The organism is Burkholderia pulmonis, from assembly GCF_984667975.1.
The window spans coordinates 1,584,749-2,507,494 of record NZ_OZ480186.1 but is presented as its reverse complement, the minus strand read 5'-3'; the positions used below and the strand labels follow the sequence as shown (position 1 = coordinate 2,507,494).

At 66.6% G+C, this 922,746-nt stretch carries 806 protein-coding genes, 20 tRNA genes, 1 other RNA gene, 9 pseudogenes and 3 riboswitches (2 of these 839 only partly in view); of the genes and pseudogenes, 435 read left to right on the top strand and 401 right to left on the bottom strand.

The genetic code is table 11. The features are described 5' to 3' along the window. The 8 genes from hutU to AC5LXK_RS11540 all read left to right on the top strand — a co-directional run. A protein-coding gene (gene hutU, locus AC5LXK_RS11575) for a urocanate hydratase (protein WP_493388950.1) crosses the window boundary here: on the top strand, positions 1–1,188 show its 3' portion. Its footprint begins 501 nt before the window's first position; 1,188 of the gene's 1,689 nt are visible here — the last part of the coding sequence; its start codon lies off the left edge, out of view; its stop codon occupies positions 1,186–1,188. Between the two features lie 2 nt (positions 1,189–1,190). Continuing rightward, the gene (locus AC5LXK_RS11570) at positions 1,191–1,802 is read left to right on the top strand and encodes a HutD/Ves family protein (RefSeq protein ID WP_493388949.1); all 612 of its coding nucleotides are present in this window, start codon (positions 1,191–1,193) and stop codon (positions 1,800–1,802) included. A gap of 4 nt (positions 1,803–1,806) precedes the next feature. After that, positions 1,807–3,030 (top strand): imidazolonepropionase, encoded by a 1,224-nt coding sequence (hutI, locus tag AC5LXK_RS11565; protein ID WP_493388948.1) that lies wholly within the window; start codon positions 1,807–1,809, stop codon positions 3,028–3,030. A 204-nt stretch (positions 3,031–3,234) separates the two neighbouring features. Beyond that, entirely contained in the window at positions 3,235–4,611 is a 1,377-nt protein-coding gene (locus tag AC5LXK_RS11560) for a formimidoylglutamate deiminase (RefSeq protein ID WP_493388947.1), read from the top strand. A gap of 59 nt (positions 4,612–4,670) precedes the next feature. Next, positions 4,671–5,468, top strand: coding sequence for an N-formylglutamate deformylase (gene hutG / locus AC5LXK_RS11555; protein ID WP_493388946.1), 798 nt, complete (start codon positions 4,671–4,673; stop codon positions 5,466–5,468). A 735-nt stretch (positions 5,469–6,203) separates the two neighbouring features. Next, positions 6,204–7,010: a gamma-glutamyl-gamma-aminobutyrate hydrolase family protein gene (locus AC5LXK_RS11550; protein ID WP_493388945.1), complete on the top strand. Its 807-nt coding sequence runs from the start codon at positions 6,204–6,206 to the stop codon at positions 7,008–7,010. Positions 7,011–7,022: 12 nt separating this feature from the next. Beyond that, positions 7,023–8,360: a glutamine synthetase family protein gene (locus AC5LXK_RS11545; protein WP_493388944.1), complete on the top strand. Its 1,338-nt coding sequence runs from the start codon at positions 7,023–7,025 to the stop codon at positions 8,358–8,360. A gap of 28 nt (positions 8,361–8,388) precedes the next feature. Continuing rightward, positions 8,389–9,774, top strand: a complete 1,386-nt coding sequence (locus tag AC5LXK_RS11540; protein ID WP_493388943.1) for an aspartate aminotransferase family protein — start codon at positions 8,389–8,391, stop codon at positions 9,772–9,774. 160 nt (positions 9,775–9,934) lie between these two features. Here AC5LXK_RS11540 and cysC read toward each other — a convergent pair whose 3' ends face one another. Then, positions 9,935–10,477: an adenylyl-sulfate kinase gene (cysC, locus tag AC5LXK_RS11535; RefSeq protein ID WP_493388942.1), complete on the bottom strand. Its 543-nt coding sequence runs from the start codon at positions 10,475–10,477 to the stop codon at positions 9,935–9,937. A gap of 191 nt (positions 10,478–10,668) precedes the next feature. Between cysC and AC5LXK_RS11530 the strand changes: the two genes are divergently transcribed. Then, positions 10,669–10,827, top strand: a complete 159-nt coding sequence (locus AC5LXK_RS11530) for a hypothetical protein (RefSeq protein WP_493388941.1) — start codon at positions 10,669–10,671, stop codon at positions 10,825–10,827. Between the two features lie 285 nt (positions 10,828–11,112). On the opposite strand, the gene AC5LXK_RS11525 is transcribed toward AC5LXK_RS11530, so the two are convergent. Beyond that, a tRNA-Val gene (locus AC5LXK_RS11525) sits at positions 11,113–11,187 on the bottom strand. Between the two features lie 98 nt (positions 11,188–11,285). After that, positions 11,286–12,188 carry a LysR family transcriptional regulator gene (locus AC5LXK_RS11520; RefSeq protein ID WP_493388940.1) on the bottom strand — a complete coding sequence of 301 codons (903 nt, stop codon included), beginning with the start codon at positions 12,186–12,188 and terminating at the stop codon, positions 11,286–11,288. Positions 12,189–12,361: 173 nt separating this feature from the next. On the opposite strand from AC5LXK_RS11520, the gene AC5LXK_RS11515 reads away from it, so the two are divergent. The 3 genes from AC5LXK_RS11515 (at position 12,362) to AC5LXK_RS11505 (ending at position 16,824) form a co-directional block, all read left to right on the top strand. Continuing rightward, positions 12,362–14,116, top strand: coding sequence for an acyl-CoA dehydrogenase family protein (locus AC5LXK_RS11515; RefSeq protein WP_493388939.1), 1,755 nt, complete (start codon positions 12,362–12,364; stop codon positions 14,114–14,116). Then, complete coding sequence (locus tag AC5LXK_RS11510) at positions 14,113–15,324, top strand: CaiB/BaiF CoA transferase family protein (RefSeq protein WP_493388938.1); 1,212 nt, start codon at positions 14,113–14,115, stop codon at positions 15,322–15,324. The genes AC5LXK_RS11515 and AC5LXK_RS11510 overlap by 4 nt, the downstream gene beginning before the upstream one ends. A gap of 87 nt (positions 15,325–15,411) precedes the next feature. Then, entirely contained in the window at positions 15,412–16,824 is a 1,413-nt protein-coding gene (locus tag AC5LXK_RS11505; RefSeq protein WP_493388937.1) for an MFS transporter, read from the top strand. Between the two features lie 107 nt (positions 16,825–16,931). Here the strand turns inward: AC5LXK_RS11505 and AC5LXK_RS11500 are convergent, their stop codons facing one another. Beyond that, the gene (locus AC5LXK_RS11500) at positions 16,932–17,207 is read right to left on the bottom strand and encodes an oxidative damage protection protein (RefSeq protein ID WP_175845118.1); all 276 of its coding nucleotides are present in this window, start codon (positions 17,205–17,207) and stop codon (positions 16,932–16,934) included. Positions 17,208–17,257: 50 nt separating this feature from the next. Next, complete coding sequence (gene argA, locus AC5LXK_RS11495; RefSeq protein ID WP_493388936.1) at positions 17,258–18,637, bottom strand: amino-acid N-acetyltransferase; 1,380 nt, start codon at positions 18,635–18,637, stop codon at positions 17,258–17,260. A 23-nt stretch (positions 18,638–18,660) separates the two neighbouring features. Between argA and hrpA the strand changes: the two genes are divergently transcribed. The 5 genes from hrpA (at position 18,661) to AC5LXK_RS11470 (ending at position 26,788) form a co-directional block, all read left to right on the top strand. Further along, positions 18,661–22,875, top strand: coding sequence for an ATP-dependent RNA helicase HrpA (gene hrpA / locus AC5LXK_RS11490; RefSeq protein ID WP_493388935.1), 4,215 nt, complete (start codon positions 18,661–18,663; stop codon positions 22,873–22,875). Positions 22,876–23,055: 180 nt separating this feature from the next. Further along, positions 23,056–24,045: a YVTN family beta-propeller repeat protein gene (locus AC5LXK_RS11485; protein WP_493388934.1), complete on the top strand. Its 990-nt coding sequence runs from the start codon at positions 23,056–23,058 to the stop codon at positions 24,043–24,045. Positions 24,046–24,061: 16 nt separating this feature from the next. After that, positions 24,062–25,036, top strand: a complete 975-nt coding sequence (locus AC5LXK_RS11480; protein WP_493388933.1) for a sterol desaturase family protein — start codon at positions 24,062–24,064, stop codon at positions 25,034–25,036. A 112-nt stretch (positions 25,037–25,148) separates the two neighbouring features. Beyond that, positions 25,149–25,976 (top strand): EI24 domain-containing protein, encoded by an 828-nt coding sequence (locus AC5LXK_RS11475; RefSeq protein ID WP_493388932.1) that lies wholly within the window; start codon positions 25,149–25,151, stop codon positions 25,974–25,976. Continuing rightward, a complete protein-coding gene (locus AC5LXK_RS11470; RefSeq protein WP_493388931.1) occupies positions 25,973–26,788 on the top strand; it encodes a competence/damage-inducible protein A in 816 nt (271 codons plus the stop codon). Before AC5LXK_RS11475 ends, AC5LXK_RS11470 begins: the two co-directional genes overlap by 4 nt. Positions 26,789–26,903: 115 nt before the next feature. Here AC5LXK_RS11470 and AC5LXK_RS11465 read toward each other — a convergent pair whose 3' ends face one another. Then, entirely contained in the window at positions 26,904–27,368 is a 465-nt protein-coding gene (locus AC5LXK_RS11465; RefSeq protein ID WP_493388930.1) for a rhodanese-like domain-containing protein, read from the bottom strand. Positions 27,369–27,774: 406 nt separating this feature from the next. Here AC5LXK_RS11465 and glnA point away from each other — a divergent pair, with 406 nt between their 5' ends. From glnA to AC5LXK_RS11445, 4 genes are all read left to right on the top strand, one after another. After that, on the top strand, positions 27,775–29,190 hold the full coding sequence (gene glnA / locus AC5LXK_RS11460) for a type I glutamate--ammonia ligase (RefSeq protein ID WP_011352587.1): 1,416 nt from the start codon (positions 27,775–27,777) through the stop codon (positions 29,188–29,190). Positions 29,191–29,350: 160 nt separating this feature from the next. Then, positions 29,351–30,493: a nitrogen regulation protein NR(II) gene (gene glnL / locus AC5LXK_RS11455; RefSeq protein ID WP_493388929.1), complete on the top strand. Its 1,143-nt coding sequence runs from the start codon at positions 29,351–29,353 to the stop codon at positions 30,491–30,493. Between the two features lie 37 nt (positions 30,494–30,530). Next, positions 30,531–32,042, top strand: a complete 1,512-nt coding sequence (ntrC, locus tag AC5LXK_RS11450) for a nitrogen regulation protein NR(I) (RefSeq protein WP_493388928.1) — start codon at positions 30,531–30,533, stop codon at positions 32,040–32,042. Positions 32,043–32,130: 88 nt separating this feature from the next. Then, complete coding sequence (locus AC5LXK_RS11445) at positions 32,131–34,239, top strand: prolyl oligopeptidase family serine peptidase (protein WP_493388927.1); 2,109 nt, start codon at positions 32,131–32,133, stop codon at positions 34,237–34,239. Between the two features lie 21 nt (positions 34,240–34,260). On the opposite strand, the gene xth is transcribed toward AC5LXK_RS11445, so the two are convergent. Then, positions 34,261–35,037: an exodeoxyribonuclease III gene (gene xth, locus AC5LXK_RS11440; protein ID WP_493388926.1), complete on the bottom strand. Its 777-nt coding sequence runs from the start codon at positions 35,035–35,037 to the stop codon at positions 34,261–34,263. A 183-nt stretch (positions 35,038–35,220) separates the two neighbouring features. Between xth and AC5LXK_RS11435 the strand changes: the two genes are divergently transcribed. The 5 genes from AC5LXK_RS11435 to AC5LXK_RS11415 all read left to right on the top strand — a co-directional run bounded on the left by AC5LXK_RS11435 (position 35,221) and on the right by AC5LXK_RS11415 (position 41,375). Next, positions 35,221–35,297, top strand: a tRNA-Met gene (locus tag AC5LXK_RS11435). 209 nt (positions 35,298–35,506) lie between these two features. Continuing rightward, positions 35,507–36,025: a sigma-70 family RNA polymerase sigma factor gene (locus tag AC5LXK_RS11430; RefSeq protein ID WP_493388925.1), complete on the top strand. Its 519-nt coding sequence runs from the start codon at positions 35,507–35,509 to the stop codon at positions 36,023–36,025. Beyond that, on the top strand, positions 36,022–36,990 hold the full coding sequence (locus AC5LXK_RS11425) for a FecR domain-containing protein (RefSeq protein ID WP_493388924.1): 969 nt from the start codon (positions 36,022–36,024) through the stop codon (positions 36,988–36,990). Before AC5LXK_RS11430 ends, AC5LXK_RS11425 begins: the two co-directional genes overlap by 4 nt. Positions 36,991–37,104: 114 nt before the next feature. Beyond that, a complete protein-coding gene (locus AC5LXK_RS11420) occupies positions 37,105–39,585 on the top strand; it encodes a TonB-dependent siderophore receptor (RefSeq protein WP_493388923.1) in 2,481 nt (826 codons plus the stop codon). A gap of 8 nt (positions 39,586–39,593) precedes the next feature. Continuing rightward, on the top strand, positions 39,594–41,375 hold the full coding sequence (locus tag AC5LXK_RS11415; protein ID WP_493388922.1) for an alpha/beta hydrolase-fold protein: 1,782 nt from the start codon (positions 39,594–39,596) through the stop codon (positions 41,373–41,375). Positions 41,376–41,457: 82 nt separating this feature from the next. On the opposite strand, the gene AC5LXK_RS11410 is transcribed toward AC5LXK_RS11415, so the two are convergent. Then, positions 41,458–42,150 carry an aspartate/glutamate racemase family protein gene (locus AC5LXK_RS11410; RefSeq protein WP_493388921.1) on the bottom strand — a complete coding sequence of 231 codons (693 nt, stop codon included), beginning with the start codon at positions 42,148–42,150 and terminating at the stop codon, positions 41,458–41,460. A gap of 138 nt (positions 42,151–42,288) precedes the next feature. On the opposite strand from AC5LXK_RS11410, the gene dinB reads away from it, so the two are divergent. Continuing rightward, positions 42,289–43,452, top strand: a complete 1,164-nt coding sequence (dinB, locus tag AC5LXK_RS11405; RefSeq protein ID WP_493388920.1) for a DNA polymerase IV — start codon at positions 42,289–42,291, stop codon at positions 43,450–43,452. A 55-nt stretch (positions 43,453–43,507) separates the two neighbouring features. Here dinB and AC5LXK_RS11400 read toward each other — a convergent pair whose 3' ends face one another. The 4 genes from AC5LXK_RS11400 to fixL all read right to left on the bottom strand — a co-directional run bounded on the left by AC5LXK_RS11400 (position 43,508) and on the right by fixL (position 50,118). Beyond that, positions 43,508–45,595 carry a M3 family metallopeptidase gene (locus AC5LXK_RS11400; RefSeq protein WP_493388919.1) on the bottom strand — a complete coding sequence of 696 codons (2,088 nt, stop codon included), beginning with the start codon at positions 45,593–45,595 and terminating at the stop codon, positions 43,508–43,510. A 268-nt stretch (positions 45,596–45,863) separates the two neighbouring features. After that, positions 45,864–46,724, bottom strand: coding sequence for a bifunctional methylenetetrahydrofolate dehydrogenase/methenyltetrahydrofolate cyclohydrolase FolD (gene folD, locus AC5LXK_RS11395; protein WP_493388918.1), 861 nt, complete (start codon positions 46,722–46,724; stop codon positions 45,864–45,866). Between the two features lie 242 nt (positions 46,725–46,966). Then, entirely contained in the window at positions 46,967–47,605 is a 639-nt protein-coding gene (gene fixJ / locus AC5LXK_RS11390) for an oxygen response regulator transcription factor FixJ (protein WP_006493245.1), read from the bottom strand. Beyond that, positions 47,602–50,118: an oxygen sensor histidine kinase FixL gene (gene fixL / locus AC5LXK_RS11385; protein WP_493388917.1), complete on the bottom strand. Its 2,517-nt coding sequence runs from the start codon at positions 50,116–50,118 to the stop codon at positions 47,602–47,604. The genes fixJ and fixL overlap by 4 nt, the downstream gene beginning before the upstream one ends. Between fixL and AC5LXK_RS11380 the strand changes: the two are divergent. From AC5LXK_RS11380 to lpdA (AC5LXK_RS11365), 4 genes and pseudogenes are all read left to right on the top strand, one after another. Beyond that, positions 50,038–50,255, top strand: a pseudogene (locus tag AC5LXK_RS11380) (hypothetical protein); the annotation flags it as partial. The gene fixL and the pseudogene AC5LXK_RS11380 sit on opposite strands and share 81 nt — an antisense overlap. A gap of 136 nt (positions 50,256–50,391) precedes the next feature. After that, the gene (gene aceE, locus AC5LXK_RS11375) at positions 50,392–53,088 is read left to right on the top strand and encodes a pyruvate dehydrogenase (acetyl-transferring), homodimeric type (RefSeq protein WP_493388916.1); all 2,697 of its coding nucleotides are present in this window, start codon (positions 50,392–50,394) and stop codon (positions 53,086–53,088) included. A 68-nt stretch (positions 53,089–53,156) separates the two neighbouring features. Further along, a complete protein-coding gene (aceF, locus tag AC5LXK_RS11370) occupies positions 53,157–54,806 on the top strand; it encodes a dihydrolipoyllysine-residue acetyltransferase (protein ID WP_493388915.1) in 1,650 nt (549 codons plus the stop codon). Positions 54,807–55,085: 279 nt separating this feature from the next. Next, on the top strand, positions 55,086–56,852 hold the full coding sequence (lpdA, locus tag AC5LXK_RS11365) for a dihydrolipoyl dehydrogenase (protein ID WP_493388914.1): 1,767 nt from the start codon (positions 55,086–55,088) through the stop codon (positions 56,850–56,852). Between the two features lie 205 nt (positions 56,853–57,057). Here the strand turns inward: lpdA (AC5LXK_RS11365) and AC5LXK_RS11360 are convergent, their stop codons facing one another. After that, on the bottom strand, positions 57,058–57,624 hold the full coding sequence (locus AC5LXK_RS11360; RefSeq protein WP_011352570.1) for a phasin family protein: 567 nt from the start codon (positions 57,622–57,624) through the stop codon (positions 57,058–57,060). A 654-nt stretch (positions 57,625–58,278) separates the two neighbouring features. On the opposite strand from AC5LXK_RS11360, the gene pbpG reads away from it, so the two are divergent. Continuing rightward, positions 58,279–59,448 (top strand): D-alanyl-D-alanine endopeptidase, encoded by a 1,170-nt coding sequence (gene pbpG / locus AC5LXK_RS11355; protein WP_493388913.1) that lies wholly within the window; start codon positions 58,279–58,281, stop codon positions 59,446–59,448. Positions 59,449–59,546: 98 nt separating this feature from the next. Here the strand turns inward: pbpG and AC5LXK_RS11350 are convergent, their stop codons facing one another. Further along, positions 59,547–60,356 carry an IclR family transcriptional regulator gene (locus tag AC5LXK_RS11350; RefSeq protein ID WP_493388912.1) on the bottom strand — a complete coding sequence of 270 codons (810 nt, stop codon included), beginning with the start codon at positions 60,354–60,356 and terminating at the stop codon, positions 59,547–59,549. 183 nt (positions 60,357–60,539) lie between these two features. Here AC5LXK_RS11350 and AC5LXK_RS11345 point away from each other — a divergent pair, with 183 nt between their 5' ends. The 12 genes from AC5LXK_RS11345 (at position 60,540) to iscX (ending at position 69,661) form a co-directional block, all read left to right on the top strand. Further along, entirely contained in the window at positions 60,540–61,262 is a 723-nt protein-coding gene (locus tag AC5LXK_RS11345) for a (Fe-S)-binding protein (protein WP_493388911.1), read from the top strand. Between the two features lie 34 nt (positions 61,263–61,296). Then, positions 61,297–62,709, top strand: coding sequence for a lactate utilization protein B (locus tag AC5LXK_RS11340; RefSeq protein ID WP_493388910.1), 1,413 nt, complete (start codon positions 61,297–61,299; stop codon positions 62,707–62,709). Positions 62,710–62,838: 129 nt separating this feature from the next. Then, positions 62,839–63,066: a hypothetical protein gene (locus AC5LXK_RS11335; protein ID WP_493388909.1), complete on the top strand. Its 228-nt coding sequence runs from the start codon at positions 62,839–62,841 to the stop codon at positions 63,064–63,066. A 101-nt stretch (positions 63,067–63,167) separates the two neighbouring features. After that, positions 63,168–63,650: a low molecular weight protein-tyrosine-phosphatase gene (locus AC5LXK_RS11330; RefSeq protein WP_493388908.1), complete on the top strand. Its 483-nt coding sequence runs from the start codon at positions 63,168–63,170 to the stop codon at positions 63,648–63,650. 114 nt (positions 63,651–63,764) lie between these two features. Then, positions 63,765–64,304 carry a Fe-S cluster assembly transcriptional regulator IscR gene (gene iscR, locus AC5LXK_RS11325; protein ID WP_122945788.1) on the top strand — a complete coding sequence of 180 codons (540 nt, stop codon included), beginning with the start codon at positions 63,765–63,767 and terminating at the stop codon, positions 64,302–64,304. Positions 64,305–64,369: 65 nt separating this feature from the next. Beyond that, complete coding sequence (locus tag AC5LXK_RS11320; protein WP_493388907.1) at positions 64,370–65,593, top strand: IscS subfamily cysteine desulfurase; 1,224 nt, start codon at positions 64,370–64,372, stop codon at positions 65,591–65,593. Between the two features lie 67 nt (positions 65,594–65,660). Continuing rightward, complete coding sequence (iscU, locus tag AC5LXK_RS11315) at positions 65,661–66,068, top strand: Fe-S cluster assembly scaffold IscU (protein WP_006481982.1); 408 nt, start codon at positions 65,661–65,663, stop codon at positions 66,066–66,068. Between the two features lie 63 nt (positions 66,069–66,131). Next, a complete protein-coding gene (iscA, locus tag AC5LXK_RS11310) occupies positions 66,132–66,455 on the top strand; it encodes an iron-sulfur cluster assembly protein IscA (RefSeq protein WP_493388906.1) in 324 nt (107 codons plus the stop codon). Positions 66,456–66,549: 94 nt separating this feature from the next. Continuing rightward, the gene (gene hscB, locus AC5LXK_RS11305; RefSeq protein ID WP_128851170.1) at positions 66,550–67,077 is read left to right on the top strand and encodes a Fe-S protein assembly co-chaperone HscB; all 528 of its coding nucleotides are present in this window, start codon (positions 66,550–66,552) and stop codon (positions 67,075–67,077) included. A gap of 54 nt (positions 67,078–67,131) precedes the next feature. After that, positions 67,132–69,000 (top strand): Fe-S protein assembly chaperone HscA, encoded by a 1,869-nt coding sequence (gene hscA / locus AC5LXK_RS11300; RefSeq protein WP_493388905.1) that lies wholly within the window; start codon positions 67,132–67,134, stop codon positions 68,998–69,000. Between the two features lie 90 nt (positions 69,001–69,090). Then, positions 69,091–69,432: an ISC system 2Fe-2S type ferredoxin gene (fdx, locus tag AC5LXK_RS11295; protein ID WP_006478392.1), complete on the top strand. Its 342-nt coding sequence runs from the start codon at positions 69,091–69,093 to the stop codon at positions 69,430–69,432. Between the two features lie 19 nt (positions 69,433–69,451). After that, complete coding sequence (iscX, locus tag AC5LXK_RS11290; protein ID WP_006478393.1) at positions 69,452–69,661, top strand: Fe-S cluster assembly protein IscX; 210 nt, start codon at positions 69,452–69,454, stop codon at positions 69,659–69,661. A gap of 137 nt (positions 69,662–69,798) precedes the next feature. Here iscX and AC5LXK_RS11285 read toward each other — a convergent pair whose 3' ends face one another. The 5 genes from AC5LXK_RS11285 to AC5LXK_RS11265 form a co-directional block, all read right to left on the bottom strand. Then, positions 69,799–70,530 carry a glycine zipper 2TM domain-containing protein gene (locus AC5LXK_RS11285; protein WP_493388904.1) on the bottom strand — a complete coding sequence of 244 codons (732 nt, stop codon included), beginning with the start codon at positions 70,528–70,530 and terminating at the stop codon, positions 69,799–69,801. A 346-nt stretch (positions 70,531–70,876) separates the two neighbouring features. Continuing rightward, positions 70,877–72,403, bottom strand: coding sequence for a lysine--tRNA ligase (gene lysS, locus AC5LXK_RS11280; protein ID WP_493388903.1), 1,527 nt, complete (start codon positions 72,401–72,403; stop codon positions 70,877–70,879). Between the two features lie 73 nt (positions 72,404–72,476). Then, a protein-coding gene (gene prfB / locus AC5LXK_RS11275; RefSeq protein WP_155627123.1) for a peptide chain release factor 2 occupies positions 72,477–73,581 on the bottom strand; the annotation gives its coding sequence in 2 pieces (ribosomal slippage) (positions 72,477–73,499 and positions 73,501–73,581; 1,104 coding nt in all). A 156-nt stretch (positions 73,582–73,737) separates the two neighbouring features. Continuing rightward, on the bottom strand, positions 73,738–75,435 hold the full coding sequence (gene recJ / locus AC5LXK_RS11270) for a single-stranded-DNA-specific exonuclease RecJ (protein ID WP_493388902.1): 1,698 nt from the start codon (positions 75,433–75,435) through the stop codon (positions 73,738–73,740). A 13-nt stretch (positions 75,436–75,448) separates the two neighbouring features. Further along, positions 75,449–76,525, bottom strand: a complete 1,077-nt coding sequence (locus AC5LXK_RS11265) for a regulator (protein ID WP_493388901.1) — start codon at positions 76,523–76,525, stop codon at positions 75,449–75,451. Between the two features lie 150 nt (positions 76,526–76,675). Between AC5LXK_RS11265 and AC5LXK_RS11260 the strand changes: the two genes are divergently transcribed. The 9 genes from AC5LXK_RS11260 to ftsB all read left to right on the top strand — a co-directional run bounded on the left by AC5LXK_RS11260 (position 76,676) and on the right by ftsB (position 87,701). Continuing rightward, entirely contained in the window at positions 76,676–77,929 is a 1,254-nt protein-coding gene (locus tag AC5LXK_RS11260; RefSeq protein ID WP_493388900.1) for a lipoprotein-releasing ABC transporter permease subunit, read from the top strand. Beyond that, complete coding sequence (lolD, locus tag AC5LXK_RS11255; RefSeq protein ID WP_493388899.1) at positions 77,922–78,680, top strand: lipoprotein-releasing ABC transporter ATP-binding protein LolD; 759 nt, start codon at positions 77,922–77,924, stop codon at positions 78,678–78,680. Before AC5LXK_RS11260 ends, lolD begins: the two co-directional genes overlap by 8 nt. Positions 78,681–78,747: 67 nt before the next feature. Continuing rightward, the gene (locus AC5LXK_RS11250) at positions 78,748–79,536 is read left to right on the top strand and encodes a TatD family hydrolase (protein WP_493388898.1); all 789 of its coding nucleotides are present in this window, start codon (positions 78,748–78,750) and stop codon (positions 79,534–79,536) included. 57 nt (positions 79,537–79,593) lie between these two features. After that, positions 79,594–82,077, top strand: a complete 2,484-nt coding sequence (locus tag AC5LXK_RS11245) for a DNA internalization-related competence protein ComEC/Rec2 (protein ID WP_493388897.1) — start codon at positions 79,594–79,596, stop codon at positions 82,075–82,077. Between the two features lie 190 nt (positions 82,078–82,267). Beyond that, the gene (locus AC5LXK_RS11240) at positions 82,268–83,113 is read left to right on the top strand and encodes an alpha/beta fold hydrolase (RefSeq protein WP_493388896.1); all 846 of its coding nucleotides are present in this window, start codon (positions 82,268–82,270) and stop codon (positions 83,111–83,113) included. Between the two features lie 181 nt (positions 83,114–83,294). After that, the gene (gene pyrG, locus AC5LXK_RS11235; RefSeq protein WP_493388895.1) at positions 83,295–84,953 is read left to right on the top strand and encodes a CTP synthase; all 1,659 of its coding nucleotides are present in this window, start codon (positions 83,295–83,297) and stop codon (positions 84,951–84,953) included. Further along, the gene (gene kdsA / locus AC5LXK_RS11230) at positions 84,950–85,804 is read left to right on the top strand and encodes a 3-deoxy-8-phosphooctulonate synthase (RefSeq protein ID WP_047898480.1); all 855 of its coding nucleotides are present in this window, start codon (positions 84,950–84,952) and stop codon (positions 85,802–85,804) included. The genes pyrG and kdsA overlap by 4 nt, the downstream gene beginning before the upstream one ends. Before the next feature lie 106 nt (positions 85,805–85,910). After that, the gene (gene eno / locus AC5LXK_RS11225; RefSeq protein ID WP_006478406.1) at positions 85,911–87,194 is read left to right on the top strand and encodes a phosphopyruvate hydratase; all 1,284 of its coding nucleotides are present in this window, start codon (positions 85,911–85,913) and stop codon (positions 87,192–87,194) included. Positions 87,195–87,275: 81 nt separating this feature from the next. After that, a complete protein-coding gene (ftsB, locus tag AC5LXK_RS11220) occupies positions 87,276–87,701 on the top strand; it encodes a cell division protein FtsB (RefSeq protein ID WP_493388894.1) in 426 nt (141 codons plus the stop codon). Positions 87,702–87,787: 86 nt separating this feature from the next. On the opposite strand, the gene AC5LXK_RS11215 is transcribed toward ftsB, so the two are convergent. The 3 genes from AC5LXK_RS11215 to AC5LXK_RS11205 form a co-directional block, all read right to left on the bottom strand. Next, complete coding sequence (locus AC5LXK_RS11215; protein ID WP_493388893.1) at positions 87,788–88,144, bottom strand: hypothetical protein; 357 nt, start codon at positions 88,142–88,144, stop codon at positions 87,788–87,790. Between the two features lie 135 nt (positions 88,145–88,279). Next, positions 88,280–89,230 carry an Hsp33 family molecular chaperone HslO gene (gene hslO, locus AC5LXK_RS11210; RefSeq protein ID WP_493388892.1) on the bottom strand — a complete coding sequence of 317 codons (951 nt, stop codon included), beginning with the start codon at positions 89,228–89,230 and terminating at the stop codon, positions 88,280–88,282. Between the two features lie 25 nt (positions 89,231–89,255). Continuing rightward, positions 89,256–89,780 (bottom strand): gamma carbonic anhydrase family protein, encoded by a 525-nt coding sequence (locus tag AC5LXK_RS11205; protein ID WP_493388891.1) that lies wholly within the window; start codon positions 89,778–89,780, stop codon positions 89,256–89,258. 143 nt (positions 89,781–89,923) lie between these two features. Here AC5LXK_RS11205 and AC5LXK_RS11200 point away from each other — a divergent pair, with 143 nt between their 5' ends. From AC5LXK_RS11200 to AC5LXK_RS11150, 11 genes are all read left to right on the top strand, one after another. Then, positions 89,924–90,781, top strand: a complete 858-nt coding sequence (locus AC5LXK_RS11200) for a ferritin-like domain-containing protein (protein ID WP_493388890.1) — start codon at positions 89,924–89,926, stop codon at positions 90,779–90,781. A 183-nt stretch (positions 90,782–90,964) separates the two neighbouring features. Beyond that, the gene (locus AC5LXK_RS11195; protein WP_493388889.1) at positions 90,965–91,855 is read left to right on the top strand and encodes an alpha/beta fold hydrolase; all 891 of its coding nucleotides are present in this window, start codon (positions 90,965–90,967) and stop codon (positions 91,853–91,855) included. A gap of 80 nt (positions 91,856–91,935) precedes the next feature. Continuing rightward, positions 91,936–92,766, top strand: coding sequence for a 3',5'-nucleoside bisphosphate phosphatase (locus tag AC5LXK_RS11190; RefSeq protein WP_493388888.1), 831 nt, complete (start codon positions 91,936–91,938; stop codon positions 92,764–92,766). A gap of 72 nt (positions 92,767–92,838) precedes the next feature. Continuing rightward, positions 92,839–93,471 carry an L-threonylcarbamoyladenylate synthase gene (locus tag AC5LXK_RS11185; protein WP_174918546.1) on the top strand — a complete coding sequence of 211 codons (633 nt, stop codon included), beginning with the start codon at positions 92,839–92,841 and terminating at the stop codon, positions 93,469–93,471. 47 nt (positions 93,472–93,518) lie between these two features. After that, a complete protein-coding gene (locus tag AC5LXK_RS11180; protein WP_493388887.1) occupies positions 93,519–94,181 on the top strand; it encodes a site-2 protease family protein in 663 nt (220 codons plus the stop codon). An 8-nt stretch (positions 94,182–94,189) separates the two neighbouring features. Further along, positions 94,190–95,392 carry a tryptophan--tRNA ligase gene (locus tag AC5LXK_RS11175; protein WP_493388886.1) on the top strand — a complete coding sequence of 401 codons (1,203 nt, stop codon included), beginning with the start codon at positions 94,190–94,192 and terminating at the stop codon, positions 95,390–95,392. An 8-nt stretch (positions 95,393–95,400) separates the two neighbouring features. After that, on the top strand, positions 95,401–96,003 hold the full coding sequence (locus AC5LXK_RS11170; protein ID WP_493388885.1) for a class I SAM-dependent methyltransferase: 603 nt from the start codon (positions 95,401–95,403) through the stop codon (positions 96,001–96,003). 46 nt (positions 96,004–96,049) lie between these two features. Beyond that, on the top strand, positions 96,050–96,952 hold the full coding sequence (dapA, locus tag AC5LXK_RS11165) for a 4-hydroxy-tetrahydrodipicolinate synthase (RefSeq protein WP_493388884.1): 903 nt from the start codon (positions 96,050–96,052) through the stop codon (positions 96,950–96,952). Between the two features lie 110 nt (positions 96,953–97,062). Then, entirely contained in the window at positions 97,063–98,208 is a 1,146-nt protein-coding gene (bamC, locus tag AC5LXK_RS11160) for an NlpB/DapX family lipoprotein (RefSeq protein ID WP_493388883.1), read from the top strand. Positions 98,209–98,212: 4 nt separating this feature from the next. Beyond that, positions 98,213–98,989 (top strand): MBL fold metallo-hydrolase, encoded by a 777-nt coding sequence (locus tag AC5LXK_RS11155; protein WP_493388882.1) that lies wholly within the window; start codon positions 98,213–98,215, stop codon positions 98,987–98,989. A 31-nt stretch (positions 98,990–99,020) separates the two neighbouring features. Continuing rightward, positions 99,021–99,296: a hypothetical protein gene (locus AC5LXK_RS11150; protein ID WP_493391236.1), complete on the top strand. Its 276-nt coding sequence runs from the start codon at positions 99,021–99,023 to the stop codon at positions 99,294–99,296. On the opposite strand, the pseudogene AC5LXK_RS11145 reads toward AC5LXK_RS11150, so the two are convergent. Together AC5LXK_RS11145 and AC5LXK_RS11140 are read right to left on the bottom strand one after the other, a co-directional pair. Next, positions 99,297–99,543: pseudogene (locus AC5LXK_RS11145) on the bottom strand (hypothetical protein). It lies immediately after the preceding gene. A 56-nt stretch (positions 99,544–99,599) separates the two neighbouring features. After that, a complete protein-coding gene (locus AC5LXK_RS11140; RefSeq protein WP_493388881.1) occupies positions 99,600–100,820 on the bottom strand; it encodes a JmjC domain-containing protein in 1,221 nt (406 codons plus the stop codon). A gap of 32 nt (positions 100,821–100,852) precedes the next feature. Here AC5LXK_RS11140 and AC5LXK_RS11135 point away from each other — a divergent pair, with 32 nt between their 5' ends. Further along, complete coding sequence (locus tag AC5LXK_RS11135; protein WP_493388880.1) at positions 100,853–101,395, top strand: FKBP-type peptidyl-prolyl cis-trans isomerase; 543 nt, start codon at positions 100,853–100,855, stop codon at positions 101,393–101,395. Here AC5LXK_RS11135 and AC5LXK_RS11130 read toward each other — a convergent pair. Further along, positions 101,375–102,646 (bottom strand): hypothetical protein, encoded by a 1,272-nt coding sequence (locus AC5LXK_RS11130; RefSeq protein WP_493388879.1) that lies wholly within the window; start codon positions 102,644–102,646, stop codon positions 101,375–101,377. The two genes, AC5LXK_RS11135 and AC5LXK_RS11130, sit on opposite strands and share 21 nt — an antisense overlap. Continuing rightward, positions 102,627–105,284 carry a DNA mismatch repair protein MutS gene (gene mutS, locus AC5LXK_RS11125; RefSeq protein ID WP_493388878.1) on the bottom strand — a complete coding sequence of 886 codons (2,658 nt, stop codon included), beginning with the start codon at positions 105,282–105,284 and terminating at the stop codon, positions 102,627–102,629. The genes AC5LXK_RS11130 and mutS overlap by 20 nt, the downstream gene beginning before the upstream one ends. Positions 105,285–106,181: 897 nt before the next feature. Here mutS and AC5LXK_RS11120 point away from each other — a divergent pair. The 3 genes from AC5LXK_RS11120 (at position 106,182) to AC5LXK_RS11110 (ending at position 107,667) form a co-directional block, all read left to right on the top strand. Next, the gene (locus AC5LXK_RS11120; protein ID WP_493388877.1) at positions 106,182–106,781 is read left to right on the top strand and encodes a hypothetical protein; all 600 of its coding nucleotides are present in this window, start codon (positions 106,182–106,184) and stop codon (positions 106,779–106,781) included. A 219-nt stretch (positions 106,782–107,000) separates the two neighbouring features. After that, complete coding sequence (locus AC5LXK_RS11115; protein ID WP_493388876.1) at positions 107,001–107,234, top strand: hypothetical protein; 234 nt, start codon at positions 107,001–107,003, stop codon at positions 107,232–107,234. A gap of 106 nt (positions 107,235–107,340) precedes the next feature. Continuing rightward, positions 107,341–107,667, top strand: coding sequence for an EthD family reductase (locus tag AC5LXK_RS11110; RefSeq protein ID WP_493388875.1), 327 nt, complete (start codon positions 107,341–107,343; stop codon positions 107,665–107,667). 157 nt (positions 107,668–107,824) lie between these two features. Here AC5LXK_RS11110 and AC5LXK_RS11105 read toward each other — a convergent pair whose 3' ends face one another. Further along, positions 107,825–109,447, bottom strand: coding sequence for an NAD(P)/FAD-dependent oxidoreductase (locus tag AC5LXK_RS11105; RefSeq protein ID WP_493391216.1), 1,623 nt, complete (start codon positions 109,445–109,447; stop codon positions 107,825–107,827). A 321-nt stretch (positions 109,448–109,768) separates the two neighbouring features. Further along, on the bottom strand, positions 109,769–110,572 hold the full coding sequence (locus AC5LXK_RS11100) for an inositol monophosphatase family protein (protein ID WP_059608913.1): 804 nt from the start codon (positions 110,570–110,572) through the stop codon (positions 109,769–109,771). A gap of 281 nt (positions 110,573–110,853) precedes the next feature. Here AC5LXK_RS11100 and AC5LXK_RS11095 point away from each other — a divergent pair, with 281 nt between their 5' ends. Further along, entirely contained in the window at positions 110,854–111,678 is an 825-nt protein-coding gene (locus AC5LXK_RS11095) for an RNA methyltransferase (protein ID WP_493388874.1), read from the top strand. Between the two features lie 267 nt (positions 111,679–111,945). Next, entirely contained in the window at positions 111,946–112,749 is an 804-nt protein-coding gene (gene cysE / locus AC5LXK_RS11090; protein ID WP_493388873.1) for a serine O-acetyltransferase, read from the top strand. A 48-nt stretch (positions 112,750–112,797) separates the two neighbouring features. Here cysE and AC5LXK_RS11085 read toward each other — a convergent pair whose 3' ends face one another. From AC5LXK_RS11085 to AC5LXK_RS11070, 4 genes are all read right to left on the bottom strand, one after another. Beyond that, on the bottom strand, positions 112,798–113,598 hold the full coding sequence (locus AC5LXK_RS11085) for a UDP-2,3-diacylglucosamine diphosphatase (RefSeq protein ID WP_493388872.1): 801 nt from the start codon (positions 113,596–113,598) through the stop codon (positions 112,798–112,800). A 23-nt stretch (positions 113,599–113,621) separates the two neighbouring features. Continuing rightward, entirely contained in the window at positions 113,622–114,113 is a 492-nt protein-coding gene (locus AC5LXK_RS11080; protein ID WP_493388871.1) for a peptidylprolyl isomerase, read from the bottom strand. Between the two features lie 88 nt (positions 114,114–114,201). After that, complete coding sequence (locus AC5LXK_RS11075) at positions 114,202–114,777, bottom strand: peptidylprolyl isomerase (RefSeq protein WP_493388870.1); 576 nt, start codon at positions 114,775–114,777, stop codon at positions 114,202–114,204. A 40-nt stretch (positions 114,778–114,817) separates the two neighbouring features. Continuing rightward, the gene (locus AC5LXK_RS11070; protein WP_493388869.1) at positions 114,818–115,546 is read right to left on the bottom strand and encodes a tetratricopeptide repeat protein; all 729 of its coding nucleotides are present in this window, start codon (positions 115,544–115,546) and stop codon (positions 114,818–114,820) included. Between the two features lie 234 nt (positions 115,547–115,780). On the opposite strand from AC5LXK_RS11070, the gene cysS reads away from it, so the two are divergent. From cysS to tilS, 4 genes are all read left to right on the top strand, one after another. Beyond that, positions 115,781–117,178: a cysteine--tRNA ligase gene (cysS, locus tag AC5LXK_RS11065; protein WP_493388868.1), complete on the top strand. Its 1,398-nt coding sequence runs from the start codon at positions 115,781–115,783 to the stop codon at positions 117,176–117,178. A 43-nt stretch (positions 117,179–117,221) separates the two neighbouring features. Further along, positions 117,222–118,049: a DNA-3-methyladenine glycosylase family protein gene (locus AC5LXK_RS11060; RefSeq protein ID WP_493388867.1), complete on the top strand. Its 828-nt coding sequence runs from the start codon at positions 117,222–117,224 to the stop codon at positions 118,047–118,049. 103 nt (positions 118,050–118,152) lie between these two features. Beyond that, the gene (locus AC5LXK_RS11055; RefSeq protein ID WP_493388866.1) at positions 118,153–119,124 is read left to right on the top strand and encodes an acetyl-CoA carboxylase carboxyltransferase subunit alpha; all 972 of its coding nucleotides are present in this window, start codon (positions 118,153–118,155) and stop codon (positions 119,122–119,124) included. Between the two features lie 46 nt (positions 119,125–119,170). Next, a complete protein-coding gene (gene tilS, locus AC5LXK_RS11050; protein ID WP_493388865.1) occupies positions 119,171–120,598 on the top strand; it encodes a tRNA lysidine(34) synthetase TilS in 1,428 nt (475 codons plus the stop codon). 123 nt (positions 120,599–120,721) lie between these two features. Here tilS and AC5LXK_RS11045 read toward each other — a convergent pair. After that, positions 120,722–120,959, bottom strand: a pseudogene (locus AC5LXK_RS11045) (hypothetical protein); the annotation flags it as partial. On the opposite strand from AC5LXK_RS11045, the gene AC5LXK_RS11040 reads away from it, so the two are divergent. From AC5LXK_RS11040 to AC5LXK_RS10975, 14 genes are all read left to right on the top strand, one after another. Next, the gene (locus tag AC5LXK_RS11040) at positions 120,942–122,195 is read left to right on the top strand and encodes an aspartate kinase (protein WP_493388864.1); all 1,254 of its coding nucleotides are present in this window, start codon (positions 120,942–120,944) and stop codon (positions 122,193–122,195) included. The pseudogene AC5LXK_RS11045 and the gene AC5LXK_RS11040 sit on opposite strands and share 18 nt — an antisense overlap. A 110-nt stretch (positions 122,196–122,305) precedes the next feature. Then, positions 122,306–122,399: transfer RNA gene (locus AC5LXK_RS11035), tRNA-Ser, on the top strand. A 173-nt stretch (positions 122,400–122,572) separates the two neighbouring features. Further along, a complete protein-coding gene (locus tag AC5LXK_RS11030; protein ID WP_493391215.1) occupies positions 122,573–123,961 on the top strand; it encodes a glycosyltransferase family protein in 1,389 nt (462 codons plus the stop codon). Between the two features lie 472 nt (positions 123,962–124,433). Beyond that, complete coding sequence (locus AC5LXK_RS11025) at positions 124,434–125,963, top strand: complex I subunit 4 family protein (RefSeq protein WP_493388863.1); 1,530 nt, start codon at positions 124,434–124,436, stop codon at positions 125,961–125,963. A gap of 277 nt (positions 125,964–126,240) precedes the next feature. After that, on the top strand, positions 126,241–127,128 hold the full coding sequence (cyoA, locus tag AC5LXK_RS11020; protein WP_493388862.1) for a ubiquinol oxidase subunit II: 888 nt from the start codon (positions 126,241–126,243) through the stop codon (positions 127,126–127,128). A 3-nt stretch (positions 127,129–127,131) separates the two neighbouring features. Next, positions 127,132–129,138: a cytochrome o ubiquinol oxidase subunit I gene (cyoB, locus tag AC5LXK_RS11015; protein WP_493388861.1), complete on the top strand. Its 2,007-nt coding sequence runs from the start codon at positions 127,132–127,134 to the stop codon at positions 129,136–129,138. Then, complete coding sequence (cyoC, locus tag AC5LXK_RS11010) at positions 129,138–129,746, top strand: cytochrome o ubiquinol oxidase subunit III (protein ID WP_493388860.1); 609 nt, start codon at positions 129,138–129,140, stop codon at positions 129,744–129,746. The genes cyoB and cyoC overlap by 1 nt, the downstream gene beginning before the upstream one ends. Then, a complete protein-coding gene (gene cyoD, locus AC5LXK_RS11005; RefSeq protein WP_493388859.1) occupies positions 129,747–130,079 on the top strand; it encodes a cytochrome o ubiquinol oxidase subunit IV in 333 nt (110 codons plus the stop codon). A gap of 324 nt (positions 130,080–130,403) precedes the next feature. Then, on the top strand, positions 130,404–130,751 hold the full coding sequence (locus AC5LXK_RS11000; protein ID WP_493388858.1) for a hypothetical protein: 348 nt from the start codon (positions 130,404–130,406) through the stop codon (positions 130,749–130,751). A 144-nt stretch (positions 130,752–130,895) separates the two neighbouring features. Further along, the gene (locus AC5LXK_RS10995; RefSeq protein ID WP_493388857.1) at positions 130,896–132,779 is read left to right on the top strand and encodes an extracellular solute-binding protein; all 1,884 of its coding nucleotides are present in this window, start codon (positions 130,896–130,898) and stop codon (positions 132,777–132,779) included. Positions 132,780–132,829: 50 nt separating this feature from the next. Next, on the top strand, positions 132,830–133,873 hold the full coding sequence (locus AC5LXK_RS10990; RefSeq protein WP_493388856.1) for a microcin C ABC transporter permease YejB: 1,044 nt from the start codon (positions 132,830–132,832) through the stop codon (positions 133,871–133,873). Positions 133,874–133,921: 48 nt separating this feature from the next. After that, on the top strand, positions 133,922–135,019 hold the full coding sequence (locus tag AC5LXK_RS10985; protein ID WP_493388855.1) for an ABC transporter permease: 1,098 nt from the start codon (positions 133,922–133,924) through the stop codon (positions 135,017–135,019). After that, positions 135,016–136,638 (top strand): ABC transporter ATP-binding protein, encoded by a 1,623-nt coding sequence (locus AC5LXK_RS10980; protein WP_493388854.1) that lies wholly within the window; start codon positions 135,016–135,018, stop codon positions 136,636–136,638. Before AC5LXK_RS10985 ends, AC5LXK_RS10980 begins: the two co-directional genes overlap by 4 nt. A gap of 128 nt (positions 136,639–136,766) precedes the next feature. Next, the gene (locus AC5LXK_RS10975; RefSeq protein ID WP_493388853.1) at positions 136,767–137,441 is read left to right on the top strand and encodes a C40 family peptidase; all 675 of its coding nucleotides are present in this window, start codon (positions 136,767–136,769) and stop codon (positions 137,439–137,441) included. Between the two features lie 154 nt (positions 137,442–137,595). Here the strand turns inward: AC5LXK_RS10975 and AC5LXK_RS10970 are convergent, their stop codons facing one another. Then, a complete protein-coding gene (locus tag AC5LXK_RS10970) occupies positions 137,596–138,510 on the bottom strand; it encodes a patatin-like phospholipase family protein (RefSeq protein ID WP_493388852.1) in 915 nt (304 codons plus the stop codon). 279 nt (positions 138,511–138,789) lie between these two features. Between AC5LXK_RS10970 and gltX the strand changes: the two genes are divergently transcribed. The 9 genes from gltX to AC5LXK_RS10925 all read left to right on the top strand — a co-directional run bounded on the left by gltX (position 138,790) and on the right by AC5LXK_RS10925 (position 142,174). Next, positions 138,790–140,199 carry a glutamate--tRNA ligase gene (gene gltX, locus AC5LXK_RS10965; protein ID WP_493388851.1) on the top strand — a complete coding sequence of 470 codons (1,410 nt, stop codon included), beginning with the start codon at positions 138,790–138,792 and terminating at the stop codon, positions 140,197–140,199. Positions 140,200–140,327: 128 nt separating this feature from the next. Continuing rightward, a tRNA-Ala gene (locus tag AC5LXK_RS10960) sits at positions 140,328–140,403 on the top strand. A gap of 138 nt (positions 140,404–140,541) precedes the next feature. Then, positions 140,542–140,617: transfer RNA gene (locus AC5LXK_RS10955), tRNA-Glu, on the top strand. Between the two features lie 77 nt (positions 140,618–140,694). Then, positions 140,695–140,771 (top strand) — tRNA-Asp (locus tag AC5LXK_RS10950). Between the two features lie 63 nt (positions 140,772–140,834). Then, positions 140,835–140,910 (top strand) — tRNA-Glu (locus AC5LXK_RS10945). Between the two features lie 77 nt (positions 140,911–140,987). Continuing rightward, a tRNA-Asp gene (locus AC5LXK_RS10940) sits at positions 140,988–141,064 on the top strand. A gap of 66 nt (positions 141,065–141,130) precedes the next feature. Beyond that, positions 141,131–141,206, top strand: a tRNA-Glu gene (locus AC5LXK_RS10935). Between the two features lie 77 nt (positions 141,207–141,283). Beyond that, positions 141,284–141,360: transfer RNA gene (locus AC5LXK_RS10930), tRNA-Asp, on the top strand. 349 nt (positions 141,361–141,709) lie between these two features. Next, a complete protein-coding gene (locus AC5LXK_RS10925) occupies positions 141,710–142,174 on the top strand; it encodes a GNAT family N-acetyltransferase (protein ID WP_493388850.1) in 465 nt (154 codons plus the stop codon). Positions 142,175–142,199: 25 nt separating this feature from the next. Here AC5LXK_RS10925 and AC5LXK_RS10920 read toward each other — a convergent pair whose 3' ends face one another. Then, positions 142,200–143,078 (bottom strand): AraC family transcriptional regulator, encoded by an 879-nt coding sequence (locus tag AC5LXK_RS10920; protein ID WP_493388849.1) that lies wholly within the window; start codon positions 143,076–143,078, stop codon positions 142,200–142,202. A gap of 268 nt (positions 143,079–143,346) precedes the next feature. Here AC5LXK_RS10920 and AC5LXK_RS10915 point away from each other — a divergent pair, with 268 nt between their 5' ends. Next, complete coding sequence (locus AC5LXK_RS10915) at positions 143,347–143,760, top strand: gamma-glutamylcyclotransferase family protein (protein ID WP_493388848.1); 414 nt, start codon at positions 143,347–143,349, stop codon at positions 143,758–143,760. A gap of 133 nt (positions 143,761–143,893) precedes the next feature. Here AC5LXK_RS10915 and aceB read toward each other — a convergent pair whose 3' ends face one another. Continuing rightward, the gene (gene aceB / locus AC5LXK_RS10910; protein WP_493388847.1) at positions 143,894–145,486 is read right to left on the bottom strand and encodes a malate synthase A; all 1,593 of its coding nucleotides are present in this window, start codon (positions 145,484–145,486) and stop codon (positions 143,894–143,896) included. 67 nt (positions 145,487–145,553) lie between these two features. Continuing rightward, entirely contained in the window at positions 145,554–146,315 is a 762-nt protein-coding gene (locus AC5LXK_RS10905) for a haloacid dehalogenase type II (protein ID WP_493388846.1), read from the bottom strand. A gap of 154 nt (positions 146,316–146,469) precedes the next feature. Here AC5LXK_RS10905 and AC5LXK_RS10900 point away from each other — a divergent pair, with 154 nt between their 5' ends. Continuing rightward, positions 146,470–147,375 (top strand): LysR family transcriptional regulator, encoded by a 906-nt coding sequence (locus AC5LXK_RS10900; RefSeq protein ID WP_493388845.1) that lies wholly within the window; start codon positions 146,470–146,472, stop codon positions 147,373–147,375. 159 nt (positions 147,376–147,534) lie between these two features. After that, positions 147,535–147,969, top strand: coding sequence for a universal stress protein (locus AC5LXK_RS10895; RefSeq protein WP_493388844.1), 435 nt, complete (start codon positions 147,535–147,537; stop codon positions 147,967–147,969). A gap of 212 nt (positions 147,970–148,181) precedes the next feature. Here AC5LXK_RS10895 and aceA read toward each other — a convergent pair whose 3' ends face one another. The 3 genes from aceA to AC5LXK_RS10880 form a co-directional block, all read right to left on the bottom strand. After that, a complete protein-coding gene (gene aceA / locus AC5LXK_RS10890; RefSeq protein WP_493388843.1) occupies positions 148,182–149,489 on the bottom strand; it encodes an isocitrate lyase in 1,308 nt (435 codons plus the stop codon). 389 nt (positions 149,490–149,878) lie between these two features. Beyond that, the gene (locus AC5LXK_RS10885) at positions 149,879–151,435 is read right to left on the bottom strand and encodes a DEAD/DEAH box helicase (RefSeq protein WP_493388842.1); all 1,557 of its coding nucleotides are present in this window, start codon (positions 151,433–151,435) and stop codon (positions 149,879–149,881) included. A 360-nt stretch (positions 151,436–151,795) separates the two neighbouring features. Next, entirely contained in the window at positions 151,796–152,065 is a 270-nt protein-coding gene (locus AC5LXK_RS10880) for an acyl-CoA-binding protein (RefSeq protein WP_128850775.1), read from the bottom strand. 147 nt (positions 152,066–152,212) lie between these two features. Between AC5LXK_RS10880 and tsaB the strand changes: the two genes are divergently transcribed. From tsaB to AC5LXK_RS10860, 4 genes are read left to right on the top strand one after another with little or no spacing between them, the layout of a single operon-like run. Further along, positions 152,213–152,980: a tRNA (adenosine(37)-N6)-threonylcarbamoyltransferase complex dimerization subunit type 1 TsaB gene (tsaB, locus tag AC5LXK_RS10875; protein WP_493388841.1), complete on the top strand. Its 768-nt coding sequence runs from the start codon at positions 152,213–152,215 to the stop codon at positions 152,978–152,980. Continuing rightward, positions 152,977–153,477, top strand: a complete 501-nt coding sequence (rimI, locus tag AC5LXK_RS10870) for a ribosomal protein S18-alanine N-acetyltransferase (RefSeq protein ID WP_493388840.1) — start codon at positions 152,977–152,979, stop codon at positions 153,475–153,477. Before tsaB ends, rimI begins: the two co-directional genes overlap by 4 nt. After that, positions 153,464–154,486: a uracil-DNA glycosylase gene (locus AC5LXK_RS10865; protein ID WP_493388839.1), complete on the top strand. Its 1,023-nt coding sequence runs from the start codon at positions 153,464–153,466 to the stop codon at positions 154,484–154,486. The genes rimI and AC5LXK_RS10865 overlap by 14 nt, the downstream gene beginning before the upstream one ends. Continuing rightward, positions 154,483–155,448 (top strand): DUF1853 family protein, encoded by a 966-nt coding sequence (locus tag AC5LXK_RS10860; RefSeq protein ID WP_493388838.1) that lies wholly within the window; start codon positions 154,483–154,485, stop codon positions 155,446–155,448. Before AC5LXK_RS10865 ends, AC5LXK_RS10860 begins: the two co-directional genes overlap by 4 nt. An 18-nt stretch (positions 155,449–155,466) precedes the next feature. Here AC5LXK_RS10860 and thiD read toward each other — a convergent pair whose 3' ends face one another. Together thiD and lplT are read right to left on the bottom strand one after the other, a co-directional pair. Continuing rightward, a complete protein-coding gene (gene thiD / locus AC5LXK_RS10855) occupies positions 155,467–156,276 on the bottom strand; it encodes a bifunctional hydroxymethylpyrimidine kinase/phosphomethylpyrimidine kinase (protein ID WP_493388837.1) in 810 nt (269 codons plus the stop codon). A gap of 58 nt (positions 156,277–156,334) precedes the next feature. Beyond that, on the bottom strand, positions 156,335–157,642 hold the full coding sequence (gene lplT, locus AC5LXK_RS10850; protein ID WP_493388836.1) for a lysophospholipid transporter LplT: 1,308 nt from the start codon (positions 157,640–157,642) through the stop codon (positions 156,335–156,337). A 218-nt stretch (positions 157,643–157,860) separates the two neighbouring features. Between lplT and alr the strand changes: the two genes are divergently transcribed. The 3 genes from alr to AC5LXK_RS10835 all read left to right on the top strand — a co-directional run bounded on the left by alr (position 157,861) and on the right by AC5LXK_RS10835 (position 160,732). Then, on the top strand, positions 157,861–158,931 hold the full coding sequence (alr, locus tag AC5LXK_RS10845) for an alanine racemase (protein ID WP_493388835.1): 1,071 nt from the start codon (positions 157,861–157,863) through the stop codon (positions 158,929–158,931). Positions 158,932–158,942: 11 nt separating this feature from the next. Beyond that, positions 158,943–160,319: a DNA repair protein RadA gene (gene radA / locus AC5LXK_RS10840; RefSeq protein ID WP_493388834.1), complete on the top strand. Its 1,377-nt coding sequence runs from the start codon at positions 158,943–158,945 to the stop codon at positions 160,317–160,319. Between the two features lie 146 nt (positions 160,320–160,465). Then, on the top strand, positions 160,466–160,732 hold the full coding sequence (locus AC5LXK_RS10835) for a DUF2866 domain-containing protein (RefSeq protein WP_493388833.1): 267 nt from the start codon (positions 160,466–160,468) through the stop codon (positions 160,730–160,732). Between the two features lie 186 nt (positions 160,733–160,918). Here the strand turns inward: AC5LXK_RS10835 and AC5LXK_RS10830 are convergent, their stop codons facing one another. Next, positions 160,919–162,850, bottom strand: a complete 1,932-nt coding sequence (locus AC5LXK_RS10830; protein ID WP_493388832.1) for an ATP-binding cassette domain-containing protein — start codon at positions 162,848–162,850, stop codon at positions 160,919–160,921. Positions 162,851–162,986: 136 nt separating this feature from the next. On the opposite strand from AC5LXK_RS10830, the gene AC5LXK_RS10825 reads away from it, so the two are divergent. Further along, positions 162,987–163,466 carry a glutathione peroxidase gene (locus AC5LXK_RS10825; protein ID WP_493388831.1) on the top strand — a complete coding sequence of 160 codons (480 nt, stop codon included), beginning with the start codon at positions 162,987–162,989 and terminating at the stop codon, positions 163,464–163,466. A 58-nt stretch (positions 163,467–163,524) separates the two neighbouring features. Here the strand turns inward: AC5LXK_RS10825 and cls are convergent, their stop codons facing one another. From cls to dapC, 6 genes are all read right to left on the bottom strand, one after another. Continuing rightward, positions 163,525–164,964 (bottom strand): cardiolipin synthase, encoded by a 1,440-nt coding sequence (gene cls, locus AC5LXK_RS10820; protein WP_493388830.1) that lies wholly within the window; start codon positions 164,962–164,964, stop codon positions 163,525–163,527. A gap of 108 nt (positions 164,965–165,072) precedes the next feature. Continuing rightward, positions 165,073–165,981, bottom strand: coding sequence for a 50S ribosomal protein L3 N(5)-glutamine methyltransferase (prmB, locus tag AC5LXK_RS10815; protein WP_493388829.1), 909 nt, complete (start codon positions 165,979–165,981; stop codon positions 165,073–165,075). A gap of 11 nt (positions 165,982–165,992) precedes the next feature. Beyond that, positions 165,993–167,132 carry a succinyl-diaminopimelate desuccinylase gene (gene dapE / locus AC5LXK_RS10810; protein ID WP_493388828.1) on the bottom strand — a complete coding sequence of 380 codons (1,140 nt, stop codon included), beginning with the start codon at positions 167,130–167,132 and terminating at the stop codon, positions 165,993–165,995. 90 nt (positions 167,133–167,222) lie between these two features. Further along, positions 167,223–167,591 carry an ArsC family reductase gene (locus AC5LXK_RS10805; RefSeq protein WP_006478478.1) on the bottom strand — a complete coding sequence of 123 codons (369 nt, stop codon included), beginning with the start codon at positions 167,589–167,591 and terminating at the stop codon, positions 167,223–167,225. Then, positions 167,591–168,418, bottom strand: coding sequence for a 2,3,4,5-tetrahydropyridine-2,6-dicarboxylate N-succinyltransferase (gene dapD / locus AC5LXK_RS10800; RefSeq protein WP_006478479.1), 828 nt, complete (start codon positions 168,416–168,418; stop codon positions 167,591–167,593). The genes AC5LXK_RS10805 and dapD overlap by 1 nt, the downstream gene beginning before the upstream one ends. Positions 168,419–168,462: 44 nt before the next feature. Continuing rightward, the gene (gene dapC / locus AC5LXK_RS10795) at positions 168,463–169,695 is read right to left on the bottom strand and encodes a succinyldiaminopimelate transaminase (protein WP_493388827.1); all 1,233 of its coding nucleotides are present in this window, start codon (positions 169,693–169,695) and stop codon (positions 168,463–168,465) included. Between the two features lie 159 nt (positions 169,696–169,854). On the opposite strand from dapC, the gene AC5LXK_RS10790 reads away from it, so the two are divergent. The 5 genes from AC5LXK_RS10790 (at position 169,855) to def (ending at position 178,574) form a co-directional block, all read left to right on the top strand. Further along, positions 169,855–170,796 carry a DMT family transporter gene (locus AC5LXK_RS10790; RefSeq protein ID WP_493388826.1) on the top strand — a complete coding sequence of 314 codons (942 nt, stop codon included), beginning with the start codon at positions 169,855–169,857 and terminating at the stop codon, positions 170,794–170,796. Between the two features lie 139 nt (positions 170,797–170,935). Further along, the gene (gene smc / locus AC5LXK_RS10785) at positions 170,936–174,448 is read left to right on the top strand and encodes a chromosome segregation protein SMC (RefSeq protein WP_493388825.1); all 3,513 of its coding nucleotides are present in this window, start codon (positions 170,936–170,938) and stop codon (positions 174,446–174,448) included. Between the two features lie 85 nt (positions 174,449–174,533). After that, complete coding sequence (locus tag AC5LXK_RS10780; protein ID WP_493388824.1) at positions 174,534–175,802, top strand: cell division protein ZipA C-terminal FtsZ-binding domain-containing protein; 1,269 nt, start codon at positions 174,534–174,536, stop codon at positions 175,800–175,802. Between the two features lie 166 nt (positions 175,803–175,968). Beyond that, positions 175,969–178,044, top strand: coding sequence for an NAD-dependent DNA ligase LigA (gene ligA / locus AC5LXK_RS10775; RefSeq protein WP_493388823.1), 2,076 nt, complete (start codon positions 175,969–175,971; stop codon positions 178,042–178,044). Then, positions 178,041–178,574 (top strand): peptide deformylase, encoded by a 534-nt coding sequence (gene def / locus AC5LXK_RS10770; RefSeq protein WP_493388822.1) that lies wholly within the window; start codon positions 178,041–178,043, stop codon positions 178,572–178,574. Before ligA ends, def begins: the two co-directional genes overlap by 4 nt. Positions 178,575–178,654: 80 nt before the next feature. Here def and AC5LXK_RS10765 read toward each other — a convergent pair whose 3' ends face one another. From AC5LXK_RS10765 to map, 3 genes are read right to left on the bottom strand one after another with little or no spacing between them, the layout of a single operon-like run. Further along, the gene (locus AC5LXK_RS10765; RefSeq protein ID WP_493388821.1) at positions 178,655–180,778 is read right to left on the bottom strand and encodes a pseudouridine synthase; all 2,124 of its coding nucleotides are present in this window, start codon (positions 180,776–180,778) and stop codon (positions 178,655–178,657) included. Positions 180,779–180,794: 16 nt separating this feature from the next. Further along, positions 180,795–183,371, bottom strand: coding sequence for a [protein-PII] uridylyltransferase (locus AC5LXK_RS10760; RefSeq protein WP_493388820.1), 2,577 nt, complete (start codon positions 183,369–183,371; stop codon positions 180,795–180,797). Between the two features lie 50 nt (positions 183,372–183,421). Beyond that, positions 183,422–184,237 (bottom strand): type I methionyl aminopeptidase, encoded by an 816-nt coding sequence (gene map / locus AC5LXK_RS10755; protein WP_174941365.1) that lies wholly within the window; start codon positions 184,235–184,237, stop codon positions 183,422–183,424. A gap of 378 nt (positions 184,238–184,615) precedes the next feature. Between map and rpsB the strand changes: the two genes are divergently transcribed. The 16 genes from rpsB to AC5LXK_RS10675 all read left to right on the top strand — a co-directional run bounded on the left by rpsB (position 184,616) and on the right by AC5LXK_RS10675 (position 200,244). Further along, positions 184,616–185,356 carry a 30S ribosomal protein S2 gene (rpsB, locus tag AC5LXK_RS10750; protein WP_174979651.1) on the top strand — a complete coding sequence of 247 codons (741 nt, stop codon included), beginning with the start codon at positions 184,616–184,618 and terminating at the stop codon, positions 185,354–185,356. Positions 185,357–185,518: 162 nt separating this feature from the next. Next, complete coding sequence (gene tsf, locus AC5LXK_RS10745) at positions 185,519–186,400, top strand: translation elongation factor Ts (RefSeq protein WP_043190814.1); 882 nt, start codon at positions 185,519–185,521, stop codon at positions 186,398–186,400. 156 nt (positions 186,401–186,556) lie between these two features. Next, entirely contained in the window at positions 186,557–187,270 is a 714-nt protein-coding gene (gene pyrH / locus AC5LXK_RS10740; protein ID WP_493388819.1) for a UMP kinase, read from the top strand. Between the two features lie 91 nt (positions 187,271–187,361). Further along, positions 187,362–187,922, top strand: coding sequence for a ribosome recycling factor (gene frr, locus AC5LXK_RS10735; RefSeq protein WP_011352458.1), 561 nt, complete (start codon positions 187,362–187,364; stop codon positions 187,920–187,922). Positions 187,923–187,971: 49 nt separating this feature from the next. Further along, on the top strand, positions 187,972–188,754 hold the full coding sequence (gene uppS / locus AC5LXK_RS10730; RefSeq protein ID WP_034207662.1) for a polyprenyl diphosphate synthase: 783 nt from the start codon (positions 187,972–187,974) through the stop codon (positions 188,752–188,754). Beyond that, on the top strand, positions 188,748–189,569 hold the full coding sequence (locus AC5LXK_RS10725) for a phosphatidate cytidylyltransferase (protein ID WP_493388818.1): 822 nt from the start codon (positions 188,748–188,750) through the stop codon (positions 189,567–189,569). The genes uppS and AC5LXK_RS10725 overlap by 7 nt, the downstream gene beginning before the upstream one ends. Positions 189,570–189,584: 15 nt before the next feature. Further along, positions 189,585–190,781 (top strand): 1-deoxy-D-xylulose-5-phosphate reductoisomerase, encoded by a 1,197-nt coding sequence (locus AC5LXK_RS10720; protein WP_493388817.1) that lies wholly within the window; start codon positions 189,585–189,587, stop codon positions 190,779–190,781. Between the two features lie 11 nt (positions 190,782–190,792). Further along, positions 190,793–192,163 (top strand): RIP metalloprotease RseP, encoded by a 1,371-nt coding sequence (gene rseP, locus AC5LXK_RS10715; RefSeq protein ID WP_493388816.1) that lies wholly within the window; start codon positions 190,793–190,795, stop codon positions 192,161–192,163. Between the two features lie 61 nt (positions 192,164–192,224). Then, positions 192,225–194,534, top strand: coding sequence for an outer membrane protein assembly factor BamA (gene bamA / locus AC5LXK_RS10710; protein ID WP_493388815.1), 2,310 nt, complete (start codon positions 192,225–192,227; stop codon positions 194,532–194,534). 64 nt (positions 194,535–194,598) lie between these two features. Beyond that, complete coding sequence (locus AC5LXK_RS10705) at positions 194,599–195,096, top strand: OmpH/Skp family outer membrane protein (RefSeq protein WP_069256978.1); 498 nt, start codon at positions 194,599–194,601, stop codon at positions 195,094–195,096. A 16-nt stretch (positions 195,097–195,112) separates the two neighbouring features. Then, positions 195,113–196,207 (top strand): UDP-3-O-(3-hydroxymyristoyl)glucosamine N-acyltransferase, encoded by a 1,095-nt coding sequence (gene lpxD, locus AC5LXK_RS10700; protein WP_493388814.1) that lies wholly within the window; start codon positions 195,113–195,115, stop codon positions 196,205–196,207. A 129-nt stretch (positions 196,208–196,336) separates the two neighbouring features. Next, a complete protein-coding gene (gene fabZ, locus AC5LXK_RS10695; protein ID WP_175845271.1) occupies positions 196,337–196,804 on the top strand; it encodes a 3-hydroxyacyl-ACP dehydratase FabZ in 468 nt (155 codons plus the stop codon). 58 nt (positions 196,805–196,862) lie between these two features. Continuing rightward, complete coding sequence (gene lpxA / locus AC5LXK_RS10690) at positions 196,863–197,651, top strand: acyl-ACP--UDP-N-acetylglucosamine O-acyltransferase (protein WP_493388813.1); 789 nt, start codon at positions 196,863–196,865, stop codon at positions 197,649–197,651. Positions 197,652–197,654: 3 nt separating this feature from the next. Beyond that, positions 197,655–198,824: a lipid-A-disaccharide synthase gene (lpxB, locus tag AC5LXK_RS10685; RefSeq protein ID WP_043888491.1), complete on the top strand. Its 1,170-nt coding sequence runs from the start codon at positions 197,655–197,657 to the stop codon at positions 198,822–198,824. Next, positions 198,821–199,465, top strand: a complete 645-nt coding sequence (gene rnhB / locus AC5LXK_RS10680; RefSeq protein ID WP_493388812.1) for a ribonuclease HII — start codon at positions 198,821–198,823, stop codon at positions 199,463–199,465. Before lpxB ends, rnhB begins: the two co-directional genes overlap by 4 nt. Then, positions 199,462–200,244 (top strand): TrmH family RNA methyltransferase, encoded by a 783-nt coding sequence (locus AC5LXK_RS10675; protein ID WP_493388811.1) that lies wholly within the window; start codon positions 199,462–199,464, stop codon positions 200,242–200,244. The genes rnhB and AC5LXK_RS10675 overlap by 4 nt, the downstream gene beginning before the upstream one ends. Positions 200,245–200,344: 100 nt before the next feature. On the opposite strand, the gene ppsR is transcribed toward AC5LXK_RS10675, so the two are convergent. Then, entirely contained in the window at positions 200,345–201,160 is an 816-nt protein-coding gene (ppsR, locus tag AC5LXK_RS10670) for a posphoenolpyruvate synthetase regulatory kinase/phosphorylase PpsR (protein ID WP_493388810.1), read from the bottom strand. A gap of 376 nt (positions 201,161–201,536) precedes the next feature. On the opposite strand from ppsR, the gene ppsA reads away from it, so the two are divergent. From ppsA to AC5LXK_RS10655, 3 genes are all read left to right on the top strand, one after another. Then, complete coding sequence (ppsA, locus tag AC5LXK_RS10665; RefSeq protein WP_493388809.1) at positions 201,537–203,939, top strand: phosphoenolpyruvate synthase; 2,403 nt, start codon at positions 201,537–201,539, stop codon at positions 203,937–203,939. Positions 203,940–204,063: 124 nt separating this feature from the next. Continuing rightward, positions 204,064–204,498, top strand: coding sequence for an NfeD family protein (locus AC5LXK_RS10660; protein WP_493391214.1), 435 nt, complete (start codon positions 204,064–204,066; stop codon positions 204,496–204,498). A gap of 33 nt (positions 204,499–204,531) precedes the next feature. Next, positions 204,532–205,461, top strand: a complete 930-nt coding sequence (locus AC5LXK_RS10655) for an SPFH domain-containing protein (RefSeq protein WP_493388808.1) — start codon at positions 204,532–204,534, stop codon at positions 205,459–205,461. Positions 205,462–205,618: 157 nt separating this feature from the next. Here the strand turns inward: AC5LXK_RS10655 and smpB are convergent, their stop codons facing one another. Beyond that, positions 205,619–206,065 carry an SsrA-binding protein SmpB gene (smpB, locus tag AC5LXK_RS10650; protein ID WP_014896751.1) on the bottom strand — a complete coding sequence of 149 codons (447 nt, stop codon included), beginning with the start codon at positions 206,063–206,065 and terminating at the stop codon, positions 205,619–205,621. A 99-nt stretch (positions 206,066–206,164) separates the two neighbouring features. On the opposite strand from smpB, the gene AC5LXK_RS10645 reads away from it, so the two are divergent. Together AC5LXK_RS10645 and AC5LXK_RS10640 are read left to right on the top strand one after the other, a co-directional pair. Continuing rightward, positions 206,165–206,602 carry a type II toxin-antitoxin system RatA family toxin gene (locus tag AC5LXK_RS10645; RefSeq protein ID WP_493388807.1) on the top strand — a complete coding sequence of 146 codons (438 nt, stop codon included), beginning with the start codon at positions 206,165–206,167 and terminating at the stop codon, positions 206,600–206,602. A gap of 4 nt (positions 206,603–206,606) precedes the next feature. Beyond that, positions 206,607–206,927: an RnfH family protein gene (locus tag AC5LXK_RS10640; RefSeq protein WP_493388806.1), complete on the top strand. Its 321-nt coding sequence runs from the start codon at positions 206,607–206,609 to the stop codon at positions 206,925–206,927. A gap of 45 nt (positions 206,928–206,972) precedes the next feature. On the opposite strand, the gene AC5LXK_RS10635 is transcribed toward AC5LXK_RS10640, so the two are convergent. The 3 genes from AC5LXK_RS10635 to AC5LXK_RS10625 form a co-directional block, all read right to left on the bottom strand. Beyond that, a complete protein-coding gene (locus tag AC5LXK_RS10635) occupies positions 206,973–207,956 on the bottom strand; it encodes a DMT family transporter (RefSeq protein ID WP_493388805.1) in 984 nt (327 codons plus the stop codon). Between the two features lie 120 nt (positions 207,957–208,076). Continuing rightward, complete coding sequence (locus tag AC5LXK_RS10630; protein WP_493388804.1) at positions 208,077–208,763, bottom strand: Vgb family protein; 687 nt, start codon at positions 208,761–208,763, stop codon at positions 208,077–208,079. 31 nt (positions 208,764–208,794) lie between these two features. Continuing rightward, entirely contained in the window at positions 208,795–210,015 is a 1,221-nt protein-coding gene (locus AC5LXK_RS10625; RefSeq protein WP_493388803.1) for a helix-turn-helix domain-containing protein, read from the bottom strand. A 114-nt stretch (positions 210,016–210,129) separates the two neighbouring features. Here AC5LXK_RS10625 and AC5LXK_RS10620 point away from each other — a divergent pair, with 114 nt between their 5' ends. From AC5LXK_RS10620 to AC5LXK_RS10595, 6 genes are all read left to right on the top strand, one after another. Next, complete coding sequence (locus AC5LXK_RS10620) at positions 210,130–210,894, top strand: DUF899 domain-containing protein (protein WP_493388802.1); 765 nt, start codon at positions 210,130–210,132, stop codon at positions 210,892–210,894. A 20-nt stretch (positions 210,895–210,914) separates the two neighbouring features. Continuing rightward, the gene (locus AC5LXK_RS10615; protein ID WP_493388801.1) at positions 210,915–211,721 is read left to right on the top strand and encodes a copper chaperone; all 807 of its coding nucleotides are present in this window, start codon (positions 210,915–210,917) and stop codon (positions 211,719–211,721) included. A gap of 278 nt (positions 211,722–211,999) precedes the next feature. Next, a complete protein-coding gene (gene guaB / locus AC5LXK_RS10610; protein WP_493388800.1) occupies positions 212,000–213,460 on the top strand; it encodes an IMP dehydrogenase in 1,461 nt (486 codons plus the stop codon). 6 nt (positions 213,461–213,466) lie between these two features. Beyond that, positions 213,467–214,066, top strand: a complete 600-nt coding sequence (locus tag AC5LXK_RS10605; protein ID WP_493388799.1) for a hypothetical protein — start codon at positions 213,467–213,469, stop codon at positions 214,064–214,066. Between the two features lie 107 nt (positions 214,067–214,173). After that, complete coding sequence (gene guaA, locus AC5LXK_RS10600; protein ID WP_493388798.1) at positions 214,174–215,793, top strand: glutamine-hydrolyzing GMP synthase; 1,620 nt, start codon at positions 214,174–214,176, stop codon at positions 215,791–215,793. Positions 215,794–216,307: 514 nt separating this feature from the next. Next, the gene (locus AC5LXK_RS10595; RefSeq protein ID WP_493388797.1) at positions 216,308–218,101 is read left to right on the top strand and encodes a GmrSD restriction endonuclease domain-containing protein; all 1,794 of its coding nucleotides are present in this window, start codon (positions 216,308–216,310) and stop codon (positions 218,099–218,101) included. Between the two features lie 404 nt (positions 218,102–218,505). Here AC5LXK_RS10595 and AC5LXK_RS10590 read toward each other — a convergent pair whose 3' ends face one another. Both AC5LXK_RS10590 and AC5LXK_RS10585 read right to left on the bottom strand, forming a co-directional pair. Continuing rightward, positions 218,506–219,123: a 3'-5' exonuclease gene (locus AC5LXK_RS10590; RefSeq protein WP_493388796.1), complete on the bottom strand. Its 618-nt coding sequence runs from the start codon at positions 219,121–219,123 to the stop codon at positions 218,506–218,508. 233 nt (positions 219,124–219,356) lie between these two features. Then, entirely contained in the window at positions 219,357–220,010 is a 654-nt protein-coding gene (locus AC5LXK_RS10585) for a DJ-1/PfpI family protein (RefSeq protein WP_493388795.1), read from the bottom strand. A gap of 110 nt (positions 220,011–220,120) precedes the next feature. On the opposite strand from AC5LXK_RS10585, the gene AC5LXK_RS10580 reads away from it, so the two are divergent. After that, entirely contained in the window at positions 220,121–220,675 is a 555-nt protein-coding gene (locus AC5LXK_RS10580) for a TetR/AcrR family transcriptional regulator (RefSeq protein WP_493388794.1), read from the top strand. A 79-nt stretch (positions 220,676–220,754) separates the two neighbouring features. On the opposite strand, the gene AC5LXK_RS10575 is transcribed toward AC5LXK_RS10580, so the two are convergent. From AC5LXK_RS10575 to AC5LXK_RS10525, 11 genes are all read right to left on the bottom strand, one after another. Continuing rightward, positions 220,755–221,204, bottom strand: a complete 450-nt coding sequence (locus AC5LXK_RS10575; protein ID WP_493388793.1) for an acetyltransferase — start codon at positions 221,202–221,204, stop codon at positions 220,755–220,757. Positions 221,205–221,303: 99 nt separating this feature from the next. Continuing rightward, positions 221,304–221,780: an NUDIX hydrolase gene (locus tag AC5LXK_RS10570; protein ID WP_493388792.1), complete on the bottom strand. Its 477-nt coding sequence runs from the start codon at positions 221,778–221,780 to the stop codon at positions 221,304–221,306. A 49-nt stretch (positions 221,781–221,829) separates the two neighbouring features. After that, the gene (locus tag AC5LXK_RS10565) at positions 221,830–222,714 is read right to left on the bottom strand and encodes an NAD(P)-dependent oxidoreductase (protein WP_493388791.1); all 885 of its coding nucleotides are present in this window, start codon (positions 222,712–222,714) and stop codon (positions 221,830–221,832) included. Positions 222,715–222,820: 106 nt separating this feature from the next. Beyond that, entirely contained in the window at positions 222,821–223,099 is a 279-nt protein-coding gene (locus AC5LXK_RS10560) for a gamma-butyrobetaine hydroxylase-like domain-containing protein (protein WP_493388790.1), read from the bottom strand. Next, on the bottom strand, positions 223,096–224,091 hold the full coding sequence (locus tag AC5LXK_RS10555) for a HEAT repeat domain-containing protein (protein WP_493388789.1): 996 nt from the start codon (positions 224,089–224,091) through the stop codon (positions 223,096–223,098). Before AC5LXK_RS10555 ends, AC5LXK_RS10560 begins: the two co-directional genes overlap by 4 nt. Positions 224,092–224,131: 40 nt before the next feature. Beyond that, a complete protein-coding gene (locus AC5LXK_RS10550; protein WP_493388788.1) occupies positions 224,132–224,920 on the bottom strand; it encodes an ABC transporter ATP-binding protein in 789 nt (262 codons plus the stop codon). Continuing rightward, positions 224,917–225,792 (bottom strand): ABC transporter permease, encoded by an 876-nt coding sequence (locus AC5LXK_RS10545; RefSeq protein ID WP_493388787.1) that lies wholly within the window; start codon positions 225,790–225,792, stop codon positions 224,917–224,919. Before AC5LXK_RS10545 ends, AC5LXK_RS10550 begins: the two co-directional genes overlap by 4 nt. Before the next feature lie 44 nt (positions 225,793–225,836). Then, positions 225,837–227,261 carry an ABC transporter substrate-binding protein gene (locus tag AC5LXK_RS10540; RefSeq protein WP_493388786.1) on the bottom strand — a complete coding sequence of 475 codons (1,425 nt, stop codon included), beginning with the start codon at positions 227,259–227,261 and terminating at the stop codon, positions 225,837–225,839. Positions 227,262–227,310: 49 nt separating this feature from the next. Continuing rightward, complete coding sequence (locus AC5LXK_RS10535) at positions 227,311–227,556, bottom strand: 4Fe-4S dicluster domain-containing protein (protein WP_493388785.1); 246 nt, start codon at positions 227,554–227,556, stop codon at positions 227,311–227,313. An 11-nt stretch (positions 227,557–227,567) separates the two neighbouring features. Then, positions 227,568–229,307, bottom strand: coding sequence for a fumarate reductase/succinate dehydrogenase flavoprotein subunit (locus AC5LXK_RS10530; RefSeq protein ID WP_493388784.1), 1,740 nt, complete (start codon positions 229,305–229,307; stop codon positions 227,568–227,570). Further along, positions 229,304–230,074: a GntR family transcriptional regulator gene (locus tag AC5LXK_RS10525; RefSeq protein WP_493388783.1), complete on the bottom strand. Its 771-nt coding sequence runs from the start codon at positions 230,072–230,074 to the stop codon at positions 229,304–229,306. The genes AC5LXK_RS10530 and AC5LXK_RS10525 overlap by 4 nt, the downstream gene beginning before the upstream one ends. A gap of 304 nt (positions 230,075–230,378) precedes the next feature. Here AC5LXK_RS10525 and AC5LXK_RS10520 point away from each other — a divergent pair, with 304 nt between their 5' ends. From AC5LXK_RS10520 to AC5LXK_RS10470, 11 genes are all read left to right on the top strand, one after another. Next, complete coding sequence (locus AC5LXK_RS10520; protein ID WP_493388782.1) at positions 230,379–231,596, top strand: MFS transporter; 1,218 nt, start codon at positions 230,379–230,381, stop codon at positions 231,594–231,596. 281 nt (positions 231,597–231,877) lie between these two features. Further along, positions 231,878–232,279, top strand: a complete 402-nt coding sequence (locus AC5LXK_RS10515; RefSeq protein WP_027784729.1) for a DnaJ family domain-containing protein — start codon at positions 231,878–231,880, stop codon at positions 232,277–232,279. Then, entirely contained in the window at positions 232,276–232,860 is a 585-nt protein-coding gene (gene tadA, locus AC5LXK_RS10510; RefSeq protein WP_091920961.1) for a tRNA adenosine(34) deaminase TadA, read from the top strand. Before AC5LXK_RS10515 ends, tadA begins: the two co-directional genes overlap by 4 nt. Before the next feature lie 99 nt (positions 232,861–232,959). Further along, positions 232,960–233,898, top strand: a complete 939-nt coding sequence (ldcA, locus tag AC5LXK_RS10505) for a muramoyltetrapeptide carboxypeptidase (RefSeq protein ID WP_493388781.1) — start codon at positions 232,960–232,962, stop codon at positions 233,896–233,898. A 310-nt stretch (positions 233,899–234,208) separates the two neighbouring features. Further along, positions 234,209–234,913 carry a GntR family transcriptional regulator gene (locus AC5LXK_RS10500; RefSeq protein ID WP_493388780.1) on the top strand — a complete coding sequence of 235 codons (705 nt, stop codon included), beginning with the start codon at positions 234,209–234,211 and terminating at the stop codon, positions 234,911–234,913. A 149-nt stretch (positions 234,914–235,062) separates the two neighbouring features. Then, positions 235,063–236,547: an NCS1 family nucleobase:cation symporter-1 gene (locus AC5LXK_RS10495; RefSeq protein ID WP_493388779.1), complete on the top strand. Its 1,485-nt coding sequence runs from the start codon at positions 235,063–235,065 to the stop codon at positions 236,545–236,547. Between the two features lie 10 nt (positions 236,548–236,557). Further along, entirely contained in the window at positions 236,558–237,349 is a 792-nt protein-coding gene (locus AC5LXK_RS10490; protein WP_493388778.1) for an aspartate/glutamate racemase family protein, read from the top strand. A gap of 149 nt (positions 237,350–237,498) precedes the next feature. Then, positions 237,499–238,452 (top strand): allantoinase PuuE, encoded by a 954-nt coding sequence (gene puuE / locus AC5LXK_RS10485; RefSeq protein WP_493388777.1) that lies wholly within the window; start codon positions 237,499–237,501, stop codon positions 238,450–238,452. Then, positions 238,449–238,970, top strand: a complete 522-nt coding sequence (uraD, locus tag AC5LXK_RS10480; protein ID WP_493388776.1) for a 2-oxo-4-hydroxy-4-carboxy-5-ureidoimidazoline decarboxylase — start codon at positions 238,449–238,451, stop codon at positions 238,968–238,970. Before puuE ends, uraD begins: the two co-directional genes overlap by 4 nt. Before the next feature lie 62 nt (positions 238,971–239,032). Beyond that, positions 239,033–240,046, top strand: a complete 1,014-nt coding sequence (gene alc, locus AC5LXK_RS10475; RefSeq protein ID WP_493388775.1) for an allantoicase — start codon at positions 239,033–239,035, stop codon at positions 240,044–240,046. Next, entirely contained in the window at positions 240,043–240,555 is a 513-nt protein-coding gene (locus tag AC5LXK_RS10470; protein WP_043187989.1) for an ureidoglycolate lyase, read from the top strand. The genes alc and AC5LXK_RS10470 overlap by 4 nt, the downstream gene beginning before the upstream one ends. A gap of 97 nt (positions 240,556–240,652) precedes the next feature. Here AC5LXK_RS10470 and AC5LXK_RS10465 read toward each other — a convergent pair whose 3' ends face one another. After that, positions 240,653–241,618 carry a LysR family transcriptional regulator gene (locus tag AC5LXK_RS10465; RefSeq protein WP_493388774.1) on the bottom strand — a complete coding sequence of 322 codons (966 nt, stop codon included), beginning with the start codon at positions 241,616–241,618 and terminating at the stop codon, positions 240,653–240,655. A gap of 152 nt (positions 241,619–241,770) precedes the next feature. Here AC5LXK_RS10465 and AC5LXK_RS10460 point away from each other — a divergent pair, with 152 nt between their 5' ends. After that, positions 241,771–242,175, top strand: a complete 405-nt coding sequence (locus AC5LXK_RS10460) for a RidA family protein (protein ID WP_493388773.1) — start codon at positions 241,771–241,773, stop codon at positions 242,173–242,175. 34 nt (positions 242,176–242,209) lie between these two features. Here the strand turns inward: AC5LXK_RS10460 and AC5LXK_RS10455 are convergent, their stop codons facing one another. Then, complete coding sequence (locus AC5LXK_RS10455) at positions 242,210–243,025, bottom strand: aminotransferase class IV family protein (protein WP_493388772.1); 816 nt, start codon at positions 243,023–243,025, stop codon at positions 242,210–242,212. Positions 243,026–243,159: 134 nt separating this feature from the next. Here AC5LXK_RS10455 and AC5LXK_RS10450 point away from each other — a divergent pair, with 134 nt between their 5' ends. Together AC5LXK_RS10450 and AC5LXK_RS10445 are read left to right on the top strand one after the other, a co-directional pair. After that, entirely contained in the window at positions 243,160–244,080 is a 921-nt protein-coding gene (locus tag AC5LXK_RS10450) for a LysR substrate-binding domain-containing protein (RefSeq protein WP_493388771.1), read from the top strand. 71 nt (positions 244,081–244,151) lie between these two features. Then, positions 244,152–244,562, top strand: a complete 411-nt coding sequence (locus AC5LXK_RS10445) for an ACT domain-containing protein (protein ID WP_493388770.1) — start codon at positions 244,152–244,154, stop codon at positions 244,560–244,562. 98 nt (positions 244,563–244,660) lie between these two features. On the opposite strand, the gene AC5LXK_RS10440 is transcribed toward AC5LXK_RS10445, so the two are convergent. Both AC5LXK_RS10440 and uraH read right to left on the bottom strand, forming a co-directional pair. Then, positions 244,661–245,854, bottom strand: coding sequence for a urate hydroxylase PuuD (locus AC5LXK_RS10440; RefSeq protein WP_493388769.1), 1,194 nt, complete (start codon positions 245,852–245,854; stop codon positions 244,661–244,663). A gap of 54 nt (positions 245,855–245,908) precedes the next feature. After that, positions 245,909–246,262: a hydroxyisourate hydrolase gene (uraH, locus tag AC5LXK_RS10435; RefSeq protein WP_098555959.1), complete on the bottom strand. Its 354-nt coding sequence runs from the start codon at positions 246,260–246,262 to the stop codon at positions 245,909–245,911. Positions 246,263–246,773: 511 nt separating this feature from the next. Here uraH and AC5LXK_RS10430 point away from each other — a divergent pair. Next, positions 246,774–248,186: an 8-oxoguanine deaminase gene (locus AC5LXK_RS10430; RefSeq protein ID WP_493388768.1), complete on the top strand. Its 1,413-nt coding sequence runs from the start codon at positions 246,774–246,776 to the stop codon at positions 248,184–248,186. A 117-nt stretch (positions 248,187–248,303) separates the two neighbouring features. On the opposite strand, the gene AC5LXK_RS10425 is transcribed toward AC5LXK_RS10430, so the two are convergent. Together AC5LXK_RS10425 and AC5LXK_RS10420 are read right to left on the bottom strand one after the other, a co-directional pair. Beyond that, complete coding sequence (locus AC5LXK_RS10425) at positions 248,304–249,233, bottom strand: LysR substrate-binding domain-containing protein (RefSeq protein ID WP_006402708.1); 930 nt, start codon at positions 249,231–249,233, stop codon at positions 248,304–248,306. A gap of 218 nt (positions 249,234–249,451) precedes the next feature. After that, on the bottom strand, positions 249,452–249,661 hold the full coding sequence (locus AC5LXK_RS10420; RefSeq protein WP_011352399.1) for a dodecin: 210 nt from the start codon (positions 249,659–249,661) through the stop codon (positions 249,452–249,454). 135 nt (positions 249,662–249,796) lie between these two features. Between AC5LXK_RS10420 and AC5LXK_RS10415 the strand changes: the two genes are divergently transcribed. Further along, the gene (locus AC5LXK_RS10415; protein ID WP_493388767.1) at positions 249,797–250,687 is read left to right on the top strand and encodes an NAD(P)-dependent oxidoreductase; all 891 of its coding nucleotides are present in this window, start codon (positions 249,797–249,799) and stop codon (positions 250,685–250,687) included. A 66-nt stretch (positions 250,688–250,753) separates the two neighbouring features. On the opposite strand, the gene AC5LXK_RS10410 is transcribed toward AC5LXK_RS10415, so the two are convergent. From AC5LXK_RS10410 to AC5LXK_RS10395, 4 genes are all read right to left on the bottom strand, one after another. Further along, on the bottom strand, positions 250,754–251,200 hold the full coding sequence (locus AC5LXK_RS10410) for a hypothetical protein (protein ID WP_027784713.1): 447 nt from the start codon (positions 251,198–251,200) through the stop codon (positions 250,754–250,756). A 333-nt stretch (positions 251,201–251,533) separates the two neighbouring features. Continuing rightward, complete coding sequence (gene mscL / locus AC5LXK_RS10405) at positions 251,534–251,965, bottom strand: large conductance mechanosensitive channel protein MscL (RefSeq protein WP_048248527.1); 432 nt, start codon at positions 251,963–251,965, stop codon at positions 251,534–251,536. A 237-nt stretch (positions 251,966–252,202) separates the two neighbouring features. After that, on the bottom strand, positions 252,203–253,363 hold the full coding sequence (locus tag AC5LXK_RS10400; protein ID WP_493388766.1) for a tetratricopeptide repeat protein: 1,161 nt from the start codon (positions 253,361–253,363) through the stop codon (positions 252,203–252,205). 90 nt (positions 253,364–253,453) lie between these two features. Further along, positions 253,454–254,134, bottom strand: coding sequence for a PspA/IM30 family protein (locus AC5LXK_RS10395; RefSeq protein WP_493388765.1), 681 nt, complete (start codon positions 254,132–254,134; stop codon positions 253,454–253,456). 442 nt (positions 254,135–254,576) lie between these two features. On the opposite strand from AC5LXK_RS10395, the gene AC5LXK_RS10390 reads away from it, so the two are divergent. Continuing rightward, a complete protein-coding gene (locus tag AC5LXK_RS10390) occupies positions 254,577–257,096 on the top strand; it encodes a penicillin-binding protein 1A (protein ID WP_493388764.1) in 2,520 nt (839 codons plus the stop codon). A gap of 84 nt (positions 257,097–257,180) precedes the next feature. On the opposite strand, the gene AC5LXK_RS10385 is transcribed toward AC5LXK_RS10390, so the two are convergent. The 4 genes from AC5LXK_RS10385 to mfd all read right to left on the bottom strand — a co-directional run bounded on the left by AC5LXK_RS10385 (position 257,181) and on the right by mfd (position 263,636). Continuing rightward, positions 257,181–257,615, bottom strand: a complete 435-nt coding sequence (locus AC5LXK_RS10385; RefSeq protein ID WP_493388763.1) for a DUF3574 domain-containing protein — start codon at positions 257,613–257,615, stop codon at positions 257,181–257,183. A 144-nt stretch (positions 257,616–257,759) separates the two neighbouring features. Continuing rightward, positions 257,760–258,779, bottom strand: coding sequence for a threonine/serine dehydratase family protein (locus AC5LXK_RS10380; RefSeq protein ID WP_493388762.1), 1,020 nt, complete (start codon positions 258,777–258,779; stop codon positions 257,760–257,762). Positions 258,780–258,839: 60 nt separating this feature from the next. Then, the gene (gene argE, locus AC5LXK_RS10375) at positions 258,840–260,060 is read right to left on the bottom strand and encodes an acetylornithine deacetylase (RefSeq protein WP_493388761.1); all 1,221 of its coding nucleotides are present in this window, start codon (positions 260,058–260,060) and stop codon (positions 258,840–258,842) included. Between the two features lie 105 nt (positions 260,061–260,165). After that, positions 260,166–263,636, bottom strand: coding sequence for a transcription-repair coupling factor (mfd, locus tag AC5LXK_RS10370; RefSeq protein WP_493388760.1), 3,471 nt, complete (start codon positions 263,634–263,636; stop codon positions 260,166–260,168). Positions 263,637–263,743: 107 nt separating this feature from the next. Here mfd and ispD point away from each other — a divergent pair, with 107 nt between their 5' ends. Then, a complete protein-coding gene (gene ispD / locus AC5LXK_RS10365) occupies positions 263,744–264,454 on the top strand; it encodes a 2-C-methyl-D-erythritol 4-phosphate cytidylyltransferase (RefSeq protein ID WP_493388759.1) in 711 nt (236 codons plus the stop codon). Between the two features lie 28 nt (positions 264,455–264,482). Further along, positions 264,483–264,968, top strand: a complete 486-nt coding sequence (gene ispF, locus AC5LXK_RS10360; RefSeq protein ID WP_175845318.1) for a 2-C-methyl-D-erythritol 2,4-cyclodiphosphate synthase — start codon at positions 264,483–264,485, stop codon at positions 264,966–264,968. Positions 264,969–265,103: 135 nt separating this feature from the next. Here the strand turns inward: ispF and AC5LXK_RS10355 are convergent, their stop codons facing one another. From AC5LXK_RS10355 to ompR, 4 genes are all read right to left on the bottom strand, one after another. Beyond that, entirely contained in the window at positions 265,104–265,631 is a 528-nt protein-coding gene (locus AC5LXK_RS10355) for a carboxymuconolactone decarboxylase family protein (RefSeq protein WP_493388758.1), read from the bottom strand. A 76-nt stretch (positions 265,632–265,707) separates the two neighbouring features. Then, entirely contained in the window at positions 265,708–266,256 is a 549-nt protein-coding gene (locus AC5LXK_RS10350; RefSeq protein WP_047900946.1) for a peroxiredoxin, read from the bottom strand. A 189-nt stretch (positions 266,257–266,445) separates the two neighbouring features. Further along, on the bottom strand, positions 266,446–267,807 hold the full coding sequence (locus tag AC5LXK_RS10345; RefSeq protein ID WP_493388757.1) for an ATP-binding protein: 1,362 nt from the start codon (positions 267,805–267,807) through the stop codon (positions 266,446–266,448). Positions 267,808–267,846: 39 nt separating this feature from the next. After that, on the bottom strand, positions 267,847–268,581 hold the full coding sequence (gene ompR / locus AC5LXK_RS10340; protein WP_006478565.1) for an osmolarity response regulator transcription factor OmpR: 735 nt from the start codon (positions 268,579–268,581) through the stop codon (positions 267,847–267,849). Between the two features lie 258 nt (positions 268,582–268,839). On the opposite strand from ompR, the gene AC5LXK_RS10335 reads away from it, so the two are divergent. From AC5LXK_RS10335 to AC5LXK_RS10325, 3 genes are all read left to right on the top strand, one after another. After that, positions 268,840–269,118, top strand: a complete 279-nt coding sequence (locus AC5LXK_RS10335) for a hypothetical protein (RefSeq protein ID WP_493388756.1) — start codon at positions 268,840–268,842, stop codon at positions 269,116–269,118. Between the two features lie 134 nt (positions 269,119–269,252). Further along, entirely contained in the window at positions 269,253–270,752 is a 1,500-nt protein-coding gene (locus tag AC5LXK_RS10330) for a DUF1800 domain-containing protein (RefSeq protein ID WP_493388755.1), read from the top strand. A 67-nt stretch (positions 270,753–270,819) separates the two neighbouring features. After that, a complete protein-coding gene (locus tag AC5LXK_RS10325) occupies positions 270,820–272,040 on the top strand; it encodes a DUF1501 domain-containing protein (RefSeq protein WP_493388754.1) in 1,221 nt (406 codons plus the stop codon). A 10-nt stretch (positions 272,041–272,050) separates the two neighbouring features. On the opposite strand, the gene hpnD is transcribed toward AC5LXK_RS10325, so the two are convergent. After that, on the bottom strand, positions 272,051–272,884 hold the full coding sequence (gene hpnD, locus AC5LXK_RS10320) for a presqualene diphosphate synthase HpnD (protein ID WP_493388753.1): 834 nt from the start codon (positions 272,882–272,884) through the stop codon (positions 272,051–272,053). Positions 272,885–273,120: 236 nt separating this feature from the next. Here hpnD and AC5LXK_RS10315 point away from each other — a divergent pair. Both AC5LXK_RS10315 and AC5LXK_RS10310 read left to right on the top strand, forming a co-directional pair. Then, positions 273,121–273,207: transfer RNA gene (locus AC5LXK_RS10315), tRNA-Leu, on the top strand. Between the two features lie 181 nt (positions 273,208–273,388). Continuing rightward, positions 273,389–273,682 (top strand): hypothetical protein, encoded by a 294-nt coding sequence (locus tag AC5LXK_RS10310; RefSeq protein WP_493388752.1) that lies wholly within the window; start codon positions 273,389–273,391, stop codon positions 273,680–273,682. Between the two features lie 104 nt (positions 273,683–273,786). On the opposite strand, the gene AC5LXK_RS10305 is transcribed toward AC5LXK_RS10310, so the two are convergent. The 4 genes from AC5LXK_RS10305 to AC5LXK_RS10290 form a co-directional block, all read right to left on the bottom strand. Further along, entirely contained in the window at positions 273,787–274,017 is a 231-nt protein-coding gene (locus AC5LXK_RS10305) for a hypothetical protein (RefSeq protein ID WP_493388751.1), read from the bottom strand. A gap of 110 nt (positions 274,018–274,127) precedes the next feature. Then, positions 274,128–275,237: a class II histone deacetylase gene (locus AC5LXK_RS10300; RefSeq protein ID WP_493388750.1), complete on the bottom strand. Its 1,110-nt coding sequence runs from the start codon at positions 275,235–275,237 to the stop codon at positions 274,128–274,130. 14 nt (positions 275,238–275,251) lie between these two features. Continuing rightward, a complete protein-coding gene (locus AC5LXK_RS10295; RefSeq protein WP_493388749.1) occupies positions 275,252–276,460 on the bottom strand; it encodes an MFS transporter in 1,209 nt (402 codons plus the stop codon). Positions 276,461–276,481: 21 nt separating this feature from the next. Continuing rightward, positions 276,482–277,528, bottom strand: a complete 1,047-nt coding sequence (locus AC5LXK_RS10290) for a porin (protein WP_493388748.1) — start codon at positions 277,526–277,528, stop codon at positions 276,482–276,484. Between the two features lie 301 nt (positions 277,529–277,829). Here AC5LXK_RS10290 and AC5LXK_RS10285 point away from each other — a divergent pair, with 301 nt between their 5' ends. Both AC5LXK_RS10285 and AC5LXK_RS10280 read left to right on the top strand, forming a co-directional pair. Then, positions 277,830–278,975: a helix-turn-helix transcriptional regulator gene (locus AC5LXK_RS10285; protein WP_493388747.1), complete on the top strand. Its 1,146-nt coding sequence runs from the start codon at positions 277,830–277,832 to the stop codon at positions 278,973–278,975. A gap of 99 nt (positions 278,976–279,074) precedes the next feature. Beyond that, positions 279,075–280,073, top strand: coding sequence for a 2-dehydropantoate 2-reductase (locus tag AC5LXK_RS10280; protein ID WP_493388746.1), 999 nt, complete (start codon positions 279,075–279,077; stop codon positions 280,071–280,073). A gap of 195 nt (positions 280,074–280,268) precedes the next feature. Here AC5LXK_RS10280 and AC5LXK_RS10275 read toward each other — a convergent pair whose 3' ends face one another. Next, complete coding sequence (locus AC5LXK_RS10275; RefSeq protein WP_039367176.1) at positions 280,269–280,718, bottom strand: MarR family winged helix-turn-helix transcriptional regulator; 450 nt, start codon at positions 280,716–280,718, stop codon at positions 280,269–280,271. Between the two features lie 62 nt (positions 280,719–280,780). Continuing rightward, positions 280,781–281,926: a glycerate kinase gene (locus tag AC5LXK_RS10270; protein WP_493388745.1), complete on the bottom strand. Its 1,146-nt coding sequence runs from the start codon at positions 281,924–281,926 to the stop codon at positions 280,781–280,783. A gap of 401 nt (positions 281,927–282,327) precedes the next feature. Between AC5LXK_RS10270 and tig the strand changes: the two genes are divergently transcribed. The 7 genes from tig (at position 282,328) to AC5LXK_RS10235 (ending at position 291,207) form a co-directional block, all read left to right on the top strand. Then, positions 282,328–283,674 (top strand): trigger factor, encoded by a 1,347-nt coding sequence (gene tig, locus AC5LXK_RS10265; protein ID WP_493388744.1) that lies wholly within the window; start codon positions 282,328–282,330, stop codon positions 283,672–283,674. Positions 283,675–283,814: 140 nt separating this feature from the next. Continuing rightward, complete coding sequence (clpP, locus tag AC5LXK_RS10260) at positions 283,815–284,468, top strand: ATP-dependent Clp endopeptidase proteolytic subunit ClpP (RefSeq protein ID WP_006496351.1); 654 nt, start codon at positions 283,815–283,817, stop codon at positions 284,466–284,468. A gap of 164 nt (positions 284,469–284,632) precedes the next feature. Next, on the top strand, positions 284,633–285,904 hold the full coding sequence (gene clpX, locus AC5LXK_RS10255) for an ATP-dependent Clp protease ATP-binding subunit ClpX (RefSeq protein WP_006489345.1): 1,272 nt from the start codon (positions 284,633–284,635) through the stop codon (positions 285,902–285,904). Positions 285,905–286,101: 197 nt separating this feature from the next. Next, on the top strand, positions 286,102–288,525 hold the full coding sequence (gene lon, locus AC5LXK_RS10250; RefSeq protein ID WP_493388743.1) for an endopeptidase La: 2,424 nt from the start codon (positions 286,102–286,104) through the stop codon (positions 288,523–288,525). Positions 288,526–288,744: 219 nt separating this feature from the next. Further along, positions 288,745–288,820, top strand: a tRNA-Val gene (locus AC5LXK_RS10245). 23 nt (positions 288,821–288,843) lie between these two features. Further along, positions 288,844–288,920: transfer RNA gene (locus AC5LXK_RS10240), tRNA-Asp, on the top strand. A gap of 352 nt (positions 288,921–289,272) precedes the next feature. Beyond that, on the top strand, positions 289,273–291,207 hold the full coding sequence (locus tag AC5LXK_RS10235; RefSeq protein WP_493388742.1) for a SurA N-terminal domain-containing protein: 1,935 nt from the start codon (positions 289,273–289,275) through the stop codon (positions 291,205–291,207). Positions 291,208–291,280: 73 nt separating this feature from the next. On the opposite strand, the gene AC5LXK_RS10230 is transcribed toward AC5LXK_RS10235, so the two are convergent. Next, positions 291,281–291,949: an arylesterase gene (locus AC5LXK_RS10230; RefSeq protein WP_493388741.1), complete on the bottom strand. Its 669-nt coding sequence runs from the start codon at positions 291,947–291,949 to the stop codon at positions 291,281–291,283. Between AC5LXK_RS10230 and AC5LXK_RS10225 the strand changes: the two genes are divergently transcribed. Continuing rightward, complete coding sequence (locus AC5LXK_RS10225) at positions 291,948–292,661, top strand: ABC transporter ATP-binding protein (RefSeq protein ID WP_493388740.1); 714 nt, start codon at positions 291,948–291,950, stop codon at positions 292,659–292,661. The genes AC5LXK_RS10230 and AC5LXK_RS10225 overlap by 2 nt on opposite strands. 60 nt (positions 292,662–292,721) lie before the next feature. On the opposite strand, the gene pgi is transcribed toward AC5LXK_RS10225, so the two are convergent. The 3 genes from pgi to AC5LXK_RS10210 form a co-directional block, all read right to left on the bottom strand. Beyond that, a complete protein-coding gene (gene pgi / locus AC5LXK_RS10220) occupies positions 292,722–294,344 on the bottom strand; it encodes a glucose-6-phosphate isomerase (RefSeq protein WP_493388739.1) in 1,623 nt (540 codons plus the stop codon). Between the two features lie 111 nt (positions 294,345–294,455). Continuing rightward, a complete protein-coding gene (locus AC5LXK_RS10215; protein WP_493388738.1) occupies positions 294,456–296,000 on the bottom strand; it encodes an NAD(P)H-hydrate dehydratase in 1,545 nt (514 codons plus the stop codon). A gap of 53 nt (positions 296,001–296,053) precedes the next feature. Then, entirely contained in the window at positions 296,054–297,355 is a 1,302-nt protein-coding gene (locus tag AC5LXK_RS10210; RefSeq protein ID WP_493388737.1) for an FAD-dependent oxidoreductase, read from the bottom strand. A 316-nt stretch (positions 297,356–297,671) separates the two neighbouring features. On the opposite strand from AC5LXK_RS10210, the gene purL reads away from it, so the two are divergent. Then, a complete protein-coding gene (purL, locus tag AC5LXK_RS10205) occupies positions 297,672–301,736 on the top strand; it encodes a phosphoribosylformylglycinamidine synthase (protein WP_493388736.1) in 4,065 nt (1,354 codons plus the stop codon). Between the two features lie 5 nt (positions 301,737–301,741). Continuing rightward, complete coding sequence (locus AC5LXK_RS10200; protein WP_493388735.1) at positions 301,742–302,287, top strand: GNAT family N-acetyltransferase; 546 nt, start codon at positions 301,742–301,744, stop codon at positions 302,285–302,287. A gap of 137 nt (positions 302,288–302,424) precedes the next feature. Here AC5LXK_RS10200 and AC5LXK_RS10195 read toward each other — a convergent pair whose 3' ends face one another. The 5 genes from AC5LXK_RS10195 to AC5LXK_RS10175 form a co-directional block, all read right to left on the bottom strand. Continuing rightward, a complete protein-coding gene (locus tag AC5LXK_RS10195) occupies positions 302,425–303,207 on the bottom strand; it encodes a peptidylprolyl isomerase (RefSeq protein ID WP_493388734.1) in 783 nt (260 codons plus the stop codon). 18 nt (positions 303,208–303,225) lie between these two features. Next, positions 303,226–303,534: a BolA family protein gene (locus AC5LXK_RS10190; protein WP_175848278.1), complete on the bottom strand. Its 309-nt coding sequence runs from the start codon at positions 303,532–303,534 to the stop codon at positions 303,226–303,228. Position 303,535: 1 nt separating this feature from the next. Next, complete coding sequence (locus tag AC5LXK_RS10185; protein ID WP_493388733.1) at positions 303,536–304,066, bottom strand: septation protein A; 531 nt, start codon at positions 304,064–304,066, stop codon at positions 303,536–303,538. Positions 304,067–304,199: 133 nt separating this feature from the next. Next, on the bottom strand, positions 304,200–304,631 hold the full coding sequence (gene msrB / locus AC5LXK_RS10180) for a peptide-methionine (R)-S-oxide reductase MsrB (RefSeq protein WP_059233938.1): 432 nt from the start codon (positions 304,629–304,631) through the stop codon (positions 304,200–304,202). 44 nt (positions 304,632–304,675) lie between these two features. Continuing rightward, complete coding sequence (locus tag AC5LXK_RS10175; RefSeq protein ID WP_493388732.1) at positions 304,676–306,244, bottom strand: protein adenylyltransferase SelO; 1,569 nt, start codon at positions 306,242–306,244, stop codon at positions 304,676–304,678. A gap of 178 nt (positions 306,245–306,422) precedes the next feature. Between AC5LXK_RS10175 and AC5LXK_RS10170 the strand changes: the two genes are divergently transcribed. The 5 genes from AC5LXK_RS10170 (at position 306,423) to AC5LXK_RS10150 (ending at position 313,920) form a co-directional block, all read left to right on the top strand. Continuing rightward, positions 306,423–308,066, top strand: coding sequence for a 3-(methylthio)propionyl-CoA ligase (locus AC5LXK_RS10170; protein ID WP_493388731.1), 1,644 nt, complete (start codon positions 306,423–306,425; stop codon positions 308,064–308,066). Positions 308,067–308,255: 189 nt separating this feature from the next. Continuing rightward, entirely contained in the window at positions 308,256–310,340 is a 2,085-nt protein-coding gene (locus AC5LXK_RS10165) for a 3-hydroxyacyl-CoA dehydrogenase NAD-binding domain-containing protein (protein WP_493388730.1), read from the top strand. A gap of 44 nt (positions 310,341–310,384) precedes the next feature. Beyond that, entirely contained in the window at positions 310,385–311,017 is a 633-nt protein-coding gene (gene pncA / locus AC5LXK_RS10160; protein ID WP_493388729.1) for a bifunctional nicotinamidase/pyrazinamidase, read from the top strand. A 61-nt stretch (positions 311,018–311,078) separates the two neighbouring features. After that, positions 311,079–312,257: an acetyl-CoA C-acyltransferase gene (locus AC5LXK_RS10155; protein ID WP_493388728.1), complete on the top strand. Its 1,179-nt coding sequence runs from the start codon at positions 311,079–311,081 to the stop codon at positions 312,255–312,257. A gap of 262 nt (positions 312,258–312,519) precedes the next feature. Further along, on the top strand, positions 312,520–313,920 hold the full coding sequence (locus AC5LXK_RS10150) for a sensor domain-containing diguanylate cyclase (protein ID WP_493388727.1): 1,401 nt from the start codon (positions 312,520–312,522) through the stop codon (positions 313,918–313,920). A gap of 73 nt (positions 313,921–313,993) precedes the next feature. On the opposite strand, the gene AC5LXK_RS10145 is transcribed toward AC5LXK_RS10150, so the two are convergent. Together AC5LXK_RS10145 and AC5LXK_RS10140 are read right to left on the bottom strand one after the other, a co-directional pair. Continuing rightward, positions 313,994–316,135 carry a hypothetical protein gene (locus AC5LXK_RS10145; protein WP_493388726.1) on the bottom strand — a complete coding sequence of 714 codons (2,142 nt, stop codon included), beginning with the start codon at positions 316,133–316,135 and terminating at the stop codon, positions 313,994–313,996. A 30-nt stretch (positions 316,136–316,165) separates the two neighbouring features. After that, positions 316,166–316,648: a hypothetical protein gene (locus AC5LXK_RS10140; RefSeq protein ID WP_493388725.1), complete on the bottom strand. Its 483-nt coding sequence runs from the start codon at positions 316,646–316,648 to the stop codon at positions 316,166–316,168. 373 nt (positions 316,649–317,021) lie between these two features. Between AC5LXK_RS10140 and AC5LXK_RS10135 the strand changes: the two genes are divergently transcribed. From AC5LXK_RS10135 to AC5LXK_RS10115, 5 genes and pseudogenes are all read left to right on the top strand, one after another. Further along, positions 317,022–317,417, top strand: a complete 396-nt coding sequence (locus AC5LXK_RS10135) for a RidA family protein (RefSeq protein ID WP_493388724.1) — start codon at positions 317,022–317,024, stop codon at positions 317,415–317,417. Between the two features lie 574 nt (positions 317,418–317,991). Further along, positions 317,992–320,151, top strand: a complete 2,160-nt coding sequence (locus AC5LXK_RS10130) for a KAP family P-loop NTPase fold protein (RefSeq protein WP_493388723.1) — start codon at positions 317,992–317,994, stop codon at positions 320,149–320,151. A gap of 188 nt (positions 320,152–320,339) precedes the next feature. Next, positions 320,340–320,486 (top strand): annotated as a pseudogene (locus AC5LXK_RS10125) (DUF159 family protein); the annotation flags it as partial. 243 nt (positions 320,487–320,729) lie between these two features. Then, positions 320,730–322,418, top strand: coding sequence for an ApeA N-terminal domain 1-containing protein (locus tag AC5LXK_RS10120; RefSeq protein WP_493388722.1), 1,689 nt, complete (start codon positions 320,730–320,732; stop codon positions 322,416–322,418). A 140-nt stretch (positions 322,419–322,558) separates the two neighbouring features. Then, entirely contained in the window at positions 322,559–323,974 is a 1,416-nt protein-coding gene (locus AC5LXK_RS10115; protein WP_493388721.1) for a hypothetical protein, read from the top strand. Positions 323,975–324,100: 126 nt separating this feature from the next. Here AC5LXK_RS10115 and AC5LXK_RS10110 read toward each other — a convergent pair whose 3' ends face one another. Then, a complete protein-coding gene (locus AC5LXK_RS10110) occupies positions 324,101–325,333 on the bottom strand; it encodes a tyrosine-type recombinase/integrase (RefSeq protein WP_493388720.1) in 1,233 nt (410 codons plus the stop codon). A 178-nt stretch (positions 325,334–325,511) separates the two neighbouring features. Between AC5LXK_RS10110 and AC5LXK_RS10105 the strand changes: the two genes are divergently transcribed. The 4 genes from AC5LXK_RS10105 to AC5LXK_RS10090 all read left to right on the top strand — a co-directional run bounded on the left by AC5LXK_RS10105 (position 325,512) and on the right by AC5LXK_RS10090 (position 327,903). Then, a complete protein-coding gene (locus AC5LXK_RS10105; protein WP_301755306.1) occupies positions 325,512–325,826 on the top strand; it encodes a Dabb family protein in 315 nt (104 codons plus the stop codon). Then, the gene (locus AC5LXK_RS10100) at positions 325,823–326,302 is read left to right on the top strand and encodes a PaaI family thioesterase (protein ID WP_493388719.1); all 480 of its coding nucleotides are present in this window, start codon (positions 325,823–325,825) and stop codon (positions 326,300–326,302) included. Before AC5LXK_RS10105 ends, AC5LXK_RS10100 begins: the two co-directional genes overlap by 4 nt. A gap of 156 nt (positions 326,303–326,458) precedes the next feature. After that, positions 326,459–327,418, top strand: coding sequence for an alpha/beta hydrolase (locus AC5LXK_RS10095; RefSeq protein WP_493388718.1), 960 nt, complete (start codon positions 326,459–326,461; stop codon positions 327,416–327,418). 44 nt (positions 327,419–327,462) lie between these two features. Continuing rightward, on the top strand, positions 327,463–327,903 hold the full coding sequence (locus AC5LXK_RS10090; RefSeq protein WP_493388717.1) for a GNAT family N-acetyltransferase: 441 nt from the start codon (positions 327,463–327,465) through the stop codon (positions 327,901–327,903). A 16-nt stretch (positions 327,904–327,919) separates the two neighbouring features. On the opposite strand, the gene AC5LXK_RS10085 is transcribed toward AC5LXK_RS10090, so the two are convergent. After that, positions 327,920–328,765, bottom strand: a complete 846-nt coding sequence (locus tag AC5LXK_RS10085) for an NRDE family protein (protein ID WP_493388716.1) — start codon at positions 328,763–328,765, stop codon at positions 327,920–327,922. Between the two features lie 76 nt (positions 328,766–328,841). Further along, a complete protein-coding gene (gene ygfZ, locus AC5LXK_RS10080; protein ID WP_493388715.1) occupies positions 328,842–329,876 on the bottom strand; it encodes a CAF17-like 4Fe-4S cluster assembly/insertion protein YgfZ in 1,035 nt (344 codons plus the stop codon). A gap of 77 nt (positions 329,877–329,953) precedes the next feature. Between ygfZ and mltG the strand changes: the two genes are divergently transcribed. The 9 genes from mltG to AC5LXK_RS10035 all read left to right on the top strand — a co-directional run bounded on the left by mltG (position 329,954) and on the right by AC5LXK_RS10035 (position 338,612). Further along, positions 329,954–330,973: an endolytic transglycosylase MltG gene (mltG, locus tag AC5LXK_RS10075; RefSeq protein ID WP_493388714.1), complete on the top strand. Its 1,020-nt coding sequence runs from the start codon at positions 329,954–329,956 to the stop codon at positions 330,971–330,973. Then, a complete protein-coding gene (tmk, locus tag AC5LXK_RS10070) occupies positions 330,973–331,593 on the top strand; it encodes a dTMP kinase (RefSeq protein ID WP_493388713.1) in 621 nt (206 codons plus the stop codon). The genes mltG and tmk overlap by 1 nt, the downstream gene beginning before the upstream one ends. Positions 331,594–331,612: 19 nt before the next feature. Then, entirely contained in the window at positions 331,613–332,641 is a 1,029-nt protein-coding gene (locus AC5LXK_RS10065; protein ID WP_493388712.1) for a DNA polymerase III subunit delta', read from the top strand. A gap of 141 nt (positions 332,642–332,782) precedes the next feature. Beyond that, the gene (locus AC5LXK_RS10060) at positions 332,783–333,562 is read left to right on the top strand and encodes a TatD family hydrolase (RefSeq protein WP_493388711.1); all 780 of its coding nucleotides are present in this window, start codon (positions 332,783–332,785) and stop codon (positions 333,560–333,562) included. A gap of 43 nt (positions 333,563–333,605) precedes the next feature. Beyond that, positions 333,606–334,316, top strand: coding sequence for an ankyrin repeat domain-containing protein (locus tag AC5LXK_RS10055; protein WP_493388710.1), 711 nt, complete (start codon positions 333,606–333,608; stop codon positions 334,314–334,316). A 120-nt stretch (positions 334,317–334,436) separates the two neighbouring features. Beyond that, positions 334,437–334,793 (top strand): Rap1a/Tai family immunity protein, encoded by a 357-nt coding sequence (locus tag AC5LXK_RS10050; RefSeq protein WP_006485939.1) that lies wholly within the window; start codon positions 334,437–334,439, stop codon positions 334,791–334,793. 89 nt (positions 334,794–334,882) lie between these two features. Continuing rightward, positions 334,883–336,055, top strand: a complete 1,173-nt coding sequence (locus AC5LXK_RS10045) for a mechanosensitive ion channel family protein (RefSeq protein WP_493388709.1) — start codon at positions 334,883–334,885, stop codon at positions 336,053–336,055. A 33-nt stretch (positions 336,056–336,088) separates the two neighbouring features. After that, the gene (locus AC5LXK_RS10040) at positions 336,089–337,264 is read left to right on the top strand and encodes an AAA family ATPase (protein WP_059233957.1); all 1,176 of its coding nucleotides are present in this window, start codon (positions 336,089–336,091) and stop codon (positions 337,262–337,264) included. Between the two features lie 283 nt (positions 337,265–337,547). Continuing rightward, positions 337,548–338,612 (top strand): glycosyltransferase family 4 protein, encoded by a 1,065-nt coding sequence (locus AC5LXK_RS10035; RefSeq protein ID WP_493388708.1) that lies wholly within the window; start codon positions 337,548–337,550, stop codon positions 338,610–338,612. A gap of 105 nt (positions 338,613–338,717) precedes the next feature. Here the strand turns inward: AC5LXK_RS10035 and AC5LXK_RS10030 are convergent, their stop codons facing one another. The 3 genes from AC5LXK_RS10030 to AC5LXK_RS10020 all read right to left on the bottom strand — a co-directional run bounded on the left by AC5LXK_RS10030 (position 338,718) and on the right by AC5LXK_RS10020 (position 340,556). Next, entirely contained in the window at positions 338,718–339,305 is a 588-nt protein-coding gene (locus tag AC5LXK_RS10030) for a BPSL1445 family SYLF domain-containing lipoprotein (protein WP_493388707.1), read from the bottom strand. Between the two features lie 243 nt (positions 339,306–339,548). Next, the gene (locus AC5LXK_RS10025) at positions 339,549–339,998 is read right to left on the bottom strand and encodes a hypothetical protein (protein ID WP_493388706.1); all 450 of its coding nucleotides are present in this window, start codon (positions 339,996–339,998) and stop codon (positions 339,549–339,551) included. A gap of 267 nt (positions 339,999–340,265) precedes the next feature. Then, entirely contained in the window at positions 340,266–340,556 is a 291-nt protein-coding gene (locus tag AC5LXK_RS10020) for a PsiF family protein (protein ID WP_176015999.1), read from the bottom strand. A gap of 271 nt (positions 340,557–340,827) precedes the next feature. Here AC5LXK_RS10020 and AC5LXK_RS10015 point away from each other — a divergent pair, with 271 nt between their 5' ends. Beyond that, the gene (locus tag AC5LXK_RS10015; protein ID WP_493388705.1) at positions 340,828–341,850 is read left to right on the top strand and encodes an asparaginase; all 1,023 of its coding nucleotides are present in this window, start codon (positions 340,828–340,830) and stop codon (positions 341,848–341,850) included. 91 nt (positions 341,851–341,941) lie between these two features. Here the strand turns inward: AC5LXK_RS10015 and lysM are convergent, their stop codons facing one another. The 4 genes from lysM to gcl all read right to left on the bottom strand — a co-directional run bounded on the left by lysM (position 341,942) and on the right by gcl (position 346,435). Continuing rightward, positions 341,942–342,412, bottom strand: coding sequence for a peptidoglycan-binding protein LysM (gene lysM / locus AC5LXK_RS10010; protein WP_059233962.1), 471 nt, complete (start codon positions 342,410–342,412; stop codon positions 341,942–341,944). Between the two features lie 459 nt (positions 342,413–342,871). Then, a complete protein-coding gene (locus AC5LXK_RS10005) occupies positions 342,872–343,765 on the bottom strand; it encodes a 2-hydroxy-3-oxopropionate reductase (RefSeq protein ID WP_493388704.1) in 894 nt (297 codons plus the stop codon). Between the two features lie 41 nt (positions 343,766–343,806). Beyond that, a complete protein-coding gene (hyi, locus tag AC5LXK_RS10000; RefSeq protein WP_048246826.1) occupies positions 343,807–344,616 on the bottom strand; it encodes a hydroxypyruvate isomerase in 810 nt (269 codons plus the stop codon). Positions 344,617–344,659: 43 nt separating this feature from the next. Next, positions 344,660–346,435 carry a glyoxylate carboligase gene (gcl, locus tag AC5LXK_RS09995; protein WP_493388703.1) on the bottom strand — a complete coding sequence of 592 codons (1,776 nt, stop codon included), beginning with the start codon at positions 346,433–346,435 and terminating at the stop codon, positions 344,660–344,662. A 172-nt stretch (positions 346,436–346,607) separates the two neighbouring features. On the opposite strand from gcl, the gene AC5LXK_RS09990 reads away from it, so the two are divergent. The 10 genes from AC5LXK_RS09990 (at position 346,608) to AC5LXK_RS09945 (ending at position 354,247) form a co-directional block, all read left to right on the top strand. After that, positions 346,608–347,519: a LysR family transcriptional regulator gene (locus AC5LXK_RS09990; RefSeq protein WP_493388702.1), complete on the top strand. Its 912-nt coding sequence runs from the start codon at positions 346,608–346,610 to the stop codon at positions 347,517–347,519. A 163-nt stretch (positions 347,520–347,682) separates the two neighbouring features. Next, entirely contained in the window at positions 347,683–348,324 is a 642-nt protein-coding gene (locus tag AC5LXK_RS09985; RefSeq protein ID WP_493388701.1) for an RNA polymerase sigma factor, read from the top strand. Further along, positions 348,314–349,234, top strand: a complete 921-nt coding sequence (locus AC5LXK_RS09980) for an anti-sigma factor family protein (RefSeq protein ID WP_493388700.1) — start codon at positions 348,314–348,316, stop codon at positions 349,232–349,234. Before AC5LXK_RS09985 ends, AC5LXK_RS09980 begins: the two co-directional genes overlap by 11 nt. 230 nt (positions 349,235–349,464) lie before the next feature. Next, complete coding sequence (gene rpsF, locus AC5LXK_RS09975; RefSeq protein ID WP_006402295.1) at positions 349,465–349,839, top strand: 30S ribosomal protein S6; 375 nt, start codon at positions 349,465–349,467, stop codon at positions 349,837–349,839. Between the two features lie 40 nt (positions 349,840–349,879). Then, positions 349,880–350,179 (top strand): primosomal replication protein N, encoded by a 300-nt coding sequence (gene priB / locus AC5LXK_RS09970; RefSeq protein ID WP_011657069.1) that lies wholly within the window; start codon positions 349,880–349,882, stop codon positions 350,177–350,179. Positions 350,180–350,183: 4 nt separating this feature from the next. Further along, positions 350,184–350,459, top strand: coding sequence for a 30S ribosomal protein S18 (gene rpsR, locus AC5LXK_RS09965; protein ID WP_174388124.1), 276 nt, complete (start codon positions 350,184–350,186; stop codon positions 350,457–350,459). 27 nt (positions 350,460–350,486) lie between these two features. After that, positions 350,487–350,939: a 50S ribosomal protein L9 gene (gene rplI, locus AC5LXK_RS09960; protein WP_175847774.1), complete on the top strand. Its 453-nt coding sequence runs from the start codon at positions 350,487–350,489 to the stop codon at positions 350,937–350,939. A 140-nt stretch (positions 350,940–351,079) separates the two neighbouring features. Further along, a complete protein-coding gene (locus AC5LXK_RS09955) occupies positions 351,080–352,462 on the top strand; it encodes a replicative DNA helicase (RefSeq protein ID WP_493388699.1) in 1,383 nt (460 codons plus the stop codon). Positions 352,463–352,599: 137 nt separating this feature from the next. Next, the gene (locus AC5LXK_RS09950) at positions 352,600–353,226 is read left to right on the top strand and encodes a DUF47 domain-containing protein (protein ID WP_096503051.1); all 627 of its coding nucleotides are present in this window, start codon (positions 352,600–352,602) and stop codon (positions 353,224–353,226) included. Between the two features lie 10 nt (positions 353,227–353,236). Continuing rightward, on the top strand, positions 353,237–354,247 hold the full coding sequence (locus tag AC5LXK_RS09945) for an inorganic phosphate transporter (RefSeq protein WP_493388698.1): 1,011 nt from the start codon (positions 353,237–353,239) through the stop codon (positions 354,245–354,247). Positions 354,248–354,397: 150 nt separating this feature from the next. Here AC5LXK_RS09945 and AC5LXK_RS09940 read toward each other — a convergent pair whose 3' ends face one another. Continuing rightward, positions 354,398–355,480 (bottom strand): C40 family peptidase, encoded by a 1,083-nt coding sequence (locus AC5LXK_RS09940; protein WP_493388697.1) that lies wholly within the window; start codon positions 355,478–355,480, stop codon positions 354,398–354,400. A gap of 237 nt (positions 355,481–355,717) precedes the next feature. Beyond that, complete coding sequence (locus AC5LXK_RS09935) at positions 355,718–357,520, bottom strand: PhoH family protein (protein ID WP_493388696.1); 1,803 nt, start codon at positions 357,518–357,520, stop codon at positions 355,718–355,720. Here AC5LXK_RS09935 and AC5LXK_RS09930 point away from each other — a divergent pair. Next, positions 357,416–357,669, top strand: a pseudogene (locus tag AC5LXK_RS09930) (hypothetical protein); the annotation flags it as partial. The gene AC5LXK_RS09935 and the pseudogene AC5LXK_RS09930 overlap by 105 nt on opposite strands. A 186-nt stretch (positions 357,670–357,855) precedes the next feature. On the opposite strand, the gene AC5LXK_RS09925 reads toward AC5LXK_RS09930, so the two are convergent. The 9 genes from AC5LXK_RS09925 to AC5LXK_RS09885 form a co-directional block, all read right to left on the bottom strand. Next, entirely contained in the window at positions 357,856–358,317 is a 462-nt protein-coding gene (locus AC5LXK_RS09925; protein WP_034207483.1) for a peroxiredoxin, read from the bottom strand. A gap of 122 nt (positions 358,318–358,439) precedes the next feature. After that, positions 358,440–359,336 (bottom strand): polysaccharide deacetylase family protein, encoded by an 897-nt coding sequence (locus AC5LXK_RS09920; protein ID WP_493388695.1) that lies wholly within the window; start codon positions 359,334–359,336, stop codon positions 358,440–358,442. Positions 359,337–359,349: 13 nt separating this feature from the next. Further along, positions 359,350–360,405: a bifunctional UDP-4-keto-pentose/UDP-xylose synthase gene (locus AC5LXK_RS09915; protein WP_493388694.1), complete on the bottom strand. Its 1,056-nt coding sequence runs from the start codon at positions 360,403–360,405 to the stop codon at positions 359,350–359,352. After that, positions 360,402–361,349: a formyltransferase gene (locus AC5LXK_RS09910; RefSeq protein ID WP_493388693.1), complete on the bottom strand. Its 948-nt coding sequence runs from the start codon at positions 361,347–361,349 to the stop codon at positions 360,402–360,404. Before AC5LXK_RS09910 ends, AC5LXK_RS09915 begins: the two co-directional genes overlap by 4 nt. Then, positions 361,346–362,380 (bottom strand): glycosyltransferase, encoded by a 1,035-nt coding sequence (locus tag AC5LXK_RS09905; protein ID WP_493388692.1) that lies wholly within the window; start codon positions 362,378–362,380, stop codon positions 361,346–361,348. Before AC5LXK_RS09905 ends, AC5LXK_RS09910 begins: the two co-directional genes overlap by 4 nt. Before the next feature lie 6 nt (positions 362,381–362,386). Next, entirely contained in the window at positions 362,387–363,538 is a 1,152-nt protein-coding gene (locus AC5LXK_RS09900) for a DegT/DnrJ/EryC1/StrS family aminotransferase (RefSeq protein WP_493388691.1), read from the bottom strand. A 129-nt stretch (positions 363,539–363,667) separates the two neighbouring features. Further along, positions 363,668–364,039: an EamA family transporter gene (locus AC5LXK_RS09895; protein WP_493388690.1), complete on the bottom strand. Its 372-nt coding sequence runs from the start codon at positions 364,037–364,039 to the stop codon at positions 363,668–363,670. Positions 364,040–364,052: 13 nt separating this feature from the next. Continuing rightward, on the bottom strand, positions 364,053–365,729 hold the full coding sequence (locus tag AC5LXK_RS09890) for a glycosyltransferase family 39 protein (RefSeq protein ID WP_493388689.1): 1,677 nt from the start codon (positions 365,727–365,729) through the stop codon (positions 364,053–364,055). Positions 365,730–365,852: 123 nt separating this feature from the next. Beyond that, positions 365,853–366,227: an Mth938-like domain-containing protein gene (locus AC5LXK_RS09885; protein ID WP_012328660.1), complete on the bottom strand. Its 375-nt coding sequence runs from the start codon at positions 366,225–366,227 to the stop codon at positions 365,853–365,855. A 315-nt stretch (positions 366,228–366,542) separates the two neighbouring features. Here AC5LXK_RS09885 and AC5LXK_RS09880 point away from each other — a divergent pair, with 315 nt between their 5' ends. The 6 genes from AC5LXK_RS09880 to AC5LXK_RS09855 all read left to right on the top strand — a co-directional run bounded on the left by AC5LXK_RS09880 (position 366,543) and on the right by AC5LXK_RS09855 (position 372,876). Then, entirely contained in the window at positions 366,543–367,781 is a 1,239-nt protein-coding gene (locus AC5LXK_RS09880; RefSeq protein ID WP_493388688.1) for a pyridoxal phosphate-dependent aminotransferase, read from the top strand. 53 nt (positions 367,782–367,834) lie between these two features. Continuing rightward, positions 367,835–369,163 (top strand): homoserine dehydrogenase, encoded by a 1,329-nt coding sequence (locus AC5LXK_RS09875; protein ID WP_176047213.1) that lies wholly within the window; start codon positions 367,835–367,837, stop codon positions 369,161–369,163. A gap of 14 nt (positions 369,164–369,177) precedes the next feature. Next, positions 369,178–370,629: a threonine synthase gene (gene thrC / locus AC5LXK_RS09870; protein WP_493388687.1), complete on the top strand. Its 1,452-nt coding sequence runs from the start codon at positions 369,178–369,180 to the stop codon at positions 370,627–370,629. Between the two features lie 235 nt (positions 370,630–370,864). Then, entirely contained in the window at positions 370,865–372,112 is a 1,248-nt protein-coding gene (locus AC5LXK_RS09865) for a molybdopterin molybdotransferase MoeA (RefSeq protein WP_493388686.1), read from the top strand. Between the two features lie 19 nt (positions 372,113–372,131). After that, the gene (moaD, locus tag AC5LXK_RS09860; protein ID WP_493388685.1) at positions 372,132–372,389 is read left to right on the top strand and encodes a molybdopterin converting factor subunit 1; all 258 of its coding nucleotides are present in this window, start codon (positions 372,132–372,134) and stop codon (positions 372,387–372,389) included. A gap of 10 nt (positions 372,390–372,399) precedes the next feature. Then, complete coding sequence (locus AC5LXK_RS09855) at positions 372,400–372,876, top strand: molybdenum cofactor biosynthesis protein MoaE (protein WP_493388684.1); 477 nt, start codon at positions 372,400–372,402, stop codon at positions 372,874–372,876. Positions 372,877–372,949: 73 nt separating this feature from the next. Here AC5LXK_RS09855 and AC5LXK_RS09850 read toward each other — a convergent pair whose 3' ends face one another. Next, a complete protein-coding gene (locus AC5LXK_RS09850; RefSeq protein WP_493388683.1) occupies positions 372,950–373,510 on the bottom strand; it encodes a group III truncated hemoglobin in 561 nt (186 codons plus the stop codon). 252 nt (positions 373,511–373,762) lie between these two features. On the opposite strand from AC5LXK_RS09850, the gene AC5LXK_RS09845 reads away from it, so the two are divergent. Together AC5LXK_RS09845 and clpB are read left to right on the top strand one after the other, a co-directional pair. Continuing rightward, positions 373,763–374,281, top strand: coding sequence for an Rrf2 family transcriptional regulator (locus AC5LXK_RS09845; protein ID WP_493388682.1), 519 nt, complete (start codon positions 373,763–373,765; stop codon positions 374,279–374,281). A gap of 156 nt (positions 374,282–374,437) precedes the next feature. After that, complete coding sequence (gene clpB, locus AC5LXK_RS09840; protein WP_493388681.1) at positions 374,438–377,035, top strand: ATP-dependent chaperone ClpB; 2,598 nt, start codon at positions 374,438–374,440, stop codon at positions 377,033–377,035. A 117-nt stretch (positions 377,036–377,152) separates the two neighbouring features. Here the strand turns inward: clpB and AC5LXK_RS09835 are convergent, their stop codons facing one another. Next, on the bottom strand, positions 377,153–377,590 hold the full coding sequence (locus AC5LXK_RS09835; protein ID WP_493388680.1) for a YidB family protein: 438 nt from the start codon (positions 377,588–377,590) through the stop codon (positions 377,153–377,155). Positions 377,591–377,678: 88 nt separating this feature from the next. Next, a complete protein-coding gene (locus AC5LXK_RS09830) occupies positions 377,679–378,287 on the bottom strand; it encodes a ComEA family DNA-binding protein (protein WP_493388679.1) in 609 nt (202 codons plus the stop codon). A gap of 287 nt (positions 378,288–378,574) precedes the next feature. On the opposite strand from AC5LXK_RS09830, the gene AC5LXK_RS09825 reads away from it, so the two are divergent. Next, complete coding sequence (locus tag AC5LXK_RS09825; protein WP_493388678.1) at positions 378,575–379,036, top strand: MerR family transcriptional regulator; 462 nt, start codon at positions 378,575–378,577, stop codon at positions 379,034–379,036. Further along, positions 379,020–379,454: a carboxymuconolactone decarboxylase family protein gene (locus tag AC5LXK_RS09820; RefSeq protein WP_493388677.1), complete on the top strand. Its 435-nt coding sequence runs from the start codon at positions 379,020–379,022 to the stop codon at positions 379,452–379,454. The genes AC5LXK_RS09825 and AC5LXK_RS09820 overlap by 17 nt, the downstream gene beginning before the upstream one ends. Positions 379,455–379,473: 19 nt before the next feature. On the opposite strand, the gene AC5LXK_RS09815 is transcribed toward AC5LXK_RS09820, so the two are convergent. Continuing rightward, positions 379,474–381,390 carry a sigma-54-dependent Fis family transcriptional regulator gene (locus AC5LXK_RS09815; RefSeq protein WP_493388676.1) on the bottom strand — a complete coding sequence of 639 codons (1,917 nt, stop codon included), beginning with the start codon at positions 381,388–381,390 and terminating at the stop codon, positions 379,474–379,476. A 541-nt stretch (positions 381,391–381,931) separates the two neighbouring features. On the opposite strand from AC5LXK_RS09815, the gene AC5LXK_RS09810 reads away from it, so the two are divergent. The 6 genes from AC5LXK_RS09810 (at position 381,932) to lipA (ending at position 388,034) form a co-directional block, all read left to right on the top strand. Next, positions 381,932–382,990, top strand: a complete 1,059-nt coding sequence (locus AC5LXK_RS09810) for an ATP-NAD kinase family protein (protein WP_493391213.1) — start codon at positions 381,932–381,934, stop codon at positions 382,988–382,990. 59 nt (positions 382,991–383,049) lie between these two features. Then, positions 383,050–383,826, top strand: a complete 777-nt coding sequence (locus tag AC5LXK_RS09805; protein ID WP_493388675.1) for an SDR family NAD(P)-dependent oxidoreductase — start codon at positions 383,050–383,052, stop codon at positions 383,824–383,826. 77 nt (positions 383,827–383,903) lie between these two features. After that, a complete protein-coding gene (locus tag AC5LXK_RS09800) occupies positions 383,904–384,887 on the top strand; it encodes a thiamine pyrophosphate-dependent dehydrogenase E1 component subunit alpha (protein ID WP_493388674.1) in 984 nt (327 codons plus the stop codon). A gap of 54 nt (positions 384,888–384,941) precedes the next feature. Then, positions 384,942–385,946, top strand: a complete 1,005-nt coding sequence (locus AC5LXK_RS09795; RefSeq protein ID WP_493388673.1) for an alpha-ketoacid dehydrogenase subunit beta — start codon at positions 384,942–384,944, stop codon at positions 385,944–385,946. A gap of 4 nt (positions 385,947–385,950) precedes the next feature. Next, positions 385,951–387,066 (top strand): acetoin dehydrogenase dihydrolipoyllysine-residue acetyltransferase subunit, encoded by a 1,116-nt coding sequence (locus AC5LXK_RS09790; protein ID WP_493388672.1) that lies wholly within the window; start codon positions 385,951–385,953, stop codon positions 387,064–387,066. A gap of 2 nt (positions 387,067–387,068) precedes the next feature. After that, complete coding sequence (gene lipA / locus AC5LXK_RS09785) at positions 387,069–388,034, top strand: lipoyl synthase (RefSeq protein WP_493388671.1); 966 nt, start codon at positions 387,069–387,071, stop codon at positions 388,032–388,034. A gap of 11 nt (positions 388,035–388,045) precedes the next feature. On the opposite strand, the gene AC5LXK_RS09780 is transcribed toward lipA, so the two are convergent. From AC5LXK_RS09780 to trxA, 8 genes are all read right to left on the bottom strand, one after another. Further along, entirely contained in the window at positions 388,046–389,410 is a 1,365-nt protein-coding gene (locus tag AC5LXK_RS09780) for an MATE family efflux transporter (RefSeq protein ID WP_493388670.1), read from the bottom strand. 2 nt (positions 389,411–389,412) lie between these two features. Further along, entirely contained in the window at positions 389,413–391,242 is a 1,830-nt protein-coding gene (locus AC5LXK_RS09775) for an ArnT family glycosyltransferase (protein WP_493388669.1), read from the bottom strand. A gap of 145 nt (positions 391,243–391,387) precedes the next feature. Then, positions 391,388–391,648: a type B 50S ribosomal protein L31 gene (locus AC5LXK_RS09770; RefSeq protein ID WP_059233999.1), complete on the bottom strand. Its 261-nt coding sequence runs from the start codon at positions 391,646–391,648 to the stop codon at positions 391,388–391,390. Positions 391,649–391,806: 158 nt separating this feature from the next. Next, positions 391,807–392,640 carry a M90 family metallopeptidase gene (locus AC5LXK_RS09765; RefSeq protein ID WP_493388668.1) on the bottom strand — a complete coding sequence of 278 codons (834 nt, stop codon included), beginning with the start codon at positions 392,638–392,640 and terminating at the stop codon, positions 391,807–391,809. A gap of 38 nt (positions 392,641–392,678) precedes the next feature. After that, the gene (locus AC5LXK_RS09760) at positions 392,679–394,235 is read right to left on the bottom strand and encodes an MFS transporter (RefSeq protein ID WP_493388667.1); all 1,557 of its coding nucleotides are present in this window, start codon (positions 394,233–394,235) and stop codon (positions 392,679–392,681) included. Beyond that, entirely contained in the window at positions 394,232–394,732 is a 501-nt protein-coding gene (locus tag AC5LXK_RS09755) for a MerR family transcriptional regulator (protein WP_493388666.1), read from the bottom strand. The genes AC5LXK_RS09760 and AC5LXK_RS09755 overlap by 4 nt, the downstream gene beginning before the upstream one ends. Before the next feature lie 129 nt (positions 394,733–394,861). Continuing rightward, positions 394,862–396,124 (bottom strand): transcription termination factor Rho, encoded by a 1,263-nt coding sequence (gene rho / locus AC5LXK_RS09750; protein WP_006478662.1) that lies wholly within the window; start codon positions 396,122–396,124, stop codon positions 394,862–394,864. 195 nt (positions 396,125–396,319) lie between these two features. Beyond that, positions 396,320–396,646, bottom strand: coding sequence for a thioredoxin TrxA (trxA, locus tag AC5LXK_RS09745; RefSeq protein ID WP_006402348.1), 327 nt, complete (start codon positions 396,644–396,646; stop codon positions 396,320–396,322). Positions 396,647–397,036: 390 nt separating this feature from the next. Here trxA and ffs point away from each other — a divergent pair. The 10 genes from ffs to AC5LXK_RS09695 all read left to right on the top strand — a co-directional run bounded on the left by ffs (position 397,037) and on the right by AC5LXK_RS09695 (position 406,625). Beyond that, positions 397,037–397,135: signal recognition particle sRNA small type (gene ffs, locus AC5LXK_RS09740), an RNA gene on the top strand. Between the two features lie 127 nt (positions 397,136–397,262). Then, positions 397,263–399,629: a DNA polymerase III subunit gamma/tau gene (locus AC5LXK_RS09735; protein ID WP_493388665.1), complete on the top strand. Its 2,367-nt coding sequence runs from the start codon at positions 397,263–397,265 to the stop codon at positions 399,627–399,629. A gap of 94 nt (positions 399,630–399,723) precedes the next feature. After that, complete coding sequence (locus AC5LXK_RS09730; protein ID WP_043188249.1) at positions 399,724–400,050, top strand: YbaB/EbfC family nucleoid-associated protein; 327 nt, start codon at positions 399,724–399,726, stop codon at positions 400,048–400,050. A gap of 31 nt (positions 400,051–400,081) precedes the next feature. After that, on the top strand, positions 400,082–400,678 hold the full coding sequence (gene recR / locus AC5LXK_RS09725) for a recombination mediator RecR (RefSeq protein ID WP_034181272.1): 597 nt from the start codon (positions 400,082–400,084) through the stop codon (positions 400,676–400,678). Between the two features lie 48 nt (positions 400,679–400,726). Then, entirely contained in the window at positions 400,727–401,932 is a 1,206-nt protein-coding gene (locus AC5LXK_RS09720; RefSeq protein WP_493388664.1) for a CaiB/BaiF CoA transferase family protein, read from the top strand. A gap of 220 nt (positions 401,933–402,152) precedes the next feature. After that, complete coding sequence (gene surE, locus AC5LXK_RS09715) at positions 402,153–402,914, top strand: 5'/3'-nucleotidase SurE (protein ID WP_493388663.1); 762 nt, start codon at positions 402,153–402,155, stop codon at positions 402,912–402,914. Further along, positions 402,911–403,843 (top strand): protein-L-isoaspartate(D-aspartate) O-methyltransferase, encoded by a 933-nt coding sequence (locus tag AC5LXK_RS09710; protein ID WP_493388662.1) that lies wholly within the window; start codon positions 402,911–402,913, stop codon positions 403,841–403,843. Before surE ends, AC5LXK_RS09710 begins: the two co-directional genes overlap by 4 nt. Positions 403,844–403,848: 5 nt before the next feature. After that, positions 403,849–404,739 (top strand): peptidoglycan DD-metalloendopeptidase family protein, encoded by an 891-nt coding sequence (locus tag AC5LXK_RS09705; protein ID WP_493388661.1) that lies wholly within the window; start codon positions 403,849–403,851, stop codon positions 404,737–404,739. 11 nt (positions 404,740–404,750) lie between these two features. Further along, on the top strand, positions 404,751–405,845 hold the full coding sequence (rpoS, locus tag AC5LXK_RS09700; RefSeq protein WP_493388660.1) for an RNA polymerase sigma factor RpoS: 1,095 nt from the start codon (positions 404,751–404,753) through the stop codon (positions 405,843–405,845). Positions 405,846–405,848: 3 nt separating this feature from the next. Next, positions 405,849–406,625, top strand: a complete 777-nt coding sequence (locus AC5LXK_RS09695; protein WP_493388659.1) for a 3'-5' exonuclease — start codon at positions 405,849–405,851, stop codon at positions 406,623–406,625. Between the two features lie 34 nt (positions 406,626–406,659). Here the strand turns inward: AC5LXK_RS09695 and AC5LXK_RS09690 are convergent, their stop codons facing one another. Further along, positions 406,660–407,514, bottom strand: a complete 855-nt coding sequence (locus AC5LXK_RS09690) for an endonuclease/exonuclease/phosphatase family protein (RefSeq protein WP_493388658.1) — start codon at positions 407,512–407,514, stop codon at positions 406,660–406,662. A gap of 163 nt (positions 407,515–407,677) precedes the next feature. Here AC5LXK_RS09690 and rlmD point away from each other — a divergent pair, with 163 nt between their 5' ends. Beyond that, positions 407,678–409,132, top strand: a complete 1,455-nt coding sequence (rlmD, locus tag AC5LXK_RS09685) for a 23S rRNA (uracil(1939)-C(5))-methyltransferase RlmD (RefSeq protein WP_493388657.1) — start codon at positions 407,678–407,680, stop codon at positions 409,130–409,132. Positions 409,133–409,195: 63 nt separating this feature from the next. Here rlmD and AC5LXK_RS09680 read toward each other — a convergent pair whose 3' ends face one another. Further along, entirely contained in the window at positions 409,196–409,894 is a 699-nt protein-coding gene (locus AC5LXK_RS09680; protein ID WP_493388656.1) for a Bax inhibitor-1/YccA family protein, read from the bottom strand. Positions 409,895–410,143: 249 nt separating this feature from the next. On the opposite strand from AC5LXK_RS09680, the gene ndk reads away from it, so the two are divergent. The 17 genes from ndk to AC5LXK_RS09595 all read left to right on the top strand — a co-directional run bounded on the left by ndk (position 410,144) and on the right by AC5LXK_RS09595 (position 428,857). Next, complete coding sequence (gene ndk / locus AC5LXK_RS09675) at positions 410,144–410,569, top strand: nucleoside-diphosphate kinase (RefSeq protein ID WP_175777079.1); 426 nt, start codon at positions 410,144–410,146, stop codon at positions 410,567–410,569. Positions 410,570–410,624: 55 nt separating this feature from the next. Further along, positions 410,625–411,764: a dual-specificity RNA methyltransferase RlmN gene (gene rlmN, locus AC5LXK_RS09670; RefSeq protein ID WP_011549686.1), complete on the top strand. Its 1,140-nt coding sequence runs from the start codon at positions 410,625–410,627 to the stop codon at positions 411,762–411,764. Positions 411,765–411,928: 164 nt separating this feature from the next. Then, positions 411,929–412,948, top strand: coding sequence for a helix-turn-helix domain-containing protein (locus AC5LXK_RS09665; protein ID WP_493388655.1), 1,020 nt, complete (start codon positions 411,929–411,931; stop codon positions 412,946–412,948). Positions 412,949–413,060: 112 nt separating this feature from the next. Further along, positions 413,061–414,365 (top strand): flavodoxin-dependent (E)-4-hydroxy-3-methylbut-2-enyl-diphosphate synthase, encoded by a 1,305-nt coding sequence (ispG, locus tag AC5LXK_RS09660; protein WP_493388654.1) that lies wholly within the window; start codon positions 413,061–413,063, stop codon positions 414,363–414,365. 20 nt (positions 414,366–414,385) lie between these two features. Then, positions 414,386–415,726 (top strand): histidine--tRNA ligase, encoded by a 1,341-nt coding sequence (gene hisS, locus AC5LXK_RS09655; protein ID WP_493388653.1) that lies wholly within the window; start codon positions 414,386–414,388, stop codon positions 415,724–415,726. A gap of 55 nt (positions 415,727–415,781) precedes the next feature. Next, positions 415,782–416,411 (top strand): tetratricopeptide repeat protein, encoded by a 630-nt coding sequence (locus tag AC5LXK_RS09650; protein WP_493388652.1) that lies wholly within the window; start codon positions 415,782–415,784, stop codon positions 416,409–416,411. Between the two features lie 41 nt (positions 416,412–416,452). Beyond that, the gene (gene bamB / locus AC5LXK_RS09645; RefSeq protein ID WP_493388651.1) at positions 416,453–417,598 is read left to right on the top strand and encodes an outer membrane protein assembly factor BamB; all 1,146 of its coding nucleotides are present in this window, start codon (positions 416,453–416,455) and stop codon (positions 417,596–417,598) included. Between the two features lie 247 nt (positions 417,599–417,845). Beyond that, a complete protein-coding gene (gene der / locus AC5LXK_RS09640) occupies positions 417,846–419,183 on the top strand; it encodes a ribosome biogenesis GTPase Der (RefSeq protein ID WP_493388650.1) in 1,338 nt (445 codons plus the stop codon). A gap of 141 nt (positions 419,184–419,324) precedes the next feature. Beyond that, positions 419,325–419,564 carry an RNA chaperone Hfq gene (hfq, locus tag AC5LXK_RS09635; protein ID WP_047901242.1) on the top strand — a complete coding sequence of 80 codons (240 nt, stop codon included), beginning with the start codon at positions 419,325–419,327 and terminating at the stop codon, positions 419,562–419,564. 72 nt (positions 419,565–419,636) lie between these two features. Next, positions 419,637–420,812, top strand: a complete 1,176-nt coding sequence (gene hflX, locus AC5LXK_RS09630) for a GTPase HflX (protein WP_493391212.1) — start codon at positions 419,637–419,639, stop codon at positions 420,810–420,812. Positions 420,813–420,859: 47 nt separating this feature from the next. Further along, positions 420,860–422,209 carry an FtsH protease activity modulator HflK gene (hflK, locus tag AC5LXK_RS09625; protein ID WP_493388649.1) on the top strand — a complete coding sequence of 450 codons (1,350 nt, stop codon included), beginning with the start codon at positions 420,860–420,862 and terminating at the stop codon, positions 422,207–422,209. A gap of 15 nt (positions 422,210–422,224) precedes the next feature. Then, the gene (gene hflC, locus AC5LXK_RS09620) at positions 422,225–423,124 is read left to right on the top strand and encodes a protease modulator HflC (RefSeq protein WP_493388648.1); all 900 of its coding nucleotides are present in this window, start codon (positions 422,225–422,227) and stop codon (positions 423,122–423,124) included. Between the two features lie 36 nt (positions 423,125–423,160). Continuing rightward, positions 423,161–423,352: a DUF2065 domain-containing protein gene (locus tag AC5LXK_RS09615; protein ID WP_006478685.1), complete on the top strand. Its 192-nt coding sequence runs from the start codon at positions 423,161–423,163 to the stop codon at positions 423,350–423,352. Positions 423,353–423,453: 101 nt separating this feature from the next. Further along, positions 423,454–424,602: an ATP phosphoribosyltransferase regulatory subunit gene (locus AC5LXK_RS09610; protein ID WP_034181290.1), complete on the top strand. Its 1,149-nt coding sequence runs from the start codon at positions 423,454–423,456 to the stop codon at positions 424,600–424,602. 113 nt (positions 424,603–424,715) lie between these two features. Continuing rightward, positions 424,716–426,062 carry an adenylosuccinate synthase gene (locus tag AC5LXK_RS09605; protein ID WP_493388647.1) on the top strand — a complete coding sequence of 449 codons (1,347 nt, stop codon included), beginning with the start codon at positions 424,716–424,718 and terminating at the stop codon, positions 426,060–426,062. 7 nt (positions 426,063–426,069) lie between these two features. Beyond that, complete coding sequence (locus AC5LXK_RS09600; protein ID WP_059234022.1) at positions 426,070–426,666, top strand: phosphoribosyltransferase; 597 nt, start codon at positions 426,070–426,072, stop codon at positions 426,664–426,666. Between the two features lie 274 nt (positions 426,667–426,940). Then, the gene (locus AC5LXK_RS09595; RefSeq protein WP_493388646.1) at positions 426,941–428,857 is read left to right on the top strand and encodes a potassium transporter Kup; all 1,917 of its coding nucleotides are present in this window, start codon (positions 426,941–426,943) and stop codon (positions 428,855–428,857) included. A gap of 22 nt (positions 428,858–428,879) precedes the next feature. Here AC5LXK_RS09595 and AC5LXK_RS09590 read toward each other — a convergent pair whose 3' ends face one another. Together AC5LXK_RS09590 and AC5LXK_RS09585 are read right to left on the bottom strand one after the other, a co-directional pair. Continuing rightward, a complete protein-coding gene (locus tag AC5LXK_RS09590) occupies positions 428,880–429,905 on the bottom strand; it encodes a terpene synthase family protein (RefSeq protein WP_493388645.1) in 1,026 nt (341 codons plus the stop codon). A gap of 407 nt (positions 429,906–430,312) precedes the next feature. Then, positions 430,313–432,637, bottom strand: coding sequence for a Tex family protein (locus AC5LXK_RS09585; RefSeq protein ID WP_493388644.1), 2,325 nt, complete (start codon positions 432,635–432,637; stop codon positions 430,313–430,315). Positions 432,638–432,801: 164 nt separating this feature from the next. On the opposite strand from AC5LXK_RS09585, the gene AC5LXK_RS09580 reads away from it, so the two are divergent. The 3 genes from AC5LXK_RS09580 to yoaA all read left to right on the top strand — a co-directional run bounded on the left by AC5LXK_RS09580 (position 432,802) and on the right by yoaA (position 436,151). Further along, positions 432,802–433,554: a hypothetical protein gene (locus AC5LXK_RS09580; RefSeq protein WP_493388643.1), complete on the top strand. Its 753-nt coding sequence runs from the start codon at positions 432,802–432,804 to the stop codon at positions 433,552–433,554. Between the two features lie 76 nt (positions 433,555–433,630). Next, positions 433,631–433,846 carry an HP1242/YdcH family protein gene (locus tag AC5LXK_RS09575; protein WP_006478692.1) on the top strand — a complete coding sequence of 72 codons (216 nt, stop codon included), beginning with the start codon at positions 433,631–433,633 and terminating at the stop codon, positions 433,844–433,846. Positions 433,847–433,901: 55 nt separating this feature from the next. Then, a complete protein-coding gene (gene yoaA, locus AC5LXK_RS09570) occupies positions 433,902–436,151 on the top strand; it encodes a DNA repair helicase YoaA (protein WP_493388642.1) in 2,250 nt (749 codons plus the stop codon). A gap of 120 nt (positions 436,152–436,271) precedes the next feature. On the opposite strand, the gene AC5LXK_RS09565 is transcribed toward yoaA, so the two are convergent. Further along, positions 436,272–437,099, bottom strand: a complete 828-nt coding sequence (locus AC5LXK_RS09565) for an outer membrane protein assembly factor BamD (protein ID WP_493388641.1) — start codon at positions 437,097–437,099, stop codon at positions 436,272–436,274. Positions 437,100–437,140: 41 nt separating this feature from the next. Here AC5LXK_RS09565 and AC5LXK_RS09560 point away from each other — a divergent pair, with 41 nt between their 5' ends. The 8 genes from AC5LXK_RS09560 (at position 437,141) to AC5LXK_RS09525 (ending at position 446,782) form a co-directional block, all read left to right on the top strand. Continuing rightward, the gene (locus AC5LXK_RS09560; RefSeq protein ID WP_493388640.1) at positions 437,141–438,346 is read left to right on the top strand and encodes an RluA family pseudouridine synthase; all 1,206 of its coding nucleotides are present in this window, start codon (positions 437,141–437,143) and stop codon (positions 438,344–438,346) included. Positions 438,347–438,352: 6 nt separating this feature from the next. Next, on the top strand, positions 438,353–439,192 hold the full coding sequence (gene pgeF, locus AC5LXK_RS09555) for a peptidoglycan editing factor PgeF (protein ID WP_493388639.1): 840 nt from the start codon (positions 438,353–438,355) through the stop codon (positions 439,190–439,192). A 360-nt stretch (positions 439,193–439,552) separates the two neighbouring features. After that, positions 439,553–441,427 carry a class I poly(R)-hydroxyalkanoic acid synthase gene (phaC, locus tag AC5LXK_RS09550; RefSeq protein WP_493388638.1) on the top strand — a complete coding sequence of 625 codons (1,875 nt, stop codon included), beginning with the start codon at positions 439,553–439,555 and terminating at the stop codon, positions 441,425–441,427. A gap of 99 nt (positions 441,428–441,526) precedes the next feature. Beyond that, complete coding sequence (locus AC5LXK_RS09545; protein ID WP_493388637.1) at positions 441,527–442,708, top strand: acetyl-CoA C-acetyltransferase; 1,182 nt, start codon at positions 441,527–441,529, stop codon at positions 442,706–442,708. 121 nt (positions 442,709–442,829) lie between these two features. Next, the gene (locus AC5LXK_RS09540; protein ID WP_193098495.1) at positions 442,830–443,570 is read left to right on the top strand and encodes a 3-ketoacyl-ACP reductase; all 741 of its coding nucleotides are present in this window, start codon (positions 442,830–442,832) and stop codon (positions 443,568–443,570) included. A gap of 119 nt (positions 443,571–443,689) precedes the next feature. Next, positions 443,690–444,256: a polyhydroxyalkanoate synthesis repressor PhaR gene (gene phaR, locus AC5LXK_RS09535; protein WP_011352239.1), complete on the top strand. Its 567-nt coding sequence runs from the start codon at positions 443,690–443,692 to the stop codon at positions 444,254–444,256. A 222-nt stretch (positions 444,257–444,478) separates the two neighbouring features. After that, positions 444,479–445,522, top strand: coding sequence for a lysozyme inhibitor LprI family protein (locus AC5LXK_RS09530; RefSeq protein ID WP_493388636.1), 1,044 nt, complete (start codon positions 444,479–444,481; stop codon positions 445,520–445,522). A 219-nt stretch (positions 445,523–445,741) separates the two neighbouring features. Further along, complete coding sequence (locus AC5LXK_RS09525) at positions 445,742–446,782, top strand: NAD(P)/FAD-dependent oxidoreductase (RefSeq protein ID WP_493388635.1); 1,041 nt, start codon at positions 445,742–445,744, stop codon at positions 446,780–446,782. Between the two features lie 183 nt (positions 446,783–446,965). Here the strand turns inward: AC5LXK_RS09525 and AC5LXK_RS09520 are convergent, their stop codons facing one another. Then, on the bottom strand, positions 446,966–447,184 hold the full coding sequence (locus AC5LXK_RS09520) for a transporter suffix domain-containing protein (protein ID WP_493388634.1): 219 nt from the start codon (positions 447,182–447,184) through the stop codon (positions 446,966–446,968). Positions 447,185–447,827: 643 nt separating this feature from the next. After that, a complete protein-coding gene (locus AC5LXK_RS09515) occupies positions 447,828–448,082 on the bottom strand; it encodes a hypothetical protein (protein WP_493388633.1) in 255 nt (84 codons plus the stop codon). A gap of 408 nt (positions 448,083–448,490) precedes the next feature. Between AC5LXK_RS09515 and AC5LXK_RS09510 the strand changes: the two genes are divergently transcribed. The 3 genes and pseudogenes from AC5LXK_RS09510 (at position 448,491) to AC5LXK_RS09500 (ending at position 451,508) form a co-directional block, all read left to right on the top strand. After that, positions 448,491–449,717 (top strand): diaminopropionate ammonia-lyase, encoded by a 1,227-nt coding sequence (locus AC5LXK_RS09510; RefSeq protein ID WP_493388632.1) that lies wholly within the window; start codon positions 448,491–448,493, stop codon positions 449,715–449,717. A 78-nt stretch (positions 449,718–449,795) separates the two neighbouring features. Next, positions 449,796–450,119, top strand: a pseudogene (locus AC5LXK_RS09505) (amino acid permease); the annotation flags it as partial. A gap of 717 nt (positions 450,120–450,836) precedes the next feature. Beyond that, positions 450,837–451,508, top strand: a pseudogene (locus AC5LXK_RS09500) (SOS response-associated peptidase family protein). A 63-nt stretch (positions 451,509–451,571) separates the two neighbouring features. On the opposite strand, the gene AC5LXK_RS09495 reads toward AC5LXK_RS09500, so the two are convergent. The 3 genes from AC5LXK_RS09495 to AC5LXK_RS09485 form a co-directional block, all read right to left on the bottom strand. Continuing rightward, entirely contained in the window at positions 451,572–452,039 is a 468-nt protein-coding gene (locus AC5LXK_RS09495) for a surface-adhesin E family protein (RefSeq protein ID WP_493388631.1), read from the bottom strand. 87 nt (positions 452,040–452,126) lie between these two features. After that, the gene (locus AC5LXK_RS09490) at positions 452,127–452,645 is read right to left on the bottom strand and encodes a hypothetical protein (RefSeq protein WP_493388630.1); all 519 of its coding nucleotides are present in this window, start codon (positions 452,643–452,645) and stop codon (positions 452,127–452,129) included. Next, positions 452,623–453,765 (bottom strand): recombinase family protein, encoded by a 1,143-nt coding sequence (locus tag AC5LXK_RS09485; RefSeq protein ID WP_493388629.1) that lies wholly within the window; start codon positions 453,763–453,765, stop codon positions 452,623–452,625. Before AC5LXK_RS09485 ends, AC5LXK_RS09490 begins: the two co-directional genes overlap by 23 nt. Before the next feature lie 15 nt (positions 453,766–453,780). On the opposite strand from AC5LXK_RS09485, the gene rimO reads away from it, so the two are divergent. The 4 genes from rimO to AC5LXK_RS09465 all read left to right on the top strand — a co-directional run bounded on the left by rimO (position 453,781) and on the right by AC5LXK_RS09465 (position 458,000). After that, on the top strand, positions 453,781–455,142 hold the full coding sequence (gene rimO / locus AC5LXK_RS09480) for a 30S ribosomal protein S12 methylthiotransferase RimO (RefSeq protein ID WP_493388628.1): 1,362 nt from the start codon (positions 453,781–453,783) through the stop codon (positions 455,140–455,142). A 3-nt stretch (positions 455,143–455,145) separates the two neighbouring features. Beyond that, entirely contained in the window at positions 455,146–456,072 is a 927-nt protein-coding gene (locus tag AC5LXK_RS09475; protein ID WP_493388627.1) for a sugar kinase, read from the top strand. A 90-nt stretch (positions 456,073–456,162) separates the two neighbouring features. Beyond that, positions 456,163–456,705 carry a hypothetical protein gene (locus AC5LXK_RS09470; protein ID WP_493388626.1) on the top strand — a complete coding sequence of 181 codons (543 nt, stop codon included), beginning with the start codon at positions 456,163–456,165 and terminating at the stop codon, positions 456,703–456,705. Between the two features lie 113 nt (positions 456,706–456,818). After that, the gene (locus AC5LXK_RS09465) at positions 456,819–458,000 is read left to right on the top strand and encodes a cystathionine beta-lyase (RefSeq protein WP_493388625.1); all 1,182 of its coding nucleotides are present in this window, start codon (positions 456,819–456,821) and stop codon (positions 457,998–458,000) included. A gap of 87 nt (positions 458,001–458,087) precedes the next feature. Here the strand turns inward: AC5LXK_RS09465 and serB are convergent, their stop codons facing one another. Continuing rightward, entirely contained in the window at positions 458,088–458,933 is an 846-nt protein-coding gene (gene serB / locus AC5LXK_RS09460) for a phosphoserine phosphatase SerB (RefSeq protein WP_493388624.1), read from the bottom strand. 169 nt (positions 458,934–459,102) lie between these two features. Continuing rightward, positions 459,103–460,041 (bottom strand): LysR family transcriptional regulator, encoded by a 939-nt coding sequence (locus AC5LXK_RS09455; protein ID WP_493388623.1) that lies wholly within the window; start codon positions 460,039–460,041, stop codon positions 459,103–459,105. A gap of 124 nt (positions 460,042–460,165) precedes the next feature. Here AC5LXK_RS09455 and AC5LXK_RS09450 point away from each other — a divergent pair, with 124 nt between their 5' ends. The 3 genes from AC5LXK_RS09450 (at position 460,166) to AC5LXK_RS09440 (ending at position 462,554) form a co-directional block, all read left to right on the top strand. Next, positions 460,166–461,182 (top strand): zinc-binding alcohol dehydrogenase family protein, encoded by a 1,017-nt coding sequence (locus tag AC5LXK_RS09450; protein WP_493388622.1) that lies wholly within the window; start codon positions 460,166–460,168, stop codon positions 461,180–461,182. Positions 461,183–461,287: 105 nt separating this feature from the next. Then, complete coding sequence (locus tag AC5LXK_RS09445; RefSeq protein ID WP_493388621.1) at positions 461,288–461,893, top strand: DUF6013 family protein; 606 nt, start codon at positions 461,288–461,290, stop codon at positions 461,891–461,893. A 187-nt stretch (positions 461,894–462,080) separates the two neighbouring features. Further along, entirely contained in the window at positions 462,081–462,554 is a 474-nt protein-coding gene (locus tag AC5LXK_RS09440) for a PliI family lysozyme inhibitor of I-type lysozyme (RefSeq protein WP_493388620.1), read from the top strand. Positions 462,555–462,582: 28 nt separating this feature from the next. Here AC5LXK_RS09440 and AC5LXK_RS09435 read toward each other — a convergent pair whose 3' ends face one another. Together AC5LXK_RS09435 and AC5LXK_RS09430 are read right to left on the bottom strand one after the other, a co-directional pair. Continuing rightward, the gene (locus tag AC5LXK_RS09435; protein WP_493388619.1) at positions 462,583–463,386 is read right to left on the bottom strand and encodes an ABC transporter permease; all 804 of its coding nucleotides are present in this window, start codon (positions 463,384–463,386) and stop codon (positions 462,583–462,585) included. Then, positions 463,383–464,084: an ABC transporter ATP-binding protein gene (locus AC5LXK_RS09430; RefSeq protein WP_493388618.1), complete on the bottom strand. Its 702-nt coding sequence runs from the start codon at positions 464,082–464,084 to the stop codon at positions 463,383–463,385. The genes AC5LXK_RS09435 and AC5LXK_RS09430 overlap by 4 nt, the downstream gene beginning before the upstream one ends. Positions 464,085–464,236: 152 nt before the next feature. On the opposite strand from AC5LXK_RS09430, the gene AC5LXK_RS09425 reads away from it, so the two are divergent. Beyond that, a complete protein-coding gene (locus AC5LXK_RS09425; RefSeq protein ID WP_493388617.1) occupies positions 464,237–466,534 on the top strand; it encodes an AsmA family protein in 2,298 nt (765 codons plus the stop codon). A gap of 18 nt (positions 466,535–466,552) precedes the next feature. On the opposite strand, the gene AC5LXK_RS09420 is transcribed toward AC5LXK_RS09425, so the two are convergent. Further along, positions 466,553–467,005, bottom strand: coding sequence for a lipocalin-like domain-containing protein (locus tag AC5LXK_RS09420; RefSeq protein ID WP_493388616.1), 453 nt, complete (start codon positions 467,003–467,005; stop codon positions 466,553–466,555). Positions 467,006–467,174: 169 nt separating this feature from the next. Here AC5LXK_RS09420 and AC5LXK_RS09415 point away from each other — a divergent pair, with 169 nt between their 5' ends. The 9 genes from AC5LXK_RS09415 to AC5LXK_RS09375 all read left to right on the top strand — a co-directional run bounded on the left by AC5LXK_RS09415 (position 467,175) and on the right by AC5LXK_RS09375 (position 476,166). Then, positions 467,175–468,767, top strand: coding sequence for an ABC-F family ATPase (locus AC5LXK_RS09415; RefSeq protein ID WP_376712924.1), 1,593 nt, complete (start codon positions 467,175–467,177; stop codon positions 468,765–468,767). A 261-nt stretch (positions 468,768–469,028) separates the two neighbouring features. After that, positions 469,029–469,769 carry an abortive infection family protein gene (locus AC5LXK_RS09410; protein ID WP_493388615.1) on the top strand — a complete coding sequence of 247 codons (741 nt, stop codon included), beginning with the start codon at positions 469,029–469,031 and terminating at the stop codon, positions 469,767–469,769. Between the two features lie 59 nt (positions 469,770–469,828). Continuing rightward, a complete protein-coding gene (locus AC5LXK_RS09405) occupies positions 469,829–470,359 on the top strand; it encodes a hypothetical protein (RefSeq protein WP_493388614.1) in 531 nt (176 codons plus the stop codon). Between the two features lie 233 nt (positions 470,360–470,592). Continuing rightward, positions 470,593–470,928 (top strand): hypothetical protein, encoded by a 336-nt coding sequence (locus AC5LXK_RS09400; protein ID WP_493388613.1) that lies wholly within the window; start codon positions 470,593–470,595, stop codon positions 470,926–470,928. Positions 470,929–471,263: 335 nt separating this feature from the next. After that, entirely contained in the window at positions 471,264–472,013 is a 750-nt protein-coding gene (locus tag AC5LXK_RS09395) for an FkbM family methyltransferase (RefSeq protein WP_493388612.1), read from the top strand. Further along, positions 472,014–473,009: a phosphotransferase enzyme family protein gene (locus AC5LXK_RS09390; protein WP_493388611.1), complete on the top strand. Its 996-nt coding sequence runs from the start codon at positions 472,014–472,016 to the stop codon at positions 473,007–473,009. Between the two features lies 1 nt (position 473,010). After that, complete coding sequence (locus tag AC5LXK_RS09385) at positions 473,011–473,889, top strand: 4Fe-4S cluster-binding domain-containing protein (RefSeq protein WP_493388610.1); 879 nt, start codon at positions 473,011–473,013, stop codon at positions 473,887–473,889. Then, positions 473,886–474,953: an asparagine synthase-related protein gene (locus tag AC5LXK_RS09380; protein ID WP_493388609.1), complete on the top strand. Its 1,068-nt coding sequence runs from the start codon at positions 473,886–473,888 to the stop codon at positions 474,951–474,953. The genes AC5LXK_RS09385 and AC5LXK_RS09380 overlap by 4 nt, the downstream gene beginning before the upstream one ends. 7 nt (positions 474,954–474,960) lie before the next feature. Beyond that, complete coding sequence (locus tag AC5LXK_RS09375) at positions 474,961–476,166, top strand: glycosyltransferase (RefSeq protein ID WP_493388608.1); 1,206 nt, start codon at positions 474,961–474,963, stop codon at positions 476,164–476,166. On the opposite strand, the gene AC5LXK_RS09370 is transcribed toward AC5LXK_RS09375, so the two are convergent. Then, positions 476,123–476,812 carry a cephalosporin hydroxylase family protein gene (locus AC5LXK_RS09370; RefSeq protein ID WP_493388607.1) on the bottom strand — a complete coding sequence of 230 codons (690 nt, stop codon included), beginning with the start codon at positions 476,810–476,812 and terminating at the stop codon, positions 476,123–476,125. The genes AC5LXK_RS09375 and AC5LXK_RS09370 overlap by 44 nt on opposite strands. Before the next feature lie 25 nt (positions 476,813–476,837). Between AC5LXK_RS09370 and AC5LXK_RS09365 the strand changes: the two genes are divergently transcribed. Next, positions 476,838–477,803, top strand: a complete 966-nt coding sequence (locus tag AC5LXK_RS09365) for a phosphotransferase (protein ID WP_493388606.1) — start codon at positions 476,838–476,840, stop codon at positions 477,801–477,803. Positions 477,804–477,815: 12 nt separating this feature from the next. Here the strand turns inward: AC5LXK_RS09365 and AC5LXK_RS09360 are convergent, their stop codons facing one another. From AC5LXK_RS09360 to AC5LXK_RS09350, 3 genes are all read right to left on the bottom strand, one after another. Then, on the bottom strand, positions 477,816–478,391 hold the full coding sequence (locus AC5LXK_RS09360) for a polysaccharide deacetylase family protein (protein WP_493388605.1): 576 nt from the start codon (positions 478,389–478,391) through the stop codon (positions 477,816–477,818). Positions 478,392–478,577: 186 nt separating this feature from the next. Further along, a complete protein-coding gene (locus AC5LXK_RS09355; protein WP_493388604.1) occupies positions 478,578–479,564 on the bottom strand; it encodes a hypothetical protein in 987 nt (328 codons plus the stop codon). Positions 479,565–479,766: 202 nt separating this feature from the next. Further along, positions 479,767–480,315 (bottom strand): hypothetical protein, encoded by a 549-nt coding sequence (locus tag AC5LXK_RS09350; protein WP_493388603.1) that lies wholly within the window; start codon positions 480,313–480,315, stop codon positions 479,767–479,769. A gap of 258 nt (positions 480,316–480,573) precedes the next feature. Here AC5LXK_RS09350 and AC5LXK_RS09345 point away from each other — a divergent pair, with 258 nt between their 5' ends. Further along, positions 480,574–481,059, top strand: a complete 486-nt coding sequence (locus tag AC5LXK_RS09345; RefSeq protein WP_493388602.1) for a YjjA family protein — start codon at positions 480,574–480,576, stop codon at positions 481,057–481,059. Positions 481,060–481,208: 149 nt separating this feature from the next. Here AC5LXK_RS09345 and AC5LXK_RS09340 read toward each other — a convergent pair whose 3' ends face one another. After that, positions 481,209–481,574, bottom strand: coding sequence for a hypothetical protein (locus tag AC5LXK_RS09340; RefSeq protein ID WP_493388601.1), 366 nt, complete (start codon positions 481,572–481,574; stop codon positions 481,209–481,211). A gap of 266 nt (positions 481,575–481,840) precedes the next feature. On the opposite strand from AC5LXK_RS09340, the gene AC5LXK_RS09335 reads away from it, so the two are divergent. The 3 genes from AC5LXK_RS09335 (at position 481,841) to AC5LXK_RS09325 (ending at position 485,297) form a co-directional block, all read left to right on the top strand. Next, the gene (locus tag AC5LXK_RS09335; RefSeq protein WP_493388600.1) at positions 481,841–483,277 is read left to right on the top strand and encodes an aldehyde dehydrogenase family protein; all 1,437 of its coding nucleotides are present in this window, start codon (positions 481,841–481,843) and stop codon (positions 483,275–483,277) included. A 122-nt stretch (positions 483,278–483,399) separates the two neighbouring features. Next, positions 483,400–484,590, top strand: coding sequence for an NAD(P)H-dependent flavin oxidoreductase (locus tag AC5LXK_RS09330; RefSeq protein ID WP_493388599.1), 1,191 nt, complete (start codon positions 483,400–483,402; stop codon positions 484,588–484,590). Between the two features lie 65 nt (positions 484,591–484,655). Beyond that, on the top strand, positions 484,656–485,297 hold the full coding sequence (locus AC5LXK_RS09325; protein ID WP_493388598.1) for an OmpW/AlkL family protein: 642 nt from the start codon (positions 484,656–484,658) through the stop codon (positions 485,295–485,297). A gap of 74 nt (positions 485,298–485,371) precedes the next feature. On the opposite strand, the gene AC5LXK_RS09320 is transcribed toward AC5LXK_RS09325, so the two are convergent. After that, complete coding sequence (locus tag AC5LXK_RS09320) at positions 485,372–485,575, bottom strand: DUF1289 domain-containing protein (protein WP_006493160.1); 204 nt, start codon at positions 485,573–485,575, stop codon at positions 485,372–485,374. A 423-nt stretch (positions 485,576–485,998) separates the two neighbouring features. On the opposite strand from AC5LXK_RS09320, the gene AC5LXK_RS09315 reads away from it, so the two are divergent. From AC5LXK_RS09315 to AC5LXK_RS09300, 4 genes are all read left to right on the top strand, one after another. After that, the gene (locus tag AC5LXK_RS09315; protein ID WP_493388597.1) at positions 485,999–487,093 is read left to right on the top strand and encodes a polyamine ABC transporter substrate-binding protein; all 1,095 of its coding nucleotides are present in this window, start codon (positions 485,999–486,001) and stop codon (positions 487,091–487,093) included. A gap of 86 nt (positions 487,094–487,179) precedes the next feature. Beyond that, positions 487,180–488,340 carry an ABC transporter ATP-binding protein gene (locus AC5LXK_RS09310; RefSeq protein ID WP_493388596.1) on the top strand — a complete coding sequence of 387 codons (1,161 nt, stop codon included), beginning with the start codon at positions 487,180–487,182 and terminating at the stop codon, positions 488,338–488,340. Then, complete coding sequence (locus AC5LXK_RS09305; protein WP_493388595.1) at positions 488,337–489,263, top strand: ABC transporter permease subunit; 927 nt, start codon at positions 488,337–488,339, stop codon at positions 489,261–489,263. The genes AC5LXK_RS09310 and AC5LXK_RS09305 overlap by 4 nt, the downstream gene beginning before the upstream one ends. Continuing rightward, positions 489,260–490,081 carry an ABC transporter permease subunit gene (locus AC5LXK_RS09300; protein ID WP_493388594.1) on the top strand — a complete coding sequence of 274 codons (822 nt, stop codon included), beginning with the start codon at positions 489,260–489,262 and terminating at the stop codon, positions 490,079–490,081. The genes AC5LXK_RS09305 and AC5LXK_RS09300 overlap by 4 nt, the downstream gene beginning before the upstream one ends. 101 nt (positions 490,082–490,182) lie before the next feature. On the opposite strand, the gene AC5LXK_RS09295 is transcribed toward AC5LXK_RS09300, so the two are convergent. Genes AC5LXK_RS09295 through AC5LXK_RS09285 form a run of 3 tightly spaced genes read right to left on the bottom strand, consistent with a single transcriptional unit; the run spans position 490,183 to position 493,589 of the window. Then, the gene (locus AC5LXK_RS09295; protein ID WP_493388593.1) at positions 490,183–490,989 is read right to left on the bottom strand and encodes a sulfite exporter TauE/SafE family protein; all 807 of its coding nucleotides are present in this window, start codon (positions 490,987–490,989) and stop codon (positions 490,183–490,185) included. Positions 490,990–491,007: 18 nt separating this feature from the next. Further along, positions 491,008–492,675 (bottom strand): bifunctional protein tyrosine phosphatase family protein/NAD(P)/FAD-dependent oxidoreductase, encoded by a 1,668-nt coding sequence (locus tag AC5LXK_RS09290; RefSeq protein ID WP_493388592.1) that lies wholly within the window; start codon positions 492,673–492,675, stop codon positions 491,008–491,010. Positions 492,676–492,704: 29 nt separating this feature from the next. After that, positions 492,705–493,589, bottom strand: a complete 885-nt coding sequence (locus AC5LXK_RS09285; protein ID WP_493388591.1) for an MBL fold metallo-hydrolase — start codon at positions 493,587–493,589, stop codon at positions 492,705–492,707. Between the two features lie 253 nt (positions 493,590–493,842). Between AC5LXK_RS09285 and AC5LXK_RS09280 the strand changes: the two genes are divergently transcribed. From AC5LXK_RS09280 to AC5LXK_RS09265, 4 genes are all read left to right on the top strand, one after another. Next, positions 493,843–495,225 (top strand): sigma-54 interaction domain-containing protein, encoded by a 1,383-nt coding sequence (locus AC5LXK_RS09280; RefSeq protein ID WP_493388590.1) that lies wholly within the window; start codon positions 493,843–493,845, stop codon positions 495,223–495,225. Between the two features lie 77 nt (positions 495,226–495,302). Further along, entirely contained in the window at positions 495,303–495,830 is a 528-nt protein-coding gene (locus tag AC5LXK_RS09275; protein WP_493388589.1) for a M949_RS01915 family surface polysaccharide biosynthesis protein, read from the top strand. Positions 495,831–495,986: 156 nt separating this feature from the next. Then, on the top strand, positions 495,987–496,550 hold the full coding sequence (locus AC5LXK_RS09270; RefSeq protein WP_493388588.1) for a DUF2975 domain-containing protein: 564 nt from the start codon (positions 495,987–495,989) through the stop codon (positions 496,548–496,550). A gap of 8 nt (positions 496,551–496,558) precedes the next feature. Next, positions 496,559–496,783: a helix-turn-helix domain-containing protein gene (locus AC5LXK_RS09265; RefSeq protein WP_493388587.1), complete on the top strand. Its 225-nt coding sequence runs from the start codon at positions 496,559–496,561 to the stop codon at positions 496,781–496,783. A 149-nt stretch (positions 496,784–496,932) separates the two neighbouring features. Here the strand turns inward: AC5LXK_RS09265 and AC5LXK_RS09260 are convergent, their stop codons facing one another. The 4 genes from AC5LXK_RS09260 to AC5LXK_RS09245 form a co-directional block, all read right to left on the bottom strand. Beyond that, positions 496,933–497,961 (bottom strand): MerR family transcriptional regulator, encoded by a 1,029-nt coding sequence (locus tag AC5LXK_RS09260; protein WP_493388586.1) that lies wholly within the window; start codon positions 497,959–497,961, stop codon positions 496,933–496,935. Between the two features lie 128 nt (positions 497,962–498,089). Continuing rightward, positions 498,090–499,655: an efflux transporter outer membrane subunit gene (locus AC5LXK_RS09255; protein ID WP_493388585.1), complete on the bottom strand. Its 1,566-nt coding sequence runs from the start codon at positions 499,653–499,655 to the stop codon at positions 498,090–498,092. Between the two features lie 2 nt (positions 499,656–499,657). Beyond that, entirely contained in the window at positions 499,658–502,807 is a 3,150-nt protein-coding gene (locus AC5LXK_RS09250) for an efflux RND transporter permease subunit (protein ID WP_493388584.1), read from the bottom strand. Further along, on the bottom strand, positions 502,804–503,913 hold the full coding sequence (locus AC5LXK_RS09245; protein WP_493388583.1) for an efflux RND transporter periplasmic adaptor subunit: 1,110 nt from the start codon (positions 503,911–503,913) through the stop codon (positions 502,804–502,806). Before AC5LXK_RS09245 ends, AC5LXK_RS09250 begins: the two co-directional genes overlap by 4 nt. Positions 503,914–504,092: 179 nt before the next feature. On the opposite strand from AC5LXK_RS09245, the gene AC5LXK_RS09240 reads away from it, so the two are divergent. After that, positions 504,093–504,713, top strand: coding sequence for a TetR/AcrR family transcriptional regulator (locus AC5LXK_RS09240; RefSeq protein ID WP_493388582.1), 621 nt, complete (start codon positions 504,093–504,095; stop codon positions 504,711–504,713). 27 nt (positions 504,714–504,740) lie between these two features. On the opposite strand, the gene AC5LXK_RS09235 is transcribed toward AC5LXK_RS09240, so the two are convergent. Next, the gene (locus AC5LXK_RS09235; RefSeq protein ID WP_493391211.1) at positions 504,741–506,474 is read right to left on the bottom strand and encodes a ClcB-like voltage-gated chloride channel protein; all 1,734 of its coding nucleotides are present in this window, start codon (positions 506,472–506,474) and stop codon (positions 504,741–504,743) included. A gap of 103 nt (positions 506,475–506,577) precedes the next feature. After that, on the bottom strand, positions 506,578–507,645 hold the full coding sequence (locus tag AC5LXK_RS09230; protein ID WP_493388581.1) for a YeiH family protein: 1,068 nt from the start codon (positions 507,643–507,645) through the stop codon (positions 506,578–506,580). Positions 507,646–507,757: 112 nt separating this feature from the next. Between AC5LXK_RS09230 and AC5LXK_RS09225 the strand changes: the two genes are divergently transcribed. The 8 genes from AC5LXK_RS09225 (at position 507,758) to AC5LXK_RS09190 (ending at position 515,578) form a co-directional block, all read left to right on the top strand. After that, positions 507,758–508,651, top strand: a complete 894-nt coding sequence (locus tag AC5LXK_RS09225) for a LysR family transcriptional regulator (protein WP_493388580.1) — start codon at positions 507,758–507,760, stop codon at positions 508,649–508,651. A 162-nt stretch (positions 508,652–508,813) separates the two neighbouring features. Next, complete coding sequence (locus tag AC5LXK_RS09220) at positions 508,814–509,578, top strand: sugar phosphate isomerase/epimerase (protein WP_493388579.1); 765 nt, start codon at positions 508,814–508,816, stop codon at positions 509,576–509,578. 28 nt (positions 509,579–509,606) lie between these two features. Beyond that, positions 509,607–510,599 carry a sugar kinase gene (locus tag AC5LXK_RS09215; RefSeq protein ID WP_493388578.1) on the top strand — a complete coding sequence of 331 codons (993 nt, stop codon included), beginning with the start codon at positions 509,607–509,609 and terminating at the stop codon, positions 510,597–510,599. Positions 510,600–510,754: 155 nt separating this feature from the next. Next, positions 510,755–512,035, top strand: a complete 1,281-nt coding sequence (locus AC5LXK_RS09210) for an MFS transporter (RefSeq protein ID WP_493388577.1) — start codon at positions 510,755–510,757, stop codon at positions 512,033–512,035. A 4-nt stretch (positions 512,036–512,039) separates the two neighbouring features. Continuing rightward, the gene (locus tag AC5LXK_RS09205; RefSeq protein WP_493388576.1) at positions 512,040–513,005 is read left to right on the top strand and encodes an NAD(P)-dependent oxidoreductase; all 966 of its coding nucleotides are present in this window, start codon (positions 512,040–512,042) and stop codon (positions 513,003–513,005) included. Positions 513,006–513,315: 310 nt separating this feature from the next. Further along, the gene (locus AC5LXK_RS09200) at positions 513,316–514,359 is read left to right on the top strand and encodes a LacI family DNA-binding transcriptional regulator (protein ID WP_493388575.1); all 1,044 of its coding nucleotides are present in this window, start codon (positions 513,316–513,318) and stop codon (positions 514,357–514,359) included. Positions 514,360–514,413: 54 nt separating this feature from the next. Then, positions 514,414–515,202: a YhfC family intramembrane metalloprotease gene (locus AC5LXK_RS09195; protein WP_493388574.1), complete on the top strand. Its 789-nt coding sequence runs from the start codon at positions 514,414–514,416 to the stop codon at positions 515,200–515,202. A 13-nt stretch (positions 515,203–515,215) separates the two neighbouring features. Next, entirely contained in the window at positions 515,216–515,578 is a 363-nt protein-coding gene (locus tag AC5LXK_RS09190) for a DUF3022 domain-containing protein (protein ID WP_282505073.1), read from the top strand. A gap of 33 nt (positions 515,579–515,611) precedes the next feature. On the opposite strand, the gene AC5LXK_RS09185 is transcribed toward AC5LXK_RS09190, so the two are convergent. Together AC5LXK_RS09185 and AC5LXK_RS09180 are read right to left on the bottom strand one after the other, a co-directional pair. Beyond that, positions 515,612–516,043: a PGDYG domain-containing protein gene (locus tag AC5LXK_RS09185; protein WP_493388573.1), complete on the bottom strand. Its 432-nt coding sequence runs from the start codon at positions 516,041–516,043 to the stop codon at positions 515,612–515,614. 133 nt (positions 516,044–516,176) lie between these two features. Continuing rightward, positions 516,177–516,719, bottom strand: coding sequence for a Spy/CpxP family protein refolding chaperone (locus AC5LXK_RS09180; RefSeq protein WP_493388572.1), 543 nt, complete (start codon positions 516,717–516,719; stop codon positions 516,177–516,179). Between the two features lie 255 nt (positions 516,720–516,974). Between AC5LXK_RS09180 and AC5LXK_RS09175 the strand changes: the two genes are divergently transcribed. Continuing rightward, entirely contained in the window at positions 516,975–517,439 is a 465-nt protein-coding gene (locus AC5LXK_RS09175; protein WP_006481526.1) for an Lrp/AsnC family transcriptional regulator, read from the top strand. 24 nt (positions 517,440–517,463) lie between these two features. Here AC5LXK_RS09175 and AC5LXK_RS09170 read toward each other — a convergent pair whose 3' ends face one another. The 4 genes from AC5LXK_RS09170 to AC5LXK_RS09155 form a co-directional block, all read right to left on the bottom strand. Continuing rightward, positions 517,464–518,852 (bottom strand): sensor histidine kinase, encoded by a 1,389-nt coding sequence (locus AC5LXK_RS09170; RefSeq protein WP_493388571.1) that lies wholly within the window; start codon positions 518,850–518,852, stop codon positions 517,464–517,466. Beyond that, positions 518,828–519,493 carry a response regulator gene (locus tag AC5LXK_RS09165; protein ID WP_493388570.1) on the bottom strand — a complete coding sequence of 222 codons (666 nt, stop codon included), beginning with the start codon at positions 519,491–519,493 and terminating at the stop codon, positions 518,828–518,830. Before AC5LXK_RS09165 ends, AC5LXK_RS09170 begins: the two co-directional genes overlap by 25 nt. A 94-nt stretch (positions 519,494–519,587) precedes the next feature. Next, positions 519,588–520,028: a hypothetical protein gene (locus AC5LXK_RS09160; protein WP_493388569.1), complete on the bottom strand. Its 441-nt coding sequence runs from the start codon at positions 520,026–520,028 to the stop codon at positions 519,588–519,590. A gap of 38 nt (positions 520,029–520,066) precedes the next feature. Beyond that, positions 520,067–520,849: a COG4705 family protein gene (locus AC5LXK_RS09155; protein ID WP_493388568.1), complete on the bottom strand. Its 783-nt coding sequence runs from the start codon at positions 520,847–520,849 to the stop codon at positions 520,067–520,069. 248 nt (positions 520,850–521,097) lie between these two features. On the opposite strand from AC5LXK_RS09155, the gene AC5LXK_RS09150 reads away from it, so the two are divergent. Further along, positions 521,098–522,198 (top strand): saccharopine dehydrogenase family protein, encoded by a 1,101-nt coding sequence (locus AC5LXK_RS09150; protein ID WP_493388567.1) that lies wholly within the window; start codon positions 521,098–521,100, stop codon positions 522,196–522,198. Positions 522,199–522,300: 102 nt separating this feature from the next. On the opposite strand, the gene AC5LXK_RS09145 is transcribed toward AC5LXK_RS09150, so the two are convergent. Beyond that, entirely contained in the window at positions 522,301–522,918 is a 618-nt protein-coding gene (locus AC5LXK_RS09145) for a P-loop nucleotide/nucleoside kinase family protein (RefSeq protein ID WP_493388566.1), read from the bottom strand. Beyond that, the gene (gene cydX / locus AC5LXK_RS09140) at positions 522,915–523,061 is read right to left on the bottom strand and encodes a cytochrome bd-I oxidase subunit CydX (RefSeq protein ID WP_493388565.1); all 147 of its coding nucleotides are present in this window, start codon (positions 523,059–523,061) and stop codon (positions 522,915–522,917) included. Before cydX ends, AC5LXK_RS09145 begins: the two co-directional genes overlap by 4 nt. Positions 523,062–523,261: 200 nt before the next feature. On the opposite strand from cydX, the gene corA reads away from it, so the two are divergent. Beyond that, positions 523,262–524,239 carry a magnesium/cobalt transporter CorA gene (gene corA, locus AC5LXK_RS09135; protein ID WP_493388564.1) on the top strand — a complete coding sequence of 326 codons (978 nt, stop codon included), beginning with the start codon at positions 523,262–523,264 and terminating at the stop codon, positions 524,237–524,239. Positions 524,240–524,252: 13 nt separating this feature from the next. Here corA and AC5LXK_RS09130 read toward each other — a convergent pair whose 3' ends face one another. Further along, positions 524,253–524,540: a YciI-like protein gene (locus AC5LXK_RS09130; RefSeq protein ID WP_069745317.1), complete on the bottom strand. Its 288-nt coding sequence runs from the start codon at positions 524,538–524,540 to the stop codon at positions 524,253–524,255. Between the two features lie 456 nt (positions 524,541–524,996). Here AC5LXK_RS09130 and AC5LXK_RS09125 point away from each other — a divergent pair, with 456 nt between their 5' ends. The 16 genes from AC5LXK_RS09125 to AC5LXK_RS09050 all read left to right on the top strand — a co-directional run bounded on the left by AC5LXK_RS09125 (position 524,997) and on the right by AC5LXK_RS09050 (position 548,145). Next, positions 524,997–525,485, top strand: coding sequence for an aminoacyl-tRNA deacylase (locus AC5LXK_RS09125; protein ID WP_493388563.1), 489 nt, complete (start codon positions 524,997–524,999; stop codon positions 525,483–525,485). Between the two features lie 844 nt (positions 525,486–526,329). After that, entirely contained in the window at positions 526,330–527,025 is a 696-nt protein-coding gene (locus tag AC5LXK_RS09120; protein WP_493391210.1) for an energy transducer TonB, read from the top strand. Positions 527,026–527,111: 86 nt separating this feature from the next. Next, positions 527,112–528,020: a MotA/TolQ/ExbB proton channel family protein gene (locus AC5LXK_RS09115; RefSeq protein WP_493388562.1), complete on the top strand. Its 909-nt coding sequence runs from the start codon at positions 527,112–527,114 to the stop codon at positions 528,018–528,020. Between the two features lie 20 nt (positions 528,021–528,040). Next, complete coding sequence (locus AC5LXK_RS09110) at positions 528,041–528,463, top strand: ExbD/TolR family protein (protein WP_493388561.1); 423 nt, start codon at positions 528,041–528,043, stop codon at positions 528,461–528,463. 217 nt (positions 528,464–528,680) lie between these two features. Beyond that, the gene (locus tag AC5LXK_RS09105) at positions 528,681–529,112 is read left to right on the top strand and encodes an ExbD/TolR family protein (RefSeq protein WP_059663605.1); all 432 of its coding nucleotides are present in this window, start codon (positions 528,681–528,683) and stop codon (positions 529,110–529,112) included. Positions 529,113–529,128: 16 nt separating this feature from the next. Next, entirely contained in the window at positions 529,129–530,319 is a 1,191-nt protein-coding gene (locus AC5LXK_RS09100; RefSeq protein WP_493388560.1) for a tetratricopeptide repeat protein, read from the top strand. A 299-nt stretch (positions 530,320–530,618) separates the two neighbouring features. After that, on the top strand, positions 530,619–531,194 hold the full coding sequence (locus tag AC5LXK_RS09095) for a helix-turn-helix domain-containing protein (protein ID WP_493388559.1): 576 nt from the start codon (positions 530,619–530,621) through the stop codon (positions 531,192–531,194). A gap of 316 nt (positions 531,195–531,510) precedes the next feature. Beyond that, on the top strand, positions 531,511–534,309 hold the full coding sequence (locus tag AC5LXK_RS09090) for a TonB-dependent receptor (RefSeq protein WP_493388558.1): 2,799 nt from the start codon (positions 531,511–531,513) through the stop codon (positions 534,307–534,309). A 241-nt stretch (positions 534,310–534,550) separates the two neighbouring features. Next, positions 534,551–536,473, top strand: a complete 1,923-nt coding sequence (locus AC5LXK_RS09085; RefSeq protein WP_493388557.1) for an extracellular solute-binding protein — start codon at positions 534,551–534,553, stop codon at positions 536,471–536,473. 12 nt (positions 536,474–536,485) lie between these two features. Beyond that, the gene (locus AC5LXK_RS09080) at positions 536,486–537,538 is read left to right on the top strand and encodes a microcin C ABC transporter permease YejB (protein WP_493388556.1); all 1,053 of its coding nucleotides are present in this window, start codon (positions 536,486–536,488) and stop codon (positions 537,536–537,538) included. Next, the gene (locus AC5LXK_RS09075) at positions 537,492–538,595 is read left to right on the top strand and encodes an ABC transporter permease (protein ID WP_493388555.1); all 1,104 of its coding nucleotides are present in this window, start codon (positions 537,492–537,494) and stop codon (positions 538,593–538,595) included. The genes AC5LXK_RS09080 and AC5LXK_RS09075 overlap by 47 nt, the downstream gene beginning before the upstream one ends. After that, positions 538,595–540,229: an ABC transporter ATP-binding protein gene (locus AC5LXK_RS09070; RefSeq protein ID WP_493391209.1), complete on the top strand. Its 1,635-nt coding sequence runs from the start codon at positions 538,595–538,597 to the stop codon at positions 540,227–540,229. The genes AC5LXK_RS09075 and AC5LXK_RS09070 overlap by 1 nt, the downstream gene beginning before the upstream one ends. 76 nt (positions 540,230–540,305) lie before the next feature. After that, positions 540,306–543,479, top strand: a complete 3,174-nt coding sequence (locus AC5LXK_RS09065; RefSeq protein WP_493391208.1) for a multidrug efflux RND transporter permease subunit — start codon at positions 540,306–540,308, stop codon at positions 543,477–543,479. Between the two features lie 413 nt (positions 543,480–543,892). After that, on the top strand, positions 543,893–546,604 hold the full coding sequence (locus AC5LXK_RS09060) for a type VI secretion system Vgr family protein (RefSeq protein ID WP_493388554.1): 2,712 nt from the start codon (positions 543,893–543,895) through the stop codon (positions 546,602–546,604). Beyond that, positions 546,579–547,580, top strand: coding sequence for a hypothetical protein (locus tag AC5LXK_RS09055; RefSeq protein ID WP_493388553.1), 1,002 nt, complete (start codon positions 546,579–546,581; stop codon positions 547,578–547,580). Before AC5LXK_RS09060 ends, AC5LXK_RS09055 begins: the two co-directional genes overlap by 26 nt. Further along, positions 547,555–548,145, top strand: coding sequence for a hypothetical protein (locus AC5LXK_RS09050; RefSeq protein WP_493388552.1), 591 nt, complete (start codon positions 547,555–547,557; stop codon positions 548,143–548,145). Before AC5LXK_RS09055 ends, AC5LXK_RS09050 begins: the two co-directional genes overlap by 26 nt. Positions 548,146–548,609: 464 nt before the next feature. Here AC5LXK_RS09050 and AC5LXK_RS09045 read toward each other — a convergent pair whose 3' ends face one another. The 6 genes from AC5LXK_RS09045 to AC5LXK_RS09020 form a co-directional block, all read right to left on the bottom strand. Then, entirely contained in the window at positions 548,610–549,509 is a 900-nt protein-coding gene (locus tag AC5LXK_RS09045; RefSeq protein WP_493388551.1) for an alpha/beta hydrolase, read from the bottom strand. A 327-nt stretch (positions 549,510–549,836) separates the two neighbouring features. Further along, positions 549,837–551,000: a CaiB/BaiF CoA transferase family protein gene (locus tag AC5LXK_RS09040; protein ID WP_493388550.1), complete on the bottom strand. Its 1,164-nt coding sequence runs from the start codon at positions 550,998–551,000 to the stop codon at positions 549,837–549,839. Between the two features lie 34 nt (positions 551,001–551,034). Continuing rightward, a complete protein-coding gene (locus AC5LXK_RS09035; protein WP_493388549.1) occupies positions 551,035–552,333 on the bottom strand; it encodes a CitMHS family transporter in 1,299 nt (432 codons plus the stop codon). 75 nt (positions 552,334–552,408) lie between these two features. After that, complete coding sequence (locus tag AC5LXK_RS09030; RefSeq protein ID WP_493388548.1) at positions 552,409–552,801, bottom strand: cupin domain-containing protein; 393 nt, start codon at positions 552,799–552,801, stop codon at positions 552,409–552,411. Next, on the bottom strand, positions 552,798–553,673 hold the full coding sequence (locus AC5LXK_RS09025; RefSeq protein ID WP_493388547.1) for an HpcH/HpaI aldolase/citrate lyase family protein: 876 nt from the start codon (positions 553,671–553,673) through the stop codon (positions 552,798–552,800). Before AC5LXK_RS09025 ends, AC5LXK_RS09030 begins: the two co-directional genes overlap by 4 nt. Beyond that, on the bottom strand, positions 553,670–554,122 hold the full coding sequence (locus AC5LXK_RS09020; RefSeq protein WP_493388546.1) for a MaoC family dehydratase: 453 nt from the start codon (positions 554,120–554,122) through the stop codon (positions 553,670–553,672). Before AC5LXK_RS09020 ends, AC5LXK_RS09025 begins: the two co-directional genes overlap by 4 nt. Before the next feature lie 142 nt (positions 554,123–554,264). On the opposite strand from AC5LXK_RS09020, the gene AC5LXK_RS09015 reads away from it, so the two are divergent. Continuing rightward, entirely contained in the window at positions 554,265–555,188 is a 924-nt protein-coding gene (locus tag AC5LXK_RS09015; protein ID WP_493388545.1) for a LysR family transcriptional regulator, read from the top strand. A gap of 472 nt (positions 555,189–555,660) precedes the next feature. Next, on the top strand, positions 555,661–555,876 hold the full coding sequence (locus tag AC5LXK_RS09010) for a hypothetical protein (protein WP_493388544.1): 216 nt from the start codon (positions 555,661–555,663) through the stop codon (positions 555,874–555,876). Between the two features lie 140 nt (positions 555,877–556,016). Here AC5LXK_RS09010 and AC5LXK_RS09005 read toward each other — a convergent pair whose 3' ends face one another. From AC5LXK_RS09005 to AC5LXK_RS08965, 9 genes are all read right to left on the bottom strand, one after another. Beyond that, on the bottom strand, positions 556,017–556,733 hold the full coding sequence (locus AC5LXK_RS09005; RefSeq protein WP_493388543.1) for a helix-turn-helix transcriptional regulator: 717 nt from the start codon (positions 556,731–556,733) through the stop codon (positions 556,017–556,019). 190 nt (positions 556,734–556,923) lie between these two features. Next, entirely contained in the window at positions 556,924–557,433 is a 510-nt protein-coding gene (locus tag AC5LXK_RS09000) for a winged helix-turn-helix transcriptional regulator (protein WP_493388542.1), read from the bottom strand. A 105-nt stretch (positions 557,434–557,538) separates the two neighbouring features. Beyond that, positions 557,539–558,855 (bottom strand): beta-ketoacyl-ACP synthase II, encoded by a 1,317-nt coding sequence (gene fabF / locus AC5LXK_RS08995; RefSeq protein ID WP_493388541.1) that lies wholly within the window; start codon positions 558,853–558,855, stop codon positions 557,539–557,541. A 43-nt stretch (positions 558,856–558,898) separates the two neighbouring features. Further along, on the bottom strand, positions 558,899–560,137 hold the full coding sequence (locus AC5LXK_RS08990; RefSeq protein ID WP_493388540.1) for an MFS transporter: 1,239 nt from the start codon (positions 560,135–560,137) through the stop codon (positions 558,899–558,901). A gap of 52 nt (positions 560,138–560,189) precedes the next feature. Continuing rightward, positions 560,190–569,918, bottom strand: coding sequence for an amino acid adenylation domain-containing protein (locus tag AC5LXK_RS08985; protein WP_493388539.1), 9,729 nt, complete (start codon positions 569,916–569,918; stop codon positions 560,190–560,192). Continuing rightward, positions 569,905–571,503: a flavin monoamine oxidase family protein gene (locus AC5LXK_RS08980; protein ID WP_493388538.1), complete on the bottom strand. Its 1,599-nt coding sequence runs from the start codon at positions 571,501–571,503 to the stop codon at positions 569,905–569,907. Before AC5LXK_RS08980 ends, AC5LXK_RS08985 begins: the two co-directional genes overlap by 14 nt. Next, entirely contained in the window at positions 571,500–573,329 is a 1,830-nt protein-coding gene (locus tag AC5LXK_RS08975) for an amino acid adenylation domain-containing protein (RefSeq protein WP_493388537.1), read from the bottom strand. Before AC5LXK_RS08975 ends, AC5LXK_RS08980 begins: the two co-directional genes overlap by 4 nt. Next, complete coding sequence (locus tag AC5LXK_RS08970) at positions 573,322–574,656, bottom strand: thioesterase domain-containing protein (protein ID WP_493388536.1); 1,335 nt, start codon at positions 574,654–574,656, stop codon at positions 573,322–573,324. Before AC5LXK_RS08970 ends, AC5LXK_RS08975 begins: the two co-directional genes overlap by 8 nt. 310 nt (positions 574,657–574,966) lie before the next feature. Next, a complete protein-coding gene (locus tag AC5LXK_RS08965) occupies positions 574,967–575,221 on the bottom strand; it encodes a hypothetical protein (protein WP_493388535.1) in 255 nt (84 codons plus the stop codon). Positions 575,222–575,257: 36 nt separating this feature from the next. Here AC5LXK_RS08965 and AC5LXK_RS08960 point away from each other — a divergent pair, with 36 nt between their 5' ends. Both AC5LXK_RS08960 and AC5LXK_RS08955 read left to right on the top strand, forming a co-directional pair. Continuing rightward, positions 575,258–576,448 (top strand): hypothetical protein, encoded by a 1,191-nt coding sequence (locus AC5LXK_RS08960; protein ID WP_493388534.1) that lies wholly within the window; start codon positions 575,258–575,260, stop codon positions 576,446–576,448. After that, positions 576,445–577,170 carry an SDR family oxidoreductase gene (locus tag AC5LXK_RS08955; protein WP_493388533.1) on the top strand — a complete coding sequence of 242 codons (726 nt, stop codon included), beginning with the start codon at positions 576,445–576,447 and terminating at the stop codon, positions 577,168–577,170. The genes AC5LXK_RS08960 and AC5LXK_RS08955 overlap by 4 nt, the downstream gene beginning before the upstream one ends. Before the next feature lie 652 nt (positions 577,171–577,822). On the opposite strand, the gene AC5LXK_RS08950 is transcribed toward AC5LXK_RS08955, so the two are convergent. Next, positions 577,823–579,043, bottom strand: coding sequence for an alpha-hydroxy acid oxidase (locus AC5LXK_RS08950; protein WP_493391207.1), 1,221 nt, complete (start codon positions 579,041–579,043; stop codon positions 577,823–577,825). Positions 579,044–579,146: 103 nt separating this feature from the next. Between AC5LXK_RS08950 and AC5LXK_RS08945 the strand changes: the two genes are divergently transcribed. After that, positions 579,147–580,034 carry a LysR family transcriptional regulator gene (locus AC5LXK_RS08945; protein ID WP_493388532.1) on the top strand — a complete coding sequence of 296 codons (888 nt, stop codon included), beginning with the start codon at positions 579,147–579,149 and terminating at the stop codon, positions 580,032–580,034. Between the two features lie 55 nt (positions 580,035–580,089). Here the strand turns inward: AC5LXK_RS08945 and AC5LXK_RS08940 are convergent, their stop codons facing one another. After that, positions 580,090–581,409, bottom strand: coding sequence for an MFS transporter (locus AC5LXK_RS08940; protein WP_493388531.1), 1,320 nt, complete (start codon positions 581,407–581,409; stop codon positions 580,090–580,092). 396 nt (positions 581,410–581,805) lie between these two features. On the opposite strand from AC5LXK_RS08940, the gene AC5LXK_RS08935 reads away from it, so the two are divergent. From AC5LXK_RS08935 to AC5LXK_RS08920, 4 genes are all read left to right on the top strand, one after another. Next, on the top strand, positions 581,806–582,225 hold the full coding sequence (locus AC5LXK_RS08935) for an organic hydroperoxide resistance protein (RefSeq protein WP_059236751.1): 420 nt from the start codon (positions 581,806–581,808) through the stop codon (positions 582,223–582,225). A 66-nt stretch (positions 582,226–582,291) separates the two neighbouring features. Continuing rightward, the gene (locus AC5LXK_RS08930) at positions 582,292–582,618 is read left to right on the top strand and encodes a DUF4148 domain-containing protein (protein WP_493388530.1); all 327 of its coding nucleotides are present in this window, start codon (positions 582,292–582,294) and stop codon (positions 582,616–582,618) included. A gap of 78 nt (positions 582,619–582,696) precedes the next feature. Next, positions 582,697–583,020: a DUF4148 domain-containing protein gene (locus AC5LXK_RS08925; RefSeq protein WP_493388529.1), complete on the top strand. Its 324-nt coding sequence runs from the start codon at positions 582,697–582,699 to the stop codon at positions 583,018–583,020. Between the two features lie 170 nt (positions 583,021–583,190). Beyond that, positions 583,191–583,907, top strand: coding sequence for a GNAT family N-acetyltransferase (locus AC5LXK_RS08920; RefSeq protein ID WP_493391206.1), 717 nt, complete (start codon positions 583,191–583,193; stop codon positions 583,905–583,907). A gap of 50 nt (positions 583,908–583,957) precedes the next feature. Here AC5LXK_RS08920 and AC5LXK_RS08915 read toward each other — a convergent pair whose 3' ends face one another. The 4 genes from AC5LXK_RS08915 to AC5LXK_RS08900 all read right to left on the bottom strand — a co-directional run bounded on the left by AC5LXK_RS08915 (position 583,958) and on the right by AC5LXK_RS08900 (position 586,235). Further along, positions 583,958–584,413: a MarR family winged helix-turn-helix transcriptional regulator gene (locus AC5LXK_RS08915; protein WP_493388528.1), complete on the bottom strand. Its 456-nt coding sequence runs from the start codon at positions 584,411–584,413 to the stop codon at positions 583,958–583,960. Positions 584,414–584,520: 107 nt separating this feature from the next. Then, positions 584,521–584,649 carry a hypothetical protein gene (locus AC5LXK_RS08910; RefSeq protein ID WP_493388527.1) on the bottom strand — a complete coding sequence of 43 codons (129 nt, stop codon included), beginning with the start codon at positions 584,647–584,649 and terminating at the stop codon, positions 584,521–584,523. Then, a complete protein-coding gene (locus AC5LXK_RS08905; RefSeq protein WP_493388526.1) occupies positions 584,646–585,017 on the bottom strand; it encodes a GFA family protein in 372 nt (123 codons plus the stop codon). The genes AC5LXK_RS08910 and AC5LXK_RS08905 overlap by 4 nt, the downstream gene beginning before the upstream one ends. A 117-nt stretch (positions 585,018–585,134) precedes the next feature. Next, on the bottom strand, positions 585,135–586,235 hold the full coding sequence (locus AC5LXK_RS08900) for an NAD(P)H-dependent flavin oxidoreductase (RefSeq protein ID WP_493388525.1): 1,101 nt from the start codon (positions 586,233–586,235) through the stop codon (positions 585,135–585,137). Between the two features lie 199 nt (positions 586,236–586,434). Here AC5LXK_RS08900 and AC5LXK_RS08895 point away from each other — a divergent pair, with 199 nt between their 5' ends. The 3 genes from AC5LXK_RS08895 to AC5LXK_RS08885 all read left to right on the top strand — a co-directional run bounded on the left by AC5LXK_RS08895 (position 586,435) and on the right by AC5LXK_RS08885 (position 589,729). Further along, positions 586,435–587,073 (top strand): 5-formyltetrahydrofolate cyclo-ligase, encoded by a 639-nt coding sequence (locus AC5LXK_RS08895; RefSeq protein ID WP_493388524.1) that lies wholly within the window; start codon positions 586,435–586,437, stop codon positions 587,071–587,073. Between the two features lie 101 nt (positions 587,074–587,174). Continuing rightward, positions 587,175–587,819 (top strand): hypothetical protein, encoded by a 645-nt coding sequence (locus tag AC5LXK_RS08890; RefSeq protein WP_493388523.1) that lies wholly within the window; start codon positions 587,175–587,177, stop codon positions 587,817–587,819. Positions 587,820–588,265: 446 nt separating this feature from the next. Then, complete coding sequence (locus AC5LXK_RS08885) at positions 588,266–589,729, top strand: MFS transporter (protein ID WP_493388522.1); 1,464 nt, start codon at positions 588,266–588,268, stop codon at positions 589,727–589,729. Positions 589,730–589,789: 60 nt separating this feature from the next. Here AC5LXK_RS08885 and AC5LXK_RS08880 read toward each other — a convergent pair whose 3' ends face one another. The 5 genes from AC5LXK_RS08880 to AC5LXK_RS08860 form a co-directional block, all read right to left on the bottom strand. Beyond that, complete coding sequence (locus tag AC5LXK_RS08880; RefSeq protein ID WP_493388521.1) at positions 589,790–590,683, bottom strand: LysR family transcriptional regulator; 894 nt, start codon at positions 590,681–590,683, stop codon at positions 589,790–589,792. Positions 590,684–590,777: 94 nt separating this feature from the next. Further along, positions 590,778–591,605, bottom strand: a complete 828-nt coding sequence (locus AC5LXK_RS08875) for an alpha/beta hydrolase (RefSeq protein WP_493388520.1) — start codon at positions 591,603–591,605, stop codon at positions 590,778–590,780. Between the two features lie 226 nt (positions 591,606–591,831). Beyond that, entirely contained in the window at positions 591,832–592,215 is a 384-nt protein-coding gene (locus AC5LXK_RS08870; RefSeq protein ID WP_493388519.1) for a VOC family protein, read from the bottom strand. 21 nt (positions 592,216–592,236) lie between these two features. Beyond that, positions 592,237–593,199, bottom strand: a complete 963-nt coding sequence (locus tag AC5LXK_RS08865; protein ID WP_493388518.1) for a hydroxymethylglutaryl-CoA lyase — start codon at positions 593,197–593,199, stop codon at positions 592,237–592,239. A gap of 23 nt (positions 593,200–593,222) precedes the next feature. After that, positions 593,223–594,308 carry a CaiB/BaiF CoA transferase family protein gene (locus AC5LXK_RS08860; RefSeq protein ID WP_493388517.1) on the bottom strand — a complete coding sequence of 362 codons (1,086 nt, stop codon included), beginning with the start codon at positions 594,306–594,308 and terminating at the stop codon, positions 593,223–593,225. A gap of 262 nt (positions 594,309–594,570) precedes the next feature. Between AC5LXK_RS08860 and AC5LXK_RS08855 the strand changes: the two genes are divergently transcribed. After that, the gene (locus AC5LXK_RS08855; RefSeq protein WP_493388516.1) at positions 594,571–595,536 is read left to right on the top strand and encodes a D-2-hydroxyacid dehydrogenase; all 966 of its coding nucleotides are present in this window, start codon (positions 594,571–594,573) and stop codon (positions 595,534–595,536) included. A gap of 195 nt (positions 595,537–595,731) precedes the next feature. Here the strand turns inward: AC5LXK_RS08855 and AC5LXK_RS08850 are convergent, their stop codons facing one another. The 12 genes from AC5LXK_RS08850 to AC5LXK_RS08795 all read right to left on the bottom strand — a co-directional run bounded on the left by AC5LXK_RS08850 (position 595,732) and on the right by AC5LXK_RS08795 (position 607,186). Then, positions 595,732–595,944: a hypothetical protein gene (locus AC5LXK_RS08850; protein ID WP_047900698.1), complete on the bottom strand. Its 213-nt coding sequence runs from the start codon at positions 595,942–595,944 to the stop codon at positions 595,732–595,734. A 200-nt stretch (positions 595,945–596,144) separates the two neighbouring features. After that, entirely contained in the window at positions 596,145–596,582 is a 438-nt protein-coding gene (locus AC5LXK_RS08845; protein WP_493388515.1) for a hypothetical protein, read from the bottom strand. Positions 596,583–596,704: 122 nt separating this feature from the next. Further along, on the bottom strand, positions 596,705–597,628 hold the full coding sequence (locus AC5LXK_RS08840; protein WP_493388514.1) for an ABC transporter permease: 924 nt from the start codon (positions 597,626–597,628) through the stop codon (positions 596,705–596,707). Next, complete coding sequence (locus tag AC5LXK_RS08835; RefSeq protein WP_493388513.1) at positions 597,628–598,497, bottom strand: ABC transporter permease; 870 nt, start codon at positions 598,495–598,497, stop codon at positions 597,628–597,630. Before AC5LXK_RS08835 ends, AC5LXK_RS08840 begins: the two co-directional genes overlap by 1 nt. A 37-nt stretch (positions 598,498–598,534) precedes the next feature. Beyond that, entirely contained in the window at positions 598,535–599,614 is a 1,080-nt protein-coding gene (locus AC5LXK_RS08830) for an ABC transporter ATP-binding protein (RefSeq protein WP_493388512.1), read from the bottom strand. Positions 599,615–599,663: 49 nt separating this feature from the next. Next, positions 599,664–600,830, bottom strand: coding sequence for an ABC transporter substrate-binding protein (locus AC5LXK_RS08825; protein ID WP_493388511.1), 1,167 nt, complete (start codon positions 600,828–600,830; stop codon positions 599,664–599,666). A gap of 312 nt (positions 600,831–601,142) precedes the next feature. Continuing rightward, on the bottom strand, positions 601,143–601,718 hold the full coding sequence (locus tag AC5LXK_RS08820) for an RBBP9/YdeN family alpha/beta hydrolase (RefSeq protein ID WP_493388510.1): 576 nt from the start codon (positions 601,716–601,718) through the stop codon (positions 601,143–601,145). Positions 601,719–601,734: 16 nt separating this feature from the next. Continuing rightward, positions 601,735–603,063 carry an MFS transporter gene (locus AC5LXK_RS08815; RefSeq protein ID WP_493388509.1) on the bottom strand — a complete coding sequence of 443 codons (1,329 nt, stop codon included), beginning with the start codon at positions 603,061–603,063 and terminating at the stop codon, positions 601,735–601,737. 156 nt (positions 603,064–603,219) lie between these two features. Then, positions 603,220–604,275 (bottom strand): beta-keto acid cleavage family enzyme, encoded by a 1,056-nt coding sequence (locus tag AC5LXK_RS08810; RefSeq protein ID WP_493388508.1) that lies wholly within the window; start codon positions 604,273–604,275, stop codon positions 603,220–603,222. A gap of 120 nt (positions 604,276–604,395) precedes the next feature. After that, positions 604,396–605,244 (bottom strand): TauD/TfdA dioxygenase family protein, encoded by an 849-nt coding sequence (locus AC5LXK_RS08805; RefSeq protein ID WP_493388507.1) that lies wholly within the window; start codon positions 605,242–605,244, stop codon positions 604,396–604,398. A 10-nt stretch (positions 605,245–605,254) separates the two neighbouring features. Beyond that, positions 605,255–606,235, bottom strand: a complete 981-nt coding sequence (locus AC5LXK_RS08800) for a quinone oxidoreductase family protein (RefSeq protein WP_493388506.1) — start codon at positions 606,233–606,235, stop codon at positions 605,255–605,257. 18 nt (positions 606,236–606,253) lie between these two features. Beyond that, complete coding sequence (locus AC5LXK_RS08795; RefSeq protein ID WP_493388505.1) at positions 606,254–607,186, bottom strand: universal stress protein; 933 nt, start codon at positions 607,184–607,186, stop codon at positions 606,254–606,256. A gap of 242 nt (positions 607,187–607,428) precedes the next feature. Between AC5LXK_RS08795 and AC5LXK_RS08790 the strand changes: the two genes are divergently transcribed. From AC5LXK_RS08790 to AC5LXK_RS08780, 3 genes are all read left to right on the top strand, one after another. Next, the gene (locus AC5LXK_RS08790) at positions 607,429–610,113 is read left to right on the top strand and encodes a winged helix-turn-helix domain-containing protein (RefSeq protein ID WP_493388504.1); all 2,685 of its coding nucleotides are present in this window, start codon (positions 607,429–607,431) and stop codon (positions 610,111–610,113) included. Between the two features lie 228 nt (positions 610,114–610,341). Continuing rightward, positions 610,342–611,466 carry a porin gene (locus AC5LXK_RS08785; RefSeq protein WP_493388503.1) on the top strand — a complete coding sequence of 375 codons (1,125 nt, stop codon included), beginning with the start codon at positions 610,342–610,344 and terminating at the stop codon, positions 611,464–611,466. 173 nt (positions 611,467–611,639) lie between these two features. After that, positions 611,640–612,344 carry a glutathione S-transferase N-terminal domain-containing protein gene (locus AC5LXK_RS08780; protein ID WP_493388502.1) on the top strand — a complete coding sequence of 235 codons (705 nt, stop codon included), beginning with the start codon at positions 611,640–611,642 and terminating at the stop codon, positions 612,342–612,344. Between the two features lie 119 nt (positions 612,345–612,463). On the opposite strand, the gene AC5LXK_RS08775 is transcribed toward AC5LXK_RS08780, so the two are convergent. Beyond that, the gene (locus AC5LXK_RS08775; RefSeq protein ID WP_493388501.1) at positions 612,464–612,979 is read right to left on the bottom strand and encodes a MarR family winged helix-turn-helix transcriptional regulator; all 516 of its coding nucleotides are present in this window, start codon (positions 612,977–612,979) and stop codon (positions 612,464–612,466) included. Positions 612,980–613,108: 129 nt separating this feature from the next. On the opposite strand from AC5LXK_RS08775, the gene AC5LXK_RS08770 reads away from it, so the two are divergent. Then, on the top strand, positions 613,109–614,287 hold the full coding sequence (locus tag AC5LXK_RS08770; RefSeq protein ID WP_493388500.1) for an MFS transporter: 1,179 nt from the start codon (positions 613,109–613,111) through the stop codon (positions 614,285–614,287). Between the two features lie 30 nt (positions 614,288–614,317). Here the strand turns inward: AC5LXK_RS08770 and cobM are convergent, their stop codons facing one another. The 5 genes from cobM to AC5LXK_RS08745 all read right to left on the bottom strand — a co-directional run bounded on the left by cobM (position 614,318) and on the right by AC5LXK_RS08745 (position 618,591). Beyond that, a complete protein-coding gene (gene cobM, locus AC5LXK_RS08765; RefSeq protein WP_493388499.1) occupies positions 614,318–615,046 on the bottom strand; it encodes a precorrin-4 C(11)-methyltransferase in 729 nt (242 codons plus the stop codon). Positions 615,047–615,089: 43 nt separating this feature from the next. Further along, positions 615,090–615,821, bottom strand: coding sequence for a cobalt-precorrin-6A reductase (locus AC5LXK_RS08760; protein WP_493388498.1), 732 nt, complete (start codon positions 615,819–615,821; stop codon positions 615,090–615,092). Beyond that, positions 615,818–616,906 (bottom strand): cobalt-precorrin-5B (C(1))-methyltransferase, encoded by a 1,089-nt coding sequence (locus AC5LXK_RS08755; RefSeq protein ID WP_493388497.1) that lies wholly within the window; start codon positions 616,904–616,906, stop codon positions 615,818–615,820. Before AC5LXK_RS08755 ends, AC5LXK_RS08760 begins: the two co-directional genes overlap by 4 nt. After that, a complete protein-coding gene (cbiE, locus tag AC5LXK_RS08750; RefSeq protein ID WP_493388496.1) occupies positions 616,906–618,168 on the bottom strand; it encodes a precorrin-6y C5,15-methyltransferase (decarboxylating) subunit CbiE in 1,263 nt (420 codons plus the stop codon). The genes AC5LXK_RS08755 and cbiE overlap by 1 nt, the downstream gene beginning before the upstream one ends. A gap of 123 nt (positions 618,169–618,291) precedes the next feature. Then, on the bottom strand, positions 618,292–618,591 hold the full coding sequence (locus tag AC5LXK_RS08745) for a hypothetical protein (protein ID WP_493388495.1): 300 nt from the start codon (positions 618,589–618,591) through the stop codon (positions 618,292–618,294). A 143-nt stretch (positions 618,592–618,734) separates the two neighbouring features. Continuing rightward, positions 618,735–618,925: riboswitch (cobalamin riboswitch) on the top strand. Between the two features lie 107 nt (positions 618,926–619,032). On the opposite strand from AC5LXK_RS08745, the gene cobG reads away from it, so the two are divergent. Genes cobG through cobJ form a run of 4 tightly spaced genes read left to right on the top strand, consistent with a single transcriptional unit; the run spans position 619,033 to position 623,441 of the window. Beyond that, positions 619,033–620,385, top strand: a complete 1,353-nt coding sequence (gene cobG / locus AC5LXK_RS08740) for a precorrin-3B synthase (protein WP_493391205.1) — start codon at positions 619,033–619,035, stop codon at positions 620,383–620,385. Further along, positions 620,378–621,004, top strand: coding sequence for a precorrin-8X methylmutase (locus tag AC5LXK_RS08735; protein WP_493388494.1), 627 nt, complete (start codon positions 620,378–620,380; stop codon positions 621,002–621,004). Before cobG ends, AC5LXK_RS08735 begins: the two co-directional genes overlap by 8 nt. Next, complete coding sequence (locus AC5LXK_RS08730; RefSeq protein WP_493388493.1) at positions 621,001–621,735, top strand: precorrin-2 C(20)-methyltransferase; 735 nt, start codon at positions 621,001–621,003, stop codon at positions 621,733–621,735. The genes AC5LXK_RS08735 and AC5LXK_RS08730 overlap by 4 nt, the downstream gene beginning before the upstream one ends. Further along, a complete protein-coding gene (gene cobJ, locus AC5LXK_RS08725; protein ID WP_493388492.1) occupies positions 621,732–623,441 on the top strand; it encodes a precorrin-3B C(17)-methyltransferase in 1,710 nt (569 codons plus the stop codon). Before AC5LXK_RS08730 ends, cobJ begins: the two co-directional genes overlap by 4 nt. A gap of 5 nt (positions 623,442–623,446) precedes the next feature. Here cobJ and AC5LXK_RS08720 read toward each other — a convergent pair whose 3' ends face one another. Further along, complete coding sequence (locus tag AC5LXK_RS08720; protein WP_493388491.1) at positions 623,447–624,652, bottom strand: MFS transporter; 1,206 nt, start codon at positions 624,650–624,652, stop codon at positions 623,447–623,449. A 94-nt stretch (positions 624,653–624,746) separates the two neighbouring features. Here AC5LXK_RS08720 and AC5LXK_RS08715 point away from each other — a divergent pair, with 94 nt between their 5' ends. Both AC5LXK_RS08715 and AC5LXK_RS08710 read left to right on the top strand, forming a co-directional pair. Beyond that, entirely contained in the window at positions 624,747–625,649 is a 903-nt protein-coding gene (locus tag AC5LXK_RS08715; protein ID WP_493388490.1) for a LysR substrate-binding domain-containing protein, read from the top strand. Between the two features lie 249 nt (positions 625,650–625,898). After that, positions 625,899–627,254 (top strand): chitinase, encoded by a 1,356-nt coding sequence (locus AC5LXK_RS08710; protein ID WP_493388488.1) that lies wholly within the window; start codon positions 625,899–625,901, stop codon positions 627,252–627,254. Positions 627,255–627,358: 104 nt separating this feature from the next. Here the strand turns inward: AC5LXK_RS08710 and AC5LXK_RS08705 are convergent, their stop codons facing one another. The 4 genes from AC5LXK_RS08705 to AC5LXK_RS08690 all read right to left on the bottom strand — a co-directional run bounded on the left by AC5LXK_RS08705 (position 627,359) and on the right by AC5LXK_RS08690 (position 631,951). After that, positions 627,359–628,102, bottom strand: coding sequence for an IclR family transcriptional regulator (locus AC5LXK_RS08705; protein ID WP_493388487.1), 744 nt, complete (start codon positions 628,100–628,102; stop codon positions 627,359–627,361). A 53-nt stretch (positions 628,103–628,155) separates the two neighbouring features. Further along, on the bottom strand, positions 628,156–629,322 hold the full coding sequence (locus tag AC5LXK_RS08700; RefSeq protein ID WP_493388485.1) for an acyl-CoA dehydrogenase family protein: 1,167 nt from the start codon (positions 629,320–629,322) through the stop codon (positions 628,156–628,158). Between the two features lie 37 nt (positions 629,323–629,359). Beyond that, entirely contained in the window at positions 629,360–630,661 is a 1,302-nt protein-coding gene (locus AC5LXK_RS08695) for a CitMHS family transporter (protein WP_493388484.1), read from the bottom strand. Between the two features lie 126 nt (positions 630,662–630,787). Beyond that, positions 630,788–631,951: a CaiB/BaiF CoA transferase family protein gene (locus AC5LXK_RS08690; protein ID WP_493388482.1), complete on the bottom strand. Its 1,164-nt coding sequence runs from the start codon at positions 631,949–631,951 to the stop codon at positions 630,788–630,790. Positions 631,952–632,230: 279 nt separating this feature from the next. On the opposite strand from AC5LXK_RS08690, the gene AC5LXK_RS08685 reads away from it, so the two are divergent. After that, positions 632,231–632,488, top strand: coding sequence for a hypothetical protein (locus AC5LXK_RS08685; protein ID WP_493388481.1), 258 nt, complete (start codon positions 632,231–632,233; stop codon positions 632,486–632,488). 152 nt (positions 632,489–632,640) lie between these two features. After that, on the top strand, positions 632,641–633,063 hold the full coding sequence (locus AC5LXK_RS08680) for an NUDIX hydrolase (RefSeq protein WP_493388479.1): 423 nt from the start codon (positions 632,641–632,643) through the stop codon (positions 633,061–633,063). A gap of 21 nt (positions 633,064–633,084) precedes the next feature. Here the strand turns inward: AC5LXK_RS08680 and AC5LXK_RS08675 are convergent, their stop codons facing one another. The 8 genes from AC5LXK_RS08675 to cobW form a co-directional block, all read right to left on the bottom strand. Further along, positions 633,085–633,411: a low molecular weight protein tyrosine phosphatase family protein gene (locus tag AC5LXK_RS08675; protein ID WP_493388477.1), complete on the bottom strand. Its 327-nt coding sequence runs from the start codon at positions 633,409–633,411 to the stop codon at positions 633,085–633,087. Between the two features lie 31 nt (positions 633,412–633,442). Beyond that, positions 633,443–634,015, bottom strand: coding sequence for a DUF1993 domain-containing protein (locus AC5LXK_RS08670; protein WP_493388475.1), 573 nt, complete (start codon positions 634,013–634,015; stop codon positions 633,443–633,445). A gap of 56 nt (positions 634,016–634,071) precedes the next feature. Beyond that, the gene (locus AC5LXK_RS08665; RefSeq protein ID WP_493388473.1) at positions 634,072–635,595 is read right to left on the bottom strand and encodes a tetratricopeptide repeat protein; all 1,524 of its coding nucleotides are present in this window, start codon (positions 635,593–635,595) and stop codon (positions 634,072–634,074) included. Positions 635,596–635,621: 26 nt separating this feature from the next. Further along, on the bottom strand, positions 635,622–636,074 hold the full coding sequence (locus AC5LXK_RS08660; RefSeq protein ID WP_493388471.1) for a YaiI/YqxD family protein: 453 nt from the start codon (positions 636,072–636,074) through the stop codon (positions 635,622–635,624). Positions 636,075–636,136: 62 nt separating this feature from the next. Next, positions 636,137–636,745, bottom strand: coding sequence for a vWA domain-containing protein (locus tag AC5LXK_RS08655; protein ID WP_493388470.1), 609 nt, complete (start codon positions 636,743–636,745; stop codon positions 636,137–636,139). Between the two features lie 68 nt (positions 636,746–636,813). After that, positions 636,814–637,890: a magnesium chelatase ATPase subunit I gene (locus AC5LXK_RS08650; RefSeq protein ID WP_493388468.1), complete on the bottom strand. Its 1,077-nt coding sequence runs from the start codon at positions 637,888–637,890 to the stop codon at positions 636,814–636,816. Continuing rightward, a complete protein-coding gene (gene cobN / locus AC5LXK_RS08645; RefSeq protein WP_493388466.1) occupies positions 637,887–641,681 on the bottom strand; it encodes a cobaltochelatase subunit CobN in 3,795 nt (1,264 codons plus the stop codon). The genes AC5LXK_RS08650 and cobN overlap by 4 nt, the downstream gene beginning before the upstream one ends. Before the next feature lie 6 nt (positions 641,682–641,687). Beyond that, positions 641,688–642,776: a cobalamin biosynthesis protein CobW gene (cobW, locus tag AC5LXK_RS08640; RefSeq protein ID WP_493388464.1), complete on the bottom strand. Its 1,089-nt coding sequence runs from the start codon at positions 642,774–642,776 to the stop codon at positions 641,688–641,690. 328 nt (positions 642,777–643,104) lie between these two features. Next, positions 643,105–643,369, bottom strand: a riboswitch (cobalamin riboswitch). Positions 643,370–643,482: 113 nt separating this feature from the next. Continuing rightward, positions 643,483–643,720: riboswitch (cobalamin riboswitch) on the top strand. Between the two features lie 170 nt (positions 643,721–643,890). Between cobW and cobA the strand changes: the two genes are divergently transcribed. Genes cobA through AC5LXK_RS08620 form a run of 4 tightly spaced genes read left to right on the top strand, consistent with a single transcriptional unit; the run spans position 643,891 to position 646,958 of the window. Continuing rightward, positions 643,891–644,640, top strand: a complete 750-nt coding sequence (gene cobA / locus AC5LXK_RS08635) for a uroporphyrinogen-III C-methyltransferase (protein WP_493388463.1) — start codon at positions 643,891–643,893, stop codon at positions 644,638–644,640. Then, positions 644,637–645,014 (top strand): cobalamin biosynthesis protein, encoded by a 378-nt coding sequence (locus tag AC5LXK_RS08630; protein WP_493388461.1) that lies wholly within the window; start codon positions 644,637–644,639, stop codon positions 645,012–645,014. Before cobA ends, AC5LXK_RS08630 begins: the two co-directional genes overlap by 4 nt. Positions 645,015–645,048: 34 nt before the next feature. Continuing rightward, positions 645,049–645,651: a cob(I)yrinic acid a,c-diamide adenosyltransferase gene (cobO, locus tag AC5LXK_RS08625; protein ID WP_269507198.1), complete on the top strand. Its 603-nt coding sequence runs from the start codon at positions 645,049–645,051 to the stop codon at positions 645,649–645,651. 2 nt (positions 645,652–645,653) lie between these two features. Continuing rightward, a complete protein-coding gene (locus AC5LXK_RS08620; protein ID WP_493388460.1) occupies positions 645,654–646,958 on the top strand; it encodes a cobyrinic acid a,c-diamide synthase CobB in 1,305 nt (434 codons plus the stop codon). A 31-nt stretch (positions 646,959–646,989) separates the two neighbouring features. Here AC5LXK_RS08620 and AC5LXK_RS08615 read toward each other — a convergent pair whose 3' ends face one another. From AC5LXK_RS08615 to AC5LXK_RS08570, 10 genes are all read right to left on the bottom strand, one after another. After that, positions 646,990–648,153 carry a M20 aminoacylase family protein gene (locus AC5LXK_RS08615; protein ID WP_493388459.1) on the bottom strand — a complete coding sequence of 388 codons (1,164 nt, stop codon included), beginning with the start codon at positions 648,151–648,153 and terminating at the stop codon, positions 646,990–646,992. A 191-nt stretch (positions 648,154–648,344) separates the two neighbouring features. Continuing rightward, positions 648,345–648,761, bottom strand: coding sequence for a PIN domain-containing protein (locus AC5LXK_RS08610; RefSeq protein ID WP_493388457.1), 417 nt, complete (start codon positions 648,759–648,761; stop codon positions 648,345–648,347). Then, entirely contained in the window at positions 648,758–649,021 is a 264-nt protein-coding gene (vapB, locus tag AC5LXK_RS08605; protein WP_493388456.1) for a type II toxin-antitoxin system VapB family antitoxin, read from the bottom strand. The genes AC5LXK_RS08610 and vapB overlap by 4 nt, the downstream gene beginning before the upstream one ends. 251 nt (positions 649,022–649,272) lie before the next feature. Further along, complete coding sequence (locus AC5LXK_RS08600) at positions 649,273–650,277, bottom strand: GNAT family N-acetyltransferase (RefSeq protein WP_493388455.1); 1,005 nt, start codon at positions 650,275–650,277, stop codon at positions 649,273–649,275. After that, positions 650,277–651,119, bottom strand: a complete 843-nt coding sequence (locus AC5LXK_RS08595) for a N(5)-hydroxyornithine transformylase PvdF (RefSeq protein WP_493388453.1) — start codon at positions 651,117–651,119, stop codon at positions 650,277–650,279. The genes AC5LXK_RS08600 and AC5LXK_RS08595 overlap by 1 nt, the downstream gene beginning before the upstream one ends. A gap of 86 nt (positions 651,120–651,205) precedes the next feature. Continuing rightward, complete coding sequence (locus AC5LXK_RS08590) at positions 651,206–653,437, bottom strand: TonB-dependent siderophore receptor (protein WP_493391204.1); 2,232 nt, start codon at positions 653,435–653,437, stop codon at positions 651,206–651,208. 46 nt (positions 653,438–653,483) lie between these two features. Then, positions 653,484–654,860 carry a lysine N(6)-hydroxylase/L-ornithine N(5)-oxygenase family protein gene (locus AC5LXK_RS08585; RefSeq protein ID WP_493388452.1) on the bottom strand — a complete coding sequence of 459 codons (1,377 nt, stop codon included), beginning with the start codon at positions 654,858–654,860 and terminating at the stop codon, positions 653,484–653,486. A 32-nt stretch (positions 654,861–654,892) separates the two neighbouring features. After that, a complete protein-coding gene (locus AC5LXK_RS08580) occupies positions 654,893–655,927 on the bottom strand; it encodes a GNAT family N-acetyltransferase (protein ID WP_493388451.1) in 1,035 nt (344 codons plus the stop codon). After that, complete coding sequence (locus AC5LXK_RS08575; protein WP_493388450.1) at positions 655,917–660,914, bottom strand: amino acid adenylation domain-containing protein; 4,998 nt, start codon at positions 660,912–660,914, stop codon at positions 655,917–655,919. Before AC5LXK_RS08575 ends, AC5LXK_RS08580 begins: the two co-directional genes overlap by 11 nt. A gap of 9 nt (positions 660,915–660,923) precedes the next feature. Continuing rightward, positions 660,924–670,598: an amino acid adenylation domain-containing protein gene (locus tag AC5LXK_RS08570; protein ID WP_493388449.1), complete on the bottom strand. Its 9,675-nt coding sequence runs from the start codon at positions 670,596–670,598 to the stop codon at positions 660,924–660,926. A 273-nt stretch (positions 670,599–670,871) separates the two neighbouring features. On the opposite strand from AC5LXK_RS08570, the gene AC5LXK_RS08565 reads away from it, so the two are divergent. Continuing rightward, on the top strand, positions 670,872–672,617 hold the full coding sequence (locus AC5LXK_RS08565) for a cyclic peptide export ABC transporter (RefSeq protein ID WP_493388448.1): 1,746 nt from the start codon (positions 670,872–670,874) through the stop codon (positions 672,615–672,617). Positions 672,618–672,786: 169 nt separating this feature from the next. Here AC5LXK_RS08565 and AC5LXK_RS08560 read toward each other — a convergent pair whose 3' ends face one another. The 7 genes from AC5LXK_RS08560 to AC5LXK_RS08530 all read right to left on the bottom strand — a co-directional run bounded on the left by AC5LXK_RS08560 (position 672,787) and on the right by AC5LXK_RS08530 (position 679,610). Then, the gene (locus AC5LXK_RS08560; RefSeq protein WP_493391203.1) at positions 672,787–673,809 is read right to left on the bottom strand and encodes an ABC transporter substrate-binding protein; all 1,023 of its coding nucleotides are present in this window, start codon (positions 673,807–673,809) and stop codon (positions 672,787–672,789) included. A 20-nt stretch (positions 673,810–673,829) separates the two neighbouring features. Then, positions 673,830–674,630, bottom strand: coding sequence for a siderophore-iron reductase FhuF (gene fhuF / locus AC5LXK_RS08555; RefSeq protein ID WP_493388447.1), 801 nt, complete (start codon positions 674,628–674,630; stop codon positions 673,830–673,832). Further along, positions 674,627–676,717, bottom strand: a complete 2,091-nt coding sequence (gene fhuB, locus AC5LXK_RS08550; protein WP_493388445.1) for a Fe(3+)-hydroxamate ABC transporter permease FhuB — start codon at positions 676,715–676,717, stop codon at positions 674,627–674,629. The genes fhuF and fhuB overlap by 4 nt, the downstream gene beginning before the upstream one ends. Next, entirely contained in the window at positions 676,714–677,562 is an 849-nt protein-coding gene (locus AC5LXK_RS08545; protein ID WP_493388444.1) for an ABC transporter ATP-binding protein, read from the bottom strand. Before AC5LXK_RS08545 ends, fhuB begins: the two co-directional genes overlap by 4 nt. After that, entirely contained in the window at positions 677,562–678,569 is a 1,008-nt protein-coding gene (locus AC5LXK_RS08540) for a TauD/TfdA family dioxygenase (RefSeq protein WP_493388442.1), read from the bottom strand. Before AC5LXK_RS08540 ends, AC5LXK_RS08545 begins: the two co-directional genes overlap by 1 nt. A gap of 44 nt (positions 678,570–678,613) precedes the next feature. Next, entirely contained in the window at positions 678,614–678,856 is a 243-nt protein-coding gene (locus tag AC5LXK_RS08535; RefSeq protein ID WP_006476052.1) for an MbtH family protein, read from the bottom strand. 85 nt (positions 678,857–678,941) lie between these two features. Further along, positions 678,942–679,610: an RNA polymerase factor sigma-70 gene (locus AC5LXK_RS08530; RefSeq protein ID WP_493388440.1), complete on the bottom strand. Its 669-nt coding sequence runs from the start codon at positions 679,608–679,610 to the stop codon at positions 678,942–678,944. 293 nt (positions 679,611–679,903) lie between these two features. Between AC5LXK_RS08530 and AC5LXK_RS08525 the strand changes: the two genes are divergently transcribed. Both AC5LXK_RS08525 and AC5LXK_RS08520 read left to right on the top strand, forming a co-directional pair. Continuing rightward, a complete protein-coding gene (locus AC5LXK_RS08525) occupies positions 679,904–680,119 on the top strand; it encodes a hypothetical protein (RefSeq protein WP_493388439.1) in 216 nt (71 codons plus the stop codon). 46 nt (positions 680,120–680,165) lie between these two features. Further along, complete coding sequence (locus AC5LXK_RS08520; protein ID WP_014897078.1) at positions 680,166–680,303, top strand: HHHH-motif protein; 138 nt, start codon at positions 680,166–680,168, stop codon at positions 680,301–680,303. Positions 680,304–680,418: 115 nt separating this feature from the next. On the opposite strand, the gene AC5LXK_RS08515 is transcribed toward AC5LXK_RS08520, so the two are convergent. The 7 genes from AC5LXK_RS08515 to AC5LXK_RS08485 all read right to left on the bottom strand — a co-directional run bounded on the left by AC5LXK_RS08515 (position 680,419) and on the right by AC5LXK_RS08485 (position 691,945). Beyond that, a complete protein-coding gene (locus AC5LXK_RS08515) occupies positions 680,419–681,444 on the bottom strand; it encodes a fimbrial protein (RefSeq protein WP_493388437.1) in 1,026 nt (341 codons plus the stop codon). Then, entirely contained in the window at positions 681,441–682,187 is a 747-nt protein-coding gene (locus AC5LXK_RS08510) for a fimbrial biogenesis chaperone (RefSeq protein WP_493388436.1), read from the bottom strand. Before AC5LXK_RS08510 ends, AC5LXK_RS08515 begins: the two co-directional genes overlap by 4 nt. Positions 682,188–682,203: 16 nt before the next feature. Further along, positions 682,204–684,690: a fimbria/pilus outer membrane usher protein gene (locus AC5LXK_RS08505; protein ID WP_493388434.1), complete on the bottom strand. Its 2,487-nt coding sequence runs from the start codon at positions 684,688–684,690 to the stop codon at positions 682,204–682,206. 90 nt (positions 684,691–684,780) lie between these two features. Next, the gene (locus AC5LXK_RS08500) at positions 684,781–685,293 is read right to left on the bottom strand and encodes a fimbrial protein (RefSeq protein WP_034186931.1); all 513 of its coding nucleotides are present in this window, start codon (positions 685,291–685,293) and stop codon (positions 684,781–684,783) included. 860 nt (positions 685,294–686,153) lie between these two features. Next, entirely contained in the window at positions 686,154–687,593 is a 1,440-nt protein-coding gene (locus AC5LXK_RS08495; protein WP_493391202.1) for an efflux transporter outer membrane subunit, read from the bottom strand. Then, positions 687,593–690,733, bottom strand: a complete 3,141-nt coding sequence (locus AC5LXK_RS08490) for a multidrug efflux RND transporter permease subunit (protein ID WP_493388433.1) — start codon at positions 690,731–690,733, stop codon at positions 687,593–687,595. Before AC5LXK_RS08490 ends, AC5LXK_RS08495 begins: the two co-directional genes overlap by 1 nt. Positions 690,734–690,748: 15 nt before the next feature. Then, entirely contained in the window at positions 690,749–691,945 is a 1,197-nt protein-coding gene (locus tag AC5LXK_RS08485) for a MexX/AxyX family multidrug efflux RND transporter periplasmic adaptor subunit (protein ID WP_493388432.1), read from the bottom strand. Positions 691,946–692,094: 149 nt separating this feature from the next. Here AC5LXK_RS08485 and AC5LXK_RS08480 point away from each other — a divergent pair, with 149 nt between their 5' ends. Next, positions 692,095–692,742: a TetR family transcriptional regulator gene (locus AC5LXK_RS08480; protein WP_493388431.1), complete on the top strand. Its 648-nt coding sequence runs from the start codon at positions 692,095–692,097 to the stop codon at positions 692,740–692,742. 339 nt (positions 692,743–693,081) lie between these two features. After that, positions 693,082–694,347 (top strand): M23 family metallopeptidase, encoded by a 1,266-nt coding sequence (locus AC5LXK_RS08475; protein WP_493388430.1) that lies wholly within the window; start codon positions 693,082–693,084, stop codon positions 694,345–694,347. Positions 694,348–694,416: 69 nt separating this feature from the next. Here AC5LXK_RS08475 and AC5LXK_RS08470 read toward each other — a convergent pair whose 3' ends face one another. The 9 genes from AC5LXK_RS08470 to AC5LXK_RS08430 form a co-directional block, all read right to left on the bottom strand. After that, positions 694,417–695,142, bottom strand: coding sequence for an amino acid ABC transporter permease (locus AC5LXK_RS08470; RefSeq protein ID WP_493388428.1), 726 nt, complete (start codon positions 695,140–695,142; stop codon positions 694,417–694,419). A 2-nt stretch (positions 695,143–695,144) separates the two neighbouring features. Then, positions 695,145–695,867: an amino acid ABC transporter permease gene (locus tag AC5LXK_RS08465; protein WP_493388427.1), complete on the bottom strand. Its 723-nt coding sequence runs from the start codon at positions 695,865–695,867 to the stop codon at positions 695,145–695,147. A 92-nt stretch (positions 695,868–695,959) separates the two neighbouring features. Next, positions 695,960–696,775 (bottom strand): ABC transporter substrate-binding protein, encoded by an 816-nt coding sequence (locus AC5LXK_RS08460; RefSeq protein WP_493388426.1) that lies wholly within the window; start codon positions 696,773–696,775, stop codon positions 695,960–695,962. A 224-nt stretch (positions 696,776–696,999) separates the two neighbouring features. Continuing rightward, positions 697,000–697,692 carry an alpha/beta hydrolase gene (locus tag AC5LXK_RS08455; RefSeq protein WP_493388425.1) on the bottom strand — a complete coding sequence of 231 codons (693 nt, stop codon included), beginning with the start codon at positions 697,690–697,692 and terminating at the stop codon, positions 697,000–697,002. Positions 697,693–697,969: 277 nt separating this feature from the next. Next, positions 697,970–699,478 carry an agmatine deiminase family protein gene (locus AC5LXK_RS08450; RefSeq protein ID WP_493388424.1) on the bottom strand — a complete coding sequence of 503 codons (1,509 nt, stop codon included), beginning with the start codon at positions 699,476–699,478 and terminating at the stop codon, positions 697,970–697,972. Positions 699,479–699,629: 151 nt separating this feature from the next. Then, the gene (locus tag AC5LXK_RS08445; RefSeq protein ID WP_493388423.1) at positions 699,630–700,742 is read right to left on the bottom strand and encodes an agmatine deiminase family protein; all 1,113 of its coding nucleotides are present in this window, start codon (positions 700,740–700,742) and stop codon (positions 699,630–699,632) included. 67 nt (positions 700,743–700,809) lie between these two features. Continuing rightward, the gene (locus AC5LXK_RS08440) at positions 700,810–701,922 is read right to left on the bottom strand and encodes a polyamine ABC transporter substrate-binding protein (protein WP_493388422.1); all 1,113 of its coding nucleotides are present in this window, start codon (positions 701,920–701,922) and stop codon (positions 700,810–700,812) included. 10 nt (positions 701,923–701,932) lie between these two features. Further along, positions 701,933–702,847, bottom strand: a complete 915-nt coding sequence (aguB, locus tag AC5LXK_RS08435; protein ID WP_493391160.1) for an N-carbamoylputrescine amidase — start codon at positions 702,845–702,847, stop codon at positions 701,933–701,935. 45 nt (positions 702,848–702,892) lie between these two features. Next, positions 702,893–703,930 (bottom strand): agmatine deiminase family protein, encoded by a 1,038-nt coding sequence (locus AC5LXK_RS08430; RefSeq protein ID WP_493391159.1) that lies wholly within the window; start codon positions 703,928–703,930, stop codon positions 702,893–702,895. A 101-nt stretch (positions 703,931–704,031) separates the two neighbouring features. Between AC5LXK_RS08430 and AC5LXK_RS08425 the strand changes: the two genes are divergently transcribed. After that, positions 704,032–704,952, top strand: coding sequence for a LysR family transcriptional regulator (locus tag AC5LXK_RS08425; RefSeq protein ID WP_493391158.1), 921 nt, complete (start codon positions 704,032–704,034; stop codon positions 704,950–704,952). 78 nt (positions 704,953–705,030) lie between these two features. On the opposite strand, the gene AC5LXK_RS08420 is transcribed toward AC5LXK_RS08425, so the two are convergent. The 16 genes from AC5LXK_RS08420 to AC5LXK_RS08345 all read right to left on the bottom strand — a co-directional run bounded on the left by AC5LXK_RS08420 (position 705,031) and on the right by AC5LXK_RS08345 (position 725,983). Next, a complete protein-coding gene (locus AC5LXK_RS08420; protein WP_493391157.1) occupies positions 705,031–706,335 on the bottom strand; it encodes an MFS family transporter in 1,305 nt (434 codons plus the stop codon). 235 nt (positions 706,336–706,570) lie between these two features. Then, positions 706,571–708,250 carry a SpoVR family protein gene (locus tag AC5LXK_RS08415; protein ID WP_493391156.1) on the bottom strand — a complete coding sequence of 560 codons (1,680 nt, stop codon included), beginning with the start codon at positions 708,248–708,250 and terminating at the stop codon, positions 706,571–706,573. Next, positions 708,247–709,515 carry a YeaH/YhbH family protein gene (locus AC5LXK_RS08410; protein ID WP_493391155.1) on the bottom strand — a complete coding sequence of 423 codons (1,269 nt, stop codon included), beginning with the start codon at positions 709,513–709,515 and terminating at the stop codon, positions 708,247–708,249. Before AC5LXK_RS08410 ends, AC5LXK_RS08415 begins: the two co-directional genes overlap by 4 nt. A gap of 125 nt (positions 709,516–709,640) precedes the next feature. Next, positions 709,641–711,563: a PrkA family serine protein kinase gene (locus AC5LXK_RS08405; protein ID WP_493391154.1), complete on the bottom strand. Its 1,923-nt coding sequence runs from the start codon at positions 711,561–711,563 to the stop codon at positions 709,641–709,643. Between the two features lie 551 nt (positions 711,564–712,114). Next, a complete protein-coding gene (locus AC5LXK_RS08400) occupies positions 712,115–713,875 on the bottom strand; it encodes a methyl-accepting chemotaxis protein (RefSeq protein ID WP_493391153.1) in 1,761 nt (586 codons plus the stop codon). A 295-nt stretch (positions 713,876–714,170) separates the two neighbouring features. Next, positions 714,171–715,100: a ribokinase gene (gene rbsK, locus AC5LXK_RS08395; protein ID WP_493391152.1), complete on the bottom strand. Its 930-nt coding sequence runs from the start codon at positions 715,098–715,100 to the stop codon at positions 714,171–714,173. Further along, positions 715,097–716,128 carry a LacI family DNA-binding transcriptional regulator gene (locus AC5LXK_RS08390; RefSeq protein WP_493391151.1) on the bottom strand — a complete coding sequence of 344 codons (1,032 nt, stop codon included), beginning with the start codon at positions 716,126–716,128 and terminating at the stop codon, positions 715,097–715,099. Before AC5LXK_RS08390 ends, rbsK begins: the two co-directional genes overlap by 4 nt. A 35-nt stretch (positions 716,129–716,163) precedes the next feature. Next, complete coding sequence (locus AC5LXK_RS08385) at positions 716,164–717,183, bottom strand: ABC transporter permease (RefSeq protein ID WP_493391150.1); 1,020 nt, start codon at positions 717,181–717,183, stop codon at positions 716,164–716,166. Next, on the bottom strand, positions 717,183–718,793 hold the full coding sequence (locus AC5LXK_RS08380; protein WP_493391149.1) for a sugar ABC transporter ATP-binding protein: 1,611 nt from the start codon (positions 718,791–718,793) through the stop codon (positions 717,183–717,185). The genes AC5LXK_RS08385 and AC5LXK_RS08380 overlap by 1 nt, the downstream gene beginning before the upstream one ends. A 145-nt stretch (positions 718,794–718,938) precedes the next feature. Continuing rightward, positions 718,939–719,889, bottom strand: a complete 951-nt coding sequence (locus AC5LXK_RS08375) for a sugar ABC transporter substrate-binding protein (protein ID WP_493391148.1) — start codon at positions 719,887–719,889, stop codon at positions 718,939–718,941. Positions 719,890–720,202: 313 nt separating this feature from the next. Next, a complete protein-coding gene (locus tag AC5LXK_RS08370; protein WP_493391147.1) occupies positions 720,203–720,571 on the bottom strand; it encodes a DUF805 domain-containing protein in 369 nt (122 codons plus the stop codon). Between the two features lie 343 nt (positions 720,572–720,914). Then, the gene (locus tag AC5LXK_RS08365) at positions 720,915–721,841 is read right to left on the bottom strand and encodes a CysB family HTH-type transcriptional regulator (RefSeq protein ID WP_493391146.1); all 927 of its coding nucleotides are present in this window, start codon (positions 721,839–721,841) and stop codon (positions 720,915–720,917) included. A gap of 75 nt (positions 721,842–721,916) precedes the next feature. After that, complete coding sequence (locus AC5LXK_RS08360; RefSeq protein WP_321785016.1) at positions 721,917–722,975, bottom strand: sulfate/molybdate ABC transporter ATP-binding protein; 1,059 nt, start codon at positions 722,973–722,975, stop codon at positions 721,917–721,919. A gap of 13 nt (positions 722,976–722,988) precedes the next feature. Beyond that, entirely contained in the window at positions 722,989–723,933 is a 945-nt protein-coding gene (gene cysW / locus AC5LXK_RS08355; RefSeq protein WP_493391145.1) for a sulfate ABC transporter permease subunit CysW, read from the bottom strand. Further along, on the bottom strand, positions 723,930–724,823 hold the full coding sequence (gene cysT, locus AC5LXK_RS08350) for a sulfate ABC transporter permease subunit CysT (protein ID WP_493391144.1): 894 nt from the start codon (positions 724,821–724,823) through the stop codon (positions 723,930–723,932). Before cysT ends, cysW begins: the two co-directional genes overlap by 4 nt. 122 nt (positions 724,824–724,945) lie before the next feature. Next, positions 724,946–725,983 carry a sulfate ABC transporter substrate-binding protein gene (locus AC5LXK_RS08345; protein ID WP_059234392.1) on the bottom strand — a complete coding sequence of 346 codons (1,038 nt, stop codon included), beginning with the start codon at positions 725,981–725,983 and terminating at the stop codon, positions 724,946–724,948. Positions 725,984–726,247: 264 nt separating this feature from the next. On the opposite strand from AC5LXK_RS08345, the gene lexA reads away from it, so the two are divergent. The 3 genes from lexA to AC5LXK_RS08330 are packed head-to-tail and all read left to right on the top strand — an operon-like array spanning position 726,248 to position 727,973. Continuing rightward, a complete protein-coding gene (gene lexA / locus AC5LXK_RS08340) occupies positions 726,248–726,895 on the top strand; it encodes a transcriptional repressor LexA (RefSeq protein WP_006754655.1) in 648 nt (215 codons plus the stop codon). Between the two features lie 26 nt (positions 726,896–726,921). Beyond that, complete coding sequence (locus AC5LXK_RS08335; RefSeq protein ID WP_006476078.1) at positions 726,922–727,257, top strand: hypothetical protein; 336 nt, start codon at positions 726,922–726,924, stop codon at positions 727,255–727,257. A 29-nt stretch (positions 727,258–727,286) separates the two neighbouring features. Beyond that, the gene (locus tag AC5LXK_RS08330) at positions 727,287–727,973 is read left to right on the top strand and encodes a DUF2939 domain-containing protein (protein ID WP_493391143.1); all 687 of its coding nucleotides are present in this window, start codon (positions 727,287–727,289) and stop codon (positions 727,971–727,973) included. A gap of 90 nt (positions 727,974–728,063) precedes the next feature. Here the strand turns inward: AC5LXK_RS08330 and AC5LXK_RS08325 are convergent, their stop codons facing one another. Further along, positions 728,064–728,561, bottom strand: coding sequence for a universal stress protein (locus AC5LXK_RS08325; protein WP_493391142.1), 498 nt, complete (start codon positions 728,559–728,561; stop codon positions 728,064–728,066). Positions 728,562–728,891: 330 nt separating this feature from the next. Between AC5LXK_RS08325 and nodI the strand changes: the two genes are divergently transcribed. Beyond that, positions 728,892–729,806 carry a nodulation factor ABC transporter ATP-binding protein NodI gene (gene nodI / locus AC5LXK_RS08320; protein WP_493391141.1) on the top strand — a complete coding sequence of 305 codons (915 nt, stop codon included), beginning with the start codon at positions 728,892–728,894 and terminating at the stop codon, positions 729,804–729,806. Between the two features lie 6 nt (positions 729,807–729,812). After that, positions 729,813–730,646: an ABC transporter permease gene (locus AC5LXK_RS08315; protein WP_493391140.1), complete on the top strand. Its 834-nt coding sequence runs from the start codon at positions 729,813–729,815 to the stop codon at positions 730,644–730,646. Positions 730,647–730,683: 37 nt separating this feature from the next. Here AC5LXK_RS08315 and AC5LXK_RS08310 read toward each other — a convergent pair whose 3' ends face one another. From AC5LXK_RS08310 to AC5LXK_RS08295, 4 genes are all read right to left on the bottom strand, one after another. Beyond that, the gene (locus tag AC5LXK_RS08310) at positions 730,684–731,106 is read right to left on the bottom strand and encodes a hypothetical protein (RefSeq protein ID WP_493391139.1); all 423 of its coding nucleotides are present in this window, start codon (positions 731,104–731,106) and stop codon (positions 730,684–730,686) included. Positions 731,107–731,207: 101 nt separating this feature from the next. Next, positions 731,208–732,266 carry a permease gene (locus tag AC5LXK_RS08305; protein ID WP_493391138.1) on the bottom strand — a complete coding sequence of 353 codons (1,059 nt, stop codon included), beginning with the start codon at positions 732,264–732,266 and terminating at the stop codon, positions 731,208–731,210. After that, a complete protein-coding gene (gene mnmH, locus AC5LXK_RS08300) occupies positions 732,263–733,390 on the bottom strand; it encodes a tRNA 2-selenouridine(34) synthase MnmH (protein ID WP_493391137.1) in 1,128 nt (375 codons plus the stop codon). Before mnmH ends, AC5LXK_RS08305 begins: the two co-directional genes overlap by 4 nt. 65 nt (positions 733,391–733,455) lie before the next feature. Beyond that, positions 733,456–734,409, bottom strand: coding sequence for a LysR family transcriptional regulator (locus AC5LXK_RS08295; RefSeq protein WP_493391136.1), 954 nt, complete (start codon positions 734,407–734,409; stop codon positions 733,456–733,458). A 165-nt stretch (positions 734,410–734,574) separates the two neighbouring features. Between AC5LXK_RS08295 and AC5LXK_RS08290 the strand changes: the two genes are divergently transcribed. Then, positions 734,575–735,996, top strand: coding sequence for a M20 family metallopeptidase (locus AC5LXK_RS08290; RefSeq protein ID WP_493391135.1), 1,422 nt, complete (start codon positions 734,575–734,577; stop codon positions 735,994–735,996). A 35-nt stretch (positions 735,997–736,031) separates the two neighbouring features. Next, positions 736,032–737,318, top strand: coding sequence for an MFS transporter (locus tag AC5LXK_RS08285; RefSeq protein WP_493391134.1), 1,287 nt, complete (start codon positions 736,032–736,034; stop codon positions 737,316–737,318). Positions 737,319–737,395: 77 nt separating this feature from the next. Here the strand turns inward: AC5LXK_RS08285 and AC5LXK_RS08280 are convergent, their stop codons facing one another. After that, entirely contained in the window at positions 737,396–738,448 is a 1,053-nt protein-coding gene (locus AC5LXK_RS08280; RefSeq protein ID WP_493391133.1) for an NADP(H)-dependent aldo-keto reductase, read from the bottom strand. 146 nt (positions 738,449–738,594) lie between these two features. Continuing rightward, positions 738,595–739,032, bottom strand: a complete 438-nt coding sequence (locus AC5LXK_RS08275) for a PaaI family thioesterase (RefSeq protein WP_006484216.1) — start codon at positions 739,030–739,032, stop codon at positions 738,595–738,597. 187 nt (positions 739,033–739,219) lie between these two features. On the opposite strand from AC5LXK_RS08275, the gene AC5LXK_RS08270 reads away from it, so the two are divergent. Continuing rightward, positions 739,220–739,708 carry a winged helix-turn-helix transcriptional regulator gene (locus AC5LXK_RS08270; RefSeq protein ID WP_493391132.1) on the top strand — a complete coding sequence of 163 codons (489 nt, stop codon included), beginning with the start codon at positions 739,220–739,222 and terminating at the stop codon, positions 739,706–739,708. Between the two features lie 317 nt (positions 739,709–740,025). Continuing rightward, complete coding sequence (locus AC5LXK_RS08265; RefSeq protein WP_493391131.1) at positions 740,026–740,649, top strand: phospholipase D family nuclease; 624 nt, start codon at positions 740,026–740,028, stop codon at positions 740,647–740,649. 148 nt (positions 740,650–740,797) lie between these two features. On the opposite strand, the gene AC5LXK_RS08260 is transcribed toward AC5LXK_RS08265, so the two are convergent. After that, positions 740,798–741,019, bottom strand: a complete 222-nt coding sequence (locus AC5LXK_RS08260; protein ID WP_493391130.1) for a hypothetical protein — start codon at positions 741,017–741,019, stop codon at positions 740,798–740,800. A 39-nt stretch (positions 741,020–741,058) separates the two neighbouring features. Next, on the bottom strand, positions 741,059–741,238 hold the full coding sequence (locus tag AC5LXK_RS08255) for a hypothetical protein (protein ID WP_493391129.1): 180 nt from the start codon (positions 741,236–741,238) through the stop codon (positions 741,059–741,061). Between the two features lie 45 nt (positions 741,239–741,283). Here AC5LXK_RS08255 and AC5LXK_RS08250 point away from each other — a divergent pair, with 45 nt between their 5' ends. Continuing rightward, the gene (locus AC5LXK_RS08250; RefSeq protein WP_493391128.1) at positions 741,284–742,255 is read left to right on the top strand and encodes a sensor domain-containing diguanylate cyclase; all 972 of its coding nucleotides are present in this window, start codon (positions 741,284–741,286) and stop codon (positions 742,253–742,255) included. Between the two features lie 77 nt (positions 742,256–742,332). Here AC5LXK_RS08250 and AC5LXK_RS08245 read toward each other — a convergent pair whose 3' ends face one another. From AC5LXK_RS08245 to AC5LXK_RS08225, 5 genes are all read right to left on the bottom strand, one after another. Next, a complete protein-coding gene (locus AC5LXK_RS08245; RefSeq protein ID WP_493391127.1) occupies positions 742,333–742,806 on the bottom strand; it encodes a VOC family protein in 474 nt (157 codons plus the stop codon). A gap of 160 nt (positions 742,807–742,966) precedes the next feature. Further along, positions 742,967–743,509, bottom strand: a complete 543-nt coding sequence (locus tag AC5LXK_RS08240; RefSeq protein WP_493391126.1) for an aspartyl-tRNA synthetase — start codon at positions 743,507–743,509, stop codon at positions 742,967–742,969. Positions 743,510–743,612: 103 nt separating this feature from the next. Beyond that, entirely contained in the window at positions 743,613–743,852 is a 240-nt protein-coding gene (locus AC5LXK_RS08235) for a hypothetical protein (protein WP_493391201.1), read from the bottom strand. A gap of 45 nt (positions 743,853–743,897) precedes the next feature. Continuing rightward, the gene (locus AC5LXK_RS08230) at positions 743,898–744,206 is read right to left on the bottom strand and encodes a phosphatidylserine/phosphatidylglycerophosphate/cardiolipin synthase (RefSeq protein WP_493391125.1); all 309 of its coding nucleotides are present in this window, start codon (positions 744,204–744,206) and stop codon (positions 743,898–743,900) included. Positions 744,207–744,252: 46 nt separating this feature from the next. Continuing rightward, entirely contained in the window at positions 744,253–744,636 is a 384-nt protein-coding gene (locus AC5LXK_RS08225; protein WP_493391124.1) for a VOC family protein, read from the bottom strand. An 86-nt stretch (positions 744,637–744,722) separates the two neighbouring features. Here AC5LXK_RS08225 and AC5LXK_RS08220 point away from each other — a divergent pair, with 86 nt between their 5' ends. Next, on the top strand, positions 744,723–745,466 hold the full coding sequence (locus AC5LXK_RS08220; protein WP_493391123.1) for a DUF695 domain-containing protein: 744 nt from the start codon (positions 744,723–744,725) through the stop codon (positions 745,464–745,466). Positions 745,467–745,503: 37 nt separating this feature from the next. Beyond that, on the top strand, positions 745,504–745,809 hold the full coding sequence (locus AC5LXK_RS08215) for a hypothetical protein (protein ID WP_493391122.1): 306 nt from the start codon (positions 745,504–745,506) through the stop codon (positions 745,807–745,809). 434 nt (positions 745,810–746,243) lie between these two features. On the opposite strand, the gene AC5LXK_RS08210 is transcribed toward AC5LXK_RS08215, so the two are convergent. Further along, positions 746,244–746,639, bottom strand: coding sequence for a hypothetical protein (locus AC5LXK_RS08210; RefSeq protein WP_493391121.1), 396 nt, complete (start codon positions 746,637–746,639; stop codon positions 746,244–746,246). A gap of 267 nt (positions 746,640–746,906) precedes the next feature. On the opposite strand from AC5LXK_RS08210, the gene AC5LXK_RS08205 reads away from it, so the two are divergent. Further along, positions 746,907–747,371: a plasmid fertility inhibition factor family protein gene (locus AC5LXK_RS08205; RefSeq protein ID WP_493391120.1), complete on the top strand. Its 465-nt coding sequence runs from the start codon at positions 746,907–746,909 to the stop codon at positions 747,369–747,371. 96 nt (positions 747,372–747,467) lie between these two features. Here AC5LXK_RS08205 and AC5LXK_RS08200 read toward each other — a convergent pair whose 3' ends face one another. The 9 genes from AC5LXK_RS08200 to ssuD all read right to left on the bottom strand — a co-directional run bounded on the left by AC5LXK_RS08200 (position 747,468) and on the right by ssuD (position 754,067). Beyond that, positions 747,468–747,983: a GNAT family N-acetyltransferase gene (locus AC5LXK_RS08200; protein ID WP_493391119.1), complete on the bottom strand. Its 516-nt coding sequence runs from the start codon at positions 747,981–747,983 to the stop codon at positions 747,468–747,470. A gap of 976 nt (positions 747,984–748,959) precedes the next feature. After that, positions 748,960–749,035: transfer RNA gene (locus AC5LXK_RS08195), tRNA-His, on the bottom strand. Between the two features lie 54 nt (positions 749,036–749,089). Then, positions 749,090–750,076, bottom strand: coding sequence for a tRNA dihydrouridine(20/20a) synthase DusA (dusA, locus tag AC5LXK_RS08190; protein WP_493391118.1), 987 nt, complete (start codon positions 750,074–750,076; stop codon positions 749,090–749,092). A 130-nt stretch (positions 750,077–750,206) separates the two neighbouring features. Next, positions 750,207–750,452 carry a hypothetical protein gene (locus AC5LXK_RS08185; RefSeq protein ID WP_493391117.1) on the bottom strand — a complete coding sequence of 82 codons (246 nt, stop codon included), beginning with the start codon at positions 750,450–750,452 and terminating at the stop codon, positions 750,207–750,209. Between the two features lie 54 nt (positions 750,453–750,506). Next, positions 750,507–750,704 (bottom strand): hypothetical protein, encoded by a 198-nt coding sequence (locus tag AC5LXK_RS08180; protein WP_493391116.1) that lies wholly within the window; start codon positions 750,702–750,704, stop codon positions 750,507–750,509. Positions 750,705–750,848: 144 nt separating this feature from the next. Then, positions 750,849–751,064: a TOBE domain-containing protein gene (locus AC5LXK_RS08175; protein ID WP_006476104.1), complete on the bottom strand. Its 216-nt coding sequence runs from the start codon at positions 751,062–751,064 to the stop codon at positions 750,849–750,851. Between the two features lie 57 nt (positions 751,065–751,121). Further along, the gene (locus tag AC5LXK_RS08170) at positions 751,122–752,084 is read right to left on the bottom strand and encodes an ATP-binding cassette domain-containing protein (RefSeq protein ID WP_493391115.1); all 963 of its coding nucleotides are present in this window, start codon (positions 752,082–752,084) and stop codon (positions 751,122–751,124) included. Then, complete coding sequence (ssuC, locus tag AC5LXK_RS08165) at positions 752,081–752,893, bottom strand: aliphatic sulfonate ABC transporter permease SsuC (RefSeq protein WP_493391114.1); 813 nt, start codon at positions 752,891–752,893, stop codon at positions 752,081–752,083. Before ssuC ends, AC5LXK_RS08170 begins: the two co-directional genes overlap by 4 nt. 16 nt (positions 752,894–752,909) lie before the next feature. Further along, entirely contained in the window at positions 752,910–754,067 is a 1,158-nt protein-coding gene (gene ssuD, locus AC5LXK_RS08160; protein WP_493391113.1) for an FMNH2-dependent alkanesulfonate monooxygenase, read from the bottom strand. A gap of 341 nt (positions 754,068–754,408) precedes the next feature. Between ssuD and AC5LXK_RS08155 the strand changes: the two genes are divergently transcribed. Continuing rightward, on the top strand, positions 754,409–754,837 hold the full coding sequence (locus AC5LXK_RS08155) for a hypothetical protein (RefSeq protein WP_493391112.1): 429 nt from the start codon (positions 754,409–754,411) through the stop codon (positions 754,835–754,837). A 106-nt stretch (positions 754,838–754,943) separates the two neighbouring features. On the opposite strand, the gene AC5LXK_RS08150 is transcribed toward AC5LXK_RS08155, so the two are convergent. The 3 genes from AC5LXK_RS08150 to AC5LXK_RS08140 are packed head-to-tail and all read right to left on the bottom strand — an operon-like array spanning position 754,944 to position 756,963. Beyond that, positions 754,944–756,092 carry an enoyl-CoA hydratase/isomerase family protein gene (locus AC5LXK_RS08150; protein WP_493391111.1) on the bottom strand — a complete coding sequence of 383 codons (1,149 nt, stop codon included), beginning with the start codon at positions 756,090–756,092 and terminating at the stop codon, positions 754,944–754,946. Between the two features lie 31 nt (positions 756,093–756,123). Beyond that, positions 756,124–756,456, bottom strand: coding sequence for a DMT family transporter (locus AC5LXK_RS08145; RefSeq protein WP_493391200.1), 333 nt, complete (start codon positions 756,454–756,456; stop codon positions 756,124–756,126). Positions 756,457–756,465: 9 nt separating this feature from the next. Then, positions 756,466–756,963, bottom strand: coding sequence for a heme-degrading domain-containing protein (locus AC5LXK_RS08140; protein ID WP_493391110.1), 498 nt, complete (start codon positions 756,961–756,963; stop codon positions 756,466–756,468). Positions 756,964–757,159: 196 nt separating this feature from the next. Here AC5LXK_RS08140 and AC5LXK_RS08135 point away from each other — a divergent pair. The 7 genes from AC5LXK_RS08135 to AC5LXK_RS08105 all read left to right on the top strand — a co-directional run bounded on the left by AC5LXK_RS08135 (position 757,160) and on the right by AC5LXK_RS08105 (position 762,453). Beyond that, positions 757,160–757,236 (top strand) — tRNA-Met (locus AC5LXK_RS08135). Between the two features lie 185 nt (positions 757,237–757,421). Continuing rightward, entirely contained in the window at positions 757,422–757,967 is a 546-nt protein-coding gene (locus AC5LXK_RS08130) for an NUDIX hydrolase (protein WP_493391109.1), read from the top strand. Between the two features lie 11 nt (positions 757,968–757,978). Then, entirely contained in the window at positions 757,979–758,743 is a 765-nt protein-coding gene (gene aat, locus AC5LXK_RS08125; protein WP_493391108.1) for a leucyl/phenylalanyl-tRNA--protein transferase, read from the top strand. A gap of 33 nt (positions 758,744–758,776) precedes the next feature. Further along, positions 758,777–759,607 carry an arginyltransferase gene (locus AC5LXK_RS08120; RefSeq protein WP_493391107.1) on the top strand — a complete coding sequence of 277 codons (831 nt, stop codon included), beginning with the start codon at positions 758,777–758,779 and terminating at the stop codon, positions 759,605–759,607. Between the two features lie 98 nt (positions 759,608–759,705). Further along, positions 759,706–760,743 carry a quinone-dependent dihydroorotate dehydrogenase gene (locus AC5LXK_RS08115; RefSeq protein ID WP_493391106.1) on the top strand — a complete coding sequence of 346 codons (1,038 nt, stop codon included), beginning with the start codon at positions 759,706–759,708 and terminating at the stop codon, positions 760,741–760,743. Positions 760,744–760,843: 100 nt separating this feature from the next. Continuing rightward, on the top strand, positions 760,844–761,638 hold the full coding sequence (locus AC5LXK_RS08110) for a cystine ABC transporter substrate-binding protein (RefSeq protein ID WP_493391105.1): 795 nt from the start codon (positions 760,844–760,846) through the stop codon (positions 761,636–761,638). 122 nt (positions 761,639–761,760) lie between these two features. Continuing rightward, a complete protein-coding gene (locus tag AC5LXK_RS08105) occupies positions 761,761–762,453 on the top strand; it encodes an amino acid ABC transporter permease (RefSeq protein WP_493391104.1) in 693 nt (230 codons plus the stop codon). Between the two features lie 52 nt (positions 762,454–762,505). On the opposite strand, the gene AC5LXK_RS08100 is transcribed toward AC5LXK_RS08105, so the two are convergent. From AC5LXK_RS08100 to rnr, 6 genes and pseudogenes are all read right to left on the bottom strand, one after another. Beyond that, complete coding sequence (locus tag AC5LXK_RS08100) at positions 762,506–763,492, bottom strand: Gfo/Idh/MocA family protein (protein WP_493391103.1); 987 nt, start codon at positions 763,490–763,492, stop codon at positions 762,506–762,508. Positions 763,493–763,593: 101 nt separating this feature from the next. Continuing rightward, positions 763,594–764,310 (bottom strand): annotated as a pseudogene (locus tag AC5LXK_RS08095) (FadR/GntR family transcriptional regulator). A 279-nt stretch (positions 764,311–764,589) separates the two neighbouring features. Further along, entirely contained in the window at positions 764,590–765,285 is a 696-nt protein-coding gene (gene rpiA, locus AC5LXK_RS08090; protein ID WP_493391102.1) for a ribose-5-phosphate isomerase RpiA, read from the bottom strand. 91 nt (positions 765,286–765,376) lie between these two features. Continuing rightward, positions 765,377–766,249, bottom strand: a complete 873-nt coding sequence (locus tag AC5LXK_RS08085; RefSeq protein WP_493391101.1) for an N-acetylmuramoyl-L-alanine amidase — start codon at positions 766,247–766,249, stop codon at positions 765,377–765,379. A gap of 97 nt (positions 766,250–766,346) precedes the next feature. After that, positions 766,347–767,090 (bottom strand): 23S rRNA (guanosine(2251)-2'-O)-methyltransferase RlmB, encoded by a 744-nt coding sequence (rlmB, locus tag AC5LXK_RS08080; RefSeq protein WP_493391100.1) that lies wholly within the window; start codon positions 767,088–767,090, stop codon positions 766,347–766,349. A gap of 148 nt (positions 767,091–767,238) precedes the next feature. Beyond that, the gene (rnr, locus tag AC5LXK_RS08075; RefSeq protein WP_493391099.1) at positions 767,239–769,722 is read right to left on the bottom strand and encodes a ribonuclease R; all 2,484 of its coding nucleotides are present in this window, start codon (positions 769,720–769,722) and stop codon (positions 767,239–767,241) included. Between the two features lie 251 nt (positions 769,723–769,973). Here rnr and AC5LXK_RS08070 point away from each other — a divergent pair. From AC5LXK_RS08070 to AC5LXK_RS08055, 4 genes are all read left to right on the top strand, one after another. Further along, positions 769,974–770,060: transfer RNA gene (locus AC5LXK_RS08070), tRNA-Leu, on the top strand. Positions 770,061–770,248: 188 nt separating this feature from the next. Beyond that, positions 770,249–771,238 carry an aliphatic sulfonate ABC transporter substrate-binding protein gene (locus AC5LXK_RS08065; protein WP_493391098.1) on the top strand — a complete coding sequence of 330 codons (990 nt, stop codon included), beginning with the start codon at positions 770,249–770,251 and terminating at the stop codon, positions 771,236–771,238. Positions 771,239–771,348: 110 nt separating this feature from the next. Beyond that, positions 771,349–771,435, top strand: a tRNA-Leu gene (locus AC5LXK_RS08060). A 241-nt stretch (positions 771,436–771,676) separates the two neighbouring features. Continuing rightward, positions 771,677–771,763, top strand: a tRNA-Leu gene (locus AC5LXK_RS08055). 66 nt (positions 771,764–771,829) lie between these two features. Here AC5LXK_RS08055 and AC5LXK_RS08050 read toward each other — a convergent pair. Further along, complete coding sequence (locus AC5LXK_RS08050; RefSeq protein ID WP_493391097.1) at positions 771,830–772,378, bottom strand: Ohr family peroxiredoxin; 549 nt, start codon at positions 772,376–772,378, stop codon at positions 771,830–771,832. 319 nt (positions 772,379–772,697) lie between these two features. Between AC5LXK_RS08050 and AC5LXK_RS08045 the strand changes: the two genes are divergently transcribed. The 5 genes from AC5LXK_RS08045 to AC5LXK_RS08025 all read left to right on the top strand — a co-directional run bounded on the left by AC5LXK_RS08045 (position 772,698) and on the right by AC5LXK_RS08025 (position 778,657). Further along, positions 772,698–773,945 (top strand): ROK family protein, encoded by a 1,248-nt coding sequence (locus AC5LXK_RS08045; RefSeq protein WP_493391096.1) that lies wholly within the window; start codon positions 772,698–772,700, stop codon positions 773,943–773,945. Then, positions 773,932–775,485: a sugar ABC transporter ATP-binding protein gene (locus AC5LXK_RS08040; RefSeq protein WP_493391095.1), complete on the top strand. Its 1,554-nt coding sequence runs from the start codon at positions 773,932–773,934 to the stop codon at positions 775,483–775,485. Before AC5LXK_RS08045 ends, AC5LXK_RS08040 begins: the two co-directional genes overlap by 14 nt. Positions 775,486–775,525: 40 nt before the next feature. Continuing rightward, entirely contained in the window at positions 775,526–776,563 is a 1,038-nt protein-coding gene (locus tag AC5LXK_RS08035) for an ABC transporter permease subunit (RefSeq protein WP_493391094.1), read from the top strand. Between the two features lie 83 nt (positions 776,564–776,646). Further along, positions 776,647–777,591 carry an ABC transporter substrate-binding protein gene (locus AC5LXK_RS08030; protein ID WP_493391093.1) on the top strand — a complete coding sequence of 315 codons (945 nt, stop codon included), beginning with the start codon at positions 776,647–776,649 and terminating at the stop codon, positions 777,589–777,591. A 130-nt stretch (positions 777,592–777,721) separates the two neighbouring features. Then, on the top strand, positions 777,722–778,657 hold the full coding sequence (locus tag AC5LXK_RS08025; RefSeq protein WP_493391092.1) for a carbohydrate kinase family protein: 936 nt from the start codon (positions 777,722–777,724) through the stop codon (positions 778,655–778,657). 22 nt (positions 778,658–778,679) lie between these two features. On the opposite strand, the gene AC5LXK_RS08020 is transcribed toward AC5LXK_RS08025, so the two are convergent. The 3 genes from AC5LXK_RS08020 to AC5LXK_RS08010 form a co-directional block, all read right to left on the bottom strand. Further along, positions 778,680–780,410 carry a SulP family inorganic anion transporter gene (locus tag AC5LXK_RS08020; RefSeq protein WP_493391091.1) on the bottom strand — a complete coding sequence of 577 codons (1,731 nt, stop codon included), beginning with the start codon at positions 780,408–780,410 and terminating at the stop codon, positions 778,680–778,682. Between the two features lie 23 nt (positions 780,411–780,433). Next, complete coding sequence (locus AC5LXK_RS08015; RefSeq protein ID WP_493391090.1) at positions 780,434–781,060, bottom strand: ParB-like protein; 627 nt, start codon at positions 781,058–781,060, stop codon at positions 780,434–780,436. Positions 781,061–781,185: 125 nt separating this feature from the next. Next, positions 781,186–781,728 carry a GNAT family N-acetyltransferase gene (locus AC5LXK_RS08010; RefSeq protein ID WP_493391089.1) on the bottom strand — a complete coding sequence of 181 codons (543 nt, stop codon included), beginning with the start codon at positions 781,726–781,728 and terminating at the stop codon, positions 781,186–781,188. Between the two features lie 281 nt (positions 781,729–782,009). Here AC5LXK_RS08010 and AC5LXK_RS08005 point away from each other — a divergent pair, with 281 nt between their 5' ends. The 4 genes from AC5LXK_RS08005 to AC5LXK_RS07990 all read left to right on the top strand — a co-directional run bounded on the left by AC5LXK_RS08005 (position 782,010) and on the right by AC5LXK_RS07990 (position 787,125). Next, a complete protein-coding gene (locus AC5LXK_RS08005; protein ID WP_493391088.1) occupies positions 782,010–783,230 on the top strand; it encodes an MFS transporter in 1,221 nt (406 codons plus the stop codon). A 215-nt stretch (positions 783,231–783,445) separates the two neighbouring features. Next, the gene (locus tag AC5LXK_RS08000; protein ID WP_493391087.1) at positions 783,446–784,267 is read left to right on the top strand and encodes a TetR/AcrR family transcriptional regulator; all 822 of its coding nucleotides are present in this window, start codon (positions 783,446–783,448) and stop codon (positions 784,265–784,267) included. A gap of 156 nt (positions 784,268–784,423) precedes the next feature. Continuing rightward, complete coding sequence (locus AC5LXK_RS07995; protein ID WP_493391086.1) at positions 784,424–786,178, top strand: AMP-binding protein; 1,755 nt, start codon at positions 784,424–784,426, stop codon at positions 786,176–786,178. A gap of 29 nt (positions 786,179–786,207) precedes the next feature. Next, entirely contained in the window at positions 786,208–787,125 is a 918-nt protein-coding gene (locus AC5LXK_RS07990) for a DUF1571 domain-containing protein (protein ID WP_493391085.1), read from the top strand. A 26-nt stretch (positions 787,126–787,151) separates the two neighbouring features. Here AC5LXK_RS07990 and AC5LXK_RS07985 read toward each other — a convergent pair whose 3' ends face one another. Next, a complete protein-coding gene (locus AC5LXK_RS07985) occupies positions 787,152–787,430 on the bottom strand; it encodes a hypothetical protein (RefSeq protein WP_493391084.1) in 279 nt (92 codons plus the stop codon). A 295-nt stretch (positions 787,431–787,725) separates the two neighbouring features. Here AC5LXK_RS07985 and hfq (AC5LXK_RS07980) point away from each other — a divergent pair, with 295 nt between their 5' ends. Then, positions 787,726–788,304 carry an RNA chaperone Hfq gene (gene hfq / locus AC5LXK_RS07980; RefSeq protein ID WP_059234622.1) on the top strand — a complete coding sequence of 193 codons (579 nt, stop codon included), beginning with the start codon at positions 787,726–787,728 and terminating at the stop codon, positions 788,302–788,304. An 84-nt stretch (positions 788,305–788,388) separates the two neighbouring features. On the opposite strand, the gene AC5LXK_RS07975 is transcribed toward hfq (AC5LXK_RS07980), so the two are convergent. The 14 genes from AC5LXK_RS07975 to AC5LXK_RS07910 form a co-directional block, all read right to left on the bottom strand. After that, complete coding sequence (locus tag AC5LXK_RS07975) at positions 788,389–789,096, bottom strand: DUF2968 domain-containing protein (protein ID WP_493391083.1); 708 nt, start codon at positions 789,094–789,096, stop codon at positions 788,389–788,391. Positions 789,097–789,150: 54 nt separating this feature from the next. Then, on the bottom strand, positions 789,151–790,542 hold the full coding sequence (locus AC5LXK_RS07970; protein WP_493391082.1) for a sigma 54-interacting transcriptional regulator: 1,392 nt from the start codon (positions 790,540–790,542) through the stop codon (positions 789,151–789,153). Between the two features lie 15 nt (positions 790,543–790,557). After that, a complete protein-coding gene (locus AC5LXK_RS07965; protein ID WP_493391081.1) occupies positions 790,558–792,468 on the bottom strand; it encodes a TadG family pilus assembly protein in 1,911 nt (636 codons plus the stop codon). A gap of 88 nt (positions 792,469–792,556) precedes the next feature. Then, positions 792,557–792,886, bottom strand: coding sequence for a DUF3613 domain-containing protein (locus tag AC5LXK_RS07960; protein ID WP_493391080.1), 330 nt, complete (start codon positions 792,884–792,886; stop codon positions 792,557–792,559). Positions 792,887–792,908: 22 nt separating this feature from the next. After that, on the bottom strand, positions 792,909–793,784 hold the full coding sequence (locus AC5LXK_RS07955) for a tetratricopeptide repeat protein (protein ID WP_493391079.1): 876 nt from the start codon (positions 793,782–793,784) through the stop codon (positions 792,909–792,911). A 23-nt stretch (positions 793,785–793,807) separates the two neighbouring features. Next, positions 793,808–794,815 (bottom strand): type II secretion system F family protein, encoded by a 1,008-nt coding sequence (locus AC5LXK_RS07950; protein WP_493391078.1) that lies wholly within the window; start codon positions 794,813–794,815, stop codon positions 793,808–793,810. A 4-nt stretch (positions 794,816–794,819) separates the two neighbouring features. After that, positions 794,820–795,797, bottom strand: a complete 978-nt coding sequence (locus AC5LXK_RS07945; protein WP_493391077.1) for a type II secretion system F family protein — start codon at positions 795,795–795,797, stop codon at positions 794,820–794,822. Further along, on the bottom strand, positions 795,790–797,151 hold the full coding sequence (locus tag AC5LXK_RS07940) for a TadA family conjugal transfer-associated ATPase (protein ID WP_493391076.1): 1,362 nt from the start codon (positions 797,149–797,151) through the stop codon (positions 795,790–795,792). The genes AC5LXK_RS07945 and AC5LXK_RS07940 overlap by 8 nt, the downstream gene beginning before the upstream one ends. Positions 797,152–797,154: 3 nt before the next feature. Further along, complete coding sequence (locus tag AC5LXK_RS07935; protein ID WP_493391075.1) at positions 797,155–798,426, bottom strand: fimbrial protein; 1,272 nt, start codon at positions 798,424–798,426, stop codon at positions 797,155–797,157. Between the two features lie 45 nt (positions 798,427–798,471). Continuing rightward, positions 798,472–799,803, bottom strand: a complete 1,332-nt coding sequence (locus AC5LXK_RS07930) for a type II and III secretion system protein family protein (protein WP_493391199.1) — start codon at positions 799,801–799,803, stop codon at positions 798,472–798,474. Between the two features lie 67 nt (positions 799,804–799,870). After that, positions 799,871–800,779 carry a Flp pilus assembly protein CpaB gene (gene cpaB / locus AC5LXK_RS07925; protein WP_493391074.1) on the bottom strand — a complete coding sequence of 303 codons (909 nt, stop codon included), beginning with the start codon at positions 800,777–800,779 and terminating at the stop codon, positions 799,871–799,873. Positions 800,780–800,871: 92 nt separating this feature from the next. After that, positions 800,872–801,342, bottom strand: a complete 471-nt coding sequence (locus AC5LXK_RS07920) for a TadE/TadG family type IV pilus assembly protein (RefSeq protein WP_493391073.1) — start codon at positions 801,340–801,342, stop codon at positions 800,872–800,874. Continuing rightward, complete coding sequence (locus AC5LXK_RS07915) at positions 801,339–801,836, bottom strand: A24 family peptidase (RefSeq protein WP_493391072.1); 498 nt, start codon at positions 801,834–801,836, stop codon at positions 801,339–801,341. The genes AC5LXK_RS07920 and AC5LXK_RS07915 overlap by 4 nt, the downstream gene beginning before the upstream one ends. 80 nt (positions 801,837–801,916) lie before the next feature. Then, a complete protein-coding gene (locus tag AC5LXK_RS07910) occupies positions 801,917–802,093 on the bottom strand; it encodes a Flp family type IVb pilin (protein WP_493391071.1) in 177 nt (58 codons plus the stop codon). Between the two features lie 678 nt (positions 802,094–802,771). On the opposite strand from AC5LXK_RS07910, the gene AC5LXK_RS07905 reads away from it, so the two are divergent. From AC5LXK_RS07905 to AC5LXK_RS07890, 4 genes are all read left to right on the top strand, one after another. Then, a complete protein-coding gene (locus AC5LXK_RS07905) occupies positions 802,772–804,445 on the top strand; it encodes a collagen-like triple helix repeat-containing protein (protein ID WP_493391070.1) in 1,674 nt (557 codons plus the stop codon). Positions 804,446–804,486: 41 nt separating this feature from the next. Continuing rightward, complete coding sequence (locus AC5LXK_RS07900; protein ID WP_493391069.1) at positions 804,487–805,908, top strand: collagen-like triple helix repeat-containing protein; 1,422 nt, start codon at positions 804,487–804,489, stop codon at positions 805,906–805,908. A 144-nt stretch (positions 805,909–806,052) separates the two neighbouring features. After that, a complete protein-coding gene (locus AC5LXK_RS07895) occupies positions 806,053–807,738 on the top strand; it encodes a ShlB/FhaC/HecB family hemolysin secretion/activation protein (RefSeq protein ID WP_493391068.1) in 1,686 nt (561 codons plus the stop codon). A gap of 166 nt (positions 807,739–807,904) precedes the next feature. Further along, positions 807,905–808,366: a DUF2147 domain-containing protein gene (locus tag AC5LXK_RS07890; RefSeq protein ID WP_493391067.1), complete on the top strand. Its 462-nt coding sequence runs from the start codon at positions 807,905–807,907 to the stop codon at positions 808,364–808,366. 102 nt (positions 808,367–808,468) lie between these two features. Here AC5LXK_RS07890 and AC5LXK_RS07885 read toward each other — a convergent pair whose 3' ends face one another. From AC5LXK_RS07885 to typA, 6 genes are all read right to left on the bottom strand, one after another. Continuing rightward, on the bottom strand, positions 808,469–808,879 hold the full coding sequence (locus tag AC5LXK_RS07885) for a transposase (protein WP_493391066.1): 411 nt from the start codon (positions 808,877–808,879) through the stop codon (positions 808,469–808,471). Between the two features lie 144 nt (positions 808,880–809,023). Continuing rightward, positions 809,024–810,121 carry a cell division protein ZapE gene (gene zapE / locus AC5LXK_RS07880; protein ID WP_493391065.1) on the bottom strand — a complete coding sequence of 366 codons (1,098 nt, stop codon included), beginning with the start codon at positions 810,119–810,121 and terminating at the stop codon, positions 809,024–809,026. A 98-nt stretch (positions 810,122–810,219) separates the two neighbouring features. Then, complete coding sequence (lpdA, locus tag AC5LXK_RS07875) at positions 810,220–811,650, bottom strand: dihydrolipoyl dehydrogenase (RefSeq protein ID WP_493391064.1); 1,431 nt, start codon at positions 811,648–811,650, stop codon at positions 810,220–810,222. Between the two features lie 81 nt (positions 811,651–811,731). Further along, positions 811,732–813,006: a 2-oxoglutarate dehydrogenase complex dihydrolipoyllysine-residue succinyltransferase gene (gene odhB, locus AC5LXK_RS07870; RefSeq protein ID WP_493391063.1), complete on the bottom strand. Its 1,275-nt coding sequence runs from the start codon at positions 813,004–813,006 to the stop codon at positions 811,732–811,734. 135 nt (positions 813,007–813,141) lie between these two features. Beyond that, entirely contained in the window at positions 813,142–816,006 is a 2,865-nt protein-coding gene (locus tag AC5LXK_RS07865) for a 2-oxoglutarate dehydrogenase E1 component (protein WP_493391062.1), read from the bottom strand. Positions 816,007–816,322: 316 nt separating this feature from the next. After that, positions 816,323–818,149 carry a translational GTPase TypA gene (gene typA, locus AC5LXK_RS07860; protein WP_493391061.1) on the bottom strand — a complete coding sequence of 609 codons (1,827 nt, stop codon included), beginning with the start codon at positions 818,147–818,149 and terminating at the stop codon, positions 816,323–816,325. Positions 818,150–818,477: 328 nt separating this feature from the next. Here typA and AC5LXK_RS07855 point away from each other — a divergent pair, with 328 nt between their 5' ends. The 4 genes from AC5LXK_RS07855 (at position 818,478) to AC5LXK_RS07840 (ending at position 823,417) form a co-directional block, all read left to right on the top strand. After that, positions 818,478–818,969, top strand: a complete 492-nt coding sequence (locus AC5LXK_RS07855) for a MarR family winged helix-turn-helix transcriptional regulator (protein WP_493391060.1) — start codon at positions 818,478–818,480, stop codon at positions 818,967–818,969. Between the two features lie 87 nt (positions 818,970–819,056). Beyond that, on the top strand, positions 819,057–820,562 hold the full coding sequence (locus AC5LXK_RS07850) for an efflux transporter outer membrane subunit (protein WP_493391059.1): 1,506 nt from the start codon (positions 819,057–819,059) through the stop codon (positions 820,560–820,562). Between the two features lie 52 nt (positions 820,563–820,614). Further along, positions 820,615–821,829 carry an HlyD family secretion protein gene (locus AC5LXK_RS07845; protein WP_493391058.1) on the top strand — a complete coding sequence of 405 codons (1,215 nt, stop codon included), beginning with the start codon at positions 820,615–820,617 and terminating at the stop codon, positions 821,827–821,829. 28 nt (positions 821,830–821,857) lie between these two features. After that, on the top strand, positions 821,858–823,417 hold the full coding sequence (locus tag AC5LXK_RS07840) for a DHA2 family efflux MFS transporter permease subunit (protein WP_493391057.1): 1,560 nt from the start codon (positions 821,858–821,860) through the stop codon (positions 823,415–823,417). Between the two features lie 107 nt (positions 823,418–823,524). Here the strand turns inward: AC5LXK_RS07840 and truB are convergent, their stop codons facing one another. The 9 genes from truB to AC5LXK_RS07795 form a co-directional block, all read right to left on the bottom strand. After that, positions 823,525–824,457, bottom strand: a complete 933-nt coding sequence (gene truB / locus AC5LXK_RS07835; protein WP_493391056.1) for a tRNA pseudouridine(55) synthase TruB — start codon at positions 824,455–824,457, stop codon at positions 823,525–823,527. Positions 824,458–824,470: 13 nt separating this feature from the next. After that, the gene (gene rbfA, locus AC5LXK_RS07830) at positions 824,471–824,869 is read right to left on the bottom strand and encodes a 30S ribosome-binding factor RbfA (RefSeq protein ID WP_011545262.1); all 399 of its coding nucleotides are present in this window, start codon (positions 824,867–824,869) and stop codon (positions 824,471–824,473) included. 114 nt (positions 824,870–824,983) lie between these two features. Continuing rightward, entirely contained in the window at positions 824,984–827,902 is a 2,919-nt protein-coding gene (gene infB, locus AC5LXK_RS07825) for a translation initiation factor IF-2 (protein ID WP_493391055.1), read from the bottom strand. A 91-nt stretch (positions 827,903–827,993) separates the two neighbouring features. After that, positions 827,994–829,469: a transcription termination factor NusA gene (gene nusA / locus AC5LXK_RS07820; protein ID WP_175014806.1), complete on the bottom strand. Its 1,476-nt coding sequence runs from the start codon at positions 829,467–829,469 to the stop codon at positions 827,994–827,996. Next, positions 829,469–829,927 carry a ribosome maturation factor RimP gene (gene rimP, locus AC5LXK_RS07815; RefSeq protein WP_006476167.1) on the bottom strand — a complete coding sequence of 153 codons (459 nt, stop codon included), beginning with the start codon at positions 829,925–829,927 and terminating at the stop codon, positions 829,469–829,471. The genes nusA and rimP overlap by 1 nt, the downstream gene beginning before the upstream one ends. Before the next feature lie 405 nt (positions 829,928–830,332). Next, entirely contained in the window at positions 830,333–832,129 is a 1,797-nt protein-coding gene (gene rluB / locus AC5LXK_RS07810; RefSeq protein ID WP_493391054.1) for a 23S rRNA pseudouridine(2605) synthase RluB, read from the bottom strand. A gap of 60 nt (positions 832,130–832,189) precedes the next feature. Next, on the bottom strand, positions 832,190–833,224 hold the full coding sequence (scpB, locus tag AC5LXK_RS07805; protein ID WP_493391053.1) for an SMC-Scp complex subunit ScpB: 1,035 nt from the start codon (positions 833,222–833,224) through the stop codon (positions 832,190–832,192). A 272-nt stretch (positions 833,225–833,496) separates the two neighbouring features. Next, a complete protein-coding gene (locus AC5LXK_RS07800) occupies positions 833,497–834,699 on the bottom strand; it encodes a pyridoxal phosphate-dependent aminotransferase (RefSeq protein WP_493391052.1) in 1,203 nt (400 codons plus the stop codon). A gap of 75 nt (positions 834,700–834,774) precedes the next feature. Continuing rightward, entirely contained in the window at positions 834,775–835,677 is a 903-nt protein-coding gene (locus AC5LXK_RS07795) for a LysR family transcriptional regulator (RefSeq protein ID WP_493391051.1), read from the bottom strand. 432 nt (positions 835,678–836,109) lie between these two features. Here AC5LXK_RS07795 and AC5LXK_RS07790 point away from each other — a divergent pair. After that, positions 836,110–836,505, top strand: a pseudogene (locus AC5LXK_RS07790) (transposase); the annotation flags it as partial. A gap of 201 nt (positions 836,506–836,706) precedes the next feature. Beyond that, the gene (locus AC5LXK_RS07785; RefSeq protein WP_493391050.1) at positions 836,707–836,958 is read left to right on the top strand and encodes a hypothetical protein; all 252 of its coding nucleotides are present in this window, start codon (positions 836,707–836,709) and stop codon (positions 836,956–836,958) included. Positions 836,959–837,155: 197 nt separating this feature from the next. On the opposite strand, the gene AC5LXK_RS07780 is transcribed toward AC5LXK_RS07785, so the two are convergent. Then, entirely contained in the window at positions 837,156–837,473 is a 318-nt protein-coding gene (locus tag AC5LXK_RS07780; RefSeq protein WP_493391049.1) for a hypothetical protein, read from the bottom strand. Between the two features lie 160 nt (positions 837,474–837,633). On the opposite strand from AC5LXK_RS07780, the gene AC5LXK_RS07775 reads away from it, so the two are divergent. The 3 genes from AC5LXK_RS07775 to AC5LXK_RS07765 all read left to right on the top strand — a co-directional run bounded on the left by AC5LXK_RS07775 (position 837,634) and on the right by AC5LXK_RS07765 (position 839,244). Continuing rightward, entirely contained in the window at positions 837,634–838,350 is a 717-nt protein-coding gene (locus AC5LXK_RS07775) for a YdcF family protein (RefSeq protein ID WP_493391048.1), read from the top strand. Between the two features lie 221 nt (positions 838,351–838,571). Beyond that, complete coding sequence (locus AC5LXK_RS07770) at positions 838,572–838,850, top strand: hypothetical protein (RefSeq protein ID WP_175844316.1); 279 nt, start codon at positions 838,572–838,574, stop codon at positions 838,848–838,850. A gap of 136 nt (positions 838,851–838,986) precedes the next feature. Continuing rightward, positions 838,987–839,244: a hypothetical protein gene (locus AC5LXK_RS07765; protein ID WP_011351788.1), complete on the top strand. Its 258-nt coding sequence runs from the start codon at positions 838,987–838,989 to the stop codon at positions 839,242–839,244. Positions 839,245–839,285: 41 nt separating this feature from the next. On the opposite strand, the gene AC5LXK_RS07760 is transcribed toward AC5LXK_RS07765, so the two are convergent. The 4 genes from AC5LXK_RS07760 to AC5LXK_RS07745 form a co-directional block, all read right to left on the bottom strand. Next, on the bottom strand, positions 839,286–839,576 hold the full coding sequence (locus tag AC5LXK_RS07760; RefSeq protein ID WP_493391198.1) for a putative quinol monooxygenase: 291 nt from the start codon (positions 839,574–839,576) through the stop codon (positions 839,286–839,288). Positions 839,577–840,106: 530 nt separating this feature from the next. Beyond that, positions 840,107–841,315, bottom strand: coding sequence for an NlpB/DapX family lipoprotein (bamC, locus tag AC5LXK_RS07755; RefSeq protein ID WP_493391047.1), 1,209 nt, complete (start codon positions 841,313–841,315; stop codon positions 840,107–840,109). Between the two features lie 138 nt (positions 841,316–841,453). Then, a tRNA-Pro gene (locus AC5LXK_RS07750) sits at positions 841,454–841,530 on the bottom strand. Positions 841,531–841,664: 134 nt separating this feature from the next. Next, entirely contained in the window at positions 841,665–842,378 is a 714-nt protein-coding gene (locus AC5LXK_RS07745; RefSeq protein ID WP_493391046.1) for a methyltransferase domain-containing protein, read from the bottom strand. Positions 842,379–842,768: 390 nt separating this feature from the next. On the opposite strand from AC5LXK_RS07745, the gene AC5LXK_RS07740 reads away from it, so the two are divergent. Together AC5LXK_RS07740 and AC5LXK_RS07735 are read left to right on the top strand one after the other, a co-directional pair. After that, a complete protein-coding gene (locus AC5LXK_RS07740; protein ID WP_493391045.1) occupies positions 842,769–843,584 on the top strand; it encodes a tyrosine-protein phosphatase in 816 nt (271 codons plus the stop codon). 293 nt (positions 843,585–843,877) lie between these two features. After that, complete coding sequence (locus tag AC5LXK_RS07735; RefSeq protein ID WP_493391044.1) at positions 843,878–846,088, top strand: hypothetical protein; 2,211 nt, start codon at positions 843,878–843,880, stop codon at positions 846,086–846,088. 83 nt (positions 846,089–846,171) lie between these two features. Here the strand turns inward: AC5LXK_RS07735 and AC5LXK_RS07730 are convergent, their stop codons facing one another. The 14 genes from AC5LXK_RS07730 to AC5LXK_RS07665 form a co-directional block, all read right to left on the bottom strand. After that, positions 846,172–846,585, bottom strand: coding sequence for a MerR family transcriptional regulator (locus AC5LXK_RS07730; protein WP_493391043.1), 414 nt, complete (start codon positions 846,583–846,585; stop codon positions 846,172–846,174). A gap of 63 nt (positions 846,586–846,648) precedes the next feature. Beyond that, complete coding sequence (locus tag AC5LXK_RS07725; RefSeq protein ID WP_046545481.1) at positions 846,649–847,035, bottom strand: integration host factor subunit alpha; 387 nt, start codon at positions 847,033–847,035, stop codon at positions 846,649–846,651. A 72-nt stretch (positions 847,036–847,107) separates the two neighbouring features. After that, positions 847,108–849,537, bottom strand: a complete 2,430-nt coding sequence (pheT, locus tag AC5LXK_RS07720) for a phenylalanine--tRNA ligase subunit beta (RefSeq protein ID WP_493391042.1) — start codon at positions 849,535–849,537, stop codon at positions 847,108–847,110. A 96-nt stretch (positions 849,538–849,633) separates the two neighbouring features. Then, positions 849,634–850,647, bottom strand: a complete 1,014-nt coding sequence (gene pheS, locus AC5LXK_RS07715; protein ID WP_059234715.1) for a phenylalanine--tRNA ligase subunit alpha — start codon at positions 850,645–850,647, stop codon at positions 849,634–849,636. A gap of 149 nt (positions 850,648–850,796) precedes the next feature. Further along, positions 850,797–851,156 carry a 50S ribosomal protein L20 gene (rplT, locus tag AC5LXK_RS07710; protein ID WP_004192938.1) on the bottom strand — a complete coding sequence of 120 codons (360 nt, stop codon included), beginning with the start codon at positions 851,154–851,156 and terminating at the stop codon, positions 850,797–850,799. A 30-nt stretch (positions 851,157–851,186) separates the two neighbouring features. Beyond that, positions 851,187–851,384 (bottom strand): 50S ribosomal protein L35, encoded by a 198-nt coding sequence (gene rpmI, locus AC5LXK_RS07705; protein WP_004191477.1) that lies wholly within the window; start codon positions 851,382–851,384, stop codon positions 851,187–851,189. A 190-nt stretch (positions 851,385–851,574) separates the two neighbouring features. Further along, positions 851,575–852,099: a translation initiation factor IF-3 gene (infC, locus tag AC5LXK_RS07700; RefSeq protein ID WP_071734130.1), complete on the bottom strand. Its 525-nt coding sequence runs from the start codon at positions 852,097–852,099 to the stop codon at positions 851,575–851,577. A 49-nt stretch (positions 852,100–852,148) separates the two neighbouring features. Beyond that, complete coding sequence (thrS, locus tag AC5LXK_RS07695; protein WP_493391041.1) at positions 852,149–854,056, bottom strand: threonine--tRNA ligase; 1,908 nt, start codon at positions 854,054–854,056, stop codon at positions 852,149–852,151. 270 nt (positions 854,057–854,326) lie between these two features. Continuing rightward, positions 854,327–854,403: transfer RNA gene (locus AC5LXK_RS07690), tRNA-Val, on the bottom strand. Positions 854,404–854,488: 85 nt separating this feature from the next. Next, on the bottom strand, positions 854,489–856,723 hold the full coding sequence (locus tag AC5LXK_RS07685) for a RelA/SpoT family protein (protein ID WP_493391040.1): 2,235 nt from the start codon (positions 856,721–856,723) through the stop codon (positions 854,489–854,491). 44 nt (positions 856,724–856,767) lie between these two features. After that, positions 856,768–857,121, bottom strand: coding sequence for a RidA family protein (locus AC5LXK_RS07680; RefSeq protein ID WP_014897238.1), 354 nt, complete (start codon positions 857,119–857,121; stop codon positions 856,768–856,770). 81 nt (positions 857,122–857,202) lie between these two features. Next, on the bottom strand, positions 857,203–858,099 hold the full coding sequence (locus AC5LXK_RS07675; protein ID WP_493391039.1) for an alpha/beta fold hydrolase: 897 nt from the start codon (positions 858,097–858,099) through the stop codon (positions 857,203–857,205). A 201-nt stretch (positions 858,100–858,300) separates the two neighbouring features. Beyond that, on the bottom strand, positions 858,301–858,942 hold the full coding sequence (locus AC5LXK_RS07670) for a CoA transferase subunit B (RefSeq protein ID WP_493391038.1): 642 nt from the start codon (positions 858,940–858,942) through the stop codon (positions 858,301–858,303). 1 nt (position 858,943) lies between these two features. Next, positions 858,944–859,648: a CoA transferase subunit A gene (locus tag AC5LXK_RS07665; protein ID WP_175844333.1), complete on the bottom strand. Its 705-nt coding sequence runs from the start codon at positions 859,646–859,648 to the stop codon at positions 858,944–858,946. Positions 859,649–859,871: 223 nt separating this feature from the next. Here AC5LXK_RS07665 and AC5LXK_RS07660 point away from each other — a divergent pair, with 223 nt between their 5' ends. Beyond that, complete coding sequence (locus AC5LXK_RS07660; protein WP_493391037.1) at positions 859,872–860,417, top strand: helix-turn-helix transcriptional regulator; 546 nt, start codon at positions 859,872–859,874, stop codon at positions 860,415–860,417. 114 nt (positions 860,418–860,531) lie between these two features. Here AC5LXK_RS07660 and AC5LXK_RS07655 read toward each other — a convergent pair whose 3' ends face one another. Continuing rightward, positions 860,532–860,972, bottom strand: coding sequence for an acyl-CoA thioesterase (locus AC5LXK_RS07655; RefSeq protein WP_493391036.1), 441 nt, complete (start codon positions 860,970–860,972; stop codon positions 860,532–860,534). A 32-nt stretch (positions 860,973–861,004) separates the two neighbouring features. After that, positions 861,005–861,787: an SDR family oxidoreductase gene (locus tag AC5LXK_RS07650; protein WP_493391035.1), complete on the bottom strand. Its 783-nt coding sequence runs from the start codon at positions 861,785–861,787 to the stop codon at positions 861,005–861,007. Positions 861,788–861,967: 180 nt separating this feature from the next. Here AC5LXK_RS07650 and AC5LXK_RS07645 point away from each other — a divergent pair, with 180 nt between their 5' ends. Continuing rightward, positions 861,968–863,641 (top strand): electron transfer flavoprotein-ubiquinone oxidoreductase, encoded by a 1,674-nt coding sequence (locus AC5LXK_RS07645; protein WP_493391034.1) that lies wholly within the window; start codon positions 861,968–861,970, stop codon positions 863,639–863,641. Positions 863,642–863,796: 155 nt separating this feature from the next. Here the strand turns inward: AC5LXK_RS07645 and aroC are convergent, their stop codons facing one another. From aroC to AC5LXK_RS07630, 3 genes are all read right to left on the bottom strand, one after another. Beyond that, positions 863,797–864,897, bottom strand: coding sequence for a chorismate synthase (aroC, locus tag AC5LXK_RS07640; RefSeq protein ID WP_493391033.1), 1,101 nt, complete (start codon positions 864,895–864,897; stop codon positions 863,797–863,799). A gap of 240 nt (positions 864,898–865,137) precedes the next feature. Further along, a complete protein-coding gene (locus AC5LXK_RS07635) occupies positions 865,138–867,069 on the bottom strand; it encodes an MFS transporter (RefSeq protein ID WP_493391032.1) in 1,932 nt (643 codons plus the stop codon). Between the two features lie 139 nt (positions 867,070–867,208). After that, the gene (locus AC5LXK_RS07630; protein ID WP_027784244.1) at positions 867,209–867,664 is read right to left on the bottom strand and encodes a CBS domain-containing protein; all 456 of its coding nucleotides are present in this window, start codon (positions 867,662–867,664) and stop codon (positions 867,209–867,211) included. Between the two features lie 158 nt (positions 867,665–867,822). Here AC5LXK_RS07630 and AC5LXK_RS07625 point away from each other — a divergent pair, with 158 nt between their 5' ends. Next, a complete protein-coding gene (locus AC5LXK_RS07625) occupies positions 867,823–868,140 on the top strand; it encodes an Mpo1-like protein (RefSeq protein ID WP_493391031.1) in 318 nt (105 codons plus the stop codon). A 16-nt stretch (positions 868,141–868,156) separates the two neighbouring features. Here AC5LXK_RS07625 and AC5LXK_RS07620 read toward each other — a convergent pair whose 3' ends face one another. Further along, a complete protein-coding gene (locus AC5LXK_RS07620; protein ID WP_493391030.1) occupies positions 868,157–869,488 on the bottom strand; it encodes a YihY family inner membrane protein in 1,332 nt (443 codons plus the stop codon). Between the two features lie 145 nt (positions 869,489–869,633). On the opposite strand from AC5LXK_RS07620, the gene wrbA reads away from it, so the two are divergent. Genes wrbA through AC5LXK_RS07600 form a run of 4 tightly spaced genes read left to right on the top strand, consistent with a single transcriptional unit; the run spans position 869,634 to position 872,939 of the window. Continuing rightward, positions 869,634–870,245, top strand: coding sequence for an NAD(P)H:quinone oxidoreductase (gene wrbA, locus AC5LXK_RS07615; RefSeq protein WP_493391029.1), 612 nt, complete (start codon positions 869,634–869,636; stop codon positions 870,243–870,245). Beyond that, positions 870,242–870,634 carry a DUF2069 domain-containing protein gene (locus AC5LXK_RS07610; RefSeq protein WP_493391028.1) on the top strand — a complete coding sequence of 131 codons (393 nt, stop codon included), beginning with the start codon at positions 870,242–870,244 and terminating at the stop codon, positions 870,632–870,634. The genes wrbA and AC5LXK_RS07610 overlap by 4 nt, the downstream gene beginning before the upstream one ends. An 18-nt stretch (positions 870,635–870,652) precedes the next feature. Beyond that, entirely contained in the window at positions 870,653–872,074 is a 1,422-nt protein-coding gene (locus AC5LXK_RS07605; RefSeq protein WP_493391027.1) for an FAD-binding oxidoreductase, read from the top strand. 25 nt (positions 872,075–872,099) lie between these two features. Then, complete coding sequence (locus tag AC5LXK_RS07600; RefSeq protein ID WP_493391026.1) at positions 872,100–872,939, top strand: metallophosphoesterase; 840 nt, start codon at positions 872,100–872,102, stop codon at positions 872,937–872,939. A 58-nt stretch (positions 872,940–872,997) separates the two neighbouring features. Here AC5LXK_RS07600 and AC5LXK_RS07595 read toward each other — a convergent pair whose 3' ends face one another. Both AC5LXK_RS07595 and AC5LXK_RS07590 read right to left on the bottom strand, forming a co-directional pair. Then, positions 872,998–873,150 (bottom strand): hypothetical protein, encoded by a 153-nt coding sequence (locus tag AC5LXK_RS07595; protein ID WP_493391025.1) that lies wholly within the window; start codon positions 873,148–873,150, stop codon positions 872,998–873,000. Positions 873,151–873,267: 117 nt separating this feature from the next. Beyond that, positions 873,268–874,209 (bottom strand): LysR family transcriptional regulator, encoded by a 942-nt coding sequence (locus tag AC5LXK_RS07590; protein WP_493391024.1) that lies wholly within the window; start codon positions 874,207–874,209, stop codon positions 873,268–873,270. Positions 874,210–874,366: 157 nt separating this feature from the next. Here AC5LXK_RS07590 and AC5LXK_RS07585 point away from each other — a divergent pair, with 157 nt between their 5' ends. From AC5LXK_RS07585 to AC5LXK_RS07570, 4 genes are read left to right on the top strand one after another with little or no spacing between them, the layout of a single operon-like run. Continuing rightward, on the top strand, positions 874,367–875,959 hold the full coding sequence (locus AC5LXK_RS07585; protein ID WP_493391023.1) for an efflux transporter outer membrane subunit: 1,593 nt from the start codon (positions 874,367–874,369) through the stop codon (positions 875,957–875,959). 14 nt (positions 875,960–875,973) lie between these two features. Further along, positions 875,974–878,178: an FUSC family protein gene (locus AC5LXK_RS07580; protein WP_493391022.1), complete on the top strand. Its 2,205-nt coding sequence runs from the start codon at positions 875,974–875,976 to the stop codon at positions 878,176–878,178. Next, a complete protein-coding gene (locus tag AC5LXK_RS07575; protein WP_011351756.1) occupies positions 878,175–878,378 on the top strand; it encodes a DUF1656 domain-containing protein in 204 nt (67 codons plus the stop codon). Before AC5LXK_RS07580 ends, AC5LXK_RS07575 begins: the two co-directional genes overlap by 4 nt. Positions 878,379–878,390: 12 nt before the next feature. Further along, complete coding sequence (locus AC5LXK_RS07570; protein ID WP_014897260.1) at positions 878,391–879,266, top strand: efflux RND transporter periplasmic adaptor subunit; 876 nt, start codon at positions 878,391–878,393, stop codon at positions 879,264–879,266. A gap of 36 nt (positions 879,267–879,302) precedes the next feature. On the opposite strand, the gene AC5LXK_RS07565 is transcribed toward AC5LXK_RS07570, so the two are convergent. Then, positions 879,303–880,295: an EpsG family protein gene (locus AC5LXK_RS07565; protein ID WP_493391021.1), complete on the bottom strand. Its 993-nt coding sequence runs from the start codon at positions 880,293–880,295 to the stop codon at positions 879,303–879,305. Between the two features lie 226 nt (positions 880,296–880,521). Beyond that, positions 880,522–882,195 carry a methyl-accepting chemotaxis protein gene (locus tag AC5LXK_RS07560; RefSeq protein ID WP_493391020.1) on the bottom strand — a complete coding sequence of 558 codons (1,674 nt, stop codon included), beginning with the start codon at positions 882,193–882,195 and terminating at the stop codon, positions 880,522–880,524. A 405-nt stretch (positions 882,196–882,600) separates the two neighbouring features. Between AC5LXK_RS07560 and AC5LXK_RS07555 the strand changes: the two genes are divergently transcribed. Beyond that, positions 882,601–883,839, top strand: coding sequence for an MFS transporter (locus AC5LXK_RS07555; protein WP_493391019.1), 1,239 nt, complete (start codon positions 882,601–882,603; stop codon positions 883,837–883,839). 66 nt (positions 883,840–883,905) lie between these two features. On the opposite strand, the gene AC5LXK_RS07550 is transcribed toward AC5LXK_RS07555, so the two are convergent. Beyond that, positions 883,906–884,703 (bottom strand): 5'-methylthioadenosine/adenosylhomocysteine nucleosidase, encoded by a 798-nt coding sequence (locus AC5LXK_RS07550; protein WP_493391018.1) that lies wholly within the window; start codon positions 884,701–884,703, stop codon positions 883,906–883,908. Then, positions 884,700–887,063, bottom strand: a complete 2,364-nt coding sequence (locus tag AC5LXK_RS07545; protein ID WP_493391017.1) for a UvrD-helicase domain-containing protein — start codon at positions 887,061–887,063, stop codon at positions 884,700–884,702. The genes AC5LXK_RS07550 and AC5LXK_RS07545 overlap by 4 nt, the downstream gene beginning before the upstream one ends. A 224-nt stretch (positions 887,064–887,287) precedes the next feature. Here AC5LXK_RS07545 and AC5LXK_RS07540 point away from each other — a divergent pair, with 224 nt between their 5' ends. Then, on the top strand, positions 887,288–890,155 hold the full coding sequence (locus tag AC5LXK_RS07540; protein ID WP_493391016.1) for a valine--tRNA ligase: 2,868 nt from the start codon (positions 887,288–887,290) through the stop codon (positions 890,153–890,155). Positions 890,156–890,242: 87 nt separating this feature from the next. After that, positions 890,243–891,127 carry a UTP--glucose-1-phosphate uridylyltransferase GalU gene (galU, locus tag AC5LXK_RS07535; RefSeq protein WP_493391015.1) on the top strand — a complete coding sequence of 295 codons (885 nt, stop codon included), beginning with the start codon at positions 890,243–890,245 and terminating at the stop codon, positions 891,125–891,127. Between the two features lie 51 nt (positions 891,128–891,178). On the opposite strand, the gene AC5LXK_RS07530 is transcribed toward galU, so the two are convergent. The 7 genes from AC5LXK_RS07530 to AC5LXK_RS07500 all read right to left on the bottom strand — a co-directional run bounded on the left by AC5LXK_RS07530 (position 891,179) and on the right by AC5LXK_RS07500 (position 898,468). Further along, positions 891,179–891,793, bottom strand: a complete 615-nt coding sequence (locus tag AC5LXK_RS07530; RefSeq protein ID WP_493391014.1) for a DUF4136 domain-containing protein — start codon at positions 891,791–891,793, stop codon at positions 891,179–891,181. A 37-nt stretch (positions 891,794–891,830) separates the two neighbouring features. Continuing rightward, positions 891,831–894,218: a CHASE2 domain-containing protein gene (locus AC5LXK_RS07525; RefSeq protein WP_493391013.1), complete on the bottom strand. Its 2,388-nt coding sequence runs from the start codon at positions 894,216–894,218 to the stop codon at positions 891,831–891,833. A 10-nt stretch (positions 894,219–894,228) separates the two neighbouring features. Beyond that, the gene (locus tag AC5LXK_RS07520) at positions 894,229–895,590 is read right to left on the bottom strand and encodes a FecR domain-containing protein (RefSeq protein WP_493391012.1); all 1,362 of its coding nucleotides are present in this window, start codon (positions 895,588–895,590) and stop codon (positions 894,229–894,231) included. Next, positions 895,587–896,291, bottom strand: coding sequence for a response regulator transcription factor (locus AC5LXK_RS07515; protein ID WP_006490421.1), 705 nt, complete (start codon positions 896,289–896,291; stop codon positions 895,587–895,589). The genes AC5LXK_RS07520 and AC5LXK_RS07515 overlap by 4 nt, the downstream gene beginning before the upstream one ends. A 267-nt stretch (positions 896,292–896,558) precedes the next feature. After that, positions 896,559–896,993: a peptidase gene (locus AC5LXK_RS07510; RefSeq protein ID WP_493391011.1), complete on the bottom strand. Its 435-nt coding sequence runs from the start codon at positions 896,991–896,993 to the stop codon at positions 896,559–896,561. Between the two features lie 194 nt (positions 896,994–897,187). Beyond that, positions 897,188–897,415, bottom strand: coding sequence for a sulfurtransferase TusA family protein (locus AC5LXK_RS07505; protein ID WP_006402122.1), 228 nt, complete (start codon positions 897,413–897,415; stop codon positions 897,188–897,190). A 117-nt stretch (positions 897,416–897,532) separates the two neighbouring features. Further along, entirely contained in the window at positions 897,533–898,468 is a 936-nt protein-coding gene (locus AC5LXK_RS07500; RefSeq protein WP_493391010.1) for a LysR family transcriptional regulator, read from the bottom strand. A gap of 109 nt (positions 898,469–898,577) precedes the next feature. Here AC5LXK_RS07500 and AC5LXK_RS07495 point away from each other — a divergent pair, with 109 nt between their 5' ends. After that, on the top strand, positions 898,578–900,098 hold the full coding sequence (locus tag AC5LXK_RS07495) for a CoA-acylating methylmalonate-semialdehyde dehydrogenase (protein ID WP_493391009.1): 1,521 nt from the start codon (positions 898,578–898,580) through the stop codon (positions 900,096–900,098). A 58-nt stretch (positions 900,099–900,156) separates the two neighbouring features. Here AC5LXK_RS07495 and AC5LXK_RS07490 read toward each other — a convergent pair whose 3' ends face one another. The 8 genes from AC5LXK_RS07490 to AC5LXK_RS07455 form a co-directional block, all read right to left on the bottom strand. Then, positions 900,157–901,041 (bottom strand): MurR/RpiR family transcriptional regulator, encoded by an 885-nt coding sequence (locus tag AC5LXK_RS07490; RefSeq protein ID WP_493391008.1) that lies wholly within the window; start codon positions 901,039–901,041, stop codon positions 900,157–900,159. A gap of 272 nt (positions 901,042–901,313) precedes the next feature. Further along, on the bottom strand, positions 901,314–902,486 hold the full coding sequence (locus AC5LXK_RS07485; protein WP_493391007.1) for a Gfo/Idh/MocA family protein: 1,173 nt from the start codon (positions 902,484–902,486) through the stop codon (positions 901,314–901,316). 31 nt (positions 902,487–902,517) lie between these two features. After that, on the bottom strand, positions 902,518–903,444 hold the full coding sequence (locus AC5LXK_RS07480) for a TIM barrel protein (protein ID WP_493391006.1): 927 nt from the start codon (positions 903,442–903,444) through the stop codon (positions 902,518–902,520). A gap of 39 nt (positions 903,445–903,483) precedes the next feature. Continuing rightward, complete coding sequence (iolG, locus tag AC5LXK_RS07475; protein ID WP_493391005.1) at positions 903,484–904,497, bottom strand: bifunctional inositol 2-dehydrogenase/D-chiro-inositol 1-dehydrogenase; 1,014 nt, start codon at positions 904,495–904,497, stop codon at positions 903,484–903,486. A gap of 59 nt (positions 904,498–904,556) precedes the next feature. Beyond that, positions 904,557–905,468 (bottom strand): sugar phosphate isomerase/epimerase family protein, encoded by a 912-nt coding sequence (locus tag AC5LXK_RS07470; RefSeq protein WP_493391004.1) that lies wholly within the window; start codon positions 905,466–905,468, stop codon positions 904,557–904,559. Positions 905,469–905,511: 43 nt separating this feature from the next. Further along, positions 905,512–906,537, bottom strand: coding sequence for an ABC transporter permease (locus AC5LXK_RS07465; RefSeq protein WP_493391003.1), 1,026 nt, complete (start codon positions 906,535–906,537; stop codon positions 905,512–905,514). A 27-nt stretch (positions 906,538–906,564) separates the two neighbouring features. Further along, positions 906,565–908,148: a sugar ABC transporter ATP-binding protein gene (locus tag AC5LXK_RS07460; protein ID WP_493391002.1), complete on the bottom strand. Its 1,584-nt coding sequence runs from the start codon at positions 908,146–908,148 to the stop codon at positions 906,565–906,567. A gap of 68 nt (positions 908,149–908,216) precedes the next feature. Continuing rightward, positions 908,217–909,143, bottom strand: a complete 927-nt coding sequence (locus tag AC5LXK_RS07455) for a sugar ABC transporter substrate-binding protein (RefSeq protein ID WP_493391001.1) — start codon at positions 909,141–909,143, stop codon at positions 908,217–908,219. A gap of 306 nt (positions 909,144–909,449) precedes the next feature. Here AC5LXK_RS07455 and AC5LXK_RS07450 point away from each other — a divergent pair, with 306 nt between their 5' ends. From AC5LXK_RS07450 to AC5LXK_RS07430, 5 genes are all read left to right on the top strand, one after another. Further along, complete coding sequence (locus tag AC5LXK_RS07450; RefSeq protein WP_493391000.1) at positions 909,450–911,405, top strand: bifunctional 5-dehydro-2-deoxygluconokinase/5-dehydro-2-deoxyphosphogluconate aldolase; 1,956 nt, start codon at positions 909,450–909,452, stop codon at positions 911,403–911,405. Between the two features lie 46 nt (positions 911,406–911,451). Continuing rightward, positions 911,452–913,335: a 3D-(3,5/4)-trihydroxycyclohexane-1,2-dione acylhydrolase (decyclizing) gene (gene iolD / locus AC5LXK_RS07445; RefSeq protein WP_493390999.1), complete on the top strand. Its 1,884-nt coding sequence runs from the start codon at positions 911,452–911,454 to the stop codon at positions 913,333–913,335. A gap of 61 nt (positions 913,336–913,396) precedes the next feature. After that, positions 913,397–914,326: a myo-inosose-2 dehydratase gene (iolE, locus tag AC5LXK_RS07440; protein WP_493390998.1), complete on the top strand. Its 930-nt coding sequence runs from the start codon at positions 913,397–913,399 to the stop codon at positions 914,324–914,326. 55 nt (positions 914,327–914,381) lie between these two features. Continuing rightward, a complete protein-coding gene (gene iolB, locus AC5LXK_RS07435; protein ID WP_493390997.1) occupies positions 914,382–915,200 on the top strand; it encodes a 5-deoxy-glucuronate isomerase in 819 nt (272 codons plus the stop codon). 90 nt (positions 915,201–915,290) lie between these two features. After that, complete coding sequence (locus AC5LXK_RS07430; RefSeq protein WP_493390996.1) at positions 915,291–915,785, top strand: heme-degrading domain-containing protein; 495 nt, start codon at positions 915,291–915,293, stop codon at positions 915,783–915,785. 22 nt (positions 915,786–915,807) lie between these two features. Here the strand turns inward: AC5LXK_RS07430 and AC5LXK_RS07425 are convergent, their stop codons facing one another. From AC5LXK_RS07425 to AC5LXK_RS07410, 4 genes are all read right to left on the bottom strand, one after another. Further along, positions 915,808–917,259: an MFS transporter gene (locus AC5LXK_RS07425; RefSeq protein ID WP_493390995.1), complete on the bottom strand. Its 1,452-nt coding sequence runs from the start codon at positions 917,257–917,259 to the stop codon at positions 915,808–915,810. 75 nt (positions 917,260–917,334) lie between these two features. After that, complete coding sequence (locus AC5LXK_RS07420; protein WP_493390994.1) at positions 917,335–918,354, bottom strand: cyclase family protein; 1,020 nt, start codon at positions 918,352–918,354, stop codon at positions 917,335–917,337. Positions 918,355–918,410: 56 nt separating this feature from the next. Beyond that, on the bottom strand, positions 918,411–919,691 hold the full coding sequence (locus AC5LXK_RS07415; protein WP_493390993.1) for a CaiB/BaiF CoA transferase family protein: 1,281 nt from the start codon (positions 919,689–919,691) through the stop codon (positions 918,411–918,413). Between the two features lie 59 nt (positions 919,692–919,750). Next, positions 919,751–920,515, bottom strand: coding sequence for an IclR family transcriptional regulator (locus AC5LXK_RS07410; RefSeq protein ID WP_175844418.1), 765 nt, complete (start codon positions 920,513–920,515; stop codon positions 919,751–919,753). Between the two features lie 229 nt (positions 920,516–920,744). On the opposite strand from AC5LXK_RS07410, the gene AC5LXK_RS07405 reads away from it, so the two are divergent. Together AC5LXK_RS07405 and AC5LXK_RS07400 are read left to right on the top strand one after the other, a co-directional pair. Continuing rightward, positions 920,745–921,635, top strand: coding sequence for an HpcH/HpaI aldolase/citrate lyase family protein (locus AC5LXK_RS07405; protein WP_493390992.1), 891 nt, complete (start codon positions 920,745–920,747; stop codon positions 921,633–921,635). 198 nt (positions 921,636–921,833) lie between these two features. Beyond that, on the top strand, positions 921,834–922,746 hold the 5' portion of the coding sequence (locus AC5LXK_RS07400) for a porin (protein WP_493390991.1). 170 nt of this gene lie beyond the right edge of the window; 913 of the gene's 1,083 nt are visible here — the first part of the coding sequence; its start codon is at positions 921,834–921,836; its stop codon lies beyond the right edge, outside the window.

Genomic DNA, 922,746 nt, shown 5'->3' with positions numbered 1-922,746 from the left:
GGCGACCCGTCGGGCCGCTGGATCCTGACGGGCGGCCTCGGCGGCATGGGCGGCGCGCAGCCGCTGGCCGCGACGATGGCCGGCTTCTCGATGATCGCGGTCGAATGCGACGAGACGCGCATCGATTTCCGCCTGAAGACGCGCTACGTCGACAAGAAGGCGACGACGCTCGACGAAGCGCTCGGCATGATCGAGGAAGCGAAGCGCGCGGGCAAGCCCGTGTCGATCGGCCTGCTCGGCAACGCGGCCGACGTGTTCCCGGAACTCGTCAAGCGCGGCATCACGCCGGACTGCGTGACCGACCAGACGAGCGCGCACGACCCGATCAACGGCTACCTGCCGCAAGGCTGGACCGTCGCGCAATGGCGCGAAGCGCAGAAGGTCGATCCGCAGAGCATCGTGAAGGTCGCGAAGCAGTCGATGGCCGTCCAGGTGCGCGCGATGCTGGCGCTGCAGGAGCGCGGTGCGGCCACGCTCGACTACGGCAACAACATCCGCCAGATGGCGCTGGAAATGGGCGTCGAGAACGCGTTCGACTTCCCGGGCTTCGTGCCGGCGTATATCCGCCCGTTGTTCTGCGAAGGCAAGGGCCCGTTCCGCTGGGTCGCGCTGTCGGGCGACCCGGAAGACATCTACAAGACCGACCAGAAGGTGAAGGAGCTGATCCCCGACGATCCGCACCTGCACAATTGGCTCGACATGGCACGCGAGCGCATCGCGTTCCAGGGCCTGCCGGCACGGATCTGCTGGGTCGGCGTGAAGGATCGCTATCGCCTCGGCCAGGCGTTCAACGAGATGGTCAAGAACGGCGAACTGAAGGCGCCGATCGTGATCGGCCGCGACCACCTCGACACGGGTTCGGTCGCGAGCCCGAACCGCGAGACGGAATCGATGAAGGACGGTTCGGACGCGGTCAGCGACTGGCCGCTGCTGAACGCACTGCTGAACACGGCAGGCGGTGCGTCGTGGGTGTCGCTGCACCATGGCGGCGGCGTCGGCATGGGCTTCTCGCAGCACTCGGGCGTCGTGATCGTCGCCGACGGTACGGCTGACGCGCACGAGCGTCTCGGTCGCGTGCTGCTGAACGATCCGGCGACGGGCGTGATGCGCCATGCGGATGCCGGCTACGAACTCGCGCAGCAGACGGCCCGCGAAGCCGGCCTGAAGCTGCCGATGCTCGGCCGCTGAGCATGACGGCGCTCGACCAGGCGCCGGTGAACGCGACGTTGGTCCGCGCAGCGGATCTCGTCGCGTCGCCGTGGAAGAACGGCGGCGGCGTGACGCGCGAGATCGGTGCGTTCCCGCCGGGTGCCGCGCTCGACGCATTCGCGTGGCGCGTGAGCGTCGCGGACGTCGGCACGGCCGGGCCGTTCTCGCGGTTCGACGGGATCGACCGCACGCTCGTGCTGCTGTCCGGCGCGGGCATGACGCTCACCGAGGAAGGCGGTGCGCGCCACGTGCTCGATGCACCGCTGGCCCGTGCGGATTTCGCGGGCGAGACGGCGATCGACGCAACGCTGCACGACGGTGCGACGCGCGACTTCAACCTGATGACGCGCCGCTCGGCCGCACGGGGCGCGCTCGACGTGTGGCGCGCAGGCGCGCACCGCCTCGCGCACACCGATACCGTGCTGCTGTTTTGCGCGGCCGGTGCGGTCGGCGTCGACATCGACGGCACGCACTACGCGCTGGAAGAAATGGACACGTTGCGGCTCGACGGGCCGCGGCGTGCGTTTGACGTCGTCGTGAGCGGTAGCGGCGCGCTGCTCGCCGTATCGCTCGCCATCGGCGAACGAGACTGAACGCATGAAACCGACTGTCTGGCATCACCTGAGGCTGTGTCCGCACGGCCATCCCGACGAGACGATCGACGATGCAGCGATCGCCGTCGACGAAACCGGCACGATCGTCTGGCTCGGCGCGTTCTCCGCGCTGCCGCACGGTTATGCACACTGGCAGCGCGAGGACCTTCACGGCGCGTGGGTGACGCCGGGCCTCGTCGATTGCCATACGCACCTCGTGTACGGCGGCACGCGTGCCGACGAATTCGCGCAGCGCCTCGCGGGCGTCAGCTACGAGGAAATCGCGCGGCAGGGCGGCGGGATCGTGTCGACGGTGCGCGCGACGCGCGCGGCCGACGACACGACGCTGTTCGTCCAGGCCGCCGCGCGCCTGCAGCCGCTGCTCGCGGAAGGCGTGACCGCGATCGAGATCAAGTCGGGCTACGGGCTCGACCTCGCGAGCGAGCGCAAGATGCTGCGCGTCGCGCGCCAGCTCGGCGAACGCTTCCCGGTCACCGTCTATACGACCTTCCTCGGCGCGCACGCGCTGCCGCCCGAATATGCGGGCCGTGCGGACGCGTACATCGACGAAGTGTGCGACCGGATGCTGCCGGCGCTGGCCGACGAGGGGCTCGTCGACGCGGTCGACGTGTTCTGCGAACGCATCGGCTTTTCGCTCGCGCAGACCGAGCGCGTGTTCGAGGCCGCGACGCGGCGCGGGCTGCCCGTGAAGCTGCATGCGGAGCAACTGTCGAATGCAGGCGGTACGGCACTCGCCGCGCGCTACCGCGCGCTGTCCGCCGACCACCTCGAATTTCTCGACGAAGCCGGCATCGAGGCGATGAAGGCGGCCGGTACGGTCGCCGTGCTGCTGCCCGGCGCGTACTACTTCATCCGCGAAACGCAACTGCCGCCGATCGAGCTGCTGCGCAAGCACGGCGTGCCGATCGCGCTCGCGACCGATCACAACCCCGGCACGTCGCCGCTCGAATCGCTGCTGCTGACGCTGAACCTGGGCTGCACGCTGTTCCGCATGACGGTGCCCGAGGTGCTGCAGGGCGTGACGCGCCATGCAGCCGCGGCACTCGGCCGCGCGGATCGCCACGGCGCGCTCGAAGTCGGTCGCCAGGCCGACTTCGCCGCCTGGTCGGTCGGCTCGCTGGCCGAGCTTGCCTACTGGATCGGCCGGCCGCTGTGCGAGCAGGTCGTACGCGGCGGCACGACCGTGTTTCGCCGGATGAACGGATAGTTTTGCAACGGATCGGATCGGGCCGGTAACGATGCGCCCGATCCGGGCGACGCTTTGCATGGGACCGGACCACGCGCGCCAGCGCGCACTCCGGTCGATCGCCGCGAAGCAGGGGCGAGCGCGCCGACGCGCCCGCATTTGCCGACCGCGGCACGCGGCCGGACGAGACGCCGAGGCGCTCGATCCGGTCAATAAGGACTCGCAATGACCGACACCATGTTGTTCGCGGACCATGCCTACCTGCCCGATGGCTGGCGCCGCAACGTGCTGCTGCGCTGGGACGCTACCGGCACGCTGACCGGCGTGACGCCCGATACCGACGCACCGGCAGGCGTCGCACGCGCGGCCGGGCCGGTGCTGCCCGGCATGCCGAACCTGCATTCGCACGCGTTCCAGCGCGCGATGGCGGGGCTCACCGAATATCGCGCGAATCCCGCCGACAGCTTCTGGAGCTGGCGCGACCTGATGTACCGCTTCGCGCTGAAGATCACGCCCGACACGCTCGCGGCGATCGCGCGCTGGCTGTATGTCGAGATGCTCAAGTGCGGCTACACGTCGGTGTGCGAATTCCACTACGTGCATCATGCGCAGGACGGTTCGCGCTATCCGCAGATCGCGGAACTCGGCTCGCGCGTCGTCGATGCCGCGCGCTCGGCCGGCATCGGCATCACGATGCTGCCCGTGTCGTACCAGTTCGCGGGCTTCGGCAACAAGCCGCCGCGCGACGACCAGCGCCGCTTCATCAACACGCCCGACGGCGTGCTCGAACTGCTCGACGTGATGCGTCGCGTGGCCCCCGAGCACGGCGGGCTGCGCTACGGCGTCGCACCGCACTCGCTGCGCGCGGTGTCCGAGAGCGGGCTGCGCGCGCTGCTCGACGGGCTGCCCGACGATGCGCCCGTGCATATCCATATCGCCGAGCAGACGGCCGAAGTCGACGACTGCGTTCGCGCAACCGGCGCGCGGCCCGTACAATGGCTGCTCGATCGCTTCGATGTCGGGTCGCGCTGGTGCCTCGTGCACGCGACGCACGTCGACGCAGCCGAGACTGCGGCGCTCGCGCAGCGTCGCGCGGTTGCCGGCCTGTGCCTGACGACCGAAGCGAACCTCGGCGATGGCGTGTTCCCGGCCGTCGACTATCTCGCGCAGGGCGGCGTGATCGGCGTCGGCTCGGACAGCCACGCGTCGGTCGACTGGCGCTCGGAGCTGCGCCTGCTCGAATACGGGCAGCGGCTCGTGCACCGCGCGCGCAACGTGCTGGCGAGCGACACGCAGGTGCACGTCGCCGATCGCCTGTTCGACGCATCGCTCGCGGGCGGCGCGCAGGCGAGCGGCCGGCGCGTCGGTGCGCTGCGCGAAGGCTGTCGCGCCGACTGGCTCGTGCTCGATCCCGATCATCCGGCGATCGCCGAACACGGCAGCACGGCATGGCTGTCGGGTGTCGTGTTCGCGGAGCATGGCGAGACACCCGTGCTCGACGTCTACACGGGCGGCGAGCGCGTCGTGAGCGGCCGCCGCCATCGCGACGAAGCCGTCGCGTATGCCGACTACCGCGCCGCGCTGGCGCAACTGCTGCGCTGACGCGCGGCAACCGGTGCACGCCGCGCGCGTGCACCGGCAGACTCTTACGGTGATGCGACATGACTGAACAACCGGCTGTATTCACGCTGAAGCAGGGCACGCTGCCGCTGCTGATCTCGATTCCGCACGCAGGCACGCACATCCCCGACGACATCGCCGCGACGATGACGCCCGATGCGCGCTTCGTCGACGATTGCGACTGGCATCTCGAGCGGCTGTACGGCTTCGCGGCCGATCTCGGCGCGTCGATTCTCGTACCGTCGCACGCGCGTTACGTCGTCGACCTGAACCGTCCGCCGGACAACGAGAACCTGTATCCGGGGCAGGACACGACGGGGCTCGTGCCGGTCGATACGTTCGACAAGGCTCCGCTTTACCCGGCGAACGCGCTGCCCGGCAACGACGAGATCATGCGTCGCCGCGACCGCTACTGGCTGCCGTATCACGATGCGCTGCAGGGTGAGGTCGCGCGCCTGAAGCGCGAACATGGCCGCGTGCTCGTATGGGAAGCGCATTCGATCCGCTCGCATGTCCCGCGTTTCTTCGAAGGCCGCCTGCCGGACTTCAACTTCGGCACGTCGAGCGGCGCGAGTGCCGCACCCGGTCTCGCGGAGGCACTGGCTGCGCGCGTGCTCGCGCATGGCGGCTATACGGCCGTCGCGAACGGCCGCTTCAAGGGCGGCTACATCACGCGCCACTACGGCGTGCCCGATACCGGTGTCGAGGCCGTGCAGCTCGAACTGTCGCAAATCACCTACATGGAAGAGACGCGTCCGTATGCGTACGACGAAGCGCTCGCAGCGCGGATTGTGCCGCTGCTGCAGACGCTCGTCGAAACCGCACTCGCACATCGTTGAGCGCGGGCCGCATACGTGCGGCAGCGCGGCGGGGCAGGGGCATCGCGCCCCGTCGGTGCGCACCATGCGCGCCGACGCAATGCACAAAACGGCATCGATCTCACGGATCGATGCCGTTTTTTTCGTCTGATCGATGTCGTCATCGGCACCTGAAAATTTGACGCAATTTTTAGGTGATATAAGCTGAATGTCAGGAAGTCGTCACGCGCGCACCGGCGGCGAGGTCATCGACGATGGCCGCACTGCGCAGGAATCCGCTGCGAGACATCTTGCTGACGTGTCGCCACGCGGCATTGCGACACGTGCCCTGTCTCCATCTGTCAGTCGAGTACGATCGTGAAAGCCGCCAGCCCTTCGATACGCCGGACGCGAAGTCCGTCGGCGGGCGCGCCGCCTCAGGCCGGGCCGAACCGGCATGCTGATCGCGGCACGCGTGCCGCCCCTTTACGCGAGCCTCGTTTCTTCGCCATTTCCCATCGCGGCCTGCGCCGCTTCAACCTCGTGACCGCGCACGTGTTCAGCGCGGTGCAGTGCGACGGCAGCGCATCGTTGTTGCCCTAGCGTCCTTTTCCGCTTCCGCCCCGGGCCGCACAGCCTGTTGCCGCATCGTCCGCGCGGCAGCACTTCGCATGCGCGTGCGTTGCGTGACCGCGCATGCATACGGCGTATTCGTGGACTTTCATCGTTCCGCGCGCGAGCGTGTCGCGCGCGATTGCCGGAGAGGGAGAGACGCCCATGCGTGCGCGACCGATCGTAGCCGTCACCGCCGACCGTATCCTGCGCGGTGCGCATCCGAACCACACGGCCGGCGAGAAGTACCTTGTTGCACTCGTCGACGGCGCCGGCGCGCTGGCGTTCGTACTGCCTGCGCTTGGTGCGCGGCAGCCGGCGGATGCGATCGTCGCGGCGGTCGACGGGCTGTTGTTTACCGGCAGCTATTCGAACGTCGAGCCGCATCACTACGGTGGCGCCGCGAGCGCGCCCGACACGCTGCACGATCCGGCGCGCGATGCAACCGCGCTGCCGCTGATCCGCGCGGCGATCGACGCGGGCGTGCCGGTGCTCGCGATCTGCCGCGGCATGCAGGAGTTGAACGTCGCATATGGCGGCACCCTGCATCAGCGGCTGCATGCGACGACCGGCTTCGACGACCATCGCGAACGGCCGGCCGATCCGCTCGAACGGCAGTACGGTCCCGCGCACGTCGTGCAGCTCGCGCCCGGCGGCCTGCTGCAGCGGGTCGCGCGCGGCGCGCACGAGGCCACGGTCAATTCGCTGCACGACCAGGGCATCGCGCGCCTGGGCGCGGGGCTTGCCGTCGAGGCGAGTGCGACCGACGGGCTGGTCGAGGCCGTCAGCGTGCGCGGCGCGCGTGCGTTCGCGCTCGGCGTGCAGTGGCATCCCGAATGGCGCTACGCGGAGCAGCCGCTGTCGCGCGACATCTTCGCGGCATTCGGCGCGGCGTGCCGCGCGCGCATGACGCACCGCCTTCATGCGGCTGGCGGCGCGATGCCGTCGCCGGCCGCATCCGACGTCGACTGAACGAGGCCGATCATGCAACCCGAACTGAGCGAATTCCTGCGACAGCACCGCATCACCGAAGTCGAGGCGATCATTCCCGACATGGCCGGCATCGCACGCGGCAAGATCATTCCGCGCAACAAATTCGAATCCGGCGAATCGATGCGCCTGCCGCAGGCCGTGATGGTGCAGACCGTTACCGGCGACTATCCGGAGGACGGCACGCTGACCGGCGTGACCGATCCCGACATGGTGTGCGTGCCCGATCCGTCGACGATCTGCCTGATCCCGTGGGCCGTCGATCCGACTGCGCAGGTGATCCACGATTGCGTGCACTTCGACGGCTCGCCGGTCGAGATCTCGCCGCGCTACGTGCTGCGCCGCGTGCTCGACCTGTACAAGGCGAAGGGCTGGAAGCCGGTCGTTGCACCCGAACTCGAGTTCTATCTCGTCGACATGAACGCCGATCCCGACCTGCCGCTGCGTCCGCCGATCGGCCGTACCGGGCGCGCGGAAACGGGCCGCCAGTCGTATTCGATCGAGGCCGTCAACGAGTTCGATCCGCTGTTCGAGGACATCTACGAGTACTGCGAAATGCAGGGCCTAGACATCGAGACGCTGATTCACGAGGTCGGCGCCGCGCAGATGGAGATCAACTTCGTGCACGGCGACGCGCTGCCGCTGGCCGACCAGGTGTTCCTGTTCAAGCGCACGGTGCGCGAGGCCGCGCTGCGTCACAACATGTACGCGACCTTCATGGCCAAGCCGATGGAAGGCGAGCCGGGTTCCGCGATGCACATTCACCAGAGCCTCGCGGATGTGCGCACCGGGCGCAACCTGTTCGCCGACGAAGACGGGGTAGTGTCGCCGCTGTTCCGCAGCTATCTCGCGGGGCTGCAGAAGTACACGCCGGCGCTGATGCCGATCTTCGCGCCGTACATCAATTCGTACCGCCGCCTGTCGCGCTTCATGGCCGCGCCGATCAACGTGCAATGGGGCTACGACAACCGCACGGTCGGCTTCCGGATCCCGCAGTCGAGCCCCGTCGCGCGACGCATCGAGAACCGGATTCCAGGTGTCGACTGCAACCCGTACCTCGCGTTCGCGGCGACGCTCGCCGCCGGCTATCTCGGGATGACGCAGCAACTCGCGCCGACCGAGCCGATCGCATCGGACGGCTACGACCTGCCGTACCAGCTGCCGCGCAACCTCGAGGAAGGCATTTCGCTGATGGCCGCATGCGATCCGCTCGCCGGCATCCTCGGCGACAAGTTCGTGAAGGCCTACCTGGCGTTGAAGGAAACCGAATACGAGGCGTTCTTCCGCGTGATCAGCTCGTGGGAACGCCGGCATCTGCTGCTGCACGTATGAGCGTGCAGCGCTGTTTTACGGAGGAAACATGACCGATCGAAACGAAGCGTTCCCGCCGCACTCGACCGCCGGCTATCGCGCGCTCGACGCCGCGCACCACATCCACCCGTTCTCGGACATGGGCGCGCTGAACCGCGCCGGCAGCCGCGTGATCGTGAAGGCCGACGGCGTCTACCTGTGGGACTCGGAAGGCAACAAGGTGATCGACGGGATGGCCGGCCTCTGGTGCGTGAACGTCGGCTACGGCCGCAAGGAACTCGCCGACGCCGCGTATCGCCAGCTGCAGGAACTGCCGTTCTACAACACCTTCTTCAAGACCACGCACCCGCCGGTGATCGAGCTGTCGGCGATGCTCGCGGAAGTCACGCCCGCCGGCTTCAACCACTTCTTCTATTGCAACAGCGGCTCGGAAGGCAACGACACCGTGCTGCGCCTCGTGCACCAGTACTGGCGCGTGCAGGGCAAGCCGCAGAAGAAATACGTGATCTCGCGCAAGAACGGCTATCACGGCTCGACGATCGCCGGCGGCACGCTCGGCGGGATGGGCTACATGCACGAGCAGATGCCGTCGAAGGTCGAGCACATCGTGCACATCGACCAGCCGTATTTCTTCGGCGAAGCGCAGCCGGGCGAAACGCCGGAAGCGTTCGGCCTCGCCCGCGCGCAGCAGCTCGAAGCGAAGATCCTCGAACTCGGCGCGGAGAACGTGGCCGCATTCATCGGCGAGCCGTTCCAGGGCGCGGGCGGCGTGATCTTCCCGCCGTCGACGTACTGGCCGGAAATCCAGCGGATCTGCCGCAAGTACGACGTCCTGCTGGTCGCCGACGAAGTGATCGGCGGCTTCGGCCGCACCGGCGAATGGTTCGCACACCAGCACTTCGGCTTCGAGCCGGACCTGATCACGATGGCGAAGGGGCTCACGTCGGGCTACGTGCCGATGGGCGCGGTCGGCATTCACGAGCGCGTCGCGCGGCCGATCATCGACAACGGCGAATTCAATCACGGCCTCACGTACTCGGGTCACCCGGTGGCGGCAGCCGTCGCGGTCGCGAACCTGAAGCTGCTGCGTGACGAAGGCATCGTCGAGCGCGTGAAGAACGACATCGGGCCGTATTTCCAGCGGCGATTGCGCGACGCGCTGGGCGACCATCCGGTCGTCGGGGAGATTGCGGGCACGGGGCTGGTCGCCGGCGTTCAACTGGCGCGCAACCGCGACCGGCGCGAGCGGTTCGGCGCGGACGTCGACATCGGCACGATCTGCCGCGACTTCTGCTTCAATGGCAACCTGATCATGCGTGCGACCGGCGACCGGATGCTGCTGTCGCCGCCGCTCGTGATTCGCGAGGCGGAAGTCGACGAGATCGTCGACAAGGCGCGGCGTGCATTCGATGCGACGGCGGAGCGGGTCGGATAGTCGTGCGGCAGGTTACCGCGCGCCGGTGCGATTGCGATCGTGCGCGAGGCACGCTGAACCGTTTCCTGACGTGATCCGACGTCGGACCGACTCTCTAAGCGGCCCGTTCATCGGAGGGACGTGAGGGATCGCCCGGCCACGAAATGACGGCGCGCAGCAATTACGCGGCCGTGAGGCGCTGACGCTCGAAATTCATGATGAGCGCGACCGACGCGGCGATATCCAGCGTTCCCGTTTCCACGATCAGATCGGGGGCGGTCGGTACTTCGTACGGGTCGGAGATGCCGGTAAATTGCGTGGTCTGGCCGGTGATCGCCTTGGCGTAAAGCTGCTTTGGATCCCGTGCGGAGCAGGTTGCAATATCGGTTTTCAGGTAGACCTCGACGAACCGATTCGCACCGATGATCTCTCGTGCGTGCTGCCGATCGGCCTCGTACGGTGAAATCAGCGCCACGATTGCGATGATCCCCTGCTGATTGAGCAGTTTCGCGATTTCGGCCGTGCGACGACAGTTTTCGGTACGGTCTTCGCGCGTGAAGCCGAGATCCGGCGAAACGCCCGCACGCAACTCGTCTCCGTCGAGTATGCATGCCGGAACATTGCGGGCGCGCAACTGCCTGGCAATTTCCTGCGAGAGGGTTGACTTGCCGGCGCCGCTCAGACCGGTAAGCCACAGTGTGTAGTCGTTGTTCTCTGATGACATGGGTACTTTGGTTTTGTCGCCAGCTCACCGTCGCAAGTCATGACTTCGTGCCGTAAATGCGCTGCTGATTCGACTGGCTGTTATATCGCGTAACGATTCTATGCATCCGATTTCCTACAAATGTTACATAAGAATTACCGATAATTACAGTCATCGTTTTCAATCTTTCCGATTGAAAGCAGATCGGCTACATGACTGAAACATCTGAGCTTTTGGCGGCGCTGGATGCTGAGATCGAGCCGGCTTGTCCGCCTGTGTTCGATTGGCAAGCACGAAGCGAGGCAGGCGACGGATATCCTATTTGTCTGATCATTTGTCATCAAAACGAAAGACCGATGGCTGGCGAATAACGTGGAGTCAGTGGACAAACGTGCGAGAAAGGGAGCCGCGCACGGGGCGTGTGCGGAGGAATCGCGTTGCGGTCGGCGAACCTCAGAATTCCGGACGCGTTCAGCGGACTGATGCCGGTGTCATGCGGATCGGAAATGAAATTGCCGGCAACGGCGATGAATTTGCTGAAGGTGCCCGGGGGAGGGATTCGGGCGCGGCGAGTCCGCGATCGGGGGCACGGGCTGCGGGGCGGCAAGCCAAAACGAAAAGGGCCTGCGTCGTGAGACGCAGGCCCTTGAATTCTTTGGTGGGCGGTACTGGGATCGAACCAGTGACCCCTGCCGTGTGAAGGCAGTGCTCTACCGCTGAGCTAACCGCCCAAAGAAGCTGAAATTATGTCAGAGCTTTTGGGGTTCGTAAAGCCCTTTCTGCAAATTCTTTTCAGATACCTGCAGGGACCTGCGCGCCGCCCACTTGCTCAGCCCTTAAGCGCGGGCAGCGCGTCGATCGATGCGCGCACGTAGTCTGCAAAGCGCAGCGCCACCGGTTCGGCGGTGCCGCTGCGCTTCAGCGCGAGCGTGCGCGATTCGAGCGACGCATCCTTCAGCGGCCGGAATGCGAGCCGCTCGCTCTTCGCCTGCTGCAGCACACGCGGCACCAGCGCGATGCCCATCCCGAATTCGATCATCGACAGGATCGTCTGCCACAGCCGCGCCTCGTGACGGATCAGCGGGCTGAATCCCGCGTTCACGCACTGCGCGATGATCAGGTCGTGATAGTGCGGCGCGGCTTCGCGCGGAAACAGGATGAACGGTTCCGCCGCGAGTGCGGCGAGTGCGACCTGCCTGCGCCGTGCGAGCGGATGCGCGGCCGGCAGGCAGCACACGAACGGCTCTGCATAGACGGGTACGGATTCGACCTCGGGCGGAAAGTGCCCCCAGTGCGCATAGCCGAGATCGATCTGGCCGCGCTGGATCGCCTGCACCTGCGCATGCGTGTTCATCTCGCTCAGCACGACCTCGACGCCCGGATAGTCGGCCTCGAAGCGTCGCACGGCATCGGGCAGCCCGCGATACAGCATCGAATGGACGAAGCCGATCCGCAATCGGCCCGCGAGGCCCGATGCGGAGCGCACCGTCAGGCGTTCGGCCTCGGCGGCCTGCAGCAGCAGCCGGCGCGCTTCGCCGAGCAGCACCTCGCCCGCGTTGGTCAGCGCAACGGTCTTGTTGGTGCGCGAGAAGAGCTGCACGCCGAGCGCGTCCTCGAACTTGCGGATGTCGAAGCTCAGCGCCGGCTGCGAGATGAACAGGCGCTTCGCCGCGCGCCCGAAATGCAGCTCCTCGGCGACCGCCACGAAGTAGCGCAACTGCCTCAGTTCCATGGTGTCTCCTCCTGGCGGCGGCATCGATAAGCGATATCTATCGTACCGGATAAATCCTGTATTGGACGCTTATCGATCGCGCGCCTACGCTCTGCGGAAGGCTTGGCGCGGGACCGGCCGGGGGCTGCGGCACCCGGTCCGGCCGACGTGCAGGCAATCCAGGAGACGCACGCATGAACGACACCGCAGCTCGCACGCCGGACGCCGGCGCATCCAACATTCCCGACAGCCGGGGCATCAATTTCTTCACTGTCGACCCTGATCTCGGCGCGTTGCTGAAGCTGCATCTCGGCGACGCGCACTATGACGAACTCGAGCCGCAGCTGCGCGCGCTCGGCGCACGCGCGTCGGGCGAGCTCGACGAATGGGCGTCGCGCGCGGACAAGCATCCGCCCGTGCTCGAGCACCGCAACCGGCGCGGCGAGGCCGTGCAGCGCATCGAGAAGGATCCCGCCTATGTCGCGCTCGAACGCGTCGCGTATGCGGAGCTCGGGCTCGCGTCGCTGAGCCACGGTACCGACGCCGTGCCGCCGCTCGTGAAGTACGCACTGACGTTCCTGTTCGTGCAGGCGGAATTCGGGCTGTGCTGCCCGGTCAGCATGACCGATTCGCTGACCCGCACGCTGCGCCGTTTCGGCGATCCGGCGCTCGTCGCGCGCTACCTGCCGATGCTCGCGTCGCGCGATTTCGACACGCTGTACCAGGGCGCGATGTTCATGACCGAGCAGGCGGCCGGCTCCGACGTCGCCCGCATCGCGACGCGCGCGGCCTGCGAAACCGACGCGCATGGCGAGACCGTCTGGCGCCTGACCGGCGACAAGTGGTTCTGCTCGAACGCGGACGCCGATCTCGCGATGGTGCTTGCACGGCCCGACGGTGCGCCGGACGGCATCAAGGGCCTCGCGCTGTTCCTGTTGCCGAAGACGCTGCCGGACGGCACGCGCAACCGCTACCGGATCGTGCGGCTGAAGGACAAGCTCGGCAGCCGTTCGATGGCGAGCGGCGAGATCGCGCTCGAAGGCGCGCAGGCCTGGCTGATCGGCGAGGTCGGCCGCGGTTTCCACCAGATGGCCGACATGATCAACATGTCGCGGCTGTCGAACGGCGTGCGTGCGGCGGGGCTGATGCGGCGCGCGCTGAACGAGGCGCTGCACGTCGCCGCGCATCGCGAGGCCTTCGGCCGCAAGCTGATCGAGATGCCGCTGATGCAGCGCCAGTTGATGAAGATGCTGCTGCCGGCCGAGGCTGCGCGCGCGATGTTCATGCAGATCGCGTTGCTGCTGCCGCAGGCCGATGCGGGCGACGAGCAGGCCGCGCGCTGCGTGCGGATCCTGACGCCGCTGATCAAGTTCCGCGCATGCCGCGACGCGCGCCGTGTGACGGGCGATGCGATGGAAGTGCGCGGCGGCACCGGCTACATCGAGGAATGGAGCGACGCGCGGCTCGTGCGCGATGCGCATCTCGGCTCGATCTGGGAGGGCACGAGCAACATCGTCGCGCTCGACGTCGCGCGGGCGGCGCAACGCGAGCATGCGCTCGACGCGTTGCGCACGTTCCTCGGTGACCGGCTGGGCGCGGCGCCGCTGCCCGATGCGAGCCGCACGGCGCTGCGGCGCGTTCTTGCGCGGGCCTGCGATGCACTAGCACGGGTCGCGGCCGAAGGCGACGACGCGCGCGTTCGGCAGGCTGCGTCCGCGCTGTACTACGCGAGCGCGGCCGTGCTGATGGCGTGCGAGGGCGTGAGGCTCGCGCCGGATTTCAGGCGTCTCGCACTCGCGCACCTGATCGTGCGCCACAAGCTGCTGCCGGTCGATCCGCTCGCGCCGGCATCGGGCGACGACGAATCGGCCGCGTCCGATGCGCTGCTGCGCGGCCTGCCGGTCGCGCTCGACACGGCGCTCGACCTGTTGCCGGAAGTCGAGCGATGAATACGACGCGTGGCGCACTGGACGGCCTGAAGGTCGTCGACCTGAGCCGTGTGCTCGGCGGCCCGTACTGCACGCAGGCGCTCGCCGATCACGGCGCGACGGTGGTCAAGATCGAACCGCCTTCCGGCGACGAGACGCGCGGCTGGGGGCCGCCGTTCCTCGGCGACACGGCCTGGTATTTCATGGGCGTCAACCGCAACAAGGAAGGGCTCGCGCTCGACCTGTCGTGCGACGAAGGGCGCGCGATCCTGTGGCGCCTGCTCGACGATGCCGACGTGCTCGTCGAGAACTTCAAGCCCGGCACGCTCGCGCGCTGGGGGATGGATTACGCACGCGACCTGCAGCCGCGTTTTCCTTGGCTGATCCACTGCGCGGTGACGGGCTTCGGCAACGACGGCCCGCTCGGCGGGCTGCCGGGCTATGACGCGGTGATCCAGGCGATGGCCGGGCTGATGAGCGTGAACGGCGAACGCGACGGCGACGCGATGCGCATCGGCTTGCCGATCGTCGACATGGTCACGGGGCTCAACGCGCTTGCCGGGATCCTGCTGGCACTCGCGGAGCGTGAGAAGAGCGGGCTCGGACAGTCGATCGACATCGCGTTGTACGACTGCGGCGTGTCGCTGCTGCATCCGCACCTGCCGAACTTCTTCGGTTCGGGGCGCGTGCCGGAGCGCAGCGGCAACGCGCATCCGAACATCGCGCCGTACGACAGCTACCGCACGGCGACCGTGCCGATCTTCCTCGCGGTCGGCAACGACCGGCAGTTCGCGCGGCTCGTTGCCCACCTCGGCGCGCCGGCGCTCGCGGGCGATCCGCGCTTCGTCGACAACCGCAGCCGGTGCGCGCACCGGCCCGAACTGAAGGCCGAACTGGAAGCGCGGCTCGCCGCGCACGCGTGCGAGCCGCTCGCGCGCGACCTGATGGCGGCCGGCGTGCCGTGCGGGCCGGTGCGTACGGTGGCCGACGTCGCGCACGATCCGCATGCGCTGCACCGGAACCTGTTCGTCGAGATCGGCGCGTATCGCGGCACCGCGTCGCCGGTGAAGCTGTCGCGCACCCCGGCCACCTATCGTTCGCCGCCGCCCGCGCTCGGTCGCGATACGCGCGCGGTGCTCGACCGGCTCGGCGTCGATCGCGCGCTTCAGCAGCAACTGCTCGATGCCGGCGTGCTGAAAACGGCACCCGGCGAGTCGCCCCCCGACTGACAGGACGCCGCCGGCCGGCGGCGCGATACCGGCCACCCGGGAAAGGCGCGCGCGAGTCGCGCCCCCGATCACCAACTGGAGACATCGATGAGCCGTCCGCAATCCCCGCCCGCCGCGCAGCCGCGGCCCGGTCGCGCCGCTTTCGCGGCGTTCGTCGGCACCACGATCGAGTGGTACGACTTCTACATCTACGGCACGGCCGCGGCGCTCGTGTTCGGCAAGGTGTTCTTTTCCAGCACGATGGATCCCGGCGTCGCGACGCTGCTCGCGTTCGTCACGTTCTGGGCCGGCTTCGCCGCGCGGCCGCTCGGCGGCATCGTGTTCGGGCATCTCGGCGATCGCGTCGGCCGCAAGACCGCGCTCGTGATCACGCTGGTGATGATGGGGCTCGCGACGACGGGCATCGGCCTGCTGCCCGGCTATGCGCAGATCGGCGTCTGGGCGCCGGCCGGCCTCGTCGTGCTGCGCGTGCTGCAGGGCATCGCGGTCGGCGGCGAGTGGGGCGGCGCGGTGCTGATCGCGAGCGAGAACGCACCGAAGCACCGCAGCATCCTGTATGCGGCGTTCGCGCAGCAGGGCTCGCCCACCGGCAACCTGCTCGCGACGGCCGCCTTCTTCGCGCTGAGCGCACTGCCGACGCCGTCGTTCCTGATGTGGGGCTGGCGCATTCCGTTCCTGCTGTCGGCCGTGCTCGTGATCATCGGCATGGTGATCCGGCTGAGGCTCGAGGAGTCGGTCGACATGCAGCGCGTGCTCGCGCGCAAGCGCACGGTGAAGTTGCCGTTGCGCGACGTCGTGCGCGATCACTGGGTGGTCGTGCTGCTCGCGGCCGGCACGCTGCCGGTGATCAACGTCACGTATTTCCGCAGCACGTTCGCGCTGTCGTGGGCGACGAAAGAGCTCGGCTACGCGCAGGGCACGTTCCTCGGCATCCTGTCGATTTCGCTCGTCGTGCAGTTCCTGATGCAGCCGATCGGCGCGTGGTTCGTGTCGAAGGTCGACATGCGGCGCGCGATGTGCTGGATCCTGATTCCGGAAATCGTGCTGATGCCGGTGATGTTCCATGCGCTCGCGACGCGTTCGTACTGGGTGGCCGTCGCGGGCATGTGCATCTCGACGATTCCGTCCGCGATGTTCTACGGTGCGGTCGGCGGCGTGCTCGCACGCGTGTTCCCGGCGAACATCCGCTACACGGGCCTGTCGCTCGCGTACCAGCTGAGCGCGCTGGTCGTCGGCGGCGGCACGCCGGTACTCGCGCAGGCGATCCTCAATGCGACGGGCAGCATCGTCGGCGTCGCGGTGGCGTCGGGGCTTTACGCGCTCGTGTCGCTGGCCTGCATGCTGGCGCTGCTGAACCGCACCGGATATCGCGCGAGCGAACTGTCGACGGCCGAGCGCAGCGATGCGGCGGAATGGGGCACCGAAGGCGGAGGTGCCGACAGCGCGAGCGGCGGCGCGCCGCAGCCGGGCGACGGCGGCGCGTTGAAGCCGGCGGGTTGATTCACGCCGATCGTCCGCACTCGAAAGAAAAACGGCACCGTGCGATACACGGTGCCGTTTTTTTCGATCGCGCGGCCGGCAGCCTGCCTGCCGCGCGCATCACGTCATCAGCCTTCCGTCGGCGGCACGTAGCCGGACGCCTGGTCCGCGCCGTCGCCGAAGAAGTACTTTTCGGTCTGCTTCACCAGGTACTGGCGCGCGCGCGGGTCGGCCATGTTCAGGCGGTTTTCGTTGATCAGCATCGTTTGCTGCTTGAGCCAGCCCTGCCACGCTTCCTTCGAGACGCTCTCGTAAATGCGCTTGCCGAGTTCGCCCGGCAGCGGCGGGAAATCGAGGCCTTCGGCTTCCTTGCCGAGCTTCGCGCATTGAATCATTCGAGCCATCGTGTACTTCTCCTGTAATCGGTCTGGGGGGAGGGCAGTCGTGCCTGCGCTCAGAGCTGTTTCATCAGCACGAGCGACTTGCGCTGCCAGTTATAGAGTTTGCGGCGGTCTTCCGGCAGGTCGTCGACGCTGACCTTGACGAAGCCGCGCTTGAGGAACCAGTGCTCGGTGCGCGTCGTGAGCACGAAGATGTGCGTGAGGCCGCGCGCGCGGGCGCGCTGCTCGATGCGCTTGAGCAGGCGTTCGCCGTCGCCCGAGCCCTGCGCTTCCGGCGCGACCGTCAGGCACGCCATTTCGCCGATCTTCTCCTGCTGGTACGGATACAGCGCCGCGCAGCCGAACAGCACGCCATCGTGCTCGATCACCGAGAAGTGGTCGATGTCGCGTTCGATCTGGTGGCGGCCGCGCCGCACCAGCGTGCCGTCCGACTCGAGCGGCTCGATCAGCGACAGGATGCCGCCGACGTCGTCCGGCGTCGCCTCGCGCAGGCTCTCGAGGTTCTCGTACGAGATCATCGTGCCCACGCCGTCGTGCAGGAACAGTTCGAGCAGCATGCTGCCGTCGAGCGACTGCGGGATCAGGTGCGCCCGGGTCACGCCGCCGCGGCACGCGCGAATCGAGTGCTTCAGGAAGAATGCGTCGTCACCCTGGACGTTGCCGGAATCGAGCAGCTCGGCGGCCGCGTCGAGCGACATTTCGCGCACCAGCTCGCCTTCGTCGTCGACGATGCCGGGCGCTTCGGTCAGGAAGATGATCTTGTCGGCGCGCAGCGCGATCGCGGCCGCCGACGCCACGTCTTCCATCGACAGGTTGAATGCTTCGCCGGTCGGCGAGAAACCGAGCGGCGACAGCAGCACGAGCTTGCGGCTCGCGAGCGAATGACGGATCGATTCGGCGTCGATCTTGCGCACGATGCCCGTATGCGCGAAATCGACCCCGTCGAGAATCCCCACCGGCCGGGCCGTGACGAAGTTGCCCGACACGACGCTGATGTGCGCGTGCGCCATCGGCGAGTTCGGCAGACCCTGGCTGATCGCGGCCTCGATGTCGAGACGCACTTCGCCGGCCGCTTCCTTCGCGGATTCGAGCGCGCGCGCATCGGTGATGCGCAGGCCGTGCGAAAACTCGGATTCGACACCATGGAGGCTCAGCTGCTCCTCGACCTGCGGGCGCGAACCGTGCACCAGCACGATCTGGATGCCCATCGCCTGCAGCAGCGCGATGTCGGACACGAGCGCGTTCAGCAGCCCCTGCTGCACCACCTCGCCGCCGAACCCCACGACGAACGTGTTGTTGCGGAACTTGTGGATATAGGGCGCGACGGAGCGCATCCAGTCGACGAACTGCGCGTGGCTGGCGGCCGAATCGTCGGCGGCCGGCGGCGTCGCGGTGCCGGTCTGGGCGGGGGGGAGGTCGGTTTGGGAATTCATGGGCGGGATTATAATGCGCCCCCATGTCGAATGTTTCTAAAAGTCCCGCGCCGACGCGGGCCAATACGTCGTCGGCCCGGCACCCGGAGGGTGCGGCCGATGCACGCGAGCAGCAGGGCCAGCCGCCGCGCCAGCACCAGGAAAAGCCGGCGGGCACGCCGGCTCACACACCGCGCGCGCCGCGCGGCGACGAACGGCGCGGCGAAGCGCGCCAGCCGGCCGCGAAGGGCGCTCCCCAGTCAACCGGCGAGCGCCCCCCGCGCCGCGAGCGTCCGCCGCGCGCCGTCGTCGCGCCGAATCCCGTTCCGCCGATCACGTACCCGGAAAGCCTGCCCGTGTCGGGCAAGCGCGACGAAATCGCGCGTGCGATCGCCGGTCATCAGGTGGTCATCGTCTGCGGCGAAACGGGGTCGGGCAAGACCACCCAGTTGCCGAAGATCTGCCTCGATCTCGGCCGCGGCCTCGGCGCCGGCGGCACGGGCCTGATCGGCCATACGCAGCCGCGCCGTCTCGCCGCGTCGTCGACCGGCCGCCGGATCGCCGAGGAACTCGGCACGCCGTTCGGCGAGGTGGTCGGCTACAAGGTGCGCTTTACCGACAATCTCGCGCCGGGCGCGTCCGTGAAGCTGATGACGGACGGCATCCTGCTTGCCGAGACGCAGACCGACCCGCTGCTGAAGGCGTACGACACGCTGATCATCGACGAGGCGCACGAGCGCAGCCTGAACATCGACTTCCTGCTCGGCTACCTGAAGGAAATCCTGCCGAGGCGGCCGGACCTGAAGCTGATCGTCACGTCCGCGACGATCGACGCCGATCGCTTCGCACGCCATTTCGGCACCGACGAGCGCCCGGCGCCCGTGATCGAGGTGAGCGGGCGGCTGTACCCGGTCGAGATGCGCTACCGCCCGGTGGCCGAGGATCGCCCGGCCGTGAAGAACGCCGAAGGCACGGGCGGCCGCGACCGTGTGAAGACCGCGCGCGAAGCCGAGCGCGACCTGATGGACGCGATCGTCGACGCGGTCGACGAGCTGTGCCGCGAGGGCTCCGGCGACGTGCTGGTGTTCCTGCCCGGCGAGCGCGAGATCCGCGAGGCGGCCGAGGCGCTGCGCAAGCACCATCCGCCGCACACCGAGATCCTGCCGCTGTTCGCACGACTCTCGGCGGCCGACCAGGACAAGGTGTTCAAAGGGTCGAACGCGCGCCGGATCGTGCTCGCGACCAACGTGGCCGAAACGTCGCTGACGGTGCCGGGCATCCGCTACGTCGTCGACACCGGGCTTGCGCGCGTGAAGCGCTATTCGTACCGGAACAAGGTCGAGCAGCTGCAGGTCGAGTCGATCTCGCAGGCGGCCGCGAACCAGCGCGCGGGCCGCTGCGGCCGGGTGGCCGACGGCGTCTGCATCCGCTTGTACGAGGAAAGCGACTACCAGGCGCGTGCGCGCTTCACCGATCCGGAAATCCTGCGCTCGTCGCTCGCGTCGGTGATCCTGCGGATGAAGTCGCTGCACCTGACGGCGATCGAATCGTTTCCGTTCCTCGAGCCGCCGCCCGGCCGCGCGATCGCGGACGGCTACCAGTTGCTCAACGAGCTCGGCGCGGTCGACGACGATAACGCGCTGACGCCGCTCGGCCGCGAGCTCGCGCGGCTGCCGCTCGACCCGCGCGTGGGCCGGATGATTCTTGCCGCGCGCGACCAGCAGTCGCTGCGCGAGGTGCTGATCATTGCGAGCGCGCTGTCCGTGCAGGACCCGCGCGACCGGCCGATCGAGGCGCAGGAGCAGGCCGACCAGGCACACCGCCGGTTTGCGGACGAGCGTTCCGAATTCCTGCAGTGGCTGAAGATCTGGGCGTGGTTCGAGGAGGCGGTTGCGCACAAGAAGTCGAACCGCCAGCTCGTCGATGCGTGCCGGCAGAACTTCCTGTCGCACCTGCGGTTGCGGGAGTGGCGCGACGTCCATTCGCAACTGCTGACCGTCGTGCGCGAGCACGGCTGGCGCCTGAACGAAGTCGAGGCCACGTATGAACAGGTCCATCTGGCCCTGTTGACGGGCCTGCTCGGCAACCTCGGCCTGAAAGCCGACGACGATCCGCACTATCTCGGCGCGCGCGGGATCAAGTTCTACCTGTGGCCGGGCTCAGTGCTCGCGAAGAAGGCCGGCCGCTGGGTGATGGCGGCCGAACTCGTCGAGACGAGCCGGCTGTACGCGCGCTGCCTTGCGAAGATCGAGCCCGAGTGGGTCGAGAAGATCGGCGCGCACCTGCTGAAGAAGTCGCTGTCGGAGCCGCATTGGGAAAAGCGTCCGGCACAGGTCAGCGCGTACGAGCGCGCGACGCTGTACGGGCTGCCGATCTACCACCGCCGGCGCGTCGCGTTCGGCAAGCAGGACCCGGCGCGGGCGCGCGAGCTGTTCATCCGCGGCGCGCTGGTCGAAGGCGAGTTCGACACGAAGATGCCGTTCTTCGCGCACAACCGCAAGCTGCTCGCCGACATCGAGCAGCTCGAGCACAAGTCGCGCCGCCAGGACGTGCTGGTCGACGACGAGCTGATCTACGCGTACTACGACCAGGCGATCCCGGAAGGGATCCACACGGGCGTCGCGTTCGAGCGCTGGTATCGCGACGAGGCGAAGAAGGGCGGCCAGGCGGAGGACAAGCAGCGGCTGCTGTACCTGTCGCGCGACGACCTGATGCGCCACGAGGCGGCCGGCGTGACGACCGAGCTGTTCCCGAAGCGCGCGACGATGGCCGGCGTCGAGATGGCGCTCACGTACCACTTCGAGCCTGGTACGCCGCGCGACGGCGTGACGCTCGCGGTGCCGCTGTACGCGCTGAACCAGGTCGACGCGCGCCGCTGCGAGTGGCTCGTGCCGGGGATGCTGAAGGAAAAGGTGCAGTTGCTGCTGAAGTCGCTGCCGCAGAAGCTGCGCCGGCACTGCGTGCCGCTGCCCGAGTACGCGGCCGGCTTCGTCGAGCGGATGGGGCGCGAGCGCTTCGGCGCGGGCGGGCTTGTCGAGGCGCTGATCGCCGACGTGCGCGGCGAGACGCAAATCGCGATGAAGACGGCCGACTTCAAGCTCGAGACGCTGCCCGCGCACCTGTTCATGAACTTCAAGGTGATCGACGAGCACGGCCGCCAGCTGGCGATGGGGCGCAATCTCGCGCAGCTGCGCCAGGAGCTCGGCGCGCAGGCGCAGCAGCAGTTCCAGAAGATCGCGGCGGCGTCGACGATCGCGACGGGCGGCGATGCCGACGCAGACCAGCTGGTCGGTCAGGCGCCGGCGGCCGCCACGGCGGGTGCCACCGGCGCCGCCGGGCGCAACGCGAAGGCAGGCAAGGGCGCGGCGCCGCAGACGGCCGCCCCGGCGGAAGCCGGCGCGACGGCGCTGTACGAGAACCTGACGACGTGGAATTTCGGCAAGCTGCCCGAGCTGCTGGAAATCCGCCGGCGCGGCCAGACGCTGTACGGCTACCCGGCGCTCGTCGATCGCGGCACGCACTGCGACGTCGAGGTGTTCGATTCACCCGAGGAGGCCGCGCGCATCCACCGGGCCGGCCTGCGGCGGCTGTTCGCGCTGCAGCTGAAGGAGCCGATCAAGTTCCTCGAGAAGAACCTGCCGGGGCTGCGCGAGATGGCGATGCAGTACATGTCGCTCGGCACGCAGGACGAACTGCGCGACCAGCTGATCGACACGGCGCTCGACCGCGCGTGCCTGCAGGACCCGCTGCCCGACGACGACGCGAGCTTCCACGCGCGGCGCGACGAGGGCCGGAGCCGCCTGAACCTGCTCGCGCAGGAAATCGCGCGGCTGGTGGGCCAGATCCTGGCCGAATACGCGGGGCTCGTGAAGAAGCTCGCGCAGGCGAAGCCGTTCGCGCAGGCGCACGCGGACCTGCAGCAGCAGCTCGCCGCGCTGGTCGGCAAGCGCTTCGTGATCGATACGCCTTACCCGCAACTGGCGCACTTCCCGCGTTACCTGAAGGGCATCGCGCTGCGGATCGACAAGCTGAAGGCCGATCCGGCGCGCGACGCGAAGCAGTCGGCCGACCTGCTGCCGCTCGCCCAGCAGTACCAGCGCGCGGTGTCGCAGCGCGGCGGCGTCGCCGATCCGCGGCTCACGGAATTCCGCTGGCTGCTCGAGGAACTGCGGATTTCGCTGTTCGCTCAGGAACTGCGCACGCCGATGCCTGTCTCTGTCAAGCGTCTGCACAAGGTCTGGGAGTCGATGCAGCGCTAGCGCAACATCGGCTTCCCGGGCCTGCACCGGCGGCCGGCCCCGGCCGGCCGCGCGGCGCCTGCCGCGGCGGCTCATCCGGGCGCCGCGGCGTGCGTCGAAGTGGCGCAATGCCGGCCGACGTCAACCGGTGCGGCCGGTTGAACGTTTTACAATGACGGTTGTTCCACGACGTGAGTCTTCATGCGCACTTTCCTTTCCCTCGGCCGCACGCTCGCGCTGGCCGCCGCCGTACTGGCGCCCGCCGCCCACGCGAATAACGTGATCGTTCTCAACTCGGCCGAAGCGACGCTTTCCCTGATCGACCAGCAGACCCGCCAGGTCGTCAGCACGATGCCGACCGGCAAGGAACCGCACCACCTGATGGTGACGCCCGACAATTCGTCGCTGATCGTTGCAAATTCGGTCTCGAACAGCCTGATGTTCCTCGATCCGAAGACGGGCAAGCTGCAGCGCACCGTCGAAGGGATCGACGATCCTTACCAGCTCGGCTTCTCGCCCGACCGCAAGTGGTTCGCGGCGGCCGGCCTGCGCCTCGACCGCGTCGACATCTACAGCTACGACGGCCGCGACCTGCACCTCGCGAAGCGCGTGCCGCTCGAAGTCATGCCGAGCCACCTCGCGTTCACGAAGGACAGCAAGACGCTGCTCGTGTCGCTGCAGGTGTCCGGCGAGATCGCGGCGATCGACCTGCCGACGCAGACGGTCAAGTGGAAGATGAAGGTCGGCAAGGTGCCGGCCGGCCTGTGGCTCACGCCGGACGACAAGTACCTGCTCGTCGGGATGACGGGTTCGGATTACGTCGCGGTGGTCGACTGGCGCAACCAGAAGGTCGTCAAGCAGATCGTCACGGGCAAGGGCGCGCACAACTTCCGTTCGCTCGCCGACGGCACGCACGTCGCGGTGACGAACCGCGTCGCGAACACGATCAGCATCATCGACGAGAACACGCTCACCAACGTCGGCGACATCACCGGCCTGCTGCCGGGGCCGGACGACATGGAGCTGTCCGCCGACAAGAAGACGCTGTGGGTGACGTTCCGCTTCGCGAAGAAGGTCGGGATCATCGACCTGCCGTCGCGCAAGCTGGTGCAGACCATCTCGGTCGGCCGCTCGCCGCACGGGATCTACTTCTACGACCGCGCGCCGTGGAAGGCGGCGAACGGCGCGTAACGGACGGAGACTGGCGATGCTGCACCTGCTCGATACTTTCGTGTCGAATATCCAGACCTGGCTGTACGTCGACATCGTGCAGCCGCTCCTCTTCAAGTTCAACATGATGGACTATGACGAGGACACCTACGACGCACTGTACTGGGTGGTCATCGGCGCGCTGCAGATGGTGCTGATGTTCGCGCTGCTGCGCCCGCTCGAGGCGCTGCTGCCGGTCGAGCGCTGGAAAAACCGCCGTGCGGTGCGGGTCGACGTGATCTACACGGCGATCTCGAAGCTCGGCATCTACACGCTGTTCTTCTTCTTCGCGCTGCAGCCGGTGTTCGACAACTTCCAGGCGTGGCTGCGCCTGCACGGCGTTGCGAACGTCAACCTCGACTATCTGTGGCCGGGCGTGACCTCGCAGCCGATCGTCGCGTTCGCGATCTACCTCGTCGTGCTCGACTTCGCCGGCTACTGGTATCACCGCTGGCAGCACAAGTTCGGTGTCTGGTGGGAGCTGCACGCCGTCCATCACAGCCAGCGGCAGATGTCGCTGTGGTGTGACGATCGCAACCACTTGCTCGACGACGTGATCCAGTCGTGCTTCTTCGCGGCGATCGCGCTCGTGATCGGCGTGACGCCGTCCCAGTTCGTCGTGCTCACCGCGTTCACGAACTTCATGCAGAGCATCCAGCATACGAATGCGCGGCTGTCGTTCGGCCGGCTCGGCGAGCGCCTGCTCGTAAGCCCGATCTTCCACCGGCGCCACCATGCGGTCGGCTACGGCCACGAAGGTACCAAATACGGCTGCAACTTCGGCGTGCTGTTCCCGTGGTGGGACATGATGTTCGGTACGGCGTCGTGGAACCGCACCGTCGAGCCGACCGGTATCCGCGACCAGGTCGAGGGCGTGTCGTACGGCGACGGCTTCTGGTCGCAGCACGGCCTCGCGTTCGTGCGGATCTTCCGGCGCCTGTTCCCCGCGAAGCGCGGCGCGGCATCGGCCTGATCCTGCTCCCGCACCCGTTGACCGGCATTCCCACACGGCCCGCATGCACTTTGGTGCATGCGGGCCGTGTGGTTTATCCTTTCCCCGTTTTTCTCCGTCGATACAGGTTCGCATGAACGACTTGCTGCGCTCCTTCATCCGGGCGCTCGCCAGCGCGCTGCACCCGCGCATGCTGTGGCTCACCCTGATGCCGTTCGTCGTCTCGGCGCTGCTCTGGGGCGCCGTGCTGTGGTTCTCGTGGCAGACGCTGATCGACGCCGCGCGCGGCGCGCTCGACGGTTTCGTGCTGACGGCCGCGCTGTATCGCGCGTTCGATGCGATCGGCATGTCGCAGCTGCATGCGGTCGTCGCGCCGTTCGTGGTCGTGTCGCTCGCGATCCCGCTGATCGTGCTGACCGTGCTGCTGCTGATCGCGACGATCTCGATGCCGGTCGTGATCAAGCACCTGTCGAACCGGCAGTTCGCGGCGCTCGAGCCGAAGCGGGGCGGCACTTTCTTCGGCAGCGCGGTCAATTCGCTCGGCGCGGCGATCGTCGGCGTCGTGCTGCTCGTCGTCACGATCCCGCTGTGGCTGATCCCGCCGTTCTTCGCGCTGCTGCCGCCGGTGATCTGGGGCTGGCTCACCTATCGCGTGATGACTTACGACGCGCTCGCGCTGCACGCAAGCCGCGACGAGCGCCGTGCGCTCGTGCGGCAGCACCGCTGGCCGTTGATCGGCATCGGCGTCGCGACCGGGCTGCTCGGCACCGTACCGACCTTCGTGTGGGTGTCGTCGGTCTGGATGATGGTGCTGTTTCCGTTCGTCGCGGCGGCCATGATCTGGGTATACGCTTTCATCCTCGTCTTCTCGGCGCTGTGGTTCGGGCACTATTGCCTGCGCGCGCTGGAGGACCTGCGCGCGAGCTCGCGCGCCACCGCAATCGACATGGGGCAGGCATGAGCATCGGCATCATCATCATCGGCGACGAAATCCTTTCGGGCCGCCGGCAGGACAAGCATCTGGCGAAGGTCATCGAGCTGCTCGGCGCACGCGGCCTCGCGCTCGACTGGGCCGAATACGTCGGCGACGATCCGGCGCGCATCACGGCGACGCTCGCACGCGCGATCGCGTCGGGCGACATCGTGTTCTCGACGGGCGGGATCGGCGCGACGCCGGACGACCATACGCGCCAGTGCGCGGCGGCCGCGCTCGGCGTGCCGCTCGAACTGCATCCGGAAGCGAAGGTGCTGATTTCGGAGCGGATCCGCGAAACGCACGCCGATCAGGCCAAGCCGGTCGACTTCGACTCGCCGGAGAACCAGCACCGCTTCAACATGGGCGTGTTCCCGGCGGGCGCGACGATCATCCCGAACGGCTATAACCGCATTCCCGGCTTTTCGGCCGGCGACCTGCACTTCGTGCCGGGCTTCCCGGTGATGGCCTGGCCGATGATCGAATGGGTGCTCGATACGAAGTACGCGCACCTGCACCACGCGACGCCGCATGCCGAGCGCTCGCTGTACGTGTTCGAGCTGCCTGAATCGACGCTCACGCCGCTGATGGAGCGCATCGAGCGCGATTTCCCGGGCGTGCGCGTGTTCAGCCTGCCGAGCGTCGGCGACGCGGAGCGCGGCGGCATCTACGCGCGCCGCCACATCGACCTCGGCGTGAAGGGCGAGCCGGAAGCGGTCGCGGCTGCATTCGTGAAGCTGCGCGAAGGCGTGCACCTGCTCGGCGGCGACGTCGTCGAGCCGGACGCACCGCGCGCCTGAGCGGCCGGCCAGGCGGCTGCACAAAAGCCACGGGCCGCGCAACGCGGCCCGTCATCGGCGTGTCATCGCCCGGCTCGACGATGAGGTTGTCGCAGCCGGTCGGCGCAGTGTGCCGTCAGGCACCGATCCACGGCAGTTTACGGAAGCACCAGCCGTCGACCGTCTTGCGGTGGCCTTCGGCGTCCTTCGCGCCCTCGAAGCCTTCGAGCAGGTCGAACGCTTTCGTGAAGCCGGCCTGTGCGGACGCGACCGCGGCGAGCTTCGAGCGCGCGGCGCTGCGGCACAGGAACAGGATCGGCGTATCGGCCGGGAGGGCCGCCTTCAGTTCGTTGACGAATTCGGCGTTCGGCACGCCGCCCGGGTAGCGCGTCCATTCGAGATGCAGGTACTGGCCGTCGCCGACGAGCGGGCGGCCGATCCAGTCGAGTTCGGCGCGCGTGCGCACGTCGACGAGGCGCGCCGACGGGTCGAGCTGCAGCAGTTCGAATGCCTCGGCCGGCAGCAGCGCGCCGGCGTAATTGAGCGCGCCTTGGGCGCGGCGTTCGTCGGCCTTCGCGTAAAGCTGGTCGAGCGTACTCATGGCAGGGAGTCTCCGTAGCGGTCAAACGAACATTCTAGCGCGGCGTCGCGGCACGGACGCCCGCATGCGGCACGGTGCGCGCACGACCCACGCGTTCACCAAAAGAGTGCAGAATGGCGTGCATGCACCAGAATGATTCGGTGGATGCGGCGGGTGACGGCGATTGCACCGTCTCGGTGCGTTCGACGAGCGGCCGGTGCGGCGCGAAGCCCCGGAATCGCGCAGCCCGGCCCTGTCGTGGCGAGCCCTGGCGCGATTTGCGCGCATCGTTCGCAGAGGTGGCACGGAAGCTGCTATATAGAATTCGGTCGAATCGGGGCGCGCTGCGCCAAAGCAAGACCCCGGTCAGCTCGATAAACGAGGCGGTTCCCAGTCCGCCGGAATTGTTCAATCAGGAGAAGAGGTTATGAGTAAAACCGTCGCCGACGTCATGCAGCTCGTGAAGGACGAGGACGTCAAGTTTGTCGATTTCCGCTTCACGGATACGCGCGGCAAGGAACAGCACGTGTCGGTGCCGGTTTCGGCGTTTGACGAAGACAAGTTCGAAAGCGGTCATGCGTTCGACGGTTCGTCGATCGCGGGCTGGAAGGGCATCGAGGCGTCGGACATGCTGCTCATGCCGGACCCGAACGCCGCTTTCGTCGACCCGTTCTATGAAGAGTCGACCCTGGTCCTGACCTGCGACGTGGTCGAGCCGGCCGACGGCAAGGGCTACGAGCGCGACCCGCGTTCGCTCGCGAAGCGCGCGGAAGCGTACCTGAAGAGCACGGGCATCGGCGACACCGCCTACTTCGGTCCGGAGCCGGAATTCTTCATTTTCGACTCGGTCCAGTGGAGCACGGACATGTCGGGCTGCTTCGTGAAGATCAACTCCGAAGAAGCACCGTGGTCGTCGGCCAAGGAATTCGAAGGCGGCAACACGGGCCACCGCCCGGGTACGAAGGGCGGCTACTTCCCGGTCGCGCCGGTCGACACGTTCCAGGACATGCGTTCGGAAATGTGCCTGCTGCTCGAACAGCTCGGCATCCCGGTCGAAGTGCACCACCACGAAGTGGCGGGCCAGGGCCAGAACGAAATCGGCACGAAGTTCTCGACGCTGGTCGAGCGCGCCGACTGGACGCAATGGTCGAAGTACATCATCCATAACGTCGCGCACTCGTACGGCAAGACGGCGACGTTCATGCCGAAGCCGATCGTCGGCGACAACGGTTCGGGCATGCACGTCCACCAGTCGATCTGGAAGGACGGTCAGAACCTGTTCGCGGGCAACGGCTATGCCGGCCTGTCGGAAATGGCGCTGTTCTACATCGGCGGCATCATCAAGCACGCTCGCGCGCTGAACGCGATCACGAACCCGACGACGAACTCGTACAAGCGTCTGGTCCCGCACTTCGAAGCACCGGTCAAGCTCGCCTACTCGGCACGCAACCGCTCGGCCTCGATCCGCATTCCGCACGTGTCGAACCCGAAGGGCCGCCGTATCGAAACGCGCTTCCCGGATCCGATGGCGAACCCGTACCTGTTGTTCTCGGCACTGATGATGGCGGGTCTGGACGGGATCCAGAACAAGATCCATCCGGGCGAAGCAGCGGACAAGAACCTGTACGACCTGCCGCCGGAAGAAGATGCAAAGATCCCGACCGTGTGCGCGGGCCTCGACCAGGCGCTCGAAGCACTCGACAAGGATCGCGAGTTCCTGACGCGCGGCGGCGTGTTCACGGACGGTATGCTCGATGCCTACCTCGCGCTGAAGGAGCAGGAGCTGGCGAAGTTCCGCATGACGACGCACCCGATCGAGTTCGAGATGTACTACTCGCTCTAATCGGCGATGGCGCTTCGATTCAGCGCCGTCATGCCGGTTCGTTCCCGTCGCGCGGCCTGCGGCGGGAACGGCGGAGTCTGAAAGGGGCGGCGTCCAGCCGTCCCTTTTTTGTTCCGACGATTTTCATTTTCTGGCCCGGTGAGGCGCGACAAGCACGCAGATGGTTCTGAAGAATCTGATCAAGGCGAAAGCGGGGCAACCCGAGCGACTGGCGGACGACGAGCGGCTCGCACGCTCGGGCCTGCTGGCGGGGCTGGAAGCGTTGCCGACGGTCGTGATCGTGCTCGACCGCAAGACGCTGCGGATCGCGTTCGCGAACCCGTCGGCGGAAGCGATGCTCGACATCTCGCGCCGGCAGCTCGCACAGCGGCCGTGGGTCGAGATCTTTCCGAATGCGAACGAGCTGGCGTCGACGATCACCGCGATCGGCGAGGAGCGCTTTCACGCGACGCACCTCGATACCGTGCTCGACCGGCCCGGCCGCGAACCGCTGCACGTGCATGCGATCGTCGGCTTCCTCGAGACGGCGCCCGATTTCGTGCTCGTCGAGCTGTTCGAGAACGAACGGCAGTCGCGCACCGACCGGGAAGAGCGCATCCACGACCTGACCGCGGTCAACAAGCAACTGATCCGCAACCTCGCGCACGAGATCAAGAACCCGCTCGGCGGCATTCGCGGCGCAGCCCAGCTGCTCGAATTCGAGCTGGGCGAGCGCGAGCGCGGCGAGTTGCGCGAATACACGCAGGTGATCATCAAGGAGTCGGATCGCCTGCAGACGCTCGTCGACCGGTTGCTGGAGCCGCACCGGCATCCGCACATCGTCGGCGACGTGAACATTCATGAAGTATGCGAACGCGTGCGCGCGGTGATGCTCGCGGAATTCCCGCGCGGGCTCACGATCGAGCGCGACTACGACGTGAGCGTGCCGGACCTGCGCGGCGACAAGGAGCAGCTGATCCAGGCGTTGCTCAACATCGTGCGCAATGCCGCGCAGGCGCTGCGCGACCGGATCGCGCAGGGCGACGCGAAGATCGAGCTGCGCACCCGCATCGCGCGCAAGGTGACGATCGCGAAGCGCCTGTACCGGCTGGCACTGGACTTGCATGTGATCGACAACGGGCCCGGCATTCCGGAAGAGATCCGCGACCGGATCTTCTACCCGCTCGTGTCCGGGCGCGAAGACGGCAGCGGCCTCGGCCTCACGCTCGCGCAGACGTTCGTGCAGCAGCACGACGGGATGATCGAGGTCGAAAGCCGGCCCGGACGTACCGAATTTCAGATTCTGCTGCCGCTCGACCATTGAGCGGCGGCTTTGCGATTCACCCATATCTGACCGACCTATGAAGCCGATCTGGATAGTAGACGACGACCAATCGATCCGCTGGGTGCTTGAAAAGGCACTCGCCCGGGACAGCTTCGCGACGAAGAGCTTCGCGAACGTGCGCGATGCGCTGGCCGCGCTCGACCACGAGACACCGCAGGTGCTCGTATCCGACATCCGGATGCCGGGCGGCTCGGGCCTCGAGTTGCTGCAGGCGATGCACGAGCGCCTGCCGGGCCTGCCCGTCATCATCATGACGGCGTTCTCCGATCTCGACAGCGCCGTTGCGGCGTTCCAGGGCGGCGCGTTCGAATATCTCGCGAAACCGTTCGACGTCGACAAGGCAGTCGAGCTGATCCGCCGCGCGGTGGAAGAAAGCCTGCGCGGCGGCGCCCCGCAGGACGAGCGCGTGGCCGAGGCGCCCGAGATGCTCGGCCAGGCGCCCGCGATGCAGGACATGTTCCGTGCGATCGGCCGTCTGTCGCATTCGGCCGCGACCGTGCTGATCACCGGCGAGTCGGGCACCGGCAAGGAGCTTGTCGCCCGCGCGCTGCACCGTCACAGCCCGCGCGCGAACGGCCCGTTCATTGCGCTGAACACTGCGGCGATTCCGAAGGACCTGCTCGAATCCGAGCTGTTCGGCCATGAGCGCGGCGCGTTCACCGGCGCGCAGACGACGCGGCAGGGCCGCTTCGAGCAGGCCGAGAACGGCACGCTGTTCCTCGATGAAATCGGCGACATGCCGTTCGACCTGCAGACGCGCCTGTTGCGCGTGCTGTCGGACGGGCAGTTCTATCGGGTCGGCGGGCACAACCCGTTGCGCGCGAACGTGCGCGTGATCGCGGCGACCCACCAGAATCTCGAGTCGCGCGTGCGGCAGGGGCTGTTCCGCGAGGATCTTTACCACCGGCTCAACGTGATCCGGCTGCGCCTGCCGCCGCTGCGCGAGCGCAGCGAGGACATCGCGCTGCTCACGCGCCACTTCCTGCAGAAGAGCGCACGCGATCTCGGCGTCGAGCCGAAGCGCGTGTCCGACGAAGCGCTCGCGTACCTGACGTCGCTCGCGTTTCCGGGCAACGTGCGGCAGCTCGAGAATCTCGCGAACTGGCTGACCGTGATGGCGCCTGCGCAGACGGTCGAGATCAAGGACCTGCCGCCCGACCTCGTGCCGGCCGGAGCGTCCGGTACGCCGGTCGTCGCGACGGGCGACGGCGCGGATGCGCTCGGCAGCGGCGGCGGCGCGGTGGCCGTGCAGCCTGCGACCGGTGCAATGCCGGTGGCGGTTGCGTCGAACGGCAGCGCGCCGGCCGGCTACCCGGTGTGGGAGCATGGCCTGCGTACCGAAGTCGCGCGGCTGTTGCGCGAGAATTCGGCCGACGTGATGGACGAGCTCGCGCGCCGCTTCGAGGCGGCCGTGATCCGCGAGGCGCTCGACTTCACGCGCGGCCGCAAGGTCGAGGCCGCGGAGCGGCTCGGCATCGGCCGCAACACGATCACGCGCAAGATCCAGGAACTGCACCTGGAGTCCTGAGCACGATTCGCGGCATGCGCGGGCATCGCGCATGCCGCGATCGGACATAATCGCGGTTTGCACGTCGTTTGCCATTCCGCCGAAATCCATGTCCGATTCCTTCCGCTGGCCCGCCGGGGCCGACCCGTTCCGTTTCCTCGAAGCGCTCGACAGCAAGCGTGCCCGCACGTGGGTCGACGAGCAGAATGCGCGTACGCGCGCCGCACTGCGTGACGACGATGCGTATCGCGCGCTGACGGCGCGTCTCGCGAAAGCGTATCTGCCGCGCGAACGCCCGGTGATTCCGACCCGCTGGCGCGACTGGGCGTACGACCTGTGGCAGGACGATCTCCATCCGAAGGGGCTGTGGCGCCGCACGCGCTGGGACGACTGGCGTGCCGGCCGTCCCGAGTGGGAAACGCTGCTCGATGTCGACGCGCTGGGCGCGGAAGAGGGCGAGTCGTGGGTGTTCGAGCAGGAGACGATCCTGTATCCGGACGGCGATCGCGTGCTGCTGTCGCTGTCGCCGGGCGGCGCCGACGCGGTCGTCGTGCGCGAGTTCGATCTCGTCGAGCGCCGATTCGTCGACGACGGTTTCACGATCGACGAGCCGGGCCATCACACGGTTGGCTGGATCGACCGCGACACCGTCTACGTGAGCTGGGATCGCGGCGAGGCTCACGCGACCGCGGCCGGCTATCCGTATGAGGCGCGACGCTGGGTGCGCGGCACGGCGCTCGCCGACGCGCCCGTCGTCTTCAGCGGCGAACCCGACGACATCAGCGCGGGCGCGTGGTTCGATCCGATCGACAACCGCCACGTCGCGTGGCGCAGCGTCGATTTTTTCGACGCGCATGCGTACTGGCTGACCGAAGCGGGCGAGTGGGCACGCTACGACGTGCCGACGCATGTCGAGGTCGGATTCTGGGAAGGCTGGCTCGTGCTGGAGCCGCGTCTCGACTGGGATTGCGACGGCGTGCACCATGCAGGCGGCTCACTGCTCGCGATCCGCGAGCAGGCATTCCTTGCCGGGGCGCGCGAGTTCACGACGCTGTTCGCCCCGCAACCGACGACGTCCGCGTGCACGTGGACGCACACGCGCACGACGCTGATCGCGAGCTGGCTCGACGACGTGCACAACCGCACGATGCTGTGGCAGCCGCGGCAGGCCGACGACGGTACGTGGACGTGGGACGCACGACCGTTCGAATGGCCGGGCGACGCGCAGATCGACGTCGAGCCCGTCGAGGCGACGCTGAACGACGAGGTGTACGTCGACGTCGATACCTATCTCGATCCGCCCGAATGCTGGCTGGCCGATCTTGCCGACCGCGCGGACGATGCGCCGTCGCGCCGCGTGCTGCTCGACCGGCCGCCGGTGCAGTTCGATGCGGCCGGCCTCGTCGTGCGCCGCGCGAGTGCGCGCTCGCAGGACGGCACGGTGGTGCCGTACACGCTGATCGGGCCGCGCGATGCGCTCGATCCTGCCGATGGCGCCACGCGCGTCGCACGGCCGTGTTTGCTGTCGGGCTATGGCGGCTTTGCGATCCCGAACCTGCCGGGCTACAGCGACGCGTTCGGCATCGGGTGGCTCGAACGCGGCGGCGTGATGGCGTTCGCGCACATCCGCGGCGGCGGCGAGTTCGGGCCGCGCTGGCACGTCGACGCGCAGCGCGAACACCGGCAGCGCTCGTTCGACGATTTCATCGCGGTGGCCGAGGATCTGGCCGCGACCGGCGTGACGACCGCCGCGCAGCTTGGGATCGAGGGCGGCAGCAACGGCGGGCTGCTGGTCGCCGCATGCATGATGCAGCGGCCGGAGTTGTTCGGCGCGGTGCTGTGCCGCGTGCCGCTGCTCGACATGCAGCGCTATCCGAAGCTGCACGCGGGCGCCGCCTGGCTCGACGAATACGGCGATCCTGACGATCCGCGCGAAGGCGCGGCGCTGGCCGCGTATTCGCCGTATCACCGCGTGCGCGAAGGTGTCGTGTATCCGCCGTTGTTGCTGACGACCTCGACCCGCGACGACCGCGTGCACCCCGCACACGCGCGCAAGATGGCCGCGCGCATGCATGCGCTCGGTCATGAACGGGTGTGGTACTGGGAGAACACCGACGGCGGCCACGGCAGTGCCGACGATCTGGAGCGCGCGGAAGCCGATGCGGCCGAATTCGGCTTCCTGTGGGCCCATCTCGGGCCGGCGCCCGCGCGGTGCTGAACGCGCGGGCGGATTGAACGATCAGCCGACGATCGCGACGACGGGTGTGTGGTCGGACGGCTGTTCCCACGTGCGCGGCGTGCGGTCGACCTCGCACGACGTGCAGGTTTCCGCGAGCGCCGGCGACAGCAGGATGTGGTCGATGCGCAGCCCCGCATTGCGGCGGAACCCCATCATCCGGTAGTCCCACCACGTGAAGGTTTTCTCGGGCTGCTCGAAGCGGCGGAACGCATCGACGAAGCCGAGTTCGATCAACTGCGCGAAGTGCGCGCGCTCCTGCGGCGACACGAGATTCTGGCCTTCCCATTTCGCGGGATCGTGTACGTCGCGGTCTTCCGGCGCGATGTTGTAGTCGCCGAGCAGCGCGAGCTTCGGGTAGCGCTGCAGTTCGGTGCGCAGCCACGCCTGCAGCGCGTCGAGCCACTGCATCTTGTAGGCGAACTTGTCGGAGTCGGGCGCCTGGCCGTTCGGAAAATAGGCGGATACGATGCGCACGCCGTCGACCGTCGCGGCGACCACGCGCTGCTGCGGATCGTCGAAACCGGGGATGTTGCGCACGACGTCCGATTCGTCGACGTTCAGCGACTCGCGCGCGAGGATCGCGACGCCGTTGTAGGTCTTCTGGCCCGTGAACCAGCTGCGGTAGCCGGCTGCCTCGAGATCGGCGCGCGGGAATTTCTCGTCCGGCAGCTTCAGTTCCTGCAGGCACAGTACGTCGGTGCCGCTTTGTGCGAGCCAGTCGAGTACGTGCTGTTTGCGGACGTTGAGCGAGTTGACGTTCCAGGTGGCGATTTTCATGAACGGGAGTGTGCGTGCGGCGTGAATGCAAAGGCCGCCATCTTACCGCGAGCATGCGGCGCGAACGCGCGAGTCGTGCGGGGTGGCGAACCTGCCGTGCGCTGCCGTCCCGGAGCGTGAAGAAGAAATTGTGACAAAGGTATTGACGTGAGTACTTCCTCACCCTATAATTTATTTCTCTGACGCGGGGTGGAGCAGTCTGGCAGCTCGTCGGGCTCATAACCCGAAGGTCGTAGGTTCAAATCCTACCCCCGCAACCAAGCACATCAGGCGATGTGCAGCGCAAATGACCGATGCGCACCTCGTCTACAAGAACCCGGCCCCGTGCCGGGTTTTTTGTTTTCTGCGTCCGGAATGCGAGACATCCGGACGGTCCCGCTTGCCATGGCATCCCGCTGTCCCATAAAATGAATGAGAATCATTATCGTTATTGGGCGACACGGCTAGACCGGGCCGCGTCGGGGAACGGATGGGTGTCATCGAAAGCCATGCGCTGCGGGATTTCCGCGCGCTCTACAACGATCATCACGGCTGGTTGCGTGGCTGGCTGAGGAAGCGGCTCGGCAACGCGTGCGATGCCGCCGATCTCGCGCACGACACGTATCTGCGCGTGCTTGCCGCGGGTACGACACCGCAGCCGGAGGATTCGCGTCGCTATCTGACGCAGATCGCGAACGGCCTCGTGATCGATCTCCATCGCCGCCGGCGAATCGAATCGGCCTATCTCGACACGGTGCGGCGCCTGCCCGAGCCCGACACGCCTTCTCCCGAAACGCGTGCGCTCGTGATCGAGGCGCTGTGCGAAATAGACGCGATGCTCGACCGCTTGCCGTCGAACGCACGCACGGCACTGCTGCTGTGCAAGCTCGACGGCCTGACGTATCGCGAGATTGCTGCGCGGCTCGGCGTGTCGGTATCGTCCGTCGAAAAATACATCGCAACCGCGTTGCGCGCTTGTTACGCAACGCTTTACGGGGATACCGCATGAACCGGCGGCAGCAGGGCGAGCCGTTGCCCGGAGCGGTCGTCGAGCGCGCGGTCGAATGGCTGGCGCGCCTGTGGTCGGGGGAGGCCACGGATGAGGATCGGCGCCGGTGCGCGGCATGGCGCGCAGCCGATCCCGACCACGAACGCGCATGGCAACGGCTCGTCGGCATCGACGCGAAACTGGGCGGCGTGCCGGCCGATGCGGCGCGCGACGTGCTGCTCGCGCAGCCGGCCCGGCCGGCGCGTCGGCGGGCGATGCGTACGCTCGGCTGGGCGATCACGCTCGGCGGTGCGGCCTGCGGTGTGCGCGGCACGCGTCTCTGGCAGTCGGCGACGTCCGATTATGCGAACGACGTCGGCGAGGTGCGAAAGATCATTCTGGCGGACGGCACACGCATATGGCTCGATACGGCGAGCGCGATCGACGTGCGGTTCGGTGAGCACGAGCGACGCATCGTGCTCGTGCACGGCGGCCTGTATGTCGAGACTGCGCACGATCCGTCGCTCCGGCCATTTCGCGTCGAAACCCGTTCAGGTGTCGCGCTGGCGCTCGGCACGCGCTTCGCCGTACATGACGACGGAGCGGCCGCGCGCGTCGACGTGTTCGAGGGGGCGGTCGAAATCCGGCCGGCCCGTGCGGCCGGGCAGGCATGGCGGCTCGATGCCGGCGACGCCGCGCGATTCGATGCGGACCGCATCGCGGCACGCATGCCGGCGGACGTGCAGGCGAACGCGTGGACGCAGGGCAGGCTGATTGCCGAGCGCATGCCGGTCGATGCATGGTGCGCCGAGCTGGCGCGCTATCGGCCCGGCGTGCTGCGCTGCGACCCGTCGCTCGCGCGACTGTCGGTGTCGGGCGTTTTCTCGCTGACCGACACCGATCGCGCGCTCGCGAACCTGCGAACTGCGCTGCCCGTGGCGGTCGTCTATCGCACGCGTTACTGGGTCACGGTCGTGCCGCGTTGAGCGGCAGCGCGCATCCCGGCAAAAAAATTTCGTCCGGCGATTGAGGGTTTCGGCGGTTCGTTCGGAATACCAGAAGCACCTTCGCATCATTCCGAACCCAAAGGATTCTTCATCATGGCGTTTCGCCGGTTTACCCCGCCCGCATCCCGTCCCGCATTCCGAACCGCGCGTCGCTGCGCAGCCGCACGCGCGCTCGAACCGGCAATCGTCGTCGCGCTGACGTTCGCGATGTCGCCCGGCGTGCAGGCGCAGCCTGACGATCCGCCGCCGCGCGTCGATACCGACGACCGGCGCGCGTACGCGATTCACGCCGGCCCGCTCGACGTCGTGCTGAACCGCTTCGCAGTCGCCGCCGGCATCGAGCTGGTCAGTGACGCGGCGCTCACGCGGCAGATCGCGAGCGACGGGCTGAACGGGCGCATGAGCGTGTCCGAGGGATTCGCCCGCCTGCTCGCGCCGCACGGACTCGAAGCCGTGCGTACGGATGGCGGGTATCTGGTGACGCGCCGCGCGACGGTCGCGCCGCTGTCCGCGCCGGGCGTGGGGAACGACGGCGCGACGCTGCCGGCGATCATCGTGAACGCACGAGCCGCTGCGCTGCCCGAGGTCTACGACGGTGGCCAGGTCGCTCGCGGCGGCCGGCTCGGCATGCTCGGCAATGCCGACTTCATGGATGCGCCGTTCAACATCACCAGCTACACGTCGGAACTGATCGCGAACCAGCAGGCCAGTACGGTTGCCGACGTACTGGAGAACGACCCGTCGGTGCGCTTCACGACCTCGACCGGCCACCTGATCGAGAACTACACGATCCGCGGCTTCAACGTGATCGCCGACGATCTCGCGTTCAACGGAATGTACGGTCTCGCGCCGTACGGCCATTCGCCCACCGAGTTCATCGAGCGCATCGAGGTGCTGAAAGGGCCGAATGCGCTGCTGAACGGCATCTCGCCGAGCGGCGGCGTGGGCGGGGCGATCAACCTCGTGCCGAAGCGCGCGGGCGATACGCCGCTCGCACGGCTCACGACCGATTACATCTCCGATGGCCAGTTCGGCGTGCATGCGGATCTTGGCCGGCGCTTCGGCGATCGTAACCAGGTCGGCATCCGCGTGAACGGCGCGTATCGCGACGGCCGCACGACGATGGACGGGCAGGGCAAGAAGCGCGAACTGGCGTCGCTCGCATTCGACGTACGCGGCGAGCGTGCGCGCTTCTCGCTCGACGCCTATACGGACACCGAGCGCTTCGACAACGGCAGCCCGTGGATGGCCTCGTTCGCGAGCAGGGTCGTGAGCCCGCCTTCGCCCGGGACGAACCTGCTGCGCGGCGCGTGGGGCAAGCTCGACAACCAGGCGGTCGTCGCGCGCGGCGAGATCGACCTGACCGACCGGATTACCGCGTACGCGGGGATCGGCGGCCTCAGCTATCGCTACTCGGGTTTCATCAACGGCACGCGGGCCGGCGCGATCCAGCCGGACGGCAGCTATCGCGCGGTGACCTACAACCAGAATGGCTATACCGATACGACGTCGATCGAGGCGGGGGCACGCGCGAAGTTCCGTACGGGGCCCGTCAGCCACCAGGTGTCGGTCGGTGTGACCTCGCTGCAGATCGAGGCCGGCACGATCAACCGCACGAGCGCGACGTTCGCGTCGAACATCTATGCGCCGATCGATCCGCCGCTCGCGCCGTCGCCGGGCGCGGCGCCGAAGACGTCCGAGGCCGCGCTGACGAGCGTCGCGGTGGCCGATACGCTGTCGGTCATGCGTGACAGCGTGCAACTGACGCTCGGTCTGCGCAGTCAGCGTGTCCACGCGAAAACCTACGCGGCCGCGACGGGGTTGAAATCCGCGGACTACAACGAAACCGCGCTGACCCCCGCGTTCGCGCTCGTCGTTCGGCCGTTCGGGCCGGACGTATCGCTTTATGCGAACTACGTCGAGGGGCTCACGCAGGGCGACACCGTCACCGACATCACCGCGAAGAACTACGGCCAGATGTTCGCGCCGTACAAGAGCAAGCAGGTCGAGGTCGGTGCGAAATGGGAGACCGACACGTTCGCGAACACGCTGTCGCTGTTCCAGATCACGAAGCCGAGCATGTTGAAGGATCCCGCGACGAACCTGTACAGCGCGGACGGCGAGCAACGCAACCGCGGCGTCGAGTGGAACGTGTTCGGCCAGGTGCTGCCGCGGCTGCGCGTGCTCGGCGGCGTCGCCTACACGCAGGCGTTGCTCACGCATACGGCCGGCGGCGCATATGACGGCAATACGGCGTTCGGCGTACCGAAATGGACCGCGAACCTCGGCCTCGAGTGGGATGCACCGTGGGTGCGGGGCCTGACGCTGTCGAGCCGGGCGGTGGCGACGAGCGCACAGTTCGTCAACTCGACGAATACGCAGCGCATTCCCGGCTGGACCCGGTTCGATCTCGGCGCACGCTATGCGACCATGGTGGCGGGCAAGCCGGTCGTCGTGCGCGGCGCCGTCGAGAATGTCGCGAACCGCACGTTCTGGGCCGGCTCGTTCAACGACGGCTTCGTCACGCAGAATGCGCCGCGCACCTTCAAGGTGTCGGCCACCATCGATTTCTGAGGTGCGCGATGACGACATTCGGAAACACGATGAGGGTTGGCGCGTGGGGGCGTCGCGTGGTGCTCGTGCTCGCCGCGGCCGGTGCAACGGCCGCATGCGCGGCGGGCTCGCTGGCGGCAGGTGAGGGGGCGACGGGGCAGTTGTCGCGCGAGGGCGCGGCTTATGCGTTACCGCTCGAAGCCGGCACGTTCGTGCAGGGCCGGCTGGACGGCGCAGTCGCGAACGTCGATCTTGTCGCGCGTGACGGCCGGCATGTGCGCCGGCTCGTGACGTCCGACGGGCAGGCGCGCGATTTCATGTTCGTTGCGCCGGCGGACGGGGACTATGCGCTGCGCGTATCGGCTGCGCAGCCCGATGCATTGCCGCCGAACGACGCGCGTGCGTACCGGCTCGAGATCACGCAGCGCGTGCCGCGCACGCGACAGCACGCGCCGGAGCGTGCGATTGCGAGCCCGCGCATTGCCGCGCTTGCGGCCGCACTGGCGGCAGGCGGGACGACCGACGCGTTCTGGCGGGAAGTGGCGGATCGAGGTGCGCCGCTCGTCGAACCGGCGCCCGCACAACCGGCGCGCACCGATGCGACGCTCGCACGCGGCCTGAATCCGCCGGAGGAAGCGACGCGTCTCGTCACGTTCCTGTGGCGCGGTGCCCGCGACAGCGTCCGCGTGCTCGGCAGCCCGTCGGGCGAGCACGACACGCTGCAACATCTGCCCGGCAGCGATGTCTGGTATCGCAGCTACGTCGTGCCGTCCACCGCGCGTCTCAGCTACCTGCTCGCGCCGGACGTTCCGGCGCTTGATCTCGACGACGGCGCGCGGCGCCGTGCGATTCTCTCGACCGCGCAACGCGATCCGCTCAATCCGAACGCGTTCATGAATCCGGGTCTGGATCCGTATCAGGGCAAGTCGGTGCTGGAATTGCGCGACGCGCCGCCGCAACCGTGGCTCGTTGCGCGCCCGGCCGTCGCGGCCGGTACGCTCGGAGTCCATCGCTTCGCGAGCGTCGTGCTGGGCAATACGCGCGACGTGTACCTGTATCGGCCGGCAGGCTATCGCGCGGACGATCCCGAGCGTGCGCTCGTCGTGGTGTTCGACGCGCATGCGTATGTTGATACGGTTCCCGTGCCGGTCATTCTCGACAACCTGATCGCCGAAGGGCGCGTGCCGCGTACGGCCGCGATCATCGTCGGCAATCCGGACAGCGCGACGCGTGGGCGCGAACTACCGCCGAATCCGGCCTTCGCGCGTTTTCTTGCGGAAGAACTGATGCCGTGGGCGCGCGATGAAGGCGTGAGCGCATCGGCGCCGCGCACCGTGATCGCAGGGTCGAGCTACGGCGGCCTCGCTTCCGCTTACGCCGCGCTGCGCCATCCCGAACTGTTCGGCAATGTGCTGAGCCAGTCGGGATCGTTCTGGTGGGCGCCGGCATCGGGCGACGCGCGTACGCGTGCGGCCGGCTGGCTGACGCGCGAGTATGCGGCGCGCGAGCGGTTGCCGGTGCGGTTCTATCTGGAGAGCGGCCGGTTCGAGGACGGCAAGGGGCCGGCCGGTATCGGCACGACCAGCCGCCACCTGCGTGACGTGCTGCACGCGAAGGGCTACGCAGTGCGTTACGCGTCAACGGCGAGCGGGCACGATTATCTGCACTGGCGCGGCTCGCTCGCGTGCGGGCTGATCGCGTTGATCGGTACGCCGGGGCAGGCGGAGCGGGCGCCGTTCGGCGCAGCGTGCCCGTTCGAGACGAACGACGGTCAAGCCGGAGCGCAGGGGAGAGCGGTCGACGCGTCGTAGGTCACGCGTACCAGCAGGAGGCCGCGCGGCGCGATGCGCCCGGTCACGAGTGCATCGTGGCATGGATAGCATCGTGCGCCGGTCAGCGTGCCGCCCACTCGACGGCCGCCTTCGCATGCAGCGCGGTCGTATCGAATACCGGCAGCGGCGAATCGTCGGGGCCGATCAGCAGCGTGATTTCCGTGCAGCCGAGGATCACGGCCTGCGCGCCGCGCTTCGCCAGTGCCTCGATGACCGACACATACGTCGCGCGCGATTCCGCCGAGATGACGCCATGACACAGCTCGTCGTAGATGATCCGGTGCACGTCGTCGCGTCCGCGTTCGTCCGGTACGAGCACCTCCATGCCGAATTTCCCGCGCAGCCGCTCTGCGTAGAACGGCAATTCCATCGTGTAGCGCGTGCCGAGCAGGGCGACGCGCTCGACGCCCGCGTCGCGCAGCGCGCTGCCGGTCGGGTCGGCGATGTGCAGGAACGGCAGCGTCACCGCGGCCTCGATCGCGTCGTGCACGCGATGCATCGTATTGGTCGTCAGCACGACGAGATCGGCGCCGGCCGCTTCGAGCTGCCGCGCGGCGTCGGCCATCCGTTCGCCGAGTGCGGCCCAGTCCTGCGTGCGCTGCAGCGCTTCGATCTCGGCGAAATCGACGGTGACCAGCACGCTCTTCGCGTTGTGGTGCCCGCCGTGCAGCGCCTTCGAGTGCCGGTTGATCATCCGGTAGTACTCGGCCGACGATTCCCAGCTCATGCCGCCGATCAGTCCGATCGTCTTCATCCGTCACCTTTTGCATTTCATATGTCGCGGCAGACGAGTATAGGCGTCGCTGTCCGCAGACGGCCGGTACGATCCGCGCAAAGCGGGCCGGTACGGCGCAGCCGGGCGCGGCCGCACGCGACAGTTGAAACCGGCACTGTGTTTTTGTACAGTATCGGCACCGTGAACCCGACCACTCTCCCGCCTGCCGATCCGCACGCGCCGCCGCCCGGCGACGCGCTGCCGCGCATGCGCAAGATCATTCACTGCGACTGCGATTGTTTCTATGCGTCGGTCGAGATGCGCGACGACCCGTCGCTGCGCAACCGGCCGCTCGCGGTCGGCGGCCGGCCCGACCAGCGCGGCGTGATCGCGACCTGTAACTACGAGGCGCGGCGCTACGGCGTGCATTCGGCGATGTCGTCGGCGCTGGCGATGCGCAAGTGCCCGGACCTGTTGATCCTGCCGTCCGCGATGGACAAGTACCGCACGGCATCGCGCCAGATCATGGCGATCTATCGCGACTACACGCCCGACGTCGAGCCGCTGTCGCTCGACGAGGCGTTTCTCGACGTCAGCGGGTCGGAGCGGTGCCAGGGCAGCGCGACGCTGATTGCGCGCGAGATCCGCCAGCGCGTGTTCGACACGGTTGGCGTGACCGTGTCGGCGGGCGTCGCGCCGAACAAGTTCATCGCGAAGATCGCGTCCGACTGGAACAAGCCGGACGGCCTGTTCGTCGTGCGGCCGCACGAGATCGATGCGTTCGTCGCGGCGCTGCCGGTGCGCAAGCTGCACGGCGTCGGCAAGGTGACGGCCACGCGGCTCGACCGGCTCGGCATCCAGACCTGCGCGCAGTTGCGCGACTGGCCGCTGATCGACCTGCACCGCGAGTTCGGCGCGTTCGGGCGGCGGCTGTACGAACTGGCGCGCGGGATCGACGAGCGGCCCGTGCAGGCCGACCAGGAGCGCAAGTCGGTCAGCGTCGAGACGACCTACGTGACCGACCTGACGACGCTCGAGCAATGCGCGGACGAAATCCGCCGCCTCGTCGTGCAGCTCGACGCGCGGATCGAGCGCGCAGGCGCCGCGCGGTCGATCCGCAAGCTGTACGTGAAGATCCGCTTCGCCGATTTCCAGCGCACGACGGTCGAGTGCGTGGCCGACGCGACGCATGCGGAGACGGCCGTCACGCTGCTCGCGAAGGGGCTGCAGCGCCGCGCGCAGGCCGTACGGCTGCTCGGCGTCGGCGTGCGCATCGACGAGGACACGGCCGAGCGCCACGGGCAATTCTCGCTGTTCGACGACGAAACGCCCGCCCCATGAAAAAAGGCACCGCCGAAGCGGTGCCTGTCGATGCAGCCGGAAGAGCGGGGCGCGCTCAGTGCGCGGGCGTCGCCATTCCGCTGTGGCGCAGCAGCGCGTCGATTTCCGGCTCGCGGCCGCGGAATGCCTTGAACGATTCCATCGCCGGGCGGCTGCCGCCGACCTCGAGGATTTCGCGGCGATAGCGCGTGCCGGTGGCCGCGTCGAGCACGCTGCCGCTTGCGGCGGCCGCTTCCTCGAACGCCGCGTACGCGTCGGCCGACAGCACTTCGGCCCACTTGTAGCTGTAGTAGCCGGCCGCATAGCCGCCCGCGAAGATGTGGCTGAACGTGTTCGGCCAGCGCGAGAAGGCCGCCTGCGGGATCACGTGATAGCGCTCGTTGATCTCGCGCGCGAACGCGGTCACGCCGGTGGCGCCGGCCGGGTCGAAGTCGACGTGCAGCAGCATGTCGAACATCGAGAACACGATCTGGCGCAGCGTGCCGAGCCCGCTCTGGAAGTTCTTCGCGGCGATCATCTTGTCGAACAGCTCCCGCGGCAGTGCGGCGCCCGTATCGACGTGCGACGACATCGACGACAGCACGTCCCATTCCCAGCAGAAGTTTTCCATGAACTGCGACGGCAGCTCGACCGCATCCCATTCGACGCCGTTGATGCCCGACACGCCGAGCTCGTCGACGCGCGTGAGCATGTGGTGCAGCCCGTGGCCGAATTCATGGAACAGCGTGATGACTTCGTCGTGCGTGAAGCACGCAGGCTTGCCGCCGACCGGCGCGGAGAAGTTGCAGGTCAGGTACGCAACGGGCGTCTGCACGCCGCTGCCGCGCTTCGCGCGCGAACGCGCGTCGTCCATCCATGCGCCGCCGCGCTTGCCCTCGCGGGCGTACAGGTCGAGATAGAACTGCGCGACGAGCGAGCCGTCGCGGTTCTCGACGCGGAAGAAGCGCACGTCCTTGTGCCACACCGGCGCGTCGTCCGGCTTGATCCGCACACCGAACAGCGTCTCGGTGACGGTGAACAGGCCCTTCAGCGCAGCCGGTTCCGGGAAGTACTGCTTGACCTCGTTTTCCGAGAACGCGTAGCGCTGCTGGCGCAGCTTTTCGGCTGCGTACGCGACGTCCCACGGTGCGAGTTCGGTCAGGCCGATTTCCTTCGCGGCGAACGTGCGCAGCTCGTCCCAGTCCTTGTCCGCGTGCGGGCGCGCGCGCGTCGCGAGATCCTCGAGGAATGCGGTCACCTGTTGCGGCGATTCGGCCATCTTCGGCGCGAGCGACACTTCGGCGAAGTTGCGGTAGCCGAGCATCTGCGCCTCTTCATGGCGCAGCTTCAGCGCGTCGATGACGATCGCCGTGTTGTCCCATTCGGCCTTGCCGTCGCCGTACTGCGGCCCGAGTTCCGACGCGCGTGTCGCATAGGCGCGGTAGAGCGTCTCGCGCAGCGCGCGGTTGTCCGCGTATTGCAGCACCGGGAAGTACGACGGGAAGTGCAGCGTGAATTTCCAGCCGTCCTTGCCGTCCTTCTGCGCGGCTTCGCGGGCGGCCTCGATCGCGTCGCCGGGCAGGCCGGCCAGGTCGGCTTCGTCATTGACGAAGTATGCGTATGCGTTGGTCGCGTCGAGCACGTGGTCGGAGAATGCCTTCGACAGCCCGGCCTGCTGTTCCTGCAGTTCCGCGAAGCGCGGCTTCCGGTCTTCGGGCAGCTCGGCGCCCGACAGGCGGAAATCGCGCAGCGCGTTGTCGAGGATCTTCTTGCGTTCGGCGGACAGCGTCGCGTATTCGGCGCTCGCGGCGATCGCCTTGTACTTCTCGTACAGCGCGAGATTCTGGCCGACGCTCGACCAGAACTCGGTCACGCGCGGCAGGTTTTCACCGTAGGCGGCGCGCAGTTCGGGCGTGTCGGCGACCGCGTTCAGGTGGCCGACGATGCCCCATGCGCGACCGAGCGGCTCCGTTGCGTGCTCGACCGTCTCGACGACGGCGGCCCAGGTCGACGGCGTCTCGTTCGCGCTCGCGGCTTCGACCGCGCGGCTGGCGGCATCGAGCAGCGTGTCGAGCGCGGGCGTCACGTGTTCCGGGCGGATCTCGCCGAAACGGGGCAGGCCGGAGAAGTCGAGGAGCGGATTGGTATTGGCGCTGGCGGACATAAGACTCCCTGTCTGTTGCCGGATGAACCGGGATGAAAAGGGTAACGGCGGCTAGGCGCGATGGCGCCCGATACCGACATTATTGGGGCGCATCGTGCGCTTTCCAATCGTTAGTTTCTAATGGCGCGATTGACGCAGGGTCGGATGCGGGTGACCGGCGAGGGACGACGGACGTCCGGCAGCTTGTGGCCGGCGCGGTGCAGCCGCGGCGAGGCGGCTAGCGGGGCGCCGGCGCACGGAACCGCGCGCCGGCTGAGCGGGCAGGGCGTCAGGCTGCGGCGGCAGCGGCGCGCTCGGCGGCTTCGATCGTGTTGATCAGCAGCATCGTGATGGTCATCGGGCCGACACCGCCCGGCACCGGCGTGATGTGGCCGGCGACTTCCTTCACGCCCGCGAAATCGACATCGCCGCACAGCTTGCCCGCGTCGTCGCGGTTCATGCCGACGTCGATCACCGTCGCGCCCGGCTTCACCATGTCGGCGGTCAGGATGTTGCGCTTGCCGACCGCGGCGACCACGATGTCGGCCTGCCGCGTGTGCGCGGCGAGGTCGCGGGTCTTGCTGTGGCAGATCGTCACGGTCGCGCCTGCGTCGAGCAGCATCATCGCCATCGGCTTGCCGACGATGTTCGAACGGCCGATCACGACCGCGTTCGCGCCCTGCAGCGGGATGTCGTGCGCGTCGAACATCTTCATCACGCCGTACGGCGTGCACGGGCGGAACAGCGGCTTGCCGGTCATCAGCGCGCCGGCGTTCGCGACGTGAAAGCCGTCGACGTCCTTCTCCGGTGCGATCGCCTCGATCACCTTGTGGCTGTCGATGTGCGCGGGCAGCGGCAGCTGGACGAGGATGCCGTGGATCTTCGGGTCGCGGTTCAGTGCGTCGATGCGCGCGAGCAGGTCGGCTTCCGACAGCGTGGCCGGGTACGCATCCTTCAGCGAGAAGAAGCCGTTGTCCTCGCACGCCTTGATCTTGTTGCGCACATAGACTTCGCTCGCCGGGTTTTCGCCGACGAGGATCACCGCGAGACCGGGCTGGTGGCCGCGTGCGGTCAGGGCGGCGGCGCGCTCGGCGGCCTGGCCGCGCAGGGTCTTCGAAAGGGCATTGCCGTCGATGAGGAGGGCTGTCATGGTGGTGGTCCTGCCGGGAAGTTGGAATGCGGGCGTGCGGCGCCCGAAGCGCCGCAGCAAAGCACGCAATTATACCGTTCGCCTGCTGCCGTCCGACACGGAATCAGCAGGAAGCGTCATGACCGCGGCGCTCGCGCGCCGGGAGGAACGGCCGCCGCCGCGCGAGTGGGCCGCATCGCGCGGGACGGCAAACACCGGTTGGCGGGCCGGGCGGGCAGCGCCGCCGCGGCCGGCGTCGACGCTCAGGCCTGTTTCTTCGACAGCGCGAGGCGCAGCAGGTCGGCCACCGTGTTGACGTTGAGCTTTTCCATGATGTTCGCGCGGTGCGCTTCGACCGTCTTGATGCTGATGCCGAGATCGTCGGCGATCTGCTTGTTCAGGCGGCCCGCGATGATCCGCTCGAGCACCTGCTGCTCGCGCGCGGTCAGCTTCGACAGGCGTTCGCTCGCGGCACGCTGTTCCTGGACGCTCTTGCTTTCGCTTCGGGCCTTGTCGAGCATCCGCTCGACGAGCTTGCGCAGCTCGGCTTCGTCGAACGGTTTCTCGATAAAGTCCATCGCACCCTTTTTCATCGTCGACACGGCCATCGGCACGTCGCCGTGACCCGTGACGAAGATGATCGGCAGCGCGGCATTGTCGGCGATCAGGCGTTCCTGCAGCTCGAGACCGCTCATGCCCGACATCCGCACGTCGAGGATCAGGCACGCGATCTGGCCGGCCTGCTGCGCCGGCTGGTATGCATCGAGGAACTGCTCGGCGCTCGAGAAGCATTGCACGCGATAGCCGTTCGCCTCCAGCAGCCAGCGCAGCGAGTCCCGTACGGCCTCGTCATCGTCAACGACAAAGACGGTTTCCTGAGTGGTGGTGACAGGGCTATTCATAGTTCTCCCGTAACGGTATGTGATGCCGATGCCTCGCGCCCCCCTTGGCCGAGATCAGCGGGTTCCCCAATGGGCAGGCTGCAGTGGAACGTCGCGCCGGAAATGCGGCCGTCCGGCTCGACGTTGTTGACCACCCACAGACGCCCCCGATGCGATTCGATGATCGAACGGCAGATGTTCAGCCCCATGCCCATGCCGTCGGACTTGGTGCTGTAAAACGGTTCGAACAGGCGCTCGGCGGTCGCTTCGTCGACGCCCGGGCCCTGGTCGATCACACGGATGTCGACGAAGCCCGCATCGATGTCGGCGACGACGCGGATCACGCCGTCCGCCGACACCGGCTTCACGTCGGCCATCGCCTCGGCTGCGTTCTTCATCAGGTTCATCAGCACCTGTTCGATCAGCACGGGGTCGACATAAATAATAGGCATTCTTGCGAGGATTTCCGTGACGATCCGGATCCTGCGCTTTCTCGCCTCGATTTCGGCCAGCCCGACCGCGTCGGCAACGATGTCCGCGACCCTTGCCGGCTCGCGCTTCGGCTCGCTGCGTTTCACGAATTCACGGATCCGCTTGACGATCATCCCCGCGCGCAACGCCTGCTGCGCGGTCTTTTCCAGCGCGGGCTGCAGCGTCTCGGGCGTGCCGCGGCCGCTCTTGACGAGCGCGAGCGTGCCCGAGCAGTAGTTGTTGATCGCGGCGAGCGGCTGATTCAATTCGTGAGCAATCGACGACGCCATTTCGCCCATCGTCATCAATCGGCTCGTGAACTGCAGCTTTTCTTCCTGCTGGTGCGCGAGTTCCTGCGCCTTCTTGCGGGTCGTGATGTCGGTCGCGATCTGCATTTGCGCGAGGTGGCCGTCCACCCACTGGATGTACTGGCGGCGCACTTCGAACCACTTCTGGATGCTCTCGACGTACACCTCTTGCGCGTCCGCGGTACTGCTCGTCAGCGCGGCGGCCGGCAGGCCCGCGAACGCATCGACCATGTCGATCGAGTCGGACGATGCCTGCGCGCGGTCGAAGCCGCCGCCCGACAGCTCGAGGTGGCCGTCCGGACGGATGCCGAACAGGTGGCGGTAGTAGCGGTTCGCGAACAGCAGCTCGGCCTCGTCGGCGGCGAGCACCGACACCGCTGCGTCGAGGCTTTCGAGCACCGTCGTGAAGCGCTCGTGCGCGGCGGCGAGCTCCTCGCGCGCGCGCTTCGGCTCGGTGATGTCGGTCATCGACGACATCCAGCCGGTCTGGCGGCCCGAGCTGTCGATCAGCGGCGACACGTACAGGCGCGCATGGAACAGCGTGCCGTTCTTGCGCCGCACGCGCAGCTCGAAGCCCGAGCTCGGCGCCTTGCCGCGCAGCGTCATGTCGAGCTGGCGCTGCATTTCCGGGTACGCGTCGCGCGGCCAGTACGGGAACGGCGCGACCTTGCCGACCAGGTCGGTTTCGTCCCAGCCGGTCATCCGGCAAAACGCGGGGTTCACGTGCGTGATGCGGCCATGCATGTCGAGCACGCGCATGCCGATCAGCACCGAGTTTTCCATTGCACGGCGGAAGAACGCTTCCGCATACAGCGCCTGCTGCGCCTCGAAGCGCTGGCGCGTGTGCTTCCACAGGCTCCAGAGGCTCCACAGCACGAAGCACGACAGGCCGGCGACGAGCCAGACGAGCGTGTTGTTGGTCAGGTTCGTGAGCTGCGGGAACGCATACACGCGCACCGTCAGCCCCTGGCCGGGCGGGTCGAGCGGCAGGTCGTAGTGCGAGTCGCGCGGCAGGCGCGGGCGCGTCGACGTGGACGACAGCTCGCGGTTGTTCGCGTCGGTGATCGAGATCTTGTACTTCGACGACAGTTCCTGCGGGATGTCGTGCTTCAGGATGCCTTCGACGGAGAACACCGCGGCGATCGAGCCGAGGTATTCGCGGTCGCCGCGCATCACGGGCGTCTGCAGCGTGATGAAGCCGTTGCCGAAGTCGTCGTAGATCAGCGGCGAATAGGCCTGGCGGCGCGTGCTGCGCGCCTCGTCGTATGCGCCGCGCACGGCGTCCTGCATCTGTGCGTCGCCGGGCTTCGCGAGCCGCTGGCCGAGCAGCGGCGGATGCACGGTCGGCCAGCGCTGCACGCCGGGCGACGTATACCAGTTCAGGTAGAGGATTTCCGGATGCGTCTGCATCACGTCCGCGACGGCCATCTGGAACGCATTCTGGTCGAGGCGGCCCGACGCGAGGTCGCGCGACAGCGCCTGCAGCTGTTCCTGTGCGCCCGTCATCGACAGGCGGATCTGCTGCTGTGCCCACGCGACGTTACGGAACAGGGTGTCTTCCTGCTGCTGCTGTTCGCGCCGGTTGAGGCTCCACAGGATGAGGCTCATCACCACGAGGAACACCAGGATCGACAGCAGCGGCGTCAGCAAATAGGAATTGGACCACCACGGTCCGTGGTGCCAACGAGACGGCTGCGACTCCGCCGGCGGGCCCGGCGGTCGCGCCGAGCGTGCGAAAAGCCGATCGGTCAACATGGCAGGATTGTAGCGCAGCGCAATACATGGAAAACCTATACCGGATATGTTGAACGGAAACGGTTTTGTTCCGACGACACGTGCCGGAGAGCCCCGAAACATGGGTGCAGCGCAGCAATATTTCGCATTACGAGAAAAGATCTCACGATTTGAAAATTTTGTTGCGCAGGCCCGTCCACGCTCATTACAATCCGCTGGAGCTTGCCCGCAGCCGGCCGCGTCGCGTCGTCTGCACGAGTGCGATCCTCACATTCCAGGACCCAGGAGACGAGAATGTCCGCTGTACCGAACGAAGTGATGAAATATGTCGCCGCCGAACGTGACGACGACCCGCAAGAAACCGTTGAGTGGCTGGAGTCGCTCGACGGCGTGATCTCCTCCGTGGGCACCGGCCGTGCGCATTACCTGATCGAAAAGCAGATCGAATTCGCCCGCATGCACGGCGAACATCTGCCGTTTTCCGCGAATACCCCGTACATCAACACGATTCCGGTCGCCGGCCAGGCGAAGATTCCGGGCGACCAGGACCTCGAGCACCGCATCCGTTCGTACACGCGCTGGAACGCGCTGGCGATGGTGCTGCGCGCCGGCAAGGACACGAACGTCGGCGGCCACATCGCGTCGTTCGCATCGGCCGCGACCCTCTATGACGTCGGCTACAACCACTTCTGGCACGCAGCGTCCGACCAGCACGGCGGCGATCTCGTGTTCGTGCAGGGCCACTCGTCGCCGGGCGTGTACTCGCGCGCATTCCTGCTCGGCCGCCTGAAGGAAGAGCAGCTTGACAATTTCCGCCAGGAAGTCGACGGCCAGGGCATTTCGTCGTACCCGCACCCGTGGCTGATGCCGGACTTCTGGCAGTTCCCGACCGTGTCGATGGGCCTCGGCCCGATCATGGCGATCTACCAGGCACGCTTCATGAAGTACCTGGAGTCGCGCGGCATCGCGAAGACGGAAGGCCGCAAGGTCTGGGCGTTCCTCGGCGACGGCGAGACGGACGAGCCGGAATCGCTCGGCGCGATCGGGATGGCGAGCCGCGAGAAGCTCGACAACCTCGTGTTCGTGATCAACTGCAACCTGCAGCGTCTCGACGGCCCGGTGCGCGGCAACGGCAAGATCATCCAGGAACTCGAATCGGAATTCCGCGGTGCCGGCTGGAACGTGATCAAGGTCATCTGGGGCAGCCGCTGGGATGGGCTGCTCGCACGCGACAAGTCGGGCGCGCTGATGCGCCGCATGATGGAAGCCGTCGACGGCGAATACCAGACGTACAAGTCGGAGTCGGGCGCGTTCGTTCGCGAGCACTTCTTCAACACGCCTGAACTGAAGGCGCTGGTTGCCGACTGGTCGGACGACGACATCTGGGCGCTGAACCGCGGCGGCCACGATCCGCACAAGATCTACGCAGCGTTCCACGAAGCGACCCACACGAAGGGCGCGCCGACCGTCATCCTCGCGAAGACCATCAAGGGCTACGGGATGGGCGAGTCGGGCCAGGCGATGAACATCACGCACCAGCAGAAGAAGCTGCCGGTCGAGCAACTGAAGAAGTTCCGTGACCAGTTCCGCCTGCCGATCACCGACGAGCAGATCGCCGACGTGCCGTACCTCAAGTTCGAGGAAGGCTCGAAGGAGCTCGAATACATGCGCCAGAAGCGCATGGACCTCGGCGGCTACCTGCCGCATCGCCGCGAGAAGGCGACGTCGCTGCCGGTGCCGGCGCTCGACGTGTTCGAGCCGCTGCTGAAGGGCACGGGCGAAGGCCGCGAGATCTCGACGACGATGGCGTTCGTGCGGATCCTGAACATCCTGCTGAAGGACAAGGCGCTGGGCAAGCGCGTCGTGCCGATCGTCCCGGACGAATCGCGTACGTTCGGCATGGAAGGCCTGTTCCGCCAGATCGGTATCTGGAACCAGGAAGGCCAGAAGTACGTGCCGGAAGATTCCGACCAGCTGATGTTCTACAAGGAATCGCAAACCGGCCAGATCCTGCAGGAAGGCATCAACGAAGCGGGCGGCATGTGCGACTGGATCGCGGCGGCGACGTCGTATTCGACGCACGGCGAGATCATGGTGCCGTTCTACATCTTCTATTCGATGTTCGGCTTCCAGCGGATCGGCGACCTCGCGTGGGCCGCGGGCGACATGCGTTCGCGCGGCTTCCTGCTCGGCGGTACCGCCGGTCGCACGACGCTGAACGGCGAAGGCCTGCAGCACGAAGACGGTCACTCGCTCCTGTGGGCGGCATCGGTGCCGAACTGCGTGAGCTACGACCCGACGTTCGGTTACGAACTCGCGGTGATCATCCAGGACGGCCTGCGCCGCATGGTGCAGGACCAGGAAGACGTGTACTACTACGTCACGGTGATGAACGAGAACTACGAGCACCCGGCGATTCCGCAGGGCGAGCACGTGGCGGCCGACATCATCAAGGGCATGTACGCGTTCAAGAAGGCCGACGCCGACAAGAAGGCGCCGCGCGTCCAGCTGCTCGGCGCGGGCACGATCTTCAACGAAGTGATCGCCGCTGCCGACCTGCTGAAGAACGACTGGGGTGTTGCCGCCGACCTGTGGAGCGTGCCGAGCTTCACCGAGCTCGCGCGTGAAGGCCACCAGGTCGAGCGCTGGAACCTGCTCCATCCGACCGAAGAGCGTCGCCTGTCGCACGTGCAGAAGTGCCTGAAGGACACGCAGGGCCCGGTCATCGCGTCGACCGACTACGTTCGTGCGCTGGTCGACCAGATCCGCGGCCAGATCGATCGCCGCTTCGTCGTGCTGGGCACCGATGGTTTCGGCCGCTCGGATACCCGCGAGAAGCTGCGTCACTTCTTCGAAGTCGACCGTCACTGGGTCACCGTCGCCGCGCTCAACGCGCTGGCCGACGAAGGCACGATCGAGCGCAAGGTGGTCGCAGACGCGATTGCCAAGTACAACCTCGATCCGTCGAAGCCCAACCCGATGACCGTTTAACGCACACGCCGTGTGATGCCGCGCGCCGCTCCCGCGAGGAGCGCGCGCGGCCATGGAGACAGAAACAGATGAGTCAAGCGATCGAAGTGAAGGTGCCGGATATCGGCGATTACAAGGACGTGCCGGTGATCGAGATCGGCGTGAAGGTCGGCGATACGGTCGAGCCCGAGCAGTCGCTCGTCACGCTCGAGTCCGACAAGGCGACGATGGACGTCCCGAGCCCGGTAGGCGGCGTCGTGAAGGAAATCAAGGTCAAGGTGGGCGATTCCGTGTCGGAAGGCTCGCTGATCATCCTGCTCGAAGGCGGCGCCGCGGCGCAGGCCAACGGCGCGGCTGCGCCTGCCGCGGCTCCGGCTCCGGCAGCAGCGCCGGCTCCGGCAGCAGCGCCGGCACCGGCCGCAGCAGCACCGGCAGCCGCCGGCGGCACGCTCGAAGTGAAGGTGCCGGATATCGGCGACTACAAGGATGTCCCGGTCATCGAGATCGGCGTGAAGGTCGGCGACACGGTCGAGAAGGAACAGTCGCTCGTCACGCTCGAATCGGACAAGGCGACGATGGACGTGCCGAGCCCGGCCGCCGGCGTCGTGAAGGAAATCAAGGTCAAGGTGGGCGATTCGGTATCGGAAGGCACGCTGATCGTGCTGCTCGAATCCGCAGGCGCACCGGCTGCCGCCCCGCAGGCAAGCGCGCCGGCGCCGGCTGCTGCTGCGCCGGCCCCTGCTGCCGCACCGGCCCCCGCGAAGGCTGCGCCGGCACCGGCCGCTGCCGCACCGGCCGCCGCGCCGTCGGGTGAATACCGCGCCAGCCACGCGTCGCCGTCGGTACGCAAGTTCGCGCGCGAACTCGGCGTCGAAGTTGCACGCGTGCAGGGTTCGGGTCCGAAGGGCCGTATTACGAAGGAAGACGTCACGGGCTTCGTGAAGGGCGTGATGACGGGCCAGCGCGCAGCACCGGGCGCGGCAGCCGCGCCGGCAGGCGGCGGCGAGCTGAACCTGCTGCCGTGGCCGAAGGTCGACTTCTCGAAGTTCGGCCCGTTCGAGGCGAAGCCGCTGTCGCGCATCAAGAAGATCTCGGGCGCGAACCTGCATCGCAACTGGGTGATGATCCCGCACGTCACGAACAACGACGAAGCGGACATCACCGAGCTCGAAGCGCTGCGTGTCCAGCTGAACAAGGAGCACGAAAAGGCGGGCGTGAAGTTCACGATGCTCGCGTTCGTGATCAAGGCAGTCGTTGCCGCGCTGAAGAAATTCCCGACCTTCAATGCGAGCCTCGACGGCGACAACCTCGTGTTCAAGCAGTACTTCCACGTCGGTTTCGCGGCCGATACGCCGAACGGCCTCGTCGTTCCGGTGATCCGCGATGCGGACAAGAAGGGCCTCGTCGACATCGCGAAGGAAATGAGCGACCTGTCGAAGGCCGCGCGCGAAGGCAAGCTGAAGCCGGACCAGATGCAGGGCGGCTGCTTCTCGATCTCGTCGCTCGGCGGGATCGGCGGCACGAACTTCACGCCGATCATCAACGCGCCGGAAGTGGCGATCCTCGGGTTGTCGCGCGGCCAGATGAAGCCGGTGTGGGACGGCAAGCAGTTCGTGCCGAAGCTCATGCTGCCGCTGTCGCTGTCGTATGACCATCGCGTGATCGATGGCGCGGAAGCCGCGCGGTTCAACGCGTATCTCGGCGCGTTGCTCGGCGATTTCCGTCGCATCATTCTTTGATGAGCGGGGAGCGTGCTCGCGGGGGCGTGGGGTTGTGTTCTGTTGTCCACGCCCGGTCGTTGAACCTGTTGCGCTAACGGTCTATTCGCGTCGCCCCTGCGCGGGGCGGCGGTCACTTTTCTTTGTCTTCCAAAGAAAAGTAACCAAAAGAAAGGCGCGTCCTTGGGCGGACGGCAAAGGTGGTCCTGCCCAGGCTCGCGTTCTTTTGCCAGGCCGTCGTACAGGTTCTCTCGCGGGTTCCTCCCTCTCTGTCTGCAGTCAATCAAGAAGGGGACAGTAATGAGTCTCATCGAAGTCAAGGTTCCGGATATCGGCGATTTCAGCGGCGTCGATGTCATCGAAGTCAACGTGAAACCCGGCGACGTGATCGAAAAAGAGCAAACGCTCATCACGCTCGAATCCGATAAAGCCTCCATGGAAGTGCCCAGCGACGTCGCCGGCACCGTCAAGGAAATCAAGGTCAAAGCCGGCGAGAAAGTCTCGCAAGGCACCGTCATCGCCATCGTCGAAGCCTCGGCAGGCGCAGCCGCACCCGCGAAAGCACCGGAACCGGCCAAGCCCGCCGCCGCCGCGCCCGCACCGGCCGCCGCCGCTCCGGCTCCCGTGCCGCAAGCCGGCAGCTACGCTGGCGCCGCCGACATCGAGTGCGACATGCTCGTGCTCGGCGCCGGCCCCGGCGGCTACTCGGCCGCGTTCCGCGCAGCCGACCTCGGCATGAAGACCGTACTCGTCGAGCGCTACTCGACGCTCGGCGGCGTCTGTTTGAACGTGGGCTGCATCCCGTCGAAAGCGCTGCTGCATACGTCGCTCGTCGTCGAAGAAGCTGCGGCGCTCGCGTCGCACGGCATCACGTTCGGCAAGCCGCAGGTCGACCTCGACAAGCTGCGTGACTTCAAGGGCGGCGTCGTCAAGAAACTGACGACGGGCCTCGCCGGCATGGCCAAGGCACGCAAGGTCGAAGTGGTCACGGGCGTCGGCGCATTCGTCGATCCGTTCCACATGGAAGTGCAGGGCGAAAACGGCAAGAAGGTCGTCAAGTTCAAGCAGGCAATCATCGCTGCAGGCTCGCAAGCCGTGAAGCTGCCGTTCATGCCGGAAGACCCGCGCGTCGTCGATTCGACGGGCGCACTCGAACTGCGCCAGCTGCCGAAGCGCATGCTCGTGATCGGTGGCGGCATCATCGGTCTCGAAATGGCGACGGTGTATTCGACGCTCGGCGCCGAGATCGACGTCGTCGAAATGATGGACGGCCTGATGATGGGGGCCGACCGCGATCTCGTGAAGGTCTGGGAAAAGTACAACGCGAAGCGCTTCGGCAACGTGATGCTGAAGACCAAGACGGTCGGCGCGGAAGCGAAGGAAGACGGCATCTACGTGAAGTTCGAGGGCGAGAAGGCGCCGGCGGAAGCGCAGCGCTACGACCTCGTGCTCGTCGCGGTGGGCCGCAGCCCGAACGGCAAGAAGATCGGTGCCGACAAGGCCGGTGTCGCGGTCACGGATCGCGGCTTCATCGACGTCGACAAGCAGTTGCGCACGAACGTCCCGCACATCTTCGCGATCGGCGATATCGTCGGCCAGCCGATGCTCGCGCACAAGGCCGTGCATGAAGGCCACGTCGCAGCGGAAGCCGCGCACGGCGAGAAGGCATACTTCGACGCACTGCAGATCCCGTCGGTGGCCTATACCGATCCGGAAGTGGCGTGGGCCGGCAAGACGGAAGACCAGTGCAAGGCCGAAGGCATCAAGTACGGCAAGGCCGTGTTCCCGTGGGCTGCTTCGGGCCGCGCGATCGCGAACGGCCGCGACGAAGGCTTCACGAAGCTGATCTTCGACGAGGAAACCCATCGCGTGATCGGTGGCGCCATCGTCGGCCTGAATGCAGGCGACCTGATCAGCGAAGTGTGCCTCGCCGTCGAGATGGGCGCGGACGCGGAAGACATCGGCAAGACGATCCATCCGCACCCGACGCTCGGCGAATCGGTCGGCATGGCCGCCGAACTGTACGAAGGCGTCTGTACGGACCTGCCGCCGCAACGCAAGAAGTAACGCGACCGGCACGGCCGGCCATGTGCCGGCCATCAAAAAACGCCGCCGCCCGGGCAAACCGGGCGGCGGCGTTTTCTTTTATGCGCAGCCGACGCAGCGATCAAACGGCCGTTCGAGGCTGACCGGCGGCGGACGTTTGCACATGTTCCGGCGCCAGAAACGAAAAAGCCGCGCTGGGCGCGGCTCTTTCAGGAGCAGGGGACGCTTACGCGGTCGGCTTGCTCGTACGACGTGCAGCAGCGGCGGTCGCAGCCTTCGTTGCGACGGCAGCAGCAGCGTTGAAGTTCGTTTCAGCGATTTCAACGGCTTGCTTCGTGGCCTTCTGAACCGTTTCGTACGTGGTGTTCGCAGCGTTCAGTGCCGACTTCAGTGCGGCGACAGCCGTTTCCGAACCGGCCGGGGCATTCTTCGCGACGTTGTCGACGAGGGCCTGGACCTTCTTGTTCTGCTCTTCGAATTGCGCTTCGGCAACCTTCGCGAACTCGGCTTGCGTCGACGATGCGATTTCGTACAGGTGACGGCCGTACGACAGCACCTTTTCAGCGACCGGCTGCGACAGGCTGGCTTGCAGTGCGATCAGTTCCTGAGCGTCCTTCACCGACAGCAGGCGCTGTGCGTTTTCCTGGCCCTCGGCCAGCGTCGACTTCACGACCTGCAGGTTGAGTTCGATCAGCTTTTCGACGCCTTCGAATGCCTTGGTCGTCAGACCGAACAGGCTTTCGAGGTTGGCTTTTTGTGCAGCGGCGATTTGCTCGGGGGTCAGCAAGGACATGTCAAGCTCCTGAAAAGCGATCGCGTCGATCGCAGGGTAAAGGGCACTACGCTGGGGAACCTCGGATGTGCGTGCTTTGTGCAACGCAGCAATGAGGCGTATTTTAGGGCAGAGAAAACGGATGTCAAGTATTTTTTGTGCGTTGCACAATCGCGACAAATTATCGATAAAACAACGAGTTATCGTGGCCATCCGGAATCGGTTTCATGCGTGTTCCCACATGGTGCGCACGGCTGTGGGGCAGGCGCGGCGCACCATGATCATGCACAGGTAAACCTGACAGGCCCATGGAACGTTATCCTTCTGTTCCTGTCGAAAAACGCGCCGTTTCGATGCGCGTGCCGTGGCGACATGCCGCTGCCACGGTCGAGACCGGCGCCCCAGGCACGCCGAGCGCCGGATACGTAGTTTCCCCGCTTTAAATCGCCTCCGAAGTGACGTTATCTCAATTAACCGTGTGGTAATCGGGAGACGGGTGCTGTCGGGCAGCGCATCCCATGGATTTTTTCGATGGGGGCGGGAGGGTCGATTGTCCAGAGGTTGGCCGACCCTTACATTCCGGTTTAACGACGATCGGTAAGTGCCTAATATTGCTCTTTTTTTCAGCTTTAACTACACTTGCGGAAACCTCCCGCCCGCTTTGTCCAGACCCCAATGAAAGCCGAATCGTTTTCACCACGCAGACTGTTGCAGAGCATGACGCTCAGCGCCGCTGTGTCGGTCGCCGTCGCGTTGCTGGCGACCACCGCGTCCGTCGCGCCTGCTGACGCCTTTGCCGCCACTGCGAAGACCCAACCAGCCGCCAAGAAAAAGGCCGCCGCTCCTGCTTCGTCCGCGAAGAAGAAGTCGGCCAAGGCAGCTTCCGAGAAATCCGCCAAGGTCGCTGCGGCCGAAGCGCCGCGTGCGAAGGCGTCGCGAAAGCGCGTGACGCTCGCGGCGAACAACGTGCACGGTGGCCATCGTGGCGCGGTTCGCAAGGTCGCGTTCCAGCCGCGCCGGCCGACGGTCGGCCAGGCGTTCGGCCTGCACGACACGCCCGACGCGCTCGCGCTGCGTTCGAGCGTCGCGTACGTCGTCGACCAGAACTCCGGTGAGCCGCTGTTCGACAAGAATTCGCACGCCGTCGTGCCGATCGCGTCGATCTCGAAGCTGATGACGTCGATGGTCGTGCTCGACTCGAAGATGCCGATGACCGACCAGATCGAAGTCACCGACGAAGACCGCGACTACGAGAAGGGCACGGGCTCGCGCCTGTCGGTCGGCTCGGTGCTGTCGCGCGAGGACATGCTGCACATCGCGCTGATGGCATCGGAAAACCGCGCAGCGGCCGCGCTGTCGCGTTACTACCCGGGCGGCCGTCCGGCGTTCATCGCCGCGATGAACGCGAAGGCGAAGTCGCTCGGCATGACCGACACGCACTTCGAGAATTCGACGGGCCTGTCGAGCTCCAACGTGTCGAGCGCGCGTGACCTCGTGAAGATGGTCAATGCGGCCTACCAGTACCCGATGATCCGTCAGTTCTCGACCGATCGCACGTACGAGGTCTACACGGGCAAGCGCAACCTGGTCTACAACAGCACCAATGCGCTGATCCGCGGCAACGGCTCGTGGGACATCGGCCTGCAGAAGACGGGCTTCATCAACGAAGCCGGCGAATGCCTTGTGATGCAGGCGACGATCCACGGCCGGCCGATGGTGATGGTGCTGCTCGACTCGTTCGGCAAGTATTCGCGCTTCGCCGACGCATCGCGTCTGCGCAACTGGCTCGACGCCGGCGGCGGCGAACGCCTGACGGCGGCCAACACGCCGAACGGCGGGACCTGATCGCGCGACGGCGGCTCGCCGCCGTGCCGATGGCAGCAACAAAAAAGCCCCGCAATCGCGGGGCTTTTTTTCGTCTGGCGGAACCGGGGCGTCGCAGCTTACGCCTGCCGCTGCAGCCCGTCCACGTCCTTCGCGGGCGCCGGCCGGTAGCCGAGCGATTCCGAGATGGTGAGCGCCGTGCGGCTCAGCTGGCCGAGCCACGCGTCCTGCAGGCGGTCGGCCGGTGCCGACAGCGACAGGCCCGCGACGAGCTTGCCTGAATCGTCGTAGATGCCGGCCGCGATGCAGCGCACGCCGAGCTCCAGCTCCTCGTTGTCGCGCGCGCACGATTGTTGGCGGACGAGCGTCAGCTCGCGCTCGAGCTTTGCGATGTCGGTGATGCTGTTCTGCGTGTGGCCGGACAGCCCCGTGCGCGTCGCATAGGCACGCACCCGCGACGTTTCGTCGGCCGCGAGGAACAGCTTGCCGACCGACGTGAGGTGCAGCGGCGCACGGCCGCCGATCGCGCGGACGACCTGCATCCCCGAGCGCTCCGAATAGGCGCGCTCGATGTAGACGATCTCGTCGCCCTGGCGCACCGACAGGTTCACCGTCTGCCCGGTGAGGCGGTGCAGCTCGCGCATCGGCATCAGCGCCGCGTCGCGTACCGACAGGCGCGCCTTCACGAGGTTGCCGAGCTCCAGCAACCGCATGCCGAGGCGGTAGGTGCCGGGATCGGAGCGGTCGACGAGGCGACAGGTCACCATGTCGTTGAGGATGCGGTGCGCGGTCGACGGGTGCAGCTCCGTGCGCTGCGCCAGTTCCTTCAGGCTGACAGGATCGCTGTGCGCGGCGAGCGCGTCCAGCAGCCGCATCATGCGTTCGATCACCTGGATCGACGTTTTTGAATCCGGGGTGGGTTGGCTCATGTCGGGGGAGAAATCGGTTGACGCGTCAAGCGGTGTTGCAACGATTGTATCTCGTATCGTGAAAAAAGCGAACGCCGTTCGAGGAAGTCCTCGTTTCGCGCACGGCAGGCTTGCACGCGAGCCGGCGTTGGTCTTGCCGGCCAAACGACGGATAATGAGAGCCGTTTTCTCGAAGGAGCACGTATGCGAGTCGGTTTGTTCGTGACCTGCCTGGTCGATCTGATGCGCCCCGAAATCGGTTTCTCGGCGCTCAAGCTGATTCGCGATGCCGGCTACGAGGTGATCGTGCCGCCCGCGCAGACCTGCTGCGGCCAGCCGGCCTACAACTCGGGCGACCGCGCGCTCGCGCGCGATCTCGCCGAAAAGACGCTGCGCGAATTCGAGCAGTTCGATTACGTCGTCGCGCCGTCGGGTTCGTGTGGCGGAATGATTCGCGCGCACTACGGTGACCTGTTCCGCGACGACCCCGAGCTGATGGGGCGCTACACGCGGTTTCAGCAAAAAGTCCACGAACTGACCGATTTCCTCGCGAACATCGCGAAGGTGTCGCTCGCGCCGGGCGAATTCGCCGGGCCCGTCACCTATCACGACTCGTGCTCGGGTTTGCGCGAGCTCGGCGTGAAGGCGCAGCCGCGCGCGCTGCTCGCGCAGCGCGGCGTCGCGGTCACCGAGATGAAGGACTGCGAGCACTGCTGCGGCTTCGGCGGCACGTTCGCGGTCAAGTACGGCGACATCTCGGCGGCCATCGCGGACGAGAAATGCGCGAACGTGCGTGCATCGGGCGCGGGCACCGTCGTGCTCGGCGATCTCGGCTGCATGCTGAACATCGAAGGGCGGTTGCGCCGCACGGGCGACCGCGACACGCGCGTGCTGCACGTCGCGCAGGTGCTGGCGGGCGACGTCTGACGCCCGGTTCCGCTCACTTTTCCCCGATACCGCGATGCAAGTCCAATCGATGCATTTCAAGGCGCGCGCCGGCCAGAAGCTGGCCGACCAGCGCCTGCAGCAGAACCTGAAGAAGCTGTCGACGAAGTTCGTGTCCGCGCGCGCCGACGCGATGACCGAGATCGACTTCCCGGCCACGCGCGCCGCGCTCAAGGCGCGCCGCAACCGCGCGCTGGAGAACCTCGACGTATGGCTCGAGGCATTCGAGCAGGAGGCGACGCGGCGCGGCACGACGGTGCTGTTCGCCGAAACGACCGCGGACGCCGCGCGGCTCGTGGCCGACATCGCGCGCAGGCACGACGTGAAGAAGGTCATCAAGACCAAGTCGATGGTGTCCGAGGAAATGCGCCTGAACGCGGTACTCGCGGAGATGGGCGTGCAGTCGATCGAGACGGACCTCGGCGAATACATTCTGCAGATCAACGACAACGAGCCGCCGAGCCACATCATTGCGCCCGTCGTGCACAAGGACAAGGACGAGATCGCCGATCTGTTCGCGCGCACGCACCATCGCGAGCGGCTCACCGAGATCCCGGACATGACGCGCGAGGCGCGCGAGGTGTTGCGTCCGCATTTCATGTCGGCCGACATGGGCGTGACGGGCGGCAACTTCGTGATCGCCGAGACGGGCTCGGTCGCGATCGTGACGAACGAGGGGAACGAGGGCATGTGCACGGTGATGCCGCGCGTGCACGTGGCGGTGACGGGCATCGAGAAGGTGCTACCGACGCTCGAGGATCTCGCGACCGCGATGCGCCTGCTGCCGCGCTCGGCGACCGGGCAGAAGACGTCGAACTATTTCTCGCTGCTGACCGGCCCGCGCGGGCCGGGCGACGAAGACGGCCCCGAGCACAACTACGTGGTGCTCGTCGACGGCGGCCGCACGGGCCTGATCGGCGGCGAGTTCCAGGAGATGCTGCGCTGCATCCGCTGCGGCGCGTGCATGAACCATTGCCCGGTGTACCAGAAGGTCGGCGGCCATGCGTACGGCTGGGTCTATCCGGGGCCGATGGGGTCGGTGCTGACGCCGAGCTACGTCGGGCTCGACCGCACGCTCGACCTGCCGCAGGCCGCCACGCTATGCGGCGAATGCGACAGCGTGTGTCCGGCCGGGATTCCGTTGTCGCACTTGTTGCGCACGCTGCGCGAGAAGCAGGTCGAGCGGCATCTGCGGCCGTGGCGCGAGCGGGCGGCGCTCGCCACGTGGGGTTTCTTCGCACGGCGACCGATGCTGTATGCGCTGACCACCAAGCTCGCGGTGCGCGTCCTCGAGCGCCTGGGCGGCAACGGCGGCACGTTGCGGCGCCTGCCGATGATGGGCGGCTGGATGGATACGCGCGACATGCCGACGCCGACCGGACGCACGTTCCGCGAGTTGTACGCGGCGTCGCAGAGTCATCTCGGCTGACGACTGTTCATCGGGCAGCAACAGTGCGTTCGCTATTTGTATATTTATCTCGATAGGTGCGGTCTATAGAATCCTGTCTGTAGTCCCCGGAATTGGGTTTCGGGGTACGAGGTCAAGGAGGTCCGCATCATGAAAAAGACAATATCGATGTACTGGCCGCTGGCAATCGTCGTGCCGCTGGCAGCGGCTGCCTATCTGCATGCGATGGCCGAAGCGCCGTCGCGGGGCCCGCTCGCGGTTCACCAGGCGTCCGCCGAACTGGCGCGCGCGGTGTCGTTCGGGCTGGTCGGCGACGCGACGAAGCCGTTGCCGGCGGCATCCGGCGACGTCGTGATCGCCGCGCCGAAGGCGCTGTAATGCAGGGCGCCGTCGCTTTGCGCGACGGCGCGATTCTGGCCGCCTTTGTATAATGGCAGGCTCTTCTCCCACGCGGTCCGCCGCATCTTTCCGGTAGTGCGATGACCCGCGTTGCGATCTGTTTCGTCTGTCTCGGCAACATCTGCCGTTCGCCCACCGCGGAAGGCGTGATGCGGCACCAGGTCGATGCGGCGGCACTGGCCGACAGGATCTCGATCGATTCGGCCGGCACCGGCGACTGGCACGTGGGCGAGCCGCCCGATACGCGTGCGCAGGCAGCCGCGCTCAATCGCGGCTACGACCTGTCGGCGCTGCGCGCGCGGCAGGTGAGTGCGGCCGATTTCGAGCGTTTCGACCTGTTGCTCGCGATGGACGACGCGAATCTGGCGGAGTTGCAGCGCCGTTGCCCGCCGCAGCATCGCGACAAGGTGCGTCTGCTGATGGCGTTCGCGCCGGACTCGACCGAAACCGAAGTGGCCGATCCGTATTTCGGCGGTGCGCAGGGCTTCGAGCAGGTGCTGGATCAGGTCGAGCGTGCATGCGCGGGCCTGCTGGAGACGCTCCGGGCCCGCACCGAGCGTTGATCGCACGGTATTCAGCGGTCTGCGAATACCCTACCAAAGACGTGGATACTTGACTAAAATCGTCAAATATTTATACTTGACCAAAATCGTCAAGATTGCAGTCCCCTAGACACCATGAGACTCACCACCAAAGGCCGTTTCGCCGTCACGGCGATGATTGACTTGGCACTGCGCCAGGAGCAGGGCCCGGTGACGCTTGCAGGCATCAGCCAGCGCCAGCGGATTTCGCTCTCGTATCTCGAACAGCTGTTCGGCAAGCTGCGCAGGCATGAAATCGTCGAATCCGTGCGCGGCCCGGGCGGCGGCTACAACCTCGCGCGTCGCGCGCAGGACGTCACCGTCGCCGACATCATCATTGCGGTCGATGAACCGCTTGACGCCACGCAGTGCGGCGGCAAAGGCACGTGTGACGGCTCGAAGCAGCCCGACGGCCATTGCATGACGCACGAGCTGTGGTCGACCCTGAACCAGAAGATGGTCGAATACCTCGATTCCGTGTCGCTGCAGGATCTCGTCGATCAGCAGCGTGCACGCGAGGGCGCCCCCGCGGTGTTGCGCGATCGCCGCACACCGGAGCCCGCCGCCGCACCGGCCGAGCCCGTGCGCACGATGCCGCTCGGCCCCAATTCGGTGTTCAACATCGCGAGTTCGTGAGCGCGAAGGCGCCCGCCATACCCCACAACGCACATAGTCCCTGCACAGAATACCCGGAGCGACAGATGACCCAAGAGACTCTCCACCTGCCCATCTATATGGATTACAGCGCGACGACGCCCGTCGATCCGCGCGTGGTCGACAAGATGGTGCCGTACCTGCGCGAGCAGTTCGGCAACCCGGCGTCGCGCAGCCACGCTTACGGCTGGGACGCGGAGCGTGCGGTCGAGGAAGCGCGCGAACAGGTCGCTGCACTCGTGAACGCGGATCCGCGCGAGATCATCTGGACGTCCGGCGCAACGGAGTCGGACAACCTCGCGATCAAGGGCGCCGCGAACTTCTACAAGGGCAAGGGCAAGCACATCATCACGGTGAAGACCGAGCACAAGGCCGTGCTCGACACCTGCCGCGAGCTCGAGCGTGACGGCTTCGAAGTCACCTACCTCGACGTGAAGGATGACGGCCTGATCGACCTCGACGTGTTCAAGGCTGCGCTGCGCCCGGACACGATCCTCGTGTCGGTGATGCACGTGAACAACGAGATCGGCGTGATCCAGGACATCGAGACGATCGGCGAGATCTGTCGCGAGAAGGGCATTGTGTTCCACGTCGACGCGGCCCAGTCGACCGGCAAGGTCGGGATCGACCTCGCGAAGCTGAAGGTCGACCTGATGTCGTTCTCGGCACACAAGACCTACGGCCCGAAGGGCATCGGCGCGCTGTACGTGCGCCGCAAGCCGCGCGTGCGCATCGAAGCGCAGATGCACGGCGGTGGCCACGAACGCGGCATGCGTTCGGGCACGCTGCCGACGCACCAGATCGTCGGCATGGGTGAAGCGTTCCGCATCGCACGTGAAGAAATGGCAACCGAGAACGAGCGTGTCCGCATGCTGCGCGACAAGCTGCTGCGCGGCCTGTCGCAGATCGAGGAAACCTACGTGAACGGCGACATGGAACATCGTGTCCCGCACAACCTGAACATCAGTTTCAACTTCGTCGAAGGCGAGTCGCTGATCATGGCGATCAAGGACGTCGCGGTGTCGTCGGGTTCCGCATGCACGTCGGCGTCGCTGGAGCCGTCGTACGTGCTGCGTGCACTCGGCCGCAACGACGAACTCGCGCACAGCTCGATCCGCTTCACGGTCGGCCGCTTCACGACGGAGCAGGACGTCGACTTCGTGATCAATCTGCTGAACAGCAAGATCGCGAAGCTGCGCGAACTGTCGCCGCTCTGGGAAATGCACCAGGAAGGCATCGATCTGTCGACGATCGAATGGGCCGCTCACTAATACCGCATTGAATGCACCCGCGGGCGGATTGACGCACGCAGACGTAACGAGTCAAGGAGTCTGAGTCATGTCTTACAGCAACAAGGTTCTGGATCACTACGAAAACCCGCGCAACGTCGGTTCGTTCGCGAAGGACGACGACACGGTCGGCACGGGCATGGTCGGCGCGCCGGCTTGCGGCGACGTGATGAAGCTGCAGATCCGCGTCGGCGCGGACGGTGTGATCGAAGACGCGAAGTTCAAGACCTACGGTTGCGGTTCGGCGATCGCGTCGAGCTCGCTCGTCACCGAATGGGTGAAGGGCAAGACGCTCGACGAGGCACTGTCGATCAAGAACACGCAGATCGCGGAAGAACTCGCGCTGCCGCCGGTGAAGATTCACTGCTCGATCCTCGCGGAAGACGCGATCAAGGCAGCCGTGGCCGACTACAAGAAGCGCCACGACACCAAGGAAGGCGATCAGGCAGCAGCCTGAGCGGCATCGAGCGGCTTCAGAAGGAACGCGGCGGGCCCGGTGGCGCGCCGCGGCAAGGACATCATGGCAATTACACTGACCGAAAAAGCAGCACAGCACGTCCAGAAATACCTCGTCCGTCGCGGCAAGGGTGTGGGCCTGCGGCTTGGCGTTCGCACGACCGGGTGCTCGGGGCTCGCGTACAAGCTCGAGTATGTCGACGAGCTGGCTCCCGAGGATCAGGTGTTCGAGAGCCATGGCGTGAAGGTCATCGTCGATCCGAAGAGCCTCGCGTATATCGACGGCACCGAGCTCGATTTCGCCCGTGAAGGCTTGAACGAAGGGTTCAGGTTCAACAACCCGAACGTGAAGGACGAGTGCGGGTGCGGCGAATCGTTCCGCGTGTGACGCGGATCTCCGCGCAATGCGGGCAAGAGGCGGCACGGGCCGCCTTTTTAATGTGCGGCGTTTGCCGCGCGACGAACCGGAATTGAACGCGACGATGGTCTCGCTGAAAGACAGCCATTTCGACCTGTTTCACCTGCCTGCGCAATTCGCGCTCGACGACACGGCGCTCGACGCCGCCTACCGGACGGTGCAGACGCAGGTGCATCCGGACCGCTTCGCGGCGGCCGGCGATGCGCAAAAACGCATCGCGATGCAATGGGCAACCCGCGCGAACGAGGCGTACCGCACGCTGCGCGATCCGCTGAAGCGCGCGTCCTATCTGCTGTCGCTGCGCGGCGTCGACATCGGCGCGGAAAACAACACGGCGATGGAACCTGCGTTCCTGATGCAGCAGATGGAGTGGCGAGAGGGCATCGAGGATGCCGCGGCCGCCCGCAACGTCGACGCGCTCGATGCGCTGCTCGCCGAGTTGCGCGACGAGAAGCGCGTGCGCGTCGAGCGCCTCGGCACGCTGCTCGACAGCGGCGCCGACCAGGCCGCCGCGGAAGCCGTGCGCCAGCTGATGTTCATCGAACGGGTCGCGTCGGAAGTGGGCGCGCAGATCGAGCGCCTCGAAACTTAACCGCGTGCCTCGCGGCACGCGCAGCAAACGGGCCGAGCGCCCGAACGAACCAAGATGGCTTTACTGCAAATTTCCGAACCGGGCATGGCGCCGGCGCCGCACCAGCGGCGACTCGCCGTCGGGATCGATCTCGGCACGACGAACTCGCTCGTCGCGGCCGTGCGCAACAGCGTGCCTGAAGTGCTGCCGGACGAAGCGGGCCGTATGCTGCTGCCGTCGGTGGTCCGTTACCTCGAGAAGGGCGGCCGCCGCATCGGCCACGAAGCGAAAGAGCAGGCCGCCACCGATCCGCGCAACACGATCGTGTCGGTCAAGCGCTTCATGGGGCGCGGCAAGGCCGAAGTCGAAGGCGCGGCGAACGCACCGTACGAATTCGTCGATGCGCCGGGCATGGTGCAGATCCGCACCATCGACGGCGTGAAGAGCCCGGTCGAAGTGTCGGCCGAGATTCTCGCGACGCTGCGCTATCGCGCGGAAGATTCGCTCGGCGACGATCTGGTCGGCGCGGTGATCACGGTGCCCGCGTATTTCGACGACGCACAGCGCCAGGCGACCAAGGATGCCGCGCGCCTCGCGGGCCTCAACGTGCTGCGCCTGCTCAACGAGCCGACCGCCGCCGCGATCGCCTACGGTCTCGACAACGGGTCCGAAGGCCTCTACGCGGTGTACGACCTCGGCGGCGGCACGTTCGACCTGTCGATCCTGAAGCTGACGAAGGGTGTGTTCGAAGTGCTGGCGGCGGGCGGCGATTCCGCGCTCGGCGGCGACGATTTCGACCACGCGCTGTTCGGCCACGTGCTCGCGCAGGCCGGCATCGACGCGAAGACGCTCGCGCCGGAAGACGTGCGCCTGCTGCTCGATCGCGTGCGCGTGCTGAAGGAAGCGCTGTCGGCCGCACCGCAGGCGTTGCTGGACGTGACGCTGTCGAATGGTGCGCACCTCGTGCAGACGATTTCGCACGACACGTTCGCGTCGCTCGTCGAATCGCTCGTGCAGCGCACGCTCACGCCGACCCGCAAGGCGCTGCGCGATGCGCAGGTCACGCCGGCCGACATCAAGGGCGTCGTGCTCGTCGGCGGCGCGACGCGCATGCCGGTGATCCGCGATGCAGTCGCGAAATACTTCGGCCAGCCGCCGCTCGTGAACCTCGATCCGGACCAGGTCGTCGCGCTCGGCGCGGCGATCCAGGCCGACCTGCTCGCGGGCAATCGCGGCACCGGCGACGACTGGCTGCTGCTCGACGTGATTCCGCTGTCGCTCGGTGTCGAGACGATGGGCGGCCTCGTCGAGAAGATCATCCCGCGCAACTCGACGATTCCGATCGCGCGTGCGCAGGAATTCACGACTTTCAAAGACGGCCAGACCGCGATGGCGATCCAGGTCGTGCAGGGCGAGCGCGAGCTCGTCGCCGATTGCCGATCGCTCGCGCGCTTCGAGCTGCGCGGCATTCCGCCGATGACGGCCGGCGCCGCACGCATTCGCGTGACCTACCAGGTCGACGCGGACGGCCTGCTGTCGGTGTTCGCGCGCGAACAGCTGTCCGGCGTCGAGGCATCGGTCGTCGTGAAGCCGTCGTACGGCCTGGCCGACGACGACATCGCGAAGATGCTCGAAGACAGCTTCAAGACCGCCGAAATCGACATGCGCGCCCGCGCGCTGCGCGAAGCGCAGGTCGAGGCCGAGCGGATGCTCGAGGCGACGCAGGCCGCGCTGGCGGCCGACGGCGAACTGCTCGATGCGGACGAGCGTACGCAGGTCGACGCGCTGGCCGCTGCGCTGCGCGCGGTCGCGCAGGGCGACGATACGAACGCGATCGAAGCGGCGACCAAGACGCTGGCCGACGGCACCGACGAATTCGCGGCGCGCCGGATGGACAAGAGCATCAAGCGCGCGCTGTCGGGCCGCCGGCTCGACGAGATCTGAACTTGCGAACTGCGCATCGGCCGGCAACGGCCTGCGCGCGATAATGAACCGTGCGGCGCCTGGCGCCGCACTCTGACTGACGGAACGGACATGCCTCAACTGGTGGTGCTGCCTCACGTCGAACTGTGCCCGGATGGCGCAGTGATCGACGCGACGCCCGGCAAGAGTATCTGCGACAACCTGCTCGACCACGGGATCGAGATCGAGCATGCATGCGAGAAGTCGTGCGCATGCACGACGTGCCACGTGGTGATCCGCGAAGGCTTCAACGACCTGACGCCGTCCGAAGAGGACGAGGACGATCTGCTGGACAAGGCGTGGGGCCTCGAGCCGACATCGCGCCTGTCGTGCCAGGCGATCGTGAAGGAAGATTCGGACCTGGTGGTCGAGATTCCGAAGTACTCGATCAACCACGCGAAGGAAAACCACTGACCTAAACCGGAGGCAGGCGATGAAATGGACCGATTCGCGTGAAATAGCCATTGCGCTGGCGGACAAGCACCCGGACATCGACCCGCAGCGGATCAACTTCGTCGACCTGCGCCAGTGGGTGCTCGAGCTCGACGGATTCGACGACGATCCGACGCACTCCGGCGAGAAGATCCTCGAGGCGATCCAGGCACACTGGATCGACGAATCGGATTTCGACGACGAGGACTGAGCGTTGCGAGCGCTGCACGATGGCGCACCCGGCTCGATGAAAAAACGGCTCGTGAGCAATCGCTCACGAGCCGTTTTCGTTTTCAGGTCGCCTGCCTGCGCACGAGGGGCGGGCAGGGCGCAGATGCGATCGGTCGATTACGCGCCGACCAGCGTGCCGTTCTCGATCCGCACGCGCTGGCCCTGGCCGAACGGCGGCGGGTTGTGGTACGTGAACGTACGGGTCGCGCCGCTTTCCATCTGCACTTGCACCTGATAGTCGGTTTCCGCGCGCACCTGCTTCTCGACCTGGTTGCCGGCGAGACCGCCGCCCAGCGCGCCGATGATCGTCATCGCGGTGCGGCCGTTACCGTGGCCGAACTGGTTGCCGAGCAGGCCGCCGGCGGCAGCACCGCCCACGGCGCCGATCCCCGAGCTCTGGCCCGGCGTGCGCGTCTGCGTGATGCCGACGATCGTGCCGCAGCTCTGGCAGTAAGTCTGGGCGGGCGCAGACGGCTGCTGCGCGTATTGCGGCGGCTGCGGCGCGGTCGTGTGGCGGCGATGCGGGGCGGCCGGGCGCGGCGCAGGCTTCGGTTCGGCCTGTGCGACGGCCGCGGCCTTCTGTTGCGCGGCGGCCTGTTCCGCTGCCTGCTGCTGCGCTTGCGCGGCGAGCGCGGCGCTGGCGGCGGCAGCCGTATCGACGGCCGGCTGCGACGCGATCAGCGCGGCCTGGGTCTGGCCGCTCTGCGCGTTACTGCTGCTGGCTTTCGGGAAGATGCCCGTGATGGCTGCCGTCGCCGCGAGGCTGGCGACGATGACGGCGCCGGCGGCGGTGGCGATGAGCGGGTGGAGGCGTTGCTTTTGCGGTGTGGTCTGATTCTGGTTGTCCATTTTCTTCTCCGATGTCGATCCGGGGCGGCATTTCGATGCTCCGCCGGATCCCACGCTCGGGATCGAGCAGACCGGGCGCTCCTGCGCTGGTTCTGGTCCCGTGGTCATGCGTGGTGACGCAGAGGGAGTGTCGTCTACCGGCAATCGGCGCGCCGTATCAAGGTGTAACGAATTGCAGCGGGGCGCCGGCGGTCGTTTCCGGGAAAACCCGGAGAAGGTCGTCGCGACGAGGGAATAAAACGGGGACGGATTGAAAGCCGGCGGGCGCCGGCTGGCGGGATTTACGCGTGGTTACAAAGCCGACGCGTGCACGCTGCGGGGTGCGGCGCACACGCGGGTGCGGCCGTCAGTCTTCGCGGCGCAGATGCGGGAACAGCAGCACGTCGCGGATCGTCGGGCTGTCGGTCAGCAGCATCACGAGACGGTCGATGCCGATCCCGCAGCCGCCCGTCGGAGGCATCCCGTATTCGAGCGCGCGGATGTAGTCGGCGTCGAAGAACATCGCTTCCTCGTCGCCGGCATCCTTCTGCTCGACCTGCTTCTTGAAGCGCGCGGCCTGGTCTTCCGGATCGTTCAGCTCCGAGAAGCCGTTCGCGATTTCGCGGCCGGTCATGAACAGTTCGAAACGCTCGGTGATGCCCGGCACCGTATCCGATGCGCGTGCGAGCGGCGACACCTCAACCGGGTAGTCGATGATGTACGTCGGTTCCCACAGCTGCGCTTCGGCGGTTTCCTCGAACAGCGCGAGCTGCAATGCGCCGATGCCGGCGTTCAGGAAGGCCGGTTGCGACACGTCGACGCCCAGGCGCTTCAGTTCGGTGCGCAGGAACGCGTCGTCCGACAGCTGGCCGTCGGTGTAGTCCGGTGCGTACTTCTGGATCGCCTGCGAGATCGTCAGGCGATGGAACGGCTTCGCGAGGTCGAGCTCGCGACCCTGATACTGGATCGTCGCGGTGCCGAGCGCATCGATCGCCGCCTGGCGGATCAGCTGCTCGGTGAAGTCCATCAGCCAGCGGTAATCGGTGTACGCGGCGTAGAACTCCATCATCGTGAATTCCGGGTTGTGACGCGGCGACACGCCCTCGTTCCGGAAGTTGCGGTTGATTTCGAACACGCGTTCGAAGCCGCCGACGATCAGGCGCTTCAGGTACAGCTCCGGCGCGATGCGCAGGAACATCTGCATGTCGAGCGCATTGTGATGCGTGACGAACGGCTTCGCGGCCGCGCCGCCCGGGATCGGGTGCAGCATCGGCGTCTCGACTTCCATGAACTCGGCGTTGTCCATGAACTTGCGGATCGACGCGATCGTCTTCGTGCGGGCGCGGAACGTGTCGCGCGTTTCCGGCGTGACGATCAGGTCGACGTAGCGCTGGCGGTAGCGCATTTCCTGGTCGGACAGGCCGTGGAACTTGTCCGGCAGCGGGCGCAGCGCCTTCGACAGCAGGCGCAGTTCCTTGCACTGGACCGACAGTTCGCCCTTGTTGGTGCGGAACAGCACGCCGCGCGCGGCGACGATGTCGCCGAGGTCCCACTTCTTGAATGCGTCGTAGGTTTCGGCGCCGACGTCGTTCGGCGTCACGAAGAACTGGATCTGGCCCGAACCGTCCTGCACCGTCGCGAAGCTCGCCTTGCCCATCACGCGCTTGAGCATCATGCGGCCGGCCACCGACACCTCGACCGGGTTCGCTTCGAGCGCGGCCTTGTCCGAGTCGGCGAATTTCGCCTGCAGATCGGCTGCGTGGTGCTCGGGGCGGAAATCGTTCGGATAGGCGACGCCTTGCTCGCGCAGGGCGCGCAGCTTCTCGCGGCGCTCGGCGATGATCTGGTTTTCGTCCGCCGTGACGGCGGGCTGCGTTTGGGTCGGTTCGGTCATGATGGTCGGAATTCGGAGTGGGTGCGGCAACGCAAACGGGAAGGGCGGCGCGGGCCAGGCCGCGCCGCGGCGCTTACACGCCCTGTTTGAGGCTGGCGCTGATGAAGTCGTCGAGATCGCCGTCGAGCACCGCACGCGTGTTGCTCATTTCGACGTTCGTGCGCAGGTCCTTCACACGGCTCTGGTCGAGCACGTACGAGCGGATCTGGTGGCCCCAGCCCACATCGGTCTTGCTCGATTCGAGCTTGTCCTGTTCGGCCTGGCGCTTGCGCATTTCGACTTCGTACAGGCGCGACTTCAGCATCGCCATCGCTTCGGCGCGGTTGCGGTGCTGCGAGCGGTCGTTCTGGCACTGCACGACGATGCCGGTCGGCATGTGCGTGATCCGCACCGCGGAGTCGGTCTTGTTGATGTGCTGACCGCCCGCGCCCGATGCGCGGTACGTGTCGATGCGCAGGTCGGCCGGGTTGATCTCGACTTCGATCGAGTCGTCGATTTCCGGATAGACGAACACCGACGAGAACGACGTGTGGCGGCCGCCCGACGAGTCAAACGGCGATTTGCGCACGAGGCGGTGGATGCCCGTTTCGGTGCGCAGGAAGCCGTACGCGTATTCGCCCGTGACCTTGACCGTCGCGTTCTTGATGCCGGCAACGTCGCCGTCGGACTCTTCGAGCACTTCGGCCTTGAAGCCCTTGCGTTCGCAGTAGCGCAGGTACTGGCGCAGCAGCATCGATGCCCAGTCGCACGCCTCGGTACCGCCGGCGCCGGCCTGGATGTCGATGAAGCAGTTGTTCGGGTCGGCCGGGTTCGAGAACATCCGGCGGAACTCGATGTCGCCGACGCGTGCCTCGAGCTTCGCGGCGTCGTCTTCCGACGCGAGGAGCGTGTCCTCGTCGCCTTCCTCGCGCGCCAGCTCGAACAGGTCGAGCGCATCGCGCAGGTCGCTATCGAGTACGGTGAGCGTCGTGACGACGCCATCGAGCAGCTTCTTCTCGCGACCGAGCGCCTGGGCGTTCTTCGAATCGTTCCAGACGTTCGGGTCTTCGAGTTCCTTGTTGACTTCGGTCAGACGCGCAGCTTTGGCGTCGTAGTCAAAGATACCCCCGAAGCTCGCCCGCGCGGGTGCGCAGGTCGAGCAGGGAGCTTTCGATCGCGTTGAGACGTTCCGCTTCCATGATCGTTCGCTATTCTTGCTTCGTAAAAAAGCGGAATTATAGCCGATCGGCAGGGTTGCCCGGTGACGCAAACGGTGTCTGCCCGTGCGCCGCGGCCCCGTCCGGCGCGGCGTACGTGCGAATGAAGGCGCAGCGGCGGGCCGGGCGGCCCGTCGCTCAGCCGGCCGCGTGCTCGACGATCAGCTGGACGCGCGTGACGCCGTTCCACGTATCGGCGACGAGCCGGTACGCGACCAGCGCGCTCTCCGGCAGCGGCTCGGTGTGGTTGAACCAGATCGCATTGAAGCGCTGGCGGCCGCGTGCAAGCGTCAGCTTCAGGTGCTTTTCCTTCACGAGCGATTGCGACATGACGTCGAATTCGCCCGAGAAAAGCGGGGCCGGAAAGCCTTGTCCCCACACGGCTTCGTCGAGCAGCCCGACGAACTGCGGCGTGAAGTACGCGTCTTCGAGTTCGCCGTCGGTCTCGATCACGCGGGCGAGCGCGTCGTCGGACAGCCATTCGCGCGCGACGGCCTCGAACGCGGCCGCGAAGCGCGGCACGTTCTCGGTGTCGAGCGTGAGGCCGGCCGCCATCGCGTGGCCGCCGAACGCGACGATCAGGTCGGGCTCGCGCTTCGACACGAGGTCGAGTGCGTCGCGCAGGTGGAAGCCCGCGATCGACCGGCCGGAACCCTTGACCCGCTTGCCGTCTTCGTCGGCGTGCGCGAACGTGAACGACGGGCGGTGGAATTTTTCCTTGAGCCGGCCGGCGACGATGCCGATCACGCCCTGGTGCCATTCGGGATTGAACAGCGTGATCGTGCACGCGTCGGCCGGGTCGACGTCGGCGAGATCGGCGAGGGCCTGCTGCTGCATGCCGGCCTCGATCTCGCGGCGTTCACGGTTCATCACGTCGAGCTGCTGCGCGAGATCCCACGCGCGGCCGATGTCGTCGGTGATCAGGCACTCGATGCCGAGCGACATGTCGGACAGCCGGCCGGCGGCGTTCAGGCGCGGGCCGAGGCCGAAGCCGAGGTCGAAGCCCGACGCGGTGCGCGCTTCGCGCGCGGCGGCACGGAACAGCGCGGCGATGCCCGGCTGCATGCGGCCGTTGCGGATGCGCTGCAGCCCCTGCGCAACGAGCACGCGGTTGTTGCCGTCGAGCCGCACGACGTCGGCGACGGTGCCGAGTGCGACGAGGTCGAGCAGGCCGTCGAGGCGCGGCTCGGCTTCCTTGCTTGCGAACGCGCCGCGGCGGCGCAGCTCGGCGCGCAGCGCGAGCAGCACGTAGAACATCACGCCGACGCCGGCGATGTGCTTGCTCGGGAACGCGCAGCCCGGCTGGTTCGGGTTGACGATCGCACGGGCGGCGGGCAGTGCGTCGCCGGGCAGGTGGTGGTCGGTCACGAGCACGTCGATGCCGCGTGCATTCGCGGCTTCGACGCCTGCGACGCTCGCGATTCCGTTGTCGACGGTGATCAGCAGGTCGGGCTTGCGCGCGGCCGCGAGTTCGACGATCTCGGGCGTGAGGCCGTAACCGTATTCGAAGCGGTTCGGCACCAGATAGTCGATCTGCGCGCCGAACATCCGCAGGCCGCGCACCGCGACCGCGCAGGCGGTCGCGCCGTCGCAGTCGTAGTCGGCGACGACGAGCAGGCGCCGCTTGTCGGCGATCGCGTCGGCGAGCAGCGACGCTGCATCGGCGCAGCCTTTCAGCTCGGTGGGCGGGACGAGGCGCGCGAGCGCGGTTTCGATGTCGGCGGGCGACTGCACGCCGCGCGACGCGTACAGGCGCGCGAGAACGGGATGCAGGCCGTGGCGCGCGAGCACTTCGGCGTCGGCGGGCGCGACGGGGCGGGTAACGATCCGGGTCATACGGGTTGGCTTGTCATTCGAACAGGGAGGCGAGCGCGCGGCGGCGCCAGAACTTGCGCAGGTCGCCGCGCGTCGCGTGCAGCGTCACGGAACTCGTGTCGCCGCACAGCGTGAAATCGACGCTCGCCAGGTCGCCGTTCTGCAGCGCGGCGAGCGACGGCGCGAACCAGTCGCGCTCGAGTGCGGCGAGTCCGTCATGCCAGCGCGCCCAGTCCTGCTCGATGAACGGGGTGGTCAGCGCCGGCAGTTCGACGAGCGTTGCGCCGTCGGCGGCGGGCAGCGCGCCGAACGCCGCGGGCAGGCTGCCGGCTTCGGCTTGCGCGGCGCGCGCAAGGCCGAGCGCCGCGGGCGACGCGGACAGCACGCGCGCGAACGGCTTGCCGACCGGCTTCAGCGTGCCCTGTGCATGGAACCAGACCGAATTGACGGTCGGCAGCCCGCGCGCCTCGCGCGCTTCGTTGACCGGGTGCTGGAACCACGCCATCTGCACTTCGTTCTGCAGCTTCATCCACATCCGCGAGCGTTCGCCGGTGTGGGCCTCGTGCGGCAGCCAGATCTCGATGTTGCGGCCGCTCGCGCGCAGCGGCGCGGCGCCGGCCAGCCGGGCGAGCTGGTCGCTCGACAGGTACCAGCGTGCCGGGTTCGGCGCCTCGAGCCGCACGCCGAGCTCCTCGATCAGCGGCCGTGCGACCGCGAGCAACGCGGCCGCGTCGCCGTCGTCGAGTGCGAGGGCGGCCGGATCGACGAGCACCAGGTGATCGTGTGCGATTTCGACGTGCACGGGCTCGACGCACGCCCATGCCTGCGTGCCGGGGTCGCCGCCGTCCGCCAGCAGCATGTAGGGCGCGAGCGGTGCTTCGTCCGCGGCGTTGCCCCGGGTCGCGCCGAACTGGCGGGCCAGCCAGCGCTCGTGCGGCAGCGTACGCTGGAAGTCTTCGCCGGCCACGCGCTCGACGAGGCTCGCACGGGCGAGCAACTTTTCGAGCGCGGGGCTGTCCAGCGTGTGCAGGGACGAGGCCGCATCGGCCGCCGACGGCAGCGCGAACGGAACGAGAAAATGGAGGCGTCGGTCGTGCATGATGGTGCGCATTGTATGGCAAACTGCGCGCGTGATCGGGCCGGCTGACGGCCCGTTCGCGTCCGGCGGCCGTTTTTCGACCGTGCCCGGGCCGGTGGCCGCCGCCGGGCGGCGGTCCGGCCGCGGGGTGCCTCCCCGCCGTAACCAGCAGAAAGGATTCGCTTGAAACTTCCGTACGAATGGCAGATCGGCTGGCGCTACACGCGCGCCGGCAAACGCACGACCGGTAACGGCTTCATTTCCTTCATCGCGCTCGTGTCGATGCTCGGGATCGCGCTCGGCGTCGCGGCGCTGATCGTCGTGCTGTCGGTGATGAACGGCTTCCAGAAGGAAGTGCGCGACCGCATGCTGTCGGTGCTCGCGCACGTCGAGGTGTTCTCGCCGACGGGCTCGATGCCCGACTGGCAACTGACCGCGCAGGAAGCGCGCCGCAACCCGTCGGTGATCGGCGCGGCGCCGTACGTCGATGCGCAGGCGCTGCTCACGCGCCAGGACGCCGTGAGCGGCGTGATGCTGCGCGGCGTCGAGCCGACGCTCGAGCCGGAAGTGTCGGACATCGGCAAGGACATGAAGGCCGGCCAGCTCGGCGCGCTCGTGCCGGGCCAGTTCGGCATCGTGCTCGGCGATGCGCTTGCGGGCAACCTCGGCGTGACGGTCGGGGACAAGGTCACGCTCGTCGCGCCCGAAGGCTCGATCACGCCGGCCGGCATGATGCCGCGCCTGAAGCAGTTCACGGTCGTGGGCGTATTCGAGTCGGGGCACTACGAATACGACAGCACGCTCGCGATGATCAACATCCGCGACGCCGAGGCGCTGTTCCGGATGTCCGCGCCGACCGGCGTGCGGCTGCGGCTGACGGACATGCAGAAGGCGCCGCAGGTCGCGGTCGAGCTGTCGCACACGCTGTCGGGCAGCCTGTACATCCGCGACTGGACGCAGCAGAACAAGACGTGGTTCTCGGCCGTGCAGATCGAGAAGCGGATGATGTTCATCATCCTCACGCTGATCATCGCGGTGGCCGCGTTCAACCTCGTGTCGTCGCTCGTGATGACGGTGACCAACAAGCAGGCCGATATCGCGATCCTGCGCACGCTCGGCGCGCAGCCGGGTTCGATCATGAAGATCTTCGTCGTGCAGGGCGTGACGATCGGCTTCGTCGGCACGGCGTCCGGCGTCGCGCTCGGCTGCCTGATCGCGTGGAGCATTCCGTGGCTGATCCCGATGATCGAGCATCTGTTCGGCGTGCAGTTCCTGCCGCCGTCGGTGTACTTCATCAGCGAGCTGCCGTCCGAACTCGTCGCGAGCGACGTGATCCGGATCGGGCTGATCGCATTCGCGCTGTCGGCCGTCGCGACGCTCTATCCGAGCTGGCGCGGCGCGAAGGTGAAGCCGGCGGAGGCGCTCCGCTATGAATGACCGCGCGACCGCATTGGCGGATTCACGACAACCCAACAGACAGGATTCGGCAGGTATGCAGGAATACGTGCTTCAGGCGCGCGGGATCACGAAGGCGTTCGTACAGGGCGGCTTCAACGTGCAGGTGCTCGACAATACCGAGCTGACGGTGCGGCGCGGCGAGAAGCTCGCGGTCGTCGGGGCGTCCGGTTCCGGCAAGAGCACGCTGCTGCACGTGCTCGGCGGGCTCGACGAACCGAGCGCGGGCGAGGTGTCGCTGCTCGGCAAGCCGTTTACGCAACTCGCCGAGCGCGAGCGCAACGAACTGCGCAACCGCGCGCTCGGCTTCGTCTATCAGTTCCATCACCTGCTGCCCGAATTCACCGCGCTCGACAACGTCGCGATGCCGTTGCGCATCCGCCGGATGACGACCGAGGCTGCGCGCGAGCAGGCACAGACGATGCTTGAGCGGGTCGGTCTCGGCCCGCGTGCGAAGCACCGGCCGGGCGAGCTGTCGGGCGGCGAGCGTCAGCGTGTCGCGATCGCGCGCGCACTGGTCACGAAGCCGGCGTGCGTGCTCGCGGACGAGCCGACCGGCAACCTCGACGGCGCGACGGCCGACACGGTGTTCAACCTGATGCTCGAACTGTCCGAGACGCTTGAAACGAGCTTCGTGATCGTCACGCACGATCCCGATCTCGCTGCGCGCTGCGACCGCATCATGCGGTTGCGCGACGGTGTGCTGCACGAGGAGCCGGCGCTGCCGGTGTAAGAAGCGAATGCCTTTGGCCGGCCGCCGGGTTCGTCCCGGCGCGGTTCAAGGGCGCAGGAAAGCCGCCATGTGGATCGATACGCACTGTCATCTCGATGCCGCCGAGTTCGATGCCGACCGCGACACGGTCGCGCAGGCGGCACACGCGGCCGGCGTGTCGCGCATCGTGATCCCGAGCGTCGGGCGCGACAACTTCACGACGGTGCGCGAGCTCGCGCACCGCACGCCGGGCGCGGTCTATGCGCTCGGCATCCACCCGATGTTCACGCCGCACGCGCGGGACGAGGACCTCGATCGCCTGCGCATGGAGATCGAAGCGAGCCTCGACGATCCGCGCTTTGTCGCGATCGGCGAGATCGGCCTCGACTACTTCATACCGGGGCTCGACGAAGACCGGCAGCAGTTCTTCTATCAGGGGCAGCTCAGGCTGGCGCGCGAATTCGACCTGCCCGTGCTGTGCCACGTGCGCAAATCGCAGGATCGCGTGCTCGCCGGCCTGCGCCGTTTCGGCGTGCGACGCGGCATCGCGCATGCGTTCAACGGCAGTTTCCAGCAGGCCGAAGCGTATCTCGTGCAAGGGCTGCATCTCGGCTTCGGCGGCAACGTGACCTTCGCGCGTGCGCTGCAGATCCGACGGCTCGCCACCGAGTTGCCGCTCGACGCGCTCGTCGTCGAGACCGACGCGCCCGACATCGCGCCCGAATGGGCATACAAATCCCGCAACACACCCGACCAGGTGCCGCGCATCGGCGACGTGCTCGCCGAACTGCGCGGGCTCGACGCCGGCGAAGTGTCCCTATGCACTTCGGCCAACGCGCTCGCCGCGCTGCCGCGACTCGCCCTTTCGTCCGCATAATCGTTGCCGGAAGGCGCCGCAATTACCGGGGCGGCGCCAGGTCGACGAGGAGGCGGAATGCGCGTGGGGTGGATCGCGTTCGCGCTCGGCGTCGTCGTGCTGCAGCGGCAGGCGGCGTTGCCGGATGCGATCGGATGGATGGCCGGTGCGGTCGTGCTTGTCGGATGCGCGGCGCTGGGCGTGTGTTGCATACGTCGTCGGCGCACGCGGACGACTGCCGTACTCGGATGGGCGCTGTGCGCGCTCGCGGCGTGCGTCGCGGGATTCGGTTATGCGGCCGTGCGCGCCGAATGGCGGCTGAGCGACAGCTTGCCCGCGGAATGGGAAGGGCGCGACATCGTTGTCACGGGCGTGATCCGGGGATTGCCCGTCGTCGACGAGACAGGCGCGCGGCTGCTGTTCGCGGTCGAGTCGAACGATGCGGGGCTGGCCCGTTTCCCGCCGTTGATCCGGTTGTCGTGGCGCGCGTATGGCGCGGCTGCCACACGCGATCCGCTTCCTGACCTGCGTGCCGCACAGCGTTGGCGCTTCGTCGTGCGTCTCAAGCGCCCGCATGCCGAGGCCAATCCCGGCGTACGCGACAGCGAGGCGGCGTGGCTTGCCGCGGGCATTCGTGCGATCGGCTATGTCAGCGCGCCGCGTCGGGCGGCATTGCTCGATGCGAACGCGTCGGGATGGCGCGAGGCGATCGATCGGGTGCGCGATGCGCTGCGGGCCCGCATCGGCAAAACGCTCGGTGGCGGCGCCGCGCATCGCGGCATCGTTGCCGCGCTCGCGATCGGTGATCAGTCGGGCATCGGCGACGACGACTGGCGCGTCCTGCGCAACACGGGTACGAGTCACCTGGTCGCGATTTCCGGCCTGCATGTCGGGCTGGTCGGTGCAATCGCCGGCGGGCTTGTGTCGATGGTCTGGCGCCGCGTGCGCTGGCGTGCACGGGCTGCGACGCTCGTATTGCCCGCGCCGTACGCGGCTGCGCTTGCCGCGCTGGCGGCTGCGGCCGCCTATGCGGCGCTCGCCGGCTTCAACGTGCCGGCACAACGCGCGTGGTGGATGATCGCGGGCGGCGGCATCGCGTATCTGGCCGGGCGCAGCGTGCCGACTTCCGCCGTGCTGTGCGCGGCGCTCGGCGGCGTGCTGCTTGCCGATCCGTGGGCCGTACTGTCGGCCGGGTTCTGGCTGTCGTTCGGCGCGGTTGCCGTGATCCTGCTGGCCGTCGCCGGCTGGCGTGCGGTGCGCGAGGCCGATGTGGACGACGACGAGGCCCGCGACGCGGCCGGCTTGCCGGACCGGCTGCGCGCGTGGGGCAAGCGTGCCGGACGCAGCATCGCCGAGGCTACGCGCGTGCAGTATGCGGTGACGATCGGTCTCGCGCCGCTCACGGCTGCGTGGTTCGCGCAGATTTCGCTGTCGGGGCCGTTCGGCAATGCGTTCGCGATTCCGTGGGTCAGCTCGGTCGTGACGCCGGTCGTGCTGGCCGGTATCGCGCTGCCTGCACCGTTCGATGCCTATGCGTTCCGGCTTGCCCACGCGGCGCTCGAACCGATGATGGCGTTGCTCGGACACCTTGCCGACTGGCCCGCCGGCGTGTTCTGGCTGCGCATGCCCGACTGGCCGGTGCTGGCGCTGGCGTGCGTGGGCGTCGCCTGGGCGCTGATGCCGCGCGGCTGGCCGCTGCGCTGGGCGGCGCCGCTCACATGGCTGCCGCTCGTCGTGCCGGCACCCGATTCGCCGCCGCCGGGCGGCTTCCGGATGACCGTGCTCGACGTCGGGCAGGGCGCGTCGGTGCTGGTCGAAACCGCGCGCCGGACCTTGCTGTTCGATGCGGGGCCGGGCGCGGAATCGACCCATGCCGGCACGCGGATCGTCGCGCCGGCGTTGCGCTCGCGCGGCATCGCGGTCATCGATACGCTCGTGCTCAGTCACGCGGACGCCGATCATGCGGGCGGCGCACCGGCCGTCTATGCGGCGGCCGACGTGCGTCAACTGCTGGCCGGCATTCCGCCGAAGAGCCGGCTGTGGCGCGATGCATCCGCCGCCGGCGTCGCCGACCGGCTGCCATGCTCGGCCGGACAGCGCTGGACCTGGGACGGCGTCGCTTTCACGATGCTGTGGCCGCAAGGCGTGCCGGGCAAGGGCTCGTCGAACGGGCAGTCGTGCGTGTTGCGCATCGATGCGGGTGGCACGTCCGCGCTGCTGACGGGCGACGTCGATGCGCGCGGCGAGCGCCAGCTCGTGGGCGCCGCGCGCGACATGCTGGCCGCGCAGATCCTGGTGGTGCCTCACCATGGCAGCCGCACGTCGTCGGTCGAGCCTTTCCTCGATTCGGTCGGGCCGCGCGTCGCGGTATTTCCTGTAGGCTATCGCAATCGTTTCGGGCATCCGCACCGGAGCGTCCTCGCCCGCTACGAGGCGCGCGGGATTCCGCTGCCGCGCACCGATCGCGATGGCGCCATACGGTTCGACGTCGCGCCGGCCGGCGGCGGGTTTGCATTCGGGCGCTATCGCGACGAACGACGCCGGTACTGGATGGACCGGTGAGCGCGGCGAAGGCCCGGGTTTCGGAAAAGACAGCCTGGGGCCGGCGTAAAGAGCCGAAGCACGGTCCCGGCAGAACGCGAAGCAGGAGACAGGAGCCAGGGTTGGAACACTCACTCCCGTCGACCGCAAAGCATGAGGCTGGAGCCGGCGCTGAAGCGCCAGCTCCAGCCGACAAAGGAGACATCGGCGTTTGAAGGACATCCTCCACTTCTCGCATGCGAACGGCTTCCCGGCGTCGACGTACCGCACGATCTTCGCCGAGCTGGCCGACGACTACGAGCTGCGCTACATCGAGCGGATCGGCCACGACCGCCGCTACCCGGTGACGCGCGACTGGCCGCATCTCGTCGAGCAGCTGCTCGACGACATCGGCAGCCGCTACGAGCGCCCGGTGTGGCTTGTCGGCCATTCGCTCGGCGGCTACCTGTCGCTGATGGCCGCGCTGAAGAAACCGCAATGGGTGCGCGGCGTCGTGATGATCGATTCGCCGATCATCGCGGGCTGGCGTGCCGGTGCGCTGCGCGCCAGCCAGTGGGCCGGACTCGACGAACGGTTGTCGCCGGCCGCCGCGACGCGCAACCGGCGCACGCGCTGGGTGAGTCGCGACGACGTCTGGCGGCACTTTCGCGAGAAGCCGGCATTCGCGCGCTGGGACGAACGGATGCTGGCCGACTACATCGACTACGGGATTCCGCAGGCCGGCGCCGACGGTGAGCGTGCGCTCGCGTTCGACCGGCAGGTCGAATACCTGATCTACCGGACGCTGCCGCACACGCTCGGCCCGCGGCTCGCGCACGGCGCGCCGGTGCCGCTCGGCTTTCTCGCCGGCACGCGCTCGCGCGAAGTGCGGCAGGTCGGACTCGATGCGACGCGGCGCGCGGCGCGCGGGCGCGTCGAGTGGCTGGAAGGCAGCCACCTGTTCCCGATGGAGCGCCCGCTCGAGACCGCCCGCGCATTGCAGCGGATGCTGAATTCGCTGAAGGCCGCGGAGGAGGGTGTTTCGGGGGGCGGCGCACCGCTCGCGAAGCGCGCCTGACGCCGTCGTCCGGTGGCCGGGCCGCGCCTGGGCACGGGCCCGTCGCGCCGGCCGGGCGGCCGGTTCGCCGCGGCGCGCACGACTGGCGCGGGCCGGCGCGAAAGGGCGCGATCATCACGCCAATTGCTGAGAGAAGGGCGGGCTTTACGGTATAATCCGTTTTTCCCGCGAGCATCCAGCGATGACCAAATATGTTTTCGTCACCGGCGGCGTAGTTTCTTCCCTTGGCAAGGGTATTGCCGCCGCTTCCCTCGCCGCGATCCTCGAATCGCGCGGTCTGAAAGTCACCCTCCTCAAACTCGATCCCTACATCAACGTCGACCCCGGCACGATGAGCCCGTTCCAGCACGGCGAAGTGTTCGTGACGGAAGACGGAGCGGAGACCGACCTCGACCTTGGCCACTATGAGCGCTTCATCAGCACGAAGATGCGCAAGGCCAACAACTTCACGACCGGCCAGATCTACGAATCGGTGATCCGCAAGGAACGCCGCGGCGACTATCTCGGCAAGACCGTGCAGGTCATCCCGCACATCACGAACGAAATCCAGGCATTCATCGAGCGCGGGGCCGCGTCGGCCACCTGCGGCGAGCCGGATGTCGCGATCGTCGAGATCGGCGGCACGGTCGGCGACATCGAGTCGCTGCCGTTCCTCGAAGCCGCGCGCCAGATGAGCCTGCGCCTCGGCCGCAACAGCGCGTGCTTCGTGCACCTGACGCTGGTGCCGTACGTCGCGACGGCCGGCGAACTGAAGACGAAGCCGACCCAGCACAGCGTGCAGAAGCTGCGCGAGATCGGCATCCTGCCGCACGTGCTGCTGTGCCGTGCGGATCGCCCGATCCCCGACGACGAGTCGAAGAAGATCTCGATGTTCTCGAACGTCCCCGAAGACGCCGTGATCTCGGTGTGGGACGCCGACAGCATCTACAAGATTCCGCAGATGCTGCACGACCAGGGCCTCGACCGGATCATCTGCGAAGAGCTGAAGCTGTCGCCGAAGGACGCCGACCTGAGCATGTGGTCGGCGCTCGTCGAGAAGCTGGAAAACCCGAAGCACGAAGTCACGATCGGCATGGTCGGCAAGTACGTCGACCTGACCGAGTCGTACAAGTCGCTGATCGAGGCGCTGCGCCATGCGTCGATCCACACGTCGACCAAGGTCAACATCGAGTACATCGACTCGGAAGAGATCGAGACGAACGGTGTCGACAGCCTGAAGCATCTCGACGCCGTGCTGGTGCCGGGCGGTTTCGGCCGTCGCGGCACGGAAGGCAAGATCGCGGCGGTCCGCTATGCGCGCGAAGCCAGGGTGCCGTATCTCGGCATCTGCCTCGGCATGCAGCTCGCGGTGATCGAATTCGCGCGCGACGTCGTCGGCCTGAAGCAGGCGAACAGCACGGAATTCGAGCCGGACACGCCGGAACGCGTGGTCGCGCTGATCACCGAATGGTACGACCGCGACGGCAAGGTCGAGACGCGCACCGAGGAATCCGATCTGGGCGGCACGATGCGCCTGGGTTCGCAGCGCTGCCCGATCAAGCCGGGCACGATGGCGGAAGAGATCTATGGCAAGGACGTGAACGAACGCCATCGCCACCGTTATGAAGTCAATAACCGCTTCGTGCCCCAGCTCGAAGCCGGCGGCCTTATCATCAGCGCCCGTACCCCGAGCGAGGATCTGCCGGAAATGATGGAGCTGCCGCGTTCGATGCACCCGTGGTTCGTCGGCGTCCAGTTCCACCCGGAATTCACGTCCACGCCGCGTGACGGTCATCCCCTGTTCAAGTCGTTCGTCGAAGCCGCGCTCGCCAACAAGCAAGCGCGCGGAGTGCAAGCATGAAGCTGTGCGATTTCGAGGTCGGTCTCGACAAGCCTTTCTTCCTGATCGCGGGTACCTGCGTCGTCGAATCGGAGCAAATGACGATCGACACGGCGGGCCGCCTGAAGGAGATCTGCGAGAAGCTGAACGTTCCGTTCATCTACAAGTCGTCCTACGACAAGGCAAACCGCAGCTCGGGCAAATCGTTTCGCGGCCTCGGAATGGACGAGGGCCTGCGGATCCTGTCCGAGGTGAAGCGTCAGCTCGGCCTGCCGGTGCTGACCGACGTGCATTCGATCGACGAGATCGAGCAGGTCGCGTCGGTCGTCGACGTGCTGCAGACGCCGGCGTTCCTGTGCCGCCAGACCGACTTCATCCATGCGTGCGCGCGCTCGGGCAAGCCCGTCAACATCAAGAAGGGCCAGTTCCTCGCGCCGCACGACATGAAGAACGTGATCGACAAGGCGCGCGACGCGGCACGCGAGGCGGGGCTGTCGGAAGACCGCTTCATGGCGTGCGAGCGCGGTGTCTCGTTCGGCTACAACAATCTCGTGTCGGACATGCGTTCGCTCGCGATCATGCGCGAGACGAACGCGCCGGTCGTGTTCGACGCGACCCATTCGGTGCAGTTGCCGGGCGGGCAGGGCACGAGCTCGGGCGGCCAGCGCGAATTCGTGCCGGTGCTCGCACGGGCAGCAGTTGCGACGGGCGTCGCGGGCCTTTTCATGGAAACGCATCCGAATCCGGCGGAAGCGAAGTCGGACGGCCCGAATGCGGTGCCGCTGAACCGGATGGGTGCGCTGCTGGAGACCCTCGTCACGCTCGACCAGGCGGTGAAGCGCAATCCGTTCCTGGAAAACGATTTCAATTAAAGATCGAATGAACCTTGCGACGGCTTTGCGCGTCTGTAGCAAAAGCGGTTCCGGCACGCATGCCGTCGCAGTTTGAAGAATCCATCGTCATTCTCAGAGGAAACCCATGAGTGCCATCGTAGATATCATCGGCCGCGAGATTCTGGATTCGCGCGGCAACCCCACCGTCGAATGCGACGTGCTGCTCGAATCGGGCACGATGGGCCGCGCGGCGGTGCCGTCGGGCGCGTCCACCGGCTCGCGTGAAGCGATCGAACTGCGCGACGGCGAAGCCGGCCGCTACAACGGCAAGGGCGTGCTGAAGGCAGTCGAGCACATCAACACCGAAATCTCCGAAGCCATCATGGGCCTCGACGCGTCGGAACAGGCGTTCCTCGACAAGACGCTGCTCGAGCTGGACGGCACCGACAACAAGTCGCGCCTCGGCGCGAACGCGATGCTGGCCGTGTCGATGGCCGTCGCGAAGGCAGCGGCTGAAGAAGCCGGCCTGCCGCTGTACCGCTACTTCGGCGGTTCGGGTGCAATGCAACTGCCGGTGCCGATGATGAACATCGTCAACGGCGGCGCACACGCGAACAACAGCCTCGACATCCAGGAATTCATGATCGTCCCGGTCAGCCAGCCGACGTTCCGTGAAGCCCTGCGTTGCGGCGCGGAAGTGTTCCACGCACTGAAGAAGATCCTGAGCGACCGCGGCATGAGCACGGCAGTCGGCGACGAAGGCGGTTTCGCACCGAACTTCGGCAGCAACGACGAGTGCCTGTCGACGATCCTGCAGGCGATCGAGAAAGCCGGCTACCGTGCGGGCGAAGACGTGCTGCTCGCGCTCGACTGCGCGGCATCCGAGTTCTACCACGACGGCAAGTACCAGCTCGCGGGTGAAGGCCTGCAACTGTCGTCGGCTGAATTCACCGACTACCTCGCGACGCTCGCCGACAAGTTCCCGATCGTGTCGATCGAGGACGGCATGCACGAAAGCGACTGGGACGGCTGGAAGCTGCTGACCGACCGCCTCGGCAAGAAGGTGCAGCTCGTCGGCGACGACCTGTTCGTCACGAACACGCGCATCCTGAAGGAAGGCATCGAGAAGGGCATCGCGAACTCGATTCTCATCAAGATCAACCAGATTGGTACGCTGACCGAAACGTTCGCGGCGATCGAGATGGCGAAGCGCGCGGGCTACACGGCCGTGATCTCGCACCGCTCGGGCGAAACGGAAGATTCGACGATCGCGGATATCGCGGTCGGCCTGAACGCCGGTCAGATCAAGACGGGTTCGCTGTCGCGCAGCGACCGTATCTCGAAGTACAACCAGCTGCTGCGCATCGAGGAAGATCTCGGCGACATCGCGAGCTACCCGGGTAAATCGGCTTTCTATAACCTGCGCTAACGCGCTACTATCGGGTTCGTCATATCGACGCCGCTCTGTGCATGTGCGCGGAGCGGCGCTTCTTATATCTGCGTCTCTTACATGCGGCTTGTCACTGTCGTCCTGATTGCCTTGCTGGCGCTCATTCAGTACCCCCTATGGTGGGGACACGGCGGCTGGCTGCGGGTGCATGAATTGCGTCAGCAGCTCGACGACCAGCTCCAGAAGAATGCGGACGAGAAGCTGCGCAACGAGCGTACGGCCGGCGAAGTGCAGGATCTGCAGAGCGGCACGGCGGCCATCGAGGAGCGTGCGCGCTACGAGATGGGCATGGTGAAGGACGGCGAAGTATTCGTGCAGTTCGTGTCGCCCAATGCGCCTGCAGGACCGCTGAACAATACGCCGGCGGACACGTCCACGCGCGGTGCCGTATCCGCGGCGCCGGTGCGTGTCGTGCCGAATCCGCAGTCGATCGCGAGGCCGTCGCGGCATCATGGCGGCGACAAGGGCAAGGCGACGCATCACTGATTGCGGTAGCTCGAACCCATTGAAAAAGCGCGGGAAATGCCGCGCTTTTTTATTTCCTGCCAGTCATCAATCGGTCGGGCAACCGCTCACCACCACCAGCCCGGGTAACCGTAGCTGATCCCCGATCCCCAGCGATTTCCCCATCCGCCGTAGTACCCGCCGTAGACCGTCACGGGCGGCGGCGAGTAATAGGCCCACGCGCGCGCAGCCGCCTCGGCTGCCATCGCGTTGTTCTGCTCGCGCAGTACCTGCCGGTCGATCTCGTCGTAGCGCTTGCGCTCGGCGCTCGACAGCACGGGCGGCTGGCCGCCCGACGCGCCCGCTTCGGGCAGGCGGCTCAGGATCGTGGCGGTCGGTGGCGGCATCGCGCAGCCGGCAAGCGCGAGCGTACCGGCGGCGACGCTCGTCAGGACGATGGTGCGAAACGGACGGGGGCGATTCATGTATCTCTCCAGCAACGCGCCGACGGCGGGAAGCGGCTTGCGCCGAAGGCGGGGCCTCCGGCGCCGAAGCCATGCGTACGGCGCTCGTGCGTCATTATGCGCTCGTGCCCGGATGGGACGCAGCGGGCGCGCCGCTCAGTGACGCTGGTCGGTTGCCGGCGCAATGCCGGTTTCGACGCCGGGCGCTGCGAACAACTGCGCGACGTCCACGGGATCGAATTCGTAGCGCTGGTTGCAGAACTCGCAGTGGATCTCGACGTGGCCGCGCTCGACGATCACGCTGTCGACCTCTTCTTGGCCGAGCATGCGTAGCATCGCGCCGACCTTCTCGCGCGAGCACGAGCACTGGAAGCGCGTGCCGGCCGGTTCGAAGTGCTGCACGTTTTCCTGCCAGAACAGCCGGCGGAACACGACTTCCGGTTCGACCTCGAGCAGTTCCTTCGCGGACAGCGTGCCGCCGAGCGCGCATACGCGTTCCCACGTATCGATATCGGTTTCGGCGTTGCGCGGCACGATGCCGCCGTCGCCCGGCAGCTTCTGCAGCAGCATGCCGACCGCGCGGTCGCGATCGGCCGCGAGCCACAGCCGCGTATCGAGCTGCTCCGAGTGGTGCATGTAGTGCTCGAGCACCTGCGACACCGATTCGAGCGGGCCGTCGACGCCGTTCAGCGGCACGATGCCCTGGTACGGCTGCTGGCCCGGCAGCTTGTCGGCCGGGTCGAGCGTGATCACGCAGCGGCCGTGGCCGCTCGCGTTGACGAGCGACGCGAAGCTCGTGTCGTCGCCGATCGTTTGCGCCGCGTCGCCGGCGAACTTCGCGGTGGCCCGCATCGACAGATCCGAGCCGCACTGGACGACCAGCATCTGGATCGGCCCGTCGCCGAAGATCTGCATGATCAGGGTGCCGTGGAATTTCAGGTTCGCGGACAGCAGCGCGCACGCGGCCATCATCTCGCCGAGCACCGTGCGCGCCGGGGCGGGGTAGTCGCGGCGGGCGAGCACTTCCTGCCACGTATTGCGCAGCGAAACGATCTCGCCGCGCACGGGCGCCGCATTGAACATGAATTTCTGTAACTGGTCGCTCACTCTTCTTCCTTGAAATCCGTACGAATCACCCGATCCGCACGAGTTGCTCCTTGAAATGCGCGCGCCGCTCGACGTACGTCTTCGCGTTTGCGCGCAGCCGCGCAATGTCTTCCGCCGACAGCTCGCGCACGACTTTCGCCGGTGCGCCGAGAATCAGCGAGTTGTCCGGGAACGTCTTGCCTTCCGTCACGACCGCGCCGGCACCAACCAGACAGTTGCGGCCGATGACCGCTCCATTCAAGACCACCGCCTGAATCCCGATCAGCGAACCTTCGCCGATCGTGCAGCCGTGCAGCATCGCCTGGTGCCCGATCGTCACGTTGTCGGCAATCGTCAGCGGAAAGCCCGGGTCCGTATGCAGGACCGCGCCTTCCTGGACGTTGCTGCCGGCGCCGACCGTAATCGTCTCGTTGTCGCCGCGAATCGTCGCGCCGAACCATACGCTCGCGTTCTCCTCGAGCACGACCTTGCCGATGATGGCCGCCGTATCGGCGACGAATACGCTTTCGTGGATCGTCGGGGCCGTATCGCCCAGCTTGTAGATCGTCACGGAGTCTCCTTGTCTCTTCGATGATGGGCGCCGGTAGAATGGCGCGTCCGGTTTGCCCGGCGCATGGCGCCGCGGAACAATCGCATATTGTAAACCGTCGCGTGCAGATGCTCCCGCGACGCGTACGCAGGGTGTCCCCGTTTATGAGCATGGCCTCTTCTTCTTCCGGCAATGCGCCGGCCTGTATGCGCAGCGCGGCGCTCGACGCGCTGCGTGAGTCCGCGCCCGCGGCCAAGGCCGCGCAGGTACGCGCGCTGCACGACGCGTTGCAGGGCGGGCAGGTCGCGATCGCGCCGTCGCTCGACCTGCGCGAGCCGGCCGATCTGCCCGGGCGCCCGGCGCGTCCGCCGCTCGTCGAGCCGCGCGAACTCCAGCGGCGCAGCATGCGTTCGCCCGAAGGGCGCGCCGTGCTGCTGCACGCGCTTGCCCATATCGAGTTCAATGCGATCAACCTGGCGCTCGACGCAGTCTGGCGCTTCGCCGGCATGCCGGACGCGTTCTATGCGGACTGGCTGAAGGTGGCGGCCGAGGAGGCCTATCACTTCACGCTGCTGTCCGACCGTCTCGCGGAATTCGGCCACGCATACGGCGATTTTCCCGCGCACAACGGGCTGTGGGAAATGTGCGAGCGGACCAGGCGCGACGTGCTGGCGCGCATGGCGCTCGTGCCGCGCACGCTCGAGGCGCGCGGGCTCGACGCATCGCCGCCGATCCGTGCACGGCTCCTGCAGGCAGGCGACGATGCGTCGGCCGCGATCCTCGACGTGATCCTGCGCGACGAAATCGGCCATGTCGCGATCGGCAATCACTGGTTCCGGCATCTGTGCGACGAAGCCGGTCGCGATCCGGTGCCGACCTACCGGCAGCTCGCCGAGCAGTACCATGCGCCGCGGCTGCGCGGCCCGTTCAATTTCGATGCGCGGCGCGATGCCGGCTTCGAGCAGGCCGAGCTCGACGAGCTGGCCGCGCAGGATGCGGCGGACGGAAACACCGCACGTTAGCCGGATCGCTCCCGGCCGCGTCTCGTCTGGTTGGCCGCCGGCCGCGGCCCGCGCCCCCGGCCGATCGTGTTTCCCGCCGACCTTCGCATGCCGCGCCGCTAGAGCGCGGCCTCGATTGCCGGTCGCCGGAACAGGGGCGTCGTCGCTATAATCGAACGACCATTCTTTTTTCTGGCGGCTGCAATGAGTGCGTCGAGTTCTGTTTCCGATTTCGTCACGGTCCGCGGCGTCAAGCTGCATGTGCGGCGCTGGGGCCGGCCCGATGCGCCGACGCTGTTCATGCTGCACGGCTGGATGGACGTCGCGGCGTCGTTCCAGTTCGTCGTCGATGCGCTCGCGGGCGACTGGCAGGTGATCGCGCCCGATGCACGCGGCTTCGGGCTGTCCGACTGGCCGGTCGCGCGACAGGGCGGCGGCCACTACTGGTTCCCCGAATACCTGGGCGACCTCGATGCGCTCGTCGATCACTACGCGCCGGCCGGCGAAGTGAATCTGGTCGGGCACAGCATGGGTGCGAACGTCGTGTGCCTGTACGCCGGGGCCCGGCCGGAGCGCGTGCGGCGCGTGGTCGACCTCGAGGGCTTCGGGCTCGCGCCGGCACGCGCCGAACAGGCGCCGCGCCGGCTGCGCGGCTGGCTGGACGAGCTGCGCGAGCCGCCCGCGCTGCGGCCGTACGCGTCCCTCGACGACGTGGCGGCACGCCTGATCAAGACCAATCCGCGGCTCGCCCCGCGCCGCGCGGCATTCCTTGCCGAGCACTGGTCGAAGCGCGGCGACGACGGCTTGTACCACCTGCTGGCCGACCCCGCGCACAAGATGCCGGGCCCGCTGCTGTACCAGCTCGACGAAGTGATGGCCACCTGGAAGCAGGTGCGTGCGAAGGTGCTGCACGTCGAGGCCGTCAATTCGCCGACGCTTGCGTACATCGCCGGCGACATTCCGCTGCCGGAATTCAAGGCGCGCTTCGACGCGTTCCCGGACTGGCGCGAGAAGCTTATCGACGACGCCGGCCACATGGTGCATCACGACCAGCCGGAGCAGGTCGCGGCGCTGATCGAGGCATTCTGCGCGTAAGGGCGACACCGGCGGCAGGGCAGGCGGGCGGCGCGATTGCCGCGTTGCAGTAGAATGAAGCCTTACCTGCCATGCCGACAATGAACGCTGATCTCCACTGCCATTCGAATGTTTCCGACGGGTTGCTGTCGCCTGTCGACGTCGCGCGCCGCGCTCATGCCGGCGGCGTGACCCTGTGGGCGCTGACCGACCACGACGAGATCGGCGGGCAGGCGGCGGCGCGCAGCGAGGCGGAAGCGCTCGGCATGCGCTACCTGAGCGGCGTCGAGATTTCGGTCACGTGGGCGTCGCGCACCGTGCACATCGTCGGCCTGAACATCGATCCCGCGAATCCGGCGCTCGTGGACGGCCTGTACCGCACGCGCCACGGCCGCGCGGCGCGCGCGCTGGCGATCGGCGAGCAGCTCGCGACGCTCGGCATCCCCGGCGCGTACGAAGGGGCGCTCAAATACGTCTCGAATCCCGACCTGATTTCGCGCACCCACTTCGCGCGCTTTCTCGTCGAGAACGGCCACGCCGAATCGACTTCCGACGTGTTCGACCGCCTGCTCGGCGACGGCAAGCCCGGTTTCGTCCCGCACCGCTGGGCGTCGCTGCCCGACGCGGTTGGCTGGATCCGCGCGGCAGGCGGCGAAGCCGTGGTCGCGCATCCGGGCCGCTACCGCTATACGCCCGTCGAATTCGACGCGTTCTTTGGCGAGTTCATCGATCTCGGCGGCCGCGCGATCGAGGTCATCACGGGCAGCCATACACCTGACCAATACCGCGAATACGCGGAGGTTGCGCGCCGCTTCGGCTTCGAAGTGTCGCGCGGCTCGGATTTCCACGCGCCGGGCGAGGGCCGTATCGAGCTCGGCAGCCTGCCGCCGTTGCCGCCCGACCTGACACCGGTCTGGGAGCGCTGGCTCTGACGCCGGGCGGCTTCGAGCCGCCCGCGTCGCTGCCGATGCGCACATCCGACTTCTCCCCCTTTACGTACCCCCATGTCCCAGTTCTTCAGGATTCATCCGGATAATCCGCAGCCGCGCCTGATCAAGCAGGCGGTGGAGATCGTCAGCAAGGGCGGCGTGATCGCGATGCCGACCGATTCGAGCTATGCGCTCGCGTGCCATCTCGACGACAAGGATGCGGTCGAGCGCGTGCGCCGGATCCGCGGTCTCGACGAGAAGCAGCACCTGTCGCTGCTCGTGCGCGACCTGTCGGAGCTGGCCAACTTCGCGATGGTCGACAATCGCCAGTACCGGCAGATCAAGTCGGTGACGCCGGGCCCGTACGTCTTCATCCTGCAGGCGACGAAGGAAGTGCCGCGCCGGCTGTCGCACCCGTCGCGCAAGACGATCGGGCTGCGCGTGCCCGATCACGCGATCACGCTCGCGCTGCTGGAATCGCTCGGCCAGCCGCTGCTCGGCACGACGCTGATCCTGCCGCCGGACGACGAACCGCTGAACGATCCGGAAGACATCCGCACGCGGCTCGAGAAGCAGGTCGACCTCGTGATCGACGGCGGCGCATGCCCGCGCGAACCGTCGACGGTGATCGACCTGACCGGCGACGAGCCGGAACTCGTGCGTGCGGGGCGTGGCGCGCTCGAACCGTTCGGGCTCTCGGCCGCGTAACGCATCGTTCCAATTTTGCGCGAATGCGCTTGTTACAATAACGCGATATGGATGCTTCCCTGATACAGACCATCGCCGTCTACGCGCTGCCCGTGATCTTCGCGATCACGCTGCACGAGGCCGCCCACGGTTACGCCGCGCGCCTGCTTGGCGACAACACCGCCTACGTGATGGGGCGCGTGTCGTTCAATCCGATGCGCCACATCGACCCGCTCGGCACGATCGCGATCCCGCTCGCGATGTATTTCCTGACGGGCGGCGCGTTCCTGTTCGGCTATGCGAAGCCGGTGCCGGTTTCGTTCGGCAACCTGCGCAACCCGCGCTGGGGCAGCCTGTGGGTCGCGCTCGCGGGCCCGGCCTGCAACTTCGTGCAGGCGCTGATCTGGGGCCTGCTCACCCTGGTGCTGCCTGCCGTTGGCGTCGACGAGCCGTTCTTCACGCGGATGGCGCTCGCCGGCGTCAGCGCGAACCTCGTGCTCGGCGTGCTGAACCTGTTTCCGCTGCCGCCGCTCGACGGCGGCCGCATCCTGGCGGCGCTGCTGCCGACGAAGCAATCGATCGCGCTGTCGCGCATCGAGCCGTACGGTTTCATCATCGTCCTCGCGCTGGTCGCGACGGGCGTGCTGACGAACTTCTGGCTGCGCCCGCTCGTCAATGTCGGCTATGCCGTCCTGAGTGCCATCCTGTCCCCATTCGCTTCGCTTTTCTAACGACAAACATGTTCCCAGAACGTATTTTCTCCGGCATGCGACCTACCGGGTCGCTGCACCTCGGTCATTACCACGGCGTGCTGAAAAACTGGGTGAAGCTGCAGTCCGAGTACCCGTGCTTCTTCTGCGTCGTCGACTGGCATGCGCTGACGACGCACTACGAGACTCCCGAGGTCATCGAGAAGAACGTGTGGGACGTGCTGATCGACTGGCTCGCGTCCGGCATCGATCCGGCGCAGGCGACGCTGTTCATCCAGAGCAAGGTGCCCGAGCACGCCGAACTCGCGCTGCTGCTCGGCATGAGCACGCCGCTCGGCTGGCTCGAACGCGTGCCGACCTACAAGGAGCAGATGGAGAAGCTGAAGGACAAGGACCTGTCCACCTACGGCTTCCTCGGCTACCCGGTGCTGATGGCGGCCGACATCCTGCTGTACCGCGGCTCGCTCGTGCCGGTCGGCGAGGACCAGGTGCCGCACGTCGAGATGACGCGCGAGATCGCACGCCGCTTCAACTACCTGTACGGTCGTGAGCCCGGTTTCGAGGAGAAGGCGCTCGAAGCCGCGAAGAAGCTCGGCGGCAAGCGCTCGAAGCTCTATCACGAGTTGCGCAACGCGTATCAGCAGGAAGGCGACGACGAGGCGCTCGAGCAGGCGCGCGCGATGCTGCAGGAGTCGCAGAGCCTGTCGATGAGCGACCGCGAGCGTCTGTTCGGCTATCTCGAAGGCGCGCGCAAGATCATCCTGGTCGAGCCGCAGGCGCTGCTGACCGAAGCATCGCGGATGCCGGGTCTCGACGGGCAGAAGATGTCCAAGTCGTACGGCAACACGATCGGCCTGCGCGAAGACGCGGAGACGATCACGAAGAAGGTCCGCACGATGCCGACCGATCCCGCGCGCGTGCGCCGCACCGATCCGGGCGACCCCGACAAGTGCCCGGTGTGGCAGCTGCACCAGGTCTACACGGACGAAACGACGCACGAGTGGGTGCAGAAGGGCTGCCGCTCGGCGGGCATCGGCTGCCTCGACTGCAAGCAGCCGGTCGTCGAAGGCATCCTGCGCGAACAGCAGCCGATGCTCGAGCGTGCACAGAAGTACATGGACGATCCGTCGCTGCTGCGCGCGATCGTCGCGGACGGTTGCGACAAGGCACGCAAGTACGCGACGGAAACGATGCGCGACGTGCGCGACGCGATGGGCCTGTCGTACAACTGATCCGGCGCATGAGCGAATCCGTCATCGCCGCCGCGGGCAGCCACGTCGCCCAGGCCGAGCCGTCGCGCTGGGTCGCCCAATGGTCGCGGCTCGTCCCGGCCGGCGGCGCGGTGCTCGACGTCGCTGCGGGCGGTGGCCGCCATGCACGCTGGTTCGCGTCGCACGGACATCCGGTCGTTGCGCTCGACCGCGATCCGGCCGCGCTGGCCGCGTTGCGCGCGATTCCGGGCGTCGATGCCCGCGCGGCCGATATCGAGGGCGCGCCGTGGCCGCTGCCGGCCGGCGAGCGCTTTGCGGCCGTGATCGTCACGAATTACCTGCATCGTCCGCTCTGGCCCCATCTGCTCGATGCAGTGGCGCCGGGCGGCGTGCTGATCTACGAAACCTTCGCGCAAGGAAACGAAACGGTCGGCAAACCGTCCAACCCCGCGTTCCTGCTCGCCCCGGGCGAGCTGCTGGACGCCGTGCACGGCCGCCTGCGGGTGGTTGCGTACGAGGATGGTTTCGTCGCTGCGCCGCGCGAGGCGTTCGTCCAGCGTCTCAGCGCGATGCGCGAGGGCGCGACCCCGAAGGCGGGGGCGGGAATTCCACGTTACGAACTGCCCGGCTAATCCGCTACAATCTCAACGTTTACCGGTACACATTCAATCGCGTTTCATGGCTAACGGCACCCAAGACGGCATTCAAATCCGCGGCAGCATCCCCGCGATCGTCACCCCGATGCTCGAAGACGGCAGTCTCGACCTGCCGGCGTTTCGCAAACTGATCGACTGGCACATCGCGGAAGGCACCGATGCGCTGGTCGTGGTCGGTACGAGCGGCGAGTCGGCAACGCTCAACGTCGAAGAGCACATCCTGATGATCCGCACGGCGGTCGAGCATGCGGCAAAACGCATCCCGATCATCGCGGGCGCGGGCGGCAATTCGACCGCCGAGGCGATCGAGCTGACGAAGCACGCGAAGGCTGTCGGCGCGGACGCGACGCTGCAGGTCGTGCCGTACTACAACAAGCCGACGCAGGAAGGCATGTACCGTCACTTCAGGACGATCGCCGAAGCGGTCGACCTGCCCGTGATCCTGTACAACGTGCCGGGCCGCACGGTTGCGGACATGGCGAACGAGACGACGCTGCGCCTCGCGGAAGTGCCGGGCATCATCGGCGTGAAGGAAGCGACCGGCAACATCGATCGCGCCGCGCACCTGATCAAGGCCGCACCGAAGCATTTCGCGATCTACAGCGGCGACGATCCGACGGCGATCGCGCTGATGCTGCTCGGCGGCCACGGCAACATCTCGGTGACGGCGAACGTCGCGCCGCGTGCGATGAGCGACCTGTGCCGCGCGGCGCTGGCCGGCGATGTCGCGACGGCCCGTGCATTGCACATGAAGCTGCTGTCGCTGCACAAGAACCTGTTCATCGAGGCGAACCCGATCCCGGTGAAATGGGCGCTGCAGGCGATGGGCAAGATGCAGGGCGGCATCCGGCTGCCGCTCACGGCGCTCGACGAGCGCTGCCACGATGCCGTGCGTTCGGCCCTCGTCGAGGCCGGCGTCCTCTGATGCCGAGGCGGCTGCGTCCTGCAGCCGCCGGCTGACCCCTGATCAACCCGCACCGGCCGGCTCCGTCCGGCGCCGCTCCTGACGAGCGTTCTAGCAAGACGAAGGATTTCATGAAACGTTTCGCCATTTCCTCTCGCGCCATCCAGCTGTCGGTGGTGGCGCTGGCGCTGGGCGCGCTCGCTGGCTGCGATACGCTGAACGACTACCTGGCCCCTGACCGGGTCAACTACAAGAACACCGGTTCGGCGCCGCCGCTCGCGGTGCCGAGCGACCTGAAGCCGGTGCCGACGACGCAGCAGTTCGTTGCGCCGCCGACCAACGCCGGGCTCGGCACGCTGCCGCCGCGGGTCACGACGCAGGCCGGCAACGCGACCGACGGCATCCCGAGCGCGCAGGATCCGCTCGGCATGCACATCGAGCGTGACGGCGATCACCGCTGGCTCGTCGTCGACGGCCGTACACCCGAGCAGCTGTGGCCGATCCTGAAGGAGTTCTGGCAGGAGAACGGCTTCTCGCTGAAGACCGACGCGCCGTCGACGGGCATCATGGCTACCGACTGGGCCGAAAACCGCGCGAACATCCCGGACGACTGGTTCCGCCGCACGATCGGCAAGGTCATCGATTTCGCGTATTCGTCGGGCACCCGCGACCGCTTCCGCACGCTCGTGAACCGCACGTCGGATGGCAACACCGACATCTCGATCACGCATAGCGCGATGGAAGAAATGATGGTCGGCCCGCAGGGCGGCACGTCGTCGCGCTGGGAAGAGCGTCCGCGCAACCCGGTGCTGGAAGCCGTGTTCCTGTCGAAGTTGATGCAGAAGTTCGGCCTGACCGACGCGCAGGCGAAGCAACTGCTGACCGATGCGCGTCCCGCGACGGCACCGGCGCAGGTTACCGACACGAGCAGCGGCGCGGCAACGCTGCAGCTGGCCGAGTCGTTCGACCGCGCGTGGCTGCGCGTGGGCCTGGCGCTCGACCGCACCAATTTCGCGGTCGACAATCGCGACCGCGAGAAGGGCGTGTACACCGTGCGCTATGCGAATACGATGGAAGAGCTCAAGCGTGACGGCCTGTTCGGCAAGCTGTTCTACGGCGGCCCGTCGGCGGCGAAGCCGGGCAAGGAATACCTCGTCAACGTGCGCGCACAAGGCACCGGCGGCACGCAGGTCGCGGTGATCGGCGCCAACGGCCAGGTCGACAACTCGTCGGACGCGCAGCGGATCATCTCGCTGCTGCACGCGCAGCTGAACTGAGCGCGTGAGATTCGCCAGCCTCGGAAGCGGCAGCGAAGGCAACGCGCTGGTCGTCGAGGCCTCGAGCGGCACGACGACCACCCGCGTGCTGCTCGACTGCGGTTTTTCTGCCAAGGAGGTCGAGCGCCGGCTCGGCCGACTGAATCTCGGCATCGATGATCTCGATGCGATCCTCATTACCCACGAACACAGCGACCACGTCGGTAGCGCGCTGACGCTCGCCCGCCGGGCGTCGCTCCCGCTCTACATGAGCTGGGGTACCGCACGCGCGGTCGGGGCCGACGAGGCCGACGTCGATCTCCACGTGCTGTGGGGTGACGAGACCGCCGCGATACGCGATCTGGCGGTGATGCCCTATACGGTCCCCCACGACGCGCGGGAGCCGCTCCAGTTCGTCTTTATGGACGGCTGCCGCAGGCTCGGCGTGCTGACCGACGTCGGGATGTCCACGCCGCACATCACGGCCGTCCTGAGCGGCTGTGACGCGCTGGTGCTCGAATCCAACCACGATACCGCGATGCTGGCCGCCAGCCGTTATCCGCAGTCCCTGAAGGCGCGGATCGGCGGCAACCACGGCCACCTGAGCAACGACGCGGCGGCCGACATCCTCGCGTCGCTCGAACGCAGTCGCCTCCAGCACCTGGTCGCGGCTCACCTGAGCCAGCAGAACAACCTGCCGGAACTGGCGCGCCGGGCGTTTGGCGGCGTACTGGGAACGGACGGGGAAGACGTGATCGTGGCCTCGCAGGACGCGGGCTTCGACTGGCTGACGCTCGGATGAGCGGGGCCGGGCCGCTGCGGCGGCCTGATGCGTGTGCCGTGCAATCGATTCGAAAGCGGCAGACGTAAAAAAACCGGCCCTCGGGCCGGTTTTTTTTCAGCTGATGCTGAAGGCTTACTGGCTTGCGCCCGAAGCCGGAGCAGCCGTCGCTGCCGAAGCAGCCGACGCCACTGCAGCAGCAGCGTCGCTCGCAGCAGCCGTTGCCGACGAAGCAGCAGCCGAAGCGTCGCTCGCAGCACCAGCAACTGCCGAAGCAGCCGTCGAAGCAGCAGCAGCCGCGTCGCTTGCAGCCGACGAAGCAGCTTGATCAGCGCTCTTGTTGCAAGCAGCCAGTGCAACAGCAGCCAACAGGGAAGCTACGAGGAGGGATTTCTTCATGATCACGTCCTTTTATGGTTAAAGGTAAGCAACAGCGCGAAACAATACCGGTAATGTGCTCCAACACCGACCTGGGCCGCTGGTGGAGATGCACTGCTTAGAGCGTGAATCTTCCCTACGGCTTGGGCGGAAATTATATGCACTTTCCTATCGACCGTCGACAAATGCGGGGTCAATACGTTGTCTTTCCCATACAGAATTTGATCCGTACGGGCATACGGGGCGACTCACACTAATTCCGGTTTCCGACCCGTATCCAGCCCGCACGATACCACTCGTGCAACAAGGCTGTCATTGAGGGACCCCGGGATAGTGTTACAAACCGTTTCGCCTCCATCTGGCGTTGATTGGCCAGTTCGGGCAGCCATTCATCGACTTGCTCAAGTGGTCCTTCCTCGCCATTAATGAAGTACGAGCGCGCGTTATACATCAATGCGGCCCTTCTGTCGAGAGACACACCGCGCCGTGACGCTTGCGTGACGAACGCGGTTTCGGACAGCGGGCGCTCGGGCGGGTCGAAAACGACGTTCGGTTTGGGCTCGCTCAGGTAGCAGCCGAGGAATTCGGCGACGTCGCGCTTGCGCCAGCGGATCGCGTCGACGATCTCGGCGACGCGATCGACCATGGCCGGCGGCAGCTGCGCGGGCGCATCGACGGCCGGCTGCTTCGGGTCGCGGTAGAGGTCGTCGCCGGACCCGCCCTGCAGGCCGCCGCGCTCCGCGAGGTAGTACAGGAACTGGGCGCCCAGCTCGCCGGCGGACGGGGCCCGGAAGCCGATCGAGCAGGTCATGCATTCGCCTTCGGCGACGCCGTCGTGCGCGATGTGCGGCGGCAGGTACAGCATGTCGCCGGGTTCCAGCACCCATTCGTCGCTCGGTTCGAAGTTCTCGAGGATCTTCAGCGGGACATCCGGCTGCAGCGACAGGTCCTTCTGCGCACCGACGCGCCAGCGGCGTCGGCCTTCGACCTGCAGCAGGAACACGTCATACGAATCGAAATGCGGGCCGACGCCGCCGCCGTCCGTCGCATACGAGATCATCAGGTCGTCCAGGCGCGCGTCGGGGATGAACCGGAAGCGGTCGAGCAGCGCGCGTGCCGCGTCGACGTGCAGGTCGAGCCCCTGCACGAGCAGGGTCCAGGACTTGCGCGTGACGGCAGGCAGCGAGCCGGGTTCGAACGGACCGTGCGAAAGTTGCCACTTGTTACGAGAATGGGTGATCAGTCGCGATTCGGCGTCATAGTCGGCTGCCAGCTCGAACAACGTGTCGCGCGTGACCGGCGACGCGACGCCGGGCATCGCCTGGCGGATCAGCAGCGGCTTCTTTTGCCAGTAGTCGCGCATGAATTGCGCCGGCGTCAGGCCGCCGAGCAGCGGTGTGGGAAGATCGGAAGGCGGCGCGCCGAACGGGGCGGCAGCGGCATCCCGCGGTTCGGCTTTGGACCGGTTGCGCATCGTATAATGAGACTTGTATTTGGGAGAATTGGATGAAAATCGCAAAAAACACCGTCGTGTCGGTCACTTACAAGCTGTCGGATGCACAGGGCAATCTGATCGAGGAAAGCGACGAACCGATGGTTTATCTGCACGGCGGCTATGATGGCACGTTCCCCAAGATCGAGGAACAGCTCGACGGCCATGAAGCAGGCTACCAGGCGCAGGTTCAGCTCGAGCCGCAGGACGCGTTCGGCGACTACGATCCCGAACTCGTGAAGATCGAGCCGCGCGATCGTTTTCCCGAGCCGCTCGAAGTGGGCATGCAGTTCGAAGGCACGCCGGAAGACGGCGACGAGGAAGTCGATTCGCTGATCTACACGGTTACCGACGTCGCCGAAGACAAGGTCGTGCTTGACGGCAATCACCCGCTGGCCGGCATGGCGCTGCGTTTCGCGCTCACCGTGAAGGACGTTCGCGAAGCCACCGAAGACGAAATCGAGCATGAGCACGCGCATGGCGCGGAAGGGCTCGAGATCGTCGACGAGGATGATGACGAAGACGGCGAGGCGCCGTCAGGGCGTACCCTGCACTGAGCTTGCAGGCAGGCCGGGCGCCGGCCCCGATGCAGGGGGCGGTGCCGGCCACGACGCGCCGCCCGGGGCGGCGCCGTCGCCCTGTAGCGGCGGCGCGACCGACGACGAGTCGGGTAGCGCCGGCAATGCGGGGATTTCCGGCATTTGCGGCAGCGGCACATCGTCGCGCGGCACGAGCGGCAACGCAGGCGGCACGGGCAGGTTCTTCGGTACCTCCTGCAGGCTCACGTTGAAGATCGTCTGTCGTGCCGGCGAGACGCTCACCCTGACCCACTGATTTGCCGGATGGCGCGGTCCGATTGCGACGCGCGTCACGTTTCCTACCAGTTCACCGTCGTCGGCGTGCAGCGGACGGTCGATCAGAAAGCCGTTCGCCAGCGGTTCACCGCTCGCGTGCATCACCAGTATCGGGCCGCGGAACGTCGTCGCCGCCTTCACCAGCGTTCGTTTCAGTTCCCGGAAGCCGTCGCGCACGCGCGGCCGGTTGAAGCGCAGCCAGGCGAAGCGCTCCGAGCGTTCGTAGTGTTCGAACTGCGGATCGCCCTCGAAAATCACGACCATCGCGCGCGCCTCGCGACGCTTTGCATATTCGGCCGCGTGGTCGATCCAGAAGCCGTTCGCGATGATGCGATCCTCGAACTCGCCGTTGCGGCCGCCGGCCGTCAGGTAGTGATTGTTCGGCGCTGGTACGTTGAGCGCGACGTAGACGATGTCGTCGCGCATCCAGCGAGCGTTCTCCCGATACGGTCGGAATCGTGCGACTTCGCTCTCCCGCGTGATCTGCAGTGCGCCGGGATCGGGCAGCGCCGAATCGGCGAGCAGCGTCTGCCGCAGGAAATCGAGCCGCTCGACCGGATCGTAGCTGCCGTCGGCCGCGGTGTTGCACGTGACCCAGTCGTCGTGGCCGGGTACGAACACGAGCGGCACGCGTGCCGAATCCAGGATCGCGCCGCGCTGCGAATACAGCGCGTCGCGGCACGCTTCCTTCGAGCCCTTGAGATCGCCCGCGTAGACGACGAAGGCGAGGTTGCGCTCGCGCGAGATCGCGTCGAGCAGCCGCTGCGCGGCCGGCTCGTCCGCCGGGACGTTGATGACGCCCGACACGACCGCGAACGAGTAGGGCGCTGCGCTGCGCTTGGGCGGCGCAGCCAGCGCGCCGGCCTGTGCCAGTGCGAGCACCGCCGCGGCAAGCGCGGCGGCGGCACGGGCCGGCAGGCCCCGCGACAGGTGCTTACGCGTGCCCGTCGGCATCGTGCGACCGGACCAGCGTGCGCAGTTCGTACAGCAGGTCGAGTGCTTCGCGCGGCTTGAGATCGTCGGGATCGATGTCGCGCAGTTTTTCGAGCGCCGGATGCGGCGTGTCGGGCAGCGCCGGCGCGTCCGCGCATTCGAGATCGTCGACGGCGGCCGGCGGTGCGCTGAACAGGTCGAGTTGCGGTGTGTGTTGCGATGCCGACTGCTGCTCGAGATACGCGAGGTGCTTGCGTGCGGCACGGATCACCGGCGCCGGGACGCCCGCGAGCTGCGCGACCTGCAGGCCGTAGCTCTGGTTCGCCGGGCCTTCGTTGACCGCGTGCAGGAACACGATGCCGTGGCCGTGCTCGACAGCCGACAGGTGGACGTTGGCCGCTTGCGGGAATTCGGCCGGCAGTTGCGTCAGCTCGAAGTAGTGCGTTGCGAACAGCGTGTAGCACGTGTTGTGCGCCAGCAGGTGGCGCGCGATCGCCCACGCGAGCGCGAGGCCGTCGAACGTCGACGTGCCGCGGCCGATCTCGTCCATCAGCACGAGGCTTTGCGGTGTCGCGTCGTTGAGGATCGCGGCGGCTTCGGTCATCTCGACCATGAACGTCGAGCGGCCGCCCGCGAGATCGTCGGCCGCGCCGATGCGCGTGAAGATCCGGTCGATCGGGCCGAAGCAGGCCGACTTCGCCGGCACGTAGCTGCCGACGTACGCCATCAGCGCGATCAGCGCGGTCTGCCGCATGAACGTCGACTTACCACCCATGTTCGGGCCGGTGATCAGCAGCAGCTTGCGCTCGGTGCCGAACCGGCAGTCGTTTGCGATGAACTGCTCGACCTGCGCTTCGACGACCGGATGGCGACCCTGTTCGATGTCGATGCCGATCTCGTCGGTGAAGCTCGGTGCGACCCAGTCGAGCGCGCGTGCGCGTTCGGCGAAGGCGGCGAGCAGGTCGAGCTCGGCGAGTGCCGATGCGACGCGCTGGCACTCGGGAATGAACGGCAGCAGCGCCTGCAGCACCGAGTCGTACAGTGCGCGCTCGCGTGCGAGCGCGCGCTCCTGTGCGGACAGCGCCTTGTCCTCGAAGGTCTTCAGCTCCGGCGTGATATAGCGCTCGGCGTTCTTCAGCGTCTGGCGGCGGCGGTAATCGTCCGGCACCTTGTCGGTCTGGCCGCGCGTGACCTCGATATAGAAGCCGTGCACCTTGTTGTATTCGACGCGCAGGTTCGCGATGCCGGTGCGCGAGCGCTCGCGTGCTTCGAGGTCGATCAGGAACTGCCCGCAGTTCTCCGAGATGTCGCGCAGTTCGTCGAGCTCGGCATCGTAGCCGCGCGCGATCACGCCGCCGTCGCGCACCATCGCGGCCGGCTCGGTCGCAATCGCGCTGGTGAGCAGGTCGAGGCATTCGGCAGGCGGCGCGAGCGCCGCGTCGACGCGCGTGAGCGCATCCGCATTCGCGACGATCGCACTGATGCGCTCGCGCAGCGCCGGCAGCGCGGCGAATGTATCGCGAAGGCTCGACAGGTCGCGCGGCCGGGCGGACAGCAGTGCGAGGCGACCGGTGATCCGTTCGACGTCGGCGATCTGGCGCAACGCGCTGCGCAGCGCATCGAGGCTCGCGCTTGCCGGTGCGTCGAGCAGCGCGCCGATTGCCTGCTGGCGCGATTGCGCGGCAACCGACGCACGCGGCGGGTGATGCAGCCAGTGACGCAGCAGACGGCTGCCCATCGTCGTGCAGCAGGTGTCGAGCAGTGAATACAGCGTGGGCGATTCGGTACCGCGCAGCGTCTCGGTCAATTCGAGGTTGCGGCGCGTGGCCGGGTCGAGCCCGATGTATTCGGTTTCGTTCTCGACTTTCAGGCTGCGCACATGCCGCAGTTGCTGGCCTTGCGTGGCTGCGGCATAGAGCAGCAGCGCGCCGGCCGCGCCGCACGCGCTCGTCAGCGAATGCGCGCCGAATCCGTCGAGGCTCGCCACATCGAGCTGGTCGCACAGGCGCTGTGTGCCCGATGCGATGTCGAAATGCCAGGCCGGCACGCGCTTGCTGGCGCCCGCGCCTGCGGGTACGGCGTCGGTTATACCGTCCGGTGTCAGGATTTCGGCCGGCCGGATGCGCTCGAGCGCGGCGGCGAGCTGCTCGGGTTCGATTTCGGCGAGCCGCAGTGCGCCGCTGGCGAGATTCAGCCACGCGAGGCCGACATTGACCGCGACGCCGCGCTTGTTGTGGCCCGTGCACATTGCGAGCAGGTACACGTCGTTCTTGTCGGACAGCAACGCGGCGTCGGTCAGCGTGCCGGGCGTGACGACGCGCACGACCTTGCGCTCGACGGGACCCTTCGACGTGGCCGGATCGCCGATCTGTTCGCAGATCGCGACCGATTCGCCCATCTTCACGAGCTTCGCCAGATACTGCTCGACCGCGTGATGCGGCACGCCTGCCATCTTGATCGGCGTGCCCGCTGACGCGCCGCGCTGCGTGAGGGTCAGGTCGAGCAGGCGTGAGGCCTTTTCCGCGTCTTCGAAGAATAACTCGTAGAAGTCGCCCATCCGGTAGAAGACGAGCGTGTCGGGGTGGTCGGCCTTGATGCGCAGGTACTGCTGCATCATTGGAGTGACGGGTGCAGGTGCTGCGGTGGGTTGCATGCTCATGTGACCGGGAAAAGTTGCTTTGAGCTCGAGTTTACCAGCGGCCCAAGGGTGCCTGCGCGAAGTTCGCCGTTCGGCCAGTTATATGCGATTGCGATCGGAACCTATCGGCTGCGAGCGTGGGTCGCGCAGTTTAGCTTTCTACGTTGACTAATTGATCCCGCACCCAATCACGAAAAGTGCTCTCGTCAACTGGATCCGCGGAGTGCCGGAATTCATTCCAGCGTCGGTCTATCATCGCTACCCATTCTTGGGTGGCCCGAATCAACTCTGGGTGACCGTGCCAGAACTTGCACGCCTCAAGACACTGTGAAGCCAAGCCATATAGCTCTTGGATCGAACAGGTGCCGTCGAGATAGCGTCGTCCGCCATCCTGCAAACGCCGAAATTCGATGATCTGGACCGACACGGATTCTCCCTTCCATTGCTGTTGACCTTGGTCCGCGTCGAGCCGGAGTCGATCAATCCCGAAAGGCATCGGCGTAGGTCTTGGCGTAGCTTTGTATGCTGAGGCCTGTCAGATAAGGCGCAGGTACTGCTGCATCATTGGAGTGACGGGTGCAGGTGCTGCGGTGGGGGGCGTGCTCATGTGACCGGGAAAAGTTACTTTGGCTGCCCGAGTTTACCAGCGGCCCGCACGGGATCGCTCGAAGTTCGCCGTTCGGCCAGTTGCTGGAGATCACGACCGGCGGCTGCCGGCCAAGAAGCGACATTCGACACATCAGGTGAAATCGTCGACAATCGGCGACACTGTGGGCGTAGGGTGCCGGTTACTGCGTGCAAATGGTTGAGTCGGGCTACATTGCAATGCGATTAGTTCGAGGTCGTTTCATTCCATGAACATTTTTGAAGCTATTGAAAATAATCCATTATCTATCGCTTTCGCCAAGGGGTTGAGAGTTGGGTAAATTAATTTATTTGCTGATGCTTCCTGCGCTCCTCGTTATCGTCCCGTATGGAATGGTAAAAATTGGTAGAGACGCCGAAAAATGGCAGGCCGAGGTCAAGAAAATATTGGAAACAAAAAGTGTTCCTCAATCCATGGATTTTTTCTACTCAAAGGGAGTCGTTGCATTTGAATCGATGGCTCTACTAGCCATCACCGGAACGTTTCTGCTCATAAACACGGCGTGGCTTTGGGCTCCTGCGAAGCAGCCAAGTGATAATCTGGCTGTAACCGTGCTTGGCATCATGTTTCTTCCCGCAACGATTTTCTTTGGAAAGAAGGCTTGCGACGTCATTCGAATTTGGTGGAATATCAACACGCCCGCAGTAACGCTTTCGAAAACCGGCTATCAACATGGAAAGTTACAGCTCCCATGGGATTTCATTGAAAACGTAATTTCGACTGGCGGATACAGGAGAGCGCCATCGGTTGTGGTGACATTTAAAAACGTCAATGGAAAATCGAGCAAGGATGTAATTAATTTGTCGCTATTGAGAGACCGGCATTTAGAGGAGTACATCAATGTCTACATGTCACCTTCTCAAGAGAGCTGATAACCCGTGACGGGTGACTTGGCCCCTGCTTTTGAGTGTCTGCTTCGGAGCGCGGCCGCTCGCCGCAATGGGTCGTCAGCGGACGATCCTTAAAAGGGCGAGCGTAGGTCTTGGCGTAGGTTTGTGCGCGAAGCCTTGTCAGATAAGGCGCAGGTACTGCTGCATCATCGGGGTGTGGCCCGCGAACGCGTCGGGCGACAGCATGGTCATAGGTCAGGCATGAAGTTGTTGCTTTGGTTGCCCGAGTTTACCCGTGGCTTCGATGTCGGCGCGCGAGGTTGGCTGTTTGGCCAGATGCGGGTGATGGCGATCTGCCGCTGTCTGGAAGACGAACTCATCCGGCTGCCGACCTATAAAGCGTCCGACGTCGCCGAACTGCTCCCGCATCGGCGGATACCCAGCACCACCCAACTGGCAAGACGGGGTCGCCGGTGCTTACAATCAGAAGAATAAGTGCGCCTATTCTGGATGAAGCCTTGGCCACGCGCTAGATCGGCGACCTCGAGGTCGTCTCGCGGGCGGTGGCCTCTCGATTACCGTGCAGCAACCGGAGAACCCGATGATCAAAGTCAGTGTCATGTACCCGTACGCCGCAGGCGCGCGATTCGATCATGCTTACTATCGCGAGAGGCATATGCCAATGGTGAAACAGCGGCTCGGCGCTGCATGTCTGTACTACACGGTGGACAAGGGCATCGCAGGCGGTGCTCCGGGCACTGATCCTGTTTACGCGGCCAAGTGCGACTTCGTCTGTACTTCTGTCGAAGCTTTCCAGGCGGCCCGAGACCCGCACGCGCAGGAGATCATGGCCGACATAGCCAATTACACGGATATACAACCCGTGCTGCAAATCAGCGAGGTGGTGGTGGAGCGCTCGGAAGTCTGATCAGGGTTCTTCGGATATCGCCAAGCACCGCATCAGAGTATGGGGTGGGCGAGAGGAAGTCGGCTTCATGCCGCTGCCCGATCGCGCTCCCGGGCGGTCATGCAAAAGCCGGCGTCGCTCGGGTCACGAACCTTCGCGCGCCGACTCGTTTTGCACATCAGGACGCGTGCGACGGCGTCATGCTGAGTGCGACCGCCTGCGCGACCTCGATACCGTCGATGGCTGCCGAATAGATGCCGCCCGCATAGCCGGCGCCTTCGCCGGCCGGGTACAGGCCTTCGACGTTCATGCTCTGGTAGTCGTCCTTGCGCCGAATCCGGATCGGCGACGACGTGCGCGTCTCCACGCCGGTGAGCACCGCGTCGTGCATCGCGAAGCCGGCGATCTTCTTGTCGATCTGGGGCAGGGCCTCGCGGATGGCTTCGATCACGTAGTCGGGCAGCGCAGTGCTGAGATCCGTCGGGTTCACGCCGGGCTTGTACGACGGCTCCACGGCGCCCAGCGACGTCGACGGCCGCCCGGCGATGAAGTCGCCGACCAGCTGGCCCGGCGCGCGATAATCGCCGCCGCCGAGTTCGAACGCACGCTCTTCCCACTTGCGCTGGAATGCGATGCCCGCGAGCGGTCCGCCCGGATAGTCGTCCGGCGTGATGCCGACGACGATGCCCGCATTCGCATTGCGCTCGGCGCGCGAATACTGGCTCATCCCGTTGGTGACCACGCGGCCGGGCTCGGAGGTCGCCGCGACCACCGTGCCGCCCGGGCACATGCAGAAGCTGTAGACGGCCCGTCCGTTACTGGCGTGGTGGACCACCTTGTAGTCGGCCGCACCGAGCTGCTTGTGTCCCGCGAACTTGCCGAAGCGGCTGCGATCGATCAACCCCTGCGGATGCTCGATCCGGAAACCCAGCGAAAACGGCTTGGCTTCGATATAGACGCCGCGATCGTGCAGCATCTCGAACGTGTCGCGCGCGCTATGGCCCACGGCCAGCACCACGCGGTCGCACCGCAATGTTTCCCCGTTCGACAGCTTGAGCGCGCGCACCTTGCCCTGATCGATTTCGATGTCGTCGACGCGGGTCTCGAAGCGCACCTCGCCACCCAGTTCGTGGATCGACGCGCGCATTTTCTCCACCATGCTGACGAGGCGGAACGTGCCGATGTGCGGCCGGCTCAGATACAGGATGTCCTCGGGGGCGCCGGCCTTGACGAATTCGTCGAGCACCTTGCGACCATAGTGGTTGGGATCCTTGATCTGGCTGTAGAGCTTGCCGTCGGAAAACGTCCCGGCACCGCCTTCACCGAACTGCACGTTGGATTCCGGGTTGAGCACGCTTTTGCGCCACAGCCCGAAGGTGTCCTTGGTGCGCTCGCGCACGGCCTTGCCGCGTTCGAGGATGATGGGGCGGAATCCCATCTGCGCGAGGATCAGCCCCGCGAACAGGCCGCACGGCCCCATGCCGATGACGACCGGGCGCAGGAAATCGCCGTGCTCGGGCGCTTTCGTGACGAAGTGATACGCCATGTCGGGCGTCGCGCCGCAATGCGGCTTGCCGGCGATGCGCTTGAGCGCGGCCGCTTCGTCCTTGACCTCGAGATCGACGATATACGTGAGCTTGATGTCGGAGCGCTTGCGTGCGTCGTGCGCACGGCGGAACACGGTGTAACGGAGGAGCTCGTCCTCCGCCACGCCAAGCTCCGCGAGGCGCGCGCGAATCGCGGCCTCGAGCGCGCTTTCCGGATGGTCGAGGGGGAGTTTAATTTCGCTTAGCCGTAACATGGGGACTCGGATGCGATTGCCACGGCGTCGTGGCGGTGTTGATGCGGGCGGGGGCCGGCAGGCGGGCGGTGGCGTTGTTCGCCGCGCGGGCATGCCGGACGCGAACCATTCACTGTCATTGCGGGACGAGCGGTACGGGCGGCGACAGTACGCCGACCCGCCCGAACGACCCGGGCATCTTCAGGATAGGCGCACGAAGCGCCCGTTGCGCACGGAAGCTTGTCCCGCCTCCCGTGCGATCGGGAGGCGAACGGCGCGCCATCGTGACGATGCCCGCGAGCGGTTTGCGCGAAAGCCGCGCCATGCGGGCGCGGCCCGGGCTTACTCCGCTGCTGGGTGGACCCGGCTGTAGCGGTTCAGGATCGGGATCATCTGCGCGTAGATCTTCGGGTTCGCGGCGACGATCTCGTGGCGATGCAGGAAATCGGCGTCACCCGTGTAATTGCCGACGAGGCCGCCGGCCTCGGTGATCAGCAGGCTGCCCGCGGCCATGTCCCACACGTTGATGCCTTGCTCGAAGAACGCGTCGAGGCGACCGGCCGCGACGTTCGCGAGATCGAGTGCCGCCGCGCCCGGGCGGCGCAGGCCCGTGCAGGCCTGCGTCATTTCGGTGAAGAGGCGTGCGTACGCATCGAGGCCGTCCTTCTCGCGGAACGGGAAGCCCGTGCCGACCAGTGCGTCCGACAGGCGGTCGCGGCGGCCGACGCGGATGCGGCGGTCGTTCAGGTACGCGCCGCGGCCGCGGGTGGCCGTGAACAGGTCGTTCTTGTTCGGATCGTAGACGACGGCCTGCGTGACGACGCCCTTGTGCTCGAGCGCGATCGACACGCAGTAGTACGGGAAGCCGTGGATGAAGTTGGTCGTGCCGTCGAGCGGATCGATGATCCACTTGAATTCGGATTCGTTCTCCGATTCGCCCGATTCTTCCGCGAGGATCGCGTGGTCGGGGTAGGCGGTCTTCAGCGTCTCGATGATCGCGTCTTCGGCGGCCTTGTCCACTTCGGTGACGAAGTCATTCTGCTGCTTCTTGCGGATCTCGATCAGGTCGAGATCGAGGGACGCGCGATTGATGATCTGTCCGGCGCGGCGCGCAGCCTTGACAGCAATGTTGAGCATGGGATGCATGAGCCTGATCCTGTAGCCGGCGGCACGGGCCGCCACGAAGTGGAACAACCGCCCGGAACGGCGCAAACGTGCCGGGCGAAGTGAGACGCGAATTGACAAAGAGCGGGGTACGACCCGCGCCGTACAGGGTGCACGACGCGTAAAGGCATGATTTTACCCGATTTTCGGCAGTTTCAGGCAGCCGGAATACGGGGAAACCCCCACTGTCCGTCCGGACGAGTGGGTTTGTAGCGGCGATGGCGATACCATACTGCCATTCTGATGACCCGAGTCGTAACGTAGTGGAAACCCCGCAGAACACCGCCGCGCCGTCCGAGCCGGGCGCGGCCTCGTCCCGTCCGTCGTCCGGCGGCTTCACGTCCACCCGCTTCGTGCTCGTCGAGCCGAGCCATCCCGGCAATGTCGGGGCGGCCGCCCGCGCGCTGAAGACGATGGGCTTTTCGCGGCTTGTGCTGGTGGCGCCGCGCGTGCCGCACGTGCAGAGCGACCCCGAGGCGATCGCGATGGCGAGCGGCGCGGACGACGTCCTCGCGTCCGCGCACGTCGTGCCGACGCTCGGCGACGCGCTGTCCGGCGTTCACTGGTCGATCGCGCTGACCGCGCGCACGCGCGAGTACGGGCCGCCGCGCCTCGCACCGCGCGCGGCCGCCACGCAGGCCTGTGCGCAGGTCGGCACGGGCGACATCGCGCTCGTGTTCGGCAACGAGCGCACCGGTCTCGCGAACGAGCATGTCGAGCAGTGCAGCGCACTCGCGCACATCCCAGCGAACCCGGCCTACAGCTCGCTGAATCTCGCGCAGGCCGTGCAGGTGCTCGCGTACGAGCTGCGCGTCGCGTTTCTCGAGCGGGCGAGCGAGCCGTCGGTGCAGCCGTCGGCCGAAGTCGGCACGCTCGCGCAGAGCGACGAGATCGAGCGGATGTACGCGCATCTCGAGAACGCGCTGATCGCGCTCGACTTCCTCGATCCGCGCAATCCGAAGAAGCTGATGCCGCGGTTGCGGCGCCTCTTCGCGCGCACGGGCCTCGAGCGCGAGGAGGTCAACATCCTGCGCGGTGTCGCGAAGCACATCCTGCTGAAATCGGGCAAGCCTGACGGCGACGCGTAAGCAGCTGGCGTACCGACTGCCAGGTCGCAGGCCGGGTGCTGCTTCGGACCGGCCCGGCCGTGTGTCGGTCGTCCGGAAGCGCCGGGCCCGCGCATTCCACCCGGCCGATCCTCTCCGAAACCCCGCAATGACAAGCCTTCCGCGCGAATACCCGCGCCGGCGGCGGGGTGAACGCGCGACCGCGTGCGGCCGTGCCCGGCAGGCCCTACAATCGCCGGACGTCATAAGCAAATTACCCGGCGCGATAACGGCCGGTCATTGCCGGCGATGCGCGCCGGCCTTTTCCCAGACCACATCATGTTCACGAGACTGCGCGAAGACGTTGCAACGATTCGCGAGCGGGATCCCGCCGCTCGCAGTGCATGGGAAGTGCTGACCTGTTATCCGGGGCTGCATGCGCTCGTGCTGCATCGTTTCGCACACGCGTGCTGGCGCGCGAAGCGTTACTGGCTTGCGCGGTTCGCGTCGCAGGCCGGGCGGTTCATCACGGGGATCGAAATCCATCCGGGTGCGACGATCGGCCGGCGCGTGTTCATCGATCACGGCATGGGGGTCGTGATCGGCGAGACGGCAATCATCGGCGACGACTGCACGATCTACCAGGGCGTGACGCTGGGCGGCACGTCGCTCACGCGCGGCGCGAAGCGCCACCCGACGCTCGAGACCGGCGTGATCGTCGGTGCCGGTGCGAAGGTGCTCGGTGGTTTCACGGTCGGCGCGGGCGCGAAGATCGGCTCGAATGCGGTGGTCGTCAAGCCGGTCCCGGCGGGCGGCACGGCGGTCGGCAATCCGGCGCGCATCGTGATGCCGGCGCAGCCGAAGCCGCAGCCCGAGCGCGCGGCATTCTGCGCGTACGGGATCACGCCGAACGCCGACGATCCGATGTCGCTCGCGATCCACGGGCTGATCGATCACGCGGCGAAGGAAAGCCGCCGCGTCGACGAGATCGTCGCGGCGCTCGAGCGGCTCGGCACGCATCTGGAAACGCTGCAGGGCGCCGATGCGGCGCGCCTCGATCTGCGCAGGCTGTCGGCGGTGCTGGAAGGAAAGACGGTCGAACGCCAGGTGTAATGCGCTGGACGCCGATGGCTGCCGGTCGGTGCGACGGCAGCGGCGGCGTCAGTCGAGCGGCATCGGGTGGATGCCTTCCGCATCGACGCGCAGGTAGCCGCCGCGCGGCGTTCCGTGATCGAGATCCCAGTCGGGCAGTACCCAGCGGACACCACCGGGTTCCGCGTGACGCGCGGGCCGGTGCGTGTGGCCGTGGATGATCACGCCGGCGCGGCTTTTCCTGAACAGGGCGGCCACGCCTTCAGGCGTGACATCGTAGATGGCCGAAGCAGGGCGCACCCGGCCCGCCTCGCTGTTCGAGCGCATGCGCTGCGCGAGCGCGCGGCGCCAGCGGAACGGCCACGCGAGAAACAGCCATTGTGCGACGCGGTTGCGCGCAAAGCGGCGGAACACCTGGTAGCCGCGGTCGGCCGTGCATTGTGCGTCGCCGTGCGCGAGCACGATGCGCTGGCCGAACGCCATGATCAGCGACGGGTCGGGCAGCAGCATCGCGCCGGCTGCCTTCATGAAGCGCCGGCCGAGCAGGAAGTCGCGATTGCCGTGCATTACGTAGAGTGCGATCCCGCGCTCCGAGAACGTGTGCATCAGCGCGGCCATGCGCGCGGCGAACGGATCGTCGTCGAGGATATCGTCGCCGATCCAGTATTCGAACAGGTCGCCGAGGATGAACACCGAGTCGGCGCTGTCGGCGGTGTATTTCACGAAATGCTCGAACGCGGCGACCGTCTTCGGAATCGCTTCGCTCAGATGCAGATCGGAGAGAAACAGGAACGGGCGTGCGGCTTGCGCGTACTCGCGCTCGCCAGGCACGCCCGCGGAGACGCTTCGCGGCGGACTCTCCTGCAACATCGAAGTGCCTCCGTTACTGCGCGTCAGACCACGACGGCCTTTTCGATCACGACGTCGTCGGCCGGCACGTCCTGGTGGAAGCCAGCGTTGCCCGTCTTGACACCCTTGATCTTGTCGACCACGTCCTGGCCTTCGACGACCTTGCCGAACACCGCGTAGCCCCAGCCCTGCGGCGTCGGCGACGAGTGGTTCAGGAAGTCGTTGTCGTTCACGTTGATGAAGAACTGGGCGGTTGCCGAGTGCGGATCGTTCGTGCGCGCCATCGCGACCGTGTAGTTGTCGTTCTTCAGGCCGTTGTTCGCCTCGTTGTCGATCGGCGCGTCGGTCGGCTTTTGCTTCAGGCCCGGCTCGAAGCCGCCGCCCTGGATCATGAAGCCGTTGATCACGCGATGGAACACGGTGCCGTCGTAGTGGCCCTTCTTCACGTAGTTCAGGAAGTTCTCGACCGACTTCGGTGCCTTCGCGGCGTCGAGCTCGAGCTTGATCACGCCGTGGTTCGTATGCAGTTCAACCATGATGAATTCCTTCGGTGAGGCGGTTTAAATGGCACGCGGCCGGTCGTGCGACGCGGCCGCGTGAGGCGCCGGACGTGCCGGCAGGTTCTTACTTCGAGACGATGCTGGCCGATTCGATCACGACCGGTTGCGCCGGTACGTCCTGCATCGGGCCGCGCGAGGTCGTCGCCACGCCTTCGATCTTCTTCACGACGTCGAGACCCGACACGACCTTGCCGAACACCGCATAGCCGTTGCCGTCCGGGTTCGGGTAGTCGAGGCCGCTGTTGTCGACCGTGTTGATGAAGAACTGTGCGGTGGCCGAGTTCGGATCGCTCGTGCGTGCCATCGCGATCGTGCCCGTCAGGTTCTTCAGACCATTGCGGCTCTCCAGCGGGATCGGCGCGCGGGTCGGCTTTTCCTCGAAGTTGGTCTTGTAGCCGCCGCCCTGGATCATGAAGCCCTTGATCACGCGATGGAAGATCGTGCCGTTGTACTGGCCGGACTTCACGTAATCGAGGAAGTTGGCGACGGATTTCGGCGCCTTTTCCGGGTAGAGCTCGACGCGGATGTCGCCCTGCGAGGTCTTCAGCTGCACGACGGGGTGCGCGGTAGCCGATTGCGCGAATGCGGGCGCGGTCGCGAGAAGGGCGGCGCCGCCAAGCGCCAGCAACAGACGTTTCATTGCGATCCTCAGGTTGGGAGGGGAAAAAAGGCCGCGCCGCTTATTGCGACGGCGCGACGTATGGCGCAGCCAGTGCGCCCGACGGACCGCTGAACTGGAACGTCGGCGACATCGGCAGCGTGGTGGTGCCCACGTTCGCGGCTGCGCGGTCGGTGTAGTCGCGCGCGGCAGGCGTCGTCGTCGCGCGGGCGCCCGGCGCCGCGGCCTTCGGCGGCGACACGATTTTCTGGAGATCGGCGAGGCGCTGCGCGGTCGCGCCGCTCGTGCGGCCGAGCGATTGCGCGCGCTTGTACGATTCGGCCGCGAGCCGGAGATAAAGATCGCCGAGGTTCTCGTACGCGAGCGAGTAGCCCGGGTTCGATTGCGTCGCGGTGACGAGCGCGGTGCGCGCTTCGTCGTAGCGGCCGTGCTTCGCGTAAAGCGCCGCAAGGTTGTTGTACGGCTCGGGCAGCTCGGGGTACGCCTGCGTGATCGCGACGAACTGCTGGATCGCGTCGTCGTCGCGGTTCAGGCGGGCCAGCACGGTGCCGCGCTTGAACTGCGCCTGCACGTCGTGCGGGTTCGACGCGATGCGCGCGTCGAGCTGCGCGAGCGCCTGTTTCCACTGCTTGCCGGCGATCGACGCGTCGATCTCGGGCGTGCCGTCGGCGACGGGTGGGGCCTTCTGCGCGTGCGCCGCGGGAGCCGCGAAAAGCGTCAGCGCGACGCCCATGACGGTGGTCGCAACGAGGGTCGCAGCGCTCTGCGCGCGGCCGCGATGAGGTTTCATAGGCGTAAATCGGAATGTTATACTCCGAGCCATTCTAACAAAACGTCTGCGCGTTCCGGCGAGCGTCAGACAGTCTTTCTTTGCCTCTCGTGGCCGTCACCGCTGTGCTTGCAGCCTGACCGCCCCATGTGATATCGAGGACGCTCGGCCTGGCGCCGCAGCAGATGGTCCGTCCGTTTCGCATGCTGGGCGAGCTTCGCCAGGGCGGTTTCCTTCGGCTCACGGTTCATCTCTATGGAATCACTGCGCATCTACAACACGCTCGCGCGTGACAAGCAAGTTTTCGTGCCGCGCCAGTCCGGCGAAGTGCGGATGTACGTATGCGGGATCACCGTCTACGACTATTGTCACGTGGGCCACGCGCGCATGCTGGTCGTGTTCGACCTCGTCCAGCGCTGGTTGCGTGCGATCGGCTACCGGGTCACGTATGTGCGCAACATCACCGACATCGACGACAAGATCATCCGCCGCGCGGTCGAGAACGGCGAAACGATCAAGTCGCTGACCGACCGGTTCATCGGCGCGATGCACGAGGACGAAAGCGCGCTCGGCATCCAGCGGCCCGACATCGAGCCGCGCGCGACGCAGTTCATCCCGCAGATGCTCGGCATGATCGAGACGCTCGAGACGAACGGCTACGCGTACCAGGCGAGCGACGGCGACGTCAATTACTCGGTGCGCAAGTTCACGAACTACGGGAAGCTGTCGGGCAAGTCGCTCGACGATCTCCGCGCGGGCGAGCGCGTCGCCGCGAACGACGCGAAGGAAGATCCGCTCGACTTCGTGCTGTGGAAGCGCGCGAAGCCGGAAGATCCGGACGGTGCGTCGTGGGCGTCGAAGTACGGGATGGGCCGTCCGGGCTGGCACATCGAGTGCTCGGCGATGGGCTGCTCGCTGCTCGGCAATCATTTCGACATCCACGGCGGCGGGCAGGATCTGCAATTCCCGCACCACGAGAACGAGATCGCGCAGAGCGAAGGCGCGACCGGCCAGACGTTCGTCAACTACTGGATGCACAACGGCTTCGTGCAGGTCGACAACGAGAAGATGTCGAAATCGCTCGGCAACTTCTTCACGATCCGCGAAGTGCTCGAGCGTTACGACGCGGAAGTCATGCGTTTCTTCATCGTGCGCACGCACTACCGGTCGCCGCTGAACTACAGCGACGTGCACCTCGACGATGCGCGCGCGTCGCTCACGCGTCTGTACACCGCGCTGAAGGATGTCGAAGCCGATACGCTCGCGCTCGACTGGAACGAGCCGCATGCGCAGCGTTTCGCGGCCGCGATGAACGACGACTTCAACACGCCGGTCGCGGTGGCGACGCTGTTCGAGCTCGCGGGCGAGGTGAATCGCACGCGCGACGCGTCGCTCGCGCGGCAACTGAAACAACTGGCGGGACTGCTCGGCCTGCTGGGCCGCGAACCGCGCGCGTTCCTGCAGCAGGCGTCCGGCGCCGCGCAGGCGGGCGGGCTCGCTGCCGACGAGATCGAAGCGAAGATCGCCGCGCGCGTCGCGGCGAAGCAAGCGAAGGACTATGCCGAAGCGGACCGGATCCGGGCGCAACTGCTCGAAGCCGGCATCGCACTTGAAGACAAACCGGGCGGATCGACCGAATGGCGTCGCGTATGAGCGCGGTGCGTTCCACTGACCGATCCGTCAGGTAGGAGGCAAGATGGCAACGGCCAGAAAAGCGCCGGTCAGGCGCGCGACCCCGGTCGCCGCGCGTCCGGCAGCCAAGCGCGTACCGGCGGCGAAAGCGGACGCGACGCGCGCCGTGCCGAACGGCGCGCTGAACGGTCATGCGCAGCCGGCGGCAGCGCTGCCGGCCGCCGAGGCGGCCCGCAAGACACGTGCGCCCGAAGCGGACGGCGAGGAGGTCGTCGTGCGTCCTGCATACTGGGACAGGGCCTGCGCGGACCTCGTCAAGCGCGACCGGATCCTGAAGAAACTGATTCCAAAGTTCGGCCCCGCGCATCTCGTGAAGCGCGGCGACCCGTTCGTCACGCTCGCGCGCTCGGTTGTCGGCCAGCAGATTTCGGTGCCGTCCGCGCAGTCGCTGTGGGCGCGCATCGAGGACGCCTGTCCGAAGCTCGCGCCGCAACCGGTGATCCGGCTCGGCGCGGACAAGCTGATCGCGTGCGGGCTGTCGAAGCGCAAAACGGAATACATCCTCGATCTCGCGCAGCATTTCGTGTCGGGGGCGCTGCACGTCGACAAATGGACGTCGATGGACGACGAGGACGTGATCGCCGAACTCACGCAGATCCGCGGCATCAGCCGCTGGACGGCCGAGATGTTCCTGATCTTCAATCTGTCGCGGCCGGACGTGCTGCCGCTCGACGACCCGAGCCTGATTCGCGCGATCAGCGTCAATTACTTCAGCGGGGAACCCGTCACGCGCAGCGAGGCGCGGGAAGTCGCAGCCAACTGGGAGCCGTGGCGCACCGTCGCGACCTGGTACATGTGGCGCAGCCTCGATGCGCCCGACGCCGACGCCTGAGCGTCGGCTATCGGGTTTTAAACATCAATAGTTGAGAGCCGGTTTTGAGCGTCGCCCGCGCGGGTAGAATACGCGCTGCCGCAAGACCCAAGGATTCGAACACATGAAGACCACGTTTCTGGATTTCGAACAGCCGATCGCCGAACTCGAGGCCAAGATCGAAGAGCTGCGATTCGTGCAGGACGACTCGGCTGTCGATATTTCGGAAGAAATCGAGCGGCTGTCGAAGAAAAGCCAGCAACTGACGAAAGACCTCTACGCGAACCTGTCGCCGTGGCAGGTTTCGCAGATCGCGCGGCATCCGCAGCGCCCGTACACGCTCGATTACGTTACGGAACTGTTTACCGATTTTCACGAGCTGCACGGCGACCGCGCGTTCGCGGACGACGTGTCGATCGTCGGTGGCCTCGCGCGCTTCGGCGGCCACCCGTGCATGGTGATCGGTCATCAGAAGGGCCGTGACACGAAGGAGCGCGCCGCGCGCAACTTCGGGATGCCGCGTCCGGAGGGCTATCGCAAGGCCGAGCGCCTGATGCGTCTCGCCGAGAAGTTCGGGCTGCCGATCTTCACGTTCGTCGACACGCCGGGCGCGTACCCGGGCATCGGTGCGGAAGAGCGTGGCCAGTCGGAGGCGATCGGTCGCAACCTCTACGTGATGGCCGAGCTGAAGACACCGATCATCACGACGGTGATCGGCGAGGGCGGTTCGGGCGGCGCGCTGGCGATTGCCGTGGCCGACACCGTGATGATGCTGCAGTTCTCGACCTACTCGGTGATCTCGCCGGAAGGCTGTGCGTCGATCCTGTGGAAGAGCGCCGCGAAGGCGCCGGAAGCGGCGGAAGCGCTGGGCCTGACCGCGCACCGCCTGAAGGCGCTCGGCCTGATCGACAAGATCATCAACGAGCCGCTCGGCGGCGCGCATCGCGATCCGAAGGGCATGGCTGCGCTGCTGCGCCGCGCACTGGCCGATTCGCTGCGCCAGTTCCAGGGCATGAGCATCGATGCGTTGCGCGAGCGCCGCTTCGAGCGCCTGATGGCCTACGGCAAGTACAAGGAAACCACGCCGGGCGCATGACCGGCTGCGTACTCGATTCGCGCGCCGCTGCGCGCGCGCACCTCTCGTGATTCCTCCGACCGAATTCTCCGCCGACCGCGCCGTCCTCGACGCGGTCGGCGTTGCGCTTTCCGGCCTGCCGCCGGATGCGCGCATTGCGATCGCCTACAGCGGCGGCCTCGATTCGACGGTGCTGCTCGATGCGGCCGTACGCGTCGCGGGTGCAGCGCGCTGCGTCGCGCTGCACGTGCATCACGGCTTGAGCGCAAATGCCGACGCGTGGGTCGCGCATGCCGAAGCGCAAGCGACGCGGCTCGGCGTCGCATTCGAATCGATGCGCGTCGATGTGCCGCGCGACAGCGGCCTCGGAATCGAGGCGACGGCGCGCGAGCGTCGTTATGCTGCGCTCGACACGATGTGCGAGCACCATGGCGCGGCTGCGCTGTGGCTCGCGCAACATGCGGACGACCAAGCCGAGACCGTGCTGCTGCAACTGTTGCGCGGTGCGGGAATCGCAGGGCTCGCAGCGATGGCGCCGCGCTACCGTCCCGACGGCGTGAGCGTCGAGCGTGTGCGCCCGTTGCTGCGATTGTTGCGTGCGCAACTTGAGCGCTATGCGGAGCAGCACGCGCTTGCCTGGATCGACGACGAATCGAACGGCGATACGCGCTATGCGCGCAATGCGCTGCGCATCGACGTGCTGCCCGCGCTGGCCGTGCATTTCCCGGGCTTTCGCGACGCACTCGGCCGCGCAGCCCAGCACGCGGCCGCCGCGCAGCGGCTGCTCGACGACCTGGCCGAGCTGGATTTCGCCGTCGCCGCGCGCGATGAAGGGCGTGCGCTGTCGCGCGACGCGCTGATCGGATTCGACGACACGCGCGGCGCGAACCTGCTGCGCTTCTGGATGCGCCGGCTCGGCTTGCCGGGCGCGTCGGCCGCCCGGCTCGCCAACATGATGCGGCAACTGCGCGCCGCGCACGACGCGCATGCGCTGCGCGTCGATCACGCGGGGCAGTGCCTGCGGCTCTATCGCGATGTCGTCTATTGGGAAGCGGGCGACAGCAGCGACCCGGCCGACGACGGCACGGGCACGCCGCACCCGGAAGCGGCGCTGGCGTGGGACGGGCAGGAGGTGTGGCACCTGCCGGGCTGGCGCGGTACGTTCGTGTTCGCGCCGGCCGAAGCGCACAGCGCGGGTGCCGTGCCGGAAGCGTTGCTGCGCGGCTCGCGGCTCGCGGCGCGCGCCCGTGCCGGCGGCGAACGGATGCGCACGTCGCCGGGTGGGCCGGGCCGCACGCTGAAGAACCTGTTCCAGGAGCGCGGCGTGCCGGCCTGGCAGCGCGATGTGCCGCTGCTGTTCGCGGGCAACCGGCTGCTCTACGTGCCGCGGCTTGGCATCAATCGCGACGTCGGCCCGCTGGACAGCGACGCGCCCGGCGATGCCGACACCGGATGGCGCCGGATCGAATGGCGTCCCGACCTGCTGATCGCGTAACGGCGAGCAGGCTTCCGGCGACGCGATGGCTCGCCCATTTTCACCATTTGGTAAACAGCGCCGGAACGGCCGCCAACACGGCTGGCGGCTTGTCAAGCGGGCTTCTATCGGGTACGCTCGGTCGTTTGCTCGGCTCGATTTTTGAGCGTTTTGTGCAGGTTTTCCGCGTGACGTACCCGGTTTGCGCGGCCTGATCGGCCTTCCGGGCAAAATCCGTCACGCTTGCGTGTTGCGTCCCAGCCGTCCCTCTCGTCGTCCGTCCACAGCCACAAGCCGCGTGACCGAACGGCTACGCGGCCTGCCCAGCGCGCCCGTGCGGTTTCTCCTCCAGTTCAGAACGACAATGGCACTCATCGTACACAAATACGGCGGCACTTCGATGGGCTCGGTCGAGCGCATCAAGAACGTCGCGAAACGCGTCGCAAAATGGCATCAGGCCGGGCACCAGATGGTGGTCGTGCCTTCGGCGATGTCCGGCGAAACCAACCGTCTGCTCGGTCTCGCGAAAGAGATTTCGAGCCAGCCGAGCCCGCGCGAGCTCGACATGATCGCGTCGACCGGCGAGCAGGTCAGCGTCGGCCTGCTGTCGATCGCGCTGCAGGAAATCGGCGTCGAGGCCGTGAGCTATGCCGGCTGGCAAGTGCCGATCAAGACCGACAGCGCGTTCACGAAGGCACGCATCCACTCGATCGACGACGAGCGCGTGAAGGACGATCTGAACGCAGGCAAGGTCGTGATCATCACGGGCTTCCAGGGCGTCGATCCGGACGGCCACATCACGACGCTGGGCCGTGGCGGCTCGGACACGTCGGCAGTGGCGGTGGCGGCTGCGCTGGGCGCCGAAGAGTGCCTGATCTACACGGACGTCGACGGCGTCTACACGACCGATCCGCGCGTCGTCGAAGAGGCGCGGCGCCTCGATCGCGTGACGTTCGAAGAGATGCTGGAAATGGCCAGCCTCGGCTCGAAGGTCCTGCAGATCCGCTCGGTCGAATTCGCCGGCAAATACCAGGTGAAGACGCGTGTGCTGTCGAGCCTGACCGATCCGCTGATTGCGCTCGACGAAGAAATGCGCTCGGGCACCCTGATTACTTTTGAAGAAGACGAGACCATGGAAAAGGCAGTCATTTCCGGCATCGCGTTCCAGCGCGACGAAGCACGCATTGCTGTGATGGGCGTGCCCGACAAGCCGGGCATCGCGTATCAGATCCTCGGCCCGGTCGCCGATGCGAACGTCGACGTCGACATGATCATCCAGAACCAGAGCGTCGCAGGCAAAACCGACTTCACGTTCACGGTCGGCCGCGGCGACTACCAGAAGGCAATGGACATCCTGACCAACCAGGTGCAGGGCCATGTCAGCGCCGAGCGCGTGCAGGGCGACCCGAAGGTGTCGAAGGTGTCGGTCGTCGGTGTCGGCATGCGTTCGCACGTGGGCGTCGCGAGCAAGATGTTCCGCACGCTGTCGGAAGAGGGCATCAACATCCAGATGATCTCGACGTCCGAAATCAAGATTTCGGTGCTGATCGACGAGAAATATATGGAGCTGGCTGTCCGCGCGCTGCACAAGGCATTCGAACTCGACCAGGCATCGTGAATTTTTCGTGATGCATTGAAGAAAATGCATCAAGGAAATTGACCAAGGGCTCCAAACCCTATATGATCTTGTTCTCGTCGCACTGCCTCCCTGGTGCGAGCGAAAGTTTGGGAGACGTGGCCGAGAGGTCGAAGGCACTCCCCTGCTAAGGGAGCATCTGGGCCAAAACCTGGATCGAGGGTTCGAATCCCTCCGTCTCCGCCAAAAGCGGTGACAAAGCCCCGCAAGTTTTCGGACTTGCGGGGCTTTTTCTTTTTCCGGTCCGTCTTCGAGGCCGCCGGATCTCGTCGCCGGTGCAGCCGATCGGGCAATGAGTACTCGACTTGAGCAGCCGACATGCGCTACATATCGCGTATCGTCCCGTGCGACTCGAGGTGATGCTCTTGGCAAGCCCGCATTCCGTTCTGACCATCCTGTCTCATCGACCCGTCGACGGACTGGTCGACAACCACGCACGTTATGCGCAACGGCACGGCTACCGGCATGCCGTGATCGACGGCATGCACGTGTATGGCGAGCGCCAGCAGGTGCTGTACAAGTACCACGCGATCATCGCGCAACTCGTCGCGATGGAGCAGGGTGCGTTGCTGCTCGTGCTCGACCCGTTCTCCGTCGTGTTCGATCCGCATGCGTTGCCGGATGTCGCGCACGGCTACGATGCGATCGTCACGACGCAGACGTCGAAATCGGCATTGCCTGCCGCAAGCGGGATGATCTTCCGCAACGTGCCCGACGTGCGCGAGCGCTTGCGCGGGCTGACGGTCGAACTGGGCAAGTGGGCGATGTATCTTCCGGAGCGGCTGCACGCGTGCGAGGCGACGCTGCTTGCGGCATTCTTTCCGCCGCTGCCGTTCGACGCGCCGCTTGCGAACGGTCATTTCGCGTCGGCCCAGACGGTCTGGAGCGACGGTGTCGCGATCGATTCGATTGCCGGCGCGCGGCCGCTCGTGGCGCATCATGCGCCCGAGTGGCGCGAGGTGAGCGGTGTCTGGGCGCCGGCGGCCGATTACGACTTCCGTTACGTGGCAGCGCTCGTCGACGATGCCGAGCGGTACGAGCATGGCGACCACTCGCGCGCGGTGGACCACTGGCGCGAGGCCCAGCACCGAACCCGTGAAGCGGAGCGGCATGTGAATCCGCACGCGCGGATTGCGTTCGTGAGCCTGCACACGTCGCATATCGCGGGTTACGGCGATCTGCACGAGGAGAACTTCGTTCGCTACTGCACGCGACACGGCTATGCCTACCACGCGTATCGCGAGGCACCGGCATTCCTGCCGGACGGCATCGATGCGAACTGGGCGAAACTGCATCTGGTTCGCGAGCATCTGCCGCATCATGCGTTCGTGTTCTGGGTCGATGCGGACATTCTGGCAATCGACCAGAGCCAGACCATCGACAGCGTGATCGACGGTCGCGATTTCGTGATCGGCACCGATCACACCGCGTGGGCGATCAACTCGTGCATGATCGGCGTGCGCAACGTGACGTCGATGCGCGAACTGGTCGAGCGCATCTGCGCGCGCATCGAGGGTTTCAGCGATCGTTCGTCGGTCTATGCGAGCGGCGGCGATCAGCAGGCGATCTATGTGGAGCTGCTGGCGTCCGGCATGATCGACGCGCGCCACATCGTCGATGCGACGACGCTCGCGTCATCGCCGGTTTATGCGACGCGCGACAGTCGCTTCGTCCATTTCCCCGCACAACACAACCACTATCGCGCAGTAACGATGCGCGTCTGGGATCGTCTGAGTCATCAGCGTTAGCGCCGGATGCATGAAGGACGCGAATGGGGTGCCCGCTCGCGCGACGGCATCCGGCGGGATCGATTGAAATGAAAATGAAATATTGATGTAAGAATTGAGGTGCGATCGATTACTGCGCCGCGGGCGTCAATCCTCGTGGTCAGACCCTTCCAATTGACGTTCCTGCATCAAAAAATGCGGCACTGCGTCGATTTTTGCACTCGATGCGGTCGAGCAATACAAAAAATTACTCATAAAAATCAGTAAGCTACGCCGCCGCCAAAAATTGATGCTCTGCTGCGCTGCAGAAAACAATCAATCGCATTATGCTGGTTAACCCGATCGCGTTTGAGCGACATCAAGTTTTCCCGTGATGTCACTTTACATTTTGCCAACACTGGCGATTCACGAAATCTACCTGTCGATTTGATTTCGTTCCTTTCGTTGCGCCTGTCCCCGATGCAGTGCGCGACTTCCTCAAGGCCTTGTTGACATGCATGACTTCCCCTTTCTGAGCCTGGCCATCTGGGTTCCGATCCTGTTTGGCGTGTGCCTGCTGCGCGCCGGTTCCGACCAACATCCGCGCCGAACACGGCTGATCGCGCTCGTCGGTGCGATCGCGGGGCTGGCGGCCGTGATTCCGCTGATTACCGGTTTCGATACGCATTCGGCTGCGATGCAGTTCGTGGAAACCCGCAACTGGCTGGCGGCATTCAACTCCGGATGGCGGGTCGGCATCGACGGCGCGTCGCTGTGGCTCGTCGTGCTGACCGCGTTCACGACCCTGGTGGTGGTAGTGGCGTCATGGGAGGCGGTCACGGTGCGCGTCGCGCAGTACTACGCGTCGTTCCTGATCCTGTCGGGGCTGATGGTCGGCGTGTTCGTTGCGCAGGACGGGCTGCTGTTCTTCATCTTCTTCGAGGCGACGCTGATCCCGCTGTACCTGCTGATCGGTACGTGGGGGCGCGAGCGTCGCGTGTATGCCGCGGTGAAGTTCTTCTTCATCTCGTTCTCCGGCTCGCTGATGCTGCTGATGGCGATGCTGTACCTGTACGCGCAGTCGCATACGTTCGACATGGCCGTGTGGCGCACGCTGCAGCTCGGCTTCGCGCCGCAGTTGCTGGTGTTCCTCGGCTTCTTCGCCGCGTTCGCGGTCAAGGTGCCGATGTGGCCGGTCCATACGTGGCTGAGCGACGTCTATACGGACGGCCCGACGGGCGCCGCGCTGATGCTCGCGATGCTCAAGCTCGGCGGCTACGGGTTCCTGCGTTTCGCGTTGCCGGTCACGCCCGATGCGAGCCACTTCTTCGCGCCGGCCGTGATCGCGCTGTCGCTGTTCGCGATCGTGTACGCGAGCCTGATCGCGCTCGCGCAGACCGATCTGGGCAAGCTGCTCGCGTATTCGACGGTCGCGCACATGGGCATCGTCACGCTCGGGCTGTTCCTGTTCAACCGGATCGGCGTCGAAGGCGCGATCGTGCATCTCGTGTCGTACGGCTTCGTTGCAGGCGCGATGCTGCTGTGCGTGAACGTGCTCGTGGATCGCACGAAGCAGCGCGAGATCGGTGCATACGGCGGCGTGGCGGGTGTCATGCCGCGCTTCGCGATGTTCACGGTGCTGTTCGCGATGGCCAACGTCGGCCTGCCGGGCACGTCGGGTTTCGTCGGCGAGTTCATGGTCATCATGGGCGCGATCCGCTTCAACTTCTGGATCGGCGCGATCGCGGCGCTCACGCTGATCCTCAGCGCGTCATACACGCTGTGGATGCTCAAGCGCGTCGTGTTCGGCAAGGTCGTGAGCCAGCAGATCGCAAGGCTCGCCGACCTGAACCGTCGCGAGATCGTGATGTTCGCGTCGCTCGCGCTGATCGTGCTGGGAATCGGTGTCTATCCGAAGCCGTTCACCGACGCGATCGATCCGACCGTCGGCAGGCTGATCGCGGAAGCGAGCCAATCGAAGGTGCCGGCAGGGGATGGCCCCGGGCAGGCGCTGCCGTCGTACATGGCATCGACGCGCGACTGATCGCGGCACGCCGCATCGCGTGAGCGGGCTGCATCGCACGTCGATGCGGCCCGTTGCGCACGCATCGATCGAGGTCTGGCACGGGGCAATGCCGGGCCTGCTTCCGGCTGCGTGAAATTGCCCCGCGACAATGTGTCTCACGGCAGATTTTGCAATGATGATTTGCCGCATCCACCGGTTTTTCATCTCACTCGCGAGACGTATGATGCGGCCACTTTCGTGGATCGAATGCGCATCGGGCATACGCAAACGGATTCAATGACCCTCGGGCTGTGAGATGAAAAGAAGAGCTTCAAGAGGCTGGTCGGCGCTGATGTCAATCGGCGCGGCATTGAGCCTGTCAGGTTGTAATTTAGATGTACTAAATCCGAAAGGAAGCGTCGGCGCGGCCGAAAAGGCGCTGATCGCGACGTCCACCTGGGCGATGCTGATCGTCGTCGTGCCGGTGATCCTGCTGACGCTATGGTTCGCATGGCGTTACCGCGCATCGAACCGCAACGCCACCTACGCGCCGGACTGGTCGCACTCGACCGCGATCGAAGTCGTGATCTGGACGGTGCCGACGCTGATCATCCTGTTCCTCGGCGTGCTCACGTGGAAGACCACGCACGAGCTCGATCCGTACAAGCCGCTCGAGTCGGCGGTGAAGCCGATCGACGTCGAAGTGGTCGCGCTCGACTGGAAGTGGCTGTTCATCTATCCGGAACTCGGCATCGCGTCGGTGAACCAGCTCGCGATTCCGGTGGGCACGCCGGTGAACTTCCGCATCACGTCGGATTCGGTGATGAACTCGTTCTTCATCCCGCAACTCGGCGGCCAGGTCTATGCGATGGCCGGCATGCAGACGCGCCTGCACCTGATCGCCGACGAAGCCGGCGACTACGCGGGTACGTCCGCCAACTTCAGCGGCCGCGGCTTCTCCGACATGAAATTCCGCACGCTCGCCGAGCCGCGCGAGCAGTTCGATGCGTGGGTGCAGAAGGTGAAGGCCTCGCCGGACCGGCTCGACGCGACCGTGTACGGCACCGTCGCGCAGCCGAGCGAGAAGGCGCCGGTGCGCTACTTCTCGTCGGTCGACCCGCGACTCTTCCACAACATCATCGCGAAATACAACGATGGCCACGTCCTCGATCTGAAGGACGCCGCCTGCGGCACGAAGGGGTAACGCATGTTCGGCAAACTCACACTCTCGGCGATCCCGTTCGATCAGCCCATCATCATGGGGGCAGGCGCCTTCATGGGGCTGGTCGTGCTGGGCATTCTCGCCGCGCTGACGATCACCGGCCGGTGGAAATGGCTGTGGACGGAATGGCTGACCACGGTCGACCACAAGAGACTCGGCGTGATGTACATCATCGTCGCGCTGATCATGCTGCTGCGCGGCTTCGCCGACGCGATCATGATGCGCATGCAGCTCGCGCTCGCGTACAACGGGCCCGGCTATCTGCCGCCGCACCACTATGACCAGGTCTTCACGGCACACGGCGTGATCATGATCTTCTTCATGGCGATGGTGTTCATGGTCGGCCTGATGAACCTGGTCGTGCCGCTGCAGATCGGCGCGCGCGACGTCGCGTTCCCGTTCATCAACTCGCTGTCGTTCTGGATGACGGCGGTCAGCGCGATCCTGATCAACCTGTCGCTCGTGATCGGCGAATTCGCGCAGACGGGCTGGCTCGCGTACCCGCCGCTGTCGGAGCTGCAGTTCAGTCCGGGGGTAGGGGTCGACTACTACCTGTGGGCGCTGCAGATCTCGGGCATCGGCACGCTGCTGACCGGTGTGAACTTCTTCGTGACGATCATCAAGATGCGCGCGCCCGGCATGACGCTGATGAAGATGCCGGTGTTCACGTGGACGGCGCTCTGCACGAACGTGCTGATCATGGCGGCGTTCCCGATCCTGACCGTGACGCTGGCGCTGCTCGGCCTGGACCGTTACCTCGGCATGCACTTCTTCACGAACGAAGCCGGCGGCAACGCGATGCTGTACCTGAACCTGATCTGGGCGTGGGGCCATCCGGAGGTGTACATCCTGATCCTGCCGGCGTTCGGGATCTTCTCGGAAGTCATCGCGACGTTCGCGAAGAAGCCGCTGTTCGGCTACAAGACGATGGTGTACGCGACCTGCGCGATCATGGTGCTGTCGTTCCTCGTGTGGCTGCATCACTTCTTCACGATGGGCTCCGGTGCGAACGTGAACGCGTTCTTCGGGATCATGACGATGATCATCGCGATCCCGACCGGCGTGAAGGTGTTCAACTGGCTGTTCACGATGTACCGCGGCCGGATCGAATTCACGACGCCGGTGCTGTGGACGATCGGCTTCATGGTCACGTTCACGATCGGCGGCATGACCGGCGTGATGATGGCGATTCCGGGCGCGGACTTCGTGCTGCACAACAGCCTGTTCCTGATCGCGCACTTCCACAACGTGATCATCGGCGGCGTGTTGTTCGGCTATCTCGCGGGCTTCAACTACTGGTTCCCGAAGGCATTCGGCTTCAAGCTGAACGAGAAGCTCGGCAAGGCTGCGTTCTGGTTCTGGCAGATCGGCTTCTACGTGGCGTTCGGGCCGCTCTACGTGCTCGGCTTCATGGGCATGACGCGCCGCCTGAACCACTACGACAACCCGGCCTGGCATCCGTGGCTGCTGGTCGCCGCGTTCGGCGCCGTGCTGATCGCGATCGGCATTGCATGCCAGCTGCTGCAGCTGGTGGTCAGCATCCGCAACCGCCACCTGCCCGAGTATCGCGACACGACGGGCGACCCGTGGGGCGGCCGTACGCTGGAGTGGGCGACGTCGTCGCCGCCGGCCGACTACAACTTCGCGGTGATCCCGCACGTGCGCACGCTCGACGCGTACACGGACATGAAGGCGCGCGGCGAAGGCCGGCCGAACCCGGCAACGATTCGCGACATTCACATGCCGTCGAATACCTGCGCGGGCCTGGTGATCGCTGTGTTCAGCCTGGTGCTCGGCTTCGCGCTGGTGTGGCACATCTGGTGGATGGCGATCGGCGGGCTCGTCGGAATCATCGCGACGCTCGTGATCTACAGCTCGCGTGACAACGACGGCTATTACATCCCCGCGTCGACGGTGCGGAAGATCGAAGACAAGCAGCCGACGCAGCGCGTGGCCGCGCGCGTCGACGACGTGGAACTGGAGGCCAACTGATGTTGCAGAAAACCTTGAGCGCAACCTTGCTCGAGCACGACGACCATCCGCCGTCGCATTCGGTGTTCGGTTTCTGGCTGTACCTGATGACCGACTGCGTGATCTTCGCGGCGCTGTTCGCGACGTTCGCGGTGCTCGGCCAACAGTACGCGGGCGGGCAGACCGCGAAAGACCTGTTCGACATTCAGGGCGTCGCGGTGGAAACCGCCGCGCTGCTGCTGTCGAGCATCACGTACGGTTTCGCGATGCTCGCGGCGTACAAGCAGCGGCGCGGCGCGCTGCTCGCGTGGCTCGCGGTGACGTTCGTGCTCGGCGCGGCGTTCCTCGCGATGGAACTGCGCGAGTTCTCGCACCTGATCGCGGAAGGCGCCGGCCCGCAGCGCAGTGCGTTCCTGTCGGCGTTCTTCACGCTGGTCGGCACGCACGGGCTGCACGTGACGGCCGGCCTGCTGTGGATGATCGTGCTCGCCGGGCAGATCGTGTTCCGCGGCGGCGACCTGACCGATCGCGACCTGCGACGCCTGACGTGCCTGAGCCTGTTCTGGCACTTCCTCGACATCGTGTGGATCTGCGTGTTTTCCTTTGTCTATCTCGCGAGCGTGATCTAAATGGCCCATTCGCATTCGTCTCAACTCGAAGAAGGGCACGGCAGTGCCGGCGGCTACGTCGCCGGTTTCATCCTGTCGGTGCTGCTCACGGCCGCGTCGTTCGGCCTCGTGATGGGCGGCGTGCTGTCGCCGCATGCGTCGCTGATCGCGCTGGCTGTACTCGCATTCGTGCAGATCGTCGTGCACCTCGTGTACTTCCTGCACATGAACGGCTCGTCGGGCCAGCGCTGGAACGTGATGGCGTTCAGCTACACGGTGCTGACCGCGGCGATCCTGATCGTCGGCACGTTGTGGGTGATGCACAACGTCAGCATGAACATGATGTCGCGCTGAGCGGCATCGCGGCGCCGGATTCGATATCCTTGCGCCTGGATTAAAAAGGCGGCACGCAAGTGCCGCCTTTTTTGTTTTTGTCAGCGCCGCGCCGCGTAGGGCGGCCGGCGGGGTGGGCGCGATGGGCCTGCCCGGGCGAGGCGGTCAGGTATCGGCGGCCGGAGGGGGCAGCACCGGGCCCGGCAGGCGTCGATTGTTACAAGACGTTAGCGCGTGCGTCCCGTTGCGATGCGGCGCATCAGTTCTTACAAACTTGAAATATGCTGGGACCGCGCTTGCCGTTATAGTCGAATCACACATCAAACAACCCCAAAAGAGGAATCCATGAAGACCTTGCGTGTTGCCTCGCTCTTGACCGGTATGACGGCCTTGCTCGTGTCGGGCGCAGCAATGGCGGGTGTCAATGTCGGGATCAATCTCGGCGTACCGGCTCCGGTCTACGTCGCGCCCGCGCCCGTGTATGCGCCGCCGCCTCCGCCGCCGGTCGTCTATCAGCCGGCGCCCGTGTATGCACCGGCGTATGCGCCGGCCATCGTGATCGGCTGGCACGGCGATCGTTACTGGGACGGCCGCCGCTACTGGGGCCGCGACGAGTGGTATCGCCATCATGGCCGCGGCTGGGGCGGCGATCGTGGCCACTGGGATCACGGCCGCCACAACGGCTGGCATTGATCGACCGGTCGCGCACGCGTGATGCGCGCGCGCCGTCTGCCGGTAAACAGGAAACCGCCCGTGTGGCGGTTTTCTTTTGGCTCGACGGGTTGAATGGGTAGAATCGTCCCACGTTACTACCCTCATTCGACCGACAGGGCCTCTATGACGAAGGGTTCGCCCCGCGCCGTCGCCGCGCGGGCCTGTTTCGGCGCGTTGCGTGCCGTCCGGGCCGCCGGCCGCGTGGCCGCCGTGTTCGCGCTGCACGCGGCGCTGGCCGCGCCGGCCGCACACGCAGCCTACGCCATCGCGCAGTACGGCGAGCCGAAGTATCCGCCGGGCTTCAAGCATTTCGACTACGTCAACCCCGACGCGCCGAAGGGCGGCACGCTCGTGCTCGCGAACCCGAACCGGCTGACGTCGTTCGACAAGTTCAATCCGTACACGATGCGCGGCAATCCCGCGCCGGGCATCGACATGCTGTTCGAGAGCCTCGCGACCGGCAGCTCCGACGAACCGGCGTCCGCCTACGGGCTGCTGGCCGACGACATCGACGTCGCGCCAGACCGCCGTTCGGTCACGTTCCACCTGAACCCGCGCGCGCGCTTCTCGAACGGCGATCGCGTCACGGCCGACGACGTCAAGTTCTCGTTCGATACGTTGAAGAGCAAGCTGGCCGCACCGCAGTTCGGCGCGTATTTCGCGGACATCGAGAAAGCCGTGGTCGTCGATCCGGCCACCGTGCGCTTCGAATTCCGCAGTGCGAATCGCGAGTTGCCGCTGATCGCCGGCGGCGTGCCCGTGTTCTCGCGCAAGTGGGGCTTGCGTGCGGACGGCTCGCGCATCCCGTTCGACCAGCTCGCGTTCGAGCAGCCGATCGGCAGCGGCCCGTACCTGATCGAGCGCTACGACAACGGCCGCACGATCACCTACCGGCGCAATCCCGCGTACTGGGGAGCCGATCTGCCGGTGCGGGTGGGCACCAACAACTTCGAGCGGATCGTCTACAAGCTGTACGGTGACGGCGTCGCGCGGCTCGAGGCGTTCAAGGCCGGCGAATACGACGTGCTCGTCGAGTACATCGCGCGCAACTGGGCACGGCGCGACGTCGGCAAGCGCTTCGACAGCGGCGAGCTCGTCAAGCGCGAATTCCGCCAGCACAACGGCGCCGGCATGCAGGGCTTCTTCATGAACCTGCGCCGGCCGCTGTTTCGCGACGTACGTGTGCGCCAGGCGCTCGACCTCGCGTTCGACTTCGAATGGCTGAACCGCCAGTTGTTCTATGGCGCCTATACGCGCATGGACAGCTATTTCGCCGACACCGACCTGCAGGCGACCGGCACGCCGGGCGCGGGCGAACTGAAGCTGCTGGAGCCGCTGCGTGCGCAGCTCGATCCGGCCGTGTTCGGCCCGATGGTCACGCAGCCGGACACGAACCCGCCGGGCTCGCTGCGCGCGAACCTGCTGAAGGCACGCGCACTGCTCGCGCAGGCCGGATGGACCTATCGCGACGGCGCGCTGCGCAATGCGAAGGGCGAGCCGTTCACGTTCGAAATCCTCGACGATTCCGGCGCGTCGATGGAGGGCATCGTGGCCGCCTACCAGCGCAACCTGGCGAAGCTCGGCATCGACGTGCGCTTTCGTACGGCCGATTTCGCGCTGCTGCAGAAGCGTCTCGATGCGTTCGACTACGACATGACGACGATCCGCCTACCGGGCGTGCAGGTGCCGGGTGCCGAGCAATATTCGCGTTACGCGAGCAAGTTCGCGGACGAGCCGGGCTCCGACAACTTCATCGGGCTGAAATCGCCGGCCGTCGACGCGCTGCTGCACGCGCTCGGCACCGCGCAGACGCGCGACGACCTGCTCGACGCGACGCATGCGCTCGACCGCGTGCTGATGCACGGCTACTACGCGGTCCCGCAGTGGTACAGCACGACGCACCGGGTTGCCTACAAGCGCACGCTGGCTTATCCGCAAACGCTGCCGCTGTACTATTCGGCCGAGGGCTGGGTCGTGTCGACCTGGTGGGCGAAGCCCGATCACTGACCGACGCCGGCCTTTCGTCCAACCCGCCACAGATCACGAGTCGACGCCCTATGTGGAGCTATATCCTCAAACGCCTGCTGCTGATGATCCCGACGCTCATCGGCGTGCTGACGCTCACGTTCGCGGTGATCCAGTTCGTGCCGGGCGGCCCGGTCGAGCAGGCCGTGCAGGAGTTGCGCAAGGGCGCGACGGAGCAGGGCGCGGTGCCGTTCGGCATGCGGGCGCACACCGGCGTCGACGCGCAGCAGCTCGCGCAGCTCAAGGCGCTGTACGGCTTCGACAAGCCGCCGCTCGAACGCTACTGGCTGATGCTGAAGCGCTTCGCGCGCTTCGATCTCGGCGACAGCTATTTCCGCCACCAGAGCGTGTGGTCGCTGATCGTGCAGAAGCTGCCCGTGTCGATCAGCATCGGGCTGTGGACGTTCTTCCTCACGTACCTGATCTCGGTGCCGCTCGGCATCGCGAAGGCGGTGCGAAACGGTTCGCCGTTCGACGTCGCGACGAGCCTCGTCGTGCTCGTCGGCTATGCGATTCCCGGTTTCGTGCTTGGCGTGCTGCTGCTCGTGCTGTTCGGCGGCGGTTCGTTCTGGCAGCTCTTTCCGCTGCGCGGCCTCACGTCGGACAACTTCGCGCAGCTGTCGCTCGTCGGCAAGGTGCTCGACTACCTGTGGCACATCGCGTTACCGATCACGGCATCGGTCGTCGGCAGCTTCGCGGTCGTCACGATGCTCACGAAGAATGCGTTTCTCGACCAGATCCGCCGGCAATACGTGCTGACCGCGCGCGCGAAGGGGCTCTCCGAGCGCAGCGTGCTGTGGAAGCACGTGTTCCGCAACGCGATGCTGCCGCTGATCGTCGGCTTCCCGGCCGCGTTCATCGGTGCGTTCTTCACCGGCAGCCTGCTGATCGAGACGCTGTTCTCGCTCGACGGCCTCGGGCTGCTGTCGTACGAGTCGGTCGTGCGGCGCGACTATCCGGTCGTGCTCGGCACGCTGTACCTGTTCACGCTGATCGGGCTCGCGACCAAGCTGATCTCCGATCTTTGCTATGTGTGGGTCGATCCGCGCATTCAATTCGACAACCTGGAGCGCTGACATGAAACGATCCATCCGCCTGCGCGGCGCCATGGGGCGAGGAGCGCGATGAACCGGGCCGTCGCGTCATCCCGCATCGACGCCGCACGTGCGCGCGTGTCGCCGTCGCCCGCGCGCCGCGTGTGGCAGCGTTTCAGGCAGCAGCGCCTCGGCTACTGGAGCTTCGTGATCTTCGTCGTGGCCTTCGCCGCGAGCCTCGCGGCGCCGCTGTGGTCGAACGACAAGCCGCTCGTCGTGCGCTACGACGGCCAGTACTACTTTCCGCTGTTCCACGCGTATCCGGAGACCGCCTTCGGCGGCGATTTCCCGACGCCGGCCGATTATCTCGATCCGTATGTGCGCAAGCGGCTCGAGGCGCCCGGCAACTTTGTCGTCTATCCGCCGAACCGCTATTACTACGACACGCTGAACTATTTCTCGAACGTGCCGAACCCGGCGCCGCCGTCGCGCGAGAACTGGCTCGGCACCGACGCGCAGGGGCGCGACCTGCTCGCGCGGCTCGTGTACGGGTTCCGCGTGTCGGTCGAGTTCGGGCTGATCCTGACCGTGATCGGCACGCTGCTCGGGATTGCCGCCGGCGCGGTACAGGGCTTCTTCGGCGGACGCATCGACATCGTCGGGCAGCGGCTGATCGAGATCTGGAGCTCGCTGCCCGAGCTGTACCTGCTGATCATCTTCGCGTCGATCTTCGAGCCGAGCTTCCTGCTGCTGATCGTGCTGCTGTCGCTGTTCGGCTGGATCGGGCTCGCCGACTACGTGCGCGCGGAGTTCCTGCGCAACCGCACGCAGGACTACGTACGCGCGGCCCGCGCGATGGGGCTCACGAACGGGCAGATCATCTGGCGCCACGTGTTGCCGAACAGTCTCACGCCGGTGATCACGTTCCTGCCGTTCCGGATGAGCGGCTCGATCCTCGCGCTGACGAGTCTCGATTTCCTCGGGCTCGGCGTGCCGCCGCCGACGCCGAGCCTCGGCGAGCTGCTCGCGCAGGGCAAGGGCAATCTCGACGCGTGGTGGATCTCGCTGTCGACGTTCGGCGTGCTGGTCGCGACGCTGCTGCTGCTGACCTTCATGGGCGATGCGCTGCGCAACGCGCTCGATACGCGGATCGCCGATTCGGTGCGCGCGGCGGGAGGCCAGCGATGAGCGAGGCGACCGTATCGACGCGGCACGAGCCGCTGCTGTCGCTCGAGCATCTGCACGTGCGCTTCGGCGACACGGTTGCGGTGGACGACGTGACGCTGGCCATCGGGCGCGGCGAGCGTGTCGCGCTCGTCGGCGAGTCGGGGTCCGGCAAGAGCGTGACCGCGCTGTCGATCCTGCGCCTGCTGCGCGACGCCGAAGTCAGCGGCGCGATCCGCTTCGCGGGTCAGGATCTGGCGGGCAAGAGCGAACGCGAGATGCGCGGGCTGCGCGGCTCGGATATCGCGATGATCTTCCAGGAGCCGATGACCGCGCTCAACCCGCTGTATACGATCGGCGTGCAGATCGGCGAGACGATCGTGCTGCACGACGGCGTCTCGGCCGTCGAGGCGCGCAAGCGCGCGATCGCGTTGCTCGCGCGCACGGGCATCGCGGAGCCGGAAAAGCGCGTCGACAGTTACCCGCACCAGTTGTCGGGCGGCCAGCGGCAGCGCGCGATGATCGCGATGGCGCTCGCGTGCCGGCCGCGCCTGTTGCTGGCCGACGAGCCGACCACCGCACTCGACGTGACGATCCGCGCGCAGATCGTCGAGCTGCTGCTGGAATTGCAGCGCGAGGAAGCGGAAAAGCGCGGGATGGCGATCCTGCTGATCACGCACGACCTGAACCTGGTGAGGCACTTCGCCGAGCGCGTCGCGGTGATGGAGCACGGCCGGCTCGTCGAGAGCGGGCCGGTCGAGCGGATCTTCGCGGAACCCGAGCATCCGTATACGCAGCGGCTCCTGAACAGCCGGCCGCAACGCGCGGTCATGCCGGTGATGCCGATCGCGCCCGTCGTGCTCGACGCGCGCCATGTGAGCGTGCAGTTTGCGCGCAAGCGGCCGGGCATCGCGGGCTGGTTCGGCACGATGCCGGTGACGGCCGTCGCGGACGTGTCGGTATCGGTGCGGCAGGGCGAGACGCTCGGCATCGTCGGCGAATCGGGGTCGGGAAAGTCGACGCTCGCGATGGCGCTGCTCGGGCTGCAGAAGACGGCCGGCGGCGAGATCGAATTCCAGGGGCGAGCGCTGTCGACCTATCGCGGCCGCGAGCAGACCGCGCTGCGCTCGAACATGCAGGTGGTCTTTCAGGATCCATTCAGTTCGCTTTCACCACGTCACACGATCGAGCGGATCGTCGGCGAGGGGCTCGAGCTGCATCGCCCGGACATGACGCCCGATGCGCGGCGCGCGAAGTCGCTCGCGGTGCTGCGCGAAGTCGGCCTCGACCGCACGGTGCTGCACCGCTATCCGCACGAATTCTCGGGTGGGCAGCGCCAGCGGATCGCGATCGCACGCACGCTGGTGCTGGAGCCGCGCATCCTGATCCTCGACGAGCCGACGTCCGCGCTCGACGTGTCGATCCAGCAGCAGGTGCTGAGGCTGCTCGCGAATTTGCAACAGAAATACAACCTCGGCTACGTCTTCATCAGCCACGACCTGGAGGTGATCGGCGCGATGGCGCACCGCGTCGCGGTGATGCAGGACGGCGCCGTCGTCGAGACGGGCGAGGTGTCCGATATCTTCACGAGCCCGTCACATCCTTACACACAAAAGCTATTGAAAGCGGTCTGGAAAGCGTGATACGCGTCCAATGGTCTGACCATCTCGATTGTATTTATTAATTTGTTTTGACAAACGATTACGCGCTGGCTAGTATCGACCGAAATTTTCCGCCAATCAGCTGATTTTTAAGCACATTCCATCGACCAATGCAGCATCGATCCCTGACCCAGGCATGCGCGCGCACCATCGCCGGGCTGTTCATCGGCGCCCTGTTCGCAGCAGCTTCCGGCGCGTTCGCCGACGAAGTCAGCAGTTTTAACCAGAATGTCACCAATTCGACTCAGATCGGGTCGGGTTCCTCCCTCCAGCAGACCAGCGCGCAGCCGTCGAGCGGCGGTGCGAAGTCGTTCCTTGCAGGCATGGCAGGCAAGGCGGGCGACGTGGTCGTCGGCGCGCTGAACATGATCGGCGTGCGTTATCGCTGGGGCGGCAACTCGCCGGATTCGGGCCTCGACTGCAGCGGCTTCGTGCGCTACGTGTTCCAGGACACGCTCGGCATGTCGCTGCCGCGTCGCGCGGAAGAGATGAGCCGCGTCGGCGAGAAGGTGAGCATGAGCAACCTGAAGCCGGGCGATCTCGTGTTCTTCAACACGATGCGCCGTACGTTCTCGCACGTCGGCATCTACATCGGCGACAACAAGTTCGTGCACTCGCCGTCGACGGGCAGCACCGTCCGCGTCGACGATCTCGACAGCGGCTACTGGGAAAAGCGTTTCACCGGCGCGCGCCGGATCGAATCGGAATTCCCGATGAAACCCGAAGACCTGCGTCAGCGCGTGCGCGCGACGATCGGCGACGATTCGGCGAACGGCAACAACTGACGTTTGCCGGTCGGCCAGGCCGGATAAAAAAACCCTGTCACCGAAAGGCGGCAGGGTTTTTTGTTTTTGGGTCGGCCTTGGGGGCCGGCGTTGGCGACTGCGGACGTCGTTCCGTCGGTCGCAGGGCGGTGGCGTGTGCCACCGCCTCTCGTCCTTACGCAGCAGCCACGCCGCGCGCTGCCGCGAGCTTGCGCTGCAGTTCCGGCATGATGCGCGCGACCGCTTCCTCGCCCGCGAGAATCGCCGCGTTGCGCTGGTTGAAGTCGCTGCCGCCCATCGCGGCGAGATTCGGGCGAATCACGACGTCCGCGTACTTGTCGAGCTCGTAGGTCTTGATCGTCTGGCCCATGATCGTGAAGGTCTGCAGCAGCATCTCGATCGGGTTGTTGGTCGCGGCGCCGTCCGGCCGCGCCGAGATGTCGACCGCGATCACGAAGCTTGCGCCCATCTTGCGCGCGTAAGACGCGGGCACCGGGCTCACGAGGCCGCCGTCCACGTATTCGCGATTGCCGATCTTCACCGGCTCGAACACCGACGGCACGCTGCACGACGCGCGCACGGCGAGCCCCGTGTTGCCCTGCTGGAACAGGATCGGCTGGCCGCTCTGCAGATCCGTCGCGACGATGCCGAGCGGCTTCGCCATCTTTTCGATCGGCCGGTTGTTCAGCGTCTTGTTCAGGAAGTTCTGCAGCGCGACGCCTTGCAGCAGGCCGCGCGAGCGGAACGGCAGCGCCCAGTCGCTGATCGATGCCTGGTCCATGTCGAGCGCGATCTTGTTGATCTGCAGCCCGCTCATGCCCGACGCGTAGAGCGCGCCGACCACCGAGCCGGCGCTCGTCCCGGCGACGATCTCGACCGGGATGCCGCGTGCCTCGAGCGCCTTCAACACGCCGATGTGCGAGAAGCCGCGCGCGGCGCCGCCGCCGAGCGCGATGCCGATCTTCACGGGCTTCTCTTGCGACTGTGCCGTGCCGGGGCGGGACTTTTCACCGAATGACGTACAGGCGGCGAGACTGGCGGACGCGCACGCGATCGTGAAGTGGCGGCGCGACAGGCGAGGGGACGACATCGAATGGTTCTCCGGCGGCTTGGCGGCGGGTTACACGGCCCGCGGCGGCGATAGGTTGCGAGCGGCCGCGCGGCGGGTTCCGTGCGGCCGGCGCCGCGCCGGCTGGCGGCCGCGGCGCGCACATCATAAAGCAAGCGGTGCGCTTGGCGCGATGTCCGGCGCGAGTATAATTCCGGCTTCTTTCCCGTTCCGGGCGTCGCCGGCTCCGTTGTTGTCCGGGCTGCCGTCGCCGTCCCGCGTCGAATCATTCATGCGCCCCAGGCGTTCGAGTTACCGTTTATGACCCGTCCTGTCCGTACCCGCTTCGCGCCGAGTCCCACCGGCTTCATCCACCTCGGCAACATCCGCTCCGCACTCTATCCGTGGGCGTTCGCCCGCAAGATGAAGGGCGCGTTCGTGCTGCGCATCGAGGATACCGACGTCGAGCGCTCGTCGCAGGAAGCGGTCGATGCGATCCTCGAAGGGATGCAGTGGCTCGGCCTGGATTTCGACGAAGGCCCGATCTATCAGATGCAGCGGATGGACCGCTATCGCGAAGTGATCGCGCAAATGCTCGAGAAGGGCCTCGCGTACCCGTGCTACATGTCGGCCGAGGAACTCGACGCGCTGCGCGAACGCCAGCGCGAAGCCGGCCTGAAGCCGCGCTACGACGGCACGTGGCGCCCTGAGCCCGGCAAGGTGCTGCCGGAGCCGCCGGCCGGCGTGAAGCCCGTGCTGCGCTTCCGCAATCCGCTGACCGGCACGGTCGTGTGGGAAGACGCGGTGAAGGGTCGTGTCGAGATCTCGAACGAGGAGCTCGACGACCTCGTGATCGCACGCCCGGACGGCACGCCGATCTACAACTTCTGCGTGGTGGTGGACGACATGGACATGGGCATCACGCACGTGATCCGTGGCGACGATCACGTGAACAACACGCCGCGCCAGATCAACATCCTGAATGCGCTCGGCGGCGAATCGCCCGTCTATGCGCACCTGCCGACCGTGCTGAACGAGCAGGGCGAGAAGATGAGCAAGCGGCATGGCGCGATGAGCGTGATGGCATATCGCGACGCCGGCTTCCTGCCCGAGGCCGTCGTCAACTATCTGGCGCGTCTCGGCTGGTCGCACGGTGATGCCGAGATCTTCTCGCGCGAGCAGTTCGTCGAATGGTTCGATCTCGAGCATCTCGGCAAGTCGCCCGCGCAGTACGACCACAGCAAGCTGAGCTGGCTGAACGCGCATTACATCAAGGAAGCCGACAACGCACGCCTGGCCGGACTGGCGAAGCCGTTCCTCGACGCGCTCGGCATCGACGACGCGGCGATCGCGACGGGTCCCGCGCTCGACGCGGTGGTCGGCCTGATGAAGGATCGCGCGACGACGGTGAAGGAGATCGCGGAAGGTGCGACGATGTTCTACCGCGTGCCGGCGCCGGAAGCCGACGCGCTCGCGCAGCACGTGACCGATGCGGTGCGGCCGGCGCTGGCCGATCTCGTCGCCGCGCTGAAGGCGGCCGACTGGACGAAGGAGGCGGTGTCCGCTGCGCTGAAGGCGACGCTTGCCGCGCACAAGCTGAAGATGCCGCAGCTCGCGATGCCGGTGCGCCTGCTGGTGGCGGGCACGACGCATACGCCGTCGATCGACGCGGTGCTCGTGCTGTTCGGTCGCGACGTCGTGGTGTCGCGCATCGAGGCCGCGGTGGCCTGAGGGTCGTGCGCCGGTGAAGCTGTCTGCGCGTGAGTGCGCGGCAGCTTCGCAAAAAATTTCGCGCGAATCGCAAAAAGGGTATTTACAAGTTCAAAGTAGGTCCATATAATCTCATTTCTGTTCTGCAAGGGGGTATAGCTCAGCTGGGAGAGCGCTTGCATGGCATGCAAGAGGTCAGCGGTTCGATCCCGCTTACCTCCACCAACAGAACAAACTGGATTGATTTGCGAAGCTGCGGTAAGTAATAAATGCTTCACAAAACGATTCAAAGCAGTTAGAATTTCGGCCTTCGCTGTTGACCAGAAGTGAATAGCGAAAGTCAGACAGATCTGAAAAGATTATGTCCCCTTCGTCTAGAGGCCTAGGACATCACCCTTTCACGGTGAGTACAGGGGTTCGAATCCCCTAGGGGACGCCAGATTCAGCGGCGTTTCGTAGAAGTGTCGCAGCGCGTGCAGGAACGTGACGAGATCATGCAGGTGGTAGCAGAAAGCTGGAGCGGTAGTTCAGTTGGTTAGAATACCGGCCTGTCACGCCGGGGGTCGCGGGTTCGAGTCCCGTCCGCTCCGCCAGAACGAAGCCCGTTCAAGACGTTTTTGAGCGGGCTTTTGTATTAAAGGTGTAAGCAGTACGTTGTCCCCTTCGTCTAGAGGCCTAGGACATCACCCTTTCACGGTGAGTACAGGGGTTCGAATCCCCTAGGGGACGCCAGATTCAGCGGCGTTTCGTAGAAGTGTCGCAGCGCGTGCAGGAACGTGACGAGATCCTGCAGGTGGTAGCAGAAAGCTGGAGCGGTAGTTCAGTTGGTTAGAATACCGGCCTGTCACGCCGGGGGTCGCGGGTTCGAGCCCCGTCCGCTCCGCCAGAACGAAGCCCGTTCAAAGAACGTTTTTTGAACGGGCTTTTGTATTAAAGATGTAAGCAGTACGTTGTCCCCTTCGTCTAGAGGCCTAGGACATCACCCTTTCACGGTGAGTACAGGGGTTCGAATCCCCTAGGGGACGCCAGATTCAGCGGCGTTTCGTAGAAGTGTCGCAACGCGTGCAGGAACGTGACGAGATCCTGCAGGTGGTAGCAGAAAGCTGGAGCGGTAGTTCAGTTGGTTAGAATACCGGCCTGTCACGCCGGGGGTCGCGGGTTCGAGTCCCGTCCGCTCCGCCAAAAATGAGAAAGCCCGCCTTGTGCGGGCTTTTTCTATTTGTATCGTCGATTGCGCTCGCTGGCGAGCGCGTGACTGCGGAGCGGAGGAAGCCGCCTGCGCGGCTTCCGGCGGGACGAGAAGGGCTGCGCGTGCACGCGCAGCCGCGGCCTGCAGGATGTAGGCGAGTCCCGTCCGCTCCGCCAAAAATGAGAAAGCCCGCCTTGTGCGGGCTTTTTCATTTGCGTCGTCGATTGCGTCTTCCGCGCGCCCGCGCCGCCGCATCGAGTACCGTGCCGCTACGAGAAATTCGCGATTGCATCCGCACGCGACTGCGCTATCGTGGCGGGATGCGTTCTTGACCCCTGCGTGATGCTCGATCCGACCGACCTGCGACTCCTGTATCAGCTCCGGCCCGCGGAGCCCGGCGATTTCCCGTTTGCCGAGGCGCTGACGCACGGCAACATGGGCGGCTACTACAAGCGCCATGGGCTCGTGTGGCGCAGCGACCTGTTCTACGCGAGCTGGCGCGAGTCCGAGAACTTCATCCTCGAAGCCGACGGCGAGCGCATCGGCGTGCTGCGCGTGACCGAGGAGGGCGACTCGCTGCATATCCGCGACGTGCAGATCGCTGCCGGCCATCGCGGGCAGGGCGCCGGTACCTACATGCTCGACATGGCCCACCGCTGGGCACGTGCACGCGGGCTGCACGAATTGCAGTTGCGCGTGTTCGTCGACAACCCTGCCGCGCACCTTTACCTGCGCATGGGTTACCAGGTCACCGGGTCGCGGCTCGCGCAGCTCGGCTCGATCCGCCATATGGTGCGGACGGTCTGAAGGCCAGGCGATCCGGATCGCGCGGTCAGCGGACCGTGTCGATCGCGTTGTCGTCCGGGATTTCGCCTTCTGCGACGCTGCCCTCCGGGCCGCGATGCTCGTAGCCGCGCAGCATGAATGCGCGCGGGCTTTCGCCGAATGCGCGGCGGAACATCGCCGAGAACGCACTCTGACTCTGGTAGCCGAGTTCGCGCGCGATATGCGACAGCGGGCGCCCCTGGTTCAGCAGCGGAATCGCCCGCGCGAGCAGCGCCTGCTGGCGCCACTGCGAAAAGCTCATGCCCAGTTCCTGCTTGAAGAGCCGCGAGATCGTGCGTGTGCTCGCGCCGATTTCGCTCGCCCAGTGTTCGAGCGACTCCGCATGTGCGGGATGCGCGAGTACCGATTCGCACAGCATGCGCAGGCGCTTTTCGTCGGGCATCGGCACCGCGAGCGGCAATGGTTCGGCGTGACTCAGCTCGTCGAGCACGAGCCCGCACAGCAACCGCTCGCGCGTGGCGCTCAGGTCGCGCGCGTCGAGTGCGATGATCAGTTCGCGCAGCAGCCCCGTCACCTCGACGACACGGCACGCGTCGAGGCCGCCCGGCACGATCGACTCGTCGATATACAGCGTGCGCAAATAGGCCTCCTCGACGATCGCCACCTCGTGCGTCACGTGCGGCGGCACCCAGATCGCGCGGGACGGCGGCACCATCCACGTCGTGCCGGTCGTCGCGACGCGCAGCACGCCGCGCGACGCATACGCGAGCTGTGCCCACGCATGCGTGTGCAGCGGAATGCGGCGGCCGGCGTCAACCTGCCGTGCGCGCACGCGCATCGGATGGACGGCGGTCGGCGCGAATTCGGGCGGGATGTCGATGACGTCGTACGGGTTCGATACGTCGGGTTGGGCGGGCGGATTCATGAACGGTTCGGGCAGCGCGGCGGCGATGCCGTTATTTTAGAAGGCACCGCGCAAGCGCATGCGGCGGTTTTTCGGGCGATCATGCCGGATTCAAATGAACTTTGTATGGGCCCCGGCGAATCCGGGGCGGCGACCCGCGGCCAGCGTGCCTGCGGGTTCGAACCATCGGGCCGGTATCGCGGTCTATCGATGGGCGCGCAATGTCGCGCCGATTGCGCACCCATCGCACGCGAACACGGCAACACACGAATCGAAGAGGAGAACCACGATGCGCCACGTATTCGTCTACGGCACCTTGAGGGCCGGACAGGCCAACGACATCGGCCATGCGGCCGAGCGGCACGGAATCGCCGCACCGACATTGCTGGGCGCCGCCGCGCTGCCGGGCGAACTGTACGATTTCGGCACGTATCCGGGCATGATCACCGGGCCGGCCGGGAAGTCGCTGGTCTGGGGCGACGTCTACGAGGTCGACGAGCAACTCGTCCCGGTGCTCGACGAGATCGAGCGCGTCTATCCGGGCGTCGACTCGCTGTTCAAGCCTGAGGAGGTGACCGTCGAGCTCGGCGGCCGGCAGTACGCGTGCCTGTATTATCCGGTCGCCGCACACGCGGCAGCCGGGCGTCCGCGCATCGCGTCGGGCGACTGGGTCCAGCACCGTCGCGCGCAGGAAGCTGCCTGAGCGTTCCGGCGGCCAACTCTGCCGGATAGGCCGCAAAAGGAAAAAGCGCCCCGCGGGGCGCTTTTTTCATGCCGTCTTCGCTTGCGACCAGCGGCGGCGCGTGGCCGGCCGGCGATCGCAGCGGGCCGGCTCGTCAGATTTCCTCGTACAGCGGCAGCGTCAGGAATTCGGTGAAGCCTTCCGACGTCGACATCTGTTCGAAGATCGCCGCGGCGCGCTCGTACGGCTGCGTGTTGCCGCCGACCGACCGCTTCACGTTGTCGAGTTCGACCTTCGAGAGCTCGCGCACGAGTTCGGCCGTGACCTTGCGGCCGTCGTCGAGCACGCCCTTCGGCGAGCGGATCCATTGCCACACCTGCGAGCGGGAGATCTCGGCCGTGGCCGCATCTTCCATCAGGTTGTGGATCGGCACGCAGCCGTTGCCGTCGAGCCATGCGCCGAGGTAGTGAATACCGACGTTGATGTTGTTGCGCAGGCCGGCTTCGGTGATCGGCGCTTCCGGCTGGAAGTCGAGCAGGTTCTTGCCTTCGACCTGCACGTCGTCGCGCTGCTTCGCGATCTGGTTCGGCTTGTCGCCGAGCACCTTGACGAACTCTTCCATCGCGATCGGCACGAGGCCCGGGTGTGCGACCCAGCCGCCGTCGTAGCCGTCGGTCGCGTCGCGCTGCTTGTCCGAACGCACGCCGCCCATCGCCATGTCGTTCGCTTCCGGATCGTTCTTGATCGGGATCAGTGCGCTCATCCCGCCGATCGCCGGCGCATTGCGCTTGTGGCAGGTCTTCAGCAGCAGCAGCGCGTAGGCGCGCATGAACGGCACCGTCATCGTGATCTTCGAACGCTCGGCCAGGCAGAAGTCGCGGTCGTTCTTGAACTTCTTGATCGCCGAGAAGATGTAGTCCCAGCGGCCGGCGTTCAGGCCCGAGCTGTGTTCGCGCAGTTCGTACAGGATCTCGTCCATTTCGAACGCGGCGAGGATCGTCTCGATCAGCACCGTCGCGCGGATCGTGCCGCGCGGCACGCCGACCACTTCCTGCGCGGCGACGAAGATGTCGTTCCACAGGCGTGCCTCGAGATGGCTTTCCATCTTCGGCAGGTAGAAGTACGGGCCCGAGCCGCGCGCGATCAGTTCCTTCGCGTTGTGGAACAGGAACAGCGCGAAATCGAAAATGCCGCCGGACACGCGCTGGCCGTCGACCGTCACATGCTTCTCGTCGAGGTGCCAGCCGCGCGGACGCACGATCAGCGTCGCGACCTTGTCGTTCAACCGGTACGACTTGCCGTTCTGCTCGAGCGAAATCGTGCGGCGCACCGCGTCCTTCAGGTTGATCTGGCCGTCGATCTGGTTCGTCCAGCTCGGCGCGTTCGAATCCTCGAAGTCCGTCATGTACGAATCGGCGCCCGAGTTCAGCGCGTTGATGATCATCTTGCGCTCGACGGGGCCCGTGATCTCGACACGGCGGCATTGCAGGTCGGCCGGCAGCGGCGCGACCTTCCAGTCGCCCTCGCGAACCGCCTTCGTATCGGCCAGGAAGTCGGGGCGCTCGCCCGCGTCGAGGCGTTTCGTGCGCTCGACGCGCGCCTGGAGCAGCGCCTGGCGGCGCGGTTCGAACGTGCGGTGCAGCGCCGCGACGAGTTCCAGTGCCGCGGGCGTCAGGATCGCTTCGTAATCCGGCTTGATTTCGCCGGTGATCGTCATGCCTTGCGGCAGCGTGATCGGGGTGCTCATGAGTCTCATCTCCTTGGTCGGTCAGTTGCGGTTTCGGTGAAGGGGGAAGGCGGCAGCGCTGCGAACGTCATGCACCCGGGCCGGGGCGCGTGCGGGTTGCGGATCTGCCGGACGGAGCCGGGGTGGCGAGGAATGCGAGCAGGTCGGCCATGCCGGTGCCTGTACCGTCGGGAGGCGCACCGAGTTCCTCGGCGGGCGCGCCCGTGCGGTTGAGCCAGAACGTCGTGTAGCCGAACCACACGGCACCGGCGACGTCCCACGCGTTCGACGACACGAACACGATGCTGCGCGGGTTTTTCCCGAACGCGGCGGTGCCGAGCGCGTAGGCGGCCGGACTCGGCTTGTATGCACGCACGGAGTCGGCCGACAGCACGCGATCGAACAGCCCGGACATGCCGGCGCTCTTGATCGCGATGTCGAGCATCTGCGGGGTGCCGTTCGACAGGATCCCGAGCGGCGGGCGCGGGTCGAGCGCGCGCAGCTTGCGCAGCGCAGGCACGGTATCGGGATAGGTGGACAGGCACGCGTATTCGTCCATCAGCCGCTTCTCGGCCGCGCTGTTCAGCGCGAGCCCGAGCCGGCGCGCGGCGAACCGCAGCGCATCGAGCGTGATGTCCCGGAACGGGCGATAGCGGGCGCCGGCCGGATCGGCGAGCGTGCGCAACTGCGAGTATTCGATCTGCTTGCGTCGCCACAGCTGCGACAACCGTTCCCCGTGACCGGGAAACATTTGCTCGGCGGCAGCCAGCACCGCACGCACGTCGAACAACGTGCCGAATGCGTCGAAGATGATTGCGTCGGAAGAGGAGAGTGTCGTTGTGGCCGACATAGCCTTGCACTCCAGTTTCAGAGGTCGGATCGATTCTATTCGTGATCGCAGGTACTAAAAAAGACGCTAATCATCACTTGATCTTTTACTTTCATATACCTAATCTTGAGCGGCTTAAGCTATTTGAAGGGCGGTCGAGCCGTCCTTGCGAGACATGGACCGGTTCAAACAGATCGAAACGTTCGCCGCGGTCGCGGCGAAAGGCAGCCTGTCGGCGGCCGCGCACGCGGAAGGCGTCGCGCCGGCGATCATTGGCCGCCGCCTCGACGCGCTCGAAGAGCGGCTCGGCGTCAAATTGCTGGTGCGCACGACGCGCAAGCTGACGCTGACGTTCGAGGGCTCGGCGTTCCTCGAGGATTGCCAGCGCATCATCAACGACATGCAGAACGCGGAGGCGAGCGTGTCCGCCGGCGGCGTCAAGGCGAGCGGCCACCTGCGGATTTCCGCGCCGGCCGGCTTCGGCCGGCGGCACGTCGCGCCGCTCGTGCCCGAATTCAGCGTCGGGCACCCGGACGTGTCGGTCACGCTCGACCTGTCCGACCGGATGGTCGACCTCGTCAACGAGGGATTCGACTGTGCGGTGCGGCTCGGCGAGCTGCCCGACTCGTCGCTCGTGTCGCTGAAGCTCGGCGAGAACCGCCGCGTGTGCGTCGCGTCGCCCGCGTATCTCGAGCGGCGCGGCACGCCGGCCACGCTGGTGGAGCTGGCGCGGCACAACTGCCTCGCGCTCGCGGCGAACGCGAACCAGCAACGCGGTTGGGCGTTCCAGGAGGACGACAAGGTCGTGTCGATCCGCGTGAACGGCACGATGGAATGCTCGGACGGCGCAGTGCTGCACGAGTGGTGTCTCGAGGGCTACGGCCTCGCGTGGCGCTCGTGGTGGGAGGTCGGCGAGGACATCGCGGCCGGCCGGCTCGTCAGCGTGCTCGACGCGTTCGCCGCGCCGCCGATCGGCATCCACGCGGTGTTTCCGCAGCGCCGGCATTTGCCGTTGCGGGTGCGCCTGTTTCTCGATTACCTGAAGCACACGTACGAGCGGCCCGGTTATTGGGGCGAGTAGGCGATGCGCGCCCGCGCGTTTCCGATATGAGGGCGAACCCGCTGCAGGCCCCGATCGGGTGGTTTCGCACACTACAATCGTAAGAGGCATGCCCGGCACGTCGCGACCGGCTTGGATGGAGCCGCGGCGCGCGGCGTGCGATTGACGAAGGAGGGCGCGATGTTCCGGCACATCCTCGTTCCAACCGACGGTTCCGACCTGTCGCAGAAGGCGATCGACGGCGCGATCGACCTGGCTCGTGCGGTCGGCGCACGCGTGACGGCCTACGCGTGTCTGCCGCAGTACCCGTACTCGCCGTTTTCCGAAGTGATCATCGAGCCACCCGCCGATTTCCGCGAGCGCAGCGAGCGCGAGGCGCGCGAGCATCTCGACGAGGTGGAGGCCGCCGCGACGGCGGCCGGTGTCGCCTGCGACACATGGACGAGCGTGCACCCGTCCCCGTATCTCGGCATCATCGAGGCGGCCGAACGCGGCGGTTGCGACGTGATCTTCATGGCGTCCCACGGACGCCGCGGGCTCGGCAGCCTGCTGATCGGCAGCGAGACGCAGCGCGTGCTGACCCATACGAAAATTCCGGTGATCGTCTATCGGTAGGGCCGCGCCGGTCATGGCCGGGCAGGCTGCACCGCAGAAAAAGGGCGCGCCGGACGAAGCCGGCGCGCATCGTTGCAGGCGGCCCGCAGGCCGCGCGGCGGGTCGCGCGATGGTTACCGCGCGCCTGCCGTCTCCTCCCTGATTGTTGTCTGGTGGCCGATGCCGCACCGTGGCGAGACGGGGCGCGCATCGGCGCAGCGCTTGCGCGTGTATTAAGCGACCTTCTTGCCGTCGAAGAACTGTTCGTCTTCGGTCGAGCCGTGCAGCGCGGTCGTCGAGGCTTCGCGCTCGACCGTCTGCGTCACCGCGTCGAAGTAGCCGGTGCCGACTTCGCGCTGGTGCTTGACGGCCGTGAAGCCCTTGTCGGCGGCCGCGAACTCGGCCTGCTGCAATTCGACGAACGCGCTCATCTGCGTGCGGGCGTAACCGTGCGCGAGGTTGAACATCGAGTAGTTCAACGCATGGAAGCCGGCCAGCGTGATGAACTGGAACTTGTAGCCCATCGCGCCGAGTTCCTTCTGGAACTTCGCGATCGTCGCGTCGTCGAGGTTCTTCTTCCAGTTGAACGACGGCGAGCAGTTGTACGACAGCAGCTTGCCGGGGAACTGCTTGTGGATCGCTTCCGCGAACTTCTTCGCGTATTCCAGATCCGGCTTGCCCGTTTCGCACCAGATCAGGTCGGCGTGCGGCGCATACGCGAGGCCGCGCGAAATCGCCTGCTCGAGGCCCGGCTTCGTGCGGAAGAAGCCTTCCACCGTGCGCTCGCCGGTCAGGAACGGCTGGTCGTTGTCGTCGACGTCGGACGTGATCAGGTCGGCCGCTTCCGCGTCGGTGCGCGCGACCAGCACGGTCGGCGTGCCCATCACGTCGGCGGCGAGACGGGCGGCCGACAGCTTCGCGACGGCTTCGCGCGTCGGCACGAGCACCTTGCCGCCCATGTGGCCGCACTTCTTGACCGACGCGAGCTGATCTTCGAAGTGGACACCCGATGCGCCGGCCTCGATCATCGCCTTCATCAGTTCGAACGCGTTCAGCACGCCGCCGAAACCGGCTTCCGCATCGGCGACGATCGGTGCGAAGAAGTCGACATAGCCTTCGTCGCCCGGATTCTTGCCCTCGGACCACTGGATCTGGTCGGCGCGCGTCAGCGTGTTGTTGATGCGCTTCACGACGAGCGGCACCGAGTTGGCCGGGTACAGCGACTGGTCCGGGTACATCTCGCCCGCGACGTTCGCGTCGCCGGCCACTTGCCAGCCGGACAGGTAGATGGCCTTCAGGCCGGCCTTCACCTGCTGCATGGCCTGGTTGCCGGTCAGCGCGCCGAGTGCGTTGACGAACGGCTCGTTGTTGATGAGGCTCCACAGTTTTTCCGCGCCGCGCTTGGCCAGCGTGTGCTCGATCGGGATCGAGCCGCGCAGGCGGACCACGTCCTCAGCCAGGTAGCTGCGCTTGATGCCCTTCCAGCGCGGATCGGTTTCCCATTGCTGCTGCAGTTCCTGTGCCTGTTGTTGACGCGACATGATGAGCTCCTTGATGCGATGTATGCCTGACGGGCTGAATCCGACGGTAGTGATGCGGTTCGCGAAGCGGGGGAGCGGTACATTCCGCTTCGTGAGGTCTTGTATAAGAGTCTAGGCAAATCGACAGGCGCTAAACAGGGGCTGCCTCAGGAAGCGCGTATTTTTTTAGTTGTTTTTAATCAATGGCTTGAGATTTCCATTTCGAGATGAGAAATGGATTTTCCTATCCTGCAATCGGATGGGTTGTGCCGTGCAGCATGATTTTTTACGACGCAAAAAAATTTCCCGCATCGTGAAATTTGCCGCAGGGCGAAAAAAACCGGCGCGAGTGCGCCGGTTGGCTGGATTGGCGTAGCCATCCGGGGGCGGCCGGGGCCGCCCGTGCGTGCTTACGACGCCGAATTGCTGCGGCGCGGGCCGCCGCTGCGCTGGCCGTCGCGACGCGGACCGCCGTCACGGCTGCCGCTCGGCTTGCCGCTCCAGCCACCGCCATTGCCGCCGCCGTAGCTGCGGCCATTGCCGTTGCCGTTGCTGTTGCCGCCGTAGCCGCCGCCCGGCTTGCCGCCGAAACGTCGACCGCCGTTACCGCCGCCGGGACGGCCGCGGCCGCCGTTGCCGCCGTTGCGCGGGGGCGCCTTGCGCGGCTCGAAACCTTCGATCACGTTGACCGGCAGCGGCGAACGCACGAAGCGCTCGATGCGCTTGAGCGCGCCTTGCTCGGCGTGGTGCACGAGGCTCACTGCCGTGCCCGAACGGCCCGCACGGCCGGTACGACCGATACGGTGCACGTAGTCTTCCGCGAACTTCGGCAGGTCGTAGTTGAACACGTGCGTGATGCCCGGGATGTCGATGCCGCGTGCCGCGACGTCGGTGGCAACCAGCACGCGCACGCGGCGCTCGCGCAGCGCACGGATCGTGCGGTTACGCGCGCCCTGCGGCAGGTCGCCGTGCAGCGCGGCCGATTCGAAGCCTGCGTCGGCAAGACGGCCGGCGAGCTGGTCGGCGTCGATCTTGGTCGCCGTGAAGATGATCGCCTGGTCGAGCGCGTCGTCGCGCAGCAGGTGATCGAGCAGGCGATCCTTGTGGTCGCGGTCGTCGACGTAGTGAACCGTCTGCGCGATGTTTGCGCGCGACTCGAGGCGCTGCTGGATCTCGATGCGTTCCGGATCCTTCAGCAGGCGGCCCGTCAGCGAACCGATCTTGCCGTCGAGCGTGGCCGAGAACAGCATCGTCTGGCGCGACTCGGGCGTGGCGGCGACGATCGTTTCGATGTCGTCGATGAAGCCCATGTCGAGCATGCGGTCGGCTTCGTCGAGCACGAGCATCTTCAGTTCCGACAGGTCGATGCGGCCGCGCTCGAGGTGATCGAGCAGGCGGCCCGGCGTCGCAACCAGGATTTCCGGGTTCTTCGCGAGGAGCATCAGCTGCTGGCCGTAGGCGACGCCGCCGAGGATGCTGACCGTGCGCAGGCGCTTCAGGTGCTTGCCGTACGTCGATGCGGCCGTGGTGACCTGCATCGCGAGTTCGCGGGTCGGCGTCAGCACGAGCAGGCCCGGGCGCGCGACGGGTTGCGGGCGGCGCACACGGCGGTCGCCCTGGTTCGGTTCACGCGGCGCGCGCGGTTGCTGCGCCAGCGTTTTCTGGAGCTGCGCGAAACGTTCGATCGCGGGCAGCATGAAGGCAGCCGTCTTGCCCGAGCCGGTCGGGCTCGACACCAGCAGGTCACGGCCGGCGATGCCGGCCGGGATCGCGCGCTGCTGGACCGGCGTCGGCTTCACGTAGCCGGCGGCCTGCAGCGCGGAGACGATCTCCGGCGACAGCCCGAGCGACGCGAAGCTCGGCTCGTCCGACGCCGGTTCGACCGCGGCCGGTGCGGCGGCGTCGTCGAGACCGAGCGCCTGGTCGGCGATCGCGTTGAGCGGGCTGGTGTTGATGCTCGAAGTCATAACAATCCTTGAAACACAGTGGGTGAAACGTCGGCGCCAATCGCGCATACCCAAGTCGTCGGATTCAGCGAGCAAATCGGGAAACGGGTGCAATCCGCCGAACCTTCGGCGGATGAGGCATTAGAAGCTGTTTTGGGTGCGGCGCGCTTCAGGAGCGGGGCCGCCAGCCTGATAAGTGACGACCGCGAGGGTCGAAGCAGGAGGGGACAGGTTCTAAACCGGATTGGAGCTTAACGCTACGAGGCGTCTTGCCGGAACGGCTTGGAGCCGAGCGCGGGGGGTGACGCAGCCAGCATTATAAAGAAATTTGCTGCGCTGCGCCACTGATTTGATTGCCTATTGCGACGGGGGGCGATCCGGTCAGGAAGCCGTGCCGTTTTTCAGCGATTCGACGAGTTCGACGTACTGTTGCTTTGCCGCATCCTGCGACGTGCCCTTCAGCGCGTCCCACGCGTCGTACTTGTACTTGCCGACGATGTCGGTGAAGCCCGGCTTGTCGCCGTGCGCATCGCCATCGGTCGCCTGCTTGAAGAGTGCATACAGGCGCAGCAGGGTCAGGTTGCCAGGGCGCTCGGTCAGTTGCTTGACGTCGATCTGGGCCTGGTCGAATTGGGCGGTGAGTTCGCTCATCGGGTGTCTCCGTAAGGGTTTCAAGTCGGGCGATCTTAACAAGCGGACCGTCGCGCGGGGTCGAGCGATCCTTCCAAACCGCCGCCGGCACCGCGTGTGCGCACAGATCGGGCCCGATCGCCCGTGGGAGCGGGGCGCCGCATTACAATGTCGGCCATGACGCAAACAGTGCTCCTCGCCATCGATACGTCGACCGAATACTGCTCGGTCGCGCTGCTGCGCTCGGCCCAGGCCGATGACGCCGTTTCCACCCCGCAAACCTGGGTCCGCCATGAACCGACGGGCGCCGTGTCGAGCACGCGCGTGCTGCCGGCGATCCAGGAACTTTTCGCCGAATCCGGGCTGACGCTTGCCGACTGCGACGCGATCGCGTTCGGCGCGGGCCCCGGCTCGTTCACGGGCCTGCGCACCGCGACCGGCATTACCCAGGGCCTCGCATTCGGCGGCGGGTTGCCGGTCGTGCCGATCGGCACGCTGCTCGCGTGCGCCGAGCATGCGCGGCTGCGCACGCCCGGCACGACCCGCGTGCTGGCCGCGCTGGACGCACGGATGGACGAAGCCTACTGGGCCGATTTCGAATGGGACGACAGCACGGGCGACTGGCGCACGCTGCATCCGGCGTCGCTCGACGCACCGGGCGCCGTCGCCGTGCCCGACGTGCCGTTCACGCTCGCGGGCAATGCGGCGGCGGCGTTCGGCGCGCAGTTGCCGGCCGCCGCGCGCGCGGCGGCGATCGACGCCGACGCGATGCCGCATGCGCTGGCGGTCGCCCATGCGGCGCTGCGCGCGTTCGGCGCCGGGCGTGCGGTGCCGGCCGATCAGGCCGCGCCCGAATACGTGCGCGACAAGGTCGCGCAGACGACTGCCGAGCGCGTCGCGGCACGCGCCGCGCAGACGGGCGGAGCGAAGGGATGACGGGTGTTTTGCTGAGCGACCGCTATCTGGCTCCGATGACGGACGCCGATCTCGACGAGGTCGTGGCGATCGAGCAGGTCGCGTATGAATTCCCGTGGAGCCGCGGCAACTTCGAGGATTCGCTGCGCAACGGCTACCTGGGCGTGTGCCTGCGGCACGTGACGGGCGCGCTCGTCGGCTATTGCGTGCTGATGCCCGTGGTCGACGAGATGCATTTGCTGAACCTGTGCGTCGCGCCGGCCGCGCAGCATGCGGGCGCGGGTCTCGCGCTGCTGCGCGAGGCGGTGCGCATTTCGCGGGCGGAGCGGCTCGACGGCGTGCTGCTCGAAGTACGGCCGTCCAATCCGCGCGCGGTCCATCTGTACGAGCGCTTCGGCTTCGTGACGATCGGCCGGCGCAAGAACTACTATCCGGCAAAGCATCGCAGCCGGGAGGACGCAATCGTGATGCGTCTGACGCTGAACAAGGATGAGGGGGACGCGCATGGCGTGGGCTGAAGCGGCGCTCGAGGAACTGGGCCTCGCGCAGATCTGGGTGCGGCGCGGGCAGCGCGCGGACGAAGGCACGGCAGCCGAAGCACCGGTCGCGGCGCAAACCGGTGCGGCCGACGGCGTGCCCGCCGGCACGGCCGAGCGGCCGGTGCGCCCGGTGCGTACGGCGGTGCACGACGATGCATCGCCAGCGGTTGCACGTACCGTCGATGCGACGCCGGCTCGCGAGCCGGATACATCGGCGCGCCGTGGCACCGAGCGCGATCGCGTGCCCGCGGCACCTGCGCCGGCCGCATCGATCGATGCGATGCCGCCGATGGACGACGCACCGCCGGCCGGCGCCGACGATTTCGCCTGGTTCGATGCGGCGCCGCCGGGCGATTTCGTACCGGCGGCCGAATCGCGCCCCGCCGGCTCGCCGGTTGCCGAGCTCGACTGGGATGCGCTGGCCGCGCGCGTGGCCGACTGCACGCTGTGCCGTCTGTGCGAGAAGCGGACCAACACCGTATTCGGCGTCGGCGACCGCGAAGCGGACTGGATGCTGATCGGCGAAGCGCCGGGCGAGAACGAGGACAAGCAGGGCGAGCCGTTCGTCGGCCAGGCCGGCAAGCTGCTCGACAACATGCTGCAGTCGCTGTCGCTCAAGCGCGGCGACAACGTGTACATCGCGAACGTGATCAAGTGCCGGCCGCCCGGCAACCGCAACCCCGAGCCGGACGAGGTCGCGAGCTGCGAGCCCTATCTGCAGCGCCAGGTCGCGCTCGTCAAGCCGAAGCTGATCGTCGCGCTCGGCCGTTTTGCGGCCCAGACGCTGCTGAAGACGGATGCGAGCATCGCGTCGCTGCGTGGCCGCGTGCACGTGTACGAAGGCGTGCCGGTGATCGTCACCTACCACCCGGCATACCTGTTGCGCAGCCTGCAGGACAAGTCGAAGGCGTGGGCCGACCTGTGTCTCGCGCGCGACACGTTCCAGCGTGCGGAAGGCGCCGACGCGAACGGCCCGGCCGGTCAATGACGAGCGGCGCGGCGTTCGCATTCGTCGATACGCTGCATGACGCCGCGGTTCGCGATCTCGGCTGGCTGCTGGCCAGCCCGAGCCTGCTCACCGCGGTGCCGGGCGCGCCGCTGGCGCGCCCGTGGCCGGATGCGGCCGGACGGTCGACAGTCGAAGCCTGGCTCGCGGCGCTCGATGTGCAGCCCGAGCCGCTGCATCGCGCGCTCGACGGGTTCCGGCCCGCGCGGCTCGGCCGTTACGCCGAATGCCTGCTCGAGTATTTCCTCATGCACGGCCCGTCGCTGCGGCTCGTCGCGGCCAATCTGCCGCTGCGCAGCAATGGCAAGACGCTCGGCGAGGTCGATTTTCTCGTCGATGCGCCGGACGGGCAGCGCCTGCACTGGGAACTCGCGGTGAAGTGCTATCTGTGCGCGCCGGTATGCGGCGGCGCGTCGCTCGCCGATTTCGTCGGTCCCAATCTCGTCGACCGGTTCGACCGCAAGCGCCGCCGGCTGCTCGATCACCAGTTGCGGCTCGGCGAACACGACGGCTTTGCGCGCCTGGGCTACGGCGCACCGTCCGACGCGCAGATGTTCATCAAGGGCTGGCTGTTCTATCTGCACGGCGCGCCGTTGCCGCCGGTGTCAGCCGAGATCGCGCCGGATCACCCGCGCGGTTTCTGGCTGACGCACGCGCAGTGGCCGGCGTGGGCGGCCGCGCAGCAGCCCGGCGCCGCATGGGGTGTGTTGCCGAGACTCGCGTGGCTGGCGCCGCGACGTGCCGCCGCCGATACCGGCTTCGAACCCGAGCCGCTGGCGGCCGCTCTGGAACTGCCGCCCGTGCTGACGACGCGCGAGGCTCCGGCATTGATCGGCATTCATGAACGGGACGGTGACGGTACGTGGCGCGAAACGGCGCGCGGCTTCGTCGTGCCGGACGACTGGCCGGTGCGTGCACAGGCTTTCGCGGCGCAGGATCACTGACGCCGCGTCAGCGGATGTTTACCACCAGCGATGGAAGTGATGGACGGGGCCGACGCCGTGGCCGACGTCGAGGTGGCCGCTCGCGGTGATCGCGCCGGTCAGGTAGGTCTTCGCTTCGCGTACCGCGCTTTCGAGATCGGGCTGCTGCGGCAGCAGCGCGGCGATCGCCGACGACAGCGTGCAGCCGGTGCCGTGCGTGTTGCTGACCGGCACGCGCGCGCCGTCCAGCCGCACGGTGCGTGTCGCCTCGACGAGCCAGTCGGGGCTTGCGGACGTGTCGGGCAGGTGGCCGCCTTTCATCAGCACGGCGCGTGCACCCGTCTGCAGCAGTGCCTGCCCCTGCCGGACCATGTCGTCTTCGGTGGTTGCGGGCACATCGTTCAGCAGCGCGGCCGCTTCGGGCAGGTTCGGCGTCACGACCGTCGCGAGCGGCAGCAGCGCATCGCGTAGCGCGTCGACGGCGTCGGGCACGAGCAGCGCGTGCGAGCTCTTCGAGATCATCACCGTGTCGAGCACGACGAAGCGTGGCGTATAACGGCGCAGCGCGTCGGCCACCGCGCGCACGATCGCGGCGTTCGCGAGCATCCCGATCTTGACCGCATCGATCCGGATGTCGTCGAACACCGCATCGAGTTGCGCGGTCACGAAGGCGGCGTCCGGCGCATGCACGCCCGTCACGCCGCGCGTGTTCTGCGCGGTCAGCGCGGTGATCACGCTGGCGCCGTATGCGCCGAGCGCGGAAAAGGTCTTCAGGTCGGCCTGAATGCCTGCGCCGCCGCCCGAATCGGAGCCGGCGATCGTCAGGATGTTGGGTATCGGGTGCGTCATGAGGGCAACGCGCCGGTTCGAAGACCGGCGCCGGCGGACGAAAACGGAAAGTGTAGCGTCAGTGCCGCGATTCGCCGATCAGCGCGACCGAGTCGAACTGGCGCTGGTTCGCCTGGTGACGGCGCATCACGAGCCACATCGTCAGGCACACGAACGTGCCGAACAGCACGATCACGACGCCGACCGGCACGTCGAGCCACACGAGCACCGCATAGAGGCACAGCATCACGAGCACCGACAGGTTCTCGTTGAAGTTCTGCACCGCGATCGAGTGGCCGGCCGACAACAGCACGTGGCCGCGATGCTGCAGCAGCGCGTTCATCGGCACGACGAAGTAGCCCGACAGCGCGCCGACGCAGATCAGGAAGATGTACGCGACGATCAGGTAGACCGGCAGGCGCAGGTGGCCGAAGTGCACGGCCCAGTGCGGCGGGAACAGGTCGCGCGTGTAGAACGCCATCAGCATCACCGCGATGCCCATGATGATGCCGACGGGCAGCACGGTCAGCGACTTCTTCAGCGGGATGCGCGCGGCGGCGGCAATCGCGCCGGCTGCGACGCCGACCGCGACCACGGCCTGCAGGATCGCGCCTTCCGACAGCGACATGCCGAGCGACACCTCGGCCCACTTCAGCACGATGAACTGCAGCGTCGCGCCCGCCCCCCAGAACAGCGTCGTGACCGCGAGCGAGATCTGGCCGAGCTTGTCGCGCCAGAGCACCATGAAGCAGTCGGCGAAATCCGTGAGGAGCCTGACCGGGCCGCGCTGCTGCTTCGGATAGCGGGCGCCCGTGTCGGGAATGCGCAGGTTGAACAGCGCGGCGATCACGTAGATCGCCATGATGATCGCCATGGCCGCTTCGGCGGGCGTGCCGATCCAGTCGGGCGTATGCGCGATCACGTGCGATGCGATGTGCGGGCTGATCAGCGCACCGCCGAGCACGGTGCCGAGGATGATCGAGCTGACGGTCGTGCCTTCGATCCAGCCGTTCGCGGCGACCAGCCTGTCGGCGGGCAGCAACTCGGTGAGAATCCCGTATTTGGCGGGCGAGTAGGCGGCCGCACCGAAGCCGACGATCCCGTAGGCGATCAGCGGATGGGCGCCGAACAGCATGATCATGCAGCCGACCACCTTGATCGAGTTCGTGATGAACATCACGCGACCCTTCGGACGCGAATCCGCGAACGCACCGACATACGCCGCCAACACCACATACGACAACACGAAGAACAGCTTCAGCAGCGGTGTCATCCAGTTGGGAGCGTGGAGGTCTTTCAGCAGGGCGATGGCGGCGATGAGGAGCGCATTGTCGGCCAGCGACGAGAAAAACTGCGCGGCCATGATGGTGTAAAAACCTTTTTTCATCTGATGCGATGCTTTCGTCGCTGCGGCAGGGCCGCGTAGGCCGCCTGATATGCGATCGGCTTATTCCGTTCGAAATGGGTTGTGCGCACGGCTTTATAACATGAAAATACGCCAATTCGGACTAGCAAGATTCCCCGATCGTTCCGCAAATTGTCGGCTTCGGTGCTCAAAAGGCGCGGTAAGCTGATGATTCGCAAGCGTCTTTACGTAAATTTCCCATGCCGCGCCCGATCTCCGCCACCATCCACACCGCCGCTCTCGCGAACAATCTCTCCGTCGTCCGCCGCTTTGCCGGCCCGTCCAAGGTCTGGGCGGTCGTCAAGGCCAACGCGTACGGCCACGGTCTCGCCCGTGCGTTTCCGGGCCTGCGTGGCACCGACGGCTTCGGCCTGCTCGACCTCGACGAGGCCGTGAAGCTGCGCGAGCTCGGCTGGGCCGGCCCGATCCTGCTGCTCGAAGGCTTCTTCCGCTCGACCGACATCGACGTGATCGATCGCTACAGCCTGACGACGACGGTCCACAACGACGAGCAGATGCGGATGCTGGAAACGGCGCGGCTGTCGAAGCCCGTCAACGTGCAGCTCAAGATGAACAGCGGGATGAACCGGCTCGGTTACGTGCCGGAGAAATACCGCGCCGCCTGGGAGCGCGCCCGCGCGTGCCCCGGCATCGGCCAGATCACGTTGATGACCCATTTTTCGGACGCGGACAACGAGCGCGGCGTCGCCGAGCAGCTCGCGACGTTCGAGCGCGGTGCGGAAAGCATCGCCGGCGCGCGCAGCCTCGCGAACTCGGCGGCCGTGCTGTGGCATCCGGACACGCACTTCGACTGGGTGCGGCCGGGGATCGTGCTGTACGGTGCGTCGCCGTCGGGGCTGTCGTCCGACATCGCCGACACGGGGCTGAAACCCGCGATGACGCTCGCGTCCGAGCTGATCGCCGTGCAGACGATCGCGAAGGGCCAGGCGATCGGCTATGGCTCGACGTTCTCCGCGCAGGCGCAGATGCGGATCGGCGTCGTCGCGTGCGGCTACGCGGACGGCTATCCGCGTGTCGCGCCTGAAGGCACGCCCGTGATCGTCGACGGCATCCGCACGCGGATCGTCGGCCGCGTGTCGATGGACATGATTACCGTCGACCTGACCCCGTGCCCGCAGGCCGGCGTCGGTGCGCGGGTCGAGCTGTGGGGCAACGCGCTGCCGATCGACGACGTCGCGCGCCATTGCGGCACGATCGGTTACGAGCTGATGTGCGCGGTCGCCGGCCGCGTGCCCGTGCGGGCGGAATAAGGGCGTCGCGCGTGGCCAAACAGAAAACCGTTTACGTCTGCAGCGAGTGCGGCGGACAAACCCCGAAGTGGCAGGGCCAGTGCCCGTCATGCCAGGCCTGGAACACGCTCGTCGAGTCGGTCGCCGAATCGCCGGCGGCCCATCGCTTCCAGTCGCTCGCGAAGCGGGCGCCCGTGCAGCGCCTCGTCGACATCGAGGCGGCCGACGTGCCGCGCTTCTCGACCGGCATCGGCGAATTCGACCGCGTGCTCGGCGGCGGGCTGGTGCCGGGCGGCGTCGTGCTGATCGGCGGTGATCCGGGCATCGGCAAATCGACGCTGCTGCTGCAGTCGCTCGCGGACATCGCGAACGAGCGGCGCGCACTCTATATCAGCGGCGAGGAGTCGGCTGCGCAGATCGCGTTGCGCGCGCAACGGCTCGCACTGCTCGACGGCGGTACGCCGGCCGAGGAGCTGAAGTTGCTCGCCGAGATCCAGCTCGAGAAGATCCAGGCCGCGATCGACACGGAGCGGCCGGACGTGGCCGTCATCGACTCGATCCAGACCGTCTATTCGGAAGCGCTCACCTCGGCGCCGGGCTCGGTCGCGCAGGTGCGCGAATGCGCGGCGCAGCTCACGCGCATCGCGAAACAGTCGGGCACCGCGATCATCATGGTCGGGCACGTGACGAAGGAGGGCAATCTGGCCGGCCCGCGCGTGCTCGAACACATCGTCGACACCGTGCTGTACTTCGAGGGCGACACGCATTCGTCGTTCCGGCTCGTGCGTGCGTTCAAGAACCGCTTCGGCGCGGTCAACGAGCTCGGCGTGTTCGCGATGACCGAGCGCGGGCTGCGCGGCGTCGCGAATCCGTCCGCGCTGTTCCTGTCGCAGCACGAGCAGGTCGTGCCCGGCTCGTGCGTGCTCGTCACGCAGGAAGGCACGCGCCCGCTGCTCGTCGAAGTCCAGGCGCTCGTGGATACCGCACACGTGCCAAACCCGCGCCGGCTCGCGGTCGGCCTCGAGCAGAACCGGCTCGCGATGCTGCTCGCGGTGCTGCACCGGCACGCGGGCATTGCGTGCTTCGACCAGGACGTGTTCCTCAATGCGGTGGGCGGCGTGAAGATTACCGAGCCGGCCGCCGACCTTGCGGTGCTGCTCGCGATCCACTCGTCGATGCGCAACAAGGCGCTGCCGAAAGGGCTGATCGTGTTCGGCGAAGTGGGGCTGGCGGGCGAGATCCGGCCGTCCCCGCGCGGGCAGGAGCGGCTACGCGAAGCGGCGAAGCTCGGTTTCACGTCCGCGTTGATTCCGAAGGCGAATGCGCCGAAACAGCCGATCGAAGGGTTGAACGTGATGGCCGTCGATCGGCTCGAACAGGCGATCGACCGCGTGCGCGATCTCGAGTGATCGGCCGGGCAGGCACGCGGGCCGGGCCTGCCGGTGATCTGGTGCGTAATTCGTTGTAAAGAATATGTAGGCTTCTGTAACCCGCCGGACATTGCTTTTCCCTATCCTTTGCCGGATTGTCGAACCGCGCAATGCGAAGGGAACCTATGTTGAAATCGTATGGGGAAGCGCCGGGCGGAGGCCTTTACAACCTGCGCGGCTGCCGCGTGTCGGAGCCGATTCTCCGGCCGTGGGGCGGCGGATGCCGGATCGTCGAATGGATCGACGACGAAGGGCGCCTGGCGCGCAAGGTCGTGTCGGAGGACGTGACGGAAGCGGAAGTCGCCGCGGCGATCCGCCGGCCGACCGAAGGGCGCCGGCACCTGATGGGCGACGACGAGCAGATGCCGCGCGACACGCTGCCGCGGCGTTGAGCGAACGGCGCGGCCGGCATGCGGCCGACGCAACGACGCCATACGCAACAATGACAAAGAGGCCGGGCCAGGGCGCCCGGCCTTGTCGTTTCCGGGGCCGGCATGGCCGGGCGGGTTCGCGGGTTGCTGACTTCCGAACCCCCGACGCGTCGCGCCGCTGATGAGGCGATCGACGGACGGCCGTGTTCAGCCGATCTGTTCGAGTTCTTCATGCAACGCGAGCCAGTCGGCCTCGACCGTCTCGAGCCGGGCATTGACCTCGCCGAGCTTGCGGATCGCTTCGGTCAGTTCCGTCTTGCGCGCGGCCTCGTAGCTCGCCGGATCGGCGGCGAACGCGTCGAGACGCGCCTTCTCCGCGTGCAGCGTTTCCATTTCCTTTTCGAGCTTCGTGATGCGGTTCTGCAGCGGCTTCTTCAACTGCGACAGCCGCTGGCGTTCCTCGGCCGCCTGGCGCTTCTGATCCTTGCGGTTGATACCCGGATCGGCACCCGCGGCCGCCGCGCTGTCGGCCTTCGCGGCCGCGCGCTGCTCGGCCGCGTGCTGCAGCAGCCAGTCGCGGTAGTCGTCGAGGTCGCCGTCGAACGGCTGCAGACGGTGTTTCGCGACCAGCATGAACTGGTCGGTCGTCGCGCGCAGCAGGTGGCGATCGTGCGACACGAGGATCAGCGTGCCTTCGAACTGCGCGAGCGCCATCGTCAGCGCGTGGCGCGTTTCGAGGTCGAGGTGGTTCGTCGGTTCGTCGAGCAGCAGCAGGTTCGGCTTCTGCCAGATGATCAGCGCAAGCGCGAGGCGGGCTTTTTCGCCGCCCGAGAACGGCCCGACCGGGCTGGTCGCCATGTCGCCCGAGAAATTGAAGCCGCCGAGGAAGTCGCGCAGTTCCTGCTCGCGCGTGTCGGGCGCGAGCCGCGCCAGATGCGCGAGCGCCGAATCGTCCTCGCGCAGCGTTTCGAGCTGGTGCTGTGCGAAATAGCCGATCGTCAGCCCCTTGCCGTCGCGGACGTGCCCCGACAGCGGCGCGAGCGTGCCGGCCAGCGTCTTGATCAGCGTCGACTTGCCCTGGCCGTTCGCGCCGAGCAGGCCGATGCGCTGCCCGTTCTGGATCGACAGTGCGACGCGCTCGACGATCGGGATTTCCGCGCCGCCGTCGGCATGGTAGCCGCAGCGGACGTCTTCCATCACCATCATCGGGTTCGGTGCGGCATCGGGCGTACGGAATTCGAACGTAAACGGCGACGCGATGTGCGCGGGCGCGATCAGCTCCATCTTCTCGAGCGCCTTCATCCGGCTTTGCGCCTGCTTGGCCTTGGTCGCCTTGGCCTTGAAGCGGTCGACGAAGCTCTGCAGGTGCTCGATCGTCTTCTGCTGCTTCTCGTATGCGCTTTGCTGCAGCGCCAGTTGCTGCGCGCGCAGCACTTCGAACTGCGAGTAGTTGCCGCCGTAGCGCTTCACCTGGCGGTTTTCCAGATGCAGAGTGACGTTGCAGATCGAATCGAGGAATTCGCGGTCGTGCGAAATCACGACGAGCGTGCCAGGGTAGCGGTGCAGCCAGTCTTCGAGCCAGACGATCGCATCGAGGTCGAGGTGGTTCGTCGGTTCGTCGAGCAGCAGCAGGTCGGAACGGCACATCAGCGCCTGCGCGAGGTTCAGGCGCATGCGCCAGCCGCCGGAGAAGCTGGCGACCGATTCGCGCGTCTGCGCGAGCGTGAAGCCGAGACCGAGCAGCAGCGCTTCGGCGCGGGCCGGCGCGGTGTAGCCGTCGGCGTCGGCGAATGCCGCATGCGCGTCGGCTTCGGCGGCGCCGTCGTGCGCGGCCGAGGCGGCGGCGATGCGCGCCTCGATCTCGCGCAGCGCGGTATCGCCGTCGAGCGTGTAGTCGAGCGCGGAGCGATCGACGGCGGGCGTTTCCTGCGACACATGGGCGATCCGCCACGACGGCGGCATCGAGAAATCGCCGGCGTCGGAGTGCAGCTCGCCGCGCAGGACCGAGAACAGCGTCGACTTGCCGGCGCCGTTGGCGCCGATCAGGCCGGCTTTCTCGCCGGGATTGAGCACGAACGAGGTCGACTCGAACAGCGGCTTGGTGCCGCGTGCAAGGCTGAACTGATTGAAACGGATCACGGCGGAAATGACTGGCCAAAACCGCTATTCTAGACTGCGCGCGGGTCACGCCGGGTATCGGCCGCTCGGCGGATGTCACAACGGCCCGATTTCGCCTAGACTCCACGTCGATCCGGTTTCGTAAAAGGAGTGCCCGATGTCCACCCTGTATTCGTTCAGTGCGGAGACGCTTGCCGGTGCGCCGGTCTCGCTCGACGCGTATCGCGGCAAGGTGCTGCTGATCGTCAACACCGCGAGCGAGTGCGGTTTCACGCCGCAGTACGCGGGCCTGCAGAAGCTGTACGACCAGTACGCGGCGCGCGACTTTTCCGTGCTCGGCTTCCCGTGCAACCAGTTCGGCAAGCAGGAGCCGGGCGATGCCGCGCAGATTGGCGCGTTCTGCGAGCGCAACTACGGCGTCACGTTCCCGATGTTCGCGAAGATCGACGTGAAGGGCGACCACGCGCATCCGCTGTATCGCTACCTGACCGACGAGGCGCCCGGCATCCTCGGCCTCAAGGCGATCAAGTGGAATTTCACGAAATTCCTGGTCGACCGCGAAGGGCGCATCGTCAAACGCTACGCGCCGTCGACCAAGCCCGACGAAATCGCCGCGGATATCGACAAGCTGCTGTGAGGGCGTGGCGACGGCAGCGCCGGTGTGGATTGCGCCGGCGCTGCCGTCGCCCGGGCCGCTACAGGATCGGCGCGAACAGCCGCGCGACGTGCATCGCGATGCGCCGCCACGCGGGTGACTGGCGGTACTCGTTCGCGTCGACCTCGTACGCCTGCGCGAAGTCGGCATCGAGCATCGTCTCGACTTCGCCCGCGAACGCTCGGTCGACGGTCAGCACCATCACCTCGAAATTGAGGCGGAATGAGCGGTTGTCGAGGTTCGCGCTGCCGATCGCCGCCGCGATGCGGTCGATCAGCACGACTTTCTGGTGCAGGAAGCCGGGCCGGTAGCGGAACACCTTCACGCCCGCATCGACGAGGTCGCGTGCGTACAGCTTCGACGCCTCGAACACCACGTAGTGATCGCGCCGGCTCGGAATCAGGATGCGCACGTCGACGCCGCGCATCACCGCGAGTTTCAGCGCGGAGATCACGGCTTCGTCGGGAACGAGGTACGGCGTGGTGATCCACACCCGCTCGCGTGCGGCATTGATCGATTCGACGAAGAACAGCGAGCCGGTTTCCTGCTTGTCGGCCGGCCCCATCGGCACCGCGAGGCAATGCATGCCGTCGCCGGGCTGCGCGGGCGACGGCAGTGCGATGGGCGGCAGCTTCTGCGTCGCCCAGTGCCAGTCTTCGGCGAATACGTACTGGATGCTCGCGACCACGGGGCCGCGGATCTCGATGTGCGTGTCGCGCCATGGCGACAGGCGCGGTTTCGCACCGAGATACTCGACACCGACGTTGTGGCCGCCGACGAACGCAAGATTGCCGTCGACGACGACGATCTTGCGGTGGTTGCGGAAGTTCAGCTGGAAGCGGTTGACGAACTTCCGGTTGGTCGCGAACGGATGGATCTCGACACCGCCCCGGCGCAGGGTGTCGACGTAACGATGGGGCAGGTCGAAGCTGCCGATGCTGTCGTACAGCAGGCAGCAGCGCACGCCGGCCGCCGCGCGTGCGAGCAGCGAGTCGCGCAGCATCCGGCCGAGCGCGTCGTCGCGCACGATGAAGAACTGCACGAGCACGTAGTCGCGCGCCGCGTCGATCGCCGCCAGGATCGCGGAGAACGTCGCGTCGCCGTTGACGAGCGTGCGCACCGAGTTGCCGCCGAGGAACGGCATGCCGCCGAGCCGCGTGAGTGCGAGCACGGCCGCCTGGCCGAGCGCGTCGGCGGCCGGCCCGTCGGTCGCGTCGGCGGTGCGCCACGGCGAGCGCGGCGTGTGCGTGCGCAACATCTCCAGTTCGTGCCGCCGGGCGTCGACGTAGCCGGAGAATTTGCTGCGGCCGAGGAACAGGTACGGGATGAGCGTCAGGTACGGCATCGCCGCGAGCGAGACGGCCCACGCGATCGCGCCCTGCGACGTGCGCGTGTTCATGATCGCGTGGCATGCCGCAATGATCCCGAGCACGTGGATGCTCAGGATCAGGGTGCCGAGATGTAGCCAGTCGAGGGTCATGGGCGCGTGACGGACTCCTGAGGTCGGGCGGCCGGGTGGCCGCCTACGCGCATCTTACCCAACCGTGCGGCGCAATGGTGCGCCGCACGGTTGGCGGGCCGGAAACGCTCAGGCCTTGCGCGGCAGGTCCGATGCCTGGATCAGGAACACGGCATCGTCGCCTGCGCTGGTGGGCAGCCACGTGAGTTCGAGGCCGCCGAGCGCCGCCTCGACGTTCTCGCGCTCGTTGCCGATCTCGACGACAAGCACGCCGTCGTCGTGCAGCCAGCGGTGCGCGTCGGCGACGATGCGTCGCACGATGTCCATCCCGTCGTCGCCGCCGGCGAGCGCCATCTCCGGCTCGTGCCGGTATTCGGGCGGCAGCGCGGCCATCGACGATGCGTTGACGTAAGGCGGGTTCGTCAGGATCACGTCGTAGCGCGAGTCGGCGTCGGTGCGGAATGCGGGCAGCGGCGCGTAGAGGTCGCCGCGGTGCAACCCGACGCGGTCTTCGAGGCCGTAGTCGCGCACGTTGATCTCGGCCACTTCGAGCGCCTTGTCCGACAGGTCGACCGCGTCGATCTCGGCGTTCGGGAATGCGCTCGCCGCCAGGATCGCGAGGCAGCCGGAGCCGGTGCACAGTTCGAGCACCGCGCCGACCTGCTCGGGATCGGCGACGTACGGCTGCAGTCCGTCGTCGAGCAACTCGCCGATGAACGAGCGCGGCACGATCACGCGCTCGTCGACGTAGAAGCGGTGGCCGTGCATCCACGCTTCATGCGTGAGGTACGCGGCCGGCACGCGGTCGGTCGCGCGCCGTTCGATCACCGCGAGCACGGCCGCGATCTCGTCGGGCAGCAGGCGCGCGTCGAGGAACGGCTCGAGCGTGTCGAGCGGCAGGTCGAGCGTGTGCAGCACCAGGTAGGCTGCTTCGTCGTACGCGTTGTCGGAACCGTGGCCGAACGCGAGCTTCGCCTTCGAGAAGCGCGTGACCGCGTAGCGCAGCAGGTCGCGGACAGTGGCAAAAGGTGTCGTCATGCAGGGCTCCCTCAGGCGATCAGTTGTTCGAGCACGCGGCGGTACACGTTCTTCAGCGGGTCGATGAAGCGCACCTCGATGTGCTCGTCGATCTTGTGGATGCTGCCGTTCGGCGGGCCGAACTCGATCACCTGCGGGCAGATGCGCGCGATGAAGCGGCCGTCCGACGTGCCGCCGGTGGTCGACAGCTCGGTCGTGATGCCGGTTTCCGTACGGATCGCGTTCTCCAGTGCGCCCGACAGTTCGCCGCGCGGCGTGAGGAACGGCAGCCCGCTGACCGACCACTTCAGCGTGTATTCGAGGCCGTGCTTGTCGAGGATCGCGTGCACGCGTGCCTGCAGGCCCTCGACCGTGCTCGCGGTCGAGAAGCGGAAGTTGAACAGCAGGTCGGCGTGGCCGGGGATCACGTTGGTCGCGCCGGTGCCGGCGTGCAGGTTCGACACCTGCCAGGTGGTCGGCGGGAAGTATTCGTTGCCTTCGTCCCATTGTTCGGCGGCGAGCTCGGCGAGCGCCGGTGCGAGCAGATGGATCGGGTTCTTCGCGAGGTGCGGATACGCGATGTGGCCCTGCACGCCCTTGACGACCAGCTCGCCCGACATCGAGCCGCGGCGGCCGTTCTTGACGACGTCACCGAGTGCCGCGGTCGACGTCGGCTCGCCGACGATGCAGTAGTCGAGGCGCTCGCCGCGTGCCTGCAGCAGTTCGACGACCTTCACGGTGCCGTCGGTGGCCGGGCCTTCCTCGTCGCTCGTGATCAGGAACGCGATCGTGCCGCGGTGGCCGGGATGGGCCGCGACGAATTCCTCGGATGCGACGACGAACGCCGCGAGCGACGTTTTCATGTCGGCCGCGCCGCGGCCGTACAGCTTGCCGTCGCGGTGGGCGGGAATGAACGGCGGCGAGGTCCACTGCTCGAGCGGGCCGGTCGGCACGACGTCGGTGTGGCCCGCGAACGCGAGCAGCTTGCCGTCGCGGCCGTCGGCGCCGCGCTTGACGGCCCACAGGTTGGTCACGCCGTGCGACGCGATGGTTTCGCATTCGAAGCCGAGCGCGGCGAGGCGCTCGGTCATGATCTGCTGGCAGTGCTGGTCGTCGGGCGTCACGGACGCGCGGGCGATCAGCTGTTCGGTAAGGGCTAGGGTGGCGGACATGGTTCGGACCACTTTCGATAAAAAATGCCGGCGCGGTGGCCGGCAGCGACAGGGCGTCGGGCTGCGCCGACAGGCGCAGCGCGGGCGGCCTTATGCGGCAAACAGCGCCGCGTACTGATCGGCCACGAAGCCGAGCGATTTCACGCGGCCGTTGACGACGAGCACGGGGCGCTTGATGACCGACGGCTTGTGGATCATCAGCGCGACCGCGCCGGTCTTCGTTTCGGCGGCGGCCTTCATTGCGTCGTCCAGGCCGCGCCACGTGGTGCCGCGCTTGTTCACGAGCGCGTCGAGCGACACGTCCTTCAGCCAGTCTTCGATCAGCGGCGCGCTGACGCCGAGCTTCTTGAAGTCGTGAAACTCGAACTCGACGCCGTGATCGTCGAGCCACACGCGGGCCTTCTTCACGGTGTCGCAGTTCGGAATGCCGTAGACGACCACGGTGTGCGGCTTCGCCATCAGTCGCCTCGCAGCAGCTCGTTCAGGCCGACCTTCGCGCGGGTCTTCGCGTCGACCTTCTTGACGATCACCGCGCAGTACAGGCTGTGCGAGCCGTCCTTCGACGGCAGGTTGCCGGCGACGACGACCGAGCCGGCCGGGATGCGGCCATAGCTGACTTCGCCCGTCTCGCGATCGTAGATCTTCGTGCTCTGGCCGAGGTACACGCCCATCGAGATCACCGAGTTTTCCTCGACGATCACGCCTTCGACGACTTCCGAGCGCGCGCCGATGAAGCAGTTGTCTTCGATGATGACCGGGTTCGCCTGCAGCGGCTCGAGCACGCCGCCGATGCCGACGCCGCCCGACAGGTGCACGTTCTTGCCGATCTGCGCGCACGAACCGACCGTGGCCCACGTGTCGACCATCGTGCCTTCGTCGACGTAGGCGCCGATGTTGGTGTACGACGGCATCAGCACGACGTTCTTCGCGATGAACGAGCCGCGGCGCGCGATGGCCGGCGGGACGACGCGGAAGCCGCCTGCGGCGAAATCTTCGGCCGTGTAGTTCGCGAACTTCGACGGTACCTTGTCGTAGAACTGCGAGTAGCCGCCGGCCGGCATCGGTGCGTTGTCCTCCAGGCGGAACGACAGCAGCACGGCCTTCTTCAGCCACTGGTGCACGGTCCAGTTGCCGTCGATTTTCTCGGCGACGCGCAGCGCACCTTTGTCGAGTTGCTCGATCGCGTGAGCGACGGCCTCGCGGACGTCGGCGGGCGCGGCCTTCGGCGACAGCTCGGCGCGGTTTTCCCAGGCGGTATCGATGATTTGCTGAAGTTGTTGCGACATGTTCGTTTTCGCAGGAGATGGATGGAATTGATCGGGATGGACGATTACCGCGCGAGGGACCGGCAGAAATCGACGATGCGTTGCGCGCCCTCGACGCATTCGGGGGTGCCCGCGACGAGCGCGATCCGGATGAAATCGCGGCCCGGGTTCGTGCCGTGCGCATCGCGCGCCAGGTACGAGCCGGGCAGAACCGTCACATTATAGTCGGCGTACAGGCGGCGGGCGAACTCGGTGTCCGACAGGCCAGTGCGCGACACGTTGGCCCACAGGTAGAACGCGGCGTCGGGCAGTTTCACGTCGATCACGTCGGCGAGCATCGGCGTGACCGTATTGAACTTCTGCAGGTACAGCGCGCGATTCTCGCGCACGTGCGCCTCGTCGTTCCACGCGGCGATGCTCGCGTGCTGCCAGACCGGCGACAAGGCCGCGCCGTGGTACGTGCGGTACAGCAGGAATTGTTTCAGCAGCGCCGGGTCGCCGGCGACGAAGCCCGAGCGCATGCCGGGCACGTTCGAGCGCTTCGACAGGCTCGACAGCATCACGAGCCGCTCGAAGCCGCGGCCGAGGCGGTGCGCGGCCTCGAGGCCGCCGAGCGGCGGCGCCGCTTCGTCGAAATAGATTTCCGAGTAGCACTCGTCGGACGCGATCACGAAGCCGTGGCGGTCGGACAGCGCGAACAGCTCGCGCCAGTCGTCGAGCGTCAGCACGGCGCCCGTCGGGTTGCCCGGCGTGCACACGTACAGCAACTGGGTGCGCGCCCACACGTCGTCGGGCACGGCCGCGTAGTCGCACGCGAAGTTGCGGGCCGGGTCGCTGTTCGCGAAATAGGGTTCGGCACCGGCCAGCAGCGCCGCGCCTTCGTAAATTTGATAGAAAGGATTCGGACAGAGTACGATCGCCTTCTCGCCCGGTGCGGCCGGGCGCGCGTCGATCACGGTCTGCGCGAGCGAGAACAGCGCCTCGCGCGAACCCGACACGGGCAGCACCTGCGTGGCCGGATCGATCGCCGGCAGCCCGTAACGACGCTCGAGCCAGTGCGCGATCGACGTGCGCAGCGCGTCCGAGCCGGCCGTGGCCGGGTACGACGCGAGACCGTCGAGCGCGGCCACCACGGCGTCGCGGATCAGCGCCGGGGTCGCATGCTTGGGCTCGCCGATGCCGAAGCTGATCGGTTTGAGGTCGCCGGAAGGCGTCACGTCCTTGAACAGGGCGCGCAGCTTTTCGAAGGGATAGGGCTGGAGCGAGTCGAGTCGAGGGTTCACGGGCGAAGCGGCCATCGCGGCCGGTTGGAGCGAAAGAAGCGGCGGGCGTGCCGCGCGGCTGCGAACGGGCGCCGGGGGCGCGCGGGTCGCAGCGAATGATTATAGCGTGACGGAATGCGGTCACGGCCTGCCGGAGCGGCGGCCGGGCCGGTCGAATAAAGGGTATCGAACCAAATGAATAACGCGGTACGCGGCAGCCTGCCGACGCTGGCCATCCTGATCGGCGCATCGGTATGGGGCCTGATCTGGTATCCGTTGCGGATCCTCGCGTCGCTCGGCGTGACGGGCACGCTGGCGAGCGCGCTGACGAGCCTCGTGGCATTCCTGTTCGTGATCGTCGCGCGGCACCGCACGATCGCGACGCTGCGCTGGCACTGGGTGCTGCCGGGCATCGCGGTGACGGCAGGCGTGACGAACCTCGGATTCGTGTGGGGCACGATCCACGGCGAGGTGCTGCGCGTGATGCTGCTGTTCTACCTGACCCCGGCCTGGACCGCGATCTACGCGCACTTCCTGCTGCGCGAACGGCTGACCTGGGCCGGCGCGGGGCTCGCGGCGCTGTCGATCGGCGGCGCGATGCTGATGCTGTGGTCGCCGAAGCTCGGCTTGCCGCTGCCGGCGAACCCGGCCGAATGGGCCGGCCTCGCGGCCGGGCTGAGCTTCGCGATGAGCAACGTACTCGTGATCAAGGCGAGCCGCGAGCTGCCCGACATGCGTGCGGAAATGCGCACCGCGACGCTGTTCGGCGGCGCGGCCGTGTTCGGCGCGATCGCGTCGCTGTTCGAAGGGCTGCCGGCCGCGTCGGCGGGCGGCCAGCTGGGGACGGCCGCGCTGATCATCGCCGCGATCGGCGTGACGATGGCGGCGAACAACCTGCTCGTGCAATACGGCCTCGCGCGCGTGCCGGCGAACCGCGCGTCGATCATCATGCTGTTCGAGATCGTGATCACCGCGCTGTCGGCGTGGGTGTTCGCAAACGAGTTGCCGACCGCGCGCGAATGGGCGGGCGGCGCGTGCATCGTGCTGGCGACGCTGCTGTCGAGCCGGGTCCATCGCGCCGCGCCGGCACCGGACAAACCCGGCGACGGTCGGGACGGCGCACGCGCGATGGTATGATGGAAGCCGTTTGCGGGGCCCAACGCTGTATGCGCGCGGCCCCGTTTTTGAATTCCGGGGCGCATCGCGCGCATGGGCCGTCCGGCCCTGCGCGGCGCGGCCCCGTCCGTTTCACACCTTCTTCACATCCGATACCGCCGTGCGTCTGAGCTCGATCAAACTCGCTGGCTTCAAATCCTTCGTCGATCCCACGCATTTCCAGGTTCCGGGCCAGCTTGTCGGCGTGGTAGGCCCGAACGGGTGCGGCAAGTCCAACATCATCGATGCCGTGCGCTGGGTGCTCGGCGAGTCGCGCGCGTCCGAGCTGCGCGGCGAGTCGATGCAGGACGTGATCTTCAACGGCTCGACCGCACGCAAGCCCGGCAGCCGGGCCAGCGTCGAGCTGATCTTCGACAACTCCGACGGCCGCGCGGCCGGCCAGTGGGGCCAGTACGGCGAGATCGCCGTGAAGCGCGTGCTGACGCGCGACGGCACGTCGAGCTACTACATCAACAACCTGCCGGCGCGCCGCCGCGACATCCAGGACATCTTCCTCGGCACGGGCCTCGGGCCGCGTGCATACGCGATCATCGGGCAGGGCATGATCGCGCGGATCATCGAGGCGAAGCCGGAAGAGCTGCGCGTGTTCCTCGAGGAAGCCGCCGGCGTGTCGAAGTACAAGGAGCGCCGCCGCGAAACCGAAAACCGCCTGCACGACACGCGCGAGAACCTGACGCGCGTCGAGGACATCGTGCGCGAACTCGGTGCGAACCTCGAGAAGCTCGAGGCGCAGGCCGTCGTCGCGACCAAGTACAAGGACCTCGTCGCCGACGGCGAGGAGAAGCAGCGCCTGTTGTGGCTGCTGCGCAAGAACGAGGCCGCCGGCGAGCAGCAGAAGCAGCAGCGCGCGATCGAGCAGGCGCAGATCGACCTGGAGGCGCAGACGGCGAAGCTGCGCGAGGTCGAGGCGCAGCTCGAAACGCTGCGTGTTGCGCACTACTCGGCAAGCGACGCGGTGCAGGGCGCGCAGGGTTCGCTGTACGAGGCGAATGCCGAGGTGAGCCGCCTCGAAGCCGAGATCAAGTTCATCGTCGAATCGCGCAATCGCGTGCAGGCGCAGATCGCCGCGCTGAACGCGCAGCGCGAGCAATGGCGTGCGCAGGCCGAGAAGTCGCAGGACGAGCTCGAGGAAGCCGACGAGGCGCGCGCGATGGCCGACGAGAAGGCCGCGCTCGCCGAGGACAACGCCGCCGCGAAGCACGATGCGCTGCCGGCGCTCGAAGCGAAGTGGCGTGATGCGCAGGCGCAGCTCAACGACGAGCGTGCGCGGATCGCGCAGACCGAACAGTCGCTGAAGCTCGAAGCCGCTCACCAGCGCAACGCCGATCAGCAGCTCCAGCAGCTTCAGCAGCGCCACGAGCGCCTGAAGGGCGAAGCGGGCGGGCTCGACGCGCCGGACGAGGCGCAGCTCGAAGAGCTGCGCATGCAGCTGGCCGAGCAGGAAGAGATCCTCGCCGAGGCGCAGGCGCGCCTCGCCGATGCGCAGGAAACGGTGCCGCGTCTCGACGGCGAACGCCGTGCCGCGCAGGAGCGCGTGCAGGCCGAGGCCGCGCAGATCCATCAGCTCGAAGCGCGTCTCGCCGCGCTGAAGCAGCTGCAGGAAAACGTGCAGACCGAAGGCAAGGTGCAGCCGTGGCTCGACAAGCACGAGCTCGGCGCGCTGCCGCGTCTGTGGAAGAAGCTGCACGTCGAAGCCGGCTGGGAAGCGGCGCTCGAGGCCGTGCTGCGCGAGCGCCTCGCCGCGCTCGAAGTGTCGAATCTCGACTGGGTGAAGGCGTTCGCGACCGACGCGCCGCCCGCGAAGCTTGCGTTCTACGCGCCGCCGCCGGCCGGTGAGCCGCCGGCCGCGGTGGCCGGGCTGCGCCCCGTGCTGTCGCTCGTGCGCATCGACGACGCGGGCATCCGCGCGGTGCTGAACGACTGGCTCGGCAACGTGTACGTCGCCGACGACGTCGCCCAGGCGCTCGCGACGCGCACGCAGCTGCCGGCAGGCGGCGCGTTCGTCGTCAAGGCAGGCCATGTCGTCACGCGTGTCGGCGTGCAGCTGTACGCCGCCGATTCGGAGCAGGCCGGGATGCTGGCCCGCCAGCAGGAAATCGAGAACCTGACGCGCCAGGTGCGTGCGCAGGCGCTGCTCGCCGACGAGGCGCGTACCGCCACCGTGCGCGCGGAAGCCGCACACACGCAGGCCACGCAGGCGCTCGGCGACGTGCGCGCACAGGCCGAACGTGCGACGCAGCGCGTGCACGCGTTGCAGATGGACGTGCTGAAGCTCGCGCAGGCGCACGAACGCTACACGCAGCGCAGCACGCAGATCCGCGAGGAACTCGAGGAAATCGGCGCGCAGATCGAAGAGCAGCGCGCGCTGCGCGCGGAGTCGGAAGCGAATTTCGAGCGCTTCGACGGCGAGCTCGCGGAGCTGCAGGCGCGCTTCGAGGACAACCAGCTCGCGTTCGAATCGCTCGACGAATCGCTGACGCAGGCGCGCCAGGAAGCACGCGACCTGGAGCGCGGCGCGAACGACGCACGCTTCGCCGCCCGCAACGCGGTGACGCGGATCGACGAGCTCAAGCGCAGCATCCAGGTTGCGCACGAGCAGAGCGAGCGCGTCGCCGGGTCGCTGGAGGACGCACGCGCCGAACTCGAGACGATCAACGAGCAGACCGCACACACGGGCCTGCAGGACGCACTCGAGATTCGCGCGGTGAAGGAAGAAGCGTTGCAGGCCGCGCGGATCGAGCTCGACGACCTGACCGCGAAGCTGCGCGCGTCGGACGAGCAGCGGCTCGTGGCCGAGCGTTCGCTGCAGCCGCTGCGCGACCGCATCACCGAATTGCAGCTGAAGGAGCAGGCCGCGCGCCTGTCCGTCGAGCAGTTCGCCGAGCAGCTCGCGACGGCCGAGGTCGACGAGGCCGCGCTGTCCGAGAAGCTGACGCCGGACCTGAAGCCGTCGTACCTGCAGGGCGAAGTCACGCGCCTGAACAACGCGATCAACGCGCTCGGCCCGGTGAACATGGCCGCGCTCGACGAGCTGAAGGCCGCGAGCGAGCGCAAGGTGTTCCTCGACGCGCAGTCGGCCGACCTGATCGACGCGATCACGACGCTCGAGGACGCGATCCACAAGATCGACCAGGAAACCCGCACGCTGCTGCAGGGTACCTTCGACGAGGTCAACCGCCACTTCAGCGACCTGTTCCCGCGCCTGTTCGGCGGCGGCCAGGCGAAGCTGATCATGACGGGCGACGAGATTCTCGATGCCGGCGTGCAGGTGATGGCGCAGCCGCCCGGCAAGAAGAACGCGACGATTCACCTGCTGTCGGGCGGTGAGAAGGCACTGACCGCGACCGCGCTGGTGTTCGCGATGTTCCAGCTGAACCCGGCGCCGTTCTGTCTGCTCGACGAGGTCGACGCGCCGCTCGACGACGCGAACACCGAGCGTTTCGCGAATCTCGTGCGCGCGATGTCCGACAAGACGCAGTTCCTGTTCATCTCGCACAACAAGATCGCGATGGAGATGGCGCAGCAACTGATCGGCGTGACGATGCAGGAGCAGGGCGTGTCGCGGATCGTTGCGGTGGACATGGAAACCGCCGCGGGTTTTGCCCAGAATTGACGTTTGACGAAACCGGATCGCGTTCGCGCGGCGCATGGGCGCCCGTTCGCGGTCCCGACGAAAAAGAATTGCTGATGGAGCGTGCATGGACGAGTTGACACTCGGTTTGATCGGCGCGGGCGCCGTCGTGGTGGGCGGCGTCGTGGTCTACAACGCGTGGCAGGGCGCGAAAGTGCGGCGCAGGATGCCGCGTCCGATGCCGGAGGAAGCGGCCGAGGCGATGAATCGCCCCGAGCGCGACGAAGAGTTGCCGTTCATCGAGCCGGTGCGTCAGCCGGTGCGCCGCGAGCCTGCGGCACCGGTTGCGGCTGCTGCTGCCGCGCCGACAGAAGTCGCGCGCGTCGAGCCGACGTTCGGTGGTGCGGCACCGGCCGACATGCCGGCTGATCTGCAGGCCGAGGCGACCGGCGTCGATACGCCGTCCGAAGCGACCGAGGCGGCTGACGGCGAGGAAGCCGTGCCTGCCGCCGCGCACGAGGCGGCGGCCGAGCCGTCCGAACCCGTGCTGCCGGCTGCGACGACGATCTCGTCGGCGCCGCCCGCGATCGTCGATCGCCGGATCGACTGCATCGTGCCGATTCGCCTTGCCGGCCCGATGCCGGGCGACAAGATCCTGCCGGCCGCGCAGCGGCTGCGCCGCGCGGGCAGCAAGCCCGTGCACATCGAAGGCAAGCCTGAAGGCGGCCAGTGGGAGCTGCTGCAGAACGGCGTGCGCTACGACGAACTGCGCGCGGCCGCGCAGCTCGCGAACCGCAGCGGCGCGCTGAACGAGCTCGAGTTCTCCGAATTCGTGACGGGTGTCCAGCAGTTCGCCGACGCGATCGACGGGGCGCCGGAATTCCCGGACATGATGGAAACGGTCGCGATGGCGCGCGAGCTCGACGCGTTCGCCGCGCAGTGCGATGCGCAGCTGTCGATCAACGTGATGTCGGACGGTGCACCGTGGTCGGCGAACTACGTGCAGGCGGTCGCGTCCCAGGACGGGCTGCTGCTGTCGCGCGACGGCACGCGTTTCGTGAAGCTCGACGCGAAGCAGAATCCGGTGTTCATGCTGCAGTTCGGCGACACGAATTTCCTGCGTGACGACCTCACGTACAAGGGCGGCAACATGATCACGCTGGTGCTCGACGTGCCGGTCGCCGAAGAGGACATCCTGCCGTTCCGGCTGATGTGCGATTACGCGAAGTCGCTGTCCGAGCGGATCGGTGCACGCGTCGTCGACGATTCGCGCCGGCCGCTGCCGGAGTCGACGCTGCTCGCGATCGAGCAGCAGCTGATGAAGCTGTACGCGAAGCTCGAGGAAGCCGGCATCCCGGCCGGTTCGCCGGTCACGCGCCGCCTCTTCAGCCAGTAATACGATGATGCGGACGGCGGGCTTCGATACCGTCGTTCGTCGCCGCGGCGCACGCCGTTTCGTGTGCGCCGCAGCACGTTTGTCGGGCACGCATTGCGTGCCCCGCCACGGCGTCAAACTGAGATAATCGGGCATCCGATTTTCTCAGAACGAATCTGCCGCCAGCATGGCCCGAACCCAAGCCGAACCGCCAGCCAGCCAGCCCGACGCGCGCGCCGCGTGGCTGCGCGACCAACTCGAGCGGGCGAACTACGCCTACTACGTGCTCGACCAGCCGGATCTGCCCGACGCCGAGTACGACCGGCTGTTCCGCGAGCTGCAGCAGCTCGAAACCGACCATCCCGAACTCGTGACGCCCGATTCGCCGACGCAACGCGTGGGCGGCGAAGCGGCGGGCGGTTTCACGCCGGTCGTCCACGACGCGCCGATGCTGTCGCTGAACAACGGCTTTGCCGACGAGGACATCGTTGCGTTCGACAAGCGCGTCGCCGACGCACTCGACAAGACGACCGATCTCGCCGGCTCGGTGACGGAGCCCGTCGAATATGCCTGCGAACTGAAGTTCGACGGCCTGGCGATCTCGCTGCGCTACGAGCAGGGCGTGTTCGTACAGGCATCGACGCGCGGCGACGGGACGACGGGCGAGGACGTCACCGAGAACGTGCGTACGATCCGCTCGATTCCGCTGAAGCTGAAGGGCAGGAACGTGCCGGCCGTGCTCGACGTGCGCGGCGAGGTGCTGATGTTCAAGCGCGATTTCGCACGCCTGAACGAACGCCAGCGTGCGGCCGAGCAGCGCGAATTCGCGAATCCGCGCAACGCGGCGGCCGGCAGCTTGCGCCAGCTCGACTCGAAGATCACCGCGCAGCGTCCGCTGTCGTTCTTCGCGTACGGGATCGGCGTGCTCGACGGGATGCCGATGCCCGACACGCACAGCGCGCTGCTCGACTGGTACGAGTCGCTCGGCCTGCCCGTGAACCGCGAGCGTGCGGTCGTGCAGGGTGCCGAAGGCCTGCTCGACTTCTTCCGCAAGGTCGGCGAGAAGCGCGAATCGCTGCCGTACGACATCGACGGCGTCGTCTACAAGGTCAACCGGCGCGACGAGCAGGAGCGCCTCGGCTTCGTGTCGCGCGCGCCGCGCTTCGCGCTCGCACACAAGTTTCCCGCACAGGAAGCACTGACGAAGCTCGTCGCGATCGACGTGCAGGTCGGCCGCACCGGTGCGATCACGCCGGTCGCGCGCCTCGAGCCTGTATTCGTCGGCGGCGCGACCGTCACCAACGCGACGCTGCACAACGAAGACGAAGTGCGCCGCAAGGACATCCGGATCGGCGACACCGTGATCGTGCGCCGCGCGGGCGACGTGATCCCGGAGGTCGTCGGCGCGCTGCTCGACCGGCGCCCGGCCGACGCGGCCGAATTCGTGATGCCGACCGAATGCCCGGTGTGCGGCTCGAAGATCGAGCGCCTGCCGGACGAGGCGATTGCGCGCTGCACGGGCGGGCTGTTCTGCCCGGCGCAGCGCAAGCAGGCACTGTGGCACTTCGCGCAGCGCCGCGCGCTCGACATCGACGGGCTCGGCGAGAAGATCATCGACCAGCTCGTCGACCTGAATCTCGTGCGCACGCCGGCCGACCTGTTCAATCTCGGGTTCGCGACGCTGGCCGAGCTCGACCGCTTCGCCGAGAAGTCCGCCCAGAATTTGCTCGACTCGCTCGAGAAGGCGAAGCACACGACGCTCGCGCGCTTCATCTACGGGCTCGGCATCCGCCACGTCGGCGAATCGACCGCGAAGGATCTCGCGAAGCATTTCGGCTCGCTGACGCCGATCATGGACGCGTCGATCGAGGCGTTGCTCGAAGTCAACGACGTCGGGCCGATCGTTGCCGAGTCGCTTCACCAGTTCTTCGCGGAAGAGCACAACCGGACCGTGATCGAGCAGTTGCGCGCGCCGGGCAAGGTCACGTGGCCGGAAGGGCCGCCCGCGCCGAAGGCGCCGCAGGGCGTGCTGGCCGGCAAGACGGTCGTGCTGACGGGCACGCTGCCGACGCTCACGCGCGAGGCCGCGAAGGAGATGCTCGAGGCGGCGGGCGCGAAAGTGGCCGGTTCGGTATCGAAGAAGACGGATTACGTGGTCGCGGGCGCCGAAGCCGGCAGCAAGCTCGCGAAGGCCGAGGAACTCGGCATCCCCGTGCTGGACGAAGACGGTCTGCACCAACTCCTGGAGGGCAATACGCCATGATTCGCGAGATCCTGAAGATGGGCGATTCGCGCCTGCTTGAAATCGCCAAGCCGGTCGAGCGGTTCGATACGCCCGAACTGCACGAGATCGTCGCGGACATGTTCGAGACGATGCACCATGCGAACGGCGCCGGGCTGGCCGCGCCGCAGATCGGCATCGGGCTGCAGATCATCATCTTCGGCTTCGGCAACAACAACCGCTACCCGGATGCGCCGCCGGTGCCCGAGACGGTGCTGATCAATCCGAAGGTCGAGTACATGCCGCCGGACATGGAAGAGGGCTGGGAAGGCTGCCTGTCGGTGCCGGGCATGCGCGGCGTCGTGAGCCGTTACGCGAAGGTGCGTTACAGCGGTTTCGACCAGTTCGGCGAGAAGATCGATCGCATTGCCGACGGGTTCCATGCGCGCGTGGTCCAGCACGAATACGATCACCTGATCGGCAAGCTGTATCCGATGCGGATTACCGACTTCACGCGCTTCGGCTTCACCGAAGTGCTGTTCCCGGGGCTCGACCCGTCCGACGACGACTGATCGTCCGGTTTTCCGCAGAAAAGAAAAAAGCCCGCGCAAGCGGGCTTTTTCATTGCGTGGCGCACGTCGCGCGCCCGCGGTCAGAACGTCTCGTCGGCCGACAGGTAGCGCCATTGGCCCTGCGGCAGCGCGCCGAGCATCACGCGGCCCATGCGCACGCGCTTCAGGCCGATCACGTCGAGGCCGACCAGTTCGCACATGCGGCGGATCTGGCGCTTCTTGCCTTCGCGCAGCACGAAGCGCAGCTGCTCGCCGTTCTGCCAGCTTACCATCGCGGGTTTCAGTGCGACGCCGTCGAGCTCGAGGCCGTGGCGCAGCTTCGCGAGCGATTCCGCCGGGAAGTGCTTGTCGATATCGATGAGCTGCTCGCCGAAGCGCACGCGCACCAGGTATTCCTTGTCGATGTCGGACTGCTCGCCGATCAGCTGCTTCGCGACCACGCCGTTCTGCGTCAGCACGAGCAGGCCGGTGGAGTCGATGTCGAGTCGGCCGGCCGGTGCGAGCGCATGCAGATGCTGCGGCGAGAAGCGCACCGGCGAATGATCGCCGCTCCAGCGGTTGTCGCGCGTGATCAGCACGGCTGCCGGCTCGTAGCCGTCTTCCGCCTGGCCCGACACGTAGCCGACCGGCTTGTGCAGCAGGATCGTCACTTGCGCGGCCTGCGCAGCGCTCGCGCGTTCGTCGATCTCGATCTTCTGGTCGGCGCGGACCTTGGTGCCGAGCGTGTTGATGCGTTCGCCGTCGACGAGTACCCAGCCTTTTTCGATCCACTCGTCGGCTTCACGGCGCGAGCACATGCCGAGCTCGGACATCCGTTTCGACAGGCGCACCAGGCCCGTTTCGTCACCGTAGTCGACGTCTTCCGCCGGGCGCTTGACCGGTTGCGCGGTCTTTACCGCACCGGACGTGCGGCGCTCGCCGTCGCTTGCGGGGCGGGCCGGGCGGTCGCTGAAGCTGCGCTTCGCGCCTTCGCCGGCTGCCTTGTCGCGGTAGGACGGGCGCTTGTCGTCGTCGGCGCCTGCGCGGCGCGGGCGGGCGTCGTCAACACGACGCGGCGGGCGATCGGAAGACGTGCGGCGGTCGCCAAAGCTGCGCTTCGCGCCTTCGCCGGCTGCATTGTCGCGATAGGACGGGCGCTTGTCGTCGGCGCCTGCGCGACGCGGACGTGCGTCGTCATCACGACGCGGCGGGCGATCGGACGACGTGCGGCGATCGCCGAAGCTGCGCTTCGCACCTTCGCCGGTTGCGTTGTCGCGATAGGACGGGCGCTTGTCGTCGGCGCCTGCGCGGCGCGGACGTGCGTCGTCATCACGACGCGGCGGGCGATCGGAAGACGTGCGGCGGTCGCCAAAGCTGCGCTTCGCGCCTTCGCCGGCTGCATTGTCGCGATAGGACGGGCGCTTGTCGTCGGCGCCTGCGCGACGCGGACGTGCGTCGTCATCACGACGCGGCGGGCGATCGGACGACGTGCGGCGGTCGCCGAAGCTGCGCTTGGCGCCTTCACCGGATGCATTGTCGCGATACGGCGCACGCGGGCCGCCTTCGCCACCTGTGCGACGCGGACGTGAATCATCATCACGGCGCGGCGGGCGATCGGACGACGTGCGGCGGTCGCCGAAGCTGCGCTTTGCGCCTTCGCCGGCTGCGTTGTCGCGATACGGCGGGCGTGCGCCGCCTTCGCCACCTGCGCGACGCGGACGTGAATCGTCGTCACGGCGCGGCGGACGATCCGACGACGTGCGACGGTCGCCGAAACTGCGCTTGGCGCCTTCACCGGATGCATTGTCGCGATACGGCGCACGTGCACCGCCTTCGCCACCTGCACGACGCGGCCTTGCATCGTCGTCGCGGCGCGGCGGGCGATCCGACGACGGACGGCGGTCGCCGAAGCTGCGCTTCGCGCCTTCGCCGGTTGCGTTGTCGCGATAAGGCGCACGCGTGCCGCGTTCGGCACCGCCGTCACGCGGCGCGCGCTTGGCCGGTGCGCGATCCGCGCCCGGGCGCTCGGCGCTTGCGGCACCGCGGGGCTTGAACGAGCGTTCGCCGGCGGCTGCCGGGGACGCCTTCTTCGGGCGCGCGGGCTTGTCCCCTGCGGGCGGCGCAGCGGGGCGCACCGCCTTGCGGGCGACGAGGCTGCCGGAGCGGACAGGGGCGCGGGTCGGCGACGCCGGCTTCGGATTCTTGACGGTTAATTTGGTGCGCATAAACGCTGGGATTCATTCAGACTGCGATCGCTCGCAGCAATTCGGTTTCGAGCTGGATCTGCAGGCGGTTGTCGGACAAGCCGGCACCCGCGAGCAGGAAGATGTCTTCGACGCGCTCGCCGAGCGTATTGATCCGCGCCGCATGGACGCCGATCTGATGCTCGGCGAGTACGCGCGCGATCGAATAGAGCAGGCCCGGCCGGTCGTTGGCCGACACGGACAGGATGTAGTACTGGCCGCGCTCGTCGGCCCGCAGGTCGACACGCGGCGTGATCGGAAACGTCCGGGACAGCCGCGACAGGCGGCCCTTCGACGGCTCCGGCAGCGGTGCGGTTTCGGCGAGCCGCGTCGCGAGCTGCTGTTCGACGAGATTCGCGATGTCGCGGTACCGCACGTCGCGTTCGGTCTGCGTGACGATGAAGTTGTCGAGCGCATAGCCGTGCCGCGTCGTGCTGACGCGCGCGTCGAGCACCGACAGCCCGTTGCGATCGAAATACGCGCAGATGCCCGCGAACAGGTCGGGGCGGTCCTTCACGTACACGAGCACCTGCAGCGCGTCGCCGATCGGCGACGGCCGCGCGCGGACGATCGCGGTTTCGGCATTCACGTGCCGGTACAGCACGCGCGTCTGCCACGCGATGTCGGCCGCATCGTGACGCAGGAAGAAGCCGACGTCGAGCTGATCCCACAGCGCGCGGTGCGCATCGTCGGGCACCGTCTCGAGGCGCAGCAGCGCGAGAGCCTGCTCCTGCCGCGACTTCAGTTCCGAATGCGCGTCGGGGTTCGCGCCGCCGAGCACCGCGAGCGTGATACGGTACAGGTCCTCGAGCAGCTTGCCCTTCCACGTGTTCCATACCTTCGGGCTCGTGCCGCGAATATCGGCGACGGTCAGCAGGTACAGCGCGGTGAGGTACCGTTCGTTGCCGACGACTTCGGCGAAGCGCTTGATCACTTCCGGGTCGCTCGTGTCCTGCTTCTGCGCGACCTGGCTCATCGTCAGGTGATGCTGGACGAGCCACACGACCAGCGCCGCGTCGTCGCCGGCGATCCCGTGCTCGCGGCAGAAGCGCCGCGCGTCGGCCATCCCGAGCGTCGAGTGGTCGCCGCCGCGGCCCTTCGCGATATCGTGGAACAGCGCGGCGACATACAGCACCCACGGGCGCTCGAAGTTGCCGATCAGCTGGCTGCAGAACGGGTATTCGTGCGCATGTTCGGCCACCGCGAAGCGGCGGATGTTGCGCAGCACCATCAGGATGTGCTGGTCGACCGTGTACACGTGGTACAGGTCGTGCTGCATCTGGCCGACGATGCGGCGGAAATTCAGCAGGTAGCGGCCGAGCACGCTCGTCTGGTTCATCAGCCGGAACGCGTGCGTGATGCCTTCGGGCTGCTGCAGGATCAGCATGAACGTGCGGCGGTTCTGCGGATCGCGGCGCCACGTGTTGTTCATGATTTCGCGCGAGTTGTACAGCGCGCGCAGCGTGCGGGCCGACAGGCCCTTCACGCCGCGCGTCGTCTCGTACAGCAGGAACGCTTCAAGGATCGCGTCGGGATGGCGTTCGAACACGCTGTCGTCGACGATCTCGAGCATCCCCTGCTTCTCGACGAAGCGGTCGGGCGACAGCACGCGCGTGATGCCGCTCGTCGCGGGGAAGAGCTGCGCCTCGATGTTCTGGATCAGGATCGTCGCGAGCTGCGTGACGGCTTTCGCGGCCCAGTAGTAGCGGCGCATCAGCTGCTCGCTCGCACGCTTGGCCTGCGTCGGCTGGTAGCCGAAGCTTTCGGCGGCCTGCGTCTGCAGGTCGAACACGAGCATGTCCTGGCGACGGCCGGCGATCACGTGCAGCCGTGCGCGCAGCGTTTTCAGGAAGCCTTCGTTGCGGCGCAGCTCGCGCGCTTCGCGGTCGGTGATGAGGCCGCGCGTGTCGAGTTCGCGCCAGCTGCTGCCGAACCCCGCCGCGCGGGCGATCCACAGGATCGTCTGCAGGTCGCGCAGCCCGCCGGGGCTTTCCTTCACGTTCGGCTCGAGGCTGTACGGCGTGTCCTGGAACTTCGCGTGGCGCTGGCGCATCTCGAGCACCTTCGCGGTGAAGAACGCGCGCGCGTCGAGCGCCTCGTGGTAGCGCACCGTGAAGCGCTCGAACAGCGCGGTGCTGCCGACGATGCGGCGCGCTTCCAGCATCGACGTTTGCACGGTGACGTCCTGCGATGCCTCCTCGATGCACTGCGCGACCGTGCGCACGCTGCTGCCGATCTCGAGGCCGAGATCCCAGGCCATGCCGATGAAGCGCTCGATGCGCGCGTCGAGCGCCGGGTCGTGCGCATCGGGCAGCAGCACGAGGATGTCGACGTCGGAATAGGGCGCGAGCTCGCCGCGCCCGTAGCCGCCGACGGCGACGAGCGCGAGCGTCGCGGGCAGCCCGCATTCGTCCCACACGCGCTTCAGCGCATCGTCGGTGAGTTTCGACAGCGCGTGCATCAGCGACGCGACGTTCGCCGCGCGGCGAAAGCGCTCGAGCATCTCCGTCTTGGCGGCCTTGAATTCGGCGCGCTGCGACAGCGCTTCGGGCGAGGGGGCAGCGTGAGCGCTCATGGGCGGCCGTTCAGGTCAGGTGCGGGCGGGGCGGGCGGGTGCGGCGGCGCTCAGACGGCGGCGGCCGGCTGCGCGAACACGGGCCGCGCCGGCGTGCCGGCCGATACCGTCAGCACGTCGTAGCCGGTTTCGGTGACGAGCACCGTATGCTCCCACTGCGCGGACAGGCTGCGGTCGCGCGTCTTGACCGTCCACTGGTCGGGCATCGTGCGGATGTCGCGCTTGCCGGCGTTGATCATCGGCTCGATCGTGAAGATCATCCCGGCCTTCAGTTCGATGCCGGTGCCCGGACGGCCGTAGTGGACGACTTGCGGATCTTCGTGAAACACCGTGCCGATGCCATGGCCGCAGTACTCGCGCACGACGCTGTAGCCCTGCGCTTCCGCGTGCTTCTGGATTGCATAGCCGATGTCGCCGAGGTGCGCGCCGGGCTTGACCTGGTCGATGCCGAGCCACATGCATTCGTAGGTGGTCTGCACGAGGCGCTTCGCGAGGATCGAGCCTTCGCCGACGATGAACATCCGGCTGGTGTCGCCGAAGTAGCCGTTCTTGATCACGGTGATGTCGATGTTCAGCGCATCGCCGTTCTTGACCACCTTCTCGCCGGGAATGCCGTGGCAGATCACGTCGTTGACCGAAATGCAGGTGGCCTTCGGGTACGGCGGATAGCCGGGCGGCTGGTAGTTCAGCGGCGCGGGGATCGTGCCCTGCTCGTTGAGCATGAATTCGTGGCAGAGGCGGTCGAGTTCGGCGGTCGTGATGCCCGCGACGACGTGCGGCGTGATGAAGTCGAGCACTTCGCTCGCGAGACGGCAGGCGACGCGCATCTCGGCGATATCGTGTTCGTTTTTGAGCGTAATAGCCATCGAGGTATGCCTGGAATGCGGGGAATTGACGGATTATCGCACCTTATGGCGGGCCTCGCAGCCCCTGCCGGCCGAGCGGATGCGGGTTTTCGCGGATTGCCCGGCCGGCTGCCGCGCGGCTAGCGAAAGTGCCGGGCGACTTGAGAGCGGTCGACTCGGCGTGCTATACTCTTTGGCTAAGTCGACATCCAAATGCCGAATTTGCCCCATCTTGGGGCGGCGTTGCGGTGAAAGGCTTACGGCACGGGCGTTTTGCGCGTGCCGAATCGCAAGCCGGCGCAACCAGGGTGCCGTTCGCGTGGAGTCAGTGTCCTTCGGGGCAGGATCGCGCGGCGGTACGGCGGCCGGCTTAAGACCCAACCCTCGTGGAGAATTTACATGGCAGTTACGATGCGCCAAATGCTGGAAGCGGGTGTCCACTTCGGTCACCAGACGCGCTTCTGGAACCCGAAGATGGCTCCGTTCATTTTCGGTCACCGCAACAAGATTCACATCATCAACCTCGAAAAGACGCTGCCGATGTTCACGGACGCACAGAAGTACGTGCGCCAGCTGGCAGCGAACCGCGGCACGATCCTGTTCGTCGGCACGAAGCGTCAATCGCGTGACACGATCGCCCAGGAAGCGCAGCGCGCAGGCATGCCGTTCGTCAACGCTCGCTGGCTCGGCGGCATGATGACCAACTTCAAGACGCTGAAGGTATCGATCAAGCGCCTGAAGGACATGGAAACGGCAGTCGAGGCAGGCGAGCTCGAGAAGATGAGCAAGAAGGAAGCGCTGCTGTTCGAACGCGAAATCGCCAAGCTGCAGAAGTCGATCGGCGGCGTGAAGGACATGGGCGGCATTCCGGACGCAATCTTCGTCGTCGACGTCGGCTACCACAAGATTGCCGTGACGGAAGCGAACAAGCTGGGCGTGCCGGTCATCGCCGTGGTCGACACGAACCACTCGCCGGAAGGTGTGGATTACGTGATCCCGGGTAACGACGACTCGAGCAAGGCAGTCGCGCTGTACGCCGAAGGCGTGGCCGACGCGATCCTCGAAGGCCGTGCGAACGCGGTCAACGAAGTGGTCCAGGCCGCACGCGGCGACGACGAGTACGTCGAGGAAAACGCGTAACTGGCCCCGAGCCGGCGCAAAAAGGGGGCTCTCAACAGGCCCCCTTTTTTTAAGCTTGTGCGCCGGACCTGATCGCGCCGAATCGGCGCGGGTCCGGAAACGAATCTCGGCCGTTCGCGTCCAAGCGGGCGGCGTTGTGAATACAGACTCAAGGAGCGAATGATGGCGGCAATTACCGCAAGCATGGTGGCAGAACTGCGCGCAAAGACCGACGCACCGATGATGGAGTGCAAGAAGGCGCTGACGGAAGCCGACGGCGATCTGGCCAAGGCTGAAGAGCTGCTGCGCGTCAAGCTCGGCAACAAGGCGAGCAAGGCGGCATCGCGCGTGACGGCCGAAGGCGTCGTCGCATCGTTCGTCGGCGGCAACGCAGGCGCGCTGGTCGAGCTGAACTGCGAAACCGACTTCGTCGCGAAGAACGACGACTTCCTCGCATTCTCGAAGACGGTTGCAGAACTCGTCGCGACGCAAAACCCGGCCGACGTGGCTGCGCTGTCGGCGCTGCCGCTCGAAGGCTCGACGGTCGACGCAGTGCGCCTGGCACTGATCGGCAAGATCGGCGAGAACGTCTCGATCCGTCGTTTCGTCCGTTTCGAAACCGCAAACAAGATCGCTACGTACCTGCACGGCGCGCGCATCGGCGTGATCGTCGAGTACACGGGCGCGGAAGAGCAGGTCGGCAAGGACGTCGCGATGCACATCGCCGCGATGAAGCCGGTCGCGCTGTCGTCGGCCGACGTGCCGGCGGAACTGATCGAAACGGAACGCCGCGTGGCCGAGCAGAAGGCTGCGGAATCGGGCAAGCCGGCTGAAATCGTCGCGAAGATGGTCGACGGTAGCGTCCAGAAGTACCTGAAGGAAGTGTCGCTGCTGAACCAGACGTTCGTGAAGAACGACAAGCAGACGATCGAGCAGATGCTGAAGGCAGCGGATTCCGCAGTGCAGAAGTTCTCGCTGTTCGTCGTCGGCGAAGGCATCGAGAAGCGTCAGGACGACTTCGCCGCCGAAGTGGCCGCGCAAGTCGCAGCAGCAAAGCAGCAGTAAGCAGTCAGGCAGTATCCGCGGCGGGCGTCCGCTCCGCCGCGGCCGGCGGCGCTGCCGGCCGGCCGGGAACCCCGGTCCGGTCGTCGGCGCTTGCCCGAATCAGTATTTCGCCCCTACAGTTCGTGGTTGTCATCCTCTCGTCGCTCGGAAGCCCCTATGTCCAATGCCTATAAACGCATCCTCCTCAAACTCTCCGGCGAAGCGCTGATGGGCGACGATGCCTTCGGCATCAATCGCGCGACGATCGAACGGATGGTGGCCGATATCGCCGAAGTCGTGCGTCTCGGTACGCAGCTGGCGGTCGTGATCGGTGGCGGTAATATTTTCCGCGGCGTTGCGGGTGGCGCGGCCGGCATGGACCGCGCGACGGCCGACTACATGGGGATGCTCGCGACGATGATGAACGCGCTGGCGCTGCAGGACGCGATGCGCCATGCCGGCATCGAGGCGCGCGTGCAGTCCGCGCTGCGGATGGACCAGGTCGTCGAGCCGTACATTCGCCCCCGCGCGATCCGTCAGCTCGAGGAAGGCCGCGTCGTGATCTTCGCGGCCGGTACCGGCAACCCGTTCTTCACGACGGATACGGCTGCCGCGCTGCGCGGTTCGGAAGTGGGCGCCGAGGTCGTGCTGAAGGCGACCAAGGTCGATGGCGTATATTCTGCCGATCCGAAGAAGGATCCGTCGGCCACGCGCTACACGACGATCACTTTCGACGAGGCGATCAGCCGCAACCTGCAGGTGATGGACGCGACGGCCTTTGCGCTGTGCCGCGACCAGAAGCTGCCGATTCGCGTGTTTTCGATCAACAAGCCAGGCGCGCTCAAGCGCATCGTGCTGGGCGAGGACGAAGGTACGCTCGTCCACGTGTAAACTCCCGCGGATGCGGGTCATCGGCCGCGGCGCGCAAGATGCGCCGGGTGGGGCCCGCGTTCTTTGAAGGTTTGAAGGTTCGGAGGTTGAAATGAGTGTCGCTGATACCAAGAAGGGCGTCGAGCAGAAGATGCAGCGCTCGATCGATGCATTCAAGAGCGATCTGGCGAAGATCCGTACGGGTCGTGCGCACACCGGCATGCTCGATCACGTGCAGGTTGACTACTACGGGTCGATGGTGCCGATCTCGCAGGTTGCCAACATGACGCTCGTCGACGCGCGCACGATCGGTGTGCAGCCGTGGGAAAAGCCGATGGTTGCGAAGGTCGAGAAGGCCATTCGCGAAGCCGATCTCGGCCTGAACCCGGCGACGTCCGGCGACCAGATCCGCGTGCCGATGCCCGCGCTGACGGAAGAGCGCCGCCGCGAGCTGACCAAGGTCGTGAAGAGCGAAGGCGAAACGGCCAAGGTCGCGATCCGCAACCTGCGCCGCGACGCGAACGAAGCGCTCAAGAAGCTCGTGAAGGACAAGGAAATCTCGGAAGACGACGAGCGCCGTGCGAGCGACGACGTGCAGAAGCTGACCGACAAGCACGTTGCCGAAATCGACAAGCTCGTGCAGAGCAAGGAAGCCGAGATCATGACGGTCTGACGACCGTCCTCGCGCGCCGCCTTCTTCCCGCATTACTGTCTCAACGGCCATGACTTATACCAGCTCTACCGTTCGCGTGCCTGACGTCGGCGTCGTGCCGCGTCACATCGCGATCATCATGGACGGCAACGGCCGTTGGGCAACCGAACGCCGCTTGCCGCGCGTCGCGGGGCACACCCGCGGCGTCGATGCCGTGCGGGCGGTGGTCGAAGGCTGCGCGCGCGCCGGTGTCGAGTACCTGACACTGTTCGCGTTCAGTTCGGAAAACTGGCGCCGGCCGAACGACGAAGTGTCGTTCCTGATGCGGTTGTTCATCACCGCGCTCGAGCGCGAAGTGGGCAAGCTGCATGCGAACGGGATCCGCCTGCGTGTCGTCGGCGATCTCGAGCGCTTCGAGCCGCGCATCCGCGAACTGATTCGCCGCGCCGAAACCAAGACGGCGCGCAATACCCGTCTGACGCTCACCATCGCGGCCAATTACGGCGGCCGGTGGGACATCCTGCAGGCGACGAAGAAACTCGTCGAGCAGGCCGTGCGCGAAGGTCGCGAGGTCGAAGTGACCGAGGACGCATTCGCGCCGCACCTGGCGATGGCCTATGCGCCGGAGCCCGATCTCTTCATCCGTACCGGCGGCGAGCAGCGCGTCAGCAACTTCCTGCTGTGGCAGCTCGCGTACGCCGAGTTCTATTTCACCGACAAATACTGGCCGGATTTCGACGGCGCGGCGCTGGCCGACGCGATGGCGTCGTACACCGAGCGCGAGCGCCGTTTCGGGCGCACGAGTGCGCAGCTCGAACCCCAATCGCAGAACGCCGATTCCCTTTCATGCTGAAAACCCGTGTAATCACGGCGATCGTGATGCTGGCAGTACTGCTGCCGGTGACGCTGTTCGCGCCGCTGGGCGCGTTTGGCGCGCTGATCGGCGCCGTGCTCGTGTTCGCCGCGTGGGAGTGGGCGCGCCTGCTGAAGCTCGGCGGCGCCGGCCCGGTCGTCTATGCGGTCGTCGCGGCGCTCGCGCTCGCGGCCACCACGTCGCTTGGCGTCGATGCGGCTGGATCGCGCCCCCTTTTCATGGCGGCAGGCGTGTTCTGGCTGCTGGTCGGCCCGTTCGCGCTGCGGCGCAAGCCTGAGCTGGCGGGCGGCGTGTGGCGGCCGTTCCTGCTGGCTGCCGGCCTCGTCGTGTTCGCGGCCTGCTGGCATGCGCTCGTCGCGGCGCGGGCGCGGGGCGTGCCGTTCGTGCTGTCGCTGCTTCTGGTCGTCTGGCTGGCCGATATCGGTGCATACTTCGCGGGCAAGGCCTTCGGAAAGCGTAAACTGGCCATCACGATCAGCCCCGGCAAGAGCTGGGAAGGCGCGATCGGGGGCTGGCTCGCGGTGATGGTCGTCGCCGGTGTCGCGATGGCCGCGCATGGTTTCGAGCCAACCCTGTATTCTGCATTTGCCGCCCGCTACGGGATGCCCGGCGCATGGGCCGCGCTGACATTGCTGGTCGTGTACAGCGTGATCGGCGATCTGTTCGAGTCGCTGCTGAAGCGACAGGCGGGTGTAAAGGATTCGAGCGGACTGCTGCCGGGTCATGGCGGCGTGCTCGACCGTGTCGACGCGCTGCTGCCGGTGCTGCCGCTCGCGATGCTGCTGCTTGGTTAAACCATTATTTCTGTTATGCAAAAACGTCTGACATTGCTCGGTTCCACGGGCTCGATCGGAGACAGCACGCTCGACGTGGTCGCGCGCCATCCCGAGCGCTTCTCGGTCTACGCGCTGACCGCGCACCGCAACGGCGACAAGCTCGTCGAGCAGTGTCTGCGCTTCTCGCCTGAAGTCGCGGTGGTCGGCGATGCCGCGACGGCTGCACAGGTCGAGGCAAAACTGCGTGCGGCGGGCAGCAAGACGGTCGTGCTGCACGGGCCGCAGGCGCTCGTCGACGTCTCGAAGAGCGACGGCTGCGACACGGTGGTCGCGGCGATCGTCGGCGCGGCCGGCCTCGCACCGAGCCTGGCGGCCGCACGCGCCGGCAAGCGGATCCTGCTGGCGAACAAGGAAGCGCTCGTGATGTCGGGTGCGATCTTCATGGACGCCGTGCGCGACCATGGCGCGATCCTGCTGCCGGTCGACAGCGAACACAACGCGATCTTCCAGTGCATGCCGCGCGACGCGGCCGAGCACGGCGGGATCTCGAAGATCATCGTGACCGCGTCGGGCGGCCCGTTCCGCACGCGCGAGCCGGCTACGCTCGTCGACGTGACGCCGGACGAGGCGTGCAAGCACCCGAACTGGGTGATGGGCCGCAAGATCTCGGTCGATTCGGCGACGATGATGAACAAGGGCCTCGAAGTGATCGAGGCGCACTGGATCTTCGGGTTGCCGGGCGACCGGATCGACGTGCTGATCCACCCGCAGAGCGTGATTCATTCGCTCGTGTCGTACCGTGACGGCTCGGTGCTTGCGCAACTCGGCAACCCCGACATGCGCACGCCGATCGCGCACGCGCTCGCGTTCCCGGAACGTGTCGACGCAGGCGTCGAACAGCTCGACCTCGCACAGATCGCCCAGCTGTCGTTCGAGAAGCCGGATTACACGCGCTTCCCGTGCCTCGCGCTCGCGCTGAAGGCACTCGAGGAGGGCGGTACCGCGAGCGCCGCATTGAACGCGGCGAACGAAGTGGCGGTCGAAGCGTTTCTCGAGCGCCGGATCGGCTTCATGGCGATCGCGGCGACGGTCGACGCCGTGCTCAACACGCTGCCGAACCGCACGCCCAACGGGCTCGACGACGTCCTGGCGGCGGATGCCGAGGCACGCCGCCTCGCCGCCGCGATCATTGCAAAAGCGCCTGCGCCACGCGTGGAGCGTACTGTCTGAATGGGGTGCTCATGAACGTGCTGGTCGAACTGGTCGCGTTTGCGGTGGCGATCGGGGTGCTGGTCGTCGTGCATGAGTACGGACATTATCGCGTCGCGCGCTGGTGCGGCGTGAAGGTGCTGCGTTTCTCGATCGGCTTCGGCCAGCCCATTGCGCGCTGGGTCAGCCGCAGGACGGGCACCGAGTGGACGCTGTCCGTATTGCCGCTCGGCGGTTACGTGAAGATGCTGGACGAGCGCGATCCGGGCCCCGGCATCGCGCCCGAGGAGCTCGGTCAGGCGTTCAACCGGCAGTCGGTCTACAAGCGTATCGCGATCGTCGCGGCGGGGCCGATTGCGAACTTCCTGCTGGCAATCACACTCTTTTCCATCGTATTCGCCACCGGCGTGACCGAGCCGGCCGCGATCGTCGCACCGCCGGCCGCCGGCACGGTGGCGGCCCGCGCGGGCTTCGACGGCAGCGAGACGGTCGTGTCGATCCGCGACGCACAAGGCGGCGAGTCCGAGCCGGTGCGATCGTGGTCGGACCTGCGCTGGAAGCTGCTGTCGGCCGCGTTCGACCACCGCGAGGTCGTGCTCGGCGCGCGTGACGGCAATTCGACGTTCGATTTCCGCGTCGACCTCCGCAACGTTCCCGACAGCCAGCTCGACGACGATTTCATGACCCATCTGGGCTTCGAGACCGGCGGCGGCACGTTGTCGATCGCGTCGGTGCAGCCCGGCAGCGCGGCGGAGCAGGCCGGACTGAAGACCGGCGACAAACTGGTGGCGCTCGGCGGCAAGCCGATCGGCGGCGCATCGCGCTTCATCGATTCGGTGAAACACCATGCGGGCCAGGCGCTCGACCTGCAGATCGAACGCGACGGGGCCACGCAGACGGTGTCGATCGTGCCGCAGATGCAGCGCGACGACGAATCCGGGCAGCAGGTCGGCCGCATCGGTGCGGCGCTGTCGATGCGCGCGCCGTCCGTCGACGTGCGCTACGGGCCGGTCGAGAGCCTGCGGCTCGGTGCGCACCGCACGTGGGACATTTCCGTCTATTCGCTGAAGATGTTCGGGCGGATGATCACGGGCAACGCGTCGCTGAAGAACCTGTCCGGCCCCGTGACGATTGCCGACTACGCGGGCAAGAGCGCGCGGCTCGGTCCGTCGGCGTTCCTGTCGTTCCTCGCCCTTGTCAGCATTAGCCTTGGCGTCCTGAACTTGTTGCCGATTCCCGTTTTGGACGGGGGGCATCTGTTATATTATGCGGTTGAAGCCGCGACCGGGAAAGCCGTCTCGGAGCGCTGGCAGCTGATTCTGCAAAGAGCCGGGTTGATCTGCATCGTCGCGTTGTCGGCGATCGCGCTGTTCAACGATCTGGCTCGGTTAATCCATTTCTGAAGCGTCAGGCGGCGGCCGCTGGCCAGCCGCCCGATTTGATGCAGCTAAATATTGGGGATGCATGTTGTTCAAACCTCATCGCTTTGTACCTAAGACAGTTGCAGCGGCCGCGCTCGCCGCTCACGGCCTCGCGGCGCATGCAGCGGCACCGTTCGTGGTGCAAGACATCAAGATCGAGGGGCTCCAGCGCGTCGAAGCGGGTTCGGTGTTCGCCTATCTGCCGATCAAGCAGGGCGATACCTTCACGGACGACAAGGCATCCGAAGCAATCCGCGCGTTGTACGCGACGGGCTTCTTCAACGACGTGCGCATCGCGACGCAAGGCAACGTCGTGATCGTGCAGGTGCAGGAGCGTCCGGCCATCGCGTCGATCGACTTCACCGGCACGAAGGAATTCGACAAGGACAACCTGACGAAGGCGCTGCGCGCGGTCGGTCTGGCCGACGGTCGTTATTACGACAAGGCGCTGGTCGACAAGGCGGAGCAGGAGCTCAAGCGCCAGTACCTGACGCGCGGCTTCTACGCGGCCGAGGTCAAGACGACGGTCACGCCGGTCGATGCGAACCGCGTGTCGATCCTGTTCGCCGTGGCCGAGGGCCCGAGCGCGAAGATCCGCCAGATCAACTTCATCGGCAACAAGACGTTCAGCACCGGCACGCTGCGCGACGAAATGCAGTTGTCGACGCCGAACTGGTTCTCCTGGTACACGAAGAACGACCTGTACTCGAAGGAAAAGCTGACGGGCGACCTCGAGGCCGTGCGTTCGTACTACCTGAACCGCGGCTACCTCGAGTTCAACATCGAATCGACCCAGGTGTCGATTTCGCCCGACAAGAAGGACATGTACCTGACGGTCACGCTGCACGAAGGCGAGCCGTACACGGTGTCGGGCATCAAGCTGTCGGGCAACCTGCTCGATCGCGAAGCCGAACTGAACAAGCTGATCAAGATCAAGCCGGGTGATCGCTTCTCGGCCGAAAAGCTGCAGCAGACCACCAAGTCGATCGTCGACAAGCTCGGTGAATACGGCTACGCATTCGCGACCGTCAACGCGCAACCGGACATCGACCAGGCGAACCACAAGGTGAACCTGAACCTCGTCGTCGATCCGAGCCGCCGCGTGTACGTGCGCCGCATCAACGTCGTCGGCAACACGCGTACGCGCGACGAAGTGGTGCGTCGTGAAATGCGCCAGCTCGAGAGCTCGTGGTTCGATTCGAACCGCCTCGCGCTGTCGAAGGACCGCGTGAACCGTCTCGGCTACTTCACCAACGTCGACGTGACGACGGTGCCGGTCGACGGCACGAACGACCAGGTCGACGTGAACGTGAAGGTGGACGAAAAGCCGACCGGCGCGATCACGCTGGGCGCCGGCTTCTCGTCGACGGACAAGGTCGTGCTGTCGGCCGGCGTGTCGCAGGACAACGTGTTCGGCTCGGGCACCAGCCTGTCGGTGAACGTCAACACCGCGAAGAGCTACCGCACGCTGACCGTCACGCAGGTCGACCCGTACTTCACGGTCGACGGCATCAAGCGGATCACGGACGTCTACTACCGCACGTACCAGCCGCTCTACTATTCGACGAGCTCGAGCTTCCGGATCATCAGCGTGGGCGGCAACCTGAAGTTCGGGATCCCGTTCTCGGAAGTCGACACGGTGTTCTTTGGCGTGGGCCTCGAGCAGAACCGTCTCGATGTCGATTCGGCGACGCCGCAGAGCTACAAGGACTACGTGAACGAGTTCGGCCGCGTGTCGAACACCGCACCGCTGACGATGGCCTGGTCGCGCGACGCGCGTGACAGCGCGCTGATTCCGAGCCGCGGTTATTTCACGCAGGCGAACATGGAGTACGGCGCGCCGATCGGCAAGATCCAGTACTACAAGGCCGACGTGCAGGCGCAGTACTACTATTCGTTCTCGCGCGGCTTCATCCTGGGCCTGAACCTGCAGGGTGGCTACGGTAACGGTATCGGCAATTCGTACCCGATCTTCAAGAACTACTACGCGGGCGGTATCGGCTCCGTGCGTGGCTACGAGCCGAGCTCGCTGGGCCCGCGCGACACGACGACCAACGACCCGATCGGCGGTTCGAAGATGGTCGTCGGCAACGTCGAACTGACGTTCCCGCTGCCGGGCACGGGCTACGACCGCACGCTGCGCGTGTTCACGTTCCTCGACGGCGGTAACGTGTGGGGCAATGCGCCGGGCGGCACGAGTACGGGCGCCAACGGCCTGCGCTACGGCTACGGTGTGGGTCTCGCGTGGATCTCGCCGATCGGCCCGCTGAAGCTGAGCCTCGGCTTCCCGCTGCAGAAGCACGAAGGCGACCAGTACCAGAAATTCCAGTTCCAGATCGGGACGGCGTTCTGACCGAACGCATGACAACAGCAACGAGAGGGTAATTTTGCTAACCGGTAAGTTTTCGAAACGAGTGATGTGCGCGCTGACCGTTGCGCTGGCCCTGGGCGCGGCAACGGTGCACGCACAGGACGTCGCCCGCATCGCGGCGGTCAATTCGGATCGGATCCTGCGCGAGTCGGCGCCCGCGAAGGCGGCGCAGACGAAGCTCGAAGCCGAGTTCGCGAAGCGTGACAAGGATCTGCAGGATCTGGCGGCGCGCCTGAAGTCGATGTCCGATTCGCTGGACAAGAACGGCACGTCGCTGTCGGCGGCCGATCGCGCGCAGAAGCAGCGCGATCTCGCCCAGCTCGATACCGACTTCCAGCGCAAGCAGCGCGAGTTCCGCGAAGACCTGAACCAGCGTCGCAACGAGGAACTGGCGGCCGTGCTGGAAAAGGCGAACAAGGTCATCAAGCAGATCGCCGAACAGCAGAATTACGATCTGATCGTGCAGGAAGCCGTGTACGTCAGCCCGCGCATCGACATCACCGACAAGGTGCTCAAGGCGCTTGCGTCCGGCTCGACGAACTGAACGGAGCAGACGACGAATGGCATTGACGCTTGAGGAACTCGTAAAACGGTTCGGCGGCGAGATCGCCGGCGATGCACAGTGCAAGGTGAGCGGGCTCGCACCGCTCGACCAGGCAGGCCCTCAGCAGCTCGCGTTCCTCGCGAACCCGAAGTACCTGTCGCAGGTCGAGTCGACCCGGGCAGGCGCGGTACTGATTGCACCGAAGGATCTGGAAAAGCTGGGCGCGGCCGCTCAAGGCCGTACGGCCGGCCCCCTCAGTTTCATCGTGACGCCGAATCCGTACGCGTACTTCGCGCGCGTCGCGCAGATGTTCATCGATCTGGCCGCGCCGCAGCGCGCAGCCGGCGTGCATCCGAGCGCGACGATCGATCCGGCCGCGAAGGTCGCCGCGAGCGCGGTGATCGGCCCGCACGTGACGGTCGAGGCCGGCGCAGTGATCGAAGACGGCGTGCAGCTCGACGCGAACGTGTTCGTCGGGCGCGGCACGACGATCGGCGCCGGCTCGCACTTCTATCCGAACGCATCGGTGTACCACGGCTGCAAGATCGGCCCGCGCGCGATTGTCCATGCGGGCGCCGTGATCGGCTCCGACGGCTTCGGCTTCGCACCGGACTTCGTCGGCGACGGCGACGCGCGCACCGGCAGCTGGGTCAAGATCCCGCAGGTCGGCGGCGTGACGATCGGCCCGGACGTCGAGATCGGCGCGAACACGACGATCGACCGCGGCGCGATGGCGGATACCGTCATCGAGGAATGCGTGAAGATCGACAACCAGGTCCAGATCGGCCACAACTGCCGGATCGGCGCCTACACGGTGATCGCCGGCAGCGCGGGCATCGCGGGCAGCACGACGATCGGCCGCCACTGCATGATCGGCGGCGCGGCCGGGATCGCCGGCCACGTGACGCTCGGCGACTATGTCATCATCACCGCGAAGTCGGGCGTATCGAAGTCGCTGCCGAAGGCCGGCATCTATACCAGCGCGTTCCCGGCTGTCGACCACGGCGAATGGAACAAGAGCGCCGCACTCGTGCGCAACCTCGACAAGCTGCGCGAGCGCATCAAGGCGCTCGAAGCCACGCTCGCCGCCCAGGGCGGCACGGACGCCTGAGCGCATCATGCGAGACCACGAACCGGGCACGGCCAGCGCAACCGGCCCGGTTTGCCAGAGCGGGCCGCCCGGCGGCCCGCTTCAGCCTTTGCATCACCACCGCGCAGCCTCTGCGTGAGACGAACCATCATGAGCACTGAAAAAATCAATCTCGACATCCACAAGATCCTCACGCTGCTGCCGCATCGCTACCCGATTCTGCTCGTCGATCGCGTGCTCGAACTCGAACCGCACAAAGGGATCAAAGCGCTGAAGAACGTGTCGATCAACGAGCCGTTCTTCCAGGGGCATTTCCCGAAGCGGCCGGTGATGCCGGGCGTGCTGATCCTCGAGGCGCTCGCGCAGGCCGCGGCGCTGCTGACGTTTGCGGAAGAGCCGACGAAGGATCCCGAGAACACGCTGTACTACTTCGTCGGGATCGACGGCGCGCGCTTCAAGCGCGTGGTCGAACCGGGCGATCAACTGATTCTGAACGTGACGTTCGAACGCCACATCCGCGGCATCTGGAAGTTCAAGGCCGTGGCGGAAGTGGACGGCAAGGTGGCGGCGGAAGCCGAACTGATGTGCACGGTCAAGTCGGCCGACGCGGCGCCCTGAGCGACGCGGCACGCATGGGCAACGCAACGCGACACATCACATCGAGAGGCAACGGCGCATGACCAGGATTCATCCCACCGCGATTGTCGAGCCGGGCGCGCAGATCGACGAGTCGGTCGAGATCGGCCCGTACGCGATCGTCGGTCCGCACGTCACGATCGGTGCGCGCACGACGATCGGCTCGCACAGCGTGATCGAAGGCCATACGACGCTCGGCGAGGACAACCGTATCGGCCATTACGCGTCGGTCGGCGGCCGTCCGCAGGACATGAAGTACAAGGACGAGCCGACCCGGCTCGTGATCGGCAACCGCAACACGATCCGCGAATTCACGACGATCCACACCGGCACCGTGCAGGATGTCGGCGTGACGACGCTCGGCGACGACAACTGGATCATGGCCTACGTGCACATCGGTCATGACTGCACCGTCGGCAGCCACGTGATTCTGTCGAGCAACGCGCAGATGGCCGGCCACGTCGAGATCGGCGACTGGGCGATCGTCGGCGGCATGTCGGGTGTCCACCAGTTCGTGCGCATTGGCGCGCACTCGATGCTGGGTGGCGCGTCGGCGCTCGTGCAGGACATCCCGCCGTTCGTGATCGCGGCAGGCAACAAGGCCGAACCGCACGGGATCAACGTCGAAGGGTTGCGCCGGCGCGGCTTCTCGGCCGATGCGATCTCGGCGCTGCGCAGCGCGTATCGTACGCTGTACAAGAGCGGCCTGTCGTTCGAGGAAGCGAAGGTGCAGTTGCGCGAGCTCGCGGAAGCGGGCGGCGACGGCGATGCGCCGGTGAAGGCGCTCGTCGAGTTCATCGACGCGTCGCAACGCGGCATCATCCGCTAAGCGATGCCGCTTCCGACCAATCAGCTCCGGCTCGCGATGGTGGCGGGCGAACCGTCAGGCGACCTGCTTGCAGCGTCGCTGCTCGGCGGGCTGCGCGAGCGGCTGCCCGAATCGGCCCAGTATTACGGGATCGGCGGGCAGCGAATGATCGCGCAGGGCTTCGACTCGCACTGGCAGATGGACAAGCTGACCGTGCGTGGCTACGTCGAGGCACTGGGCCAGATTCCCGAGATCCTGCGGATTCGCGGCGAACTGAAGCGCCAGCTGCTCGCCGAGCGGCCGGACGCGTTCATCGGCGTCGACGCGCCCGACTTCAACTTCAACGTCGAACAGGCCGCGCGCGACGCCGGCATCCCGTCGATCCACTTCGTCTGCCCGTCGATCTGGGCCTGGCGCGGCGGCCGGATCAAGAAGATCGCGAAGTCCGTCGATCACATGCTGTGCCTGTTCCCGTTCGAGCCGGCGATCCTCGACAAGGCAGGCGTCGCGTCGACGTACGTCGGCCATCCGCTGGCCGACGAAATCCCGCTCGAGCCCGACACGCACGGCGCGCGCATCGCGCTCGGCCTGCCTGCCGACGGCCCCGTGATCGCGGTGCTGCCGGGCAGCCGGCGCTCCGAAATCGCGCTGATCGGCCCGACGTTCTTCGCGGCGATGGCGTTGATGCAGCAACGCGAGCCCGGCGTACGGTTCGTGATGCCGGCGGCGACGCCCGCGCTGCGCGAACTGCTGCAGCCGCTCGTCGACGCGCATCCGCAGCTCGCATTGACGATCACCGACGGCCGCTCGCAGGTCGCGATGACGGCCGCCGACGCGATCCTCGTGAAGAGCGGCACCGTCACGCTGGAAGCCGCGCTGCTGAAGAAGCCGATGGTGATCTCGTACAAGGTGCCCTGGCTGACCGGGCAGATCATGCGCCGGCAGGGTTACCTGCCGTATGTCGGCCTGCCGAACATCCTCGCGGGGCGTTTCGTCGTGCCCGAGCTGCTGCAGCATTTCGCGACGCCCGAGGCGCTCGCCGATGCGACGCTCACGCAGCTGCGCGACGACGCGAACCGCCGCACGCTGACCGAAGTGTTCACCGAAATGCATCTTTCGCTGCGGCAGAACACGGCCGCGAAGGCGGCCGAAGCGGTCGTGCGCGTGCTCGAACAACGCAAGGGGCGTGCATGACCGCAGTACGTGCAACACGCCGCCGCACGTCGGGCGACGTGCAGGGCGGTTTCGACTTCAGCCGTCCGGACGAAATCGTCTGCGGCGTCGACGAAGCCGGCCGCGGGCCGCTTGCGGGGCCGGTGGTGGCCGCCGCCGTGATCCTCGATCCGGCGCAGCCGATCGACGGGCTCGACGATTCGAAGGCGCTGTCCGCGAAGAAGCGCGATGCGCTGTACGAGCTGATCGTCGCGCGTTCGCGTGCGTATTGCGTCGCGTCGGCAAGCGTCGACGAGATCGATACGCTGAACATCCTGCATGCGACGATGCTCGCGATGAAGCGGGCCGTCGAGGGGCTGTCCGTCCTGCCGACGCTCGCGCAGATCGACGGCAATCGCTGCCCGACGCTGACCGTGCGCGCCGAGGCAATCGTCAGCGGCGACGCGCTCGTGCCGAGCATCTCGGCCGCGTCGATCCTCGCGAAGGTCACGCGTGACCGCATGCTGGTCGACCTGCACGAACGCTTCCCGATGTACGGTTTCAACGTGCACGCGGGCTACGGCACCGCGAAACATCTTGCCGCATTGCGCGAACACGGCCCATGCGAAGCGCACCGGCGCTCGTTCGCACCGGTGCGTGCGGCATTCGACCTGATTCGATGAAAAGCATCACTTCCCGCGACAACCCGCTGTACAAGCGCCTGAAGGCGCTCGCGGGTTCGACGTCCCACCAGCGCCGCAACGGCCAGGCACTGCTCGAAGGTTTTCACCTCGCGAGCGCCTACCTCGATACGGGCGCGACACCCGAGCTGTGCGTGGCGACCGAGGGCGCGCTCGGCCACGCGGAAGCACAGGCGATCGTCGCGCGCATCGATGCGCAGCGGATCGTCACGCTGCCCGATGCACTGTTCGGCCAGTTGTCGAACGTCGTCAGCGGCGTGGGTTTCCTGCTGCTCGTCGAGCGGCCGGCCCAACCGCTGCCCGAGCGTGTGATGCATACGTCGGTCGTGCTCGACGGCGTGCAGGATGCCGGCAACGTCGGCTCGATCCTGCGCAGCGCGGCAGCCGCCGGCGTGCGCCACGTATTCTGTGCGCCGGGCACCGCCTACGCGTGGTCGTCGAAGGTGCTGCGCTCGGGCATGGGCGCGCATTTCCTGCTGTCGATTCATGAGGACGTCGACGCCGCCGCACTCGCCGAACGTCTCGACGTGCCGGTCGCGCTGACCGATTCGCACGGCGCGCAGGCCGTCTACGACTGCGACCTGTCGGGGCCGGTTGCCTGGGTGTTCGGCAACGAGGGCGCCGGCGTGTCGGCATTCTGGCGCGACGCGGCCACGCATCGCGTGACGATTCCGCAGCCGGGCGGGATGGAGTCGCTGAACGTTGCAGCCGCGGCCGCGGTCTGCCTGTTCGAGCAGGTGCGCCAGCAGCGGCCTGCGTGATGCCGCCCCTAGCGTGCTTGCCGCGCAATGAAAAAAGGCCGCGTTCGACGCGGCCTTTTTGTTTCCGGCGGCGGCGAGGCGGCCGCCAGTGCATCCGTGCTCAGTACGACTGCCGGTCGAGACGGATTTCCTGCAGGATCGTCGTCGCGATTTCCTCGATCGACTTGTGCGTCGACGACAGCCACTTGATCCCTTCGCGGCGCATCATCGCTTCGGCCTCGTTGATCTCGTAGCGGCAGTTCTCGGGTGCCGCGTACTTGCTGCCCGGCCGGCGCTCGTTACGGATCTCGGACAGGCGCTGGGGGTCGATCGACAGCCCGAACAGCTTGTCGCTGTACGGCGCCAGCGCCGACGGCAGCTTGCCGCGTTCGAAATCTTCCGGAATCAGCGGATAGTTGGCCGCCTTCACGCCGTACTGCATCGCGAGGTACAGGCTCGTCGGCGTCTTGCCGCTGCGCGACACGCCGACGAGGATCACGTCGGCTTCCGACAGGTTGCGGTTCGACTGGCCGTCGTCGTGCGCGAGCGAGAAATTGATCGCCTCGATCCGCGTCTTGTATTCCTCGGTGTCCGCGTTCTGGTGGCCGCGGCCCATCGCGTGGCTCGACTTGAGCTCCAGCTCCTGCTCGAGCGGCTCGACGAAACGCTGGAACATGTCGAGCACGAGCGCGTTCGAGCGCTTGACGATGTCGTTGGATTCGCTGTCGACGAGCGTCGTGAATACGATCGCGCGGCGGCCGTCGTGCACGGCGGCCTCGTTGATCTTCTCGACGGTCGCATAGGCCTTGTCGGGCGAATCGACGAACGGCACGCGCACGAGCCGGAATTTCTGGTCGAACTGGGAGAGGATCGAATGCGCGAAAGTTTCGGCAGTGATCCCGGTGCCGTCGGAGACGATGAATACGGTAGGCAGCATGAATCTGGGCGTCGAGCGTGAAGGGCGGTTGCGCGGGCGGCTGGAGGTTCGCCTCCAGACCCAGTGACAAGGTCGCGCCACATCCGGCAGCCGGCACGGTAGAATAGCGGCAACCTGTTGGATAAGCAATTGCGGGGGCAGGGCGCGACCGGCGCCCGTGGCTTGGCCGCTTGATTCCAAAATTCCCGGCAAGTTTGGCGATTTGTCTGCAAATATCGCCCTTCTGCCGGGATTTTTGCAAATCGGGTCGGAAGATTTTCCGCCGCTGCGAGTGTTTATCTAACAGGTTGCGCAAGACGCGCCGCGCTTTTTTGCAAGCGCCCGCGTTCGAGCCCACTTGCGCGATCGAGCATTTTTTTCACACTTAGGGGCTTGTATGACTAACGCAGCAAACGTCGCAAAGGACCAGGCGTATGTAATTCCGTTCGAGCAGTTGCGGATGACCGATGTGGAGATCGTGGGCGGCAAGAATGCGTCGCTCGGCGAGATGATCAGCCAGCTTTCCGAAGCAGGCGTTCGCGTACCCACCGGTTTCGCCACGACCGCGCTCGCGTTCCGCGATTTCCTCAAGCACAACGACCTTACCGATCGCATCGCCAAGCGTCTCGAGTCGCTCGACATCGACGACGTGAAGGCGCTCGCCGAAGCCGGTGCCGAAATCCGTAAATGGATTGTCGACGCACCGATGCAGGCGCGCCTCGAGCAGGAAATCCGCGCGCAGTTCGAAGTCCTGAAGAACGGCTCGCCGGCTGAACTGTCGTTCGCCGTGCGTTCGTCCGCGACCGCGGAAGACCTGCCCGACGCATCGTTCGCCGGCCAGCAGGAGTCGTACCTGAACGTCGTCGGCATCGAAGACGTGCTCGACCGCATGAAGCACGTGTTCGCGTCGCTGTACAACGACCGCGCGATCTCGTACCGCGTCCACAAGGGCTTCACGCACGCCGAAGTGGCACTGTCGGCCGGCGTGCAGCGCATGGTCCGCTCGGACGTCGGCGCAGCCGGCGTGATGTTCACGATCGACACCGAATCGGGCTTCAAGGATGCCGTGTTCATCACGTCGAGCTACGGCCTGGGTGAAACCGTCGTGCAGGGCGCCGTGAACCCGGACGAGTTCTACGTGTTCAAGACGACGCTCGCCCAGGACAAGTATCCGATCATCCGCCGCTCGATCGGCTCGAAGCTGATCAAGATGGAATTCACGCAGCCGGGCGAGCCGGGCCGCGTGAAGACGGTCGACGTCGCGCACGAGCAGCGCAACCGCTACTCGATCACCGACGAGGACGTGATCGAGCTGGCGAAGTACGCGGTCATCATCGAGAAGCACTACCAGCGTCCGATGGACATCGAGTGGGGCCGTGACGGCCGCGACGGCAAGATCTTCATCCTGCAGGCACGCCCGGAAACGGTAAAGAGCCAGGCAACCGGCAAGGCCGAGCAGCGCTTCAAGCTGAAGGGCCAGTCGCAGGTGCTGGCAACGGGTCGCGCGATCGGCCAGAAGATCGGCGCGGGCCCCGTGCGCGTGATCCAGGATCCGTCGGAAATGGAACGCGTGCAGCCGGGCGACGTGCTGGTGGCCGACATGACCGACCCGAACTGGGAGCCGGTGATGAAGCGTGCAGCCGCGATCGTCACGAACCGCGGCGGCCGCACCTGCCACGCGGCGATCATCGCGCGTGAGCTCGGCGTGCCGGCAGTCGTCGGCTGCGGCGATGCGACCGACATCCTGAAGGACGGCGCGCTCGTCACGGTGTCGTGTGCGGAAGGCGACGAAGGCAAGATCTACGACGGCCTGCTCGAGACGGAAGTTACGGAAGTGCAGCGCGGCGAACTGCCGGAAATCCCGGTCAAGATCATGATGAACGTCGGCAACCCGCAGCTCGCGTTCGACTTCTCGCAACTGCCGAACGGTGGTGTCGGCCTCGCGCGTCTCGAGTTCATCATCAACAACAACATCGGCGTTCACCCGAAGGCGATTCTCGAGTACCCGAACATCGACCAGGACCTGAAGAAGGCGGTCGAGAGCGTTGCGCGTGGCCACGCGTCGCCGCGCCAGTTCTACGTCGACAAGCTGACGGAAGGTGTCGCGACGATCGCGGCGGCGTTCTATCCGAAGCCCGTGATCGTGCGTCTGTCCGACTTCAAGTCGAACGAGTACAAGAAGCTGATCGGCGGCTCGCGTTACGAGCCGGACGAGGAAAACCCGATGCTGGGCTTCCGCGGCGCGTCGCGCTACATCGCCGAGGACTTCGCGCAGGCGTTCGAGATGGAGTGCCGTGCACTGAAGCGCGTGCGTGACGAGATGGGCCTGACCAACGTCGAGATCATGGTGCCGTTCGTGCGTACCGTGAAGCAGGCGGAGCGTGTCGTCGGCCTGCTCGAGAAGTTCGGCCTGAAGCGCGGCGAAAACGGCCTGCGCCTCGTGATGATGTGCGAAGTCCCGACCAACGCGATCCTCGCTGAAGATTTCCTGCAGTTCTTCGACGGTTTCTCGATCGGCTCGAACGACCTCACGCAGCTCACGCTCGGCCTCGACCGCGACTCGGGCATGGAACTGCTGGCCGTCGACTTCGACGAGCGGGACCCGGCCGTCAAGTTCCTGCTGAAGCGTGCGATCGATACCTGCCGCAAGATGGGCAAGTACGTCGGTATCTGCGGCCAGGGCCCGTCCGATCACCCGGATTTCGCGCAATGGCTGACCGATGAAGGCATCTTGTCGATCTCGCTGAACCCGGACACGATCATCGAGACGTGGCAGGCACTCGCGGCCAACCGGAAGTAACGGCCGGTAATGCGTCTTCGGCGAAGGAGCGGCCCGGTCGCTCCTTCAATGAAGGCAAAATGCAAGGTTCATGCTATAAACACCCCGGTGAGCACCGGGGTGTTTTCGTTTGCAGGAGACCATAATCATGTCGGGGCATCTGTTCTGGTGGATCGGGGTGGGCGTGCTGGTCGTCGCCGAGTTGCTGACGGGCACGTTCTATCTGTTGATGATCGCGCTCGGCTTTCTCGCGGGCGCGCTGTTGCAGCTGGCCGGTTTCGCGCCGCACGTGCAGTTCGGCGCGGCGGCCGCGGTCGCGATCGTCGCGATGATCGTGCTGCGCCGTTCGGGGCTCGGCCGCAAGCAGAAGCGCGACACATCGACGAATCCGGACGTCAATCTCGATATCGGCTCGACCGTCACGGTCGATGCGTGGCGTGACGGCCGCGCACGCGTGCAGTATCGCGGTGCCGACTGGGACGTCGAGCTCGCGGACGGCGAGCGCGACGATGCGCGCATGTATCAGGTCAGTGCCGTGCGCGGCAATTGTCTCGTGGTCGTGGCGAAACCCGCGGGCTGATCGTCCGCTGATACAACAAGGAGGGAATACTTCATGGATTCGCTGATCATCTGGGTTGTCCTGCTCGTCATCGCGATGGTAATCGTGTCGAAGACGGTGAAGATCGTGCCGCAGCAGCATGCATGGGTGCTCGAACGCTTCGGGCGCTATCACGCGACGCTGTCGCCCGGTCTGAACATCGTGCTGCCGTTCGTCGATCGCATCGCGTACCGGCACATACTGAAGGAAATTCCGCTCGACGTGCCGAGCCAGGTCTGTATCACGCGCGACAACACGCAGCTGCAGGTCGACGGCGTGCTGTACTTTCAGGTGACCGATCCGATGAAGGCGTCGTACGGGTCGAGCAACTTCGTGCTGGCGATCACGCAGCTCGCGCAAACCACGCTGCGCTCGGTGGTCGGCAAGCTCGAACTCGACAAGACGTTCGAGGAGCGCGACTTCATCAACCACAACATCGTGTCGGCGCTCGACCAGGCCGCGGCGAACTGGGGCGTGAAGGTGCTGCGCTACGAGATCAAGGACCTGACGCCGCCCAAGGAAATCCTGCACGCGATGCAGGCGCAGATCACCGCGGAGCGCGAGAAGCGTGCGCTGATCGCCGCGTCCGAGGGCCGCAAGCAGGAGCAGATCAACCTCGCGTCGGGTGCGCGCGAAGCGGCGATCCAGAAGTCCGAAGGCGAGCGGCAGGCCGCGATCAACCAGGCGCAGGGCGAGGCTTCCGCGATTCTGGCGGTGGCCGAGGCGAACGCGCAGGCGATCCAGAAGATCGCGAACGCGATCCAGTCGCAGGGCGGGATGGATGCGGTGAACCTGAAGGTCGCCGAGCAGTATGTCAACGCGTTCTCGAACCTCGCGAAGCAGGGCAACACGCTGATCGTGCCGTCGAACCTGTCGGATCTCGGCACCGCGATCTCGTCGGCGCTGACGATCGTCAAGAACGCGTCGACGCCCGCGAAGGGCTGAGCTGCGCGTTATCCGGTGCGTCGACCGCCGCCGCGCACGATCGGCGTGCGGCGAATCGTCGCGCAGCCGGGCAATCGGCAGGCGCGATTCAGGTAGTCCAAAGCAACACGGCCCGCTTCGAGCGGGCCGTGTTGCTTTGCGACGGGCGTGACGGGCGTCAGGTGCCGGCGCGCATGATGCGCGCCTTCTCGCGTTCCCAGTCGCGTTTCTTCTCGGTTTCGCGCTTGTCGTGCAGCTTCTTGCCCTTCGCGAGCGCGATGTCGCACTTCACGCGACCGCCCTTGTAGTGGAAGTTCAGCGGCACGAGCGTGTAGCCACGCTGCTCGACCTTGCCGATCAGTTTCTTGATTTCCTCGCGGTGCAGCAGCAGCTTGCGCGTGCGAACCGGGTCGGGCGTGATGTGGGTCGAGGCTTCGGGCAGTGGGCTGATATGGGTACCGATCAGGAAGATCTCGCCGCTCTTCACGACGACGTAACCTTCCCGGATCTGGCCGCGCCCGGCGCGCAGCGCCTTGACTTCCCAGCCCTCCAGCACGAGCCCCGCCTCGTAGCGTTCCTCGATGTGATAATCGAAGTGCGCTTTCCTGTTGTCGATGATGCTCATGAAAGGATCGGGCCAACTCGTTTAAAATCACGATTTTAGCAAAGCGGGGCGGGAATCGCCCGGCTTGGCGTTTCCACTTTCAGCGATGCCGCGCGATTTATGGCAGATGTCCAGAAAACCGTATTGATCCGTCATTCGGCGGAACAGATGTTCGACCTCGTCACCGACGTGGCCGACTACCCCAATTTCCTGCCCTGGTGCGGCGGCGTCGAGATTCGCCGTCAGGACGAGAGCGGGATGGAAGCACGCATCGATATCAACTTCAAGGGCATCAAGCAGCATTTCGCGACGCGCAACACGCAGCAGCGCCCGACGCGGATCGACATGGAGTTCACGGACGGCCCGTTCAGGAAATTCACGGGCTCGTGGCGCTTCACCGCGCTGCGTGCCGATGCGTGCAAGATCGAGTTCTCGCTGCACTACGAGTTTTCGAGCATCCTGCTCGAGAAGATCATCGGGCCGGTGTTCAGCCACATCGCGAACACGTTCGTCGATTCGTTCGTGAAGCGCGCGGACCAGCGCTACGGGAAGGGGTGACGCGATGCTGTCGATCGAAGTCTGCTACGCGTTGCCGGACCGCCAGACGCTGATTCCGTTGTCGCTGCCCGAAGGGGCGACCCTCCGCTCGGCCATCGACGCAAGCGGCGTGCTCGCGCTGCACCCCGAGATCGATCTCGCGCAGGCGAAGACGGGCGTGTACGGCAAGCTTGCGTCGCTCGATGCGCCGCTGGCCGACCACGATCGCGTCGAGATCTACCGCCCGCTGATCGTCGATCCGAAGCTGGCGCGCCAGCGGCGCGTCGACAAATCCCGCCGCGGCTCGATTGAGGGCCGCAAGTGGATGCACAAGGACGCGCGCTGACGCGTCCCTCGTTCCGATTCGTCTGACCAAACGCCGCGGTGCTCGTCAGTGGGCCGCGGCGTTTGCGTTTGGCGGCGCGTTGTCCGGCGTGTTGCCGCCGGCCGGCGTGTCGCCGTGCTGTCGCACCGAGCCGTACACGCCGGCGAGCAGCAGCACGAGCGCCGCGATTTCGAGCGTGCGCGGCATCCGCTGGTCGTACACGAACGCGTACAGCATCGCGAACACGGTTTCGAACACGATCAACTGGCCCGACAACGTAAGCGGCAGCCGCTTCGACGCGGCATTCCACAGCCCGTTGCCGAGCCACGACGCACCGATCGCGAGCACGAGGTTCAGCAGCCAGAACAACTGCCAGCGCGATGCCGGGACTGCCGCCTGCACCGTTTCCGCCGGCAGCGCGAGGATCCCAAGCCAGCAGAGCCCGCCGATCAGGCCCGTCACGACACCCCACAGCACCGACCATTCGTTGCCGCCGAAGCGATGATGGCGTTGCAGGTAGCGCGCGTTCGCCACCGCGTACCAGGTCCAGCTCGCCAGCGCGCCCGTCGCGCAGGCGATGCCCGCGAGCTTCTGGGCGAGCGTCGTTGCGTGCGCGGCTTCGGACGTAAACAAATCGACGTTGATGCAGACGATGCCCGCGATCACCAGCGCGAGCGGGGCGGCCAGCCGCCGCAGCGGCACGGCGCCGTGGTCGCCGAGGCCCGCGAGCGTGACGGTCACCGGCAGCACGCCGACGATCAGCGAGCTGGGCGCGATGCCGATCAGGTGTACGGCGCCGGACAGCAGCATGTAGTACGCGACGTTGCCGACGACGGCGAGCTTCACGAGCGCGACGAGATCCTCGCGGGTCAGCCGCGCGAGCAGCGAGCGGGCCGCCGGCAGCGCGGCCGCGACCGATACGAGGCCGTACATCGCATAGCGGCCGGCGCTCAGCAGCAGCGGCGAGAAATCGGTCAGCAGCCGCGGAACGAGAAACACCATGCCCCACAGGGCGCCTGCCAGGACACCATAAACCACGCCGCGCTGCATCGACTGCTCCGAACAAAAGACTGATGTGCGCGCATCTTAGCGACGCCGTCGCGGCGGCGTCTTGTTCATTCCTGCACTCGGGGCGTGGCGAACGCCAGCGCGGTTTCGACGGACGGCGAATCAGTCGTCTGCAGAATCGGATGCTGCCGTCGTGCCGTCGCCTGCTGCCCGCGAGCGCGCCGGGCGCCGTACGGTGCGCAGCTTGCCGCTGTTGCCGCCGCCGCAGTAGAAGCGGTCGTGGCCGTCGGATTCGAGCCCCGATATACCGACGCCGGGCGGCATGTCGACCTGCTCGAGCACCTCGCCCGTGCGCGGATCGATGCGCCGCAGGTCGCTCTGGTCGGCTTCCCACGTGCCGTGCCACAGCTCGTCGTCGACCCATGTCACGCCGGTGACGAAGCGGTTCGACTCGATCGTGCGCAGCACCGCGCCCGATTGCGGATCCACCTGATGAATCTTGCGTTCGCGGTACTGGCCGACCCACAGCGTGCCTTCGGCCCACGCGAGCCCCGAATCGGCGCCGCCGCCGGGCGCGGGGATCGTCGCGAGCACGCGGCCCGATTCGGGGTCGATCTTCTCGATGCGATCCTCGACGATCTGGAACAGGTGGCGGCCGTCGAACGCGGTGCCCGCGTGCGCGGTCACGTCGAGCGAACGGACGGTCGTGCCGCGCTCGGGATCGAGCGCATTCAGCTTGTCGCCGGACGCGTACCACACGTGCTGTCCGTCGAACGTGACGCCGTGCACGCCGTCGACGCCCGGAAACGGGCCGTATTCGTGAAGGATGTCTGCCGTGGAGCGTTTCATGTTCGTCACCTCGTCGTTCGATGCGGTCATCCTAATCTCCCGGCATCGCGACAGGGAGTAACAAGGTCGTCGCGAAACCGGGCAGCGGTGGCGTCATCCAGCGGCGCGCGCGGCCGCGGCCGAGTGCCTGCACCTTGCCGGTTTCGGCGAGCGCGTCGAGTGCGCGCTGCACGGTGCGCTGGCTCGCGCCGAGCGCGAGCGCCAGCGCGGAGCTCGACCATGCTTCGCCGTCGGCGAGCAACGCGAGCACGGCCGCGTGGCGATCGTCGACCGGGCGTGCGAGGACGACGGCTTCGCGCACGCCGAGCGGTTCGAGCGCGAAGCCGCGCGGTGTCGCGACGACGTTCGCGAGCGGGCGCAGCACCGCGCGCAGCCGGCCGATTTCTACGCGCAGCCGCGCGCGATGCGATTCGTCCGCATGTTTCGCGCGGAACGCGGCGGCGACGAGCGCGTTTCTCGATACGTCGGCCGGCCAGGCCTCGCCCAGCGCGCGGGCGAGCACGAACAGCACCGGGCGGCGCGCGAGCGATACGGTCGTGCGTGCATCGCGCACCGCGTGGCGGCACGCATCGACGACGAGCGCATTCGACTCGAACAGCGTCTCGACCTCGTCGAGCTGGACGAGCCGCGATGTGCCGCGGGCGATCAGTCGCGCGGCCGGGGTGTCGAGTACGCGCGCCGCGGTGTCGACCTCGGCCGTCAGCGCGGCGATCCCGGCGTCGCGGGCGGCGGCCCGCGCACGGGCGAGCGCCGCACGGGCCGCATGGGTGCGGATGCGGCGCATCGCGATGCCGGCCGCGATCAGTTCATGGGCGGCGCGCGACGCGGGCGGCAGCGGCGCAGGATCGAGCGTTGCGAGCCGCTGCTCGGCCTCGTCGAGCTGACCGATCAGCAGCAGCCGGCGCACGCCGAGATAGCGGGCATGCGCGGCATTCGCGCGGTCGCCGTGCGCGTCGAGCGTCGCGCCGGCCGCATCGAGCGCGCGCGTCGGCCAGCGCAGGTCGCGAGACGCGAGCGCGATCTCGGCCTCCGCGACGACACAGCGTGCCCGCGCGACGGCTTCCCTGGTGCCGAACGCACGGGCGGCGCTGCGCACGAGCGTCCGCGCGCGCTCGAAATCGCCGAGCTGCGCCATTGCGATGCCGCGCAACGCGAGCGCCGGCGCATCGTCGCGCAGCGCGACGCGGTTCAGCGCGCCGAGCGCGTCACCGGCCGCGAGCGCGCGCGCGGCCGCGGTGATCAGCGAATCCATCCGAATCCCGACACACTTGTCACTCCCTCTGGTCCGATGCCGGCCACTAATCTAGCACCACGCACACGGCACCGTACGCCGTGCCCGGATACCCATCGGAAGGAGGCACCCGCAATGACGACCCATCTCACCGGAACCCGCGACGAATGGCTGGCCGAACGCCGCGCGCTGCTCGACGCGGAAAAGGCGTTGACGCGGCAAAGCGACGAACTCGCGCGACGGCGCCAGGCACTGCCGTGGGTGCGCATCGACAAGACCTACCGGTTCGACACCGAGGACGGGCAGGCGACGCTCGACGACCTGTTTCGCGGCCGTTCGCAACTGCTCGTCTATCACTTCATGTTCGGCCCCGATTACAAGGCGGGCTGCCCGTCGTGCTCGGCGATCGCCGACGGTTTCGACGGCTTTGCCGTGCATCTCGCGCACCACGACGTGACGCTCGCCGCCGTGTCGCGCGCGCCGCTCGCGAAGCTGCGCGCGTACCGGGAGCGGATGGGGTGGACGTTCCCGTGGGCGTCGTCGGTCGGCAGCGATTTCAACTTCGACTTCAACGTGTCGTTCACCGAAACGCAGCAGCGCACGGGCGACGTCGAATACAACTACGCGCGCGCCGGCCATGCGCTGGACATGGTGCCGGCGCCGGCGCCCGTCGTGCAGTTCGCGGCGACGTGCGGCACCGATGCGGCCACGTATTCGCTCGACCGGCCCGGGTTGAGTGCGTTCGTGCGCGAGGACGGTGCGGTTTATCACACGTATTCGACCTACGCGCGCGGGCTCGACGGGCTGTGGGGGATGTACCAGTGGCTCGATCGCGCGCCGCGCGGTCGCAACGAGGACGGCCTGTGGTGGCGCCGTCACGACGAGTACGCGCGCGGTTGAGCGCGGGCCGGGAGCGTGCGATGACTCGGCTGGCAACCGGTGACGGCGGCCCCGATCCGCGGGCATTCGCCGTGACGATCGTGGCCGTGTTTGTCGCCGCCGCGATGGCGACACTGGCGCAGCACGCGTCGATGGCCGCGATGGGGGGAGAACCGATGCCCGGTGGCTGGATGGCCTCGGCCGCATGGTTGAGGCCGTGCGGCCGGGGCGCCGGCCGCGCATTCACGGCGTTCGCCGGAATGTGGGGCGCGATGACCGTGACGATGATGCTGCCCGTGCTCGCGCCGATGCTCTGGCGATATCGTCTGAGCATCGGTCCGCAGGCGGCGGCGCGTTCGGCCGGGCTCGTCGTCGTTGCGGGTGCCGGATATTTCTCGGTGTGGATGGCGCTTGGAGCGCTCGTGTTTCCGGCGGGTACCGCGCTGACGGCCGCTGCCGCCCGGCTGCCGGCGCTGGCCTGCGCGCTTCCGTTCGCGGCGGGCGCGGTCGTATTCGCTGCGTGCATCCTGCAATTCTCCGGATGGAAGGTGCGGCGGCTGGCGTGCTGCCGGCACGCGACGACCCGTATGCCCCGGCCGCGTGCGACTGCCGGGGCAGCATGGCGGCACGGCGTGCGGGCCGCCATGCATTGCAGCGCCTGTTGCGGAAACCTGATGGCGGTCGCGCTGGCTGCCGGCATGATGGATCTGCGCGTGATGGCTGCCGTGACGGTTGCAATCACCGCCGAGCGCGTGGCGCCGGCCGGCTGGCATGTTGCACGGATCGTCGGCTGCGTGACGGTCGGAGGCGGTATCGCGATGCTCGTTCGCGCGGCCGGGCTGCTGTAGGGCCGGGTGGGCAGGCCGGTCCGGCACGTTGGCGGGCCGCGCTTCACGGCCGCCACTAGCGTCGCGCGGACTGGCCGCAACGGGCGAACAGGCCGTTTGGCCGCCCGGTGTGCGAATGGCCCGATGCAGAGGTGAAACGAAAGGCGATCGAAAACGAACCGAACGGCGATCCGAACGATTCGGCCCCCGAACGGCCGAAACCGGCTAAGCCGTTGTTCGTGTTGTGAAAATTCGCGGCGCTTCGCGTATAATTCGCTTTTGCGCCCATAGGATTTGCCATGCGTCTGATCCAAAAAGCACTCACTTTCGATGACGTGCTCCTCGTTCCCGCCTTTTCCGACGTTCTCCCGCGCGACACCAGCCTCAAGACCAAGCTGACCCGCAACATCTCCCTGAACATGCCGCTCGTGTCCGCCGCGATGGACACGGTCACCGAAGGTCGCCTCGCGATCGCGATGGCGCAGCAGGGCGGCGTCGGTATCGTCCACAAGAACCTCACGCCGGCCGAACAGGCTCGCGAGGTCGCGAAGGTCAAGCGTTTCGAGTCGGGCGTCGTCCGCGACCCGATCACGGTGCCGCCGCAGATGAAGGTGCGCGACGTGATCGCGCTGTCGCGCCAGCATGGCATCTCGGGCTTCCCGGTCGTCGAAGGCCCGCAGCTCGTCGGTATCGTCACGAACCGCGACCTGCGTTTCGAAACGCGCCTCGACGAGCCGGTCAAGTCGATCATGACGCCGCGCGAGCGCCTCGTCACGGTCAAGGAAGGCACGCCGCTCGCCGAAGCGAAGGCGCTGATGCACAGCCACCGCCTCGAGCGCGTGCTGGTCGTCAACGACGCATTCGAACTGCGCGGCCTGATGACCGTCAAGGACATCACCAAGCAGACCGAGCACCCGGACGCGTGCAAGGACGAACACGGCAAGCTGCGCGCGGGCGCGGCGGTCGGCGTCGGCGAGGACAACGAAGAGCGCGTCGAGCTGCTGGTGCAGGCCGGCGTCGACGTGATCGTCGTCGATACCGCGCACGGCCACAGCAAGGGCGTGCTCGAGCGCGTCCGCTGGGTCAAGCAGAACTTCCCGCACGTCGAAGTGATCGGCGGCAACATCGCGACGGCTGCCGCCGCGAAGGCGCTGGTCGAATACGGCGCGGACGCGGTCAAGGTCGGTATCGGTCCGGGCTCGATCTGCACGACGCGAATCGTCGCCGGTGTCGGCGTGCCGCAGATCAGCGCGATCGCGAACGTCGCGGAAGCGCTGAAGGGCACGGGCGTGCCGTGCATCGCCGACGGCGGCGTGCGCTTCTCGGGCGACGTGTCGAAGGCCCTCGCGGCCGGCGCGAATGCCGTGATGATGGGCAGCATGTTCGCGGGCACCGAAGAGGCGCCGGGCGACGTGTTCCTGTACCAGGGCCGACAGTACAAGTCGTACCGCGGCATGGGTTCGGTCGGTGCGATGAAGGACGGCGCGGCAGACCGCTACTTCCAGGACAACTCGGCGAACATCGACAAGCTCGTACCGGAAGGCATCGAAGGCCGCGTCGCGTACAAGGGTTCGGTCAACGCGATCCTGTTCCAGCTGGTCGGTGGTGTGCGCGCCAGCATGGGCTACTGCGGCTGCCGCTCGATCGACGAGCTGCACGAGAAGGCCGAATTCGTCCAGATCACCGCAGCGGGCATGCGCGAGTCGCACGTGCACGACGTGCAGATCACGAAGGAAGCACCGAACTATCACGTGGACTGATCGCCGATGAAACCGCTGCTGCGAGCCGTGCTGATCATCGATGCCGTACTGCTGCTGGCGTTCGGCGTGCTGTTCGTGCTGACGCCCTGGCAGTCGCTGTTCAACGCATTGCAGCTGGCGAACATCCAGCCGGCGATGCTTGGCCAGGCGTTCGGCATCGCGTTGCTCGGGCTCGCGTGGCTCGCGTTTCATGCTGCGTTCAACGGCGATCTCACGGCGCCCGTCGCGCGGTCGGTCGGCCACGTGTACTGGCTGACCGGCGTGCTGACGATCGTCTGGTCGCTCGGCGCCGGCAACGGTCCCGCGCTTGCGGCCGCCGGCCGGGTGTTGTCGGTCGCGGCTGGCGTGGTGCTGATCGTGCTCGGCCTCGGTGGCGTGCGGCTCGCATCGGCCGTGCGCCGGCGTGAGAAAGCGCAGGCGCTCGAGGCGCGCGCGCCGGCCCAGCGGCCGGCCGAGCCGGCTCCGGTGGTGTCTCCCGCGCCGCAGCGCGTCGAGCCCGTCGTCAGCCGTCCCGCGGCGCCCGCTGCGTCGTCGCCGGCTTCATCCGGTTCCAGTCAATCGTCAGGCGGCGTCGCACTCGACGAACGCCCGCCGATGCAGGATTGACCGGCGATGCGTCGCGCGAGCCACCTGCCGCCCGACGCCGCTATCCATGCTTTTGACGCAGCGCTTGGTGCGCTGCTTTTCTTATTCTCTTCATCCCGTCCGCAGCCATGCACGACAAAATCCTGATTCTCGACTTCGGTTCGCAAGTCACCCAACTGATTGCGCGGCGCGTGCGTGAAGCGCACGTCTACTGCGAAATCCATCCGAACGATGTGTCCGACGACTTCGTCCGCGAGTTCGCGCCGAAGGCGGTGATCCTGTCGGGCAGCCACGCAAGCACGTACGAAGACCATCAGCTGCGCGCGCCGCAGGCCGTATGGGATCTCGGCGTGCCGGTGCTCGGCATCTGCTACGGCATGCAGACGATGGCCGTGCAGCTCGGCGGCAAGGTCGAGTGGAGCGACCATCGCGAATTCGGCTACGCGGAAATGCGTGCGCACGGCCATACGCGCCTGCTCGACGGCATCGAGGATTTCACGACGGCCGAAGGCCACGGGATGCTGAAGGTCTGGATGAGCCACGGCGACAAGGTGGCCGAGCTGCCGCCGGGCTTTGCGCTGATGGCGTCGACGCCGAGCTGCCCGATCGCCGGCATGGCCGACGAAGCGCGCGGCTACTACGCGGTGCAGTTCCACCCGGAAGTCACGCACACGGTGAAGGGCCGCCAGATCATCGAACGCTTCGTGCTGCAGATCGCCGGCGCGAAGCCCGACTGGATCATGAAGAACCACATCGAGGAAGCCGTCGCGAAGATCCGCGAGCAGGTCGGTGACGAGGAAGTGATTCTCGGCCTGTCGGGCGGCGTCGATTCGAGCGTCGCGGCCGCGCTGATCCATCGCGCGATCGGCGACCAGCTCACCTGCGTGTTCGTCGATCACGGCCTGCTGCGCCTGAACGAAGGCAAGATGGTGCTCGAGATGTTCCAGGGCCGCCTGCATGCGAAGGTCGTGCACGTCGACGCCGCCGATCAGTTCCTCGGCCACCTGGCCGGCGTGACCGATCCGGAAGCGAAGCGCAAGATCATCGGCCGCGAATTCGTCGAGGTGTTCCAGGCCGAGGCGAAGAAGCTGTCGAAGGCGAAGTGGCTCGCGCAGGGCACGATCTACCCGGACGTGGTCGAATCGGGCGGCACGAAGACGAAGAAGGCGACGACGATCAAGAGCCACCACAACGTCGGCGGCCTGCCGGAAACGCTGGGCCTGAAGCTGCTCGAGCCGCTGCGCGACCTGTTCAAGGACGAAGTGCGCGAGCTGGGCGTCGCGCTCGGCCTGCCGCCGGAGATGGTGTACCGCCATCCGTTCCCGGGCCCGGGTCTCGGCGTGCGGATTCTCGGCGAAGTGAAGCGCGAATTCGCGGACCTGCTGCGCCGCGCGGACGCGATCTTCATCGAGGAACTGCGTGGCACGACCGCGACCGCGCAGGATGCGGCTGCCGGCCTGTGCGGCGAAGCCGACGTTGGCAAGAGCTGGTACGACCTGACGAGCCAGGCATTCGCGGTGTTCCTGCCGGTCAAGTCGGTCGGCGTGATGGGCGATGGCCGGACGTACGACTACGTGACGTCGCTGCGCGCCGTGCAGACGACCGACTTCATGACCGCACATTGGGCGCACCTGCCGTACGCGCTGCTCGGTCGCGCGTCGAACCGGATCATCAACGAAGTGCGCGGGATCAACCGGGTCGTGTACGACATCTCGGGCAAGCCGCCGGCGACGATCGAGTGGGAGTGATTCAGCGTCCAGTATCGATTGGCAGTTAGCCACACTAAGCCCGCGATTCCGCGGGCTTTTTTTGTATCTGTGCTTACCGATGACTTGCACCTTTCGGTGCTCTCGGGCACAGTTTTTTTATGGTATGAACGATGGTATTGTTTATGCGTGATGCCATGATTTGCTATCGATCCCATTCGGCCGGAAAGCTGTAAGAGCGCAGCCTGTTCATCTCGGCGAATGGATGCGGTCCTGATGTCATTTGTAGCCTTGTTATCGAAAAGAGAATTCAGACGTTATTTTTCGATGGTGAGGAATTAATTCTAGTGCTGGAGGGGCGTTTGGCAATGCGCGGTATGATTGGCCGGAAGGTGAGGGCGACACGGAATAAGCGTCTCATTTGCGTGCCTCCGAGCTTAGGTATCGAGAAGAAAGTTATGTGGTTGTGTAATCGATGGCAAACACATTGTAATTTTATACCGAAAAATTTATTTTAGGTTAATACGGGGTTAACAAACTTAGGATGGTAAGAAAAATGGTTGCGGCACAACAGGAACTGATCGTTCGTGGTGAGCAGGTGGAGCGTGTTTTTATTAACTTCCAAGATAATAAGTATGTTGTAAATCGGCGATATCAACGAAAACTCATCTGGACTATCGAAGAAAAGCAAAGCTTCATCGATTCCATTATCCAGGGATTTCCTATTCCTATCATTTTGCTTGCTGAGCCACTTGGAAGGCAAGATGGAACTCTTGAGATCATTGATGGGATGCAGCGCATGAATGCCATCACATCATTCATTAGTAATGATTTCTCGGTTGATGGTGGCTATTTCGATTTGAACACATTCGCGACGACAAAGGATCTACTTGATCGAAAAGTGATTGAGCAGAAGATGCCGGTCCTCGATCGGGATCGATGCCTTGCGGTAGCGTCCTATCCAGTTCCGCTCTCGATTTACGAGGCTGCACACAGAGAGTCAGTTGAGGAGGTTTTCCGGCGTATCAACTCTGGTGGTCGCCAGCTTTCTCGGCAGGAACTCCGGGCTGCGGGGGCGACGAATGCGTTTGCAGAATGCATACGGAAGGTCTCCGCGCGCGTGCGTGGAGATACATCGAACTCGGACCTCCTATTGTTAGGTGAGATGAAGAAAATCAGTATCACGAACCGAGAGTTAGAGTACGGTATTAGCGCCGACAGTGTCTTTTGGGTCGCCAACGGGATTTTGACGAAAGATCAGCTTCGCCAGAGCCGCGATGAGGAGATGGTCGCCGACATTGTTGCCTACATGGTCTCAGAAGGACCAGTGGCATCGCGCACGGAGTTTCTCGACGACTATTACGGAGCAACATTCCCAGTGACAGTGAACAGCAAGACCCGATTCGATGAAATCGATCAAGCTGTTAGAAAGCGAAGCCTGGAGCTCGTTGACCTAGACTATCAACGAGTACACGATGCTGTGGTTCTGCTTCTCGGTCAGGCAAAGACGACATTCACCGGATTGATCTTTCCTGACGGGAACGGTGGTAACCCAGTGCCTCGCTACTTCCAAGCTGTCTTCCTCGCCCTCCACGACTTGATCGTCAAAAGGAGCATGGTGGTGTCGAACAGTGCAGGTTTGATCGCGCGACTGACGGATTGCGGGAAAAATATTCAGGTCCAAGATGGCGGGAGATGGGGGGCGGATAACCGCAGCAAAACGATCGACTCGGTCGTTGGTTGGATTCAAGGATTTTTTGAAGACGACAAAAATCCAGATCCGGCAAAAGTCCATTGGGTCACTAAATTCCAGAACCTGCTTACTAACTCAATGACTGAGCAGGCAGCCTATGACTTCAAACAGGGTTTTTATACTCTTAACCAACCGCCGTCCTTCGATGAAGGTTCTTTTGACAAGATTATGGAGACCTGCGCTGCCATCGCCAACATTGGCAAGGGTCACAAGGGCTATGTGCTAGTCGGCGTTGCAGAGAATGCCCAGACTGCGGCAAGGGTACAGGAGGTTTTCGGCAGCCAACCGCTGTCCTTCAACGGCTTCCATGTAACTGGAGTAGATCACGAAGCGAGGCATGTTGGAAAAAATCTCGACCAGATGTTCCAAGACATTACCGATCGAGTTGGGCGCTCCGCACTTTCAGAACCGCTGAAGTCCTACATAAATTCTCACCTTAAGTGCGTTCAGTATTACGATAAGACGGTTTTCATCTTCGAAATCTTGGGCCAAGACAGCCCCTCTCACTGGGCCGAAAAGTGGCCAGAGCGGCAAGGTCCGCAGGTCAAAGACGTTTCCCCGGAACGTATGGGTGCGCTGTTCGAGCGTTTCAGGTGAGGGCCTGGCTAGAGGAAATAGTGCGCATAGTGGGTGTCTGAGCGAAGCTCACTAATAAATTGGATGTGCTGGAGAGTTGATGTGCGCGGCACGATAAAAGTTCGGAAAAGGCATTTCTTATGGCGTCGTCATTCGCAAGCTAGGCGAACAGTCTTGCTGGGGGACTTTGATGTCGTGCTCAACAATCGAGTGGGAGTAAGCGTTCTGCCTGAGCCGGCGTTCGGTTCCGCTTGCGTCGTTGTGCATCGGTTGATGTTGCGATAGGTCGCAGGCGGGGCGTTGGTTCGGTTGGCCCGCTGGCCCGGCTCGGGTCGGGAAAAAACGGCTTGGCGTTTGCCAAGCCGTTTTGCGTTAACGCATCGCGCGAATCAGGAGGCGTCGTGCCCCCGTCCGTAATCCGATGCTCACGTGTGCGCGCGCCCGAGCGAACGCAAGTACATCGGCACTTTCGCCTTGCTCGTTGCCTGAACGCGCGCCATCAGCGCGTGATCGATCCGATCCAGTCCGTAAGTCCGCGCAATGTCGTGCTGCAACCGGCACCACAGATGGCCAGCCATCTCGGCGTCGACCATCGCCCGGTGCGCACGTCCCGATTTCGGCAACCGCAACATATCCACGAGGCTCGACAGGCGGTGACTTTGCGCATCCGGGTAGATGCGTCTCGCCACGAGCATCGTGCACGCAAAGGCATGCTCGGCCGACATGCCGAGCAGCCCGAGCTCCGACTGCCAGAAGCGTTTGTCGAAACCCGCGTTGTGGGCGACGACCGCATGCTTGCCGACGAATGCTGCGGCTTCCTTCATCACTTCGGACGCAGGCGGCGCCGATGCGATCATGTCGTTCGTGATGCCGGTGAGCGCGACGACATCGGACGGGATGCGCCTGCCTGCATTCATCAGGCTCTGGAAGCGGTCGACGACCTGTCCGTCCCGGAGCAGGATGACGGCGATTTCGGTCGCTCGGTCGCCCATATTCGGCGAAAGTCCGGTTGTTTCGAAGTCCAGTACGGCGACGGTCTGCATGGTCGAATCCTGTTGCTTCACGCGGTGTCGTTAGAGTGGCCGAGAGGTTAGCATCTCCAGGCCCGCGACAGGCTCGTTCTGCGCGAGAAACGACCATCTGTGCGATGAACGCCGACCCGGTCGATGGTCCGGACCGGCCGCGAACGCGTCCCGATCCACCATTGGCCTGGCAGGACGCACATGGTGCAACAGGGTGCCGGCCACCGACTATCGACAGTGCGGTGACCCGCGCGTCATGCCGCCAGCCCGTTTTCGCCTTCGACCATCCGGATCGTTCCCGTGGCTTGCCCCGCACCCTGCCTGATGCTGAACTCGATCAGGTCTTCATAAATCTCCCGTTGCCCGGCCGGCAGCACGGGCAGCAGGGTCTCGCGGCGCTTGTCCGCATCGAACATCGATTCCACCAGCCAGCCCGTCAGGTAGAGCGCCGCGAGGCAGCCGCCCGCGGTCGCGACGTTGCCGTGACACACCAGCGGCTGGTCCGGTGCCTGCAGCCCGTAGGTGAGCAAGCCGTCCCGCGCATCGGGATGAGTGGTCGCGCGGCGCTCCGGCAGCAGCCCGAGCCGTTCGAGAACAAAGGCGCCGGCGCAGATCGACCCGACATGCTGGCGTGCCGGGTCGAGGTCGAACGCCGGCAGGAAATCCGGGCTCGCCAGTGCGGCAGGTATCCCTTGCTCGCCGCTCGAGAACAGCACCGCATCGGCGCGATTGGCGTCGGACAGCGGGCCGTGCGTGGGGATGGCCAGACCATGCGCTGAATGCAGTACCGGCTGCGCGCCGAGAATCCGGACGCGCCAGTCGCAGCTGTTGCGGCCGAGAATGTCCCACATCAGGAACAGGTCGATGTCGGTGAACCGGTCGAAGGCGACGAGGGCGATGTCTTTCAACGTGAACTCCACGAGTAGCGGCGCCTGGCCGGAAGCGGCGGCGGCCGTGATAGAGTTCCCAGCCTATCTGTCCACGCTGCACCATACACAGCCTGTATGGCGATGCCGATATGCGCACACTGACCCGAAACGACTGGATTGCAGCGGGCTTCGACGCCCTCGACGCAGAAGGCCATGCCGGCATCTCCGCCGAAAGCGTCGCGCGCCGGCTGAACGTGACCCGCGGTTCGTTCTATCACCACTTCCGCAATCGAGAAGACTTCGTCAGGACGTTGCTGACCGCGTGGGAGGACGACTACACGGCGCGCATGCTTGCCTACGCGGCGGACGGCCGCAGCGCCGGCGACACGCTGACGCGCTACCTGCGCATTGCCACGGAGAAGCGGCCGGGACGCGAAGTGGCGATTCGTGCATGGGCACTGCACGACCCGCTGGTGGCGGAATTCCAGCAGCGCGTCGATGCGACGCGTCTGGCATTCGCGGTCGAGACATCCCGTCGGTGGGCACGCATGCCGGGTGAGGCGGAAATCGTGGGACAGGTTGCACACCTGTGCCTGATCGGCGGCCAGCAGGCCGGGCTGCGGCGTGACGCCGAGCGCTTCAATCATTTCATGCAGCGTGCGTTCACGACGGTCGAGCGGTTGCTTCCGCGTCGACGCGCGTAACGTGCGAGGCGCGCGGGCGCCGCGTCATGTCGTCGGGGGAGGCGCGGCAATCGGAGACGACGCGCCGTCCCGATTGCGCTCAGCTTCGCTTGCCGCCGCGATAACGCAGGTGAATCAGCGGATAAGGCCGGCCTTGCCCGTCCAGCGCCGATCGTCCGCAGCGCTCGAAACCGAGCCTCTCATAGAATCCCGCCGCCGCTTCGTTCTGCTCGTTGACGTCGGTCGACAGGTCGGGATGCCGCTCGAGCGCCGCTTCGACAAGTCGCCGTCCAACCCCGGCGCCATGGTGGGCCGGATCGACGAACAGCGCTTCCATATGACTGCCGTCGAGCAGCATGAAGGCGATCGGACGATCGTTCTCGTCGACAGCGAGGTCGAGCGGTGCACCGGGCAGAAACGCGACGACTTCGGATTCGATGGCGCGACGGTCGTCGTCGCTCAGGAAGTGATGCGTGGCATCGACTGCATTGCGCCAGATATCCAGCACGCGTGCGCCGTCGGCCTCGGTCGATTTTCGAATGTTGATCATGATGTGATGGTCCATTGTCCGGCGGGTAGCCGGCACCGTCGTGGCTCCGGTCGGGCCGTCCGCGCGGGACGCGGGAATGACGGTGGTGATTCAAACAGGTCAAACGGCGGACGGGCGCTGCGCGTTGTTCAGGACTGCCGCACGCTCGATCGCCCGTCGCGCGACATCGCGCACGCCCGCGCTCATCGGCACGTCGTCGCGGTCGAGTTCGTCGACGCCGAACCAGCGCGCGTCGAGCGCATCGTCGCCGGCCGCCGGCGTGCCGCGCAGCCACCTGCACAGCACCGCGACCATGATGAAATGCAGGCTGACGGCGCCGCCCGCATCGTAATCGAATGCATCCAGTGCAGTAAAGGCGTCGAGCGCCTCGACTTCGACGGTCGTTTCCTCGGCAATCTCGCGGACGACCGCATCGGCGATCGGCTCGCCCGGTTCGATCTTGCCGCCCGGGAACCCCCAGCAGCCCGCATCGGGCGGATTCGCGCGGCGCACGAGCAGCACGTCGCGTTCGCGCAGCACGATGCCGATCACGGCGGGAACGGGGCGCACGGGGGCAGCAGTACCGGTTGCGGACATGGCCGTGCCTACGCGCCGGTGCGAACGAACGCGTATGGATGCGCGCGACTCATCGCCCGTCCCCGGTGCGCTGTTCGATCGCGCGAATCACCGCCACCATGTCGGCCGATCCATGTCCGGCCTGCTCGGTTTCGCCGTAAAGCGCATGACAGATGTCGAGCAGCGGCGACGCGATGCCGATGCTGCGCGCGGATTCGGCAACGAGGCGCGCGTTCTTCAGCACGTCGGTGATCGCCGCCTGCACCGAGAAATCGTTCGCGACGAGCTTGCCGAGCTTCACGCGCGACACGTCGCTGGCCATCGGGCCGGCGTTCAGCACGTCGGCGAAGCGCGCGAGATCGATGCCGTGACGTTGCGCGAAATGCGTGGCTTCGGTGAGACCGGTGACCATCGTGATCAGGAACAGGTTGACGGCGAGCTTCATCGTCAGCGCCGACGGCACGTCGCCGCATACGAAGCTGTCGCGACACAGCGGCTTCACGAGCGGGCGGACGTCGTCGACGTCGTCGGGCGCGCCGGCCAGCATCACGACGAGCTGTCCCGCTTCGGCCGGCTTGCGCGAGCCCGAAACCGGCGCCTCGACGTAGCGGCCCGACGCGGCGGCGATTTCATCGGCGAGCGCGCGCGAATATTCGGGTGAATTGGTGCCCATGTTCACGATCGTGTGGCCGCCGACACGGGGGGCGAAACCGGGCGTGCCGCGCGCGAGGACGGCATCGATTGCCGCGTCGTTCGCGAGCATCAGGATCACGGTGCGGCAGGCCGCGAACACGTCGTCGACCTGTTCGGCGATACGTGCGCCGGCGTCGCGCAGCGCGTCGTCGCTGCCGTGCGACCGGCTCCATACGACGAGCGGCGTGCCTGCCCGTGCGAGATTGAGCGCCATCGGCGTGCCCATCACGCCGAGGCCGATGAATCCGACTGCCGTTTGCATGTGCCTGCTCCCACGGTGGGTAGAGACGATCGTGGGCGTCAGTATCGCAGCGTTTTCGCATGCCTGCCATCCCGCCCGCGCGACCGCGGAAGCCGCGTCGCGGCCGCTACGCGATGTCCGCCAGGTACGGCCACGGATAAATGCCGCGCGTGTGGCCGTCGCCGAACAGGAAGCGAATGCCGTAGCCGAGCGCTTCGACGCCGTCCAGTGTCAGGCCCGGCTGCGGGTCGATACGGCCGCCGTCGAACCGGATCTTTCGGCATTCCGCGCACGGGCAGTCGTTGCGCAACTGCGCATAGCCGATGCGCTGGGTGGCGCCGTCGGGCCAGCGGAGCGTCAATGCGCGTGCCGGATGATCGAGTGCGATTTCGGTCGGCGAGATCATCGCGACGCCTTGTCGATTTGCCCGATCGCGATCCGCACGGCCTTGCGCACTTCGGGGTCGCGATCGTCGAGTGCATCGCGCAGCGCGGGCAGCGTCGCCCGGTCGCGCAATTCGCCGAGCGCGAGCGCCGCTTCCTTGCGCAGATTGCTGATCGCATGCGAGAGCAGCGCGACGACGGCCGGTGCGGCGGCCGCATCGCGCAATTGCCCGAGCGCGCGCGCGGCGCGCAGCCGCACTTGCCAGTAGTCGTCGCCGAGCGCGGCGACGAGCGGGTCGCGCGCGGCCGCGATGCGCAGCTTGCCGAGCGTGGCGGCCGCTTCCTCGCGCACTTGCCATTCGGCGTCGCGCAGCGCCGCGAGCAACGCGTCGGTGACCGTTGCGTCGCCGGCTGTCGCGAAGCCGATCGCGCCGACCGCGGCGCGCCGCACGTCCGCAGCGGCGTCCGTCGTCGCGACGCGCGCGAGCGGCGGCAATGCGCGGGCGTCCTTGAGCCAGCCGAGCACGATGACCGCCTCGGCACGGACGGCGGCGGAGTCCGCGTCGAGCGCGCGCAGCGCGGGCGCGAACGCGTCGGGGTCGCGCAACTCGCGCAGCCCGCGCAGCACGGCGCCGCGCACGAACGGCTCCGGCCGGTCGGCCCAGCGGCACAGTACGGCGCCCGAGGCCGCGTCCTTCAGTTCGGACAGGCTTTGCGCGGCGGTGGCGCGCACGCCGTCGTCCGGATCGAGCAGCGCCTGGCACAGCGCGTCGACGACATCGGGCCGTTCCCACGCGTCGAGCACGCGGGCGGCTTCGCTGCGCACGTCGGCCGACGGGTCATCGCGCAGCGCCGCGACGAACGACGGTACGAGTTCGGGGGCTTCGAGATCGGCGAGTTCGAGCAGCGCAATGTGGCGCACCGGCGCATCGGGTGCGGCGAGGCGTGCGACGAGCGCGGCATGATCGGCGGCCGGCAGGCCGGGCAGCGGGAAAGCGGGGGAAGAGACGGTCATGGGGAACGAGTCGAAGCGTTGAATGGGCGGATACGCGTGCTCAGGCCGCGTCGCGCAGCAGCGCGAGGCAGCGGCGCTTGATGTCGACGAACGCGGGCTCGGTCGTGCTGTCGTCGGTGCGCGGCCGCGCGAGCGGCACGCGGATGTCGGCGACGATGCGTGCGGGCCGCGGCGACAGCATCAGGATGCGGTCGCCGAGAAACAGCGCTTCCTCGATGTCGTGCGTAACGAACAGCACGGTCGTGCCGATCCGCGACCAGATGTCGAGCAGCAGCGTCTGCATCATCCGGCGCGTCTGCGCGTCGAGTGCGCCGAACGGCTCGTCCATCAGCAGCACGCGCGGACGGTTGATCAGCACGCGCGCGATCTCGACGCGTTGCTGCATGCCGCCGGAAAGCTGCGCCGGGTAGTGCGCGCCGAATTCGCCGAGCCCGACGAGTTCGAGCAGCTCGGCCGCCTCGCGGCGGCGTTCGCCCGCAGGCACGCCCTTCATCTTCAGGCCGAACGCGACGTTGTCGATCACGCGCTTCCACGGAAACAGCGTGTGCTGCTGGAACACGAGGCCGCGATCGGGATGCGGGCGATCGACGGTCTCGCCATCGACGACGATCTCGCCCTGCGTGGCCGCGACGTGGCCGGCGAGCGCGCCGAGCAGTGTCGATTTTCCGCAGCCGGACGGGCCGAGCACGCAGACGAATTCACCGGGCGCGATATCGACGTCGAGCGCATCGAGCGCCGCGAAGCGCGCATGCGGGGGCCCCAGCTCGATCGTCAGCTCACGCACGCCGACGCGACCCGGTGCGGTCGATGCAATGCCTGCCGCGCTCATTGTCGGCCTCCGCGCGGTGCGTACCATGGCGTGAGCGCCGTGCCGATGCGCTTGACGAGCAGGCTGCTGCCCATCCCGAGCAGGCCGATCAGCGCCATGCCGACCACGATGTCGGGGTAGTTCTGCAACGTATAGGATTCCCATGTGAAGTAGCCGATACCGTACTGGCCTGCGATCATCTCGGCCGTGACGAGGCAGAACCACGCCGTGCCCATTCCGATCGACAGGCCCGTGAAGATCGACGGCGCGGCGCCGGGCAGGATCACGTCCGCATACAGTGCAAGGCCGCGCGTGCCGAGGCTGCGCGCGGTCGCGACGAGCCGCGGGTCGACGGCTTCGGCACCATGCACGGTATTGAGCAGGATCGGGAACAGCGCACCGACGAACGTGATGAACATCATGCTCAGCTCGGACGACGGAAACATCAGGATCGCGAGCGGGATCCATGCGACGGCCGGAATCGGCCGCAGCATCTCGAGCGGCGGCAGCAGCGTGTCTTCGAGCACGCGATAGCGGCCGATCGCGAGCCCGAGGCCGATGCCCGCGACTGCGGCCGCGACGAAGCCGGCCAGCACGCGCGTGACGCTCGCGAACAGGTGCATCGGCAGCTTCAGCGATTGCAGGAACGACGCCAGCGCGGGGCCGACGTCGGCCGGCGCGGGCACGTTGGCGAACGTGACGATGCCGAGCGACAGCCGCCAGTGGACGGCCGCCTGCCACAGCGCGATGCAGGCGACGAGCGACGCGATCCGCCATGCGCAGCGGCGCATCGGGGTCGAGCGGCGGCGCGCGGCGGGGTGCGACGGGCGCGTGTCGCCGGTATGCGGTACATCGGTGAGACGGCGTTTGACGAGTTCGAGGGTGGCGGCCATGCGGAGATCCGGTGTCGACGAATGGAAAGAGGAGGTCGCGATGCTCAGCGCGCCGCGAGCGCCTGCGGTGTGACGGCTTTCGCGGCCGCGTAGTCGACCACGGCGCCCGATACCTGCTGCGCATATGCATCGGCGCCCGACTTCAGCAGGAACGCGGTCAGCACGCCGTGTGCGTCCTTCACGTACCACGCCTGGTCGGCAAACAGCTTCAGGCCGCTCGCATGGTCGTGCACGAACACCGCGCGCACCTTCGCGGACGGGCCGAGCTTCCCGACGGCGGCAAAGGCGGCCGCGGGGCTCGCGTAGTGGCGTACGGCTTCATCGCCGGCGAGCCACACTTGCGCGACGTCGTTGAAATCGCGGATCGGCTTGCCGGTCGATGCGTCGTTCGCGACGAGCGGCTGCTTGCCGTAGTGTTTCAGCGCGGCGTCGTAGTCGAGCCCGGACGCCTTGAATGCCGCACGGATATAGCGATCGTCGACGAACGTCGCGGGGTCGGGCGCCGTGTCGGTCTTCTTCAGCAGCTTGAGCGTATCGATGGCCGTCGCGACGGCTTGCCGGTACTCCGGCTTCCAGGTGAAGTCGCGGGTCTGGATGCCGAGCGGCCCGTGATACAGGTAGTCGACCGGCGCTTCGATGCCGGTGATTTTCTCGATCAGCAGGCTGTACTTTTCAGGGTTCTGCGCGAGCAGGCGGTTCGCTTCGATCGCGGCGCGCAGATAGGCCACCACGACTTCCGGGTAGCGTTGCGCGTAGTCCGCGTCGACGAGCGCACCGTGGAAGGTCGGCGCATGGGTCTGCGCGCCGTCGTAGATCTTGCGTGCGATGCCGCGGTACGGGAACAGGTCGGCGAACGGCACGAAGTCCGCATGCGCGTCGATCTTGTTCGCTTTCAGCGCGCTGCCCGCGACTTCCGGCGCCTGCGTGACGACGTTCACGTCGGTGTCGGGATTCCAGCCCTGGGCCTTGATCGCACGCAGCAGCATGCCGTGCGCGGTCGATGCGAACGGCACCGAGATCGTCTTGCCCTTCAGGTCGGCCAGCGCGCGCACCGGCGAATTCACCGGCACGACGATCCCGTTGCCGCTGCCGTCGATGCTGCCGTCGAGCACGGTGATGAACACGCTCCGGCGGCCGGCCTTGCGGAATGCCGCGCCGTTCAGCGCACCGGGGAAATCGGCCATTGCGCCGAAGTCGAGCTTGCCGGCGACCATCTCGTTGGTCAGCGGCGCGCCGGACGTGAAATCCTTCCACTGCACGTCGTACTTCACGTCCTGGTACTTGCCGGTGCGCGGCAGGTACTTGTCGAGCAGGTGCAGTTCGCGGATCAGCAAGCCGCCGGTCGCGCAGTTGATCGTCGTGTCCTGCGTGCCGATCGCCACGCGGATCGTCTCCGCATGCGCGAAACCGGTGGCCATGACCGCGATCGACGCGGCGAGCAGGCGGAACATCCGTAGCGTTCTTTTCATGTGTCGTGATTCCGGGAATGGGGGATCGGTGCGCCGGTTGCGCGCCGCGTCAGCGCAGCAGGTAAGGGATGTCGACCTTGACCGCGCCGGTCGGGCAGTCGCGTTCGCACGGCATGCAGTACCAGCATTCATCGAACTGCATGTAGGCCTTGCCCTTGGTGACGTCGATCGCGAGCAGGTCGAGCGGGCACACGTCGACGCAGACGGTGCAGCCCTTGTCGGCGATGCACAGGGCCTCGTCGACCGTGACGGGTGCGCTGCTGCGCTGGAAGATGTCGTGCGGGGTATGGGACACGGTAGGGTTCCTCAAAGGGCGGCCGCGAGCGCGGCCGGTTCGCGGATGCGCAACTGCGCGTAGGCGCCGCGCTCGTCGTCGGCAAGCGGCACGACGTACGGTTCGACCGGCCGCTTCTCGCTGCGCATCGCGCCATCGGCGTCCTTGCGCAGCCAGGTGTGGCAGAACCATTCGGCATCGTTGCGGTGCGGAAAGTCGACGCGATGGTGGTACAACCCCCAGCGGCTCTCGGTGCGGAACAGCGACGCACGCGCGGCCATTTCCGCGCAGTCTCGGATCGCACGCACTTCGGCCGCACGCATCAGTTCGTGCGGATTGTTCGCCTTAATTTCTTCGATATCCTCAATAATTCCGTCAAAACGTTGAAGGCCGATTTCCATCTTGCGCGTCACCTTCGGCGGTTGCAGGTAATCGTTCACCATGCGGCGCAGCTTGTATTCGACCTGCGCCGGCGCCAGGCCGCGCTCGCGCAGCAGCGGGGCGAGCGCGCGGGTCCGCTCGGCGTCGACCTGTTCGTCGTCCACCGGCGCGTGTTCGCGGCCGGCCACATAGTCGGCTGCGTTCTGTCCGGCAAACCAGCCGTACGTAAATGCGCCGAGCATGTAATTGTGCGGAACGGCCGCCATGTCGCCGGCTGCGTACAGCCCCGGCACGGTCGTCTCCGCGCGTGCATTCACGTACACACCCGATGCGCTGTGGCCGCTGCAGAAGCCGATCTCGGAGATGTGCATCTCGACCATCTGGCTGCGGTAGTCGGTGCCGCGCCCCGCATGGAAGCGGCCGCGGCTCGGCCGCTCGTTCGTATGCAGGATCTGCTCGATGGTCCGGATCGTTTCTTCCGCGAGATGGTCGAGCTTCAGGAACACGGGACCGTTGCCGCTCTGCAGTTCCTGGTAGAACTCCCACATCATCTGGCCGCTCCAGTAATCGCATTCGATGAAGCGTTCGCCCTTGCCGTTCGCGGTGAAGCCGCCGAGCGGGCCCGTCACGTACGCGCACGCGGGGCCGTTGTAGTCCTTGATCAGCGGGTTGATCTGGAAGCATTCGAGATTCGCGAGCGCGGCGCCCGCGTGATAGGCCATCGCGTAGCCGTCGCCCGCGTTGGTCGGATTCTCGTACGTGCCCATCAGGTAGCCCGACGCCGGCAGCCCGAGGCGGCCGGCCGCGCCGCAGCACAGGATCACGGCTTTCGCGCGGATCACGTGGAATTCGGCGGTGCGGCAGTCGAAGCCGAGCACGCCGCTCGCACGGCCATGTGCGTCGGTCAGCACGCGTGTCGCGACGATCCGGTTCGTGATCGCGATGCGCGCGCGCTTCAGCTGCCGGTACAGCACCTTCTTGATGTCGTGTCCTTCCGGCATTGGCAGCACGTACGAGCCCATGTGATGAACCTTCTTCACCGCGTAGTCGCCGGTGCCGTCCTTCTCGAACTTCACGCCCCAGCGGTCGAGCTGCTCGATCGTCGTGAAGCTGTGCGTCGCGTACGCGTACACGGCTTCCTGGTCGACGATCCCGTCGTTCGCGATCGTGATCTCGCGCGTGTACTGCTCGGGTGTCGCATGACCGGGGATCACCGCGTTGTTCAGGCCGTCCATGCCCATCGAGATCGCGCCGCTGCGCTTCACGTTGGCCTTCTCGAGCAGCAGCACGCGCAAGGACGGGTCGCGCTCCTTCGCCTTGATGGCCGCCATCGGGCCGGCGGTGCCGCCGCCGACCACGACGATGTCGTATTCGTGCACATGGGTATTCATCGCGGGTTCCTTGCAGGTTTGCGCGCCTTCTGCCGGTCGACGCGCAACCGGTACTGGAAGGCGTCGCCGCGGAAGTAGAGGTATTCGTAGTCGATCGGCGCGCCCGACGCGTCGTGCGTGAGCCGCTCGATGCGCAGCACGGGGCTGCTTTCCTCGACGTGCAGCGCATCGACGATTTCGTCGTCGGCGAGGATCGCGTCGATCGACACGTCGGCGTGGCCGAGCGGGATGCCGCAGTCGTTTTCCAGAATCAGGAAGATGTCGCGGGTCGCGAGGTCGGCGCCGGCGAGGCGCTTGCCGAGCGCTTCCGGCACCCAGGTCTGTTCGAGCGACACCGGTTCGCGGTTCAGCAGCCGCACGCGATGGATTTCGACGAGCGGCGCGCCTTCCGGCACGTTCAGTTTCGTGGCGAGATGGCGATCGGCCTTCACGGTGCGCAGGCTGCGCAACTGGTTGACGATCTCGTAGCCCATCGACGACATCGCCTCGGCGAACCCCTGCAGCGACGTCACGTTCTGGAACGCCTTCGGCTTCGACACGAACGTGCCCTTGCCGTGCAGCTTGAACAGCAGGCCTTCCTTCTGCAGGTCGCCGAGCGCCTGGCGCACCGTGATGCGGCTGACGTCGAACATCGCACAGAGCTCGTGCTCGGACGGCATCCGGCTGTGCGGCGCGTAGCTGCCGTCGAGGATGCGCGCGCGCAGCGTGTCCTTGATCTGCACGTAAAGCGGGGCCGCCGACAGCGGCACGACGTTGGGTGGGGTCATCGGTCAACTTGTTATGACAAGATGGGTCGAGTGTAGTCAGCGCGATCGCACGCCCCAACCAACGATTTCTGATTTCGAATTTCCGTTGGCGGAAAAGCGGGGCGGCAGGCGGGAGGTCGAACGGCCGATCCGTCCCTTGCGAGACGCGAGGAATCGCCGACAATGAAAAAACGCCGGTCCGTGCGTCGCGCATGTCGATTTCCCGATGTGTCGCCCGTCGTATCCATGTCGACCGGGCAGGGCGCCGCGCACGTGGCCTGCGCCCGGTTTCCGACGATCGTCGAAACGAACCAGGAGACACCAGATGCCGGATTCCCGATACCGCTGGGTGATCGTCGCCGCGGGCGGCCTGATGGGCTGCGTCGCGATCGGCGCGATGTTTTCGTTGCCCGTGTTCCTGCGCGCCATTGCGCGCGACACGGGCTGGTCGATGACCGGCATTTCCGGCGCGATGACGCTCGGCTTCATCGCGATGGCCTTTGCGAGCATGGCGTGGGGCAGCCTGTCGGACCGCATCGGCACGCGCCCGGTCGTGATCGCGGGTGCCGTGCTGCTGTCGGCAAGCCTTGCGCTGGCGAGCCGCGCGCCGTCGCTGCTCGTGTTCCAGCTGACCTTCGGCCTGGCCGTCGGCAGCGCGACGGCCGCGATATTCGCGCCGATGATGGCGTGCGTGACGGGCTGGTTCGACACGCACCGCAGCCTGGCCGTGTCGCTCGTGTCGGCCGGCATGGGGATGGCGCCGATGACGATGGCGCCGCTCGCCGCGTGGCTCGTGTCGGTGCGCGGCTGGCGCACGTCGATGCTGCTGATCGCCGCGCTGGCGGCCGTCGTGATGATTCCGGTGTCGCTGCTGGTGCGCCGGGCGCCCGCGCTCGATCATGCCGCCGCGCCCGCGGCGCCTGCGCCGGCCGGCGCACCCGCGGCGATGTCGGTCGCGGGCGCGCTGCGCTCGCCGCAGTTCATCGTGCTGCTGCTGACCAACTTCTTCTGCTGCGCGACGCATTCGGGCCCGATCTTCCATACGGTCAGCTACGCGGTCACGTGCGGGATTCCGCTGATCGTCGCGGTGTCGATCTACAGCGTCGAAGGGCTCGCGGGCATGGGCGGCCGGATCGCGTTCGGGATGCTCGGCGACCGCCTCGGCGCGAAGCGCATGCTGGTGGCGGGGCTCCTCGCGCAGGCGCTCGGCGCGCTCGGCTATTACTTCGTGCGTACGCTCGACGGCTTCTACGCGGTCGCGACGCTGTTCGGCTTCATCTATGCGGGCGTGATGCCGCTGTATTCGGTGCTCGCGCGCGAGAACTTCCCGCTGCGGATGATGGGCACCGTGATCGGCGGCTGCGCGATGGCCGGCAGCCTCGGGATGGCCACGGGCCCCGTCGCCGGCGGCCTGATCGTCGATACGTTCGGCAGCTACGGCGGGCTGTACCTCGGCTCGTTCGCGATCGGCATCGGTGCATTCCTGATCGCGATGATGTTCCGCCCGTTCGCGAAAACGCAGCCGGAAACGGTGGCCGCGTGACCGGGCAGCGGAAGCGCAGCGGCGTGCGTTTCGACGCTCCGGTGTGGCCGGCGCCTCGGCGGCGCGGATAAAAAAACAGGGCCCGACACCGCTTCCATTTGTCGATGGCAGGACGGCGCCCGGCCTGGTGCGGCGCAGCAGAGCGGGATTTGACGGCGATCGTCACGCATGCGCGGCGATTCGGCCCCTAAAAAACACAATATCGAGCATATATTCGAAGGGCCTGTCATACCCGCGTCACCCTGCTAGAATTCGGCCTGCCGCATTGTTCCGATTGACTGATGAGATTGCTTGACGCCCTGGTCGAACAACGTATCGCCGCCGCCGCCGCGCGGGGCGAGTTCGACGATTTGCCGGGTACCGGCGCGCCGCAGGCGCTGGATGACGACCTGCTCGTGCCCGAGGAGGTGCGGGTGGCCAACCGTATCCTGAAGAACGCGGGCTTCGTGCCGCCGGCTGTCGAGCAATTGCGCGCACTGCGCAACCTGCACGACGAAGTGCAGGCGGTCAGCGACCGTGCCGCGCGCTGCCGGCTGCAGGCGAAGATCCTCGCGCTCGACATGGCGCTCGAATCGCTGCGCGGCGGCCCGATGGTGATGCCGCGCGACTACTGCCGGCGCATTGCCGAACGCCTGTGCGAGCGCGGGCTGGACGACGCGCCCGCCGAAGCGGGGACGATGTGACGTCCGACGCGCTGCACGACGCAGCCCGCCCGGCCGCCGAACCCGCTGCCGATTCTCCCGTTCCCGAAGCCGCGCCCGTGTCCGCGCGCGACCTGCATTTCATGCGTCTTGCACAGGCGGCCGCCGAAGAGGCGCGCGCAGCCGGCGAAGTGCCGGTCGGCGCGGTGCTCGTGCGCGGCGACGAAGTGATCGCGCGCGGCTTCAACCATCCGATCGGCGGGCACGACCCGTCGGCGCATGCCGAAATGGCCGCGCTGCGCATGGCCGCGCAACATCTGCAGAATTACCGGATGCCCGGCTGCGAACTGTACGTGACGCTCGAGCCATGCCTGATGTGCGCAGGCGCGATCATGCATGCACGCATCGCGCGGGTGGTCTACGGCGCCGCCGACCCGAAGACGGGCGCGTGCGGCAGCGTGATCGACGCGTTCGCGAATCCGCAACTGAACCACCACACCGAGGTGACCGGCGGCGTGCTCGCCGACGAGTGCGGCGCCGCGCTGAAGTCGTTCTTCGCCGAACGCCGTCGCGCATTGCGCGAGGCACGGCTTGCCCGCGACGCCGAATCCGGCGCGTCATAGGCACCCCGGCCGCGCCCGGCGTTCCGGGCGTGCACGGTTCCGTGAACCGGAGACGGTTCGGACCCTCTAAGCAGGTTTGACGACCCGACACCTTTCGCCATGTCCTTCCAGCCCGCCGCGTCCTACACCATCCGCCTGCTGGCGCCGTCCGGCTATCCGCACGACCCCGAAGCGATCAACCGCGCGCTCGAGCGCCTCAGCACCGCGCAGCAACGCATCGAGAACATCGAGGCGACGCAGCGGCGCTTCCAGCGATTCGGCGGCACCGACGGCGAGCGGGCCGGCGACCTGAACCGCCTGGCCGATCCCGAGCGGCCGCTGCCGGACATCGCGCTCGCGGTGCGCGGCGGCTACGGCGCCGCACGGATCCTGCACGGGCTCGACTATCGCGGGCTCGAACGCAGGCTGCGCGACCAGCCGGTCGCGCTCGTCGGCCACAGCGACTTCACGGCGATCCAGCTTGCGCTGTACGCGAAGGCACGCATCAAGACGTTCGGCGGCCCGATGCTGTCAGCCGACTTCGGCGCTGAAACGCCGAGCGACTTCACGATGCAGCACTTCTGGCAGACGCTGACGCAGCCGAGCACCACGATCGTCACCGAGGCGCCGCAGGTGCAGACGGTGAACGTGACGGGCACGCTGTGGGGCGGCAACCTCGCGATCCTGACGTCGCTCGTCGGCACGCCTTACATGCCCGACATCGAGGGCGGCATCCTGTTCATCGAGGACGTCAACGAGCAGCCGTTCCGGATCGAGCGGATGATCTATCAGCTGCACCTGTCGGGGCTGCTCGCGCGCCAGCAGGCGCTCGTGCTCGGCCAGTTCACCGGCGCGCGGCCGTTCGAGTACGACAACGGCTACGACATGCAGGCGATGATCGACCAGGTGCGGGCGGTGGTCGGGATCCCGGTCGTCACGGGGCTCCAGTTCGGCCACGTGCCCGATCTGCTGACGCTGCCGTTCGGCGCGCAGGCGCAACTGGTCGCGAATGCGCATGGCTTCCGGCTCACGTTGTCGGACTATCCGCATCTCGGCTGATGATGCCGGCGAGGTCGATCGAAAGGCGGGTTTCCCGCCTTTTTCTTTATGTAAATGCGCAACTAACGGTCGAAAATTTTCACCGACGCGAACCTGGGCGTCACCAGGTTCCGCACCATTTTTGTCAACAAAAATGCCGGAAGGGTATACGACAGGAGGGGCCTCTGCTGTACGTCTCAGGCTTGTCGTGTATGGATGTCGTGCGCTTTGCACCGAGTGAGGGCATTCCGATGCACGCCGATTGTGCGAAATCCCGGAAAAGAATTGTTGACAATCTTTATGTCCGTCCTAGGATGAGGACCATCACACGATGCAGATCATGAACGAACCTGATTCCCATCCGTCCGGCGCCGCCGGTCCCGAAGCGATCGCCGAGCGGATCCGCACCGCGATCCTCGAGCATCGGCTCGCGCCCGGCGCGAAGCTGACGGAGGCGCAGCTCTGCGACGTGTTTGGCGTGAAGCGCGGGACGATCCGCCAGGCGCTCGCGCAGCTCGCGACCGACAAGCTGGTCGACCTCGAGCCGAACCGCGGTGCGTTCGTCGCGAGCCCGACGCTGCAGGACGTGCACGAGGTGTTCGAAATGCGCCGGATCATCGAGCTCGCGGTGGTCGAGCGGCTCGCGACCGGGCCCGGCGCGAAGCGGCTGAAGGGCGTCGCCACGCTGATCGAGAAGGAACGCAGGGCGTTCGAGCGGCACGACTTCGCGGCATGGATCCGCCTGTCGGGCGAATTCCACACGACGCTCGCGACGCTGATGGGCAATGCGACGCTCAGCGAGTGCCTCGAAGGGCTCGTCGCACGCTCGACGCTGATGTCGGCGCTGTACGAATCGCACGGGCGCAGCCCGTGCTCGTGCGACGACCACGACGGGATCCTCGCCGCGCTGGAGGCGGGCGATCCGAAGCGGGCGGTGACGCTGATGGCGCACCACCTGCAGCATGTCGAACTGAAGATGCTGGACCGGCCCGCACAAGGGCAGGTCGATCTGCGCGAAGTGTTCGGCGGCGCCTGAGCGGCGACGCGAACCCGGCCGCGCGCCACAGAACGAGCGAAATGCAGGCCCGCGGTGTTTGCCGCGGGCCGCTGGTCCGACTCCGGGCGACGATCCGGAGCGATATCGATGACGGTGGAGCGGCCGCCCGGCCGCGTCAAGGAGAAGTCATGGCTCAGTTCAGTGTGGCGCACGACAGCGCGTATCCCGAGGAAGAAGGCGGCGAGGGCGGCGACCCGGCGCTGCCGAATGGTTACAGCGAACGTTTGTACAACGAAGATTTGGCACCCCTGAAGAATCAGACATGGGGCTCGTACAACATCTTCGCGTTCTGGATGTCGGACGTGCACAGCGTCGGCGGCTACGTGTTCGCGGGCAGCCTGTTCGCGCTGGGGCTGACGAGCTGGCAGGTGCTGCTCGCGCTGATCGTCGGCATCGGCATCGTGAACCTGCTGTGCAACCTGATCGCGCGGCCGAGCCAGCAGATCGGCGTGCCGTATCCGGTCGCGTGCCGCGCGACGTTCGGCGTGCTCGGCGCGAACGTGCCGGCCGTGCTTCGCGGCCTGATCGCGATCGCGTGGTACGGGATCCAGACCTATCTCGCGTCGAGCGCGCTCGTGATCGTCGTGCTGAAATTCTTCCCGCAATGGCTGCCGTATGCGGACGTCCATCGCTACGGCTTCCTCGGGCTGTCGGCGGTCGGATGGGCCGGCTTCATGCTGCTGTGGGTGCTGCAGGCGTTCGTGTTCTGGAACGGGATGGAGACGATCAAGAAGTTCATCGACTTCGCGGGCCCGGCCGTCTACGTCGTGATGTTCATCCTCGCCGGCTACATGGTGTGGCGCGCGGGCTGGCGCAACATCGGCATCAACCTCGGCGGCGTCAAGTATCACGGTGCGGAAGTGATCCCGGTGATGATCACGGCCGTGTCGCTGGTCGTGTCGTACTTCTCGGGGCCGATGCTGAACTTCGGCGACTTTTCGCGCTACTGCCGCTCGTTCGGCGAAGTGAAGCGCGGCAATTTCTGGGGGCTGCCGGTCAACTTCCTCGCGTTCTCGCTCGTCACGGTGATCACGACGGCCGCGACGCTGCCGGTGTTCGGCGAACTGATCACCGATCCCGTCGAGACGGTCGGCCGCATCGACCATCCGACCGCGGTGATCCTCGGCGCGCTGACGTTCACGATCGCGACGATCGGCATCAACATCGTCGCGAACTTCGTGTCGCCGGCATTCGACTTCTCGAACGTCGCGCCGCGCCTGATCAGCTGGCGTGCGGGCGGGATGCTCGCGGCCGTCGCGTCGATCTTCATCACGCCGTGGAACCTGTTCAACAACCCGGCCGTGATCCATTACACGCTTGACGTGCTCGGCGCATTCATCGGCCCGCTGTACGGCGTGCTGATCGCCGATTTCTACCTCGTCAAGCGGGGTCGGCTCGTGCGCGACGACCTGTACACGATGTCGGAAAGCGGCACCTACTGGTACACGGGCGGCGTGAACCGCCGCGCAATCGCCGCGCTGCTGCCGGCGGCGGTGATCGCGATCGTCTGCGTGATGGTGCCGGGCTGGCAGGGCGTCGCGAATTTCTCGTGGTTCATCGGCGCGGGGCTCGGCTTCGTGTTCTACCGGCTGCTCGTGAGTGCGAAGGCGTAAGGAGCGTGCGATGAAGATTCGACTGATCAATCCGAACACGACGCAGCGGATGACCGATGCGATGGGCCGCTGCGCACGCGAGGTCGCGGCCGCGGGCACGGAGATCGTGGCCGTGAGCCCGCCGATGGGGCCGCCGTCGATCGAAGGGTATTACGACGAGGCGCTCGCGACGCCGGGGCTGCTCGCCGAGATCGCGCAGGGCGAGCGCGACGGCTGCGACGCCTACGTGATCGCGTGTTTCGGCGATCCGGGCCTGTATGCGGCGCGGGAGCTCGCGCGCGGGCCGGTGATCGGCATCGCCGAGGCCGCGATGCATGCGGCGAGCGTGCTCGCGCCCGGCTTCTCGGTCGTCACGACGCTCGCGCGCACCTGCGGGATGGCGTGGCATCTCGCGGAGCGCTACGGGATGAAGCGGTTCTGCCGCAACGTGCGGGCGACCGACGTCGCGGTGCTCGAACTCGACCGGCCGGGCTCGGCCGCGCGCCGGATCATCGTCGACGAATGCCGGCGCGCGCTCGACGAGGACGGCGCCGACGCGATCGTGCTCGGCTGCGCGGGGATGGCGGAGTTCGCGCACGAGATCGAGCAGCAGATCGGCGCGCCGGTGGTCGAAGGCGTCACCGCGGCCGTGAAGTGGGCCGAGGCGCTGGTGGCGCTGCGCCTCGCGACCGCGAAACGCGGCGACTATGCGCGGCCGCTGCCGAAGCAGTACGACGGCGCGTTCGCCCGCTTCAGCCCGCCGGACGGGGATGCGGAGGAACCGCTCCCGAATTTGCCGCAACCGCACATACACACCGTCTGACACGCACTATCTGCGTCGCTGTATGGGCGCGTATGAACGTTTTCGCTACACTGGGCCGTCATCGCATCGGCTTGTGCGGCCGGCCTCCGGGTGCCGCACAATCGATGCGAACCCATTATTTCAGCCCGCTTTCGCCGCACTTCGAACCCATGTCACTCGATCCCAACTATCCTCGCGACCTGATCGGCTACGGCCGCCATCCCGTTCAGGCGAACTGGCCGGGGCGCGCCCGCGTCGCCGTGCAATTCGTGCTGAACTACGAGGAGGGCGGCGAGAACTGCGTGCTGCACGGCGATCCGGGCTCCGAGCAGTTCCTGTCCGAAATCGTCGGCGCGGCCGCATATCCGGACCGCCACATGAGCATGGAGTCGATCTACGAATACGGTTCGCGGGCCGGCGTGTGGCGCATCCTGCGCGAATTCGAGAAACGCGGGATGCCGCTGACGGTATTCGGCGTCGGCATGGCGATCGAGCGTCATCCGGAGCTCGCGCGCGCCTTCGTCGAGCTGGGCCATGAAATCGCATGCCACGGCTGGCGCTGGATCCACTACCAGAGCATGACGCCGGAACTCGAAGCCGAACACATGCGCCTCGGGATGGAAGCGATCGAACGCGTGACGGGCGAGCGTCCGCTCGGCTGGTATACGGGCCGCGACAGCCCCAATACGCACCGCCTGGTCGCCGAACACGGCGGCTTCCTGTACGACTCCGACAACTACGGCGACGACCTGCCGTTCTGGATGGACGTCAAGGTGTCGGGCGGCGGCACGTCGCCGCAACTGATCGTGCCGTACACGCTCGACACGAACGACATGCGCTTCGCCACGCCGCAGGGCTTCAACACCGGCGATCACTTCTTCGACTACCTGCGCGACGCGTTCGACGTGCTGTACGCGGAAGGCGACGAGGCGCCGAAGATGCTGTCGATCGGCATGCACTGCCGACTGCTCGGCCGGCCGGGCCGGTTCCGCGGGCTGCAGCGTTTCCTCGACCACATCGAGAAGCACGATCGCGTATGGGTAACGCGCCGTGTCGATATCGCGCGTCACTGGCGTGAACATCATCCGTATCAGCCCAACTATCAAAACGAAGGGAAAGCATGAAGGCGATGCGCTACACGTTGGAACAACTGAACACGATGGCGCCGAGCGCATTTGTCGCGGCGCTGTCGGGGATCTTCGAACATTCGCCGTGGGTGGCCGAGGTCGCCGCGGGCGAGCGGCCGTTCGCGAGCATCGACGCGTTGCACAAGACGATGTCGGGGGCGGTGGAGGCCGGCGGCGAAGTGCGCCAACTCGCGCTGATCAACGCCCACCCGGAGCTGGCCGGCAAGGCCGCCGTGCGCGGCGAGCTGACGGCCGAGTCGACGCGCGAGCAGAGCGGCGCGGGCCTCGACCAGTGCACGCAGGAAGAATTCGACAAGCTGCTGACGCTGAACCGCACGTATCGCGAGAAATTCGGCTTCCCGTTCATCCTCGCGGTGCGCGGCTATGACCGTCACGGCATCATCGCGAACTTCGAGTCGCGCCTGAATCATTCGCGCACCGAAGAACTGCGCGCGAGCCTCGACCAGATCTACCGGATCGCGCGCTTCCGCCTCGACGACCTGATCGACGCCTGACTCCGCAATACGGCCTGCTGCGTCGCAGCGGCCTGATCGCATCACTGAAACAAGGAAACATCATGGCTGTTCCGCTTCTCGATCCGAACGCACCCGACTTCACGCGGCGCTACGTGAATCTTGCCGACCCGCGTCTGGGTGCGCAGGCGCTCGAGGCCAGCGACGACTTCTTCGCGCCGAAGGACCGGATGCTGAACCCCGAGCCTGCCGTCTTCATTCCCGGCAAGTACGACGACCACGGCAAGTGGATGGACGGCTGGGAAACGCGTCGCAAGCGCACGACGGGCTACGACTGGTGCATCGTCAAGCTCGCGCGCCCGGGCGTGATCAAGGGCTTCGACATCGACACGAGCCACTTCACCGGCAATTTCCCGCCGGCCGCGTCGATCGAGGCCGCGTTCGTGGCCGACGGCGCGCCGACGCATGCGACCGAGTGGGTCGAGATCGTGCCGTCGACGACGCTGCAGGGCAACAGCCATCACTACGTCGATGCGAGCGACGCGCGTGCGTTCACGCACCTGCGCGTGAACATCTATCCGGACGGCGGCATTGCGCGCCTGCGCGTGTACGGCCAGCCGCAGCTCGACTGGGCCGGCGCGAGCGCAACCGAGCAGTTCGACCTCGCGGCGATGGAAAACGGCGGCTATGTGGTGGCCGCGAACAACCAGCACTTCGGCGTCGCGTCGAACCTGCTGCTGCCGGGCCGCGGCGTGAACATGGGCGACGGCTGGGAAACCCGCCGCCGCCGCGAACCGGGCAACGACTGGGCGATCATCGCGCTCGCGCAACCGGGCGTGATCCGCAAGATCGAAGTCGATACCGCGTTCTTCAAGGGCAACTACCCGGACCGCTGTTCGATCCAGGCCGCTTACGTGTCGGGCGGCACGGACAGCTCGCTGATCACGCAGTCGATGTTCTGGCCGGTACTGCTCGGCGAACAGAAGCTGCAGATGGACAAGCAGCACTACTTCGAACAAGACATCGCGTCGCTCGGCCCTGTCACGCACGTGCGACTGAACATCATTCCGGACGGCGGCGTATCGCGCCTGCGTCTGTGGGGGACGCTCGACAAATGAAGACGCTTGCAATCGAACCGCTGACCAAGGAAGCCTTCGCGCCGTTCGGCGACGTGATCGAAACGGAAGGGGCGAAGCAGATCCCGATCAACCTCGGCACGACGATCCGCTTTCACGATCTCGCGAAAGTCGACGTGACCGATGAAGACGGCCGCACGCTCGTCAACCTGTTCCGCGGCCAGCCGCGCACGCTGCCGTTCGAAGTGAAGATGCTGGAACGGCACCCGCTCGGCAGCCAGGCCTTCGTGCCGCTGAACGACCAGCCGTATCTCGTCGTCGTCGCGCCCGCGGGCGATCTCGACCCGGCGAAGATCCGCGCATTCGTGACGAGCGGCTGGCAGGGCGTCAACTACGCGAAGGGCGTGTGGCATCACCCGCTGATCGCGCTCGGCGGCGTCAGCGACTTCATCGTCGTCGATCGCGGCGGTGACGGCCTGAACCTGAACGAGCAGGATCTGCAGGAATCGCTGTGGCTCACCGACGAGGCGCTGCACGCGCTGACGGCCTGAGTTATCGGCGCTTCCGCGACTGACCGCTCGTCTGTCTGCCTGTCGAAACCCGCGCAATGTGCGCGGGTTTTTTTATGGGTGACCGCTGTCTCGCGACTCAGGTTGATACGGCCTTGCGCTTGTCGCGCGAACCGGCGTTGCCGCGCCGCCGGTTCGCGACCGGTGCATGCTGCGCCATCAGGTCGGCGACCCAGTCGACGAAGACGCGCAGCTTCGCGCTGACGTGCCGGTTCGGCGGGAACGCGACGTACATCGGCATCGGTTCGAGCTGCCATCGCTCGAACAGCGGCACCAGTTCGCCGCGGGCGCGATACGCGGCGGCCATGTAGTCGGGCAGCCACAGGATGCCCAGCCCGGAGAGGCCGGCTTCGAGGTAAGCATTGCCGTCGTCGACCGCGAGCACGTAGCGCCCGCGCACGTCGACCTGCTCGCCGTCGCACGTCATCGCGAACGGCAGTGCCTTGCCGGTGCGCGCCCACAGAAAGCCGACGATCCGGTGATGCGTGTCTTCCAGTTCGTCGGGATGCGACGGCATCCCGGCGCGTGCGAGATAGGCCGGCGAAGCGTACACGCCGAGCCGCAGGTCGCCGATTCGGCGCGCGACCAGCGCACGGTCGGTCGGCTCGCCGCCGCGCACGACGCAATCGACGTTCTCGCCGATCACGTCGACCACGCGGTCGCTTACGCCCATGTCGAGCTGAATGTCCGGATAGCGTTCATGGAACGCGGGCAGCGCGGGGATCAGGATCAGGCGTGCGAACGGGCTCGGCACGTCCACGCGCAGTCGTCCCCGCGGCGACGCCGATGCAGCGGACAGACTCGTTTCCGCGTCGTCCATGTCGGCCAGCAAGCGCACGACGCGGTCGTAGTATGCGGCGCCGTCGGCGGTGACGACGACCTTGCGCGTCGTGCGGTTGAACAGCTTCACGCGCAGCCGCGCTTCGAGCTGCTGCACCAGTTGCGTGACGGTGGTGCGGCTCATGTGCAGCGTGTCGGCGGCCTTCGTGAAGCTGCCGGCTTCCACCACGCGGGCGAATGCCTGCATTGCGTCGAATCGGTCCATCGGGTCAGGGCTCCGCGTCGGTCGGATATTGTTTGGTGTGCGCAAACAGTGTTGGACAGCGTTGCCCGTTTATCCGCTGCGCGGCGGTCCTTAAAGTGCCTTCATCGCTGATGCAGGGGCAGCTTCGCCCCATGAACCGATGGAGGTGTTGAATGACAAAGCGTAACGTAGTTTTCCCGCCCGGTCGCCAGGCGCTGTATGAGCGCAACCGCTATTCGCCGGCGGTGCGCTCGAACGGTTTCCTGTTCGTGTCGGGGCAGGTCGGGAGCCGCGACGACGGCTCGCCGGAGCCGGAACTGGGCGCGCAGGTCCGCCGCGCGTTCGACAACCTGAATGCGGTGCTGCGCGCGGCCGGCTGCACGTTCGACGACGTCGTCGACGTGACGGTGTTCCTCGTCGATCCCGAGGCGTCGTTCGAACGGATCTGGGAGATCGTTCCCGAATACTGGGGCGATGCACCGCATCCGACGCTGACCGCCGTCGGCGTGACCTGGCTGTATGGCTTCCAGTTCGAGATCAAGGCGATCGCGCGGTTGCCGGAGACGGCCGACGCGTGAGCGTCGGGCGTTCGTGCGTCGGGGCGGCCGCGCGTCACGGTGCGACAGGAGGCTCCTGCTCATACGCGCGATGCAGCAATGCGGCGAGCGACGACGAATCGGGCAGCGCCGCCGTGCCGAGCCGGCGCACGGCAATTCCCGGGGTCCACGAGTTCATCACGACGGCGCCGCTCATCGACGGCAGGTCGGCCGGCGTCACTTCACGGTCGTGCTGCGCGACGCCGAGGCGCGCCAGCTGCCGCCGCAGGATGCGCATCGTGACGCCACCGAGCATGCCGGCCACCGGCCATACGACCGTATCGCCGGCCCGGAACGCCAGGTTCCAGATCGAGCCTTCGCTGATGTACCCGCGACGATCGATGAATGCCGCGTCGTCGAAACCCTGTGCGATCGCACGGCGCAAAAAGTGCGTCTTCGCGACTTCGCCGACGTGCTTGATCTCCGGCAGCACGCGCTCGTGTTCGAACAGCGCGACATCGAGCGGACCGACCGGTCCCGCCGACGGCGCGGCGGTGCGGATCAGCACGTCGAGCGCTTCGTCGTCGCGCGGCGCGACGAATTCTCCTGTCGTCGCATGAACGGTCGCGGTGAGCGACAGTGCCGACGGCGCGCGATCGAGCGCGGCGCGCAGGAACGCGCGCATCCGCGTGTCGGGCAGCGCCTGCCCGAACAGCGCCTCCGACGCGTCGCGCAGCCGCGCGAGGTGCAGGTCGAGGCCGCGTACGCGGCCGTCGCGGACCTGCATCGCGGTGAAATGCGCATGGCCCGCGAAAGCCAGCGCGGCGAGCGCGTCCGGCGTGGCGGCGACGCCATTGAGCTGGGCGACGGACGGGAACGGTGCAGCGGTCATCGGCAAATCTCCAGGTTTGGCCGCAGGCACCGGGCGGCGTGCGGCATCGTCAAGAAAGCCTATTGTTCGACGATTGATGACCTCATGAAAAACGAGTAGTTTTGTCACGGTCATCAAATTTGGTTTGAAGATCGATGGAACGCATGTGGCCCGGTACGCGCGCGCTGAGAACGTTCGATGCGGCGGCGCGGCACCTGAATTTTTCGCGGGCGGCCGACGAGGTCGGGCTGACGCCTGCAGCCGTCAGTCACCAGATCAAGGAAATCGAGGCGCAGCTCGGCATCGAACTGTTCGTCCGTACGAGCCGCAGCATCCGGTTGACGCCGGCGGGTGTCGTGCTGGCCGGCGCGGCCGCCGATGCGCTGGCGGGCCTGCAGCGCGCGACCGCACGGGCACGCCGGATCGCGCGCGAGCAGACGGAGCTGCGCGTGTCGGTCGGCGCGCGCTTCGCGACGCACTGGCTGCTGCCGCGCCTGCCGCGTTTCCGCGCCGCGTATCCGGCGTTCGAACTGTCGTTCGACATCACCGACCGCTTGCGCGATTTCGATGACGACGACGTGGACGTCGCAATCCGCTTCGGTACCGGACGTTACCGCGACGCGGGTGTGCAGCGCCTGTTCGGCACGTCGGTCGTCGCGGTCTGCAGCCCTGCGCTGTTGTCGGCCGGACCACCGTTACGCAAGCCGCGCGACCTGTTGCGCCATACGCTTTGCCATGCCGACTGCGAAGTCGACGGCGTGGTCTGGCCACGCTGGTCGGCATGGATGTCGGCGGCCGGCATCGACGGCTTCGACGACAGCCGGTGCGTCGCGTTTCCGGATTCGAGCCACGTCGTGCAGGCCGTGGCGGACGGTGCGGCGGTCGGGCTGGCGGAGCCGCACATGATCGCGCGCGATCTCGCGGACGGGCGTCTCGTGCGGTTGTTCGACGTGAGCGTCGAGGTGGCGCCGGCGCTTGCGTACTACGTCGTCTATCCGGCGCGTATGCGGGACGATCCGCGCATCGTCGCATTGCGCGACTGGCTCGCGGACGAAGTCGCGGGGGTGTGTGCGTGACGTGATCGTCGCGCGTGCTATCGTGCCCGCATCGCCACGACACGACGTCCGGTTCCGGGCGTGATTCTCCGATGAGCCAACCTGAAAACGACCTCGCGGTCCTGTTGCGCACGATGCGGCCCGAACTGCATCCGGGTGCGTTCGCATTCGTCTCGCTGCCGCCCGATGCGGGCGTGTCGTTATCCGAAGTGATTGCGACGTTCCGCGAAGCGGAGGGGCTGACGGTCGTTGTCGACGAGAAGACGGCCGCGCATTACGGCTGGCCGGTGCTGTTCCGTGCCGCCTGGATCACGCTGACCGTGCACTCCGATCTCGCCGCCGTCGGCCTCACGGCGGCATTCGCACGCGCACTCGGCGCGGCCGGCATCAGCTGCAACGTGATGGCTGCCGCGTACCACGATCACATCTTCGTACCGTTCGACGACGGTCCGCGTGCGATCGACGCGCTCGTCGCGCTGCAGCGCGACGCGATGCGCGGGTAGTGCACGAAGCGCATTCGGCCCACGCAAAAAAACGGGCCCGTCACCGGGCCCGCGAACGGAAAGGATTGCGCCGAAGAACGACCTCGGCGCAGGGCGGCTTACTTGGCCGCGCCACCCTCGAACCAGGCGGCGAGCTTCATCCGCTCGTCGTCGGTCATGTGCGTGACGTTGCCGATCGGCATCGCCTTCAGGCGCACGGCCTGTTCGTAGATACGCTGCGCGTTCTTCGACACTTCGTCCGGCGTGTCGAACATCACGCCTGCGGGGGCGCTGCCCATCAGCGTCGGCTTCGCCGAGTGGCACTCGACGCAGCGCTGCTGCAGGACCGGCATGATGTCGTTGATCACGATCTTCGGCGCGTTTGCAGCTTGCGCTTCCGGTGCGACCGGCTTCGGCATCGTCCAGACCAGGGCGCCCGACAGCAGCGCGACGCCGCCGATCGGCAGGTACCACAGCTGCTTGCCGCGGTGACGCATCACGAAGAACTGGCGGATCAGCGCGCCGGCCAGCATGATCATCACGAGCACGACCCAGTTGAACTTGTTCGTGTAGGTCATCGCGTAGTGGTTCGACAGCATCGCGAACACGACGGGCAGCGTGAAGTACGTGTTGTGCACCGAGCGCTGCTTGCCGCGCTTGCCGTAGATCGGGTTCGGTTCTTCGCCCTTGAGCATCTTTTCGACCATCTTGCGCTGGCCGGGGATGATCACGAAGAACACGTTCGCCGACATGATCGTCGCGAGCATCGCGCCGACGATCAGGTAGGCGGCACGGCCCGAGAAGATGTGGCACGCGAGGTATGCGGCGACGACGACGTAGATGCCGACGCAGATGCCGAGCACGCGGTCGTTGGTGCCGAGGATCCGGCACAGCGAGTCGTAGACGATCCAGCCGGCCGCGAGGAAGCCGAGTGCGGATGCGACGGCGACGACCGGGCCCATGTCGAGCACGCTCTTGTCGATCAGGTACGTGTTCGGTGCGAGCAGGTACAGCACGAAGAACAGCGAGAAGCCCGACAGCCAGGTCGTGTACGACGGCCACTTCGACCAGTGCAGGTCATCCGGCATTTCCGGCGGGGCGACCGTGTACTTCTGCATGTTGTAGAAACCGCCGCCGTGGACGTGCCACAGTTCGCCGAACACACCGCGCTTGCGCTGGTTCGGGTCGGTCGGCGGTTTCAGGCTGTTGTCGAGTGCGACGAAATAGAAGGACTCGCCGATCCACGCAATGGCGACGATGACGTGCAGCCATCGAAGCGCGAGGTTCAGCCAGTCGGTGATGAAGCCGTCCATGAAACTCCTCCAGACTCAGATCGTTTGTCTTTGATGTGGGCGCTGATGCGTATGTCAGCTGCCGCGATAGGTGCTGTACGACCACGGCGACACGAGCAGCGGCACGTGGTAGTGCGAAGCGGTGTCGGCGATGCCGAAGCGGAGCGCGACGCGGTCGACGAAGCGGGGTTCGGGAACCTTGACGCCGAGCGACGCGAAGTAGTCGCCGGCATGGAACACGAGTTCGTATTCGCCGGCGGCGAGCGCGGCGCCTTCGAGCAGGGGTTCGTCGCAGCGGCCGTCGCTATTGGTCAGCACGGTCTTGATCGCGCGGCGCGATTCGCCGTCCAGCGCGTAGAGGTCCACCTTGATTGCAGCGCCGGGACGGCCGTGCGCCGTATCGAGTACGTGGGTAGTGAGCTTTCCCATTCGCAATTGTCCTTGTGTGAATGCGAGGTTCGGCGGCGGCCCGATCCATTGACTGTGCGGCGGATCGAGGCTCCACGTCACGTGGCTACATACCCGTCGGCGAAATTGAAGCGAGCGCCGTGCAGGCATTGTAAAAAGGTTCCCCGCGCAAATACGGGCGCGATATCAAAGATAATGCGCCGCGCATGACCGGCTGTCGACGGCCCGCCGGACATGGCTTCCGGCGGGTGTTTCAGGCCCCCGCGGGGGCACTGCGCGGCGTACCATATCGAAACCCTGAAGCGCGGTATTCCGGATCGTGCATTGTGTGCGGCACGCGCTTGGGCGATCCTCCCGCCGTGCGCGTCGGCCCATGGCCCGCGCGTACCCCGAAGACGGCGAGCACGCCGGGTAACCGGGCCAGGGCGTTCGAACGGACGCAGGCACCGGGGCGTGCCGCGAATCAGCGTTCGAACGGCTGTGTGACGGCCTCCAGGATCCACCCCTGGGGGCAGACCGACGCGGAGAACGCATGAACCTCGAGCAGCACGCTGGCGCACGCGCGCCGAACACCTCTTCATCCCGCCCGAAAACCCTGCTGGTCAAGCACGCCGACGTGCTCGTGACCATGGACGACACGCGCCGCGAGCTGCGCGACGCGGGGCTCTACATCGAAGACAACCGGATCGTCGCGGTCGGCCCGACCGCCGAGCTGCCCGACACGGCCGACGAAGTGCTCGACCTGCGCGGCCACCTCGTGATCCCGGGGCTCGTGAACACGCACCATCACATGTACCAGAGCCTCACGCGTGCCGTGCCGGCCGCGCAGAACGCCGAGCTGTTCGGCTGGCTCACGAACCTGTACCGGATCTGGGCGCACCTGACGCCCGAGATGATCGAGGTGTCGACGCTGACCGCGATGGCGGAACTGCTGCAGTCGGGCTGCACGACATCGAGCGATCACCTGTACATCTACCCGAACGGCAGCCGGCTCGACGACAGCATCGGCGCCGCGCAGCGGATCGGCATGCGTTTTCACGCGAGCCGCGGCGCGATGAGCGTCGGCCAGCGCGACGGCGGGCTGCCGCCCGATTCGGTCGTCGAGCGCGAACCGGACATCCTGCGCGATGCGCAGCGCCTGATCGAGACCTATCACGACGAAGGCCGCTACGCGATGCTGCGCGTCGTGGTCGCGCCGTGCTCGCCGTTCTCGGTGAGCCGCGAGCTGATGCGCGATGCGGCCGTCCTCGCGCGCGAATACGGCGTGTCGCTGCACACGCACCTCGCGGAGAACGTCAACGACATCGCGTACAGCCGCGAGAAGTTCGGAATGACGCCCGCCGAATATGCGGAAGATCTCGGCTGGGTCGGCCACGACGTGTGGCATGCGCACTGCGTGCAGCTCGACGATGCGGGCATCGGCCTGTTCGCGCGCACCGGCACGGGCGTCGCGCACTGCCCGTGCTCGAACATGCGGCTCGCGTCGGGCATCGCGCCGGTGAAGAAGATGCGGCTCGCAGGCGTGCCGGTCGGCCTCGGCGTCGACGGCTCCGCGTCGAACGACGGCGCGCAGATGGTGGCGGAAGTGCGCCAGGCGCTGTTGCTGCAGCGGGTCGGTTTCGGGCCCGATGCGATGACCGCGCGCGAAGCGCTCGAGATCGCGACGCTCGGCGGTGCGAAGGTGCTGAACCGCGACGACATCGGCGCGCTGAAGCCCGGCATGGCCGCGGATTTCGCCGCGTTCGACCTGCGCCAGCCGCTGTTCGCGGGGGCGCTGCACGATCCGGTGGCGGCGCTCGTGTTCTGCGCGCCGTCGCAGGCGGCGTACACGGTGGTGAACGGGAAGGTGGTGGTGCGGGAAGGGCGGTTGGCGACGCTCGATCTGCCGCCCGTCATCGAACGTCACAACGCGCTTGCGCACGCGCTCGTCGAGGCATCGCGCTGAAGCAATACTGAAGCCGTGCGGCGGCCGCCTTGGCAGGCGTGCCGCCGGCGCCGTCGTCGCGCTGCGGGGTGCCGCGACGCGCCACAAAGGCGCGCGCGGCGTATGCCGTTCCTGCCGTTACGGCTCGATCAGCGTGCGGGTGGCTTCGGCGACGAGGCCGCGCAGCCAGCGCACTTCGTCGGAGTAATGGCAGCGTTCGTGCCACAGCTGGTAGTACTGCATCGGCGGGAAGTCGAGCGGCGCCGGCACGACCGACAGCGGCAGGAACTTCGCGTAGTGATCGGCGAACAGGCGCGTGGTCGTGAAGATCAGGTCGGACTTCACGAGCACGTACGGTGCGAGGTTGAAGTACGGCAGCGTGACGACCACGTGGCGCTTGAGCCGCTCGCGCGCGAGATGCACGTCGATCGCGCCGCGCTGACCGACCGAGTACGGCGTCGGCGCGAGATGCGGCGCGTTCAGGTACTGGTCGAGCGTGAGCCCGCCGCGCTTCGCGAACGGGTGCGTGTTGCTCATCAGGCAGACGATTTCGTCGACGAACAGGTTCGACAGGTGCAGCTGCTCGGGCGGTTCGGGCCAGTTGCCGACGACGATGTCGAGCTTGCCGTCTTCCAGCGCGAGCTCGTAGTCGAACGCGGGGCCGAGCGAATGGAACTCGAGCGTCGCGTTCGGCGCGGCCTGGCGGAAGCGCTCGACGACGGTCGGCACGAACAGCACGTTCAGGTAGTCGGGGCAGCCGATCCGGTAGCAGCGGATCGACGTGGCCGGGTCGAAGTTGTGCTGCTGGAACTTGATGCGCTCGATTTCACGCAGTGCGTTCTGCACGGGCTCGAGCAGGCGCAGCCCGTATTCGGTCGGCACCATGCCGGATTTGCCGCGCACCAGCAGCGGATCGCCGGTGATGTCGCGCAGGCGACGCAGCGCAGCGCTGATCGCCGGTTGTGACTGGTTCAGTTTGACGGCCGCGCGCGTGACGCTGCGCTCCATCAACAAGGTGTGCAAGACGCGCAAGAGGTACGTGTCGATCGCCTCGCGTTGCTGACTCATGATATCTCCGTTTTATATGTCTGGGCTGATCGAGGGGCAAGGGGGGTATATCGTTTTTAATATGAAGCTGAGCCAGCGTCAAGAGATGGATACCCGCAGACACCCGTCGACCGGGCCGCGACAAGGGGCCGGAACGGGGTGGAAGGCGGGGCGCGCGGCGCCGCACGGATGCGTATTGCGCGGATCCGGATCGCGGCGCGGCGTGTGATGCGGGGGCGTCAGTCGTCGATGCGCATGCCGACTTTCAGCGTGACCTGCCAGTGCACGACCTGGTCGCCTTCGATGTGACCGCGCGTTTCGGTCACCTGGAACCAGTGCAGGTTGTGCAGCGTCTTGCCGGCTTTCGAGATCGCGTTGCGGATCGCGTCGTCGCTCGATTGCTTCGACGAACCGGTCAGCTCGATCATCTTGTACACGTGGTCGCTCATGATGTGCTCCCTGGGATGTTCGTATGGTGTGCCGGTGCAAGCCGCGGTCCCGAAGCGGCGCCGTGCGAGCCCGGCTTCTTGAGTGATAGGTATGATGGGCGGCAAGTGCAACCCATATTGGAGACGAGGAACATCGTGGAAGTCGGATTTTGCGGACCGGGATTGATGGGCGCGCCGATGATTCGGCATTTGCTGGCGGCCGGGCATCGCGTCAGCGTGTGGAACCGCTCGCGCGACAAGGCCGAAGCGCTCGTGAAGGACGGCGCGCAGGTGGTCGGTACGCCGCGTGAGCTGGCCGAGCGCGTCGAGACGGTGTTCGTGTGCGTGCTCGACGGTCGTGCGGTCGGCGACGTCGTGTTCGGCGAGCACGGGCTGCTTGCCGGCGACGCCGCTGCGCGTCGCCTGCAGCGCATCGTCGATCATTCGAGCATTCCGCCCGCCGCCACGCGCGACTATGCGGCGCGCGCGGCCGCACTTGGGATCGGCTGGGTCGACGCACCGGTGTCCGGCGGCGTGCCGGGCGCGCAGGCCGGCACGCTGGCGGTGATGGCAGGCGGCCGCGCGGCCGATCTCGACGCGGTGCGGCCGCTGATCGACACGTACGCGTCGCGCATCACGCACATGGGCGACGCGGGCGCGGGCCAGACGGCGAAGCTGTGCAACCAGGCGATCGTGACCGCGACGGTCACCGCGATCGCCGAGGCCGTCGGCCTGGCGCAGGCAAGCGGCATCGATGCCGCGCGTCTGGCCGAGGCGCTGGCCGGCGGCTGGGCCGATTCGGTGCTGCTGCAGACGTTCGTGCCGCGCATGACGTCGGGCGGCCATCCGCCGATCGGTGCGCTCGCCACGTTCCAGAAGGATGTCGATGCGATCGCCGATGCCGCGCGCGATACGGGTGCGGTGATGCCGGTATCGGCCACCGTGCAGCAGGTGCTGAGGCTCGGCGCCGCGCAAGGGCTCGCCGGTGCCGATTTCGCCGCGTTCATCGACATCGTGCGGCCGGGCAACGGCCGCCAGGTGTCATGACGGGCAAACGGGGCGCGTGAATGACAGATGGGCCGCCCGGAGGCGGCCCATCGGATGGCGGGTGAATCAGCCGAGCGAGCGTGGTGTCGTGTCGCCGGCGTTCTGGCGGCCGAGGCCGCCGCGCAGGCTCGCTTTCGTGCCTGCACCAAACTCGGGCAGGATGCGCGCACGGGCACGACTCGCGAAGACCAGGAAGCCGAAGCCGTTCGCTTCGTACCAGTAGCCGCCGTTTTCGAGGCCGTCCAGCGGCTGCTCGAGCGCGTTGGCGATCGATTCGATGCAGCGCTTGCGCAGTTCGGCGATGGCCGGATAGGGCGGCTGCGCGCCGCGCACGCTGCACAGGAGCACGTCGAGGCCGGGCAGCACGTGTGCATAGAGGACGGGTTCGTCCTGCGCACGGGCGCGGGCAATCTTGGTGTCGAGCTGGGCAAACGGTTTCGAGTGGCGCAAGACCGCGAGGAATGACTCCTGGCCGTCCTGTTGCGCACGCCGACGTTTTTTCGGGAAGGACATAAACACTCGCCTCAAAAACAATTGCAAGAAATGCGGCACTTTCATGCGACCCACTCCCGGCTATGTACGCCGCATGTCGATCCTTTATAGCACACGAAAATGCTGCATTCGTGCAGTACGACGATCAATGTCTCCCGTCGACCTGCTCGCCATGATCGACACAGCCAGCGTCTTGGCGCCCGTACTGTCGTTTAGTCTCCATCATAGACCTGCTTTTCCCGCGCGTGCATTCGCCCGTCACAAAAAAGTGAGATGGGCCGCTTGCGGCGGTGCATCGCGCGCGCAATAAAAAGGCCCGCTCGGGGCGGGCCTGGCTGGCGGAGTGCGCGGCGATCAGCGCTGCTTGAGCGAATCGCGGATCTCGCGCAGCAGCACGGTGTCTTCCGGCGTGGCGGCCGGCGCGGCTTCGTCCGGCTTGCGCAGCTTGTTGATGAATTTCACCATCAGGAAAATGATGAATGCGAGGATGACGAAATTGATCGCCACGGTGATGAACGAGCCGTAACCGAATGCGGCCACACCCGCGGCCTGCAGGTCCTTGAACGAATCGGGATTACCCTTGAACGTCGGGGGGATGGTGCCGAGCAGAACGAACTTGTTCGAGAAATCCAGGCCGCCGGTCAGCACGCCGATGACCGGCATGATGAGATCTTTCACGATCGAGTCGACGATCTTCGAGAACGCGCCGCCGATGATCACGCCGACGGCGAGATCCATCACGTTGCCCTTGACGGCGAACTCCTTGAATTCCTTGATGATGCTCATGAGCGGCTTTCTCCTGGTTGGGGCGAGGGGAAGCGTGCCGCGACGCGCAGGATTGCATTGCGTCGAATGAGGGTCGGTGGCACGCCGATGGCCGCATGATAGCGAACGCTCCCCCATGCCGGTAGTCCATCTTGAAATGATTGACAAATCCGCGCGTCGGCGCGGCCGGTCATGCAGGGGAGCGTGGCGTGCGTGACGGGGGCGTCGACGTGAACGTCGGCGCCCGTGTGCGGGGGTTCAGGAGTTGTCGTCGGTCCAGCCGTCGTCGTTGCTGCCGAGATCCATGCCGCCGCCGCTATTGCCGTCGCTCCAGCTGGAATCGTCGCCGCGGCCGAGGTCGAAGCCCGGATCCTGCTCCTGCCGACGGCGCTCGCCGTCGACGATCACGTCGCGCTCGACCACGCGCTCGCGGCCGCCCGACATCGCCTCGCCGAGCAGCACGCCGGTCAGCAGCCCGCCCATCCCGCCGCCGAAACCGCCGCCGCCTTGCTGGATCACGACGGGCGGCTGCTGTTGCGGATAGGGTTGCGGCGGATACGGTTGACCTTGCGCACCCGTCATGCGATCGGCTTCCTGCGCGTACACGGAGCCGCTGCCGTTGGCCGGCGCCGTGGGCTGCGCGGCCGGGTCGGGCCGGCCTTCGACGCGGGCCTTCACGCTGGCGTGACGCTGTTCGAGTTCATCGACGCGATATGGCGGCACCGGATTCTTGCCGTTCGACAGCGCCTCGACGAGCGTGCGCGCATCGGTCTCGACCGCTTCGATTTCACCGATGAGTGCCGCGGCGCCTGGCGCCGTCGACAGTTTCGCGTCGAGTTTCAGCGGCCGGATGTCGTTCAGCACGTCGGTGGCGCGCTTGAGCTGCGTGCGGCGCTCGTCGTCGGCGCGGCCGTCGTCGGCCGTGCGTGCGCGCCGCAGCGTCCAGCGCAGCACCAGCGCGATCACCGCGACGATCAGCCCGAGACCGATCCACATGCTGGTCGACGGGCCGTGTTTTTCGGCCGGTACGGCGGGCGCGAGCGACGATTGCAGCGTGCCGGCCTGCGTGGCCGACGGCGTGTTGCCGCTCACACGTGCGGCGTCGGCGCGAACGCGCGACTCCGTTTGCGCGAAATGCGCCGCGTCGGTGAACTTCAGTTGCGGATCGAGCGACTTGGCGCGCTCCAGTTGCGCGAGCGCGTCGGACGCGCGGCCTTCGCGGTCCAGCACCTGCGCATACAGGTAGCGTGCGTGCGCGTTGTTCGGATGGGCGTCGATGACTTGCGACAGCTGCGTGTCGGCTTGCTGCCAGTTGCGCTGTGCGATCGATTGCTCGACTTGCTGCAGCGACGGTACCGCAAACGCGGCGGACGACAGCAACATCAGCGAGAGGCCGAGTGCGGCGAGGGATTTCTTCATGGTCGAACCGGGCGCATGCGCCCGTCTCCTGACGATCGGTTCGCGCCGCGCGCCCGGGCCGGGCCGCGGCGCGGTTGCCCGCAGTTGCCGTTACTGCGCGGGCGTATCGAGTTGCTTCTTCAGCGCGGCGAGGCGATCCTCGACCGACGGGCCCTTGTTCAGCGCGGCGAGCTTGTCGTCGAGCGCCTTGCCGCTCGACGTGTCGGCCGAATTCAGGCGTGCGTCCGAGCGTGCGTTCTGCAGCGCGACCTTGTCCTCGAGCTTCTGGAAGTCCTCGGACAGGTTCTTGCCGCCGATGCCGCCCAGCGCGCCGGCTGCGACGTCCTTCGCCTGCGCGATTTCCTGCTTGGCCTGCAGGATGTTGGAGCGTGCATTCAGGTCGTTGCGGCGCTGACGCATGTCGGCGATCTGCCCCTTCAGCTTGTCGACCGACGGCTCGAGCGTCGTCAGCTCGGCTGCGAGCGCATCGCGCTCGGCTTCCGCGTTCGACTGCGCGGCGAGCGCCTCGCGGGCGAGCGCTTCGTCGCCGCCCTGCAGTGCGCGCTTCGCGCCGTCCTCGTACTTCTTGACCTTGTCGTCGGCCGAATCGCGCTTGCTGCGCTGGGTCGCGACCTGCGCTTCGATCTCGATCAGCGAATTTTCGGCACGGCCGATGCTGTCGTCGAGCTCCCGCACGATCTGCCGTGCGTCGCGCGACGGATCCTGTACCGAATCGGCCGCATCGTTCAGCAGGCCTTTGATCGTGCGCGAAACAGAGTCGAAAAGCGACATGAAATCCTCCGTGGTTGAAAGGCGCCGCGTGACCGCGGCAGTGCCCGCTGCGGGCCGGTTCCGACCCGCGTGAGCCGGCGGCCATTAGACCACCGGTTCACTTAAATACGGCTTAAACGCGCAAGTTCAAGCGGCTTGCGCATCAGGATGCCGAACCTTTCGCGATTGAAAGAAACGGCCGTGGCGCGCCGTATTGCGTGTCCATCATAGGCCGAGGATGCCGACAATACGTTCCGCAAATTACGGCATTGCGGGAATTTTTACAAAAAATCGCGAAGGCACCCGGTCGATTTCATTAAAATGCGCTGTCACGTCGCGGGAACGGATCGCCGCGCGGCGGGGTCTGTCGACGTGACAGCCGCATCTCGATGCACTCAATCTGATTCATCCGCTTGCATTTCCGCATGCGTCCGAGGGCGCCACGTACGCCCGCCATTCCGACATGCCAATTATCAAACGACCGTCTTCGTCTTCCGACAGGAAAGAACCCCACTACACGCTGCGCCGTTCACCGTCCGGAGCCTATTACCCCGATGACGACGATCGCGACGACGACCGCCACGCGCAGCAGCGCAGCGGCGGCGGCGGGCGTCGCCGCTCGTTCGGCTCGCGCGTCGCGATGTGGTTCGCCGGCCTGTTCGTGACGCTGGCGATCGTCGGCGCGCTGATCGTCGGCTACGCGCTGGTCGTGATGGCGCCGCAACTGCCGTCGCTCGACGCGCTGACCAACTACCAGCCGAAGGTGCCGCTGCGCGTGTTCACCGCCGATCACGTGCTGATCGGCGAGTTCGGCGAGGAGCGCCGCAGCCTCGTGCGCTTCCAGGACATTCCCGACGTGATGAAGAAGGCCGTGCTCGCGATCGAGGACTACCGCTTCTACGAACACGGCGGCGTCGACTTCGTCGGCATCCTGCGCGCCGGCGTGGCCGACCTGATGCACGGCGGCGCGCGGCAGGGCGCGAGCACGATCACGATGCAGGTCGCGCGCAACTTCTTCCTGTCGAGCGAGAAGACCTACACGCGCAAGATCTACGAAATGCTGCTCGCGTACAAGATCGAGAAGGCCCTGACGAAGGACCAGATCCTCGAGCTGTACATGAACCAGATCTATCTCGGCCAGCGCTCGTACGGTTTTGCGGCCGCTGCACGCGTGTATTTCGGCAAGGACCTGAAGGACATCACGCTCGCGGAAGCGGCGATGCTCGCGGGGCTGCCGAAGGCGCCGTCCGCGTATAACCCGGTCGTCAATCCGAAGCGCGCGAAGGTGCGCCAGGAATACATCCTGAAGCGCATGCTCGACATTGGCTACATCACGCAGCCGCAGTACGACGAAGCGATCAAGGAAGAGATTCACGTGCGCACGCCGGGCAACCAGTACGCAGTGCACGGCGAGTATGTTGCCGAGATGGTGCGTCAGATGATGTACCAGCAGTACAAGGACGAAACCTATACGCGCGGGCTGACCGTCACGACGACGATCAACTCGGCCGACCAGGAAGCCGCATACCAGGCCGTGCGTCGCGGCATTCTCGACTACGAGCGCCGTCACGGCTATCGCGGTCCGGAAGCGTCGATCAACCTGCCTGCGGCCGGTGACGAGCGCGACGAGGCGATCGACGATGCGCTCGCCGATCACCCGGACAACGGCGACCTGCAGTCGGCGGTCGTGCTGTCGGCGTCGCCGAACGCGGTCGACGTGCAGTTCGTCGGCGGCGCGACCACGACGATCGGCCCGGCCGGGCTGCGCTTCGTGTCGGCCGCGCTCGGGCCGCGCGCGAACAACGCGCTGCGCATCAAGCCGGGCTCGGTCGTGCGCGTGCTGAAGGACGGCAAGACGGGCTGGCAGGTCGTGCAGTTGCCGCAGGTCGAAGGCGCGCTCGTCGCGATCGCGCCGCAGGACGGTGCGATCCGCTCGCTCGTCGGCGGCTTCGACTTCAACAAGAGCAAGTTCAACCACGTGACGCAGGCGTGGCGGCAGCCGGGCTCGTCGTTCAAGCCGTTCATCTACTCGGCGTCGCTCGACAAGGGCATGGGGCCGGCGACGATGATCAACGACGCGCCGCTGTATTTCCCGCCGAGCGTGCCGGGCGGCACTGCGTGGGAGCCGAAGGACGACGACCAGCCGGACGGCCCGATGACGATGCGCACCGGCCTGCAGCGTTCGAAGAACCTCGTGTCGATCCGGATCCTCGCATCGATCGGCACGCAGTATGCGCAGCAGTACGTGACGCAGCGCTTCGGCTTCGACCCGGCGAAGACGCCGCCGTACCTGCCGATGGCGCTCGGTGCGGGCCTCGTGACGCCGCTGCAGCTCGCGACCGGCTACGCGGTGTTCGCGAACGGCGGCTACAAGGTCGATCCGTACCTGATCGCCGAAGTCGACGACGCGCGCGGCCAGCCGCTGCAGAAGTCGCAGCCGGTGGTCGCGGGCGGCACCGCGCCGCGCACGATCGAAGGCCGTAACGCGTACGTGATGAACAGCCTGCTGCATTCGGTCGCGACGGCCGGCACGGGCGCGGGCACCAACGTGCTGGGCCGCAGCGACCTGCAGGGCAAGACCGGTACGACGAACGACGCGAAGGACGGCTGGTTCGCCGGCTACCAGCAGTCGCTCGTCGCGGTCGCGTGGATGGGCTTCGACCAGCCGAAGAGCCTCGGCAGCCGCGAATTCGGCGCGCAGCTCGCGTTGCCGATCTGGGTGAACTACATGCGCACCGCGCTGAACGGCGTGCCGGAGCAGCAGATGCCGATGCCGGACGGCCTGACCTCGATCGACGGCGAGCTGTACTACGCCGATCGCACGCCGGGCAACGGCTTCGTCGCGAACGTCGACATCAACCCGGCCGAGAACGCGATCAGCGCGAACGACGCGCTGGGTTCGGCCGGCGCGGCCGGGCTCGCGCCGCCGCCCGTCACGCCGCAGGAGAAGCAGCAGATCATGGACATGTTCGAGAACAAGTAAGCGGTACGCCGTGCTTCAGACCTGCGACGGGCGCCTTCGGGCGCCCGTTTTTTTCGCGTGTTGCCGGCAGCAGGAGAAGGGGCGTCAGAACGACGCGCAAGCCGGCACCACCGTGATGCCGACCGATTGCTGGTGGAAGCGCTGCATGTACGCTTGCCGGATCGCGGCGAGCCGCGTGCGCGTATCGGGCGTATCGTCGGCGACGATACGGATCACGAAGCTGTCCTCGCGCGTGACGCCGCCGGTCGTGCGGTCGCGCCACTGGCCGTGCGTGTCCCAGTAGGTGAGGCCGTCGGGAAAGCGCGGCGTGACGGTGTCGGCGAGAAACGTCGCGCGTTCCGCATCGGTAACGGGGCCGCGCCCCGCGATGTCGCGCCCGAACAGCAGGTCGGCCTGCAGCATGCGGCTTTCGCCCGGCTGTGTGCAGGACGCCGGTTGTGCGTTGGCGACGGGCGAGGGTGCCGTCGCGCAACCGGCGAGCAGCGCGAGCGCCATCGCGCATGCGGCCAGCGGCCGCATCTGCCCATTTCGTGACGATCGACCTTCGTGCGCGCAAAACGCTGCGCGCTCAACCACTTGCGTGCGTGTCCGGTGGGTTATCAACAGGGCTGTCAACATAATCTGGGGATAACCCTAGGTTGGCTGCGGTTGCCCGATACGGGGTCAGTGCTGCAATTTCGCGTGCGCGAGGTGCATGCCGAGCGTGCCGGGATCGGTGTTCGTGCCCGACAGCAGCACGCCGACGCGCTTGCCCTGCAGCGTTTCGCGCAGCGGGCCGAGCAGCGCGGCGAGCGCGGCCGCGCAGGCCGGCTCGACCGACAGCTTAAGGTGCGAGAACAGGAACAGCATCGCGGCGCGCAGCGCGTCGTCGGATACGGTGACGATGCGGTCGATGTGGCGCCGGCACAGCTGGTAGCTGTATTCCTCGGTGTGCGGCGCCATCAGCGAATCGGCGATCGTCTGCATCGCGCTCATCTTGATCGTGTGATTCGCCGCGAAGCTGCGGCTCATCGCGTCGGCGCCCTCCGGCTCGACGCCGTACACGTGCACGCGCGGGTTCGCGAGCCGCAGCGCGGTCGCCATGCCGGCCGCGAGCCCGCCGCCGCCGATCGGCACGATCACCGCGTCGAGGTCGGGCGTCTGCGTCGCCCATTCGTAGCCGAGCGTCGCGGTGCCGAGGATCGTGTGATAACCGTTGAACGGATGAATGAAGAAACGGCCTTCCTCGGCCTCGATGCGCCGCACGAGATCGAACGCCTGCGATGCGCTGCCCGCGAGCACGACTTCCGCGCGGTACTGCTTGCACTGCGCGATGCGCGTCGGGCTCGCGGTTTGGAACATCACGACCTTCGCGCTGCTGCCGAGCCGCATCGCCGCATACGCGACGGCTGCCGCATGATTGCCGGCCGACACGCAGGTGACGCCCGCGTTCTTGCGCGCTTCGTCGAGCGCGAGCAGGTGCGTGAACGCGCCGCGCGCCTTGAAGCTACCGCTCACCTGCAGCAGCTCGAACTTGAAGTTGACGTGCGTGCCCTCGAGGGACGGCAGGTCGGCGCGCTCGAACACGGGCGTGCGCGCGACCCACGGCGACAATGCGAAATGCTGGGCGGCGATTTCGTCGAGCGTCGGAATCGGCTCGCCGTCGATCGTCGTATGGGCAGCGCCCGGTTGTTCAGTCGACATGACGTGGCAGGTGGCGGAGTGGGCCGGCTCGCACACGCGGGCCGGCGTGGCGGGAGGCAGTCAGTGCGCGTCGACCGACATGCTGCGGATGAACTTGCGCAGGAACTGCTCGCAGCCGGCGAGCTGCGCGAGCTCGACATACTCGTTCGGCTTGTGCGCCTGCTCGATGTTGCCGGGCCCGCACACGACGCTCGGGATGCCTGCGCGTGCGAACAGCCCGGCCTCGGTGCCGTATGCGACCTTGCGCTTGTCCTGGTCGGCCGTCAGCGCGCGCACGAGCTGCGTGATCGCGGCCTGTTCGGTTGCATCGAGGCCGGGCGCCGCGGCGATCTTCGAGAATTCGATCGCGGCATTCGGATGCTCGCGCAGCATCTGCGGCAGCAGCGTGTCCTGCGCATACGCTTCGATGCGCGTGAAGATCTGTTCGGGATCGAGCGTCGGCAGGTTGCGGAATTCGAAGTCGAAGCGGCACTCGGCCGGCACCGTGTTGATCGCGTTGCCGCCCTGGATCGTGCTCGTCTGCGCGGTCGAGAACGGCACGTCGTACAGCTCGTCGAACGGGCCTTCGGCGCGGAACCGGTCGGCGATGTCGCGGATGTGGCAGATGAGGCGTGCCGCATATTCGATCGCGTTGAGCCCCTTCGGCGTGAGCGACGAGTGTGCCGCGTGGCCGCGTACGCAGCAGCGGTATGCGTTGATGCCCTTGTGCGCGATGATCGGCCGCATGCTGGTCGGCTCGCCGACGATGCAGCCCGACGGCTGCACGCCGCGCTTCACGAGGTCGGCGATCATCAGCGGGGCGCCCGCACAGCCGATTTCCTCGTCGTAGGAGAGCGCGAAATGGATCGGTTTCGCGAGCTTCGTCGCCTGCATCTCGGGCAGCAGCGCCAGCGCCGTGCCGATGAAGCCCTTCATGTCGCAGGTGCCGCGGCCGTACAGGCGGCCGTCGCGGATTTCCGGCGCGAACGGGTTGCTGTCCCATTGCTGGCCGTCGACCGGCACGACGTCGGTGTGCCCCGACAGCACGATGCCGCCATTCGTCGCGCCGTCGTGCGCGGGCACGGTCGCGAACAGGTTCGCCCAGCCTTCGCGCGGATCGTGCGTGATCGTCGATGCGATGCCCTTCGCGGCGAGCGCGTCGCGCACCGTTTCGATCAGGCCGAGGTTCGGCACGCGGCTCGTCGTGTCCATCGACACGAGTTGCTCGACCCAGGGCAGGCTGACGAGCGATGCGTCGCCTTCGGTTGCGGCGGACGGCGCTTTCGCGTCGAGAGTGGACATGGCAAAACTCCGTCTGATGAATGGGAAAATCATACTCAAAAACGCGCCGGCCCGCCTTCGCCGGGCGCGATGCGGTGCAGCAACACCGCGCCCGTCAATATCGCATCAGCGCGCCGCGGCGGCCGCACCCTGTTTCGGGCCGAGCGCGCGCAGCGTCTCCTTGATCGTCGACACGCGGATCGCGAGATCGGGCGAGCGCGTCTCGATGCGCAGCTTGTCCTGGCCCGCGAGCTTGATGTGGCGATGCTTCTGCACCATCTCGATGATCCGCATCGGATCGATCGGCGGATTCGGCTCGAACTGCAGCCCGATTGCGACCTCGCTCGCGTCGATCTTCACGATGCCGAGCGGCTTCGCGGCAATCCTCAGACGATGCGTCTCGACGAGCGCGTGCGCCTGCGGCGGCAGTTTGCCGAAGCGGTCGATCAGTTCTTCCTGGATGCCGTCGATCGCGTCGCCGTGCTCGCAGTTCGCGAGCCGCTTGTACAGCGACAGCCGTTCCTGCACGTCCGCGCAGTAGTCGGCCGGCAGGATCGCAGGGGCATGCAGGTTGATTTCCGTCGTCGCGGCGAGCGGGGCGGTGAGGTCGGGCTCCTTGCCGTTCTTCAGCGCCTTCACCGCGTCGTTCAGCATGTCGGTGTAGAGCTGGAAGCCGATCTCGTGAATCTCGCCCGACTGCTTGTCGCCGAGCACCTCGCCGGTGCCGCGGATCTCGAGGTCGTGCATCGCGAGATAGAAACCCGAGCCGAGTTCTTCCATCTGCTGGATCGCTTCCAGCCGGCGCTGCGCCTGCTTGGTCAGCGACTGCGGATCGTGGACCAGCAGGTACGCGTAGGCCTGGTGGTGCGAGCGGCCGACGCGGCCGCGCAGCTGGTGAAGCTGAGCGAGGCCGAACTTGTCCGAGCGGTGCATGATGATCGTGTTCGCGCTCGGCACGTCGATGCCGGTCTCGATGATGGTCGTGCACAGCAGCACGTTCGCGCGCTGCGCGACGAAATCGCGCATCACGCGTTCGAGCTCGCGCTCGTGCATCTGGCCGTGCGCGATCACGATGCGCGCTTCGGGCACGAGCGCCTCGAGCATCGCCTTGCGGTTCTCGATCGTCTCGACCTCGTTGTGCAGGAAGTACACCTGGCCGCCGCGCTTCAGCTCGCGCAGCATCGCCTCGCGGATCACGCTTTCTTCCTCGCGACGCACGAAGGTCTTGATCGCGAGCCGCTTCTGCGGCGCGGTCGCGATCACCGAGAAATCGCGCAGCCCCTCCAGCGCCATCCCGAGCGTACGCGGGATCGGCGTCGCGGTGAGCGTCAGCACGTCGACTTCCGCACGCAGCGCCTTCAGCGCCTCCTTCTGGCGCACGCCGAAGCGGTGTTCCTCGTCGATGATCACGAGGCCGAGGCGCTTGAACTGCACGTCCGACGACAGCAGCTTGTGCGTGCCGATCACGATGTCGACGCTGCCTTCGTTGATCTGCGCGATCGCGGCGTTCACTTCCTTCGTGGTCTTGAAGCGCGACAGCTCGACGATCCGCACCGGCCAGTCCGCGAAGCGGTCGGCGAAGGTCTGCGTGTGCTGCTCGGCGAGCAGGGTGGTCGGCGACAGCAGCGCGACCTGCTTGCCGCCCATCACCGCGATGAACGCGGCGCGCAGCGCGACCTCGGTCTTGCCGAAGCCGACGTCGCCGCACACGAGGCGGTCCATCGGCTTGCCGCTCGTCATGTCGCCGATCACGGCCGCGATCGCCGCGGCCTGGTCGGGCGTTTCCTCGAAACCGAAGCTTTCCGCGAATTTCACGTAGTCGCGCGGGTCGAGCGCGAATGCATGGCCTTCGCGGGCCGCGCGTCGCGCATACAGGTTCAGCAGCTCGGCGGCCGTATCGCGGATCTGCTGCGCGGCCTTGCGCTTCGCACGCTCCCACTGGCCGGAGCCGAGTGCGTGCAGCGGCGCGCTGTCCGGATCGGCGCCGCTGTAGCGCGAGATCACGTGCAGTTGCGCGACGGGCACGTAGAGCTTGCTGTCGCCCGAGTATTCGAGATGCAGGAATTCGGTCTCGCCTTCGCCGAGATCCATCGACACGAGGCCCATGTAGCGGCCGATGCCGTGCTGCGCGTGGACGACCGGGTCGCCGACCTTCAGCTCCGACAGGTCGCGCACCATCGCGTCGACGTTGCTCGCCTGCTCCTGCCGGCGGCGGCCCGCGCGGCGGCCGAGCGCGCCGTACAGCTCGGTTTCGGTGACGACCGCATAGCCTTCGCCCGGCACCGCGAAGCCGTTCGCGAGCGGTGCGACGCCGAGCGCGAAGCGTTCGTCGCTCGCGAGCCAGCCCGCGAAGTGGTCGTTCGACGCGGGGCGCAGGTGGTGTTCGGCGAGCAGTTGCAGGATCGTCTCGCGGCGGCCGGCCGATTCGACCGTCAGCAGCACGCGCTTGCCCGACGACTGGACGAACGTACGCAGCGACACGAGCGGATCGTCGGCATGGCGGTCGACGGTGAGCTCCGGCAGCGCCGTGGCCCAGCCGCCGGCCGGCTGCGCGGGCAGCACGACGCGCGCGAACGGCTTCGAGAACGCGAAGAAATCCTCGTCGGACAGGAACAGCCGCTGCGGCTCGAGGATCGGCCGCTCGCGATCGTGTGCGAGGAACGCGTGACGCTGCTTCGTATCGGCCGTGAAGCGGCGGATCGACGCCTCGAGGTCGCCGGTGAACACGAGGTGCGCGTCCTGCGGCAGGTAGTGGAACAGCGTGGCCGTCTCGTCGAAGAACAGCGGCAGGTAATACTCGATGCCGGCGGACGGCACGCCGTTGCCGATGTCCTTGTAGATCGGCGCGCGGCTCGGGTCGCCTTCGAAGGTTTCGCGCCAGCGGCTGCGGAAGGCCGTGCGGGCGGCTTCGTCGAACGGGAACTCGCGGCCGGGCAACAGGCGCACGTCGCGTACCGGGTACAGGCTGCGCTGCGTGTCGGGGTCGAACGCGCGGATCGAGTCGACCTGGTCGTCGAACAGGTCGATCCGGTACGGCAGCGGCGAGCCCATCGGGTACAGGTCGATCAGCGAGCCGCGCACGCAGTATTCGCCGGGCCGCACGACCTGGCTCACGTGCTCGTAGCCGGCCAGCGTGAGCTGCGACTTCAGCTTCGCCTCGTCGAGCCGCTCGCCCTGCGCGAACGCGAACGTGTACGCGGCCATGAACGATGCGGGCGGCATCCGGTACAGCGCGGTAGTCGCCGGCACGAGCAGGATGTCGCAGCGGCCTTCGCCGAGGTCGTGCAGCGTGGCAAGCCGCTCGGACACGAGATCCTGGTGCGGCGAGAACGTGTCGTACGGCAGCGTTTCCCAGTCCGGCAGCAGGCGCACGCGTGCGTCGGGCGAGAAATAGCGGATTTCCTGCGACAGCCGCTGCGCGTCGACCGCGTTCGCGCAGATCACCGCGAGGAGCGGCACGTCCTGGCGGTTGTCGGCGAGATAACGGGCGATGGCGAGCGCGTCGGCGGAGCCGTGCGCGCCGTCGAAGGCGAAACGCTGGCCGGGCTTGACGCGGGCAACGGGGGAGGCTGACGGGTTGGAAGCGTTATCTGGCATAGGGACGACAGGGGTGGCGTGCACGGGCGCATCGCGGTGCGCCGGTCGAGACGAAAGACCTATTATAAAATCCGCTTCTCGATTTCATCTTTCCGGCGTTTCCTTTCGTGACTCCCCGACTTTTTGCCCTGATTCCCTGTGCCGGCACGGGCAGCCGTTCCGGCTCGGCCGTGCCGAAGCAATATCGCACGCTGGCCGGCCGCGCGCTGCTCCATTACACGCTTGCGGCGTTCGACGCGTGCAGCGAGTTCGCGCAGACCCTCGTCGTGCTCGCGCCCGACGATTCCCATTTCGACGCGCGTCGCTTCGCGGGCCTGCGCTTTGCGGTGCGCCGCTGCGGCGGCGGCTCGCGGCAGGCGTCGGTGCTGAACGGGCTGCTGGAGCTGGCCGAATTCGGCGCGACCGACCAGGACTGGGTGCTGGTGCACGACGCCGCGCGCCCGGGCATCACGCCGGAGCTGATCCGCACGCTCGTCGCGGCGCTGAAGGACGACCCGGTGGGCGGTATCGTCGCGCTGCCGGTGGCCGATACGCTCAAGCGCGTGCCGGCCGGCGGCGACGCGATCGCGCGCACCGAGCCGCGCGACGCGCTGTGGCAGGCGCAGACGCCACAGATGTTCCGCATCGGCATGCTGCGCGAGGCGATCCTGCGCGCGCAGCGCGAAGGGCACGACCTGACCGACGAAGCGAGCGCAATCGAATGGGCCGGCCATACGCCGCGCGTCGTGCAGGGCAGCCTGCGCAATTTCAAGGTCACGTACCCGGAAGATTTCGCGCTCGCGGAAGCGATTCTCGCGCGCCCCGCGAACGCTTCCTGACTTTTACCCCATCTCAATCGGAACACGCATGGATTTCAGAATCGGACAAGGCTACGACGTGCATCAGCTCGTCGAAGGGCGCCCCCTCATCATCGGCGGCGTGACGATTCCTTACGAGCGCGGCCTGCTCGGCCACTCGGACGCGGACGTGCTGCTGCACGCGATCACCGACGCGCTGTTCGGCGCGGCGGCGCTCGGCGACATCGGTCGCCATTTCTCCGACACGGACGCGGCGTTCAAGGGCGCGGACAGCCGCGTGCTGCTGCGCGCGTGCGCCGAGCGCGTGAAGGCGGCCGGTTTCACGATCCAGAACGTCGACAGCACCGTGATCGCGCAGGCGCCGAAGCTCGCGCCGCATATCGACGGGATGCGCGCGAACATCGCGGCCGATCTCGGCCTGCCGCTCGATCGCGTGAACGTGAAGGCGAAAACCAACGAGAAGCTCGGCTATCTCGGCCGCGGCGAGGGCATCGAGGCGCAGGCCGCCGCACTGCTGGTGAAGCAGGGCGCCTGACGGCCGCGTGCGGCGGCGCGCTGTTCGCGCCGCGCGCCGTGCCGCCGAAATGAAAAATGCCACGCGTCAGCGTGGCATTTTCGTTTGAAACGGACGCCGCACCCGGCATCTCTGCCGGTCGTGCGGTGCAACCGCTTATTCGCCTTCGGCGGCGATCACCTGCGCGGCGGCGTTGATCACCGACGCGATCCGGCCGACGTCGCGCAGTTGCGTGGCGGTCATCCCTTGCTCGTTCTTCAGCAGCGCATAGTGCGACTTCACGCAGAAGTGGCACTTGCCGACGATCGACGCGGCGAGCGCGTACATCTCGAACTTGCGCTTGTCGACGCCACCGTGCGTCGCATACGCGCCCATCCGCAGCTCGGCGCGCTGCGTCTTCAGGTCGGCGTCGTCGGCCATCTCGACATACGGATACCAGGTGTTGTTCATCCCCATCAGCGCGGCCGCCGTCAGCACGGCGTGCGTTTCTTCGGGCGACAGGACGCCGGCTTCGCGGATCGTCTTGACGAGCACCGTGCTTTTCGCCGCGATGGCCGCCGCCAGCGCGGCGCCGACCGCGTCGGTGCCTTCGAGCGACGAGCGCGAGATCGTGCCGTCGAGGTTCAGGCGAATGTCCTTCGCGTAGTCGGGGATACGTGCCTTAATCGAGTCGATGAATTCCATTGATATCTCCTATGGGTTGGCCGTTAAAAAAGCCCGCAGGCAGGACGTGCGCTGCGGGCTTCGTGCATCGATGCGCTTACAGCGTTGCGCCGCCGACTGCACGGTTGCACGGGCACAGTTCGTCCGTTTGCAGGCCGTCCAGAATACGCAGGACTTCTGCCGGGCTGCGGCCGACGTTCAGGTTGTTCACCGAAACGTGCTGGATCGTGTTGTCCGGATCGACGATGAACGTTGCACGCAGGGCCACGCCGGCTTCCTTGTCGCGCACGCCGAGCTGGTCGATCAGCTCGCCCTTGACGTCGCCGAACGCGTAGTGGTTCAGCTTGTCGAGGTCCTTGTGCTCACGGCGCCATGCGAGCTTGACGAATTCGTTGTCCGAGCTGCCACCCAGCAGGATGGCATCGCGCTCTTCGAACTGCTTCGTGAGCTTCGCGAACTCGACGATTTCCGTCGGGCACACGAACGTGAAATCCTTCGGATAGAAGTAGATGATCTTCCACTTGCCCGGGAACGACGCTTCGGTGACGGTCTCGAATGCCGACTGGCCGTTTTCCTCGTGATGATTGAAGCCCGGCTTCGCGGCTACGACGGTGAAAGCTTCGAGTTTATCGCCCACGGTTTTCATGCGGATACTCCTGTATGAGTTGGGAAGAAGACTGAGTCAAGCTACCTCGGTGCTGCAACGATGATGTGACAGCATGGGTAAAACTATAACACTATTAGTAAAGTGCTTCAATAGATTTTGACTAACGATCCTCATAGCTTTTTTCAACCGGATCGATAGTGTGACGCGCAAGATGCGTGCGCGCGCGTGTCACGCGGTCGCACGCGCCTTGGCGGCGCCGGGGAATTCGACGGTGGCTTCGAGGCCTGCTTCGGGGTTGCGGTTGCGCAGGCGCAGCGCGCCGCGATAGCGGCCGACGAGCCGCTGCACGATCGCCATCCCGAGGCCCGTACCGTCCGCCTTGGTGCGCGCGGTGTCGACGCGATAGAACGGCCGCATCACGAGCGGCAATTGATCCTCGGGGATGCCCGGGCCTTCGTCGCTCACCGACAGCTCGACGCGCGCGTGCGTCACGCGCGTCTCGAGCGTGATGCGCGAGATGCCGTCCTGCTTGCTCTGGCCGTACTTGCGCGCGTTCTCGATGAGGTTGCCGATCACGCGGCGCATGTCGGTCTCGTCGGCTTCGATGATCGCGCTCGGCGCGAGCCGCGTGCGGATCTCGACGCCGTCCTCGCCCGACACGCGCGCGGCGACCTCCTGCGCGATCGACGACAGGTCGACCGGCTCGGGCTTGCGTTGCGACGGGCGAGCGTAGTCGATGAAGGCCGCGATGATGCGGTCCATCTGCTCGATGTCGTCGACCATCGCATCCTTGGTCGCCTGGTCGGACGGGCTCATCTCGGTTTCGAGCCGCAACCGCGCGAGCGGCGTGCGCAGGTCGTGCGAGATGCCGGCGAGCATCAGTGCGCGGTCGGCCTCGAGCTGTTCGAGGTCGCGCACCATCTGGTTGAAGCTGCGGTTGGTGTCCGCCGCGACGCCCATCCCGCGCTCGGGCAGCAGCTCGGGTGTCTGGCCCGAGCCGATCTGCCGCGCGGCGAGTGCGAGCCGCGAGAACGGCCGGTTCACGAGGCTCGTGATGAACGCGGAGCCGAACAGCGACAGCGCGAGCGCGAACAGGCCCCAGCCGGCCCACTGCAGGCCCGTGACGTTGTCGAGCTGGTCGCGGTCGAGCGCGACCCAGTAATCGTCGTCGTCGATCTTGAAGCTGATCCACACGCCGGGAATGTCGTTGACCGACTGCGCGATCACGGTATCGTCGCCGAGGCGGCTGCGGATGTCGTGTTCGATCAGGCGGTTCAGCGATTCGTCGGGCTGCAGCTTGAACTTGTCGGTTTTCTCGCGCGGGTACACGCGCACGCCCTCGTTGCTCTCGAGATCCTGCAGCAGCGCGCGCCGCAGATCGGGATCGGAATAGAGCAGGGCGGTACGCGTGAGCTTCACGACCGCGACGAGCTGCAGCGCGACGCGCTGCGCACGCGGCTCGCGCTCGATCACGCGAAAGCTCTGGAACCACGCGGCGAGACTGACCGAGATCAGCAGCGCGATCAGCAGGAAGGTGCGCCAGAACAGCCCGCCGAACGCGAGCTGCAGGAGGCGCCGGTCAATACGCATGGGACGGGCCGTGGGCGGGCGAAACCGGGAAGGAAAAGGTCAGGCGGCGCCGTCCGGGATGAACACGTAGCCGAGGCCCCAGACGGTCTGGATGAAGCGCGGGCTGCCCGGATCCGGTTCGATCAGCTTGCGCAGGCGCGAGATCTGCACGTCGAGGCTGCGGTCGAACACTTCGTATTCGCGGCCGCGTGCGAGCTCCATCAGCTTTTCACGCGACAGCGGCTGGCGCGGATGGCGCGCGAATACTTTCAGCACCGAGAATTCGCCGGTCGTCAGCGGGATTTCCTGGCCGGACTTCGTCAGCGTGCGCGTGGCGAGATTCAGCGAGAACTCGCCGAACTCGAACACCTCGGTGGTTTCCGACGGGGCGCCCGGCAGCTCGGCCGGCGCCTGGCGGCGCAGCACTGCATGAATGCGCGCGACGAGTTCGCGCGGGTTGAACGGCTTCGGCAGGTAGTCGTCGGCGCCCATCTCGAGGCCGACGATGCGATCGACGTCCTCGCCCTTGGCGGTGAGCATGATGATCGGCGTGCGGTCGTTGCTGCCGCGCAGGCGGCGGCAGATCGACAGGCCGTCTTCGCCCGGCAGCATCAGGTCGAGCACGAGCAGGTCGAAACGCTCGCGTACCCAGAGCTTGTTCATCGCGGTCGCGTTTTCCGCGACGTATACGTTGAAACCCTGCTCGCCGAGATAGCGGCGCAGCAGGTCGCGCAGGCGAGGGTCGTCGTCGACGACGAGAATCTTGGAGGGGTTTTTCGTTTCCATGATCGGCATCTTATCGCGAATGGGAATTGACGCACGGCCACGTATTTTCGTGCGTTACAGTCGGTTACAAAATTTACCCGTAGTGTCGCGCCGAGTAAAGGCACGCTATAGAGATTCCTTTACTCGAAGCCGAAATTCGTTAGATACTCCCCTGCACTCCATCATTCATCTTTGCACACCCGATTTCCGCAGGGTTTTTCAAGTACCAGAGGTAGCCGGTTGCCGCGTGACGAAGGGAACAAATCGACCAAAGAAGCGAGGACGGTCATGCGATCTGCCCGGATTGCACTGATGCTGACGATCGCACTTGCCGGTCCGTATGCGTCGAACTTCGCGTATGCGCAGCGCCCCGAGCAGGGCGCACCGTCGCGCAAGCTGCCGCGCGGCAAGGCGCCGCAGCCCGACCGTGCCGCCGAGATGACGGTCCGTTCCGCTGTCCCTCCCGATCTCGAACAGCGCCGCCGCGACGGGCACATGACGCCCGAAGAGCGGCACCTGCTGCGCCAGCACATCGAAGACGCCGTTCGCGAGCTGTACAAGCGCTGACGCGTGCCGTCATTCATCCTGCGCGGAAACGACCGCGCGGAAAAAATTCGTAGCACTTTTTCCGTCAACTTTCGGCTGCCGAATGCCGTTGTATCGGCATCCGCACCGCCGGTGCGTTCCGGGAGTCCATGACGATGAAAGCGAACGCTGCCGCACCGGCGCCGTCGCCTGCCATGCAGTCGCCGCTCGATGCCGACGACGCGCTGTTTTTCCTGAGCCGCACCGGCTTTTCTCCCGCTCCCGCCGACGTCGCGCGCATCGTCGGCATGACGCGCGCGCAGGTCGTGGCCGATACGCTCGGCAGCGTGCGGCGCGAACCCGTCACGACGTGGCCCGACTGGATCGCCGAGCTGCCGCCGACGCGCGCGCAGCGCCAGGCGCTGACACCCGACATGCGGCGCGACGAGCAGCGCGAGCGCAACGTCCGCTACGATGCGTTGCGCGCGGCCTGGGTCAACGAGATGGCCGTCACGCCGTCGCCGTTGACCGAGCGCATGACGCTGTTCTGGCACGGGCACTTCACGTCGGGGCAGGACAAGGTGCCTTACCCGCAGACGATGGCCGCGCAGAACGCGCTGTTGCGCCGCGAGGCGCTCGGCAACTTCGGCACGCTGCTGCATGCGGTCGCGAAGGATCCGGCGATGCTGCAGTATCTCGACGGCGCGAGCAATCGCAAGGGGCGTCCGAACGAGAATTTCGCGCGCGAGGTGATGGAGTTGTTCACGCTCGGCGAAGGGCATTACACGCAGTACGACGTGACCGAGGCCGCGCGTGCGATGACGGGCTGGACCATCGATCCCGACACGCTGCGCTTCGAAGTACGGCCCGAATGGCACGATACCGGCGACAAGACGATCCTCGGCGAAACCGGGCCGTTCGACGGCGACGGCTTTCTCGACATCCTGCTGAAGCGGCCGGGCACTGCGCGCTTCATCGCCGGCAAGCTGTGGCGCGAGTTCGTGTCCGATACGCCCGATCCCGGAACGCTTGATTGGGTGGCCGAACGGTTTCGCGCGAGCGGCTACGACATTCGTGCGGCGCTCGCCGCGCTGTGGTCGACCGACGCATTCTGGGATCCGCGCAATCGTGGCGTGCTCGTCAAGTCGCCCGCGGAATTCGTCGTCGGGTCGGTGCGGCTGTTCGACGTGGCGTACGGCGATCCGCAGATGCTCGCGAACACCGTGCGCACGCTCGGGCAGAACCTGTTCTATCCGCCGAACGTGAAGGGCTGGCCGGGCGGCGCGCTGTGGATCAACAGCACCACGCTGCTGTCGCGCAAGCAGTTCGTCGAGCAGTTGTTCCGCGCGACGGAGACGGCCGGCATGCACCCGCCTGCCCACGCGGCGGCGGCGCCGAACGCGCGTGCGCACGCGATGCCGGTGGCCGACACGGCGTCCGCCGCGGGCATGCGCGGCACGCCCGCGAAGCCCGCGCGCGGCGGCCTGCGTTTCGACCTCGAACGCTGGCTTGCGCAGTATCGTGCGCGGCCGCAGGCGATCGCGGGATTGTCGACCGAGCTCCAGTTGCAGCACGCGGTACTGCAGCTTTCGCCGGTCGCGGCGATCGACACGGATTCGACCGGCAGCGCGTATCTCGAGGCGTTGCTGATGGATCCGGCCTATCAACTGAAATGATTCGAACGACGACGAAGCGGGATGCCGCTGCGGCAAAGGTGCCGGACGGCGAACCAAAGGATGCGCGATGAACCGACGTGATTTTCTGACGCTGACGGGCGCCGCGGCCGCGGCCGGCGTGTCGATGTGGCAAGCCCCCGCGATGGCGGCTTCCGCGACGCAGGCGGGGCGCCACCCGGCGGCCGGGTATGCGAACGTGCTGATCCTCGTCGAGCTGAAGGGCGGCAACGACGGCCTCAACACGGTGGTGCCGTACGCGGACCCGCTGTATTACCAGTTCCGGCGCAGCATCGGCATCAAGCGCGAGCAGGTGCTGCAGCTCGACGAACATACGGGGCTGCACCCGTCGCTCGCGGCGCTGATGCCGCTGTGGCGTGACAGGCAGGTGGCGGTCGTGCAGGGCGTCGGCTATCCGCAGCCGAACCTGTCGCATTTCCGCTCGATCGAGATCTGGGATACCGCGTCGCGCTCGGACCAGTACCTGCACGAAGGCTGGCTCACGCGTACGTTCGCGCAGGCGCCGGTGCCGCCCGGTTTCGCAGCGGACGGCGTCGTGCTCGGCAGCGCCGAGATGGGACCGCTGTCGAACGGCGCGCGTGCGATCGCGCTCGTCAATCCCGCGCAGTTCATCCGCGCGGCCCGGCTCGCCGAGCCGTCGTCGCTGCGCGAGCAGAACCCGGCGCTCGCGCACATCATCGATGTGGAGAACGACATCGTGAAGGCGGCCGACCGGTTGCGCCCGCGCGGCGGGATGCGCGAATTCAGGACGGCCTTTCCGGCCGGTGCGTTCGGCACGTCGGTGAAGACCGCGATGCAGGTGCTGGCCGCGTGCGAGGCGTCCGGGCCCGGTGCGCAGGATGGCGTCGCAGTGCTGCGCCTGACGCTCAACGGCTTCGACACGCACCAGAACCAGCCGGGCCAGCAGGCTGCGCTGCTCAAGCAGTTCGCGGAAGGGATGAGTGCGATGCGCGGCGCGTTGATCGAACTCGGGCGCTGGAACCAGACGCTCGTGATGACGTATGCGGAATTCGGGCGGCGCGTGCGCGAGAACCAGAGCAACGGCACCGATCACGGCACGGCCGCGCCGCATTTCGTGATGGGCGGCCGCGTGGCCGGCGGGCTGTACGGTGCGCCGCCGGCGCTCGGGCGGCTCGATGGCAACGGCAACCTGCCGGTGTCCGTCGATTTCCGCCAGCTCTATGCGACCGTGCTCGGACCGTGGTGGGGGCTCGATGCGACGCGCGTGCTGCAGCAGCGCTTCGACACGCTGCCGCTGCTGAAGGCGTGATGCGCGGCGGTCAGCGGCGGCGCGATGCGCGCCACGCGGTCCACAGCTTGCGGATCGGCGTCAGCGCGATGCGCTGGTGCAGGACCTGGTAGCCGTCGCGCTGGATTTCGTCGAGCAGTGCGCCGGCCAGTGCGATCTGTGCACGCAGCGTGCGCTGTGCACGGCGTTCGGAGGCGGGGATCGCCGCTTCGGCGGCCGTGAGCGCTTCGCGCGCACGGGCCGTCTGGAACTGCAGCAATTCGGTGAAGGCGGGGCTGTAGCGGCGGTTCAGCAGATCGGCCGCGGTCACGTTGTAGCGCTGCAGCTCGTCGATCGGCAAATAGATGCGGCCGTGGCGCGCGTCGTTGCCGAGATCCTGTACGAACTGCGCGAGCATCAGTGCCCGGCCGACATCCGCGGCCCACGGTTGAGGGGCGGCGGGGTTCGCCGAACTGGCGCGCGCAACCAGCGACGAGAACGTGCCGCCGACCTGCGCGATATAGCGCTGCAGATTTGCGAAGTCGAGATAGCGTGCCTGTTCGAGGTCCATCCCGTAGCCGTTGACGAGCGTGCGCAGCGCATCGGCCTCGGCGGCGATCGTCGGGTGATGTTTCGCGAGCGCCTTCGTGACGGGGTGCGACGGCTGTCCGTCGGCGAGCGCCGCGAGTTCCTTGTGCCACCACGCGAGCTTCGTGTGTCCGACGGTCGGGTCGCTGGTTTCCTTGACGGTTTCCTCGAGTTCGCGGCGCAACGCGAACAGCGCGGTGAGGCGCGGCTGCGTGGCGAGCGGTGCCTGGCGCAGTGCGTAGTAGACGCTGGAGCCTGCGGGGGCGGCCTTTTGCTGACAGTAGTCGTCGAAGTTCACGGGCGGAATCGTGTGGGGGCGGGTTCGGGGGACGCGCGACGGCGCGATGCCGAAACGTCGAGCGCGGCATTCTAGCACCGCGGCACGGCAGGTGCTGGCAGGGCGAGACAAGGCCGCACGGATCGGGTAGAATCTCGCGCTCGCCTGACCGGGCGTGCCGGTTTTCGGGCCGGCGGGAGTCCCGGGCGCGTAGCGTACGCATCTTGCGTGCCGCGCGGTCAGGCGACGGAAATTGCGCGTGAGTGGCGAAATTGGTAGACGCACCAGGTTTAGGTCCTGACGCCCGCAAGGGTGTGCCGGTTCGAGTCCGGCCTCACGCACCAGAAGTCGGACGCGCCCCTGTCGGGGCCGTTCACGAAAAAGCGCTGCCGGTCGGCTGACCGCAGCGCTTTTTTGTTGGTGCAGGTTTTTGCCGGATGGCAGACCTCGCACGAAAAATCGCGCCGCATGTAATATCGTGCTCACTTTTCATACAAGAAGCACAACGACACCGAGGGGCCACCGATGCAAAACACCGTACGCATCCCGATTTCCGTTCTGGCGCTGCTGCTGACCGCACCGGCATTTGCCAATACACCTGCCGACAACATCGCATGGAGTGCCAAACCTGCACCGGCGGTTGTGTCGACGGCGGCATGCACCGCGTACTCGGGGCGCGTGCTGTCGAACAGCGAGCCGGTGTCGACCGGGGGCGTGCTGACAGCGCTCGGCACGTCGCTGGCCGGCACCGTGCTGGGTGCCGTCGCCGGCGGATATCAGGGCGCAGCGCCCAATCCGTGCCCGCGTCCCGGCCTGTGACTGGCCTGCAAGCGAATCCCGGGGTTCACCGCCTCGACTAACAGAGCACGATACCCAGCGCCGCGTGTCGCCGCGACCGCGGCGCTTCGTCATTTCAGCCGCGTTTACTCCCAGAAGCTCCGGATCGCGACCGCGACGATCACCGGCACCGAGAACACCAGCGGAATCGCGAAATACTGCGCTTCGCGATCGACAACCCAGCTGTAGATCACCCACGTCACACCGATCGCGAACGTGATGAGGCCGGCAGCGATGGCAGCGATATTCTGGACCCGCTTCGATGGCTGGCGGCGCGTTTTGGCTTTGTCGTCGTTATCGCGCGGGGACGATTTCATCGGATGAGTGCGGCATCGGGCCGGAACAGGGATAAAAGCACAGGAAACCCCATCCGCGCGGATCGCGCAAGGGCCGACGTCTGCCGGCCCGTTCCGTCCGTTCCCGCGCGTTACAACCCGAACGACGCCGCCAGTTCGTCGAGCAGCTCGCGCTGGAATGCAACGAACCGCTCACCGGGTTGCTGCGCGATCGCGAGATCGAGCATCGGATCGGCGACATCGGTGCGAATGCCGGCCAGCGCCTCGACGATCGCGAGCCCGCAGAACGGCACGTACGCCTCCGAATACCCGCCTTCGTGAACGATCACGAGCCGCCCGCCGCAATGGCGCTGCGCGGCATCCTTCACCGCGCGCGTCATGAAACGGTAGCTGTCGGTATGCAGCTGCATGCGCGCGAGCGGATCGACCGCGCTCGCGTCGAGGCCGCTCGCGACGACGATCAGCTCGGGCCGGAAACGCTCCAGCGCCGGCAGCACGATCCGCTCGAACGCGTAGCGATATGCATCGTCGCCGCTGCCCGCGAGCAGCGGCACGTTCAGGTTCGCGCCGACGCCCGCGCCTTCGCCGCGATCGTCCGCGCCGCTGTAGCCGGGCGGAAAGCAGCGGTCCTGGTGCAGCGAGATCGTCAGCGTGTCCGGATCGTCGTAGTAGATCGACTGCGTGCCGTTGCCGTGATGCACGTCCCAGTCGATCACCGCGACGCGCTCGATGCCGTGCGTCGCGCGGGCGGCCTCGATCGCGATCGGGATGTTCGCCAGCATGCAGAAGCCCATCGGGCGATCGCGCAGGCAGTGATGGCCGGGCGGCCGCGACAGCGAGAACGCATTGGCCGCGCGCTCGCCGACGACCGTATCGACCGCCGCGATCGCGAGGCCGGCCGACAGCGCGGCAATCTCGTAGCTGCCCTTGCCGAACGGCGCGAGATCGCCGAGATCGCCGCCGTTCGCGTCGCTGAGTGTGCGGAACGCGTCGAGATAGTGCGCCGGATGAATGCGCAGCAGGTCGACGGTCGCGGCCGGTTCGGCGCCGCGCAGGTCGAGTTGCGCGGCAAGGCCCGACGCCTGCACGAGCGACAGGAAGCGGCGCTTCGAATCGGGCGATTCCGCGTAGCCCGCGCTCGACGGCGGCTGCACCCAGCCGCCGACCGGGAAGAACAGCGCGTGCGTGCCGCCGGTGTGCCAGAAAGTGCGTTCGTCGGTGAAAAAGGCAGTGCGATTCATGGATGCGTGACCTGTCACGGTTGGGAGGAAACGGAAGGGCGGGCGCGGCGATCGATATGACGCAGCGCGGCGAACGACACGATGGCCACGGCCGTCGCGCCGATGAACAGCGCGCGCATCGTGCCGCCGGCGTCGAGCATCAGCCCGGCCATCAGCGGGCCGGCGGCGAGGCCTGCGCCGATCACGAAGTTGAGCGTCGCGACGAGGCGGCCCGATGTATCGATCTGCGCGACGGTCGCGAGGATGAACGGCAGCACGAACGTCCATGCGAACTTGAACGCGAAGATCGCCGCGCTGTAGCCGCCGGTGTGACGCATCGCGGCGAGCCCGACGAGCGACGCCGCAAGCAGCGCATAGCCGGCCGCCAGCATCGCGCGCCGCGCGAGCCGGCCGCCCGCGCACGAGGCGAGCGCCGCGCCGGCGATTCCCATCACGCTCGCGATCGCGAGCACGTTGCCGGTCGACTGCTGATCGAGCCCGGCCTCGGCCGCCGCGCGGCTCGCGAACGTCCACACGCTGCCGATCGCCAGATAGAACGTCAGCACCGCACCGATGGCGAGCGCCACGAAGCTTCGCGGCGGGTGCGTCGCGTCGCCGCGCGTGGTGTGCGCGGATGCCGTCCGCGTGCCGAGCGACGACGGAAAGCCGCGCGACAGCGGCGCCGCGAGCAGCGCGAGCACGGCGAGCGCGACGTACAGCGCGCGCAGCCCGAACGCGGCAAACACATGCGGCAGCACGAACAGGCCGATCGCACCCGCGATCAGCTGGCCGACGACCCACAGGCCGTACACGCGGTCGCTGTTCTTGCTCGTCGCCGCACTCGTCATGCAGAGCACCATCAGCGAGCCGCCACCGAGCGCGGTGACGGCACGCAGCGCGAGCAGCGCGGCAAAGCCCGGCATCCACAGCGCGGTCAGCAGGTTGCCCGCGCCGAACAGCGCGATGGCGCATGCCGCGACGCGGCGCGCGTCGACACGGCCGAGCCACAGGTACGACGGCACGGTCGCGAGGCTGAACGCGCCGAGTTCGACGAAGAAGTACGTGCCGATCTGCGACGCGGACAAGCCGAGCTGTGTCGCGAGCTGACCGGCGACGGCCGGTGCGACGAGCAGCAGCAGCGGCGTGATGGCCGCGAACACGACGAGCGCGACGAGCGTCGAACGCGCGAATGTCGACGCAGGGTCGTCGGGCGAGAGGGCGGCATCCGGGGACAGGGTTTTCATGGCGGGATCTCGTTGGGGGAATCAGAACAGGTGGTACATGCCGACCATCGCGCCGAACTGCGACGCGCCGGCGAGCGGCGTCGGGTCGTATTCGTAGACGGTCTGCGAGCTCTGGCCGCTGTTGCGCGCATAGCCGAGGTTCACGTACGCGACGGTGCGTTTCGACAGCGCGTACGTGGTGCTCGCGATGAACAGCGTCGGGTGGCCGATCGCCGGCGTGCGCGAATCGGTGTGGTAGACGCCCGCGTTGAGGCCGATCCCGATGGGCGTCAGGTAGCGCGCGCCGCCCCAGACGATCGTGCGCGCCGGGTCGAGGTCGCCGGTGAGGCGCTCGACGCCCGCGTAGACGGTGAGCGGGAGCGAGGCGAACGCATAGCGCGCGGCGAGCGTGCCGAGTTCGCGGCGGCGCGCGGACGTGTCGGCGGCCGCCGACACGTCGCCGTGCGCCTGATGCAGCACCGCGCTGACCGACAGGCCGTTGCTCGTGTACTGGCCGCCGAGTTCGAGCACGCGTCCGGCGCGCGTATTGCCGGCGACGCCGGACGTCGCGGCGAGCGCCTCGACGTCGAAGCCGGCGAACGTCGGCGACTGGTACTTGACCGAGCTGTCGATGAAGTTCGCATTCATCGGCACGAGCACGCCCTGGCCGCTGTACGACGCGTACCAGAGCGGGTCGTAGAACAGCGTCTTGTCGAACAGCACGCTGAACTGGCGACCGAGCGTGACGGTGCCGACCGGCCCGGCGACGCCTACGTATGCGCCGCGGAAGAACGCATAGCCGGGCGCGGTCGCGGTGCCGTCGTTGACGTTGAGGCCCTGTTCGAGCTTGAACAGCGCATGCCAGCCGCCGCCGAGATCCTCGTTGCCCTTGATGCCGACCTGCGAAGGCAGGATGCCGTAGTTCTGCAGCTGCACGGCCGAGTGCCGGCCGTCGGCGCGCGTCAGGTATTGCACGCCGGCGTCGAGCGCGCCGTACAGCGTGAGGGCGGACTGCGCATGCGCGGCGGCGCTGCACGCGGCAAGCGTCGCGGCGGCCGCGGCCGTGCGGATGAAGCGGGGTGTCGTCACGTCGGGTTCTCCATACCGTCCTGCATCGGTTTGTCGTTGTGTTGTCGCGACGCAGTGTCCGCAGCGGGAAAACCTTCGAACAGTCGTCCAGATGAACGGTGCGGAAAACCCGCGGTGCGCGGCATGGAGACGGCGCGATGCCGCGGCGCGGCGTGCTGCGCAGCAGCAACGCGATGCGTACCGTTCAAATGGATGGGGCTGGCGAGCGTTCCGGCACCGTGGCCCGCCAAAAAAGCCGCTCGCTATAATCGGCCGGTGTCGTTGCGCACATCAGCAGCCCGATCGGGCAGGGGAGCGGAAGGTGAGGATCACGACGGATATCGGGCAGGATCTCGACGCGCTGCGTGACGTACCGGCCGCCATCGTGCTCGACGAATTCGCGTGGCCGCCGCTGGCATCCCGGCGTGCCGATTTCGACGGTGTCACGCGCGGTGATGCAGCGCAGCGCGAACTCGGGCTGATGCTGCTCGACCTGTACGCGGTGGCCGCGCAATCCGGCATCGGCGAATTCGAGTACCGGTTCTTTTCGCTGCTGCAGGCGCTTATTCCGTTCGATGCCGCGTGGACCGGCGTCGCGACCCATGCGCCGACCGGCCCCGTGATGCACAACAGCTTCCTGTATCACTTGCCTCACGCATTCTTCATCGACTGGAAGCGCGTGCGCGACTGCGACCCGCTCGCGCACCGCACGCTGCACGGCGCGCATGGCCGCGCGGTGCGGCTGACGGTCGTCGAGCCGGGGCTCGATGCACGGTTTCGCGACTGGTGCGTGAAATACGGGCTCGCGCAGCTGATGTGCGTGTGTACGCTCGATCGCCGTTTCGGCCTGACGACGTTCATGTCGATCTACCGCCAGGGCCTGAACCGGCCGTTCAGCGACGATGACGCGCGTCGTTTCGAGGAAGTGATTCCCCATCTCGCGGCGGCGCTGACGATCAATCGCGCCGCGCAGCTCACGCGCGAGCGCGCCGACACGGTTGCGCCGGCCGCGCGTGCGCTGTGCGACAACTTCGGCGTGCTCCACCATGCCGATCACGGTTTCGACGACGTGCTGCGCACCGAGTGGCCGGCCTGGGCCGGTGCGCGCGTGCCGGAGCCGCTCGTCGCGCACCTGCGGCGCCAGTCGGGCCAGCCGTTCGTCGGCGACGCGCTGCGCATCCGGTGCGTGCCGGTCGCCGGGCTGTTCCAGATCGAGGCGCGGGCACGCTCGCTGCTCGACCGGCTGAGCCCGCGCGAGCTCGCGGCGATCCGTTATTACGGCGCCGGACGTTCGCACAAGGAAGTCGCGCAGCAGATGGCGATTTCGCCGACGACCGTGCGTCACTACCTGCGCTGCGCGTACCGCAAGCTCGGCATGCACGACAAGAGCCAGATCGCCGGCGTGCTCGGCGCGACGGGCGGCGCGACCGACGACGAGGCGATGGAAGCCGGCGGCATGCCGCGCTGACGCGCACGAACGCAGGCGCGCGCTCGCTGCTGCCTGGATGGTTGTGCCCGCAACCATTGAGCGCTATGCTCGTCAACTCCCAGGAGACGGAATTCCATCATGAACGACACGAATTCAGGGTCGGTGCGCGCGGCGGTGGTCGGCGTCGGCGCGATCGGCGGATTGCTCGCGGCCGCGCTGTCGCGGGCCGGCATGGAGGTGAGCGCCTATGCGCGCGGCGCGACGCTCGATGCGCTGAACACGCACGGCGTGCGCGTGATCGACGAGGCCGACGCGACCTCGTCGGTGCCGGTGCGGGCGAGCGACGATGCGGCCGCGCTCGGTGTGCAGGACTACGTGGTGATCGCGCTGAAGGCGCAGGCGCTGCCGGCGCTGGCCGCGCGCATTGCGCCGCTGGTCGGGCCGGACACCGTGATCGTCGCGGCGATGAACGGGCTGCCGTGGTGGTTCACGCACGGGCTCGAGGGGCCGATCGACGGTGTGCCGCTCGATGCGGTCGATCCGGCCGGCGCGGTGTCGGCGGCGTTGCCGCCCGCGCAGGCGATCGGCTGCGTCGTGCACCTGTCGTCGAGCACCGACGCGCCGGGCGTCGTGCGCCGCGGGCGCGGCAACCGGCTGATCGTCGGCGCACCCGATCCGCGTCTCGCCACGGCCACCGCGCGGTTCGCCGCGGCGCTCGCGGCCGGCGGTTTCGACGTCGAATCGACGCCCGCGATCCGGACGGAAATCTGGACGAAGCTGTGGGGCAACATGAACATGAATCCGTTGAGCGCGCTGACGGGGTCGACGGCCGAGCAGTTGCTCGACGACCCGTTCACGCAGGATCTCGCGCTGCGGATGATGGAAGAGGCGGCTGCGATCGGCGCGAAGCTCGGCCTGTCCACGGGGATGAGCGGCCCCGAGCGGATCGCGGTCACGCGCAAGCTCGGCGCGTTCAGGACGTCGATGCTGCAGGATTTCGACGCGGGGCGCTCGCTCGAGATCGGTCCGATCATCGGCGTGTTCCCGGAACTCGGGCGCAAGCTCGGCGTGCCGACCCCGTACTGCGACGCGGTGCTCGGATTGTTGCGCCAGCGCGCGACGAATAGCGGACTGTAGCGATAGGGCGTGCGGGGCCGCTGAATCCGCGGTCGTGGGCGACGCGGCAACGCGCAATCTCCGCGATCCCGCCGCACGATGCAAAACAGGCCGCCCGGATCGCGCGTGACGCGACCCGGGCGGCCTGCCTGATTCATCGGATCAATGCGGTCCGCAGTGCTCGGCCGCCCGGCGATGCCGGGGCCGCGACACGGTTCAGTCGTCCCGCTCGGTCGCGTGTGCGACGACCTTGTCGAGCAGCCGCTCAAATGTCTGGCGTTCGCTGTCGGACAGGCACGCGAGCAAGCCGTCGTTCCACTTGCGCACGATCGGCATGATCTTGCGGTGCAGCGCGCGGCCATCGGCGGTCAGCGCGATCAGCACGATCCGGCCGTCCTCCTCGCTCGCGCTGCGCTCGAGCAGCCCCTGGCGCAGCAGCGCTTCGGCCGCGCGGCTTGCCTGGCTCTTGTCGAGATTGGTGTGGCGCGCGAGATCCATGATCGAGAACGGGCCGAACGCGCCGACGGCGGCGATCACGCGCGCCTCGGGCAGCGAGATGTCGAGCTTGTGCCGGTACACCTCGCCGATCCCGCGGTCGGAACGCTTCGTGAGCGCATGCAGGCGATAGGTCAGAAACTGATCGAGCCCGGCTTGACGGCCTTTCATGTCGAATCCTGAAGAAAAAGGGCGGGCCCGATTGTTCCTGTATCGCGCGCTCGGGTCAACGGTCAGTGTGCGCCGTACTTCAGGCGTGTCAACTGTTCTGCTTCGTTCGCGAGCAGATTGGCCGCGTCGCGGATCGCGACGTCGAGCGTGATCGGCCCGGGAGCCGGCGAGAAGCAGCCGGAGAAATGCTCGGACAGGCGCGGCAGCGCGGCCGAATCGACGGCGCCCGACAGCAGCGACGCGGGTACGCCGGCGGCCTGCGCGTGCCGGCACGCGATGAACGGCGCCTTGCCGTGCAGCGTCTGCACGTCGGAGCGGCCTTCGCCGGTGATCAGCCAGTCGGCGCCGGCGAGGGCGGCGTCGAGCCCGACCTGCCGCGCGACCACTTCGGCGCCGGCTTCGAATTGCGCGCCGAGCATGTGCAGCGCGAAACCGAGGCCGCCTGCCGCGCCCGCGCCCGGCAGGTCGCGGCTGCGGCGGTCGAGTGCGGCTTCGAGCAGGTCGGCGAAGCGGGCGAGGGCGGCGTCGAGGGTCGCAACCTGTGCGGGCGTCACGCCCTTTTGCGGACCGAACACGGCGGTCGCGCCGTGCGCGCCCGTCAGCGGGTTGTCGACGTCGGACATGCCGACGAATTCCGTTTCCTTCAGGCGCGGATCGAGCCCCGATGCGTCGATGCGCGCGATGTCGGCGAGCCGCGACGGTACGGGCTCGACCGGCTGGCCGCCTGCGTCGAAGCACTGCAGGCCGAGGCCCGCGAGCAGGCCGGCGCCGGCGTCGTTGGTGCTGCTGCCGCCGAGCGCGACGAAGAAGCGGCGCACGCCTTCGTCGAGCAGCGTGCGGATCGCCTCGCCCATCCCGCGCGTGCTGCGCGCGTCGACCGGCACGCTCATGCCGACCGGGTCGGTGATGCCGACAATTTCAGCCGTCTCGACGATCGCGGTGCGCGCGTCGATCACGCCGACCGCCGCGTCGCGTGCCGCGAGCGACGCGCCGGCCACCCGCAGCGTGCGCCGCGCGCCGCCGCCCGCCAGCATCGCATCGAGCGTGCCTTCGCCGCCGTCGGCCATCGGGCAGCAGCGCACGACGGCGTCGGGCCGGGCGCGGCGAATGCCGGTGGCGATCGCGTCCGCGACCTGCTCGGCGGAAAGCGAGCCTTTGAACGAATCGGGCGCGATGACGACGACAGGCGCGGACGGGTGTTGCGGCATGGTGTCTCCGGAAGGCGTGATTGGTGTGAAGAATGGCGCGGCCGTCAAGGCGGCTCACGCTCTGTCGGAGCTTACAGGATGGCGGGCCCGTGGTGGATACGGCGTTCGGCATAGCGGCGATCCGCGCGCATTTGCCGTGCGCGGGGCCGTCGACACGGCGGGGACGCACGCGTGTCGCGCTGATCTGGCGGTGCGAGGAAAATTGTTTGCTAGAATAGTCGATTCTTCCGGCCAAAGCCGTGCTCCGAGCCGCTTGCGCTAGCCATCCGGCGCGTGCAGGGATGGCGTGGCGCTCCGGCGCGGCGTGTGAAGGTGGCGCTTCATGTGACGCACTTCACGCCGCAGGCAGGCACGGCAAGGAAAACCCGATTCGCTCGAATAATTTTAGGACGATTGAAGCCATGGCTAACGTTGTTGAGAACCTCGGCAAGCTTGAACGCCGCGTGACGATTTCCCTGCCGAAAGACACCGTGCAGAAGGAAATTGACGCCCGTATCCAGAAACTCGCGAAGAACGTGCGCATGCCGGGTTTCCGCCCGGGCAAGGTGCCGCTCAAGATGGTCGCGCAACAATACGCGGGTCAGGTCGAAGCAGAAGTGCTGAGCGACAAGATCGGCCAGGAATTCTTCACGATCAGCCGCGCGGAAAACCTGCGCGTCGCCGGCCAGCCGAGCTTCGAGCCGAAGCAGGAACAGGCTGAGGACGCATACGCGTTCGACGCGACGTTCGAGGTCTACCCGGAAGTGAAGATCGGCGATCTGGCGACGGCTGAAGTCGAGCGCTCGACGACGTCGATCGGCGACGCCGAAATCGACCGCACGCTGGACATCCTGCGCAAGCAGCGCGTGCACTTCCACGCACGCGGCGAAGCCGGCGATCACGGCGACGGCGGCGCGGACACCGCAGCGAAGAACGGCGACCGCGTGACGGTCGACTTCGTCGGCAAGATCGACGACGTCGCGTTCCAGGGCGGCACGGCCGAAGATTTCCCGTTCGTGCTCGGCGAAGGCCGCATGCTGCCGGAATTCGAAACCGCGGCGCTCGGCCTGAAGGTCGGTGAAGCCCGTACGTTCGACCTGAAGTTCCCGGACGATTACCACGGTGCGGACGTCGCCGGCAAGACGGCGCAGTTCACGGTCACGATGAAGAAGATCGAATGGCCGCACATGCCGGAAATCGACGGCGAATTCGCGAAGTCGCTCGGCATCGAAGACGGCGACCTCACGAAGATGCGCGGCGAGATCAAGGAAAACCTCGAGCGCGAAGCGAAGCGTCGCACGCAGTCGATCGTCAAGAACCAGGTGATGGACGCGCTGCTGAAGATCTCCGAACTTGACGTGCCGAAGGCGCTGATCGAGCAGGATCAGCAACGCCTCGTCGAAATGGCTCGCCAGGATCTGGCGCAGCGCGGCGTGCCGAACGCGAAGGACGCACCGATCCCGGCCGAGATGTTCGCCGAGCAGGCAGAGCGCCGCGTGAAGCTGGGCCTCGTGCTGGCCGAGCTGGTGAAGTCGAACAGCCTCGAAGCGAAGCCGGAACAGATCCGCGCGGAAGTCGACGAGTTCGCGAAGAGCTACGAAGACCCGAAGGAAGTGGTCCGCTGGTATTATTCGAACCAGCAGCGCCTCGCCGAGATGGAAGCGTTCGTCGTTGAAAGCAACGTCGTCGATTTCGTGCTGGGCAAGGCGAAGGTGACGGACAAGGAAGTGAGCTTCGAGGCACTCGCGAGCGCATCGGCGCAAGCGTAAGTGTCGCTCTAGCGGCGTGCCGGCTGTCGGAGCGACGGCCTGCACGCCGTTTTTACGTCAAGCGCACGGTTGCCATTAATATGGCGATTGAGCGGGCGGCTTCCTTCCGTTCAATTTTCCATTCGAACAAGGTTCATTGAATGATCACTCGCGCTGAATTGCTGGACATGCTTGCTTCGAACGCGCCGCAGGGTTTCGAGGCGCAAGCGCTGGGGCTGGTGCCGATCGTCGTCGAAACGAGCGGCCGCGGCGAGCGTTCGTACGATATCTACTCGCGTCTCCTGAAGGAGCGCCTGGTGTTCATGGTCGGCGAAGTGAACGACCAGACCGCCAACCTCGTGGTCGCGCAATTGCTGTTCCTCGAGAGCGAGAATCCCGACAAGGACATCAGCCTCTACATCAACAGCCCGGGTGGCTCGGTGTCGGCCGGCATGGCGATCTACGACACGATGCAGTTCATCAAGCCGGACGTGTCGACCCTGTGCATGGGCCTCGCGGCCAGCATGGGCGCGTTCCTGCTCGCGTCGGGTGCGAAGGGCAAGCGCTTCGCGCTGCCGAATTCGCGCGTGATGATTCACCAGCCGCTCGGCGGCGCGCGCGGCCAGGCATCCGACATCGAGATCCAGGCACGCGAAATCCTCTACCTGAAGGAACGGTTGAACAACCTGCTCGCGCAGCACACGGGCCAGGACGTCGAGCGCATCGCGCGCGACACCGACCGTGATAACTTCATGTCGAGCGAGGATGCGAAGGCGTACGGGCTGATCGATCAGGTGCTGCTGAAGCGCCCCTGAACTTAAGTGGGGTGCCGCCCCGATTCACGCGGCGCCCCTGCGACGTCCCGAACGCCCTGGGCATCTGCGGCAAGCGCATCCGGCCGGCTCCGGTCGCGCCCTAGGCGCGGCGTTCGGAGCATTCGGCGTATCATGTCATTTACCTGTCCGGAGGCTCTACATTCATGGCGGACAAAAAAGGTTCGAACAGCGAGAAGCTGTTGTATTGCTCGTTTTGCGGGAAGAGCCAGCATGAGGTGAAAAAACTCATCGCGGGCCCGTCGGTATTCATCTGCGATGAATGTATCGACCTCTGCAACGAAATCATTCGCGACGAGGCGGCTGCCGCCGGCGTCGAGGCCAGCCTGTCCCGGTCGGATCTGCCGAGCCCGCAGGAAATTCGCGACATCCTCGATCAGTACGTGATCGGCCAGGAGCGCGCGAAGAAGATCCTCGCGGTGGCGGTGTACAACCACTACAAGCGCCTCAAGCACCTCGACAAGAAGGACGACGTCGAGCTGTCGAAGAGCAACATCCTGCTGATCGGCCCGACGGGCTCCGGCAAGACGCTGCTCGCGCAGACGCTCGCGCGGTTGCTGAACGTACCGTTCGTGATCGCCGATGCGACGACGCTGACCGAAGCCGGCTATGTCGGCGAGGACGTCGAGAACATCATCCAGAAGCTGTTGCAGAACTGCAACTACGAGGTCGACAAGGCCCAGCGCGGGATCGTCTACATCGACGAAATCGACAAGATCAGCCGCAAGTCGGACAACCCGTCGATCACGCGCGACGTGTCGGGCGAGGGTGTCCAGCAGGCGCTGCTGAAGCTCGTCGAGGGCACGATGGCGTCGGTGCCGCCGCAGGGCGGCCGCAAGCACCCGAACCAGGATTTCATCCAGGTCGACACGACCAACATCCTGTTCATCTGCGGCGGCGCGTTCGACGGTCTCGAAAAGGTGATCACCGATCGTACCGAGAAAACCGGCATCGGCTTCGGCGCGACGGTCAAGAGCAAGCAGGAACGCGACGCGGGCGAAGTGCTGCGCGAGACGGAACCGGAAGACCTGATCAAATTCGGTCTGATCCCCGAATTGATCGGCCGCCTGCCGGTGGTCGCGACGCTCGGCAAGCTCGATGAAGCCGCGCTGATGAAGATCCTGGTCGAGCCGAAGAATGCGCTCGTCAAGCAGTATCACAAGCTGTTCGCGATGGAGCGCGTCGAGCTGGAGATCCGGCCGGGCGCGTTGCAGGCAGTCGCCCGCAAGGCGATCCGCCGCAAGACCGGCGCGCGCGGTTTGCGTTCGATCATCGAACAGGCGTTGCTCGACGTGATGTACGAGCTGCCGACGATGAAAGGGGTCAGCAAGGTCATCATCGACGAGAACGTCATCGATGGGGACGGCAAGCCCTTGCTGATCTACGAGGACACGCCGAAGGTGGCGGGTTCGAACTGACCGGCTTGCCGACGATGTTCTGCGAAAAAGGCCGTTCATGAGACCGTGGGCGGCTTTTTTTCGTTTATCTTGTGGGTAACTCTGACTCGACACGCGGTGGTTACTTTCTTACCGAATATTTCCCGCACTTGAAGGCTTGCAATTCGTTGTGGCGGCCTCAATTACCGAACAATTGATTCCACTCATGGGGAAATGAAATGTCAGGCACCCAACTTCTCCCGCCGGAACGCATCACGCTCCCGCTGCTGCCGCTGCGGGACGTCGTCGTTTTCCCGCACATGGTGATTCCGCTCTTCGTGGGCCGGCCGAAATCGATCAAGGCCCTCGAAGCAGCGATGGAAGGCGGCAAGCACATCATGCTGGTCGCCCAGAAAACCGCGGCCAAGGACGAACCGACCGAAAAGGACATGTACGAGGTCGGCTGTATCGCCAACATCCTGCAGATGCTGAAGCTGCCGGACGGCACCGTGAAGGTGCTCGTCGAGGGCCTGCAGCGCGCGAAGGCGTTGTCGATCGAAGAACAGGAGACGCAGTTCTCCTGCGAAGTGATGCCGCTCGAGCCCGATCACGCCGACAGCGCTGAAACGGAAGCGCTGCGCCGTGCGATCGTGTCGCAGTTCGACCAGTACGTGAAGCTGAACAAGAAGATCCCGCCGGAGATCCTCACGTCGCTGTCGGGCATCGACGAAGCAGGCCGCCTCGCCGACATGATCGCCGAGCGCCTGCCGCTGAAGCTCGACCAGAAGCAGCACATCCTCGAGATGTTCCCGGTCATCGAGCGCCTCGAGCACCTGCTCGCGCAGCTCGAAGCCGAAATCGACATCCTGCAGGTCGAAAAGCGCATCCGTGGGCGCGTGAAGCGCCAGATGGAAAAGAGCCAGCGCGAGTACTACCTGAACGAACAGGTCAAGGCGATCCAGAAGGAACTGGGCGAAGGCGAAGAGGGTGCGGATCTCGAGGAACTCGAGAAGCGCATCAACGCCGCGCGCATGCCGAAGGAAGCCAAGAAGAAGGCAGACGCCGAGCTGAAGAAGCTGAAGCTGATGTCGCCGATGTCGGCGGAAGCGACCGTCGTGCGCAACTACATCGACACGCTGATCGGCTTGCCGTGGCGCAAGAAGAGCAAGGTCAACAACGACCTGTCGAACGCCGAGCAGGTGCTCGACGAGGATCACTTCGGCCTCGAGAAGGTCAAGGAACGGATTCTCGAGTATCTCGCGGTGCAACAGCGCGTGGACAAGGTCAAGGCGCCGATCCTGTGCCTCGTCGGGCCTCCGGGCGTCGGCAAGACCTCGCTCGGCCAGTCGATCGCTCGTGCAACGAACCGCAAGTTCGTCCGGATGGCGCTCGGCGGCGTGCGTGACGAAGCCGAGATCCGCGGCCACCGCCGCACGTACATCGGCTCGATGCCGGGCAAGATCCTGCAAAGCCTCGCGAAGGTCGGCGTGCGCAATCCGCTCTTCCTGCTCGACGAAGTCGACAAGATGGGCATGGATTTCCGCGGCGATCCGTCGTCGGCACTGCTCGAAGTGCTCGATCCGGAACAGAACCACACGTTCGCCGATCACTACATCGAGGTCGACTTCGACCTGTCGGACGTGATGTTCGTCGCGACGTCGAACTCGCTGAACATCCCGCCGCCGCTGCTCGACCGGATGGAAGTGATCCGTCTGTCGGGCTACACGGAAGACGAGAAGGTCAGCATTGCCCAGCGTTACCTGCTGCCGAAGCAGAAGAAGAACAACGGGCTGAAGGACGGCGAGATCGACGTCACCGAGCAGGCGATCCGCGACATCATCCGCTACTACACGCGTGAAGCCGGTGTGCGTTCGCTCGAGCGGGAAGTGTCGAAGATCTGCCGCAAGGTCGTGAAGATGCTGCTGCTGAAGAAGGCAACGGGCGCGATCAAGATCGACGGCGAGAACCTCGATACGTTCCTCGGCGTGCGCAAGTACGACTTCGGCCTCGCGGCGAAGGAAAACCAGGTCGGTCAGGTGACGGGCCTCGCGTGGACGGAAGTCGGCGGCGACCTGCTGACGATCGAAGCCGCGGTGATGCCGGGCAAGGGCAACGTGATCCGTACGGGTTCGCTCGGCGACGTGATGAAGGAGTCGGTCGAGGCTGCACGTTCGGTCGTGCGCTCGCGTTCGCGCCGTCTGGGCATCAAGGACGAAGCGTTCGAGAAGCAGGACATCCACATCCACGTGCCGGAAGGCGCGACGCCGAAGGACGGTCCGTCCGCCGGCGGTGCGATGACGACCGCGCTGGTGTCGGTGCTGACGGGTATCCCCGTGCGTGCCGATGTCGCGATGACGGGCGAAATCACGTTGCGTGGTGAAGTGCTGCCGATCGGCGGGCTGAAGGAAAAGCTGCTGGCGGCGCATCGCGGCGGTATCAAGCTCGTGCTGATCCCGGAAGAGAACGTGAAGGATCTCGCGGACATTCCGGACAACGTGAAGAACGCGATCGAGATCGTGCCGGTCCGCTGGATCGACAAGGTGCTGGAGCTCGCGCTCGAGCGCACACCGACTCCGTTGCCGCCGGAAGAAGAGGCGAAGGCAGCGTCGCCGGTGGGCGAGGCGGCGAAGGATGCCGGCTCGACGGAAGTCGTCAAGCACTGAGACCCTGAACACCGTCGTTGCTGACGGTTGTTCACGAAACCCGCGGCGTGTCCGCGGGTTTTTTTATGCGCATCGTGTGACGCGCATCGGAATCGCATGCGCGAACGTTGAAAAAAATTCGCACGCAGGCTTGGCAAAATGATCGGGGATGAATTAAACTTGCGGGCTCGCTGATTGTTGATGCGGAAACGCAGATCGCAGTCAGAACGAATCGGAAACGGGTGCTTAGCTCAGCTGGTAGAGCGGCGCCCTTACAAGGCGTAGGTCGGGGGTTCGAACCCCTCAGCACCCACCAGTTTCCCGATTCAGCCAGACCAAGGAGCGGTAGTTCAGTCGGTTAGAATACCGGCCTGTCACGCCGGGGGTCGCGGGTTCGAGTCCCGTCCGCTCCGCCAGAAAATGAAGAAGCCCGCCTCGTGCGGGCTTTTTCATTTGCATCGTCGATTGCGCTCGCTCGCGAGCGCGTGACTGCGGAGCGGAGGAAGCCGCCTGCGCGGCTTCCGGCGGGACGAGAAGGGCTGCGCGTGCGCGCGCAGCCGCGGCCTGCAGGATGTAGGCGAGTCCCGTCCGCTCCGCCAGAAAATGAAGAAGCCCGCCTCGTGCGGGCTTTTTCATTTGCATCGTCGATTGCGCTCGCTCGCGAGCGTGTGACTGCGGAGCGGAGGAAGCCGCCTGCACGTCTGCTTTTCTCCCGTCCCACCCCGTATGTTGTAATATCGGACGTTTTGTCCAATTTTCCCGTCACGCATGCTCGATTTCTTCCGTAATCACCAGCGCCTGATGATGGCGCTCCTGCTCCTGATCGTGTTGCCGGGGCTGGGTTTCGTCGGGATCCAAGGCTTCCGCGGCTTCTTCGACGACAGTGCGAACGTCGCGGCAGTCAATGGGCACAAGATCACGCGGGTCGAATTCGACGGCGCGTTCCGCCAGCAGATCGACCAGGCGCGCCAGGCGCTCGGCGGGCAGTTCGACATCAAGATGTTCGATACGCCCGAGCATCGCAAGCAGGTGCTCGACAGCTTGATCCAGCAACGCGTGCTGGCTGACGAGACGCAACGTCTGCACCTGACCGCATCCGACAACGCCGTGCGCGACGCGCTGATGAACAATCCGTTGGTCGCAGCAGCGAAGAAGCCCGATGGCACGATTGATGTCGAGCGTTATGCACAACTGCTGTCGTTCCAGGGGATGACGCCGGAGCAATTCCAGGAACGTGTCCGCTACAGTCTCGCACTGGATCAGATCCCCGCGAGCATCGTGTTGAGCGCGTTCACGCCGAAGAGCCTCGCGCAACGTTTGTCCGAACTCGCCGTACAGCAGCGTGAAGTGCAGGCGCTGGTGCTGAAGGCGAGCGACTATGCAGCGAAGGTCCAGCCGACCGACGCGCAGCTCGCCGCGTATTACGACGCGCACAAGCAGAGCTTCGCGACGCCGGAAACCGCGACGATCCAGTACCTCGTCTATTCGCCGGCCGCAGCGGCCGCAAGCGCGCAGCCGACCGACGCGGACATCAAGAAGTTCTACGACGACAACCCGACGCACTTCCGAACGGAAGCGCAGGTGCGCGTGAGCCACATCTTCATCGCTGCGGCGGGCAGCGCGAGCGCGGCCGACAAGGCGGCCGCGAAGACGAAGGCAGAACAGCTGCTCGCCGACGTGAAGGCGCATCCGGACCAGTTCGCGCAGATCGCGCAGAAGAACTCGCAGGATGCACCGTCGGCCGCGAAGGGCGGTGACCTCGGCTACATCACGCGTGGCTCGACGGCGGGCGGCAAGGCATTCGACGATGCCGCGTTCGCACTCAAGCAGGGCGACGTGAGCGATGTCGTGCAGTCGGATCTCGGCTTCCACATCCTGAAGGCGACCGAAGTGAAGCCGGCAATCGTCAAGCCGTTCGCGGAAGTGAAGGACCAGATCGCTGCCGAGTTGAAGCAGCAGTACGCAGCGAAGGCGTTCACGGACAATGCGGACGGTTTCACGTCGACCGTCTACGAAAAGGCGAAGACGCTGCAGCCGGCCGCGGACAAGTACAAGCTGACGCTCCAGACGGCCACCGTCACGCCGACGCCGAATCCGCAACTGCCGCCGACGAGCCCGCTGAACAATCCGAAGTTCCTGGCTGCCGTGTTCGCGAGCGATTCGGTGAAGAGCCAGAACAACACGCAGGCGATCGACGTCGGCAACAACACGTTGATCTCGGCGCGCGTGACCGACTACAAGCCGGCTACCGTGCCCGCGCTCGACGCGATCAAGGACGTCGTGCGCCAGAAGGTCATCGCCGAGCAGGCCGCGGAACTCGCGAAGAAGGACGGCGCGGCGAAGCTGGCCGCGCTGCAGAAGTCGAAGTCGACCGACGGGTTCGCGGCCGCGCAGAAGGTGTCGCGCGCGCAGTCGCAGGGCCTGACGCCGGATGCGCTCCGCGCCGTCTACAAGGTCGATGCGAAGACGCTGCCGGCCTACGTCGGCGTCGATCTTGGTGCGGACGGTTATGCGATCTACCGCGTGAACGCGATCATCCCGGGTTCTGCGGTCGATCCGCAGCAACTGGCGGCCGCCCAGCAGCAGATGGCACAAAATGAGGCGCGAAGCGAAGGCGAAGCGTATCTCGCCGCGCTGCGCGATCGCTCGAAGGTGAAGCTGTACGGCACGACGGCCAGCCAGCAGCAGGACGGCGACAACTGAGCATCGTTTCGTGCACAACCACAAAAAGCCCCGCTCGAAGCGGGGCTTTTTGTTTTCCGGCGGGGTGGGGATGTCAGCCGCGCGGCTTGCCGAGCAACGGCTTCAGCGCCGGCCACACGTTGTCGAGCAGGATGCCCTGGGCCTGCTGCGCGGGATGCATCTGGTCGGCCTGGAACATCTCGGGCCTGTTCTCGATGCCGGCCAGCAGGAACGGCACGAGCGGCACGCCGAGATCCTTCGACAGCCGCGTGTAGACGGCATGGAACTTCTGCGTGTAGTCGGGGCCGTAATTGGGCGGCACGTACATGCCGACGAGTACGACCTTGGCCTGCGCATGCCGCGCGCCGGCGATGATGTCGCGCAGGTTCTGCTCGGTGGTCGCGAGCGGCACGCCGCGCAGCGCATCGTTCGAACCGAGCTCGACGACCACGATCGACGGCTTGAGCCGCTGCAGCACCGCGGGCAGTCGCGCACGGCCGCCGCTCGTGGTGTCGCCGCTGACGCTGGCGTTCGCGACGCTATAATCGATTCGCTCGGTCGTGAGCCGTTGCCGCAGCAATGCAACCCAGCCGGTGTCGCGCGGCAATCCGTATTCGGCCGACAGGCTGTCGCCGAGCACGACGATCACGGGCTGGCCCGGTGTCGGCGCCGTCGCGGCGCGGGCGGGCACGGTGACGGCCAGCAGGGTGCCCAGCAGCGCGGCGGTGGCCGCGCGTCTTTTCCAGCGAAATGTCGTGTCCATGTTCAAGATTACCGATCCGATCATCGAAGTCCATGACGTGTGCAAGCGGGTTGCCGATGCAACGGGCGAGCTGACGATCCTCGACGGCATCACGCTCGCCGTGCCGCCGGGCAGCAGTCTCGCGATCGTCGGCGCGTCGGGGTCGGGCAAATCGACGCTGCTCGGCCTGCTTGCGGGGTTGGACAGCGCGACGAGCGGCACGGTTCGCCTGCTCGGCCGCACGCTCGACCAGCTCGACGAGGACGAACGGGCTGCGCTGCGCAACGGCGCGGTCGGATTCGTGTTCCAGTCGTTCCAGTTGATGCCGCACCTGACGGCGCTCGAGAACGTGATGCTGCCGCTCGAGCTGCAGGGCGGCATCAGTGCGCGCGACGCGGCCGACCGTGCCCGTGCGCTGCTCGTGCAGGTCGGTCTCGGCGAACGCACCGCGCATTATCCGAAACTGCTGTCGGGCGGCGAGCAACAGCGCGTCGCACTCGCACGCGCATTCGTCACGCGCCCCGCGATCCTGTTCGCGGACGAGCCGACCGGCAGCCTCGACGCCGCGACGGGTCACGCGGTGATCGACCTGATGTTCGAACTGAACCGCACGCACGGCGCCACGCTCGTGCTCGTCACGCACGATGCCGAGCTGGCGCGCCGCTGCGAGACCACTGTGACGATCGACACCGGCCGCATCGTCGCGCCACACACGGCGTCGCGCCACGCGTAAATCTTCGTGCCGGCCACGCAGTGGGTACTGCGCGGCCGGCGCGGGCATGACGTCGCTGCGTCAGCGCTTCAGTGCCGCGCGGGCGCGCTCGATCAGCGCCGTGGTCGACGAGTCATGCTTCGCCGGATCGACCGATTCTGCCGACAGGTCGGCTTCGACCACCTTGCCGAGAATCTTGCCGAGCTCGACACCCCACTGATCGAACGGATTGATGTCCCACACCGTCGCCTGCACGAGCACCTTGTGTTCGTAAAGCGCGATCAGCGCGCCGAGCGTGCGCGGCGTCAGCGCATCGACGAGCAGCGTCGTGGTCGGGCGGTTGCCGGGGAACGTCAGGTGCGGCGCGAGCGCCTCCTTGCCCGGTCCGGCGACCTTGAGCGCTTCGTCGAGCGTGCGGCCGAGCATCAGTGCCTCGCTCTGCGCGAAGCAGTTCGCGAGCAGCTTCGGATGATGGCTCGCGAACAGGTGCTCGGGCGTCAGCACCGCGATGAAGTCGATCGGCACGATCGTCGGCCCCTGGTGCAGCATCTGGAAGAACGCATGCTGGCCGTTGGTGCCGGGCTCGCCCCACGTGACGGCCGACGTCGGGTAGTCGACGAACGTGCCGTCCAGGCGCGCGGATTTGCCGTTGCTCTCCATTTCGAGCTGTTGCAGGTACGACGGCAGGTAGTGCAGCGCTTCCGAGTACGGCGCGACCAGATAGCTCTGCGAGCCGAAGAAATTCCGGTACCAGATGCCGATCAGGCCGAGCAGCACCGGCAGGTTGCGCTCCAGCGGCGCTTCGCGGAAATGGCGGTCCATGTCGTTCGCGCCGGCCAGCAGCTCGTCGAACTGCTCGGAGCCGATCGCGATCATGATCGACAGGCCGACCGCCGACCACAGCGAATAGCGGCCGCCGACCCAGTCCCACATTTCGAACACGTTCTCCGCGGCGATGCCGAACTTCACGACTTCAGCCGGGTTCGCCGATACGCCGACGAAGTGCTTCGCGAGCGCGTCCTCCGGGCAGCCGCGCGCGACGAACCAGTCGCGCAGCGAGCGTGCGTTCGTCATCGTCTCGAGCGTCGTGAAAGTCTTCGACACGATGATCGCGAGCGTTTCCTCGGGATGGACCTGCTCGAGCACGCGCGCGAGATCGGCGCCGTCGACGTTCGACACGAAGTGGGTCGAGATGTCCGGCGTCGCGACGTGATGCAGTGCATGCACGACCATCTTCGGCCCGAGATCGGAGCCGCCGATGCCGATGTTGATCACGTGACGGATGCGTTTGCCCGTGTAGCCCGTCCACGTGCCGCTGCGCACGGCACGCGCGAACGTCGCCATCTTCGCGCGCTCGGCGCTCACCTGTGCGTGGAACGGCGCTTGCGGGTCGGTTGCGCGCAGCGCGGTGTGCAGCGCGGCACGGCCTTCGGTCGGGTTGACGATCTCGCCCGCGAACATCGCGTCGCGGCGCGCCTCGACACCGGCGTCGCGCGCGAGCTGCACCAGCAGGCGCAGCGTTTCGTCGTTGATGCGGTTTTTCGAGAGATCGGCTGCGAGGCCGCCGCCCGGAATCGTGAAGCGTTCGGCGCGGGTCGGCGCGCGATCGTTCTCCGGCGCGAACCAGTCGCGCAGGCGGGCGTGGCGGATCTGTTCGAAGTGGGATTGAAGGGCAGTCCAGGCGGGGAGCGAATTCAGCGTCATGGCGGTTCGAGTGAAGCGTGAATCGGGAGGAATGCCGCGTCGGCTCATCAGGATCGGAAGGCCGGCGGACGAGAAGGCCCGCCGTGCGGCGGGGCAGTCAGTATAGCGGCGTTACGTGCCGGCGCGCGGCGACGGATAAAAAAGGCGATTGACCAGCGTGCGGACCATCGGCGCGAGCTCGCCCGCGGTAAGCCCGGCCGGGCCGGTGCCCTGCGCGGTCAGCGTGTCGGCCGCGAGGCCGTGCAGGTAGACGCCCGCGAGCGCCGCTTCGTACGGCGCGACGCGCTGCGCGAGCCACGCGGCGATCACGCCGCCGAGCACGTCGCCGGTGCCGCCGGTGGCGAGCGCCGCGTTGCCGGTCGGGTTGATCGTCACGCGGCCGTCGGGCGCCGCAATGATCGTGCCCGAACCTTTCAGCACGACGATGCCCGTGTATCGTGCCGCGAGCGCCTGCGCGGCCGCGACGCGGTCGCGTTGCACCGCTGCCGTGTCGCTGCCGAGCAGACGTGCGGCTTCGAGCGGATGCGGCGTCAGCACGCACGGATTGCCGCGTGCGCCGCGTGCGGCGACGGCGGCTGCGAGGTCGGCATGCGTCGCGACGAGGTTCAGCGCGTCGGCATCGAGCAGCGTCGCGGCGTCGTGCGCGAGCACGTCGCGTACGAGCGTCGCCGCGGCCTCGCGCGTGCCGAGCCCGCAACCGGCCGCGATCGCGGTCATCGCGCCGAGGTCGAGGCTGTCGGCCGGATGCAGCATCAGTTCGGGAAATGGCGGATCGTACGGCGGTGCGCCGGCGCCCAGGAAGCCGACGTGCACCTTGCCGGCGCCCGCGAACAGCGCGGCGCGCGAGGCCAGGATCGGCGCGCCGCACATGCCGGTGTCGCCGCCGAGCACCGCAAGGCTGCCGTACGTGCCCTTGTGGGAGGCAAACGTGCGCACGGGCAGCGCAGCGGCGAACCGCGCGGGCGCATTCAGCACGATGGCCGGTGCGGCGGGCGGCGCGACGTCGAGCGACGCGACGTCGATCTCGCCCGCGAGATCGCGGCCGTCGCCCGTGTAGAGGCCCGGCTTCGCGCCGATGAAAGTGAGCGTATGCGTGGCCGCAACGGCAACGCCCGCGCCGACGATCCGGCCCGTATCGCTGTCGAGCCCGCTCGGCACGTCGAGCGCGAGCACACGGCCGCCGCGCTGCGCATGCGCGGCGATGCGCGCGGCCTGCTCGGCGAACGCGCCGTCGAGCGCGCGGCCGAGGCCGATGCCGAACAGCCCGTCGACGACCCACGCGTATTCGTCCAGCGAGGCGGGCGGCACGGCCGACAGCGGCACGCCGGCCGTGCGCGCGAGACCAAGCGCCCATTGCGCGTCGTCCGGCTTGACCGGCACGGGCATCCACGCGTGCGTCGCGACGCCGAGCTGCTGGAGTTGCGCGGCGGCTACCAGCGCGTCGCCGCCGTTGTTGCCGGGACCGACCGCGAACCAGACGGGGCGCGCGTCGCCGGCGACGCGCTCGGACAGCCAGCGCGCGGCGGCGGCGCCGGCGCGGCCCATCAGCGTGTGCGGCGGCAGCGCCGCGGTGGCGTCGGCTTCGGCCGCGCGCAGGTCGGCAACGCGCAGCAGGGCGATCGGATCGGAATCGGGAAGCGGGCGGGTAACGGTCATCGCGGGATCGTGGCGGCTGGCAAGAGTGCCGCCACGGGGCGAGCCCGCGACGGTCAGGTCGTGAAGCGGCCGGCGCTGAGCGCGGCGAGCGTGTCGGCGGGCCAGTGCTGGACGTCGCCGCCCAGGTAATCGGTCACCACTTTAGCAGACCCGCACGCGAGGCCCCAGCCGGTCGGGCCATGCCCGAAATTGACGAACACGCGCGGATGCGGGGTCGGACCCACGACGGGCAGACCGTCCGGCGACAGCAACTGCATGCCTTGCCACGACAACGCGGCCGAGATCCGGGCGGCGCCGGGCACCCAGTCGTGGACGGCCTGGCCGAGCAGCGCGAGGGCGGCCTCGGACAGCGGCTCGGCGAGCGGCCTGGCGGTGTCGGCGAGGCTCTGCAGCACGGCGCCGCCGCCGATGCGCAGCCGCTGGTGCGTACGCGTGATCGAGATTCGCTTGATCGAATCGACGACGTTCAGGTGCGGCGCGTGTTCTTCGTACGCGACCGGTGCGGTGAGCGTATGGACCCGCACCGGGTGCAGCGGCAGGCGCCAGCCGAGCTTCTCGAGCAGCGGCACGCTGCCGGCGCCGGCTGCGACCACGATCGCGTCGGCGGATATCACGTCGACTTCGCGTGCGTTCGTCGCGTTCCGGTTGCCCGACGGCACGAGTTCGACCGCGGCACGGCCGTTGTCGACGCGGATCGCGGCGACGTCCGCGCCGAAGCGGAACTGCACGCCGTGCTCGTCGAGCGTCTGCTTGACCAGTTTCGCGAACAGCGGGCAGTTGCCGGTGCGCTCGGTTTCGAGCAGCACGCCGCCGGCAAAGCCGGGCTCGGCCGGTACCGACGGTTCGAGCGCCGCGCATTCGTCGGCGGTGAGCGTGCGGTACGGCTGGTCGAGCGTACGCAGCAGGTCGAGCGCAGGCTGCAGCGCGTCCCAGTCGCGCGGATCGCGCACGACGTGCAGGATCCCGGGCTTCTGCTCGAATTCGAGTTCGAGGCGCGCCTCGATGTCGGCGAGCGAGTCGCGCGATGCGTCGATCAGCGGGCGCAGCCGCGCGTACTGCGCGGCGAACGCGTCGGGCTCGCGCAGCATGCCGAGCTGCTTGACGAAGCGGCGCACGCCGCCGTTGAAGCCCGGCTTGTAGACGATGCCGCTGTCGCGCGGCTGGCGCTGGCGCATGAAGGTCGGGCCGAACCAGACGTCGAGCGGGCTCGGCAGCAGCGCGCCGCCGTCGCCGTAGGTCGCGCCCTGCGCGACGGTCGCGTGGCGCTCGACCACGCACACGCGATGGCCGGCCGCGCGCAACTGGTAGGCGGTGGCGACGCCGCTGATTCCGCCGCCGATGACGATGACATCCATGGATTGCTTCGATGACGGGCGGCGCGCACGCCGCCCGGTGAGAATTCGCTGAGGGCCCCGGCCCGGTGAACCCTGAATGATAGCGCCAAAAGTGCGGGAACCGGCGTCGGGCGAGCAGGTGCGGTGCGGTTGCGACACGGTGTCCGGCGCCCGGACCCGTGCGGCCCGGCCCGGCGGGCCGCGCGTCCAGGCACCGTTGCGGTGCATGCGGACTACCGATCGGCCGGTCTTGGGCGGCCGACTTCCGGGTATAATTACGGCCTTCCTTTCGCCCCACGTCGCCACCTCGCGCGACTCATCGACGTCAGTCCAGCCCATGGCTCACTTCTCGTGTTTTCCCGGCGCTTCGGCCCTCTCCGATTTCCGTCAAACCCGTCTGCTCGACACGCTCAGGCAAATCGACGCCAACATCGTCGCGGTGCGCGGCCAGTTCCTGCACTTCGTCAATGCGACCGAGCCGCTGTCGGCCGACGACAGCGCGCGCATCGATGCGCTGATGCACTACGGCGAGCCGTTCCAGCCGGCGGGCGAGAAGGGCACGACCGAGACCTTCGTCGTGCTGCCGCGCTTCGGCACGGTTTCGCCGTGGGCGAGCAAGGCGACCGACATCGCGCAGCACTGCGGCCTCACGCAGGTGCGCCGTATCGAGCGCGGCGTCGAATTCACGGTCACGCTGAAGTCGGGCCTGCTCGGCGGCAAGAAGGCGCTGTCGGACGACGCGCGCGCGGCCGTCGCGGTCGCGCTGCATGACCGGATGACCGAAAGCGTGGTCGCGGCGCGCGACGACGCGAAGCACCTGTTCGACGAGCTGCCGGCCAAGCCGCTCGAGACCGTCGACGTGCTGGGCGTCGGCCGCGGCGCGCTCGAGCGCGCGAACGTCGAGCTGGGCCTCGCGCTCGCCGACGACGAGATCGATTACCTGGTCGACGCGTTCCGCAAGCTCGAACGCAACCCGACCGACGTCGAACTGATGATGTTCGCGCAGGCGAACAGCGAGCACTGCCGCCACAAGATCTTCAACGCACAGTGGACGATCGACGGCGAAGCGCAGGACATGTCGCTGTTCGCGATGATCCGCAACACCGAGAAGCTGAACCCGCAGGGCACGATCGTCGCGTATTCGGACAACTCGTCGATCATGGTCGGCGCGGAAGCCGAGCGCTGGTTCCCGCGCAACGCAGGCGCGGCCGGCGAGCCGGGCGAGCGCTACGGCCGCCACACCGAGCTCACGCACACGCTGATGAAGGTCGAGACGCACAACCACCCGACGGCGATCTCGCCGTTCCCGGGTGCGGCGACCGGCGCGGGCGGCGAGATCCGCGACGAAGGCGCGACGGGCCGCGGCGCGCGTCCGAAGGCCGGCCTCGCGGGCTTCACCGTGTCGAACCTCGACCTGCCGGATGCCCGCCAGTCGTGGGAAAACGCCCGTGACGCAGCGCAGCCGGTCGGCGAGCGCAACCCGAATGATGCGCACGGCCCGTACGGCCGCCCGGATCGCATCGCGTCGCCGCTGCAGATCATGATCGACGGCCCGCTCGGCGGCGCCGCGTTCAACAACGAATTCGGCCGCCCGAACCTCGGCGGCTACTTCCGCGTGTACGAGCAGAACGTCGGCGGGAAGGTGCATGGCTATCACAAGCCGATCATGATCGCGGGCGGCCTCGGCAACATCGCGGATCAGCATACGCACAAGCACGACGTGCCGGCCGGCTCCTTGCTGATCCAGATCGGCGGCCCCGGCATGCGGATCGGGATGGGCGGCGGCGCCGCGAGCTCGATGGCGACCGGCGCGAACACCGCCGAGCTCGATTTCGACTCGGTGCAGCGCGGCAACCCGGAAATCGAGCGTCGCGCGCAGGAAGTGATCAACGGCTGCTGGCAGCTCGGCGCGGAAAACCCGATCCTGAGCATCCACGACGTCGGTGCGGGCGGCCTGTCGAACGCGTTCCCGGAAATCGTCGACGGCGCGGGCAAGGGCGCGCGCTTCGAACTGCGCAAGGTCGCGCTCGAGGAATCGGGCCTGTCGCCGCGCGAAATCTGGTCGAACGAGGCGCAGGAGCGCTACGTGCTGGCGATCGCGCCGGCCGACCTGCCGCGCTTCGAGGCGATCTGCGTGCGTGAGCGCTGCCCGTTCGCGGTGGTCGGTGTCGCGACCGACGAACGCCAGCTGAAGCTCGTCGACGACGAAGCGACGGGCGCCGACGAATACCCGGTCGACATGCCGATGGAAGTGCTGCTCGGCAAGCCGCCGCGCATGCACCGCGACGTCGCGCGCGTGGCGACCGAGCGCGCGCCGGTCGACGTGACGGGCATCGCGCTGTCGGAAGTGGCGGTCGACGTGCTGAAGCACCCGACGGTCGGCAGCAAGTCGTTCCTGATCACGATCGGCGACCGATCGGTCGGCGGCACGTCGGTGCGCGACCAGATGGTCGGCCCGTGGCAGGTGCCGGTGGCCGACTGCGCGGTCACCGCGCTCGACTACGCGGGCTTCAAGGGCGAAGCGATGACGATGGCCGAGCGCACGCCGCTCGCCGTGATCGACGCGCCGGCATCGGGCCGCATGGCCGTCGGCGAAGCGATCACGAACATCGCGAGCGCGCCGATCGCGTCGCTCGACAAGCTGAAGCTGTCGGCGAACTGGATGGCCGCGTGCGGCACGGCCGGCGAAGACGCAGCACTGTTCGACACGGTCAAGGCGATCGGCATGGAGCTGTGCCCGGCACTCGGGATCGGCATTCCGGTCGGCAAGGACTCGCTGTCGATGAGGACGAAGTGGGACGAGCAGGGCGTCGCGAAGGAAGTGGTGTCGCCGGTGTCGCTGATCATCTCCGCGTTCGCGCCGGTCGAGGACGTGCGCCGTCATCTGACGCCGCAACTGCGCCGCACGGCCGATGCCGGCGACAGCGTGCTGATCGCGATCGATCTCGGCCGCGGCAAGAACCGGATGGGCGGCAGCATCTTCGCGCAAGTGACGCAGCAGGTCGGCGACACGACGCCGGACGTCGACGACGCAGAGGATCTGAAGCGTTTCTTCGACGCGATCCAGTCGCTCAATTCGCAAGACAAGCTGCTCGCGTACCACGACCGCTCGGACGGCGGCCTGTGGGCGACGGTGTGCGAAATGGCGTTCGCGGGCCACGCGGGCGTGTCGCTGAACGTCGACATGCTGACGCTCGACCCGAACCACGAATCCGACTACGGCGACGCAAAGGACTGGGCGAAGCAGACGAGCGGCCGTCGTGACGACCGCACGCTGCGCGCGCTGTTCTCCGAAGAACTCGGCGCCGTCGTGCAGGTGCGTGCGTCCGACCGCGATGCGGTGCTCGGTGCGCTGCGCGAGTTCGGCCTGTCGGCGTGTTCGCACGTGATCGGCTCGGTCAACGATCGCGACGTGATCGAGGTGTACCGCGACGCGAAGAAGATCTTCGACGCACCGCGCACCGAACTCCATCGTGCATGGAGCGACGTGAGCTGGCGCATCGCGCGCCTGCGCGACAACCCCGCGTGTGCGGATGCCGAATACGACGCGCTGCTCGACGCGGCCGATCCGGGCATCTCGCCGGTGCTGAGCTTTGATCCGGCCGACGACATCGCCGCGCCGTTCATCGCGACGGGCGCACGGCCGCGCGTCGCGATCCTGCGCGAACAGGGCGTGAACTCGCACCTGGAAACGGCGTATGCGTTCGACCGCGCAGGCTTCGATGCGCACGACGTGCACATGAGCGACCTGCTCGCGGGCCGTGCAACGCTCGCCGATTTCGCAGGCGCGGTCGCATGCGGCGGCTTCTCGTACGGTGACGTGCTGGGTGCGGGCGAAGGCTGGGCGAAGACGATCCGTTTCAACGCGAACCTCGCCGACATGTTCTCGGCGTTCTTCGCGCGTCCGGACACGTTCGCACTCGGCATCTGCAACGGCTGCCAGATGCTGTCGAGCATCGCGTCGATGATCCCGGGCGCGGAAGCGTGGCCGAAGTTCACGCGCAACAAGTCCGAGCAGTTCGAGGCGCGCTTCTCGTTCGTCGAAGTGGAGAAGTCGCCGTCGATCTTCTTCGCGGGGATGGAAGGTTCGCGGATTCCGGTCGCGGTTGCGCACGGCGAAGGCTATGCGGATTTCTCGCAGCAGGGCGACATCGATCGCGTCGCGATCGCGATGCGTTTCGTCGACCACCGCGGTGAAGCGACCGAGCGCTATCCGTTCAACCCGAACGGCTCGCCGTCCGGCATCACGTCGGTCACGACGGCCGACGGCCGCTTCTCGGTGCTGATGCCGCACATGGAGCGCGTGCACCGTACGGTCGCGATGAGCTGGCACCCGGAAAGCTGGGGTGAAGCGAGCCCGTGGATGCGCGTGTTCCGCAACGCGCGCCGCTGGATCGGCTGAGCCGGATGATGTTCGATCCACACGCGCCGGTCGAGGTCGTCACGCTGCGCGACGCACGCGCGAGCGAGGCCGACGCGATCGGCCGCGTGATCCGTGCGGCGTTCGCGGGCGAGCCGCAGGGCGGGCAGTTCGAGCAGCGTATCGTCGAGACGCTGCGCACGGACGGCGCGCTGAGCGTGTCGCTCGTCGCGGAGCGCGACGGGCGCATCATCGGCCACGTTGCGTTTTCGCCGGTCGCGATCGGCGGCGAACCGGCCGGCCCCCAGCAATGGTACGGGCTCGCGCCGCTCGCGGTGCTGCCCGATTGCCAGCGGCAAAGCATCGGTGCCGGGCTCGTGCGCACGGGGCTCGACGCGTTGCGCCGGCTCGGTGCGCGCGGCTGCGTCGTGCTCGGCGAGCCGGCGTATTACGCGCGTTTCGGGTTCGAACCGTCCGGCGACATCGTGTTTCCGGGCGTGCCGCCAGAGTATTTCCTCGCGTTGTCGTTCGATGAATCGGCACCGCTGCCGTCGGGTGACGTGCGTTATCACGACGTGTTCTATCCCGCGTAACGCAGGCGACGTCCGGTACGGAAAAGGCCGCTCTTCCGAGCGGCTTTTTTATTGCGCATTCATTGACGCTCCGTGCGCCCAAAGAAAAAGCCGCTCCGAAGAGCGGCTTTTCGTTGCGTGGGCGACAGGCGCGAGCGTTACTGGATCTTCGCCTGCTGGCGCAGCCCTTCCTCGAACGCCTGCAGCTTCTGCTGCACGAGCTGTTGCGCGATCTGCGCCTTCACCTGGTCGAACGGCGGCGGCGCGATGTCGCGGATGTCGTCGACGCGGATGATGTGCCAGCCGAACTGCGTATGCACCGGCGTGTCGGTCATCTGGCCTTTCTGCAGCTTCTGCGCGGCCGCCGCGAATTCCGGCACGTACGCCTTCGGGTCGGACCAGTCGAGATCGCCGCCGTTCTTGCCCGAACCCGGATCCTTCGAGTACTGCTTCGCGAGATCCTCGAACTTCGCGCCGGCCTTGATCTTCGCGATCAGGTCCTTCGCCTGCTGCTCGCTGTCGACGAGGATGTGGTGCAGGTGGTATTCGCGGTTGCCGCCGGCGCCCTTGACGAGATCGTCGTAGCGCGCCTTCACTTCGGCGTCGGTCGGCTGGTTCTTCTTCAGGAAGCTCTCGATCATCGAGCGCAGCACGACGGTCTGCTGCGCGACGGCGACCTGCGCCTTCACGTCCGGACGGTTCGGGATGCCTTCGCGGATCGCTTCCTGCATCAGGATTTCGCGGTTCACGAGTTCCTGGCGCACGGCCTGCTGCAGCTGCGGGCCGTCGGTCTGGCCTTGCTGGACGAGCTGCGCGACCATCGCATCGGCGCGCGATTTCGGAATCGGCGTGCCGTTGACGACGGCGATGTTCTGGGCAAATGCCGGTGCCGCTGCGAAAGCAGCCGCCGCGACCCACAGGCGGGGGGATTTCAGGATCATCGGGAATTCCTAATGAGACTAGATTGAAGATTCGTTGAATTCTTCGGGCGTGTAAGCCACGATCGCGAGCGCGTGAATGCCGCGCTGCATCGCATCAGCGAGCGCATCATACACCAGCCGGTGCCGCGCGACGCGCGGCTTGCCGGCGAACGCGGCGGACACGATCGTGACCGTGAAATGGCCGCCGGCGGCCGCGCCGGCGTGGCCCGCGTGCTGCGCGCTGTCGTCGCGCACGGTGAGCGACAGCGGCGCCAGCGACGCCGTGAGTCGCGCTTCGATCAGCGCGACGCGTTCGCCGGTCGTGGCGTTGAGAAAGGCGTCCGTCATGTCACTCGTCCTTCAGGTATTTCGTGAGCCACAGGCTCTGCAGGATGATGAATACGACCATCGCGCCCGTCGTCCCGAACAGCTTGAAGTTCACCCATTGCGATTCGGTGAAGTTGTGCACCACGTACAGGTTCGCGACGCCGAGCACCGCGAAGAACAGCGCCCATGCCAAGTTCAGCTTGTCCCACACGGGGGATGGCAGCGTGAGCTGCTTGCCCATCATCTTCTCGATCAGGTTCTTGCTGAACGCATAACGCGCGGCGAGCAACCCGATCGCAAACAACCAGTACAGCACAGTCGGTTTCCATTGAATGAATTTCTCGTCATGCAGGACGAGGGTGGCGCCACCGAACACGACGATCACGCCGAGGCTGACCCACAGCATCGTGTCGACCTTCCGGTGCCGGAAGGCGACCCAGGCGACCTGGGCCAGCGTCGCGATGATCGCGACGGCGGTGGCGGTGAAGATGCCCCAGACCTTGAAGGCGACAAAAAACAGGATGATCGGAAACAGATCGAACAGGAATTTCATGGCGCTCGCAGCTGCGTGAAAGGCCGCTGGCGCGGCCTTTCACCGTTGTAGGGACCCGCCAGGCATCGCCGTCGCGGATCGTCGGGGCGGCCTGGCCCGAGGCTGGCCGCCCGGCAGATCCGCCCGGCGCCGCTCATTCGTTTTCGGGTCGGGACTCGAAGTTTAACGCAGCCGAATTGATGCAGTACCGCAAACCGGTCTGGTCGCGCGGGCCGTCCTCGAACACGTGGCCCAGATGCGCGCCGCAATGGTTGCAGCGCACCTCGACGCGCACCATCCCGTGCGAGTAGTCGACCTTCTCGTCGATCACTTCGCCGTTGAGCGGCTTGAAGTAGCTGGGCCAGCCGCAGCCCGAGTGGAATTTGGAACCGGATTCGAACAGCGGCGTGCTGCAGACGACGCATTTGTAGATGCCGGCATCTTCCGTATCGGTGTATTCGCCGGTGAAGGCGCGTTCGGTCGCCGCGTGCTGCGTGACCTCGTACTGCATCGGCGTGAGCCGGCGGCGCAGGTCGGCGTCGTCCTTCTGGTACGGGAAGGTCTTGTCGTCGGAATCGTGGGACATGTGGGGTTCTCCTGATCGGTCGGTCGATACGCGCGGGTCGGGGCTCAGGACGAGCAGCTCACTTCGAGCGACCCGGCCCAGTCGGGCGGCAACGCCGCGTACGCTTCATGCTCGGGTTGTTCGTCGAACGGCCGGCGCAGGATCTGCGCGAGCCGCTCGATTTCCGAAAAATCCTTCTCTTTCGCGCGCCGGATCGCGACTTCGGCCAGATGGTTGCGAAGCACGTATTTCGGGTTCACGCGGTTCATCGCGACCGCGCGGGCCGCGTCGTCGCGCGTTTCCTCGGACAGCCGCGCGCGGTAGAGGTTCGCCCACGCGTCGAATGCGTCGCGGTCGATGAACAGGTCGCGCACGGGCGCGTCGCGGCTCGCGTCGTGCTTCGAGACTTGCGCGAGCCGGCGGAACGTCAGCGTGAAATCCGCGTGGCTCGCGTGCATCGTCTCGAGCAGCTTGTTGGCGAGTTCGGCGTCGTTCTCGCGTTCGAGCTCGAGGCCGAGCTTCGCGCGCATCGCGCGTTCGAGCGCGGGGCCGAAACGCTCCGGGAATGTCGCGAGCACGGCCTGCGCGTCGTCCACCGCGCGCTCGGCGCGCGCATCGTCGTCGGCGATCCCGTGCTGCAGCCCGATCAGCGGCAGCAGCGCCTGCGCGAGGCAGTAGCAGTTCCAGTGCGCGATGCGCGGCTGCATCCGGTACGCATAGCGGCCGCTGTTGTCCGAGTGGTTGCAGATGTGATTCGCGTCGAACGCGTCGACGAAGCCGAACGGGCCGTAGTCGATCGTCACGCCGAGGATCGACATGTTGTCGGTGTTCATCACGCCGTGGCAGAAGCCGACCGCCTGCCACTGCGCGACGAGGTCGGCCGTGCGCAGCGTCGCGGCCTCGAGCAGCGCGAGGTACGGATCGTCCGCATCGCGGCAATCCGGATAGAAGCGGTCGATCACGTGATCGGCGAGCTGGCGCAGCAGGTCGGGGCGATCGTTCGAGAAGAAATGCTCGAAGTGGCCGAAGCGCACGAAGCTCTCAGACACGCGCGTGACGACGGCCGACGTCTCGATCTCCTCGCGTACCACCGGCTGGTCGGAACCGATCACCGTCAGTGCGCGGGTGGTCGGGATGCCGAGGTGATGCATCGCTTCCGAGCACAGGAATTCGCGGATCGACGAGCGCAGCACCGCGCGGCCGTCGCCCATTCGCGAGTACGGCGTGCGGCCGCCGCCTTTCAGCTGCAGCTCGTAGCGGCGGCCATCGGTGCCGGTGCGTTCGCCGATCGTCAGCGCGCGGCCGTCGCCGAGCTGGCCGGCCCATACGCCGAACTGGTGGCCGGAATAGACCGACGCATACGGCATCGCGTTCGCGGGCCAGTCGCGTGTCGGGTTGCCGGCGAACAGCTCGGCGAAGCCGGGCTGCGCGGCGAGCGACGGCCGCAGGTCGAGCAACTGCGCGACTTCGTCGGAAAACCCGACGACGTACGGCGCGGCAAGCGGCGCGGCCGGCAGCCGCGTATGAAACGCGTCGCCGAGCGTGACGAACGCGCCAGCAGCAGGCGCGCCGAGCGTGGCGGCGAGGTCGGGGAGGGTGTCAGCCGCATCGGCTGCGCTTCGGGAAAACGACATGTTGAGCGCCTCTGGGTAAGCCGATATTGTAAGGCGGCGCTGCGCCGCCCGCATGGCGGCCCGCGCATCGCGCGCCACGCCCGTCCGGGGCCGCCGACGGCGCGCACCAGGGGCCGCCTCCAAAGGGACGCCGCCCCCAGGCTGGTCACCGATTCGCATCCTCACGGAGAACAAGACGATGGGTAAGCCGTTGCTGGGCCAGATGATGGACATGCCGCTGCTGGTGTCCTCGCTGATTTCGCATGCCGCGCGGCACGCCGGCGACACGGAGATCGTGTCGAGGCGCGTGGAAGGCGATCTGCATCGCTATACGTACCGTGATTGCGAGCGACGCGCGAGGCAGCTGGCGCAGGCGCTTGCGCGGCTCGGCGTCGACACCGGCGACCGCGTCGGCACGCTGGCGTGGAACGGTTACCGGCACCTGGAAGCGTATTACGGGATCGGCGGCATGGGCGCCGTCTGCCACACGATCAACCCGCGCCTGTTCCCCGAGCAGATCGCCTACATCGTCAATCACGCGGAAGACCGCTACGTCCTCTTCGACATCAATTTCGCGCCGCTCGTCGATGCGATCGCGCCGCAGTGCCCGCACGTGAAAGGCTGGATCGCGATGACGGACGCCGCGCACCTGCCGTCCGGCGCCACGCCGTTCCTCTGCTACGAGACGCTCGTCGAAGCCGAGGACGGCCGCTACGACTGGCCGCGGCTCGACGAGCAGCAGGCGTCGGGGCTCTGCTACACGTCGGGCACGACCGGCAACCCGAAGGGCGTGCTGTATTCGCATCGCTCGACCGTGCTGCACGCATACGGCGCCGCGCTGCCCGATGCAATGAACCTGTCGGGGATGGACGCGGTGCTGCCGGTCGTGCCGATGTTCCACGTCAATGCGTGGGGGCTGCCGTACGCGGTGCCGCTGACGGGCGGCAAGCTCGTGCTGCCCGGCAAGGATCTCGACGGGAAATCGCTGTACGAGCTGATGGAGGCCGAGCGCGTGACGTTCTCCGCGGGCGTGCCGACCGTGTGGCTCGGCCTGTTGAACTACATGCGCGGAGCCGGCGTGCGCTTCTCGACGCTGAACCGTACGGTGATCGGCGGTTCCGCGTGTCCGCCCGCGATGCTGCGCACGTTCGAGGACGAATACGGCGTGCGCGTGATCCATGCGTGGGGGATGACCGAGCTGTCGCCGCTCGGCACGCTCGCGAAGCTCAACTGGGCGCAGTCGCAGCGGCCGCTCGACGCGCAGCGCCGGCTGCTCGAGAAACAGGGCCGCGTGATCTGCGGCGTCGACATGCGCATCGTCGGCGAGGACGGCCACGAGCTGCCGTGGGACGGCGTCGCGTTCGGCGAGCTGCAAGTGCGCGGGCCGTGGGTGATCGACCACTACTTTCGCGGCGATGCGTCGCCGCTGTCGGACGGCTGGTTCCCGACCGGCGACGTCGCGACGATCGACCCCGACGGCTTCCTGCAGATCACCGACCGCAGCAAGGATGTGATCAAGTCGGGCGGCGAGTGGATCAGCTCGATCGACATCGAGAACGTCGCGATCGCGCATCCGGGTGTCGCCGAAGCCGCGTGCATCGCCTGTGCGCACCCGAAATGGACCGAGCGGCCGCTGCTCGTCGTCGTGCCGCGCGAAGGCGCGAACCTGAGCCGCGACACGCTGCTCGCGTTCTATGACGGCAAGGTCGCGAAATGGTGGATTCCCGACGACGTGGTGTTCGTCGAATCGCTGCCGCACACCGCGACCGGCAAGCTGCAGAAGCTGAAGCTGCGCGAGACGTTCCGCGACTACGTGCTGCCGACGGCGGTGTGCGAGCCGTAAGTCTGGCGCCCGGGCCGGCGACGGCCCGCGAACCGGTCGCCTGATCCGTCCCCGGATCGGGAACAAAATTCAAATTGAACGACCGTGCTTTTTCGTTGTATGCTGCCTCAGTTCATCCGGACATGCGGCTGTTCGACCGCGCACAATGAAGCGCAGCCAACCCGGCGCGCGATGCATGGAGGCAGGCAGATGGCAGTGGATTACTCGACTCGCGACGGCGTGGCCGTCATCACGCTCAACAATCCGCCCGTCAACGGGCTCGGCCTGTCGACGCGCCAGGGCGTCATGGACGCACTCGATCGCGCCGCGCAGGATCCGTCGGTCGCGGCCATCGTGCTGACCGGCGCGGGCCGCGCGTTCTCGGGCGGCGCGGACATCACCGAATTCAACACGCCGAAGGCGCTGCAGGAGCCGACGCTGCACACCGTGATCCGTGCGGTGGAGACGAGCGCGAAGCCCGTCGTCGCGGCGCTGCACAGCGTCGTGATGGGCGGCGGCCTCGAGCTCGCGCTCGGCGCGCATTACCGCATCGCCGCGCCCGGCGCGCAGGTCGCGCTGCCGGAAGTGAAGCTCGGCCTGTTGCCGGGCGCGGGCGGCACGCAGCGCCTGCCGCGCGCGGTGGGGCTCGAAACCGCGCTGAACATGATCGTATCGGGCGCGCCGGTGCCGTCGGAGCAGCTCGCGAAGAGCGGGCTGTTCGACGAGATGGCCGACGGCGACCTGCTCGACGCGGCCGTCGCGTTCGCGCAGAAGGTCGGCGCGCAGAAGGGGCCGCATCCGCGCGTGCGCGATCGCAAGATCGTCCATGAGAACGCGGCAGGCTTCATCCAGTTCGCGCGCAATTCCGCGCAGGCCGCCGCACCGAATTTCCCCGCGCCGCACAAGTGCATCGACGCGATCGAGGCCGGTGTGCTGAACGGGTTCGACAAGGGCAGCATCGCCGAGCGCGAAGGGTTCGTCGCGCTGATGATGACGCCGGAAAGCCGCGCGCTGCGCCATGCGTTCTTCGGCGAGCGTGCGGCGAGCAAGATTCCCGACGTGCCGTCCGATACGCCGCTGCGCGAGATCCGCCGCGTCGGCGTGATCGGCGCGGGCACGATGGGCGGCGGGATCGCGATGAACTTCATCAACGCGGGCCTGCCCGTCACGCTGCTCGAGACGAAGCAGGACGCGCTCGAGCGCGGCATCGCGACGATCCGCAAGAACTACGACGCGCAGGTGAAGAAGGGCAAGCTCACGCAGGAGAAGCTCGACGCGCGCATGGCGCTGATCGCGCCGACGCTGTCCTACGACGACCTGAAGGATGCCGACCTGATCGTCGAAGCCGTGTTCGAGGAACTCGGCGTGAAGGAGCAGGTGTTCAGGAAGCTCGACGAAGTCGCGAAGCCGGGTGCGATCCTCGCGTCCAACACGTCGACGCTCGACGTCGACAAGATCGCGGCGTTCACGAAGCGCCCGCAGGATGTCGTCGGCATGCATTTCTTCAGCCCGGCGAACGTGATGAAGCTGCTCGAGGTCGTGCGCGGCGCGCAGACCGCGAAGGACGTGCTCGCGACCGTGATGGCCGTCGCGAAGAAGATCCGCAAGACGGCGGTCGTGTCGGGTGTGTGCGACGGCTTCATCGGCAACCGGATGATCGAGCAGTACATCCGCCAGGCGCTCTTCATGCTCGAGGAAGGCGCGCTGCCTTCGCAGGTCGATCGTGCGATCGAGAAGTTCGGTTTCGCGATGGGGCCGTTCCGGATGAGCGACCTCGCCGGCAACGACATCGGCTGGGCGATCCGCAAGCGCCGCTACGTCGAGAAGCCCGATCTGCAGTATTCGAAGATCGCCGACCGCCTGTGCGAACAGGGCCGCTTCGGCCAGAAGACGGGCGCCGGCTGGTACGACTACGTGCCGGGCGATCGCAAGGCGAAGCCGTCGTCGCTCGTCGACGAGCTGGTCGTCGCGTATTCGAAGGAGCGCGGCGTCGAGCGGCGCAAGATCGGCGATGACGAAATCGTCGAGCGGCTGGTGCTCGCGCTCGTCAACGAAGGCGCGAAGATCCTCGAGGAGAAGATCGCGTCGAAGGCGTCCGACATCGATATGGTCTACCTGACCGGCTATGGCTTCCCGCTGTGGCGCGGCGGCCCGATGCTGTACGCGGACGTGGTTGGCCTCTATAACGTCGAGCGTGCGATTCGCCGCTATGCGGCGGCACCGAACGGCGACGCATGGCAGCTCGCGCCGTCGATCGCGGAACTGGCGAAGGCCGGCCGCGGGTTCAACGGCTGACGCCGCTGTATCGCGGCGCGGCCGATCCTGTCTGGAGACACGCAATGAAACGCACCGACGACGTTCTGCTCGTGATCGACGTGCAATACGACTTCATGCCGGGCGGCGCGCTCGCGGTGCCGGACGGTGACGCGGTCGTGCCGGTGATCAACGCGCTGGCGCAACGCTTCGACCAGGTCGTGCTGACGCAGGACTGGCACCCGCGCGAGCACGTGTCGTTCGCGGCGAACCATCCGGGCCGCGAGCCGTTCTCGACGCTCGCGCTGCCGTACGGCGAGCAGGTGCTGTGGCCCGTGCATTGCGTGCAGGACACCGACGGCGCGGCGCTGCATCGCGATCTCGACATCCCGCACGCGCGGCTCGTGATCCGCAAGGGCGGCGATGCGCAGGTCGACAGCTATTCCGCGTTCGTCGAAGCCGACCGCACGACGCGCACGGGGCTTGCCGGCACCCTGCGTGAGCTCGGCGCGAAGCGTGTGTGGTGCTGCGGGCTCGCGACCGACTATTGCGTTGCGTGGTCGGCGCTCGATGCGCGCGCGGCCGGTTTCGAAGCCGCGGTGATCAACGATGCGTGCCGTGCGATCGACCTGAACGGGTCGCTCGCGCACGCATGGCAGCAGATGCAGGCAGCGGGCGTCGCGCATGTGACGTCCGCGGGCGCGCGCCCGGCGGCGTAGCGCATTCCCTATCCGATTCAGGGTCTGTTTACCTATTGAAGCAGGACCGAAGGAGACTCGCATGACCGAAGCCGTAATCGTATCGACCGCACGCACGCCGCTGGCGAAATCCTGGCGCGGTGCATTCAACATGACGCACGGCGCGACGCTCGGCGGCCACGCGGTCGCCGCCGCGCTCGAACGCGCGAAGCTCGACCCCGCACGCGTCGAGGACGTGATCATGGGCTGCGCGAATCCCGAAGGCGCGACCGGCGCGAACATCGCGCGGCAGATCGCGCTGCGCGCGGGGCTGCCCGTGACCGTGCCGGGGATGACGGTGAACCGTTTCTGCTCGTCGGGGCTGCAGACCATCGCGCTGGCCGCACAGCGGATCATTGCGGGTGAGGGCGACGTGTATGTGGCCGGCGGTGTCGAATCGATCTCGTGCGTGCAGAACGAGATGAACCGGCACATGATCCAGGAAGGCTGGCTCGTCCAGCACAAGCCCGAGATCTACTGGAACATGCTGCAGACGGCCGAGAACGTCGCGAAGCGCTACGGAATCCCGAAGGAGCGGCAGGACGAGTATGGCGTGCAGTCGCAGCTGCGTGCCGCGGCCGCGCAGGAAGCCGGGCGTTTCCGTGACGAGATCGCGCCGATCACCGTGCTCGCGGGCATCGCCGACAAGGCGACGGGCCGCCTGTTCACGAAGGAAGTGACGGTGTCGGCCGACGAGGGCATTCGCCCCGACACGACGCTCGAAGGCGTGTCGAAGATCCGTTCGGCCGTGCCGGGCGGCGTGATCACGGCCGGCAACGCGAGCCAGTTCTCGGACGGTGCGTCGGCGTGCGTCGTGATGAGCGCCGATGCCGCGCAGCGCGAAGGGCTGAAGCCGCTGGGCGTGTTCCGCGGCTTCGCGGTGGCCGGTTGCGAACCGGACGAGATGGGCATCGGCCCCGTGTTTGCCGTGCCCAAGCTGTTGAAGCAGGCCGGGTTGAAGGTCGACGACATCGGCCTGTGGGAGCTGAACGAAGCGTTCGCGGTGCAGGTGCTGTACTGCCGCGACACGCTCGGGATTCCTGAGGACCGGTTGAACGTGAACGGCGGCGCGATCGCGGTCGGCCATCCGTACGGCGTGTCGGGCGCGCGCCTGACGGGTCACGCGCTGATCGAAGGCAAGCGGCGCGGCGTGAAGTACGTGGTCGTCACGATGTGCATCGGCGGCGGGCAGGGTGCGGCCGGCCTGTTCGAAATCCTCTGATCTTTGACTGCGTCGCGGCCGCGGGTTCGCTTCGGCGACGTTCGCGGCCGCGATGCGAATCGGCACGTCTGTGCCGCGATTCGCAACGATCGGGAAGCAAAAGGCATGCGCCCCGCAATGCCGTTTCCCCTTACTTGTCAAACGAATTGCCCCACCTATACTTGCTCTGACATTTGCCTTTCGGCACGATGGGCAGGATCGTGCGTCGCGCGATCCGTGCCGCGAAGGCTCGAACCCATGCAGCAGACCGATCGGGGACCGAATGAGTACGACCTATGCAGCCGGGGAGCCGCCGCGCGTCGTCAGCGCGGCCGCGAGGCTCTACGCGAAATGCCTGCTGATCGGATTCGCGTTGCTGCCCGCGTATCTGATTGCCTACCTGTGGTTCTTCAGCGACCCGGGCGTCGTGTTCGAGAGCCACGTATTCCATGAAATCGCGATTGCGGCGGCCACCCTCGAGGGCGCGTTCGTCACCTACGTGACGTGGGTATGCTACCGGTCGTCCGGCGAGCCGCTGCTGCGCTGGCTGACGCTCGGCTTTCTCGGCTTCGCGATGATCTATGCGCTGCACGGTGCGTTCACCGGGATGGCGCACCACAACATCTGGCTGTTCCTGCTGTACGGGCCCGCGTCGCGGCTCGTGATGTCGATTCTGTTGCTCACGGGCCTGCTGTCGTACTCGCGCCCGCCCGACCGGATCGAGAAGCGCACGAGCACGCGGACATGGCTGCCGTGGATCGTGTTCTTCGTGATCGTCAACGTGGCCGTTGCGTACATCGCGTATTCGCCGGTCGCGGGCGCGCTGGGCACGCGGCTGTCGATGGAAGGCGGCGCGCTGGTGTTCTCGCTGCTGAACGTGTGCCTGCTGCTCGCGCGGCGGATCCGTTCGCCGCTGATGGTGATCTATGGCGTGTCGATCATGGCGTTCGCGCTGTCGTCGCTCGCGTTCATTCTCGGCAAGCCGTGGAATCACATGTGGTGGCTCGCGCACGCGATTTTCGCGGGCGGATTCTTCCTGCTCAGCTACGGTGTCGTGCAGGCACTGCAGACGACGCGCTCGTTCTCGGCGATCTACAGCCAGGAAGACCTGATGAGCCGGCTGTCGGAATCGATGGCGCGTACCGAGAGCGCGCTGCAGGAACTGCGGCGCACGAACCAGAAGCTCGAGTACATGGCGGCGACCGATCCGATGACGGGCGCGTCGAACCGCCGGCAGTTCATCGCGCAGGTCGAGCGCGAGATGGTACGGGCCGAGCGCGACGGCACGCCGTTCTGCCTGCTCACGCTCGATCTCGACAATTTCAAGAACATCAACGATGCATACGGGCACCAGATCGGCGACGAGGTGCTGCGCGGCGTCGTGCGCCAGTGCCTCGAGGCGATCCGGCCGGCGGGCAGCCTCGCGCGGGTCGGCGGCGAGGAGTTCATGGCGCTGCTGCCGGAGATGCCGCTCGAAGGCGCGCGGATGACGGCCGAGCGCGTGCGTTCGTCGATCGCGAGTTCGCCGTTCGGGCTGGACTTCAAGCGCGTGCAGGTGACGGTCAGCGTCGGCGTCGCGCAATACGGTGTCGATGGCAGCACGGTCGATACGTTGCTGCGGGTGGTCGACGAGCGGCTGTACCAGGCGAAGCGGGAAGGGCGCAACCGCGTGGTGTCGCGGTAATCCGATTTCCTCGGAAGCCCCGGGGGCACCCCCGGGGTTTTTGCATGGCGGCCAGTCTGCGGCAGGCGATGCGCTAGCGTGACGCCGCCGCGGTCGCATTCTTCTGCTGCTCGTCCTGCATCTGCTGCGACGCCTGCCACCAGTACTTGCCCGCGCGCTGCTGCGGATCGCGGATCGCGAGATACGTCGTACTCCAGAGCTGTGCCGCGTTGGCTTCGGTCGCATCCGCGCTGCGTGTGCCGAATGCATCGGTCTGGTATTTGCCGTTCACGTAGGACCACGTCCACATTTCCGACGTCCGCATGTCGCGGCCGTTCGAGATCACCTGCCAGATCGTCTGCCGCACCTGCGTGAGCAGCGTGCGTGTCGTGGCCGACAGGTCCTGCCGTGCGAGCTGGCGATCGAGCCCGGCCACCCACATCGCCTGCTGCCACGACCAGATCACCGTGCCGTGATACGCGGAGCTCGTGAACTTCGGCCACAGCGACTGGGTTGCATACGCCGGGTTCGCGATCAGCATCCCGGCATCGGTTACGAGCCCGGTCGGGAACGGTCGCGTGACGTCGGTGACGATCCGCTGCAACTGGTCGTCCGGCGGCGTGCCGAACAGCAGTGCGAAACCGCCGTCGGAGTTCATCACCGGAATCGGATTGCCCTGCTGATCGAGCGACAGTGCGTAGAACGCCAGCGGCGCGCCCGGGGCGGCACCAGCCGGCACGCCGGCGGACGGCGCATAGGCCGACACGTCGGTGGCCGCCTGCGCGGCCGGCACGCTGACCTGGAACAGCGGCGGCGCCTGCGTTTCCCATGTGGCCGCTTCGGTTGCCGTGTTGGCGAGCGTCGCACGTTGCCCGGCATCCAGATACGGATCGAGCAGGCCGTGCGCGAGGAACGCGTTCGCCGCGCGCAGCGCGGCCGGAACGAGCACCGCGTTCACGTCGTACGGGTAGACGCCGCCGCCGAGCCCGTCGGTGCTGTCGCGCCAGTTGCCGACGATCTCGCCCGGCCGCAGGTGGATCAGGTTCGCGACCGACGGCTGCTGCGCGAACGGTTGCGCGGTCGTCGCGACGTGCAGCAGGTTGACGACGAGGCGGCTGCCGTTGGTCTGGCCGTCGCTGCCGCGCTGCGCGAGATACGCGGCCGCACGCGCCTGGCCGCGCGTATCGTCGACCAGCCATGCGGCCGCGATCGGCGCGAGCAGGTAGTCGCTGTCGATCATCTTGTAGTCGTAAGTCGGCGTCGGATCGTTCGGCCGCCCGTTCTTCTGGTTGTCGATCAGCGCGAATTCGCCGATGCCTTCCTCGTGCGCGACCTTGCCGTCGACCGACAGCCGGCTCAGCACCGACGACAGGCCAGCCTCGATCGCCGCCGGTTCGAGCACGGGCATCAGCATGCGGACCGAGATCAGCGTGTCGCGGCCGAAGTACGTGTCGTACTGCCACGAACCGGCCAGCAGCTTGTCGTTGAAGCTCAGGAATTCGAGCACGTTCTGGCTGACCGGGTCGGGGTTCACGGACGGGGCGAACAGGTCGGCGTGCGCGATCGGCGACAACGGCGTCTCGCCCGACAGTGCATCGACGTGCAGCTTCAGCGTGTGCGAGCCCGCCGGCGCGTTCAGCACGAGCTTGCCGCCGGCTGCAGGCGTGATGCTGCCGCCGTCGCGCAGCGTGATGCGCAGCGAATAGCCGGGCGCGCCGTCGATCCGGTCGCGTTGCCATTGCACGGCGCTGCCCTGGACCGTCGGCGCGGTGAGGATCTGCTGTGGAATCGTCGCGCCGCCGTTGAAGTCGCGCAGGAAGCGCACGTTGCTGAGTACGCCCTGGCGGATCGTCAGCGTATTCGTATCGACCGACACATCGGCGCCGATGCCGTACAGCGGGCGCCCGCGCGCGTCGGGCGCCGACAGCGCGGACGGGGATGTGTCGAGGCTCCAGTTCACCGGCTGCGCGGTGTCGTCGAACCACAGCCCCGTGCCGCTGTTGCCGGCGGGGAAAACCACGAGCAGGCGCGGCTTCGTCGACGAGCGCACCAGCAGGTGCGCGGCGACCTTGTCCTGCCGGTAGAACGCGTTGATCTGGCCGCCGGTGTCCATGCGGAACGACAGCGCGGCCTGGTTCGACGGCGGGCTGTTCGACTGGACGTCGTCGTCGTTGCAGGCTGCGAGCAGGCTGGCGCAGACGAGCCCGAGACACAGCGACTTCGCAAGGCGATGCATGTTGATGTCCCTCCTGGTGAATGGCGATTTTTATCTGGATGTTCGAATCAACGGATCTTTGGTCCGTTTGGTCTCATGTCGCAGCCATTCCGGCGAATGGGTGGAATTAATTCGGGATGAGTGCTTGTTGAAAAAGCAAACCGGACAGAAATAAACGACTGGATCGTGAATGCGGAAAGCGGGAGCGGCAGAACTGCCACCTCGATGCAGCAAGGGAAAGGTGATGCGAAGCACCTTCGCGCGGGCGAATGGCGCATCTTGCGTGGCGGAAGAAAATGAAACGTAAGCCGTTGTAGGGGATTCTAAATTTACGGGAAAGTCGACGTCAATGGCATTTTGTATTTTTCGAATAGTGAATGAAAAACCGATCGCAATTATTACTCGCTTAATCGGTAAAATGTGCGATTTGACGGATTCGGGTAATGCAATCCGGATTTGCGGTGGTGAAACGATCGGCAATGACGTTTCATTCCGGCGATTGATGCCGGACAGGAAAGGAATCGTCGCGCTCATGTCGGCCGCTGTCGTGAAAGGCCGGGATACGCGGATGCGGCGCGCGCGAAGCCGAGCAACCCGCATTCCCGCGATTCAACAGAAGGCGGCGCGTTTGTTCCAGCCGAATCGGCGGCACCTGTGTTGCGCTTGCCGGCTGTCCCGGCTCGCAACGGCTTCTCCCGTGCCGAGATTCAGTCTGTCTCGTGCAACGCAGGCTGGACATGTCCCGCCGTCTGCTAGCATTTGTTGCGCGAATCGGTCGGAACGGCCTGTCACGCCGCGATTCGGATCGTGGGGACCTGTTGCGAATTTCCAGGCATGGGCGATTCCCTTGGACCCTTGCAAGCCTTTGTTGAATGTTGGAATTTGACCATCACAGGAGGCCTGATCGATGACACTCGAATGCATCAATCCCAAGGATTTGCCCGTTCCGCAAACGTACACTCAGGTCGTTGTCGCGACGGGGAGCAAGATGGTGTTCATCTCGGGCCAGGAGCCCGAGGACATACATGGCGAGCTGGTCGGGCGCGGTGATTTTGCTGGGCAGGCGCGCCAGGTGTTCGGCAATCTCGGCCGGGCACTCGCTGCTGCCGGAGCGCGGCCCGAGCAGGTCGCCAGGATCACGATCTACGTCGTCAATTACGAACGCGACGCATGCTTGTCGATTATTGAAAACGCCCGGGTGGCGCTGTTCGGCGATCACAAGCCGGCGGACGTGGTGCTCGGTGTCGCGACGCTGTCCCCCGGCTACCTGATCGAAGTCGATGCGATCGCGGTCATCGATTGATCGTTCGCGTCACACCACACACCGGTCGGCGCCGCCGGTCGGTCATGTTCGCCGGGGTTCTCGAGATATCGTCCGTCGTGCGTCGGCAAGTTTGGTAGGCTTCTCGCTTGCGCGTGCTTGCCGGCGCTTGAGGCCGGGCACGATGTCGGGCGAACGCGAGCGAACGGTGGAAGGGTGTAAAGTGCCCGACTGCCAAGGGTGACAGGCCAATCGCCGAACCAACACGAACAGGAGCGAACGAAGTGATCAGACATATCGTCATGTGGAAGTTGCAATGATATTGCAGACCATAAATCGCTGATTTATAAAGGAGTTGGTCGGGGAAGTGAGGTTCGATACCCCTCTGATACCCCCTTTTTCGTGTGCTGGAGCGACTTACCTTGGCGCCACGTGGACGGTTGAGTCAGTTCGACTGCATTCGTCGCCGTCTGGTCGCTGTTGCTGAGGCGAGGGGCAGTTATTGGCAGCGAAAAGGAGACGCCCGATCGGATCCCAGAAAGCAGACGTTCGGCGGCTACAATGGCGAGGACACGCGTGCGTGTCCTACCGACGGATCTCATTACTTGGAGCCAGCGTGTCTGACCTCTCGTCCGATCGCCCCCTGTCCAACCCCGCAGACGACCTTTTCGATCACTCGTCGTTTGCACGTTCACTCGCCAACGCGATCCGTCGTCAAACTGCAACCGATGGAATTGTGCTTGCACTGTTCGGCCCATGGGGTTCCGGAAAATCTACAGTTCTGTCGTATGTAGAACACTACCTTGGGGAAAGCCCCGAGGCTGAGCGCCCTGTAGTTGTACGGTTCAATCCCTGGTGGTTTTCGGGTCAAGAGAACCTCGCTAAGGCGTTCCTCAGTCAGCTTCAAGCCATCTTGCCCGAAAAATTCGCGGGCTTTAAAGCCGTAGCAGACAAAATCGGTGAGTTTTCGGAGGCAGTCGGCGGGATTGTAGATGTCGTCGCGACAGCGACCGGCCACGGATGGTTTGGCGGTATATTCCGCTCAGGCACGAAGCTTGTGGCGCGAAAGCCGAAAGACGTTCCAGCATTGAAGACAGCGCTTTCGAAGCTGCTACGTGAACAGCGTAAGCGCGTACTCGTTGTTGTAGACGACATTGATCGTCTTACGCCGGAAGAAGTGCGCCAGCTCTTCACAGTCATCAAGGCCTTGGCGGACTTTCCATACGTCACCTACTTACTCGCTTTCGACCGCGATGTCGCAAGTGCAGCCATCAGCGAGCAGACGGGATTGCCCGGAGAACGCTACCTCGAGAAAATCATACAGGTCCCGTTCGAGCTCCCGCGTGTCGACCGCGAGACGTTGCGTAGAGCGCTGTTTGTAAGGCTAGACGCAGTGATGGTGGGAACACCTGAGGGGCGCTTTGATTCGTCGTACTGGACGAACGTGTTTTTCGACGGCCTTGACCCGCTGTTTCAAGTGCCACGGGACATCGTTCGCCTGACCAATTCGTTAAGTGTGACGTACCCTGCTGTTTTGGGTGAAGTGAATCCGGTGGACTTCATCGCAGTTGAGTGCTTGCGCGTTTTTCTTCCCGGCGCCTACGACGCGGTTCGAATGACCCCGGAACAGTTCACCGGATATCATGCAGTGGACAACGGACACGAAAGAAATTCTGCGATCGCCTTTCATGACGCGTGGTTAGCCAAGCTTCCGGAAGCACTTCAAGAATCGACTAAAGACCTAATGCAGCGCTTGTTCCCACGTCTTGAGTCCGTGTGGTCGAATATGCACTACTCCGCGGATTCGGCGCTTCAATGGAGACGTGAGCTGCGCGTCTGTTCACCTGAGGTATTTCCAACGTACTTTCGCCTTTCATTACCCGCTGGCGCTGTATCGCGAGCAGAGGTCGACGCGTTGCTCGAATCGGTCGATGACAGTGAAGCATTTGCGTCTGCGTTACGGCAAGCGGCACAGCAAAAGCGCCCGAATGGCATCTCCAAAGTTAGAGACCTGCTCGAACGGTTTTTGGACCACATACCAAGTGACTTGACAGCAGACAACGCTGAGCCTGTTATTCGCGCGTTGATGATGGTTGGAGATGAACTGGTGATTCCAACTGACATCGTGCCCGGTGAGTTCGATTTCGGCAATGAGGCTCGAGTTACCCGAATCGCGTACCAGCTTCTGAAGAAGTGCGATGCGACGCGGCGACTGCAACTCTTAACAGAAACCTTCACAGCAGGCAACGCGCTGAGATGCGGGGAATTCCTGTTTGGGTCACTATACGATCGGGCAGAAGGGGCCCGTGATGGTGGGCGAGAGGTACTGTTGACGATGGCAGAATGCAACGAACTCAAGGAAGTATGGCTGCGCAAGATTCGTCAGTCCTCTGTTGCTCCGGGATTTATTGACCATCCGTCGATTGACTCATTACTTAGTAGCTGGCGGCATTGGGGTGGAGACGCAGAGACTGCGGCATGGTGGGCCCAGGCAGCAGCATCGGACGATGGATTGTTGAAGCTCATCGCCTCGCATATGACGACCAGTCCCTCTAACACCGTCGGCGAACACGCGTTGCGCTTTCGCATTCGGGTCAATCCCAAAAAGCTTGCGCCGTATGCCGACGTTCAAGCTATGGCAACCAGAATATCGGCGCTCCTGGCTGACGGAAAGGTCGCCGAACAGTGGGAACCTGCGGCCAGTCAGTTCGTTCGCGAGTGCGATATGCTAAAAAAGGGAAAAAATCCTGATGCGCCGTTCGCATTCGATGACTGACGCCCGCCGAATGTCTGCTTCGTTTTTAACAGCGCATCTGCTGTGAGTCACTCACGGTCCTTGATGAAATCACAAGAAAATGATTTCAAACCTGATCTGATGCTGACTGAGGATCAGGTCTGGACTTAGATATGTTATTGGGCGACGGATGTTTCGCGTGATGTGATGGAACGGATCCATGCTTGAAGCTGCACAAGCCCGGCGACGAGAAACGGTCGGTGGTTATATTGCGCTCGACTGACTATGAGGAATGGCTGCACACGACGAACACTGAGGCCGCACGCGTGATGTTGCGACTGTATTCAGCCGATAAGATGGTTGCGGAACCAAAGTAACTTGCGCTCGCGTACGCACCAAGGGAAGCAAAATGCAAGAATTTCCGCACAACGAACGGAGTGGATATGGCCGTTCGAGGCAGGCAGCACAAGCGCAGGGTACTTACGCTGCGTGTGAAGTGACAGATCGCAACGCTTTGGATGACGAGATAACTGAGTCGGTTACCAATACTGTCGAGGATCTGGAACAATGTGATCCTGAAATGGACATAGAATTTATGTAAATCTGAGTGAGAGCGCGTTATGCCAAAAAATGGCCACGATCTGGAGCGGAAGCAGTTCGACGTCGAATTGCATCACGATCGATTCGGTCGACTAGGATCGGGGGTTCTGTCTTTCGGAGGCAATCAATGGGCCTGCGTCAACCTCTCGATCTCAAACAATGCTCCGGAGTTGCGCACCGATAACGCGAAATTTGATCTCGTTAAAGCTATAACAAGCGAAGGATCCACATTTTGTCTCTGCAATTGTGAGACTAACGACGTTACTCTCTTCGCAGATTATGTGATCGAGGGTGATTTGAGCAAAGCGGAGTTCAACTTAATCTCTGTACGGTACAGCGACGTGTCCGAATGGTTTCTTCGCTGGCGGACGGTTAGCGGCTCAGTTGGTGAAACCCTGAGTTGGGAGCGAATTCCTAAGGATATCGACGTCACTGTCAAAACATGCGAAGATAATTTCGACTTACGAAGTGAGTATTGTGCCTCTCGCAGCCAGCAGGGCGAGGACCTCGTCCTGCATGAGCATGTAGAATTCGTGTTTTCTGCGAAGGCTAGCCAGTTCAGTCTCGCAGATGTAAAGGCAAAGACGCATGAACTCTCGTGTCTTCTTTCCATTCTGCTTGCATATCCAGCAACCATCGCAAGTGTCACGGTTTCACGGGAGTCTGACCGCTTTCGTCGTGTTCATTTTCCCACGTTCGAGCGCCCCGAACGGGACAAAGATGATCGTAGTTTCTGGGTTCAATGCTTTATTCAGCAACCCGCTTTGGACGGACGATGGCAATCGCTTTTCGATTGCTACTACAGATCCAAATACAGAAAGATATGTTGGGTTCGGCTAGCAGGGATGCAGCGATACGACGGATTTTGGGAATACAAGGCGCTGGGGTATTTTAGTCTTCTAGATAGTTATCTGGCTATTCGGTTTGTCGGAGAGAAATCGCCGGATTCTCAACCGCCTTCTTCGAAAAAGATCAATAAATTCCGGTTGCATCTTGCGAACGAGCTATCAGTCATACCGGCTGAGCAGCGAGAGAAAATTGTTGAGATCGCGAGCGAAGCGTTTGCGTCGGAAAACCTCAATTTGGAAGACAAGTATCGTCTGGCGATTGCAGCCGTGGATGCTGATATCGTGAAAATAATCAACCTATCGGACTCTGAATTCGCGCTGATCAAGAAGATCCGCAACAGAGTAGCGCATGGTGACGACCACGGTTTGGAGCAGGAACAGTTTCCTCGCGTCATCCGTGCCGAGTCAAAAATTGCGCTACTCCTGACATATTGGGCATTCTTGGATTTTGGACTCACGACACAAGATTTCATCACGTGCCTGGCAAATTCGCATAGCAGGCTCAAGCTCGCTGCCGTGATCGATCGAGTTCACTTGGATCGTGTTACGGGGTCTGCTGAATTTTTTCCGGTGACGAGAGAGAAGCTTCAGTTGCTCAAAGGCATTAAGCAGTTACGAACTCATGGATGCTGTATCGAAGGCGAAAATGGAGAATTCACTTTTTCCGAAGAGCTAACTCAGAGGTATAGCGACTGGATGCATGATCGAACCAAGACGTCGGGAATACAAGATCCCAAAAAAATCTTCGGCATTGGTAAGGATCAAGCGCGGTTTGTGGGGCAAGGCTATTTTGAGTGTGGCGACGAGCGTTTTTCTGTTCATCACATCTGGGTTATCAAGCAGGCTAGTATTGTGAAGTAGACGCAATCATGGCCGGCTCCATCTAGTATCGGCCATAAACTGTCACTCGGTATCCGCTTCGAGATCGTTAGCAATGTTCGAAAAGAAGTGCCGAAAGATCTGCTTAGAGGCGACATTTGTACAAGTCGGAGAGGCCGGAAATGCAACCATTACTTCCCCATGAGCAGCAGAAGTTGGACGAATTCTCATCGCTGTATGCGGCCTGTGCCGCTGCTTACAAGTATGCAAAATTCAGTTTTATTGCGATTGATGGATCGAACGGTCTAGAGCTTGCTCAAGGACACGTCAGCTATCCAGTCGTAAATCAATCGTTACCGGACCTCACCGTCAAAACATCGTCTATTTGCGGATGCTCGGTACCCTTGTCGAAACTCGGCGTTGACTATGTTAGCCTGATCTCAGCATTGCGAGGCGATGGAATAGAAACCCCAATTGGGCGTATGCAATTTGGGAGCTACGAACCAATTAATAGTAACTTCTCTATTCATCTTGAGAAATTACCGTCAAATTTTTATACGCCAATCATTCATCCATTGCGAATGTGTATTTCGACTGGTTCTCACGTTTTCCAAAATCGCATAGCTGAATTCCAGGGTGATCTTCGGTCAGGAGTGACACCGTACGACTCAATCGTTGAATTGGCAGGTGAATTGAATTTATACCCTTTGAGATGGGATGTCTGTTCTCTTGATGTAACAGCAGAGGGAGTCGTCGCCGTAGATCTTGGTGGTCGCGCACGTATAAAAAATGGTGTCGCGAATTTGATTATTCGTGTTGCAAAGGGAGTCGATCTTACGCAGGCAAGGCTCGGCTATCGGGTGCAAGCCCCAGATCGGAGGGCGATTGAACGAGGGGCGTTTGATTCGAGCCAGCTAACGTGGTCTGACGACGGAGATGATGTAGTTGTTGGTTCTGTCGACATCGATGTGCCAAAAGGATCGGTCGTTCAGGCATTTGCATCGTATGGAAATCGTTGGATTCACCAGGGTTGGATTACTGATCCTGACAATTCTGCGAACGTCCGTCGCTCGATGCACGAGGTATTCGATCCGGATCTTGATGGAACCAAGAAATCTCTGTTTGATACGAAATTTCATAGACAAGACGCTCGAATACTTGAGGCGGGAGTGGGTAACCTCATGTTCATGTATGGCTTCGCTGTAAATCCGCTTTCGAGTCATTTTACGACTGATGCGGCCGATCTGGTGGCCGTCAGCCCGAATGGTAACGTCGCGGTTATTGAATGTACGACCGGTGCCATCAATAACAATGGAAAGTTATCCAAGCTACTTGCTCGATCAGCTGCTTTGTTAGAGAAGCTGGAGCAGACGGGAAACCCGCATTTAAAAGTTCTGCCAGTCGTCGTCACAACTATGAAGCGCGAGGCTTTGACGGACGAGGAAATTGCATCTAGTAAGGGAATTTATATTGTTACCTGTGAGGACCTTGAACGTCTGGCTAACGAATCAATAATTCCTAGAAATGCCGATCAAGCATTTGAATCGCTGTGGTCATTAGTTCACTCGCCTCAACAGCAGCTGATTCTTACGCAATGACCGGTGTTGGGAAAAAGAGGCGGCCGCACTGGGTCATTAGCCGAGGAACTTCAAAAAAGGCGAGCGTAGGTTTTGGCGTAGGTTTGTGCGTGAAGCCTTGTTAGATAAAGTGCAGGTACTGCTGCATCATCGGTCATTGATGGATGCGCTTGCAATACCCCCGTGTTCGCGTGCCTCTTCCTCGACGTCGTCGAGCCAGTTCGCCCACACTTGCATCATCTCCCGACGTTCCGGTAAGTACTTTGCATGGTTATACGTCGAGCGAGTCCTGTCCTTGTCCTTGTGCGACAACTGCATTTCAACGACTTCGTCCTTCCATCCCATTTCATGGAGGTTGGTCGACGCGGTTGCTCGAAAGTCATGACCAGTTATCGGTTCGGGGTTGTTCGGAACCATGTAGTCGATTGCCCGATTGATCGTGGCGCGACTCATGTGTGGACGCGTTCGATTGCTATGGAGAATCGGGAGGATGTACCCGCGATTCCCATACATCTCCTGCAGTTCGCGCAGCAATCCTAGCGCTTGCTTGGGAAGCGGAACGATGTGCAGGCGTCGTGATTTGATTTTCTCCGGGGGTACCTTCCATTCGGCGGTTCCCAGGTCTATCTCTTCCCATCGCGCCCGGCAAAGCTCGATCGTTCGCGGAAACAGCATCATCAGCAATCGAATCGCAATCGCGGTTCGTCTGCTCTTGTAGGTAGGAAGCTGGCGAAAGAGCGTCTTCAGTTCTTCACGGCTCAACGCCCGAGCATTCTCGGTCGGGGGTTTCAGGACCGAGCCACGCAGCACCGATGCGGGATCAGTATCGGCTCGCAGGGTGATCACCGCATATCGGAATACGTTGGACACGTACTGGCGCAGTTTGATCGCCACGGAAGGCGAGCCGCGCTCTTCGACGCGACGCATCAAAGCAAGCACGTCATGGGCGGTAACAGAGCGCATGGGGCGGTTCCCGATGAACGGGTACGCATCGGCTTCGAGCATGCGCAGAATCTCGCCAAAGTGTCGCTCGGTCCAAGTCTTCCGCTTCTTCTCAAGCCACTCGTCGCTGACTGCTCGAAAAGTTGCTTTGCCTTCGTCGATACGCGCCGACAGCATTTCCTGTCGCGCATGTGACGGGTGCAGTCCCTTCTTGACGAGTTCGCGGGCATCGTCACGCGCTGCGCGTGCGTCTTGAAGGCTGATGGTGGGGTACTCGCCGATCGCGAAGAGATTCTCCTTCCCTGCAATTCGGTACTTGTATCGCCAAAGCTTGGAGCCGGACGGCTTCACCAACAGATACAGTCCATTGCCGTCGGTAAGTTTGGTAGGCTTGTTGCCTGCCTTCGCTTGTCGGATCTTGATGTCGGTAAGTGGCACGGTGAAAAAGGGGGTATCGTCTCTGAATGATCGAAATGATACCCCCTTTTATACCCCCTTTTTTCTTGGCTGGACACGATTTCCGGCGAACGCAAGCGAACAGTGGGAGGGCGTGGAATGCCCAACTGGTAAGGGTTTTTGGGAAACTAGCGAACCAACACGAACTGGAGCGAACGAAGTGATCCGACATATTGTCATGTGGAAGTTGAAGGAATCGGCCGAAGGCGCGACGCGCGCACAGAACGCGCTGAAGCTGAAGGAAAAGCTCGAAGGCTGCCGCGACCTCGTGCCGGGCACGCTGCAGATCGACGTCGGCGTGGCGACGCCGGGCCTCGACGCGACCGCCGACATCGTGCTCGTGTCCGATTTCGCGGACAAGGCGGCGCTCGACGCATACCAGGTGCACCCGGTTCACCAGGAAGTGAAGAAGTTCGTCGTCGCGGTGGCCGAATCGCGCGAGTGCGTCGACTACATCGTCGACAGCGTACGATGAGCGACGCGGCAACCCCGACGGAAGGCCCGTCGATCGAAAGCCCGTTCGTCGATATGCTCGGCGTGCAGCTCGTGTCCGCGAAGGACGGGGCAAGCGAGATCGTGCTGCCGCTCGAAGAGCGTCACATGAACACGTGGAGCATCGCGCACGGCGGCGTGACGATGACGCTCGCGGACATCGCGCTCGCGATGGCGGCGCGCAGCCTGACCGACGATGGCATCGGCGTCGTCACGGTCGAGATGAAGGTGAACTTCATGCAGCCGGGCCGCGGCGAGTTGCGCGCCTACGGGCGCGTGATGCACCGCTCGACGACGATGGCATACTGCGAAGGCGAAGTGCGCGACAGCGACGGCAATTTCGTCGCGAAGGCGCTCGGAACGTTCAAGTACATGCGGCGGCTGGCGGTTGGCCGCGACATCAAGCGGCAGCGCTCGCGCACGGTGCCGGACGCCCAGCCCGGCCCGAGCGACGCGTAAGCGGCGACCCGCACGGCCCTGTCTCTTGAATGAGGCAGGGCCGTTTGTTTTGCAGCAGGGGATTCCGGTACCTCGCGCGCCACGCCCGCCCGGCGCGCGCGTGGCATCATGTCACGCTTGTCCGTTCACGACGCCGCACCGGCGCCGTCCATACCGATGCCGCTGAATCCAAAGATCGCCCAGGTGCTCGACATGATCGAGCGCGCGAAACGTCCGTCCTATCACCACCAGACGCCGCAGCAGGCGCGCGCCGCGTACGAGAAGAGCGCGCCGATTCTCGACGTCGCGCCGGCGCCGATGCATTCGGTGGAGGAATGCGTGGTGCCGACGCGCGACGGCCGCACGATCGGTGCGCGGCTGTACCTGCCGGTCGAGCCGAGCCTCGCGGAGCCGCTGCCCGCGCTCGTGTACTACCACGGCGGCGGCTTCACGGTCGGCAGCGTCGACACGCACGATGCGCTGTGCCGGATGTTCGCGCGCGATGCGCAGTGCGCGGTGCTGTCGGTCGGCTACCGGCTCGCGCCCGAGCACCGGTTTCCGACGGCCGTGAACGATGCCGACGACGCATTGCAGTGGCTGCATCGCGAGGCCGCCACGTTCGGCATCGACGCCGCGAGGCTGGCGGTCGGCGGCGATAGCGCGGGCGGCACGCTCGCGACTGTCTGCGCGGTGCTCGCGCGTGACGCGGGCATTCGCCTGGCGCTGCAGTTGCTGATCTATCCGGGCGTGACAGGCTATCAGGACACCGAATCGCACGCGCGGCTCGCGAACGGCTACCTGCTGACGCAGGACACGATCCAGTGGTTCTTCACGCAATACGTGCGCGATCGGTCCGACCGCGACGACTGGCGGTTCGCGCCGCTCGACGGCACGCGCGGTGCGCCGTCGTTCGCGGGCGTCGCGCCGGCGTGGATCGCGACGGCCGAATTCGATCCGCTGGGCGACGAGGGCGCGGCGTATGCGGAGAAGTTGCGCGCGGCCGGCAACGCGGTCACGCTGGTCTGCTATCCGGGGATGATCCACGAATTCTTCAAGATGGGCGGCTACGTACCGGAGGTACGGGCCGCGCATGCCGATGCGGTCGCGGCGCTGAAGGCTGCATTCGACGACGTTTGACGGGCGCGGGCGCCTGAAGGCGCGCGTGCCGCACGGAGGCTGCGATGACGGACGGCGTGGTGGAAACGGGCGACTGGACGGTATTGGGCGGCGACGCCGCGCGGATCCGCGACGCGGTGTTCGTGCGCGAGCAGCAGATTCCGCCGGAATGGGAACTCGACGACGACGATCCGCTGTCGCTGCATGCGGTGGCGTACCGGATCGACGCGGCGACCGGCATGCGCCGCGCGGTTGCGACCGGGAGGCTGCTGCCGTCCGGCATGATCGGCCGTGTCGCGGTGCTGGCCGACGTGCGCGGGCAGGGCGTCGGGTCAGCCGTGCTGGATGCGCTGCTGGATGCCGCGCGCCGCCGCGGCGAAGCCGCCGTGCGGCTTTACGCGCAGGATTCGGCGGTGTCGTTCTATCTGCGGCACGGCTTCGCGACGGTCGACGAACCGTTCGTCGAAGCCGGGGTGCCGCACGTCGAGATGACGCGCGCACCGTAGCGCGACAGGCGTGTGCTCAGCGCGGCCGCGCCGCGTCGAGGTCGTACGTGAACGCACGCTCGAACGTGCCCGGGCGGACGGTGCGGTGCGAGCCGTCGTCGTCGCTGCGTTCCTTGATCTCGACCGTCAGCCGCACGCCTTCCTTCATCGTGACGCGCAGCGCGGTCGTGCCGCGCGTGCCGTATTCGGGCGTCTCGATGAACGCGGCCGACAGCGCGCGTTCGCGCTCGATCGGAATGCCCGTGTGCGGCAGCGCGTCGTCGTCCGCGACATGCGGGTCGCGCATCAGCGCGATCAGTTCGTCGAGCGACGGGGTCGGATTGTCGGTGAGCAGCGTGCCGAGTTCGGCGCGCTTGCGCACCACTTTCGGCCAGGGCGTATCGAGCCGCGCATTCGACAGCGCATGCACGCCCGGCGTGATCGCGACGGGCGCGGCGACACCGCTTTCACCTTCGGGCGCACGATTGCAGAACCACGCGAGTTCGCGCCGCCGCCAGTCGCCGACGAGCAGATTGAAGCCGTTGTACACGGCCGCATGCTCGGCCAACTGCCCGAGATAATCGAGCGGGGCGACGGACGGGCCGCCGAGGAAGTCGGACACGAGCTTGCCGCGGGTCGGCGCACCCGCGCGGATGTCGAACGGCGCGCGGTAATTCGTCAGCGCGGCGAAGCGGCCGTCGCGCGATACGCCGAGCCACGTGCCGCCCGCTTCGAGATCGCGGCCGGCCAGTACGCCCGGCACATCCTCCCACCACGAGAGCGGCGCACTGGTCCGGCGAAAGAACTCGTCGCGATTGGCGGCGAGGGTGAAGACGGGACCGGCGGCGGCATCGGGCTGCCAGTCGAAGGCAATCAGACACATCGGGCGAATCTCTCGCAGGAAACATCGCGTGCCGGCTGCGACTCGCGAGCCGGCACGCGAACAGGTTGTCAGTGCATCACACTTCCGTCGGCCACGCGTACGGCAGTGCGTCGAATGCGAGCACCGGGCCGTCGGCCGAACCGAGGTGCACCGTGCCGTTGTCGAGCGCGGCGAGCTTGATCTCGACGAGCGCATCGACGCCGCCCGCCGGCGCGGCCGCCGCGTTGACGATCATTCCGCACGGCTGGCCCGGGTCGTCGCTGTGGAACAGCTCGACGCCGGCATGCACGGTATCGGTCTCGCCGGCGACGTGCGCGAGCGCGGTGCGGCGCTTGATCGTGCCGCGGTACTGGCTGCGTGCGACGATTTCCTGGCCCGGGTAGCACCCTTTCCTGAAGTTAACGGCGCCGATCACGTCGAAGTTGACCATCTGCGGCACGAACTGTTCGACGGCCGGCTGCGTGATGCGCGGTTCGCCCGCGCGCACGTCGAGCCAGTCCCACACGGCCGGCGACACGACGGGCAGCGTGCCGGCGAGCGCGGCGAGGCGCGCGTCGACTTCGGCGCGCGGGCCGATCCACAGATAGCGTTTGCGGCCGGCCGCATCGGGCACGCGGATCAGCGCACCGGCCGGGCCGTCGACCTTCACGTGCACGCCGTCCGGCAGCGCATCGAAGATGCCCGACAGCGCGTCGCGCACGTCGCCCGCGAAGCCCGCCACCGCGAGCGTGTCGCTCGCATCAGACAGCTTTGCCTTCGCGCGCAGCACGAACATCGACAGCCGCTTCTGCACAGCGGGCTGCACGTCCTTCGACACGAGCAGGCGCACGCCGTGGCCGGCACGCCACGTGAGGAACGACCCGAGGAGGCGCCCCTTCGGCGAGCAATAGCCGGACAGCCGCGCGCTCGCGGCATCGAGGTGCTCGATATCGTTGGTGAGCTGGCTGTGCAGGAACGTCGCGGCATCGTCGCCGGCCACGTCGATCACGCCGAACTGCGGCAGCGGCATGCAGGCGCCCGGCGCATCGAAATCGGCGGCGGACGGGCGGGGGAAAACGGGGAGCGAGGCAGATGCGGCCTGGGCAGCCGGTGAAGCGAACGGTGTGCTCATGGAATGAGGGAACAGTCAACCCTGACTTTGACGAAGGCGAGCAAGTATTATATGGGTCTTACCTGAGTCACGTTTCCATGTCCCTACTGAAGAAATGCGCCGCGACGATCGTGGCGCTGGCCGTCGTTGTGGCCGCTGCCGGCGCGGGCGGCGGGTATTACTGGGCGACCCGGCCGCTGTTGCTGGGCTCGGCATCGCTCGACGTCACGATCAAGCCGCGCAGCAGCGTGAAGAGCGTCGCGCTGCAGCTCAAGCGCGGCGGCGTGCCGGTCGAGCCGCTCGGTTTCGTCGCGATGACGCGCGTGCTCGGCCTGTCGAGCCGGCTCAAGTCCGGCAACTACGAGTTCAAGACCGGCATCACGCCTTACGACGTGCTGCAGAAGATCGCGCGCGGCGACGTGAACGAGTACGTCGCCACGGTCATCGAAGGCTGGACCTTCAAGCGGATGCGCGCGGAGCTCGACGCAAACCCCGATCTGGCGCACGCGACAGCCGGGATGAGCGACGCCGAGCTGCTGCGCGCGATCGGCGCGTCGGACAACGCCGTGCAGCGCGGCAGCGGCGAGGGGCTGTTCTTCCCCGATACCTACCTGTTCGACAAGGGCACGAGCGACCTGAACATCTACCGGCGCGCGTACCGCCTGATGCAGACGCGCCTCGACGAGGCATGGGCCGCCCGCGTACCGGGGCTGCCGTACAAGACGCCTTACGAAGCGCTGACGATCGCGTCGATCGTCGAGAAGGAAACGGGCCACGCGGCCGACCGCGCGTTCGTCGCGGCCGTGTTCGCGAACCGGTTGCGCATCGGCATGCCGCTGCAGACCGATCCGTCGGTGATCTACGGGCTCGGCGACGCATACGACGGCCGCCTGCGCAAGCGCGACCTGCAGGCCGACACTCCTTACAATACCTACACGAGACGCGGCCTGCCGCCGACGCCGATCGCGCTGCCGGGCGTCGCCGCATTGCAGGCGGCGATCAATCCGGCACCGACGAGCGCGCTCTATTTCGTCGCGAAGGGCGACGGCACGAGCGTGTTCTCGGATACGCTCGGCGACCACAACAAGGCCGTGGACAAGTACATACGAGGTCAATAATGGCGAGCGGTAAATTCATCACGTTCGAAGGCATCGACGGGGCGGGGAAGACCACCCACCTGCAATGGTTCTGCGAACGTCTCCAGGGCAAGCTGAGCGCGGCCGGCCGGCAGGTTGTCGTCACCCGCGAGCCGGGCGGCACGCAGCTCGGCGAGAAGCTGCGCGAGATCCTGCTGAACCAGCCCATGGATCTCGAGACGGAAGCGCTGTTGATGTTCGCCGCGCGCCGCGAGCACCTCGCGCTCGTGATCGAGCCGGCGCTCGCGCGCGGCAACTGGGTCGTGTCCGACCGCTTCACCGACGCGACGTTCGCGTACCAGGGCGGCGGCCGCGGGCTGCCGCGCGACAAGCTCGAGACGCTCGAACGCTGGGTGCAGGGCGGTTTCCAGCCCGACCTCACGGTGCTGTTCGATGTCGCGCCGCACGTCGCCAGCGAGCGCCGCGGCGCCGCGCGCATGCCCGACAAGTTCGAAAGCGAATCCGACGCGTTCTTCAGCCGCACGCGCAGCGAATACCTGCGGCGCGCGGAAGAGGCGCCGCACCGCTTCGCGATCGTCGACGCGACGCAGACGATTCCCGAGATTCGCCAGCAGCTCGAACGCGTGCTCGCCGCGCTGTAACCCGCAAGGAACGCACCACATGATCTATCCGTGGCAAACCGACGACTGGAACCGCCTGCAGCAACTGCGCGCGCAATGGCCGCATGCACTGCTGCTGCACGGCCAGGCCGGGATCGGCAAGCTGCAGTTCGCGCAGCATCTCGCCCAGGGCTTCCTGTGCGAAGCGCCGCAGCCGAACGGCGAGCCGTGCGGCACCTGCGTAGCCTGCAACTGGTTCTCGCAGGGCAACCATCCGGACTACCGGATCGTGCTGCCCGAGGTGCTGGCAGGCGAGGCGCCGGGCGCCGCAGACGACGCGAAGCCGGCCGATGCGGATGAAGGCGGCAAGAAGACGCGTGCGCCGAGCAAGGAAATCAAGATCGAGCAGGTGCGTGCGCTGCTCGACTTCTGCGGGGTCGGTTCGCACCGCGGCGGCGCGCGCGTCGTCGTGCTGTATCCGGCCGAAGCGCTCAACGTCGCCGCGTCGAACGCGCTGCTGAAGACGCTGGAGGAGCCGCCGCCCGGCGTCGTGTTCCTGCTCGCATCGGCGCGCATCGATCGCCTGTTGCCGACGATCATCAGCCGCTGCCGGCAGTGGCCGATGACCGTGCCGGCGCCGGAGGCGGCCGCCGCGTGGCTCGCGGCGCAGGGTGTCGACCACGCGAGTGCGCTGCTCGCCGAAGCGGGCGGCGCGCCGCTCGCCGCGCTGGCGCTCGCGAGCGACGAGAACCGCCCGCTGCGCGACTACACGCTCGGGCAGCTCGCGGCCGGTGCGGAATGCGATCCGTTCGCGTGCGGCGAAACGCTGCAGAAATTGCCGGTGCCGCTGGTGCTCGGCTGGCTGCAGCGCTGGCTGTACGATCTGCTCGCGCAACGGATGGCGGGCGCGCCGCGCTATTTCCCGATGCACGCGGCTGCGCTTGCGCGCTGCGCGGAATCGGTCGACGCCAACGCATTCGCGCGCTTCATGAAAGCCGTGACGCGGCAGCGGACGGTCGAGAACCATCCGCTCAACGCGCGGCTCGTATTCGAGGAATTGTTTCTCGGATATCGGGAAATATTTTCTTGATCCGGTATTGTTTCTCGTGGGTTGCGAAACGATGAGCGGATCGTTCGGCGGCGATGCGCGGGCTGGCCGGCCCGCAAGCGCCACCCGTTGCCGCATGCCGGCGAGCGCATGAGCGCCCGTCTTACGTATTCAGGAAACACGATGTTCGTCGACTCTCACTGCCACATCAATTTCAAGGGCCTGGCCGACCGCCTGCCGGCCGTTCTCGAGAACATGCGCGAGCACGACGTCACGCACGCGCTGTGCGTGTCGGTCGATTTCGAGACGCTGCCCGACGTGCTCGCGATCGCTGACGCGCACGAGAACGTCTATGCGTCGGTCGGCGTGCATCCCGATCACGAGGACGCGCGCGAGCCGACGCTCGCGGAGCTGGTCGAGCTGGCCGCGCACCCGAAGGTCGTCGCGATCGGTGAAACGGGCCTCGACTACTACCGTCTCGAAGGCCGCTCGATCGACGACATGGAATGGCAGCGCGAACGTTTCCGCACGCATATCCGCGCGGCGAGCGCGACGATGAAGCCGCTGATCATCCATACGCGCTCGTCGTCGGAAGACACGCTGCGGATCATGGCCGAGGAGCGTGCCGACGTGCCGGGCGGCGTGATGCACTGCTTCACCGAGCCGTGGCCGGTCGCCGAGCAGGCGCTCGCGCAGAACTTCCATATCTCGCTGTCGGGCATCGTCACGTTCAAGAACGCGACCGACGTGCAGGACGTCGCACGGCGCGTGCCGCTCGACCGGCTGCTGATCGAGACCGATTCGCCGTACCTCGCGCCGGTGCCGTATCGCGGCAAGCCGAATGAACCTGCGTACGTCAGCCATGTCGGACGCTTTATCGCATCCGAACGCGGGATCGCCGTCGAGGCGCTCGCCGATGCGACGACGCAGAACTTTTTCCGGCTGTTCAAGATCGCCCGCTAACGACGTGCGCGCAGCCGACAACCCAGGGAAGGAGCCCACAACAATGACGAAGCCGACCAACCATTTGCCCAAGCGTGTACTCGTTGCCGCCGCGTTCGTCGCGAGCGGCCTCTTTGCCGCCGCCGGCGCGCATGCCGAGTCGCTCGACGCGGTCGTCAAGGCCGTCAAGTTCGACGACATCGCCGACATCGGCAAGCAACTCAAGAGCGGCAAGCTCGACCCGAACACGATCGCGCCGAACGGCGACCCGATCCTCGTGATCGCCGCGCGCGAGAAGTCCGACAAGGTCGCGGCCGCGATCGCCACGACGCCGAACGTCGACCTCGAGAAGGAAGACAAGGCCGGCGAGAACGCGCTGATGCTCGCGTCGCTGAACGGCGACCTTGGCCTCGCGAAGCTGCTGATCGACAAGGGTGCGGAAGTCAGCAAGAAGGGCTGGGCGCCGCTGCACTACGCGGCGACCAACGGCCAGGACGCGGTCGTCAAGCTGCTGCTCGACCACGATGCGTACATCGACACCGCATCGCCGAACGGCACGACGCCGCTGATGATGGCCGCGCGCGGCAACCATGCGTCGACGGTCACGCTGTTGCTCGACCAGGGCGCCGATCCGCAGGTGAAGAACCAGCTCGGCATCACCGCGCTCGAGTTCGCGAAGCACTACAACGCGCCGGACGCGATCGAGATCCTGAGCAAGCGGACGACGCGCATCGGGGCGTCGACGCCGGCAGATGCGCAAAAGAGTGCAAAATGACGGTTTTCGGTGCGGCGGACGGTGCGCCCGCCCGGCCGGATTCCGGCCGGAGCAGGGTGCCCGGCGCCGCGCCGGCCAAGGCAGCAGGCGGTTTCGAGCCGCATTGACATAAGGAACACCATGTTGCGCGCAATGTTTTGTGCCGCGGCGTTTGCCGTGCCGTTGTCGGCGGCGGCTTTCACGGGCGCGGATCTCGACCGGCTGTGCGCGAAGACGGACGTCAAGTCGCGGGCGTCGTGCGCGGCCTATATCGAAGGCGCTGCCGACGGCGTCTACAACACGATCGATGCGATCGGCGGCACCACGGGGCCGCGTGTCGGCCAGTATTTCTGCCTGCCGCCCGACATCCGGGCGCAGCAGATGACCGACGCGGTGCGCAAGTACATCGCGGAAAATCCGAAGCTGGCCGACTACAACGCGAGCACCGCGGTGTCGCTCGGTCTCGGCAAGGCGTTTCCCTGCAGGAGCGGCAACTGATCTGACGCCGTGTCCGGGCACCTGAGCGGCCCGGATGTCGCCGACGCATCCAGGACGAGGCGTGCGCGCCTCATCACCCAAGGGCGCCGATGATTTCAATCGAGGAACTGCAGCGCATCGCCGATGCGCCGCTGCATTCGTGGCTCGGCACGCTGGCCGTGTCGGTCATCGTCATGCTGGTCGTGACGGTCGTGCACCGCCTCGGCGCACGCATCGTCAAGCGCATTGCGCAGCCCTATCCGTTGATGAGCGCGATCCTGCGCTACATCGACAAGCCGTCGCTCGTCGTACTGGCGCTGCTGGCGCTCGAATTCGTGTGGGTCCAGGCGGACGACGGCATGTCGTTCGTGCGCGGCATGCGCACCGCGGCGGCGGTCGGCTCCATCGTGTCGCTCACGTGGCTGCTGGTGCGGCTCGCGGCCGGCGTCGGCGACGCGATCATCCAGGCCCATCCGATCGATACGGCCGACAACCTGCAGGCGCGACGCATCCATACGCAGGCCAGGGTGCTCGTGCGGACCGTGATGGTGCTGATCGTGATCATCGGCACCGGCGCGGCGCTGATGACGTTCCCGAACGTGCGCCAGGTCGGCGCGAGCCTCTTGGCGTCGGCCGGCGTCGCGGGGTTGGTGGCCGGTATCGCCGCGCGGCCGGTGCTCGGCAACCTGATTGCCGGGCTGCAGATCGCGCTCACGCAGCCGATCCGGCTCGACGACGTGGTCGTGATCCAGGGCGAATGGGGGCGCATCGAGGAAATCACCGGTTCGTTCGTGTCGGTGCGGTTGTGGGACCAGCGGCGCCTCGTCGTGCCGCTGCAATGGATCATCGAGAACCCGTTCACGAACTGGACGCGCAGCAGCTCGGAGATCATCGGCACCGTCTACCTGTCGGTCGACTACCGCACGCCGCTCGCACCGCTGCGCGAGGAACTCGCGCGGCTCGTCCATGCGGCGCCCGAGTGGGACGGCCGCGTCCAGGTGCTGCAGGTGACCGATGCGACCGAGCGCACGATGCAGTTGCGCGCGCTCGTCAGCGCGGCCGATTCGTCGTCGTGCTGGGATCTGCGCTGCCGCGTGCGCGAAGGATTGATCGCGTACCTGCAGGACCGCTATCCGCAATGCCTGCCGCGCAGCCGGATGGAGCTGTATCCGCACGAATCGGCGCTGGACGCGCCGAATCCCGAACGGCCGCACGCGCGGCCGCCTGCCGCCAGCACGGCGGCCAACACCGCAGCCGATCCGCAGGCCGCCGAAGGCCGCTGAGCGCGGCCCGGTGCCTGCAAGCCCTCTCTCTCCATGACCGCGCTGAAGACGCTCGCCATTGCCAATTACCGCTCGCTGCGCGAGCTGATCGTGCCGCTCGCGGCGCTCAACGTCGTGACGGGGCCGAACGGTAGCGGCAAGTCGAGCGTGTACCGCGCGCTGCGGCTGCTCGCCGATACCGCGCAGGGGCGCGTGATTCCGTCGCTTGCCCGCGAAGGCGGCTTGCCGTCGACGTTGTGGGCCGGCCCCGAGCGCTTCTCGCGCGCGATGCTGGCCGGCGATGCGCCGGTGACGGGCACGGTGCGCAAGGGCCCGGTGAGCCTCAAGCTCGGCTTCGCGTGCGACGATTTCGGCTATTCGATCGATCTCGGCCTGCCGGTTCCGAGCCATTCGCAGTTCGCCCTCGATCCGGTGGTCAAGCGCGAATGCATCTGGGGCGGCGCGCTGCTGCGCCCGTCGACGCTGCTGGTCGACCGGCAGGGCGCGCAGATCCGCGCGCGCACCGCGTCGGGCGACTGGCAGACGATTCCGCAGCCGGTCGCGAGCTTCGACAGCATGATGACCGAGTTCGCCGATCCGACCGGCGCGCCCGAGATGATCGCGGTGCGCGAGCGGATCCGCTCGTGGCGCTTCTACGATCATTTCCGGACCGATGCGCAGGCACCGGCGCGCCAGTCGCACATAGGCACCCACACGCCGGTGCTCGCCGACGACGGTGCCGACCTGGCCGCCGCGCTGCAGACGATCCGCGAAATCGGCGACGCGGCGGCGCTCGATGCGGCGATCGACGACGCGTTTCCCGGCGCATCGGTCGAGATCGACAACCCGGGCGGCCGCGGCCGTTTCGACGTGCTGATGCGCCAGCCGGGGCTGCTGCGGCCGCTGGCGGCGGCCGAGCTGTCCGACGGTACGTTGCGCTACCTGCTGCTCGCGGCCGCGCTGCTGACGCCGCGTCCGCCGGCGCTGATGGTGCTGAACGAACCGGAGACGAGCCTGCATCCCGATCTGCTGCCCGCGCTCGGCCGCCTGATCGCGCAGGCCGCGCAACGGTCGCAGGTGCTGGTGGTGTCGCACGCGGCGCGGCTCATCGCGACGCTCGAGCGCGAGGCCGGGTGCGAATCGCTGGTGCTCGACAAGCAGCTCGGCGCGACCGCGCTCGTCGATGCGGACACGCGCGACCTGCCGGCCTGGAAGTGGCCGTCGCGTTGACGGGCGGACGAGCGCGCGTTCGGCCGCGATCGACACCCGGCGGGGCCGGATCGGCCCGATTGCGCCCGGTAGGCGGTGTTCGGCGCAGCCGGCCGAATGTATCCGGTCTGTAACAACACCCAAAAAATGCAAGACGGGCGGTTCCATGCATCGGGATCGCGAATAATAATGAGATATCTGGCTGGCGCGCTGCCGGCCGGCGCCGCATGGGCGCGGGGCCGGCGCGAAAGCGCGGATGCCCGCCGGCTGCGCCGCAACGGACAGGACACAGGAGACGTGGACCATGAGAATTGCCCAGATCGCCCCGCTGACCGAATCCGTGCCGCCGAAGCTGTACGGCGGCACGGAGCGCGTCGTGTCCTACATCACCGAGGCGCTCGTCGAGCTCGGCCATGACGTGACGCTGTTCGCCAGCGGCGATTCGGTCACGCGGGCGAAGCTCGAACCCGTCTGGCCGCGCGCGCTGCGGCTCGATTCGTCGATCCGCGATCGCGTCGCGCCGCACATGCTGCTGATGGAGACGGTCGCGCGCCGCGCGAAGGATTTCGACGTGCTCCATTTCCACATGGACTACTACTCGTTTTCGGTCTTCAACCGGCAGGAAACGCCTTATGTGACGACGCTGCACGGCCGGCTCGACCTGCCCGAGCAGCAACCGGTGTTCGACACGTTCAACACCGCGCCGGTGATCTCGATTTCCAATTCGCAACGCCAGCCGCTGCCGCAGGCGAAATGGCTGACGACGGTCTATCACGGGCTGCCCGATACGCTGTACATGCCGCAGCCGGTCGAGCCGCGCTATCTCGCGTTCCTCGGCCGTATCTCGCCGGAGAAGCGCGTCGACACGGCGATCCGCATCGCGCGCCAGTGCGGGCTGCCGATCCGGATCGCCGCGAAGATCGACGCGGCCGACCAGGAGTACTTCGATCGCGAGATCAAGCCGCTCTTCGCGCTGCCGCACGTCGAATACATCGGCGAGATCGCCGATCACCAGAAGGCCGAATTCCTGTCGGGCGCGCATGCGCTGCTGTTTCCGATCGACTGGCCGGAGCCGTTCGGCCTCGTGATGATCGAGGCGATGTCGTGCGGCACGCCGGTGATCGCGTTCAATCGCGGCGCGGTGCCCGAAGTGGTGGACGAGGGCGTATCGGGTTTCATCGTCGAGGACGAAATCAGCGCGGTGGCCGCCGTGAACCGGCTGCATCTGCTGCCGCGCGCACGTGTGCGGCAGCGCTTCGAGGAGCGCTTCACGTCGCGGCGGATGGCGCAGCAGTACGTCGACGTCTACCAGTCGGTGATCCGCGCGCAGAAGCGCTCGCGCTTCAAGGTGATCGACTCGACGACTTGAGCGGCCCGACGCAGCACGCGGGCGGATAAAAAAACGGCGATGCCCGCGAGGACATCGCCGTTTGCGCATGGCCCGCGCGCGATGCGCACGGGCGGTGCGTCAGCGTCAGATCTTGAGCTTCGTGACCTTCGTGCCGTTGATCGACACGTCGCCCATCAGGCCCGCGTTCGTCAGCACGATGACCTGGACCGGTGCGGTGGCCGTGGTCGTGTCGACCGCGCCGTTCGCGCCCATCTTCACGAGCGCGACCGAGGCGCCGGCGCCGGCTGCCCAGCCGTCCGAGCCGCGGAATTCGTCGAGCGCTTCCTGCGTCATGAACAGGAACACGATCGCCTTCGACTGCGCACCGGCCTGCAGGCCGACCGACAGCGACGACGTGTTGAAGTAGCCGACCGTGCTGCCGCCGACGCGCAGTGCGCCGTTGCCCGACTGGCCGCCGACGATGAAGCCGGCCTGGAGCACTTCGGGGAAGACCAGCACGCCGCGCGACTTCGCGACGAGTTCGCGCGAACCCTTGACCGTGGAGTACATGCGCGACAGCGTGGCGTCGACGCTTGCGTCGATCGATTGACGCTTCGACGCGTTGGTCGCGGCGTTGTCCGGCTTGTCCGGGGTGGTGGTGCAACCGGTGAGCGCAAGGCTACCGACGATGAGCGCAGCGGCGGCTTTCAGCACAAGATTCCGTTTTTGCATCGTTCTTCTCCATCGGATGACGTTCGGAGTGAGTCTCGCTCAAGGAGCGGATCACGTCGGCAGTTATATCACAGCGGATTACAGCCTCTTTTCGTCGGTGCGTGAAAAAGCGTCAAATCGTCCGGGGATGTCGCGGCGCGCCAACGGACGGACCGGCGCCCGCACGCCGGGCGCGTCCCGCGCAGGGTCTGCGTGCAGGGGGGGGGCACAGTGGGCAATCGGAGGCGCGGCGCCTGCGGCGCATCAGTGCGTGACGGGTGGAACGGGCGGCTTGATCGGCGGGCGTCGCAGTGCACGGCGGATCAGCGCGATCACGACACCGCACGCGAACAGGAACGCGGCCGGGACGACCCAGTAGCCGACGAACGCGTGCCACAGGTAACCGGCAAGCGTATTGCGGCGCACCACGTACTCGTCGCGGGCGGCCTGCTGGCGCGGCGCATTGGCGGCCAGCACGCCGGCAGGGCAGCCGGCCGCGCGCGCCTCTTCAGGATCCCCGTGGCACTTCGCGGCGGTGCCGGCGGCCTGCTGTGCGTCGGTGAGCTGCCAGGTGGTCAGCGCGAGCTGCAGGTCCGCCTTGTTGTAGGCCATTTCCTCGCGGATCTCGCGCACGGCGACGATCGCGACGGGCACGGCCCAGAACACGATCACGATCACCCAGCGGCGGAACCAGCGGTGTTGTCTCCATGCCATCCAAGCCTCCGTTTGACGCGCGTGCGCGTTCGTCTCGAGGGCGGCCCGATGGCGCTTCTTGTACTTGGGTGGGCCGCGTTGCAGCCATCATAGAAGAAAACGCGGCGAATTGCCGCACCATGTGGCGGCGCCGGGGCGGCTGGCCGGAAAAGCGGGGCGGGAAGAGGGCGCGAGAGGGAAACGCGTGTGTCGATGCGCGAGCAACGAAAACAAAAATGCCGCGCCCGCCGAAGCGGTGCGCGGCATTCGATACGGGAGCGCCGGAACTCAGGCGGCCGGCTGATTGCTCAGGCAGCTCTTCATGAACGCCTTGCGGTCGTCGCCCTTCTTGCCGGTGGCTTGCGTGTTGCATGCCTTCATCTTTTCCTGCTGCGTCATCGCCTTTGCGGGCTTCGTCGACAGGCAGTCCTTCATGAACGCCTTGCGTTCGTCGCCCGTCTTGCCGGCTGCCTGCGTGTTACAGGCCTTCATCTTGTCCTGCTGGCTGTTCGCCGCGAATGCGGGGGAAGCCAGCATGCCGCCGAGAAGCACTGCGGCTACGAGCGATTGGATTTTCATTTCGACACTCCCATGGGGTGAATTGCGTGTTATCGACGCCGTCACGAAGCACGCCGCGCCGCGGACAGGGCCGCAGCGCATCGCGCGCCCCGATTATGGCAAATCAATGTGAAAACACCAAAACGGCACTTCCTATAACGTTGCGGGCGCCACGGCCGTTGACGGCGCGCGCGACCGGGCGATCGGGACAAACCATGACGCACGGCCGCCGGCATCGGCTGCCGCGCCCGAACCTGCCGGATCCCGGCCGCGAGCCATTACAATCGCGGCCATGAATACTCCGAACTCCGCATCTCCTTCGTCCACGGCGGCGTTGCCGCGCATCGCCGTGCTCGCCACCGGCGGGACGATCGCCGGTGCCGCGCCCGACGCGGCCAGCACGGCCGGCTACCAGGCCGGCGCACTCGGCGTCAATTTCCTGGTCGACGCGGTGCCGGCGCTCGCGTCGGTCGCGCGCATCGATGCCGAGCAGGTTGCGAGCATCGACAGCAAGGATCTCGCGCTGCCGCTGTGGAACACGCTTGCCGCGCGAATCGACGCGCTGATGGCCGATCCGGCGGTCGACGGCATCGTGATCACCCACGGCACCGACACGCTGGAGGAAACCGCCTATGCACTGCACCTGGTCGTGAAAGGCGACAAGCCGGTCGTGCTGACGGCCGCGATGCGGCCGGCGACCGCGCTGTCGTCCGACGGTCCGCTGAACCTGCTGAACGCGGTGACGGTGGCCGCGCATCCGGCCGCACGCGGGCAGGGCGTGCTGATCGCGTTCAACAATCGGATCCACGGCGCGCGCGATGTCGTGAAGACGAGCACCTATGCGGTCGACGCGTTCCAGTCGCCGGAGCTCGGTGCGCTCGGCTGGGTGCAGGACGGCCGCGTCGAATTCGCGCGCCGCGCCACGCGTTCTCGCGACACCCAGCTGGCAATTGCCGCGGTCTGGCCGCCCGTCGAAGTCGTCGCGAGCTATGCGGGCGTGACGCGCACGGCGGTCGACGCGCTGGTTGCTGCCGGCGTGCGCGGCCTCGTCGTCGCGGGCACCGGTAACGGGTCGATCCACGCGACGCTGCAGGCGGCGCTCGCCGATGCGGCCAACGCGGGCGTAGCGGTGGTCCGTGCGTCGCGCGTCGGGTCGGGGCATGTGATGCGCAACGGCGCCGCGAACGACGATGCGCTCGGCTTCGTGAGCGCGGGCTCGCTGAATCCGTTCAAGGCGCGCGTGCTGCTGATGCTCGCGCTCGCGAACGGCATTCACGGTCGCGACGCGCTGCAGCGCGCATTCGATACGCTGTAGCCGATACGCACCGATCGGGCGACGCGCGTTGCCCATGAAAAAAGGCAGGCCACATGGGCCTGCCTTTTTTGCGTCAGTCCGGCAGGAATGCTCAGGACTGCGGCGGAATCACGAGCTTCTGGCCCGGGTAGATCCGGTCCGGGCTCGACAGCATCGGCTTGTTCGCTTCGAAGATCACCGGGTACTTGTTCGCGTCGCCATACACTTCCTTGGCGATCGCCGACAGCGTGTCGCCCGATTTCACGTCGTGATACTGCACTTCCGGATCGTCCGGCTGCAGATCGTCGTCGTTGACGCCCGCGACGCCCTGCACGTTGCCGGCCGCGACCTTGACCTTCGCCTTCGTGTCGAGGTCGGCGACGCTGCCCGACAGCGTGACGGTACGCGATGCGCCGTCGAACGCGACGGTCAGGTTCGACGTGTCGAGCCCTTGCGTGCTGATGTAATTCTTGATTGCGTCGGCCGCGGTCTGGTTCGCGGCATTCGGATCTTCCGCGGCTTGCGCGTCGGCATGACCCAGCAGTTTTTCACCCGCCTCTTTGATAAACGAAAGAAGACCCATCGCTGCACTCCCTAGGTGGTTGAAAAGAAAACGCGCCGTGAAGTGGCGAAAAAAACACCGCGCTGGGCGCGGTCACCGGAGGTGAACGCAAGCGCGGCGGTTTTCTCGAAAGGCGTGGCGAAAGTGTAGGCGCTCAGCGCGACGATTGCATGAAAAATCGCACGCTTGAACGTAAAGAAATGTAATACGCGAAATCCGACAGGCGGACACCCGACGACGACGTCTGACCGACCAAGGCTTCCCCGGCGCCGCCGGGTGCCGCTGCGGACCCCACCACGCCGCTCTCAGCCCAGAGCGGCGTTTTTCGCCCCGTCCCGCATGCCGTTGGCGATGCAGGGCGGGGCGCCCCACCGTGATGCGCGCGTGTTCGCGCATCGATGCGACCGGCCGCAGCCGGATCGCGCGTGTCTGTCGCGCGCCTCCGCCATTGCAGCGGAAACGCGCGGTACGGCATCCGCGTTACGCGGCCGGCGTCTGGCCGATCTCGAAGTTCGACATGATCTCGAGCGCACGCACGAGTGCCGAGTGATCCCATGCCTTGCCGCCGTGCGATGCGCACACGCTGAACAGCTGCTGCGCGCTTGCCGTGTGCGGCAGGGCGAGGCCGAGCTTGCGTGCGCCGTCGAGCGCGAGGTTCAGGTCCTTCTGGTGCAGTTCGATGCGGAAGCCCGGATCGAACGTGCGCTTCGTCATCCGCGCGCCGTGCACTTCGAGGATGCGCGACGCGGCGAAGCCGCCCATCAACGCCTGGCGAACGCGTTCCGGATCGGCGCCCGAGCGTGCGGCGAACAGCAGCGCTTCGCCGACGGCTTCGATGTTCAGCGCGACGATGATCTGGTTCGCGACCTTGCAGGTCTGGCCGGCGCCGTTGTCGCCGACGAGCGTGATGTTCTTGCCCATCTTCTCGAACAGCGGCTTCGCACGTTCGAACGCCTGCTCCGGGCCGCCGACCATGATCGTCAGCGACGCTTCGCGTGCGCCGACTTCGCCGCCGGACACCGGCGCGTCGAGGTAGTCGCAGCCGAGTGCGTTGATCTGCTTCGCGAATTCCTGCGTGTCGAGCGGCGAGATCGAGCTCATGTCGATCACGAGCTTGCCGGCCGTCAGGCCCTTCGCGACGCCGTCGTCGGCGAACAGCACGTTACGCACGTCCGGCGTGTCCGGCACCATCACGACGACGATGTCGGCGTTCTGCGCGACTTCGGTCGAGTTCGCGACGACTTTCGCGCTCGTGCGCAGGTCGTCCGGAATCGGGAACGCGCCGTTCACGACGAGTTGATGGTCGCCCTTGAGCAGGTTGCGCGCCATGTGCGCGCCCATGATGCCGAGGCCGATGAAACCGATGGTTGCCATGTGTAAGTCTCCTGTGGGGCTGATAACGGGAAGGGCGCTTCTCAGGCGGCGCGACGCGCCGAGCCCGGTGCGCAGCCGGCAACGCTTTGCAGCCAGCCGAGGCCTTCCGTCGTGGTGGTACGGGGCTTGTATTCGCAGCCGACGTAGCCGGCATAGCCGAGCCGGTCGAGCAGGGCGAACAGGAACGCGTAGTTGATTTCGCCCGTGCCCGGCTCGTTACGGCCCGGGTTGTCCGCAAGCTGGACGTGGCCGATCGAAGCGAGGTTGCGTTCGATCGTCGCGGCCAGTTCGCCTTCCATGCGCTGCATGTGATAGATGTCGTACTGCAGGAACAGGTTGTCCGAGCCGACCGCGCGGATCACGTCGAGCCCTTCCGACGAGCGATTCAGCGCGAAACCCGGGATGTCGAAGCTGTTGCACGGTTCGACGAGCAGGCGGATGCCTTCGCGCTTCAGCGCGTCGGCAGCAAAGCGCAGGTTGTCGACGATCGTCACGAACGTCTTGTCGCGCGCGGTGCTGGCCGACGGGATGCCGACGAGGCAGTTCAACTGCGGTACCTTCAGTGCCTTCGCGTACTCGATCGCACGGCCGACACCTTCCTGGAATTCGCCGACGCGATCGGGCAGGCAAGCAATGCCGCGCTCGCCCTGATCCCAGTTGCCGGCCGGCAGGTTGTGCAGTACGAGGCGCAGGCGGTGCGTCTCGAGCTGCTCGGCGAGTTCCTCTTTCGCGTACGGGTACGGGAACAGGAACTCGACGGCGTCGAAGCCCGCGTCCGCGGCCGCCTTGAAGCGGTCGAGGAACGGCACTTCGTTGAACAGCATGGTCAGGTTTGCAGCAAACTTCGGCATGAGCTAAGCCTCTTCGGTCGGTCAGTCAAAAATGTCGTGCGGTTCAGTCGAGCATCGAGATCGCGGTCGGTGCGTGCTCGGCCTTCTCGGCGAGATCTTCGAATTCGTTGATCGCGTCGATTTCCGTGCCCATCGAGATGTTCGTCACGCGCTCGAGGATCACTTCGACGACCACCGGCACGCTGAACTCTTCCGCGAGCGACTGCGCCTGGCGCAGTGCCGGCTCGATCTCTTCCGGCTTGAACACGCGCAGCGCCTTGCAGCCGAGACCTTCCGCGACGGCCACGTGGTCGACGCCATAACCGTTCAGTTCCGGCGCGTTCACGTTGTCGAACGCGAGCTGCACGCAGTAGTCCATGTCGAACGCGCGCTGCGCCTGGCGGATCAGCCCGAGGTACGAGTTGTTCACGACGACGTGCACGTACGGCAGCTTGAATTGCGCGCCGGCCGCCAGTTCCTCGATCATGAACTGGAAGTCGTAGTCGCCGGACAGCGCGACGATCGGGCGGCTCGGGTCGGCAGCACGCACGCCGAGCGCGGCGGGGATCGTCCAGCCGAGCGGGCCGGCCTGGCCGCAGTTGATCCAGTTGCGTGCCTTGAACACGTGCAGGAACTGCGCGGCGGCGATCTGCGACAGGCCGATCGTGCTGACGTAGCAGGTATCGCGGCCGAACACCTTGTTCATCTCTTCGTACACGCGCTGCGGCTTGACCGGCACGTTGTCGAAGTGCGTCTTGCGCTGCAGCGTGCGCTTGCGTTCCTGGCATTCCGAGACCCATGCGCTGCGGTCCTTCAGCTTGCCGGCGGCCTTCCATTCCTGTGCGACGGCGACGAACAGCTCGAGTGCGGCCTTCGCGTCGGACACGATGCCGAGATCCGGGCCGAACACGCGGCCGATCTGCGTCGGCTCGATGTCGACGTGCACGAACTTGCGGCCCTTCGTGTAGACCTCGACGCTGCCCGTGTGGCGGTTCGCCCAGCGGTTGCCGATGCCGAGCACGAAGTCCGATGCGAGCATCGTCGCGTTGCCGTAGCGGTGCGACGTCTGCAGGCCGACCATGCCCGCCATCAGCGGATGGTCGTCCGGAATCGCGCCCCACGACATCAGCGTCGGGATCACCGGCACGCCGATCGTTTCGGCGAACTGGACGAGCAGGTCTTCGGCTGCCGCGTTGAGCACGCCGCCGCCCGACACGATCAGCGGCTTGTCCGCGTCGTTGAGCATCGTGATCGCTTTCTCGATCTGCGCGCGGGAGGCCGCGGGCTTGTAGACCGGCAGCGGTTCATACGTGTCGATGTCGAATTCGATTTCGGCGAGCTGCACGTCGATCGGCAGGTCGACCAGCACCGGGCCCGGACGGCCCGAGCGCATCAGGTGGAATGCCTGCTGGAACACGCGCGGCACGAGCGCCGGTTCGCGCACGGTGACGGCCCACTTCGTGACGGGCTTCGCGATCGACTCGATGTCGACGGCCTGGAAGTCTTCCTTGTACAGGCGTGCACGCGGCGCCTGGCCCGTGATCGCGAGAATGGGAATCGAGTCGGCGGATGCGGAGTAGAGGCCGGTGATCATGTCGGTGCCGGCGGGGCCCGACGTGCCGATGCACACGCCGATGTTGCCCGGGGCCGCACGCGTGAAACCTTCGGCCATGTGCGATGCGCCTTCGACGTGGCGCGCCAGCACGTGGCTGATGCCCCCCGACTTGCGCATCGCGGAGTAGAACGGGTTGATCGCTGCGCCCGGCACGCCGAACGCGGTCTGGATGCCTTCCTTCTCGAGCACGAGCACTGCTGCGTCGACGGCTCTCATCTTGGCCATGAATGTCTCCTTGAATGTGGCGGATCTAGCGAATGGGTCTGTTGGGGCTACTTTAGGGATGCAGGAAAGGTTTGATAAGATCAGCCGGAGTCGCTTATTTCGAAACTAAAAGTATGGAATGACGGCCGGACGGGGCTTTCCGCCGGTGTCGGAACAGAGACGGAGACGGGAGATGGATCGCTTCAAGCAGATCGAGACGTTCGTGCGGGTTGCCGACGCCGGCAGCCTCGCGGCGGCGGCACTCGAGGAGGGCGTGTCGCCGGTGGTGCTCGGACGGCGCATCGACGCGCTGGAGAAGCGCCTCGGCGTGAAGCTGATGTACCGCTCGACGCGGCGGCTGGTGGTCAGCGAGGAGGGCGCCGCGTTCCTCGAGCGCTGTCGCGGGCTGCTGTCCGAATGGGACCAGGCCGAGAACGAGCTGGCCGCCGGGCGGCGCGCGGTCAGCGGGCACCTGATCGTGTCGGCGCCGGCCGCATTCGGGCGCAAGCACGTCGCGCCCCATGCGCCGGGTTTTCTGGCCGACAAGCCTGAGATGCAGCTGTCGTTCAACCTGACCGACCGCGTCGTCGATCTCGTGCGCGAAGGCTATGACCTGTCGATCCGGATCGGCGGCGCCGTCGATCCGAACTTCGTCGCGGTGAAGCTCGCGTCGAACCGGCGCGTCGTGTGCGGTACGCCCGGGTATTTCCGCCGGCATGGCCGGCCGAAGTCGCTCGACGACCTGCTGAAGCACAACTGCCTCGCATTCAACCTGCAGGGCGGGCAGAACCGCGGCTGGTATTTCCAGCGCCACGGCAAGATCGCGACGATGCGCGTGGCCGGCAATCTCGACTGCAACGATGGCGAGCTGCTGCACCGCTGGGTAGCCGAGGGGCTCGGGCTCGGCTGGCGCTCGACGTGGGAAATCGCCGCGCAGCTCGAAACGGGCGAACTCGAGACCGTGCTCGACGAATACGCGTTGCCCGACTACGACATCCTCGCGGTCTACCCGCAGCAGCGCTACGTGCCGGCGCGCGTGCGCTATTTCATCGACTACCTGCGCGCCGCGTATGCGCGCCCCGGCTACTGGAGCACCACGCCGTAACGGGCCGCGCGGCCGCCCGTCAATTTTTTACGCTTTCTGCGACCGGCGCGGGAATAAACTCGACGCAGCGACGGTATGGTCATCGAGCGCGCACGTTGCCGGTCTGTCCGGGCGCCGTGCGCGGAACGGGCGCGGCGTCGGCCGCCGGGACCAGGGAGGCCATGTGGGGCAAGCCGGACAGGCGGTCGATGAACGGGCGGCAGACGACGCGGTTGCGCGCGGCGAGCGGTTTCGCGCGCTCGTGCTGCCGCATCTCGATGCTGCCTACAACCTCGCGCGCTGGCTGAGCGGCAGCGCCGGCGATGCGGACGACGTCGTCCAGGACGCGTGCATGCGCGCGCTGCGCTTCGTCGATTCGTGTCGCGGCGACAATGCGCGGCCGTGGCTGCTGACGATCGTGCGCCACACCTGGTACACCGAATGGCGGCGGCGCACGCATGCGCACGAGGTCGCGCTGCCCGACACGCTCGACGACACCGATGCGCCCGACGACTGGCAGCCGGCGACGGAGGATCCGCTCGCCCACCTGCTGCGCGGCGAGAACGTGCGGCTCGTGAATGCGGCGCTCGCGAAGCTGCCGACCGAATACCGCGAGGTGCTCGTACTGCGCGAGATGGAGGACCTGAGCTACCGCGAGATCGCGGCGATCGCGGACGTGCCGGTCGGCACGGTGATGTCGCGGCTCTCGCGCGGCCGGCGCAAGCTTGCCGCGCTGCTGGGCGGCGAGCCGGCACCGGTAACCGAAGGCAGGCCGGGCCGTACGCCGGCCGGCGGAACCGCATCGGAGGCTATCGATGGACTGTAACGAAGCACGAGCGTTGCTGGACGCGGACGTCGACCGCGAGCTGTCGGCGCCCGAGGCGTTGCGGGTCCAGCAGCATGTCGAAGGGTGCGAAGCGTGCCGCCGGGAGCGCGCGCGGATCGTCGCGCTGGCGCAGGCCGTGCGGCAGGCCGATTATCACCGCGCGCCGGATGCGCTGCGGGCGAGCATTCTTGCCGGCCTGCCGGCCGCGGCCGCGGCCGCGGCGGGGGCCGACGCGCCCGCTCGCGAGCCGGCGCGGGGGGCGTCGCAGCCCGAGCCTCAAGCGCAACCGAAGCCCCGGGCGCGGCCACGCGGCCGCAACTGGTTCCCGTGGCTGACGGGGCATGGCGGGGCGGCACGGCCGGCCACGGCCGGCGCCGGGCCGCGCGTCGTCGCATCGCCGGGGTTCGGCTGGGGCGTCGCGCTGCTGGTGGCGCTCGCGGCGGCGGGCGGGATGGCATTGTCCGCGCGCCACGCCGACACCGATCGCACGGTCGACGAACTCGTCGCGAGCCATGTGCGTGCCGACCTGTCGGCGCGCGACATCGACGTGATCTCGACCGATCAACACACGGTCAAGCCGTGGTTCAACGGCCGGCTCGACTATGCGCCGCCGGTCGAGGATCTCGCGGCGAACGGCTTCGCGCTGGTCGGCGGCCGGCTCGACTACGTCGGGCGCCGCCGTGTCGCGGTGCTCGTCTACCGCTACCGGAAGCACGTGATCGACGTCTACGTGCGGCCGGCCGGGGAAGGGCCGGCGGCCCCGTACACGACCGTGTCGCAGGGCTATGCGCTCGACCGCTGGGACGCGGCCGGGATGACGTGGTGGGCGGTGACCGACGCCGAGCCGCCGGCGCTCGCGGCGTTCAAGGCGGCGCTCGACGCGCGGCTTTCCGGTACGCGCAGCGAGTGACGATGCGGCGGCCCGCGCGCCGCGCCCGTGTTCCGACCCCGTTGCAAAAGAACCGAAGGGCGGCCGCACACACCGGCCCACCCCTTCAAGTCGTTGAAAACACGGCCGAATCCGCGCGCCAATCGTCGATTGGCCTTGCATGAGCCCTGTTATCGGGTTAGAATCTTCGGCTTCTCACTTGCCACACCGGTACAGACGCCCGGGTGGCTTTAATCCACAAGGAGTGTGTAATGCGTCATTACGAAATCGTATTCATCGTGCACCCGGATCAGAGCGAGCAAGTGCCCGCGATGATCGAGCGTTACAAGACCACGATCACGTCGCACGGCGGTCAGATCCACCGTGTCGAAGACTGGGGCCGTCGCCAACTGGCCTACATGATCGAGAAACTCGCTAAGGCTCACTACGTCTGCATGAACATCGAGTGCGACCAGACGACGCTCGACGAACTCGAACACGCGTTCAAGTTCAACGACGCCGTGCTGCGTCACCTCATCGTCAAGATGAAGAAGGCCGAAACCGGCCCGTCGCCGATGATGAAGGAAGTTCAGCGCGAAGAAGCCAAGAAGGCGGCTGCAGCTCAGCCGACCGAAGCGCAGGCTTAAGTTCGTCATTCATTAAGCCATCAAGGAGCGCGGCACTCACGTGAACAGGTTGCAATTGACGGCGAGCGTCGTCGAACGCGCACCGGTGCGATATACGCCGGCAGGCGTTCCGATCGCAAGCGCCACATTGCATCACCGCACGGAAGTCGTCGAAGCAGGCATTCCCCGTCAGGTCGAAATGACGATCGAGGCGGTGGCGGCCGGTGAGGCGAGCGGCAGGCTGGAAAGTCGTGAAATGGGCGTCGAAACGCTGTTCACGGGCTTCCTGGCCAAGAAAAGCCGCAACGCGAGAACCTTGGTGTTTCACATCACAGCATTGCAGGACATTGGAAAGGACTGAAATCATGCCCCGCCCGACTGGTAAGAAATTCGACAAGCGTCGTCAGCAACAAAACCCGCTCTTCAAGCGCAAGAAGTTCTGCCGTTTCACGGCTGCAGGCGTCGAGCAGATCGACTACAAGGACACGGATACGCTGAAGGACTTCATCGGCGAAAACGGCAAGATCACGCCGGCTCGCCTGACGGGTACGAAGTCGCACTATCAGCGTCAGCTGGATACGGCCATCAAGCGTGCGCGTTTCCTCGCGCTGCTGCCGTACACCGATCAGCACAAGGCGTAATCAGGCGACGCAATAAGGAGAATTCGAATGCAAATCATTCTGTTGGAAAAAGTCGCTAACCTGGGCAACCTCGGCGACATCGTCAAGGTCAAGGACGGTTACGCTCGCAACTTCCTGATCCCGAACCGCAAGGCTCGCCGTGCAACGAAGGAGGCGATCGCCGAATTCGAAGTGCGCCGCGCTGAACTCGAGAAGCTCGCCGCTGAAAAGCTGGCAGCATCGCAGGCAGTCGGCGAGAAGCTGAACGGCCAGTCGTTCGAAATCACGCAGAAGTCGGGCGTTGACGGCCGTCTGTTCGGCTCGGTCACGAACGGCGACGTCGCTGAACTGCTGAAGAAGGCAGGTTTCGAAGTCGAGAAGCTGCAAGTTCGCATGCCGGAAGGCCCGCTGAAGATGATCGGCGAGCACGGTGTTCAAGTTGCGCTGCACACGGACGTCGTTGTCGACATCACGGTCAACGTGATCGGCGACCACGCGTAAGCGTACGCAAGCTTTCCGGGCGGCTTCCGCCGTCCGGACAAGGGCAGGCGCCCGGGCAACCGGCGCCTGCCTTTTTTTATTGCCGCATCACTGGCGGCCGGTATGGCGCCGTCCTGTGTAATTCGCGATAATCCCAACCCATGAACGCGTCGCAAGATCCCCAAATCGAATCGCTGAAAGTCCCGCCGCATTCGGTCGAAGCCGAACAGTCGGTACTCGGCGGCCTGTTGCTCGACAACGCGGCCTGGGACCGGATTGCCGACTTCCTGTCGCAGGGCGACTTCTACCGCTACGACCACCGGATCATCTACGAGCACATCGGCCGCCTGATCGCGTCGACGCGCCCGGCCGACGTCGTGACCGTGTACGAAGCGCTGGTCACGGCCGGCAAGGCCGATGACGTCGGCGGCCTGGCGTACCTGAATGCACTCGCGCAGAACACGCCAAGCGCGGCGAACATCCGTCGCTATGCGGAAATCGTGCGCGACCGTGCGGTGCTGCGCCGGCTCGTGTCGGTCGCCGACGAAATCTCGGCCGACGCGTTCAATCCGCAGGGCAAGGAAGTCCGCCAGCTGCTCGACGAAGCGGAATCGAAGGTATTCTCGATCGCCGAAGAAGGCGCGCGCGGTAACCAGGGCTTCCTCGAAGTCGGCCCGCTGCTCACGCAGGTCGTCGAGCGTATCGACACGCTGTACCACACCGCGAACCCGAGCGATGTCACCGGCACGCCGACGGGCTTCGTCGACCTCGACCGGATGACGTCCGGCATGCACGGCGGCGAACTGATCATCGTCGCAGGGCGGCCGTCGATGGGCAAGACCGCGCTGTCGATGAATATCGGCGAGTATGTCGCGGTCGAGTACGGGCTGCCGGTCGCGGTGTTCTCGATGGAAATGCCAGGCACCCAGCTCGTGATGCGTATGCTCGGCTCGATCGGCCGGCTCGACCAGCACCGGATGCGGACGGGCCGCCTGACGGACGAGGACTGGCCGAAACTGACCCACGCGGTGCAGAAGATGAGCGAGGCGCAGCTCTTCATCGACGAGACGGGCGGTTTGAACCCGATGGAACTGCGCTCGCGCGCGCGGCGTCTGGCGCGGCAATGCGGCAAGCTAGGCCTGATCATCGTCGACTACCTGCAGCTGATGTCGGGCTCGTCGCAGGGCGAGAACCGCGCGACCGAAATTTCGGAAATCTCGCGATCGCTGAAGAGCCTCGCGAAGGAACTCGACGTGCCGGTGATCGCGCTGTCGCAGCTGAACCGCGGCCTCGAACAGCGCCCGAACAAGCGACCGGTGATGTCCGATCTGCGCGAATCGGGCGCAATCGAACAGGATGCGGACGTGATCCTGTTCATTTACCGCGATGAAGTTTACAATCCGGACAGCCCGGACAAAGGGACGGCCGAGATTATCATCGGCAAGCAGCGTAACGGTCCGATCGGCCCCGTTCGGCTCACGTTCCTTGGGCAATACACGAAGTTCGACAATTTTGCCGGGGCACAGAACTTCCACGGCGAGTAACGCCGGAAGTAAACCCTTATTCGCCAAGCGTTGTATTCAATCCCGGCGCACGCATAAGCGCGCGCCGTGTCACGACGGGAACCGGTACAATGTCGCCCGTTTTCGTGACAGTAGTTTGACAATCTCTCAGGAATCCCATGTTCGGTCGATTCATGCCCACCGAGGGCAAGTTCTTTGAACTCTTCAACGCGCACGCGAAGCACATCGTTTCCGGTGGCCGCGAGCTTGAACTGCTGATCGACAATCTCGCCGACGCCGAGATTCACAAGCAAAACGTGCAGACCGCCGAGAAGGCCGCCGACAAGCTCACGCACGAGGCGATCGATCTCCTGCACAAGACTTTCATCACGCCGCTCGATCGCGACGAGATCCACAAGCTGATCACGACGATGGACGACATCCTCGACCTGATGGAAGACGTCGCGACGGCCGTGTCGCTGTACGACGTGCGTGCCGTCACGTCCGAGGCGAGCCAGCTCGCGCACATCGTCACGCAGTCGGCGCAGCACGTGCAGCAGGCCGTCGGGTTGCTGTCCGACATGAAGCAGTCGGCGCAGATCCTCAAGCAGTGCGAGGAGATCGACCGCTGGGAATCGGAGGCCGATCGCGTGCTGCGTGCGGCAATGTCGAAGCTGTTCCGCGAGGAAGACGACGTGAAGACGCTCATCAAGCTGAAGGCGATCTACGAGCTGCTCGAAGAGATCACCGACAAGTGCGAGGACGTCGCGAACATCATCGAAGGCATCGTGCTGGAAAACGCCTGAGCGGACCACGATGCATTCGATACAACTCGCCCTATGGATGGTCGCGACGCTCGTGCTCGTCGCGCTCGTATTCGATTTCATGAACGGCTTTCACGACGCGGCGAACTCGATCGCCACCGTCGTGTCGACCGGGGTGCTCAAGCCCCAGCAGGCCGTCGTGTTCGCGGCCGCGTTCAACGTGATCGCGTATTTCATCTTCCACCTGAAAGTCGCGCAGACCGTCGGCAAAGGCACGATCGATCCCGAGATCGTCGACCACTACGTCATATTCGGCGCGCTGGTCGGTGCGATCGGCTGGAACGTGATCACCTGGTACTACGGGATTCCGTCGAGCTCGTCGCACGCGCTGATCGGCGGCCTCGTCGGCGCGGCGCTCGCGAAGTCGGGCTGGAGCTCGCTGAACATCGACGGGCTGCTGAAGACGGTTGCGTTCATCTTCATTTCGCCGCTGCTCGGTTTCATCCTCGGTTCGCTGTTCATGCTCGGCGTGTCGTGGCTGTACTTCCGTACCGCGCCCAGCAAGGTCGACCGGCGCTTCAGGCGGCTGCAGCTGCTGTCGGCCGGCCTGTACAGCCTCGGCCACGGCGGTAACGACGCGCAGAAGACGATCGGCATCATCTGGATGCTGCTGATCGCGAGCGGCTACGCATCGTCCACCGCCGCTGCGCCGCCGGCGTGGGTGATCGGCGCGTGCTACCTGTCGATGGGCCTCGGCACGCTGTTCGGCGGCTGGCGCATCGTGCGCACGATGGGCCAGAAGATCACGAAGCTCAAGCCGGTCGGCGGTTTTTGCGCGGAAAGCGGCGGGGCGATCACGCTGTTCATCGCGTCGTTCCTCGGCATTCCGGTGTCGACCACGCATACGATCACCGGTGCGATCGTCGGTGTCGGCGCGACGCAGAAGCTGTCGGCCGTGCGCTGGGGCGTGGCCGGCAACATCGTGTGGGCGTGGGTGCTGACGCTGCCGGCAGCCGCGCTGTTCGCGGCCGGCGGGTGGTGGCTCGGGCACCAGATCTTCTGATCGCCGACACTGCCGGATCGACATGAAATGCGCCGCAAGCCGAAAGGCTGCGGCGCATTTTCTTTTAGGGTCCCGGAAGTTTGAGACAAGCGCGGGTGGGACGGTGGCGGATGGCGTCGACGTTACCGTCGCGGCATCGGCAACGACAGGTCAGTAACTGCCGTTCGCAAATCGTGCAATCGGATCGTCTGCCGTACTGGTACGCGGGCTGACCGGTGCAGATTGCGTCGACGCGCGCAACACCTGGACGGGCGCTGGCTCGATACCGCGTGGCGGTGCCGATGTGGCGGGCGGCGGGTCCGAATCGAATGCGGCAGCCTGGGCGGCCGTCAGCGCCGTCGTCGGAATCTGCGTGCCGGCCTCGGCCGGAGCGGCCGGCGCTGCGTTGGCCGTCGTCGCGGTCATGCCGTCATTCACCGACGTTACCTGTTGCTGGGCTGCCTGCATGCGCGGGGGCGGCGGTTCGTACGGATCGGCGGCCGGGGCTGCGGCAACTGCAGCAGTCGTCATGACCGGCGTGGCCGGTGCGACCGAAGCGGGCGCCTGCGTGATTCGCGCTTGCGGCGATGCATACGCGGGCTGCCGCGGCGCGGCGGCCGTCATGACCACCGGGGCGGCTGCGACCGCCGGCGGCGTGCGCGGCTCGTCGCGCCTGGCCTCGTAGGTCGGCGCATCGAACGGCGTCGGTGCCGAGCGCGGCGGGGCGACGCGGCGAATGCCGTCGAAACGCTTGGCCCAGTACGGGTTCGTCAGGTAGTCGAGCCGCACGGTGCCGCCCGTCGACGGCGCGTTGACGAAGCGCAGCTTGCCGACATAGATGCCGACGTGCGAATGCGGGCGTCCGGTCGTATTGAAGAAGATCAGGTCGCCCGGCGCGACCTGGTCGGGTTCGATCGACACGCCTCGGCCGCTCATGTCGGCGGTCGTGCGCGGCAGGTTCACGTCGGCTGCGCGGCCGATCACGTAGCGCACGAGCCCGCTGCAGTCGAAGCCGCTCGTCGGCGTGTTGCCGCCCCAGCGATACGGAACGCCGACAAGGCTCATGGCCTGGATCGAGATCTCTTCCTGGCCGACGCTGTGGTCGACGAATTTCGGGAAATTGGCGGGAGCCGGGAACGCGCGCGGCGTCGTGATCTTCATGCCCGACGCGGGACGCGATGCCGACTGCGGCGGCACGCTGGAGCAGGCCGCAAGCAGGGAGACGACGGCAACGGGAACCCAGATTCGAAGCATGGCAAGGCGGGCGAACGCGGCGCGCTCGCGAATCGTATGACAACAGACAGACCCGATGGTAGACGCTCCGGCGGGGCTTAAGCAACCATTCTTGAGAATTTACTTGAAGTTTCGCGCGTAAACTGCGTTTTTGCGTGACGAAACGTTACTTTTGTCTTCGACCCCAAATAAAAACGGCGCTCCGGAATCGGAGCGCCGTCTGGCGTCGAAAGCCGGCCGATCGGCCGGCTGGCCGCGTTACAGGATGTCCGACGCGTAGTCGGCGAGCCGCGAGCGTTCACCGCGCGCCAGCGTTACATGGCCGCTGTGGCCCCAGCCCTTGAAACGGTCGACGACGTAGGTCAGGCCCGAGCTGCCTTCGGTCAGGTAAGGCGTGTCGATCTGCGCGATGTTGCCGAGGCACACGATCTTCGTGCCGGGGCCCGCGCGCGTGACGAGCGTCTTCATCTGCTTCGGCGTCAGGTTCTGCGCCTCGTCGATGATCAGGTACTTGTCGACGAACGTACGGCCGCGCATGAAGTTCATGCTCTTCACCTTCAGGCGCGAACGGATCAGCTCCTGCGTCGCGGCACGACCCCATTCGCCGGCCGCGTCGTCGGTCTTCTGCAGCACTTCGAGGTTGTCGTCGAATGCACCCATCCACGGCTGCATCTTCTCTTCCTCGGTGCCGGGCAGGAAACCGATGTCCTCGCCGACGGGCACGGTCGCGCGCGTCACGATGATCTCGTTGTAGCGTTTGTCGTCGAGCACCTGCGCGAGGCCGGCCGCGAGCGCGACGAGCGTCTTGCCGGTGCCGGCCTGGCCGAGCAGCGTGACGAAGTCGATCTCGGGGTTCATCAGCAGGTTCAGCGCGAAGTTCTGCTCGCGGTTGCGCGCGGTGATGCCCCACACGTTGTTCTTGTGGTGGCTGTAGTCGCGCAGCGTCTGCAGCAGCGCCGTCTTGCCGTTCAGCTCGCGGACGATCGCATGGAACGTCGGCTCGCCGTTCTGCGGCTCGAGATAGACGAACTCGTTGACGAGCATCGACGCGACGAGCGGGCCCGTCACGCGGTAGTACGTGGTGCCCGTCTTCGTGTCCTGCCAGCTCTCCATGCCCTTCGCGTGCCGGGTCCAGAAATCCTGCGGCAGTTCGCGCACGCCGGTGTAGAGGAGATCCTTGTCCTCGAGCACCTGGTCGTTGAAGTAGTCTTCCGCGGGCAGGCCGAGTGCGTGCGCCTTGATCCGCATGTTGATGTCTTTCGACACCAGCACGACCTGGCGGTCGGGCCGGTCGCGCTGCAGCGCGCGCACGACGCCGAGGATCTGGTTGTCGGCCTTGCCTTCGGGCAAGCCTTCGACCGGCGCGATGTCGGCCAGCTTCGTCTGGAAGTACAGGCGGCCGAGCGCCTCGCGGCTGCCGAGGCGCGACAGCGGAATGCCGTCCGAGATCGGGCCGCCGTCGGCGACGAGCGCATCGAGCGTGCGGCTGACCTGGCGTGCGTTGCGCGCGACTTCGGACATCCCCTTCTTGTGGTTGTCGAGTTCCTCGAGCGTCATCATCGGCAGATAGACGTCGTGTTCCTCGAAGCGGAAGAGGCTGCTCGGGTCGTGCATCAGCACGTTGGTGTCGAGCACGAACAGTTTCTGCAGTTCGGCTTCGGCGGGCTTGCGGCTGCGCGACTTAGTCGCGGCGCCGGCATCGCGCGCGGGCGCGGCTGCCGGTTTGCCGGCGGCCGGCTTGTCGTTGCGCGCAACGACGGGCGCGGCGGGTTCGGCGGGCGCCGGCATCGGCTGCAGCAGCGCGGCCGTCTGCCTGGTCTTGCGGCCGCGTGCGGGTGCGCTCGCGGCATCGGACGCCGAAGACGCGACGGCGCGCAGCGGCGCGGCCGTGTTCGCGGCTTCGATCATCGGTTGGGCCACGCTGGCCGGACCATAGTCACCGGCTGTGGATGCGTCCCCTTCGGCGGATTTCTTCGCGGCTTTCGCGGGCCGCGCTTTCGCCTTGTATTCGTCGGGCGGCAGCAGGCTGCCGAGCTTGCTGGGGGGGGTAGGCAAAGGCATGGTGTCCCTCGGGAGGAATCGTGTCGCATGGCGTGCGCCGCTGATCGCATCCTGCGTGACGTAGACGCATGCAGTTTGCGCGCGGTGGCGCACAGGAATTTCGTCTAGCCGGTTCGCCTAAGTGTCGATCAGCTCCTCGATGCGGTTAGGGCCGGACCGGGGAAGACCGGCGCGCAATCCATAAAAAAAGCCGCTGCCCCGTCGACAGGGACATGCGGCTCGGCTGATACCGTCGTGATGCGCGTCAGGTGCCGGGAAGCATCGCAACGGGCACCGGCGCAGCTACGAGAAATATGGGGCGAACTGGCATTCATTGCGGCCCAATATAACGCGCCTCAAAGCGCTTGTACAGCCTTTAGCACGTCGTCCACGTGACCCGGTACCTTGATGCCGCGCCATGCCTGGCGAAGCACGCCGTCGGCGTCGATCAGGAACGTGGAGCGCTCGATTCCGCGTACTTCCTTGCCATACATTTTCTTCATCTTGATGACATCGAACAGCGCGCACAGCGCTTCGTCGGCATCGGAGATCAGCGGGAACGGCAGTTCGAGCTTTGCCTTGAAATTGTCATGCGAGCGCAGGCTGTCGCGCGACACGCCGATGACTTCCGCACCGGCTTTCTTGAACTTCGGATAGAGATCGCGGAACTGCAGCCCTTCGGTCGTGCAGCCGGGCGTGTTGTCCTTCGGATAGAAGTACAGCACGAGCTTCTTGCCCTTCAGGTCGGACAGCGAAATGTCGCCGCCCGTGGCCGGTGCGGTGAAATCGGGAACTTGACGGTCAACTTCGACAGACACGTGTTTCTCCTGTTGTTATGGAAAGGCGCCGCTGCGGCGGCGCGGTGCGGCGGCGCGGTGCGGCGGGGCGTCGCGACGGCGCGCCGCAAGGGCGGTGCCGCGACGCCGGCTCGCGCACGAACTCAGTCGGGCTGGACGATCAGTTCGCCGGAGCGGCCGGGGATTTCGCCCCACGTGACAGGGTACGATGGCAGCGAGTCGCGGTCCAGCGTCGCGTGGTAGTCGCCCATCGTGGCGAACGTGTGGCCTTGCGCGCGCCAGCCGGCGAGCAGTTGCTCGAACACGGGCGCGAGCTTCTGGCCTTCCAGTTCCGCGTGCAGCGTGAACACCTGGTCGTGCGGATTGGTTTCGCTGAACTTGAGGATGTGCGCGGCGACGTTGTGCGTGTCGACGCCGTCGATGCCGAGCACTTCGTCGAGCGTCGGCAGCGTGGTCGGCATCTGCACGTGCGACAGCGTGCGGCCGCCGACGACGGGCAGGTACGGCGAGTGGCCGCGCCCGTCGGATGCGTAGCGCATCCCCCATGCATCGATCTGCTCGAACGCCGAATCGTTCATCTGCCAGCCGGCCGCGCCGTGCGTGACGGGCGGCGCGCCGAAGATCTCGATGAAGCGCGCGTGACTCTTCTGCATTTCACGCGCGGTCCAGTCGCGATCGCGCACGCGGACGTTGTCCTGCCAGTACACGTGGTCCCACGTGTGAATCCCGCATTCGAAGCCGGCTTCGTGGATCGCGCGCATGTCGGAGATTGCGCGGCGGCCGATGTCGGGGCCCGGCAGCAGCACGCCGTACATCAGCTGCTTCACGCCGTAGTGCTCGACCACCGACGTGCGCGACACCTTCTTCAGGAAGCCCGGGCGGAATACGCGCCGCAGCGCCCAGCCCGTGTGATCGGGCCCGAGGCTGAAGAGGAAGGTGGCGCGCGCATTGAAGCGGTCGAAGATGCGCGCGAGGTTCGGCACGCCTTCGCGCGTGCCGCGCAGCGTGTCGACGTCGATCTTGAGGACGATACGAGCCAAGCGAAGGTCCCGGTCAGCCTTGCTGTTCGACGAGCGCGCGCGCGTCGCCGACGTGGCCGCGATACGCTTCGAAGATGTTGCGCAGCGCGTCGTCGAACGTCGCCTGCGGCGCCCAGCCGAGCTCCTGCATCGTGTTGTCGATCTTCGGCACGCGGTTCTGCACGTCCTGGTAGCCGTTGCCGTAGTAGGCGCCGGACGTCGTCTCGACGAGCTTCACCTGCTTGGCGGAATCGGCGTACTCGGGGTATTCCGCGGCCAGTTCGAGCATCTTGTGCGCGAGTTCGCGAACCGAGAAGTTGTTCTTCGGATTCCCGATGTTGTAGATCTTGCCCGACGCGACGCCGTCCTTGTTGTCGATGATCTTCATCAGCGCGCTGATGCCGTCGCCGATGTCGGTGAACGCGCGCTTCTGCGAGCCGCCGTCGACGAGGCTGATGTTCTCGCCGCGCACGATGTGGCCGAGGAACTGCGTGACCACGCGCGAGCTGCCTTCCTTCGGCGTGTAGATCGAGTCGAGGCCCGGGCCGATCCAGTTGAACGGACGGAACAGCGTGAAGTTCAGGCCTTCCATCCCGTAACCCCAGATCACGCGGTCCATCAGCTGCTTCGAGCATGCGTAGATCCAGCGCGGCTTGTTGATCGGGCCGTAGGTGAGGGCCGATGCGTCCGGGTCGAACTGCTCGTCCGAGCACATGCCGTAGACCTCGGAGGTCGACGGGAACACGAGGTGCTTGCCGTACTTGACGGCCGAACGCACGATCGGCAGGTTCGCCTCGAAGTCGAGCTCGAACACGCGCAGCGGCTGCTGGACATAGGTGGCCGGCGTCGCGATCGCGACGAGCGGCAGGATCACGTCGCACTTCTTCACGTGATACTCGACCCATTCCTTGTTGATCGTGATGTCGCCTTCGAAGAAATGCATCCGCTCGTGGTTGACGAGATCGCCAAGCCGGTCGGTCTGCATGTCCATGCCGAACACTTCCCAATCGGTGGTTTCAAGAATGCGCTTCGACAGGTGATGGCCGATGAAGCCGTTCACACCCAGGATCAGGACTTTTTTTGCTTTCATGAATGACGGGAAGAATGAATGAACTGCGCGAATTCCGCGGGCGTCACGACGGTTTCGCTGCCGTCGCGCTGCTGCCACAGCTCGAGAATGGATAGGGCGCGGCTGTCGCCGCAGACGCCGAATAGCGCATTATCGCTTACGTGCAGGCCGGGCGGCAAATCTGCCGCGGCCATCGCCGCCGCGCTGCCGGGCGCCGCGAGGCGCGCGCGCGCGATCACGAACCGCGCGCCGCCGACGTCGGTGAATGCGCCCGGATACGGGGGCGCGACCGCGCGCACGAGGTTGTAGACCTGCGCGGCCGGCTTCGACCAGTCGACGCGGCCGTCTTCGGGCTGGCGACCGCCGTAGTAACTGCCGGTCGAGAGATCGTTCGGCAGGTGCGGCGCCTCGCCCGCGAGCAGCGCGGGCAGCACGCGCCAGAGCGTCTGCTCGGCGGCTACCGTCACCTTGTCGAACACCTGCGTGGCCGTGTCGTCCGGCAGGATCGGCACCGCGGTCTGGCCGATGATCGCGCCCGCGTCGGGCTTCGCGGCCATTTCGTGCAGCGTCGCGCCGGTCTCGGTCTCGCCGTTCAGCACGGCCCAGTTGGTCGGTACCCGACCCCGGTATTTCGGCAGCAGCGAACCGTGCATGTTGTACGCGCCGCGCGGCGCGATCGCGAGCAGGTCCACCGGCAGCATGTGACGGTAGTAGAACGAGAAGATGAAATCGGGCTGCGCATCCGACACCGCGCGGCGCAGCGCCGGATCGGCGGGATCGGCCGGCGTGACGACCGGAATGCCGTGTTCGGCCGCGACGGATGCGACGCTGCCGAACCAGATGTTCTCGTTCGGGTTGTCCTCGTGCGTGACGACGAGCGCGACGTCGACGCCGCGTGCGAGCAGCACCTGCAGGCACCGCACGCCGACGTTGTGATACGCGAAGACGACCGCGCGCGGCTTCATTGCGCGGCTCCCGGGTGCTTCGCGGCCGGCACCGGCGGCACGCCGTCGTGCTGCTCGAGCACGGCCTGGATCAGGTAGCGCGGCCGTGCGCGCACCTGCTGGTAGATGCGGCCGACGTATTCGCCGAGCAGGCCGAGCGCGAAGATGATCACGCCGAGCAGGAAGAACGTGATCGCGAACAGCGTGAACACGCCTTGCACTTCCGCGCCAACGATGAAGCGGCGCACCAGCAGCAGCACGAACAGCGCGGCGGAGCCGAGCGACAGGATCACGCCGATGAACGACAGCCACTGCAGCGGCACGACCGAGAAGCCCGTCACGAGGTCGAAGTTCAGCCGGATCAGGCTGTACAGCGAGTACTTCGACTCGCCCGCGAAGCGTTCCTCGTGCGCGACCTCGATTTCGGTCGGCTTCTGCGCGAACGTGTACGCGAGCGCGGGGATGAACGTGTTGACTTCGCCGCACACGTTGATCGTGTCGATGATGCGGCGGCTGTATGCGCGCAGCATGCAGCCCTGGTCGGTCATCTTGATGCGCGTGATGCGCTCGCGCAGCCGGTTCATCACCTGCGACGCCTTGCGCCGCCACAGGCTGTCCTGCCGCTGCTTGCGGATCGAGCCGACGTAGTCGTAGCCCTCGCGCATCTTCGTGATCAGCTTGCCGATTTCCTCGGGCGGGTTCTGCAGGTCGGCGTCCAGCGTGATGACGATCTCGCCGTGCGACTGCGCGAAGCCCGCGAGGATGGCCATGTGCTGGCCGTAGTTGCCGTTGAGCAGCACGATGCGCGTCGTGTCGGGCCGTACGTGGAACTGATCGGCGAGCATCGCGGCCGAGCGGTCGCGGCTGCCGTCGTTGATCAGGATCACTTCGTACGACGTGTCGAGTGCGTCGAGCGCCGGATACAGCCGCGCGAACAGCGCGGCGAGGCCGTCTTCCTCGTTGTACACGGGGATGATGACCGATACTTCGGGCCGGCCGGCGTCCAGGTGCCCGGCGCCCGGGTGCCCGGCGCGTGCTTCAAGGTGACTCATGTACGCTTATTTTCCGTATTGTTCGCAAATCTGGTTGATGGCGTCGACCACGCGACGCACGTCGCCTTCCGTCATCTGCGTGAACAGCGGCAGCGTGACGGTCGACGCGCCGTACCGTTCGGCGTGGGGGAACATGCCCTCCTTGAAGCCGCGTGCACGGTACAGCGTGAAAAGATGGATCGCCGGGTAGTGGATGCCCGTGCCGATACCGCGTTCCTTCAGTTGCGCCATGAATTCGGCGCGCGTGATCGTCAGCCGCTCGAGCGGCAGAGTGACCAGGAACATGTGCCAGTTACTGTTCTCGAAGTCGGCAACCGGCAGGCCGACGCCGAGCTTCACGGCCGCGCTGCCGTCGAACGCGGCGAAATATGCGCGGGCGAGCGCGCTGCGCTGCGCGGTGAAGCGCTCGAGGTGCGGCAGCTGGCCGAGGCCGACGCGTGCGGCGACGTCGGTCAGGTTGTACTTGCCGCCGAGCACGTCGCAATCCATCCCGTCGAAGCCGGTGCGCGTGATGCCCTGCAGCCGGTACTTCTGCGCGAGCGTCGCTTCGTCCTCGTCGTTCAGCACGAGTGCGCCGCCTTCGATCGTCGTCAGGTTCTTGTTCGCGTGGAAGCTGAACGACACGATGTCGCCGATCGCGCCGATGCGCTTGCCGTTCCACGTCGAGCCGAACGCCTGCGCGGCATCCTCGATCACGCGCAGCTTGTGTGCGCGCGCGATCGCGTACAGGCGGTCCATGTCGACCGGCAGGCCGGACAGGAACACCGGGATGATCGCCTTCGTGCGCGGCGTGATCGCCTGCTCGAGCTTGTCGAGGTCGATGTTGCGCGTGACGGGATCGATGTCCACGAACACCGGCGTCGCGCCCGTTTCGATGATCACGTTGCTGGTCGAGACCCACGACGCCGGCGTCGTGATCACCTCGTCGCCGGCCCCGACGCCCGCGATGCGCAGGCCGATCTCGAGCGTGCAGGTGCCCGAATTGAACACGCGGACCGGCCGGCCGCCGCAGTACTCGGACAGTGCAGCTTCGAATTTCTGGCACTGCGGGCCGGTAGTGATCCAGCCCGAGCGCAGCACTTCGACGACGCCCTGGATGGTTTCCTCATCGATCTCGGGGCGGGTGAATGGCAGAAACGGAGCGGTAGTCTGGCTCATGAACGCGTTGGCCTGTAATGGCGTGTAATAAAAGGGTCGGGCGATCCGCCCGAAACCGGCATTAAACACCGGTTGGCGGATTCATACCGTGATTTTTTGTAGGCGGACGCTTAACGCCGCGGGGCGGGCTCAGCTGCGTGCGAGCACGAGCACGCCGATCAGGATGATGCCGATGCCGATGAGCCGCTGGATCGACAGCACCTCGCCGAACAGGTACCAGGCCGCGAACGCGTTGACGACGTAGCCGAGCGACAGCATCGGGTACGCGATCGACACGTCGACCCGCGACAGCCCGAGAATCCAGACGACGACGCTCAGCACGTAGCAGCCGAGGCCGCCGATGATCGGCAATTGGGTCGCGATCTTCAGGCCGACCGGGATGATGTTCGCACGGCTGAATTCGAAGTGTCCAACGGCGTTGACGCCGGCTTTCAGCAGAAGTTGCGCAACGGCGTTGAGCATCACGCCGGTGATGATGCAGACGAACGAAACGGGATTCATGCGATGGGCGTCCTTACGATTGCGGTTTCTCGACGATCACGCGGCGGTTGTCGCGTGCGATCACGCGCATCGGCACGCCTTCCTTGACCAGCGCGTCGTACTGGTCGGGCGGCATGATCGCGAGCGCATGGGTTTCCTGCTTCCAGCGCGTGATCCATTCGCCGACGGTCGGAATCCACTTGTTCGGCTCCATCGAGATCCCGAACGCGAGCTCGTCCTGGCGCTGGACCATGATCGTCGTGTGGCCCATGTAGAACGGGAACGTGTGGTCGAGCATCTCGATCGAGTAGAACGGCGTGTCGGGCGGCAGTTTCGCCAGTTCGGCGCGCACGGCGGGCGCGAGCAGCGCGCCCGAGCTGTAACGGCCGAATTCGTCGTGCCCGGTACCGCCGATCGTGCCGAACGCGAGCCATGCGGCGCCGAACGCGGCGATCGCGGCGGCCACGCTCGCGCGGCGGTTCAGCCATGCGGCCGCGAGCGTCAGCGCGGCCGAGACCGCGAGGCCCGCGTACAGCCACATCTGGAACGCGCGGTACAGCGCGTTCGGCGTGCGGGCGTCGCCCAGGTACGCGAGGGAGATGATCCCGAACGCCGCGGCGACGAAGAACACGAGGTAGCCAAGCAGGTGGCGGCGGAACCGGTCGGCCGACATCAGCGGCAGGTACGCGCCGATGATCAGCGCGAGCGCCGGCGCGACCGGCAGCACGTACGAGATCAGCTTCGAATGCGACGTGCTGAAGAACAGGAAGATGAACGCGCTCCAGATCAGCAGCACCAGCATCGGCGCGAAGCCGTTGGGCTGGCGCGGCATCCGCAGCGCATGGCGGATGCTCTGCCAGGCGACCGACAGCCACGGCAGGAAGCCGACCAGCAGCACCGGCACGAAGTAGTACAGCGGGCCCGGGCGGTTCTGTTCCGGGGTCAGGTACCGGCGGAACTGCTGGACGATGAAGAAGAAGTTGAAGAATTCGGGGTTGCGCTGCTGGACGAGCACGAACCACGGCGTGACGATCGCGAAGAAGATCACGAGGCCGCTGACCAGGTACAGGCGCTTCCACAGCGCCCAGTCGCGTGCGATCAGCGTATAGAGCACGAGTACGGCGCCGGGCAGGATCAGGCCGACGAGACCCTTCGACAGCACCGCGAACGCCATCCCGGCCCAGCACGCCCACATCCAGCCGCGCACCGCGGCCGGACGCAGCCCGGGCCGCTGCGCGAGCAGCAGCGAGCAGAGCGACAGCGCCATCCAGAACGCGAGCCCCATGTCGAGCGCGTTGAAGTGGCCCATCAGGTTCCAGTACGGCGAGCACGCGAGCACGACGGCCGCGAGGAAGCCCGACAGCGGGTTGAACAGGCGCGCGCCGGTGTAGCCGACGAGCAGCACGCCCGCGAAGCTCGCGACGGCCGTATAGAGGCGCGCCTGCCACTCGCCGATGCCGAACCAGGCGAACGTCAGCGCATTCAGCCAGGTCTGCAGCGGTGGCTTCTCGAAGTACTTGTAGCCGTTGTAGCGCGGCGTGATCCAGTCGCCGGTGACGAACATCTCGCGCGCCATCTCCGCGTAGCGGCCTTCGTCGCTCGGGATCAGGTGGCGCAGCCCGAGCGGCGCGAACCAGACGATCGCGAGCGCGACGAGCAGGAGGACGAGCGTGATGCGATTGAGCGGTAGCCTCGACGGCGTATCGTTCATGGGTTTTCAGCCTGTTGTTTGTTGTGACGGGCCGCCGGCGGGTTGCGCCGGGGGCGGGCGGCCTGCCGGGCCGATCGAAGGGATCGACCCGTTGTGCCGGCCCGAGTTTTACCGCATCGGGGATTAACGTTCAATTAAGAGCGCGGCGGCAACTTTGCGGCCCTCGGCCATCAGGATGTTGTAGGTGCGGCAGGCGGCCTGGAAATCCATCGTCTCGACGCCGATCCGCTTCGCGGTGAGCGCCGCGACGAGCCGCGGGTGCGGGAAGCGCAGCCGCGCGCCGCTGCCGAAGATCACGAGTTCGGGCGTCGGGTCGAGCAGCATCGCGAAATGCTCGGGCGCGAGCGCGTCGAACGACGACACGGGCCATGCCTGGACCGGCGCGCCGGGCAGCACGATGACGCTCGTTTCGTGGCGTTCGAGATTGACGTCGACGTAATCGGGGCCGTAGCCGGTGACGGTGTTGAGCGCGCCGCTCGTGTCCTGGTGCAGTTTCAAATCGGTATTCCGCGGTTCCGTAGGGGAATGGTTCGCAGGGCCACAGGGGCCCGGATGGCCGGTTTCACGCGCCTGGCCGCACGAGACGCCTGACGGCGCGGGCCCGGCGCGGCTATGGTGCATTGCGAAAGTCGGCCAAAATCCGCTAAATTATAACTTTTTGGTCGCCCCCGGGCGCCACTTGCGTCGTGCGTCGCCACAAGCCGCGTCCGACCGCCCGCTTTTTTCCAGTCTAGACAGCGCGCACAGACCGGCCGCTTTCCAGTTTTGATCCCGTCCCCCCGGCCGCGAGGCCAACCCAGGAACCGTGTCGTCGTGAAACCGATTCAGAAGTCGAACAAGCTGCTCAACGTCTGCTACGACATCCGTGGCCCGGTGCTCGAGCACGCGAAGCGCCTCGAGGAAGAAGGCCACCGCATCATCAAGCTGAACATCGGCAACCTCGCGCCGTTCGGTTTCGACGCGCCGGACGAGATCATCCAGGACATGATCCGCAACCTGCCGGCGTCGTCCGGCTATTCGGATTCGAAGGGCGTGTTCTCGGCGCGCAAGGCCGTGATGCACTACACGCAGGAAAAGGGCGTCGTGGGCGTCGGCCTCGACGACATCTACATCGGCAACGGCGCGTCCGAGCTGATCGTGATGGCGACCCAGGGGCTGCTGAACGACGGCGACGAAGTGCTGCTGCCCGCGCCCGACTACCCGCTGTGGACGGCGGCCGTGAGCCTGTCGGGCGGCACGCCCATACACTACGTGTGCGACGAGCAGAACGCGTGGATGCCCGATCTCGACGACATCCGCAGCAAGATCACGCCGAACACGAAGGCGATCGTCGTGATCAACCCGAACAACCCGACGGGCGCGCTTTATTCCGACGAATTGCTGCTCGAGCTGCTCGAGATCGCGCGCCAGCACGGGCTGATCGTGTTCGCCGACGAGGTCTACGACAAGATCGTCTACGACGGCCTCGAGCACACGGCGATCGGCTCGTTGTCGGAGGACGTGATCACCGTCACGTTCAACAGCCTGTCGAAGAGCTATCGCTCGTGCGGCTACCGCGCGGGCTGGATGGCCGTGTCGGGCCTCGGCGGCGACAACCGCCGGCGCGCGAAGGATTACCTCGAGGGGCTCGGCATCCTGTCGTCGATGCGCCTGTGCGCGAACGTGCCCGGGCAGTTCGCGATCCAGACGGCGCTCGGCGGCTACCAGAGCATCAACGAGCTGATCGTGCCGAGCGGGCGTCTGCACAAGCAGCGCGAGCTCGCGTACGACATGCTGACGTCGATCCCGGGCGTGACCTGCGTCAAGCCGCAGGCCGCGCTGTACATGTTCCCGCGCCTCGACCCGAAGCTCTATCCGATCCAGAACGACCAGCAGTTCATTCTCGACCTGTTGCTCGAGGAGCGCGTGCTGCTGGTGCAGGGCACGGGTTTCAACTGGGCGACGCCGGACCACTTCCGCGTGGTCTTCCTGCCGAACCTCGACGACCTGACGGATTCGATCAACCGGATCGCACGCTTCCTCGACGGCTACCGCAAGCGCCATTCGGCCTGAGCGCGCAGCGTCATACGGAATTCACTACTTCTTACTCATCGATCACACGCAGCATGGAACCGATCAAAGTTGGCCTGTTGGGCTTCGGCACCGTAGGCAGCGGCACCTTCACGGTGCTGCGCCGCAACCAGGAAGAAATCAAGCGACGCGCGGGGCGCGGCATCGAGGTGGCGCGCATTGCCGTGCGCAACCCGGCCAAGGCGCAGGCTGCGCTCGGCGGTGACGCCGCCGCCGCGCAGATCACCGACGATTTCAACGCAGTCGTCGACGATCCGTCGATCGCGATCATTGCCGAGATGATCGGCGGCACGGGCATCGCGCGCGAGCTCGTGCTGCGCGCGATCGCGAACGGCAAGCACGTCGTGACGGCGAACAAGGCGCTGCTCGCGGTGCACGGCACCGAGATCTTCGAAGCCGCGCGCGAGAAGGGCGTGATGGTTGCGTTCGAGGCGGCCGTTGCCGGCGGCATCCCGATCATCAAGGCGCTGCGCGAAGGCCTGACCGCGAACCGCATCCAGTACATCGCGGGCATCATCAACGGCACGACCAACTACATCCTGTCGGAAATGCGCGACCGCGGGCTCGACTTCGCGACCGCGCTGAAGGCCGCGCAGGAGCTCGGGTACGCGGAAGCCGATCCGACCTTCGACATCGAAGGCGTCGACGCCGCGCACAAGGCGACGATCATGAGCGCGATCGCGTTCGGCGTGCCGGTGCAGTTCGACCGCGCGTACGTCGAGGGCATCAGCAAGCTCGACGCGACCGACATCCGCTACGCGGAAGAGCTCGGCTACCGGATCAAGCTGCTCGGCATCACGCGCCGTGCCGAAAACGGCATCGAGCTGCGCGTGCACCCGACGCTGATCCCGGAAAAGCGCCTGCTCGCGAACGTCGAGGGGGCGATGAACGCGGTCGTCGTGCACGGCGACGCGGTCGGCACGACGCTGTACTACGGCAAGGGCGCGGGCGCCGAGCCGACCGCATCGGCGGTCGTCGCGGATCTCGTCGACGTCACGCGCCTGCATACGGCCGACCCCGAGCACCGCGTGCCGCACCTCGCGTTCCAGCCGGACAGCCTGTCGAACACGCCGATCCTGCCGATCGAAGAAGTGACGAGCGGCTACTACCTGCGCCTGCGCGTCGCCGATCAGACCGGCGTGCTGGCCGACATCACGCGCATCCTCGCCGCATCGGGTATCTCGATCGACGCGCTGCTGCAGAAGGAGTCGGAGCAGGTCGACGACGCGAATGGCGAAACCGACATCATCCTGATCACGCATGAAACGGTCGAGAAGAACGTCAATGCGGCGATCGCGCAAATCGAGAGCCTCGCGACGGTCGTGTCGAAGGTGACGAAGCTGCGCATGGAAGCGCTGAACTGAGGACGGAAGGCGACATGAACTACATCTCCACGCGCGGCGCCGGCATCGGCGAGCGCCATACGTTCTCCGACATCCTGCTCGGCGGCCTCGCGAAGGACGGCGGGCTTTACCTGCCGGCCGAGTATCCGAAGGTGTCCGCGGACGAACTCGCTCGCTGGCGCACGCTGTCATACGCGGATCTCGCATTCGAGATCCTGTCGAAGTTCTGCGACGACGTGCCGGCCGACGACCTGCGCGCGATCACGCGCCGCACGTACACGGCAGCCGTGTACAGCAACACGCGCCATGGCGAGAACGCGTCCGACATCACGCCGCTGAAGACGCTCGGCACCGAGAACGGTGCGGCGCTGTCGCTGCTCGAACTGTCGAACGGCCCGACGCTCGCGTTCAAGGACATGGCGATGCAGCTGCTCGGCAACCTGTTCGAGTACACGCTCGCGAAGCACGGCGAAGCGCTGAACATCCTCGGCGCGACGTCGGGCGATACGGGCAGCGCGGCCGAATACGCGATGCGCGGCAAGGCCGGCGTGCGCGTGTTCATGCTGTCGCCGCACAAGAAGATGAGCGCGTTCCAGACGGCGCAGATGTTCAGCCTGCAGGATCCGAACATCTTCAACCTCGCGGTGGAAGGCGTGTTCGACGACTGCCAGGACATCGTGAAGGCCGTTTCGAACGATCACGCGTTCAAGGCGCAGCAGAAGATCGGCACGGTCAACTCGATCAACTGGGCGCGCGTCGTTGCGCAGGTCGTGTACTACTTCAAGGGCTACTTCGCGGCGACGCAGTCCAACGACGAGCGCGTGTCGTTCACCGTGCCGTCGGGCAACTTCGGCAACGTCTGCGCGGGCCACATCGCACGCATGATGGGGCTGCCGATCGCGAAGCTCGTGGTCGCGACCAACGAGAACGACGTGCTCGACGAGTTCTTCCGCACGGGCGCATATCGCGTGCGCAGCGCCGAGAACACGTATCACACGAGCAGCCCGAGCATGGACATCTCGAAGGCATCGAATTTCGAGCGCTTCGTGTTCGACCTGCTCGGCCGCGATCCGGCGCGCGTGATGCAGCTGTTCCGCGACGTCGAGGAGAAGGGCGGCTTCGATCTCGCGGCGAACGGCGATTTCGCGCGTGTCGCCGAGTTCGGTTTCGTATCGGGCCGCAGCAGCCACGCCGACCGTATCGGGACGATCCGCGACGTGTTCTCGCGCTACGACACGATGATCGATACGCACACGGCCGACGGCGTGAAGGTCGCCCGCGAGCACCTGGAGGCAGGCGTGCCGATGGTCGTGCTCGAGACGGCCCAGCCGATCAAGTTCGGCGAGACGATCCGTGAAGCGCTCGATCGCGAAGCCGAGCGGCCGGCCGCATTCGACGGGCTCGAGGCGCTGCCGCAGCGCTTCGAGGTCGTGCAGGCCGATGCACGGCAGGTGAAGGACTTCATCGCCGCCCATACGGGCGCATGATGCACGGCCGGGCCCGCGGGCCCGGCTGCGCAGGACGGCCGGAATGCCGATTCGTCGAACGGATCGGGGTTCCGGCCGTTTCGTTTGGCGATCCGTGCATCGAGCGTTGCACGAAACAAGTGCCAGACCCGCACGTTCGCGACGATCACAGTTTCCGCATGCCCGCCATATCGCGCGCCCGTGCGGCGGCGTCGCTACAATGACGTATTGATTTCAACGATCCCCGATTCCATCGATGTCGAACCCGAATCCCGCGGCGCCGCGCGCGCCGATGCTGTCGACCGCCGAGGCGCTCGCCGCGCTGCTCGATGCCGCGAAGCCGCTGGCCGGCACCGAAACCGTCGCCACGCTCGATGCGCTCGGCCGCGTGCTGGCGGCCGACGTGAGCTCGCCGCTCGACGTGCCGCCGATGCATACGAGCGCGATGGACGGCTATGCGGTGCGCGTCGCCGACCTGCTGCACGGCGAGCGGCGCCTGCCGGTGTCGCAGCGCATTCCGGCCGGGCATCCGGCTCAGCCGCTCGCGGCCGGCACGGCTGCGCGGATCTTCACCGGTGCGACGGTGCCGCCGGGCGCCGACGCGGTGGTGATGCAGGAGCAGGCGGCGGCCGACGGCGACGCGGTCGAGATCCTGCACACACCGAAGGCCGGTGAATGGATCACCGCGCAGGGCGCCGACATCCGGCAAGGGTCGGTGATCCTGCCGGCCGGCACGCGGCTCACGCCGCAGGCGCTCGGCCTGGCCGCATCGGTCGGCTGCGCGCAGCTGCCGGTCGCGCGGCGGATTCGCGTGGCCGTGTTCTTCACCGGCGACGAACTGACGATGCCCGGCGAGCCGCTGAAGCCCGGCGCGATCTACAACTCGAACCGCTTCACGCTGCGCGGGCTGCTGGAGCGGCTTGGCTGCCACGTGACCGACTACGGGATCGTGCCCGATTCGCTTGCCGCGACGCGCGACACGCTGCGCGAGGCCGCGCGCGATCACGACGTGATCCTGACGAGCGGCGGCGTATCGGTCGGCGACGAGGATCACGTCAAGCCGGCCGTCGAGGCCGAAGGGCGGCTCGCGCTGTGGCAGATCGCGATGAAGCCCGGCAAGCCGCTCGCGTACGGCGCGGTGCGCCGCGGCGACGATCGCGCCGATGCGCACTTCATCGGGCTGCCCGGCAATCCCGTATCGAGCTTCGTCACGTTCCTGTTGTTCGTGCGGCCGTTCCTGCTGCGCCTGTCCGGCGTGCGCGACGTCGCGCCGCGCGCGTTGTCGCTGCGTGCCGACTTTTCGCAGAACAAGGGCGACCGGCGCAACGAATTCCTGCGTGCGCGCGTCAATGCGGCAGGCGGTCTCGACCTGTTCCCGAACCAGAGCTCGGCGGTGCTGACGTCGACGGTCTGGGGCGACGGCCTGATCGACAATCCGCCCCAGCATGCGATCAGCGCCGGCGAGACCGTACGTTTCATTCCGTTTTCCGAACTGCTGTCGTAACGCGACGGCTCCCCGAACCATGAAGATTCAGCTGAAATTTTTTGCAAGCGTGCGCGAGGCACTGGGCGTGGCCGACGAAGCGGCCGACGTGCCGGACAGCGTGACGACCGTCGGCGACGTGCGCGCGTGGCTGCGCGTGCGCGGCGGCGCGTGGGCCGAGACGCTCGCCGAAGGGCGCGCGCTGCGCATGGCATGCAACCACGAGATGACCGATCCCGACACGCGGCTCACCGAAGGCTGCGAGGTCGCGTTCTTCCCGCCGGTGACGGGCGGTTGAGAGGCTTGCAATGGCAACAGTACGAGTCCAGGCCGACGATTTCGATCTGAATGCCGAAGTCGCGGCATTGCGCGCGCGCAACCCGAAGATCGGTGCGGTCGCGTGCTTCGTCGGCACGGTGCGCGACCTGAACGAAGGCGATTCGGTTGCCGCGATGGAGCTCGAGCACTATCCGGGGATGACCGAAAAGGCGCTCGAGAAGATCGCCGCGGAGGCCGGCCGGCGCTGGCCGGGCATCGACGTCGCGATCGTGCATCGGGTCGGCAGGCTGCTTCCGCTCGACCAGATCGTGATGGTCGCGACGGTCGCGTCGCATCGCGGCGATGCGTTCGCGTCGTGCGAGTTCGTGATGGATTATCTGAAGACCGAAGCGCCGTTCTGGAAGAAGGAAACGACGCCGAACGGCGAGCGCTGGGTCGATGCCCGCAGTACCGACGACGCCGCGCTTGCGCGCTGGGGCGTCGAGTCGGGCAACACGCCGCGCTGAGCGCGGCGCCCGGACAGGCGGTGCGGCCATGTGCCGCAGGGGCGGGTAATCGCCGGGCGTTGCGGGTCGCGCGTTACGCGTCCGGGTCGACGCTGCGGCCGATGATCTTCGTCGGAAACGGTTCGCCGCGGGCGCGCGACGGCAATGCATGCGGATCGTCGCCCGCGTCGCGGCGGCGCGGCGCGATCGCGTCGAGCAGTGCCTGCTGCTCGGGCGGAATCTGATAGTCCCAGCCGAACCGGCTCAATTGCAGGCTCTGCGCGATCCGCAGCGCGGGTTCCATGAAGCGGATCGCCGCGGGCGGTGCATAGCGCGTCTCGACGGTCTTCAGGAACAGCGACAGCCAGCGGCTGAAATGGGCCGGTTCGATACCGTCGAGCGGTTGGTGCGCCTGCTGCACGTTGCCGCGGTATCCCTTGGTGCCGAGCACGAGGCTCGACCAGAACGTCACCATCTTCGGCAGGTGGTCGTCCCAGCGGCCGGCCAGCTTCGCATCGAACACGGGCCCGAGCAGCGGATCGGCGCGCACGCGGTCGTAGAACGCGTAGACGAGATCGCGGATGTTGTCTTCGGTTGGCTCGGCGTCGCGAGGGCGGGCCGGTGCGGTATCGGGCGAGGCGGGCAGGGCAGTCATGGCAAAAGGGCCGGTAGATCGGGGCAACGACGGGGCGGCGGTACGGCAACGGACAAGACGCCGCCCGGATTTTGACGCAAAATAGCGTCCAATTACCCCTGAAAAACGTGTAGATGCCCTGCATCTTATTGCGTGCACGCGATCCCGGCAACCCGGGGCCGCGGGACGGCACCGTCAATCGGCCGCCCGGTACGCATCGCGATCGGCCCGGCGCGCGCAATCGGGCATGATCGATCTTTTCTGTATTCGCCCATGAGACTCACCGACTACACCGACTATTCGCTGCGCGTGATGCTGTACCTTGCCGTCCGCGGCGAGGGGCTCGCGACGATCCAGGAGATCTCGGACGCCTACGGCATCTCGAAAAATCATCTGATGAAAGTCGTGCAGCAGCTCGGCGAGCTGGGATGGGTCGATACCGTGCGCGGCCGCAATGGCGGGCTGCGGCTGTTTCCCGAATCGCTGCAACTGACGGTCGGCCAGGTCGTGCGCGCGACCGAGAGCGACTTCGCGCTGGTCGGATGTTTTTCGGCTGACGGCAGCGAGTCACGCGGCTGCGTGATCGAGCCGCAGTGCCGGCTGAAGGGTGTGCTGGCGGCCGCGCGCGATGCGTTCTTCGCCGAACTCGATCGTCACACGCTCGGCGAACTGGCCGAGCCCGCCTCGCCGCTCGTGGCGCTGCTCGGCATCCGTCCCGTCGCGCTCGTCCGGGCCGCAACGTCGCCGGACGAAGCGCCGGCAGCCGCCGAACCGTCGTCCAACACGCACTGACACGCGGGCGCCGCGCCCCGTACGCCGACCGCGGCCGTCCCCGGGCCGTTTCCAGGATATCTGGCAATTTTTGCGCTGAATCAACCCGAATTTCGCTTGAAAGCCGCATAACCATCCTCATCTTGGTGTTAATCGAAAATTGGAGGTCTCGACTAAATGAGAATCGACAAGCTCACCACCAAGTTCCAGGAAGCACTCGCGGATGCGCAAAGCCTTGCGGCAGGCCGCGACAATCAATACATCGAACCCGTTCACGTGCTCGCGGCGCTGGTCGCCCAGCACGACGGCTCCGCCCGCTCGCTGATGTCGCGTGCCGGCGTTCACGTGCAGGCGCTGCAAGGCGCACTGAACGAAGCCATTTCGCGCCTGCCGCAAGTGACGGGCACGGGCGGCGACATCCAGATCGGCCGTGAGTTGTCCGGGCTGCTGAACCAGGCCGACAAGGAAGCGCAGAAGCTCAACGACACGTTCATCGCGAGCGAGATGTTCCTGCTCGCGGCGTCCGACGACAAGGGCGAAGCCGGCAAGCTCGCGCGTCAGCACGGTCTCACGCGCAAGGCGCTCGAAGCCGCGATCGCCGCGGTGCGCGGCGGCTCGCAGGTGCACAGCCAGGATGCGGAAAGCCAGCGCGAGGCGCTGAAGAAATACACGGTCGACCTGACCGAGCGCGCCCGCGCGGGCAAGCTCGATCCGGTGATCGGCCGCGACGACGAAATCCGCCGTTCGATCCAGATCCTGCAGCGCCGCACGAAGAACAACCCGGTGCTGATCGGCGAGCCGGGCGTCGGCAAGACGGCGATCGTCGAAGGGCTCGCGCAGCGGATCGTCAACGGCGAAGTGCCCGAGACGCTGAAGGGCAAGCGCGTGCTGTCGCTCGACATGGCGGCGCTGCTCGCCGGCGCGAAGTACCGCGGCGAATTCGAGGAGCGCCTGAAGGCCGTGCTGAGCGACATCGCGAAGGACGAAGGCCAGACGATCGTCTTCATCGACGAAATCCACACGATGGTCGGCGCGGGCAAGGCCGAAGGCGCGATGGATGCGGGCAACATGCTGAAGCCGGCGCTGTCGCGCGGCGAGCTGCACTGCATCGGCGCGACCACGCTCGACGAATACCGCAAGTACATCGAGAAGGATGCCGCGCTCGAACGCCGCTTCCAGAAGGTGCTCGTCGACGAGCCGAGCGTCGAGGCGACGATCGCGATCCTGCGCGGGCTGCAGGAAAAGTACGAACTGCACCACGGCGTCGACATCACCGACCCGGCGATCGTCGCCGCGGCCGAGCTGTCGCATCGCTACATCACCGACCGCTTCCTGCCCGACAAGGCGATCGACCTGATCGACGAAGCCGCTTCGAAGATCAAGATGGAAATCGATTCGAAGCCCGAAGAGATGGACAAGCTCGATCGTCGCCTGATCCAGCTGAAGATCGAGCGCGAAGCCGTGAAGAAGGAGCAGGACGAAGCGTCGCAGAAGCGCCTGCAGCTGATCGAGGAAGAGATCGATCGCCTCGGCCGCGAATATGCGGACCTCGACGAGATCTGGACCGCCGAGAAGGCCGCGGTGCAGGGCAGCGCGCAACTGAAGGAAGAGATCGAGAAGGTGCGCGCGGACATCGCGCGGCTGCAGCGTGACGGCAAGCTGGAGAAGGTCGCCGAACTGCAGTACGGCAAGCTGCCGCAGCTCGAGGCGCAACTGAAGCAGGTGACGCAGGCCGAAGAGCAGGAGCAGCACAACCCGACGCGTCCGCGCCTGCTGCGCACGCAGGTCGGCGCCGAGGAAATCGCGGAAGTCGTGTCGCGTTCGACGGGGATTCCCGTGTCGCGGATGATGCAGGGCGAACGCGAGAAGCTGCTGCACATCGAGGAAAAGCTGCACGAGCGCGTGGTCGGCCAGCACGAGGCGATCGGCGCGGTGGCCGATGCGATCCGCCGTTCGCGCGCGGGTCTCGCCGATCCGAACCGCCCGTACGGCTCGTTCCTGTTCCTCGGCCCGACGGGGGTCGGCAAGACCGAGCTGTGCAAGGCGCTGGCATCGTTCCTGTTCGACTCGGAAGAGCACCTGATCCGCATCGACATGAGCGAGTTCATGGAGAAGCACAGCGTCGCGCGGCTGATCGGCGCGCCGCCGGGCTACGTCGGCTACGAGGAAGGCGGCTACCTGACGGAAGCCGTGCGCCGCAAGCCGTACAGCGTGATCCTGCTCGACGAGATCGAGAAGGCGCACCCGGACGTGTTCAACGTGCTGCTGCAGGTGCTCGACGACGGCCGCATGACGGACGGGCAGGGGCGCACGGTCGACTTCAAGAACACGGTCATCGTGATGACGTCGAACCTCGGCTCGCAGGTGATCCAGGCGATGACGGGGGCGCCGCAGGAAGAGATCAAGGACGCCGTGTGGCTCGAGGTGAAGCAGCATTTCCGCCCCGAGTTCCTGAACCGGATCGACGACGTCGTCGTGTTCCATGCGCTCGACCGCAGCAACATCGAGTCGATCGCGAAGATCCAGCTCGCCCGCCTGCATGACCGGCTCGCGAAGCTCGACATGGCGCTCGACGTGTCGGAAGCGGCACTCGAACAGATCGGGAAGGTCGGCTACGATCCGCTGTTCGGTGCGCGGCCGCTGAAGCGCGCGATCCAGCAGGAGATCGAGAACCCGGTCGCGAAGCTGATCCTCGCGGGCCGTTTCGGTCCGAAGGACGTGATCCCGGTCGACATCCACGACGGCAAGTTCGTGTTCGACCGCGTCGTGCACTGATCGCCTGCGCTCGGTCGTGCGCCCGGTTCGCGCCGGGCGCGCAAAAACAAACACCCCGCCTCGGCGGGGTGTTTGCTTATGGGGCGGCCGAACGGGCCGCCGTGCGGCTTCGGGTACTTAGCCCTGCTTGTTGCCGCCGAACATGCCGGCGATCTGCGACAGCGAGCCGAGCACGTTCGACGTGTCGACCTGCGCCTGGCCGTCGGCCGGCACCGTGCCGTCCGGCGTCGCGTGGTTGACGACGTGCGGCAGCACCTGCGCGAGGACGGTCGATGCCATCGACGGATCGACGCCGAACTTGCTGGCCAGCGCGCCGATCGCGTCCGAGCCGAGCACGTTCTGCAGTGCGTCCGGCGAGATCGGCTGGTTCTGGCCGTTGCCGACCCACGAGCCGATCACGTCGCCCGCGCCGCCTGCCTTGAACTTCTCGATCAGGCCGTTCAGGCCGCCGGGCTGGTTGTTGATGAATTCGAGCGCAGTCGTGATCAGCGTGCTTTGCGAGTTGCCGCCGGCCTGGCCGCCGATCAGACCGCCAACGATGTCGAGGAGACCCATGGTTCTTCACCTTCACTGAAAAGGGCGCCGTGACGACGGCGCCCGTTGAACGAATGCCGCGCGCACGCCGTCGCGCGCGCGGCGCACATCAGGCGCCCGACGCCGCGGCGGCGGAGGCTGCCTTGTCCTTCTTGCTCTTCTTCTTCGAACCCTTCGCTGCTTTCGTGGACGACGCGGCGGCCGGTGCGCTGGCACCCGCGTCGGCGGATGCCGCTGCGGCCGCTGCCGCCTTTTCCTTCTTCGATGCCCGCTTGGTCTTGGCCGGCTTGGTTGCCGCTTCCGGGGCGCTGGCCGCCGGCGCAGGTGCGGCCGTCGTGCCGGCCGTCGCGGTCGTGGACGTCGACGCGGTGCCTGCCGACGTCGTGGCCGTCGTGGTGGCCGACGTCGTCGCGGCCGGCTTCGACAGCTTCACGCCTTTCGGCGGCGTCGACGAGCCGCCGATCGTCAGGCCGTTTTCCTCCAGATGTCCGACCGACTTGGTGCCGAGGCCCTTCACGCGGTTCGCGAGATCGTCGGCGTCCTTGAACGGGCCGTTCTTGGTGCGCTCGTCGATGATCGCCTTCGACTTCACGGGACCGAGACCCTTCACGGATTCGAGCGCGGCCTGGTCAGCCGAGTTGACTTCGACGGCCGCGGCAAGGCCGGCGGCGAGCGACAGCGATAGCGCGACGAACAGCATCAGCAGCTTCTTCAGCATGGCAAAGGCTCCCTGGTTCTGACGGATGAATGGCTGTTGCAGCGAACGGCGACGCGGGATCTGGCCGGGCGTCGCCGTTAAGCATAGGACAAATGCGTGCCCTTTTTAAGACAGGCTGAACCGAATCTTGCTGAAGGCTTGCGGTGCTGTAAAGGCCGAACCCCGTGCCGGGCGCCGATTTTGACCATTCTTTACGGTGTCGCGGCAATTGCGACGACCGTCGCGACGCTGGCCGTTCGACAACGCTTGACTTAGAGTGAACTCTAACTCCTAACCTTGTTCCTGCCATGTCGAAAACCGTATCCACACCTTCCGCCGCCGGTCCGCTGACGATCGGGCAAGTCGCCGAAATGACGGGCGTGTCGACGCATACGTTGCGGTATTACGAGCAGGCCGGCCTGCTGCGCGCGATTTCGCGCACGGCGGCCGGGCACCGGCTCTATGCGCCGGCCGACCTTGCCGGGCTGGCGTTCGTGATGCGCCTGAAGGCGACCGGCATGCCGATCGCGCAGATCCAGGCGTTCGTGACGCTGCGCGAGCAGGGCGAGCCGACGTTCGGTGCGCGGCGCGCGTTGCTGGTCGCGCATCGCGACGCGGTGCGCGCGCACATCGCGGAGCTGCAGGCGAACCTCGATGTGATCGGCGACAAGATCGCGTACTACGAGGCGCAGGAGCGCGGAGCGGAACGACGGGCAAATCCATCTCGCAATTTATCGGAACAGGACGGACACCATGGAACGACTCGTTGAGGATCGCTACACGCGCGGCTGGAACAAACTGAAGGAAATCGACGGCGAAGTGGGCGAACGCGTGATCGCGGCGCTTGCGCCGATCGCACCGGACTTCGGGCGGCTGCTGGTCGAGTTCAGCTTCGGCGATATCTACAGCCGGCCGCAACTCGACCTGAAAGCGCGCGAAATCGCGACGATCGCCGCGCTGGCCGCGCTCGGCAACGCGCAGCCGCAATTGAAGGTGCATATCGAAGCCGCGCTGAACGTCGGCTGCACACGCGACGAGATCGTCGAGGTGTTCATGCAGATGGCCGTGTATGCGGGTTTCCCGGCCGCGCTCAACGCGCTGTTCGCCGCCCACGAGGTATTCACGCGGCGTGATGAAGCGGCCGGCGACGCGGGAAGGGTGGACGAAGCGGCCGGGCAGGCCGCATGACGACGCGCCCGCCCGCGCATCACGTGCGGTGCGGCGCGACGATCCGGTGCTTCGCGATGCGCCGGTACAGCGTCGCCCGCGACATGCCGAGCGCCTGCGCGGCCGCGTCGGGCCGCCAGCGGTGTGCGGTGAGTGCGGCCACGATGCGGCTGCGCTCGTCGTCGGGCAGTGCGCCGGCCGGGGCGCCGCCGAGTTGCGCGGCGAGGTCGGCCGGCAGGTCGTGCCGCGTCACGCGCGCGGCATCGCACACCGCGCACGCATAGCGCAGCACGTTGCGCAGTTGCCGCACGTTGCCGGGCCATGCGAATGCCGCGAGCTGCTCGGCGAGCGTCGGGTCGAGCGTGAGCACGTGGCCGGTCGCCTGCGCTTCTTCCGCGAACACGGTGGCAATCACGTCGCGCACGTCGGCGCGCTCGCGCAGCGGCGGCAGTTCGAACGTCGCGCAGCTCAGCCGGTAGTACAGATCTTCGCGGAAGGTCCCGTCAGCCACCATCCGCGCGAGATCGCGGTGTGTCGCGCAGATCACGTCGAGATCGACGCGCACGGGCGTATCGCTGCCGAGCGGCACGACCTCGCCGTCGGCGAGCACGCGCAACAGACGCGTCTGCAGTGCGAGCGGCATGTCGCCGATTTCGTCGAGAAACAGCGTGCCGCCGTCGGCGAGCGCGATCTTGCCGCGCGCACCGTGCTTGCGGGCGCCGGTGAACGCACCGGCCGCATAGCCGAACAGTTCGCTCTCGATCAGCGCGTCGGGTAGTGCGCCGCAGTTGACGGCGACGAACGGCCGCGCGCGCCGCGCACCGGCGTCGTGAATGGCGCGCGCGAACACTTCCTTGCCCGCACCGGTTTCGCCGAGCACGAGAATCGGCAGCCGCTTGCTCGCGACGCGCAACGCGAGTTCGGCCTGCTGCGCGATGTGCGCGTCGCTGCTGTGCAGGAACGGCGTCAGCGCACCGACGTGACGTTGCGTGGTGCCGGGGCGTCGCGATGCGGTGCCCGGCTCGCGGCCAGCGCGCCTGAGCGGCGCGCGCAGTCGTGCGTAGAGCGGGGCGCCCGTCGCGCGCAGCCGTAGCGCGACGATCGTGTCGAGCCGCGCGGCGTCGCGCAGCGGCATCTCGGTTGCGTCGAAGATCTCGTCGATATGGCGCGGCTCGCGCAGCGCGGGCAATGCATCGCGCGCCTGCCGGTTCGCGGCGACGATGTTGCCGCATTCGTCGAATGCGATCAGCCACTCGGGCTGCGCTTCGACGTAATGACGGTTCGGGTGACCGAACAATATCCAGTGCTGCGCGGTGCTGTGCACGAAGTAGCCGTCCTCGATCAGCGCCGCGCTCTGCCGCACGAGCTGGTAGACGAGGCGCTGGCTGTCGCGGCCATCGGGCGAATGCACGGCCGATGCGTCGAGCACGCCGATCAGTTCGCCGCCCGGCGAGAAGATCGGTGCCGCACTGCAGGTGAGCGTCGTGAACGCCGCGCGAAAGTGATCGGTCTTGTGCACGGTGATCGGTGCGAGATCGGTCAGCACGCTCGCGACGCCGCACGTCCCTTCCTCGCTTTCCGACCAGCACGAGCCGATGTGCAGCCCCGCATGACGGAAGTCGTTGCGGCGTTCGCGGTCGAGCCGGTAGTCGATCGTCACGCCGTGCGCGTCGGTCAGCATCACGCAGTAGTCGGCGACGCGGATCATGTCGTGCAGCCGCGTCAGGCACTGGCCCGACGCGCGCAGGAACGCCTCTTCCTTGTCGCGCACTTCGCGCAGTTCGGCCGCGGTCAGCACGCGCGGGCCGATCGACGAAGCAGGGTCGAGACAGTAGCGCTCGAGCGACCGTTGCCACGACGACACCAGGCGCTCGGAGTCGGCCGGCGCGGGCAGGCGCCCGGCGAGCGCGCCGAGGACACGGTCGGCGTGCTGGGCCTGGGGGACGGCGTAGGGCATGGTCGGCTCCGGTTCCGGACGGCGGGGATCTCGATGTCCTTGTAGCACATCCGGTTCGGCGGATCACATTGCATCGCAGCACGCGGCGCGCGTGAGACGTTCGTCTCACCGTCATCTCGTCGCGTCTCGCGCAGGTGAGACGTCCGCATGCGCGGCGCGCGCCCGTCGTCCGGCCAGTCGTCGCATGCGCCGCGCCCCGCGCGTGCAGGGTTGGCGGGCGGAATGTCGCGCGTGCGCGTGCGCCGTGACGATCGCGTCGTCGCATCGACACCGTGAGACGCACGGGTGGATTCACCACGTGCTGCGTCGTACCGGTCGCGAATCCGGAACCCGCGCTTGCCCGCCGCGCCAGCGCGCACGCGGGTTTCACGGTCATCGCATGCACGATGGCACGCCGCTTGCAGAGATAGCGGACAAGGCTGGCGCGATGGCGTCGGCGACGACGATCCGCCGCCCGTCGATGGCAGCGGACGAAACAGACCGGACCGATGCGGGCGCCAACGCGCCGGTGCCGGCCGGTCAACTGGATGGAGACGAACCCGTGACGACGCCCGTTACCGTCGGCGTGATCGCGAACCCCGCATCGGGTCGCGACATCCGCCGCCTCACGACGCATGCCTCCGTGTTTCCGACGGCCGAGAAGGCGAACATGGTCGTGCGCCTGCTGGCCGGGCTCGGCGCGATGGGCGTCGAGCGAGTGCTGACGCTGCGCGACCGCACGGGCATCGCGACGCTGCTGCTGCGCGCGATCGACACGCATCGCGCGGTCGCGCCCCATGAGCGCTGGCCTGAAGTCGAATTCGTCGACCTGCCGATCACCGATACAGTCGCCGACACGCAGGCGGGCGCCGCATACCTGCACCGGATGGAAGTCGCGCTGATCGTCGTGCTCGGCGGCGACGGCACGCATCGCGCAGTGGCCGCGCATTGCGGCGCGACACCGCTCGTCGCGCTGTCCACCGGCACCAACAACGCGTTTCCCGAGCATCGCGAGGCGACTGTCGCCGGTGTCGCGGCAGGGCTCGCCGCGACCGGTGCGGTGCCGGCCGAGGTCGCGTTCGTGCGCAACAAGCGGCTCGTCGTGCGCTGCGTGGCGGGCGCGCAGACGGGGCGCGAGGAGATCGCGCTCGTCGACGTGTGCGCCGCGCGGCAGCGCTTCATCGGTGCGCGCGCGATCTCCGGATCCGACGATATCGACACGCTCTACCTGACGTTCGCGGAACCGGACGGCATCGGCCTGTCCGCGCTCGGCGGTGCATGGGCGCCGCTCGAACGCAGCGCGCCGCACGGGCTCGCGATGCGTTTCGCGGAAGCCGGGAAGACGGCCGGCACGCCGCTCGTCGCGCCGATTGCTCCGGGGCGCGTCGACCGCGTCGTGATGCGCAGCTGCGAGCGGCTCGACCCGGGCACGTGGCAGGCGATTCCGTTCGAGCGCGGCACGCTCGCGTTCGACGGCGAGCGCGAGATCGAGGTCGCGCGCGGCGATCGCTACGAGATTTCGCTCGACTGGCGCGGGCCGCTGACGGTCGACGTCGGCCGCACGCTGCGCTACGCGTCTTCCCGGCAACTGCTGCGCGACGCCGGCGCGCGGTACGACTGAAACATCGATATTCCGAATGAAGTTTCGCCATCCATAACGATCATCAAGGAGACATCGCCATGACAACCCCACTCGACGGACAGGTCGCCATCGTCACGGGCGGCGCGCGCGGCATCGGCCGCGGCATTGCGCTCACGCTCGCCGGCGCAGGTGCCGACATCCTGCTGGCCGACCTGCTCGACGACGCGCTCGATGCCACCGCGCGCGAGGTGCGCGCGCTCGGCCGCCGGGCGGCGGTCGCGAAGGTCGACGTCACGCAGGCCGCACAGGTCGACGCGATGGTTGCGCAGGCGCTCGCCGAACTCGGCCGGCTCGATATCCTCGTGAACTGCGCGGGCGTGATCAGCATTCATCCGGTTGCCGAGCTGACCGAACGCGATTGGGATTTTGTGATGGACGTGAACGCGAAGGGCACATTTCTCGGCTGCCGCGCGGCGCTTGCGCATCTGAAGGCGCAGGGCCGCGGCCGGATCATCAACGTCGCGTCGATCGCGGGCAAGGAAGGCTTTCCGAATCTCGCGCACTACAGCGCATCTAAATTCGCGGTCGTCGGCTTCACGAACGCGCTCGCGAAGGAACTCGCGCGCGACGGCGTGACCGTCAACGCGATCTGCCCCGGCATCGTCCGTACCTACATGTGGGACCGGCTGTCCGACGAATGGAAGACCGGCGGCGAAACGGTCGAGGAGTCGTGGCAGCGGCACCAGCTGACGCTGATCCCGCAAGGGCGCGCGCAGACGCCGGAAGACATGGGCCGCCTCGCGTTGTTCTTCGCGACGATGGACAACGTGACGGGCCAGGCCGTGAACGTCGACGGCGGCTTCACGTTCCACTGACGGCCGCCGGCCGTGCAATCCGTCGCCACGGCTCGGCCGCGGCGGCATTCGCAGTCAGACCTATCCAGGAGACACACATGACCGCTTCGACACAGCTCAGCAGGGACAAGCTGCTGGACGCCTACCGGCTGATGCGCACGATCCGCGAATTCGAGGAACGCCTGCACGTCGAGTTCGCGACCGGCGAGATTCCCGGCTTCGTTCACCTGTATGCAGGCGAGGAGGCGTCCGCAGTCGGCACGATCCTGCACCTCGGCCTCGACGACTACGTGGCCACCACGCACCGCGGTCACGGCCATTGCATCGCAAAGGGCGTCGACGTGCACGGGATGATGGCCGAGATCTACGGCAAGAAGACGGGCGTCTGCCACGGCAAGGGCGGTTCGATGCACATCGCCGACCTGTCGATGGGGATGCTCGGCGCGAACGGGATCGTCGGCGCGGGCGGCCCGCTCGCGTGCGGTGCGGCGCTCGCGGCCAAACACAAGAAGACGGGCGGCGTCGGCGTGTGTTTTTTCGGCGACGGCGCGTCGAACCAGGGCGTGATCTTCGAATCGATGAACCTCGCGTCGGTGTGGCGGCTGCCTGCGATCTTCGTCGCCGAAAACAACGGTTATGCGGAAGCGACGTCGTCGAGCTGGTCGGTCGCGACCGACAACATCGCCGATCGCGCGAACGGGTTCGGGATGCCGGGCGTGATCGTCGACGGCTTCGACTTCTTCGCGGTGCACGAAGCGCTCGGCGAAGCCGTCGAGCGCGCGCGCAACGGCGGCGGCCCGACGCTCGTCGAGGTGAAGTTCACGCGTTACTTCGGTCACTTCGAAGGCGATGCGCAAACCTACCGCGCGCCCGGCGAAGTGCAGAAGCTGCGCGACGAGAAGGACTGCCTTAAGCATTTCGAAACGCGCGTCGTGCGCGCGGAGGCGCTGACGACGGCCGACCTGCGCGCGGTCGATGCACAGGTGAAGGCATTGATCGACGATGCGGTCGCGCAGGCGAAGGCCGCGCCGCTGCCGGATGCCGCCGACCTGCTGACCGACGTCTACGTGTCGTATCCGTGAGCGCGGCCTGACACCGCAGCCGGCACGGCGAACCGAACATTCCAGGAGACAGACATGGCAAGGAAGATCACTTATTCGCAGGCGATCAACGAAGCGCTTGCGCAGGAAATGGCGCGCGACGACAGCGTGATCGTGATGGGCGAGGACAACGCGGGCGGCGCGGGCGCGCCGGGCGAGGACGACGCATGGGGCGGCGTGCTCGGCGTGACGAAGGGGCTGTTCCACAAGTTTCCGGGCCGCGTGCTCGATACGCCGCTGTCGGAGGGCGGCTACATCGGCGCGGCGGTTGGCGCGGCCGCGTGCGGGATGCGGCCCGTCGCGGAACTGATGTTCATCGATTTCATGGGCGTGTGCTTCGACCAGATCTTCAACCAGGCCGCGAAATTCCGCTACATGTTCGGCGGCAAGGCCGTCACGCCGGTCGTGATCCGCGCGATGTACGGCGCCGGGCTGCGTGCAGCCGCGCAACATTCGCAGATGCTCACGTCGCTGTTCACGCACATCCCGGGGCTGAAGGTCGTGTGCCCGTCGACGCCGTACGACGCGAAGGGGCTGCTGATCCAGGCGATCCGCGACGACGATCCGGTGATCTTCCTCGAACACAAGCTGCTCTATACGCGCGAAGGCGACGTGCCCGAGGAGTCCTATGCGATTCCGTTCGGCGAGGCGAACGTGGTGCGCGAAGGCGACGACGTGACGATCGTCACGTACGGCCGCATGGTGCATCTCGCGACGGACGCGGCCGCGAAGCTCGCGAAGGACGGCATCCAGTGCGACGTGATCGACCTGCGCACGACGTCGCCGCTCGACGAGGAAACGATTCTCGAAAGCGCGGAGCGCACCGGACGCGTGGTAGTGGTCGACGAAGCGAATCCGCGCTGCTCGATCGCGACCGACATTGCCGCGCTCGTCGCGCAGCGCGCGTTCCATGCGCTGAAGGCGCCGATCGAGCTGGTTACCGCACCGCATACGCCCGCGCCGTTCGCGGGCGTGCTGGAAGACCTGTATATCCCGTCCGCCGATGCGATTGCGCAGGCGGTCCTGAAGACGAGGAGCTGACACGATGTCGATTCACATGATCACGATGCCCAAGTGGGGGCTGTCGATGGAGCAGGGGCAGGTCAACGGCTGGCTGAAGGCGCCCGGCGAACGCGTGACGAAGGGCGACGAAGTGCTCGACGTCGAAACCGACAAGATCTCGTCGGGCGTCGAATGCGCGTTCGACGGCACGCTGCGCCGGCAGGTCGCGCAGGAGGGCGAGACGCTGCCGGTCGGCGCGCTGCTCGGGGTCGTCGCGGCCGCGGACGCGAGCGATGCCGACATCGATGCGGCGATTGCCGATTTCCAGCGCGATTTCGTGCCGAGTGCGGCCGCCGACGAGGCGGCCGGCCCGCAGCCCGAGAAGGCGCAGATCGGCGGCCGCACGGTGCGCCTCCTGAAGCTCGGCGACGGGGCCGGCACGCCGGCCGTGCTGATCCACGGCTTCGGCGGCGACCTGAACAACTGGCTGTTCAATCACGTCGATCTCGCCGCACACCGTCCGGTGTGGGCGCTCGACCTGCCAGGCCACGGGGAATCGGGCAAGGCGGTCGACACGGGCAGCCTCGACGAACTCGCCGACGCGGTGCTCGCGCTGCTCGATGCGCAACACATCGAGCGTGCGCACCTGATCGGCCATTCGATGGGCGGCGCGGTCGCGATGGCGGCGGCCGAGCGCGCACCGCAACGCGTCGCGTCGCTCACGCTGATCGCGAGCGCGGGGCTCGGCGCCGACATCAACCGCGCGTACATCGACGGCTTCGTCGCCGGCAACAGCCGCAACACGCTGAAGCCGCATCTCGGTGCGCTGTTCGCGGATAACGCGCTGGTCACGCGGCAGCTCGTCGAGGATCTCGTCAAGTACAAGCGGCTCGAAGGCGTGCAGGCCGCGCTGGAGAAGATCGCGAACGCCGCGTTCGACGGTGCCGCGCAGCGTCGCGTGTTCCGCGACCGGCTCGCGACGCTTGCGCCGCGCACGCTCGTGATCTGGGGCGAGCGCGATCAGGTGATTCCCGCGCAGCATGCGCAGGGCTTGCCGGACGGCGTGCGTGCCGAGGTGATCGCCGGCAGCGGGCACATGGTGCAGATGGAGGCGGCCGCCGACGTGAACCGCCTGATCGTCGCGTTTCTCGGAGACTGACGATGGCCGCCGCGCTCGAACGACCCAGCCTCACGGCGCTCGGCCAGCCGGGCGCGCGAAGCCGCGACAAGCTCGCGCGCATTCCGGTGCGCGTCGAGCCCGCGGCCGGCGCGGCGCTGCCGAAGCCGCCTTGGCTACGCGCGCGGCCGATGATGAGCGCGGCGGTGGCCGACATGGCCGCCGTGCTGCGCGAGCATCGGCTGCATTCCGTCTGCGAGGAGGCGATGTGCCCGAACATCGGCGAATGCTTCGCGCAGCGCACCGCGACCTTCATGATCATGGGCGGGCTGTGCACGCGGCGCTGCCCGTTCTGCGATGTCGCGCACGGCCGTCCCGAGCCGCTCGATCCCGGCGAGCCGGCACGGCTGGCCGACGCGGCCGCGGCGCTCGGGTTGCGCTATGTCGTGATCACGTCGGTCGACCGCGACGACCTGCGCGACGGCGGCGCCGCGCATTTCGCCGCGTGCATCGCGGCGGTGCGCGCGAGTGTGCCGGGAATCGGCGTCGAGGTGCTGACGCCGGACTTCCGCGGCCGCGTGGCACGTGCGCTCGATGCGCTGTCGTCGGCGTGGCCGGACGTGTTCAACCACAACATCGAGACGGTGCCGTCGCTGTATCGTGCGGCGCGGCCGGGCGCCGACTATCGCGGCTCGCTCGAACTGCTCGCGCAGGCGAAAGCCGCGCGGCCGGCACTGGTGACGAAATCGGGGTTGATGTTCGGGCTCGGCGAACACGACGACGAGGTGCGCGACACGTTGCGCGACCTGCGTGCGCACGACGTCGACGTGCTGACGCTCGGCCAGTATCTCGCGCCGTCTGAGCACCATTTGCCGGTGCGGCGCTACGTGAGCCCGGATGCGTTCGCCGCTTGGCGCGACGAGGCGCTCGAACTCGGTTTCAGGGAAGTCGTCGCCGGCCCGCTCGTGCGGTCGTCATATCACGCGGCCGACGTACTGGAGGATGCGTAGCGGGCCGCGCGTCAGGCGATGGCGGTAACGGCGGAGGCGTGCGCACGACTCACGCGGCGCAGGTACAGCACGAGCCCGGCGCCCGCGAGCAACAGGCTGACCGTGTTCGCGAACCAGAAGCCGCGCGCACCGGTTAGCCACGCGGGCGCGATGCCGCCGACGTCGAAGCCGAGCACGTAGCCGCCGCTGAGGCCGACGCCCCACAGCGCGACCGCATAGATCACGGTCGGCACGATCGCCACCTTGTACGCACGCAGCACGAATGCCGACGTGACCTGCAGTGCGTCGAAGACGTGGTAGCACGCGACGATCGCGACGAGCGGCATCGCAGCCGCGGCGACGGCCGGGTTCGGCGTATAGCCGCCGATGATCAGCGGGCGCAGCGTGAATACGAGCACGCCGTAGGCGGCGGCCACCCCGCACGCGAACATCACGCTGTGCCGGCCGAGCAGCCGCGCTTCCTCCGGGCGTCCGGCGCCGAGCGCGCGCGCGACCAGCGTCGACGCCGCCACGCCGATCGACAGCGGCGTCATGTACAGCACCGCGCCGATGTTGCCGGCGATCTGGTGGCCGGCGAGCGTCGTCGTGCCGAACTGCGCGATGAACAGCGCCATGCACGTGTACGACGTGACTTCGATCAGGTACGACAGGCCCATCGGCAGGCCGAGTTTGAGGATCGCCTTCTGGCGTTCCCAGACGGGCCAGCAGAAGCGCGAGAAGATCGCGAGCGGCGCGAACACGTCGAGCTTCGCGAGCAGCGTGTAGCCGATCAGCGCGAGCGCCCAGTTGATCAGCGTGCTGGCGAGCCCGCAGCCGGGGCCGCCGAGGGCCGGTACGCCGAGCCCGCCGAAGATGAACCACACGTTGAGCGGAAACTTGAGCAGCAGCGCGCCGATCTGCAGGATCATCGCGAGCCGCGGCTTGCCGGCGGCGTTGGTCAGCGCGTTGTAGATGCGGAAGACGAGGCTGGCGGGCAGCCCGTACGACAGGATGCGCAGGTAGTCGACGGTGCGGTCGTGGAGTGCGGCGGGCGCATGCGCGACGCGCAGCAGCGGCTCGGGAAAATGCAGCAGCAGGAAGCCGGGAATCGCGAGCAGCAACGCGAGCCACAGCGCCTGGCGCACTTCCTCGCCGATTTCGGCATAGTGTCGCGCGCCGTACAACTGCCCGGTGATCGGCTGCAGCGCGGACAGGATGCCCGTCAGGCCGATATAGATCGATACGTAGATCGACGAGCCGAGCCCCAACGCGGCGAGATCGACGGCCGAGTAGCGGCCGACCATCGCGGTGTCGATCACGCCGAACGCGATGATCGCGAGCTGGCCGACGAGCACCGGCCATGCGAGACCGACGATCCGGCGGATGTCGCCGAACATCGTCAATCGGCCGCCTGGCGGCGCGGCGGGCGCTTCTTGACGGGCGTCTTCGGCCGTTCGATGCGCTCGTACAGGCGGAAGCGTTCGTCGCGGTCGGCGACGCGACGGCCTTCCCACACGAGGCGCCACACGTATTGCGACATCGCGCTCGGCTCGCCGAAGTCCGCACGGTCCTGGCGCAGGATCACGTCGCAGTCGCCGGAGAAGTCGAAGTGCATGTTGCCGAAGTACGCGAAGGTCGCGATCTGCGCATCGCCGAGCCGCACGGGCGAGATGCACTCGTAGTCGGGCGGCAGGTGCACGGCGATCTGTTGCGCGACATCGCGATAGGTGCGGCCGTAGTTGACGATCGGCAGCCACAGCGTCATCAGCAGCACCCACATCAGCGTGGTACCGGCACCCGACAGCACGACGCTGCGCCACAGCACCTTCGGCTGCCGCGAGATGCGCCAGCGCACGAGGAAGCACCAGCACACCGTGACGATCACCGCGCAGATGAACGACAGGATCTTGAAATGCGGCTCGTAGCCGGGCACGAGGCGCGCGAGGTTGCGTGCGAGCGGATGCGGGAAGCCGGTGAGCGATGCAAGCCACACGAGCCACACGAAGGTGCCGAGGATCGTGAAGCTCAGCACCGCGAACCAGTCGATCGCATTGATCGCGCCGCGCTTGAGGGTCGGCAGCGCGAACGTCGCGAGTACCGCGAGCGGCGGCATCAGCAGCATGTACATGCGGTTCGACTGCTGGCTCTGCAGGATCACGAGTGCGACCAGCGGCACGGCCACCGACAGCGGGATCGCGATGTGCGCTCGGCGGCGCATGCCGGCCCAGCTCCACCAGGCCCAGATCGCGAGCGGCCACGCGGGCCACGTGAACAGCGGCAGGTTCTTCGCTGCATAGCCGAGCACGGCCGTCGGCGGGCCCGAAAAGCGCATCAGGCTGCCGTGGATCCACTGGTTGAAGAACCACGCGGCGTCGTCGGGCGCCGCGACGAACGCGGCGAGCGGCCACAGCGCGAAGATCGCCGCCGCGAGCGGCACGCCGATCAGCGGCAGGCGCAGGTTGCGCATCTCGGGCGTGACGAGCCACAGCGCGGCCGTGCCGGCGAGCAGTGCGGCGACGAGCACGGGGTTGCCGGACAGCGCGACGAGGCCGATCGCGACCCCCCACCACAGCGCGCCCTGCAGCGGCTTGTCGATGCCGCGCACGATCCCGTACACGAGCATCGCGATCCACGCGAACTGCGCGAGTTGCGGCGTCGTCTCGTGTCCGCGTTCCGCGAGGCCGAAGCAGGCGACGAGCACCAGCAGCGCGCCGTCGGCGAGCGTGCGGCCGTAGTCGCGCGGCTCGGGTTCGCCGCCGAACGCGTATTTGAACGGCTGGACCTCGGCACGGCGGCCGAGCAGGTAGGCCGCGTACCAGACGAACGCGCACGCGACGCAGAACAGCACACCCGTATCGACGCGCGATGCGTTGCTTGCGTCGACCCACGGGCCGAGGCCGCGGATCGACAGCGCGCCGAGCCAGTAGCCGAGCGGGCCGTCGGTCGTGATGAACTTGCCGACCAGGTTCGGCAGCAGCCAGTCGTGCCAGCCGCCCTTGGCCATCGTCCACATCACGCCGAAGCCCGCCGCGTCCTCGTTTTTCCACGGGTCACGGCCGAACAGGCCGAATGCCGCGTAGACGAGGCAGAGCGTGAGCAGCAGCCAGCGTGGTAGCGCACGCGTGGCGGAGGCGGTGAGACGGACGACAGGCTTCATGCAGATGAGCGTTTTGTTATGGGCGAACCGGCGCGGTTGCGCGCGGTCGGGCCGGTTTCGAGCATCCGGCATTGTAGACGCGCCCGCTGTTGCGCGTCAGGTCGATGCCCGGGGCGCCGGCCGGCGCCTTCCGGGCGAGCAGAGACAAAAAAGGGCAGCCTGGGCTGCCCTTTTGTGCGGTACCGGTGCGTTGCAATCACCGGATACGGTGCGAAGCTTACTTCGCCTTGCCGTTGGCGCGAACGCCGAACTTGTTCTTGAACTTCTCGACACGGCCTGCCGTGTCCATGATCTTTTGCTGACCCGTGTAGAACGAGTGCGATTCCGACGACACTTCGATCTTGGCGAGCGGGTAGGTCTTGCCGTCGAGTTCGATGTTTTCGCGCGTCTGGATCGTCGAGCGCGTGATGAACTTGAAGCCGTTCGACATGTCTTGGAAGACGACTTCGCGGTAATTCGGGTGGATGCCTTCTTTCATGGTCTTTCCTTGGTGAGAGCGGTAGCCAACCCGCCGCTTGCCGTGCCGGTGCGCGCAGATTGCGCACTACCTGACGACGCCAAGCCCGGCGCGAGCCACTTGCCTAAGGTCGAAAAACGGCGATTATGCCAGAAAATCAGATGGTTGACGAATAATTTTCACGGTGTGTCGAGCGCGCCGGTGCCGGCCGGATCCTGCCGGTAGTAGCGCGCGAGCAGCCGGTACAGCTCCGGAAATTCGGACTCGAACGCTTTGGGCCGCACGAACAGCGCCTCGCTGCACACCGCGAAGAATTCCGACGGGTGGTCGGCCGCATAGGGATCGATCAGCGAGTCCCGCTCGAAGCGCGCCCACGCGCGGTCCGGCACCGCGTCGACGCGGGCGCAGAACTGGTCGTACGCATGTTCGAACACGTCTGCCCACGCCTGCGCATCGAGGTGCGGCGCGTGCCAGCGGCGAAACAGGGGCGGATAGCCGTCGGCCGCGCCGTTGAGCATGTCGATCTTGTGCGCGAATTCGTGGATCACGACGTTGTACGCGTCCCGGCCGTCCGTCATCTGCGCGTCTTCCCACGACAGGATCACCGGGCCGCCTTCCCAGGCCTCGCCGCTCGCGTCCTGTTCGACTTCATGGACGACGCCGTCCTCGTCCTGCACGGTCTTGCGGATCACGAATTCGCCCGGATACACGACGACGCCGACCCAGCCGTCGTACAGCGACAGGTCGAGATTCAGCACGGGCAGGCAGGCCTGCGCGCCGATCGCGACGATCATCTCGTCGGTCAGTTCGAGCCCGTGCGCGGTCGAGAACGACTTCTTCGCGAGAAACAGGCTCGTCAGCTCGCGCAACCGGCCGAGCGCGTCGGGCGCCAGCGCCGCTAGGAACGGCAGGCGCTCGACCGTGTCGTGCCACAGCGCGTCGGAGATCGGGTGGCTGCGCAGCGCGCGGTCGCGGCGGCGGTCGTCGAACCAGCGGGTGAGTTTCGAGAGCATGGAGGCGGCTGACGGTAATCCAAAGCCTGTCTTTTAACTCAATCGATCTCTTTTTGCCATGCTGCGAAGAGGCCGCCGACGAGTGCGACGCCCGCCAGGAAGTAGAAACCGTCGAGCGACGCGAGGAACGACGCCTGTTGCGCGACCATCCGCGCGATCGATGCGATCGCGAGGGCGTGCGCGTCGTTCAGTGCGTGGCCGGCTGCCGCATAGCTGCGCGTCAGCGCGTCGACGGTCTGCTGGAACAGCGGGTCGAACACGTTCGCGCGCTCGACGAGCCGCGTCTGGTGCACCGCCACGCGGTGCTGCTCGACGATGATCACCGACGACGTCGCGAACGAAATCGTCAGTTGCCGCACGATGTTCTTCAGCCGGTAGCCGTGCGTGTATTCGTCGATCGCGAAGATCCGGAACGTGAGGTTGGCCACCGGCAGCACGATGAAGAGCAGCAGCAACCCGCGCAGCAACAGCGGGACGATCAGCGCGGCTTCGCCGACCTGCGGCGTCATGCGCGTCATCCACAGCGCGGCCGTGACGGCGACCGCGAACCCGGGCACGACGAACCACTTCTTGTGCGTGACGAATTTCGCGTAGCGCAGGTACGCGAACAGCGCGGTAGCCGAAATCAGCGACATCGTGCCCACCAGCCGCCCGGCGTTCTCGACCGGATAGCCGAGCCCGCCTTCGAGAAACCGCGACGTGAGGTAACTGAACCCCGTCGTCTCGTAGTAATAGAACATGTAGAGCAGCAGCCCGACCTGGAAGGTTCGCTCGCGGAACGCGTGCAGCCGCACGAGCGGGGTCGGGTGGTTCCACTGGTGATACGCGAACCAGGCGAGCGCGCCGATCCCCGCGATCGTCAGCAGGATCAGCATCGGCGAGCCGCTGTAGAGCTGGTAATGCACCTGCTGCAGCACGATCTGCAGCGCGCCTTGCGCGAGCGCGAACACGACATACGGCCAGAAGTGCCCGGAACCGCGTGCGTCGTCGGGCGTCCGGCCCGAATCGGGCAGCGTGAGCAGCGCGAGGATCGCGAACGCAATGCCGGCCGGCGCGGTGCAGGCGAACAGTGCGCGCCACGTCGAATGCGCGACGAGCAGCCCGCCGACGATCGGCGCGAGCGCGCTGCCGAGCAGGATCATGATCAGGAACGCGCGCGTCGCGGGCGGCCGCTCCTGCGGCTTGAAGCTGATCTGGATCAGGATCCGGCACGCGCCCATCATCGGGCCGATGAAGTAACCCTGGAAACCGCGCGCGAATGCCAGTTGCAGCGATGTGTCGGCGAATGCGGCCGCGATCGCGCCGAACGAGAACATCAGCATGCAGCCGGCGACGTAGCGGCGATGGCCGAGCCGGTCGACCCACCATTGCTGCTGCAGGATGCCGAGCACGGCCGTGACCGCGTACGCGCTCGACGACCAGACGAGTTCGTCGGGCGACGCGTTGATGCCGCCCGCGATGTAGCTCGCGAAGAACGAGAAGACGGCGTTGTCGAAGTAGTCGACGCCGGTAACGAGCGCGAGCGCCCACGGGAACAGGTCCGCGCGCAGGTTCGCGCGGCTCCATAGCGGCGGGCGACCGGGCGCCGCGTTCATTCGCGATCCTTGCGCGCACGCCGCGTGCCGGCTTCGGCCTGCCGCTGCGCGATCAGCGCATCGGGGTTTTCGCCGGCGAGACGTCGCTCGACGTAGTCGATGTCGTGCTGCAACTCCTTGCGCAGCGCGATGGCTTCCTTTAATTCGCGCTGGACGGCCGTGATCCGCCGGTCGAGCGTGCCGATCTGCTCGGCGAGGCCGGTGCGGATGTCGCGTAGCGACGCGTCCGAATAGCGGCGCCGGCCATCGCCCGTTTCCTCGAGCGGACGCTTCAGCATTTCGGTGATGCCGTGCAGCGAGAAGCCGAGCGCGCGAAGCCGCAGGATGCGCGCGAAGCGTTCGAGGTCGGCTTCGTCGTACAGGCGGTAGCGGCCTTCGCTGCGCGACGGCGTGACGAGCCCGCGCTCTTCGTAATATTTCAGCGTGCGCGGCGTGACGCCGAGCCGCGACGCGGCATCGCTCACGGTCAGCAGCGGGGTGGAGGCGTCGTTCGGCATCGTGAAGCGGGAGATTCGGTCGGGGCAATGACGCGATTGTAGATCAACCTGTACGTTCACGTTCAGGTTGAGACCAAAAAACGGCCGCCGGGCGGGTGCGCGGGCGGCCGTTTTGCGGGGCAGGGGCGATCAGCCGCCGCGGCGCATCAGGTCGAAGAACTCGGAGTTGCTCTTCGTCTGGCGGATCTTGTCGAGCAGGAATTCCATCGCCTCGACTTCGTCCATGTCGTGGATGAACTTGCGCAGCACCCAGATCTTCTGAAGGATCTCGGGCTTGATCAGCATTTCTTCGCGACGCGTGCCCGACTTGTTCAGGTTGATCGACGGGTACACGCGCTTTTCCGCGAGGCGACGCTCGAGGTGCACTTCCATGTTGCCGGTGCCCTTGAACTCTTCGTAGATCACGTCGTCCATGCGGCTGCCGGTTTCGATCAGCGCGGTGCCGATGATCGTCAGCGAACCGCCTTCCTCGATGTTGCGTGCTGCGCCGAAGAAGCGCTTCGGACGCTGCAGTGCGTTCGCGTCGACACCGCCCGTCAGCACCTTGCCCGACGCCGGGATCACGGTGTTGTACGCACGTGCGAGACGCGTGATCGAGTCGAGCAGGATCACGACGTCGTGCTTCATTTCGACGAGGCGCTTGGCCTTCTCGATCACCATTTCGGCGACCTGGACGTGGCGCGTGGCCGGTTCGTCGAACGTCGACGCGATCACTTCGCCGGCGACCGAGCGCTGCATTTCGGTCACTTCTTCAGGGCGTTCGTCGATCAGCAGCACGAACAGGATCACGTCCGGGTGGTTCTGCTTGATCGCGTGCGCGATGTGCTGGAGCATCACGGTCTTGCCCGACTTCGGCGACGCGACGAGCAGGCCGCGCTGGCCCTTGCCGATCGGCGCGATCATGTCGATGATGCGGCCCGTGACGTTTTCCTCGCCGCGCATTTCGCGTTCGAGCGACAGCGGCTTGTTCGGGTGCAGCGGCGTGAGGTTCTCGAACATGATCTTGTGTTTCGAGGCCTCGGGCGGCTGCCCGTTGACTTTGTCGACCTTCACCAGCGCGAAGTAGCGCTCGCCGTCCTTCGGCGTGCGGACTTCACCTTCGATGGTGTCGCCGGTGTGCAGGTTGAAGCGGCGGATCTGCGACGGGCTGATGTAGATGTCGTCGGTGCTCGCGAGGTACGACATTTCCGGCGAGCGCAGGAAGCCGAAGCCGTCCGGCAGCACTTCGAGCGTACCGTCGCCGAAGATCGTCTCTCCCGTCTTGGCGCGCTTTTTGAGAATGGCAAACATCAACTCCTGCTTGCGCAGGCGGTTCGCGTTTTCGATCTCCAGGCCATTGGCCATTTCGATCAGTTCGGAGACGTGCAGAGACTTGAGCTCGGATAAATGCATACGGAGAACCCGCCAGGGAGGAGAAGCGACGAAAGAAAATAAGGGAGGAGGGCGAGCGGAAGCGCTCAGAGACTTAAATGCGTCTTGTAGACGTTTTTTAATTCTAGCATAGGCCGATTCGCGCTTGAGCGAGCGATCGGCGGCTTGGCGACGGACGTGTTGCCGGCTGACAACACGTCCGTGGAACTGCCTGTATTACAGGTGGCTGTCCAGGAATGCGGTGAGCTGCGACTTCGACAGCGCGCCGACCTTCTGCGCGGCGGCCGCCCCGTTCTTGAACAGGATCAGCGTCGGGATGCCGCGCACGCCGAACTTGGCGGGCGTTGCCTGGTTGTCGTCGACGTTGATCTTCGCGATCTGCAGCTTGTCGCCGTAATCCTTCGCGACTTCGTCGAGGATCGGGGCGATCATCTTGCACGGGCCGCACCATTCGGCCCAGAAATCGACGAGCACGGGCTTGTCGGATTTGACGACGTCCTGTTCGAACGATGCGTCGCTGATGTGTTTGATCTGTTCGCTCATTGGGTCAATACCTCTTACGGTTCGGGGACTGCCTGCTTGCGCGTTGCGGCGTACCGGCCGCCGTAGGCTGCCGGCCGCTGCGGCAGGTCACTCCGCTCTCCGGAAAGGAGGGGCGTGGGCGCTGCATGCCGCGGCTCGCGGGTCGTTCGGGCGTCATATTAGCCTAAATTGCTATCTGCTGCGGGCGGCGATAGTAGCCGCTACGCGAGTAGGGGTACGACGCGACGTTCGACCGTTGTGCCATGCAAGTGGAGGCCGTCGTTCAAATTACAAGGGGCGGGCACGCATGCGCGTCGTGCGAACGGATGGTGCGTCGGTTTGCCCGGCAATATTCGTATTGATGCGAACAAACGGTCGCATTCGTCCGGAAGCGGTGATAGAATATGCCGTGACGGGCCTCCTCGCATGGTGGGGCGGTGAACCTGGTCAGGTCGGGAACGAAGCAGCCACAATCGTTTTCCGCCAGTGCCGAGGGTTGGGCTCGTCACCTTCCTTCTCGCCCCGTTCGTAGGGCGTTTTTTATTTCTGCATCACACTCCGTCCGGCCCGTGCATTGCCCGCTTTCCGCACCGTTTCACGTGTCGGCGCGACGCAGCGTTACTGATACAATTTCCCGATGACCTATCAAGTTCTCGCACGCAAGTGGCGTCCGAAGGATTTCGCTTCGCTCGTCGGCCAGGAGCACGTCGTCAGGGCGCTCACGCACGCGCTCGACGGCGGGCGTCTCCATCACGCCTATCTGTTTACCGGAACCCGCGGTGTCGGCAAGACGACGCTGTCGCGGATCTTCGCCAAGGCGCTCAACTGTGAAACCGGCATCACGTCGCAGCCGTGCGGCGTATGTCGCGCGTGTCGCGAGATCGACGAGGGCCGTTTCGTCGATTACGTCGAGATGGATGCCGCGAGCAACCGCGGCGTCGACGAGATGGCCGCGCTGCTCGAGCGCGCGGTGTACGCGCCCGTCGATGCGCGCTTCAAGGTCTACATGATCGACGAAGTGCACATGCTGACGAACCACGCGTTCAACGCGATGCTGAAGACGCTCGAGGAGCCGCCGCCGCACGTCAAGTTCATCCTCGCGACGACCGATCCGCAGAAAATTCCCGTTACCGTGCTGTCGCGCTGCCTGCAGTTCAACCTGAAGCAGATGCCGGCCGGGCACATCGTGTCGCATCTCGAGCGGATCCTCGGCGAAGAGCAGATCACGTTCGAGCCGCAGGCGTTGCGCCTGCTCGCGCGTTCCGCGCAGGGCAGCATGCGCGATGCGCTGTCGCTCACCGACCAGGCGATCGCCTATTCGGCGAACGAAGTGACGGAGTCGGCCGTGTCGGGCATGCTCGGCGCGCTCGACCAGACCTACATGGTGCGCCTGCTCGACGCGCTCGCGGCCGGCAGCGGCCCGGAAATCCTCGCGATCGCCGACGAAATGTCGCTGCGCAGCCTGTCGTTCTCGACCGCGCTGCAGGATCTCGCGAGCCTGCTGCACCGGATCGCCTGGGCGCAGTTCGCGCCGGGTTCGGTGCTCGACGAATGGCCGGAGGCGTCCGACCTGCGACGCTTTGCGGAGACGCTGAGCCCCGAACAGGTTCAGCTGTTCTATCAGATCGCGACGGTTGGACGCGCCGAGCTCGGCCTGGCGCCGGACGAGTACGCCGGGTTCACGATGACGCTGCTGCGGATGCTCGCGTTCGAGCCGTCCGTCGTGGCCGGCAGTGCGCCGGGCGGGCAGCCGTCCGTGCCGCGTACCGTGCCGGCCCCGCGCGCGGCCGCGGCGTCAGCCGCTGCGGCAAGGCCGGTATCGGCTGCGCCGGCCGAAGGCGCGCGTCCGCAGGCTGCTGCACCGGCCATGCCGACCGTGCGTTCGGCGCCGGCACCGTCCGATGACGACGCCGGCCGGCCGGCCGTGAAGCCGGTGGCCGTGCAGGCGCCCGCGCCGGCAGCTGACATCCCCGCGACCGAAGCGCTGCAACCGGAAGCGAATGCCGCGCCGCAGGCGGCGCCCGTCGACGACGTGCCGCCGGCCGCTGCCAATGAACCCGAGCCGTCTGCGGCTTCCCCGTCAGCCGTCGTCGCGCAACGAAACGACGAACCGGCTGCGTCCGCCGAGCCTGCGCCGCGCGCCGCGCCGCCCGAGCCCGTCGCACGCCCGGTATCGCGTGCCGGCGGTGCCGCCGCCGCGCTCGACGTGCTGCGCAATGCCGGGATGCGCGTGTCGTCCGACCGCGGGCGCGCAGGCGCCGCGCCGAAACCGGCAGCCCAGCCGGCTGCCGTGGCCGCCGAGAAGCCGGCCGCGCCGCGTCCCGCCGTTCAGGTGCCGACGCCGCGTGCTGCCGCCCGGGCGCCGCAAGCCGCCGATTCGCGCCAGGCGTCGCCGCCGTGGGAAGACATCCCGCCCGACGACTATGTGCCGCTCAGCGCCGACGAGATGTTCGGCGGCCCCGTCGACGGCTTCGTGCCGGCGTTCGACAGCGGTCCCGACGATGTACGCGTGGCGCCGACGCCGGCGGAAGCGCGTCCGGCAGCGCCGGTCGATGCACGCCCGTTGCCGCCCGCGATCGTGCTCGACCCGCTCGGCTTCGACGGCGAATGGCCGGCGCTGGCCGCGAAGTTGCCGCTGAAGGGCGTCGCGTACCAGCTCGCGTTCAACAGCGAACTGACGGCCGTCGATGCGACCGCATTGAAACTGTCCGTGCCGGTGCCGCAATATGCGGACGCCGCGCAGGTGGCGAAGCTGAAGGCTGCGCTGGCCGATGCGCTCGGCAAGCCGGTCGAGGTGACCGTCGAGGTCGGGCCCGCGCGGCGTACGGCGGCGGCGCTCGATGCGGCCGCGCGCGCGGCGCGCCAGCGCGAAGCCGAGCAGGAGATTCACGGCGATCCGTTCGTCCAGCAGCTCGTGCGCGACTTCGGCGCGCGCATCGTCGACGGTTCGGTGCGCCCGGTCGCCGATTCGGCGCCGGACGGCGTGCCGCCGACGCTGCATTGAACTGAGCGCCCCGCGACAGGCACAATCACGCCCGCACACATTGGCCGGCACGCGCCGCGTGCCGGTTTTCACACGATCAAGAAGGAGTATTCCCATGTTGAAAGGCAACCTCGCCGGACTGATGAAGCAAGCGCAGCAAATGCAGGAAAACATGAAGAAGATGCAGGAGCAGCTTGCGCTGATCGAAGTCGAAGGGCAGTCGGGCGCCGGCCTCGTCAAGGTGACGATGACGTGCCGCAACGAAGTGCGCCGCGTGTCGATCGACCCGAGCCTGCTCGCGGACGACAAGGACATGCTCGAGGATCTCGTCGCCGCTGCGGTCAACGACGCGGTGCGCAAGGCCGAAGCGACGTCGCAGGAAAAGATGAGCGGCATGACGTCGGGCCTGCCGCTGCCCCCGGGCTTCAAGCTGCCGTTCTGAGCGCAGCGTCCTTGTCACTGTCTGCTTCCGTATGAAACAGCCGTCCGCCCTGTCCGCTCTCGTCGAAGCGTTGCGCGTGCTGCCCGGCGTCGGGCCGAAATCCGCGCAGCGCATGGCGGTCCACCTGATGCAGCACGACCGCGAAGGCGCGGAGCGGCTCGGCCGGTCGCTGCTGTTCGCGACCGAGCACCTGCAGCACTGCGAGAAGTGCAACACGTTCACCGAAGCGCAGATCTGCGAGGTCTGCAGCGACGAGGAGCGTGATCCGACGCTGCTGTGCGTCGTCGAGACGCCTGCCGACCAGATCATGCTCGAGCAGACGATGACGTACCGCGGGCTGTATTTCGTGCTGATGGGGCGGCTGAGTCCGCTCGACGGAATCGGCCCGAAGGAAATCCATTTCGACCGCCTCGTGCGGCGCGCGTCCGACGGCATCGTCAAGGAGGTCGTGCTCGCGACCAACTTCACGAACGAAGGCGAAGCCACCGCGCATTACCTCGGCCAGACGCTGAAGGCGCGCGGCCTCGCGGTCACGCGCCTCGCGCGCGGCGTGCCGGTGGGCGGCGAGCTCGAGTACGTCGACGCGGGCACCATCGCCCGCGCGATGCTCGATCGCCGCACGATGTAAGCCGGGCGCTGCCTGCCGGCGGCGCCGTTCCTCATGCCAGGGAGACACATGAGCACCAGCCAGGGCCCGCTCGCGGGCGTCAAAGTGCTCGAATTCGGAACGCTGATCGCGGGGCCGTTCGCGTCGCGGCTGTTCGCCGAATTCGGCGCGGAAGTAATCAAGATCGAGGATCCGAACGGCGGCGACCCGCTGCGCAAGTGGCGCAAGCTTCACCCGGAGCAGGGCGGCACGTCGCTGTGGTGGTCCGTCCAGGCACGCAACAAGAAATCGGTCACGCTCAACCTGAAAACCGACGCCGGCAAGGCGATCGCGCGGCAGCTCGCGAGCGAGGCCGACATCGTGATCGAGAACTTCCGTCCGGGCCTGCTCGAAAAACTCGGGCTCGGCTACGACGTGTTGTCGGCCGACAATCCGGGCCTCGTGATGGTGCGCCTGTCCGGCTACGGGCAGACGGGCCCGTATCGCGACCGGCCCGGCTTCGGCGCGATCGCCGAATCGATGGGCGGGCTGCGCCACATCACCGGCTATCCCGATCTGCCGCCGCCGCGCATCGGCATCTCGATCGGCGATTCGATCGCCGCGCTGCACGGCGTGATCGGCGCGCTGATGGCGCTGCATCACCGCAAGGTCAATGGCGGCGCGGGGCAGGTGGTCGACGTTGCACTGTATGAAGCTGTCTTCAACATGATGGAAAGCGTGGTGCCCGAGTATGGCGTGTACGGGATGGTGCGCGAGCGCACCGGCGCGTCGCTGCCCGGCATCGTGCCGTCGAATACGTACGCGTGCCGCGACGGCAGCATCGTGATCGGCGGCAACAGCGATCCGATCTTCAAGCGGTTGATGAAGGCGATCGAGCGCGACGACCTCGCCGACGATCCGGCGCTCGCCCGAAACGACGGGCGTGTGCCGCGCACGCAGGAGATCGATGACGCGATTGCCGCATGGCTCGCGCCGCGCACGATCGACGACGCGCTCGTCGTCCTCAACGCGGCCGACGTGCCGGCCGGCCGGATCTACAGCGCCGCCGACATGTTCACCGATCCGCAGTTCGTCGCGCGCCAGATGATCCAGCGGTTCAAGCTGGCCGACGGCACCGACATTCCGCTGCCGAACATCACGCCGAAGCTGTCGGACACCCCGGGCGAAACGCGGTGGCTCGGGCCCGAACTCGGCGAGCACACGGACGAGGTGCTGGGCGGCCTCGGCTACGACGCGCAGGCGATCGCCGCGCTGCGCGAAGCCGGCGCGATCTGAGCGGTTACGAGCCTGGCGCTTCGCGCCGGGCTCCCGGAGGAGGCGTCCCCCAGGGAGGCTTCCTCCGGGGCGAAGAAACCGGGCGGCCCGGTGTTTTCCTGGGTGCGCGGAATGCCGCTGTGCAATGCGGCGGTGCATCGCACGCGGATGCGCGTACCCGCCTGTCCGCGCCGGCCGGACTGTCGCTCTCGCGCCATCTTTCCTCGGTTACAATCGCCGGATGCGAATCCTACTCAGCAACGACGACGGCTATCTCGCCCCCGGTCTCGCCGCGCTCAGCGAAGCGCTGCAGCCGCTGGCCGAGCTCACGGTGATCGCGCCCGAGCAGAACTGCAGCGGCGCATCGAACTCCCTCACGTTGTCGCGGCCGCTGTCGGTGCAGCGTGCGCCGGGTACGGGTTTCTTCTACGTGAACGGCACGCCGACGGATTCGGTGCACGTCGCGTTGACGGGAATGGCCGATGCGAGGCCGGATCTCGTCGTTTCCGGGATCAACAACGGCCAGAACATGGGCGAAGACACGCTCTATTCGGGGACAGTTGCAGCCGCCACCGAAGGCATCATGTTCGGCGTGCCGGCCATCGCGTTCTCGCTGGCCGACAAGGGTTGGGCCCATCTGGCGGACGCCGCGCGCGTCGCCGCGGAGATCGTCGAGCACTACCTCGCGCATCCGCTGCCGGGCAACCCGCTGTTGAACGTCAATATTCCGAACCTGCCGTACGACGAACTGAAGGGCTGGAAGGTCACGCGCCTCGGCAAGCGTCATCCGTCGCAGCCGGTGATTCGCCAGACCGACCCGCGCGGCGAGCCGATCTACTGGATCGGCGCGGCGGGCGCGGCGCTGGACGCGAGCGACGGCACCGATTTCCACGCCGTCGCAAACGGTTTCGTGTCGATCACGCCGCTGCAGCTCGACCTCACGCATACGCAGATGCTGCCCGCGACGCGCGAATGGGCGCGCGCCGGAGGGCGGGCTTCATGAGCGGCGAGCGCGCGAAGCGGTTCCCGCTCGCGCTCGAAGATCTCAAGCGAGCGCCACGCAAGTCGGAAGGTCGAGCCGGCGAACGCCATGCGGCGGTCGTGCTGCCGAAGGCCGCCGACAAGTCCGCAGCCGTACTGAAACCGGTTGCGGTGAAACCGGCCGCCGTGCGTGCGCCGTTGTCGGGCACCGCCGCCGCGAAGCCCGCGACCGCGCCGAAGCCCACCGCGCTGAAGCCTGCGCTGCCGAAGCCGGCTGCGCCGAGCATCGCGCCGGCCGGCGCGTTCGCGCTCACGTCGGAACGTGTACGCGAGCGGATGGTCGAACGGCTGCGTGCGAACGGCGTGACCGATGCGCGCGTGCTGGACGCAATGGCCGCGGTGCCGCGCCACATGTTCGTGGATCCGGGGCTGGCAACGCAGGCCTATGAGGATTCGGCGCTGCCGATCGGCCATCAGCAAACCATTTCCAAGCCGTCGGTTGTCGCGCGCATGATCGAGCTCGCGATGGCCGGCCGCACACTCGAGCGCGTGCTCGAGATCGGCACGGGCTGCGGCTATCAGGCCGCCGTGCTGAGCCACGTGGCACGCGACGTGTATTCGATTGAACGCATCAAGCCGCTTTACGAGCGCGCGAAGCTGAACCTGCGGCCGCTGCGCGTGCCGAACATCCGTCTGCACTACGGCGACGGGCGTGTCGGCCTGCCGTCCGCGGCCCCGTTCGACGCGATCGTGATCGCGGCGGCGGGGCTCGACGTGCCGCAGGCGCTGCTCGAGCAGCTCGCGATCGGCGGGCGGCTCGTCGCGCCGGTCGGCGCGCAGAGCGGGCAGCACCAGGTGCTCACGCTCGTCGAGCGCGTTGCGCACGCGCAATGGCGAGAGTCCCGGCTTGATCGCGTTTTCTTTGTCCCTTTAAAATCCGGAGTGATTTGAAACCGATGAGTATGTTGCGCGCGATGCAAAACAACCGATCCAGGGAACCGCTCACGCTCGCCCAGCGCGCGATCTGTGTGGCTGCGTTCTCCACGTTACTGGCCGCCTGTGCGACGCGGCTCGACAACGCGCCCGTCGTCGATCGCTCCGGCTCGCTCGGCACGACCGCCGCCGCGCAGCCCGCGGTGCCGCTCGGGCCGCCGCCGCCTGGCTTCTATCGTGTGAAGCCGGGTGACACGCTGTACCGGATTGCGCTGGAGAACGGGCAGAACTACCGCGACATCGCGTCGTGGAACAACCTGACGAACCCGAACCAGATCGAAGTCGACCAGCTGCTGCGCGTTGCGCCGCCGGGCGGCGCCGCGGTTGCGGGCGCACCGGCCACCGCGCCGATCGCGGGCGCCGCGGTCGCGACCGCGCCGCTGAGCAGCGGTCCCGCCACGCCGGCAGCCGGCACGTCGTCGGCGCTTGCCGCCACGCCGCCGGCCGCGGCAACCGGGTCGAGCGATACGGCGGCAGCCCCGAGCGGCCCCGTGACGTTCGCGTGGCCCGCGCGCGGCCCCGTGCTGAACGGGTTCGACGACGCGAAGAACAAGGGTGTCAATATCGGCGGCACGGCCGGCGAGGCCGTGAAGGCGGCAGCAGACGGCCGCGTTGTTTACTCCGGTAATGGCCTGCGTGGTTACGGCAACCTCATTATCATCAAACACGATGCAACTTACCTCACGGCGTATGCACACAATCGCGCTTTGATGGTAAAAGAGGGGGACGCGGTAACGAAGGGGCAGAAGATCGCCGAGATGGGTAACAGCGATGCCGACCGCGTGATGCTGCATTTCGAGGTTCGCCGGCAGGGTAAGCCTGTCGATCCGCTGAAGTATTTGCCGCCTCAATAACCGAGACGACCATGCCGAAATCGAAGCGCCACGAGCCGCAAGCCGAGTCTGAGAAGATCAGTCGTGCCACGCAAGCATCGGTGGGGCGAGCTGGTGCTTCGAAGGACGACGAAGACGACGTCGCGGAAAACGAACGTGATCTCGAGGCACGCGACGCCGAATCGGACGCGGACAGTGGCGACGAAGAGCGCGAAAGCCGTCCGGAAGCATCGCCCGACGTCGACGATTTTCGCACGATGCTGCAGGCCGAACTCACGGCCGACACGATCCAGCATTACCTGAACCGCATCAGCGTGAAGCCGCTGCTGACCGTCGAGGAAGAGCAGCGTTATTCGCGTCTCGCGAAGGCCGGCGAATTCGAGGCGCGGCAGGTGATGATCGAACGCAACCTGCGCCTCGTCGTCAGCATCGCGAAGGGGTACCTGAACCGCGGCGTGCCGTTGCTCGACCTGATCGAGGAAGGCAACCTCGGCCTGATGCACGCGATCGAGAAATTCGACCCGACGCGCGGCTTTCGTTTCTCGACCTACGCGACGTGGTGGATCCGGCAGAGCATCGAACGGGCGATCATGAACCAGGCCCGCACGGTGCGTCTGCCCGTGCACGTGATCCGCGAGCTGAACCAGGTGCTGCGCGCGAAGCGCCACCTCGAAAAGAATTCGATGTCGACGGGTGAGGCGGCCGAGCGCCGCGAAGCCAGCATCGACGACATCGCCTACCTCACCGGCAAGACCGCCGAGGAAGTCACCGACATTCTCGCGCTCAACGAGCACACGGCGTCGCTCGACGCACCGCTCGACCTCGATCCCGCGAGCAGCCTGCTCGACCTGCTGCCTGACGACCAGAGCCAGTCGCCCGACGCCGAGGTGCAGCACCGCGAGCTCGAAACGCTGACGCGCGCATGGCTGTCGCGGCTGTCGGACAAGCACCGGCACGTGATCGAGCGCCGCTTCGGCCTGAACCACATCGAACCGGCGACGCTCGAGGAGCTCGCCGACGAGATGGGGCTCACGCGCGAGCGCGTGCGGCAGATCCAGCAGGAAGCGCTGGTGCGCCTCAAGCGGTTCTTCGCCTCCAACGGCGTGCGCAAGGACGCCGTTCTGTAACTGATGACTCCGATTCTTGTTTTTGACATCGAGACGATTCCCGATGTCGACGGCATTCGCCGTCTGGAAGGCCTGCCCGCGACGCTCGACGATGCCGCGGTGGCCGAACACGCGTTCGCCGCGCGCCGCGAGAAGACCGGCGGCGATTTCCTGCCGCATCACCTGCAGCGGATCGCGGCAATCTCGTGCGTGTTCCGCGACAACAACGGCTTTCGCGTGCGCTCGCTCGGGACGCCGCAGGACAACGAAGCGACGCTGATCCAGTCGTTCTACCGCGTGATCGAAAAATACACGCCGCAGCTCGTGTCGTGGAACGGCGGCGGCTTCGACCTGCCGGTGCTGCATTACCGCGCGCTGGTGCACGGCATTCCCGCGTCCCGCTACTGGGATCTCGGCGAGGACGACCGCGATTTCAAGTGGAACAACTACATCTCGCGCTATCACTCGCGGCATACCGACCTGATGGATGTGCTCGCGATGTATCAGGCGCGCGCAAACGCACCGCTCGACGCGCTCGCGAAGCTGTGCGGCTTCCCGGGCAAGCTCGGGATGGACGGCAGCCAGGTTTGGCCGGCATTCCGGGATGGCCGGATCGAGGAAATCCGCAACTATTGCGAGACCGACGTCGTCAACACCTACCTGCTGTACTGCCGGTTCCAGTTGATGCGCGGCGGCCTGACGCCGAGCGAGTATGCGGACGAGATCCTGCTCGTGAAGAACGCGCTCGCGCTGGAGCCGGCGCCGCACTGGGTCGAGTACCTGGCCGGTTTCGACGCATAGCGCGGGCGACGGGCCTGCGCCGCAACCGGCGCGATCAGGCCAGTTCGAGCAGTACCGGCTGGTGATCCGACGCGCGCACGTGGCCGTCGATCTCGCAGTGGATGACGCGCGGCAGCAGCGTTTCGGTCACGAACACGAAGTCGCACGCGAGCGGTCCTTCCGACCATTGCACCGTATCGTAGACGCCCGCCGTCGGTGGCGGCGGGTGGCCCGGGTGCCGCGCGACCCAGGCGTCGACGAAGCGCGGCGCGTCTGCGAGCGGCGCCAGGAAGCGCCGGTACGCGTCGCTGTCGAACGCACTGTTGAAATCACCGCAGACGATCGCGTCGCAAGGCTGCCCGGTCGCGCTGAACGGCCCGTCGGCGGCTTCGGCGGGTGCCGGGCGTTCCGCATGCATGCACGCCCCGCGGTGCCGGTCGCGCAGCGCATCGACCTGCGCAAGCCGCTGGCGCACCGAGTAATACTCCAGATGCGTGGTGACCACGCGCAGCGGCCCGAACGGCGCCTGCAATTCGACGTCGAGCGCGACACGCGGCATCGACGGCGCACCGGCGTCGGCCGGCCACGGCAGCGACTGGCGCAGCACGCGCCCGACCGGCAGCCGCGTCGCGATCGCATTGCCGAACTGGCGGCGCGGCGCGCCCGGCAGGATGGCCGGCAGGTCGGCGCCGATGGCGTCGACGATCGTATAACCGGGCAGCAGCGCCGCGAGTTCGACGAACTGGTCCGGGCCGGGGCGGCCGGGCAGTGCGCCGAAGCCGCGCGTGACCTCCTGCAGGCACATGACGTCGAAATCGCCGAGCCGGCGGATGGTCGAGACGGTGCGGGAAAGATCGACAACGCCGTCCGTGTCCCGACCCCATTGGATGTTCCAGTCGATCAATCGCATGGTCGAATCTCCTGTCGGGCGGATGTCGGGCCCGGGCTCGCCCCGTGTGCGGTTCTGCGGCCTGGCGGTGCGGGTGCCTTCCGCTGCCGCGCGCATGGCCGCTTGGGTGCAACCCAGGGCCGTTCATGCTCAAGTGTCGACACTTGCCCATCCAAACCACGCGATGCGGGCCGTCGTCGTCTACAATCTCGCCTTCTTCAACGTTTGTCAGGAAAAGCTGGTGTCCGAAGCCGTCCCCACTTCTGCGCGCAAATCGAAAAACGCGCCCGTCGCGCCCGGGCCCGCCCCGGTTCTCGAGATCGAATCGCTCGACATGGAAGCGCGCGGTGTCGGCCGCACGATCACCGAGGACGGCGAGCCGGGCAAGGTCATCTTCGTCGAAGGCGCGCTGCCCGGCGAGCGCGTGACCTATTCGAGCTACCGCCGCAAGCCGAGCTACGAGCAGGCGACGGTCGTCGACATTCTGCGCCCGAGCGTGATGCGCACGCAGCCGAAATGCAAGTTCTTCGGCACCTGCGGCGGCTGCTCGATGCAGCATCTCGACATGCGCGCGCAGGTGGCGGTCAAGCAGCGCGTGCTCGAGGACAACCTGTGGCACCTGGCGAAGCTGCGCGCGGAAACGATGTTCGCGCCGATCCACGGCCCGTCGTGGGGTTATCGCTACCGTGCGCGCCTGACCGTGCGCAACGTGGCGAAGAAGGGCGGCGTGCTGGTCGGTTTCCACGAGAAGAAGAGCAGCTACGTCGCCGACATGACGAGCTGCGAAGTGCTGCCGCCGCACGTGTCGGCGATGCTCGTGCCGCTGCGCCGGCTCGTCGAAGGGCTGTCGATCCGCGATCGCATGCCGCAGATCGAGCTTGCGGTCGGTTCGGAGGTCACGGCACTCGTGCTGCGCGTGCTGGAGCCGATCAACGCGGACGACGAAGCGCTGCTGCGCGCGTTCGCTGACGAACACAAGGTGCAGTTCTGGCTGCAGCCGAAGGGCCCGGACACGGTGACGCCGTTCTATCCGCTCGACGTGCCGCTCGACTACACGCTGCCGGAATTCGGCATCCGCATGCCGTTCAAGCCGACCGATTTCACGCAGGTCAATCACCAGATCAACCGTGTGCTGGTAGGGCGTGCGCTGCGCCTGCTCGCGCCGTCGCGCGACGACCGCGTGCTCGACCTGTTCTGCGGGATCGGCAACTTCACGCTGCCGCTCGCGCGGCTGTCGCGCGAGGTAATGGGTATCGAGGGCAGCGACACGCTGACGACGCGCGCGCTGGCGAACGCACGCGAGAACGGGGTCGACGGCCACACGACGTTCGCGTGCCGGAACCTGTTCGAAGTGACGGGCGACGACCTGCGCGCGCTCGGCGCCTTCGACAAGTTCCTGATCGATCCGCCGCGCGAAGGCGCGCTCGCGGTGTCGAAGGCGCTGGCCGAGATCGCGCAGAGCGGCGAAGGCCCGTTGCCGAAGCGGATCGTCTACGTGTCGTGCAACCCGTCGACGCTCGCGCGCGACGCGGGCCTGCTCGTGCACGAGGCCGGCTACCGGCTGAAGGGCGCCGGTGTCGTGAACATGTTCCCGAATACGTCGCACGTCGAATCGATCGCGCTGTTCGAGCGCGACTGAGCCGGGCGGCGGACGAAAAAAAACCGGCCCTCGGGCCGGTTTTTTCATGGTGTGCTGCGAGCGTCAGTTACGGTTGCCGCCGAAGATGCCGAGCAGCGCAAGCAGGTTCGTGAACACGTTGTACAGGTCGAGGTAGATCGCGAGCGTGGCCGAGATGTAGTTCGTCTCGCCGCCGTTCACGACGCGCTGGACGTCGAACAGCATGTAGGCCGAGAAGATCGCGATCGCGAGCACCGACACGGTGAGCATCAGCGCCGGCAGGTGCAGGAACATGTTCGCGACCGATGCGAGCAGGATCACGATCACGCCCATGAACAGCCACTTGCCGAGGCCCGAGAAATCGCGCTTGCTGACCGTGGCGATCGTCGCCATCGTGGCGAAGATGATGCCGGTGCCGCCGAACGCGAGCATGATCAGCGACGGACCGTTCGAGAAGCCGAGGATGAAGCTGAGCAGGCGCGACAGCATCAGGCCCATGAAGAACGTGAAGCCGAGCAGCACGAACACGCCGGCCGCGCTGTTTTTGGTCCGCTCGATCGCGAACATGAAGCCGAACGCGATCGCGAAGAACGCGAGCAGGCTCATCATCGGGCTCGTGGCCGCGAACAGCGAGAAGCCCGTCGTGACACCGACCCAGGCACCCAGTACGGTCGGCACCATCGACAGCGCGAGCAGCCAGTACGTGTTCCGCAGCACGCGGTTGCGAACCTCGGCGGTGCTGACGGAACCGCCGCGGCCGAAATTGTACGGATAGTCGTTCATGGTTTCTCCTAACATTGAACGCGTGGGCGTCCGGGGCCGGTTCGGCGCGCGCGATGTGCGGCGCAGCAAACCGGAGCAGCTATGGCTAAGATACGTTCCGTGCCGGGAGGTTTCAATGGCCGGGCAGCACAAAACATATGGATTCTGAACCTTTCATTCGTGTAAGGGTTCAATCGCAATGATACACGGGATCGTGCTACAATAGCGGATTCATTTGAACCTGTAACTTCTTAATTTTTTGGAGTTTTTATGGCAATCGAGCGCACTCTGTCGATCATCAAGCCGGATGCGGTAGCAAAGAACGTGATCGGCCAGATCTACAGCCGTTTCGAAGGCGCCGGCCTGAAGGTCATCGCATCGCGCATGGCGCACCTGTCGCGCGCTGACGCGGAGAAGTTCTACGCGGTTCACGCAGCACGCCCGTTCTTCAAGGACCTCGTCGATTTCATGATCTCGGGCCCGGTGATGATCCAGGTTCTGGAAGGTGAAGGCGCAATCCTGAAGAACCGCGACCTGATGGGCGCAACGGATCCGAAGAAGGCAGAAAAGGGCACGATCCGCGCCGATTTCGCCGACAGCATCGACGCGAACGCGGTGCACGGCTCGGACGCTGCTGAAACGGCAGCGGTCGAAGTCGCTTTCTTCTTCCCGGAAATGAACGTTTACTCGCGTTAAGCCCTGGCTGACAGCAAGTAGGCAGGATTCAGCGCACGCGGCAAGGCAGCACATCATGACGAGCGAAACTTCCGTCAATCTTCTCGACTTCGATGCCGAGGGTCTTGTCGCGTACTGCGGCAGCCTCGGCGAGAAGCCGTTCCGCGCCAAGCAGTTGCAGCGCTGGATCCACCAGTACAACGCCGGCGATTTCGACGGTATGACCGATCTTGCGAAGTCCTTGAGAGAAAAGCTCAAGGGCCGTGCGTCGATCGTGATGCCCGATATCGCCAGCGATCACGTTTCCACCGACGGCACGCGCAAGTGGCTGATCGACGTCGGAAATGGCAACGCGGTCGAAACCGTGTTCATCCCGGAAGAAACGCGCGGCACGCTGTGCGTGTCGTCGCAGGCCGGGTGCGCGGTCAACTGCCGCTTCTGTTCGACGGGCAAGCAGGGCTTTTCCCGCAACCTGTCGACAGCCGAAATCATCGGCCAGCTCCGGATGGCCGAATTTGCATTGCGAGCGTCGCTGGGCCGCGCGCCCGGTCCGAACGGCAAGGCCGAACGGGTCGTCACCAACGTGGTGATGATGGGCATGGGCGAGCCGCTCCTGAATTACAGCGCGGTCGTGCCCGCGATGCGGTTGATGCTCGACGACAACGCGTACGGCCTGTCGCGCCGCCGCGTCACGCTGTCGACGTCCGGCGTGGTGCCGATGATGGACCGCCTCGGCGCCGAGCTGCCGGTCGCGCTGGCCGTTTCGCTGCACGCGCCGAACGATGCGCTGCGCGACGAGCTGGTGCCGCTCAACAAGAAGTATCCGCTTCGCGAGCTGATGGCTGCGTGCCAGCGCTATCTGAAAGTCGCGCCGCGTGACTTCATTACTTTCGAATACTGCATGCTCGACGGCGTCAACGACACCGAAGCGCATGCGCGCGAACTGCTGGCCGTCACGCGCGACGTGCCGTGCAAGTTCAACCTGATCCCGTTCAATCCGTTTCCGGAATCGGGCCTCATCCGCTCGAAGCCGGAGCAGATCAAGCGCTTTGCACAGGTCCTCATCGACGCGGGTGTCGTCACGACCGTGCGCAAGACGCGCGGCGACGACATCGACGCCGCGTGCGGCCAGCTGGCCGGCGCAGTGAAGGACCGCACGCGCCTTGCGGAACGAACGGGCGCAGCAGGAAAAATCATCGAAGTTCGGGCGGTTTGACGGGGGCGCCTAGCCGGGGATGCCCGAACCTTTTGGCGGTACAACACGCGAATAGCGATCGGTCGCGGCGCCTCGGCGCCGCGCATGGTATGGACAATTGCGGGTGCGGACCGGCGGGAGCCGGTGGCGGCCGCCAGTGAAGAAGAATCGACGCGAGGACAAGGATGAGTGAGCCGCAGCCGTCTAACGGCGCAGAGACGAATGCCGCGAAGCCGGCACCGGCGGGACTGGAATCGCTGGCGGCAGTCGGCAGCCGGCTGGCGCAGCTTCGGGAGACGAAGGGCTGGTCGGTCGACGACGTGTCGGCGCGACTCAAGGTCGCACCGCAGAAGCTCCGGGCGCTCGAGGCCGGCGACATCAGCCACTTGCCCGGCGTGACGTTCGCGCTCGGTGTCGTGCGCAGTTACGCGAAGATGCTCGGCGTCGATCCGGAACCGTTCGCGCAGGCGCTGCGCCGCGAGCGCGGGGTGCCGGAAGTCGACCTGTCGATGCCCGCGTCGTCGGGGACGGATCTGCCGCGCGGCCGCGTGTCGATTCCGCTGGGCGGCTCGTCGCGCCACCATCCGTGGCTGTGGGGCACGGCGATCGTCGTCGTCGCGGTGGTCGCCGTACTGATGTGGCACACTGGCGGCGATTCATCGAGCCTGCTCGCGCGTTTCAAGGGCGGCGACACGGAGCATGCATCGGCCGCCAGCGCGCCGGCGGCGTCCTCGTCGTCGGTCGAAGAGGCTGCTGCGAACGGCGCGTCGACCGCCGTCGCCAATGAGGTTCCGGCCCCGGTCGCTGCATCGGCTGCCCCGGCGCAGGCGATTGCGTCTGCCGTCCCGGCGCCCGCGGCGCCGGTCGCGACGGCGGCTGCATCCCAGCCCGTCGTGGCAACGACGGCGGCAAGCGCCGCCGCACCGGCCCAGCCGGCGAGCGTCGTGGTCGCGGCAGGCCAGTCGATGGTCGAACTGAAGGTCAAGCAGGATTGCTGGTTCAGCGTGCGCGACAAGAACGGCAAGGAGCTGTTCTCGGCGATGGTGCGGGCCGGCGAAACGAAGCAGGTCGCCGGCGACGGGCCGTTCAAGGTCACGATCGGCAACAAGGCAGGCCTCGACGCAGTCGCGTTCGACGGAAAACCTGTCGATCCGGCAAAATATTCGGCAGCGCGGGGTAACGTGGCGCGGTTCACGTTGCCCTGACGTCAAGCGCCGTGGCGAAGGCCTGTCGTCGATATCGGCAGGCCGTGAGGGCACGGCGCTTTTTCAATTCATGCGTCGCGTCGCGGCGCATTCCGCGTAAATGGATCTATCGATGCAATCCGAAGCTCAATCCCCACGCAGCAGTCAGATTTGTTCAACCGAGCCGGTGTTCGGCGGGCATCAGCCGCGCCGCGTATCGCATGCGGTGGATGTCCGCTGGGGCGGGCAGCTCGTGACGATTGGCGGCGACGCGCCGGTGCGCGTGCAGTCGATGACGAATACCGACACGGCCGATGCGATCGGTACGGCGATCCAGATCAAGGAACTCGCGAATGCGGGCTCCGAACTGGTGCGCATCACGGTCGACACGCCAGCCGCCGCCGCCGCCGTGCCGGCGATTCGCGAGCAGCTCGACCGGATGGGCGTGACCGTGCCGCTCGTCGGCGATTTCCACTACAACGGCCACCTGCTGTTGCGCGATTACCCGGGCTGCGCGGAGTCGCTGTCGAAGTACCGGATCAATCCCGGCAACGTCGGCCAGGGCGCGAAGCGCGACACGCAGTTCGCGCTGATGATCGAGGCCGCGGCGAAGTACGACAAGGTCGTGCGGATCGGCGTGAACTGGGGCAGTCTCGACCAGGACCTGCTCGCGCGCATGATGGACGAAAACGGTGCGCGTTCGCAGCCGTGGGGCGCGCAGAGCGTGATGTACGAGGCGCTGATCCAGTCGGCGATCGGCTCGGCCGAACGTGCGGTCGAACTCGGCCTCGGCCGCGACCGCATCGTGCTGTCGTGCAAGGTCAGCGGCGTGCAGGACCTGATCGCCGTGTACCGCGAACTCGGCCGCCGTTGCGGCTTCGCGCTGCACCTCGGGCTGACCGAGGCCGGCATGGGTTCGAAGGGCATCGTCGCGTCGACGGCCGCGCTCGGCGTGCTGCTGCAGGAAGGGATCGGCGACACGATCCGCATCTCCCTGACGCCGGAACCGGGCGCGCCGCGCACCGGCGAAGTGATCGTCGGCCAGGAAATCCTGCAGACGATGGGCCTGCGCTCGTTCGCGCCGATGGTGATCGCGTGCCCGGGCTGCGGCCGTACGACGAGCACGCTGTTCCAGGAGCTCGCGATGCAGATCCAGACCTACCTGCGCGAGCAGATGCCGGTCTGGCGCAAGGAGTATCCGGGCGTCGAGAAGATGAACGTCGCGGTGATGGGCTGCATCGTCAACGGGCCGGGCGAATCGAAGCACGCGAACATCGGCATCAGCCTGCCGGGTTCGGGCGAGAACCCGGCCGCCCCCGTCTTCATCGACGGCGAGAAGGTCAAGACGCTGCGCGGCGAGCGGATCGCCGAGGAATTCCAGCAGATCGTCAGCGACTACGTCGCACGCAATTACGGCCGCACCGAGGCCCTGAACTAATTCGTCCACATACACGAACGATGACTGAACAGAAACGCAAGATCGAGAAGCTCACCGGCGTCAAAGGCATGAACGACATCCTTCCGCAGGATGCCGGCCTGTGGGAGTTCTTCGAAGCTACCGTGAAATCGCTGCTGCGCGCGTACGGATACCAGAACATCCGTACGCCGATCGTCGAACACACGCAGCTCTTCACGCGCGGCATCGGCGAAGTCACCGACATCGTCGAGAAGGAGATGTACAGCTTCACCGACGCGCTGAACGGCGAGAACCTGACGATGCGCCCGGAAAACACCGCGGCGGTCGTGCGCGCGTCGATCGAGCACAACATGCTGTACGACGGTCCGAAGCGTCTGTGGTACATCGGCCCGATGTTCCGTCACGAGCGTCCGCAGCGCGGCCGCTATCGCCAGTTCCACCAGGTCGGCGTCGAGGCGCTCGGCTTCGCGGGCCCGGATGCGGATGCCGAGATCATCATGATGTGCCAGCGCCTGTGGGATGACCTCGGCCTGACCGGCATCAAGCTCGAGATCAACTCGCTCGGCCTCGCCGAAGAGCGCGCCGCGCACCGCGTCGAACTGATCAAGTACCTCGAGCAGTTCGCCGACGTGCTCGACGAGGACGCCAAGCGCCGCCTGTATACGAACCCGCTGCGCGTGCTCGACACGAAGAATCCCGCGCTGCAGGAAATCGCGCAGAACGCACCGAAGCTGATCGATTTCCTCGGCGAAGAATCGCGCGCGCACTTCGAAGGGCTGCAGCGCCTGCTGCTCGCGAACAACATTCCGTTCAAGATCAACCCGCGTCTCGTGCGCGGCCTCGACTATTACAACCTGACCGTGTTCGAGTGGGTGACGGACAAGCTCGGCGCGCAGGGTACGGTCGCGGCCGGCGGCCGCTACGATCCGCTGATCGAGCAGCTCGGCGGCAAGCCGACCGCCGCGTGCGGCTGGGCAATGGGCATCGAGCGCATCCTCGAGCTGCTGAAGGAAGAGGATCTCGTGCCGGAGCAGGAAGGCGTCGACGTGTACGTCGTGCACCAGGGCGAGACCGCGCGCGAGCAGGCGTTCATCGCGGCCGAGCGCCTGCGCGACACGGGCCTCGACGTAATCTTCCACTGCAGCGCCGACGGCGCGACGGCCAGCTTCAAGTCGCAGATGAAGCGGGCCGACGCAAGCGGCGCCGCGTTCGCGGTGATCTTCGGCGAAGAAGAGGTTGCGAACGGCACGGTGGGCGTGAAAGCGTTGCGCGGTGCGGGTGCGGAAGGGGAAAAGAACGTTCAGCAGACCGTACCGGTCGAAAGCTTGACCGAATTCCTAATCAATGCGATGGTTGCATCCGCCGAAGACGGCGACGACTGATCGCGCTGGCATCCGCTCGACAAGAAAAGCCTGAACAGGAAGGAATCGCTCGCCGATGAGTTATCACGACGAACAAGAATCGATTGAAAGTCTCAAGGCGTGGTGGGCCCGCTGGGGCAATCTCACCACGTGGATCGTGCTCGCGGCGCTCGTCGTCGCGGCCGGTTTCAACGGCTGGAATTACTGGCAGCGCCGTCAGGCCGCCGAGGCATCCGGGCTGTACGAGCAGGTGCAGAAGGCTGCCGCCGCGAACGACAAGGCGACGATGGCCCGCGCAGCCGGCGACATGGAAGACAAGTTCGGCAGCACGCCGTATGCGCAGATGACCGCGCTCGCGGCCGCGAAGACGCTGTACGCGGCCGGCGACACCGCAGGCGCGAAGGCGCAGCTGCAATGGGCCGTCGATCATGCCAAGGACGACGAGTACAAGCAGATCGCGAAGCTGCGTCTCGCGTCGCTGCTGCTCGACGAGAAGGCGTACGACGCGGGTCTCGCGCTGCTGTCGGGCACGCCGGTCGATGCATTCAAGGGCCTCGTGGCCGATCGTCGCGGCGATCTGCTCGCCGCGCAAGGCAAGACCGACGATGCGCGCGCCGCTTACAAGCTCGCGCTCGACGGCCTGTCGAAGGACGACCAGTCCGCCCGTCAGCTCGTGCAGTTCAAGCTGGACGCGCTCGGCGGCTGAATTCCGGTCCCCTCAACCTCTTAACTCTGCTTCGCTAACCGATGAATTTGCTGAAACGTTACGCTGTGCCCGTTGCCTGCGCGGCGGCTGTCCTCGCTTTGGCGGCCTGCTCGTCGTCGAAGGACGCGCGCCGCGTGCCGACGCCGCTCACCGAGTTCAAGCCTGTCATGGACGTGCAACAGGTCTGGAAGGCGAGCGTCGGCAAGGGCGGGCGCTACCTGTTCTCGCCGGTGGCCGTGGGCGACGCCGTCTATGCGGCGGGCGAAAACGGTTCGGTCGAGAAGATCGATGCGAAGACGGGCCAGACGCTCTGGCGCTCGAAGGTCGGTTCGGACCTGTCGGCCGGTGTCGGCAGCGACGGTAACCTGACCGCGGTCGGCGCGCTGAAGGGCGGCGTGTTCGTGCTGGGCCCGGACGGCAAGCAACTGTGGAAAACCTCGGTGCAGGGCGAGATCTTCTCGCCGCCGCTCGTCGGCAACGGTCTCGTGATCGTCCGCACGATCGACGGCCAGGTGATCGCGTTCAACGCGCAGACGGGCGAGCAGAAGTGGAACTACCGCAACCGCGCGGTGCCGCTGAACCTGCGCGTGTCGGCCGGCATGACGTTCGCGGGCGATGCGGCCGTGCTGGCGGGCTTCCCGGGCGGCGGTCTCATTGCGATCAACCTGCAGACGGGCGAGCCGTTCTGGCAGACTCCGGTATCGTTTCCGAAGGGCGTGACCGAAGTCGAGCGCATCAACGACGTCAGCGGCCCGCCGACGCTCGTGGGGGCGGAAGCCTGCGCGGTGACGTTCCAGGGTCAGCTCGGCTGTTTCGATGCGAACTCGGGCCGTCCGCTGTGGGAAAAGCCGTTCTCGAGCCGCAGCGGTCTGGCTCAGGACGATTCGGTGGTCGCAGGTGGCGACGACTGGTCGGTCGTGACCGCGTACGACGCGGCGACGGGCAACCAGCTGTGGCGCAACGACAAGCTGAAGAGCCGTGACGTCGGCGTGCCGTACCTGCTCGGGCACGCGGTCGTGATGGGCGATTACCAGGGCTTCGTGCACTTCCTGTCGCGTGAAGACGGCAGCTTCATCGCGCGGATGAAGACCGACGGCAGCGCGATTGCGGCAGCGCCGGTCCTCGCGGGCAATACGCTGGTCGTGCAGACGAAGGACGGCGGCCTGTACGGATTCCGTCCGCGCTGAAATGCAGGAAACATGCGCGGCCGCGGCGCGACGGGCTTGTCCCGCGCGCCGCGGCCGCGCGACTTGAAGGCGGCCGGTGCTCCCGGCCGCTCGGTATTTGAAAGGCAGTTCGAAACGAAAGACGACGGCGCGCAATGCGCGCCCGGCGCGCGCATCCGGCGCGGCGCGAATTCGTGATATTTTCATTCAGCGCAGCCGCCCGCAGCAGCGGGCCTCCCGCTGCTGCGCTTCACCGTAGAAAACACAGATGAAACCGGTCATTGCCCTCGTTGGGCGCCCCAATGTGGGGAAATCCACGCTGTTCAACCGGCTCACGCGCTCGCGCGATGCGCTGGTCGCCGACTTGCCCGGCCTGACGCGCGATCGCCATTACGGCGAAGGGCGCGTCGGCGAGCGGCCCTACCTGGTCGTCGATACGGGCGGCTTCGAGCCCGTCGCGAAGGACGGCATCCTGCACCAGATGGCGCGCCAGACGCGGCAGGCCGTCGAGGAAGCCGACGTCGTCGTGTTCATCGTCGACGGCCGCAACGGCCTTGCGCCGCAGGACAAGTCGATCGCCGACTACCTGCGCAAGACCGGACGGCCGATCTTCCTCGTCGTCAACAAGGCCGAGGGGATGAAATACACGGCCGTCGCGACGGACTTCTACGAGCTCGGGCTCGGCAACCCGCGTGCGATCTCGGCCGCGCACGGCGACGGCGTGACCGACATGATCAACGAGGCGCTGGAAGTCGCGTACGCGGGTCAGCCCGAGGAAGCGGACGAGAACGATCCGTCGCGCGGCATCAAGATCGCGATCGTCGGCCGTCCGAACGTCGGCAAGTCGACGCTCGTGAATGCGCTGATCGGCGAGGAGCGCGTGATCGCGTTCGACATGCCGGGTACGACGCGCGATTCGATCTACGTCGACTTCGAGCGGAGCGGCAAGAAATACACGCTGATCGACACCGCGGGCCTGCGGCGTCGCGGCAAGGTGTTCGAGGCGATCGAGAAATTCTCGGTCGTGAAGACGCTGCAGTCGATCTCGGATGCGAACGTCGTCATTCTCCTGCTGGATGCGCAACAGGACATCTCCGACCAGGACGCGCACATCGCCGGCTTCGTCGTCGAGCAGGGCCGTGCGCTCGTGATCGGCGTCAACAAGTGGGATGGCCTCGACGATCACGCGCGCGATCGTGCGAAAGCGGATTTGACCCGCAAGCTCAAATTCCTCGACTTCGCGAAATCGCATTACATTTCGGCCGCGAAGAAGACCGGCATCGGCGCACTGATGCGCTCCGTCGACGATGCGTACGCGGCGGCGATGGCGAAACTGCCGACGCCGAAGCTTACGCGCGCGCTGATCGAGGCCGTCGAGTTCCAGCAGCCGCGCCGTCGCGGCCCGGTGCGTCCGAAGCTGCGCTACGCGCACCAGGGCGGCCAGAATCCGCCGCTGATTGTCATCCACGGTAACGCGCTCGATGCGGTGACCGAAACGTACAAGCGTTACCTGGAAAACCGATTCCGCGAAACTTTCTCACTCACCGGGACTCCATTGCGCATAGAGTTCCGTTCGTCGAACAACCCGTACGCGGACAAGGGCTGAAGCACGTCCCGCAAGGGCTAGGCCGCATGGCCTACGCCCGGGCGGGGCAGGCAAAATCAGCTATAGTGTAGCGATTGGCGCCGGATCTCTTTTTCTTCGTCGCCAGTCCAGATCAACCTGCAAAAAAAGATGGAGTACGCCATGAGCAACAAAGGGCAATTGTTACAAGACCCGTTTTTGAACGCACTGCGCAAAGAGCACGTTCCCGTTTCGATTTACCTCGTCAACGGCATCAAGCTTCAAGGGAACATCGAATCGTTCGACCAGTACGTCGTGTTGCTCCGTAATACGGTGACCCAGATGGTTTACAAGCACGCCATCTCGACGGTCGTGCCGGCGCGCCCGGTGAATTTCCACCCGGACGCGGAAGCCACGTCCTAACCTATCGCAGCGGCCGGCATCCGGTCGCCGCGAGCGACCGATGCCAGCCGCCTTATCTTGACACCCGATAATTTGATCAACGCAGCGCTCGTCGGCATCGATTTCGGCAAGACCGATTTCGAAGCCAGTCTCGAAGAACTCAGTCTTCTCGCCTCCAGTGCGGGGGCCCGTCCCGCCGTCACCCTCACGGGTCGTCGTTCCAGCCCCGATGCCAAGATGTTCATCGGCAGCGGCAAAGCCGAAGAGTTGCGGCTTGCCTGCGACGCGCACAACGTCGAAATCGTCATCTTCAATCACGCACTGGCGCCCGCCCAGCAACGGAATCTGGAGCAGGCACTTAACAGGCGCGTGATCGATCGCACGAGTCTCATCCTCGACATCTTCGCGCAGCGCGCCCGCAGCCACGAAGGCAAGCTGCAGGTCGAGCTCGCACAGCTTCAATACCTGTCGACACGGCTCATTCGCGCGTGGACCCACCTTGAGCGGCAAAAAGGTGGTATCGGCCTGCGCGGCCCTGGCGAAACGCAGCTCGAAACCGACCGCCGGCTGATCGGCGAACGCATCAAGATGCTGAAGTCGCGGCTCGACCGGCTGCGCCGCCAGCACAGCACGCAGCGCCGGCAGCGCGCGCGCAGCGGCACGATGTCGGTGTCGCTCGTCGGCTATACGAACGCGGGCAAGTCGACGCTGTTCAATGCGCTGACGAAAGCGCAGGCCTACGCGGCCGACCAGCTGTTCGCCACGCTCGATACGACGTCGCGGCGCGTGTACCTCGGCGACGAGGTTGGCCAGATCGTCGTATCCGATACGGTCGGGTTCATCCGCGAGCTGCCTCACCAGCTCGTCGCGGCCTTCCGCGCGACCCTCGAGGAAACGATCCATGCGGATCTGCTGCTGCACGTGGTCGATGCGTCGAGCGCGGTCAGGCTCGAGCAGATCGAGCAGGTCAACGGCGTGCTGCACGAGATCGGCGCGGACACGATCCGGCAGGTGCTGGTGTTCAACAAGATCGACGCCGTGCCCGAGCTGGCGGCCCGGGGCGACGCGGTCGAGCGGGACGAATATGGTAATATTTCGCGCGTCTTTTTGAGCGCGCGCACCGGTCAGGGTCTTGATACGTTGCGCGCCGCCATCGCCGAGATCGCCTCCGCGGAACACCTCTCCAGCGCAACGTTATCCGACGGCGTGCTCGACGGCGCGTCCGCTGAACCACACGAAGACCACACGATCTCCGAACACGGGCGCTAACCGGTCCCGGCCGGTTCGCCGGCGTCTAATCTGGTGAACAAACTCTGGTGAACGAATACAACGAGCGGAGTACCTGGCGGCGGATGCGCGCCTTGCTGTCGATCAACGATCCCCGCTGGGGACGCGGCGAAGGCAATGGCAAGGACGGATCCCGTCCGCGTCCGAATGAATCGAAGCGCCCGCAAGGCGGCGGCGACGGCGATGGTCCGCCTGATCTCGACGAGATGTGGCGCAACTTCAACCGGCGCCTGAGCGGCCTTTTTGGCGGCAAGGGCGGCAACGGCTTCCGTCCCGACAACGGGCGGGCCGCACGCGTCGGCGTCGGCATCGTGATCGGCGTGCTGGTCGCGGTCTATGCGGGCAGCGGGCTGTTCGTCGTGCAGGAAGGCCAGACGGGCGTCGTGCTGCAGCTGGGCAAGCTGTCGGGCACGGTCGGCCAGGGCGTGCACTGGCGCCCGCCGTATCCGTTCGCGTCGCACGAGATCGTCGACACGTCGCAGGTCCGCTCGATCGAGATCGGCCGCAACAATGTCGTGCGCCTCGCGAACGTGAAGGAAGCCGCGATGCTGACGCGCGACGCCGACATCGTCGACGTGCGCTTCATCGTCCAATACCGGATCCGTTCCGCTACCGACTACCTGTTCCGCAGCATCGATCCCGAGCGCAGCGTTTCGCAGGCCGCGCAGGCCGCGGTGCGCGCGATCGTCGGTACGCGCAGCGCGGCCGACATGCTGAACCAGGACCGCGACGCGCTGCGCGAGCAGCTTTCCACCGCGATCCAGCGCGATCTCGATCGCTACCAGTCGGGCCTCGAAGTGACGGCCGTCACGATGCAGAGCGTCGCGGCGCCGGAGCAGACGCAGGCAGCCTACGCCGAAGTCGCGAAGGCGCGCGACGAGCGCGAGGCCGCGAAGCGTGCCGCGCAGGCGTATGCAACCGACCTGCTGCCGAAGGCGCAGGGCGATGCCGCGAAGCTCGTCGACGAAGCGAAGGCATATTCCGATCGCGTGGTCACGGAAGCCGAAGGCGACGCCGACCGCTTCAAGCAGGTCTACGCGCAGTACTCGAAGGCGCCCGCGGTGATCCGCGAGCGGATGTACCTCGAGACGATGCAGGAAATCTATTCGAACGCGACGAAGGTGTTCGTCGGCAACAAGGGTGGCAACAGCGTCGTGTACCTGCCGCTCGACAAGCTCGTCGAGCAGGGGCGGCAAAATGCCGCGGCGTCGACCGGTGCATCCGCGCCCGATGCGGCGTCCGCACCGGCAGCCGCTGCGCCGTCGGCAGCTGCAGCCGCGCCCGCGAGTGCCGCACCGGCCGTCACGGCATCGACCGCCGATGTGCTGCGATCGCGCGAAGCGTTTCGCAGCCGGTCGCGCGAAGACGACACGAAGTAACGGAGAGCGCAGAACATGAACCGAATCATTGCGCTCGTCGTCGCAATCGTGATCGTTGCCTTCGCGGCGTCCTCGACGGTCCTCACCGTCGATCCGCGCCATGCGGCCGTGCTGTCCGGGCGCGACGGCGCACAGCCCGAACTCGCGGGCCCCGGCATCCATTTCAAGCTGCCGCCGCCGTTGCAGACGGCCACGCTGATCGATACGCGCCTGCAGTCGCTCGAGTCGTCCGATCCGCTGCAGCTGGCAACCGAAGACAGGCACGACCTGCTCGTCGCGTATGCGGTGAAGTACCGGATCAGCGATCCGATGAAATATTTCACGGCGACGGGCGGCGACCCGGCAGCGGCCACCGAGCGTCTGTCCGGCGCGCTGAAGAGTGCACTCGGCGACGCGTTCGGCAAGCGCACGCTCGACGATGCCCTCGGCGGTCAGCGCGCGATTGCCGATGCGGCGCGCGATGCGGTGAAGGCGACGGCGTCCGGTTTCGGTGTCGACGTGGTCGACGTCCAGCTGACGCGTGTCGACTTGCCGGCTGCGCAGACGGACGCCGTCTATCAACGGATGATCGGCGCGCTGCGCGACCAGGCCACGCAGGTGCGCGCGGAAGGCGCGGCCGACGTCGAGCAGATCAAGGCCGATGCCGAACGCGAACAGCAGGCCGTGCTCGCGAACGCGTACAAGTCGGCACAGACGATCAAGGGCGAGGGCGACGCGAAGGCCGCGACGATTGCCGCCGACGCATTCGGCCGCGATCCGCAGTTCTACCAGTTCTACGCGAGCCTGCAGGCCTACCGGAACACGTTCAAGCGCAACGACATCATCGTCGTCGATCCCGACAGCGAATTCTTCCGCTTCATGCGCAGCCCGACGGGCGGTGCCGCACCGGCGGCGCCTGCTCCCCGCAAACATTGACCTTGGGGCGCCGCGTCGAGCGGCGCCGTCGCTCGCATGGACCTGGCTGGCTCGTTGTTGCTCGCAGTAGCGCTGATGCTGATCATCGAGGGGGCGTTCCCCTTTGTGTTTCCCGTCGCCTGGCGCGACACGTTTCGTAGAATAGCTGAGCGGCCGCCGCATCATATCCGGATCGGCGGGCTGATCGTGATGGTGCTCGGGCTCGTACTCCTGCTGCTCGCCACCTGATCCGGACTGCGCATCCGCGGTCCGTTCCGCCCGATTCCGAAGTTCCGATTCAACTTGCGGCGCGCGTATCGCGCGCCGTTTCCCGTCGTAGGACCGTACCGATGTCGACCTGGTTACTTCCCGAGAATATCGCCGACGTACTGCCGTCGGAAGCGCGCAAGATCGAGGAGCTGCGTCGCAGGCTGCTCGACCGCTTCCGTTCGTACGGCTACGAAATGGTGATGCCGCCGCTGCTCGAGTATCTCGAGTCGCTGCTGACGAGCGGTGGCGCCGACCTGCGCCTGCGCACCTTCAAGCTGGTCGACCAGCTGTCGGGCCGCACGCTCGGCCTGCGCGCGGACATCACGCCGCAGGTTGCACGGATCGACGCGCACCTGTTGAATCGTCAGGGCGTGACGCGCCTCTGCTATGCGGGCCACGTGATGCATACGCGTCCGCGCGGCCTGCATGCGACGCGCGAGCAGATCCAGATCGGCGCCGAAATCTACGGGCATGCCGGGCTGGAAGCCGATCTCGAGATCCAGCAATTGATGCTCGACGCGCTGCATCTCGCGGGCCTGTCGCGCATCCGTCTCGACCTCGGTCACGCGGGCGTGCTCGCGGCGCTGCTGGCGCGCGACGCGCAGGCCGCCGAGCGCGGCGAGTCGCTGTACGACGCGCTGTCGGGCAAGGACGTGCCGCTGCTGAACGAACTCACCGACGATCTCGGCGCCGATACGCGCGCCGCGCTGCGCGCGCTGCCGAGCCTGTACGGCGACGCGAGCGTGCTCGCCGAGGCGCGCGCACGCTTGCCGGTGCTGCCCGAAATCACGCGGGCGCTCGACGATCTGGCGCAGCTCGCGGCCCAGGCGAAGGGCGCCGAAGTGGCGATCGACCTCGCCGACCTGCGCGGCTACGCGTACCACAGCGGTGCAATGTTCAGCGCATACATCGACGGCGTGCCGAACGCGATCGCGCGCGGCGGCCGTTACGACCACGTGGGGCAGGCGTATGGCCGCGCCCGTCCGGCAACGGGCTTCTCGCTCGACCTGCGCGAGCTCGCACGGATTTCGCCGGTCGAGGCGCGCGGCACCGCGATTCTCGCGCCGTGGGCGCAGGACGACGCGCTGGGTGCAGCCGTCGCGGCGCTGCGCGATGCGGGCGAGGTCGTGATCCAGGCGCTGCCGGGCCACGACCACGTGCTCGACGAATTCGCATGCGATCGTTCGCTCGTCGAGCGCAACGGCGCATGGGTGGTCGAACCCCGATAAACAGGCGTTCGCGGGCCGTGCTTCGGCGTGCATATCGTTGAAGCGAAACGGAAAAATTCGGAATCGCCCGCGAACATAGGTAGAATACGTTTTTAACCAGCTAACGAATCAACATGTCTGCCAGCGCAGTGAACGTGACTCCCGGGCGCAATGTCGTCGTCGTGGGAACGCAATGGGGTGATGAAGGCAAGGGCAAGATCGTCGACTGGCTGACGGACCACGCTCAGGGCGTCGTGCGTTTCCAGGGCGGTCACAACGCCGGCCACACCCTCATCATCGGCGGCAAGAAAACGATCTTGCGCCTCATTCCGTCGGGCATCATGCGTGAAGGCGTCGCCTGCTACATCGGCAACGGCGTCGTCCTGTCCCCCGAAGCACTGTTCAAGGAAATCGGCGAGCTCGAAGAAGCCGGCGTGAACGTACGCGACCGTCTGTTCATCTCCGAAGCCACGACGCTGATCCTGCCGTACCACATTGCGATCGACCAGGCGCGCGAAGCGCGCAAGGGCGCGGGCAAGATCGGCACGACGGGCCGCGGCATCGGCCCCGCGTACGAAGACAAGGTCGGCCGCCGCGCGCTGCGCGTGCAGGACCTGTTCGATGCGAAGACCTTCGCCGACCGCCTGCGCGAAAACCTCGATTTCCACAACTTCGTGCTGACGCAGTACCTGGGCGCCGCAGCCGTCGACTTCCAGGCCACGCTCGACACGATGCTCGGCTACGCCGACCGCCTGAAGCCGATGGTGGCGGACGTATCGCGCCGTCTGTACGACGCAAACAACGCGGGCCAGAACCTGCTGTTCGAAGGCGCGCAAGGCACGCTGCTCGACATCGATCACGGCACCTATCCGTTCGTCACGTCGAGCAACTGCGTCGCGGGCGCGGCGTCGGCCGGCGCGGGCGTCGGTCCGCAGAAGCTCAACTACATCCTCGGCATCACGAAGGCGTATTGCACGCGCGTCGGTTCGGGCCCGTTCCCGAGCGAGCTGTACGATGCGGACAATCCGCAGCGTCAGGATCAGGTCGGCGTCACGCTCGCGAACGTCGGCAAGGAATTCGGTTCGGTCACCGGCCGTCCGCGCCGCACGGGCTGGCTTGACGCAGCTGCGCTGCGCCGCTCGATCCAGATCAACGGCGTGTCGGGCCTGTGCATGACGAAGCTCGACGTGCTCGACGGCCTCGACGAAGTCAAGCTGTGCGTCGGTTACAAGATCGACGGCAAGGATGTCGACATCCTGCCGCGCGGCGCAGCCGATGTGGCGCGTTGCGAGCCCGTGTACGAAACGTTCCCCGGCTGGAAGGAAAGCACGGTTGGCATCAAGACGTGGGACGCGCTGCCGGCGAACGCGCAGGCATACCTGACCCGCGTCCAGGAAGTGGCTGGCGTGCCGGTCGACATGGTGTCGACGGGCCCGGACCGCGACGAAACGATCCTGCTCCGCCATCCGTTCAAGGTGTAATTTCCAGATGACGCAGCAAATTTCGATGACGGCGGCAGATTTGATGACCGATCCGCGCAACGACGACAAGAACCTGTGGGTAGGCTGGGACGAGTATCACCGTCTGATCGAGCTGCTCGCGCTCCAGGTGCACGCTTCGGGCTGGAAGTTCGACCAGATCCTGTGCCTCGCGCGCGGCGGCCTGCGTGTCGGCGATCAGCTGTCGCGCATCTACGACGTGCCGCTCGCGATTCTCGCGACGAGCTCGTACCGAGAAGCGGCCGGCACCGAGCAGGGTGAGCTCGACATCGCGCAGTACATCACGATGACGCGCGGCAACCTCGCGGGCAATGTGCTGCTGGTCGACGATCTCGTCGATTCGGGCGTCACGCTCGCACGCGTGCAGGAGCACCTGAAGGAGCGCTATCCGTCCGTGACGGCCGTGCGTTCGGCCGTGCTCTGGTACAAGGGCTGCTCGAAGGTCAAGCCCGACTATCACACGCAGTTCCTGCCGACGAATCCGTGGATTCACCAGCCGTTCGAGGAGTGGGACACGGTTCGTCCGCACAACCTCGAGGCGTGGATCAAGCGCGGTCGCGCGCAGCGCGACGGTTCGGGCGCGTAAGCGCCCGGCCGATCGAAGGAAAGCCTTGTACGGCGCCGCTTGCGGCGCCGTTTTTTATTGGCGTGACGGGTACGCCGGGAGGTGCGCTCCGCGGATCCGGTAGGCAGACGGCGCGGCCCCGGCTATGATGGCAGCCCTGCCACAGCTCGCGCCGGATTGCATGCGCAGCGTGGATCACGTGGTTCCAAGGCAACAGAGCAGGGCGGCGTTTCACGGGGGCGCGAGTAGAATAGCGCTCGTTTTGTCCGACCCGGACCCGATTATTACGCTTCATATGAACGACACGATCCACGCGACCAACGCCGCACACGCGCCGCATTCGACGCAACAACACTCGATGCGGGCGCTAGCGATAGCAGCCATCGGCGTCGTGTTCGGCGACATCGGCACCAGCCCGCTGTATTCGCTGAAAGAGGCGTTCAGCCCCGCACACGGCATTCCGCTGACCGAAGGGTCGATTCTCGGCGTGATCTCGCTGCTGTTCTGGGCAATCATCCTGGTGGTCGGCGTCAAGTACCTGCTGTTCGTGATGCGGGCCGACAACAACGGCGAAGGCGGCGTGCTCGCGCTGATGGCGCTGTCGCTGCGGCCGCTCGACTCGAAGACCCGCGTCGCGGGCGCGCTGATGGCGCTCGGGATCTTCGGGGCGTGCATGTTCTACGGGGATGCGGTCATCACGCCGGCGATCTCGGTGATGTCGGCCGTCGAAGGTCTCGAGATCGCGACGCCGCACCTGTCCCATCTCGTGCTGCCGATCACGATCGTGATCCTGATCGCGCTGTTCTGGATCCAGCGTCACGGCACTGCACTGGTCGGCAAGCTGTTCGGCCCGATCATGGTGCTGTGGTTCATCGTGATCGCGGCGCTCGGCGTGTACCACATCGTGCGCGTGCCGGGCATCATGGCGGCGATCAACCCGTACTACGCGGCATCGTTCATGGCCGACCACCTGCTGCAGGCCTATGTCGTGCTCGGCTCAGTCGTGCTGGTGCTGACCGGTGCGGAAGCGCTCTACGCGGACATGGGCCACTTTGGTGCGAAGCCGATCCGGATCGCCGCGTACGGGCTCGTGATGCCGTCGCTCGTGCTGAACTACTTCGGCCAGGGCGCGCTGCTGATCCAGAACCCGAAAGCGATCGAGAACCCGTTCTTCCTGCTGGCGCCCGAATGGGGGCTGCTGCCGCTCGTCGTGCTGTCGACGGTCGCAACCGTGATCGCGTCGCAGGCCGTGATTTCGGGCGCGTATTCGCTGACGTCGCAGGCGATCCAGCTCGGCTACGTGCCGCGCATGAAGGTGCTGCATACGTCCGAACTTGCGATCGGCCAGATCTACGTGCCGGTCGTGAACTGGCTGCTGCTGTTCGTGATCCTCTGCATCGTGGTCGGCTTCAAGAGCTCCGACAACCTCGCGGCCGCATACGGCATCGCGGTGACGGCGACGATGGTGATCACGACCGTGCTCGCATGCGTCGTGATGGTGAAGGTGTGGAACTGGAACCGGCTGCTGGTCGGCGCGATCATCGCGGTGTTCCTCGCGATCGATCTCGGCTTCTTCGGCGCGAACCTGTTGAAGGTCGCGCAAGGCGGCTGGCTGCCGCTCGGCATCGGCGCGTTGCTGTTCTTCCTGCTGATGACCTGGTACAAGGGGCGTCACATCGTGAAGGAGCGCACGGCGGCCGACGGTATTCCGCTGGAGCCGTTCCTGCAGGGGCTGCTCGCGCATCCGCCGCATCGCGTGTCGGGTACGGCGATCTACCTGACCGGCAACGACAAGCTCGTGCCCGTCAGCCTGCTGCACAACCTGAAGCACAACAAGGTGCTGCACGAGCGGACCATTTTCCTGACGTTCGTCACGCGCGACATTCCTTACGTGCGCGACGACAAGCGCCAGACCTCGCGCGATGCGGGCGGCGGCCTGTACATCGTGAAGGCCGAATACGGCTTCAACGAGACGCCGGACGTGAAGGCCGTGCTCGAGGAATTCGGTCGTTCGCACGACATGACGTTCGAGCTGATGGACACGTCGTTCTTCCTCGCGCGCGAAACGGTCGTACCGACGCATTTGCCCGGTATGTCGATCTGGCGCGAACGCGTGTTCGCGTGGATGCACCAGAACGCCGCGAAACCGACCGACTTCTTCTCGATTCCGGCGAACCGCGTCGTCGAGCTCGGTACGAAGATCGAGATCTGACCGGATGCGGCGCGCGGGCCGTTCAGCCGCGCGCCGCGTTTTCCGACAGCGCGATCGCGCCGCGATCGTCCGAATCGCGCACCGCGAACGCAGCCGCATAGCGCTGCGTGTCCCGCGTCACCCAATCCAGATAGCCGCGTATCCAGTACCGGTAGCCGTCGACGAGGCCGCGCACGCGCGAGTCGGCGTGTTGCACCAGCGCGTCGGCGCACTGCACGAACTCGCCGATCTCGGCGCGCACGCGGGCGGCCGTGTAGTCGACGCCGGTCTGCAGCGAATGACCGCGCGCCGCGTGGACCATCACCATGTTCCGGAGCTGGCCCGGTTGGCGTGCTTCGACACCGATACTCTGGACGTCGTTGCTCCAGGAGGCGATATGGTTTGCGTGGCGGCCCAGTGCCTGGATGTCGGGCCGGTGAAACGTGTCGGGCGGGACGGCGCCGGAATTGGCCACGTCCGCCAGCGCCAGGCACGGATTCATGCCGCTCGTGTGGCGCCGGATCGTTTCGTACTGCGTCACGGCGACCGGCTCGACCTTCAGGTGGCCGAGGACCTGCAATCCGGCGGTGGTGGCCCACAGGCGCATCCCTTGCGCGAAGCGCGCGAAATGCTCGGCGGACAGCCGCGCGCGCAGGCGCTGGCACACGTCGAACCACGCCCGCTCGCCGTAGACCGGCTGCGGGCTCGTGCATTCGTAATCGAGCACGTCGATCATCGCGGTCAGGTTGCGCAGCGTATCGGGGCCGACCGGCTCCACGCGATCGACGAACAGGTCGTCGGCGAGAAAGAACCACACGAAATAATCGGCAAGCGCCTGCAGCAGAGAAGGGTCGGCGTTCGGATAACAGCGCGCGGCGAGCCAGCCGTATCGGGTGCGGACGACGCGCTCCCGATGGGCGTCGGACACGAGCAGGCCGTATGCGTCGGCCCATTCGAGCATGCGTGATTCGATCCGCTCGACGTGCGGCGAACAGGCGCCGGCCCACGGCACATCGAAAACGGGAATGCGCAATGCGGCCAGTTCGGTTTCCAGATCATCTGCTTTCATGATTCCCCGATCCATTGATGCGAATCCGAACCGGCTCGGTTGCCGAAGCGGATTCCGGATTTCATGTGCCGCGAATCGACTGCGTAAAGTGGTGCTGAAAGTCGGGAAGCCTGACACTCGCGGCGTAAGCGATTGCCGCGGGGAACGCTGTTGGCGATCGGAAAGGTCGGTGCGCCTGTGGAGCGCGTTGAAATAACGTTCGCGAATTTATTTTATGTGTGGTTTCAGAAGCGTCAAGAAAATGCACGCCATTACGCGAATTGTTTAATTCGCCGATCGGAAGCGGGGAAATGGTGACGAAATCGCACCTATCCGGCTTTCATCCGGCGTCTTGAGACTTTGTGTCGACGGAATAAAAAAGCCCGCCTTGCGGCGGGCTTTCTTGTGTATCGGCGATTTTCGCGTGTTCAGCGCTTCAGTTTCGCGAATGCCGCGGCCATCGCACCGGCCGGTTCCGGCTCACGCGAACGCTGCGGGCGGGCGGCGCCGCGCCCCGCGTTGCCGCGATCCTGGCTGCTACGCGACGACATGCCGGGCGCTGCCGCGTCGTCGTCGAGGCGCATCGTCAGCGCAATGCGCTGGCGCTTCACGTCGACGTCGAGCACCTTCACCTTGACGACCTGGCCGGCCTTCACGACTTCGTGAGGATCCTTGATGAACTTCGTCGACATCGCGGACACGTGAACGAGGCCGTCCTGATGCACGCCGATATCCACGAACGCGCCGAATGCGGCGACGTTCGTCACGACGCCTTCGAGCGTCATGCCCGGCACGAGATCCGAGACTTTCTCGACGCCTTCGCGGAACGTCGCGGTCTTGAATTCCGGGCGCGGATCGCGGCCCGGCTTCTCCAGTTCGGACAGGATGTCGCGAACGGTCGGCAGGCCGAAACGTTCGTCAACAAACTCCGTCGGGGACAGGCCCGACAGCGCTTCGCGGTTGCCGAGCACGTCGTCGATGCGCTTGCTGATCTTCGCGAGCATCCGCTCGACGACCGGATACGCTTCCGGGTGCACCGACGAGCGATCGAGCGGATTCTCGCCGCCGTTGATGCGCAGGAAGCCGGCGGCCTGCTCGAAGGTCTTGTCGCCGAGGCGCGGCACCTTGCGCAGGTGCTCGCGCGACGGGAACGGGCCGTTCGCATCGCGGTAGTCGACGATGTTGCGCGCGAGCGTCGCGTTCAGGCCCGACACGCGGGCGAGCAGCGGAGCCGACGCGGTGTTCGCGTCGACGCCGACCGCGTTCACGCAATCCTCGACGACGGCGTCGAGCGAGCGGGCGAGTTCGCGCTGGTTCACGTCGTGCTGGTACTGGCCGACGCCGATCGCCTTCGGCTCGATCTTCACGAGCTCGGCGAGCGGATCCTGCAGGCGGCGTGCGATCGACACGGCGCCGCGCAGCGACACGTCGAGTTCCGGGAATTCCTTCGCGGCCAGCTCGGACGCCGAGTAGACCGATGCGCCGGCTTCCGACACGACGATCTTCTGCAGGCGCAGCTCCGGATGCTTCGCGATCAGTTCGCTCGCGAGCTTGTCGGTTTCGCGCGACGCGGTGCCGTTGCCGATGCTGATCAGCTCGGCCTGCGTCTGCGCGGCGATGCGTGCGAGTTTAGCGATCGAGCCGTCCCAGTCGCGACGCGGCTCGTGCGGGTAGATCGTGTCGGTCGCGAGCACCTTGCCGGTACGGTCGACGACCGCGACCTTCACGCCCGTGCGCAGGCCGGGGTCGAGGCCGATCACGGCCTTCGGGCCGGCCGGCGCAGCCAGCAGCAGGTCGTTCAGGTTGCGCGCGAACACGCGGATCGCCTCGGCTTCAGCCGTTTCGCGCAGTTGCGTGAGCAGTTCGTTCTCGATATGCGGCTGCACCTTCACGCGCCAGCACCAGCGGCAGGCGTCGGACAGCCATTTGTCGGCCGGGCGGTTCTGGTTCGCGATGCCGAAATGGCGCGCGATCATCGCCTCGCCGGGGTGCGGCACCTGTGCGTCGAGTTCTTCGCCGAGGCCGAGCTTGACCGTCAGCACGCCGGCGTTGCGGCCGCGGAACAGCGCGAGCGCACGGTGCGACGGCACGGTCTTGATCGTTTCCGCGTAGTCGTAATAGTCGCGGAATTTCTCGCCTTCCTCGTTTTCCTTGCCCTCGACGACAGCCGACGACACGACGCCCTGGTTGTGCAGGTAGTCGCGCAGCTTGCCGAGCAATTCGGCCGTCTCGCCGAACTGTTCGGACAGGATGTCGCGTGCGCCGTCGAGCGCCGCTTTCACGTCGGCAACGCCCTTGTCGGCGTCGACGTACGCGGCCGCCTCGGCCTGCGGGTCGAGCAGCGGGTTCGCGAGCAGCGCCTGCGCGAGCGGCTCGAGACCGGCTTCGCGGGCGATCTGCGCGCGCGTGCGGCGCTTCGGCTTGTACGGCAGATAAAGGTCTTCGAGCACCTGCTTGCTGTCGGCTGCGTCGATCGCGGCACGCAGCTCGTCGGTCAGCTTGCCCTGCTCGTCGATGCTCGACAGGATTGTCGCGCGGCGATCCTCGAGCTCGCGCAGATACAGGAGGCGTTCCTCGAGCTGGCGCAACTGCGTGTCGTCCAGGTTGCCGGTCACTTCCTTGCGGTACCGGGCAATGAACGGAACGGTCGAGCCTTCGTCGAGGAGTTGCACGGCCGCCGCGACCTGGCGCGGCTGGACGGACAGTTCGGTTGCGATGCGCTGTACGATCTTGAGTGCTACGGTTTCCGTCATGTCGTGGATGGTCTATCTGCCTGCTGAAATCGCGGCGAGGGCCGGCAGGCCCGGAGCGGCGGGCTGCGTGGCGGGCCCGGCGGGCCGGATGCCGCGGGTGAGTGAAGCGGGGCATTTTGCCATAAATGGCAGAGCGTCCAGCCGGGGGTGATAGAATTTGACACATGTCCCGCAGCTTTCCTACGACGTTGCCAACTTCCCGCATTTCTCTCGTCGCGCTCGGCGCAGCGCTCGCCGCGGCTTTGTCTGCCGGGCCTTCCGGCGCGTTCGCGCAGGCCTCGGGCGCCCGCGCGCCGGATGCCGTTGCGACCACGCCCGTTGCCGCCTCCGCCGCCCCGGATTTCGACGCCCGTCAAAAAGTGCTCAATCAGCGCTCCGCCGAAAACGATTATCGTTATGCGGTGGCCGAGCACGATTGCTACAGCAAGTTCTTCGTCAATCACTGTCTCGGCAAGGCGCGCGATCAGATGCGCGACGAGCGGGCCAGCATTCGGCAGGAGCAGCTCGCGCTCAACGATGAACAGCGCGCGGTGCGTGCGCAGCAGCGCGACCAGCAGCAGGCGCTTAAGCAGGCTCAGGATGCGGCGGAAGCGCCGCAGCGCGCGGCGAACGATGCGGCAAACGCGGCTGCATTCCGCGACAAGCAGGAGCAGAATGCACTGAAGCAGGCGCAGCGCGGCGCGGAAGGGCCGCAACGTGCGGCGAGCAAGCAGGCATACGGCCAGAAGCAGGCGGATTTCCAGCAGAAGCTCGATCAGGCGCACCAGCAGGCTGCGCAGAAGGCGCAGGAGCGGTCGGACAACGCCGCGCGCTACGAGCAGAAGCAGCAGGAAGCCGCGCAGCACAAGGCGGATGTCGAGCGGCGTCAGCAGGAAGCGGCCGACAAGGCCAAGCAGCAGCAACAGCAGGGGCAGTAACGTGTTGGATTGATCGGGATCAGTCTCGGGCGCGTCGGCACGCCAGCCGCCGCGCTGCTTCGATGAGGAGGCAAGTATGCAAAACCGTCACACGGAACAGCAGCAGGAATTGCACAACCGTTTGGCTGCATTGCAGGAGCAGCACCAGCAGCTCGCTCGGGAGATCGAGCTGAAGGAAGGACACTCCGACATCGACGACATCACGCTGCACCGGCTGAAGAAGGAAAAGCTGGCGGCCAAGGACAAAATCATTTTGCTGCAATCGCAGCTCGAACCGGATAAGCGCGCCTGAGCGCGGCCTGGCAAGCGCCGGCGCCGCCCGGGCGCTGGACACAGGAACGCTTGCCTTGAATTCACCGCTTGAAGCCACCCCCGATGACCGGCGTGACACGACGTCCGCCGGACGCGTTCGTGCGCCCGAAGGCACCTTCGAGCTGAGCCGCAAGCGCGTCGACGAGCTCGACACGATCTTCGGTGTTGGCGGGTTGCTGGCGCGTGCACTCGACGGCTACCGGCCGCGTACGTCGCAGATCGAGATGGCGCGCGCGGTCGCGTCGGCGATGGAAGCCTCCGCACGCCGGATGCCCGAGCCCGAGATCTTCGAGACCCGCAAGCGGCCGGCGCGCCGCCTCGGCGAAGGCGACACGGCGGCCGCTTCGGGTGCGGACGGTGCCGCGGCAGCCGAAGCCGACACCGACACAGGCGACAACACGCTGATCGTCGAGGCCGGCACGGGTACCGGCAAGACTTACGCGTATCTCGTGCCCGCGATGCTGTGGGGCGGCAAGGTGATCGTGTCGACCGGCACGAAACACCTGCAGGACCAGCTGTTCCTGCGCGACATCCCGACCGTGCGCAATGCGCTCGCGGTGCCGGTGTCGGTCGCGATGCTCAAGGGGCGCTCCAACTACCTGTGCCACTATTACCTGCAACGCACGGCCGACAACGGCCGGTTGCCGTCGCGGCAGGATACCGCCTATCTGCAGGAAATCGTCCGCTTCGCGAAGATCACGAAGAGCGGCGACAAGGCCGAGCTGGCGAGCGTGCCGGAAACGGCGCCCGTGTGGTCGATGGTCACGTCGACGCGCGACAACTGCCTCGGCCAGGAATGCCCGCACTACAAGGAATGCTTCGTGATGCAGGCGCGGCGCGAGGCTCAGCAGGCCGACGTCGTCGTCGTCAATCACCACCTGTTCTTCGCGGACATCATGCTGCGCGACACGGGGATGGCCGAACTGCTGCCGAACGCGAACACGGTCATCTTCGACGAGGCGCACCAGTTGCCGGAGACGGCGACGCTGTTCTTCGGCGAGACGCTGTCGACCACGCAGATCCTCGAGCTCGCACGCGACACGGTGGCCGAAGGCCTGAGCCATGCGCGCGATGCGGTCGAGTGGGTGAAGCTCGGCGGCGATCTCGAGCGGGCGGCGCGCGACTTGCGCCTTGCGTTCGCGAACGACCAGATCGTGCGCATGTCGCTCGCGCAGCTCGGCGACGATCACCCGATGTTCGGTGCGCTCGATGCGCTCGAGGCTGCGCTCGACGCGCTCGCGTCGGCGCTGGCGAGCCAGGCCGAGCGCGCGGAATCGCTCGGCGCGTGCCTGCGGCGCGCCCGTGAGCTGCAGGACCTGCTGGCCGGCTGGGTCGCGCCCGGTGCGACGGAGGCGGCCGCGAAGGCCGACGCGGCAGCGGCCGGCGACAAGGCGGCATCCGACGGCGATCCGAACGAGAAGGTGCGCTGGGTCGAGGTGTTCGCGCATACCGTCCAGCTGCATGAAACGCCGCTGTCGGTCGCGCCGATCTTTGCGAAGCAGCGCGCCGGCGCGCCGCGCGCATGGGTGTTCACGTCGGCCACGTTGTCGGTGCGCGGCGATTTCACGCACTACGCGGCGCAGATGGGCCTCAGCTCGCGCCGCTCGATGACGCTCGCCAGCCCGTTCGACTATCAGTCGCAGGGGCTGCTGTACGTGCCGCGCAACCTGCCGCAGCCGTCGTCGCCGGCATTTACCGATGCCGTCTTCGATGCCGCACTGCCGGCGATCGAGGCATCCGGCGGCGGCGTGTTCATGCTGTGCACGACGCTGCGCGCGGTCGACCGGATCGCGTCGAAGCTGCGCGACGTGATCGAATCGCGCGGCTGGAACACGCCGCTGCTCGTGCAGGGCGACGCGAGCCGCACCGAGCTGCTCGACCGCTTCCGTGCGTACGGCAATGCGATCCTGGTCGGCAGCCAGAGTTTCTGGGAAGGCGTCGATGTGCGCGGAGATGCGCTGTCGCTGGTCGTGATCGACAAGTTGCCGTTCGCGCCGCCGGACGATCCGGTGCTGGCCGCGCGGCTCGACGCGTTGACGAAGAAGGGGTTGAGCCCGTTCGCCGTGCATCAGCTGCCGCAGGCCGTGATCACGCTGAAGCAGGGCGCGGGCCGGCTGATTCGCGCGGAGACGGATCGCGGCGTGCTGATGATCTGCGACACGCGGCTCGTCGACAAGCCTTACGGGCGCCGGATCTGGCAGAGCCTGCCGCCGTTCAAGCGTACGCGGGAGATCGCGGTCGTCCAGGATTTCTTCGACGAGCACCGCTCGGACAAGCGCGCATGACGGCAGCGCGGCGCTTGCCGCGCGAACGGCCCGGCGCTGCCCGAACGCGGCGCCAATAAAAAACCCGGCTCGAAGGCCGGGTTTTTTGTGTGCGCAGCGGGCGTTGCGTCGTGCCGCGCGTCAGAACTGCCACCACGACTTCTTCGCGCCGGGGCGCGAGTGACCCGTGACGTACGGGCTGTCGGGGAACGTGCCTGCGAGCACGCGCTTCGTGTCTTCCGCGAGTTGCGGCTGGTCCAGCTTGTTGTACGACAGGATCATGATGTGCAGCGCGTCTTCGATCGCCGGCGCGCCCTTGTAATCCTTGATCGCGAGCTGCGCGCGGTTGATCGCCGCCACGTAGGCGCCACGACGATAGTAATAGTCGGCCGCGTGCACTTCGTGCGAGGCGAGCGCGTTGACGATGTAGCGCATCCGTGCCGCTGCATCGGGGGCGTACTTGCTCTTCGGGAAGCGGTCGACGACGACCTTGAACGCATCGTACGATTCGCGCAGTGCCTGCGGATCGCGTTCGCTCATGTCCTGGCCGGAGAAGCGCCCGAACAGGCCGAGATCGTCGTTGAAGTGGATCATCCCCTTCAGGTAGTACGCGTACGGGATGTCCGGATGATCCGGGTGGAGCTGGATGAAGCGATCGACGGCCTGGTCGGCGGCTGCCGCTTCGTTATCCTTCCAGTTGCAGTATGCAACGTTGATCTGTGCCTGTTGCGCGAAATGGCCGAACGGATCGCGGCCTTGCAGCGATTCGAAATATTTCGCGCACTTGCCCCAGTCGCCGCCGGACAGTGCGTCCTGGGCCTCTGAGTATAATTTGTTGTTCGACCAGGTAGCCGTCTCGTCCTGCTTCTGCGGCAAGCCGTGGCAGCCGGCGATGAGGGCCGCGGCCGCTACCGCCGCAGCCCGGGCGGCGACGGTGGTTCTGGCCGTACGTTTGGTCGAATTCATCATGCTCGCATGTCCTAGCTTCAAGTCTCGGTGACCCAGTCTAAATGACCCGTTCAAGTTCGCAGAATGCCCAGCCGGGCACACCAAATCGCGAAGATTATAGCCCAAGCGATCGGCCCGCCGACGCTGCCTCGGGGGATTCCCTCGATGACGATCTGGCCGGCGACGCGATGCAGCCGCCCGTGGTGCCATCCGCGGCGGTCGATGACGCGCCGCGCGTCGTCGAAGTGCCGCTGTCGCTCGCGGGCGAACGCCTCGACAAGGCGCTTGCCCAACTGTTCCCCGAATTCTCGCGCAGCCGCCTGCAGAGCTGGATCGAGGCGCAGCGCGTGCTCGTCAACGGCGCGCCGGCGAAGATCCGCCAGCCGGTGCCGCTCGGCGCGAAGATCGAGCTCGTGCCCGATCTGCTTCCCGAGCAGCTCGCGTTCACGCCGGAGCCCGTGCCGCTCGACGTGATCTACGAGGACGACGCGCTCGTCGTCATCAACAAGCCGGCCGGCGTCGTCGTGCATCCGGCCGCCGGCAACTGGAGCGGCACGATCCTCAACGGGCTGCTGCACCGCTACGGCGACGCGGCGGCCGGCCTGCCGCGCGCGGGGATCGTCCACCGGCTCGACAAGGAAACCTCCGGCCTGATGGTCGTGGCGCGCACGCTGGCCGCGCAGACGGACCTCGTGCGCCAGCTGCAGGCCCGCACGGTGAAGCGCCGCTATTTCGCGCTCGTGTGGGGCACGATGCCCGAGGCAGGTACGATCGACGCGCCGATCGGCCGCGATCCGCGCGAGCGGACACGCATGGCCGTCGTCACGGGCGCGTCCGGCAAGCCCGCGCGCACGCATTTCCGCACGGTTGACACATGCCTGTGGCAACGTCAGCCGGTTTCGGCGCTTCAGTGCGATCTCGAAACCGGTCGCACGCACCAGATCCGCGTGCATTGCGCGCACGCCGGGCACCCGCTGCTCGGCGACCCCGTCTACGGACGCGCGCGCGGCAAGCGCTCGGTCACGCCGCTGCCGGACGGGTGCGCGCGGCAGGCACTGCATGCATGGCGGCTCGGCCTCGTGCATCCGGTCACCGGCAAGGCGATGCAGTGGCGCTGTCCGCTGCCGGACGACATGAACACACTGGTGGCGGCGCTCGGCTTCGGGCAGGGTGACGAGGAATTCGACGACGACGACGGTGTCTACGACGAAGACGATTTCGGCGGCGAGTATGACGACGAGCCGTATCAGGACGATGAGGAGGAGTGAGTGCCGATGACGAACCTGGCGCCGTTGACATGGCAGGACTGCGTGCAGCCCGACTGGCAGGTGTCGCCGCGCGTGCGCGCGCTGATCACGACGCGCGACGGCGGCGTGAGCGAAGGCCCGTACGGGCGCTGGCAGGCGGGAGACGCGTTGCCGGGCGGGATGAATCTCGGCCTGCATACCGGTGACGATCCGGCCCATGTCGCCGCGAATCGCGCGCGTTTGCTCGCGCTCGCCGGCCAGTCGGGCGCCGCATGGCTCGAGCAGGTCCATGGTGCGCAGATCGTGCGCGCGGACGAGGTGATCGCGGCGGCGCCCGCCGCCGCGGCGCCGGTGCAGGCCGACGCGAGCGTCACGGACCGCGCAGGGGCCGTCTGCGTCGTGATGGTCGCGGATTGCCTGCCCGTGCTGCTGTGCGATGCGCAAGGCCGCGCGGTCGGTACCGCGCATGCGGGCTGGCGCGGGCTCGCGGCCGGCATCGTCGAGCAGACCGCGGCACGCGTCGCGGCGCTCGCGGGCGGCGCGACGGACACGCTGCATGCCTATCTCGGTCCGGCGATCGGCCCGCAGGCGTTCGAGGTCGGCGCCGACGTGCGCGACGCGTTTCTCGACACGGCCCCGCAGTCGGAGCATGATGAAACCCGGCTTGCGTTCGTCGCGATCGACGGCGCACCCGGCAAGTTTCTCGCCGATCTCTATGCGCTTGCGCGCCTGCGTCTCGCGCGTGCGGGCGTGGCGCACGTGAGCGGCGGGACGGCCTGCACGGTGACCGAACACGCACGCTTCTATTCGTACCGGCGCGACCGCGTGACGGGCCGCATGGCAGCGGCAATCTGGCTGGCCGATTGACGGCATGCGCATGCGCGAGGGGTTTGTTGCGTCGCGAAATCGAGTTATCTCGATATTGAGGCGGCAATGCGGCGTGGCATGCGCGACTGAATGAAAAATCCCGAAGTCAAGTCAGGCAGAATATTTTATGTTCCGCCGGAACCCTTGTCCCGCCTGTTGTGCGCGGATTATCTCCGTGCAGAAATGTTCAGTGGTTTGACATGGCGCTTCACATGGGGAAAACGATAATGATAAAAATACCGCACTGCGGCAGAATCTGGAGACGCCTCTCCAGAGCATGACGGCCCGGCTCGCAGCCGGCATGCCGCGCGCGAGCAGGATTTCACGATTGACGCTCACGAATCACCGGTAAGGCAGGTAATGACAGCATCGAAAAATTCGTCGACGTCCGCTCAGGCGGGCACTTCCGCGGGCAGCACCGGTTTCGATCCGGCCGCCCAGCCGATGCAGCAGATGTTCGAGTCGTGGCTGAACGCGTGGCGCGGTTTCGCAGATCCGGCGCGCGCCGCGACTGCATCGGCCACCGTCAATCCGTTCGCGACTTTCCAGTTCCCGGCGTCGTTTCCGTTCCAGATGCCGTCGATGCCCGATCTCGGCGGCCTTGGCGGCATGGCGTCGCCGTTCGCGGGGCTGAAGCTGCCGGTTGCCGCGATTCCGCCCGAACGGCTCCAGGCGCTGCAGGCCGACTACGCGCGCGATTGCATGACGCTGATGCAGCAGGCGACCGCCACGACGCTCGAGTCGCCGGAACTGAAAGACCGCCGCTTCAGCGGCGACGCGTGGAAGTCGTCGCCCGCGCATGCGTTCGCGGCTGCCTGGTATCTGCTGAACGCGCGCTATCTGCAGGAACTGGCCGACGCGCTGCAGACCGATCCGAAGACGCGCGAACGCATCCGTTTCACGGTCCAGCAATGGACGGCCGCCGCCGCGCCGAGCAACTTCCTCGCACTCAATCCCGACGCACAGAAATCGATCCTCGAGACGCAGGGCGAAAGCCTGCGGCAGGGGATGATGAACCTGCTTGGCGACATGCAGCGCGGCAAGATTTCGCAGACCGACGAATCGCAGTTCGTGGTCGGCAAGAACCTCGGGTGTACTGAAGGCGCGATCGTCTACGAGAACGACCTGATCCAGCTGATCCAGTACACGCCGAAGACGGACAAGGTGTTCGAGCGGCCGCTGCTGATCGTCCCGCCGTGCATCAACAAGTTCTACATCCTCGACCTGCAGCCCGAGAATTCGCTCGTCGCGCATGCGCTGTCGAGTGGCCATCAGGTGTTCCTCGTGTCGTGGCGCAACGCGGATGCGTCGGTCGCGCACAAGACGTGGGACGACTACATGAACGAAGGGCTGCTCGCGGCGATCGACGCCGTGCAGCAGGTGAGCGGCCGCGAGCAGATCAACACGCTCGGCTTCTGCGTCGGCGGCACGATGCTCGCGACCGCGCTCGCGGTGCTGGCCGCGCGCGGCGAGCATCCGGCCGCGTCGATGACGCTGCTCACCGCGATGCTCGACTTCAGCGATACCGGCATCCTCGACGTGTTCGTCGACGAGTCGCACGTGCAGATGCGCGAGCAGACCATCGGCGGCAAGGGCGGCGGGCAACCGGGGCTGATGCGCGGCGTCGAGTTCGCGAACACGTTCTCGTTCCTGCGGCCGAACGACCTCGTGTGGAACTACGTCGTCGACAACTACCTGAAGGGCCGCACGCCCGCGCCGTTCGACCTGCTGTACTGGAACAGCGACTCGACGAGCCTGCCGGGTCCGATGTACGCGTGGTACCTGCGCAATACCTATCTCGAGAACAAGCTGCGCGAGCCGGGCGCGCTGACCGTATGCGGCGAATCCGTCGACCTGTCGCTGATCGACGTGCCGACCTTCATCTACGGTTCGCGCGAGGATCACATCGTGCCGTGGCAGACGGCCTACGCATCGACGTCGATCCTGTCGGGCCCGCTGAAGTTCGTGCTCGGGGCATCGGGGCACATCGCGGGCGTGATCAATCCGCCGGCGAAGAAAAAGCGCAGCTACTGGGTCAACGACGGCGACCTGCCCGAAGCCGCGGACGACTGGTTTGCCGCTGCGGCCGAGCAGCCGGGCAGCTGGTGGACGACCTGGGTCGAATGGCTCGACCAGTACGGTGGCCGCAAGGTGGCGCCGCCTGCCGGGGCCGGCTCCGCACAGTTCCCGGTGATCGAACCGGCGCCCGGGCGTTACGTGTTGCAGCGCGATTGACGAAAACCGGACAGCGGCGCACGCTGTCCGGTGCACCGCAGTTTTTTTAACAGGGCCGGTAACGATGCGCCGTGTCGTGCGGGTCTGGAGGAAAGGGAAATGACGGACGTAGTGATCGTATCGGCCGCGCGGACCGCGGTCGGCAAATTCGGCGGCTCGCTTGCGAAGATTGCGGCGCCCGAGCTGGGCGCGACGGTGATCCGCGCGGTGCTGGAGCGTGCGGGCGTGAAGCCCGATCAGGTCAGCGAAGTGATCCTGGGCCAGGTGCTGACGGCCGGCTCGGGGCAGAACCCGGCGCGGCAGTCGCTGATCAAGGCCGGGCTGCCGACGGCAGTGCCGGGGATGACGATCAACAAGGTGTGCGGCTCGGGCCTGAAGGCGGTGATGCTGGCGGCGAACGCGATCGTCGCGGGCGACGCGGACATCGTGATCGCGGGCGGCCAGGAAAACATGAGCGCGTCGCCGCACGTGCTGCCGGGCTCGCGCGACGGGTTCCGGATGGGCGACGCGAAGCTGGTCGACACGATGATCGTCGACGGCCTGTGGGACGTGTACAACCAGTACCACATGGGGATCACGGCGGAAAACGTCGCGAAGGAATACGGGATCACGCGCGAAGAGCAGGACGCATTCGCGGCGCTGTCGCAGAACAAGGCGGAAGCCGCGCAGAAGGCCGGCCGCTTCAATGACGAAATCGTGCCGGTGGCGATTCCGCAACGCAAGGGCGAGCCGCTGCAGTTCGCGACGGACGAATTCGTGCGTCACGGCGTGACGGCGGAATCGCTGTCGGGGCTGAAGCCGGCGTTCTCGAAGGACGGCTCGGTGACGGCGGCGAACGCGTCGGGGCTGAACGACGGCGCGGCGGCGGTGCTGGTGATGTCGGCGCAGAAGGCGGCGGCACTGGGCCTGACGCCGCTGGCGCGGATCAAGGCGTACGCGAACGCGGGTGTCGATCCGAGCGTGATGGGCATGGGCCCGGTACCGGCGTCGCGCCGGTGCCTGGAGCGCGCGGGCTGGACACCGGGCGACCTGGACCTGATGGAGATCAACGAGGCGTTTGCGGCGCAGGCGCTGGCGGTGCACAAGCAGATGGGCTGGGACACGTCGAAGGTGAACGTGAACGGCGGGGCGATCGCGATCGGTCACCCGATCGGTGCGTCGGGCTGCCGGATCCTGGTGACGCTGCTGCACGAGATGGTCAAGCGGGATGCGAAGCGCGGGCTGGCGTCGCTGTGCATCGGCGGCGGGATGGGCGTCGCGCTCGCGGTCGAGCGTCCGTAACCGGTCGTCAATCACCGGCGAATCGAATCCGTGCGCCGGCCGATTGCGGCTTCGGTCGGTGCCACGTGAAGTCAGAGGGGGCCTTCGGCAGCTCTCGAAACCAAAAAATGGAGTGAGATTTATGTCTCAGCGAATTGCGTACGTAACGGGCGGGATGGGCGGCATCGGCACCAGCATCTGCCAGCGTCTGTTGAAGGACGGCTTCAAGGTCGTCGCGGGTTGCGGCCCGAACTCGCCGCGCCGCGTGAAATGGATCGAGGACCAGAAGGCGCTCGGGTACGATTTCATCGCGTCGGAAGGCAACGTCGGCGACTGGGACTCGACCAAGGAAGCATTCGACAAGGTCAAGGCCGAAGTCGGCGAGATCGACGTGCTGGTCAACAACGCGGGCATCACGCGCGACGTCGTGTTCCGCAAGATGACGCACGAAGACTGGACCGCCGTGATCGACACCAACCTGACGAGCCTGTTCAACGTGACGAAGCAGGTGATCGACGGGATGGTCGAGCGTGGCTGGGGCCGCATCGTCAACATTTCGTCGGTGAACGGCCAGAAGGGGCAATTCGGCCAGACCAACTACTCGACCGCGAAGGCCGGCATCCACGGCTTCACGATGTCGCTCGCACAGGAAGTCGCGACGAAGGGCGTGACGGTCAACACCGTGTCGCCGGGCTACATCGGCACCGACATGGTGAAGGCGATCCGTCCCGACGTGCTCGAGAAGATCGTCGCGACGATCCCGGTGCGGCGTCTCGGCGGGCCGGAGGAAATCGGTTCGATCGTCGCGTGGCTCGCGTCGAACGATTCCGGCTTTGCGACGGGCGCCGACTTCTCGCTGAACGGCGGCCTGCACATGGGCTGAGCGTCCGGGTTGCGCGGGCCGGGTGGCCGCGCAGCCGGGCGTTTTCCGAAGGCCCCCGCCTCCCGGATTCGGGCGGCGGGGATTCGTCACTTGCGCTACGCTGCACTCAAAGGCGTTACATGACTACTACAAAGAAGACGGCCGAACGGCTCATCAAGAAGTACCCGAACCGCCGGCTCTACGATACCGAGACAAGCACGTACATTACGCTCACCGACGTGAAGCAGCTCGTGCTGGAGCAGGAGGATTTCAAGGTCGTCGATGCGAAGTCCAGCGAAGACCTGACGCGCAGCATCCTCCTGCAGATCATCCTCGAAGAGGAAAGCGGTGGCGTGCCGATGTTCTCGTCGTCGATGCTGTCGCAGATCATCCGTTTCTACGGCCATGCGATGCAGGGCATGATGGGCACGTACCTGGAAAAGAACATCCAGGCGTTCATCGATATTCAGAACAAGCTCGCGGACCAGTCGAAGAACCTCTACGAAGGCAACGCGATGAATCCGGAAGTCTGGTCGCAGTTCATGAACATGCAGGCGCCGATGATGCAAGGGATGATGACCAGCTACATCGAGCAGTCGAAGAACATGTTCGTGCAGATGCAGGAACAGATGCAGAACCAGGCGAAGTCGATGTTCAGCACGTTCCCGTTCAAGCAGCCGGGTGCGTCGGAGCCGGAAAAGAAGTAGCGGTGTCGCGGCAGGCCGGCCGCGGCGGCGCGAGCCGTCGGGCGTCGGGGCCGCGAAGCAGGCCGGGCAGGGTGGCCGACGGTGTGCTCGGGCACGACGAAGCGCGGCCGTCGCCTGCCGGAAGATATCGCCGACGATCGTTCAGGTCGTCGGCACCCGATGCCCGTGCCCGGTATGCACGGGCACGACCGTCGTCCAGTCGATCGAGATCCAGCCAACCGAATGAAAGCCAGGACGCGCGGCGCCCGAGGGTGCGCGTTTGTGCCCGCGCGGGCGCTCGCCTGTCGTACCATAGGCGGCGCTGCACGGCGATGCGTGGGAGCCGCTTCCGGCACACGCGGTAGTGGTTCCCGGGCACGGCAAGACGTGCGATGCCGTGTCGATGCGGTGCGCCCGAAAAAATCAAACCGACTGAGAGAGAGCATGCGAGGGATTCGAACGGCATCGACCGGCAGGCTGGCCGGTCTTGCTTCGATGTTCATGATGGGTGTCGGCCTGGCCATGCCGGGCTTTGCGATGGATTGTGCGAAAGCCGTCCAACCGATCGAAAAGCGCATCTGCGCGAGTGCCACGCTGCGTGCGGCCGATGCGCGGATGAACTCGGCTTATGCGGGCGCGCTGAAGGCCGCGCCGGACACCGCCATCCGCGACATGCTGGTGCGTAGCCAGCGCCGCTGGGTCGACGCGCGCAACAACCGTCTCGATACCGATTACGACGGTCATCCGCTCGCCGTGGACGAAGTGCGCAAGGCCATCGACCGGCGCACCGCCATGCTGGCCGACCGGTCGAATGCCGGGCTGATCGGGCGGGCGCTGGCCGAGCGCCAGTGGCTCGCGAAATACACCGGCGGCCCGCTGACCGGCTTCGATGCGAACTGCGATTTCATTCCCGACGATGCGAGTGGCACACGCGTTTCCTATGCGTGTTTCGGCGCGATCCATGTGCAGCATCACGCACGGGTGTGCAGCCAGAGCGAGGACTGGGCGACCGGTGCGGTTTATCAATACCGCCTGGTGAGCACGGCCGATGGCGGGACGGTGCGTCCGGTGGCGTTCTGCGAAGCGCAAGGAACGCATGCGTGCGACAGCGGCAGCGCGCAGGCGGGATGGGTGCGCGCGGCGGCGTCCGGTGGCGAGAACCGCACGCCTGCGCCGGCGACCGGCCTGCCGCAACTCGATGCGGAATTGTGGCCGCTCGGCGATGGCAGTGATGCCGCGTGGTTCGACCGGTGCCTGAAGGCGCCGGTGTTCCCGGATGCGCATTGACGCGCAGCGTCGCGGCTCGAGCAAGGCCCGCCATGCCGGGCCTTTTTTGTTGTGCCGGCGGCGGAATCAGGTATTACCGACATCGGTTGATTGCATCGCCTTGATGCCGCATGCAGGGGGCAAGGTCGTTCGAATCGGTGCGATGCGTGCAGACGCCGGCGCGGTAGGCAAGACCGACGAAAGGTATAGTCGACAGCCCGTCCCCTTCGAGTTTCACGCATGAGCAACAGCGCGCTTCGCGTCGTCATTGTCGGCGGCGGTATCGCCGGCGCGAGTACCGCATGGCATCTTGCGCGATCGGGCGCACAGGTCACGCTGCTGGAAAAACGGGCGGCGCCCGCCGGCGGTGCGACGCGCTGGTCGTTTGGCTGGGTCGGTACCGCCAGCGCACTGCCGTCCGAAAACCCGTCCAGGTTCTCCCGCACGCTTGCGGCGCTTCCGGAGTTCGCCCGGCTCGAGCGTGAACTGGGGCCGTTGCCGGTCACGACACGCGGCGCGCTCGTGTGGCTGGACAGCGACGCGCAGACAGCCGCGCTGATCGACGAGCAGCGTGCGGCCGGCGTGCGCATCGAAGCGCTGGGGCGCCGGGCGGTTGCCGGAATGGAGCCGCGTCTCGCGCAACTGCCCGAATTGATCGCGTGGGCGCCCGATGATTTCGTGGTCGAGCCGGCCGTCTTGACGCGTCAATTGCTGGCCGGTGCCCAAGCCGCCGGCACTCGGGTCATCTGCGATTGCGAGGTCGAAGCGGTCGACACGCGTCATGGACGTGCAGTCGGCGTGCGTACCGTGCGCGGGCCTGTGCCGGCCGACATCGTCGTGCTGGCGAACGCGGCGTCGGCCGTTTCCATCGCAGCGGGCCTGGCCGTGTCGCTGCCGGTCCATGAGGAGCCGGCCGTCTTGATGCACTTCGCGGCCGTGCCGGGCCTCATCAGCCATTTGCTTTACGGACAGGATCTGGAAGTGCGTGTCGGGCCATCGGGCGGCCTGCTGTCGGCGGCCGATCCGCCGGAAGAGGGAGAAGGCGGGCTTGATGCGCTCGCTGCACGCACGGCCTCGGCCATCTCGGCGCTGTTCAAGGAGCCGCCGGCGCTGACGCTGTTGTCCGCGCAGTCGGCGCTTCGACCGATGACGAGCGACGGTGTGCCGCTCAACGGATTTCTGGCCGGCGTTGAGGGGGTGTATGCCGTGGTCGCCCATCCCGGTGTGATTCTGGCCCCCCAGCTTGGCCGATTGGCTGCAACGGCGATCATGGCGGCGTAATCCGGCCGGGACGCAGGCTGACGATCTGCCGGGCAGCACATGAATGTGCCCGTCAGGCCGGATTGACGGCACGCGATGCGGCGTCGCATGCAGTGCCGACGAGGGCGCTGCATGCTTATCGGTTCGGGCTGCGGCAGCGCACCGGGCGTTGGCGCTTTCATGACATTCGGCCGTCACCGGGCATCACCGCCCGGAACTGCTCGTCCTTTTCCGGGAAAAGCGCCGAGTCGTCCATCCTTTTATCTCGTCCCAGTACTCCTTTCCCAGCAACGCGACGGCACCCAGAAACCCGATCTCGCCGATCACGATCAACGCCGGGATCACGATCGCCTTGTTCGGAATCGGCGTGAACGGGAGGATCGGCACCGCGATCCAGTACAGCAAGACGACGCCTAACAGCATCAGGCCGATCTTCTTTCTGATGTTCAGTTTTTCTCGCGAAATTTCAATCTCCTTCGAACGAATGATTCACGCACGCGACGCTGCCTGAGTGGCCGGATGGAGCCTGTCGCGTGCAGGGCGGACAATCCGCGTCATGCCAGGTGTCGGCCATGTTCCGGAATGAAGTGCGACGAATAATAAACGGAGTACTTCGTCTCATTATTGTGATCGATGCTGGTAGATGTCAATCTCGATCATCGGCAGGGTCGTGCACACGTGAATTTCGAGCGTGTGTCAGGTTTGACCCTTGATTTACCGTCGGGGAGAAACGCGGGCAGGAGAGTTTGTTCGGTGGGTGGTGGTGACGGTTCGGCTGGGCCTGGAAGCGCAAGACGTGCATTGCGTCCGTCGTGATCGCCGACCGTCATCTTCGGCAGTCATCGGCATGCGTGTGCGGCTGAATCGCGATGCGAATGCGTCGGCGGGCCGTGGACGAGGGGGATCTTGTTACGGCGGCTCGACGAGTCGAAGCGGCTGCCGGGCAGGGGAATGCAGGCCGGATTGCCCGCCATGAAGGGTTGATGCTCGTTGCGGCGACGCATGCGGTGCCGGGGCCGGCGCCGCATGATCTCGGTCTGGACGGGGTGGCGCGCTGCGCCGTCGCTCAGTGCGCCGGGCCGAAGTCCTGATCGCCATCCGACGGGGGCAGGTCGAGTACCAGCTTGACTGCGCTGTAGTTCGCCTTGAGCGAAAACACGCGGCCGATCACCAGAAACGTCTGCCGCGAATTTTCGAGTTCGACGAAATCGCCCGGTTGCGGCACGTGCGCGCCCTGGTCGTACGAGAAGCTGGTGCTGGTTTGTTCGCCGATGGCTTCGGCTGCGTGATCGGTGAATTCGATCGTGATGTGGGTAGTCATGCGGGCCCCGTTGCAGGTGGATTGAAGTGGTGGACGGGTTTCATTTTCTCATTAGTTGACGGTCGACGAGACCATTTGCGGCAAGCCGCTGATCGCCCCGACGAGTCGGCCGGCGAACGGAGGCCGGGGCGCCGCGCAAGGGCCGGGAAGGCGCGCCCTTCCCGGTACGTTTTGCTTCGTTGCTTCACGCTGGAGAAAGCGGTCGCCGTAGCGGGGGAATCCGACGATTCCGATCATCGAGCCCGGTCAAAACGCTCGTTTGCTTCAACGAACCGAGCCTAGACTGTCTGCCATCGATTCCATTGCAACGCAGTGTGTCCGCCGTTGACTGAACCGGAACGGTGCGGCACGTCGACGTGCCGCACAAACGTCATTAGTTAAGAATTCCTAATTGATATGGGAGGCGAAATGAATATTCTGAACGACGGCTCGATCGAACGGGTGGTGAACACCGGTGTCGCGCATCGGCATCCGTATCGCGCGGCCGGACGTGAAACCATCGTCGATCTCGCACATGTCGCGTCGGCCAAGGCCGAGATCGCCAGCTGGCCCGGATACCGGAAGACGCCGCTCGTCGCATTGTCAGGGGTTGCCGACCGACTGGGGATCTCGGACATCCTGTACAAGAACGAGGCCGGTCGTTTCGGTCTCGGCAGTTTCAAGGCGCTGGGCGGCGCGTTTGCGGTGCTGCGCTTGCTGCAGTCTACGTTGCGGCAGGCTGGTGAGGTCGTGCCGGGCGGCGCGATGCTGGCGAGTGGCCGGCATTCGGCGCAAACCCTGCCCGTCACCGTGACATGCGCAACCGACGGCAATCACGGCCGATCGGTTGCGTGGGGCGCGCGGACCTTCGGCTGTCGCTGCGTGATCTTCGTGCACGCCGGCGTGAGCCGTGCACGGCGCGATGCGATCGCGGCGTATGGCGCGGAAGTCCGGACGGTCGACGGTAACTACGACGACGCAGTGCGATTCGCGGCCAGCGAGGCCGCGCGGCTGGGCTGGCATGTCGTCGCCGATACGTCGAGCGACGGCAGCGGGAATGCACCGCGGCATGTCATGCAAGGTTATGCGCTCATCGCAGACGAAGTGTGCGAACAACTTCCGCGCGGCATCTTTCCGACACACGTATTCGTGCAGGGTGGTGTGGGCGGCCTGGCGGCCGCGACCTGTGCGTACTTCTGGGAGCGCTTCGGTGCCCGCGCACCGAAGCTGATCGTCTGCGAGCCCGAGCAGGCGAACTGCCTGCAACTCAGTGCAGTCAGCGGCCGGCCGGTACCCGTACGTGGCCCGCTGGACACCATCATGGCCGGTCTCGCGTGCGGGGAAGTGTCGCATCTCGCGTGGCAGATCCTCAAGGAAGGAGCGACCGCATTCATCAGCATCGACGATGCAGCGGCTGCCGAAACGATGCGCGTGCTGGCGATGCCGCCTTTCGGCGATCCGCCGATCGTCGCCGGCGAATCGGCGGTGGCCGGACTCGCGAGCCTGATCCTGGCGTGCGGCGACGCGGAATTGCGCACGACGCTCGAACTCGACGCGGAGAGCGTCGCGCTGGTGATCGGGACGGAGGGCGCGACCGATCCTGCCGCGTACCGGGGCATCGTCGGCATCGACTTCGAACAGGTCATGTCGACGTAGGCGAAGCGGCAAGGCCGCACCGCGACGCGGCGCGTCGAATGATTCGCCGCCGCAAGGATCACGACATGGAGGACACACATGAAAGACCACGAGGATCTCCAGCGCGGGCTGGGTGAGCGACATATCAACATGATCGCGGTCGGGTCCGCGATCGGCGTCGGCCTGTTCCTGGGATCGGGAGCCGCCATCAGGGCTGCCGGACCTTCGATCCTGCTGGCGTACGCGCTATGCGGTGCAGCGATCCTGTTCATCGTGCGATCGCTGGGCGAGCTGGCCGTGGCCCATCCGGTCGCGGGCTCGTTCGGGCGCTACGCGCACGTCTACCTCGGCCCGCTGGCCGGCTTCATCACCGGCTGGACCTACTGGTTTCTGTGGGCCGCTGACGGCATGGCCGAAGTGACCGGTCGGGCCTCCGAGAACGCCCCTCTCGCTGCCAGCAGCGTCCGCAGTTTTCCACCAGTCCATGATCTTCTGGAGCGATTTACGGAGCGTGACGATTTCGAGCAGGAGCCGCCGGACCTCCGGGTCCCGGTGCGTGCGCCAAAGCTCGCGCAATTCGGCCTCGGACGGCGAGCCGAATTCCGGCATTGAGGGCACGTGCCGAATCTCGATCGTCGGCCGGACCACATTGCGGTCGACTTTCGTTTCCTCGAGCGCACGCACATTCGACTCGTCGGGAAACTGGCCGGTTAGCATCTGGAACTCGCTGACCGTCACGGGGATGCAAGTGTGCCGACGCTCACCTGTTTCGAGGTCCGTGTACTCCCAGATGTAGGCCCACCGCGGCTTGATCACGTAAGCACTACTGTATAAAAACACAGTGTATCCCGCGGTAAGATGGCGACGTCAAGTCGCAAAAATGGGGATCACGATGGAAGGGCGTGCTGGTGAAGTTGATGCCTGTTTGTTTCGAAACGGTGTATCGATCGAGCACTATTTTGTGCAGGGCGATGTCATCGGGTACATATCAAACGGTCGAGAGTTCGACTTGCATATTGACGACGGCGATTTCCACAGTGCATGTCGATCTCGGTTGCTCGAACTTGGGGTAAGGGTGCTGCCTGAGTCGTGATGGCAGCGCGGCACACCCGACGAACTCGATCACGTAGGAGGCGACCGATGTGCACCCAATACCGCGCACCGCACGAAGACTATGAGTTACGCGAATTGCGGATCGAGCCGTTCAGCGATCTGTATCGCGACTTCCCGTGGAAACCTGAGATCTTCCCTGACTACCTCGCGCCGATCGTCGCGAACGTCGACGGTGAACTCAAGCCTCTGGCCGCCGGGTTCGGCTTTTGGCCGCGTGCGCTGCAGAAGGCCAACATGGAGAGGGCCAAGGAGCAGGGCAAGAAGCCGCCGATCATGCGCAGCACGATGAACGTGCGTGACGACAACCTCGGGAAGTCACCTCTGTACGGGCCAGCCTGGCGCGTCGGCCGGCGCTGTCTCATCCCGGCCGACTGGATCTACGAGCCGTGCTACGAGACAGGGAAGAACGTGTGGCACCGGATCGGACTGGCCAACTGGCAGACGATGTGTGTTGCAGGCATATGGCGGACGCTTCAGGGCTAGGACGGGGTCGAGCATCACACCATGTCGATGATCACGGTGAGCGGAGAGGGACATCCGATCTTTTCGCGAATGCACAAACCCGTCGAAGAGAAGCGGGCGGTCGTGATTCTGCAGCCGGATGACTGGGAGGAATGGCTGGCGACGCCGAACGTCGAGGTGGCGCGCGCGATGCTGCAGCTTTATCCGGCCGACGAGATGTACGCCGAGTCCAAGTGACTACGACTTATCTATAAAATTCTTTATAAAGAATGGTTTTTCTTGTTAATATTTAGTTTGGTTTTATTTCTTCATAAAATATTTTACGACACCTTCGACGGCACTTTGGTCGGAAAGAGTCATTTCGCCACCGGATAGAGGGGTTCTTTCGCAGGCGTAGGCAACAATTTGGCCGATAGGGGTGCGGTCGCTATCGAAATTGGCAGAGGCTTTAGAATTGTCAACTGCGACGGTATTGCCTTTTTCATCTCGAAAAATGACAGCATCAACGACAATCTCATTTGATTTGCAGTCATTTTTAGCGTGTGCGTACACTTGCTGAAAGGTTATCCCATATTTTGATTGAGGGTTTTGGTAAACGACGCGGTACCATACCTCGGCGCCATTGATCTTGTTGTGCTGGATTGAATTCTTATCGAACAGAATAATTGAGTCGCCGGACTGATCCTTTCCGGAGAGTCTCCAATCGCTGTCTGCTAGTGCGACCGTTGATGCAAATGCAATGATAAGCGCTGAAATAGTTCGTTTCATGATACGTGAAGTATTTGTCGATCATGCAGAGTAGCACGATGCGATTTGAATTTCACAGAGCCGATTTGATCGGATGTGGTCTTGTGATTAAGACACAAAACCGCCAGGCAAGTCTATGTCGTCCGCTGCGCGCCATTCACCGGTCGTCCGATCGATATGGAGCAGGCGTGTGATACCGCGTTTCGCCATGAGCAGCAGACCAATGGTTTTATCGTCGACGTCCGGGCGGAATCCGGACTGATAAATCACGATCCGTGAGAACGTGTCCGCGACGAGCTGGCGGGCCAACATTCGAGCGTCATAGTCGAACTGCTCGACACCGTTCACCAGTTCTCGCCATGCGTCAGCTGCCGCCGGTGCGACGTTCGATGTCGATGCGGCGAATTGATGCTCAAACGAGTCTACGTCCCGTCGCTTGTTCGCGAGCTGACTTTCGAGTTCGCGTATGCGGCGCAACACTGCGGCCGGCGCCTCGCCGTCGTCGAATAGCAATGCGTCCGTGACGCGTTTGACCTGAGCATCGAGCTCCGCGACGCGTTGCCGAGCGCTGGCCAGCTGTGCGGCCAGCGACACGGTGCCGGCGTCACCTTCGAGTAGTCGCGTCAAGTTTATCTGGTCTGAGCAATACAACATCAGCGCGCTCGACCGGCACGACACTGCAGCTTCCGCTGACCTTGCAGCCGGCGCTCTGGCTGTACGTGACGCAGTGCAGCCGGCGGTGACCCGGGTACGGACGCCCGTCGGCGGCACGCCGGCGCCCCATGATGTTTTGCGCCACGATCGCGGCACCGCAATATCCGCAGTAGGTGATGCCCAACCCGGTTACGACCCCGGGAATTTCACCCTTGCCCTTACGGCGCCCGCGCTGCTCGGCCAGGTATCGCAGATCCGCGAATTCGGCTGGCGTGAGCAGGGCCGGGTAGTAGCTTTCGAGCCGGAACGTTTCGCCGTCAACCTCGACAGACTTCTCGCCGATCAGCATCCGGTTCGCCAGCAGCCGATAGATGTGGCTCGACGCCGAGCGTCCGCTGTCCGTTATCTTGAGCTCGCGCTCGGCGAGCTCTCGCACGATCCGGACCGCGCCGTGTCCCTGCTTGAACATTTCGATGACGAGACGCACTGCGACCGCTCGGTTGTCGGCGAGCTCGAACCCTCCGGTTTCAGTTTCCCGTACCCAATGCGGGTCTTTTCCCACGCGGATTGGTGCGCGCCAGGTGCCGGCGATCCAACCCTGGCACTGGCGTCGGATCGCCGCCTTGACACGCTTGCTCTTCGTGTCCGATTCCTCGTGCGCCCGGATCATGACAAGCAGGCTGTATACGAGGTCCATCGGCTGCGCCTTGAGGCGCTCGCGGTTGTACTCGCGACCGTCGCTTGCCGTCACGACCGTAATGCCGGCATTCACGATCTGCGCGAGCTGCGCCTGCGCCTGCAGCGGATCGGCGCGGCTCAAGCGATCCAGACCCTCAACGATCAGCACGGAGCCGGCCGGCACCTGGCCATCCTCGACGGCACGCAGGAAAACCCCCAGCGCGCCTTGCCGGACATGGCGCTGATGGTATGCAGATAGCCCTTCGTCCCGGAGTGATAGGGACGCATCAAGCTCCATCTCGTTGTCGGCCGCCCAGCGGGCGGCGTACTCGAGCTGTCGATCGACGCTGCCGCCGGCCGCTTGTTTTGGGTCGCTGAACCGTAAATAGCTGTAAACTCTCGCTTTTGCTGCCACGCCCCCACATTCCAGATGTCCCAATCCCCCAAAGTAGGGTTCGTATCCCTCGGGTGCCCGAAAGCGCTCGTCGATTCCGAACAGATCATCACGCAACTGCGCGCCGAAGGTTATGAAATCTCCGGCACCTATGACGGCGCCGACCTCGTCGTCGTGAACACCTGCGGCTTCATCGACGAAGCCGTGCAGGAAAGCCTCGACGCGATCGGCGAAGCGCTGACCGAGAACGGCAAGGTGATCGTCACCGGCTGCCTCGGCGCGAAGTCGAGCGCCAGCGGCTCGAACCTGATCGAGGAAGTCCACCCGAAGGTGCTCGCCGTCACCGGCCCGCACGCAGTGGGCGAAGTGATGCAGGCCGTGCATTCGCACCTGCCGAAGCCGCACGACCCGTTCACCGATCTCGTGCCCGCGGCCGGCATCAAGCTCACGCCGCGTCACTACGCGTACCTGAAGATTTCCGAAGGCTGCAACCATCGCTGCACGTTCTGCATCATCCCGTCGATGCGCGGCGACCTCGTGTCGCGCCCGGTCGCCGAAGTGATGCTGGAAGCCGAGAACCTGTTCAAGTCGGGCGTGAAGGAACTGCTCGTGATCTCGCAGGACACGAGCGCATACGGCGTCGACGTGAAGTACCGCACGGGCTTCTGGAACGGCAAGCCGATCAAGACGCGCATGACCGACCTGGTCGCCGCGCTCGGCGAACTCGCCGCGCAGTACGGCGCGTGGGTGCGCCTGCACTACGTGTATCCGTATCCGAGCGTCGACGAAGTGATCCCGCTGATGGCCGAAGGTCCGTTCAAGGGCCACGTGCTGCCGTACCTCGACGTACCGTTCCAGCACGCGCACCCGGAAGTGCTGAAGCGCATGAAGCGTCCGGCGAACGCCGAGAAGGTGCTCGAGCGCGTGCAGAAGTGGCGCGAGATCTGTCCGGACCTGACGATTCGCAGCACGTTCATCGCGGGCTTCCCGGGCGAGACGGAAGCGCAGTTCGAAACGCTGCTCGACTTCATCCGCGAGGCGGAACTCGATCGCGTCGGCTGCTTCGCGTATTCGCCGGTCGAAGGCGCCACCGCGAACGAACTCGATGGCGCGCTGCCGGACGATGTCCGCGAGGAGCGCCGCGCGCGTTTCATGGAAGTGGCCGAGGAAGTGTCGGCGAACCGCATCCAGCGCAAGGTCGGCAAGACGCTCAAGGTGCTGATCGACGAAGTCAGCGAAGAAGGCGGCATCGGCCGCACGGCAGCCGATGCACCGGAAATCGACGGTGTCGTCTACGTCGAGCCGGCGGCGAAGGCATCGAAGCGCTACAAGGTCGGCGATTTCGTGTCCGTGAAGATCACGGGCGCCGACGGTCACGACCTGTGGGGCGAGGTGTAAGCGATGGCCGCTGCATTTCCGGAGATCCTCGCGCTCGGCGAGGCGATGATCGAGTTCAACCAGTCGCAGCCGGGCCGTCCTGAATTCCTGCAGGGCTTCGGCGGCGACACGTCGAACTTCTGCATCGCGGCGGCGCGCCAGGGCGCGTCGACGGGTTTCGTGTCGGCGATCGGTGACGATCCGTTCGGCCGCCTGCTGGCCGACATGTGGCGGGCGGAGCACGTCGACGCGACGTACGTGCGGATCGACCTCACGGCGCCGACCGGCGTGTATTTCGTCACGCACGGCGCCGACGGCCACCAGTTCGACTATCTGCGTGCGGGTTCCGCGGCGAGCCGCTATGCGGCGGGCGACCTGCCGCTCGATGCGCTGGCGGCCGCGAAGGCCGTGCACCTGTCGGGCATCAGCCTCGCGATCAGCACGTCTGCGTGCGACGCCGCATTCGCGGCGACCGACCACGCGCGTCGCCACGGCGCGAAGGTCAGCTTCGACACGAACCTGCGCCTGAAGCTGTGGCCGCTGCCGCGTGCCCGCGCGGTGATGCGCGAGGCGCTGCGTCAGACGGACATCTGCCTGCCGAGCTGGGACGACGTGACGGCGCTCACGGGTGCGAACGATCGCGACGCGATCGTCGACGCGATGCTCGAACACGGGCCGCAGGTCGTCGCGCTGAAGCTCGGCAAGGACGGCGCATATGTGGCGACGCCGAACGAGCGGCGCGTCGTGCCGGGCTTCGCGGTCGAGGCCGTCGATGCGACGGGCGCGGGCGACTGCTTCGGCGGCGCATTCGTCGCGCGGATCGTCGCGGGCGACGATCCGTTCACGGCCGCGCGTTATGCGAACGCGGCGGCGGCGCTGTCGACGACGGGCTACGGCGCGGTTGCGCCGATTCCGCATCGCGACGCGGTGGCGCGCCTGATGCAGGGCTGATGCGGCACGCGCACGCCGGCCACGGCCGCGTACGACGGGCAGCGCATCACCGCGATTTTCGAGCGAATCTGAAGCAAGGAGCAACACACGGTGGGTCGATATTCGGAATGGCGACGGGCGCTCGTCGTCGCGGGCGCGCTGGCGGCGGGCATCGCGATGCCGCGCGTGGTTGCGGCGCAGGCGGTTGCGCCGGGCGTGCAGCAGGATGAACCGGCGCCGGCGCGGCCGCTGAAGCCGAATCCCGAGTTTGCCCGCCTGCCGCGCTACGAAGGCACGCTCGGCGACCGGCCGATCGTCGTCCATCTCGGCCCGAAGACGGACGAGGAGGGGGTGCACGGCGAATACCAGTTCGCCGATACGGGCGAGGTCGTGCTGCTCGCGGGCGATCGCGACGGCGATACGCTCGAAATCGAGGAATCGAACGACGGGACGAACATCACGGGCGTGTGGGTCGGCCGCTTCGACGCGACGGGCGACCTGAAGGCCGACCGGATGAATTCGGACGAGTCGGACCCGCAGCCGGTCGTGCTGCGCCGGGCGCCGGGCAAGCGTGCGGCACTGCAGGTGCGCGACGGCCGCGTGCAGGAAATCGAGACGGTGGGCGGCGTCGTCAACCTGCGCACCGACGACTGAGCGCGTGCTGGCTCGGTGCGCGCGGCGCGCATTGTACCGGGCCAGTTGCGCCGATTTTGGCTAATCTAGCAACATACTCCGCAACCGAACGGCCTCGTGCCCGGCTCCCTGTCATGACTGCATCCACTCCCAAGCGCGCCCTGCAAACCCGCATCGTTCAACCCGACGACGTCATTCCGGAAGGTTTCCGGTCGTTCGTGCCGCCGGTCGCGCGTGCGTCGACGGTCGTGTTCCCCGATCTGGCGACGATGCGTGCGCTCGTCTGGCACAACGACAACCAGTGGCGCTACGGGCTGCACGCGACGCCAACGTCGCTCGCGCTCGCGCAGCGGCTCGCCGAGATCGAAGGCGGCACGCACGCGCTGCTGCAGCCGTCGGGTCTCGCGGCGATCATGAACGTCTACTTCGGGATCGTGAAAGCGGGCGACGACGTGCTGATCCCGGATAACGTGTACGGCCCGAACGCCGATTTCGGCAACTGGCTCGCAAAGGATTTCGGGATCACCGCGCGCTTCTACGATCCGCTGATCGGCGCCGGCATCGCCGACCTGATCCAGCCGAACACGCGGCTGATCTGGATCGAGGCGCCCGGTTCGGTGACGATGGAAGTGCCCGACGTGCAGGCGATCACGGCGGCCGCGAAGGCGCGCGGCATCGTCACTGCGATCGACAATACGTTCTCGGCCGGGCTCGCGTTCAAGCCGTTCGAGCACGGCGTCGACATTTCGGTGCAGGCGCTGACCAAGTACCAGTCGGGCGGCAGCGACGTGCTGATGGGCGCGACGATCACCGCGAACGCGGAGTTGCACGCGCAGCTGAAGCTCGCGCGGATGCGCTGCGGGATCGGCGTGTCGGTCGACGATTGCTCGCTCGTGCTGCGCAGCCTGCCGAGCATGCAGGTGCGCTTCGACGCGCACAGCAGGAGCGCGCTCGCGCTCGCACAATGGCTGAAGGCGCGGCCCGAGATCACGACGGTGCTGCACCCGCAGATCGCCGACTGTCCGGGGCACGCGTCGTTCATGCGAGATTTCACGGGCGCGGGCGGGTTGTTCTCGGTGGTGTTCGACGAACGCTACAGCGCGGAGCAGGTCGACCGCTTCGTCGAGTCGCTCGAGCTGTTCGCGATCGGCTGGAGCTGGGGCGGCGCGTGCAGCCTCGCGATGCCTTATGACGTCGCGTCGATGCGTCCGGACTGGCCGCATCGCGGCACGCTGGTGCGCTTCTATGTCGGCCTGGAAGACGAAGCCGACCTGCGCGCGGACATCGAGCGCGCGATGCAGGCCGCACTCGGCTGACCGCGGGCCGTCAAGGTCCCGCGGAAAAACGAAACGCCGGCGCGATGCCATATCGCGCCGGCGTTTTTCATGGGCGGTACCGAAGGATCAGAACAGCCGCAGCAGCCCGTCGAGACCGACGTGGTCGAACGCGACCGTCGCCGCGTCGCGCACGACGGGCTTCGCGTGGAACGCGACCGACAGCCCGGCTTCGGCCATCATCTTCAGGTCGTTCGACCCGTCGCCCATCGCGATCGCGCGGCGCGGCTCGAGGCCGAGCGACGCGCACGTCTCGCGCAGCAGGCGCGCCTTCACGTCGGCGTTGACGATCTCTCCGAGCACCTTGCCGGTGAGCTTGCCGTCGACGATCTCGAGCGTGTTCGCATGCGCGTAGTCGAGGCCGAGGCGTGCCTTCAGCCGCTCGGTGAAGAACGTGAAGCCGCCTGACACGAGCAGAGTCTTCATGCCGGCGGCCTTCACGCCGGCCAGCATCTTCTCGGCGCCCGGCGACAGTTGCAGCCGCTCCTCGTACACGCGCTCGAGCGCTTGCGCGTCGAGCCCGGCCAGCAACGCGACGCGGCGCGTGAGGCTTTCGTTGAAGTCGCGGATCTCGCCGCGCATCGATGCTTCGGTGATCTCCGCGACCTGCGTCTTGAGCCCGCAGAAATCGGCGATCTCGTCGATGCATTCGATCGTGATCAGCGTCGAATCCATGTCCATCACGGCGAGCCCGAAATCGCCGAGCGTGAGGCCGGCCTCGACGAACCCGAAGTCGAGCGCATGCGTGCCGCAGTACGCGTCGATGTCGAGGCGCTGCGCCGGGCTCGCGTTTTCGACGCGCAGCGCGTGATCGTCGGTCTGCACGATGCGGGTGCCGCGCGACAGCGCGAGCAGCGGTTTGTGATGGGCGTCCGACAGCGGCGCAAGACTCTGGATGACGAGATTGTGGGTCATGACGGGATGGTTGGGAGGCGAAGGAATGGCATGCGCGGCCGACGGGCGGCCGCCTGCGAACACGGGCCCCGTCCGGCTGCGGGCCATGGCGTCGCGAACGCGCCATTGTAGCCGGTTGGCCGCGCATCGCGACCGGGCCGGCTCGAAACCGTGCGCGGTACGGCGGTTGTCACCCGTTCGCGCGGTCCCAGTACGGCGGATCGCCGAAATGCTCGGCGAGGAACGCGATGAACGCGAGCGTTTTCAACGGCACGTGCGCGCGGCTCGGATAGACGCCCCAGATCGCGACCTCTTCGGCGAACGGATAGTCGTCGAGCACGGTGACGAGCGCGCCGCTCGCGAGCAGCGGGCCGACGTCCCAGGTCGACTTGATCGCGATCCCGAAGCCGTCGACGAGCGCCTCGCGGATCGCCTCGCCGTTGCTCGCGACGAGCCGGCCGCCGACCCGCACCGTCAGCGGGCCTTGCGGCGTCGTGAACGACCAGTCGCGCTGGTCGCCGAGAATCACGCACTCGTGCTGCGTCAGGTCGGCCGGATGGCGCGGCGTGCCGCGTTCGGCGAGATAGGCGGGCGAGCAGCACAGCACACGACGGTTCGCGGCGAGCTTGCGCGCGACGAGCGTCGAATCCTTCAGCGCGCCGAGGCGGATCGCGACGTCGTAGCCGTCGTCGACGAGATCGACGATCTCGTCGGACAGCCGCAGATCGAGCGACACCGACGGGTAGCGGCGCAGGAACGCGGGAATCACCGGTGCGACGTGCTGGCGGCCGAACGACGACGACATCGACACCTTCAGCCGTCCGTACGGCTCGCTGCGGCCATGGCCGACCGATGCGCGGGCGGCGTCGGCGGCCGACAGCAGCGCGTCGGCGCGCGCCATGAATACTTCGCCATCCTGCGTGAGGCTGATGCGGCGCGTGGTGCGGTGCAGCAGCCGTGCGCCGAGCTGGCGTTCGAGCTGCGCGATGCGCGCGCTCGCGACCGCGGCCGACACGCCGAATTCGCGCCCGGCCGCCGTGACGTTCGCGAGCAGCGCCGCGCGCACGAACAGCGCGACATCGAGCAGGTCGAGCGGTTTGTCGGGGGCGGGGATCGGATCGGGCGGCATTATTCTGAAAATCCTGAAAATGTTTCAGGAAATATAGCGGTTTTCTCGAAGGATCGGGTTGCCTACGATGACGTTCATGGGGCTGCGCCGCAGCCCGCCCGGATTCCCTGAAAGGAGTATCGAGATGAAAGCCGTCGGACTGACCCGTTATCTGCCGATCGATGACCCGCAAGCCCTGCTCGACGTCGAGCTGCCGCAGCCCGCGCCCGGCCCGCGTGACCTGCTCGTGAAGGTCGAGGCGATTTCCGTGAACCCGGTGGACACCAAGGTGCGCGCGCCGAAGCCGCAGGTCGAGGAGACCCCGCGCGTGCTCGGCTGGGATGCGGCCGGCACGGTGGTCGCGGTCGGCGCCGACGTCACGCTGTTCCGGCCCGGCGACGAAGTGTTCTACGCGGGCAGCATCACGCGGCCCGGCGCGAACAGCGAATTCCACGCGGTCGACGAACGGATCGCCGCACTGAAGCCGCGCACGCTCGACTTCGCGGCGGCGGCCGCGCTGCCGCTCACCGCGCTGACCGCGTGGGAAGCGCTGTTCGACCGGCTGCACGTGTCGCCGCAGGGCGCGGACGCCGGCAAGTCGGTGCTGATCATCGGCGGCGCGGGCGGCGTGGGATCGATCGCGATCCAGCTCGCGAAGACGCTCGGCAAGCTGCACGTGATCGCGACCGCGTCGCGGCCGGCATCGGCCGAATGGGTGCGCTCGCTGGGGGCCGATGCGGTGGTCGACCATTTCGGCGACCTGCCGGCGCAGTTGCGCGAGCTCGGCCATCCGAACGTCGATTACGTGCTGATGTTCAACGACACGGACCGTCATTTCCCTGCCGCCGCGGAAGTAATCCGGCCGCAGGGCGGCATTTGCACGATCGTCGAGAACGAGAAGCCGGTGCCGGTCGAACTGCTGAAGGCGAAGAGCGCCGCGTTTCACTGGGAATTCATGTTCACGCGTGCGATGTTCGAGACGCCGGACATGATCGAGCAGCACCGGATCCTCGGCGAAGTCGCGCGGCTCGTCGACGGCGGCACGCTGCGCACGACGCTCGGCGAACAGCTCGGCACGATCAATGCCGCGAACGTGCGGCGTGCGCACCAGCTGCTCGAAGCCGGACGCGCGATCGGCAAGCTCGTGCTGAGCGGCTTCTGAGCCGATAGCACGTGTAAGGTTGCGACGCCGCGAACGCAAGCGGGGTAACACCCGATGCGTTTGCGGCGCATTGCGTCCCGCTTGGCGGTAGACTGGCAGCGCATCATGCATCGAAAACCGCGCGGCACGCGCGTGCCGCCGCATTACAAGGAGGTCAGCATGAGCCAGCGCAGCTTGTCAGTCGCCGCATCGTGGTCGGTCGTGCTTGTGGCGGCGTGCGTCAGCGCGAGCGTATTCGCGGCGCCGCCGGTCAAGGGCAGCCTGAAGGGCGGCGGTACCGGACAGCTCGAATACACCGTCAAGGTCGATTCGAAGACCTTTGGCAACACGCAGGAGACCCGCAAGATCCGCTCGGGCGAGACGGACGATTTCAACTGGAAGTCGGTGCCGCCGAGCGGTGCGGTCGCGATGCCGGACGGTTGTCCGAACGCGGACAGCCTGCCGCGCGACGAGAACGGTGCGATGGTGCGCCAGACCCAGGTGCGGCTCGCCCCGTCGGTCGATGCGAAGGGTGTCGCCAACGTGCAGATGAGCTTCCAGGCGGCCGCGCCGAAGGGTACGCGCAGTGTGACGGCCGGCGGCAAGTCGCTGCAGTGCCCGGACGTCGTGTCGGTGAGCCAGGTGAAGTGGGTGTCGATTCCGACCAACGGCGGCTCGAAGGTCGTGACGATGAGCGACGGCACGAAGGTGACGGTGTCGATCAAGCATTGAGTGGCGCGCGCGGGCCGGCGTTTCGTCCGGTGCGCGCGCAACGGATTCAGGCGGCACGTGTGGATCGTGCCGCCGTTGTGATGTCTTCCGGCTACCCCTTCGCGGCAGCGGTGCGTGACGTCGTGCAGATCACGTCATGCCTGCCCGCATCCTTTTCCCGTTCTTTTCCTTCCGTCACGGCACCCCGATGAAACGCCGAATGCGTATGTTGCTGCCCGTCGTTGCTTTCGTCGCCGCGCATGCCCATGCGGCCGACGATTGCAGTTTCGTGAAGAAAGTGGAACTACCGTCGCGGCAGCAGGTGGCGGTCGTATCGAGCGGCGCACTCGAGCCGTGCTCGACCGGCAGCTACGCGGTGCGCGTCTATTCGACCGCGCATGCCGCGCCGGGCTTCGATACCGACGACTACGTGACGGGCACGCTGCATGCGCGCGACGGCACGATCTCCGATGCGTACACGGCCGACCTCGGCGCACGCATGCCGCAGGCACTCGTCGTGACGACGCGCTCGGCCGGCAGCGGCGGCTATGTCGGCGCACAGGCCTATGTGACGACGCCGCGCGCGGTGCGGCTCGTCGCGTCGGTCGACGGTCTCGCACCCGATGCCGACATCGCGGCTGCGTTGCGGCAGGCGCTCGGCAAGCGACACAGCGCGCGCTGACACGCGCACCGCGTGCCGCTTCCGCGTGTCAGTGCGCGCGCTCTTCGAGCCGTGACGCGAGAAAGCGGTGGTCGGCCGAGAACAACCGCCGATAGGTCATCAATACCGCGCCGACGGTGCCGAGCGCGGATGCCGCGGCGATCAGGAACATGATCACGATCTGGTAGCGCACGGCCTGCAGCGGCGACTGGCCGGCCAGCACCTGGCCCGTCATCATCCCCGGCAGGCTCACGACGCCGACGACGGCCATCTGGTTCAACGTCGGCAGCATGCCCGCGCGCACGGCCTGGCGCGCGGCGTCCTGCGCGGCTTCCCAGCGTGTCGCGCCGAGCGCGAGCGCGGTCTCGACACGATCGCGACGCGCCGTCAGTTCTTCCATCATCCGTTCGACGCCGAGCGACACGCCCGTCAGCGTATTGCCGAGAATCATCCCGAGGATCGGGATCGCGTATTGCGGCGCGTACCACGGATGGATGCGGATCACGACGAACAGCCCGACCGCCGCGACGAACCAGCTGCTGAACCAGATCGACGCGATGCTGTCGATGCGCTGGCCGCGGTACGTGCGTTTGCCGCGGCCAGCACCGGCGAAGCCGGCGATCAGCGTCATCAGCGCGGTGAGCGGCAGCACGACGTACCAGTGCGGATGGCCGAACACCCAGCCGAGCACGTAGCCGATCGCGAGCAACTGCACGACGGTGCGCACGGATGCGAGCGCAAGCTTGCGACCGAGGCCGAGCGACAGTGCCGCCGAGATCGCGCCGTTGACGGCGACGAGCGCGGCGGCGATGCCGACGTCGATGAGGCTCAGGTCCTGCAGTGCCGGGCTCATTGCGCAGCCTCCGTCGGTTTCGCGACGTGCATGACACCGGCCTGCATCACGAGCCGCATCGTGCCGATGCGCGCGGCCTGGGCCGGATCGTGCGAGATCCACATGTATGCGCGTGCGTCGGGTGCCGCATCGAACCACGCACCGACGAGCGCTTCGATCGCGCGCGCCGATTCGGGGTCGAGCGCGGAGGTCGGCTCGTCGAGCAGCAGCACGTCGGGATCGAGCTGCAGCACGCGCAGCAGCGCGGCGATCTGCGCTTCGCCGCCGGACAGGTCGCTCGCGCGCTTGTCGAGAAAGTCGGGGCCGCGGCCGGCCTGCGCGGCGAGCGCTTCGGCGCGTGCGCGATCGAACGCGACGTCGCGATAGATCGCGAGCGAATACGGGTAGCGCAGTTGCGATTCGACGGTGCCGTCCATCTGCGCCGGACGCTGGCGGACGTACGCGACGCTGCGCCGGTAGTGCGGGATCGCACTGCGCCGGATCCGGCTGCCATGCCACAGGATGTGGCCGCCGTCGAGCGGATCGAGCAGCGCGAGCGTACGCAGCAGCACGCTCTTGCCCGATCCGGACGGCCCGGTGATAGCAATTCGCGATCCCGCTGCGAGGCTGAAGTCGGTCGGCGCCAGCAGCGTCTTGCCGCTGCTGGCGTCGCGCCGTGTAATGCGCTGCGCATCGATGAGGCCGGTGGGGGCTGTCATGTCACAAATGAAAAAAAGCGTTAATGGCGCCGAAACGTCACCACGGCGTGCGTCATAATACCGATTGAAAAGCCGCGGGTGTCGTGCGCCGTTCGTCCACGCAAGCGGCCCGGCATGGTGCGGCAACACTTCAGAACAACAACGGAACCGCCATGACGCTAACCCGAGCCATCGGCAAATCGGCTGCATGGATCGTCGGTATCGTCGCGGTACTTATCGCGGCGGCCGGCGTCTTTCTCTTCACGTTCGACTGGAACCGCGCGAAGCCGTGGGTCAACGAACAGGTGAGTGCCGCACTCGGCCGCCCGTTCGCGATCAACGGCGATCTCAAGGTCGGCTGGCGTCGCCCCGACGGCGAGACCGGCTGGCGCGCATGGGTACCCTGGCCGAGCTTTTCGGCCACGCAGCTGGAGATCGGCAACCCCGACTGGGCGAAGACGCCCAAGTTCGTCACGCTCGATGCCGCGCACTTCGATCTCGCGATCCTGCCGTTGCTCGCGCATGAAATCGTGATCCCGTCGATCGACGTCGTGAATCCGGCCGTCGATCTCGAGCGGCTCGCCGACGGCAGCAACACGTGGACCTTCCAGTTCAAGCAATCGTCGCAGCCGTCGCCGTGGAAGGTGCGGCTCGACAGCTTCGGCTTCGCGAAGGGTACCGTCACGTATCGCGACGCAATCACGAAGGCCGACCTGACCGTCGCGATCGATACGCTCGGGCAGCCGATTCCGCTCGGCGACGTGCTGAAGGAGCAGGAGCAGACGTCGCGCGCGGCATCGGCGCAGCGTGTCGGCAAGCGCGGCGCCGCGCAGTTGAGCGCGAAGGCCAATGCGGAAGCCGCGTCGAGTGCATCGGCGGCGAGTGCGGCGGCGTCCTCGGGCGCGTCGGCTGCGGCTTCGGTTGCTTCGGCGGATTCCGGTGGGTCCGGTGCGTCCGCTTCTTCGGCGGCTTCCGCATCGACGGCTGCCGCCGTATCCGGCGCAAGCGGGGCTGCCGCGCCCGCGAAGCCGTCCGGCCCGACCTATGCGTTCGGGCTGAAGGTCGACGGCCGCTACAAGAACGTGCCGATCAACGGGACCGGCAAGCTCGGCGGCGTGCTCGCGATCCAGGATGCGTCGCGGCCGTTTCCGCTGCAGGCCGACGTGAAGGCCGGCGACACGCGGCTCGCGATCGTCGGCACGCTGACCGATCCGACGCATCTCGCGGCGATCGACCTGCGGCTGTGGCTGCAGGGCACGTCGATGTCGCATCTTTACCAGCTCACCGGCATCACGCTGCCCGATACGCCGCCTTACGCGACCGAGGGGCGATTGATCGGCAACTTCAAGCCGCACGCGAGCACGTTCCGCTACGAAAACTTCAACGGCCGTGTCGGCGGCAGCGATCTCGGCGGCACGCTCACCTACGCGCAGCGCGAGCCGCGGCCGAAGCTGTCCGGCGAACTCGTGTCGAACCTGCTGCAGTTCTCCGATCTCGCACCGGTGATCGGTGCGGACACGGCCGCGAGCAAGGCCAAGCGCGGCGACACGACGCGTCAGCCGGCGGGCCGCGTGCTGCCGGTCGAGACGTTCCGGACCGACCGCTGGCGTGCGCTCGACGCGGACGTCAAGTTCACGGGCCGCAAGCTGGTCAAGAGCTCGAGCCTGCCGATCACGAACCTGTACACGCACATCGTGATGCAGGACGGCGTGCTGTCGCTCGAGCCGCTGCAGTTCGGCGTGGCGGGCGGCACGCTCGCGACGACCGCGCATCTCGACGGCAGCGGCGCGCCGCTGAAGGGCCGCTTCACGGTGGCCGCGCGGCACCTGAAGCTCAAGCAGCTGTTCCCGACGCAGAAGGTCATGCAGTCGGCGCTCGGCGAAATCAACGGCGACGCATCGCTGTCGGCCACCGGCAACTCGCCGGCCGCGCTTGCCGCGACGTCGACCGGTGAAGTGAAGGCGCTCGTGACGGATGGCCGCATCAGCCGCCTGCTGATGGAGGCGGCCGGGCTGAACGTGGCCAACGTGGTCTACGAGAAGCTGTTCGGCAACAACGACGTGAAGATCAACTGCGCGGCGATCGACTTCGTCGCGACCAACGGCATGCTCGATCCGAAGGTGTTCGCGCTCGATACCGACGACGCGCTGATCAACGTCGACGGCCCGATCAACCTGCGCGACGAATCGCTCGACCTGAAGATCCATCCGCATACGAAGGGTTTCCGGATCTTCTCGCTGCGCTCGCCGCTGTATGCGAAGGGCACGTTCAAGGATCCGAAGGTCGGCGTCGATGCGGGCGCACTTGCGCTGCGTGCCGGCGCAATGATCGGGCTCGGGCTGATCAACCCGTTCGCGGCGCTGATCCCGCTGATCGCGCCGAGCAACAACCGCGACGTGCCGTGCTCGGAGCTGTTCGGGCAGATCAACGCGAAGGCCGCGCAAAAGGCGGCCGCGAAGGCCGGCAAGTAACGCGCGTCGGCGGGCGCGTCAGCGGCCCGCGCGCGCCCAGAGCAGCACGGCTTCGACTTCCCGGCCGCCGATCCGCACCGGGGCGGCGGGGCCGAGCTGCAGGCGATCGCCGTCGAGCACGGCGATCCGCTGCTGGACGTTGCCGATCCAGTTCGGGAACAGGCTGACGTCCATTTCGTGGGTCAGCGTGCCGTCGTCCGCCACCTTGAAAGGGCCGGAGTAGGCGATGTAGCCGCGGGCGGCGGTCGCGCATTCTGCGTCGGTACCACGGTGCAGGTCGCCGTCCGCGTAGGGCGGCCGGCCGGCGGCCATCAGCTGGGCCGACATGTAGCCGTCCGGCGTATAGAGGATCCAGCCGCGCGCGTCGCGGCCGAGCGGATAGGCGACCGCGCTGCCGTCGCGCGGGCGGACTTCGTAGGACACGAGGCGCCATGCGCCGACGAGTTGTTCGCGAAGCTGGCTGGCAGTCATGCAGGATTCCGGTGGGCGGCGGTGGGGCGCTTGCCGTCGTGTTGGCGGGCCGCCGGGCGGAGGGCCGGATGGCCTGGAATACGGTGTCCGGGCGGTGCGGTCGGCAGTTTCTCCGACACCTGCTAAAATACACGGTTTTCCGTCGATTTCTCTCTTAACGGGACCTGCCGTGCTTTCTACTGCCAACATCACGATGCAATTCGGGCCAAAGCCCCTGTTCGAGAATATCTCGGTCAAATTCGGCGAGGGCAACCGCTACGGTCTGATCGGCGCAAACGGCTGTGGCAAGTCGACGTTCATGAAGATCCTCGGCAGCGACCTCGAGCCGAGCGCCGGCAACGTCGCGCTGGAGCCGAACGTCCGCCTGGGCAAGCTGCGCCAGGACCAGTTCGCATACGAAGACGTGCGCGTGCTCGACGTCGTGATGATGGGCCACACCGAAATGTGGGCCGCCATGACCGAGCGTGACGCGATCTACGCGAACCCGGAAGCCACCGACGACGACTACATGCACGCGGCCGAGCTCGAAGGCAAGTTCGCCGAATACGGCGGCTACGATGCCGAGGCGCGCGCGGGCGCGCTGCTGCTGGGCATCGGTATCGAGGAGAAATTCCACACCGGCACGATGAGCGACGTTGCGCCGGGCTGGAAGCTGCGCGTGCTGCTCGCGCAGGCGCTGTTCTCGAAGCCGGACGTGCTGCTGCTCGACGAACCGACCAACAACCTCGACATCAACTCGATTCGTTGGCTCGAGCAGACGCTCAACGAGTACAACTCGACGATGATCATCATTTCGCACGATCGTCACTTCCTGAACTCGGTGTGTACGCACATGGCCGACATGGACTTCGGTACGCTGAAGGTCTGGCCGGGCAACTACGACGACTACATGCTCGCATCGGCGCAGGCGCGCGAGCGTCAGGCCGCGGCGAATACGCGTGCGAAGGAGCGCGTGGCCGAACTGCAGGACTTCGTGCGCCGCTTCTCGGCGAACAAGTCGAAGGCCCGCCAGGCAACCAGCCGTGCGAAGCAGATCGACAAGATCAAGATCGAGGAATTCAAGCCGTCGTCGCGACAGAACCCGTTCATCCGCTTCGAGTTCGAGAAGAAGCTGCACAACGTCGCGGTGGTTGCCGAGGACATCACGAAGAAGTACGAGCGCACGATCTTCCAGAACTTCAACCTGTCGGTGCAGCCGGGTGAACGCATTGCGATCATCGGCGAGAACGGTGCAGGCAAGACGACGCTGCTGCGCTCGCTGCTCGGCGCGCTGGCGCTGGAGCACGGCACGGTGAAGTGGTCCGAGAACGCGAATGTCGGCTACATGCCGCAGGACACGTACGAGGAGTTCCCGAAAGACATCACGCTGATGGACTGGATCGACCAGTACCGCAAGGACGGCGACGACGAAACGATGGTGCGCGGCACGCTGGGCCGCCTGCTGTTCTCGTCGGACGACATCAAGAAGTCGGTGAAGGTGCTGTCGGGCGGCGAGAAGGGCCGCATGATCTGGGGCAAGCTGATGCTCGGCCGCCACAACGTGCTGCTGATGGACGAGCCGACCAACCACATGGACATGGAGTCGATCGAGTCGCTGCAGATCGCGCTCGAGCAGTTCGAAGGCACGCTGATCTTCGTGTCGCATGACCGCGAATTCGTGAGCGGGCTGGCGAACCGGATCATCGAAGTGAAGACGGACGGTCACTTGTTCGACTTCGGCGGCAATTACGAGGAGTTCCTGACGAGTCAGGGGCAGGAGTAAAAATCTCCCGTTTGTCCCAAGACCACCGTTCATGTGTCCCGGATTGTCCCACGGAATTGTCCCGTTGGGACAAGGCCTCTACCGCACACTAGAAACTCACCGCTGAGCGCTTAGGGCGTACTGGTATAAATATGAAGGGCCCACATCGGCTGTTTGTCGGTGTGGGCCCTTCTTTTTTGAGCTTGTGCGCTTTCATCGAGTAGTACTATTTCGAGTACAGTTGAACATCCACGAAACATAAGAACTAACCAAGGAGCGGGTGTGAGCGACGAAGCATTCGATGCGATCGAAGGACTACAAAATCATCTTATCAATGTCGCCACCGGTGGTGTCGGACGAGACCCAGACTACAGGTCCGAACGGACATATCTGCTGGAACGACCGGGCCTAGCCCATTTGGTCCCTCGATTCGTCAAAACATGTCGCTCTACCGGCGAATTTTGGCAGTTCATAAAGCATAAGTTTCCGACGTACCAAGAGCGTCGAACATATATTTGGGATGAATTTCGACCGCTACTGGATTACCTGGAGGCAGGCGGCAACGCGCCAGCCGATCTAATCGTATTTGCTGCAATTGACAAGTTTGATGCGCAGTACATAAAGAACGTTTGGACTAAAGCACTAGAACGGCGCGAGACGGACCCAGAAGGGGCTATTACAAGTGCTCGGACTCTCCTGGAGAGCGTATGTAAGCATATTCTTGATGAGACGGCTACGGAGTATCCTGAGACGCCAGAACTCAACAAGCTATATGGGCTGACGGCAAAAGCTCTTAATCTCTCGCCTAGTCAGCATACGGAACCCGTCTTCAAACAGATTCTTGGTGGGTGTACATCCGTTGTGGAGGGACTCGGTGCTGTTCGCAATCGCCTAGGCGATTCTCACGGGAAGGGAAAGGTTGCGGTGAAACCTGCCCCGAGGCATGCGGAACTTGCTGTGAATCTCGCTGGGTCGGTGGCGCTGTTTCTCTTGGCTACTCTTGAATCTCGGTCGCGAAAATGATTTGTTGAGTGTTGAGGAAGTGAAGTATTGAATTCTGATGACATATCTGGAGAATCCATATGAATAACGATGATCCACTTGACGATCCTCAGTATATTGAGTTTCGGAAGCGTTACGATGCGTTGCCGTATTCCCAAAACAAAAGGCTGGCTCATGTTGTTTCGGCACATTTAGTTGCTGAGCATTTCATTGATGGATTGCTTGAAAAGAGCTATCCCGGACTCCCGTTTTCTGAGCTTCGGCTGTCATTTGAGAAGAAAATTAAATTATTGGAGCCATCACTTCATCCACACCTTCCGGAGATGATTTCTGCGTTGAAGGTGCTGGGGAATGTGAGGAATCGCATTGCGCACAACTTGCATGAAAACATTGCGCCAATCGACGTGGCACCGTTAGCTATCGCCATCAAGCGATTACCATTCGCCCCTGATATTGACGAAAACTCCGTATCCTCGGTGGTTGAGGCATTTGCGCGGCACGTGGCGATGCTCAGCGATGTTGCATGTATCACGCTTGATGGGTTTGGGCCATACGGTGTGATTGGCTTCCGCGTGGCGATGGCAAAACAAGACGCAAGCAACAAGGGTTAGCTTGGGCTGGGCAGTTGCGGCCGAGCGGTCTCAAATGTTGGCCGGAAAAATGTCAGAGGGTGTCTGATAAAGTCCCGCCGCGAAATTCCCCCCGGTGACCCTCCCGATTCTCGCGAGCGCGCCGCCATGATGCGCGTCAGATAGCGCGCGTGATTCCTGACGCGGGTACATGCGTTTCTCCAGCGTAGAACGACGTATGATGGCTAAACCCCATATGAACTAATCAAAAGACTATGGCGTTCCACCATCTCGACCGATATGCCCGTGACAACGAAGCCACGAAGGCAATCTTCGAACACTTTCGGAATGTGATTACCGCAGCGGCCGTAGGTGCGGCTGGTGCGTGGCTTACCAAACATGCAGCACTCAACTCTTTCCGTGGGTTTGTGAACTTCGTAAGCGGCGCAATGCTCGGGTTCATTTCATTTGGCTTGATTTGGATAGTTATCACCAACGCAAGCTACAGACTCGCTGCCGCAGGATTCTCGAAAAAATGGGCACTAGCTCTCTGGGGCGGATATTGCGCCTTTGCGATTACGGGCTTGCTGTCCTATGCGAATGGACATTGAGGGAGTTGTCCAAAATCGTTCCCTTTCGGACATGAGCTGTCAGGGATATGCGAGACAGCAGAGGTAGTGTCCAGTTCATGACCTACATTGCTCTTCAATACCTCAGCTATTCGTGGGCGACATCATTCGGCAAGATGTGCCGGGCACCCCTAGCGAGCCGCCAGAACCGTATCAGGCCCGCATCGACAGCAATGTTGATGCGGGCTTTTTCATTTCCGCTTGCAGCGAAGTCCGGCAACGTCGCGCATTCCCGTTCCCTCCCGTCAATCGACTTCGGGTAAATTACCCACCGAACGCCAATCATCATTCCCCATTTGCCCCGGAGCTGCCCCTCGATGCCGGACCATCCTCTCCCGCTCGACCTGTCCGGCCTTGCGCCAAGCCTGTATGCGCAGGGCACCGAGGAAGGCATCCTCGCGCGCCTGATGGAGCGGATCGCGCCGACCAACCGCTTCTGCGTCGATATCGGCGCGAGCGACGGCCTGCGCAACAGCAATACCGCGCGGCTGCTCCGCGAACAGGATTGGGCCGGCGTACTGGTGGAACGCAGCGCATACCGGTTCGGCAAGCTTGCCGCGCATTACGCAGGTACCGAGCGCGTCCGTCTGCACCACGACCGCATCCAGCCCGACACGATCGACGAACTGCTCGCCGAAGCGAACACGCCGACCGACTTCGACCTGCTGTCGATCGACATCGACGGCAACGATTACTGGGTGTGGCGCGGGCTGCAGGCATTCCAGCCGCGCATCGTCGTGATCGAATACAACCCGTACTACACGCCGCCCGAGCGCTGGGTCATGTGCTTCAACCCGGATCACGAATGGGACGGCTCGACCTATTACGGCGCGAGCCTCGAATCGCTCGTGCATCTCGGCCGCCAGAAGGGGTATGAACTCGTCTGCTGCGACGACATGGGCAACAACGCGTTCTTCGTGCGACAGGACCTGTACCCGCTGCTCGGCATCGCCAACAACGATCCTTCGGTGCTGTTCCGGCCGGCGATGTACAAGCTGCGCTATGTCGGGCACAACACGTTCCTGACCGGTCATTCGTATCGTCACGGGCCGGCCGAGCACATCTGAATGGACACTCTCGCCGTCACCTTCGACGAAATTCGCGCGGCCTATGCGCTGGGCCGCAGTGGTGTGCCGCGCCGGGTCAGCGAGCGCGTGTGGCATCTGCCGGCCGACAGCGGCGATGGTGTGGCAGTCAAGCTCTACGCATCCGAACACCATGCGCGCGCGGCCAGGGAAGCCCGCGTCCTCGCGCATCTGGAAACGCATGGCGACAGCCGTTTCCGGGTTCAGAAGCTGGCGCGCACGACGTCCGGCGAATCGCTGTGGACGAACCCAGGTTCGCACGCGATGCTGACGCGCTGGGAAGCCGGGCAGTTCAAAACCTACGACACGTTTTCACCGGCCGAATGGGATGCGCTCGGCGCCAGTCTGGCCACGTTGCACCTGAGTCTCGAACATCTGCATTTGCCGTCGCTCGATACGATCCGTGCGCGGCTGACAGCGATCGATGCCGATGCGGTGCGGCGCAGTTTGCTCGATGCGCTGAATCGCGCACGCACGATCGACAGCGCCGCGAACCTGCGCCGTTACGTCGACCTCGCGCAGCGCATGCTCGACCGCTACTATCCCGGCAGCATCGAAGCGTTTCCCGTTGGCGATCCGCAGCACCCGATCCACAACGACTACAACCAGTTCAACTATCTGTTCACGGACACGCTGCCGCCGCTGATCCTGGACTGGGAAGCGTCGATCGGCGCGCCGCGCGAATACGAGCTGGTACGGTGCCTGAATCATTTGCCGCTGGAAGCGCCGCAGCTGGCCGCAGCGTTCGTGCGCGCGTACGGTCGGGTGCGGCCGGTCAATGCCGCACACATCGCCTGGGCTGTCGATGCCGCGTGCCTGCAGCACGCGCTCAAGTTGTGGGTCGTGCAAGGCTGGCTTGACGATCCGTCGCGCTTCGCGTCGCATCTGAGCGGTGCGGTGACGATGGCGTCCGCGATGGTGGACGCGCGCGATCGTCTGGTCGATTTCTTTTCACGTTGCGTGGAAGCAGGAAGCTGAAGTGAGTGCGAATCCGAACGAGACTCCGAATCCGTCGCCGTCCGGCGAGCGGCAGCATGTGTTTCCACCGCCGCTCGATCGCGACTACCGCGTCGAAAACGGTCGTATCCGGACCCGCTCGCTGGAAGCGCATATCGTCGATCACTGCAACCTGACCTGCGCGGAATGCTGCTCGCTGTCGCCGCTCTTGCCCGAGTGGCACGCGAGCCCCGAATCGATCGAAGCCGATCTGCGCAAGGCCGCGAAGGTGTTGAGCCCGCGGATGTTCAAGCTGGTCGGCGGCGAACCGCTGTTGCATCCTGCGCTCGTCGAACTCATCGAACGCGTGCGCGGAACGGGCATCGCGCCCGTGATCTCCGTCACGACGAACGGCCTGAAGCTCGGCGAGATGCCGGACGCATTCTGGCAGGCGGTGGATGCGCTGACGATCTCGCGCTATCCGAAGCCGGCGCTTTCGCCCGACCTGGTCGCGCATGTCGAGCGCCAGGCCGCACGTTTCGACGTGCGCCTGAACTGGAAGGTGCAGGACGTATTCACGACGATGAACCGCGCACAGCCCGGCACGGATCGCGACGAAGCGCAACGTCTCTATCACGATTGCTGGATCCGCGAGCGCTGCCATATGATTCGCGACGGCATGTTCTACACGTGCACGCGTCCCGCGCATTTCCATACGCTCTACAAGGGCGAGAAAGATTTTCAGACCGACGGCCTGCCGCTGCGCGACGACGCGGGCATGCTCGACGCGATGCTCGCCTATCTGCAGCGCGAGACGCCGCTCGAAGCGTGCCTGCATTGCCAGGGCGGCAGCGCGCCGGTGGCACCGCACCGCATCCTGAAACGCATTGAAGTGGACACCTTGAAGGCCCGTTATCCATGATCGTCGGCACGCGCGACCCGTTCGGTTTCGATCGGCTGCACTACCATCCGCGCAGCGGCGCGTGGGCGTCCGGCATCCGTGCCGTGGTGCACGCGTCGGGGCAGCCGGCCGGCGCGCCGGACCCGGCCGCCATCGCGGGCTACCTGAGCGGCGAACGCGTCGTCGGCCGCACCGTGCTGCGCGACGTGCTGGCGGTGCCGCCCGGTCACGCACTGATCCGTTCGCCGCGTGGCCTGGCGGTGCAGCCGGCGCCCGAACGGCCGCAACATGCCGATCTGGACACCGTGCTGCGCGCGTCGCTGCAACGCGCGCTCGACAGCGGCAAGCGGGTCGCGCTGGCGCTGAGCGGCGGGCTCGATTCGGCGCTGCTGCTCGCGTTGCTGCGCGAGCTCGGCGCACTGCCGCACGTGACGGCCTACATCCTCGCGACCGACATGCCCGATTATTGCGAACTCGACGCGGCGCTCGAACTCGCCACGCAGATGCAGGCGAACGTGAAGATCGTGCGCGCGAACGAGGCGGATTTCGTCGCGGCGCTGCCAAGGACGACCTATGCGGTCGAGGAGCCGATGTTCAACCTGCATCCCGTCGCGAAGCTGCTGCTGGCCGAGGCAATGGCGGCGGACGGGATCGAGGTGGCGATTACCGGCGACGGCGCGGATCAGGTATTGCGCCGCGACCAGTCGGCCAACTATCTGCCGTTGTGCCATGCACTGTTCGACGAAGCATCGGTCGACCTGCATCCGCCGTTCGTCGATGCGGCCGTCGTCGCGCATCTGACGAGCATCGCGCCCGACCCGGACAAGCAGTGCCTGCGCGATCTCGGTGCACGCCTGAACCTGCCGGACCGTCTCGTGCACGGCCCCAAGCGCGGGCGGCTCGCGCCGGCAATGGATCTCGCGTGGCTGCTCGATCGCGATCGCACGCATGCGCTGGCCGGCACGCTCGGCGTGGCCGTTCCCGCGCTGCAGGCCGATACCGAACGCGTGCTGTGGACGACGCTGACCCTGATCCTCGATCATCTCGAACACCTTCATCTCGATGCCGCGCATCGCCCGACCTGAGCCATTCATGAAACGCATCCTGTTCTGCGTGGTGCCCGAGAAGGGCCACGTCAATCCGTGCATCGGCCCGGCGCAGCACCTGCGCGCGGCCGGCTGCGACGTCGCGTTCTATGCGCCGGCCGACATCAGCGCCCAGCTCGATGGCGCCGGCGATTTCGCGTTCGTCGGCCCGCGCGAGACGCCCGAACGCCACGACCTGTCGCGCGGCGCGAGCTTCGCCGCGAACATTCGCGACGCCGACTGGCTGCGGCACTGGATCCGCACGCTGCTGATCGACCTTGCGCCGTCGCAGGTGGACGGCATTCGCACGGTACTGCGCGAATGGCGGCCCGACGTGGTCGTGATCGATCCGCTGCTCTATGCGGCGGCGATTGCCGCCGAGCTGGAAGGGCTGCCGTGGGTGTCGATGTCCAATTCGCTGAATCCGGTGCTGCCGGACGATCTCGATTCGGAACTGTTGCGCACGGTGCGATGGCTCGCGCCGGAACGCGCGAACCTGTTCGCGCGCTACGGGCTCGATGCACGCTTTCGCGGTTGCGACGTGCTGTCGCCGCACCTGACGCTCGCGTTCACGACCGACGCGCTGGTCGGCACGCCGCCGCCCGGGGTCGAGCTGGTCGGCCCCGCGATGCCGTCGGGCCCGCGCGGCGACGAGACGGCGTTCCCGTGGGAGCGGCTCGACGCGGATCGCCCGCTCGTCTACATGTCGCTCGGCAGCCAGCTTTACTACCACCCGGACGTGTTCGCGAAGGTGATCGACGCGACGCGCGCGACGTCGGCGCAACTGGTGCTGTCGGTCGGCGAACTGGTCGATTCGGATCTGCTGCCGGCTGCTGACGAGCGCGTGATCGCGGTGCGCTATGCGCCGCAACTGGCGCTGCTGCGGCGCACGCACGCGTTCGTCAGCCACGGCGGCGCGAATTCGGTGATGGAGTCGCTCGCGTGCGGCGTGCCGATGCTGCTGTCGCCGTTCTGCAATGACCAGTTTCATTCGGCGCACTTCGTCGAGCGGGCCGGCGCGGGGTGCGTGCTCGATCTGCAGCAGGCCGGCGTCGCGGATATTGCCGGCGCGCTCGAACGGCTGCTGCGCCCCGGTTCGCTGCGCGAGCACGCAGCGCGGATCCGCGACAGCTACGCGCAGGACGGCTCGGCGCAGGCCGCCCGGCTGATCAGCGCACTCGCTTCAGGAAGCCGCCTGGCGACAGCGTCATGAGCACGCGATCCTCGATGTCGTGATCGACTTCGAAGCGGTCGTCGCGGGCAAGAAAGGCATGGGCGGCGGTGGCCGGGTTGTTGCCCCGGCCGTACGGCTTGCCGTCGAACATCGACTCGGGCAGATACTCCATGATGGTATCCATCACGATCGCGTAGCTGCCGGGCGTCACGAGCGGGGCATAGCATTCGAGTTCGCGCAGCACATGCGCGTGGGTATGCGTGAGGTCGAGGATCGCCAGCACGCGCGCGCCGTCGCCGATCTGCGCGCGCACCGACGCGAGCGTGTCGGCCGCACACGATTCGCCTTCGATCAGCGTCATGCGGTGGGCGAGCCGGTGCGATTGCAGGCGCTGCCGGACGTCGTCGCGCAGGCGCGGTTCGACCGCGACGACGCGGCCGTCGTTGCCCGCCAGTTCCAGCATCGACGCGGAGAATACGACGCCGCCGCCGGCCGCGATGCCGGTCTGCACGATGCAGTCGGGGCGCTCGCGCCAGATCAGTTCCTGGAGCGCGAGCATGTCGCCGGGCAGATGGAAGAAGCGCTCGCCGAGCCAGCGCGTCTGGAACAGATGATCGAATTCGGCCGCGCGCGTCAGCCATTCGATGTTGATGTCCCGCATGCGGGCCGAAGGACGCTTTGACATGGTCAATGCAACGAGTAGGAGTGACGTGAAAACGCTGGAACCGTGGCTTCACCGGTACTGGAACATCGGGCCGGCGCGCGTGCAGGCGCTGGCGTCGGGCCATACTAACAAAACGTATCTCGTCGAATGCGAGGCGGGGCGTACGGTGCTGCGCGTGTCGTGGTCGGGCAAGCCGGCCGCGCAGGTGCATTGCGAGGCATCGATACTCGGTCGTCTCGGCGATCCGCGCACCGCGTCGATGCTGCCCGCGCTGCCGCGTCTGCGGCCGACCGCAGATGCGCAATCCGGCGTGCAGCTTCCCGATGGGCGCTGGTTGCATCTGTTCGAGCATATCGACGGCCGTCCCGGCCTGCCTGACGATGCGCAGGCAGGCGCGATCGACGCGATGCGCACGCTGGCGCATCTGCATGCGGCGCTGGCGGCCGTACCCGTGAGCGAATCTGCGCCGATGGCGTGGTTGTCGGCGCGTCATGCACGCGTCGCGTCGCGGGCGATGCCGTCGTTGCCAGGCGATTCGGGTAGCGACTACGACACGGTGATCCGGCGGATCGGCATGCATCTCGACGCGGCCGCGCCGTGGCTGACGGGGCCGGTGCATTGGCTGCACGGCGACTATCACGCGGGCAACCTGCTGTATGTGGGCAACACGGTGAACGGCGTGCTGGATTTCGACGACGTGGGGCAGGGCGCGCAATGGCTCGAGGCGGCCTTTGCGTTGTTTGCGCTGTCGCGCGATGCGGGCAGGGACGATCGCTTCGTGTTCGACGGGCAGCGATGGGAAGCCGGCCTCGACGCCTACGCGGCGACGCGGCCCGACGCCGCGCCGGACTGGATGCACGACAACCGCGACGCGCTGACGATGCTGTTCTGCGCGGACCAGACGCTGATCCATCTCGAAGCTGCACAGCGCGGGCTGTGGATGCCGGGGCCCGGCATCGGGTTCCTCGGCGGCTGGCGCCAGTTGCTGGACGGAGCGGTGCCCGGCAGCTAGGCGGCTGTCGCGTCAGTTTTGCCGATTCAGGAACAGGCGGACGGCTTCGACCGTGTTGGGCCGTGCTTCGCCATGGCGCGATCCGTCGTGCATGCAGAACAGGACGTCCTGATGTCGTGCGGCACTGTCGGCGACGTGCGCGCGCATCGCGTCGCACAGCGCCCGGGGTGACGGCGCGGGCCGTTGCCAGTCGTCCAGTATGGCGGTCCAGCCGGTGTGTTCGCGTTGCAGGTGCGCAAGGATGCCGGCGCGCTGGTCTTCCGGCTGCAGCCCGTAAGGCAGGCGCAGCGGGATGTCGTCCGGCGCGGGCCTGCCGGCCAGGCGATACGCGTCGCGAATCAGCGCGTCGGTTGCTTCGATTTCCCCGATCAGTTCGTGATCCGCCAGTACGCCCGGCCTCGCGTGCGAATGCGTGTGATTGCCAAGCAGATGACCTTCGCGCGCCATTCTCGCTGCGACGTCGAGTGTCACCGTCAGGTGCTTGCCGAGCAGGAAGAAGGTCGCCGGGCACGACGCGGCGTGCAGCACGTCGAGCAAGGCCGGCGTCGACGGGCCCGGGCCGTCGTCGAAACTGAGGCGGATGGACATCGCGGGTGGGGCGCGCCGTGTGAGTGAAACCCGAACGATAGCGCAATCCGTCGACGGGCTGTCCGGCCGCGACCGTCGGGACGGCACGCGTGCATGCGGCCCGTCACCGCGGGCAACGCGTTCGGGCGAGCCGGCAGCCTGCACTCACATGCGATGCGGTGTTTTTCCGCGCCGGCTCGCCGCGCGTTACATCGTCGTGCAGCCGTCGTCTTTCTTCTTGCGCGTCTTGTGATGCTTCGAGCGGCTGCCGCGCTCGTCGGCGTATTCCGTCAGCATCGCGTGCAATTCGTTCATGTAGACGGCCACATCGCGAGGATCCCGTACCTTTGACGCGACCTCGTCGTGGATCGCCTGCCAGTGCGATTCGTCGGACACGCGGTAGCCCTTGTTCTTCAGCAGGTGATGGACGGTGGATGCGTCGCGTTTGGCTGCCGAGGTGGTCGGCTTGTTCAGGCGGCGATCGATGGCGTTGACGACCAGGCGGAAGGTGTCGGCCGTGCCGACGGCGGGGCTGCCGGTCCGTTCGGGGGCGACCACCTCGCGGTTGAACGCCGGTATGTTCTCGTTGACGAGATCGATGCCGACGTGCGTCGAAGACTTGCGGTTGTCCGATCGCTCCAGCTTGACGTCGAGCAGGGCGCCCACGCCTTTTTCGAAATCGTCCCGGTGCGCATGCACCCTGAGCGATTCGCCCTCGTAGAGGAAGCGGCCGGACAGGCGCTCGAATGCGGCGTCGAGTTCTTCGGCCGATTGCATTTCGATGTCGACGTCCTTCGGCTCCTTCGGCACGCCCCGCAGGTGGCTGGCGAGGCTGCCGCCGAGCTTGGGTTTCAGGCCCGCGGAGTAAAGATGCTTCATCGCGAACTTGGCCACGAACGCCTTGTCCGCGAGCTTGGTACTGTCGGTGTCGGCACGCAGCGCATCGAGTCCGGCGAGGGTGCGCTCATAGCCGTGCTGTTCGATTGCCTGTCGCGTGCTCGGCGGACGGTTCAGCGCGTCGAAGCGATGATCGGCAAACGTCGCCCGTTCACCCAGTTGGGCCTGGGTCGACAGGTTCGAATCAACGTCGGATTCGCTCGAACTCGAACTCGCGTTCGAGGCCGATCCGCTTCCTGCTGTTCGTGTCGTCCGCATCGTGAGCTCCGTCAAAAGCAATTGGCATCCGTGCAGCATAGGACGCGCCGGCGCGCGGAAACGGGAGGATGCGAACGAAGGAGCCGAAACACGAACGCGGCCGTGCCGTGCATGACACGGTCATGGTTAAGCGAAACTGCGTGCGCTCGGGCGTCGATCGGTTCGAACGTCGTCTTCGTCGTGGCCTGCGCCGCGTGCCGCCGGGGGAATCGTCATCGCGTGCGCGGTGCGAACCGGCCGCCTATTCGACGGGGGCGATCGCCAGCGGGCACGTGCCGATCGGGTGCAGCCGCGTGCCGGTCCATTCGTAGAAGAAGCGGGCCGCCTTCGCGTTGTTGTCGTCGCACTCGTCGTTGAAGCAGCCCGCGACGATCAGCAGCGAACTGTCGGCGCGAAAATCGACGCGCTCGTCGTCGTTGCCCATCACACCCGAAATCGCCTTCACGCCCGGCATCGTGTAAGTCGCGCCCGAGTTCTTGTCGACGATCGCGAAATTCCGGCAATCCGTTCCGCAACCCCAGATCGCGACGCGATAGTGACCGGCAAAATTGGCCGGTTGCGCGAATGCATCGCGAATGACGGTGCGGTACAGGCGCGCTTCCTTGCTGGTCAGCCGGGGCGACGCAGCCGGCGTGCGCGGCGCGCTGGCGGCCGGTGCCGGATGGCGGTCGAACGCTGGCGATGCGCAAGCCGCCGCCGTTGCTGCGGGCGCCGCACCGGCGACACCGGAGCCGGCAATCAGCGCGGCCGATGCGCCGGCGATCAGCAGGAATCGATAAGCGAGCGCCACGCGGATGTCCTTCGTGTTCGGGGTTGATGTCGGGCCGGAGCGGACGAACGGCCGGCGACGACGATTCTATGACGCTTCGTGCGTGCCCGGCGACACGGACGGGATCGCCCGTCAAGCATTGTCAAATCACCGCGATATCACGATGCCTGACGTTTCATGCCGCACCCGAGGGGTGTCATGCCGCGGTTGATTGAGTATCCTTGGATTCGATTCGCAGTAATTCGCGGTACTCACGCAGTCACAACCGGGAGGCTTCACATGAATGCACGTCTATACCGCGCGACCGTTGCCGGCGCGCTGATCGGATTGCTCGCACCGTTTTCGGTGGCCCATGCGCAGCTTGGCGATGTCCTGAAACAGGTCGGCGGCGGCGGTGGTGATTCGGGCGGCAGCGCGGGCGGGGCGCTCGGCAACCTCGGCGGCCTCGGCGGCGCGCTGTCGGGCGGCGGCGGTTCGTCGCTGATGCCGGGCAGCACCGGCAACGTCGCGGGCCTGCTGCAGTTCTGCATCCAGAACAACTATCTCGGCGGGGCGTCCGGCGGCGGCGCGTCGTCGGTGAAGGACGCGCTGATGGGCAAGCTCGGCGGCAATGCGTCGTCCGACAGCGGTTATACGAGCGGCGCGAGCGGGATCCTCGACGCCGGCAACGGCAGCAAGCTCGATCTGAGCGGCGGCGGCCTGAAGCAGCAGATGACCAAGCAGATCTGCGACAAGGTGCTCACGCAGGCGAAGTCGCTGCTGTAAGCGCTGCGGCACGCGTTGCGCGTGCCGGCACCGGGGGCGGCGCGCGTGCACTGCCCCCGGCATCCATTCCTGCCGTTACGTTCGTTTCGGCGACAAGACCGCCGCGCCGCGCGATGCCGCGACCCGTGCGCAGGCGGCGCTCACGCGGTTCAATCGGCCAGCCGCTTGTCCGCGAGCGCCTTGCAGCAGTCTTCGTACACCCATTGCACGAGTTTCGCCCGATAGTCGAGATCGTCGGTATCGACGATTTCCTCGACCGCGTCGCGCGCCCACGACGCGTCGACGAACCCCGCATGCCGCTTCGCGATGTCCTGCGCGAGCGCTGCGAGCTTCGCGACCGTGAGCCAGTCGGCCTGGCGGTGATGGCGGTCGAGCCAGCGGTGCGCGGCCTGGACCTGGAACATGGCGTCCGGCCACGATTCGTTGAGGTAAAACGCGCCGAGATTGCCGCAGGTGAGCCAGCAAAGCAGCTCCAGGCGGTCTTGCGAGCCGAGGGTATGGGGTGCGTCGGACATGGCAGCGCTCACGAGATGCGTCGATTCCGGGCGGCGCCGGCCGCAACGGGCCGGTGCCGATAATAAAAACATAGCACGATGCGGGCCCGGCCGCGCACCCGGGCGGATGCTGACGCGGCGCCGATGGCCCGAACGCCGCGCCCCATGCACGGTGGGCGGCAGAGCAGGGGCGCGATGGCGCTCCGGTCCTTTCGAATGGCTGTCAATCGTCACACCGGCGGACCGAAACGGTCGCTAGAATGTCGGCTTCCCTGGAGGCGGAAACGATGAAAATCTACGACCAGTTCTACATCGACGGCGCATGGCGCAAACCGGCCGGAACCGGCACGATCGACGTGATCGATTCAGGCACCGAGGCCGTGATCGGCCGGATTCCCGAAGGCGCCGCAGCCGACGCGCAGGACGCGATCCGTGCGGCGCGCGCGGCCTTCGACGCATGGGCGGCCACGCCGGCCGCGACGCGCGCGGGCTACCTGCGCAAGATCGTCGAGCATCTGCAGGCGCGCAGCGAGGAGCTTGCGCAGTCGATCACCGGTGAAGTCGGCATGCCGATCAAGCTGTCGCGCGCGATCCAGGTCGGCGGCCCGATCTACAACTGGAAGGCGTACGCGAAGCTCGCCGAGTCGTTCGAATTCGAGGCACAGGTCGGCAACTCGCTCGTGGTGCGCGAGCCGGTCGGCGTCGTCGCGGCGATCACGCCGTGGAACTACCCGCTCAACCAGGTCACGCTGAAAGTGGCGCCGGCGCTCGCGGCCGGCTGCACGGTCGTCCTGAAGCCGTCCGAAGTCGCGCCGCTGAACGCGTTCATCCTCGCCGAAGCGATTCACGAAGCCGGGCTGCCGGCCGGCGTGTTCAACCTCGTGTGCGGCTACGGCCCGGTCGTCGGCGAAGTGCTGGCCACCGATCCGGACGTCGACATGGTGTCGTTCACGGGTTCGACGCGCGCGGGCAAGCGCGTGGCCGAACTGGCGGCCGCGGGTGTCAAGCGCGTCGCGCTGGAGCTGGGCGGCAAGTCCGCGTCGGTGATCCTCGACGATGCCGATTTCGCGGCGGCGGTGAAGGGCACGGTCAATGCGTGCTACCTGAACGCGGGGCAGACCTGCTCGGCGCACACGCGCATGCTGGTGCCGGAAGCGCGCTACGACGAAGCGCGCGAGATCGCGAAGGCCGCGGCCGAAACGTACGTCGCGGGCGATCCGCGGCAGGATGCGACGCGGCTCGGCGCACTCGCGTCGGCCGTGCAGCAGCAGCGCGTGCAGGCCTACATCCAGCGCGGGATCGACGAAGGCGCGGAACTCGTGACGGGCGGCACCGGTTTGCCGGAAGGGCTCGCGAAGGGCTTCTTCGTGAAGCCGACGGTGTTCGGCCGGGTCGATCCGAAATCGACGATCGCGCAGGAGGAGATCTTCGGGCCGGTGCTGTCGATCATCACGTATCGCGACGAAGACGAAGCCGTGCGCATCGCGAACGATTCGCCGTACGGGCTCGGCGGCGCGGTGTGGGCCGGCAGCGACGAACGTGCGATGGGCGTCGCGCGCCGCATCCGCACCGGGCAGGTCGACATCAACGGCGGCACGTGGAACGGCGCCGCGCCGTTCGGCGGTTACAAGCAGTCGGGGCACGGCCGCGAGAACGGCGTGTACGGGCTCGAAGAGTATCTCGAGTACAAGTCGATGCAGCTGAAGCCTGCGAAGCCGGCCTGAGCGCCGCTCGTGGCATGAACCGGAAACGGCACGCTTGCGTGCCGTTTTTTATTGACGGCCGTCAAGGTGCGCGTCGGTGGATCGTCGATCATCGCGGTTTCGATGTTCCGACGAGGTTTCAGATGACCGTACGCACTTCCTTTCCGCCGCTGACGATTCGCGGCCGCACGTTGTTGCCCGTCGTGCAGGGTGGCATGGGCGTCGGCATCTCCGCGCACCGGCTGGCGGGCAGCGTCGCGCGCGAAGGCGCGGTCGGCACGATCGCGAGCATCGACCTGCGCCACCATCATGCGGACCTGCTCGCGCGCTGCCGTGCGCAACCCGGCCGCGCAACGCTCGAAGCCGCGAACCTCGAAGCGCTCGCGCGCGAGATCCGTCTCGCTAAGACCTGGAGCGAAGGGCGCGGGATGATCGCGGTCAACGTGATGAAGGCGGTGAGCGCGCATGCGGACTACGTACGCGTCGCGTGCGACGAGGGGGCGGACGCGATCGTGATGGGCGCGGGGCTGCCGCTCGACCTGCCCGATCTCACGCAGGGATACGACATCGCGCTGATTCCGATCCTGTCGGACAGCCGCGGGATCGCGCTGGTGCTGAAGAAGTGGATGAAGAAGGGGCGCCTGCCCGATGCGATCGTGATCGAGCATCCGGCGCATGCGGGCGGCCACCTCGGCGTCACGCAGATCGACGACATGCACGACGGCCGCTTCGATTTCGCGCGCGTGCTCGACGAGACTGCGCAGGTGATGGCGTCGCTCGGCCTCGCGCGCGAAACGATTCCGCTGATCGTTGCGGGCGGAATCAACAGTCACGACACGGTGCGCGCGGCATTCAAGGCCGGCGCGAACGGCGTGCAGGTCGGGACGCCGTTCGCGGTGACGGAAGAGGGCGACGCGCATCCGCAGTTCAAGCGCGTGCTCGCCGACGCGACGCCCGACGACATCGTCGAATTCGTCAGCGTGACGGGGCTGCCGGCGCGCGCGGTAAAGACGCCGTGGCTCGATCGCTACCTGCGCAACGAGACGCGCATCCGCAACAAGCTCGGCGCGTTGAAGCAGCGCTGCCCGACGGCGCTCGAATGCCTGAGCGTATGCGGCCTGCGAGACGGCATCGAAAAGTTCGGCCACTTCTGCATCGACACGCGGCTCGCGGCCGCGCTGCGCGGCGACGTCGCGAACGGGCTGTTCTTCCGGGGCCGCGAAGCGTTGCCGTTCGGCCGCGCGATCCGCAGCGTGCGCGATTTGCTCGACCTGCTGCTGACGGGCCGTGCGGCCGAGCCTGCGGCAAACCGCCCCACGTTTACGCTGGCTTGACCGATATCAAGATGGCGAAAAGACCCTACTGGGAGAATGGAAACCATTCTTTGGGGGTCCGTACCATGCATAAAACGATTCGAACTTGTGTCACCGCTGCCGCCGTCGCGGCAGGCCTCGCTGCGATGCCGTCGCTGTCCTGCGCGGCATCGCCGGGCGACGGCATCAACCAGGGTGACGTACTCGTTCGGCTTCGCGCAATCAGCATCCAGCCGAACGAGCGCGCGAGCGACACGCTCGGCGCAATCAACACCGGCGTGAACAACGCGATCGTGCCGGAGCTCGACTTCACGTACATGATCCGCGATTACCTCGGGGTCGAGCTGATCCTCGGTACGTCGCGGCATCAGCTGACGTCGAGCCTCGGCAATCTGGGCGGCGTGGGCGTGCTGCCGCCGACGCTGCTGCTGCAGTATCACTTCAATCATGCGGGCAAGGTGCGCCCGTACGTCGGCGCCGGCTTGAACTACACGTACTTCTACAACAACGGGCTCAACGTCGGCGGGCAGGGCGTGTCGATCAACAAGAGCAGCTTCGGCCCCGCGCTGCAGTTCGGCGTGGATGTGCAGGTGACGAAGAAGGTGTTCATGAACGTCGACGTGAAGAAGATCTGGATGAGCACCGATGCGACGCTGGGCGACAAGGGCATCGGCACGCTGCACATCGATCCGCTGATCGTCGGCGTGGGCGTCGGGATGAAGTTCTGACGCAGCGGGAAAAGAACAGAGTTGGGGTTGGCGGCATGGCGGTCGGCATGCCGCTTTTTTTTTGCGCGGCGGATTTACAGCTTGTCGTACTGGAAGCGCATCGCGGTGCCTTCGCGCGTGATGCGCTCCCACACCGCACGTTTTTCGTCATCGCTCAGGAACACCCAGTTCGATACTTCGGCGGCCGTGCGGCCGCAGCCCTTGCAGACTTCGTCGAAGAGGGTCGAGCACACGCCGATGCAGGGGCTGTCGGGCAGGTCGTGGAGATTGGAGGCCATCGGAAGGGTTCGCGCAGTTGAATCGTCAGCCGCCATTTTAATCCATCGCGGCCGCCCGGTCGGGCGGTGGCGCCGGCGTGCTGTACCCGTGCGGGAGCGAGACAGTACGGCCGGGCGCGCGGCACAAGCGCCGGGCGGGCCGTGCGCCGGGCCCGCGAGCGCGGTTTCGCCGCGGTCCGTTTTTCCCGGTGGACAGCCGCCGATTACCCGATAGAATTCCCGGGGGACGCCCCGCCGCACGGGCAGGCCTGACGGGCCTGCGGCGGGAATCTGTTCCGTTTGCGCGACACCGGCATGATTTTTTTGTGACGGGGCGCGAATGATGGTAGTTTTCGGGGTTTTCGAGGGGCGGCGCGCCAGAATGCGCCGCCGTGACGAGGCAGACGGCAGCCGGGCAACGCGTCCGGCCGGAGGGAGAACGGGATGAAAGCAAAGGTAGTGGGCCGGTTCGCAGCGCTCGCGCTGTGCGTGGGTGCGTCGGCGGCAGCGGCGAAGGATACGCAGCTCAATGTCTATAACTGGTCGGACTACATTGCGAAGGACACGATCCCGAACTTCGAGAAGCAGACGGGCGTCAAGGTCCGCTACGACAACTACGACAGCGACGACACGCTGCAGGCGAAGCTGCTGACGGGCAGCTCGGGCTACGACATCGTCGTGCCGACCAGCAACTACGCGGGCAAGCAGATCGCCGCCGGCATCTTCGCGCCGCTCGACAAGTCGAAGCTGCCGAACCTCAAGTATCTCGATCCGCAACTGATGGCGCTCGTCGCCGGCGCGGATCCGGGCAACAAGTTCTCGGTGCCCTGGGCGTACGGCACGACCGGCCTCGCGTACAACGTGACGAAGGCGCAGCAGGTGCTCGGCAAGGTGCCGCTCGACAACTGGGACATCCTGTTCAAGCCGGAAAACCTCTCGAAGCTGAAGACCTGCGGCGTATCGGTGCTCGACGCGCCCGACCAGATGTTCGCGGCGACGCTGCACTACATCGGCAAGGATCCGATGAGCACGAACCCGGCCGACTACAAGGCCGCGATGGAAGTGCTGAAGAAGATCCGCCCGTACATCACGCAATTCAACTCGTCGGGCTACATCAACGACCTGGTCGGCGGCGACATCTGCTTCGCGTTCGGCTGGTCGGGCGACGTCGTGATCGCGAAGCATCGCGCGGTGGAAGCGAAGAAGTCGTACAAGATCGAGTACTACATTCCGAAGGGCGGCGCACCGGTGTGGTTCGACGTGATGGCGATCCCGAAGGATGCGAAGAACAAGGATGCCGCGCTGCAGTGGATCAACTACATCGAGGATCCGAAGGTGCACGCGGCGATCACGAACGCGGTGTACTACCCGAGCGCCAACGCCGAGGCACGCAAGTACGTGCGGCCCGACGTCGCGAACGACCCGGCCGTCTACCCGCCGGCCGACGTCGTGAAGACGCTGTTCCTGCTCAAGCCGCTGCCGCCTGAAATCCAGCGTCTGCAGACGCGTCTGTGGACCGAGCTGAAGTCGGGCCGCTGACGCGAGCCGAAGTGAACCAGCAGTCATGAAGCCCCTGGTGCCCCCGGGGGCTTTGTTCGTCTAACGCAGGAGAGAAGCAGCACATCATGAATAGCCAGTCGGGAGCGCCGGTTGCGGGCGCGCCGTTCTCCGTTTCCTCGTCCGGCGCCGATGCGCGCGCCGAGACCTTTGTCCAGATCGTCGACGTCGTCAAGAAATTCGGCGACACCGAAGCCGTGCGCAGCGTCAACCTGACCGTGCGCCAGGGCGAGCTGTTCGCGCTGCTCGGCAGCTCGGGCTGCGGCAAGTCGACGTTGCTGCGGATGCTCGCGGGCCTCGAGACGGTCACGTCGGGCAAGATCCTGATCGACGGCGAGGACCTCGCGCAGATGCCGCCGTACAAGCGGCCCGTGAACATGATGTTCCAGTCGTATGCGCTGTTCCCGCACATGTCGGTGGAGTCGAACGTCGCGTTCGGCCTCAAGCAGGAAGGCACGCCGAAGGCCGAGCTGAAGGAACGCGTCGCGTCGGCGCTCGAACTCGTGCAGATGAGCAAGTACGCGAAGCGCAAGCCGCACCAGCTTTCGGGCGGCCAGCAGCAGCGCGTCGCGCTCGCGCGTTCGCTGGTCAAGCGCCCGAAGCTGCTGCTGCTCGACGAGCCGATGTCCGCGCTCGACAAGCAGATCCGCCAGCGCACGCAGATCGAGCTCGTCAACATCCTGAACAAGGTCGGCGTCACCTGCATGATGGTCACGCACGACCAGGAAGAGGCGATGACGATGGCGAACCGCCTCGCGGTGATGAGCGAAGGGCAGATCGTGCAGATCGGCTCGCCGAACGAGGTGTACGAATACCCGAACAGCCGGTTCTCGGCCGAATTCATCGGCTCGACGAACCTGTTCGAAGGCGTGACCGTCGAGGACGAGCCCGACCACGTGTACATCGAGTCGCCGGAGCTGCCGAGCCGGCTGTACGTGAGCCACGGGATCTCGGGCCCGCTCGGGATGCCGGTCTCGGTGTCGGTGCGCCCAGAACGGATCGCGCTCACGCGCAAGCCGCCCGAAGGCGCGTTCAACTGGGCGCGCGGCAGGATCAGCAACGTCGCGTACATGGGCGGCTATTCGCTGTATCACGTGAAGCTCGACGCGGGCAAGACGGTGATCGCGAACGTGTCGAGCCTCGCGATTTCCGAGCTCGACACACCGGCGCTCGGCGACGAGATCTACGTGCGCTGGAGCGCGACCGCCGGCGTGGTGCTGACGTCATGACCACGTTCAAGTCCCTGCTCGAGTGGCCGGTGCGGCGCTTCAACCTGACGGGCGCGACGGCGGTCGTCGCCGGGCCGTTCACGTGGCTCGTGCTGTTCTTCCTCGTGCCGTTCGTGCTGGTCGTCAAGATCAGCTTCGCGGAGCTGCAACTCGGCATCCCGCCGTACACCGAACTCGCGTCGTACACCGACGGTGTCGTGCACATCGCGCTGAACCTGTCGCACTACGCGTTCCTGTTCACGGACAGCCTGTACTTCGCGACCTACGTGAACTCGGTGTGGGTGGCCGCGATCACGACGCTGCTGTGCCTGCTGCTCGGCTATCCGATGGCGTACTACATCGCGCGCTCGAACCCGGCGACCCGCAACCTGCTGATGATGGGCGTGATGCTGCCGTTCTGGACGTCGTTCCTGATCCGCGTATATGCATGGATCGGCATCCTGAAGAACAACGGATTGCTGAACAATTTCCTGATGTGGATCGGCCTGACGCATACGCCGATCGAGCTGTACCGCACGAACTACGCGGTGTACATCGGGATGGTGTATTCGTACCTGCCGTTCCTCGTGATGCCGCTCTACGCGCACCTCGTGAAGATGGACCTGCGCCTGCTCGAAGCCGCGTACGACCTTGGCGCGAAGCCGTGGAAGGCGTTCGTGCAGATCACGCTGCCGCTGTCGAAGAACGGGATCATCGCGGGCTGCCTGCTGGTGTTCATCCCGGCGGTCGGCGAGTACGTGATTCCCGAGCTGCTCGGCGGTGCGAACACGCTGATGATCGGCCGCGTGATGTGGAACGAGTTCTTCAACAACGCAGACTGGCCGATGGCGTCGGCGGTGACCTGCGCGATGGTGCTGCTGCTGCTTGTACCGATGGCGATGTTCCAGCACTTCCAGGCGAAGGAACAGGGAGGCCGTCGATGAAGCCGAATCGTTACCTGCAGTTCGCGGCGCTGTTTGCCGGCTTCGCGTTCCTGTACATCCCGATCATCAGCCTGATCGTCTATTCATTCAACGAGTCGAAGCTCGTCACCGTGTGGTCGGGTTTCTCGTTCCGCTGGTATGCGGCGCTCGTGCAGGACGACGAGCTGCTGACGGCCGCGTGGCTGTCGCTGAAGATCGGCGTGCTGACCGCGTTCGCGTCGGTGTTCATCGGCACGTGGGCCGGCTTCGTGCTTGCGCGGATGGGGCGTTTTCGCGGTTTCGCGCTGTTCAGCGGGATGATCAACGCGCCGCTCGTGATCCCCGAGGTGATCCAGGGGATCTCGCTGCTGCTGCTGTTCATCGAGCTGGCGAAGTGGATCGGCTGGCCGGCCGAGCGCGGCGTGTTCACGATCTGGCTCGGCCACGTGATGCTGTGCATCTCGTACGTTGCGATCATCGTGCAGTCGCGCGTGCGCGAGCTGAATCCGTCGCTGGAGGAAGCCGCGCTCGATCTCGGCGCGACGCCGTTGAAGGTCTTCTTCACGATTACGCTGCCGCTGATCTCGCAGGCGCTGATCGCGGGCTGGCTGCTGTCGTTCACGCTGTCGATCGACGACCTCGTGCTGTCGGCGTTCCTGTCGGGCCCCGGCTCGACGACGCTGCCGCTCGTCGTGTTCTCGCGCGTGCGTCTCGGCCTGAACCCGGAGATGAACGCACTCGCGACACTGTTCATCGTCGCGGTGACGGCCGGCGTCGTGATCGCGAACTTCGTGATGCTGAGACAGGAGCGCAAGCGGATGGCGGGGCTCGCGGCCTGACGCTCAGGTTGTTGCAGCCACAATGAAAAACGCCCGGTGCCGACGACGAGTCGGGCCGGGCGTTTTGTCTGCGGCGGTGCGGAACTGCGGTGGCCGCCGGCTTACGCGCCGAATGCGGCTTTCGCCAGCAGCCCGAGCGCGACGCACACGAGCACGGCCGCGAAACCGGCCTGCACGTGCCGCGCGGAGAGGTGCCGCGACGCGCCGCGGCCGGCGGCCATGCCGAGCGCGGTCGCGACGGTGAACCACAGCGTCACGTCGAGCGGCGCACGCGTGCCCGACACGAGCGTCGCGAGCATGCCGCCCGTGCCGACCAGCGCGATCACCATCAGCGATGTCGCGACGACGCCGTGCATCGACACGTTCGTGAACTTGCGCAGCATCGGCACGATCACGAAGCCGCCGCCGACGCCGAGCAATCCCGTCATCAGGCCCGTCACCGCGCCGGTCGACGCCAGTGCGACACCGACCGGCCAGGACCAGACGAGACGGCCCGTGTCGGGGTTGATGCGACCGACGCATAGCGGCGACGCGTCCGCATCGACGGTGACGTTGCGCAGCGCCTGCCGCAGCAGGCGACCGGCGACGACCAGCATCGTCAGCGCGAACAGCGTGAGCAGCAGGCGCTGCGGCAGCATGTGCGCGAGCCGCACGCCGAGCGTGGTCAGCGGTACGCCGGCCACGGCCATCAGCAGCGCCGCGCGATAGCGCACGAGCCCGCGGCGGAAGCCTTCGAGCGCGCCGAGCGCGGCGCTGCCGGCTACCGCGACGAGTGCGACGGGCGTGGCCTGTTGCATCGGCCAGCTCATCCCGACGACGAGCGCGGGCACCGCGAGAATGCCGCCGCCGGCGCCGGTCAGGCCGAGCACGGCGCCGACGAAGCCGCCGAGTACGAGGGAAATCAACATGACGTCATCGCACTCCGGTCAACGTACGACGGCCGGCTTCGCGAGCCACTCGCGGCCCTTGAGCATCGCCTTCCAGTAGAGCGGCGGCAGCACGCGTTCCTTGAGCAGCCACGCGAGCCGCGACGGGCGCTTGCCGTCGATCAGCCATGCAGGGAAGGTCGGGGCGACCTTGCCGCCGTACAGGAATTCGGCGAGCACGATCTTGCCGCGCTCGACGGTGAGCGGGCACGAGCCGTAGCCGTCGTACGCAGCGTCGCCGTGCGCGCGGCCGAGCGCCGCGAGCAGGTTGTGCGCGACGACGGGCGCCTGCTTGCGGGCGGCCGCGGCCGTCTTCGCATTGGTCGTGTTGGTGACGTCGCCGAGCGCGTAGATGTCCGGAAACTGCTTGTGCCGCAGCGTCGCCGGATCGACGTCGATCCAGCCGGCCGCATCGGCGAGCGGGCTCGACCGCACGAAGTCGGGCGCCTTCTGCGGCGGCACGACGTGGATCATGTCGAACGCACGCTCGACGGTTTCCTTGCCGCCGTCCGGCAGCGCACGCGTGAACGTCGCGCGGCGGGCGGGCCCGTCGATCGCGACGAGGTTGTGGCCGAACGACAGCGCGATGTCGTAGCTTTTCACGTACTCCATCAGCGCGGGCACGTAGTCGGCCACGCCGAACAGCGCGCCGCCCGCATTCAGGAACTCGACGTTCGCGGCTTCGAGCCGTCCCGCGCGCCGCCAGTGGTCGCACGACAGGTACATCGCCTTTTGCGGCGCACCCGCGCACTTGATCGGCATCGGCGGCTGCGTGAAGAGCGCGTTGCCGCCGCGGAACGCACGCACGAGCTCCCATGTGTACGGTGCGAGATCGTAGCGGTAGTTCGACGTGACGCCGTTGCGGCCGAGCGTGTCGGCGAGGCCGTCGATCGCCTGCCAGTCGAGCTTGAGCCCCGGGCATACGACGAGCTTGCGATAGCCGATGCGGCGGCAGCCGTCGAGCACGACCGTGTGTGCGTCGGGCTCGAAGCCCGCGACGGCGGCCTGGATCCGGTGCACGCCGCGCGGCAGCACGTCGGTCATCGGCCGGGCGGTGGTCTCGGGCCGGAACACGCCCGCGCCGACCATCGTCCAGCCCGGCTGGTAGTAGTGGACATCGGCAGGATCGATCACCGCGATGTCGAGCGACGCATCGCGCGCGAGCAGGCTCGACGCGACCGCGATGCCGGCCGCACCCGCGCCGACGATCACGATGTCGTGCCGCGAGTCCACGGCCGGTGCCGCGTGGCGGCCGCCCGGTGCGACACGCGATGCGACCGCGCTCAGGTCGTAGCCGGCCGCGCCGGCCGTCGCAACGATGTCGTTCAGCGGGCGCAGCCCTGCTTGCGACAGCGCCCACAGCGTGGCCGAGCGCGTGCCGCTGCGGCAGTACGCGAGCACGGGCGCGTCGAGCGATGCGACGAGCGCGCCGAACTGCGCGGCCTGGTCGTCGGTCACCTTGCCGGTATCGACCGGCAGGTAATGCACGTCGATGCCGAGCGGCGCGGCGGCCGCGCGGATCTCGGTGACGGTCGGCTGGTCGGCGCCTTCGCCGTCGGGACGGTTGCAGATGATCGCGCGGATGCCTGCCGCGTGAAGCGCGGGCAGGTCGGCCGCCGCGATCTGCGGCGAGACCGACAATGCGTCGGTCAGCTTGCGGATGGTCATGTCGGGGTTCTCCGGTGAGGGCGCGCGGCTCAGATCGCGTCGAGCGGGATCTTCAGGTAGCGCACGCCATTGTTCTCGGGTTCGGGCAGGTGGCCGGCGCGCATGTTGACCTGCACGGACGGCAGCATCAGCACGGGCATGTCGAGCGTCGCGTCGCGCGCGGTGCGCATCGCGACGAAATCGTCCTCGGTCACGCCGTCCTTCACGTGCACGTTCGCGCGGCGCTGTTCGGCGACGGTCGTCACGAACTGCACGTCGCGGCCGCCCGGCTGGTAGTCGTGGCACAGGTACAGGTGCGTATCGGGCGGCAGTGCGAGCACGCGCGCGATCGAGCGGTACAGCGTACGCGCATCGCCGCCGGGGAAATCGCAGCGCGCCGTGCCGTAGTCGGGCATGAACAGCGTGTCGCCGACGAATGCCGCACGCTGCGTCGCGTCATCGACGCAATAGGTCATGCACGCGGGCGTGTGGCCCGGCGTGTGCAGCGCGCGGATCGTCAGCGCGCCGAGCGCGAGCGTGTCGCCGTCGTCGACGAGCCGGTCGAACTGGCGGCCGTCTTCCGCGAAGCCGGTGCCCGCGTTGAACAGCGTGCCGAACACGCGCTGCACGCGGCGCACGTGCGAGCCGATCGCAATCTGGCCGCCGACCTGCGTTTTCAGGTACGGCGCGGCCGACAGGTGGTCGGCGTGCACGTGCGTCTCCAGCAGCCAGTGCACGGTCGCGCCGAGTTCGGCGACGCGGGCGATCAGCCGGTCGGCGCTGGTGGTGCGCGTGCGGCCGGATTTCGGGTCGTAGTCGAGCACGCTGTCGATCAGCGCGCACACGCGGCTCGCCGTATCGAGCAGGAGATAGCTGACGGTGTGGGTCGCCGGGTCGAAAAAGCCTTCGACCGACAGGGCGGGGGCGTTGCTCACGGGGTGTCCTCGATCGGTTTCTGCATCTGCAATCGGGATCTTTGATTCAAGAAGCGTGCCAGCTCGCGATGCGGCACCGGTCGATGTGCCAGGGGCTTGATTCGGCTCGGGTTTTCGGCGTGCCGGCGGCGACGGAAAGGTGCCCATGGCGTCCGGTCGATGATGGGGACTGCCACATCTGGCAGTGTCATGGCAGAATTGGCAGTCAGCCTGGCAGTCCGTCCGGGTGCCTCTTCACCGAGCGAGCCGCCGCATGAATCCGCACGACACCATTCCGATCGTTCCCGCGCCGCGTCGCGACGCAATGCCCGACGTACGCGCGCTCGTCGCGTATCTCGAGCAGGACCCGCAGCCGATGATCGTCGTCGATCCCGACTACCGCATCCTCGCGGCGAACGATGCGTACCGGCGTCAGTTCGGTGTAGCGGGTGTCGAGCACGTGGGTCGGCACTGCTTCCAGGTCTCGCATCACTACGACGTGCCGTGCGACCAGGCCGGCGAGCATTGTCCGATGAAGCAGGCGCTCGAATCGCGCGGGCTGAACCGCGTGCTGCACATCCATCACACGCCGCGCGGCCCCGAGCACGTCGACGTCGAGCTGCGGCCGATCTTCGATGCGGACGGCAACGTGATCGCGTATGTCGAGCGGCTGACGACGGTGCGCAGCGCGTCGGCGCAGCCGAGCGCGGAAGGGCTCGTCGGCGGCGCCGACGCATTCAACGCGGCGCTCGGCGCGCTGCAGCGCGTCGCGCCGTCGACGCTGCCGGTGCTGTTGCTCGGCGAATCGGGCACGGGCAAGGAACTGTTCGCCCGCGCGTTGCACGAGGCGAGCGATCGCGCGATGGGGCCGTTCGTCGTCGTCGATTGCTCGGGGATCGCCGAGTCGCTGTTCGAGAGCGAACTGTTCGGCTACGAGAAGGGCGCGTTCACGGGTGCGAACCAGCGCAAGCCGGGCCTCGTCGAAACCGCGCAGGGCGGCACGTTGTTCCTCGACGAGATCGGCGACGTGCCGCTGCCGATGCAGGTGAAGCTGCTGCGGCTGATCGAATCGGGCACGTTCCGGCGCGTGGGCGGCGTCGAGGCGCTGCGCGCCGATTTCCGGCTCGTCGCGGCCACGCACAAGCCGCTGCGCGAGATGATCGACGACGGCCGGTTCCGGCAGGATCTCTACTACCGGATCAATGCGTTTCCGATCCCGCTGCCGGCGCTGCGCGAACGGCACGGCGACGTCGCGCTGCTGGCCGAATCGATCCTGCGGCGGATCGCGAACGCGCGCGGCAAGGCCGGCGACGCGAGTACGCGGCCGTTCGTGCTGACCGAGCGCGCGCGAGCATGCCTCGATGCGTATGCGTGGCCCGGCAACATCCGCGAGCTGCGCAACGTGCTCGAACGCGCGTGCCTGTTCGCGGACGACGGGACGATTCGCGTCGAGCATCTGCCGGCCGAACTCGTCGCGGCAGCGGCGGTGCCGCATGCGCATGCGTCGGACGCGCGCGGCGTGTCCGACGCGGAACTCGTGCGCATCGCACGCACGTTCGACGGCACGCGCAAGGCGCTCGCCGACCAGCTCGGATTGAGCGAGCGGACGTTGTACCGGCGCATGAAGGCGCTCGGGCTCGGCGCGCGCGATCGGTGAGCGGGCGGGTCGCGCGCGGCTGGCCGCGGCACGCGGCTTTGCCGATAATGGCGCGGTCGATTTCAACTCCTTTGCCGATGAAAAAACGCTTCTTTCCGCCTTGCCTGTTGCTCGCCGCCACCATGCTTTGCAACCCGGCACAGGCTGCCGACTACGCGTGGACCGATGCGGCCGGCGCGCATGCGGTGACGCTTGCCAGAACCACGTCCGGCGACGACGTCGAACTCAAGGTGTCCGCGACGCTCGACGGCCGGCCGGACTGGACCGTGCGCGATTACGTGAAGGCGTGCCCGGTTGACGTGATCCTCGACGTCGTGCCGAAGTCGATCGAAATGCGCGACCTGCTCGGCAACGGCCACAAGCAGTTCCTGTTCGCATACACGATCGGCTGCCGTGGCGATGTCAGTGCCGATCAGGTGAAATACTTCCTCATCGATGCCGGCACGAAGTACGTGCTGCGCGGCGAGGAAACCGTCACGGTCAAGGGCAAGTTCATGGACGGCGGCGCGGCGCCCGTGCCGAATGCGGACCTGAAGGCGCAGCCCGCGTTTCTGCGCTACATGACGAAGCGCTGGCGGGGGATCAGCGTGCGTGACTACGACTAGGCGGGTGCCCGGCCGCCGCGTGCGATACGGCCGGGGGGGCGCGGGCGTAAGCATGGGGCACAATAAAAAATTACAACGAAACGACGATTAATTATCGTTTTACGATAATTATCGACGTACAATCGACGCTCGTTCATTCGCCGTCGAGGTCACGCCATGCATTCCGATCGTATCGCCCGTATCAGCCAGCAGATGGCCACCGTCACGCTGGGGTTCATCGTCGGCATGCTGGTGCTCAATGCCGCTTGCTGGATGTTTCCGTCGCTGAGCGCGGCCGATTCGGGGCCCGGTTTCGTATTCGGCCTGACAGACTCGGTGCTGTCGAACCTGCGTGTGGACGTTGCCGGATTCCCGTGGTGGCAGAAGGCGGTCGGCATCGTGTTGTCGAGCGTGCCGCTCGTCGCGCTCGCCAACGGTCTCCGGCATCTGCGCGCGCTGTTCCGCACGTATGCGCGGCGCGACTACTTCTCCGCACGGGCGGCCGGCCATCTCGGCAAGACGGGGCGCGCGATCGGGCTGTGGGTGTTGCTGAGCGTGGTGTGCGAGCCGCTCCTGAGCGTGTGGGCGACGCTGCGCGAACCGGTCGGCCATCGTGTGGTCAGCATCGGCTTCACGATGCCGTACGTGGTCGCGCTGTTCACGGCCGCATGCATTGCGGTGATCGCGCACATTCTCAGGCAGGCGAGCGAGCTCGACGCCGAGCATCGGCAATTCGTCTGAGGCGCGCGATGACGATCGTAGTCAAGCTCGATGTGATGCTCGCGACCCGCAAGGTCCGCTCGAAGGATCTGGCGGCGGCCGTCGGCATCACCGAACAGAACCTGTCGCTGCTCAAGCAGGGGAAGGTGAAGGGCATCCGCTTCGCGACGCTCGAGGCAATCTGCCGTTATCTCGACTGCCAGCCCGGCGACCTGCTCGCGTTCAGCGATGACGGCGGCGGCGAGGCCGACTGACGGATCGCGGCCGTGTCGCGCGCCCGCGCGGGTGCGGGGCTCCTCGCACGGCCGATGCTCGCACTGGATGCGGTGCGCGATACCGGCTGGCCAATGGCGAAGCGGGCGGCACGCGGAAAAAGCCGCTTGCCGCCCGCATCGTCACCTGCTCAGCGCGCAGGTGTCAGTTGCGCCATGGCCTCGCGCATGAACCCGAGCAGCGTCTCGTCGGTCCACGAGTCTTTCGTCAGCGACGGCTCGTTCATCAGCGCCTGGCGGAATTTCGCGTGCGTGGCCGGATCGCGGCCCGCATAGCTGCAGAACAGCTCGAGCCAGCGCTGCGCGAGCGCGCGGCCTTGCGGCGAATCGGGCTTGGCGCCCGCCTCGATCGCGGCGCGCACGTCGCCCATCAGTTGCGGCCATTCCATCGCGTGTTCGCCATAGTGCGCCCGCATGAAGCGGATCTCGTCCGGCGCGAGGTACTGCTCGAAGATCCGCATCTTCGTTTCCGACGCCGCGCGCAGCACATAGTCGCGCAGCGCGGTCGAAATGCCGATCTTCGACTGCATCGCCGGTTCGTGCTCGTGCATCAGGTTCAGCTTCGCCAGCAGCCGCGGATCGTTGTTCGTGTCGCGCACGAGCAGCGCCATCCAGCGCGCGGCGAGCGTACGGGTGCGCTCGTCCTCGGCGGGCACGCCCGCGTCGTGCAGCGCACGGACCTCGCCGATGAGCGCGATCCATTCCGCGTCGCCTGCCTGGCTTTTCCGGTACATCGGCATGCGCGCGAGTTCTTCCTCGGAAAAATATTTGTCGTACACGGTCATCAACTCCAGTGTGGTGAGCCAATCGGCCAGTTCCGGCTCGGTGCCCGCCATGAGCTGCGCATGCAGGTGCACGAGTCGCCCGCGCAGCTGCGCGGTCTGCGCGAGCTGGCGGTCGAGCAGCGCGATCTGCTTGGCGACGAGATCGACGAGCGGAGTGCCGGGCTGGTTCAGGTGATCGCCGATCTCGGTGAGCGACAGGCCGAAGCGGCGCAATGCCTGGATCTGGTGCAGCCGGGCGATGTCGTCGCGGTCGTACAGCCGGTAACCGTTGTCGGCGCGCGCCGAAGGCGTCAGCAGACCGATCGCGTGATAGTGATGAAGCGTACGGACGGTGAGCCCGCTGCGTTTCGCCAATTCTCCCACTTTCAGTCGCATTCGTTCCTCCGTTCGGTACGCACACTGGAGTCTCGAACGTTACGCTACGTGAGGGTCAAGCGGAAGTTCGACATTCGTCGACCGAACGCGCGCGGGGCGCCGCACGCGCGTCCGGTCGAAGAGGCAGGTTATTGCGCCGAAGGCGCCGTGCCGGGCGTGGCGGCCTGTGCCTGCTTGCCGGTGGCGCTGTCGCCGGCCGCGTTGCCGGCTTTGCCGGATGGGTTGCCGGTGTCGGCCGGCGGCGTGCCCATCGCCTGGTAAAGGCGTGCGGTATCCGCGAACCGTGCGCCGGTCGCGCGAATCTCGTCGAGCCGCGCATTGCGGTACTGCAGCTCGCTCGCGCGCGCGGCCGACGGCGGCAGCGCGCCGAGCCGCACGCGGGCAGCCGCGTCGTCGTATGCGCCGCGCGCGCAAAGCGCGGCACGGGACGACGCGTCGAGCGCTTCCGCATCGTGCTCGAGCGCGGCCAGCGAATCGGCGACGTTCTGGAACGCGCCGAGCACCGCCTGCTTGTACTGGTCGACCGCGGCCTCGTAGGTCGCCTTCGCCGCGCGACGCTGCGCAAGCAGGGCGCCGCCGTGGAAGATCGGCTGGCTCAGCGACGCGCCGACGTTCCAGATCGCGCCGGCGCCCGACAGCATCGTCGGCCAGCTGAACCCGCCTTGCCCCATCGCCGCCGACAGCGACAGTTGCGGGAACATCTGCGCGGTCGCGAGGCCTACTTCGGCCGCGGCGGCCTTCAGCCCCGCATCGGCCGCCTGGATGTCGGGGCGGCTTTTCAGCAGGTCCGACGGCACGACGACGGGCACCTGTTCGGGCAGGTGCAGATCGGCGAGCGTGAGGTCGGCCGGCGGCCGGTCGGGCGTGCGGCCGACCAGTACCGCGAGCGCATGGCGCGCCGAATCGCGTTGCTGGCGCAGCGCGGGCAGGCTCGCCGCGAACGTGTCCGCGCTTTGCCGTGCATTCAGCGCGTCGCTGTGCGACGCCGACCCGAGCGCGTAGCGGCGCTCGGCGTCGTGCGCCTGGTCGTTCGCGAGCGCGACGAGCCGCTCGGTCGTGTTGATCTGCGCGTTGAGCACCGACACGGTGATCGACGCGGTGACGATGTTCGCGGCCAGCGCGCGCCGCGCGGATTCGAGCTGGAACGCGCTGACGTCGACGCGTTTCGCGAGCGCGCGGTTCGCGAAGCGCGACGCGCCGAACAGGTCGATCGTGTAGCTCGCCTGCAGTTGCCCGACGAACGTGTCGTACAGCAGCGTCGGCGCGCCGAGCGCGGGAATCGGCACGCCGAGCGCGCGCTGGCGCGTGGCCTGGCCGCCCGCGTCGATCGACGGCAGCATCGAGCTGCCGATCTGTCCGCGCAGCTGTTCGCGCGCGGCATCCAGCGAATGCGACGCCGCACCGAGCGTCGGGCTGTTGCGCAGCCCTTCGTCGACGAGCGCGTTCAGCGCATCGGAGCGGTACTGTTTCCACCAGTCGGGCACCGGCTGCGCGCCGACTTCGAACTGTTGCGCGACGCCTTGCGCGGACACGGTCTGCTGGACTTGCGGCGCCGTGCCGTAGTGCGCGGGCGACGGCATCGCGGGCGGCTCGCCGCTCGGCGCGAACCACGCGCAGCCCGCGAGCGGGCCGGCGAGGCTCGCCACCGCGAGCGTCCGCACGGCTTTCGTTTTCAGGTTCATCGATCGATCCATGGTCAGGCTCCCGACGGCGCGGCCGGCGTGCTGCCGCCAGGCGGCGGGCCATCCTGCGGGTCGCGTTCGTCGCGCTTCACGCGGAACCACGTCGCGTACAGCGCGGGCAGGTAGAACAGCGTCAGCACGGTCGCGCTCGTGATGCCGCCCATCAGCGCGGTCGCCATCGGCCCGAAGAAGTTGGAACGCAGCAGCGGGATCAGCGCGAGCACGGCGGCCGCGGCCGTCAGCGTGATCGGGCGGAAGCGCCGCACGGTCGCGCCGATGATCGCGTCGATGCGGCCGTGGCCGACCGCGATGTCCTGCTCGATCTGGTCGACGAGGATCACCGAGTTGCGCATGATGATCCCGAACATCGCGATCACGCCAAGCATCGCGACGAAGCCGAACGGCTGGCCGAACAGCAGCAGCGTCGCGACCACGCCGATCAGCCCGAGCGGTGCGGTCAGCACGACCATCAGCACGCGCGAGAAGCTCTGCAGCTGGATCATCAGCAGCGTGAACACCGCGATCGCCATCAACGGCATCTGCGCGTTGATCGACTTCTGCGCCTTCGCGCTTTCCTCGACCGAGCCGCCGATGTTGATCTGATAGCCGACCGGCAGCTGCGCACGCAACGCGTTCAGCTTCGCGTCGACCGCGTGCGTGACGTCGATGCCCTGTGCGCCGGCACGGACGTCCGACTGCACGGTGATGGTCGGCTGGCGGTCGCGCTCCCACACGACGCCGTATTCGAGCGTCGGCTTGAAGCGGCCGAGCGAGCCGAGCGGCACGGGGCCGTTCGGCGTCGGCAGCGCGAGGCCCGCGAGCTTCGCCGGATCGACGCGGTCTGCCCGCGGCGCGCGCAGGTCGACCGCGATCAGCTTGTCGCGCTCGCGGTACTGCGTGACGGTCGTGCCGGACAGCGTCATCGCGAGGAAGCTCGACACGTCCTGCGACGTGACGTTCAGCTCGCGCGCCTTCTTCTGGTCGATCTCGAAGCGCACCGAGCGCTCGGCCGGCTCGTCCCAGTCGAACTGCACGTTGACCGTGCGCGCGTCGCCGCGCATCGTCGCCGCGACCTTCTCGGCGATCGAGCGGACCGTCGCGATGCTGTCGCCGCTTACGCGGAACTGCACCGGATAGCCGACCGGCGGGCCGTTCTCGAGCCGCGACAGGCGCCAGCGCACGGCGGGAAACTGGTCGCGCAGTGTGGTTTCGAGCCAGGTCGCGAGTTTCTCGCGATCCTCGACCGATTTCGCGGTGATCACGAACTGCGAGAAGTTCGGCAGTTGCAGCTGCTGGTCGAGCGGCAGGTAGAAGCGCGGCGCGCCGCTGCCGACGAAGTTCACCGAATGGTCGATCTCGGGGCGCTTGTCGATCACCTTCTCGAGGCGTTCGGTCTCGCGCAGCGTCGCCGCGAACGACGCGCCTTCGGGCAGCCGCAGGTCGACCAGCAGCTCGGGCCGGTCGGAGCTCGGGAAGAACTGCTGCGGCACCAGCGAGAAGCCCATCAGCGACACGACGAACAGCGCGCCCGTGATCAGCAGCACGACGTAGCGCCGCTCGATGCACCAGTCGATCCAGCCGCGCAGCCGCCGGTAGAAGCGCGTGTCGTAGATGTCGTGTTCGTGGTCGTCCGGCAGGTGCGCCTCGTGCGCGTGCCGCTTGCGCTCGGGCAGCAGGTGATAGCCGAGCAGCGGGATCAGCACGACGGCCGCGAACCACGATGCGATCAACGCGATCGCGGACACCTCGAAGATCGAGCGCGTGTATTCGCCGGTGCTCGACTTCGCGAGCGCGATCGGCAGGAAGCCCGACACGGTGACGAGCGTGCCCGTCAGCATCGGGAACGCGGTGCTCGTGTAGGCGAACGCGGCGGCGCGCGCACGGCTGTAGCCCTGTTCGAGCTTCACGGCCATCATCTCGACCGCGATGATCGCGTCGTCGACGAGCAGCCCGAGCGCCAGCACGAGCGTGCCGAGCGACACCTTGTGCAGCCCGATGTCGAACAGGTACATGAAGAGGGCGGTGACCGCGAGCACGACCGGAATCGAGATCACGACGACCATCCCGGTGCGCAGGCCGAGCGACACGAGGCTCACGACCAGCACGATCGCGACGGCTTCGGCGACGGCTTCGAGGAAGTCGTCGACCGAATGCGCGACCGCGTGCGGCATGCTCGACACGAGCGTCAGCTTGAGGCCGGCCGGCAGTTGCGCCTGCAGATCCTTCGATTCGGCGTCGAGCGCCTTGCCGAGCCGGATCACGTCGCCGCCCGGCTGCATCGTGACGCCGATGCCGAGCACGGCCTTGCCGTTCGCACGCATCTGCGTGACGGCCGGGTCGTCGTAGCCGCGCTTCACCGTCGCGAGATCGCCGAGCCGGAACGTGCGGCCGTTGATGCGGATCACCGTATCGGCGATCGCGTCGACGTTGTCGAACTGGCCGCTCGGCCGCACGAACACGCGATCGTCGGCGGTCGTCAGCACGCCGGCCGACGAGATGTCGTTCTGCGCGTTGATCGCCTGCCCGAGCTGCTGCGGCGAAATGCCGAGGCGCGTGAGCTGCGCGTTGTTCACCTCGATGAAGATCCGCTGGTCCGGGTCGCCGAAGTAGTCGACCTTGCCGACGCCCGGCACGCGCAGCAGCACGGTGCGCAACTGGTCTGCGTAGTCGTGCAGTTGCGCGGGCGTGAAGCCGTCGCCCTCGAGCGTCCAGATGTTGGTGTAGACGTCGCCGAATTCGTCGTTGAAGAACGGGCCCTGCACGCCGGGCGGCAGCGTATAGCCGATGTCGCCGACTTTCTTGCGGATCTGGTACCAGGTCTCGGGCACGTCCTTCACGGGCGCCGAATCCTTCATCGTGAAGAAGATCAGCGATTCGCCGGGGCGCGAATAGCTGCGCAGGAAGTCGATGGCCGGCGTTTCCTGCAGCTTGCGGCCGATCCGGTCGGTCACCTGTTCCTGCACCTGCCGCGCGCTCGCGCCGGGCCAGAACGTGCGGATCACCATCACGCGGAACGTGAACGGCGGATCTTCGGACTGGGCGAGCCGCGTGTACGCGAGGATGCCCGCGAGCGTCGCGAGCGCGATCAGGTAGACGACGAGCGCCTGGTGGCGCAGCGCCCATGCGGACAGGTTGAACCGGCCTTCTTCGTGGGAGACGCTCACGATGCGAAGTCCTCCGGATGCAGCGGCGCGATCGGGCGCACCTTCTCGCCGGCGCTGACCGTATGCACGCCCTGCAGCACCACGCGCTCGCCCGGCTGCAGCCCGTGCGACACGGTGACTGTGCGTTCGTTGAAGCGAGCGACGTCGACACGGCGCAACTCGAGCGTGTCGTCCTTCGTGCGCACGACCCACACGGCCGGTTGCGCGCCGTCATGGAACAGCGCGGTCGCGGGCAGCGTGATCGGCTGGGCGTCGCCGGCGGCCGGCGCGCCGTCGAGCGCGACGTTCGCGGTCATCCCGAGGCGGATCGCCGGATCGGGCGTGGCGAGCGTCAGCTTCACGCGATACGTGCGGCTTTGGGGATCGGCGGCCGGCGCGATTTCGCGCACCTTCGCGGCGAACTGGCGGCCCGGCAGCGACGGCAGCGTGACGGTGGCCGCATGGCCGGGCGCGAGCGATGCAAGGGCGGCCTCGGGCACGTCGCTGACCACGTCGACGTCGCCCGACCACGCGAGCTGGTAGACGGGCTGGCCGGCCGACACGTTCTGGCCGGTATCGGCCTGTTCGGCGGTGATGTAGCCCGCGTGATCGGCGACGAGCGTCGCGTAGCGGAGCTGGTTCTTCGCGAGCGCGAGCTGCTGCTGCGCCTGGTCGCGCTGCGCGAGCGCCGACGTGTAGCTGTTCTGGGTCTGTTCGAGCTGCGCGGTCGCGATCAGGTTTTCTTGCGCCTGCGCGCGATCGCGGTCGAGCTGCTGTTTCGCGAACGCGAGGCTGTGCGTCGCGGCGTCGAACTGCGCCTGCGCGCTCGCGGTGTTTTTCTCGGCGTCGGACGGATCGAGCAGTGCGACGACCTGGCCGACCTTGACCATATCGCCGAGGCGCACCTTGCGCTCGATGATCTTGCCGGCGATGCGGAACGACAGCGGGGTCGCATAGCGTGGCTGGATGTCGCCGGGCAGCGTGCGCGTGGCTGCGGCGGTATCGGCCTGCGCAGGCAGCGCGACGACGGGGCGCGGCGCGGGCGGCGCGGATTCTTTCGGATGACAGGCGGCAAGGACGAGCGCGGCGCCGATCAGCAGCGCGGCGCGGGAACCGGAGCGATTCACGAAACCCCCAGGTGAGGTGGAGCGGAACGAGGCCGGCAAGCGCGGCAGGCGCTTGCCCCCAGCGACGCCGGCACCGGCGCGCGGACAACATCTTTCGGAAACTGTGGCGGATTCTAATACACGCCTGTATCTGAATGCAAAGATGAATCCGAATGGGAAAGGGTGCTAGACTGCGCGCCATGAAACCACAGCGCTTAACTCGCGAGCAGAGCAGGGACCAGACGCGCGAACGTCTGTTGAAAGCCGCGCATCGCATTTTTCTGAAGAAAGGCTATGTGGCCGCGAGCGTCGAGGACATCGCGGCGGCGGCCGGCTATACGCGCGGCGCGTTCTACTCGAATTTCCGCAGCAAGTCGGACCTGTTGCTCGAGTTGCTGGAGCGGGATCACTCGGAGGTGCAGGCCGACTTCGAGGCGATTTTCGAAGGCGGCGGATCGCGCGAGCAGATGGAGTCGATGTCGCTCGCGTATTACCGCACGCTGTTTCGCGACGACGAATATTCGCTGCTGTGGGGCGAGGCGAAGCTGCAGGCGGCGCGCGACGCGAAGTTTCGCGTGCGCTTCAATCAGTTCCTGCACGGCAAGCGCGTGCAGATGGCCGAGTTCATCCAGCGCTTCTCCGAGCGGGCCGGCACGCCGCTCCTGCTGCCGGCCGACACGCTCGCGTTCGGGCTGATGTGCCTGTGCGACGGCGTGCAGTCGTACTACACGGCCGATCCGCAGCACGTATCGGCCGACGTGGCCGAGTCGGTGCTGGCGGGGTTCTTCGCACGGGTCGTGCTGGGGCGGGCGCCGGACTGAACCGTGCGGGCGGTAGGGCGGCGCGCGTCAGCGCTCGCCGGTCATCCGCCGGTACGCGTCGAGCAGCGACGTCTTGTAGACGACGCCCGCGAGCGTGGGCTCGGCTTCGCTTTCGATCACCGGCAGCCGTTCGCCCTGGAACGCCATGAAGCGCTCGAGCGCGGTCGCCAGCGGCATGTCGGGCGTGAGGAGCGGAAACGGCGTATGCGCGTAGTGCGCGGCCGTCTTGTCGGTCGTGTCGCGCTTGTCGAGCAGGTCCGACGTGATGTCCTTCAGCGCGACCGCGCCGCGGAAGCGCCCGGTTTCGTCGGTCACGTACAGGTACTTCACCGGATATTCGAGAAACACGCGCGTCATGTCGGCGACGCTCGCCGTGAGCGGCACGACCGTCTGCGCGGGCTGGATCAGCTCGCGCATCTGCGTGGTGCGCAGCCGCAGCCGCTCCTGCGCGTCCTGGTGGTGGTGCTGCGTGATCTCGTACATCGACGTCTTGCCCGTCGCGCGCGCGACGAAATACGCGAACACGCACGACACCAGCAGCGGCAGCACGACCTGGTAGCTCAGCGTCATCTCGAAGATCATCAGGATCGCCATCAGCGGCGCCTGCGTGGCGCCCGCCATGAAGGCGCCCATCCCGACGATGGCATACGCGAAATACGCGGACGTGTGGCCGGGCCACAGCGCTTCCATCGCGAGCCCGAACAGCGAGCCGAACACCGCGCCGACGAACAGCGTCGGCGTGAACACGCCGCCGACCGCGCCCGAGCCGGCCGTCGCGGCGGTCGCGATCACCTTGAACACGAGCACCGCGACGAGCGCCTGCCAGGTCCACGGCGAATGGAGGATGTGGTTCACGACGCTGTAGCCGTTGCCCCACACGTCCGGAATCCACACCGAGATCACGCCGACGACGAGGCCGCCGAGCGCGAGCCGCACGGGCAACGGCACCGCCAGCCGCTTGAACTGGTTCTTCGAGGCATCGAGCAGATGCAGGAACTGCGGCGCGAGCACGCCGCACAGCGCGCCGAGCACGACGAACAGCAGCACCTCGGGGCCCGTCACGGCCGGAAACACCGGCATCTCGTACGGCGGCCGGTAGCCGGCGAATTCGCGCATCACGATGTTCGCGACGACCGACGCGACGACCATCGGCCCGAAGCTTTCCATCGCGATCGTGCCGAGCACGATTTCCGACACGAAGAACGCGCCGGCGATCGGTGCGTTGTACGCGGACGTGATACCGGCTGCGGCCCCGCAGGCGACCAGCAGGCGCAGGCGCGGCGGGTCGAAGTGCGCGAAGCGGCCGACCAGCGATGCGGCGAGCGCCGCGAGCTGCACCATCGGGCCCTCGCGGCCGATCGAGCCGCCGCTGCCGATCGTCAGCAGCGACGACACGCTGCGCCACAGGCTCTGCCGGACCGGAACGATGCCGTTGCCGAGCGCGACCGATTCCATGTAGTCGGTCTTGGCGGCCTGCTTGTCGCCGCGGGTGGCGAGCAGCAGCACGCAGCCGGCGAGGAAGCCGCCTGCCGCCGGCATCCAGAACCGCACGTACCACGGCAGGCTTTTCGCCATCTGCACGAAGCTGCCGCTGCGCCCCGAGATCAGGTGCTGCATCAGGTCGATGCCTTCGCGGAACGCCATGGTGGCAAAGGCGCCGCCGACGCCCACGATGGCCGACCAGATCAGCATCGTGTGGGCGTCCGACAGGCGGAACAGCTTTTGGGCGCGAGTGCGCAGCTTCAGCAGGAACGAGAGCACGGCTGAAAGAGGGCGATGGAAAACGACGCGAAGCATAGCACTGCGCCGCGCCCGCGGGACCATCCCGTCGGGCGCGGCGCGCGAAGTATCACGGGCGGGCAGCTCAGCCAAGCCAGTGCTGCACGGCCCAGGTGATCCCGTAGCCGCCGGCGATCAGCCATACGTAAAGGATCAGGCCGGTCATCAGCGCCCGCGGGCCGGCTGCGCGGATCTGCGCGACACGCGTCTCGATGCCGAGTGCGGTCATCGCCATCGTCAGCGCGAAGGTATCGAGCACGTTCAGCGTATGCGTCGCGTCGGCGGGCAGCACGTTCAGCGAATTGACGATCACGAAGCCGAGGAAACCGAGCGCGAACCAGGGCACCGCCACCTTGCGTTTGCCTTGCGCGCCGCCGGCAGTCGCACGGGCCGAGCGGGCGAGCCACCAGCCGAGTACCAGCAGCACCGGGACCAGCAGCATCACGCGCGTCATCTTCACGATCGTCGCGATGTGCGCGACCTGCGGGCTGATGTCGCTCGCCGCGCCGACCACCTGCGCGACTTCGTGGATCGTGCCGCCGAAGAACAGGCCGAGGCCGGCCGGATCGAGGTTCAGCAGCCCGGCATGGTAGGCGACCGGATACAGGAACATCGACAGCGTGCCGAACAGCACGACGCTGCCCACGGCCATCGCGCTCTGGTGCGGCTTCGACTGCAGCGTCGATTCGAACGCGAGCACGGCGGCCGCGCCGCAGATCGCGCTGCCGGCGGCGGTCAGCAGCGCGGCGTCGCGGTCGAGCTTCATCAGCTTCATGCCGGCCCAGGTGCCGATCACGAGCGTGCTGACGACGACCAGCACCGATACCGTGAGGCCCGGCAGCCCGACCTGCGCGATTTCCTGCAGGCTCACGCGCAGCCCGAAGAAGGCGACCGCGATGCGCAGCAGCTTGCGTGCGGAGAAGTTGACGCCGGCCGCCCAGCTGGCCGGCATGCCGTCGCGCAGCGCGTTGCCGTACAGCGCGCCGGCGACGATGCCGACGATCAGCGGCGACAGGCCGAGCCCCGCGATCGCGGGAAGCTGGGACAGGCTGGTGACGGCGGCGGCGAACAGCGCGACGAACAGCACGCCGTTCAACTGGCCGCGCACCGACGGCGCGGCATGGCTGAGATGGGGAGTCGGAGCAGTGGACATGGAAGCACCGTAATGGAGCGTGTTGCGATGCTGTAATCCTAATTTTGTTATATCGATATGAAAAATTGTGATTTGTGACGTAAGCTATCCGGAAAGCCGATAATTTATCCCCATGACCCCGGATCAACTGATAACGTTCGCCGCCGTCGCCGAACACCTGAACATCAGCCACGCCGCCGTGGCGCTGCATCTGTCGCAGCCGGCCGTGTCGGGCCAGTTGCGGCTGCTGCAGGACGAATTCGGCGAGCCGCTGTATCAGCGCGACGGCCGCGGCATCCGCCTGACGCCGGTCGGCGAACAGCTCGCGCAGTATGCGAAGGCGCAGCGCGACACGTTCGCGCAGGCGCGGGCCTTTCGCGATGCGGTGCGCGGCCTCGAGGCCGGCACGCTGCGCATCGGCGCGAGCACGACGCCCGCGAGCTACCTGCTGCCGTACCTGATCGCGTCATTCCAGCCACGCGCGCCGCGCGTGTCGATCCAGACGATGAGCGGCAATACGGCCGACGTGGTGGCGGCGCTGCCGTCGCTCGACATCGCGCTGATCGAAGGGCCGCCCGGCGAGGCGCTGCCGCCCGGCACGGCCGTACATGCGTGGCACGAGGACGAGATTGTCGCGATCGTGCCGGCCGGCCACCCGCTCGCGGCACCCGGCTACGACGCGGGCGTGACGCTCGATGCGCTCGCCGTGCATCCGCTCGTGCTGCGCGAGGAGGGCTCCGGCGTGCGGCAGCTCGTCGAGCGCGCGTTCGCTCACGCAGGCGCGCCGATGCGCGTCGCGTTCGAGATCGCGGGGGTCGAAGCCGTGAAGGAAGCCGTGCGCGCCGGGATGGGGGTCGGATTCGTGTCCGCGATGTCGCTGCGTCACCAGGATGCGGCGCTCGTGCTCCGTTCGCTCGCGCCCGCGCCGCTCACGCGGCATTTCTCCATTCTCGTGCCGCACGGCGGCGCACCGTCGCGGGTCGCCGCGCAATTCCTCGAAATGAGTCTCGCGCAGGACCTCGCGTAGACCGCCGAAAGCCGGCCCGGGAACGCGCGTTGCGCGCCGTCGGGCGCGCATCCGCGCCGGCGCCCGGCCTTAGGGATTTCCTCTATGGCGTGGGCCTGACGCGAAGCGCAACATCCGTCTCAAGCAAATGGAACCGGTTCCATTCCAGTGGAGAAGGGCAAAATGGCAGACATCGTGATCGTGGCGAGCGCATTCGGGATGGACCGGGTGCGTCAGGACAGCCACAGCGCCTTCGTCGCGACCGTGGCGGCATCCGGCGCGACCGGCTTCGAGGTGCGGCGCGAACTGTTCGCGTCGGACGACGACGCGAGCGCCGGCGCGCTGGCCGCGCTCGGCGCGCAGATCGCCGGCCACGGGTTGTGGTCGGTCTATTCGACACCGGCCACGCTGTATACGGAAACGGGTGCGCTCGACGCAGCAGCATTGCGCGACACGCTCGCGGAAGCCGATGCACTGGGCGCGCGCTTCGTGAAATTCCAGCTCGGCGGCTTCGCCGGCGACGCGCACGCGGCCGATATCGTCGCGCTGTCGCGCGGCGCGCGGGCCCGCGTGGTGGTCGAGAACGGCCAGCTGCCCGTCGGCGGCGCGTTCGCGCAGTTCCGCGGGCTGTTCGATGCGCTGGCGCAAGCGGGCATGCCCGACGCGCTCGGCATGACGTTCGACATCGGCAACTGGCAGTGGCCCGGTGAGGCGCCGCTTGATTGCGCGCAAGTGCTCGCGCCGCATGTGGAATACATTCATTGCAAGGCCGTCGAAGGCGAGGGCGCGCGCCGTTTCGCCGCCGCGCCGGCGCCGAACGATCCGCTCGTGACCGGCGTGCTCGCGGCGCTGCCGCAGCATGCGCCGCGCGGCATCGAGTTTCCGTTCGACGCAGCCGACCTGGCAGGCGACGCATGCCGCCGCGTCGCGTGGCTCGCGACCGCGTGACGGCAGAAGGATCCCGAGGAGTTCACTCATGAAAACAGCACTCGATGTCGTGACCTACGGTGAAGCGATGGCGATGTTCGTCGCGACCGAGCCCGGCCATCTCGCGCACGCGGGGCAATTCACGAAGCGGATCGCGGGCGCCGACCTGAACGTCGCGATCGGCCTGTCGCGGCTCGGCTTCCGGGTCGGCTGGATGAGCCGCGTCGGCCGCGATTCATTCGGCGGCTATGTGCTCGACACGCTGGCGCGCGAGGGCATCGACGCGTCGTGCGTGACCGTCGATCCGCGTTACCCGACCGGTTTCCAGCTGAAGTCGCGCAACGACGACGGCAGCGATCCGACCGTCGAATATTTCCGCAAGGGCTCGGCCGCGAGCCACCTGTCGTGCGACGACTACGTGGCCGACTACGTGCTCGGCGCGCGCCACCTGCACCTGACGGGCGTCGCGCCCGCCATCTCGGCGACCTCGTGCGAGCTTGCGTTCCAGCTTGCGCGCGAGATGCGCGCGGCCGGCAAGACGATCTCGTTCGACCCGAACCTGCGCCCGACGCTGTGGCCGTCCGCCGACGTGATGGCGAAGACGTTGAATGCGCTCGCGACGCTCGCCGACTGGGTGCTGCCGGGCCTCGCCGAAGGGCGACAGCTGACCGGGCACGACACGCCGGCCGACATCGCGGGCTTCTATCTCGCGCAGGGTGCGCGCGGCGTCGTGATCAAGCTCGGCGCGGAAGGCGCATATTTCCGCACGGCCGACGGCCGTGAAGGTATCGTTGCCGGCGAGCGGGTCGAACGCGTCGTCGATACGGTCGGCGCCGGCGACGGCTTCGCGGTCGGCGTGGTCAGCGCGCTGCTGGAAGGGCGCAGCGTCGAGCAGGCCGTCGCGCGCGGCAACCGGATCGGTGCGTTCGCGATCCAGGTGATCGGCGATTCGGAAGGGTTGCCGACGCGTGAAGCCCTCGATCGTGTCGAAAATGTCAGCAATCGCGCCGATCGCTTAGAGGAAACCGTCACCGCGCAATGAGAGGCCGGACACGGCACAATCCGCGGATTCATTTTTAGTCGTTTTGTTCGAAGCCGGGCCGGCGCCGAAGCGCCATCTCCGGTCGACCCCCTTGAACGATGGGACCGGACCAGGCGCCACGGCGCCGATGCCGGTCGACATACGGAGACACGCTCATGGCAGCCAATCTCGCAGCCCGACGCTGGTGGACGATCATGCCGATCGTCTTCATCACGTACAGCCTCGCTTACCTCGACCGCGCGAACTACGGGTTCGCGGCGGCGGCCGGCATCAACCAGGACCTCGGGATCAGCAAGGGCCTGTCGTCGCTGATCGGTGCGCTGTTCTTCCTCGGCTACTTCTTCTTCCAGATCCCGGGTGCGATCTATGCGGAACGCCGCAGCGTGAAGAAGCTCGTGTTCGTCAGCCTGATCCTGTGGGGCGGCTGCGCGGCGCTCACGGGTGTGGTCAGCAACATCCCGTCGCTGATGGCGATCCGGTTCGCGCTCGGCGTCGTCGAGGCGGCCGTGATGCCGGCGATGCTGATCTACATCAGCAACTGGTTCACGAAGAACGAACGCTCGCGCGCAAACACGTTCCTGATCCTCGGCAACCCGGTCACCGTGCTGTGGATGTCGATCGTGTCGGGTTATCTCGTGCATGAATTCGGCTGGCGCCACATGTTCATCGCCGAAGGCGTGCCGGCCGTCATCTGGGCCGTGTGCTGGTGGTTCCTCGTGCAGGACAAGCCGGCCGATTCGCCGTGGCTCACCGCACAGGAAAAGCGCGATCTCGACGCCGCGCTCGCGGCCGAGCAGGCGGCAATCAAGCCGATGCGCAACTATGGCGAGGCATTCCGTTCGCCGGCCGTGATCAAGCTGTGCGCGCAGTACTTCTGCTGGAGCATCGGCGTGTACGGCTTCGTGCTGTGGTTGCCGTCGATCGTCAAGAACGGCTCCGACCTCGGGATGGTTGCGACCGGCTGGCTGTCCGCGCTGCCGTATCTCGCGGCAACGATCGCGATGGTCGCCGCGTCGTGGGCGTCCGACAAGGTCGGCTCGCGCCGCGGCTTCGTGTGGCCGTTCCTGCTGATCGGGGCAGCCGCGTTCGCCGCGTCGTACGCGCTCGGCTCGTCGCATTTCTGGATCTCGTATGCGCTGCTGGTCGTCGCGGGCGCCGCGATGTATGCGCCGTACGGCCCGTTCTTCGCGATCGTGCCGGAGCTGCTGCCGAAGAACGTCGCAGGCGGTGCAATGGCGCTGATCAACAGCATGGGCGCGCTCGGCTCGTTCGTCGGCTCGTACTTCGTCGGCTACCTGAACGGTGCGACCGGCTCGCCCGTCGCGTCCTATGCATTCATGAGCGCCGCGCTGGTTGCCGCGGTGATCCTCACGCTGTCCGTCAAACCCCAGGCGCGCGATGCGCATCCGCTCGCTGCGCCGCTGCAAGGAAAATGAAACGATGAAGCCCCGTATCGTCGCGTACAAGCCGCTGCCCGATGACGTGCTCGCGTACCTGCGCGAGCATGCGGACGTCGTGCAGGCCGACGGCGCCGACGCACTCGCCGCTGCGCTCGGCGACGCGGACGGCGCGATCGGCGCGAGCCTGAAGGTCACGCCGCAGATGCTCGACCGCGCGCCGCGGCTGAAGGCGTGGTCGACGATTTCGGTCGGCTACGACAATTTCGACGTCGCCGATTTCACGCGGCGCGGCATCGTGCTCGCGCATACGCCGGACGTGCTGACCGAGTCGACCGCCGATACGGTGTTTTCGCTGATCCTGGCGTCCGCGCGGCGCGTGGTCGAGCTGGCCGAGTGGGTGAAGGCCGGCCACTGGCATCGCAGCATCGGCCCCGACCTGTACGGTACCGACGTACAGGGCAAGACGCTCGGCATCGTCGGGCTCGGGCGGATCGGCGGCGCGGTCGCGCGCCGCGCGGCGCTCGGCTTCCGGATGCAGGTGCTGTACGCGAACCGGTCCGCGCATGCGGAAGCCGAGACGCAGTACGGCGCACGGCGCGTGACGCTCGACGAACTGCTCGCGCAGTCGGATTTCGTGTGCCTGCAGGTACCGCTATCGCCGCAGACGCACCACCTGATCGGCGCACCCGAATTCGCGAAGATGAAGCGCGGCGCGATCCTGATCAACGCATCGCGCGGGCCTGTCATCGACGAAGCGGCGCTGGTCGATGCGCTGCGCGCGGGCACGATCCGCGGCGCCGGGCTCGACGTGTTCGAGCAGGAGCCGCTGCCGGCCGATTCGCCGCTGCTGCAGATGAAGAACGTCGTCGCGCTGCCGCATATCGGTTCGGCGACGCACGAGACGCGTCACGCGATGGCGCGCTGCGCCGCGGAAAATCTGGTCGGCGCGCTGGCCGGCACGCTGCGCACGAATCTCGTCAATCCGGATGCGCTCGCACACGCGTGACCCGCGGCGTTAGAGTCGATGATCTTGGTGCCGGAGGGCTGGCTGCGTTATGATCGCCCGCGCGTCGCATCGACGGTCCGGCCATGTTGCCGGCGGCGTCGGGCGACGGGCATGCGCGCCAGGTCCGGTGCGTCCGACTGTCGTCGACGCCGAGGCGCGAACGCTGATCGACCGCGAAGCACGGGATCAGCGTAAGCGCCGAAGCACCAACGCTGTTCGACAGGGGAGTTCGCCGGGTGGCTTACGTTTCCAACAACAAAGATCCGTCTGCTCACGAAGCGGCGCGGATCGTACGTCGCGAGGCACGACAGTGACCGATTCGCAACCTTCCACGACGCGTCCGGCGACGATCAGCGACGTCGCGCGCGAGGCCGGCACGGGCAAGACCAGCGTTTCGCGCTACCTGAACGGCGAGACGCACGTGCTGTCAGTCGATCTGCGCCAGCGGATCGAAGCGGCGATCGCGCGGCTCAACTACCGGCCGAACCAGATGGCGCGCGGGCTCAAGCGCGGCCGCAACCGGCTGCTCGGCATGCTCGCCGCCGACCTGACCAATCCTTACACCGTCGAAGTGCTGCAGGGCGTCGAGGCCGCGTGTCATGCGCTCGGCTACATGCCGCTCATCTGCCACGCGGCGAACGAGGTCGAGATGGAGCGCCGCTTCCTGCAGCTGCTCACGACCTACCGTGTCGAAGGGCTGATCGTCAACGCGCTCGGCGCCGAGGAAGACGTGCTGCGCCCGTTGCGCGGCGCGGGCATCCCGGCCGTGCTCGTCGACCGGACGGTCGAGGGTTTCGAGGCCGACCTGATCGGCCTCGACAACGCGGACGCGATCGAGATGGCGCTCGCCCACCTGGTCGAACACGGTTTCGATGCAATCCATTTCGTCGTGCAGCCGTTCGAGCGCGTCAGCTCGCGACGGGTGCGCGAGGCCGCGTTCCGCGCGGCGCTGGAGGCGCGCGGGTTGCCGGTGCCGTCGACGATCGTGCTCGACCTGAACGAGCCCGACGCGGTTGCGGCGGCGCTCGTCGACGTCGACGCGCGTCTCGACGATGCGGCCCGGCGCGGCGTGCGCGCGGCGTTGTTCGCCGCGAATGCGCCGGTCGCGCTGGCGATCGCGCGCCACCTGCGTGCGCGGTTCGGCACCGCGTGGCAGCAGAAGGTAGCGCTGCTGTCGATCGACGATCCGGAATGGGCCGAGCTGATCGGCATCACGACGATCCGTCAGCCGACCTACGAAATCGGCTACAAGGCCGTCGAATTCGTGCACGAGCGGATCGACGGCGCGGCGGGCGACGTGCGCGTCGCGATGCTGCCCGGCGAGCTGATTGCGCGCGCGTCGACCGCAAGCTGAGTATCATTCGGGGCACGCAGCGCGTCAGGTGCGCTGCCCCGAACAAGGAAATACATGACTGTCGCTCCCGTCACGCTGGCGCTGCTGATCGCCGCCACGCTGATCATCGCGCTGCTGCCGCTCGTCCTCTACCGCATCCTGCGCAAGCCGCTTGCGCTCAATCGCCGCGACACGATCGTCGGCGTCGCCGTCTTCACGCTGTTTGCCATGATCCTCGAGCGCGCGTTCCACGGGCTCGTGCTGAGCCGTACGCCCGAGGACGGCTGGCTGACGCAGCCGCTCGCGTTCGTTGCGTACGGCGCGCTCGCGACGGCTGTCTTCGAGGAGGTCGGCCGTTATCTCGGGATGCGTTTCCTGAACCGCCGCTACGGCGAGTCGGCCGGCGACGCTCGCGGAATCGGCTACGGGATCGGTCACGGCGCCGCCGAAGCGTGGTTCGTCGGCGTGCTCGTGTGGGGGCAGTGGTCGTATCTCGCGTGGCTCGCGAGCCGCGGCCAGCTCGAGACACAGCTGTCCGACCTGCCGGTCGACACCGTGGTGCGGCTGCACATGATGCTCGCGACGCTGTCGGCACAGTCGATCCTGCTGCTGCTCCTCGAACGCTGCGCGGCATTCGCGGTGCAAATCGCGCTGTCGGTGCTGGTCTGGCGCGGCGTGCGCGCCGGCCGCGCGACCGTGTTGCCGCTCGCGATCGTGCTGCACGCGCTCGCGGCGACGCCGACGCTGCTGTACCAGGTGCGCGTGCTGCCGGCCGCATGGGTCGAGGCCGCGTATTTCGTGCTGGCCGCGGTCCTGATCGTCGTGCTGGTGAAGACGTGCCGGCCGTCGCGTGCGGCGGCCTGACGGGAGAGGCGGAATGGACGACTATCTGATCGAATGCCAGAGCGCGGAATTCGACGCGCTCGCGCGCGTGATCTGCGATCTCTTTCCGGAGCAGACGCGCTTCGCCGAAAGCAGCGACGCGCGCGGGCGCTTCCTGTTCGTGCACTGGCTCGCGATGCGCTTCGGCGCGACGCCGAAGCGGATGACGCTCGCTATCCGCATCGTGCCGGCGGCGCTCGCGCGCTATCTGGCGCTCAAGCCGATGCAGCGTGCGCGCAGCCATGCGGTGCTGCACGCCTATACGGAAGCGATGCTCGGGTCGCTCGAGGAGCGGCACGCGGCCGGCGAGGCCGTCGAGCGCGACGCGGAACTCGAGCTGGACGAAGACTTCGCGTGAGCAAGGGCGCCGGCATCGTGCCGGCGCGGCGCATTACGCGTCGCGGTAGACCTGCGCGAAACGCTGCGCCTGCACGACACCGTAGTCGCCGGGTGCGTACTGCATGACCCAGTCGCCGGCGACGCCGCGCAGCGTGTCGCCGTTTTCCGAGCGGGCGATCGTAAACGGCTCGTCCATCCGGCGGGCGAGCACGATGGCCGGCCGGTTCCGGTAGGCGCCCGGTGCGCCGTGCGCGAGTGCCGGATCGGCGGGCAGGTATTTGGCGTCGAAGCGCGCGCGCGACACGACCCAGCGGTCGCCGGTCGATCCGGTGATCAATGCGTCGCCCGCCGCATAGCGGTTCGGGCCTTCGAGGCTCATCAGTTCGCCGTCGGCATCCGCGAAGGAAACGGCGACGGTTTCGTCCTTGACGACGCGACGGGCCTGCGGATCGGTACGCAGATCGAGTTGCTTGAGTTCGAGCATGGCGGGAAGTGCGGGAAAGCTGGAAAAGCCCGGAGCTTATCCCGAATTCGGCGCGCCGTGTGGCGCGCCGATCGCCGGCAGAGGCGCGGCGCCGTTAGGCCCGGGTGGCAGCACGGCGCCGGCGGGGAGGGCGTCAGGGCTGGGCGGGGGCGCTCGCGGCCGGCGCGGCTGCCGCCTTGCCTTCCTTGCCCTTCGCCTTGCCCTTGCGGTGCTCGCCGCCATGGTGCAGCCAGCTGCGGAACGTCGTGTCGGCCAGCGCCTTCTGCTCGGCCGGGAAGCTCTCGTAGAGCGGCGCGAATGCGTCGGCAAGCTTCTTCGCGCCGTCGGCGTTCGCCTGCGACAGGTCCGCATACTGCTTCATGTCGTCGAGCGCTGACACGTCGTGCTTGGCCATCCGTTCCTTGTAGAGGCGGCCCATCGTTTCGCCGTTGTCGCGCATCGTGTCGGCGAACGTCTTCCATTGCGGTTCCTGCGCCGACGTGATCTTCAACTGGTCGTGCAGGTACTTGATGCGCTGCTCGACGCGCGCTTCGTGGCGTGCCGTGCGCTGTTCGGCGCTCGGTGCCGATGCTGCAGCCGTCATGGCCTGGGCGGGCGCTTGCGGCTGCGCCGGGGTTTGCGCGAAGGCGCTGGCTGCAACGGCGAGCGTAGCGAGGGTGAGCGAGATTTTCTTCATGGTTGGCTCTCCGGGGTGGTGTCGTGCGAGCGGGCGCGGCGGCAACTGCCGCAAGCGCGCATCTCGCGTCGCCCGCTATTAGTAGCACGTTGCGTGCAGTGCGGCAGTGAATGCGACACTTGCTTACATCCGATACGAATCGAAATTGAAAGGTTCGGATCGGATTCCGGCGATGCCGTTTGGGCAGGCCGGGGTTCGGCGCTATCATCGCGTCACCTTTCACTCAGCCGGCGCGTCGCGCGCCGGCCCAGGCTCATGCGTCCACCCCGCCTCGACCAGCTCGACGATCTCGACCGGCAACTCGTCGCACTGCTGCAAGCCGATGCGCGCGCCAGCGTCGCGGATCTCGCGCGCCAGCTCGACGTCGCGCGCACGACGGTCGTCGCACGCATCGCGCGGCTCGAACGCACCAACGTGATCGCCGGATACAGCGTCCGGCTCGGGCAGGACGTGCTCGACGCGAGTATTTACGCGTACGTCGGCATCATCCTCACGCCGAAGTTCGGCAAGGACGTATTGCGCAAGCTCGACCGGATGCCGGAAGTCCAGCTGCTGTGCGCGGTGAGCGGCGAGTACGACTACGTCGCGTGGCTGCGCGCCGATTCGCCCGAACGGCTGAACGACCTGCTCGACCAGATCGGCACGCTCGAAGGCGTCGAGCGCACGACGACATCGATCATCCTGTCGCGCAAGATCGATCGCGGGACGATCGGCGGCTGACGTTCCGGTGCGCCTGTCGTCGGGTCAGCCGTCGGTGCGGCGGCCGGACTGCGCCGCGCCGGGCAGCCTTGCAAGCGGAATCCGCACCGCTACGCGCAACCCGCGCGACGCCTGTTCGTCCGCATACGCGAGCGCGATGTCGGCACCCATCCGGTCCGCGAGAATCTTCACGATCGACAGGCCAAGCCCGGAGCCGATCTGCACGTTGCCGGGCACGCGGTAGAACGGATCGAACACGCGCTCGCGTTCGTGCGGCGCAATGCCGGGCCCGCTATCGGCGATCGTCACGCACGCATGCGTATCGGTGCGTTGCGTGGACAGATCCACGCGCCCGCCGGACGGCGTGTAGCGGATCGCGTTGTCGACCAGGTTCATGACCAGCGATGCGAGCTCGAGCTCGTCGACGGGCACCTGTGTGTCCGGGCCGTCTTCGATGCCGATATCGATCGTCTTCGCGTCGGCGAGCGGCATCAGGTCTTCCAGTACGCGGCGGTAGATCGCATGGACCGACACGGCGCCGGGCGGGGCGGCCGGTGCGCTTTGCGCCCGGGCCAGCGCGAGGAGCTGCCCGATCAGGTGGCGGCTGCGGTCGAGCCCGCCGCGCAGCGCGGCGAGCCGCGCGCGCGCATCGTCCGGCAGGTCGGTGTCGGCCAGGCGTTCGGCCTGCAGCGACATCGCGGTGAGCGGCGAGCGCAGCTCGTGCGCGGCATCGGCGACGAAGCGGCGCTGCGCGTCGACCGATTGCGCGACGCGCGCGAGCATCCGGTTGATCGCGACGACGAACGGCCGCACCTCGACCGGCACGTGCTCTGCCGGCACCGGGCGCAGGTCGTGGTCGTCGCGTGCGTCGATGCCGGCGGACAGCACGGCCACCGGCCGGAACAGCTTGCGCACGAGATCGGCGACGAGCAGCAGCAGGATCGGCACGAGGATCAGGAGCGGCAGCGCGGTGCGCCACGCGCTTTCGCGGGCGACGTCGTCGCGCATGCCGGCGTCCTGCGCGACCGCGATCCGCTTGCCGTTCGCGAACGTATGGACCATCACGCGATACTCGCTGCCACCGGCATCGATCGTATGCAGCCCGTCGGCGAGCGTCGGGGGCAGCGCGAGCCGCGGTGTGCCGTCGGCGCCCGGTTGCGGCGTATCGCCTAGCGGCTGCACGATCACGCGCGACAGTTCGTCGCTTTCATGCGCAGGCCCGGCGCCGGCGGCACGGGGCGAGGGGGTGCGCTGATGGTCGAGCAGCGTCGCGACCTCGCGCAGTACATCGTCCTGGAATTCGTGCGCTTCGTCGAACGCCGACGAAAACGCGAATGCCGCCGCGGCCGTCGCGACGACGAGGATCGCTGCCGACAGCGCGACCGACAGCCGAAACCCGATCGATTCGTTCAGGCGTTTCTTGAAACCATCCATCCCGCCCCCCTGACGTTCTTGATCACGGCGCTGCCGAGCTTGCGGCGCAGCGAGTGGATCAGGAATTCGACCGCGTTGCTTTCGACTTCTTCTCCCCAGCCGTACAGGCGATCCTCGAGCTCGCGTCGCGACAGGATTGCACCGGGGCGCACCAGCAGCGCACGCAACAGCGAGAACTCGCGGTTCGACAGCGCGACCGGTGCCTGCCCGTCGACGGCCGCTTCGCGCGTGGCCGGGTCGAGCGACACGATTCCGTTGCTCAGCAGCGGTGCGGCCGAACCGGCGCGGCGCCGGATCGCGACGCGAATTCGCGCGAGCAGCTCGGCCATCTCGAACGGTTTCACGATGTAGTCGTCGGCGCCGCCGTCGAGCCCGCGCAGGCGATCGTCGAGGCCGTCGCGCGCGGTGACGATCAGCAGCGGCGCGCCGGCGTCCTTCGCGCGGATGCCGGCCAGCACGTCGAGCCCGTCGCGGCCGGGCAGCCCGAGGTCGAGCAGGATCAGGTCATAGGGCTGTGCGGCGAACGCGGTCAGCGCGTGCCGGCCGTCGGTGACCCAGTCGGTGGCGTACGACGCGTCCTTCAGCGCGGCATGGACGGCCTCGCCGATCATCGGGTCGTCCTCGACGAGCAGTATTCGCATGCGTGTGTTCTCCGTGCCGCGCGGTCGCCGCCAGCGTATGCGATTCCCGGGCGCGCGTCACGTGCGGCGCGCCCGGCATATCGCCCGTCCGCGCTTACTTGCCGCTGAACCGGTCGAAAGCCGCGAGCAGGTTCTTCATCGCCGCGGCCGAATCCGCCTGGGTCGGATGGGCGGCGCGCAGCGCGGAGAGTGCGCGGTCGATTTCCCCGTCGACCATGTGCCAGTCGGCGGCCGCGCGCGGCTTGAGACCGGCTTCGGCCGAATCCCACGCGATCTCCAGATCCTTGATGCGCGTTTTCGCGCCGGGCAGGTCGCCCTTGGCGACGAGCGTGTTCACGTCGGCGGCGATCGCGCGGAACTGCGACAGGTCGCCGAGCTTCGACGCGCGGGGCGCGGCAGACGATGCCGCGGCAACGGCGGGCACCGACGTCGATGCGTTCGCTTCCTGCTGCTTCGAGCAGCCGGCGGCGATGCCGAGCGCGGCGAGTGCGGCGGAGACAACGACGAGACGGGAAACGGAATACGGGGTGCGCATGGCATGTCCTCGATTCGATGAACGGAAGGGAAAGGGCGTCATTCGGCGGTGCCGGCACGCGTGTGCGGGCCGCTGCCGAACTGCGCGACGGCGACGAGCAGCACGATCACGGTGAGGAACAGCAGGCTCGTCCACGCGGCGCCGAAACCGAGCCCGCCATAGGCGCGGGCCTGCGTGAGCAGATCGCCGAGCGATGCGCCGAACGGGCGCGTCAGGATGTACGCGATCCAGAAGGCCAGTACTGCATTGGCGCCGAGTCGCCACATCGCGAACACGGCGGCGATCAAGGCGCCGAAGCACAGCGCGCCGAGCGTGAAGCCGAGCCCGAGCGCCTCGGTCGCGAGATCGCCGGCGGCCGTGCCGAGCGCGAACGTGCAGAGGATCGCGGCCCAGTAGAACAGCTCGCGCCGCGGCGTGACGATCGTGTCGATCGACAGCGTGCCTTCGACGCGATGCCACACGAAGAAGATTGCGGCGAGCGTGGCGGCAAATGCGGCGGTGCTTGCATACAGGCTGACGTTCAGGCCGTCGGTGAGCAGGTCGGTGATCTGCGTGCCGACGATGCTGACCAGCACCACGGTGAGCCAGTAGACCCACGGCACGTAGCGGCGCGTGCGCAACTGCCGCCACAGCGCGACCGCGAGCAGCGACGCCATCGCGATGCGCGTGACGGTCTGGCCGAGGCCGGCGTTGACCGCGAGAAAGTCGGCGCCGGTTTCGCCGACCGTGGTCGACATGATCTTGATGATCCAGAACGACAGCGCGACGTCGGGCACCTTGTTCAGCCAGTGCGACGTGCGAGGGACGGGCGGGGATTGCATGCGATGCCTCCTTGGAAATCGGGTGGTCGGCATGCAGTCTGAAACGGAAGACTTAGGCCAGCCATAGCAGGCCGGCAGCAGGTGAAAAATCCTCGTTTCGTCGTTTCGACGAAATATGTAGTCACAACGTCGAAATTATCGGTCGTTTCGCATCATTCTTCGTCTTGGAACTGATTTTGCGCGTCCCTACACTGTGTTCATGGCTCAACGCCGCTCACAACACCAACCCATCATCAGGAGATAAGCGCATGAAAATCGCCATCGTCGGCGCAGGTCTGATCGGCCACACCATTGCTCACATGCTGCGTGAAACGGGCGACTACGAAGTCGTCGCGTTCGACCGCGATGCGGATGCGCTCGCGAAGCTGTCGCGCGAAGGCATCGCGACGCAACGGGTCGATTCGGCCGACGCGAATGCGATCCGCGAAGCCGTGAAGGGCTTCGATGCGCTCGTCAACGCACTGCCGTACTACCTCGCGGTCAATGTCGCTGCCGCTGCGAAGGCTGCCGGCGTTCATTACTTCGATCTGACCGAAGACGTGCGCGCCACCCACGCGATCCGCGAACTGGCCGACGGCTCCGACCGTGCGTTCATGCCGCAATGCGGTCTCGCACCGGGCTTCATCGGCATCGCCGCACACGAACTCGTGAACGGCTTCAGCGAAGTGCGCGACGTGAAGATGCGCGTCGGCGCGCTGCCCGAGTATCCGACCAACGCGCTGAAGTACAACCTGACGTGGAGCGTCGACGGCCTGATCAACGAATACTGCCAGCCGTGCGAAGCGATCCGCGACGGCCGCAAGCAGTGGGTGCAGCCGCTCGAAGGCCTCGAGCACTTCTCGCTCGACGGCACCGAATACGAAGCGTTCAACACGTCGGGCGGCCTCGGCACGCTGTGCGAGACGCTGTCGGGCAAGGTCGAGACGCTCGACTACAAGTCGGTGCGCTACCCGGGTCACCGCGAACTCGTCCAGTTCCTGCTGGAAGACCTGCGCCTGTCGAGCGACCGCGACACGCTGAAGTCGATCATGCGCCGTGCGGTGCCGTCGACGAAGCAGGACGTCGTGCTCGTGTTCGTCACGGTGACGGGCGTGAAGGACGGCCAGCTGGTGCAGGACGTGTTCACGCGCAAGATCTTCGCGAAGGATGTGTGCGGGATGCACATGAGCGCGATCCAGATCACGACGGCCGGCGCAATGTGCGCGGTGCTGGATCTGTTCCGCGAGAAGAAGCTGCCGCAGAGCGGTTTCATCCCGCAGGAAAAGGTGTCGCTGAAGGCGTTCCTGTCGAACCGCTTCGGCAAGCTGTACGAAGGCGGCACGATGGAGCGCATGCACGCGGTTGCCTGATCGCCTGCCAGCCTCGGTCACGAGGGCCGTACGACGCCGGGAGCGCAGCAGCGCTTCCGGCGTTGTTTTTGGGGGAAGCGGGAAGGGTGCCGGGCGGCGCGCTCAGGCCGGCAGCGGCGGGACGATCGCTGCGGGTTGTGGCGGCGGCGCGATGCGGTACAGCAGCGCATCCACGTCCGTGTCGGACGGTGCGGTGTTGTCGAACATCACGATGCCGTCGCATTCGTGGCCGGTCGGCACGAAGCGGCGCTGCCGGTATTCGTCCCAGTGCTCGAGCTTGTACGCATCGTTCGGATTGCCGCGCGCGACGATCCGCTGGTGCGCGACGTCTTCCGACGTGTGGACCCAGACCACCGTCAGCGTGACGTCGGGCCCGATGCCGAGCCATGTGCGATCGAGGATGCGCCGGTCGCGCACTTCGCGCGACAGCGGGCCGACGACGATCGTGCCGATGCCGAGTGCGAGATTCTCGCGGGCCGTATCGAGCAGGCCGTGGTATTCGGGATCGCGCAGGTGCTTGAGGTAGAGCGGGCTGTCGCGATCGTTCGGATCTTCCGTGAGCGCGCCCATTGCGGCCGAGCTGTAGCGGCCGTACAGCGTGTCCTTGTCGAGCAGGCAGAACGCTTCGCCCGTCGCGCGCATCAGCGGCCCGATGAGCCGCTTCGCGAGCGTGGTCTTGCCGGTGCCGGCGTGGCCGCAGAAGAACACCAGGTGCGTCACGAAACCTTGCCTCCTGGCCCCTGGCTCGACGCATCGCTGCGCTTGTTGCCGCGCGAGAACACTTCAGCTTCCAGCCACATCGCGTTGATGATGCCGAAGCCGAGTGCCACGCCGATGCCGAGTATCCACGAGAAATACCACATAGGTCTGTCTCCTTGACGGTTGGGCCGCACGGCCGTTGCGCGTCGCGCAACGCAGGTCCGGCGGGCCTGTCGAAGTGCCCCGGTGCGCGTGCTGCAGCGCACGCAGCCCGATCATGACCAATATCGGCGTGCCGCGCAAGCCGGGCCGGCCGTGCAGCAAACCGGTAAACTGATGCACAAACCGCAACGTCACGGACAACATGCTGATCAACTGTGCTGCTTACCAGGACGGCCGCAAGCTGGCCGACATCGATATCGACGCGATCAGCGATTACGTGTCGAAGCCCGAATGCTTCGTATGGGTCGCGCTGAAGGATCCGACGCCCGAGGAAATCGACCTGATGGGCGAGGAGTTCGGATTGCACGAGCTCGCGCTCGAGGACGCCCGCAAGGGGCATCAGCGGCCGAAGATCGAGGAGTACGGCGATTCGCTGTTCGCGGTGCTGCACACGGTCGAGCTCGACGAAGAAGACGAATTCAAGGTCGGCGAACTGAACGTGTTCGTCGGCCCGAATTACGTGCTGTCGATCCGCAACCATTCCGAGCAGGATTTCCGCGAGGTACGCAAGCGTTGCGAGCGCGAACCGCATCTGCTGCAGGAGGGTTCGGCGTTCGTGTTCTACGCATTGATGGACCAGGTCGTCGACCGCTATTTCCCGATCCTCGAAACGCTCGGCACCGAGCTCGAAGAGCTCGAGGACCGCATCTTCGCGAAGGCGACGCCGGCGTCGTCGCGCGCGATCATCGAGGATCTCTATTCGCTGAAGCGCCGGCTCGTGTTGCTGTACCAGCACACGGCGCCGCTGATGGAGCCGCTCGCGAAGCTCACCGGCGGGCGCGTGCCGCAGGTCTGCAGCGGGATGGCTGCTTACTTCCGCGACGTGTACGACCATCTGCAGCGGATCGTGAAGACCATCGAAGGGCGCCGCGAGATGGTCGTCACCGCGATCCAGGTCAATCTCGGGATGATTTCGCTGGCCGAGAGCGAAGTGACGAAGCGGCTCGGTTCGTTTGCCGCGCTGTTCGCGATACCGACGATGATCGCCGGCATCTACGGGATGAACTTCGCGAACATGCCCGAACTGCACCTCAAATACGGCTTCTACGGCTGCATTGCGGCGATGGTCGTCGCCGACTTCGCGCTGTGGTGGCGTTTCAAGCGGGCAGGGTGGCTGTAGGCGTGCTGCGCGCCTAGCGCGGCGCGTGCTTGCCGATCACGACGCGCCACGGCCGCACGCGCCACGACTTCACGAGGCCGTTCTGCACGTACGGATCGGCGCGCGCGAACGATTCGGCCGCTTCCGGTGAATCGCCTTCGAACACGAGCACGGCCTGGTCGGCCGGATCCGCCAGCGCGCCGGCGAGCACGAGTTCGCCGCGCTCGGTCGCGGCTTGCGCGAGCGCGAGATGCTGCGCACGGAACGGTTCGCGCCGCGACAGGTAATCGTCGACGAGATCGTAGATCAACTGGTAATGCATGATCGCTCCAGGAGTCGGTTGCCGCCGCGGGATGACGGCGGCCGGCTCAGTATAGGTCACCGGGGAAGCCCTGGGCGGCGTGGTTTGCCGGCGTGCCGGCGGACATCGACGCGTCGTCTTTTTGCGCATGCCGTGGCCGACTTTCCCGAGCTGATCTCCATAAATGCAACTAACGGTCAGGTACTTCGCCGTCGTCAAATTGACGGGCGTATTCGCCGACGCATGCCACGTTCCATCGAATTGTCTGCAGGAAAAGAGGGCCCGCCAAGCGCATCCCGGGGCTGGATTTCACATGCCGGCGAGGGCCGCCGGAGCGGAGGACGAGGAACCGTAACCCGGCGCCGGGCCGTCCGAGCGGGCGCCGCGCGAGGGCGTTTCCATCGGCCGGAATGCGACCTATGCTGAACGAATCCGGAGCGAACTCCGTTCGCCCGATTCGCCCAGACGAGGTGTGCCATGCCCGTATCAGCCACCCTGCAGGATTGCCTGCGCCAGAAGTCATCGCGGTACGAAGTCGTGTACCACCCGTATAGCCACACGAGCATGGAGACGGCCGCCGCCGCGCACATTCCCGGCGACCGCCTTGCGAAAACCGTGCTCTTCGAGGACGACGAGGGCTACGTCGCCGCCGTATTGCCGACGACGCACGCCGTGCGTCTGTCGGATCTGTGGGTGAAGACGGGACGCCATCTCGTGCTTGCCCGGGAGGTCGAACTGCGCGAGCTGTTCAAGGATTGCGACATGGGCGCGCTGCCGCCGGTCTGCATGGCGTACGGAATGAAGACGTTCCTCGAGGAACGTCTCGCGCAGCAGCCGGAAGTCTATTTCGAGGCCGGCGACCACGAAGCGCTGATCCACATGATGCAGGACGAATTCCTGATGCTGATGGAAACGGCCGAGCGCGCGCATTTCTCGCACAAGATGCAGGGGATGATGCTGTCCTGACGATGCGGTCATCGCAATGACGCGCAAGGGCGGTGCGCGTGCTTGCGCGCCGATGAGTGGTCATGTGTGCGGCGAAATATTGTTGTTCAAGATTGTTAATTCGATATGCGAAGTGATTTTTCGTGTATCGATGATTCGCCATGTCTTGTCTTTTGAATCGGACTCCATAGCGATTTACATGAGGCAGCGCTTGCCGTCGACGTGATGCGGCAGGCGATGTCGGCCGATTCCGTACCGGTGACCAGAGGTCTCGAACGACCGTTGCCGGCGTTGGCGAGATGGCGCGAAACGTTCGGCCCGATGCCTCCGGGGCCGATCATTTTGGTGCGGCGCGGTAAATATGCGGATATTTATGTCGGAAGGATTTAATATCCGGATTCTAATATATCCATACAAATCAATTACCGAATTAATAACGAAAACTTGATTTGTGCTTACTGGAATATTATTTGAATAAACCCTCCAAACTTTGTATTCGGACATCAAATAAAGTTTGACGGCAAAATTTTTTCCTTGCTATCTTCTGCACCCAAGTGAACGGCGCCAATGACATCACCGCGTAACGAACGGCGAATCGTCATACGAAATACGAGGTTGCGCCAGCTCAGCTGACAATTGCCTGACCGTGCTGGTGCGTGGTATTCCGGTGTAAATCCGAACCGCGCCGGCCGGAACGATTCCTTGAAAAAGAATGAATTGGAATTCGAATGTAATTCTTTCAATTCGGATTGCTAATTGAATTTGAAATGAAATTTTCGGGGTGATGCGGTGGCGATGCCGACCTGGCTGCGCTGCCGGCCGCAACCCGAAACTGGGCGAATCGCTTGGGGGATGGATGGTGGGCATGAAAGTCGAAGAACATCTGGCTACTTCGAACAGTGGACTGGCCACGCTGGGGCGTCCGCGAGAGTTCGGCAGGAAGCAGCAGAATCCGGTGCGCCGGTTCGGCGGCATCGGGATCGTCCTGGTGCTGCATGCAGTGCTGATCTACGCGCTACTCAACGGCCTCGCGACGAAAGTCGTGCAGGTGATCCAGCATCCGATCGAAACCCGCATCATCGAGCCGGTCAAGCCGCCGCCGCCACCGCCGATGCCCGTGGTCAAACTCCCGCCGCCGAAATTCGCGCCGCCGCCGCCGCCGTTCGTGCCGCCGCCGGAGGTGCCGGTGCAGGCGCCGCCGCAGGCGACGATCACGCACCAGTCGGCCCCGGTGCCCTCCGCGCCGGCCGTGCAGGCGCCGGTGGTGGCGCCTCCGGCGGCCAAGCCGGTCAGCCATGACGTCGGAGTCGTCTGCCCGAATTCGGACACGCTGCGCGCGTCGATCCAGTATCCGAAGGAAGCACAGGAAAACAACATCACGGGTGACGTGACCATCGAGTTCGTCGTGGATGCCGAAGGAAACATCACGAACGAGCGCGTCGCGCAGTCCGCGGATCCGATCCTCGACCGCGCCGCGTACAACACCGTGAAGCGGTTCAAATGCGTTGCACAGGGCCAGTCGGTGCGGGTCCAGGTGCCGTTCTCGTTCAATCTGAATTGATGCAGTGGGCGGCCCGGCACGAGCCGGGTCGGGGAAAACCGACTCGAACTTAGGTATTAAGTTCAACGAAAGAACTGGAGTGGGGTATGACGAAGCGTTCACTGGCCGCGCTGGCGGCAAGCATGTTGATGTCCGTCGCCGTGGTCGACGGGTTCGTTGCGCCGCAACTCGCCCATGCGCAGGCCAGCGGGGCGGCCGATACAACGGCGCAGGCCGCCGCGCCGTCGGCCACGCCGGCTCCGGCTCCGGTCGCCGCCGAGCCGGCCCCGCCGCCCGCACCGGCCACGACGGTAGCGGTCGAGAATCCGTACGGGCTCGGCGCGCTATGGAAGAACGGCGATTTCGTCGCACGGTTCGTGCTGATCCTGCTGGTGATCATGTCGATGGGCAGCTGGTACATCATGGTCACGAAATTCCTGGAGCAGTTGCGTGCGAATCGTCGCGCGAAACTGGCCGACGCGCAGCTCTGGACCGCGCCGTCGCTGGCCGAAGGCGCCCGGATGCTCGACGAGGCGTCGCCGTTCCGGTTCATCGCCGAAACCGCGATCGAGGCCGGCGAGCATCACGAAGATGCGCTGCTCGAAGCGGTGGACCGCAACACGTGGATCGACGTCTCGGTCGAGCGCTCGATCACGAACGTGTCGAACCGGATGCAGGACGGGCTCGCGTTCCTGGCCACGGTGGGCTCGACGGCCCCGTTCGTCGGGCTGTTCGGCACCGTCTGGGGGATCTATCACGCGCTGACGGCGATCGGCATCGCGGGCCAGGCTTCGATCGACAAGGTCGCGGGCCCGGTGGGCGAGGCGCTCATCATGACCGCGATCGGCCTCGCCGTCGCGGTGCCGGCGGTGCTCGGCTACAACTTCCTGGTCCGGCGCAACAAGTCGGTGATGGAGCGGGTCCGCAACTTCGGCGCGCAATTGCACACGGTGCTGCTGGCCGGCAACCGTCGTCCGGTGCGCGCGTCGTCGCCGGCGGCGTCGCTCGCGAACTGACCGGCTGACGGAGACGCGCGATGGCCATGAACGTCGGGCAGGACGATAGCGACGAGGTGATCGCCAACATCAACACGACGCCGCTCGTCGACGTGATGCTGGTGTTGCTGATCATCTTCCTGATCACGATTCCGGTCGTGACGCACACGATCCAGCTTCAACTGCCGAAAGAGGCGGTGCAGCCGCTGCAGACGACGCCGAAAAGCGTCGAGATCGCGGTGAATCGCGATGGCGATTTCTTCTGGGGCGAGCGGCTGGTGGATGCGCCGACGCTGCTCGCGAAGCTGAAGGACGTGTCGCAGCAGCAGCCGCAGCCGAGCGTCCACGTGCGGGGTGACCAGAACACGCGCTACGAGTTCATCGGGCGGGTGGTCACGATGTGCGAGCGCGCGGGGATCGCGAAGCTGTCATTCATTACGGAGCCGCCGGCACGCGGCGGTTAGGCGCCAATGCGGATCGGCTGCAAAGCACGGGATCTGCGTAAGCGTCGAGGCGCCAGCGCGGATCGACCGCGAAGCATGGGATCTGCGTAAGCGCTAACGCAGATCGACCGCAAAGCATGGGACCCGCGTAAGCGCTAAAGCGCTAACGCGGGTCGACCGCGAAGCATGGGATCTGCGTAAGCGCTAAAGCGCTAACGCAGATCGACAGGAGTCGACGATGGGGATGAATGTGCCTTCGGGCGGGAGCAATGCGGAACCGGAAGTGATGGTCGACATCAACACCACGCCGCTGATCGACGTGATGCTGGTGCTGTTGATCATGCTGATCATCACGATTCCGATCCAGATGCATTCGGTGAAGATGGACCTGCCGGTCGGCAACCCGCCGCCACCGGCCACGCCGCCGGAAGTCGTGCAGATCGACATCGACTTCGACGGCACGACGACGTGGAACGGCGCACCGGTGCCGGACCGTTCGGCACTCGAGGCGAAGCTGACCCAGGTCGCGGCGGAACCCGTGCAGGCGGAGATCCACCTGCGACCGAACAAGCTGGTGCCGTACAAGGACGTGGCGGCCGTGCTGGCGTCGGCGCAACGCGTGGGCGCGACCAAGATCGGCCTGATCGGTAACGAACAGTTCATGCAATGACGAAACGGACGAGCCGATGAACCAGCGACGATGGAAACGGATGGTGGCAGTGACGGCGCTCGGCGCGGCATGCACGCTCGGCCGGCCGGCGTTGCCGGCGGACGCGTTGCGGCCGGACGTGGCAAAGCCGCTCGCGGCGGCGCAGGAACTGTACCGGGCGCACAAGTATCGCGACGCGCTCGGCAAGATCGCCCAGGCGGCCGCCGTGCCCAACCGGACACCGTACGAAACGTACATGGTGGAAGAGATGCGCGGTGCGGCGGCCATGGCGGCCGGCGATTCGGGCACGGCCGCGCAGGCGTACGAGACCGTGCTGAACTCGGGGCGGCTGTCGGGCGAGGACGAGCAGCGGACGACCGCGGCGCTCGCCGGCATCTACTTCCAGCAGAAGAACTATCCGCTGGCGATCCGGACCGCGCAGCGCTACCTGAAGGCAGGCGGCACGGATCCTGAAATGCGCACGCTGCTCACGCAGTCGTATTACCTGTCGAACGATTGCGCACCCGTCGTGAGCCAGTTGAAGGCGAGCACCGATGCGCAGGCGAACGGCGGACACGCGCCGGACGAGGGGCAGTTGCAGATGCTCGCGACGTGCGCGCAGAAAGTGAAGGACGGCAACGCGTATCGCGGCGCGCTCGGGCTGCTGGTGGCCTACCATCCGAGCCCTGCGTACTGGGACGAAATGATCACGGCCATCCGCGGCACCCCCGGGTATCTGTCGTCGCTCGACCTCGACATCTACCGGTTGCGCCGCGCGACGGGATCGCTCACGACGGCCGACGCGTACATGGAGATGACGCAGCTCGCGCTGGTGGCGGGATCGCCCGCCGAAGGCAAGCAGGTGATCGACCAGGGGTTCGCGTCCGGCGTACTCGGCAAGGACGCGCAGGCGGACCGCGAGAAACGGCTGCAGGCGCTGGCCGCGAAACGCGCGCAATCGGGCGGGGATGCCGCGACGCCGGCGACGCCGCTCGACACGGGCATGAACCTCGTGTTCGCGGGCCGTGCGCAGCAGGGGCTGCCGATGATGGAGCAGGCGATCGCGAAGGGCGGGCTCGAGCATCCCGACGCGGCGCGATTACGGCTTGGCGAGGCGTACTACGTCGCGGGCCAGAAGGCGCGCGCGGTCCAGGTGCTACGCACGGTCAAGGGTACCGACGGCTCCGGCGACCTGGCCAGGCTCTGGACGGCAGTGGCTTCCCGGTAAAGCAACAAAAGGGCACTGGTGCACGGCGCGGACGCGCTCGGCAAGCGGTGTGCAGTCGCGACGTGCCGGTGCATGAAGGTCGGGTCAGACGAGGAAAAGGGGCAGCCTTGTTATTTAGTAAACCGAATGAAATATGCGATGCGCGTGCCGGGGAATCGCGTCGATGCCGTGCCGCGCCGCGCGCCGCTCGCACGCGGCAGCCGTGCGGAGGCGGGTATCGCGCCGGGCCGTGCGCATCGTTGCATCGGTCAAGGAATGCCGACATCAAACCGATTTCGACTGCGAGGCTCCGTCCTTCCATGGTTGTGCCCCCTGATGAGTCGGTGCTCGTCGCCGTGTCGCTAGGCAACAAGATCCGCGGGCTGCGTCAGCGCCTGAAACTCACGCTCGACGAAACGGCAAGGATTGCCGGCATTTCCAAGCCGTTCCTGTCGCAGGTCGAGCGCGGGCGCGCAACGCCGTCCATCACGTCGCTGGTCAGGATCGCGAAGGCGCTGGGCGTGACGATGCAGTACTTCATCGACACGCCGACGGAAGCGCGCTCGGTGTGTCGCGGAAACGCGCTGCAGTATTTCCAGTTCGCGAACTCGGCGAGCCTGTTCGCCAGGCTGACGAACCTGGTCGACGGCCGCAAGATCGATGCGATCCTCGTCAGGATGCCGGCGGGGCAAATGCCGTCCGAGATGACCACGCATGCGGGCGAGGAGTTCGTCTATGTGGTGCGCGGGCAGGTCGCGCTGACACTCGAGGACTGCACGTTCACGCTGAACGAGGGCGATACCGCGCATTACGAATCCACGATGTCGCATGCGTGGCGCAACACGGCCGACGAAGAGGCGGTGATCGTCTGGGTCGGCACGCCGAGGCTGTTCTAGCGGCGGCGGCCGTGCTTCGGGCCGCGACGAAGGAGAAATACCCGATCGGAGGAACGGCAGGCGCCATGAGTCGGCATCCGTCGAATCGGGAGGAAGCAGGCAGTACGCTCAATGTAGGTAATTAGTATGGCGAATCAAAATCAGAAAAAGCGATCGTGCAGAAAGGCGCTGGTGCCCGAGGCGATCCGTTCGAGTCATGGCAGTCGAAAGAGTGGCAATCGCGGGTTCCGGTACACGGGCACCCAGGACACGCAAGGAATTCACAAGGTTCCGGCGTACGGCAGGTGGGGTCTTACTACGAGCGAGAGGGAACAAGATGAAGCAGAGAGTGTTGGCGTTGGCCATCAAGAGGATAGTCTGGGCGGAACTCGCGTTGACGGCCGCACTGGCGCCGTCGGCATTCGCCCAGAGCCAGCCGGCGCCGGGCGCCGTCGCGGTCGCGGATGCGGTTGCGACCGGGGCACCGGTGACCGTCGCGCAGGCGGGCGGCACGACGGGCACCGCCGCTGCAACGGGTGCTGCGGCGCCCGACGCGGCATCCGGCGCGTCAGCCGCCGCCACGCCTGCCACGCCGAGCGCGAACGGGCAGGGCAAGGTCGCACAGATCAAGCGGTTCGAAGTGACGGGCTCGCTGATCAGGCAGGCCGACAAGACCGGCTTCCAGCAGGTGCAGACGATCACGCCGAAGGACATCCAGGCCAGCGGTGCGGTGAGCGTCACCGACTTCCTGCGCGATGCGGCGGCCAACTCGGCGAACAGCTGGGGCGAAGGGCAATCGGGCAACTTCGCGGCCGGCGCGGCCGGCATCGCGCTGCGCGGCCTGTCCGAGAAGTACACGCTCGTGATGGTCGACGGCCAGCGTGTCGCGCCGTATGCGTTCTTTTCGAACAGCGTCGATTCGTTCTTCGACCTCAACACGATTCCGCTCAACGATATCGAACGGATCGAAATCGTGAAGACGGGTGCCGTGTCGCAGTACGGCTCGGATGCGATCGGCGGTGTCGTCAACATCATCACGAAACACGATTTCCGCGGCCTGCAGCTCGACGGCAGCCTCGGCAGCGCGCTCAACGGCGGTAACGGCGACGGCACGGTGAAGTTCGGCGTGCTCGGCGGCTTTGGCGACCTGAACGCCGACCGCTTCAACGTGACGGCCGCGCTCAGCTACTACAAGTCGAACGGCTTCACGCTGGCCGACCGTGATTCGACCCGCAACCAGGATTTCACGGGCAAGCCGGGCGGCCTCTCGCTGCTCGCGCCGTCGTACTGGAACATGCCCGGCGGCGTCGCACAGGCGATGAGCGGGGGGTGCCCGTTCGGCGGTTCGGTTCATCCGGCTGCGTCGAATTCGCTGTCGGCCGGGTTGCCGGGCACGGTCTGCGGGTACAACACGGCGGAAAGTACGTCGATCCTGCCGATGACCGAGCGCCTGAACGCGAAGCTCCATGCGGACTTCAAGATCGACGACAAGACGACCGCGTTCGCGGATTTCCTCGAGAGCTACAACACGACCACGACCAACGACGGCCTGTGGAACAACGTGATCGGCAATTCGCAGAACCCGGCGCTCGTCTGGAATCCGCAGACGAAGCTGCTGTCGCCGTTCAACTTCACGGTGCCGGTCAGCAACCCGTACAACACGACGGGCGCGGCCACGCCGCTCACCTACGCGTTTCCGAACACGGTCGCGCAGAAGACCTGGGCCAACTATTGGCGCGCGGCCGCCGGCATCAAGGGGTCGTTTACGCTGCCGTACGGTGATTGGGACTGGGCGACGTCGGTCAGCCATTCGCAGAGCACGGTGTCGAACGTGTTCACGAACCAGCTGAACGTCAACGCGCTGACCAACATCTACCAGAATGGTGCGCTGAACTTCGCGAACCCGGCGGCGACGCCGAACGCATTCAACGGGCTGTACCAGGAGGCGAACAACCTCGGCATCTCGAAGCTCGACACGATCGACGCGACGGTGTCGACGCCGAACCTGTTCCATCTGCCGGCGGGCGACGTCGGCATCGGTTTCGGCGCGCAGTTCACGCATCAGAGCGAAACGCTGACGCCGGGCTCCGAGTACCTGAGCGGAGCCGTCATCTCGCCGGACCTGGAGACGGTGAACGGCCAGCGCAACGTCGCGGCCGTCTATTACCAGATCAACGTGCCGATCATCGAAAACCTGACGTTCAGCCAGTCGGGCCGCTACGATCACTACACGGACGTGGGCGGCGCCTTCTCGCCGCGCTTCGCCTTGCGATACCAGCCGATCAAGGCGCTCACGCTGTATACGTCGTACAACCGCGGCTTCCGCGCGCCGACCTTCGTCGAGGACAGCAAGTCGCAGACGCTCGGTATCCAGGTCGACCCGACCACCGGCCAGAACTACACGTCGATCACCGTCGGCAACCCGAACCTCGCGCCGGAACGCACGCGCAACTTCAACATCGGCTTCCAGCTGTCGCCGAGCCGCTACACGGATCTCGGCTTCGACTGGTACAAGATCCGCATCGACAACGTGATCGGGCAGGGCACGCCGTCGCAGGTCGTGACCGACCCGACCACCGGTCAGCTGCTGTACAAGGTGATCCCGTACCAGAACCTCGGCTACCTCGACACGAACGGCTTCGAAGGCACGTTCCGCCAGGGCCTGCCGCTCAAGGGCTGGGGCACGGTCACGCTGTCGGGCGACTGGGCGTACGTCAACAGCTACAAGATCGGTTTCCCGGGTGCTGCGCCGGTCAACGGCGCGGGCAACAACTTCACGCTCTCGCAGCCGTTCGGCGGCAGCTTCCCGCGCTGGCGCGGCAACACGACGCTGGACTGGAACTACCGCAAGTTCGATACGGCGCTGACGTGGCAGTTCACGGGCCCGTACGCGCAGAACCTCACGCCGGCGCCCGCGCCGTCGAAGGTCGGGTCGTACAGCCAGTTCAACCTGATGATGTCGTACACGGGCTTCAAGAACTGGACGATCTACGGCGGCATCAACAACATCTTCAACCGCACGCCGCCGTATGACCCGATCTTCGCGAACGGCACGCTGGACCAGAGCGGGTACGACACATCGGTGTATTCGTACATCGGCCGGTTCGCGCAGGTCGGCGCGACGTACAAGTTCTGACGGAGGCTGCGATGGATTGACAGGCTTGGACGGGCCGCTCCACGTCCACAACCCCCCCTTTCTTTGGAGCGGCCCTTTTTCGCCTGGCGCCATGCGGGCCCGCAATCGCGGCACGCGACGGCGCAGGGATTCGATCGTTGGCAACATGAACTACCGGCGGGACGCGGCGGGTACGCGGCGTCCGGCACAGGCATCGACCGCGCGCAGGCTTCGCGCCCGCACGCTTCCGGACAGACCGACCATGAGACTGTTGAATTGGCGATGGCCACGCGTGTCGCACCACACGCGCCCGGTGCGCATGCACGCGCGAATGCGCAACGGCGTGCGTGCAGCGCTGTTCGCGTGCGCGGCGCTGCTCGTGTCGGGCGGTGCAATGCCGCGGGCCGCGTTTGCGGTTCCGGCGATCTCGCAATACGACCAGCCGAAATATCCGCCGGACTTCACGCATTTCGACTACGCGGACGTGAACGCACCCGACAACGGTACGCTCAATTTCGAAAACTACGATGAAGCGCAGAGCTACGATTCGCTCAATCCGTTCCTCGTGCGCGGTGCGCCTGCGCCCGACATCAAGAACCTGATGTTCGACACGCTGATGCAGCGCAGCTGGGACGAACTCGCATCCGAATACGCGCTGATCGCCGACGACGTCGAGGTCGCGCCGGACCGGCTGTCGGCGACGTTCCACATCAACCCGGCCGCGCGCTTCTCGAACGGCGACGCGATCACCGCGGCCGACGTCAAGTATTCGTTCGACACGCTGACGAGCCCGCAGGCGTCACCGCTCTACAACGCGCAGTTCTCGATCATCAAGCGCGCGGTCGTGCTCGACAGCCACGCGATCCGCTTCGAGTTCAAGCACGCGGAGCGCGACGCGGCGCTGATCGCGGGCGACCTGCCGGTGTTCTCGCCGAAATGGGGGCAGCGCGCGGACGGCACGCGGCCGCCGTTCGACCAGATCGCGACCGTGCCGCCGATCGCGAGCGGTGCGTACCTGATCGAGCAGCGCCGGAACGACAAGCAGATCCGCTATGTACGCAACCCGCACTACTGGGCCGCGAACCTGCCGTCCCGGCGCGGAATGTTCCGCTTTGCCACCGTGTCGTTCAAGCTGTACCTGGACGAGTACACGTCGCTCGAGGCGTTCAAGGCCGGCGATGTCGACGCGCGGATGGAGTACAGCTCGACGCAGTGGGCGCGCAAGTACGTCGGCAAGAATTTCCGCAACGGCATGCTGAAGAAGGGCGAATTCCCGGACGGCCCCGCGCAGATGCAGGGCTTCCTGATGAACCTGCGCAAGCCGATGTTCCAGGACGTACGCGTACGGCATGCGCTTGCGCTGGCGTTCGATTTCGACTGGATGAGCCGGATGATGTTCTACGGGCAGTACCGTCGCACCAGCAGCTTTTGGGAGGCGAGCCCGTTTGCGGCGTCCGGCATGCCGAGCGCGAAGGAGCTCGCGCTGCTCGAACCGTACCGGTCGACCTTGCCGCCGGCCGTGTTCGGCCCGATGATCGGCCAGCCGTCGACGCTGCCGCCCGGCTCGCTGCGCGCGAACCTGAAGGAAGCGCGCGACCTGCTCGATCAGGCCGGCTGGCACTACCGCGACGGCGCGCTGCGCGATGCGAACGGCACGCCGATGACGATCGAGATCATCGACGACCAGCCCGGCATGGACCGCCTGATCCTGCCGTACACGCAGGCGCTCGCGACGCTCGGCATCCACGCGTACCTGCACGAGATCGACAGCGCCGTCTACCTGAAGCGGCTCGACAATTTCGAGTACGACATGACGACGTACATCTACCTGCCCGTGACGATTCCCGGTGCGGAGCTGACGCGTCGGTTCGGCAGCGCGGCCGCGTCGCAGCCGGGTTCGGAGAACTATCCCGGCGTGAAGTCGAAGGCCGTCGATGCACTGATTCGCGCGGCGCTCGCGGCCGACACGCTCGACGATCTCGAGACGGCCACGCATGCGCTCGACCGCGTGCTGATCAACCTGTACGTGCTCATCCCGCAGTACTACCTGCCGAACGCACGGATCGGGTACAAGGCGACGCTCGGCCATCCGGACATCGTGCCGGACTCCTATCAGTACGAGGACTGGATCATCGACTACTGGTACGTGAAGAAGCCGGCGGCACAACCCGCACCGGCGGCCTGACGGGGAACAACGATGCTGGCATACATAATCAGGCGGCTGCTGCTGATGATTCCGACGCTGGTCGGGGTCGTGACGATCACGTTCGCGGTCACGCAGTTCGTACCGGGCGGCCCGGTGGAGCAGGTCCTCTCGCAGTTGCGCCACGGCAGCGCGCGCGGGGGCGAGGCGGGCGGAAGCGGGGGCGGCTATCACGGCAGCCAGGGCGTCGATCCGCAGCAGATCGCGCAGATCCGCAAGCAGTTCGGCTTCGACAAGCCGCCGCTCGAACGTTACCTGCTGATGCTGAAAAGCTATGCGACGTTCGACCTTGGCCAGTCCTACTTTGCGCACCGCAGCGTGTGGGCGGTGATCCGTTCGAAGCTGCCGGTGTCGATCACGCTCGGGCTCTGGACGGTGATCCTCACGTATCTCGTGTCGGTGCCGCTCGGCATTGCGAAGGCGGTGCGCAACGGTTCGCGGTTCGACACCGTGACGAGCGTGCTGGTGCTGGCCGGCTATGCGGTGCCGGGCTTCGTGCTCGGCGTGCTGCTGCTGATGCTGTTCGGCGGCGGCACGTTCTGGCAGGTGTTCCCGATGCGCGGGCTCACGTCGGACAACTTCGACGACCTGACGCTGGTCGGCAAGACGCTCGACTATCTGTGGCACATCGTGATGCCCGTCACCGCGGCGGTGATCGGCAATTTCGCGATCGTCACGATCCTGACGAAGAACACGTTCCTCGAGGAAATCGGCCGGCAGTACGTGCTGACCGCGCGGGCGAAGGGAGCGCCGGAGCGCGACGTGCTGTGGAAGCACGTGCTGCGCAATGCGGCGATCCCGTTGCTCACCGGGCTGCCCGCGGCCTTCGTCGGCGCGTTCCTGAACGGCAACCTGCTGATCGAGACGCTGTTCTCGCTCGACGGAATGGGGCAGCTGTCGTACGACGCGGTGATCCGTCGCGACTATCCGGTCGTGCTCGGCTCGCTGTTCCTGTTCACCCTGATCGGTCTGCTGACCAAGCTCATCGCGGATATCTGCTATGTCCTCGTCGACCCCCGTATCCAGTTCAACCGCCTGGACCACTGATCCCGCTTGCGCGCCGTCGCCTTCGCCGTGGCGTCGCACGTGGCAGCGCTTTCGCGCGCAGCCGCTCGGTTATGCGAGCCTCGTGATCTTCGTGGTGCTGTTCGCGCTCAGCCTGTGTGCCGACGGTCTGTCGAACGACCGGCCGCTGATCGTGCGTTACGACGGGCACTATTATTTCCCGATCGTGAAGGACTATCCGGAGACCGAGTTCGGCGGCGACTTTCCCGCGAAGACGAACTACCTCGATCCGTACATTCGCACGAAGCTCGAGTCGCACGGCAATTTCGTGATCTACCCGCCGAATCGCTATCGCTACGACACGATCGACTACTTTGCGTCGCGGCCGTACCCGGCGCCGCCGTCGTCGAACAACTGGCTCGGCACCGACCAGTTCGGGCGCGACGTGCTCGCACGGCTGCTGTACGGATTCCGGCTGTCGGTGCTGATGGCGTTCGCGCTGACCGTGTCGGGCGTGCTGATCGGCGTGCTGACGGGCGCGCTGCAGGGCTTCTACGGCGGCCGCACGGACCTGTTCGGCCAGCGCCTGATCGAGATCTGGAGCGCGCTGCCGGACCTGTACCTGCTGATCATCTTTGCGTCGATCTTCACGCCGTCGCTGTGGCTGCTGTTCATCCTGCTGTCGATGTTCGGCTGGCTCGTGCTGTCCGATTACGTGCGCGCCGAATTCCTGCGCAACCGCATGCTCGATTACGTGAAAGCGGCCCGCACGATGGGGCTGACGAACGCGCAGATCATGTGGCGCCACGTGCTGCCGAACAGCCTCACGCCGGTGATCACGTTCTTGCCGTTCCGGATGAGCGCCGCGATCCTGTCGCTGACGAGCCTCGATTTCCTCGGTCTCGGCGTGCAGCCGCCGACGCCGAGCCTCGGCGAGTTGCTGCAGGAGGGCAAGAACAACCTCGACGCATGGTGGATCTCGATCTCGGCATTCGCGGCGCTGGTGGTGACGCTGCTGCTGCTCACGTTCATGGGCGACGCGTTGCGCAACGCGCTCGACACGCGCTCGCGCGGCTCGGCGTTCGGCGGGGGGCAATGATGGCGAACGCGTTGCTGCAGATCGACGGTTTTTCGGCGCGCTTCGGTGCGAAGCCGGCCGTGCGGGACCTGAGCCTGTCGATCGGCCGCGGCGAGCGCGTCGCGCTCGTCGGTGAATCGGGGTCGGGCAAGAGCGTGACGGCGCTGTCGATCCTGCGGCTCGCGCAGCAGGCGACGCTGTCGGGGCGGATGCTGTTCGACGGCGAGGATTTGCTCGCGAAGACCGAGCAGCAGATGCGCGGGATTCGCGGCGCCGACATCGCGATGGTGTTCCAGGAACCGATGACCGCGCTGAATCCGCTGTATACGATCGGCAAGCAGATCGCCGAGAGCCTGCGGCTGCACGAGGGGCTGCGGCCGGGAGACGCGCGCGAGCGCGGGATCGCGCTGTTGCGGCGCACCGGGATTCCGGAGCCGGAGCGGCGTATCGACAGTTTTCCGCATCAACTGTCGGGCGGGCAGCGCCAGCGCGCGATGATCGCGATGGCGCTGGCGTGCCGGCCGCGGCTGTTGCTGGCGGACGAACCGACGACGGCGCTCGACGTGACGGTGCGCCAGCAGATCGTCGATCTGCTGATCGAACTGCAGGAGCAGGAAGCGGCCGCGCGCGGCATGGCCGTGCTGCTGATCACGCACGACCTGAACCTGGTGCGGCGCTTCGCGCAGCGCGTGGCCGTCATGGAGCAGGGCGTGCTGGTGGAGACGAACACGACCGATGCGCTGTTCGCCGCGCCGCAGCATGCGTACACGCGCCGGCTGCTCGACAGCGCGCCGCAGCGGGCCGTCGAGCCCGTCGCGGCCGGCGCGCAGACGATCCTCGACGTACGCGATCTCGCGGTCGATTACCGTATCGCGGCGAAAGGCTGGCGCGCGGTGCTCGGCAAGACGACGTTCCGCGCCGTGCACGACGTGAAGCTGTCGCTGAAGCGCGGCGAAACGCTGGGGATCGTGGGCGAGTCGGGCTCGGGGAAATCGACGCTGGCCGCGACCGTGCTCGGCCTGCAGCGGCCGGCGGCCGGCGCGATCGAGATCGACGGCATGCCGCTCGACACGCTGCGGACGACGGGCGGCAGGCGCACGCTGTACGGCAGGATGCAGGTCGTGTTCCAGGATCCGTTCGGTTCGCTGTCGCCGCGGATGACGGTCGAGCAGATCGTCGGCGAAGGGCTCGCCGTGCATCGGCCGCAGGTGGCCGGGGACGCGCGGCGGGCGCGGATCGCCGCGCTGCTGCAGGAGGTCGGCCTGCCGGCCGAGTCGATGGTGCGCTATCCGCACGAATTTTCCGGCGGCCAGCGGCAGCGGATCGCGATCGCGCGCGCGCTGGCGGTGGAGCCGGAACTGCTGGTGCTGGACGAACCGACGAGCGCGCTAGACGTGTCGATCCAGAAGCAGGTGCTGAATCTGCTGACGAATCTGCAAAAGAAGTACAAACTGAGCTACCTGTTCATCACGCACGATCTCGCGGTCATGCGTGCGATGGCCCACCGGGTCGTCGTGATGAAGGCGGGGCGCGTGGTCGAGGAGGGCGATACGCTCGACGTGCTGCATGCGCCGTCCCATCCGTATACGCGTGCGCTGCTTGCGTCGTCGATGCTGGCGCCGGTGCGCGGCTCCCGAGAGAGAACCGATGATTGACGTGTACCGGGCGCAGCGCGCCCAGGCCGCCCGCGTGCCGTGCGGCGCAACGCCGGTGGTGCGCTGACGCATGTCGATGCCGTCGTTCTTCATCGATCGTCCCGTTTTTGCGTGGATCGTCGCGCTTGCGATCGTCGTCGCGGGCGTGCTCGCGATTCCGCAGCTTCCGATTGCGCAATATCCGCGCCTTGCGCCGCCGCGGGTCGTGATCACCGCCGCGTATCCGGGCGCGTCGACCGAGACGGTCGACGGCGATGTCGGCAGCATCATCGAGGAAAGCCTCGACGGCGCCGACGGGCTCCTGTACTACGAGACGAGCAGCGACGGCCACGGCAACCTCGAGATCGACGTGACGTTTTCGCCGGGCACCGATCCCGACATCGCGCTCGTCGACGTGAACAACCGGCTGAAACAGGTCGAGTCGCGGTTGCCGCAGCAGGTCGTCCAGCAGGGAATCGGCGTGTTCAAGGCGGCGAACACGTTCCTGATGCTCGTCACGCTGACGTCGACCGACGGCTTGCGCGATTCCGCGCAGCTCGGCGATTACCTGAACCGCTACGTGCTGCGCGAGCTGAAGCGCGCGCCGGGCGTCGGCGCGGCCGAGCTGTGGGACGCCGATGAGGCGCTGCGGGTCTGGCTCGATCCGCACAAGCTGCGCGAATACGGCCTCGGCGCCGACGACGTGATTGCGGCGATCGGTACGCAGAACGCGACGGTGACGGCCGGTGCGATCGGCGATGCGCCGTTTCCGGGTGGTCAGCAGCTCACTGCGCAGATCGTCGTCAAGGGGCAGCTCGCGTCGCCGGACGAGTTCGGCCGGATCGTGCTCAAGTCGAAGACGGACGGTTCGGCGGTGCGCGTCGCCGACGTCGCGCGCGTCGAGATCGGCCGCGACGACTACTCGTTCTATTCGCGGCTGAACGGCCGTCCGGCAGCCACGGTCGGCATCCAGCTCGGCCCGCGCGGCAATGCGCTCGAAACGTCGAACGCGATCCGCGCGCGGCTCGCCGAGCTGTCGAGGACGTTGCCGCCGGGCGTCGCGATCGAGATCCCGTTCGACGGCGCGCATTTCGTGACGATCGCGATCCGCGAGGTGGTGCTGACGCTGATCGAGGCGGTCGTGCTGGTGTTCTGCGTGATGTGGCTGTTCCTGCGCGACCTGCGCTACACGCTGGTGCCGACGGTCGTGATTCCGGTCACGCTGATGGGGGCGTTCGCGGTGATGTGGGCGTTCGGGCTGTCGATCAACGTGTTCACGATGTTCGGTCTCGTGCTGGCGATCGGCATCCTCGTCGACGATGCGATCGTCGTCGTCGAGAGCGTGCACCGCGTGATGGAGGAGGGCGTGTCACCGCGCGACGCCACGCGCCGGGCCATGAAGCGGATCGGCGGGGCGATCGTCGGCGTGACCGCGGTACTGACCGCCGTATTCGTGCCGATGGCGTTCTTTCCGGGTACCGTTGGCGGTATTTACCGGCAGTTTGCGGTGGCGATGATCGCGTCGATGCTGGTGTCGTCGTTCATGGCGCTGTCACTCACGCCCGCGCTGTGCGCAAACCTGCTGAAGCCGGTCGAGCGGCACGACGGCAGGGCCGCCCAGGCGCGGCGCCGTGGCCTCGGCGCACGGCTGGCAGACCGGTTCGGGGCGGGTTTTACGCGCGTCGAGGCCGGTTATCGCCGCGTTGCCGTGTTCGCGGTGCGCCGCACCGGCATCGTCGTCGCGGTCTACGCGGCGCTCGTGATCGCCTGCGCGCTGCTGTACTGGATGATGCCGGGCGGCTTCCTGCCGACCGAGGACCAGGGGCAACTGCAGGTGATGATCCAGTTGCCGGCCGGCGCGACGCAGGCGCGCACGCTCGTGGCCGTCGAGCGGGTCGAGGCGATCCTGCGCGCGGAGCCGGCCATCGCGAACGTGACGAGCGTGATCGGCTGGAGTTTCGCGGGCAGCGGGCAGAACGTCGGGATGGCGTTCGTGGAGCTGAAGGACTGGGCGCAGCGCGACGTCGACGCGATGGCGTTGCGCGACCGGCTCAACCGCCGTTTCGGCGAGATTCTCGACGGCGACGTCGAGGCGTCGCTGCCGCCTTCGGTGCGCGGCATCGGGCATTCGGACGGATTCACGTTCCGGCTCGAGGATCGCGGCGGGGTCGGGCTCGATGCGTTGAAGGCGGCCCGCGAGCAGTTGTCCGAGCGTGCGAAGACGGATCCGCTGCTGGCCGCAGTGCATTTCGAAGACCTGCCGGACGCGCCGCGCATCGAGCTCGACGTCGATCGCGCGAAGGCGTATGCGCTCGGCGTGCCGTTCGAGCGGATCGCAGGGCTGCTGGGCGGCACGTTCGGTTCGAACTACATCAACGATTTTCCGGCGTCGGGCCGGATGCGGCGCGTGATCATCGAGGCCGAGCCGGGCGCACGCACGACCGATGCGCAGCTGATGGCGCTGACCGTACCGAACCGCACCGGCGACATGGTGCCGCTATCGGCCATCGCCGCGCCGCACTGGACGATCGGCCCGGTGATGCTGAACCGTTACAACGGCTATCCGTCGCTCGACATCAGCGGCCGGCCGGCGACCGGCACGAGTTCGGGCGCGGCGATGGCGGAAATGGAGCGACTCGCCGGCGCGCTGCCGGCGGGGATCGGCTTCGACTGGGTCGATGCGGCGCGCGAGGAGCAGGTTGCCGCGCGGCAGACGCCGCTGCTTGTCGGGCTGTCGGTGCTCGCGGTGTTCATGGCGCTCGCCGCGCTGTACGAAAGCTGGACGATTCCGCTGTCCGTTCTGACGATCGTGCCGCTCGGCATGATCGGCGCGATTGCGGCGGCGCTCGCACGCGGCATGCCGAACGACGTGTACTTCAAGGTCGGGATGATCACGGTGGTCGGGCTGGCGGCGAAGAACGCGATCCTGATCGTGCAGTACGCACGCGATCTGGCTGCACGCGGCGTGCCGCTGCGGCAGGCGGTGATCGACGCGGCTGCCACGCGATTCAGGCCGATCGTGATGACGTCGATGGCGTTCCTGCTCGGCGTCGTGCCGCTTGTGCTGGCGACGGGCGCGGGTGCTGAAAGCCGGCGGTCGATCGGCACGGGTGCGTTTGGAGGCGTGCTGGCGGCGACGATGTTCGGGCTGGTGTTTGCGCCGGTCGCGTTTCGGTTGGTGGTGTCTGCGAGCCGGCGTGGCCGGCAGGCTGCGGGGATGCGGCGTGATGCGCGGCGGGCGGAAACGGTCGGGGATCTGGAGGTGGATTGAGGGTGGGAGGCGGGTTGTTTTCGGTCGGATCAGATACCACCGACCGGGTTTTTCTTTCGTGGCTTTCAATGCCGCTAAGTCGTATTAGCGGCATGTGATTCTGAGATGATGATATTTAGTTATGCAAAATAATAATCAAGTATAACGAAATGCCACATGATCCAACGTCAAAACGCTTTTTCAGCGAGCTTGATCGCGAAGTATTCAAGTATCTCTCGACATATAAGACATTCAATCAAGTGGATATTATTTTCTATCGACTCGACGAATAAGCAGGAGTGCGATCAATATTGACTCGACAACATTAACCATTTTTGAGATTCGAGAGATTTGCTGTTCTGTACAATCGCACATGAGGGCAAAGTGGGTTTGCCACTTCGAAAGTATGCGTAAGAATAAAGAAAGGTGTGCGGATGGATGCGCGTAATCTGATGCAAATCATTCGAGGCGGGTTGATTCAGCAAGACCGTCTCCTCAAGCTCGATACATCGTTGGGACACGACGTTTTGCTCCCGCACCAGATGGTCGGTGATGCGCGACTGGGGCGGGACTTCGAGTTTGTCGTCGATGTCGTTTCGACGATGTCGAGCGTCGAGCTCAAGAACCTTATTGCGCAACCCACGACGCTCTGGATCCAGCAAAGCGGCGGTTCATATGCACCGCACAACGGCTATGTGCATACGGCGAGACGTCTTGGTGCAGACGGCGGGCTGACGTTTCACCAGATCACCATCGCCTCGTGGATGCACTTCCTGCGATTTCGCCGCGACCAGAAGATCTGGCAGGACAAACCGGTCGACGCGATCATCACAGAAGTATTCAACACGCATCCCCAAGCACGAGGCTTCTTCGAGTTTCATCTGTCGCGGACGCTTCCGTCACTCTCCTTCTGCCGCCAAGACGAAACTGATTGGAATTTCGTCCACCGGCTCCTTGAGTCGGAAGGCCTCTACGGCTACTGGAAGCACGACAGCGACGGCAAAGCACATCGGCTCGTCATCACCGATCGCCTGACAGCGCTCGACGAAGCGCTGCCACTCGCTTTTTCACGTGCGGGTACGACTGTCGCATCGGACGCGCTTACGCAGTGGAGCGGCATCCGCACGCTGCAGAGTACATCGTTGACCACCCGCACGTTCGACTACAAGAGCCCGGCGAGCGCGTTCAACGCGAAGGGCACGTCGTTGCCGACGATGCCGAATCAAGGCGACTTGCCAGAGCAAGCCGAGGTGTATCAGTACACCGGCGCATATACCTTTTTGGCGCAGGAGCGAGGTGACGCGCTTTCGAAAACTCGCCTCGAGGAATGGGAATCGCGTTCGAAGCGTTTTTTTGGTATTGGCGGTTGGCGAGCAGCTGACGCAGGCAAACGTTTCACATTGGGCGGACATCCCGATCACGACAGCGATTCCAGCGAGCAGCGTGAGTTCGCGGCGATCGCGGTACGCTGGATTGTGCGAAACAATCTGCCGATCTCTCAATCGTCGGCTCGGATGCCGCATAGCCTGGATCGCCTGCTCGCAGAATCAGCGGTTGCGGACCTGGACAGCGGCGCTTATGTCTCGACGGGGGCGGACGGTTCCACGGGGGCCTATCAGATTGAGATCGAAGCGCAACGTACGACGGTCCCGTTCCGGAGTCCGTTTGATCACGCTAAGCCGACCACTCATCTCGAGACTGCGGTGGTGGTTGGCCCGCAGAACGAAGAGGTTTACACCGACGAGCTGAACCGAATCAAGGTGCGCTTCATCTGGGATCGCGTCAATGACGGCAACGAAAGCGCGTCGTGCTGGGTGCGTGTGGCGCAGTCAGACGCCGGCAGTGGATACGGTGCCGTTCACCCACCGCGAGTCGGGGAAGAAGTCTTGATCGATTACGTGGGTGGAGACTGTGATCGTCCGATCGCGATTGCGCGCGTGTACAACGGTGCGACCAAACCTCAATGGCACACAAACGGCCTTCTTTCGGGCTATCGCTCGAAAGAATTTGCCGGAGCGGGATACAACCAGATGGTGATGGACGACTCGACCGGGCAAGGCCGCATGCAGTTGTTCAGCAGCCAGGGAAGTTCCTCGCTCCATCTCGGATACCTCATTCGGCAGACCGGCAATGCGCGGGGCGACTATCTGGGAAGCGGCTTCGATCTGCGCACCGACAGCTACGGCGCGGTCCGAGCGAATCGCGGACTGTACGTCACGACGCATTCGAAAGCGGTCGACAGCCAGCCGCTCGACGCGCGCGAGACACAGCAGCAACTGGTGCGAGCGGAAAGCTTGCTTGAATCGCTTTCCGACGCGAGCACCGCACACAACGCAGAGAGCTCCAAGGCTGGATACGATGCTCTGAAGCAGTTGACCGACGCGACGCAAGAGTCGGCCACGGGCTCTGGGTCAGGTGGCCGCACGGCTGGCGGAGGCACGGGTACCGCGAACGCCTTCAAGGAACCGATCATGATTTTTGGGAGCCCGTCGGGTATCGCGCTCTCGACAAACGAGACCGCCCATTTGTCGGCTGCGCAACACGTCAACATCGTCAGTGGACAAAGCACGCATCTCGCGGTCGGCCAGTCGCTGATCGCGAGTGTCGCCAACAAGCTCAGTCTCTTCGTTCAGGGCGCCGGCATGAAGTTGTTCGCCGGTCGGGGCAAGATTGAAGTGCAAGCGCATTCGGACAACATCGAGGTGATCGCGCAGAAATCGGTCAAGGTACTTTCGACAACTGCGAAGGTCGAGGTTGCGGCCGACCAGGAGATTTACCTGACCTCCGGCGGCGCCTACATCCGCATCGCGAACGGCGACATCCAGATCCACGCGCCGGGCAAGATCGATATCAAGGGCACATCGCACAGCCTGGACGGACCGACAGCGCAAGGCTACGTGCTCCCAGGGCTACCCCATGCGGGCGATGCGCCTCGATATCACGAGCAATTTCACCTGGTCGACGACGACGGTGCGACAATCCTGCCACACACACAATACGAGGTCGAAAGCGAATCCGGCAAAAAGTGGAGTGGCTTCAGCGATGCCAACGGCTTTACTCAGCACATTTATACCGATCAGCCAGAGTCTCTGTCTCTGACGGTCTACAAGGAGGTCGAAGATGACGGCGACGAAGAAGAAGCGTAAGACCGTGAAGCGTCACGTGAGACACGCGTCGACGACCGGAACCGATCAAAATTCGTTGGTGAAGGCTGTTATTCAGAACGACGCCGGTGAATGGGTACGCCCCGCGACTGGAGACAAGTTCTACATTGACGAGACCACGAAATTTCCGTCGATCACGTTCGAGTTCAAATCGGACGATCCGCCGCCCTATCAATGGAAGTGGACCATCGTATGGGATGCGCAGGTGAGCCCGCTGAACGAAAAGAAAAGCCGCGGTAAGAAGGTCCGATCGTTTTCGGAGACCGGGTCTTTTACCAGTAACGACAAGGTGTGGGATGCGACGCTGAATGACAAGATCATCGGCGGGAAGCTGTCCGTCGAAGTCAAGGCGGGGTCAACGGAGTTCCGGAGGACAGTGCTTATCCTTGGAAAGAATCCATCGAAAGACGACGTGCTTGCCTACCTCAAGCCGATTCCAAAAACGGTTGGCTTCGACCTCGTTCTCGATCAAGAGAGTCACTTCAAGAATTTCAGGAGTTCAGACAATGAACCTGTAGTCGCAGGCGACAAGGGCTTCGGGATGACTCAAATGACGAATCCTTCACCAACGTACGAACAGGTTTGGAGCTGGAAGGAAAATATCAAGGCTGGCGTTAAGTTGTGGCAGCAGAAGCAAACGGATGCAATCAATCACTTTGAAGGCGTTCCCTACACCGAGGAGCAACTTCGACGCGAGACGTTTTCCCGATGGAACGGCGGCAGCTACTACAAGGTAAATAAGGCTGCGCAGACGATCGAGCGTAACGACGTGATGTGCGATACGCAAACGGGTAACATAGGCTGGGACATGACTAACCCTTCGAACGCCGGGAAGACTGAGGCGGAGCTTCACGACCGCGACAAGGATGAGTACAAGAAAATGAAGGGTGGTCAAACCAAAGACCATCCATGGAAGTATTCCGGAATCTGCTATGTCGATCATATCTTCGGTAATTAAGTGTTGCGTCATCGCTGTTGCTGTCGCAGGTGCGACAAACGTACTCGCGGACGAACAAGCGCCAACCTCGGTTCGGCTGTTGAATGGACGTCAGTTCCAACAAGCTGAAGATGGAAAGCGGCTGATTGAAGTAGACGCCGCCCATCACCGCACAAGTACGGTGAAGTTGCCTGACGCACTTCGACGGGCCGTCGCCTCAGCATCGGGCATCGGATTTCCATCGGCGACGTCGAGGGTTGTCGACGGAAAGGAGTTCGTGCTGGTGGTCGTGAGCCAATCGTCGAGCAACAAGCCGATGGGTTTTTGCGGTGCAGGGGAGGAGAGCACGCTGTATGCGTTGCAGGTCAACGGTAACGCCGCGGCCCCGGTCTATTCGATGCCGGTGCAAAGCTGTTTGCACAGTGTGTCGCTCTATTCCGACGGGGACTATCGGTCACCGTGGCTCGCGATCGAATGGATCGAGAGCCCACTCGGATTCAAGATCACCTGGACCAATATCGACGATGCTGGAAATGCGACGCGCGAGTATCGGTACAACGGAAGCACGTTTGCGCGAAGCAAGTAGTACGCACGCATCGGAGAATTAGCAAAACTCCCATGACGTCGTCGGCAGGGGCGCCGAGCAACTCGGTCCTGTCGACGAGTTTGCAACGGATCGAGGCTAGCCTCGGCGAAGTGCTGCAGCAGATCCGCGCGCGAATCGAACCAGTGGAGCTGCTTGGCGACGCAACTATGATTTTACATAATCATAGTTATCGACAGTTTTGATTGTAGTGGCTAGATTGAAATGTCCGCTTTTGGCTACATAGAAATGTCCGCTTTCGGGCCGCGTAAGCTGTCCGGCCGCCGGGTGTCCGGCGCCGGAGGCTGCGATGGCTGTAGCGGAACGGATCACCATGACGATGCGTGAAGTCGATCGACTGAAGGTCATTGAGGCGGTAGCTGAGCATCGACTCAACGGTCCTGCCCGCCTTCCATGCCTGTAGTCTTCGCCAGAAGCTCGTCCCACTTTCGGCTGACCGGCCAACCTCACTTCGCGAGGTGCTGCACGATGAAAAGCGCTGCGCGGTCGAGCGCGTATTCGGCTTCGTCGAGCATGCCGGCAAATGCCTGGAAGACGTGAGGCACATCGGCGGTGACATCGAGAATCACGTCGACCCCGGCGTCGCGGGCACGTGCCGCGAGTCGCACGGAATCGTCGAGCAGAAGTTCGTTCGTGCCTACCTGAAGCAAGATGGGCGGAAAGCCGCTCAGGTCGGCATGCACGGCAGGTGCGAGCAAGGGACTATCCGGGTTCTGGCCCGCGAGGTACATGGCGCCGGTGTATCCCATGCTTTCGCGCGTGAAGAATGGATCGATGCCTTCCTTTGTGATCATTGTCGCTCCGGATCGAGTATGGTCCAGACCCGGAGAAAACGCGACGAGCGCGGCAGGTAGCGGCACCCCGACGTCGCGCGCGCTCAGGCTGGTCGTCACGACCAGGCCCCCGCCAGCCGAGTCGCCGGCAAACACGACGGAAGCCGGATCGACGCCATCGTTCAGCAAGCTTCGGTAAGCGGCGAGGCAATCCTCGATGCCTGCAGGAAATGGATGCTCGGGCGCAAGCCGATAGTCGATCGAGATCGACCGCACGGAAGTGCGGCGGACGAGTTCGGCGGTGAGGCTCATCGCGGTCTGTGGCGAACCGAGCGAGAACGAACCACCATGAAAATACAGGATCGTCCCCGGGCGTGCGCGGGATTTTGGCTCGACAAGGACGGCTGGGCGACCGGCAAGTTCAACGGGCACTTGAGTTACCTCGTCAGAAACCGGGAACGTGCTCATCATTCTGGCAAAACCTTCCCGCATCTGCTCAACCGGTAGCGGTTTGAAACCCTGCGGTGCCTTCCTCAACATCGCATCGATCGCGCGGCGCTGTTTTTTGCTCATTGATCATCCTTTATTGCTAGCTAAGGGTGTGTACGCGTATCCATCTGGATCCGCTTGCTGGCTCATTCACGTCCTACCGGGCAGTCGCTCCAGGAAACGCCGCGCGCATAGCAGGACAAGCATCGCGAAACGTCCGCCGTCATGCGACCGGAGCCGTTGAGTTCGTTCGGTGGCACGGGTCGAAAGCACCTCGTTCTCTTCGTCAGTGAAAGTGGTTGGAAGCGTGCCAAAGCGGCGCATCGAAAGCGCCAGAATGGATATCCGTTGGCACTCGTCATGTCGGCAAGCCGATATCGCTCCGGCCGCACAACCAGTCCATGAACCGATCTACGAATCGACGGCGCCCGCGGACGGTAACGCCTCCGCAGCGATCCGTATGCTCCCCGGCGTCCGCGAAAACCTCGTGGGAATGCCAATACCCCGAAGCCGCCCTTCAGTCGGATGGTCATACTCGTAGATCATGCCGGTCGCATTCAGATGCCTGTCGTTGATCACGTCATCGAATCTCGCAATCTCTGAATGCGGAATGTCTGCGGCCTCCAGCAATGTGAGCCATTCCGCCGTCGTACGTGTTGCGACTATTCCGGCCAATACCTCGTACAACGTGTCGATGTTCTCGCTTCGACTGATCGCATCCGAGAATTTCGGGTCGCGAGCCAGGTCAGCCCTCCCGGCAAGCGTAAAGAACCGTTGCCACTGAGCGGTTGTGTATGGGAGAAGAGCGAGATAGCCGTCGAGTGTTCGGTATGGACGGCGATGCGGAGACATGACGCGCGCATAGCCCGATTCACCTAACGGCGGAATAAACGTCCTGCCTGCAAGTTGCTCGACCGCTATAAATGACACGAGCGTCTCGAACATCGGCACCTCAATTGCTTGTCCCTCCCCGGAACGTTCCCGCTCGTAAAGCGCCATCGGAATCGCGTAGGCGATCGTGAGCCCCGCGACCTTGTCCGCGATGATCGTATTTACGTATTGCGGCGTGTCGTGATTGTTGGCGCCCTGAAACGCCGCCAATCCGCATTGCGCCTGGATGATGTCGTCGAACGCGGGCCGGCCCGCGTATGGGCCCGCTTCCGAATAACCGTAAGCTCCGCAGTAGATCAGCCGCGGGTTCGCTTGCCGAAGCGACGGATAGTCGAGGCCGAGCTGCCGCAAGGACTTTGGACGTACGTTCGACACGAACACATCGGCTGCGCCAATCAGCGCCTTGAGCGTCGCCAGATCGGCTTCCATCTTCAGATCGAGCCGGATCACGCGCTTGTTTCGGTTCAGGTTGAGGAACGCCGCTCCCATCGCAGGATGACGCGCGGGCGCTGTATGGCGGAACACGTCCCCCTCGGGCGATTCGATCTTGACGACCGTCGCCCCCATGTCGCCGAGGATCTGCGTGGCGTACGGCCCCATCCCCACCGACGTCATATCCACGATACGAACACCGGCAAGCGGCCCCGTCGCGCGCGGCCCGTCATCGTCAAACATTGTCGTCATGTTCTTTCCTTCGTTTCGTTCTGTGGATACCGTTCTAGAGCGGGAATACGCCAAGCACGACGCAGGCGACCGTCATCACGACCGTGGCCGCGAACAAAAACGGTATGGCGAACTTTTGATGCTCCGACAGCTCGATGCCCGCGAGCCCGACCAGCAGGAACGTGGCCGGCGTCAGCGGACTGACGGGAAACCCGGTGGTCATTTGCCCGAGCAACGCAGCCTGCGCGACCTGGATCGGCGCAACACCCAGCTGTTGAGCCGCATCGGCGATGACCGGCAGGATGCCGAAGTAGAACGAATCCGGGTCGAAGATCAGGCTGAGCGGCATCGATACCAGGCCCATCGCAAACGGAATGTGCCCCGCATGTCCGGCAGGAATGAACTGCACCGCGGCATTCGCCATGGCCTTGAGCATGCCCGTTCCGGTCATGATGCCCGTGAACGCGCCTGCGGCAAGCAACACGCTGGCCATCATCAGCGCCGCTTTCGCGTGCGCGTCGATGCGGCGGCGCTGCTCGTCGACGTTCGGATAGTTCAGGAACAGCGCGATGACGGTGCCGATCATGAACATCACGACCGGCTCGACCTTGCCGCTGATCATCACGGCCATGACGGCAACGGTCAGCAGCAGGTTCGGCCAGAACATTGCCGGCCGGCGCAGCGCGCGCTCTTCCTCGGTCGGCTCGCGCTTCGGCATCTCGAACGCGGTGCCGTCGAATACGAGCCCGAGCCGGCGCTCTTCCCTTTTCCCGAGCAGATAGGCGGTGGCGAACACGAAGATCAGGCCGACGCCCTGCACCACCATGATCGGGCGGAAGATCGTGGTGGCGGGAATGTGCAGCGCCACCGAAGCCCGGATCATCACGCCCGTCCAGGGCAGAAAATTGACGCCCGCTGCCAGCGCGGCCATGCAGGTCAGCAGCCGCTTTTCCATCTTCATGCGTTCGTACACGGGCAGCATCGCGGGAATCGTGATCAGAAAGCATACTGCGCCCGAGCCGTCGAGATGGATCAGCAGCGCGAGCAGCGCCGTCCCCATCAGGATGTGCGTGGGGCGCCCGCGCATCATCCGCAGAATGCGCGTGATGATGGGATCGAGCATGCCGGCGTCGGTGACGATCCCGAAGAACACGATCGCAAACACGAACATGCCGACCACCGACGACACGCTCTCGATCCCTTTCACGACGAACTTCGCGGTCTGAAAACCGAACCCGCTCACGAGCGCGGCCACGATCGGCACGGTGATCAGTGCCGCGAGCGGCGACATCCGCTTCGTCAGAATCAATGTGAACAGGGTAAGTACCGCCAATACGCCAGTCAGCGCAAGCATGGTGTCTCCTTCCTATGCGTTTTTATATCGAGCAGCCGGCGGCGAGGCCGGCGTCGTATCGAGTCGGGCAGGCAATCAGGCGCTTGCAGGGCGAATCACGCGCGCCGGATTTTCTTCGTAGGGCGGCGAGTAGATCACGAGGATTTTTGCGGGTTCGTCGCTGACGACCGTGAACACGTGCATCGAATCCGCGGGGAAGTAGCAGCAGTCGCCGGGCCCGAGCTCCGCACGCTGGCCGTCGACTTCGGCGATCGCCCGGCCTTCGAGGACATAGCAAACCTGCTCGATGCCCGGGTGCGCATGCGGCAAGGCGCCCTTGCCTTTCTCGATGGTTCCGTGCAGCACTTCGAGCTGTTTTGCGCCGACGGTGTCGGAGCCGATCAGACGCCGGTTCAACGTGCCGACGTGATTGGCGGGGTGATACCCCGGGATATCGTTCAGTCGAACAAAATATCGTTTGCCTGTCATGGTGAGACTCCTTGCGTGGCGGCCGCATCCAGGATGCGCGTCGCGAGTTTGAGATGGGGACGGTCCAGCATGCGGCCGTCGAGCGTGGCGACGCCGTCGCCGGACCGGAACGCGTCTACCACCCGCGTGGCCCATGCCCGTTCTTCCGCCGACGGCGAAAACGCCGCGTTGATCGCGGCAACCTGTGCCGGATGAATCGCCGCTTTCGCGGTAAAGCCGTCGCGCCGTGCACGGTCCGATTCCGCGCGCAACGCGTCGGCGTGATGGATTTCCGTGGGCACCGTGTCGATCGCAATAACGCCCGCGTGGGCGGCGGCGAACAGACACATCGAACGGGCGAGAGCGAATGCCGGCGTCCATTGCCCATCGACATGCGCGGCCCTGGCGCCCAGATCGGCGGATAAATCCTCCGCGCCCCACATCAAGCCGTACAAGCGCGACGACGCATCCTGGTAGCTGTTCAGGCCGAACACCGACGTCGCGGTTTCGGTGGCAATCGCAATGATTTCGGTCGTGCCCGATGTGCCTGGGTAGGCCTTCTCGAAGGCATCCAGATACAGGGCAAGCGTTCGCACGTCGCCCCCGCCGCGGCTTTTGGGCAGCACGTAGCCATCGGGACGAAACGGCATCGTCGCCGCCAGATCGTCGAGCGTCAGGCCGGTCGTCAGATCGTTGACGCGAACGAATACGCGCTTGCCGATGGCGTTTCGTGTCTCGGCGAGAAATGCCGTAAGACACGCTCTTGCGTCGGCCTTGTTGTCCGGTGCGACCGCGTCTTCGAGATCGAAGATCAACGCATCCGCCGAACTGGCGAGCGACTTCTCCAGCTTGCGGCGGCTGTCGGCGGGCACGAACATGAGGGAGCGGATCACGTCGCCCGCCGAAGCATCATGGCGGTCCGATGGCATTTGCACACGATCTCGCCCGTCTGTTTCGTGGCGATGTGTTCGAACTCGACCAGGCCCGCGTTCGGACGCGACTGGCTCGACCGCACGGCGAGCACGGTCGTGCGTGCGCGAACCGTATCGCCCTGGAAAACGGGCGCCGGAAACGTCACCTCGCGCAAACCGAGGTTGGCCACCGTCGTTCCCAAGGTCGTGTCGTTCACGGTGATGCCGACGAGCAATCCCAGCGTGAACAGGCTATTGACCAGCGGCTTGCCGAACTCCGTCTTCGATGCGAATTCGGCGTCGATGTGCAGCGGCTGGACGTTCAGCGTCAGGCAACTGAACAGCATGTTGTCCGATTCCGTGACGGTTCTGGACCATCCGTGCTCGAACGTTCTACCCACCTCGAACTCTTCGAAAAAAAGCCCCGCCATCTCGTCTCCTGCGCCGTCGTCGTGAATGTCGAGAGACATCCTGGCCAGGCAGCCAAGCGTCTCGTTAGCTGCAAGAGTGGATCAAACCGTGAAACTCGTCCAATATGTAATCAAGTCACTTTGATATAAAAAATATCTCACCATGGTCCATACTCGATTGCTGGTTCAGTTCGTCGCGGTCGCGGAAGAATTGCACTTCGGAAAGGCCGCGCTCAGGCTGCATATGGCGCAGCCGCCGCTCAGCCAGGCCATCAAGAATTTGGAGGAACTGGTCGGCGTGCCGTTGCTGAGCCGAAACAAGCATTTCGTCGCGCTGACGCCGGCGGGGGCGGTATTTCTCGAGGAGGCGCGCGAGCTGCTTGCGCGCGGGCAACGGGCGATCGATGCGGCCCGGCGCGCGGATCAAGGGGTGACGGGCACCCTGACCGTCGGCTTCGTCGGGTCCGTGAGTTACGCGCTTTTACCGCGAATCCTGCGGGACTTTCGCGTGCAGTTCCCGTCGATCCATATCGATCTGAGAGAGCTGACTTCAACCGAGCAGATCGAGAACCTCCGCGCCCAGAAAATCGATCTCGGTATCGTCCGGCTACCGCTCAACAACGCGGCCGACATGGCGTCGCGCACCATCGCGACCGAGCGATTGATCGCGGTGCTGCCGCAGGATCATCGGCTCGCCGACGCGAAAACTTTGCGGCTCAAGGATCTGGCCGACGATGCCTTCATGATTTTCCCCGGCGACAAGATCCCGAGCCTGCATGCGAAATTTCTCCTCGCCTGCGAAAAGGCGGGGTTCAGCCCGCGGATCGTTATGGAAGCGTGGCAGATGGCAAGCATGGTCAGTCTGGTGGCAACCGGGATCGGTGTCGCATTGTTGCCGGCGCAAGTGCGCAGCAGCCCGCATCCGGGCGTGGTGTACCGGGATCTGTCCGATCAATCCGAGCATTTCGAACTCAAGGTGGCGGCGGCCTGGCGGCCGGATGTCGTCTCCGGCGCCGTGCGCTCGATGCTGTCGGTGCTCGCGCAGGAGGAGCGCACTCCTGCGCGCAGTCATTCACGTCTGAATTAGTCGGATTCAATACGGCCGCCCGCTAAGAAATACTAGGGGGTGAAATGTGAGATAGATGTGATCCTGTCGCTAACGCCTCAACTCGACAGACAACACCAAAATGCCAAATCGAGTACGGTCGCGCGATGTATGAACCGAACGTCGACGCGTTCTGCGGAAACAGCAGTTCAATCAACGGGCGAGACGAGCGCGCACATCCGACGTTGCTGGACCGGTTGGTCAAGGAGATGTGAGTGCGCGGAATCAACACTGTGTCTTACCCGCCCTTCTTCATGGCGAGTCTACAACGCGCGCTTCGCGAAGCCACCGACTTGGCGCTGGATTGAAGTTGTCGCGTCCAGGTCTCGGCTCTCAAGCCCGGAAGACGTGGTGAGTGCCTGCGTCGCGACTCGCAGGTCCGCGATGAGCGTGCGACCCGTGCCCTCACCTCGTGTTGTTTGCATCAACATCGTCGACCCCGAAGGCGCAGGCCGTGGCGAACGGGACGCTGGAATATCTGCAAAACAGGAGGGACATCCCATTCGATTTCGGGACGTCACCGGTCGCGGGCAAATCCACGCTTCCGACCGGAAGTGAGTATCGGCCAGGCGGCGCTTTGCAAGGCACGACGGCGGGGCCGCCCAATTTTCAGGTCGCTCCGTCGAGGAACGATTTCGACGGCGACATCGAGATTCACATCCCGGTGTGACGCCTCTGCCGGGTGTGCGGCAGCACCTGAACCACTGAGGCGAGACGGCGGGACCCGAGCCCCGCCGTCTGATGACTGTTCCGTTTCCCTTCGGCAGGTTGACGGAACAATCAGATGCAAGACAACCGTTGCCGTGCTTGTCACACGCACAACAGCCTGAGGGAAATGGCCTTCGTCACCGCATGACGACGGCCCTTGGCATTGAGTTTCCGAACGACATTGCCGATGTGAAAATTCACGGTTCGCTCGGTGATGCCGAGAATCTCGCCGATCTCCCAGCTCGTCTTGCCTGCGGAACACCATTGCAGGCATTGCCGTTCGCGCGAACTCATGCCCGACATCCGCGTGGCGCCCTGCCCTTTGGTCTCCCGCGCGATCATGGTGACCTTTTCCTCGATATACGCGCAAAGCAGACTGAGCTTCGCGGTCTGTCCGAGGTCGTGCGCAGGGACGCCCTCGGAGCCGTCGGATGCGACGCTCAGCACGCCGATGTCACCGCGGTGGCCGCGCACCGGCAGGCTCAGGCCATGAACGAGACCGAAGCGACGCGCGTCCGCTTCGAGGCACCGCTGCTCGCCGGAGCTGTACATCGCGCGCTCCCATCGCAGCGGCAGCGAGGACGTGCGCGCGTGGGCGAGTATCGGGTCGATGTTCGCGTAGCGACGCTCCGCGTAGACATCCTGCCAGGCCGGGCAGTTCGAGATGATGTGGCTGAAGCCCGTCTCGCCGGCGGAGGCGGACGACACAACCGAATACATATAAGTTTGGTATCCGGCCTCGCGGCAGAAACTTCCCACGTGGGCCCCGAGCTCCTCCATCGTCTGCGATTGAAGGATAGGCATGAATTCGTCTACCAATTCAAACTCCGTATTGACTCTTCACTGATATCGAACGTAAGCACGCATCAAGTCGGACCTGCCACAGCACCACGACACCATCGGAAACGCCGCGCTCGCGCGCCGACAAGCGGCGACCGCGCGGGTCGATCCGTTATTTCATGGCCGGTACTCAGGGCGAGTCCGGCTTGTTCCAACGGTACGAGAGCGGTTAGCTGCCCGAGGCACTTTCGCGCAGCTCACGCACCTGCTCGACACGTTCATGCACGGCAGTCGATGCGACCGGCCCTGCCTTGAGCAGGACGCGATCCACGGTAATCGGCTGCAGGTCATTCCTGTCGACAACCACGGATTCAAGCACCCGGCCGCTCTCGCGGTCGATCTGCTGAACCGCGACACCGTCGTTGACGAGGTACTTGCTCCCCCAATCGAACAGCACGACCAGCAGCGGGAACAGGTCGATGCCCATTTGCGTCAGCACGTACTCGTAACGCGTGGGTCGCGTCATGTAGCGCCGGCGCTCCAGCAGGCCCTGATCGACGAGGCGTTTCAATCTGCGGGTCAGCGTATTGGTTGCAATCCCGACGCTGCGCTGGAATTCGTCGAAGCGTGTACACCCCTGTAACGCATCCCGCAGGATCAGGAGCGTCCACGATTCGCCGATGCAGTCGAGTGCGCGCGCGGTCGGGCACTCCATCGATTTAAAGCTGGTCGTTCTCATGGCGTGAAGGCTAACATTGAGACTTCTAATATGCAAGTGACTATCTGGACGGATGCCCTGTGACATCAAGGGCGTGCCGGACGGGCGTATCCGGCACGCCCGGGATCAGGCGTCTGCCGGCGGAGGGCCGAATATCAGCGCCGCGTTCGTTCCGCCGAACCCGAAGGAATTCGACAACGTGTAACGCACCGGCCGCGACTTGCTGCGGTTCGGCACGAGATCGAGGCCGTCGCACTCGGGCGCCGCGCGATCGAGGTTGATCGTCGGCGGTGCGACCTGGTCGCGGAGCGCCAGCAGCGCGAACACCGCTTCGACGCTGCCAGCGGCGCCGAGCAGGTGCCCGGTCGACGCCTTGGTGGCGGACACCGACGCACCACCGAACAGGTGCTCGCCAAACACGCGTTTGAGCGCGGCGATCTCGGCCAGATCGCCGGCGGGCGTCGACGTCGAATGCGCATTGATGTAGTCGATGGCGTCCGGCTCGATCCGCGCCCGCTTGAGGGCGGCAAGCATCGCGCGGGCCGCGCCGTCGCCGTCATCCGGCGGAGCGACGATGTGATAAGCGTCGCCCGACATGCCGTAGCCGATGACTTCCGCGTAGATCCGCGCGCCGCGCGCCAGCGCATGCCCGTATTCCTCGAGGACGACCATGCCGCTGCCCTCGCCCATCACGAAGCCGTCGCGGTCGGCATCCCACGGCCGTGACGCACGCTCCGGCGTGTCGTTGAAACCCGTGGACAGCGCTTTCGCGGCGGCAAAACCGGCGATCCCGACCTCGCACACGGCGGCTTCGGCGCCGCCCGCGATCATCACGTCCGCGTCGTCGAGCGCGATCAGGCGTGCCGCATCGCCGATCGCATGGGCGCCGGACGCGCATGCCGTGACCGTCGCATGGGTCGGGCCGCGAAAGCCGTACTTGATCGAAATCTGGCCGGCGGCCAGGTTGATCAGGTTCGACGGAATGAAGAACGGCGACAGCCGCTTGCCGGGTGCGCGCTCGATCTGTCGCGATCCCGCCTCGATTCCCGGCAGGCCGCCGATACCCGCGCCGACCATGACGCCGGTGCGATTCTGCAGTTCCCGGTCGGCCGGACGCCACTGCGCATCGTCGATCGCTTCCGTGGCGGCCGCGATCGCATAGACGATGAACGGATCCATTTTCTTGACCTCCTTCGCCTCGACCCATTCGGTCGCGTCGAAGCCGCCGTCGCGCGCGCTGCCCGCGGGAATCAGCCCGGCGATCTTGCAAGGCAGATACGACGTGTCGAAGCGATCGATGGCCGTGATGCCGCTTCGACCTTCGAGCAGGTTCCGCCACGTGTGCTCGACACCGACGCCGAGCGGAGTCACGAGGCCGAGCCCTGTTACGACGACGCGCCGCAATCCGAGCGGATGAGGCAGTTGGGGGGTGTTGGCATTCATTGAATTCTCCAGTGGGTTCGCGGTGAATGACCTTGACGCGGGCTCATCGACTGACTTCGAGTCCGACCGCCTGGTTGCAGAAGCGCCCGCCCAGCGCGCACGCCGACACGAGCACCAGCGCGGACGTCGCGATCGGGAGGACGATCGAATACGGCTGCAGCAACGAGGTCACGATCGGGGCGACGCCCCAGGCGAGCGCATTGATCGACGATACGACGCCCAGCACCTGCCCCTGATCGTCGGCGGTCGCGCGGTTCGATGCAATGCTGAGCAGCGTGACATAGGTATTGGATACGGCGAGCGCGAGCAGCGGCACGGCCGCCCAGAGGCTGACGGGGGCGTCGACCACCATCACCAGTGCGATCAGGACCGGTTGCGCGATCAGGCTGCCCATGAGGTTCTGTCGCGGTGAAAACGATTTCGCCAGTGCGGGAATGATGAACAGCAGCGACACCGCGAAGCATGCCGAGTAGAACGACAGCAACATCGCTTCCCAGAATGCGTCGAATCCATACCGCAACAGGGAAAAGGCCGACATGTAGTTGAAGAAGATGTAGTAGCCGGTCAGAAACACCGCGAGGATGACGAGCGGCGGACGGAGCACCGGCGATGCCGCGTTCGCGACGATGCGCCGCCATGCGCCGGTGCGTCGCGCGGGCGTGGCACCGTCGTGTACGCGGCGATCGGAGAAGAACGCGATCACGAACGCGAGCGTGAGCGCTGCCATGGCTGCACCGATGACGAACGGCAGCGCGACGCCGAACGCACCGCCGCCCGTGCCGGAAAACACACCGCCGATGACCGGCCCGATCGCGAATCCCACGCCGTTCGCCGCCGTGATCATGCTGAGGTTGCCCGCCTTCGTTTCGGGCGTGCTGATGTCGATGACCGCTGCCTGCGCAACCGGCAGGCTCGCGGCGGTCAGGCCGCAGATCGCACGGCCGACGAGCACCCCCCACAGACTGCCGGCGTACACGCCTGCTGCAGTGCCGAGCATGCCGAGCGCGTTACCGCCCAGACACAGCAGCAGCACGCGTTTGCGGCCGTACCGATCGGACATGTCGCCGAGCAGCGGCGACGCGGCGAACATGGCCAGCGGATAGAGCGCCAGCACGATGCCGTAGATCTGATAGCGGGTGGCCTCGCTCACCGACGCCGCAAACAGGCCGGTTTCGTTGTTGAGCAGCATCGGCGTCAGTGCGGGAAACACGATGCCGATGCCGGCGGCATCGACAAAGATGGTCAGGAACAGCGAGGCAATGGCAAGTTTGGATGTCTTCATGGTCAGAGTGCGGACGGACGGGCAACCGTCCGTCCGGGTTCAGGAAAAGGGATCAAAGCGCCGCGAGCCGGTCGAGGCAATCTGCGGTCGTGTCGAGCAGCCAGCCGCCGGGGTCGGCGGCGGCCGGCATTTCCAGCGGGCCGAGTTCGTCGAGATACGCGGCATGTTCGACAGGCCGCCCGCTACCGACGCCGTCGCCGAGCGCGCTGTACAGCGGCAACATCCTGAAGAACGGATCGGATTCGGGCGTCTCGTCGCGGGCGCGGGCGACCCAGTCGGCCGCCGGTATCCCGCGCAGTGCCGACCCGTCGCGCAGCCGCGCCACGATCGCGCGGAAATCCAGATCGTCGAGATGGACATTGCGCACGGCCGACATCATGGTGACCTTGCTGCGACGGACGATGTAGCGAGCCACGTATTCCGTCGGCATGACCGGCACCGCAACGGGAATATCCGGGTAAGCGCCCATCGCCACGCACTTGTTGGCGAACGCGACGAAGTGGTTCTGCCGTTTCAGGTTCGGATCGCGGTCGTCGATCAGCAACGGCAGCCGGTAGATCGACGTGGGATAACCGTGCAGTACCGATTGCGCGAAGCAGGCTTCCGCCACGAACTTCGAGCGTTCGTAGCCCGACGACAACTCGCGGATCGCCGCGTGGTCGAGCCATTGCTCCGGCAGTGATCCCAGCTCCGTGTACTGCGTCGAAATGTAGTGCACGTGTGCGACTTTCGCGGCCGACGCAAACGCCAGGACGTGCCGGCTCGCGCCGACGTTGCCCTCGCGCATGAATGCGTAGTCGGCGGCATGGTTCACGTGCGCCGCGCAATGGATGACCTGCGTGACGCGGGTCAGCAACTGCGCATGGCTGTCGTCGTCCATGCCGAACTGCGGCAAGGTCGCGTCGCCCCGGCAGAGGCGGACGCGCGCGGCGGGCAGCGCGCCGCCGAACATTGCCCGGTAGCGTGCTTCGAGACGCGCGTGCGCGTCGGCGTCGTCGTTGCCGCGCACCAGCACGTAGACATCCGCGTGCGTTTCCTCGAGCAGCATCCGCAGGAGCCACGCGCCGAGGTGCCCGGTTGCGCCGGTCAGCAGATAGGCGTCCGTCGCCCTCGCCGCCGTCCCCGTGAATGCCGGCAACGTCGCGGCGGCCGCAAGATCCGACGCATACGGTGCATCGTCCTGCCGGTCGGCGGCGTCGTCCGCCGTCGTCGCCCCGTCGGGCCGGCTTGCACAAGCGGCAAGGAAACCGTCGATTGTCGGGTTGGTCAGGAAGAGGCTGAAGTCGACCTTCAGCGCGAGTTCGCGTTCGGCGGCGAGGACCATGCGCGTCAGCGACAGCGAATCGCCGCCGAGCTGGAAGAAGTTCTCGCGGGTTCCGATCGAGGCCAGGTCGAGCTGCGTCTTCCACAGCGCGCACAGGGCTGCCTGTTCCGGCGACAACTCGTCTACCGCATCCGGCTGCCGCCGCGCGTCGGCGTCCTGCTCGATCCGGGCCAGCACGCGTTCCGTGAGCGCCTTCCGGTCGACCTTGCCGCTGCTGTTCGACGGAAAGTCCTCGAATTGCATCAGGCGCCACGGCACCATGTAATCCGGTAACCGCGCTTTCGCACCGGCCAATACCGCGGGCTCGTCGAACGCGTTCGCAATGACGCAGCCGACGATCTGCCGCCCGGCCGACGATGCGGCGCCGACGTCGACCACGAGCGCGGTCGCGTGACGGACGCCCGGATGCGACATCAGCACATGCTCGATCTCGCCCAGCTCGACCAGCAGCCCCCGCAGCTTCACGCGGAAATCGTTGCGACCGATGTAGTCGAGTTCGCCGTCGCGCCGCCATTTGACGATGTCGCCGGTGCGGTACATGCGCGTCGCACCGTCCTGGTACGGATTTGCGGAGAACGCGTCGGGCGCCTTGAGCGTGCCGATATAACCGCGCGCCACACCGCTGCCGCCGAGGTACAACTCGCCGGGCACGCCAGGCGGCACCGGGCGACCGCGTGCGTCCAGCACCCAGCAGCGCACGCCGTCGCAGGCGACGCCGATCGATGCGCCCGGCCCGTCGGGTGCCCGGGTGCACGCATGATGAGTCGCATAGATCGTCACTTCCGTCGGACCGTACAGGTTGTTGAGCGTCGTGGTCGTGCCCGACGCGAGCCACGCGCGCACCACGGGCTGCATCAACGCCTCGCCGACCGAAATCACGTGCCGCAGCGTCGGGCAGCGAGTGAGCGGCTCGAGCAGCAGGTTCAGCAGCGACGGCACGGTGCTCATCATGGTCACGCCGTGGCGTACGCACACGGCGGCGTGGCCGGCCGGCCCGTCCGTGTCGTCCATCAGCACGACGACCCCGCCCGTCATCAGCGGCAGGCAGAATTCGGGCACCGAGATATCGAACGTCAGAACCGTCCCTTGCAGGAACCGGTCGCGCGCCGAGAAGCCGAAATGGCGCTCCATCCAGCGCAGGCGCTGGGTCAGCCCCAGATGCTCGACCAGCACGCCCTTCGGATTGCCGGTGCTGCCGGAGGTGAACAGCACGTAAGCGAGCTTGCCGCCCCGATCGGCATAGTCGCCGTTCGGTTCCAGTCGCGCGTGATGCTGCACGCGGCCGGCGCGCACGACGTCGCAGTCGATCTCAGCGCGGTCCGCGCGCAGCACGACGTCGCACAGCGCCAGCGTGTCGCGTTCGGCGAGCGCTTGCCGCACCCCGTCGGACAGCCGGTGCGTCTGCGTCAACACCATCGCGCAGCGGGCCGTGTCGATCATGTAGCCGGTGCGCGCCGCCGGATGCTTCAGGTCGAGGGCGACGTACGCGGCAGCGCATTTCCAGATCGCGAGGATCGCGATGATGGATTCCGGGCACCCGAAGCGCGGCATCAGGATCCCGACGGTCGTCTCGCTGCCGACGCCCTGGCTGCGCAGCGTATCGGCCACCGTATCGGCCAGCACGTTCAATTCACGGTAGGTCAGCCGGCGCTCGCCCCATTCGACGGCGACCGCATCCGGCGTCTCTTCCGCGCGCCGTGCGAACTGCTCGTGCACGCATGCGGTGTCGCTCTGGTCGACATCCCGCGTGTCGCGCGGAACCGGGCCGTGCCCGGATGCCAGCAACTGCAGTTGTTCGGCCGGCAGCATCGTGATCGAACCCACGTCGCGTTCGGCGTGCCCGGGGTCGGACAACGCGACCAGCAGCGTCGCGTAATGCGCCGCAATCTGTTCGACCGTCGCGCGGTCGAACACGGCATCGGCGTACTTGAGGTCGATCGCCCAATCGTGCTGGCGCTGCGTCACCCACGCACTCAGGTCGAATTGTGCTTCCTGCTGCGTGATGTCGAGCGGCGTTGCGTCGCACTGCGCGCCGACGTCGACCGCCATCTCGGACGCATCGAAGTAGTTGAAATACGTCTGGAACAGCCCTGCCGAACTGCTGGCGGAACGCAGGCGTTCGTCGCGCATCAACAGCGCGAGCGGGACATCCTGGTAGTCGACCAGCTCGAACAGTGCACGCCGGACCCGGTCGACCGCCGCCGTGACGGTCTGGCTTTCGTCGACTTCGCTGACGAGCGGCAGCACGTTGACGAAATGGCCGACCGTGTTGCGCCAGCGTTGCGCCGAGCGGCCGTTGAACGCGACGCCCGTGATCACGCGATTCTGGTTCGAGTATCGCGCGAGCAGCAGCAGCCATGCGGCAAGATGCACGGCCGCGCGCCGTCCGCCCGGCATCGCGTTGAGCTGCCCGGCCAGGCGCCCGGACACCGGTACGCGCACCGTGCCGCCGGTTTTCACGCCCTGCTCCGTCCGCACCCGATCCACCGGCAGGTCGACGCTGACGGGCACGCCGTCGGCGTCGATGATCCGCTCGACGAAGAACGCGCGCGCCGCCGTCAAGGTCGTTTCATCGAGTGCCCGCTGCGTACCGACGAAGTCGCGATACGGTGCGTCGGAGCCGACCAGCGGCGCCGTGGTGCCGCACATCGCCTGAAGGAGCTGGACGCCCACGATGAAAATGGTCGCGGCATCCATCACGAGGTGATTCGACGTGACGACCAGATGCCATTCGTGCGGCGACACGCGCAACACGTTCACGCGGGTCGCGAATTCGGTCGCGAGATCGGGCGACGCGGCCAGCAGCGCCTGGATCCGGGCGGCGACGTCGGCGCCCGAGGCGGCGTCCTCGGTCGCGATCGCGCAACGCGAGAACGTTTCGTCGAGCGGATGAACGACGTATCCCGGCTCGTGCTCGACTTCGTCGAACGTCGCGCGCAGCAATTCGTGTTCGCCAAGCAGCTCGCGCCATCGCGCCGCCAGCCGATCCAGGTCGAGCCCCTTGCCGGCCACGCGCCAGCCGACTGCGCAGTTGTAGGCGCGGCTGTCGCGGTGGCGGATCTGTTCGTACCAGATCGCAAACTGGTTGTACGAGAGCGGTACGCGCGCCGGCGCCCCGCCCTCCTTCACGGGCGCTGCCTCGACGTGAACCGGTGCCGTCGCCTTGCTCATCGACTCCACCAGCCGGTCATGGATGTCCGCGACGGTCGCGCTGTCGAAGAACAGGCTCGCGGGCAGGCTCAGCCCGAGTCGCCCCTGCAGTTCGCTGCGGATCCGGATCGTGCCGACCGAATCGAGCCCGAGTTCGTCCAGCGTCGACGTCCTGGAAATCTGCTGCGACGCGTGGCCCGTTTCCGCTGCGATCAGCCCGGTCAGCAGCGCGAACGCGCCGTCGGCCGTCGTCGTGGCCGAATCCGGCCCGATCGCGGCCGCAGCTGCGTTGCGTGTCGCGACCGTGTCGCCCGATCGTGCGGGTGCTTCCGGGACGACGCGATAAATCGCCAGATGCGCGCCGTGCCCGATGCGCCCCATCGCGGCGGTCAATGCCGCGCAGGCGGCTTTCGGGGCGAGCGGTTGCAGCCGTCGCAGCGAGCGCGACGGTGCGCGCGCGCCCACCCGCTTCAGCATGCCGGTGTCCGCCCACGGCCCCCAGTCGACCACGATGGCGGGCAGGCCGAGCGACGCGCCGTGCGCGGCCAGCCGTTGCAGCCCCGCGTTCGCGATCGCATACGAAATCTGACCTGGCGACTCGACGAACGACGCCAGCGACGAGAAATGCACGATGAACTCGATCGAGGGCTGCCCGCATGCGTAGTCGTGGAGCACCGACGCACCGCGCAGCTTGGCGCCGAGGACGGTGTCGAGTTGCGCCGCGTCGGTGTCGAGAATGTTCCGGTCGGCGGTCGCGCCGGCCAGGTGGAAAATGCCGTCCAGCGCGCCCGCATGGGCAGTCAGCCACGCACCGTCGACATCGGCGGCGGACAGATCCGCGACGAGCAGTTGAATCGTCGCGCCGGACCGCTCGCGCAGGCCCGCAACCCATCGGTGATCGTCTTCGTCCGGCGTCAGATCACGACGGCGCATCAGGACGAGGTTCCGGCATCCGCAATCGTCGACAAGATGTTCGACGAGATGTTTGCCCGCCCCGCCGAACGCACCGGTCACGAGGTAACGGCCTTCGCTGCGCGGCTGCAGTGCGCTGCCGCCGTCGACTGCCGGCAGACCGGCCACGGTTTCGCGGCGGGCCAGCCCCGCTTCGTCGATCCGCCACAGCGGTGTCGCGATCCGCCGCGGCGTGATGCCCGGCTTCGCGTCACGTACCGCCACGATCGCGTCGACGACGCGGTCGCCCGCGATGGCGACCTCGAGTTGCGCCGCGTCCAGCGCGGGCAGTTCGGCCTGCAAATGCACCGCGAGCGCCTGCATCGTCGCGGCGCCCAGCACGTCCGGCGCGGCATGACCCGTCTCCGTCACGAGACAGACCTGCAGCGGCTGCCCCGGTTGCCGGTCCGACACCGTCTCGACGCTGCGCCGCACGTCTCGAACGAACGCGGCGACCGTGCCGTAAGACGCTGCGCCGGACAACCACGCGTGAGGTGCCCGGACGACGATCGTGCGTACCCGCGCGCCATCCGCCTGCGGGTCGTCGATCGGCTCGCCATCGCGAGGCGACTCTCCCGGCAACGCGAGCGAGCGGCTTGATGCGCCGCGCCCGGCAAGGCGCTCGTGCCAGTGATCGGGCGCCGGGGCATCTGCCGGCGCGAGCAGCAGCCACGTTTCGCCGGCCAGCGATGCGCCGGCCGACAATGTCGGGGCACCGTCGCGCACCCATTTGACCCGAAAGTGCACGTCATGGCGCTCGGCGGCGCTTGCCGACAGGCTCACGCAGGTTACGCCATGCAGGGTTGCAACGTCTCGGCCGGATGCATCCTGGACGACCACGTCGCCGACCAGCATCGTGTCGCTCGACTCCCGAAGCACGGCCCGGCAAGTCAGCGCCGACGACCAGCGCGCGTCCGGATCGATCCGGATCGACTCGAGCGCGACGGGGGCATAGGCGCTGTCAGGCCGGCCGCGGCACACGCCGAGCGCCTGGAAGCACGTGTCGATGAACGCGCTGTGACTGAGCGGCAGCGCCGGCTGCGCATCCGGCGGTGCGATGCGGCAGCGTACCTCGATGTCGCTGACGCGCTGGCAGGCGGCGATCCGCTGGAACAGCGGGCCGTACTGGACGCCCCGCCGCGCATATTCTTCGAAGAACGCGTCCGGGCGCACCCATTCGCCAGGCTGCTCGGCGAACGGACCGTTCGAAGGCGGCAGCGGCGCGTGTTCCGATGCGACGTGCACGCGCGCCAGTTCGGCATCGCCGTCGCCAGGCAGTCGATAGACGATCGTGTAGCGACCATCGTGCGCGGGGCCGGTCACCTGACACGCCACCTCGTGCGTCGCCGCCGGATCGTCGAATGCGAGCGGGCGGCTGACCGTCAGGTCGTCGAGCCGAATCATCGTGCCGGCGGGATCCTGTCGGCGCGCTTGCGCAATGGCCTGCATCGCGAGCGCGACACCCGTCGACAGGTAGAACGCGCCGGGTACGATCGCCCGGCCGTGAATCCGGTGCTGATTGATCCAGTCCAGCGCGGGCGTGCCGAGGTCGACCTGCAAGGTCGCGCGAAAGTCGATGCCCGACCAGGCCGGCGCATCGCGCAGCGGCTGTGGCGGCGCGGTACGGGTGCCCGCGCGGGAGACGGTGTGCGGCCACGAAGCCGGTTGCAGCAGCGTGTGGTCGAAACGGTATTTCGGCAGTTCGACGAACGGCTCGGCGGCCCGCGCATCGCCGAATGCCTGCATGGCCGTCCGGATGTCCAGTGCGCCGCCCTCCGCGAGGCGTCCCGCAGCACGCAGGAACGTTTCGTCGTCGGCCCCGCGCCGGTCGATGCTGGGCAGGCACGCCAACACGCGCTGTGCCGCCCGCGCGGTGGCCGCGACGAGGCCGCAGAGCACCGGGCGCGGCCCGATTTCGAGCACTGTGTCGACGTCGTCGCCGACGATCCCGGCGGCGGCCGCCGCGAAATCGACGGGCCGCACGATCTGTTCGGCCCAGTATGCCGGCGAACCCGGCGCCGCTTCCATTTGCGCGGACCCGACCCACCCTTCGACCGAACTCACGAACCGGACGGCCGGCCGCTTCACCGCGACGTCGCCGGCCAGGAGACGCGACGCGTGCGCGGCGAATTCGTCTGCCGCTGATTGCATCAGCGGCGTGTGAAATGCGCCCTGCGTGTCGAGCGGCATGGCCGTCAAGCCTTGCCGCCGTGCCTGCTCCGCGGCGGCCAGCACGGCCGCCTCGGACCCGGCGACCACGGTCGATTCCGGCGCGTTCAGCGCCGACAGCCACAGCGCGGCCGACGGCAGGCCGCGATTGACCTCGTCGATCAGTGCCTCGACGATCTGCCGCGGCGCAGCGATCGACAGCATCTTTCCGGGGCTGGCCGTACACGCCCGCTCCATGGCATCGGCGCGCGCCAGCACCAGGCGGGCCGCCGTGTCGAAGTCGAATGCGCCGGCGAACCATGCCGCCGCATATTCACCGACACTGTGTCCGAGCACCGCGTAGGGCCGGCAACCGAGTTCCTGCCAGAATTGCGCGAGCGCGCATTGGAGGACGAGCAGCGAGAGCTGGGACGTCCGCTGTTCGCGCACGAGCGGCAGCGATGCGCCGGCAGCCTGCTCGGCGGCCAGCATGCGCGGCAGCAACGGCGTGTCCCAGCCGACGATGCTGTCGACATGAGCGGCGAATTCCGTGAGTAACGCGCGGAATCGCGGGTTGGCGTTGAACAGGCTGCGAGACATGCCCGCGTACTGGCTGCCCTGCCCGGTGAAGACCATCGCGATGCGTCGCAGCCGCGTCGTCGCGGCCGGTGCGGCGCAACGTTCGCGCAACCGCTCGACCAGCTCGGCCGGGCTGCCGGCCGCGACCGCGATTGACGCATGCGGCCAGACCTGGCGGTTCGCCAGCGCCGCGGCGCACAGTGCGTGCAGGTCGGTATCGGGCGCTGCCTCGATCGCATTGGCATAGGCGTCAGCCAGCGCCTGAACCGACGCCGGCGTGCGGGCCGACAGGAACAGCAGGCTCGCGCCGGTCCGCTGCTCCGCCGCCGGCGTGGTCGCGCGATGTGCGCGCGACTCGCCCAGCACGACGTGCGCGTTGGTGCCGCTCATGCCGAACGAGCTGACGCCCGCGATCAGCCGCCCGTTCGCGTCGCCCGGCTGCCAGCGCGTGGCAGTCGCAGCGATCACGCCCTGAAAGCGCGCAAGCGGCAGATCCTCGCTGATATCGTCCGCCATGCAATGCGGCGCGATTTGCCGCGCGGACAGGCACAGGGACGCCTTGATCAGGCTCGCGATCCCGGCGCTTCCCTCGCAATGGCCGATATTGGCCTTGACCGCCCCGAGATACAGCGGATGCGTGCGTTTGCCGAACACGTCCGCAAGCGCGGACAGTTCGATGCGATCGCCGAGATCGGTACCGGTCCCGTGTGTCTCGACATAGGAGACGTCGGCCGGCGTCAGCGCGGCGCTCGACAGCGCGTCTTCGATCACGCGCCGCTGGGCGGCCTGCGACGGCGCGGTGATCCCGTTGCTGCGGCCGTCGCTGTTCACGGCGCTGCCGAGCAGGTTCGCGTAAATCCGCTTGCCGGTGCGCGCGGCGTCCGATTGGCGCATCAACACGACGGCGCCGATGCCTTCGGCGCGCGCAAAGCCGTCGGCGTGTCGCGTGAAAGTCTTGCAGCGACCGTCGGCGGCCAGCATGCCGGCCTGCGCCAGATCCACGCTGTAGTCGTGCGTCAGCATGAGCGACGCGCCGGCCACGATCGCCGCGTCGCATTCGCCCGCGGCCAGCGCGCCGAGCGCCTGGTGAACCGCCACCAGCGACGACGAGCACGCGGTATCGACGACGAACGCCGGGCCTTCGAGGCCGAGGTGATAGGCGATCCGCCCCGCGGCCATGCTGCCCAGCGCGCCCCGGCTCAGGAAGCCGTTGTAGTCGTCGCTGCTTGCCATCCGGCGTGCGTAGTCGAGCGTGCTCAGACCGACGAACACGCCCCAGCGCTGCTTCTTCAGCGACGACGGGTCGATGCCCGCGTCCTCGATGGCGTGATAGCTCGTTTCCAGCAGCAGCCGATGCTGCGGATCCATGTAGATCGCCTCTTTCGGCGCGATCGAGAACACCGCCGGATCGAATGCCCACGGCGAGCGCGCAAGGAAGCCTCCGTGCAGCGCTTGCGGCGGCGTCGCGGCGCCGTCCGCGCCGAACCGGCCGGCCGGCATCGGCCCGGTGGTTTCCCGCCCGTCCAGCACCACGGCACGGAACGCGTCGAGAGAATGGGCGGTTCCGGGCAACTCGCAGGCCATGCCGACAATGGAGATCTCCTCCGGTACCCGTTCACGCTGCTTCATTGCTCGACTCCGTCGTTTCGTTGTGCTTTTCCGTTCCGCTCTGCGCGTCGATCTGTTGCAGCATGCATTGCACCGAACGGCACGCGCCTTCGAAGAAGCCCTGCAGGTCCGAATAGGCCTCGCCGCAGATGTGCACGCGCCGGTTGTCCGGATCGGCGCCGATGCCGAAGGCGGCCAGTTGCCGGATCACGTCCGCCGAACGGTAGCCGGGGCGCCAGAAATGCACGCCGGCGCCGAACGGCGCCATGCTCCAGTCGCGGATACCCCATTCGAGGATGCGCGGCGTGTCGTCGCGCGAGAACGTCTGCTGCAGTGTCCGGACGAGCGCCGCCTTCAGGCGCTCGCCCCGGTTGCGATACGGGGCCGACTGCCAGCCGCGGCGACCCTCTTCCGTGTCGATCAGGTTGGCCCAGTACTGATGCCACGGCTCGTCGCTGTAGAACATCGCCATGCCGTACCGTTCAGGCTGGCTGGGGTGGACCTCGAAATGAGCGGCCCGGACCATCGCGCCTTCGCCGCTGCCTGGTGCCGTGTCGGCGTTCCACCACGGATCCTCGACGACGCAGCATGCCCACGTGATCGGGAACGGGACGACGGCATCGAGGCTGGCGGTCACGGCCGGCGGCAGGCAGCGGGCAAGATCCCGGAGCGGGCGCTGCGGCAGTGCGAGCACGACGCGCCCGCACCGGACGACGGCGCGGCGCCGCTCTGCCGTCGACACGTCTTCGATCGTCGCGGCGATGGCGCCGTCGGGCTGCTCCGACACGTCGACGAGCGCGTGATCCACGACCACGTCGACGCCCAGTGCGCGCACCGCGCGGCCGGCGTAATCGATCAGCGTCTGCATGCCGCCGACCGGCAGGTACGACGGACGCTCGAGCAGGCGCAGATCGAGCAGGGTCGCGATCCATTCCGCCGCATTCGGATTCGCGTTCTTGAAGTTGTAGAACGCCCCTTTCTCGCGCGTGAACTCGACCGCTTCATGGCTCAGCACGTTCGACAGCACGTTCCAGATGCCCTGCTGGTAAAGCGGCATGCCCCCGAACTGCGCGTCCGTGCGGAATCGCGCCAGCGCGTCGGTCCGGCCCGGCCGGTCGAAGCGGTCGCCGTCGAGATCCCACTGGTCCGCGACGATCACGCGCACCGCGTGCATCAGCAGTGCCCAGGGCGGATCGTGCGCGCGCGGATCGGCCAGCAGCGCGCGTTCGTCCTCGGTCAGCTTCGCCGCACACGGACGGATCGACGAACCTGCCTCATGCGACGAAATGGGTTGCACGGGTACGCCCAGCGCCTGCACGAATGCATCGACGAGCGGCTGAAGATCGGGCTCGATCCGCACGGCGCCGTATTCCGCACGGAATGCACCGGCGAGCATTTCGTCGGTCTGCACCCGGCCGCCGACGCGCGACAGCATCTCGTACAGGCGAACCCGCAATTCGGGGTGACGCTTCTTCAGTTCGTGGGCGGCATACAGGCCAGCCAGACCGCCACCGGCGATCAGTACATCGGTATCCAAATGAATTCTCCGTCTAGAAGCCCCGGCGCCGCGTGCGCCATCGCGCCCGGCGACCGGTGTCGTTCTCATGCCGTTGCAAGCCGCGAGTGGATTTCCCGTGAAAGCAGGTCGATCGTGTAGTACTCGAACATGTCTTCGGCACGGAGGGGCACCCCGAAGGTGGAACTGAGCCGCAGCGACAGCGCCTGTACGCCGAGCGAATCGAGCCCGATATCCGCGAACGGTTCGTCCCGGTCGATCAACGCATCGCTGCCCAGGCCGATCAGCTCGGCGAGCACACGGCCGATTTCGGACTCGACGTCGGTGGCCGGCGCGTCATCCGCGCGGGCACGCTCGGTGGCCTGGCGGCAGAGGTCGACGAGCGCACGCCGGTCTGCCTTGCCGCTCGTCGCCTGGCGCGGAATCTCCGCGACCGCGACCCAGTCCTTCGGCACCCAGGCAGCCGGCAGCGCGTGGGCCGCAGTTGCGCCCAGTGTCCGCATCCACGCGGTGTCGTGGCCGTCGGCCAGGACCACGATCGCGGTCAGCCGGTCGCCGACGACGAGCGCGGTGGCATCGCGAACCATCGGCGAGCGCAGCACCGCGGCTTCGATCTCCGCCAGTTCGACGCGCTGGCCGTTGATCTTCACCTGGTCGTCCACGCGCCCCACGCAGTGGACGAGGCCGTCCGCATCGACCCGGCAGATGTCGCCCGTCAGGTAGATGCGCGAGTACACCGGCAGGTCGCCGGCCTCGAACAGCGGATTCGCGATGAAGCGCCGCGCCGTTTCCGCGGGGTCGTTCACGTAGCCGTTGGCCAGTGCCGCGCCGCTGATGCAGAGCTCGCCCTCCTCCCCCGGCGTCGTGGGCACGATCGCGTCGGTCACGCCGTCCGCCGCGGTTCGGCGCAGGTAGAAGCGCGTGTGCGAAACCGGCGCGCCGATCGGCAGCGAATCCCGCGGTGCGTCGTCGAAAGGCCATGCGCTCGCCATGATCGTCGCCTCCGTCGGCCCGTAGACGTTGTGGACGACCGTGTCCGGCAGCAGGCGCCGGGCGCGTTCCGCGAGCGACGGACGAAAGACCTCGCCGCCGACGCAGATCGCCTTCAGGCTCGTGCATTGATCGAAGCCCGGCGTTTGCGTGATGAGGTTGAACATCGTCGGCACGGTCGTGATGTGCGTGGCCGCATGCCGCCGGATCGCGGCCACGATCTCGACGCTGTCGATCCGGTGCGTGCCGCCGAGAAAGCACACCGTCGCGCCGATCGTCAGCGGCGCGAGCAGCTCGTGCATGGACGGGTCGAAACACGGGTTGATGCTTTGCAGCCAGCGGTCGTCCTCGCGAAAGCCGAGGTAGTCGATGATCCAGCTGAAGTGATTCCACGCAGCGGCGTGCGAGACGGCCACGCCCTTCGGCAGCCCGGTGGAACCGGACGTGAAGATGACGTAGAGCGGATCGTGCAGCTCGGCATCCAGTCCGAGATTGTCGGACGACAACGGGCTTGCCTGATTCAACGCCACATAGACGTCGCTTTGCCGCACGCCGCCGAGCTGCGTCATGGCGCGACCTTCCAGGGCAGTCAGCACGAACGCGATTCGCGCGCGCTCGACCATGTGACGCATCCGGTCCTCCGGGCACGCGGCATCGATCGGCACGTAGACGGCCCCGCACTTCAGGATGGCAAGCAACGCGACGAGCCTGACAGGATCGTGATCCGTACACACGCCGACGGCCTCGCCGGCGCGGATGCCGATTTCATCGCGCAGAAAGCGCGCCAGCCGGTTCGCGCGCGCATTCATCTCACCGTAGGTCACGCTTTCGCGATCCGAGATGGCCGCGATTCGATCGGGTGTCGCTGCCGCGCACTGCTCGAAGACCCGATGCGGGATGTGGGGTGAATAGAGGGATTCAGTCATCGCAGGATTCAGGACGAAGGGATTGAACGATCGAAGCGACACAGGCGACGTGTGGCTCCGAGAGCATTGAAAAGTGATTGCCGGGTACTTCGATGCCCTGCACGCGATGCTGCAGCGCGTGCGCATGCCAGTCGGGCAGCAGCGGCTCGCGCGCGTGCAGGCATGCCACGCGCGCGGCGGGGGCCGCGGCGGTGCGATGGGACTTCAGCAATGCCAGGCACGTGCGGCGCATGTCGAGCACCTCGCGCAGGCGGGCGGCGGGCATGCGCCGGCGCAGGCAGGCGTCGATTTCGCTGTCGCTCGGCGATTCGGCGAGGATGCGGTCGGCTTCCGCGGGCGGAAACATCGCCTTGAGCAGCGTGACGCGCTCCGTACGGTCGTCGCTCACGCGCTCGCGTGCCGCAAGGGCCAGCGACGGATCGAGACTGACCACGACGCCGAGGCGCTTGCCGCGCTGCTCCAGCACGGCGGCCATTTCACGCGCCACCACCGCCCCGAACGAGTGCCCGCCGATCCAGTGGAAAGGCCGGTCGTCGATCTCGCACAGCGCATCGACATACCGGTGCGCGAGATCCGTCAGGTCGGCGGCCTGCGCGAGTTGCGCCGGCACCCCGCGAAACGCCCGGACGACGAACGGCAGCCGTGCGGCCAGCGGCGCGAACGGCACGACGCTGCCGTCGGCACCGTGAATCAGGGTCAGCACGGCATCGCTTGCGTCGCACGTGGAGCGCCCGGCGAGCACGCGTGTGACGTCGACGATCGGATCGACGGTCAACTGATCGGCGAGTTCGGATGCGGTGTGGCACCACATGTCGCCGATGGCGGCCGCGGGCGCCGGTGCGCCGGCAATGCTCACCTGCCATGCGTTGGCCTGCGTCGGATCGTGCGGCCGAAGCACGGTGGGGCCGTGCGCGCCGCCGCGAATTTCGAGCTCCCATTGATCGATGGCGGCGCCGGCTTCCGCGCCCCCCGCCGCGTCGAGACGATCGGCGACCCGTCGAACGAGCGTGCGGAACGACCCGGCGATCTCGGGCGATCCGATCGTGATCGCCGGGGCAGCACCAACGACAGCCGAGCGTCTGCGGATCGTGATGGTCGCGTCGTTGCCGCAATCGACGCCCTGCACCCCGGCGCGGCACAACGCCGCGAGAAAACCGTAATGGAGCGGCGCTCCGAGCACCTGGGCCATGCTGGCCCGCAGGCGCGGGGCGATATCGTCCGTCCGCATCATTCTGTATTTACCTGATTTGCAAACCGCACGTTTCTTTGAACATGCTAAAGAAATATATTTAATTTCAAATGGCCGTTGCGGCATGTGATTAGACAATCAAAATTCGTTGTCGTGAACCTGCAATATCTGACAGATATCCCTGACATAAACATCAGGTGTCGTAGAAGTAAATAAAGCTGTCTGTTTTGACAGCGATCATTTCGATAAAATAGTCGATACAATCCTCCCCCGCGCCACCCTGATACGCCATGAAAATCAATTAAATCAACATCGGACCATCGAGAGGTTTTAAATGGAAGTCAAAGCACCTGAGAGCGAATCGGCCCGGGCGATTCGTCAAGAGATCGCCTCGTTCCTGCGCAGCAAAAGCAATCTCCCCGTCACCGCGGAACACGCGACGGAGAAGCTACTCGCCAAATCGCTGGATCTGGACGAAATCTCGCGCCGTCGCGAGGCGTTCTCGACTCACGCGGAGATCGACGGCACCGCGGTGCTTGCGAACTACGAACTTCTGCATGGCGTGAAATATCTGGATCGACTCATAAACTGCGAAAAGCAACAAGTCGATGCAAAATGTATTGTCGCGATTTTCAGAGGGACGGAAATCTGCCTGAATAACATTTCCGTCCTCGCCGATCGGATCATCGACGACATCAGCCATTCCCGCTTCGGCGACGTGTCGATCAAGATTTCGTGGATGAATCATTTCAACGATTCTCTGCACCGCTTTTCTCAGCTGCTGGTGCAAACGGATCTCGGCCGCAATGGCGGCGACTTTCTGTCGATCGAGGATTCGGCCACCTATCAGGCTGCCGCGAAAAAGACCGAAGCGATGTACGAAGCGCTGAAATCGGCGCCGGAAGCGGTCGTCGACCTGTCGGAGAAGGATCTCGACGATCCGCAGCGCTTCACGTTCTTCCACACCTTCGTCAATACCAATTACGAAACGATCTGGCTGGCCGTGCTGAGCCACGTTCGCGTGCCGGGCGTGTTTCGCCTCGACGGCGAGAGCGCCGAGCAGTTCTATCAGCGGGTCGTGCAGAACGACGAGGTACGCGATGCGGTCACCTGCGTCGACCTCAAGGATCCGACGTACCTGATGCAGTTCCGTGCGTACCACCAGATCAGCGAAGTGCTCGTGGGCCTCGTCAACGACGTGATCGCGGATTCGATCCTGGCGCTCGTGAACGAAGCGAACGCGTCGTTCGAGCACGAGGCGACGTCGCTGGCGCTGTGCAACAAATTGCTGCAGATCGTCACCGACAACATCAAGCCGATCGTGCGTACGCTGAGTCCGAAGGCTTACTTCGCAATCCGGCCGGCGCTTGGCATCACGAGCGGTTCGCATTCGCACAATCTTCGCAAGGGGCTGTTCCTGACGATCTACCCGCTGCTGGTACGTTCGCTGCGCCTGCGGCTGATGCAGTTCAACGAAACGGCCGCGCGCGACGACGACGCCGTGCTCGAGCAGGCACAGCAGGTGCTGCGCCTGAACACGCAACCGGCACTTGCGGCGATGATTCGTCAGACGGTCTACGTGTATCAGTACGTGCGGACATGGCGCGACGAGCACATTCAGTTCGTCAAGACGCAGATCGGCGTGAGCCCTGAAGACAACACGCCGACGGCGTCGATTTCGGGCGCGGAAAACGCGGCCCAGACCGCGCACAACTTTCGCAGCTCGCACCTGAACGATCCGATCGGCCCGCTTTACGAAGCCACGCTCGGCAAACGGCCTCCCGCGCCGTTCTCGATCGTCCATCCGGGACGCTTCGACGAACACATGGCGTTCTTCACGGCGAATGCGGTCAAGGCGATGTACGCCGACGTGCAGCAACGCGCGCAGCGCAAGCGCGACCGCGGGGTCCGCACCGGAGGCGCGTCGTGACGACTTTGCCGCTGGTGATGGTGACAGGCGCGAGTTCCGGCATCGGCGCGGCGGTCGCGCGTGCGTTCTCGGCACTCGGGCATCCGCTGCTGCTGGTGTCGCGGCGGTTGGCCGAGCTGCAGGCGCTCGACCTGCCCAACGCCGCCTGCGTCGCGGCGGACGTGACCGACGAGCATGCGGTGCGAGCCGCGGTGCAGGCCGCGCAGGCGCAGTTCGGCGGCGTCGACTGCCTCGTGAACAGCGCGGGAACGATGCTGCTCGGCGAGCCGCTCGAGCAATCGGCCGACGAACTCCGGGCCATGCTGGACGTGAACGTCGTCGGCACGATGAATGCGATTCAGAGCGTGCTGCCGGGCATGGTCGAGCGGCGGCGAGGCAGCATTTTCAACGTCAGCTCGATCACCGGCCGCCAGGCCTTTCCGTTTCATTCGGCGTATTGCGCGTCGAAGTTCGCGGTGCACGGGATGTCAGCCGCGCTCGGTGCCGATCTCGGCCAGCACAATATCCGCGTGTCGACCATCGCGCCGGGCGTGGTCGACACGCCCCTGCTCGACGCCACCACGTCGGAGTCCGCCAGGACGATGTTTCGCGAGTGGATGAGTTCGCTGGATTCGGTCCTGCATCCCGACGACGTCGCACGCACGGTGTGCTTCGCCTATGCGCAGCCGCAGCACGTCTGCATGCGCGAGATCTTCCTGACGTCCACCGCGCAAACGTCGTGATGCCAGCAGACTCGCGCTTCGTCGCGAGTCGCCGGGCAGACGGGTCGGGTGCCGGCCGCGACCATCGCGGAGGAACGGCCGACGGAGGTTGCCGGCGTGCCCGATCCTGCTAGTCGAAAACCGTCGAAAACCGACTCGATGAAATGCGCCCCAAAAGCTGGACAGCGATCCGGCCTTTGGGGCGTTTTTGTTGGAGCGCTGTCCGCCGGTCGCGGGTATTCGCCCTGCGCGTCTGCGGTTTCGCAAAGGCTTGCCCCTCGTATCCGACGGGCGATGACGGTCGCGGCATTCCTGGCCGCCGCCACTGACGCGTTTGCCGATTGGTCAGTTTGAAAATTAAATCATGCTGTTGTGATAAGAAAAGTTATCCGGATAGATGCATCGTTTTATCCAACTGCATGTTCCGCGACGGACTATCCGGCCCGTCAAGCCGCAGGAAAATCAGTCCCCTCGGTGAGATCGCGCCATGCTTCGAAATTCGCACGCAGCGCATCGAGGCGCTTGAGCGCAACGTCGAGTGCGGCCTTGCCGAGCAGCAGGCGCAACGGCGACCGATGCCGGATCGGTGACATCCAGGCGCACGGTCATCGCGGTATCGGGATATCGACCGGCGAGGCTCGCCCGGCTGCCGGACGGCCGTCTGCGAAGCCGGTCATCCACCCTTGCGGATCAGCACGTCGGGCGTCAAATGGCTGCACCGCTCGACGCCCAGCATCGCCATGTTCCGGTCCACTTCGTCGCGCAGCAGGCCGATCGCGTGCAGCACGCCGGCTTCGCCGGCCACGGCCGCCGCGTAATTGAACGGCCGTCCGACGAACACCATGCGTGCGCCCAGCGCGACGGCTTTCAGCACGTCCGATCCGCGGCGAAAGCCGCTGTCGATCATCACCGGATAATCCGCGCTGAGCGCCCGAATCACGTCGGGCAGGATCCGCATCGGCGAGACCGCGCCGTCCAGCTGGCGGCCGCCGTGGTTCGACAGGATGATGGCGTCGGCACCCGCGTCGCGGGCGATCACGGCATCTTCCACACTGAGAATGCCCTTGATCACCAACTCGCCCTGCCATGCCTGCCGGATCCGTTGCAGATGCCCCCAGTCGAGATGGTCGCGCGCGGAGAAATCCCGCAGCACCGTGGACGACAGGATCGGCGCGCCGCGTGTCGCAAAGGAGTTTTCGAAATGCGGCATGCCGTGCGCGAGCAAGGTCCGGGCGAAGGTGCCGGCCAGCCAGCGCGGACGCGTGATGCCGTCCCAGAACAGGCGCGGCCCGGGGCGCAGCGGCGTGGTGAAGCCGGTACGCGCGTTGTTCTCGCGATTGGCGGACACGGGGATGTCGACGGTGATGACCAGCGTCCGGTAGCCTGCGCGCGCGACGCGTTCGAGCAACGCGCCGATGCGGCCCGGATCACCCGGCAGGTACGCCTGGAACCAGGTGCCCGGCGCGGCGGCCGCGACCTCCTCCAGCGGAATGAGCGACGAGCCGCTCATGATCGACGCGATGCCAGCACGCTGCGCGGCACGTGCGAGCACGATGTCGCCGCGATAGGCCGACAGCGCATGGATTCCCATCGGCGCGATGCCGAACGGCGACGCATAGCGTCGTCCGAACAATTCGACCGTCTGCTGCCGTTGCGAAACGTTGCGCAGCACGCGCGTCGCAAACCCGTACTCGTCGAACACGGCACGGTTGTCGTCGCGCGTGCGGTTGTCTTCCGCCGCGCCGCTGACGTAGCCGAAGATCGGGCGCGGCAGTACGCGCCGCGCCGCCGCCTCGAAATCATGAAGGCTCAGCATTTTTCGCAGCACGCGTGGCGCACGCGTGTCGGCCAGGGGGCGGTTTGCTCCGGGAAGGGATGAGGCGGACGGGGTCATTTCTGCGGCCTGTTTTCGAATCGGTGCCGGAATTTTAGGTACGCGCGAGGCGCTTAAAAAGCGATAATCTTCCAATGAATTTGTTCGATAAAAGCGAAAGACAATGGCGACCCCGACTCTCAAGCAACTCGACGCGTTCTACTGGGCGGCGACCTGCGCAAACTTCTCGACCGCCGCGCAACGGCTTCATCTGTCGGTGTCGTCGTTGTCCAAACGCATCAACGAACTGGAACAGGTCGTCGAGCGCACGCTGTTCGACCGGAGCGGCCATCGGGCCGTGCTGACCGACGCCGGCGAGGCGCTGTTGCCGGCCGTGGTGCGGGTGCTCGAATCCGTCGCTGCGCTGCAGGAATCGGTTGCACGGGATGAAGGATTGAGCGGCCGGCTGCGCTTCGGTGTCGGCGAGCTGTCGGCGCTGACGTGGTTGCCGCGCTTCGTCGCGGCGGTCCAGAAGCTGCATCCGAAGCTGGCGCTGGAGCCGTATGTCGACGTGGGCGCGGCACTCGAGGAGAAAGTCGACGCCGGCGAACTGGACTTCGCGGTGATCGCCGGCCGTTCGTCGCGCGGCAGCGTGCTGTCGCAGCCGGTGGCGGAAGCGCGGTTCGCATGGATGGCGGCCGAGGCGCTGGTCGGCCGCGCGCGCGTGCTGACGCCGGCGCTGATCGCCAGCCATGCGCTGGTGCTGCTGCCGTCCGGTTCGGGCGTAACGCGCATTCTCGACGACTGGCTGCTGGCGTGCGGCATCAATCACGCCCGACGGATCGCGTGCAACAACTGGAGTGCGGTGGCCGGCATGCTCGGCGAAGGCGTCGGCATCGGTTTCCTGCCCGTCGACTGGGCGCGCGCACGGCTGGGCGACAACCTCGTGGAGCTGACGAGCGAGCCGCCGCTGGCGCCGCTTCAGTATGCGTTCCAGTGGCGCCGCGGCGACGTGCGCGGGCTGATTCCGTCGATGCTGGCGCTGGTGCGGCAGCATGCGGATTTCCGCTGATGCGTGACGGCCGCCCGGCGTTACGCGCGGGCGGCCCGGAAGAGGCGTGCCGTCGTCACGCCTCGTCGATGCGCGAGACCCGCTTGGGATCGGGCATCCACAGGTAGCACAGCAGCGAGACGAGCACGCAGCCCGACACGTAGTAGAAGAACCACGCTTCGTGTCCGATGCTCTTCATCCACAGCGCGACATATTCGGCCGTCCCGCCGAACAGCGATACCGTGATCGCGTACGGCAACCCCACGCCGAGTGCGCGCACGCCGACCGGAAACAGTTCGGCCTTGGCCACCGCGCTGACCGACGAATACAGGCTGACGATCAGCAGCGCGCCGACGATCAGCGCGAGCGCGCTGCCGGTCGTCTGGACCCCGCGCAGCGCCTGGAAAATCGGCACCGTGCAGAGCGTACCGAGCACGCCGAACGCGATCAGCAGCGGACGACGGCCGATGCGATCGGACAGGCTGCCGAAGATCGGTTGCATCGCGACGAACGCCAGCAGGCTGATCACGGAGACCATCGATGCGTCGGCCTTGCTCATCCCCGCGCTGTTGACGAGGAATTTCTGCATGTACGTCGTGTACGCATAAAACGCGACCGTGCCGCCGAGCGTCAGGCCGGCGACGATCAGGCATTCGCGCTTGTGGTGAAGCAGGTCGGCGATCGACGCGTGGCGACGCTTGCTCTGGCGATGCTGCTCGAACGAGGTCGTTTCCTTCATGTTGCTGCGCAGGAAGATCGCGCTGCAGGCCAGCAGCGATCCGAGCAGGAACGGGATGCGCCAGCCCCAGCTTTCGAGTTGCGCGGTCGTCAGGAAAAACTGCTGCAGCACGACCAGGACGCCCATCGCGAGCAACTGGCCGAGCGACAGCGTCGCGAACAGGAAGCTCGAATAGAAGCCGCGGCTGGACGGATGAGCCATCTCGCTCAGGTACGTCGCCGAACTCGCGTATTCGCCGCCGAGACTCAGCCCTTGCAGCAGCCGCGCAATGACCAGCAGCACGGGCGCGGCGATGCCGATGGTGTCGTAGCCGGGTGTCAGCCCGATGATCAGCGAGCCGGCACACATGGCCAGCACCGAGACCAGCAACGCGGCCTTGCGGCCCCGGCGATCCGCGTACATGCCGACGAGCCAGCCGCCGATCGGGCGCATGATGAAGCCGACGGCAAAGATGGCCGCCGTGTTCAGCAACTGCACGGTCAGGTTGCCGTTCGGAAAGAACGCCTTCGCGAAGTACAGCGAAAACGCCGAATAGACGTACCAGTCGTAATACTCGATGAGGTTGCCGACCGATCCGCTGAAGATGGATCGGAGGTTCGCGAGGGTTCCGGTCGGCCGGGAATCCGTGGCCGTTGCAAGAGGGCTGACGCGCGACACGTAATGTCTCCGTTTCGATTGTGTTCGTTGTCCGTGCGCGCTGGCCGCGGGCGGGCCGCTTGCGATCGGGTGCGGCAAGGTTAGAAGAGACGTTGCGTCGTAGAAAGCGAAATAATGACAAGGAACCTGTTCGCTTTATGGAAACTTCGGCCGGACGACGCGCGGCTCCCCTGCCACCTTCCCGGCATCGTTCTGTTTTTCCTGAAGCCGGATAATAAGGGATTGATCACGTGAAAGCCTTGCCCTGAAAGGCACCACATCATCCAGATACATTGAAATACAAAATATCGTATGCGATTTAATCGAATGCGCTTGACGTGACGGAGTGCCAAGGCCAAACTGCATCGCATGCGATCGAATCGCATCTGACACAAACCTCAACTGACGGAGCAAATGATGAGCAAGATCGAAAAAGTGCTGTACACGGGCAAGACGCATACGACTTCCGGCGGCCGAGACGGTGCGGCACGCAGTTCCGACGGGCGGCTCGACATCCAGTTGTCGTCGCCGGGCAGCGCAGGCACCGGCACCAACCCGGAACAGCTGTTCGCGGCCGGCTGGTCGGCCTGCTTCATCGGCGCGATGCAGCTTGCGGCGCGTGCCGCGAAGGTGACGCTGCCGGCCGGTCTCGCGGTCGACGCCGAAGTGGATCTCGGCACCGGCGGCAACGCGTACTTCCTGCAGGCCCGGCTGAACGTGAGCGTGCCGGGGCTCGATCGCGAGGTCGCACAACAGATCGTCGACGCCGCGCACCAGACCTGCCCGTATTCGAAGGCGACGCGCGGCAACATCGACGTCGACATCCGTATCGCCTGAACGTTGCAACGGGCGGCCGGGCGCCGCCCTCCCGAATTCCCGATTCCAATTCCATCGAGGTGAATGATGAAAGTCCAATTGATCGCTGCCCTGCTCGTCGCCGTTTCGGCTTCTGTTGCCGCACCGGCGTTTGCCAACGACTCCGCCGTGACGCGTGCGCAGGTACATGCCGAGCTCGTCCAGCTCCAGCAAGCCGGTTATGTGCCGGGCCGCGCGAACGATCCGCATTACCCGGACGACCTGCAGGCCGCATTGACGCGCATTCACGCGAACGACGCGGTGGCGGCCGATGCGACGGCATCCGGTTACGGCAACGAGGCTTCCGCCGCCACGCAGTCGGGCAGCCGGCCGGCGCCACGTATCGCCGAACGCTCGATCTACTTCGGTCATTGAACGAAATCGCGAACGGCGCCGATGGCCGGCGCGCGGTGCGCAACCCCTGAATCCCTGTTTCCCCTGTCGAGGTAAATGATGAAGACCCAACTGATTGCAGCCCTCCTCGTTGCCGTATCGGCCTCCGTCGCCGCACCGGCGTTCGCCGGCGAAAGCACCGTCACGCGTGCGCAGGTGCGTGCGGAACTGGCTGCGCTGCAGAAAGCCGGCTATCAGCCGAACCGCCCCAACGATCCGCACTACCCGGACACTATCCAGGCGGCGCTGAGCCGGATTCATGACAACGGTGCCGTTGCGGCCGATACGGAGGCTGCCGGTTACGGAGGCAACACCGGCGGCGCAACGCAGTCCGGCAGCAGCGCGGTACGAACGGCCGAGCGCTCGATCTATTTCGGCCATTGAGCCGGGTGCGACGAAGTCGGCCGCCAACACCCGCCATATAAGGCGCATGCGATGCAATCGCATGCGCTTTTGTTTTTGGGGAGAGACGGCGTTTGCATCGACGGCGCTACCTGCCCGATCGATCCCGGTCTATGCTGTGCGCCACCCCACCTTCATTCGAGGAGCAGTCGATGCCGGATGCCACGACCCGAAACGCGACAGGCGAAGCGCACGCGCTCGATCGCGTTGCGTGGAACGCGCTCACGGGCAAGCAGCACCGCTTTGCGCTCGGCAATGACCGCGCGTGGCGGTTTCCGGCGCCCGTTGCGCCGTTTGCCGCGATCGCCGACACGAGCGCGGCCTCGTTCGACGCGCTGCGCGACCTGATCGCCGCGTACGGGCCCACTGCGCTGGTGACGCCGGACGAGATCGAGCCGCCTGCGGGCATCCCGGTCATCCGGCGCGCGACGTTGTTCCAGATGGTCTGGCAGGGAACGCGCGATCCGGCGCATGAATCGGAGCATGTCACCCTCGGCGAGGCCGATGTGCCGGACATGCTTGCGCTGACCACCGCCGCGCAGCCGGGCCCGTTCGGCACGCGCACGTTCGAGCTCGGCCGCTACATCGGCGTGCGCCGCGAGGGCCGGCTGGCCGCGATGGCCGGCGAGCGGATGCAGCTCGATGGCTATACGGAGATCAGCGCCGTGTGCGTGGATGCTGCATTTCGGCGGCAAGGCCTTGCGGCCCGCTTGATCCGGTCGTTGATTGCGTCGATCGACGCACGTGCGGAAACGCCGTTCCTGCACGTCCTCACGACGAACCAGGTAGCGATCGAGCGTTACATCGCGCTCGATTTCGTCGTTCGCCGCGAGATGCGCCTGCTGGTGCTCGGCGACGCGCAGGCATGACGACGCGGCCGACACGGTGCACGTGTCGGCCGCCTTCGGCGTGAGCGCCTTTATGCTTCGATCGACCGGATCAGGTTGCCGCGCAGCGTGACGATCGCCTTCTGCACTTTCGCGAATTCATCCGGCTTCAACCCGGTGGCTTCGATCAGATTCATGTCGAGCCCCTTCTCGCGAACGCGGCGCCCGCTTTTCGTCAGGCTGACGAGCACCTGGCGTTCGTCGGACGGATCGCGGTGCCGCTCCAGGTAGCCCATTGCCTCGAGCTTCTTCAGGATCGGCGTCAGCGTATTGGATTCGAGGAACAGCTTTTCGCCGAGCTGGCCGACGGTCTGGTTGTCCTGCTCCCACAGCGCAATGATCGTGATGTATTGCGTATACGTGAGGCCGAGCTCGTCGAGGATCGGCTTGTAGGCCTTGCCGAACGCGAGGTTCGCCGAGTAGATCGCAAAGCACAGGAATTCGGAGAGCTTCGGCGCGGCAGGCGACGGGGTGTCGGTCGGTTTCATGGACTTCCTCCAGCGACGCGAACGGTCGCAGACAACCGCATTATATATCGCATGCGATCTTATCGGAAGCATGATAATCGGCCTCGATGAACCAACGCGGCGCGCGCTCAGCCCTGCCTGCGGCGCTTGCCGGTTTGCTGACGGCTGACCGACAGCAACGAGCATTGCGCCGGATGCGCGATTTCGTTCGCGAGCCCGCCTGCGGCAAACAGCAGGATCATCAGCCAGCGTTTCATGCGTCCTCCACGACCGAAAGGCTCGCACCGTCGGCGACCGTCGCGTCGAGCGCATATGGATCGATGCCGTCGAGGCAGCCGAGGTTGACGCGCCAGCACGCCGGATCCTTGCGGGTCTGATGAAACGGATAGACGCCGCACCGGCTGCAGAAATAGTGACGGGCCGTGCGCGTGTTGAAGCGGTAGCACGTCAGCACGCTCTCGCCTTCGACGATCGTCAGGTCCGCGGCGGCGAACATCGGGCTCATCAGCGCGCCGCGCCGGCGGCACAGGGTGCAGTTGCAGCGAACGGCCGGCGCAATGGCCGCCCTGACTTCGAACCTGACGGCCCCGCAATGGCAGGACCCTTTGAACCACGTGGCAGACATGATGGACTCCGGAAGAGGTCATGCCTGCTTTATAGCGAACCCGCGCGCGGGCGATGTATCACGCTGTATCCGCAGCCAGTGCGGATACAGAACATTGCAAATCTGCGGCCCGCGCGATCAGTCGAGCACGTGCTGCAGCCGCGCGATTGCCGCGCGCGTTTCGCGTTCGAGCGCCGCGAACAGCTCGGCGGCCGGCAGCGAACGCACCAGTGGCGCCGCCTGCCCGGCCCATTGCGCGCCGTAACCGAATTCGCCTTTTGCTTTCGCGGCCGCATGCAGCGCCTTGCCCGCGTCGTAGGCGATCGGGTACGCGGGCGTGGTCGGCGCGTGCGGGTCGTCGCCGAGCGCGGTCAGCCGGTTTGCGATGCCGCGCGCGACCCGGCCGGAAATTGCGGTCGTGAACGTCGTGCGGCGCGCCGCGTCGCCGAGGATGGCGCGACGATAGCCGTCGTCGATCGACGTTTCCGGGCAGGCGACGAACGCGGTGCCGAGCTGCGCGGCCTGCGCGCCGAGTGTGAGCGCGGCGGCAATGCCTTCGCCGTCCATGATGCCGCCGGCGGCGATCACGGGCAGCGCGCATTCGCGCACGATCAGGCGCGTCAGCGCGAACGTGCCGAGGCGATCGTCGTGTGCGGTCGAATCGAACACGCCGCGATGCCCGCCCGCCTCGATGCCCTGCGCGACGATCGCGTCGATGCCGGCGGCGGCGATCTGCCGTGCCTCGTCGAGATTCGTCGCGGCGGCGAACAGCGTGATGCCCGCGTGCTTCAGCGCGGCGATCACGGCTGGGGACGGCAGCCCGAAATGGAAGCTGACGACGGCGGGTTTCTCTTCGACGAGCATCGCCTGCATTGCGCCGTCGGCGACGAAGCTCGTGTAGATCTCCGACAGTGAAGCGGGCGGCGTCGCGCCATATGCGCTGAACGCCGGCGCGAGCCAGTCGAGCCACGCGCGTTCGACGGCTGCATCGGCCTGGGCCGGCCGGTGGCAGAACAGGTTGATGTTGAACGGCCGGTCGGTGAGCGCGCGCGTGTCGCGGATCATCTTGCGCGCGCCGTCGGCGTTGGTCGCGCCGACGCCGAGCGAGCCGAGCCCGCCTGCGTTCGACACGGCGGCGGCCAGCGCCGGCGTGCTGACGCCGGCCATCGGCGCCTGGACGATCGGGATGCGGATGCCGAGCGTGTGCAACAGCGTCCGGTTGTCGGTCGGTTGATTCATGTCGCCTGCCTCCTGTCGAGGGCCGAAGCGCGGGCTTGCCGCGCCGCGTCGGCCGCACGTATCGCATTTCCGGTTTCACCCCTAGAATAGCGGACGGAGAAACCGCATCCAAGGCCGTCAGCGCGCAGCGTTCGCCGAACACTTCGCCCGACATTCACGCGGCTCCGCTGTCAAAACCAACAACACCATCACAGCACTCATGAAAAGAAGAACATTCCTCGCGCTGCCCGCCGTGGCGGCGTCCGGCATGCTTGCCGGCTGCTCCGACGTCGATATCGGCCCGATCACCAATCGCGTGATGAAGGATCCTGAATACCGGGAAACGCTGTCGGCGTTCCTGATCAGCGCGGACGGGAAGAAACTCGTCGTGATCGGCAAGCAGTACCACTACATCTTCGATGTGCCGCCGGCCCTCGCCGTCAACCTCACGGCGCCCTATCGCCCCAAGCTGGATACCGATTTCGACGATTTCGAGACGCACGGCGACAAGATCTCCGGGCGTTACATTTTGCAGCTTGCGAGCGAGGACGCACCGCCCGGCTCCGAACTGCGCGAGCGCGCGCTCGCCGACGGTTTCAAGGACGAGCGCGACAAGCTGACCGAGCGCGGTACGATCAGCGGCAAGCGTTACCAGCCGAACGACGTTACGCCGTCATCGATTCCGCAGGCGTTCAATCATCCTTACAACGTCAAGGTTATCGAGCGGCCGTCGCTGCTCGGCCAGGGCGTGAAGGTCGCGCTGTCGCCGATCACGATAGCGGCCGACGGTGCGCTCATGTTGCTGGGTGTCGCGCTGGCCCCGATCGCGCTCACCACGATCATCGTCCTGGCCCACTAGAGCCATTGCATCGTAACGTTTCCGAACGATGACGGCCACACTGCGTCCTACTGGAATCCATGATGAAAACTCCCGCTCGAAAGAGGTTGCGGATCGGCTGCGTGGCCACCTGCCTTGCATTCGCGCAACACGCCTTCGCCGAAAGCGACTGGGACGCCGCACGTCATGTGCGCACCGACTGGGTGTTCGCGTCGATGAAGGAAGGCGACGTGCGGCCGACGCTCGATCGCGCGCTGAAGGATCAGGTGCGCTGGGCCGACCAGCCCGGCAACGCGCCCGATGCCGGCACGTTCAGTTGCACAAAGCTTGCGTTGCCGCCGCCGTCGGCCGATGCACAGGCCGCGTTCGATGCGGCGCCGGCGCCGCGCGGCCGCGAAGCCGACAAGGCGTATGCGAAAGCCGCGTCGCTCGGTTCATGGCGCGCGGCCGCGCGCCTCGTGAACAGTTCGCTCGACGACGAGGATTGGGAAGGCGCGCAGCCGGCGATCGCGTGGCTGCTCGTGCATCACGTGCCGGCCGGCTACAACAAGCTCGCGGACGTGCTGCAGGCGATGTCGGGCTATGACGGCGAAACGCCCGGCGAGCGCATGAGCGGAATGATCGCGTCGCTGCGCTGGCGCGCGGCGCGCGAAGGCGATCCCGTCGCGCAGATGGAGATGGCCGACCTGTTCGAGAAGCTGGGCAAGAACGACCTCGTCACTGCGCTGCGTGCGTGTGCGACGCAGCAGAATCCCGAACTGAAATGATGCGCGTCGCCGGTATGCCGCGGTGACGGGCGGCGTACCGGCGCGCGACTGGGTCGTCGTGTTCTCCCGGAACACGATTTCCGCAACGGTGTGCGAAGCGGATCTGACGATCCGAGTCTCATGGTTTTCCCGGCCCGCCCGGTTGCACGGGCGCACACCGCTTTCGGTTCGCCACCACGCGTCACGCAGGCTGCAACGGCCTGCCGGGCGAATCCCGGTTGCCGCGCGTTCCCGACCCTTTCTGCTCGGGAAAGGACGCTTGAAACATCCGCAATTATCACGTGCCGCCGATTTGCCCACCATGTGTCGGACGATCGGCGCAGCCCGCATGTCCGGCCTTTCACGGGCCTTGCGATGGCTGCCGTCGCGTCGCGCGGCCGGATGCGTCACGCCGGCCGCGAACGGCCGGGCTTCGCGCCACGGCATATCGACAATCTGGAGACACGATGAACAGCCAATCCCTCGATCTCGGCGGCCACGCGGGCGAACCCGCATCCGGCCGCCCGCCGGCCGCCTCTTCCGGCGTCGGCGCCGATGCGACGACCCACCCCGCCCGCCGCATCACGCTCGGCGAATTCATGGACGACCTGCCGGTCGGCGCGTTGCACCGGTTCGTCGTCTGGGTGATCGGCATCGGGCTGTTCTTCGACATGTACGAGATCTTCCTCGTCAGCACGATCGGCTCCGCGTTGCAGAACGAATACGGGCTGAGCCGGCAAAGCGCCGATTTCAAGTTGCTGCTGGCGTCCGCCTTCATCGGCATGTTCGTCGGCGCGATGTGCCTCGGCAGCCTCGCCGACCGCATCGGCCGGCGCAAGGCGTTCATGCTGACGCTCGTGTGGTACAGCGCGTTCTCGCTGGTCGGCGCGTTTTCGGTGAACGCCGACATGCTCGTCGCGTGCCGCTTCCTGACGGGCATCGGCGTCGGCGCGATCTATCCGGTCGCCGACAGCTTCCTGTCCGAAATCCTGCCGAAGGACAAGCGCGGGCGGCTCGCCGCGTGGGCCTATACGACTTCGTACGTCGCGGTGCCGCTCGTCGGCTTTCTCGCGCTGTGGCTGAACCCGCTGCATGTGGCCGGTGTGGCCGGCTGGCGCATCATCCTCGCGCTCGGCAGCCTCGGCGCCGTATACGTGCTGCTCGTCCAGCACCGGCTGCCGGAGAGCCCGCGCTGGCTGCTCGCGCAAGGCCGCACGGCCGACGCGCATGCGGCGTTGCGGCGCTTCGCGGCAAGCGCCGGCGTGCGCGTGCCCGAGCACTTCGCGGAGCCGGTCGAGCCGCAGCGGCCGCTCGGGCTCGGCGAGCGCATCGCGCTGCTGCGCCGTCAGCCGTATGGCGCACGCTACCTGATGCTCGCGATCTTTCACCTGTTCCAGGGCTTCGGCTACTACGGGTTCGGCACGCTGGCCGGCGCGGTCGTGAAGAGCCGCGGCTTCGACGTGACGGACAGCACGCTGTTCATCGCACTGTCGTTCATCGGCTACCCGATCGGTTCGCTGCTGTCGATTCCGCTGCTCAACTGGATCGAGCGCCGCACGCTCGTGATCGTGTCGATCCTGTCGATCGCCGTGTTCGGGCTGTGCTTCGCGTATTCGGGCAATACCGTGCTGATCGTCTGTTTCGGGTTCCTGACGACCTGCGCATCGAACGTGTTCAGCAACGCGTATCACGTGTACCAGGCCGAGATCTTCCCGGCGCGCGTACGCTCGACGGCGATCGGCAGTACCTATGCGCTGTCTCGGATCGTCAGCGGCGTGCTGCCGTTCGTGCTGCTGCCGGTGCTCGGCAACTACGGCGCGGGCGCGATGTTCGGCGTGATCTCGGTTGCGCTCGGCATCGTCGCCGTCACGCTGCGCGTGCTCGGGCCGCTGACCACGCGGCGCAGTCAGGATGAGATCAATCCGGTGTAATGCGGTGATCGGCACGAGGCGCGCGGCGGCGTGCCCCGTGCCGTCGCCGCTTCATCGCATTCAGCGCGCCGACATGAAATCGAACAGCTTCGCGACGTTGGTCGTCAGCACGGTGCCGGCCTTCACGCCGACCCACAGCGTGCGCGTCGCCCACGCGTCCTCGAGCGTCACGACGCCGAGCCGTGCAGCCCGCTCGCCCGTCACCGCATCGCGCGGCAACACGCCGATGCCGAGCCCCGCCTCGATCATCCGGCTCACGCCGTCGAAATTCGATACCTGGATCCGCAGCTTCAGCGAGCGCTCGGCCGCGAACGCGGCGTCGGTCATGCGCGTGAGCAGCGAACTGCCGTCGCTCAGGCCCACGTAATCCTCGTCGAGCGTATCCGCGAAGCGGATGCTGTCGCGCGCGGCGAACCGGTGCGTGCGCGGCACGAGCAGCACGAGTTCGTCGCGCCGGTACAGCCGCCGTTCGATGCCGGGCGCCGGCACGTTGTCGGCGAACACGCCGAGATCGGCCTTGCCGGATGCGAGTGCGTCGACGATCTCGTGGCTCAGGCGCTCCTCGAGACTGACCTTGATGCCGGGGTTGTGCGTGAGGAATGCAGCGAGGTCGGCGGGCAGGAACTGGACGATCGCGGACGTGTTGGTCCACACGTGAATGTGGCCGCGCACGCCGGCGACGTAGTCGCTCATCTCGTGCGCCATCCGGTTGACCTGCTCGATCACCTTCGCCGCATGATCGAGCAGCGCGCGGCCCGCGGGCGTCAGCTCGACGCCGCGCGCATGCCGGACAAACAGTGCGCTGCCGGTCACGCTTTCGAGTTCGGCGATGCGCTTGCTCACCGCGGACAGCGTGAGCTGGCCGTGTTCGGCCGCCTTCGTCAGGCTGCCGTGCTCGGCGACGAGCGCGAACACGCGCAGCGACTGCAGATCGAAATGAAGCGGGTTCACCATGTCGTGGGTCCTGGGAGGGCCGTGCGGCCCGCACGATATCGCGCGGGCCCGACGCCGATCATACGCCCGGCCGCGCACGCGAGAAATGAGGCGGTCAGCGCGGCGCGGTCGCCTGCAATGCGGCCAGCATCGCGCCGTCCGGCCGTGCGAGATCGTCGAGCACCGAGAAGTGCTGCATGCCGGGCAGCCACGTGCGTGCGATCCGTTCGCCGGCCGCTTCGCAGGCCGTCGCGTATTCGTCTGCCTGCCGGACGAGTTCGGGCAGCTCGGCGGCGCCGACCGCCACGACGGTCGGTGCGCCGGGCCCGATGTGGTGCAGCGGGCTGTACGCACCGACCTCGCGCGCGGTGAGCTGCAATTTGTCGTTCAGGCAGCACAGCGAGATCGGTTCGAGATCGACGAGCGGGCTGATCGCGAGCGCCGATACGACGGCCGGATGTGCGCGATGCATGGCCGTCAGGTGCCCGCCCGCCGAATGGCCGCTCAGGTGGATCGGCCGCCGCGCGGTGCCGAGGCCGTCGGGGTCGTTGGCAAGATGATCGAGCAGCATGCCGATCTCGCCGACGATCCCGGTCATCGTCGCGACCGGGGCGAGCGTGTATTCGGCCAGGATGACGTCGAAGCCGCGCGCGAGCGGCCCGCTCGCCGCATACGCGAAATCCTCTTTCGTGCAGTGCTGCCAGTAGCCGCCGTGGATGAACACGAACAGAGGCGCGCCGGGCTGCCCGCACGACAGCCAGTCGAAGCGCTGCGCCGGTTGTGCGCCGTAACGCAGGTCGCGGCGGCCGGGCGTCGCATCGTACAGCGCTGCGCTGCGCGCCTGGCACGACGCGAGCAAGGCCGGGAAATCGGGAACAACCTTCGTGTTCAGGTACGCGGCGTCGAGCGCCGCGCGGTCCATGCCGCGATAGAGGATCGTCATTCGGGAGCGCCTGGGTCGGGTTGCGGATGCGCAGGGGCAGTATCGCCGCGTGCGGTGCGAAGGCGGCGGCCGGGCCGACGCCGTTGCGCCATTATCCGCAGCGCGGCTGCGCCCGGCTATCCGGAATCGGCGGGCGCGACGCTTGCCTGTCCGCTTTCGGCGAAGGACTGCGAACGTCGGGCGGGCCGCATACCGGCGCTCGCGCACGCCTGCCGGCCGCCGCCGCTCAGATCAGCTCGGAAATTTCGATCAGGTTCAGATCGGGATCGCGCACGTAGACGGACCGGATCTTCTGCGTCGCGCCCGTGCGTTCGACGGGCCCTTCGACGATCGGCCATTCGACGCGCTGCAGGTGCGCGATCACGTCGTCGAGCGGCACCGACGCGATGAAGCACAGGTCGAGCGCACCGGGCACCGGCACATGCGCTTTCGGTTCGAACTCCGCGCCGCGCACGTGCAGGTTGATCTTCTGGTTGCCGAAGCGGAACGCGAGGCGGCCGGCGCCGAAGGATTCAAGCTGCATCTGCAGCACCTCGGTGTAGAAATGCTTCGTCCTGTCCGGATCGACGCAGGTCAGCACGAGGTGGTCGAGGTGGTCAATCAGCGCCATGGAATGTGCTCCTGTTGTGGTTCACGAGAAAGCCCGTTGCCCGGGCATGTCGCCGGTGTCGGCGTGCGGTGCCGGATGCAGGTCCGAGCGGCGTCCGGCCTTCAGGATCTGGCTCGGCACGTCGTGCCCGATCAGCGCGGGCAGCCGTGCCGATGCGGCCAGCACGGCCGCGAGGTCGATGCCCGTATCGTAGCCGTCGAGGTCGAGCATGTGCACGAGTTCCTCGGTGCAGGCGTTGCCGGTCGCGCCCGGTGCGTACGGACAGCCGCCGAGCCCGCCGAGCGACGCATCGAAGCGGTCGATGCCGGCATCGAGCGCCGCGAGCGTGTTCGCGAGCGCCATCCCGCGCGTGTTGTGGAAATGCAGCGTGAGCTGCAGCGCACCAAAGCGCTCGCGGGCACGTTCGGACAGATCGCGGACCTGCGACGGAAACGCCATGCCGGTCGTGTCGCACAGCGTGAACCCATGCACGCCGAGATCCGCGAAACGCTGCATCCACGCGAGCACCGTTTCGGCCGGCACGTCGCCTTCCATCGGGCAGCCCATCGCGGTCGACAGCGACACGTTGATCGCTACACCCGTGCCGCGCACCGCGTCGATCACGTCGCGCAGTTGCGCGAACGACTGCTCGCGCGTCATCCGCAGGTTCGCGCGGTTGTGGCTTTCGCTCATCGACATCACGAGGTTCACTTCGTCGACGCCGCACGACAGCGCGCGCTCGGCGCCGCGCACGTTCGGCACGAGCACCGTATAGACGACGCCCGGCGCACGCACGATGCCGTGCATCACGGCCTCCGCGTCGCGCAGCGCGGGGATCGCCTTCGGCGACGTGAACGACGTGACTTCGATCTTCGCGTAGCCGCATGCGCTCAGCCCATCGACGAGCGCGATCTTGTCGTCGGTGTCGACGAATGCCGCTTCGTTCTGGAAACCGTCGCGCGTCGCGACTTCGTGGATGTAGAGCCGTTTGCGTTGCTCTCTCATGGTTGTCGTCTCCTGGGTCCGGTTCAGATCACGCCGCGCGTGCGCCAGTCGTCACGCGTCGCGGCATCGATGCCGAGCGATTCGAGTACCGCGTCGGTATCCGCGCCGAGCGCGGGCGCCGCGCGCTCGATGCGCCCGGGCGTGGCGTCGAGTTTCGGCACGATGCCGGGCACGAGCACGGGTGTGCCGTCGGGCAGCGCCGCGTCGACGATCATGTCGCGCGCGCTCCACTCGCCGATCGCCGCATCGATGCGCTCGACCTGCGCGACGCGCCCGTCGTTGTGCGCGAGCGCGGGATCGTTGCCGAGATCGGGGCGGCCGATCAGCTCCATCAGGCGCCGGAAGATGCTGTCGCCGTTGCCGGCGATCAGCGCGTACTTGCCGTCGCGGCAGCGGTACGCGTTGGTCGGCGCGATGCCGGGCAGGCTGCTGCCGGCCGGCTCGCGCACCGCGCCGAACGCCGAGTATTCGGGCAGCAGGCTTTCCATCAGGTTGAACACCGATTCGTACAGCGCGACGTCGACCACCTGCCCCTTGCCGCCCTGCTGCTCGCGATGCCGCAGCGCGAGCAGCACGCCGATCACGCCATGCAGCGCCGACAGCGAATCGCCGAGCGAGATGCCGACGCGCACCGGCGTGCGGCCGGGTTCGCCGGTGAGGTGGCGCAGGCCGCCCATCGCCTCGGCGATCACACCGAAGCCCGGCCGGTCGCGGTACGGGCCCGTCTGCCCGAAGCCCGACACGCGCAGCATCACGAGCCCCGGGTTGATCGCGGACAGCGCGTCCCAGCCGAGCCCCCAGCCCTCGAGCGTGCCGGGGCGGAAATTCTCGATGACGACGTCGGTTTCGGCGACGAGGCGGCGCACGACGTCCTGCCCTTCGGGGGTGCGCAGGTCGAGCGTGAGCGACGTCTTGTTGCGCGACTGCGCGGCCCACCAGACCGACGTGCCGTCGTGCAGCAGCCGCCATTTGCGCAGCGGGTCGCCGACGCCGGGCGGCTCGACCTTGATCACGTCCGCGCCGAATTCGGCGAGCATCCGGCCCGCGAACGGCCCGGCGATCAGTTGGCCGAGTTCCAGCACGCGAATGCCGTCGAGAGGTCGTGTCATGGCTGTCTCCGATCAAGTCGTGGGGTCGATGACGGCGATCATGACGGCGTTCGCACCCGGCGAAAATCGATCGATGCTCAACCAGCCTTTCCGAAACGGAAAGGCGCACGTCGGTGCGGGCGCCGCATCGGCTGTCGTGTGCGGGGCGCCTGCCTTTCCGTTCGGGAAAGCGCGCTCGCGCAACGATCAAGCGACGGCGGGCGCGTCGCCGTCAGAATCGAACCCGTTCCGCGCCACCGGGCGCCTGCCAGCGAGATTCGCCATGTTTTCCACCTCCTCTCCCGCCAGGATCGTGTTCCTCGACCGCGCGACGCTGTCGCCGCAGACCCTGCTGAAGCCTTTCCCGTTTCCGCACGTGTTGCAGACGTTCGACCGGACGGCCGCGCACGAGATTGCCGCGCGCATCGGCGACGCGGATATCGTCGTGACCAACAAGGTGCGGCTCGACGCGGCGGCTCTGGCCGACGCGCGGCAGTTGCGGATGATCGCGATCGCCGCGACCGGCACGGACATCGTCGATCTCGATGCGTGTGCGGCACGCGGGATCGTCGTGAGCAATATTCGCGGCTATGCGGTTCGTACGGTGCCTGAGCACACGTTCGCGCTGATCTTCGCGCTGCGCCGCAGCCTCCTGGCCTATCGCGACGCGGTGCGCGCCGGGCGCTGGCTCGACAGCGGGCAGTTCTGCTTTTTCGATCATCCGGTCCGCGACCTGGCCGGTTCGACGCTGGGGATCATAGGCGACGGCGTGCTCGGGCGCGCGGTGGCCGGCATCGCGCGGGCGCTCGACATGCGTGTGCTGTTCGCGGCGCACGGCGACGCCGAAGGTGACGGCTACGCGCCGCTCGATACGCTGCTGCGCGACAGCGACGTGATCACGCTGCACTGCCCCCTTACGCCCGCGACGCGACACCTGATCGATGCGGACGCGTTCGCGCGAATGGCGCGCCGGCCGCTGCTGGTCAATACCGCGCGCGGCGGGCTCGTGGACGAACGCGCGCTCGTTGACGCGCTGCAGTCGGGGCAGATTTCAGGTGCGGGATTCGACGTGGTCACGCAGGAGCCGCTGCCGGCCGTGCATCCGTTCCACGCGATCCTGTCGCATCCGGCGTTCATCCTGACGCCGCATGTCGCGTGGGCGAGCGACGAGGCGATGCAGGTGCTGGCCGATCAGCTCGTCGACAACGTTGCCGGATTTGTCTGCGGCGCGCCTCGGCATGTCGTGTAACACGCACAAACAGAACGACCCCGCTCGATGGCTCGAAGCGGGGTCGACTGAATTCGGGGGCTGCTTACGCCAGCGACTCGGCACGTAACGGGTTCGTGGATCCGCCCTGTCTTGTGGCCGGTTCCCGAATACGTGATGAATGCTGCTTCAAGGCATTCAGGCGCGCGATGAGGCAGCGCGAGCCCGGAAAGCCGCTCAGTACGCGGACATCTCGACGCAAGGATCGACCTTGGACGGCGAGCAGATCACCGAGTACTTGGCGCTCTCGCGCATCAGCGCTTCACCTTCGTGCAGCGCGATCTTGATCTCGGGATGGCGCTCGTACGCGAGGAATGCCGAGCACATCACGGCGGACATCACGACGAGGGAAAACACAAATTTTTCAAGGGTTTGGAAACGTTCAGGCATGGTTCGACCTTTCTCTCAGCCGGTGATTATACCCTGAGATAAGGGTTTTCCCTATAAGTCAGCCCGCATACCGAGGATGCCTTCCATCGAGCGCGGGCCGGGTGTTCCAGACCTGTTTCGGAAAAACCAGCGGGAAGGTGTGCCCCGCAAGGGCGAGGCCGCGTATCCGGGGAAGGAGAAGAAGGTTGGCCGCGGTAGCGTCACTGCGGCGCCGACGCACCGCTTGCCGCGTTGCCGGGCAACGCCTTGCCGATCTGGTCGATCAGCGATTTCGCGGTGCCCGTCACGAGCGCCGCGTCGACGCCCGAGGTCTGCCATGAACCGTCGGCGGCCTTCACGAAGGTCAGGTTCGCGCGCGACGGCGAGTAATCGGTGTTGCGCCACGTGACGACGACATCGCACGAGTACGTGCGATCGCCGAGTTTCTTGCAGTCGCCGTCGGGCTTGGCCGATACGACATCGGCCGATACGGGCAGCGGCTGGCCGAACAGCGCGTTCAGGCCGCCGTGGTTTTCCGCTTCGAGCGCACGGCGCACGGCGGCGTCGACGTCGCCCGATCCGGGACCGTCGTGGAGCAGGTTGCAGGCGGCCAGCAGCGTCGAGGCACAGCCGAGTGTCAGCAGTGTTTGAAACTTCATGGATTTCCGTCGATCGGGTGAACGCCGCGTAGTCTGCAACGTCCGCGTGTCGTGCGCGGTATCCATTTGTAACCAATTGCACGGATGCCCGGCGGCACGGCGCGACCGTGCGACCCCCTCGCCTACTGCCGCTCCTGCTTCACGCGGCTGACCAGTTGCGTCGGGCTCACGAACTGCAGCGCGATCACGACCCACACGAGCGTGATGGCCATGTAGATCATCGCCATCGCGTCGATCGACTGCGGTGCACGCACGCCGGTCGAGAACACCGCGTAGTACAGCGCGACGACGAGCGTCTGCGTGCTCGGGCCGGCGGTGAAGAACGTCAGCTCGAACATCCCGATCGTGCGCACCAGCACGAGCAGCCCGGCCGCGAGCATGCCGGGCACGAGCAGCGGCAGCAGCACGTAGCGGAAATAGCGCCACGTGTTCGCGCCGAAGATGCGCGCGGCGGATTCGAGATTCGGATCGATCTGCTCGATGAACGGCGTCATCACCAGGATCACGAACGGCAGCGCCGGCACGAGATTCGCGAGGATCACGCCCGGCAGCGTGCCCGCGAGCCCGATCTTGTACATCACGGTGGCCATCGGTATCCCGTACGTGACGGGCGGCACCATCAGCGGCAGCAGGAAGACCAGCAGCGCGAAGCGCTTGCCGCGAAACTGCACGCGCGCGAGCGCATACGCGGCCGGCACGCCGAGCGCGATCGACAGCAGCACGACCGCGCCGACGACCTCGACGGTCACCCACAGTACGCTCGCGAGCTGGAAGTCCTCCCATGCCTTTGCATACCAGTGCAGCGTGAAACCCTGCGGCAGCGGCGTGCCGAACCAGCGCGTCGCGACCGAGTTCACCGCGACGGTCGCGATCAGCAGCATCACGTTCAGCAGGAAGAACGCCATCAGCCCCCAGACGAGCGCCTTCCAGGCGCGGCCGGCGAGGTTGCTTTTCATCCGGTGCGGTTTCCTTGCGTCGGCGGGCCGTGCATCGGGTGCGTCGTGCTTCGGCGGCCATGCGCGGGCGGCATGATTGTCGGTCGCCATCAGCCCTTGCCTCCCGTCACCGCGCCCGTATAGAAGAAGCGGCGCGCGCCGAGCATCGACGCGACGACCAGCAACTGCACGAAGCCCATCACGATCGCGATCGCCGACGCGAGCGAATAGTCGTAGCTCTCGAACGCGGCTTCGGCCGCCGCGATCGAGATCACGCGCGTCGGCCCGGCCGGCGCGCCGAGCAGCACGGCCGACGGGAACACCGAGAACGCCTGCACGAACGACAGGCACGCGGCCATCGTGAGCCCCGGCACGAGCAGCGGCAGGTAGATCTGCCGGAACTGCTGCCACGGGTTCGCGCCGAGCGTCGCGGCCGCGCGCGCGAGCGTCGGGTCGATGCCGCTGATGTACGACAGCATCAGCAGGAACGCGAACGGAAAGCCCGATACGATCAGCGACAGCAGCACGCCCCAGTAGTTGTGCGTGAGGCGCACCTCGTCCGTGTACAGGTGCAGCCCCTGCAGCGCCTGCGGGAACCAGCCGTTCGGCCCGAAATACGTGAGCATTCCGTCGGCGACGAGCACCGTGCCGAGCGTGACGGGAATCACGAGCAGCGTCGTGACGAACTTCTGGTACGGCGAATTGCGGCGCAGCGCGAACGCGACGGGCACCGCGACGCCGACGTTGATCAGCGTCGCCGGCACCGCGAGCTTCAGCGTGACGAGCACGGTTGGCCACATCGCGGTGTCGGTGAAGAACTGCACGTAGTTCGCGAGCGCGCCGCCGCCGTTCATCGGCTGGAACGACAGCACGAGGCCGTACGCGAACGGATAGATGAACAGCGCGGCGATGAACGCGAGCGCGGGCGTGACGAGCCACGCCTTCGCGTCGCGCGGCGTGCCGGACGCGAGCGTGCTCATGCAGCCTCCGGGCGTGTCGGCGCTTCGATCGGCCCGTTCATTTCGAATCCCCCGCATAGACGAGCGTGCGCGACGGCGCGACGCGCAGCCGCAAGTGCTCGCCTTCCGCGAATTCGCCGGCCACGCGTGCCCAGATCGAACCGAACGGCGTCACGGCGCGGATCAGCGAATCGCGGCCGCCGTATTCGACCGTTTCGACGGTCGCGTCGAACGTGTTGTCGCCGGGCTCGTCCGCGCGTTCGATGTCGTCGGGGCGCAGCGCGACCACGACCTCCTTCGCGTCGAAGCCGGCCATCGGCGCGCCCGTGAGACGCACGCCACCGGCCGAGACTTGAACGTGGTCGCCGGCCATCCCGTCGAGCGCGAACGGCAGCACGTTGCGATAGCCCATGAAGCGCGCGACATGCAGGTTGTGCGGGCGCGTATAGACGTCCTTCGGCGACGCGACCTGCTGGACGACGCCCTCCTTCATCACGACGATGCGGTCGGCCATCGACAGCGCTTCGTCCTGGTCGTGCGTCACGTAGATCGTCGCGCGTTCGAGCTGCGTATGGATGCGGCGGATCTCGGCGCGCATCTCGATGCGCAGTTTCGTGTCGAGGTTCGACAGCGGCTCGTCCATCAGCACGAGCGGCGGCTCGATGACGATCGCGCGCGCGATCGCGACGCGCTGCTGCTGCCCGCCCGACAGTTGCCCCGGCAGCTTGCCCTCGTGACCGACGAGCTGCACGAGTTCGAGCGCCTGCTGCGCGCGCCGCCGCGTTTCCTGCCTCGGCACGCCGCGCATCTTGAGGCCGAAGCCGACGTTGTCGAGCACCGACATGTGCGGAAACAGCGCGTAGTTCTGGAACACCATCCCGAAGCCGCGGCGCTCGGGCGGCAGCACGTCGATGCGCGTGTCGTCGAGCCAGATGCCGCCGCTCGTGAGCGGCTGCAGGCCCGCGATGCAGTTGAGCGCGGTCGACTTGCCGCAGCCCGACGGGCCGAGCAGCGCGATGAATTCGCCGCGCCGGATCTCGAGGTCGAGCCCGTCCAGCGCGGCGACCTGCGTGCCTTCCGCATTGGTGAAACTGCGGCACACGCCGTCGAGCCGCAACCGTTCGAAACTGTGCTTCATTCCGCGAACTCCATCGACGCGGGCGCCGCGGCGCCCGCCGGTTCAGGCGTCACTTCGACTTCTGCGAACCGATCTCGCGATCCCATTTCTGGAACGCGGCGACCATCGCCTGCGCACTGAGCGGCTGCACGTGCGGGCGATCGGCGAGCAGCTTCGCGTATTCGGGGCGACCGAACTTGCGCACGACTTCCTGGCTGTGCGCGGGCGCCATTTCGAGCGTCACGCCTTTCACCGCCGGACCCGGATAGAAATAGCCGTCGTCGTAGGTCATCGCCTGCTGCGCCGGTTCGAGCAGGAAGTTCATCAGCTTGAACAGCACGTCGAGCTTCTCTTTCGGCACGCCCTTCGGAATCACCATGTAGTGCGCGTCGTTGACCCACGTCATGTTGTCGAACGCCTGGATCCTGAATTCGGCCGGCACGATGCCGAGTGCGCGCGGGTTGAGGTCCCAGCCCGTGACGGTCACGGTCATGTCGCGCGTGCCTTCGCCGAGCTCCTTCATCACGGCCGACGTGCCGCCCGGGTAATACGGCACGCAGTCGTTCAACGCCTTCAGGAACGCCCAGGTCTTGTCCCAGCCGTTGATCGGATCCTGCGGATTCTTGTCGCCGAGCACGTACGGCAGCCCCATCAGGAACGTGCGGCCGGGGCCCGAGTTCGCCGGGCGGGCATAGATCAGCTTGTTCGGGTGCGCCTTGCACCAGGTGAGCAGCTGCTCCGGGGTCTTCGGCGGGTTGCTGACCTTCGCCGGGTTGTATTCGAGCAGCGGGCCGGCCGGCATGTAGGTGACTTCGAGGCCGTAGCCTTGCGCGAGATCCTGCATCTTGCGCGGGCCCGGTGCGTACTTGTCGAGCACGCCCGGGAACGCGGCTGCGTTGTCGGGCAGGAGTTTCACCCACAGGTTCTGTTCGATGCCGGCGGCCAGCGCGTCGGTGCCGGTCAGCACGAGGTCGATGTCGGAGCGCCCCGCCGCCTGCATCGCCTTGATCTTGCCCGGCAGCTGCGGCGCCGGCGCGTTCGTGAACGTGACGTTCGACACGAGGGTCGGGTTCTTGTCCCGGAATGCCTCGATGGCCTTCTGCGTGAGCTGCAGGTTGCCTGCGACGTCGACGATGTTCAGCGATACGGGGGCTGCGACCGCCGCGGCGGCCGTTAGTGTGAAGCCCAGTGCGAGTGCGATCCGGCGGACACGGCGAGCGATCGGTGTGGTGTTCATGTCTCCTCACTTCGGTCGGTGGATGGGACCTTTCTTTTCAGGAAATCATGACGGCGTTATACGATGTCGGTCAACAAAAAACCACGGCGCGCGGGGCGGGACTTTCCCTGACAAAACCCTTCCGATTGTTGACGAGTGTCGTGCTGACCGGTTTTGTGGCGCGTCGGCGGCGCTGAATGGGGGGCGTGTTAGGACGTCATATCTCGGCAGGCAACGAAATGGAATCGGTTCGGGGCCGCACGGGGCGGCCCGTCGACGACGGATGGCGCGCTCGATACCCGGTCGGGCCGGCGCGTGCGGATGAGTCGTCAGTCAGGCCGCGCCAAGCGCCGCCACTTCGCCGATCAACCGCTCGGCGTCACGCCATTCGCCATACCCGGACGCCGGGTTCAGGTGCCCGACCTCGCCGAGATCGACGAGCCGGCTGCCCCACCCCGCGGCCAGCGCCTCGATGCGCTCGAAGCGCGCGAGCGGATCGTTGCGGCTCGCCGCGACGATGCTCGGGAACGGCAGCCGCTGCGTCGGCACGGGCGTCCAGCCGTGTGCGTCGATCGCCTCCGGCGACGGATAGCCGGCCGGCATCGGCGCATCGAGATCGGCCGGGGCCGCGAGCAGCGCGCCGTGGATCGCGCGCGTGGCCTGCAACGCCCAGTGCACGGTAATCATCACGCCCGCGCTGTGCGCGACGAGGATCACGGGGCCGTCGATCGCGGCCAGCGCCGCATCGAGTGCCGCGACGCGCGCGGCGCGGCTCAGCTTGTCGGCTTCGAGCGGCGCGACGGAGCGTGCGTTCGGCACGCGCCGTTCGAGATGCGTCTGCCAGTGCGCTTCGACGTGATCGCGCAAGCCGGGCACGATCAGGATGGTGGGTGCGGTCGCCAGGGTCATGCAGCCTCCAGGAGGGTCAGGAAAGTTGGGCCGCGCGCCGTTCGCGTTCGACGCGCGCGAGATCGGCCGCGTAGCTCGCGCGGCCGATGGCAAACAGCACGGCGGCCGCGAGCGGCACGACGGGAATCCATTGCAGTGCGCCGACGAGCCCGGCGCGATCGGCGACCCACCCCGTCAGCAGCGGGCCCGGCGCCATGCCGAGCAGGTTGTTCGCGAGCGTGAGCGTCGCGAATGCCGACGCGTGGATCGCGGCCGGCGTCAGGTTCGCGACCATCGCGCCCGATGCGCCGGACGCGCCTGCGCCGACCAGCATGCCTGCACAGATCAGTGCGAGCTGCAGCGGCCCGGGCGGCAGCCGGAACGCGATCGCGAGGCAGATACCCGTGAGCGCGCAATACGCGATCGCGGTCAGCCATTTGCGCGAACCGTTGGCGCGGCCGACGCGGTCGGTGACGATGCCGCAGCCGACCATCCCGATGCCCGAAAGCAGCACGAAGCCGGCCGCGAGTACGGCCGCCCGGTCGGGCGCCATCGCGTAGTAGCGGTTCAGGTAGCTCGGCAGCCATGCGAACAGCGCGCCCGGCACGAACAGGTGCAGCCCGCTGCCGACATACGCGCAGATCACCGAACGCGATGCGAACAGACCGGACATCAGCACGCGTACGCTGCCGCGCAGATCGCGCGGCGCGTCGGCATCGCGCCGGCACGGTTCGACGCGGCACGCGGCGAGCCGCCGCTCGGTCACCGCGCAGCGATACGCGACGAGCAGCACGATGCCGAGCGCGGCCATCACGCCGAACGACCAGCGCCAGCCGAGATGCGCGCCGACCAGCCCGCCGAGCGCCATCCCGAACACGGAGCCGAATGCGCCGCCGGCCATGAACGCGCCCGTCAGCGTCGCGCGCAGCCGCGCCGGGAAGATGCTGAGGATCAGCGCGACGCCGACGCTGCCGTACGCGGCTTCGCCGAGGCCTACGAGGCCGCGCGCGACGAGCATTTCCGCGTAGTTGGTCGACAGCGCGCAGCCGAGCGTCGCGACGCTCCACAACGCGGCCATCAGCACGATGCTGCGCACGCGCCCGAAGCGGTCGGCGAGCACCGACAGCGGAAACGTCAGCAGGCCGACCAGCAGCGCGACGACGCCGGAGAGCGAACCGAGCTGCGTGTCCGACAGCGCCCACGCGTGCTTGAGCAGCGGAAACACCGCGTTGAGCACCTGCCGCGACATGTAGTCCGACAGCAGCAGCCCGACGGTCAGCCCGAACACGAGCCACGCATACGCGGGTGCGCGCCGCTCGGTGGCCGTCAGGTCCTGCAGCGACGGCTCGACGTGATGAATCAACATGCGTGTCTCCTCCGGCACCGGGGCGGCAATGCGCCGGCGCGGCTTGCGCGGCCCCGCTCCGTCCGGCGGAGCCTGCCTCGCGCGCGGCGCGAGGATGGGTGCCGCGCCACATCGATCGGCGGGCGGCGCTTGCGGGCCGCCCGGATGCGCGGCGCGTCAGGCCGCGCGCAGCGGCACGCTCACCTGGCCCGGCCGGCGGTTCGGCGCCATCCCGAGCCGGGCGAGCGTTTCGTCGACGCCGTCGTACTGCACGCCGATCCGGTAGATCGCCTTCGCTTCCTTGCCGGTCGCGATCTCGCGGCCGAGCTCGCGCGCGATCCGCACGCACTGTTCAACTTGCTGCACCGACGTCATCCGGTTGCCCTGCTGGTCGATGATCGTGTCCTCGATCCCGCAGCGCGGATGCAGGCCCAGGGCCATCGCGACCGTGTTGATCGGCAGCACGTTCTTCATCAGCGATTCGAGCGTGATGCACGCGCCGTCCGGGCAGCGCCGCACGAATTCCATGAAGTTGTACGGATTCGGGCCGTCGAAGCCGCCGCCGATGCCGACCCACGTGACGTTCAGCGGGCCGCGATAGATGCCGCGGCGGATGATCCGCTCGAGCGTTTCGAGCGCATGCATGCCGGTGAGCTGGAAATGCGGCTGGATGCCGGCCGCCTGCAGCCGGCGCAGATGCTCGTCGACCCAGCCGGGGCCGGCCGGCACCGTCATCTCGCGGTACGCGTCCCACAGCGCGGTTTCGTTCAGCGACGTGCCGGCGATGTCCTTGCGGCTCATCAGCTCGGTGATGTTCATCTGCACGGTGTTGATCGCAACCGTCACCTGGTCGGGCTTCGGCGTCAGCTCGGCGAGCATGTGGCGCGTGTCGTCCGACAGCCATTTCGCTTCGGCGCCGTCGCCTTCCGGTGCAAACGAGATCGAGCCGCCGACCTGCAGGATCATGTCGGGCACCGCTTCGCGCAGCCGGCCAAGCAGTTCGTTGAATTTGGACAGCCGCTTGCTGCCCTTGCCGTCGAGTTCGCGCACATGCAGGTGCAGCACCGTTGCACCCGCGTTGTAGCAGTCGACGGCCTTCTGCACGTGCTCGTCCATCGTCACCGGAATGTCTTCCGGAAAATCGGCGGGCATCCATTCGGGGCCGTACGGCGCGACCGTGATGACTACCTTGTCCTGGTTTTCCGGGTGCAGCGAATCGTCGAGAAATTGCATGTCGTCCTCCAGTGGAAATCGTTGTATTTCGGGCGTACGGGCGTGCGTATCCCGCCGTGCCGGGCGGTGAGCCCGGCGCGTCGTGTGTGAAATTGCGGATCGGTTAAGGTGCGGGCGCGCTCAGAACGGCACGTCGCCGACGATGCCCGCGCGCTCCATCCGGCGCACGCACGGCGGGTAGTCCATCACCGCGTAATGCTGCGTGCTGCGGTTGTCCCAGATCGCGACGCTGTTCTTCTTCCAGCGCCAGCGCACCTGGTATTCGGGGATATAGGCCTGGCTGATCAGGTATTGCAGCAACTGGCCGGCACCCGGGTTCGCGTCCTGCCCGAAGCGCACGCGTTCGGGCGTATGGAAGTTCGTGAAATGCGTGGCGAACGCGTTCACGTACAGCACCTTTTCGCCGGTTTCCGGATGCGTGCGCACGACCGGGTGCTCGGCGTCCGGATACTGCGCCTTCAGCGCGTGGCGTTTTTCGATCGGCATCGCCGCGCCGAAGCTCGCCTCGATGCTGTGGCGCGCACGCAAGCCGTCGATCTGCTGCTTCACGTGGTCGGGCAGGTTCTCGTACGCGAGCACCATGTTCGCCCACATCGTGTCGCCGCCAACCGGCGGACCTTCGATACAGCGCAGCACGCAGCCGAACGGCGGCGCCACGCGCCAGCTCGCATCGCTGTGCCACGCATTCTCGTAGCGGTCGTTCGGCTGGTCGGGCGACTTGTAGATCCGCACGAGCCCCGGGTGCTCGGGATCGCTGCCGGCGACCGGATGATCCTCGAGTTCGCCGAAGCGCCGCGCGAACGCAACGTGCTCGGCGCGCGTGATGTCCTGGTCGCGCAGGAACAGCACGCGATGGCGGAGCAACTGCGTGCGGATCTCGGCGAACAGGCCGTCGTCGTGCACGGCGTCGGCGAGACCCACATCCAGCAGTTCCGCGCCGATCGCGCAGGTCAGGGGTTCGACTCGCATGCGCGTCTCCTCAGACGATGAACACCGACGAACCGGTGGTCTTGCGCGATTCGAGATCGCGGTGTGCCTGCGCGGCGTCCTGCAGCGCATAGCGCTGGTTGATTTCGATCCGGATCCGGCCGGCCGCGACGTGCGCGAACAATTCGCCGGCCAGGTCGTTCTTCTCGGCCGGATCGGCGATGTAGTCGGCCAGCGCCGGGCGCGTCAGGTACAACGAACCCTTCATCGCGAGACGCTGCGGGTCGAACGGCGGGATCGGGCCCGACGCGGTGCCGACGCACACCATCAGCCCGCGCCGCTTCAGCGAATCGAGCGAGCCTTCGAAGGTATCCTTGCCGACGCTGTCGAACACGACGTCGACGCCCGTGCCGTCCGTCAGTTCGCGCACGCGCTTCGCGACGTCCTCGCGGCTGTAGTCGATCGTGTGGTCGCAGCCGTGTGCACGGGCAATCGCTGCCTTGTGCTCGTTCGACACGGTGCCGATCACCGTGAGCCCGAGCAGCTTCGCCCATTGCGACACGATCAGCCCGACGCCGCCGGCGGCCGCGTGCAGCAGGATCGTGTCGCCCGGCGCGAACGCGTGGATGCGGCGCAGCAGGTAGGCCGACGTGAGCCCGCGCATCGTCATCGCGGCGGCCGTTTCGCACGCAATGCCGGCCGGCAGCCGGACGAGCGGCGCGGCCGGGATCAGCCGTTCGGTGCTGTACGCGCCAAGCGTATTCAGGAAGCCCGTGTAGGTCACGCGATCGCCGACGGCGACGTTCGTCACGTTCGGGCCGACCGCGTCGACCACGCCGGCAGCCTCGACGCCGATGCCGGCCGGCAGCGGAACCGGATACAGGCCGCTGCGGAAATAGGTGTCGGCGAAGTTCAGGCCGACCGCCTCGTGCCGCAGGCGCACCTGGCCGGGGCCGGGATCGCCGACTTCAACTGCCTCCCAGCGCAGCACGTCGGGGCCGCCGGTTTCGTGGAATCGCACTGCATGTGCCATCTTGTTCTCCGTATGTCGTCAGTCCGATGCGCGGCGCGCATCGTCGGGTTCGTTCGCGGCCGGCGGCGTCGCGGTTGCGTCGTCCGCCGGCGGTTCGTCCAGTTCGCGCCAGTCGGCGTCGGCCAGGTAGCGCCGCGCGGCCGGGAAAATCACGCCTTCCATCCGCCCCATCTGCTCGAACGCGCCGTGCGCATAGCGGGCCAGCGCGGTGTCGAATGCGGCCGACGGCAACCCGTCTGCGACGATCCGGGCGAGCGCGTCGAGCGCTTGCGCGTCGCGCTGCCGCTGGCGGTCGAGTTCGTCCAGTTCGGCCGCGACACACTCCGCGCGAACGCGTAATGCCGCAAAGAGCCGGGCTTCGGCAGCGGTGCCGAAACGCGCGCACTGCAGTGCGGCGAGCGAGGCCAGCACGCGCTGCATGTCGACCGTCTGCCGCTGCGGCCCGTTCCCGGTATCACCGGACGCCATCAGCACCTGCAGCAGCACGCCGACCATGCGGTGCGCATCGAGACAACGCGCGATCACGCGTGCCTCGGCCGGCGTCCGGTGCAACGTGCAGACAAGCACCGGTACGCCGCTCGTCGCGAGCAGGTGCAGCCGTTGCGTGCAAGCCGCCGCGTCGGCATCGGGTGGCAGCGCCGCGACGGCGATCAGGTCGCAACCGAGTTCGCTGGCAAGCACGCCGGGCGACGCGTTGCCGCCCCCCGGATCGCCGGCCGCCGGATGGCCGGCCCCCGCGATCGCATGGGACAGGCCCTGCGCCCGCGCGGCGGCTTCCACTTTCGCACCGTGTTCCGGCAGCCGCGCTCCGGATAAACGCGAGTCCGGCGCGGCGGCAGGCAGGGCGAACGTGACTCGCGCGCCGACCGCGTGCGCCAGTTCGAGCGCATGGCCGATCGCGTCGATGCCGCCGGGGGCGCCGTCGACCGTCACGAGCAGGTGGCGATACATCGTGCCGCTCCGCTTATCCGGCGGTCGGCGCGCTGCGCCGCGCGCCGGTCGATACGATCTTCATGGGTGCCCTCCTCGCGGCGTTCGTCATGTGTGGAATCCATGCTAACGGTGCGGCGCCGGAGCGGCCCCACTCGTCGCGGGGGGGATTGACGCGCGAGCGCGGTTCGGCCGATCCTTCCCCCCACGCCCACCCCGGACGCTGGCCCGCACGGCCCCGCCTGACTCCGACTGCTGCCCCGATGGCCCACCCACCCGATCGCGCCGACGCGCCCCCCACCGAACTGGTCCTGAAGACGACCGCGCCGCGCGTGCCGGCGCAGTTGCTCGCCCGCGCGCGGCTGAGCCTTGCCGCGCCGGCATTCGACGGCCGGCCGGTCACGCTCGTGCAGGCGCCGGCCGGTTACGGCAAGACGTCGCTGCTCGCGCAATGGCGCCGCGAAGCGCTCGCGCTGGGCCGCGCGGTCGTGTGGCTGTCGACCGACGAGCGCGACGACGCGCCGCGGCTGCTGCAGGGGCTCGTGCAGGCAGTGCGTACCGGCTGCGCGCGGCCCGGCTTCGGGCGGCTGATCCCGGGCGGTGCGGCGCGCGCGCTGGACGGGCTGACCGCGTGGCTGGCCGAAGTCGCGCAACTGTCGATCGACGCGCTGCTGATCGTCGACGATGCCGAACGGCTGCCGGCCGCCGGCCTCGATGCGCTGACCTACGTCCTGCACAACGCGCCGCAGAACCTGCATGTGGTCGTCGCCGCGCGACGCGGGCTCGATCACGCGGCCGGCGACCTGCTCGCCGGCGGGCAATGCACGCTCGCGGGCCCCGACTGGCTGCGTTTCACGCTCGACGAGACGATCGCGCTGGTCGGCGCGCGCTTCGCGCAACGGGTGGACGCCGATGCGTGCGCGCGACTGTTCGAGCGCGTCGACGGCTGGCCGCTCGGGCTGCAGCTCGCGATGGCGCGCTCGGCCGATCCGCGCCAGGCGGTCGACGCGCTCGCCGCACGCGTGGACGGCACGCGCGACCGGCTCGTCGAGCTGCTGCTCGCGAACCTGTCGGCCGACGACACCGCGTTCCTGACGCGCACGAGCGTCGCCGACCGCCTGCATCCGTCGCTGTGCGCGGCGCTGCTCGACGACGCGCACGCGCCCGACCGTCTCGCGCGGCTTGCGCGCGACACGCCGTTGTTCATCGCATCGGACGATTCGGACTGGTGCCGGCTGCATCCGCTCGTGCGCGACACGCTGCGCGACCGCCTGGCCGCAAGCCCGGACGCCGAGCGCAACGCGCTGCATGCACGCGCGGCTGCGTGGCTCGACGCGCACGGGATGACCGAGGAAGCCGCGCGTCACGCGTATGCGGCCGGTCAGGTCGAGACCGCGTACGCGCTCGCGCAGCGCTGCCTCGAAGACGCGATCAAGCAGGGCCGCATCAACGACGTGCTCGACTGGCTCGCGCGGCTGCCCGACGCGGAACTCGACAAGCGCCCGACGCTGCGGGTCGCCGTCGCGTGGGCGCTGGCGCTCGGCGAGCGCCACGTCGAGGCGCAGCGCCAGATCGCGGGCATCCTCGCGGATGGCGGCACACCGGCCGCGATGCGCTACGAATGCGCGCTGATCCTCAGCGCGGCCGCGTATTACGCAGACGAAATCGACCGGTTCGTCGAGCTGTTCGAACCGTGGGCCGACTTCACGCCGCCGGCGGCGACGTGGCTCGCGCAAATGCACGCGAACCGGCTGTCGGCACGCTCGATCATCGTCGGCGAGCCGGCGCAGGCACGCCGTTTCCAGCAGGCCGCGCCGCGCGGCGAAACGGCCGCCGGGTTCGGTTACGTCGCGCGCTGGGGCGAGCTGATCGCCGGCCTGAGCTACCTGCGCGAAGGCCAGATCCGGCTCGCGGACGAGGTGCTGTCGCCGGCGCTGGCACGCGCGGAAGCGGATCTCGGCCGCCGCCATCCGCTGACCTGCATGCTTGCGGCGATGTGCGCGGCGATCGCCTACGAGGCCGACCGGGTCGACCAGGCGGCCGCGCTGCTCGCGAACCGGCTCGACGTGCTCGAACACGCGGGTACGCCCGACACCGTGCTGCTCGGCTATCGCACGGCCGCGCGCATCGCGCTGCTGCGCGGCGTCGAGCACCGTGCGATCGACCTGCTCGAGGCGCTCGACGCGATGGGGGGCGCACGCCGGCTGCCGCGCCTGTCGGTCGCGAGCCTTGCCGAACAGGTACGCATTCACGCGGCGCGTTATCGCGAGGCGACCTGCCATGCACTGGTCGAGCGGATCGACGCGATCGCCGCGGCCGAGTTTCCGGCACACGGGCCGCTGTGGCGGCGCCCCGTCGTACTGCTGCAGGCGACCGCGCACGCAGGCGCGGCGCTCGCCGCGCGCCGCTGGGACGATGCGAGCGCCGCGCTCGACGAGGCGGCCGTGCTGGCGCGCGAAATGAGCATGGGGCGCGAGCGCATCGAGATCATGGCGCTCAGCGCGTTCGCGCTCGAACAGTCGGGGCACGGCGGCCGCGTGCTGCTCGACGAGGCGATGACCCTAGCCGACATGTTCGGGCTCACGCGCACGCTCGCCGACGCGCATCCGGCCGTCGCCGACTGGGCGCGCCGGGTCGGCGACGAAGCCGCTTCAGGCGACGGTCCCGCGCGGCACGCGCTGCCGCAGCCGCGCATCGTGCCGCCCGCGCCGCGCGGCGCGGCGAGCCCGCGCGCGGTGCCGAGCGTCGTGCTGACGCCGAAGGAGCGCGCGATCCTCGAGCTGCTCGCGCGCAACCTGTCGAACAAGGAGATCGCGGTCGCACTCGCCGTCGGCGAGGAAACCGTGAAATGGCACCTGAAGAACCTGTTCGGCAAGCTCGACGCCAGCTCGCGCAAGCATGCGGTGCGCCGCGCACTGGTGCTCGGGCTGCTCGAAAACGCGCCTTGATGCCGGCGTGAATTTCTCTCCCCTGGCAGCGTAGCCGCCCTTCCCGCGTTCGATTCTCCGCAACCCTGCCCCCCGCGCATGGGGGGGAGCGGCCGCCCGCCGTTGCGTAGTCTTTCCGCACGGCTCGCACCGGCGCCCCATGTCGCGCCTTCCCGCCTGCCTCGATGGTTCCCCGCTTGACCCGGACGGGCTCGATCCCGTCCGGCCCACGACAATCCTGGAGACTTCATGAAGACGAAACTGGCCGCGCTCGCGGTGCTTGCCGCCTGCTCGACACTGGCGCACGCGCAATCCTCCGTCACGCTCTACGGCGTAATCGACTCGGGCCTGCTGTACCAGAGCACGTCGGCCGCGTCGTTCAGCCCGAGCGCGCCGAATACCGGCAAGGTGTTCCGCATGAAGGACGGCGGCATCTATTCGAGCTTCTGGGGCATCCGGGGCAGCGAGGACATCGGCGGCGGCTACAAGGTCAACTTCAAGCTGCAGGGTTCGTTCGACAGCGGCACCGGCAAGCTGCAGCTGAGCGACACGCCGGGCGCCGTCGCGATCTTCAACCAGGTCGCGTCGCTCGGCGTGTCGGGCCCGTTCGGCTCGGTCACGGCCGGCCGCCAGATCGTGCCGATGATCTACGCGATGGCCGACACCGACGTGCGCAACGCGCAGTTCTTCGGCAGCGTGCTGACCGCGTGGCTCGGCCTGAACACCGCCGCCGGCTGGCCGGGCACGAGCACCAACGGCGCGATCGGCGCGCTGTACGACAGCAATGCGCTCGTCTACCAGTCGCCGACGTTCGCGGGCGCGTCGATCGCGCTCGAATACGCGCCGGGCGGCGTCGCCGGGCAATTCCAGGGCGGCACGCGCGAATCCGTCGTGCTCAGGTATGCGAACTACGGGCTCAACGCGTCGGCCGTCTACTACAACGGTCACGACACGAATCCGGCGCCGGGCGTCGCGCCGACCGGCGTCGACAACAACCGCTTCGTCTACGTCGGCGCGAAATACACGATCCGCGATTTCTCGGTATCGGCGTCGTACGGCAACGGCAGGAATCCGTCGCATGCGGACCAGGTGAACCTCGACATGCTGTCGGCCGGGGTCGGCTATCACTTCACGCCCGCGCTGCAGGTCACGTCCGCCGTGTATTACCTGAAGGATCGCAACCGTTCGGAAAACCGGTCGACGGCGGTCGTGCTCGCGGCCGACTACAGCCTGTCCAAGCGGACGATGGTCTATGCGCAGGTCGGCCACGTGAACAACCGCGGCACGATGGACCAGATGCTCGTGTACGGGCAGCCGGTTGCGCCCGGCGTCGGCACGACGGCCGCGATGGTCGGGTTGCGGCACAACTTCTGACGGTGTCGGGCGGTGCGGCGCCGGCGGCACGCGGCCGGCGCCTGCATCGATTCCGGGGATCGGCTACAGTGGGCGTTTTCGGCGCGCTCCGGCCCGCCGCCGCGCCACGGATCGTGCGTGAGCGCGGCGGCACGGGCGGAGCGCGGACCATTCACTTCGACGAGCGAACCTTCATGCCCGATCTGTCCGCCTTTCCGATCACGCAAAAGTGGCCGGCCCAGCATCCCGACCGTCTCCAGCTCTACTCGCTGCCGACGCCGAACGGCGTCAAGGTGTCGATCATGCTCGAGGAAACCGGCCTGCCGTACGAGCCGCACCTCGTGCGCTTCGACACGAACGACCAGCTGTCGCCCGAATTCCTGTCGCTGAACCCGAACAACAAGATCCCGGCGATCATCGACCCCAACGGCCCCGATGGCCAACCGCTGCCGCTGTTCGAATCGGGCGCGATCCTGATCTATCTCGCGGACAAGACGGGCCAGCTGATCCCGAAGGATCTCGCGGGCCGCTACGAGACGATCCAGTGGGTGATGTTCCAGATGGGCGGGATCGGGCCGATGTTCGGCCAGCTCGGCTTCTTCCACAAGTTCGCCGGCCGCGACTACGAGGACAAGCGTCCGCGCGACCGCTACGTCGCCGAATCGAAGCGCCTGCTCGGCGTGCTCGACGCGCATCTCGCGAACCGTCAGTGGGTGATGGGCGATACCTACACGATCGCCGATATCGCGATCTTCCCGTGGGTGCGCAACCTGATCGGTTTCTACGAAGCGGGCGATCTCGTCGACTTCAGCGAATTCCGCAACGTGGCGCGCGTGCTTGACGCATTCGTCGCGCGCCCGGCCGTCGCACGCGGGCTCAACATTCCGGCACGCGGCTGAGCGACCGGCGGCAGCGCGGGCACGCCGTATGCGGCCCGCGGCCTGCCCCAAGCCCGCCGCATTGCGCGGCGGGCATTTTTTTGCCCGCGCGAAACATGCGTATCGCGCGTCCGGCGCGGCTACTTTCCGTCCGGCCCCTCCGGCGCACCGCCGTCCAGCCCCGCCAGCAGCTTGCCCAGCAGTTGCGACAACTGCGCCTGTTCCGCCTCCGACAGCGCGGCCAGCAGCGCGCGCTGGTTGTCGATGTGCGCGACGACCGCGTCGTCGATCAGCGCGCGGCCAGGTTCCGTCAGCGCGACGAGCGTGCCGCGCCCGTCCGCCGGGTTCGGCCGGCGCTCGACCCAGCCGGCCTTCTGCAGCCGGTCGATGCGCGCGGTCATCCCGCCCGACGACATCATCAGCGCGTCGTACAGCGCGGTCGGCGTCAGCGCGAACGGCGCACCGCCGCGCCGCAGCGTCGCGAGCACGTCGAATTCGCCCGGCTGCATCCCGTAGCGAGCGAACAGCGGATTGAGACGGTCGCGCGCGATCACGAGCGCGGCTTCCTGCAACCGCCCCATCACCACCATCGACGATGCGTCGAGATCCGGACGCTCGGCGCGCCATTGCGCGAGCGCGTGCGCTGCTCGATCCATTAACCCTCCTCGGCTCACCAGTTATCTTGACGTCGAGATAAATCAGCATTTATCTTGATGTCGAGATACTTTACCTGAAAACGCGTGGCGCCTCGCGGGCAGCCGCGCACCGATATCGAGGGCCTTGCGATGAATCGCTTCACTTCCCCCGGATGGCGGCTGGCCGCCATCGTGCTCGTCGGGCTGAACCTGCGGCCGGCGCTCGCCGCGGTCGGTCCGCTGCTCGACATGATCCAGCGCGCGACCGGCATCGACGACGGTGCGGCCAGCCTGCTGACGACGATTCCGATCCTGCTGATGGGGCTCGGCGCGCTGAGTGCGCGGCGCCTGCAGCGCATCACCGGGATCGCGGGCGGTGTGTGGCTCGGCGTCGCGCTGATCGGGCTGGCCTGCCTGTCGCGCATCGGCGCGCAGCACGCGTGGCTGTTGCTTGCGAGCGCCTGCTGCGCGGGCATCGGAATCGCGATGGTGCAGGCGCTGCTGCCCGGTTTCGTGAAGGCCCATTTCGCGACGCACATCGGCGGCGCGATGGGCGTCTATTCGACGTCGATCATGGGCGGCGCGGTGCTCGCGAGCGTCGTCGCGCCGTTCGCCGCAGCGCGCTGGGGCTGGCTCGCCGCGCTTGCGGGCTGGGCGCTGCCGGCCGCGGTGGCCGCACTGGTCTGGCCGCTGGCGAGCCGCGGCGGCGACGCGCGTGCCGCCGGGCCGGCGTCGTCGTCGCATGCACAGCCGTCGCGCTCGCCGCGCGCGTGGCGGCTCGCGCTGTTCTTCGGGGTCGCGACGGGCGCATACACGTTGGTGCTCGCCTGGCTGCCGCCGTACTACATGCGGCTCGGCTGGTCGCCGACGGCAGCCGGCAGCCTGCTCGGCGGCGTGACGCTCGCGGAGGTCGTCGCGGGGCTGACGATCTCCGCGACGATCGATCGCCTGCCCGATCGCCGGCCCGCGCTGCATGCGGCGATCGCGTCGCTGTTCGTCGGGTTGCTGGTGATGCTGGCCGCGCCCGAAGCGCTTGCGTTGCCGGCCGCGCTGCTGCTCGGCGCGGGGATCGGCGCGCTGTTTCCGCTGTCGTTGATCGTCACGGTCGACCATGCGGCGACGCCGGCCGATGCCGCATCGCTGACGGGGTTCGTGCAGGGGATCGGCTATTTGATCGCCGGCCTGTTCCCGTTCGCGGCCGGGCTCGTGCGCCAGCATCTCGCGGACCTGACACCCGCATGGATCGCGATGGCGTGCCTGTGTGTCGTGCTGTTCGCGCTGGCGGCGGGGTTTGCGCCGATGCGGGCGCGGCAAGCGGCTCGGGCCTGACCGGCCCGTGTGCCGGTGACGCCGGCGGGATCAGCCCGCGCTCGCGTACAGCGTCGAATCCGCGAACCCTTCGGCATCGAGCACGCGCCCGATCAGGATCAACGCGGTGCGCTCGATCTGCGTGCCCTGCACCTTGTCGACGATGTCGGCGAGCGTGCCGGTCACGCGCTCCTCGTCGGGCCAGCTCGCGCGATAGACCACCGCGACCGGGCAATCGGCACCGTAATGCGGCAGCACTTCGTCGACGATGCGCGCGAGATGGCGCACGCCGAGATGGACCGCGAGCGTCGCGCGGTGCGCGGCGAGCGAGCCGAGCGCTTCGCCTTCCGGCATCGTCGTCTTGCCTGCGAAGCGCGTGAGGATCACCGTCTGTGCGACGCCGGGCAGCGTCAGCTCGACGCCGAGCGTCGCCGCGCAGGCAGCCGCGGCCGTCACGCCCGGCACGATTTCATACGGAATCCCGAGTGCCTTCAAGCGGCGGATCTGCTCGCCGATCGCACCGTACAGCGACGGGTCGCCCGAATGCACGCGCGCGACGTCCTGCCCTTTCGCGTGCGCTGCCGCGAGCAGCGCGACGATCGCATCGAGGTCGAGCTCGGCCGTGTTGACGACCTGTTCCGCGCCATGGCCGTCGAGCACGGCGGCCGGCACCAGCGAGCCCGCATACAGGATCACCGGGCACGTGCGCACGAGGCGCTGGCCCTTCACCGTGATCAGCTCCGGGTCGCCGGGGCCCGCGCCGATGAAATACACCGTCATCGAAAATTCTCCGTCAATTCGTTGGATGAGCCGTGGCGCCGGGTCATGCGTGCGCGGCCGGATCGAGTGCGTCGAGCAGGGCCGCGACCGAGTCGAATGCGCGGTCGGCATCGGGCAGCGACGGCCGGCGCAGCATCACGACCGGCAGCCTGCGTTCGCGCGCGACGTCGAGCTTGGCCTCGGTGGCCGCCCCGCCGCTGTTCTTGCTGACGACGACGTCGATGCCCGCCAGCGCGAACAGCGCGCGTTCGCCGTCGGGCGTGAACGGGCCGCGTGCGGCGACGATCTGCGCACGCGCGTTGCCGGGATGCGCGTCGAGGCAGCGCACGAGCCAGAACTGGTGCGACGGGATCGCATCGAGATGCGCGAGCGGTTCGCGGCCGAGCGTGAACAGTGGCCGCCTGAACGGCGCGAGTGCGGCCTCGATGCCGGCCCAGTCGTCGACCATCCGCCAGTCGTCGCCCGGTTGCGGCGCCCAGGGTGCGCGACGCAGCGCCCATAGCGGCACGCCCGCCTCGCGCGTGGCGGCCGCCGCGTTCGCGCTGATCTGCGCGGCATACGGATGCGTCGCGTCGATCACGAGGCCGATGCCGGCGCTGCGCAGATAGGCGGCCAGCCCGGCGGCACCGCCGAACCCGCCGACGCGCACGTCGCAGTGCAGGTCGTCGGGAGTCTTGCCGAGCCCGGCCAGGCTATAGATGTGATGCGGGCCGAGCGCGCGCGCGATCTTCAGCGCGTCGCCGGTGCCGCCGAGCAGCAGGATGCGCGCGCTCATCGTGCCTCCCCGACGATCCGGCCCTGCCGGTCGATCGCGAACATCTCGACGGCGACCGACGGCGGCACGACGTCACGCGCCACCCGCAGCGCATGCGCGCAGACGAGATTGCCGAGCGGCACGCCGTCGGCCTGCGCGAGCTTCAGCGCTTCCTGGCTCGTGTTCGCGGCGCGCATCGCGGCCTGCAGCGCATCGCTCGCACCGGCTTCGGCCGCCCACTGCGCGAGCAGCGGCAGGTCGATGCTCGAATGGCGGCTGTGCAGGTCGAGGTGGCCGGCCGCGAGCTTGCTCAGCTTGCCGAAGCCGCCGCACATCGACAGCCGCGCGACCGGCGCGCGCCGCAGGTGCTTGAGCACCGCGCCCGCGAAATCGCCCATTTCGATCAGCGCCATGTCGGGCAGGTGGTAGTGCGCGCGCATGGCGTCCTCGCTTGCGTTGCCCGTGCAGGCGGCGATATGCACGATGCCGTTGGCGCGCGCGACGTCGATGCCCTGATGAATCGACGCGATATAGGCCGAACACGAGAACGGCCGCACGATGCCGGTCGTGCCGAGGATCGACAGCCCGCCGACGATACCGAGGCGCGGATTCATCGTCTTCAGCGCGAGCGCTTCGCCGCCTTCGACGCCGATCGTCACGTCGAAGCCGCCCGTGTAGCCATGCTCGGCCGCGAGCGCTTCCAGGTGCGTGGTCATCATCCGGCGCGGCACCGGGTTGATCGCCGGTTCGCCGACCGGCAGCGTCAGCCCCGCGCGCGTGACCGTGCCGACGCCCGGCCCCGCATGAAAGCGCACGCCTGGCGCCGCCGCGAGCGCGACGCGCGCAAAGATCAGCGCGCCGTGCGTGACGTCCGGATCGTCGCCGGCATCCTTGAGCGTGCCGGCTTCCGCGCCGTCGGCCGTGATGCGGCAGAACTCGAGCCGCATCATCACGCGCTGCCCCTTCGGCAGCACGATCTCGACTGCATCGTCCGCGTGGCCCTCGAGCAGCAACCGTGCCGCCGCGAGCGACGTCGCGGTCGCGCAGCTGCCGGTCGTATAGCCGAAGCGTAGCGGCGCGGGCTGTTCGGGGGTTTCGTCGCGCATCACGCGTCCGTCGGGTTCGCCGGGTTCGACTCGCCGGCCGTTTCGGCCGGGCCGGCCGCGTCGGGCTTGCGCACCTCGTACAGCGTGACCGGCAGCGGCTGGCGCCACGTGTCGAAGCGCCCGAGCGGCTCCGCATGCGCGAGCGATACGCGCGTGAGTGTGCCGCCATGCCTGTCGCGCCACGCGGCGAGCGCCATTTCGCCTTGCAGCGTGACCGCGTTCGCGACGAGCCGGCCGCCGGGCTTCAGCGACGCCCAGCACGTGTCGAGCACACCGGATGCCGTCGCCCCGCCGCCGATGAAGATCGCGTCCGGTGCGGCGAGCCCTGCGAGCGCATCGGGCGCACGGCCGGCCACCAGTTGCAGGCCCGGTACGCCGAGCGCATCGCGGTTGTGTTCGATGAAGCGCTGCCGTTCCGCATGCGCTTCGATCGCGATCGCCTGGCAGGACGGATGCGCCCGCATCCATTCGATGCCGATCGAGCCGCTGCCGGCGCCGACGTCCCACAGCAGCTCGCCGGGTGCGGGCGCGAGGCGCCCGAGCGTCATCGCGCGCAAGTCGCGCTTCGTGAGCTGCCCGTCGTGGCGGTACGCATCGTCGGGCAGGCCGGGCGTGAGCGCGCGGCGCGGTGCGTCGGGGCCGGCCCGGCAGTCGAGCGCGACGAGATTGAGCGCGGCGGTTTCGTCGACGTGCCAGTCCTGTGCGAGGCCGTCGATGCGCCGCTCGAGCGGGCCGCCCAGATGTTCGAACACGCTGATGCGCGTCGGCCCGAAGCCGCGGGCAGCGAGTTCGGCCGCGACGGCGGCCGGCGTGCGGCCGTCGGCGCTCAGCACGAACAGGCGCCGGCCCGGCAACAGGTGGCGTGCGAGCGTCGCGAGCGGACGCCCGACGAGCGACACCGCGCCGACATCCTGCAGCGCCCAGCCGAGGCGCGCGGCCGCAAGCGACAGCGACGACGGTGCGGGCAGCACGCGCCATTCGTCGGGGGACAACTGGCGCGCGAGCGTCGCGCCGACGCCGAACAGCATCGGGTCGCCGCTGGCGAGCACGCACACGGGCGAGCCGCGGCGCGCGAGCACGCCCGCGAGGTCGAACGGCGACGGCCATGCGTCGCGCGCGGCACGCAGCCGTGCGGGCAGCATGTCGAGATGCCGTTTCGCGCCGACCACGAGCGTCGCGTCGAGCAGCGCGCGCCGCGCGCTGCGTCCGAGCCCCGCGTAACCGTCGTCGCCGATACCCACTACCGTCAGCCACGCCGTCATGCACCCTTCCCCATCGTTCGATTCCCTGCCATGTGTTGCGATGCGCGGGCGTCGTGCCGCCGCGCGCTGATACGTTGAATGCCGTCGACACTGCCTGTCCGGACGCGGACGGCCGCAGCGATGTCAGCCGCGCGGCATGCCGCCGAGAGCGTTCAGCAAGGTCAGATACATGCCGGCAATCGATGCGACCAGCAGCCAGCCGAGCAGCAGCCACACGAGCGGCCGCATGCCGCCCCGCCTGAACAGCCAGGTTCCGCCTGCCACGATCGGCACGCCGAGGCCGGCAAGCCCGACATTCTTGGGCCACTCCGCAGACGACGCAAACGGAATCAGCACGCTGGACAGCAGCATCCATGCGGGGATGGCCAGCAAGGCCAGTGCAATCCCCATGCCGAACAGCTCCGTCCTGCCGAGTTTCATCATCGAGGTTGCCGGCCTGTCGCCGATCGAATGCCGAGCCGCCAATCGTACCATTCGCGCGGCCGTGCGCAGGCCGCCACAGCCATGCTGCGACACGGTTGCAGCGCAAATCGCCGATGCCGGCCCGGGGCCGAAATCGGGTATCCTACGGCCGTTCGTTCGCCGGTGCCCTTCGGGGCCGAAGAGGGAACACAGGGCGCGCCGCGCGCCGCTGTGGCTGCCCCCGCAACTGTAGACAGCGAGCCGAGCTCCCCCTCATGCCACTGGTTTCACCGGGAAGGCCGGGAGCCGGTGCCGACCTGTCAGCCAGGAGACCTGCCGGCCTGAAAGTGCGTGCGTGCCAGTCGGCGTCGGGCGGGGTGTACCGATGCGTTGGCCGCTGCGCGACACTGTCCCGGTATCCCGTTGAGTTCCGCCCCCGATTCGATTCCTGCCTCGCCCGTCGTGCGCCCGTCGGCCTGCCCGGGGCTCGTGCGCGTGGTCGCGGCTGCCGACGGCGGGCTGTGCCGGATCAAGCTGCCGGGCGGCAGGCTCGACGCGCGGCAGGCACGCGCGATCGCCGCGGCCGCGCATGCGTGCGGCTCCGGCGCGATCGACGCGACCAATCGCGCGAATCTCCAGCTGCGCGGCATTCGCGACGGCGCGACCGACGCGCTGACGCAGGCGTTGCTCGACGCGGGGCTCGGCCCGCATGTCGACGCCACCACCGACGTGGCCGCGCTTGCCGCGAGCGACGACGTCCGCAATCTCATGCTCAGCCCGCTCGCCGGGCACGATCCCGCCGCCCTCGTCGACAGCCGCGCGCTGGCCGCGCCGCTGCTCGACATGCTGGCGCGCGAGCCGCGCCGCGGCGAGCTGTCGCCGAAATTCTCGATCCAGCTCGACGGCGGTGAAGCGCTCGCGGCGCTCGATCATCCGCACGACATCTGGCTGGCCGCGCGGCGTCGCGACGACGGCGTCGTACGCATCGCGGCCGGGCTGGCCGGTTGCCCGCCGGTCTCGCACGGCGATCGGCCGGCTTCCGTCGACGTGTCGCCCGAAGCGTGTGTCGCGCTGGTCCGCGCATTGCTGCTCGCGTTCCTCGATCTCGCGCCGGCCGATGTCACGCGGATGCGCGCGTTGCTGGCGACGTGCGACGAGCGCACGTTGCTCGACCGCGCGCAGCACTACCTGCCCTTTCCTCTCACGGCCGATCCCGCGCTCGCCGGCTGGCGACGCGTGCGCACCGACCCGGCACTGCGTTTCGGCGCGCGGGCGTCGCTCGATGCGGCGCGCTGCAGCGTCGGCGCGCAATTCGTGCTCGGGCGGCTCGACGCTATGCAACTGGAACGGCTTGCCGCGCTGGCCGACACCGACGGCGACGGCACGCTGTCGATGACGCCGTGGCAAGGCGTGTTTCTCCACGGCGTGCTGCATGCGCGCGTACCGGCGACGCTCGACGCACTCGCGTCACTCGGCCTCGTCTGCACGTCGTCGGACCCGCTCGCGATGCTCGTCGCGTGCGCCGGCAGCACCGGCTGCGCGAAAGCGCGCGCCGATACGAAGCACGACGCGCTTATGCTCGCCAAGCGCATCGGCCAGCCGGTCGATGTGCACCTGACCGGGTGCGAACGCCATTGCGCGCTGCCACACCCCGCGACGCACACGCTCGTCGCGGTGGCGCCCGCGCATTACGACCTTTACCGGCGCGACGCGGCCGCGGGCCTCGGCGCCCCGCTCGCGCGCCATCTGACGATTGACCAGGCCGCGGCCCGTTTGACGGGTGCACGGCACAGCCAGGACACCACCGATGCTTGACTACATTCGCGACGGGCAGGAAATCTACCGCCAGTCGTTCGCGACGATCCGCGCCGAGGCCGACCTGTCGCAGGTTCCGCCCGACCTCGAGAAACTCGCGGTGCGCGTGATCCATGCGTGCGGGATGATCGACGTCGTGTACGACCTGCGCTTCTCGGCCGGCGCCGGCACGGCGGGCCGCACGGCACTCGCGGCCGGCGCACCGATCCTGTGCGATGCGCGGATGGTCGCCGAAGGCATCACGCGCGCGCGGCTGCCTGCGGCCAACCGCGTGATCTGCACGCTCGGCGAGCCCGAAGTGCCCGATCTCGCACGACACCTCGGCAACACGCGTTCGGCCGCCGCGCTCGAACTGTGGCGTCCGCATCTCGCGGGCAGCGTCGTCGTGATCGGCAATGCGCCGACCGCGCTGTTCCACCTGCTCGACATGATCGACGCCGGCGCGCCGCGTCCCGCCCTGATCCTCGGTTTCCCGGTCGGCTTCATCGGCGCGGCCGAATCGAAGGCGATGCTCGACGCCGACAGCCGCGGCGTGCCGTACGTCGCGCTGCTCGGCCGGCGCGGCGGCAGCGCGATGGCTGCCGCCGCGGTCAACGCGCTGGCGACGGAGGTCGAATGACGACCGCGCGCGGACGGTTGTTCGGGGTCGGCGTCGGTCCCGGCGATCCGGAACTGATGACGATCAAGGCGCTGCGCGTGCTGCAGGCGGCGCCTGTCGTCGCGTATTTCGTCGCGAAGGGCAAGAAAGGCAACGCGTACGGCATCGTCGAAGCGCATCTGCTCGACACGCAGACGCAGTTGCCGCTCGTCTATCCGGTCACGACCGAGGCATTGCCGCCGCCGCTTTGCTACGAGACCGTGATCGCCGATTTCTACGACACGGCCGCCGAGATCGTTGCCGCGCACCTCGATGCCGGCCGCGACGTCGCGGTGATCTGCGAAGGCGACCCGTTCTTCTACGGCTCGTACATGTACCTGCACGACCGCCTTGCGCCGCGCTACGACACCGAGGTCATCCCGGGCGTGTGCGCCATGCTCGGCGGCACGGCCGTTCTCGGCCAGCCGCTCGTCTATCGCAACCAGAGCCTGTCGGTGCTGTCGGGCGTATTGCCCGAGCACGAGCTGCGCGAGCGGCTCGCACGGGCCGACGCGGCCGTCGTGATGAAGCTCGGCCGCAATTTCGACAAGGTGCGGCGCGTGCTCGACGAACTCGGGCTCGCGAAGCGTGCGCTGTACGTCGAGCGCGCGACGATGGCGAACCAGCGCATCGTGCCGCTCGACGAGGTCGATCCGATGGCGTCGCCGTATTTCTCGCTGCTCGTCGTGCCGGGGGAAAAATGGCAAGGATGACGACCCCGCCCGCGATCGTGATTCTCGGTGCGGGCGCGCTGGCCACGGCGCGACGCATTCAGGCGCGCTATCCGGGCGCGAGCGTGCACGGCCTGGCCTCGCGCGTCGATGCCGACGTGCCGTTCGACGAACTCGGCGCGCACCTGCGCGAACTCTATGCGCGCGGCCTGCCGATCGTCGCACTGTGCGCGGCCGGCATCGTGATCCGCTGCCTCGCGCCGACGCTTGCCGACAAGGGCGTCGAGCCGCCGGTGCTCGCGGTCGCGGAAGACGGCTCGGCCGTCGTGCCGCTGCTCGGCGGGCTGACGGGCGTCAACGTGTTCGCGCGCGAAATCGCCGAGTGCGTCGGCGTCGCGCCGGCGATCACGACGAGCGGCGAACTGCGCTTCGGCGCATGCGTGCTCAATCCGCCCGAAGGCTATGCGCTGGCCGATCTCGCGCAGGGCAAGCGCTTCGTGTCCGACCTGCTCGCGGGAGCATCGACACGCGTGGACGGCGCCGCGTCGTGGCTCGACGATGTCGCGCTGCCGCGTGACGACGCGGCCGCGCATGCGATCCGCGTGACGCCCGATGCGTGGAGCGGCACGCGCGACGAACTGGTGATCCATCCGCGCAGCGTGGTGATCGGTGTCGCCGCGGATGCCGTGCATGCAGGCCAAGCACTTGCCGCGCGCATCGAAGCGACGCTCGCCGCGCACGGCCTGGCTCGGCTGGCGCTCGCGGCCATCGTCGCGCCAGCATCGTCGATCGGCGAAGCCGCGCTGGAAGAAGCCGCATATTCGCTCGACGTGCCGCTGCGTTTCGTCGATGTTGGCCACGATGCACCCGCCGATGCACCCGCGCTGCTCGGCCGCGCGTTGCGCGTCACACACACGCTGCATGACGCATCGAACGGCCTTGCGTGCGCGGTGGCGTCGCATCCGGTCGATCCCGCCACGCTCGGCCGCGCACGCGGCCGCCTGACGGTGCTCGGCCTCGGCCCGGGCGCCGCCGCGTGGCTCACGCCGGCTGCGCGTACCGCACTCGCGGACGCGACCGACATCCTCGGCTACACGACCTACGTGACGATGGCCGGCCCGTTCCGCGACGACCAGCGCGTGCACGGCACCGACAATCGCGAGGAAATGCAGCGCGCGCGCCATGCGTTCGAACTCGCGGCCGAGGGCCGGCGCGTCGCGGTCGTGTCGTCGGGCGACCCGGGCGTGTTCGCGATGGCCGCGGCCGTGCTCGAGGCGCTCGACGAAGCGCGCGACCCGCAATGGGCCGCGGTCGACCTGCGCGTGGAGCCCGGCATTTCTGCGTCGCTCGCCACGGCCGCGCAGGCCGGCGCACCGCTCGGCCACGACTTCTGCGCGATCTCGCTGTCGGACAACCTGAAGCCGTGGGACGTGATCGAAACGCGTCTGCGGCACGCGGCACAGGCCGATTTCGTGATGGCGTTCTACAACCCGATCTCGCGCGCGCGGCCGTGGCAGCTCGACCGGGCGCTCGATATCGTCCGTACGCACCGCGCGGCCGATACGGTGGTCGTGCTCGGCCGCGACATCGGCCGGCCGGGCGCGGCGCTCGCGACGACGACGCTCGGTGCGCTGCGCAGCGACCAGGTCGACATGCGCACGATGGTGATCGTCGGCTCGTCGACCACGCGCCGCTTCTCGATCGGCACCGCACGCGAGTGGGTCTATACGCCGCGCTGGTATCGCTGAAGCGGTTACCGCGTGAGCGTGCCGTCGTGCGCGCCCGCATGCGTGACGCCGGCCGCGCTGCCGGTTCGCCAGAACCGGTACACGAGCATGCCGACGATGGACTGCGCCGCGACCACGAATGCGACGCAGCCGGCCCACCCCCAGCGATGCCAGCCGGGCACCGGCAGGATCGAGCCGAGACTGCCGCCGAAGTAATAGCAGGACAGGTAGATGCCGATCGCCGTCGAGCGCACGCTCGACGCGGCCTGCGAAATGAACGTGTTGGCCGACGCCTGTTCGACGAACACGGCGGTCGAGCTGAGCGCGAGGCCGGCCAGGATCACCGGCACGCTGTCCGACAGCGTCAGCAATGCGCCGCCGATCGCGAGCACGGCGGCGGCAAGCCCCGGCGCGCGCGGGCCGCGATGCCGCGCGAGGCGGCCTGCCAGCGGCGTCACGACCACCGCGACCAGAAACACCGCATAGATCGCGCCGATTTCGACCGTGCCGAAGCCGAACGGCGCACGCGCGAGCCGCAAGCCGACGAACGTGAACGTCGCGACCTGCGAGGCGAGCACGCACGCGCCGATCGCGAACGACGCCAGGAGCGGGCCGCGCGTAACGACGCGCCATGGCGATCCCGCACGCGCATCGTCGCGGGAAGCTCGCCGCACGATCGCGCCGGATGCCGGCAGGCTCGCGTAAATCGCGACGCCGGTGACGAGACACAGCGCCGCGACGAGGTCGAGCGCATGCCGCCAGCCCCAGATCGACGTCAGCAGGTTGGTCACGAACCGGCCCGCGAACCCGCCGAGCGTCGTGCCGGCGACGAACAGCGCGCCGATCTCGGCCGACGTACCGGCATCGAAGCGTTCGCCGATAGTCGCGATCGACAGCGCAAAGACAAACGGCATGACGAGCCCGGCCGCGAAGCGTGCGCCGAGAAACGACGCGAAACCCGTCGCATGCGCGGACCACACGACCGGCAGCGCGACGGCCACCGCCGCCAGCGAGATCGCCATGCGCCGCTCGACGCGCGCGGCCAGCACGCCGACGAACGGCGCGATAATGGCGACGGCGGTCGTCGTCGCGCTCACGCCCTGCCCCGCGCGCTCCGCGCTGACGCCGAAGGTGGCCGCGAGTTCGTGCAGGATGCCCTGCGTCGAATAGAGATTGAGAAACGCGGCGAAACCGCAGAGAAAGAACGCGATGCGCGTGGTCCTGTCGTTCATCGGAAATGCCTGATCGTCGATGCCGACAGTCTGACGAGCGCGCCGCGGGCACGCCAATACCGTTTTCATCGTGATTGATACCGGAACGACAACAATGCTCGACCTGCGCCGCCTCCGCTATTTCGTGGTCGTCGCCGACGAACTGCACTTCGGCCGTGCGGCATTGCGCCTGCGTGTCGCGCAGCCGCCGCTCACGCGCCATATCGCCGCGCTGGAAAGCGAGCTCGGCGTCCGGCTGTTCGAGCGGTCGACGCGCGCGGTGCGGCTCACACCGGAGGGCGAACTGTTCGTCGAGCACGCGCGCAACGTCGTTCGCGCGGCGGACGAGGCCGAATCGAGTGCCCGCAAGATCGCACAGGGCATCGCCGGGCGCATCGTGATCGGCTATGCAAGCTCGATCCCGATGTCCGACACGTTTCCGGACGTGATCCGTGCCGCGGGCCGGACGATGCCCGACGTCGAGCTCGCGTTCCGCGAAGCGGCGACCGCGAGCCAGCGCCGGCAGATCGCCGACGGCACGATGGACATCGGTTTCGGCTGGGCCTGGGACGGTGCGCCCGGCGTGCAGGTCGCATCGCTCGTCGTATCGCACGAACCGCTCGTCGCGGCCGTGCCGGCCGGCAATCCGCTCGCGGGGCGTGCAAGCCTCGACGTCGCGGAACTGGCCGACGAAACCTTCGTCACCTTTCCGCCCGGCTACGGTTCGGCATTGACCGCGGCTTTGGACGACCTGTGCGCGCAGGCCGGATTCGCGCCGCGAATCGGCGCGACCGCCGCACAGATCACGACGCTCGTGTCGCTGGTGGCGGCCGAACGCGGCATCGCGATCGTGCCGGGCTTCACGGCGACGCTGCAGCGTTCCGGTGTCGTGTACGTACCGCTTGCCGGCCCGCTTGCGGTGGAGCAAATCATGTCGTGGCACGAGCCGTTTGCGTCGGCATGCGTCGAGCGTTTCGTCGCGCTCGCGCGTTCGATGGCGCTGCCGGCCTCGGCGTGACGCGACACCGGAAACGCACGTAAAACCGGACGAAACCGATCGGGAAAATCGCCCGCCCGATGTGTTGCGCAACCGTGTCGAATCGGCAAGATCGTTACGTATCGGGAATCAAATAACAAAAAGAACACCTAACCATTCACTATTCGGCGCGAATCCTCCAAGATGGGCACGCCGTCGGCCGGGCATACCCGATCGCCCGACCGGCGGTGATACGCGGGCCAGCGTATCCCCTTCCACTTGGAGAACACAATGAACAACAATGTGTTGCCGCGTTTCATTCCGCGTGCGCTTGCCGCGGGTTGCCTGCTCGCCGCCGCGAGCGTGTCCCACGGCGCCGGCGTCTATGCGCCCTATGTCGACGTGACGCTCTATCCGACGCCACTGGTCGACCAGATCGGCGTCCGGCAAGGCATCCAGCAGTTCACGCTCGCGTTCGTGGTCGCGGGCAACGGGTGCGTGCCGTCGTGGGGCGGCGTGCAGCCGATCGGCAACGGTGCGAGCGGTGGCCTGCTCACCGCACTGTCGACGTCGATCGCGAGCTATCGCGCGAAAGGCGGCGAAATCGCGGTGTCGTTCGGCGGCGCGAACGGTACGCCGCTGATGCAGGCATGCTCGACGGTGCCCACGCTGAAGGCGGCATACCAGACCGTGATCGACACGTACGGCCTTACGCATCTCGACTTCGACATCGAGGGCGCGTCGCAGCAGGATACGGCTTCGGTCGCGCGCAACTTCCAGGCGGTCGCACAGCTGCAGTCCGACTATGCGGCGAAGGGCAAGCCGCTGCACGTCACGCTGACGCTGCCGACGATGCCGACCGGGCTCACGCAGGACGGCCTGAACGTCGTCAATGCGGCGATCTCGAACAACGCCGCATTCGATGCGGTAAACGTGATGGCGATGGATTACGGCCCCGCGAACATCGACATGGGCGCCGCCGCGATCAGTGCCGCACAGGCGCTGTACTCGCAGCTCGACACGGCGTTCAAGTCGGCCGGCCAGCCGCAGACCAATGCGCAGCTCTGGCAGAAGGTCGGCGTCACGCCGATGATCGGCGTCAACGACGTGCAGGGTGAAACCTTCACGCTCGCGAATGCACAAAGAGTACTGAATGCGGCGGTCGGCAACGGCTACGGTTTCTTCGGCAACTGGTCGGTCGGCCGCGATCAGGCGTGCCCGTCCGGCGGCGCGTACGCATCGCCGACCTGCTCGGGCGTCGCGCAGCAGCCGTATGCGTTCGCAACGATCTTCAAGCAGCTGGACGGCAAATGGGGCGCGGGCGTCACGCAGGATCCGAACTACGGCGGCGGCTCGGACGGCGGCACGCCGCAGCCGGGCGCGCCCTGGGTAGCCGGCCAGGTCTATACGGCCGGTGCGACGGTCACCTACCAGGGCACGACCTACCAGGCGCAATGGTGGACGCAGGGCGACGTGCCCGGCCAGGCGGCGGTGTGGAAGCCGGTCGGCGGCAGCTCGCCCGTGTGGTCGGCGACCACCGCCTACCCGGGCGGCACCTGCGTGATGTACCAGGGCGCGAAGTACTGCGCGCAATGGTGGACGCAGGGCAACAACCCGAGCGCGGGCGGCGTGTGGGTGAAGTCGTGACGTTGTCGCGCGTCGGCGCGTGACGCGCGGCGGGCCGTTTCTGGCGTGGCACGGTCGAACGCCGGCGATGGCCCGCTGTCTGCTGCCGTCGCAGCGATACTGCCCTACCCGCGCGCGTGCTCGGCCAGCAGCCGCGTTTTCGCATCGACGAGCAGCGCCGCGTGCGTGTCGCGATGCTGGCGGATCCGCTCGGTCGGCCCGACGACCGACAGCCCGTACCAGTCGCCGTCGAGCGTCAGCGCAACCGCGATCGCCGACAACTCGGGTGCGCTCTCGCCGAAGTTCTCGGCCCAGCCGAGTTCGCGAAACCGCGCGGTTTGCGCGACGAGCGCCGGCAGGTCGGCCACCGTCGCGGCGGTGAAGCGTTCGAACGGCAGCTGCGCGCCGAGCGTTTGCTGCGCATCGCCGGCGAGTTCCGCGAAGATTGCCTTGCCGATCGAGTTCGCGTGCAGCGGGCGCAGCTCGCCCGGCTGGCGCGTATAGCGGATCGCCTGCTCCGACTCGACGACGTCGAGATATGTGACCGCCCCCCCCTGGATCTTGCCGAGCACGGCCGTCTCGCGGCTCGCGTCGCGCAGCGCGACGAGGTGCGGATGGACGATGTCGACGACGGGATCGGTCGCATCGATCGCGGCGGCGATCGTCTGCAGGCGCCGCGTCGGGTAGTAGCCGCCGCGCTTGCGCACTTCGTACAGGTAGCCGCGGCTCACGAGCGTGCGCGCCATCGCGAGGCAGCTCGACGGCGGCACATCGAGCAGGCGCGCGAGTTCGGTGAGCGGCAGCGGCCGCCGTTCGGCGGCGAACAGCTCGAACAGGTCGAGCGTGCGGGCAACGAGTTTGACGTCCATGTCGAGCGCTTGAATCGGAACGGGAAACCGCGCGCCGTGCGAGCCGCCGCGCGTCAATACGACTTCGGCAGCCCGAGCACCTTCTCCGCGATGTAGCACAGGATCAGTTGCGGACTCACGGGCGCGAGCCTCGGAATCATACACTCGCGCAGGTAGCGCTCGACATGGTATTCCTTCGCATACCCCATCCCGCCGAGCGTCGCGACCGCCGTCTGGCACGCCTGGAACGCGGCTTCCGCGCCGAGGTATTTCGCGGCGTTCGCTTCCGCGCCGCACGACTGCCCCGCGTCGTAACGCGTCGCGGCCTTCATTACCATCAACCACGCGGCCTCGAGCTGCATCCATGCCTGTGCGAGCGGATGCTGGATCGACTGGTTCTGCCCGATCGGCCGGCCGAACACGACGCGCTCGCACGCGTATTGCGTCGCGCGGCGCAGTGCGGCCTGCCCGAGCCCGATCGCTTCCGCGGCGATCAGGATCCGTTCGGGGTTCAACCCGTGCAGCAGATAGCGAAAGCCGTCGCCTTCGTTGCCGATCAGGTCGTCGCGCGACACGCGCAGGTTGTCGATGAACAGCATGTTCGAATCGACCGCCTTGCGGCCCATCTTCTCGATTTCGCGCACCTCGACGTGCGAACGGTCGAGGTCGGTATAGAACAGGCTCAGCCCGTCGGTCGGCTTCGCGACCTGGTCGAGCGCCGTCGTGCGCGCGATGATCAGCATCTTGTTCGCGACCTGCGCGGTCGAGATCCAGATCTTGCGCCCGCTCAGCACGTAGTGATCACCGTCGCGGCGCGCCTGCGTGGTCAGGTGCGTGGTGTCGAGGCCCGCGTCGGGTTCCGTCACCGCGAAGCACGCCTTGTCGCGCCCGGCGATCAACGGCGGCAGGAAGCGCGCCTTCTGCGCGTCGTTGCCGAACACCTGCACCGGGTTCAGTCCGAAGATGTTCATGTGGACGGCCGACGCGCCCGACAGGCCGGCGCCCGACGCGCTGATCGTGCGCATCATCAGCGCGGCCTCGGTCATCCCGAGCCCGGCGCCGCCGTGGGCCGGGTCCATCGCGATGCCGAGCCAGCCGGCTTCGGCGAGCGCCGCGTGGAAATCGGCCGGAAAGCCGCCCGCGCGGTCGCGCTCCAGCCAGTAGTCGTCGCCGAAGCGCTCGCAGATTTTCTCGATCGCGCTTTCGATCGCGCGCTGGTCGTCGGTCAGGTCGAACTGCATGGACTGCTCTCCCGGAAAACGTGAACGGCTGGGCCGTTCATAGCGGAAACACGCCCGTCGCGACCGCGGCGAAAACCATTAGCACGGTGGCGGCGAACAGGAACGGAATCGTGAATTTCTGGTGCTCGGCCAGCTCGACGCCGGTCAGGCCGACGATCAGGAACGTCGCGGGCGTGAGCGGACTCACCGGAAAGCCGGTCGTCATCTGGCCGAGCAGCGCGGCCTGCGCCATCTGGATCGGCGGCACGCCGAGCAGCTTGCCGCTCTCCGCGAGCACCGGCAGCACGCCGAAGTAGAACGAATCGGGATCGAACAGCAGGCTGAGCGGCATCGACAGCAGCCCGAGCACGAACGGCATGTGGCGCGCATGCTCGACCGGCACGTGCGCGACGACGACTTCCGCCATCGCCTTCAGCATCCCGGTGCCGGACATGATGCCGGTGAACGCGCCGGCCGCGAGCAGCACGCTCGCCATCATCAGCGCGGCCTTCGCATGCGCGTCGATCCGCTCGCGCTGCGCCTGCACGTCCGGGTAGTTGATCACGAGCGCGGCGACCGTGCCGAGCATGAACATCACCATCGGGTCGACGATGCCCGACACCAGCGTGACGAGCACGACGAGCGTCAGCGCGACGTTGATTCCGAAACGGCCCGGCCGGCGCAACGCGCGTTCGGCGTCGGTCAGCTCGCGCGGCGCGACCGCCAGCGACGCCGCGCCGGCGCGGTCGAGCCCGAGGCGCTTCGCCTCGCGCACGCCGAGCACGTAGGCGGTGCCGAACACGAACACGAGCCCGACGATCTGCACCGGAATCATCGGCGTGAAGATCGCCGAGCCGGGAATGTGCAGCGCCGCCGACGCGCGCAGCATCGGCCCGACCCACGGCAGGAAATTGACGCCGGCCGCCATCGACGCGACGCACGCGAGGATGCGCCGATCCATCCCGAGCCGCGTATAGAGCGGCATCATCGCGGGCAGCGTGACGAGAAACGTGACGGCGCCCGAGCCGTCGAGATGGATCAGCAGCGCGAGCAGCGCCGAGCCCATCACGATGCGCGGCGGATGGCAGCCGATCACGCGCAGCACGCCCGCGATGATCGGGTCGAGCATCCCCGCATCGGTGAGGATTCCGAAAAATAGAATTGCAAAAACGAACATGCCGGCAATCGGGCCGATGTTCTGTACGCCGTGCACGATGAACTTGCCGGTCTGCAACCCGAAGCCGGCCGCGAGCGACGCGGCCACCGGCACGACGATCAGCGCGACGAGCGGCGACAGCCGCTTCGTGATGATCAGGCCGAACAGCGCGACGATGGCGATCGCGCCGATCCATGCGAGCATGATGCGTCTCCTCTGCAGCCGGTGCGCATCCGGGTGCGCGGGCCGGCGTGATGTCCGAATGATGGTGTTCGCGTTTTGCGCGGCCGTGGCCGCTGTGCAGCACGCTGCCGGCGGCCGCGATGCCGGTCAGTTCCGGCGGTCTTCGCCGTTGTCGCCGCCGTCGGCAAACACTTGCGCCGCATGTTCGTTCAGCGCAGGTGGCGGCCGCCGGTACGTGGCCGGCGTGCGGCCGAGCTTGATCGGCGACGCGATGCCGCGATGCCGGCCCAGCTCGACCTTCATCGCCCGATGCGCGACATGCGGATGGTCGAGCGCCGCGTCGAGCCCGAGCACCGGCGCGCACGGCACGCCGCGGCGCATCAGCTGCTCGGCGAGCGCCGCACCGTCATGCGCGGCCAGCGCCGATTCGAGCAGCGCCCGCAGCGCGGCACGGTTCGCGCTGCGGGCGCGGTTGTCGGTAAAACGCGGATCGTCGAGCCAGTCGCGCGTGCCGAGCACGTCGCACAGCGCTGTGAACTGCCCGTTGTTGCCGACTGCCAGGAAGATGTCGACGCCTGCGGTCGGGAAACTGTCGTACGGCGTGATGTTCGGGTGCGCGTTGCCGGTGCGCACGGGCGCGTTGCCAGAATGGAAGAAGTTCGGCGTATGCGGATGCAGGATCGACAGCGCGCAGTCGAACAGCGTCGATTCGACGAACTGGCCGCGGCCGCTCGCATCGCGCTCGCGCAGCGCCATCAGCACGCCGAGCGCCGCGTTCAGCCCCGTGACGAGATCGACGATCGGTACGCCGACGCGCAGCGGTGCGCCGCCGGCTTCGCCATTCACGCTCATCAGCCCCGCGAGCGCCTGCACGGCCGCGTCGTAGCCTGGCAGCCCGCCGAGCGGGCCGTCCGCGCCGAAGCCCGACACACGGCAATAGACGAGGCGCGGAAAGCGCGCATGCAATGCGTCGAAGCCAAGCCCCCAGCGCTCCATCGTGCCGATCTTGAAGTTCTCGACGACGGCGTCCGCGTGTTCGAGCAGGCCGAGCAGCCGCTCGCGGTCGGCCGGCTGCGTCAGGTCGAGCGCGATGCCGAGCTTGTTGCGGTTCACGCCGAGGAAGTAGGACGCAGTGTCGCCGTCGAACGGCGGCCCCCAGGTACGCGTCTCGTCGCCGGAAGGCGGTTCGACCTTGATCACTTCCGCGCCGTGGTCGGCGAGGATCTGCGTCGCGTAAGGGCCGCCCAGCACCCGCGACAGATCGATGATGCGCAATCCCGCCAGTGCGCCCTGCTGCTCGTGTTCCGCCATGCGTCCCGCTCCTGGTTCCGGTTGATCGGACTGCCGGCTCCGGCAGCCCGGCACCTGTGGCGCGGCTTGTCCGGGACTCGACGAATAATTCTTGTGCGTGAATTTATATTCACACTCAGGAATTATATTGTCAAGCCCGGCGGCACCCGGCTGCCGCCCGGATAACGTCGCCGTGCGCAAGTGGGGACGACACCGAACGCAGGCCGGTTGCAGTGGCGCCCCGCCCTTCGCTAAGCTGGCGGACAACGTTCATCCGGAAAAAAACAAGGCGGAATATTCATGAAACGGTTGTGGCTGGCGGCCTTCGTACTCGCATCGACGCTGGGCGTCGGGCACGCGCAAACCCAGACTTTCCATTTCGGCGAAGGACAGACGCAGATGCCCGGCGCGACGCCGCGGGCCGGCGCATCGACTGCCCGGCCGGCGCCCGCGCGCCGGCACGTGACGCCTTCGCCCCATCACCGGCGCGCGGTCCACAAGCGCCGCCCTTCGCGCCACGCGAAGCCCGCGCGCAGCGGGATCTACACGCACGCGTGACATCGCGTTCCCGGCGTGGCCGCCGTGCACGGAACTGTCACGAACGGCCGGTAGCATCGATGCGGCTGCCTGTACGCCGTCGTGCCGTGCTTGCCGGGCAACCTGCCGCCGACGCGCATTTTCTCCACGATTCAGCACCTGTTTTGCCGAACATGAGTACCGGGCCGGATACCCTCGCCGTCACCAAGGAGCGCGCCACCATCGTGTGCCGCCAGCGCAGCAGCGTGCTGCTGGTTGCCCGTGAGGCGTCGCGCTGGTCGCTGCCGGGCGGCACGATCCGGCGCGGCGAGACGCCGCTCGAAGCCGCGCAGCGGGAGCTGGCCGAGGAAACGCGGCTGGAAGGGCTCGCGCTCGACTATGCGGTGCAGTTCGGCGGGCTGACGAAGCTTCATCACGTGTTCGTCGCCGACGTGCCGGCGCACCTGATGCCGCGCGCGAGCAACGAGATCGCCCGCTGCAAGTGGTTCACCGTCGACCGCCTCGACACGGTCCATGCAAGCGTGCCGACGCGCAAGATCATCGAGCTGCTGCGTCTCGACTGTTTTTCGGCGATCGTGAACGGCCGGCTTCGTTGAGGGCGCTACGGCCCGCGCCGGTCATCCACGCAGGAACGGGCCGGCCTTGCGTTCGAGCAGCGCGACGAGTTCGGGCTGCATGAACGCGTAGCGGTCGGGAATGTCGAGACAGACGATCTTCTTGCGCTTCAAATGCGCGCCGAACTGCGCGGACAGCTTCGCCTTGTGTGCGCGCTCCATCACGAACACGATATCGGCCCAGTCGAGCTGATCGACGGACAGGCGCGTCTCTGCATCGGGCGCAAGGCCGGCGGAGTCGGTGTCGAGGCCCGGCCATGCAGCGAACACCGTTTCGGCCGTCGGGCTGCGCAGCCGGTTGCGGCTGCAGATGAACAGTGCCCGTGTCATGTCGCTTCGCGGCCGCCCGACGCTGGCCCGCTCATCCTTGCGGAATCGTGCCAGGCCGTACGTACGCGAGCATGTGCGGCACGTAGTCGGCCTTGCCGAGCTCGACGCCGTGATGGCGCAGGATCGCGTACGCGGCGATCGTGTGGAAGTAGAACTGCGGCAGCGCCCAGTCGCGCGCGTACTGTTCGCCCGTCATGTCGAATGCGATCCCGTTCGGCAGCTCGAGCGCGATCGGCAGCGCAGCGCCGCCATCGAGCGCGTCCGGCGCAAGTTCGCCGAGAAAGGCCAGCGTGCCGGCGATGATCGCCTGCGCATCGCCCGGCGAACCGGGCTGCGCATCCGCGCCCCATCCCGCTTCGCGCAAGGCCAGCAGCGCTGCCGGCAGCGGTTCGCCACGCAGCCGGTAGACGGGCTCCATCGCCTGGAAACACGAGAAGCGCACCTGTGCGGCGAGCGGATACATGTCGGGCGCGAGCTTCAGCGTCATCGCGGTGTCGGGTTCGTCGCCCGCGGCCTGCCGGTGCGCGACAGCCTTGTCGAGCCACGCGGACAGTGCACGCAGCATCTGGGTGTACGTCGGAACGAGAAGTTGGGTGGGTGACACGCATATGCTCCTGTGTTGGGGTTCGCACCACGATATCAGCGTGGGCGGGAAACTGCCTACTTGGCGCGCAGGGCGGACAGCGCATGCGAAACGCGCGCGACCACGCCGGACCAGTCCGTTTCCGTCGCCGCTTGCCTGAACAGCGTGACGGCGCCCGGGTACCACACGGAGGTCGTTTCCGTGCTGCTCCAGCGCCAGTCGGTGGCCACGTTCGACAGCAGGATCCACGCAGGCTTGCCGAGCGCCGCGCTCAGATGCATGACGGCGGTATCCACGCCGATGACGAGGTCCAGCCGGGAGACGATCGCGGCCACGTCGGCGAAATCGGTGACCCGGCTGCCGAGGTTGACGATGAAGCGATCGCCGATCCCGGCACGCAAATCCGTTCCGGTTGCGTCCTTCTGAAGGCTGACGAACGTGACGCCGTCGGTTTGCCACAGCGGCGCGAGCGTTTTCAGGCCGGGCAACGAGCGCACGCGGTCGTTCGCGTTGCCGGGATTACCTTGCCACACCAGGCCGACGCGCAGGCGCCCGGCGGGAATCAACCGCTCCCATTTCGATGCCGCGTGCCGATTGGCATGGAGATACGGCAGCGCCGACGGGATGGACGCTGGCGATTCCCGCAGGTTGACGGGAATGCTCCAGACGTAAGTCCAGAAATCGTGTGGCGGGCAGGTAGACGGATCGAACGATTCGCGGGCAACGACGGCATCCGCTTCCGGTAGGGTCGCAAACAGCCGGTGTGTCGCGGCGGAGCACACCAGCGTGATCCGTGTCGCGCCGAGCATCTTGAGCGTCTTGACGTAGCGGGCCAGCTGTATCTGATCGCCGTGCCCCTGCTCCGGCCAGATGAGCAGCGATGCGCCGTCGATCGGCTCGCCGTGCCACTGCGGGAACGATACGTCGGGCGGACGGGAGAATGCGTGCTGGAGATCGGGGGCATAACGCGCTTCGAAGAGCGGCAAACCTTCGGTCCAGTCGTTGCGGTGAAGCAGCAGATTCCCCAGATTGAGCCGGTATTCGGACCGTCCGGGCTCGAGCGCAGATGCATCGCGATACGCGGCTTCGGCTTCGTCGTAGCGGCCCAGGTCTTTCAACACCAGCCCGAGTGCGTTCAGCGCGACGGAGTCGCCGGGCGCTTGCGCGACGGCGATGCGGATCGCCCGTTCGGCCGCTTCCAGACGGTGCCCGGATCGGAGCAGCAGGCCGAGATTCAGATGTCCGTGGCCGTGGCCGGGCGCCTTCGAAACAGCACGCAGAAACGCCTGTTCGGCGGCGGCGTACCGTCCGCCCGATTGATACAGCACGCCCAGATTGTTGTCGATATCGGCCGATTCGGGCGCCGCCTGCGCGGCCCGGTTCAGGCAAGTCTCGGCAGCGGCGAGGTTGCCGAGCTTCAAATGGCACGCGCCGGCGATGTTCAGCAATTCGCCGTGATCCCCGTGATGCGCCAGAAGCGCGTCCACCGCCTGGATCGCGGTATCGAACCGGCCCTGCGTAAAGTGTTCCCTGACCGGCGCGAGGGTCGCGTCGTCGATCGGGGAAGATTCGGGGCGGGGTTGCATGGATCGCATGATCATCGTCGCGGTCGGGACGGTGCAAACCGCTACGGTTTGACGTGTCGCGCGAGGAACCGGTCGAACTGCGATGCAAATGCCTTGCCGTCGCGCGCGCTGAACGGCGCCGGCCCGCCGGTATCGATGCCCGCGCTGCGCAACTGGTCCATCATCGCGCGCGTCGACAGGCGTTCCTCGATGTTCTCGCGGCTGAACCAGTTGCCGCGCGGGTCGAGCGCATGTGCGCCCTTGTCGAGGACGGCGGCGGCCAGCGGGATGTCGGCGGTGGTCACGAGGTCGCCGGCTTCCACCAGTTCGACGATGCGCGCATCGGCCACGTCGAAGCCGGCCGGCACCTGCACGGCCTTGATGAACGGCGACGGTGGCGTACGCAGAAACTGGTTCGCGACCAGCGTCACGCAGATTTCGGCACGACGCGCGGCACGGAACAGCATGTCCTTGATGACGGCGGGACACGCGTCGGCATCGACCAGTACTTGCATGGCGGTTTTTTTCCAGTGGACAGAAGCACAAGCGGCGATCATAGCGCACCGCCGGCCGGCCATCAGCCGGCGAGATCCGTGCGAAGCGCGTCGGCCATCAGCCACTGCGCTCCCCAGGCGGCGGCGAGCCGCGCGCCCTGCCCAATCCGCACGGCCGCATCGTCGAAATCGACGAACACGACGTGATCGGCTGCCGGGGGCCTGGCCGGCGTCTCGCGCGTGCGTCCGTCGGACAGCACCCACAGCCAGCGCTGCTTGCCGGGCTCGCGCCGCGCATCGCGTGCGAGCAATTGCCCGGCCGCCGCGATGCCGTCCGCGAGCGGCGTGCCGCCGCCACCGTCGACCGGTTCGAGCCAGCGTGCATTCCACCAGCGCGGCACGGCGGGGCCGAAGCGTCGCGCGGCGCCCTGGCCGCCGAAGCAGATCAGCGCGGTCTCGACGCGCTCGCGGGCGGCCTGATCGAAATACGCGACGATCAGCCCCTTCGCGAGCGCGAGCCGCTCGTGCGCCAGCATCGACGCCGAACAATCGAGCACGAAGCAATGCAGCGTACGCGGCGTGCCGGCCCGTTTCCGGAAGCGCAGATGATCGCGATGCAGCAGGCCGCCGCGTTTCGCGGCGAGCGTCGCCGGCCACGCGATGGACGTGCCGTCACGTACCGTGCCCGGCACGTGCGCGGTTGCGCCTGACTGCCATCGAGGACCGCGAACGGCGTTCGCGGCGGCGCCGGCTCGATGGCTCAGCGTTTTTTTAGCGGCAGCGGCACGACGCTTTTCACATCGCGCAGCCCGGCAGGCTCGGGCGGCAGGTAACCCCAGTCGCCCTGCGATGTCGACGCATCGTTTTCAGTGTCGTCCGGCGGGTTATCGGGACGTCGGCGTGCATCCGGCGGTGAACGATCGCCGCGTTCGTCAGGGTGTTGCGTCGATCCGTGCGATGGCGGCATCCCCGCATGGCGCCGGTGTCGCAACACCGCTTCGGCCACCCGTTCGACATGCGATACCGTCACCGCCCCGGCCTGTTCCAGCGCGGCCAGCGCCCGCGCGGCACGCAGCATCACGAGATCGGCCCGCAGCCCGTCGACGGCCGCGTCGATGCACAGCGTGCTGACGCGCGCATGAACCGCATCATCGAAATCCAGCATCCCCAGCCGCGCACGCGCCGCATGAATCCGGTCGCCGAGTTCACGCCGGGCAGACGCATGACGTGCGCGGAATGCGTCCGGATCGAGATCGAACGCGAGGCGCGCCTTCACGATCCGCTCGCGTTGCGCGGCGTCGAAACAGTTCTCGAGTTCAACCATCAGCCCGAAGCGGTCGAGCAACTGCGGGCGCAGCTCGCCCTCCTCGGGATTCATCGTGCCGATCAGCACGAAACGTGCGTCGTGTGCGTGCGACACGCCATCGCGCTCGACGATGTTCACGCCGCTCGCGGCGACGTCGAGCAGCGTATCGACGAGCCCGTCGGCGAGCAGGTTCACTTCGTCGACGTACAGCACACCGAGATGCGCGCGGGCAAGCAGGCCCGGCCGGAAGCGCACGCCGTTTTCGGCGAGCGCATGTGCGAGATCGAGCGTACCCGTCACCTGTTCGTCGCTCGCCGACAAAGGCAGCGTGACGAACTGCCCTTCGGGCAGCAGCTCCGCGAGACCGCGCGCGGCGGTCGATTTCGCCGTGCCGCGCGGCCCGCTGACGAGCACGCCGCCGAGCGACGGGTCGATTGCGGCGAGCAACAGCGCCTGCTGCAGCGCGTCCTGTGCGACGAGCGCCGCGAACGGAAAAACCGCGCGTGCGCGGTGCATCGTCGGATCGGTCATCGCCGTCCCCCTTCCTGGAGTTGTTCGCTCGCGAGCCAGACCGCCTCGATCCGCTCGCGATAGTCGCCCGGCTGCTGCCACAGGCCGCGCTGCATCGCCTCGACGAAGCGTTCGCAGATACCGTGCAGCGCCTTCGGGTTGTGCCGTTCGAGGAACGCGCGGGTGGCGTCGTCGAACAGGTACGCGTCGACGACGAGCGCGTACTGGTGGTCGGACAGCACGCGCGCGGTCGCGTCATAGCCGTACAGGTAGTCGACGGTGGCCGCCATCTCGGCCGCGCCCTTGTAGCCGTGGCGCTTCACGCCGTCGAGCCATTTCGGGTTGACGACGCGCGAGCGGATCACGCGCGCGATTTCCTCGCGCAGCGTGCGCATCTTCGGCGCGACCGGGTTCGCATGGTCGCCGTGGTAGATGCTCGGCTGCTGTCCGGACAGGTGCCGCACGGCCGTCGTCATCCCGCCCTGGAACTGGTAGTAGTCGTTCGAATCGAGGATGTCGTGCTCGCGGCTGTCCTGGTTCTGCACGACGACGTCGATTGTCGCCAGCCGCTCGCCGAATACATCGGCTGCCGCGTCGCCCGCACTGTTCTGCGCATACGCATGGCCGCCCCACTGGCGGTACGCGTCGGCAAGATCGGCGTCGGTCTGCCAGCGGCGCTGGTCGATCAGGTCCTGCAGGCCCGCGCCGTAGCTGCCCGGCCGCGCGCCGAACACGCGCCAGCCGGCGCGGCGCCGCGCTTCGTCGGGCGCCATGCCCTGCGCGATCCATTTCGCGCGTTCGTGCTCGATGCGCGCGCGGACCGGGTTCAGTTCCTCGGGCTCGTCGAGCGCGGCGACGGCCTGCACGGCTGCGTCGAACAGGTGCATCAGGTTCGGGAACGCGTCGCGGAAGAAGCCCGACACACGCAGCGTCACGTCGATGCGCGGCCGGTCGAAGATCTCGATCGGCAGGATCTCGAAGTCGGTCACGCGGTGGCTGCCGTGCGCCCATTTCGGCCGCACGCCGAGCAGCGCAAACGCCTGCGCGATGTCGTCGCCGCCGGTGCGCATCGTCGCCGTGCCCCATACCGACAGGCCGATCGCGCGCGGATAGTCGCCGTGATCCTGCAGATGACGCTCGATCAGTTGCTGCGCGGATTTCAGGCCGAGCGACCACGCGGCCTGGGTCGGCACCGCGCGCGTGTCGACCGAGTAGAAATTGCGGCCGGTCGGCAGGACGTCGGGACGGCCGCGCGACGGCGAGCCGCTCGGCCCCGGCGGCACGAAACGGCCGTCGAGCCCGCGCAGCAGCTGGCGCATTTCCTCGCCGCCACACGCGTCGAGCGCGGGCAGCAGCGTTTCGCGGACACGTTCGATTACCGCGAGCGTATTCGACCATTCGCCGGGCGGCGTCACGTCGACTCCGTTGTTGCACAGCCCGTCCAGCCATTGCTGCGCGAGCCGTTCGAGCCGCTCGCGCGTATCGCCCGCATGGCGCCAGGGCGATGCGTCGAGCGCCTGCAGGATCGCCGGTCGCGGGCCGGTCCACGGCGCGGCCCAGTCGGCCGCGAGCGGATCGAAGTCGTCGCCGAGCGCGAGATCGCGCGCCAGCGCGCCGATCAGCCCGGCCCGCGCGCCCTTGCCGTCGCCGACCGGAAAGCGTGCGAGCGCGAGCAGCGTATCGCGGCGCTGGCGATCGGCCGGCGACAGGCCGAACACGTGCAGCCCGTCTCGGATCTGCGCTTCCTTCAGTTCGCACAGCCACGCGTCGACGCGCGTGAGCAGCGCGTCCTCATCGCCGCTATCGCGCGGCGGCGACACGCTCAGTTCGTCATGCAGGCGATGCTCGGCGATCGTCGCGAGGATCGTCTTGCGCAGCAGCTTCGCGCGCCGCGCATCGACCATCAGCGCTTCGTAGTATTCGTCGACCTGCCGTTCGAGATCCTGCAGCGGGCCGTAGTTTTCCGCGCGCGTGAGCGGCGGCATCAGGTGATCGACGATCACGGCCTGCGCGCGACGCTTCGCCTGGCTGCCTTCGCCCGGATCGTTGACGATGAACGGATACAGGTGCGGCAGCGGGCCGAGCGTCAGGTCTGGCCAGCATGCGTCGGACAGCGCGACGCTCTTGCCCGGCAGCCATTCGAGATTGCCGTGCTTGCCGAGATGGATGACCGCGTCGATGCGGTACGCATCGCGCAGCCAGAAATAGAACGCGAGATACGCATGCGGCGGCACGAGATCCGCATCGTGGTAGCTCGCGTAGTCGTTTTCGCCGCGCGAGCGCGACGGCTGGATGCCGACGAACACGTTGCCCGCGCGCCAGCCGGCGATCGTGAAGCGCCCTTGCCGCAGCGTCGGATCGGCTTCGGGCGGGCCCCAGCGTTCGTTCAATGCGTCGCGCACGGCTGCCGGCAATCGCGCGAAACGCGCGACGTAGTCGGCCAGCGGGAAGCTCTGGAACGCGGGGCGCAACGCGTGCACGGCCGCGTCGTTGGTCACGCCTTCGATGAGCCGCGCGATCAGCGCATCGCCGTCGGGCGGCAGGTCGGCCAGCGCGTAGCCCGCATCGCGCAGCGCCGCGAGCACGCGCAGCGCGGATGCCGGCGTGTCGAGCCCCACGCCGTTGCCGATCCGCCCTTCGCTTTGCGGATAGTTCGCGAGAATCAGCGCGACGCGCTTGTCGGCGTTGTCGAGCGTGCGCAGCCGGCACCAGCCGCGTGCGAGGGCCGCGACGAACGCGATCCGCTCGGCGTCCGGCTGGTAGCGCACGACGTCGACCTCTGTATGCGGGCAGCGATACGCGAGCCCCTTGAAGCTCACCGCACGCGTGACGATGCGGCCGTCGACTTCCGGCAGCGCGATGTGCATCGCGATGTCGCGTGCATGCAGGCCCTGATTGTCGGCCACCCACGCGTCGCGATTGCCGCCGGACAGGATCACCTGCAGCACCGGCGCATCGCCGGCGAGCACGTCGTGTTCGGGGCTGTCGATCGAGCCGGCCGCGAATGCGGTCGTGTTCAGCACGAGTGCCACGCCATGGGTATCGCAGAGCTGCGTGATGACCTCGCGGCTCACCGCGTCCTTCAGCGACGTCACCGCGATCGGCAGCGGATTCAGCCCCTGCTCGACCAGCGCGTCGGCCAGCGCGTCGAACACGGCCGTGTTCGCGGCCTGCCAGTGCGCGCGATAGAACAGGATCGCGACGACGGGCGCGCCGGGCGTCCAGCGCGGCCGCCAGTCGTCGACGCTCGCGCGGTCGCGCGCCGGGTGATACAGCGCGGCGGCCGGCAGCGGGCGCGGCAACTCGGGTTCGTCGCCGAACCCGAGCGTATTCCATGCGATGCTGCGCAGCAGCGCGTCGGCGTTGTGCACGCCGCCTTCGCGCAGGTAGCGCCACCACAGCCGGCACAGGTCCGGCGTGACCGTGCTCTTCGCGACGAGGTTCGGGTCTTCCTGCAGGTCGCCCGAGAACATCGCGAGCTGCTGCCCGCGTTTCGACGCGAGCGACACGGCCTGCTCGATCCCGTACGGCCAGTAGGCTTCGCCGCCGAGGTGATCGATCACGACCGTCTTCGCGTGGCGCAGCACGTCGTCGACGTAGAAATCGACCGACGCCGGCTGGCGCAGGAACGTGACGTTCGCGAGCCGCACGCTCGGGAATCCGGCCGGCAGATGCGGCACGACGCTCGCGAGCAGCGACAGCGTCGTGTCGGCCGAACTCAGGATCACGATGTCGGCCGGCTGCTGGTCGATCCGGACGACGCCCTGCGTATCGTCGACGAAGCCGCCCGGCGTGGTGCGCAGCAGATGCATCGCGCGTTACGCCTGTTGCGGCTCGGCCGCGCACGCGGCGTCGAACGCGCGTTGCAGCGCGGCCGCGTCGAGATCCTCGCCGATCAGCACGAAGCGGCTCGCACGCGTTTCGCCGTCCTGCCAGCGCCGGTCGAAATAGCTGTCGAAGCGGCGGCCGACACCCTGGATCACGAGCCGCATCGGCGCGCCGGGCAGCGCGGCGAAGCCTTTCGCGCGATAGATCGTGTGCGTCTCGACGACGCGCTGCAGCGCGGCGATCGTCGCTTCGCGCGTGCTGGCATCGCCCGACACGACCACCGAGTCGAAATCGTCGTGATGGTGGTCGTGATCGCCGTCATCGGCCGAGCCGTGATGGTCGTGACGCAGGTGGATCGTGTCTTCCGATGCCGATTCGAGGCCGAGCAGCATCGCGAGGTCGAGCTCGCCGCGCGTCGCGCGCACGATCTTCACCTGCGGCGGGATCTCGTCGCGGATCGCGGTTTCGATCTGCGCAAACTCCGCGTCGCCGACGAGATCGGCCTTGTTCACGATCACCAGATCGGCGGACGACAACTGATCGGCGAACAGCTCGTGCAGCGGCGATTCGTGGTCGAGGTTCGGATCGGCGCGGCGCTGCGCGTCGACGGCCTGCGGGTTTTCCGCGAACTGGCCGCTCGCGGCGGCCGGCCCGTCGACGACGGTCACGACCGCGTCGACCGTGAAGCTGTTGCGGATCGTCGGCCAGTTGAACGCCTGCACGAGCGGCTTCGGCAGCGCGAGGCCCGACGTCTCGATCAGCACGTGGTCGATGTCCGCGCGGCGCTCGACGAGCGCTTCCATCACCGGATAGAACTCCTCCTGCACGGTGCAGCACAGGCAGCCGTTCGCGAGTTCGTACAACTGGCCCGATGCTTCGCCCTGCGCGCCGTCGGCGTCCTCGCAGCCGATGCCGCAGCCCTTGAGGATTTCGCCATCGATGCCGAGTTCGCCGAATTCGTTGACGATCACCGCGATGCGGCGGCCTTCGGCGTGCTGCAGGATGTGGCGCATCAGCGTCGTCTTGCCGCTGCCGAGAAAGCCCGTGACGATCGTGACGGGAAGCTTGCGTAGGGTCATGGTAGGTCCGGTGTCGAAGAGGGAATCAGGACGGGATCGTCGCGTCGGTGGCGGCGTGGCAATGCATCGGGTGACGCGCAGGAAGATCGCCACGCAATCCGGACGGACAGCCGCACGACGGGCGGAACAACGGATCGGACATGGTGCTTCCTTGCGAACGGTCGACATCATGAATGCCAACACGGCTGCCGCCGGCCCTGCCCGCACCGCCTGCCGTTCGCCGGGCCGGCCCGGCGCATGCGCGCGGGGGCAGATCGGCGGAGGAAGCGTCGAACACCGGGCGTCGGGCCTGCTGCGGCCGTGGACGATGCGCCGCCTCCCCGCGGCGCTGAACCCCAACGTTTAGGCCGGTATCCGGGCTGACGAACACGCCGCTTCGCCTTCCCGGATGCGCGCGGCATCCAGTGGCGGTCGTCCGCATGCGTGCGGCATGCGGCGAAGCGGCGCTGCATCGCACTGTGCGCGATGCGTTCGCTTACCGTTGCGGGGGCAGCACAGGTTGGCTCGACTGCGGCGCAGGCAGGCTCCCTGTTTCCCGTTTAACTGCGCGCGCCGGAGCGGCGCGCGCGAGCACCAAAACGCGTGCGAGTGTAGGCGGCGGTGCGGGGAGCGTCAAGGCGGAACGGGCCGTCGGGCCGCATTCTGCACCGCTGCCGGGCCACGCCGGAGGCCGTGCGCGGCGGTTCGCACGGGCAAACCGCTGTGCTATCGTATGTGCCGCGTTCGGTGCTCGCATGCGCATTCCGTGCATGCAGTTAAACGGGAAACAGGAGGCGGACGACCGCCCGGCCTGTGCTGTCCCCGCAACGGTACGCCGCCCGCGCAACGCGCTTCCCCGCGCCTGCGCCCAGGTCGCCCGCGATGCCACTGCCCGTCAGCCGGGCGGGAAGGCTGCGGCCTGGCAAGCGGCCAGCCCGGATACCGGCCGACGCAAGGGGCGAGCCCGACGCTCGCCGAACGCCCGATCCGCGGGGGACGGATGGGGTGCGCATTCCGCCCGCGTTCGCGCGGGCTTCGCCCGATCCGTCATGTACTGCCTGCCCGCCGGCCGCCGCTGTGCCGCCCGCCTTCCCCTTTCCACTGTTTCGACGCGGTGCGAACCGTGCCGCGCGCAATGAGCCGCGCGTGGCTCATCGGCGCCGGCCCCGGCGACGCCGACCTGCTGACGCTCAGGGCCGTGCGTGCGATCGGCGCGGCGGACGTGCTGCTCGTCGACGATCTCGTGAACCCCGACGTGCTGCACCATGCGCGCGCCGACGCGCAGATCGAGCACGTCGGCAAGCGCGGCGGCCACGCGTCGACGCCGCAGGAGGCGATCGTCGCCGCGATGTTCGCGCACTTGCGTGCGGGCCGCAGCGTCGCACGGCTCAAGGGCGGCGATCCGTTCGTGTTCGGCCGCGGCGGCGAGGAACTGGCCGCACTCGGCGCAGCAGGTTTTCCGGTCGAGATCGTAAACGGCATCACCGCGGGCATCGCCGCGCCGGCCGCGCTCGGCATCCCGGTCACGCAGCGCGGCGACGCGCAGGGCGTGATCTTCGTCACGGGCCACGGCGCCGGTGTCGACGAGCCCGACTGGCGCGCACTCGCGGCGACGCGCATGACGATCGTGATCTACATGGGCATCCGCCGGCTCGATACGATCGTCGCCGCACTGCGTGATGGCGGCCTGCCGGGCGATACGCCGTGCGCGGCGATCGAGAATGCGACGCGTCCCGAACAGCGGCACGTGCTTGCGACGCTCGATACCGTCGTCGAACGCGTCGGTGCGACCGGCATCGGTTCGCCGGCGATCGTCGTGATCGGCCGCGTCGCGGCGCTCGCCGACGATCCGGCCGTGCGTGCCGCGCTCGGCGGCCGCGCATGATGCGCGTCGCGCTCGGTGTCGGCTTCCGCGCAGGCGTCACGGCTGCGCAACTCGATGCCGCGATCCGCGCGGCGCTGCAGTGCTACCCGGCTGCCGAACCGGCGCTCGTCGCCACGCTCGCCGACAAGGCATCCGCCCGGGCACTGCGCACGCTGTGCGCGCGACGCGGCTGGCCGCTCGTTGCGTTCGACGCGGCACAGCTCGCGAGCCGCCCGGATCTGGCCGCGAGCGGCCCGTCGGACGCGGCGCTTTCCCGCTTCGGCGTCGCGGGCGTGGCCGAGCCCTGTGCGCAGCTCGCTGCGCCGCACGGCCGGCTGCTGGGCCCCAAATCCATCCGGGACGGCGTGACGGTCGCGCTCGCCGGCCCGCTCTGAACCCTTTGTTTCGCTTTCGACAGGACGATTTCCGATGAAGACCGATGCCGAATCCCATCAACGGATGACCGAACGCCGCCGCGCCGGCCACGAGAAGAAGCAGGCCGCCGCCACCCAGGAAAAGGGCCTGCTGATCGTCAATACCGGCAACGGCAAGGGCAAGAGCACGGCTGCGTTCGGCATGGCCGTGCGCGTGCTCGGCCACGGCATGCGGCTCGGCGTCGTGCAGTTCATCAAGGGCGCGTTGCACACGTCCGAGCGCGACTTCCTCGGCGCGGTTGCGGAATGCGATTTCGTGACGATGGGCGACGGCTATACGTGGAATACGCAGAACCGCGACGCCGACATCGCGACCGCGCGCAAGGGCTGGGACGAGGCGCGCCGGATGATCGAAAGCGGCGATTACCGGATGGTGATCCTCGACGAGCTGAATACCGTGCTGAAGTACGAATACCTGCCGCTCGACGAAGTGCTCGCGACGCTCACCGCGCGGCCGGATTCGGTGCACGTCGTCGTGACCGGGCGGCACGCGCCCGACGCACTGATCGATGCGGCCGACCTCGTCACCGAAATGCGGCTCGTCAAGCATCCGTACAAGGAGCAAGGCGTGAAGGCGCAGCGCGGCGTGGAGTTCTGAGCATGCCGGCCTGCCCCGCGCTGTTCGTCAGCGCGCCCGCGTCCGGTCAGGGCAAGACGTCGGTGACGGCCGGCCTCGCGCGGCTGCATCGCCGGCTCGGCCGGCGCGTGCGCGTGTTCAAGACCGGGCCCGATTTTCTCGATCCGATGCTGCTCGAGCGCGCGAGCGGCGCACCCGTGCATGCGCTTGACCTCGGGATGGTCGGCGAGGCCGGCTGCCGTGCGCTGCTCGCCGAAGCCGCACGCGATGCGGACCTGATCCTGATCGAAGGCGTGATGGGGCTGTTCGACGGCACGCCGAGTAGCGCCGATCTCGCGGCCGCATTCGGTGTGCCGGTCGTCGCGGTGATTTCCGCGAAGGCGATGGCGCAGACGTTCGCGGCGATCGCGTTCGGGCTCGCGCGATTCCGGCCGGGTCTGCCGTTTCACGGCGTGCTGGCGAACCGCGTCGGCTCGGCGCGGCACGCGGAATTGCTGCAACAGGCGCTGCCCGACGACCTGCGCTGGCTCGGGCACGTGCCGGCCGACTCGGGCATCGCATTGCCGGAGCGGCATCTCGGCCTGCATCAGCCGGCCGACATCGGCGATCTCGACGCGCGGCTCGATCGTGCGGCCGACGTACTCGCGCAGACGGCGCTGGCCGCCTTGCCGCCGGCCGTCGCGTTCGCCGAACCGGACGCGGCGGCGCCGTTGCCGCGCGCGCTCACCGGCAAGCGGATCGCGGTGGCACGCGATGCGGCGTTCTCGTTCATCTATCCGGCGAATCTCGCACTGCTTGAGGCACTCGGTGCGGCGCTGCGGTTCTTCTCGCCGCTCGCCGACGAGCCCGTGCCGGACGATTGCGATGCGCTGTTTTTGCCGGGCGGTTATCCGGAACTACATGCGGCGACGCTCGCGGCGAATGTCGAGGCCGCGCGAACGATTCGTGCACACGCGGCCGCCGGCCGGCCGATCGTCGCCGAATGCGGGGGGATGGTGTATCTGTGCGAATCGCTGACCGACGTGGACGGCGTGACGACGCCGATGCTGGGCCTGCTGCCGGGTCATGCGACGATGCAGCGCCGGTTCGCGGCGCTCGGCATGCAGCAGCTCGAGACGCGCACCGGGCCGATGCGCGGGCATACGTTCCACTATTCGCGGCTGGCGACGCCACTGGCGCCGGTTGCTAGCGCCGCGCGCCCGGACGGCACGCCCGGCAGCGGCGAAGCCGTCTATCGCGACGGTGCGATCGTCGCGACGTACATGCACATGTACTGGCCGTCGAATCCGGATGCGGTCGTGGCGTTGTTCGGCGGGGAAGCGTTCTGAACGATCGCGCGTCACGCGCGATCCGGTTCCGTCACACCAGGAACGCTTCGGTCAGCTTCACCCAGTACGACGCGCCGGTCGGCAGTGCCGCATCGTTGAAGTCGTACCCGGGGTTGTGCACCATGCAGCCGCCTTCCCCGTCGCCGTTGCCGATGATCAGGTAGCAGCCGGGCCGTTTCTCGAGCAGGAACGCGAAATCCTCGCTGCCGGTGAGCGGTACCATTTCATCGATCAGGTTTGCGTCACCGACCCACTCGCGTGCCACGCCGCGCGCAAACGCCGTCATCTCCGCATCGTTGACGAGCACCGGGTAGCGGCGCTGGTAATCGATTGTCGCGGTCGCGCCGAACACGGCCGCCTGCGCATGCACGACTTCCTTGATGCGGGTCTCGAGCAGGTCGCGCACTTCCGGCTTCAGCGCCCGCACCGACAGGCGCATCTGCGCGCGATCGGGAATCACGTTGGGCGCCTCGCCCGCGTGGATCGCGCCGACCGTGACGATCGCCATGTCGAGCGGCGACACGTTGCGCGACACGATCGTCTGCAGCGCCAGCACGATCTGCGCGCACACGACGACCGGATCGATCGCCTTGTGCGGCACCGCGCCGTGGCCGCCGCGGCCCTGCACGTCGATAACGACGGTATCCGACGACGCCATGAACGACCCCGGCAGGAAGCCGAACTTGCCGGTCGGGAAACCCGGCATGTTGTGCATCGCGAAGATCGCATCACACGGGAACAGCTCGAACAACCCTTCGTCGAGCATCTTCTTCGCCCCGCCGAGCCCTTCCTCGGCCGGCTGGAAAATCAGGTTCAGCGTGCCCGAGAAGCGGCGCTCGCGTGCGAGATGCTTCGCGGCGGCGAGCAGCATCGCCGTGTGGCCGTCATGGCCGCACGCATGCATCTTGCCGGCGATCGTGCTCTGGTACGGCAGGCCCGTCGATTCGTGGATCGGCAGTGCGTCCATGTCGGCGCGCAGGCCGAGGCGCTGCCTGCCGTCGCCCACCTTCAGTTGCGCGACGACGCCCGTGCCGCCGAGCCCGCGATGCACCGTGTAACCCCACGACTGCAGTTGCTCCGCGACGAGGTCGCTTGTTGCGAATTCCTCGAAGCCCAGTTCCGGATGGGCGTGGATGCGGTGCCGGATCTCGATCATTTCGTCGGCAAGGCCTGCGGGGATCACGCTGTGCGTCACGGTGTCGTCTCCTTGTGTGCTGGGGAATGTGCAGGCAAGGATAGTCCGTTCAACGGCAACCGGGCAGACGGAAAGTCGTCACGGTAGCAACCACCAGTTGCCGTCGAATCGATGTCCGGATCCAGCACCGGGACGATTGGCGCAGGCTGAGACGCAGGCAAGCGCCAGCACGCGCACTGGCCCGATGGCACTTACGCTGCCCAGTCTTCGAGCGACAACCCCGCGACACGGCCGAATTCTCGGCCATTGTGGGTGACGAGCACCGCGCCGGCCGCGATCGCATGCCCGGCGATCGATGCATCGTTTGCGCCGATCGGTGTGCCGCGCCCGGTGAGATCCGCACGAATCGCGGCCGTGGCATCGACTGCCGCGGTATCCCACGACAGCACGCCGTCCAGTCGCGAAACAAAGGTCGTCACGAGTTCCGCATGCTTCGGCGACGCCTTTTTGCCAACGGCGCCAAACCGCATCTCGGCGTAGGTGATTGCCGATACGACGATCCGGTGCTGCGCGTTGACGCACGACTGCAACCGCGACAGCACCACGGCCGGCCGTTCGCGCATGATGAACGAACAGATGTTCGTATCGAGCATGTAGAGCGTGGTCACCGGCCGGACTCCGTCGGTGCGTCGGCGTCGCCGGACAGGTCGAAACGGCCGGGCTCGATGACGGCCGGACGCTCGGCGAGGAAATCGGCGTCGGCCAGCGGTTCGTTCGCGAACGACAGCCAGGTGGGACGCACCGGCCGCAGCAACAATGTGTCGCCCTCGCGGCGGATCTCGAGTTCCGTGACGCCCTCGAACTCCATGTCCTTCGGGATGCGGATTGCCTGGTTACGGGCGTTCTTGAAAATGGAAACGGTGCGCATGAGCCACTCCAGGGGAGTACGATGCGCCCATTCTAGGCATATGTCGGCATATGTCAATTTGACGGGATGCGAATCGGACGTCGCGCCCCATGCTGTCGCGGAGTGTCGGGTCATGTTGCCAGCCTGTCGTCGATGAAGGGTGAGATCCATTCTTCACGCCGCAGGCCGCGCGGTCCATATACCGGACGGCCGATGCACGCCCGTCGCAACGGCTGCGCGCAACGTCGTCCCGACGCTGCGCGCCTGTCCCGTCACGGCAACCGGAAAGTGTCAAAGAACGTATCGCGCTCGATCACGGTGAGCGCCGCGCGCTTGTGAGGGAAGTCGAATTCCTTCAGCGTGTAGAACCCGAGCCGGTGCATGTACGCGATGTGCCGCACGTGATCGACGCGCGGCTCGCCGACGAGCCGCTGGGTACGCGGTTCGTCGACGAACATGTAGTGCAGCACCCCGCTCCACCACGCATGCAGCTTGCCTGCGCTCTGGAAACGCGAGTCGCCGATCAGCAGGTGCAGCCCGCGATCGTAGTCGTGCGCGTCGTAGAACGGCGCGAGACGGTCCTCCTTCGCCCAGTAGAACTCGAAATAGCCGAACGGCTTGTCGTCGAAATAGCCGATCATCGGGTGCATGTGCGGATCGGCAAGCCGCTCGGCGAGATACGCCGCATGCTCGTCACGCGTGCCGCGCTGATCCCAGAAATGCGCGACGCGATCGAGGTTCATCCAGCCGCTGAACAGATCCGCATGTGCGTCGACGTCGACGGTACGCAGGCTGAACGTCATCCCGACCTGCGGCATGTAGCGTGCATAGATCTCGCCGGCCGGCGACGGCGGCCGCACCGGGTGCCGGTGGCCGTTCGTGATCGCATAGCGCAGCGGCGTCCCGCCCGACGCGGGAGCCTTCAGCCACGGCCGCGGGTTCTGCCAGAACGTGGTGCGCGACACGGTGAGCCGCAGCCTGTCGCCCGCCACCTGCGCGCCGTCGATCACGCCCTCGCGCACCGCACGCGCGACGTACGATGCGACGGCCGCCGCATCGGCGCCGCCGAGCGGCACCGAGATCGTCGCCGCGTCATGCCGCGTGTCGGTGTTGAACAGCGCGACGAACGTCGCGAGCAGCGCGTCCGGCGAATCGTCGGGCCGCCATGCGTCGAGCGTGTGTTCAACGAGGGTCGCAGCCGCACCGTCGAGCGCAGCGGCCACTGCCCCTTCGACGGCGTCCGCGACGCCCGCCGGTTTCGTCAGCGTGTCTTCCATCACAATGCTCCCGCGTCGTGGCGGTCGGCGAGGACATGCAGCCCCCGCTCGAGCGCCGGAAACAGGCTGCGCTGGAAGTTGTTCCAGCGCAGTTCGAGAATCGTGTCGTCCGGCGCGATCGGCGTGTCGAGCACGTCGGAGATCACTTCGCCGGAATCGATGCCGTTGTCGACGTAGTGGAACGACGCCCCCGTCATCGTCACGGGTTCGACGGACGACGTCGTGCCGGTCGCCCAGTCGACCCGTTCGCCGCGCGCGCCGTGCAGCGCGTCGAGCGTCGCCCACGCGCCGCGCCGCTGGTACGGCGAATCGTCGGCCGTGATGCCCGGGTGGATGTTCGCGATGCGCCGGTGAAAGCGCGCGCCGGGTCGCACCAGTTCGTCGAGGATCACGAGCAGCCCGTCGAGCACGACGACTTCGGCGTCGAGTTCGAGCAAGCGCTCGAGCAGGCGCCGCTCGAACGCCTGCTTGCCGGCCGCGCGCTGCTCGCGCGCATCGCGCGGCAGCCGCCGGTACGTCGACGGAATCGCGCAGAACAGTTCGTCGATCGGCCGGCCCTGCACCGTCAGGCCTTCCGGCAGGATCCACGGGCGGCCCGGCGTGCGCGCGAAGCCGTAGTCGGCCACCTTCGCACGGTCGGCCGGCGAACCGTCGTCGTCGTCGACGATCACGCCCTGGAGCGTGTAGCGTTCGCCGAGCGGCGAATCGTTCAGGCGCTCGACGAGGAATTCGAGCGGCGCCTTCATGTAGCGCGTGCCGCCCTGATAGGCGACCGGCTGGCCGGCACGATCGGCCGCGCCGTTGCGCAGCGACTGGATGTAGACGAGATTTTTCTTCGGCATGGATGCGTCGTGGATAAGCGGACGAAGGCACCGCGGCCAGCCCGCGCCGGCCACGAAGGCCGGCCGGCGGGCCGCGGCACGCGACGTCACCAGTTGTATTTCGCGGTGGCGATCACGGTGCGGTCGGTCCCGAAAACGCAGACGTTCGCCGACTGGCAACCGCTGATGTAGTGGCGGTTGGCCAGGTTCGTTCCGTTCACGGCGAAGCGCCAGTTACGCGTGTCGTAGTGCACGCCCGCGTCGAACAGCGTGACGCTCGATACCGTCAGCGAGTTGTCGGCCGCACCGGCCGACGCGCTCTGGTAGCGAATGCCGCCGCCGAGGCCGAAGCCGGCGAGCGGCCCCGTGTGCCACGTCCAGTCGGTCCACAGCGACGCCATCTGGCGCGGACGCGGAATGTCGACCGGCCAGTTGTTCAGCGAGACGTCATTGGCCTTCACGTTCTTCACGTCCTGGTAGACGTACGAAGCGATCACCGACAGGTTCCGCGTGACCTTGCCGGTCGCGCTCAGCTCGATCCCGCGCGAACGCACTTCGCCCGTCTGCACCGACTTCGTGCCGGTATCGTCCTGGCTCGGCAGCGCCGACGTGAGCACGTTGGTCTGGTTGATCTGGTAGATCGCCGCGTTCAGCATCAGGTTCTTGCCGGGCGGCTGCCAGCGCAGGCCGGCCTCGATCTGTTTGCCGCGCGTCGGCTGCGGCAGCCCGCCGCCGAGCAGGTTCACGCCGATCAGCGGGTTGAATGACGTCGCGTAGCTGACGTACGGCGACAGCCCGTAGTCGCCCTGGTACGTCAGGCCCACGCGGCCGGTGAACGCCGTGACGTCCGCCTTCGTCGACGTGCCCGCCGCGCGGTCGTCCATCCGCATGTTGACCCAGTCCTCGCGGCCGCCGAGCGTCAGCGTCCAGCGGTTCCACTTGATCTGGTCCTGCGCGTACAGGCCGAACGTGTTCATCGTCGTGTACGTGTTCGTGCGATACGTGGTGTTCGGCGGCGAGAACACGGACAGCGAGACCGGCGTGTAGACCGGGTTGTAGATGTTCAGCGTCGGTGCGGCGGCCAGCCATTCGCTGTCGGTCGCGGTCTGACGGTTGTACTGGAAGCCGAGCAGCAGCGTGTGCTGCAGCGGCCCCGTCGCGAAGCGGCCTTCGAGGTTGTTATCGATGTCGAAGCGGCTGTAGTTCATCTGGAACACGCCGGCCCAGCGATTGATGTCGGTCAGGCTGCCATCCGCGAAGCCCGCGCCGAACACCGAACCGTTGTCGAGCGACAGGTGCATCAGGCGGGTGTTCTGGCGGAACGTCCACATCGGGCTCAGGTTGCGCTCGAACTGGTAGCCGAGCGACCATTGCTTCTTGCGGTAATAGTTGAAGTTCGGGTCGCCACCATAGACGTCCTTGTCGAGCTGGCCGTTCGGGTTCGGCAGCACGGTGCCCTGCGCGGGCAGGAAGTTCGACGAGATGTCGCCCCAGTCCTGCAGGTACGTCGCGGACAGCGTCAGCGACGTATCCGCGTTCGGGCGCCAGCGGAACGACGGCGCGAGCGCGACGCGCTGGTCGTTGTTCGGGCCCGTCAGCGCATTGCCGTCGCGCGCGACGCCGACGAACCGGTACGCGTACTTGCCGTCCGCGTCGAGCTTGTCGCCCACATCGATCATGAACTGCTTGCGCGCGTAGTTGCCGAACTGCACGCCCGCTTCGCGCACGCGCTCGCCGTCGGGCTGCTTGGTCTGCACGTCGATGATCGCGCCCGGATCGCCCGCGCCGTACAGCACCGAGGTCGGCCCACGCAGCACGCTGATGCTGTCGATCATGTACGGATCGACGCGCCAGCTCGACAGGTTCAACGTGTTCGGCACCTGCAGCCCGTTCACGTAGGCGGTCGGCGTGAAGCCGCGCAGCGCCGCATACCAGTCCGACCGGTTGTCCGACCCGTACGACGAGAAGCCCGGCACGTAGCGCAGCGCCGCGTTCACGTCGGTTGCGCCGGTCATCTCGATCTGCTGCGCGGTGACGACGTTGATCGTCTGCGGGATCTCGTTGAGCGGCGTGTCGGTCTTGGTGCCGGTCTTGCTGCGTTTCGCGACGAGCCCGACCGTGCCGTCTCCTTCCGAGGCCGCGTTGACGGTGATCGCCGGCAGCGTGCCGTTTTGCGCGCCGGTCGACGCACCGCTTTGCGCACTGCTGGCCGCCGCCGTGGCGCCTGCGTTCACGGCCGGCGCCGTCTGGGCGTATGCGTGCCCTGCCGCCGCCGTACCGAACGCCACGCTTGCCGCGGCTGCGATCGCACGCAAACGCGTGCCTGTTGCCCACTCCATCTTTCTCTGCTCCACTTTTTTCATGCGGTCTCCGACCGCGCCTTTGTCAAAGAGCGAAAGCCATCCGGCCCGCGCTCACCCCGTTTTCCTGTCGTTTTTCATGTGCTGCCCGGGCCGCGCCTTCGTCATGGGCGGGCGCGATCCCTTCCTCGAGCGACGCGCAGATTTCGTCCGCGCGGCGCGCCAGTACCGACAGCAGCGTGTCGGACAATCCGTGGCTGTCTTCGCAGCAGCCTTGCAGGTAGATGCGCGGTGCGAAGTGCTCGGGCGTCGCGAGCAGGTAGTCGCGCGTGACGTCGCCGCGCGTGAGCGCATCGCCGAGATGCGGCGCGAGCCCTTCGAGCAATGCCGAATGCGTGTCGCGCCGGTAGCCGGTCGCGAGCACGAGCGCGTCGAAGCGCTCGACGCGCGTGGCGCCGCTCATCCGGTCGCGCAGCGTCAGCTCGATGCGGCCGTCGGCGGCGCGCACCGCGGCCTCGATCGCGCTGTTCGCGAGCAGCGCATGACGCGCGCTGCCGTCGACGCGCTGCAGGTACAGCATTTCGTAGATCTGCTCGATCAGCGGCCGGTCGACCACCGCGTAATTGGTGTCGCGATAGCGCTCGAGCAGCGCGCGGCGCGCGTCGTGCGGCTGCGCATAGACGACGTCGGTGAACTCGGGGCTGAAGATCTCGTTGACGAACGGGCTGTCGTCGGCCGGCTTCAGCGCGCCTGCGCGCATCACGAGGCTCGCGTCGACGTGCGGGAAGCGGCGCGCGAGGTCGATGAATACCTCGGCCGCGCTCTGCCCCGCGCCGATCACCGCGACGCGGCGGCGCTCGCCGTCGGGCGACGCGACGAGCCGGTCGATGTCGGTCAGGTACGACGACGAATGGATCACGCGGTCGCGGCCGAGCGCGGCGAACGCGTCCGGAATCGCGGGCGTGCCGCCGACGCCGACCGACAGCGCGCGCGTGACGCGCTGGCGCTCGTGGCCGGCCGCGTCGCGCGACAGCACGCGCAGCGCGTCGATCTTCGCGCCGTCGCCGCGCACGGGTTCGATCCCCAGCACGGTTTCGCTGTAATGGACGCGATCGTCGAACGCTTCCGCGACCCAGCTCAGGTAGTCATGGAATTCGACGCGGGTCGGATAGAAGTTCTTCAGGTTGACGAATTCGTTCAGCCGGCCGCGTTCGAACAGATAGTTGATGAACGTGTAGCGGCTTTTCGGATCGCGCATCGTGACGAGATCCTTCAGAAACGAAATCTGCATCCGGCAATCGTCGAGCAGCATCCCGCGATGCCAGCCGAATTCCGGCTGGCGCTCGACGAAGCAGTGGGTGAACGTGTGTGCACCGCTGCGCTCCGCGAGGCGCACGGCCAGCGCCAGATTCGACGGCCCGAAGCCGACGCCGATCAGGTCGAATACGGTTTCTCTCTGCATGTCTCAGCTCCCTTGTCGGTGAATCCGGCCCGTCAGACGTGACGGCCGGAGAAGAACGTCTCGCGCAGCGTGCGCATCCACAGCGGCTGCGCGTCGGCCAGCGCGAGACGGCGCTGCCGCGCGAAGCCATGCCGCGCGAGATGGTCGGCAACCCGCGCGTGGCCGGCCGGAACGGCACAGCCGACCGCTTCGGTACGCGGGTCGTCGAGAAACAGGTAATGCACGACGGACGGCAGCCAGCCGGCCACGCAGTGCGGGCCGCGCCAGCGCGACTCGCCGACCAGCATCCGCAGCCCGCGGTCGTAGTCGCGCGCCGCGACGTGCGGCGCAAGCGGGTCTTCCTTCAGCCAGACCGCCTCGAAGTACGCGAACGGTTCGCCGTCGAAACAGCCGACGAGCGGGCTCACGTGCGGATCGGCGCCCGGTGCCGCACCTTGCGTGCCGTCCGTACCGGGTTGCGCACCCGGCCAGCCGTCGCGCACGCGCGGCTCGTCGAACCAGCGCGCGAGCCGTTCGGCGTCCTCCGCCGGTTGCCAGCCACGCAGCGTGAAGCGCACGCCGAGCGCCGGCAGATCGCGCGCGTAGACATCGCCGCGCGGTGCGGGCGGCCGACGCGGATGACGCCGGCCGTCGGTGATCGTCGGCAACGTCGCGCACGGCAGATGCGGGCCGACGAGCCACAGGTCGGCCTGTTGCGCCCAGCCGTCGCGCAGGCAGCGGCCGCCGTCGGCGAGCACGCCGCTCGCGCGCAGCGCGTCGAGCGCGACCGCCGGCCACGCGGCCGGGTCGAGCCGGATCGCCGCGTGGCGCGCGCTGTCCGAAAACGCGGCGGCCAGCGCAGCCAGCAGCGCACGCCGCTGGTCGGACGGTGCCGCGCGATGGTTGTACGCGACGAGGCGCAGCGCGCCGTCGTCGCCGAGTTGTGCGCGCAGCAACTGCGCACCGATGCCGTCGCCGTGCGCGACGCGGATCTCCGCGCCGTCGCGCACGGCGAACAGGCCGTCCGCGAACGCGAGGCGGTAGGTATCGAGCATCGTGAATCCGTCCGGACGCACTTCAGCCAGCATGGCGCTCCTCCTGTCCCGTTTCCGCTCGCGCATCGAGCCGCGCGCCGAGTGCCGCGAGCGTCGGCGACGCGAACACGTCGGCGACCGTCAGCGCGTGACCGGCGCGAACCGACGCGTCGATGAAGCGCACGACGTCGAACGACGTCGCGCCGGCTTCGAACAGGTCCGCATCGGGTTCGGGGGCGGCCGTCGCCAACGTGTCCGACCACAGCGCCGCAAGCGCGGCGGCGGCGCGCGACGGTTGCACGTGCACACGTGCGTCGCCGCTTGCGTGTGCGACGGACGCAGCGTGCCTGGACAAACAAGCATCGGGCGCGCCAAGCGCCGCTTCCGACGCCCCGGCGAAGCGGGCGACTTCGTCGTGATAGACATCGACGAGTGCATCGACGAAGCCGCGCTCGAGCAGTTCGTCCGCATACGAGAACGCAGCGCTCACGCGGCCGTCCGGGTGCTCGACGACGTCCAGCTCCAGCGTGAACACGACGCGGTGGCGCACGTCGTCGAATCCGGCGAGCGACAGGCCGGCCCAGTCGCGCGCGGCGGCGCCGGTCGGGCGCAGATAGTTGAACATCACCTGGAACAGCGGATTGGCCTGCGCGGCACGCGGTGCACGCAGCGCGGCGACGACGTCCGCGAACGGCACGTCGGCATGCGCATACGCGGCGAGCGCCGTGTCGCGTACCTGCGCGAGCACGTCTGCACGGCGCGCGGCCGGGTCGATCCGCGTACGCACGACGACCGAGTTGATGAAGAGGCCGAGCGCCGCGCGGGCCGCGTCGCCCGTGAGCTCGCGCGTCGACGCGAGGACGCCGACCGGCTGGTCGGCTGCGCCCGTCGCGCGGAACAATGCGGTGTTGAGCGCCGCATGCAGCAGCATCGGCAGCGTGGCGTGCGACGCCGATGCGGCGTCGCGCGCCGCGCGGATCAGCTGCGCATCGAATTCGAATGCGATGCGTGCCGCGCGCCATTGCGGCACGGACGGCGCATCGGCGCGTTGCGGCAACACGTGCGACGGCAGATCCGCGAGCGCATCGCGCCAGTACGCGACACGCGCGGGATGGCACGGCGCGGGCAGCACGAGCGGCACGGCCAGTGCGACGGCCGGCTGGGCGGCCGCGTCAGCCGAAGCGGCACTGCCCTGCACGCGGGCGACATAGCGTGCGCGCACCGCGTCGAGCCACAGCTCGATCGATTCTCCATCCGACACGATGTGATGGATCGTCACCGACAGCACATGGTCGTCAGCGCCAAGCCGCAGCACGCGGGCGCGCCACAGCGGCGCGTCGGCCGCGAGGTCGAACGGCGCGAGTGCGTCCTCGCCGGTCAGCGCGGCCGCACGGGCCGGTGCATCGGCTTGCGCCGACAGGTCGATCACCGGCAGTTCGACGGCAACGTTCGCATCGATCCGCTGGCCCGGCAGTGCGCCGTCGCGGGCGACGAGCCGTGCACGCAGCGCCGGATGCGCGGCAGCCGCATCCGAGAACGCGGCGCGCAGTGCACCGACGTCGAGCGGGCCGCGCACGCGCAGCGTGACCGGAATGTTGTACGCGGCGCTGTCCGGCTGGGCACGCCACAGAAACCACAGGCCGAGCTGTGCAGGCGACAGCGGCCACACGCCGTGCGCGTCGGGTTTGGCCACCGCGACGCCCGGCGCTGTCGCACCGGCATGCGTGGCGCGCGGCGCATCGGCCACCTGCAGTGCGTATTGCGCGAGCACGGGCGCCTCGAACAGCGCGCGCACCGGCACGTCGCGGCCGAGCCGTTCGGCCACGCGCGTCGCGACGCGCACGGCTGCGAGCGAATGGCCACCGAGATCGAAAAAGTGATCGCCGCGCCCGACACGCTCGAGATTCAGCACGTCGCACCAGATCGCCGCGAGCGCCGCTTCGTCGCCGTCATGCGGCGCCTCGTACGCACGTTCGATCCGCACCGGCGCCGGCAGCCGCGCACGGTCGACCTTGCTGTTCGCGTTGCGCGGCAGCGCGTCGAGCACGATCAGTTGCGCGGGCACCATGTAATCGGGCAGCGTGCGGCGCAGGTGCGCGTCGAGCGTCGCGGCTTCGACCGGCTGCGCGGCAGCCTGCGCATCGGCGGTCAGCTCGACATACGCGACGAGCTGCGCGAGCGCGCCCTGCCCGTGCACGACCGCGCACGCTTCGCGCACCGCATCGTGCGCGGCCAGCTGCGCTTCGATTTCGCCGAGTTCGATGCGCAACCCGCGCAGCTTCACCTGGTGATCGACACGGCCGATGAAGTCGAATACGCCATCCGCGCGACGCCGCACGAGGTCGCCGGTGCGGTACAAACGCGCGCCCGGCGCGCCGTACGGGTCGGGCACGAAGCGCTCGGCCGTCAGCGCCGGACGGTCGAGATAACCGCGCGCGACCCCGATCCCCTCGCCGCCAAGGTACAGTTCGCCGATCACGCCGACCGGCAGCGGGTGCAGCCGTTCGTCGAGCACGTGCGCGGTGCGCGCACCGACCAGCGTGCCGATCGGCAGATACGCGGCGTCGCCGAGCTTCGCGAGATCGTCGCCGGGACGGAACATCCACAGCGTCGGCGTGATGACCGTCTCGGTCGGGCCGTAGCCGTTGACCACGCGCACGTCCGGCAGCGCGCGGCGCAGCATCGCGAACGCTTCTCGTGACGTCGCCTCGCCGCCGACGGTCAGCGAACGCAGCGTCGGCGGTGCGCCGTGCGCGAGCGCCCATTCGGCGAGCTGCGCAGCGCAGCCGGGCGGCACGTAGGTCATCGTCACGCCGTCGCGGACCATCATCGCGCAGGTCTGCGCGGGCGGCCACAGCACGTCGGCCGTCACCGACACGGCGGCGCCCGACATGTATTGCGAAAACCAGCCTTCGTGCGCGCCGTCGAAATTGACCGACTGGAACAGCAGGAACACGTCGTTCTCGCCCGCGCCGTAACGCTCGGCAATCGCCGCGCAATGCAGCGCGAACGACGCATGGTCGACGATCACGCCCTTCGGCTTGCCGGTCGAGCCCGACGTGTAGATCGCATAGGCCGCGTGGCCCGGCAGCACGTCCGGCAGCGCGACGTGCGCCGCTTCGTCGAGCGCCTCGACGGCATCGGCGCGCCACACGCGCAATGCCGGCAGCTCGGGCAGCGACGCGGCGCTCGCACCGTCGGTCAGCACGTGCGCTATATTCGCGTCGCCGACGATCTGCGCGAGCCGCTCGCGCGGATGCGCGGGATCGAGCGGCACGAACGCGGCGCCCGACTTCAGCACGGCGATCAGCGCGACGAGCAGATCGACCGAGCGCTGCAGCGCGACGCCCACGCGCATCTCCGGCCGTACGCCGGCCGCCACCAGATGGCGTGCCAGGCGCGCCGCGCGTGCATCGACTTCGCCGCGCGTCAACGCGCGATCGACATCGGCGACGCCACGTGCGTCGGGACGCGCTTGCGCATGCGCGGCAATGCGCGCATGCACGGGAACGAACGGCTCGGCATCGGTCGCACCCGCCGGCGCGTTCCACGCGAACAGCTGCGCGCGCTCGTCGGCCGGCAGCCACGCGAGATCGCCGACCGGCAGGTCGGGATGCGCGAGCGCATCGGTCAGCAGCGTGACGAAGCGCGCGGCCAGCCGCGCGATCGCGTCCGCCTCGAACAGGTCGAGCGCATAGATGAATGCGGCGTCGAAGGTGCCGTCCGGCGTCGCTTCGACGGACAGCGTCAAATCGAATTTCGCGGACGGCGTGCCGGACGGCAGCAACGCGGCCGACGCCGCGCCGAGCGCCGGCAGCGCGCGGCGTTCGCCATACGCGGCCATCACCTGGAACAGCGGATGGTGGCTCGCGCTGCGCGGCACGCCGAGTGCATCGACCACCTGCTCGAACGGCACGTCCTGATGCATCTGCGCGTCGACGAGCGCGCGCTGCGTGCGTGCGACCAGCGACGAGAAATCGCCGTGCGCGGGCACGTCGACGTCGATCGCCAGCGTGTTGACGAAGAAGCCGATCAGCCCGGCGACTTCCGCACGCTCGCGGTTCGCGGCCGGTACGCCGACGCAGATCCGCGCGTCGCCGGTCGCGCGCGCCAGCAGCGCATCGAGCGCGGCGAGCAGCACCGCGAACGGCGTTGCACCCGATGCAGCGGCAAATGCGCGCAGTTGCGCGCCGATGCGTGCATCAAGCGAAAAGACATGGCGCGCGCCGCGCGCACTGCGACGGGCCGGCCGCGCGGTCGCCCCCGGCAGCGCCAGCACGCCGCGCTGCGGATCGAGCCGTTCGCGCCAGAACGCGAGCTGGCGGTCGCGCTCGCCGGCGTCGAGCCAGCGTCGCTGCCACAGCGCGTAGTCGGCATACTGGATCGGCAACGGCGCGAGCGGCACCGGCCGGTCGGACGCATAGGCGCGATAGAACGCCGCGAGCTCCTCCAGCATCACGCCCGACGACCAGCCGTCCGACACGATGTGGTGTACGGTCACCGCGAGCCAGTGATGCGTCGCGTCGAAGCGCACCAGGTGCGCGCGCACGAGCGGCGCCGCGCCGAGATCGAACGGCTCCGCTTCGTCGGCCGTCGCGACCGCTTCCGCGCGCGCCACGCGCTGTGCGTCCGGCAACGCTTCGAGGTCGGTTTCGCGCCACGGGCAGCGCAACGGCGCGTGGATCGATTGCGCGACACCGTCCTGCGCTTCGTCGAACGTCGTGCGCAGTGCTTCATGGCGCGTGATCAGCGCATCGCAGGCAAGGCGCAACGCATGCGCGTCGAGCGGGCCCGTCAGCGCCAGGCGCTCGGTGATGTGATACGCGTCGGGCGCATCGATCAGCCGCGCGTGCAGCCACAGCCGCGTCTGCGCGAACGAGGCCGGCACGCGGTCGCTGCGCGGCGTGCGCGGCGGGATCGGCAGCACGCGGAAATCGATGCCGGCCGCGCCGAGCTTGTCGATGAAGACCGCACGCTGCGCGTCAGGCAGTTGCGCGAAACGCGTCGCGAGCGCGAGCCAGTCGGGTTGAACCTTCGTCATCCGTCGTCCTTATTGGGTTTCCAGTTCGCCGAGCAGCGCATCGATCGCGCTCGCTGCATCGGTCGCGCCGCGTGCCGTGCAAGCCGCGTCGATCGCTTCCGCGCAGCGCGCCAGCGTGCGCGTGTCGAACAGCGTGCGCAGCGGCAACGCGAGCCCCCAGTGCAGGTTCGCCTGCGCGTGGGCCTGCGTCGCGAGCAGCGAATGGCCGCCGAGCAGGAAGAAGTCGCCGTCGCGGCCGATCGCGTCCACGTGCAGCACGCGCTGCCAGATCTCCGCGAGTGCGCGTTCGGTGTCGGTCGCGAGTTCGACGGTGTCGGCCGCTTCGCGCACCGGCGCGGGCAGCGCATGGCGGTCGCACTTGCCGTTCGGCGTGACGGGCAATGCGTCGAGCTCGATCAGCTGCGACGGCACCATGTATGCCGGCAGTTGGGCGCGCAGCGCATCCAGCAGCGCTGCGCGGTCGAGCGGGCCCGCATCGCCGCGGGCGACATAGCCGACCAGCTGCTCGTCGCGCACGATCACGACCGCATCGTTCACGCTCGGCGCCGCGCGCAGCAGCGCCTCGATCTCGCCCGGCTCGATCCGCTGGCCGCGCAGCTTTACCTGCGTGTCGACGCGGCCGAGGTAGTCGAGCGCGCCGTCGGTGCGGCGCCGCGCGAGGTCGCCGGTGCGGTACATGCGCGCACCCGGTACGAACGGATCGGGCACGAAGCGATCGGCGGTCAGCGCCGGCCGGCCGAGATAGCCGCGCGCGAGGCCCGCGCCCGCGAGATACAGTTCGCCGGTTGCGCCGGCCGGTACCGGCTGCCACGCGGCATCGAGCACGTGCAGCTGCAGGTTCGCGATCGGGTGGCCGATCGGCACCGCGACCGCGTTCGCGTCGTCGGCGCCGCAGGTCCAGTGCGACACGTCGATCGCGGCTTCGGTCGGCCCGTACAGGTTCACGAGCGTCGCGTTCGGCAGCAGCCGCGCCATCTTCGCGACGAGTTCGGGCGCAAGCGCCTCGCCGCTCGCGACGATCAGGCGGATGCTGTCGCATTGCGCGGCAGCCGAGAAATCGTCGAGATGCGCGGCGAACGCGGCAAGCATCGACGGCACGAAATGCAGCACCGTCACGCCGTGCGCATGGATCGCGGCCGCGAGACGCGCCGGGTCGCGATGGTCGCCGGGTGCCGCGATCGCCAGCTTCGCGCCGATCGCCAGCGGCCACACGAATTCCCAGACCGACACGTCGAAGCCGAACGGCGTCTTGTGCAGCACGACGTCGTCGCGCGTCAGGCGGTATGCCTGCTGCATCCACGCGATCCGGTTCGCGAGCGCGCCGTGCGTGTTGCCGGCGCCCTTCGGCTTGCCGGTCGAGCCGGACGTGTAGATCAGGTACGCAAGCTGCGCGTCGTCGATCGCGGCGGCTGCGTCCGCGGACTTGCCATCGGCTTCGCCCGCTTCATCGGCAAGCAGGTCCGCCACCGTCAGCAGTTGCGTGTCGGAACCCTCGCCCAGCGCCACCTCGACCTGCTCGCGCAGATGAGCCTGCGTGATCGCGACGGCCGGCCGCGCGTCGCGCAGCAGGTACGCGATGCGCTCGGCCGGATAGTCGGGGTCGACCGGCAGGTACGCGGCGCCGGCCTTCAGCACGCCGACGAGCGCCATCACCATGTCGAACGAGCGCTCGACGCACAGCGCGACCGGCGTGTCGGGCTGCACGCCGCGCCGAAGCAGCGCAGCCGCGATGCGCGACGTGCCGGCGTCGAGTTCGCGATAGGTCGCGCGGTGCACGCCACCGTGGACGTCCGTGTATTCGAGCGCGATCGCGTCGGGCGTCGCCCGTGCCGCTTCGGCGAATTGCAGGTGCAGCGGCTGGCGTTGCGAAGCCTGCCATTCATACGCCGTGTCCCGGGCGAGCGCCAGGGCGTCACGGGTTGCGTCGTCGGCGATCGACAGCGTGCCGAGCAGCGCATCCGGCGTACGGGCCAGCGCATCGAGTGCGCATGCAAATGCACGGTGCCAGGTTTCGACCTGGCGCGCATCGACGCGTGCCGTGTCGTAACCGTAGTCGATCGTCAGTTCGGCGCCGCTTTCGATCACGAGCGTCAGTGCGAAATCGGTCGATTCGATGCTGCGTACGCCGCTCAATGCCAGCGCGCGCGGATCGGCATTGCGTGCCGTGTCGTCGACCGGGTAGTTCTCGAATACGACCAGCGTGTCGAACAGTGCGCCGCCCGCCCCGCGCGCCCAGCGCTGGATGTCGGCGAGCGGCGTGTGGGCATGTTCGGCGGCGGCCGCGTTCTCGCGTTGCAGCGCTTGCAGCCAGTCGGCCGCGCGTTGCTGCGGCGCCGGTGCAGTGATGACCGGCAGCGTGTTGATGAAGAGGCCGAGCACCGAGTCGACGTCCGCGAGCGCATCGGGGCGGCCTGCGACGGTCGCGCCGAACGCCACGGCCGGCTGGTGCGTCATCCGTTGCAGCGCGAGCGCCCATGCGCCTTGCACCAGCGTGTTGACGGTCAGCTTCAGTGCGCGTGCGGTCTGCGCGACGCGCGTCATCGCATCCGCATCGAGCGTCGCGCGCCACGTGACCATCTCGGCATCGGCGCGATCGGCCGTGCGTTCGGCAATCAGCGTCGGTGCATCCAGGCGCGCGAGGCGGTCGGTCCAGAAGCGCTCGTCGGCGTCACGGTCGCGCGTGCCGAGCCACGCGATGAAGTCGCGATAGCGCAACGCCGGGCGGCTCGCGAACGGCGACACGGCGTCCGGGTCGCGGTAGTCGCGCAATACGTCGGCGAGCAGGCGCGCGGTGCTCCAGCCGTCGAGCAGCACGTGGTGGCGCGTCCATACGACCCGCCATGCATCGTCCGTCACGCGGATCAGCGCAAGCCGCATCAGCGGCGGCTCGCGCCAGTCGAAGCCGCGCGCACGGTCGGCCGCGAGCCATGCGTCGAAATCGGCGTCGAACGTGTCGCCGCGCTCGCGCCAGTCGAGCTGTTCGAGCGGGATTTGCGCGTGGCGATGCACGCACTGCAGCGGTGCGGCTTCGTCCGGCATCACGCTCGTGCGCAGGATGTCGTGACGCGCGATTGATGCGTCGAACGCGGCCGCGAGGCGGTCGGCGTCGAGCGCGGTCGCCGTCGCGACGAGCTGGTTCACGTAGCTTGCGTGGCCGGGGGCGAACAGCGCATGGAACAGGATGCCCTGCTGCATCGGCGACAACGGATACACGTCGTCGATCGTGCGCCAGTCGAGCGGCGTGCGTTCGATCGCGGCCTGCGTGAGGCCGGCGGCCTGCGCGAGCGGGAAATCTCCCGGCGTCGCACCGGCACCGCGATGCGCGACGCGCGACGCGCACGCCTCGACGAGCTCGCGCAGCGCAGCCGCGAAGCGTTCGGCGAACGCGTCGATCGTCGCGCGCTCGAACTGCGGCGCACCGTAAACCCAATGCACCTTCAACGTGCGCGCACCGTCGCGGTCCGTGTCGAGGTACGCATGGATCGCGAGCGTATTGCCGAGCGGCCCCTGCGGGTCGCGCTCGACACCGGTGCCGCCGAAACGCGGCACGAGCGTCGCATCGCGCGGCGCATCGAACTGGCCGAGGTAGTTGAAGGTGACGCGCGGGCGCGGCACGGCAGCCAGTGCCGTGCGCGTCGCCGCGGCGCCGTAGTGCGCGAGCACGCCGAAGCCAAGGCCCTTGTGCGGCACCGCACGCAGCGTGTCCTTGACGGCGCACAGCGTGTCGCGCGCCGTCGCTTCGACCGGCAGCGTCACCGGGTAATGGCTCGTCAGCCAGCCGATCGTGCGGCTTGCATCCGCGTCGTCGAACAGCGCTTCGCGGCCGTGGCCTTCCAGTTCGACGCGGCACGACGTGGCACCGTTCGCGCCGGACAGTGCCAACGCAAGCGCGGCCCCCAGCAGTTCGATCGTCTGCGTCCGATAGGCCGCATGTGCATCGGTCAACGCTGCGCGGGTCAACGTCGCGTCGATCGTCTGCACGACGACGGCCGCATCGGCGTTCGTTGCCGTGGCATCGGGATGATCGGGCACGACGTCGTCACCTTGCGCCATCCCGCTCCAGTAGGCGGTTTCGGATGCAAACGGCGATGCCGGTTCCGTCGCGGCACGCGCGAGCCGTGCGGCCCATGCGTCCGCGCGCAGGCCCGGCTGCGACAAGCGGATCGGCGTACGTTCGCATGCGGCACGATAGGCCGTTTCCAGGTCGTCGAGCAGGATGCGCCACGACACACCGTCGATAATCGCGTGATGAATGGCCAGATAGAGTTGCGTCGAGCCGTCCGGCAGCCGCGCCGCGCATGCGCAGGCGAGCGGCCCGCGACCGAGGTCAAGACGGCGCTGCAGCGCGTCGAAGCGCGCGAGCGCGTCGGCTTCGTCGCGTGCGGCAACCTCGACGAACGGCAATGCGTCGTACGGCTTTGCGGCATCGCTTGCTTGCCACGTGCCGTCCGCTGCGCGCGCGAAGCGCTGGCGGAATGCGTCGTGATGCGTCAGCAGCGCGTCGAATGCGCGCGCGAATGCGTCCGCGTCGAACGGCCCGCGCACGTCGAACGCAACCGACTGGTTCCAGTGGCCCGGATGCGGGACATCGAGCGCGAAGAAGCGCTGCTGCGCGGGCGTCAGGATCGACGCGGCGGCCTGCGCTGCCGCCGCGGAGGCGACTGCGCTCGCGGGCGGCACAGCGGCGGCCGTGTCGTCCGTCTTCGCGATGCGCGCGAGTTCGGCGACCGTCGGACCGTCGAACAGCTGCTTCGGCGTGAAGCGCACGCCGCGCTTGCGCGCACGGGCGATCACCTGCAACACGAGGATCGAATCGCCGCCGAGTTCGAAGAAGTTGTCGTCACGGCCTACCTTCGGCGCCTTCAACACGGCCTGCCAGACTTCGGCGAGCACCGTTTCGACCGCACCCTGCGGCGCATCGCCGGACGCGACCGCGACCGGCACGGCCGCCAGTTCGCGCAAGGCCGCGCGATCGATCTTGCCGTTCGCCGTCACCGGCAGGCGTGCGAGCGCGACGAACTGCGCGGGCACCATGTAGTCGGGCAGCGTCCCGGCGAGCGCCGTGCGCACGGCGGCTTCGTCGAATGCCGTGCCGTCGCGCATCACGACGAACGTCGCGAGCCGCAGGCGGCCGTCATGCTCGATCGCAAGTGTTTCGGCCTGCGCGACCGGGCCGGTCGCGCGCACGGCCGCACTCACCTCGCCCGGTTCGACGCGGTAGCCGCGGATCTTCACCTGGTCGTCGATACGGCCGAGGAATGCGAGGCGACCGTCCGCGCGCAACCGCACGCGATCGCCCGTGCGATACAGCCGCGCACCGGGCGCGAACGGATCGGGCACGAAGCGTTCGGCGGTCTGCGCCGGGCGTCCGAGGTAGCCGCGCGCGACACCCGGCCCGCCCAGGTACAGTTCGCCGGTCGCACCTGCCGGCACGCACGCGCCGAACGCGTCGAGCACCAGCGCGCGCGCATTCGGCAGCGGCAGGCCGAGCGGCACGCCGCTCGCGGGATCGCGCGCATCGACAGCGATCGACGCCGTGTCGCATGCGATCGCGCCGACCGTCGCTTCGGTCGGCCCGTAATGGTTGATCACGCGGCAGGCCGGCGCGAGCGCGGCCAGGCGAGCGACGAGCGCCCACGTGAGCGTTTCGCCGCCCGTCACGAGCGCGTGGCGCGGCAGCACGTCGGCCGGCACGCGCGCGTCGAGCAGCGCCTGCAGGTGGCTCGGCACGATTTTCAGCACGCCGACTTCACGGCTACGCATTTCTTCAGCGAACAGGTCCGGATCGAACGCACACGCCGCCGGCAGCAGGTGCAGCGTACGGCCCGCGCACAGCGCGCCAAACAGCGTCGTATGGCCGAGGTCGGCCGCGACGGTCGACACCATCGCGAACGATGCGTCGGGTGCGAATGCGAGTTCGTCGAGCATCCCCTGCACGTAGTCGGCCAGTGCACCGTGCGATACGACGACACCCTTCGGCGTGCCGGTCGAGCCCGACGTATAGATCAGGTACGCGCCCTGTTCCGGATGCGGCGCGACGCGTACGCCGGCCGCATGCGCAAGCGTCGCATCCTGTGCGAGCGCGTCGACGTCGAGCGGCTGCGCGTCGATGCCGGCCGGCCACGCGGCCGTATCCGCGACGAGCGCCCAGCGTGCGCCGCAGTCGGTTGCTGCGGCGGCGAGTCGTGCGGCAGGCTGCGCCGGATCGAGCAGCACCGCGAGTGCGCCGGCCTTCAGCGCGCCGAGCAACCCGACGACGAAACGCGCCGACCGTTCGAGGCAGACGACGACCGGCGCTTCGGCCGCCACGCCGCGCTGCGTCAATGCGCGCGCGATCCGGTTTGACGCGTCGTCAAGTTCGGCGAACGTCAGCGCTGCCGACGCGTCGGCAAGCGCCACGCGATGCGGGTAAGCGGCTGCCTGCCGCGCGAACGCGGCGACGATGTCCGCATGCTCGACATGCAGCGCACGGCCGTCGCGCGGCTGGCGCGATGCCGCCGATGCGTCGCACGGCAGCGCGGCCGTCGTGTGTTGCGGGTCGTGCGCGGCCGCGCCGACGAGCGCCGCATAGCTGTCGAGCCACGCACGCGCCGTATCGGCGTCGATGCAGTCGGTCGCATAGGCTGCGACCAGCTCGATCCCGTTTGCGTCGTCGGTGAAATCCAGTGCGAAGTCGAAGCGCGCGGCGAGATCGGGCCCCGGCGTCGCGACGGCCGTGGCGCCCGGCAGCACGCTGTCGTGCCGTGCGTCGAACTGCTGCGCGAACTTCACGCGCAGCCATTCGTCACCGCGCCTGACCGGCGGCTTCACCGCATCGACGACACGCTCGAACGGCACGTCCTGGTGCGCGACCGCGTCGAGTGCGGCCGTGCGCGCCGCATCGACGAGCGCGCGGAACGGCAGCGTCGGCGCCACGCGTACACGCAGCGCGACCGTATTCAGGAACAGGCCCAGCAGCGCACGCGTTTCGGGGCGCTGGCGATGCGCGACCGGCACCGCGACGACGACATCCGTTGCGCCGGTCAGGCGCGACAGCCACGCGTCGAGCGCCGCCAGCAGCACCGTGAAAACGGTTGCCTGGGCGTCGCGGGCGAGGTGCCGCACATCGGCCGCGACCGCGTCGGGCAGGCGCACCGAGACTCGCGCGCCCTGCAGCGTGCGCGTGGCAGCCGGCTGGCGATCGATCGGCAGTGCGAGCGGACCCGGTACGTCGCGCAACGCGCCGCGCCAGTAGTCGAGCTGACGCTCGCCCTCGCCGCCGGCCAGCATGTCGCGCTGCCAGTCCGCGTAGTCGGCGTACTGGATCGGCAGATCGGGCAGCGACGGTTCGCGGCCTTCGGCATACGCACGGTACGCCGCGGACAGTTCGTCGAACGCGCAGCGCGAGCTCCAGCCGTCGGTGATCGCGTGATGCGCGGTCAGCAGCAGGCGGTGACGGTCGTTCGCGAGCGCGACGAGCGTCGCGCGCAGCAGCGGGCCGCGCGCGAGATCGAACGGCTCGGCCGCGTCGCGCTCGGCGAGACGCGCGGCTTGTGCGTCACGTGCGGCCGGTGGCTGGTCGCGCAGGTCGGCATCGACGATCGATACCGGCAGGTGCGCATGAATCCGCTGCATCACGACGCCGTCGTCGTTGTCGACGAGCGTCGTGCGCCATGCCTCGTGACGCCCGATCACGTGATCGAGCGCGCGCTGCAGTGCGTCGCGGTCGAGTATGCCGTCGGTCGTCCAGTGCGCAGCGATGTGATACGCGGCGCTCGCATCGCGCGTTTGCGCGAGCACCCAGAAGCGTTGCTGTGCAAGCGAAGCCGCGCGATCGACATGCGGTGCGCCCGCTGCAGCGGCATCGGCCGGCGTGCGGCGCGCGGCAATGGCGGCCAGCGGCTCGCCAGTCTCGCGCTCCGCACGATCGACCTGCTCGGCCAGCTCGGCCAGCGCCGGATCGGCAAACAACGAGTCGAGCCGCAGGTTCACGCGCTCGGCGGCACGGATCGCGGCCTGCAGTTGCATCACGGCGAGCGAATCGGCGCCCAGCGCGAAGAAGCGGTCGTCACGCGACGGCGTGACATCGAGGCCGAGCAGCGTCTGCCAGAGGCCCGCGATCCGTTGTTCGGTCGGCGTACGCGGCGCATCGCCGGCACCTTGCGTCGTGTCGCGCGCGGCGGCAATCCGCTCGCGCAGCGCGGCACGGTCGATCTTGCCGTTCAGCGTATACGGCAGCGCATCGCAACGCACGAACCGGTGCGGCTGCCATGCGGCCGGCAGTTGCGCGGCCACATGCACCTTCAGCGCTGCATCGTCGGCCGCCGCGCGCAGCGCGACGCACGCGATCAGCCGCGTCGGCCCGTTGCCGGTTTCGGCGACCACGGCCGCATCGGCCACGGCCGGATGCGAGCGCAGGCATGCGGCGATTTCCGCCGGCTCCACGCGCACGCCGCGCACCTGGACCTGATCGTCGAGGCGGCCGAGATAGTCGAATGCGCCGTCGTCGCGCTGGCGCGCGAGGTCGCCGGTGCGATAGACGCGCGCACCGGGTTCACCGTCCGCATCGGGAATGAAGCGTTCGGCCGTCAGCGCCGGCCGGCCGTGATAGCCGCGCGCCACGCAGACGCCGCCCAGCAGCAATTCGCCCACGCCATCGGCCCCGGCGCCGTCGATACGCGCGACGCGCGGGCCGATCACACGGCCGATCGGCAGCGACGCGTATGCGTCGTCGGCGGCGAGCACCGGCGTTTCGCCCGGCTCGACCGGCCACAGCATCGGCGAGATCACGGCTTCGGTCGGGCCGTAACCATTGATCAGGCGGACTGCCGGGAACGTGCCGCGCACGAACTCGAATGCCTGTTGCGGCAGCGCTTCGCCGCCGAACGCGAGCACGCGCAGGGCCGGCGGCACGCCGTCGCGCGCGGCGACGGCCGCGAATTCGCGCAGGTAAGCAGGCGGGAACGCGGCGACGTTGACCGACTCGCGCACGAGCAGCGCATGCGCGGCGTCCGGCGCGAACGGTTGCGGCGGCGCCACGACAATGCTGGCGCCGATCGCGAGCGGTGCGAGCCAGCATTCGTGTGCGGCGTCGAAATTGACCGACGCGAAATGCAGCAGGCGGTCGCCGGCTTCGATCGGCAGTGCGGCCGCGAGCGCGTCGCAATGCGCGGCGAGCGGCCCGTGCTCGACGACCACCGCCTTCGGCGTGCCGGTCGAGCCCGACGTATAGATCATGTAGGCGGCCGAACGCGGGTGGACCGGCAGTGCTTCGTCGCCGGCGTCGGGAATCTGCCCGCCCGTTGCTTCAACCGCCGGATCGAACGCGTGTTCGAACGGCGTACCGAGCGCCGCACGGCCGGCCGCATCGACGATGCCGTGCCGCAGTTGCGCATCCTGCACGATCCAGTCGAGGCGCGCGGCCGGGTGACGCGGATCGAGCGGCACGAACACGCCGCCCGCCTTCAGCACGGCCAGCAGCGCGACGAACAGTTCGCACGAACGCTCGACACAAACGCCGACCCGCACTTCCGCGCCGACGCCGGCCGCGCGCAGTTGCCGGGCCAGGTGCGACGCACGGGCGTCGAGCGCGCCGCGCGACAGGCGCAGATCATTCTGGAAAGGGACCGCGATGGCGGGTGCGTCGGGCGCGATGCGCGCCAGTTCGCGGATTCGTTGATGCAGCGCAGTCGGGAAACTCGTCATGTGCGTGAAGTCCTTCGGTCCGGCCGCTTCGGCCAAGTCTCGGGGCCGCTTGGGGCGGCTTCACTGGTGTGACGAACGGCGCGGCCGATTTTTTACCGTTTTGTACGCAAAGTGCGTGCGGCTGATTTTTTTGACGATGCTGCTAAATATTTGCGTGGCCCGTTCGTCTATCAGGGAGGAAAGCCGGAACGGGGCTCAGCCTCGCCCGCCGCTTTCGCGTCAGATTTGCCGTTTCCGCGTTTTTTGCCTGCCTTCCCTTTACCGACGTTGCCGATGACAGCCGCCCACGAGCCTTCTTCCCCGCCGTCCCTCGACGCCTCCCCCGGCCGCCCCGCCGCCCGCCTGATCCTTGCGCTGTTGCGCGAAAGCCGTGTGTCGCTCACGCTGGCGCTCACCGCCTGCGTGCTGAATGGCGTCGCGAGCGTGCTGCTCGTCGCGACGCTGAACCGCGCGCTGTCGCAACCGGGCGCGGCCGACGCGTCGCTCGCGTGGCGCTTTGCACTGTGCGCGGTGATCGCGCTCGTCACGCGGATCGTGTCGGGCACGCTGTTTGCCCGCCTGTCGCAGGACACGATGGCGCGGCTGCGCGTGCATCTCGCGCGGCGCGTCGGCGCGGCCGAGCTGCGCGACATCGAGCGGATCGGCGCGGCACCCGTACAGTCGGTGCTGACCGACGACGCGACCAACGTGTCGATGCTGTTCTTCGCGCTGCCGAACCTGGTCATGCACGGCTCGATCGTGTTCGGCTGCCTCGGCTATCTCGCGTGGCTGTCGTGGCCCGTGTGCCTGCTGGCGCTGGCCGCGATCATCGCCGGCTCGCTCGGCTATCACACCGGCGACCGCCGCGCGATCGCGTCGCTCGAAGCCGCCGGCCAGGCGCAGGACCGCCTGTTCGGCTATCTCGGCTCGCTGTTCTCGGGCGCGAAGGAACTGAAGCTGCACGATGCGCGGGCACGCCAGTTCGTCGACGGCCAGCTCGGCGCCGCGATCGGTGAAGTGCGCGACCACCGCCGCCGTGCGTTCAGCGCGTACGCGGTCGGGGTCGGCTGGATCATCTTCCTGTTCTACGTGTTCCTCGGCGTCGCGTCGTTCTGGCCGCAACTCGGCGTGCATGCCGATCCGGCCACCGCGGCCGGCTACGTCGTCGTGTTCCTGTTCATGCTCGTGCCGCTCGACGGCTTGCTGAACAACCTGCCGACCGTGAATGCGGCACGCGTGTCCCTCACGCGGATCGAAGGCGTGATGGCCGAATTCGGCGCGTTGCGCACGGTGCCGCCCGCGGCCGATGCCCCGGACGTGCCGCCGGCCGGCGCCGTTACGTTGCGCGGTGTTACCCACGCGTACTTCCACGAACGCGACGAACGGATGTTCAGCATCGGGCCGATCGACCTGACGATCAAGCCGGGCGAACTCGTGTTCATCGTCGGCGGCAACGGCAGCGGCAAGACGACGCTCGCGAAGGTGCTGACGGGGCTCTACGAGCCGGAGGAAGGCTCGATCGAGGTCGACGGCCGCACGATTGGCTGGCGCGAGCGCGCGGCCTACCGGCAGCGTTTCAGCGCGGTGTTCAACGATTTCCACCTGTTCGATGCGCTGCTCGGCATCGTCGATCCCGACGATCCGTCCCGCGCGCAGGCCGACGCACGCGCGAACGCGCTCGTGGCGAAGCTCGCGCTCGACCACAAGGTGAAGGTGGTCGATGGAGCCTTCTCGACGCGCGCGCTGTCGACCGGGCAGCGCAAGCGGCTCGCGCTCGTCGTCGCATACCTGGAGGATCGGCCGTTCTACCTGTTCGACGAATGGGCGGCCGACCAGGATCCGTCGTTCAAGGCCGTGTTCTACGAGCAACTGCTGCCCGAGCTGCGCGCGCGCGGCAAGGCCGTGATCGTGATCACGCACGACGATCGCTACTTCGATCTCGCCGACCGGCTGCTGAAGCTCGACAACGGGCGCATCGTCAGCGACACGCAACCCGCGCGCCTGCGTGCGCAGGATGGCGTCGATGCGCTGAGCGCGTAACACGAGTCGAACGATGTAAAAAATCGCCGACCCGCTGCCATGGCAGTGCGTCGGCGATTGTCATTGATGACGGGAATGGTGCCGGTGCGTTGCACCCTGGAAAGGCCTGGGGCCGCCGCCGTGAATCAGGCCGATGACGACGCGCTGCCCGTCATCGACCGCCGCGCGCTCAACGCACGGCCGGCAGCTTCAGCATCGTGTCGGTCATCACGTCGGCCAGCTTCAGTGCCGACATCGGCCCGCCGAACCCCCAGATGTTGCGTTCGATCAGCGCGATGCGGTGTTCCTTCAGCGCGGGCACATATCGCCACACCGGCGAATCGAGCTTCGCCGACAGCGGTACGTCCATCTCCGATGCGGTCACGAACATCACGGCTAGGTCGCGCTGCCTGAGCAGATCGGCCGACGTCACGTACAACGTGCCTTCCCGCGTCGGCTTCTGCGGCCACGGTTCGAGCCCGAGCGCACGCGCGAGGCCCGCCGACGTGCTGTTGCCCGTATAGGCCCAGTAGCGATCGGGCAAGCCGAGATCCTGCAGCAGTGCAATGCGCTCGCCCTTGCGGCCCGCGGCCGCGAGCCGTGCCGCATTGCGCGCGATGCCGGCGTCGAGTTGTGCGTCGACCGCCTGCGCGCGCGCGTCGCGCCCCGTCACCGCACCGATCGTCCGGAAGATCTGCCGCATCCAGTCGAGCTGCGTGACGGGTACGCCGCCCTCCGATACGTTCGGGCTGAACTGGAACAGGATCGTCGGCGCGATCCGGTCGAGCGCATCGAAAATCGGCGCATGGCGGAAACCGACGCCGATGATGAGGTCGGGCTTGACCGCCGCGATCGCCTCGAGCCCCGGTTCCTGCCGCGAGCCGACGTCGGTCACATGCGCGAGCCGCTCGCTCTGGTAACCGAGCCAGCCCGGGTAGAACGCCGTGTCGGCCATCCCGACCGGCACGAGGTCGAGCGCGATCACGCTTTCCGCGAACATGAAGTCGAGCGCGACCACGCGCTGCGGCCGCACGGGCATTTTCGCGCTCGCCTGCGACACGACGGGATTGCCCGCCAGCGATACCGCGCCCTGCGCACCGCGTGCGTCACCGGCAGTGGCAACGGCGGAAGCCGATGCGGAAAACGCGCCGCAACACGCGGCGCCGAGCGCTGCGAGCGCACCGAGTGCGTGCCGGCGGCCGGCGTGCGTCACCGGGTCGCGGCCGGCGTGCGTCACCGGGTCGCGCCCTGCTCGGCCAGCGCCGCGTCGTCCATCGTCAGTAGCAGGGGGCAGCTTCCACACAGTTGCGTCTCTCCAGGAATTTCATAGCGCAGGCAACACACGCGGCGCGCGCGAAACGGCGTCGGCAGCAGCGCCGAGCGCGGCACGGCATCGCGCACGGGCATGCGCAGCGGATTCGGCTCGCCGTGCACGCAGGTCGAACCGAACAGCCAGTCGGCATCGCGGACGGGATCGGCCGCGCACGGCAGCGAACGATACGTATCGAGCAGATAGTCGAGCAGATTGCCCGCGTTGCTCCACAGCACCCGTGGCGTGACGCGGCCCATCGCCGCGAGCAGGTCGATCACCGCGCCGAGATGCGCAATGAGCCCCGCATAGCGCGGCTCAGGATCGTCGCATGGCGCGCCGAGCGCGTCCGCCGCGAAATACAGCGCGGCCGGCATCCCGTCGTCGAGCGCGACGAACGTGCGCTCGGGCGTCATGTCGAGCGGACGGCCGAGCGTCAGCGCGGCGACGACGCCGGCCGGCGCCGCACGGCCGAAATAGTATTTGCTCCATTGCGACATCAGCGCGCGCGCATGCTGCGCCGGATCGCCGCCGTAATGGCCGACCATCGCGTCGAGCACCGCGTCGCGGTGCGCGGGCAAGGCGCTGACGGGCACGACGAGGCGGCCCGGCGCGTGCGCATCGTCGGGCATGCCGAGCCACACGACGTCGAGATGTTCGGCGAACGGTTCGGGCGCGAACGCCGAAAAGCGCATGGCGCGCGTGCTGTCGAGCACCGGCGTCATCGCCCCGCGCGCCGGGCGCGGCGCCCCTCGAGAATCAGCAGCCCGAGCAGGTACGGCGCGCCGATCAGCGCGGTCAGCACGCCGGCCGGCACTTCGCGCGGCGCGACGACCGTGCGGGCCGCGAGATCCGCGACACCGAGGATCAGCGCGCCGCATGCGGCCGCGAGCCACAGCCGCGTGCGATGCCGGCGCGCGCCGAGCATCGTCGCGACGTGCGGCGCCATCAATCCGATGAAGCCGACCGGCCCGACCGCCGCGACGGCCGCGCACGCGGCGAGCGTCGCGATCGTCAGCGCGAGCGGCCGCAGCGCGGCCACCGGCAGGCCGAGCGCGGCTGCCTGGTCGTCGCCGAGCGCGAGCATGTCGAGCGGTTTCGCGAGCCACGCGAACACGGGCACCGCGAGCACGCACCATGGCAACAGCATCGACACCTCGCCCCAACTGCGGCCGTAGGTGCCGCCGACGAGCCACACGACGAAGCGCGCGGGCTGCACGCTTTCCTGCGTGATCAGCCATTGCGCGAGCGTCGTCCACAGCGCGCCGATCGCGATGCCGGTCAGCGCGACCGCGAGCGGCGCGTAGCGATGACGGTGATTCAATGCCAGCGTGATCGCGAGCGACAGGCCGCCGCCGATCAGTGCAGCAGCCGCGAGCGTCACGTGGCCCATCAGCGGCCACGTCGACAGCGCGAACAGCGTGACGAGCCCCGCGCCCTGCGTGACGCCGAGCACTTCGGGGCCCGCGAGCGGGTTGCGTACGACGCTCTGCATCGCGACGCCGCTGACGGCGAGCAGCGCGCCGGCAAGCAGCGCGCACAGCAGGCGCGGCATCCGCAGGTCGATCAGCATCCGTGCGAACGCGTCGTGACCGGACAGCGCAGCGGACCAGCGCGCGGGCGACAGCCACTCGGGGCCGGCCGACACACCGACGAACACGACCAGCACGCCGATCGCGACGAACAGCGCCGTGCGCAGCGGCCAGCCGAGCCGTTCGAGCCAGCCGACGAGCCGCGTCGAACCGCCGCCCGCCGTGCGTTCGGCATCCGCGTGCAGCACGCCCGACCACGCGGCGCCGCGCCGGATCATCGCGAGCATCAGCGGCGTACCGACCAGCGCGATCGCCACGCCGGTCGACAACGTCGCGTCGAGGCCCGACGCGAGCACCGCGCTGTCGGTGCCGAGCACGAGTGCGCCACCGGTGAGCGCCGACAGCGGCACCAGCACGCCGAGCCGCGCCGCGCGCGCGCCGCGCACCTGGCGCAACAGGTTCGGCGCGACGAGTCCGACATACGACAGCGGGCCCGCGATACTGACGGCCACGCTGGTGAACGCAACCGCGACGATCGTCGCGGCGAGCCGTGTGGCATCGACGCGCACGCCGGCCGCGGCGGCCGCGTCGTCGCCGAGCGTGAGCGGATTCAGCGGCCGGATCACGAACGGCAAGGCGACCAGCGGCACGACGAGCCAGCGCGCGGCGAGCGCGAGGCCCGTCGCGCCCGGCTGGTACAGGCTGCCGTTGGTCCACAGCGCGGCCCCCGCGATGTTCTGTTCGAAGAACGCGAGCACGAGCGTCGACAGCGCGGCGAACAGCAGCATGCACACGCTGCCTGCCAGCACGAGCCGCAACGGCGTCGCACGCCAGCCGCCGGCCGCGACGATCGCGCATGCGGCCGCGGCGAGCCCGCAGACGAACAGCAGCGGCACCGACGCGACGCCCGCCAGGGCCGGCACGAGCATCGCCGCGAGCAGGCCGAGCTGGGCGCCGCCCGTCACGCCGAGCAGGTCGGGCGACGCGAGCGGATTGCGCGTGAGCGACTGGAACAGCGCGCCAGCGATACCGAGGCAGCCGCCCGCGACGAGCGCGGCCGCGACGCGCGGCAGATTGAGATCGAACAGGAACACGTGCGCGAGCGACGCGGCATCGCTGCCGGGCACCGCGTCCCACCACACGCGCAGATCGGGGGCGATGCGCAGCACCGCGAGTATCGCGATCAGCGCAACGAGGCCGAATGCGATCGCACCGGCCCGGCCCGTGGCCGCACCCTTCCCCGTCGCCGCGAGGCGCTTGCGCATCGCGAACGTCGTCATACGGCGAGATCCCGGTCGAAGACGCCGGCCGCCTGCGGTGCGCCGTCGGTCGACGGCCCGTAGGCCGGCACGCACATCGGCGCGCCCGTCTGCGGATGCGCGAGCTTCAGCATCTCGACGCCGAACGCGGCACGCAGCCGCGCCGGATCGAGCATCGCGTCGGGCGAGCCCTGTGCGACGAGGCGGCCCGCGCGCATCAGCACGATCTCGTCGCTGTACGCGGCCGCCTGGTTCAGGTCGTGCAGCACCCACACGATCGTCAGCCCGCGCGTGCGGTTCAGCGTGCGCAGCGCGTCGAGGATGTCGAGCTGGTGATGGATGTCGAGATAGGTCGTCGGTTCGTCGAGCAGCACGATCGGCGCCTGCTGCGCGAGCGCCATCGCGATCCACGCGCGCTGGCGTTCGCCGCCCGACAGCGCGCCGACGTCGCGGTCCGCGTCGCCGGCGAGGCCGCTCGTCTCGAGCGCCTCGTCGATCGCCGCATGGTCGACCCGCGACAGGCCTCGCAGGAAGCCGCCGTAAGCGTAGCGCCCGTACGCGACGAGTTCGCGCACCGTGAGGCCCGACGGAATCTGGTTGAACTGCGCGAGCATCGTCAGCTCGCGCGCGAGCGCGCGACGACGAAACGACGCGAGCGGTTTGCCGTTCACTTCGACATGGCCGGCACGCGCGGGCTGCAGACCCGCGAGCGTGCGCAGCAGCGTGCTCTTGCCGCAGCCGTTCGGTCCGCACAGCGCGGTTACGCGGCCGGCCGCGATCGACAGGTCCAGCCCGTCGATCACGACATGGTCGCGATATCCCACCGACAGCCCGCGCGCGGCAAGCGCGGCGGTACTACGCGTCATCAATCCTCCGTTCGGCCGCGCGGGACCGTATAACTCTGCGCCATGGCGACGACGACCTTGCGCGGCCCCTCGAACGGGTCGCGTGCATGCGCGGTCAGCATGTTGTCGAGCATCAGCACGTCGCCCGTGCGCCACGGGAACACGATGCGCTGCTGGTCGAGCACGCCGCGGATTTCCGCGAGCGCATCGGCCTCGAGCGGCTCGCCGTCGCCGTAGTACACGTTGCGCGGCACGTTCTCGAGCCCGACCGCGTCGACGAGCGCTTCCTGCATGTCGTCGTCGAGCGACGACAGGTGAAACAGGTTCGCCTGGTTGAACCACACGCGGTCGCCGGTGCGCGGATGGCGCGCGACGGCCTGGCAGCGTTCGCGCGTGCGCAGCAGCAGTTCGCCGTCGTCATCGGTGCGCCATGTGCATTCGATGCCGCGCGCCGCGCACATCCGCTCGACCTCGGCCGGCTCCTCGGTACCGAACGACTGCTGCCACGGCAGGTCGAGCCCCTGCCCGAAATTGCGCACGTACAGCAGCTCGCGCTTCTCGAAGCGTGCGACGAGCGCCGGATCGAGCGCGCGATACACCGCGCGGCTGTCCGCGATCGGCGTCGCCCCGCCCTTCGGCGCGGCGAGCGCGCAGTGGAACCAGATCCGCAGCGGCCATTCGCGCGTATACGACTGCTCGTTGTGCAGCGGAATCGCGCGGTGCGGCGGGTATTCGGTCGACGTGTAGACGGCGCCTTCGACCTGGCTGCGCGGCGTCGACGCGTATTCGTAACCGATCAGCGGATCGCCGAACGACGCCGCGAACTGCTGGAACGCGTCGATCGACGGCACGTGAAAGCCCGTGAACAGTACGCCGCCCGCCCGTTCGAGCGTGTCGGCCGCGATCTCGCGCGCCAGCGGCGCGACGTCGTCGATCGACATCCCGTCGCTGCCGCGCGGCGACACGACGGTGGGCAGCCCCGGCTCGATACGCAGGTCGTCGAGCGTCGGCAACGAAAGCAGGGTCATGCAACGTCCTCTTCAGGTAGCGCGCCGGATCGCGGCGCGGCGGGTCACGATGCGCGGGTCGCGCGTTCGCCGTCCATCGCGCGGCGCAGGCTCGCGGGGCGCATGTCGGTCCAGACGGTCTCGATGTGCGCGAGACAGTCTGCCTTCGGGCCGCTCACGCCGACTTCGCGCCAGCCGGCCGGTACGGGCCGGAACGTCGGCCAGATCGAATACTGTTCTTCGTCGTTGATGACGACGGTGTAGACGAGATCGTCGGTGTCGGCGGAAGGCGTCGGGGCTTGCGTCATGATCGGAAATCGCTGGGCGGTTGAAGGAGGCGAAGCGGCGAATTCGGCCGCTCCTGTCTGATAGACGGTTGGTCGGCACGTTTTTTTACCGCCGCCGCGCGCGGCCGCCCTGGAACACCGGGCACGCCGCGCCGCGATGGCACGCGTCGAGGCATTCCGCGCAGTGGCGCTCCGCATCGCGCACCATGAAATGCACGAGGGTCTGCGACACGTTCAGCGCGCGCGCTGCGGTCTGCAGCGTCTCCTCGCGCAGCCGCACCATCTCGAATGCCGCGCGGCTGCGCGCCGGCAGGTCGTCGAGCGCCGCCCACACGCGCCGCAGCGTGTCGCGCGTCACCAGCGCGGCTTCCGGCGTCGGCTCGGGCGACGGCACGTCGAAGCCGTCGTCCTCTTCCGTGTGATAGACGTTCTCGAGGCTTTGCCGGCGACATGCGTCGATCGACGCATTGCGCACCATCCGCGTCACGTACGCGACCGGCTGGCGCACCGCATCCTGGTTCGGGAATTCGACGAGCTTGACGAATACGTCGTGCACGACATCCTCGGCGCGGCTCGCGCAGCCGACGAAGCCACGCGCGACATTGACGAGCATCGCGCGATGCGAGATCAGCACGTCGAGCAATGCACCCTGCGCGCGAGGCTCCGCGGCACGGCGTGCCCGCGGCGCGACGCGCGGCGGCAGGTCCGGATAACTGCCGAGGAACGGGTTCGCCGCTGCTGCCGCCGGTCGGTCGAGCACTTCCGCCATGGCCATCGATCTGCTCCGTCAAATTCCGAGATAGCGCAATTTAACGTAAACGCAAATCATTCTCAATCTGATTACCGCATGTCCCTTTCAGTTGTCGGGATTTGTCTGAATAATTGGCGGAACCGTTGCCGGGACGAACGGCAGGTGCATCGGCCGCTGCGCCCGGCTTGCACCGCGCCGACACATGCTTTCACGTGTCTGACGAACGGCCTGCAGCTGTTATTTGCGGTAGCAACTTATTACCACGTGAAATTTTGGGGGCTCGTACGATCGAGTTGCTGTTTCCAAGGGAGAACAACATGAAATCCATCGTGTTATCCGCCGTCATGGTGGGCGCGCTGTCGAGCGTGATGCTCACCGGGTGCGTGGCCTACCCCGGCCCCGCCGAAGTCACGATCGGCTGGCATGGCGATCGTTACTGGGACGGGCATCGCTACTGGGAACGCCGCGACTGGGAAGCGCAGCATCCCGGTGGGCATGACGATCATCGCGACGATCAGCGGCCGCAGTGGTAATGCCCTGCCGCACCCGTAATCCGCTCATCCACGACAGGACCTCAACATGAAAACGCTACTGAAAACCCTGACCGCTGCCGCCGTTGCCGCCGCCGTGCTCGTGCCGGCGATCGCCGAAGCGCATCCGCACCGTGTATGCCACTTCGAGCATCATCATCACAAGGTGTGCCGCTGGGTGCGCTGAGTCTCGCGCAGCAGATACAGGAAAGCGCCGGCAAGCCGGCGCTTTTTCGTTGTGCCGGCCGGAACCTTGAAGCCGGCACCGCCCCTCACGTCCACTCGGAACGTGCGGGGCCACGTCAGTAGATGAACAACCGGATCGTCGCCGTCGCGTCGAACCGCCCGATCTTCGGCGGCCCGAACGACTTCAGCACCGCGTCCATCAGGACGCTCTGGTTCATGACGTTGGCAGGGAATTGCGCGAGGTTGAACTGTTCGTTGAACGGAATCGCCTTGCCCTGGCTGTCCTCGATGCCGATGCCGAAATTGCTGTCCTTCGCGGGCACCAGCAAGCCGTTCTTCACCGGGTAGCTCGTTTCGAAGTACCCGTCGACGCGTACCGCGACGTTGCATTTCTTCGTCAACGACAGCGAAAACCGCTTGCGCGGCACCGCCGGCAAGAAGCCGTTGCCCACCGCCTGCACCTGTCCGAAATTGACGATGCCCGGCTCGGGCGTCACGAGCACGTCGACGAAGCACGGCGTCGGCTTGAGATTGCGCAGGCCGCTCAGCCGGTACTGGAAGCTCGGGTTGATCGCATTCAGCCCCTTCGCCCCGTCGAACTGGAATACCGTATAGATATCGCTCGGCGGTTGCACCCATGAACCGCGCTTGCGAACCACTACCTGATAGGCGATATCGATCGGGACTCTCGGGCAACGACCCGCGCTCAGTTCGCGGTCGGTACATGCCGGAACCGTCTTGCCGGTCGGCACGCCCGTGCCAGGCTGGCTCCCCGCGCCGAAATAGTCGGTGCCCTGATAGCGGATGCCGATCTCGAGCCCCCAGGCTGCCGGGTTCTGCTTGTTCGGATTCGCGTAGAACGAGATCGGGTCATCGATGTCGATATTGCCCTTGCCGCCAAGATCCTTGAAGCAGTAGCCCGTCGTCGAACGCACCGGCGACACCCAGATGACATAACCATCCGGTGCATCCGTCGGATAGGACGCCACGCCCCCGATCGGTTCCGTCATCGATGTCGCGCCGCTGCTGGTCACGCAACGTACCGCCAACGCAGGCTGCATGGCGGCGATCAGCACCGCGAACATCGCCCAGCGCAGCCAGAACACCATCGATCGGCTTCCCTGTTGCCCGTGCCCGCTCATTTCTTCACGCTCTTGCAGGCACCCGCGTCGCACGCATACTCGACCGCCACCTGGCCGCCGTAATCGTCGATATGCGTGATGAACAGCGTCGACGGCGTCGCGGCCTTGAACGGCACGTCGGCCGTGCTCATCGGGCTCACCATCACCGGCTCGATCGGCACCGGCGTCTTCTGCGCGCCCGCGCTCACGTCGACCACCGTCACGTGGTACGGCGTCGGGTTGTCGAACACGAGCTTGTGCGCGGCCGAATCGACACGCAGCGTCATCGGCAGCGTCCAGTCCTCGTCGCGCGCGGGCTGCACGGCCTTCGGCCGGTAGAACAGCTTCATCTGCGTATGCAGCGCGATCTGCAGCGTGTTCGGCGTATCGGTCTTCGGCGGCACTTCGCGGATGTTCAGGTAGAACACCGATTCGCGATCGGCCGGCAGCTCGGTGCCCGGCAGCTTCGCGATCCGCAGCACGTTGCGCTCGTTCGCCTCGACGCGCTGCAGCGGCGGCACGACCATCAGCGGCGACGTGATCTTGTTGCCTTTCGCGTCCTCGAGCCACGACTGCACGAGATACGGATACGTCGTGCTCTTGTTCGTGATCGTGACGATCGCGGCCTGTTCGCCTTCGTTGAAGATCACGCGCGTGCGGTCGGGCACGATCGCCGCATGTGCGGCGCCCGCGAGCAGGGTGCCGGCGGTTGCAAGCACGCACCACGCGCGCCGCGGAAAGGAAAGGGAAAAAACGTTCTTCATCGCTGGATCCATGAAATCATCGTTCGACCCGCGCGGCCGCTGCATGCGACTCGCCGGGCGTCTGGCACGTCACCGGGATCGGCGTGCCTTCGAGCTGGAGCTGGTTCGGCAGGGCATCGACCGTGCAGAGCGTGCGTTCGCCCGCACGCACCGCCAGCGTCGACTTCGGCTGAACCTGGGTCAGGAACGCCGCACCCGCTTCGCCGACGATGCCGAGTTCCTTGCCGTTCGCCGCGTCCTGCACCGACGCACCGAACGGCAGCGGCTTGCCGGCCGCATCGGTCAGCGTCAGGTACAGGTTGCTGCCGCGCGCGGCGGAGAACTTCACGAAGCCGATCGCGCCGTCGGTCAGCACCATGCGCTGGATCGGGTTCGTCACCTGCACTTCGAGCGGCAGCTTCTCGACGTTGACGGTCGCGTCGTACACGTTGTACGGCGAGATGCCGTCGAGCACCGCATAGCCGCGCGAATCGGTGTGCGCGAGCGTGCCGGACAGCGGCACGTCGGGCACGCCGTCGGTGGACACCAGCAGGCGCGTATCGCCCGCATTGCCGTTCGCATGCGCGGACACGCCGTACTGCGTCGCGACGAACGAGCCGTCGACTTCGAGCGACGCGGCCGCATACGCATTGGCGAGCGTCGACGCCTGCGCGGTGAGCTGGTACGCCGACGTGCGTTGGCGGAAGCTCGCGTTCGCCGACGGGCGGCCATCGGTTTCGCCCGCATTGACCTGGTAGGTGCGGCCGGCCGGATCGTCGTAGATGTAACCGGCGTTCACGCTCGTGCTGCCGCTGCCCGTCGTCACGTTCGACGTGACGGTGTGGCGGCCGCCGATCGGCAGCGTGGCCGTCACCGAGAACTGGTTGCCGCTCGCGCCCGCACTCTGCGTACGGAATGCCGACATGCTGACGTTCACGTTGCGCAGCGTGCCGATCGAGAACGCGCGCGTCAGCGTGATGCCGACTCGCTGCTCGGACGAGCGCGCCCAGTAGGTTGTCTGGTCGTACGAGAAATAGGTCGACGTATCGCCGAAGCGCTTCGACATCGTCGCCGAATAGCGCTGCTTGCTGTTGGCGAGGCCGTACGCGGTCGGGTCGCCGGAGAACTGCGCGAAATTCGTGTATTCGCGTTCGGAAAAACGATAGCCGAAGAAGCGCACGTCGGCGTCGAGCCCGTCGAAGTGCTTCGAATAATTGATGCGATACGAGTTGCCGTTGCGCGTCACGCCGTTCCACCACAGGCGCGCCCGTGCATGCGTGACGTCGGCCGACACCGCGCCGAACGCGCCGAAATCGCGGCCGACGCCGAGCGCGATCGACGTATAGCCCGACGCGGCGATAAAGCCGCCGTACGCGGTGACGTCGAACGGCAGGCCGTACGCGATTTCGCCGAAACCGAAGAACGGCGTGATGCCAGCGCTGCCGAACAGGCGCGGCTTGCCGACCGCGGCCTTGTAGCGCAACTGCCCGGTGCGCGCGAGGAACGGCACGGCGGCCGTCGTCACCTGGAAGCGCTGGACGCTGCCGTCCTCTTCCTCGACCGCGACGTCGAGCGTGCCCTGCACGCTCGTGTTGATGTTCTGCAGCGCGAAGGCGCCCGGCGACACGCGCGTCACGTACAGCACGCGGCCCGCCTGCGACACGGTCACGGTCGCGTTGGTGCGCGCGACGCCCGAGATCAGCGGCGCATAGCCGCGCAGCGACGGCGGCAGCATGCGGTCGTCGCTGCGGATCGACGCGCCCGTCAGCGCGAACGTGTCGAAGATGTCGGAGGTCAGGTAGTCGTCGCCGAACGTCACCGTCGACTGGATCGACGGCAACGCGCGAAATGCATACAGCCGGCTGAAGCGGAACGTGCGGTCCGCGTACGCCGTATTGCCCACGTTCGATTGCGCCTGGTAGTCGCCGCGAAAGCGCCATGCATCCCAGTTCGCGCCAACCGTCCCGTAGGCCTGGATCGAATTCGTCTGGCTGCCGCCCGCACCGAAGTTGCGGTTCGTGTTCGCGATCACGCGATAGTCGAGCATCGCGCCCGGAATCCCTTCGGACCAGCGCTCCGGCGGCAGGTAGGTCGAATCGGTGAATTCGAGGGCGGCCTGCGGAATCGTGATCTTGAGCCGCCCGTCGCTTTTCAGGTAACGCACGGTCGCGCCCTCGATCGCACCGAGGTCGACGCAACGTCCGCCCTGGAAGCGCGGCAGGTCCTTCGCGAGCGACGGCTTCAGCCCGAACTGCGCGACGAGCTCCGGCCGCAGGCACGGCTTGCCCGCGCCCGACGCGTCGACGGCGATGAACTCGATCGATTGCAGCCCGTAGAACAGGTCGTTGACCTGCACGTCGAGCATGTATTCGCCCGGCAACGTGAAGTCCGCCTGCGAGAACTGCGACAGGTCGACGTTGTTCGTGCCGTCGATGTTCAGGAACGACGAATTGAATTCCGTCGCATGGCTCTGGCTGCCGACGACCAGCACGGAGACGCAAAGGAAGGAATGTCTGATTCGCACGCGGCGCTACCGGAAGTCCGAGGAAAAGGGAAAACGGGAGGACGGAAGAAGGAGGAAGGGATGCACGCATCCCTCCTCCGGTACGGACGCTTACTGGTAGCGGACCGTGAAGTTCGCGACGCCGTCGGCGGTACCCGGCGTCACGCCGGCTGCCGTCGCTTCGTACATGGCTGCGAAGCGTGCGATGTTCGTGCCGTTCTGCAGCACGGTCGGTGCCTTCTGCTCGGCGCCGTTGTCGAGGTACTCACCCGATGCAGCCTGCAGGCGGATGCCGACGTTGGTTGCCGAACCGATCGTGGCGAGCAGCTTCGGCTGGCCTGCGCTCGACGTGCCCGTGAACGTGAAGTACGCGTTCTGCGCGATGCTGGTGTCGCAGTCGGTCAGCTTGATGTCGAAATTGGTCGGCGTGGACTTGTCGCCGGCTTGCTTGAACACGTTGGTCGGCACCTTGCCGAGGTTCACGGTCTGGTTGACCGAGCCCGAGTCGATGCCGCATGCGCCCGCGACGATCTCGCCCGTGAAGTTGATCGTGCCGGTGCCCGCTGCGAAGGCCGAGGTCGACAGGGCCGCGAGTGCGACAGCGGTCAGGATGGATTTTTTCATGACGTTTCCCGTAAGGACTGCAAATTGAGTGGACAACGTGGCGGACATAAACGGCAGCGCATGGTTGGCTCCCGTCCGTCACGAGGCGGCATTATCGAGATAATCATGAAAGATTTCTGTAAATCATTGTCAAATGGTTCTGACAATGTCCGATTTACCGCTCTAAAACCGCATTCTTTCCTTCCAATTTTCAATCCGGGATTTTTTATCCGCAGTCCTTTTTTATTTTCCGGAACCGTTTGAAGATTAAGGGGTTTTCTCCAAGATAACCGACGGCACCCCGCTTCTCCTTTCCAGCATTGGCCCGGACGGGATCCACCCCGAAAAAGACAAAATATTGTCAAATGCCGCCATCGTTGTCCGGCGGCAACATTGAAATCGAATCATTTTCAACTGACAGGAAATTAACCGAGGCCCTTCATCAATCCCGATTTATCGCGCAAACGATTGCGAAAAGAATACAAACGTTTTACTGCGACACTTTGCCACCCCGATTAATTCCAATGCATTGATTAATCCGGCCGTCAATTCCCGATCGGGAATCGTGCGTATGCGCGTGCGTCGGAGCGCGATTTGCCGGCCTGGATCGACGAGACGAAACGATGAGAATGTGCCGCACACGTTTGCGCCGGCGGGCGACACGATCGGTCGCCGGATGCGGGGTGTCGCGCAAGGCGCACCTCCGCCCTGCCGCGCGATAAAAATGTGTGTGGATGGCTCGCTGGACAGCGAAAGGAAACGCCGGAAGCGATCGGCGATACGACGGGCGGCACGACCGGCGTGTCGGCGGCCGCCCGTCGAATCGTGCGGCCGCCGTCATGTTGCCCGATGCGTCACCGCACCGGGCAACCGATCTCACATCATGCGGAAGCCGCGGCCTCTGCCGAGGCCGGCGCCCAGCCGCCGCCGAGCGCACGGTACAGCGCGATTGCGTTCGCGAGCCTCAACTGCCTGAGCCGGATCAGCTCCTGCCCCGACTCGTACGTGCTGCGCTGCGCATCGAGCAGTTCGAGATAGGTCGCGACCCCGCCCGCATAACGACGCTCCGCAAGCTTCAGCCGCGCACCGTCCGCCGCATTGACGTCCTGTTGCGCAGCCAGCTGGCGATCGATCCAGTCGCGCGCGACGAACGCGTCGGCCACTTCGCGGAATGCCGTCTGCACGGTTTTCTCGTACTCGGCGACCGCGATGTGCTTGCGCGCGTTCGCGACATCGAGGTTCGCGCGATTGCGCCCACCCGCGAAGATCGGCAGCGTGATGCGCGGCGCGAACGTCCATACGCTCGTGCCGGCCGCGAACAGGCTCGAGAACGCGTCGCTCACCGAGCCGTAGTCGGTCGTCAGCGCGATACGCGGAAAGAACGCCGCGCGCGCGGCGCCGATCTGCGCGTTCGCGGCCTTGAGCCGCGCCTCGGCCTGCCGGATGTCCGGCCGCCGTTCGAGCAGTTCGCTCGGCGCGCCCGGCGCGACAGGTGCGATCGACAGCGTGTCGAGCGCAGTCGCGTCGTCGGGCACGTTGCGTGCGAAATCGCCCGCCAGCAGCTGCAGCGACCGTACCGCCTGCGCATGCTCGCGCTGCAGCGCGGCCTGCGATGCGCGTGCGGACGCCACCAGCATCTCGGCCGAGCGCAGCTCGATCGCGTCGCTCGTGCCGGCCGCGTAGCGGCGCTGCGTGAGCGCGGCCATACGCTCGCGTGCGTCGAGCGTGCGCTGCGCCAGCGCCAGCTGCTCGTGCAGCGAACGCTCCGATACGTAGGCGCCCGCCACTTCCGCGATCACGCCGATGCGGACCGTGCGCTGCGCATCGGCCGTCGCGAAATACTCGGCGAGCGCTGCATCGGACAGGTTGCGTACGCGGCCGAACAGGTCGAGCTCGTATGCACTGACGCCGACGCCCGCGCGATACAGCCCGCTGATCGCGCTTTCGCGCACGACCGGGTCGTACTGCCGTGTGCGTTCATAGCCGAGATTCGCATCGACCGACGGCATCAGGTCCGCGCGCTGCACGCCGTACAGCGCACGTGCTTCCTCGAGCCGGCCGGCCGCGATCCGCAGGTCGCGGTTGTTCGCGAGTGCCGCGTCGATCCACGCCTGCAGCCCCGGATCGGTGAAATAGGCATGCCAGTCGTCGAGCAGCGCGGCATCCTGCGCCGCCGCCGGTTCGCCGGCCGGTACATAGGTCGCCGGCACCGGCGCCGCCGGGCGCTCGTAACGCGGCGCGAGCGAGCATCCGGCGAGCGCGAGCGCGGCGGCCAGCGCGACCTGAACCCGCAGCGCGGCGCGTGCATTCAGCGCAAACATCATGGTTGCGAACCCTCCATCGCCGCCGGCTTCGCCCCGCCGCGCCGGCGCGGGCCGACGTCGAACAGGCGGCCGACGATCACGAAAAACAGCGGGACGAGGAACACCGCGAGCACGGTCGCCGTGATCACGCCGCCGAGCACACCGGTGCCGATCGCCATCTGCGCGCCCGACGCCGCCCCCGTCGCGAACGCGAGCGGCAGCACGCCGACGCCGAACGCAAGCGACGTCATCACGATCGGCCGCAGCCGCAGGCGCGCGGCCTCGAGCGCCGCGTCGACGAGCGACATGCGCTGCGCAACGAGATCCTTAGCGACCTCGACGATCAGGATCGCGTTCTTCGCGGACAACCCGATCGTCGCGATCAGCCCCACCTTGAAATAGATGTCGTTCGGCATCATCCGCAGCGTGACGCCGAGCACCGCGCCGATCACGCCGAGCGGGACGACCAGCATCACCGCGAACGGAATCGACCAGCTCTCGTACAACGCCGCGAGCGCGAGGAACACGACGAGCACCGACAGCGCGAACAGCATCGGCGCCTGCGCGCCCGACAGCCGCTCCTCGAACGACTGCCCCGACCACGCGTAGCCGATGCCGGCCGGCAGCTTCGCGGCGATTTTCTCGATTGCGGTCATCGCTTCGCCGCTGCTGTGGCCTGCCGCGGCCGAACCGTTGATCGTGAACGACGGGTAGCCGTTGTAGCGCGTGAGCTGCGGCGGCCCGAGCGTCCAGTGCAACGTCGTGAACGCCGCGAGCGGCACCATCTCGCCGCGCGCGTTGCGCACGCGCAGCTTCTTCACGTCGTCCGGATCGAGCCGGTGCACCCCGTCGGCCTGCACCATCACGCGCCGCACCTGCGTGCCGTGCATGAAGTCGCCGATGTAGTCGGAGCCGAACATCACCGCGAGCGTCGTGTTGATCTCGTCCATCGACACGCCGAGCGCGGACGCCTTCGCGCGATCGATGTCGAGCTTCAGTTGCGGCGCATCCTGCGTGCCCGCGAACATCAGGTCGGTGAGCGCGCGATCCTTGCCGCCTGCCGCGAGCAGCTGCTCGCGCGCGGCGCTGAATGTCGCGTAGTCGAGCCCGCCGCGGTTCTGCAACCGGAAGTCGAAGCCGCTCGACGAGCCGAGATCGGGCAGCGCCGGCGAGTTCATCGCGAACACCGTCGTGTTCGGCGTGCCCGCGAAGCGCTCGTTGATGCGCGCGACGATCGACTGCACGTGATCGTGCACGGCCTTGCGCTCCTTCCAGTTCTTCAGCGTGACGAAGATCATCCCGCCGTTCGGCCCTTCGCCGTACAGGTTGAAGCCGCCGAGCGCGAACGTATACGCGGCCGGTTCATCCTTGCGGATGTACGACTCGACCTCGCGCACGCTCTGCATCGTTTCCGCGAGCGGCGTGCCTTGCGGGCGGATCACCATCACCATGAAATTGCCCTGGTCCTCGTCCGGCAGGAACGCGGTCGGCAGCTGCGTGAGCATCAGCGCCGCGGCCGCGGTCAGCGCACCGTAGACGACGAGCCAGCGCACCGGCTTCTTCAGCATCGTGCCGACGCGCGTCGCATAGCGCTGCGTCGCGCGTGCGACGAAGCGGTTGAACCAGCCGAAGAAGCCGCGCTTCTCGTGATGGTCGCCGGACACCGGCTTGAGCAGCGTCGCGCACAGCGCGGGCGTCAGCGACAGCGCGAGGAACGCCGAGAAGCCGATCGACACCGCGAGCGACAGCGCGAACTGCCGGTAGATGTTGCCCACCGCACCGCCGAAGAACGCCATCGGTAGGAACACCGACGTCAGCACCACGGTGATCCCGATGATCGCGCCGCTGATCTGCTTCATCGCCTTGACGGTCGCGTCGTACGGATCGAGCCCTTCCTCGACCATCAGCCGCTCGACGTTCTCGACGACGACGATCGCGTCGTCGACGAGGATGCCGATCGCGAGCACCATGCCGAACATCGTCAGCACGTTGATCGAGAAACCGGCTGCATACATCACACCGAACGTGCCCGCGAGCGCGACCGGCACGACGAGCGTCGGAATCAGCGTCGCGCGCAGGTTCTGCATGAACAGGAACATCACGAGGAACACCAGCACGCCGGCCTCGATCAGCGTCGTGACGACCTTGTTCATCGACACGCGCACGAACGACGACGTCTCGTACGGAATCTGGTATTTCACGCCCGGCGGGAAGTACGCGGACAGCTCGTCCATCGTCGCGCGCACGCGCTTCTCGGTGGACACCGCGTTCGAGCCCGGCGCGAGCTTGATGCCCATCCCGGTCGCGACCTTGCCATTCACGTACGACGGATAGTTGTAGTCGTTGCCGCCGAACTCGATGCGCGCGACGTCACGCAGGAACAGCGCGGAGCCGTCGGGTTGCGCGCGCAGCGCGATCGCGCCGAAATCGGCCGGCGTCTTCAGCGGCGCGTCGGCAAACACGGTCGCCGCGATCGGCGCGCTGTCCGGCACCGCGCTGCGGCCGATGTCGCCGATCGTCACGCGCGCGTTGTGCGCACGCACGGCCGATGCGATGTCCGACGCGGTGAGGCCGTGCCCGGCCATCTTCACCGGGTCGGGCCAGATCCGCATCGCATATTCGGCGCCCCAGAACTGCACCTTGCCGACACCCTCGACGCGGCGCAGCGCCTGCACGACGTTCGCCGACGCATACTCGCCGAGCTGCACCGCGGTCATCCGGCCGTCTTCCGACGTCAGCGACACGACGAGCTGGATGTTGTCGGCGGCCTTCTCGACCTGGATGCCGTCCCGGCGCACGGGTTCGGGCAAGCGTGCGTCGACCGTCTTCAGCCGGTTCTGCACTTCGACGGCCGCGAGATCGGCGTTCACGCCCTGCTTGAACGTCAGGTACAGCGACGCCATCCCGGCGCTGCTCGTCGCCGACGTATACATCAGCCCCGGCGCGCCGTTCATCTCGCGCTCGATCAGCGCGGTCACCGATTCCTCGACGACCTGCGCGGACGCGCCCGGGTACGTCGCATAGATGCTGACGACGGGCGGTGCGATGTCCGGGTACTGCGCCACGGGCAGCGCGCGAATCGCGAACAGGCCGCCCAGCATGATGAAGATGGCGATCACCCACGCAAAGACGGGGCGATCGATAAAGAAACGTGCCATGTTGGTTTGAACCGGTCAGGTTTGACGGGCGGCCGCCTGCGAAGCGGCCGCTGCCGGCGCCGCCTGCGGCGGCGCCTTCTCGACGGGCTTGACGGCCGTGTCGGGCGCGAACTGCGCGGCGTTGTCGACGATCACGCGCTCGCCGCCCGCGAGGCCGCGCGTGACGCGCCAGTCATGGCCGCTCATCTGGTCGGCCGTGACCTCGACGTCCTTGACCTTGCCGTTCGTGCCGACCACGCGCACCGACGTGCGGTCGGTCGTGCGCAGCAGCGCGTCGCGCGGGACGAGGATCGCCCGCTGGTCGACCGCCGTGTCGAGCGCGATCCGTACGTACGCACCGGGCAGCAGTTCGCGCTCCGGATTCGGGAACAGCGCGCGCATCGCGACGGTGTCGGTGGTCGGGTCGACCGCGAGATCGCTGAACAGCAGCTTGCCCTTCAGCGGATACGCGGTGCCGTCGGCGCGCAGCAGCGTCACCGCGACGTCGTGCTGCGCGATGCCCGTCGCCCGCCCGCTCTTCACCGCGCGGCGCAGCGCATCGACATCGGCGGCCGGCTGCGAGAAGTTCACGTAGATCGGATCGAGCTGCTCGACGGTCGTGAGCGGCGTCGCCTGGTCCTGGCCGACGAGCGCGCCTTCGGTCACGAGCGCACGTCGCGCACGACCCGCGATCGGCGCGGTGACGGTCGCATAGTCGAGCTGCAACTGCGCACGCGCGAGCTCGGCCTTCGCGGAAGCGACTTCGGCCTTCGCCTGCGTGTCGGCCGCGACGGCCTCGGTGTGGTCGCGCTCGCTCACCGCGCGATCGCGCACGAGATCGTCGTAGCGGCGGCGCTTGTCGGTCGCCGCGAGCGCGGCGGCCTGCGCCTTCGCGAGCGCGCCCTGCGCGGCGTCGCGTGCGGCCTTCAGCGGCGCGGGATCGATGCGGAACAGCACCGCGCCCTGCTTCACTTCCTGGCCTTCCTCGTAAGTACGCGCGGTGACGATGCCCGCGACCCGCGCGCGCACTTCCGCCTGCCGGAATGCGTCGAGCCGGCCCGGCAGCTCGACCGTCATCGGCACGGCCGTCGGATGCACCGTCACGACGGTAGCCTGCTTCGCGGTCTCCGGCGCGGCATCCTTGTCGCCCTTTCCACATCCGGTCAGGGCCAGCACGGCCGCCAACGCGAACGGCGCCAGACGGTGGCGCGACAGGGAGCGATTGTTATTCATAGTGACCTCGGATCGTTCACCGCCGATAAAATGCGGCGGCTCAGGGTGGCCGATTATAATCAGTCACGACTGATTAATTAAACGCTGTTTCAAACTGACCGACACACTGTCTCAATAAAACGACAGCGAACTGTAAGGAAATTCACGCCATGGCCCGCAAGACCCGGGAAGAATCGCTCGCCATCAAGCACCGGATCCTCGACGCCGCCGAGCTCGTGCTGCTCGAAAGAGGCGTCGCGCAAACCGCGATGGCGGATCTCGCGGAGGCTGCCGGGATGTCGCGCGGCGCCGTCTACGGCCACTACCGCAACAAGATGGAAGTGTGTCTGGCGATGTGCGACCGCGCGTTCGCGCGCACGTCGGAAGGTTTCGACGCGGGCGACGGGCTGCCGCCGCTCGCCACGCTGCGGCGCGCCGCGTCGCACTATCTGCAGGAATGCGGCGAGCCGGGCCCGATGCAGCGCGTGCTCGTGATTCTCTATACGAAGTGCGAGCAGAGCGAGGAAAACGGCGCGCTGCAGCGGCGCCGCATGCTGCTCGAATTGCAGATGCTGCGAATCACGAAGGCACTGCTGCGGCGGGCGATCACGGCCGGCGAACTCGCCGCCGATCTCGACGTGCACCTGGCCGCCGTCTATCTCGTGTCGCTGCTCGAAGGCGTATTCGCGTCGATGATCTGGACCAACCGGCTGCGCGGCAACCTGTGGAACGACGCCGAAGCGATGCTCGACGCCGGCTTCGATACCGTTCGCACGTCGGCCGCATTGCACGGCCGCGCGCAAAAATTGCCAGACTGACGAAAAACGTCGTAACAAATGCTGATTTAACCCGATTTACCGCACTGCGAAACGAATGAGTTGACCCCCTTTAAAATTTTTAACGTTTCGCGGAACATCGGTAGACTGACGCTGTCATCTTTCTTTAGCGTCTTCGTGATAACCGGGTACGACCCGGTATGCACGCCGCCGTTCGAAGCGGGCCCGCCCCGCGCGTTGGGTCGAACGGAAACGACACGGGCCCCTGGCGGGGCCTGTTTTGTTGCACGCCCGCCGCCCGCCCCGTCTCCGCTCGACGGATGTTGCCGCCGGCGGCCCCTGCCCACACCCCTTTGAACCGCTTTCCTGGATGTGGACACCTTGGTCAAGTCAGCCGCTACCCCTGATGCTTTCGCGCCCGGCCGCGCGCAGCGCGTCGTGCGCGCGCTCGTGCCGGCCGCCGTGCTCGGCGCCCTCGCCGCATTCGGCCTCGCCGCTGCGCTGCCGGCCGTGTCGCAACTGCCCGGCGCCGTCGATTCGGGCACGGCCGCGCTGCCGCAGCGCGTGCTGTCCGATACGCCGTTTCCCACCGCGCAGCATTTCGTGACGAGCGAACTCGCGCGCACGATCGGCGAGCGCAACGAACACGCCGACCGCAACGACCGCAGCCTGCAGCCGGGCCTGTTCGCACCGCTCAGCGCGCATCGCAACGACATGCTCGGCTATGCGAGCCTGTTCCAGTTCGCGCCGCCCGAGAACCAGCACGGCATGCGCGCAGGCGATATCGAGCTCACGCTGTCCGATACGTTGAACCGCCTCGACGTACCGCCCGAAGTGCGCATCCAGCTCGGCGATCTCGTGACCGGCAAGGTCGCGATGCGTGCAAGTGCCCAGCGCGGCGACTATTACCGCCTCGCGTTCGACGCGAACGGCGGCACGCCGCGCCTCACCGCGCTCGAGCTGCGCGTCGCCGGCCGCACGTTCGGCGCGATCTGGTTCCGCGCGCCGGGCGCCGAGCATGGCGCGTACTACACGCTCGACGGCTCGCCGCTCGAAGCCGCCGCGTTCACGATGCCGGTCAAGTGGACGCGCATCAGCTCGTTCTTCGGCGAGCGCATTCATCCGTTGTCGCAGGCGATGGCGTTCCACACGGGCGTCGACCTCGCCGCGCCGAGCGGCACGCCCGTCGACGCGGCGGCCGACGGCGTCGTGTCGTTCGTCGGCACCGATCCGGGCGGCTATGGCCACTACGTGATCGTCGATCATGCGGACGGCTATTCGACCTACTACGCGCACCTGTCCGCATTCGCCCGCGGGCTCAAGACCGGCGAAACCGTGAAGCAGGGCCAGCGCATCGGCTCGGTCGGGATGACGGGCGCCGCGACGGGCCCGCACCTGCATTTCGAGGTGCGTGTCGCGAACGATCCGGTCGACCCGCTCGTCACGCTCGCCAGCGCGCAGACGGCGCTGTCCGACATGCAGCTCACCGCGTTCCGCCAGGAAGCCGCGCAATGGCGGTTCCGCCTGGCGTCGATCAGTACGGCGCCGTTCGCGTTCGCGCTGAACGACGGCCCGCTGTGGGGCGATTTCGCGATCGACAAGTCGACGCTGCGCGCGGTCTTCAACACGCACTACTCGGCGTCGTGACGCACGTGCCGCCCGCGGCGGCGACGCGCTGACGTTTCGCCGGCCGCTCGCCGCGGCCGCGGTGCGCCGTTACCGCGCGGGTTCGGTGTATTCGGCAGCCGCTTGCGCGACGCGTTCCGCGCGCGGGCGGCGCGACAGCAGCCAGCGCGCCGCGCCGTCGAGCGACGTGCACAGCACCAGATAGATCACCGCGACGAACAGGAAGATCGGCGCCGGATACACCATCAGCCGGTTGTTCACCTGCGTCGCGACGAACGACAGCTCCGGCACGCCGACGATGTACGCGAGCGACGTATCCTTCACGAGCGCGACCCACTGGTTGACGAACGACGGCGTCATGATCCGGATCGCCTGCGGCAGCAGCACGTAGCGCACCGTCTGCCAGCGCGTGAGGCCGAGCGACAGCCCGGCCTGCCATTGCCCGTCGCCCGCGGCGACGATGCCTGCATGCACCGCATGCGCGAGATACGCACCGCCGATCAGCGCGAGCGCGCACACGACCGTCGCGAGTCCCGGCACATCCATGTGCAACAGCACGGGCATCAGGAAATACGTCCAGAAGATCAGCATCAGCACCGGAATCGCGCGGAAGAAGCCGATGAACGCGAGCAGCACCACGCGCGCCGGGCCGCGCGCGAGCGCCATCGCGACACCGAGCGCCACGCCGAGCACGGCCGACGCGATGGCGGACGCGATCGCCAGCACCAGCGACAGCGCGGCCCCGCCGAGCGGGCCTTCCGGGAACGCGCCCACGAGCAGGTACGGCAGATTGGAGAGAAGCAGCGACAGGTCCATCGTCAGCGCCCCGCTCCGAGCCGGTCACGCCATTGCGTCGCCGCATACGCGCCGGCCTCGATCGCGGCCACCGCGGCGATGTACAGCAAGGTCGCGACGCCGAACGCGGCAAACGTCTTGAACGTCTCCGTCTCGACCTGCCGCGATGCATACGACAGCTCGGCGACACCGATCGCCATCGCGAGCGACGAGTTTTTCACGAGATTCATGTATTGGCCGAACAACGGCGGCAACGCGATACGCACGGCCTGCGGCAGCACCACGTAGCGTAGCGACTGCATCGGCGTGAGGCCGAGCGCGGCGGCCGCGTCATGTTGCGCGCGCCGCACGCCGCGCAGGCCGGCCTCGCACTCCTCGGCGACGAACGCGGCCGTATACGCACTCAACCCGACCCAGCCTGCAACGAATTCGAACGACGGCCACGCGAGCGTGAACGGGCCCGCGCTGACGGCATGGCGTGCATTGAGCCACGCGATCCACGTGTCGGGCAGCAACGACGCGACACCGAAATACCAGAACAGCAACTGCACGAGCAGCGGCGTATTGCGGAACGCAACGACGTACGCGGTGGCGGCCATGCGCGGCGCCGTGCCGCGCGCATGGCGCATGACGGCGAGCAGCAGCCCGCCGACGGTCGCCGCAACGGCCGACGCGGCCGCGAGGCCGAGTGTCAGCAGGAAGCCCTGCCAGAGCCAGGACAGATATTTGGGAGCCAACCCGAGCATGCTGTGGAGTGCGCGAGGCGCGCGATCGGATGAAAACGAAAAACGCCGCGACGCCGATGTTCCGGCCGGTCGCGGCGTGCGTACAGCGCAGGTCAGGTCTTGTCGCCGATCCGGAAGATGCGCGTGAGCGGCGTCTTCGTCGTCGGCCCGAACCACGCGTCGTAGATCTGCGTTGCACGGCCGTTCGCCTCGAGGCCCTTCAGCGTGTCGTTGACGAAGCCGAGCAGGCGCGTCTCGCCCTTCGGCACGCCGACGCCCATGTAGTCGTTCGAGATCGTGAACGCGGGGATCTCGTAGTTCTGCTTGTCGGGCACGTTCGCGAGCAGGCCGATCAGCTTCGGGCCGTCCTGCGTGATTGCCTGCACGTTGCCGGCGCGCAGCGCGGCGAATGCGAACGGCGTGTCGTCGTACGCGACGATCGTCGCTTTCGGGAATTTCTCGCGCAGCGTGATCTCGTTGGTCGTGCCCTTGTCCGCGCCGACGCGCAGGCCGTTCAGCTGGTCGGCCGCTTTCAGCACGCCCTTCTTCGCGAGAAACTGCTGGCCCGACGAGAAATACGGAATGCTGAAGTCGACCTGCTTCGCGCGCTCGTCGGTGATCGTGAAGTTCGCCAGCACGAGATCGACCTTGCCGGACGTGAGGAACGGGATGCGGTTCGCGGGGTTGGTCGGCTGCAGCTGCAACTTCACGCCGAGCTTGTCGGCAAGTGCTTTCGCATAGTCGATGTCGAGGCCGACGATGTGATTGCTCTTGCCGTCGACATAGCCGAACGGCGGGTTGCTGTCGAACGTCGCGACGCGCAGCACGCCGGCCTTCCTGATGTCATCGAGACGGTCCGCATGCGCGACGGTGCCGGCGGTAACGAGCGCAGCCCCGACGAGCCACGTAGCGAGAGTGTGGAATTTCATGAGCACGACCTGTTTTGTTATGAAGGCCGCCGCGGATCGCGCGGCGGCCCGGTTCGAAGAACATCGCGACGGAGTGTGTCGTCGCGAAGCCGCTAACGTATCAGCGCGTGCGGCGAATCCGAACCAACAAATGGTGCTTTGCTCTGCGGGTTTCGTGATGAGGCAGGCGGGCCGCGGGCGCGGCATCGCGCGGCGCCCTTCCCGCCATGCCCCGCTCCCGCGCGTTACCCGGCGAGCGCCGTTGCGGCCTCGTCGATCAGCGCGGCGACCGCCGCCGGTTGCGACGCCAGCGACGCATGGCTCGCATCGAGCGTGATGACCTTGCGTGCGTCCATCCGCGCCGACATCCGCTGCTGGTTCTCCGGCGCGATCATCCGGTCCTCGCTGGAGATCTGGTACCACGACGGCTTCGAACGCCATGCGGGCGTACTGATGGTGTCCGCGAACGTGCTCGCCAGCGGCGCCTTCTGCGTGACGGCCATCACGAGCGCTTCGTCCGACGAAAGATCCTGGCAGAAGCTCTCGTGGAACTTGTCGGGCTTGAGCCACAGATAGCCGTCGCTGTCGGGCGCGAGATTCGGCGCAGCCGCCGGCAGGTGTGCCTGCGTGATCCCGCCCGGGCTTTCGCCCGCGTCCGGCGCGAACGCGGCGATGAACACGAGGCCCGCGACGTTCGGCAGGTTGCCGGCCTCGCTGATCACCGCACCGCCGTAGGAATGGCCGACCAGCAGCACGGGGCCGGCCTGTTGCGCCACCATCTTGCGCGTGCGCTCGGCGTCGTCGGCAAGCGACGTCAGCGGGATTTCGACCGCGTGCAGCGACACATGGCCTTTGCGCGCCAGTTCGACGATTACTTTTGCCCAGTGCGCGGCGCCGCCCCAAAAGCCGTGCACGAGCACGATCGCGGGTTTGCTCATCGTGACTCTCCTTGATGTGGCATGTCATCGAACCGTCACCGGCCCGGCCGATCCGGACCGCCGCGTGGACACGCAGCAACCAGCATAGGCGAGCCGCCGCGCGCGGCCAACCCCGCCGGGGCCGGCGTGAGATGCAGCGCACAAAAAAAGACGCCCGCTGCAAGCAGCGGGCGCGAATCCCAGTCAAGGAGGTGTCACACGAACTACACGTCCAGATTACGGAAATCGATCGCCACGGACAACGAATCGATTTCCATATCGATATGACGCGACGCGCTCATGCCGGCACTTCCCGGGTCGAACAGTGGATGCCGCCGCCGCCCGACGCAATGCCGAGGATGTCGATCTGCACGATCGCGCGACTCCCCGCATACGGCCGGATCGCGGCGACCGCGGCCGCATCCGCCGCCGCGACGTTGAACTTCGGCATGACGATCGCGCCGTTGCACGTGTAGAAGTTGATGTAGCCGGCCGCGAAATGCGACATCTGCCGCTCGTTCAGCGTCGTGCCTGCCGACGTGCCGAAACTGACCGGCGGCACGAGCTCGATGACCTGCAGCGGCCGGCCGTTCGCATCGGTCTGGCCGGCCAGGCGTTGCCGGTTGGCATCCGTCAATGCGCGTTCGCCGGTCGAGTTCGACGCGTCGTAACAGCACGCGACCACGCCGGGTGCGAGAAAGCGCGCGTAGAAATCGACGTGCCCGTTCGTGATGTCGCTCTCGGCCGCCGGTGCCGCCGCACCGCCCGCGCCACCCACACCGGCGCCGCGCGGATAGGTCGCCGTGCCCGGCAGCCAGATGATCTTCCGCACGCCGAGCGTGCGCTGCAACTCGGCGAGCACGGTATCTCTCGCCGTCGGCAGCAGCGTCGCGTTGGCGATCGCGCCGTTCGGGATGTCGAACAGTTGAGGATTGCGGTTCACGTGCAGCACGGCCGACTCGGTGAGGATCGCCGTCGCGTCGCCGTCGAATTCGATCGCGCCGCCTTCGAGCGTCAACGTGCTGCGGACCAGGTTCGCGCCTTGGGTTTGCGCCATCCAGCCCGCCACCCTGTTGTCCTGGCTGAACGCCTGGAAGAACTTGCCCGCTTTCGACCGGTTGCTCGCGGCCAGGAGCGCCGGCGGAATCGTCGTCCCCGCACTCAGGCCGGCGCCGTCGGTATTCGCGTTGCCCCAGCCGTTGAAATTGAAGCCGACCGCGTTCAGCGCATTGCCGTTCGCCGTGTCGCGAACGAACACGCAGCCCGTATCGCGCACCCAGAAATCGTTGAAACCGTCGGCGAGCGGCACGAGGTTGATTCCCCCCATGCCTGCACCGCGCGCCACGTAACGCGCATGCAGGTCGGGATTCGCGACGCTCGCCGTCGCGAGCAACGCGCGGGCTGCGTCCAGATCGGCCGGCAGCACCAGCATGTTCACCGGTTCGGTGGCGCCGATCGCCTTCGCGACGTCCATCAGGTCGGCCCGCACGCGGTCGATGCCGGCGTCCGTGCTCTGCGGCGTGACGGGTGTCCAGATGCCGTCCGCGCCGGACGCGAAGGCCATGTAGGTCGACGCGTGCGGCGCGTCTTCGGCCGGTAGCCGGTACACGGCCTGCCGCGCCGACGGCGTCGTATGCGGCGCGGAAGCCGCGTCGGACGCGCCGTCGCCACCGCCGCAAGCGGCCAGGCTGCCCAGCAGCGGCATGCCGAGCCACGCGGCCGACCACCGGATGAATCCGCGTCGGCCGGTATCCGGCACGTGCCGCGCGCGCTTGCCCGCACGGACGCGGATGTCTTGCTTCGTCATGTATTTCAACTCCGTTGTGCGGCCGGCGCGCATGCGTGCGCGCCGGCTTCCGTCCCGCGAGACGGATTCCGCATGGTTTTCAGTAGTCCGGAAAGACTGGAAAATGAAGGCAGCATGCGGGCCGGTCATGCAGGCCGGCCCGGCGCCGTGCTCAGGCCGGCTGCTGTTGCGTGGTGCAGTGGATGCCGCCGCCGCCCGCGGCGATGCCGTCGATGTTCAGCTGGATGACTTCGCGGCCGGGAAACAGGTCGACGAGCGTGTCGCGCGTATTGCGGTCGGCGCGGCTGTCGCCGAACTGCGGCGCGATCACCGCGCGGTTGCACACGTAGAAGTTGATGTAGCCGGCCGCGAACTCCGCATTCTCGTACGCGTGCCGAACGGTCTTCGGCCCCGGCAGCACGACGACCTTCAGCGGGCGCCCCTTCGCATCGGTGGATTTCCGCAGGATCTCCAGATGCTGTCGCGTCACCGCATGGTCATACGACGACGGATCCGTATCGAGCCCGGCCACCACGACGCCCGGGCTCGTGAAGCGCGCGTAGAAATCGGTGTGCCCGTCGGTGATGTCCTTGCCTGCGATGCCGGGCAGCCAGATGATCTTCTTCAGCCCGAGCAGGCGGCTCAGTTCGGCCTCGCACTGCGCCTGGCTGACGCCCGGATTGCGGTTCGAGTTGAGCACGCAGCTGCGCGTGATGATCGCCGTACCCTCGCCGTCCACCTCGATGCCGCCGCCTTCCAGCACGAGCTTCGTGTCGACCAGCCGTGCACCGGCGCGCTCGGCCACGAACGGCGCGACCTCCGCGTCCTGGTCGTGCTCCTGCTTGTTGCCCCAGCCGTTGAAATTGAAGCTCACGCCGCCGAGCTGGCCCGACGCGCTCTTCACGAACACGGGCCCCGTGTCGCGCATCCACAGGTCGTCGACCGGATGCTGGACGAGCTCGACCGACGAGCCGCACAGCCGCGATGCGATCGCATAGTCCTGCTCCCGCACCAGCATCTTGAGCGGCTCGTGCGCGGCGATCGCCTTCGCGATCGCCGCGAGGTTCTCGCGTGCCACCGGCAACAGACGCCTGCCCCAGATGTCCTCGCTCGGGCCGAACGCCATCCAGGTCGCCGTGTGCGGCGCGCCTTCGTCCGGCATGTGCCAGGTTGCGCCCTGCTGCGCCTGCGCGGCGCGGCCGAACAACCCGCCCATCGCGCTGGCGGCCAGCGCCGCGCCCGATACGGACAGGCCGCGTTTCAACAGTTGACGTCGTGTGGTCATGGCATTCCTCTTTCGCTTGCCGGTTACTTCGTTACTTCGGTTACTTCGATTGTTTCAGCGCGGGCCGTTATGGCCGCGCGGTCTTGAAGCCGAGCCAGGTCCGGCCTTCCACGCGCATCGCGGCCGGCGACTCGGCGATCGGCGTGAACAGTGTGCGCCGAGTCGCCTCGTCCGGATAGATGCCCGGATTGCGCACCAGCGCCGGATCCATCAGTTTCAGCGCACCCTGGTTCGCATTCGCATAGCGTGTCGAATTCGAGATCTTCGCGATCACGTCCGGACGCAGGATGTAGTTGATGAACGCATGCGCGTTGTCCGGATGCTTCGCCGAGGCCGGAATCACCATCGCGTCGAACCACATCAGGGTGCCGATACGCGGGATGTCGTACACGATGTCGCGCTTCGGATCGCGCGCCTTCGCCTTCTGCGCGGCCAGGTTGATCGCGCCGGAGAAACCGATCGTCACGCACAGCTCGCCGTCGATCAGCTCGTTGGCGTCGGACGAACCGACGAACTCGCGGATGAACGGCCGGACCTTCATCAGCATCGCCTGCGCGGCCGCGTAATCCTGCGTGGACGGATGCATCGGATCGCGGCCGATGTAGCGCAGCGCCAGCGGCAACACCGTGCTCGCGGAGTCCTGCAGCCCCAGCCCGCATTTCGCGGCAACGCGCGCCGCGATCGCCGGGTTGAACAGCAGATCGAGGCTGTCGGCCGGCATGTCCTTGCCGAGGATCGCGCTCACCTTCGCGCGGTCGTAGCCGACGCCCACGGTGCCCCACATGTACGGCACGCCGTACTGGTTGCCGGGATCCGATTGCGCCATCTGCTTCAGCAGCGATGCATCGAGATACTTCAGGTTCGGCAACCGGCTCTTGTCGAGCTTGCGGTACACGCCGGCCTGGATCTGCTTGGCCATGAAGTCGTTGGTCGGCCACACGAGGTCGTAGCCGCTGTTGCCGGTCAGCAGCTTCGACTGCAGCGTCTCGTCGCTGTCGTACGCGTCGTAGCGCACCTTGATGCCGGTTTCCTTCTCGAACGCGGACACCGTATCCGGCGCGAAGTAGTTGCTCCAGTTGTACAGGTTCAGCACTTTCTCTTCGTCGGCGCGGGCGCCGCCGGCCAGCACGCACAGCGCGAGGCCCGACGCCGCGACGCGCAGCCATCCATTCCGTTTCATCGCGGATTCCTTATCGATAACAGGACGACACGCCGTCGCTGGTCAGCAACGTGCGATACATCTCCGGGCGGCGATCGCGGAAAAAACCCCACGATTGCCGGTCGGCACGGATCGCGTCGAGGTCGAACGTATGCACCAGCACGGCTTCCTCGGTACGGTTCGCCTCGGCCTGCTTCTCGCCGGTGTGGTCCGCGATGAAGCTCGACCCGTAGAACACGCCCGTGAGCCCCTGCTGCTGCGGATTGCCGTTGCCGAAGCCGACCTCGCGGCCGATCCGGTTCGCCGCCACGACCGGCACCATGTTGGCCGCCGCGTGGCCCTGCATCGTGCGCTGCCAGTGGCCGGCCGAATCGAACTCGCTGCTGAACGGCTCCGAGCCGATGATGGTCGGAAAGCACAGGATCTCGGCGCCCATCAGCGCGAGGCTGCGCGCCGTCTCCGGATACCACTGGTCCCAGCAGATGCCGATGCCGATCCGCCCGAAGCGCGTATCCCACACCTTGAAGCCCGTGTCGCCGGGTGTGAAATAGAACTTCTCCGTATAGCCCGGCCCGTCCGGAATATGCGTCTTGCGGTAGACGCCGAGCACGCGCCCGTCCGCATCCGCCACCGCGATCGAGTTGTACGCGGCGTTGCCCGCGCGCTCGAAGAAGCCGATCGGCAGCACGATGCCGAGCTCGCCGGCCAGCGCCGCGAACCGGGCAATCAGCGCGTTGCCCTCGAACGGTTGCGCGTGTTCGAGATGCTGCACGTTCTGGTCGAGGCAGAAGTACGGCATCGCGAACAGCTCCGGGCACAGCACGAGATTCGCACCCTGTGCGGCGGCCGCGCGGATCAGGCGCTCCGCGGTGGCCATGTTGTCTTCGAAATTCCAGCTGCCCGACGCCATCTGCACGGCGGCGACGGTGATGTGTTTGGACGGCATTGCGTTGCTCCTCGATGGGACCGGAAACCGCTGATGTAGCGTCGCTCAGCGCGCGACGGAAGGCTGCTGCTGGGTCGAACAGTGGATGCTGCCGCCGCCGATCGACAGCGTCGGGATCGGCAGCATCTCCACCTTGCGCCCCGGGAACGCACGACCGAACGCATCGCGCGCGGCTTCGTCCTGCTCGACGCCGAACGCGGTCACGATCACCGCGCCGTTCACCAGAATGTAGTTCGCATAGCAGTCGCAGTAGCGCTCCGAACCGAAGCGTTCGCTGACGATCGGCGACGGCAGGTCGAGCAGCTCGAAACGGCGCCCGGCCGCATCGGTCGCGAGCTCCAGCGCACGGCGGTTCTCGCGCATCACGCGGAAATAGTCGCCCTGCTCCGGCGCCGCGGTCTGGCACAGCATCCGGCCCGGCGCGATGAACGACGCGATGCCGTCCACGTGCCCGTTCGTTTCCACTTCGTCGGGGTTGCCCGGCAGCCACACGATCTTCTCGACGCCCAGCATGCGACGCAGCTCCGCCTCGATCTCCGCACGGCTCAGGTGCGGGTTGCGGTTGGGGTGCAGCAGGCAGCTTTCGGTCGTGACCAGCGTGCCCTGCCCGTCGACGTAGAACGAGCCGCCCTCCAGCACCATGTGCGAATTGAAGATCTCGGCGCCGGCCGCGCGCGCGATGTCCTGTCCGGCCTGCTGGCAACCGTCGTACGGCTGGTACTTCTCGCCCCAGCAGTTGAAGCGGAAGACGGCCGCGCCGAGCCCCTGCCGTTCGCTCACGAGGAAGATCGGCCCGCAGTCGCGCAGCCAGTTGTCCTCGGCCGCCACCGGCAGCACGTCGACGCTCGCGCCCAGCAACTCGCGCGCGGCGTCGGCCTGGCCATGGTGCACCGCGACCACGCAGCGCTGGTAACGCGCGATCGTCCGCGCGACCAGCGCGAATTCGCGGCAAACCTGCGCGTAATGCGTGCCCCACAGGTCCTCACGGTCTTCGAGAACCGGCCACCCAAGCCACGTGGCATACATGGTTTCCCATTCGGCGGGCATCCGGTAACCGCGCTGGCGAGCATCAAAGCGACCCATCGATCCGACTCCGTTGTGATTGATGACCGATTGTGCGTCAGGTTAAACTTGATGAATATTGATATTTATTGGCCGAATCAATCAATTCAACTCATATCTCGATGCAACGCGTTCCGTCCCTGAAACTGCTGAGCGGCTTTGAAGCCGCGGCCCGGCTGGGCAACTTCTCGCGCGCGGCCGACGAGCTGCACCTGTCGCAGTCCGCGATCAGCCATCAGATCCAGCAGCTCGAAGCGCAACTCGGACAGCCGCTGTTCCGCCGGCGCGGCCGCGGCGTCGAGCTGACCATCGCCGGCGAGGTCCTGCAGCGCAGCGTACAACGCGCGATGGACACGTTGCGCGGCGGGCTCGACCGCATCGCGACCTACCTGAACCCGGGGCTCGTCGTGCTGGTGTGCCCCGCGCCGTTGCTGCACGGCTGGCTGCAGCCGCGCCTCGAGCAGCTGCAACAGGTGCTGCCGGAGCTGTGCCCACTGCTGTCGACCGACGAAACCGCGCGTTACGTCGACGAGATCGACGTCGACATGACGATCGGCACGCGGCCGATGCTGCAGCCGGGCCTGCTCGACATCCCGTTCATGCGCGACGAGTGGGTGACGGTATGTGCGACGCCGCTGGCCGAACAGCTCGCCCGCCTGCCGCGCGCCGAGCACCCGCAGCACGCTGGGCTCGTCTGCCTCGAAGCGAGCCTGACCGACGAGCGCATGGCGACCGTGTTTCGCGAGCGGCTGTCGGGCTTCCGGATGCACGCGATCTACGACGATCAGCGGCTCGTGCTGGACGCCGTGCTGCGCGGCCGCGGCATCGCGTGCCTGCCGCGCCTCGTCGCGCAGGCCTGCCTCGACCAGCGCACGCTGACCGTGCTCGCCGATTACCCGCAACTGCCCGGCACCACGTGGTGGCTGTCGCGGATGGAAGGCCCGTCGCGCTCGCCGATCGTCGAGCGGATGTTCGACTGGCTGGTCGAGCAAGGCCGGCAATCGAGCGCCGCAGACCGGGCGCCCACCCCACCGCTCGCGTAAATCACGCGCCGCAAAAAAAACGTCCCGCCAGATGGCGGGACGTTCGTCATGATGCCGATGCGCACGATGCGCAGCCGATCACGGCTCGTGGCGCAGATACCCTTCCTTGCTCGGATCGCGCATCCGCCACGACACGATCAGCGAGATCGCGCACAGCACGGTCACGTACCAGTAGAACGTTTCCTCGCTGCCGATCGACTTGAACCACAGCGCGACGTATTCCGCCGAGCCGCCGAAGATCGCGTTCGCCACCGCATACGACAGGCCGACGCCCATCGCGCGCACTTCCGGCGGGAACATCTCGGCCTTGATCAGGCCGCTGATCGACGTGTAGAAGCTGACGATCGCCAGCGCGATCGTGATCAGCACGAACGCCGCCACCGGGCTCGTCACGGTCTTCAGCGTGTGCATCAGCGGCACCGTGCCGATCACCGCGAATGTGCCGAACAGGATCATCGACGTGCGGCGGCCGATCTTGTCGGACAGCGCGCCGAACACCGGCTGCATCAGCATGTAGACGAGCAGCGCGACGGTCATCACGTTGCTGGCCGTCTTCGCGTGCATGCCGGCCGTGTTCACCAGGTACTTCTGCATGTACGTCGTGAACGTGTAGAAGATCAGCGAGCCGCCGGCCGTGAAGCCGACCACCGTGAAGAACGCGCCCTTGTGCTGCCACACGCCGCGGATCGTGCCGGCGTCCTTCTTGTCGCGCGAGGCGCTCGTCGACGTCTCGTCGAGCGATTTCCGCAGGTACAGCGAGATCAGCGCGGCCGCCGCGCCGACCACGAACGGAATGCGCCAGCCCCACGCCTTCAGTTCGCCCGTCGACAGCGTCTGCTGCAGGATCACGAGCACCAGCAGCGCGCACAGCTGGCCGCCGATCAGCGTCACGTACTGGAACGACGCGAAGAAGCCGCGGCGGCCCTTCAGCGCGACTTCACTCATGTAGGTTGCGCTCGTACCGTATTCGCCACCCACCGACAGGCCCTGGAACAGGCGCGCGACCAGCAGCAGCGCCGGCGCGAGTGCGCCGATCTGCGCGTAGGTCGGCAGCACCGCGATCACGAGCGACCCGCCGCACATCATCAGCACCGAGATCATCATCGCCGCACGACGGCCGTGACGGTCGGCGATGCGGCCGAACAGCCAGCCGCCGATCGGGCGCATCAGGAAGCCGGCCGCGAACACGCCGGCCGTGTTCAGCAGCTGCGTCGTCGTGTTGCCGCTCGGGAAGAACGCCGGTGCGAAGTACAGCGCGCAGAACGAATAGATGTAGAAGTCGAACCACTCGACGAGGTTGCCCGATGAGGCGCCGACGATGGCGAACACGCGCCGCCGGGTGTCATGCGCGGACAGCGCAGCTTGGTCGGTCTGGACGTCCATGGATTGGTCTGTTCCTTATAGTGCTTTCTGGGCGAGACGGCTCGGGGCCGCCGCGTGCGGTCGCACGTGGCACCGGTTCCGGGCGCACGGCGCTACGGGATTTTAGCGAAATGTAAAGTAACAGGCCCTCCGGGTTCGTCCGGATGTAGAAAAATTTTCTCCTGCCACGCGTTCGTCATATGAAAACGCCAGCCCGCAGGCTGGCGTCCGATGCAAACATTTCCGGCCGCGTCGATCAGACGCGCACCTCCGGCGGCACGTAGCGGCACTCGTAGCGCTTGCGCACGGTGCCGGCCTCGTCGACGCTTTCCAGGTACACGTCGAACTGCCAGAGCCGCGCCATGTGCTTGAGCACTTCGTCGCTGTCGTTCGACAGGTGGCGGTTGTCGGTCATGAAGTGGCGCAGCGTGAGGCTGCGGTCGCCGCGCGTGTTGACGGCCCACACCTGGATGTTCGGCTCGCGGTGATGGATGTCGTACTGTCGCGACAACGCCTGCCGCACGTACTGGTAGCCGGAATCGTCGTGGATCGCCGATACCTCGAGCGAATCGCGCATGTCGTCGTCGAGCACCGAAAAGAGCCGCATCTCGCGGATCAGGTTCGGCGACAGGTACTGCGCGATGAAGCTTTCGTCCTTGAAGTTGCGCATCGCATAGTGCATCGCCGGCAGCCACGGGGTGCCCGCGATTTCCGGAAACCACTTGTAGTCCTCTTCCGTCGGCGCTTCGCAGATCCGCCGGATGTCGCTCATCATCGAGAAACCGAGTGCATACGGGTTGATCCCGCTGTAGTACGGCTTCGTGACGGGCGGCTGGTAGACCACGTTGCTGTGCGAATGCAGGAACTCCATCATGAAGCCGTCTTCCAGCTTCCCCTGGTTGTACAGCGTGTTCAGCAGCGTGTAGTGCCAGAACGTCGCCCAGCCTTCGTTCATCACCTGCGTCTGCCGCTGCGGATAGAAATACTGGCCGATCTTGCGCACGATGCGGATCACTTCCCGCTCCCACGGCTCGAGCAGCGGCGCATTCTTCTCCGCGAAATACAGCAGGTTTTCCTGCGGCTCGGGCGGGTAACGGTCTTCCTGCTCTTCCATCAGCTCGGGCTTCTTGCCCGGCAGCGTGCGCCACAGCTCGTTTACCTGCGACTGCAGGTACGCCTCGCGCTCGCGACGCAGCGCCGATTCCTTCGACAGCGACGGCTTTTGCGGGCGCTTGTAGCGGTCGACGCCGTAATTCATCAGCGCATGGCACGAATCGAGCAGTTCCTCGACGCGATCGAGGCCGTAGCGCTCCTCGCATTCGGCGACGTAATTCTTCGCGTACACGAGATAGTCGATGATCGCGTGCGCGTCGGTCCACAGCCGGAACAGGTAGTTGCCCTTGAAGAACGAGTTGTGTCCGTACGCCGCGTGCGCGATGACGAGCGCCTGCATCGTCATCGTGTTCTCTTCCATCAGGTACGCGATGCACGGATTCGAATTGATGACGATTTCGTACGCGAGGCCCATCTGGCCGCGGCGGTAGCTCTTCTCGGTCGCGAGGAAGTGCTTGCCGAACGACCAGTGACGGTAGTTGACGGGCATCCCGACCGACGCATACGCGTCCATCATCTGCTCGGCGCTGATCAGTTCGAGCTGGATCGGGTAGATGTCGAGCTCGTATTGCTCCGCGACCTGCGAGATGTGCGTGTCGTATTCCTCGAGCAGTTCGAACGTCCAGTCGGACGGGCACGGCAGCGGCTTGCGTTCGGCAACGTTCATACGCGCTTCCTTCTGCCCGGAACCGGGCAAGTCGGCGGCCGGCGGCGGCGGTTCGGCCTGCACGCGTTGCTGCGCTGCGGCAGGGCCGGCCGTATCGTCGCCGGAAGGGCGCGGCTCATAGCCGCGCGACTCGTTGTGCAGATGGCGGGTCGTCATGACGTTTCCACCTGCTTTTCGAACAATTCGCGAAACACCGGGTAAATGTCGGCAGCCGATTCCACTTTTTTCATCGCGAGATGCTGCTGCGACAACGCCAGTTGCGCGTATTCCAGCCACAGGTTCTGCTCTTCCGGCGCGACCTGGATATACGCGAAGTAACGCGTCTTCGTGAGGATATCCTCTTCCAGGATTTTGCGACACTTGGGCGAATCGTCGGTCCAGTTGTCGCCGTCGGACGCCTGCGCGCCGTAGATGTTCCACTCGGTCGGCGAGTAGCGTTCGTTCATCACCTTGCGCATCAGTTCGAGCGCGCTCGACACGACCGTGCCGCCGCTCTCCGTCGAATGGAAGAAGGTTTCTTCGTCGACTTCCTCGGCGCGCGTGTGGTGACGGATGAACACGACCTCGATGCGCTCGTAGTTGCGCTTGAGGAACAGGTACAGCAGGATGAAGAAGCGCTTCGCGAGATCCTTGCGCTGCTCGTCCATCGAGCCCGACACGTCCATCAGGCAGAACATCACGGCCTGGCTCGACGGCTGCGGCTGTTTCACGCGGTTGATGTAGCGCAGGTCGAACGGATCGATGAACGGAATCCGCCAGATGCGCCCTTTCAGGTGATGGATCTCGGCCTCGAGCGTCGCGATTTCCGTGCGGCGGTCTTCCGGGTCGTTCTTCAGCGCTTCGAGCCGTGCCTCGAGCTCGCGCAATTCGTTGACGAGCGGCGAACCGAGCGCGATGCGCCGGCCGAGCGCGCTGCGCAGCGAACGCACGACGTCGATGTTGTTCGGCGTACCCTCCGCCGACCAGCCCGCGCGCACGTTCTTCCAGCTCGGCACCGTGAGCAGGTGTGTTTTCACGAGGCGCGGCAGTTCGAGATCGTCGAAGAAGTACTGCATGAACTCGTCGCGCGACAACTCGAACACGAAGTCGTCCTGCCCTTCGCCCTCGTTGCTCGCCTGACTGCCGCCGCCACCCGCGCCGCCCTGCGGGCGCGGGATCTTGTCGCCGCGCACGTAGTCCTCGTTGCCGGGGTGCACGTACTCGCGACGCCCGCCAGGCCCGTGCCGAAAATTCGGCTCCGCGATGTCCTTGCGCGGGATCGTGATGCTCTGCGTGCTCTGGATATCCTTGATGCTACGGTCGCGCACCGCGTCGGACACGGCACGACGAATGTAGTTCTTGACGCGACGCAGAAAGCGTTCGCGATTGGCGATGCTCTTGTTCTTGCCGGCCAGCCTGCGGTCGATGATTTGATGAAGCACTCCCGGTCTCCCGCTCGAAAGTCGATCTGCCGGGACGCTCGCCGCGCATGCCGTCTGCCGTCATGCGGGCGGCGTCTCTGAGAGCGCCCGTACGGACTCGCCGTACGGGCGCGGTACCGCGCGCGTCATGACGACTTGCGCACGCGCAGGTACCAGTCGCAAAGCAGCCTCACCTGCTTCGGCGTATAGCCCTTCGCGACCATCCGGTTCACAAAGTCCTCATGCTTGCGCTGCTCCTCCGCCGAACCCTTGGCGTTGAACGAAATCACCGGCAACAGTTCCTCGGTGTTCGAGAACATCTTCTTCTCGATCACGACGCGCAACTTCTCGTAGCTCGTCCACACGGGGTTCTTGCCGGCATTCGCCGCCCGTGCACGCAACACGAAGTTCACGATCTCGTTGCGGTAATCCTTCGGATTACTGATGCCCGCCGGCTTCTCGATCTTCTCCAGCTCCGCGTTCAGCGCGGCACGGTCGAAGCTCTCGCCCGTATCGTGATCGCGGAATTCCTGATCCTGGATCCAGAAGTCCGCGTACGTGACGTAGCGGTCGAAGATGTTCTGGCCATATTCCGAATACGATTCGAGGTAAGCCGTCTGGATCTCCTTGCCGATGAACTCCGCGTAGCGCGACGCGAGCACGTCCTTCACGAAGGATAGGTACTTCTGCTCGATTTCCGGCGGGAACTGCTCGCGTTCGATCTGCTGTTCGAGCACGTACATCAGGTGCACGGGGTTGGCAGCCACCTCGCTCGAATCGAAGTTGAACACGCGCGACAGGATCTTGAACGCGAAGCGGGTCGACACGCCCGTCATCCCTTCGTCCACGCCCGCGTAGTCGCGATACTCCTGATACGACTTCGCCTTCGGATCGGTGTCCTTCAGGTTTTCGCCGTCGTACACCTGCATCTTCGAGAACAGGCTCGAATTCTCCGGCTCGTGCAGGCGCGACAGCACCGAGAACTGCGACATCATCTTCAGCGTGCCCGGCGCGCACACGGCCTCGGCCAGCGACGAGTTGCGGATCAGCTTCTCGTAGATCTTGGTCTCTTCCGACACGCGCAGGCAGTACGGCACCTTCACGACGAAGATCCGGTCGAGCAGTGCCTCGTTGTTGCGGTTGTTGCGGAATGCCTTCCACTCCGATTCGTTCGAGTGCGCGAGGATCACGCCGTCGAACGGGATCGCGCCGAAACCTTCAGTACCCTTGAAGTTGCCTTCCTGCGTGGCAGTGAGCAGCGGGTGCAGCACCTTGATCGGCGCCTTGAACATTTCGACGAATTCGAGCAGGCCCTGGTTCGCGAGACACAGGCCGCCCGAGTAGCTGTACGCGTCGGCATCGTCCTGCGCATACTGTTCGAGCTTGCGGATGTCGACCTTGCCGACCAGCGACGAGATGTCCTGGTTGTTCTCGTCGCCCGGCTCCGTCTTCGCGATGCCGACCTGACGCAGGATCGACGGATAGCGGCGCACCACGCGGAACTGGCGGATGTCGCCGTTGTATTCGTGCAGGCGCTTGACGGCCCACGGACTCAGGATGCTTTTCAGGTAGCGGCGCGGAATGCCGTACTGTTCCTCGAGGATCGGACCATCCTCGTCGTAGTCGAACAGCCCGAGCGGCGATTCGTTGACGGGCGAACCCTTCAGCGAATAGAACGGCACGCGCTCCATCAGTTGCTTCAGACGCTCGGCGATCGACGACTTGCCGCCGCCCACCGGGCCCAGCAGATAGAGGATCTGCTTCTTCTCTTCAAGCCCTTGCGCAGCGTGGCGGAAATACGCGACCACCTGCTCGATCACCTCCTCCATTCCGTAGAACTCACGGAATGCCGGATAGACCTTGATGACCTTGTTCGCAAAGATGCGCGACAGGCGCGGATCGTTGCGGGTATCGATCTGTTCAGGTTCCCCGATTGCTGCCAGCATGCGTTCACCAGCCGTCGCGTACGCGGATGGATCGTTCTTGCAGAGCGCGAGATACTCCTCAAGCGAGAGCTCTTCTTCTCGCGTTTTTTCGAAGCGGTTCGCGAAGCTGCTGTAAATATCCATGCTACCTCCCTCGCCTGAGTCTGAAGACGTGCCTGCCTTCGTACGACTGCGCAGAAGCAAGCGCGTTCGAATTCATCCTAAACCCTTTCTTATTTTTTTTCACGAACTCTTCGTATGAAGTTCGTCATTCTCGACAACACCGCTTGGACAACGCATTTCGTCGTTTTACAATCGTTCTCCCGAGTCGCAGAAACTGCATCCGTCGCGTCTCGTCGAACGACAGAACGTCTTGTGCGTTGGACACATCCGACGTCGCCGCTTCCCCCTCATCCCTATACGTTCGAACAGCCGCGTGCGATGACACGCCGCATGCGTCGTTACAAATTTTTTTCGCAGCGCCCTTACGGAGATACCCGTACGACGAACGCGGGAACGTGACGCCGCACGCATGCGCCGGTCCGTCGACAAGCGACGAGCGACGCATGCGACGATGCGAGATCGACCCGCCACGCTGTCACATTTGACCTTTCTTCGGGCGCAAAAACGACAACGCCCGCAAGTCGCGGGCGTCGTTCGTCACCAAATGGGGATAGATACGCGGCACGTACGAATCAGAAGGTCTCCCAGTCGTCTCCGCCTGCGGTAGCGGCCGCCGGCGCTGCAGCGGCCGAGACGGGCTTGCGTGCTGGCATCGGTGCGGCAGCGCGCTTCGGCGGTGCATCGCGATCATCGCGCGCCGCCATCTGAACGGACGTCGCAACCGCCGTGGAAGGTGCACGCAACGCGTGACGCGCCGCAACCGGAGCAGCCGCGCCCGCGCGTGCCGCTTCGTCGTCGAGCTGGAACACCGCCGCCGTTTCACGCAGGCGCCCGGCCTGCTCGTCGAGCGACTGCGCGGCGGCCGCCGCTTCCTCGACGAGTGCCGCGTTCTGCTGAGTGACCTCGTCCATCTGCGCGACCGCGCGCGCCACCTGGTCGATCCCGCCGCTCTGCTCCTCGGACGCCGCCGCGATCTCGCCCATGATGTCGGTCACGCGCTGCACCGCACCGATCACGTCGCTCATCGTGCGCCCCGCTTCGTCGACCAGCGACGAGCCCGTCCGGATGCGCTCCACCGACGCGTCGATCAGCGCCTTGATTTCCTTCGCCGCGCTCGACGAACGCTGCGCGAGGCTGCGCACCTCGCCCGCGACGACCGCGAAGCCACGGCCTTCCTCGCCCGCGCGCGCGGCTTCGACGGCCGCATTCAGCGCAAGAATGTTGGTCTGGAACGCGATTCCCTCGATGATCGCAATGATGTCCGCGATCTTCGCCGAGCTGTCGTTGATCTCGCCCATCGTGCCGACCACCTGGCCGACCACCGTATTGCCCTTGTTTGCAATCTCCGACGCATTCGCGGCCAGCGAACTTGCCTGGCGCGCATTGTCCGCGTTCTGCTTCACGGTGCCGGTCAGCTGCTCCATGCTCGACGCGGTTTCCTGCAGCGCGGCGGCCTGTTCCTCGGTGCGCGACGACAAATCGATGTTGCCGGCCGCGATCTGGCGGGCCGCGGTCGCGATCGACTCGCTGCCGCCGCGCACGGTGCGCACGGTATCGACGAGCCCGCGCTGCATCTTCGCGAGGCCCTCCAGCAACTGGCCCATCTCGTCGCGCCGGTCCACGACGACCGGCCGGCGCAGGTCGCCGGCGGCAATCGCGTCGAAGTGCGACAGCGCGTCGGCGATCGGGCGGCCGATCGCGCGGCTCAGCGTCAGCCACGACAGCACCGCGGCGCCGATGCCGGCCGCCAGCATGACGATCGACAACACGCGCAGCGTGTCGAACGCCGATTCAGCGTGATTGAAGCTCGCCTGCGCATCGGTGAACTGGAAGTTGCGCAGCGCTTCGCTCGCCACGGCGAGGTCGTTGTAGAGCACCTGGAGCTGCTTGGCGCCGTCGCCGATGCGATCGCGCTGGTCCGCCGCGAGAACGCTCGAGAACGCGTCACAGCCGCGCTGCAGCGCCTGGCGCTTCGTGACGACATCCTGTGCGAGCCGGTCTTCCTCCGGCCCGCGCGGCAGCGCGAGGTACTTCTGCCACCACGCATCGGCCTGCGTGCGCATCGTACGGCTGCGCTCGACGGCCGCCGCCGAATCCGGCGTACCGGCCAGCAGCGCCGCGCGGTCGAGCGCGAGACGCTCGCGCGCGGCATACATTTCCGCCATCGCGACGTCGACCGCGCTCGGCATCTGGTTCGTGAAAATATCGAGCGTCGAATCGTTCGAACGCGTCATCCCGTACAGCCCGAGCACGCCGGTTACGCCCAGCAGCACTGCCAGAAACGCCATCGTCAAACCGATGCGCGCACGAATCGTCAGGTTCCTGAACACCATCATCCATCCTGTGTTGCGTCGTCATGAACGGGCCCGGCCCGTTGGCTCGAAGCATTGCTTCACCTGACTCATTTACGACCGTGCAACGCACAACTTGATGGTTTTCAGCCCATATTTTCGAATTATTCGTCTGTTTATTACAAATACCTGAACAATTGACGCAAATTCGGGTCAATTCGACAACCGGGAGAGGATAGAAGGGCCGGCGATGCGCCGACGCATTGCGGCAAGCGCGGCCGGCCGTCTCCTGCGACGGGCCGGCTGCGAATTCGAGCCGGGAACCGCTGGTCCGGCCCTAGTCGGCCAGTTCGGCGCGGGTGGGAATCGACGGCTGCGCGCCCGCTCGCGTGACCGACAGCGCCGCCGCGCGTTGGGCGAAGCGGATGGCCGTGTCGACATCGGCGCCCGAGGCGATCCGCGCGGAAAAACCGCCGATGAAGGTGTCGCCTGCCGCCGTCGTGTCGACGGCCTGCACGGCCGGCGCCGGATAATGCCGCGCGGCGCCGTCGGCCGTCAACGCGAGCACGCCGCGCGCGCCGAGCGTGACGAGCACGTTGCGCGCGCCGCCCGCCTGGAGCAAGCGTGCCGCGGCTTCCGCCTCGGCCGGGTCGCGCACCGGCAGCGCGGTCAGCGCAGCGGCCTCGACTTCGTTCGGGATCAGGTAATCGACGAGCGGCAGCCAGCCGGCCGGCAGCGGCGCGACGGCCGGAGCCGGATTGAGCACCACCGTGCGGCCGAGCCTGCGCCCGGCCGTCAATGCGGCGAACACGGTGTCCGGCGGCGTCTCGAGCTGGCAGATCAGCACGTCGGCCGCCGCCAGCGCGGCCTCGTGGCCCGCGACCATGTCGGTCGTGACCTCGCCGTTGCCGCCTGCCACGATCACGATCGCGTTCTGGCTCGCATCGTCGACGACGATCAGCGCGACGCCGGTCGACGCCGACGGGCTCGTCGCGAGCCCCGTGCAGTCGATCCCCTCGGCTTCGAGGCCCGCACGCAGTGCCGCGCCGTGCGCATCCGCGCCGACGCAGCCGATCATCGCGACCTGCGCGCCGAGCCGTGCGGCGGCGACGGCCTGGTTGCCGCCCTTGCCGCCCGCCGCCTGCGCGAACGCGTGCCCGGCGAGCGTTTCGCCCGGCAGCGGCAGCCGCGGCGCCCGCACGACGAGATCCATGTTGAGGCTGCCGACCACCGTCACGCGGCCGGCGTTCGTCGCGGGCGCCGTCATGCGCGACCGCCCGGTGCAGCCGGCTCGCGGTAGATCGCCGTCGATTCGCGCAGCACGAGGCGCGGCGATACGACGCGACGGCGGCTCGGCACGGCCGTCGAGCCGCCGCCGATCCGTTCGATCAGCGTCTGCGCGGCCATTTCGCCGAGCGCGCGCACCGACTGGCCGACCGTCGACAGCGCCGGGTACGTATAGCGTGAAAATTCGATGTCGTCGAAACCGATGATCGAGCAGTCGTCGGGCACGCGCAGCCCGCGTTCGGCTGCCGCGCGCAGCGCGCCGACGCCCATCAGGTCGTTGCCCGCGAAGATCCCGCTCGGCCGCACCGATTCGAACAGCCGCGACGCCGCGTGATAGCCGCCAAGGCACGAGAAATCGCTTTCCGCGATCGCGCCCGGCACGATGTCGACCCCGCGCTCGGCCATCGCGCGGATGAAGCCGTGCACGCGCATCGCGCTGACGGCCGTGTCGGTCGGCCCCGTGATGCAGCCGATCTTCGCGTGCCCGAGTTCGAGCAGGTGACGCGTCGCCAGATACGCGCCGCGCTCGTGGTCGATCTGCACGAGGTCGGCTGCGAGCCCCTCGATGTTGCGATCGACGACGACGAGCGGCGCATGGATATCCGCGAGCGTCTGCGCGAGCACCGCATCCTCGCCGGCCGACGCGACGATCAACCCGTCGATGCGCTTTTCCTGCAGCACGCGCAGGTAATTGCGCTGCTTCACGGGATCGTCGTCCGAGTTGCAGAAGAACACGCAATAGCCGTTGGCCGCGCACTGATCCTCGATGCCGCGCGCAAGCTCCGCGAAGTACGGATTCGTGCTGTTCGGCACGACGAGGCCGATGGTCGCCGTCGCGCGCGCCTTCAGCGAGCGTGCTACGGCCGACGGCACGTAATTCAGCTCGCGGATTGCGCCTTCGACCTTCGCACGCACATCCGCGGACACCGGCCGCGAATTGTTCACCACGTGCGAGACGGTCGTAAACGATACGCCCGCCATGGCCGCTACATCCTTGATCGTCGCCATTTCCCGTTTCTCTCTGGTCTGTTCTGTCTGTCTTGCTACCGCGCGCGCGTGCGCCGGCTGCGATACGTATCGAGCACGACCGCCACCACAATCACCGCGCCGGTGATGATCCGTTTCGTCGGCTCGTTCGCGCCGATCTGCGCCAGCCCCGCGGCCAGCACGGAGATGATCAATACGCCGAAAAACGTGCTGATCACCGAGCCGCGCCCGCCCATCAGGCTCGTGCCGCCGATCACGACGGCAGCGATCACCTGCAGTTCGAGGCCCACGCCCGCGTTCGGGTCGGCGGCCTCGAGCCGCGAAATCTGGAACAGCGACGCGAGCCCGGCGAGCGCGCCCATCAATGCGAATACGAGAATTTTATACGGCCGCGGGTTAACCCCCGCAAGTCGAACCGCTTCTTCGTTCGTGCCGATTCCGACGAGATAGCGTCCGAACACGGTGCGGGTGAGCACGAACTGTGCCGCGATCATCACCGCGACCGCGATCAGGAACGCCGGCGAGATGCCGAGCGCGATCGGGTTTGACAGGAAATCGAACGCGTCGCCGATATACGCTGTGCGTGAATTCGTCAGTTGGTATGCGAGGCCGCGCGCGGCCTCCAGCACGCCGAGCGACACGATGAACGACGGAATCCGCCAGCCGACCGTGACCGCGCCGGTCAGCGCGCCCGTCACGGTCGCGGCCGCGATCCCGATCAGCGCGGCCGGCAGCGGCCCCCACTGCCATTTCAGCGCGGCGACGCTGACCATCGATGCGGCAAGCGCGAGCACCGAGCCGACCGACAGGTCGATCCCGGCGATGATCAGCACGAAGGTCATCCCGACCGACATCACGACGAGATCGGGAATCTGGTTCGCGATCGTGCTGAACGTGTCGTACGTGAGGAAATGGGAGCTCAGCACCGAGAACAGCGCGATCATCGCGGCGAGTGCGCCGGCAAGCCCGAGATAGTTCGACAGGCCGAGCCGCGTGCCGGACAGCATGCGCGCGCGGCGCCCCGTCGCGTCCTGCTGGGCGCCTGCATCGGTCGGGGATACGGGAGGCTGGGTCATTACTGTCGTCCTGTCGTCGAATTGCCCGGGGCGGCGCCTCGCGCCTGCCCCGCTTCCGGATGCCGTGCGCCGTCCTCCGGCGTCTCGCGGCCGAAGCCGGCGAACGCCGCGGCCAGCAGCGCATCCTGGGTCCAGTTGCCGCGCTCGAACACGGCGGTCATGCGGCCGGCCGACATCACGCCGATCCGGTCGCAGATCAGCATCAGCTCGCGCAGGTCGCTCGACACGACCACGAGCGCGCGGCCTTCACGCGCGAGCGCGCCCATCAAAGTGTAGATCTCGAATTTGGCGCCGACGTCAATCCCGCGCGTCGGCTCGTCGAACAGCAGCACCCCCATGTCGCGTGCGAGCCAGCGGCCGATCACGACCTTCTGCTGGTTGCCGCCCGACAGTTCGCCGACCGGCTGCGCCGCGCCGTGCGTGCGGATCCGCAGCGCGTCGATCTGCCGCTCGGCGAGCGCCGTTTCGCGTGCGGAATCGACGATGCCGCCGCGCGCGAGCCGGTCGAGCTGCCCGAGCGACACGTTCGCGGTGATCGACTGCGTCAGCAGCAGCCCTTCGCCCTTGCGATCCTCGGTGATCAGCGCGATGCCCAGTTTCACGGCATCGACGGGCGATGCGATCTGCGCCGGCTTCAGCGGCTGGCCGACCGCGATCGTTCCGGCATCCGGCGTATCGGCGCCGTAGATCAGCCGCAACAACTCGGTGCGCCCCGCGCCGATCAGCCCGGAGATGCCGAAGATCTCGCCCGCGCGCACCTCGAGCGACACGTCGCGTACGGCCGAGCCGCGCGTGAGGCCCGACACGGCGAGCCGCGGCGCGCCGAAACGGCGCTCGCCGAGATCGATGTGTTCGCCGATCTCGCGCCCGACCATCAGCGTGACGAGCCCGTCGGACGTCGTCGCCGCCATGTCGCCCGCATGCACGAGCCGGCCATCGCGCAACACCGCGACACGCTCGGCGACGCGCGCGAGTTCCTCGAGCCGGTGCGAAATGTAGACGATCGCGACACCGCGCGCCTTCAGCCGGTCGATCTGCTCGAACAGCAGCTCGACTTCGCGTGCGGTCAGCATCGCGGTCGGCTCGTCGAGAATCAGCACGCGGCAGTCGCCGATCAGGTTGCGCGCGATCTCGACCATCTGCTGGTGGCCGATGCCGAGCGCGCCGACCGGCGTATCGGGATCGACCGCGTCGAGCCCGACCTGCGCCATCGCCGCACGCGCATCTTCACGCAGCCGCGCACGATCGATGATCCCGAAGCGCCGCGGCAGGCGATTCAGGAACAGGTTTTCGGCGACCGTCAGCGTCGGCAGCAGGTTCAGCTCCTGCATGACCATGCGCACGCCGAGCGCCTCGGCCTGCGTGCGGCTCGCCGGCGCATACAGGTGGCCGCCCAACTGCATCGTGCCGGCGGTCGGGTCGACAAGGCCGCCGATGATCTTCGACAGCGTGCTCTTGCCGGCGCCGTTCTCGCCCGTCAGCGCGAGCGCCTGGCCCGCGTCGAGCGTCAGCGTGACGTCGGCGAGCACGGGTTCGGCATAGGTCTTGCCGATGCCGGATACGGACAGCACGGGAGAGGCTGAACGGGAGGGTTGGAAGGTCGGTTCCATCGCGATCCTGGTTGCGGCCGCGCGCACGCGGCACGCGGGTATGACGCTCACAAGTGCATGTGCATGCAGTGGCCGTGATCGCGCTCACCCCGGATAACGGCCGCCGCGCCGAATTCTTGAGGGCGGCGGCCGGATCGGTGCGGCGTTACTTCGTCACGAGATCCACCGGCGTCTCGACCACGCCGGACATGTCGGCCTGCTTGCGATGCTCGGCGATCGCCTTGAGCGCCGTGTCGATGCCGAACACGGCCTGCTTCGCCGCGTACTGGTCGGCGGTCGCGAGCACGCGGCCATCCTTCAGCATCGGCTTGATCGCGTTGATGTTGTCGTAGCCGACCACGAGCACCTTGCCCTGCTTGCCGGCCGCGCGCACGGCCGACACGGCGCCGATCGCCATGTTGTCGTTGCCGCACAGCAGCGCCTTCAGGTTCGGGTATTCGTTGAGCATCGCGGCAGCCACCGCATTGCCCTTGTCGATTTCCCATTCGCCCGACTGCACCGACACGACCTTCATCCCGCCCGCCTTCATCGCGTCCTGGAAGCCGGCCGTGCGCTGCTGCGCATTGGTCGTCGTCGACACGCCTTCGACGATGCCGACCTGGTCGCCCGCCTTCAGCCGCTTCGCGAGGTAATCGCCGATCTTGCGCGCACCCTTGCGGTTGTCCGGGCCGACGAACGGCACGTTCAGGTTCTTCGACTTCAGCACGTCGGGATCGAGCCGGTTGTCGATATTCACGACGATGATGCCCGCGTCGACCGCCTTCTTCACGACCGGCACGAGTGCCTTCGAATCGGCCGGCGCGAGCACGATCGCATCGACCTTCGACACGATCATCTGCTCGACGATGCGGATCTGGTTAGCGGTGTCGGTCTCGTCCTTGATGCCGTTGGTGATCAGGTCGAACTGATTCGCGTTGTGCTTCTGGTATTCCTTCGCGCCCGTTTCCATGGTCAGGAAGAACTCGTTGGCGAGCGACTTCATCACGAGCGCGACCTTCGGCTTGGCCGCGGATTGCGCGTGGACGGCCGGTGCGGCAGCGACCGCGACGGCGGCGAGCGCGACGGTCAGGAAGCGACGGCGAAAGCGGACATTCATACACATCTCCTGGCGACTGGCCCGTAGGGCCGGACTGTTGTTTTAATGTGAGCAAACGTTTGCGCCACACTACCCATGCAATGGCCATCGATGCTGCTGTCGGTACCACGGAATGGAAGCGAGGCAGACGGCCGACTGCCTGGCGCGTGCTGTGTTGACGCGCCGCCGCCGGCGGAACGCTGGCGGAGTGAGGGCTATGCTGTACCGATTCGCTTCGGCGCGCAACCTGTCTGATCAATATTTAAGGGTTTATTCGGAGCGCGCGATCGTGCTTCGCGACGCGCAAATACGACACTCGCATGGCCGCCACGCGTCACGCCGGATCCTGCGGCGCCGGCGCTTCCTCGCCGAAGCGGTTCGCATGCGGCGTGCCGGCGAGGAAACCGTTCATCACGAACAACGCGATCGCGCCGGCGATCGGCACGAAGATCAGCAGCATCCACCACCCCGACTTGTCGATGTCGTGCAGCCGCTTCACGGTGACCGCGATCCACGACCACATCGCGACGACTGCGATCGCGATCCCGACAAGCGCCACCAGCAGCGGCAGATCGTCGTTCGACGAACCGCGCGAGCCCGCATCGAAGAACGCGCCGAGCAGCCCGGAAGCCAGCGAGTAGAGCCACCACGGCAAGCGCCCGGTGCGGCCTTTGAAGGAAAAGAGAAACCATTTCAGATTCATTGTTCGCCTCTTCGTCGTGCGGCGTGAACACCCGCCGTCAGACAATGCACGCGCATTGAATCATATCTTCTGAAAAATTACCCGGCCGTGATGGCCAGGGATGGCCGAAACCGAATCGAGGCGTTCGCGCGTGCCGTCTTGCTTTTCTGTAGGCAGGAGAACGCAGGTCGATTGCCGTTCGGCACGACGACGCATCAGGCGGCCAATCGCAACAGCGGCCGAAGGTGCGACGAATCGGGCAGATGCGCAGGCCGCAAATGCCCTGCCGCCGTCCTGCACACCGTATCGCGCGCGCGTCGCACCGCCCGCGGCAACAGCCCGGACGGCGCGCCGCGCGCCGTGCTCAAACGGCTTCGCGCAACAGTCCCGCGATTTCCGCTTCGTTCAGGTGCGGCGCGAACATCTCGATCAGCCGGTACGCATACGCGCGCAGGAACGCGCCCTTGCGCAGCCCGACCCGCGTCGTGCTCGCCTCGAACAGATGCTGCGTATCGAGCGCGACGAGCCCGGTGTCGCGCTGCGGATCGTAGGCCATTGCCGCGACCACGCCGATCCCCATCCCGAGCTCGACATAGGTCTTGATCACGTCCGCATCGATCGCGGTCAGCACGACGTCGGGCACGGCGCCCACCTGCGTGAACGCCTGGTCGATATGCGAGCGACCCGTGAAGTCCTGGTCGTACGTGATGATCGGATACTCGGAGATTTCCTCGAGCGTCAGGTTCTCGCGGCCGACGAGCGGGTGACCCTTCGGCACGACGACCGTGTGGTGCCACGAATAGCACGGGAACGTGACGATGTCCGGATAGCGGTCGAGCGCCTCGGTCGAGATGCCGAGATCGGCTTCGCCGTTCAGGATCATCTGTGCGATCTGCTGCGGGCTGCCCTGGCGCAGTGCGAGATGCACCTTCGGGAACACGGTGGTGAACTGCCGGATCACCTTCGGCAGCGCGTAGCGAGCCTGCGTGTGCGTCGTCGCGACGACGAGGTGGCCGCTGTCCTGGTCGGCGAACTGGCGCGCGACGCGGCGCAGGTTCTCGGCGTCGAGCAGCATCCGCTCGATCAGCTGGTGCACGGCCTTGCCGGGCTCCGTCAGCCCCGTCAGCCGCTTGCCGCGCCGGATGAAGATGTCGACGCCCAGTTCATCCTCGAGATCCTTGATCTGCTTCGACACGCCCGACTGCGACGTGTACAGCACGTTCGCGACTTCCGTCAGGTTCATGTTCTGGCGCACCGCTTCGCGCACGAACCGCAATTGCTGAAAATTCATGGGTATGCCTCTTAGGCTGTCGTTGTTTGATTATCGATCCGGAGCGAATCCCGCCCCCTGCCCTGCATTCTCGCCTCAACGCGCGGGAAATACGCGCACCGCACGCGGCACGGCCGTCGCACCGTCGCCGACCTGCAGCGCGAGCGCACGCCACGCGTCGCGGTCGAGTTCCGCCTCGAGTGCGCCACCGGCGCGCGCCTCGAGCTCCACGCGCACCGAACCGCCGAGCGGAATCACGCGGCGCACGTCCACCGCGATCCCGTCGCGATGCCCTTCGCCCGCCGGCCACAGCTGCAGGTCGTGCGGTCGCACGTAGGCATTCGCGGGGCCGGCGAAATCGGCGTCGACCTCGATCGGCGCAGCCGCGCCCTCGGCGACGAAACCGCGCCCGGCAACCGTGCCCGGCAGCCGGTTGGCCGCACCGAGGAACTCGTACACGAACGCGCTTTGCGGATGATCGTAGACGTCCTGCGGGCTGCCGACCTGCTCGACGTGGCCGCGGTTCAGCACGACGATGCGATCCGCGACTTCCAGCGCCTCCTCCTGGTCGTGCGTGACGAAGATCGTCGAGATGTGCAGATCGTCGTGCAGGCGGCGCAGCCAGCCGCGCAGCTCCTTGCGGACCTTCGCGTCGAGCGCGCCGAACGGCTCGTCGAGCAGCAGCACCTTCGGCTCGACCGCGAGCGCGCGGGCGAGCGCAATGCGCTGGCGCTGGCCGCCCGACAGCTCGGACGGATAGCGCTGCGCGAGCCAGTCGAGCTGCACGAGCTTCAGCAGTTCGTGCACCTTGTCGCGAATCACCGCTTCCGACGGCCGCTCGCGACGCGGCTTCACGCGCAGCCCGAACGCGACGTTCTCGAACACCGTCATGTGACGGAACAGCGCGTAGTGCTGGAACACGAAGCCGACCTGGCGGTCGCGTGCGCCGACCGACGCGACGTCGAGCCCCTGCAGCACGACCTGGCCGGCGTCCGCGTGCTCGAGGCCCGCGATCACGCGCAGCAGCGTGGTCTTGCCGCAGCCGGACGGCCCGAGCAGCGCGACCAGTTCGCCGGGCGGGAAGTCGAGCGACACGTTGTCGAGTGCGGTGAAATCGCCGAAGCGCTTCTGAAGGTTACGGACGGTGATACCCATTCTGGTTGCCTCTTTACGATTTCGACGAAACGACGGCGACAGGGCCGGCATGTGCGGGAACGGCGTCGCGCGCGCCGGCCAGTTCGGCGGCGAGATGACGCTCGGCGATCAGCTTCAGCGCGAGCGTGACGAGTGCGAGCAGCGCCAGCACCGACGCCACCGCGAACGCCGCCGCGAAGTTGTATTCGTTGTACAGGATCTCCACGTGCAGCGGCATCGTGTCGGTCTGGCCGCGGATATGGCCCGACACGACCGACACCGCGCCGAATTCGCCCATCGCGCGCGCATTGCACAGGATCACGCCGTACAGCAGGCCCCACTTCACGTTCGGCAGCGTCACGCGGCGGAAGATCTGCCAGCCCGACGCACCGAGCACGCGCGCGGCTTCTTCCTCGTCGGTGCCTTGCGCCTGCATCAGCGGAATCAGCTCGCGCGCGACGAACGGGAACGTGACGAAGATCGTCGCGAGCACGATGCCCGGCACCGCGAAGATGATCTGCACGTCGTGATCCTGCAGCCACGGCCCGAGCCAGCCCTGCGCGCCGAACAGCAGCACGTACACGAGGCCCGAGATCACCGGCGACACCGAGAACGGCAGGTCGATCAGCGTCGTCAGCAGCGCCTTGCCGCGGAATTCGAACTTTGCGATCGCCCACGACGCGCATACGCCGAACACGAGGTTCAGCGGCACCGCGATCACGGCGACGGTCAGCGTCAGCTTGATCGCCGACCAGGCGTCGGGATCGGCCAGCGATTCGAGATAGAAGCCGACGCCCTTGCGCAGCGCCTCGACGAACACCGCGGCGAGCGGCACGACGAGGAAGAAGGCGAGGAACGCCAGCGCGATGCCCGTGAGCAGCCAGCGCACGCCGCGCGATTCGCTGACGGGGTCGAGCCGTTTCGCGGCACGCGCGGCCGGCGACGGGGTTTTCAGCACGACGGTGGCCTCCTGGCTCATTGCTGGCCTCCTGCTGCGACGGCGTTGACGGTGGCCGGCGCCGGGCCGCTTGCGCCCTTGCTCGTCCTGCGCTGCAGGTACCACTGCAGCGTGTTGATCAGCAGCAGCATCAGGAACGACACGACCAGCATCACGACCGCCAGCGCGGTCGCGCCTGCATAGTCGTACTGCTCGAGCTTCGTGATGATCAGCAGCGACGTGATCTCGGATTTCATCGGTACGTTGCCGGCGATGAAGATCACCGACCCGTATTCGCCGAGCGCGCGCGCGAACGCGAGCGCGAACCCGGTGAGGAGCGCCGGCAGCACGGCCGGCAGCACGACGCGACGGAACGTCAGCCAGCGCGACGCGCCGAGGCACGCGGCCGCTTCCTCCAGCTCGCGCTCGAAATCCTCGAGCACCGGTTGCACGGTGCGCACGACGAACGGCAGCCCGATGAAGGTCAGCGCGACCAGCACGCCGGCCGGCGTGAACGCGATCTTGATGCCGAGCGGCGCGAGATACTGGCCGACCCAGCCGTTGGTCGCATAGACGGCCGCGAGCGAGATGCCGGCGACCGACGTCGGCAGCGCGAACGGCAGGTCGACGATCGCATCGACGAGGCGCTTGAACGGGAACGTGTAGCGCACCAGCACCCACGCGACGAGGAAGCCGAACACGGCGTTGATCAGCGCGCCGCCGAGTGCGGACAGGAACGTCAGCCGGTACGACGCGAGCACGCGCGGCGACGTGACGGCGGTAACGAACTGGTCCCACGACAGCGTCGCGGTCTTCAGGAACGTGGAGGCGAGCGGAATCAGCACCACGAGGCTCAAATAGGCCACCGTGATGCCGAGTGTCACGCCGAAACCGGGCAGCGCGCTCGGCTTGCGAAAGGTGTACGTCGTCATCGGATGCTCTTGCTGGGTCGTTGCTGCTCACGGGCCCGACGCAAACGCCGGCGCAGTGAATCGCGCCGGCGGGCTGTCGGGGATGCGGCGCGCTGTCGTGGCGCGCCGCTGTCGTTATGGCGTTACTGCGGCTTGTAGATCGAGTCGAACACGCCGCCGTCCGCGAAATGCGTCTTCTGCGCATTCGTCCAGCCGCCGAACGTATCGTCGACCGTGTACAGCTTCAGCTTCGGGAACTGCTTCGTCAGCTCGGCCGGCACGTTCTTCGAGCGCGGCCGGTAGTAGTTGCGCGCCGCGATTTCCTGGCCCTGCGGGCTGTACAGGAAGTTCAGGTAGGCATCTGCCAGCTTGCGCGTGCCCTTCTTGTCGACCACCTTGTCGACCACCGCCACCGGCGGCTCGGCCAGGATGCTCACCGACGGCACGACGATCTCGAACTTGTCGGTGCCGAATTCCTTGACCGACAGGAACGCCTCGTTTTCCCATGCGATCAGCACGTCACCGATCCCGCGCTGCACGAAGCTCGTCGTCGCGCCGCGCGCGCCCGAATCGAGCACGCCGGCGTTCTTGTAGAGCTTCGTGACGAATTCCTTCGCCGTCTGCTCGTTGCCGCCCGGCTTGTGTACGGCGTACGCCCATGCGGCCAGGTAGTTCCAGCGCGCGCCGCCCGACGTCTTCGGGTTCGGCGTGACGATCGAGATGCCCGGCTTGGTCAGGTCGTCCCAGTCCTTGATCCCCTTCGGGTTACCCTTGCGCACCAGGAACACGATCGTCGACGTGTACGGCGATGCGTTGTCGGGCAGGCGTTTCTGCCAGTCCTTGTTCACCAGGCCCTTGTTCGCGAGCGCGTCGATGTCGTACGCGAGCGCCAGCGTGACGACGTCCGCCTGCAGGCCGTCGAGCACCGAGCGCGCCTGCGCGCCCGACCCGCCGTGCGACTGCTTGAAGTTGACGGTCTCGCCCGTCTTCGCCTTCCACTCCTTGCCGAACGCCTGGTTGAAATCCTGATACAGCTCGCGCGTCGGGTCGTACGACACGTTCAGGAACGTCGTATCGGCCTGGGCATGCGTTGCGACGCCCAGCGCCGCCGCCGCGCCCAGCGCGAGTGTTGCGATCAGGCGGCCCACTCCGCCCACCAGCCCCGTATTGCGCTTCGCCATCCTTGGTTCTCCAGTGTTGTCGGTATTGCGATGTCGGGCCAGTCTAACGAACGGGTTACATGATTAAAAATAATCGTTCCTCATTTTTTAATACTCAAAAGTGCTAACGCAGACGGGACGGACGGTTGCGGCGGATAAACCGGCGTTTTAGCGCCGCCGGATCACGCCGGAACCGGCGTGATCGCGTCGAACCTCACGTAACACTTGAAATTCGCGAAGTACTGTATAAAAATACAGCTCACTGTCTATCCATACAGTTAAGCCATGACCAAACTCACCGCCCGTCAGCAGCAAGTGTTCGACTTGATCCGTCGCGCGATCGAGCGTTCCGGATTCCCGCCCACCCGTGCCGAGATCGCGGCCGAGCTGGGTTTCAGTTCGCCGAATGCGGCCGAGGAGCACCTGCGTGCGCTGGCGCGCAAGGGTGTGATCGAGCTGGCCGCCGGCGCGTCGCGCGGCATCCGCCTGCTCGGCATCGACGACGCCCCGCACCAGTTCACGTTGCCGCACGCCGGCCTGATGCAGCTGTCGCTGCCGCTCGTCGGCCGCGTGGCAGCCGGTAGCCCGATCCTCGCGCAGGAGCACATCTCGCAGCACTACGCATGCGATCCCGCGCTGTTCACCAGCAAGCCCGACTACCTGCTGAAGGTGCGCGGCCTGTCGATGCGCGACGCCGGCATTCTCGACGGCGATCTCCTCGCCGTGCAGAAGCGCACGGAAGCGAAGGACGGCCAGATCATCGTCGCGCGTCTCGGCGACGACGTCACGGTCAAGCGCCTGATGCGCCGGCCGGGCGGTCTCGAGCTGATCGCGGAGAATCCGGATTACGAAAACATCTTCGTCAAGGCCGGCAGCGCGGAATTCGCGCTGGAAGGCATCGCCGTCGGGCTGATCCGCTCGGGCGAACTCTGACATTCCGTCTCGCTGAGGAGAACATCATGGAACGCCTTGCCCGTCTGCTGCCTTTCCGTCAATTCGGCCGCCTGCGTCACCTGCGCGGCCGCACGCCCTGCGCACCGCTGTCCGCGGCCGCGCCCGTGCAAGAAGAAGTCGCAGTCGAACGGCAGGCGTCCCTGCTGCCGTCAGCACTCCCCGCGTTCGCGCGGGTATCGCTGAACGCCGGTCTCAATCACGCGGAACCCGCGCGCCGCGCGCCGGTGCGTGTCTATCACGGCCGTTCACGCCTGATCATGGTCGGTACGATCGATGCGGTGTGCCGGATGATCGATCGCTGCATTGCAGAGGAACGATCGGCTACGCCGGGCGGTCTCTGATTGCGGAACATGTCCGCACCGGAGGCAACGTGACTGGTTCGCCGAGCCGCGCAAGGCGACTCAAGCCCCTGTTGATCGTCGCGCTGGTCGTCGCGATCATTGCGGCGATCGGCTATGCGTACGCGTCACCGTACGTCGCGCTCGGTCGCCTGAAATCGGCGATCGATGCGCGCGACGCGCAGGCAATCAGCGAGTATGTCGATTTTCCGTCGCTGCGCATCAGCCTGAAGCAGCAGGTCACGGAAGAGTTGATGCGCCGGATCGACGCGGTGAAGAAGAACAATCCGTTCGCGGTGATCGGTGCGCTGATCGGGTCCGCGCTGATCGGCCCGCTGGTCGATGCGTACGCGACCCCGGAGGGTGTCGCCGCGCTGATGAGCGGCTTGCCGCCGCGCGGCAATCCGGGCGAGCGTCCGCCTGACTGGTCGAATCTGCCGCAAGGCAACACATCGGGCAACACACCGGCCAATCCGGCCCCCGCAAGTGCCGCCGCAGCGAGCGCCAACGCATCCGTCACGGCGGCGTCAACGCCCGCGCCTGCCGCGCCGGCCCCGAGCGAGGCGCAGCATCCGCAGCAAACCAGTGCGGGCTACCGGAATATCGACGAATTCGTCGTGACGTATCAGCGCAGCGCCGACGGCACGCGCTATGCGGCGATCTTCCACCGCTTCGGGCTGTTCTCGTGGAAATTGTCCGCGATCGACCTGCATGCGTAACGCAGCAGGACGCGCGACGCATGCACCGCTGAAGCGGTGCGGCGCCTGACCGGCACGAATCGCCGGTCAGGCAGCCATCGAGCCTTCAGATCATTTGCCGTTCGCCGTGGCCGCTTCACGCTCGCGTGCGATTTCGGCCTTCTGCTCTTCCGCCGACGAACACGCCACCAGAATGCTGCAGTTCACGCGGTCGAGCAGTTGCGTATTGCCCGATCCCATCCACCATCTCGACAGTCCGCTGCGGCACCGGTGGCCGACCACGACGAGATCGGCCTTCAGCTCCGACGCGAGATTCGCGATTTCGTCGATCGGATAACCGAACGCGAAATGGCCTTCGGCCTGCACGCCGCGCTCGCGTAGCCAGTTCACGCCTTCCTGCAGGATTTCACGCGCGGTTTCCTCGAAGCGGCCGCATGCGACATCGGTCAGCAAACCTGCGCTTTGCGCAATGCTCGACCGCATGTCGACGACCGACAGCAAGTGCGTCTCGGCCTTCAGGTCCATTGCGAGGTTGGCGCCGCAACGCAGTGCCTTGCGCCCTTCGAGCGTGCCGTCGTAACACAGCAAAATCTTGTTGTAGCTAGCCATGAAACCTCCCTATCGCGACAACGAGCCTACGCATTCATCATGGTGCGCCGCAATTCAGGACGCAAGGGATGGAAAACGCTGATTCGCCCCGCCCGGCGCGTGCGCGATGATGCAGTGCACGATCGGTGCGCCCATGCATCGCACCGTGCAGGCATGCCCTGAAGAGACGCAGCCGATGCACTAGAATGGCCCGTTCGTACTCCAGCGGGTCATACACGCCGGCGTTGTGCGCTTCGGTCATGCTCATGTGACACGCATTCGTCCGATCCGTTCGCCAGCCGGCCGCACAGCGGGCAGCGGAACGCGCCCGCTCACAACGACAACATGCCCATGTCCGTCGCACCGATCGATTTCCGGAACGTCGAAAAACGCTATGGCGACAAGCTCGTCGTCAACGGCCTCTCCTTCAGCGTGCAGGCCGGCGAATGCTATGGCCTGCTCGGGCCGAACGGTGCCGGCAAGACCACGACGCTGAAGATGCTGCTCGGTCTCGCGCATCCCGATGCCGGCGCCATTTCGCTTTGCGGCGAACCGGTTCCATCCCGTGCGCGACACGCGCGCCAGCGTGTCGGCGTCGTCCCGCAGTTCGACAATCTCGACCCCGACTTCACCGTGCGCGAGAACCTGCTCGTGTTCAGCCGCTATTTCGGGATGTCGGCACAGGCCGCACGTGCACTCGTGCAGCCGCTGCTCGAATTCGCGAGACTCGAGAACAAGGCCGATGCGAAGGTCGGCGAGTTGTCGGGCGGCATGAAGCGCCGCCTCACGCTCGCCCGCGCGCTCGTCAACGATCCCGACGTGCTGGTGCTGGACGAGCCGACGACGGGCCTCGATCCGCAGGCGCGGCATCTGATGTGGGAACGGCTGCGCTCGCTGCTCGCGCGCGGCAAGACGATCCTGATCACCACGCATTTCATGGAAGAAGCCGAACGCCTGTGCGATCGGCTGTGCGTGATCGAGGAAGGCCGCAAGATCGCCGAGGGCGCGCCTCACGCGCTGATCGAATCGGAGATCGGCTGCGACGTGATCGAGATCTACGGGCCCGATCCGGCCACCCTGCGCGACGAGCTGTCGGCATTCGCCAGGCACACCGAGATCAGCGGCGAGACGCTGTTCTGCTACGTGGCCGACCCCGAACCGCTCAGCGCACGGCTCAAGGGGCGCCCCGGGTTGCGCTATCTGCATCGCCCGGCCAATCTGGAGGATGTGTTCCTGCGGCTCACGGGCCGCGAAATGCAGGACTGATCGACCATGGACGTGCGCAACTATTCCGCTGCAACACCATCGGCCCCGCCGCGCGAATCGCGCTTCGCGATCGCGATGCCCGCGAATGCCACCAACTGGATCGCCGTCTGGCGGCGCAACTATCTCGTCTGGCGCAAGCTCGCGCTCGCGTCGATGTTCGGCAATCTTGCCGATCCGATGATCTATCTGTTCGGGCTCGGTTTCGGGCTCGGCCTGATGCTCGGCCACGTCGACGGCGTGTCGTACATCGCGTTCCTCGCGGCCGGCACGGTCGGGTCGAGCGTGATGATGTCCGCGAGCTTCGAGTCGATGTATTCGGGTTTCTCGCGGATGCACGTGCAGCGCACGTGGGAAGCGATCATGCATACGCCGCTCGCACTCGGCGACATCGTGCTCGGCGAAACCGTCTGGGGGGCCAGCAAGGCGATGCTGTCGGGCGTCGCGATCATGCTCGTCGCCGGGGTACTCGGCTATGCGCAGTTTCCGTCGATGCTCGCGGCGCTGCCCGTGATCGCGCTCGCCGGCCTCGCGTTTGCCAGCATCGCGATGATCGTCACGGCGCTCGCGCCGTCCTACGATTTCTTCATGTTCTATCAGACGCTCGTGCTGACGCCGATGCTGCTGCTGTCGGGTGTGTTCTTCCCGATCACGCAGTTGCCACCGATCGCACAGCACGCGGCGCAGGCGCTGCCGCTCGCGAACGCGGTCGAACTGATCCGGCCCGCGATGCTCGGCCGGCCGGCAACCGACATCGCCTTGCACGTCGCGGTGCTCGCCGGCTACGCAGTCGGCGGGTTCCTGCTGTCCGCGTGGCTGTTCCGGCGGCGGATGATGCGCTGACGGCCGGCGCAGCGGGCGCCGGCATCACGCGACGACGTTACTCGTCGTCGTCGCTCCACGGGATCTCGACGTCGGTCAGGAACGCGACGGTCGCGAGCGGGCCGCCTTCCTGGCGACCGAGCTTACCGTCCGCGCGATGCCATTCGACGCGGAACTGCGTGCCCGGATCGTCGGCCACCAGGTAGACCGAGCGCAGCTCTTCCTTTTCGGCTTCGTCCACCGGGCCGTCGAACGACACCAGCATCTTCTGCGGCCACAGGCCGTTGACGGGATCGTAAATACGGTCGCCCTGCGGAATGTCGACGCTGGCATCGACACCGATCGTTGCGGAGGCCTCGATGATCATCGTGCCGAGTGCGTTCAGCACGGCAGTCGCCCGCGCGGAATTGGCCTGGCGGATCGCGAGATCGCCGCGCGTCAGCGCCTTTTCGAGTCGAGGATGAATCTTCGGTTGGGTCATGCGTTTTCCTGTTTGCTTCTTGTAAAGGGCACCGCACGCGTGAAGCGGCGGCGCCGGATAAATACGACGAACGCGCCCGACCGGCACGTCGCCTGCGTGCGTCAGAACCCGAGCGCGATCGCGAGCAGGCCGCTCACGATCCCGAACACGACGACCAGCGTCGCGACGATCGCCAGCATGTACGGCTTGAACGAACGCGCGAGCATCGCGAGCGACGGCACGCTGATCGGCGGCAGCGTCATCAGCAGCGCGGCGGCCGGGCCGACGCCCATGCCGAGCGACAGCATTGCCTGAATGATCGGCACTTCGCCGGCCGTCGGGATCACGAACAGCATGCCCGCGACCGCGAACGCGACGATCCAGCCGAGATGATTGCCGATGTCCGGACCGATGTGCGGGAACAGCCACGCGCGCGCGGCGCCGAGCAGCAGCACGAGCACGATGTATTCGGGTACCAGCCGCACGGACATGCGCGCGAGCAGTTTCATCCAGCGGACGAACGGATTGCCGGCCGCGGCCTGCTCGGCTGCCAGCGCGGCGAGCTGCGCATCGTCGATGCTGCGGTCTTCAGGGCGCGCGATGCGGTTCAGCAGATAGCCGATCCCGAACACCATCACGATGCCGAGCACGAGGCGCAGCGCGCTCCAGTGCCAGCCGAGCACGAAACCCATGAACACCAGCGCCGCCGGGTTCAGCACCGTGTTGCCGAGCCAGAACGCGACCGCGCCGCCCGGCGACGCATGCCGCTCACGCAAGCCCGCGACGACCGGCGCCGCGCAGCACGTGCACATCATCCCCGGCAGCGACAGCAGGCCGCCCGCGGCGACGCTGCCGAATCCCGTGCGACCGAGCACGCGCGCCACCCAGTGCGCAGGCAGCAGCGCCTGCACGGCCGAGCCGAGCAGCAGGCCGAGCACCATCGCCTGCCAGATCGCCTTGCCGTACGCCCATGCGTAGTCGAGCGCGGCCTTCAGCGACGGCTCGGGGGCGGCCGCCGACGTGCCCATCAGGATCGACTGGCCGATCGAATGATGCTCGGCGGCGACAAATGCCTTGTTGTAATACGGAAACCATTTCACGTAGAACAGTCCCGCGACGGCAATCAGCAGGAAGGTCATCCAGCCGAGGGCCGGACTGGGTTGGGTGCGTGCGGTCGTCATCGTGTGGTCGTCGATTGGTCTTGGTCGGTTTCGGATTTCGCGCCGGCGGCAAGCGCGGCCGATGCGGGCAACCCGGCCTGCGCGAGTTCGGCCAGCAGCGTGCGCGCCTGATCGCGCCCGTCGGTCGCGTTGGGCCGGAACGTGAACGTCAGCGCCCGGTTCGGCTTGTTATAGGTCGCGCGATAGGTCCGCGCGTAAGCGGGATCGTAATGCTTGTCGATCAGCTCGGCGAACAGTTCGGCGCGCGCGTTCGCATCGATCAGCGCGTTCCAGTGCGTCACCTGTTCGCGGCTGTGCAGGCCGATCAGCCGATGAAGCTGCGCCTTGAACGCGTCCGGTTCGTCGAACAGGTGCGCGTAATCGTCGAGCAGGAACGCGATCCGCTCGTCGTGCGCCGCGTCGACGTGCACCCACGGCCCCGCGTGAAACGCTTCGATCAGCGCGATCGGCAACTGCACGAGCCCGATCCTGCGGCTTTCCGACTCGACGAACACCGGCCATTCGGGGTCGAAACGGCCAAGCGTTTCGACGAGCCCCGAATCGAACCCCTTTTGCGCCGGCTGCGGCTTGCCCGGCAGCGCGCCGAGCAGCGAGCCGCGATGACACGCGAGCGCCTCGAGATCGAGCGTCTGCGCGCCCACGTCGCGCAGCGCGTTCAGCAGGCGCGTCTTGCCGCAGCCCGTATGGCCGACCAGCGCGATATAGCGAAAGCGCGTCGGCAGCGAATCGAGCGTCGCGCACACCGATTGGCGGTACGCCTTGTAGCCGCCGTCCAGCTGGCGCGCCTTCCAGCCGATCAGGTTGAACCAGGTCGTCATCGAGCCCGAACGCTTGCCGCCGCGCCAGCAATAGATCAGCGGCCGCCAGTTGCGCGGCCGGTCGGCGAACGTCGTGTCGAGATGGCGTGCGATGTTGCGCGCGACGATCGCCGCGCCGACGCGCGTCGCCTCGTACGGCGACACCTGCCGGTACATCGTGCCGACGAGCACGCGCTCTTCGTTACTGAGCACGGGCGCGTTCAGCGCGCCGGGAATGTGGTCCTCGGCGAACTCGAGCGGCGTGCGCACGTCGATGATCTCGTCGAACTCGCCGGCGCGATCGAGGGTGACAATCAGGTTCTTCAATTTGGCGTCGAACGGGGGCGATGCGGCTCGATGAGCCGCATGGGCAAGGAAAGGCGGATTGACGATTATCTCACGGGCCGGCGTCTCGGGCCTCGCATGGCCGTCGGCGGCGCCGATGCGACCTGCATCGCGTCGATCAGGTGGTCGCGGAACGCGCGTACCGACGTGGGCAGATCGCGCCCCGCCATCGTCTGCACCTGGATGCTGCGCTCGCGCAGTTGCGGGTTCGTCACGGGTACGACGACGAAGCCGTCCGCATCGAAACGGTCGCGTACCGACAGCAGCCCCGTGAACATCACGGCCCCCGTGCGCCGCGCGTAGCCGTACATCGCTGCCGTGTTGTTGCTCGTCAGCTCGGGCTCGAGCAGCAGCCCGTCGAGTGCGCATGCAATGTCGATCAGCTGGCGCACCGTCGTGCCGGCCTCGGGCAGCACATGCGCGTGCCGTGCGACGTCAGTGAGCGATACCGCTTCGCGCGCCGCGAGCGGATGGTCGTGGCGCACCAGCGCGAAGACCGGCGCGCGCTCCGTGTGCTCGACGCGCACACCCTTCTCCGGCGCGAGGCTGAACGTCAGTGCAATGTCCGCATCGCCGTCGCGCACGCGCCGCGTCGCCTCCGCCGGCGACACTACCCACACGGTGAAATCGACGCCCGGATGACGCGCCTTGAAGCTTGCGAGCGCGCCGGGCAGGAAGTCGATCGCGAACCCTTCGGAGCAGGCGATTTTCAGCAGGCTGCCGTGCAGCGCATCGAGCCCGCCGATGTCCTTCATCACGTGCTCGGCCTCCAGCAGGCTGCGCTGCGCGAACGCCAGCAACCGCTCGCCGGCTTCCGACAGCGCCATCCCGCGCGGTCGGCGCTCGAACAACGGTGCACCGAGCTCGCTTTCCAGCTTCGCGATCTGGCGGCTGATCGCCGACACGGCCACGTGCAGCCGCGCGGACGCGTCGCTGATCGAGCCGGTGCGCGCCACCTCGACGAAATACCGCAACGCCAGGCCATGCAGGAAAGCCGCCATTGTTCTGTCCCCGGGCCCCATCCGGCCGCGTTGCTTTGCCTTTTCGGCAAAGGAAGGTTCGAAATTCGATCATTGTGACAAAAAAAACGGCTTTCTAGAATCGATCGCACTTCACGTTGCCTGCGCGGCCCACGCGCGCAGCGAACCCGACAGAGGAGACACGACTTGAGCCGTACCGCCGCCATCCAGCACGCGCTGAACCAGTTCGAATCCGGTGCGTTCTTCACGACCCTCAGCCGTCGCGTCGGCCTGCGCACCGAAAGCCAGGACAGCGGCAACGAAGCCGCGCTGCGCGCGTACCTGACCGACGAGATCGCCCCCGAGGCTGCACGCCTCGGCTTCACGTCGCGGATCGTCGACAACCCCGTCGACGGCGGCGGCCCGTTCCTGCTCGCGTCGCGCCACGAAGACGATGCGCTGCCGACGGTACTGATCTACGGCCACGGCGACGTCGTGCGCGGCTACGACGCGCAATGGCGCGCGCCGCTGTCGCCGTGGACGCTGACGGCCGACGGCGACCGCTGGTACGGCCGCGGCAGCGCCGACAACAAGGGCCAGCACACGATCAACCTGGCGGCGCTGGCGAGCGTGCTCGATGCACGCGGCGGCCGGCTCGGCTTCAACGCGAAACTGCTGATCGAGATGGGCGAGGAAACGGGGTCGCCGGGCCTCGACGCGCTGTGCCGCCAGGAGCGCGACGCGCTCGCGGCCGACGTGCTGATCGCGTCCGACGGCCCGCGCATCGCCGCCGCGCGCCCGACCGTATTCCTCGGCTCGCGCGGCTCGGTCAATTTCAAGCTGAGCCTGCGCGCCCGCGACGGCGCGCATCACTCCGGCAACTGGGGCGGGCTGCTGCGCAATCCGGCGATCGTGCTCGCGCATGCGCTCGCGAGCCTCGTCGACGCGCGCGGCGCGATTCGCGTCGAGGGGTTGCGCCCGCCGCCGATCCCGGCGGCCGTGCGCGACGCGCTCGCCGACCTTTCCGTCGGCGGCGGCCCCGGTGATCCGGCGCTCGACGCCGACTGGGGCGAGCCCGGCCTGTCCGCGGCCGAGCGCGTGTTTGGCTGGAACACGTTCGAGATCCTCGCGTTCAAGGCCGGCAATCCCGAGCACCCCGTCAACGCGATCCCGCCCGTCGCGTATGCGCACTGCCAGTTGCGCTTCGTCGTCGGCACCGACTGGGAAGCGCTGCCTGCGCACCTGCGCGCGCACCTCGATGCGCACGGCTTCGCCGACATCGAGATCGACGTCGAACGCGGCGCGCCGGCCACACGCGTGCCTCCGGACGATCCGTGGGTCCGCTGGGCCGTCGCGTCGCTGGCGCGCACCACCGGCAAGAAGCCCGCGATCCTGCCGAATCTCGGCGGCACGCTGCCGAACGAAGTATTCGCCGACACGCTGGGGTTGCCGACGCTGTGGGTGCCGCACTCGTACCCCGCGTGCTCGCAGCACGCGCCCGACGAGCATCTGCTCGCGAGCGTCGTCAGCGAGGGGCTGCAGATGATGGCCGGCCTCTTCTGGGATCTCGGCGACGACGCGCCGCCCGTTCGCCGCGCGGCATCCGCCGCGTCCGGCGCCGCCCTGTAACGCGCTTCACCCCTTTCACGGGACCTGCACACACGATGAACACGACCACCCTGACCTCGCAGGACGCCGCGCGCCCCAGCGCCGCGAAGATCCGGCGCATCATCTTCGCGGCGTCGATCGGCAACGCGCTCGAATGGTTCGACCTGATCGTCTACGGCTTCTTCGCGGTCACGATCGCCAAGCTGTTCTTCCCCGCGACGAGCGAAGCGACGTCGCTGATGCTGACGCTCGGCACGTTCGGGCTGTCCTACCTGATCCGGCCGATCGGCGGCTTCGTGCTCGGTGCATACGCGGACCGCGCGGGCCGCAAGGCGTCGCTGCTGCTGTCGATCGCGATGATGATGGCCGGTACGCTGCTGATCGCGCTGATGCCGACCTACGCATCGATCGGCATTCTCGCGCCGCTCGGGATCATGCTGTCGCGGCTGATGCAGGGCTTTTCCGCGGGCGGCGAATTCGCGAGCTCGACCGCATTTCTCGTCGAGCACGCACCGCAGCGGCGCGGCTTCATGTCGAGCTGGCAGTTCGCGAGCCAGGGCCTCGCGACGCTGCTCGCGTCGGGCTTCGGCGCGCTGCTGACGGCCACGCTGACACCCGCCCAACTCGAAAGCTGGGGCTGGCGCGTGCCGTTCCTGTTCGGCCTCGCGATCGGCCCGGTCGGGCTGTACATCCGCCGTTACGTCGACGAAGGTGTCGAATTCAAGACGCAGGCACGTTCCGAAGCGCCGGTGCGCGAGCTGTTCGCGGACCAGAAGTTGCGGGTGCTGCTGTCGATCGGCGCGCTCGTGATCTCGACCGCGATCAACTACATGATCCTGTACATGCCGACCTACGCGATCAAGCAGCTCGGGCTGCCCGCGTCGACGGGCTTCGCGGCGACGCTCGCGACCGGTTTCGTGCTGACGCTCGTCACCCCGGTCGTCGGCCATCTGTCCGATCGCACCGGGCGCATCCGCATGATGGCGGTCGCGGCCGCGCTGATGCTCGTCACCGTGTGGCCGACGTTCGCATGGCTCACGCGTCATGCGTCGTTCGCGACGATGCTCGCCGCGCTGGTCTGGATCGGTGCGCTGAAGGCGATGTACTGCGGCGCGCTGCCGGCACTGATGGCCGAGCTGTTCCCGTCGCAGACGCGCGCAACGGGGCTCGCGGTCAGCTACAACACGGGTGTCACGCTGTTCGGCGGCTTCGCGCCGTTCGTCATCACCTGGCTGATCAGCACGACCGGCAACCGGCTGTCGCCGGCGCTCTATCTGATGGGATGTGCGGTGCTGAGCCTCGCCGCGCTGTTCGTCGCGCGCACACGGCTCAGGATGCGATAGCGAAGGAAACGACGGCGCAGCGATGCGCCGCCGGTGCGGCCCGTCGCGGCATCGCCGCCGCGCGGGCCGCGCGCCGTTTACGGCGCCGGATTCGGCTGCAGTTCGTGCAGCGCGTCGATCTCCGCGAGGATCTCGTCGGACAGCTTCACGCCGATGCTGCCGATGTTCTCCTTCAATTGCTCGAGCGACGTCGCGCCGACCAGGTTGCTGCGCACGAACGGACGGCTGTTGACGAACGCGAGCGCCAGTTGCGCGGGCGACAGCCCGTGACGCTGCGCGAGCGCGACGTAACGCGACGTCGCCTCGACGGCCTGCGGCTTGCTGTAGCGCTGGAAGCGCTCGAACAGCGTGATGCGCGCACCGGCCGGACGCGCGCCGTTTTCATACTTGCCGGACAGCCAGCCGAACGCGAGCGGCGAATACGCGAGCAGGCCGACGCCGTCGCGATGCGTGAATTCCGACAGCCCGTTCTCGAACGTGCGGTTCAGCAGGCTGTACGGATTCTGGATGCTCGCGATACGCGGCAGCCCGAGCTTGTCGGCCGCGCGCAGGAACTGCGCGACGCCCCACGGCGTTTCGTTCGACACGCCGATCGCGCGCACCTTGCCGGCCTTCACGAATTCCGCGAGCACGCCGAGCGTTTCCTCGATCGGCACCGTGTACGCGTCGTCGACCCACGGATACGCGGGGCGGCCGAACGTGGTCGTGCTGCGATCGGGCCAGTGCAGCTGATAGAGGTCGACGTAGTCGGTCTGCAGGCGCTTGAGGCTGCCGTCGAGCGCCTCGGTCAGGTTCTTGCGGTCGAACTGGTTGCCTTCGCCGCGAATATGGCGCGGATTGTGCGGCTGTCGCGCCGGCCCCGCGATCTTCGTCGCGAGCACGATGCGGTCACGCTGCGCGCGATGCTGCGCGAGCCAGGTCCCGATGTATTGCTCGGTGCGCCCCTGCGTGTCGGGCTTCGGCGGCACCGGATACATCTCCGCGGCATCGATCAGCGTCACGCCCTGCGCAAGCGCGTAGTCGATCTGCTCGTGCGCATCGCGCTCCGAATTCTGCTCGCCCCACGTCATCGTGCCGAGGCCGATGAGGCTGACCTCGATGCCCGAATCGCCGAGTGTGCGGTATTCCATGCTGTTCCTGTCGCGTCGGTGGAAAGCAGGAACGCTATCACATTGAAGCGACCGCTTCAGACAGGCGACGCATCCGCTTACAGACGGCCTTCGGCCGTGCCCCGGTCGCGCATGCGCCTCCCGGATGACGGCGTTTCCGCCCTCCGTTACTGCGGCCGCTGGATGAAGCAGGTCGCCGATGCGTGAGCCACGATCTTGTCGTCCGGCGTCTTCAACGTGCCTTCGGCAACGCCCAGCGAACGCGACAGGTGAATCACGCGCCCTTCCGCAATCAGGTCGACGTCGCGCGGCACGGGCCGCAGCATCTTCACGTGCAGATCGACGGTGCCGTAGCCGACGCCCGCGTCGAGCATCGAATGCACCGCGCACCCGGTGACCGAATCGAGCACCGTCGCGGCGAAGCCGCCGTGCACGCCCCCAAGCGGATTCAGGTGCCGGCCGTCCGCCCGCGCCGAAAACTTCACGTAACCGAGCTCGACGTCGAGCGGACGCATCGGAATCGTCTCGGAAATCGACGCCAGCGGCGCATCGCCCGACACGGCAGCGCGCAGCAGATCGAGGCCAGACAGGGAAAGCGGGTTCATGGGGTTGTCTCCGGGTTGAAAGCGCGTCGCCGCTCGAGTAAGTTCTAAATTGGAACTCATTATTGTCAACGATACCGGTGGTTGTCAACGCGGCTTGGCCCGTTGCGACCGAAGGCGGGTTCTATAATCGAACCCGCTATTTCGCTGAACCGCCGCAAGACCGCCGCAACAGGCAAGAGACTCGACGATGAAATGGGATGACATCGGCACGCTGAACTGTTCGGTCGCACGCACGCTTGCCGTGCTCGGCGACCGCTGGACCATGCTGATCCTGCGCAACGCCTTCCTCGGCTGCCGCCGCTTCGATGCGTTCCAGACCCAGCTCGGCCTGACGCGCCACGTGCTGGCCGAGCGGCTCGCGCGGCTCGTCGACGAAGGCGTGCTCGTCAAGCGTGCGTATCAGGCGCGCCCGCCGCGCTTCGAATACCGGCTGACGGACAAGGGCCTCGACCTCTACCCGGCCCTGCTCGCGCTGATGGCGTGGGGCGACCGCTGGAAGGACGACGGCCAGGGGCCGCCGGTGCAATTGCGTCACCGGACCTGCGGCCAGCTGATGCACGCCGTCACCGTCTGCTCGGCCTGCGGCGAACCGCTCGACGCCCGTGACGTGCAGCCCGAGCCGGGCCCTGGGTGGGTCGCGTCCGGTGCAACCGGGGCGCCTGCGGCCAGGGATTGACGCGCTGCATACGCAGGCCGGCCGACGCGCCCGACGCACTCGTTGCACATGCTTCGACCACGAGCCGCACTGAGCCCGCTCGAACGCTCACGCATTAATCGCATACCGATGCGCTGTGACGGCAAACGCAATCGCGCGCCGCCGGCACGCGCCACGGATTGCTCCGATCGCACACGCGATCCGCACAACGCAACGTTGCGCCACCGCCGCCGCTGCCGATCGCCGCGCGAACACCTGCCTCGTCTCCGCACGTGACCTAGCCGCCGCGTGTGCGTTACACTCACGGCCCGCTGTCTCGAAATTATCCGCTGTCCACGATGTTGTCGCGCAATCGCCTCGCTGCTGCCTGTCTCGCTGCCTCCCTGCTCGCCACACCCTTCGCCGCTTTCGGCAAGACGCAAAGCGAATCGCTGCTCCAGCAAGCGATCGACCTCGTGTCGCGCTGGCTGCCGGCCCCCACTCACGAAGCCCCCGCGGCCCAGGTCGTCGAATCGGCGTTCTCGCCCGACGGCGGCGCCGAGGCGCTCGTGCTGAAAGCGATCGGGGCCGCGCGCAGCTCGATCCGTGTCGCCGCCTATTCGTTCACGTCGCCGCCCGTCACGCGTGCGCTGCTTGCCGCCAGGCAACGCGGCGTCAATGTCGCGGTGGTGGTCGACGACAAGGGCAATCGCGCGAAGAGCAGCAAGCAGGCGCTGAACCTGCTCGTCAACGCGGGGATCCCGACGCGTACGATCGACGCCTATGCGATCCATCACGACAAGTACCTCGTGATCGACGCCGAGCACGTCGAAACGGGTTCGTTCAACTACAGCGCGTCGGCAGCGAGCCGCAATTCCGAAAATGTCGTCGTGGTCTGGAACAATCCGCAGCTCGCGTCGCGCTACCTCACGCACTGGCAAAGCCGTTTCGACCAGGGCACGCCGTACCGTTCCAGCTACTGACCCACGCCACGCTTTCACACTCCGCTCGGCAGCTCGCCTTCGATCCGCCGTGTTGCAGATGATCGGCGAGCATGACGCGACGTTCAACTCGGCCGAATGGCCAGCGCACCGTCTCGCGGCTCGCCCGTCGCACAAAACACCGCCGCGTTCAACGCATGTCAGGCGCCCGCCCGGCGCCGGCATGGACGGTCGGCGCACAACGGTTCGCGCGCCCGTCCGCGCCGCTTGCCGAATTCACCGGCAGGCCGCGGGCGCCACCCGGCAGCGCACTGAGCATGCAATCGGTGCTGAATGCCAGCGTGTTCTGGACCGTCGGATAAAGGAGATACAGCGCAAATGCGAGAGAGCCTGCGTACAGAATTCGAACCATGGTGCGATGGGATGCGATGAACGATTGGACTCGCCCTATTTACGGCATGGCAACGACCACCTTGAGGCATCGCGCATCCGATTCCGCATCGGCACGAAACACGAGCCGATAACACCCGCTTCTCACCGCATCTTCATCAATCGCGCCGGAGCCGATCATCGCCACCACACAACCGGCGACATGGCGATACATCGAATAATGCGCGATACTGTCCGACATACGATCCCGTGACCGGCCATGCAGCCGGGACAAGAGACAAGGCCCATGCAAATCGCACCGAAACCGGCCAACGAGGCTGCCCGGCTCGATACGCTTCATTCGCTGTCGATCCTCGACACACCGCCCGAGGAGCGTTTCGACCGTCTGACGCGTCTCGCGCGCCGGCTGTTCGACGTACCGATCGCGCTCGTCAGCCTCGTTGACGAGAATCGCCAGTGGTTCAAGAGTCATGCCGGCCTCGACGCCACGCAAACGTCGCGCGACGTGTCGTTCTGCGCCCATGCCCTGCTCACGGGCGACACGATGGTGATCCAGGACGCACTGAACGACAACCGCTTCCACGACAATCCGCTCGTCACCGGCACGCCAGGCATCCGCTTCTACGCCGGCCGACCGCTCACCGCACCGAACGGCGCCCCGATCGGCACGCTGTGCCTGATCGACACGCGGCCGCGCTCGCTCGAACCCGACGAGCTCGCGCTGCTCGGCGATCTCGCCCACATGACCGAACGCGAAATCGCCGCGCTGCATTTCGCGACCACCGACGAACTCACGCAACTGACGAACCGGCGCGGCTTCGAGATCCTCGCCCGCCACGTGCTGAGCCTGTGCGATCGCCTCGGCCGTCACGCAGTGCTGCTGTTCTTCGACCTGAACGAATTCAAGGCGATCAACGACCGCTTCGGCCATGCCGAAGGCGATCGCGCGCTCAAGGTGTTCGCCGACACGCTGACGGGCGCGCTGCGCGACAGCGACGTCATCGCACGGCTCGGCGGCGACGAGTTCGTCGTGCTGCTGAGCGCCACCGATGCAGCCGACGTCGCCGAACCCGTCGAACGCGTGACGCAGGCGCTCGCGGTGCACAACGCAGCCGACGCACGCGGCTACGCGATCCGGTTCAGCGTCGGGCACGTTACCTACGATCCCGCACGGCATCGCACCGTCGCCGACCTGCTCGCATCGGCCGATCACCGGATGTACGAAGACAAGCAGCGTCGCAAGACAACCGGCGCATAACCGCGACCGATTCGCACGCGAGCGCCCGCGCGCACCGCCGAACCGTCGCGCAACCGCGGCTGCGCGACGGCATCAGATCAGCTCCCGCACGGCGGCGCGCTGGCCATTGCCTCCGTGATCTGATCGGGTGTCAGGTCGCGCTGATGCGTCGCAATCGACCAGCGATGCCCGAACGGATCCTCGACCTGTCCGTAGCGATCGCCCCAGAACATGTCGGCGGCCGGCATCGTGACCGTCGCACCGGCCGCGACCGCCTTCGCGATTGCCGCATCGGCGTCCGGCACGTACAGGTGCAGGCAGACCGCCGTGCCTTTCAGCGCCTTCGGCCCGAGCGCGCCGTGCTCGGGCATCTCGTCCACCAGCATCAGTGTCGAATCGCCAATCGCGAGGCACGCGTGCGCGAGCCGGCCGTCGGGCATCGCCAGGCGAAACCGTTCGCTCGCATTGAATGCGCGCTTGTAGAAATCGATGGCGGCGGCGGCGCCTGCGCAGATCAGATGCGGTGTCAGCGTGCGCATCCCTTCCGGGATCGGCTTGACGGACGTGGACATGGTGTCGCTCCTTAATCGGTTGTCGTATCGAGAATCGGGACGGACGCGCGATGCGCACGCCTCCGATGCTACGACGGACGACGCCGATGGAAATCGACAGGGTGCCCGGGATTTTTTTGTTTTCTTGCGCGACGAGGTGCGCGGCACGCAGCCGCGGGCGTCATCGGCCCGTTCGGTCGGCTCCGTCGTCCGGCATCCCGAACTGACGGCGGCATGCCTCCAGCAATCCGGCCACCGCGTCGAGCGGAAGATCGGCGAACCGGGCGATCGGCAACATCACGCCGCCCGGCACCTTCGTGCGCGACGAATGTGCCGAGAACTGGTAGCCGATGTAACGATTTCCGGCGACGCTGACAATCCGGAATTCGGTGACGTCGCGCCACGGTGTGACAGGTTTTTCACGCGCCGCGCCGATCAGCCTGAAGCCGGTCTCGTCGACCTGAAGCGCCATCTTGCGCCGCGACGAGAACAGGAAGGCGGCACTTGCCAGCGCCAGCAATGCGGCCAGCGCCGCAACGGGCCAGAGCGTCGGATCGGCTGCGTAACCGCACAGACTCGCCACGGCCAGCACCGCACATACGACCGCCCTTCTTTTCAGGCTCCGGCTGTCGACTGCCAGCGTCACCGGCAACTGGCCGGTGATCGTTCCCGCCACAGGATCGACGTGCCAGCGGGACTCCGTTGTTTCGCGTTCCTCGTTCATGGCTTGCCTGCCCGCATCGACGGCGCCCGGCCCATCGGCGCGGGCGCCATGTCGCCGCGCCGCGCTCGTTCGCGCGGATCAAGCCCCATTGCGTGGCCGTCGGTCAATTGCATACCTTGACGGTGCCGTTGGTCGTGCATTGACCGACGGACCAATGACTCTGCCCCGCCAGATGAGGTGACAGGCCGATACCGTTAATTGGCGCAGCCGGCGACGATGCAGGAACCGTTGCCGACGCGGTCTCGGACGACGGTTGAACGGGTGCCGGCCCGGATGCGGTCTGGCAAGCGGCAAGCGCCAGGCACAGCGTGAATGCCGACGGGATGATGACGGATCGGAGCATGGTCATATACGCGTTTGCGCGATTCGCTTGGGGAGCCGGTCGCGGTCAGATCTGCGGCAGATCGCGCAACGTGCGCGACTCGCTGGTTGCATCGATGTCGAGTTCGATGCCTTCCGACGCATCACGATACAGCACGCGTTTCAGCCTGGGTCCGATTGCAGTGGCGTCCGATGCCGAGAAGATCGCGCGAACGTCGTTGCCGGACGCGAGCGCGCGGGCGACCTCTGCCACCGGTGCTTCGCTCGGCGTCGCCGCCCACGAGCGATCGGCCGGATTCACTGCCGCCCAGCGCACGTGCGTCACGCGCGCGCTGAGCGGATCGATTCGGACACCATTCACAGCGAACGTCGACATCGGAATCTCCTTTGAATTCTTTGCGGCCGCCGTACACCGGCGGCTGTCACGGGTGGCCCCAGATCTCGCATATGTTACCCGCCGGGTCCGCCACCGAGATCGCCACCGTACCGTCGCCGTAGTCCCAGTCGTTCAGGATGCTGACGTGATGCAACTCGAGTCGCGCAACGGCTTCCGACACGCTCGCCACTTCGATGGCCAGCGCAATCCCGTGGCCGGTCGGACGAAACTGGGGATACGGAAACTCACCGCCCCGGCCCGTATGAACGGTCAGCGTCGCGCCCTGCACGACAAAGCGATGCCACGGATTTCCCGCAGCCGACACGCCGTCGGAATGCATCGGCAGCGCAAGCGCCAAGCGATAGAAATCCACCACCGCCCGATAGCAATCATCTTCGACCGGCACCAGGATGCCCAGACTCATGATCATGCGCGCTTCTCCGGCCAACGCGATTTTCGATGATACATTGGGACGCTTTGCAACCGTCAACAGACAATCGTGTACGGGAGAAACACATGAGCGACGCCTGGGGAACCTTCCCTGCCAGAATGGGCGACCATCAGGCTTTCATCAGCTTCAATCACGGCTTCGCGGAAATCGCGGAAGGCGATCCGCGCACGTCGCTGCTCAGCGTGCGCGTCCCCTTCGCGCATCCGTCGCCCGAAGGCCTGCCGACCGGCGACGAATTCGCCGATCTCGCAAAGATCGAGGATCTGCTCGACGCGACGATCACCGCGAAAGGCGGCGTGCAGGTCGGCCGCATCACCGTCGACGGCAACCGCGATTTTCTTTTCTATGTGCCGTTCGACGAAGACACTGCAGCGGAGATCGTCGACTCGCTGACCGAACAAACGACCTATGCGCTTCAGTACGCGCATCAGGACGATCCGGACAAGGCAACCTACTGGCAGACCCTCTACCCGACCGACGACGACTGGCAGATCATGCGCGACATGCGCGTGCTGGATGCGTTGCGGCAGCAAGGCGACGTCGGCGACGTGAGCCGCCGCGTGATGCACTGGGCGTACTTCCCGGATCCGAGCGACGCGCACCAGTTCGCGGACTGGGCCGAAGCGAAAGGCTATCCGGTCGAATCGGTCGCGCCCACCGAAGACGGCAAGTCGGCCGTGCGGTTTTCGCATGAAGGCACGTTGGCGCTGACCGACATCACGCGCCATACGATCGCGATCAATCGCGAGGTGCGCTCGCTCGGAGGGGATTACGACGGCTGGGAAACCAGCGTCGAACAGGCGGGTTGAGCACATCGGCACAACCGCTGCGCACGACACGCATGCAATGCATGCGGTGCAAAAAAACATCCCGGCAGCGTTGTTGCGCGCCGCCGGGATCAAGGCATCGCCAGCCGAAACCGGCGATGGGCCTGAGGGTTCGCTCAGGCACGAGGAAAGCGATTCGTGCGGATCAGGCGATCGGACACCGGGGCGCGCAATGACTGCCATCGCGCTGCCTGCCGAAGGCCTGTCCGGTTCCGCCGACGCAGCCTTCCGGCGTCGGACGGGCAAAAAGCCCCCGCTCCTGCGCGAGCGAGCGGGGAAACAGTTGACCGGGCCGGGGAAGAACGGTCAACCGGTCAAATTGTGATCGGGGGTCGTGCGACGGTCTGTGCGGCAACTCACCCTTTGGTGACAATGTGACGGCAACGACCCGGCTCGCTCGCGGGCTGCCGGGTACCGTCATGGTCCGAGCGCATCGCGCTTGTTGCCGGCCTCGCCGACGACGTGCCGCTCGGTGGTCTATTCGCGTCCGACGTCTTCGGACAGCTTCGCGATGCAACCTGTCAGGCCGGCAGCAATTGCAAGCGCGCCAACGGTCAGCAACGTTTTTCTTTTCATTTCCGGCATTCTTTCTTGTTTTAATTCAAATGGATTTCTCAGCCCCGTGCGCAGTTTCGGTTAAGTCGCGCGCACTGTCAAAGCAGGATCATTCTATTTTTCGAGCGAGGTAATTCCAGCTTCATTTTTTCGCGTCGAATTTCGCGAACACAATGATCTGCATCACGAAAAGCCGATTTTTCATCAAGGCGAACCACAGGAAAACCAGTCGGCGACCATATCGATCCAGTCGAGATCGCTGGCGATTTCAATGGTGGCTTCGCCAATGATATCGGCCGCCGACGAATCGGTCGCGACCACCCCGGAGGCAACCGCACTCGCCTTTCCGATTTCGGCCGACGCACCGGACCTCGGTTCGGCAAGCCGCTCCAGCCAGTCGACGATATTGGCACGCGCGTCCTCTTCGTCGATGAAATCATGTCGCTCGAGAAAGCGGTCGAATACGATCCACGCGAGCGTCCTGCTTCGCCCATCGGATTCGAGCTGCCAGTCGACCACGGCGGTACGGCCGGACTCCCTGATTTCGAGCGTCGCGGTGAAACAGTAATCGAGATACTCGATCTCAAGTTTCGACGACATCGTTTTCTCCGTTCTTATGATCCCCTGCGCCGGACGCATTCACGACCCAGTGTGAATCTTGCGTGAATGTCACGCAGCGCTCCATTCAGGCTGGCAGTATCACGATATTCGCGCGGCCTGTCGATATGGACTGCCGACACACGGACGCAACCGCTTGTTCCGCTGCAGGTCGCTCCGCTTTCCTATTTCCGGTATCGGCCTGCTCCGCAGCGCTAATCGCACTGCTAAACTCGGGCTACCGAGACCGCTTGCGCCACCAGAGGAAAAATGACACTCGCCCACGCACAACAGAGCGGCGTAGATGTCTGGATTATCCAGCTTCCCGGCCATACCCCCTATGCCCATTCGCACCTCAAGCGGATATTCTCGTCCGACGACTCGCGCCATCGCGTCGTGACGATCGACCTGAAGAAACTGCTGGCCTGCGCCGACCGCGACACGACGGACTATGTGCTGCCGTCGGTTCAGTACTGGGCACCTGGAAAAGCGGCGGGCATTCGTGAATTCCTCGATCCGGACCAGGACAGGATTCCGGACATGCCGTTCATCACATTTCGCGAGGCGAGAACGCGCACGCTGTTCGGCATCCCCGGCCTGTCGAAAGTCGGCGTCGCGTCGTTCCGTAACGGCCAGCATCGCGCGCGCTATCTCGCCTATGCCGGTGCGACGAGCTTGCCCGTTGAAATCCACGAGACCGAAGCCGATCTGCTGATGCGCTATTGCGGCGAATAACGGCACAAGACGCACGGCTTTCGCGCGGTGTGGCGCCACAACGGCCGAACACAACCGTATTCGCGTGCAGCCGCGCGCACCGATACCGGCAGGCCTTCAAGCCTGTATCGCGTAAATCCGGTCGGTGACTTCCGTCTGGCCGATGCGGCTCGTTTCGACGCCGGCCAATTGCCAGCCGTTGTATTCGTAGAAGCCGATCGCACGCACGTTGTCGTCAAGCACTTGCAGGTGGACCTTGTCGACGCCGATCGACCGGGCCCACGCGCGAACGGCTTCGATCATGCGCTTGCCGGTGCCGCTGCCGTGATGCGACGGGTGAACGTGCAGGCAGTCGAGCAGCACACCGAGCGCCGGATCGACGGGACGCTCGGCACTGACGAAGCCGACGGGCTCGCCATTCGACTCGGCGATCAACACGAGGCCCCACTCCTTCTCGTTGCGATCGAGATACTTGCGCCACCGGGCCGCGTGTTCCGCCGGCACCTCGTCGGACAGATAGGCGGCAGGAAGAATATGGCTGTAGGCGGTTTGCCAGCTCAGCGTGTGCAGGCGAGCGATGTGGCTCGCGTCACGCGATGTCGCGGCACGCAGTGTGGTCCGGGTGTCCTGCATCGACGGCAACTCCTTCTGCTGGTTCTCGTGTTCGGTATGTGTTGTCGCAAAATATACCGTGCTTCGCGGGTTGCATTTCACAGGCGCTCGTCGTCGGGGCATTGGCGCGCAGGCAAAAAAAATCCCGACACCCTTTCCGGTCATCGGGATCGAACGGCCCTGCAAAGCATGAGGGCACGAGGAAGGCGCTACATTACATCAATGTAAGACCGCTGCGCTCTGTCGATCCGCGCCAAGTCCCTGTTCGATCCCGCCAATCATGCTGCGATGAACCGCGGTAAACGAAAAAAGCCTGCTCGCGCGACGCGCGAGCAGGCAAGAAAACGGATCAGCATTCGAGGCACGAGGGCTGTCCTAGAATGATAACGGCATGGTTCGCGCAAACCTTAGCCGGGAGAAGAAGTAGCGCACGCGAACTGATGTGAACGTTGCTAGCGCAACGACAGGAAAGCGCAACTCAATGGAGTCCGGGCCGTCTTTCGCTGTTGCGCCATCCACATCCCAAAGGCGACAGGCGTGGCGCTATCGGTTGATGTCGCACACGATGGCGCCCGATCTCGACGCCCACTCGCTTCACGTCGCCCGAGGTCCTGTACTCCGTGTCGAAGTTACATCGTCCGGGCGATCCGACTCCATCTTTGCGAACCGGAACGTTCGCGATGCAGGTACTACCGGGTGCCGGCTGCACGGACTCGATGATGATTTCGTAACGGTCGAATTCATCGATATGACGTTCGATTCCCTTGTGCACGGGGAGTCCTCGCACATTCGCCCGATATTGCAGTCGGGCAGTGGTTTTACGAAGCCGCATTTTTTGAAGAGCGACATCGTAACTACACCGCGCTCGATGCATTGAATACAGGCATACGGTTTCGTCAAAAATGCTTTGACGAAAAATCACTGTCCCGAGCCTGTGTCCGAACGCCAGAAAGCAAAAAGCCCGGTTCGAGGAACCGGGCTTTTTGCTTGAATTTTTTGGGGTGGCTGATGGGACTCGAACCCACGACGACAGGAATCACAATCCTGGACTCTACCAACTGAGCTACAGCCACCACTGATACTGCTTTCTTCTCTTCGCTGTTTTGTTTCAGCAGCGAAGAACAAGATTATACGAACACTTTTGAATCTTGCAAAGCCTTTTTTTCAAAAATTTCTTCGGCTTCGTTCAGATACGCGCGCGCCTCGTCGAACACGGCCAGATCGCCGCGCGCGAGCTTCTTGTTGTCGGACAGCACGCGACGCCAGCCGCGCGCACCCGGCATGCCGCGATACAGCCCGAGCGCGTGCCGCACGATCGCGCCGAGGTAGGTCCCGCGCTTCAGTTCGGCCGCGCAATATTCGATCAGTTGCGCTTCGGCCTCTTCACGCGTCGGCACCGCCGCGGTCGACCCGTAGAAGCGTGCGTCGACTTCGGCCAGCACGAACGGGTTGTGATACGCCTCGCGACCGAGCATTACGCCGTCGACGTGCTCGAGATGCTGCGCGACTTCATCAAGCGTCGTGATGCCACCGTTGATCACGATTTCCAGCGACGGGAAATCGCGCTTCAACCGATACGCGTAGTCATACTTGAGCGGCGGGATCTCGCGATTCTCCTTCGGCGACAGCCCCTTCAGGATCGCGTTGCGCGCATGCACGACGAACGTTTCGCAACCGGCTTCGGCCACCTTGCCGACGAAGTCGCGCACGAACGCGTAATCCTCGACCGCATCGACGCCGATCCGGTGCTTGACCGTCACCGGCACCGACACCGCGTCGCTCATCGCCTTCACGCAGTCGGCGACGAGTTGCGGCTCGTTCATCAGGCACGCACCGAACGCGCCGCGCTGCACGCGCTCCGACGGGCACCCGCAATTCAGGTTGATTTCGTCGTAGCCCCACTGCTCCCCGAGCTTCGCTGCGCGCGCGAGATCGTCACGCTCGCTGCCGCCCAGTTGCAGCGCGATCGGCGATTCGTTCGGCGCGAACGCGAGATGCCGCTGCGCATCGCCGAACAGCAGCGCGCCCGTCGTGATCATCTCCGTATACAGCCACGTATCGCGCGTCAGCGTGCGGTGGAACGACCGGCAATGGCGGTCGGTCCAGTCGAGCATGGGCGCGACGGAAACGCGGCGGGGAGGAAGCGAGGACGGAACGGACATGGAATTCGGGCGACAGGCCAGGCGGCACGGAAACAACCCGGCATTTTACCGCAATCCGGGGCGGGCCTGCCCGGCAGGCGTGCTAGGCGTCGCCCAGCTCCGCATCGACCGCCCGCCGCGCCTCGTCGAACACCCGCTCGATCACGCGCCGTTCGGTCAGCAGCACCCCGTCGACCTTGACGAGCCGCCAGTCGATCCGCACGGCATCGCCCTGCAGCACGCGGTAATGCGCATGTTCGCCGTCCCAGACCTGCTCGGTCTTCACCTCGATCTCGAAGCCGCGGTACGGCTCGCTGAAATCGCCGAGGTCGCTGCCTCTCGGTTCCATCGCACGCTCCGTGGCGACGCAGCACCGGCTGCGCGCGCAGCCGGCGCCGTGCGCTCAATTGTATTCGTTGGACAAAAAGGATTTGCCATCGGTCGTCAGGTCGACCCGGTCAGCCGTCGCCTGATAGATCAATCCCTCGTTCAGCAACGCATAGACGACGTCGTCGAACGCGGCGGGAACCGGCCGGCTGTCACCGAACTGGTCGATCCATTTCAGCGCCTCGATGGCTTCGGGGGAAAGAATGGGGGTCATGCGTTGGCCTCCGGCATCGGTGTCGCTCCATCCTAGCACTTCATCCGGAGGCCGAACACCGAGGCAAACGCACAGCGGGAATGCCGATGCGGCGCCAACGGGCAATGGGCCCGCCAGCGCCGCACCGGCACCCGGCACGCGCGCTCAGAGACGCGCGATCGAAACTTCCGTCGACTTCACGAGCGCAACGACTTCCGCGCCGACCTTCAGTTCGAGTTCGTCGACCGAACGGGTCGTGATCACCGAGGTGACGATGCCGAACGGCGTCTCGACGTCGACTTCGGACACCACGGAGCCGCGAATGATCTCCTTCACCTTGCCCTTGAACTGGTTACGTACGTTGATTGCAGTGATGCTCATCGGGATGATCGCTCCGAAGGAAAAAGTCTCAGAACGGACGGCCGAGGCCGCCCGGAATTAAACGGCCCAGCGAATCTGCCCGACCGGTCGAACGTTGCTCGCTGCCTCATGCGTCGCGTCCGGATCAGCCGCACCGGGGCCGCCGGCGAGCACGCGTTTCAGCACGCGATCCTCCAGCGCCGCGAACGCGGCCGACGCGCGGGCACGCGGCCGGTCGAGCGGCACCGGCTGGTCGAGCGCCACACGCCCCTGCTCGATCAGCAGGATGCGGTCGCCGAGCGCGACGGCTTCCTGCACATCGTGCGTGACGAGCAGTGCGGTGAACCGGTGCTCGCGCCACAAGCGCTCGATCAGCGCATGCATCTCGATGCGGGTCAGCGCGTCGAGCGCACCGAGCGGCTCGTCGAGCAGCAGCAGTTGCGGCCGGTGCACGAGCGCGCGAGCCAGTGCGACGCGCTGCCGCTGGCCGCCGGACAGTTGCGCCGGCCAGTCGTTCGCACGCTCCAGCAGGCCGACTTCGTCGAGCACCGCGCGTGCCTGGTCGCGCGCACCGCGCCCGAGGCCCAGCATCACGTTCTGCAGCACGGTCTTCCACGGCAGCAGGCGCGCATCCTGGTACATGATCCGCGTATCGAGCACGCCGCCGCCCTCGCCGCGCGTCACGAGCGCACCGCTGCTCGGCTGCTCGAGCCCCGCGACGAGCCGCAGCAGCGTCGATTTCCCGCAGCCGCTGCGACCGACGATCGCGACGAAGCTGCCGCGCGCAATGCCGAGCTCGACGTTGTCGAGCACCGTACGCGCGCCGAAGCGCTTGCTGACACCCGACAGCGTCACCGCGTCGTCGGGGGCCGGGCTGCCCGCGCGCCGCCGCGCGAGCGGCACGACCGATGCGCTGCCGTCTCGTTCGAGGATCGCCGCGTCACGCGCATCGCTGTCCGCCACGCGTGCCTGTGCAAGTTCAGCCTCGAGGTCTGCGCCGGCGAGCAGGCCGTAGGCGGCCGCCGAAGTCGTCGCATTCATGCCTTTGCTCCTGATTGATAAGCGGGGTGCCAGCGCAACGTCACGCGTTCGAGCCATTTCGCCAGCACATCGGCCAGCTTGCCGAGCACCGCGTACAGCAGGATGCCGACCACCACCACGTCGGTTTGCAGGAATTCACGCGCGTTCATCGTCATGTAGCCGATGCCCGACTGCGCGGAGATCGTTTCCGCGACGATCAGCATCACCCACATCAACCCGAGCGCGAAACGCACGCCGACGAGGATCGAAGGCAACGCCCCGGGCAGGATCACGTCGCGGTACAGCGCGAAACCGCGCACGCCGTAGCTCTTCGCCATCTCGATCAGGTTCGCGTCGACCGAGCGGATCCCGTGATAGGTATTGATGTAGACCGGGAAGAACACGCCGAGCGCCACGAGGAACAGCTTCGCCTTCTCGTCGATGCCGAACCACAGGATCACGAGCGGAATCATCGCGAGCGCCGGGATGTTGCGGATCATCTGGATCGTCGAATCGAGCGCGACTTCGGCGGCCTTCGACAGCCCGGTCGCCAGCCCCAGCGCAAGGCCGACACCGCCACCGAGCGCGAAGCCGAACAGCGCGCGCCACGTGCTCACTTTCACGTTCGCCCACATTTCGCCCGACGTCACGAGCGACCAGGCCGCACGCACGACCGCCACCGGCTCGGGCAACACGCGGGTCGACAGCCAGCCGGTGCGCGCACCGATTTCCCATGCCGCCAGCAGCGCGAGCGGCACGAGCCACGGCGCGATGCCGCGCCACGCGCGGGCGGCCACGGCGGTGCCCGTCGTCCACGTTTTCGTTGTCATCGCAGGCCTCCCTTGCTCAGCTCTGGCTCGCCTTCGGCAGATAGCTGTTGCCGACGATCTCGCCGAACGGCCCCGACAGCGGGCCGGCGGCCTTCTCCACACGCTTGCCCTTGATCAGCGGGAACACGAGCTCGGCAAAGCGATACGACTCCTCGAGATGCGGGTAGCCGGACAGGATGAACGTCTCGATACCGAGATCCGCGTATTCGCGCATGCGTTCCGCGACCTGTTCCGGATTGCCGACGAGCGCCGTGCCCGCACCGCCGCGCACGAGGCCGACACCAGCCCACAGGTTCGGGTACACCTCGAGTGAGTCGCGGCCACCCCGCTTGCCGCCGTGCAGCGCGGCCATCCGGCGCTGGCCTTCCGAATCCATGTTCGCGAACGCCTTCTGAGCACGCGCGATCGTGTCGTCGTCGAGGCGGCTGATCAGGCGCTCGGCATCGCGCCATGCTTCGTCCTCGGTCTCGCGCACGATCACGTGCATGCGAATGCCGAACTTGATCTTGCGGCCGCGCGCTTCGGCGCGTGCCCGGATGTCGGCGATCTTCTTCGCGACGGCCTCGGGCGGCTCGCCCCAGGTCAGGTAGGTATCGATGTGATCGGCGGCGATCGTGTGGGCGGCCGGCGACGAACCGCCGAACCACAGCGGCGGATGCGGACGCTGCACGGGCGGATAAAGCGCCTTGCCGCCTTTCGACTGCAGGTGCTTGCCGATGTAGTCGAAACCGCCGTTGTCGTGCGACGCGGCCAGCAGCCCGCGCCAGATGTTGAGGAAGTCGTCGGTAATCTCGTAACGCGTGTCGTGATCGGCAAAGAGGCCGTCGCCTTCAAGCTCGGCCGCATCGCCGCCCGTCACGACGTTGATCAGCAGGCGGCCGCCCGACAGGCGGTCGAACGTCGCGGCCATCCGCGCCGCGAGGCCCGGCGAAGCAATGCCGGGACGCACGGCGACCAGGAACTTCAAGCGCTGCGTCGCCGGAATGAGGCTCGACGCAACGACCCACGCATCCTCGCAGGAACGACCGGTCGGCAGCAGCACGCCGTCGTAGCCGAGCGTGTCGGCCGCCACCGCGACCTGCTTGAAATAATCGTAATCCGCAGCGCGCGCGCCTTCGGCCGTGCCGAGATAACGGCTGTCGCCATGCGTGGGGATAAACCAGAACACATTCATCTGCTGCTCCTGCTTGACTGTCACTGCCGAAATTTTGAAAAAACATCGCCCTGCTCGCGTCGCGGAGGTGCGGCGCATGCATGGTGTGCGTTCGAATCGGGATGGCTCGCCGGTCGCGCCGTGCAGCGGGCGAGGACGCGATTGCACGGCTGTTTCTGGGAAATCAGTCTAGGGATCGGTGCAGGGCTTTGGAACGATTTTTTTGAGCTTAGGTTTTCCGCTTTCGTGATTAGCACGACGCTGGAGCGAATATCCCCGCGGGCGGGCCCTATAATGACGCACCTATCCGAATAACTCCGCGCGTACGGCTCCGGTCATGCGCGCCTGCGGTGCACTCATCGATGCAGAAAGTCATCCTGCCATTCCTGTCCGGCTTCCTGGCCGCCCTGTTCTTCCGCGAGTCCACGCTCGCCCTCCTTCACACGGCCGACCTGATCGCGGCAACCGGCTTCTCGACACAGCCGTTCGCGCCGCTCGGCACTCCTGAATTTGTCGCGAATGCGCTGATCAGTGCGTGCTGCGCGATTCCGATGGCATGGTTGTTACGCGTGTCGCCGGAACGCGAGGCCTCGTGGATCGGCGCGCTCGTGTTCGGCGGCATCGTGCTGACGGCCGCCCGCGTGTTCGCGATCGATCCGCTGCGCGGCATCTGGCCGTCGGGCAACATGATGCCGGTGCTCGCGGCAGGCTTCGCCGCAAATGCGGTGTGGGGCTTCGGCGCGCTCGTGTTCATGCGCGCATTCATGTCGGACGACGCGGGCGACGAGTAACGTCCGCAGCGGGCGCTGCGCCCTTCGCCTCCGAACCGGCCGACGTCCATGAAAAAAGGCCGCCTGCACATGCAGGCGGCCTTTTCGTTTCCAACTCGCGCGTGGATCAGTCCTTCAGCTGTCGCAGCGGATGCGCATCCGGCGTCCACGGGCTGTCGAACATCGCCACCACGTCCGCGCGCTGGACGTCGGCCGCCGACTTGAAGCGCCACGCGGGCTGGTGATCCTTGTCGACGATCAGCGCGCGCACGCCTTCGATCACGTCGCCGCGCGCGAACGTCGAGCGCGTGAGATCGAGATCGCGTCGCAGGCAATCGGCCATCGTCGCGCCGCGCGCGCGTTCGACGACTTCGAGCGACACGGCCATCGACAACGGCGACAACTGCTCGCGCATCGCATGGGTCGCCTTCTCGACCCACCCGTCGACGGCTGCGCAATCCTGCTCGGCGTCGAGCGACGCGAGGATCGCGTTGATGTCGGGCTGCGCGAAATGCCGGTCGATCCCGGCACGCGCGTCGGCCAGCGCCGACGTGTCGGGCGTCGGCACGACCTTGTGCGCGGCAGCCGCATCGGCCACGCACGCGACGGCCTGCTCGCCGCTGTCGATGCGCGCGCTGCGCAGCGTATCGAGCAGCGCGGGCAACGCGGCATCGGGCAGATAGACGTCAGCGAGCTGCGCGTACAGCGCGCCGGCCGCGTCGAGCGCCGTGCCGGTCACTGCGAGATAGCGGCCGAGCGCACCGGGCGTACGCGCGAGAAACCAGCTCATCCCGACGTCCGGGAACAGGCCGATGCGCGTTTCGGGCATCGCCATCTTCGTCGAGTCGGTCACGACACGCAGGCCGCCCGTATGCCGCGCCGCCTGCGAAATGCCCATGCCGCCGCCCATCACGACGCCATGCATCAACGCGATGTACGGCTTCGGATAGGTGAAGATCGCATGGTTCAGCGTGTATTCCTCGATGAAGAACGTGTCGACCGCGTCGCGGTCGCCGCGCTGCCACGCGTCGTGGAAGAAGCGCACGTCGCCGCCCGCGCAGAACGCGCGCGGGTGCGGGCTGTGCACGACGACCGCGACGACTTCGGGATCGTCGCGCCACGCATCGAGCGCCTGCTGCATCAGCCGGATCATGCCGACCGACAGCGCGTTCAGCGCCTTCGGCCGGTTCAGTTCGAGAAAGCCGATGCGGTTCGCGACATACGCGCGCACGTCGGGCTCGGCGGATTCTGCGGCAGCGGAAATGGAATCGGTCATGAGGATCATCCGGAAAACGGCAGTCGCACGCTCAGTGCGCCTGCATCTTCGAAAACAGGTTCAGCACCACGACGCCGGCGATGATCAGCCCGAGACCGATCACCGCCGGCAGGTCCGGCACCTGACGATAGAGCAGCATCGCGACGAGCGTGATCAGCACGATGCCGGCGCCCGACCAGACTGCATAGATGATGCCCACGGGCATCGTGCGCAACGTGATCGACAGGCAGTAGAACGCGATGCCGTAGCCGGCGACGACGAGCGCCGACGGCCAGAGGCGCGTAAAGCCGTCCGCCGCGCGCAGCGCGGACGTGCCGACCACTTCCGCGACGATCGCGATCGCGAGCCATGCGTACCCGGGCAATTGCATCGCTCAGCTCCTTGCGAGGGCCAGCACGGCGTAGTCGTGGCCGAGCTCCGCGCATAGCGCCTCGACGACGAATTCGTGATCCGCGCGCTGCGGCAGCCCCGACGCCGTGATCGAGCCGATCACGCCGGCACCGGCGACGGTCAGCGGAAACGAGCCGCCGTGCGGCGCATATTCGGCGATCGGCAATCCGTGCTTGTCGGCGAGCGTGGCGCCGGCTTGCTGCATGCGCAGGCCGATCGCGTACGAGCTGCGGCGAAAATGCGCGACGACGTTGCGCTTGCGGCGCACCCAGTCGGCATTGTCGGGCGTTGCGCCGGCAAGCGCCGCGTAGAACAGCGGCTGGCCGAACGTGACGATGTCGATCGCGACCGCATGGCCGCGCGACGTCGCGAGTGCATGCATCCGGTTGCCGAGCGCCCACGCGCGGGCCGGGTCGAAATGGGGAAACACGAGCGCCTGTTCCTGCGCGCCGATCGATTGCAGATCGTGAGCGATATCCATGAATCCGTCGATGCAGTAATGAGAGTCGCAACGGGGCCGACGCGTCGCGCATGGCCCCGCTGAATAGGAGACTAAACAAACCGCTCGATTCTAGCGCACGCACCCGCCGTCCCAGCCCCACCCGCAGCGACAAGAAATTGTCAGAAAGCGCTTGCACGCATTCGGGATAACCCATATAATTCATTTCTTCGACGGACGCGGGGTGGAGCAGTCTGGCAGCTCGTCGGGCTCATAACCCGAAGGTCGTAGGTTCAAATCCTACCCCCGCAACCAACCGTCCAGAATTACGCAAAAAGCCCGGCCCTGCGCCGGGCTTTTTGTTTTTCCGCGCACGATCGCCGCCCCTCCTTGCGCGCACTCGCCCCGCGCTTCGCACAGCCCGCCGTCCACATGCGCAGGCGTTCGAGAATGCTGCTGCCCGGTGATACACTCGCATCACCTCGTCCCTTCCACTCGACATGAAATTCTGCTCCGTCTGCGGTCACGAAGTCATCGCGCGCATTCCTCCGGGCGACAACCGCGAGCGCTTCGTCTGCGATCACTGCGGCACGATCCACTATCAGAATCCGCGCAACGTCGTCGGCACGGTCCCGGTGTGGGGCGACCGGATCCTGCTGTGCCGCCGTGCGATCGAACCGCGTTACGGATTCTGGACGCTGCCGGCGGGCTTCATGGAAATGGGCGAGACGACGGCGGAAGCCGCCGCGCGCGAAACGCTCGAGGAAGCCGGCGCGCGCGTCGAGGTGCAGAACCTGTTCACGCTGCTCAACGTGCCGCACGTACACCAGGTCCACCTGTTCTACCTCGCCCGGCTCACCGACCCGGCCTTCGAAGCCGGCGAGGAAAGCCTCGAAGTGAAACTGTTCGACGAAGCCGACATCCCGTGGGACGAGATCGCGTTCCCGACCGTCAGCCAGACCCTGCGATTCTTCTTCGCCGATCGCGCCGCGGGCGACTACGGCGTGCACACCGGCGATATCTTCCGCTCGCTGCGCAACGGCTGAGCCCGCGCCCCATGGTCCCCTGGCTCGGCCCGGACGATCCGTTTCCGTCCATCGAACGCGCGCTCGGTCCCGCGACCGGCGCGCCCGGGCTGCTCGCCGCGAGCGCCGACCTCCTGCCATCGCGCCTCATCGACGCCTACCTGCGCGGCATCTTCCCGTGGTATTCGGACGGCCAGCCGGTGCTGTGGTGGAGCCCCGACCCACGCATGATCCTCGTGCCGGCCGAATTCAAGGTGTCGCCGTCGCTGCGCAAGACGCTGAAGCGCGTGCTGCGCGAGCCGGAATGGGAGGTACGCGTCGATCACGATTTTCCCGGCGTCATGCGCGCCTGTGCGCAGGCGCCGCGACGCGGGCAGCGCGGCACGTGGATCACCGCCGAGATCATCGACGCCTATACGTCGCTCTACCGCTCCGGCAACGCCCACAGCATCGAGACGTGGCACGACGGGCGCCGCGTGGGCGGCCTGTACGGCGTGTCGTTCGGGCGGATGTTCTTCGGCGAGTCGATGTTTGCCGACGTGACCGACGCCTCGAAAATCGCGCTGGCCACGCTCATCGCCCACCTTCGCGGCCAGGGGCTGGAGATGATAGACTGCCAGCAGAATACGTCGCATCTAGCGTCGCTCGGCGGCCGCGAGATCGCACGCAAGGCCTTTGTCGCTCACGTGCGCAGCGCGGTAGCCGAACCGCCGATTCCGTGGCAGTTCGACAAGCGCGTGCTCGCCGCGCTGACGGGCCGCGCCGAACCGGCGGCCCCTTCCGGGATCGAGCGCTAGCGCGGCACTCCTTCCCTGCATCGAGAGCTGCCCATGACTCACCCGACTGAGCTGCCGCTTTCACCGCTTTCGGCGCTGCAATTCTATGCAACGGCGCCCTATCCGTGCAGCTATCTGGACGGCCGCATCGCGCGCTCGCAGGTCGCGACGCCGAGCCACCTGATCAATTCCGACATCTACACCGAACTCGTGAAGGCCGGCTTCCGCCGCTCGGGCGTCTTCACGTATCGCCCTTACTGCGACGGCTGCCGCGCATGCGTGCCGGTGCGCGTACCCGTGGGCGAGTTCGTGCCGTCGCGCACGCAGCGCCGGATGTGGAAGCGGCACCGCGCGCTGGTCGCGACCGTATCGCCGCTGCACTACGACGAAGAGCATTACGCGCTCTACATGCGCTACCAGTCCGCACGCCACGCGGGCGGCGGCATGGATCGCGACAGCCGCGACCAGTACGAACAGTTCCTGCTGCAGAGCCGGATCAACTCGCGCCTCGTCGAATTCCGCGACCTCGACGCACCGGGCGGCGAGCCCGGCAAGCTGCGCATGGTCAGCATGATCGACATCCTCGGCGACGGGCTGTCGTCGGTCTATACGTTCTTCGAACCGGACGACCAGCACACGAGCTACGGCACCTACAACATCCTGTGGCAGATCGAACAGGCGAGAAGCCTCGGCCTGCCGTACGTGTACCTCGGCTACTGGATCCGCGAGAGCCCGAAGATGGCCTACAAGGCGAACTTCCACCCGCTCGAAGGGCTGATCGACGGCCGCTGGAAGGCGCTCGACCCGGAGCGGATCGACCTGCCGCCCGTCGACGCGGCGCTGGCCCGCGCGCCGTTGCCGGGCGGGCATTCCGGCTCGGGCTGACCACGCTGCGGGAGGCTACGAAGCGAAGCACGCCCGTGCCGCCCAACTCCCGGTAAAATAGCGGGTTGTCATTCATTCCGGCTGTCCGCCCAATTCCCGTGTTCAGTTCCCTCTATCCGCTGGCCCGCGCATCCCTGTTCAAAATGGATGCGGAAGACGCTCACCATCTCACGCTGCGCGCGCTCGGCGCGGCCGGCCGCACGGGTCTCGCCTGTGCGCTGTCGGCCCGCGTGCCCGACGCCCCGCGCACCGTGATGGGGCTCACGTTCCGCAACCCGGTCGGCCTCGCGGCCGGCCTCGACAAGGACGGGGCGGCCATCGACGGCCTCGCGGCGCTCGGTTTCGGCTTCATCGAGGTCGGCACGGTCACACCGCGCCCGCAGCCCGGCAACCCGCGTCCGCGGATGTTCCGGCTGCCGCAGGCCGAGGCCCTGATCAACCGGATGGGCTTCAACAACCACGGCGTCGACCAGTTCGTGAAGAACGTCCAGGCCGCCCGCTACCGCGGCATCCTCGGCCTGAACATCGGCAAGAACGCCGACACGCCGATCGAGCGCGCTGCGGAGGATTATCTCTACTGCCTCGAGCGCGTGTACCCGTTCGCGAGCTACGTGACGATCAACATCTCGTCGCCGAACACGAAGAACCTGCGCCAGCTGCAGGGCGCGGGCGAGCTCGACGCGCTGCTCGCCGCGCTGAAGGACAAGCAGCAGCGCCTTGCCGACCTGCACGGCAAGCTCGTACCGCTCGCGCTGAAGATCGCCCCCGATCTCGACGACGAGCAGGTCAAGGAAATCGGCGACACGCTGCTGCGCCACAAGATCGAAGCGGTCATCGCCACCAACACGACGTTGTCGCGCGCGGCCGTCCAGGGGCTGCCGCACGCGGACGAAGCCGGCGGCCTGTCAGGCCGCCCCGTGTTCGACGCGTCGAACGACGTGATCCGCAAGCTGCACGCGCAAGTCGGCAACGACGTACCGATCATCGGTGTCGGCGGCATTTTCTCGGGCGAGGACGCCCGCGCGAAGCTCTCGGCCGGCGCCGCGCTCGTCCAGCTTTACACCGGCTTCATCTACCGCGGCCCGGCGCTCGTGTCGGAATGCGTGAAGGCGATCGCCCGCGAACGCGCCGCGTAATATAGACATAAACAAACTGTATTTAATGATCGATAGCGTTTTTGCTATCATCAGCCCTACTATCAGAATCATTGACCCGGACAGGGCAAGGACACACACGATGAAATTTTCGCTGCTGAAGAAGCTGCTGGTAGCCGGCCTGATCGGCACGTCGTTCGCTGCGGCGACCGCGCACGCAGCCGACCTCCTCGACCAGGTCAAACAACGCGGCACGCTGCGCATCGGCCTCGAAGGCACGTTCCCGCCGTTCAACTCGAAGAACCCGCAGGGCGAACTCGTCGGCTTCGACGTCGACATCGCGAAGGCCGTTGCGGCGAAGCTCGGCGTGAAGGCGGAATTCGTGACGACCGAATGGAGCGGCATCATCGCGGGCCTGCAGGCCGGCAAGTTCGACGTGATCGCCAACCAGGTCGGCATCACCGACAAGCGCAAGGAGACGCTCGACTTCTCGCCGGCGTACACGTACTCGTCCGCGCAGCTGATCCAGCGCAAGGACGACACGCGTGACTTCAAGTCGCTGGAAGACCTGAAGGGCAAGAAGCTCGGTGTCGCGCTCGGCACGAACTACATGGACATGGCGAAGTCGGTACCCGGCATCGACGTGAAGACGTACCCGGGCGCGCCCGAGTACCTGCGCGACCTCGCGGCCGGCCGCCTCGACGCGGCGCTGAACGACCGCCTGATGCTCGCGTACCTGACGAAGAATTCGCAGCTGCCGCTGCGCCCGGGCGCGAACGTCGGCTCGGCGAACCCGTCGGGCATCCCGTTCAAGAAGGGCAACCCGAAGTTCCAGAAGGCGATCGACGACGCGATGGCGCAACTCGAGGCCGACGGCACGTTCACGAAGATCTCGGACAAGTGGTTCGGCATCGACGTGACGAAACCGATCAAGTAAGCACGCCTGCATTTCCCGCCTGACGGCGGGCCGGAAAGGGCGGCATCCGCGACGATGCCGCCCTTTGTTTTATTGGTCCGGTTTATGATTGCGCTTTCGCGCACGCATTCGATTCGTATTCCATGTCGACAACGTCCCTGCTCGTCCAATCGCTGCCGGTACTCGCCCAGGGTGCCGTCCTGACCGTCAAGTTCGCCGTACTGTCGATGGTGTTCGGCCTGCTTGGCGCCGTCATGCTCGCGATGATGGGCATCCGGCAGAGCGAAGCGCTCGAAGGCTTCGAACGCATCTGGGTCAACGCGCTCGCATGGCTCGCACGCGCGTACGTGAGCCTGATGCGCGGCACGCCGCTGCTCGTGCAGATCTTCGTCATCTATTACGGGCTGCCGAGCCTCGGCATCTCGCTCGATCCGACGCCGGCCGGCGTCATTGCGCTGTCCGCAAACGTCGCGGCTTACATGTCGGAAAGCATGCGCGGCGCGATCAACGGGATCGCGCGCGGCCAATGGCTCGCCGCGTACAGCCTTGGGCTGTCGTGGGGGCAGACGCTGCGCTACGTGATCGGCCCGCAGGCGCTGCGCATCGCGGTGCCGAGCCTGTCGAACAGCCTGATCAGCCTGATCAAGGACACGTCGCTCGTGTCCGTGATCACCGTGACGGAGCTGTTGCGCAGCGCGCAGGAAGTGATCGCGGCGACCTATCAGCCGCTGCCGCTCTATCTCGCCGCCGCGGCCGTGTACTGGATCCTGTGCCAGATCCTCGAATGGGTGCAGCGCTGGTACGAAAAACGCCTGTCGCTGCCGTCGCGTCACTGAGTCACGCGGTTCCGCCGGGCCGCGCTCGCGCGCCCGGCATCCTCCTTCCTGCTTATTCGCCCGAATAGCGCACGCCGAGCGCGGCGCGTGCCGCATCGGTCATCGCGATCATCTGCCGCGAATGGTCGTGCGTCATGATCGGGCTCTCGGTCTTCCCCGCGCGCAACAAGTCGCAGAAATGCGCGGTTTCGTAGTTCAGCCCGCCGCCGTCGACCGGCGCGTCGAGTTCGACGGTGCGCCCGTCCGCGTAACGGATCGTCGCGCGCGCGGGGTTCCACCACTTCTCGTGAATCGTCACGTGGCCGCCAGCCGCGGCGATCAGCGCATCGCCGCGCCCCATCACGTCGAGCCCGCAAAAGAGCTGCGCGATCCCGCCGTTCGCATGCAGGCTGTTCAGGCTCGCGAACATGTCGACACCCGTCGTACCGACACGACCGAGCGTCTGCACGTCGAGCGCCGCGCCGAGCCAGTCGACGGCCAGGAACGCCTCGTAGATCCCGATGTCGAGCAGCGCACCGCCCGCACGATCGAGACGATAGACGGAATGATCGTCCGGTACCGACGACGACGCGCACCCGGCCCGCACGAGCCGGATCTCGCCGATCGGATCGTCATGCAGGTGCGCGCGCAACTGGCGGTACAGCGGGAAGAACGGCGGCTTCATCGCTTCCATGAAGAGCAGCCCGGCATCACGTGCCGCCTGCAGCACCGTTTCGAGTTGCGCCGCGTTCAGCGTCGCGGGTTTTTCGCACAGCACGGCCTTGCCGGCAGCCAGTGCGGCCAGCGTGTACTGCGCGTGACTGTCATGGAGCGTCGCGATGTACACCGCGTCGATATCGCTCGCAAGGAGCGCTTCAAGGCTCGCGGCAGGCGTGCCGCCGCACGTCCCGCAAAAGGCGGCCGCCGTGTCGGCCCGGCGGGCCCAGACACCGGCGAGCGTGGCGCCCGGCACGTGCGCGAGGCTTTGCGCGAAGCGGCGCGCAATGCTGCCCGCGCCGACGATGCCGAAGCGCACCGGGCGATGGTCGTTGTCGTTCATCCTGATCTTCCGTGTCGGTCGTATGGCGATGGCCGGCACGCTGCCGGCCGGTCGTCATGATAAACGGCCCGGCGGCACACGGATGAGCGACACGCACCGCGTCAGGCACGCACGGGCACGTCGACCGAGAAATCGCGCGAGATCTCGTCGGCGCTGAAATCGATCAGCGCAAGCGAGGCCGCCTCGGCTTCGCGCGGGTCGCGCCGCTCGATCGCGTCGACGACGCGTGCATGCGCCTTCACCGCGATGTCGTGCGCACCTTCCTTCTGCACGACGCGCGGATTCACGAGACGCACTGCGCCGCGCACGATCGCCGCCATCTGCTGGAAGAACTGGTTGCCGCTCGCCTGCACGATCCGCGTATGCAGCAACTCGTCCGCGGTGTCGTAGCCGGGGTCGCCCGGCTGCAGTACCTTGAACGCGTCGAACGCTTCGCGAATGCCCGCGATGTCCGTCGCCGTCGCACGCACCGCCGCCTGCGCGGTCGCACGTGGTTCGATCAGCATCCGGAATTCGATGACGTCGCGCATGAACTGCGGATCGGGTTTTGCCCGAAATCGCCAACTCACGACGTCTTCGTCGATCATGCGTCAGTCGCGCATCGGCCGCACGCGCGTACCGACTTTCGGACGCACGTCGAGCATGTCGCGCGCAAGCAACATCGACAACGCTTCCCGCATCACAGTGCGGCTCACATCGAACTCTTTCGACAGCACGTCCTGCGGCGGCAAGATGCCGCCATACTTGTCTTCGACGATACCCGAGACAAGCCCATCCATCACTTTAGCGACCAGTGACCGGTCTTTGCCCTGCTCCATGACACCTCCCCGTGCGTCGATTTGCGAACACCTGCTCCGCAGTTCCGCCGGCCCTGGTTACGACTGTTCTTATGATCTATAAGTTGATGAGTTCGAGGACATTTCGCTATCTGGTAAACACCTGACAGGGTTATCCCTCTTTTTGACGGGGTGATTTATACGGCCAAAAAAAAGGCCCGGGAAGCGCTCTGCGCTTGCCGAACCCCGATTTCTACAAGATTTAAACATTCAATCCATTACGGTAGTTAACGTACCGTTACGGACTGCTGTTCATTTCTTTCAATTAGCCGAATAAACGATCGTTTCAACGCCGTTTTCCGTGCCGAGCAAGCACAGATTCGCACCGCGTCCGGCGAACAACCCGACCGTCACGACGCCCGGCCATGCATTCACCTGCGCTTCGAAGCCGCGCGGATCCGTGATCTGCAGCCCCTTCACGTCGATGATCTCGTTGCCGTTGTCGGTGATGTACGGCGCGCCGTCCTTCGTCACGCGCAGCACCGGCACGCCGCCGAGCGCGGTCACGCGCCGGCCGATCGCCGTGCGCGCCATCGGCACGACCTCGATCGGCAGCGGGAACGCACCGAGCACGGGCACGCGCTTGCTGCCGTCGGCAATGCAGACGAACGTATCGGCCACCGACGCGACGATCTTCTCGCGCGTCAGCGCGCCGCCACCGCCCTTGATCATCGCACCGCTCACATCGATCTCGTCGGCACCGTCGACGTACACCTGCAGCGAGTCGACCTCGTTCAGGTCGAACACCTTGATGCCGTGCGATTTCAGGCGTTCGGTCGTGGCCACCGAGCTCGACACGGCGCCGCGATAGCGCGACTTGACGACGGCGAGCGCGTCGATGAAGCAGTTGGCGGTCGAGCCGGTGCCGACGCCGATCACGGCGCCTTCCGGCACGTTCTGGATCACGTAATCGGCGGCGGCCTGGCCGACGAGGCGTTTGAGTTCGTCTTGAGTCATGGAGTGGGAATGCTGCGGGATTGCGGAAAACCGCCAGTTTACCGGAGTCGGGGGACGGCCCGCGTTTTTCGGCGTGCAATGCCCAGCGCGTTCAGGGCGCGCCGGCCGCGGGCGCGTTGTCCGTCGGTTGCGTGCCGGGGAAGTACTTGTCGAGCAGCGCCTGCGCGATCGCGTCGCTTTCCGCATCCGGATTGCCCGCGTAGTCGGAGGGCCGGAAATGCATCTGGAACGCGGCGAACACGCGTCGCGTGCGGGCGTCGAGCACGCCGTCGGTCGGCACGTCGTAGCCATAGCGAGCGAGCTTGAGCTGCAATTCACGCACGTCGACCGGTGCGCGCGGATCGCGACCGCCGAGCCGTGCGGCCACGGTCGCATCATCCGGCCATGCGCCGACGCCGGCCTGGGCCAGCGCGTGCCACGGAAACAGCGGCCCCGGATCGATCTTGCGTTGCGGCGCGATATCGCTGTGCCCGACCACGCGCGTCGGCGGGATCCCGTAGCGCGCGACGATATCCTTCGACAGGCGGGTCAACGCGTCGACCTGTTCGGGCGGATACGGCTGCCAGGTGCGATTCTGCGGATCGAGCGGGCCGCGGTTCACGTTCTCGATGCCGATCGACACCGCATTCAGCTCGGTCGTGCCCTGCCACTCGCTGACGCCCGCGTGCCACGCGCGCTGCGCTTCCGGAACGAGCTGGAAGACGACGGGCATCCCGTGTTCGGTGCGCGGCTGCGGCGGGATCACGTAATGCACGCTCACCGAATCTCCCGTCAGCGTGCGCAGCGATTTCGCTTCGTCGCTTTCGGTGTAGTGCATCACGAGAAAGCGGATCCGTGAATCGGCACCGCGCGCGTGCAGGCTCGTGTCGGCGTAGTACGTGCCGCGTTCGACAAGCGACGGCGACGTACAGGCCGCCAGCAGGCAGAGCACGGCGCATGACGCGCCAACACGGAAAAGGGTCATCGGTTGCGGCTTCCGGGGAACCGCGTGCCGCATCGCTTCGCGGCACGCGTCGTTCGGGTCGTTCGAGGCCCGCGCGTGGCGCGCGGGACAGGCTGTGTCAGCCCTTCACACGCCGCTGGCGCACGGCTTCGTACAGGCACACGCCGCTCGCGACCGACACGTTCAGGCTTTCCACGCTGCCGGCCATCGGGATGCTCATCACTTCGTCGCAGGTGTCGCGCGTGAGCCGGCGCATGCCTTCGCCTTCCGCGCCCATCACGAGCGCGACGGGGCCGTCGAGCTTCGTTTCGTAGAGCGTGGCCGACGCTTCGTCCGACGTGCCGATGATCCACACGCCGGCCTCCTTCAGCTCGCGCAGCGCGCGGGCGAGGTTCGTCACCGTGATGTACGGCACCGTATCGGCCGCGCCGCTCGCGACCTTGGCCGCGGTCGCGTTCAGGCCGACTGCGCGGTCGCGCGGCGCGATCACTGCGTGCGCGCCCGCCGAATCGGCGACACGCAGGCACGCACCGAGGTTGTGCGGATCGGTGACGCCATCGAGCACGAGCAGCAGCGCCGGCCCGTGGATGCCGTCGAGCAGCTCGGACAGGTTCTGTGCGAGCGGCATGTCCTCGACACGCGCGACGACGCCCTGGTGGCGCTCGGTGTGCGCGAGGCCCCACAGGCGCGTTTCGTCGGCCGCGATCAGCCGCACGCCCGCTTCCTTCGCGGCGTGCAGGAAGTCCTGCATGCGGCGGTCGCGGCGCGTCTGGTCGTACAGCACCTCCGCAACCGTCGATGCATCGTGCCGCAAACGTGCGGTCACCGCATGAAAACCGTAAAGAACCTTCAGACGTGACATGACTGGAACAACCTTCGATCAAACGTGCGGCCGCGCGACGCGCGCAGCCGCGATCCATGGAAAAGGAAAGCGCCGCGAAGCCGGCCGATGACCGGTGACGCGGCGTCTCTCGATACTGCAGGGCGTGCGCATGCGCCGCCCCGAACGCTCAATACTTCTTGCGGGCGTGTGCCTTCTTCGCAGTCGGCTTCGCCGGTGCGCCACCACTGCCACCGCCCTTCTTCTTCGCGGCGGAACGCGCGGTGCGCGCTTCCTTCACCGCGACGCTCGGCGCGCTCGCGGCCTTCTTGCGACGCGGTGCGACGTCCTCCGCCTGCGGCAGCGCGCGCACGCGCGGACCGTTGCCGTTGCCGTTGCGCTCGGCGCCGGCGGCAGCCGGTGCCGGCGACGGACGCGGCGCCTTCACCGGCGTATCGCGCACGAGGCGGAAATCGATCTTGCGCGCATCGAGATCGACGCGGCTCACCTGCACCCGCACACGATCCGACAGGCGGTAACGGATACCCGTCCGTTCACCGCGCAGCTCGTTCTTGATCTCGTCGTACTGGAAATAATCCGAGCCGAGTTCCGTTACGTGCACGAGCCCTTCGATGAACAGCGTGTCGAGCTGCACGAAGATGCCGAACGACGTCACGCCGTTCACCATCCCGCCGTACTCCTCACCGAGCTTGTCGCGCATGAAGTAGCACTTGAGCCACGCTTCGACGTCGCGCGACGCTTCGTCCGCACGGCGCTCGTTCGCCGAGCAGTGCAGGCCGAGCTCTTCCCAGATCGCCGTGTTCGAACGCGAGCGGCTGCGTGCTTCGTCATCGGCCTGCTGCATCGCGCGGGCGCGCGGCGACAGCGCGGTGTTCAGCTCGAAGCCTTCCGGCGCCTTCGGCATGTACTTCTTGCCGGACAGGATCGCGTAGATCGCGCGGTGCGTGAGCAGGTCGGGATAGCGGCGGATCGGGCTCGTGAAGTGCGCATACGCCTCGTACGCGAGACCGAAGTGGCCGATGTTGTCCGGGCTGTAGACGGCCTGCTGCATCGAGCGCAGCAACATCGGCTGCAGCATCTGCGCGTCCGGCCGGTCGCGGATCTGCGCCATCAGCGCCGCGTAGTCGCTCGCATGCGGCTTGTCGCCGCCGCCGAGCGACAGGCCCATGCCGCGCAGGAACGCGCGCAGGTTCTCGAGCTTCTCCGGCGTCGGCCCCGCGTGCACGCGGTACAGGCCGGGATGCTTGTTGCGCTTCAGGAAGTCGGCCGCGCAGACGTTCGCGGCCAGCATGCATTCCTCGATCAGCTTGTGCGCATCGTTGCGCTGGCGCGGCACGATCTGCTCGATCTTGCCCTGCGAGTTGCAGACGATGTAGGTCTCGGTCGTGTCGAAGTCGATCGCGCCACGCTTTTGCCGTGCGGCGAACAACGACTTGTAGACGCCGTACAGGTCCTGCAGGTGCGGCAGCAGGTCTGCGCGACGCGCGGCCTCCGGCCCCTTCGTGTTCGACAAAACGGCCGCGACTTCGGTGTACGTCAGGCGCGCGGCCGAATGGATCACGGCTGGATAGAACTGGTATGCCTTGATCTCGCCGCGCGCGGTGATCACCATGTCGCACGCGAGCACGCAGCGGTCGACGTGAGGATTCAGCGAGCACAGGCCGTTCGACAGCTTCTCCGGCAGCATCGGGATCACGCGACGCGGGAAGTAGACCGACGTACTGCGCTCGAGCGCATCGGCATCGAGCCCGGTACCCGGTTGTACGTAGTGCGACACGTCGGCGATCGCGACGATCAGCCGGTAGCCGTCGCCACGACCGACCTTGACCGGCTCGCAGTAAACGGCGTCATCGAAGTCGCGGGCGTCCTCGCCGTCGATCGTCACGAGCGGCACGTCGCGCAGGTCGACGCGGAAGCGCAGGTCGGTCGGCCGCACCTTGTCGGGCAGCGCGGCGGCTTCGTCGAGCGCCGGCTGGCTGAATTCGTGCGGCACGCCGTACTTGCGCACCGCGATCTCGATTTCCATGCCCGGATCGTCGATGTCGCCGAGCACTTCGACGACGCGGCCGAGCGGCTGCGAATGGCGGCTCGGGAAGTCGGTCAGCTCGACGACGACGACCTGCCCGACCTTCGCCTTCTTCACGTTCTGCGTGATCAGGATGTCGTGGCCGATGCGCTTGTCTTCCGGCGCTACGATCAGCGCGCCGTTCTCGTTGAGCAGGCGGCCGATCACGCGCTTGTTCGCGCGGTCGGTGACTTCGACGACATGCCCTTCCGGACGACCGCGGCGATCGTAGCCGACGATCCGCGCGAGCACGCGGTCGTTGTGCATCACCTTCTGCATTTCGCCGTTCGGCAAGAACAGATCGTCCTGGCCATCGTCGCGGATCACGAACCCGTAGCCGTCGCGATGCCCCTGCACGCGCCCGGCGACGAAATTCGACGGATGAGTCAACTGATAGTGGCCGCGTTTGTCGAGGCGGATCTGGCCGTCGCGTTCCATCGCGGCGACACGACGGAAGAACCCCTCGCGCTCCTGACGCTTGATCGACAGTGCTTCGGCGATATCGTTGGCGGCCAGCGGCGCGTCGCTCGTACGCAGCACGCCGAGAATCTCTTCACGGCTCGGAATGGGGTACGGATATTTGCTCAAGGGTTTGTCGATGATTGTTCTCGTTGCGTTGACTGACGGTGCTCGGCATCAACATAGAGGTGTCCGTCAGACAGTTCTATATTGACGGCGGCGGGTCATTCTATCACCCGCCTGTGTCGCCAAATGACGGGGAATGCCGCGGGCAGGCGCGATGGCAGCCGGTTTGCGATGCATCGCAAAAAAGTGTTGACACGAATAATTGGGGCGCTATAATTTCGCTTCTTTGCAGCAAGCAGCTCACTGCAAAACGTGCCCAGGTGGCGGAATTGGTAGACGCACTAGGTTCAGGTCCTAGCGGTGGCAACATCGTGGAGGTTCGAGTCCTCTCCTGGGCACCATCTGTTTTCTAAAAAAGGTCGGCTTCTAGCCGGCCTTTTTTCATTTCAGCACCCGCATCGCGGGTGCCTGTCACCTGCCCTTATGTCGACCACGTCGATCGATAGCAGAATTAATCGTTTTTCGATCGCCCTCTCCGTTGTTACGTTAGCCGCCTTGCGTTCAACGCATCCAACGAGGAGCACGATTCATGACGTCGATGAACCGCCGCGCGTTCGCGCGCGCGATGCTGGCTGCGGGCCTCACCGTCGCAGGCGTCCGAACGCACGCCGAGAACGCGCCTGCCGCGCTACGCATCGGCTACCAGAAGTCGTCGACGCTCATTACGCTGCTCAAGACGCGCGGCCTGCTCGAGCAGGCACTGACGCCGCTCGGCCTGCGTGTGTCGTGGCATGAATTCGCGAGCGGATTGCCGCTGACCGAAGCGCTCAACGTCGGCGCCGTCGACTTCAGCGCCGACGTGGCCGATACGGTTCCGGTCTTCGCGCAAGCCGCCCATGCGCGATTCGTGTACATCGCGCAGGAAGCGCCTTCGCCGAAGGCACAGGCGATCGTCGTCAAGCAGGACAGCGCACTGCGTACGCTGGCCGACCTCAAGGGTCGACAGATCGCAGTCACGAAAGCGGCCGGCAGCCATTACCTGCTGCTTGCCGCGCTCGCACACGCCAAGCTCTCGCCCACCGATACGGCGATCCATTACCTGACACCCGCCGACGGCCGCGCCGCATTCGAGCGCGGCAGCGTGGACGCATGGATCACGTGGGACCCGTATGTCGCGTCCGTCGACCGGAATCCCGACGTGCGGATCCTGGCCGATGGCAACGGCCTCGCGTCGTACCAGCGCTACTACCTCGCATCGAGCAGTTTCGCCGCCGCGCGACCCGAAGTCGTCCAGATCCTGTTCGACCAGTTGACGCAGGCCGGGACGTGGCTGCGCGACCATCCGCAGGAGGCCGCGAATACGCTCGCGCCAATCTGGGGGCTCGACGCAACGACGATCGCACGCGCGAATGCGCGACGCAGTTACCTCGTCCGCGCAGTGGTCGCGCAAAACTTCGGCGAACAACAGAAGATCGCCGACACGTTTCTCGCGGCCGGACTACTGCCCGCCCGCGTCGATACGGGCCACGCACAGCGCTGGAATTTCGCGGCGAAGCGCGCGGAGTCGGTCAACGCATGAGGGCCTGTCGCGCAAAGGCGCGATATTTTTATCGCTTCGAGTGAAATTATGTTGACAGACCCCGTCGACACGCTAAAATAGCGGTCTTCGCACTGCAGCAAGCGAAACGTGCCCAGGTGGCGGAATTGGTAGACGCACTAGGTTCAGGTCCTAGCGGTGGCAACATCGTGGAGGTTCGAGTCCTCTCCTGGGCACCATCTGTTTTCTAAAAAAGGTCGGCTTCTAGCCGGCCTTTTTTCATTTCCGACTTCGGAATCGATACGCAACACACGCACCGACATCGATGGGCCGCGCCCACATCGAGCTTGTGCTGCCCGCCCGCCTCGCCCGAACACCGCCGGCACATTATTTTCGTTCGTGACCTCAAATAGTGTTGACAGCCCCTGAATACGCGCTATAATTTCGCTTCTTTGCAGCAAGCAGCTCTCTGCAAAACGTGCCCAGGTGGCGGAATTGGTAGACGCACTAGGTTCAGGTCCTAGCGGTGGCAACATCGTGGAGGTTCGAGTCCTCTCCTGGGCACCACTCGATTGATGAAAAAAGGTCGGCTTCTAGCCGGCCTTTTTTCATTTCCGACACCGGAATCGCAACTTACGTCGCCCCGGTCACGCGCACGGTGTGACTCATTCCACCCCTCGCCATCTTCGCGTACGGACAAATCGTTTCGGTTTCCGCGACCAGCGCTCGCGCATCATCCAGACCGACGCCCGGCAGACAGACCTCGACGTCCAGTTCGATTGCAAACAGGCCGTCCGACGGATCCCGCTGAAACGTTGCGCGAGCCGAGATCACCAGATCCGATGGCACGCGAATCCGGTGCTTCATCGCGACCAGCGTCAGCGCACCGTGAAAACATGCCGCAAACCCGGCGGCAAACAACTGCTCCGGATTCGTACCGCCACCCGAACCACCCAGTTCTACCGGCAAACGCAACGGCAGATCGAGTTCACCGGTTGCCGCGCGTGCGTGACCGGACGAGCGGCCGTGCGCCGATTTACCGCCGGTGACAACGACTGTCGTCGCATAAAGGGGCAGCGGCTCGCTGCCGGTGTAAGGATCAAGCAGCGACACCGAAGGCCGCGTCGTGCGATGCATGGTTTTCTCCCGGAAAAAGACACGGCGCAATTTCGACAGCACCATGCCGGAGGTTCGACGAGCGATCCCGAACCATGCAAACAGGCACCGTCGGGCTTCGCTTCGCGCGGGTTACGGCAATACGCGCAACCCAGCGGGCAATCGTGACGCGCCGACCCAGCCCGGTCCATCGGACGAATTCCAAATTTCCCGACTTCCGGGCATCAGCGATCCACCCCCGATTCTCCTTGTCGACACGCAACCCTCCCCGTCTCGGGACAAACCGGGATTTCCCTAGGCTGACATGCCGGCGCGCACGCGGTTAAATAAATCAACGTGATTTATTTAATGCACCGCCAAGCGGTGTGACATGGAAGGAGACACCATGCGAAGTCCGCACTTCGGCCAGGGAAGCAATTCGGCCAACGTGCGCCGTTACAACGAGCGCCTGCTGCTGAAGACGCTGCGCCGCGCGGGCAGCGCATCGAAGGCCGACCTCGCCCGTCTCGCGAACATGACGGGCACGGCGGTCGGCAGCATCATCGCGTCGCTCGCCGATGCGAAGCTGATCGAATTCGCGGGCCGCACCGAGGGCCAGCGCGGCCAGCCCGCTTCGCTGATCCGCCTCGATCCGCGCGGCGCGTTCGGCATCGGCGTCCATCTCGACCGGATGCGTATCGAAACGGCGCTCGTCAACTTCGCGGGCGACGTGCTCGGCCGCCGCTCGCACGACACGCTGCTGCCGCCGCCCGCCGACGTTCTCGAGATCGTGCGTCACGACATCGACGCGATGCAGGCCCTGCTCCCCGATCATGATCGCGCGCGCCTGGCCGGTATCGGCGTCGCGCAGCCCTACAACCTCGGCGCGTGGATGCGCGAACTCGGCCTCGCGCCCGACACGTTCCGCGCATGGGAAGACGTCGATTTCGCGGCCGACCTCGGCCGGACGCTGTCGCTGCCCGTCTTCGGCGAAAACGACGGCAACGCGGCCGCGATCGCCGAACTGTTCTACGGCTACGGCCGGCAGTGCGACGATTTCGTCTACCTGTTCATCGGGCCGGCAATCGGCGGCGGCATCGCGATCGACGGCGACTGCCTGCGCGGGGTGACCGGCAATGCAGGCGACATCGCCGTGATTCCGGTGCTTCCGAGCCGGCTCGCCTCCGCGCCGCCGCCGCGCGGCCCGTGGGACATCCTGCTCGCACGGGCATCGCTGCATGCGCTCGTGCGCCACCTGCGCCATCACGGCGAGACGGTCGAGAACCGCGCCGATCTCGAAGCGTGCATCGCCCGCGGCCTGCCGGCCGTAGACGAATGGATCGACGACTGCGTCGACGCGCTCGCGCCGGCATTGCGCGCGGTGCTGTGCGTGGTCGATGCGCCGGTGGTCGTGCTCGACGCCGACACCGACGCGGGCCTGCTCGACGCGGTCACGTCCCGCCTGCGCGCGGCGCTCGTGGCCACCGCACCCGAAGCGCGCGGCACGCCGGTGCTCGTACGCGGCACGTTCGGCGCCGACGCCGGCGCGATCGGCGCCGCCACGCTGCCGATGTTCTTCAACTTCTCCCCGCGGGCCGGCATCCTCAAGGGCGCCCGCACCGACTCGCAGGAGGTCAACCATGTCGCGTTCTGAGTCGCCCCGTCCACTGCTCGAGATGCGCGGGATCAGCAAGACGTTCCCGGCCGTGCGCGCGCTCGACAAGGTCAGCCTGACCGTCTATCCCGGCGAGATCCATTCGCTGATGGGCGAGAACGGTGCGGGCAAATCGACGCTGATGAAGATCCTGTCGGGCGCGTATCGCGCCGACGCCGGCGGCGAGATCCTGATCGACGGCGAACGCATCGACATCGACGGGCCGCTCGCCGCGCGCGATGCCGGCGTCGCGGTGATCTACCAGGAGCTGTGCCTGTCGCCGAACCTGACCGTCGCGGAAAACATCTACATCGGCCGCGAGCTGCGGCGCGGCAACCGGCGCTGGGGCACGATCGACCGCGCGGCGATGGCGCGCGGCTGCCAGGACGTGCTCGCGCGCCTCGGCGCACCGTTCGGCCCCGACACGCTCGTCGACACGCTGTCGATCGCCGAGCAGCAACTCGTCGAAATCGCGCGCGCCGTGCACACCCGCGCCCGCATCCTCGTGATGGACGAGCCGACCACGCCGCTGTCGTCGCGCGAAACGGAGCACCTGTTCAGCCTGATCCGCCAGTTGCGCGAGGAAGGCCTCGCGATCATCTACATCAGCCACCGGATGGCCGAGATCTACGAGCTGTCCGATCGCGTGTCGGTGCTGCGCGACGGCGCATACGTCGGCACGCTCGAACGCGCTTCGCTGTCGGCCGATCGGCTCGTCGCGATGATGGTCGGTCGCGACATTTCGGGCTTCTACAAGAAGGAACACGCGCCGTACGATCCCGGCCACCTGCTGCTGTCGGTCCGCGACATCGCCGACGACACGCGCGTGCGCGGCTGCAGCCTCGACCTGCACGCCGGTGAAGTGCTCGGCATCGCGGGGCTCGTCGGCGCTGGACGCACCGAGCTCGCGCGGCTGATCTTCGGCGCCGAACCGCGCGTGCGCGGCGACGTGAAACTGGGCGACCGCGCGTTCGGCGCGCACTCGCCACGCGACGCGATCGACGCGGGCCTCGTCTACCTGACAGAGGATCGCAAGCGCCAGGGCTTGTTCCTCGACATGAGCGTACGCGACAACATCAACATCTCGGTCTGCAATCGCGATGCCCGTCTCGGCGCGCTCGACCTCGCACGCGGCGCCGAACGTGCGCGCGACGCGATTGCGTCGCTGTCGATCCGCGTCCCCCACGCAAACGTGAACGTCGGCGCACTGTCGGGCGGCAACCAGCAGAAGGTGCTGCTGTCGCGCCTGCTCGAAACGAAGCCGCGCGTGCTGATCCTCGACGAACCGACGCGTGGCGTCGACATCGGCGCGAAATCCGAGATCTACCGGATCATCAACGAACTGGCCCGTGCCGGTGTGGGCGTGATCGTGATCTCGAGCGAGCTGCCGGAAATCATCGGCGTCGCCGACCGCGTGCTCGTGATGCGCGAAGGCGAAATTGCCGGCGAACTCGGCGGCCATACGCACACACCCATCACGCAGGAAGCGATCATCGCGCTCGCCACCGGCTCGCAGGCCGAACTCGCCGACGCGCATTGAGCCCGCCCTTTCATTTCACTCTTACATTCAGGTTACCGAAATGATCAACCCGACCAAGCAGCGGAACCTCGCTTCCGCGACGGCCCATACGGTGGGCGATCGTACTCCCCTGTTGCGCGGCGCCGATCATCGCGCCCGCATGCAATCACTGATCCGAACGGCCGGCATGCTGCCGGTGCTGCTGGTCCTGTGCATCGGCTTCGGCTTCCTGACCGACGGCTTCTTCACGCTGCAGAACCTGTCGATCGTCACGCAACAGGCGTCCATCAACATCGTGCTCGCGGCCGGCATGACCTTCGTGATCCTGACGGGCGGCATCGACCTGTCGGTCGGCTCGGTGCTTGCTGCCGCGGCCGTCGCGGCCCTGCTCGCATCGACCATCCCCGGCTGGGGCTGGCTGGGCGTGCCCTTTGCGCTCGCCGTCGGCCTCGTGTTCGGCGCGATCAACGGCGGGCTGATCTCGTTCCTGCGCCTGCCGCCGTTCATCGTCACGCTCGGCGCGATGACGGCCGTGCGCGGCGTCGCCCGCCTGATCGGCAACGACACGACCATCTTCAATCCGCAACTGCCGTTCGCGTTCATCGGCAACGGCTCGATCCTCGGCGTGCCCTGGCTCGTCGTGATCGCGTGCGCGGTGATCGCGATCTCGTGGTTCATCCTGCGCCGCACGGTGCTCGGGATGCGGATCTATTCGGTCGGCGGCAACCCGGAAGCCGCACGCCTGTCGGGCATCAACGTGCGGGCGATCCAGATGTTCGTGTATGCGGCGTCGGGGCTGCTCGCCGGCCTCGGCGCGGTGATGTCGGCCGCACGGCTCTATGCGGCCAACGGGCTGCAGCTCGGCCAGTCCTACGAGCTCGACGCGATCGCCGCGGTGATCCTCGGCGGCACGAGCTTCGTGGGCGGCGTCGGCTCGATCGTCGGCACGCTGATCGGCGCGCTGATCATCGCGGTCCTGACCAACGGCCTCGTGCTGCTCGGCGTGTCCGACATCTGGCAATACATCATCAAGGGGCTCGTGATCATCGGCGCCGTTGCGCTCGATCGCTATCGCCAGCGCGATTCGGCCCGCACCTGATTTCTTCCCGTCGATTCAACCTTGCGGCGCAGGCCCGTCCTCCTGCGCCCGTTCGCCAACACACCTCACGGAGACACAACGACATGTTCAAGCACACTGCCGCCCTGACCGCCGTCGCCTGCGCGCTCGCCTTCGGCGCATCCGCCGCACACGCCGCGGACAAGCCGCTCAAATCGATCGGCGTCACGGTCGGGTCGCTCGGCAACCCGTACTTCGTCACGATCGTCAAGGGCGCCGAAGCCCGCGCGAAGCAGCTCAACCCGAACGCGAAGGTGACGGCCGTTTCGGCCGACTACGACCTGAACAAGCAGTTCACGCAGATCGACAACTTCATCTCCGCGCACGTCGACATGATCCTGCTCAACGCGACCGACCCGAAGGCGATCGAGCCGGCGGTGAAGAAGGCGCAAGCGGCCGGCATCACGGTCGTCGCAGTCGACGTCGCGGCCGCCGGCGCGAACGCGACCGTGCAGACCAACAACGTGAAGGCCGGCGAACTCGCGTGCGACTACCTCGCGAAGAAGCTCAACGGCAAAGGCAACGTGATCATCGAGAACGGCCCGCAGGTGTCGGCCGTGATCGATCGCGTGAACGGCTGCAAGGCCGTACTCGCGAAAAACCCGGGCATCAAGCTGCTGTCGAGCGACCAGGACGGCAAGGGCTCGCGCGAAGGCGGGATGAACGCGATGCAGGGCTACCTGACGCGCTTTCCGAAGCTCGACGGCGTGTTCACGATCAACGACCCGCAGGCAATCGGCAGCGATCTCGCCGCGAAGCAGCTGAACCGTCCGGGCATCGTGATCACGTCGGTCGACGGCGCACCCGACATCGAAGTCGCGCTCAAGTCCAACACGCTCGTCCAGGCGTCGTCGAGCCAGGATCCGTGGGCGATGGCGCAGCAGGCCGTCAACGTCGGCTACGGGATCATGAACGGCCAGAAGCCGGCCAATCCGATGATCCTGATCGAGCCGACGCTCATCACGCGCGACAACGTGAAGACCTACAAGGGCTGGAGCACGCCGCGCTGATCGCGCCGCCCGCCCACCCGCACCACCGGACAGTGCCGGGCCGCATCGCCGCATGCGGCGGCCCGCACCGCCCGCCTTTCGGATCAACCGCCGTACGGCCGCACGCAACGCCGCGGCACAAGGTTTCGACATGACGACGACGTTTCCCCGCCTGATCGTATTCGGCGAGGCGCTGACCGATTTCATCCGCGACGACGCACAGCACTGGCGCAGCGTCGCCGGCGGCTCATGCTGGAACGTGGCCCGCGTCGGTGCACGGCTCGGCGTGCCGACGGCCTTCGCCGGCACGGTCAGCCGCGACATCTTCGGCGACGAGCTGATGTGCAAGAGCGCCGACGCAGGGCTCGACATGCGCTTCATCCGGCAGGTCGACCGCGCGCCGCTGCTCGCGATGGTCGTGTCGAAGCAGCCGCCCCACTATTTCTTCATCGGCGACAACAGCGCCGATCTCGCATTCGATCCGGCAGACATGCCCGCCGGTGCCCTCGACGCGGCCGAGATCGTGCACGTCGGCTCGCTCGGCGTCGTGCGCGAACCGCTCGCGGCGCGCCTGATCGAGATCGCACAGACCGCACGCGCGGCCGGCAAGCGGATTTCGTTCGACCCGAACTTCCGGGCGCCGATGGCCGCGCCGTCGTATCGCGACACGCTGCGCCGGCTGGCCATGCTCGCCGACTGGATCAAGGTATCCGACGAGGATCTGCGCGGACTGTTTCCCGAACTCGACGAAGCGGCCGCGCTCGCGCAACTGCGCACATGGGCGCCCGACGCGACGATGCTCGTCACGCGCGGCGCATCCGGCATGCAGCTTCTGCATCGCGACACGATGCTGTTCCAGCCCGCGTTTCCGACCGAGGTCGCCGACACGGTCGGCTGCGGCGACGCAAGCATCGGCGGCTGGCTCGCGAGCCAGCTGGCGCGCCCCGATGCAACGGCGGCCGACCATCTGCGCTACGCAGCCGCATGCGCGGCCGTCGCCTGTGCACATGCAGGCGCCTATGCACCGACGGCCGAGGAAGTAGCCGGCATGATCGAGCGCACCGCCGGCGCCGCGCTCTCTCAATAAACGGCGCCGGCGCGCCGCCTCGTCATGCGGCGGTCGTTCCGTCGCTGCCGTCGGGCGGCATGCCGGCCTGCAACAGTTGCAGGCTTTCGTCGACGCTCAGCTCCGACAGCGCATCGTCGTGCAGCGTATCGTCCGCCGCGCGGCGCAGCGCATGCAGTGCGTGCACCTTGAGCCGCACGAGCGCGAGTCGCAGCCCGCGCGCCGCACATTCCGCCGCGAACGTGCGCAACGATTCGATCGTCGTGCCGTCGACGTCCGGCGTTTCCTCGAGGCTCAGCATCACGGTATGCGTGTCCGGCGCAGCCTTCATCAACGCACGCACGCGATTCAGCATCCGGTCCGCATTCGCGAAGAACAGCTGCGCCTCGGGCCGCACGATCAGCACGCCCGGCACCGGCTTCGCATCGGCATGATTCGCGACGTCGACGAAGTCGTGGCTGTCGCGCAACCGGCCGAGCACGCTGACGTTCGGCTCGGACAGCTTGCGCAGCGTCAGCAGCAGGCTCACGCCGATGGCCGCGAGCAGCCCGTTCAGCACGCCGAGCACGAGCACCGCGAGCAGTGCCGCGATCACGACGAGCCGGTCGCGATGCCACGCCCAGTACGGCCGGAAGACGGACGGATGCAGCGAGTGGCTGACGGCGAAGATCACGATCGCCGCGAGCACCGGCTCCGGCGTGCGCGCGAGCTGCGGCAGCAGCAACCAGACGATCAGCGCGACCACGCCGGCCGCCCACAGGCCGGCAAAGCGCGACTGCGCACCTGCCGCCTCGTTCGCCGACGTCGCCGAATAACCGGCGCCGACCGGCATCCCGTGCAACAGGCCCGACACGAGGTTCGCGCAGCCGAGCGCGACGAGGTCGCGGTTCGGCGACATGGTATCGCCGTGCTTCAGCGCGAAGTTGCGGATCGATCCGTACGACTCCGCATACAGGATCAGCATCAGCGCGAACGCAAGCTCGATCGTCTGCATCCACGCGTTGCGGTCGAGATGCGGCAGGCCGAATTCGAGGTGCCGGAAGTCGATATGGCCGACGATCGCGATCCCGTAGCGCTGCCAGTCGATTGCGTAACCCACCGCGATCGACAGCACGATCACGACGAGCGTCGCGGGCACCCGCGAGCGGCGTCCGAGCACGAACAGCAGGGCCAGCGCGATCGCGCCGAGCACGACGCTCGCGAGGTTGGCATGCGGCGCGCCGGTGATCAGGTCGAGCACGACATGCGGTGCATCGCTGTGCTGCACGGAAATCGCGAGAATCTTCGGCAGTTGCTTGATGACGATCGTCAGCGCAAGGCCGAACGTGAAACCGCGCAGCACGGGCCGCGCGACGAAATCCGACATGCCGCCGAGCCGCGCGACACCGGCCAGGATGAACAGCACGCCCGTCATCGCGACGAGCGCAGCCGCGAGTGCGAGCTGGGCGGCCAGCGCCATCCCCGATTCGGCGAGCACGGTCGCCGCGAGCACGGCGGCCGACGACGACGTCGACGACACGATCGCGAAGCGGCTGCTGCCCGTCAACGCATAGACGACGAGCCCCGACAGCAGTGCGATCAGGCCGGCCTGCGGCGGCAGGTTGGCGAGCCCCGCATACGCGACCGCCTCGGGAATCAGCAGGCCGGCAATCGACAGGCCGGCCAGTGCATCGAGGCCGATGCGACGCGCAGGCGGCGGCGAAGCCGCATCGAGCGCGGCAAAATGGTCGGCATGCTGCGGGCCGGCGTCGGGACGGATCGGAGCGGTCGTCATGGTCGGTCGGCGTCGTGCGCCGGTCAGGGTTTGACGGCGATGACGCCCGACCAGCCGGGCAGGTAGCGCGCATCCTGTTCGTGCGCGCGATGCAGCGCGATATCGAGCGCCTTCGCGAAGTTCTTGCGGATCTGGTCGAGCGACACGTGCTGACGCAGGTAGTCGGCCCACAGGAATTCGCTGAACGGCGTCGCATCCTTCGCATAGCCGCCCGCCGTGCGCAGCTCGCCGGCGAGGCTGCGGTACGGGTCGTCCTCGAGCCCCGTCAGTGCCTTCGGCAAGTGCGCATAGTCGCGCCGCGACCCGTCCGCGCCGAACGGATGCACCCACTGGTTGTGTTCCATCATCCGCCAGAAGATCGTGTCGTCGAGCCACGACAGATCCTTCAGCAGCATCGCGTTCACGCGCGACTCGCCCTCCTCGATCAGCGCGAGGCCGAGATGATGGTGATCGGTGATGTAGTGCAGGCCGCCGGGGCCGACGATGGCCGGGAACCAGTGCGATTCGATCGCGGCCTTGCGGGCGCGCTTGTTGAGCGCCTTCCAGTGCTTGCGCTTCGCCTTGACTTCGCGATAGCCCACCGTCATCTGCGTCGGACGCAGCGCGTCGAGCCTGACGGGAATGAGATGAACGTCGTTGCCGAGTGCCATGGTCGTACCCCATGTTGCGAAATTCCGGCAACGATACTCCTGATCGCGCGAGCCGTTAATACGGCATGACCTCGATTCGCGTGCGGTTGACGATCTCTGACACCCACGACAAGCAAGACGCTGCGCTACGCACGCAGATCGTTGCGTTCGAGGCGATGGCGAATGTAAGGAATGCCGTCGTGCACGACGCTCACGCGATGCATTCCGAGCTTGCGGGCGACATTCAGCGAGCCGCTGTTGGCCTCCGCGATATCGGCGATCACACGCGGCAGGCGCACGGTGTCGAACGCGTGCCGCACGACGGCCTCGGCCGCCTCGCTCGCAATACCGCGCCCCCAGGTCGTGCGCACGAGCCGCCAGCCGATCTCGACGTCGCGCGCGCCGTCCGCATAGTCGGGAATCAGCAGGATCCAGCCGACGAACGCATCGGGTACGGCCTTCTCGAAGATCGACCAGTACCCGAGGCCCGGCGGATAGTCACGCGCGATCCGGTGCGTGACGAAGCGGCGATGCTCGACGGGGTCGTGCCACGGCCCCGCGATGTGCCGCGTCACTTCGGGATCGCGATCCATCTCGATGCATGCATCGAGATCGGCCAGCACACGCGGCCGCAGCCACAGCCTGGCCGTTTCGAGCACCGGCAATTCGGCGGCGGAACGTTCATTCATCCGGACTCCTGATTCGATGACGCTATGCGTCGAACGCATTACAGAACAAATACAAACAGCCTTCCATAATGATACAGATGCCTGTCGACTGGCTCGCGCAGCGCCGTTTCCGTTTCCGAAACAGTTCATTTCCTAGGGATTATTCCCGATTCGACGTTATCGCGCCCTACATCGCACGATACAGCGGCCTACACTCGATCCATGCCCCCGCGCCGCGCGCATGCCGGGACGGCATCCGCATGCACATCGTGAGCGCGCAAGCCAACGAGGAGACCTCGGACATGAGCTGGACCCGCGAACAACGCAACGTCACGATCGCCGCCTATCTGGGCTGGACGCTCGATGCGTTCGACTTTTTCCTGATGGTTTTCGTGCTGAAGGACATCGCCGCGGAATTCGCGTCGACGATCCCCGCCGTCGCGTTCGCGCTCACGCTGACGCTCGCGATGCGCCCGCTCGGCGCGCTGATCTTCGGCCGGCTCGCCGACCGCTTCGGTCGTCGCCCGACCCTGATGGTCAACATCGCATGCTATTCGGTGCTCGAACTCGCGTCGGGTTTCGCGCCGAGCCTGACTGCGCTGCTGGTGCTGCGTGCGCTGTTCGGCATCGCGATGGGCGGCGAATGGGGCGTCGGCTCCGCGCTGACGATGGAGACCGTACCGACCCATGCGCGCGGCTTCGTGTCGGGGCTGCTGCAGGCCGGCTACCCGAGCGGCTACCTGCTCGCGTCGGTCGTATTCGGCCTGTTCTACCAGACCATCGGCTGGCGCGGCATGTTCATGGTCGGCGTGCTGCCCGCGCTGCTCGTGCTGTACGTCCGGTCTCACGTGCCCGAATCGCCGGCGTGGAAGCAGATGGAAAAGCGCCAGCGCCCGAGCCTCGGCGCGACGCTGAAGCAGAACTGGAAGCTCACGATCTACGCGATCGTGCTGATGACCGCGTTCAACTTCTTCTCGCACGGTACGCAGGATCTCTACCCGACCTTCCTGCGCGAACAGCATCACTTCGATCCGCATACGGTGTCGTGGATCACGATCGTGCTGAACATCGGCGCGATCGTCGGCGGCCTTTCGTTCGGTGCGATCTCGGAGCGGATCGGCCGGCGCCGCGCGATCTTCATCGCCGCACTGATCGCGCTGCCCGTGCTGCCGCTGTGGGCGTTCTCGAGCGGCCCGGTCGCGCTCGCAGCCGGCGCATTCCTGATGCAGATCTCGGTACAGGGCGCGTGGGGCGTGATCCCGGTTCACCTGAACGAGATCTCGCCCGACGAGATCCGGGCAACCTTCCCCGGTGTCGTCTATCAGCTCGGCAACCTGCTCGCGTCGGGCAACGCGACGATGCAGGCGTCGCTCGCCGTTTCGAACGGCAACAACTACGGCCTTGCGCTCGCGGTCGTGGCCGGCATCGTCGCCGTCGCGATCGCCGTGCTGATCCTGTTCAGCCGCGAACGGCGCGGCATCGACATGACGCAATCGGTCAATACGCGTAGCACGGTCGGCTGAACCCGCACGTTGCGGCACTGCATCATCGCGCGCGCCCCGTCCGGCCGGGGTCGCGCGTCATGCTTTCCGCATTCGCACATCGAACTAGAGGAATTTGTCCAGATTCCCCGCTTGCCCGCCCTGCCCGCGATTTTTTATCTTAATAAAAACGACTGTTTGAATCAGATAATCAAATCACCTGTTCGCGGCCGGGAAACCGGCATGGGAGGCGGAACATGGCAGTAAGTCAGGAGGGGCGGCCATCCGCGGGACGGCCGTCCGGAGCACGGTCATCCAGCACTCGGCAGACCGGCGGGACGAAGGCGCGCATCCTCGATGCGGCCGAGGATCTCTTCATCGAGCATGGCTTCGAAGCGATGTCGATGCGGCAGATCACCTCGCGCGCGGCGGTCAACCTCGCCGCGGTCAACTATCACTTCGGCAGCAAGGAAGCGCTGATCCACGCGATGCTGTCGCGCCGGCTCGACCAGCTCAACCAGGAGCGCCTCGGCATTCTCGACCGTTTCGATGCGCAGCTCGGCACGCACATCACCTGCGAGCACGTGCTCGGCGCGATGTTCATTCCCGCGCTGAAGGCATCGCGCAATCCCGAACGCGGCGGGCCCGGGTTCCTCCGGCTGATCGGCCGTGCATACACCGATCCTTCGCCGTTCGTGCGCAACTTCCTGACCGCGCACTACGCTAGCGTCGCAGGCCGCTTCTTCGATGCGTTCCAGCGCGCGTTGCCGCATCTGCCGCGTACGGAACTCGGCTGGCGGCTGCATTTCGCGATCGGCGCGCTGTCCGGCGCGCTCGCGGGCGCCGAAACCGAAAGCCTGATCGACGAATTCTCGCAAGGGCGCACGATGAACGACGTGCAGATGATCGCGCGGCTGTCGTCGCTGATCGTCGCCGCGCTGAAGGCACCGATGCCCGACACCGCCCAACTGTCGATCTTCGCGGCGGTGCTCGACGACGCGGGGGCCAGCGAAGCGTTCGGGCTGCCGCAGTCGGCTGCGACGAGCGTCGACGCGGCGACACTGCATTCCACGAACTGAGCGCGCAAGGCCACGCGCGGCTTCCTGTTCACGATTTGATTGATACGCGCGGTCGTGCGTGGCGTCGAAACGCCCGCACCGACCGGCCGCGAAGCACGGGGCATGGGCAGGCGCCGACACGCCGCCCTCGCCGAGAGCACCGACCGGAGACACGTCATGTCATCTTCCGCAGCAACCACCGCGGCCCAGGTTCCGCCGAACACCGACGGTATCTGGTACGCGTCGTACCCGCCCGGCGTCCCGCACGAAATCGACGTCGCGCAATATGCGTCGCTCGTGCAGTTCTTCGACGAATGCACGACCCGCTACGCCGACCGCGTCGCTTACGTGAGCGCCGGTGCGTCGATGACCTACCGCACGCTCGCGCAGAAGGTCGACGCATTCGCGTCGTACCTGCAAACGCTCGGCGTGAAACCCGGCGACCGCGTCGCGATCATGCTGCCGAACACATTCCAGTACCCGGTCGCGCTGTTCGGCACGCTGAAGGCCGGCGCGATCGTCGTCAACGTGAACCCGCTCTATACCGTGCGCGAACTCGCGCACCAGCTGAAGGACAGCGGCGCACAGACGATCGTCGTGTTCGAGAACTTCGCACGCACGCTGCAGGATGCGCTGCCGGAAACGCAGGTCAAGAACATCGTCGTCACCGCGCTCGGCGACCTGCTCGCCGACGGCTTCAATGCGAAAGGACGCCTGATCAATTTCGTGCTGAAGCACGTGAAGAAGCTCGTGCCGGCCTATCACCTGCCGCAGGCCATCCGGCTGCGCTCCGCCCTCGCGCTCGGCGCGCGCGGCAAGCCGCAACCCGTGCAGACGGCGCGCGACGATCTCGCATTCCTGCAGTACACGGGCGGCACGACGGGCGTCGCGAAAGGCGCGATGCTCACGCACGGCAACCTGATCGCGAACCTGCTGCAGGCCAAGGCGTGGATCGCCGACCAGGTGTCGGGCGACGTCGAAACCGTGCTTACGCCGCTGCCGCTCTATCACATCTATTCGCTGACGGTGAACGCGTTCATCTTCATGGGGCTCGGCGGGCGCAACATCCTGATCGCGAACCCGCGCGACATGAAGATGGTGATGAAGATCATCCGCAACGAAACGTTCACGGGGATCACCGGCATCAACACGCTGTACAACGCGTTCCTCGACAACGAGGAATTCCGCCAGCGCGATTTCTCGAAGCTCAAGCTCGCGATGGCAGGCGGTATGGCGATGCAGCGCGCGGTCGCGGAGCGCTTCCAGCAGGTGACGGGGCGGCCGGTCGTCGAAGGCTACGGCCTGACCGAATGCTCGCCGATCGTCACGATGAATCCCGTGGACCTGAACGACATGGCCGCGTTCAGCGGCTCGATCGGCCTGCCTGCGCCGTCCACCGTCGTGCGCTTTCGCCGCGAGGACGGCACGTGGGCCGCCATCGGCGAGCCGGGCGAGCTGTGCGTGCACGGCCCGCAGGTGATGCGCGGCTACTGGCAGCGCCCCGACGAAACGGCCAAGGTGATCGACGCCGACGGCTGGCTCGGCACCGGCGACATCGGCGTGATGGACGAGCGCGGCTTCATCCGCCTCATCGACCGCAAGAAGGACATGATCCTCGTGTCGGGCTTCAACGTGTATCCGAACGAGATCGAGGAGGTGCTCGTGATGCATCCCGGCATCAGCGAAGCCGCGGCGATCGGCATTCCTGACGAGGTACAGGGCGAACGGATCAAGGTGTTCGTCGTGCGCCGCGACCCGTCGCTGACGGTCGACGACGTGCTCGCGCACTGCCGCAAGAACCTGACCGGCTACAAGATGCCGAAATTCGTCGAGTTCCGCGACGCACTGCCGCAGACGAACGTCGGCAAGATCCTGCGCCGCGCGCTGCGTGACGAGGAACTCGCCAAAATCAAGGCCGCGAAGCAAGGCTGAACGATCCATCGCACCGGGAGACGCTGTCGATGAACGAAGGAATGATGCACCGCGTGCGGCATGCCGCCGCCGCGGCGGCCGTTTGCGTGCTGTCGCTCGCGCAAACGGGCCTGCATGCGCAGGAAGCGGCCGGCACCGCGAGCGCGACCCAGGAAGTCGCGCTGCCGGCGGACCTCGCGAAAGTCACGCGCGAGCCGCTCGCGCAACAGGCGCGCTGGCTGCGCACGGCGGCCCAGCGCGGCACGCTCGCGCAGCTCGACGACGCAACGCTCACGGCACTTTTCAAGGCACTGGATCCGCTTGCCGTACCGCTCTACATCCGCAACGGTCCCAACGGCTACCCGTCATACCAGTTCACGATGGTGCGCCAGGAGCGCATCAGCGGGAAATGGTCCGACACGCCTGACCACATGCTCGTGAAGACGACCCGCGAGCCGCTGCGCGTGTATGCGAAATGGCTGCCGGGCGGCGCGCATGCCGGACAGGAAACCATCTACGACACGACGCAACGCAAGGACGAGATGTACGGCCATCTGGGCGGCCTGCTCGGCAAGATTCCGCTGTGGACGGCGATCGACGGCGCCCTGGCGCGCGCCCAGTCGAATCACCAGGTGAAGGATCTCGGCACCGAGTTCATCACGAACCTGTACCTGACCGAAGGGAAGAAATACCTGGAAGCCGGCGTGCAGCGGCCGACCGACGTGGAAGCCAGGACGATCGGCGGGGTGCGCGTCGTCGCGCTCACCTACGAAACGCCGACCGGCCGGCCGCAGTTCTACGCGAAAAAGGAAACCCTGGGGCTCGACCTGCACGCCCCCTATTTCCGGACCGTCGAATCCTATGACAACGACGGCAAGATCTTCGAGCGGATCGTCATCGAGAAAATCGCGCCGGTGACCTTCGACGACACCGCATTCGACCCGAAAAACCCCGACTACGCGTTCTGATTCACATGGCGAGGCCGGCCACGGGATCAATCGTCATCGTCGTCGCCGTAATATCGGCGCCATTGCCTGTCATGGTGCCGGCGCCACCTCCAGTAGCGATCGTCGTCATCGCCGTAATAGCCGTATCCGCCGCCCGGATAGACGACCACGGGCGGCTGCGGCGCTACATAGACCGGCGCCGGCTCGACATAGACCGGTGCAACCGGTACGCCGATGCCGACCGACAGGTCGACATGCGCCATTGCGCTCCCGGAAACGAGCCATGCCATGCTCCCGATCACCCCTGCCACTTGCCTCTTGTTCATGCTGCGGATCCCTGATGAGCCGGCCCGCCCGGCTCGCGCAACCAATGTAAGCGCCGCGTACGCGCCGGGGTGATACGGGGCTGCGAGAGTCGTAACGCGGCGTAACGAAACGACATTGGCCGTTCGGCCGAATCGCGAAAATGCGCCGGAACGTCTATAGTGGGTTACGGTTCGACACAATCACGACTGCGCGCTCCCGGATCGAACAGGGTAAAATCCCGCCAAACACCTTGTGGACGAACACGCCACACACACGCACAACATATTCTCTGACGCAGGCTCCTGCCGCACCTCAATGGCCAATCCCGCAGAATCCCATCCGCAAAACGACTTCATCAATTCGGCGCGCAAGGAACGTAAGCGCGTTGAAATCTATCTCGTCAACGGCATTCGCCTGACGGGCTGCATCGAGTCGTTCGACCAGTACCTGGTGATGCTGCGCACCCCCGTGGGTCTGCAAGGCATCTACAAGCGTGCGATTTCCACGATCCAGCTCGACACGGGCGGCTCGCGCCCGGGCGGCAGCGGCCCCCGCGGGCCGCGCACCGGCGGTCGCCCCGGCGGCCGTGAAGGCGGCGGTCACAGCCCGTACGGCTCGCACGGCGGCTCGCGCGAATCGCGCGGCGACGGCGGCTACGGCTCCCGCGAACCGCGCGAAGGCTATGGTTCGCGTGAACCGCGCGAGGGTTACGGCTCGCGCGAGCCGCGCGAAGGCTACGGCGCACCGCGCGAGCCCCGTGAACCGCGCGAAAGCTACGGCGCGCCGCGCGACACCGGCGACGCATCCGGCAACACGTCATCGCCGGATTCCCGCGGCGGCAACGGGCCGGTGATCGTCACGCGCCGCCGGCGAATCGTGCCGGACGGCCAGTAAAACAAAAGGGCAAGCCAACCGGCTTGCCCTTTTTACTGATACGGCCGGCGCGGCATGTCGCCGCACCGCTGCCACCTCCGAGGTTCAGCGCGCCGTCGTCGGCAGGCCCGCATCGGCCTCGCGCTGCAGCGAGCGCACCTGCTGCTGCAATGCACGCAGTTGCGACTGGAGTTCGGCCTGCTGCGCCTGCAGCGCAGCCGTCTCGTTACGTACGCTCTTCTGACGGTCCGTCACCGCCGCCTGCTGCTGGCGTGCGATCGAGATGTCGGCCTGCAGACGCCGCGCACGGTCCTGCGTGACTTCGATCTGCTTGTCCATCTGCGCCTTCTGCGATTCCAGCTTCGCCGCGCGCAGTTCGTTGACGGCCAGCCGCTCGGCCTGGCGAGAAAAATCGCGATAAATCGCTTCCGCGCGGGTTTCGTCGTACGTCTTGATCACGCGCCAGAACGCCTTCTGCTGGAACAGCGCGACGAAGTACGCCCCGTCCTTCACGTTGAACAGCAGGCTTGCGCCGTAGCTGCCGTTGTAGCTCGTACGCATCTCCGTCAGCGAATGCGCCTGGATCTGGCGCTGCAGGTCGTCGACCGTGCTCGGCCCCGTCGTCTCGCCCGCCAGCGGCTGCACCGACGTCTGGGCCTGCGAATCGATCACCGGAATCGCGGCCACCGGCGCCGACGCCTGCTGAACCGCCGACGAATCGCTGCCTGCCAGCCCCTGCGCGAAAGCGCCCTGCATGCCTCCCACCATGGCGAGCAACACGCCCACCCGCCCCAACCCCGTCATATGGCTCATGAAGTTTTATTCCCGCCCGAGTCGTTGTAATTCAACGCGATTTTATCTCATTAATTACTCGCTATCGCGGGTCTCGGGCTCTTCGTCGAATATCTGATACTTGCGCATTTTTTCCCACAATACCTTGCGGCTGATGCCGAGTTGCTGCGCCGTGTCCTGACGCCGCCAGCCGTTTGCGTCGAGCGCCGCGATGACGCGGCTTCGCTCGTTCATGTCCCACTTGCTGCGATCGACGAAGACTTCGGCCGCGCTTTCCGCCGGCACCGGCTGGGCCGAGCTGCGTGCGTGCGCGATCAGCCGCTGCAACCGCGCGGCATCCCATCCGCCCGTCTGCCGCACCGTCACGCCGACGCGCTCGGCAAGGTTGCGCAGTTCGCGCACGTTGCCGGGGAAATAGCTGTCCGCGACCGAATCCGTGAGCCAGTACGGCAGGTCGGACAGCTCGGCGAGCCGCTGCTCGCCGACGACTTCCGCGACGAACGACTTGAACAACGCGATCTTGTCGACCGCGCCGCGCTCTTCCAGCGACGGAATGCTCAGTTCGATCACCGCGAGCCGGTAGTAGAGATCGGCGCGAAACAGCCCTTCCTTCACGAGCTGCGGCAACTTCTTGTTGCTCGCCGCGACCAGGCGGAAGTCGACCTTGACCGACGCCGTCGCACCGACCCGCAGCACCGCGCCATCCTCGAGCACGCGCAGCAGCTTGACCTGCTGATACAGCGGCAGATCGCCGACTTCATCGAGGAACAGCGTGCCGCCGCCCGCCTGCTCGAAATAGCCTTTATGCGCAACAACCGCGCCCGTGAACGATCCTTTCGCATGACCGAAGAACAGCGATTCGAACAGGCCGTCGGGAATCGCGCCGCAGTTCACCGGTACGAATTCGCCGTGCCGGTAGCGCGAGTGCTTTTCGTGCAGCAGTTGCGCGATGCGCTCCTTGCCGACACCGGTTTCGCCGTGCAACAGCACGTTGGTGTCGCAGTCGGCGAACGTATCGACTTCGTGCAGCAACGCCTGCATCGATTCGGAGTGCGCGACGAGTTCCGACGGCTGCAGCGTTTCGGCCGCGTGCGCACGCAGTTGCGTGACGAGCTTGCCGATCATGCCGCGCAGCTCGGCACACGTGAAGTCGAGCGGCAGGATATGCGAATACTCGGGCGGATACTGCGACGCGTCGTTGCCGCGCGCCGCACCGACCCAGACCACCGGCATGCCGATGTTGGCCTGCCAGTCGCGCAGGAACGCCGTGCCGGTTTCGATCATCGACACGCTGATGATCGCAAGCGACGGCCGCAACGCGGCGCGCTCGGGCGAGATCTCCGCGTTGTCGGCGCGGATCACTTCGACGTCGAAGCTCGCCATGCACCGGGCGACGCGGTCGACGATGTCCGCTTTGCCTTCCCAGACGTACAGGTCGAGCTCTTCGATTGCGGGCGTGGTTCTCATTCTTCGGATGACGCTTCAGTAAACGAGTTGGGGCGTACCGCAGGTCAGGCCGATCTGATGCACGGTCGCCTGACCGATCTGGGCGCCCAGGAGATTCAGTACCGGGACGAGGATGCTGTTGAGCAGCGGTACGACGATATTCAAGACGCCCTGCAGGATGGGGGCAACGAGTGCCGTCAGCGCCTGGATCGGGAGATTGATGACGCCCAATACCACCAACGGACCGACCGACAGCGAGCTGAGATTGATGATCTGCGAACCCAACGCATTGGAGTTGGTCGTCCAGTACGTCGGGCAGTTCTGCGGCGCATCCGACTGCACGCAGAATTGCGGCGGGCTCGCGTTGTTGCTGTAAAACGCCGGGGAAGACGAACCCGACGAACTGCTCGAGCCGCCAGCCCCCAGCGTGATGATCGGTGCGGAGCTCGATACGTTCAGGTTGACCAAGGGCAATCCGATCAGCGTCGCGGCAACCGACGCCGCGGTTCCGGAACAGCTGTTGTTCGACGCGAGATTAAGCCACCCGGCGGACGTCGTCGGCGCATTCCCGACGCATACACTCGCGATGCTAGGCGTCACGCTGATCGTGACCCAGCTTGGCTTCGCGCTCGTACTCGATTCGCAGTCGATCGTCTCCAGATTGGCGGTCGATGGGCCACCGACCACCAGATAGAGCGGCAAATTGAGCCCGGTTAGCGAAAGCAGCCCCCCCAGTCCGATCGACGGCAACCCGACCGTCAGCGATACGCCGATCTGCCCGTTCGTCGCTTGCGTACGGTATACACCGTTCAGCTTCCCGGCCTCCCCGATCGCAGGTGACGGCGGCGTGAGCACCTGGAGCTGCAGGTTGACGAGACTCGTCGGGAAACCGAGCGCGGCCAGTTGCGACGTCGACAGACTCACCATCGCCGCCGACTGCGCGTTGGCAATCGCCGCGGCCGCCATGACCAGGTCGAGCAGGTCGACGGTGGCCTGCGTCGCGGCGTTCGCGAGAATGCCTGGATCCTGCCCTGGCGGCACCCCAAGACTGATGGCGCCCGCCTGCCCGATCGACGTCGCCGCCGCCTGGTTCGGGTTGACAACCGTCACGAGCGTATTGCCGACCGCCACGTTGAGCGAGCTGATGATCAGGTTCAGCGCCGTGCCTGCGACGGCGGCGTTGACGTTCGCGGCACCGTTCGCATTCAGCGCGGTCACCGATGCCTTCAGGAGGTCCGACAGCTTGACCTGCGTATTTACGAGGCCCTTGGGCGTTCCAACGTTCAGCGCCGTGGCGAGATCGCCGAGCTTGATGTTCGCACTGGCCAGCGCGTTGTAGCAGCCGACGCTCAGGTTGAGCTGGCTGCCCGCGCCCAGCAGGCCCGACAACAACATGTTGAGCAGCCCGACCGACCCGGTCGGCGCCTGTCCCGACGAACAATTCCCCCCCACCGACAACACGCCCGAACTCACGGAGAACGAATCGATATTGGTTGCCCGCGCCGTCGCGCTCGCCGAAATGGTCGGCGGGGCGGCCCCCAGTGCACTGAAGAGGCTCATGAAGAAATACGTCATCGACCGCGTAACCGTAACCTGTGCCGCATTGATCGGAAATACGGAAGTCGGGCTCACGTAATAGTTCGGCGGCGGCGACGTGGTTGCCCGAGTAGTAGGCGCATCCCAGCGCCCGCATGTCGTCGTGACCTGATCCTGCCCGGACGACGGCGCATTGGCGCTTACGCTGTTCGAGCTGTTGCTCCCCGCACTGCTCAACGCGTTCGCCTTGGCTGTCGTGCAGTTTGTATCCGTCTGGTTGATCCGCTGCGCGGCCGCGAGCGCGGCCATGTCGGCAATGCGCTGTACGTCTCGCCGCTGAAAGTACAGGTTGCCGATGTCGATCGAGCTCAGCACCAGGATCGCGACGAGAATCCACACGGCCGCCAGCATCGACGCAACGCCGCGTTGCCGCACGAGGCCCTGCGGCTCGCGCCGGGCCATACGAAACCGTGGAAATCGAACCGGATGCATTGCTGCCTCAATTGGACGATGACGACAGGCCCTGACCGCCCGCCCCGGCCCCGCCCACCGACTTCAGCGGCGAGTCCATCATTTCGGGGATCTTGTTCTTGAATGAATCGAGATACCGCTGGTAGGTCAGCGACGCCGCCGCGCCGAGCATCGGCAGGTCCGGGCCGGCCGCCCGGTTGTCGCGCTGAAGCGCGAGCCACTCGTTGGTCGACGGCCCGATTTCCGATGCGCTGTGCTTCGAAGCCTGGGCATGCGCTACCGCAACCGTGCCGAACAGCGCAAGCGCCGCGGCTGCGCGGACACCGCGCGTTACCCAATCGATATTCCGGTTCTTCATGTCGGTTTCCCCGATGTCTTTTTTACTGTGCGAACCGCTGCAGAAGCGGTGCGGTCGGATCGAATCCCTGGATGCTGGCGACCGGCGCAGCACGCGTCGCAGCGAGGCTGCCGGAGACATCGACAACACTGCCCGAACCGACCGCTACGGCGACCGGTGCAGACGCCGGCGCCTTCCGCCACGCATGCGATGCAGCAAGAATCTTGTTCGCATCGCTACGGATGTCGTTACGAATGTCTGCCGACAACTTCTGCTGGTTCATCAGCTTCTGCGCATCGTGCGCGCGCCCGCTCACCATCAGGTAGAGCGCAAGATTGCTGATGATCTTCGGGCTGTTCTGGTCGAGCTCGGCCGCCTTCATCAACGGCACGCGAGCGCCCTGCACGTCACCGCACCGCAATTTTGCGTACGCGAGATCGGACAGCATCGATGCATCGGTCGGTGCGAGCACCGTGGCCTGTGACAGCGACTGTGCCGCTCGCTCAAAATCGCCGGCCGCACCGGCAATCAGCCCGAGTCCGCGGTATCCGCGCGCAGCGAGCGGCGTATTGATCAACTGCTTGTAGACCGCCTCGCTGGCAGCCGGCTGCCCCGTCATGCGCAGTGCATCACCGCGCAGCAGGATGGTCTCCGGCAACGCTCCATACTGTTTCTCGTACGCGTCGATGTGAGCCAGCGACGCGTAGTACAACCCCTGCTCCTGCATCTTCTGGATCAGGCTCAGATACATGCCAGGCGTATCGGGCGCCGACTGCTTCTGAGCGGCCGCGTCCATCAATGCCGCGCGCTCGGCTTGCGGACCGACACCGTATCCGCTTTCCTTGAACGCACTGCACCCTGCGAGCAACACGATTGCCATCGTGCCGCCCAGCTTCACCATGCTACCGATCCGCATCATGTTCGTTCCTTCCATCCGCCGCATCATTGCGGCACCTGCGCAAGCGCACGCATCACCGCGATGATGCCGGGCCCGCCCGTCACGATAAGCAGCGCGGGCAACAGCGTCACGATCATGACGCCCGTCATCTTGACCGTCAGGCGCCCGATGCGCTCGCGCAGCATCGATCGCCGCGTTTCACGCAGGCGATCACCGAACTGCTTGAGCGGCTCCTGCACCGCGCCGCCGTGCTTGTCGACCTGAATCATCAATCGGACGATCGCCCGCAGATCCTCGTTGTCGAAACTCGACGACAGGCGTTGCAGCGATTGCTCCCGCGTGCGGCCTGCCGCGAACTGCTGTTGCGCGATACCGACTTCGGACGACAGCACCGGCAACATCGCCTTGAAATCGTTCGTGACAACCTGGATGCTCTGATCCAGCGACAGCCCGACGCCCTGCAGCAGACGCAACATGTCGACCAGCAGCGGCAGTTCGTCGGTCACGCTCTGGCGACGTGCGGCCGCGCGCCGGATGACGTAGACCTTCGGCACCATGAATCCCACGGCGATCGTCACCAGGATTCCGGACAGCAACCGGCCTCCGGTGAGATGCGGTCCGATGAACACGATGAACACCAAAGGCGCGATGCATGCAATGACGACGCGCACGGCAAGGAACAGCCCGCGCGATCGTGCGTCGACATAACCGCACTGCTCGAGCAGCCGCCGATCTTCATCGGCCACCGCGTATCGCCCGAAATCCGTGTCGAGCCAGCGCATGCCGATCGACGACAGACGTTCGAAGATCCGCGCAATGCGCGAGCGCACCGCCGACGGCGGCGCGACATTTGCCGCCAGGGACACGCCCTCGCCGTCCGCGGCCCGCGCGGCAGAACGCTCCAGCGCCACGGCACGACGCTCGAGCGCGCTCACCAGCGCCTGCTGGCCGCGCATCTCCGCGCGCGCGCGCCGCATCGCGACGAGTGCCAGCAGCAGCACCCCAAGAGCGGCTAACGCAAGCGCGATCGATCCAATCTGAGTGGAGGTCATGTCGTCACCTGAGCCGGGCCATTCTGTACAGCCAGACCGTACCCACGATCTGCATCAGGACGGCGAGATAAAGGAGTCTTCGTCCGTTCTCGTCGTACCACATGCCGCTGATGTAGGCCGGATGCGTCGAAACGACGAAGCCGGCAATCGCGATCGGCAGCAGCACGAGCACCCATGCCGACAATCGCGTTTCCGCGGACATCGCCATCAACTCCCGCTCCGCCTGTTCAAGGTCACGCATGAAGATCGACATCCGGTCGAGCATTACATCGGCCCGGCCACCGTAGCGCACCGACAGTCGCAGCACCGACCCGACCAGCTCGAACTCCTCCGTGTGATAGACCCGCGCGATGTACGTCATCGCGCGATCGATCTCGACGCCCGTGCGCAGCATTCTCGACACTTGGTCGAGACAGCCCCGCAATGGCGCTTCGGTTGTTTGCAACGCCCCCTGGAACGCGGCCGGCACGCTGTTGCCGAGCGTCACGAGGCGTACGATCCCGTCGAGGAACGAAGGCAGTTGCCGGACGATCTGCAGGCGACGTCGCTGGATCCGCGACACGAGCCAGAAGACCAGCAACGAGATCCCGGCTGCCAGCGCGGCCATGAACGCGAGGACGCCACCGGCCTGCCCGGCGGCGAATGCCGCGACAACGAGCACGGCCAGCGCGATCAGTGCCTTCACGCGCGCATCTTCGATTCCCGCCCGGCTGACGAGATGCTGGAGATATTCGGACGCCGTTTCGCGCCAGCGCTCCCAGGACGATGCTGCGGCCGCCGAGCTCTTCGGCGCAACCGCACGAGCCGCCTGCGTGGTACGCGCCGACGCTGCAGCGGCCCGCGCAGCCGGTTCGATCCGGCTGTCGACGAAGCGTTGCGCATCCGTGCGCCCGCGCTTGAGTTCGCCGTGCCGCCACAGCATCAGCGCGCCCGCGACGCAGAACAGCGCGGCTGCCAGCAAGCCGGCCATCACGCTATACATTGAAGCCCCCGCCACCGCGACCGAAGCCGCCGCCAAATCCGCCGCCACCGCCGCCAAATCCACTGTTCGTCAGCGTCTGCCGGAACCGCGCGAGCTTCGGCGAGTGCGGATGGATGCCGAGCGATTCCCAGTTGTCGACTTCCTCGCCGTCGGCGGTGACACGCGCTTCGTAGCGATACAGCTCCTGGGTCGCGATGATGTTGTCCGACAGGCCCGTGACTTCGGTGATCGACAGGATCCGCCGGCGACCGTTCGACAGGCGTCCGATCTGCACGATGAAGTCGATCGCGTTGGCAATCTGCCGGCGCAGGCTCGATTCCGTGCCCTGGAAGCCGGCGAACCCGGCCAGCATTTCGAGGCGATACAGGCACTCGCGAGGTGAGCTCGCGTGCACCGTCCCCATCGATCCGTCGTGCCCCGTGTTCATCGCCTGCAGCATCTCGAGCACCTCGCCGCCCCGCACTTCGCCGACGATGATGCGATCCGGGCGCATCCGCAACGTATTGCGCAGCAGATCGCGGATCGATACGACACCGGTGCCGTCGAATCCGCCCGGGCGGCTCTCGAGCCGCACCACGTGCGGGTGATTCAACGACAGTTCGGCCGTGTCCTCGATCGTCACGACACGTTCGATCTCGGGGATGTGAAACGCCAGCGCGTTGAGCAGCGACGTCTTGCCGGAACTCGTACCGCCCGATACGAGGACGTTGCAGCGCGCCTCGACCGCCGCCTCGAGCAAGGCGCCGATTTCCTCGTTGTACGTGCCGTTGCCGAGCAGGTCGGACGGCTTCAGCGGATCCTTGCGGAATTTCCGGATCGACACGACCGGCCCGTCGATCGACAGCGGTTCGATCACGACGTTGACGCGTCCACCGTCCGGCAGACGGGCGTCGACCATCGGGTTCGACTCGTCGAGACGGCGACCGATCGGTGCGAGGATGCGCCGTACGATACGCAGCAGGTGAGCGTTGTCGGTGAAACGCACCGGCAGCTTGGCCAGGATCCCGTGGCGCGACACGTAGATGTCGTTGTAGCCGTTGATCAGGATGTCCTCGACGTGCGGATCGGCGAGCAAATCCTCGATCGGCCCGAAGCCGGCCAGTTCCTTCGTCAGCGCCTCCGCAATCGCCCGCACCTCGTTCTCGTTGAGCGGAATGCGGCGCAATCGCACGAAGCTGTCGATTTCCAGATCGACGAACTGGTTGATCGCCTGGCGCGACCAGCGACCGAACTCGGCGCCCAGTTCCTCGATGCGCGTCAGCAGGTGTTCATGCGCGGCGTTCTTGATGTCGTGAAACTGCTGCGACTGGGAGAACGGCGTCGCGCCATCGGCGAATTGAATGTCGTGTGCCATCGCTTACGATCGCTTGGACGAGGGTTGAATGAATCGCTTGAGCGCGGACAGGCCTGAAGCGACGCGAGGTGCAGCGGACGAACCGGCCAGCCGCTCCGCCAGGGATTCGAGCGCACGCACGTAAGGATCGCGCTCCGCGGTATCGATGATGAGGCGCCCCTGATTCGCCGCATGGCCGATCGGAATGCGACGTGCCGGCAGCGTCGCCAGAAGCGGGATGCCGAGGCGATCGGCGATCTGTGCCGGCATCAGGCTCAGCTCCGGATCGTACTGGTTGACGATCAGGCGGATCTTGCCGAGATCGACCCCGGTATCGCGCAGCCCCTCGAGCAGATCGACCGCGGACACGATCGACGCGACGCTCTGGTCGCACACGAGCCACGCCTCGTCGGCTGCCGACGAGATCTGCGCGACGAACTCCTGGTTCGAAAAACCGCCGAGATCGACGATCTGCTGGTCGAAGAATGCGCGCAGGCGGTTCAACAGCCCCACGCACGACGCATACGACACATCGCGCAGATCGGCAAGATTGGGCGGCAGGGTCGTCAGTGCGACGCCGCTCGCATGGCGGGTGAGCGCCGTATTGACGAACGTCCGGTCGATCCGGCGTAGATTGCGGACGGCCTCGACGAAGTGGAACTCGCAGCGTGTATTGAGGAACAGCGCGCCGTCTCCCGCAGGCAAGCCGAGATCGACAAGCGCGGTTTGCCGGGCGCGTGTTGCAGCAGAGCCGAACGCGTCGTCACGGACGTCCGTGCCGGGCGCGCGTCGGTGCATCCATACCGCCAGGTTCGCCGCAAGCGTGCTGACGCCCATTCCGGCCCGGGCGCCGAGCAGCGCAACGAGTTTGCCGTGACGGTTCGCCGGCTCGCCCGTGACATGCTCGAGCAACCCGCGCGTGATGCGCAACGCTTCGTCGGATGTGCTCGACACGTCGATGAAGTCACGCACGCCGGCCCGCAGCGCCGCAAGCGCGCTTTCGGGTTCGGCAAGCGTGCCGAGCGCAACGACGGGCAATCCGGGATGCGACGCGCGCACCGCGGCCGCAGCCGCGCTTGCTGCCGCGTGCGCGCCGGAAAAATCGATGAAGACGATCGCCGGATTGAGTCCCGAAATGCGCTGTGCAAGCGCCCCCGGCTCGAGCGACGAAGACTCGACCGTGCCGGCCGACACGAGCGTGTCGCCCAGCCAGCGAACATGTGCGTCCTGCTGCGACGCGCACACGAAATAATCGGTGACGGCGGGCTCAGTCAATGAAAGGGTTCTCGCGTTCATGTTGAACACCCCCGGTTACATGCCGCGCGACGTCTCGCCCCGCGTTCATTTCGAAAATCCAGGCGCCGCGTCAGGCGATGCGATGCCACCAAGGTACGAACGCCACACAGGACCGTCGCGCTGATCGGACTGCTCGCCCGGCGTAGCCGGCAGCGATGCGCCCTTTGCGATCGGCGAGACGAGGTGCGGCGTAACGATGATCACCAGCTCCTTGTCGTTCTGCTGGTAATTGAGCGTCTTGAAGAACGCGCCGATGATCGGCAGATCACCGAGGAACGGCACCTTGCTGATGTTCGACATCGTTTCCCGGTCGATCAGCCCCCCGATCACGAAACTTTCGCCATCGCCGAGTTCGACCGTCGTATCGGCACGCCGCGTCGTGATCGCAGGCACGGAAATGCTGTTGATCGTGACCGCGTGCACGAAATCAAGCTGACTCGCTTCGGGTGCGACCTTCAGCGCGATACGCCGGGCGCTGAGCACGGTCGGCGTCAGCGTCAGGCCGACACCATACTGCTTCCACTCGATGGCCGTCGAACCGAGGGCCTGCGGCACCGGCACCGGAATCTCGCCGCCCGCGAGGAAGCTCGCGCTTTGTCCGGACAACGCGACCAGCGTCGGCTGCGCAAGGATGCGCGCGAGGTTGTTGGCCTCGAGGACCGAAATATTGCCGAAAATGCCGCGGCCGGCCGAATTCACGACCAGGTTGAACGCGGACGCGATCGGAATGCCCGTCGTCATCTGCAGGTTGCCAGCACCACCGGTATAAGACTGCAACGATCCCGGCGACAGTGCACCGAACGAGAAGCCATTGCTTTGCTTGAAGAAATTGAGCCCTGCCTCCTTCAGCACCGAACGGCTGAACTCGACGACGCGTACGTCAACCTGCACCGTACTCTTTGCGCCGACCGTCGACATGTCGATCACCGTACCGTCCTTGCCGCTCATGTGCTTGGCGACCGCGGCCGCGCGCTCGTGCCCTTCGAGCGACGCCGCGGCACCGGACACCACCGACGTGCCGCCATAGGCTTTCACGCTGGGCGTCGACCCGTCGGTCACGACCTGGGCCGCTGCGTCGACGACATTGACGTTCCATACCATCGGTTCGTCGCGCCCCCGCTCCCAGAGCATCACGTTCGTCGACCCCGGCGCCTTGGCTACCAGCAACACGCTCCCTGCGTGGCTGCCCTTCATCACGAGCACGTCGACGACCGACGGATCACCCACCGCGATGCGTTGCAGCGTCCGACCCGCGGCGACTTGCCGCTGCGAGCCGACCGCGAGTTCGATCGAACCGTTCGTGCCCGCGGCCCCCGCCAGCGTGGCAAACGTCATGGTCAAAATGGCAATCGCGAATGCAATCAATTTATTCGTCATTGTGTCGGAGACCGTCATGCGGCCTTCTCCCTTCCGTTGCTGCTGTCGATGACCGTACGCAAGTTGTTCAATAGGCGACCGTCTCGGCCCGCCCGCCACGAATCACTTCGATGCTGCTGCCCGAGCGCGCGACGATCGGTGCGCGCGGCGCGGTCACCGCACGGGGTGCGCTGCGCGCGCGACCCGTCGACAGTTCGTCGAGCGATACGCCAGCGGCAGCCTGAGCCGACGGCGTCAGGTTCGCTGCCGTCGTACGTACCGCAACGGTCTGCATCGCGATGTCGTCATCTTTCGGATTACGAAGTGCGAGCGTAAGGCGTCCGCTTGCTTCCCCGAGCGTCAGCGCATCGACCTGGGCGGTCGGCACGGCAAGCACGGCAGTCCTCACGCCATTCGCTGCGTTCGAACCGACGTCGCGATCGGGTGTTGCATCGCCAAAAGACAGCACACGGATCTTCGACAGCAGCAGGCGCGCCTGCGTGTCGGGAATTTCCGAACTGGTTCCCGTGCCGGCACCCGCACCGTCACGCCTCAGGTTCAGGAAAACGTCGACGAAATTACCCGGACGAATGCGGTTGCCGACGGCGTTCGACTCGTCGATCTTCACGGCCACGGCCCGCTCGCCGGGTTCGATGCGATCGGCGAGTCCTGACGTCAGCGCGCTCTCCAGTATCGGGGCCGAATCAAGGATGTCGTTGACCGGCACGCGGCCAACCAGCGTGGTCGCCTCACCGAACGCCCCCGTCGGCAATGCCGGCACTTGCACGATCTTCAATGAATCGGCCGTGATCGGTTGCCCCGCGGGTAGCAGTCGCGCCGCCACGACGATCGGTACCGTCTTCGTCGCTGCCGCCACCGGCGCGACATTCGCAGGCGGATGCGCCGCGGTGCGGCCGAGCATCCACGCGTAAACCCCGAGCAAGACGGCAATCGCGATCAGCAACGCGGCGATGATCTTCGTCAGGTTGTTGGCCATGGTCTATGTTGTGTGCCGTAAGTAATGTTGTTTTGTTGAGCTGCACTTGCGATTGCGGCCTTACGCCTCGTGGCCGCGTCGTACCTGTTACTTCACAAAATGGTTGCCGGGCTGATCTGGACCGTAGCCGTGCTTGCCAGCGTGCCGGGCACGAGGAGACTCAGCGGCGGAATCGCCGGCACCAGCGGATATTGCGTATACGGGTAGCTCACCGTGACTGTCACGCAATACATCGTCGAATCGTAGCTGCACGCCCCCGTCGTCGCCGGCGGTACCTGCACGTTGGGCAACCAGCTCGTGAGCCCGGCGGCAGTCTTCTGCGCCGCGGCGCCGCGGTCCTGCAATGCCTGCGTTGCGGATCCGCTCGACTCGTATACATAGTTCAACGCCGCCCGCGCTCCTTCCGACGCCGCCAACGTCAGGTTTTGCTGGATGGCGAAAATCATTCCGAACATCACGATCGCATAGAAGATCATGAAGAACAGCGGAAAAACCAGCGCAAACTCGACTGCCGTCACGCCTCGCTGCCGCCGCCAGTTCACAGGTTGCTGCCGTGGTTTCATTGCACGCCTCCCGCCACGAGATGCACGAACCAGACTGCCGCGGCGCCCGTCAGGCAAGCGGCATAAGGCGTTGCCCGCAGCCCGCCGAGCGCCATGGACGGCGCGCGGCGCTGCCACAACGCGCCGAACGAGGTTCCGGACAGGACGACGAGTGCGAGCGCATGGATCCCGGCAGCCACGCTCGCCATGACCCAGATCCAGAGGAGGCCTTGCAGGCCGCACCACGCACCGATCACGGCGAAAACCTTTACGTCCGCCGCGCCCATCACGCGCAGTGCAAAAAACGGGAAAAGGCCGATTAGTCCGGCGAGCAGGCCGATCAGTGCCTGCTGAAAGGAAATACCGAATGGATTGGCGTGCGCCAAGGCACTTGCAATCGCACCGCCCAATCCGAACAGGACAAGCACGTTCGGTACGCGGCGCATGCGGATATCACCTGCGGCAACGAGCATTGCCCAGGCGAAGAAAATCCCCGTACAGAGAAAGAATGCCATTTGAAAGCCGCCGCAAGCGCATATGCAGGACGGGCGAATCGCCGAAACGATTCACCCGTATCTCGACGAAGCTTAATAGCTCAGCCGGCAGCGCTTGTCAGTTTGTTTCCGACATTCGTGAACAGCGTGGTCAGGCCGCCTTCAAGCGTACCCAGTGCGCCAACGATACCAATGGCAACCAGCCCCGCAATCAGACCATACTCGATCGCGGTAACCCCGTCTTCTTCCCGAAGGAAGCGAATCAGCATTGCTTTCATTTTATTCCTCGTGCCTGTATTTACGTTCTTTGGCCTTTTATACGTATACGTCCCCGTATATCTGGCCGTTTGCCCCGAAATGTTCGCCACATTTGCTGTAACGACAACCGGGTGCGCTTTCTTTATAGGTCGCCTCGAAGGGCATCTACCACAATTTGATGCAAGTTAACATTCGCGATAGTGATCCTCCTCGAACGTTGTGTACCGAACCGTACATTCCTTACACCTGCTCCGGATTCTATATCCGATCCTATTTAAGTTCCAACCTCTTTTAGTGACTCTGCCGGAAAAAAAGTCATCAGGAGCACAACGTATTTGTACGGCGTTTCGGTACGACTTACACATAGGATTTACGATAGGTTAGATGTGCACGCCTAATCCACCAGTAAAACAATTGCCTCGTCCACCAAGCTGGGCAAGCCCCCACGTTACGCCGCACGCGTAACGCCAATGTTGTGACGTTACGTTACGAAACGGCCGAAACCGTTCTCATTCGTCTGCCCTTAAACAGACTCAACAATCTTTCAATTTCCATAACTCCCTTTTCCGACAAGGAATTGCCCCGTTTAAAGGTCGTTGTCGAACCGTCGACCATCGAAATGGCACGACAGTTGCAGAGTAGTCCTCGCACCACCCAACACAACGCAGTTCACAACACATCTTTAATGCGAGGACAAAATGGACACTAAGGTTATCCCTCATGGCGTGCTCCGGACGACTCTGATCGCGGCCACCGTTGCAGCCATGCTTTCCCTCTCCGCGTGCGGCGGTTCCGGTTCCATCAGCCAGGGCCTCGGCGGCGGCTCCAGCTCGGGCGGCGGCGATACGATCTCGACGTCCGGCGGCGGCTCGAACGGCACCTCCGGTACGAGCGGCACGTCGGGTACCAGCGGCACCTCGGGTACGAGCGGTACCTCCGGCACCAGCGGTACCTCGGGCACGAGTGGCACCTCCGGTACCAGCGGAACCTCGGGCACGAGCGGTACGTCCGGCACATCGGGCGTGTCGTCGAACGCGGTGGGACAGGTCCTCGCAAGCGGCAGCAATATCGTTACCGGTGTCGGCGGCACCGTCTCGGGCCTCGGCTCGGTCATTGGCAGCCAGACCCTGCCTGGCGTCAACCCGGCCACCACGCAAGCTGCAGGCGGCATCGTGCAGAACGTGGGCGGCGCCGTCACCGCACTGGGCAATGGCCTCGGCAACGGTCTCGGCCAACTCGGCGCGACGAAGGATCCGGTCGGCACCACACTCGCCAGCACCGGCGGCGTGGTCAATCAGCTCGGCGGCGCAGTCACGCAAACGGGCAACCTGGTCACGAGCCTCGGCAGCGGCCCGCTGTCGCCGCTCGCACCGGTTACGGGTGCCGTCGGCGGTCTCGTGTCGACGCTCGGCGGCGCCGTGTCGAACGGCGGCAACACGCTCACCAATGCCCTGTCGACCGGCCCGATCCAGCAAGTCACGCAGACGGTCAGCTCGGCCATCACGCCGATCACGACGATGGTCGGCCAGACAACCCAGACGATCGGCACGGCAACCGGCCTCGGCGCCCCGGTCAACACGCTGCTCGGCACGATCGGCAACGGCCTGAACCAGGCCGGCGCCCTCCTCGCGTCGACGGGCGGCAACCCGGTCACCACGGGCCTCGGCAACACCGTCTCGTCGACGGGCAACACCGTGAAGGCCGTCGGCGGCCTGCTCACGGGCGGCACCGGCGGTGTGACCAACCCGCTCGCCCCGCTCACGGGCCTCGTCTCCACGGTCACGGGCGCACTCGGCGGCGCAACTGGCGGCGGCAGCGGCCCGCTCGCTCCGGTGACGGGTCTCGTGTCGACAGTCACCGGCGCACTCGGCGGTGCAGCAGGCGGCGGCAGCGGCCCGCTCGCCCCGGTTACGGGTCTCGTCTCGACGGTCACCGGCGCACTCGGCGGCGCAGCAGGCGGCGGCAGCGGCCCGCTCGCCCCGGTCACGGGTCTCGTCTCGACGGTCACCGGCGCACTCGGCGGCGCAGCAGGCGGCAGCGGCGGCCCGCTCGCCCCGGTCACGGGTCTCGTCTCGACGGTCACCGGCGCACTCGGCGGCGCAACGGGCGGCACGAGCGGCGGTCCGCTCGCTCCGGTCACGGGTCTCCTCGGGGCAGTCACGGGCGCACTCGGCGGCGCGACTGGCGGCGCAGGCGGCAGCAGCCCGCTCGCCCCGGTGACGAACGTGGTGTCCACGGTCACGAGCACGGTCGGTGCGCCTGCACTGACGGGCGGCACGGGCGCCGTCACGAATTCGGGCTCGTCGTCGAATCCGCTCGCGCCTGTCACGTCGCTGATCGGCGGCCTGCTCGGCGGCACGCACGGCAAGTAATCCGGCATCCATTCATCGACAAAGACAGCGAGGAGTCCACCATGTCCCAGCAACGCTTCATCACGACGGTCGCCCTGCGCCAGTGGCGCGTGCCTCTCACCGCCTTCGCCGCAGCCTGCCTGCTGGCCGCCTGCGGCGGCGGCGGCGTCAGCTCGCCGCCGACCAGCAGCAACAACAACAATCCGAGCACGAGCGGCACGCCCGGCACGAGCGGCACCAGCGGTTCGCCGACCGGCACCAACGGCGTCATCAGCACGGTCGGGCAGACGGCCACCGACCTCGGCAGCACGGTCGGCAACATCAGCCTGCCGGGCCTCGGCGACGGCGTGACGAAGGGCGTCGGCAGCACGCTCTCCAGCACCGGCACGATCGTCGGCGCAGCGGCCAATGCCGTGAGCAACGGGCTGGGGCAGATCGGCTCGACGAAGGATCCGGTCGGCACGACGGTTGCCGGTCTCGGCAACGTCGTCAGCGCGACGAGCAACACGGTGTCCGGCCTGAGCTCGACGGTCAAGGCGCTGGGCACCGGGCCGCTCGCCCCGCTCGCGCCGGTCACGACCCCGGTCGGCACCGTGCTCGATACGGTCGCCAACGGCCTGACGGCCGCCGGCACGACGATCGGCTCGACGCTGTCGTCGGGCGCCGTGCAACAGGTCACGCAACCGATCAGCTCGGCAATCACGCCGCTCGTGATCACCACCGGCCAGGTCACCCAGCAGGTCGGCACGACGACCGGCCTCGGCCAACCCGTCTCGGGCCTGCTCGGCCAGGTCGGCGGCGCGATCAGCTCGGCCGGCAAGCAGGTCGGCGGCACGTCGAGCCAGCCGCTCGTCGGCGACGTCGGTCAGCTCGTGACCGCGGTCGGCAATACGGTGACCAACGCGGGCGGCCTCGTCAACCCGAACGGTCCGAACGGTGCAGCACCGATCCCCGGCCTGATCACGAGCCTCGTTGGCGGCTCGACGGCAACCGTCCAGAACGGCCCGCCGTCGGGCTCCAGCTCGACGAACCCGCTCGGCGGCCTGCTGTCGGGTCTCGGCTCCACGCCGCTCGGCTCCCTCACGGGAGCACTCGGCGGCGCAACGGGCGGCTCGGGCAGCGGCCCGCTCGCTCCGGTCACGGGCCTCGTCTCGACGGTCACCGGTGCGCTGAGCGGTGCGGCAGGCGGCAGCAGCGGCCCGCTCGCCCCGGTCACGAATCTCGTGTCGACGGTCACGGGCACGCTCGGCGGCGCGACGGGTGGCGCAGGCAGTGCAAACCCTCTCGCGCCCGTCACCGGTTTGCTGAATACTGTCACCGGAGCAATCGGCGGTGCAGCCGGATCCGGGGGGGCGAGCCCGCTCGCGCCGGTCACGTCGCTGGTCGGCAGCGTCTCGGGTACGGCCTCGTCGGGCGGCGGTTCGACGGGCCTGCTGGCACCGGTAACGGGGCTGCTGGGTACGCTGGGTAGCGTTGGCAAGTAAGGAGGACGGTCGCATCATCGCAGCCGGAGCGGATGGCGCGGCCGTACAAACACAACCGGCAATGCGGCACGCGGCGCGCGACACCCTGGTGTCGCGCGCCGGCATTACAAAGAAGACGAAAAGCAAGGCCTACGAGGAAGAACAATGAAATCCAGACTCGACAGATGGATGATGCTGCTCGTCATCGCGGCAGCAGGCACGGCACAGGCACAAACGCGCGTCGGCGGGAACCCGCTCGACTCCCTCCCCCAGATCAACACACCGAAGACCGGCCCGAGCGTCACCGTACAGGTCGCACCTCAGGCGCCACAGCTGCAGGAGCTGCTGTCGCGGCACCTGACACCGAAGACGTTCCAGGTCGAAGGCGTGAAGTCGATTCCGTTCGAGGAAATCACGCGCCGCTTCACCCCCCTCGTCGGCAAGGACATCACGATCGGCGAACTGATCGAAACCGCCAACGGCGTGACGAAGCTGTACCAGGATCGCGGCTACGCGCTGTCGTTCGCGTTCGTTCCCGCGCAGACGTTCGAGAACGGCGTCGTGCGCATCACGGTCGTCGAAGGTTACGTATCGGACGTCAAGGTCACCGGCAAACCGGGTGCGATGGAGTCGAAGATTCGCGCGATTGCCGCGCACATCACGGCCGACCGACCGCTGCGCCGCGCGACGTTCGAGCGCTACGTGAACACGTTCGGCCTGCTGCCCGGCCTCACGGTGAAAGCGAATGTCCCGCCGCCGCAAACCACCGACGGCGCCACGACGCTCGAGCTTGCGGTCGACCGCAAGCCATTCAACGTCAGCACCGGCATCGACTTCAATCACCCGGGTGTCCAGGGTCTCATCACCGCGACCGAAAACGGCCTCACGTCGTTCGGCGAACAGTTGAGCATCTCTGCGCTCGCGCCGCCGGGGCGCGACAAGCAGACCTACTTCGCATTCAGCGGCGCGGTGCCCGTCGGCAGCAGCGGCCTGATCACGCGCCTCGACGCAAGTACGTATCGCGGCAAGCCGACCGATAACCCCGGGTTGCCGTCGTACATCCAGCGCACGGTCAAGAATGAAAAACTCGGTCTTTCGGCATCCTATCCATTGCTGCTGAACAATCAGCGCAGCCTGCTCGGCACGGTGTCGGGGTATGCGGCGCACAACGACGACAACTACCAGAACCAGATCACCGGCGCGACCCTCGACAACCGGTCACAGGTTCGCGTGCTGCAGATGCAGCTCGACTACACGAGCGTACAGCCGAAGCAGGTGCGCAAACTGAGCGTGAACGTCGCCAAGGCGTTCGACATCCTCGGTGCATCGAAATCGCAGATCGGCACGAACGGCGGCACCACGACGACCTATGCCGACCCGACATCGCTGACCTTCGTCCGTACCGGCGCGACCTTCACGCAGACCAACGAATGGCCGTTCCGGATCGGCACGTCGGTTTCGCTGACCGGGCAGTACAGCCCCGACTCGCTGCCGACGTCCGAGCAGATCTCGTTCGGCTCGACGCGCTACGCGCTCGGCTATCAGCCGGGCGAAGCGTCGGGCGACTCGGGATGGGGAATGTCGCTGGAGGTCAACCGCGGCTTCACGCCGGGCTGGACGTATATGAAATCGATCACGCCGTACATCGCGTACGACATGGCGCGCGTGTATCTGCACGCCGGTACGCCGTCACCGAGCCGCATGTCGTCGGTCGGCCTCGGCGTGCGGTTCACGGACAGCCGTTTCTACAGTCTCGACCTGAACGTCGCAAAACCGGTTGGCGACGCGCCGGTCGAAAGCGCATCGCGCAGCCCACGCATCAACGCCGCGTTCTCGTATCAGCTCAACTGATCGGTCACCAGACAGCCCGCGCTACGCGGGCTGTTTCGATTAGAGTCCCCTCTATCAAACGTGGCGCGCGGTTTCACGTATTCTGGCGAAGCTCGCAACATGCCCGCCCCATGCAGACGGTCGCGCGGGCGAATCGAACACGACATGCAAAACAAGGAGGATGACAATGATTCAACTGACCCGCCCGTTGCGTGCAATCGCCATCGCCGGCACCCTGCTCGCCTGCGCAGCCCCCACGTTCGCACAGGCCGACAACCCGATCGGCATGTGGCAGACGATCGACGACAACACCCACCAGCCGAAGGCACTCGTGCAGATCGCCGAGGACGGCGACGGTGCGTTGACCGGCAAGGTCGTCAAGGGCCTCGGCGCGAACGATACGCCCGATCGCCGCTGCACGGCCTGTACGGACGAGCGCAAGGATCAGCTCATCAAGGGCATGACGATCATCAAGGCGATGAAGAAGGAAGGCGATCACTGGGACGGCGGCAACATTCTCGACCCGGAGAACGGCAAGGTCTACAAGTGCAAGATGACGCTTGAAGACGGCGGCCAGAAGCTCGTGGTGCGCGGCTACATCGGAGTGTCGCTGCTCGGCCGGTCGCAGACCTGGGTTCGCCAGCAATAACGCAGTACGCGCCGAAGCGCGCGGCTCAATGAAAAAATCGGCCTGCGACGACGTCGCCAGGCCGATTTCTTTTGGTGCGTGTACAACGTAAACCGACGGACATCACGCCGCGTGCTTCATCGTGCCCGATGCATAGTCTCCCGACGCATGATACGCAGGTGTCGCGTTGCTACGCGCCTCCGCTGCCTTCGATTGCGTGTGCTTGCGCATCCGTGCGGACAGTTCGTTGCACAGATTCACGCCCGGGTCGCCATAGAGCTCACGCATCACGCTCAGCAACGTGCCTGTCTCGTGCCAGACCTTGAAGCGGCGGTGACACGTTTGATACGACGGGTAACGGCGCGGCATGGCGGACCAGGTTGCGCCGCTGTAGATCACCCAGAGCACGCCGTTCAGCACGGCCCGCGTATTGGCTAACGGCCGGCCGCGCAACTCGGTGCGCGGCTGCATTTCGGGCAGAAGCGGTGCGACGCAGCGCCACTCGTGGTCGGTCAGATCGCGATACGGTGTCATGGACATCTCCAGCCTTAGTAACCATGACACAACGATATCGGCTCACCTCAACATTGAATATAAGACAAATCCGAAAATACCCCGAGATTGCCTGAATTTAACCGGAATTGACGTTTGAATCCCGTCATTTACCGGAAACCGCGATCAGGTCAGCGACGTATCGACGATGCGACGCGGCGTTTCGAGATACTCCTTCGACTGCATCTCGACGATGCGCGACACCGTCCGCGCGAATTCGTTGGCCATCGGGCCCTCGATGTACAACTGCTCCGCCGGCACCGCTGCGGACATCAGCAGCTTGACCTTGTGGTCGTACAGCACGTCGATGAGCCACGTGAAGCGACGCGCTTCGGACGCCATCCGCGGCGACATCTGCGGCACCTCGGACAGCACGATCGCGTGGAATCGGCTCGCCAGTTCGAGATAGTCGTTCTGCGAACGCGGGCCGCCGCACAGCGTCGCGAAATCGAACCAGACGACACCGTCCGCCTTGCGCAGCGCCTTCAGCTCGCGCTTCTCGATATGCAGGATCGGGCTCTCGTCGGGCACCGCGGCAAGCTTGCCGAATGCATGGCGCAGTTCGCGATCGGCATCCGCGCCGAGCGGCGTGAGATACATCCTCACCTGCGCGAGCGTGCGCTGGCGATAGTCGACGCCCGCGTCGACGTTCAGCACGTCGAGCTTGTCCTTGATCAGTGCGATAGCCGGCAGCATGCGGTCGCGGTGCAGGCCGTCCGGGTACAGGTCGTCGGGATCGTAGTTGGACGTCATCACGAACTGCACGCCATTGTTGAACAGGCGGTCGAGCAGACGGTACAGGATCATCGCATCGGCAATGTCCGACACGTGGAATTCGTCGAAGCAGATCAGCCGGTAGCGCTTCGCGATGCGTCGCGCGAGCTCGTCGAGCGGATCAGCCTGCCCCTTCAGCTCCTCGAGTTCACGGTGCACTTCGCGCATGAATTCGTGGAAATGCAGGCGCGTCTTGCGCTGCACGGGCGCGACCGCGTAGAAGCTGTCCATCAGGAAGCTCTTGCCGCGACCGACCCCTCCCCACATGTACACGCCGCGCGGGAGGTCCGGATGATTGATGAGCTTCTTGAACGCGTTCGAGCGGCGCGCCTTGTATTCGACCCACTCGTCGAAACAGCGCTGCAGGCGATCGACGGCCGCGCGCTGAGCGGAATCGGATTGATAGCCGCGCGTGGTCAGTTCGCGCGTGTAGTATTCGGTGACGTTCATCGGGCAAACCGGAAAAAACGAAGGCGGGCGGGAAACCCCGCCCGCCTTCGTCATGAGACGGCTGCGCCGGCCGACGGCCGGCAGGCGCTATACCGTGCTCAGCTGTTCAGCGAGCGCTTGTCGACGGCGAGCGCCGCTTCGCGCATCACTTCCGACATCGACGGGTGCGGATGGCAGATGCGGGCGATGTCTTCCGACGCCGCCTTGAATTCCATCGCCACCACGGCTTCCGCGATCAGGTCCGACGCGTTCGCGGCGATCACGTGCACGCCGAGCAGTTCGTCGGTCTTCGCATCCGCGATCATCTTCACGAAGCCGTCCGGTGCGTTCATGCCGAGCGCGCGGCCGTTGATCGAGAACGGGAACTTGCCCGACTTGATCTCGCGGCCTTCCGCCTTCAGCTGCTGCTCCGTCTTGCCGACCCATGCGATTTCCGGGTACGTGTAGATCACCCACGGAATGCAGTTGTAGTCGATGTGCGGCTTCTGGCCGTCGATCACTTCCGCGACCAGCACGCCTTCGTCTTCCGCCTTGTGCGCGAGCATCGGGCCACGCACCACGTCGCCGATCGCGTACACGTTCGGCACCGCCGTGCGGCAGTGGTCGTCGACGTCGATGAAGCCGCGCTCGTTCGCCTTCAGGCCGATCGCCTCGAGGCCGAGGTTGTCGGTGTTCGGCACGCGGCCGACCGACACGATCAGGCGGTCGGCGTCGAGCGTCTGCGCGTTGCCGTCCTTGTCGGTATAAGCGATCGACACGCCGTTCGCGGTCGTCTTCACTTCGCCGATCTTCACGCCGAGATTGATGTCGAGGCCCTGCTTCTTGAACAGCTTGGCCGCTTCCTTCGCGAGCGCTTCGTCCGCTGCGCCGAGGAATGCCGGCAGCGCTTCGAGCACCGTCACTTCGGCACCGAGGCGACGCCACACCGAGCCGAGCTCGAGGCCGATCACGCCTGCGCCGATCACGGCGAGCTTCTTCGGCACCGAGTCGAACGTCAGTGCGCCTTCGTTGTCCGACACGATCTTGTTGTCGACCGGGACGCCCGGCAGGTGACGCGCCTTCGAGCCCGTCGCGATGATCACGTTCTTCGCGGTGACGACTTCGGTTTCACCTTCGCCGCTCACTTCGATCTGCACGCCGGCATCGGTCTTGCCGGTGAACTTGCCATGGCCCTTCAGCCAGGTGATCTTGTTCTTCTTGAACAGGAACTCGATCCCGCTCGTCATCTTCTCGACGATGCCGTCCTTGCGGCCGAGCATCTTCGCGATGTCGATCTTCACGCCGTCGACGCTGATGCCGTGGTCGGTCAGGTGATGCGACGTGTTCTCGAACTCTTCCGACGATGCGAGCAGCGCCTTCGACGGGATGCAGCCGACGTTCAGGCAGGTACCGCCGAGCTTCAGCGCGCCGGCCGGGTTCTTCCACTTCTCGATACAGGCAACGGTCTTGCCGAGCTGCGCGGCACGAATCGCGGCGATGTAGCCGCCGGGGCCGGCGCCGATCACGACGACGTCAAATTCCTTGGACATGACAATCCTTTCTACTTGTACGCCCGCAGGCTCGCGCGTGAGCGCGAACCTGCGGAACGGGTCAATGCAGTGAGACTCGGCTTACAGGTCGAGCAGCAGGCGTGCCGGATCTTCCAGCGCATCCTTCATCGCGACGAGCGACAGCACGGCTTCGCGGCCGTCGATGATGCGGTGGTCGTACGACAGCGCCAGATAGTTGATCGGACGGATCACGATCTGGCCGTTTTCGACGACCGGACGCTCCTTCGTCGCGTGCACGCCGAGGATTGCCGACTGCGGCGGGTTGATGATCGGGGTCGACAGCATCGAGCCGAACACGCCGCCGTTCGAGATCGAGAACGTACCGCCCGTCATTTCCTCGATCGACAGCTTGCCGTCCTTCGCCTTCTGACCGAACTCGGCGATCTTCTTTTCGATCTCCGCGAGGCTCAGCTGATCCGCGTTGCGCAGGATCGGCACCACGAGGCCGCGCGGCGAGCCGACAGCGATACCGATGTCGAAGTAGCCGTGGTAGACGATGTCGTTACCGTCGATCGACGCGTTCACGAGCGGGAACTTCTTCAGCGCGTGGACGGCCGCCTTCACGAAGAACGACATGAAGCCGAGCTTCACGCCGTGTTCCTTCTCGAACTTGTCCTTGTACTTCGAGCGCAGGTCCATGACCGGCTGCATGTTGACTTCGTTGAACGTCGTCAGGATCGCGTTGGTCTGCTGCGATTCGAGCAGACGCTCGGCGATACGCGCACGCAGGCGCGACATCGGCACGCGCTGTTCCGGACGATCGTTGAGCCACGTCGTTGCCGACGCCGGCACCTTCACTTCCGGCAGCGCCGGCTTCGCAGCGGCGGTCTTTGCCGGTGCGGCGGCCGGAGCAGCCTTCGGTGCGCTGCCTGCGGCCAGCGCGTCGCCCTTCGTGACGCGGCCGTCGCGGCCCGAACCTGCGACGTCGCCCGCCGACAGGCCCTTCTCGGCCAGCAGCTTCGATGCAGCCGGCGATGCAGTCGCCGACGATGCCGTTGCAGCGGCCGTTTGCGCTGCCGGTGCGGCCGCAACGGGTGCGGCTGCCGGCTTGACTTCTGCGGCGCCTGCAGCCGCTTCGGCTGCACCTGCCTTCGCTTCGGTGTCGATCGTCGCGATCAGCTGATCGGCAACCACCGTGTCACCGTCGTTCTGCAGCACCTGCGCGAGCACGCCCGCTGCCGGCGCCGGCACTTCGAGGACGACCTTGTCGGTCTCGAGTTCGATCAGAATTTCGTCCTGCGCAACTGCTTCGCCCGGCTTCTTCTTCCACTGCAGCATGGTGGCTTCCGAAACCGACTCCGAAAGCTGGGGGACTTTGACTTCTACGATAGCCATGTGATTTTCCTGGATGCTTAATCTGGGTAATGACGAGGTTCGTGCGATTCCTTCGGCCGGTGCGGCGCGCAACGCGCCCGACGGGCCATAAGGGACGGGAAAGCGCCGCGCGCCTTCCCGTTTCGCTTCCGTCGGTTATTTCGCGATCGATGCGCTCTTCAGGCGGCCGAAAGCACCTTCGATCAGGGCCTTCTGCTGCTCGTAGTGCTTCGCGTAGTAGCCAACCGCCGGCGAGGCCGAAGCCGGACGGCCGCTGTATGCCAGCTTCTGCCCGTCCTTCATGCCTTCCTTCAGATGGTGCTCGACGTAGAACCAGGGGCCCTGGTTCTGCGGCTCGTCCTGCACCCAGACCACTTCAGTCGCGTTCTCGTACTTCTTCATTTCGGCTTCGAACTGCTTGTGCGCGAACGGATACAGCTGCTCGATACGGATGATCGCGACGTCGTTCGCCTTCGCTTCGCGACGGTGCGCGACGAGGTCGTAGTACACGCGGCCCGAGCAGGCCAGCACGCGCTTGACCTTCTTCGGATCGATGCCGCCGTCGGTTTCGCCCAGCACCGGCTGGAACGAACCCTTCGCGAGTTCCGACAGGTCCGACACGGCTTCCTTGTGGCGCAGCAGCGACTTCGGCGTCGCGACGATCAGCGGCTTGCGGAACAGGCGGATCATCTGGCGACGCAGCAGGTGGAAAATCTGCGCCGGCGTCGTCGGCTGAACGACCTGCATGTTGTGATCTGCACACAGCTGCAGGAAACGCTCGATACGCGTCGACGAGTGTTCCGGACCCTGGCCTTCATAGCCGTGCGGCAGCAGCATCGTGAGGCCCGACACGCGGCCCCACTTCACTTCGCCAGACGAGATGAACTGGTCGATCACGACCTGCGCACCGTTGACGAAGTCGCCGAACTGGGCTTCCCACAGCACGAGCGTGTTCGGCTCGGCAGTCGAGTAACCGTATTCGAAGCCCAGCACTGCCTCTTCCGACAGCACCGAGTCGATCACCGTGAACTTCGCCTGACCTTCGGCGATGTTCTGCAGCGGCACGTACGTGCCGTCGTTCCAGCGCTCGCGGTTCTGGTCGTGCAGCACCGCATGACGGTGCGTGAACGTGCCGCGGCCCGAATCCTGGCCCGTCAGGCGCACCGAGTAGCCCGATGCGACGAGCGACGCGAATGCGAGGTGTTCGCCCATGCCCCAGTCGAGCGGCTGGTCGCCACGCGCCATGTTGCGGCGATCGTTGATCACGCGCTCGACGAGCGGGTGAACCTTGAAGTTTTCCGGAACCGTCGTGATGCGTTCACCGAGGCGCTTCAGTTCGGCGAGCGGCACGGCCGTATCGGCTGCGTCCGTCCACTTGCGGTTCAGGAACGGAACCCAGTCGACCGCGTACTTGCTCTTGTAGTTCGACAAGACCGGATCGACGGTGTGGTGGCCGTCGTCCATCGCCTTGCGGTACGCCTTCATGTAGTTGTCGGTGTCTTCCGCGGTGATCACGCCCTGCTGCACGAGCTTCTCGGCGTACAGCGCACGGGTGCCCGGGTGCTGCGCGATCTTCTTGTACATCAGCGGCTGCGTGACAGCCGGCGTGTCCTGCTCGTTGTGACCCAGCTTGCGGAAGCAGACGATGTCGATCACGACATCCTTGTGGAACTGCATCCGGTAGTCGATCGCGATCTGGACCGCGAGCACGACGGCTTCCGGATCGTCGCCGTTCACGTGCAGCACCGGCGCTTCGATCATCTTGACGACGTCGGTACAGTACAGCGTCGAGCGCGCATCGCGCGGGTCGGACGTCGTGAAGCCGATCTGGTTGTTGATGACGATGTGCAGCGTGCCGTGCGTGCCGTAACCGCGCGTCTGCGCGAGGTTCAGCGTTTCCATCACGACGCCCTGGCCCGCGAAGGCCGCGTCGCCGTGGATCTGCACCGGCAGCACCTGCAGGCCGTCTTCGTCGCCGCGACGGTCCATCCGCGCCTTCGCGGAACCTTCGACCACCGGGTTCACGATTTCGAGGTGCGACGGGTTGAACGCGAGCGACAGGTGAACCGGGCCGCCTTCCGTCGACACGTCCGACGAGAAGCCCTTGTGGTACTTCACGTCACCGGCCGGCAGGTCGTCGACGTGCTTGCCTTCGAATTCGGCGAACAGGTCGGCCGGCATCTTGCCCAGCGTGTTGACCAGCACGTTCAGGCGGCCGCGGTGAGCCATGCCGATGATGATTTCCTGCACGCCGGACTTGCCCGAGTGCTGGACGACTTCGTCCATCGCCGCGATGAAGCTTTCGCCGCCTTCGAGCGAGAAGCGCTTCTGGCCGACGTACTTGGTGTGCAGATAGCGCTCGAGGCCTTCCGCGGCCGTCAGGCGATTCAGGATGTGCTTCTTCTCGTCGGCCGAGAAGGCCGGCGTCGCGCGCGTCGATTCAAGACGCTCCTGCCACCAGCGCTTCTGTTCCGGATCGCTGATGTACATGTACTCAGCGCCGATCGTGCCGCAGTACGTGTCGCGCAGACCCTTGACGATGTCGCGCAGCGAAGCCTGGTCGAAACCGAAGTACAGGTTGCTTGCGCTGTACGTCTGGTCGAGGTCGCCTTCGGAGAAATCGTAGAACGCGGGTTCGAGTTCGGGGATGGCCGGACGTTCGCGACGCTTCAGGGGATCGAGATTGGCCCATTGGGAGCCGAGGAAGCGGTAGGCGCTGATGAGCGACTGAACGTGGACCTGCTTGCGCGCGGTTGCCAGGTTGCTGCCGCTTTCGCGCGGGATGAAGGCATTGGCCTTCGCGCGCTCGGCGAACGATTCGACGATCGGGAAGTGAGCGACGTCATTGGCGTTCGAGCCGTCCGTTGCAGGTACGTTCTGCAGCGCGTCGAAATACTCTCGCCAGTTCTCCGGCACCGACGCCGGATTGTTGAGATATGCATCGTACAGTTCTTCAACGTACGAAGCATTGCCGCCGAACAGATAGGAGTTCAGCTGAAACTGCTTCATTACATCTGACATTTTACGCTCACCTTTCTTCGAGCTTCTCGAGAAATAGCGGGTTACTCAACCTTCCGCGACACGGCCTGACCGTTTAGCGGATTGCGAATCAAGTCTTGCTTGGAAGGACCTAAAACTTGCGTGCGCGCAGCATATCACAGAACCGATACCGGAGTTCACGGTGAAATGTGCCTGAAAGCACCGTGCGACGGGGTTTTGCCGGATTGCCGCGTCCCTCGGGAACAGTGTTTTGCAGGCAATCCGGTTGCACTGCGCGCAGATGCGGAAAAGGCCGCCCGAAGGCAGCCTTTTCCGTGTGCAGCGAACGGTCGAAAGCTTAGTCGACCGCGCCTTCGCGGCTCGCGCGACGACGCTCGTGCTCCTTCAGGAAGCGCTTGCGCAGGCGGATCGACTGCGGCGTCACTTCGACGAGCTCGTCGTCGTCGATGAATTCGACCGCGTATTCCAGCGACATCTGGACCGGCGGCACGAGACGCACGGCTTCGTCGGTACCCGACGCACGCACGTTGGTCAGCTGCTTGCCCTTGATCGGGTTCACGACGAGGTCGTTGTCACGGCTGTGGATGCCGATGATCATGCCCTCATACAGCGCGTCGCCCGGCTTCACGAACATGCGGCCGCGATCCTGCAGCTTCCACAGTGCGTAGGCCACCGCTGCGCCATCGTCCTGCGAGATCAGCACGCCGTTGCGACGCTCGAAGACCGAGCCGTCCTTGACCGGTGCGTACGAATCGAAGATGTGGCTCATCAGGCCCGTGCCGCGCGTGAGCGTCAGGAATTCGCTCTGGAAGCCGATCAGGCCGCGTGCCGAGATCTTGTATTCCAGACGCGTACGGCCGCGGCCGTCCGACGCCATGTCGAGCATTTCGCCCTTGCGGCGGCCCAGCTCTTCCATCACGCCGCCCTGGTGTTCGTCTTCGAGGTCGACGGTCAGCAGCTCGAACGGCTCGTGGCGCACGCCGTCGATTTCCTGCATCACGACGCGCGGACGCGACACGGCCAGCTCGTAGCCTTCGCGGCGCATGTTCTCGACGAGAATCGTCAGGTGCAGTTCGCCGCGGCCCGACACTTCGAACACCGTTTCGTCGCCCGTGTCCTTCACGCGCAACGCGACGTTGTGGTTCAGTTCCTTCATCAGGCGGTCGCGGATCTGGCGGCTCGTCACGAACTTGCCTTCGCGGCCCGCGAGCGGCGACGAGTTGACGAGGAAGTTCATCGTCAGCGTCGGTTCGTCGACGGTGATCATCGGCAGCGCATCCGGCGTATCGATCGCGCAGATCGTCGCGCCGATGCCGACGTCTTCAATACCGTTGATCAGCACGATGTCGCCCGCTTCGGCCGACTCGACCTGCACGCGCTCGAGGCCCTTGAACGACAGCACCTGGTTGATCTTGCGGTTCAGCACATCGCCTTCCGGGCCGAAGCGCATCACGACCGGCTGGCCCGGCTTGATGCGGCCGCGCGTGATGCGGCCGACGCCGATCCGGCCGACGTACGTCGAATAGTCGAGCGACGTGATCTGGAGCTGCAGCGGCGCTTCCGGATCGGCCGGGCGAACCGGCACGTGCTCGAGGATCGCCTCGAACAGCGGGCGCATGTCGCCGTCGCGCGCAGCCGGGTCGAGCGACGCGTAGCCGTTCAGGCCCGACGCGTAGACGATCGGGAAGTCGAGCTGCTCTTCGGTCGCGCCGAGCTTGTCGAACAGGTCGAAGGTCTGGTTGATCACCCAGTCGATACGCGCGCCCGGGCGGTCGATCTTGTTGACGACGACGATCGGCTTCAGGCCGAGCGCCAGCGCCTTCTTCGTGACGAAGCGCGTCTGCGGCATCGGGCCTTCGACCGCGTCGACCAGCAGCAACACCGAGTCGACCATCGACAGCACGCGCTCGACTTCACCGCCGAAGTCCGCGTGCCCGGGGGTGTCGACGATGTTGACGTGCGTGCCTTCGTATTCGACCGCGCAGTTCTTCGCGAGAATCGTGATCCCGCGTTCCTTTTCGATGTCGTTCGAGTCCATCACACGCTCGGCGACTTGCTGGTTGTCGCGGAAGGTGCCGGACTGGCGAAGCAGTTGGTCGACGAGCGTCGTCTTGCCGTGGTCGACGTGAGCGATGATGGCGATATTGCGAAGGGCGCGGGTCATAGAAACCTGGAAATCGTTTGAACGCGCAAACGCGCCCGCTCGTTTTCACGGGCGCGCGCTGTTGCAGCTTGGAAAGCCACAAATTATAGCACGTGAGAATGTCGAGAGCTGACGGACACGGTGCAACGCAGCAAAACAGGCCGCCCCGCCCTCTCCCCAAAACAGGCAAACAGCTTGCACCCGCCGCCGCCGGCCGACCGAAAAACCTTATCAACACAAGGGATTCTCGAAGGACGAAGCACGCCTTTTGCCGTTCGATTAACATTTGCCGCGGCAAGCAATTGTACCTATAATGCTGCCTAGTCAACTATTGCAGCTTCAGGGGTTTATGTCGGATTCTCCTACCCAACCGCCCGTTTCATCGCTATCTACGTATCAGATGAACGACAGCGTCGGTTATCTGATGTCGCGCGTGAAGTCGGTGATGACCAACCTCGTCACGCAACGCACGCAGGAAGAGCTCGGCATCACGGGCACGCAGGCGAGCATGCTGTTCATGATCGCGGTCGGCAAGTGCTCGACGGCCGCCGAACTCGCGCGCGAATACGGGATCGACGCAAGTGCGGTCACGCGCCTGCTCGACCGGGTCGAGAAACGCGGCCTGCTGTCCCGCGTCCGCAGCATCGAGGACCGGCGCGTCGTGCGCCTCGAACTCACCGACGAAGGTCGCGCGCTGGCCGAACGGCTGCCGCCGATTTTCCGCAGCGTGCTCGACCAGGTGCTGGACGGGTTTACGCCGGAAGAGGTCGGGTTCCTGAAGAGCATGCTGCGCCGCATTCTCAGCAACTATTGCGAGACGGCCGGCGCCAGCATCACGTAATAGTTGCCATAACAATTACTTTTGACAGATTAATGTAAGGAAATCCTTGCAGTGTCCATCATTCATTCCGAGTCAGGGGTTAGCGCGATGAAATCCTCCCCGTTGTCCGTGCGCGCCGGGTCGTGCCGCGCCGCCGTCGCCGCCGTCGCCGCCGCGGTCGCCGCACTGGCGCTGGCGGGTTGCGCGAACTACATCGGCATCAAGAGCGACAAGCAGATCGCCCCCGCTTCGCAGCTCGAATCCGCCCAGAGCCTGCCGGCCCAGGGCGGCCAGTGGCCGGCGCTCGACTGGGCCAGCCAGTTCGGCGATCCGCAGTTGCCGAAACTGATCGACGAGGCCCTGCAGGGCAGTCCGACGATCGCGCAGGCGCAGGCGCGCATCGCGAAGGCATCGTCGTACATCGAATCGTCGCGCTCGAACCTGATGCCGAAGGCCGAAGCCAGCTATTCGTGGACACGCGAGCTGTATTCGTCGAATGCGCTGTTCCCGCCCCCGTACGGCGGCCAGTGGTACAGCGAAAACAACGCGCTCGCGAGCGCGTCGTGGGAACTCGACCTGTGGGGCAAGAACCGCGAACGCCTTCACACGGCCGTATCGCAGGAAAAAGCGGCCGAAGCCGATATGCAACAGGCGCGCATCACGCTCGCGTCGTCGGTCGCACGTACCTATAACTCGCTCTCGCAGCTCTATGCGCTGCGCGACATCGCGCAACGCGAGATCGCCAACCGCGAGACGGTCGGCAAGATCACCGACGGCCGCGTGTCGGCCGGCCTCGACACCAACGTCGAACGCCAGACGGCTCGCGGCAACATCGCGACGACCCAGGCTTCGCTGTCGGACCTCGACGGCCAGATCACGACGGTGCGCTACCAGCTCGCCGCGCTGCTCGGCAAGGGCCCGGATCGCGGGCTGCAGATCGCGGCACCCGTGATGAATCCGAGCGGCAATGTCGCGCTGCCCGGCAATCTGCCGGCCGATCTCGTGTCGCGCCGCCCCGACATCGTCGCCGCGCGCTGGCAGGTTGAAGCCGCCATGCACGACGTGAAGGAAGCGAAGGCCGAGTTCTACCCGGACGTGAACCTCGCGGCCGGTTTCGGCTTCGATGCGTTCGGCTGGGGCAAATTCCTGAATTTCGCAAGCCGCCAGGCACAGCTCGGCCCGGCGATCCATCTGCCGATCTTCGACGCCGGCGCGCTGCGCGCCCAGCTCAAGGGTCGCTACGCGGACTTCGACCTGTCGGTCGCGAACTACAACCAGACGCTGATCAACGCGCTGAACGACGTCGCGACGCAGGTCGCGTCGATCCGTGCAGTCGACCGCCAGATGGGCGATGCGCAACGCGCGCTCGACGCATCGACGCGCGCGTACGATCTCGCCGTGATTCGTTACAAGGCCGGCCTGTCGCCGCAACTGCAGGTGCTGACGGCGGACAGCAACCGCCTCGCATCGGAGCAGACGGTGACGAACCTGAAGATGCGCCGGCGCGACATGCAGCTTGCGCTGATCAAGGCGCTCGGCGGCGGGTTCGATGCGACCGGTACGCCGCTCGCCGCGCCCGATGCCGACAAGCCGACCAAACAGGCCGCCAACTGATCCGGCACCACCACTACGCAGACACTCGAAATAACGGACGGAGAAAATCGCCATGAGCGACCAACAAAACGCCGCCAGCGCGCAGCCGCAGAACAACGGCAAGCGCAAACGAATGATGACGCTGCTCGTCGCGGTCATCGTGATCGCGGCCATCGCGTACGGCCTGTACTACTTCCTCGTCGCCCGCTTCCATGAAGACACCGACGATGCGTACGTGAACGGCAACGTCGTGCAGATCACGCCGCAGGTCACCGGCACCGTGATTGCCGTGAAGGCGGACGATACGCAGACGGTCAAGGCGGGCGACCCGCTGGTCGTGCTCGACCCGGCCGATTCGCAGGTCGCGCTGCAACAGGCGGAAGCCAATCTCGCGCAGACGGTGCGCCAGGTGCGCGGCCTGTTCGTCAACGACGACCAGTACCGTGCGCAAGTCGCGCTGCGCCAGTCCGACCTGTCGAAGGCCCAGGACGACCTGCGCCGCCGCATGGCCGTCGCGCAAACGGGCGCCGTGTCGCAGGAAGAAATCTCGCACGCACGTGATGCCGTGAAGGCCGCGCAGGCCTCCGTCGATGCCGCGCAGCAGCAGCTCGCATCGAATCGCGCGCTGACCGCGAACACGACGATCGCATCGCACCCGAACGTGCTGGCCGCCGCCGCCAAGGTTCGCGACGCCTACCTCGCGAACGCGCGTAACGTGCTGCCGGCGCCGGTCACCGGCTACGTCGCGAAGCGCTCGGTGCAGGTCGGCCAGCGCGTGTCGCCCGGCAACCCGCTGATGTCGGTGGTGCCGCTGAACGCCGTGTGGGTCGACGCGAACTTCAAGGAAGTCCAGCTGAAGCACATGCGCATCGGCCAGCCGGTCGAGATGACGGCCGACATCTACGGCTCGTCGGTCACGTACCACGGCAAGGTCGTCGGCTTCTCGGCCGGCACGGGCTCGGCGTTCTCGCTGCTGCCGGCACAGAACGCGACCGGCAACTGGATCAAGGTCGTGCAGCGCCTGCCGGTGCGGATCGAACTCGATCCGAAGGATCTCGACAAGCATCCGCTGCGCATCGGCCTGTCGATGCAGGTCGACGTGGACATCAAGGACGAACGCGGCGACCAACTCGTCAACGCGCCGAACACCGTCTACGAGACCAACGTGTTCGCGAAGTACGGCGACGAGGCCGACGCCGAAATCGCGCGCATCATCGCCGAGAATGCGGGCGGCAACGCAACGGCGCCGGTCGCGGCAAAGCAGAACAGCGCCGCGAAAATGATGTAACCGTTCCGACTCCGGAAAGACAACCGACATGGCACAGGCTCCTGCCTCCTACCCGCCCTTGCAGGGCGGGCAACTCGTCCTCGGGACGATCGCGGTATCGCTCGCGGTGTTCATGAACGTGCTCGACACGTCCATCGCGAACGTCGCGATCCCGACCATCTCGGGCGACCTCGGCGTGTCGTCCGACCAGGGCACGTGGGTCATTACGTCGTTCGCGGTCGCGAACGCGATCTCGGTGCCGCTGACGGGCTGGCTGACCGACCGTTTCGGGCAGGTTCGCCTGTTCCTGGCATCGATCATCCTGTTCGTCATCTCGTCGTGGATGTGCGGCCTCGCGCCGACCCTGCCGTTCCTGCTCGCGTCGCGCGTGCTGCAGGGCGCGGTCGCGGGCCCGATGATTCCGCTGTCGCAATCGCTGCTGCTGTCGAGCTACCCGCGCGCGAAGGCGCCGATGGCGCTCGCGCTGTGGTCGATGACGACGCTGATCGCGCCGGTCGCGGGCCCGATTCTCGGCGGCTGGATTTCGGACAACTACTCGTGGCCGTGGATCTTCTACGTGAACATCCCGGTCGGCATCGCCGCCGCGCTCGCCACGTGGTCGATCTATCGCACGCGTGAATCGACGGTGCGCCGCGCGCCGATCGACGGCGTCGGCCTCGCGCTGCTCGTGTTGTGGGTCGGCTCGCTGCAGATCATGCTCGACAAGGGCAAGGATCTCGACTGGTTCTCGTCGACGACGATCGTCGCGCTTGCGCTGATCGCGATCATCTCGTTCGCGTTCTTCGTGATCTGGGAGCTGACCGCCGAGCACCCCGTCGTCGACCTGTCGCTGTTCCGCATGCGCAATTTCACGGGCGGCACGGTCGCACTGGCAGTCGGTTACGGGCTCTACTTCGGCAACCTCGTGCTGCTGCCGCTGTGGCTGCAGACCCAGATCGGCTACACGGCGACCGACGCCGGCCTCGTGATGGCGCCGGTCGGGCTGTTCGCGATCCTGCTGTCGCCGCTGACCGGCAAGTTCCTGCCCCGCACCGATCCGCGCTACATCGCGACCGCCGCCTTCCTGACGTTCGCACTGTGCTTCTGGATGCGCTCGCGCTACACGACGGGTGTCGACGAATGGTCGCTGACGTTGCCGACGCTCGTGCAGGGCATCGCGATGGCCGGCTTCTTCATCCCGCTCGTGTCGATCACGTTGTCCGGCCTGCCCGGCCACCGCATTCCCGCGGCGTCCGGCCTGTCGAATTTCGTGCGGATCATGTGCGGCGGCATCGGCACGTCGATCTTCCAGACCGCGTGGGATCACCGCAACAACTTCCACCACGCGCAACTGGTCGAGCAGACGAACGTGTACAACCCGACGTTCAACCAGGCCGTCACGCAGATGGGCAACCTCGGGCTGACACAGGATCAGGCGCACGGACTCATCAACAACCTGGCGACGCAACAGGCCGCACAGCTCGGCGTAAACGATCTGTTCTACATCTCCGCGGCGATCTTCGTGCTGCTGATTGCGCTGATCTGGATCACGAAACCCGAACGTGCGGGCGGTGGCGATGCCGGTGCGGCGGCGTCGGCGGCGCACTGACCTCAACCCGGCACCGCGTCACTGCGCCATCGCGCGCCAAACAAAAAGCCCGGTCGAAATCGACCGGGCTTTTTTTCGGACAACATTCACTCGCGTGCGCTACCGCGTCATTGCGCCGTCACGACGAGCCGCTCCGGTGCAAGCACGCCATTTGTCTTGCGTGCCACGCCGAGCAGCCGCGCGGCGTCGTACACGCGCACGCGCTCGCCGTCGGCTGCCTCGATCGGTTCGAGCTCCGACAGCGGCAGGCGCTGGCCATGCAGGAACCGCTTCGCGGACGCGTCGTCGAGACGAACGGACGGAAACGTCGACAGCAGCGCATCGACCGGCTGGAGCCACGCATCGCGCGCGGATTCGGCCGCATCCGACAGCGCGTCGAGCGTCACCGCGTGTTCGAGCGTCAGCGCACCGACGCCCGTGCGACGCAGCATCGTCAGATGCGCGCCGCAACCCAGCGTCTCGCCGATATCCTCCGCCAGCGTGCGCACATACGTGCCCTTGCTGCAGGTCACGCGAAACGTCACGTCGGGCAGCTCGCAGGCGAGCAGCTCAAGCACATGGATCTTCACGTTGCGGCCTTCCCGCTCGACGGTCTGGCCCGCACGCGCATATTCGTACAGCGGTTTGCCGTCGCGCTTGAGCGCCGAATACATCGGCGGCACCTGCACGATTTCGCCGGTGAAGCGCACGAGTGCGGCTTCCACCGCCGCACGGTCACACTCGACGGGCCGCGTGTCGATCACCTCGCCTTCCGCATCGCCGGTAGCCGTGCGCAGGCCAAGACGCATCGTCGCTTCGTAGGTCTTGTCGGCCTCGAGCAAATCCTGCGAAAACTTGGTCGCCTCGCCGAAACACAGCGGCAACAGGCCCGAAGCCAGCGGATCGAGCGTGCCGGTGTGACCGGCTTTCTTCGCGAGCAGCAGGCGCTTCGCGCGAATCAGCGCATCGTTGCTCGACAGGCCGACCGGCTTGTCGAGCAGGAGGACGCCGTCCAGCATGCGCCGGGGCACACGCGGGCGTTGGGGTGCTGCATTCGTCATAGGCCGGTCGAGCTCAGTCGTCCTTGGCCGGCGTATCGGCCTCGTCGTCGTCCTTCGCGCGCGTCGAGTTCGCTTCCTTGATCAGGCGCGACATTTCGACGGCCTTCTCGATCGTCTGGTCGTAATGGAAATGCAGCGTCGGCACCGTATGAATGTGCAGCCGCTTGAACAGCAGGTTATGCAGGTGACCCGACGCATGGTTCAGCGCCTCCTGCGTCTTTTCCGGATCGCCGGTGAGCGCCGTGAAGTAGACCTTCGCGTGCGCATAGTCCGGCGTGAGCTCCACGCTCTGGATGGTCACGATGCCGATACGCGGGTCTTTGACCTCGCGCATGATGAGTTCGGACAGATCGCGCTGAATCTGGTCAGCAATCTGGACGTTGCGATTGGGGGAAGTACGTTTCCTGGACATGATCGATCCGTGATCCGTTTATCAGGATAAAGCGGCGGCCATGATTGGCACGCCACCATGAAAATGGGCGGGACAGGCCCAAGCCTGCCCCGCCCATGAGCCGATGCGCGACGATTACAGCGTACGCGCGACTTCGGTCACTTCGAAGACTTCGAACTGGTCGCCTTCGACGATGTCGTTGAAGTTCTTCACCGACATACCGCACTCGAAGCCTTGCTTCACTTCCTTCACGTCGTCCTTGAAGCGCTTCAGCGATTCGAGTTCGCCCGTGAAGATCACGACGTTGTTGCGCAGCACGCGCACCGACGACGAGCGCTTGACGATACCGTCGGTCACCATACAGCCGGCGACTGCACCGATCTTCGGCACCTTGAAGACCTGACGCACTTCGACCATACCGGTGATGACTTCGCGCTTCTCCGGTGCCAGCATGCCCGACATCGCCGCCTTCACTTCATCCACTGCGTCATAGATGATGTTGTAGTAACGGATGTCGATGCCGTTCGACTCGGCCAGCTTGCGCGCCTGTGCATCTGCACGCGTGTTGAAGCCGATGATGACCGCCTTCGATGCCGTCGCGAGGTTGACGTCGTTTTCGCTGATGCCACCCACCGCGCTGTGCACGATCTGCACGCGCACTTCGTCGGTCGACAGCTTGAGCAGCGACTGCACGAGTGCTTCCTGCGAACCCTGCACGTCTGCCTTGATGATGAGCGGCAGGTTCTGCACTTCGCCTTCGCCCATCTGCTCGAGCATGCTTTCCAGCTTCGCGGCCTGCTGCTTCGCAAGCTTGACGTCGCGGAACTTGCCCTGACGGAACAGTGCGATTTCACGCGCCTTGCGCTCGTCCGGCAGCACGATCACTTCTTCGCCCGCACCCGGCACTTCCGACAGACCCTGGATTTCGACCGGGATCGACGGGCCGGCTTCCTTCGTCGGCTTGCCGTTCTCGTCGAGCATCGCGCGAACACGGCCGTAAGCGGTACCGGCCAGCACGATGTCGCCGCGGTTCAGCGTACCGGACTGCACGAGGATCGTCGCGACCGGGCCTTTACCCTTGTCGAGCTTCGCTTCGATCACGATGCCCTTGGCCGGCGCTTCGACCGGTGCCTTCAGTTCCAGCACTTCGGCTTGCAGCAGCACGTTCTCGAGCAGATCGTCGATACCCGCGCCCGTCTTCGCCGAAACCGGCACGAACGGCGAATCGCCGCCGTACTCTTCCGGCACGACGCCTTCCGCGACCAGTTCCTGCTTGACGCGATCGAGGTTCGCGTCCGGCTTGTCGATCTTGTTGATCGCGACGACGATCGGCACACCACCCGCCTTCGCGTGGGCAATGGCTTCCTTCGTCTGCGGCATCACGCCGTCGTCGGCTGCCACCACCAGCACCACGATGTCGGTCGCCTTCGCGCCGCGTGCACGCATTGCCGTGAACGCTTCGTGACCCGGCGTATCGAGGAACGTGATGACGCCACGCGGCGTGTCGACGTGATAAGCGCCGATGTGCTGCGTAATGCCGCCCGCTTCGCCAGCGGCAACCTTCGCGCGGCGGATGTGGTCGAGCAGCGAGGTCTTGCCGTGGTCGACGTGACCCATGACCGTGACGACCGGCGGACGCGGCAGCTGCTCCGCATCGGTACCCGTTTCGCCTTCGACGAGCAGTGCTTCCGGATCGTCCAGCTTCGCGGCAACCGCGCGGTGGCCCAGTTCCTCGACGATGATCATCGCCGTTTCCTGGTCCAGCACCTGGTTGATCGTGACCATCTGGCCCATCTTCATCATCACCTTGATGACTTCGGAGGCCTTGATCGACATCTTGTGCGCGAGATCGGCAACCGACACGGTTTCCGGCACGTGCACTTCGCGGACGATCGGTTCGGTCGGCGCCTGGAACGTCGAGCTGTCCTGGTGACGGCCGCGACCCTTCGGGCCGCCACGCCAGCCGCGGTCGACGCCGCCGCTCGAGTCGCCGCGCGTCTTGATGCCGCGACGCTTCGATGCGTCGTCCTGCCAGCCGCCCTTGCCTGCGCCCGGCTTCTTGTTACGGTCGCCCGCACCTGCCGGTGCCTGCGTCGTTGCCGGTGCGGCCGCGCCTGCCGGCTTCTTCACGGCCGGACGCGCCTGTGCACCCTCCGGCTTCGCCGGCTTGTGCAGCGTGCCCTTCGCTTCGGCCGGCTTCGGCGGCTCGACCGGCTTCGGCGGCTCGACTGCCTTGACCACGGCCTTGCGCGGCGTATTCATCATTTCGCGGATCGCGCGTGCTTCGGCTTCTGCCGCCGCGCGACGCTTGCTGATCTCTTCCTGCTCGGCGCGCGCCTTGTCGGCCGCCTCGCGGGCAGCGTCCTCGGCCTTCTTCGCCGCTTCGCGCTGCGCCGCACGTTCGGCGGCCGCGCGTGCTTCGTCCTCTGCGGACCGCGCACTCGTCGCTTCCTGCTCGGCTGCGGCGGCCTGCTGCGCTGCCGCCTGCTGCTGCGCTGCAGCGGCTTCGACAACGGCACGCTTCGTCGCGGCTTCTTCCTCGGCGCGACGGCGCTCGGCTTCAGCCGCTTCCTCGCGGGCACGGCGTTCGGCTTCCTCGCGCTCCAGGCGTTCCTGGCGCTCGCGCAGTTCCTGCGCCTGCTTCTCGAGCAGCTCGGCCTCGCGGCGCGCCTCTTCCTCGCGACGCATCAGTTCTGCATCGTCGTCCGCTTCGGCGACCTGCGCCTGACCCTGTTCCGCACCCTCGCTCACGTCGTCGCGCTTGACGAACGTACGCTTCTTGCGGACCTCGACCTGAATGGTGCGAGCCTTGCCCGTCGCGTCAGATTGCTTGATCTCCGACGTATGCTTGCGGGTCAGCGTGATCTTGCGCTTGTCGCCGTCGGTTGCGCCGTGCGACTTGCGCAAATGATCGAGCAGACGCGCCTTGTCCGCTTCGGACAGCGCATCGTCTTCACTCGCTTTCTGGACGCCCGCTGCCTGCAGCTGTTCGAGCAGCACACCAGCAGGCATTTTCAGTTCCGCGGCAAATTGGGCTACGTTGTTACTCGCCATTCATTCCTCTTAGTGCAAGGACCGATTCCTTGCGGTTAGCATCGGGTCAGGCCATACGGCCGCCATCAAATCAGTGCGCCATGGTCATTTCTCACTGGAACCAATGTTCACGTGCTTTCATGATCAACGCCTTAGCGGCATCCTCTTCCATCCCGGTCATGTCGACCAGTTCATCCACAGCCAGCTCGGCGAGATCGTCTCGCGTCTGCATGCCGTGTTCGGCCAGTTTCGCGAGCAGCTCCGGCGTGATGCCGTCGAGGCTCTTGAGATCCAGCGCTGCGTTCTCGACCTTTTCTTCGTTCGCGATGGCCATCGTCAACAGTGCGTCGCGTGCGCGGTTGCGCAGCTCGTGCACGGTATCCTCGTCGAACGCTTCGATTTCGAGCATTTCATTGAGCGGCACGTAGGCGATCTCTTCGAGGCTCGTGAAGCCTTCGTCGATCAGGATGTCGGCAACTTCTTCGTCGACATCGAGACGCGCCATGAACAGTGCACGCAGCCGGTCGCGCTCTTCACCCTGCTTCAGGGCGGATTCGTCCGGCGTCATGATGTTGATTTGCCAGCCGGTCAGCTCGCCTGCGAGGCGAACGTTCTGACCACTGCGGCCGATCGCGACAGCCAGTTCGTTCTCGTCGACGACGACGTCCATCGAATGCTTTTCTTCATCGACGACGATCGACTGGACAGCTGCCGGCGCGAGCGCGCCGATCACGAACTGGGCGGGATCCTCCGACCATAGCACGATGTCGATGTTTTCGCCACCGAGCTCGTTGCGAACGGCCTGCACGCGGGAACCGCGGATGCCGACGCAGGTGCCGATCGGATCGATCCGCTTGTCGTATGCGATGACGCCGATCTTCGCGCGCACGCCCGGGTCGCGGGCGGCCGCCTTGATCTCGAGCAGGCCCTGCTCGATTTCCGGCACTTCCATCTCGAACAGCTTCATCAGGAATTCGGGGGCCGTGCGCGACAGCTCGATCTGCGGGCCGCGCGCGGTGCGGTCGACCTTCGCGATGTACGCACGCACACGGTCGCCCACGCGCAGGTTTTCCTTCGGGATCAGCTGATCGCGGCGCAGCAGCGCCTCGACACGGCCCGATTCGACGATGAAGTTGCCCTTGTCGAGGCGCTTCACCGTACCCGTCATGATCTTTTCGCCACGCTCGAGGTAGTCGTTCAGGATCTGCTCGCGCTCTGCGTCGCGCACCTTCTGCAGGATCACCTGCTTCGCGGCCTGCGCGCCGATGCGGCCGAACTCGATCGACGGAACGGGTTCCTCGACATACTCACCGACTTCGACGTCGGGATTCTGGTCACGTGCTTCGAACAGCAGGATCTCGCGATCCGGCTCCTGCAAGCCTGCCTCGTCGGGCACGACGAGCCAGCGACGGAAGGTTTCGTGCTCGCCGCTTTCGCGATCGATATGGACGCGGATTTCGGCGCCTTCGTCGAACAGCTTCTTGGAAGCGGACGCGAGCGCAGCCTCGAGGGCGCCCAGCACCACATCCTTGTCGACGTTTTTCTCGCGCGCCAGCGCATCCACCAGCATCAACACTTCGCGACTCATTATTTGCGGCTCCTAAAGTCAACTTGCGGAATCAGGCGGGCTTTATCGATATCGGCCAGCGTGAAATCCAGCATGGCTGCCTCGCCCTTCTTCCCCTCAAATTCCAAACCGATCGTTTCGCCATTCGGCGCGTGCAGAATGCCCCGGTACGTCTTGCGCCCGTCCAGCGGCTTTTTCAAGGTCACGGAAACTTCGCTGCCGGCGAAGCGCTCGAAGTCGGCCAGCTTCTTCAACGGGCGGTCGAGCCCCGGGGACGAGACTTCGAGCCGTTCGTAATCGATATTTTCGACCGTCAAGACGTGCTGGAGCTGACGCGTAACCTTTTCGCAATCTTCGAGCGAGATGCCGGCAGGCTGATCGATATAGATGCAAAGCATGCCGCGCCCGGTGCGCTCGAGTTCCACCAGCTCGTAGCCGAGCCCGGTGACCGTGGTTTCTATCAGTTCCGTCAGTTGCACTGTGTCCTCTCAGGTGTTCGCGCCCGCCGCTCGCGATTCACCCGCGGGCGCGCGCCTTAGCCGGCGCAGGAAGCGCTACCCGAGATGCCTAACCGTTTCAGCAAAAAAAAATGGGCGGAACGCCCATCTTCTTACTGGTGGTCGCACCTGAGCCGCACATTGAATCCGTACGCCCAGCGACTCCGCGATTATAGCGATTTTTGGCGCAAACGCCAAGCCAGCCGGTAAAAGCAGCGCATCGACCACCTTTACGGACCGAAAATGCGAAATCGACTGCCCGATCAAGCGGTGCAAGCCTGCCGCACCGGAGATCGGCCATGTCGCGGCACGCGACATATAGACAATCGAAAATCGCCAACGCAATGCGACGCGCCGGCGGCCTTGCGCCGCCGCGCGTCAATCCGCTCAGCGGCCACGCGTGCGGCTGCGCTGCGGACGCTGGCCGCCGCGCGCACCGCCGCCGTTGCCGGCACCTTCGGTACGATTGCCGTTCGGATTGCGATTGCCGCCGCCCTTGCTGCCGCCACGCTTGCCGCCCGCGCCCGCACCCTTGGGGCCGGCGCCGTACGACGCTCGATTGCCGTCGACATCGCGGCCGCCGCCACCCGCGCGATTGCCATCGCGACCGCCACCGCCACCCGCACGATTGCCGTCGCGACCACCACCGCCACCGGCGCGGTTGCCATCACGGCCACCGCCCGTACGGTTGCCGTAGCCCGACGGCGCAACCGGCAGGCTGCCGTAGCCGCTCAGGCCCGGCATGCCCGGCGCGCCGCGCCGGCCACCACCGCGACGCGGCTGGTCGAGTTGCCCGTGCGTCGTCAGCACCGGCTCGCGGTTGATGAAGCCCATCGACGTCTCCATCGGATCGGGCTGGCGGCGTTCGGCCTGGCCCACACCGCCGCGCTTGCCCTTCTCTTCGGACGGCGCCTTCAGGCCGACGGTCGCCATCAGCTTGCGCACTTCCGCGTCGTCAAGCTCTTCCCAACGACCACGCTTCAGGCCGCGCGGCAGCGGAATCGGGCCGTGACGCGTGCGGATCAGCCGGCTCACCATCAGGCCGACCGCCTCGAACATCCGGCGCACTTCGCGGTTGCGGCCTTCGGCCAGCGCGACGTGATACCAGTGATTCGTACCTTCGCCGCCGCCATCGCGGATGCGCAGGAAATTCGCCGGGCCGTCGTCAAGCTCGACGCCGTGCAGCAGCTTCTGCCGCATGCCTTCGGCCAGTTCGCCGACGACGCGCACCGCATACTCGCGCTCGACGCTGTAGCGCGGATGCATGAAGCGGTTCGCGAGGTCGCCCGAAGTCGTCAGCATCAGCAGACCTTCGGTGTTGAAGTCGAGACGACCCACTGCAAGCCATTTCGCCGTCTTCATCGGCGGCAGCCGATCGAACACCGAGGGACGGCCCTCCGGATCCGCATGACTGACGATCTCGCCCGTCGGCTTGTGATACAGCAGCACGCGCGGCGGCTTGTTCGGCAGCTTGCGCTTGACCGGCTTGCCGTTGATCCGCACCTGGTCGGTCGGCATGATCCGCTGGCCGATGTGCGCCGGCTCGCCGTTCACCGACACGCGGCCGGCGACGATCAGCTCTTCCATTTCGCGGCGCGAGCCCATGCCCGCTTCCGCCAGCACCTTGTGGAGTTTCGGCGCGTCGTCGTCCGGCGACAGCACACGCTTGTTCGCCGGCTGGCTGCGGCCACGGCGCAGCATCGGCGCACGCACGCCGCTACCACCCGCCGAGTTGTCCGCGTCAAATGCGGGCGACGTCACGTAGGCGAACAGTTCGTCCTCGGACGCCTCGCCCTCCGCCTTCGCCGGGCCGCTTTCAGCCTTCGATGCACCGCGACGGCCCTGGCCGCCCTGGGCATCCCTGGCACCCTTGGCCGCCCCTTCGCGCTTGCCGGCCGGCTTGCGGGCGCCCTTGGCCGCGCCTTCCTTGCGCGGCGCGCGCGCGGGTTGCGCGTCGGCAGCCTCCGCCGGTTGCGCGTCCGCGCCCTCGGCACCCGGCTGCTCGCCTTCGGCGCCCTTCGACTTGGCCGCCGCGCGACGCCGCGCGATCAGGCTGCGCGGGCCGCGCCGCAGGCCGCGGCGGGGACGCTCGTCGCCACCCGAAGCATCCTGCTCCGGTGCATCGTCTGCACGCGCTGCCTGCACGGCAGGCGCGGACGATTCAATATCGTGGATATCTGTCAAAACAACCTCAAAATGTCAGGTCTCGCGCCCGGCGCGGGCGCGGCAAGAAGTTGGCCGCGATCAGGCGCGACGCTGTTCGGGTTCTGCTTCGTCGTCCGGCAGCGCGTCGGCACCGATGGGTGCACTGGCGCTTCGTACGGCATCCGCGAGACTGTCGGACGTGTCGTCCAGCATCTCGTCGTCCGCGGGACGGGAACGGGAGACGTCGGCCTGGCCAGCCTCGCCGGGCGTGTCGCCGGCCGCTTCCGCTCCGTCTCCGGCAGCCGCTTCGGCGGCCGGCTTGCGATCTTCCTCGCTCCAATCCGCGCGCAGCGGCTCGGGCTGTACACCGGTCGGCACTGCTTCGGCACCGACCTGTTCCGTTTGTTCCGCTTGCCCGCGATCAGCATCGAGCGTATCGCGGCTCGGGATTTCCTGCGTCGACGCAACGTCGGCCGCGGGATCGCCCGGCAATTCGACCGGCTGGCCAGCGGACATTTCATCCGCCAGCGCCTGCGGCACATCGCCCGCCGCTTCGTCGGCAGCCGGCATGTCGTCGAAATCCATGGCCTGCTGCGCCAGCAGCGCAGCCTCGATGTTCGCGGCCGGCTCCTCGAGCGCCGGCAGGTCGTCGAGCGCCTTCAGGCCGAGATCGTCGAGAAACTGCTTGGTCGTCGCATACAGCGCCGGACGCCCCGGCACATCGCGATGACCGATCACCTCGATCCAGCCACGATCCTCGAGTTGCTTGACCACCTGCGTATTGACCGTGACGCCGCGAATCTCTTCGATGTCGCCGCGCGTGACGGGCTGCCGATACGCGATGATCGCGAGCGTTTCGAGCACCGCGCGCGAATATTTCGGCGGCTTCTCGGGATGCAGGCGATCGAGATAATGACGCATCGCCGGCTTGCTCTGAAAGCGCCACCCGGTCGCCAGCGCCACCAGTTCGACACCGCGATCGGACCAATCCTGTTTCAGATCTTCGAGCAACGTGCGGACCGTGTCAGCCGACACGCCGTCGGCAAAGAGCTTGCGCAAATCGCCGAGCTTCAGCGGTTCCTGCGCGCAGATCAAAGCAGTCTCGAGGACGATCTTCGCCTCTTGGGTATTCATGCAGCTAGGCCAGACCCTGTGGTCAAACGAACCGGATCAACAAACAGACGAAAGGAACGGAAGACGCGCTCGCCCGATTCTGATCGGTCATATTGATGGGAGCACGAACCGGGGGCGGCGAACCAACTTCAGGCCAGGCCCAAACCGGACGGAACAGCACGGCTCAACGACGGAACCGCGTGACTGAGCGCCATATTACGCAAAATTGCCCGATGCGTAAAGATGAGCCGAGCAGTCCACCGCCAGGACGGCGTGCCCGCTCCGGCCCCGCTTCAGCAGCGAGCCGCACCGCGCGCGAGGAACCGGCGCAGCCGCTCGACGCCCGCGTCGAGTCGCACCGGATCGCACGCATAGCACCAGCGCACGAACCCTTCCCCCTCCGGGCCGAATGCGCATCCGGGCGCGAGTCCGAGCCCCGCGTCGCGCACCAGCGTCTTGCAGAAAGCGAGGCTGTCGGCCGCACCCGGCAGGCGCAGGAACAGATACATCGCGCCCGGCGGGGGCGGCACCTCGACACCCGGCAGCGTCCGCAGCGCGGCGATCAGGTGATCGCGCGCGTCACGCAGTGCCGCGACGAACGACCGCACGAACGGCTCGCCGTCGCGCAGCGCGACCTCGCCGGCAGCCTGCACGAAGCCCGGCGCACACGACGTGTTGTATTCGACGAGCTTCGACAGGCCGTCCATCACCGATGCCGGCGCAATCAGCCACCCCAGCCGCCAGCCCGTCATCGCCCACGCCTTCGAGAACGAATTCACGACAACGACGCGCTCGTCGCGAGACGCGATATCGAGAAACGACGACGCCCCGCCTTCATCGAACGCGAGCCGCTCGTACACCTCGTCGGCAACCAGCCAGATGCCATGACGACGGCAATGGGCAAGCACGGCCCGCTGCTCGTCGCGCGACATCGTCCAGCCGGTCGGATTGTTCGGCGAGTTGATCAGCAGCATCCGCGTATCAGGCGTCAACGCCTCGAGCAGCCGGCCGACATCGAGCTGCCAACCCGCGTCGCCGTAGCCGAGCGGCACGCATTCGACCTGCGCCCCGAGGATCTTCGGAATCTCGACGAGATTCGGCCACAGCGGCGTAATCGCGACGACACGGTCGCCGGGACCGACCAGCAACTGCGCGGCCAGCATCAGCGCGCTTACGCCCGAACTCGTCACGGCTACCGTGTCGGCCGCCGTCGCACCGTGACGCACGCCGACGTAGGCCGCGATCGCGTCGCGCAACGGCGCAATGCCGAGATTGTGCGTGTAGAAGGTCGCGCCGTCGCGCAGCGCTGCTGCTGCGGCATCGCGAATGAAATCCGGCGTCACGCGATCGGATTCGCCGAACCAGAACGGCAGCATGTCCGGCACGCCGAAGCCTGCGTTTGCCACCTCCCGGATCAGCGACGGGCGTAGCGCGCGCACCACGGCACGCGCCGCCGGCTCATCGGTCGTCGGAAAAAAATCTGCGGAATGCGCCATCGAGAACCACCGCCGAGGAACACGATCCGCGTAGTGTACCGACCGGCAAGCCGGACCGGCGCATGCCGGTGCGCGTCAGTCCAGATCCTCCGCCCTCGCCGGCATCTGCCGCACGAGTTCCCAGATCGCCTGCGCCGCGGGCGACAACGACCGGTCTCGACGGCGCACAAGCTCGACGGTGCGTTCGGTGCGCGGCGTGAGCGGCCGCGCAACGAGCGTCGAGCCGGCCGGCAGCGGCAACGACAGCCACGGCTGCACGCTCACGCCGACACCGGCCTCGACGAGCCCGAACACGGTCGCCGAATGCCCGAGTTCCTGCATGACCGTCGCGCTCACGCGATGGGTGGCAAGCGCTGCGTCGATCAGCGGCCGGCTGCCCGATGCATGATCGAGCAGCACGAGGCGCTCGCCGTCCAGCGCCGTCCACGGCACCTCGGCACGCGCGGCGAGCGGATGGTCGGCGCGCGCGACCAGGCAGAACGAATCGGTCATCAGCGGCTCGCAGACGAGATCGGCGACCGTGAGCGGGCCGATCACGACACCGAAATCGACTTCGCTCGATTTGACCTTGCGCAGCACGTCGCTCTGCACGTCGTCGCGCAGGCCGAGCGTCACGAACGGGAACTGGCGCTCGCACGATGCCACCACGCGCGGCATCAGCCTGCATGCGATCGTCGGGCTCGCCGCGACGATCACGCGCCCGCGGCGCTGCTCGCCGATCTCGCGAATCTCGCGCAGCGTGTCGTCGAGATCGTCGATCAGGCGCGACACGCTCGCGATCAGGTTCGCACCGACGTCGGTCAGTTGCACGTCGCGCGTCGTGCGATCGATCAGTTTCAGCCCGAGCTCGGCCTCGAGCTCACGCACGCAACGGCTGACCGCGGACTGCGTGAGCCCGATCTCGTCGCCCGCCCGGCTGAAGCTCCTGAGCCGCGCGACCTCGATGAATACGCGAAGCTGGCGCAGCGTGACGTTCATCTCATAACCTCATCAATCGTCGATATCGATGCGTGATTTTAATGCGCGAAACCGGCGTCGATGGATGAATCCGGCACCTGTCGCACATGTTTCGCTGCGGTGCAATATCTACGCAAACGCACGTGGCGCGGGCGAACTGCACAAGATTGGTGATTGTCCCGATTTGCTGGCGGGTTATTTTGGCGTCTTATACGCCCCTAGCTGACTTAGCCGTTAGCTCGCTGCCAAGCGGCTCTCGAGGGATTGACCTCCGACATGGCACGCTTCGTGCATTACCTGGCGCACAGGGCGCAGGTTTCGTCGGACGGAAGAGCAGAAACGCCGCTGCCGGCCAACCGGACGCCCCCACCCGGCACTCGACGGATCGAGTGCTTGAAGAGTGCGCGGCGCAGGGCAGCGCACCGGAGTTAGCTTCGCTGAGGTGAGGACATGATGCTGTTCGACGATTTGAGAGATAACGAGTGGGCGCTGGTCGAGGGTCTGTTTTGCTCGGAACCCGCACGGAGTGAACGGCGCGGCCGTCCCCGCGTGGAAGCACGCTCGGTGGTGAACGCCGTGCTGTGGGTGCTGTCGACGGGTGAAGGCTGGTCGAAGCTGCCGGGCCGCTATCCGTCGCCGCCGACCTGCCGCCGCCGCTTCGACGAATGGCAGGCAGACGGCACGCTCGCCGAAATCGTGAAACGACTCGGCACGAGCGGCCGGCAGATTTCGCTGCGCGGGCGCATCGGCGCAAGCGCTGCGAAGCCGCCTGCACCGCCGAGCCGCGACCGGCTGCGCGGCGCCTTCTGGACCAATCCGGAATCCTGGCGCGCGCCCGTGAAGATGGCGTAACGCATGCTCGATCGGGCGGCTTCGGCCGCCCGGTTTTTTTCGGCGACGCGACTTTTTCGCGACGCCTGCATTGCCGTCGATTACCGTTGTCGTGCCGCGAAACATCTATTTACCAATATTTACAGCAAGCCTGCACTCCCACGCTTACCTTAGCGACATATCAACAGGCCGCGCCGATGGCTTGAAGGGAGCCCCGCCATGAAACCAATGTCACTGCTCGTTGCATGCGGCATTGTCATTTCCATGGTGCTGACCGCCCCAGCCCACGCCGACGATCGCACGAAGCCGCCCCATCGCCAGCAGGATCACCGCAATACGCCTCGCCAGCCGCCGTCCGCGAACACGCCCAGCCGGCAAACCGTGCCGCGCGGCGACCTGCGCGGCGACATCGCCAGCAACGCGCGGGCACGCATCGGCTCGCAGCCGTCCGACGCGCCGCGTCATCCGTAGTCCTGCCAATTTCAGGAATTCGCCAAAGAAAGTGCCCGCTTTCGGGAACTGCACCGCATGCGACGAGTCACATCCGTTGCCATGAGCACAGCGTGGCAGCAGCAAAAGTATCCGGTACGCCCGTATCCTCGCGATACGGGCTTTTTTTTGCATCGACGGCCTGCGCCGACGATGCACGTGGCGGGTTGATGCAGCCGCTACAGGCGACTTTCGAGAATCGCCACGGCGCTCGCTTCGCTCAATGCGTAGTCGTCCATGCGGCGATCGGTCCAGGAAAGTAATTTCTCGTCGCGCTCGAGGCGCGAGAATTCGGCTCGACCGGTGTCGGTCAGTATGGCGATGTCGACCGGTGCATGAAAGCCCGGCGCGGGGGCGACGGTCTTCTGCCTGACCGTGTCCATCAGCCCGAGCGAACGGAGATACTCGAACACGCCCGGGCGGCGTGCCCACGGTACCTGGCGGTACTGCACTCGTCTCAATGCGTCGAGCACCGCTTCGTTGGAATACGTGGCCATCTCGATTCTTTCTTAAAGTGCAGCGACAATGCGAAGCGGCGCGCCGGGCGGGGTTTCCGCCCGCCGAAACCGCCACCGATTCTGGAGGCCGACGTTCTTCGGCGTCGCGTCAGGGCCGGATCGTCAGCCGTCCATAAAAAGACACCATACCCCAATCAAATTGATTCTGTTCGATTCATTTGTACTTCTCTTCATCTGTTTCATGCTCTGCCGCAAGCAGCGTCGAACCATTTCGATCGCCGCCGCTGCGCTGTTCTGGCTGCTCGCGACGGGCTGGCTCGCGGCGCCGTTGATCGCATGGACCGAGGCCGGCGTCACGCCTGTCGAGCACCCGGACATGCACGGGCGGACCGCACTGATCCTCATCGGCGCCGGCACGCGCCGCACCGATGCGGGACTGCAGCCGCCACCCGACGGCGTCGCACGCATCCGCAAGGTTGCTGCGCTCTATCGTACGTGCCGGCAGCAGGCCGAGCGCTGCACCGTGGTGATGTCGGGCGGCGACCCGCAGCATCACGGCGAAACCGAGGCGGCCGTATACGGCCGCCAACTCGTCTCGGACGGGGTTGCGCCCGCCGACCTCATGCTCGAACCGAACAGCCGCACAACCTACGAAAATGCGAAATTCACTGCGTCTATACTACGCTCACAGTATGACGACGCGCGCATCCTCGTCACGTCGTCGTACCAGATGCGCCGCGCCCTGCTCGATTTCCGCCGCTTCGGCATCGATCCGCAGCCTGTTTATGCGAATCTCCGGCGTGCGCAAACGGGCTGGCTGCCGCGCTGGCGCAATGTGGCCAACGCCGAGCAGGCACTGCACGAACTGGTCGGTATCGCACAATTCCACGTCTATCGATGGCTCGGATGGTTTTGACGACAGCGCGAAAACGGACGCGGAAATAGCCGTGCCGCCCTGGATGGCAGACACGTGACGAAGTACGCCAAGTGTTGCGCGACTTCAACGGGGCCTTGCATCGCGCCGCGATCCGGTGCACATTGATCCGTCACTTTTGTTACACTCGACGCGCACTCGATTGCAGTCGCCAGACAAAACGGCAACACTCGGGTTCATCACCACTTAGCGGAGGTAAAGCAATGAAGAAGACGTCCCTGGCTATCCTGGTAGCGATGTCGGCGCTGACTGGCGCAGCGTATGCGCAAGAGAGCACGCAGATCCAGACCATCACCGATCCGGCCAAGATCGCCGAGATCGAGCAGCGCGCACAAGCGCTGCAACAGCAGCAAGCGGCCGAAGCCGCTCAGCCGGCCATGCAAGAAGAGCATCACCACGGCAAGAAGGCTGCTCATCACAAGGCAGCAGCGAAGAAGGCCGGCAAGAAGGCTGCCAAGGCCGCAGACGCTGCCAGCCAGTAAGTTCGGCGGCACCGTACAAGCGAAAAGCCGAATCCGGGCAACCGGGTTCGGCTTTTTTGCTTGCGGCGCCCGCGCGCTGTGCTAAAGTCGCGCACCGAAATTTTCCACCCGTGCGCACCCCGGTGCGGAGGACAGCATGAGCAACATTCAACTCGACATCGAGTGGACCGAAGCCGCCACTCGCCAGATCAAGCAACTGATGCCCCGCGGCTCGGCCGACGCATTCCTCGCGCTGCCGCCGATCGAATGCCTGCCGATGGAAGGCGACGTGCTGTTCCTCGGCCCGCAAGGCAAGCAGCAACCGTTCATCGTGGCCGAGCGCCAATATCACCATGACGGCGACGCCGACTGGACGATCATCCTGATCCTCGACGTACCCAGCACGTCGCACTGACGCGCTACCGCGACCGGACACGTCCGGTCGCGCCATCCGGCTCAGACGAGCTTAGACAGCACGCGGATTTCGGAACGCTCGATCCAGTCCGCGGCCGCTTCACGATGCGCGAGAATATGCGCTGAACGCGCATGGGCGGCCAGCGCCTCCTCGCTCTCCCAACGCTCGATGAATACGAACCGCGCGGGTTCCTTCAGATCCCGATGCAGGTCGTACTGCAATGCGCCTGCTTCGTTTCGGGTCGGCTCGACGATCCCCTCGAGCGCGGTGCGCAGTTTTTCCTCCGCGCCCGGCTTCGCCACGATCAGCGCCACGACTGCAATTTCCGCCATTCCCGCCCCCCCCCTCATCCGAAAAAATCCGAGAATACGCGAATCACGCATCGGCCGCGTCGACACGACACGGCATGACGACCCAAAAAAAATAGCCCGCGCTTCAGAGAAGCGCGGGCGAAACCGTCGCCCTACGAGGATAGGCGACGGGGCCATCGGGATCCGCACTCAGGCGCGGATCGTCATCAGTTGCGCCGATGCTTGTCGCACCGGCATTTGAAGGCGTCGATACCGTTGTTCGGGCGCTCGCGACGCCCCTCCGGGACGCTGACGCCGTCCTCCCTGTTCTAACGATTCCAACATATAAAGCAGGTTGCGTGCCAGGCATAAAACGCCAAACACTCCATTGATTTATAAGGAAAAATTCTTAGATCGCCGACAATGTGACGCGTGTTCTGCCGCCGTAACGCACGGATGTTACGTAACGTCACGAGGAGGCCCCGCCCCGCCCGAGCGGATGCGGCGGCGAACGGCCATGAAAAAAGCCCGCCGGGTGGCGGGCTTTTCACGGGGGCGGAGAAATGCCGGGATCAGCGGAGCTGATTGACGAGCAGCCCCATGATCTGGCGAGCCGGCGACGACGTATCGATTGCACCCGAATCGTCGACGACCGCGACGCGCGTCTGGTCGTCGGTAAGCGCCTTCACGTTGACGCGGTACTGCTTCGCCTGCTTTTCCTTCTTGCCGTGGAACAACTGGCTCCAGAAGCCCTGCTCGGCCGAACTCAGATCCTTCGGATCGACATAGCGCACGAAATACAGGCCCTTCGCGCGATCGCGATCGTCGACCGTGAAGTTTGCACGATCGAGCGCGAGGCCGACGTGCAGCCACGACCGGTCGTACGGCTCGCCGAGCGTGACTTCGGACGGCACGGCCACGTCGGCCGCATCGTTGCCCTGCGCCGACGTACGCGTGACGTTCTGCGCAGCAATTGCCGCGGCGGCCTTCGACGATGCGTCGGCGTCGGCCTTCTTGTCCTTCGGTATCGTGTTGTCCTTGATGTTCGCGATCGGCGGCTCGCCATTCTTCGCGCGCTGCTCGTTCTGCGCGAGCACGGCCATCAGCCGCTTCAGGTATTCGGTCTCGAGCGCCGGATCGTTCGGCTTCGGCTCCCACTTGCTCGAATCGTTGTTCGCGCCGGTGATCGCCTCGCGCATCCCCTTCTGGCTGATGAACACATAGGTGCCGCCGTTCGGTGCCGAATCGAGGCGCGTGCGGTACTTGTTGCGCTCGGCCGTCACGTACGAATTACCCATCGCTTTCGAGATCACGCTGCGGATCAGGCCGTCGTTGATCTGCGGATGGGTTTCGTTCCAGTCGGTTTCCATCACGCCCTTGTCGCGCTGGTCGACGACGAGCAGAAAGCCCTGCTCCTGCCAGAACCGGCGCACCTGCGGCCAGATGTCGGCGGGCTGCTTGCCGTCGATCACGAGCCAGCTCTCGGTGCCGTCGCGCTGGATATGCATGCCGGTCACGGCCGGTGCGACGGTGTCGAGCGCAGGCGCTGTCTGCTGGACCTGCTGAAGCGCGGACAGGGAAGTCACGCCGCTCTGGGGCGGCAGCGAACGCTGATCGGCCGTCTCGTCGAGCATGTTGGGCGGCACTGCGAGCGACGCTTCCTTCGATTTCGAATCGCTCTTGTAGTCCACTTTCGTGGGCGACGACGTACCGCAACCGGCGACGAGCGCGCCGGTGGCGAGCACTGCAGCGAACCGCATGGTAAGACGAAGATCAGTCATGTTCGGGGAATCCTCTTCCGCTAAATCACGGCGCTTTCCGTGGCAACCTTCTATTTTACCGGGGCCGCGCCGCGATGTGCAAAAAAGCGACGGCCAAGAAAAAACCCGCGTCAGCTTGCGCTGACGCGGGTTCTTGTCTGGTCGGGGCGAGAGGATTTGAACCTCCGACCACCTGCACCCCATGCAGGTACGCTACCAGGCTGCGCTACGCCCCGAAAGAAAAAAATTATAACAGACAGTTATCCGATTTAGAACGGGTCGCATGCATTTTTGTGAATGTCCTTGTGAAATTTTTTGGCGTGGCGAAAGGAAGACGCACACGTGTCGTCCACCGGCACCCGCGTCGCACTCACCGTTTGCGCGCCACGCACATGACCGTCAAACCGGCGACGCGGTTGAAGCGGAACATCGGCAATTCGACGCGGCAGATCGTCTTGAGCAGGCCATTGACGAACGGATGGTGGCGGCGCAATTGCGACGCAGGCTCGCGTGGATGCGTGCGCGCACGCTCTCTCAGCCGTATGGCGGCCGCGAGCGGAAACGTCAGGCCGAAATAATAGGCGCCGTGCTCGACGTCGAGCCCCGCACGCCGCACCACGTCCTCGAGGCCGTCGAGCGTATATCGGCGCTTGTGCTCGAGGAAATCGTCATGCCCGCTCCAGAGGAACTGGAACGCGGGAACCGTGATCAGGAACCGGCTACCGGCAGGCGCACCCTTCACGTACTGCGTCAGCAGCCCGACATCGTCGTCGACATGTTCGAGCACATCCATCAGCAACACGAGATCGGCATCGAATCGATCGACGGACCGCCGAAAATGAATGGGCTTGCCGGCCGCCTCGCCGTCGCTGTCGTCGGCGTAACTCGTATCGACACACCATGCTTCCGTCGCCTGCGTGCGTTCGAGCAAATGCTTCGAAAAAAAGCCGGAGCCCGCGCCGACGTCGAGGATCCGGGTCGCGCCCGCCCCGCCCAGGAACCGGCGAACCGCACTCGCCTTCGACGCGTAGTACCAGTGATCGCCGACCCCCGAACCCAGTACGTCGACTTCCTTCAGATCCATGGCGCTTCCCCGTGATGGCTACCGTGTTGTGATCGAACCGGCCACTGACGCCGATCTTACCCCGCCGCCGCCGATCCCACCCGTCGATATCCGGCCCGCACCGGCAATCCGCATGCGTCCCTAATCGAAAAGGACGATGGCCGCTTCGCCGCAAATCGCTACCGTGCGGTTGGCCGGCGTGAGATTCGCATGCACGGCATGCCGTCCGGCCGCATGTCGCTCGATCCGGCACGCCCGGCTTTGCCGCGTTGCATGAGCAGCAGAAAGCGGCTCCGGTCGCCATCGCGGTCGCGACTTCTTGTCACCCTCTTCGACACAGGGCATCGAATGCATCAGAAAAACGAAATTTCCCGTCGACAATTTCTCCGGCTGAGCGCCGGTACGATAGGCGTGGCGCTGGGGAGCGCGTCGCTGCTGTCGGCATGCGGGGGCGACTCGATGTCGGTCGCGCCGGTCACGACACCGCGGCTGGCTTCCGCGTCGAATTTCCGCGACACGGCCGGGCCGGATGGAACAGGCTACGTGACGACCGGCGGCGCAAAGATGAAGAAAGGCGTGATCTATCGCTCGTCCGCGCTCGCATTGTCCGCTGCAGATGTCGCGACCGTCGGTACGCTCGGCATCAGGCAGGTCTGCGACCTGCGCACGCCCGCGGAGATCAAGACGCAACCGGACGTGACGCTCGCCGGCGCCGCGTGGCAAAACCTCAACGTGCTCGGCGCCGCCAGCATCGATCCGCTGCCGACCAGCGGCGCAACCGCGACCGCCTTCATGCTGGGCATGTACCGTACGTTCGTGACGTCGGATACCGCACACGCCAGCTATCACGCGCTGTTCAGCGGCTTCGCCGGCACGGGCGACAACCTGGTGTTCCACTGCACGGCCGGCAAGGATCGCACCGGCTGGGCGGCCGCCATTCTGCACACGATCCTCGGCGTCCCGCAGCAGACGATCGTCGACGACTACCTGCTGACCAACGTGTATAGCGCAGCCGATATCGCCGCTTCCGTCGCACAAGCACAAAAAGCCGGCGGACAGAATGCGGCGGACATGATGACCGCACTGCAAGGCGCCCACGCCGACTATCTGCAAGCGGCATTCGATCAGGTCGCGGCATCTTACGGCTCGATGGCTTCGTATATCGAGAGCGGCCTGCAGCTCGATCAGGGCACGCAGAACGCGATCCGGCAGCGCATGCTGATCTAACCGGTCGCTGCGCCATCCATCGGATGAGACCCGCGCCGGCCAAGGCTGATCGCCGATTTCATCGTCGCGCAGCAAGACGCCGGCCGACGCCCCGCACAAACCAAACGACCGTTTGATTCGAGCCCCCAGCCACCTCGAATCCATTGTCCTGCAGCACGCCGGCACGCCCTGCCCGGGCGCCCGTTGTTTGGTAACGCCGCTCTAGCACGCTATGACACACTGCACGGCATCGACGCTCGCACCGCGCAGTGGCGCGCGCCGCCGTCGATCACGACAAGACATGGAGACAGACGATGCGGAATGCGGTCCGGCGCGGCCATCGCTCGCCTTTGGCAATTTTCGACTGGTTTTCCGGGCTGCGACGCATGCCCGGCCCGGTGTCGCACACGCCGTCCCGCGTGTTCGGCTGCGGCACACTCGCGCTCGCCCTGCTCTGCGCCGGCTGCGCGGAATCGGCCGCGCAGCGCGACAACAATGCATCGATCGCGTCGACGAAAATCGAACGCACCAAAGCCGAACGCCTCGCGCGCGAACAACAGATCGCACGCACCGTGCCGTCGCTCGCATCGATCAGCCTCACGCAGCCGCGCCCGTTCACGCTGCGCGACTCCGGCCAGAACGGTGCGATGACGTTCCTGCGGGACGTCGATTTCCGCATCGTCAACAACCTCGGCTTCTTCATCCATCAGTTGTCGGCCACGCTCGTGCCGACGCAAGCCGGCGCGCCGATCGTGTTCGACGATCCGACGAGCTTCGAGATCGACGTGCATGAAGGCACGGTCACGCTCGACAACGCGAAGCTGACCGCCCTCTTCAACACCTACATCTTCGGCTACCGCAACGCGCCGCTGCGCAAGCTCGCCGTGTCGGCGGGCGACGGTGTGATCCATCTGCAAGGCGAGATGCAGCGCGACGGCTGGGTGCCGTTCTCGCTGACCGGCACGCTCGCGATCCGCGATGGCAGCCAGCTCGTGTTCCACCCGACCGGCGTGCGCGTGTCGGGCATCAACGCGCAGCCCGTGATGCGTGCAGCCAACGTGAAAATGGCCGACCTGCTGAAGGTCCAGACGCCGATCGCGCAGCTTTCCGGCGACGATCTCGTGATGGCGGTCGACAAGCTGATGCCGCCGCCGCGCCTGAAGCTGACGATCACCGCGCTACGCGTGACGCCGGCCGGCCTCGACCTCAAGCTCGACGACGGCACGCACGCCGGCTTCGCGATGCCCGCGAATGCGCCGCAGCAGGCAATGTACATCCGCGGCGGCGACGTGAAGTTCATGCGCTCGATGCCGATGAACGCGGACATCCTGATCGGCCCGGTCGATCCGTCGAAGCGCGACCAGACGTTCGTGTTCGACCTGTATCACTATCGCGACCAGGTATCGGCCGGCTACTTCAATTTCGACGAAACCGGTGCGATGGCGATCCGGATGCCGTCGTACACGGGGCCGGCCAGCGGCGCACTGCTCGGCAATGCGGGCGCACGCCTGAACGACAGCTTCCTCACCGCGCAGCAGAACGCGCTGCGCGACGTGCGCCAGCACTGGGAAGCCTATGCAATCGCGGCCGACGCCGTGCGGCCCGGCATGCAGAAGGTCGCGATGCGTCGCACGTCGACCACACCGTTCAACGAACGGCACGTGTCGAACCGCAACCCGACGATCCATCTGCGCAACGTCGACTTCAACCTGTCCGGCGATATCGGCTTTCATGTCGAGGATCTCGACGTGGAGCTCGTGTCGAAGCGCCCTGGCGAACCCGTCGATCTCGACGATCCGAACCAGTACGACATCCGCATTCTCGGCGGCACGGTCGTCGAGTCGTGGAAGGCGATGTCGGCGCTGTTCAACAACTACCTGCTCGACTACTCGCCGCGTTCGCTGAACGACCTGCAACTGAGCGCGGACGGCCAGAACCTGCGCGTTCAGGGCGGCATCAAGCTGTGGAATCACGTGCCGGGCGTCTGGCTGCCGACCGACATGAAGGGCTCGCTGACGGTGCTCGACGACCGCCACCTCGCATTCAAGCCATCGCAGGTGTCGGTACTCGGCATCCCGCAGGCGAAGCTCTTGCGCTCGCTCGGCATCGAGCTCGCGTCGCTGACGCCGCTGCAGCGGCGCGGCGCGGAACTGCGCGGCGACACGCTCGTGCTCGACCAGTACACCGTGTTCCCGCCGCCCGTGCTGAACGGCAAGCTCGGCCACGCAACCGTCGAACGCGACGGACTGCGCCTCACGTTCCGGCCCGCGGCGGGCACGCCTGCACCGAAGCCGCCGCAGATCGATGCGCCGAGCTACATGTGGATGGAAGGCGGCGACATGAAGATGTTCAACGTGCTCGAACTGAACGTGCGCGCGCTGATCCGGAACTCGGCCGCGGCAGGCCCGATGCGTTTCGACCTGTACGGCTACCGCAGTCAGGTCGCACAGGGCTCGGTGCGGATGCTGCCGGACGGCACACTGGTCGTCGACATGGGGCAGAAGAACCCGCTCGCGTCGCGCTGATCTCCATGCGCGAGCCGCATGAAAAAAGCCCGGTGGCGCATCGCCAACCGGGCTTTTCATTTCATCTCGTTCGCGCTGCGCGCTCAGTCGTGCTTCAGTCCGTCGATCACGTCGAGCAGCGCCTGCCGCAATGCGATGACGTCGACGGTTGCGCCGGGCTTGCCGGACACGCGCACATCGGCGGCCTGCACCTCGGGTTCGACCGGCTCCGCCGCAGCCCGCGCGCTACCCGGCGAGTCGAGCCGGTTGCGCGCACCGTTGATCGTGAATCCCTGCTCGTACAACAGCTCGCGAATCCGCCGGATCAGCAGCACCTCGTGATGCTGGTAATACCGACGATTACCGCGCCGCTTCACCGGCCGCAGCTGAGTGAATTCCTGTTCCCAGTAACGCAGCACGTGAGGCTTGACCCCGCACAGTTCGCTGACTTCACCGATCGTGAAGTAGCGCTTCGCGGGAATCGGAGGCAAGACGACTTTCTCAACCGTAGTGGTCATCGTCGGTTAACCGTCGGTAAAGGGTGCGCGGCGGGGCCGCACGGGGGCGTCAGCGCACGGAACTTACTCCGTGCCGTTTTCGACCAGTGCCTTCAGTTTCTGGCTCGCGTGGAAGGTTACCACCCGGCGGGCCGCGATCGGAATCGCCTCGCCCGTCTTCGGATTTCGGCCCGGACGCTGAGGCTTGTCGCGCAACTGGAAGTTGCCGAACCCCGACAGCTTGACGCTTTCGCCGTTCTCGAGCGCGTCGCGAATCACCTCGAAAAACGCTTCGACCATGTCCTTCGCTTCACGCTTGTTCAGCCCGACGCTGTCGAACAGCAGCTCCGCCAGCTCCGCCTTCGTCAGCGTGGGCGTCTCGGTGGACGCCGGCGCCGAAGCGTCGCGGTTCATGGCGCTGCGTTGCGCCGTCAGGAGGGCTTCGAATTCACTCGAGGTCATGTCGTTCATATCTGCCATACAGCGCGTTGAATCAAAACTTACGATGGGAAAAAGCCGCCCGCGAACGGGCGGGCCTTCTCCTTAGCCGCGCAGTCGCGCACCGGCACGAGCCATCCGCTCGACCAGCGTCTGGATCGCCTGATCGACGACCTCGTCCTGTAGCGTGCCAGCCGCATCCTGCAGCGTCACGCGGAAGGCAAGGCTCTTCTCGTTCGCGGCAAGACCACCGGAAGTATTTGATTTTGCACGAAATTCGTCGAAGAGTACAACCTTCTGAACGAATCGGCAGGCCTCTTCGGCAAGCGCCTTCTTCATTTCGTCGAAAAGAGCCTGAACCTCGACCGCCTGATCGACGACAACGGCGATATCCCGGCGGACCGGCGGGAATTTCGACACGTCGGTCGGTGCCGGCAGCGCACGCGCGATCAGCGCGTCCGCGTCGATTTCGAACATCACCGGTGCGTGCGGCAGCTCGTACTTCTGCATCAGGCGCGGGTGCAGTTCGCCGATCCAGCCGACCGCACGGCCATCGACCTCGATGCGTGCGCTGCGACCCGGATGAAGGGCCGGATGCTCGGCCTTCACGAAGCGCGCAGCCGCGGGCGCGAACAGCGCCTCGAGATCGCCCTTCACGTCGAAGAAATCGACCGCACGGGTGTCGACACCCCACTGCTCGTCGACTGCCGGGCCGTACGCCAATGCGCCGACGCGCTTCGGCTGCGCATGACCTTCGACCGCCAGTTCACCGGCCTTCACCGACGCATCCGTGAGGAACACGCGGCCCGACTCGAACACGCGCACGCGATCCGCGCGGCGGTTCAGGTTGTGACGCAGGACGGCGACCAGGCTGCCGAACAGCGTCGTGCGCATCACCGAAAGCTGGCTCGCGATCGGGTTCAGCAGCCGGATCGGGTTGTCGTTGCCCGCGAAATCGCGCTCCCACTCCGCATCGACGAAGCTGAAGTTGACGGTTTCCGCGTAGTCGCGCGCGGCGAGCGCGTGACGGATGTCGTGAATCGAGCGCCGCGTCTCGTTGGTCGCGCGCATTTCGCTCGTCGCGACCGGCGGACGTGCCGGGATCTTTTCGAAACCGTAGATGCGCGCCACTTCCTCGATCAGGTCTTCCTCGATCTCGATGTCGAAGCGGTGCGACGGCGGCGTGACGAGGAACGCATCGTCTTCACGCTCGAACGGCAGGGCGAGGCGCGTGAAGATGCTGGCGATCTCGTCGGCGCCGATCTTCACGCCGATGATGCGGTTCGCGCGCGACACGCGCATCTTCACCGGCGCGCGCTGCGGCAGGTTCACCGACTGATCGTCGACCGGGCCGGCCTTGCCGCCGCAGATCTCGAGAATCAGTTGCGTGATGCGTTCGACGTGCTCGACGGTCGTCGCGTAGTCGACGCCGCGCTCGAAGCGATGTGCCGCATCGGTCGAGAAGTTGTACTTGCGCGCGCGGCCGCGGATGCTGTCCGGCCACCAGAACGCGGCTTCGAGATAGATGTTGGTCGTGTCGAGCGTGACGGCCGTGCTGTCGCCGCCCATGATGCCGGCCAGGCTCTCGACATGGCGGTCATCCGAAATCACGCCGACCGTTTCGTCGAGTTCGACCGTGTTGCCGTTGAGCAGCTTCAGCGATTCGCCGCGCTTGCCCCAGCGCACCTCGATGCCGCCGTGGATCTTGTCCAGATCGAACACGTGCGACGGGCGGCCGAGTTCGAACATCACGTAGTTCGAGATGTCGACGAGCGCGGACACGCTGCGCTGGCCCGAACGCTCGAGGCGCTCGACCATCCACTGCGGCGTCTTCGCGCGCGCGTTCACGCCGCGGATCACGCGACCCGAGAAGCGGCCGCACAGATCGGGCGCGGCGATGCGCACCGGCAGCGTTTCGTCGAGCTCGGCGTGCACCAGCCGAATGTCGACCGGCGTCAGCGGCGCGCCGGTGATCGCGGCCGTCTCGCGCGCGATACCGAACACGGACAGGCAGTCGGCCTTGTTCGGCGTCAGCTTGATTTCGAAGATCGTGTCGTCGAGGTTGAGCGTCTCGCGAATGTCCTGGCCGACCGGCGTATCTTCCGGCAGGACCAGCAGGCCGCTGTGATCCTCGGACAGCTTCAGCTCGCGCGCCGAGCACAGCATCCCCTGGCTCTCCACGCCGCGCAGCTTCGACAGCTTGATCGCGAAGGGCTTGCCGCCCTCTTCCGCCGGCGGCAGCTCCGCGCCGACCAGCGCGACCGGCACCTTGATGCCGGGCGCCACGTTCGGTGCGCCGCAGACGATGTTCAGCGTCGCGCCGGTGCCGGCGTCGACCTGGCAGACATTGAGCTTGTCCGCATCCGGATGCTTGACGACTTCGAGCACGCGGCCGACGACGATCTTCGACGTCGGCGGCGCAGCCTTGCTCAGCGATTCGACTTCGAGCCCCGCCATCGTCAGCGCGTGCGACAGTTCGTCGGTCGTCAGCTGCGGGTCGACAAAGGTTCTCAACCAGGATTCAGGGAATTGCATGGATGTCTACGTTCGAAACAGGTTAGATCGACGCCCGGCCCCCGTCGGATCGTCCGTCGGGGCATGCGCGGGCACAGGTCGGCGCGGCGAGCGGCGTTATGCGAACTGGCGCAGGAAACGCAGGTCGTTCTCGAAGAACAGCCGGAGATCCTGAACGCCGTAGCGCAGCATCGTCAGGCGCTCGAGGCCGCTGCCGAACGCGAAGCCGATATAGCGCTCGGGATCGAGGCCCATGTTGCGGATCACGGTCGGATGCACTTGCCCCGAGCCTGAGATCTCGAGCCACTTGCCCGCGTTCTTGCCTTGCTCGAACATCATGTCGATCTCGGCCGACGGTTCCGTGAACGGGAAATACGACGGACGGAAGCGCACGAGGATGTCGTCGCGCTCGAAGAATTTTTTCAGGAAGTCGGTATAGACGCCCTTGAGGTCGGCGAAGCTGATGTTTTCGTCGATCCACAGCCCCTCGACCTGATTGAACATCGGCGAGTGGGTCGCATCGCTGTCGACGCGATACGTGCGGCCCGGTGCGATCACCTTGATCGGCGGACGGTTCATGCGCGCATAACGCACCTGCATCGGGCTCGTGTGCGTGCGCAGCAGCAGCTGGCGGCCGTCGGCGTCCTTGCCTTCGACGTAGAAGGTGTCCTGCATCGAACGCGCCGGATGGTTCTCCGGGCTGTTCAGCGACGTGAAGTTGTACCAGTCGGTCTCGATTTCGGGGCCGTCGGCCACATCGAAACCGATCGAGCCGAAAATCTGTTCGACCCGCTCCCACGTGCGCATCACGGGGTGCAGGCTGCCCGCACCGGCGCCGCGGCCCGGCAGCGTCACGTCGATCGCTTCAGCAGTGAGGCGCTGATTCAGCAGCGCGTCGGCCAGTGCCTGACGACGGGCGGTCAGCGCGGCCTCAACCTGCTGCTTCACGACGTTGATGCGTGCGCCTTCGGTCTTGCGTGTTTCGGGATCGAGCTTGCCGAGGCCCTTCAGCAACTCGGTCAGCGCACCCGACTTGCCGAGAAAGCGTGCTTTCTCGTTTTCGAGCGTGGTGATGTCGGCAGCCTGTTCGAAGGACTGCTGCGCGTCGGCGACAATCTGGTCCAGATCCATAGATCCCATCATTTCCAACGTCATTCGGTCTTGGCGAGCGAAACTGCTCCACCAAACAAAAAAGGGGCTCGGAAGAGCCCCGTTTTCGCTGCAGCGGCCGAGATTACCGGAACATCGCTGCAACTAACCACGCAGTGCTAATTTCTCAATTAGGCTGCAACGGCGGCTTTCACCTGCTTGACGATCGCAGCAAAAGCAGCCTTGTCGAACACCGCCATGTCAGCCAGCACCTTACGGTCGAGTTCGATCGACGCCTTCTTCAGGCCGTTGATGAACACGCTGTAGGTCATGTCGTGCTGACGAACTGCCGCGTTGATACGCGTGATCCACAGTGCGCGGAACACACGCTTCTTGTTGCGGCGGTCGCGGTACGCGTACTGACCAGCGCGCATCACCGCCTGCTTGGCGATGCGGTAGACGTTATTGCGGCGGCCGCGATAACCCTTGGCCAGGTTGATGATCTTCTTGTGGCGGGCCCGTGCGGTTACCCCACGTTTGACTCGAGGCATGTTTCTCTCCTTGGAGTATCAGTTGAGGGGTTACGCGAACGGCAGCATTGCGCGGACGGAGTTCAGATCGGAATCATGAACTGCCGTTGCGCCGCGCAGGTGGCGCTTGTTCTTCGTGGTTTTCTTGGTCAGGATGTGACGCTTGAAGGCTTGACCGCGCTTGACGGTACCGCCCGGACGCACCACGAAGCGCTTTGCAGCGCTCTTCTTGGTCTTCATCTTAGGCATGACGAACAACTCCAGTTTATTAGATGGCGATGGGTGTGCGGTTGGCTTGCGCCCTTGACCCGCCCTTCGAAACCCAGTCCACTTGTGTACGGCGACCCGCTTGCGCAGCCGCCGTCATTGTTGGCACGCCGCCCTGACCGGGCAACGCGCCGAACCTCTGCCGAACCTGCGCGCAAGGCGCGCGGGCTCGTTACTTCTTTTTCTTCGGCGAAAGCACCATGATCATCTGGCGCCCTTCCATCTTCGGCATCTGCTCGACCTGGCCGACTTCCTCGAGATCCGTGCGCAGACGCTCAAGCATCCGCATACCGATTTCCTGGTGAGCCATTTCACGGCCGCGGAAACGCAACGTGATCTTCGTCTTGTCGCCCTCTTCGAGGAAGCGCACGAGATTGCGGAGCTTGACGTTGTAGTCACCGTCATCGGTACCCGGGCGGAACTTGACTTCCTTGACCTGGATGACCTTCTGCTTCAGCTTCGCTTCGTGCTGCTTCTTCGATTCCTGGTACTTGAACTTGCCGTAATCCATCAGACGGCAAACCGGGGGAACCGCTTGCGGCGCGATTTCCACCAGGTCAACATCCAGTTCTTCCGATTTACGGAAAGCATCAGCGAGTTTTACGATACCGAGCGGTTCGTTCTCGATCCCGACCAGACGCACTTCCGGCGCAGTGATTTCACCGTTGATGCGGTGCGACGACTTATCAGTAGCGATGTTACGTTTCCTCTAAAAATTAAAAAAACGAGCCGCGCTGCCAGGGCGGTTACTTGAACGAGCGCAGGTCTTCCTGCAGACGCTCAACGAAGGCTTCGACCGGCATTACGCCAAGATCGACGCCGCCACGGGCACGCACGGCTACCGTTTGCGCATCACGCTCCTTATCGCCCACGACGAGGAGATAAGGCACCTTTTCCAGCGTGTGCTCGCGTATTTTATAGCTAATCTTCTCGTTGCGCAAATCTGCCGCCACTCTAACCCCTTGTTTTTGCAACGATTGGGCCAGAGCGTGCGCATATTCGGCCTGACTTTCGGCGATATTCAGCACAATTGCCTGGTACGGCGCGAGCCAGGCGGGCATTGCACCAGCGTGGTGCTCGATCAAAATGCCGAGGAAACGCTCCATCGAACCGACGATTGCGCGGTGCAGCATCACCGGCCGGCGGCGGCTGTTGTCTTCCGCCACGTACTCGGCGCCAAGGCGCTCCGGCAGCACCATGTCGAGCTGCAGCGTGCCGCACTGCCACGAACGGCCGAGCGCATCCTTGATGTGGTACTCGATCTTCGGGCCGTAGAACGCACCCTCGCCCGGCAGCTCTTCCCACGTGAGGCCGCAGGCCGTCAGCGCGTCGCGCAGACCCTGCTCGGCGCGATCCCACGTCTCGTCCGTGCCCGCGCGCTGATCGGGGCGCAGCGACAGCTTGATGTCGATGTGCTCGAAACCGAAGTCCTTGTACACGCTCATGGCCAGCGTGTTGAACGCGATCGACTCGGAAATGAACTGATCTTCCGTACAGAAGATGTGCGCGTCGTCCTGCACGAAGCCGCGCACGCGCATCAGGCCGTGCAGCGCGCCCGATGCCTCGTTGCGGTGGCACGAACCGAATTCCGCGTAACGCAGCGGCAGGTCGCGGTACGAACGCAGGCCGTGCTTGAACACCTGGACGTGGCCCGGGCAGTTCATCGGCTTGATCGCGTAGTCGCGCTTCTCCGACTCCGTCGTGAACATGTTCTCGCGATAGTTCTGCCAGTGGCCCGACGCCTCCCACAGCGAGCGGTCCATGATCATCGGCGTCTTGATCTCGAGGTAGCCGGCGTCGTTCACGCGGCGGCGCATGTACTGCTCGACCTGCTGCCACAGCGCCCAGCCCTTCGGATGCCAGAACACCATGCCCGGCGACTCTTCCTGCATGTGGAACAGGTCGAGCTGCTTGCCGAGCTTGCGATGGTCGCGCTTTTCCGCTTCCTCGAGCATGTGCAGGTACTGGTCCTGGTCTTCCTTCTTCGTCCAGGCCGTGCCGTAGATGCGCTGCAGTTGTTCGTTCTTCGAATCGCCGCGCCAGTACGCGCCCGCGACCTTCATCAGCTTGAAGACCTTCAGCTTGCCGGTGGACGGCACGTGCGGGCCGCGGCACAGGTCGGTAAAGCCGCCGTGCGAGTACAGCTTGATTTCGTCGCTTTGCGGAATCGATTCGATGATCTCGGCCTTGTACTTCTCGCCGATGCTGCGAAAGTAACCGGCCGCCTCGTCGCGCGACACGACGCGGCGCGTGACGGGCTCGTCCTTCTTCACGATCTCCTGCATGCGCTTTTCGATCTTTTCCAGATCTTCGGGCGTAAACGGGCGGTTGTACGAGAAGTCGTAATAGAAGCCGTTGTCGATCACCGGGCCGATCGTCACCTGCGCGTCCGGGTACAGTTCCTTCACCGCATAGGCGAGCAAGTGCGCCGTCGAGTGACGGATGATGTCGAGACCGTCGGCATCCTTGTCCGTGACGATCGCGAGCGATGCGTCGCGGTCGATCACCGTCGATGCATCAACGAGCTCGCCATCGAGCTTGCCACCAAGCGCAGCCTTGGCGAGGCCGGGACCGATCGAGGCTGCAACCTCGGCAACTGTCACCGGATGCTCGTATTGTCGAACTGAGCCGTCAGGCAAGCGTATCGAAACCATAGCAATCTCCGTGATGCCGACAGTGGGCGGCAGACCAGGTACGCGGAATGAAAATCACGCGTGAAATTTCGCGACAAAAAAAATGCGGCCCCGCTTTCGAGGGGCCGCATTCGATACTTCACTCAAACTGAAAGGGCGAAAACGTTCCTCGACTAGCGTCGCTCCGAAGTAGTTTCGGTCAACGTTCGCGGTGTCATAACCGTATTCGCCTTGTTCGCGTTGAGTAATTTACTGCATCGAACACCCGGAGGCCGGGCATTCTCAATTCGTTGGTAGGCTCGATTGGACTCGAACCAACGACCCCCACCATGTCAAGGTGGTGCTCTAACCAGCTGAGCTACGAGCCTAGTGAAGCTAAGATTATATGGAGCTGCTACAGGTTTGGCAAGCGCTTTTATGCGGTCGCAGCAAAATAATGGGGCACCAACCCCATCATGACTTCCGCCCCGCCCGCACCACACCCTGCACCTCGCCGAGCAGCGTGCACGCGCGCTGCACCTGCGCCGAATTCGACACCTCGACCGTGAACTGCATGAATGCCGCATTGCGGCGGCTCTGCGTCTTCACACCCACGACGTTCATCTTTTCGCGCGCGAACACTTCGGAGATGTCGCGCAGCAACCCTTGCCGGTCGCTCGCCTCGATCATCAGGTCGACCGGGTAGACGGACACGCCGCGCCCGCCCAGCACGTCGGCCGACCAGGTCGTCTGCAGCACGCGCTCCGGCGCCCGTTCGACCATCCGGCGAAACGTCGGGCAGTCGGTGCGGTGGATCGACATCCCCTTGCCGCGCGTGACGAAACCGCTGATCGGATCGGGCGGCGCCGGGCGGCAACAGCGCGCGAGCTGCGTCAGCAGTGCGTCGACACCCACCACCAGCACGCCGGTGGACGCGCCATGCGCCACGCTTGCGCCGCTGCTGCGCTTCTCGAAATCGGCCGGCGCCTCGGGTGCCGGCTCAGGCGGCGGCGCATCGGACAGCGCGTGCTCGACGTTGCGCAGGCTGAACTCTTCCTTGCCGACGACCGAGAACAGCTCTTCGGGCGACTTGAAGCCGAGCTTCGCGGCGAGATTATCCAGGCTGACCGACGTCTTGCCCTCGCGCTGCAACGTCTTTTCGACGAGCGCGCGGCCGTGCGCGACGTTTTCTTCCTGCTCGATCGAGTTGAACCACGCGCGCACCTTCTGCCGCGCACGCGGGCTCTTCATGTAGCCGAGCTGCAGGTTCAGCCAGTCGCGCGACGGCCCGCCCTCCTTCACCGCGACGATCTCGACCGTCTGGCCGTTCGCGAGCGACGTGTTCAGCGGCACCATCACGCCGTCGACACGCGCACCACGGCAACGGTGGCCGAGCTCGCTGTGCAGGTGATATGCGAAATCGACCGGCGTCGCGCCCTGCGGCAGGGCGATCACGCGCGCCTGCGGCGTCAACACGTAGATGTGATCGTCGTCGAGCGACGTCTCGCGCAATTGCGCCCACGCCTGGTCGCCCGACACCTCGGTGCCGTCCTCGACATCGTCCTTCCACGCCAGCAACTGGCGCAGCCACGCGATCTTCTCGTCGTACTTGTCGCTCGCCGAGAACTGACCGCCGTAACCGCGCGCGCCGGCCTCCTTGTAGCGCCAGTGCGCGGCCACGCCGTACTCGGCGAAACGATGCATCTCCTGCGTGCGGATCTGCACTTCGAACGCGCGGCCGTCGTCGCCGATCACGACCGTATGCAGCGACTTGTAGCCGTTCGGCTTCGGCCGCGAGATGTAGTCGTCGAATTCCTTCGGCACCGGCTGCCACAGGTGATGCACGATCCCGAGCACCGCGTAGCAATCCTTGATGTCGGGCACGATCACGCGAAACGCGCGCACGTCGTACAGCTCGGAGAAATCCAGCTCCTTGCCGCGCATCTTGCGCCAGATGCTGTAGATATGCTTCGGCCGGCCGCTCACGTCGGCCTGGATGTGCGCTTCCGCGAGCTCCTGCTGCAGCCGCCCGATCGCCTGCGTGACATACGCCTCGCGCTCGATGCGCTTTTCGTCGAGCAGCTTCGCGATCCGCTTGTAGGTGACGGGATCCTCGAAGCGGAACGCGAGATCCTCGAGCTCCCACTTCAGTTGCCAGATACCGAGGCGGTTCGCGAGCGGCGCATAGATCTCGAGCGTCTCGCGCGCGACGTCGGGCGGCGGCTCGATCTTCGCGGCCGCGTAGTAGCGCAGCGACTGCAGCCGCGACGCGAGCCGGATCAGCACCACGCGGATGTCCTGCGCGAACGCGAGCAGCATCTTGCGCAGTGCCTCGATCTGCGTGCGCCGCTCCTCCGCCGCATCGCGCCCGGCGTCGGGCACCGCATTCTGCGCGGCGCGGAGGCTGACGGTACCGAGCCGCAACAGCTTGCGCACGTCAGACACGAGCCGCGCCACTTCGTCGCCGAAACGCTCGGTGAGTTCGCGCCCGGGGTCGCTCAGGTGCGGCGTCAGCACGAACAGCGCGGCGGCCTGCATCGCGGACGGATCGACGTTCAGCGTGCGCATGATTGCCGCGGTGCCCGCCGAGTGATCGGCGAGCAACTCGCCGGACGACAGGCGTGCGTCGCCGGCCCGCTCGCGCACGAACGCGAGCACGTCGTCGAACGACGGCGCCGCGACGGGGGAAGCGGAAACGGACTCGGTCATTGCACGGCCTGGCGGAATGCGGTCATCGTCGGGTAACGCTCGGTTCAGCTCCGCTGCGCGGCGACGACCACGATTTCGACGAGCAGCGCCGGATCCGCGAGCTTCGCCTCGACGGTCGCGCGCGGCGGCGTGTTGCCCTGTGCGACCCATGCGTCCCACTCCGCATTCATGCCTTCGAAGTTCGCCAGATCCGAGATGTAGATCTGCACCGACAGCAGATGTGCCTTGTCGCTGTTCGCTTCGGCGAGCAGGCGGTCGATGTGGCCGAGTACTTCGCGCGTCTGGCCCTTGATGTCCTGCGTGGTGTCTTCGGCGATCTGGCCGGCCAGATACACGGTACCGTTGTGGATCGCGGTTTCGGAGAGACGGGCCCCGACGTGGTGACGAATGACTGCCATGGAATGTTCCGGTCGTGAATGGGTGAGGAAATCGGACGGCGGCACGGCCCGCGTGCCGCCGAACCGCATATTATGACGCGTTTATGCGTCGCCTTCGACGAAAAACCGCCGCGCGAGCGCAATCTGGTCGGTGCTGACGAACGCCGGCGCGTGGCCGGCACCCGGAATCTCGGCATGTGTCACATGCCGGCCGCGACGCACCATGTCGGCCACCGTCTCGCGCGACAGCAGGTCGGACGTCTCGCCGCGCACGACGAGCAGCGACGCATCCGTCGTCTCGATGGCATGCCACAGCGCGGCCTCGCCGAGCGCGGCCAGTTCGGGCGTCGTCGCCTTGAACGGCTCGGCGATGCGCGGATCGTAGCGCATCGTCCAGCCGCCTTCCGGCAGCTCGTGCAGCAGCGGCCCGTTGATCTCGCGCCATTCGTCGGCACTCAGCGCCCCGAACGGCAGCGACAGCGACGTCAGATAGTCGATCGCCTCCTGCTCGGTCGCAAAGCGCGGCTGCACGCCGAGATATTCGCCGATACGCGTCAGCGAATCGGGTTCGATGCGCGGGCCAACGTCGTTGACGATCATCCGGCGCAGCGGCGAACCGGGCAACCCGGCAAGCGCCATGCCGATCAGGCCGCCCATCGATGTGCCGAACCAGTCGACCGATTCGACGTCGAGCCGTGCGATCAGCGTCACCATGTCGGCCACGTACTGCGGAATCGCATAGAGTCGCGGATCGGCCAGCCGGTCCGACCGGCCACGCCCGGCGACATCGGGGCAGACGACACGATACGTATCGGACAACGCGGCGGCGAGCCGGTCGAAATCGCGCCCGGAGCGAGTCAGGCCGTGCACGCAAACCAGTACGCGTGGATTGGCGGGATCGCCCCACTCGGTATAGGCGATGTGGTGAAGGCCGGCCGCGCTCGCACACTGCACGCGCCGCTGGCGGGGAACCGGAGGATTCGCTGGGGTCGTTGGCATCGTTGGCATCCTGTCGAGAACGGGGGGCGACGCGCGGGGCAACGCTTGCGACGCCCGATGCAAACGATTGTAAACCGCTTCCGCCGTACGGGTCGGCTCATCGGGCCCCGAGCAGGCAGCCCGCCGATGCGCAATGACAAACGCCCCGCATGCCGTCGTCCGGCATGCGGGGCGTCGAATCCGCGCCGATGCGCGGCGAATTTATTTGACCGCGCTGACGTCGAGCGGTGCGCCCGTCTTCGCCTGGATCTCGTCGGCGCTCACGCCGTCGGCGAGCTCGAGCACCTTCAGGCCGGCCGGCGTCACTTCGATCACGCCGAGATCGGTGATGATCAGGTCGACCACGCCGACGCCCGTCAGCGGCAGGTTGCATGCTTCGAGGATCTTGTGCTGATCGCCCTTCGCGACATGCTCCATCAGCACGACGACACGCCCCACCCCCGCGACGAGGTCCATCGCGCCGCCCATCCCCTTGATCATCTTGCCGGGGATCATCCAGTTCGCGAGGTCGCCCTGCTTGCTGACCTGCATCGCGCCGAGGATCGCGAGGTTGATGTGGCCGCCGCGGATCATCGCGAACGAATCGGCCGACGAGAAGATCGACGAGCCCGGCAGCGTCGTGACGGTCTGCTTGCCGGCGTTGATGAGATCGGCGTCGACTTCGTCTTCGGTCGGCGACGGGCCGATGCCGAGCAGGCCGTTTTCCGACTGCAGCCACACCTCGACGCCTTCCGGCACGTGGTTCGCGACGAGCGTCGGCAGGCCGATGCCGAGGTTCACGTAGAAGCCGTCCTGCAATTCCTTCGCCGCGCGCGCGGCCATCTGGTCACGATTCCAGGCCATGTCAGTCTCCTTTCGCGCGTACGACGCGTTGTTCGATGCGTTTTTCCGGCGTCGCGTTCAGCACGATGCGCTGCACGAAAATCCCCGGCGTGTGGACCTGGTCCGGATCGAGCGTGCCGTTCTCGACGATCTCCTCGACCTCCACCACGGTGATCTTGCCGGCCATCGCGCACATCGGGTTGAAGTTGCGCGCGGTGCGGCGGTAGATCAGGTTGCCGGACTTGTCGGCCTTCCACGCCTTCACGAGCGCGACGTCGGCCGTCAGCGACGGCTCCAGCACGTAGTGGCGATCGCCGAACTGGCGCGTTTCCTTGCCTTCCGCGATCACGGTGCCGTAGCCGGTATTCGTGAAGAATGCGGGGATGCCCGCGCCGCCCGCGCGCAGCTTCTCGGCGAGCGTGCCTTGCGGCGTGAATTCGAGCTCGAGTTCGCCGGCCAGGTACTGGCGCTCGAACTCCTTGTTCTCGCCGACGTACGACGAGATCATCTTCTTGATCTGGCGCGTTTCCAGCAGCAGGCCGAGGCCGAAGCCGTCGACGCCCGCGTTGTTGCTGATGCAGGTGATGCCCTTGACGGCCGTATCGCGCAATGCCGCGATCAGCGCCTCGGGAATCCCGCACAGGCCGAAGCCGCCCACCGCGAAGGTCTGTCCGTCACGGACGATCCCTTCCAGCGCGGCAGCCGCGCTTGGATAGACTTTGTTCATCAGTTGTCCCTTCCTCTATGGAAACCAGCGAAACCGGTTCACGCGCCCACCTGGCCCGCAAGCCCGCCGCACCATTCTATGCATGCGCGGCAATGCCTGCGTCGAAGCGCGCTGTTTTTATGTCGCGACAAACCGTCGCGAGATGCCTGAAAGGGTACGATGCGGCGCGGATGCGGCACAATACGCAAAAATACATAAGCGTTTGCCTCCGCTTGCCTGCGCCATGCCCGCTCTCGATTACCAGACTGCCTTCCACCTCGCGCCGCTCGGCCTCGTGCTGTCGCGCGACCGCGTGATCGAGGACTGCAACGACGCGCTCGCGTCGATCTTCCGCTGCGCGCGGGCCGACCTGACCGGAAAATCGTACGAGGTGCTCTACCCGTCGACGGACGAGTTCCAGCGCATCGGCGAGCGCATCGCGCGCGTGATGGCCGCGAACGGCATCTACTCGGATGACAGAATCATGAAGCGCGCGGACGGCGAGCTGTTCTGGTGCCACGTGACGGGCCGCGCGCTCGATCGCACCGCGCCGCTCGCGGCCGGCGTGTGGACCTTCGAGGATTTGAGCGCGACGCGCCGCGTCGCGGTCGAGCTGACCCCGCGCGAGCGCGAGATCGCCGCGCAGCTCGCCACCGGCAAGACCAGCAAGCAGATCGGACGCGTGCTCGGCATCAGCTCGCGCACGGTCGACATCTATCGCGCACGGCTAATGCGCAAGTACGGAACGAGCAATACGCCGGAGCTTCTGCAGCGCCTGCTCGGGCAGTGAACCCGCAGTGGATGGCGCATCCGAATGACGATCGGCCGCGCATGGCGGCCGATTCGGGTGACAACGGGCATGGCGACTCACCGGCACGCCGTGCCGGCCTCGCCGCATCGGCACTCAGCCGATCTTCGCCGCGAGCGCGCGCTCGATCGTGTCGCGCAGCAGTTGCGGCAGCGGCACCGACTTGCCGAGCGCGTAGTCGACCCACACGCAGCGCGCGTTGCCGCGCGCATAGACGTGCTGCGGATCGTCTGCGCGCGTGAGCTCGAACCCGGTGTCGAAGCTGCTTCGGCCGGGCTTCGCGGCCGACATCGTCGCGATCACGTCGCCCGGATAGTGCAGCTGCTTGAGGAATTCCATCGACGCGGTGACGATGACGGGCCCCTGCCCTTCGCCGTTGCCGCCGGCGATGCCGAGCTGCTCGAACCACGAGATCCGCGCCTGCTCCATGTAGCGGAAATAGACCGTGTTGTTCACATGGCCGAACGCGTCCATGTCGCCCCAGCGGATCGGCATGGACATCTCAAAAACGGGGGAGTAATCGCTTGTTGCGCTCATTGCAGTCTTCTTTGTTGCTGAATGTCATCCGCTCAGGCGAGGCCGAAGCCGTCATCGGCGGAGATAATCGAACCGTTGATGAACTGCGACTCGTCGGCCGCGAGCAGCAACAACAGCCCGTCGAGATCCTGCGGCTTGCCGACGCGCCGGCGCGGCAGTATCGACTGCAGCTTCTGGCCCTGCTCGGATTCCCACAGGTAATGATTGATTTCGGTATCGATATAGCCCGGACAGATCGCATTGACGTTGATCCCGTGGCGCCCCCACTCGAGCGCCATCGCGCGCGTCATCTGCACGACCGCGGCCTTGCTCATCGCAAACAGTCCGATCTGCGGGAACACGCGCAGCCCGGCCACCGACGCGATGTTGATGATCCGGCACGGCGGCTTGCCGTTGCTGCTCCCGTTCGCGCGCATGATCATCCGCTTGGCGACTTCCTGCGCGACGAAAAATGCGCCGCGCGTGTTCGTATCGAACACCGACTCGAAATCCTCCGGTGTCACGTCGACGAGCTTCTGCATCGTCGAGATGCCCGAATTGTTCACGAGGATATCGATCGTGCCGGCTTCCGTCTCCGCATGCGCGACCGCCGCCTTGATGCTCTGGACGTCGGTCACGTCGAGCGACACGACGTGCGCGGCGCCGCCCGCCGCCTCGATCTCCGCGCGCAGCTCCTTCAGGCGCTCGACGCGGCGGCTCGCGAGCACGACCTTCGCGCCGGCCTGCGACAGCACCTGCGCAAAGCGCTGACCGAGGCCGCTCGACGCGCCCGTGACCAGCGCAACCTTGCCTTCCAGATTGATCGATCGACCCATTTTGCACATCCCCTTTCGATGTCGTTTCACCCGCCCGGGCGGCACAGCCCGGGCAGCCTTACCCTAGCACAATAAATAGAACGATCGTGCTAATCTATTCGCATGTTGTTGCGGCAAGCGTTTCGTTTCGCAGACAATACGCTCCCGAATAAAAGCATTCTAACGGTTAGAGGAACGCCAATGACCCCCGCAAGCCTCATCGAGCAATACGGCCCGCGCGAATCGATGGAATACGACGTCGTGATCGTGGGCGGCGGCCCCGCCGGGCTGTCGGCGGCGATCCGGCTCAAGCAGCTGGCCGCCGAGAAAGGCACCGAGATCGGCGTGTGCGTGCTCGAGAAGGGTTCCGAGATCGGCGCGCACATCCTGTCGGGCGCGGTGATGGACCCGCGCGCGATCAACGAACTGTTCCCCGACTGGAAGGAACGCGGCGCGCCGCTCGACGTCGAGGTGACGGAAGACCGCTTCCTGTTCCTGTCCGAGCAAAGCGCGGTCACGACGCCCAACTGGGCGCTGCCCGCCAACTTCCAGAACCACGGCAACTACGTCATTTCGCTGGGCAACGTCACGCGCTGGCTTGGGGCGCAGGCCGAGGCGCTGGGCGTCGAGATCTTCCCCGGCTTCCCGGCCGCCGAGATCCTCTACAACGACGACGGCTCGGTAAAGGGCGTCGCGACCGGCAACATGGGCGTGGGCAAGGACGGCGAGCCGACCGAGAACTTCCAGCTCGGCATGGAACTGCACGCGAAATACACGCTGTTCGCCGAAGGCTGCCGCGGCCACCTCGGCCGCCAGCTGATCTCGACGTTCAAGCTCGACGCGAACGCCGAGCCGCAGGCGTACGGGATCGGCATCAAGGAACTGTGGGAAATCGATCCGGCGAAGCACAAGCCGGGCCTCGTGATCCACACGGCCGGCTGGCCGCTGAAGTCCGATACGTACGGCGGCTCGTTCCTGTATCACATGGACAACAACCAGGTCGTGGTCGGCTTCGTGGTGGGCCTCGGCTACACGAACCCGTACCTGTCGCCGTTCGAGGAATTCCAGCGCTACAAGACGCATCCGTCGATCCGCGCGTTCCTGGAAGGCGGCAAGCGCGTGTCGTACGGCGCGCGTGCGATCACGGCGGGCGGGCTGCTGTCGCTGCCGAAGACGGTATTCCCGGGCGGCGCGCTGATCGGCGACGACGCGGGCTTCCTGAACGCATCGCGGATCAAGGGCAGCCACGCGGCGATCAAGACCGGCATGCTGGCGGCCGACGCCGCGTTCGACGCGGTGCAGGCGGGCCGCCAGAGCGACGAGCTCAATGCCTACCCGGACGCGTTCAAGCAGTCGTGGCTGTACACGGAGCTGTACCGCGCGCGCAACTTCAAGCAGTGGATGGCGAAGGGCCTGTACCTGGGCACGCTGATGGTCGGGCTCGAGCAGAAGGTGATGGGCGGCAACGTGCCGTGGACGCTGCACCACAAGCATGCGGACCACGAGATGCTGAAGCCGGCGTCGCAATGCCAGCCGATCGAGTATCCGAAGCCGGACGGCAAGCTGACGTTCGACCGGCTGTCGTCGGTGTTCATCTCGAACACGAACCATGAAGAGAACCAGCCGGCGCACCTGACGCTGAAGGATGCGAACGTGCCGGTGAACGTGAACCTGCGCACGTACGCGGGGCCGGAGGGGCGCTTCTGCCCGGCGGCGGTGTACGAGTTCGTGAAGAACGACGACGGCAGCGACCGGCTGGTGATCAACGCGCAGAACTGCGTGCACTGCAAGACCTGCGACATCAAGGACCCGACGCAGAACATCGTGTGGGTCACGCCGGAAGGCGGCGGCGGGCCGAATTACCCGAACATGTAATCTGCCGGAACGCGCCGCCACGAGCGGCGCGTTTTTTTGCACTGTAAGCCGCCGCAAACGAAACGGGGCGCTGCATCACGCAGCGCCCCGTTTTCGCATTCATCGCCCGAAGCCCGACGCTCGAGACGAGGCGCGCGGCGCCCCGCCCGCCTGCATCAGGTCGCGCTGCCGGCAATCTTCGGCGTCGGCGTTTCGACGTCGCCGCACTGCGCGCGATGGCGCAGCGCATGGTCGATCAGCACCAGCGCGAGCATCGACTCGGCGATCGGCGTCGCACGGATGCCGACGCACGGATCGTGGCGGCCGAACGTTTCCACCGTCGCTTCGTCGCCGGCCTTCGTGATCGAACGGCGCGGCGTACGGATGCTCGACGTCGGCTTGATCGCAATCGACACCGTGATGTCCTGCCCCGTCGAAATCCCGCCGAGCACGCCGCCCGCATGATTGCCGACGAAACCGCCCGGCGTCAGCTCGTCGCCGTGCACCGAGCCACGCTGCGCGACGCTGTCGAAGCCTGCGCCGATCTCGACGCCCTTCACCGCGTTGATGCTCATCATCGCCTTCGCGATGTCCGCATCGAGGCGGTCGAATACCGGCTCGCCCCAACCGACCGGCACGCCCGACGCGACAACGTCGATGCGCGCACCGATCGAATCGCCATCCTTGCGCAGCGCATCCATGTAGGCCTCGAGCTCCGGCACGACCGCCGCGTTCGGCGAGAAGAACGGATTCTCGTGCACGTGCGACCAGTCGACGAACGGCACGTCGATGTCGCCGAGACCGCTCATGAAGCCGCGCACCTCGACGCCGAAGCGCTCGCGCAGCCACTTCTTCGCGACCGCACCCGCGCCGACGATCGGTGCGGTCAGGCGCGCGGACGAGCGGCCGCCGCCGCGGTAGTCGCGGATGCCGTATTTCTGCCAGTAGGTGTAATCGGCATGGCCCGGACGGAACGTCTCGACGATGTTGCCGTAGTCCTTGCTGCGCTGGTCGGTGTTGCGGATCAGCAGCGCGATCGGCGTGCCCGTCGTCACGCCCTCGAACACGCCCGACAGGATCTCGACCTCGTCGGCCTCCTGCCGTTGCGTCACGTGCCGCGACGTGCCGGGCTTGCGGCGATCGAGTTCGACCTGGATGTCGGCTTCGGTCAGCCCCATCCCCGGCGGGCAGCCGTCGATCACGCAGCCGATCGCGGGACCGTGCGATTCGCCGAAGGTCGTGACAGTGAAAAGCGTGCCGAGGGTATTGCCGGACATGATGGAACCGCCCAAAGAGAAATGGGCAAACCGATGCGCTGCCCGGGCCGCAGGCAGGTCGATCGTTTGCCGGTCGAAAAAAGAGGTAAACCGCTATTATGCCAGCCGTCCCGGGCCCGCGGGCCGCATGGAACCCCGGCCGGGCGCACGGTACGTGCATGAGCGGCCCGGATGATTCAGCCGGCAGCCCGTTCAGGCCCCGCGGCAACCGGATGCCGGCACGGTGCCGGGCGGCCCCGCCTACTTCCGCGCGCCGCGCAGTTCGGTCACCGCCGCCTGCAGCGACTCGGGCGTCGCGACCGACGCCGGGATCGGCTCGCCGACCGCCAGCGTGAGCCGGCTCATTACACCGCGCCTGATCGGCCGCGGCATCCGCGCATCGGAATGCCGCGAGAAATAGCTGCCCCACAACCCGCGCAGTGCCATCGGAATCACCGGCGCCGGCGTGCGGCCCAGGATCTCGGTGATGCCGTGGTGGAACGTGTTGATGTCGCCCGTCTTCGTCAGCTTGCCCTCGGGGAAGATGCACACGAGTTCACCGTCCTTCAGCGCAGCCTCGCACAGGTCGTACGCGCGGGCGAGCATCGCCGGATCCTCGTGCCGCGGTGCGATCGGGATCGCCTTCGCATGCCGGAACACCCAGCTCGCGAAACGCGTCTTGAAGATCCGGTGATCCATCACGAAACGGATCGGGCGCGGGCTCGCGGCGGCCAGCACGAGCGCATCGACGTAGCTGACGTGGTTGCACACGAGCACCGCCGCCCCTTCCGCCGGGATCCGCTCCGCGTGCACGAGGCGGATCCGGTAGAAGGTGTGCACCAGCACCCACGCGACGAAGCGCAGCAGGAACTCGGGCACCAGCAGGTAGATGTACGTCGCGACGATCACGTTCAGCAGCGCCGTGACGAGGAACAGCCCCGGGATGTCGACGCCGGCCTTGGTCAGCCCCATCGCCATCACGGCCGACAGGATCATGAACAACGCGTTCAGGATGTTGTTCGCCGCGATGATCCGCGCGCGGTGCGTCGGCGCGCTGCGGCTCTGGATCAGCGCGTACAGCGGCACGCTGTAGAAGCCGCCGAACATCGCGAGCAGGAACAGGTCGGCGAGGATGCGCCAGTGTCGGCCGCCGGCCAGGAATTCGCCGACCGACAGCAGGTGGCCGGGCGACGGCAGCGCATGGCTCGCGAAATACAGCTCGATCGCGAACACGCTGATGCCGATCGAGCCGAGCGGCACGAGGCCGATCTCGACGCGACGCTGCGACAGCCGCTCGCACAACAGCGAGCCGAGGCCGATGCCGACCGAGAACGTCGCGAGCAGGATCGTGACGACGTCGGGGCTCGCGGACAGCACGTCCTTCGCGAAATTGAAGAACGACGTGAGGAACGTCGCGCCGACGAACCACAGCCACGAGATGCCGAGCAGGCTCAGGAACACCGTGCGGTTCTGGCGCGCGAGCCCGAGGTTGCGCCAGGTCTCGCTGAACGGGTTCCAGTTGATCACGAGATCCGGCTGCGGCGCCGGCGTCGACGGCACGCGTTGCGCGACGAGCCGCCCCGCAAGCGCGATGACGACGACGCTCACCGCGAGCACGCGCTCGCCGCCGTCGATGCCGGCAGCCGCGCCGCCGATGATCGTGCCGATCAGGATCGCGATGAACGTGCCCATCTCGACGAGACCGTTGCCGCCGACCAGTTCATGCTCGCCGAGATGCTGCGGCAGGTACGAATACTTGACGGGCCCGAACAGCGTCGAGTGCATCCCCATCATGAACGTGCACAGATACAGCAGCGTTGCGCTGTGCGTGACGAACCCGGCCGCACCGACCAGCATCAGCGCGATCTCGAACGTCTTCACGAAGCGCGTGAGGGTCGCCTTGTCGTACTTGTCGGCGATCTGGCCGGACGTCGCCGAGAACAGCACGAACGGCAGAATGAAAATCGCGGAAATCAGGAACGCGGCCGTCTTCGCATCGACGCCGGAGAACCGCGCAGTGTGATAGGTGACGAGCGACGTGAAGCCGATCTTGAAGACGTTGTCGTTCAGCGCACCGAGGAACTGCGTCGTGAAGAACGGCGCGAAACGGCGCTCGCGCAGCAGGTCGAACTGCGATGCGTGGGCACGACTTTCGTCGCGCCGCCCCGAAGTGGCTTGCGTGTGATCGCTCATGCGGAATACGCGCGCATCGTCTTGGCGAAGCTGCGCGGGCCTCGTGTTGTCGTTGAAAAAACGGCGGCGCAGGACAAGCCTGCGCCGCCGCGTGCCGGATGGCGGCGCCCACGCATCAAGGTGCCGGGCGCGGCATGCTTCACGGCTTGTGCGCTTCGGCTTCCGATTCCGGCCAGTCGCGGATGTACGCCTTCAGCATCCGGTTCTCGAAGCTCTGCGCCTCGACGACCGTCTTCGCGACGTCGTAGAACGAAATGACGCCCATCAGCACCTTCTTGTCGAGCACCGGCATGTAGCGCGCGTGGCGCTCGAGCATCATCCGGCGCACTTCGTTGACATCCGTTTCCGGCGTGCACGTGAGCGGCTCGTCCATCACCTTGCGCACCTGCACGTCGCCGATCGCCCCGCCGTTCACATGCAGGCGCAGGATGATCTCGCGGAATGTCAGCATCCCGACGAGATCGCCGTACTCCATCACGACGAGCGAGCCGATGTCGTGCTCGGCCATCGTATCGACCGCTTCGCGCAGCGGCATATCGGGCGTCACCGTAAACAGCGTGTTGCCCTTCACTTTCAGAATATCGCTGACGCGCATCGTAGTCCCCTCATGCTTGAATGCAAATCCTCTTTCGATCCTATCGGAAAGCCTGTCAAAAGGAAAGCGTGGCCCGGGGCCGCGGGCCGCCCCCCGCTTGCGGACACGGGCCGGCCGCCGCACAATGACCCCATCGATGGCGGCCCGAGGAGACGGCCATGGCGCATACCCATTCCGAGCAATTCGCCAGCTTCGCTGATTTCTACCCGTATTACCTGAACGAGCACCAGAACCTGACGTCGCGGCGGCTGCATTTCATCGGCTCGCTCGGCGTGATCGGCTGCATCGCGATGGCGATCGCGACGGGCAACTGGCTGTGGCTGCCGGCGGCGATCGTCTGCGGCTACGGGTTCGCGTGGGTCGGACACTTCTTCTTCGAGAAGAACCGCCCAGCCACGTTCCGGCACCCGATCTACAGCCTGATGGGCGACTGGGTGATGTTCAAGGACATCTGCACCGGCAAGATTCCGCTGTAGCGGCCGGCCGCCGCCTTCACGCAGGCCGCGGCGGCCGTGCGTGCGGGTCGGGCGCGCCGTCCGGCGCCTGTCCGGGGATACCCGCCGGCTGCGCGCCCGCGAGCCGGTGCGCGGCGATCAGCGACGCGAGCGTCACGTCGAACCGGTCGCTCGACAGCACCGCGAGCAGTGCCGCCCCTTCGACGTGGCTGCGGCGCCGCTGCAGCTGGTAGGTCAGCTCCGTGCGGTCGATCACCAGCACGTCGAACAGCTGCGCGAGCGTCAGTTGCTCCGGGTTCGCGAGCAGGATGTAGCGCGGCGTGGTCTCGCCGCCGCCGTCGAGCCGCGCCACCCATTCCCGCTCCTCCATCGTCGTCAGCAACCGCTGCGCGGTTTCCATGTCGCAGCGCAACATCGTCGCGAGCCGCATCGCCGTGTAGCCGCGCTTGCCGGCCGCGCGCGCCTCGGCCAGCCGCGCGAGCATTTCGAGCGCGTCGAGCAGGTCGCTGCCCGGATAGTGGATGCGGTGAAACTGGCCGACGCGGATCGCCGGCAGCGCCGAGGCCACCATCGCGCCGAGCAGCGCGATGAACCAGCTCAGGTACACCCACAGCAGGAACACCGGCAGCGCCGCGAACGCGCCGTAGACGGCCGTATAGGTCGGAATCCGCCGCACGTAGTAGCCGAAGCCGCGCTTCGCGAGCTCGAACGCGACGGCCGCGAACAGCCCGCCGATCACCGCGTCGCGCCACGCGACCGCGCAGTTCGGCAGATACACGTACAGCAGCGTGAACGCGAGCACCGTCAGCGGCAGGGATGCCAGCGCGAGCAGCCACTCGACGATCGACGTGGACGGCCCCGCGCCGGTGAACGCGAGCGACTGCGTGAACAGGTACGACGAGATCGACAGGCTCACGCCGAACAGCAGCGGCCCGAGCGTGATCAACGCCCAGTACGCGAGCACGCGCTGCGCGAACGGCCGCGGCTTGCGCACGCGCCAGATCAGGTTGAACGCCGATTCGATCGTCATCATCGTCATCACCGACGTGACGACGAGCACGATCAGGCCGGCCGTCGTCAGCCCCTTGGCTTTCGACGCGAACTGGTTCAGGTACTTGAAGATTTGGATGTTGAACTGCGCGGGCATCAGGTGATCCGCGAGGAACCCCTGCAGCGAGATCTGGAACGACGCGAACATCGGGAACGCGGTGAACAGCGCAAACGCGACCGTCACGAGCGGCACGAGCGCCAGCATCGTCGTGAAGGTCAGGCTGCCCGCCACTTGCGGGATGCGATCCTCGGCACTGCGCCGGGCCGCGAACTGCGCGAGGCGCTTGAGGGTGTCGAGATCGACGCTCAACTTCGGCAAACGGCTTCTCCTTCTTGATGCCGCGCGCCTCTCGGCGCGCCGCCGCCGCGTTGCGCGAGGGCTTCAGCCCCTATAATAGCCGCTCGATTCCAGCAGGGGCCGACTGCACCGGGCACGCGCGCGGCCGCATGCGGCTCCGTAGCCCATGAAAGACATCCTCGTCCTCTATTACAGCCGTCACGGCGCCACCCGCGATCTCGCGCTCGCCATCGCGAACGGCATCGACAGCGTGCCGGGCATGCAGGCCCGCATCCGCACCGTGCCGCCCGTGTCTACCGTCTGCGAAGCCACTGCCGCCGACATCCCCGCCGACGGCCCGCCGTATGCGGAACTGCGCGACCTCGAAGAATGTGCGGGCCTCGCGCTCGGCTCGCCGACCCGCTTCGGCAACATGGCAGCGTCGCTCAAGTATTTCCTCGACGGCACGACGCCGCAATGGCTGTCGGGCGCGCTGACCGGCAAGCCGGCGAGCGTGTTCACGTCGACGGGCAGCCTGCACGGCGGCCAGGAATCGACGCTGCTGTCGATGATGCTGCCGCTGCTGCATCACGGGATGATGATCGTCGGGATCCCGTACACCGAATCCGCCCTCAGCACGACGCGCACCGGCGGCACGCCGTACGGGGCGTCGCACGTCGCGCAGCACGATCGCACCGCGACCGGCGGGCTGTCGGCGGACGAGAAGGCGCTCGCGGCCGCGCTCGGCGTGCGGCTCGCGCGCGCCGCAGCGGCCCTGGCCGCCGCCGAGGCCGCATGAACGCCCCCGCCCGCCCCACCGTCGCGGCCCGGCCGCGCTACGCGCTGGCGGCCGTCGCGTGCCTCGTCGCACTGATCGCGCTGTCGCTCGCCTGGGAGCTGTGGCTCGCGCCGCTGCGCCCCGGCGGCTCCGCGCTGATGCTCAAGGCCGTGCCGCTCGCGCTCGCACTGCCCGGCGTCTGGCGGCGTAACATCTATACGATGCAGTGGGCGAGCATGCTGATCCTCGTCTATTTTGCCGAAGGCGTCGTGCGCGGCATGTCCGATCGCGGGCTGTCCGCGACGCTCGGCTGGTGCGAGACCGCGCTTGCCGTCGGCTTCTTCGTGGCGGCGCTGGCCTACGTCGCGCCGTTCAAGCGCGCGGCGAAAAAGTCGCGCGCCGCGTCCTGACCCTTACGCGACAAGGTGATGATGTCCTCCGAAGCTTTCGTTTCCGCGTGCCGCGACGCAATCGGCGCCGACTACGTGCTGACCGATCCGCACGATACCGAACCGTTCCTGACCGACTGGCGCCGCCGCTACAAGGGTGCGGCGTGCGCGGTGCTGAAACCCGCGGACGCGGCCGAAGTCGCCGCGCTCGTGAAACTGGCCAACGCGCACGGCGTCGCGCTCGTGCCGCAGGGCGGCAATACGGGCCTCGCCGGCGGCGCCACGCCCGATGCGAGCGGTAGCCAGGCCGTGCTGAGCGTCGCGCGGCTGAACCGCGTGCGCGCGCTCGATCCGCACAACAACACGATCACCGTCGAAGCCGGCGTGATCCTCGCCGACGTGCAGGCGCGCGCCCGCGAAGGCGGGCGGCTGTTCGCGCTGAGCCTCGCGGCGGAAGGCAGCTGCACGATCGGCGGCAACCTGTCGACCAATGCGGGCGGCACCGCGGTGCTGCGCTACGGCAACGCGCGCGAGCTGTGTCTCGGGCTCGAGGTCGTGACGCCCCAGGGCGAGATCTGGGACGGGCTGCGCGGACTGCGCAAGGACAACACGGGCTACGACCTGCGCGACCTGTTCATCGGCGCCGAAGGCACGCTCGGGATCATCACGGCCGCCGTGATGAAGCTGCATCCGCTGCCGGCCGCGCAGGTCACGGCGCTGGCCGCGCTCGAGTCGTCGCACGCGGCGCTCGACTTCCTCGCGCTCGCGCAGCGCGCGGCCGGCCCGCTCCTGACCGGCTTCGAGTTGATGTCGGATTTCTGCATGCAGCTGGTCGGCAAGCACTACCCGCAACTGCGCTACCCGTTCGCGCAGACGCATGCGCAGACGGTGCTGCTCGAACTGTCCGACAACGAAAGCGAAGCGCATGCGCGCGCGCTGTTCGAGAAACTGATGGAAGAAGCGTTCGAGGCCGGGCTCGTGGTCGACGCGGTGGTCGCGGAGAATCTCGCGCAGTCGCGCGCGTTCTGGGATCTGCGCGAGCACATCCCGCTCGCGCAGGCCGACGAAGGGCTCAACATCAAGCATGACATCGCGGTGCCGATCTCATCGGTCGCGCGCTTCATCGACGAAACCGACGCGGCGATCCAGCAGGCCGCACCGGGTGCACGGATGGTCACGTTCGGCCACCTCGGCGACGGCAATCTCCACTACAACGTGCAGATGCCCGAAGGCGGCGACGCGAAGGCGTTCCTGGCCGCGTTCCAGGCGCCGATCAACCGGATCGTCTACGACAACGTGCACCGCCACCACGGCACGATCAGCGCGGAGCACGGTATCGGCCAGCTGAAGATCGACGATGCGCAGCGCTACAAGTCGCCGGTCGAAACGACGCTGATGCGCACGCTGAAGACCGCGCTCGACCCGCGCGGCCTGATGAATCCCGGCAAGGTCCTGCGCTGAAGCCGCCTACTCCGGAGCGAAGCCCGTGAAAGTCCGCGTCCTGTCCGACCTGCATCTCGAAAGCAACCTGCCCGACGCGATCCCGCATGCCGACGCGGATCTCGTCGTGCTGGCCGGCGACATCCACAATCACGCGGAAGGCCTGCGCTGGGCCGCCGAAACGTTCGACTCCACCGTGCCGGTGATCTACGTGCCGGGCAACCACGAGTATTACGACGGGGAATTCGGCGCGCTGGAGACGGCGATGCGCGACGCGGCGCACGCGCTCGACAACGTGCATTACCTGAACAACGGCGTATACGTCGATCCGGAACAGCGCTTCCGCGTGCTCGGCACGACGCTCTGGGCCGATTTTGCACTGTTCGGCAACGACGAAGCGAGCATGACCGGCGCAATCGACGCCGCGCTGCGCGTGATGCTCGATTTCAAGGGATTGATCCAGGTGACCTGGCCGCACGACGCGGCGCTGCATGCGGCACCGGGTACGCCGGGTGCCCCGGAACGGGATTTCTCGCCGCCCGACGCGATCGCGCTGCACCGGCAAGGCCGCGCCTGGCTGGAAACGCAGCTCGCGACGCCGTTCGCGGGCAAGACGATCGTCGTCACCCATCATGCGCCGCACCGGCGCTCGCTGGCGGAACGCTATGCGGAAGATCTTGCTTCGGCGGGGTTCGTCACGGACATGGCGGAACTGGTGCGGCCGCCGGTGGATCTGTGGCTCCACGGCCACACCCATACGTCATTCGACTACGTTGCGGACGGCGGCACGCGCGTGGTGTGCAACCCGCGCGGCTACATTCACCGGCGCACCGGCGAACTGGAAAATCCCGCGTTCGCGTGGGACAAGGTCGTCGCGCTCGGCTGAGCGCCGGCCCGGACGGGCGCGTGGCGCGCCCTGCCCGACCTGAAGCGGAACGGCGGGATCAGCGGCCCGGGCGGCGCGGCTCGCGCACGCGCACCGGAACCGGCTTCATCTGCGCCTTCGCCTTCATCGCACGCAACAGGTCGCGGGTTGCCGCCGCGGCGGCAACCGCGCCCAGCAGAACGCCAAGGCCGATCATCAGGTGCGTATCCATTGCTACTCCGGTGTGGTGTATCTCGTTAATTCCTACAGTATCAAACTGTCTGACACACGTTCGTAAAAAAATGTTGCGTGAAGGACAAATCTCGTCAGATTGCGGCCAACCGCGCTGTCATGTCGCACGCGTGTACTGCTCGAGCGCGGCTTCGTCCGCTTCGAGCGTGGCCGGCAGCGCGTCGCGTAGGAAATCGACCCAGGTGCGAATTTTCGCGTCGAGGTACTGGCGCGACGGATACAGCGCGTAGATGTTCATCACGTGCGACCGGTACTCGGGCATCACGCGCACGATGTGCCCGCTGCGCAGCCAGCCGATCGCCGAATAGAGCGGCAGCCCGCCGACCCCCATCCCCTCCCGCACGGCCACCGCCAGCGCCTCGGCGACGTTCACGCGAAACGGCGGCGCCGTGATCGGAACGACCTCGTCGCCGTTCGGCCCGGCCAGCGCCCACTCGTCGAAGTGAAAGCCCGGCGCGACCATCCCGAGACACACGTGTTGCGCGAGATCGGCCGGCCGCTGCGGCACGCCGTGCGCCTCGACGTAGCCCGGTGACGCACACACGACGCTGTAGCTTTCGCCGAGCCGCTGCGACACGAGCCCCGAATCCGGCAGGTCGCGGCCGACGACGATCGCGACGTCGTACCCCTCGTCGAGCAGGTCGGGCATCCGCTGCGCGAGCGTCAGCTCGACGTGCACGTCCGGATAGCGCTCGCGGTAGCGCGCGATGGCCGGCACCAGGTAGTGCTGGCCGAGGCTCGTGAAGCAATGAACCTTCAGCTTGCCGGACGGCCGCGCATGCGCGTCGCCCGCCTCGGCTTCGGCCTGGTCGACATACGCAAGAATCTGCTCGCAGCGCTGGAGGTAGCGCTCGCCGGCTTCGGTCAGCGCGATCCGGCGCGTCGTGCGGTTCAGGAGACGCGTGCGCAGGTGCGCCTCGAGATCCGAGACCGCGCGCGACGCGTAGGCGGTAGTCGAGTTCATCTGCTGGGCGGCCGCGGTAAAGCTTCCCGCGTCGACCACGCGGACGAATACCCGCATGTTTTGTAGCGTATCCATCCCATTACCCGTTTGAATCCGGAGGGATTGTTGCACAGCCGCCAACAAATATTATCTCAGGATTCGTAAAAATGACTTGCACCGTTGTCCATTTATTCAGGAATCACTGAAAAATATAATCGCATCCGACTCATCTATATCCGAAAGGGAGAAAATCGTGCAGTCTCCGGCGACAAAAGGGACGCTCGCACTGGCGGTTCTTGCGGTCTCGTTAATAATGGCCGGATGCGCGAGCATGGGCGACAACAAGCCGCAGTCGGCCCGCATCGAGGCCAATGCGCTCGATGCCGGCGCCGCGATCCGTGCGGCCGACCGCGACGCGGGCTGGCCCGCGGCCGACTGGTGGCGCGCGTACCGCGATCCGCAGCTCGACACGTGGATCGCCGCCGCCCAGGCCGGCAACCCGACCCTCGCGGCGGCCGAGGCCCGCGTGCGCGAAGCGCAGGCGATGGCGCGCGTCGCCCGCTCGGCCGAACTGCCGCAGATCAACGGCAACCTGTCGCTGACGCGCGAGCACTGGCCCGACAACGTGTTCTACGGCCCGGGCCCGCTCGCGAACGCCGACACCTGGAACAACACCGGCACGCTCGGGCTGTCGTACCACCTCGACCTGTGGGGCAAGGACAAGAACGCGACCGAACGTGCGCTCGACACCGCGCATGCGACCGCCGCCGACGCGCGTGCGGCCAAGCTCGAGCTCGAAGTCAACGTCGTGCGCGCGTATGTCGGCATGTCGATGAACTACGCGCTGCTCGACCTCGCGCACCAGACGTTCGAACGCCAGCACTCGCTCGCCGATCTCGCGCGCAAGCGGCTGCAGGCCGGCCTCGGCACGCAGCTCGAAGTGAGCCAGGCGGAATCGACGCTGCCCGACTATGAACGCCAGATCGACAGCTACGAGGAAGCGATCCAGCTCGCGCGTCACCAGCTCGCCGCACTGGCGGGCAAGGGCCCGGGCGCCGGTGACGCAATCAAGCGGCCGCAGCTTGCGCTCGACGCGCGCGCCGGCCTGCCGTCGGCCATGCCGGCCGACCTGCTCGGCCGCCGCCCCGACGTCGTCGCGGCGCGCTGGACGGTCGATGCGCAGGCACGCGGCATCGACGTCGCGAAGGCGTCGTTCTACCCGAACATCGACCTGCTCGCGACGGTCGGCGGCTTCGGCGTGACCGCGCCGTTCACCGACTTCCTGCGCGCGATGAACGGCGGCTGGACGGCCGGCCCCGCGCTGTCGCTGCCGATCTTCGAAGGCGGCCGGCTGCGTGCGCAGCTCGGCGCGGCGGATGCCGGCTACGACCAGGCGGTCGAGCGCTACAACCAGACGATCGTCGGCGCGCTCAAGGACATCGCCGACCAGGTCGTGCGGATCCGTTCGCTCGATACGCAGAAAAAGGACGCCGCGCGCTCGGTGGCCGCCAACGACCGCAGCTACCAGCTGTCGCGCGAAGGCTTCCGCCGCGGGCTGACCGATTACGTGAACGTGCTGGTCGCGCAGCAGCAGCTGCTGCGCGCGCAGGAGACCGCCGCCCGCATCGACGCGGAACGCCTCGCCGCGCACGCCCAGCTGATGGCCGCGCTCGGCGGCGGGGTCGAGACGGGCATGGACGTGCCGGGCGACCATCCGTCGAAAGACGGGACCGCCGGCGGCACCGCAGCGCCGGCCGCCGCGTCGGATGCGAAGCCCGTGGCCGCCGCCGCCCGTCCCGTGCAGGTCGCGACCGCCGGTGCATCCGGCGTGACGGTCGCACGGTAACGCGGAGCACCGCCATGTCAGCCTCCTCCCACGCTTCCACGCCCGCCGGCGGGCCGTTCGCGGCCTGGTACGCCGCATTCGGCGACTGGGCCCGCACCGACGGCGCCGCGTGGCTCTATCTGTTCAAGGCGCTGCTCGCCGCGTTCATCGCGACCGGCGTATCGATGCGGCTCGACCTGCCCGCGCCGAAAACGGCGATGACGACGGTGTTCATCGTGATGCAGCCGCAAAGCGGCGCGGTGCTCGCGAAAAGCTTCTACCGCGTCGCCGGCACGATCTTCGGGCTGATCGCGACGCTCACGTTCGTCGGGCTGTTCCCGCAGCAGCCGCAGCTGTTCCTGCTGGCGGTCGCGCTGTGGGTCGCGCTGTGCACGGCGGGCGCCGCGCGCAACCGCAACTTCCGCAGCTACGGCTTCCTGCTCGCCGGCTATACGACCGCGCTGATCGGCCTGCCCGCTTCGCAGCACCCGGACGGCGCGTTCATGAGCGCGATGACGCGCGTGGCCGAAATCATGGTCGGGATCGTGTCGGCCGGCGTGGTCAGCGCACTCGTGTTTCCGCAGACCACCGGCGAGCAGATGCGCACGACAGTGCGCAAGCGCTTCGGCAGCTTCGTCGACTACGTCGCATCGGCACTGTCGGGCAAGCTCGACCGCGCACATATCGAAACCATCCATACGCGCTTCGTCGCCGACGTGGTCGGGTTCGAGGCCGCGCGCAGCATGGCCGTGTTCGAGGATCCGGACACGCGGATGCGCAGCGGCCGTCTCGCGCGACTGAACAGCGAATTCATGAGCGCATCGAGCCGCTTCCATGCGCTGCACCAGTTGATGAACCGGCTGCACGCAGCCGGCGCGCAGGCCGCGATCGACGCGATCGAGCCGTACTTCCGCGAAATCGCCCCGCTGCTGCTGACGCCCGCCGGCGAACCCGTGCGCACGTCGACCGACGCGGGCGGCGCGGCCGAGCAACTGCTCGCGTGGCGCGACGCGCTGCCGCGCCGCATCCGCGCGACGCGTGCGGCGCTCGAAACGCAACCGGACTTTCCGCTGCTCGACTTCGACACGGCCGCCGAACTGCTGTACCGCTTCATCACCGACCTGCACGAGTACGCGGCCACCTACGCGTCGTTGTCGACCACGACGCACGAACGCGAACGCTGGATCGAGCGCTACGAACCGCGCACCAATGCGACGGCGATGGTGATCGCGGCGATCCGCACCGCGACCGTGATCCTGCTGCTCGGCTGGTTCTGGATCGAGACCGCGTGGCCGAGCGGCGTGACGCTCACGCTGACGGCGGCGGCCACCTGCGCGCTCGCGTCGTCGACGCCGCGCCCGACCGCGATGTCCGCGCAGATGGGCATCGGCACCGCGCTCGCCGTCTGCACGGGCTTCCTGCTGACATTCGGCATCTATCCGCACATCGACGGCTTCCCGCTACTGTGCGTCGCGCTCGCGCCGCTGCTCGCGATCGGCATCTACATGACGCTGAAGCCGAAGCTCGCCGGCTACGGGATGGGCTACCTGATCTTCTTCAGCTTCCTCGCCGGCCCGGACAACATCACGCACTACGACCCGACCAGCTTCATGAACGACTCGCTCGCGCTCGTGCTGTCGATGCTGGTGTCGGCGATCGCGTTCGCGGTACTGTTCCCGCCGACCGCGCCCTGGCTCAAGAAGCGGCTGTTCGCCGACCTGCGCCACCAGGCCGTCGCGGCCGGGCACGCGCGGCTCGCCGGCCTGCGCACGCGCTTCGAAAGCGGCGCGCGCGACCTGATGTACCAGGCGCACACGCTGTCGGCCGACCAGCCCGACGTGCAGCGCGACGCGCTGCGCTGGATGTTCGCGGTGCTCGAAACCGGCAACGCGACGATCGACCTGCGCCACGAGCTGGCAACGCTGCCGCCCGACCCGCGCTATGCGCCGGCGATGCCGTGGCGCCGCGCGATCGAGTCGATGCGCACCGCGCTGGCCGCGCTGTTCTCGAAGCCGAGCGCCGCGCGTTTCGATGCGACGCTCGCCGCGACCAATGCGGCGATCGACGCGACCCGGCAGACGCTCGACGCGTTCGAGCCATCGCGCGAAGAACGCCACCGGCTGCAGCGCATCCTGAGCCACCTGCATTTCGTGCGTACTGCGCTGCTCGACCCGGAATCGCCGCTCGAGCCGCTCAACCGCAACCGCCCCGTGCGTCCCCAACCTGGAGCCTCGTCATGATGCCGCGTGAAATCGCCATTCTCGATGCCTACATGCCCACGGTGGTGCTGATGTTCGTCCTCGGCGCGCTCGCGACCTGGGCCGTCGACCGCCTGCTCGCCTATACGGGCCTCTACCGTCTCGTCTGGCACCCGTCGCTGTTCCGGGCCTGCCTTCTCGTCTGCATTTGCGGCGGACTGAGTCTCGCCGTTTACCGTTGATTCCGAACCATCATGATTCTCAGAAAACTCTTCGGCTTCGTCGCGACCGCCGTCATCCTTCTCGTCGCGATCCTGATCGGGCGCTCGCTGTGGGTGCACTACATGGACGATCCGTGGACGCGCGACGGGCGCGTGCGCGCCGAGATCGTCAACGTCGCACCGGACGTATCGGGCGCGATCGTCGAACTGCCCGTGCATGACAACCAGCTCGTGAAAAAGGGCGACCTGATCATGCAGATCGACCCGTCGCACTACCAGATCGCGGTCGAGCAGGCGCAGGCGGCCGTGGCCGCCCGCCGCGCGGAGCTGCAGATGCGCCGCGACGACGCGGCCCGCCGCGCGGACCTCGATGCGCTCGTCGTGTCGAAGGAAAACCGCGAGAACGCCGCGCACAGCGCGTCGAGCGCCGATGCGCAGTACCAGCAGGCGATCGCCGCGCTGGACGCCGCGAAGCTCAACCTCGAGCGCACGCGCGTCGTCGCGCCGGTCGACGGCTACATCACGAACCTGCAGACGTTCAAGGGCAACTATGCGGTGGCCGGCCAGGCGAAGCTCGCGATCGTCGACAGCCACTCGTTCTGGGTCTACGGCTACTTCGAGGAAACCAAGCTGCCGCGCGTGAAGATCGGCGCGCCGGCCGAAATGCGGCTGATGAGCGGCGGCGTGATGAAGGGCCACGTCGAGAGCATCTCGCGCGGCATCTACGATCGCGACAACCCGCAAAGCCGCGACCTCGTCGCGGACGTGAACCCGACCTTCAACTGGGTGCGACTCGCGCAACGCGTGCCGGTGCGCATCAGGATCGACGAAGTACCGGCCGACGTGGTGCTGTCGGCGGGTACGACCTGCACGGTCATCATCGATCCGGACAAGCAGAAGAAGTCGTAGGCGCGTGGCAGCCTGGCGGCCTGCCGCCCGGCCGCATCATTCCCAGAAGAACCGGTAAGGCAGGAACGGCGACGGGCCCAGCCCGTATTCGCCGAGCATGTTGCGCAACCGCATCGCGAAACCGATGGCGCCGATCGCGACGAGCGCGGCAATCACGTACCCGCGCCGCACGCCCGACACGCGCTGCAGCGGCACGAACTGGCAGCCCATCGCGAACAGCACGAGCCACTGGAACCGCAACCCCGCATAGCTGACCCGCGCGAGCGCGAAGCTCGCGATCTCGCAGACGAGCAGGAATGCGAGCGTGCGCGGCAGGCGTGCGAGCAGCGCCCAGCCGGCCATGAACGTCAGCAGCGCAAGCGCAAGCGGCGCGCTGCCCGACATCTGCGCAGGCGGCGTGAACGCCGCATAGAGGCCAAACTTCGCAAGCAGCGCATCGTGGTGCATCGCGAACATCACGCCGCCGACCGCAGCGACCAACCCCGCATAGCGCAGCACGCGCAGCCGCCGAACCTGCAGCAGCACGACAAGCAGCACCGCCGACACATGCAGGCTGGCCGCCAAGGCCGCCAGCGCGACCGATGCACCGTGCCGCCTGCGCGCCCAGACATCCGCCGCAACCTTCGCCGTGCAGAATGCAAGGCCATAGCGCAGCCCGCTCATCGCCATGTCGTAGAAGAACAGCGGAAAGATCAGCGTGGCGAACATGCATGCATCCTCGGCGGTCCGCCCGAACGCGACGACACAGGCGACGACGATCAGCAGCGACAGGATCGCGATCGCGATGCGCGGATCGTGTCCGGCCCATTCGAGCGCGCGCACGAGCCACACGAAACCGGGCTCGAGCGTGCGCGGCACGACCTTCAGGTTGCCGCTCCAGATGCCGGCGACGATGTTCTGGTAAATCGCCGTGTCGGTGCCCGTCCGGCCGCGCAACACGGCGAACGTGGCAGCCGGTGCGATGCCTGCAGCAAGCCACCGCCATGCGGCGATGCGCGCACGCATGCCGATCGCGGCGGAAACGAGCATGCACAGGTATCCGCTCAGGTAAATCGTCGATGTCATTGTTATGGATGACCCGCTCGGCGTGGCCGCACCTGTGTCGATGCGCACGCGCCGCGGGTTCTGGCCCCCAGCTGTGTGGAAGCGCATTGTAGGGGATTGCGCGCCGCGCGGCTGCCGGTTTCCGTCATGGATCGGCAAGCGGCCGGCGGAATGCGCGGGTCGCGGGCGGCCGACCCGCGACGCGCGACGCTCAGGCCGCGATGCGGAAACGCCCGACCAGCGACTTGAGCGCCTGAGCCTGCTCGTCAAGCGCATTGGCGGCCGCGGCCGCCTGCTCGACGAGCGCCGCGTTCTGCTGCGTGCCGGCGTCCATCTGCGTGACGGCACGGCCGATCTCGTCGATCCCGGCGCTCTGCTCGTCCGACGCCGCGGAAATCTCGCCGATGATGTCGGTCACGCGCTTGACCGCGCGCACGACGTCGCCCATCGTGCGGCCCGCATCGTGCGCGAGCGCCGCGCCGTTGGCCACGCGCTCGACCGACGCGCCGATCAGCGCGCGAATCTCCTTCGCCGCCGTTGCCGCTCTCTGTGCAAGCAGGCGCACCTCGCCCGCGACCACCGAGAAGCCGCGCCCCTGCTCGCCGGCGCGCGCCGCCTCGACCGCCGCGTTCAGCGCGAGGATGTTGGTCTGGAACGCGATCCCCTCGATCGTGCCGATGATGTCGCGAATGTTCTTCGCACTGTCGTCGATCTCGCTCATCGTCGCGACCACGCGCCCGACGACTTCCCCGCCCGTCTCGGCTACCTCCGACGCACTGGCTGCGAGTGCGCTCGCCTGCCGCGCATTCTCGGCGTTCTGCCGCACGGTCGACGTGAGCTGCTCCATGCTGGCCGCGGTGCGCTCGAGCGCGACGGCCTGCTGCTCGGTGCGCCGCGACAGGTCGAGGTTGCCGGTCGAGATCTCGCCGGACGCGGCCGCGATGGCCTCGGCGCTCACGGCGATCTCGCCGACCGTCGCCGCAAGCCCAGTCTGCATTTCGGCCAGCGCGCGCACCATGCTGTCGCGGTCGTGCCGGCCAAGCGTGATCGGGCGTGTCAGGTCGCCGCGCGCGATGTCCGCCGCGATCGCCTTCGCGTGCGCGGGCTCGCCGCCGAGCTGCAATGCCAGACGCCGTACGACACGTTCGGCGATCACGATCGCGAGCACGATCAGCGCAGCCGTCATCGCCGCGATCATCGCGAACGACGACGAGAAGATGGTGGCGGACGCGTCGAGCGTCGCCTTCGACTTCTCGCCGCGCGTCTTCACGAGTTCGGCGGCGATTTTCTCGAGCTTGCCGGTTTCGACCAGCAGCGATACGTCCTGCGTGCCGACCTGCCAGTTCATCTGCGACAGGTCGAGCGGCTGCGCGCGTACGAGCGTGACGAAATCGCGCAGATGCGCGCTCCACGTGCCGACGGCCGTCGAGAATGCGCGCAGGCGCGCCGAATCGTCCGCGTCCGACGGATCCGCATAGCGCTGCAGCGTGCCGAGTGCGTGGCCGATCGACGTGAGCCCCGCACCGACCTCGGTGCCGAGGTCGTCGCGTTCCTTCGCGGTGGTTGCGGTCAGCAGCATCTTTTGCGCACGGCTCGCCCGCAGCACTTCGGCCCGGACTTCCTCGGCCGCGCGGCTCGCGACGTGGCCCTGCTCGTAGACCGACGCGATCGACGCGTTCAGCCGGCTGATCTGCCACAGCGAGAACACGCCGATCGCGAGCGTGCCGGCCAGCAGGATCGCGAATGCGGCGCGCAACGTCGCCTTGACGGTCCACGGCCGGCGCTCGCGTCGCGCCGCGCGTGCGCGCCGCGCGGCGCGACCGGCGACGACGTCGGGTGCGGCGGCTGCCGCACCGGGCTGTGGATGCAAAGATGCTGCTTTCATCGAACTATCCCCGTATTGATCACGCTGCCGGAAAGGTCGGTTCCGGCGATCCCGCGATGGCTGGCCATGCCGCGCGTCCTGCGCCCGCTCCGGCGGATAGCCGGGGCCGGGCGTGGCACGCCTGTTGTCATTGCGTCGTTCTACGGCCGCCGGCGCCGATTCTTGAGTCCGGTAAAACACCGATCCTGCCTCGGCGCGGCCCCGCCGACGGGCGAGCGCGCCGCCAGCGTTATACCCGTTCAAAAAAGCCGCCACCGGCCGATCCGTCACATGAATGTCCGATTCACGATAAAACTTGTCCTGACATTCTCGATGCGCCACATTACACTTCTTTGACGCAGCAACGAATCAAAACGCGCCGATCCCCAGCAGAGCGCGCCCGCCACCTCAACTCGTTCAGCTCACATGGAAACCAGCCTCGACACCGGCTCCGCCGGCGCAGCCGCCGCCCAGCCGTCCGCGCCCCCCGCCCCTCGCACCGTCTACCCGGTGCTCGGCGCGATCAGCTTTTCGCACATGCTCAACGACATGATCCAGTCGCTGATCCTTGCGATCTACCCGATGCTCAAGAGCCAGTTCGCGCTGTCGTTCGCGCAGATCGGCCTGATCACGCTCACGTACCAGATCACCGCATCGCTGCTGCAGCCGCTCATCGGCCTTTATACCGACAAGCGCCCGAAACCGTATTCGCTGCCGGTCGGCATGGGCTTCACGCTCGCGGGGCTGCTGCTGATGTCGGCCGCGTCGAGTTTCCCGATGCTGCTGGTGGCCGCGGCGCTCGTCGGCTGCGGCTCGTCGGTGTTCCATCCCGAGTCGTCGCGCGTCGCGCGGATGGCGTCGGGCGGCCAGCACGGGCTCGCGCAGTCGTTGTTCCAGGTCGGCGGCAACGCGGGTTCCGCTCTGGGGCCGCTGCTCGCCGCGCTCGTGATCATTCCGCACGGCCAGCACAGCATCGCGTGGTTCTCGGCCGCCGCGCTCGTCGCGATGGTCGTGCTCACGCAGATCGGCCACTGGTACAAGAAGCATCCGTCGATGAAGAAGAAGGCCGTGTCGGCCGGCCACCCGACGCTGTCGCGCAGCCGCGTGATGGCCGCGATCGGCGTGCTGGTGCTGCTCGTGTTCTCGAAGTACTTCTACCTCGCGAGCATCAACAGCTATTTCACGTTCTACCTGATCGACAAGTTCCACCTGTCGGTGCAGGCCGCGCAGATCCACCTGTTCGTGTTCCTCGCGGCCGTGGCGGCCGGCACGCTGATCGGCGGCCCCGTCGGCGACCGGATCGGCCGCAAGTACGTGATCTGGGTATCGATCCTCGGCGTCGCACCGTTCACGCTGCTGCTGCCGTACGCGAACCTGTTCTGGACGAGCGTGCTGACCGTGATCATCGGCATCGTGCTGGCGTCGGCATTCGCCGCGATCCTCGTCTATGCGACGGAGCTGATGCCCGGCAAGGTGGGCATGGTCGCGGGCCTGTTCTTCGGCTTCGCGTTCGGCCTCGGCGGGGTCGGTGCGGCCGTGCTCGGCCAGCTCGCCGACGCGACGAGCATCACGTTCGTCTACAAGGTGTGCTCGTTCCTGCCGCTGATCGGCGTGCTGACGGTGTTCCTGCCGAACCTCGAAAGCAGCCGGCGCAAGAAGGCGTGACGAGCCGGCCGCGGCGTGCGCGCCGCGGCCGGTCGAACGGCTTGAAGGGAGAACCCGACGGCGGCTTCAGGCCGCCGTCGTCGCATGCAGCGTCAGGAAACGCTTGAGGATGCCGGACGAATAGCTGCTCGCGATCGCCGACAGGAAGTGCGAGAACGACTGCGTCGCGTGATCGTCGGCCGTATCGGAGATCGTGCGCACGATCGCGAACGGCACGTCGTGTTCCGCACACACCTGCGCGATCGCGGCGCCTTCCATTTCAACCGCGAGTGCGTCCGGCAGCGCGTCGCGCAGCGCGACGACCTCGCGCTCGCTCGACACGAAGCGGTCGCCGCTGATGATGAGCCCCGCGTGCAGCGTCGCACCGACGAGCCCGAAACGCTCGGCGAACTGCGCGCCCTCTTCCGCGACGAACAGCGTGCACGCGGCCCGCAGCCGCGCCGTCAATGCCGCGTCGGTCGCGAAACGCGTGATGCCGAGCAGCGGCACCTCGTAGCGCGGAAAGAGCGGCGAAGCATCGAGATCGTGCTGCAGCAGCGTATCGGCCACGACGACGTCGCCGACGCGCACCGTGCGCGACACGCCGCCCGCGACGCCGGTGAATACGACGCCCGATACGCCGAACACGTGGATCAGCGCGCTGACCGTCGCGGCAGCCGCGACCTTGCCGACCCGTGCGAGCGTGACGACGCAGGACGCACCGTGCACGGTGCCGACGTGATAGTCGCGGCGGCCGAGCGTGACCGTCTGCATCGCGCCCTCGTCGCGCATCGCGGCGATCAGGTCGCCGAGTTCCTCGGGCAGCGCAGCCAGGATGCCGAGCGGGCGCGCGCCGGGTACCACAACCCTGTCGATGCCCATCATTCCACCGCCTGCAGTTTCGCGACCGCGAGCGCGAGCCATTTCTCGCCGTGCCGCTTGAATTTCACCTGTGCCTTCGCGTCGGTGCCGTTGCCTTCGAGCGCGGTGACCGTGCCCTCGCCGAACTTGGTGTGGAACACCTGCTGGCCGACCCGGAAGCCGGTGTCGGCCGCGCGCTGCTTGTTCGCGAACGCGGGCAGCGGCGCGGACACGGCCGCATCGACGATCTGCTCGCGACTGCCGCCGCCCGGCCGCGCGAACCAGTCGCGCCCGTACCCGGCGTTGTCCGAACGCCCACCCCAGCGCGACCCGGCCTCGACCTTCGGCGTCAGCCATTTCAGCACGTGCTCCGGCAGTTCGTCGAAGAAGCGCGAGCGCACGTTGTAGCGCGTCTGGCCGTGCAGCATCCGGCTCTGCGCGAACGACAGGTAGAGCCGTTCCTTCGCGCGCGTGATCGCGACGTACATCAGCCGGCGCTCTTCCTCGAGGCCATCCGATTCGAGCACGCTGTTCTCGTGCGGGAACAGCCCTTCTTCCAGGCCCGTGATGAACACGGCCGAGAATTCGAGCCCCTTCGCCGCATGCACCGTCATCAGCTGCACGGCGTCCTGGCCGGCCTGCGCCTGGTTGTCGCCGGCCTCCAGCGACGCATGCGACAGGAAACCCGCGAGCGGCGTCATCGTGTCGGGGTTCTGTGCCGGATCGGCCGGCGATGCGGGATCGAGTACGTCGACCGCCGGATCGTCCGTTGCCGTGCCGAGCTCGGGCGCCGCGATCGCACCCGCGCGCAGCGGGATCGAGCGGGCCGGCGTGTCGAGCCCGTAGCCTTCCTCGGCGATGAACGCGGTGGCCGCGTTCACGAGTTCCTGCAAGTTCTCGAGGCGGTCCTGGCCTTCGCGCTCGCCCTGGTAGAAATCGGCGAGACCGCTGGCGCGCACGATGTGCTCGACGGTATCGGGCAGGTTCATCTGCTGCGTATCGGCGCGCATCTTCGCGACCAGGTTCGCGAACCCGCCGAGGCTCGTGCCGGCCTTGCCGGTCACGTACGGAATCGCGGCGGCCATCGAGCAGCCGTACAGGCGCGCGGCGTCGGCGAGCTGCTCGATCGAGCGCGCGCCGATCCCGCGGGTCGGGAAGTTCACGACCCGCACGAACGCGGTGTCGTCGTTCGGGTTGTCGATCAGGCGCAGGTACGCGAGCGCATGCTTCACTTCCTGCCGCTCGAAGAAGCGCAGGCCGCCGTACACGCGGTACGGGATGCCCGACGACATCAGCGTGTGCTCGATCGAGCGCGACTGCGCGTTGCTGCGGTACAGGACGGCCACCTCGCTGCGCGCCATCCCGGTGTTGATCAGCGAACGGATCTCCTCGACGATCCAGCCGGCTTCCTGCGAATCGGTGCTGGCTTCGTATACGCGCACGGGCTCGCCGTGACCGGCGTCGGTACGCAGGTTCTTGCCGAGGCGGTGCGCGTTGTTCGAGATCAGCTGGTTCGCCGCGTCGAGGATGTTGCCGTGCGACCGGTAGTTCTGCTCGAGCTTGATCAGGTTGCGCACGCGGAATTCGTCTTCGAAGTCGCGCATGTTGCCGACGTTCGCACCGCGGAACGCATAGATCGACTGGTCGTCGTCGCCGACCGCGAAGATCGCGTTCTGGCCGCCCGCGAGCATCTTGAGCCACGCGTACTGCAGCTTGTTGGTGTCCTGGAACTCGTCGACGAGGATGTGCTGGAAGCGCGCCTGGTAGTGCGCGCGCAGCGGCGCGTTGTACGCGAGCAGCTCGTAGCAGCGCAGCAGCAGCTCGGGGAAATCGACGACGCCTTCGCGCTGGCACTGCTGGTCGTACGCCTGGTACAGCTCGACGAACTTGCGGTTGAAGTTGTCGGTCGCGTCGACCTTGTCCGGGCGCAGCCCCTGCTCCTTCGCGTTGTTGATGAAATACTGGACGTTCTTCGGCGGGTACTTTTCGTCGTCGACGTTCGCGGCCTTCATCAATCGCTTGATCGCGGACAGCTGGTCGGCCGTGTCGAGGATCTGGAAGGTCTGCGGCAGCCCGGCGTCGCGCCAGTGCGTGCGCAGCATCCGGTTGCACAGGCCGTGGAACGTGCCGATCCACATCCCGCGCGTGTCGATCGGCATCATCGCCGACAGGCGCGCCATCATCTCGCGCGCGGCCTTGTTCGTGAAGGTGACGGCGAGCACGGTGGGCGGCGACGCGTAGCCCTGCCGGATCAGCCACGCGATGCGCGTGATCAGCACGCGGGTCTTGCCGCTGCCCGCCCCTGCAAGGATCAGCGCCGGTTCGTTCGGCAACGTGACGGCGGCGAGTTGTTCGGGGTTCAGATTGGCGAGCAGATCGGGCATGGAGCGGCAGCGGACGGGCGAGAAAAATGCGGACCCGACATTATAAGTCGGTCGCGCGATGGCGTTTCCGATCTGTTCGATCGCACGTTGCGAGCGCGTTGCGGACCCGTTGCGCGCCCGTCGCGACAGGCCCGCGCCGGCAAGGCGATGGCTGGCCGATGGGCATCCATTTATAATTGTCAGATTCGGCATCCAATTCACGCATTTTTCGGCAGATTCCCAACATGAGCGACAACACGCTTGCCAAGAGCTTCGAGCCCCACACCATCGAGTCCCAATGGGGGCCGGAGTGGGAAAAACGCGGCTATGCCGCCCCGGCATTCGATCCGTCCCGCCCGGATTTCGCGATCCAGTTGCCGCCGCCGAACGTGACGGGCACGCTGCACATGGGCCACGCGTTCAACCAGACGATCATGGACGGCCTCGCCCGCTACCACCGGATGCTCGGCCAGAACACGCTGTGGGTGCCCGGTACCGACCACGCGGGGATCGCCACGCAGATCGTCGTCGAGCGCCAGCTCGACGCGCAGGGCGTGTCGCGCCACGACCTCGGCCGCGAAAAGTTCGTCGAGCGCGTGTGGGAATGGAAGGAGAAATCCGGTTCGACGATCACCGGCCAGGTGCGCCGTCTCGGCGCGTCGACCGACTGGTCGCGCGAATACTTCACGATGGACGACAAGATGTCGGCCGCCGTGCGCGACGTGTTCGTCACGCTCCATGAACAGGGCCTGATCTACCGCGGCAAGCGCCTCGTCAACTGGGATCCGGTGCTGCTCACGGCGGTGTCCGACCTCGAAGTCGTCAGCGAAGAGGAAAACGGCCACCTGTGGCACATCCGCTACCCGCTCGTCGACGGTTCGGGCTCGCTGACGGTCGCGACGACGCGCCCCGAGACGATGCTCGGCGACGTCGCGCTGATGGTCCACCCGGAAGACGAGCGCTACGCGCACCTGATCGGCAAGCTCGTCACGCTGCCGCTGACGGGCCGCGAGATCCCGGTGATCGCCGACGACTACGTCGACCGCGAGTTCGGCACGGGCGTCGTGAAGGTCACGCCCGCGCACGACTTCAACGACTACCAGGTCGGCCTGCGCCACAAGCTCGCGCCGATCGAAATCCTGACGCTCGACGCGAAGATCAACGACAACGGCCCCGAGCAGTATCGCGGCCTCGACCGCTTCGACGCGCGCAAGGCGATCGTCGCCGACCTCGACGCGCAGGGCTTCCTCGACTCCGTGAAGCCGCACAAGCTGATGGTGCCGCGCGGCGACCGCACGGGCGTCGTGATCGAGCCGCTCCTGACCGACCAGTGGTTCGTCGCGATGACGAAGCCGGCGCCGGAAGGCACGTTCCATCCGGGCAAGTCGATCACCGAGGTATCGCTCGACGTCGTGCGCGACGGCCAGATCAAGTTCGTGCCGGAAAACTGGACGACCACCTACTACCAGTGGCTCGAGAACATCCAGGACTGGTGCATCTCGCGCCAGCTGTGGTGGGGTCACCAGATCCCCGCGTGGTACGGCGAGAACGGCGAGGTATTCGTCGCGCGCAACGAGGACGACGCGCGCGCGAAGGCCGCCGCGCAAGGCTATACGGGTGCGCTGAAGCGCGACGAGGACGTGCTCGACACGTGGTTCTCGTCGGCGCTCGTGCCGTTCTCGTCGCTCGGCTGGCCGAACGAAACCCCTGAACTGAAGCACTTCCTGCCGTCGTCGGTGCTCGTCACGGGCTTCGACATCATCTTCTTCTGGGTCGCCCGGATGGTGATGATGACCACCCACTTCACGGGCAAGGTGCCGTTCCACACCGTGTACATGCACGGCCTCGTGCGCGATGCCGAAGGCCAGAAGATGTCGAAGAGCAAGGGCAACACGCTCGATCCGATCGACATCGTGGACGGCGTCGACCTCGAGACGCTGGTCGCGAAGCGCACCACCGGCCTGATGAACCCGAAGCAGGCCGCAACGATCGAGAAGAAGACGCGCAAGGAGTTCCCGGACGGCATTCCCGCATTCGGCGCCGACGCGCTGCGCTTCACGATGGCGTCGATGGCGACGCTCGGCCGCAACGTGAACTTCGACCTCGCGCGCTGCGAAGGCTATCGCAACTTCTGCAACAAGCTGTGGAACGCGACGCGCTTCGTGCTGATGAACTGCGAAGGCCACGACTGCGGCGCCGACAAGCCGGAAGTGTGCGGCGCGGGCGACTGCGGGCCCGGCGGCTACCTCGATTTCTCGGCGGCCGACCGCTGGATCGTGTCGCTGCTGCAGCGCACCGAAGCCGACATCGCGAAGGGCTTCGCCGATTACCGCTTCGACAACATCGCGACCAGCATCTACAAGTTCGTGTGGGACGAGTACTGCGACTGGTACCTCGAACTCGCGAAGGTGCAGATTCAGAACGGCACGCCGGAACAGCAGCGCGCCACGCGCCGCACGCTGCTGCGCGTGCTGGAAACGGTGCTGCGTCTCGCGCACCCGATCATTCCGTTCATCACCGAAGCGCTCTGGCAGAAGGTCGCGCCGCTCGCCGGCCGCTATCCGCAAGGCCAGGCCGAGGGCGATGCGTCGCTGATGACGCAGGCGTACCCGGTCGCGAACCTGCAGAAGATCGACGAGGCGTCCGAGCAGTGGGCGGCCGACCTGAAGGCGATCGTCGACGCATGCCGCAACCTGCGCGGTGAAATGAACCTGTCGCCGGCAACCAAGGTGCCGCTGCTCGCGGCCGGCGACGCCGAACGCCTGCGCTCGTTCGCGCCGTACGTCCAGGCGCTCGCGCGCCTGTCGGAAGTGCAGATCCTCGCGGACGAAGCGGCGCTGGACAAGGAGGCGCACGGTGCGCCGATCGCGATCGTCGGCCCGAACAAGCTGGTGCTGAAGGTGGAAATCGACGTCGCAGCCGAGCGCGAGCGCCTGTCGAAGGAAATCGCACGCCTGACGGGCGAGATCGCGAAGTGCAACGCGAAGCTCGGCAACGAGGCATTCGTCGCGAAAGCACCGCCGGCCGTGGTCGAACAGGAGCAGAAACGCGTCGCGGAATTCCAGAGCACGCTCGAAAAACTGCGAGCGCAGCTCGATCGGTTGCCTGCGTAACAAAGGGTAAGGTCGTTTGCGTTCACTATAATGGGGACGTGAACATAGGCCGTCTGACAAGTCGATTACAGGAATAAAGGTTCGATCATGTTGAAAGTCACCAAGGCGGTATTCCCCGTTGCCGGCCTCGGCACGCGGTTCCTCCCGGCAACAAAGGCGAGCCCGAAGGAAATGCTGCCGGTCGTCGACAAGCCGCTGATCCAGTACGCGGTCGAGGAAGCGATCGCCGCGGGCATCACCGAGATGATCTTCGTCACCGGGCGCAGCAAGCGCGCGATCGAGGATCACTTCGACAAATCGTACGAGGTCGAGGCCGAGCTCGAGGCACGCGGCAAGGAAAAGCTGCTCGAGCTCGTGCGCAGCATCAAGCCGAGCCACGTCGACTGCTTCTACGTGCGCCAGCCGGAGGCGCTCGGCCTCGGCCACGCGGTGCTGTGCGCGGAAAAGCTCGTCGCCGACAACCCGTTCGCGGTGATCCTCGCCGACGACCTGCTCGACGGCAACCCGCCGGTCATGAAGCAGATGGTCGACGTGTTCGACCACTATCACAGCTCGGTGATCGGTGTCGAAGAGATCCCGCCGGCGGAAACGAAGTCGTACGGGATCGTCGACGGCAAGGAATGGGAAGAGTCGATCGTCAAGATGTCGGCGATCGTCGAGAAGCCGGCGCCGGAAGTCGCGCCGTCGAACCTCGGCGTGGTCGGCCGCTACATCCTGAAGCCGCGGATCTTCGAGCACCTGCGCGCGCTGAAGCCCGGTGCGGGCGGCGAGCTGCAGCTCACCGACGCCATCCAGGCGCTGCTCGCCGACGAACAGGTGCTGGCCTACAAGTACCAGGGCACGCGCTACGACTGCGGCAGCAAGCTCGGCTACCTGAAGGCGACGGTCGAATTCGCGCTGCGCCACCCGGAAGTCGGCGCGGATTTCGATGCGTACCTGCGCACACGCGGCAACGCGCAACCGGCCGCCTGAACGCGGCAAGGGCTCGCCCCGGCGGGCCCGCCCTCACCTTGCGGCCGCCGCTCAGCGCGCGTCGGCCGGCTTCACCGAGACGACGCCCGGCATTCCGCCCGCGTCGTCTTTTTTCATCTTGACGAGCCAGCCGCCGCCGTCGCCGAACGGCACCTTCGCGAGCGCACTCTTCACGAGCGCGGGCGCCGCCTGCTGCGTACCGGGGTCGCGATCGCGCAACGCGGCCGACACGCGATAGACGTCGGCGCCCGATCGGGCGTCGACGAACCGCAGCGTCAGCACGTGGCGGTAGATACTGCCCATGAACGGCAGCGCGAACGGCGCCGGCCCGTCGACCATCACGCAGGCGCTGCTCGCCGCACCGCACCGGTCGGCGCTCGCCGCAACCTTGGCCGGCTGCGTCGCATACGCGATCGTCAGCCGGTAGCGCGCGTCCTTGAGCGGCTGCGCATCGAAGCCGCGGCGCGCGAGTTCGTCGCGCACGAGCGTCTCGACCTGCCGGTACTCGGCATCGCCCGCCTGTGCGGCCGTCCGCACGAATTCATAGCCGTGCGCACCGGATGCAAACGCATTCGGCTGCCCGACCGCACTCACGCCGCTCGTCACGCCGGCGCAACCCGTCAACAGCGACGCCGCCAGCGCGGTCTCTGCCCATTCCTTTCTCATGGCTTTCCCCAAATACCTGCCGTCGTGCCCGGCCCTGTCAGGCGGACGGCTCGTCGATCGCGGGCAGCGACACCGTCACCGCGGTGCCGACACCCACTTCGCTGTCGACCGACACGCTGCCCCCATGGCGCGTGACGACCGTCTTCACGAACGCCATGCCGAGCCCGGAACCCGAAATTTCGGGCCGCTCGCCGGCATGGAATCGCTTGAAACGCTCGAACAGATGCCTCTGATCCTCCGGCGCAATGCCGTACCCCTGATCGCGAATCGTACAGAACAACCGCTTCGACGCGTGCTCGACCGTCAGCGTACACGTGATCACCGTGTTGGACGGACTGTATTTGACCGCGTTGTTCAACAGGTTCACGAAAGCCCGCGTGATCAGCGAGCGGTCCGCGCGCACCCAGCACATGTCGGTCCCGACACCGGTCTCGACGCGGATATGTTTCGCCTGAGCCTGCGGCCACACCTCGTCGCTTGCATCGATCAGCACGTCGACGAGGCTCGTGACCTCGAGCTGGTACACCTGCGACTCGGCGCGCGCCAACTGCACGAACTCGTCGGCAAGCGACAGCGCGCGGTGCGCATAGCGCTCGATCCGCGCGAGCAGCGCGCGCATCGCGTCGGTCTCGACCCGGTCACGCTCGATCTCGACGAGCGCGAGGATCGACGACTGCGGCGACCGCATGTCGTGCGACAGCAGGTGCAGCGCTTCCTCGCGCTGCCGCTCGGCCGCGTGCAGCTCGGTCACGTCGACGAGGCCGGCGATCCAGCCCGTCACGCGGCCCTGCGCGTTCGTACACGCCGCGTAGCGTAACAGATGGTCGAGCCCGTCGCGATCGCGCACCTCGATGCCGCGCGCCATCGCATCGTGCTCGGCCTCGAGCGTCGGGTCGAGCACGGCCGGCCAGTGCTCGCGGATCGCCACGTCGTGCTCCGCGTTGCCGTCGACGGTCTTCATGAACGTCAGCTCGCCGAGTGCGGCGCGCAATGGCCGCCCTTCCGGCAGCGGCAGCGCGAGCCGCGAGCCGTAGCGTTTCGCCGCATGGTTCGCGATCAGCACGGTGCCGGCGAGATCGGTCACGAAGATCGGCTCGGGCATGCTGTCGAGGCTGTCCCACACGAAGCGCTTCATGTCCTGCACGCGCTGCGCGGCCTGCGCCATCAGCGCCATCTGCCGTTCCAGCACGTCGCCGCCGACGCTGCGCGTGCGCGGCGCCTCGGGCAGCAGGTGCGGCTCGTCGGCGAGCCGCTGCAGCTCGCGGCGCAGGTACGACATCGTCATTTCGAGGCGCCGCCAGTTCCAGATCGGGTAGACGGCGACCAGCCCGAAGATCGCGGGCGCCGGCGACAGCCAGATGCGCGCCTCGAACAGCAGCGCCAGGCTCGCGACGACGGCGAGCGCGGCCAGGCTCAGCGTCAGCAGCAGCGCGCGCCACGGCGACAGCATCAGGAAGCCGCCGAGCAGTACCGCGAGCGGCAGCAGCGACGCGGCGAACAGCCCGATGCGCGACGCGGGCGAGATCGCGCTGCCGGTCGCCAGCATGTCGAGCACGTTCGCATGGATATACACGCCGGCAAGCGGGCCGAACTCGCCGGACACCGGTGTCGCGAAGCGGTCGTACAGCCCGGATGCCGTCACGCCGACCACGACGATCTTGCCTCGCAGCGCGTCGGGTTTCACACGCCCTTCGAGCACGTCGTCGAACGACAGCGTCGGATACGCGGGCGTGTTGCGGCTGAACGGGATCAGGTAGCGGCCCTCGCCGGCCGCATCGCGCGACAGGTCGTGTGCGTGCGCGCCGGGCGCGCCGCCGACCGGATGCAGCTTGCCGGCCTGGATTGCCCGGTACACGGGCACCATCAGCTGCGGCCAGCGCACGCGGCCGTCGCTTTCGAACAGCGCGACGCTGCGCACGATGCCGTCGCGATCGACTTCGAGATTGATGTGACCGAGCCCCGTCGCGCGCGCCGCGAGCGCCGCGACCGGCGGTTCGACGGTTCGCGTGCCGTCCGCCTGCTCGGGGCTCAGCAGCACCGGCAGGAAGGTCGGCACGCGGCTCATCGCGTCCGCGAATGCGCGATCCTCCGGTGACGGCTCGGTAAACAGCACGTCGTAGACGACGGCGGCCGGCTGTGCGCGCGCGAGCGTGTCGAGCAGCCGCGCATGCACGTCGCGCGACCATGGCCAGCGGCCGAGCGCGGACACGCTCTGGTTGTCGATGTCGACGACGACCACGTCGGGCGACAGCGGCAGGCTGCGCAGCATCAGCAGCCGGTCGTAGACCAGCCCGTCGACGCTCGACGACAGCCGGCCGAGCGCGCACACGAGGATCACCGCGATTCCGAGGCAGCCGATCGCGATCCATTCGATCAGGAAGCGGCGGCCAAGCCGCCGCCGCGGGGAAACGGAGTCGGGTTTCATGCGCCGCCGGTCAGCGCGACAGCGTGAACGCGCTGACCGGACTGGTCTTCTCGTAGAACTTGCCGCCTTCGAATTCCTCGACGGTCACGGCCCAGAAATAGTCGCCCGGCGGCAGATGCGCGACGGTGAGCTGGCGCGCATGCAGGCCGACCTGGTCGACGACCGGCGCGCTCAGGTCCTTCGAGCGCGACAGCACGAACCGGTAGCGTGCATCCTTGCCCGACCCGTTCGGCGACCAGCGGAACTCGTAGCCGCCGGCGCCCTGCGACGCACTCGCGTCGAGCCCCATCAGGCGGCGCTCGAACGCATAGGTGCGCGGCTGCCCCTCGAGACCGTTCGCATCGATCGCTGCGATCCGCACGAAGTAGTTCCCGTTCGGCACATCGCGAAAAACGGCGCGCAGCGAATCGGTACGCGTTTCGCGGAACAGGTCGAGCAGCCCCGCGTCGTGCGCGAGCTGCACGTGGTAGGCATGCGCCTGCGCGAGCGGCGCGACGTCGAACGCGACGTCGCGCTCGTCCTGCACCTTGTCCGGATGCGCGAGCGCGGGCGCCGCCAGCAGCTCGACGGGCGCACCGACCGCGCCCGACGACGTCGCGACGCTGCCGAAGTTCGCGTGCACGAGCGTCGGGTCGGCCGGCTGGCTGTTACCCGCGACGCCGACGGTGCCGTCGAGCACTTCGACGCGCGTCGACGCATTGCCGGACGCATCGTAGTTCACGCGGAAGTGCGTGCCGCGCACGCCGGCCACGACCGACGGCGAACGGATCTGGAAGCGGTCGTCGCGTTTCTTCAGATGAGTGACTTCGCTGTCGACCGAACCGCGCGTGAGTTCGAACTCGCGATCGAGCGTGCCGGTCAGCACGGTGCGGCGCAGCGACTTCAGGTCGAGCTGGCTGTCGGGCGGCAAGCTCATGTGCGTGCCGTCGGCAAGCTCGAGCGTCACGAAGCCGTTCGGGCCCGTGCGCACACGGTCGCCTTCGACGAGCGTCGCATCGTTCGCGAGCGGCGCGTAGGCTTCGCCTGACGCGCGCTCCGCCGCACCCTGTACCGCGATCACGCGGGCGGTGAGCTTTTCCTTGCGCAGGCGCGCGACCGGCAGCTTCAGCGCGACGCCGGGCTGCAGGTGCTTCGGCGCGGGCACGCGGTTGATCTGCTGGAGCAGCTGCCAGTCGTCCGCCCCCTGCATGTAGCGCGCGGCGACGTCGTACAGCGTGTCGCCCGCCTGCGTGCGATAGACGACCATCTTGCCCGCGGCAGCGGGCGGCTGCGCGACGGCCTGCTGCGCGGCGAACGCAACCGCGACCGCGCAGGCCGCATGCAGCGCCGCCATGCGCAGGTTCGCCGTGCGCGGCGTGATTCGCGTGGTCACTCCGGTTCTCCCTGGCCGACCCGCTCGAGCCGGTAGCCGTACCCGTAGATCGGCGCCAGACGGTAGCCATTCTCCGGACGCAGGCCGAGCTTGGTGCGCAGCATCGAAATGTGCGTATCCATCGTGCGCGACGGGATGTCGGTCGCCTGCTTCCACACGAGATCGAGAATGTGTGCGCGCGACAGCGGCCGGTCGAGATGCTGGAACAGCAGCAGCGCGAGCTCGAATTCCTTTTGCGTGAGGCTCACGGCCTTGTCGCCGACGTACGCCTGCTTCAGGTTCACGTCGAAACGGAACTGGTCGAATTCGCGAACGGTCGCCTCGGCGTTGACCGGATACGCGCGGCGCAGCAGCGAGCCGATGCGCGCACGCAGGATCGGGCCCGACACGGGCTTGACCACGTAGTCGTCGGCGCCGGCGTTGAGGATCTGCGTGATCCCCGCCTCGTCGTCGCGGCTCGTCATGAAGATGATCGGCAGGCTGTGCTCGGTCTGGTTGGCGCGCACCCACTTGAGCACTTCCTCGCCGGACATGTCGGGCACGTTCCAGTCGAGCACCAGCAGATCGAACGTCTCGCGCTGCAGACGCTTCTTCAGGGCCTTGCCTTCCTTGAACGCATAGCACGTATGGCCAACGGCCGTCAGCGTTTGACTGACGAAATCCGTCTGGGCCGGATCGTCATCCAGTACAGCAATTCTCATAGCACCCCGCAAATCGAAAGCGATTCGTCCATTCAGCTCCCGCACCTGCCCCGGCCGCGCAACCTGCGCGCGGCGTCCGGATACCGGCCGGCGAGCCATCGTTCGCCGCTCGCGCCACCTGCGCAAACCGGCGACCCCGGTTAAATATCTCAAAAACGGGGCACGGACGAACCGGCGATTTCATCATAGTAGTATGAAATTCGCCAAGAAATTGCGCGGACTATCGTCCTTTCTTCGAATAATCCTTTCTGTCGCGCAATCGGACGCCTAATCGGCACCCGCGATGCCGGCCACCGGCTCGGCGAAATCATCGGCCGCCACGCATGGCGACAGCGGCTCCGGCAGCGGCGGTTGCGCAAGCATCCGCTGCAGCTGGCCGCGCACGCGTTCCCACGCGCCGGCCGCGTAGTCCGGCTGGGCCGCCGCCCACGCCTGCGCCAGATCGAACACGCGCTCGATCGTCGCACCGCAGTATGTCAGGCCCGCGCCGTCGCGCTGCGCGGCATCGCGCAGCCGTTCGTCGAGCCACTCGGCCAGCCACGGCATCTCGGCCGCGGCCGAATCCGCATACGCCTCCAGCGCGGCACGCGCGTGGCGATCCTGTTGCGGATCGAGCTCGATCCGGCTCAATTCCGACGTGCGCGCGGGCGCAATGCTTTCCGCTCCGGACGGACTTCGAAGGGTCCCTGGTCTGAAGGACATGTCCTCTCCCCGTTGTACGACGGTAACGTCAGGCATGGCCCCCGTGCCCGCCTTGCGACGTACCGTGGCCGGCGCCTCCGCTGGGTGCGGACGACCGGCCGGGTCAGTATACGCAGCCCGTCACGAAACGAGGTTTAAGAATTGTCAGAGCGGCCGGCCGGCACCCGGTGCGGCGGAACAGGCGATGCGGGCCGTCAGCGGCGGCGCATCAGGAACACGAAGGTCTTGTCCTGCGTCGTCGATTCGACGATCTCGTTGCCCGTCTGCTTCGCGAACGCGGCGAAATCGCGCTGCGAGCCGGGATCGGTCGCAAGCACCTTGAGGATTTGCCCGCTTTCCATATCGGCAAGCGCTTTCTTGGCACGCAGGATCGGCAACGGGCAATTGAGCCCGCGCGCGTCCACTTCCTTGTGAATCTGCATCGGCTGTCGACCTTCGAATGACGCGCCACATGCGGCGCGGGAAGAAGCCGCGATTTTACCGCAGCGCCGCCGCGCCTGCCCGGGCCGCCCGCGGCCCTGCGCCGGCAGGCACCGGGCTCACGCGCCGGCGAAGCCGCCCGCGAGCCGCTCGCGCAGGTGCCGCACGAGCGCGCGCACCGCGCTCGGCACGACCGGGCTGTACGGGCGGATCGCGAAGATGTGGTCGCCGAACGCGCCCGACGGCCGCCAGCCGTCGAGCAGCGCGACGAGCCGGCCGGCGTCGAGATCGCGCTGCGCGCTGAAATCCGGCAGCAGCGCAATGCCGAGCCCGCCGAGCGCGGCCTCGCGCATCGCCTCGCTGTTGTTCGCCGCGAAACTGCCGCGCACCGGCACGCTCACGCGCTCGCGCCGCCGGCCGTGCGGCTCGAAGCTCCACGCAGCCGGCTCGTTGTCGCGCAGGTAGCACAGGCAGCTGTGATCGACGAGCTCGCTCGGGTGGCGCGGCGCGCCGCGCGCGTCGAGGTAGTCGCGGCTCGCGACCAGCAGCGAGCGCGTATCGCACAGCCTCCATGCGACGTGGGTCTGCGGCGCGGTAGTCGTGTGACGGATCGCGAGGTCGAAGCCCTCCTGCGTCAGCGAATGCAGCCGGTCCGACAGGTCGAGCTCGATCTGTACGCCCGGATGCTGCCGCAGGAAATCGGGCAGGTGCGGCACGACCTGCTGGCGCCCGAGCGCAACGGGCACCGTCAGGCGCAGCAGCCCGCGCGGTTCGCCGGCCAGATCCTTCACGCGCGCGAAATGCTGGCCGATCGACTCGAACGCGTCGCGCGTGCTGTCGACGAGCGTCTGGCCCGCGTCGGTGAGCCGCACGCTGCGCGTCGTGCGGCGCACGAGCGGCACGCCGGCCGCCTTTTCGAGATCGGCGATGCGCTGGCTCATCGCGGCCTTGCTGATGCCGAGCCGCTGCGCGGCAGCCGTGAAACTGCCGGCCGCGGCCAGCACCGTCAGCGAATGGATATGCGGCCAGAGCGCCTGGACATTTTGCTGATTCATCCATTGATTATTCAGAATTCTGAACAGTGAATCAAGTTTCGCGGCCTTCTCCCGCCCTGCCGGTTTCCCTAGACTGGATCCTGTTCCCCCCTCATCCCCAGGAGACACGATGAATCCGGTTCCCGCGTACACGTCCGACGCCGACGTCGGCCACTATGTCGACGGCGCGCCCGTTGCCGGCCGCAGCGGCCGCTTCCAGGACGTCCTCAACCCGGCGCTCGGCCGCGCGGTGCGCCGCGTGGCGCTCGCCGACGACAGCGAAGTGCAGCAGGCCGTCGCGTCGGCCCACGCCGCGTTCCCGGCCTGGGCCGCGACGCCGCCGATCCGCCGCGCACGCGTGCTGCACCGCTTCCTGCAGCTGATGAACGAACACCGCGACGCGCTCGCGGCGATCATCACGGCCGAGCACGGCAAGGTGTTCTCCGACGCGCAGGGCGAAGTCGCGCGCGGCATCGACATCGTCGAATTCGCCTGCGGCGTGCCTCAGCTGCTGAAGGGCGACTTCACCGACCAGGTCAGCACCGGCATCGACAACTGGACGATGCGCCAGCCGCTCGGCGTCGTCGCCGGCATCACGCCGTTCAACTTCCCGTGCATGGTGCCGTGCTGGATGTTCCCGGTCGCGATCGCGACGGGCAACACGTTCGTGCTGAAGCCGAGCGAGCGCGACCCGTCGGCCGCGCTGTTCATCGCCGACCTGCTCACGCAGGCCGGGCTGCCGGCCGGCGTGTTCAACGTCGTGCAGGGCGGCAAGGGCGCGGTCGACGCGCTGCTCGACCACCCCGACGTGCAGGCCGTCAGCTTCGTCGGCTCGACGCCGATCGCGGCCTACGTGCAGCAGCGCGCGGTGCAGTCGGGCAAGCGCGTGCAGGCGTTGGGCGGCGCGAAGAACCACCTGGTCGTGATGCCCGATGCGAACATCGAGCAGGCCGTCGACGCGCTGATCGGCGCCGCGTACGGCTCGGCGGGCGAGCGCTGCATGGCGATCAGCATCGCGGTGCTGGTCGGCGACGTAGCGGACCGGATCGTGCCGGCCGTGGCGGAGCGCGCGCGCAAGCTCGTGATCGGCGACGGCATGTCGCCGGAAGTCGAGATGGGCCCGATCGTCACCGGCGAGGCGCTGAAGCGCATCGAAGGCTATATCGAGCAAGGCGTCAGCGAAGGCGCGCAGCTGGTGGTCGACGGCCGCGGGCTGAGCGTGCCGGGCCGCGAGGCAGGCTTCTTCACCGGCGGCACGCTGTTCGACCACGTGACGCCCGACATGCGGATCTACCAGGAAGAAATCTTCGGGCCGGTGCTCGGCTGCGTGCGCGTGAAGGATTTCGGCGAAGCGGTCGACCTGATCAACGCGCACGAGTTCGGCAACGGCGTGTCGTGCTTCACGAGCGACGGCGGCATCGCACGCGAATTCTCGCGGCGCATCCAGGTCGGCATGGTCGGCATCAACGTGCCGATCCCGGTGCCGATGGCGTGGCACGGCTTCGGCGGCTGGAAGAAGAGCCTGTTCGGCGACATGCACGCGTACGGCGAGGAAGGCGTGCGCTTCTACACGCGTCAGAAGTCGGTGATGCAGCGCTGGTCGTCGAGCATCGGCAAGGGCGCCGAATTCGCGATGCCGACCGCGAAGTAAGCCGGCCGGTGCGCCGCCCGTCGATCGAGGTCACGGGCGGTGCACCGCGCCGTCACGATCAACCGGCCTTCGTGCCGTGCGCGCCGTCGGCGGTCGGCAGGTACGACAGCTCGAGCCGGTACGCGAGCGCGACGAACAGGCTCTGTGCGAGGCCCATCGTGGCCGTCAGCGCGCGGAAACCGAACGTCGCGCTGTCCTGCACCATCAGCGTCACCTCGGCCTCCCGTGCGAGCGGGCTCATCCGGCTGTCGGTGATCGCGATCACGCGCGCGCCGCGCTGCACGGCCTGCTGCGCGACCTGGACGGTTTCCTCCGCGTACGGCATGAACGAGATCACGATCATCACGTCGCCCTCGCGCACCGACCGGATCTGCCCGAGGTGCATGCTGCCGAGCGCGCTGAACAGCCCGATGCGCTTGTCGGTGTGCTGCAGCGCATAGTCGAGATACACGGCGATCGGAAACGCGCGCCGCGAACCCGCGATCCAGATCGCCTGCGTATCGGCGAGCAGGTCGACGGCCTGCGCGAGCGCCTGCGAATCGAGCGTCTGCCGCAGCTGCTGCATCCCGGCAATGCTGCCCTTGATGAATTCGTCGGCGATCTGTTCGGGCTGCAGGCTCGACGAGCCGGCCTCGATCACGTCGCGCAGCCGCAGGTTGTACGCACGCCCCGGCGCGATCTGCTGCGCGAGCCCTTCGCGGAACAGCCGCTGCATCTCGGAGAAGCCGGAGAAGCCGAAATGCTTCGCGAAGCGCACGACGGCCGACGGCTGGACGCCGCAGGCCTCCGCGAGCGACTGGATGCCTTCCAGGCCAAGCTGGTCCCGATGCGTTTCCACGTGGCGCGCAATCACCTTCAGGCGGTTGCTGAGGCCGTCGTATTCCTGCGTCAGATGCTGCAGGAACTGCTCGACGGTGGCGGGAGGTTTCTCGGATGAACTCATCGGATAGCGCGAAGTTGACGGCCCCGATGCGCGCGCGATGCTGGCGGGCGCGGCCCGGGACTCGACTGGAACCATGCATGAAGGGCGAATTTAATCACGTTTGCGGCACGGCCCGCGCCGCACGCTCGCTCCCACGCGCTCGATCATCACTTGCACACGCTCCACGGCAAGGCTGGAAACGATTGTCCAACGCTCTCGCGGCGTCGTAAAGATTAGGGTGTGTACCAAGGCCGGCTGTCGCCGCGAAGCGTGGCGCGGCCGGCCTGCCCGGCTCAGCGATAGTCGACCCACACGCTGCCCGCGTCGGCCGAGCGCACGCAGTTCTCGACCCAGCGCACGCCTTCGACGCCCGCGTGAACGTCCGGATAGCGGATGTTCTTCAGCGCCTCGGCGTCGCCGCGATCGGCCGCATCCATCGCGAGCGCGAAGCGCGCGTAGAGGTTCGACCACGCCTCGAACAGCCCTTCCGGGTGCCCGGCGCCGATGCGATCCTCGCGCAGCGCTTCCGGGTGCAGGTAGCCCATTCCGCGATCGAGCACCTGCGCGGGCTGGCCCTGCACTTCGTAGCGCAGCTGGTTCGGATGCTCGTCCCACCATTCGACGCTCGCCTTCGAGCCGATCACGCGCACCTTCTGGCTGTGCATCGAGCCGGCGTTCACCGCGCTCGACCACACGTAGCCGATCGCTCCGGTGTCGTATTCCATGATCGTGAACGCGTTGTCCTCGAGCGGTGCGCGGCTCTTCACGAAGCTCTGCCGCGAACACATCAGCCGCCGGATCTTCAGTTCCGGCACCATCACCTCGGAGATGTACAGCGGATGCGTGCCGATGTCGCCGAGCACGTAGCTCGGGCCCGCGAACTTCGGGTCGACGCGCCAGCGCGCGGCCGCACTCGCGGCCTCGACGCCCTCGCTGTGGAACCCGTGCGCGAACTGCATCTGCACGATGCGGATCTCGCCGAGGTCGCCGCGCGCGATCATCTCGCGCGCCTGCTCGATCATCTGGTGCCCCGAGTAGCCGTACGCGACGCCGACGATCCGGTTCTTCTCGACCGACAGCCGTTGCAGCGTCTCGGCCTCGTCGGTCGTGAAGCACAGCGGTTTCTCGCAGACCACGTGCAGCCCCGCGTTCAGCGCGGCGCGGCAGATCTCGAAGTGCGTGTTGTTCGGCGTCGCGATCGACACCGCGCGGATGCCGTCCGGGCGGCGTGCCTCGGCATCGAACATCGTCGCGTAGTCGGGATAGCAGCGCTCGGCCGCGACGCCGAGCTTCACGCCGAACTGGCGACCGCGCTCGGGATCGATGTCGAATGCGCCGGCGACCAGCTGGAAGCTGCCGTCGCGCAACGCGGCCGACCGGTGGCTGTAGCCGATCTGGCTGCCGAGGCCGCCGCCGACCATGCCCCAGCGAATCGAATGTCCAAGCAGAATCTGTCCGTCAATCATGATGATGGGGTTCCTGGTGCGTGTTCGGGGGTCATGCAAATCCGGCCGACGCGAGAAACGCTCGGCTCGCGGCCACGTCGCGCAGGCTCGTGCCGGCATTGCGCGGGTCGCGCTCCTGTTCGATCGTGATGTACCCGGCATAGCCGATGTCGTCGAGCGCGCAGCGGATCGACCGGTAGTCGAGCACGCCGGTGCCGATCGGGCACATCACGCCGCGCGCGCACGCGGCGAAGAACGCGATGTGTTCGCCCATCACCGCGTCGTACACGGCCGCGTCGATATCCTTGAAATGCACGTAGTCGAGACGCGCCGCATGGCGTCGCAGCCACGTTTCCGGGTCCATGCCCGAGTAATGCAGGTGGCCGGTGTCGAGACAGAGGCCGGCCGTGTCGGCGGGAATCTCGGCGACGATCCGGTCGATCTCGTCCGCGAACTCGATGTAGCCGCCCGCATGCGGATGGATCACCGCGCGCACGCCGAATTCGTCGCGGGCGACCGTCGCGATCTGCCGGACGTGATCGACCATCCGCGCCCAGCGCTCGCCGGACAGCCGCGGCGCACGATCTGCGTGGCCGGCCGCGTAGTCGCGTTCCTCGTGCCCCCAGTCCATCACGACCAGGTACGGCGCTGCATGGCGCTGGCCGTCCTGCGTCGGCAGCTTCGGCAGCCGCGTGATCAGCGCGCAGATGTCGCGCGTCTGGCGCAGCAGGTTCGGCAGGTTTTCCGGCGACACGAGATCGTCGAAGATCGTGCCGGCGGTGATGCTCAGACGCTGCCGCCCGAGCTCGGCGCTCACCACGTCGAGTTCGAGCGGGATGTAGCCGTACGGCCCGAGCTCGATGCCCGAGTAGCCGGCCTGCGCGGCCTCGGCGAGCACGTGCCGCCACGGCGGCAGGTGCGGGTTCTTCACGTCGTCGACGCCCCAGCAGCACGGCGCGCAACCAATCTTCATCGTCATGGCGATCTGTCCGGCAGGTAAGCGGCGCGCGGCCGCGGGTCAGCCGCGATAGAACGCGGGACGCTCGGCCATCGCGATCGGCTCGACTGCACCGCTCTTCTGCGCCCGCACGCAGGCGTCGGCCGCGACCGCCGCCGCATAGCCGTCCCACGCGGACGGCCCGGTGAGCGCGCCCTGCCGCACGCCGTCGATGAACGCCTGCAGCTCGACGTCGTACGACGCGATGAAACGCTCCTTCCAGTCGGTCATGATCTCGACCGACTGCCGCGCCGCATGCTTGAGCCCGACGGCCGGCGGATCGGGCAGCTTCGCGATGCCCTGCTCGCCGACCACCTCGCATTGAATGTCATAGCCGTACTGGCAGTTCACGAAGATCTCGACGTCGATGCGCACGCCGCTCGCGGTTTCGAGCAGCACGATCTGCGGATCGGCGAGATGCGCGGACGCATGGCGCGTCTTCTTCGGATAGACGACCTGCGTGCTCGTGTAATCCTCGCCGAGCAGCCAGCGCAGCACGTCGAGCTCGTGGATCAGCGTATCGGTGATCGCCATGTCGGTCGTGTAGCGCTCGCCGACCGACTGGTTACGGTGCGCGCAATGCAGCATCAGCGGTGCGCCGATCTCGCCGCTGTCGATCACGCGCTTCAGCGCGCGATAGCCTTCGTCGTACGGCCGCATGAAGCCGACCTGCACGAGCCGCCTGCCGTGCGCGACTTCCGCTTCGACGATCCGCATGCAACCGTCGGCCGTCACCGCGAGCGGCTTTTCGCAGAACACGGGCTTGCCGTGCGCGATCGCATCGAGCACGAACGCTTCGTGCGTCGGCCCCCACGACGTGACGAGCACGGCCTGCACGTCGGCGGCCGCGACCACTTCATGTCCGTCACCGTAGATCTCGGCGTCGAGCCCGTATTTCGTCACCGCATCGCGCGCCTGCTGCGGATCGATGTCGTTGACGGCCACGACGCGTGCACCGGACAGCGTGCGGGTCAGTCTGCGGATATGGTCCTGGCCGATCGCGCCGCAGCCGATCACGCCGATTTGCAAGGTCATCTACGAGTCTCCAGTCGTTCATCAGCGGCGCGGCCCGTGCCGCGCCGGTCAGTCATCAGTCAGCGCGCGGTGCGATCGAAATGACGATCGACGTAGCGCTGGATCGTGTCGCGCATGTAGCGCGACGACGCTTCCGCGCGGTCCTCCCACGCGAACACGCACGACGACATCACGCCGTCGAAGCCTGCCGCGCCGAGCGCGCCGAAAAACAGGTCCCAGTCGATCTCGCCCTGCCCGATGTCGAGATGCTGGTGCACGCGGATCTGGGTCGAGCCGGGCGGGTTCACGATGTAGCGCAGCTGGCTGCTCTTGCGGTGATCGAAGGTGTCGGCCACCCGCACGTGAGCGAGGATCGGCGCGGCCTGCGCGATCATCGCGGCCATGTCGTCGCCGTAATAAAACGTGTGCGGCGCGATGTACGACAGCTTCAGCGACGGCGAGCCGAGGTTCGTGACGATGTCGATCGCCGGCTGCAGCTGCTCGATCCAGTCCTCCGGATGCGGCTCGACCGACAGCACGATGCGCTCGCGCTCGAGGATCGGCAGCAGCTCGTCCATCGACCGGAACCACGCGGCCTCGCACAGCTCCCTCGGGTTCACGCCCGGCCGCTCGCCGACCGAGCGCTCGGGCGACGCGCCGCGCCCGAACTCCGACACCATCAGCGCGCACTCCATTTCGAGCGCCACGTCGATCGCCTTCTTCCAGCACCGCACGGCCCATTGCCGCTCGTCCTCGCACGGGCTCGCCCAGCGGTACATCGGCTGCAGCGACACGAGGCCGACGCCGCTCGCGCGCATCGCCCGGCGAAACGCGGCCATGCGCTCGCGGGTCGCGCGCGGCATCACCCACCAGTCGAGAAAGTCGCTGCGCGGCGACAGCTCGATCTGGTCGTAGCCGAGCTCGGCCACCGCGTGCGGCAGCCGGTCGAGCGGCAGGTGGCGAATCATGTAAGGGTCCAGCGCGATCTTCATCGGGCGTCCTTCGCGAAGGCGGGTTCCGTGCGCACGCGTACGCTCAGCGACGCGTCTTCTTGTTGCGGTACTGGTCGGCGATCACGGCCGCGACAATGATCGCGCCCTTCACCATCTCCTGGTAATACGCGTCGATGCGGATGAACGTGAAGCCCGAGGTCATCACGCCGAGGATCAGCACGCCGATCACGGTGCCCGTCACGCGGCCGAGGCCGCCCGACAGCGACGTGCCGCCGATCACGACAGCCGCGATCGCATCGAGCTCGTACATCACGCCCATGCCCGACTGGCCGGAGATCGCACGGGCGGCCGTCACGGTGCCCGCGATGCCGCTCAGGAGGCCCGCGATCGCATAGACGAAGATCAGGTGCCGCGTGACGTTGATACCCGACACGACGGCCGCGTGACGGTTCGCGCCGATCGCATAGGTGTACTTGCCGAAACGCGTGTAGCGCAGCACGACGTGGAAGATCGCCGCGATCACGAGAAAGATGATCACCGGATTGGCGCCCGAGCCGATGGCCGCGAACGGGTCGGTCAGCATCGACACCGGCATCCCGTTGGTGAACCACTTCGCGAAGCCGCGCGCGGCGACCATCGTGCCGAGCGTCGCGATGAACGGCGGGATGCCCGTCATCGCGATCAGCGTGCCGTTCAGCAGGCCGACCAGCAGCCCGACGCACACGCCGGCCAGCACCGGCCAGATGATCGGCAGGTCGGTCAGGTGCGGAAACACGGCGCGCGGGAAATCCGACACCTGCGCGAGGCTCGCCGATACGACGGCGGCGGCCGCAACGACCGACCCCGACGACAGGTCGATCCCGCTGGTGATGATCACGAGGTTCACGCCGACCGCGATGATGCCGATCACGGCCATCTGCAGCACGATGATCTCGAGCCGCTCGGTATTGAACAGGAAGCTCTGGCCGACGACGATCCAGCCGACGATCTCGAAGAACAGGCTGATGCCGACCAGCACGAGGAAGATGCTCAGCTCGGGCGGCCACTTCGCGTGCCGCGACTTGAGTGTCATGGTCTGCGCATCCGCGACCGGGTTCAGGTTGCCCATTTCAGTTGTCTCCAATCTTGTTGCGGCTCAGCGCGACGCGAGATCCATGATGCGGACCTGGTCGGCGTCCTTGCGATCGACGATGCCGGTCATGCGCCCTTCGTGCATCACCATCACGCGATCGCTCATCCCCAGCACTTCCGGCATCTCCGACGAGATCATCAGCACCGCGACGCCCTTGCCGGCGAGCGCGCTGACGAGCCGGTGGATCTCGGCCTTCGCGCCGACGTCGATGCCGCGCGTCGGTTCGTCGAGAATCAGGATGCGCGGCTGCGTGAGCAGCCAGCGGCCGATCAGCACCTTCTGCTGGTTGCCGCCCGACAGGTTCTGGATTTCCTCGTGCAGACCGGGCGACTTCACGCGCAGCGTCCGGCTCATTTCTTCGCAGTCGCGCTTCAACTGCGCCTGCTGCACGAAGTTGAACTTCACGTAGCGGTGGCTGAGCACCGCCGCCTCCATGTTCGCGAGCAGGTCGAGATTCAGGAAGCAGCCGGTGTCCTTGCGATCCTCGGTGAGGAACGCCATCCCGTGCTTCATCGCCTGCGCGGGCGTCGCGATCCGCACCGGCTTGCCGTCGATGCGGATCTCGCCCGACGTGGCCGGCACGACGCCGAACAGCGCCTCCGCGACGTTCGAGCGCCCCGACCCGACGAGGCCCGCGACGCCGAGGATCTCGCCCGCGCGCAGCTCGAAGCTCACGTCGCGGAACACGCCGTCGACGCCGAGATCCTTCACCGCCAGCACGACGTCGCCGATCGGCACTTCTTCCTTCGGGAACATCTGCGTGATCTCGCGCCCGACCATCATGCGGATGATGTCGTCGCGCGTGACGTCGCTCGACGCATGCGTGCCGATGTACTTGCCGTCGCGGAACACCGAGAACTCGTCGGCGATCTCGAACAGCTCGTTCATCTTGTGCGTGATGTAGACGATGCCCTTGCCCTGCTCGCGCAGCTGGCGAATGATCCGGAACAGGTGCGTGACTTCCTTGTCGGTCAGCGCGGAGGTCGGCTCGTCCATGATCAGCACGTCCGAGTCGAACGACACGGCCTTCGCGATCTCGACCATCTGGCGGCTCGCGACCGTCAGCGTCTGCACGTCGGTTTCCGGATCGATGTCGATCGACAGCCGCTCGAACAGCGCGGCCGTACGGCGGCGCAGCTCCGCGTGGTCGATCAGGCCGAAGCGGTTCTTCGGTTCGCGGCGGATCCAGATGTTCTCCGCGACCGTCATGTACGGCATCAGGTTGAGTTCCTGGTGGATCATCGCGATCCCGCGGTCGAGCGCATCGAGCGGGCCGTTCAGCACAACCGGTTCGCCGTTGATCAGGATCTCGCCCTGGTCGGGCGTGTAGACGCCCGCGATGATCTTCATCAGCGTGGACTTGCCGGCGCCGTTCTCGCCCATCAGTGCATGAACGGTGCCGCGGCGCACGCGGAACTGCACGCCGTCGAGCGCGACGACGCCGGGAAAGGACTTGCCGACGCCGCGCACCTCGAGCACGCAGTCGGCCGCGGAAGAAGCCGGCGCAGCGGCCTCGCCGGCCGCGCCGGGCGAAGCGGCCGACGCATCGTCACCGGCCATCGGGCGCGCGACTCTGGCTGTAAACATGGACGTTCCTCGACAAGTCGCGCGCGAACCCGGCCGTGCCGGGCCCGCGCAGTTCAACGGATCGCCGCTCAGTGCTTGGCGTACTGGTTCATGTTCTCGGGCGTCACGAGTTCGAACGGCACGTTCACGTAACGGTCGACGGGCTGCTTCTTCGCGAGCTTGAGCGCAGCGGCCACCGCCTGCGCACCCTGCCCGGCCGCGTTCTGGTACACGGACACCTTCAGGTCGCCGCTCTTCATCGACGCGAGCCCGTCCGGCGTCGCGTCGATACCCGCGACGATCGTCTTCGGCGTCCACTTGCGGGCCGCCTTCAGCGCATTGATCGCGCCGATCGCCATCTCGTCGTTGTTGGAGATGATCGCGTCGTACTTCATGCCGGAGCTCAGCCAGTTCATCGTGATGTCCTGGCCCTGCGTGCGGCTCCACTTGCCTTCGCGCTTGTCGACGATCTTCATGCCCGAGCAATCCTTCGTCGCGATCACGTCCTCGATGTCCTTGGTGCGGGCGCGCGCCGATTCGTTGGACAGCTCGCCCATCAGCACGAGGATGTCGCCCTTGCCGCCGAGCAGCTTGCACACCTGGCGCGCCTGCAGCGTGCCCGACTGCTTTTCGTCGGACGCGACGACCGCGACGCCCGCCGGCAGCTTGTCGAAATCGACCGGCTTGCGGTTCACGTAGACGAGCGGGATCTTCGCTGCCGTCACCATCTTCGTGATCTTCGGCGTCGCGTCGGTATCGACCGCGTTCACGATGATCGCGTCGACCTTCTGCGCGATCATGTTCTGGACCTGGCTCAACTGCTTGCCGACGTCATTGCCGCCGTCCTCGATCTGCACGGTCGCACCGTCCTTCTTCGCCGAATCGGCGATGCTGTTGCGCAGGATGGTCAGGAACGTGTCGTCGAACGACGCCATCGTCACGCCGATCTTCTCGGCATGCGCGAGCGGCGCAGCCAGGATTGCGGCGGCCGCGACGGCCATCAGCTTGGTCTTCATGATCAATCTGTCTCCTCATCTCCGGGGGGCGGAAGACGGCGCGTTGCGCGCCGCCGGGCCAAGTCCGATACGGACTGAAGCATCCGGATGAAACTGTAGATCACTTCCTCGAAAATTTGGAAATTTATTTCTACGTGATTTCACCTAGGGAACTGGATTTCCAAAAAGTCTAGACTGCGTCCGTAGCCCGATTCCCTGCGGCAGGCAGTCCCGCGTCGTGCAGCGCACGTTGCGGACTGCGGCCAGAGGATCGGTCCCCTAATCTGCCGGCAGCGCCGAACGCCGGCCGCGAGCGTGACACGTGATATGAGCCAGCTGAACTTTCCGAGTGACCGCCCCATCGATCTCGCCTGCCTCGGCCGCGTGGCCGTGGATCTCTATGCGCAGCAGTACGGCAGCCGGCTGGAAGACGCGCGCAGCTTCCAGATGTATCTCGGCGGCTCGTCGGGCAACGTCGCATTCGGCGTCGCGCGGCTCGGGCTGAAGACCGCGATGATTTCGCGCGTCGGCGACGAGCAGATGGGCCGCTTCCTGCGCGAAACGCTCGAACGCGAAGGCTGCGACACGAGCCAGCTGCAGACCGACCGCGAACGCCTCACCGCGCTGGTGTTGCTCGGGCTGAAGGATCGCGACACGTTCCCGCTGCTGTTCGTGCGGGAGAACTGTGCGGACATGGCCGTGCGCGCCGACGAGATCAGCGAGGACTTCATCGCCGGTTGTCGCGCGCTGTCGATCACCGGTACGCACCTGTCGACGCCGGCCACGCGCGAAGCGTCGCTGACCGCGCTCGGCCATGCGCGCCGCCACGGCGTCGTGCGGATCCTCGACATCGACTACCGGCCCGTGCTGTGGGGGCTGACCGCGCGCGGCGCCGGCGAGAACCGCTACGTGCCGGATGCACAGGTGACGCGGCAGCTGCAGCAGGTACTCGGCGAATTCGACCTGCTGGTCGGCACCGAGGAGGAATTCCTGATCGCGGGCGGCGCGCCGCACGACCTGATCGGCTCGCTGCAGGCGGTACGCAACATCACGAACGCGACCTTGGTCGTCAAGCGCGGCGCGCTCGGCTGCTGCGTGATCGAAGGCGACGTGCCGGCCGGCATCGACGAGGCGCCGACGTTCCTCGGCGAACGCGTCGAGGTGCTCAACGTGCTCGGCGCGGGCGACGCATTCCTGTCGGGCCTGCTGTCGGGGCTGCTGCGTGGCCGCGACTGGGCCGAATCGACACGCATCGCGAACGCGTGCGGCGCGATCGTCGTGTCGCGCCATGCCTGCTCGGCCGCGATGCCGACGCCGGCCGAACTCGCGCACTGGTTCGACGGCAGCCGCAATCCCGTGGTCGACGCCGACCGCACGCTCGCCCACCTGCACCGCGTGACGGTGCCGCGCCGCGAATGGGACGACCTGTGCGTGATGGCGTTCGACCATCGCAGCCAGTTCTACGAACTCGCGGTGCAGGCCGGTGCGGACGAAGCACGGATCAAGATGCTGAAGCGCCTGCTCGTGCGCGCGGTCGAACAGGTCGAGCGCGATCGTCATATCGAAGGCCACGTCGGCGTGCTGATCGACGGCGGCGCCTACGGCAGCGACGCGCTCGCGTCGGCCACCGGGCGCGGCTGGTGGGTCGGCCGCCCGGTCGAGCTGCCGGGGTCGCGGCCGCTGCGTTTCGACGAGACGCGCTCGGTCGGCTCGTCGCTCACGCACTGGCCGACCGAACAGGTCGTGAAGTGCCTCGTCCACTACCACCCCGACGACAACGTCGACCTGCGCGTCGAGCAGGAGCAGCGCGTGCTGGAGCTGTGGGAAGCCACGCGCGCCAGCGGCAACGAGCTGCTGCTGGAAATGATTCCGCCGCGCGCGGTCACGCCGGCCGGCACCGAGGACGACGCGGTGCTGCGCACGGTCGCGCGCTTCTACAACCTCGGCGTGAAACCCGAATGGTGGAAGCTCACGCCGCTGAGCGCTGACGGCTGGACGCGGCTCGCCGCGCTGATCGCCGAGCGCGACCCGCATTGCCGCGGCGCGGTGATCCTCGGGCTGAACCAGCCGCTGCAGTATCTCGTCGACAGCTTCCGCTCGGCGACCAACCCGATCGTCAAGGGCTTCATGGTCGGGCGCACGCTGTGGGCCGATGCGTCGCTGAACTGGTTCGCCGGCCGCATCGACGACCAGGCGCTGATCGACGAAGTCGCCGGCAACTTCACGCAGCTCGTCGACGCATGGCTCGGCCGCCGTGCCGCCGCGCGCGCCGCCGCAGCTTGATGCATGTGCCCGTGACGACCACCCGACACCTCTCTATCGACCGACGATGACCACCACCGTGAGACTGACCGTCAGCCAGGCGCTCGTGCGCTACCTGGCCGCCCTGCGCGCCGAAGTCGTCCAGCCGGACGGCCGCACCGAGATCCTGCCGTACTGCGGCGGCGTGTTCGCGATCTTCGGCCACGGCAACGTGGCCGGGCTCGGCGAAGCGCTGCATGCCGAGAAAGAACGGCTGCCGACGTTCCGCGCGCACAACGAACAAGGGATGGCCAACGCGGCCGTCGCGTTCGCGAAAGCGAATTTCCGCCAGCGGATGATGGCCGCGACGTCGAGCATCGGCCCCGGCGCGACCAACATGCTGACGTCCGCCGCGCTTGCGCACGTCGGCCGGCTGCCGCTGCTGCTGCTGCCCGGCGACGTATTCGTGTCGCGGTTGCCCGACCCGGTGCTGCAGCAGGTCGAGGATTTCGAACAGGGCGACGTCAGCGCGAACGACTGCTTCCGGCCCGTGACGCGCTATTTCGACCGCATCACGTCGCCCGAGCAGTTGCTCGTCGCGTTGCCGCGCGCGATCCAGGTGATGACCGATCCCGCGCAGTGCGGCCCCGTGTGTCTCGCGCTGCCGCAGGACGTGCAGACGTTCGCGTACGACTGGCCCGAGGATTTCTTCGCGCCGCCGGTGATCCGGACGCGCCGGCCGCCGGCCGACGCGCTCGAGCTCGCCGATGCCATCGATGTGCTGAAGGCCGCGAAGAAGCCGCTGATCGTCGCCGGCGGCGGCGTGCTGTACAGCCAGGCGTGGGACGCGCTGCGCGCGTTCGCCGACGCACACGGCGTGCCGGTCGCCGAATCGCAGGCCGGCAAGGGCAGCCTCGCGTGGGATCACCCGCTGAACCTCGGGGCGATCGGCGTGACGGGCTCACCCGCCGCGAACCGCGCGGCCGCGCAGGCCGACGTCGTGTTCGCGGTCGGCACGCGGCTGCAGGATTTCACGACCGGCTCGCATGCGCTGTTCGGCGAAGCAACGCTGCTCAGCCTGAACGTGCAGCCGTTCGACGCCGGCAAGAAACGCGGCCGGCAACTCGTCGCCGATGCGCGCACGGGCCTCGGCCAGTTGTCGGCCGCGCTGGCCGGCTGGCATGCCGATCCGGCCTGGAGCGCCGCGAGCCGCGACCAGGCCGCCGCGTGGAACGCGCGCGTGACCGACCTGACGACGCGCATCCCGAAGGACACGCTGCCGTACGACGCGGAAGTGATCGGCGCGGTGCGCGACTCCGCGGCCGACGCAGGGCGCGACAGCGCGCGCGACGATCTCGTCGTCTGCGCGGCGGGTACGCTGCCGGCCGAGCTGCACAAGCTGTGGCGCAGCGGCGTGCCGGGCAACTACCACATGGACTACGCGTACTCGTGCATGGGCTACGAGGTCGCGGGCGGCCTCGGCGCGAAGCTCGCGCGGCCCGAACGCGAAGTGATCGTGATCGTCGGCGACGGCTCGTACATGATGCTCAACGCGGAGCTCGCGACGTCCGTGATGCTCGGCCGCAAGCTGATCGTGGTGATCCTCGACAACCGCGGCTACGGCTGCATCGAGCGGCTGCAGCTGAACTGCGGCGGCGCGAGCTTCAACAACATGCTCGACGACTGCGTGCCCGAAGGCGGCGAGCGCTCGACGATCGATTTCGCGATGCATGCGCGCGCAATGGGCGCCGACGCCGTGCACGTGCGCGACATCGGCGAATTGCGCCAGGAGATGAAGCGCGCCCGCGCGGCGAAGAAGAGCCAGGTGCTCGTGATCGATACCACGCACCGGCGCACGACCGACGATGGCGGCGCATGGTGGGAAGTCGCGGTGCCGCAGGTGTCCGGACGCGCCGGCGTCGAGGACGCACACCGCGCGTATCTCGACGCAAAAACCCGGCAGCGGCGTTGATCGCGCACGCCGCCCGCGAAATCACCTGACAAGCACACCCTCCGAACCAAGGAAACACGTCATGAGCTGGAACGTCCGCATCGGCATCAACCCCCTGTCGTGGATGAACGACGACCTGCCGTCGCTTGGCGGCGAGACGCCGCTCGAAACGGCACTGAAGGAAGGCGCCGAAATCGGCTATGCGGGCTTCGAGCTCGGCAACAAGTTTCCGAAGACGGGCCCCGCGCTGAAGGCGAAGCTCGCCGAGTTCGGGCTCGTGTGCGTATCGGGCTGGTATTCGGGCTTCCTCGCGGAAGTCGCGCCGGGCATGAGCGACGCCGATGCGGTCGCGGCGGAACTCGAGCGCTGCCGCGAGCACATGACGAAGCTGCAGTTCAACGACGTGAAGGTCGTCGTCTACGGCGAATGCGCGGGCACGATCCAGGGCAGCATCGAGACGCCGGTCGCGAAGCGGCCGCGCTTCGTCGACGACGCGGCCTGGCAGCGCTACGCGGCGCGCCTCGACGCGTTCGGCGCGCACCTGCTCGACACGTACGGGATCAAGCTCGCCTACCATCACCACATGGGCGCGTACGTCGAATCGCCGGACGACGTCGACCGGCTGATGGCATTGACCGATCCGGCGAAGGTGTTCCTGCTGTTCGACACCGGCCACGCGTATTTCGGCGGCGCGGCCGACCCGGTGACGCTGCTGAAGAAACACGTGGCGCGCGTCGCGCACGTGCATTGCAAGGATGTGCGGCCGCAGGTGATCACGCAGGCGCGCAACGACGGCTGGAGCTTCCTGAACGGCGTGATCAACGGCACGTTCACGGTGCCGGGCGACGGCGCGCTCGACTACGACGCGACGCTGCGCACGCTGAAGGACGCCGGCTACGAAGGCTGGCTCGTCGTCGAGGCCGAGCAGGATCCGGCCGTCGCGCCGAGCTACGCGTATGCGAAAAAGGGCTACGAATCGCTGCGTGCGATCGTCGACCGGTTGAACGCGTAAATGCGCACGAATGCGTCCGGGTGTTGAGCCCTACCTTATTGCGGAGCCCCACGTCATGACGATTTCCCCCCTGCTGGTCAAGGCCTCTGCCGACCGCGAAATCTGCAACGTCACGCCCGAGTCGGCCGGCTGGAAGCACGTCGGCTTTCGCGCGCTGCGCCTGAAGGCCGGCGACACCGAAACGCTCGACACCGGCGCACGCGAGCTGTGCATCGTCGTGCTGACGGGCACCGTGCGTGCCGAAGTCGACGGCGAAACCCACGACGCGCTCGGCACGCGCGACAGCGTCTTCGAGGAAGTCTCGCCGGACGCGTTGTACGTGCCGGGCGGCAAGCGCGTCACGCTGGTCGCGACGCGCGATGCGGAAGTCGCGCTGTGCACCGCGCCGTACGCGAGCGGCGACAAGCCCGTGCGGCGCCTCGACGGCGAACGGATGCGCCGCTCGGTGCGCGGGCAAGGCACCAACACGCGCTACGTGTGCGACATCCTGATGGGCGACAACCCGGCTGCCGACCGGCTGCTCGTCGTCGAAGTCGTCACGCCGGCCAGCCATTCGAGCAGTTATCCGCCGCACAAGCACGACCGCGACGCGGCACCCGACGAAACCTCGCTCGAGGAAACCTACTATCACCGGATCGATCCGCCGCAGGGTTTCGCATTCCAGCGCGTGTACACGGACGACCGCAGCCTCGACGAAGCGTGTGCAGTCGAGAACCACGACGTCGTGATGGTGCCGCGCGGCTACCACCCGGTCGTCGCGCCGCACGGCTACAACCTGTACTACCTGAACGTGATGGCCGGACCGAGCCGCGCGTGGGCGTTCAAGAACGACCCCGCGCACGAGTGGATGCTCGACGCGGCGCCGACTCGCTGAAGCACTGAACGGACGACGGGCCCGCGCGCGGCCCGTGACGATGCGACGCCCGGCACGCGCACACTGAGCCGGCGACGCCACGGAGCCGCCATGGTGACGACCCTCTTTCGCCTCGAACCCCATCCTTTCGACGACGACGCGTCGAATCCGGCGCTGCCGCGCTTCAATGCGGCCATCGCACGGCGGATCGGGGAAATCGCGGTCAACCTCGCGACGCGGCGCGGGCTGCCGATCGCGGTGAGCATCGTCGGCGAGCGGGCACCGCTGTTCTACTGCGCGCTCGACGGCAGCCGCGCGGACGACAGCGATGCCATTCGCCGCCGGCAGAACACGGTGCTGCGCTTCGGCCTGAGTTCGCTCGCGGTCGGCGCGCGCTTTCGCCGCGCCGGCTGGTCGCTGCAATCGCAGGGCCTGTCGGACGACGACTATGCGCTCGACGGCGGCGGCGTACCGTTGCGGATCGCCAGCGCGGGCATCGTCGGCGCGATGACGATCGCCGGGATCGACGACGCACGCGATCACGCGCTCGTCGTCGAATGCCTGCGCTGGCACGTCGGCGCGCATGCGCTGGCGATGAGCCCGTAGCAGCCGTTGCGCGATCGCGCCGTCACGAACGGCGCGTCGGCAGCACGTCGAGTGCGCGCACCGGCCGGGTCGTCGCGGCAGCGCCGGCGTCGTCTTCCGGCATATCGTCGAGCGACCGGTTGTTGGTGCGCGGCCCGAACGCGCCGATCGACAGCATCACGATCAGCATGCTGCCGCCGATCAGCGCGAACACGGCCGACACGCCGGCCCGCTCGAGCAGCAGCGCGACGATGAAACTGCTGGCGGCCCCGGTCAGGCGGCCGATCGAATGCACGAAACCGAGCGCGCGGCCACGGATCGCGGTCGGAAACAGTTCCGACTGATACGCGGTACCGTTGCTCGCGAGCACTGTGCTCGACAGCGTGACGAGCAGGCCGAACGCGATCACGAACGGCGCTTGCGCCGATATCGCGAACGCGCTGCCGAACAGCGCAACGCCGAATGCCGACGCGACGATCAACCACTTGCGCTCGATCCGGTCCGCGAGCAGGCCGGCGACGAGCGGCGATACCGGATAGGCGAACGCGATCACGAACGCATAGCCGAGACTCTTCGCGACGGTGGCGCCCTGGGCGGCGAGCAGCGTCGGCAGCCATTGGCTGAAGCCGAAGAAGCCGATGCTCAGGAAGCCGTTGAACGCGATCAGCATCGCGGTGCGGCCGCGGTGCCGCGCATCCCACATCGACGGTGCGCGTCGCGCGGGTTGCGCGACGGCGGCCGGCAGCCCGACCGCAGGCAGCGGCCGGCCGGATTCGCGCTCCACCATGTGTTCGAGTTGCTGCACGATGCGCTCGGCCTCCGCTTCCCGGCCGACACCGACGAGCCAGCGCGGCGACTCCGGCAGGCGCGACTGCAGCCACCAGACGACCACCGCCCCGCTACCGCCGAGCAGCACGACCCAGCGCCATCCGGACCAGCCGAGCGGCTCGCGCGGCACCCAGAGCCACGACACGAATGCGAGCACCGGCATGGCCAGATACCCGACGGCGAAGCAGACGGCGAATGCGCGACCCCGCACCGCCTTCGGCACCAGCTCGGTCAGGAACGCGCCGATCGTGATCAGCTCCGCGCCGACGCCGCAGCCCGCGACGAAGCGGCACGCGAGCACGCCGAGCGCGCTCGACTGCACGCACATCATCAGGCTCGCGGCGGTATAGAGCAGCAGCGCACCGGTGAACAGCGCGCGGCGCCCGTAGCGGTCCGCCAGACGCGACACGAACATTTCGCCGACGAACAGCCCGACGAACGTCGCCGCGCCGAGCGCACCCTGATCCGACATGCCGAACACGCCGCGGGCCCCGGTGTGAAAGATGCCGTCGCGAATCAGCCCGGGCGGCAGATAGGTCATCTGGAACAGGTCGTAGACCTCGAAAAAACCGCCGATGCTCAGGAACAGCACGAGCTTCCAGATACCGGCGGTCGCAGGCAGGCGATCGATGCGCGCGGCGAGCGATGCCGCAAGGGAGTCAGACATGGCGAGTCCTCGGTAGTCGCCCGCGCGGCGCACGGGACGGCGGTCATGACGCGGCGCGGGCCGCGCGGCGGGCTGTCACACGGTGGCGACCGGATTGACCGGCGAGCCGACGAGGCCGCGCAGATGCAGCGGCGGCGCGGTCAGCAGGAAGCGGCTGCGGCGATGTTCGTGCAGCCAGTCCGCCAGCGGCGTCAGGTGCCACAGCTCGCCGAGATGGATGCCGAGCTTGAACAGGCACAGCTCATGCAGCGGCATCAGCGCGCCGGGCTGCGCGCGCGGCGGCGCATCGTGCGGGCGCTCCTCGACCGCGTGGTTGTCGGCCGCGAGCGCGGCGAGCCCCGACGCATCGATCCAGTTCAGCAGGCGCTCGTCGGCGCCGTCCAGCACGCAGCACACGGGCGGCGCACCGGTCTCGCCGCGCGTGGCCGCCTCGAGCAGGCGATCGGCGAAACCCGTGTGCACGCACACGATATCGCCGCGCTCGACGCGCACGCCATCCGCGTGCAGCACCGCCATCCAGTCGTCGAAGCCGACCTTGCGCCGCACGTCGCCGAAGTGGCGGCGCAGGTCCACCATCACGCCGCGTCCCTGCACGCCGGTGCGTGCCATCACCTCGATGCCGAGCGCCCGCGCGCCGCCTTCGGGCGCGCCGGTGTCCGGCACGCGGATATGCTCGCCCATCCGGTAGCCGTTGTAGAACACGCGGGCCCTTTCCCCGTCGCCCGCCGGATCGAACAGCGAGCCGACGTGCGACAGCGCATCCCATTGCGTCGAGAACTGCGAGTGCATGCAGAACGCGTCGTCGCACACCACATCGGTTGCGTTCGCCACCTGTTCGTCGGCGCGATAGCCGAAGTACGGCTTGTCGCCCAGCAGCGCTGGCATGACCGCCGGCGGGCGCCGCCGCGCGTTCAGTCCGCCGCCGCGCGGCACGTCGAGCGGCAGGCTCAGCGAAAACACGCGGCCTTCGCGCACTTCCGCGACGCCGCGCAGCACGGCGTCGGGCGTCAGCCAGTTCAGGCGCCCTTTCTGGTCGTCCGGGCCGAAATCGCCCCAGTTCGAGCCGGCGGGGCGATGGGTCCAACGCGGATTCATGGTGTCTCCTCCATGCAATGTCCGGTGCATCCGGTATCTGTCGGTGCGCGTCCCGCTTACCGCGAACGGATCACGCCCAGCGCGGCGAGCCGCGCGTACTCGTGCTCGCCGAGCAGCGGCTGCAGGATTTCGAGGTTGTGTTCGCCGAGCGCGGGCGCGGGCCGGCGGAATGCGCCGGGCGTGCCCGACAGGCGCGGCGTGACGTTGTGCATCGGCAGGCTGCCGACGTCGTCGTCGGGCAGTTCGACCAGCGCCTCGCGCTCGATCACGTAGCGATCCGCGACGATCTGCGCGATGTCCTGGATCGGCCCGGCCGTCACGCCCGCTTCCTCGAAGAACGCGAGATTGATATCGAGATCGCGCGCGGCGATGAATTCGCCGACGATCGCATCGAGCGCTTCCGCATGCCGCACGCGCAGCACGTTGGTGGCATAGCGCGGATCGTCGATCAGGTCCGCGCGGCCGATCGCGCGGAACAGCCGCTCGGCCATCGCCTGCGTCGAACTCGACAGGCACAGCCATTTGCCGTCGCGGGTGCGATACGCATTGCGCGGCGCGGTATTGGTCGAGCGGCTGCCGGTGCGCGGCTTGATCTCGCCGGTCATCACGTAGTTCGCCGCGGCCGGCCCGAGGATCGACAGCAGCGGCTCGAACAGCGACACGTCGATCACCTGCCCCGCCGCACGCTGCGTGCCGCGCGCATGCAGCGCGACCAGCACGGCGAGCGCGCCGGACATCCCGGCCGTCATGTCGGCGAGAAACATCGGCGGGAGCACCGGCTCGCGATCGGCGAACCCGTTGATCGCCGCGAAGCCCGCATAGCCTTCGGCGAGCGTGCCGAAACCCGGCTTGTGGCGATACGGCCCGGTCTGCCCCCAGCCGGAGATCCGCGCGATCACCAGCTCCGGGCGGATCGCGAGCAGGTCGTCGGGGCCGAGCCCCATCCGCTCGGCGACGCCAGGCTTGAAGCTCTCGATGAATACGTCCGCGTCGCGCACCAGCCGGCGCACGATGTCGACGCCCTCCGGCGTGCGCAGGTCGACGCACACGCTGCGCTTGTTGCGGCCGTACACCTTCCAGTTCGTGCTGATGCCGCCCGCGCCGACCGCGCGCAGCGTATCGCCGCGCTCGCTTTCGACCTTCACGACGTCCGCGCCGAAATCGGCGAGCTGCACGCTCAGCATGTTGCCGGCCATCAGGCGCGACAGATCGACCACGCGCACGCCGGACAGCGGCCCGGCGGCGTCTGCATCGAATGTTTTGGGGCGGATCGGGCCGGTGGGCGCGCGACGATGCGCGCCGGCCGCGCGGGCGGCCTGCGTGTCTGAAACGGACATGACTGTCTCCTGGTGGGTGTCTGTCGGTGGGTCAGGGATGCGCGCGCCGCGCGCCGGCGCTACTCGAGCAGCGCGCCGAGCTGGTCGACCGCGGGAAACGGCGCGCCCGTGGCGGGCAGATCGCCGCCGAGCGCGTGCGTCAGCTCGGCGGCGGCGGCCTGCACGTGGGGCAGGTAATCGGCCAGCACTTTCTTGTTGAAGCGATAGCGCGGCACGCCGAGCGAGATCGCCCCGCTCAGTACGCGGCCGACGCCGAACGCCGGGCACGCGATCGCCGCGCTCTCCGGATCGCGCTCGGCAATCGACACCGTATAGCCCTGCTCGGCCGTCTTCTCGTACTCGCCGCCGCGCGTGCCGGAAAACGCGAGCAGCACGCGCCCCGCCGCGCCGGCCTCGAGCGGAAAACGGTCGCCTTCGCGCAGATGCGTACGCACCGCGCGCTGTGCCTGAATGCGGAACAGGCAGACGCGCTGGTCGCCTTCGCGCACGTAGAACGCGGCGGTCTCGCCGGTCTGCGCCGACAGCGTCGACAGGATCGGCACCACGTGCTCGCGCAGCTGGAACGACTCGCGATACATCACGCCGAGCTGGAACACGGCCGGCCCCAGCACGTAGCGCCCGTCGGGCAGGCGCTTGATGAAGCGGAACTGTTCGAGGGATTCGAACATCCGCAGCAGCGTGCTCATGTTGAGCCCGGTCATGTCGCTGACCTGCGCGAGCATCAGCCCGCCGGGGGCACCGGAGAAGGCCAGAAGCGCGGTCAGCGCGCGATTGACCGCGGCCACGCCGCCTTCTGCCTGATTGTTCGTCTCCACCTTGCTCATGTCGGCCTCGCGCTGTGCCGGGCGGTGCGATCGGCATCGCCCAGCGTCATCGAAAAATGAAAGTCACTTTCATTGTACGCAGGACGACGATGACGTCAACATGAATTCGCTCGGCTTCAATCGTTCATCTTCTTTCAATTCCTCGTAAATATAGGCGTTAACGATAATCTTGACGAATGGGCCAATCAGTCACAAAAATGAAAGTGACTTTCATTTCACGAGAACAACGATGACTCCGTCTCCCCAACCGGTCTGGCGCTCGCTCCTCTACGTCCCTGCCCACGTCCCTCGTTTCGTCGAGAAAGCCGCGACCGGCGCGGCCGATGCGCTGATCCTCGACCTCGAGGACAGCGTCCCGTTCGCCTGCAAGCACGACGCCCGCGACAGGCTCGCCGAGGCCGTGCCGATGCTGCGCGCCGCCGGCCGCGACGTGCTGGTCCGCGCGAACGGCCCGCTCGACCTGCTGGTGCCGGACCTGCGTGCGGCCGTGCGGGCCGGCGTGCACGGCGTCGTGCTGCCGAAGGTGCGCGGCGGCTCGCACGTCGAGGCAATCGACGAACTGCTGGGCACGCTCGAGGATGAAGCCGGCGCCGCGCCCGGCGGCACGCGCGTCGTCGCGATCATCGAAACGCCGCGCGCCTTCCAGGCGATGGACCGGATCGCGCGCGCCTCGCCGCGCGTCGTCGCGATGATGCTCGGCGGCGGCGACTTCGCGCTGAACTGCGAAAGCGGCACCGGCGCCGACGTGCTGCGCGTGCCGAAGCAGTTGCTGATCATCGCCGCGCGAGCGGCCGGCGTCTTGCCGCTCGGCCTGCTCGGCGGTCTCGACGAACTGCGCGACCTCGATGCGTTCGAACGCATCGCCCGCGCGTCCGCGGCGCTCGGCTATGCGGGCGCCACCTGCATCCACCCGCTGCAGGTCGACGCGCTGAACCGTGCATTCCGGCCCGACGACGACGCGGTGCGCGACGCGCGGGCCGTGCTCGCCGCCTACGACGACGCGCGAGCCAACGGCCGCGGTGCGCTGCGCATCGACGGCCGGATGGTCGACGCGGCAGGCGTCGCCCAGGCGACGCGCGTACTCGCGCGCGATGCCGCCGTGCGCGCACGCGCACGCTGAGCCGCGCACCCGCCATGCCCACACCCCAGCGCGTGATCCCGCAGCCGGGTATTGCCCGCGTGCGCCGCACGACGCACGCGGGCGGTCCGGCGCGGCACGCCCCGTTCGCGGTCCGCCCCGGATAGCGACGCCGCGCCGCGCCCCCCCGACCCGCGCGGCGCGCATGACCAACAACAATCCCAACAAGGAGACAGCCCCATGGGCAAGCGAATGTCCGCATTGTGCGGACTGGGCCTCGTATCGGCCGGCGCCTGCGCGCAAACCAGCCTCACGCTGTATGGCGTCGCCGACGTCTACACCGAATTTCTCACCAGCCAGGTCGCGCCTGACGGCAAGTCGTCGGCGTCACTCGTGCGGATGGCCTCGGGCGGCAAGAGCGGCTCGCGCTGGGGGCTGAAAGGTGTCGAGGATCTCGGCGGCGGCTGGCAGGCGGCGTTTCGCGTCGAGAGCAGCATCAACCTGACCAACGGCACCGGCGCCGGCTCGGGCGGCTTCGACCGGTCCGCATGGGTCGCGCTGCAGCATGACCGCTGGGGCACGCTGCGGCTCGGCCGCCAGTACACGACGCTGTTCGACATCATGGAGCGCTATTCGCCGACGGGCGCCTACTCGACGCTGTACGAGCCGGACGGCGCGATCGTCGGCATCAACTATCGCGAGAACAACGTCGCCAAGTATCTGGCGAAGTTCGGCGCCCTGACGCTCGAGACGCACTATGCGTTCGGCGGCACGGCCGGCGCGTTCCAGTCGAACGCCGCGTACGGCGCGGGGTTCGACTATGCCGGCGACGCCTTCTCGTTCGCCGCGGCGTTCGACGACGTCCACACGCCGCAGCCCGGCGGCTTCGCGCATTTCCGTCGTTACGCCGCGTCCGCACTCGTGCCGTTCGGCCGCGCACAGCTGCTGGCCGGTGTCGAGCACGCGCGCAGCGACATCGCCGCGCCGTCGGTCGTGACGAACTTCACGTTCTGGTGGGCCGGCGTCCGCTACGGCATCACCGATTTCCTGCAGGCGATCGGCGCGGTCTATTACGAAAACATCCGTGCGCAGAATCCCGCGAATGCACAAACGCCGGCGTCGCGTCCCCTCAGTCCGCAGCAGGTCACGCTGC

Coding starts and splice junctions, on each gene's coding strand:
- AC5LXK_RS11570 (WP_493388949.1), top strand. CDS start 1,191: ATGACGGCGCTCGACCAGGCGCCGGTGAACGCGACGTTGGTCCGCGCA.
- hutI (WP_493388948.1), top strand. CDS start 1,807: ATGAAACCGACTGTCTGGCATCACCTGAGGCTGTGTCCGCACGGCCAT.
- AC5LXK_RS11560 (WP_493388947.1), top strand. CDS start 3,235: ATGACCGACACCATGTTGTTCGCGGACCATGCCTACCTGCCCGATGGC.
- hutG (WP_493388946.1), top strand. CDS start 4,671: ATGACTGAACAACCGGCTGTATTCACGCTGAAGCAGGGCACGCTGCCG.
- AC5LXK_RS11550 (WP_493388945.1), top strand. CDS start 6,204: ATGCGTGCGCGACCGATCGTAGCCGTCACCGCCGACCGTATCCTGCGC.
- AC5LXK_RS11545 (WP_493388944.1), top strand. CDS start 7,023: ATGCAACCCGAACTGAGCGAATTCCTGCGACAGCACCGCATCACCGAA.
- AC5LXK_RS11540 (WP_493388943.1), top strand. CDS start 8,389: ATGACCGATCGAAACGAAGCGTTCCCGCCGCACTCGACCGCCGGCTAT.
- cysC (WP_493388942.1), bottom strand. CDS start 10,477: ATGTCATCAGAGAACAACGACTACACACTGTGGCTTACCGGTCTGAGC.
- AC5LXK_RS11530 (WP_493388941.1), top strand. CDS start 10,669: ATGACTGAAACATCTGAGCTTTTGGCGGCGCTGGATGCTGAGATCGAG.
- AC5LXK_RS11520 (WP_493388940.1), bottom strand. CDS start 12,188: ATGGAACTGAGGCAGTTGCGCTACTTCGTGGCGGTCGCCGAGGAGCTG.
- AC5LXK_RS11515 (WP_493388939.1), top strand. CDS start 12,362: ATGAACGACACCGCAGCTCGCACGCCGGACGCCGGCGCATCCAACATT.
- AC5LXK_RS11510 (WP_493388938.1), top strand. CDS start 14,113: ATGAATACGACGCGTGGCGCACTGGACGGCCTGAAGGTCGTCGACCTG.
- AC5LXK_RS11505 (WP_493388937.1), top strand. CDS start 15,412: ATGAGCCGTCCGCAATCCCCGCCCGCCGCGCAGCCGCGGCCCGGTCGC.
- AC5LXK_RS11500 (WP_175845118.1), bottom strand. CDS start 17,207: ATGGCTCGAATGATTCAATGCGCGAAGCTCGGCAAGGAAGCCGAAGGC.
- argA (WP_493388936.1), bottom strand. CDS start 18,637: ATGAATTCCCAAACCGACCTCCCCCCCGCCCAGACCGGCACCGCGACG.
- hrpA (WP_493388935.1), top strand. CDS start 18,661: ATGTCGAATGTTTCTAAAAGTCCCGCGCCGACGCGGGCCAATACGTCG.
- AC5LXK_RS11485 (WP_493388934.1), top strand. CDS start 23,056: ATGCGCACTTTCCTTTCCCTCGGCCGCACGCTCGCGCTGGCCGCCGCC.
- AC5LXK_RS11480 (WP_493388933.1), top strand. CDS start 24,062: ATGCTGCACCTGCTCGATACTTTCGTGTCGAATATCCAGACCTGGCTG.
- AC5LXK_RS11475 (WP_493388932.1), top strand. CDS start 25,149: ATGAACGACTTGCTGCGCTCCTTCATCCGGGCGCTCGCCAGCGCGCTG.
- AC5LXK_RS11470 (WP_493388931.1), top strand. CDS start 25,973: ATGAGCATCGGCATCATCATCATCGGCGACGAAATCCTTTCGGGCCGC.
- AC5LXK_RS11465 (WP_493388930.1), bottom strand. CDS start 27,368: ATGAGTACGCTCGACCAGCTTTACGCGAAGGCCGACGAACGCCGCGCC.
- glnA (WP_011352587.1), top strand. CDS start 27,775: ATGAGTAAAACCGTCGCCGACGTCATGCAGCTCGTGAAGGACGAGGAC.
- glnL (WP_493388929.1), top strand. CDS start 29,351: ATGGTTCTGAAGAATCTGATCAAGGCGAAAGCGGGGCAACCCGAGCGA.
- ntrC (WP_493388928.1), top strand. CDS start 30,531: ATGAAGCCGATCTGGATAGTAGACGACGACCAATCGATCCGCTGGGTG.
- AC5LXK_RS11445 (WP_493388927.1), top strand. CDS start 32,131: ATGTCCGATTCCTTCCGCTGGCCCGCCGGGGCCGACCCGTTCCGTTTC.
- xth (WP_493388926.1), bottom strand. CDS start 35,037: ATGAAAATCGCCACCTGGAACGTCAACTCGCTCAACGTCCGCAAACAG.
- AC5LXK_RS11430 (WP_493388925.1), top strand. CDS start 35,507: ATGGGTGTCATCGAAAGCCATGCGCTGCGGGATTTCCGCGCGCTCTAC.
- AC5LXK_RS11425 (WP_493388924.1), top strand. CDS start 36,022: ATGAACCGGCGGCAGCAGGGCGAGCCGTTGCCCGGAGCGGTCGTCGAG.
- AC5LXK_RS11420 (WP_493388923.1), top strand. CDS start 37,105: ATGGCGTTTCGCCGGTTTACCCCGCCCGCATCCCGTCCCGCATTCCGA.
- AC5LXK_RS11415 (WP_493388922.1), top strand. CDS start 39,594: ATGACGACATTCGGAAACACGATGAGGGTTGGCGCGTGGGGGCGTCGC.
- AC5LXK_RS11410 (WP_493388921.1), bottom strand. CDS start 42,150: ATGAAGACGATCGGACTGATCGGCGGCATGAGCTGGGAATCGTCGGCC.
- AC5LXK_RS11400 (WP_493388919.1), bottom strand. CDS start 45,595: ATGTCCGCCAGCGCCAATACCAATCCGCTCCTCGACTTCTCCGGCCTG.
- folD (WP_493388918.1), bottom strand. CDS start 46,724: ATGACAGCCCTCCTCATCGACGGCAATGCCCTTTCGAAGACCCTGCGC.
- fixJ (WP_006493245.1), bottom strand. CDS start 47,605: ATGAATAGCCCTGTCACCACCACTCAGGAAACCGTCTTTGTCGTTGAC.
- fixL (WP_493388917.1), bottom strand. CDS start 50,118: ATGTTGACCGATCGGCTTTTCGCACGCTCGGCGCGACCGCCGGGCCCG.
- aceE (WP_493388916.1), top strand. CDS start 50,392: ATGTCCGCTGTACCGAACGAAGTGATGAAATATGTCGCCGCCGAACGT.
- aceF (WP_493388915.1), top strand. CDS start 53,157: ATGAGTCAAGCGATCGAAGTGAAGGTGCCGGATATCGGCGATTACAAG.
- lpdA (WP_493388914.1), top strand. CDS start 55,086: ATGAGTCTCATCGAAGTCAAGGTTCCGGATATCGGCGATTTCAGCGGC.
- AC5LXK_RS11360 (WP_011352570.1), bottom strand. CDS start 57,624: ATGTCCTTGCTGACCCCCGAGCAAATCGCCGCTGCACAAAAAGCCAAC.
- pbpG (WP_493388913.1), top strand. CDS start 58,279: ATGAAAGCCGAATCGTTTTCACCACGCAGACTGTTGCAGAGCATGACG.
- AC5LXK_RS11350 (WP_493388912.1), bottom strand. CDS start 60,356: ATGAGCCAACCCACCCCGGATTCAAAAACGTCGATCCAGGTGATCGAA.
- AC5LXK_RS11345 (WP_493388911.1), top strand. CDS start 60,540: ATGCGAGTCGGTTTGTTCGTGACCTGCCTGGTCGATCTGATGCGCCCC.
- AC5LXK_RS11340 (WP_493388910.1), top strand. CDS start 61,297: ATGCAAGTCCAATCGATGCATTTCAAGGCGCGCGCCGGCCAGAAGCTG.
- AC5LXK_RS11335 (WP_493388909.1), top strand. CDS start 62,839: ATGAAAAAGACAATATCGATGTACTGGCCGCTGGCAATCGTCGTGCCG.
- AC5LXK_RS11330 (WP_493388908.1), top strand. CDS start 63,168: ATGACCCGCGTTGCGATCTGTTTCGTCTGTCTCGGCAACATCTGCCGT.
- iscR (WP_122945788.1), top strand. CDS start 63,765: ATGAGACTCACCACCAAAGGCCGTTTCGCCGTCACGGCGATGATTGAC.
- AC5LXK_RS11320 (WP_493388907.1), top strand. CDS start 64,370: ATGACCCAAGAGACTCTCCACCTGCCCATCTATATGGATTACAGCGCG.
- iscU (WP_006481982.1), top strand. CDS start 65,661: ATGTCTTACAGCAACAAGGTTCTGGATCACTACGAAAACCCGCGCAAC.
- iscA (WP_493388906.1), top strand. CDS start 66,132: ATGGCAATTACACTGACCGAAAAAGCAGCACAGCACGTCCAGAAATAC.
- hscB (WP_128851170.1), top strand. CDS start 66,550: ATGGTCTCGCTGAAAGACAGCCATTTCGACCTGTTTCACCTGCCTGCG.
- hscA (WP_493388905.1), top strand. CDS start 67,132: ATGGCTTTACTGCAAATTTCCGAACCGGGCATGGCGCCGGCGCCGCAC.
- fdx (WP_006478392.1), top strand. CDS start 69,091: ATGCCTCAACTGGTGGTGCTGCCTCACGTCGAACTGTGCCCGGATGGC.
- iscX (WP_006478393.1), top strand. CDS start 69,452: ATGAAATGGACCGATTCGCGTGAAATAGCCATTGCGCTGGCGGACAAG.
- AC5LXK_RS11285 (WP_493388904.1), bottom strand. CDS start 70,530: ATGGACAACCAGAATCAGACCACACCGCAAAAGCAACGCCTCCACCCG.
- lysS (WP_493388903.1), bottom strand. CDS start 72,403: ATGACCGAACCGACCCAAACGCAGCCCGCCGTCACGGCGGACGAAAAC.
- recJ (WP_493388902.1), bottom strand. CDS start 75,435: ATGACCCGGATCGTTACCCGCCCCGTCGCGCCCGCCGACGCCGAAGTG.
- AC5LXK_RS11265 (WP_493388901.1), bottom strand. CDS start 76,525: ATGCGCACCATCATGCACGACCGACGCCTCCATTTTCTCGTTCCGTTC.
- lolD (WP_493388899.1), top strand. CDS start 77,922: ATGAATGACCGCGCGACCGCATTGGCGGATTCACGACAACCCAACAGA.
- AC5LXK_RS11250 (WP_493388898.1), top strand. CDS start 78,748: ATGTGGATCGATACGCACTGTCATCTCGATGCCGCCGAGTTCGATGCC.
- AC5LXK_RS11245 (WP_493388897.1), top strand. CDS start 79,594: ATGCGCGTGGGGTGGATCGCGTTCGCGCTCGGCGTCGTCGTGCTGCAG.
- pyrG (WP_493388895.1), top strand. CDS start 83,295: ATGACCAAATATGTTTTCGTCACCGGCGGCGTAGTTTCTTCCCTTGGC.
- kdsA (WP_047898480.1), top strand. CDS start 84,950: ATGAAGCTGTGCGATTTCGAGGTCGGTCTCGACAAGCCTTTCTTCCTG.
- eno (WP_006478406.1), top strand. CDS start 85,911: ATGAGTGCCATCGTAGATATCATCGGCCGCGAGATTCTGGATTCGCGC.
- ftsB (WP_493388894.1), top strand. CDS start 87,276: ATGCGGCTTGTCACTGTCGTCCTGATTGCCTTGCTGGCGCTCATTCAG.
- AC5LXK_RS11215 (WP_493388893.1), bottom strand. CDS start 88,144: ATGAATCGCCCCCGTCCGTTTCGCACCATCGTCCTGACGAGCGTCGCC.
- AC5LXK_RS11200 (WP_493388890.1), top strand. CDS start 89,924: ATGAGCATGGCCTCTTCTTCTTCCGGCAATGCGCCGGCCTGTATGCGC.
- AC5LXK_RS11195 (WP_493388889.1), top strand. CDS start 90,965: ATGAGTGCGTCGAGTTCTGTTTCCGATTTCGTCACGGTCCGCGGCGTC.
- AC5LXK_RS11190 (WP_493388888.1), top strand. CDS start 91,936: ATGAACGCTGATCTCCACTGCCATTCGAATGTTTCCGACGGGTTGCTG.
- AC5LXK_RS11185 (WP_174918546.1), top strand. CDS start 92,839: ATGTCCCAGTTCTTCAGGATTCATCCGGATAATCCGCAGCCGCGCCTG.
- AC5LXK_RS11180 (WP_493388887.1), top strand. CDS start 93,519: ATGGATGCTTCCCTGATACAGACCATCGCCGTCTACGCGCTGCCCGTG.
- AC5LXK_RS11175 (WP_493388886.1), top strand. CDS start 94,190: ATGTTCCCAGAACGTATTTTCTCCGGCATGCGACCTACCGGGTCGCTG.
- AC5LXK_RS11170 (WP_493388885.1), top strand. CDS start 95,401: ATGAGCGAATCCGTCATCGCCGCCGCGGGCAGCCACGTCGCCCAGGCC.
- dapA (WP_493388884.1), top strand. CDS start 96,050: ATGGCTAACGGCACCCAAGACGGCATTCAAATCCGCGGCAGCATCCCC.
- bamC (WP_493388883.1), top strand. CDS start 97,063: ATGAAACGTTTCGCCATTTCCTCTCGCGCCATCCAGCTGTCGGTGGTG.
- AC5LXK_RS11140 (WP_493388881.1), bottom strand. CDS start 100,820: ATGCGCAACCGGTCCAAAGCCGAACCGCGGGATGCCGCTGCCGCCCCG.
- AC5LXK_RS11135 (WP_493388880.1), top strand. CDS start 100,853: ATGAAAATCGCAAAAAACACCGTCGTGTCGGTCACTTACAAGCTGTCG.
- AC5LXK_RS11130 (WP_493388879.1), bottom strand. CDS start 102,646: ATGCCGACGGGCACGCGTAAGCACCTGTCGCGGGGCCTGCCGGCCCGT.
- mutS (WP_493388878.1), bottom strand. CDS start 105,284: ATGAGCATGCAACCCACCGCAGCACCTGCACCCGTCACTCCAATGATG.
- AC5LXK_RS11115 (WP_493388876.1), top strand. CDS start 107,001: ATGAAGTTGTTGCTTTGGTTGCCCGAGTTTACCCGTGGCTTCGATGTC.
- AC5LXK_RS11110 (WP_493388875.1), top strand. CDS start 107,341: ATGATCAAAGTCAGTGTCATGTACCCGTACGCCGCAGGCGCGCGATTC.
- AC5LXK_RS11105 (WP_493391216.1), bottom strand. CDS start 109,447: ATGTTACGGCTAAGCGAAATTAAACTCCCCCTCGACCATCCGGAAAGC.
- AC5LXK_RS11100 (WP_059608913.1), bottom strand. CDS start 110,572: ATGCATCCCATGCTCAACATTGCTGTCAAGGCTGCGCGCCGCGCCGGA.
- cysE (WP_493388873.1), top strand. CDS start 111,946: ATGCGCGCCGGCCTTTTCCCAGACCACATCATGTTCACGAGACTGCGC.
- AC5LXK_RS11085 (WP_493388872.1), bottom strand. CDS start 113,598: ATGTTGCAGGAGAGTCCGCCGCGAAGCGTCTCCGCGGGCGTGCCTGGC.
- AC5LXK_RS11080 (WP_493388871.1), bottom strand. CDS start 114,113: ATGGTTGAACTGCATACGAACCACGGCGTGATCAAGCTCGAGCTCGAC.
- AC5LXK_RS11075 (WP_493388870.1), bottom strand. CDS start 114,777: ATGAAACGTCTGTTGCTGGCGCTTGGCGGCGCCGCCCTTCTCGCGACC.
- AC5LXK_RS11070 (WP_493388869.1), bottom strand. CDS start 115,546: ATGAAACCTCATCGCGGCCGCGCGCAGAGCGCTGCGACCCTCGTTGCG.
- cysS (WP_493388868.1), top strand. CDS start 115,781: ATGGAATCACTGCGCATCTACAACACGCTCGCGCGTGACAAGCAAGTT.
- AC5LXK_RS11060 (WP_493388867.1), top strand. CDS start 117,222: ATGGCAACGGCCAGAAAAGCGCCGGTCAGGCGCGCGACCCCGGTCGCC.
- AC5LXK_RS11055 (WP_493388866.1), top strand. CDS start 118,153: ATGAAGACCACGTTTCTGGATTTCGAACAGCCGATCGCCGAACTCGAG.
- AC5LXK_RS11040 (WP_493388864.1), top strand. CDS start 120,942: ATGGCACTCATCGTACACAAATACGGCGGCACTTCGATGGGCTCGGTC.
- AC5LXK_RS11030 (WP_493391215.1), top strand. CDS start 122,573: ATGCTCTTGGCAAGCCCGCATTCCGTTCTGACCATCCTGTCTCATCGA.
- AC5LXK_RS11025 (WP_493388863.1), top strand. CDS start 124,434: ATGCATGACTTCCCCTTTCTGAGCCTGGCCATCTGGGTTCCGATCCTG.
- cyoA (WP_493388862.1), top strand. CDS start 126,241: ATGAAAAGAAGAGCTTCAAGAGGCTGGTCGGCGCTGATGTCAATCGGC.
- cyoB (WP_493388861.1), top strand. CDS start 127,132: ATGTTCGGCAAACTCACACTCTCGGCGATCCCGTTCGATCAGCCCATC.
- cyoC (WP_493388860.1), top strand. CDS start 129,138: ATGTTGCAGAAAACCTTGAGCGCAACCTTGCTCGAGCACGACGACCAT.
- cyoD (WP_493388859.1), top strand. CDS start 129,747: ATGGCCCATTCGCATTCGTCTCAACTCGAAGAAGGGCACGGCAGTGCC.
- AC5LXK_RS11000 (WP_493388858.1), top strand. CDS start 130,404: ATGAAGACCTTGCGTGTTGCCTCGCTCTTGACCGGTATGACGGCCTTG.
- AC5LXK_RS10995 (WP_493388857.1), top strand. CDS start 130,896: ATGACGAAGGGTTCGCCCCGCGCCGTCGCCGCGCGGGCCTGTTTCGGC.
- AC5LXK_RS10990 (WP_493388856.1), top strand. CDS start 132,830: ATGTGGAGCTATATCCTCAAACGCCTGCTGCTGATGATCCCGACGCTC.
- AC5LXK_RS10985 (WP_493388855.1), top strand. CDS start 133,922: ATGAACCGGGCCGTCGCGTCATCCCGCATCGACGCCGCACGTGCGCGC.
- AC5LXK_RS10980 (WP_493388854.1), top strand. CDS start 135,016: ATGAGCGAGGCGACCGTATCGACGCGGCACGAGCCGCTGCTGTCGCTC.
- AC5LXK_RS10975 (WP_493388853.1), top strand. CDS start 136,767: ATGCAGCATCGATCCCTGACCCAGGCATGCGCGCGCACCATCGCCGGG.
- AC5LXK_RS10970 (WP_493388852.1), bottom strand. CDS start 138,510: ATGTCGTCCCCTCGCCTGTCGCGCCGCCACTTCACGATCGCGTGCGCG.
- gltX (WP_493388851.1), top strand. CDS start 138,790: ATGACCCGTCCTGTCCGTACCCGCTTCGCGCCGAGTCCCACCGGCTTC.
- AC5LXK_RS10925 (WP_493388850.1), top strand. CDS start 141,710: ATGCTCGATCCGACCGACCTGCGACTCCTGTATCAGCTCCGGCCCGCG.
- AC5LXK_RS10920 (WP_493388849.1), bottom strand. CDS start 143,078: ATGAATCCGCCCGCCCAACCCGACGTATCGAACCCGTACGACGTCATC.
- AC5LXK_RS10915 (WP_493388848.1), top strand. CDS start 143,347: ATGCGCCACGTATTCGTCTACGGCACCTTGAGGGCCGGACAGGCCAAC.
- aceB (WP_493388847.1), bottom strand. CDS start 145,486: ATGAGCACCCCGATCACGCTGCCGCAAGGCATGACGATCACCGGCGAA.
- AC5LXK_RS10905 (WP_493388846.1), bottom strand. CDS start 146,315: ATGTCGGCCACAACGACACTCTCCTCTTCCGACGCAATCATCTTCGAC.
- AC5LXK_RS10900 (WP_493388845.1), top strand. CDS start 146,470: ATGGACCGGTTCAAACAGATCGAAACGTTCGCCGCGGTCGCGGCGAAA.
- AC5LXK_RS10895 (WP_493388844.1), top strand. CDS start 147,535: ATGTTCCGGCACATCCTCGTTCCAACCGACGGTTCCGACCTGTCGCAG.
- aceA (WP_493388843.1), bottom strand. CDS start 149,489: ATGTCGCGTCAACAACAGGCACAGGAACTGCAGCAGCAATGGGAAACC.
- AC5LXK_RS10885 (WP_493388842.1), bottom strand. CDS start 151,435: ATGACTTCGAGCATCAACACCAGCCCGCTCAACGCGATCGCCGACCAG.
- AC5LXK_RS10880 (WP_128850775.1), bottom strand. CDS start 152,065: ATGAGCGAACTCACCGCCCAATTCGACCAGGCCCAGATCGACGTCAAG.
- tsaB (WP_493388841.1), top strand. CDS start 152,213: ATGTCGGCCATGACGCAAACAGTGCTCCTCGCCATCGATACGTCGACC.
- rimI (WP_493388840.1), top strand. CDS start 152,977: ATGACGGGTGTTTTGCTGAGCGACCGCTATCTGGCTCCGATGACGGAC.
- AC5LXK_RS10865 (WP_493388839.1), top strand. CDS start 153,464: ATGGCGTGGGCTGAAGCGGCGCTCGAGGAACTGGGCCTCGCGCAGATC.
- AC5LXK_RS10860 (WP_493388838.1), top strand. CDS start 154,483: ATGACGAGCGGCGCGGCGTTCGCATTCGTCGATACGCTGCATGACGCC.
- thiD (WP_493388837.1), bottom strand. CDS start 156,276: ATGACGCACCCGATACCCAACATCCTGACGATCGCCGGCTCCGATTCG.
- lplT (WP_493388836.1), bottom strand. CDS start 157,642: ATGAAAAAAGGTTTTTACACCATCATGGCCGCGCAGTTTTTCTCGTCG.
- alr (WP_493388835.1), top strand. CDS start 157,861: ATGCCGCGCCCGATCTCCGCCACCATCCACACCGCCGCTCTCGCGAAC.
- AC5LXK_RS10835 (WP_493388833.1), top strand. CDS start 160,466: ATGTTGAAATCGTATGGGGAAGCGCCGGGCGGAGGCCTTTACAACCTG.
- AC5LXK_RS10825 (WP_493388831.1), top strand. CDS start 162,987: ATGTCCACCCTGTATTCGTTCAGTGCGGAGACGCTTGCCGGTGCGCCG.
- cls (WP_493388830.1), bottom strand. CDS start 164,964: ATGACCCTCGACTGGCTACATCTCGGCACCCTGATCCTGAGCATCCAC.
- prmB (WP_493388829.1), bottom strand. CDS start 165,981: ATGACGACACCTTTTGCCACTGTCCGCGACCTGCTGCGCTACGCGGTC.
- dapE (WP_493388828.1), bottom strand. CDS start 167,132: ATGTCCGCCACCCTAGCCCTTACCGAACAGCTGATCGCCCGCGCGTCC.
- AC5LXK_RS10805 (WP_006478478.1), bottom strand. CDS start 167,591: ATGGCGAAGCCGCACACCGTGGTCGTCTACGGCATTCCGAACTGCGAC.
- dapD (WP_006478479.1), bottom strand. CDS start 168,418: ATGTCGCAACAACTTCAGCAAATCATCGATACCGCCTGGGAAAACCGC.
- dapC (WP_493388827.1), bottom strand. CDS start 169,695: ATGGCCGCTTCGCCCGTGAACCCTCGACTCGACTCGCTCCAGCCCTAT.
- AC5LXK_RS10790 (WP_493388826.1), top strand. CDS start 169,855: ATGAATAACGCGGTACGCGGCAGCCTGCCGACGCTGGCCATCCTGATC.
- AC5LXK_RS10780 (WP_493388824.1), top strand. CDS start 174,534: ATGGACGAGTTGACACTCGGTTTGATCGGCGCGGGCGCCGTCGTGGTG.
- ligA (WP_493388823.1), top strand. CDS start 175,969: ATGGCCCGAACCCAAGCCGAACCGCCAGCCAGCCAGCCCGACGCGCGC.
- def (WP_493388822.1), top strand. CDS start 178,041: ATGATTCGCGAGATCCTGAAGATGGGCGATTCGCGCCTGCTTGAAATC.
- AC5LXK_RS10765 (WP_493388821.1), bottom strand. CDS start 180,778: ATGCGCACCAAATTAACCGTCAAGAATCCGAAGCCGGCGTCGCCGACC.
- AC5LXK_RS10760 (WP_493388820.1), bottom strand. CDS start 183,371: ATGAGCGCTCACGCTGCCCCCTCGCCCGAAGCGCTGTCGCAGCGCGCC.
- map (WP_174941365.1), bottom strand. CDS start 184,237: ATGGCTATTACGCTCAAAAACGAACACGATATCGCCGAGATGCGCGTC.
- rpsB (WP_174979651.1), top strand. CDS start 184,616: ATGGCAGTTACGATGCGCCAAATGCTGGAAGCGGGTGTCCACTTCGGT.
- tsf (WP_043190814.1), top strand. CDS start 185,519: ATGGCGGCAATTACCGCAAGCATGGTGGCAGAACTGCGCGCAAAGACC.
- pyrH (WP_493388819.1), top strand. CDS start 186,557: ATGTCCAATGCCTATAAACGCATCCTCCTCAAACTCTCCGGCGAAGCG.
- frr (WP_011352458.1), top strand. CDS start 187,362: ATGAGTGTCGCTGATACCAAGAAGGGCGTCGAGCAGAAGATGCAGCGC.
- uppS (WP_034207662.1), top strand. CDS start 187,972: ATGACTTATACCAGCTCTACCGTTCGCGTGCCTGACGTCGGCGTCGTG.
- AC5LXK_RS10725 (WP_493388818.1), top strand. CDS start 188,748: ATGCTGAAAACCCGTGTAATCACGGCGATCGTGATGCTGGCAGTACTG.
- AC5LXK_RS10720 (WP_493388817.1), top strand. CDS start 189,585: ATGCAAAAACGTCTGACATTGCTCGGTTCCACGGGCTCGATCGGAGAC.
- rseP (WP_493388816.1), top strand. CDS start 190,793: ATGAACGTGCTGGTCGAACTGGTCGCGTTTGCGGTGGCGATCGGGGTG.
- bamA (WP_493388815.1), top strand. CDS start 192,225: ATGTTGTTCAAACCTCATCGCTTTGTACCTAAGACAGTTGCAGCGGCC.
- AC5LXK_RS10705 (WP_069256978.1), top strand. CDS start 194,599: ATGTGCGCGCTGACCGTTGCGCTGGCCCTGGGCGCGGCAACGGTGCAC.
- lpxD (WP_493388814.1), top strand. CDS start 195,113: ATGGCATTGACGCTTGAGGAACTCGTAAAACGGTTCGGCGGCGAGATC.
- fabZ (WP_175845271.1), top strand. CDS start 196,337: ATGAGCACTGAAAAAATCAATCTCGACATCCACAAGATCCTCACGCTG.
- lpxA (WP_493388813.1), top strand. CDS start 196,863: ATGACCAGGATTCATCCCACCGCGATTGTCGAGCCGGGCGCGCAGATC.
- lpxB (WP_043888491.1), top strand. CDS start 197,655: ATGCCGCTTCCGACCAATCAGCTCCGGCTCGCGATGGTGGCGGGCGAA.
- rnhB (WP_493388812.1), top strand. CDS start 198,821: ATGACCGCAGTACGTGCAACACGCCGCCGCACGTCGGGCGACGTGCAG.
- AC5LXK_RS10675 (WP_493388811.1), top strand. CDS start 199,462: ATGAAAAGCATCACTTCCCGCGACAACCCGCTGTACAAGCGCCTGAAG.
- ppsR (WP_493388810.1), bottom strand. CDS start 201,160: ATGCTGCCTACCGTATTCATCGTCTCCGACGGCACCGGGATCACTGCC.
- ppsA (WP_493388809.1), top strand. CDS start 201,537: ATGACTAACGCAGCAAACGTCGCAAAGGACCAGGCGTATGTAATTCCG.
- AC5LXK_RS10655 (WP_493388808.1), top strand. CDS start 204,532: ATGGATTCGCTGATCATCTGGGTTGTCCTGCTCGTCATCGCGATGGTA.
- smpB (WP_014896751.1), bottom strand. CDS start 206,065: ATGAGCATCATCGACAACAGGAAAGCGCACTTCGATTATCACATCGAG.
- AC5LXK_RS10645 (WP_493388807.1), top strand. CDS start 206,165: ATGGCAGATGTCCAGAAAACCGTATTGATCCGTCATTCGGCGGAACAG.
- AC5LXK_RS10640 (WP_493388806.1), top strand. CDS start 206,607: ATGCTGTCGATCGAAGTCTGCTACGCGTTGCCGGACCGCCAGACGCTG.
- AC5LXK_RS10635 (WP_493388805.1), bottom strand. CDS start 207,956: ATGCAGCGCGGCGTGGTTTATGGTGTCCTGGCAGGCGCCCTGTGGGGC.
- AC5LXK_RS10630 (WP_493388804.1), bottom strand. CDS start 208,763: ATGAAACGCTCCACGGCAGACATCCTTCACGAATACGGCCCGTTTCCG.
- AC5LXK_RS10625 (WP_493388803.1), bottom strand. CDS start 210,015: ATGGATTCGCTGATCACCGCGGCCGCGCGCGCGCTCGCGGCCGGTGAC.
- AC5LXK_RS10620 (WP_493388802.1), top strand. CDS start 210,130: ATGACGACCCATCTCACCGGAACCCGCGACGAATGGCTGGCCGAACGC.
- AC5LXK_RS10615 (WP_493388801.1), top strand. CDS start 210,915: ATGACTCGGCTGGCAACCGGTGACGGCGGCCCCGATCCGCGGGCATTC.
- guaB (WP_493388800.1), top strand. CDS start 212,000: ATGCGTCTGATCCAAAAAGCACTCACTTTCGATGACGTGCTCCTCGTT.
- AC5LXK_RS10605 (WP_493388799.1), top strand. CDS start 213,467: ATGAAACCGCTGCTGCGAGCCGTGCTGATCATCGATGCCGTACTGCTG.
- guaA (WP_493388798.1), top strand. CDS start 214,174: ATGCACGACAAAATCCTGATTCTCGACTTCGGTTCGCAAGTCACCCAA.
- AC5LXK_RS10595 (WP_493388797.1), top strand. CDS start 216,308: ATGGTTGCGGCACAACAGGAACTGATCGTTCGTGGTGAGCAGGTGGAG.
- AC5LXK_RS10590 (WP_493388796.1), bottom strand. CDS start 219,123: ATGCAGACCGTCGCCGTACTGGACTTCGAAACAACCGGACTTTCGCCG.
- AC5LXK_RS10580 (WP_493388794.1), top strand. CDS start 220,121: ATGCGCACACTGACCCGAAACGACTGGATTGCAGCGGGCTTCGACGCC.
- AC5LXK_RS10575 (WP_493388793.1), bottom strand. CDS start 221,204: ATGATCAACATTCGAAAATCGACCGAGGCCGACGGCGCACGCGTGCTG.
- AC5LXK_RS10570 (WP_493388792.1), bottom strand. CDS start 221,780: ATGTCCGCAACCGGTACTGCTGCCCCCGTGCGCCCCGTTCCCGCCGTG.
- AC5LXK_RS10565 (WP_493388791.1), bottom strand. CDS start 222,714: ATGCAAACGGCAGTCGGATTCATCGGCCTCGGCGTGATGGGCACGCCG.
- AC5LXK_RS10560 (WP_493388790.1), bottom strand. CDS start 223,099: ATGATCTCGCCGACCGAAATCGCACTCGATCATCCGGCACGCGCATTG.
- AC5LXK_RS10555 (WP_493388789.1), bottom strand. CDS start 224,091: ATGACCGTCTCTTCCCCCGCTTTCCCGCTGCCCGGCCTGCCGGCCGCC.
- AC5LXK_RS10550 (WP_493388788.1), bottom strand. CDS start 224,920: ATGAGCGCGGCAGGCATTGCATCGACCGCACCGGGTCGCGTCGGCGTG.
- AC5LXK_RS10545 (WP_493388787.1), bottom strand. CDS start 225,792: ATGGCCGCCACCCTCGAACTCGTCAAACGCCGTCTCACCGATGTACCG.
- AC5LXK_RS10540 (WP_493388786.1), bottom strand. CDS start 227,261: ATGAAAAGAACGCTACGGATGTTCCGCCTGCTCGCCGCGTCGATCGCG.
- AC5LXK_RS10530 (WP_493388784.1), bottom strand. CDS start 229,307: ATGAATACCCATGTGCACGAATACGACATCGTCGTGGTCGGCGGCGGC.
- AC5LXK_RS10525 (WP_493388783.1), bottom strand. CDS start 230,074: ATGACCCCACCCAACGTCGTGCCGCTGTCGGCGGCCCCGCTTTACGTG.
- AC5LXK_RS10520 (WP_493388782.1), top strand. CDS start 230,379: ATGCCGGATTCCCGATACCGCTGGGTGATCGTCGCCGCGGGCGGCCTG.
- AC5LXK_RS10515 (WP_027784729.1), top strand. CDS start 231,878: ATGAGATTGCTTGACGCCCTGGTCGAACAACGTATCGCCGCCGCCGCC.
- ldcA (WP_493388781.1), top strand. CDS start 232,960: ATGTCCTTCCAGCCCGCCGCGTCCTACACCATCCGCCTGCTGGCGCCG.
- AC5LXK_RS10500 (WP_493388780.1), top strand. CDS start 234,209: ATGCAGATCATGAACGAACCTGATTCCCATCCGTCCGGCGCCGCCGGT.
- AC5LXK_RS10495 (WP_493388779.1), top strand. CDS start 235,063: ATGGCTCAGTTCAGTGTGGCGCACGACAGCGCGTATCCCGAGGAAGAA.
- AC5LXK_RS10490 (WP_493388778.1), top strand. CDS start 236,558: ATGAAGATTCGACTGATCAATCCGAACACGACGCAGCGGATGACCGAT.
- puuE (WP_493388777.1), top strand. CDS start 237,499: ATGTCACTCGATCCCAACTATCCTCGCGACCTGATCGGCTACGGCCGC.
- uraD (WP_493388776.1), top strand. CDS start 238,449: ATGAAGGCGATGCGCTACACGTTGGAACAACTGAACACGATGGCGCCG.
- alc (WP_493388775.1), top strand. CDS start 239,033: ATGGCTGTTCCGCTTCTCGATCCGAACGCACCCGACTTCACGCGGCGC.
- AC5LXK_RS10470 (WP_043187989.1), top strand. CDS start 240,043: ATGAAGACGCTTGCAATCGAACCGCTGACCAAGGAAGCCTTCGCGCCG.
- AC5LXK_RS10465 (WP_493388774.1), bottom strand. CDS start 241,618: ATGGACCGATTCGACGCAATGCAGGCATTCGCCCGCGTGGTGGAAGCC.
- AC5LXK_RS10460 (WP_493388773.1), top strand. CDS start 241,771: ATGACAAAGCGTAACGTAGTTTTCCCGCCCGGTCGCCAGGCGCTGTAT.
- AC5LXK_RS10455 (WP_493388772.1), bottom strand. CDS start 243,025: ATGACCGCTGCACCGTTCCCGTCCGTCGCCCAGCTCAATGGCGTCGCC.
- AC5LXK_RS10450 (WP_493388771.1), top strand. CDS start 243,160: ATGGAACGCATGTGGCCCGGTACGCGCGCGCTGAGAACGTTCGATGCG.
- AC5LXK_RS10445 (WP_493388770.1), top strand. CDS start 244,152: ATGAGCCAACCTGAAAACGACCTCGCGGTCCTGTTGCGCACGATGCGG.
- AC5LXK_RS10440 (WP_493388769.1), bottom strand. CDS start 245,854: ATGGACGGCTTCATCACCGACTGGCTGAACCTCGCGCTTCGATGGCTG.
- uraH (WP_098555959.1), bottom strand. CDS start 246,262: ATGGGAAAGCTCACTACCCACGTACTCGATACGGCGCACGGCCGTCCC.
- AC5LXK_RS10430 (WP_493388768.1), top strand. CDS start 246,774: ATGAACCTCGAGCAGCACGCTGGCGCACGCGCGCCGAACACCTCTTCA.
- AC5LXK_RS10425 (WP_006402708.1), bottom strand. CDS start 249,233: ATGAGTCAGCAACGCGAGGCGATCGACACGTACCTCTTGCGCGTCTTG.
- AC5LXK_RS10420 (WP_011352399.1), bottom strand. CDS start 249,661: ATGAGCGACCACGTGTACAAGATGATCGAGCTGACCGGTTCGTCGAAG.
- AC5LXK_RS10410 (WP_027784713.1), bottom strand. CDS start 251,200: ATGTCCTTCCCGAAAAAACGTCGGCGTGCGCAACAGGACGGCCAGGAG.
- mscL (WP_048248527.1), bottom strand. CDS start 251,965: ATGAGCATCATCAAGGAATTCAAGGAGTTCGCCGTCAAGGGCAACGTG.
- AC5LXK_RS10400 (WP_493388766.1), bottom strand. CDS start 253,363: ATGAAGAAATCCCTCGCCGCACTCGGCCTCTCGCTGATGTTGCTGTCG.
- AC5LXK_RS10395 (WP_493388765.1), bottom strand. CDS start 254,134: ATGTCGCTTTTCGACTCTGTTTCGCGCACGATCAAAGGCCTGCTGAAC.
- AC5LXK_RS10390 (WP_493388764.1), top strand. CDS start 254,577: ATGCCAATTATCAAACGACCGTCTTCGTCTTCCGACAGGAAAGAACCC.
- AC5LXK_RS10385 (WP_493388763.1), bottom strand. CDS start 257,615: ATGCGGCCGCTGGCCGCATGCGCGATGGCGCTCGCGCTGCTCGCCGGT.
- AC5LXK_RS10380 (WP_493388762.1), bottom strand. CDS start 258,779: ATGTCGACTGAACAACCGGGCGCTGCCCATACGACGATCGACGGCGAG.
- argE (WP_493388761.1), bottom strand. CDS start 260,060: ATGTCCACTCTCGACGCGAAAGCGCCGTCCGCCGCAACCGAAGGCGAC.
- mfd (WP_493388760.1), bottom strand. CDS start 263,636: ATGCCAGATAACGCTTCCAACCCGTCAGCCTCCCCCGTTGCCCGCGTC.
- ispF (WP_175845318.1), top strand. CDS start 264,483: ATGGATTTCAGAATCGGACAAGGCTACGACGTGCATCAGCTCGTCGAA.
- AC5LXK_RS10355 (WP_493388758.1), bottom strand. CDS start 265,631: ATGGAATTCATCGACTCGATTAAGGCACGTATCCCCGACTACGCGAAG.
- AC5LXK_RS10350 (WP_047900946.1), bottom strand. CDS start 266,256: ATGAAAACCGTGGGCGATAAACTCGAAGCTTTCACCGTCGTAGCCGCG.
- AC5LXK_RS10345 (WP_493388757.1), bottom strand. CDS start 267,807: ATGCGTATTGACCGGCGCCTCCTGCAGCTCGCGTTCGGCGGGCTGTTC.
- ompR (WP_006478565.1), bottom strand. CDS start 268,581: ATGCCGATCATGGAAACGAAAAACCCCTCCAAGATTCTCGTCGTCGAC.
- AC5LXK_RS10335 (WP_493388756.1), top strand. CDS start 268,840: ATGCGATCTGCCCGGATTGCACTGATGCTGACGATCGCACTTGCCGGT.
- AC5LXK_RS10330 (WP_493388755.1), top strand. CDS start 269,253: ATGAAAGCGAACGCTGCCGCACCGGCGCCGTCGCCTGCCATGCAGTCG.
- AC5LXK_RS10325 (WP_493388754.1), top strand. CDS start 270,820: ATGAACCGACGTGATTTTCTGACGCTGACGGGCGCCGCGGCCGCGGCC.
- AC5LXK_RS10310 (WP_493388752.1), top strand. CDS start 273,389: ATGCAAAACACCGTACGCATCCCGATTTCCGTTCTGGCGCTGCTGCTG.
- AC5LXK_RS10305 (WP_493388751.1), bottom strand. CDS start 274,017: ATGAAATCGTCCCCGCGCGATAACGACGACAAAGCCAAAACGCGCCGC.
- AC5LXK_RS10300 (WP_493388750.1), bottom strand. CDS start 275,237: ATGAATCGCACTGCCTTTTTCACCGACGAACGCACTTTCTGGCACACC.
- AC5LXK_RS10295 (WP_493388749.1), bottom strand. CDS start 276,460: ATGAAAACCCTGTCCCCGGATGCCGCCCTCTCGCCCGACGACCCTGCG.
- AC5LXK_RS10280 (WP_493388746.1), top strand. CDS start 279,075: ATGAACGACACGAATTCAGGGTCGGTGCGCGCGGCGGTGGTCGGCGTC.
- AC5LXK_RS10275 (WP_039367176.1), bottom strand. CDS start 280,718: ATGAAAGGCCGTCAAGCCGGGCTCGATCAGTTTCTGACCTATCGCCTG.
- AC5LXK_RS10270 (WP_493388745.1), bottom strand. CDS start 281,926: ATGCCGCAACACCCGTCCGCGCCTGTCGTCGTCATCGCGCCCGATTCG.
- tig (WP_493388744.1), top strand. CDS start 282,328: ATGGCTAACGTTGTTGAGAACCTCGGCAAGCTTGAACGCCGCGTGACG.
- clpP (WP_006496351.1), top strand. CDS start 283,815: ATGATCACTCGCGCTGAATTGCTGGACATGCTTGCTTCGAACGCGCCG.
- clpX (WP_006489345.1), top strand. CDS start 284,633: ATGGCGGACAAAAAAGGTTCGAACAGCGAGAAGCTGTTGTATTGCTCG.
- lon (WP_493388743.1), top strand. CDS start 286,102: ATGTCAGGCACCCAACTTCTCCCGCCGGAACGCATCACGCTCCCGCTG.
- AC5LXK_RS10235 (WP_493388742.1), top strand. CDS start 289,273: ATGCTCGATTTCTTCCGTAATCACCAGCGCCTGATGATGGCGCTCCTG.
- AC5LXK_RS10225 (WP_493388740.1), top strand. CDS start 291,948: ATGTTCAAGATTACCGATCCGATCATCGAAGTCCATGACGTGTGCAAG.
- AC5LXK_RS10230 (WP_493388741.1), bottom strand. CDS start 291,949: ATGGACACGACATTTCGCTGGAAAAGACGCGCGGCCACCGCCGCGCTG.
- pgi (WP_493388739.1), bottom strand. CDS start 294,344: ATGACGCTGAATTCGCTCCCCGCCTGGACTGCCCTTCAATCCCACTTC.
- AC5LXK_RS10215 (WP_493388738.1), bottom strand. CDS start 296,000: ATGACCGTTACCCGCCCGCTTCCCGATTCCGATCCGATCGCCCTGCTG.
- AC5LXK_RS10210 (WP_493388737.1), bottom strand. CDS start 297,355: ATGGATGTCATCGTCATCGGCGGCGGAATCAGCGGCGTCGCCACCGCC.
- purL (WP_493388736.1), top strand. CDS start 297,672: ATGGCTCACTTCTCGTGTTTTCCCGGCGCTTCGGCCCTCTCCGATTTC.
- AC5LXK_RS10200 (WP_493388735.1), top strand. CDS start 301,742: ATGATGTTCGATCCACACGCGCCGGTCGAGGTCGTCACGCTGCGCGAC.
- AC5LXK_RS10195 (WP_493388734.1), bottom strand. CDS start 303,207: ATGATCCTGAAATCCCCCCGCCTGTGGGTCGCGGCGGCTGCTTTCGCA.
- AC5LXK_RS10190 (WP_175848278.1), bottom strand. CDS start 303,534: ATGACGGACGCCTTTCTCAACGCCACGACCGGCGAACGCGTCGCGCTG.
- AC5LXK_RS10185 (WP_493388733.1), bottom strand. CDS start 304,066: ATGAAATTCCTGTTCGATCTGTTTCCGATCATCCTGTTTTTTGTCGCC.
- msrB (WP_059233938.1), bottom strand. CDS start 304,631: ATGTCCCACGATTCCGACGACAAGACCTTCCCGTACCAGAAGGACGAC.
- AC5LXK_RS10175 (WP_493388732.1), bottom strand. CDS start 306,244: ATGTCGTTTTCCCGAAGCGCAGCCGATGCGGCTGACACCCTCCCCGAC.
- AC5LXK_RS10170 (WP_493388731.1), top strand. CDS start 306,423: ATGGGTAAGCCGTTGCTGGGCCAGATGATGGACATGCCGCTGCTGGTG.
- AC5LXK_RS10165 (WP_493388730.1), top strand. CDS start 308,256: ATGGCAGTGGATTACTCGACTCGCGACGGCGTGGCCGTCATCACGCTC.
- pncA (WP_493388729.1), top strand. CDS start 310,385: ATGAAACGCACCGACGACGTTCTGCTCGTGATCGACGTGCAATACGAC.
- AC5LXK_RS10155 (WP_493388728.1), top strand. CDS start 311,079: ATGACCGAAGCCGTAATCGTATCGACCGCACGCACGCCGCTGGCGAAA.
- AC5LXK_RS10150 (WP_493388727.1), top strand. CDS start 312,520: ATGAGTACGACCTATGCAGCCGGGGAGCCGCCGCGCGTCGTCAGCGCG.
- AC5LXK_RS10145 (WP_493388726.1), bottom strand. CDS start 316,135: ATGCATCGCCTTGCGAAGTCGCTGTGTCTCGGGCTCGTCTGCGCCAGC.
- AC5LXK_RS10140 (WP_493388725.1), bottom strand. CDS start 316,648: ATGAGCGCGACGATTCCTTTCCTGTCCGGCATCAATCGCCGGAATGAA.
- AC5LXK_RS10135 (WP_493388724.1), top strand. CDS start 317,022: ATGACACTCGAATGCATCAATCCCAAGGATTTGCCCGTTCCGCAAACG.
- AC5LXK_RS10120 (WP_493388722.1), top strand. CDS start 320,730: ATGCCAAAAAATGGCCACGATCTGGAGCGGAAGCAGTTCGACGTCGAA.
- AC5LXK_RS10115 (WP_493388721.1), top strand. CDS start 322,559: ATGCAACCATTACTTCCCCATGAGCAGCAGAAGTTGGACGAATTCTCA.
- AC5LXK_RS10100 (WP_493388719.1), top strand. CDS start 325,823: ATGAGCGACGCGGCAACCCCGACGGAAGGCCCGTCGATCGAAAGCCCG.
- AC5LXK_RS10095 (WP_493388718.1), top strand. CDS start 326,459: ATGCCGCTGAATCCAAAGATCGCCCAGGTGCTCGACATGATCGAGCGC.
- AC5LXK_RS10090 (WP_493388717.1), top strand. CDS start 327,463: ATGACGGACGGCGTGGTGGAAACGGGCGACTGGACGGTATTGGGCGGC.
- AC5LXK_RS10085 (WP_493388716.1), bottom strand. CDS start 328,765: ATGTGTCTGATTGCCTTCGACTGGCAGCCCGATGCCGCCGCCGGTCCC.
- ygfZ (WP_493388715.1), bottom strand. CDS start 329,876: ATGAGCACACCGTTCGCTTCACCGGCTGCCCAGGCCGCATCTGCCTCG.
- mltG (WP_493388714.1), top strand. CDS start 329,954: ATGTCCCTACTGAAGAAATGCGCCGCGACGATCGTGGCGCTGGCCGTC.
- tmk (WP_493388713.1), top strand. CDS start 330,973: ATGGCGAGCGGTAAATTCATCACGTTCGAAGGCATCGACGGGGCGGGG.
- AC5LXK_RS10065 (WP_493388712.1), top strand. CDS start 331,613: ATGATCTATCCGTGGCAAACCGACGACTGGAACCGCCTGCAGCAACTG.
- AC5LXK_RS10060 (WP_493388711.1), top strand. CDS start 332,783: ATGTTCGTCGACTCTCACTGCCACATCAATTTCAAGGGCCTGGCCGAC.
- AC5LXK_RS10055 (WP_493388710.1), top strand. CDS start 333,606: ATGACGAAGCCGACCAACCATTTGCCCAAGCGTGTACTCGTTGCCGCC.
- AC5LXK_RS10050 (WP_006485939.1), top strand. CDS start 334,437: ATGTTGCGCGCAATGTTTTGTGCCGCGGCGTTTGCCGTGCCGTTGTCG.
- AC5LXK_RS10045 (WP_493388709.1), top strand. CDS start 334,883: ATGATTTCAATCGAGGAACTGCAGCGCATCGCCGATGCGCCGCTGCAT.
- AC5LXK_RS10040 (WP_059233957.1), top strand. CDS start 336,089: ATGACCGCGCTGAAGACGCTCGCCATTGCCAATTACCGCTCGCTGCGC.
- AC5LXK_RS10035 (WP_493388708.1), top strand. CDS start 337,548: ATGAGAATTGCCCAGATCGCCCCGCTGACCGAATCCGTGCCGCCGAAG.
- AC5LXK_RS10030 (WP_493388707.1), bottom strand. CDS start 339,305: ATGCAAAAACGGAATCTTGTGCTGAAAGCCGCCGCTGCGCTCATCGTC.
- AC5LXK_RS10025 (WP_493388706.1), bottom strand. CDS start 339,998: ATGGCATGGAGACAACACCGCTGGTTCCGCCGCTGGGTGATCGTGATC.
- AC5LXK_RS10020 (WP_176015999.1), bottom strand. CDS start 340,556: ATGAAAATCCAATCGCTCGTAGCCGCAGTGCTTCTCGGCGGCATGCTG.
- AC5LXK_RS10015 (WP_493388705.1), top strand. CDS start 340,828: ATGAATACTCCGAACTCCGCATCTCCTTCGTCCACGGCGGCGTTGCCG.
- lysM (WP_059233962.1), bottom strand. CDS start 342,412: ATGGGTCTTCTTTCGTTTATCAAAGAGGCGGGTGAAAAACTGCTGGGT.
- AC5LXK_RS10005 (WP_493388704.1), bottom strand. CDS start 343,765: ATGGCAACCATCGGTTTCATCGGCCTCGGCATCATGGGCGCGCACATG.
- hyi (WP_048246826.1), bottom strand. CDS start 344,616: ATGCCGAAGTTTGCTGCAAACCTGACCATGCTGTTCAACGAAGTGCCG.
- gcl (WP_493388703.1), bottom strand. CDS start 346,435: ATGGCCAAGATGAGAGCCGTCGACGCAGCAGTGCTCGTGCTCGAGAAG.
- AC5LXK_RS09990 (WP_493388702.1), top strand. CDS start 346,608: ATGGATCGCTTCAAGCAGATCGAGACGTTCGTGCGGGTTGCCGACGCC.
- AC5LXK_RS09980 (WP_493388700.1), top strand. CDS start 348,314: ATGGACTGTAACGAAGCACGAGCGTTGCTGGACGCGGACGTCGACCGC.
- rpsF (WP_006402295.1), top strand. CDS start 349,465: ATGCGTCATTACGAAATCGTATTCATCGTGCACCCGGATCAGAGCGAG.
- rpsR (WP_174388124.1), top strand. CDS start 350,184: ATGCCCCGCCCGACTGGTAAGAAATTCGACAAGCGTCGTCAGCAACAA.
- rplI (WP_175847774.1), top strand. CDS start 350,487: ATGCAAATCATTCTGTTGGAAAAAGTCGCTAACCTGGGCAACCTCGGC.
- AC5LXK_RS09955 (WP_493388699.1), top strand. CDS start 351,080: ATGAACGCGTCGCAAGATCCCCAAATCGAATCGCTGAAAGTCCCGCCG.
- AC5LXK_RS09950 (WP_096503051.1), top strand. CDS start 352,600: ATGTTCGGTCGATTCATGCCCACCGAGGGCAAGTTCTTTGAACTCTTC.
- AC5LXK_RS09945 (WP_493388698.1), top strand. CDS start 353,237: ATGCATTCGATACAACTCGCCCTATGGATGGTCGCGACGCTCGTGCTC.
- AC5LXK_RS09940 (WP_493388697.1), bottom strand. CDS start 355,480: ATGCTTCGAATCTGGGTTCCCGTTGCCGTCGTCTCCCTGCTTGCGGCC.
- AC5LXK_RS09935 (WP_493388696.1), bottom strand. CDS start 357,520: ATGCCTTTGCCTACCCCCCCCAGCAAGCTCGGCAGCCTGCTGCCGCCC.
- AC5LXK_RS09915 (WP_493388694.1), bottom strand. CDS start 360,405: ATGAAAGCAAAAAAAGTCCTGATCCTGGGTGTGAACGGCTTCATCGGC.
- AC5LXK_RS09910 (WP_493388693.1), bottom strand. CDS start 361,349: ATGAAGCCGCGCGCGGTCGTCTTCGCGTATCACAACGTCGGCGTGCGG.
- AC5LXK_RS09905 (WP_493388692.1), bottom strand. CDS start 362,380: ATGAGTCACCTTGAAGCACGCGCCGGGCACCCGGGCGCCGGGCACCTG.
- AC5LXK_RS09900 (WP_493388691.1), bottom strand. CDS start 363,538: ATGAGCCAGACTACCGCTCCGTTTCTGCCATTCACCCGCCCCGAGATC.
- AC5LXK_RS09895 (WP_493388690.1), bottom strand. CDS start 364,039: ATGAATCCCGTTTCGTTCGTCTGCATCATCACCGGCGTGATGCTCAAC.
- AC5LXK_RS09890 (WP_493388689.1), bottom strand. CDS start 365,729: ATGAACGATACGCCGTCGAGGCTACCGCTCAATCGCATCACGCTCGTC.
- AC5LXK_RS09875 (WP_176047213.1), top strand. CDS start 367,835: ATGGAACCGATCAAAGTTGGCCTGTTGGGCTTCGGCACCGTAGGCAGC.
- thrC (WP_493388687.1), top strand. CDS start 369,178: ATGAACTACATCTCCACGCGCGGCGCCGGCATCGGCGAGCGCCATACG.
- AC5LXK_RS09865 (WP_493388686.1), top strand. CDS start 370,865: ATGTCGAACCCGAATCCCGCGGCGCCGCGCGCGCCGATGCTGTCGACC.
- moaD (WP_493388685.1), top strand. CDS start 372,132: ATGAAGATTCAGCTGAAATTTTTTGCAAGCGTGCGCGAGGCACTGGGC.
- AC5LXK_RS09855 (WP_493388684.1), top strand. CDS start 372,400: ATGGCAACAGTACGAGTCCAGGCCGACGATTTCGATCTGAATGCCGAA.
- AC5LXK_RS09850 (WP_493388683.1), bottom strand. CDS start 373,510: ATGACTGCCCTGCCCGCCTCGCCCGATACCGCACCGGCCCGCCCTCGC.
- AC5LXK_RS09845 (WP_493388682.1), top strand. CDS start 373,763: ATGAGACTCACCGACTACACCGACTATTCGCTGCGCGTGATGCTGTAC.
- clpB (WP_493388681.1), top strand. CDS start 374,438: ATGAGAATCGACAAGCTCACCACCAAGTTCCAGGAAGCACTCGCGGAT.
- AC5LXK_RS09835 (WP_493388680.1), bottom strand. CDS start 377,590: ATGGGTCTCCTCGACATCGTTGGCGGTCTGATCGGCGGCCAGGCCGGC.
- AC5LXK_RS09830 (WP_493388679.1), bottom strand. CDS start 378,287: ATGCTGAAGAAGCTGCTGATGCTGTTCGTCGCGCTATCGCTGTCGCTC.
- AC5LXK_RS09825 (WP_493388678.1), top strand. CDS start 378,575: ATGTCGAAAACCGTATCCACACCTTCCGCCGCCGGTCCGCTGACGATC.
- AC5LXK_RS09820 (WP_493388677.1), top strand. CDS start 379,020: ATGGAACGACTCGTTGAGGATCGCTACACGCGCGGCTGGAACAAACTG.
- AC5LXK_RS09815 (WP_493388676.1), bottom strand. CDS start 381,390: ATGCCCTACGCCGTCCCCCAGGCCCAGCACGCCGACCGTGTCCTCGGC.
- AC5LXK_RS09805 (WP_493388675.1), top strand. CDS start 383,050: ATGACAACCCCACTCGACGGACAGGTCGCCATCGTCACGGGCGGCGCG.
- AC5LXK_RS09800 (WP_493388674.1), top strand. CDS start 383,904: ATGACCGCTTCGACACAGCTCAGCAGGGACAAGCTGCTGGACGCCTAC.
- AC5LXK_RS09795 (WP_493388673.1), top strand. CDS start 384,942: ATGGCAAGGAAGATCACTTATTCGCAGGCGATCAACGAAGCGCTTGCG.
- AC5LXK_RS09790 (WP_493388672.1), top strand. CDS start 385,951: ATGTCGATTCACATGATCACGATGCCCAAGTGGGGGCTGTCGATGGAG.
- lipA (WP_493388671.1), top strand. CDS start 387,069: ATGGCCGCCGCGCTCGAACGACCCAGCCTCACGGCGCTCGGCCAGCCG.
- AC5LXK_RS09780 (WP_493388670.1), bottom strand. CDS start 389,410: ATGTTCGGCGACATCCGCCGGATCGTCGGTCTCGCATGGCCGGTGCTC.
- AC5LXK_RS09775 (WP_493388669.1), bottom strand. CDS start 391,242: ATGCCGGATGCTCGAAACCGGCCCGACCGCGCGCAACCGCGCCGGTTC.
- AC5LXK_RS09770 (WP_059233999.1), bottom strand. CDS start 391,648: ATGAAAGAAGGCATCCACCCGAATTACCGCGAAGTCGTCTTCCAAGAC.
- AC5LXK_RS09765 (WP_493388668.1), bottom strand. CDS start 392,640: ATGCTCTCGAAACTCACCCGCTGGTTCGACGACCGCCGCCGCGACCGC.
- AC5LXK_RS09760 (WP_493388667.1), bottom strand. CDS start 394,235: ATGAACGCGGCGCCCGGTCGCCCGCCGCTATGGAGCCGCGCGAACCTG.
- AC5LXK_RS09755 (WP_493388666.1), bottom strand. CDS start 394,732: ATGCCGAACGACGCCTCCACCCCGCTGCTGACCGTGAGCGATGCCGCG.
- rho (WP_006478662.1), bottom strand. CDS start 396,124: ATGCATTTATCCGAGCTCAAGTCTCTGCACGTCTCCGAACTGATCGAA.
- trxA (WP_006402348.1), bottom strand. CDS start 396,646: ATGAGCGAACAGATCAAACACATCAGCGACGCATCGTTCGAACAGGAC.
- AC5LXK_RS09735 (WP_493388665.1), top strand. CDS start 397,263: ATGACCTATCAAGTTCTCGCACGCAAGTGGCGTCCGAAGGATTTCGCT.
- AC5LXK_RS09730 (WP_043188249.1), top strand. CDS start 399,724: ATGTTGAAAGGCAACCTCGCCGGACTGATGAAGCAAGCGCAGCAAATG.
- recR (WP_034181272.1), top strand. CDS start 400,082: ATGAAACAGCCGTCCGCCCTGTCCGCTCTCGTCGAAGCGTTGCGCGTG.
- AC5LXK_RS09720 (WP_493388664.1), top strand. CDS start 400,727: ATGAGCACCAGCCAGGGCCCGCTCGCGGGCGTCAAAGTGCTCGAATTC.
- surE (WP_493388663.1), top strand. CDS start 402,153: ATGCGAATCCTACTCAGCAACGACGACGGCTATCTCGCCCCCGGTCTC.
- AC5LXK_RS09710 (WP_493388662.1), top strand. CDS start 402,911: ATGAGCGGCGAGCGCGCGAAGCGGTTCCCGCTCGCGCTCGAAGATCTC.
- AC5LXK_RS09705 (WP_493388661.1), top strand. CDS start 403,849: ATGAGTATGTTGCGCGCGATGCAAAACAACCGATCCAGGGAACCGCTC.
- rpoS (WP_493388660.1), top strand. CDS start 404,751: ATGCCGAAATCGAAGCGCCACGAGCCGCAAGCCGAGTCTGAGAAGATC.
- AC5LXK_RS09695 (WP_493388659.1), top strand. CDS start 405,849: ATGACTCCGATTCTTGTTTTTGACATCGAGACGATTCCCGATGTCGAC.
- AC5LXK_RS09690 (WP_493388658.1), bottom strand. CDS start 407,514: ATGCGATTGATCGACTGGAACATCCAATGGGGTCGGGACACGGACGGC.
- rlmD (WP_493388657.1), top strand. CDS start 407,678: ATGCGGGCCGTCGTCGTCTACAATCTCGCCTTCTTCAACGTTTGTCAG.
- AC5LXK_RS09680 (WP_493388656.1), bottom strand. CDS start 409,894: ATGAACGACTATCCGTACAATTTCGGCCGCGGCGGTTCCGTCAGCACC.
- ndk (WP_175777079.1), top strand. CDS start 410,144: ATGGCAATCGAGCGCACTCTGTCGATCATCAAGCCGGATGCGGTAGCA.
- rlmN (WP_011549686.1), top strand. CDS start 410,625: ATGACGAGCGAAACTTCCGTCAATCTTCTCGACTTCGATGCCGAGGGT.
- AC5LXK_RS09665 (WP_493388655.1), top strand. CDS start 411,929: ATGAGTGAGCCGCAGCCGTCTAACGGCGCAGAGACGAATGCCGCGAAG.
- ispG (WP_493388654.1), top strand. CDS start 413,061: ATGCAATCCGAAGCTCAATCCCCACGCAGCAGTCAGATTTGTTCAACC.
- hisS (WP_493388653.1), top strand. CDS start 414,386: ATGACTGAACAGAAACGCAAGATCGAGAAGCTCACCGGCGTCAAAGGC.
- AC5LXK_RS09650 (WP_493388652.1), top strand. CDS start 415,782: ATGAGTTATCACGACGAACAAGAATCGATTGAAAGTCTCAAGGCGTGG.
- bamB (WP_493388651.1), top strand. CDS start 416,453: ATGAATTTGCTGAAACGTTACGCTGTGCCCGTTGCCTGCGCGGCGGCT.
- der (WP_493388650.1), top strand. CDS start 417,846: ATGAAACCGGTCATTGCCCTCGTTGGGCGCCCCAATGTGGGGAAATCC.
- hfq (WP_047901242.1), top strand. CDS start 419,325: ATGAGCAACAAAGGGCAATTGTTACAAGACCCGTTTTTGAACGCACTG.
- hflC (WP_493388648.1), top strand. CDS start 422,225: ATGAACCGAATCATTGCGCTCGTCGTCGCAATCGTGATCGTTGCCTTC.
- AC5LXK_RS09615 (WP_006478685.1), top strand. CDS start 423,161: ATGGACCTGGCTGGCTCGTTGTTGCTCGCAGTAGCGCTGATGCTGATC.
- AC5LXK_RS09610 (WP_034181290.1), top strand. CDS start 423,454: ATGTCGACCTGGTTACTTCCCGAGAATATCGCCGACGTACTGCCGTCG.
- AC5LXK_RS09605 (WP_493388647.1), top strand. CDS start 424,716: ATGTCTGCCAGCGCAGTGAACGTGACTCCCGGGCGCAATGTCGTCGTC.
- AC5LXK_RS09600 (WP_059234022.1), top strand. CDS start 426,070: ATGACGCAGCAAATTTCGATGACGGCGGCAGATTTGATGACCGATCCG.
- AC5LXK_RS09595 (WP_493388646.1), top strand. CDS start 426,941: ATGAACGACACGATCCACGCGACCAACGCCGCACACGCGCCGCATTCG.
- AC5LXK_RS09590 (WP_493388645.1), bottom strand. CDS start 429,905: ATGAAAGCAGATGATCTGGAAACCGAACTGGCCGCATTGCGCATTCCC.
- AC5LXK_RS09585 (WP_493388644.1), bottom strand. CDS start 432,637: ATGACGGAAACCGTAGCACTCAAGATCGTACAGCGCATCGCAACCGAA.
- AC5LXK_RS09580 (WP_493388643.1), top strand. CDS start 432,802: ATGTCCCGCAGCTTTCCTACGACGTTGCCAACTTCCCGCATTTCTCTC.
- AC5LXK_RS09575 (WP_006478692.1), top strand. CDS start 433,631: ATGCAAAACCGTCACACGGAACAGCAGCAGGAATTGCACAACCGTTTG.
- AC5LXK_RS09565 (WP_493388641.1), bottom strand. CDS start 437,099: ATGATGAATTCGACCAAACGTACGGCCAGAACCACCGTCGCCGCCCGG.
- AC5LXK_RS09560 (WP_493388640.1), top strand. CDS start 437,141: ATGACCCGTTCAAGTTCGCAGAATGCCCAGCCGGGCACACCAAATCGC.
- pgeF (WP_493388639.1), top strand. CDS start 438,353: ATGACGAACCTGGCGCCGTTGACATGGCAGGACTGCGTGCAGCCCGAC.
- phaC (WP_493388638.1), top strand. CDS start 439,553: ATGACAGCATCGAAAAATTCGTCGACGTCCGCTCAGGCGGGCACTTCC.
- AC5LXK_RS09545 (WP_493388637.1), top strand. CDS start 441,527: ATGACGGACGTAGTGATCGTATCGGCCGCGCGGACCGCGGTCGGCAAA.
- AC5LXK_RS09540 (WP_193098495.1), top strand. CDS start 442,830: ATGTCTCAGCGAATTGCGTACGTAACGGGCGGGATGGGCGGCATCGGC.
- phaR (WP_011352239.1), top strand. CDS start 443,690: ATGACTACTACAAAGAAGACGGCCGAACGGCTCATCAAGAAGTACCCG.
- AC5LXK_RS09530 (WP_493388636.1), top strand. CDS start 444,479: ATGAAAGCCAGGACGCGCGGCGCCCGAGGGTGCGCGTTTGTGCCCGCG.
- AC5LXK_RS09525 (WP_493388635.1), top strand. CDS start 445,742: ATGAGCAACAGCGCGCTTCGCGTCGTCATTGTCGGCGGCGGTATCGCC.
- AC5LXK_RS09520 (WP_493388634.1), bottom strand. CDS start 447,184: ATGCTGTTAGGCGTCGTCTTGCTGTACTGGATCGCGGTGCCGATCCTC.
- AC5LXK_RS09515 (WP_493388633.1), bottom strand. CDS start 448,082: ATGACTACCCACATCACGATCGAATTCACCGATCACGCAGCCGAAGCC.
- AC5LXK_RS09510 (WP_493388632.1), top strand. CDS start 448,491: ATGAATATTCTGAACGACGGCTCGATCGAACGGGTGGTGAACACCGGT.
- AC5LXK_RS09495 (WP_493388631.1), bottom strand. CDS start 452,039: ATGAAACGAACTATTTCAGCGCTTATCATTGCATTTGCATCAACGGTC.
- rimO (WP_493388628.1), top strand. CDS start 453,781: ATGTCCCAATCCCCCAAAGTAGGGTTCGTATCCCTCGGGTGCCCGAAA.
- AC5LXK_RS09475 (WP_493388627.1), top strand. CDS start 455,146: ATGGCCGCTGCATTTCCGGAGATCCTCGCGCTCGGCGAGGCGATGATC.
- AC5LXK_RS09465 (WP_493388625.1), top strand. CDS start 456,819: ATGACTGCATCCACTCCCAAGCGCGCCCTGCAAACCCGCATCGTTCAA.
- serB (WP_493388624.1), bottom strand. CDS start 458,933: ATGACCCACAATCTCGTCATCCAGAGTCTTGCGCCGCTGTCGGACGCC.
- AC5LXK_RS09455 (WP_493388623.1), bottom strand. CDS start 460,041: ATGCCGCCCGATCCGATCCCCGCCCCCGACAAACCGCTCGACCTGCTC.
- AC5LXK_RS09450 (WP_493388622.1), top strand. CDS start 460,166: ATGAAAGCCGTCGGACTGACCCGTTATCTGCCGATCGATGACCCGCAA.
- AC5LXK_RS09445 (WP_493388621.1), top strand. CDS start 461,288: ATGCATCGAAAACCGCGCGGCACGCGCGTGCCGCCGCATTACAAGGAG.
- AC5LXK_RS09440 (WP_493388620.1), top strand. CDS start 462,081: ATGAAACGCCGAATGCGTATGTTGCTGCCCGTCGTTGCTTTCGTCGCC.
- AC5LXK_RS09435 (WP_493388619.1), bottom strand. CDS start 463,386: ATGAGCCCGGCACTGCAGGACCTGAGCCTCATCGACGTCGGCATCGCC.
- AC5LXK_RS09430 (WP_493388618.1), bottom strand. CDS start 464,084: ATGACAGCCCCCACCGGCCTCATCGATGCGCAGCGCATTACACGGCGC.
- AC5LXK_RS09425 (WP_493388617.1), top strand. CDS start 464,237: ATGACGCTAACCCGAGCCATCGGCAAATCGGCTGCATGGATCGTCGGT.
- AC5LXK_RS09420 (WP_493388616.1), bottom strand. CDS start 467,005: ATGACTGCCAGCCAGCTTCGCGAACAACTCGTCGGCGCATGGCGCCTC.
- AC5LXK_RS09405 (WP_493388614.1), top strand. CDS start 469,829: ATGAATAACGATGATCCACTTGACGATCCTCAGTATATTGAGTTTCGG.
- AC5LXK_RS09400 (WP_493388613.1), top strand. CDS start 470,593: ATGGCGTTCCACCATCTCGACCGATATGCCCGTGACAACGAAGCCACG.
- AC5LXK_RS09395 (WP_493388612.1), top strand. CDS start 471,264: ATGCCGGACCATCCTCTCCCGCTCGACCTGTCCGGCCTTGCGCCAAGC.
- AC5LXK_RS09390 (WP_493388611.1), top strand. CDS start 472,014: ATGGACACTCTCGCCGTCACCTTCGACGAAATTCGCGCGGCCTATGCG.
- AC5LXK_RS09380 (WP_493388609.1), top strand. CDS start 473,886: ATGATCGTCGGCACGCGCGACCCGTTCGGTTTCGATCGGCTGCACTAC.
- AC5LXK_RS09375 (WP_493388608.1), top strand. CDS start 474,961: ATGAAACGCATCCTGTTCTGCGTGGTGCCCGAGAAGGGCCACGTCAAT.
- AC5LXK_RS09370 (WP_493388607.1), bottom strand. CDS start 476,812: ATGTCAAAGCGTCCTTCGGCCCGCATGCGGGACATCAACATCGAATGG.
- AC5LXK_RS09360 (WP_493388605.1), bottom strand. CDS start 478,391: ATGTCCATCCGCCTCAGTTTCGACGACGGCCCGGGCCCGTCGACGCCG.
- AC5LXK_RS09355 (WP_493388604.1), bottom strand. CDS start 479,564: ATGCTGCACGGATGCCAATTGCTTTTGACGGAGCTCACGATGCGGACG.
- AC5LXK_RS09345 (WP_493388602.1), top strand. CDS start 480,574: ATGAATGCACGTCTATACCGCGCGACCGTTGCCGGCGCGCTGATCGGA.
- AC5LXK_RS09340 (WP_493388601.1), bottom strand. CDS start 481,574: ATGTCCGACGCACCCCATACCCTCGGCTCGCAAGACCGCCTGGAGCTG.
- AC5LXK_RS09335 (WP_493388600.1), top strand. CDS start 481,841: ATGAAAATCTACGACCAGTTCTACATCGACGGCGCATGGCGCAAACCG.
- AC5LXK_RS09330 (WP_493388599.1), top strand. CDS start 483,400: ATGACCGTACGCACTTCCTTTCCGCCGCTGACGATTCGCGGCCGCACG.
- AC5LXK_RS09325 (WP_493388598.1), top strand. CDS start 484,656: ATGCATAAAACGATTCGAACTTGTGTCACCGCTGCCGCCGTCGCGGCA.
- AC5LXK_RS09320 (WP_006493160.1), bottom strand. CDS start 485,575: ATGGCCTCCAATCTCCACGACCTGCCCGACAGCCCCTGCATCGGCGTG.
- AC5LXK_RS09315 (WP_493388597.1), top strand. CDS start 485,999: ATGAAAGCAAAGGTAGTGGGCCGGTTCGCAGCGCTCGCGCTGTGCGTG.
- AC5LXK_RS09310 (WP_493388596.1), top strand. CDS start 487,180: ATGAATAGCCAGTCGGGAGCGCCGGTTGCGGGCGCGCCGTTCTCCGTT.
- AC5LXK_RS09305 (WP_493388595.1), top strand. CDS start 488,337: ATGACCACGTTCAAGTCCCTGCTCGAGTGGCCGGTGCGGCGCTTCAAC.
- AC5LXK_RS09300 (WP_493388594.1), top strand. CDS start 489,260: ATGAAGCCGAATCGTTACCTGCAGTTCGCGGCGCTGTTTGCCGGCTTC.
- AC5LXK_RS09295 (WP_493388593.1), bottom strand. CDS start 490,989: ATGTTGATTTCCCTCGTACTCGGCGGCTTCGTCGGCGCCGTGCTCGGC.
- AC5LXK_RS09290 (WP_493388592.1), bottom strand. CDS start 492,675: ATGACCATCCGCAAGCTGACCGACGCATTGTCGGTCTCGCCGCAGATC.
- AC5LXK_RS09280 (WP_493388590.1), top strand. CDS start 493,843: ATGAATCCGCACGACACCATTCCGATCGTTCCCGCGCCGCGTCGCGAC.
- AC5LXK_RS09275 (WP_493388589.1), top strand. CDS start 495,303: ATGAAAAAACGCTTCTTTCCGCCTTGCCTGTTGCTCGCCGCCACCATG.
- AC5LXK_RS09270 (WP_493388588.1), top strand. CDS start 495,987: ATGCATTCCGATCGTATCGCCCGTATCAGCCAGCAGATGGCCACCGTC.
- AC5LXK_RS09265 (WP_493388587.1), top strand. CDS start 496,559: ATGACGATCGTAGTCAAGCTCGATGTGATGCTCGCGACCCGCAAGGTC.
- AC5LXK_RS09260 (WP_493388586.1), bottom strand. CDS start 497,961: ATGCGACTGAAAGTGGGAGAATTGGCGAAACGCAGCGGGCTCACCGTC.
- AC5LXK_RS09255 (WP_493388585.1), bottom strand. CDS start 499,655: ATGGATCGATCGATGAACCTGAAAACGAAAGCCGTGCGGACGCTCGCG.
- AC5LXK_RS09240 (WP_493388582.1), top strand. CDS start 504,093: ATGAAACCACAGCGCTTAACTCGCGAGCAGAGCAGGGACCAGACGCGC.
- AC5LXK_RS09230 (WP_493388581.1), bottom strand. CDS start 507,645: ATGTCCACTGCTCCGACTCCCCATCTCAGCCATGCCGCGCCGTCGGTG.
- AC5LXK_RS09225 (WP_493388580.1), top strand. CDS start 507,758: ATGACCCCGGATCAACTGATAACGTTCGCCGCCGTCGCCGAACACCTG.
- AC5LXK_RS09220 (WP_493388579.1), top strand. CDS start 508,814: ATGGCAGACATCGTGATCGTGGCGAGCGCATTCGGGATGGACCGGGTG.
- AC5LXK_RS09215 (WP_493388578.1), top strand. CDS start 509,607: ATGAAAACAGCACTCGATGTCGTGACCTACGGTGAAGCGATGGCGATG.
- AC5LXK_RS09210 (WP_493388577.1), top strand. CDS start 510,755: ATGGCAGCCAATCTCGCAGCCCGACGCTGGTGGACGATCATGCCGATC.
- AC5LXK_RS09205 (WP_493388576.1), top strand. CDS start 512,040: ATGAAGCCCCGTATCGTCGCGTACAAGCCGCTGCCCGATGACGTGCTC.
- AC5LXK_RS09195 (WP_493388574.1), top strand. CDS start 514,414: ATGACTGTCGCTCCCGTCACGCTGGCGCTGCTGATCGCCGCCACGCTG.
- AC5LXK_RS09190 (WP_282505073.1), top strand. CDS start 515,216: ATGGACGACTATCTGATCGAATGCCAGAGCGCGGAATTCGACGCGCTC.
- AC5LXK_RS09185 (WP_493388573.1), bottom strand. CDS start 516,043: ATGCTCGAACTCAAGCAACTCGATCTGCGTACCGATCCGCAGGCCCGT.
- AC5LXK_RS09180 (WP_493388572.1), bottom strand. CDS start 516,719: ATGAAGAAAATCTCGCTCACCCTCGCTACGCTCGCCGTTGCAGCCAGC.
- AC5LXK_RS09175 (WP_006481526.1), top strand. CDS start 516,975: ATGCGTCCACCCCGCCTCGACCAGCTCGACGATCTCGACCGGCAACTC.
- AC5LXK_RS09170 (WP_493388571.1), bottom strand. CDS start 518,852: ATGGATGGTTTCAAGAAACGCCTGAACGAATCGATCGGGTTTCGGCTG.
- AC5LXK_RS09165 (WP_493388570.1), bottom strand. CDS start 519,493: ATGCGAATACTGCTCGTCGAGGACGACCCGATGATCGGCGAGGCCGTC.
- AC5LXK_RS09160 (WP_493388569.1), bottom strand. CDS start 520,028: ATGCGCACCCCGTATTCCGTTTCCCGTCTCGTCGTTGTCTCCGCCGCA.
- AC5LXK_RS09155 (WP_493388568.1), bottom strand. CDS start 520,849: ATGCAATCCCCGCCCGTCCCTCGCACGTCGCACTGGCTGAACAAGGTG.
- AC5LXK_RS09150 (WP_493388567.1), top strand. CDS start 521,098: ATGAAAATCGCCATCGTCGGCGCAGGTCTGATCGGCCACACCATTGCT.
- cydX (WP_493388565.1), bottom strand. CDS start 523,061: ATGTGGTATTTCTCGTGGATACTCGGCATCGGCGTGGCACTCGGCTTC.
- corA (WP_493388564.1), top strand. CDS start 523,262: ATGCTGATCAACTGTGCTGCTTACCAGGACGGCCGCAAGCTGGCCGAC.
- AC5LXK_RS09130 (WP_069745317.1), bottom strand. CDS start 524,540: ATGCATTACCAGTTGATCTACGATCTCGTCGACGATTACCTGTCGCGG.
- AC5LXK_RS09125 (WP_493388563.1), top strand. CDS start 524,997: ATGCCCGTATCAGCCACCCTGCAGGATTGCCTGCGCCAGAAGTCATCG.
- AC5LXK_RS09120 (WP_493391210.1), top strand. CDS start 526,330: ATGAAAGTCGAAGAACATCTGGCTACTTCGAACAGTGGACTGGCCACG.
- AC5LXK_RS09115 (WP_493388562.1), top strand. CDS start 527,112: ATGACGAAGCGTTCACTGGCCGCGCTGGCGGCAAGCATGTTGATGTCC.
- AC5LXK_RS09110 (WP_493388561.1), top strand. CDS start 528,041: ATGGCCATGAACGTCGGGCAGGACGATAGCGACGAGGTGATCGCCAAC.
- AC5LXK_RS09105 (WP_059663605.1), top strand. CDS start 528,681: ATGGGGATGAATGTGCCTTCGGGCGGGAGCAATGCGGAACCGGAAGTG.
- AC5LXK_RS09100 (WP_493388560.1), top strand. CDS start 529,129: ATGAACCAGCGACGATGGAAACGGATGGTGGCAGTGACGGCGCTCGGC.
- AC5LXK_RS09095 (WP_493388559.1), top strand. CDS start 530,619: ATGGTTGTGCCCCCTGATGAGTCGGTGCTCGTCGCCGTGTCGCTAGGC.
- AC5LXK_RS09090 (WP_493388558.1), top strand. CDS start 531,511: ATGAAGCAGAGAGTGTTGGCGTTGGCCATCAAGAGGATAGTCTGGGCG.
- AC5LXK_RS09085 (WP_493388557.1), top strand. CDS start 534,551: ATGAGACTGTTGAATTGGCGATGGCCACGCGTGTCGCACCACACGCGC.
- AC5LXK_RS09080 (WP_493388556.1), top strand. CDS start 536,486: ATGCTGGCATACATAATCAGGCGGCTGCTGCTGATGATTCCGACGCTG.
- AC5LXK_RS09075 (WP_493388555.1), top strand. CDS start 537,492: ATGTCCTCGTCGACCCCCGTATCCAGTTCAACCGCCTGGACCACTGAT.
- AC5LXK_RS09070 (WP_493391209.1), top strand. CDS start 538,595: ATGGCGAACGCGTTGCTGCAGATCGACGGTTTTTCGGCGCGCTTCGGT.
- AC5LXK_RS09065 (WP_493391208.1), top strand. CDS start 540,306: ATGCCGTCGTTCTTCATCGATCGTCCCGTTTTTGCGTGGATCGTCGCG.
- AC5LXK_RS09060 (WP_493388554.1), top strand. CDS start 543,893: ATGGATGCGCGTAATCTGATGCAAATCATTCGAGGCGGGTTGATTCAG.
- AC5LXK_RS09055 (WP_493388553.1), top strand. CDS start 546,579: ATGACGGCGACGAAGAAGAAGCGTAAGACCGTGAAGCGTCACGTGAGA.
- AC5LXK_RS09050 (WP_493388552.1), top strand. CDS start 547,555: ATGTCGATCATATCTTCGGTAATTAAGTGTTGCGTCATCGCTGTTGCT.
- AC5LXK_RS09045 (WP_493388551.1), bottom strand. CDS start 549,509: ATGAGCAAAAAACAGCGCCGCGCGATCGATGCGATGTTGAGGAAGGCA.
- AC5LXK_RS09040 (WP_493388550.1), bottom strand. CDS start 551,000: ATGACGACAATGTTTGACGATGACGGGCCGCGCGCGACGGGGCCGCTT.
- AC5LXK_RS09035 (WP_493388549.1), bottom strand. CDS start 552,333: ATGCTTGCGCTGACTGGCGTATTGGCGGTACTTACCCTGTTCACATTG.
- AC5LXK_RS09030 (WP_493388548.1), bottom strand. CDS start 552,801: ATGACAGGCAAACGATATTTTGTTCGACTGAACGATATCCCGGGGTAT.
- AC5LXK_RS09020 (WP_493388546.1), bottom strand. CDS start 554,122: ATGGCGGGGCTTTTTTTCGAAGAGTTCGAGGTGGGTAGAACGTTCGAG.
- AC5LXK_RS09015 (WP_493388545.1), top strand. CDS start 554,265: ATGGTCCATACTCGATTGCTGGTTCAGTTCGTCGCGGTCGCGGAAGAA.
- AC5LXK_RS09000 (WP_493388542.1), bottom strand. CDS start 557,433: ATGAGAACGACCAGCTTTAAATCGATGGAGTGCCCGACCGCGCGCGCA.
- fabF (WP_493388541.1), bottom strand. CDS start 558,855: ATGAATGCCAACACCCCCCAACTGCCTCATCCGCTCGGATTGCGGCGC.
- AC5LXK_RS08990 (WP_493388540.1), bottom strand. CDS start 560,137: ATGAAGACATCCAAACTTGCCATTGCCTCGCTGTTCCTGACCATCTTT.
- AC5LXK_RS08985 (WP_493388539.1), bottom strand. CDS start 569,918: ATGAAGCAGCGTGAACGGGTACCGGAGGAGATCTCCATTGTCGGCATG.
- AC5LXK_RS08980 (WP_493388538.1), bottom strand. CDS start 571,503: ATGAGAACGACACCGGTCGCCGGGCGCGATGGCGCACGCGGCGCCGGG.
- AC5LXK_RS08975 (WP_493388537.1), bottom strand. CDS start 573,329: ATGACTGAATCCCTCTATTCACCCCACATCCCGCATCGGGTCTTCGAG.
- AC5LXK_RS08965 (WP_493388535.1), bottom strand. CDS start 575,221: ATGGCTGATGTCGTCGATGATCCGATCGGCGAGGACGGAAATGTTATT.
- AC5LXK_RS08960 (WP_493388534.1), top strand. CDS start 575,258: ATGAATCATTTCAACGATTCTCTGCACCGCTTTTCTCAGCTGCTGGTG.
- AC5LXK_RS08950 (WP_493391207.1), bottom strand. CDS start 579,043: ATGACCCCGTCCGCCTCATCCCTTCCCGGAGCAAACCGCCCCCTGGCC.
- AC5LXK_RS08945 (WP_493388532.1), top strand. CDS start 579,147: ATGGCGACCCCGACTCTCAAGCAACTCGACGCGTTCTACTGGGCGGCG.
- AC5LXK_RS08935 (WP_059236751.1), top strand. CDS start 581,806: ATGAGCAAGATCGAAAAAGTGCTGTACACGGGCAAGACGCATACGACT.
- AC5LXK_RS08930 (WP_493388530.1), top strand. CDS start 582,292: ATGAAAGTCCAATTGATCGCTGCCCTGCTCGTCGCCGTTTCGGCTTCT.
- AC5LXK_RS08925 (WP_493388529.1), top strand. CDS start 582,697: ATGAAGACCCAACTGATTGCAGCCCTCCTCGTTGCCGTATCGGCCTCC.
- AC5LXK_RS08920 (WP_493391206.1), top strand. CDS start 583,191: ATGCCGGATGCCACGACCCGAAACGCGACAGGCGAAGCGCACGCGCTC.
- AC5LXK_RS08915 (WP_493388528.1), bottom strand. CDS start 584,413: ATGAAACCGACCGACACCCCGTCGCCTGCCGCGCCGAAGCTCTCCGAA.
- AC5LXK_RS08910 (WP_493388527.1), bottom strand. CDS start 584,649: ATGAAACGCTGGCTGATGATCCTGCTGTTTGCCGCAGGCGGGCTCGCG.
- AC5LXK_RS08905 (WP_493388526.1), bottom strand. CDS start 585,017: ATGTCTGCCACGTGGTTCAAAGGGTCCTGCCATTGCGGGGCCGTCAGG.
- AC5LXK_RS08900 (WP_493388525.1), bottom strand. CDS start 586,235: ATGAATCAACCGACCGACAACCGGACGCTGTTGCACACGCTCGGCATC.
- AC5LXK_RS08895 (WP_493388524.1), top strand. CDS start 586,435: ATGAAAAGAAGAACATTCCTCGCGCTGCCCGCCGTGGCGGCGTCCGGC.
- AC5LXK_RS08885 (WP_493388522.1), top strand. CDS start 588,266: ATGAACAGCCAATCCCTCGATCTCGGCGGCCACGCGGGCGAACCCGCA.
- AC5LXK_RS08880 (WP_493388521.1), bottom strand. CDS start 590,683: ATGGTGAACCCGCTTCATTTCGATCTGCAGTCGCTGCGCGTGTTCGCG.
- AC5LXK_RS08875 (WP_493388520.1), bottom strand. CDS start 591,605: ATGACGATCCTCTATCGCGGCATGGACCGCGCGGCGCTCGACGCCGCG.
- AC5LXK_RS08870 (WP_493388519.1), bottom strand. CDS start 592,215: ATGGCGCTGATTGACCACCTCGACCACCTCGTGCTGACCTGCGTCGAT.
- AC5LXK_RS08865 (WP_493388518.1), bottom strand. CDS start 593,199: ATGAGAGAGCAACGCAAACGGCTCTACATCCACGAAGTCGCGACGCGC.
- AC5LXK_RS08860 (WP_493388517.1), bottom strand. CDS start 594,308: ATGACACGACCTCTCGACGGCATTCGCGTGCTGGAACTCGGCCAACTG.
- AC5LXK_RS08855 (WP_493388516.1), top strand. CDS start 594,571: ATGTTTTCCACCTCCTCTCCCGCCAGGATCGTGTTCCTCGACCGCGCG.
- AC5LXK_RS08850 (WP_047900698.1), bottom strand. CDS start 595,944: ATGCCTGAACGTTTCCAAACCCTTGAAAAATTTGTGTTTTCCCTCGTC.
- AC5LXK_RS08845 (WP_493388515.1), bottom strand. CDS start 596,582: ATGAAGTTTCAAACACTGCTGACACTCGGCTGTGCCTCGACGCTGCTG.
- AC5LXK_RS08840 (WP_493388514.1), bottom strand. CDS start 597,628: ATGGCGACCGACAATCATGCCGCCCGCGCATGGCCGCCGAAGCACGAC.
- AC5LXK_RS08835 (WP_493388513.1), bottom strand. CDS start 598,497: ATGAGCACGCTCGCGTCCGGCACGCCGCGCGACGCGAAGGCGTGGCTC.
- AC5LXK_RS08830 (WP_493388512.1), bottom strand. CDS start 599,614: ATGAAGCACAGTTTCGAACGGTTGCGGCTCGACGGCGTGTGCCGCAGT.
- AC5LXK_RS08825 (WP_493388511.1), bottom strand. CDS start 600,830: ATGAACACCACACCGATCGCTCGCCGTGTCCGCCGGATCGCACTCGCA.
- AC5LXK_RS08820 (WP_493388510.1), bottom strand. CDS start 601,718: ATGACCCTGGCGACCGCACCCACCATCCTGATCGTGCCCGGCTTGCGC.
- AC5LXK_RS08815 (WP_493388509.1), bottom strand. CDS start 603,063: ATGTTGATTCATCACGTCGAGCCGTCGCTGCAGGACCTGACGGCCACC.
- AC5LXK_RS08810 (WP_493388508.1), bottom strand. CDS start 604,275: ATGCAATTTCTCGACGATTCGCTGCACCCGGAAAACCAGGACAAGGTA.
- AC5LXK_RS08805 (WP_493388507.1), bottom strand. CDS start 605,244: ATGCGAGTCGAACCCCTGACCTGCGCGATCGGCGCGGAACTGCTGGAT.
- AC5LXK_RS08800 (WP_493388506.1), bottom strand. CDS start 606,235: ATGGCACATGCAGTGCGATTCCACGAAACCGGCGGCCCCGACGTGCTG.
- AC5LXK_RS08795 (WP_493388505.1), bottom strand. CDS start 607,186: ATGTATCGCCACCTGCTCGTGACGGTCGACGGCGCCCCCGGCGGCATC.
- AC5LXK_RS08790 (WP_493388504.1), top strand. CDS start 607,429: ATGGCCCACCCACCCGATCGCGCCGACGCGCCCCCCACCGAACTGGTC.
- AC5LXK_RS08785 (WP_493388503.1), top strand. CDS start 610,342: ATGAAGACGAAACTGGCCGCGCTCGCGGTGCTTGCCGCCTGCTCGACA.
- AC5LXK_RS08780 (WP_493388502.1), top strand. CDS start 611,640: ATGCCCGATCTGTCCGCCTTTCCGATCACGCAAAAGTGGCCGGCCCAG.
- AC5LXK_RS08775 (WP_493388501.1), bottom strand. CDS start 612,979: ATGGATCGAGCAGCGCACGCGCTCGCGCAATGGCGCGCCGAGCGTCCG.
- AC5LXK_RS08770 (WP_493388500.1), top strand. CDS start 613,109: ATGAATCGCTTCACTTCCCCCGGATGGCGGCTGGCCGCCATCGTGCTC.
- cobM (WP_493388499.1), bottom strand. CDS start 615,046: ATGACGGTGTATTTCATCGGCGCGGGCCCCGGCGACCCGGAGCTGATC.
- AC5LXK_RS08760 (WP_493388498.1), bottom strand. CDS start 615,821: ATGAGCGCGCGCATCCTGCTGCTCGGCGGCACCGGCGACGCGCTGAAG.
- AC5LXK_RS08755 (WP_493388497.1), bottom strand. CDS start 616,906: ATGCGCGACGAAACCCCCGAACAGCCCGCGCCGCTACGCTTCGGCTAT.
- cbiE (WP_493388496.1), bottom strand. CDS start 618,168: ATGACGGCGTGGCTGACGGTAGTGGGTATCGGCGACGACGGTTACGCG.
- AC5LXK_RS08745 (WP_493388495.1), bottom strand. CDS start 618,591: ATGATGAAACTCGGCAGGACGGAGCTGTTCGGCATGGGGATTGCACTG.
- AC5LXK_RS08735 (WP_493388494.1), top strand. CDS start 620,378: ATGCTTGACTACATTCGCGACGGGCAGGAAATCTACCGCCAGTCGTTC.
- AC5LXK_RS08730 (WP_493388493.1), top strand. CDS start 621,001: ATGACGACCGCGCGCGGACGGTTGTTCGGGGTCGGCGTCGGTCCCGGC.
- cobJ (WP_493388492.1), top strand. CDS start 621,732: ATGACGACCCCGCCCGCGATCGTGATTCTCGGTGCGGGCGCGCTGGCC.
- AC5LXK_RS08720 (WP_493388491.1), bottom strand. CDS start 624,652: ATGAACGACAGGACCACGCGCATCGCGTTCTTTCTCTGCGGTTTCGCC.
- AC5LXK_RS08715 (WP_493388490.1), top strand. CDS start 624,747: ATGCTCGACCTGCGCCGCCTCCGCTATTTCGTGGTCGTCGCCGACGAA.
- AC5LXK_RS08710 (WP_493388488.1), top strand. CDS start 625,899: ATGAACAACAATGTGTTGCCGCGTTTCATTCCGCGTGCGCTTGCCGCG.
- AC5LXK_RS08705 (WP_493388487.1), bottom strand. CDS start 628,102: ATGGACGTCAAACTCGTTGCCCGCACGCTCGACCTGTTCGAGCTGTTC.
- AC5LXK_RS08700 (WP_493388485.1), bottom strand. CDS start 629,322: ATGCAGTTCGACCTGACCGACGACCAGCGCGCGATCGAAAGCGCGATC.
- AC5LXK_RS08695 (WP_493388484.1), bottom strand. CDS start 630,661: ATGCTCGCATGGATCGGCGCGATCGCCATCGTCGCGCTGTTCGGCCTG.
- AC5LXK_RS08690 (WP_493388482.1), bottom strand. CDS start 631,951: ATGGCGGAACACGAGCAGCAGGGCGCACTGGCGGGATTGCGCATCATC.
- AC5LXK_RS08685 (WP_493388481.1), top strand. CDS start 632,231: ATGAAACGGTTGTGGCTGGCGGCCTTCGTACTCGCATCGACGCTGGGC.
- AC5LXK_RS08680 (WP_493388479.1), top strand. CDS start 632,641: ATGAGTACCGGGCCGGATACCCTCGCCGTCACCAAGGAGCGCGCCACC.
- AC5LXK_RS08675 (WP_493388477.1), bottom strand. CDS start 633,411: ATGACACGGGCACTGTTCATCTGCAGCCGCAACCGGCTGCGCAGCCCG.
- AC5LXK_RS08665 (WP_493388473.1), bottom strand. CDS start 635,595: ATGATCATGCGATCCATGCAACCCCGCCCCGAATCTTCCCCGATCGAC.
- AC5LXK_RS08660 (WP_493388471.1), bottom strand. CDS start 636,074: ATGCAAGTACTGGTCGATGCCGACGCGTGTCCCGCCGTCATCAAGGAC.
- AC5LXK_RS08650 (WP_493388468.1), bottom strand. CDS start 637,890: ATGACCGATCCGACGATGCACCGCGCACGCGCGGTTTTTCCGTTCGCG.
- cobN (WP_493388466.1), bottom strand. CDS start 641,681: ATGCATCTGCTGCGCACCACGCCGGGCGGCTTCGTCGACGATACGCAG.
- cobW (WP_493388464.1), bottom strand. CDS start 642,776: ATGACCCTACGCAAGCTTCCCGTCACGATCGTCACGGGCTTTCTCGGC.
- cobA (WP_493388463.1), top strand. CDS start 643,891: ATGAGCCGCGCGTGGCTCATCGGCGCCGGCCCCGGCGACGCCGACCTG.
- AC5LXK_RS08630 (WP_493388461.1), top strand. CDS start 644,637: ATGATGCGCGTCGCGCTCGGTGTCGGCTTCCGCGCAGGCGTCACGGCT.
- cobO (WP_269507198.1), top strand. CDS start 645,049: ATGAAGACCGATGCCGAATCCCATCAACGGATGACCGAACGCCGCCGC.
- AC5LXK_RS08620 (WP_493388460.1), top strand. CDS start 645,654: ATGCCGGCCTGCCCCGCGCTGTTCGTCAGCGCGCCCGCGTCCGGTCAG.
- vapB (WP_493388456.1), bottom strand. CDS start 649,021: ATGCGCACCGTTTCCATTTTCAAGAACGCCCGTAACCAGGCAATCCGC.
- AC5LXK_RS08600 (WP_493388455.1), bottom strand. CDS start 650,277: ATGGAAGACACGCTGACGAAACCGGCGGGCGTCGCGGACGCCGTCGAA.
- AC5LXK_RS08595 (WP_493388453.1), bottom strand. CDS start 651,119: ATGCCGAAGAAAAATCTCGTCTACATCCAGTCGCTGCGCAACGGCGCG.
- AC5LXK_RS08590 (WP_493391204.1), bottom strand. CDS start 653,437: ATGGAGTGGGCAACAGGCACGCGTTTGCGTGCGATCGCAGCCGCGGCA.
- AC5LXK_RS08585 (WP_493388452.1), bottom strand. CDS start 654,860: ATGCAGAGAGAAACCGTATTCGACCTGATCGGCGTCGGCTTCGGGCCG.
- AC5LXK_RS08580 (WP_493388451.1), bottom strand. CDS start 655,927: ATGCTGGCTGAAGTGCGTCCGGACGGATTCACGATGCTCGATACCTAC.
- AC5LXK_RS08575 (WP_493388450.1), bottom strand. CDS start 660,914: ATGACGAAGGTTCAACCCGACTGGCTCGCGCTCGCGACGCGTTTCGCG.
- AC5LXK_RS08570 (WP_493388449.1), bottom strand. CDS start 670,598: ATGACGAGTTTCCCGACTGCGCTGCATCAACGAATCCGCGAACTGGCG.
- AC5LXK_RS08565 (WP_493388448.1), top strand. CDS start 670,872: ATGACAGCCGCCCACGAGCCTTCTTCCCCGCCGTCCCTCGACGCCTCC.
- fhuF (WP_493388447.1), bottom strand. CDS start 674,630: ATGACGCCGGTGCTCGACAGCACGCGCGCCATGCGCTTTTCGGCGTTC.
- fhuB (WP_493388445.1), bottom strand. CDS start 676,717: ATGACGACGTTCGCGATGCGCAAGCGCCTCGCGGCGACGGGGAAGGGT.
- AC5LXK_RS08545 (WP_493388444.1), bottom strand. CDS start 677,562: ATGACGCGTAGTACCGCCGCGCTTGCCGCGCGCGGGCTGTCGGTGGGA.
- AC5LXK_RS08540 (WP_493388442.1), bottom strand. CDS start 678,569: ATGACCCTGCTTTCGTTGCCGACGCTCGACGACCTGCGTATCGAGCCG.
- AC5LXK_RS08535 (WP_006476052.1), bottom strand. CDS start 678,856: ATGACGCAAGCCCCGACGCCTTCCGCCGACACCGACGATCTCGTCTAC.
- AC5LXK_RS08530 (WP_493388440.1), bottom strand. CDS start 679,610: ATGGCCATGGCGGAAGTGCTCGACCGACCGGCGGCAGCAGCGGCGAAC.
- AC5LXK_RS08525 (WP_493388439.1), top strand. CDS start 679,904: ATGAAATCCATCGTGTTATCCGCCGTCATGGTGGGCGCGCTGTCGAGC.
- AC5LXK_RS08520 (WP_014897078.1), top strand. CDS start 680,166: ATGAAAACGCTACTGAAAACCCTGACCGCTGCCGCCGTTGCCGCCGCC.
- AC5LXK_RS08515 (WP_493388437.1), bottom strand. CDS start 681,444: ATGAGCGGGCACGGGCAACAGGGAAGCCGATCGATGGTGTTCTGGCTG.
- AC5LXK_RS08510 (WP_493388436.1), bottom strand. CDS start 682,187: ATGAAGAACGTTTTTTCCCTTTCCTTTCCGCGGCGCGCGTGGTGCGTG.
- AC5LXK_RS08500 (WP_034186931.1), bottom strand. CDS start 685,293: ATGAAAAAATCCATCCTGACCGCTGTCGCACTCGCGGCCCTGTCGACC.
- AC5LXK_RS08495 (WP_493391202.1), bottom strand. CDS start 687,593: ATGTTTGCGCTGAATGCACGCGCCGCGCTGCGGGTTCAGGTCGCGCTG.
- AC5LXK_RS08490 (WP_493388433.1), bottom strand. CDS start 690,733: ATGGCACGTTTCTTTATCGATCGCCCCGTCTTTGCGTGGGTGATCGCC.
- AC5LXK_RS08485 (WP_493388432.1), bottom strand. CDS start 691,945: ATGAATAACAATCGCTCCCTGTCGCGCCACCGTCTGGCGCCGTTCGCG.
- AC5LXK_RS08480 (WP_493388431.1), top strand. CDS start 692,095: ATGGCCCGCAAGACCCGGGAAGAATCGCTCGCCATCAAGCACCGGATC.
- AC5LXK_RS08470 (WP_493388428.1), bottom strand. CDS start 695,142: ATGGACCTGTCGCTGCTTCTCTCCAATCTGCCGTACCTGCTCGTGGGC.
- AC5LXK_RS08465 (WP_493388427.1), bottom strand. CDS start 695,867: ATGCTCGGGTTGGCTCCCAAATATCTGTCCTGGCTCTGGCAGGGCTTC.
- AC5LXK_RS08460 (WP_493388426.1), bottom strand. CDS start 696,775: ATGAAATTCCACACTCTCGCTACGTGGCTCGTCGGGGCTGCGCTCGTT.
- AC5LXK_RS08455 (WP_493388425.1), bottom strand. CDS start 697,692: ATGAGCAAACCCGCGATCGTGCTCGTGCACGGCTTTTGGGGCGGCGCC.
- AC5LXK_RS08450 (WP_493388424.1), bottom strand. CDS start 699,478: ATGACGAAGCAAGACATCCGCGTCCGTGCGGGCAAGCGCGCGCGGCAC.
- AC5LXK_RS08445 (WP_493388423.1), bottom strand. CDS start 700,742: ATGACCACACGACGTCAACTGTTGAAACGCGGCCTGTCCGTATCGGGC.
- AC5LXK_RS08440 (WP_493388422.1), bottom strand. CDS start 701,922: ATGAAACGGAATGGATGGCTGCGCGTCGCGGCGTCGGGCCTCGCGCTG.
- aguB (WP_493391160.1), bottom strand. CDS start 702,847: ATGCCGTCCAAACACATCACCGTCGCCGCCGTGCAGATGGCGTCGGGC.
- AC5LXK_RS08430 (WP_493391159.1), bottom strand. CDS start 703,930: ATGGGTCGCTTTGATGCTCGCCAGCGCGGTTACCGGATGCCCGCCGAA.
- AC5LXK_RS08425 (WP_493391158.1), top strand. CDS start 704,032: ATGCAACGCGTTCCGTCCCTGAAACTGCTGAGCGGCTTTGAAGCCGCG.
- AC5LXK_RS08420 (WP_493391157.1), bottom strand. CDS start 706,335: ATGGACGTCCAGACCGACCAAGCTGCGCTGTCCGCGCATGACACCCGG.
- AC5LXK_RS08415 (WP_493391156.1), bottom strand. CDS start 708,250: ATGACGACCCGCCATCTGCACAACGAGTCGCGCGGCTATGAGCCGCGC.
- AC5LXK_RS08405 (WP_493391154.1), bottom strand. CDS start 711,563: ATGGATATTTACAGCAGCTTCGCGAACCGCTTCGAAAAAACGCGAGAA.
- AC5LXK_RS08400 (WP_493391153.1), bottom strand. CDS start 713,875: ATGGTGTTCAGGAACCTGACGATTCGTGCGCGCATCGGTTTGACGATG.
- rbsK (WP_493391152.1), bottom strand. CDS start 715,100: ATGACGGCGCCCGCGACGAACGCCGGCCGCGTGACGGTGGTCGGCAGC.
- AC5LXK_RS08390 (WP_493391151.1), bottom strand. CDS start 716,128: ATGGCGACGATCAAGGATGTAGCGGCCATGGCGGGCGTATCGTTTACG.
- AC5LXK_RS08385 (WP_493391150.1), bottom strand. CDS start 717,183: ATGACCCAGCCTCCCGTATCCCCGACCGATGCAGGCGCCCAGCAGGAC.
- AC5LXK_RS08380 (WP_493391149.1), bottom strand. CDS start 718,793: ATGGAACCGACCTTCCAACCCTCCCGTTCAGCCTCTCCCGTGCTGTCC.
- AC5LXK_RS08375 (WP_493391148.1), bottom strand. CDS start 719,889: ATGAATGTCCGCTTTCGCCGTCGCTTCCTGACCGTCGCGCTCGCCGCC.
- AC5LXK_RS08370 (WP_493391147.1), bottom strand. CDS start 720,571: ATGAATCTGAAATGGTTTCTCTTTTCCTTCAAAGGCCGCACCGGGCGC.
- AC5LXK_RS08365 (WP_493391146.1), bottom strand. CDS start 721,841: ATGAATTTTCAGCAATTGCGGTTCGTGCGCGAAGCGGTGCGCCAGAAC.
- AC5LXK_RS08360 (WP_321785016.1), bottom strand. CDS start 722,975: ATGGGTATCACCGTCCGTAACCTTCAGAAGCGCTTCGGCGATTTCACC.
- cysW (WP_493391145.1), bottom strand. CDS start 723,933: ATGAGCCAGGAGGCCACCGTCGTGCTGAAAACCCCGTCGCCGGCCGCG.
- cysT (WP_493391144.1), bottom strand. CDS start 724,823: ATGACGACGTACACCTTTCGCAAGCCGAGCGCGCTGCCCGGTTTCGGC.
- AC5LXK_RS08345 (WP_059234392.1), bottom strand. CDS start 725,983: ATGGCGAAGCGCAATACGGGGCTGGTGGGCGGAGTGGGCCGCCTGATC.
- lexA (WP_006754655.1), top strand. CDS start 726,248: ATGACCAAACTCACCGCCCGTCAGCAGCAAGTGTTCGACTTGATCCGT.
- AC5LXK_RS08335 (WP_006476078.1), top strand. CDS start 726,922: ATGGAACGCCTTGCCCGTCTGCTGCCTTTCCGTCAATTCGGCCGCCTG.
- AC5LXK_RS08325 (WP_493391142.1), bottom strand. CDS start 728,561: ATGGCTAGCTACAACAAGATTTTGCTGTGTTACGACGGCACGCTCGAA.
- nodI (WP_493391141.1), top strand. CDS start 728,892: ATGTCCGTCGCACCGATCGATTTCCGGAACGTCGAAAAACGCTATGGC.
- AC5LXK_RS08315 (WP_493391140.1), top strand. CDS start 729,813: ATGGACGTGCGCAACTATTCCGCTGCAACACCATCGGCCCCGCCGCGC.
- AC5LXK_RS08310 (WP_493391139.1), bottom strand. CDS start 731,106: ATGACCCAACCGAAGATTCATCCTCGACTCGAAAAGGCGCTGACGCGC.
- AC5LXK_RS08305 (WP_493391138.1), bottom strand. CDS start 732,266: ATGACGACCGCACGCACCCAACCCAGTCCGGCCCTCGGCTGGATGACC.
- AC5LXK_RS08295 (WP_493391136.1), bottom strand. CDS start 734,409: ATGGCGGCTTTCCTGCATGGCCTGGCGTTGCGGTATTTCGTCGAGGTG.
- AC5LXK_RS08285 (WP_493391134.1), top strand. CDS start 736,032: ATGAACACGACCACCCTGACCTCGCAGGACGCCGCGCGCCCCAGCGCC.
- AC5LXK_RS08280 (WP_493391133.1), bottom strand. CDS start 738,448: ATGGAATACCGCACACTCGGCGATTCGGGCATCGAGGTCAGCCTCATC.
- AC5LXK_RS08275 (WP_006484216.1), bottom strand. CDS start 739,032: ATGAACCCGCTTTCCCTGTCTGGCCTCGATCTGCTGCGCGCTGCCGTG.
- AC5LXK_RS08270 (WP_493391132.1), top strand. CDS start 739,220: ATGAAATGGGATGACATCGGCACGCTGAACTGTTCGGTCGCACGCACG.
- AC5LXK_RS08265 (WP_493391131.1), top strand. CDS start 740,026: ATGTTGTCGCGCAATCGCCTCGCTGCTGCCTGTCTCGCTGCCTCCCTG.
- AC5LXK_RS08260 (WP_493391130.1), bottom strand. CDS start 741,019: ATGGTTCGAATTCTGTACGCAGGCTCTCTCGCATTTGCGCTGTATCTC.
- AC5LXK_RS08255 (WP_493391129.1), bottom strand. CDS start 741,238: ATGTCGGACAGTATCGCGCATTATTCGATGTATCGCCATGTCGCCGGT.
- AC5LXK_RS08250 (WP_493391128.1), top strand. CDS start 741,284: ATGCAAATCGCACCGAAACCGGCCAACGAGGCTGCCCGGCTCGATACG.
- AC5LXK_RS08245 (WP_493391127.1), bottom strand. CDS start 742,806: ATGTCCACGTCCGTCAAGCCGATCCCGGAAGGGATGCGCACGCTGACA.
- AC5LXK_RS08240 (WP_493391126.1), bottom strand. CDS start 743,509: ATGAACGAGGAACGCGAAACAACGGAGTCCCGCTGGCACGTCGATCCT.
- AC5LXK_RS08235 (WP_493391201.1), bottom strand. CDS start 743,852: ATGCTCCGATCCGTCATCATCCCGTCGGCATTCACGCTGTGCCTGGCG.
- AC5LXK_RS08230 (WP_493391125.1), bottom strand. CDS start 744,206: ATGTCGACGTTCGCTGTGAATGGTGTCCGAATCGATCCGCTCAGCGCG.
- AC5LXK_RS08225 (WP_493391124.1), bottom strand. CDS start 744,636: ATGATCATGAGTCTGGGCATCCTGGTGCCGGTCGAAGATGATTGCTAT.
- AC5LXK_RS08220 (WP_493391123.1), top strand. CDS start 744,723: ATGAGCGACGCCTGGGGAACCTTCCCTGCCAGAATGGGCGACCATCAG.
- AC5LXK_RS08215 (WP_493391122.1), top strand. CDS start 745,504: ATGCATGCGGTGCAAAAAAACATCCCGGCAGCGTTGTTGCGCGCCGCC.
- AC5LXK_RS08210 (WP_493391121.1), bottom strand. CDS start 746,639: ATGTCGTCGAAACTTGAGATCGAGTATCTCGATTACTGTTTCACCGCG.
- AC5LXK_RS08205 (WP_493391120.1), top strand. CDS start 746,907: ATGACACTCGCCCACGCACAACAGAGCGGCGTAGATGTCTGGATTATC.
- AC5LXK_RS08200 (WP_493391119.1), bottom strand. CDS start 747,983: ATGCAGGACACCCGGACCACACTGCGTGCCGCGACATCGCGTGACGCG.
- dusA (WP_493391118.1), bottom strand. CDS start 750,076: ATGCTCGACTGGACCGACCGCCATTGCCGGTCGTTCCACCGCACGCTG.
- AC5LXK_RS08185 (WP_493391117.1), bottom strand. CDS start 750,452: ATGGAACCGAGAGGCAGCGACCTCGGCGATTTCAGCGAGCCGTACCGC.
- AC5LXK_RS08180 (WP_493391116.1), bottom strand. CDS start 750,704: ATGACCCCCATTCTTTCCCCCGAAGCCATCGAGGCGCTGAAATGGATC.
- AC5LXK_RS08175 (WP_006476104.1), bottom strand. CDS start 751,064: ATGAGCATCACTGCAATCAACGTACGTAACCAGTTCAAGGGCAAGGTG.
- AC5LXK_RS08170 (WP_493391115.1), bottom strand. CDS start 752,084: ATGAATGCGACGACTTCGGCGGCCGCCTACGGCCTGCTCGCCGGCGCA.
- ssuC (WP_493391114.1), bottom strand. CDS start 752,893: ATGACAACGAAAACGTGGACGACGGGCACCGCCGTGGCCGCCCGCGCG.
- ssuD (WP_493391113.1), bottom strand. CDS start 754,067: ATGAATGTGTTCTGGTTTATCCCCACGCATGGCGACAGCCGTTATCTC.
- AC5LXK_RS08155 (WP_493391112.1), top strand. CDS start 754,409: ATGCAGAAAGTCATCCTGCCATTCCTGTCCGGCTTCCTGGCCGCCCTG.
- AC5LXK_RS08150 (WP_493391111.1), bottom strand. CDS start 756,092: ATGACCGATTCCATTTCCGCTGCCGCAGAATCCGCCGAGCCCGACGTG.
- AC5LXK_RS08140 (WP_493391110.1), bottom strand. CDS start 756,963: ATGGATATCGCTCACGATCTGCAATCGATCGGCGCGCAGGAACAGGCG.
- AC5LXK_RS08130 (WP_493391109.1), top strand. CDS start 757,422: ATGAAATTCTGCTCCGTCTGCGGTCACGAAGTCATCGCGCGCATTCCT.
- aat (WP_493391108.1), top strand. CDS start 757,979: ATGGTCCCCTGGCTCGGCCCGGACGATCCGTTTCCGTCCATCGAACGC.
- AC5LXK_RS08120 (WP_493391107.1), top strand. CDS start 758,777: ATGACTCACCCGACTGAGCTGCCGCTTTCACCGCTTTCGGCGCTGCAA.
- AC5LXK_RS08110 (WP_493391105.1), top strand. CDS start 760,844: ATGAAATTTTCGCTGCTGAAGAAGCTGCTGGTAGCCGGCCTGATCGGC.
- AC5LXK_RS08105 (WP_493391104.1), top strand. CDS start 761,761: ATGTCGACAACGTCCCTGCTCGTCCAATCGCTGCCGGTACTCGCCCAG.
- AC5LXK_RS08100 (WP_493391103.1), bottom strand. CDS start 763,492: ATGAACGACAACGACCATCGCCCGGTGCGCTTCGGCATCGTCGGCGCG.
- rpiA (WP_493391102.1), bottom strand. CDS start 765,285: ATGACTCAAGACGAACTCAAACGCCTCGTCGGCCAGGCCGCCGCCGAT.
- AC5LXK_RS08085 (WP_493391101.1), bottom strand. CDS start 766,249: ATGACCCTTTTCCGTGTTGGCGCGTCATGCGCCGTGCTCTGCCTGCTG.
- rlmB (WP_493391100.1), bottom strand. CDS start 767,090: ATGTCACGTCTGAAGGTTCTTTACGGTTTTCATGCGGTGACCGCACGT.
- AC5LXK_RS08065 (WP_493391098.1), top strand. CDS start 770,249: ATGACGTCGATGAACCGCCGCGCGTTCGCGCGCGCGATGCTGGCTGCG.
- AC5LXK_RS08050 (WP_493391097.1), bottom strand. CDS start 772,378: ATGGTGCTGTCGAAATTGCGCCGTGTCTTTTTCCGGGAGAAAACCATG.
- AC5LXK_RS08045 (WP_493391096.1), top strand. CDS start 772,698: ATGCGAAGTCCGCACTTCGGCCAGGGAAGCAATTCGGCCAACGTGCGC.
- AC5LXK_RS08040 (WP_493391095.1), top strand. CDS start 773,932: ATGTCGCGTTCTGAGTCGCCCCGTCCACTGCTCGAGATGCGCGGGATC.
- AC5LXK_RS08035 (WP_493391094.1), top strand. CDS start 775,526: ATGATCAACCCGACCAAGCAGCGGAACCTCGCTTCCGCGACGGCCCAT.
- AC5LXK_RS08030 (WP_493391093.1), top strand. CDS start 776,647: ATGTTCAAGCACACTGCCGCCCTGACCGCCGTCGCCTGCGCGCTCGCC.
- AC5LXK_RS08025 (WP_493391092.1), top strand. CDS start 777,722: ATGACGACGACGTTTCCCCGCCTGATCGTATTCGGCGAGGCGCTGACC.
- AC5LXK_RS08020 (WP_493391091.1), bottom strand. CDS start 780,410: ATGACGACCGCTCCGATCCGTCCCGACGCCGGCCCGCAGCATGCCGAC.
- AC5LXK_RS08015 (WP_493391090.1), bottom strand. CDS start 781,060: ATGGCACTCGGCAACGACGTTCATCTCATTCCCGTCAGGCTCGACGCG.
- AC5LXK_RS08010 (WP_493391089.1), bottom strand. CDS start 781,728: ATGAATGAACGTTCCGCCGCCGAATTGCCGGTGCTCGAAACGGCCAGG.
- AC5LXK_RS08005 (WP_493391088.1), top strand. CDS start 782,010: ATGAGCTGGACCCGCGAACAACGCAACGTCACGATCGCCGCCTATCTG.
- AC5LXK_RS08000 (WP_493391087.1), top strand. CDS start 783,446: ATGGCAGTAAGTCAGGAGGGGCGGCCATCCGCGGGACGGCCGTCCGGA.
- AC5LXK_RS07995 (WP_493391086.1), top strand. CDS start 784,424: ATGTCATCTTCCGCAGCAACCACCGCGGCCCAGGTTCCGCCGAACACC.
- AC5LXK_RS07990 (WP_493391085.1), top strand. CDS start 786,208: ATGAACGAAGGAATGATGCACCGCGTGCGGCATGCCGCCGCCGCGGCG.
- AC5LXK_RS07985 (WP_493391084.1), bottom strand. CDS start 787,430: ATGAACAAGAGGCAAGTGGCAGGGGTGATCGGGAGCATGGCATGGCTC.
- hfq (WP_059234622.1), top strand. CDS start 787,726: ATGGCCAATCCCGCAGAATCCCATCCGCAAAACGACTTCATCAATTCG.
- AC5LXK_RS07975 (WP_493391083.1), bottom strand. CDS start 789,096: ATGAGCCATATGACGGGGTTGGGGCGGGTGGGCGTGTTGCTCGCCATG.
- AC5LXK_RS07970 (WP_493391082.1), bottom strand. CDS start 790,542: ATGAGAACCACGCCCGCAATCGAAGAGCTCGACCTGTACGTCTGGGAA.
- AC5LXK_RS07965 (WP_493391081.1), bottom strand. CDS start 792,468: ATGCTGGCGGCCGTGTGGATTCTCGTCGCGATCCTGGTGCTGAGCTCG.
- AC5LXK_RS07960 (WP_493391080.1), bottom strand. CDS start 792,886: ATGAAGAACCGGAATATCGATTGGGTAACGCGCGGTGTCCGCGCAGCC.
- AC5LXK_RS07955 (WP_493391079.1), bottom strand. CDS start 793,784: ATGATGCGGATCGGTAGCATGGTGAAGCTGGGCGGCACGATGGCAATC.
- AC5LXK_RS07950 (WP_493391078.1), bottom strand. CDS start 794,815: ATGACCTCCACTCAGATTGGATCGATCGCGCTTGCGTTAGCCGCTCTT.
- AC5LXK_RS07945 (WP_493391077.1), bottom strand. CDS start 795,797: ATGTATAGCGTGATGGCCGGCTTGCTGGCAGCCGCGCTGTTCTGCGTC.
- AC5LXK_RS07940 (WP_493391076.1), bottom strand. CDS start 797,151: ATGGCACACGACATTCAATTCGCCGATGGCGCGACGCCGTTCTCCCAG.
- AC5LXK_RS07935 (WP_493391075.1), bottom strand. CDS start 798,426: ATGAACGCGAGAACCCTTTCATTGACTGAGCCCGCCGTCACCGATTAT.
- AC5LXK_RS07930 (WP_493391199.1), bottom strand. CDS start 799,803: ATGACGAATAAATTGATTGCATTCGCGATTGCCATTTTGACCATGACG.
- cpaB (WP_493391074.1), bottom strand. CDS start 800,779: ATGGCCAACAACCTGACGAAGATCATCGCCGCGTTGCTGATCGCGATT.
- AC5LXK_RS07920 (WP_493391073.1), bottom strand. CDS start 801,342: ATGAAACCACGGCAGCAACCTGTGAACTGGCGGCGGCAGCGAGGCGTG.
- AC5LXK_RS07915 (WP_493391072.1), bottom strand. CDS start 801,836: ATGGCATTCTTTCTCTGTACGGGGATTTTCTTCGCCTGGGCAATGCTC.
- AC5LXK_RS07910 (WP_493391071.1), bottom strand. CDS start 802,093: ATGAAAGCAATGCTGATTCGCTTCCTTCGGGAAGAAGACGGGGTTACC.
- AC5LXK_RS07905 (WP_493391070.1), top strand. CDS start 802,772: ATGGACACTAAGGTTATCCCTCATGGCGTGCTCCGGACGACTCTGATC.
- AC5LXK_RS07900 (WP_493391069.1), top strand. CDS start 804,487: ATGTCCCAGCAACGCTTCATCACGACGGTCGCCCTGCGCCAGTGGCGC.
- AC5LXK_RS07895 (WP_493391068.1), top strand. CDS start 806,053: ATGAAATCCAGACTCGACAGATGGATGATGCTGCTCGTCATCGCGGCA.
- AC5LXK_RS07890 (WP_493391067.1), top strand. CDS start 807,905: ATGATTCAACTGACCCGCCCGTTGCGTGCAATCGCCATCGCCGGCACC.
- AC5LXK_RS07885 (WP_493391066.1), bottom strand. CDS start 808,879: ATGACACCGTATCGCGATCTGACCGACCACGAGTGGCGCTGCGTCGCA.
- zapE (WP_493391065.1), bottom strand. CDS start 810,121: ATGAACGTCACCGAATACTACACGCGCGAACTGACCACGCGCGGCTAT.
- lpdA (WP_493391064.1), bottom strand. CDS start 811,650: ATGTCCAAGGAATTTGACGTCGTCGTGATCGGCGCCGGCCCCGGCGGC.
- odhB (WP_493391063.1), bottom strand. CDS start 813,006: ATGGCTATCGTAGAAGTCAAAGTCCCCCAGCTTTCGGAGTCGGTTTCG.
- AC5LXK_RS07865 (WP_493391062.1), bottom strand. CDS start 816,006: ATGTCAGATGTAATGAAGCAGTTTCAGCTGAACTCCTATCTGTTCGGC.
- typA (WP_493391061.1), bottom strand. CDS start 818,149: ATGACCCGCGCCCTTCGCAATATCGCCATCATCGCTCACGTCGACCAC.
- AC5LXK_RS07855 (WP_493391060.1), top strand. CDS start 818,478: ATGTCGGATTCTCCTACCCAACCGCCCGTTTCATCGCTATCTACGTAT.
- AC5LXK_RS07850 (WP_493391059.1), top strand. CDS start 819,057: ATGAAATCCTCCCCGTTGTCCGTGCGCGCCGGGTCGTGCCGCGCCGCC.
- AC5LXK_RS07845 (WP_493391058.1), top strand. CDS start 820,615: ATGAGCGACCAACAAAACGCCGCCAGCGCGCAGCCGCAGAACAACGGC.
- AC5LXK_RS07840 (WP_493391057.1), top strand. CDS start 821,858: ATGGCACAGGCTCCTGCCTCCTACCCGCCCTTGCAGGGCGGGCAACTC.
- truB (WP_493391056.1), bottom strand. CDS start 824,457: ATGACGAATGCAGCACCCCAACGCCCGCGTGTGCCCCGGCGCATGCTG.
- rbfA (WP_011545262.1), bottom strand. CDS start 824,869: ATGTCCAGGAAACGTACTTCCCCCAATCGCAACGTCCAGATTGCTGAC.
- infB (WP_493391055.1), bottom strand. CDS start 827,902: ATGGCGAGTAACAACGTAGCCCAATTTGCCGCGGAACTGAAAATGCCT.
- nusA (WP_175014806.1), bottom strand. CDS start 829,469: ATGAGTCGCGAAGTGTTGATGCTGGTGGATGCGCTGGCGCGCGAGAAA.
- scpB (WP_493391053.1), bottom strand. CDS start 833,224: ATGAATACCCAAGAGGCGAAGATCGTCCTCGAGACTGCTTTGATCTGC.
- AC5LXK_RS07800 (WP_493391052.1), bottom strand. CDS start 834,699: ATGGCGCATTCCGCAGATTTTTTTCCGACGACCGATGAGCCGGCGGCG.
- AC5LXK_RS07795 (WP_493391051.1), bottom strand. CDS start 835,677: ATGAACGTCACGCTGCGCCAGCTTCGCGTATTCATCGAGGTCGCGCGG.
- AC5LXK_RS07785 (WP_493391050.1), top strand. CDS start 836,707: ATGAAACCAATGTCACTGCTCGTTGCATGCGGCATTGTCATTTCCATG.
- AC5LXK_RS07780 (WP_493391049.1), bottom strand. CDS start 837,473: ATGGCCACGTATTCCAACGAAGCGGTGCTCGACGCATTGAGACGAGTG.
- AC5LXK_RS07770 (WP_175844316.1), top strand. CDS start 838,572: ATGAAGAAGACGTCCCTGGCTATCCTGGTAGCGATGTCGGCGCTGACT.
- AC5LXK_RS07765 (WP_011351788.1), top strand. CDS start 838,987: ATGAGCAACATTCAACTCGACATCGAGTGGACCGAAGCCGCCACTCGC.
- AC5LXK_RS07760 (WP_493391198.1), bottom strand. CDS start 839,576: ATGGCGGAAATTGCAGTCGTGGCGCTGATCGTGGCGAAGCCGGGCGCG.
- bamC (WP_493391047.1), bottom strand. CDS start 841,315: ATGACTGATCTTCGTCTTACCATGCGGTTCGCTGCAGTGCTCGCCACC.
- AC5LXK_RS07745 (WP_493391046.1), bottom strand. CDS start 842,378: ATGGATCTGAAGGAAGTCGACGTACTGGGTTCGGGGGTCGGCGATCAC.
- AC5LXK_RS07735 (WP_493391044.1), top strand. CDS start 843,878: ATGCGGAATGCGGTCCGGCGCGGCCATCGCTCGCCTTTGGCAATTTTC.
- AC5LXK_RS07730 (WP_493391043.1), bottom strand. CDS start 846,585: ATGACCACTACGGTTGAGAAAGTCGTCTTGCCTCCGATTCCCGCGAAG.
- AC5LXK_RS07725 (WP_046545481.1), bottom strand. CDS start 847,035: ATGAACGACATGACCTCGAGTGAATTCGAAGCCCTCCTGACGGCGCAA.
- pheT (WP_493391042.1), bottom strand. CDS start 849,537: ATGCAATTCCCTGAATCCTGGTTGAGAACCTTTGTCGACCCGCAGCTG.
- pheS (WP_059234715.1), bottom strand. CDS start 850,647: ATGGATCTGGACCAGATTGTCGCCGACGCGCAGCAGTCCTTCGAACAG.
- rplT (WP_004192938.1), bottom strand. CDS start 851,156: ATGCCTCGAGTCAAACGTGGGGTAACCGCACGGGCCCGCCACAAGAAG.
- rpmI (WP_004191477.1), bottom strand. CDS start 851,384: ATGCCTAAGATGAAGACCAAGAAGAGCGCTGCAAAGCGCTTCGTGGTG.
- thrS (WP_493391041.1), bottom strand. CDS start 854,056: ATGGTTTCGATACGCTTGCCTGACGGCTCAGTTCGACAATACGAGCAT.
- AC5LXK_RS07685 (WP_493391040.1), bottom strand. CDS start 856,723: ATGACCGAGTCCGTTTCCGCTTCCCCCGTCGCGGCGCCGTCGTTCGAC.
- AC5LXK_RS07680 (WP_014897238.1), bottom strand. CDS start 857,121: ATGGCAGTCATTCGTCACCACGTCGGGGCCCGTCTCTCCGAAACCGCG.
- AC5LXK_RS07675 (WP_493391039.1), bottom strand. CDS start 858,099: ATGCCAACGACCCCAGCGAATCCTCCGGTTCCCCGCCAGCGGCGCGTG.
- AC5LXK_RS07670 (WP_493391038.1), bottom strand. CDS start 858,942: ATGGCCTGGAATCGTGACCAGATGGCCGCGCGCGCGGCGAAGGAATTG.
- AC5LXK_RS07665 (WP_175844333.1), bottom strand. CDS start 859,648: ATGAACAAAGTCTATCCAAGCGCGGCTGCCGCGCTGGAAGGGATCGTC.
- AC5LXK_RS07660 (WP_493391037.1), top strand. CDS start 859,872: ATGCCCGCTCTCGATTACCAGACTGCCTTCCACCTCGCGCCGCTCGGC.
- AC5LXK_RS07655 (WP_493391036.1), bottom strand. CDS start 860,972: ATGAGCGCAACAAGCGATTACTCCCCCGTTTTTGAGATGTCCATGCCG.
- AC5LXK_RS07650 (WP_493391035.1), bottom strand. CDS start 861,787: ATGGGTCGATCGATCAATCTGGAAGGCAAGGTTGCGCTGGTCACGGGC.
- AC5LXK_RS07645 (WP_493391034.1), top strand. CDS start 861,968: ATGACCCCCGCAAGCCTCATCGAGCAATACGGCCCGCGCGAATCGATG.
- aroC (WP_493391033.1), bottom strand. CDS start 864,897: ATGTCCGGCAATACCCTCGGCACGCTTTTCACTGTCACGACCTTCGGC.
- AC5LXK_RS07635 (WP_493391032.1), bottom strand. CDS start 867,069: ATGAGCGATCACACGCAAGCCACTTCGGGGCGGCGCGACGAAAGTCGT.
- AC5LXK_RS07630 (WP_027784244.1), bottom strand. CDS start 867,664: ATGCGCGTCAGCGATATTCTGAAAGTGAAGGGCAACACGCTGTTTACG.
- AC5LXK_RS07625 (WP_493391031.1), top strand. CDS start 867,823: ATGGCGCATACCCATTCCGAGCAATTCGCCAGCTTCGCTGATTTCTAC.
- wrbA (WP_493391029.1), top strand. CDS start 869,634: ATGAAAGACATCCTCGTCCTCTATTACAGCCGTCACGGCGCCACCCGC.
- AC5LXK_RS07610 (WP_493391028.1), top strand. CDS start 870,242: ATGAACGCCCCCGCCCGCCCCACCGTCGCGGCCCGGCCGCGCTACGCG.
- AC5LXK_RS07605 (WP_493391027.1), top strand. CDS start 870,653: ATGATGTCCTCCGAAGCTTTCGTTTCCGCGTGCCGCGACGCAATCGGC.
- AC5LXK_RS07595 (WP_493391025.1), bottom strand. CDS start 873,150: ATGGATACGCACCTGATGATCGGCCTTGGCGTTCTGCTGGGCGCGGTT.
- AC5LXK_RS07590 (WP_493391024.1), bottom strand. CDS start 874,209: ATGGATACGCTACAAAACATGCGGGTATTCGTCCGCGTGGTCGACGCG.
- AC5LXK_RS07580 (WP_493391022.1), top strand. CDS start 875,974: ATGTCAGCCTCCTCCCACGCTTCCACGCCCGCCGGCGGGCCGTTCGCG.
- AC5LXK_RS07575 (WP_011351756.1), top strand. CDS start 878,175: ATGATGCCGCGTGAAATCGCCATTCTCGATGCCTACATGCCCACGGTG.
- AC5LXK_RS07570 (WP_014897260.1), top strand. CDS start 878,391: ATGATTCTCAGAAAACTCTTCGGCTTCGTCGCGACCGCCGTCATCCTT.
- AC5LXK_RS07565 (WP_493391021.1), bottom strand. CDS start 880,295: ATGCTCGTTTCCGCCGCGATCGGCATGCGTGCGCGCATCGCCGCATGG.
- AC5LXK_RS07560 (WP_493391020.1), bottom strand. CDS start 882,195: ATGAAAGCAGCATCTTTGCATCCACAGCCCGGTGCGGCAGCCGCCGCA.
- AC5LXK_RS07555 (WP_493391019.1), top strand. CDS start 882,601: ATGGAAACCAGCCTCGACACCGGCTCCGCCGGCGCAGCCGCCGCCCAG.
- AC5LXK_RS07550 (WP_493391018.1), bottom strand. CDS start 884,703: ATGATGGGCATCGACAGGGTTGTGGTACCCGGCGCGCGCCCGCTCGGC.
- AC5LXK_RS07545 (WP_493391017.1), bottom strand. CDS start 887,063: ATGCCCGATCTGCTCGCCAATCTGAACCCCGAACAACTCGCCGCCGTC.
- AC5LXK_RS07540 (WP_493391016.1), top strand. CDS start 887,288: ATGAGCGACAACACGCTTGCCAAGAGCTTCGAGCCCCACACCATCGAG.
- galU (WP_493391015.1), top strand. CDS start 890,243: ATGTTGAAAGTCACCAAGGCGGTATTCCCCGTTGCCGGCCTCGGCACG.
- AC5LXK_RS07530 (WP_493391014.1), bottom strand. CDS start 891,793: ATGAGAAAGGAATGGGCAGAGACCGCGCTGGCGGCGTCGCTGTTGACG.
- AC5LXK_RS07525 (WP_493391013.1), bottom strand. CDS start 894,218: ATGAAACCCGACTCCGTTTCCCCGCGGCGGCGGCTTGGCCGCCGCTTC.
- AC5LXK_RS07515 (WP_006490421.1), bottom strand. CDS start 896,291: ATGAGAATTGCTGTACTGGATGACGATCCGGCCCAGACGGATTTCGTC.
- AC5LXK_RS07510 (WP_493391011.1), bottom strand. CDS start 896,993: ATGTCCTTCAGACCAGGGACCCTTCGAAGTCCGTCCGGAGCGGAAAGC.
- AC5LXK_RS07505 (WP_006402122.1), bottom strand. CDS start 897,415: ATGCAGATTCACAAGGAAGTGGACGCGCGCGGGCTCAATTGCCCGTTG.
- AC5LXK_RS07500 (WP_493391010.1), bottom strand. CDS start 898,468: ATGAATCAGCAAAATGTCCAGGCGCTCTGGCCGCATATCCATTCGCTG.
- AC5LXK_RS07495 (WP_493391009.1), top strand. CDS start 898,578: ATGAATCCGGTTCCCGCGTACACGTCCGACGCCGACGTCGGCCACTAT.
- AC5LXK_RS07490 (WP_493391008.1), bottom strand. CDS start 901,041: ATGAGTTCATCCGAGAAACCTCCCGCCACCGTCGAGCAGTTCCTGCAG.
- AC5LXK_RS07485 (WP_493391007.1), bottom strand. CDS start 902,486: ATGATTGACGGACAGATTCTGCTTGGACATTCGATTCGCTGGGGCATG.
- AC5LXK_RS07480 (WP_493391006.1), bottom strand. CDS start 903,444: ATGACGATGAAGATTGGTTGCGCGCCGTGCTGCTGGGGCGTCGACGAC.
- iolG (WP_493391005.1), bottom strand. CDS start 904,497: ATGACCTTGCAAATCGGCGTGATCGGCTGCGGCGCGATCGGCCAGGAC.
- AC5LXK_RS07470 (WP_493391004.1), bottom strand. CDS start 905,468: ATGAAGATCGCGCTGGACCCTTACATGATTCGCCACCTGCCGCTCGAC.
- AC5LXK_RS07465 (WP_493391003.1), bottom strand. CDS start 906,537: ATGGGCAACCTGAACCCGGTCGCGGATGCGCAGACCATGACACTCAAG.
- AC5LXK_RS07460 (WP_493391002.1), bottom strand. CDS start 908,148: ATGTTTACAGCCAGAGTCGCGCGCCCGATGGCCGGTGACGATGCGTCG.
- AC5LXK_RS07455 (WP_493391001.1), bottom strand. CDS start 909,143: ATGAAGACCAAGCTGATGGCCGTCGCGGCCGCCGCAATCCTGGCTGCG.
- AC5LXK_RS07450 (WP_493391000.1), top strand. CDS start 909,450: ATGAGCCAGCTGAACTTTCCGAGTGACCGCCCCATCGATCTCGCCTGC.
- iolD (WP_493390999.1), top strand. CDS start 911,452: ATGACCACCACCGTGAGACTGACCGTCAGCCAGGCGCTCGTGCGCTAC.
- iolE (WP_493390998.1), top strand. CDS start 913,397: ATGAGCTGGAACGTCCGCATCGGCATCAACCCCCTGTCGTGGATGAAC.
- iolB (WP_493390997.1), top strand. CDS start 914,382: ATGACGATTTCCCCCCTGCTGGTCAAGGCCTCTGCCGACCGCGAAATC.
- AC5LXK_RS07430 (WP_493390996.1), top strand. CDS start 915,291: ATGGTGACGACCCTCTTTCGCCTCGAACCCCATCCTTTCGACGACGAC.
- AC5LXK_RS07425 (WP_493390995.1), bottom strand. CDS start 917,259: ATGTCTGACTCCCTTGCGGCATCGCTCGCCGCGCGCATCGATCGCCTG.
- AC5LXK_RS07420 (WP_493390994.1), bottom strand. CDS start 918,354: ATGAATCCGCGTTGGACCCATCGCCCCGCCGGCTCGAACTGGGGCGAT.
- AC5LXK_RS07415 (WP_493390993.1), bottom strand. CDS start 919,691: ATGTCCGTTTCAGACACGCAGGCCGCCCGCGCGGCCGGCGCGCATCGT.
- AC5LXK_RS07410 (WP_175844418.1), bottom strand. CDS start 920,515: ATGAGCAAGGTGGAGACGAACAATCAGGCAGAAGGCGGCGTGGCCGCG.
- AC5LXK_RS07405 (WP_493390992.1), top strand. CDS start 920,745: ATGACTCCGTCTCCCCAACCGGTCTGGCGCTCGCTCCTCTACGTCCCT.